The organism is Variovorax paradoxus, from assembly GCF_024734665.1.
Classification (GTDB): Bacteria; Pseudomonadota; Gammaproteobacteria; order Burkholderiales; family Burkholderiaceae_C; genus Variovorax.
Window position 1 is genome coordinate 2,333,939 of record NZ_CP102931.1, and the last position, 893,466, is coordinate 3,227,404.

At 65.7% G+C, this 893,466-nt stretch carries 835 protein-coding genes, 9 tRNA genes, 5 pseudogenes and 2 riboswitches (2 of these 851 only partly in view); of the genes and pseudogenes, 432 read left to right on the forward strand and 417 right to left on the reverse strand.

Annotated elements, in window-relative coordinates; genetic code table 11:
• A protein-coding gene (locus NWF24_RS10945) for a tetratricopeptide repeat protein (protein ID WP_258354188.1) crosses the window boundary here: on the reverse strand, positions 1-72 show its start. The gene continues 414 nt to the left of window position 1, outside the view; the window shows 72 of its 486 coding nt (coding positions 1-72); its start codon is at positions 70-72; the stop codon falls past the left edge of the window.
• Between the two features lie 89 nt (positions 73-161).
• Between NWF24_RS10945 and NWF24_RS10950 the strand changes: the two genes are divergently transcribed.
• Positions 162-758: a hypothetical protein gene (locus NWF24_RS10950; protein ID WP_258354189.1), complete on the forward strand. Its 597-nt coding sequence runs from the start codon at positions 162-164 to the stop codon at positions 756-758.
• A gap of 258 nt (positions 759-1,016) precedes the next feature.
• Here NWF24_RS10950 and NWF24_RS10955 read toward each other — a convergent pair whose 3' ends face one another.
• Entirely contained in the window at positions 1,017-2,714 is a 1,698-nt protein-coding gene (locus NWF24_RS10955; RefSeq protein ID WP_258354190.1) for an electron transfer flavoprotein-ubiquinone oxidoreductase, read from the reverse strand.
• A gap of 141 nt (positions 2,715-2,855) precedes the next feature.
• Here NWF24_RS10955 and NWF24_RS10960 point away from each other — a divergent pair, with 141 nt between their 5' ends.
• From NWF24_RS10960 to NWF24_RS10975, 4 genes are all read left to right on the forward strand, one after another.
• Positions 2,856-3,638: an SDR family oxidoreductase gene (locus NWF24_RS10960; protein WP_258354191.1), complete on the forward strand. Its 783-nt coding sequence runs from the start codon at positions 2,856-2,858 to the stop codon at positions 3,636-3,638.
• 77 nt (positions 3,639-3,715) lie between these two features.
• Positions 3,716-4,546 carry a DMT family transporter gene (locus tag NWF24_RS10965; protein ID WP_446001730.1) on the forward strand — a complete coding sequence of 277 codons (831 nt, stop codon included), beginning with the start codon at positions 3,716-3,718 and terminating at the stop codon, positions 4,544-4,546.
• The gene (locus NWF24_RS10970; RefSeq protein ID WP_258354192.1) at positions 4,543-4,965 is read left to right on the forward strand and encodes an acyl-CoA thioesterase; all 423 of its coding nucleotides are present in this window, start codon (positions 4,543-4,545) and stop codon (positions 4,963-4,965) included. The genes NWF24_RS10965 and NWF24_RS10970 overlap by 4 nt, the downstream gene beginning before the upstream one ends.
• Positions 4,966-4,976: 11 nt before the next feature.
• Positions 4,977-5,675 carry a M949_RS01915 family surface polysaccharide biosynthesis protein gene (locus tag NWF24_RS10975; protein WP_258354193.1) on the forward strand — a complete coding sequence of 233 codons (699 nt, stop codon included), beginning with the start codon at positions 4,977-4,979 and terminating at the stop codon, positions 5,673-5,675.
• A gap of 6 nt (positions 5,676-5,681) precedes the next feature.
• Here NWF24_RS10975 and NWF24_RS10980 read toward each other — a convergent pair whose 3' ends face one another.
• Complete coding sequence (locus NWF24_RS10980; protein ID WP_258354194.1) at positions 5,682-7,037, reverse strand: sensor histidine kinase; 1,356 nt, start codon at positions 7,035-7,037, stop codon at positions 5,682-5,684.
• Positions 7,034-7,708: a response regulator transcription factor gene (locus NWF24_RS10985; RefSeq protein WP_258354195.1), complete on the reverse strand. Its 675-nt coding sequence runs from the start codon at positions 7,706-7,708 to the stop codon at positions 7,034-7,036. The genes NWF24_RS10980 and NWF24_RS10985 overlap by 4 nt, the downstream gene beginning before the upstream one ends.
• A gap of 141 nt (positions 7,709-7,849) precedes the next feature.
• Between NWF24_RS10985 and NWF24_RS10990 the strand changes: the two genes are divergently transcribed.
• Genes NWF24_RS10990 through NWF24_RS11000 form a run of 3 tightly spaced genes read left to right on the forward strand, consistent with a single transcriptional unit; the run spans position 7,850 to position 10,938 of the window.
• Positions 7,850-8,554: a phosphatase PAP2 family protein gene (locus NWF24_RS10990; RefSeq protein WP_258354196.1), complete on the forward strand. Its 705-nt coding sequence runs from the start codon at positions 7,850-7,852 to the stop codon at positions 8,552-8,554.
• Positions 8,541-9,140 (forward strand): phosphatase PAP2 family protein, encoded by a 600-nt coding sequence (locus NWF24_RS10995; protein WP_258354197.1) that lies wholly within the window; start codon positions 8,541-8,543, stop codon positions 9,138-9,140. The genes NWF24_RS10990 and NWF24_RS10995 overlap by 14 nt, the downstream gene beginning before the upstream one ends.
• Before the next feature lie 46 nt (positions 9,141-9,186).
• Positions 9,187-10,938, forward strand: coding sequence for a phosphoethanolamine transferase (locus NWF24_RS11000; RefSeq protein WP_258354198.1), 1,752 nt, complete (start codon positions 9,187-9,189; stop codon positions 10,936-10,938).
• Positions 10,939-10,948: 10 nt separating this feature from the next.
• Here NWF24_RS11000 and NWF24_RS11005 read toward each other — a convergent pair whose 3' ends face one another.
• The 5 genes from NWF24_RS11005 to eat form a co-directional block, all read right to left on the reverse strand.
• Positions 10,949-11,530 (reverse strand): peroxidase-related enzyme, encoded by a 582-nt coding sequence (locus NWF24_RS11005; protein ID WP_258354199.1) that lies wholly within the window; start codon positions 11,528-11,530, stop codon positions 10,949-10,951.
• A gap of 57 nt (positions 11,531-11,587) precedes the next feature.
• Positions 11,588-12,856, reverse strand: a complete 1,269-nt coding sequence (locus tag NWF24_RS11010) for an HAD family hydrolase (protein ID WP_258354200.1) — start codon at positions 12,854-12,856, stop codon at positions 11,588-11,590.
• Between the two features lie 101 nt (positions 12,857-12,957).
• On the reverse strand, positions 12,958-13,740 hold the full coding sequence (gene eutC / locus NWF24_RS11015; RefSeq protein ID WP_093055602.1) for an ethanolamine ammonia-lyase subunit EutC: 783 nt from the start codon (positions 13,738-13,740) through the stop codon (positions 12,958-12,960).
• The gene (locus tag NWF24_RS11020) at positions 13,737-15,131 is read right to left on the reverse strand and encodes an ethanolamine ammonia-lyase subunit EutB (RefSeq protein ID WP_258354201.1); all 1,395 of its coding nucleotides are present in this window, start codon (positions 15,129-15,131) and stop codon (positions 13,737-13,739) included. Before NWF24_RS11020 ends, eutC begins: the two co-directional genes overlap by 4 nt.
• A 20-nt stretch (positions 15,132-15,151) precedes the next feature.
• Positions 15,152-16,579 carry an ethanolamine permease gene (eat, locus tag NWF24_RS11025; RefSeq protein ID WP_093055605.1) on the reverse strand — a complete coding sequence of 476 codons (1,428 nt, stop codon included), beginning with the start codon at positions 16,577-16,579 and terminating at the stop codon, positions 15,152-15,154.
• A gap of 180 nt (positions 16,580-16,759) precedes the next feature.
• Here eat and NWF24_RS11030 point away from each other — a divergent pair, with 180 nt between their 5' ends.
• Positions 16,760-17,128 carry an FKBP-type peptidyl-prolyl cis-trans isomerase gene (locus tag NWF24_RS11030; protein ID WP_258355273.1) on the forward strand — a complete coding sequence of 123 codons (369 nt, stop codon included), beginning with the start codon at positions 16,760-16,762 and terminating at the stop codon, positions 17,126-17,128.
• 3 nt (positions 17,129-17,131) lie between these two features.
• Here the strand turns inward: NWF24_RS11030 and NWF24_RS11035 are convergent, their stop codons facing one another.
• Positions 17,132-17,884 carry an SDR family oxidoreductase gene (locus NWF24_RS11035; RefSeq protein WP_258354202.1) on the reverse strand — a complete coding sequence of 251 codons (753 nt, stop codon included), beginning with the start codon at positions 17,882-17,884 and terminating at the stop codon, positions 17,132-17,134.
• 124 nt (positions 17,885-18,008) lie between these two features.
• Between NWF24_RS11035 and NWF24_RS11040 the strand changes: the two genes are divergently transcribed.
• Positions 18,009-18,926, forward strand: coding sequence for a LysR family transcriptional regulator (locus NWF24_RS11040; protein ID WP_093055611.1), 918 nt, complete (start codon positions 18,009-18,011; stop codon positions 18,924-18,926).
• Between the two features lie 13 nt (positions 18,927-18,939).
• Here NWF24_RS11040 and NWF24_RS11045 read toward each other — a convergent pair whose 3' ends face one another.
• The gene (locus NWF24_RS11045; protein WP_258354203.1) at positions 18,940-20,538 is read right to left on the reverse strand and encodes a glucan biosynthesis protein; all 1,599 of its coding nucleotides are present in this window, start codon (positions 20,536-20,538) and stop codon (positions 18,940-18,942) included.
• A 174-nt stretch (positions 20,539-20,712) separates the two neighbouring features.
• The gene (locus NWF24_RS11050; RefSeq protein WP_258354204.1) at positions 20,713-21,555 is read right to left on the reverse strand and encodes a class I SAM-dependent methyltransferase; all 843 of its coding nucleotides are present in this window, start codon (positions 21,553-21,555) and stop codon (positions 20,713-20,715) included.
• An 18-nt stretch (positions 21,556-21,573) separates the two neighbouring features.
• Between NWF24_RS11050 and NWF24_RS11055 the strand changes: the two genes are divergently transcribed.
• The gene (locus NWF24_RS11055; protein ID WP_258354205.1) at positions 21,574-21,753 is read left to right on the forward strand and encodes a TOBE domain-containing protein; all 180 of its coding nucleotides are present in this window, start codon (positions 21,574-21,576) and stop codon (positions 21,751-21,753) included.
• Between the two features lie 132 nt (positions 21,754-21,885).
• Positions 21,886-22,452 (forward strand): NADPH-dependent FMN reductase, encoded by a 567-nt coding sequence (locus NWF24_RS11060; RefSeq protein WP_258354206.1) that lies wholly within the window; start codon positions 21,886-21,888, stop codon positions 22,450-22,452.
• Positions 22,453-22,463: 11 nt separating this feature from the next.
• Here the strand turns inward: NWF24_RS11060 and NWF24_RS11065 are convergent, their stop codons facing one another.
• Complete coding sequence (locus NWF24_RS11065; protein ID WP_258354207.1) at positions 22,464-23,381, reverse strand: LysR substrate-binding domain-containing protein; 918 nt, start codon at positions 23,379-23,381, stop codon at positions 22,464-22,466.
• 128 nt (positions 23,382-23,509) lie between these two features.
• Here NWF24_RS11065 and NWF24_RS11070 point away from each other — a divergent pair, with 128 nt between their 5' ends.
• From NWF24_RS11070 to NWF24_RS11085, 4 genes are read left to right on the forward strand one after another with little or no spacing between them, the layout of a single operon-like run.
• Positions 23,510-24,685, forward strand: a complete 1,176-nt coding sequence (locus NWF24_RS11070; protein ID WP_258354208.1) for a CaiB/BaiF CoA transferase family protein — start codon at positions 23,510-23,512, stop codon at positions 24,683-24,685.
• Complete coding sequence (locus tag NWF24_RS11075) at positions 24,682-25,665, forward strand: hydroxymethylglutaryl-CoA lyase (RefSeq protein ID WP_258354209.1); 984 nt, start codon at positions 24,682-24,684, stop codon at positions 25,663-25,665. Before NWF24_RS11070 ends, NWF24_RS11075 begins: the two co-directional genes overlap by 4 nt.
• Positions 25,662-26,042 carry a VOC family protein gene (locus NWF24_RS11080; RefSeq protein ID WP_258354210.1) on the forward strand — a complete coding sequence of 127 codons (381 nt, stop codon included), beginning with the start codon at positions 25,662-25,664 and terminating at the stop codon, positions 26,040-26,042. The genes NWF24_RS11075 and NWF24_RS11080 overlap by 4 nt, the downstream gene beginning before the upstream one ends.
• A gap of 51 nt (positions 26,043-26,093) precedes the next feature.
• Complete coding sequence (locus NWF24_RS11085; protein ID WP_258354211.1) at positions 26,094-27,059, forward strand: Bug family tripartite tricarboxylate transporter substrate binding protein; 966 nt, start codon at positions 26,094-26,096, stop codon at positions 27,057-27,059.
• 6 nt (positions 27,060-27,065) lie between these two features.
• Here the strand turns inward: NWF24_RS11085 and NWF24_RS11090 are convergent, their stop codons facing one another.
• Positions 27,066-27,212, reverse strand: a complete 147-nt coding sequence (locus NWF24_RS11090; protein ID WP_258354212.1) for a hypothetical protein — start codon at positions 27,210-27,212, stop codon at positions 27,066-27,068.
• A 171-nt stretch (positions 27,213-27,383) separates the two neighbouring features.
• Entirely contained in the window at positions 27,384-27,950 is a 567-nt protein-coding gene (locus tag NWF24_RS11095) for a LuxR C-terminal-related transcriptional regulator (protein WP_093055635.1), read from the reverse strand.
• Between the two features lie 105 nt (positions 27,951-28,055).
• Between NWF24_RS11095 and NWF24_RS11100 the strand changes: the two genes are divergently transcribed.
• The 3 genes from NWF24_RS11100 to NWF24_RS11110 all read left to right on the forward strand — a co-directional run bounded on the left by NWF24_RS11100 (position 28,056) and on the right by NWF24_RS11110 (position 30,959).
• Complete coding sequence (locus NWF24_RS11100; RefSeq protein WP_258354213.1) at positions 28,056-28,862, forward strand: CoA transferase subunit A; 807 nt, start codon at positions 28,056-28,058, stop codon at positions 28,860-28,862.
• A gap of 1 nt (position 28,863) precedes the next feature.
• Positions 28,864-29,502, forward strand: coding sequence for a 3-oxoacid CoA-transferase subunit B (locus NWF24_RS11105; protein WP_093055639.1), 639 nt, complete (start codon positions 28,864-28,866; stop codon positions 29,500-29,502).
• A 77-nt stretch (positions 29,503-29,579) separates the two neighbouring features.
• Entirely contained in the window at positions 29,580-30,959 is a 1,380-nt protein-coding gene (locus NWF24_RS11110) for a CoA transferase (RefSeq protein ID WP_258354214.1), read from the forward strand.
• On the opposite strand, the gene NWF24_RS11115 is transcribed toward NWF24_RS11110, so the two are convergent.
• The gene (locus NWF24_RS11115) at positions 30,956-32,125 is read right to left on the reverse strand and encodes a pyridoxal phosphate-dependent aminotransferase (RefSeq protein ID WP_258354215.1); all 1,170 of its coding nucleotides are present in this window, start codon (positions 32,123-32,125) and stop codon (positions 30,956-30,958) included. The two genes, NWF24_RS11110 and NWF24_RS11115, sit on opposite strands and share 4 nt — an antisense overlap.
• A 30-nt stretch (positions 32,126-32,155) precedes the next feature.
• Entirely contained in the window at positions 32,156-33,112 is a 957-nt protein-coding gene (locus tag NWF24_RS11120) for a LysR family transcriptional regulator (protein WP_258354216.1), read from the reverse strand.
• A 152-nt stretch (positions 33,113-33,264) separates the two neighbouring features.
• On the opposite strand from NWF24_RS11120, the gene NWF24_RS11125 reads away from it, so the two are divergent.
• The 4 genes from NWF24_RS11125 to mmsB are packed head-to-tail and all read left to right on the forward strand — an operon-like array spanning position 33,265 to position 38,035.
• Positions 33,265-34,788, forward strand: a complete 1,524-nt coding sequence (locus tag NWF24_RS11125) for a CoA-acylating methylmalonate-semialdehyde dehydrogenase (protein ID WP_258354217.1) — start codon at positions 33,265-33,267, stop codon at positions 34,786-34,788.
• A 12-nt stretch (positions 34,789-34,800) separates the two neighbouring features.
• Positions 34,801-35,955 carry an acyl-CoA dehydrogenase family protein gene (locus NWF24_RS11130; protein ID WP_258354218.1) on the forward strand — a complete coding sequence of 385 codons (1,155 nt, stop codon included), beginning with the start codon at positions 34,801-34,803 and terminating at the stop codon, positions 35,953-35,955.
• Positions 35,956-35,982: 27 nt separating this feature from the next.
• Positions 35,983-37,098 carry an enoyl-CoA hydratase/isomerase family protein gene (locus NWF24_RS11135; protein ID WP_258354219.1) on the forward strand — a complete coding sequence of 372 codons (1,116 nt, stop codon included), beginning with the start codon at positions 35,983-35,985 and terminating at the stop codon, positions 37,096-37,098.
• Between the two features lie 40 nt (positions 37,099-37,138).
• Positions 37,139-38,035 carry a 3-hydroxyisobutyrate dehydrogenase gene (gene mmsB, locus NWF24_RS11140; protein WP_258354220.1) on the forward strand — a complete coding sequence of 299 codons (897 nt, stop codon included), beginning with the start codon at positions 37,139-37,141 and terminating at the stop codon, positions 38,033-38,035.
• An 18-nt stretch (positions 38,036-38,053) separates the two neighbouring features.
• On the opposite strand, the gene NWF24_RS11145 is transcribed toward mmsB, so the two are convergent.
• Positions 38,054-38,215 carry a hypothetical protein gene (locus NWF24_RS11145; RefSeq protein WP_258354221.1) on the reverse strand — a complete coding sequence of 54 codons (162 nt, stop codon included), beginning with the start codon at positions 38,213-38,215 and terminating at the stop codon, positions 38,054-38,056.
• Positions 38,187-39,482: an MFS transporter gene (locus tag NWF24_RS11150; RefSeq protein ID WP_258354222.1), complete on the reverse strand. Its 1,296-nt coding sequence runs from the start codon at positions 39,480-39,482 to the stop codon at positions 38,187-38,189. The genes NWF24_RS11145 and NWF24_RS11150 overlap by 29 nt, the downstream gene beginning before the upstream one ends.
• Before the next feature lie 133 nt (positions 39,483-39,615).
• Between NWF24_RS11150 and gcvA the strand changes: the two genes are divergently transcribed.
• The 3 genes from gcvA to NWF24_RS11165 are packed head-to-tail and all read left to right on the forward strand — an operon-like array spanning position 39,616 to position 42,007.
• Positions 39,616-40,596, forward strand: a complete 981-nt coding sequence (gene gcvA / locus NWF24_RS11155) for a transcriptional regulator GcvA (protein ID WP_375338448.1) — start codon at positions 39,616-39,618, stop codon at positions 40,594-40,596.
• A 32-nt stretch (positions 40,597-40,628) separates the two neighbouring features.
• A complete protein-coding gene (locus NWF24_RS11160; RefSeq protein WP_258354223.1) occupies positions 40,629-41,267 on the forward strand; it encodes a DUF1345 domain-containing protein in 639 nt (212 codons plus the stop codon).
• Positions 41,264-42,007 carry a hypothetical protein gene (locus tag NWF24_RS11165; protein WP_258354224.1) on the forward strand — a complete coding sequence of 248 codons (744 nt, stop codon included), beginning with the start codon at positions 41,264-41,266 and terminating at the stop codon, positions 42,005-42,007. The genes NWF24_RS11160 and NWF24_RS11165 overlap by 4 nt, the downstream gene beginning before the upstream one ends.
• A 15-nt stretch (positions 42,008-42,022) precedes the next feature.
• Here NWF24_RS11165 and NWF24_RS11170 read toward each other — a convergent pair whose 3' ends face one another.
• On the reverse strand, positions 42,023-42,949 hold the full coding sequence (locus NWF24_RS11170) for a LysR family transcriptional regulator (protein WP_258354225.1): 927 nt from the start codon (positions 42,947-42,949) through the stop codon (positions 42,023-42,025).
• A 183-nt stretch (positions 42,950-43,132) separates the two neighbouring features.
• Here NWF24_RS11170 and NWF24_RS11175 point away from each other — a divergent pair, with 183 nt between their 5' ends.
• Entirely contained in the window at positions 43,133-43,987 is an 855-nt protein-coding gene (locus NWF24_RS11175; protein ID WP_258354226.1) for a hypothetical protein, read from the forward strand.
• Here NWF24_RS11175 and NWF24_RS11180 read toward each other — a convergent pair.
• Entirely contained in the window at positions 43,929-45,431 is a 1,503-nt protein-coding gene (locus NWF24_RS11180) for a short-chain fatty acyl-CoA regulator family protein (protein WP_258354227.1), read from the reverse strand. The two genes, NWF24_RS11175 and NWF24_RS11180, sit on opposite strands and share 59 nt — an antisense overlap.
• 405 nt (positions 45,432-45,836) lie before the next feature.
• Between NWF24_RS11180 and NWF24_RS11185 the strand changes: the two genes are divergently transcribed.
• Positions 45,837-46,190 (forward strand): alpha/beta hydrolase, encoded by a 354-nt coding sequence (locus NWF24_RS11185; protein ID WP_258354228.1) that lies wholly within the window; start codon positions 45,837-45,839, stop codon positions 46,188-46,190.
• A gap of 73 nt (positions 46,191-46,263) precedes the next feature.
• Here NWF24_RS11185 and NWF24_RS11190 read toward each other — a convergent pair whose 3' ends face one another.
• Positions 46,264-46,848: a DNA-3-methyladenine glycosylase I gene (locus NWF24_RS11190; protein WP_258354229.1), complete on the reverse strand. Its 585-nt coding sequence runs from the start codon at positions 46,846-46,848 to the stop codon at positions 46,264-46,266.
• Between the two features lie 59 nt (positions 46,849-46,907).
• On the opposite strand from NWF24_RS11190, the gene NWF24_RS11195 reads away from it, so the two are divergent.
• A complete protein-coding gene (locus tag NWF24_RS11195; protein WP_258354230.1) occupies positions 46,908-48,647 on the forward strand; it encodes a dipeptidase in 1,740 nt (579 codons plus the stop codon).
• Positions 48,648-48,784: 137 nt separating this feature from the next.
• Positions 48,785-50,524 carry a dipeptidase gene (locus tag NWF24_RS11200; RefSeq protein WP_258354231.1) on the forward strand — a complete coding sequence of 580 codons (1,740 nt, stop codon included), beginning with the start codon at positions 48,785-48,787 and terminating at the stop codon, positions 50,522-50,524.
• A 1-nt stretch (position 50,525) separates the two neighbouring features.
• Here the strand turns inward: NWF24_RS11200 and NWF24_RS11205 are convergent, their stop codons facing one another.
• The 6 genes from NWF24_RS11205 to NWF24_RS11230 all read right to left on the reverse strand — a co-directional run bounded on the left by NWF24_RS11205 (position 50,526) and on the right by NWF24_RS11230 (position 56,495).
• Positions 50,526-50,843 carry a chaperone modulator CbpM gene (locus NWF24_RS11205; protein WP_093055675.1) on the reverse strand — a complete coding sequence of 106 codons (318 nt, stop codon included), beginning with the start codon at positions 50,841-50,843 and terminating at the stop codon, positions 50,526-50,528.
• Between the two features lie 2 nt (positions 50,844-50,845).
• Positions 50,846-51,808 carry a DnaJ C-terminal domain-containing protein gene (locus NWF24_RS11210; RefSeq protein WP_258354232.1) on the reverse strand — a complete coding sequence of 321 codons (963 nt, stop codon included), beginning with the start codon at positions 51,806-51,808 and terminating at the stop codon, positions 50,846-50,848.
• 65 nt (positions 51,809-51,873) lie between these two features.
• The gene (locus NWF24_RS11215; protein WP_258354233.1) at positions 51,874-52,518 is read right to left on the reverse strand and encodes a histidine phosphatase family protein; all 645 of its coding nucleotides are present in this window, start codon (positions 52,516-52,518) and stop codon (positions 51,874-51,876) included.
• A gap of 13 nt (positions 52,519-52,531) precedes the next feature.
• Positions 52,532-54,934 (reverse strand): acylase, encoded by a 2,403-nt coding sequence (locus tag NWF24_RS11220; protein ID WP_258354234.1) that lies wholly within the window; start codon positions 54,932-54,934, stop codon positions 52,532-52,534.
• Positions 54,935-55,039: 105 nt separating this feature from the next.
• The gene (locus NWF24_RS11225) at positions 55,040-55,678 is read right to left on the reverse strand and encodes a CDP-alcohol phosphatidyltransferase family protein (protein WP_258354235.1); all 639 of its coding nucleotides are present in this window, start codon (positions 55,676-55,678) and stop codon (positions 55,040-55,042) included.
• Positions 55,679-55,754: 76 nt separating this feature from the next.
• Complete coding sequence (locus NWF24_RS11230) at positions 55,755-56,495, reverse strand: glutamine amidotransferase (protein ID WP_258354236.1); 741 nt, start codon at positions 56,493-56,495, stop codon at positions 55,755-55,757.
• A 109-nt stretch (positions 56,496-56,604) separates the two neighbouring features.
• On the opposite strand from NWF24_RS11230, the gene NWF24_RS11235 reads away from it, so the two are divergent.
• The 3 genes from NWF24_RS11235 to NWF24_RS11245 are packed head-to-tail and all read left to right on the forward strand — an operon-like array spanning position 56,605 to position 57,819.
• Entirely contained in the window at positions 56,605-57,066 is a 462-nt protein-coding gene (locus tag NWF24_RS11235) for a hypothetical protein (protein ID WP_258354237.1), read from the forward strand.
• Positions 57,067-57,531: a ribonuclease HI family protein gene (locus NWF24_RS11240; protein ID WP_258354238.1), complete on the forward strand. Its 465-nt coding sequence runs from the start codon at positions 57,067-57,069 to the stop codon at positions 57,529-57,531.
• 33 nt (positions 57,532-57,564) lie between these two features.
• Positions 57,565-57,819, forward strand: coding sequence for a DUF3297 family protein (locus tag NWF24_RS11245; protein WP_093055689.1), 255 nt, complete (start codon positions 57,565-57,567; stop codon positions 57,817-57,819).
• A 6-nt stretch (positions 57,820-57,825) separates the two neighbouring features.
• On the opposite strand, the gene NWF24_RS11250 is transcribed toward NWF24_RS11245, so the two are convergent.
• From NWF24_RS11250 to NWF24_RS11275, 6 genes are all read right to left on the reverse strand, one after another.
• A complete protein-coding gene (locus tag NWF24_RS11250) occupies positions 57,826-58,848 on the reverse strand; it encodes a DUF2272 domain-containing protein (protein WP_258354239.1) in 1,023 nt (340 codons plus the stop codon).
• Positions 58,849-58,858: 10 nt separating this feature from the next.
• Entirely contained in the window at positions 58,859-59,635 is a 777-nt protein-coding gene (locus NWF24_RS11255) for a DeoR/GlpR family DNA-binding transcription regulator (RefSeq protein WP_258354240.1), read from the reverse strand.
• A gap of 132 nt (positions 59,636-59,767) precedes the next feature.
• Positions 59,768-61,957, reverse strand: coding sequence for a phosphocholine-specific phospholipase C (locus NWF24_RS11260; RefSeq protein WP_258354241.1), 2,190 nt, complete (start codon positions 61,955-61,957; stop codon positions 59,768-59,770).
• A gap of 37 nt (positions 61,958-61,994) precedes the next feature.
• Positions 61,995-62,174: a hypothetical protein gene (locus NWF24_RS11265; protein WP_258354242.1), complete on the reverse strand. Its 180-nt coding sequence runs from the start codon at positions 62,172-62,174 to the stop codon at positions 61,995-61,997.
• An 81-nt stretch (positions 62,175-62,255) separates the two neighbouring features.
• Positions 62,256-64,328: a LamG domain-containing protein gene (locus tag NWF24_RS11270; RefSeq protein ID WP_258354243.1), complete on the reverse strand. Its 2,073-nt coding sequence runs from the start codon at positions 64,326-64,328 to the stop codon at positions 62,256-62,258.
• 248 nt (positions 64,329-64,576) lie between these two features.
• Positions 64,577-65,059 carry an SRPBCC family protein gene (locus tag NWF24_RS11275; protein ID WP_258354244.1) on the reverse strand — a complete coding sequence of 161 codons (483 nt, stop codon included), beginning with the start codon at positions 65,057-65,059 and terminating at the stop codon, positions 64,577-64,579.
• 166 nt (positions 65,060-65,225) lie between these two features.
• Between NWF24_RS11275 and bla the strand changes: the two genes are divergently transcribed.
• Positions 65,226-66,113 carry a class A beta-lactamase gene (gene bla / locus NWF24_RS11280; protein WP_258354245.1) on the forward strand — a complete coding sequence of 296 codons (888 nt, stop codon included), beginning with the start codon at positions 65,226-65,228 and terminating at the stop codon, positions 66,111-66,113.
• Here the strand turns inward: bla and NWF24_RS11285 are convergent, their stop codons facing one another.
• Both NWF24_RS11285 and NWF24_RS11290 read right to left on the reverse strand, forming a co-directional pair.
• Complete coding sequence (locus NWF24_RS11285; protein WP_258354246.1) at positions 66,114-67,010, reverse strand: amidohydrolase; 897 nt, start codon at positions 67,008-67,010, stop codon at positions 66,114-66,116.
• Between the two features lie 16 nt (positions 67,011-67,026).
• Positions 67,027-67,461: a DUF3806 domain-containing protein gene (locus NWF24_RS11290; protein WP_258354247.1), complete on the reverse strand. Its 435-nt coding sequence runs from the start codon at positions 67,459-67,461 to the stop codon at positions 67,027-67,029.
• A 152-nt stretch (positions 67,462-67,613) separates the two neighbouring features.
• Here NWF24_RS11290 and NWF24_RS11295 point away from each other — a divergent pair, with 152 nt between their 5' ends.
• Together NWF24_RS11295 and NWF24_RS11300 are read left to right on the forward strand one after the other, a co-directional pair.
• On the forward strand, positions 67,614-68,945 hold the full coding sequence (locus NWF24_RS11295; protein ID WP_258354248.1) for a DUF2325 domain-containing protein: 1,332 nt from the start codon (positions 67,614-67,616) through the stop codon (positions 68,943-68,945).
• A 134-nt stretch (positions 68,946-69,079) separates the two neighbouring features.
• Positions 69,080-70,282, forward strand: coding sequence for an NAD-dependent formate dehydrogenase (locus NWF24_RS11300; RefSeq protein ID WP_258354249.1), 1,203 nt, complete (start codon positions 69,080-69,082; stop codon positions 70,280-70,282).
• A gap of 11 nt (positions 70,283-70,293) precedes the next feature.
• On the opposite strand, the gene NWF24_RS11305 is transcribed toward NWF24_RS11300, so the two are convergent.
• From NWF24_RS11305 to NWF24_RS11335, 7 genes and pseudogenes are all read right to left on the reverse strand, one after another.
• The gene (locus NWF24_RS11305; protein ID WP_258354250.1) at positions 70,294-71,208 is read right to left on the reverse strand and encodes a LysR family transcriptional regulator; all 915 of its coding nucleotides are present in this window, start codon (positions 71,206-71,208) and stop codon (positions 70,294-70,296) included.
• 88 nt (positions 71,209-71,296) lie between these two features.
• On the reverse strand, positions 71,297-72,211 hold the full coding sequence (locus NWF24_RS11310; protein WP_258354251.1) for a bestrophin family protein: 915 nt from the start codon (positions 72,209-72,211) through the stop codon (positions 71,297-71,299).
• Positions 72,212-72,250: 39 nt separating this feature from the next.
• The gene (gene trhA, locus NWF24_RS11315) at positions 72,251-72,874 is read right to left on the reverse strand and encodes a PAQR family membrane homeostasis protein TrhA (RefSeq protein WP_258354252.1); all 624 of its coding nucleotides are present in this window, start codon (positions 72,872-72,874) and stop codon (positions 72,251-72,253) included.
• A 27-nt stretch (positions 72,875-72,901) separates the two neighbouring features.
• A complete protein-coding gene (locus tag NWF24_RS11320) occupies positions 72,902-74,341 on the reverse strand; it encodes a glycerophosphodiester phosphodiesterase family protein (RefSeq protein WP_258354253.1) in 1,440 nt (479 codons plus the stop codon).
• Positions 74,342-74,449: 108 nt separating this feature from the next.
• Positions 74,450-75,220: a class I SAM-dependent methyltransferase gene (locus NWF24_RS11325; RefSeq protein WP_258354254.1), complete on the reverse strand. Its 771-nt coding sequence runs from the start codon at positions 75,218-75,220 to the stop codon at positions 74,450-74,452.
• A 5-nt stretch (positions 75,221-75,225) separates the two neighbouring features.
• Entirely contained in the window at positions 75,226-76,980 is a 1,755-nt protein-coding gene (locus NWF24_RS11330) for an IlvD/Edd family dehydratase (protein ID WP_258354255.1), read from the reverse strand.
• A gap of 87 nt (positions 76,981-77,067) precedes the next feature.
• A pseudogene (locus tag NWF24_RS11335) lies at positions 77,068-77,190 on the reverse strand (macro domain-containing protein); the annotation flags it as partial.
• Between the two features lie 156 nt (positions 77,191-77,346).
• Here NWF24_RS11335 and NWF24_RS11340 point away from each other — a divergent pair.
• On the forward strand, positions 77,347-78,336 hold the full coding sequence (locus NWF24_RS11340) for a sialic acid TRAP transporter substrate-binding protein SiaP (protein WP_258354256.1): 990 nt from the start codon (positions 77,347-77,349) through the stop codon (positions 78,334-78,336).
• On the opposite strand, the gene NWF24_RS11345 is transcribed toward NWF24_RS11340, so the two are convergent.
• The 3 genes from NWF24_RS11345 to NWF24_RS11355 form a co-directional block, all read right to left on the reverse strand.
• Entirely contained in the window at positions 78,333-79,742 is a 1,410-nt protein-coding gene (locus NWF24_RS11345) for a GTPase/DUF3482 domain-containing protein (RefSeq protein WP_258354257.1), read from the reverse strand. The genes NWF24_RS11340 and NWF24_RS11345 overlap by 4 nt on opposite strands.
• Positions 79,739-81,136: a DUF2868 domain-containing protein gene (locus tag NWF24_RS11350; RefSeq protein WP_258354258.1), complete on the reverse strand. Its 1,398-nt coding sequence runs from the start codon at positions 81,134-81,136 to the stop codon at positions 79,739-79,741. The genes NWF24_RS11345 and NWF24_RS11350 overlap by 4 nt, the downstream gene beginning before the upstream one ends.
• Positions 81,137-81,487: 351 nt before the next feature.
• Positions 81,488-82,090 (reverse strand): TetR/AcrR family transcriptional regulator, encoded by a 603-nt coding sequence (locus NWF24_RS11355; RefSeq protein WP_258354259.1) that lies wholly within the window; start codon positions 82,088-82,090, stop codon positions 81,488-81,490.
• Positions 82,091-82,147: 57 nt separating this feature from the next.
• Here NWF24_RS11355 and NWF24_RS11360 point away from each other — a divergent pair, with 57 nt between their 5' ends.
• Complete coding sequence (locus NWF24_RS11360; protein ID WP_258354260.1) at positions 82,148-82,591, forward strand: VOC family protein; 444 nt, start codon at positions 82,148-82,150, stop codon at positions 82,589-82,591.
• Between the two features lie 7 nt (positions 82,592-82,598).
• Here NWF24_RS11360 and NWF24_RS11365 read toward each other — a convergent pair whose 3' ends face one another.
• Both NWF24_RS11365 and NWF24_RS11370 read right to left on the reverse strand, forming a co-directional pair.
• The gene (locus tag NWF24_RS11365; RefSeq protein WP_258354261.1) at positions 82,599-84,455 is read right to left on the reverse strand and encodes an ABC transporter ATP-binding protein; all 1,857 of its coding nucleotides are present in this window, start codon (positions 84,453-84,455) and stop codon (positions 82,599-82,601) included.
• Between the two features lie 21 nt (positions 84,456-84,476).
• Positions 84,477-85,421: a LysR family transcriptional regulator gene (locus tag NWF24_RS11370; RefSeq protein WP_258354262.1), complete on the reverse strand. Its 945-nt coding sequence runs from the start codon at positions 85,419-85,421 to the stop codon at positions 84,477-84,479.
• A 111-nt stretch (positions 85,422-85,532) separates the two neighbouring features.
• Here NWF24_RS11370 and NWF24_RS11375 point away from each other — a divergent pair, with 111 nt between their 5' ends.
• Entirely contained in the window at positions 85,533-86,366 is an 834-nt protein-coding gene (locus NWF24_RS11375; RefSeq protein WP_258354263.1) for a DODA-type extradiol aromatic ring-opening family dioxygenase, read from the forward strand.
• Positions 86,367-86,368: 2 nt separating this feature from the next.
• Here NWF24_RS11375 and NWF24_RS11380 read toward each other — a convergent pair whose 3' ends face one another.
• Positions 86,369-87,826, reverse strand: coding sequence for a glycosyltransferase family 2 protein (locus NWF24_RS11380; protein WP_258354264.1), 1,458 nt, complete (start codon positions 87,824-87,826; stop codon positions 86,369-86,371).
• A 143-nt stretch (positions 87,827-87,969) separates the two neighbouring features.
• Here NWF24_RS11380 and NWF24_RS11385 point away from each other — a divergent pair, with 143 nt between their 5' ends.
• Both NWF24_RS11385 and NWF24_RS11390 read left to right on the forward strand, forming a co-directional pair.
• Positions 87,970-88,530 (forward strand): cytochrome b, encoded by a 561-nt coding sequence (locus NWF24_RS11385; protein ID WP_258354265.1) that lies wholly within the window; start codon positions 87,970-87,972, stop codon positions 88,528-88,530.
• Positions 88,527-89,387 carry an alpha/beta fold hydrolase gene (locus NWF24_RS11390; RefSeq protein ID WP_258354266.1) on the forward strand — a complete coding sequence of 287 codons (861 nt, stop codon included), beginning with the start codon at positions 88,527-88,529 and terminating at the stop codon, positions 89,385-89,387. The genes NWF24_RS11385 and NWF24_RS11390 overlap by 4 nt, the downstream gene beginning before the upstream one ends.
• Positions 89,388-89,390: 3 nt before the next feature.
• Here the strand turns inward: NWF24_RS11390 and NWF24_RS11395 are convergent, their stop codons facing one another.
• Positions 89,391-90,401, reverse strand: a complete 1,011-nt coding sequence (locus NWF24_RS11395; protein ID WP_258354267.1) for a Bug family tripartite tricarboxylate transporter substrate binding protein — start codon at positions 90,399-90,401, stop codon at positions 89,391-89,393.
• On the reverse strand, positions 90,398-91,393 hold the full coding sequence (locus NWF24_RS11400; protein WP_093073400.1) for a Bug family tripartite tricarboxylate transporter substrate binding protein: 996 nt from the start codon (positions 91,391-91,393) through the stop codon (positions 90,398-90,400). Before NWF24_RS11400 ends, NWF24_RS11395 begins: the two co-directional genes overlap by 4 nt.
• 155 nt (positions 91,394-91,548) lie before the next feature.
• On the opposite strand from NWF24_RS11400, the gene NWF24_RS11405 reads away from it, so the two are divergent.
• The 7 genes from NWF24_RS11405 to NWF24_RS11435 all read left to right on the forward strand — a co-directional run bounded on the left by NWF24_RS11405 (position 91,549) and on the right by NWF24_RS11435 (position 99,677).
• Positions 91,549-93,009, forward strand: a complete 1,461-nt coding sequence (locus NWF24_RS11405) for an FAD-dependent oxidoreductase (protein WP_258354268.1) — start codon at positions 91,549-91,551, stop codon at positions 93,007-93,009.
• An 85-nt stretch (positions 93,010-93,094) separates the two neighbouring features.
• On the forward strand, positions 93,095-93,946 hold the full coding sequence (locus NWF24_RS11410; protein WP_258354269.1) for an IclR family transcriptional regulator: 852 nt from the start codon (positions 93,095-93,097) through the stop codon (positions 93,944-93,946).
• Between the two features lie 52 nt (positions 93,947-93,998).
• Positions 93,999-95,294, forward strand: a complete 1,296-nt coding sequence (locus tag NWF24_RS11415; RefSeq protein ID WP_258354270.1) for an aconitase X catalytic domain-containing protein — start codon at positions 93,999-94,001, stop codon at positions 95,292-95,294.
• Positions 95,291-95,746, forward strand: coding sequence for an aconitase X swivel domain-containing protein (locus tag NWF24_RS11420; protein ID WP_258354271.1), 456 nt, complete (start codon positions 95,291-95,293; stop codon positions 95,744-95,746). Before NWF24_RS11415 ends, NWF24_RS11420 begins: the two co-directional genes overlap by 4 nt.
• Complete coding sequence (gene ilvD / locus NWF24_RS11425) at positions 95,743-97,443, forward strand: dihydroxy-acid dehydratase (protein WP_258354272.1); 1,701 nt, start codon at positions 95,743-95,745, stop codon at positions 97,441-97,443. The genes NWF24_RS11420 and ilvD (NWF24_RS11425) overlap by 4 nt, the downstream gene beginning before the upstream one ends.
• A 119-nt stretch (positions 97,444-97,562) precedes the next feature.
• A complete protein-coding gene (locus NWF24_RS11430; RefSeq protein WP_258354273.1) occupies positions 97,563-98,690 on the forward strand; it encodes a porin in 1,128 nt (375 codons plus the stop codon).
• Between the two features lie 15 nt (positions 98,691-98,705).
• Positions 98,706-99,677 (forward strand): Bug family tripartite tricarboxylate transporter substrate binding protein, encoded by a 972-nt coding sequence (locus NWF24_RS11435; RefSeq protein ID WP_258354274.1) that lies wholly within the window; start codon positions 98,706-98,708, stop codon positions 99,675-99,677.
• Here the strand turns inward: NWF24_RS11435 and NWF24_RS11440 are convergent.
• On the reverse strand, positions 99,664-100,599 hold the full coding sequence (locus tag NWF24_RS11440; protein WP_258354275.1) for an aldo/keto reductase: 936 nt from the start codon (positions 100,597-100,599) through the stop codon (positions 99,664-99,666). The genes NWF24_RS11435 and NWF24_RS11440 overlap by 14 nt on opposite strands.
• Positions 100,600-100,698: 99 nt before the next feature.
• Here NWF24_RS11440 and imuA point away from each other — a divergent pair, with 99 nt between their 5' ends.
• From imuA to NWF24_RS11460, 4 genes are all read left to right on the forward strand, one after another.
• The gene (gene imuA / locus NWF24_RS11445) at positions 100,699-101,505 is read left to right on the forward strand and encodes a translesion DNA synthesis-associated protein ImuA (RefSeq protein WP_258354276.1); all 807 of its coding nucleotides are present in this window, start codon (positions 100,699-100,701) and stop codon (positions 101,503-101,505) included.
• A complete protein-coding gene (locus tag NWF24_RS11450; RefSeq protein ID WP_258354277.1) occupies positions 101,474-102,838 on the forward strand; it encodes a Y-family DNA polymerase in 1,365 nt (454 codons plus the stop codon). Before imuA ends, NWF24_RS11450 begins: the two co-directional genes overlap by 32 nt.
• Complete coding sequence (locus tag NWF24_RS11455) at positions 102,831-106,184, forward strand: error-prone DNA polymerase (protein ID WP_258354278.1); 3,354 nt, start codon at positions 102,831-102,833, stop codon at positions 106,182-106,184. The genes NWF24_RS11450 and NWF24_RS11455 overlap by 8 nt, the downstream gene beginning before the upstream one ends.
• A gap of 80 nt (positions 106,185-106,264) precedes the next feature.
• A complete protein-coding gene (locus NWF24_RS11460; protein ID WP_258354279.1) occupies positions 106,265-107,182 on the forward strand; it encodes a hypothetical protein in 918 nt (305 codons plus the stop codon).
• A gap of 3 nt (positions 107,183-107,185) precedes the next feature.
• On the opposite strand, the gene NWF24_RS11465 is transcribed toward NWF24_RS11460, so the two are convergent.
• From NWF24_RS11465 to NWF24_RS11480, 4 genes are all read right to left on the reverse strand, one after another.
• The gene (locus tag NWF24_RS11465) at positions 107,186-108,196 is read right to left on the reverse strand and encodes an aminoglycoside phosphotransferase family protein (protein WP_258354280.1); all 1,011 of its coding nucleotides are present in this window, start codon (positions 108,194-108,196) and stop codon (positions 107,186-107,188) included.
• A 33-nt stretch (positions 108,197-108,229) separates the two neighbouring features.
• On the reverse strand, positions 108,230-108,748 hold the full coding sequence (locus NWF24_RS11470; RefSeq protein ID WP_258354281.1) for a 2'-5' RNA ligase family protein: 519 nt from the start codon (positions 108,746-108,748) through the stop codon (positions 108,230-108,232).
• A gap of 15 nt (positions 108,749-108,763) precedes the next feature.
• A complete protein-coding gene (locus tag NWF24_RS11475) occupies positions 108,764-108,961 on the reverse strand; it encodes a hypothetical protein (RefSeq protein ID WP_258354282.1) in 198 nt (65 codons plus the stop codon).
• A 70-nt stretch (positions 108,962-109,031) separates the two neighbouring features.
• Positions 109,032-110,309: an SGNH/GDSL hydrolase family protein gene (locus NWF24_RS11480; RefSeq protein ID WP_258354283.1), complete on the reverse strand. Its 1,278-nt coding sequence runs from the start codon at positions 110,307-110,309 to the stop codon at positions 109,032-109,034.
• Between the two features lie 111 nt (positions 110,310-110,420).
• On the opposite strand from NWF24_RS11480, the gene NWF24_RS11485 reads away from it, so the two are divergent.
• Entirely contained in the window at positions 110,421-111,329 is a 909-nt protein-coding gene (locus NWF24_RS11485; RefSeq protein WP_258354284.1) for a LysR family transcriptional regulator, read from the forward strand.
• On the opposite strand, the gene NWF24_RS11490 is transcribed toward NWF24_RS11485, so the two are convergent.
• Positions 111,326-113,491: a DUF6351 family protein gene (locus NWF24_RS11490; protein WP_258354285.1), complete on the reverse strand. Its 2,166-nt coding sequence runs from the start codon at positions 113,489-113,491 to the stop codon at positions 111,326-111,328. The two genes, NWF24_RS11485 and NWF24_RS11490, sit on opposite strands and share 4 nt — an antisense overlap.
• Positions 113,492-113,644: 153 nt before the next feature.
• Here NWF24_RS11490 and NWF24_RS11495 point away from each other — a divergent pair, with 153 nt between their 5' ends.
• Positions 113,645-114,424, forward strand: coding sequence for a Crp/Fnr family transcriptional regulator (locus NWF24_RS11495; RefSeq protein ID WP_258354286.1), 780 nt, complete (start codon positions 113,645-113,647; stop codon positions 114,422-114,424).
• On the opposite strand, the gene NWF24_RS11500 is transcribed toward NWF24_RS11495, so the two are convergent.
• Both NWF24_RS11500 and NWF24_RS11505 read right to left on the reverse strand, forming a co-directional pair.
• Positions 114,410-115,030, reverse strand: coding sequence for a hypothetical protein (locus tag NWF24_RS11500; protein ID WP_258354287.1), 621 nt, complete (start codon positions 115,028-115,030; stop codon positions 114,410-114,412). The genes NWF24_RS11495 and NWF24_RS11500 overlap by 15 nt on opposite strands.
• 32 nt (positions 115,031-115,062) lie before the next feature.
• Positions 115,063-115,347 carry a hypothetical protein gene (locus NWF24_RS11505; protein ID WP_258354288.1) on the reverse strand — a complete coding sequence of 95 codons (285 nt, stop codon included), beginning with the start codon at positions 115,345-115,347 and terminating at the stop codon, positions 115,063-115,065.
• A 155-nt stretch (positions 115,348-115,502) separates the two neighbouring features.
• Between NWF24_RS11505 and NWF24_RS11510 the strand changes: the two genes are divergently transcribed.
• A complete protein-coding gene (locus NWF24_RS11510) occupies positions 115,503-115,664 on the forward strand; it encodes a hypothetical protein (RefSeq protein WP_258354289.1) in 162 nt (53 codons plus the stop codon).
• Between the two features lie 30 nt (positions 115,665-115,694).
• Here the strand turns inward: NWF24_RS11510 and NWF24_RS11515 are convergent.
• Positions 115,695-115,768, reverse strand: a tRNA-Gly gene (locus NWF24_RS11515).
• 88 nt (positions 115,769-115,856) lie between these two features.
• Between NWF24_RS11515 and NWF24_RS11520 the strand changes: the two genes are divergently transcribed.
• Together NWF24_RS11520 and NWF24_RS11525 are read left to right on the forward strand one after the other, a co-directional pair.
• Entirely contained in the window at positions 115,857-116,294 is a 438-nt protein-coding gene (locus NWF24_RS11520; RefSeq protein WP_258354290.1) for a hypothetical protein, read from the forward strand.
• Between the two features lie 275 nt (positions 116,295-116,569).
• The gene (locus NWF24_RS11525) at positions 116,570-116,857 is read left to right on the forward strand and encodes a hypothetical protein (RefSeq protein ID WP_093055798.1); all 288 of its coding nucleotides are present in this window, start codon (positions 116,570-116,572) and stop codon (positions 116,855-116,857) included.
• 467 nt (positions 116,858-117,324) lie between these two features.
• On the opposite strand, the gene NWF24_RS11530 is transcribed toward NWF24_RS11525, so the two are convergent.
• Positions 117,325-118,149 carry a ferritin-like domain-containing protein gene (locus NWF24_RS11530; protein WP_093073549.1) on the reverse strand — a complete coding sequence of 275 codons (825 nt, stop codon included), beginning with the start codon at positions 118,147-118,149 and terminating at the stop codon, positions 117,325-117,327.
• Positions 118,150-118,412: 263 nt separating this feature from the next.
• Between NWF24_RS11530 and alaS the strand changes: the two genes are divergently transcribed.
• From alaS to NWF24_RS11640, 22 genes are all read left to right on the forward strand, one after another.
• The gene (alaS, locus tag NWF24_RS11535; protein WP_258354291.1) at positions 118,413-121,037 is read left to right on the forward strand and encodes an alanine--tRNA ligase; all 2,625 of its coding nucleotides are present in this window, start codon (positions 118,413-118,415) and stop codon (positions 121,035-121,037) included.
• A 35-nt stretch (positions 121,038-121,072) separates the two neighbouring features.
• On the forward strand, positions 121,073-122,089 hold the full coding sequence (locus NWF24_RS11540; protein ID WP_258354292.1) for a 2-dehydropantoate 2-reductase: 1,017 nt from the start codon (positions 121,073-121,075) through the stop codon (positions 122,087-122,089).
• 53 nt (positions 122,090-122,142) lie between these two features.
• Positions 122,143-123,402, forward strand: a complete 1,260-nt coding sequence (locus tag NWF24_RS11545) for a D-amino acid dehydrogenase (RefSeq protein ID WP_258354293.1) — start codon at positions 122,143-122,145, stop codon at positions 123,400-123,402.
• A 178-nt stretch (positions 123,403-123,580) separates the two neighbouring features.
• The gene (locus NWF24_RS11550; RefSeq protein WP_258354294.1) at positions 123,581-124,564 is read left to right on the forward strand and encodes a Bug family tripartite tricarboxylate transporter substrate binding protein; all 984 of its coding nucleotides are present in this window, start codon (positions 123,581-123,583) and stop codon (positions 124,562-124,564) included.
• A 22-nt stretch (positions 124,565-124,586) separates the two neighbouring features.
• Entirely contained in the window at positions 124,587-125,402 is an 816-nt protein-coding gene (locus NWF24_RS11555; protein WP_258354295.1) for an SDR family oxidoreductase, read from the forward strand.
• A 25-nt stretch (positions 125,403-125,427) separates the two neighbouring features.
• Positions 125,428-125,976 (forward strand): cupin domain-containing protein, encoded by a 549-nt coding sequence (locus NWF24_RS11560; protein WP_093073561.1) that lies wholly within the window; start codon positions 125,428-125,430, stop codon positions 125,974-125,976.
• An 11-nt stretch (positions 125,977-125,987) separates the two neighbouring features.
• Positions 125,988-126,848, forward strand: coding sequence for an alpha/beta fold hydrolase (locus NWF24_RS11565; RefSeq protein ID WP_258354296.1), 861 nt, complete (start codon positions 125,988-125,990; stop codon positions 126,846-126,848).
• A gap of 42 nt (positions 126,849-126,890) precedes the next feature.
• A complete protein-coding gene (locus tag NWF24_RS11570) occupies positions 126,891-127,727 on the forward strand; it encodes an IclR family transcriptional regulator (protein ID WP_258354297.1) in 837 nt (278 codons plus the stop codon).
• Between the two features lie 5 nt (positions 127,728-127,732).
• On the forward strand, positions 127,733-128,566 hold the full coding sequence (locus NWF24_RS11575; RefSeq protein WP_258355275.1) for an SDR family oxidoreductase: 834 nt from the start codon (positions 127,733-127,735) through the stop codon (positions 128,564-128,566).
• A complete protein-coding gene (locus NWF24_RS11580) occupies positions 128,559-130,277 on the forward strand; it encodes a thiamine pyrophosphate-binding protein (protein ID WP_258354298.1) in 1,719 nt (572 codons plus the stop codon). Before NWF24_RS11575 ends, NWF24_RS11580 begins: the two co-directional genes overlap by 8 nt.
• Positions 130,278-130,282: 5 nt before the next feature.
• Positions 130,283-131,077, forward strand: coding sequence for an aspartate dehydrogenase (locus tag NWF24_RS11585; RefSeq protein ID WP_258354299.1), 795 nt, complete (start codon positions 130,283-130,285; stop codon positions 131,075-131,077).
• 8 nt (positions 131,078-131,085) lie between these two features.
• The gene (locus NWF24_RS11590) at positions 131,086-132,561 is read left to right on the forward strand and encodes an aldehyde dehydrogenase (protein WP_258354300.1); all 1,476 of its coding nucleotides are present in this window, start codon (positions 131,086-131,088) and stop codon (positions 132,559-132,561) included.
• Between the two features lie 13 nt (positions 132,562-132,574).
• Positions 132,575-133,546, forward strand: coding sequence for a VOC family protein (locus NWF24_RS11595; protein WP_258354301.1), 972 nt, complete (start codon positions 132,575-132,577; stop codon positions 133,544-133,546).
• A 23-nt stretch (positions 133,547-133,569) separates the two neighbouring features.
• On the forward strand, positions 133,570-134,565 hold the full coding sequence (locus tag NWF24_RS11600) for a Bug family tripartite tricarboxylate transporter substrate binding protein (protein WP_093073571.1): 996 nt from the start codon (positions 133,570-133,572) through the stop codon (positions 134,563-134,565).
• Positions 134,566-134,592: 27 nt separating this feature from the next.
• Positions 134,593-135,753 (forward strand): FAD-dependent monooxygenase, encoded by a 1,161-nt coding sequence (locus NWF24_RS11605; RefSeq protein ID WP_258354302.1) that lies wholly within the window; start codon positions 134,593-134,595, stop codon positions 135,751-135,753.
• Between the two features lie 41 nt (positions 135,754-135,794).
• Entirely contained in the window at positions 135,795-136,019 is a 225-nt protein-coding gene (locus NWF24_RS11610; RefSeq protein ID WP_258354303.1) for a recombinase-like helix-turn-helix domain-containing protein, read from the forward strand.
• A gap of 12 nt (positions 136,020-136,031) precedes the next feature.
• Positions 136,032-137,069 (forward strand): aromatic ring-hydroxylating oxygenase subunit alpha, encoded by a 1,038-nt coding sequence (locus tag NWF24_RS11615; RefSeq protein ID WP_258354304.1) that lies wholly within the window; start codon positions 136,032-136,034, stop codon positions 137,067-137,069.
• A gap of 16 nt (positions 137,070-137,085) precedes the next feature.
• Positions 137,086-138,054 carry a PDR/VanB family oxidoreductase gene (locus NWF24_RS11620; protein ID WP_258354305.1) on the forward strand — a complete coding sequence of 323 codons (969 nt, stop codon included), beginning with the start codon at positions 137,086-137,088 and terminating at the stop codon, positions 138,052-138,054.
• Between the two features lie 37 nt (positions 138,055-138,091).
• On the forward strand, positions 138,092-139,198 hold the full coding sequence (locus tag NWF24_RS11625) for a porin (protein WP_258354306.1): 1,107 nt from the start codon (positions 138,092-138,094) through the stop codon (positions 139,196-139,198).
• Positions 139,199-139,240: 42 nt separating this feature from the next.
• On the forward strand, positions 139,241-140,575 hold the full coding sequence (locus NWF24_RS11630; protein ID WP_258354307.1) for an MFS transporter: 1,335 nt from the start codon (positions 139,241-139,243) through the stop codon (positions 140,573-140,575).
• Positions 140,576-141,227: 652 nt separating this feature from the next.
• Complete coding sequence (locus tag NWF24_RS11635; RefSeq protein WP_097198972.1) at positions 141,228-143,465, forward strand: M1 family metallopeptidase; 2,238 nt, start codon at positions 141,228-141,230, stop codon at positions 143,463-143,465.
• Positions 143,466-143,534: 69 nt separating this feature from the next.
• The gene (locus NWF24_RS11640) at positions 143,535-143,948 is read left to right on the forward strand and encodes a hypothetical protein (RefSeq protein WP_093055835.1); all 414 of its coding nucleotides are present in this window, start codon (positions 143,535-143,537) and stop codon (positions 143,946-143,948) included.
• Positions 143,949-143,967: 19 nt separating this feature from the next.
• Here the strand turns inward: NWF24_RS11640 and NWF24_RS11645 are convergent, their stop codons facing one another.
• The 4 genes from NWF24_RS11645 to NWF24_RS11660 all read right to left on the reverse strand — a co-directional run bounded on the left by NWF24_RS11645 (position 143,968) and on the right by NWF24_RS11660 (position 146,793).
• Complete coding sequence (locus tag NWF24_RS11645) at positions 143,968-144,702, reverse strand: transporter substrate-binding domain-containing protein (RefSeq protein ID WP_258354308.1); 735 nt, start codon at positions 144,700-144,702, stop codon at positions 143,968-143,970.
• A gap of 39 nt (positions 144,703-144,741) precedes the next feature.
• Positions 144,742-145,572 (reverse strand): substrate-binding domain-containing protein, encoded by an 831-nt coding sequence (locus NWF24_RS11650; RefSeq protein ID WP_258354309.1) that lies wholly within the window; start codon positions 145,570-145,572, stop codon positions 144,742-144,744.
• Positions 145,573-145,671: 99 nt separating this feature from the next.
• Positions 145,672-145,872 carry a hypothetical protein gene (locus NWF24_RS11655; protein WP_093073590.1) on the reverse strand — a complete coding sequence of 67 codons (201 nt, stop codon included), beginning with the start codon at positions 145,870-145,872 and terminating at the stop codon, positions 145,672-145,674.
• Between the two features lie 24 nt (positions 145,873-145,896).
• A complete protein-coding gene (locus NWF24_RS11660; protein WP_093055841.1) occupies positions 145,897-146,793 on the reverse strand; it encodes an SPFH domain-containing protein in 897 nt (298 codons plus the stop codon).
• Between the two features lie 203 nt (positions 146,794-146,996).
• Between NWF24_RS11660 and NWF24_RS11665 the strand changes: the two genes are divergently transcribed.
• A complete protein-coding gene (locus NWF24_RS11665; RefSeq protein ID WP_258354310.1) occupies positions 146,997-147,479 on the forward strand; it encodes a Spy/CpxP family protein refolding chaperone in 483 nt (160 codons plus the stop codon).
• A 24-nt stretch (positions 147,480-147,503) separates the two neighbouring features.
• On the opposite strand, the gene NWF24_RS11670 is transcribed toward NWF24_RS11665, so the two are convergent.
• From NWF24_RS11670 to NWF24_RS11680, 3 genes are all read right to left on the reverse strand, one after another.
• On the reverse strand, positions 147,504-148,274 hold the full coding sequence (locus tag NWF24_RS11670; protein WP_258354311.1) for a TIGR04325 family methyltransferase: 771 nt from the start codon (positions 148,272-148,274) through the stop codon (positions 147,504-147,506).
• A 90-nt stretch (positions 148,275-148,364) separates the two neighbouring features.
• Complete coding sequence (locus tag NWF24_RS11675; protein WP_258354312.1) at positions 148,365-149,264, reverse strand: response regulator transcription factor; 900 nt, start codon at positions 149,262-149,264, stop codon at positions 148,365-148,367.
• Positions 149,242-152,637, reverse strand: coding sequence for a hybrid sensor histidine kinase/response regulator (locus NWF24_RS11680; protein WP_258354313.1), 3,396 nt, complete (start codon positions 152,635-152,637; stop codon positions 149,242-149,244). The genes NWF24_RS11675 and NWF24_RS11680 overlap by 23 nt, the downstream gene beginning before the upstream one ends.
• Before the next feature lie 257 nt (positions 152,638-152,894).
• Here NWF24_RS11680 and urtA point away from each other — a divergent pair, with 257 nt between their 5' ends.
• The 9 genes from urtA to NWF24_RS11725 all read left to right on the forward strand — a co-directional run bounded on the left by urtA (position 152,895) and on the right by NWF24_RS11725 (position 161,686).
• A complete protein-coding gene (gene urtA, locus NWF24_RS11685; RefSeq protein WP_258354314.1) occupies positions 152,895-154,160 on the forward strand; it encodes an urea ABC transporter substrate-binding protein in 1,266 nt (421 codons plus the stop codon).
• Positions 154,161-154,238: 78 nt separating this feature from the next.
• Positions 154,239-155,153 (forward strand): urea ABC transporter permease subunit UrtB, encoded by a 915-nt coding sequence (gene urtB / locus NWF24_RS11690; protein ID WP_093055853.1) that lies wholly within the window; start codon positions 154,239-154,241, stop codon positions 155,151-155,153.
• A gap of 28 nt (positions 155,154-155,181) precedes the next feature.
• Positions 155,182-156,378 (forward strand): urea ABC transporter permease subunit UrtC, encoded by a 1,197-nt coding sequence (gene urtC / locus NWF24_RS11695; protein ID WP_258354315.1) that lies wholly within the window; start codon positions 155,182-155,184, stop codon positions 156,376-156,378.
• A gap of 13 nt (positions 156,379-156,391) precedes the next feature.
• Positions 156,392-157,135, forward strand: coding sequence for an urea ABC transporter ATP-binding protein UrtD (urtD, locus tag NWF24_RS11700; RefSeq protein WP_093073602.1), 744 nt, complete (start codon positions 156,392-156,394; stop codon positions 157,133-157,135).
• 305 nt (positions 157,136-157,440) lie between these two features.
• Positions 157,441-158,130 (forward strand): urea ABC transporter ATP-binding subunit UrtE, encoded by a 690-nt coding sequence (urtE, locus tag NWF24_RS11705; protein WP_093075114.1) that lies wholly within the window; start codon positions 157,441-157,443, stop codon positions 158,128-158,130.
• Between the two features lie 40 nt (positions 158,131-158,170).
• Positions 158,171-159,403 carry a formamidase gene (gene fmdA / locus NWF24_RS11710; RefSeq protein ID WP_093055859.1) on the forward strand — a complete coding sequence of 411 codons (1,233 nt, stop codon included), beginning with the start codon at positions 158,171-158,173 and terminating at the stop codon, positions 159,401-159,403.
• A gap of 14 nt (positions 159,404-159,417) precedes the next feature.
• On the forward strand, positions 159,418-159,759 hold the full coding sequence (locus NWF24_RS11715) for a zinc ribbon domain-containing protein (RefSeq protein WP_258354316.1): 342 nt from the start codon (positions 159,418-159,420) through the stop codon (positions 159,757-159,759).
• 157 nt (positions 159,760-159,916) lie between these two features.
• On the forward strand, positions 159,917-160,267 hold the full coding sequence (locus NWF24_RS11720; protein WP_093055861.1) for an alpha/beta hydrolase: 351 nt from the start codon (positions 159,917-159,919) through the stop codon (positions 160,265-160,267).
• Between the two features lie 123 nt (positions 160,268-160,390).
• The gene (locus NWF24_RS11725; protein ID WP_093055863.1) at positions 160,391-161,686 is read left to right on the forward strand and encodes an aspartate carbamoyltransferase; all 1,296 of its coding nucleotides are present in this window, start codon (positions 160,391-160,393) and stop codon (positions 161,684-161,686) included.
• Positions 161,687-161,689: 3 nt separating this feature from the next.
• On the opposite strand, the gene NWF24_RS11730 is transcribed toward NWF24_RS11725, so the two are convergent.
• The gene (locus NWF24_RS11730; protein ID WP_258354317.1) at positions 161,690-161,998 is read right to left on the reverse strand and encodes a hypothetical protein; all 309 of its coding nucleotides are present in this window, start codon (positions 161,996-161,998) and stop codon (positions 161,690-161,692) included.
• Positions 161,999-162,061: 63 nt separating this feature from the next.
• On the reverse strand, positions 162,062-162,745 hold the full coding sequence (locus NWF24_RS11735) for a class I SAM-dependent methyltransferase (RefSeq protein WP_258354318.1): 684 nt from the start codon (positions 162,743-162,745) through the stop codon (positions 162,062-162,064).
• Positions 162,746-162,932: 187 nt separating this feature from the next.
• On the opposite strand from NWF24_RS11735, the gene NWF24_RS11740 reads away from it, so the two are divergent.
• Positions 162,933-163,310, forward strand: coding sequence for a hypothetical protein (locus NWF24_RS11740; protein WP_258354319.1), 378 nt, complete (start codon positions 162,933-162,935; stop codon positions 163,308-163,310).
• 28 nt (positions 163,311-163,338) lie between these two features.
• Here NWF24_RS11740 and NWF24_RS11745 read toward each other — a convergent pair whose 3' ends face one another.
• The 11 genes from NWF24_RS11745 to NWF24_RS11795 form a co-directional block, all read right to left on the reverse strand.
• On the reverse strand, positions 163,339-165,624 hold the full coding sequence (locus tag NWF24_RS11745) for a glycoside hydrolase family 3 N-terminal domain-containing protein (protein ID WP_258354320.1): 2,286 nt from the start codon (positions 165,622-165,624) through the stop codon (positions 163,339-163,341).
• An 87-nt stretch (positions 165,625-165,711) separates the two neighbouring features.
• Positions 165,712-166,701 (reverse strand): tripartite tricarboxylate transporter substrate binding protein, encoded by a 990-nt coding sequence (locus NWF24_RS11750; protein ID WP_375338449.1) that lies wholly within the window; start codon positions 166,699-166,701, stop codon positions 165,712-165,714.
• A gap of 52 nt (positions 166,702-166,753) precedes the next feature.
• On the reverse strand, positions 166,754-167,731 hold the full coding sequence (locus NWF24_RS11755) for a D-2-hydroxyacid dehydrogenase (protein ID WP_258354321.1): 978 nt from the start codon (positions 167,729-167,731) through the stop codon (positions 166,754-166,756).
• Positions 167,728-168,711 (reverse strand): Bug family tripartite tricarboxylate transporter substrate binding protein, encoded by a 984-nt coding sequence (locus tag NWF24_RS11760; RefSeq protein ID WP_258354322.1) that lies wholly within the window; start codon positions 168,709-168,711, stop codon positions 167,728-167,730. Before NWF24_RS11760 ends, NWF24_RS11755 begins: the two co-directional genes overlap by 4 nt.
• Before the next feature lie 26 nt (positions 168,712-168,737).
• The gene (locus tag NWF24_RS11765) at positions 168,738-169,526 is read right to left on the reverse strand and encodes a class II aldolase/adducin family protein (protein WP_258354323.1); all 789 of its coding nucleotides are present in this window, start codon (positions 169,524-169,526) and stop codon (positions 168,738-168,740) included.
• Positions 169,527-169,555: 29 nt separating this feature from the next.
• Positions 169,556-170,785 carry a tricarballylate utilization 4Fe-4S protein TcuB gene (gene tcuB, locus NWF24_RS11770; protein ID WP_375338450.1) on the reverse strand — a complete coding sequence of 410 codons (1,230 nt, stop codon included), beginning with the start codon at positions 170,783-170,785 and terminating at the stop codon, positions 169,556-169,558.
• Positions 170,769-172,196, reverse strand: coding sequence for an FAD-dependent tricarballylate dehydrogenase TcuA (tcuA, locus tag NWF24_RS11775; RefSeq protein WP_258354324.1), 1,428 nt, complete (start codon positions 172,194-172,196; stop codon positions 170,769-170,771). The genes tcuB and tcuA overlap by 17 nt, the downstream gene beginning before the upstream one ends.
• 77 nt (positions 172,197-172,273) lie before the next feature.
• The gene (locus NWF24_RS11780; RefSeq protein WP_258354325.1) at positions 172,274-173,200 is read right to left on the reverse strand and encodes a LysR family transcriptional regulator; all 927 of its coding nucleotides are present in this window, start codon (positions 173,198-173,200) and stop codon (positions 172,274-172,276) included.
• 7 nt (positions 173,201-173,207) lie between these two features.
• Positions 173,208-174,086 (reverse strand): bile acid:sodium symporter family protein, encoded by an 879-nt coding sequence (locus tag NWF24_RS11785; RefSeq protein ID WP_258354326.1) that lies wholly within the window; start codon positions 174,084-174,086, stop codon positions 173,208-173,210.
• A 106-nt stretch (positions 174,087-174,192) separates the two neighbouring features.
• Entirely contained in the window at positions 174,193-174,960 is a 768-nt protein-coding gene (locus NWF24_RS11790; protein ID WP_258354327.1) for a class II aldolase/adducin family protein, read from the reverse strand.
• 23 nt (positions 174,961-174,983) lie between these two features.
• On the reverse strand, positions 174,984-175,574 hold the full coding sequence (locus NWF24_RS11795; RefSeq protein ID WP_258354328.1) for an HD domain-containing protein: 591 nt from the start codon (positions 175,572-175,574) through the stop codon (positions 174,984-174,986).
• 121 nt (positions 175,575-175,695) lie between these two features.
• Between NWF24_RS11795 and NWF24_RS11800 the strand changes: the two genes are divergently transcribed.
• Positions 175,696-176,418 (forward strand): Crp/Fnr family transcriptional regulator, encoded by a 723-nt coding sequence (locus NWF24_RS11800; protein WP_258354329.1) that lies wholly within the window; start codon positions 175,696-175,698, stop codon positions 176,416-176,418.
• A 15-nt stretch (positions 176,419-176,433) separates the two neighbouring features.
• On the opposite strand, the gene NWF24_RS11805 is transcribed toward NWF24_RS11800, so the two are convergent.
• The 5 genes from NWF24_RS11805 to NWF24_RS11825 form a co-directional block, all read right to left on the reverse strand.
• Positions 176,434-177,600, reverse strand: a complete 1,167-nt coding sequence (locus tag NWF24_RS11805; RefSeq protein ID WP_258354330.1) for an ABC transporter substrate-binding protein — start codon at positions 177,598-177,600, stop codon at positions 176,434-176,436.
• A 113-nt stretch (positions 177,601-177,713) separates the two neighbouring features.
• Positions 177,714-178,484 (reverse strand): tRNA (guanosine(46)-N7)-methyltransferase TrmB, encoded by a 771-nt coding sequence (trmB, locus tag NWF24_RS11810; RefSeq protein ID WP_258354331.1) that lies wholly within the window; start codon positions 178,482-178,484, stop codon positions 177,714-177,716.
• Positions 178,481-179,443: a tRNA glutamyl-Q(34) synthetase GluQRS gene (gene gluQRS / locus NWF24_RS11815; RefSeq protein WP_258354332.1), complete on the reverse strand. Its 963-nt coding sequence runs from the start codon at positions 179,441-179,443 to the stop codon at positions 178,481-178,483. Before gluQRS ends, trmB begins: the two co-directional genes overlap by 4 nt.
• Positions 179,444-179,450: 7 nt before the next feature.
• Complete coding sequence (locus NWF24_RS11820) at positions 179,451-180,554, reverse strand: NAD(P)/FAD-dependent oxidoreductase (RefSeq protein ID WP_258354333.1); 1,104 nt, start codon at positions 180,552-180,554, stop codon at positions 179,451-179,453.
• 130 nt (positions 180,555-180,684) lie between these two features.
• Positions 180,685-181,638: a LysR family transcriptional regulator gene (locus NWF24_RS11825; RefSeq protein ID WP_258354334.1), complete on the reverse strand. Its 954-nt coding sequence runs from the start codon at positions 181,636-181,638 to the stop codon at positions 180,685-180,687.
• 160 nt (positions 181,639-181,798) lie between these two features.
• Here NWF24_RS11825 and NWF24_RS11830 point away from each other — a divergent pair, with 160 nt between their 5' ends.
• The 6 genes and pseudogenes from NWF24_RS11830 (at position 181,799) to NWF24_RS11855 (ending at position 187,276) form a co-directional block, all read left to right on the forward strand.
• Positions 181,799-182,500, forward strand: coding sequence for a pirin family protein (locus NWF24_RS11830; RefSeq protein WP_258354335.1), 702 nt, complete (start codon positions 181,799-181,801; stop codon positions 182,498-182,500).
• 73 nt (positions 182,501-182,573) lie between these two features.
• A pseudogene (locus NWF24_RS11835) lies at positions 182,574-183,002 on the forward strand (DoxX family protein); the annotation flags it as partial.
• 34 nt (positions 183,003-183,036) lie between these two features.
• A complete protein-coding gene (locus tag NWF24_RS11840; RefSeq protein ID WP_258354336.1) occupies positions 183,037-183,588 on the forward strand; it encodes a flavodoxin family protein in 552 nt (183 codons plus the stop codon).
• A 31-nt stretch (positions 183,589-183,619) separates the two neighbouring features.
• Complete coding sequence (locus NWF24_RS11845; protein WP_258354337.1) at positions 183,620-184,543, forward strand: pirin family protein; 924 nt, start codon at positions 183,620-183,622, stop codon at positions 184,541-184,543.
• 383 nt (positions 184,544-184,926) lie between these two features.
• A complete protein-coding gene (locus NWF24_RS11850) occupies positions 184,927-186,723 on the forward strand; it encodes a LysM peptidoglycan-binding domain-containing protein (protein ID WP_258354338.1) in 1,797 nt (598 codons plus the stop codon).
• A gap of 1 nt (position 186,724) precedes the next feature.
• Positions 186,725-187,276 (forward strand): hypothetical protein, encoded by a 552-nt coding sequence (locus tag NWF24_RS11855; protein ID WP_258354339.1) that lies wholly within the window; start codon positions 186,725-186,727, stop codon positions 187,274-187,276.
• A 139-nt stretch (positions 187,277-187,415) separates the two neighbouring features.
• On the opposite strand, the gene NWF24_RS11860 is transcribed toward NWF24_RS11855, so the two are convergent.
• The 5 genes from NWF24_RS11860 to NWF24_RS11880 form a co-directional block, all read right to left on the reverse strand.
• Entirely contained in the window at positions 187,416-188,990 is a 1,575-nt protein-coding gene (locus NWF24_RS11860) for a tripartite tricarboxylate transporter permease (RefSeq protein ID WP_258354340.1), read from the reverse strand.
• 4 nt (positions 188,991-188,994) lie between these two features.
• Positions 188,995-189,525: a tripartite tricarboxylate transporter TctB family protein gene (locus tag NWF24_RS11865; protein ID WP_176928806.1), complete on the reverse strand. Its 531-nt coding sequence runs from the start codon at positions 189,523-189,525 to the stop codon at positions 188,995-188,997.
• Positions 189,526-189,670: 145 nt separating this feature from the next.
• Complete coding sequence (locus tag NWF24_RS11870) at positions 189,671-191,287, reverse strand: sensor histidine kinase (RefSeq protein ID WP_258354341.1); 1,617 nt, start codon at positions 191,285-191,287, stop codon at positions 189,671-189,673.
• Entirely contained in the window at positions 191,238-191,954 is a 717-nt protein-coding gene (locus tag NWF24_RS11875) for a response regulator (protein ID WP_258354342.1), read from the reverse strand. The genes NWF24_RS11870 and NWF24_RS11875 overlap by 50 nt, the downstream gene beginning before the upstream one ends.
• A gap of 31 nt (positions 191,955-191,985) precedes the next feature.
• Positions 191,986-192,771, reverse strand: coding sequence for a sulfurtransferase (locus NWF24_RS11880; RefSeq protein WP_258354343.1), 786 nt, complete (start codon positions 192,769-192,771; stop codon positions 191,986-191,988).
• A 61-nt stretch (positions 192,772-192,832) separates the two neighbouring features.
• Between NWF24_RS11880 and dnaE the strand changes: the two genes are divergently transcribed.
• A complete protein-coding gene (dnaE, locus tag NWF24_RS11885; protein WP_258354344.1) occupies positions 192,833-196,351 on the forward strand; it encodes a DNA polymerase III subunit alpha in 3,519 nt (1,172 codons plus the stop codon).
• A 30-nt stretch (positions 196,352-196,381) separates the two neighbouring features.
• Here the strand turns inward: dnaE and NWF24_RS11890 are convergent, their stop codons facing one another.
• The 11 genes from NWF24_RS11890 to ribD form a co-directional block, all read right to left on the reverse strand.
• Positions 196,382-198,112, reverse strand: coding sequence for a peptidoglycan D,D-transpeptidase FtsI family protein (locus tag NWF24_RS11890; protein WP_093055926.1), 1,731 nt, complete (start codon positions 198,110-198,112; stop codon positions 196,382-196,384).
• A gap of 124 nt (positions 198,113-198,236) precedes the next feature.
• On the reverse strand, positions 198,237-199,154 hold the full coding sequence (gene tolA, locus NWF24_RS11895) for a cell envelope integrity protein TolA (RefSeq protein WP_258354345.1): 918 nt from the start codon (positions 199,152-199,154) through the stop codon (positions 198,237-198,239).
• Between the two features lie 3 nt (positions 199,155-199,157).
• Positions 199,158-199,595, reverse strand: a complete 438-nt coding sequence (locus tag NWF24_RS11900) for an ExbD/TolR family protein (RefSeq protein WP_093055930.1) — start codon at positions 199,593-199,595, stop codon at positions 199,158-199,160.
• Between the two features lie 15 nt (positions 199,596-199,610).
• Positions 199,611-200,333: a protein TolQ gene (gene tolQ / locus NWF24_RS11905; RefSeq protein ID WP_093055932.1), complete on the reverse strand. Its 723-nt coding sequence runs from the start codon at positions 200,331-200,333 to the stop codon at positions 199,611-199,613.
• Positions 200,330-200,788, reverse strand: coding sequence for a tol-pal system-associated acyl-CoA thioesterase (gene ybgC / locus NWF24_RS11910; RefSeq protein WP_258354346.1), 459 nt, complete (start codon positions 200,786-200,788; stop codon positions 200,330-200,332). Before ybgC ends, tolQ begins: the two co-directional genes overlap by 4 nt.
• Positions 200,785-201,981, reverse strand: coding sequence for a pyridoxal phosphate-dependent aminotransferase (locus NWF24_RS11915; RefSeq protein ID WP_093073647.1), 1,197 nt, complete (start codon positions 201,979-201,981; stop codon positions 200,785-200,787). The genes ybgC and NWF24_RS11915 overlap by 4 nt, the downstream gene beginning before the upstream one ends.
• The gene (gene nusB / locus NWF24_RS11920) at positions 201,978-202,523 is read right to left on the reverse strand and encodes a transcription antitermination factor NusB (RefSeq protein WP_007837974.1); all 546 of its coding nucleotides are present in this window, start codon (positions 202,521-202,523) and stop codon (positions 201,978-201,980) included. The genes NWF24_RS11915 and nusB overlap by 4 nt, the downstream gene beginning before the upstream one ends.
• A complete protein-coding gene (ribH, locus tag NWF24_RS11925) occupies positions 202,520-202,981 on the reverse strand; it encodes a 6,7-dimethyl-8-ribityllumazine synthase (protein WP_093055938.1) in 462 nt (153 codons plus the stop codon). Before ribH ends, nusB begins: the two co-directional genes overlap by 4 nt.
• Positions 202,982-202,987: 6 nt before the next feature.
• Positions 202,988-204,142 carry a bifunctional 3,4-dihydroxy-2-butanone-4-phosphate synthase/GTP cyclohydrolase II gene (ribBA, locus tag NWF24_RS11930; protein ID WP_258354347.1) on the reverse strand — a complete coding sequence of 385 codons (1,155 nt, stop codon included), beginning with the start codon at positions 204,140-204,142 and terminating at the stop codon, positions 202,988-202,990.
• Positions 204,139-204,804 (reverse strand): riboflavin synthase, encoded by a 666-nt coding sequence (locus tag NWF24_RS11935; protein ID WP_258354348.1) that lies wholly within the window; start codon positions 204,802-204,804, stop codon positions 204,139-204,141. The genes ribBA and NWF24_RS11935 overlap by 4 nt, the downstream gene beginning before the upstream one ends.
• A gap of 43 nt (positions 204,805-204,847) precedes the next feature.
• A complete protein-coding gene (gene ribD, locus NWF24_RS11940; protein ID WP_258354349.1) occupies positions 204,848-205,969 on the reverse strand; it encodes a bifunctional diaminohydroxyphosphoribosylaminopyrimidine deaminase/5-amino-6-(5-phosphoribosylamino)uracil reductase RibD in 1,122 nt (373 codons plus the stop codon).
• Between the two features lie 196 nt (positions 205,970-206,165).
• Between ribD and NWF24_RS11945 the strand changes: the two genes are divergently transcribed.
• From NWF24_RS11945 to NWF24_RS11970, 6 genes are read left to right on the forward strand one after another with little or no spacing between them, the layout of a single operon-like run.
• Positions 206,166-206,693: a GspH/FimT family pseudopilin gene (locus tag NWF24_RS11945; protein WP_258354350.1), complete on the forward strand. Its 528-nt coding sequence runs from the start codon at positions 206,166-206,168 to the stop codon at positions 206,691-206,693.
• Positions 206,687-207,238, forward strand: coding sequence for a type IV pilus modification protein PilV (pilV, locus tag NWF24_RS11950; protein ID WP_258354351.1), 552 nt, complete (start codon positions 206,687-206,689; stop codon positions 207,236-207,238). Before NWF24_RS11945 ends, pilV begins: the two co-directional genes overlap by 7 nt.
• On the forward strand, positions 207,235-208,050 hold the full coding sequence (locus NWF24_RS11955; protein WP_258354352.1) for a PilW family protein: 816 nt from the start codon (positions 207,235-207,237) through the stop codon (positions 208,048-208,050). Before pilV ends, NWF24_RS11955 begins: the two co-directional genes overlap by 4 nt.
• Entirely contained in the window at positions 208,047-208,733 is a 687-nt protein-coding gene (locus tag NWF24_RS11960; protein WP_258354353.1) for a pilus assembly PilX family protein, read from the forward strand. The genes NWF24_RS11955 and NWF24_RS11960 overlap by 4 nt, the downstream gene beginning before the upstream one ends.
• Before the next feature lie 20 nt (positions 208,734-208,753).
• On the forward strand, positions 208,754-212,161 hold the full coding sequence (locus NWF24_RS11965) for a pilus assembly protein (protein WP_258354354.1): 3,408 nt from the start codon (positions 208,754-208,756) through the stop codon (positions 212,159-212,161).
• A 20-nt stretch (positions 212,162-212,181) separates the two neighbouring features.
• A complete protein-coding gene (locus NWF24_RS11970) occupies positions 212,182-212,646 on the forward strand; it encodes a type IV pilin protein (protein WP_258354355.1) in 465 nt (154 codons plus the stop codon).
• 34 nt (positions 212,647-212,680) lie between these two features.
• Here NWF24_RS11970 and nrdR read toward each other — a convergent pair whose 3' ends face one another.
• The 3 genes from nrdR to NWF24_RS11985 form a co-directional block, all read right to left on the reverse strand.
• Complete coding sequence (gene nrdR, locus NWF24_RS11975; RefSeq protein WP_215245097.1) at positions 212,681-213,124, reverse strand: transcriptional regulator NrdR; 444 nt, start codon at positions 213,122-213,124, stop codon at positions 212,681-212,683.
• Between the two features lie 24 nt (positions 213,125-213,148).
• Positions 213,149-214,393, reverse strand: coding sequence for a serine hydroxymethyltransferase (glyA, locus tag NWF24_RS11980; protein ID WP_093073667.1), 1,245 nt, complete (start codon positions 214,391-214,393; stop codon positions 213,149-213,151).
• Between the two features lie 41 nt (positions 214,394-214,434).
• Positions 214,435-214,560, reverse strand: a riboswitch (ZMP/ZTP riboswitch).
• Between the two features lie 30 nt (positions 214,561-214,590).
• Positions 214,591-215,430: a lytic transglycosylase domain-containing protein gene (locus NWF24_RS11985; protein ID WP_258354356.1), complete on the reverse strand. Its 840-nt coding sequence runs from the start codon at positions 215,428-215,430 to the stop codon at positions 214,591-214,593.
• A 674-nt stretch (positions 215,431-216,104) separates the two neighbouring features.
• Here NWF24_RS11985 and NWF24_RS11990 point away from each other — a divergent pair.
• Positions 216,105-219,920: a DUF748 domain-containing protein gene (locus NWF24_RS11990; protein WP_258354357.1), complete on the forward strand. Its 3,816-nt coding sequence runs from the start codon at positions 216,105-216,107 to the stop codon at positions 219,918-219,920.
• A gap of 214 nt (positions 219,921-220,134) precedes the next feature.
• The gene (locus tag NWF24_RS11995) at positions 220,135-223,005 is read left to right on the forward strand and encodes a DUF349 domain-containing protein (protein WP_258354358.1); all 2,871 of its coding nucleotides are present in this window, start codon (positions 220,135-220,137) and stop codon (positions 223,003-223,005) included.
• A 112-nt stretch (positions 223,006-223,117) separates the two neighbouring features.
• Here NWF24_RS11995 and NWF24_RS12000 read toward each other — a convergent pair whose 3' ends face one another.
• Genes NWF24_RS12000 through NWF24_RS12020 form a run of 5 tightly spaced genes read right to left on the reverse strand, consistent with a single transcriptional unit; the run spans position 223,118 to position 226,527 of the window.
• Positions 223,118-223,909 carry a M90 family metallopeptidase gene (locus NWF24_RS12000; protein WP_258354359.1) on the reverse strand — a complete coding sequence of 264 codons (792 nt, stop codon included), beginning with the start codon at positions 223,907-223,909 and terminating at the stop codon, positions 223,118-223,120.
• A 17-nt stretch (positions 223,910-223,926) separates the two neighbouring features.
• Positions 223,927-224,703, reverse strand: a complete 777-nt coding sequence (locus NWF24_RS12005; RefSeq protein ID WP_258354360.1) for a UDP-2,3-diacylglucosamine diphosphatase — start codon at positions 224,701-224,703, stop codon at positions 223,927-223,929.
• 19 nt (positions 224,704-224,722) lie between these two features.
• Positions 224,723-225,235 carry a peptidylprolyl isomerase gene (locus NWF24_RS12010; RefSeq protein ID WP_258354361.1) on the reverse strand — a complete coding sequence of 171 codons (513 nt, stop codon included), beginning with the start codon at positions 225,233-225,235 and terminating at the stop codon, positions 224,723-224,725.
• Positions 225,236-225,267: 32 nt separating this feature from the next.
• A complete protein-coding gene (locus NWF24_RS12015) occupies positions 225,268-225,876 on the reverse strand; it encodes a peptidylprolyl isomerase (RefSeq protein ID WP_375338451.1) in 609 nt (202 codons plus the stop codon).
• A 60-nt stretch (positions 225,877-225,936) separates the two neighbouring features.
• Positions 225,937-226,527, reverse strand: a complete 591-nt coding sequence (locus tag NWF24_RS12020; RefSeq protein WP_093056405.1) for a tetratricopeptide repeat protein — start codon at positions 226,525-226,527, stop codon at positions 225,937-225,939.
• Between the two features lie 204 nt (positions 226,528-226,731).
• Between NWF24_RS12020 and cysS the strand changes: the two genes are divergently transcribed.
• The 6 genes from cysS (at position 226,732) to NWF24_RS12050 (ending at position 232,210) form a co-directional block, all read left to right on the forward strand.
• Positions 226,732-228,108, forward strand: coding sequence for a cysteine--tRNA ligase (cysS, locus tag NWF24_RS12025; protein ID WP_258354363.1), 1,377 nt, complete (start codon positions 226,732-226,734; stop codon positions 228,106-228,108).
• A gap of 17 nt (positions 228,109-228,125) precedes the next feature.
• The gene (locus NWF24_RS12030) at positions 228,126-228,776 is read left to right on the forward strand and encodes a DNA-3-methyladenine glycosylase family protein (protein WP_093056579.1); all 651 of its coding nucleotides are present in this window, start codon (positions 228,126-228,128) and stop codon (positions 228,774-228,776) included.
• Positions 228,777-228,792: 16 nt separating this feature from the next.
• Positions 228,793-229,773 (forward strand): acetyl-CoA carboxylase carboxyltransferase subunit alpha, encoded by a 981-nt coding sequence (locus tag NWF24_RS12035; protein WP_093056407.1) that lies wholly within the window; start codon positions 228,793-228,795, stop codon positions 229,771-229,773.
• Positions 229,774-229,788: 15 nt separating this feature from the next.
• Complete coding sequence (gene tilS / locus NWF24_RS12040) at positions 229,789-230,766, forward strand: tRNA lysidine(34) synthetase TilS (protein ID WP_258354364.1); 978 nt, start codon at positions 229,789-229,791, stop codon at positions 230,764-230,766.
• Positions 230,767-230,821: 55 nt separating this feature from the next.
• Positions 230,822-232,090 (forward strand): aspartate kinase, encoded by a 1,269-nt coding sequence (locus NWF24_RS12045; protein ID WP_093056409.1) that lies wholly within the window; start codon positions 230,822-230,824, stop codon positions 232,088-232,090.
• A gap of 27 nt (positions 232,091-232,117) precedes the next feature.
• Positions 232,118-232,210, forward strand: a tRNA-Ser gene (locus NWF24_RS12050).
• Positions 232,211-232,287: 77 nt separating this feature from the next.
• Here NWF24_RS12050 and NWF24_RS12055 read toward each other — a convergent pair.
• The 10 genes from NWF24_RS12055 to NWF24_RS12100 all read right to left on the reverse strand — a co-directional run bounded on the left by NWF24_RS12055 (position 232,288) and on the right by NWF24_RS12100 (position 241,825).
• On the reverse strand, positions 232,288-233,619 hold the full coding sequence (locus NWF24_RS12055; RefSeq protein ID WP_258354365.1) for an MFS transporter: 1,332 nt from the start codon (positions 233,617-233,619) through the stop codon (positions 232,288-232,290).
• A complete protein-coding gene (gene argE, locus NWF24_RS12060; protein WP_258354366.1) occupies positions 233,616-234,755 on the reverse strand; it encodes an acetylornithine deacetylase in 1,140 nt (379 codons plus the stop codon). The genes NWF24_RS12055 and argE overlap by 4 nt, the downstream gene beginning before the upstream one ends.
• On the reverse strand, positions 234,752-235,855 hold the full coding sequence (locus NWF24_RS12065) for a Leu/Phe/Val dehydrogenase (protein WP_258354367.1): 1,104 nt from the start codon (positions 235,853-235,855) through the stop codon (positions 234,752-234,754). The genes argE and NWF24_RS12065 overlap by 4 nt, the downstream gene beginning before the upstream one ends.
• A gap of 280 nt (positions 235,856-236,135) precedes the next feature.
• A complete protein-coding gene (locus NWF24_RS12070; RefSeq protein WP_258354368.1) occupies positions 236,136-236,813 on the reverse strand; it encodes a Rieske 2Fe-2S domain-containing protein in 678 nt (225 codons plus the stop codon).
• Between the two features lie 12 nt (positions 236,814-236,825).
• A complete protein-coding gene (locus tag NWF24_RS12075; RefSeq protein WP_258354369.1) occupies positions 236,826-237,551 on the reverse strand; it encodes an alanyl-tRNA editing protein in 726 nt (241 codons plus the stop codon).
• A 24-nt stretch (positions 237,552-237,575) separates the two neighbouring features.
• The gene (locus NWF24_RS12080; RefSeq protein WP_258354370.1) at positions 237,576-238,490 is read right to left on the reverse strand and encodes a DMT family transporter; all 915 of its coding nucleotides are present in this window, start codon (positions 238,488-238,490) and stop codon (positions 237,576-237,578) included.
• Positions 238,491-238,578: 88 nt separating this feature from the next.
• Complete coding sequence (locus tag NWF24_RS12085; protein ID WP_097199017.1) at positions 238,579-238,872, reverse strand: DUF1330 domain-containing protein; 294 nt, start codon at positions 238,870-238,872, stop codon at positions 238,579-238,581.
• Positions 238,873-238,897: 25 nt separating this feature from the next.
• Positions 238,898-239,716, reverse strand: a complete 819-nt coding sequence (locus NWF24_RS12090; RefSeq protein ID WP_093056417.1) for a hypothetical protein — start codon at positions 239,714-239,716, stop codon at positions 238,898-238,900.
• Positions 239,717-239,763: 47 nt separating this feature from the next.
• Positions 239,764-240,756 (reverse strand): class I SAM-dependent methyltransferase, encoded by a 993-nt coding sequence (locus NWF24_RS12095; RefSeq protein WP_258354371.1) that lies wholly within the window; start codon positions 240,754-240,756, stop codon positions 239,764-239,766.
• A 229-nt stretch (positions 240,757-240,985) separates the two neighbouring features.
• On the reverse strand, positions 240,986-241,825 hold the full coding sequence (locus NWF24_RS12100; RefSeq protein ID WP_258354372.1) for an AraC family transcriptional regulator: 840 nt from the start codon (positions 241,823-241,825) through the stop codon (positions 240,986-240,988).
• A gap of 279 nt (positions 241,826-242,104) precedes the next feature.
• Here NWF24_RS12100 and NWF24_RS12105 point away from each other — a divergent pair, with 279 nt between their 5' ends.
• Positions 242,105-243,817: an acyl-CoA dehydrogenase family protein gene (locus NWF24_RS12105; RefSeq protein WP_258354373.1), complete on the forward strand. Its 1,713-nt coding sequence runs from the start codon at positions 242,105-242,107 to the stop codon at positions 243,815-243,817.
• Between the two features lie 9 nt (positions 243,818-243,826).
• Here NWF24_RS12105 and NWF24_RS12110 read toward each other — a convergent pair whose 3' ends face one another.
• A complete protein-coding gene (locus NWF24_RS12110) occupies positions 243,827-245,770 on the reverse strand; it encodes a sensor histidine kinase (RefSeq protein ID WP_375338452.1) in 1,944 nt (647 codons plus the stop codon).
• A 216-nt stretch (positions 245,771-245,986) separates the two neighbouring features.
• On the opposite strand from NWF24_RS12110, the gene NWF24_RS12115 reads away from it, so the two are divergent.
• Positions 245,987-246,655, forward strand: a complete 669-nt coding sequence (locus tag NWF24_RS12115) for a hypothetical protein (RefSeq protein ID WP_258354374.1) — start codon at positions 245,987-245,989, stop codon at positions 246,653-246,655.
• Between the two features lie 43 nt (positions 246,656-246,698).
• Here the strand turns inward: NWF24_RS12115 and NWF24_RS12120 are convergent, their stop codons facing one another.
• The 4 genes from NWF24_RS12120 to NWF24_RS12135 all read right to left on the reverse strand — a co-directional run bounded on the left by NWF24_RS12120 (position 246,699) and on the right by NWF24_RS12135 (position 250,152).
• Positions 246,699-247,505, reverse strand: coding sequence for a PPK2 family polyphosphate kinase (locus NWF24_RS12120; RefSeq protein WP_258354375.1), 807 nt, complete (start codon positions 247,503-247,505; stop codon positions 246,699-246,701).
• Positions 247,506-247,569: 64 nt separating this feature from the next.
• Positions 247,570-248,007, reverse strand: a complete 438-nt coding sequence (locus tag NWF24_RS12125) for an RNA-binding S4 domain-containing protein (RefSeq protein ID WP_093056422.1) — start codon at positions 248,005-248,007, stop codon at positions 247,570-247,572.
• A gap of 19 nt (positions 248,008-248,026) precedes the next feature.
• On the reverse strand, positions 248,027-249,472 hold the full coding sequence (locus NWF24_RS12130) for a sensor histidine kinase (RefSeq protein WP_258354376.1): 1,446 nt from the start codon (positions 249,470-249,472) through the stop codon (positions 248,027-248,029).
• Positions 249,469-250,152 (reverse strand): response regulator transcription factor, encoded by a 684-nt coding sequence (locus tag NWF24_RS12135; protein ID WP_258354377.1) that lies wholly within the window; start codon positions 250,150-250,152, stop codon positions 249,469-249,471. Before NWF24_RS12135 ends, NWF24_RS12130 begins: the two co-directional genes overlap by 4 nt.
• A gap of 136 nt (positions 250,153-250,288) precedes the next feature.
• Between NWF24_RS12135 and NWF24_RS12140 the strand changes: the two genes are divergently transcribed.
• The 3 genes from NWF24_RS12140 (at position 250,289) to NWF24_RS12150 (ending at position 253,448) form a co-directional block, all read left to right on the forward strand.
• Positions 250,289-251,248 (forward strand): tripartite tricarboxylate transporter substrate binding protein, encoded by a 960-nt coding sequence (locus NWF24_RS12140; protein WP_258354378.1) that lies wholly within the window; start codon positions 250,289-250,291, stop codon positions 251,246-251,248.
• Between the two features lie 138 nt (positions 251,249-251,386).
• Complete coding sequence (locus NWF24_RS12145) at positions 251,387-251,923, forward strand: tripartite tricarboxylate transporter TctB family protein (RefSeq protein WP_258354379.1); 537 nt, start codon at positions 251,387-251,389, stop codon at positions 251,921-251,923.
• A gap of 1 nt (position 251,924) precedes the next feature.
• Positions 251,925-253,448: a tripartite tricarboxylate transporter permease gene (locus NWF24_RS12150; RefSeq protein ID WP_258354380.1), complete on the forward strand. Its 1,524-nt coding sequence runs from the start codon at positions 251,925-251,927 to the stop codon at positions 253,446-253,448.
• A 67-nt stretch (positions 253,449-253,515) separates the two neighbouring features.
• On the opposite strand, the gene NWF24_RS12155 is transcribed toward NWF24_RS12150, so the two are convergent.
• Genes NWF24_RS12155 through NWF24_RS12170 form a run of 4 tightly spaced genes read right to left on the reverse strand, consistent with a single transcriptional unit; the run spans position 253,516 to position 260,059 of the window.
• A complete protein-coding gene (locus NWF24_RS12155) occupies positions 253,516-256,632 on the reverse strand; it encodes an efflux RND transporter permease subunit (RefSeq protein WP_258354381.1) in 3,117 nt (1,038 codons plus the stop codon).
• Between the two features lie 21 nt (positions 256,633-256,653).
• On the reverse strand, positions 256,654-257,862 hold the full coding sequence (locus tag NWF24_RS12160) for an efflux RND transporter periplasmic adaptor subunit (RefSeq protein ID WP_258354382.1): 1,209 nt from the start codon (positions 257,860-257,862) through the stop codon (positions 256,654-256,656).
• Positions 257,859-259,355 carry an efflux transporter outer membrane subunit gene (locus tag NWF24_RS12165; protein ID WP_258354383.1) on the reverse strand — a complete coding sequence of 499 codons (1,497 nt, stop codon included), beginning with the start codon at positions 259,353-259,355 and terminating at the stop codon, positions 257,859-257,861. Before NWF24_RS12165 ends, NWF24_RS12160 begins: the two co-directional genes overlap by 4 nt.
• Positions 259,355-260,059, reverse strand: coding sequence for a TetR/AcrR family transcriptional regulator (locus tag NWF24_RS12170; RefSeq protein ID WP_375338453.1), 705 nt, complete (start codon positions 260,057-260,059; stop codon positions 259,355-259,357). The genes NWF24_RS12165 and NWF24_RS12170 overlap by 1 nt, the downstream gene beginning before the upstream one ends.
• A 138-nt stretch (positions 260,060-260,197) precedes the next feature.
• On the opposite strand from NWF24_RS12170, the gene NWF24_RS12175 reads away from it, so the two are divergent.
• The 12 genes from NWF24_RS12175 (at position 260,198) to NWF24_RS12230 (ending at position 271,996) form a co-directional block, all read left to right on the forward strand.
• On the forward strand, positions 260,198-261,727 hold the full coding sequence (locus tag NWF24_RS12175; RefSeq protein WP_309148869.1) for a sigma-54 interaction domain-containing protein: 1,530 nt from the start codon (positions 260,198-260,200) through the stop codon (positions 261,725-261,727).
• 115 nt (positions 261,728-261,842) lie between these two features.
• Positions 261,843-262,787, forward strand: a complete 945-nt coding sequence (locus NWF24_RS12180) for a dioxygenase family protein (protein ID WP_258354385.1) — start codon at positions 261,843-261,845, stop codon at positions 262,785-262,787.
• Positions 262,788-262,912: 125 nt separating this feature from the next.
• On the forward strand, positions 262,913-263,116 hold the full coding sequence (locus NWF24_RS12185) for a hypothetical protein (RefSeq protein WP_256330778.1): 204 nt from the start codon (positions 262,913-262,915) through the stop codon (positions 263,114-263,116).
• A 156-nt stretch (positions 263,117-263,272) separates the two neighbouring features.
• The gene (locus NWF24_RS12190; protein WP_093056432.1) at positions 263,273-264,460 is read left to right on the forward strand and encodes a substrate-binding domain-containing protein; all 1,188 of its coding nucleotides are present in this window, start codon (positions 263,273-263,275) and stop codon (positions 264,458-264,460) included.
• A 180-nt stretch (positions 264,461-264,640) separates the two neighbouring features.
• On the forward strand, positions 264,641-266,092 hold the full coding sequence (locus NWF24_RS12195; RefSeq protein WP_258354386.1) for an extracellular catalytic domain type 2 short-chain-length polyhydroxyalkanoate depolymerase: 1,452 nt from the start codon (positions 264,641-264,643) through the stop codon (positions 266,090-266,092).
• Between the two features lie 48 nt (positions 266,093-266,140).
• Positions 266,141-266,905 (forward strand): ABC transporter ATP-binding protein, encoded by a 765-nt coding sequence (locus tag NWF24_RS12200; protein ID WP_258354387.1) that lies wholly within the window; start codon positions 266,141-266,143, stop codon positions 266,903-266,905.
• Positions 266,902-267,630, forward strand: coding sequence for an ABC transporter ATP-binding protein (locus tag NWF24_RS12205; protein WP_097199026.1), 729 nt, complete (start codon positions 266,902-266,904; stop codon positions 267,628-267,630). Before NWF24_RS12200 ends, NWF24_RS12205 begins: the two co-directional genes overlap by 4 nt.
• Before the next feature lie 154 nt (positions 267,631-267,784).
• Positions 267,785-268,765, forward strand: coding sequence for a branched-chain amino acid ABC transporter permease (locus NWF24_RS12210; RefSeq protein WP_258354388.1), 981 nt, complete (start codon positions 267,785-267,787; stop codon positions 268,763-268,765).
• A 13-nt stretch (positions 268,766-268,778) separates the two neighbouring features.
• Positions 268,779-269,846 carry a branched-chain amino acid ABC transporter permease gene (locus tag NWF24_RS12215; protein WP_258354389.1) on the forward strand — a complete coding sequence of 356 codons (1,068 nt, stop codon included), beginning with the start codon at positions 268,779-268,781 and terminating at the stop codon, positions 269,844-269,846.
• Entirely contained in the window at positions 269,843-270,727 is an 885-nt protein-coding gene (locus NWF24_RS12220; protein WP_258354390.1) for an alpha/beta fold hydrolase, read from the forward strand. Before NWF24_RS12215 ends, NWF24_RS12220 begins: the two co-directional genes overlap by 4 nt.
• Before the next feature lie 57 nt (positions 270,728-270,784).
• A complete protein-coding gene (locus tag NWF24_RS12225; RefSeq protein ID WP_258355280.1) occupies positions 270,785-271,291 on the forward strand; it encodes a DUF1993 domain-containing protein in 507 nt (168 codons plus the stop codon).
• Positions 271,292-271,432: 141 nt separating this feature from the next.
• Positions 271,433-271,996 carry a thioredoxin family protein gene (locus tag NWF24_RS12230; protein ID WP_258355281.1) on the forward strand — a complete coding sequence of 188 codons (564 nt, stop codon included), beginning with the start codon at positions 271,433-271,435 and terminating at the stop codon, positions 271,994-271,996.
• A 27-nt stretch (positions 271,997-272,023) separates the two neighbouring features.
• On the opposite strand, the gene hemH is transcribed toward NWF24_RS12230, so the two are convergent.
• A complete protein-coding gene (gene hemH, locus NWF24_RS12235) occupies positions 272,024-273,067 on the reverse strand; it encodes a ferrochelatase (RefSeq protein WP_258354391.1) in 1,044 nt (347 codons plus the stop codon).
• A gap of 15 nt (positions 273,068-273,082) precedes the next feature.
• Between hemH and NWF24_RS12240 the strand changes: the two genes are divergently transcribed.
• Entirely contained in the window at positions 273,083-273,814 is a 732-nt protein-coding gene (locus NWF24_RS12240) for an HAD family hydrolase (protein ID WP_258354392.1), read from the forward strand.
• A 4-nt stretch (positions 273,815-273,818) separates the two neighbouring features.
• Here NWF24_RS12240 and NWF24_RS12245 read toward each other — a convergent pair whose 3' ends face one another.
• Positions 273,819-274,124, reverse strand: coding sequence for an NIPSNAP family protein (locus NWF24_RS12245; protein ID WP_258354393.1), 306 nt, complete (start codon positions 274,122-274,124; stop codon positions 273,819-273,821).
• Between the two features lie 128 nt (positions 274,125-274,252).
• Between NWF24_RS12245 and NWF24_RS12250 the strand changes: the two genes are divergently transcribed.
• Positions 274,253-274,894: a LysE family translocator gene (locus NWF24_RS12250; RefSeq protein WP_258354394.1), complete on the forward strand. Its 642-nt coding sequence runs from the start codon at positions 274,253-274,255 to the stop codon at positions 274,892-274,894.
• Between the two features lie 12 nt (positions 274,895-274,906).
• Here NWF24_RS12250 and NWF24_RS12255 read toward each other — a convergent pair whose 3' ends face one another.
• Genes NWF24_RS12255 through hpnC form a run of 4 tightly spaced genes read right to left on the reverse strand, consistent with a single transcriptional unit; the run spans position 274,907 to position 278,227 of the window.
• Positions 274,907-275,215 carry a hypothetical protein gene (locus NWF24_RS12255; RefSeq protein WP_258354395.1) on the reverse strand — a complete coding sequence of 103 codons (309 nt, stop codon included), beginning with the start codon at positions 275,213-275,215 and terminating at the stop codon, positions 274,907-274,909.
• Complete coding sequence (gene hpnE / locus NWF24_RS12260; protein ID WP_258354396.1) at positions 275,212-276,480, reverse strand: hydroxysqualene dehydroxylase HpnE; 1,269 nt, start codon at positions 276,478-276,480, stop codon at positions 275,212-275,214. Before hpnE ends, NWF24_RS12255 begins: the two co-directional genes overlap by 4 nt.
• Positions 276,477-277,316 (reverse strand): presqualene diphosphate synthase HpnD, encoded by an 840-nt coding sequence (gene hpnD, locus NWF24_RS12265; RefSeq protein ID WP_258354397.1) that lies wholly within the window; start codon positions 277,314-277,316, stop codon positions 276,477-276,479. The genes hpnE and hpnD overlap by 4 nt, the downstream gene beginning before the upstream one ends.
• Positions 277,313-278,227 (reverse strand): squalene synthase HpnC, encoded by a 915-nt coding sequence (gene hpnC / locus NWF24_RS12270; protein ID WP_258354398.1) that lies wholly within the window; start codon positions 278,225-278,227, stop codon positions 277,313-277,315. Before hpnC ends, hpnD begins: the two co-directional genes overlap by 4 nt.
• A gap of 151 nt (positions 278,228-278,378) precedes the next feature.
• Between hpnC and NWF24_RS12275 the strand changes: the two genes are divergently transcribed.
• The 4 genes from NWF24_RS12275 (at position 278,379) to NWF24_RS12290 (ending at position 284,859) form a co-directional block, all read left to right on the forward strand.
• Positions 278,379-280,223, forward strand: a complete 1,845-nt coding sequence (locus NWF24_RS12275; RefSeq protein WP_258355282.1) for a potassium transporter Kup — start codon at positions 278,379-278,381, stop codon at positions 280,221-280,223.
• A gap of 93 nt (positions 280,224-280,316) precedes the next feature.
• Complete coding sequence (locus tag NWF24_RS12280; protein ID WP_258354399.1) at positions 280,317-281,516, forward strand: efflux RND transporter periplasmic adaptor subunit; 1,200 nt, start codon at positions 280,317-280,319, stop codon at positions 281,514-281,516.
• Positions 281,513-284,671: an efflux RND transporter permease subunit gene (locus NWF24_RS12285; RefSeq protein ID WP_258354400.1), complete on the forward strand. Its 3,159-nt coding sequence runs from the start codon at positions 281,513-281,515 to the stop codon at positions 284,669-284,671. Before NWF24_RS12280 ends, NWF24_RS12285 begins: the two co-directional genes overlap by 4 nt.
• A gap of 101 nt (positions 284,672-284,772) precedes the next feature.
• Positions 284,773-284,859 (forward strand) — tRNA-Leu (locus NWF24_RS12290).
• Positions 284,860-284,944: 85 nt separating this feature from the next.
• On the opposite strand, the gene NWF24_RS12295 is transcribed toward NWF24_RS12290, so the two are convergent.
• On the reverse strand, positions 284,945-285,958 hold the full coding sequence (locus NWF24_RS12295) for a tetratricopeptide repeat protein (RefSeq protein ID WP_258354401.1): 1,014 nt from the start codon (positions 285,956-285,958) through the stop codon (positions 284,945-284,947).
• A gap of 245 nt (positions 285,959-286,203) precedes the next feature.
• On the opposite strand from NWF24_RS12295, the gene tig reads away from it, so the two are divergent.
• The 9 genes from tig to NWF24_RS12340 all read left to right on the forward strand — a co-directional run bounded on the left by tig (position 286,204) and on the right by NWF24_RS12340 (position 294,545).
• Positions 286,204-287,520 carry a trigger factor gene (tig, locus tag NWF24_RS12300; RefSeq protein WP_258354402.1) on the forward strand — a complete coding sequence of 439 codons (1,317 nt, stop codon included), beginning with the start codon at positions 286,204-286,206 and terminating at the stop codon, positions 287,518-287,520.
• A gap of 117 nt (positions 287,521-287,637) precedes the next feature.
• Complete coding sequence (gene clpP / locus NWF24_RS12305; RefSeq protein WP_093056454.1) at positions 287,638-288,246, forward strand: ATP-dependent Clp endopeptidase proteolytic subunit ClpP; 609 nt, start codon at positions 287,638-287,640, stop codon at positions 288,244-288,246.
• Positions 288,247-288,356: 110 nt separating this feature from the next.
• Positions 288,357-289,622 (forward strand): ATP-dependent Clp protease ATP-binding subunit ClpX, encoded by a 1,266-nt coding sequence (gene clpX / locus NWF24_RS12310; protein ID WP_007829783.1) that lies wholly within the window; start codon positions 288,357-288,359, stop codon positions 289,620-289,622.
• Positions 289,623-289,645: 23 nt separating this feature from the next.
• Entirely contained in the window at positions 289,646-292,087 is a 2,442-nt protein-coding gene (gene lon, locus NWF24_RS12315; RefSeq protein WP_093056455.1) for an endopeptidase La, read from the forward strand.
• A gap of 61 nt (positions 292,088-292,148) precedes the next feature.
• A tRNA-Gly gene (locus NWF24_RS12320) sits at positions 292,149-292,224 on the forward strand.
• Between the two features lie 63 nt (positions 292,225-292,287).
• Positions 292,288-292,361: transfer RNA gene (locus NWF24_RS12325), tRNA-Cys, on the forward strand.
• A gap of 100 nt (positions 292,362-292,461) precedes the next feature.
• Positions 292,462-292,553, forward strand: a tRNA-Leu gene (locus tag NWF24_RS12330).
• A 20-nt stretch (positions 292,554-292,573) separates the two neighbouring features.
• Positions 292,574-293,215, forward strand: a complete 642-nt coding sequence (locus NWF24_RS12335) for a DUF6806 family protein (protein ID WP_258354403.1) — start codon at positions 292,574-292,576, stop codon at positions 293,213-293,215.
• Positions 293,216-293,243: 28 nt separating this feature from the next.
• Positions 293,244-294,545: an MFS transporter gene (locus NWF24_RS12340; RefSeq protein WP_258354404.1), complete on the forward strand. Its 1,302-nt coding sequence runs from the start codon at positions 293,244-293,246 to the stop codon at positions 294,543-294,545.
• On the opposite strand, the gene NWF24_RS12345 is transcribed toward NWF24_RS12340, so the two are convergent.
• The 7 genes from NWF24_RS12345 to proV form a co-directional block, all read right to left on the reverse strand.
• Positions 294,542-296,722 carry an Ig-like domain-containing protein gene (locus NWF24_RS12345; RefSeq protein WP_258354405.1) on the reverse strand — a complete coding sequence of 727 codons (2,181 nt, stop codon included), beginning with the start codon at positions 296,720-296,722 and terminating at the stop codon, positions 294,542-294,544. The two genes, NWF24_RS12340 and NWF24_RS12345, sit on opposite strands and share 4 nt — an antisense overlap.
• Positions 296,723-296,810: 88 nt before the next feature.
• Positions 296,811-297,590: a hypothetical protein gene (locus tag NWF24_RS12350; RefSeq protein WP_258354406.1), complete on the reverse strand. Its 780-nt coding sequence runs from the start codon at positions 297,588-297,590 to the stop codon at positions 296,811-296,813.
• A gap of 13 nt (positions 297,591-297,603) precedes the next feature.
• A complete protein-coding gene (gene murI, locus NWF24_RS12355; protein WP_258354407.1) occupies positions 297,604-298,395 on the reverse strand; it encodes a glutamate racemase in 792 nt (263 codons plus the stop codon).
• Entirely contained in the window at positions 298,392-299,945 is a 1,554-nt protein-coding gene (locus NWF24_RS12360; RefSeq protein WP_093056461.1) for a fumarate hydratase, read from the reverse strand. Before NWF24_RS12360 ends, murI begins: the two co-directional genes overlap by 4 nt.
• 57 nt (positions 299,946-300,002) lie before the next feature.
• A complete protein-coding gene (proX, locus tag NWF24_RS12365) occupies positions 300,003-301,019 on the reverse strand; it encodes a glycine betaine/L-proline ABC transporter substrate-binding protein ProX (RefSeq protein WP_258354408.1) in 1,017 nt (338 codons plus the stop codon).
• A 22-nt stretch (positions 301,020-301,041) separates the two neighbouring features.
• Positions 301,042-302,187 (reverse strand): glycine betaine/L-proline ABC transporter permease ProW, encoded by a 1,146-nt coding sequence (proW, locus tag NWF24_RS12370; protein WP_258354409.1) that lies wholly within the window; start codon positions 302,185-302,187, stop codon positions 301,042-301,044.
• Positions 302,188-302,208: 21 nt separating this feature from the next.
• On the reverse strand, positions 302,209-303,462 hold the full coding sequence (gene proV, locus NWF24_RS12375; RefSeq protein ID WP_258354410.1) for a glycine betaine/L-proline ABC transporter ATP-binding protein ProV: 1,254 nt from the start codon (positions 303,460-303,462) through the stop codon (positions 302,209-302,211).
• A gap of 523 nt (positions 303,463-303,985) precedes the next feature.
• Between proV and fumC the strand changes: the two genes are divergently transcribed.
• The gene (gene fumC, locus NWF24_RS12380; protein ID WP_258354411.1) at positions 303,986-305,383 is read left to right on the forward strand and encodes a class II fumarate hydratase; all 1,398 of its coding nucleotides are present in this window, start codon (positions 303,986-303,988) and stop codon (positions 305,381-305,383) included.
• A gap of 47 nt (positions 305,384-305,430) precedes the next feature.
• Here fumC and NWF24_RS12385 read toward each other — a convergent pair whose 3' ends face one another.
• Positions 305,431-306,048 carry an NAD(P)-dependent oxidoreductase gene (locus NWF24_RS12385; protein ID WP_258354412.1) on the reverse strand — a complete coding sequence of 206 codons (618 nt, stop codon included), beginning with the start codon at positions 306,046-306,048 and terminating at the stop codon, positions 305,431-305,433.
• A gap of 113 nt (positions 306,049-306,161) precedes the next feature.
• Here NWF24_RS12385 and NWF24_RS12390 point away from each other — a divergent pair, with 113 nt between their 5' ends.
• Entirely contained in the window at positions 306,162-307,079 is a 918-nt protein-coding gene (locus tag NWF24_RS12390) for a LysR family transcriptional regulator (RefSeq protein WP_258354413.1), read from the forward strand.
• A 10-nt stretch (positions 307,080-307,089) separates the two neighbouring features.
• Here the strand turns inward: NWF24_RS12390 and NWF24_RS12395 are convergent, their stop codons facing one another.
• A complete protein-coding gene (locus tag NWF24_RS12395) occupies positions 307,090-307,725 on the reverse strand; it encodes a YqhA family protein (protein WP_258354414.1) in 636 nt (211 codons plus the stop codon).
• Positions 307,726-307,882: 157 nt separating this feature from the next.
• Here NWF24_RS12395 and acs (NWF24_RS12400) point away from each other — a divergent pair, with 157 nt between their 5' ends.
• Both acs (NWF24_RS12400) and NWF24_RS12405 read left to right on the forward strand, forming a co-directional pair.
• Complete coding sequence (gene acs / locus NWF24_RS12400) at positions 307,883-309,880, forward strand: acetate--CoA ligase (RefSeq protein WP_258354415.1); 1,998 nt, start codon at positions 307,883-307,885, stop codon at positions 309,878-309,880.
• Between the two features lie 139 nt (positions 309,881-310,019).
• Complete coding sequence (locus NWF24_RS12405) at positions 310,020-310,520, forward strand: LapA family protein (RefSeq protein WP_258354416.1); 501 nt, start codon at positions 310,020-310,022, stop codon at positions 310,518-310,520.
• Positions 310,521-310,538: 18 nt separating this feature from the next.
• Here NWF24_RS12405 and NWF24_RS12410 read toward each other — a convergent pair whose 3' ends face one another.
• Positions 310,539-310,853 carry a c-type cytochrome gene (locus NWF24_RS12410; RefSeq protein WP_258354417.1) on the reverse strand — a complete coding sequence of 105 codons (315 nt, stop codon included), beginning with the start codon at positions 310,851-310,853 and terminating at the stop codon, positions 310,539-310,541.
• Between the two features lie 108 nt (positions 310,854-310,961).
• On the opposite strand from NWF24_RS12410, the gene NWF24_RS12415 reads away from it, so the two are divergent.
• Both NWF24_RS12415 and NWF24_RS12420 read left to right on the forward strand, forming a co-directional pair.
• Positions 310,962-311,216, forward strand: coding sequence for a TIGR04438 family Trp-rich protein (locus tag NWF24_RS12415; protein ID WP_258354418.1), 255 nt, complete (start codon positions 310,962-310,964; stop codon positions 311,214-311,216).
• A gap of 52 nt (positions 311,217-311,268) precedes the next feature.
• Positions 311,269-312,102, forward strand: a complete 834-nt coding sequence (locus tag NWF24_RS12420) for a DUF3592 domain-containing protein (RefSeq protein ID WP_258354419.1) — start codon at positions 311,269-311,271, stop codon at positions 312,100-312,102.
• 10 nt (positions 312,103-312,112) lie between these two features.
• Here NWF24_RS12420 and ilvD (NWF24_RS12425) read toward each other — a convergent pair whose 3' ends face one another.
• Complete coding sequence (gene ilvD / locus NWF24_RS12425; protein ID WP_258354420.1) at positions 312,113-313,807, reverse strand: dihydroxy-acid dehydratase; 1,695 nt, start codon at positions 313,805-313,807, stop codon at positions 312,113-312,115.
• Between the two features lie 101 nt (positions 313,808-313,908).
• Between ilvD (NWF24_RS12425) and NWF24_RS12430 the strand changes: the two genes are divergently transcribed.
• Positions 313,909-314,853, forward strand: a complete 945-nt coding sequence (locus NWF24_RS12430) for a LysR family transcriptional regulator (protein WP_258354421.1) — start codon at positions 313,909-313,911, stop codon at positions 314,851-314,853.
• A gap of 24 nt (positions 314,854-314,877) precedes the next feature.
• Here NWF24_RS12430 and NWF24_RS12435 read toward each other — a convergent pair whose 3' ends face one another.
• The gene (locus NWF24_RS12435; protein ID WP_258354422.1) at positions 314,878-315,822 is read right to left on the reverse strand and encodes a LysR substrate-binding domain-containing protein; all 945 of its coding nucleotides are present in this window, start codon (positions 315,820-315,822) and stop codon (positions 314,878-314,880) included.
• Positions 315,823-315,947: 125 nt separating this feature from the next.
• On the opposite strand from NWF24_RS12435, the gene NWF24_RS12440 reads away from it, so the two are divergent.
• The 8 genes from NWF24_RS12440 (at position 315,948) to NWF24_RS12475 (ending at position 323,611) form a co-directional block, all read left to right on the forward strand.
• The gene (locus NWF24_RS12440) at positions 315,948-316,721 is read left to right on the forward strand and encodes an SDR family oxidoreductase (protein WP_258354423.1); all 774 of its coding nucleotides are present in this window, start codon (positions 315,948-315,950) and stop codon (positions 316,719-316,721) included.
• Positions 316,722-316,753: 32 nt separating this feature from the next.
• A complete protein-coding gene (locus tag NWF24_RS12445; protein WP_093056478.1) occupies positions 316,754-317,023 on the forward strand; it encodes a hypothetical protein in 270 nt (89 codons plus the stop codon).
• 65 nt (positions 317,024-317,088) lie between these two features.
• The gene (gene lgt / locus NWF24_RS12450) at positions 317,089-317,919 is read left to right on the forward strand and encodes a prolipoprotein diacylglyceryl transferase (protein WP_258354424.1); all 831 of its coding nucleotides are present in this window, start codon (positions 317,089-317,091) and stop codon (positions 317,917-317,919) included.
• Positions 317,920-318,031: 112 nt separating this feature from the next.
• A complete protein-coding gene (locus tag NWF24_RS12455; protein ID WP_258354425.1) occupies positions 318,032-318,700 on the forward strand; it encodes a GntR family transcriptional regulator in 669 nt (222 codons plus the stop codon).
• A 28-nt stretch (positions 318,701-318,728) separates the two neighbouring features.
• Entirely contained in the window at positions 318,729-320,195 is a 1,467-nt protein-coding gene (locus NWF24_RS12460; RefSeq protein WP_258354426.1) for a malonyl-CoA decarboxylase, read from the forward strand.
• Positions 320,196-320,292: 97 nt separating this feature from the next.
• A complete protein-coding gene (locus tag NWF24_RS12465) occupies positions 320,293-321,279 on the forward strand; it encodes a Bug family tripartite tricarboxylate transporter substrate binding protein (RefSeq protein WP_258354427.1) in 987 nt (328 codons plus the stop codon).
• Positions 321,276-322,055 carry an enoyl-CoA hydratase/isomerase family protein gene (locus tag NWF24_RS12470; protein ID WP_258354428.1) on the forward strand — a complete coding sequence of 260 codons (780 nt, stop codon included), beginning with the start codon at positions 321,276-321,278 and terminating at the stop codon, positions 322,053-322,055. The genes NWF24_RS12465 and NWF24_RS12470 overlap by 4 nt, the downstream gene beginning before the upstream one ends.
• A gap of 17 nt (positions 322,056-322,072) precedes the next feature.
• Positions 322,073-323,611: a malonate--CoA ligase gene (locus tag NWF24_RS12475; protein WP_258354429.1), complete on the forward strand. Its 1,539-nt coding sequence runs from the start codon at positions 322,073-322,075 to the stop codon at positions 323,609-323,611.
• Between the two features lie 10 nt (positions 323,612-323,621).
• Here NWF24_RS12475 and NWF24_RS12480 read toward each other — a convergent pair whose 3' ends face one another.
• Positions 323,622-324,686, reverse strand: a complete 1,065-nt coding sequence (locus NWF24_RS12480; RefSeq protein ID WP_258354430.1) for a phenylacetaldoxime dehydratase family protein — start codon at positions 324,684-324,686, stop codon at positions 323,622-323,624.
• Positions 324,687-324,703: 17 nt separating this feature from the next.
• Positions 324,704-325,708, reverse strand: a complete 1,005-nt coding sequence (locus NWF24_RS12485; RefSeq protein ID WP_258354431.1) for a carbon-nitrogen hydrolase family protein — start codon at positions 325,706-325,708, stop codon at positions 324,704-324,706.
• Between the two features lie 189 nt (positions 325,709-325,897).
• On the opposite strand from NWF24_RS12485, the gene NWF24_RS12490 reads away from it, so the two are divergent.
• Positions 325,898-326,860, forward strand: a complete 963-nt coding sequence (locus NWF24_RS12490; RefSeq protein WP_258354432.1) for an AraC-like ligand-binding domain-containing protein — start codon at positions 325,898-325,900, stop codon at positions 326,858-326,860.
• 6 nt (positions 326,861-326,866) lie between these two features.
• Here NWF24_RS12490 and NWF24_RS12495 read toward each other — a convergent pair whose 3' ends face one another.
• The 4 genes from NWF24_RS12495 to NWF24_RS12510 all read right to left on the reverse strand — a co-directional run bounded on the left by NWF24_RS12495 (position 326,867) and on the right by NWF24_RS12510 (position 329,048).
• A complete protein-coding gene (locus NWF24_RS12495) occupies positions 326,867-327,292 on the reverse strand; it encodes a universal stress protein (RefSeq protein WP_258354433.1) in 426 nt (141 codons plus the stop codon).
• A gap of 75 nt (positions 327,293-327,367) precedes the next feature.
• Positions 327,368-328,189: a sulfite exporter TauE/SafE family protein gene (locus NWF24_RS12500; RefSeq protein ID WP_093056586.1), complete on the reverse strand. Its 822-nt coding sequence runs from the start codon at positions 328,187-328,189 to the stop codon at positions 327,368-327,370.
• 305 nt (positions 328,190-328,494) lie between these two features.
• Positions 328,495-328,827: a cell division protein ZapA gene (locus tag NWF24_RS12505; RefSeq protein ID WP_258354434.1), complete on the reverse strand. Its 333-nt coding sequence runs from the start codon at positions 328,825-328,827 to the stop codon at positions 328,495-328,497.
• Positions 328,824-329,048, reverse strand: a complete 225-nt coding sequence (locus tag NWF24_RS12510; protein WP_019652365.1) for a hypothetical protein — start codon at positions 329,046-329,048, stop codon at positions 328,824-328,826. Before NWF24_RS12510 ends, NWF24_RS12505 begins: the two co-directional genes overlap by 4 nt.
• Before the next feature lie 105 nt (positions 329,049-329,153).
• Between NWF24_RS12510 and NWF24_RS12515 the strand changes: the two genes are divergently transcribed.
• From NWF24_RS12515 to NWF24_RS12525, 3 genes are all read left to right on the forward strand, one after another.
• A complete protein-coding gene (locus tag NWF24_RS12515) occupies positions 329,154-330,749 on the forward strand; it encodes a flavin monoamine oxidase family protein (protein ID WP_258354435.1) in 1,596 nt (531 codons plus the stop codon).
• 25 nt (positions 330,750-330,774) lie between these two features.
• Positions 330,775-331,197: a c-type cytochrome gene (locus NWF24_RS12520; RefSeq protein WP_258354436.1), complete on the forward strand. Its 423-nt coding sequence runs from the start codon at positions 330,775-330,777 to the stop codon at positions 331,195-331,197.
• A 66-nt stretch (positions 331,198-331,263) separates the two neighbouring features.
• Positions 331,264-331,785, forward strand: a complete 522-nt coding sequence (locus NWF24_RS12525; protein ID WP_218132233.1) for a RidA family protein — start codon at positions 331,264-331,266, stop codon at positions 331,783-331,785.
• 14 nt (positions 331,786-331,799) lie between these two features.
• On the opposite strand, the gene NWF24_RS12530 is transcribed toward NWF24_RS12525, so the two are convergent.
• Positions 331,800-333,518, reverse strand: coding sequence for a ClcB-like voltage-gated chloride channel protein (locus NWF24_RS12530; RefSeq protein ID WP_258354437.1), 1,719 nt, complete (start codon positions 333,516-333,518; stop codon positions 331,800-331,802).
• Between the two features lie 55 nt (positions 333,519-333,573).
• A riboswitch (cobalamin riboswitch) is annotated at positions 333,574-333,833 on the forward strand.
• A gap of 92 nt (positions 333,834-333,925) precedes the next feature.
• On the opposite strand from NWF24_RS12530, the gene NWF24_RS12535 reads away from it, so the two are divergent.
• The 17 genes from NWF24_RS12535 (at position 333,926) to NWF24_RS12615 (ending at position 351,087) form a co-directional block, all read left to right on the forward strand.
• A complete protein-coding gene (locus NWF24_RS12535) occupies positions 333,926-335,842 on the forward strand; it encodes a TonB-dependent receptor domain-containing protein (RefSeq protein WP_258354438.1) in 1,917 nt (638 codons plus the stop codon).
• The gene (locus NWF24_RS12540; protein WP_258354439.1) at positions 335,827-337,242 is read left to right on the forward strand and encodes a cobyrinate a,c-diamide synthase; all 1,416 of its coding nucleotides are present in this window, start codon (positions 335,827-335,829) and stop codon (positions 337,240-337,242) included. The genes NWF24_RS12535 and NWF24_RS12540 overlap by 16 nt, the downstream gene beginning before the upstream one ends.
• Positions 337,226-337,825, forward strand: a complete 600-nt coding sequence (locus NWF24_RS12545) for a bifunctional adenosylcobinamide kinase/adenosylcobinamide-phosphate guanylyltransferase (RefSeq protein WP_258354440.1) — start codon at positions 337,226-337,228, stop codon at positions 337,823-337,825. Before NWF24_RS12540 ends, NWF24_RS12545 begins: the two co-directional genes overlap by 17 nt.
• Entirely contained in the window at positions 337,822-338,700 is an 879-nt protein-coding gene (locus tag NWF24_RS12550) for an ABC transporter substrate-binding protein (RefSeq protein ID WP_258354441.1), read from the forward strand. Before NWF24_RS12545 ends, NWF24_RS12550 begins: the two co-directional genes overlap by 4 nt.
• Positions 338,697-339,722, forward strand: a complete 1,026-nt coding sequence (locus tag NWF24_RS12555) for a FecCD family ABC transporter permease (RefSeq protein WP_258354442.1) — start codon at positions 338,697-338,699, stop codon at positions 339,720-339,722. Before NWF24_RS12550 ends, NWF24_RS12555 begins: the two co-directional genes overlap by 4 nt.
• Positions 339,719-340,507, forward strand: coding sequence for an ABC transporter ATP-binding protein (locus NWF24_RS12560; protein ID WP_258354443.1), 789 nt, complete (start codon positions 339,719-339,721; stop codon positions 340,505-340,507). Before NWF24_RS12555 ends, NWF24_RS12560 begins: the two co-directional genes overlap by 4 nt.
• 316 nt (positions 340,508-340,823) lie before the next feature.
• Positions 340,824-341,393, forward strand: a complete 570-nt coding sequence (gene cobO / locus NWF24_RS12565) for a cob(I)yrinic acid a,c-diamide adenosyltransferase (RefSeq protein WP_258354444.1) — start codon at positions 340,824-340,826, stop codon at positions 341,391-341,393.
• A 5-nt stretch (positions 341,394-341,398) separates the two neighbouring features.
• Positions 341,399-342,082 (forward strand): 5,6-dimethylbenzimidazole synthase, encoded by a 684-nt coding sequence (bluB, locus tag NWF24_RS12570; protein ID WP_258354445.1) that lies wholly within the window; start codon positions 341,399-341,401, stop codon positions 342,080-342,082.
• Positions 342,082-342,555: a MotA/TolQ/ExbB proton channel family protein gene (locus NWF24_RS12575; RefSeq protein WP_258354446.1), complete on the forward strand. Its 474-nt coding sequence runs from the start codon at positions 342,082-342,084 to the stop codon at positions 342,553-342,555. Before bluB ends, NWF24_RS12575 begins: the two co-directional genes overlap by 1 nt.
• Entirely contained in the window at positions 342,552-342,905 is a 354-nt protein-coding gene (locus tag NWF24_RS12580) for a DUF2149 domain-containing protein (RefSeq protein ID WP_258354447.1), read from the forward strand. The genes NWF24_RS12575 and NWF24_RS12580 overlap by 4 nt, the downstream gene beginning before the upstream one ends.
• On the forward strand, positions 342,902-346,903 hold the full coding sequence (cobN, locus tag NWF24_RS12585; protein ID WP_258354448.1) for a cobaltochelatase subunit CobN: 4,002 nt from the start codon (positions 342,902-342,904) through the stop codon (positions 346,901-346,903). The genes NWF24_RS12580 and cobN overlap by 4 nt, the downstream gene beginning before the upstream one ends.
• A 21-nt stretch (positions 346,904-346,924) precedes the next feature.
• On the forward strand, positions 346,925-347,896 hold the full coding sequence (cbiB, locus tag NWF24_RS12590) for an adenosylcobinamide-phosphate synthase CbiB (protein ID WP_258354449.1): 972 nt from the start codon (positions 346,925-346,927) through the stop codon (positions 347,894-347,896).
• Positions 347,893-348,882: a pyridoxal phosphate-dependent aminotransferase gene (locus NWF24_RS12595; protein ID WP_258354450.1), complete on the forward strand. Its 990-nt coding sequence runs from the start codon at positions 347,893-347,895 to the stop codon at positions 348,880-348,882. The genes cbiB and NWF24_RS12595 overlap by 4 nt, the downstream gene beginning before the upstream one ends.
• A gap of 27 nt (positions 348,883-348,909) precedes the next feature.
• Positions 348,910-349,263 carry a CidA/LrgA family protein gene (locus NWF24_RS12600; protein ID WP_258354451.1) on the forward strand — a complete coding sequence of 118 codons (354 nt, stop codon included), beginning with the start codon at positions 348,910-348,912 and terminating at the stop codon, positions 349,261-349,263.
• A complete protein-coding gene (locus tag NWF24_RS12605) occupies positions 349,260-349,988 on the forward strand; it encodes an LrgB family protein (RefSeq protein WP_258354452.1) in 729 nt (242 codons plus the stop codon). Before NWF24_RS12600 ends, NWF24_RS12605 begins: the two co-directional genes overlap by 4 nt.
• A 4-nt stretch (positions 349,989-349,992) precedes the next feature.
• The gene (locus NWF24_RS12610; protein ID WP_258354453.1) at positions 349,993-350,580 is read left to right on the forward strand and encodes a GNAT family N-acetyltransferase; all 588 of its coding nucleotides are present in this window, start codon (positions 349,993-349,995) and stop codon (positions 350,578-350,580) included.
• A 42-nt stretch (positions 350,581-350,622) separates the two neighbouring features.
• Positions 350,623-351,087 (forward strand): OsmC family protein, encoded by a 465-nt coding sequence (locus NWF24_RS12615; RefSeq protein ID WP_258354454.1) that lies wholly within the window; start codon positions 350,623-350,625, stop codon positions 351,085-351,087.
• A 30-nt stretch (positions 351,088-351,117) separates the two neighbouring features.
• On the opposite strand, the gene NWF24_RS12620 is transcribed toward NWF24_RS12615, so the two are convergent.
• On the reverse strand, positions 351,118-351,906 hold the full coding sequence (locus tag NWF24_RS12620; protein WP_375338454.1) for a flagellar brake protein: 789 nt from the start codon (positions 351,904-351,906) through the stop codon (positions 351,118-351,120).
• Between the two features lie 137 nt (positions 351,907-352,043).
• The gene (locus NWF24_RS12625) at positions 352,044-352,958 is read right to left on the reverse strand and encodes a LysR family transcriptional regulator (RefSeq protein ID WP_093056509.1); all 915 of its coding nucleotides are present in this window, start codon (positions 352,956-352,958) and stop codon (positions 352,044-352,046) included.
• Positions 352,959-353,140: 182 nt separating this feature from the next.
• Between NWF24_RS12625 and NWF24_RS12630 the strand changes: the two genes are divergently transcribed.
• From NWF24_RS12630 to NWF24_RS12645, 4 genes are all read left to right on the forward strand, one after another.
• Positions 353,141-354,040 carry an alpha/beta hydrolase gene (locus NWF24_RS12630; RefSeq protein ID WP_258354455.1) on the forward strand — a complete coding sequence of 300 codons (900 nt, stop codon included), beginning with the start codon at positions 353,141-353,143 and terminating at the stop codon, positions 354,038-354,040.
• Positions 354,041-354,187: 147 nt separating this feature from the next.
• Positions 354,188-355,438: an efflux RND transporter periplasmic adaptor subunit gene (locus NWF24_RS12635; protein ID WP_258354456.1), complete on the forward strand. Its 1,251-nt coding sequence runs from the start codon at positions 354,188-354,190 to the stop codon at positions 355,436-355,438.
• 40 nt (positions 355,439-355,478) lie between these two features.
• The gene (locus NWF24_RS12640) at positions 355,479-358,748 is read left to right on the forward strand and encodes an efflux RND transporter permease subunit (protein ID WP_258354457.1); all 3,270 of its coding nucleotides are present in this window, start codon (positions 355,479-355,481) and stop codon (positions 358,746-358,748) included.
• A 24-nt stretch (positions 358,749-358,772) separates the two neighbouring features.
• Positions 358,773-360,254: an efflux transporter outer membrane subunit gene (locus tag NWF24_RS12645; RefSeq protein WP_258354458.1), complete on the forward strand. Its 1,482-nt coding sequence runs from the start codon at positions 358,773-358,775 to the stop codon at positions 360,252-360,254.
• 68 nt (positions 360,255-360,322) lie between these two features.
• Here NWF24_RS12645 and NWF24_RS12650 read toward each other — a convergent pair whose 3' ends face one another.
• On the reverse strand, positions 360,323-360,769 hold the full coding sequence (locus tag NWF24_RS12650; RefSeq protein WP_258355410.1) for a hypothetical protein: 447 nt from the start codon (positions 360,767-360,769) through the stop codon (positions 360,323-360,325).
• Here NWF24_RS12650 and NWF24_RS12655 point away from each other — a divergent pair.
• Genes NWF24_RS12655 through NWF24_RS12670 form a run of 4 tightly spaced genes read left to right on the forward strand, consistent with a single transcriptional unit; the run spans position 360,729 to position 364,595 of the window.
• Complete coding sequence (locus NWF24_RS12655; RefSeq protein ID WP_258354459.1) at positions 360,729-362,189, forward strand: cobyric acid synthase; 1,461 nt, start codon at positions 360,729-360,731, stop codon at positions 362,187-362,189. The genes NWF24_RS12650 and NWF24_RS12655 overlap by 41 nt on opposite strands.
• Positions 362,186-363,226 carry a nicotinate-nucleotide--dimethylbenzimidazole phosphoribosyltransferase gene (cobT, locus tag NWF24_RS12660; protein WP_258354460.1) on the forward strand — a complete coding sequence of 347 codons (1,041 nt, stop codon included), beginning with the start codon at positions 362,186-362,188 and terminating at the stop codon, positions 363,224-363,226. Before NWF24_RS12655 ends, cobT begins: the two co-directional genes overlap by 4 nt.
• Before the next feature lie 5 nt (positions 363,227-363,231).
• Positions 363,232-364,026, forward strand: a complete 795-nt coding sequence (locus NWF24_RS12665) for an adenosylcobinamide-GDP ribazoletransferase (RefSeq protein ID WP_258354461.1) — start codon at positions 363,232-363,234, stop codon at positions 364,024-364,026.
• Positions 364,023-364,595 carry a histidine phosphatase family protein gene (locus NWF24_RS12670; protein WP_258354462.1) on the forward strand — a complete coding sequence of 191 codons (573 nt, stop codon included), beginning with the start codon at positions 364,023-364,025 and terminating at the stop codon, positions 364,593-364,595. The genes NWF24_RS12665 and NWF24_RS12670 overlap by 4 nt, the downstream gene beginning before the upstream one ends.
• 21 nt (positions 364,596-364,616) lie before the next feature.
• Here the strand turns inward: NWF24_RS12670 and NWF24_RS12675 are convergent, their stop codons facing one another.
• Positions 364,617-365,459, reverse strand: coding sequence for an inhibitor of vertebrate lysozyme family protein (locus NWF24_RS12675; RefSeq protein WP_258354463.1), 843 nt, complete (start codon positions 365,457-365,459; stop codon positions 364,617-364,619).
• A 3-nt stretch (positions 365,460-365,462) separates the two neighbouring features.
• On the reverse strand, positions 365,463-366,110 hold the full coding sequence (gene nth, locus NWF24_RS12680; protein ID WP_258354464.1) for an endonuclease III: 648 nt from the start codon (positions 366,108-366,110) through the stop codon (positions 365,463-365,465).
• Between the two features lie 109 nt (positions 366,111-366,219).
• Here nth and NWF24_RS12685 point away from each other — a divergent pair, with 109 nt between their 5' ends.
• Positions 366,220-367,407 carry an aminotransferase-like domain-containing protein gene (locus NWF24_RS12685; protein ID WP_258354465.1) on the forward strand — a complete coding sequence of 396 codons (1,188 nt, stop codon included), beginning with the start codon at positions 366,220-366,222 and terminating at the stop codon, positions 367,405-367,407.
• Between the two features lies 1 nt (position 367,408).
• Here the strand turns inward: NWF24_RS12685 and NWF24_RS12690 are convergent, their stop codons facing one another.
• Entirely contained in the window at positions 367,409-367,636 is a 228-nt protein-coding gene (locus NWF24_RS12690) for a hypothetical protein (RefSeq protein WP_081267286.1), read from the reverse strand.
• A gap of 66 nt (positions 367,637-367,702) precedes the next feature.
• Positions 367,703-368,725, reverse strand: coding sequence for a histone deacetylase family protein (locus tag NWF24_RS12695; RefSeq protein WP_258354466.1), 1,023 nt, complete (start codon positions 368,723-368,725; stop codon positions 367,703-367,705).
• Between the two features lie 123 nt (positions 368,726-368,848).
• Here NWF24_RS12695 and NWF24_RS12700 point away from each other — a divergent pair, with 123 nt between their 5' ends.
• Positions 368,849-369,172 (forward strand): DUF6172 family protein, encoded by a 324-nt coding sequence (locus tag NWF24_RS12700; RefSeq protein WP_258354467.1) that lies wholly within the window; start codon positions 368,849-368,851, stop codon positions 369,170-369,172.
• Positions 369,173-369,179: 7 nt separating this feature from the next.
• Here the strand turns inward: NWF24_RS12700 and NWF24_RS12705 are convergent, their stop codons facing one another.
• From NWF24_RS12705 to mfd, 3 genes are read right to left on the reverse strand one after another with little or no spacing between them, the layout of a single operon-like run.
• On the reverse strand, positions 369,180-370,244 hold the full coding sequence (locus NWF24_RS12705) for an Ldh family oxidoreductase (protein WP_258354468.1): 1,065 nt from the start codon (positions 370,242-370,244) through the stop codon (positions 369,180-369,182).
• A complete protein-coding gene (serB, locus tag NWF24_RS12710) occupies positions 370,241-370,951 on the reverse strand; it encodes a phosphoserine phosphatase SerB (protein WP_093175764.1) in 711 nt (236 codons plus the stop codon). The genes NWF24_RS12705 and serB overlap by 4 nt, the downstream gene beginning before the upstream one ends.
• Positions 370,948-374,430: a transcription-repair coupling factor gene (gene mfd / locus NWF24_RS12715; RefSeq protein ID WP_258354469.1), complete on the reverse strand. Its 3,483-nt coding sequence runs from the start codon at positions 374,428-374,430 to the stop codon at positions 370,948-370,950. The genes serB and mfd overlap by 4 nt, the downstream gene beginning before the upstream one ends.
• A 123-nt stretch (positions 374,431-374,553) precedes the next feature.
• Between mfd and ispD the strand changes: the two genes are divergently transcribed.
• Entirely contained in the window at positions 374,554-375,276 is a 723-nt protein-coding gene (gene ispD, locus NWF24_RS12720; protein WP_258354470.1) for a 2-C-methyl-D-erythritol 4-phosphate cytidylyltransferase, read from the forward strand.
• Positions 375,273-375,761 (forward strand): 2-C-methyl-D-erythritol 2,4-cyclodiphosphate synthase, encoded by a 489-nt coding sequence (ispF, locus tag NWF24_RS12725; RefSeq protein WP_258354471.1) that lies wholly within the window; start codon positions 375,273-375,275, stop codon positions 375,759-375,761. The genes ispD and ispF overlap by 4 nt, the downstream gene beginning before the upstream one ends.
• A gap of 10 nt (positions 375,762-375,771) precedes the next feature.
• On the opposite strand, the gene NWF24_RS12730 is transcribed toward ispF, so the two are convergent.
• Both NWF24_RS12730 and ompR (NWF24_RS12735) read right to left on the reverse strand, forming a co-directional pair.
• Positions 375,772-377,196 (reverse strand): sensor histidine kinase, encoded by a 1,425-nt coding sequence (locus NWF24_RS12730; RefSeq protein ID WP_093056528.1) that lies wholly within the window; start codon positions 377,194-377,196, stop codon positions 375,772-375,774.
• A gap of 74 nt (positions 377,197-377,270) precedes the next feature.
• On the reverse strand, positions 377,271-378,002 hold the full coding sequence (ompR, locus tag NWF24_RS12735; RefSeq protein WP_007837017.1) for an osmolarity response regulator transcription factor OmpR: 732 nt from the start codon (positions 378,000-378,002) through the stop codon (positions 377,271-377,273).
• A 172-nt stretch (positions 378,003-378,174) separates the two neighbouring features.
• Here ompR (NWF24_RS12735) and NWF24_RS12740 point away from each other — a divergent pair, with 172 nt between their 5' ends.
• Positions 378,175-378,534, forward strand: coding sequence for a hypothetical protein (locus NWF24_RS12740; protein ID WP_258354472.1), 360 nt, complete (start codon positions 378,175-378,177; stop codon positions 378,532-378,534).
• Positions 378,535-378,608: 74 nt separating this feature from the next.
• Positions 378,609-379,316, forward strand: coding sequence for an SIMPL domain-containing protein (locus tag NWF24_RS12745; RefSeq protein ID WP_258354473.1), 708 nt, complete (start codon positions 378,609-378,611; stop codon positions 379,314-379,316).
• A 27-nt stretch (positions 379,317-379,343) separates the two neighbouring features.
• Here the strand turns inward: NWF24_RS12745 and NWF24_RS12750 are convergent, their stop codons facing one another.
• Positions 379,344-380,114 carry a 3-hydroxybutyrate dehydrogenase gene (locus NWF24_RS12750; RefSeq protein ID WP_258354474.1) on the reverse strand — a complete coding sequence of 257 codons (771 nt, stop codon included), beginning with the start codon at positions 380,112-380,114 and terminating at the stop codon, positions 379,344-379,346.
• Between the two features lie 26 nt (positions 380,115-380,140).
• Between NWF24_RS12750 and NWF24_RS12755 the strand changes: the two genes are divergently transcribed.
• The 6 genes from NWF24_RS12755 (at position 380,141) to rimO (ending at position 386,137) form a co-directional block, all read left to right on the forward strand.
• Entirely contained in the window at positions 380,141-381,133 is a 993-nt protein-coding gene (locus tag NWF24_RS12755) for an alpha/beta fold hydrolase (RefSeq protein ID WP_258354475.1), read from the forward strand.
• A 55-nt stretch (positions 381,134-381,188) separates the two neighbouring features.
• Positions 381,189-383,393 carry a RelA/SpoT family protein gene (locus NWF24_RS12760; protein ID WP_375338473.1) on the forward strand — a complete coding sequence of 735 codons (2,205 nt, stop codon included), beginning with the start codon at positions 381,189-381,191 and terminating at the stop codon, positions 383,391-383,393.
• Between the two features lie 48 nt (positions 383,394-383,441).
• A tRNA-Val gene (locus NWF24_RS12765) sits at positions 383,442-383,518 on the forward strand.
• 169 nt (positions 383,519-383,687) lie between these two features.
• Positions 383,688-384,056, forward strand: coding sequence for a hypothetical protein (locus NWF24_RS12770; RefSeq protein WP_258354476.1), 369 nt, complete (start codon positions 383,688-383,690; stop codon positions 384,054-384,056).
• A gap of 74 nt (positions 384,057-384,130) precedes the next feature.
• Positions 384,131-384,691 (forward strand): polyhydroxyalkanoate synthesis repressor PhaR, encoded by a 561-nt coding sequence (gene phaR, locus NWF24_RS12775; RefSeq protein WP_258354477.1) that lies wholly within the window; start codon positions 384,131-384,133, stop codon positions 384,689-384,691.
• A 39-nt stretch (positions 384,692-384,730) separates the two neighbouring features.
• Positions 384,731-386,137, forward strand: a complete 1,407-nt coding sequence (gene rimO / locus NWF24_RS12780) for a 30S ribosomal protein S12 methylthiotransferase RimO (protein ID WP_258354478.1) — start codon at positions 384,731-384,733, stop codon at positions 386,135-386,137.
• An 81-nt stretch (positions 386,138-386,218) separates the two neighbouring features.
• Here rimO and NWF24_RS12785 read toward each other — a convergent pair.
• Positions 386,219-386,303 (reverse strand) — tRNA-Leu (locus tag NWF24_RS12785).
• A 209-nt stretch (positions 386,304-386,512) separates the two neighbouring features.
• A tRNA-Leu gene (locus NWF24_RS12790) sits at positions 386,513-386,597 on the reverse strand.
• Between the two features lie 81 nt (positions 386,598-386,678).
• Between NWF24_RS12790 and rnr the strand changes: the two genes are divergently transcribed.
• Together rnr and NWF24_RS12800 are read left to right on the forward strand one after the other, a co-directional pair.
• Positions 386,679-388,943 (forward strand): ribonuclease R, encoded by a 2,265-nt coding sequence (gene rnr, locus NWF24_RS12795; protein ID WP_371127550.1) that lies wholly within the window; start codon positions 386,679-386,681, stop codon positions 388,941-388,943.
• Between the two features lie 60 nt (positions 388,944-389,003).
• The gene (locus tag NWF24_RS12800) at positions 389,004-389,768 is read left to right on the forward strand and encodes an SDR family oxidoreductase (RefSeq protein ID WP_258354479.1); all 765 of its coding nucleotides are present in this window, start codon (positions 389,004-389,006) and stop codon (positions 389,766-389,768) included.
• A gap of 10 nt (positions 389,769-389,778) precedes the next feature.
• Here the strand turns inward: NWF24_RS12800 and NWF24_RS12805 are convergent, their stop codons facing one another.
• Positions 389,779-391,239, reverse strand: a complete 1,461-nt coding sequence (locus tag NWF24_RS12805; RefSeq protein ID WP_258354480.1) for an NAD(P)H-hydrate dehydratase — start codon at positions 391,237-391,239, stop codon at positions 389,779-389,781.
• Positions 391,240-391,280: 41 nt separating this feature from the next.
• Between NWF24_RS12805 and NWF24_RS12810 the strand changes: the two genes are divergently transcribed.
• Positions 391,281-391,709 (forward strand): hypothetical protein, encoded by a 429-nt coding sequence (locus tag NWF24_RS12810; RefSeq protein ID WP_258354481.1) that lies wholly within the window; start codon positions 391,281-391,283, stop codon positions 391,707-391,709.
• Here NWF24_RS12810 and NWF24_RS12815 read toward each other — a convergent pair.
• Both NWF24_RS12815 and NWF24_RS12820 read right to left on the reverse strand, forming a co-directional pair.
• Positions 391,699-392,952: a D-amino acid dehydrogenase gene (locus NWF24_RS12815; RefSeq protein WP_258354482.1), complete on the reverse strand. Its 1,254-nt coding sequence runs from the start codon at positions 392,950-392,952 to the stop codon at positions 391,699-391,701. The two genes, NWF24_RS12810 and NWF24_RS12815, sit on opposite strands and share 11 nt — an antisense overlap.
• A gap of 56 nt (positions 392,953-393,008) precedes the next feature.
• Positions 393,009-394,331 carry an amidase gene (locus NWF24_RS12820; protein WP_258354483.1) on the reverse strand — a complete coding sequence of 441 codons (1,323 nt, stop codon included), beginning with the start codon at positions 394,329-394,331 and terminating at the stop codon, positions 393,009-393,011.
• Between the two features lie 211 nt (positions 394,332-394,542).
• On the opposite strand from NWF24_RS12820, the gene rpsB reads away from it, so the two are divergent.
• From rpsB to NWF24_RS12925, 21 genes are all read left to right on the forward strand, one after another.
• Entirely contained in the window at positions 394,543-395,298 is a 756-nt protein-coding gene (rpsB, locus tag NWF24_RS12825) for a 30S ribosomal protein S2 (protein WP_093056541.1), read from the forward strand.
• Positions 395,299-395,380: 82 nt separating this feature from the next.
• Positions 395,381-396,304, forward strand: coding sequence for a translation elongation factor Ts (tsf, locus tag NWF24_RS12830; RefSeq protein ID WP_093056542.1), 924 nt, complete (start codon positions 395,381-395,383; stop codon positions 396,302-396,304).
• A 95-nt stretch (positions 396,305-396,399) separates the two neighbouring features.
• Complete coding sequence (gene pyrH, locus NWF24_RS12835) at positions 396,400-397,122, forward strand: UMP kinase (protein WP_093056543.1); 723 nt, start codon at positions 396,400-396,402, stop codon at positions 397,120-397,122.
• A gap of 11 nt (positions 397,123-397,133) precedes the next feature.
• Positions 397,134-397,694, forward strand: a complete 561-nt coding sequence (gene frr / locus NWF24_RS12840) for a ribosome recycling factor (protein WP_056592642.1) — start codon at positions 397,134-397,136, stop codon at positions 397,692-397,694.
• Positions 397,695-397,702: 8 nt separating this feature from the next.
• A complete protein-coding gene (uppS, locus tag NWF24_RS12845; protein WP_258354484.1) occupies positions 397,703-398,422 on the forward strand; it encodes a polyprenyl diphosphate synthase in 720 nt (239 codons plus the stop codon).
• A 19-nt stretch (positions 398,423-398,441) separates the two neighbouring features.
• Positions 398,442-399,287: a phosphatidate cytidylyltransferase gene (locus NWF24_RS12850; protein WP_258354485.1), complete on the forward strand. Its 846-nt coding sequence runs from the start codon at positions 398,442-398,444 to the stop codon at positions 399,285-399,287.
• Positions 399,284-400,474, forward strand: a complete 1,191-nt coding sequence (gene ispC, locus NWF24_RS12855) for a 1-deoxy-D-xylulose-5-phosphate reductoisomerase (protein WP_258354486.1) — start codon at positions 399,284-399,286, stop codon at positions 400,472-400,474. Before NWF24_RS12850 ends, ispC begins: the two co-directional genes overlap by 4 nt.
• A gap of 33 nt (positions 400,475-400,507) precedes the next feature.
• Positions 400,508-401,881, forward strand: coding sequence for an RIP metalloprotease RseP (gene rseP / locus NWF24_RS12860; RefSeq protein ID WP_258354487.1), 1,374 nt, complete (start codon positions 400,508-400,510; stop codon positions 401,879-401,881).
• Between the two features lie 39 nt (positions 401,882-401,920).
• Positions 401,921-404,353, forward strand: a complete 2,433-nt coding sequence (gene bamA, locus NWF24_RS12865; protein ID WP_258354488.1) for an outer membrane protein assembly factor BamA — start codon at positions 401,921-401,923, stop codon at positions 404,351-404,353.
• Positions 404,354-404,899, forward strand: a complete 546-nt coding sequence (locus NWF24_RS12870; RefSeq protein WP_258354489.1) for an OmpH family outer membrane protein — start codon at positions 404,354-404,356, stop codon at positions 404,897-404,899.
• A 14-nt stretch (positions 404,900-404,913) separates the two neighbouring features.
• Positions 404,914-405,891 (forward strand): UDP-3-O-(3-hydroxymyristoyl)glucosamine N-acyltransferase, encoded by a 978-nt coding sequence (gene lpxD, locus NWF24_RS12875; RefSeq protein WP_258354490.1) that lies wholly within the window; start codon positions 404,914-404,916, stop codon positions 405,889-405,891.
• Positions 405,892-405,914: 23 nt separating this feature from the next.
• Positions 405,915-406,364: a 3-hydroxyacyl-ACP dehydratase FabZ gene (gene fabZ, locus NWF24_RS12880; protein WP_013541729.1), complete on the forward strand. Its 450-nt coding sequence runs from the start codon at positions 405,915-405,917 to the stop codon at positions 406,362-406,364.
• Between the two features lie 29 nt (positions 406,365-406,393).
• Positions 406,394-407,182, forward strand: coding sequence for an acyl-ACP--UDP-N-acetylglucosamine O-acyltransferase (gene lpxA, locus NWF24_RS12885; protein WP_258354491.1), 789 nt, complete (start codon positions 406,394-406,396; stop codon positions 407,180-407,182).
• 10 nt (positions 407,183-407,192) lie between these two features.
• A complete protein-coding gene (gene lpxB / locus NWF24_RS12890; protein WP_258354492.1) occupies positions 407,193-408,341 on the forward strand; it encodes a lipid-A-disaccharide synthase in 1,149 nt (382 codons plus the stop codon).
• The gene (gene rnhB, locus NWF24_RS12895; protein ID WP_258354493.1) at positions 408,313-409,035 is read left to right on the forward strand and encodes a ribonuclease HII; all 723 of its coding nucleotides are present in this window, start codon (positions 408,313-408,315) and stop codon (positions 409,033-409,035) included. The genes lpxB and rnhB overlap by 29 nt, the downstream gene beginning before the upstream one ends.
• Before the next feature lie 7 nt (positions 409,036-409,042).
• Positions 409,043-409,828 (forward strand): TrmH family RNA methyltransferase, encoded by a 786-nt coding sequence (locus tag NWF24_RS12900; RefSeq protein WP_258354494.1) that lies wholly within the window; start codon positions 409,043-409,045, stop codon positions 409,826-409,828.
• 142 nt (positions 409,829-409,970) lie between these two features.
• Complete coding sequence (carA, locus tag NWF24_RS12905) at positions 409,971-411,164, forward strand: glutamine-hydrolyzing carbamoyl-phosphate synthase small subunit (protein WP_258354495.1); 1,194 nt, start codon at positions 409,971-409,973, stop codon at positions 411,162-411,164.
• Positions 411,157-414,405 (forward strand): carbamoyl-phosphate synthase large subunit, encoded by a 3,249-nt coding sequence (gene carB, locus NWF24_RS12910; protein WP_093056555.1) that lies wholly within the window; start codon positions 411,157-411,159, stop codon positions 414,403-414,405. The genes carA and carB overlap by 8 nt, the downstream gene beginning before the upstream one ends.
• 8 nt (positions 414,406-414,413) lie before the next feature.
• Entirely contained in the window at positions 414,414-415,283 is an 870-nt protein-coding gene (locus tag NWF24_RS12915; protein WP_258354496.1) for a Kdo hydroxylase family protein, read from the forward strand.
• A 66-nt stretch (positions 415,284-415,349) separates the two neighbouring features.
• Complete coding sequence (gene greA / locus NWF24_RS12920) at positions 415,350-415,826, forward strand: transcription elongation factor GreA (RefSeq protein ID WP_056581276.1); 477 nt, start codon at positions 415,350-415,352, stop codon at positions 415,824-415,826.
• Between the two features lie 11 nt (positions 415,827-415,837).
• A complete protein-coding gene (locus tag NWF24_RS12925) occupies positions 415,838-416,254 on the forward strand; it encodes a DUF4149 domain-containing protein (protein WP_258354497.1) in 417 nt (138 codons plus the stop codon).
• Positions 416,255-416,285: 31 nt separating this feature from the next.
• Here the strand turns inward: NWF24_RS12925 and NWF24_RS12930 are convergent, their stop codons facing one another.
• Together NWF24_RS12930 and NWF24_RS12935 are read right to left on the reverse strand one after the other, a co-directional pair.
• Positions 416,286-417,044 carry a glycosyltransferase gene (locus tag NWF24_RS12930; protein WP_373423630.1) on the reverse strand — a complete coding sequence of 253 codons (759 nt, stop codon included), beginning with the start codon at positions 417,042-417,044 and terminating at the stop codon, positions 416,286-416,288.
• A 2-nt stretch (positions 417,045-417,046) separates the two neighbouring features.
• Entirely contained in the window at positions 417,047-417,526 is a 480-nt protein-coding gene (locus tag NWF24_RS12935) for a YhbY family RNA-binding protein (RefSeq protein ID WP_093056559.1), read from the reverse strand.
• A gap of 33 nt (positions 417,527-417,559) precedes the next feature.
• Here NWF24_RS12935 and NWF24_RS12940 point away from each other — a divergent pair, with 33 nt between their 5' ends.
• The 5 genes from NWF24_RS12940 (at position 417,560) to NWF24_RS12960 (ending at position 423,059) form a co-directional block, all read left to right on the forward strand.
• The gene (locus NWF24_RS12940; protein WP_258354499.1) at positions 417,560-418,228 is read left to right on the forward strand and encodes an RlmE family RNA methyltransferase; all 669 of its coding nucleotides are present in this window, start codon (positions 417,560-417,562) and stop codon (positions 418,226-418,228) included.
• A 167-nt stretch (positions 418,229-418,395) separates the two neighbouring features.
• Positions 418,396-420,312, forward strand: a complete 1,917-nt coding sequence (gene ftsH, locus NWF24_RS12945) for an ATP-dependent zinc metalloprotease FtsH (protein ID WP_093056561.1) — start codon at positions 418,396-418,398, stop codon at positions 420,310-420,312.
• A 115-nt stretch (positions 420,313-420,427) separates the two neighbouring features.
• Positions 420,428-421,246 (forward strand): dihydropteroate synthase, encoded by an 819-nt coding sequence (folP, locus tag NWF24_RS12950; RefSeq protein WP_258355285.1) that lies wholly within the window; start codon positions 420,428-420,430, stop codon positions 421,244-421,246.
• On the forward strand, positions 421,243-422,580 hold the full coding sequence (glmM, locus tag NWF24_RS12955) for a phosphoglucosamine mutase (protein WP_258354500.1): 1,338 nt from the start codon (positions 421,243-421,245) through the stop codon (positions 422,578-422,580). The genes folP and glmM overlap by 4 nt, the downstream gene beginning before the upstream one ends.
• A complete protein-coding gene (locus tag NWF24_RS12960; RefSeq protein ID WP_258354501.1) occupies positions 422,577-423,059 on the forward strand; it encodes a GNAT family N-acetyltransferase in 483 nt (160 codons plus the stop codon). Before glmM ends, NWF24_RS12960 begins: the two co-directional genes overlap by 4 nt.
• Before the next feature lie 84 nt (positions 423,060-423,143).
• Here NWF24_RS12960 and NWF24_RS12965 read toward each other — a convergent pair whose 3' ends face one another.
• The 9 genes from NWF24_RS12965 to lexA all read right to left on the reverse strand — a co-directional run bounded on the left by NWF24_RS12965 (position 423,144) and on the right by lexA (position 432,267).
• Positions 423,144-424,415, reverse strand: a complete 1,272-nt coding sequence (locus NWF24_RS12965) for an acyl-CoA dehydrogenase family protein (protein ID WP_093175711.1) — start codon at positions 424,413-424,415, stop codon at positions 423,144-423,146.
• A 28-nt stretch (positions 424,416-424,443) separates the two neighbouring features.
• Positions 424,444-425,550: a phosphotransferase gene (locus tag NWF24_RS12970; RefSeq protein WP_258354502.1), complete on the reverse strand. Its 1,107-nt coding sequence runs from the start codon at positions 425,548-425,550 to the stop codon at positions 424,444-424,446.
• A gap of 30 nt (positions 425,551-425,580) precedes the next feature.
• Positions 425,581-426,300: a Crp/Fnr family transcriptional regulator gene (locus NWF24_RS12975; RefSeq protein ID WP_237680243.1), complete on the reverse strand. Its 720-nt coding sequence runs from the start codon at positions 426,298-426,300 to the stop codon at positions 425,581-425,583.
• A gap of 61 nt (positions 426,301-426,361) precedes the next feature.
• Positions 426,362-427,141, reverse strand: coding sequence for an oxepin-CoA hydrolase, alternative type (locus NWF24_RS12980; protein ID WP_258354503.1), 780 nt, complete (start codon positions 427,139-427,141; stop codon positions 426,362-426,364).
• A gap of 9 nt (positions 427,142-427,150) precedes the next feature.
• On the reverse strand, positions 427,151-428,671 hold the full coding sequence (locus NWF24_RS12985) for a 3-hydroxyacyl-CoA dehydrogenase (protein WP_258354504.1): 1,521 nt from the start codon (positions 428,669-428,671) through the stop codon (positions 427,151-427,153).
• Between the two features lie 156 nt (positions 428,672-428,827).
• Positions 428,828-429,985 carry an MFS transporter gene (locus NWF24_RS12990; protein WP_258354505.1) on the reverse strand — a complete coding sequence of 386 codons (1,158 nt, stop codon included), beginning with the start codon at positions 429,983-429,985 and terminating at the stop codon, positions 428,828-428,830.
• The gene (locus NWF24_RS12995) at positions 429,982-430,989 is read right to left on the reverse strand and encodes a D-2-hydroxyacid dehydrogenase family protein (protein WP_093056570.1); all 1,008 of its coding nucleotides are present in this window, start codon (positions 430,987-430,989) and stop codon (positions 429,982-429,984) included. The genes NWF24_RS12990 and NWF24_RS12995 overlap by 4 nt, the downstream gene beginning before the upstream one ends.
• Before the next feature lie 90 nt (positions 430,990-431,079).
• Positions 431,080-431,445 carry a hypothetical protein gene (locus tag NWF24_RS13000; protein ID WP_258354506.1) on the reverse strand — a complete coding sequence of 122 codons (366 nt, stop codon included), beginning with the start codon at positions 431,443-431,445 and terminating at the stop codon, positions 431,080-431,082.
• A gap of 138 nt (positions 431,446-431,583) precedes the next feature.
• Entirely contained in the window at positions 431,584-432,267 is a 684-nt protein-coding gene (gene lexA, locus NWF24_RS13005) for a transcriptional repressor LexA (protein WP_013541704.1), read from the reverse strand.
• 73 nt (positions 432,268-432,340) lie between these two features.
• Between lexA and NWF24_RS13010 the strand changes: the two genes are divergently transcribed.
• Positions 432,341-433,306, forward strand: a complete 966-nt coding sequence (locus tag NWF24_RS13010; protein WP_258354507.1) for an asparaginase — start codon at positions 432,341-432,343, stop codon at positions 433,304-433,306.
• A 48-nt stretch (positions 433,307-433,354) separates the two neighbouring features.
• Here the strand turns inward: NWF24_RS13010 and adk are convergent, their stop codons facing one another.
• The 6 genes from adk to NWF24_RS13040 all read right to left on the reverse strand — a co-directional run bounded on the left by adk (position 433,355) and on the right by NWF24_RS13040 (position 437,177).
• Positions 433,355-434,011, reverse strand: a complete 657-nt coding sequence (adk, locus tag NWF24_RS13015) for an adenylate kinase (RefSeq protein WP_093056573.1) — start codon at positions 434,009-434,011, stop codon at positions 433,355-433,357.
• A 134-nt stretch (positions 434,012-434,145) separates the two neighbouring features.
• On the reverse strand, positions 434,146-434,919 hold the full coding sequence (gene kdsB, locus NWF24_RS13020) for a 3-deoxy-manno-octulosonate cytidylyltransferase (RefSeq protein WP_258354508.1): 774 nt from the start codon (positions 434,917-434,919) through the stop codon (positions 434,146-434,148).
• Positions 434,916-435,098, reverse strand: a complete 183-nt coding sequence (locus NWF24_RS13025) for a Trm112 family protein (protein ID WP_093056575.1) — start codon at positions 435,096-435,098, stop codon at positions 434,916-434,918. Before NWF24_RS13025 ends, kdsB begins: the two co-directional genes overlap by 4 nt.
• Complete coding sequence (lpxK, locus tag NWF24_RS13030) at positions 435,079-436,107, reverse strand: tetraacyldisaccharide 4'-kinase (RefSeq protein WP_258354509.1); 1,029 nt, start codon at positions 436,105-436,107, stop codon at positions 435,079-435,081. Before lpxK ends, NWF24_RS13025 begins: the two co-directional genes overlap by 20 nt.
• On the reverse strand, positions 436,108-436,533 hold the full coding sequence (locus tag NWF24_RS13035) for an ExbD/TolR family protein (protein ID WP_056519147.1): 426 nt from the start codon (positions 436,531-436,533) through the stop codon (positions 436,108-436,110).
• An 11-nt stretch (positions 436,534-436,544) separates the two neighbouring features.
• Positions 436,545-437,177, reverse strand: a complete 633-nt coding sequence (locus NWF24_RS13040) for a MotA/TolQ/ExbB proton channel family protein (protein WP_042674017.1) — start codon at positions 437,175-437,177, stop codon at positions 436,545-436,547.
• A 313-nt stretch (positions 437,178-437,490) separates the two neighbouring features.
• Between NWF24_RS13040 and xseA the strand changes: the two genes are divergently transcribed.
• Together xseA and NWF24_RS13050 are read left to right on the forward strand one after the other, a co-directional pair.
• A complete protein-coding gene (gene xseA, locus NWF24_RS13045; RefSeq protein WP_258354510.1) occupies positions 437,491-438,804 on the forward strand; it encodes an exodeoxyribonuclease VII large subunit in 1,314 nt (437 codons plus the stop codon).
• Positions 438,805-438,853: 49 nt separating this feature from the next.
• Entirely contained in the window at positions 438,854-439,435 is a 582-nt protein-coding gene (locus NWF24_RS13050; RefSeq protein ID WP_258354511.1) for a superoxide dismutase, read from the forward strand.
• A gap of 69 nt (positions 439,436-439,504) precedes the next feature.
• Here NWF24_RS13050 and NWF24_RS13055 read toward each other — a convergent pair whose 3' ends face one another.
• The 3 genes from NWF24_RS13055 to NWF24_RS13065 form a co-directional block, all read right to left on the reverse strand.
• On the reverse strand, positions 439,505-439,963 hold the full coding sequence (locus NWF24_RS13055; RefSeq protein ID WP_093173288.1) for a DUF192 domain-containing protein: 459 nt from the start codon (positions 439,961-439,963) through the stop codon (positions 439,505-439,507).
• Positions 439,964-440,062: 99 nt separating this feature from the next.
• Positions 440,063-440,263: a hypothetical protein gene (locus tag NWF24_RS13060; protein WP_258354512.1), complete on the reverse strand. Its 201-nt coding sequence runs from the start codon at positions 440,261-440,263 to the stop codon at positions 440,063-440,065.
• 152 nt (positions 440,264-440,415) lie between these two features.
• On the reverse strand, positions 440,416-440,754 hold the full coding sequence (locus NWF24_RS13065) for a cell envelope biogenesis protein TolA (protein ID WP_093056973.1): 339 nt from the start codon (positions 440,752-440,754) through the stop codon (positions 440,416-440,418).
• 218 nt (positions 440,755-440,972) lie between these two features.
• Between NWF24_RS13065 and icd the strand changes: the two genes are divergently transcribed.
• The 6 genes from icd (at position 440,973) to NWF24_RS13095 (ending at position 448,883) form a co-directional block, all read left to right on the forward strand.
• The gene (gene icd / locus NWF24_RS13070) at positions 440,973-442,232 is read left to right on the forward strand and encodes an NADP-dependent isocitrate dehydrogenase (protein WP_258354513.1); all 1,260 of its coding nucleotides are present in this window, start codon (positions 440,973-440,975) and stop codon (positions 442,230-442,232) included.
• 250 nt (positions 442,233-442,482) lie between these two features.
• Positions 442,483-442,842, forward strand: a complete 360-nt coding sequence (gene clpS, locus NWF24_RS13075) for an ATP-dependent Clp protease adapter ClpS (RefSeq protein ID WP_070060554.1) — start codon at positions 442,483-442,485, stop codon at positions 442,840-442,842.
• A 67-nt stretch (positions 442,843-442,909) separates the two neighbouring features.
• Positions 442,910-445,231, forward strand: coding sequence for an ATP-dependent Clp protease ATP-binding subunit ClpA (gene clpA / locus NWF24_RS13080; protein WP_093056971.1), 2,322 nt, complete (start codon positions 442,910-442,912; stop codon positions 445,229-445,231).
• 112 nt (positions 445,232-445,343) lie between these two features.
• On the forward strand, positions 445,344-446,789 hold the full coding sequence (cls, locus tag NWF24_RS13085) for a cardiolipin synthase (protein ID WP_258354514.1): 1,446 nt from the start codon (positions 445,344-445,346) through the stop codon (positions 446,787-446,789).
• A complete protein-coding gene (sbcB, locus tag NWF24_RS13090; protein WP_258354515.1) occupies positions 446,790-448,229 on the forward strand; it encodes an exodeoxyribonuclease I in 1,440 nt (479 codons plus the stop codon).
• 204 nt (positions 448,230-448,433) lie between these two features.
• The gene (locus NWF24_RS13095; protein WP_258354516.1) at positions 448,434-448,883 is read left to right on the forward strand and encodes a DUF3574 domain-containing protein; all 450 of its coding nucleotides are present in this window, start codon (positions 448,434-448,436) and stop codon (positions 448,881-448,883) included.
• 11 nt (positions 448,884-448,894) lie between these two features.
• Here NWF24_RS13095 and NWF24_RS13100 read toward each other — a convergent pair whose 3' ends face one another.
• Positions 448,895-449,305 carry a GFA family protein gene (locus NWF24_RS13100; RefSeq protein WP_258354517.1) on the reverse strand — a complete coding sequence of 137 codons (411 nt, stop codon included), beginning with the start codon at positions 449,303-449,305 and terminating at the stop codon, positions 448,895-448,897.
• A gap of 114 nt (positions 449,306-449,419) precedes the next feature.
• Between NWF24_RS13100 and NWF24_RS13105 the strand changes: the two genes are divergently transcribed.
• Complete coding sequence (locus NWF24_RS13105) at positions 449,420-450,271, forward strand: NAD-dependent protein deacetylase (RefSeq protein ID WP_258354518.1); 852 nt, start codon at positions 449,420-449,422, stop codon at positions 450,269-450,271.
• On the opposite strand, the gene NWF24_RS13110 is transcribed toward NWF24_RS13105, so the two are convergent.
• The 4 genes from NWF24_RS13110 to NWF24_RS13125 are packed head-to-tail and all read right to left on the reverse strand — an operon-like array spanning position 450,268 to position 452,756.
• The gene (locus NWF24_RS13110) at positions 450,268-451,143 is read right to left on the reverse strand and encodes an alpha/beta hydrolase (RefSeq protein ID WP_258354519.1); all 876 of its coding nucleotides are present in this window, start codon (positions 451,141-451,143) and stop codon (positions 450,268-450,270) included. The genes NWF24_RS13105 and NWF24_RS13110 overlap by 4 nt on opposite strands.
• Positions 451,140-452,000, reverse strand: coding sequence for a sterol desaturase family protein (locus NWF24_RS13115; protein ID WP_258354520.1), 861 nt, complete (start codon positions 451,998-452,000; stop codon positions 451,140-451,142). Before NWF24_RS13115 ends, NWF24_RS13110 begins: the two co-directional genes overlap by 4 nt.
• A 1-nt stretch (position 452,001) precedes the next feature.
• Positions 452,002-452,292 (reverse strand): EF-hand domain-containing protein, encoded by a 291-nt coding sequence (locus NWF24_RS13120; RefSeq protein ID WP_258354521.1) that lies wholly within the window; start codon positions 452,290-452,292, stop codon positions 452,002-452,004.
• 17 nt (positions 452,293-452,309) lie between these two features.
• Entirely contained in the window at positions 452,310-452,756 is a 447-nt protein-coding gene (locus NWF24_RS13125) for a hypothetical protein (RefSeq protein WP_258354522.1), read from the reverse strand.
• Between the two features lie 194 nt (positions 452,757-452,950).
• Between NWF24_RS13125 and ompR (NWF24_RS13130) the strand changes: the two genes are divergently transcribed.
• Both ompR (NWF24_RS13130) and NWF24_RS13135 read left to right on the forward strand, forming a co-directional pair.
• On the forward strand, positions 452,951-453,673 hold the full coding sequence (gene ompR / locus NWF24_RS13130) for an osmolarity response regulator transcription factor OmpR (protein ID WP_258354523.1): 723 nt from the start codon (positions 452,951-452,953) through the stop codon (positions 453,671-453,673).
• The gene (locus NWF24_RS13135) at positions 453,670-454,974 is read left to right on the forward strand and encodes an ATP-binding protein (protein ID WP_258354524.1); all 1,305 of its coding nucleotides are present in this window, start codon (positions 453,670-453,672) and stop codon (positions 454,972-454,974) included. The genes ompR (NWF24_RS13130) and NWF24_RS13135 overlap by 4 nt, the downstream gene beginning before the upstream one ends.
• A 9-nt stretch (positions 454,975-454,983) precedes the next feature.
• Here NWF24_RS13135 and NWF24_RS13140 read toward each other — a convergent pair whose 3' ends face one another.
• From NWF24_RS13140 to NWF24_RS13185, 10 genes are all read right to left on the reverse strand, one after another.
• Complete coding sequence (locus tag NWF24_RS13140) at positions 454,984-456,270, reverse strand: amidohydrolase family protein (protein ID WP_258354525.1); 1,287 nt, start codon at positions 456,268-456,270, stop codon at positions 454,984-454,986.
• Between the two features lie 64 nt (positions 456,271-456,334).
• Positions 456,335-456,796: a hypothetical protein gene (locus NWF24_RS13145; protein WP_258354526.1), complete on the reverse strand. Its 462-nt coding sequence runs from the start codon at positions 456,794-456,796 to the stop codon at positions 456,335-456,337.
• A complete protein-coding gene (locus NWF24_RS13150) occupies positions 456,796-457,719 on the reverse strand; it encodes an ABC transporter permease (protein ID WP_258354527.1) in 924 nt (307 codons plus the stop codon). Before NWF24_RS13150 ends, NWF24_RS13145 begins: the two co-directional genes overlap by 1 nt.
• Complete coding sequence (locus tag NWF24_RS13155) at positions 457,716-458,780, reverse strand: ABC transporter permease (RefSeq protein WP_258355286.1); 1,065 nt, start codon at positions 458,778-458,780, stop codon at positions 457,716-457,718. Before NWF24_RS13155 ends, NWF24_RS13150 begins: the two co-directional genes overlap by 4 nt.
• Positions 458,780-460,411, reverse strand: a complete 1,632-nt coding sequence (locus tag NWF24_RS13160; RefSeq protein WP_258354528.1) for an ABC transporter ATP-binding protein — start codon at positions 460,409-460,411, stop codon at positions 458,780-458,782. Before NWF24_RS13160 ends, NWF24_RS13155 begins: the two co-directional genes overlap by 1 nt.
• A complete protein-coding gene (locus NWF24_RS13165) occupies positions 460,408-461,355 on the reverse strand; it encodes a 5'-methylthioadenosine/S-adenosylhomocysteine nucleosidase (RefSeq protein WP_258354529.1) in 948 nt (315 codons plus the stop codon). The genes NWF24_RS13160 and NWF24_RS13165 overlap by 4 nt, the downstream gene beginning before the upstream one ends.
• Before the next feature lie 8 nt (positions 461,356-461,363).
• Complete coding sequence (locus NWF24_RS13170; protein WP_258354530.1) at positions 461,364-462,365, reverse strand: BMP family protein; 1,002 nt, start codon at positions 462,363-462,365, stop codon at positions 461,364-461,366.
• 82 nt (positions 462,366-462,447) lie between these two features.
• Positions 462,448-463,077 (reverse strand): uracil phosphoribosyltransferase, encoded by a 630-nt coding sequence (gene upp / locus NWF24_RS13175; RefSeq protein ID WP_007837874.1) that lies wholly within the window; start codon positions 463,075-463,077, stop codon positions 462,448-462,450.
• 36 nt (positions 463,078-463,113) lie between these two features.
• Positions 463,114-464,520 carry a URC4/urg3 family protein gene (locus NWF24_RS13180; protein ID WP_258354531.1) on the reverse strand — a complete coding sequence of 469 codons (1,407 nt, stop codon included), beginning with the start codon at positions 464,518-464,520 and terminating at the stop codon, positions 463,114-463,116.
• Positions 464,517-465,827: a GTP cyclohydrolase II gene (locus tag NWF24_RS13185; RefSeq protein ID WP_258354532.1), complete on the reverse strand. Its 1,311-nt coding sequence runs from the start codon at positions 465,825-465,827 to the stop codon at positions 464,517-464,519. Before NWF24_RS13185 ends, NWF24_RS13180 begins: the two co-directional genes overlap by 4 nt.
• A gap of 163 nt (positions 465,828-465,990) precedes the next feature.
• On the opposite strand from NWF24_RS13185, the gene NWF24_RS13190 reads away from it, so the two are divergent.
• From NWF24_RS13190 to NWF24_RS13205, 4 genes are all read left to right on the forward strand, one after another.
• Complete coding sequence (locus tag NWF24_RS13190; protein ID WP_258354533.1) at positions 465,991-466,326, forward strand: hypothetical protein; 336 nt, start codon at positions 465,991-465,993, stop codon at positions 466,324-466,326.
• A gap of 80 nt (positions 466,327-466,406) precedes the next feature.
• Positions 466,407-466,997, forward strand: coding sequence for a sigma-70 family RNA polymerase sigma factor (locus NWF24_RS13195; RefSeq protein ID WP_258354534.1), 591 nt, complete (start codon positions 466,407-466,409; stop codon positions 466,995-466,997).
• Positions 466,994-467,635 (forward strand): NrsF family protein, encoded by a 642-nt coding sequence (locus tag NWF24_RS13200; protein WP_093056951.1) that lies wholly within the window; start codon positions 466,994-466,996, stop codon positions 467,633-467,635. Before NWF24_RS13195 ends, NWF24_RS13200 begins: the two co-directional genes overlap by 4 nt.
• A 136-nt stretch (positions 467,636-467,771) precedes the next feature.
• Positions 467,772-470,123 carry a DUF6351 family protein gene (locus NWF24_RS13205; protein WP_258354535.1) on the forward strand — a complete coding sequence of 784 codons (2,352 nt, stop codon included), beginning with the start codon at positions 467,772-467,774 and terminating at the stop codon, positions 470,121-470,123.
• A 42-nt stretch (positions 470,124-470,165) separates the two neighbouring features.
• Here the strand turns inward: NWF24_RS13205 and NWF24_RS13210 are convergent, their stop codons facing one another.
• Both NWF24_RS13210 and NWF24_RS13215 read right to left on the reverse strand, forming a co-directional pair.
• Complete coding sequence (locus NWF24_RS13210; protein WP_258354536.1) at positions 470,166-470,873, reverse strand: Crp/Fnr family transcriptional regulator; 708 nt, start codon at positions 470,871-470,873, stop codon at positions 470,166-470,168.
• 34 nt (positions 470,874-470,907) lie between these two features.
• Positions 470,908-472,425, reverse strand: coding sequence for a DUF853 domain-containing protein (locus tag NWF24_RS13215; protein WP_258354537.1), 1,518 nt, complete (start codon positions 472,423-472,425; stop codon positions 470,908-470,910).
• 101 nt (positions 472,426-472,526) lie between these two features.
• Between NWF24_RS13215 and NWF24_RS13220 the strand changes: the two genes are divergently transcribed.
• The 10 genes from NWF24_RS13220 to fabG are packed head-to-tail and all read left to right on the forward strand — an operon-like array spanning position 472,527 to position 482,103.
• Complete coding sequence (locus NWF24_RS13220) at positions 472,527-472,838, forward strand: phosphopantetheine-binding protein (RefSeq protein WP_116908994.1); 312 nt, start codon at positions 472,527-472,529, stop codon at positions 472,836-472,838.
• Between the two features lie 4 nt (positions 472,839-472,842).
• Entirely contained in the window at positions 472,843-473,487 is a 645-nt protein-coding gene (locus NWF24_RS13225) for a COG4648 family protein (RefSeq protein WP_258354538.1), read from the forward strand.
• Positions 473,488-473,503: 16 nt separating this feature from the next.
• On the forward strand, positions 473,504-475,210 hold the full coding sequence (locus tag NWF24_RS13230) for an AMP-binding protein (RefSeq protein ID WP_258354539.1): 1,707 nt from the start codon (positions 473,504-473,506) through the stop codon (positions 475,208-475,210).
• Positions 475,210-476,223 (forward strand): acyl-CoA synthetase, encoded by a 1,014-nt coding sequence (locus NWF24_RS13235; protein WP_258354540.1) that lies wholly within the window; start codon positions 475,210-475,212, stop codon positions 476,221-476,223. Before NWF24_RS13230 ends, NWF24_RS13235 begins: the two co-directional genes overlap by 1 nt.
• Complete coding sequence (locus NWF24_RS13240; protein ID WP_309148884.1) at positions 476,213-476,842, forward strand: LolA-related protein; 630 nt, start codon at positions 476,213-476,215, stop codon at positions 476,840-476,842. The genes NWF24_RS13235 and NWF24_RS13240 overlap by 11 nt, the downstream gene beginning before the upstream one ends.
• The gene (locus NWF24_RS13245; RefSeq protein ID WP_258354542.1) at positions 476,839-479,235 is read left to right on the forward strand and encodes an MMPL family transporter; all 2,397 of its coding nucleotides are present in this window, start codon (positions 476,839-476,841) and stop codon (positions 479,233-479,235) included. Before NWF24_RS13240 ends, NWF24_RS13245 begins: the two co-directional genes overlap by 4 nt.
• Before the next feature lie 19 nt (positions 479,236-479,254).
• Entirely contained in the window at positions 479,255-480,076 is an 822-nt protein-coding gene (locus NWF24_RS13250; RefSeq protein WP_258354543.1) for a polysaccharide deacetylase family protein, read from the forward strand.
• Positions 480,077-480,134: 58 nt separating this feature from the next.
• Entirely contained in the window at positions 480,135-480,896 is a 762-nt protein-coding gene (locus tag NWF24_RS13255) for a class I SAM-dependent methyltransferase (RefSeq protein ID WP_258354544.1), read from the forward strand.
• Entirely contained in the window at positions 480,893-481,375 is a 483-nt protein-coding gene (locus NWF24_RS13260; protein WP_258354545.1) for a hydroxymyristoyl-ACP dehydratase, read from the forward strand. Before NWF24_RS13255 ends, NWF24_RS13260 begins: the two co-directional genes overlap by 4 nt.
• A complete protein-coding gene (fabG, locus tag NWF24_RS13265; protein ID WP_258354546.1) occupies positions 481,372-482,103 on the forward strand; it encodes a 3-oxoacyl-ACP reductase FabG in 732 nt (243 codons plus the stop codon). The genes NWF24_RS13260 and fabG overlap by 4 nt, the downstream gene beginning before the upstream one ends.
• Before the next feature lie 42 nt (positions 482,104-482,145).
• Here fabG and NWF24_RS13270 read toward each other — a convergent pair whose 3' ends face one another.
• The 5 genes from NWF24_RS13270 to NWF24_RS13290 all read right to left on the reverse strand — a co-directional run bounded on the left by NWF24_RS13270 (position 482,146) and on the right by NWF24_RS13290 (position 486,142).
• Positions 482,146-482,856, reverse strand: a complete 711-nt coding sequence (locus NWF24_RS13270) for a DUF4339 domain-containing protein (protein ID WP_258354547.1) — start codon at positions 482,854-482,856, stop codon at positions 482,146-482,148.
• Between the two features lie 84 nt (positions 482,857-482,940).
• Positions 482,941-483,633: a mobilization protein gene (locus NWF24_RS13275; protein WP_093056939.1), complete on the reverse strand. Its 693-nt coding sequence runs from the start codon at positions 483,631-483,633 to the stop codon at positions 482,941-482,943.
• Between the two features lie 51 nt (positions 483,634-483,684).
• Positions 483,685-485,007 (reverse strand): type II toxin-antitoxin system HipA family toxin, encoded by a 1,323-nt coding sequence (locus NWF24_RS13280; RefSeq protein ID WP_258354548.1) that lies wholly within the window; start codon positions 485,005-485,007, stop codon positions 483,685-483,687.
• The gene (locus NWF24_RS13285) at positions 485,004-485,318 is read right to left on the reverse strand and encodes a helix-turn-helix domain-containing protein (RefSeq protein ID WP_258354549.1); all 315 of its coding nucleotides are present in this window, start codon (positions 485,316-485,318) and stop codon (positions 485,004-485,006) included. Before NWF24_RS13285 ends, NWF24_RS13280 begins: the two co-directional genes overlap by 4 nt.
• Before the next feature lie 65 nt (positions 485,319-485,383).
• On the reverse strand, positions 485,384-486,142 hold the full coding sequence (locus NWF24_RS13290) for a hypothetical protein (protein WP_093073975.1): 759 nt from the start codon (positions 486,140-486,142) through the stop codon (positions 485,384-485,386).
• A 114-nt stretch (positions 486,143-486,256) separates the two neighbouring features.
• On the opposite strand from NWF24_RS13290, the gene smc reads away from it, so the two are divergent.
• The 5 genes from smc to def all read left to right on the forward strand — a co-directional run bounded on the left by smc (position 486,257) and on the right by def (position 494,167).
• Positions 486,257-489,772, forward strand: a complete 3,516-nt coding sequence (gene smc / locus NWF24_RS13295) for a chromosome segregation protein SMC (RefSeq protein ID WP_258354550.1) — start codon at positions 486,257-486,259, stop codon at positions 489,770-489,772.
• Positions 489,773-489,786: 14 nt separating this feature from the next.
• On the forward strand, positions 489,787-490,893 hold the full coding sequence (locus NWF24_RS13300; protein ID WP_258354551.1) for a cell division protein ZipA C-terminal FtsZ-binding domain-containing protein: 1,107 nt from the start codon (positions 489,787-489,789) through the stop codon (positions 490,891-490,893).
• A gap of 26 nt (positions 490,894-490,919) precedes the next feature.
• Positions 490,920-493,019, forward strand: a complete 2,100-nt coding sequence (gene ligA / locus NWF24_RS13305) for an NAD-dependent DNA ligase LigA (protein ID WP_258354552.1) — start codon at positions 490,920-490,922, stop codon at positions 493,017-493,019.
• Positions 493,020-493,139: 120 nt separating this feature from the next.
• A complete protein-coding gene (locus NWF24_RS13310; protein ID WP_258354553.1) occupies positions 493,140-493,583 on the forward strand; it encodes a hypothetical protein in 444 nt (147 codons plus the stop codon).
• 44 nt (positions 493,584-493,627) lie between these two features.
• Positions 493,628-494,167 (forward strand): peptide deformylase, encoded by a 540-nt coding sequence (def, locus tag NWF24_RS13315; RefSeq protein ID WP_258354554.1) that lies wholly within the window; start codon positions 493,628-493,630, stop codon positions 494,165-494,167.
• 10 nt (positions 494,168-494,177) lie between these two features.
• On the opposite strand, the gene NWF24_RS13320 is transcribed toward def, so the two are convergent.
• Positions 494,178-494,573 carry a DoxX family protein gene (locus NWF24_RS13320; RefSeq protein ID WP_093073981.1) on the reverse strand — a complete coding sequence of 132 codons (396 nt, stop codon included), beginning with the start codon at positions 494,571-494,573 and terminating at the stop codon, positions 494,178-494,180.
• A 168-nt stretch (positions 494,574-494,741) separates the two neighbouring features.
• On the opposite strand from NWF24_RS13320, the gene NWF24_RS13325 reads away from it, so the two are divergent.
• The 4 genes from NWF24_RS13325 (at position 494,742) to NWF24_RS13340 (ending at position 499,446) form a co-directional block, all read left to right on the forward strand.
• Complete coding sequence (locus NWF24_RS13325) at positions 494,742-495,776, forward strand: amino acid ABC transporter substrate-binding protein (RefSeq protein ID WP_258354555.1); 1,035 nt, start codon at positions 494,742-494,744, stop codon at positions 495,774-495,776.
• Entirely contained in the window at positions 495,773-496,762 is a 990-nt protein-coding gene (locus tag NWF24_RS13330) for an amino acid ABC transporter permease (protein ID WP_258354556.1), read from the forward strand. Before NWF24_RS13325 ends, NWF24_RS13330 begins: the two co-directional genes overlap by 4 nt.
• Complete coding sequence (locus tag NWF24_RS13335; RefSeq protein ID WP_258354557.1) at positions 496,759-497,814, forward strand: amino acid ABC transporter permease; 1,056 nt, start codon at positions 496,759-496,761, stop codon at positions 497,812-497,814. The genes NWF24_RS13330 and NWF24_RS13335 overlap by 4 nt, the downstream gene beginning before the upstream one ends.
• A 270-nt stretch (positions 497,815-498,084) precedes the next feature.
• Positions 498,085-499,446 (forward strand): homoserine dehydrogenase, encoded by a 1,362-nt coding sequence (locus tag NWF24_RS13340; RefSeq protein WP_258354558.1) that lies wholly within the window; start codon positions 498,085-498,087, stop codon positions 499,444-499,446.
• On the opposite strand, the gene NWF24_RS13345 is transcribed toward NWF24_RS13340, so the two are convergent.
• Entirely contained in the window at positions 499,447-500,919 is a 1,473-nt protein-coding gene (locus tag NWF24_RS13345; protein ID WP_258354559.1) for a sodium:solute symporter family protein, read from the reverse strand.
• The gene (locus tag NWF24_RS13350) at positions 500,916-501,221 is read right to left on the reverse strand and encodes a DUF3311 domain-containing protein (protein WP_258354560.1); all 306 of its coding nucleotides are present in this window, start codon (positions 501,219-501,221) and stop codon (positions 500,916-500,918) included. The genes NWF24_RS13345 and NWF24_RS13350 overlap by 4 nt, the downstream gene beginning before the upstream one ends.
• Before the next feature lie 205 nt (positions 501,222-501,426).
• Between NWF24_RS13350 and NWF24_RS13355 the strand changes: the two genes are divergently transcribed.
• The 3 genes from NWF24_RS13355 to NWF24_RS13365 are packed head-to-tail and all read left to right on the forward strand — an operon-like array spanning position 501,427 to position 503,400.
• Complete coding sequence (locus NWF24_RS13355) at positions 501,427-501,963, forward strand: cupin domain-containing protein (RefSeq protein ID WP_093056923.1); 537 nt, start codon at positions 501,427-501,429, stop codon at positions 501,961-501,963.
• Positions 501,964-501,979: 16 nt separating this feature from the next.
• A complete protein-coding gene (locus NWF24_RS13360) occupies positions 501,980-502,333 on the forward strand; it encodes a TIGR04076 family protein (protein WP_258354561.1) in 354 nt (117 codons plus the stop codon).
• Complete coding sequence (locus NWF24_RS13365) at positions 502,330-503,400, forward strand: aldo/keto reductase (RefSeq protein ID WP_258354562.1); 1,071 nt, start codon at positions 502,330-502,332, stop codon at positions 503,398-503,400. Before NWF24_RS13360 ends, NWF24_RS13365 begins: the two co-directional genes overlap by 4 nt.
• On the opposite strand, the gene NWF24_RS13370 is transcribed toward NWF24_RS13365, so the two are convergent.
• Genes NWF24_RS13370 through NWF24_RS13380 form a run of 3 tightly spaced genes read right to left on the reverse strand, consistent with a single transcriptional unit; the run spans position 503,366 to position 506,110 of the window.
• A complete protein-coding gene (locus NWF24_RS13370) occupies positions 503,366-503,776 on the reverse strand; it encodes a PPC domain-containing DNA-binding protein (protein ID WP_258354563.1) in 411 nt (136 codons plus the stop codon). The two genes, NWF24_RS13365 and NWF24_RS13370, sit on opposite strands and share 35 nt — an antisense overlap.
• A 4-nt stretch (positions 503,777-503,780) precedes the next feature.
• A complete protein-coding gene (pgm, locus tag NWF24_RS13375) occupies positions 503,781-505,436 on the reverse strand; it encodes a phosphoglucomutase (alpha-D-glucose-1,6-bisphosphate-dependent) (RefSeq protein WP_258354564.1) in 1,656 nt (551 codons plus the stop codon).
• Complete coding sequence (locus tag NWF24_RS13380; RefSeq protein WP_258354565.1) at positions 505,433-506,110, reverse strand: HAD family hydrolase; 678 nt, start codon at positions 506,108-506,110, stop codon at positions 505,433-505,435. Before NWF24_RS13380 ends, pgm begins: the two co-directional genes overlap by 4 nt.
• Before the next feature lie 206 nt (positions 506,111-506,316).
• On the opposite strand from NWF24_RS13380, the gene NWF24_RS13385 reads away from it, so the two are divergent.
• Complete coding sequence (locus NWF24_RS13385) at positions 506,317-506,661, forward strand: hypothetical protein (protein WP_093173357.1); 345 nt, start codon at positions 506,317-506,319, stop codon at positions 506,659-506,661.
• A 118-nt stretch (positions 506,662-506,779) separates the two neighbouring features.
• Positions 506,780-508,144 carry a putative bifunctional diguanylate cyclase/phosphodiesterase gene (locus NWF24_RS13390; RefSeq protein ID WP_258354566.1) on the forward strand — a complete coding sequence of 455 codons (1,365 nt, stop codon included), beginning with the start codon at positions 506,780-506,782 and terminating at the stop codon, positions 508,142-508,144.
• 19 nt (positions 508,145-508,163) lie between these two features.
• On the opposite strand, the gene NWF24_RS13395 is transcribed toward NWF24_RS13390, so the two are convergent.
• The 10 genes from NWF24_RS13395 to map all read right to left on the reverse strand — a co-directional run bounded on the left by NWF24_RS13395 (position 508,164) and on the right by map (position 524,534).
• Complete coding sequence (locus NWF24_RS13395; protein WP_258354567.1) at positions 508,164-512,468, reverse strand: cellulose synthase subunit BcsC-related outer membrane protein; 4,305 nt, start codon at positions 512,466-512,468, stop codon at positions 508,164-508,166.
• A complete protein-coding gene (bcsZ, locus tag NWF24_RS13400; protein WP_258354568.1) occupies positions 512,444-513,697 on the reverse strand; it encodes a cellulose synthase complex periplasmic endoglucanase BcsZ in 1,254 nt (417 codons plus the stop codon). Before bcsZ ends, NWF24_RS13395 begins: the two co-directional genes overlap by 25 nt.
• A 7-nt stretch (positions 513,698-513,704) precedes the next feature.
• Positions 513,705-516,017: a cellulose biosynthesis cyclic di-GMP-binding regulatory protein BcsB gene (gene bcsB / locus NWF24_RS13405; protein WP_258354569.1), complete on the reverse strand. Its 2,313-nt coding sequence runs from the start codon at positions 516,015-516,017 to the stop codon at positions 513,705-513,707.
• A complete protein-coding gene (gene bcsA, locus NWF24_RS13410; RefSeq protein ID WP_258354570.1) occupies positions 516,014-518,182 on the reverse strand; it encodes a UDP-forming cellulose synthase catalytic subunit in 2,169 nt (722 codons plus the stop codon). Before bcsA ends, bcsB begins: the two co-directional genes overlap by 4 nt.
• Positions 518,179-518,991, reverse strand: coding sequence for a cellulose biosynthesis protein BcsQ (gene bcsQ / locus NWF24_RS13415; protein ID WP_176928837.1), 813 nt, complete (start codon positions 518,989-518,991; stop codon positions 518,179-518,181). The genes bcsA and bcsQ overlap by 4 nt, the downstream gene beginning before the upstream one ends.
• A 2-nt stretch (positions 518,992-518,993) precedes the next feature.
• Positions 518,994-519,383, reverse strand: coding sequence for a BcsR/BcsP family cellulose biosynthesis protein (gene bcsR, locus NWF24_RS13420; protein WP_258354571.1), 390 nt, complete (start codon positions 519,381-519,383; stop codon positions 518,994-518,996).
• Positions 519,380-519,850 (reverse strand): cellulose biosynthesis protein BcsD, encoded by a 471-nt coding sequence (gene bcsD, locus NWF24_RS13425; RefSeq protein ID WP_258354572.1) that lies wholly within the window; start codon positions 519,848-519,850, stop codon positions 519,380-519,382. The genes bcsR and bcsD overlap by 4 nt, the downstream gene beginning before the upstream one ends.
• A gap of 145 nt (positions 519,851-519,995) precedes the next feature.
• On the reverse strand, positions 519,996-521,051 hold the full coding sequence (locus NWF24_RS13430; protein ID WP_258354573.1) for a sensor domain-containing diguanylate cyclase: 1,056 nt from the start codon (positions 521,049-521,051) through the stop codon (positions 519,996-519,998).
• Positions 521,052-521,080: 29 nt separating this feature from the next.
• Positions 521,081-523,687, reverse strand: coding sequence for a [protein-PII] uridylyltransferase (locus tag NWF24_RS13435; RefSeq protein WP_258354574.1), 2,607 nt, complete (start codon positions 523,685-523,687; stop codon positions 521,081-521,083).
• A 22-nt stretch (positions 523,688-523,709) separates the two neighbouring features.
• Positions 523,710-524,534, reverse strand: a complete 825-nt coding sequence (gene map / locus NWF24_RS13440; protein WP_093056906.1) for a type I methionyl aminopeptidase — start codon at positions 524,532-524,534, stop codon at positions 523,710-523,712.
• 155 nt (positions 524,535-524,689) lie between these two features.
• Between map and purL the strand changes: the two genes are divergently transcribed.
• Positions 524,690-528,658: a phosphoribosylformylglycinamidine synthase gene (gene purL, locus NWF24_RS13445; protein ID WP_258355287.1), complete on the forward strand. Its 3,969-nt coding sequence runs from the start codon at positions 524,690-524,692 to the stop codon at positions 528,656-528,658.
• 81 nt (positions 528,659-528,739) lie between these two features.
• On the opposite strand, the gene NWF24_RS13450 is transcribed toward purL, so the two are convergent.
• The 6 genes from NWF24_RS13450 to NWF24_RS13475 all read right to left on the reverse strand — a co-directional run bounded on the left by NWF24_RS13450 (position 528,740) and on the right by NWF24_RS13475 (position 533,510).
• On the reverse strand, positions 528,740-529,525 hold the full coding sequence (locus tag NWF24_RS13450; protein WP_093074013.1) for a peptidylprolyl isomerase: 786 nt from the start codon (positions 529,523-529,525) through the stop codon (positions 528,740-528,742).
• Between the two features lie 127 nt (positions 529,526-529,652).
• The gene (locus NWF24_RS13455) at positions 529,653-529,931 is read right to left on the reverse strand and encodes a BolA family protein (protein WP_258354575.1); all 279 of its coding nucleotides are present in this window, start codon (positions 529,929-529,931) and stop codon (positions 529,653-529,655) included.
• On the reverse strand, positions 529,928-530,470 hold the full coding sequence (locus NWF24_RS13460; RefSeq protein ID WP_093056902.1) for a septation protein A: 543 nt from the start codon (positions 530,468-530,470) through the stop codon (positions 529,928-529,930). Before NWF24_RS13460 ends, NWF24_RS13455 begins: the two co-directional genes overlap by 4 nt.
• Complete coding sequence (msrB, locus tag NWF24_RS13465; protein WP_258354576.1) at positions 530,467-530,877, reverse strand: peptide-methionine (R)-S-oxide reductase MsrB; 411 nt, start codon at positions 530,875-530,877, stop codon at positions 530,467-530,469. The genes NWF24_RS13460 and msrB overlap by 4 nt, the downstream gene beginning before the upstream one ends.
• Positions 530,874-532,355: a protein adenylyltransferase SelO gene (locus NWF24_RS13470; protein ID WP_258354577.1), complete on the reverse strand. Its 1,482-nt coding sequence runs from the start codon at positions 532,353-532,355 to the stop codon at positions 530,874-530,876. Before NWF24_RS13470 ends, msrB begins: the two co-directional genes overlap by 4 nt.
• A gap of 75 nt (positions 532,356-532,430) precedes the next feature.
• Positions 532,431-533,510 (reverse strand): AraC family transcriptional regulator, encoded by a 1,080-nt coding sequence (locus NWF24_RS13475; protein WP_258355288.1) that lies wholly within the window; start codon positions 533,508-533,510, stop codon positions 532,431-532,433.
• Positions 533,511-533,733: 223 nt separating this feature from the next.
• On the opposite strand from NWF24_RS13475, the gene NWF24_RS13480 reads away from it, so the two are divergent.
• The 20 genes from NWF24_RS13480 to NWF24_RS13575 all read left to right on the forward strand — a co-directional run bounded on the left by NWF24_RS13480 (position 533,734) and on the right by NWF24_RS13575 (position 556,800).
• A complete protein-coding gene (locus NWF24_RS13480; protein ID WP_375338474.1) occupies positions 533,734-535,494 on the forward strand; it encodes a carboxylesterase/lipase family protein in 1,761 nt (586 codons plus the stop codon).
• A gap of 114 nt (positions 535,495-535,608) precedes the next feature.
• Positions 535,609-537,252 carry a 3-(methylthio)propionyl-CoA ligase gene (locus NWF24_RS13485; protein WP_258354579.1) on the forward strand — a complete coding sequence of 548 codons (1,644 nt, stop codon included), beginning with the start codon at positions 535,609-535,611 and terminating at the stop codon, positions 537,250-537,252.
• A 147-nt stretch (positions 537,253-537,399) separates the two neighbouring features.
• Positions 537,400-538,629 carry a branched-chain amino acid ABC transporter substrate-binding protein gene (locus tag NWF24_RS13490; protein ID WP_258354580.1) on the forward strand — a complete coding sequence of 410 codons (1,230 nt, stop codon included), beginning with the start codon at positions 537,400-537,402 and terminating at the stop codon, positions 538,627-538,629.
• A 199-nt stretch (positions 538,630-538,828) separates the two neighbouring features.
• On the forward strand, positions 538,829-540,073 hold the full coding sequence (locus tag NWF24_RS13495; protein WP_258354581.1) for a branched-chain amino acid ABC transporter substrate-binding protein: 1,245 nt from the start codon (positions 538,829-538,831) through the stop codon (positions 540,071-540,073).
• 84 nt (positions 540,074-540,157) lie between these two features.
• Positions 540,158-541,111 carry a branched-chain amino acid ABC transporter permease gene (locus tag NWF24_RS13500; protein WP_258354582.1) on the forward strand — a complete coding sequence of 318 codons (954 nt, stop codon included), beginning with the start codon at positions 540,158-540,160 and terminating at the stop codon, positions 541,109-541,111.
• 4 nt (positions 541,112-541,115) lie between these two features.
• Positions 541,116-542,456 (forward strand): branched-chain amino acid ABC transporter permease, encoded by a 1,341-nt coding sequence (locus NWF24_RS13505; protein WP_258354583.1) that lies wholly within the window; start codon positions 541,116-541,118, stop codon positions 542,454-542,456.
• Positions 542,453-543,223, forward strand: coding sequence for an ABC transporter ATP-binding protein (locus NWF24_RS13510; protein WP_093173370.1), 771 nt, complete (start codon positions 542,453-542,455; stop codon positions 543,221-543,223). The genes NWF24_RS13505 and NWF24_RS13510 overlap by 4 nt, the downstream gene beginning before the upstream one ends.
• Before the next feature lies 1 nt (position 543,224).
• The gene (locus NWF24_RS13515) at positions 543,225-543,920 is read left to right on the forward strand and encodes an ABC transporter ATP-binding protein (RefSeq protein WP_258354584.1); all 696 of its coding nucleotides are present in this window, start codon (positions 543,225-543,227) and stop codon (positions 543,918-543,920) included.
• A gap of 149 nt (positions 543,921-544,069) precedes the next feature.
• Complete coding sequence (locus tag NWF24_RS13520) at positions 544,070-546,178, forward strand: 3-hydroxyacyl-CoA dehydrogenase NAD-binding domain-containing protein (RefSeq protein WP_258354585.1); 2,109 nt, start codon at positions 544,070-544,072, stop codon at positions 546,176-546,178.
• 28 nt (positions 546,179-546,206) lie between these two features.
• The gene (locus tag NWF24_RS13525) at positions 546,207-547,682 is read left to right on the forward strand and encodes a M20 family peptidase (protein ID WP_258354586.1); all 1,476 of its coding nucleotides are present in this window, start codon (positions 546,207-546,209) and stop codon (positions 547,680-547,682) included.
• 43 nt (positions 547,683-547,725) lie between these two features.
• Entirely contained in the window at positions 547,726-548,901 is a 1,176-nt protein-coding gene (locus NWF24_RS13530; RefSeq protein ID WP_258354587.1) for an acetyl-CoA C-acyltransferase, read from the forward strand.
• 2 nt (positions 548,902-548,903) lie between these two features.
• The gene (locus NWF24_RS13535) at positions 548,904-549,359 is read left to right on the forward strand and encodes a PaaI family thioesterase (RefSeq protein WP_258354588.1); all 456 of its coding nucleotides are present in this window, start codon (positions 548,904-548,906) and stop codon (positions 549,357-549,359) included.
• Positions 549,360-549,376: 17 nt separating this feature from the next.
• Positions 549,377-551,230 carry an acyl-CoA dehydrogenase gene (locus NWF24_RS13540; protein ID WP_258354589.1) on the forward strand — a complete coding sequence of 618 codons (1,854 nt, stop codon included), beginning with the start codon at positions 549,377-549,379 and terminating at the stop codon, positions 551,228-551,230.
• The gene (locus NWF24_RS13545; protein WP_258354590.1) at positions 551,230-551,487 is read left to right on the forward strand and encodes a hypothetical protein; all 258 of its coding nucleotides are present in this window, start codon (positions 551,230-551,232) and stop codon (positions 551,485-551,487) included. Before NWF24_RS13540 ends, NWF24_RS13545 begins: the two co-directional genes overlap by 1 nt.
• 11 nt (positions 551,488-551,498) lie before the next feature.
• A complete protein-coding gene (locus NWF24_RS13550) occupies positions 551,499-551,801 on the forward strand; it encodes a Dabb family protein (RefSeq protein WP_093074035.1) in 303 nt (100 codons plus the stop codon).
• Between the two features lie 28 nt (positions 551,802-551,829).
• Positions 551,830-552,627 (forward strand): SDR family oxidoreductase, encoded by a 798-nt coding sequence (locus NWF24_RS13555; protein WP_093056885.1) that lies wholly within the window; start codon positions 551,830-551,832, stop codon positions 552,625-552,627.
• 1 nt (position 552,628) lies between these two features.
• Positions 552,629-553,096, forward strand: a complete 468-nt coding sequence (locus NWF24_RS13560; RefSeq protein ID WP_258354591.1) for a PaaI family thioesterase — start codon at positions 552,629-552,631, stop codon at positions 553,094-553,096.
• A gap of 31 nt (positions 553,097-553,127) precedes the next feature.
• Positions 553,128-554,144 carry an NADP-dependent oxidoreductase gene (locus NWF24_RS13565; RefSeq protein ID WP_258354592.1) on the forward strand — a complete coding sequence of 339 codons (1,017 nt, stop codon included), beginning with the start codon at positions 553,128-553,130 and terminating at the stop codon, positions 554,142-554,144.
• A gap of 39 nt (positions 554,145-554,183) precedes the next feature.
• A complete protein-coding gene (locus tag NWF24_RS13570) occupies positions 554,184-555,824 on the forward strand; it encodes an isovaleryl-CoA dehydrogenase (RefSeq protein WP_258354593.1) in 1,641 nt (546 codons plus the stop codon).
• A 37-nt stretch (positions 555,825-555,861) separates the two neighbouring features.
• Complete coding sequence (locus tag NWF24_RS13575; RefSeq protein WP_258354594.1) at positions 555,862-556,800, forward strand: glutathione S-transferase family protein; 939 nt, start codon at positions 555,862-555,864, stop codon at positions 556,798-556,800.
• 28 nt (positions 556,801-556,828) lie between these two features.
• On the opposite strand, the gene NWF24_RS13580 is transcribed toward NWF24_RS13575, so the two are convergent.
• Positions 556,829-557,296 (reverse strand): hypothetical protein, encoded by a 468-nt coding sequence (locus tag NWF24_RS13580; protein ID WP_258354595.1) that lies wholly within the window; start codon positions 557,294-557,296, stop codon positions 556,829-556,831.
• Positions 557,293-558,201: a M35 family metallo-endopeptidase gene (locus NWF24_RS13585; RefSeq protein WP_258354596.1), complete on the reverse strand. Its 909-nt coding sequence runs from the start codon at positions 558,199-558,201 to the stop codon at positions 557,293-557,295. The genes NWF24_RS13580 and NWF24_RS13585 overlap by 4 nt, the downstream gene beginning before the upstream one ends.
• 309 nt (positions 558,202-558,510) lie before the next feature.
• On the opposite strand from NWF24_RS13585, the gene NWF24_RS13590 reads away from it, so the two are divergent.
• Positions 558,511-559,416 carry an SDR family oxidoreductase gene (locus NWF24_RS13590; RefSeq protein WP_093056878.1) on the forward strand — a complete coding sequence of 302 codons (906 nt, stop codon included), beginning with the start codon at positions 558,511-558,513 and terminating at the stop codon, positions 559,414-559,416.
• A gap of 15 nt (positions 559,417-559,431) precedes the next feature.
• On the opposite strand, the gene NWF24_RS13595 is transcribed toward NWF24_RS13590, so the two are convergent.
• Complete coding sequence (locus NWF24_RS13595) at positions 559,432-560,100, reverse strand: FMN-dependent NADH-azoreductase (RefSeq protein ID WP_258354597.1); 669 nt, start codon at positions 560,098-560,100, stop codon at positions 559,432-559,434.
• Positions 560,101-560,235: 135 nt separating this feature from the next.
• Between NWF24_RS13595 and NWF24_RS13600 the strand changes: the two genes are divergently transcribed.
• The 4 genes from NWF24_RS13600 to NWF24_RS13615 all read left to right on the forward strand — a co-directional run bounded on the left by NWF24_RS13600 (position 560,236) and on the right by NWF24_RS13615 (position 562,214).
• Positions 560,236-561,132 (forward strand): LysR substrate-binding domain-containing protein, encoded by an 897-nt coding sequence (locus NWF24_RS13600; RefSeq protein WP_258354598.1) that lies wholly within the window; start codon positions 560,236-560,238, stop codon positions 561,130-561,132.
• 133 nt (positions 561,133-561,265) lie between these two features.
• On the forward strand, positions 561,266-561,433 hold the full coding sequence (locus tag NWF24_RS13605; protein ID WP_176928836.1) for a hypothetical protein: 168 nt from the start codon (positions 561,266-561,268) through the stop codon (positions 561,431-561,433).
• A 250-nt stretch (positions 561,434-561,683) separates the two neighbouring features.
• Positions 561,684-561,929, forward strand: a complete 246-nt coding sequence (locus NWF24_RS13610; protein WP_258354599.1) for a hypothetical protein — start codon at positions 561,684-561,686, stop codon at positions 561,927-561,929.
• A complete protein-coding gene (locus NWF24_RS13615; protein ID WP_258354600.1) occupies positions 561,930-562,214 on the forward strand; it encodes a general secretion pathway protein GspL in 285 nt (94 codons plus the stop codon).
• A gap of 7 nt (positions 562,215-562,221) precedes the next feature.
• Here the strand turns inward: NWF24_RS13615 and NWF24_RS13620 are convergent, their stop codons facing one another.
• Entirely contained in the window at positions 562,222-562,962 is a 741-nt protein-coding gene (locus NWF24_RS13620) for a hypothetical protein (protein ID WP_258354601.1), read from the reverse strand.
• Positions 562,963-563,027: 65 nt separating this feature from the next.
• Between NWF24_RS13620 and NWF24_RS13625 the strand changes: the two genes are divergently transcribed.
• The 3 genes from NWF24_RS13625 (at position 563,028) to NWF24_RS13635 (ending at position 564,045) form a co-directional block, all read left to right on the forward strand.
• Positions 563,028-563,531: a GNAT family N-acetyltransferase gene (locus NWF24_RS13625; protein ID WP_258354602.1), complete on the forward strand. Its 504-nt coding sequence runs from the start codon at positions 563,028-563,030 to the stop codon at positions 563,529-563,531.
• A gap of 76 nt (positions 563,532-563,607) precedes the next feature.
• A complete protein-coding gene (locus NWF24_RS13630; protein ID WP_258354603.1) occupies positions 563,608-563,763 on the forward strand; it encodes an alpha/beta fold hydrolase in 156 nt (51 codons plus the stop codon).
• Positions 563,764-563,841: 78 nt separating this feature from the next.
• On the forward strand, positions 563,842-564,045 hold the full coding sequence (locus NWF24_RS13635; RefSeq protein ID WP_258354604.1) for a hypothetical protein: 204 nt from the start codon (positions 563,842-563,844) through the stop codon (positions 564,043-564,045).
• A 66-nt stretch (positions 564,046-564,111) separates the two neighbouring features.
• Here the strand turns inward: NWF24_RS13635 and NWF24_RS13640 are convergent, their stop codons facing one another.
• Both NWF24_RS13640 and NWF24_RS13645 read right to left on the reverse strand, forming a co-directional pair.
• Entirely contained in the window at positions 564,112-565,641 is a 1,530-nt protein-coding gene (locus tag NWF24_RS13640) for a serine hydrolase domain-containing protein (RefSeq protein ID WP_258354605.1), read from the reverse strand.
• Positions 565,642-565,775: 134 nt separating this feature from the next.
• Entirely contained in the window at positions 565,776-566,702 is a 927-nt protein-coding gene (locus NWF24_RS13645) for a LysR substrate-binding domain-containing protein (RefSeq protein ID WP_258354606.1), read from the reverse strand.
• Between the two features lie 108 nt (positions 566,703-566,810).
• Between NWF24_RS13645 and NWF24_RS13650 the strand changes: the two genes are divergently transcribed.
• Both NWF24_RS13650 and NWF24_RS13655 read left to right on the forward strand, forming a co-directional pair.
• A complete protein-coding gene (locus tag NWF24_RS13650; protein ID WP_258354607.1) occupies positions 566,811-567,512 on the forward strand; it encodes an FMN-dependent NADH-azoreductase in 702 nt (233 codons plus the stop codon).
• A 29-nt stretch (positions 567,513-567,541) separates the two neighbouring features.
• Positions 567,542-567,949 (forward strand): PaaI family thioesterase, encoded by a 408-nt coding sequence (locus NWF24_RS13655; protein ID WP_258354608.1) that lies wholly within the window; start codon positions 567,542-567,544, stop codon positions 567,947-567,949.
• Between the two features lie 4 nt (positions 567,950-567,953).
• On the opposite strand, the gene ubiG is transcribed toward NWF24_RS13655, so the two are convergent.
• Both ubiG and NWF24_RS13665 read right to left on the reverse strand, forming a co-directional pair.
• Entirely contained in the window at positions 567,954-568,661 is a 708-nt protein-coding gene (gene ubiG / locus NWF24_RS13660) for a bifunctional 2-polyprenyl-6-hydroxyphenol methylase/3-demethylubiquinol 3-O-methyltransferase UbiG (RefSeq protein WP_258354609.1), read from the reverse strand.
• Positions 568,662-568,677: 16 nt separating this feature from the next.
• Positions 568,678-569,061, reverse strand: a complete 384-nt coding sequence (locus NWF24_RS13665) for a thiol-disulfide oxidoreductase DCC family protein (protein WP_258354610.1) — start codon at positions 569,059-569,061, stop codon at positions 568,678-568,680.
• 96 nt (positions 569,062-569,157) lie between these two features.
• Here NWF24_RS13665 and NWF24_RS13670 point away from each other — a divergent pair, with 96 nt between their 5' ends.
• Both NWF24_RS13670 and NWF24_RS13675 read left to right on the forward strand, forming a co-directional pair.
• Positions 569,158-569,484 carry a metalloregulator ArsR/SmtB family transcription factor gene (locus tag NWF24_RS13670; protein WP_258354611.1) on the forward strand — a complete coding sequence of 109 codons (327 nt, stop codon included), beginning with the start codon at positions 569,158-569,160 and terminating at the stop codon, positions 569,482-569,484.
• 182 nt (positions 569,485-569,666) lie between these two features.
• Positions 569,667-572,444, forward strand: a complete 2,778-nt coding sequence (locus NWF24_RS13675; protein WP_258354612.1) for a sensor domain-containing diguanylate cyclase — start codon at positions 569,667-569,669, stop codon at positions 572,442-572,444.
• A gap of 16 nt (positions 572,445-572,460) precedes the next feature.
• Here the strand turns inward: NWF24_RS13675 and NWF24_RS13680 are convergent, their stop codons facing one another.
• Together NWF24_RS13680 and NWF24_RS13685 are read right to left on the reverse strand one after the other, a co-directional pair.
• Positions 572,461-572,982 carry a GNAT family N-acetyltransferase gene (locus NWF24_RS13680; RefSeq protein ID WP_258354613.1) on the reverse strand — a complete coding sequence of 174 codons (522 nt, stop codon included), beginning with the start codon at positions 572,980-572,982 and terminating at the stop codon, positions 572,461-572,463.
• A 37-nt stretch (positions 572,983-573,019) separates the two neighbouring features.
• Positions 573,020-574,210, reverse strand: a complete 1,191-nt coding sequence (locus NWF24_RS13685; RefSeq protein WP_258354614.1) for an MFS transporter — start codon at positions 574,208-574,210, stop codon at positions 573,020-573,022.
• Positions 574,211-574,304: 94 nt separating this feature from the next.
• On the opposite strand from NWF24_RS13685, the gene NWF24_RS13690 reads away from it, so the two are divergent.
• The gene (locus NWF24_RS13690; protein ID WP_093056862.1) at positions 574,305-575,267 is read left to right on the forward strand and encodes a LysR substrate-binding domain-containing protein; all 963 of its coding nucleotides are present in this window, start codon (positions 574,305-574,307) and stop codon (positions 575,265-575,267) included.
• Here NWF24_RS13690 and NWF24_RS13695 read toward each other — a convergent pair.
• From NWF24_RS13695 to NWF24_RS13705, 3 genes are read right to left on the reverse strand one after another with little or no spacing between them, the layout of a single operon-like run.
• Positions 575,216-575,986, reverse strand: coding sequence for a fumarylacetoacetate hydrolase family protein (locus tag NWF24_RS13695; RefSeq protein ID WP_258354615.1), 771 nt, complete (start codon positions 575,984-575,986; stop codon positions 575,216-575,218). The two genes, NWF24_RS13690 and NWF24_RS13695, sit on opposite strands and share 52 nt — an antisense overlap.
• A gap of 55 nt (positions 575,987-576,041) precedes the next feature.
• Positions 576,042-577,019 carry a Bug family tripartite tricarboxylate transporter substrate binding protein gene (locus NWF24_RS13700; RefSeq protein WP_093056860.1) on the reverse strand — a complete coding sequence of 326 codons (978 nt, stop codon included), beginning with the start codon at positions 577,017-577,019 and terminating at the stop codon, positions 576,042-576,044.
• Positions 577,020-577,079: 60 nt separating this feature from the next.
• Positions 577,080-578,321: a pyridoxal-phosphate-dependent aminotransferase family protein gene (locus NWF24_RS13705; RefSeq protein WP_258354616.1), complete on the reverse strand. Its 1,242-nt coding sequence runs from the start codon at positions 578,319-578,321 to the stop codon at positions 577,080-577,082.
• Positions 578,322-578,442: 121 nt separating this feature from the next.
• Between NWF24_RS13705 and NWF24_RS13710 the strand changes: the two genes are divergently transcribed.
• From NWF24_RS13710 to NWF24_RS13730, 5 genes are all read left to right on the forward strand, one after another.
• Positions 578,443-579,135, forward strand: coding sequence for a GntR family transcriptional regulator (locus tag NWF24_RS13710; RefSeq protein WP_258354617.1), 693 nt, complete (start codon positions 578,443-578,445; stop codon positions 579,133-579,135).
• A gap of 34 nt (positions 579,136-579,169) precedes the next feature.
• Entirely contained in the window at positions 579,170-582,247 is a 3,078-nt protein-coding gene (locus NWF24_RS13715; protein ID WP_258354618.1) for an FAD-binding and (Fe-S)-binding domain-containing protein, read from the forward strand.
• 59 nt (positions 582,248-582,306) lie between these two features.
• Positions 582,307-583,536 carry a YbfB/YjiJ family MFS transporter gene (locus tag NWF24_RS13720; protein WP_258354619.1) on the forward strand — a complete coding sequence of 410 codons (1,230 nt, stop codon included), beginning with the start codon at positions 582,307-582,309 and terminating at the stop codon, positions 583,534-583,536.
• Positions 583,533-584,069, forward strand: coding sequence for a methylated-DNA--[protein]-cysteine S-methyltransferase (locus NWF24_RS13725; RefSeq protein WP_258354620.1), 537 nt, complete (start codon positions 583,533-583,535; stop codon positions 584,067-584,069). The genes NWF24_RS13720 and NWF24_RS13725 overlap by 4 nt, the downstream gene beginning before the upstream one ends.
• A gap of 84 nt (positions 584,070-584,153) precedes the next feature.
• Entirely contained in the window at positions 584,154-586,379 is a 2,226-nt protein-coding gene (locus NWF24_RS13730; protein WP_258354621.1) for a DNA/RNA non-specific endonuclease, read from the forward strand.
• Positions 586,380-586,398: 19 nt separating this feature from the next.
• On the opposite strand, the gene NWF24_RS13735 is transcribed toward NWF24_RS13730, so the two are convergent.
• A complete protein-coding gene (locus tag NWF24_RS13735; RefSeq protein WP_258354622.1) occupies positions 586,399-587,634 on the reverse strand; it encodes an MFS transporter in 1,236 nt (411 codons plus the stop codon).
• A gap of 57 nt (positions 587,635-587,691) precedes the next feature.
• Complete coding sequence (locus NWF24_RS13740; protein WP_258354623.1) at positions 587,692-588,630, reverse strand: LysR family transcriptional regulator; 939 nt, start codon at positions 588,628-588,630, stop codon at positions 587,692-587,694.
• Positions 588,631-588,742: 112 nt separating this feature from the next.
• Between NWF24_RS13740 and NWF24_RS13745 the strand changes: the two genes are divergently transcribed.
• On the forward strand, positions 588,743-589,600 hold the full coding sequence (locus tag NWF24_RS13745) for an NmrA family NAD(P)-binding protein (RefSeq protein WP_258354624.1): 858 nt from the start codon (positions 588,743-588,745) through the stop codon (positions 589,598-589,600).
• Between the two features lie 4 nt (positions 589,601-589,604).
• On the opposite strand, the gene NWF24_RS13750 is transcribed toward NWF24_RS13745, so the two are convergent.
• On the reverse strand, positions 589,605-590,492 hold the full coding sequence (locus NWF24_RS13750) for a LysR substrate-binding domain-containing protein (protein WP_258355289.1): 888 nt from the start codon (positions 590,490-590,492) through the stop codon (positions 589,605-589,607).
• A 78-nt stretch (positions 590,493-590,570) separates the two neighbouring features.
• Here NWF24_RS13750 and NWF24_RS13755 point away from each other — a divergent pair, with 78 nt between their 5' ends.
• Together NWF24_RS13755 and NWF24_RS13760 are read left to right on the forward strand one after the other, a co-directional pair.
• Complete coding sequence (locus NWF24_RS13755; protein WP_258354625.1) at positions 590,571-591,737, forward strand: MFS transporter; 1,167 nt, start codon at positions 590,571-590,573, stop codon at positions 591,735-591,737.
• A 32-nt stretch (positions 591,738-591,769) separates the two neighbouring features.
• Positions 591,770-592,393: a pyridoxamine 5'-phosphate oxidase family protein gene (locus NWF24_RS13760; RefSeq protein WP_258354626.1), complete on the forward strand. Its 624-nt coding sequence runs from the start codon at positions 591,770-591,772 to the stop codon at positions 592,391-592,393.
• A 76-nt stretch (positions 592,394-592,469) separates the two neighbouring features.
• On the opposite strand, the gene NWF24_RS13765 is transcribed toward NWF24_RS13760, so the two are convergent.
• From NWF24_RS13765 to NWF24_RS13775, 3 genes are all read right to left on the reverse strand, one after another.
• Positions 592,470-592,631, reverse strand: coding sequence for an HHHH-motif protein (locus tag NWF24_RS13765; protein ID WP_165403270.1), 162 nt, complete (start codon positions 592,629-592,631; stop codon positions 592,470-592,472).
• Between the two features lie 159 nt (positions 592,632-592,790).
• Positions 592,791-594,086, reverse strand: coding sequence for an MFS transporter (locus NWF24_RS13770; RefSeq protein ID WP_258354627.1), 1,296 nt, complete (start codon positions 594,084-594,086; stop codon positions 592,791-592,793).
• 75 nt (positions 594,087-594,161) lie between these two features.
• A complete protein-coding gene (locus tag NWF24_RS13775) occupies positions 594,162-596,024 on the reverse strand; it encodes a M48 family metallopeptidase (protein WP_258354628.1) in 1,863 nt (620 codons plus the stop codon).
• 198 nt (positions 596,025-596,222) lie between these two features.
• On the opposite strand from NWF24_RS13775, the gene NWF24_RS13780 reads away from it, so the two are divergent.
• The 11 genes from NWF24_RS13780 (at position 596,223) to NWF24_RS13830 (ending at position 608,473) form a co-directional block, all read left to right on the forward strand.
• Complete coding sequence (locus tag NWF24_RS13780) at positions 596,223-597,020, forward strand: SDR family NAD(P)-dependent oxidoreductase (RefSeq protein WP_258354629.1); 798 nt, start codon at positions 596,223-596,225, stop codon at positions 597,018-597,020.
• A 13-nt stretch (positions 597,021-597,033) separates the two neighbouring features.
• Positions 597,034-597,894, forward strand: coding sequence for a CmcJ/NvfI family oxidoreductase (locus NWF24_RS13785; RefSeq protein WP_258354630.1), 861 nt, complete (start codon positions 597,034-597,036; stop codon positions 597,892-597,894).
• Positions 597,895-598,022: 128 nt separating this feature from the next.
• Entirely contained in the window at positions 598,023-599,246 is a 1,224-nt protein-coding gene (locus NWF24_RS13790; protein WP_258354631.1) for a multidrug effflux MFS transporter, read from the forward strand.
• Positions 599,246-600,718, forward strand: coding sequence for an MFS transporter (locus NWF24_RS13795; protein WP_258354632.1), 1,473 nt, complete (start codon positions 599,246-599,248; stop codon positions 600,716-600,718). The genes NWF24_RS13790 and NWF24_RS13795 overlap by 1 nt, the downstream gene beginning before the upstream one ends.
• Before the next feature lie 20 nt (positions 600,719-600,738).
• Entirely contained in the window at positions 600,739-601,383 is a 645-nt protein-coding gene (locus NWF24_RS13800) for a paraquat-inducible protein A (protein ID WP_258354633.1), read from the forward strand.
• Positions 601,380-602,102, forward strand: a complete 723-nt coding sequence (locus NWF24_RS13805; protein WP_258354634.1) for a paraquat-inducible protein A — start codon at positions 601,380-601,382, stop codon at positions 602,100-602,102. The genes NWF24_RS13800 and NWF24_RS13805 overlap by 4 nt, the downstream gene beginning before the upstream one ends.
• On the forward strand, positions 602,099-603,748 hold the full coding sequence (locus tag NWF24_RS13810; protein WP_258354635.1) for a PqiB family protein: 1,650 nt from the start codon (positions 602,099-602,101) through the stop codon (positions 603,746-603,748). Before NWF24_RS13805 ends, NWF24_RS13810 begins: the two co-directional genes overlap by 4 nt.
• Positions 603,745-604,380, forward strand: coding sequence for a PqiC family protein (locus tag NWF24_RS13815; protein ID WP_258354636.1), 636 nt, complete (start codon positions 603,745-603,747; stop codon positions 604,378-604,380). Before NWF24_RS13810 ends, NWF24_RS13815 begins: the two co-directional genes overlap by 4 nt.
• 150 nt (positions 604,381-604,530) lie before the next feature.
• Positions 604,531-606,135 (forward strand): MFS transporter, encoded by a 1,605-nt coding sequence (locus NWF24_RS13820; protein ID WP_258354637.1) that lies wholly within the window; start codon positions 604,531-604,533, stop codon positions 606,133-606,135.
• Between the two features lie 12 nt (positions 606,136-606,147).
• Positions 606,148-607,632, forward strand: coding sequence for a flavin-containing monooxygenase (locus NWF24_RS13825; RefSeq protein ID WP_258354638.1), 1,485 nt, complete (start codon positions 606,148-606,150; stop codon positions 607,630-607,632).
• 91 nt (positions 607,633-607,723) lie between these two features.
• Entirely contained in the window at positions 607,724-608,473 is a 750-nt protein-coding gene (locus tag NWF24_RS13830; RefSeq protein WP_258354639.1) for a hypothetical protein, read from the forward strand.
• 22 nt (positions 608,474-608,495) lie between these two features.
• On the opposite strand, the gene NWF24_RS13835 is transcribed toward NWF24_RS13830, so the two are convergent.
• Positions 608,496-609,017 carry an HD domain-containing protein gene (locus NWF24_RS13835; RefSeq protein WP_258354640.1) on the reverse strand — a complete coding sequence of 174 codons (522 nt, stop codon included), beginning with the start codon at positions 609,015-609,017 and terminating at the stop codon, positions 608,496-608,498.
• A 176-nt stretch (positions 609,018-609,193) separates the two neighbouring features.
• Here NWF24_RS13835 and NWF24_RS13840 point away from each other — a divergent pair, with 176 nt between their 5' ends.
• From NWF24_RS13840 to NWF24_RS13860, 5 genes are read left to right on the forward strand one after another with little or no spacing between them, the layout of a single operon-like run.
• On the forward strand, positions 609,194-610,228 hold the full coding sequence (locus NWF24_RS13840) for a TRAP transporter substrate-binding protein (protein ID WP_258354641.1): 1,035 nt from the start codon (positions 609,194-609,196) through the stop codon (positions 610,226-610,228).
• Between the two features lie 15 nt (positions 610,229-610,243).
• Positions 610,244-612,115 carry a TRAP transporter large permease gene (locus NWF24_RS13845; RefSeq protein WP_375338475.1) on the forward strand — a complete coding sequence of 624 codons (1,872 nt, stop codon included), beginning with the start codon at positions 610,244-610,246 and terminating at the stop codon, positions 612,113-612,115.
• Positions 612,116-612,160: 45 nt separating this feature from the next.
• Positions 612,161-613,210, forward strand: a complete 1,050-nt coding sequence (locus tag NWF24_RS13850) for a LacI family DNA-binding transcriptional regulator (protein WP_258354642.1) — start codon at positions 612,161-612,163, stop codon at positions 613,208-613,210.
• A gap of 33 nt (positions 613,211-613,243) precedes the next feature.
• Positions 613,244-614,245: an NAD(P)-dependent oxidoreductase gene (locus tag NWF24_RS13855; protein WP_258354643.1), complete on the forward strand. Its 1,002-nt coding sequence runs from the start codon at positions 613,244-613,246 to the stop codon at positions 614,243-614,245.
• 34 nt (positions 614,246-614,279) lie between these two features.
• A complete protein-coding gene (locus NWF24_RS13860; RefSeq protein ID WP_258354644.1) occupies positions 614,280-615,101 on the forward strand; it encodes an amidohydrolase family protein in 822 nt (273 codons plus the stop codon).
• Here NWF24_RS13860 and soxR read toward each other — a convergent pair.
• On the reverse strand, positions 615,098-615,571 hold the full coding sequence (gene soxR, locus NWF24_RS13865; protein ID WP_097199217.1) for a redox-sensitive transcriptional activator SoxR: 474 nt from the start codon (positions 615,569-615,571) through the stop codon (positions 615,098-615,100). The two genes, NWF24_RS13860 and soxR, sit on opposite strands and share 4 nt — an antisense overlap.
• Positions 615,572-615,670: 99 nt before the next feature.
• Between soxR and NWF24_RS13870 the strand changes: the two genes are divergently transcribed.
• Together NWF24_RS13870 and NWF24_RS13875 are read left to right on the forward strand one after the other, a co-directional pair.
• Positions 615,671-616,009: an antibiotic biosynthesis monooxygenase gene (locus NWF24_RS13870; RefSeq protein ID WP_258354645.1), complete on the forward strand. Its 339-nt coding sequence runs from the start codon at positions 615,671-615,673 to the stop codon at positions 616,007-616,009.
• Positions 616,010-616,127: 118 nt separating this feature from the next.
• Positions 616,128-616,604, forward strand: a complete 477-nt coding sequence (locus tag NWF24_RS13875; protein ID WP_093056827.1) for a VOC family protein — start codon at positions 616,128-616,130, stop codon at positions 616,602-616,604.
• A 30-nt stretch (positions 616,605-616,634) separates the two neighbouring features.
• Here the strand turns inward: NWF24_RS13875 and NWF24_RS13880 are convergent, their stop codons facing one another.
• The 7 genes from NWF24_RS13880 to NWF24_RS13910 form a co-directional block, all read right to left on the reverse strand.
• Positions 616,635-618,062, reverse strand: coding sequence for an MATE family efflux transporter (locus tag NWF24_RS13880; protein WP_258354646.1), 1,428 nt, complete (start codon positions 618,060-618,062; stop codon positions 616,635-616,637).
• A complete protein-coding gene (locus NWF24_RS13885) occupies positions 618,059-618,628 on the reverse strand; it encodes a DUF2239 family protein (protein WP_258354647.1) in 570 nt (189 codons plus the stop codon). Before NWF24_RS13885 ends, NWF24_RS13880 begins: the two co-directional genes overlap by 4 nt.
• 104 nt (positions 618,629-618,732) lie before the next feature.
• Entirely contained in the window at positions 618,733-619,095 is a 363-nt protein-coding gene (locus NWF24_RS13890; RefSeq protein ID WP_258354648.1) for a GIY-YIG nuclease family protein, read from the reverse strand.
• 61 nt (positions 619,096-619,156) lie between these two features.
• Positions 619,157-619,672: a hypothetical protein gene (locus NWF24_RS13895; protein ID WP_258354649.1), complete on the reverse strand. Its 516-nt coding sequence runs from the start codon at positions 619,670-619,672 to the stop codon at positions 619,157-619,159.
• Positions 619,673-619,733: 61 nt separating this feature from the next.
• Positions 619,734-620,063, reverse strand: coding sequence for a hypothetical protein (locus NWF24_RS13900; RefSeq protein WP_093056822.1), 330 nt, complete (start codon positions 620,061-620,063; stop codon positions 619,734-619,736).
• 16 nt (positions 620,064-620,079) lie between these two features.
• Positions 620,080-620,901, reverse strand: a complete 822-nt coding sequence (locus NWF24_RS13905) for a hypothetical protein (protein ID WP_258354650.1) — start codon at positions 620,899-620,901, stop codon at positions 620,080-620,082.
• 77 nt (positions 620,902-620,978) lie between these two features.
• On the reverse strand, positions 620,979-621,668 hold the full coding sequence (locus tag NWF24_RS13910; protein WP_258354651.1) for a hypothetical protein: 690 nt from the start codon (positions 621,666-621,668) through the stop codon (positions 620,979-620,981).
• Positions 621,669-622,049: 381 nt separating this feature from the next.
• Here NWF24_RS13910 and NWF24_RS13915 point away from each other — a divergent pair, with 381 nt between their 5' ends.
• The 4 genes from NWF24_RS13915 (at position 622,050) to NWF24_RS13930 (ending at position 627,397) form a co-directional block, all read left to right on the forward strand.
• Positions 622,050-622,844 (forward strand): LuxR C-terminal-related transcriptional regulator, encoded by a 795-nt coding sequence (locus NWF24_RS13915; protein ID WP_258354652.1) that lies wholly within the window; start codon positions 622,050-622,052, stop codon positions 622,842-622,844.
• Positions 622,845-622,852: 8 nt separating this feature from the next.
• The gene (locus tag NWF24_RS13920) at positions 622,853-623,827 is read left to right on the forward strand and encodes a sensor histidine kinase (RefSeq protein WP_258354653.1); all 975 of its coding nucleotides are present in this window, start codon (positions 622,853-622,855) and stop codon (positions 623,825-623,827) included.
• Positions 623,828-623,907: 80 nt separating this feature from the next.
• Positions 623,908-626,283, forward strand: a complete 2,376-nt coding sequence (locus NWF24_RS13925; protein WP_258354654.1) for a Tex family protein — start codon at positions 623,908-623,910, stop codon at positions 626,281-626,283.
• 40 nt (positions 626,284-626,323) lie between these two features.
• Entirely contained in the window at positions 626,324-627,397 is a 1,074-nt protein-coding gene (locus NWF24_RS13930; RefSeq protein ID WP_258355291.1) for a patatin-like phospholipase family protein, read from the forward strand.
• On the opposite strand, the gene NWF24_RS13935 is transcribed toward NWF24_RS13930, so the two are convergent.
• From NWF24_RS13935 to NWF24_RS13955, 5 genes are read right to left on the reverse strand one after another with little or no spacing between them, the layout of a single operon-like run.
• Positions 627,361-627,711, reverse strand: coding sequence for a hypothetical protein (locus tag NWF24_RS13935; RefSeq protein ID WP_258354655.1), 351 nt, complete (start codon positions 627,709-627,711; stop codon positions 627,361-627,363). The two genes, NWF24_RS13930 and NWF24_RS13935, sit on opposite strands and share 37 nt — an antisense overlap.
• A 14-nt stretch (positions 627,712-627,725) precedes the next feature.
• Positions 627,726-628,097 (reverse strand): RidA family protein, encoded by a 372-nt coding sequence (locus NWF24_RS13940; protein WP_258354656.1) that lies wholly within the window; start codon positions 628,095-628,097, stop codon positions 627,726-627,728.
• On the reverse strand, positions 628,094-629,602 hold the full coding sequence (locus tag NWF24_RS13945; protein ID WP_258354657.1) for an efflux transporter outer membrane subunit: 1,509 nt from the start codon (positions 629,600-629,602) through the stop codon (positions 628,094-628,096). The genes NWF24_RS13940 and NWF24_RS13945 overlap by 4 nt, the downstream gene beginning before the upstream one ends.
• A gap of 20 nt (positions 629,603-629,622) precedes the next feature.
• Complete coding sequence (locus NWF24_RS13950) at positions 629,623-632,718, reverse strand: efflux RND transporter permease subunit (RefSeq protein WP_258354658.1); 3,096 nt, start codon at positions 632,716-632,718, stop codon at positions 629,623-629,625.
• A complete protein-coding gene (locus NWF24_RS13955; protein ID WP_258354659.1) occupies positions 632,711-633,865 on the reverse strand; it encodes an efflux RND transporter periplasmic adaptor subunit in 1,155 nt (384 codons plus the stop codon). Before NWF24_RS13955 ends, NWF24_RS13950 begins: the two co-directional genes overlap by 8 nt.
• A 208-nt stretch (positions 633,866-634,073) precedes the next feature.
• On the opposite strand from NWF24_RS13955, the gene NWF24_RS13960 reads away from it, so the two are divergent.
• Both NWF24_RS13960 and NWF24_RS13965 read left to right on the forward strand, forming a co-directional pair.
• Positions 634,074-634,778 carry a response regulator transcription factor gene (locus NWF24_RS13960; protein WP_258354660.1) on the forward strand — a complete coding sequence of 235 codons (705 nt, stop codon included), beginning with the start codon at positions 634,074-634,076 and terminating at the stop codon, positions 634,776-634,778.
• Positions 634,771-636,183 (forward strand): sensor histidine kinase, encoded by a 1,413-nt coding sequence (locus NWF24_RS13965; protein ID WP_258354661.1) that lies wholly within the window; start codon positions 634,771-634,773, stop codon positions 636,181-636,183. Before NWF24_RS13960 ends, NWF24_RS13965 begins: the two co-directional genes overlap by 8 nt.
• A 22-nt stretch (positions 636,184-636,205) precedes the next feature.
• Here the strand turns inward: NWF24_RS13965 and NWF24_RS13970 are convergent, their stop codons facing one another.
• The 3 genes from NWF24_RS13970 to NWF24_RS13980 are packed head-to-tail and all read right to left on the reverse strand — an operon-like array spanning position 636,206 to position 640,821.
• Positions 636,206-637,789 carry a J domain-containing protein gene (locus NWF24_RS13970; RefSeq protein ID WP_258354662.1) on the reverse strand — a complete coding sequence of 528 codons (1,584 nt, stop codon included), beginning with the start codon at positions 637,787-637,789 and terminating at the stop codon, positions 636,206-636,208.
• On the reverse strand, positions 637,786-639,084 hold the full coding sequence (locus NWF24_RS13975; protein ID WP_258354663.1) for an energy transducer TonB: 1,299 nt from the start codon (positions 639,082-639,084) through the stop codon (positions 637,786-637,788). The genes NWF24_RS13970 and NWF24_RS13975 overlap by 4 nt, the downstream gene beginning before the upstream one ends.
• Before the next feature lie 24 nt (positions 639,085-639,108).
• The gene (locus NWF24_RS13980) at positions 639,109-640,821 is read right to left on the reverse strand and encodes an Hsp70 family protein (RefSeq protein WP_258354664.1); all 1,713 of its coding nucleotides are present in this window, start codon (positions 640,819-640,821) and stop codon (positions 639,109-639,111) included.
• 169 nt (positions 640,822-640,990) lie between these two features.
• On the opposite strand from NWF24_RS13980, the gene NWF24_RS13985 reads away from it, so the two are divergent.
• Entirely contained in the window at positions 640,991-641,671 is a 681-nt protein-coding gene (locus tag NWF24_RS13985; protein WP_258354665.1) for a site-2 protease family protein, read from the forward strand.
• Between the two features lie 94 nt (positions 641,672-641,765).
• The gene (locus NWF24_RS13990) at positions 641,766-642,746 is read left to right on the forward strand and encodes a tripartite tricarboxylate transporter substrate binding protein (RefSeq protein WP_258354666.1); all 981 of its coding nucleotides are present in this window, start codon (positions 641,766-641,768) and stop codon (positions 642,744-642,746) included.
• 9 nt (positions 642,747-642,755) lie between these two features.
• Here NWF24_RS13990 and NWF24_RS13995 read toward each other — a convergent pair whose 3' ends face one another.
• The 7 genes from NWF24_RS13995 to NWF24_RS14025 all read right to left on the reverse strand — a co-directional run bounded on the left by NWF24_RS13995 (position 642,756) and on the right by NWF24_RS14025 (position 651,609).
• Positions 642,756-643,142 carry a DUF4150 domain-containing protein gene (locus NWF24_RS13995; protein WP_093056806.1) on the reverse strand — a complete coding sequence of 129 codons (387 nt, stop codon included), beginning with the start codon at positions 643,140-643,142 and terminating at the stop codon, positions 642,756-642,758.
• Between the two features lie 26 nt (positions 643,143-643,168).
• Positions 643,169-643,837 carry a DUF3540 domain-containing protein gene (locus tag NWF24_RS14000; RefSeq protein WP_258354667.1) on the reverse strand — a complete coding sequence of 223 codons (669 nt, stop codon included), beginning with the start codon at positions 643,835-643,837 and terminating at the stop codon, positions 643,169-643,171.
• A complete protein-coding gene (locus NWF24_RS14005; protein WP_258354668.1) occupies positions 643,834-644,835 on the reverse strand; it encodes a pentapeptide repeat-containing protein in 1,002 nt (333 codons plus the stop codon). The genes NWF24_RS14000 and NWF24_RS14005 overlap by 4 nt, the downstream gene beginning before the upstream one ends.
• Positions 644,836-644,915: 80 nt before the next feature.
• Positions 644,916-647,579: a DUF2169 family type VI secretion system accessory protein gene (locus NWF24_RS14010; RefSeq protein WP_258354669.1), complete on the reverse strand. Its 2,664-nt coding sequence runs from the start codon at positions 647,577-647,579 to the stop codon at positions 644,916-644,918.
• A gap of 22 nt (positions 647,580-647,601) precedes the next feature.
• Positions 647,602-647,991: a hypothetical protein gene (locus tag NWF24_RS14015; protein ID WP_258354670.1), complete on the reverse strand. Its 390-nt coding sequence runs from the start codon at positions 647,989-647,991 to the stop codon at positions 647,602-647,604.
• Positions 647,992-647,996: 5 nt separating this feature from the next.
• Entirely contained in the window at positions 647,997-650,333 is a 2,337-nt protein-coding gene (locus NWF24_RS14020; RefSeq protein ID WP_258354671.1) for a type VI secretion system Vgr family protein, read from the reverse strand.
• A gap of 139 nt (positions 650,334-650,472) precedes the next feature.
• Positions 650,473-651,609: an iron-containing alcohol dehydrogenase gene (locus tag NWF24_RS14025; protein WP_258354672.1), complete on the reverse strand. Its 1,137-nt coding sequence runs from the start codon at positions 651,607-651,609 to the stop codon at positions 650,473-650,475.
• A gap of 133 nt (positions 651,610-651,742) precedes the next feature.
• Here NWF24_RS14025 and NWF24_RS14030 point away from each other — a divergent pair, with 133 nt between their 5' ends.
• Together NWF24_RS14030 and NWF24_RS14035 are read left to right on the forward strand one after the other, a co-directional pair.
• Positions 651,743-652,657 (forward strand): alpha/beta hydrolase, encoded by a 915-nt coding sequence (locus NWF24_RS14030; RefSeq protein WP_258354673.1) that lies wholly within the window; start codon positions 651,743-651,745, stop codon positions 652,655-652,657.
• Positions 652,654-653,550 (forward strand): YbgC/FadM family acyl-CoA thioesterase, encoded by an 897-nt coding sequence (locus NWF24_RS14035; protein ID WP_258354674.1) that lies wholly within the window; start codon positions 652,654-652,656, stop codon positions 653,548-653,550. Before NWF24_RS14030 ends, NWF24_RS14035 begins: the two co-directional genes overlap by 4 nt.
• A gap of 2 nt (positions 653,551-653,552) precedes the next feature.
• Here NWF24_RS14035 and NWF24_RS14040 read toward each other — a convergent pair whose 3' ends face one another.
• Together NWF24_RS14040 and ygfZ are read right to left on the reverse strand one after the other, a co-directional pair.
• A complete protein-coding gene (locus NWF24_RS14040; RefSeq protein WP_258354675.1) occupies positions 653,553-654,479 on the reverse strand; it encodes a hypothetical protein in 927 nt (308 codons plus the stop codon).
• A gap of 148 nt (positions 654,480-654,627) precedes the next feature.
• Entirely contained in the window at positions 654,628-655,554 is a 927-nt protein-coding gene (ygfZ, locus tag NWF24_RS14045; RefSeq protein ID WP_258354676.1) for a CAF17-like 4Fe-4S cluster assembly/insertion protein YgfZ, read from the reverse strand.
• A gap of 125 nt (positions 655,555-655,679) precedes the next feature.
• Here ygfZ and mltG point away from each other — a divergent pair, with 125 nt between their 5' ends.
• From mltG to NWF24_RS14080, 7 genes are all read left to right on the forward strand, one after another.
• Complete coding sequence (gene mltG / locus NWF24_RS14050) at positions 655,680-656,705, forward strand: endolytic transglycosylase MltG (RefSeq protein ID WP_258354677.1); 1,026 nt, start codon at positions 655,680-655,682, stop codon at positions 656,703-656,705.
• The gene (gene tmk, locus NWF24_RS14055) at positions 656,702-657,358 is read left to right on the forward strand and encodes a dTMP kinase (protein ID WP_258354678.1); all 657 of its coding nucleotides are present in this window, start codon (positions 656,702-656,704) and stop codon (positions 657,356-657,358) included. The genes mltG and tmk overlap by 4 nt, the downstream gene beginning before the upstream one ends.
• Complete coding sequence (locus tag NWF24_RS14060) at positions 657,355-658,368, forward strand: DNA polymerase III subunit delta' (protein ID WP_093056793.1); 1,014 nt, start codon at positions 657,355-657,357, stop codon at positions 658,366-658,368. The genes tmk and NWF24_RS14060 overlap by 4 nt, the downstream gene beginning before the upstream one ends.
• Positions 658,365-658,742, forward strand: coding sequence for a PilZ domain-containing protein (locus tag NWF24_RS14065; protein ID WP_093056792.1), 378 nt, complete (start codon positions 658,365-658,367; stop codon positions 658,740-658,742). The genes NWF24_RS14060 and NWF24_RS14065 overlap by 4 nt, the downstream gene beginning before the upstream one ends.
• A gap of 73 nt (positions 658,743-658,815) precedes the next feature.
• The gene (locus tag NWF24_RS14070; RefSeq protein WP_258354679.1) at positions 658,816-659,622 is read left to right on the forward strand and encodes a TatD family hydrolase; all 807 of its coding nucleotides are present in this window, start codon (positions 658,816-658,818) and stop codon (positions 659,620-659,622) included.
• Entirely contained in the window at positions 659,619-660,299 is a 681-nt protein-coding gene (locus NWF24_RS14075; protein ID WP_258354680.1) for an ankyrin repeat domain-containing protein, read from the forward strand. The genes NWF24_RS14070 and NWF24_RS14075 overlap by 4 nt, the downstream gene beginning before the upstream one ends.
• Complete coding sequence (locus tag NWF24_RS14080) at positions 660,293-660,508, forward strand: DUF4124 domain-containing protein (RefSeq protein WP_258354681.1); 216 nt, start codon at positions 660,293-660,295, stop codon at positions 660,506-660,508. Before NWF24_RS14075 ends, NWF24_RS14080 begins: the two co-directional genes overlap by 7 nt.
• Positions 660,509-660,932: 424 nt before the next feature.
• Here NWF24_RS14080 and NWF24_RS14085 read toward each other — a convergent pair whose 3' ends face one another.
• Both NWF24_RS14085 and NWF24_RS14090 read right to left on the reverse strand, forming a co-directional pair.
• Complete coding sequence (locus NWF24_RS14085) at positions 660,933-661,895, reverse strand: 5'-nucleotidase (protein ID WP_258354682.1); 963 nt, start codon at positions 661,893-661,895, stop codon at positions 660,933-660,935.
• A gap of 285 nt (positions 661,896-662,180) precedes the next feature.
• A complete protein-coding gene (locus NWF24_RS14090) occupies positions 662,181-663,221 on the reverse strand; it encodes a DNA-binding protein (protein WP_258354683.1) in 1,041 nt (346 codons plus the stop codon).
• Positions 663,222-663,425: 204 nt separating this feature from the next.
• Between NWF24_RS14090 and NWF24_RS14095 the strand changes: the two genes are divergently transcribed.
• A complete protein-coding gene (locus NWF24_RS14095; protein WP_258354684.1) occupies positions 663,426-664,439 on the forward strand; it encodes a site-specific integrase in 1,014 nt (337 codons plus the stop codon).
• 156 nt (positions 664,440-664,595) lie between these two features.
• On the opposite strand, the gene NWF24_RS14100 is transcribed toward NWF24_RS14095, so the two are convergent.
• Genes NWF24_RS14100 through NWF24_RS14115 form a run of 4 tightly spaced genes read right to left on the reverse strand, consistent with a single transcriptional unit; the run spans position 664,596 to position 669,919 of the window.
• Positions 664,596-665,396, reverse strand: coding sequence for a hypothetical protein (locus NWF24_RS14100; RefSeq protein WP_258354685.1), 801 nt, complete (start codon positions 665,394-665,396; stop codon positions 664,596-664,598).
• The gene (locus NWF24_RS14105) at positions 665,396-666,454 is read right to left on the reverse strand and encodes a ComEC/Rec2 family competence protein (RefSeq protein ID WP_258354686.1); all 1,059 of its coding nucleotides are present in this window, start codon (positions 666,452-666,454) and stop codon (positions 665,396-665,398) included. Before NWF24_RS14105 ends, NWF24_RS14100 begins: the two co-directional genes overlap by 1 nt.
• 16 nt (positions 666,455-666,470) lie before the next feature.
• Positions 666,471-668,684 (reverse strand): ThiF family adenylyltransferase, encoded by a 2,214-nt coding sequence (locus NWF24_RS14110; RefSeq protein WP_258354687.1) that lies wholly within the window; start codon positions 668,682-668,684, stop codon positions 666,471-666,473.
• A 41-nt stretch (positions 668,685-668,725) separates the two neighbouring features.
• Entirely contained in the window at positions 668,726-669,919 is a 1,194-nt protein-coding gene (locus NWF24_RS14115) for a metallohydrolase (RefSeq protein ID WP_258354688.1), read from the reverse strand.
• Between the two features lie 79 nt (positions 669,920-669,998).
• Between NWF24_RS14115 and NWF24_RS14120 the strand changes: the two genes are divergently transcribed.
• Together NWF24_RS14120 and NWF24_RS14125 are read left to right on the forward strand one after the other, a co-directional pair.
• The gene (locus NWF24_RS14120) at positions 669,999-670,910 is read left to right on the forward strand and encodes a helix-turn-helix transcriptional regulator (protein ID WP_258354689.1); all 912 of its coding nucleotides are present in this window, start codon (positions 669,999-670,001) and stop codon (positions 670,908-670,910) included.
• Positions 670,911-671,262: 352 nt separating this feature from the next.
• Positions 671,263-671,952 (forward strand): hypothetical protein, encoded by a 690-nt coding sequence (locus NWF24_RS14125; protein WP_258354690.1) that lies wholly within the window; start codon positions 671,263-671,265, stop codon positions 671,950-671,952.
• Positions 671,953-671,955: 3 nt separating this feature from the next.
• On the opposite strand, the gene NWF24_RS14130 is transcribed toward NWF24_RS14125, so the two are convergent.
• From NWF24_RS14130 to NWF24_RS14145, 4 genes are read right to left on the reverse strand one after another with little or no spacing between them, the layout of a single operon-like run.
• The gene (locus tag NWF24_RS14130) at positions 671,956-673,197 is read right to left on the reverse strand and encodes a Wadjet anti-phage system protein JetD domain-containing protein (RefSeq protein ID WP_258354691.1); all 1,242 of its coding nucleotides are present in this window, start codon (positions 673,195-673,197) and stop codon (positions 671,956-671,958) included.
• Positions 673,181-676,615 carry an ATP-binding protein gene (locus tag NWF24_RS14135; RefSeq protein ID WP_258354692.1) on the reverse strand — a complete coding sequence of 1,145 codons (3,435 nt, stop codon included), beginning with the start codon at positions 676,613-676,615 and terminating at the stop codon, positions 673,181-673,183. The genes NWF24_RS14130 and NWF24_RS14135 overlap by 17 nt, the downstream gene beginning before the upstream one ends.
• The gene (locus NWF24_RS14140) at positions 676,612-677,412 is read right to left on the reverse strand and encodes a DUF4194 domain-containing protein (protein WP_258354693.1); all 801 of its coding nucleotides are present in this window, start codon (positions 677,410-677,412) and stop codon (positions 676,612-676,614) included. The genes NWF24_RS14135 and NWF24_RS14140 overlap by 4 nt, the downstream gene beginning before the upstream one ends.
• A 22-nt stretch (positions 677,413-677,434) precedes the next feature.
• Complete coding sequence (locus NWF24_RS14145; RefSeq protein WP_258354694.1) at positions 677,435-678,922, reverse strand: DUF3375 domain-containing protein; 1,488 nt, start codon at positions 678,920-678,922, stop codon at positions 677,435-677,437.
• Positions 678,923-679,191: 269 nt separating this feature from the next.
• On the opposite strand from NWF24_RS14145, the gene NWF24_RS14150 reads away from it, so the two are divergent.
• Entirely contained in the window at positions 679,192-679,368 is a 177-nt protein-coding gene (locus NWF24_RS14150) for a hypothetical protein (RefSeq protein ID WP_258354695.1), read from the forward strand.
• 298 nt (positions 679,369-679,666) lie between these two features.
• Here the strand turns inward: NWF24_RS14150 and NWF24_RS14155 are convergent, their stop codons facing one another.
• The gene (locus tag NWF24_RS14155; protein WP_258354696.1) at positions 679,667-679,912 is read right to left on the reverse strand and encodes a helix-turn-helix domain-containing protein; all 246 of its coding nucleotides are present in this window, start codon (positions 679,910-679,912) and stop codon (positions 679,667-679,669) included.
• Positions 679,913-680,150: 238 nt separating this feature from the next.
• On the opposite strand from NWF24_RS14155, the gene NWF24_RS14160 reads away from it, so the two are divergent.
• The 7 genes from NWF24_RS14160 to NWF24_RS14190 all read left to right on the forward strand — a co-directional run bounded on the left by NWF24_RS14160 (position 680,151) and on the right by NWF24_RS14190 (position 684,456).
• On the forward strand, positions 680,151-680,531 hold the full coding sequence (locus tag NWF24_RS14160) for a hypothetical protein (RefSeq protein ID WP_258354697.1): 381 nt from the start codon (positions 680,151-680,153) through the stop codon (positions 680,529-680,531).
• 2 nt (positions 680,532-680,533) lie between these two features.
• Positions 680,534-680,974 carry a hypothetical protein gene (locus NWF24_RS14165; protein WP_258354698.1) on the forward strand — a complete coding sequence of 147 codons (441 nt, stop codon included), beginning with the start codon at positions 680,534-680,536 and terminating at the stop codon, positions 680,972-680,974.
• Between the two features lie 30 nt (positions 680,975-681,004).
• The gene (locus tag NWF24_RS14170; protein ID WP_258354699.1) at positions 681,005-681,838 is read left to right on the forward strand and encodes a metallophosphoesterase; all 834 of its coding nucleotides are present in this window, start codon (positions 681,005-681,007) and stop codon (positions 681,836-681,838) included.
• Positions 681,835-682,050 carry a hypothetical protein gene (locus NWF24_RS14175; RefSeq protein ID WP_258354700.1) on the forward strand — a complete coding sequence of 72 codons (216 nt, stop codon included), beginning with the start codon at positions 681,835-681,837 and terminating at the stop codon, positions 682,048-682,050. Before NWF24_RS14170 ends, NWF24_RS14175 begins: the two co-directional genes overlap by 4 nt.
• 26 nt (positions 682,051-682,076) lie before the next feature.
• Complete coding sequence (locus NWF24_RS14180) at positions 682,077-682,583, forward strand: HAD domain-containing protein (RefSeq protein ID WP_258354701.1); 507 nt, start codon at positions 682,077-682,079, stop codon at positions 682,581-682,583.
• A 20-nt stretch (positions 682,584-682,603) separates the two neighbouring features.
• Complete coding sequence (locus NWF24_RS14185; RefSeq protein WP_258354702.1) at positions 682,604-683,548, forward strand: metallophosphoesterase; 945 nt, start codon at positions 682,604-682,606, stop codon at positions 683,546-683,548.
• A 74-nt stretch (positions 683,549-683,622) separates the two neighbouring features.
• Complete coding sequence (locus NWF24_RS14190) at positions 683,623-684,456, forward strand: metallophosphoesterase (RefSeq protein ID WP_258354703.1); 834 nt, start codon at positions 683,623-683,625, stop codon at positions 684,454-684,456.
• A 171-nt stretch (positions 684,457-684,627) separates the two neighbouring features.
• On the opposite strand, the gene NWF24_RS14195 is transcribed toward NWF24_RS14190, so the two are convergent.
• Positions 684,628-685,251: a TetR/AcrR family transcriptional regulator gene (locus NWF24_RS14195; RefSeq protein ID WP_258354704.1), complete on the reverse strand. Its 624-nt coding sequence runs from the start codon at positions 685,249-685,251 to the stop codon at positions 684,628-684,630.
• Between the two features lie 143 nt (positions 685,252-685,394).
• On the opposite strand from NWF24_RS14195, the gene NWF24_RS14200 reads away from it, so the two are divergent.
• From NWF24_RS14200 to NWF24_RS14215, 4 genes are read left to right on the forward strand one after another with little or no spacing between them, the layout of a single operon-like run.
• Positions 685,395-686,627 carry an efflux RND transporter periplasmic adaptor subunit gene (locus NWF24_RS14200; protein ID WP_258354705.1) on the forward strand — a complete coding sequence of 411 codons (1,233 nt, stop codon included), beginning with the start codon at positions 685,395-685,397 and terminating at the stop codon, positions 686,625-686,627.
• Between the two features lie 15 nt (positions 686,628-686,642).
• Complete coding sequence (locus tag NWF24_RS14205) at positions 686,643-689,798, forward strand: efflux RND transporter permease subunit (RefSeq protein ID WP_258354706.1); 3,156 nt, start codon at positions 686,643-686,645, stop codon at positions 689,796-689,798.
• 10 nt (positions 689,799-689,808) lie between these two features.
• A complete protein-coding gene (adeC, locus tag NWF24_RS14210) occupies positions 689,809-691,275 on the forward strand; it encodes an AdeC/AdeK/OprM family multidrug efflux complex outer membrane factor (protein WP_258354707.1) in 1,467 nt (488 codons plus the stop codon).
• Positions 691,272-691,928, forward strand: a complete 657-nt coding sequence (locus NWF24_RS14215) for a TetR family transcriptional regulator (RefSeq protein WP_258354708.1) — start codon at positions 691,272-691,274, stop codon at positions 691,926-691,928. The genes adeC and NWF24_RS14215 overlap by 4 nt, the downstream gene beginning before the upstream one ends.
• 103 nt (positions 691,929-692,031) lie before the next feature.
• Here the strand turns inward: NWF24_RS14215 and NWF24_RS14220 are convergent, their stop codons facing one another.
• From NWF24_RS14220 to NWF24_RS14250, 7 genes are all read right to left on the reverse strand, one after another.
• Complete coding sequence (locus NWF24_RS14220) at positions 692,032-692,508, reverse strand: MarR family winged helix-turn-helix transcriptional regulator (RefSeq protein WP_258354709.1); 477 nt, start codon at positions 692,506-692,508, stop codon at positions 692,032-692,034.
• Between the two features lie 721 nt (positions 692,509-693,229).
• Positions 693,230-694,351 carry an alpha/beta hydrolase gene (locus NWF24_RS14225; protein WP_258354710.1) on the reverse strand — a complete coding sequence of 374 codons (1,122 nt, stop codon included), beginning with the start codon at positions 694,349-694,351 and terminating at the stop codon, positions 693,230-693,232.
• 81 nt (positions 694,352-694,432) lie between these two features.
• Positions 694,433-695,674: a porin gene (locus NWF24_RS14230; RefSeq protein WP_258355292.1), complete on the reverse strand. Its 1,242-nt coding sequence runs from the start codon at positions 695,672-695,674 to the stop codon at positions 694,433-694,435.
• A gap of 282 nt (positions 695,675-695,956) precedes the next feature.
• Positions 695,957-696,307 (reverse strand): Rieske (2Fe-2S) protein, encoded by a 351-nt coding sequence (locus NWF24_RS14235; protein ID WP_258354711.1) that lies wholly within the window; start codon positions 696,305-696,307, stop codon positions 695,957-695,959.
• Positions 696,308-696,310: 3 nt separating this feature from the next.
• Entirely contained in the window at positions 696,311-696,892 is a 582-nt protein-coding gene (locus NWF24_RS14240) for a hypothetical protein (protein ID WP_258354712.1), read from the reverse strand.
• An 11-nt stretch (positions 696,893-696,903) separates the two neighbouring features.
• Positions 696,904-697,545 (reverse strand): hypothetical protein, encoded by a 642-nt coding sequence (locus NWF24_RS14245; protein ID WP_258354713.1) that lies wholly within the window; start codon positions 697,543-697,545, stop codon positions 696,904-696,906.
• 35 nt (positions 697,546-697,580) lie between these two features.
• Complete coding sequence (locus NWF24_RS14250) at positions 697,581-698,561, reverse strand: TAXI family TRAP transporter solute-binding subunit (RefSeq protein ID WP_258354714.1); 981 nt, start codon at positions 698,559-698,561, stop codon at positions 697,581-697,583.
• Between the two features lie 252 nt (positions 698,562-698,813).
• Between NWF24_RS14250 and NWF24_RS14255 the strand changes: the two genes are divergently transcribed.
• The 8 genes from NWF24_RS14255 (at position 698,814) to nadC (ending at position 706,488) form a co-directional block, all read left to right on the forward strand.
• Positions 698,814-699,428, forward strand: coding sequence for a TetR/AcrR family transcriptional regulator (locus tag NWF24_RS14255; protein ID WP_258354715.1), 615 nt, complete (start codon positions 698,814-698,816; stop codon positions 699,426-699,428).
• 203 nt (positions 699,429-699,631) lie between these two features.
• Complete coding sequence (locus tag NWF24_RS14260; protein ID WP_258354716.1) at positions 699,632-700,609, forward strand: Bug family tripartite tricarboxylate transporter substrate binding protein; 978 nt, start codon at positions 699,632-699,634, stop codon at positions 700,607-700,609.
• A gap of 71 nt (positions 700,610-700,680) precedes the next feature.
• On the forward strand, positions 700,681-701,172 hold the full coding sequence (locus NWF24_RS14265) for a bacteriohemerythrin (protein ID WP_258354717.1): 492 nt from the start codon (positions 700,681-700,683) through the stop codon (positions 701,170-701,172).
• Positions 701,166-702,482: a Rieske 2Fe-2S domain-containing protein gene (locus NWF24_RS14270; RefSeq protein ID WP_258354718.1), complete on the forward strand. Its 1,317-nt coding sequence runs from the start codon at positions 701,166-701,168 to the stop codon at positions 702,480-702,482. The genes NWF24_RS14265 and NWF24_RS14270 overlap by 7 nt, the downstream gene beginning before the upstream one ends.
• 8 nt (positions 702,483-702,490) lie before the next feature.
• Positions 702,491-703,483 (forward strand): ABC transporter substrate-binding protein, encoded by a 993-nt coding sequence (locus NWF24_RS14275; protein WP_258354719.1) that lies wholly within the window; start codon positions 702,491-702,493, stop codon positions 703,481-703,483.
• 31 nt (positions 703,484-703,514) lie between these two features.
• Positions 703,515-704,453 (forward strand): PDR/VanB family oxidoreductase, encoded by a 939-nt coding sequence (locus NWF24_RS14280; protein ID WP_258354720.1) that lies wholly within the window; start codon positions 703,515-703,517, stop codon positions 704,451-704,453.
• The gene (locus NWF24_RS14285; protein WP_258354721.1) at positions 704,450-705,628 is read left to right on the forward strand and encodes a Gfo/Idh/MocA family protein; all 1,179 of its coding nucleotides are present in this window, start codon (positions 704,450-704,452) and stop codon (positions 705,626-705,628) included. Before NWF24_RS14280 ends, NWF24_RS14285 begins: the two co-directional genes overlap by 4 nt.
• A complete protein-coding gene (gene nadC / locus NWF24_RS14290) occupies positions 705,625-706,488 on the forward strand; it encodes a carboxylating nicotinate-nucleotide diphosphorylase (RefSeq protein ID WP_258354722.1) in 864 nt (287 codons plus the stop codon). Before NWF24_RS14285 ends, nadC begins: the two co-directional genes overlap by 4 nt.
• Before the next feature lie 6 nt (positions 706,489-706,494).
• Here the strand turns inward: nadC and NWF24_RS14295 are convergent, their stop codons facing one another.
• The 4 genes from NWF24_RS14295 to NWF24_RS14310 form a co-directional block, all read right to left on the reverse strand.
• The gene (locus tag NWF24_RS14295; RefSeq protein ID WP_258354723.1) at positions 706,495-707,010 is read right to left on the reverse strand and encodes a MarR family winged helix-turn-helix transcriptional regulator; all 516 of its coding nucleotides are present in this window, start codon (positions 707,008-707,010) and stop codon (positions 706,495-706,497) included.
• Between the two features lie 210 nt (positions 707,011-707,220).
• Positions 707,221-708,483 carry an NAD(P)/FAD-dependent oxidoreductase gene (locus NWF24_RS14300; RefSeq protein ID WP_258354724.1) on the reverse strand — a complete coding sequence of 421 codons (1,263 nt, stop codon included), beginning with the start codon at positions 708,481-708,483 and terminating at the stop codon, positions 707,221-707,223.
• Between the two features lie 11 nt (positions 708,484-708,494).
• Positions 708,495-708,950, reverse strand: coding sequence for a 2Fe-2S iron-sulfur cluster-binding protein (locus NWF24_RS14305; protein WP_309148870.1), 456 nt, complete (start codon positions 708,948-708,950; stop codon positions 708,495-708,497).
• A gap of 106 nt (positions 708,951-709,056) precedes the next feature.
• Entirely contained in the window at positions 709,057-710,013 is a 957-nt protein-coding gene (locus NWF24_RS14310) for a Bug family tripartite tricarboxylate transporter substrate binding protein (RefSeq protein WP_258354726.1), read from the reverse strand.
• Between the two features lie 863 nt (positions 710,014-710,876).
• Here NWF24_RS14310 and NWF24_RS14315 point away from each other — a divergent pair.
• Positions 710,877-712,133, forward strand: a complete 1,257-nt coding sequence (locus NWF24_RS14315; protein WP_258354727.1) for an MFS transporter — start codon at positions 710,877-710,879, stop codon at positions 712,131-712,133.
• A gap of 190 nt (positions 712,134-712,323) precedes the next feature.
• Here the strand turns inward: NWF24_RS14315 and NWF24_RS14320 are convergent, their stop codons facing one another.
• Positions 712,324-714,165: an NAD(P)-dependent oxidoreductase gene (locus NWF24_RS14320; protein WP_309148871.1), complete on the reverse strand. Its 1,842-nt coding sequence runs from the start codon at positions 714,163-714,165 to the stop codon at positions 712,324-712,326.
• 117 nt (positions 714,166-714,282) lie between these two features.
• A complete protein-coding gene (locus NWF24_RS14325) occupies positions 714,283-715,401 on the reverse strand; it encodes a Bug family tripartite tricarboxylate transporter substrate binding protein (protein ID WP_258354729.1) in 1,119 nt (372 codons plus the stop codon).
• Positions 715,402-715,514: 113 nt separating this feature from the next.
• Here NWF24_RS14325 and NWF24_RS14330 point away from each other — a divergent pair, with 113 nt between their 5' ends.
• Positions 715,515-716,438: a LysR family transcriptional regulator gene (locus NWF24_RS14330; protein ID WP_258354730.1), complete on the forward strand. Its 924-nt coding sequence runs from the start codon at positions 715,515-715,517 to the stop codon at positions 716,436-716,438.
• A gap of 27 nt (positions 716,439-716,465) precedes the next feature.
• Here NWF24_RS14330 and NWF24_RS14335 read toward each other — a convergent pair whose 3' ends face one another.
• Entirely contained in the window at positions 716,466-717,383 is a 918-nt protein-coding gene (locus NWF24_RS14335; RefSeq protein ID WP_258354731.1) for a LysR family transcriptional regulator, read from the reverse strand.
• Positions 717,384-717,582: 199 nt separating this feature from the next.
• Here NWF24_RS14335 and NWF24_RS14340 point away from each other — a divergent pair, with 199 nt between their 5' ends.
• From NWF24_RS14340 to NWF24_RS14370, 7 genes are read left to right on the forward strand one after another with little or no spacing between them, the layout of a single operon-like run.
• Entirely contained in the window at positions 717,583-718,179 is a 597-nt protein-coding gene (locus NWF24_RS14340; RefSeq protein ID WP_258354732.1) for a carboxymuconolactone decarboxylase family protein, read from the forward strand.
• Entirely contained in the window at positions 718,176-718,877 is a 702-nt protein-coding gene (locus NWF24_RS14345) for a 3-oxoacid CoA-transferase subunit A (protein WP_258354733.1), read from the forward strand. Before NWF24_RS14340 ends, NWF24_RS14345 begins: the two co-directional genes overlap by 4 nt.
• A gap of 2 nt (positions 718,878-718,879) precedes the next feature.
• A complete protein-coding gene (locus NWF24_RS14350) occupies positions 718,880-719,551 on the forward strand; it encodes a 3-oxoacid CoA-transferase subunit B (protein ID WP_258354734.1) in 672 nt (223 codons plus the stop codon).
• 44 nt (positions 719,552-719,595) lie between these two features.
• Positions 719,596-720,585 (forward strand): Bug family tripartite tricarboxylate transporter substrate binding protein, encoded by a 990-nt coding sequence (locus NWF24_RS14355; RefSeq protein ID WP_258354735.1) that lies wholly within the window; start codon positions 719,596-719,598, stop codon positions 720,583-720,585.
• 38 nt (positions 720,586-720,623) lie between these two features.
• Positions 720,624-722,045 (forward strand): MmgE/PrpD family protein, encoded by a 1,422-nt coding sequence (locus NWF24_RS14360; RefSeq protein ID WP_258354736.1) that lies wholly within the window; start codon positions 720,624-720,626, stop codon positions 722,043-722,045.
• A 1-nt stretch (position 722,046) separates the two neighbouring features.
• Positions 722,047-722,805, forward strand: coding sequence for an SDR family NAD(P)-dependent oxidoreductase (locus tag NWF24_RS14365; RefSeq protein WP_258354737.1), 759 nt, complete (start codon positions 722,047-722,049; stop codon positions 722,803-722,805).
• A gap of 20 nt (positions 722,806-722,825) precedes the next feature.
• The gene (locus NWF24_RS14370; protein ID WP_258354738.1) at positions 722,826-723,440 is read left to right on the forward strand and encodes a DUF2889 domain-containing protein; all 615 of its coding nucleotides are present in this window, start codon (positions 722,826-722,828) and stop codon (positions 723,438-723,440) included.
• 3 nt (positions 723,441-723,443) lie between these two features.
• Here the strand turns inward: NWF24_RS14370 and NWF24_RS14375 are convergent, their stop codons facing one another.
• The 19 genes from NWF24_RS14375 to NWF24_RS14465 all read right to left on the reverse strand — a co-directional run bounded on the left by NWF24_RS14375 (position 723,444) and on the right by NWF24_RS14465 (position 743,590).
• Positions 723,444-723,788 carry a hypothetical protein gene (locus tag NWF24_RS14375; protein WP_258354739.1) on the reverse strand — a complete coding sequence of 115 codons (345 nt, stop codon included), beginning with the start codon at positions 723,786-723,788 and terminating at the stop codon, positions 723,444-723,446.
• A 52-nt stretch (positions 723,789-723,840) separates the two neighbouring features.
• Complete coding sequence (locus tag NWF24_RS14380; RefSeq protein ID WP_309148872.1) at positions 723,841-725,829, reverse strand: NAD(P)-dependent oxidoreductase; 1,989 nt, start codon at positions 725,827-725,829, stop codon at positions 723,841-723,843.
• Between the two features lie 10 nt (positions 725,830-725,839).
• Entirely contained in the window at positions 725,840-726,775 is a 936-nt protein-coding gene (locus NWF24_RS14385) for a LysR family transcriptional regulator (protein ID WP_258354741.1), read from the reverse strand.
• Between the two features lie 127 nt (positions 726,776-726,902).
• The gene (locus NWF24_RS14390; RefSeq protein ID WP_258354742.1) at positions 726,903-727,877 is read right to left on the reverse strand and encodes a Bug family tripartite tricarboxylate transporter substrate binding protein; all 975 of its coding nucleotides are present in this window, start codon (positions 727,875-727,877) and stop codon (positions 726,903-726,905) included.
• Positions 727,878-727,939: 62 nt separating this feature from the next.
• Positions 727,940-729,352, reverse strand: a complete 1,413-nt coding sequence (locus NWF24_RS14395; RefSeq protein ID WP_258354743.1) for an MmgE/PrpD family protein — start codon at positions 729,350-729,352, stop codon at positions 727,940-727,942.
• Positions 729,353-729,491: 139 nt separating this feature from the next.
• Positions 729,492-730,925: an aldehyde dehydrogenase family protein gene (locus tag NWF24_RS14400; RefSeq protein ID WP_258354744.1), complete on the reverse strand. Its 1,434-nt coding sequence runs from the start codon at positions 730,923-730,925 to the stop codon at positions 729,492-729,494.
• A gap of 162 nt (positions 730,926-731,087) precedes the next feature.
• On the reverse strand, positions 731,088-732,113 hold the full coding sequence (locus NWF24_RS14405; RefSeq protein ID WP_258354745.1) for an amidohydrolase family protein: 1,026 nt from the start codon (positions 732,111-732,113) through the stop codon (positions 731,088-731,090).
• Between the two features lie 16 nt (positions 732,114-732,129).
• Entirely contained in the window at positions 732,130-733,215 is a 1,086-nt protein-coding gene (locus tag NWF24_RS14410) for a Bug family tripartite tricarboxylate transporter substrate binding protein (RefSeq protein ID WP_258354746.1), read from the reverse strand.
• Positions 733,216-733,493: 278 nt separating this feature from the next.
• Positions 733,494-733,964 carry a MaoC/PaaZ C-terminal domain-containing protein gene (locus NWF24_RS14415; protein WP_258354747.1) on the reverse strand — a complete coding sequence of 157 codons (471 nt, stop codon included), beginning with the start codon at positions 733,962-733,964 and terminating at the stop codon, positions 733,494-733,496.
• Positions 733,965-733,997: 33 nt separating this feature from the next.
• Positions 733,998-735,176, reverse strand: coding sequence for a thiolase C-terminal domain-containing protein (locus tag NWF24_RS14420; protein ID WP_258354748.1), 1,179 nt, complete (start codon positions 735,174-735,176; stop codon positions 733,998-734,000).
• Between the two features lie 14 nt (positions 735,177-735,190).
• A complete protein-coding gene (locus NWF24_RS14425; protein ID WP_258354749.1) occupies positions 735,191-735,604 on the reverse strand; it encodes a Zn-ribbon domain-containing OB-fold protein in 414 nt (137 codons plus the stop codon).
• A 12-nt stretch (positions 735,605-735,616) separates the two neighbouring features.
• Positions 735,617-736,273 (reverse strand): 3-hydroxyacyl-CoA dehydrogenase family protein, encoded by a 657-nt coding sequence (locus tag NWF24_RS14430; protein ID WP_258354750.1) that lies wholly within the window; start codon positions 736,271-736,273, stop codon positions 735,617-735,619.
• A gap of 4 nt (positions 736,274-736,277) precedes the next feature.
• A complete protein-coding gene (locus tag NWF24_RS14435; protein ID WP_258354751.1) occupies positions 736,278-737,153 on the reverse strand; it encodes a 3-hydroxyacyl-CoA dehydrogenase family protein in 876 nt (291 codons plus the stop codon).
• Positions 737,154-737,171: 18 nt separating this feature from the next.
• Entirely contained in the window at positions 737,172-738,338 is a 1,167-nt protein-coding gene (locus NWF24_RS14440; protein ID WP_258354752.1) for an acyl-CoA dehydrogenase family protein, read from the reverse strand.
• A 4-nt stretch (positions 738,339-738,342) separates the two neighbouring features.
• The gene (locus tag NWF24_RS14445) at positions 738,343-739,092 is read right to left on the reverse strand and encodes an SDR family NAD(P)-dependent oxidoreductase (protein WP_258354753.1); all 750 of its coding nucleotides are present in this window, start codon (positions 739,090-739,092) and stop codon (positions 738,343-738,345) included.
• Positions 739,085-739,849 (reverse strand): enoyl-CoA hydratase/isomerase family protein, encoded by a 765-nt coding sequence (locus NWF24_RS14450; protein WP_258354754.1) that lies wholly within the window; start codon positions 739,847-739,849, stop codon positions 739,085-739,087. Before NWF24_RS14450 ends, NWF24_RS14445 begins: the two co-directional genes overlap by 8 nt.
• On the reverse strand, positions 739,846-741,528 hold the full coding sequence (locus NWF24_RS14455; RefSeq protein WP_258354755.1) for a class I adenylate-forming enzyme family protein: 1,683 nt from the start codon (positions 741,526-741,528) through the stop codon (positions 739,846-739,848). The genes NWF24_RS14450 and NWF24_RS14455 overlap by 4 nt, the downstream gene beginning before the upstream one ends.
• A 26-nt stretch (positions 741,529-741,554) precedes the next feature.
• The gene (locus NWF24_RS14460; protein ID WP_258354756.1) at positions 741,555-742,334 is read right to left on the reverse strand and encodes an enoyl-CoA hydratase-related protein; all 780 of its coding nucleotides are present in this window, start codon (positions 742,332-742,334) and stop codon (positions 741,555-741,557) included.
• A gap of 11 nt (positions 742,335-742,345) precedes the next feature.
• A complete protein-coding gene (locus tag NWF24_RS14465) occupies positions 742,346-743,590 on the reverse strand; it encodes a CaiB/BaiF CoA transferase family protein (RefSeq protein WP_258354757.1) in 1,245 nt (414 codons plus the stop codon).
• A gap of 178 nt (positions 743,591-743,768) precedes the next feature.
• Between NWF24_RS14465 and NWF24_RS14470 the strand changes: the two genes are divergently transcribed.
• Entirely contained in the window at positions 743,769-745,490 is a 1,722-nt protein-coding gene (locus NWF24_RS14470; protein WP_258354758.1) for a sigma-54 interaction domain-containing protein, read from the forward strand.
• A gap of 31 nt (positions 745,491-745,521) precedes the next feature.
• On the opposite strand, the gene NWF24_RS14475 is transcribed toward NWF24_RS14470, so the two are convergent.
• Both NWF24_RS14475 and NWF24_RS14480 read right to left on the reverse strand, forming a co-directional pair.
• Positions 745,522-746,661 carry a CaiB/BaiF CoA transferase family protein gene (locus NWF24_RS14475; RefSeq protein WP_258354759.1) on the reverse strand — a complete coding sequence of 380 codons (1,140 nt, stop codon included), beginning with the start codon at positions 746,659-746,661 and terminating at the stop codon, positions 745,522-745,524.
• 30 nt (positions 746,662-746,691) lie between these two features.
• Entirely contained in the window at positions 746,692-747,663 is a 972-nt protein-coding gene (locus tag NWF24_RS14480) for a Bug family tripartite tricarboxylate transporter substrate binding protein (RefSeq protein ID WP_258354760.1), read from the reverse strand.
• 332 nt (positions 747,664-747,995) lie between these two features.
• On the opposite strand from NWF24_RS14480, the gene NWF24_RS14485 reads away from it, so the two are divergent.
• On the forward strand, positions 747,996-748,754 hold the full coding sequence (locus tag NWF24_RS14485; protein ID WP_258354761.1) for an SDR family NAD(P)-dependent oxidoreductase: 759 nt from the start codon (positions 747,996-747,998) through the stop codon (positions 748,752-748,754).
• Between the two features lie 2 nt (positions 748,755-748,756).
• The gene (locus NWF24_RS14490; RefSeq protein ID WP_258354762.1) at positions 748,757-749,767 is read left to right on the forward strand and encodes a Bug family tripartite tricarboxylate transporter substrate binding protein; all 1,011 of its coding nucleotides are present in this window, start codon (positions 748,757-748,759) and stop codon (positions 749,765-749,767) included.
• Between the two features lie 45 nt (positions 749,768-749,812).
• On the opposite strand, the gene NWF24_RS14495 is transcribed toward NWF24_RS14490, so the two are convergent.
• Complete coding sequence (locus tag NWF24_RS14495) at positions 749,813-750,796, reverse strand: Bug family tripartite tricarboxylate transporter substrate binding protein (RefSeq protein ID WP_258354763.1); 984 nt, start codon at positions 750,794-750,796, stop codon at positions 749,813-749,815.
• Positions 750,797-750,828: 32 nt separating this feature from the next.
• Complete coding sequence (locus NWF24_RS14500; RefSeq protein ID WP_258354764.1) at positions 750,829-751,155, reverse strand: carboxymuconolactone decarboxylase family protein; 327 nt, start codon at positions 751,153-751,155, stop codon at positions 750,829-750,831.
• Between the two features lie 126 nt (positions 751,156-751,281).
• Between NWF24_RS14500 and NWF24_RS14505 the strand changes: the two genes are divergently transcribed.
• Positions 751,282-751,575, forward strand: coding sequence for a hypothetical protein (locus NWF24_RS14505; protein WP_258354765.1), 294 nt, complete (start codon positions 751,282-751,284; stop codon positions 751,573-751,575).
• Between the two features lie 16 nt (positions 751,576-751,591).
• Positions 751,592-752,866 carry a porin gene (locus NWF24_RS14510; RefSeq protein ID WP_258354766.1) on the forward strand — a complete coding sequence of 425 codons (1,275 nt, stop codon included), beginning with the start codon at positions 751,592-751,594 and terminating at the stop codon, positions 752,864-752,866.
• On the opposite strand, the gene NWF24_RS14515 is transcribed toward NWF24_RS14510, so the two are convergent.
• The 7 genes from NWF24_RS14515 to NWF24_RS14545 all read right to left on the reverse strand — a co-directional run bounded on the left by NWF24_RS14515 (position 752,854) and on the right by NWF24_RS14545 (position 759,732).
• Positions 752,854-753,543, reverse strand: coding sequence for a phosphatase PAP2 family protein (locus NWF24_RS14515; RefSeq protein WP_258354767.1), 690 nt, complete (start codon positions 753,541-753,543; stop codon positions 752,854-752,856). The two genes, NWF24_RS14510 and NWF24_RS14515, sit on opposite strands and share 13 nt — an antisense overlap.
• Positions 753,531-755,075 (reverse strand): ArnT family glycosyltransferase, encoded by a 1,545-nt coding sequence (locus NWF24_RS14520; RefSeq protein ID WP_258354768.1) that lies wholly within the window; start codon positions 755,073-755,075, stop codon positions 753,531-753,533. The genes NWF24_RS14515 and NWF24_RS14520 overlap by 13 nt, the downstream gene beginning before the upstream one ends.
• Positions 755,075-756,103, reverse strand: a complete 1,029-nt coding sequence (locus NWF24_RS14525) for a glycosyltransferase family 2 protein (RefSeq protein ID WP_375338455.1) — start codon at positions 756,101-756,103, stop codon at positions 755,075-755,077. Before NWF24_RS14525 ends, NWF24_RS14520 begins: the two co-directional genes overlap by 1 nt.
• 303 nt (positions 756,104-756,406) lie before the next feature.
• On the reverse strand, positions 756,407-756,730 hold the full coding sequence (locus NWF24_RS14530; protein ID WP_258354770.1) for a hypothetical protein: 324 nt from the start codon (positions 756,728-756,730) through the stop codon (positions 756,407-756,409).
• 92 nt (positions 756,731-756,822) lie between these two features.
• Entirely contained in the window at positions 756,823-758,235 is a 1,413-nt protein-coding gene (locus NWF24_RS14535; RefSeq protein ID WP_258354771.1) for a sensor histidine kinase, read from the reverse strand.
• Positions 758,204-758,890: a response regulator transcription factor gene (locus NWF24_RS14540; RefSeq protein ID WP_258354772.1), complete on the reverse strand. Its 687-nt coding sequence runs from the start codon at positions 758,888-758,890 to the stop codon at positions 758,204-758,206. The genes NWF24_RS14535 and NWF24_RS14540 overlap by 32 nt, the downstream gene beginning before the upstream one ends.
• Positions 758,891-758,994: 104 nt before the next feature.
• Positions 758,995-759,732, reverse strand: coding sequence for an SDR family oxidoreductase (locus NWF24_RS14545; RefSeq protein WP_258354773.1), 738 nt, complete (start codon positions 759,730-759,732; stop codon positions 758,995-758,997).
• Positions 759,733-759,905: 173 nt separating this feature from the next.
• Between NWF24_RS14545 and NWF24_RS14550 the strand changes: the two genes are divergently transcribed.
• On the forward strand, positions 759,906-760,334 hold the full coding sequence (locus tag NWF24_RS14550) for a MarR family winged helix-turn-helix transcriptional regulator (RefSeq protein ID WP_258354774.1): 429 nt from the start codon (positions 759,906-759,908) through the stop codon (positions 760,332-760,334).
• 33 nt (positions 760,335-760,367) lie between these two features.
• Here the strand turns inward: NWF24_RS14550 and paoC are convergent, their stop codons facing one another.
• Genes paoC through NWF24_RS14575 form a run of 5 tightly spaced genes read right to left on the reverse strand, consistent with a single transcriptional unit; the run spans position 760,368 to position 765,430 of the window.
• The gene (paoC, locus tag NWF24_RS14555; RefSeq protein WP_258354775.1) at positions 760,368-762,578 is read right to left on the reverse strand and encodes an aldehyde oxidoreductase molybdenum-binding subunit PaoC; all 2,211 of its coding nucleotides are present in this window, start codon (positions 762,576-762,578) and stop codon (positions 760,368-760,370) included.
• A 4-nt stretch (positions 762,579-762,582) separates the two neighbouring features.
• The gene (locus NWF24_RS14560; RefSeq protein WP_258354776.1) at positions 762,583-763,533 is read right to left on the reverse strand and encodes an FAD binding domain-containing protein; all 951 of its coding nucleotides are present in this window, start codon (positions 763,531-763,533) and stop codon (positions 762,583-762,585) included.
• Positions 763,530-764,174 (reverse strand): aldehyde dehydrogenase iron-sulfur subunit PaoA, encoded by a 645-nt coding sequence (gene paoA / locus NWF24_RS14565; RefSeq protein WP_258354777.1) that lies wholly within the window; start codon positions 764,172-764,174, stop codon positions 763,530-763,532. The genes NWF24_RS14560 and paoA overlap by 4 nt, the downstream gene beginning before the upstream one ends.
• 22 nt (positions 764,175-764,196) lie before the next feature.
• Entirely contained in the window at positions 764,197-764,973 is a 777-nt protein-coding gene (locus NWF24_RS14570; protein WP_375338456.1) for a carboxymuconolactone decarboxylase family protein, read from the reverse strand.
• Positions 764,951-765,430 carry a (R)-mandelonitrile lyase gene (locus tag NWF24_RS14575; protein WP_258354778.1) on the reverse strand — a complete coding sequence of 160 codons (480 nt, stop codon included), beginning with the start codon at positions 765,428-765,430 and terminating at the stop codon, positions 764,951-764,953. The genes NWF24_RS14570 and NWF24_RS14575 overlap by 23 nt, the downstream gene beginning before the upstream one ends.
• 343 nt (positions 765,431-765,773) lie before the next feature.
• Here NWF24_RS14575 and NWF24_RS14580 point away from each other — a divergent pair, with 343 nt between their 5' ends.
• On the forward strand, positions 765,774-766,676 hold the full coding sequence (locus tag NWF24_RS14580; RefSeq protein WP_258354779.1) for a LysR family transcriptional regulator: 903 nt from the start codon (positions 765,774-765,776) through the stop codon (positions 766,674-766,676).
• Here the strand turns inward: NWF24_RS14580 and NWF24_RS14585 are convergent.
• The 11 genes from NWF24_RS14585 to NWF24_RS14635 all read right to left on the reverse strand — a co-directional run bounded on the left by NWF24_RS14585 (position 766,639) and on the right by NWF24_RS14635 (position 775,438).
• Positions 766,639-767,571 (reverse strand): LysR family transcriptional regulator, encoded by a 933-nt coding sequence (locus tag NWF24_RS14585; protein ID WP_258354780.1) that lies wholly within the window; start codon positions 767,569-767,571, stop codon positions 766,639-766,641. The two genes, NWF24_RS14580 and NWF24_RS14585, sit on opposite strands and share 38 nt — an antisense overlap.
• Before the next feature lie 92 nt (positions 767,572-767,663).
• Positions 767,664-767,987 (reverse strand): hypothetical protein, encoded by a 324-nt coding sequence (locus NWF24_RS14590; protein WP_258354781.1) that lies wholly within the window; start codon positions 767,985-767,987, stop codon positions 767,664-767,666.
• 55 nt (positions 767,988-768,042) lie between these two features.
• Positions 768,043-768,411, reverse strand: a complete 369-nt coding sequence (locus NWF24_RS14595) for an antibiotic biosynthesis monooxygenase family protein (protein WP_258354782.1) — start codon at positions 768,409-768,411, stop codon at positions 768,043-768,045.
• Between the two features lie 189 nt (positions 768,412-768,600).
• Positions 768,601-770,784 (reverse strand): xanthine dehydrogenase family protein molybdopterin-binding subunit, encoded by a 2,184-nt coding sequence (locus NWF24_RS14600; RefSeq protein ID WP_375338457.1) that lies wholly within the window; start codon positions 770,782-770,784, stop codon positions 768,601-768,603.
• A 15-nt stretch (positions 770,785-770,799) separates the two neighbouring features.
• A complete protein-coding gene (locus NWF24_RS14605; protein WP_258354783.1) occupies positions 770,800-771,264 on the reverse strand; it encodes a (2Fe-2S)-binding protein in 465 nt (154 codons plus the stop codon).
• Between the two features lie 110 nt (positions 771,265-771,374).
• Positions 771,375-772,424: an NAD(P)-dependent alcohol dehydrogenase gene (locus NWF24_RS14610; RefSeq protein ID WP_258354784.1), complete on the reverse strand. Its 1,050-nt coding sequence runs from the start codon at positions 772,422-772,424 to the stop codon at positions 771,375-771,377.
• Between the two features lies 1 nt (position 772,425).
• Positions 772,426-772,590, reverse strand: coding sequence for a hypothetical protein (locus NWF24_RS14615; RefSeq protein ID WP_258354785.1), 165 nt, complete (start codon positions 772,588-772,590; stop codon positions 772,426-772,428).
• A 2-nt stretch (positions 772,591-772,592) separates the two neighbouring features.
• Complete coding sequence (locus NWF24_RS14620; RefSeq protein WP_258354786.1) at positions 772,593-773,333, reverse strand: SDR family oxidoreductase; 741 nt, start codon at positions 773,331-773,333, stop codon at positions 772,593-772,595.
• Positions 773,334-773,355: 22 nt separating this feature from the next.
• Positions 773,356-774,387, reverse strand: a complete 1,032-nt coding sequence (locus NWF24_RS14625; RefSeq protein ID WP_258354787.1) for an amidohydrolase family protein — start codon at positions 774,385-774,387, stop codon at positions 773,356-773,358.
• 27 nt (positions 774,388-774,414) lie between these two features.
• Positions 774,415-775,110, reverse strand: coding sequence for a type 1 glutamine amidotransferase domain-containing protein (locus NWF24_RS14630; RefSeq protein WP_258354788.1), 696 nt, complete (start codon positions 775,108-775,110; stop codon positions 774,415-774,417).
• Between the two features lie 28 nt (positions 775,111-775,138).
• Positions 775,139-775,438, reverse strand: coding sequence for a superoxide dismutase (locus NWF24_RS14635; RefSeq protein ID WP_258354789.1), 300 nt, complete (start codon positions 775,436-775,438; stop codon positions 775,139-775,141).
• On the opposite strand from NWF24_RS14635, the gene NWF24_RS14640 reads away from it, so the two are divergent.
• Entirely contained in the window at positions 775,437-775,646 is a 210-nt protein-coding gene (locus NWF24_RS14640; protein ID WP_258354790.1) for a hypothetical protein, read from the forward strand. The two genes, NWF24_RS14635 and NWF24_RS14640, sit on opposite strands and share 2 nt — an antisense overlap.
• Before the next feature lie 83 nt (positions 775,647-775,729).
• On the opposite strand, the gene NWF24_RS14645 is transcribed toward NWF24_RS14640, so the two are convergent.
• Both NWF24_RS14645 and NWF24_RS14650 read right to left on the reverse strand, forming a co-directional pair.
• Entirely contained in the window at positions 775,730-776,425 is a 696-nt protein-coding gene (locus NWF24_RS14645; RefSeq protein ID WP_258354791.1) for a helix-turn-helix transcriptional regulator, read from the reverse strand.
• Position 776,426: 1 nt separating this feature from the next.
• Positions 776,427-777,359 (reverse strand): NAD(P)-dependent alcohol dehydrogenase, encoded by a 933-nt coding sequence (locus NWF24_RS14650; protein ID WP_258354792.1) that lies wholly within the window; start codon positions 777,357-777,359, stop codon positions 776,427-776,429.
• Positions 777,360-777,645: 286 nt separating this feature from the next.
• On the opposite strand from NWF24_RS14650, the gene NWF24_RS14655 reads away from it, so the two are divergent.
• On the forward strand, positions 777,646-778,596 hold the full coding sequence (locus NWF24_RS14655) for a LysR family transcriptional regulator (protein ID WP_258354793.1): 951 nt from the start codon (positions 777,646-777,648) through the stop codon (positions 778,594-778,596).
• A 54-nt stretch (positions 778,597-778,650) separates the two neighbouring features.
• Here the strand turns inward: NWF24_RS14655 and NWF24_RS14660 are convergent, their stop codons facing one another.
• A complete protein-coding gene (locus NWF24_RS14660; protein ID WP_258354794.1) occupies positions 778,651-779,517 on the reverse strand; it encodes a LysR family transcriptional regulator in 867 nt (288 codons plus the stop codon).
• Positions 779,518-779,623: 106 nt separating this feature from the next.
• Between NWF24_RS14660 and NWF24_RS14665 the strand changes: the two genes are divergently transcribed.
• From NWF24_RS14665 to NWF24_RS14695, 7 genes are all read left to right on the forward strand, one after another.
• Positions 779,624-780,751: a mandelate racemase/muconate lactonizing enzyme family protein gene (locus NWF24_RS14665; protein WP_258354795.1), complete on the forward strand. Its 1,128-nt coding sequence runs from the start codon at positions 779,624-779,626 to the stop codon at positions 780,749-780,751.
• Positions 780,752-780,788: 37 nt separating this feature from the next.
• Positions 780,789-781,763 carry a Bug family tripartite tricarboxylate transporter substrate binding protein gene (locus NWF24_RS14670; protein WP_258355295.1) on the forward strand — a complete coding sequence of 325 codons (975 nt, stop codon included), beginning with the start codon at positions 780,789-780,791 and terminating at the stop codon, positions 781,761-781,763.
• Positions 781,764-781,876: 113 nt separating this feature from the next.
• Positions 781,877-782,842, forward strand: coding sequence for a Bug family tripartite tricarboxylate transporter substrate binding protein (locus NWF24_RS14675; protein ID WP_258354796.1), 966 nt, complete (start codon positions 781,877-781,879; stop codon positions 782,840-782,842).
• Positions 782,835-783,680: an amidohydrolase family protein gene (locus tag NWF24_RS14680; RefSeq protein ID WP_258354797.1), complete on the forward strand. Its 846-nt coding sequence runs from the start codon at positions 782,835-782,837 to the stop codon at positions 783,678-783,680. The genes NWF24_RS14675 and NWF24_RS14680 overlap by 8 nt, the downstream gene beginning before the upstream one ends.
• Before the next feature lie 182 nt (positions 783,681-783,862).
• Positions 783,863-784,810 carry an ABC transporter substrate-binding protein gene (locus tag NWF24_RS14685; RefSeq protein ID WP_258354798.1) on the forward strand — a complete coding sequence of 316 codons (948 nt, stop codon included), beginning with the start codon at positions 783,863-783,865 and terminating at the stop codon, positions 784,808-784,810.
• An 84-nt stretch (positions 784,811-784,894) separates the two neighbouring features.
• A complete protein-coding gene (locus NWF24_RS14690; protein ID WP_258354799.1) occupies positions 784,895-785,200 on the forward strand; it encodes a hypothetical protein in 306 nt (101 codons plus the stop codon).
• Between the two features lie 170 nt (positions 785,201-785,370).
• Entirely contained in the window at positions 785,371-785,892 is a 522-nt protein-coding gene (locus NWF24_RS14695; protein ID WP_258354800.1) for a hypothetical protein, read from the forward strand.
• Positions 785,893-785,998: 106 nt separating this feature from the next.
• Here the strand turns inward: NWF24_RS14695 and NWF24_RS14700 are convergent, their stop codons facing one another.
• The 8 genes from NWF24_RS14700 to NWF24_RS14735 all read right to left on the reverse strand — a co-directional run bounded on the left by NWF24_RS14700 (position 785,999) and on the right by NWF24_RS14735 (position 794,293).
• Positions 785,999-787,027, reverse strand: a complete 1,029-nt coding sequence (locus tag NWF24_RS14700) for an AraC family transcriptional regulator (RefSeq protein ID WP_258354801.1) — start codon at positions 787,025-787,027, stop codon at positions 785,999-786,001.
• Between the two features lie 136 nt (positions 787,028-787,163).
• Entirely contained in the window at positions 787,164-788,429 is a 1,266-nt protein-coding gene (locus tag NWF24_RS14705; RefSeq protein WP_258354802.1) for an ABC transporter permease, read from the reverse strand.
• On the reverse strand, positions 788,407-789,114 hold the full coding sequence (locus NWF24_RS14710; RefSeq protein WP_258354803.1) for an ABC transporter ATP-binding protein: 708 nt from the start codon (positions 789,112-789,114) through the stop codon (positions 788,407-788,409). Before NWF24_RS14710 ends, NWF24_RS14705 begins: the two co-directional genes overlap by 23 nt.
• The gene (locus tag NWF24_RS14715) at positions 789,107-790,483 is read right to left on the reverse strand and encodes an efflux RND transporter periplasmic adaptor subunit (protein ID WP_258354804.1); all 1,377 of its coding nucleotides are present in this window, start codon (positions 790,481-790,483) and stop codon (positions 789,107-789,109) included. The genes NWF24_RS14710 and NWF24_RS14715 overlap by 8 nt, the downstream gene beginning before the upstream one ends.
• Before the next feature lie 7 nt (positions 790,484-790,490).
• Positions 790,491-792,140 (reverse strand): TolC family protein, encoded by a 1,650-nt coding sequence (locus NWF24_RS14720; protein WP_258354805.1) that lies wholly within the window; start codon positions 792,138-792,140, stop codon positions 790,491-790,493.
• Positions 792,141-792,164: 24 nt separating this feature from the next.
• Entirely contained in the window at positions 792,165-792,710 is a 546-nt protein-coding gene (locus NWF24_RS14725) for a hypothetical protein (protein WP_258354806.1), read from the reverse strand.
• A 799-nt stretch (positions 792,711-793,509) separates the two neighbouring features.
• Positions 793,510-794,079: a flavodoxin family protein gene (locus NWF24_RS14730; protein ID WP_258354807.1), complete on the reverse strand. Its 570-nt coding sequence runs from the start codon at positions 794,077-794,079 to the stop codon at positions 793,510-793,512.
• The gene (locus NWF24_RS14735) at positions 794,057-794,293 is read right to left on the reverse strand and encodes a hypothetical protein (protein WP_258354808.1); all 237 of its coding nucleotides are present in this window, start codon (positions 794,291-794,293) and stop codon (positions 794,057-794,059) included. The genes NWF24_RS14730 and NWF24_RS14735 overlap by 23 nt, the downstream gene beginning before the upstream one ends.
• 300 nt (positions 794,294-794,593) lie before the next feature.
• Here NWF24_RS14735 and NWF24_RS14740 point away from each other — a divergent pair, with 300 nt between their 5' ends.
• Together NWF24_RS14740 and NWF24_RS14745 are read left to right on the forward strand one after the other, a co-directional pair.
• Positions 794,594-796,435, forward strand: coding sequence for an amidohydrolase (locus tag NWF24_RS14740; protein WP_258355296.1), 1,842 nt, complete (start codon positions 794,594-794,596; stop codon positions 796,433-796,435).
• A gap of 205 nt (positions 796,436-796,640) precedes the next feature.
• Complete coding sequence (locus tag NWF24_RS14745) at positions 796,641-797,045, forward strand: TerB family tellurite resistance protein (RefSeq protein ID WP_258354809.1); 405 nt, start codon at positions 796,641-796,643, stop codon at positions 797,043-797,045.
• 37 nt (positions 797,046-797,082) lie between these two features.
• Here NWF24_RS14745 and NWF24_RS14750 read toward each other — a convergent pair whose 3' ends face one another.
• Entirely contained in the window at positions 797,083-797,976 is an 894-nt protein-coding gene (locus NWF24_RS14750) for a LysR substrate-binding domain-containing protein (protein ID WP_258354810.1), read from the reverse strand.
• 109 nt (positions 797,977-798,085) lie between these two features.
• Between NWF24_RS14750 and NWF24_RS14755 the strand changes: the two genes are divergently transcribed.
• Complete coding sequence (locus NWF24_RS14755) at positions 798,086-798,496, forward strand: hypothetical protein (protein WP_258354811.1); 411 nt, start codon at positions 798,086-798,088, stop codon at positions 798,494-798,496.
• A gap of 134 nt (positions 798,497-798,630) precedes the next feature.
• On the opposite strand, the gene NWF24_RS14760 is transcribed toward NWF24_RS14755, so the two are convergent.
• Positions 798,631-799,533, reverse strand: coding sequence for an NADP-dependent oxidoreductase (locus tag NWF24_RS14760; RefSeq protein WP_258354812.1), 903 nt, complete (start codon positions 799,531-799,533; stop codon positions 798,631-798,633).
• A gap of 174 nt (positions 799,534-799,707) precedes the next feature.
• On the opposite strand from NWF24_RS14760, the gene NWF24_RS14765 reads away from it, so the two are divergent.
• Together NWF24_RS14765 and NWF24_RS14770 are read left to right on the forward strand one after the other, a co-directional pair.
• Positions 799,708-800,577 carry a LysR family transcriptional regulator gene (locus tag NWF24_RS14765; protein ID WP_258354813.1) on the forward strand — a complete coding sequence of 290 codons (870 nt, stop codon included), beginning with the start codon at positions 799,708-799,710 and terminating at the stop codon, positions 800,575-800,577.
• Between the two features lie 624 nt (positions 800,578-801,201).
• Positions 801,202-801,711, forward strand: coding sequence for a hypothetical protein (locus tag NWF24_RS14770; protein ID WP_258354814.1), 510 nt, complete (start codon positions 801,202-801,204; stop codon positions 801,709-801,711).
• Between the two features lie 91 nt (positions 801,712-801,802).
• Here the strand turns inward: NWF24_RS14770 and NWF24_RS14775 are convergent, their stop codons facing one another.
• Complete coding sequence (locus tag NWF24_RS14775) at positions 801,803-803,422, reverse strand: GMC family oxidoreductase (protein ID WP_258354815.1); 1,620 nt, start codon at positions 803,420-803,422, stop codon at positions 801,803-801,805.
• Positions 803,423-803,678: 256 nt separating this feature from the next.
• Here NWF24_RS14775 and leuC point away from each other — a divergent pair, with 256 nt between their 5' ends.
• Together leuC and leuD are read left to right on the forward strand one after the other, a co-directional pair.
• Positions 803,679-805,076, forward strand: coding sequence for a 3-isopropylmalate dehydratase large subunit (gene leuC / locus NWF24_RS14780; protein WP_258354816.1), 1,398 nt, complete (start codon positions 803,679-803,681; stop codon positions 805,074-805,076).
• 1 nt (position 805,077) lies between these two features.
• Positions 805,078-805,716: a 3-isopropylmalate dehydratase small subunit gene (gene leuD / locus NWF24_RS14785; RefSeq protein ID WP_258354817.1), complete on the forward strand. Its 639-nt coding sequence runs from the start codon at positions 805,078-805,080 to the stop codon at positions 805,714-805,716.
• Positions 805,717-805,867: 151 nt separating this feature from the next.
• Here the strand turns inward: leuD and NWF24_RS14790 are convergent, their stop codons facing one another.
• The gene (locus tag NWF24_RS14790) at positions 805,868-806,848 is read right to left on the reverse strand and encodes a Bug family tripartite tricarboxylate transporter substrate binding protein (RefSeq protein WP_258354818.1); all 981 of its coding nucleotides are present in this window, start codon (positions 806,846-806,848) and stop codon (positions 805,868-805,870) included.
• A gap of 523 nt (positions 806,849-807,371) precedes the next feature.
• Here NWF24_RS14790 and NWF24_RS14795 point away from each other — a divergent pair.
• Both NWF24_RS14795 and NWF24_RS14800 read left to right on the forward strand, forming a co-directional pair.
• Complete coding sequence (locus tag NWF24_RS14795; protein ID WP_258354819.1) at positions 807,372-807,536, forward strand: hypothetical protein; 165 nt, start codon at positions 807,372-807,374, stop codon at positions 807,534-807,536.
• 45 nt (positions 807,537-807,581) lie between these two features.
• Positions 807,582-809,087: an aldehyde dehydrogenase family protein gene (locus NWF24_RS14800; RefSeq protein ID WP_258354820.1), complete on the forward strand. Its 1,506-nt coding sequence runs from the start codon at positions 807,582-807,584 to the stop codon at positions 809,085-809,087.
• Positions 809,088-809,149: 62 nt separating this feature from the next.
• Here the strand turns inward: NWF24_RS14800 and NWF24_RS14805 are convergent, their stop codons facing one another.
• The 4 genes from NWF24_RS14805 to NWF24_RS14820 all read right to left on the reverse strand — a co-directional run bounded on the left by NWF24_RS14805 (position 809,150) and on the right by NWF24_RS14820 (position 814,757).
• Positions 809,150-811,561 (reverse strand): membrane-bound PQQ-dependent dehydrogenase, glucose/quinate/shikimate family, encoded by a 2,412-nt coding sequence (locus NWF24_RS14805; RefSeq protein WP_258354821.1) that lies wholly within the window; start codon positions 811,559-811,561, stop codon positions 809,150-809,152.
• A 113-nt stretch (positions 811,562-811,674) separates the two neighbouring features.
• Positions 811,675-812,439, reverse strand: a complete 765-nt coding sequence (locus NWF24_RS14810; protein WP_258354822.1) for an SDR family NAD(P)-dependent oxidoreductase — start codon at positions 812,437-812,439, stop codon at positions 811,675-811,677.
• An 88-nt stretch (positions 812,440-812,527) separates the two neighbouring features.
• Complete coding sequence (locus NWF24_RS14815; RefSeq protein ID WP_258354823.1) at positions 812,528-813,646, reverse strand: amidohydrolase family protein; 1,119 nt, start codon at positions 813,644-813,646, stop codon at positions 812,528-812,530.
• 1 nt (position 813,647) lies between these two features.
• The gene (locus NWF24_RS14820; RefSeq protein WP_258354824.1) at positions 813,648-814,757 is read right to left on the reverse strand and encodes a PQQ-dependent sugar dehydrogenase; all 1,110 of its coding nucleotides are present in this window, start codon (positions 814,755-814,757) and stop codon (positions 813,648-813,650) included.
• 253 nt (positions 814,758-815,010) lie between these two features.
• Between NWF24_RS14820 and NWF24_RS14825 the strand changes: the two genes are divergently transcribed.
• Positions 815,011-815,904 (forward strand): LysR family transcriptional regulator, encoded by an 894-nt coding sequence (locus NWF24_RS14825; RefSeq protein WP_258354825.1) that lies wholly within the window; start codon positions 815,011-815,013, stop codon positions 815,902-815,904.
• Between the two features lie 16 nt (positions 815,905-815,920).
• Positions 815,921-816,814 carry a LysR family transcriptional regulator gene (locus NWF24_RS14830; RefSeq protein ID WP_258354826.1) on the forward strand — a complete coding sequence of 298 codons (894 nt, stop codon included), beginning with the start codon at positions 815,921-815,923 and terminating at the stop codon, positions 816,812-816,814.
• Positions 816,815-817,661: 847 nt separating this feature from the next.
• Here NWF24_RS14830 and NWF24_RS14835 read toward each other — a convergent pair.
• The 11 genes and pseudogenes from NWF24_RS14835 to NWF24_RS14885 all read right to left on the reverse strand — a co-directional run bounded on the left by NWF24_RS14835 (position 817,662) and on the right by NWF24_RS14885 (position 830,243).
• Positions 817,662-818,339, reverse strand: coding sequence for a helix-turn-helix domain-containing protein (locus NWF24_RS14835; protein WP_258354827.1), 678 nt, complete (start codon positions 818,337-818,339; stop codon positions 817,662-817,664).
• A gap of 245 nt (positions 818,340-818,584) precedes the next feature.
• Positions 818,585-818,782, reverse strand: coding sequence for a hypothetical protein (locus NWF24_RS14840; RefSeq protein WP_258354828.1), 198 nt, complete (start codon positions 818,780-818,782; stop codon positions 818,585-818,587).
• Between the two features lie 180 nt (positions 818,783-818,962).
• Positions 818,963-819,141, reverse strand: a pseudogene (locus NWF24_RS14845) (IS3 family transposase); the annotation flags it as partial.
• Between the two features lie 51 nt (positions 819,142-819,192).
• Positions 819,193-819,612 (reverse strand): 5-carboxymethyl-2-hydroxymuconate Delta-isomerase, encoded by a 420-nt coding sequence (locus NWF24_RS14850; RefSeq protein WP_258354829.1) that lies wholly within the window; start codon positions 819,610-819,612, stop codon positions 819,193-819,195.
• A 24-nt stretch (positions 819,613-819,636) separates the two neighbouring features.
• Positions 819,637-821,349 carry a GMC family oxidoreductase gene (locus NWF24_RS14855; RefSeq protein ID WP_258354830.1) on the reverse strand — a complete coding sequence of 571 codons (1,713 nt, stop codon included), beginning with the start codon at positions 821,347-821,349 and terminating at the stop codon, positions 819,637-819,639.
• A 5-nt stretch (positions 821,350-821,354) separates the two neighbouring features.
• Positions 821,355-822,350: a Bug family tripartite tricarboxylate transporter substrate binding protein gene (locus NWF24_RS14860; protein WP_258354831.1), complete on the reverse strand. Its 996-nt coding sequence runs from the start codon at positions 822,348-822,350 to the stop codon at positions 821,355-821,357.
• A gap of 44 nt (positions 822,351-822,394) precedes the next feature.
• Positions 822,395-823,882: an aldehyde dehydrogenase gene (locus NWF24_RS14865; RefSeq protein WP_258354832.1), complete on the reverse strand. Its 1,488-nt coding sequence runs from the start codon at positions 823,880-823,882 to the stop codon at positions 822,395-822,397.
• A 23-nt stretch (positions 823,883-823,905) separates the two neighbouring features.
• Complete coding sequence (locus NWF24_RS14870; protein ID WP_258354833.1) at positions 823,906-825,384, reverse strand: MmgE/PrpD family protein; 1,479 nt, start codon at positions 825,382-825,384, stop codon at positions 823,906-823,908.
• A gap of 128 nt (positions 825,385-825,512) precedes the next feature.
• A complete protein-coding gene (locus tag NWF24_RS14875; protein ID WP_258354834.1) occupies positions 825,513-827,201 on the reverse strand; it encodes a GMC family oxidoreductase in 1,689 nt (562 codons plus the stop codon).
• A 17-nt stretch (positions 827,202-827,218) separates the two neighbouring features.
• Positions 827,219-828,715, reverse strand: coding sequence for an aldehyde dehydrogenase family protein (locus tag NWF24_RS14880; protein ID WP_258354835.1), 1,497 nt, complete (start codon positions 828,713-828,715; stop codon positions 827,219-827,221).
• Between the two features lie 316 nt (positions 828,716-829,031).
• Entirely contained in the window at positions 829,032-830,243 is a 1,212-nt protein-coding gene (locus tag NWF24_RS14885; protein ID WP_258354836.1) for an ABC transporter substrate-binding protein, read from the reverse strand.
• A gap of 257 nt (positions 830,244-830,500) precedes the next feature.
• Here NWF24_RS14885 and NWF24_RS14890 point away from each other — a divergent pair, with 257 nt between their 5' ends.
• Positions 830,501-831,436, forward strand: coding sequence for a Bug family tripartite tricarboxylate transporter substrate binding protein (locus NWF24_RS14890; RefSeq protein ID WP_258354837.1), 936 nt, complete (start codon positions 830,501-830,503; stop codon positions 831,434-831,436).
• A 42-nt stretch (positions 831,437-831,478) separates the two neighbouring features.
• Here NWF24_RS14890 and NWF24_RS14895 read toward each other — a convergent pair whose 3' ends face one another.
• From NWF24_RS14895 to NWF24_RS14925, 7 genes are all read right to left on the reverse strand, one after another.
• Positions 831,479-832,441: a LysR substrate-binding domain-containing protein gene (locus NWF24_RS14895; protein WP_258354838.1), complete on the reverse strand. Its 963-nt coding sequence runs from the start codon at positions 832,439-832,441 to the stop codon at positions 831,479-831,481.
• Positions 832,442-832,572: 131 nt separating this feature from the next.
• Positions 832,573-832,950, reverse strand: a complete 378-nt coding sequence (locus tag NWF24_RS14900) for an acetate--CoA ligase family protein (RefSeq protein WP_375338458.1) — start codon at positions 832,948-832,950, stop codon at positions 832,573-832,575.
• Positions 832,951-833,155: 205 nt separating this feature from the next.
• A complete protein-coding gene (locus NWF24_RS14905) occupies positions 833,156-833,881 on the reverse strand; it encodes an alpha/beta fold hydrolase (protein ID WP_258354840.1) in 726 nt (241 codons plus the stop codon).
• A gap of 209 nt (positions 833,882-834,090) precedes the next feature.
• A complete protein-coding gene (locus tag NWF24_RS14910) occupies positions 834,091-835,050 on the reverse strand; it encodes a Bug family tripartite tricarboxylate transporter substrate binding protein (RefSeq protein ID WP_258354841.1) in 960 nt (319 codons plus the stop codon).
• 539 nt (positions 835,051-835,589) lie between these two features.
• Positions 835,590-836,822 carry a M24 family metallopeptidase gene (locus NWF24_RS14915; protein WP_258354842.1) on the reverse strand — a complete coding sequence of 411 codons (1,233 nt, stop codon included), beginning with the start codon at positions 836,820-836,822 and terminating at the stop codon, positions 835,590-835,592.
• 13 nt (positions 836,823-836,835) lie between these two features.
• Positions 836,836-837,813, reverse strand: a complete 978-nt coding sequence (locus NWF24_RS14920; protein WP_258354843.1) for a Bug family tripartite tricarboxylate transporter substrate binding protein — start codon at positions 837,811-837,813, stop codon at positions 836,836-836,838.
• Positions 837,814-837,847: 34 nt separating this feature from the next.
• On the reverse strand, positions 837,848-839,038 hold the full coding sequence (locus NWF24_RS14925; protein WP_258354844.1) for a M24 family metallopeptidase: 1,191 nt from the start codon (positions 839,036-839,038) through the stop codon (positions 837,848-837,850).
• Between the two features lie 118 nt (positions 839,039-839,156).
• Here NWF24_RS14925 and NWF24_RS14930 point away from each other — a divergent pair, with 118 nt between their 5' ends.
• Positions 839,157-839,804, forward strand: a complete 648-nt coding sequence (locus tag NWF24_RS14930) for a TetR/AcrR family transcriptional regulator (protein ID WP_258354845.1) — start codon at positions 839,157-839,159, stop codon at positions 839,802-839,804.
• On the opposite strand, the gene NWF24_RS14935 is transcribed toward NWF24_RS14930, so the two are convergent.
• Positions 839,801-840,688, reverse strand: a complete 888-nt coding sequence (locus NWF24_RS14935) for an AraC family transcriptional regulator (protein ID WP_258354846.1) — start codon at positions 840,686-840,688, stop codon at positions 839,801-839,803. The genes NWF24_RS14930 and NWF24_RS14935 overlap by 4 nt on opposite strands.
• Before the next feature lie 109 nt (positions 840,689-840,797).
• On the opposite strand from NWF24_RS14935, the gene NWF24_RS14940 reads away from it, so the two are divergent.
• The 4 genes from NWF24_RS14940 to NWF24_RS14955 all read left to right on the forward strand — a co-directional run bounded on the left by NWF24_RS14940 (position 840,798) and on the right by NWF24_RS14955 (position 844,694).
• Positions 840,798-841,634: a putative quinol monooxygenase gene (locus NWF24_RS14940; protein ID WP_258354847.1), complete on the forward strand. Its 837-nt coding sequence runs from the start codon at positions 840,798-840,800 to the stop codon at positions 841,632-841,634.
• A gap of 22 nt (positions 841,635-841,656) precedes the next feature.
• Positions 841,657-842,076, forward strand: coding sequence for a DUF1330 domain-containing protein (locus tag NWF24_RS14945; protein ID WP_258354848.1), 420 nt, complete (start codon positions 841,657-841,659; stop codon positions 842,074-842,076).
• A 60-nt stretch (positions 842,077-842,136) separates the two neighbouring features.
• Positions 842,137-843,390: an SGNH/GDSL hydrolase family protein gene (locus NWF24_RS14950; RefSeq protein ID WP_258354849.1), complete on the forward strand. Its 1,254-nt coding sequence runs from the start codon at positions 842,137-842,139 to the stop codon at positions 843,388-843,390.
• A gap of 164 nt (positions 843,391-843,554) precedes the next feature.
• The gene (locus NWF24_RS14955) at positions 843,555-844,694 is read left to right on the forward strand and encodes a dienelactone hydrolase family protein (RefSeq protein ID WP_258354850.1); all 1,140 of its coding nucleotides are present in this window, start codon (positions 843,555-843,557) and stop codon (positions 844,692-844,694) included.
• Positions 844,695-844,862: 168 nt separating this feature from the next.
• On the opposite strand, the gene pheA is transcribed toward NWF24_RS14955, so the two are convergent.
• The 3 genes from pheA to NWF24_RS14970 are packed head-to-tail and all read right to left on the reverse strand — an operon-like array spanning position 844,863 to position 847,783.
• Positions 844,863-845,687, reverse strand: a complete 825-nt coding sequence (gene pheA, locus NWF24_RS14960) for a prephenate dehydratase (RefSeq protein WP_258354851.1) — start codon at positions 845,685-845,687, stop codon at positions 844,863-844,865.
• Positions 845,688-845,718: 31 nt separating this feature from the next.
• The gene (locus NWF24_RS14965; RefSeq protein WP_258354852.1) at positions 845,719-846,870 is read right to left on the reverse strand and encodes an iron-containing alcohol dehydrogenase family protein; all 1,152 of its coding nucleotides are present in this window, start codon (positions 846,868-846,870) and stop codon (positions 845,719-845,721) included.
• Between the two features lie 4 nt (positions 846,871-846,874).
• Complete coding sequence (locus NWF24_RS14970) at positions 846,875-847,783, reverse strand: NAD(P)-dependent oxidoreductase (protein ID WP_258354853.1); 909 nt, start codon at positions 847,781-847,783, stop codon at positions 846,875-846,877.
• 246 nt (positions 847,784-848,029) lie between these two features.
• Between NWF24_RS14970 and NWF24_RS14975 the strand changes: the two genes are divergently transcribed.
• Both NWF24_RS14975 and NWF24_RS14980 read left to right on the forward strand, forming a co-directional pair.
• The gene (locus NWF24_RS14975) at positions 848,030-849,097 is read left to right on the forward strand and encodes an amidohydrolase family protein (protein ID WP_258354854.1); all 1,068 of its coding nucleotides are present in this window, start codon (positions 848,030-848,032) and stop codon (positions 849,095-849,097) included.
• Positions 849,098-849,126: 29 nt separating this feature from the next.
• A complete protein-coding gene (locus NWF24_RS14980) occupies positions 849,127-850,113 on the forward strand; it encodes a Bug family tripartite tricarboxylate transporter substrate binding protein (RefSeq protein ID WP_258354855.1) in 987 nt (328 codons plus the stop codon).
• A gap of 135 nt (positions 850,114-850,248) precedes the next feature.
• On the opposite strand, the gene NWF24_RS14985 is transcribed toward NWF24_RS14980, so the two are convergent.
• From NWF24_RS14985 to NWF24_RS15000, 4 genes are read right to left on the reverse strand one after another with little or no spacing between them, the layout of a single operon-like run.
• A complete protein-coding gene (locus NWF24_RS14985; RefSeq protein WP_258354856.1) occupies positions 850,249-852,342 on the reverse strand; it encodes an acetate--CoA ligase family protein in 2,094 nt (697 codons plus the stop codon).
• A 32-nt stretch (positions 852,343-852,374) separates the two neighbouring features.
• Positions 852,375-853,163 carry an enoyl-CoA hydratase/isomerase family protein gene (locus NWF24_RS14990; protein WP_258354857.1) on the reverse strand — a complete coding sequence of 263 codons (789 nt, stop codon included), beginning with the start codon at positions 853,161-853,163 and terminating at the stop codon, positions 852,375-852,377.
• A 12-nt stretch (positions 853,164-853,175) separates the two neighbouring features.
• Complete coding sequence (locus NWF24_RS14995) at positions 853,176-854,411, reverse strand: acyl-CoA dehydrogenase family protein (RefSeq protein WP_258354858.1); 1,236 nt, start codon at positions 854,409-854,411, stop codon at positions 853,176-853,178.
• Positions 854,412-854,448: 37 nt separating this feature from the next.
• Positions 854,449-855,294 (reverse strand): enoyl-CoA hydratase/isomerase family protein, encoded by an 846-nt coding sequence (locus NWF24_RS15000; protein ID WP_258354859.1) that lies wholly within the window; start codon positions 855,292-855,294, stop codon positions 854,449-854,451.
• A gap of 305 nt (positions 855,295-855,599) precedes the next feature.
• On the opposite strand from NWF24_RS15000, the gene NWF24_RS15005 reads away from it, so the two are divergent.
• The 8 genes and pseudogenes from NWF24_RS15005 to NWF24_RS15040 all read left to right on the forward strand — a co-directional run.
• Positions 855,600-856,379 (forward strand): SDR family oxidoreductase, encoded by a 780-nt coding sequence (locus NWF24_RS15005; RefSeq protein ID WP_258354860.1) that lies wholly within the window; start codon positions 855,600-855,602, stop codon positions 856,377-856,379.
• A gap of 147 nt (positions 856,380-856,526) precedes the next feature.
• Complete coding sequence (locus NWF24_RS15010) at positions 856,527-858,068, forward strand: 3-hydroxyacyl-CoA dehydrogenase (RefSeq protein ID WP_258355297.1); 1,542 nt, start codon at positions 856,527-856,529, stop codon at positions 858,066-858,068.
• 21 nt (positions 858,069-858,089) lie between these two features.
• Positions 858,090-859,295 carry a 3-oxoadipyl-CoA thiolase gene (gene pcaF, locus NWF24_RS15015; protein WP_258354861.1) on the forward strand — a complete coding sequence of 402 codons (1,206 nt, stop codon included), beginning with the start codon at positions 858,090-858,092 and terminating at the stop codon, positions 859,293-859,295.
• A gap of 28 nt (positions 859,296-859,323) precedes the next feature.
• A complete protein-coding gene (locus NWF24_RS15020) occupies positions 859,324-860,454 on the forward strand; it encodes a Re/Si-specific NAD(P)(+) transhydrogenase subunit alpha (RefSeq protein WP_258354862.1) in 1,131 nt (376 codons plus the stop codon).
• A gap of 17 nt (positions 860,455-860,471) precedes the next feature.
• Positions 860,472-860,834, forward strand: a complete 363-nt coding sequence (panD, locus tag NWF24_RS15025) for an aspartate 1-decarboxylase (protein WP_258354863.1) — start codon at positions 860,472-860,474, stop codon at positions 860,832-860,834.
• 48 nt (positions 860,835-860,882) lie between these two features.
• A complete protein-coding gene (locus NWF24_RS15030; RefSeq protein ID WP_258354864.1) occupies positions 860,883-861,215 on the forward strand; it encodes an NAD(P) transhydrogenase subunit alpha in 333 nt (110 codons plus the stop codon).
• A complete protein-coding gene (locus tag NWF24_RS15035; protein ID WP_258354865.1) occupies positions 861,212-862,711 on the forward strand; it encodes an NAD(P)(+) transhydrogenase (Re/Si-specific) subunit beta in 1,500 nt (499 codons plus the stop codon). The genes NWF24_RS15030 and NWF24_RS15035 overlap by 4 nt, the downstream gene beginning before the upstream one ends.
• Positions 862,712-862,888: 177 nt before the next feature.
• Positions 862,889-863,011: pseudogene (locus NWF24_RS15040) on the forward strand (aspartate 1-decarboxylase); the annotation flags it as partial.
• A gap of 118 nt (positions 863,012-863,129) precedes the next feature.
• Here NWF24_RS15040 and NWF24_RS15045 read toward each other — a convergent pair.
• Positions 863,130-863,366 carry a hypothetical protein gene (locus NWF24_RS15045; RefSeq protein WP_258354866.1) on the reverse strand — a complete coding sequence of 79 codons (237 nt, stop codon included), beginning with the start codon at positions 863,364-863,366 and terminating at the stop codon, positions 863,130-863,132.
• 75 nt (positions 863,367-863,441) lie between these two features.
• Between NWF24_RS15045 and NWF24_RS15050 the strand changes: the two are divergent.
• A pseudogene (locus NWF24_RS15050) lies at positions 863,442-864,158 on the forward strand (alpha/beta fold hydrolase); the annotation flags it as partial.
• Between the two features lie 84 nt (positions 864,159-864,242).
• On the opposite strand, the gene NWF24_RS15055 reads toward NWF24_RS15050, so the two are convergent.
• From NWF24_RS15055 to NWF24_RS15095, 9 genes are all read right to left on the reverse strand, one after another.
• Positions 864,243-865,877: a TniQ family protein gene (locus tag NWF24_RS15055; protein ID WP_258354867.1), complete on the reverse strand. Its 1,635-nt coding sequence runs from the start codon at positions 865,875-865,877 to the stop codon at positions 864,243-864,245.
• Positions 865,878-865,937: 60 nt separating this feature from the next.
• Complete coding sequence (locus NWF24_RS15060) at positions 865,938-866,942, reverse strand: ATP-binding protein (RefSeq protein ID WP_258354868.1); 1,005 nt, start codon at positions 866,940-866,942, stop codon at positions 865,938-865,940.
• 2 nt (positions 866,943-866,944) lie between these two features.
• Positions 866,945-868,927 carry a hypothetical protein gene (locus tag NWF24_RS15065; RefSeq protein ID WP_258354869.1) on the reverse strand — a complete coding sequence of 661 codons (1,983 nt, stop codon included), beginning with the start codon at positions 868,925-868,927 and terminating at the stop codon, positions 866,945-866,947.
• Positions 868,920-869,618: a hypothetical protein gene (locus NWF24_RS15070; RefSeq protein WP_258354870.1), complete on the reverse strand. Its 699-nt coding sequence runs from the start codon at positions 869,616-869,618 to the stop codon at positions 868,920-868,922. The genes NWF24_RS15065 and NWF24_RS15070 overlap by 8 nt, the downstream gene beginning before the upstream one ends.
• Positions 869,619-870,041: 423 nt before the next feature.
• Positions 870,042-870,266: a DNA-binding protein gene (locus NWF24_RS15075; RefSeq protein ID WP_258354871.1), complete on the reverse strand. Its 225-nt coding sequence runs from the start codon at positions 870,264-870,266 to the stop codon at positions 870,042-870,044.
• Positions 870,267-870,932: 666 nt separating this feature from the next.
• Complete coding sequence (locus NWF24_RS15080) at positions 870,933-872,564, reverse strand: hypothetical protein (RefSeq protein ID WP_258354872.1); 1,632 nt, start codon at positions 872,562-872,564, stop codon at positions 870,933-870,935.
• Positions 872,565-872,848: 284 nt separating this feature from the next.
• Complete coding sequence (locus NWF24_RS15085) at positions 872,849-873,172, reverse strand: high-potential iron-sulfur protein (protein WP_258354873.1); 324 nt, start codon at positions 873,170-873,172, stop codon at positions 872,849-872,851.
• A complete protein-coding gene (locus NWF24_RS15090) occupies positions 873,169-873,327 on the reverse strand; it encodes a hypothetical protein (protein WP_258354874.1) in 159 nt (52 codons plus the stop codon). Before NWF24_RS15090 ends, NWF24_RS15085 begins: the two co-directional genes overlap by 4 nt.
• Positions 873,328-873,474: 147 nt before the next feature.
• Positions 873,475-873,897 carry a universal stress protein gene (locus NWF24_RS15095; RefSeq protein ID WP_258354875.1) on the reverse strand — a complete coding sequence of 141 codons (423 nt, stop codon included), beginning with the start codon at positions 873,895-873,897 and terminating at the stop codon, positions 873,475-873,477.
• A 194-nt stretch (positions 873,898-874,091) separates the two neighbouring features.
• Between NWF24_RS15095 and NWF24_RS15100 the strand changes: the two genes are divergently transcribed.
• The gene (locus tag NWF24_RS15100) at positions 874,092-874,619 is read left to right on the forward strand and encodes a flavodoxin family protein (RefSeq protein WP_258354876.1); all 528 of its coding nucleotides are present in this window, start codon (positions 874,092-874,094) and stop codon (positions 874,617-874,619) included.
• 58 nt (positions 874,620-874,677) lie between these two features.
• Here NWF24_RS15100 and NWF24_RS15105 read toward each other — a convergent pair whose 3' ends face one another.
• Complete coding sequence (locus tag NWF24_RS15105; RefSeq protein ID WP_258354877.1) at positions 874,678-875,262, reverse strand: hemerythrin domain-containing protein; 585 nt, start codon at positions 875,260-875,262, stop codon at positions 874,678-874,680.
• 165 nt (positions 875,263-875,427) lie between these two features.
• On the opposite strand from NWF24_RS15105, the gene NWF24_RS15110 reads away from it, so the two are divergent.
• Positions 875,428-875,934, forward strand: a complete 507-nt coding sequence (locus tag NWF24_RS15110) for a universal stress protein (protein ID WP_093060133.1) — start codon at positions 875,428-875,430, stop codon at positions 875,932-875,934.
• A 4-nt stretch (positions 875,935-875,938) separates the two neighbouring features.
• On the opposite strand, the gene NWF24_RS15115 is transcribed toward NWF24_RS15110, so the two are convergent.
• From NWF24_RS15115 to NWF24_RS15130, 4 genes are all read right to left on the reverse strand, one after another.
• Positions 875,939-877,480 (reverse strand): bifunctional aminoglycoside phosphotransferase/ATP-binding protein, encoded by a 1,542-nt coding sequence (locus NWF24_RS15115; protein ID WP_258354878.1) that lies wholly within the window; start codon positions 877,478-877,480, stop codon positions 875,939-875,941.
• A gap of 180 nt (positions 877,481-877,660) precedes the next feature.
• The gene (locus NWF24_RS15120; RefSeq protein WP_258354879.1) at positions 877,661-878,698 is read right to left on the reverse strand and encodes a zinc-dependent alcohol dehydrogenase family protein; all 1,038 of its coding nucleotides are present in this window, start codon (positions 878,696-878,698) and stop codon (positions 877,661-877,663) included.
• 81 nt (positions 878,699-878,779) lie between these two features.
• Positions 878,780-879,736, reverse strand: a complete 957-nt coding sequence (locus NWF24_RS15125) for a hypothetical protein (RefSeq protein ID WP_258354880.1) — start codon at positions 879,734-879,736, stop codon at positions 878,780-878,782.
• Positions 879,737-879,775: 39 nt separating this feature from the next.
• Entirely contained in the window at positions 879,776-880,960 is a 1,185-nt protein-coding gene (locus NWF24_RS15130; protein WP_258354881.1) for a DesA family fatty acid desaturase, read from the reverse strand.
• 243 nt (positions 880,961-881,203) lie between these two features.
• Here NWF24_RS15130 and NWF24_RS15135 point away from each other — a divergent pair, with 243 nt between their 5' ends.
• Positions 881,204-882,130 carry a histone deacetylase family protein gene (locus tag NWF24_RS15135; RefSeq protein WP_258354882.1) on the forward strand — a complete coding sequence of 309 codons (927 nt, stop codon included), beginning with the start codon at positions 881,204-881,206 and terminating at the stop codon, positions 882,128-882,130.
• A gap of 36 nt (positions 882,131-882,166) precedes the next feature.
• Here the strand turns inward: NWF24_RS15135 and NWF24_RS15140 are convergent, their stop codons facing one another.
• Together NWF24_RS15140 and NWF24_RS15145 are read right to left on the reverse strand one after the other, a co-directional pair.
• The gene (locus NWF24_RS15140; protein ID WP_258354883.1) at positions 882,167-883,894 is read right to left on the reverse strand and encodes a cation acetate symporter; all 1,728 of its coding nucleotides are present in this window, start codon (positions 883,892-883,894) and stop codon (positions 882,167-882,169) included.
• Positions 883,891-884,211, reverse strand: a complete 321-nt coding sequence (locus NWF24_RS15145) for a DUF485 domain-containing protein (RefSeq protein WP_258354884.1) — start codon at positions 884,209-884,211, stop codon at positions 883,891-883,893. The genes NWF24_RS15140 and NWF24_RS15145 overlap by 4 nt, the downstream gene beginning before the upstream one ends.
• Positions 884,212-884,336: 125 nt before the next feature.
• On the opposite strand from NWF24_RS15145, the gene acs (NWF24_RS15150) reads away from it, so the two are divergent.
• From acs (NWF24_RS15150) to NWF24_RS15165, 4 genes are all read left to right on the forward strand, one after another.
• Positions 884,337-886,313: an acetate--CoA ligase gene (acs, locus tag NWF24_RS15150; RefSeq protein WP_258354885.1), complete on the forward strand. Its 1,977-nt coding sequence runs from the start codon at positions 884,337-884,339 to the stop codon at positions 886,311-886,313.
• 211 nt (positions 886,314-886,524) lie between these two features.
• Positions 886,525-886,974 (forward strand): host attachment protein, encoded by a 450-nt coding sequence (locus NWF24_RS15155; protein WP_258354886.1) that lies wholly within the window; start codon positions 886,525-886,527, stop codon positions 886,972-886,974.
• A 40-nt stretch (positions 886,975-887,014) separates the two neighbouring features.
• Positions 887,015-887,278: a BON domain-containing protein gene (locus NWF24_RS15160; protein ID WP_258354887.1), complete on the forward strand. Its 264-nt coding sequence runs from the start codon at positions 887,015-887,017 to the stop codon at positions 887,276-887,278.
• A gap of 19 nt (positions 887,279-887,297) precedes the next feature.
• Complete coding sequence (locus tag NWF24_RS15165) at positions 887,298-888,101, forward strand: response regulator (protein WP_258354888.1); 804 nt, start codon at positions 887,298-887,300, stop codon at positions 888,099-888,101.
• A gap of 123 nt (positions 888,102-888,224) precedes the next feature.
• On the opposite strand, the gene NWF24_RS15170 is transcribed toward NWF24_RS15165, so the two are convergent.
• Positions 888,225-888,599, reverse strand: a complete 375-nt coding sequence (locus NWF24_RS15170) for a hypothetical protein (RefSeq protein ID WP_258354889.1) — start codon at positions 888,597-888,599, stop codon at positions 888,225-888,227.
• A gap of 191 nt (positions 888,600-888,790) precedes the next feature.
• Here NWF24_RS15170 and NWF24_RS15175 point away from each other — a divergent pair, with 191 nt between their 5' ends.
• From NWF24_RS15175 to NWF24_RS15185, 3 genes are all read left to right on the forward strand, one after another.
• The gene (locus tag NWF24_RS15175) at positions 888,791-891,163 is read left to right on the forward strand and encodes a phosphoketolase family protein (RefSeq protein WP_258354890.1); all 2,373 of its coding nucleotides are present in this window, start codon (positions 888,791-888,793) and stop codon (positions 891,161-891,163) included.
• Between the two features lie 104 nt (positions 891,164-891,267).
• Entirely contained in the window at positions 891,268-891,996 is a 729-nt protein-coding gene (locus NWF24_RS15180) for a winged helix-turn-helix domain-containing protein (protein WP_258354891.1), read from the forward strand.
• Positions 891,989-893,466, forward strand: partial view of a PAS domain S-box protein gene (locus tag NWF24_RS15185; RefSeq protein ID WP_258354892.1) — the 5' portion only. 637 nt of this gene lie beyond the right edge of the window; the window shows 1,478 of its 2,115 coding nt (coding positions 1-1,478); it begins with the start codon at positions 891,989-891,991; the stop codon falls past the right edge of the window. The genes NWF24_RS15180 and NWF24_RS15185 overlap by 8 nt, the downstream gene beginning before the upstream one ends.

Genomic DNA, 893,466 nt, shown 5'->3' on the forward strand with positions numbered 1-893,466 from the left:
TGCGGCGAGCACGTGGCCGGCGGCGAGGGCCAGAGTTGCGGCGATGGCGATGCGGTGGAGCAGGGTGTTCATGGCGAAAGATCCTCTTCGAGAAGTTGAATGGGTTGGCGGGCGGCAACGTGCATCGCCGTCCTGATTCCATTTACGCCACGGGTTTCCGAATGGACGCATCGCCGCGGAAAAAACCGGACGATGCTTTCCGCAGTGCTCCTGTCGCGGATGAGTTCACGCTTAAAGTACCTGCTGGAGCGGAGGATCAGTTCATGGACAGCAGATTTGAAGTGTCGGATGCCGTGCGCAATCTCGACCCGGACCGGATCGATAGCGACCGGTTCAGTTGGCGCGCCGCGTTGCTTGGCGCGGCGGTTGGTGTCGGCGGACAGACCTATGGCAGTACCCTGCTCGCTAATGTGAGCACCCTGGTCCTGCAGTCGCTGGGCGCCTCTCCCAAGGAGGCCTATGCGCAGGTCTACGGTTTTGCGTTGACACCCAGCCTCGTCCTGTCGTTTGCGCTCGGGGTGTGTGTCTACCTTGCTTGTGGCTATGTCGCCGCATCGCATGCGCGCAGCCGGCCTTGTCGGCACGGGCTGGCCGCAGGCCTGATGACGACTTCGTTCTTCGTGCTCATGGTGATAGGGCCCTACGGATTCTCGATACCCGGCTGGTACGCGTGGCTGGCACTGACACTGCCGGTCGCATGCGGCACGGCCGGGGCGTATCTGTATGCGCGCAAGCGCGGAGGCGGCGTGAAGCCGTAAATATTTCCTGGACGCGGGGAGTGCGGACAGACGTTGAAGAGCCGATAGAGCGGCAGTTGATCGGCGAACACAACAGCAGCACTCATTGTGCGAAGGGCGCCGGGTGCTCCCCGCAGCGAAATAAAGGAGGAGGCCGCAGGCCGGGGGACATTCGCGGAGGGGAGCACCCGGCGCCCTTCGCACGCACCCCGAACGCACGCATCACCGAAAACGACAAAGCCCTCCGAAGAGGGCTTTTCCACACAAGCGCAGAGCGCCTTACATCCCCACGTAGTTCGGCCCACCGCCACCTTCAGGCGTAACCCACACGATGTTCTGCGTCGGGTCCTTGATGTCGCAAGTCTTGCAGTGCACGCAGTTCTGCGCGTTGATTTGCAGTCGCTGCTTGCCGTCTTCCGTACCCACGAACTCGTACACGCCGGCCGGGCAGTAGCGGCTCTCGGGGCCCGCGAACTTCGCGAGGTTGACGTTGACCGGCACCGTCGCATCCTTCAGCGTCAGGTGGGCTGGCTGCTGCTCTTCATGGTTGGTGTTGCTGATGAACACGCTGGAGAGCCGGTCGAAGGTGAGCTTGCCGTCCGGCTTCGGATAGACGATGGGCTTGCACTCCGACGCGGGCTTCAGGTACTGGTGGTCGGGCTTGTTGCGGTGCAGCGTCCATGGAATGTGGCCCTTGAGCAGCCATTGCTCGATGCCGTTCATGAAAGTTGCAATGCCCAGGCCCTTCTTGAACCAGGCCTTGAAGTTGCGCGCCTTGTTCAGCTCGGCGTGCAGCCAGCTCTTCTCGAAGGCGGCCGGGTAGGCCGTGAGTTCGTCGTGCTGGCGGCCGGCCGTGACCGCGTCGAAGGCAGCCTCGGCGCACAGCATGCCGGTCTTGATCGCGGCGTGGCTGCCCTTGATGCGGCTCACGTTGAGGTAGCCGGCCTCGCAGCCGACCAGTGCGCCGCCCGGGAACACCGTCTTGGGCAGCGACATCAGGCCACCGGCCGTGATGGCGCGTGCGCCGTAGCCGATGCGCTTGGCCGGCTTGATGCCCTTGGCCTCGTCGCCTTCGAGATACCAGCGGATGTTGGGGTGCAGCTTCCAGCGCTGCATTTCCTCGAACGGGCTCAGGTAGGGGTTGCTGTAGTCCAGGCCCGTGATGAAGCCCATGGTGACCTTGTTGTCCTCCATGTGGTACAGGAAGGCGCCGCCGTAGGTGTTGTTGTCCATCGGCCAGCCGGCGGTGTGCAGCACGAAGCCGGGTTGATGGCGCTTCGGGTCGATTTCCCACACTTCCTTCACGCCGAGGCCGTAGGTCTGTGGATCCCTGCCCGCGTCGAGCTTGTACTTCGCGATGAGCTGGCGGCCCAGGTGGCCGCGCGCGCCTTCGGCGAACACCGTGTACTTGCCCAGCAGTTCCATGCCGAGCTGGAAGTTCTCGGTCGGTTCGCCGTCCTTGCCGACGCCCATGTTGCCGGTGGCCACTCCGCGCACCGAGCCGTCTTCGTTGTAGAGCACTTCGGCGGCCGGAAAGCCCGGGAATATCTCGACGCCGAGGTTCTCGGCCTGCTGCGCCAGCCACTTGGTGAAGGCGCCCAGGCTGATGATGTAGTTGCCGTGGTTCTGGAAGCAGGCCGGCAGGAAGAGGTTGGGAGTGCGCAGGCCCGATTTCTCGCCCAGGAACACCATCGCGTCGTCGGTCACGGGCTGGTTCAGCGGGGCGCCGAGTTCCTTCCAGTCGGGCAGCAGCTCGTTGAGCGCACGCGGGTCCATGATGGCGCCCGAGAGGATGTGCGCGCCGGGCTCCGAGCCCTTTTCGAGCACCACGACCGAAATCTCTTTTTCGTGCTGCGCGGCGAGTTGCTTGAGCCGGATCGCGGTCGAGAGGCCGGCCGGGCCGCCACCGACCACGACCACGTCGTATTCCATGGCTTCGCGAGGGCCGAACTGGGCGAGGATTTCGTCGTGGGTCATGTGGGTTGGGTCGATAATGATTTTTCGAGGCGCGGGGCTTCCCGGGTTGCGGGGCATTTTATGCGGCGTCCACGGGCGGTCCGTGTCACTCGTGGGCGGGGCGCTTGGGCGTCACCTGCGCGACTCCACAGGATTCAGTTCATGGCTTACAGCATCGATCTTTCCGGCCGCGTGGCCTTCGTCACCGGCGCCTCCAGCGGGCTCGGCGCCCAGTTCGCGAAAACCCTTGCCCGTGCCGGCGCCGCAGTGGTGCTGGCCAGCCGCCGCGTCGAGAGGCTCAAGGAACTGCGCGCACGCATCGAAGGCGAGGGCGGCGACGCCCACGTGGTCGAGCTCGACGTGACCGACATCGGCAGCATCAAGGCGGCGGTCGCGCGCGCCGAGACCGAGGTGGGCGCCATCGACATCCTGGTCAACAACTCGGGCGTGAGCACCACGCAGCGCCTGGAGGACGTGACCCCCGACGACTACGACTACATCTTCGACACCAACGTGAAGGGCTCCTTCTTCGTGGCGCAAGAAGTGGGCAAGCGCATGCTGGCGCGCGCCAAGGGCACGGCACCGGGCACCTACATCGGTGGGCGCATCATCAACATCGCTTCAGCTGCCGCGCTCAAGGTCATGCCGCAGATCGGCACTTACTGCATGAGCAAGATCGCGGTGGTGCAGATGACGAAGGCCATGGCGCTCGAATGGGGCCGTTTCGGCATCAACGTGAACGCGCTGTGCCCGGGCTACATCACCACGGAGCTCAACGAGGAGCACTGGAGCACCGAAGGTGGTGCCAAGCTGGTCAACATGCTGCCGCGCAAGCGCGTGGGCAAGCCCGAGGACCTGGACGGCCTGATCGTGCTGCTGGCCAGCGGCCAGAGCCACTTCGTGAACGGCGCCGTCATCGCGGCCGACGACGGGTTCTCGCTCTGAGTCCGCGGGCTTGGGTCGGCATTGCGGCCGGGCTGGCTGCGGGTGCGCTCTGGGGCCTGACCTTCGTGGCGCCGCGCATGGTGGGTCACTTCGGCATGGTGGACATCACGGCCTCGCGTTTCGCGGTGTTCGGCGCGGTCTCTGCCCTGGCCGTGTTCGCGCGGCCGTCTGCGGTGCGCTGGCCGAGCGGGCGGCAGGCGCTCGCGGCCCTGGGGCTCAGCGTGCTGGGCTTTACTGGTTACTACCTGCTGCTGGCCTTCGGCATCGAGGCGGCGGGCACCGAGGTGCCCAGCCTCATCATCGGCACGATCCCTGTCTGGATGATGTTGCTGGGCCGGCCCGTCGGCCTGCAGATGCGCGCGCTGCTGCCGGGGCTGCTGCTCACAGGCGCGGGCATCGCGCTGATGATCTACGGCGCATGGTCCGCGCAGCACGGCGCAGGCAGTGGCGGCGCTCGCTTCGGCTGGGGCATCGCATTGGCCCTGGCCGCAATGGCAAGCTGGACGGTGTACGGCCTGCTCAACGCCGCCTGGCTGCAGCGCCACACCGAGCTCAACGCAACCGACTGGGCCAACTGGCTCGGCGTGGCGACCGGCCTGGGCGCCTTGCTGCTGTGGCTGGTCGCGGGCAGCGACGTGGCCACTCTGAAGGCACAGCCCGACGGCATGCTGTTCGTGTGGATCGCGCTGGCGAGCGGCTTCGGCTCGTCGTGGCTGGCGACCATCCTCTGGAACGTCGCGAGCCAGCGCCTGTCCGCCAGCCTGTGCGGCCAACTGATCGTCAGCGAGACGCTGTTCGCGCTGTTCTATTCCTTCGTCTGGGACGGCCGCTGGCCGCAGGCCGCCGAGTGGGCGGCGGCGCTGCTGTTCGTGCTGGGCATCCTCGCATCCATCAAGGCGCACCGATGAGAATCGAAATCCCCGAAAAGAAAAAGCTCGTGTATGAGACGTCGATCCCGATCCGCTGGGGCGACATGGATGCAATGGGCCACCTGAACAACGGCACCTACTTCCGCTACCTCGAAACCGCGCGCATCGACTGGATGCACTCCATCGGCTTCGAGCCCGAGCCGAGCGGCGAGGGCATGGTGATCGTCAACGCCTTCTGCAATTTCTACCGCCAGATCGAATACCCGGGCAACGTGCTGCTCAAGATGTACGTGAGCGACCCCGGCCGCACCACCTTCGAGAGCTGGGGCATCATGGCTCGCGAGGAAGAACCCGACGTGATCTGCGCGGCCGGAGGCGCGACCACCATCTGGGTCGACTTTCCGAAGCAGAAGGCGCTGGCGCTGCCAGACTGGCTGCGTGCGCTGGTGAGCGAGTGAGCTGCGGTCCGATGAAGCGGAAGCTCCTGGCGTTAACGCTCCTGGCATTGCTCGCCACCGGCAGCCATGCCCAGAAGACCCCACCCGGCAAGAACGAATGTGCAGCCAATGCGCCGTATCTGAGCGCCGAGGCGCTGAAGAAGGCCGGGCTTGAACTCCCCGCATTCAAGCGCTATTGCTACACCGACAAGTCGGGCAGCTACGTCTTGCTGCTCGGCGAGAAGCAGGACGAGCCATACGCCGGGGAACTGCTGTCCTCGGCCATCCAGGCCTCGCTCTACAAGGTGGGCGGCGACAACACCTTGACCCGTGAATGGTCGATCCGCGACTTCGCCAACAAGGACGAGGCCGGCGTCAACTTTCGCTCGAAGCTCATCGAACTCGCGGACATCGACGGCGACGGGCTGGTCGACCCGATCCTCGTGTATCGCTTCTTCAACCCCGTTGACTCCGATCACATCGACAACGACGACTACGTGGGGCGCATCAAGATCGTCACTTTCCATCTGGGCCGCAAGGCGACGATCCACGCCATCACCGGCCACCTGGACGGTGATCGGAAGACCACGGCCAATGACAACTACTTTGCGTTGCCCAAGCCGGTGCAGCGGCATCTCGTGAAGAAGATGAAGGCGATGTACGACGCCGAGCAGTTCGGCTTCGACAACTCCTACGACTTTGTGCCGAAAAGGGAAACCGCCCGCCGCTGAGGAGGCTCAGGCCGGCCGCAGCACGATGCGCGCCTCGAAGCCGTGCGCCGCACCCACGGGCGGCGACGAGAGTTCGAGCTTTGCGCCGTGCTTCTCGACGATGGTGCCCACGATCGAAATGCCCAGACCATAGCCCGCGCGGTCGGAGCTGTGGCGCACGTGGCGCTCGCGCAGGGTTTCGAGCTGCGCGGGGGTAACGCCGTGGCCGGTGTCGCGCACGGCCAGGGTGCAAGGCGCCATCACCTCGATGACGACGCGGCCGCCGCCGTAGCGCAGCGCGTTCTCCACCAGGTTGCGCAGGGCAATTGCGAGCGCATCGACGTCGCCGAGGGCCAGTGGCACGACGCTGTCGGGTACCTTGAGCATGAGTCGCTCGGCATTCTGCGGGTCTTGCCAGAACTCCTGCGCCACGGTGCCGGCAAGCTGCACCAGGTCGACCCGCGTGCGCGCGAGCGAGGCGCCCGATTCCGCGCGCGACAGCTGCAGCAGCTTCTCGGTGCGGTGGCTGAGGGTACGCAGCGCATCGAGCGCGGCCTGCACGTCGTTGCGCTGCAGGTCGTGCTCCAGCGCGGTCTGCAGCCGCAGGCGGGCGGCGGCGAGCGGCGTGCGCAGCTCGTGCGCGGCATTGGCCGCCAGGGCGCGCTCCACGTCGAGCGAGTGCGACAGCCGCTCCAGCAGCCGGTTGACGTGGTCGCCGACAGTGCGCAGCTCCTTGGGCAACCCGCCGGGCAGGGCGATCGGGCTCAGGTCGGCGCCGCTGCGCTTCTCGATCTCGCCGGCCAGATCCTGCAGCACCCGCAGCTCGGTGCGCGCCACGTTGCGCAGCACCAGAGCGAGCAGCGGCAGCACTGCGCCGAGCGGAATGATCAGGCCGAAGAGCGTGCGGTTGAGGGCGCGGCGGCGTTCGTCGAGCGGGTCCGCCACCTGGAAGAACAGGCCCAGGGTCGGGTGTCGCACGGTGTAGATGCGCCAGGTCGGGTTGTTCGCGAAGCCGGCGGCCAGCGGCACGTCGAAGGTGTCCGCGGGCGCCTCGGCGGAGCGCAGCATCACATGCTCGTGCAGGTCGACGATCTGGTAGATCACCGCGTCTTCCGAGAACAGCTGCTTGGGCGCGATCAGCGGTTCGCGCGGCGGCTCCTGGCCCGGGTGCTGCAGCTTTTCCAGTTCCTGCACTGCCATCGCGAACATGCGGTGCGAGACCTCGACCAGTTCGTTGTCGAAGTTGTGGTTGATCTCGCGGTCCACATACCAGACCACGGCGAACACGCACAGCAGCCAAACGCCGCCGACCCAGACGATCAGCGTGCGGGTCAGCCGGCCGGCGAGCGAGTCGCGGCCGGCCGCGAAGCTGCTGGAGCTCATTCGTCGTCGTCCACAGAGAACGACAGCCGGTAGCCGAGGCCGCGCAGCGTCTGGATGTGGCTGCGTCCGAGCTTGCGCCGCAGGCGGCTGATGAAGACTTCGAGCGTGTTGCTGTCGGCCTCGTCGCCGAAGCCGTAGAGCGCATCGGCGAGGTTCTCGCGCGTGTGAATGCGTTCGGGCCGTGTGGCCATGACGCGCAGCAGCGCCCATTCCTTCTGCGTCAGCGTGATCGGCGAGCCGTCTTTGCGCACCATGTCGTGCGCCAGGTCGATCTCGAGCGTGCCGAGCTGCAGCACCGGCGAACTGCTGGAGCTGCGGCGCCGCTCGACCGCGCGCAGGCGCGCCAGCAGTTCGGCGGGGTCATAAGGCTTGATGAGGTAGTCGTCGGCGCCGGCGTCCAGGCCGCGGATGCGGTCTGTTACCTGGTCGCGCGCCGTCAGCACGATGACGATGGGGCGCTCGGGCAGGGCGCGAATCTGCGGCAGCAGCGAGAGGCCGTCGCCGTCGCCCAGGTGCAGGTCGAGCAGCACGGCTGCGTACTGTACCGAGAGCAAGGCGCCGCGCGCGTCGGCCAGACTGGGCGCCACGTCGACCACGAAAGCCTTGGCCAACAGATAGCTGCAGACGGCATCTGCCAATGCACTGTCATCTTCGACCAGCAATATGCGCACGCATGTCTTTCCAAGAAAAATTGCAGTCTAGCGTCACCGAGTTGCACCGGGCCTTTCAGTCAGGTTCGGTTCATCTTGCTTCAGGCTCGGTTCATTCCGCAAACGTAGGCTCGCGACTGTTTTTCAGTCCTGCCTTCGTCCATGACTCGCTTTCCCAATTTTCGTCTGGGGGTTCTGACCCTCATCGCACTGGTTGCACTGATGGCGTGGGACGCGACGGGCGGGGATCTGATGCTGGCGCGCATGGCAGGTTCCCACATCGGGTTTCCCCTGCGCGACAGCCCTTTCATGGTTCATGTGATGCATGAGGGCGCTCGCGACCTCAGCTGGGTGCTCGTGATCACGCTGTTCGCCGCGATCCGCTGGCCCTTCGGCCTGCTGCGCCGCCTGAGCACCGGCGGCCGAGTGCAATTGGCCCTGACCGTGCTGGGCTCGGTGATTGCCGTCAGCCTGCTCAAGCATGCCAGCCACACCAGCTGCCCCTGGGACCTGCAGGAGTTCGGCGGCATGGCGCGTTACGTGTCGCACTGGTCATGGGGCGTCGACGACGGCGGCCCTGGCGGGTGCTTCCCGGCTGGCCACGCGTCGGCTGCTTTCGCCTACGTGGGCGGGTATTTCGTGCTGCGCCGGGTGTCGTCCCGCGCTGCAGCAATCTGGCTGGGGGTTGCGTTGGTTGCAGGGCTCGTGCTGGGTGTGTCGCAGCAGCTGCGCGGCGCCCACTACATGAGCCACACGCTCTGGACGGCCTGGGTCTGCTGGGTGGTGGGCTTTGCCATCGAGGTGGGGGTAACGCGCTTCGGCTCGCGCGCAGTGAGGCCGGCGGTGCCCGCACATGCAGGATCTTGATTTCGCGCTGTTCAGGCTGGTCAACGCGGGCATGTCGGTGCCGGCGTGGAGCCTGGGCTTCGCCGAGTTTTCCTCCGACCTGCTGCCGGCTCTGTTGACGCTCGGCATCGGGGTTTGTGCACTGTTCAGCCGGCGCTGGCGCTATGCGCTGTTCACGGTGCTGATGAGTGTGCTGGCCGTGTGGCTGATCGTGAACATGATCCGTGCGGTGGCGCCGATTCCCCGGCCTGCGTTCTATGGCCTGGGCATCCAGTGGGTGCCGCAGGGCGTGCGGCCCGGTTTCCCGAGCCTGCATGCGGCCGGCACCTTTGCCGCGGCCTTTGCGCTCTGGTGCCTGCCTTCTCGCTGGCCCATGCTGGCGGCGCTGCTGGTGGCCGCCGTGGTGGCGTGGAGCCGGGTGTACCTGGGCCTGCATTTCCCCTCCGACATCGTGGCGGCGGCGATGCTGGGTGCGCTGGTGTCGATCGTGGTGGAACGCGGCGTGAGCCGGCCGCTGAGCTTGGCGGCCTCTGGTGCGTACGTGGCGCGGCGGCGTTCGAAGATGAGGATGCTGAGGATGCGCAGGGCCAGCCTGAACACTGACTGAATAGTCAGTTCAGCCTCCCTTCAGGCGGGTTCGTTACATTCGCCGCATGTCTGTTTCGCGAATCGCTCCCGCCCCATTGCAGCGGGTGGGTACTTCTGACTCCAAAACGCCACACTCGCCTGCCTCCGGCGGCCCGTGGGTGCGCTTCAATCTGTGGCTGGAGCGGCCGCGTTCGGCCGCCGTGGTCGTCCTGTGGCTCAGCCTCTACCTCGTCCTGACCACCAACTGGCCGCTGTGGAACGAGTTGGCCCGCATCGGCGGCGCGCCGAGCACCTACATGTCGACCATCGTGGTCATGAGCCTGCTCACGCTGTGCGGCTCGGCGGCCATGCTGTCGCTCACAGCCTGGTCGCGATGGATGAAGCCGCTGTGGCTCGCCGTGGTCGTGCTGGCCGCGGTGGTGCAGCACTACATGCTCGAGTACCGCGTGGTGATGGACCCGACCATGATCGCCAACGCGTTGCAGACCGACCCGAACGAGGCACGCGACCTGTTGAGCTGGCGCATGGCCTTCAACGTGGGTGTGGTGGTTCTGCCCGCGGCCTGGTTGCTGTGGCGGGTGCGCGTTGCGCCGATGGGCATTCTGTCGAAGCTCTGGCGCAACATGGCGCTGCTGCTGCTGTCGGTGGTCGTGGCGCTGGGTGCGGCTGTGTCCATGAACCGCGAGCTGGCGCCGCTGATGCGCAACAACGTTCATCTGCGCTACATGATGAACCCCATCGCGACCCTCTATTCCACGGGTTCGCTGCTCATCAAGCCACTGTTCAAGCGCAGCGGCAAGCTGATTCCGGTCACCGCCGGCACGGCGCTGGGCGCGAGCTATGCGGCCCAGACCAAGCCGCCGCTGTTCGTGGTGGTGGTGGGCGAGACGGCGCGCGCCGACCATTTCGCCCTCAACGGCTATGCGCGCGACACTACGCCCGAGCTGGCCAAGCGTGGTGTGCTGAGCTACCGCGACGTGCATTCCTGCGGCACCAACACGCTGGCCTCGGTGCCGTGCATGTTCTCGCCGCTGGGCAAGCAGGGCTACGAATCGCGCAAGGACGACTACGAGAACCTGGTCGACGTGCTGCAGGCCGCCGGGCTGGCTGTGTTCTGGCTCGACAACCAGGCCGGCTGCAAGGACGTCTGCACCCGCGTGCCGAACGCTTCGGCCTTCGACGGCCTCGATGCCGCCACGAAGAAGGCGCTGTGCGACGGCGACGAATGCCTCGACGACGTGATGCTCAAGGGCCTGGACGAGCGCATCGCCGCGTTGCCGGCCGAGCGCCGCGCCAAGGGCATCGTGCTGGTGATGCATCAGATGGGCAGCCACGGCCCGGCCTACTACAAGCGCTCGGCACCCGACGTGAAGCGCTTCCAGCCCGAGTGCAAGACCAATGCGCTGGCCGAGTGCGGCCACGCCGAGCTGATGAACGTGTACGACAACTCGATCGTGCAGACCGACCGCTTCCTCGGCCAGACCATCGACTGGCTCAAGGCGCAATCGAAGCAATACGACCCGGCGATGCTGTACGTAAGCGACCACGGCGAATCGCTCGGCGAATACGGCCTGTTCCTGCACGGAGTGCCCTACAGCTTCGCGCCCGAGGCGCAGAAGCACGTGCCCATGGTCACGTGGTTCAGCGAAGGCATGAGCGAGCGGCGCAAGCTCTCGCGCTCGTGCATGGAGGCGGGGCTCGATGCGCCGCTCACGCACGACAACCTGTACCACACGGTGCTTGGCGTGATGGATGTGACCACGCCCACCTACAAGCCGGCACTGGACGCCCTCGCATCCTGCCGCGCGAAGGCCTGAGCGGGCCCGGCTACTTCTTCTCGCGGGGCAGTCGCCCCATGAGGAAGAACTCGTTGTTCGGCTGCATGCCGCTGAAGCTGGCCAGGCGGTTGCTCAGGCCGAAGAAGGCGGTGATGGCTGCGATGTCCCAGATGTCCTCGTCGTCGAAGCCATGTGCGTGCAGCGGCGGAAAGTCGCTGTCGTCGATCTCGTGCGAGCGGTCGCAGACCTTCATCGCAAAGTCGAGCATCGCGCGCTGGCGCGGCGTAATGTCGGCCTTGCGGTAGTTCACCGCCACCTGGTCGGCCACCAGCGGCTTTTTCTCGTAGATGCGCAGCAGCGCGCCGTGCGCCACCACGCAGTACAAGCACTGGTTGGCCGCGCTGGTGGTGGTGACGATCATCTCGCGATCGCCCTTGGTGAGCGAGCCTTCTTCCTTGAGCATGAGCGCGTCGTGGTACGCGAAGAACGCGCGCCACTCGGCGGGGCGGCGCGCGAGGCCGAGGAACACATTGGGCACGAAGCCGGCCTTTTCCTGCACGGCGAGGATCGCGATGCGGATGTCCTCGGGCAGGTCTTTCAGTTCGGCAAGAGGGTAGCGGGCCGTTGTCATGTTGTCTCCTGGTGTTCGATGCCAGGATCATAGGCAACCGCCCGCGGTGCGCCGCGTTTACTTCAGGGCCTTGCCTTGCGTTGCTCCGAGTGGCGTATGCAGCTGCGAGCTCACCCACGAGCCCGTGTTGTCGTCTCGCCCCTGCAGCAGGTAGCGCGTGTCGGCCTTGCCATAGTTCTGCACCGCCATGGCCGAAAACTTGCCGATGTCGGTCTTCGGATCGCGCAGGCGGTTGACGATCAGCACTTTCTTCGTGTCGGCAAAGTCGGCCATCATGTTCTGGTCGCCTTCGCTGTCGCCGGCCACGAAGCTCGGGCCGTAGCCGTACTTGCTGACCAGGAAGCGCTGGATGTTCTTCGTCTTGCCCGGGCCCTGCGTCTGGTCGTAGCCGCGGCGGAACTCGGGCTGGATCATGCCGTTGGAATCGCGCTCCAGCTCCATCGCGAGCACGCGCTCAGGTGGGTTGTTGTAGCCGAAAGCGGGGTTCGACGAAATTTCCTTGATCACATCGACGAACGACGCCGAGCATACCCACACGTCGAAGCCCGCGTTGCGGAAGGCGGCGTACAGCTCCTGCATTTCGGGCTGCAGGCGCAGGCCGTTCTTCCAGCTCACCGAGACCACGCCCGCGCGGCCCGGCAGTGCCGTGGGCGAAGTCCACTTGACCTTGGCGACCGGCTCCTTCAGCTGCCACGCCACCGTGTCGGCCGTGAGCTTGCGCACCTGCGCCTCGGTCATGCCGGCGAAGAGATACGTCACCCACGGGTAGGCCGTGTCGTGGTCGAAGGTGTCGCCAATGGCTTCGTAGAGATAGCGCACCTTGGTGGTGAATGCACCGTAGTGCGGGCTCAGTGCCACCACGGCCAGCGACTGGTCGCCCTTCAGGCCCCTGTAGTTCTGGTAGAGCCATGTGTAGCTCGCGACGATGTCGGGCACCAGGCGGTCGATGTTCACCGGCTGGCCGGCTGCGTTGTTGTACGCGGGCAGGAAGTCTTTCTTCGGGATGTTCTTGCGCAGCGCCACTTCGAGCTGCGCGGGCGTGGCGCCGAAGACGAGGTTCTCGAGTTGGTAGATGAGCGAGGCCTCTTCGATGTCGAGGAAGACGCTGGTGTTGTCCCAGTCGAACACCACGTACGGCGGCTTTGCGGCGTTGTAGCCCGGGCTGCCCTTGCCGAGGCTGGCGATCAGGCCCTCGATCTGCGCGCGGTTGAAGGCGTCCCAGTGGCCGGGCGAAAGGGCCGGCCCCGTGGAAGACGAGAGGCTGGCACAGCCGGCCGCAGCCATCGCAGCGGCAATTGGCGAGAGAAGAAGGAGGCGACGTTGCATTGCTTTTTTCCTGTTTGAGTGCATGCGTTGGACAAAAAAAGACGATGACGAGCGTACGAAGCGCTCGTGACAGTTCTGGCGTTGCCGCTTGTGGGTTGTGCTCAGCGCGCGAGCGATGGCGCCTGGCGCTGTTCAAGCACCGCGAGATCGCTCTCGTCCTTGAGCCCGATGCCGGTCAGTCCCCTGCGCAGGGACTCTCGCATCAGCCATGCCAGCTTGAACGCGGCCACTTCGTAGGGCAGGCCTTCGGGGCGCACGTTCGAGATGCAGTTGCGCTCGGCGTCGTGCCGGCCGCGCTTGGGCGAATGGGTCAGGTAGATGCCGAGGCTGTCGGGCGAGCTGAGGCCGGGCCGCTCCCCGATCAGCATGACCGAGAGCGCCGCACCGAACAGTTCGCCCACCTCGTCGGCCAGCGCGACGCGCGCCTGCGTGGCGATGACCACGGGTGCGAAGCTCGTGTCGGGCGGCAGGTGCGATCGCAATGCCGCGAGCAGTGGCACCGTATGACGGGCTGCCGCGAGCGAGGAGAGCCCGTCGCCGACCACCACGCAGACATCGCAGCCGTAGCGCCGGTCGCCGAGCAGGCGCGTGGCTGCGTCTTCATCGAGCTGGCGGCCGAGATCGGGCCGGCGCAGGTATTCGGTGCGATCCGCGGCGCGGCTGCGTGCGCGCGCCACTTCCCAGCGCTGCGCGGTCAATGCGGCTTCGAGCGCATCGACGTCGAGCGCGGCATGAATTGCGTCGCGCGCCATCGCATGCGCCCATCCGAAGCGCAGTGTCTCGTCGGTCGGCATGCCGGCGCCTGCGCGGCCCAGTGCCAGCCGGGCGGGCGTGGCCGAGCGCCATTGCGCCCAGGGGTTGGGGGTGACCGGTGAATCGCTCATGACGCGAGTGCGGACAGCCCGCTCATGTCGGCCAGCAGCCGGTTGGAAGAGGGCGGCGCCAGCTGGCCGGCCGCATTGGTGATCTGCATGCGCTGCAGCCATGCCTCGAACTCCGGCGCGCGCTTCAGGCCCAGCGTTTCGCGCAGGAACAGCGCGTCGTGGAAAGAAGTGCTCTGGTAGTTGAGCATCACGTCGTCCGCACCCGGGATGCCCATGATGAAGTTGATGCCCGACGTGCCCAGCAGCACGAGCAGCGTGTCCATGTCGTCCTGGTCGGCCTCGGCGTGGTTGGTGTAGCAGATGTCGCAGCCGATGGGCAGGCCCAGCAGCTTGCCGCAGAAGTGATCCTCGAGCCCGGCGCGAATGATCTGCTTGCCGTCGTACAGATACTCCGGCCCGATGAAGCCGACGACAGTGTTGATGAGAAAGGGCTTGTAGCGCCGCGCCAGCGCATAGGCGCGCGCCTCGCAGGTCTGCTGGTCGACGCCGAAGTTGGCGTTGGCCGAGAGCGCGCTGCCCTGGCCGGTCTCGAAGTACATGACGTTGTCGCCGATGGTGCCGCGCTTGAGCGACAGCGCCGCCGCATAGGCCTCGTCGAGCAGTTCGGGCGTCACGCCGAAGGAGAGGTTCGCCCTCTCGGTGCCCGCGATCGACTGGAACACCAGGTCCACCGGTGCACCGGCCTCGGCCAGCTTGAGCGTGTTGGTCACGTGCGTGAGCACGCAGCTTTGCGTGGGAATCTCGAAGCGCTGGATCACCTCGTCGAGCATGTGCAGCAACTGGCCCAGCACGGGCATGCTGTCCGAAGCCGGGTTGAGGCCGATCACCGCATCGCCCGCACCGTAGAGCAGGCCGTCGAGCGTGGAGGCGGCCACGCCGCGCAGGTCGTCGGTCGGGTGGTTGGGCTGCAGGCGCACGGCCAGGTGGCCGGGCAGGCCGATGGTGTCGCGAAAGCGCGTGACCACGCTGCACTTTTTTGCGATCGACACCAGGTCCTGGTTGCGCATGATCTTGGACACGGCCGCCACCATCTCGGGCGTCAGGCCCGGCGCCAATGCGGTGAGCGTGGCGGTGGTGGCCGCTTCGGACAGCAGCCAGTTGCGGAAGTCGCCGACCGTGAGGTGCGACACCGGCGCGAAGGCCTGCGCGTCGTGGCTGTCGATGATGAGGCGCGTGATGTTGTCGCTCTCGTACGGAATCAGCGCTTCGGTGAGGAACTGCTTGAGCGGCGTGTCGGCCAGCACATGGCGCGCGGCCATGCGCTGCTGCGCGGTGGCCGCGCCGACGCCCGCGAGGTAGTCTCCCGAGCGCGCGGGGCTTGCGAAGGCCATGACCTGCCGCAGGTCTTCGAAGGCGAAGACCTGGTCGGCGATGGTGGTGCGATACAGCATCTTTCTTCGGGTGTCAGGTGTCAGGCGGAAGTGGTCGAAGAAGACAGCATCTCGTCGGGCGCAGCCGCCTTGCGCTGCGCCGATGTCAGCAGGAAGTAGCCGTACGCCGCGGCCATCAGCACGATGAACAGCAGCGTGAGCATGCCGTTGAACCACACCATCGCGCCCAGGCACACCACGCCGAGCCCGAGCGCGATGGCCGGGAACACAGGGTAGAAGGGCGCGCGGTAGGTGCGCAGCAGGTTCGGTTCAGTGCGGCGCAGCTTGAACAGCGCAGCCATCGAAATCAGATACATCACGATGGCGCCGAGCACGGCCATGGTCACGATGTTGGCGGTGAGCGTCTGGCCGCCGAACTGCACCCACTCGTCGCTGAAGATGGCAATGACGCCGATCACGCCGCCGGCCAGCAGCGCGCGGTGCGGCGTGTCGAAGCGCGGGCTCAGACCGGCGAAGTAGCGCGGCAGGTAGCCCGCGCGCGCCAGCGCGAAGATCTGGCGCGAGTAGCCCATGATGATTCCGTGGAACGAAGCGATCAGCCCGAACAGGCCGATCCACACCAGCATGTGCAGCCAGCCGCTGTTGTCGCCCACAACGGCCTTCATGGCCTGCGGCAGCGGGTCGTTGATGTTGGCGAGCTTGCGCCAGTCGCCCACGCCGCCCGCGAAAATCATCACGCCGAAGGCCAGCACCACCAGCGTGACGATGCCCGTGGTGTAGGCAATGGGAATGGTGCGGTGCGGGTCGCGCGCCTCTTCGGCCGCCATGGCCGCGCCCTCGATGGCTAGGAAGAACCAGATCGCGAACGGAATGGAAGCGAAGATGCCCGAGATGGCCGCGCCGTTCAGCACGCTGCCGCCGGCCCAGCCGTTGGCCACGAAGTTGGCCATGGTCCAGCCCGGCGTGACCACGCCCATGAACACCAGCAGCTCGACGATGGCCAGCACCGTCACGAAAAGCTCGAAGGCCGCAGCGATGCCCACGCCGACCCAGTTGAGCGCAATGAAGATCACGTACGCGCCGAGCGCAAACCACTTCGGGTTGATGCCCGGGAACTGCACGTTGAGATACGCGCCGATGGCCAGCGCGATGGCTGGCGGCGCGAAGACGAATTCGATCAGCGTCGCAAAGCCCGCAACGAAGCCGCCGTTGGGCCCGAAGGCGCGCCGCGCATAGGCAAAAGGACCACCCGCATGCGGGATGGCTGTGGAGAGCTCGGTGAAGCTGAAGATGAAGGTGGTGTACATCGTGGCCACCAGCACCGTGGCAACCAGGAAGCCGAGCGTGCCGGCCGTGTTCCAGCCGTAGCTCCAACCAAAGTACTCACCCGAGATGACGAGGCCCACCGCAATGCCCCAGAGTTGCACGGGGCCGAGCACTTTCTTGAGATGGCCGGTGCCTGTGTGGGCCGGCGCTGCTGCGCCAGTGCTGGCTTCGGTGGAGTTCATGCGGCTTCCTCTCTGCGTGAATGTTGACAGTGCACATTCAGCAAAGCAAGGGCCGTTCCAACGAGGCCGGCATGGGCCGATATGGGCCGATATGGGCCGCTGGCCATAATCGGGGCCTCTCAACCTTCGAGGTGTTTTGTGAAGTCTCTTTTCTGTGCCGCTCTCGTGTCCGTCTTTGCAATGCCCGCCGCGTTCGCGCAGTCCGCGCCCGTGACCACGCCCAGCGGCCTGATCTACCAGTCGATCAAGGAAGGCACTGGCGTTTCGCCCGCTGCCACCGACGTGGTCAAGGTTCACTACCGCGGCACCTTCCCCGACACGGGCAAGGAATTCGACAGCTCCTACAAGCGCGGCGAACCCACCGAGTTCCCGCTCAACGGCGTGATCCCGTGCTGGACCGAAGGCGTGCAGAAGATGAAGCCCGGCGGCAAGGCCAAGCTGACCTGCCCACCGTCGATTGCCTATGGTTCGCGCGGCGCCGGCGGCGTGATTCCGCCGAACGCCACGCTGAACTTCGAAGTCGAGCTGGTGTCGGTCACCAAGCGCTGATCGTCAGATCTGTGCCATGCCGCCGTCGACGAAGAGTTCGATTCCGTTGACGAAGCTGCTGTCCTCGGAGGCCAGGAACACCACGGCCTTGGCGATTTCGTCGGGCGTGCCGACCCGGCCCAGCGGGATATTCTGGGTTTGTCCCTCGACGAAGCCCTGCACCTGTTCCGCCGTGAGGCCCAGCAGGTCGTAGGCGGGGGTCGGTACCACGCCTGGGCTCACGGCGTTCACGCGAATGCCAGCGTCCTTCAGGTCCACCGTCCAGCTGCGCGCAAAGCTGCGCACCGCCGCCTTGGTCGCGCTGTAGACGCTGAAGGCCGGGTTGCCCTTGATGCTGGTGATCGATGCGTTGAGCACGATCGACGAGCCCTTGGGCATCAGCGGCAGCGCCTTCTGCACCGTGAAGAGCAGGCCGCGCACGTTGGTGCCGAATATCTTGTCGAAGTGTTCCTCGGTGATCTGCCCCAGCGGCAACAGGCTGCCGCCGCCCGCGTTGGCGAACAGCACGTCGAGGCGGCCTTTCTCCTGCTTGATGGCGGCGTAGAGCCGGTCGAGGTCTTCGAGCTTCGACACGTCGCCGAGCACGCCGGTCACGTTGCGCCCGATGGCTTTCACGGCCGCGTCGAGTTCGGCCTTGCGGCGGCCGGTGATGAACACGTGCGCGCCTTCGGCCACGAAGCGTTGCGCGGTGGCTAGGCCGATGCCGCTGGTGCCGCCGGTGACGAGGGCGATCTTGTCGTCGAGCTTGAGGGTCATGGTTTCTTCCTTGGTGATTGCTGCAATGCAGCGTTGTCGATGGAAGCAAGTTTGGGCGCGACCCCCACGCGGACCAAGACGGCGCGCGGGATTTGTTTGTTTCCGGATCACTAATAATCCGGCGATGGACCAGATCACCGCCATGCGCGTGTTTGCCCGCGTGGTCGAGGCCGGCACCTTCACGCGCGCTGCCGACTCGCTGCAGATGCCCAAGCCCACCGTGACGAAGATGGTGCAGCAGCTCGAAACGCATCTGCGCGTGAAGCTGCTGCAGCGCACCACGCGGCGCGTGACGGTCACGCCCGAGGGCGCGGCCTACTACGAGCGCACCGCGCGCGTGCTGGCCGAACTGGAAGACATCGAGTCCGACCTCACCAACGCGCAGGCCAATCCGCGTGGGCGGCTGAGGGTGGACGTCGGCTCCTCGCTGGCCAACATGATCCTGATTCCGCAACTGCCGACGTTCCATGCGCGCTATCCCGAGATCGAACTCGAGATCGGCGTGAGCGACCGGCCGGTGAACCTGATCGGCGATGCGGTCGACTGCGTGATCCGTGCCGGCGAGCTGACCGACCAGTCGCTCGTGGCGCGCCGCATCGCGACCTTGCCCTTTGTGACTTGCGCCACGCCGGCCTACCTGGAGCGCCACGGTGTGCCGAAGACGCCCGCGGACCTCGGTGACGGCACGCACCGCGTGGTGGGCTACTTCTCGTCGCTGAGCAACCGGCCGATTCCGCTGCGCTATGGGCGCGGCGAGGAGCGCATCGAGATCCACGGCCACACAGTGGTGGGCGTGAACGAGAGCACGGCGCACCTGAGCGCGATGCTCACCGGCATGGGCGTGGCGCAGACCTTCGATGTGATGGCCGCGCCCTACCTGGCCAGCGGCGCGCTGGTCGAGGTGCTGCAGGGCTGGGCGCCCGAGCCGTATCCCCTGCACGTGGTGTACCCGACCAACCGGCACCTGAGCGCCAAGCTGCGCGTGTTCGTGGATTGGGCGGTGGAACTCTTCGCGCCCTACAACAAGGCCGGCAAGCGCTGAAGCGCCTGCGGTTTCAGCCTGGCTGGTACTGGTACAGCCAGGTCTCGGTCAACGTCTGGTCGCCGTTCTTCATGTACATGCGCATGTCGATCGGCTCGTTGCCTTCGGGCGTGAAGTCGAACTGCGCGCGCCAGTGGCCGGGCACACCGTTGGGCACGGCCTCGGCGAAGACGTACGAGAACTTGCCGCGCGCCGCCGTCAGCATCACCTCGGGCTTCACGCCGAAGGGCACGGCCTGCAGCGGCTGTCCGATGAACTCGACCATGAACTTGCGCACGCCCTGCGGACGCGGCTGGCCCGGCTGCCCGCCGCGCCCGATGCGCGTGGCCACGCAGCGTGCGAGCGGCGACGGAAAGGGCTCCTGGTCGGTCCAGTGCAGCCGGTATTGCAGGCTGTAGCTCGAGCCGGCCTTTGCGTCGGCCTTGGGCACCCAGAAGGCGACGATGTTGTCGTGGATCTCGTCGTCGGTCGGAATCTCGATGAGCTGCACCGAGCCTTCGCCCCAGTCGCCCAATGGTTCGATCCACAGGCTCGGGCGCTTCTCGTAGTTCACGCCGTCCTGGTAGTGGTCGAAGGCGCGGTCGCGCTGCAGCAGGCCGAAGCCGCGCGGCTTGGTGTCGGCGAAGGCCGAGGCGCGCGTCTGCGTGGGGTTGTTGAGCGGGCGCCAGATGCGCTCGCCCGCGCCGTTCCAGATCGCGAGGCCGTCGGAGTCGTGCACCTCGGGACGCCAGTCGATGGCGGTGGGCTTGATGGTTTCCGAGTACCAGTACATCGACGTGAGCGGCACCAGGCCCAGGCGCGACACGTCGCGGCGCAGGAACATGCGCGCGTCGATGTCCATGATGACGGCCTTGCCGCGCTGCATGATGAACTTGAACACGCCCGTGACGCTCGGCCCTTCGAGTAGCGCGTAGACCGTCATAGAGGTGGTGTTGTTGGCGGCCGGCGTCTCGAAGTAGAAGCGCGTGAAGGTCGGAAACTCCTCGGGCTTGTCGGGCACCGCCACGTCCAGCGCAATGCCGCGCGCTGACAGGCCGTACTGGTAGAGCTCGCCGATCGCGCGAAAGTACGAGGCACCTAGAAACGCGACCCAGTCGTTCTTCTGCCAGTCGAGCTTGCTCTGGTCGCCCAGGCGGCTTTCCTGCAGGCGAAAGCCCGCGAAGCCCGCGCCCGGCGGCAGCGCGCGTGCGGGGCTGTCGGGCGGCATCGAGAAGTAGTTGGGGCTGTAGAGCACCTCGCGGGAAAATGCGTCGCCGTCGGTGTTCTCGAGCACGTGCATGCGCACGGGCGTCTGGAAGAAGCGACCGAGGTGGAAGAAGGTAACGGGGAAGGCGCCGGGCCCGTCGCGGAAGAGGGCGTTGGCGGGGTCGAACTTGATCTTGCCGTGCGCGTCGTAGTCGATGCGGTCGAGCACCTCGGGCGCCAGCGGCGCGGCGGCCGCATAGGGCTTGGCGGCGAGCGACTTCGCCTGTGCGATCAACGCGTCGAAGGAAAAGGGCGTGGGCTGGCTCAGTTGCAGCCCGTTGGCGGCCAGTGCCTCCTGGGGCAGTCCGAGGGCGGCAAGTGCGGCAGCGGCACCACCGGCGGCAAGGAAGGATCGGCGATCAAGCATGTGGTTCTTGAGGGTTGCGAATCTTGGGGGGGAAGAAAGAAAAGCAGCGAAGACGATAGAGCATTCTCCGCGACCGGGAACAGCTGGTAGCTTGACCTGGCCCGGGGCCGCTCCGCGTCAGCCATTCCGCGCAGCGTGGGCCGGACAAAGCCGGCAATTCACAAAATTGTGCGTTTATGTATCGGCGACGTCCGTCGCCTTCAGCGCGTAGAGCGCATACAGCGGCACGCCGAGAAACAGCATGACCATCGGCGCGAACAGCGTGTAGGGCAGGCCGATGCCCTCCAGCACGCGGTAAGTGGCGGTCAGCTGCAGGCGCGGATGGGGCTGCGTCAGCTCGGTAGAGCGACGGATTCCCCAGAGGAACTCGGCACCGGTCGTGCGCACCGACGGATGCTGCTTTCCGCGCCCCACCGCGAGCCAGCACATGGCGTCGAAGGCCAGCATCGAGCCTGCGGGCGCGCGTTCGCCGAAGGTGGCGAGCACCGCTTGCACCTGTTCAGGCTTCAGGTACATCAGCACGCCTTCGGTGAACAGGAACACCGGCGCAGCGTTGCGCTTGCGCGGCAGGCCCAGCTGTTCCCACCAGTCGGGCGCGGTCAGGTCGAGCTCGCGCAGGTCGTGGCGTTCATTCGTCTCGGGGATCAGCTCGCGGCGCATTTCGAGCACCTCGGGCAGGTCGGCGTCGGTCATGCGGGACTTGCCGTCGTCCAGCCACTGGAAGTAATGGCTAAGGCCGCAACCCATGTTCACCACGCGCCCGCCGGGGTACTGCTTGAGGAAGTCCTGCGCCAGGCTGCGGAAGCGGCGGGTGCGCGAGAGGATGCTGTAGATGGTCGCCCGGTCTTCCGGCAGCGCTTGGCCGTCGTCGCGGATCTGCTCCAGGATGCCCGCGGCATATGCGTCCCGCACGGCCACTTGCGGAAACATCGCGTCGCCCGAGGCCCGGGCGGCCAGGGGAATCCGCAAGGTCGAAGGAACGGCCGACAGGCGCCGTGCGGGCTTGCCGGCGGTCATGGATGCGGGAGAGAGGCCATGCGCAAAGTCTGGCCGCTCCGGCATTGCGGGGCAAGTCAGTCTTTGGTTATGCCGGCCGGCGCGGCGGCGATTGTCTCGACCTTTACCAGCAACTCGGCCGATTCGCTGAAGCTGACCGAAGGCGCGAATGCCTATGCGGTGATCAAGGCTTCGAGCGTGATGGTGGGCACCGACTGAGCCTCGAGTCCGGCTGCGTGCCGGACTTTTCCGTTTGAAGGAAAAGTGGTTTCCATGAAAATCGCTTTCCCGATGGCTTGGCCGACGCCATAGTTGCCGACCACCAACCCAGCACAAGAACAGGAAAACCGAATGAGCACCCTCGACATCGTCGGCCTCTGCGGCAGTCTTCGCACCGGCTCCATCAACCGGGCCGCCCTGAACCTCGCAGGCTCGCTGATGCCCGAGCCGATGGCCATGGAGGTCGTCGAATGGCGCGAGGTGCCGGTGTTCGACGCGGACGTGTTCGCCAAGGGCTACCCCGCATCGGTGCAGGCGCTGCGCGACCGCATCCGCCGCGCCGACGGCGTGGTGATTGCCACGCCCGAATACAACTTCTCGATTCCGGGTGGCTTCAAGAACATGATCGACTGGCTCAGCCGCGGCGAAGACCAGCCCTTTGCGCACAAGCCGGTGGCCATCCTCTCGGCATCGCCGGGGCCGGTTGGCGGCGCGCGCGTTCAGTACGACCTGCGCCGGGTGCTGCTGTTCGTGAACGCGATGGTGCTGGCCAAGCCCGAGGTTTTCATCGGCGGCGCAGGCGGCAAGTTCGATGCCGAAGGCAACTGCACCGACGAGACGACCCGCAAGTTCGTCGGCGACCAGATGAAGGCGTTCGAGAAGTGGATCGGGGCGGTCAAGCGGATGACGGCCGGCTGAGGCTTCGTTCGCTAGGTCGATGAGGCGAGTAGCTGACGCACCAACAGTTGTGCAGCGGGCGAGAGGGCAGCCCCCGTCTTCGTCGCCATCAGCAACCGCCGAGTGGCCCACGCGTCCTTCAACCGCACGACCTTCAGATCGAGCGCCGCAACCTGCGCCTTGCACGCGGCCAGCGGCACCACGCCGATGCCGAGATTCGCCGCGATCATGTGGCACATCGCATCGAAGCTGCGCACCTGCACGCGCAGGCGCATCGGAATGCCGGCCTGCTCTGCCGCGCGCGATGTCAGTTCCAGCAGCGAGCTGCTGCGGTTAAGGCCGACGAATTCGTGCGCGAGGCAGGTCTTGAAGTCGACCTGCTTCACGCGGCTGCGCGCCAGCGGATGCTGCTTTGCGCACAGCACCACGAGCTCGTCGGTCTGGAAGGGCGCGACGTTGAGCCCGTAGGCGGGCGTGTTCTCGGCGAACACGCCGACGTCGGCCAGGCCGTCGACCAGCGCACGCACGATGTCACCGCTCAACTGCTCTTCGACCTCCACGCGGATGTCGGGATGTTCCGCGAGAAAGGTCGCGAGCGTTGTGGGCAGGAACTCGGTCAGCGCCGACATGTTGGCCCACAGACGCACGTGCCCGCGTACACCGCTCGAATAGTCGTTGATCTCGTTGCTGAACTGCTCGAAGCCCTGGAACAGCCGCATCGCATGCTGCATCGCCACATGGCCGGCGGGCGTGAGCGCGATGCCTTGCGCGCTGCGTTCGAGCAGCTTCGATCCCGTTGCCGCTTCGAAGTCCGAAAGCCGCCGGCTCGCCGCCGACAGCGCGAGGTGGCACGCCTCCGCGCCCTTGGTGATGCTGCCCGACTGCGCCACCGCGCAGAACAAGCGCAGCGTCACGAAGTCGACACGAGCGGGGTTGATCGGGCTGGGCATCGGCGGATTCTAGAGAGGCGGAGCGACCCCTTCGCGTTTTGCGAAGGAGTGCTGCCGTCACAGCAATTCCGCCCATCGCAATCTGTTCCTAGAGTCGGACCTTACCCAACAAGGAGACGGACGCGGACATGAATGCACTCGAAGGCCTGAAGGTGCTGGAGCTCGGCCAGCTCATTGCCGGCCCGTTCGCCGGCAAGACGCTGGCGGAGTTCGGCGCCGACGTGATCAAGGTCGAGCCGGCCGGTGTCGGCGACCCGCTGCGCAAGTGGCGGCTGCTGCGCGATGGCACTTCGGCATGGTGGGAGGTGCAGTCGCGCAACAAGCGTTCGGTGTGTCTCGACTTGCGCAGCGCCGAAGGCCAGGAGGCGGCGCGCGCGCTGGCGCTAGAGGCTGACGTGCTGATCGAGAACTTCAAGCCCGGCACGCTCGAAGGCTGGGGCCTGGGGTGGGAGCAGCTGCACGCGTTGAACCCGCGGCTGATCATGCTGCGCATCTCGGGCTACGGGCAGACCGGGCCTTATCGCGACAAGCCCGGCTTCGGCGTGCTCGGCGAATCGATGGGTGGGCTGCGCTATCTGAGCGGCGAGCCGGGGCGGGTGCCGGTGCGCGTGGGGGTGTCGCTGGGCGACACGCTGGCGGCGCTGCACGGCGTGATCGGCGTGCTGACCGCGCTGCACCATCGCATGGCCCATGGCGGGGAAGGTCAGTTCATCGACGTGGCGCTGTACGAGTCGGTGTTCAACGTGATGGAAAGCCTGCTGCCCGAGTACGACGCCTTCGGCGCGGTGCGCGAGCGCGCCGGCAGTGCGCTGCCCGGCATTGCACCGACCAATGCCTACCGCTGCAGCGACGGACACTACGTGCTGGTGGCCGGCAACGGCGACAGCATCTTCCGCCGGCTGATGCGGGCCATCGGGCGCGCGGACCTGGAGAACGACGCGGAGCTCGTGCACAACGATGGGCGCGTGCGGCGCGTGGCGGAGATCGACGCCGCCATCGAGGCATGGACGCAGCAGCGCAGCCGCGATGAAGTGCTGGCAGCACTCGACGCTGCCGGCGTGCCGGTCGGGCGCATCTACACCGTGGCCGACATCGCGAGCGACCCGCAGTATCTGGCGCGCGAGATGATCGTGGAGGCGCCCACTTCGGACGGTGCCACGCTGAAGGTGCCTGGCGTAGTGCCCAAGCTCAGCGCCACGCCCGGCCGCATCGCGCACCCCGCGCCGCGCCTTGGCGAGCACACCGGCGATCTGCAGAGTGCCGGCTGGCCAGCGCGCCGTGCGGAAAGCGGGCTTCTCGTATGAAGGCGGGCAACGGCACGCGGCTGCTCATCAACGAGGTCGCCACCCGCGACGGCTTCCAGATGGAGAGCCGCTTCATTCCCACCGACGACAAGGTCGCGCTGATCGACCGGCTCAGCGGGCTGGGCTACGCCAAGATCGAAGTCACGTCGTTCACTTCGGCAAAGGCGATTCCGGCATTGCGCGACGGCGAAGAGGTGATGCACCGCATCGCCCGGCGCCCCGGCGTGGTCTACACCGCGCTGGTGCCGAACGTGCGTGGCGCCGAGCGCGCGCTGGAAAGCCGCATCGACGAATTCAACATCGTCATGTCGGTGAGCGAGACGCACAACCTTGCCAACCTGCGCATGACGCGCGAGCAGTCGTTCGCGCAGCTGGCCGGTGTCGTCGCGCTGGCGAAGCAGGCCGGAGTGCCGGTGAACGTGTCGCTCTCGTGCGTGTTCGGCTGCCCGATGGAGGGCGAGGTGCCGCTGGCGGCGGTAAGAGGCTGGATCGACCGCTTCGCTGCGCTGGAGGTGCAGGGCATCACGCTGTGCGATACGACGGGCATGGCCTATCCCACGCAGGTGCAGGCCCTTTGCGAGGACGTCATCGCGGCTCACCCGCAGATGGATTGGACCGCCCACTTCCACAACACGCGCGGCATGGGCCTCGCAAACACCGTGGCCGCCGTCGAGGCCGGCATCCACCGGCTGGACATGTCGCTCGGCGGTATCGGCGGTTGCCCTTATGCCCCGGGCGCGACCGGCAATGTGGCGACCGAAGACGTGGTGCACATGCTGCAGTGCATGAGCTACGACACCGGCATGGACCTGGACGGCCTGATCGCCGCCGCGGCCGAGCTGGAGTCGCTCGTACAGCACGAGCTGTCGAGCCAGGTCTCGCGCGCAGGTCATCGGCTGACGCGGCATGCGCCGCCCGCGGATTTCAACGACATCGTTACCCGTGCCAAGGAGCGCGGGCAGAAGGAGCTTCACCCATGATCGATCACTTGGACCATCTTGTGCTGACGACTGCGCACGAAGAAGCCTGCACCCGTTTCTACGTCGATGTGATGGGCATGGCGCTCGAAAGCTTCGGCGCCGGCCGCAAGGCCTTTCGCTTCGGCAACCAGAAGATCAACCTGCACATCAAGGGCCACGAGTTCGAGCCCAAGGCGCAACTGCCGACGCCGGGTTCGCTCGACCTGTGCTTCATTGCCAGCGTGCCGCTCGAAGCAGTCATCGCGCGGCTGAAGGAGCACGACGTGCCGATCCTCGAAGGCCCGGTGATGCGTACGGGCGCCACCTCGCGCATCCGCTCGGTCTATGTGCGCGACCCCGACCTGAACCTGATCGAGATATCGGAGCTGGCGCCCTGACGGCGCAACTCCGAAGACTGCAAGCCAATACAAAACCACCGGAGACAAACCATGAAACCCATCCACCGCTTTCTCGCGGTCGGCCTCGCGCTGGCTGCTTCGGCTGCAAACGCCGACACCTGGCCCTCGAAGCCAATCACCATGATCGTGCCCACGTCGCCGGCCGGCTCCACCGACATCATGGCGCGCATGGTCGGCGATCCGCTGCAGCGCGCGCTGGGCCAGTCTGTGGTCATCGACAACAAGCCCGGCGCCAGCGGCAACATCGGCACCGAGTTCGTGGCGCGCGCCGCGCCGGACGGCTACACGCTGCTGATGCAGTACTCGGGCTTCCACGTCGGCAACCCCTCGCTCTATCCGAACATCAGGTGGAGCCCGACGAAGGACTTCGTGCCGGTGGCGATGGTGATGCGCGCGCCGCACGTCGTCGCAGTGAGCGGCAAGCTGCCGGTGAACTCGATGAAGGAGCTCATCGAATACGGCAAGAAGAAGGAGGGCGGCCTGTTCTACGCCTCGTCGGGCAACGGCTCGATCCAGCACATCGCGGGCGAGCTGCTGTCGCGGCAGTCGAAGCAGGCGATGACGCACGTGCCCTACAAGGGCTCGGGCCCGGCCATCAATGACCTGATCTCGGGCAACGTCGACATGTTCATCACCACGCCGCCCTCGGTCATCGGTCACTTCGCGGGCGGGCGCATCAAGGCACTGGCGTATACGGGCACCAAGCGGCATCCGTCGATGCCCAATGTGCCGACCTCGGCCGAGGCGGGCCTGCCGGGCTACGAGGTCGAGTCGTGGTTCGCGGTGTTCGCGCCGGCGAAGACGCCGCCTGAAGTCGTTGCCAGGCTCGGCGCGGAGCTGAAGAAGATCGTGGAGAGCGAAGCCTTCCGCAAGAAGGTCGACGAGCAGGGCGCCTTCGCGACCTACATGGACTCGCCAACGCTCGCGAAGTTTGTCGACCAGGAACTGGCGACCTGGTCGAAGGTGATCAAGTCGGCGGACATCAAGCCGGACTGACCAGGGCTATAGCTTGACGTTGATGATCGACAGGATGATTGCCGAGAGCGTCAGCGCGACGGGCACCCTCTGCACGGCGAGCGCGTGGGCCCGTGCGAACGAGGCCTGTGTTTGCAGCAAGAGGCTGGTTTCGGAATGGATACGTGTGGACATTTCAGACTCCTGAATAGTTGCTAGTTGCGGGCTTCCTGCCCTGCATGGCCTCAACGATAGGCCTCGCTGCGCGCAACGGAGCAGGCGTTTCGACGACACGGCGTTTCCGTTTTCGCAACGATCAGGTGGCTTGTGGCCGGAACTTCCGGCGGGCCCTGGCAATCGCCGGCCCTAACCCGCGATCAGCTTCTGCACCAGCTCGGCGGTGGTCGCAGCCGCGTACTTGCGCATCAACCGCGCCCGGTGCAGCTCCACCGTGCGGTGGCTGATGCCCAGCGCCTTGCCGATTTCCTTGGAGGTCAGCCCACGCATCACCTGCGCCGCCACCTCGCGCTCGCGCGGCGTGAGTTCGGCCTTTACTGCGCGGCGCGAGCCCAGGTCTTCGAAAGTCCAGATGCCGGCCTCGTGCGGGGCGGCGCGGTTCATCGCGTGGCCCGTGACGTGGCACCAGAAGGTTTCGCCCGCGATGGCGCCATGCAGGCCACCCAGGCGCCTCATCATGCGGTTGTCGGCGTAGTGGCCGCTGGCGTTCAGAAAGGGCTCCATGCGCTTGCCGATGCGCTCGAACTCGGCCACGCTGGGGTACAAGATGCTGAACGAATGCCCGACCAGCGCGGAGGGCGTTGCGCCAAAAATCTCGCACACGCGCACATTGCAGGCCACGATGGTGCGGTTGCTCGAAACCACCATGCCGACGGGCGCGTGTTCAAAAGCCAGCCGGTAATCGATCTCGGGCATCGGGGGTCTCCATTACGAAATACTACGTATGCGAGTAGGTAGTATCGTTCAGGGGTTTCCCGCCCCTTTCCCACCCACTCTCCATTCATCCATCAAGGAGCCCGAGTGAACAAGATTTATCCCTCCGCAGACGCGGCACTCAAGGGGGTCGTGGCCGACGGGCAGATGCTCGCGGTCGGCGGCTTCGGCCTGTGCGGCATTCCCGAAGCGCTGATCGAAGCGCTCAAGGACTCCGGCGTGCAGAACCTCACCGTTGTCTCGAACAACGCGGGCGTCGACGGCTTCGGCCTCGGCAAGCTGCTGGAAACGCGCCAGATCAAGAAGATGGTCGCCTCCTACGTGGGCGAAAACAAGGAGTTCGAGCGCCAGTACCTGGCCGGCGAACTCGAGCTCGAATTCACGCCCCAGGGCACGCTGGCCGAGAAGCTGCGCGCCGGCGGCGCGGGCATTCCGGCCTTCTTCACCAAGACCGGCGTGGGCACGCAAGTGGCCGAGGGCAAGGAACTGCGCGAGTTCGATGGCGAAACCTACGTGATGGAACGCTCGCTGCTGCCCGATGTGGCACTGGTAAAGGCCGACGTGGCCGACAAGTCGGGCAACCTGCGCTTTCGCCTGACGGCGCGCAACTTCAACCCGGCCGCCGCCATGGCCGGCAAGATCTGCATCGTCGAGGTCGAGAAGATCGTCGAGGTGGGCGAGCTGGCCCCCGATGACATCCACCTGCCGGGCATCTACGTGCACCGCATCGTGCTCAACGCCAGCCCCGAGAAGCGCATCGAGAAGCGCACCGTGAGCGCATCGGTCGATGCCGCCGCCGCCAAGGTCGAGGCCCAGACCGCCATTGCCCAGGCCGCCGCTACCAGCGAAGTGCCGGTGCCCACCGTGCCCGCCAACAAGAAAGAAGGAGCCTGAGATGCCCTGGACCCAAGACCAGATGGCGGCCCGCGCCGCGCAAGAACTCGAAGACGGCTTCTACGTCAACCTCGGCATCGGCATTCCCACGCTGGTGGCCAACCACACCGGCACGAAAGAAGTGTGGCTGCAGAGCGAGAACGGCATGCTCGGCATCGGCCCCTTCCCAACCGAAGACCAGGTCGACGCCGACCTGATCAACGCCGGCAAGCAGACCGTGACCACGCTGCCCGGCTCGGCCATCTTCGGCAGCCATGACAGCTTCGCGATGATCCGCGGCGGCAAGATCAACCTGTCGATCCTGGGCGCGATGCAGGTCAGCACCAAAGGAGACCTCGCCAACTGGATGATTCCCGGCAAGATGGTCAAGGGCATGGGCGGCGCAATGGACCTCGTGGCCGGCGTGAAGCGCGTGATCGTGCTGATGGAACACGTGGCCAAGAAAAAGGACGGCACCGAGGACCTGAAGATCCTCGAGAAGTGCACCCTGCCGCTGACGGGCGTGGGCGTGGTCGACCGCATCATCACCGACCTGGCCGTGATGGACGTGGTGCCCGAAGGTTTGAAGGTCGTCGAGCTGGCGCCGGGCGTCAGCTTCGACACGTTGCAGTCCAAGACCGGCGCCAAGCTGATCCAGTAACAGGGCAGCGAACGCAACGACAACGAAGGGCAGGGCCGCGAGAGCGGGCCCTGCCTTTTTCTTTGGAGCACACAGGAATGAATGCGAACGAAGTTCTGGACGGCATCTGGCGGCAGGCGGGCCTGCCCGCGGAAGCCTTGCCATTTGCGCGGCTCACGGGCGCCGACCCGGTGCTGCCGTCGTCTTTCGCGGTCGGCGTGGCGGCGCAGAGCACCATCGCTGCGGCGGCGTTGGCTTCCTGCGAGCTCGGGCACCTGCGAGGTTCGCCGCGCCAGCAGGTCGGCGTCGACATGCAGCATGCAGCACTCGACTGCACCGGCTGGTTCAGCCTCGACGGGCGCGTGCCCGATCCGTGGGACACCTTCTCGGGGCTATACCGCTGCGCCGACGGCTGGGTGCGCATTCACGCGAACTTTGCGCATCACCGCGATGGGGCGTTGCGGCTGATGAAGCTGGACCCGGCCACTGCTACGCGTGCCGAGGCCGAGGCGGTGATGGCGACTTGGCGCGCGCATGAATTCGAGGATGCGTCCGCTGCACAAGGGCTGGTGGCAACCGCGCTGCGCCGCTTCGACGAGTGGGACGCCACGCCGCAAGGCCGGGCCATTGCGGCGCAACCGCTCTTCACCATCGAACGCATCGGCGACGCACCGCCGCTCGCGCTGTCGCCGCTGCGCGAGGACCAGCGGCCGCTGACGGGTGTGCGCGTGCTCGACCTGACACGCATCCTCGCGGGCCCGGTCGGTGGCCGCGCGCTGGCGGCGTACGGCGCCGACGTGATGCTCGTCAATTCACCGAACCTGCCGAACATCGAATCCATCGCCGACACCAGCCGCGGCAAGCTGTCGACGCACGTGGACCTGCGCACCGACGAGGGCCGCGCCGCGCTGCGGCAGCTCGCCACGCAGGCGCATGTCTTCGTGCAGGGCTACCGGCCCGGCGGCGTCGCATCGCTGGGTTTCGGGTCGGCGGAGCTGGCGCGGTTGCGGCCGGGCATCGTGTGCGTGTCTCTGACGGCCTACGGCACCCAGGGGCCGTGGGCCAATCGCCGTGGTTTCGATTCGCTCGTGCAGACCGCAATGGGCTTCAACCACGCCGAAGGCGAGGCCGCCGGAGACGGCAAGCCGAAGCCACTGCCAATGCAGATCCTCGACGAAGCGACCGGCTACCTGATCGCATTCGGTGCCGCCGCTGCGCTGTGGCGACAGCAGCAGGAGGGCGGCAGCTGGCACGTGCAGGTGTCGCTGGCGCAGACGGGGCAGTGGCTGCGCAGCCTCGGTCGCGTGCCGGGTGGCTTGTCGATTGCAAGACCTGACCTCAAGCCGTACGTCGAGACCTCGGCCTCCGGCTTCGGCGAACTGGCCGCGCTGCGCCACAGCGCGCAGCTGTCGCGAACGCCCGCAGGATGGGCGCGACCCTCGATGCCGCCGGGCAGCCACCCGGCGGTGTGGCCCTAGGCGCCCAGCGCAGCCCGCACCTTGTCTCCCAACCCGCGCAGCCGCTCCACCGGCTCGTTGGAAAACACAAAGCGCAAGTATTGCGCGCCGTGCGTCTCGCCCCAGCCTTGCATCGCCGTGGCGCAGACGCGATGCGACAGCAGGCGCTGCGACAGTGTCTGCCCGTCGATGCCGAAGTCGCTCGTGCGCAGCAGCAGCGACCAGCCGCCGCCCGGCACACCCACGGGCAGGCCGCGAAGTTCGTCCAGCACCGCGTCACGCCGCCGCTCCAGCTCGCCTACGTACGGCGCGAGCGTGCGCACCGATTGCTCCAGCGCCGTTGCCACCGCATCCTGAGCGATGCCGACCGGCACCACCACATTGGCCAGCGATACGGCCACGAGATCGGGCATGTAGCTCTCGGGCGCCACGGTCCAGCCGACGCGCCAGCCGATCATGCGCAGTTCCTTGGCCGACGAGCCCACGGTGATGGTGCGCCCGGCCATGCCGGGCAATCCTGCCGGGTGGATCACTTGCCGGCCGTCGAACAGCAGGCGTTCCATGGCGCTGTCGAGGATCAGCGTCAGGTCGTGCTGCACGCACAGCGCGGCGATGGCGCGCCAGTCTTCTTCATCGAAGCAGCTGCCCGTGGGCATCGAGGGCGACATCAGCAGCATCACGCGCACGCGGGGGCTGATGGCGGTGTGCAGCGCGGCGCGATCGAGCTTCCATTCGCCACCGGGGGTGAACTGGAACGGCACGTACTTCGGCGTGCCGCCGGCGAGGCGGATGCGATTGAGCAGCCCCGCGTAGGTCGGATCGGTCACCAGCACTTCGTCGCCCACCTCGACCGTCGCGAGCAGCGCGTTGAGGATGCCCGAGAGTCCGCCTGCCGAGATCACGCAGTTGCGTGCGCCGCTATACGCCACGCCCGACAGCGCGGACACATGCCGCGCCGCCACGTCGCGCAATCGAGACTGGCCGACGAAGGGCAAGTAGCTGTTGTCCGAGTCTTCCGAGGCGGCACGCACGGTGCGCGCGATGGCTTCGGGGTCGGGAGGGATGTCGACGTCGAGGTTTTCGAGCCGAAGAAACGGCGGGCCATCGGCGTCGTCGGCGATGGCGCCCATGCGGTCGACGCCGATGCCTGCGATGTGTTCAAGACGTGCGGGGCGGTGGCGTGGCATGGGGCGGGTCTCCGTGTGTTGGGGGGCTGGCTACGGGGTTGGCCTGCGCGGGCGGGCCGGGCGCTGCTGCTGTGACGCGCCATTCTCATCGCCGGGCGGGGCCAGAAGCAACAGCGCCTGCCGCGCCTGCACCGTCTCGCGCAGGAAGTTCCATACCGTCTGCATGCGCCCCAGATGCTTGGTCTCTGCCGGCATCGACATCCAGAACGTGCGCGTGAAGTTCGCTTGCCCCGGCAGCACGGGCTTCAGCGCGCTGTCGTTCTCCGCGATGAAGGCCGGCAGCACCGCGATGCCCGCGCCAGCCACCACCGCGCTGTGCTGCGCGAGCACGCTGGTGCTGCGCAGCGCGAAGGCGTCGGGGCGGTGCAGCTCGTCGAGGTACTGCAGTTCCTTGCTGAAGAGCAGGTCGTCGACGTAGCTGATGAAAGTGTGGCCGCGCAGGTCTTCGCGCGTCTTGATGGGCTTGTGCGCGGCCAGATATTTTTTCGATGCGTAGAGCCGCAGCGTGTAGTCGGTGAGCTTGGTGACCACCACCGGCCCGCGCGCCGGACGTTCGAGCGAGATGACGATGTCGGCCTCGCGCCGCGACAGATGCACGAGGCGCGGCATCGCGAGCAGATCGATGGTGAGCTTCGGATGCTGCACCGCGAACAACGCCAGCTGCGGTGCCAGCACCACCGTGCCGAAGCCCTCGGTCGCGCCGATGCGCACCAGCCCCGACAGGCCTTCCTGCGAAGCCGGCGCTGCGCTTTCCACGGTGCGGAAAGCGCTCTCCATTGCCTCGACCTGAGGCTGCAGCCGCCGGCCCGCCTCGGTGAGCCGGTGGCCGCCCGATTCACGCGAGAACAGCGGGGCGCCGACTTCCTTTTCAAGTGCCTGGATACGGCGCGCCACTGTGGTGTGGTCGACCTCGAGCCGGCGTGCCGCGCTCATCAGCGTGCCCGAGCGCGCCAGCTCCAGAAAGTACCGCAGGTTGTCCCAGTCCATGTGCTCTCGTGTCTCCGGTTTGAGGCTCTGCATTTTTGCAAAGCGGCCGCGCATATTTGTCTATTGTCATGGCAAATCTGCAAAGCTAGGATGCGTGACCGAACGGCCAGACCGGCACCCGAATTTCACCGGATTCACAGGAGACAAACCCCATGGACGCCACCACCACGCCCTCGACCCAGGTCGCCACCGTCAAATTGCTGATCGGCGGCAAGCTCGTCGAATCGAAGACCACCGAATGGCGCGACGTCGTCAACCCGGCCACGCAGCAGGTGCTGGCCCGCGTGCCCTTCGCGACGCCGGCCGAGCTGGATGCCGCCGTGGCTTCCGCCAAGGAAGCCTTCAAGACCTGGCGCAAGACGCCCATCGGCGCGCGCGCCCGCATCTTCCTGAAGCTGCAGCAACTCATTCGCGAACACATGGGCGAGCTCGCCGCGATCCTCACGGCCGAGCAGGGCAAGACGCTGCCTGATGCCGAAGGTGACGTGTTCCGCGGCCTCGAAGTGGTCGAGCATGCATCGAACATCGGCAACCTGCAGCTCGGCGAGCTGGCCAACAACGTGGCCAACGGTGTCGACACCTACACGCTGCTGCAGCCGCTGGGCGTATGCGCCGGCATCACGCCGTTCAATTTCCCGGCCATGATCCCGCTGTGGATGTTCCCGATGGCCATCGTCACCGGCAACACCTTCGTGCTGAAGCCCTCCGAGCAAGACCCGATGGTCACCATGCGCCTGTGCGAGCTGGCGCTCGAAGCCGGCATTCCGCCCGGCGTGCTGAACGTGGTGCACGGCGGCGAGGCGATCGTCAACGGCATCTGCGATCACAAGGACATCAAGGCGATCAGCTTCGTGGGCTCGACCAAGGTCGGCACGCACGTCTACAACCGTGCCACGCTGAACGGCAAGCGCGCGCAATGCATGATGGGTGCGAAGAACCACGCCATCGTGATGCCTGATGCGAACAAGGAGCAGACGCTCAACGCACTGGCAGGCGCGAGTTTCGGTGCAGCCGGCCAACGCTGCATGGCCGTGTCGGTCGCGGTGCTGGTTGGCGAGGCGCGCAACTGGGTGCCCGAACTCATCGAGAAGGCCAAGACGCTGAAGATCGGCGCCGGCACCGAGAAGGGCGTGGACGTGGGCCCGCTGGTTTCGTGCGCAGCGTACGACCGCGTCAACAGTCTCATCGAACGCGGCGAGGCTGACGGCGCCAAGCTCGTGCTCGACGGCCGCAAGCCCACCGTACCCGGCTACGAGAAGGGCAACTTCGTCGGCCCGACGATCTTCACCGGCGTGAAGCCCGGCATGACGATCTATGACCAGGAAGTGTTCGGGCCGGTGCTGTGCATTGCCGATGCAGAGAACATCGACGAAGCCATCGAGCTGATCAACAGCAATCCGAACGGCAATGGCACCGCGATCTTCACGCAGTCGGGCGCAGCGGCGCGCCGCTTCCAGGAAGACATCGACGTGGGTCAGGTCGGCATCAACGTGCCGATTCCGGTGCCGGTTCCGATGTTCTCGTTCACCGGCTCGCGGGCGTCGAAGCTGGGCGACCTGGGGCCGTACGGCAAGCAAGTCATCATGTTCTACACGCAGACCAAGACGGTGACGGCGCGCTGGTTCGACGACAGCACCGTCTCGCACGGCGTCAACACGACGATCAGCCTCAAGTAAGAAGTCCGCCGGATGGACTTCGAACTTTCCGAAGAGCAGCGCGCCTTTGCACAGAGTGCGCGCGACTTTGCACAGGCCGAGTTCGCGCCGCATGCGGCGCTGTGGGACGCCGAGGCCATCTTCCCGAAGGAGGCCATCGCAAAGGCCGGCGAGCTGGGCTTCTGCGGCCTCTACGCGCCCGAGCGAGTCGGTGGCCTCGGCCTGCCGCGACTCGACGCAGCGCTGGTGTTCGAGGAGATGGCCGCGGTCGACCCTTCGACCACGGCCTTCATCACGATCCACAACATGGCGACGTGGATGCTCGGCACCTGGGCGACCGATGCGGTGGCGCAGCAGTGGGGCGAAGAACTGACGAGCGGGCGCAAGCTCGCTTCGTACTGCCTGACCGAGCCCGGCGCCGGATCGGACGCGGGCTCGCTCAAGACGCGTGCCGAGTTGCAGGGCGCCGAGTACGTCATCAACGGCGGCAAGGCCTTCATCTCGGGCGCGGGCTCGACCGACGTGCTGGTGCTGATGGCACGCACGGGGGGCGCGGGCGCGAGTGGCATCTCGGCCTTCGCGGTGCCGGCTGATGCGCCGGGCATCAGCTACGGCAAGAAGGAGCACAAGATGGGCTGGAACAGCCAGCCCACGCGCGCCATCAATTTCGACAACGTGCGCATCCCCGCGCAGAACCTGCTGGGCAAGGAAGGCGAGGGCTTTCGCATTGCCATGAAGGGGCTGGACGGCGGGCGCATCAACATCGCGACCTGCTCGGTGGGCGCGGCGCAGGGCGCGCTGGATGCAGCGCGTCGCTACCTGCACGAGCGCCAGCAGTTCGGCAAGCCGCTGGCGAGCTTCCAGGCGCTGCAGTTCAAGCTGGCCGACATGGCGACCGAACTGGTCGCCGCGCGGCAGATGGTGCGGCTCGCGGCATCGAAGCTCGATGCCGGCCATGCCGATGCGAGCACCTATTGCGCGATGGCCAAGCGCTTCGCGACCGATGCGGGCTTCAACGTCTGCAACGACGCGCTGCAGCTGCATGGCGGCTATGGCTATCTCAGCGAGTTCCCGCTGGAGCGGCTGGTTCGCGATGCGCGCGTGCACCAGATCCTCGAAGGCACCAACGAGATCATGCGCGTGATCGTTGCGCGAAAATTGCTGGAAGGGGACAGCGATATCCGCTGAGGCCCCGCATCCAGAACCCTCAAGACAATGACCGACTCCGTAGTTCTCTTCGACGAAATCAAGACCGCCGGTGGCCAGCGCTTTGCCGTGGCCACGCTCAACGCACCGGCTTCGCTCAACGCGCTGTCCGTGGACATGGTGCGCCTGCTCACGCCCAAGCTGCGCGACTGGGCTGCCGACGCCGGCATCGTCGGCGTGCTGCTGCAGGCCGCGGGCGAAAAGGCCTTCTGTGCCGGCGGCGACCTGCGCCAGCTCTACCAGACGCTGCTCGACTGCGGCCCCGCGCGCAACACCTACGCCGAAGATTTTTTCCGCGAAGAGTACGAGCTCGACTACCTGATCCACACCTTCCCCAAGCCCTTCCTGTGCTGGGGCCACGGCATCGTGATGGGCGGCGGCGTGGGCCTGCTGGCCGGTGCGTCGCACCGCGTGATGACGCTGCAAAGCCGCATCGCGATGCCCGAGATCAACATCGGCCTGTACCCCGACGTGGGCGGCAGCTGGTTCCTGCGCCGGACTCCTGGCCGCACGGGGCTGTTCCTCGCGCTCACGGCCGCCAACGTGAATGCCGCAGACACCATTTTTTGCGGGCTCGCCGATGTGCTGGTGCCGCAGGAGCGCAAGGGCGAAGTGCTCGAAGCCATCGGCGCCACGCAGTGGGCAGGCGAGCAGAAGGCCGATCGCGCCACGCTGTCGCGCATCCTCGCCAAGGCGGGCGAGAGCGCCGAGATGCCGGCGTCGAAGGTGCGCGAGCACTACGACACCATCAATGCCCTGATGGCCGGCGACGACCTGCTCGACATTGCGAAGCGCCTGCGCGACCTGCAAAGCGACGACGCATGGCTGCAGACGGCGGCCAAGACCTTCGCCAAGGGCGCGCCGAGTTCGGCTGCGCTGAGCTTCGAGCTGTGGCAGCGCGTGCTGCGCATGTCGCTGGCTGAAGTGTTTCGCCTCGAATACTGGGCTTCGCTCGGCTTCTGCGCGCACAAGGACTTTGCCGAAGGCATCCGCGCTGTGCTGGTCGACAAGGACCGCAACCCGCGCTGGAGCCCGGCCACGCTCGACGAGATCACGCCCGCCTTCATCGAAGACCACCTGCGCCCGCGCGGCGAAATGCCTGCCGAGCTGGCGTCGCTGGTCTGAGTTTCATCATTTCCCGCACAGAACAACGGAGACAAGACAAATGAAGATCGCATTCATCGGCCTCGGCAACATGGGCGGCCCGATGGCCCTGAACCTGCTCAAGGCCGGCCACACGCTCAGCGCCTTCGACCTCTCGGCCGAGGCCTGCAAGAAATTCGGCGGCGATGGGCTGCCCATTGCCGCTTCGGCTGCAGAAGCGGTGGTTGACGCCGAGGTTGTCATCAGCATGCTGCCGGCCAGCGCGCACGTGGAGGGTCTGTTTCTCGGCGGCGCCGGCAAGCCCGGCCTGCTCGACAGCATTCGCGCCGGCACGCTGGTGATCGACAGCAGCACCATCGCCGCAGCCACGTCGCGCAAGGTGGCCGAAGCGGCCGGCGCCAAGGGCATCGCGATGATCGATGCGCCAGTGTCGGGCGGCACCGGCGGCGCGATCGCCGGCACGCTGACCTTCATGGTCGGCGGCGAGACGCAAGACCTGGAGCGTGCGCGCCCGGTGCTCGAGAAGATGGGTGCCAACATCTTCCACGCCGGCGCGGCCGGTGCGGGGCAGACCGCGAAGATCTGCAACAACATGCTGCTCGGCATTTTGATGATCGGCACGTCGGAGGCGCTGGCGCTGGGCGTGGCCAACGGGCTCGATCCGAAGGTGCTGTCGGAGATCATGCGCCGCAGCTCGGGCGGCAACTGGGCGCTGGAAAAGTACAACCCGATGCCCGGCGTGATGGAAACCTCTCCCGCCTCGAAGAACTATGCCGGCGGCTTTGGCACCGACCTGATGCTCAAGGACCTGGGGCTCGCGCAGGAAAACGCTACCGCTGTGCGCGCAGCGACGCCGCTGGGTGGGTTGGCGCGCAGCCTGTATGCGGCACACAGCCTCGCGGGGCACGGCGCACTCGATTTCTCGAGCGTGCTGAAGCTGGTGCAGAAGGCGTCCTGAGCCGGACGCTGGCGGTGGTCAGCCGTAGTGGGAGTGCAGGGCCCAAAGCAGGCCGATCACCACCACGAACAACACGGTGAAAAGCACCCAGGCGCGCATGATCGCCTGGTTTTCCGTGATTTCGGCAGGTGCAGCCGATGCGGGAGGCGGGTTAGGAGCGGCGGGCGGTGCTTGGGTCATGCCCGACTGTACCCCGCGGCGAGGCCGTGCTGGCCAGCTTTGCAGAGGCGTCCATCCGCGACATCGCCCACATGATGCCGGCCGCCACGAGGTTGGCCCCCACGCTGAAAAGAATCGGCAGCAAGTAGCTGCGGCTCACGTCGAAGGCAAAGCCCGCGGCCGCCGGGCCCACCAGCGTGCCGAAGGCCACGCTTGTGTAGAGCACACCGATGATCGCGCCGATGTTGCGCCCGCCGAAGTAGTCCATCACCAGCGCCGGCAGTAGCGCGACAAAGCCGCCATAGAACGCGCCGTAGAAAAATGCGAACACCGCCAGCCCCCAGAAGCCGCTGGACGCTGCCCACACGAGCAACGACAGCGCCATGCCGGTCGACATCAGCAGCATGGTCTGCGCGCGTCCCATGCGGTCAGCGAGCCCTCCCAGGAAGAAGCGCCCGGCCGTGCTGCCGACGCCGATGGCACCCAGCAGCAGCACCGCGTACGCATTGGGCACGCCGTGGTCCAGCGCGTAGGGCACGAGATGCACGAAGGGCACGAACAGGCCGAAGGAGCTGATGAGGCAGGCCACGTACAGGCCGGCGAAGCGCCTCGAACGCACGGCATCGCGCACCGCGAAGCCCTCGGCCTGGGCCGATGCGGCCTTGGGCTGCGGCGGATCGCCGTCGGGGCCGAGCCCGCGGTCGCGCGGGTCGTTCTCGATCAGCAGCGCCATGCCCACGCCCACCACCACCGCCAGCGCGCCTAGCGCCAGGTAGGCGTTCCGCCAGCCCAGCGTCTCGATGAAGAACGACGCCAGCGGCGGCATCACCAGCGTGCCCACGCCGATGCCGCTCACGGCCAGCCCCGAGGCAAAGCCGCGCCGCCTGACGAACCAGCGCTGCACCGCACCCAGCACCGGCACGTAAGACGCGCCGACCCCGAGGCCAACGCCCAGCCCATAAGCGAGATAGATCTGCGTCAGGCTCCGCGCCTGCCCCGCAAGCGCCAGCCCCAGCCCGACCAGCACCATGCCGGCGACGGCCAGCCGCCGCGAACCCCAGCGGTCGGCCAGCGGACCGCTGAGCACGCCGAGGCCGAAATAGAGAAAGCCTGCCAGCGAGAACACCAGCGAAACCGAGCCGCGCGAGGCGCCGAAGTCTTTCTGCAGCGATTCGAGAAAGGCACTGAAGGTGTAGGCGCTGCCGAAGCCGACAAAGGTCACGGCAAAGGCGCCTGCGACCACCAGCCAGCCGCGGAAGAGGCCGCCGGCTTGCGATGAGGATGGCATGTGGCTCAAGGGAATAGGCCTTTAAAGATCAGAATATCTGAATGGATTGATTTCGGACGTGCCAATACTCCCGCTTATAAATCTGTGCGGCAAACCAGAATTTCTGCCGTTGCTGAATCAGAATTTCTAAATAATGGAACACCAGCTACCGCCCCTCAATGCACTCCGCGCCTTCGAAGCCACAGCGCGCCATCTCTCGGTGAAGAACGCGGCGGACGAACTGTGCGTGACCCCCGGCGCCGTGAGCCAGCTCGTCAAGACGCTGGAGCTGCACCTCGGCGTGCAGCTGTTCCGCCGCGTCAATCGCGGCGTTTTCCTGACCGACGCGGGTCAGGCCTATCTGCCGCCTGTGCGCAATGCCTTCAGGCAGATCAGCGATGCCACGCAAAAGGTGGCCGTACCAGCGGAGACCGGTCTGCTCACCGTGAGCGCCACGCCGTTCTTCGCCTCCGCATGGCTCGTGCCGCGTCTCAAGTCTTTCCAGGATGCGCATCCCGACATCGACCTGCAAGTGCTGACCAGCAATGCGCTGGCCGATTTCTCGCGCGATGGCGTTGACGTTGCCATCCGCCACGGCATGGGCCAGTACCCCGGGCTCGCCAGCCAGCGCGTGCTCACGGTCGAGATGATTCCCGTCGCCGCGCCCGCGCTGGTCGCCGAACACGGCAAGCCGAAGAAGCCGGCCGACCTGCTGCGGTGGCCGCGCGTGAACGATGCCGATCGCAAGGGCTGGCGCCTGTGGTTCGAGGCGCAGGGCATCGAAGATGCCGGCCCGGCGCGCGGGCCTTCTTTCGACGACGCCGGCCTGCTGCTGCAGGCGGTGCTCGCGGGGCAGGGCTCGGCGCTGCTGCCCGCGGCCATGATGGCTCCCGAGATCGAGCAAGGCCGCCTCGTGCAGCTCTCGAAAGCGACGTGGCTCGAAGACTTCGCGTACTACCTCGTGTGCCCCGAGGGCAGCCGCGACCGGCCGAAAGTTGCGGCTTTTCGTGACTGGCTGCTCAGCGCGGTGCGGCAGAAAAGTGCTTCGTCAGGTAGCCGCAAGAGAGCATCGTCGACAGTCGCAGGTCAGGCCGTAGCGCCGCCACCCCGGCGGCGTGCCGTGCCCAAGCCTTGATGAAACTCCAGCGACACAGATTCCTCCGCCCGATGGCCGCCCGGCCGCGACTCTTCATTGCCACGGCCATCGCCATTGCGACCGGCCTGCTCATACCCTCGGCCGTTGAAGCCCACCTGGTCACGCGCCTGCTGATAGCGTGGAACACGGGGGCCTGCCTGTACGTGCTGCTGGCCGCGGTCATGATGACCCGGTCGTCGCAGCAGCACATGCGCTACCGCGCGCAGATACAGGACGATGGGCAGATCGTCATCCTCGTGCTGGTGGTGGTGTCCGCCATTGCGAGCCTGGCGGCCATTGGCGGCGAGCTCGCGGTGGTGAAGGACATGCACGGCCTGGAGAAGATCGCGCACATCGCGCTGGCCGGGCTCACGGTGATGTCGTCGTGGGCTTTCACGCAGATCATGTTCACGCTGCACTACGCGCACGACTACTACGCCGGCGCTGGCCGGGGGCGCAAACCCGGCCTCCAGTTTCCGGACGACGAACCGCCGACCTATGGCGATTTCTTCTATTTCTCCGCGGTGATCGGCACTTCGGGGCAGACGGCGGATGTGTCCTTCGTGTCCAAGCCTCTGCGGCGCATCGGCTCGGTGCATTGCATCCTGGCCTACCTCTTCAACACGACCGTGCTCGCGTTGCTCATCAACATTGGCGCGAGCATGTTTTGAGCGCGCCGGCACGCCATCGCAGACTTGCCGCTGCAGCGGCCCTGCTGTGCCTGGCGCCGGCCGCGTGGGCCGACGACGAGCCGGCCGAGCTGCCATTCAAGCTCACCGTGGGCGCCTACCGGGTTTCCGGCGGCGGCCTGCCCGCGGGGCCGGGGCTGGACATGAACCTGCGCTACACCTACGGCGACGGCAATGTCTGGATCGGCTGGTTCCGCTCGCCGGTGCTCGACTTTGCGCAGCCGCGCGTGGGATGGGACCACACCTTCACGCTGGGGCCGGTGCGGGTGCTGCCGTCGTTGCAGGCCGCCTCGGGTGGGTTCGTGGGCGGCAGCCTGGCGGTGGAAACCGGCGACAGCTGGTTCGTCGGCACGGGGCTGGGCCGCACCAACCTTCGCAACTACGCGAACCTGAACTTCGACCCGAACGATTCGTATACGGTGTATGGCGGCTACAAGTGGACGGACGGCACGGCGCTGTCGCTCTCGCTGATCCGCGACAACCGGCTGAACCCCGACCAGCAAGACGTGCACCTGGTCTACCGCGTGCCGCTGCCCGAGCGGCAACGCTTGACCGTCGATCTGCTGGCCAAGCAGGGCACTGTCGATGGCCGGTTCATTCGTCGCGCGGGCCTGACGGTTACCTACGACTGGCCGCGCTGGTTCGTTCGCGCGGCCTACGACCCGAAGGTGAACTTCACCGCGCAGGACATGGTGCGGCTGTCTGTGGGCACGCGGTTCTGAAGAGAAGAAAAGAGCTCAGAGCAGCTCGATTCCCGACAGGCTCTTGAAGCAGTTCTCTCGCGTGACGCGCACGAAGTCCGCCAGCCACGGCTGCTCCGACGTGCCCGGCGTGCACGCCATGTAGAGCCGTCCCGTCAGGCCCTTGCTGCCCACGCGCCGGGCAGTGACGTAGCCGCGGTCCAGGTAGTTCTGCACCGCCCACAGCGGCAGCGTTGCCAAGCCGCGCCCGCTCGCCACCAGCTGCAGCATCGCCACCGTGAGCTCGGTCGTGCGCCGGTGCGCAGGCTCCGCGCCCGCAGGCGCCAGCACCTGCCGCACGACGTCGATCACTTCATCGGGCACGGGGTAGGTGATGAGCGTCTGGTCGGTGAAGTGGCGCGCCGTGAGGTAGGCCTTGGCCGTCAGCGGATGGTCGTTGGCCAGCAGGGCCATGATTTCGAAGCGGAACAGCGCGTGATAGTCCACCGCTTCGTCGGGGCCTTCCCTGGACACGATCGCCACTTCGGCGCGGTTCTGCATCACCTGCGCGATCGGGTCGGAGTGAAAGCCCGAGACGATGTCGAGCTCGATCTCGGGCCAGCGCTGGCGGAACGCATCCATTGCCGGCATGAGCCAGTCGAAGCAGGCGTGGCACTCGACCACGATGCGCAGCTGGCCGCTGCGCCCCAGCGCGAGCCGCGCCACGTCGCGCTCGGCTTCTTCGATGAGCGGCAGCGCCGTGTCGGCCAGCTGCAGCAGTCGCAGGCCGGTGGTGCTGAACTGCGGCGGCACCGACTTGCGCTCGAACAGCTGCGCGTCGTAGCGGTCTTCGAGCAGCTTGATCTGGTGCGACAGCGCCGATTGCGTGAGGTTGAGCAGTTGAGCCGCGCGCACCAGGCTGCCGGTGTCGCGCAGCGCGATGAGCGTGCGCAGATGACGTATTTCGAGGATCGACTGGAGCATGAAAATTATTCAATCGAATTTGCGAAATATCTCGGTTGAATCATATGCCTGGTGACCATTCACATCCAGTTGCCTGGCTGCGAACGGACGCGTTTCGACTTCCATGCGACGAGCCTGAACTTTTGCGTTACTTCACAAGATGGCGCGACGTGGGGAGCGGGCAGGTGTGCCAATAATGGCACCATGCTTTCCACGAACCGTCTTTCCCCGCTCCGTTTCTCCCTGTTGCTTTTGCTGTCTCTGGCCCCATTGATGGGCTGGGCGCAGAACCGCGCGGAAGCACTCCTGCAGTTCGAAGGCGTGCAGGCGCGCTACCAAGCGTCCTATGCGCCCGGCGCCGTCGCGCGCGGTGCAAAGGAACTGCTTGACCCCGATGACCAGGCCATCGCCGACAAGGCGCTCAAGGCGCTGGACACGGCCGCCACGCGCGCGTTCAACACTGCCGCATCTGTGTCCGCCATCCAGCAGGAGGTGGCTTCGGCGGGCAGCGGCGGCGCGGCGCCCAGCCCCGAATTGCGGGCCGCCCTGGCCCGCTTCGTGAAGCTGCGCACTGACTACACCGCGATGAGCGAGGCTGGCAGGGCCGAGTTCTTCAATCGCGAGCGCGCCAAGCCGGCCGACCTAGCGCGCACCGAACTGCTCGAACGCATGGCCGTGGCCGATGTTCGCGAGATCGACTTTTCTAGCCAGCTGCTGATGAGCGCGGTGGTCAAGCAACTGGCGCGCGGCAACGGCGGACAACTCAGCTCGCTGCCGGACCGCACGCTCGACATGGCTCTCGACACGCTGTGGTCGCGCGGCGTTACGTCGACGCGCCCGCGCAACCTGATGCTGGTGGCACGCGAGTTCGAAAAGCAGGTAACGCAGGCGCTGCTCGCCGCGCTGCCCGATGCCGATGTGGCCGCCTTGCTGGCTTGGCGTAACGACCCGCAGGCCGCAGCCGAGCGCGAGGCGCTGGTGGGCACTTATCGCGCCGAGGTCAAGGGGAGCGGCGGGGTCGCGCTGCGGACGCTGGTGCGCGCCTGGCCGCGCTCCTGACGATCGCGTTGTTGCCGGACGGTGCTGCCGCGTAGGGCATGAACCGGCTCTGGTTCTCGTCCACGTCGAGCGGCCGGCCCACGAACGGAAACGCCCGCTGCGGGCAGGCCTCGCGTTCGCACACCTTGCAGCCCGCGCCGATGGGCGTGGGCACATCGGGGTCGCGCAGGTCCATGCCCTTTGAATAGACCAGCCGCGTGGCGTGGCTGATGTCGCAGCCCAGCCCGATCGAGAAGGTCTTGTTGGGCGAACCGTAGCCGCGATAGCCGTGCGATACGGTGCGCGCAATCCAGAGGTAGGCGCGACCATCGGGCATGCGCGCGAGCTGCGTGAGCACGCGGCCCGGCTGCGCGAAGGCCTCGTACACGTTCCACAGCGGGCAGGTGCCGCCGGTCTTCGAGAAGTGGAAGTGCGTGGCCGATTGCCGCTTCGAGATGTTGCCCGCGCGATCGACGCGAATCAGGAAGAAGGGCACGCCGCGTGCCTCGGGCCGCTGCAGCGAGCTCAGGCGATGGCAGATGGTTTCGAAGCCCACGCCGAAGCGGCGCGCCAGTTGGTCGATGTCGTAGCGCAACTGCTCGGCGGTTTCGAGGAACTCGCCGTAGGGCAGCAGCAGCGCGGCGGCGAAGTAATTGGCCAGGCCGATGCGCGCCAGCGAGCGGGCGGTGTCGCTCGACAGCGGCGCGGCGGCCACCAGCTCGTCGAGCATGTCGCCCACCTCGAAGAAGGCCAGCTGCGTGGCGAGCTGGAATGCATGCTGCCCGGGCTCCAGGTAGGGCGAGAGCCGCAGCACGCGCGTGGCTGGGTCGTAGCGCCGCTGCGCGCCGGCCTCTCCGTCTTCGGCGGGCACTACCCGCACGCCATGCGCATCGAGCAACTGGCGCGCGAGGCGGTCGCCGGGGTTGCCTTCGCGCAGGCGCCATTGCGCGGCGAGGGCTTCGGCTGCTTCGTCGAGTGGCGCGATGTGGTTTTGATGTGCGAAGAAGAAGTCGCGCACTTCCTCGAAGGGCATGGGCCGCGCCTGCGGCATCCGCGCGAGATCGCCGCGGCCGTCGCCGAGTTCGCCCGCCAATGCCTCGAGCCGTTCCATCGCATCGCGGTGGCGCTGGTGCAGCGCAACCAGCGCGCGGCCCACGGCCGGCATCTGCGTGGCGACTTCGCGTAGCTCGGCCAGCGCGACGGCATCGCCGCCGGGGTTGTCGGCCAGCGCTTCGCGCAGGCTGGCGATGAGGCGCGCTTCTTCGTCTTCCGAGAAGGCCTGGATGTCGACGCCCAGCGTGGCATGCAGGCGCAGCAGCACCGGCACCGTGAGCGGCCGTTGGTTCTGCTCGATCTGGTTCAGGTAGCTGGGCGACAGGCCCAGCTGCTGCGCGAGCGCGAGCTGGCTCAGGCCGCGCTCCTCGCGCAGGCTGCGCAGCCGCACGCCCATGAAAGTCTTCTTCATCGTTTGATCCAGTTATTTGCAAGATTCGCAAATACGGCGAAGCCCGTTCGCAATAATTTGCTTAGACAGACCTTCATTATGGGCGCGATATTTCTTGAATTGCGAATTGTGCAAATTTCGCGGACCGGCCCATTGGAGAGGCAGAGAACTTGCAAGGCTCGGTGGCTGGCATGCAACGTGCATGGATTTGTTTGCGCGATGCCCGTCACTTGACGGGCTAGAGGAAAAGTACACAAACTAACCGCATTCCTGGCGACCGAAAGGGCAGTTGAGTTAGCCTCGATTGAAAGTTCCCGTTCATTGTTTCAATTTCATGAACACTGCGATTCGATTGCATGGGGGTTAACCCTTGGAATCGCGGTGCACACTTGGGGCACCCAAAAGCCCAATGAAGAAGGAATTGAAATGAAGACCTCGAACATCCTCGCCGCCGCCGCTCTGTCCCTGCTCGCCGCCGCTGGCGCCCATGCAGAAACCTACGAAGGCGTTCAGCCCCTGACCTCCGGCTACAGCCGCGCCGAAGTGGCGCCCCAAGCCGCGGCAGCTGCCCGTGCCGGTAACGCTTATGGCGACAACGAAGGCGCTGCGTCGACCGCAACGCCCGCCCTGGCCGCTTCGGTCGACCGAGCCACTGTTCGCAGCGAGGCTGTTGCCGCTGCACACGCACCGGGTCAGAACCTGCGTCCCGAAACCTTCGCTGGCAGCGTGATCCCCTCGCAAGCGAAGGGCCTGACCTTCACGCGTCAAGCCGGCCTGTAATTGAAGGCGGCGCAAGCCGCTTCAGTCACACGTCAACAAGAAACCGGACCTGCGAAAGCAGCGTCCGGTTTTTTCATTGGGGCTTGGGTTTGTGTTTGGCGCCGTGCCGGTGGCAGTCGTGCGCGTGGTCGTCCACGATGCCTGTCGCCTGCATCCACGCGTAGACGATGACGGGGCCCACGAACTTGAAGCCGCGCTTCTTGAGCGCTGCGGAAATATCCTCCGACAGCGGCGTCTTTACTGGCACGCTGCCGGTGCGGTTGACGATGGGCTTGCCGCCCGCCATGCCCCAGATGAATTCGGAGAAATCTTCGCCCGCCGCCTGCATCGCGAGGTAGGCGCGCGCGTTGCCGATGGTGGCCTCGATCTTCGAGCGTGAACGCACGATGCCGGCGTCCTGCATCAGCCGCTCGACGTCGGCCTCGGTGAATTTGACGATCTTCTCCGGCACGAAGCCCTTGAAGGCCTTGCGGAACGCGTCGCGCTTGCGCAGGATGGTGAGCCACGAGAGGCCGGCCTGGAAGCCGTCGAGCATGAGCTTTTCCCACAGCGCGCGGCTGTCGTGCTCGGGCACGCCCCATTCGGCGTCGTGATAGGCGGTCAGCAGCGGGTCGGTCTGGGCCCAGGCGCAGCGGATCTTGTCGGTGCTTTTGCTCATTGTTCGTTTCTTCGCTCGGCTATCTTCGGAGATGTTTTCAGAATGAGAGGGAGACCCTGATGCAGCATTTTCGATTTTCATTGTCGGCGCTTTCGTTGGGCGTCGCGCTCGCCCTTGGTGCGCAGGCGCACGCCGAAACGATCAAGAAGCCCCAACTCGATCAGCTCGCCGCCGCGTGGCAGGCCGGCAAGCCGCCCGCGGACTTCAACGCCTTCCTTGCGCAGGCCGCAAAGAGCCAGCCCGCATTGCAGGGCAGCGTGAATGCGTACCGCAGCAAGAAGGCCTCGCTGGCCGGCGACGACCTCGTCAACATCGCGCGCCTGCTTGGTCTCTACAACCGCCTGAAGAACCAGCAGGCAGTGATTGCGAGCATCGGCACCATGGTGGCGATTCCGACGGTGCGCAACGTGCAGGTGCCACCCCATGAGAGCGCGCCGATCATCGAGTTCGGCCAGCTGGTGCAGAAGATGGCGAATGATTTCCGGCTGGCCTACCGCAACGTCGACAACCGCATCTTCGAAGTCAGCCTGAAGGGCAAGGGCAGCGAGGAGTTCGGCATCCTCACGCATTCCGACGTGGTGCCCGCGGTGCTGTCCGAGTGGGTGCTCGATGACGGCACGCGGCTCGACCCCTTCAAGATGACCCGAGTGGGCGACTTTCTCTACGGTCGCGGCACCATCGACGACAAGGGCTCCATCGCCGCCGTGCTCTATGCGATGAAGGCCGTGAAGGAAAGCGGCCTGCCCATCGAACGCAGCATCCGCCTGATGATCGAGACCACCGAGGAAACCGGCGGCGATGCGATGCAGTACTACCGCACCAAGACGCAGCTGCCGGCCTACAACATCGTGCTCGACAGCAAGTACCCGGCCGTGGTGGCCGAGAAGGGCTCGGGCGCGCTGAAGGTGCTGTTCCCGGCAGAGCAGGCGGATGGTGCATCGACCGCCATCACAGCCATGAGCGGCGCCGCATCAGCCAACGCGATTTCGCAGACGGCGATGGCCACGCTCAAGGGCGGCGATCTTGTGGCCGTGCTCGCGAAGCTCGAAGCAGCAAAGCCGGCCTTCCTGCAGAAGTACGAAGGGCTGGGCGGCAAGTTCGCCATCGACATCTCGCGCGGCACTGATAGCGTCGAGCTGAAAGTGACGGGCGTCTCGGCCCACGGCTCACGGCCAGAGGAGGGCGTGAACCCGCTGCCGCGCCTCGCGCTGTTCCTGCAGGAGTCCGGAGTGCCACTGGCCGCCAACCACTACCTGAAGGCCGTGAAGTACATCGACGCGCTCTACGGCACCGGCTACCTCGGCGAGAAGATGGGCCTGGGCTATGCCGACGACTTCATGGGCCCGCTGACCTTCTCGCCCAACCTCGTGCGCATGGGCGGCGACGGCAGGCTCGAAGTCACGGTCAACGCGCGCATGCCGCGCGGGCGCACACCCGACGAGCTGAAGGCGCAGGTCACGTCGAAGATCGACGCGTGGGCGAGTGCGAACAACGTGAAGCTCGAGGTCGCCTACGACCAGGGCAACTGGATGGCGCGCGACCCCAAGGGCGCGTGGCTCTCGACCCTGTTGAACATCTACGGCGACACCACCGGCCTCGAGGCCAAGCCGGTGCCCACGGCCGGCAGCACCACCGCGAAGCTGATGCCCAACGCCATCAACTTCGGCCCCGCGATGCCCGGCAAGAAGTACACGGCGCACAACGCCAAGGAGTACAAGGAAGTGCCCGATCTCGACGCCGACATGCAGATGTTCACCGAGATGCTGGTGCGCATCGGCAACCTGCAGCAGATGCAGTAACGCGTGGGGTTGGCGAACTTAAAGCCGCGCTTTTTCACTAGTGCGCAACGTTTCTTCGTAGTGCGCAGGGCCCTGTCGCAACGCGTGGCTCGGGTATCGTCGAAGGCTTCCATTTTTGTGAAAAGGGAGTCACGCACATGCTGCAATTTCGCTTCTCGTTGCCGGCCCTCACCATGGGCTTGATGGCAGTTGGCCTCACCGCACCGGCCTTCGCAGAGACGCTCAAGAAACCCGCGCTCGACCAGTTGGCCGCAGCCTGGCAAGGCGGCAAGCCCGCGTCCAGCTTCAACGCTTTTCTGGCCCAGGCCGAGAAGGCCAACCCCGAGCTGAAACCCGCGGTGGCCGCCTATCGCAAGAAGGCTCCGCTGGCCGGCGACGACCTCACCAACATCGCGCGCCTGCTGGGCCTGTACAACCGCCTGCACAACCAGAAGGCTGTGATCGCGAGCCTCGGTGCCATGGTGGCGCTGCCGACGGCGCGCAACGTGCAGATTCCGCCGCACGAAAACCCGACGATCATCGACTTCGGCAAGCTGGTCGAGAAGATGGCGCGCGACTTCGGGCTTGCGTACCGCAACGTCGACAACCGCATCTTCGAAGTCAGCCTCAAGGGCAAGGGCACTGAAGAGTTCGGCATCCTCACGCATTCCGATGTGGTGCCCGCCGTGCTGTCCGAGTGGGTGCTCGACGACGGCACGCGGCTCGATCCGTTCACCATGGTGCGCGTGGGCGACCGCCTCTACGGCCGCGGCACCATCGACGACAAGGGCTCGATTGCCGCTGTGCTCTACGCAATGAAGACGGTGAAGGAAAGCGGCCTGCCGATCCAGCGCACCATGCGCCTGATGATCGAGACCACCGAGGAAACCGGCGGCGACGCTATGGAGTACTACCGCGGCAAGGTGCCGCTGCCGGCCTACAACATCGTGCTCGACAGTGGCTACCCCGCAGTCGTGGCCGAGAAAGGCGCGGGCTCGCTGAGCGTGTTCTTCCCCGCGGAGAAGACCGATGCCTCAGTCACTGCGATTACCGACATGGGCGCCGCCGCCGCAGTCAATGCGATTTCACAGACTGCCACAGCCACGCTCAAGGGCGGCGACCTTGCGGCAGTGCTCGCAAAACTCGAAGCCGCGAAACCGGCCTTCCTGCAGAAGTACGAACCGCAGGGCGGCAAGTTTGCGATTGCCATCACGCGTGACGGGGACAGCATCGCCATCAAGGTCACCGGCACGTCGGCCCATGGCTCGGAGCCCCAGAACGGCGTGAATCCGCTGCCGCGGCTGGGCCTGTTCCTGCTGGAGTCCGGCGTGACCTTGGCCGACAACCAGTTCTTGAAGGCGGTGAAGTACGTCGACGCGCTCTACGGTACCGGCTACCTTGGCGAGAAGATCGGCCTGGGCTACAGGGACGACTTCATGGGGCCACTGACCTTTTCTCCCAACCTGATTCGCACCGGTGCCGACGGCCGGCTGGTCGTGGCGGTCAACACGCGCATGCCGCGCGGCCGCACGCCCGAAGAACTCAAGACGCAAGTCACCGCGAAGATCAACGACTGGGCCGCCGCGAACAAGGCCAGCGTCGAGATCAAGTACGACCAGGGCAACTGGATGGCGCGCGACCCTTCTGGCCAGTGGCTGACGACGCTGCTCAACATCTACGGCGACACCACCGGCCTCGAAGCCAAGCCGGTGTCCGCCGCCGGCGCCACCACGGCCAAGCAGATGCCCAACGCGATCAGCTTCGGCCCCGGCATGCCCGGCAAGAAGTACACGGGGCACAACGCCAAGGAGTACAAGGAAGTGCCCGACCTCGACGCCGATCTGCAGATGTTCACCGAGATGCTGGTGCGCATCGGCAACCTGCAGCAGATGCAGTAGCTCAGCGCAGGCCGCGCGCCTGCAGCACCGCCTTGAGCCGGCGCACCTCGTGCTGCAGGTCGAGGATCAGCGCGGCGGCGTCGAGCCCCACGCCGAAGTCGCGCTCCAGCCGGCGAGCTTCGAGCGCGTGCTGCAGGTCGGCGCTGGAGAACTGCCAGCGCTCGGGCTGGGTCTCGGTCGTTTCGATCCGCAGGATGCCGACCTCGACCAGTTGCACGACCCAGGCGGTGTCGGCGCCAACGGCGTGCGCCAGTTCACTCGCCGCGAGCGGTTGCGAGGCGCTGACGGCGGTGGCGGTTGTGACAGTGAAATTCACCATGCTCAGACTCCCAGATGCTGGCGTGGGTGGAACGATGCCGTGGCTTGCGCCAGCTGTTCGTAGGCCTTGCGCGCATCGTCGCTGTCGGCGGGCGGCAGCGCAATGTCGAGCAGCAGGTACAGGTCACCGGGCGTCTTGCCTGCGAAGCCCCGGCCCTTGAGCCGCAGCTTCAGGCCGTTGCGCGCGTTGCGCGGCACGGTCACTTCGACCACGCCGCCGGTAGGTGTTGGCACCTGCACCTGTGCGCCCAGCGCGGCCTCGGTGGGCGTGATGGGCAGCGTCATGTACAGGTCGCGCTCTTCCACGCGGTACAGCTTGTGCGGCGCGATGCGCACTTCGAGGTACAGGTCGCCCGGCGGCTCGCCGCCGTGGCCGGGCATGCCTTGCCCCGCGAGGCGGATGAACTGGCCCGGGTGCACGCCTGGCGGGATCTTCACGCTGAGCGTGCGGTTCTCCCACTGCGGGTGGCCCTGTGCGTCGACGGTCTGCGCACGCAGCGTGATCTCGCGTTCGGCGCCGTTGAGCGCGTCTTCGAGCGTGATCTCGATGGCCGCGTGATGGTCTTCGCCGCGCGCGCGGAAGTTCTGGCGCGCGGCGCCGCGGCGTTCGGCCTCGCCGAACAGCGACGAGAAGAACTCGCTGAAGTCGGCATGGTCGGCCGGGCCCTGGCGCGGGCCGCGGTGAAACTCGAAGCCTTCGTCCCAGCCCGGCGGCGGCTGGAAGTCGCCCTCGGGGTGGCCTCCGCGCGCGACGCGGTCGGCCAGCGCGTCGTAGGCGGCGCGCTTTTCCTTGTCGCCAAGCACGTCCTTGGCCTCGTTGAGGTCGCGCATGCGCTTCTCGGCGTCAGGCTCGGTGCTGACGTCGGGGTGGTACTTGCGGGCGAGCTTGCGGTAGGCCTTGCGCACTTCGTCGTCGGACGCGGTGCGGTCGATGCCCAGTGCGCTGTAGTAGTCCTTGAATTCCATGGTGTTTGGCGGTTCGTTGGGTGGACGGCAACAAGGCCCGGGGGCTACGGGGGCTATGGGGGCGGCTAGGCCAGGGCTGCGTCGCCGTCGGCTTGCCGCAGCAGCGGCGTCACGGCCCATGTGGGGCCGCGGCGCTCGAAACGCAAGGGCTGCGCATTGCCGAGCAGGCCGATGTCGACAGGCACGCCCAGCAGGGCGGCCAGCGCGTAGAGCGTGCCGCCGTGCGCCACCACCAGCACCGGGGCGGGCAGCCGCAGGGCTGTGTCGAGCGCGTCGCGCGTGCGGGTGACGAACTGCGTGAGCGTTTCGCCACCCTCGGGCTCGCAGGCCCAGTCGATGTTGGCGGACGAGGTGCCGATCAGCGCGCCGAAGTTGCGCTCGCGCAGCGCAGCCTGCGCTGCCGGTACGAGCTTCAGCGTCGTGGCCACGGTGTACGCGGTGTCGTGCGCGCGCCGCGCGTCGCTGCACACGACGGTGCTGATCGGCTCGCCGGCCAGCAGCCCGGCGGCGCGCGCGGCCTGCTGCAGACCAAGCTCGCTCAGGGGCTCGTCCACCGCCTGAAAGATGCGCAACGCATTGCGGCCGGTCTGCCCGTGGCGCAGGAAGTAGAAGTGATCGCAGGCTGGCGACAGCGGTTTCGCCGCCGCGATGCGGATCAGCTCGTCGAGCCCGCTCGCGGCGGTGTGGGAAAGGGCGGTTTGCTGTGACATGGATGGGGTGGTGTCAGTACGCGAGCTGCAACGGCGTGCCCTCGCGCTGCGCCCGCACGTCGGCGGGGTGGAAAGGCAGCGGGTGCCATTGCTTGGCCGCGAACAGCGGCAACTGGTCGTAGGCGTGCGGCGAAGCCGGGTCGCTGCTCTGGCCGTAGGTCAGCAGGCCTTGAGCGACCGGGCCGTTGGCGTCGAAGGTCACGACCTGCATGTAGCTGCTGCCATAGTTGACGTTGTAGCCCTTCGGGTCGATCAGCGACTGGCCCTGCGACTCCAGCTTGTTGAGCACGCCCTCGAACTCGTCGCCGCCGTGCAGCGCGATCTTCTGGTCGCGCACCAGGCGCGACTGCGGCACGCCCAGCGGCACGTCGGCCGCGAAGCCGGCGGTGCGCAGGATGCCGACCGCGTCGCCCAGCGCCTTGAACACGGCCTCGCGCGTGGCCGGCGTGGCCATGTCGAGCCCGGCCGGCGTCGTCACCGGCTGCGCGGGGTCGAACGGCACGCGCCAGACCTTGGGCACGTCCTTCGTCTTGCGCCAGAACTCGCGGAACAGCGGTGCGCCCTTCGAGTCGGCATTGCTGGTGCGGTCCCAGGCGGTGAGCACGCGGCAGCCGAGCGCCTGATCGGTGGTGAGCGTGTTGCCGGCGGCACTGCAGGCGGCCTGCAGGTCGTTCATCACCAGCATGCCCGCGAGGTTCCTGTCGCGGAAGATCACGCTGCGCAGCTCGGCCGCGCCCATGCGGTTGCCGGGCAGGCCGTCGCTGCCCGCGAGCCGGCCCCGGATTTCCATGATCGCGCTGCGCGTGCGCAGCCGCTGCGGTACGCCCACCGGGCCCACCAACGGCGACACGCCAGCCATCGGCGCGGTGTCGGGGTTGCTGAGCCAGAAGCTGTCGTTGCTGTTCTGCACGTAGTCCGGTGTGATGAGAACCGGCATGCGCGCCGGCGCGATGATGCCGGGCGCTGCGGCCGTGCTGTCGCGGTTCCACGCGCAGGCGCTGCGCGAGCCATCGAGCACTGGCAGCCCTGCCGCGTTGAGCAGCGCGGCAGCGGCGGGCGAGGGCGCGCAGCTCTTGAGCATGTCGGCCGATACGTCGGGCACGACCGACAGGTCGGCGTACATCGCGTTGCCGTCGCGGTCGGCCGCGATGGTGTTGATCCACGGCATGCCCTGGTTGCCCATGGCGGCACGCAGCTCGGCCACGTTGCGGGCCAGCGCCATCTTCATCCAGCTCTCGGCCGAGCGCACATTGAGCGTGTTGGCGTCGCGGATGGCGTAGGCCTTCTGCGCGGTCCAGCCCAGGCCGGCGCGCGGCAGCGAGATCACCGGGCCCCAGTCGGTCGAATAGAAGGTGTGCTGCACCGGCGGCGTGCCGCTGCCAGTTGCCGCGGCGGGCAGTGCCACGGTGCGCGCGACCATCTTCTTCGGCTGGCCGTCGACCAGGTACACCGTCGGGTCGGCGGGGTCGAGCTTCAGTTCGTACAGCGTGAAGCGCTTGCCGGTCGATACGGTGTGCGTCCAGGCCACGTCCTTGTTGAAGCCGATGGCCACCACCGGGCTCAGGCCGCCGGTGGCGCCCATCACGTCGAGCTTGCCGGGGATGGTGAGGTGCATCTCCCAGAAGCGGTTGGTGCCGGTCCATGGAAAGTGCGGGTTGCCCAGCAGCAGGCCACGGCCGTCCGGCGTGGCGTTGCGCCCGAACGCCCAGCCGTTGGAGCCGAGCTCGCCGCCCTCGGGGTTGGCGTTGAAGCTGTGGCGGCCGATTTCGGCCACGGCTTCCTTCAGGTCCACCGGCGCGGCACTGGTCTTGGCGCCGGGGGCGGGCGGCACCGCGGCGAGCACGGCGCCGGCCAGCGCGCCCAGGCCGCCCTGGATCATCGACATCTCGGTGGCGCGCGACAGGTCGCCGGCCGTCATCGGCCGCACCCAGGGCTTGCCGCGGCAGGCTTCGGGCAACCCGTTGGGGCCGGCGTCTTGCAGGTAGCGGTTGTAGCCGGCCACGTAGCCGCGCAGCGCGGCCTGCACGTCGGGGCTCGTGGTAGCGCCTGCACGCGCCAGCGCGGCGTCGTCCATGTGATAGCGGATGAACAGGTCAATCTGCGCATTCGGCGCGCGGCCCAGGCCCAGGTCGCCGGTGTTCTGCGCGCCCAGGAACTGCGAGCGCTCGCCGCGCAGCGTGAGCAGGTGCTCGGCCGTCTGGCAGACGTTGTCCTGCGCATGCGCATAGGCGCTGCCGTACGCCAAGCCCTCGTAGTCCGGTGCGGTGATGTGCGGAATGCCGAAGGTGGTGCGCTCGATGGTCACGCTACGCCCGCCGGGCGGCGGCGTGCTCGCGCAGGCGGCAAGCAGGGCGACCAGGCCCACGGAAAGGGCCGTGAGCGAAAACCGGGAAGGCGTGGCGTTCTTCGATGTCATGCGGGCGTCTCTCTTATTGGAAAGGAACAAGGAAGCCGATTAAAGGACGTACCTTTGCCGCGCGTTGTCACAAGCGCGGCACGCCGCGCCGAGTCGAGTGAGCGGTCAGAACTTCGGGATTCGCAGCGTCTTGCTGATCATGAGCGTGCCCGAGAGCGCGAAGAGCAGCGTGAGCGGATGCAACTGCCACGGCCCGATGACCCAGGCGCCGCCCCACAAGGCGCTGCCGATGTGGCCCTGCCAGGCCGCGTATGCCAGCACGCCCACCAGCACCACGCTGGTCGGGATGGGGGTGCCCTCGAAGTACTTCACCTTGTCGGAGCCGGCCGACAGTGACTCGGCCGTCACGTTGAAGCGCGCGAGCCGGCTCACGCCGCAGCCCACGAAATAGATCAGGATCACGCAGTCCCAGCCGCCGTTCAGCCCGGCCGCGAAGCCGAGCGCGGCGGGCGCCATGCCGAAGGAGATGATGTCGGCCAGCGAGTCGAGCTCGCGCCCGAGCGCGGATTGCGTCTGGCGCCAGCGCGCGATGCGGCCGTCGAGCACGTCGAAGATGAACGCTGCCGGCGCGAGCGCGGCCGACCACAGGAACTGCGCGAGCGACTGGCTCGCCATGAAGGCCATCGCGAGGAACACCGCGCCCACCCCGCAGGCTGCATTGCCGAGCGTGAAGGCATCGGCCAGGTGGAATTCCCGGAGCATCGAAAAATGCTTGCGGGTCGGCGCGGGGGAGGGAGTGGTCATGAAGGATGGGTTGGGCAAACGGCGAATGGACCGCACCTTAACCGAAGCGAAACGCGCTTCTTGTCAGCGCAGGGCGTCAGACGCCGTGATGCGCTTCGACGATCCGTGCGAATCGCCCGAGCAGGCTGGCTGCTGCGTCGGTCTGGATCACGTGCTCGCGCAGTGCGGCCGGGTCGGTGCCGGCGCGAGCCAGGCCGTCGGCCAGCTGGTCGATGTAGCCGCGCATGACGTCGGCATCGAACTCGGGGTGGAACTGAACGCCCCAGGCATGGTCGCCCGCACGGAACGCATGCACCGGCTCGTGGTCGTTGCCGGCCAGCCGCACAGCACCTTCGGGCAGGCGCAGAGCGCTCTGCCAGTGCACCGCGTGGGCCGGGAACTGCGCGGGCAGGCCGCGCAGCAACTGGTCGGTAGCGGCGGCATCGTCGAGCGTGACGGTCACGGTGCCGACCTCCGCGCCCTGCGGGTGGTCGCCGGCCTCGCCGCCGAGCGCATGCGCGAGCAACTGGTGGCCGTAGCAGATGCCGAGCACTGGCGTGTCGTGCGCCACGAGTTGCGCGAGCCAGGCGGCCGTGGTCTCGCTCCAGGGTTCGCGGTGCGACACCATCGCGTGCGAACCGGTGACGACCGCGCCCGACACCTCGGCCGGGTCGGGCAGGGCGTCGCCGCGGCGCGGGTCGACCACCAGCAGGGGCAGCGCGCGCGTGTCGAGCCCGTCGGCAATCCAGTGCTCGAAGTCGCCGCGCTGCGTGCGCAGGGCCTCGAAGGTGTCTCCGAGCTTGACGATGACGAGCGGGTGCGGGCGGTGGTTGTCCATGCCGCGATCATGCCGCAGGTGCGCATCGGGCCCGCAACGGCTACAGTGGATGACCCGGGGCGGTCCCCGGGTGTTTGACCTGACTGCAACCCTGCCGAAAAATCGACCGATGCGCACCTTGGCTGCCTCCCTCACGATCTTCGCTGCGGCGCTGGGCGCACAGGCGGCTGAGGTGGTGCGCTGCACGGACGCCAGCGGGGCCATCTCCTACACCAACGTCGCCTGTCCGGCGGGCAGCAAGCAGTCGCGGCAGGTGCCGATCCTCGAATCGCCGCCCGCCGAGGCGCGCCGGCCAGACTACACACCGGCGCCGACCCCCGCAGCACCGATTGCACCGCCCAGCCAGGTGGCCAGCAATCCGCCTTCGGGCCCGGCCATCATCCCGCGCTATCCCGCCGACACGCAGCCCGCGGCGGCCGATCCCCCGGCCGTCGTCATCCTGAGCCCCGATCCGTACTACGACGGCGTGCGCCCTATCCGACGTCCGCCGCCGCATGTGAACGACCCGGGGCCGCCGCCCGGCCAGCGGCCCTGCCAGAACCTCGCGGGCATCAAGCGCGGCAACTGCTGAATGAGCGCAGGAGAAGCCAGGCCACACAGCCTTCCGTGGACCGTCTACTGCGACGGCAGCGCCATGCCCAACCCGGGGCGCATGGGCATTGGCGCCGTCATCACCGCGCCCGACGGAACGCGCCACACGCTGTCGCAAGCCACGCATGCCACCGGCTGCAACAACGAGGCCGAACTGCGGGCGCTGACGCTGGCGCTGCAAGACCTGCGCGAGCGCGGTGCGACGGCGGTGCGGGCCTACAGCGACAACAGCATCCTGGTCGAACAGCTCGGCCCGACCGGGGCGAAACCGATCGAGCGCCTGGCCGACCTTTTCAACGATGCCCGCGCCTTGCTCGGCAGCTTCGACGACGTGCGCGTGCAGTGGATTCCGCGCCACCGCAATGGCGAGGCCGACGCGCTGGCACGCGCCGCCTTGGGCTTCGCGCCCAAGCCGCCTGCAAGGCCCGCGAAGAAGCGGCGATAGGGCAGGGCCCGGGAGCCCCTATCATCACGCGCCATGACAGAAGCCACTCCCCGCCCACCCCTTCCCGACCACCTCTCCATCGATCCGCGCAGCCCGCACCACGTGGCCGCCGCCTTCGAGCACGACATCGGCATCCGTTTCAACGGCAAGGACCGCCTCGACGTCGAGGAATACTGCATCAGCGAAGGCTGGATCAAGGTGCCTGCAGGCAAGACGCTCGACCGCAAGGGCAAGCCGCTGCTGCTCAAGCTCAAGGGCACAGTCGAGGCGTACTACAAGGAAGCCTGAGCGCGCTCAGCGCCACTGCAGCAGCAGCGACCAGGGCTGGCGGCTCATGTGGCGATCGATGCACCCCGGCGCGCCCGGCGTGCATCCCTCGGGCAGGTAGCTCGGGTCCAGCCAGCGCGTGCCCGGCGCAAAGTCGAGCCGGCGCCGCGTGACCGACTGCAGCACGTTGCCGCCCACGGTGTCGAAGCCCGTGGCATCCACGGCCACCACCACGTCGCAATGCATGGGCAACGGCTCGCCGCCGGTGTCCCGCGCGGCCAGCACTTCACCGATCTTGTCGAAGGTATCGAGCCCGGCGCCCGCGCCGCGTGCCTGGCAGACCAGGTCGCCGACGCGCGGTGGCGTGCGCCTCAGGTCGCAGGCGCGCAGGGCGTAGCGCGTGGGGTGGCCCGCGGCCTCTTCGATGCCGGCCTGCCACGCGGCGCCCGCATAGTCGACATGCGCTTCGGAGAACACGAATTCGTCGTCCGCCAACCCGGCCTGCCGCGCCAGCCAGCTGATGAAGGCCGCGGACCAGGGCGTGTCGATCACCGCGACCCGGCTCAGCGCGGCCTGAACGGCGCGCAGCTCCACTGAATCAAGTCCCTCGCTGGGGCCGACGCCCATGCCCTGCAGGCGCCCGGCCGTCGCCTCGTTCAACGCCTGCATCAGCAGGTGCCGGTCGGCGCCCCGCAGTGCGCCGAAGCGCACGAGCGACGGGAGCTGCGGATCGACGGCCTGCCAGTAGCCCAGCACCCGCTGCCATGGTGCGAGGCCCGGCACCGTGCGGCGCGTGTCCTCGGCCTCCGAGTCGCCGGCTTCGGTCATGCGGCCTTCGGCGTCCATGGTCTGGCCGCCGAAGGCCTCGTGCTCCTGCAGTGCGAAGGTCGCCATCGCGACTGCGCGCGACGGTGAGGGGGCTTGCGTGGCCGTTTCGAGGCAGCCCGATGCAGCGGAAGCCGGTCCCGGCGCGGATGCGAGCAAGAAGGCTGCGGCACCCAGGGCCGCCATCGTCCATCGCGAGGCAGGGGAAGCGTCCGCTCGCAGCATGCGATGCGCCTCAGGCCACTATCACCCGCTCGCACGCTTTGCGCAGCGCCGACAGTCCCGGCAGCTCGCGCGCCTTGGCATCGGTGACCACTACATCGATGTCCGTCGTTCGCGCATAGGTCACGCGGCTGGCCTGGCCGATCTTGGCGTGGTCGGCCAGCAGCACCAGCTGCTGCGCCTGCTCGGCCATCGCGCGTGCCACGGTGGCTTCGTGGTGCTCGAAGCTCATCGCGCCATGCTTGGCGTGAAGACCCACCGGCGACAGCAGCGCGACGTCGGCGCGATAGCGGCGGATGGCCTCCACCGTGGTGTCGCCGAAGGTGGCTTGCGTTTTCACGTCGGTCTGGCCGCCCAGCAGGATGGTCTGGTTGCCGGTGAGGCGGCCTTCGCCCGCGCCCGCGAGCTTGAGCGCGATGTTCAGCGAGTTGGTGATGACCGTCATGCCGCTCAGCGTGCCGATCTCTTCCGCGCAGATCGACATGGTGCTGCCCGCATCCATGAAGATGGTCTGCCCCGGCCGCAGCAGTGCGACGGCGGCCTTGGCAATGGCGCGCTTTTCGCGCTGGCGCGCCACCAGCCGCACCGCGAGCGGCGGCTCGGGCTCCGCCTTGATGGCAACGGCACCGCCGTGCACGCGGCGCAGTTCGCCCAGGCCTTCGAGTTCGAGCAGGTCGCGACGCACCGTTTCGCGCGACACCGTGAGGTCCTGCATGATGCGCTCGACGCTGAGTCGCGAGAAGGTGGCGAGCAGGCTGCGGATGCGCAGGAATCGTTCTTCTTGGAGCATGGAATGCCGGCGTAAAAAAGAAAAAGGGCGGCGTCAGTGTGACAGCCGCCCCGGTTGCACGTGAACAGGCACAGGGGCCGTGCAATTGTGCCGGCCAATATCCCGATGCAGGTGCGTTGGCCCCGTCCGTTGTCAGAGATCGGCGAGACCCATGGCCGGATCGCTCACCGAGTGCTTGCCGGTTTCGACGCGGCCGGCAAAGCGGCGATAGAAGGCCGGATCGGCATCGCAGGTAACGGCGAAGTCGTACCACTGGCCGCTGCTGGCCAGCACCCACAGCTGCTCGGCCTTGCCGCCGCCGTTCACCGTGGCGTTCCACGGGCCGTCGTCGCGGTAGGCCTTGGCGCGCACTGTGAACTTGCAGGCGCCACCACCGCCGTTGAGCATTTCCAGGTACACGTTGCCGTTTGCAATGTCGTAGCACACCTGCACTTCGGGGTTGGGTGCGCCGCCGGCGCGAAGCCGGTTGAGGTCGCCCTTGAAGTGGCGGTGATAGCCGTTCGGCCCGAGCACCCACAGGTCGTAGAAGCCGCTGTTGTCGGTCGTGGGGTTCCACGTGTCGTCGAGCGTCTTGCCGGGCTCGACCATGTAACGGCGCGGCAGGCGGTCGAGGTTGAGCTTGTCGTACACATGGAACACGGCCGCGGCCTTGCCGCTGTTCTTGAAGATCAGCCGCATCTGGCCCTTGATGACGTCGGCGCGCGCGCTCGTGTGCAGCTCGTATGGCAGGGCGCGCGAGGGGCGTGTGCCGGTGGCCTGGCGCGGCAGTTGCGGGTCGAGCGGCAATGCCACTTGCGCCAGGGCCTGCTGGTCGGCACGCAGCTTGTCGGCGTCAGCCTTGGTCGTGCGTCCCGTCAGCGTGGGCAGTGCTTCCGTGTTGGGCGTGGCGAAGTTGAATGCGCTGGTGAGGTCGCCGCACACAGCGCGGCGGAACGGCGAGATGTTGGGCTCCTTCACACCGAAGCGTGCCTCGATGAAGCGGATCACCGAGGTGTGGTCGAAGGCCTGCGAATTGACCCAACCGCCGCGGCTCCACGGCGAGACGATATACATCGGCACGCGCACGCCGGGGCCGTACACGCGGCCGTCGGGTGCGGGCTGGCTGCTGGTGCCCGGCGGCTTCGGGTGCGTGAAGCGTTCCGCGGCGAGGTCGGCCTCGGGCAGCGTGGTCTTGCCGGCCATCGAGCCGTCGGGGTTGAGCGAGGGCGCGGCCGGCGAGGGGTAGTGATCGAAGTAGCCATCGTTCTCGTCGAAATTGATGAGCAGCACGGTCTTGCTCCACACGTCCGGCACGGCGGTGAGCGCGTCCAGCGTTTCCTGGATGTACCAGCCGCCCTGCACCGGGCTCGAGGGGCCGGGGTGCTCGGAGTAGGCCGCGGGTGCAACGATCCACGACACCTTCGGCAGCTTGCCGTTCTTGATGTCCTGGCGGAACTGCTCGAGGAAGCCGCCGTCGGGCATGGTGTTGGCAATGCCCTTGTAGAGCGGGTTGCCGGCGTCGTCGCTGGCCGGGTCGTAGGCGGGCGACGGGCCGTCGTTGCTCACCGGCTTGCCCGAATCCTCGTTGGCCTTGCGGTACTGCTTGAAGCCGGCCAACGGGTTGTCGGTGAAGTTGTCCGGCAGGCTCTGGTAGATGATCCAGCTGACCTTGGCTTCCTGCAGCCGCTCGGGGTAGGTCTTCCACTCGTAGCCGGTGGTGGACGGGCCGATGTCGTCCCATTCGTTGTTGACGGTGGCCACGTTGGCGCCCGTGGGGCCGTTGGTGCCGGTCCAGTGGAACATGCGGTTCGAGTTGGTGCCCGTGTGCATGCTGCAGTGGTAGTCGTCACACAGCGTGAAGGCATTGGCCAGCGCGAACTGGAACGTTACCTCGGCCTCCTTGAAGTAGCCCATCGACGCATTGGTCTTGTAGCGCGGCCATTGGTAGGCGCGCCCGCCGTCCCAGGCGTTCTGGCCGTCGCTCCAGGAGTGGGGGGTACCGCTCACGCGTTGTGCGTTGCCTTTGCGGCTGTCGAGGTGGTAGGGCAGGATGGGCTTGCCGGTGGCATCGCTCTGCTGCCACACGTTCAGGCCCTTGGGCAGCGGAATGGTGAAGCGGTCGCCGAAGCCGCGCACGCCCATCAGCGTGCCGAAGTATTGGTCGAACGAACGGTTCTCCTGCATCAGGATCACGATGTGTTCGACGTCCTGGATGGTGCCGGTCTTGTTGTTGGCCGGAATGGCGAGCGCGCGGCGGATGCTCGGCGGAAAGGCCGTCAGCGCGAGGGCGGCGGCGCCGGTTGTGGCCGTGCCGGTGAGAAATTTGCGACGTGAGTTCGTCATGGGCTTGTTGTTTTGGTTGGACATGGTTCGGCGGGGCTCAGGGTGCGCAGCTCTTCACGGGGGCAACGCCGGTGTCGGGTTGCGTGGGCGTGGTAGGGGGCGTGGGTGTGCCGCCGACGAAGCCGCCGCCACCTCCGCTGCCGCCGCAGGCGGAAAGGGCGCAGGCCAGAACGAGCGCGGGCACGAGGCGCGCGCAAAGAAGGGTGTGAACTTGCATGAGTTGATCCTCTGGAATCGTTGTTGTCTTGGGGCTCGGGAGTGATCGGGAGTGATCGGGGGTGATCGGGGGTGATCGGGGTCAGGGCAGCGTCGACAGCGGCGTGCCCGACTTGAAGATGCTGGTCAGCTCGTCGTTCGTGAGCGCGCGGTTCCAGATCGCGAAGTCGTCGAAGTCCATGGCACCGCGCGGCGAGGAGGTTTCGCGCTGGTAGTAGAGGCCGGTGCCGTCCTCGTTCAGGCCCAGGCCGTTGCCCAGGCCGCCGAGCTTGTCGACCAGCGCGCTGGTGATGGCGGTGCTGTTGGTCTGGATGCCCCTGACGGGGTCCATCACGTAGCCCTTCATCGTGAGTGCGGCCTTGTCGATCACCACCGCCACGTAGGCCCACTGGCCCGCGCTCAGGCTGTAGCCGTTGCTGTCGGCGCGTGCGCTGCCCGTGCCTACGTTGAAGCGGATCTCGCAGCTGCCGAACAGCCCGATGGCCAGGCCCGCGTTGCCGCCGGTGGTGTAGTTCTTGTTGCCGATCACCGTGCCGCCATTGCTCACGCCCTGGCTGCAGGTGTTGTCGGTGCGCATCCAGAAGCCGATGGTGAAGGCCGTGACGGCGGGGTTCGTCGTGACGTCGCTGTTCTGCACCAGGCGATAGCCGGCCATGCCGCTGGCGTTCTTCACGGTGCTGTCGACGCGCAGCGCCTTGGCCTTGTTGGGTGCCGGGAAGCCATCGTCGATCAGCGTGCCGCCGTTGGCGTCGGCCGCCCACGGTGCGAGGGTGGAGGCGTTCTTCGTGTCGACGCCCGGCAATGCGTTGAGCGGGTAGTAGTTGATCAGCCCGTTCGCCAGCGTGGCGGCGAGCGTCACCGGCGGTTCCGGCGGTATCGGCTTGACGTAGGCGATCTGCGCGGTGAGTGCCACGGTGGCCTCGTTGGCGACGACCGCGTACTGGAAGGTGTACGGCCCGTCGCTCTCGGCGACGATAGGGTCGATGTAGGCATTCGAGCCGGCCGGCAGCGTAGCCACCAGCTTGCTGTCACGCAGCACCTGCACTGGCGCGGTCGTGGTGCCAGCGAGCGTCCACGACAGTTCGATGCTGCGCTTGTCCGCACCCGTCTTCGCCGAGAGACCACGCAGCGACGTTGCCGCCTGCAGGGCCTGGCCGTTGAAGCGGTAGTCGGCGGCCGCAGGCAGCGCGCCGAGGTGACGCAACACGGTCGGCGCGATGTCGGTGGCGGCAGCGAGCGCGAGCAGGGTGGTGTCGGTGGGCGCAGCCGTGCCGACACCGGGCTGCGCCGCGAGCGTCTTGTTGCTGGCGATGAAGATCGTCTTGTTGTCGTTGTCCTGCACACCAGTGGCGCCGCCGAAGGCGTCGAGGCCGTGGCCGGTCGTGAGGATCACGAGCCAGTCTTCCTTCGGATCGTTGGCAGTGCGCTGCGCGATGCGCGCCAGCAACTGGCCCACGCCGGCGGCGGTGTCGGCGATCGCGCGCTGGTAGGCGTCGCTCTTCAGGCCGCTGCCCGCCGCTGTGGCCGGCGCGCCGTACTGCGCGACCAGCAGGTCGTAGCCGGTGTCGATGAGCTGCGCGGTGCGGTCGGTGACGCAGGCGTCGGCACCTGCGCAGTCGATTGCGGCGTCGAGCGTGCCGGCTTCGTTCGCCAGCAACTGCGGATAGAGCGCCCGAGCAGTGACGGAGGCCGTTTTGTAGCCGGCCGCCTTGTTGTTCTGCCTGGCGAGTGCGAAGACCGAGGGCGCGAGTTTGACGTCGATGCGCTGGTCGTTCGTGTCCCAGCGCACGCCGTGGCGCTGTACCCATGTGCCGGTCAGCAGCGTGGCCCAACCCGGGCCGTCCGTGGTGCGCTGTTCGCTCAGCGTGCCGTTGGCGCCGCCGGTCCATGCCGGAGCAACGCGCAGCGACTGCAACGCCGGCACCTTGTTCTGTGCCATGGCATCGCGAAGCGTCGCGTACGCGAGGCCATCGATCTCGACGACGAGTGCCTTGGGCCCGCTCTTGCCCTGGTTGACGGTGGGTGCCGGGTTGCTTCCGCTACCGGGCGACGGTGTGCCAATGGGCGAGAAACCGTTGCCACTACCTCCACCGCAGGCGGTGAGAAGCAGCAGAGCGCACATGCCTGTTCCCGCCAATGCGCGGCGCGTGTTCATTCCTCTGATCATGTTTTCCCTCGAAGTTCTGAGACGCATATCCCGCGGCTGCGCCGAAGGAACGTGGGTGTCTTTCTGTTCTTGTGCAAATAAAGTTATTTACAATAAAACACACAAATACTCTTAATGCCTCAGATGCTGCGGTTCTCAGGTGACAGCGGTTTGACAAGCCCCGCGAAGGCAAACGCCCAAAAAAACGGGGCCCGAAGGCCCCGTGCGAGAGAAATGAAAAAGAGGAACGCGCCGGTTCAGCGAATCTGCGCTTCGTAGTTCCTCTCGAGCGCCGCGTGGTTCGTCCAGAAGCCCTGCGGCTTGCTGCCTGCCAGCACCTCGATGAGCACGTCGACATGCGCATGCCACCCACCCGCCACGCTGACCATGTCCTTGCGGCTTGCCAGCCGGCGATGCGTGAGCACGAGCTGCGTGGAGTTTCCCTGCGGCGTGAGCTCGAAGGTGACTTCCGACGGCGCAGGGCCTTCGTCCCAGCTGATCGTCAGCAGCGTCGGCGCTTCCATGCGCACCAGCCGCGACTTCTGCACGATCGGCTGGCGGCACTCTGCGTAGCGATCGGGGGCTACTTCGCCAGTGAGTTCGGTGTGGTTGAAGCGCAGGTCGAACATCTCGCCCGGCTTCTGCGCCATGGTGCCGTCGGCAAGCCACGCGGCGCGTTTGTCGGGGTCGATCAGGTAGGCCCACACGCGCTCGATGGGGGCGGGCAGCGTGCGTTCCATGCGGGAGATCACTTTCGCGATTTCTCTTCGCGCCGCAGTTCCTGCTCCAGCCGTTACAGCGGATACACCCGGGACGCACAACGCCGTCGGGAGGCTGGATCGATGAGGGTGCCGCTCCTAGGATTCGCTTCGTACCATCCACTCGACCAAAGAAAGAGAAAACGAAATGAACCCTCTAACCCAGCGCCGCAGCCTGCTGCTTGCCGCCTCCGTCCTGCCGCTCGCCAGCGCATGCACTGCCTGGTCTGGCACGGCATCGCAGTCTTCGGCCGAAGCGCAGCTCGCCGCACTCGAAAGCACCTCGGGAGGCCGCCTGGGCGTGGTCGGCTTTCACACCGGCAGTGGCGCACGCATCCAGCACCGGCCGCACGAACGCTTTCCGCTGTGCAGCACCTTCAAACTGATGCTGGCCGCGGCCGTGCTCGAGCGCAGCACCAAGGACAGCGGCCTGCTGTCGAGGAACATCAGCTACAGCAAGGTGGATCTGGTCGCCTATTCGCCGATCACCGAGAAGCACGTTGCCACCGGCATGACCGTGGCCGCGATGTGCGCCGCCACCGTGCAGTACAGCGACAACGCTGCCGCCAACCTGCTGCTGAAGGTGTTGGGTGGCCCGCCCGCCGTGACCGCCTTTGCGCGCGGCATCGGCGACCAGACCTTCAGGCTCGACCGTACCGAGCCCGAGCTCAACACCAGTATTCCTGGCGACCCGCGCGACACCACCACGCCCGCGGCCATGGCCGACAGCGTGCAGCGGCTGGCGCTGGGGGATGCGCTGGGTACGGCGCAGCGCGACCAGCTGCAGACCTGGCTGCTGGGCAACACCACAAGCACCGAGCGTTTCCTGGCGGGCGTGCCGGCCGGCTGGAGGGTGGGGGACAAGACCGGATCGGGCTCGTATGGCTCCACGAATGACGTCGGCGTGCTGTGGCCGCCGGCCGGTGCGCCTATCGTGCTGTCGGTGTATCTCACCTTTCCGCAGAAGGATGCGAAGGGGCGCAACGATGTCATTGCGTCGGCAACGCGCATTGCGGTGGCTGCGCTGGCAGGCTGATCAGCGAAGGTCGAACAGCGCGGCAGCGTTACCCCAGGCGACGCGTTGCGCTACGTCGGCCGGCAGATCGCCAAGCCAGGTGCGGTAGCCGCGCATCGTTTCGTCATAGGCACTCCAGCGCTGGTTGACCCAGGTGTCGGAGCCGACCATGAAGCGACCCGGGTACTTGAGGATCAGCGCCCGCCACTCGGGGCACAGCCTGCCGCCTTCGCAGGTCAGCCCCGGCCGGTACGAGAGTTCGCCCATCAGCAGCGGATAGCGCTCCAGCAGTGCCTGCACCCGCTCGACCGGTGCACCGCCGATGCCGGTATGCGCCCAGATCAGGCGCAGGGCCTGCCCTTTCGAAGGGGCGTTCGCCATCAGCAGGTCGATTGCCACGTCGTCGACGTGCGCAAGCACCGCGAGCTTGCGCTGCTCTGCCAGCACGATCAGCTTCTTCGCCACGGGGCCGTTGGCGTCGGCGCTGTCGTACAAGTGGAACTCCCCGAGCCCGCGATAGGGGCCGCTCGCGGTGCCGCGTGCAAGCTCGGTCTGCACCATCTCGTAGATGGTCTCGTCGCGGAACCAGTTGGTGTAGTCGTCGCGGTTGCGGTACAGGCGCACGAAGGGCACGACAGTCACGCCCGCGGCGCGTGTTTCGCGCGCTGCGGCCAGGGTCTGCGTGCCCGCGTTGGGGCGCGAATTGGCAATGATCGCCTTGACGTTGTTGCGCTGTATGCGCGCGAGCGCCTCGGCGGGCGGATAGGGACCGGTGTTGCCGTCCCAGGCTTCCTGGTTGTAGTGCAGGTGCGTGTCGAACAAGGGGCCTGCATAGGCCGGGGCTTGCCCGTAGGCGCTGGGCGCGATGGCCGTGCAGGCGGCCATGAGCATGGCGGCGATTGGCGCAATGGTTTTCATGCGGTTTCGAACCAGGTCAGGCATCCGGGTAGTGCTCGGCCAGCACTTCGCGAACGGTCTCCTGCAGCCCCTCGAACATCTCCGTGACGTTGACTGCCTTGCCGTCCTCGATTCGCTTGGAGATCATGGTCTTGGGAAACAGCAGAAGCGTCGTCTGCTTGTACCGGAGCGCGGGGTCTCGTCCGTATTCGTCCTCGACCATCCACCAGTCGAAATCGGTACGAGTGCTGATGAACACTTTGCCGAATGCGAGGCCCAGCGCCTGAAGGGAGTAGGTGGCTTCCGGCTCGACGAGCTTCGAGTCGATGACCTTCTGCAGCGCGGCAAGGTCTGTCCTTGTACCGGTCAACTCGTGACCGCTGGCTTCGGACACCAGCTCCGACGCGTGCATGAGCTGCGTGGCAATGGCCCGAAGGTCCGACTTTGCGGGCGAAACGATCTTTTGTTCCATGGCGCGAGTATTCCATCCAATCGCGCCGCAGAAAACCCTGGTCACGTGAAGCCGCACACCCCCTCCGGGACGCACGAAGGCAATTTCGCTATATTCTTGCAGATACGACGAGAGGCCTCTCGCTCCGACTTGCTACCCAGGTGACAAACACAATGCTCAACCCGCCATTCAAACGTCTCGTGTCGGGCCAGACTGCTGTTTCCGAAACGCAGAGTCCGGTTTTCCGCAGCGTCGCCGCCTGCTGCGATCCTGTCGGGGGTACGGACGAGCCGGCGGCGAACGGCCGCATCAGGCTTTCCGATCTGGACACGAACTTCTTCTGCTCCGTGATCGGCACCTGCCTGACGACATCCGAACTGCGCAAGCTGATGGCCCGATACGGCGATCTGCAAGGCGTGAGCGACCTCGACATCCACCACGACTCGGTGCGGCTTGCCACGCAAGACGCCGGGGTCGCCAAAGCATTGCAGAAAGCACTGGATCATCGGCACGCCCCGGTCATCCAGCGTGTCTCGAAGATCCACGCAACCTCGGAGCTGAGAGAGTTCTGGGAGGAGGCGCTTCGCCAGGGAGAGATCCCCGGAGCCTACTGGGCCGTTCTCATGCATCGCAAGGCCACGCCCGAATTGAGGAGCAAGGTCTTCGGCGACGTTCACATGCTGTCGCACCTGGTGGGCGCTGCGAACCGGGCGGACATCAGGCGCCTGGTCGCGCTCGAACGGGAGAACACCGAACTGCGCGAGCGGCTTGATCGTCAGCAGGCCAGGTCGCACGAACTCACCGAGGAGCGGGACAACGCGGTCTCGAAGTTGAAGCACGAGCTGATTCATCACGCCGCAAGCCCCAAGGGGGCATCGTTTCCGCCGGATGAACCGGAGCTGGCGGCGCGGATCAGGCAGGAAGAGAGCGAGCGGGCCGCATCCCTGATTGCAGTCCAGACCGGGCGGCGCGAGCGCGCCGAGCAAGCCGCGGTGGCGGCTGTTGCCGAGGCGAACCGGCTCCAGGAAGAGCTGGAGCACCTGCGCGAGCATGCGATCGCGTTGGGTCGTGAACTCGCGGCAGCCGAGGCCCAGCTGAAGCTGAATGCCGGCGAAGCCGCGCCCAGCGCCTATCTCGACAGCCAGCTGCAAGGCCGGCGGATTCTCTACGTCGGCGGCCGGCCGAGTTCGATGCCGGCCATCCGCGATCTCGTGCATCGGCACGGCGGTGAGTTCCAGCGCCATGGCGGCAGGCTCGAAGACCGGTCGGGGCTGTTGGCCTCTGCGGTGTCGTGGGCCGAGGTGGTGGTGTTTCCGGTCGACTGCATCGACCACGAGTCGGTGGACAGCCTCAAGCGGCTCTGTGTGCGTCAGCAGGTCCGGTATGTGCCCTTGCGCAGCGCCGGCATCGGATGCTTCGCGGCCGCCTTTTCCAGCCCGCCGGCCGAGAGCCCGGATGCGCCAGACCTGTCGTCGGGCGGGTCGATCTGCCGGCGCAACGGCTGAAGGCGCCTGCATTGCCTGCCTGATAAGGCAGGCCTATCACGCGGTCGAATCAAACGATTGGCGCCGAAAACGTCCTTCGGAAACCATCTCTCCCGGTGCAGCAATGTTGCTGCAACCCCAACCAGGAGATGAAATTGGCCAAGATTGTTTGTGTGCTCTACGACGACCCCGTCACCGGCTACCCCAAGACCTACGCCCGCGACGACCTGCCGCACCTAGAGCGCTACCCCGACGGACAGTCGCTGCCCACGCCCAAGGGCATCGACTTCAAGCCCGGCACCTTGCTGGGCAGCGTCTCGGGCGAACTGGGCCTGCGCAAGTACCTGGAGTCCAACGGCCACCAGCTGGTGGTGACCTCCAGCAAGGACGGCGTCGACAGCGTGCTCGACCGCGAACTGCATGACGCGGAGATCGTCATCTCGCAGCCCTTCTGGCCCGCCTACATGACGGCCGAGCGCATCGCCAAGGCGCCGAAGCTCAAGATGATCGTGACTGCCGGCATCGGCTCGGACCACACCGACCTGCAGGCCGCCATGGACCGCGGCATCACCGTGGCCGAGGTGACCTACTGCAACAGCAACAGCGTGGCCGAACACGTCGTGATGATGACGCTGAGCCTGGTGCGCAACTACATCCCCTCGTACAACTGGGTGATCAAGGGCGGCTGGAACATCGCCGACTGCGTGGCGCGTTCGTACGACCTCGAAGGCATGAACATCGGTACTGTGGCCGCCGGCCGCATCGGCCTGCGCGTGCTGCGCCTGCTGAAGCCTTACGACGTCAAGCTGCACTACATGGACCGCCACCGCCTGCCGGAGGCCGTGGAGAAAGAGCTCGGCCTGACCCACCACACCAGCCTGGAGAGCCTGTCGAAGGTGTGCGACGTGGTCACGCTGAACTGCCCGCTGCACCCCGAGACCGAGAACATGGTCAATGCGCAGTCGCTGAAGAACTTCAAGCGCGGCGCCTACCTGATCAACACGGCGCGCGGCAAGCTGAGCGACCGCGATGCGATAGCCGCTGCGCTCGAGAGCGGCCAGCTCGCCGGCTATGCAGGCGACGTGTGGTTCCCGCAACCGGCGCCGGCCGACCACCCGTGGCGCACCATGCCGCACCACGGCATGACGCCGCACATCTCAGGCACCAGCCTCTCGGCGCAGGCGCGTTATGCGGCCGGCACGCGAGAGATTCTCGAGTGCTACTTCGACAAGCGGCCGATCCGCAACGAGTACCTGATCGTCCAGGGCGGCGAGCTTGCGGGCGTTGGCGCGCACTCGTACAGCGCCGGCAATGCGACCAAGGGGGCGGAAGAGGCTGCGCGCTTCGCGAAGAAGTAAGGAAGGTCCGCTCAGGTGGGCGGCAGAAAACCGTCCACCCAGCCCTGCAGATCGAGTTCGCGAAAACGGCGCATGGCGGCATCGAGCAGCGGCGCCCGCGGCTGCTGCCCCAGCAGCACAAGGCCGATGTCGCGCTGCAGCTGCGGCGCCATCGGTATTGCGCAGAGCTGCTCCGCCGACTCCGTCAGGCACAGCACGCTATGCGGCAGGATGCTGTAGAGCCCGGCCCGGCGCACATGCGCCCACAGCGCGGTCATTGAATCCGTCTCCACCTGCGGCACCGCTTCCACGCCCGCCGCGGCAAAGGCTGCGTCCATGCCGCGACGGCACTGCAGGTTGGTGGTGAAGAGGCAGAGCGGAAAGCTCGCCGCGTCCGACCACGACATCGACGTCATGCCTTCGAGCATCGACTTGTCGGCCGCGACGAACACGTAGCGCTCGCGAAAGATCGGCAGGGTCTCGAAGGCGCTCAGCCGTTCGTCGTCGAGGTAACTGAGCCCGAGATCGAGCTCGAAGTTGGCGATCTTGCGCAGCGTGTCTGTGGCCGACAGCGTATAGATCTCGTGCCGCATGCGCGGGTACTGCTGCAGACAGCACTGCGTGAGCATCGGCACCAGCGGCAGGGAGGCGGGGATGACGCCCATCCTCAGCGTGCCGACAGGGTCGTCTTCGCTGGCGCGGGCGTCCTGGCGCAGGCTCTCGCAATCGGCCAGCACGCGCCGCGCCCATGCGAGCACGCGCTCGCCGTCCTTGGTGAAGCCCTCGAAGCGCCGTCCGCGCTGGACGATGACAACGCCCAGCTCCTGCTCGATGCCGCGGATCGCGCCCGACAGCGCAGGCTGCGACACGTTGCACGCGGCGGCCGCGCGGCCGAAATGCTTTTCCTGCGCCAGCGCGACGACGTAGCTCAACTGTCGAATGAACATGGGTCAACCCTTGTCGGTGAGTCGAACCATTGTATTTTTGGAAATATAACGAAACGGGATCGAGGTTATCTGAAAGAAGGCAAGCCGTTCAGGTTTGCACGTACTCGTCAGGCCCCGGCGCTGACGGCGCGGGCTGCGGCTCGCCCAGCATCTCGCGCAAGGTCGCTTCGATCGTGCGGGACATCGCATCAAGCGCGAGGTCGTTCGGCGAGGTGCCGAACGGGTCTTCGATCTCGGCCCCGAGCGCTTCGAGCGCGAAGAAGGTGTAGGCGATGAACGCGACCACCACCGGCGTCATCGGGCCGATGGCGTCCACCAGGCCGAAGGGCAGCAGCACGCAGTACAGGTAGATCGTGCGGTGGATGATGACCGAGTAGGTGAACGGAATCGGCGTGCCCGCGATGCGCTCGCACCCGCCCAGCGCTTCGGTCAGGCGGCCCAGCGGAATTTCCATGGCCTGGGCGAGCGTCGGGTCGAGCTGGCCGCCCTTGCGCTTGTCCCGCAGCCATTCGCCGACCATCAGCAGGAGAACGGCCGGCTTGAAGCGCGCGGCTTGCAGGCGGGCGCAGTCTTCGGGCGGCAGCAGCCGCGCGAGGTCCGCCGAGGGATCGGTGCCGCGCAACTGGTGGCGCAGTGCATGCACGAAGGCGATGAGGCGAAGGGTCGGCGTGCCTGCTTCGGCCGGGGCATCGGCCAGCGTCAGCACCTGCCGCACCAGCGAGCGGGTCTCGTTGAGCAGCGTGCCCCACAGTGTGCGCGCCTCCCAGTAGCGCGAATAGCTCGTGCCGTTGCGAAAGCCCAGGAAGATGGCCAGCGTCAGGCCGATGAGCGAGAAGGGCACGAAGTTGAGCGGCACCTTCCACTGGAACAGCCGGCCGTGAAGCACCGTCACCATCACCGCGAAGGCGGTGGTCCACAGGAGCTGCGGCGCTATGTCCAGCAGGACCGAGCCGCGCCACACGAAGAGCATGCGCAGCCAATGAGGGCGGGGTCGGACGATCATCGGTCGGCGATTATCCCCGCACGACCGGCCCGCAGGCCCCTACAGCACGAACCAGCCCACCGCCACGTAGTGGCTCGCAGTGCCTGCCAGCACGAACAGGTGCCAGGCTCCGTGCGCATGCCGGAAGCCTTGCCTGTTGCGATAGAACACGGTGCCCGCCGTGTAGAGCACGCCGCCGATCAGCAGCCATGCCAGCCCCGCGCCGTCGAGCCGCGCAGCCAGCGGCACGGCGGCCAGCACGCCGAGCCATCCCATCCCGATGTACAGCGCCAGCGAGGGCTTCTTCTGTCCGCTGCCCTTGGCCGGCATCAACTCGCGCCAGATTCCGAAAAGCGCCGCACCCCAGATCGTCGCCAGCAACAGCCAGCCCCATGGGCCTTGCAACGTGACCAGCGCAAAGGGCGTGTAGGTGCCGGCGATCAGCAGGTAGATGGCGCAGTGGTCGGCGCGCTCCCACATGCGCTTGAGGCGCCCGCGCGTGCTGTGAAAGAGGGTGGAGGCCGCATACAGGGCCACGGCCGAGAGTGAGAACACCAGCGCTCCCGCGATGCGCGCGGGGTCGCCGGTGGGCAAGGTCTTGGCGAGCAGCAACGCCGTTGCAGGCAGCGCGAGCAGCAGGCCCAGCAGGTGGCTGTATCCGTTGAGTCGTTCTCCGGGGTACATCGTGCTGGCTGCCTTTCGTGCTCTGCCTCAGCGGCCCGTTTCCTTCAGGTAGGTCTTGCGCGCCGCGAACGCCGTGTTCGCGAAGTCCGAGAACACACCGTCGATGCCGGCGCGGAAGTACGCCAGGTACTCGGCCGTCGGGTCGCCCTTGTAGATCCCGGCCAGGTACTTTGCCTCATTGCGGAAGGTATAGCTGTGCACGAACAGGCCGGCCTTGTGCGCATCGGCGATCAGGCTGGTGGGTTTGATGGTGTTCACGTCGGCCAGGCCCTTGTTGGGCGTGACGAAGGGCACGATGGTGTGGGCCATGACTTGCGGCTTCCACGGGCCGATGCCGTCGGCATAGGTCTTCACGTCGGCCAGGCCCGCAGGCGTGAGCATTTCGCCGAACCACTTGGGGTTGCCGGCCAGCGTCCAGCTGTAGGGGCGGCCGTCGACGAAGGTGTAGACGTCCTTGGTGACGTAGATCATCTCGCCAGTCTGGTAGTTGACGTCGTTGCCGTCCACCAGTTGCACGGCGCGAGCCTTCATGCCGGCCGAGCGCAGGTACTTCAGGCTCTCGGGCTCGAAGCTCTGCACGAAGATCGGCGCGTCCTTGCGGTTGAGATCGTTGAAATTCATGATCTTCAGCAGCGCGTCTTCCAGCGGATGGCTGCCCGCCGGGCCGCAGCCGTTGGCGATGGCCTGCGCGTTGTTCCAGATCGGGTTCTTGGTTTCCGGATACACGGTGAGCGTGCGGCCCGTGGAGGCGCTCTTTGCCTTGGCGATATCGATCACTTCCTGGAAGCTCAGGATCGGCAGCTTGCCGTTGAGGTCGGTGGGGCGCTGGTCCCGGGCGTCGTAGGTGGTGCCGCGAATCCACTGGCGCAGTTCGTCCATCGTGAAGTCGGTGATGGACCAGTCGTTGGTGTGGTCCTCGCCATCGACGATGAGCGACTTGAGCACCGACTTCGGATCGCTCGGATCGGTCAGGTCGCTCAGGTACTGGGCCGGGCCGTTGGCCTCGATGGCCGGGTACTTCACGTTGACCAGCACGCCCGGCACGGTGCGCTTGCGGCCCGCGACGGAGGTGTTGGTCGTGGCGACGTCGGCGATGTTGGTGTTGTCGCTGAGCCAGGGGTTGTGGCGCGCGACGAGCACGCAGTCCTTGGTGAGGTGCAGGTCGGTCTCGAGCGAATCGGCACCGGCATCGGCCGCGGCTTCGTAGGCGACCTTGGTTTCTTCGGGGTACAGGCCTGGCAGGCCGCGATGGCCGATGACCAGGGGCACGGAGCCGTCGAGCGTGCCCAGCGGGGCGGGGGCAGGGGGAGCCGGGGCTGGTGCGGGCGCCGGTGCCGGCGGGAGGACCGGGAACGAGACACCTCCGTCGTTGCCGCCACCACAGGCGGCTATCACGAGGCAGCCACCGATGGCTGCGATGGCGGCGCGAACCGGCCGGGGCGCGGGTGCGGGGACGCTCTTTGTCATGTGCGGTCTTCGAGTGTTTGTTGAAAGAGAAACGAAAGCCGCCGGATGCTAGGTTTGCCCCATGACGGGACAGTGACCGGCGCTCGCTCCCCGAAGCCGCGCGCAGGCTCAGGGCCGCGTGCCCACCAGCACTGGCTGGAAGAATGCGCCGTCGATGCGCCGAACGTCCTGCAGCCCCGCTTCCCGCATGAGCTCGCACAGCCGCGTCGTCGATATGGCGTAGTAGCGCGAGCGCATCACGCGCGTGCTCACGGCATGCGTGGCGAGGTCTTCCGTGACGAAGAAGAAGCCAAGGTCGTAGTGCTCGCCCGTGCCCCCGTCATCGAAATCCCAGACCTGGAACAGCACATGGCGCTGTCCGTTCTCCACGCGCGCGCCGTAGTGCTTCACGAGGTTGCTGCCGCGCTCTTCCTTCGCATAGTCGCGCACGCTGACGACGCAGCCGCCACCTGGGCGCAGGCAGGCGGTCATCTGGCGCAAGGCGGTCAGCAGGTCGGCGTCGGTCTGCAGATGCGGCATTGAGTTGTCGCAGGACATGACGACGTCGAAGCCGCCGCCGTGATGTGTGTGCGCCTCGCGCATGTCGCACACCGAGAAAGCGATGTCGAGGCCGCGCAGTTTCGCTTCATGCCGCGCGCGTTCGATCTCGTTGGCCGACAGGTCGGAGGCCGTCACCGTGCGGCCGAGCGCCGCAAGCCCGAGCGTTTGCGTGCCGATGCCGCACGACACATCGAGCACCTTGCGATGCGCGCCACCACCGGGCCATTCGGCCTCGATGAGTTGCGAGAGCTTGTCGCCCTGCAGGCGGATGCTCTCGCTCCAGTCCGGATAGATCAGGTGATAGAGCGGCGCGAGCTCGTCGTAGAAATCGTCGGTCATGCGCTTTATCGTGGCACCTTGCCCACGGTGTTCGGCGCCCGGAGAAAGTCGAAGTCCACGCCCTTGTCGGCCTGCATCACGGTCTGCAGGAACAGCTTCTTGTAGCCGCGCTCGGCGGTGGGTTCGACCACCGTCGTTTCCTTCGCGCGGCGCGCCAGTTCTTCGTCCGTCACCAGCAGTGAGATCTCGCGCTTGGCCACGCTGAGCCTGATGCGGTCGCCGCTGCGCACATACGCCAGAGGCCCGCCGATGGCCGACTCGGGCGTCACGTGCAGCACGATGGTGCCGAAAGCCGTGCCGCTCATGCGACCGTCGGAGATGCGCACGATGTCTTTCACGCCGGCACGCGCGAGCTTGCGTGGAATCGGAATGTAGCCCGCCTCGGGCATGCCCGGCGCGCCCTTGGGCCCGATGTTCTTGAGCACCAGCACGTCTTGCGGCGTGACGTCGAGCGCGTCGCTGTCGATGCGCTGCACCAGGTCTTCAGCGTTCTCGAAGACCACGGCGCGGCCCTCGTGCTCCATCAGCGCCGGGTCGGCGGCCGATTGTTTGATGATCGCGCCGCCCGGCGCCAGGTTGCCCCACAGCACCGCGATGCCGCCCTGCGGATAGATCGGCTGGCTGGCGGGCCGCACCACGTCCTGCCTGAAGCCCGGCCCGGCGCGCTCGATTTCTTCGCCCAGCGTGCGGCCCGTGACCGTGAGCGCATCGAGGTGCAGCAGCGGCTTGAGTTCGCGTAGCAGCGTGGCCATGCCACCAGCGGCGTGGAAGTCTTCCATGTAGTGCTGGCCTGAGGGCTTCAGGTCGAGCAGCACCGGCGTCTCGCGGCCCATGCGGTCGAGCGCGAGCAGGTCGATGTCCAGGCCCATGCGGCCGGCGATGGCTGCGAGGTGCACGATGCCGTTGGTCGAGCCGCCGATGGCCAGCAGCACGCGCATCGCGTTCTCGAAGGCGGCGGGGGTCAGCACCTTGTCGATGGTGAGGCGGTCGCGCGCGATCTGCACGGCTTGCGCGCCGGTCTGCTCTGCGATGCGGATGCGGTCGGCCGTCACAGCGGGTGGCGAGGCGCCGCCCGGCATCGTCATGCCCAGCGCCTCGGCAATGCAGGCCATGGTGCTGGCCGTGCCCATCACCGAGCAGGTGCCCACGCTCGCGACCAGCTGGTTGTTGACGTCTGCGGCTTCCTCGGCGTCGATCTCGCCCGCGCGGTACCTGCCCCAGTAGCGCCGGCAGTCGGTGCAGGCGCCCACGCGTTCGCCGCGATGGCTGCCCGTGAGCATCGAGCCGGTGATGAGCTGGATCGACGGCAGGCCCGCGGAGGCTGCGCCCATGAGCTGCGCCGGCACGGTCTTGTCGCAGCCGCCGATGAGCACCACGGCGTCCATGGGCTGCGCGCGCACCATCTCCTCGGTGTCCATCGACATCAGGTTGCGCAGGTACATGCTGGTCGGCGCGGCGAAGCTTTCGTGCACCGAGATGGTCGGAAAGTCCATCGGCAGGCCGCCCGCGAGCATCACGCCGCGCTTGACGGCCTCGATGAGCTGCGGCGCGTTGCCGTGGCAGGGGTTGTAGGCGCTGCCGGTGTTGGCGATGCCGACCACGGGGCGGTCGAGCGCCGCATCGGTATAGCCCGCGCCCTTGATGAAGGCCTTGCGCAGGAAGAGCGAGAAGCCGCGGTCGCCGTAGCTGGTCAGGCCCTTGCGCATGCCCGCGTTGCTGTTGTCGGTGTTGTCGTCGGGCTCGAAGGGGGATTCGGACATCGGGCGTGGGTTTGTTGTTCGTCGGAACTGGTATTTGACTCGCTGACAGCTTTTCTGGCTTTTCTTTCAGCGCGCGCCTTCGGCCAGTCCGGCCGCGCGGTGGATCGCGCCGTCCACTCCGCCGCCGCCGAGCAGCGATGAGTTGGCGGCGTTGACGATGGCGTCGACTCGAAGGGTGGTCGTCATGGTGCGGTGGCTCGGGGCTGGCATCGTAGGCGCGCGGGCCGGAGTCGGGCAAACCCGCTTTCGATGTTTGTTGCAAATATTTACGATTCCCGGGTCGGGCGCATTTTGCCCGGCGTCCGCCGGCTGCCATGGCGTCGATCTTGCATACGGCCGGACTGTTCTCAACCCGAGGGAGAGTCGATGAAAAGCTTGTTGCCATGGCACCGCGCCGGTGTTCTTTGCATGGCGCTCGCAGGGGCGATGTCCGCCCATGCGCAGGTGCTGCAGTTCAAGTGGGGGCATATCTACGAGCCCACGAGCATCTTCCACCAGCAGGCCGAGCTGGCGGCGCGCAAGATCGCCGAGCAATCCGACGGCAAGATCAAGATCGAGGTGGTGCCGTCTTCCAAGCTGGGGCAGGAGGGCGACTTTCCGCTGATGCTGGCGAACGACTCGGTGCAGATCGCCTACGTCGGGCAGGCCACGCTGGCCGAGGGCTATCCGCCGCTGAGCCTGGGGAGCTATCCCTTTGCTTTCAAAGACCTCGACCACATGCGCAAGTACCTGGCGAGCCCGCTGCTGGCCGACCTGATGAAGGGCTACAACGAAAGAAGCGGCAACCGCATGGTGGCCTCCGTGTACTACGGCGCGCGCCAGGTCACGTCGTCCAAGCCGCTGGCCAAGCCCGAAGACTTCCGCGACCTGCGCCTGTACGTGCCCGCTGCCGCGGCCTACCAGCTGTTTGCCACCGCGCTCGACGCCAAGCCGGTGACGCTGCCCTTCATGAGCCTCTACAGCTCGCTCAAGAAGAACGAGGTGGAGGCGCAGGAAAACCCGCTGGACATCGTCAAGTCGAAGAAGCTCTACGAAGTGCAGAAGTACGTGCTGCTGACGGCGCACGTCTACGACACGCTGGGCATCGTCATCGGCAAGGCGGCCTGGGCCAGGCTCGCGCCGCCGCAGCAGGCGATGGTGGAGAAGGTGCTCGTGGAAACCGCGAAGTGGACCAACGTCGGCGTGATCGCCGGCGAACTCGAAGACGAGAAATTCCTGCGCGACAAGGGCATGACCGTGGCGCCGGTCAATCGGCAGCTGTTCCTGGAGCGGATCGTCAAGCGCTCGACGCCCGAGCAGGCGGGGGCGCGGCCGGGTGACTACGCAAAGCTGCAGGCGCTGGCAGGGGCGAATTAAGGCGCTTCGAAAGCGCGCAGCAACGCCTGCGACAGGTCGGCCACGAGCGCTTCGCGCTGCGGCGAGGGGCGCCAGAAACTGCGCGTTGCGATGCCGCTGGCTTCCCACTCGGGATGGTTGCGCGCCGGCTGCACGCCACGCACGGCAGCTGCTGCGGCTCGCGTGGGAGCGTCGCCGTCCTCGGGCGACTCGGCGGCGATGCGCTGCGTGGCCGCATGGCCGCGCTGCTCCAGCGCCTGCGTGAGCTTCAACTGCCACGCGACCAGCGTGAACAGCACACCGTCTTCCACGGTGAGTTCGTGCACGTCGCGCAGCTTGTTGGCCAGCTTGCGGCCGAGCGGCCCCCAGCCCTGCGACACCGCACCGCCGATGGCGCCACCCAGCGCCGCGCCCGCGCCTAGCGAGATGCCGGCCACGGCCAGGTCGGCCACCACACCCACTGCCGCGCCGATGACCGCGCCCTTGCCGAGGCGCAGGCCCGCGTCCTTCATGGCCTCGGGGCTGAAGAAGTCGAGCGTCCAGCGGCCTTCGATCATTGGCAGCGGGGCTTCGTCGGCGTCGCCCTGGCGAAAGCCGTAGAGCGCGAGCAGATCGTCGGTGCAGCGCTGGGCTTTGTCGAACACGGCCTTCTGAAGCGCGGCGACGAGCGCCTGGCGGCGCGCGGTGTCAGCGAACTCGGTGGACAACACCGTGCGGCGCACCGCGGCGGCATCGACCAGCAGGGCGGCGATGCGCGTGCAGGCGAACTGGCGGCGCTGCACCGCTTCATCGGCCAGTGCATCGACCACTCCGCGCAGCAGATCGCGGCGTTCGCGCAGCAGCGTGGCGAGGTCGTTGTACAGGTCCTGCTCGGCGCCGACGAAAGGGGCCGCGGCATCGAAGCGCACCTGCACATGCAGGCCGTAGGCCGAGAGCAGCTCCTTCCACGCCGGCTCACGGCTGGCGGCATCGCGCACGAAATTCAGCACCGGCAGTACGGGGCGCGCGCAGGAGTTGAGCAGCTCGATCTCGTCGCGGAACTTGGGCAGCACTGGCTCGCGCACGTCGATGACGAGAAAGGCCGCGTCGATGTCGAGCATGGTGCGCAGTACCTTGGCCTCCTGCTCGAACACGCCATGGGCCTCGGGGCCCTGCAGAAACTGGCGGATGCGGTCGGGTGGCGTCGCCTGCGCATCGAAGCCGGCAAGGTGCTCGCGCAATGCCACGGCGTCTTCGAGGCCCGGCGTGTCGAAGAAGCGCACGGCGGTTTCGCCGTTGACGTCGAGGTCGACCGATTCGACATGGCGCGTGGTGCCGGGGCGCTGCGACACCTCGCCGAAGCCGATGCGCCGCGTGAGCGTGCGCAGCAGCGAGGTCTTGCCCGCGTTGGTGTGCCCGACGACGGCGATGCGGATGGGTTGCGTCATGGAACGATGGCGCTTTCTGGCAGGGCGATGTCCAGGCGGTCGCTGGCGGTGATGCGTTCCAGGCCGGTGTCGCGCAGCCAGTCGAGCCAACGCTGCGTGGCGCTCGCGCCGGGCGCGTCGGCCAGCCACAGGCGGCATTCGCCGCAATGCGCCAGCACTTCGCGCAGGAAGCGCTCGGTGCCGCGGTCGGGGCTCGATGCGGCGTGGCACACCAGCAGCACCGTGCGTGGATGGGTATGGGTCAACTGGTCGAGCAAGGCGCGGCGCGCAGGGGCGCTGCCGTCGATGCGCTGCACCTGCGTTGCGATACCGGTGGGCAGGGCGGCTGGAGGCCAGAGCATGTCGGGCGGCAGTTCGAAGCCGACGACGAAGAGGGCGTCTTGCAGTTCCGAGGCCGGCAGGCCCGCGGGCACGGCGCCGCGCGTGCGGCCCGGATCGGCATCGACGATGGCCGTAGGCGCCAACGCGGCGAAGCGGGCCAGCAGCTTGCGGTAGTAGGGCTCGCGCCAGTCGGGCTGCAGCGCCTTGCGGCGGCGCTTCCAGACGAAGGCGCTAAGCAGCACGAGCGCGACGCGCGGCAGCAGCCCGTAGACGACGATGCAGCCGGTCAGCCACAGCGCCCATGTGCGCTGGCCTGCGGCGCCAGGGGCAGCGGCCAGTACGGTGGCGGCATCGGGCACAGGAAAGCCGAGCTTCGCAGGCGCCCAGCCCAGCATCTGCACCGCGCGCACGAAGAAGTCCGGGTCAAGAATGGTCGTCTCCCAGCTCAGCGTGTAGCTGCGAAACGCGAGCGCGAACAGCATCGCGGCCAGCACCACCGCAAACGACAGCGACCAGATGCCGTGGCTCACCAGCCCGAAGGCCCACGGCAGCAGCTTCGCGCGAGACAGTAGCCCCGTGGCCGCGCGCATCAGCACTGGCGCCTGACCGCGCTTGCCGCCCGCCACCCGCGCGGTGAGCGACAGCCAGATCCAGCCGAGCGATGCCGTATTGAACGAGCCGAGCGGCATCCACAGGCCCGCGAGCCACAGCAGCAGCGTGAGCGCGTGCAGCCCCAGCAGGCTCACGAGCGCGACGATCACATTGATGTGGCGCTCGCCGCCGCCGACCACGTTGCCCGCCAGCCCGAGACCGGCCATGACGATCAGCGCCACCAGCGCGAGCAGCACCCACGGCGCCCACTGCCGGGCGCGTGCGAGTTCAGGCTGCAGGCCGATGCGCTCGCCGAGCTGTAGCGCGCGTTCGGTGACTTGCCCGTGGGCATCGGCTGTGCGCGACGCTGCGGTGCGCAGGGCTTGTGCGTCGTCGAGCGGGCCGTTCTGTTCGGTCCATCGGATCGCCTCGGTGATCACCGCATCCGGAAAAGCAGATTCGCGCAGCGCGGTGTTGGTCAACAGGGTCCCTTCGCAGCCAATCGGTCAATGAGGCCCCGCATGGCGCCGGGGCGCGCAAATTATGCCCGGCAAGCTTCGGGCGGCCACGACGAGAAACGGGGCCGCAAGCGGCCCCGTTCTGCATGGTGCGGAGGTCGTTGGTGCGTGCCCGGTCTCAGCGAAGGCCGAAGAACGAAAGCACGGCTACGACTACCACGACCAGACCGACGATGTAGATGATGGAATTCACGCGAAGACTCCTCTGGGTTGAAGATGAGTCCAGCATTGCGCCGCGTTTGCGGCATCACTGTCGGCAGGGGGCGGCGTGCGATGTAGGCGCGTGCGAAGCATCGGCCCACGACATGTCCCGCATCAGCGCTTCCTGACCGGGCTGAGCGCTCGCTCGAGCAGCCACAGCATCGCCGTGCGGGTTTCCTCTACGTCCGCGCCTGCGTCGATGGCCAGCGCGGCCCGGTCGAAGGCCGCCGCGAGCAGCGGGGTCAGGGCGTCGAGCGACGCCTCGCCCTTGCCCAGGCCGGCGCGCTCCAGCCCCTGTCGCAGCGACTTCGCCGAGGTCGCGTCGTCCATGGCCATGACTTCGGCCATGCCCAGCACCGCCGGCCCGTCGATCAGCAGCAGCCGCGTGCGGCCCGGCGCCGTCATCGCGTTCAGATAGGCCTTGCTGCCTTCGAGCAGCGCCTCGCGCGGCGAGAGCTGCTCGGGCGTGGCCGCCTCGATGTCGGCGGCCACGGCTTCGCCTTCGCGCAGCAGCACTTGGCGGAACAGGTCGCGCTTGTCGACGAAGTGGTGGTACAGCGCGCCTCGGGTGATGCCGGCGGCCGTCGCAATCTCCGGCGTCGAGGTGTCGCCGTAGCCCTTGCCGACGAAGAGCGCGCGCGCGGCCTCGATCAGCGCAAGGCGCGTGGTTTCCGTGCGTTCACGGTTGGTTCGGGCTGGAGTGGGTGAATCGGCCATTTACATACAGTCTGTCTGTAAGTTATATTCAAAATTTACATGCAGCCTGTATGTTAAATGAAAGGATCCATCGTGAAAGTGACGAGCTACTACCCCGTTCTCATGACCAACGACGTCGCGGGAACGGCGAACTTCTACCAGGCGCACTTCGGCTTCACGCCACTGTTCACGAGCGACTGGTATGTGCACCTGCAACTGGCGGACGAGCCCTCGGTGAATCTCGCCGTGCTCGACGGCCGGCATGAAACCATTCCGGCCGCCGCGCGCGGGCAGGTGGCTGGCGGCACGCTCTTGAACTTCGAGGTGGACGACCCCGACGCGGTGCACGACCGGCTGAAGGCCGCCGGCCTGCCGATCCTTCTGCCGCTGCGCGACGAGGCGTTCGGCCAGCGCCACTTCATCACGCGCGACCCGAACGGCGTGCTGATCGACATCATCAAGCCGATCCCGCCGAGCGGGGAGTTCGTTGCGCAGTACGAGGCCGGCGCGCTGCCGACCTGATGGTGGATCAGGCGCGCAGGGCTTCGTCTTCTTCCAGGCTGTCGCCCAGGAAGCCGCCGCTCTGGTGTGCCCACAGCCGCGCATACAGGCCGCCTTGCGCCATCAGCGTGCGGTGGTCGCCTTCTTCCACCACGCGGCCTTCGTCGAGCACGATGAGCCGGTCCATCGCGGCGATGGTCGACAGCCGGTGCGCGATCGCGATCACGGTCTTGCCTTCCATCAGCGTGTAAAGGCTTTGCTGGATGGCCGCTTCGACTTCCGAGTCGAGCGCGCTGGTGGCTTCGTCGAGCAGCAGGATCGGCGCGTCCTTCAGCATCACGCGCGCGATGGCCACGCGCTGACGTTGGCCACCCGAGAGCTTCACGCCGCGCTCGCCTACATGCGCCTCGTAGCCGCGACGCCCGCTCGCGTCGCCCAGCGTCTGGATGAAATCGTGTGCTTCCGCACGCCCGGCCGCCGCCTCGATCTGCTCGTGCGTGGCGTCGGGCCGGCCGTAGGCGATGTTGTCGGCCACGGAGCGGTGCATCAGAGAGGTGTCTTGCGTGACCATGCCGATGTGGCTGCGCAGCGAGTCCTGAGTGACGTGTGCGATATCTTGTCCGTCGATCAGGATGCGGCCGCTCTCCAGGTCGTGGAAGCGCAGCAGCAGGTTCACCAGCGTCGACTTGCCCGCGCCCGAACGGCCGACAAGACCGATCTTCTCGCCGGGCTTCACCGTCAGGTTCAGGTCGTCGATCACGCGGCGGCCGGCATCGGCGTAGCGGAAGCTCGCATGCTCGAAGCGCACCTCGCCGCGCGGCACGTCGAGCACCGTGGCATCGGCCGCGTCGAGCACGGTGCGTGGGCGCGACAGCGTCTTCATGCCGTCCTGCACGGTGCCGATGTTTTCGAACAGGCTGGTCATTTCCCACATGATCCAGTGCGACATGCCCTGCAGCCGCAGCGCCATCGCCGTGGCCGCAGCCACCGCACCCACGCCGACCGTGCCGTGCGACCACAGCCACAGCGCCACGCCCGCCATGCCGGCCGTGAGACCCATGCTCAGCGTGTGGTTGACGATTTCGAAGGCGCTCACCAGGCGCATCTGGCCGTAGCCGGTCTTCATGAACTCGCGCATCGCGTCGCGCGCGAAGCCGGCCTCGCGCTGCGTGTGCGAGAACAGCTTGACGGTCGCGATGTTGGTGTAGGCGTCGGTCACGCGGCCGGTCATCATCGCGCGGGCGTCGGCCTGTGCCTTGCCGACCTTGCCCAGGCGCGGCACGAAGTACACCAGCGAGCCGATGTACAGCGCCAGCCAGATGATGAAGGGCCACACCAGCTGCGCGTCGAGCACGCCCACCAGGATGATCATGGTGGCCACGTACACGCCCATGGCCACCAGCACGTCGGCCAGCACGAACACCGTGTCGCGCACCGCGAGCGCGGTCTGCATCACCTTGGCCGTGATGCGGCCGGCGAACTCGTCCTGGTAGAAGGCCATGCTCTGGCCCAGCATCAGCCGGTGGAAGTTCCAGCGCAGGCGCATCGGCAGGTTCACCGCGAGCGTCTGGTGCTTCACGATGGTCTGCAGCGCGACCACGCCGATGCTGATCACCAGGAACGCGGCCAGCCACATGAGCGTGGTGCCGCGGTCTGCCCACAGGCGCGCGGGCACCTGTGGGCCGAGCCAGTCGACGATGCGCCCGAGGATCGCGAACAGCGCCGCCTCGAAGATCGACATGACGGCGGTGAGCGCCGCCATCGCCCCGATCTTGCCGCGCACGCCATGCGTGCAGGCCCAGAGAAAGGCGAGAAAGCCCTGCGGCGGCAACGTGGGTTCGGCGGCGGGGTACGGGTGGAGTAGTTTTTCGAAGAAGCGGAACAAGGACTGAGTCTCCCGGAGAGCTCAGGACTTTAGCCGCGCCTGCATGACCTTGCCCCGAAAAGGTGCGTTCGGTGGCGCATCCAGGCCCAGCCGCTCGCCCATGAAGTCGATGAAAGTACGCAGCTTGGGCGACATGTACTGCCTGCTGGTGTACACCGCGAAGAGTGTGACGGGCGCGGCTTCGAACTCCGGCAGCAGCCGCACCAGCCGGCCCTGCGCGATGTCGTCGTCGATCAGCCACAGCGGCATGAAGGCAATGCCCATGTCCGCGTGCACCGCATGCAGCGTGAGCGTGGTGTCGTCGGAGCGCATGGCCGGTGCCAGCCGCAGCGGAAACATCCGCCCGCCCGGGCCCTTGAGCGCGAGGTTGTCCAGGTTCACGTAGCTCGGCACGATGGCGCCCAGCTTCGCGAGGTCGGCCGGCACGGCTGGCACGCCACCCATGCGCTTCAGGTAGGCCGGCGTGCCCGCCAGGAAGAAGGGCACGCGGCACAGCGGCCGGGCGATCAATGCGGGCGAGGGTTCCTGCGTGGCGCGCAAGGCCAGGTCGTAGCCGTCGGCCGCGAGATCGACCTTGCGGTTTTCCAGGTGCATGTCGACCAGCACCTCCGGGTACTTCTCGCGATAGTCGGCCAGCACCCGCGCGAAACGCGGTGTGGCGCACCACACGGGCGCGCTCACCTTGAGCTGGCCGCGCGGTGTGTCGTGCGTCTGGCCGATGGCGGCCTCGGCCGCGTCGAGCAGGTCGAGCGCGCGGCGGCTCTGCTCGTACCAGGCGGTGCCGGCCTCGGTCAGGCTCAGGTGGCGGCTGGAGCGGTGCAGCAGCCGCGCGCCGAGCGACTTCTCGAGCTGCGCCACATGCTTGCTGGCCATTGGCGGCGACATGTTCAGCCGCTCGGCCGCAGCCACGAAACTGCCCGCCTCCACGACTTCGCGGAACACCCGCAGGCTGGTCATCCGGTCCATGTGAACACCCTTCAAGCTTTCCTGTGAGGAACTGATTCGATGCATCGTAGCTTGTCGATTTCCCGGCAGGAAATGTCTACAGTCGATGCAACGCTTTCAAGGAGCATCGGCTTGACCCACGACAACACCATCGCGAACGACACTTCGCGCCTGCCCACGTACTTCATCTCGCACGGCGGCGGCCCCTGGCCCTGGATGAAGAAGGGAATGGGCCCGACCTACGACCAGCTCGCCGCTTCGCTGGCCGACATGCCGCGCCAGATCGGCCGCACGCCCAGTGCCATCCTCATGGTGTCGGCGCATTGGGAGGCGCCCGCCTTCACGGTGCAGGGCAACCCCAAGCCGCCGATGATCTACGACTACGGCGGCTTCCCGGCCCATACCTACGAGGTGCACTACGACTCGCCCGGCTCGCCCGAACTCGCGCAGCGCGTGCAGTCGCTGATCGCTGCCGCCGGCCTGCCGGTGCAGATCGACCCCGAGCGCGGCTACGACCACGGCATGTTCGCGCCGATGGCCGCGATGTACCCGAACGCCGACGTGCCCGTGGTGCAACTGTCGCTGCGGCGCGGGCTCGACCCGGCCGAGCATCTTGCGCTGGGCCGCGCGATTGCGCCGCTGCGCGATGAGAACGTGCTGATCGTCGGCAGCGGGCTGAGCTATCACAACCTGCGCAACTTCGGTCCGCAGGCACATGGTGTGTCGAAGGCTTTCGACGACTGGCTCGATGCGGCGGTGGTGAAGAGCTCCGCTGGCGAGCGCAGCGCGCAGTTGCTCGACTGGGACTCAGCTCCCGCGGCGCGCATGGCGCATCCGCGTGAAGAGCATCTGATTCCGTTGATGGTGGCCGTCGGGGCGGCCGAGGCAGATGCTGGCGAGCGTGTGTATCACGAAGACGCTTTCATGGGCGGCTTGGTGGTCTCCAGCTTCCGCTTCGGCACGTAGAGCTAACCGCGCCGCACGCCATCGGCATCGACAAGCCCCACGCGCGTCTGCCGCCCCCACGTGCCGCGTCCCGTCAGGAATGTCCACCACCCCCACGCCGCACCCGTGTGGCGCAGGATCTGGAAGGTGAAGGGCTCGATCAGCGCGGCCATGAAGGCTTGCGCCATGTTCGCTTCGCTGCTGTGGCCGATCCAGCGCCGGTACAGGTACACCGACCACAGGTGAAAGGCCAGGTCGAGCACGATCTTCGCGCCGATCACGCCGGCCACTGGCGCGAGCACGCCGAAGTTGCCGCGCACCAGATACATCAGCAGCAATCCGAATGCGGCCAGCCCGTAGAGCGGTTGCAGCGTGTCGATGGCCTTCACCGGCAGCATCGCGACGCCGAGCCAGCCGTAGCGCCGGTCGCCGACCATTGCGCGATACCAGAACTGCGTTTGCAGGAAACCGCCGAACCAGCGGCGGCGCTGGCGCAAGAAGGCACCGGTGCTGCTTGGCGCATCGGTGTGCGCCTGTGCGTCGCCCAGCACGCGCACCGTCCACGGCAGGCCGTGCGCCTGCGCATGGCGGTGCAGGCGGTGGATGAGTTCGTAGTCTTCCACCAGGCAGTCGGTGTCGAAGCCGCCCACGGCGCGCACCGCGTCGGTACGGAAGCCGGCGAAGGCGCCGGAGATCAGCAGCAGGCCGTTGACCCGCATCCACGCATAGCGCGAGAGGAAGTTGCGGATGTACTCGTAGGTCTGGAACCACTGGAAGCAGCGCCCCGCCAGCGAGCGGCTGCACACCGGGGTGATGACGCCGGTGGCGGCGACGAGGTTCGGCTCTTCCGAGAAGGCTCGGCGGACGGCGCCGATGGCATGGCTGTCGAGCAGCGTGTCGCCGTCGACCGTGAGCACGGTGTCCGTGTCGATGCACAGGACGGCCGCGTTCAGCGCCACTGCCTTGCCGCCGTGCGGCAGGCGCAGCCAGTAAAGAGAAGAGTGCGTCGAGCTGGCGGCGCTCAACTCGCCCAGCGCCGGAGCGACGAGCCCGTATCGCGTGGTCAGCAACTCGGCCGTGCCATCGGTCGAACCGTCGTCCGCGATCACGATGCGATCGGGTGCGTCGGTCTGGCCGAGCAGGGCGGCCAGCGTCACGGGCAGAACGGCTGCTTCGTTGTGCGAGGCGACGATCACGCCCAGCGTGTTGCGCCTCATCGCGGCCGCAGGGGAAGGCGAGGGCCGGGGTCGCAGGATCGGCAGCGTCATCCAGGCGACGAACAGCAGCAGCACGGTGTCGTACAGCACGTAGGCCACCCCCACCGACCAGGCCCCGACATTGCCGACCTTGAATGCCATGGCAAAGAGCAGTGCCCACAGCACGAGCACGCTCCCATGAATGAGCCAGCTACGCAGCGGCGTGCTGGGTGGAGACAGGCGCGGCGATGCGGCCACGAAGGCGCTTTGGAGAGGATCGTTCAAGAGAAGGTGCCCGGGCGGCTGTCGGTCGGTGGTTCGTTGTCGATACGCAAAAACTCGGTCTGCGGTTTCGAAAGTCCCAAGGCAAAGCCGGGACAATCGCACGCGTCATCGACTGAGTCGCCCCACGCCCGAAAATTCCCCGCATGCTCGCACAAACCCGCTACACCCGAACCGCCATAGCGCTGCACTGGCTGATAGCCCTGCTCATGGTCGTCAACATCGCCCTGATCCTGCTGGTCGACCACTACCCCGACGACTGGGTGCGCCCGGCCGTCGACACCCACAAGTCGATAGGCATCACTGTGCTGGGCCTGGTGATTTTGCGGCTCCTGTGGCGCGCCACGCACAAGCCGCCGGCCATGCCGGGCTCGTATGGCGCACTCGAACGATTCGCGGCGCATGCCGCCCACGGCGCTCTTTATCTGCTGATGATCCTGCTGCCGCTGTCGGGCTGGATGCACGACTCGGCCTGGAAAGATGCGGACACCCACCCGATGCAGCTTTTCGGCCTGTTCGAATGGCCGCGCATCGGCTGGATCATGGCTATCGAGCCCGCCATGAAGGAAACCTGGCACACCGTGCTGGGCGGCGTGCATGTCTGGGCGGGCTATGTGCTTTACGTGCTCTTCGCGCTACACGTGCTGGGCGCGCTCAAGCACCAGTTTTTCGACGGCGAGGCCGAACTCCAGCGGATGCTGCCATGACCACACAAGAAGAGACCAAGGCCCGCGAGGCCATCGCCCGCATCGACGCGCTGTCGACCCACTACGACCCGGTGCACGAGGGCGTGCGCGTGCGCTGGCGCCGCTTCGGCACCGATACCGCCCGGCCCCCGCTGGTGCTACTGCACGGCGGCCACGGCAGCTGGATGCACTGGCTGCGCAATGCCGAGGCGCTGTCGGCAGGCCGCACGCTGTGGCTGCCCGACATGCCGGGCTTCAACGAGTCCGATGCGCCGCCCCGCGTGGCGCCCGGCGAAGACTCGCTGCCACCACTGCTTGATGCGCTCGGCGGCACGCTCGACCAGCTCATCGGCGCGGGCACGCCCGTCGACCTGGGCGGCTTCTCCTTCGGCGGCTTGACGGCTGCGCGCTTTGCCGTGCGGCGCGGCGCCATCCGCCGCTTCGCGCTCGTAGGCAGCGGCGGCCACGGCACGCTGCGGCGCATGACGGCTCAGATGATCAACTGGCGCGCCGCCCCAGACCGCGAGGCAGAGCGCGCCGCATTGCTGAACAACCTTGCCGCGCTGATGCTGCACGACCCGGCGGCCATCGACGCGCTGGCCTTCGAGATTCATGACATCTCGTGCCATGGCACGCGCTTTCGCAGCAAGGAGGTGTCGCAGTCGGGTGGGCTGCAGCAGGCACTGAATGCGCTGGGCTTGCCCACGCTGCTGCTGTGGGGCGAGTACGACGTCACCGCCGACCCGCGCCCGCTGGTCGCTCGGCTGGTGGCCGAAGGGCCGGGGCGCGAAGGCGTGGTGATCGACGGCGCCGGGCACTGGGCGCAGTACGAGCGCGCCGACGAAGTCAACGCGCGGCTGCTGGAGTTCTTTCGCTGAACCTTATTGCTGCTGCTTCACCAGCCCCAGCTTGCGGATGATGTCGCCCCACTGCTCGTAGGTCGCGCGCGTCAGCGCGGCCAATTCTGCGGGGCTCGACGACTCGGCCTCGTACGCGCCCTGGCGGAAGAAGTCGCGCGTGGCCGGCATCGCCAGCACCTGCGCCAGCGCGGCATGCAGCTTCTCGACCACCGGCGCCGGCATGCGCGCCGGTCCGTAGAAACCCAGCCAGCTCGGCATGTCCACGCCGCTCACGCCCTGTTCGCCCATGGTGGGCACGTCGGGCAGCATCGGGCTGCGCTTCGGCGCCGCCACGGCCAGCATGCGCACCTTGCCGGTGGCAGTGTTCTGTATGGCGTTGGGCGCCGCATCGAAGTAGTACTGCACGCGGCCCGCAAGAAAGTCTTTTGCGGCGTCGGCGCCGCCCTTGTACGGCACGTGCACCACGTCCAATCCCGCCTGCCGCGCGAAGGCCTCGCCGTAGATGTGCGACGAGGTGCCGGTGCCGAAGGAGGCGTAGCTCATCTTCCCCGGGTTGGCCTTGATGTAGGCCACCAGCTCCTGCACTGTGCGTGCCGGCACGCTCGCGTGCACGGTCAGCACCAGCGGCCCGCGCGCGCCGAGCGAGATCGGCGTCAGGTCCTTGAACGGGTCGTAGCGCACCTGCGCCAGCGTCTGCGGGTTCTGCGCCACCACGGAGGAGGGCGCGTACATGAAGGTGTAGCCGTCGGGCGCGGCGCGGATCACTTCTTCCGTCGCGAGGATGAAGCTCGCGCCCGGCCGGTTCTCCACGATCACCGGCGTCTGCAGCACCTCGCCGAGCTTGTTGGCGACGAAGCGTGCCTGCGAGTCCGATGCACCACCAGCTGCCAGCCCCAGCACGATGCGGATGGTGCGGCCCTTGTCCGGAAAAGGTGGGGCGGCATGGGCTGCCAGCAGCGGCATGGCCGCGCCGAGCGCAAGCCAGGCGGCAAAACGGCGACGATGAAGAGAAGAAGAGCGCATGCCGCTCATTGTTTGGCCAACCCGACCTGCTGCACCATCGCGCCCCAGCTGTCGTAGGTCGAGCGCGTGATGCCGGCGAATTCTTCCGGTGTGGTGCCTCCGGCCTCGTAGCCGCCGCTGCGATAGAAATCGCGCACCTGCGGCATCGCCAGCACCTTCGCGAGCGCCGTGTTGAGCTTCTCGACTACTGGCGCCGGCATGCGCGCCGGCCCGTAGAAGCCCAGCCAGCTCGGCAGATCGAGCCCCGCGTAGCCTTGCTCGGCGAAGGTGGGCACGTCGGGCAGCGCGGCAATGCGCGCGTTGGCAGCCACCGCGAGGATCTTCACCTTGCCCGTGGCCGAGGTGATGATGGCCGACGAGGCCGAGTCGAACATGTACTGCACGCGCCCGCCGATGAGGTCTTTCGCCGCGTCGGAGCCGCCCTTGTACGGGATGTGCACCGCGTCGATGCCGGTCTTCTTCACGAAGGCCTCGCCGTAGATGTGCGACGAGGTGCCTGCGCCGAACGAGGCGTAGCTCACCTTGCCGGGGTGCGCCTTCACGTAGGCCACCAGCTCCTTCACGTTGTTCACCGGCACGCTGGTGCTCAGCGACAGCACCAGCGGCCCGCGCCCGCCCATCGAGATGGCGGTGAAATCCTTGAACGGGTCGTAGGGCACCTGGGCGAATGTGTGCGGGTTCTGCGCCATGGTGGACGAGGGCGCGTACAGCAGCGTGTAGCCGTCGGGCAGGGCGCGCGACACCTCGTTGGCCGCCAGCATGGTGCTGGCTCCGGGCTTGTTGTCGACGATCACGCTGGTGCCCAGCACCTCGCCGAGCTTCTGCGCCACGATGCGCGCCTGCGCGTCGGTGCCGCCGCCGGCGGTGAAGCCCACGACGATGCGAATGGGCTTGCCGCGCGCCGGAAAGTCCTGCGCCACGGCAAGTGATGCAAGGCCCAGGAAGGCTGCGGCGCCGAGGGCCGAGCCGAAGGCACGGCGGGTGCCGTGAAGTTTCTTCATCGATGTCTCCGTTGGATTTCTCTTTCTATATTGATCTTGAAAACCATAAAAATCCATATTCACTAGGGAATACCCCAGAGATATGGCTTTTGAGTTTGACAAAATGGAAAGTGAAATCAAAATACGACGAAACAAGCCAAGCCGAGAACGCATTCATGAAAACTGTCGTCCGTACCGACGAGCGCATCCTGTCTTCCGACATCTTCGACCGCGACAGCCGCGTCAAGCGGCCTGATCACGGCAGCTGGGCCGAGCCCGGCAAGAGCATTCCTGTCTATCACCGCTGCGGCGTGCTGGTGGTCGGAGGCGGCCCCTCGGGCACGGCGGCCGCAGCAGCAGCGGCCCGCGCGGGCGCCGATGTGGCGCTGCTGGAGCGCTACAACCACCTGGGAGGCCTGTCGACCGGCGGCCTCGTCATCTGGATCGACCGCATGACCGACTGGGAAGGCAAGCTGGTGATCCGCGGTTTCGCCGAAGAGCTGTTCGACCGCTTGCCGGCCGACGCCATCGCCGGCCCCTCGCCTGCAGATTGGGGCTCGCAAGACACCGCCAAGGCCGCGCACTGGTCGCAGCGCACGGCCGCTTATCACGGCGTCGTCACCTGGTCGCCCACCATCGACCCCGAGCGCCTGAAGCTGCTCTCTCAAGAGATCGTGCTGGAGCGCAAGGTCAAGCTCATCTACCACTCGTGGGCCGCCATTCCCATCGTGCAGGACGGCGCCGTCAAGGGCGTGGTGTTCGAGAGCAAGGAAGGCCGCATGGCCATCATGGCCGACGTGGTGGTCGACGCCACCGGCGATGGCGACCTGTTCGCCCGCGCCGGTGCCGACTACGTGAACGACATCGAAGAGGCCGACGTGCACCACTGCATGAACACCTCGTGGCTGTTCGGCGGCGTGGACATGAACCGCTGGATCGAGTTCAAGGCCGGCCAGCCCGAGGCCTTCACCGCCTTCATGGCGGGCGGCCGCGAGCAATGCGGCCTGTTCGAGCGGCCTTTCGTCTCGTGGCGCAACGACGTGGCCCTCTTCATGGGGCCGCGCCAGTCGGGCTACTCGGCGCTCGACGTGGACGACCTCACTGCCGTGGAAGTGCGCTCGCACCGCGCCATGGCCGCACATCTGGACTACTTCCGCGCCCATGCGCCAGGCTTCGAGGATGCCTACCTGATGCTGAGCGCGCCGCAGATCGGCGTGCGCCATGCGCGGCGCCTGAGCGGCGTAGGCTCGGTGCTGCGCAGCCAGTGGCCCGATGGCGTGCCGCTGGCGGACGAGATCGGCGTGTCGCCCGCGGTGTCGCCGAAGTTTCCGAACATCTCCATTCCCTACGGCGCGCTGGTGCCGCAGAAGCTCGACGGCCTGCTGGCCTGCGGGCGCCACATCTCGTGCGACCGCAACTCGCACGGCTTCATGCGCGAGATTCCGCAGTGCTGGATCACCGGCCAGGCCGCGGGCGTGGCGGCGGCGCTGGCATCGCGCGGCGGCATTGAGCCGCGCTTCATCGACGTGGGTGCGCTGCAGTCTGAGCTACTGGCCCAGGGCGTGTACCTGCGAGCCGGGGCACCCGGAGTTGGGCAGGACGCGGTGTCGCCTGCAACGGCCGAAGCCGGCGCCTGAGCCATTGACCATGGCCCCGGACGCCCTCTCTTCGCAAGCCTCTACATTGGAGAGTCCTGAGAAGAGTCTTGCAAAGGGTCCCTCCATGTCCACTGAAAAAAACGACACCTCCTTTTCCGCGGCCGAGCCGGCCGAACCGGCGGAAGTGCGCGGCGAGCGCTCCGACACCGTGAGCGCGCTGGAGCGCGGCATCTCGGTGCTGCGCTGCTTCAGCGAAGAACGCCCGGTGCTGGGCCATGCCGACATTGCGCGCATCACCGGCATTCCGCGCCCCACCGTCAACCGGCTGGTCGCCACGCTGCTTTCGCTGGGCATGCTCAAGCCCGCACAGGCGGCCGACCGCTTCATGCTCGGGCCGGGCGTGGTGTCGCTGTCGCGCGTGTTCCTCGGCAGCCTCGACGTGCGCGCCGCAGCTCGGCCCAGCATGCAGGCGATGGCGGAGGAGGTGGGGGCATCGGTCTACCTCGCGATCCGCGACGGCATGGAGATGGTGCTCATCGAAGCCTGCCGCCCGCGCTCGTCGATGCTCTCGGCGCGGCTCGACGTGGGCTCGCGCGCGCCGCTGGCCAACTCTGCCCTCGGCCGCTCATACCTTTCGGCATTGCCCGAGGTGCAGCGCAACCAGCTGATCGACTCGATGCGCCTGCTGCGTGGCCCTGAGTGGGACAGCATCGCGCCGAACATGAACCGCGCCATCGGCGAATCGAAGCGGCTGGGCTACTGCCTGTCGCTCGGCGAATTCCACCGCGAGATCAACTCGGTGTCGGTGCCCCTCATCGGGCCGGACGGCGAAGTGATGGCGCTCAACGGAGGCGGCGCTGCCTTCGTCTTCACCGAGGAGCGCCTGCGCAACGAACTCGCACCGCGCCTGCACGACATCGCGCTCACCATCGCGCGCGACATCGGCGGCCACGTACCGACACCCTCGCCGGGCTAGCAGGTCCGGCCGGGGTTGATTCCCCACGATAGAAGAAACGGAGACACAGGCCATGCACCTGAGCGATGAAGAAAAAGCCATGTACGACGGCCGCGATGGCCCGGCCGTGCAGAAGGCGATGGACCTGCTGATGCGCTACGGCGAGGCATTGGGCGCCGAGCGGCTGGTCGAGACGCGCAACGTCTGCGCCACCATCACCTCGACCACGCCCTTCCAGCGCGACTTCGCACTTGCCAAGGGCGGCGGCATGGACGCGGTGTTTTCCGAGTTCAGCCTCGATAGCCAGGAAACAGTCGAGATCCCCAAGTTCAAGGTCTTCACCAGCCACCTGCAGCTGGGCTTCGACCCCGGCCAGCCCGAGCGCATGGGCGTGAGCGAGGAGATCGTCCAGTTCTACAACAAGAGCGAGCGGCATGCAGCCGGCCTGGGCGCGCAGATCATGAACACCTGCACGCCGTACCAGGTCGGCAATATCCCGACGCGCGGCGAGCACTGCGCGTGGATGGAATCGTCGGCGGTGGTGTATTGCAATTCGGTGTTGGGCGCGCGCACCAACACCGAAGGCCGCGAGAGCACAGGCGCCGCCATGCTCACAGGCCGCATTCCCTACTGGGGCTACCACCTCGACGAGAACCGCCGTGCCACGCACGTGGTCGAGTTAGACATCGAGGTCGAGTCGGTGCAGGACTGGGGCCTGCTCGGCTACTACATCGGTGAGCACGTGCAGGAGCGTGTGCCGGTGGTGCACAGCAAGCGCGGCATTGGCCGCGTACCGAATCTGCCGCGGCTCAAGCACTTTGGCGCGGCTGCGTCTTCCTCGGGCGGCGTGGAGATGTATCACATCGCTGGCATCACGCCCGAGGCGCTGACGCTCGAACAGGCACTCGGCGGCCGTGCGCCGGTCGAGGTGCTGCGCTACGGCGAAGCAGAACGCCGCGCCACCTACGAGAAGATCAACGTCACGGGCAAGGACTCGGAAATCCAGTACGTGATGCTGGGTTGCCCGCACTACACCATCGAGCAGATCTGGGAAGCCGCGCAGCTCATCGAAGGGCGCAAGGTGCATCCGAACTGCGAGCTGTGGATCTTCACGCCGCGCGCCATCAAGTCGCTGGCCGACCGCAACGGCTACACGAAGATCATCGAAGACGCGGGCGGAATCATCATGAGCGACAGCTGCTCCGCCATGAGCCGCGCCGTGCCCAAGGGCACGAAGACCGTGGCGCTCGATTCGGCCAAGCAGGCCCACTACCTGCCCGCCATCCTCGGCGTGCAGGCCTGGTTCGGCAGCACTGCCGAATGCATCGATGCCGCTTGCACCGGCCGCTGGAACGGAGGCTACGCATGAGCGACGCAGTCATCACGGAGAAAACCATCGTCATCCGCGGCCGCAAGGTGGTGGGCGGCGTGGCCGAAGGCGAAGCGCTGGTCACGCGCGACCGCATCTCGGGCTGGGGCGGCATCGACCCGCGCACCGGCACCGTCATCGAGACGCGGCACGAGCTGCGCGGCCAGAGCTTCGCGGGCAAGGTGCTGGTGTTTCCGGGGGCCAAGGGCTCGTCGGGCTGGTCGGCGATGTTCCACATGACGCGGCTCATGAACTCGGCGCCGGCAGCGTTCCTCTTCAACGAGATGACGACCAAGATGGCGCTGGGCGCCGTGGTCACGCATTCGCCTTCGATGACCGACTTCGAGCGCGATCCGCTCGAATGCATAGCGACCGGCGATTGGGTGCGCGTGGACGCCGACCGTGGCGTGATCGAGATCACCAAGAAGAACAAATCCGGAGACCGCCCATGACCCGCCCCCTGCGCAGCAACTTCCCGCGCGGCTCCTACCTGTGGTCGGTGCGCAATGCGCACTGGCGCGCGCTCGGCATTCCGGAAGAGGACTGCGAGAAGCCCAAAATCGCCGTCGTCAACAGTTCGTCGGAGCTGGCCGCCTGCTTCAGCCATCTCGACCGCGTGGCGGGAGAGATAAAGGCCGCGATCCGCGCCGCGGGCGGCATTCCCTTCGAGATCCGCACGGCAGCGCCTAGTGACTTCATCACCGGCGCCGGTGCGCGCGGCGCCTACATGCTCGGCGCGCGTGACCTGGTCACCAACGACATCGAGGTGGCAGTCGAAGGCGCGCAGCTCGACGGCATGGTGTGCCTCACCTCCTGCGACAAGACGGTGCCGGGCCAGCTCATGGCTGCCGCGCGGCTGAACATTCCGACACTGCTGGTGCCCTGCGGCTACCAGCCCAGCGGCGAGTACCGCGGCAAGCACATGGACATCGAGGAGGTGTTCATCGGTGCGATGCATGCCGTCACTGGGAACCTGCCGATTGAGGAACTCGTGGGCATGAGCCGGGAGGCGATCCGCGGGCCGGGCGTGTGCTCCGGTCTGGGCACGGCCAACTCGATGCACATCGTCTGCGAAGCGCTCGGCATGGCATTGCCGGGCAGTGCACCGGTGGCCGCGCTGAGCCAGAAGATGATGGCCGACGTGCGCGCGGCCGGCACACGCATCGTGCAGATGGTGTGGGACGACCTGAAGCCGCGCGACATCCTCTCGCCCGGCGCCTTTGCCAACGCGGTGCGCGCAGTGCTTTCCGTTGGCGGCTCGCTCAACACCGCCAAGCACCTGCAGGCGATAGCGACCGAAGGGGAGTGCGGCGTCGACGTGTACGGTCTCTTCGAAAGCCTCGGCCCCACGACGCCGGTGCTGGCCGGCGTGCGGCCCATCGGCGAGCATTCGATCGAAGCCTTCGAGGCGGCAGGTGGTTGCCGCGCGCTGATGAAGCAGCTCGAGCCCTTGCTCGATACCAGCGCGCTGACGGTCACCGGCGGCACCGTGGCCGAGAACCTGCGCAATGCCGAAGTGGCCGATGCCGAAGTGATCCGCCCCATCGACCGCCCCGTCGCACCGCTGCCGGCCATCGTGCTGCTGCGCGGCAACCTCGCGCCTGAGTCCGGGCTCATCAAGACCGGCATCGCCGAGCGCAAGGTGCGGCGCTTCACCGGGCCGGCCGTGTGCTTCTGGACTTCGGACGCGGCCATCGCCGCGCTGAAGAAGGGCGAGATCGTGCCCGGCCAGGTGGTCGTGATGCGCGGCGCCGGCGCCTGCGGCGGCCCGGCCATGGGTGGCGGCGCATCGCGCGTGGTCTTCGCTGTGGATGGAGCGGGCCTCGGCGACCAGGTCGCATTGCTGACCGACGGGCATCTCTCGGGCCTCGTCTGCAAGGGGCTCGTGGTGGCCGAGGTGTCGCCCGAAGCCGCGCTAGGCGGGCCGCTCGGGCTGGTGCGCGACGGCGACGTGATCACCATCGACCTCGACGCGCGCCGCCTCGACATCGCGCTGACCGACGCCGAGCTCCAGGCCCGCCGCGCCGACTGGCAGGCGCCGCCGCCGGCCTTCGACACCGGCTGGCTGCAGCAGTACCGGCGCAACGTGAGTCCGCTCTCCAAGGGCGCAGTGCTCGTGCGCACCGAACGCCCCGAGCCCTCGAGCTAGACCTTTTTCACCCCGGCCTTCGCCAACCGGTGCGAACCCCCGTTCGCACCCGGTGGCGCAGCCCTGCGCGCGATTCCAGAGTTTTTCAACCGAAGAGAAGAAGCAGGAGACAAAAAACCATGAAGAGATTTTTGATGTGGTCGGCGTTGGGGCTGGCAAGCAGCGGCGCGGCGCATGCGCAATCCAGCGTCACCGTGTTCGGCGTGGTGGACCTCGGCATCCAGTACACGAGCGGCGCCGGTGGCGGCTCGGTCAAGGCACTGTCGAACGGCGGGCTCTCGACCAGCCGGCTCGGATTTCGCGGCACCGAAGACCTGGGCGGCGGCCTGCGCGCGGGCTTCTGGCTCGAAGGCAGCCTGAACCCCGACAACGGCACCGGCCGGCCGAGCAACAGCAACAACCAGACGAGTGGCGCGGGCGCGGCGGGGCCCATAACCTTCGACCGCATGTCCTTCGTGAGTCTGTCGTCGGACACGCTGGGCGAAGTGCGGCTGGGCCACGACTTCATTCCCACGCACTACAACAGCATCTACTTCGACCCCTTCAACGCTAATGGCGTGGCGCGCGCGGGCAACCTCACCTTCGCGGGCGCGGGCACGGGGCCGCTGCCCACGGCCATCACCGGCAGCAACACGGTGAGCTACTGGCTGCCGCCCAACATCGGCGGCTTCTACGGCATGGCGATGGTCGGCACCGGCGAGAACGACTCCACCGTGGCGAACCGCGACGACGGCAACTTCGCCGGCGCGCGCTTCGGCTTCGCCTCGGGCGCGTTCGACATCGCGGCGGCCGTCACGCGCTCGCACTTCGACGCCACCACAACCATCGGCAACTACACGCACGCCAACATCGGCGGCTCGTGGGATGCGGGCTTTGCGAAGTTCTTCGCGCTCTACAACAAGGTGACGGTGAAGCTCGCGGGCGGCACGGTGCGCAAGAACACCACGGAGATCGGCGCGCACATTCCGGCCTTCGAGGTCGGCCGCATCCGCATCAGCTACGCCTACCTCGACGACCGCAGCGACGAGAGCCTGCGCAACGCCAACGGCATGCCGCGCAACCGCGACGACGCGCGGCAGTTCGGCATCGGCTACGTGCACAACCTCTCGAAGCGCACCGCGCTCTATGGCACCTATGCGCGGCTGATGAACAGCGGACAGGCGCGCTATGTGGTCAGCGGCGGCGTTGCACCCGGGGCCGGGCAGCGCTCGTCGGGGTGGGAATTCGGTGTGCGGCATCTCTTCTGAACCAAGGAGCCTTTCATGCGACGCAGAACCCTGACCATGGCGGTGCTCCCGGCTCTTGCGGCCGCGATGCTGCCCGGCGCGGCGGCCTGGAGCGCCGATGCGTATCCGAACAAGCCGCTGCGGCTGATCGTGGGCTTCGCGCCCGGCGGCGGCGCCGACGTGCTCACGCGCATCATCGCGGAGGGGCTGTCGAAGCAACTCGGCCAGCAGGTGATCGTGGAGAACCGACCCGGCGCCGACGGCGTGCTCGCGGCGCAAGCCACATCGTCGGCCAAACCCGACGGCTACACGCTGCTGATGGGCACCAATACCGCGATGGTGGCGGCGCCCACGCTGCGGCCGACGCCGCCCTACGACCCGTTCAAGGCTTTCACGCCGATCAGCTCGGCCGGGCAGTTCTCTATGTTCCTCGTGGTGCCGACGAGCCTGCCGGTGAAGAGCGTGAATGAACTGCTGGCAATGGTCTCGGCCAAGCCGGGCGCATACAACTCGGCATCGAGCAACAGTGCTTCGGAGCTCGCGATGCTGCAGCTGCTGGGCGACCGCAAGGTGGTCAACGCGCGCTACAAGGGCGACATGCAGGCCATGACCGACCTGCTGGGCGGGCAGATCCAGATGATGTTCACCACCGGCACGCTGGCGCCGGGCTTCGTGAAGGAAGGGCGCATCCGCGCGCTGGTGACGCTGCTGCCGCAGCGCAGCGGTTTGTTGCCCGATGTGCCGACCGGCGGCGAACTGGGGCTGGGCAAGCTCACCATCACGCCATGGGCCGGCTTCTTCGGGCCGCCGGGCCTGCCGCAGGCGATTACCGACAGGCTCTCGCTGGAGCTGCAGAACACGCTCAAGCGGCCCGACGTGCATGCCCAGCTGGTGCAGCAGGGCTTCGAGGGCTACGGCATGAGTCCCGCGAAGTTCGCCGAGTTCTTCCGCACGCAGTACGACGCCTTCGGCGCCACCGTGCGGGAGCACAACGTCAAGTTCGAATAGCGGCGGCCTCGCGGCGCCAGAAGGCCGCATCGGGAAAAGTGCCCGCGCCGGCCGCGGCGTTGTCCGCCATGTGCTCGCCGCGGCTGGTGCCGGGAATCGTGCAGGTCACGGCCGGGTGGCTCAGCACGAACTTCAGCAGCACTTGCGCCCAGCTCGTGCAGCCGATCTCGCCAGCCCACGCGGGCAGCGGCTTGTCGCGCAGACGGCGCAGCAGGCCACCGCCGCCGAAAGGCATGTTGACGATCACCGCCACGCCGCGTTCGGCCGCCAGCGGCAGCAGGCGCTGCTCGGCGTCGCGCGCGTCGAGCGAATAGTTGATCTGCAGAAAGTCGAGCTTCTCGGCGCGCAGCACGGCCTCGACCTCGTCGTAGGCCGAGGCCGTGTAGTGCGTGATGCCGATGTAGCGCACGCGGCCTTTTTCTTTCCAGCCGCGCAGCGTGGCGAGGTGCGTGCGCCAGTCGAGGAGGTTGTGCACCTGCATCAAGTCCATGCGCTGCGTGCGCAGCCGCGCGAACGATTGCTCCATCTGCTCGATGCCGGCCTCGCGGCCCGAGGTCCAGACCTTGGTAGCGAGGAAGACCTTGCCGCGCTGCTTCGCTGCGGCCAGCAGTTCGCCGGTGGTTTCTTCGGAGCGGCCGTACATCGGCGAGCTGTCGATCACCGTGCCGCCGGCTGTGAACAGGGCGTCGAGCACGCCGGGCAGGCGCTTGTATTCCTCGCTGCCGGGGCGCTGGTCGAAGCCGATCCAGGTGCCGCAGCCGATCACGGGCAGGGCTTCCTGGGTGGAGGGGATGGGGCGGGTGTTCATGGCGGACTTGCTCTGCGGTTGTGCGGAGGCGGGGAGCGCGGCGCTTGCGCACAGCGCGGCGCCCAGGCGCAGCAGTTCGGCGCGGGTGAGAGGGAAATCCTTCGAGGGCGGCATCGGCGGCCAGTATCCGACGATGGGGGCAAAAAGAGAAAAACGGCTTTCTTGTTGTGGCCCATGAAATACTGTATAAAAATACAGTTAACAGTCTTCACCATGGGCCTTCCTTTCCTCGACTCCTTTTCCGCTGCCGCAGGCCGTGGCGTCTGGCATGCCGACGAACTCGGCTTGGCCGACGCACAGGTCGTCGCCACCGGCCACGCTGCGCTCGATGCGCAGTTGCCGGGCGGCGGCTGGCCGGTCGGGGCGATGACGGAATTGCTGCAGGCCGCGCCCGAGGCCCATGTCTGGCGGCTGCTGCTGCCCGCACTGGGGCAGGCGGTGCAGGCGCGGGGCGGGCCGGTGGTGCTGGTCGGCGCGCCTTATGAGCCTTGCGGACCGTCGCTCGCGGCGCAGGGGCTGCCGGTGGAGGCCCTGATGTGGGTCAGGAGCGAGGCCCCGGCCGCGCGGCTGTGGGCCTGCGAGCAGGCACTGCGCTGCGCGGACATCGCCGCCGTCGTGGCCTGGCTGCCGCAGGCGCGGGTGGGTGAGCTGCGGCGGCTGCAGTTGGCGGCTGCGCAGCACGAGGTGCTGCTGTTCGTGTGCCGGCCCGAATCGGTCGCGCTGTCGGCCTCGCCCGCGCGGCTGCGCATTCGCGCCGGGCGCTGCGAAGTGGATGCGTCGCAGATCGAGCTGCACATCCTCAAGCGCCGTGGCCCGCCGCTGGCTACGCCGGTGATGCTCCCGGCGCGCAACGAACGCGTGACCGCATTGCTGGCCGCTGCCCGCCTTCGCCGCAAGCTGCGTCTGCAGCAACTGGGCACGGTGCCGGCCGGGGATTCGGCAACCTCGGCGACCGTGGTGCGCATCGACGCGTGGAAAGGAGGCCCGGATGCACTGGATCGCCTTGCGGTGGTCGCTTGACGCCGACACGCCCGACGCTCCTGTCTTGCCCACGCCCGAAGCACTGGGCTGGTGGGCGCTGCGGTACACGCCCCACGTTGCCTGGCAAGACGAGGCATTGATGCTCGAAGTCTCCGCCTGCGAGCGCCTGTGGGGCGGGCGGTTGCAACTGATGCGCCAGCTGCTGGCCGACAACCCCGCGCCCGACGTTCGCATGCAGGGTGCGCAGGGCGCAACGAGCCTGATCGCGCTGGCCCGGCTGCGCCTGTTCGTACGACAGGAAAAGCGGCCGCAGGACGTGCCGGCCGGGCTACCGCTCGACACGCTGAGCGCCGCGCGCGAACACCTCGACCTGCTCGCGCGCCTGGGTTGCCGCACCTGGGGCGAGGTGGCGGCACTGCCGCGCGGTGGCCTCACGCGGCGCTTCGGCGCGGGGTTGCGCGAGGCACTCGACGCCGCATGGGGCCTGCGCCCCGAAAGCCATGCCTGGCTCACGCTGCCCGATGTGTTCGAGCAGAAGCTGGAGCTGCCCGCGCTGGCCGAGACCGCGCCCGAACTCATGTGGTCGGCCAACCGGCTGCTGTCGGCCCTGCAGATCTGGCTGCGTGCCCGCCAGCGTGGCGCACGCGCGCTCGAACTGCAATGGACGCTCGACCTCAAGCGCTTCAACGGCGTGAACCTGCCGCCGCACCAGCAGGTCACCGTGCGCACGGCCGAGCCCACGCAGGACATGGCGCACCTGCGCCGCCTGCTGTCCGAAAAACTGGCCCTCACCACGCTGGCCGCGCCCGCGAGCTGGCTCAGGCTGCGCACGCTCGAAACCGATCCGTGGACCGGCGCCAGCACCAGCTTTCTGCCGGAAGACAACCGCAGGGGCGACAGGCTGCACGAGATGGTCGAGCGGCTCAGCGTGCGGCTCGGAGCGCAGCAGGTGGTGGTGCCGTCGGCACAGGCCGACCACCGGCCCGAACGCAAGCAGGCATGGCGGCCCGCGCTGCAGAAAGAAAAGGAGAAGGCGCCCGGCGACAAGGTTCGCAAGGAGGCAAAGGCTGCCAGGGCCGCGGCTTCGCAGCCCGATGCCATCTACCCGCCATGGCTGCTGCCCGAACCGCTGCTGCTCGAAATGGACGGTGAGCGCCCGTGCTATCGCGGCCCGCTGAGCAGGCTGATCGGGCCGCAGCGTGTCGAGACGGGCTGGTGGGGCGACAAGGAAGACGGCGGCCAGCCCGCGATGCGCGACTACTACGTCGCGGAAAGCCCCGAGGCCGGGCTGGTTTGGATCTTTCGCGAGCGGCCTGCCGCGCGCTTTTCTTCCGGCGAGGTGCGCTGGTATCTGCAGGGGTTCTATGCCTGACCTGAGCGGCAAGCAACTGCGCGGGCGCAACTCGGCCAAGGTGCATGCGCTGCCGTTGCCGCTGCGCAAAAAAGCCGCGCCGACGCTGCCGGACTATGCCGAACTGCATTGCCTGACCAACTTCAGTTTCCAGCGGGGAGCCTCGACGCCGGAGCAGATGGTGGAGCGGGCCTACCAGCTCGGCTATACCGCGCTCGCCATTACCGACGAATGCTCGGTGGCGGGCATCGTGCGGGCCCATGTGGCTTTGCGCGACCTGCCGGCGAAGCTGGCCGAGCATGAGCGCGAGCATCCCGACGAGCCGGAGATTCCGCGCAATTCTGCTTTTCGCCTGCTGTTCGGCAGCGAGTTCCGGTTCGAGCGCTTCAAGCTCGTGGTGATCGCGAACGACACCGAGGGTTGGGGCAACCTGTGCGAGTTCATCACCGCCGCGCGCAACACCGAGCTGCCCAAGGGCGAGTACCGCGTGAGCTGGGAAGACAGCGACGTGGCTTCGCTGCAGCGCTGCCAGATTCTTTTCGTGCCGCAGCGAAACCCCGGCGGCGCAATGGATGTCGCAACGCTGCACGAAGACCTGATGGCCGCCAAGGCGCTGTACGGCGAAAACCTCTGGCTGGCCGTGGAGCTGTTCAACGAACTCGACGATGACCTCTGGTTCGTCACGCTGATGCAGGCGGGCGAGGAGGCAGGCGTGCCGCTCGTGGCCGCCGGTGACGTGCGCATGGACGTGCGCTCGCAGAAACCATTGCACGACGTGCTGACGGCCGTGCGCGAAGGCAAGACGGTGGCCGAATGCGGCTTTGCGCTGCAGTCGAATGCCGAGCGGCATCTGAGGCCGCGTATGCGGCTGGCGGAACTTTATTTTCAGGAGATGCTGACGAACACGCTGGTGGTGGCCGGGCGATGCAGGTTCGACCCTGAAGTGATCCGCGAGAACTACAAGTACCCGTTGGAAAGCGTGGGCAGCCATGAGACGCCAGCGCAGACGCTGGTGCGCAAAACGTGGGAGGGGGCGCAGGTTCGTTATCCGCAGGGCGTGCCCGACGTGGTGCGGGCTCAAGTGCAGAAAGAGCTCGATCTCATCCTCGAACTCGAATACGAGATGTTCTTCCTCACGGTGGAAGACATCGTGCGTTTCGCCCGTTCGCAGAGCATCCTTTGCCAGGGGCGCGGGTCGTCGGCCAATTCGGCGGTCTGCTACTGCCTGGGCATCACTGCGATCAACCCTGAAAAGGCCCATCTGCTGTTCGAGCGCTTCCTTAGCCGCCATCGCCGCGAGCCGCCCGACATCGACGTTGACTTCGAGCACCAGCGGCGCGAGGAAGTCATTCAGTACATCTACGACAAATACGGCCGCGACCGTGCCGCTATCGCCGCTGTCGTCATCTGCTATCGCGCACGCAGCGCATTGCGCGACGTGGGCAAGGCCATCGGCATCGACGAGCGGCTGATCGATGAATTTGCGAAAGACCATTACTGGTTCGACGAGACAGTGCTCGGTGAGCAACTGCGCCAGGCGTCGGCGCGCGTCGGTGTCGAGGAGGACGAACTCAAGCTGATGCACTGGATCGAGATGACGCAGCGGCTCAAGGGCTTTCCGCGCCACCTGAGCCAGCACGTGGGAGGCTTCGTGCTCACGCACACGAAGCTCACGCGGCTGGTGCCGGTCGAGAAGGCGTCGATGAAAGACCGCTCCGTCATCCAGTGGGAAAAAGACGATCTCGAAGCGATGGGCATGCTCAAGGTCGACGTGCTGGCGCTCGGCATGCTCAGTGCCATCCGCCGCGGGCTCGATCACATGAATCGCTGGCGCAACTCGACGATGGAAATGCACCAGATACCGAACAACGACCAGAAGGTGTTCGACATGATCTGCGACGCCGACACCATCGGTGTGTTCCAGATCGAGAGCCGGGCGCAGATGTCGATGCTGCCGCGCCTGAAGCCGCGCACCTACGAAGACCTGGTGATCGAGGTTGCCATCGTGCGGCCCGGGCCGATACAGGGGGGCATGGTGCATCCGTATCTCAAGCAGCGGGAGCGCAAGCGCAACAACCTGCCTATCCACTATGAGAAAGAAGAGCTGCGCCCTGCGTTGGAGCGAACGCTGGGCATTCCGATCTTCCAGGAGCAGGTGATGCAGATCGCCATGATCGCGGCCAAGTTCACGGCCGACGAGGCCGATCAACTGCGGCGTGCCATGGCTGCATGGAAGCGCAAAGGGGGGCTCGACAAATTCCACGACAAGCTCGTGAAGGGCATGGTCCACAACAAATACCCCGAAGCATTCGCCGAAGCCATCTTCAAGCAGGTCATGGGCTTCGGCGACTACGGCTTCCCCGAAAGCCACGCCGCCAGCTTTGCGCTGCTGGTAACGGTGAGCAGCTGGCTCAAGAACTACGAGCCCGCCTGCTTTCTCGCCGCGCTGCTCGATTCGCAACCGATGGGTTTCTACAGCCCGTCGCAGCTCGTTCAGGACGCACGCCGCCATGGCGTCGAGGTGCGTCCGGTCGACGTCACGCGCAGCGAACTCGACACCACGCTCGAAGCTCGCGCTCCCGATGCGCTGCATTCTCCAGGCATCGATCCACGCTACATCGACCGCCTCGGCAACGAGAACCAGCCAGCGGTGCGGCTGGGCCTGAATCGCATCTCGAGCCTCAGCAAGGGAGGCGCTGAGCGCCTGCTCAAAGCACGCGACCAATCGCCCTTCACGAGCACCGAAGACCTCGCCCTGCGCGCCGAGCTCGACGGCAAGGACATGGCCGCGCTGGCCGCGGCCGATGCGCTGATGTCACTCTCGGGCCATCGGCGCCAGCAGGTGTGGGACGCCACCGCGCAGCACCGGTCGCCGGCCCTGCTGCGGGGCGTGCCGATCAACGAACAGGCGCTGCTGCTGCCGGCCGCGCCCGAGGGCGAGGAGATCGTCGGCGACTACGCGGCGCTTGGCCTCACGCTGCGCCGCCATCCGCTCGCGCTGCTGCGCCCGCGCCTTGTGCGCATGAAGCTCATGAGCGCGGCCGAACTGCGTTCGCTGCCCAGCGGCCAGACCGCGCGCGCCTGCGGCATCGTCAAGGGACGGCAGCGCCCACAGACCGCCAACGGCACCATCTTCGTCACGCTGGAGGACGAGACGGGCAACGTCAACGTCATCGTCTGGAGCCATGTCATCGAGGCATGGCGCGAGCCGCTGCTCAAGTCGCACCTGCTCGCGGTGCAGGGCACATGGCAGCGCGACGACGACAGCGGCGGCAAGGTGCAGCACCTGATCGCCACGGGCTTCAAAGACCTGACGCCGCTCATGGGCCGGCTCGCGCAGAGCAACACCAGCCGCGACTTTCATTGATGCGGGAAGGGAAGGACCGAATGCAACCGATCGTTCCATGCCTCGCGCCTTCCACCGCTTTTCGCTAACCTGTTTCCGCTATGTCCGCACTTGCCGTTCTCGCCCCCATCGTCGCCACGCCCATCGGGCCGCCACCACCAGCGCCCGATGTGCCCGTGCCACCACCGCCGCCACCCATGCCACCGCCGGAGGGCGACCCGCCTCCGGTTGTGCCGCCCGTGACCGACCCCGGGTTTCCGCCACCCGTGGTGGAGCCTCCGCCAATGCAGAGGGCCGAGACGGCGGTGCCCTTCGGCAAGCCGCATGCGCGGCGCCTGCGCGAGATCTACCGTTCGGCCGGCTGGCCATGCTGCGACACCATCGAAGTCGAATTGCTTGCCGGTGGTTATCTGGAACGCGTACGCACGGTGCACGGCCACGAGACGCTGCGCGTGACCGACACCGGCATCGCACGCATCGCCACCACGCTCACCATCAATCGCGCCGCGCTGTCGCCGCACGAAGCCCTGGTGGAGCGCGTGGCGCGCGAGATGACGCGCGGCGGCCGCATCGCATGGCGCGGCCTGGGCCTGCGGGCCCGCCTGCCGCCGCTGGAAGAAGGCGGCAAGCCGCGCTGGTGCGTTGCGCGGCCCGATGTGTTCTCCATCCGCAATACCAGCGTGGAGGCTTACGCGCACCCCATCGTGCACGAGGTGAAGGTGAGCCGCGCCGACCTGCTGGGCGACCTGCGCAAGCCCGACAAGCGCGCGGCGTACCTCGACCTGGGCGGCGAGTGCTGGTACGTGCTGGGCAACGACGCCAAAGGCCGCTGCATCGCCAAGCCCGAAGAGGTGCCAGCCGAATGCGGTGTGATGGTGCTGGAGGGCGAACGCCTCGTGGTCGCGCGTGCGGCCGTGCATCGCGCGTTCGATCGCATTCCGTTTGCTGTGTGGCTCGCGCTGGCCAAGGCGCAGCCGATTGCCGGATTCGAGGACGACGTGCAGGACATGCTGATCTGACGATCAGGTGATGTCGTCGTAGCCCCGGTGCGCGATGGCGACGACGTCGCCGGGCAGGAACTGGCTCTGCATCTGGCGCAGGCCTTCTTCGCGATCTTCCGCGCTGGCCGTGGCGTCGAACATCTGGTCGCAGAATTCGAGCACGTCTTTCGCGATGCGTTCGTAGCGGTAGTAGGCGAGGGCGACGAGGTCGATGTCTTTCGATCCGTAGCCTTCGTAGAACAGCGCTTCTTCCTGCGGCTGGTTCCACACGTGGCCGACACCACCGCCGATGAACATCAGGTCGCGCTCCTTCGGGGCGAGGATGAGCGTGTCCCAGTCGACGATGGAAATGCGGTCGTTGTCGCCGACGAGAACATTGCCCGCGTGCAGGTCGGAGTGGCACAGCACCAGCTGCGGCGGTCGTTCGAGCAGGATGGAGGCGAGCTGTTCGCTGCGATAGACGACAGTGTCGATCTCTTCCGCATGCTCCTCCCAGAACGCGAAGAATCGCTTGACGATGTCGTCGCCCTTCACGCCGTTGATGAACCGGCGCTGGTAGCGGCGGACGCCTTCACGCCAGTGATGGGCGTAGTGCTCCTTGGTCAGGCTGGCTGACAGCGTTTCGGGCGGCTCGGTGCGATGGATTGCGCCCAATGCGGCGCCGAGCGCGGTCCATTGCCGGTTCGTCAATGCGCGCTCGAAACCGTTTTTGCCATCGAAGAAGGGATAGAGCGCCCAGTCGAAGCCATGACTTTGCACACTCAGTTGGTGGCTCGTTGCTGGCAACGGCGCCATCACGGCTTCGATGCCTTTCTCGTGGTGAAGGAAGGCTGGGACTGCGACGACCGGCTGGTCGAAATCGCCTCTGCGCAGCTTGAGGAAGTACGCGGCATTGGCCGCATCGATGCGGAAGACGGCGGAGTTCATATCCGCGCCGAGGGGCAGGAATTCGACGCGGGCGTCGTGCAGGCCGTAGGCATCGGCGAGGTATTGCGCGATGGTTTCGCGCGACAGGTCGGGGGGCGTCAGCATGCGGGCACTTTAGCGCCGGACGAATGCCGCACCTCAGTGCAGAGGATAGGAGCCCAGGGGTTCGTGGCGAAACGGATACGTGAAGTGTGAGCGGACCAGGCGGAACTCCGTTGCCGTCCAGCGAATGGGTTTCAGGGAGGGGGCTGCCGCATGCTCGGCCTTTCGTGCGATCGTGACGTGCGGCGTCCATCCGCGGATGCCGACACGAAGGGGAAAGCCGGCTCGGAGCAACGCGCGGCTGATGTCGTGCTGAAGGCACCGCAATCCTTCGTGCTCCGACGGCTGCACCACCGAGGCGTCGTTGGACCATGTGCAGGAGCGGTCGAGCGTGAGTTGCATTGGCTGCATCGACACTTCGGCGAGTGCGGCGCGCAGGCGTTGCTCGGCATTCCCCTGTTGATCGTCGAGGTACTGGAGCGTCAGGTGCAGGCGCTCTTCGGGTGGAAAGGAGCAGCCGCTGGGCCACCACCAGTCTTTGCGGTGCGCTTCGATTTCAGCCTGCACTTCGCTGGCAGGAAAAAGCCCGATCAGAAGCTTTCGGCGCGCGGCCATGGGGTGCTCGCTTCTTCAGGATTCAGACGGCCACCAGCTCTCGGCCGTCGTGCGGATGACGCGCGCTGCCTGGACGCGAATGTCGTCCTTGTCGCGGGTCACCTTGAAGGGCCAGGTCGAGATTCGGCCCGTACGGGAGGGGGGCTGAAACTGGTGCAGCCTGGAGAAAAAAAGAGCCTGCGCAGTGGGCGCAGGCGGATTGGCGGTGGTCATCGTCGTCGCCTCGATTGTGTTCTTGGAGACGACGAATTTTAGAGAAATACTGTATTTATGTACAGTATTTTCAGGGCTGAGAAGGCGTGCCCAGCAGGGCACCCAGATCGACGGCCGCCGCCATGGCCTTGTAACCCGCATCGCCCGGATGCAGGTGGTCGCCCGAGTCCATCGCCGCCTTCAGCCGCGAGGGCCGGGCCGGGTCGCGCAGCACGGCGTCGAAGTCGACCACGGCGTCGAATGCACCGCCTTCGCGTATCCAACGGTTCACGGCCTGGCGTACCTTGTCCTTCTCTGGCGAATAGTGGCCTTCGAGCGGTGTGCCCTCCAGCGCGCGTTCGGTCGGTGCGATGGTGCCGGCCATGATGCGCACGTTGTGGGCGCGAGCCATCTCCGCCAGCTGCCGCAAGCCCTGGATGACGGCCTCCGCGCGCACGGCGGGTTCGTTCGGTGCGAACGGGCCGCCGGGCCAGCCGATGTCGTTGGTGCCCAGCAGCACGATCATGGCGCGCACGCCCGGCTGGGCGAACACGTCGCGGCCCGCGCGCTCCAGGCCGGCGCGGCCCATGCCGTCCTTCAGCAGGCGGCCGCCGGAGATGCCGGCGTTCAGCACCGCGACATTGCGCCCCACCAGCCGCTCGGCCAGTGCGTCGGGCCAGCGGGTGTTGGCGCCGGGCGTGGAACCGTTGCCGTCGGTCAGCGAATCGCCGAGGGTGACGACAGTGACCGGTGGACGGGGTGTCTCGACGATCAGGCCGCTGACGTAGACGCGAGTGCTCCATTGCGTTGCCGCTGCCGGCAGGCGCGCGGCGCCGATCAGGTCGCCATCGGCCACGTAGGCGATCTGCCGCGCATCGAAGTGAAAGCCTGCGGGCTGGCTGGGTCGCGGCAGATAGAGAGACACAGCAACTTCGCCGAGAGCGGGCATGGCGATGTCCACCGGGTCGCTGACCAACCGCGCGCTGGGCGGGATGGTGACGTCGGCCTGCCCGCCGAAGCGCAGCGGCCGGTCGCTGCCCTCGATGACCGCAGAGCCTTCGGCATGCCGGGCCACGCGCGCTGCGCCGATGTACAGCGGCGCCGCCCCGTCTTCGTTACTGATCACCACGCGCAGCCGCGAACCGCCGATGCTCAGCCGCGCCACCTGGCGCACGGTCTGCCGGTTGAACTGGAAGGGCAGGCCGGTGGGCAGCACGAAGTCGCCGCTCCAGATGGGTTGCGTGCTGGCCATCCAGCTGGGGCTCCAGTGGGCGGTGGCGGGTTCGGCTGTCGAAGTTGCAGCCAAGCCGGTCAGGGTGAGCGCGAGGGCGCCGTGGCGCAGGATCGATGCGAGTGTCGATGTGGTCATGAGAAGAGGTCCTTGGATGAAAGCTGAAGCAAGGCCCTGACTTTCTTCCATGCGCATTCAGATGGGTAGACGGCAGAATGGCATCCAGACCATTCCAATATCGAATAAACCATGGATACCCTGCGCGCCCTCGAAGCCTTCGTGCACAGCGTGGAGCTGGGCAGCCTGTCAGGCGCGGCCCGCGCGCTCGACACCACGCAGCCCACCATCAGCAAGCTGGTCGCGGGGCTGGAGCGTTCGCTCGGCGTGCGCCTGCTGCGGCGCACCGCGGCAGGCCTGAGCCTGACCGAGGAAGGCCAGCGCTTTCACGAGCGCGCACGGCGAGTGCTGGAGGACTACGGCGACGCAGTGTCCGATGTGCGCGAAGGCATCCAGCAGCCGCGCGGCCTGCTGCGCATGAGCGCGCCGGTGACCATGGGCCAGCGGCATCTCAACGCGATGGCGGTGGAGTTTCTGGGCCTGTACCCGGACATCGAACTGGAGCTGGTGCTCGACGACCGCTTCGTCGATCCGCTGGAGGAGCGCATCGACGTCTCACTGCGCGTCGGCGGCGCCTTGCCGCCCGACCTCGTCGCCCGCCACCTGGGCACGTGGCCGCGCGTGCTGGTCGCCTCGCCGGACTACATCGCGGCACGCGGCAAGCCGCGCAAGCCACAGGACCTGCTGGCGCACGATTACCTGCGCTATGCGGCGGGCGACGACGGCGTGCTGCTTCAAGGCTCCGATGGCCCCGTCACCGTGCCGGTGCGCAGCCGCTATCGGGTGAACAACGCGGTGGCTCTGCTCGACAGCGTGCTCGGCGGCGCCGGCATCTCGCTGCAGCCCACCTGGATGGTGGCCGACCTGCTCGCACAAGGCCGGCTGGTGCGGGTGCTCAGTCGCCACACTGGCCCGGCGCAGGAGGTGCACCTGCTGTATGCCCCGCGCCGCCACCAGCCGCTGCGCGTGCGCGTGCTGGTGGACTTCCTGGCCGAGCGGGTGGCGAAGCTGCCGGGCGCCTCCCGCCCGGTTACGCGCTAGTTCAGCGGCAGCCGCAAGAAGGTGCCCCGCAGCGCCTCCTGGCCCGCGCCCGGCTTGCTCCAGTCGCACACGCCGCTCGGGAAGATGGTCTGCAGGCGCGCCAGGTCGGCGCCGGCAATGGTCACCGAGTAGTCGGCCGCATTCACCGGCTTCAGCTGGCACTTGAGCACGTCGTTGACCAGCGGCGTGCCGGCAACGAGGCGCGGCGTGCTGAAGCGCGGGTACACCACGTTGCAACTGGCCGCCGGATTGGTTGACGCGGCTTCGTCGATGCGCGTGCCGCTCGCGTCCCAGCAGGCATCGTTCGCGCCTGCGGGCTTGTTGCGCACCACCTTGTCGATGGACGGTGCAGCCGTGTCGGCGGCCATGTTGTCCAGCCACTTGTTGATGAGGTCGAGCGAGGCAGACATGTAGTCGACGGGCGACTTCGATCCCAGCGTCCAGATGATCTGGTTGTCGCTGCGGCCGTTGGCGCGCTGCAGGCGGGCCCGGATGATCAGGTCCTGCATCGTGTCGTGGATGTCGCCCACCGCATCGGCGTTACCGCGCTGCGTAATGATCGGAATGTTCGCAAGGCCCGGCCCCTTGAAGCTGTTCTTGAAGCCGCCCGCGTAGGTGAGCTTCAGCGCGTCGGGGTCTGCCACGGAGCGCGCGGCCTGCACGTTGCCGTCGCCGTCGTAGCCGCCGACCTTCTCGTTCAGGTCGAGAAACTCCGTCACCGAGATCGCGCCGCTGTTCAGCGCGGCCAGGCCGTACTGCACGCCGATGTTGTCGAGAGGGCGACGCGCCTCCTGCGTGCCGGCGCGCTTGCCGAGCAGGTTCACGTTGGTCTGGAACAGGTCGCAGCGGATGCCGGTGGGGTTGGTCGTGCGGTTGAACACGTTCGACACGTTGGCCGGTTCGAGAAAGCCGCAGCCCACCGTGTTGTCGGACTTGATGATGCTCGCGAAGGACAGGTCCCAGCTCGTGCAGGTGTTGGTGTTGAAGCCGTTCACCGCGTTCTGCTTGGCCGTGCTCCACGTGGCGGTGTCGAGCTTGTAGACGTTGTTGAGCAGCCGGCACTCCATCACCTCGGGCATCAGCGTCTCGGGGAAGGACACGATGGGCTGGATGCCGTCGAGCAGGCCCGGGTAGAGCTGCGCGATCAGGTACTGCTGGATGGCGCCGCCCGAGCCGCCGAAGCCGACCGTCCACTTGGGCACGGCGCCGAATTCTTCGATGACGTGCTCCTTCAGCATCATCAGCGTTTCGCCCTGCAGGTGCGGGTTGGCGTGCTGGTTGTTCCAGAGCTCGGTCGAGTTCATGAAGGCGAAGCCGCGCGACAGCTGGATGTGGCCCACATCGCCGAGGATCGTCTCGACGGGGTGCACGCCCTGGTTGTACTGGGCGGAGCCGCAGCAGTCGAAGTACACGACGAGCTTCTTGTTCCAGCCCGCGCCGGGCTTCCAGGTGGTGGGCGCGTCCTTGGTGGGGTTGTCGAGCACCGCGAGCCGGTACACGCCGCGGTTGATGGTGCCCGACTCCACACGCACGATGTAGGGCACCGTGGCGCCGTCGTTGGTGGTGGTCGTCACCAGGTCGGCCGGGCGCGGGCCCGTGGGGTCAGTCAGCGGCAGGAAGATGTTGGCCTTGGTGCGGTAGTACCAGAGCACCTGCGTTGCGGCCGAGCAGTCGGCGTCGAGCGGCGAGCCCAGGCCGTTCTGCACCGTGCGGCATTCATAGGGCGAGATGTGCGGGCCCGACAGGATGGGCCCGGTGATGGGGTAGTTGACCAGCTTCGTCTCGGTGCGCTGCGCGGCGTTGTCGGCGTTGCTGACCACCAGCGTGTTGCTGCTGCCCGTGGTGCTGGAAGCATCCGTCGTGAGCCCGGTGACGAGGCCGCGCAGCACGCGGGCCGTGCTGTCGGCCACCGGCACCTGCGAGCTCACGTCCTTGCCGTTCAGACTCACGCGCACCTTGTCGAGCGCCACGCCAACGGGCGTGGTGATCTCGATCAGCGAGTCGCCGCCGCTGACCATGTCGGGCGACGACGAAAGCGTCTTCACCTGGAACGCGGCGGGCGTCTGCGTCGCTGGAGGCGGGCTGGCGCCGGGAATGAACGAAAACCCCGATCCGCCGTCGGAGCCTCCGCCGCATCCCGCGACGAGCAGAGCTCCTGCCATTGCAAGACCCGCGGTAAGGGCGCGGGGCCGGCGCGGCCACGGAAAAACCCGCTTGTGCGGGCGACGGGGTGTAGCGAACATGGACGTCTCCTGTGTTGTATGTCTTGAAAGAATACGAATGGACGTTCCGGGGCGCGGTCGTTGCGACGACACATGACGCGCGAATTGCTACAGGTAATCCCTGATTCACCCAGCGAGCCTTTTTCTTCTTCGTCTTCCGCCGCGCAGGCGATGGAGGAGATGGTGCGGCGCTCGAAGTGGGCATCGGCCCTGTCGCCCGACGACCTGGAGCACGTGCTCGGCAGCATGCAGGAGCGGCAGGTTGCGCGCGGCGGCTGCATTGCGCGCGCCGGTGAGCAGGTCGAGCACTGGATGGCGCTGATCGACGGCTTCGCAAAGATGTCGGTCGCATCCGAAGACGGACGCGTTTCGACGCTCACGGGCGTGTCGGCCGGCGTGTGGTTCGGCGAAGGTTCGTTGTTCAAGCACGAGGCGCGCCGCTACGACGTGTTCGCGCTGCGACCCACGCGCGTGGCGCTGATGCCGCGCCGTACCTTCGAATGGCTGCGCGGCACCAGCGTGCCGTTCAACCACTACCTGCAGGAGCTGCTCAACGCGCGGCTCAGCCTCTTCATTGGCGCGCTGGAGCATGAGCGCCTGCTCGACACCGACGCGCGCGTTGCGAACTGCCTGGCGAGCCTGTTCAACCCTGATCTGTATCCCGATGCACCGCGCTTCCTGGAAGTGGGGCAGACAGAGATCGGGTTGCTCGCGAACGTGTCGAGGCAGCGCGTGAATGTTGCGCTGCAGCGCTTTCAGGCGCTGGAGCTGATCCGCCTCGAAAAGCGCGGGCTGACGGTGCTCGACCTTGGTGGCTTGCGCAGCTACAAAGCAGAAGGCGTCCTGCCGCTGCGCCCGTCAGGTGCTGCGTAGCTGGCGCGTGCCGACTGGCGTGTCGGGGCCGGTGCGCACATTGCGTTCGATGAACTCGCGTGCAATGGCTTCCACGTTGGCCGGCGTCGGCGTGTTGAAGGACATGCGGTACTTCAGCAGCTTGCCGTTGCGCACCGCGAGGTAGGTGAACGAGTCGTAGGCCTTGGCGTCCTTTGCATGCACGAGGCGGAACGAGACGGTGCGGAAAGTCAGCCCTTCGATGCGCACGTCGCGGGTGGGGCCGATCCTGGCGCTTGCGTACATGCCCTGGGCGGTGGCTCGCTGCACCTCGGCGATGGTGCTCTTGAAGTGCTCGTCGAATTGCGGGTCGTCCACGCCTGGTTGCCAGGCGCGCTTCATGTCGTACACGTAGACATCGATCCAGCCGACGCTGCTTTCGAAGCGGTGGCTGTTGCCGAGGCCTGTATTCAGCGCCTCGTAAGACTTGGAGTTGATGTAGCGCCACTGCACGCCCGCGGGCGGCGCCGGAGCCGGTTCAGCGGCGGGCGGCGTTGCTGCCGTTGTTCCTGCGGCCGGTGCCGTGTTCGGTGCGCTCGCGCAGGCGCAGAGCAGGGCGGAGAGGAGCAGGGCGAACAGCAGTTTCATGGGCTGGTCCTGGAGTCGGGGGAAAAGGCAGGTCAGTCGAGGCGGAGCTCGAAGTAAGCCTCATCGGCTTCGCCGAGTGCGCGAAAGCCGGCGGTCTTGGCGGCTTCGTAGGCCTTGGCCCAGGTGGCGGCCAGCGCAAGCTCGTCTTTGCTGAGTTCGTCAGCGCTGGACTCGCTGGCATTCTCGAAAGCCTTCAGCGCGGCTTCGACGCTGTCGCCCAGCAGCTTGTCGAGTTCGCGGCGAAAGCGCGACTCCGCGGTGGCGATGACGTCGGCCGGGGCGTCGGGGAAATCGACCAGTTTCACGGTGTAACTCATGGCCGGGATGCTACGTGATTGCGCATGCCGGATGGAGGCAGTTTTGCTACATCCGCCTTGGGCATCGCGTCGCATGTCATCTGAATCCGGGAGGGCGTGCGCGTAATTCGAGCGCAATTCACGCCTCGCAAAGTCGAACCCGAGACGAGCACGTGATGCTTGCCGCCGCCGGTGGTGCCTCGGCACAAAGCTTGACCCGCGACGAAGTTGTGGCGCAATTGAGGGCTGCCCATTCCAGCGGACAACTCATCGCTCTGGCGGGCGAGGATTCAGGACCGGGATTTCTTGCAAGCCGTGGATTTGAAACGGCTTCTTGAGAATTTCCAGGATCGCGTCGGACCCTGAATTGGAGCGGGTGAAGGGAATCGAACCCTCGTATGAAGCTTGGGAAGCTGCCGTTCTACCATTGAACTACACCCGCATCTGGCAAGTCGCCGACTGCATGCCTGCGAGCGACGACAGGCGGGAGTATAGATGCATGTCCTTCGACCCAGGAGCCCTAACCGAGCATGAAACTCAAGCCCACCCAACTCGCCCTTCACATGTTCTTCGCCGCAGCAGCAAGCTCGGCCGCAGCCGGAACGATCGCATGCGTACCAGCTCACAACAGCGCGGGGCCGGCCCCCTGGATCCGCAGGATCTCGATCGACGAGCACTCTCGTACCGTCAACATGGACATCGTGCGCCAAAGGACGAAAGACACGGACACCATGGGCAAGATGCGGGCCGAGTTGCTGAGCATGGACGAGACCCAGGGCGGCGAGCCGGTCTACGTCTTCAATGCCATTCCCGCGGCAGGCGATGAAGTCACGAACCTCTTCAAGCTGTTCAAGGCGGGGGAGTGGCGTCTGATAAGTGCCGGGGTGACTTTCGTGGGCAAGGTGCCGGTGCTGCGGGCGGTCGATCCGGGCACGGTCTTCAATTGCAAGCGGTCGGATATGGGGTAGTCCGGCAGCGGTCGGCGGCACTCATAAATTTTTTTCGCGCACTGCCTCTTTCGCAGGCATCGCGTTGCAGGCCACGCCAGGCAAGGCTTTCGAGCGATGCGCACACAGTTTTCCACAACGTTGTCCCCGTCAAGAAGGAACAACGTGTCATGGCCGTGTGGTATGGGCAAGTCAAGAGAAAATGGGTAGCCCGAGGGTAGGCGCGTTCCGACAGACTTGAAGGCGGGCGGGGAGGAACATGGCTTGCACCGCACCCTTGCGGTAAGGAGCGTGAAATGACGTTCGACTTCTTGTTTCGCCCGAATCACACCGCGTACCTCCGGCGCGCGGCGGCACTTCTGGAAGAGGCGCAAATGGCGCGCATCGAGCATCAGGCGGCGGCAGAACATCACAGCGCCCTGGCCCGGATGTACGCCGAACGCGTCAGGCGCCTCGAGAACGAGCTCTATCGCCAGCCGCAGGCGGTGGCGCATGGGCTGGTGGCAGAAGGCACAGCGGAAGACCGGCCGCAGCTGTATTCGCTGGACGGAACCCGCAAGCCGGGGCTGACCTCGGCGAACTGAAAGCAGCGGTGGCCGGGCGTGGGCTCGGTCTGTGCGGCGTCGCGCCAAAAAATACCCGCCGAAGCGGGTCCGAGTGACCCTGCTGGGCCGGCTCTAAGCACTGACAGAGAGCTCTTCTTTTATGCGGCCCTGTTGCGTGACAGCATCGGTATGGTCTGTGGTCGCCCCGGACGCCGGTGTCAGCCGGAAACAGGCAGTCGCCGTAGGACACTTATTAAAACGTGAACTATTTGGCAGTTTTGTGCGGTTGGCAGACCGCTGGCGCTCACCTGATCGGGCCCATCAATCTGAAGTGTCGGTCCTGTCCGACAAGGCGCCGGGGCATGAGGCCCTAGATTTTGCGGACTCGCTTCGAAGTGCGAGTTCTCTGTGCGTGACAGCACTCAAGAGGTTCAACCCAGCCCTGTGCTGGGTTTTTTTTGTGCGGCGCCGGCGGCAACCCGCGTGCCTATCGATCCATCCATCCCTCAGCGCAGGAACACGTGCTGCATGAACTGCCTGATCGGGTACTGGATCACCGCTTGCACCTTCGCCGGCAGTTCCAGCGGCCGCATCAGCATCTTGAGCGTGTTGCCGGGGCTCAGGTTCGTGCGGATGGTGCTGTTCATGTCCGCGCTCAACCGCTCCACGTAGGCCGTGTCGCTGGCGCGGCCAGGCGAGCGCGCCTTCACCACGTGGCGAATCGCGCAGTCGGCGTCTTCGCTCTTGAGTTCGAGCGTGCGGCGGCCGATGGTGCCCATCACGCGGAAGCGGCTCAGCTTTTCCTGCTCGCGGTAGCGGCGGAAGAAGCGGTAGAAGTGCTTGTAGTGGTTGACCTCGTCGGTCGCGATGCGGGTTGCCAGGTCTTGCAGCACGGGCTCGTTGGTGCTGCGGGCCATGGCGCGGTAGTAGGTGGCGGTGCCGGTCTCGACCACGCAGCGGGCGGTCATTTCGAGGGCGCGAGTCGGCGCCAGCAGCTCTACCTTGCAGTAGGTCGCGTATTCCTCAAGGAAGCCCTGGTAGGCGGTGTCCCATTCGAACTCGGGCCACACATGGCGAACGTAGGCGCGCAGGGCCTTGCCGTGCTGCAGTTCTTCCTGTTCCCAGTGGTTCGACAGCCAGTCGGTGACTTCGTCGTCGCCCCGGAAGAAGTCAACCAGGTTCTGCGTGTAGAGGTCGGAGCCGCTTTCTATGAAGGAGGCGGACGTCACCAGGTAGAAGAGATTCTCGTCCGGGCGTACCTTGTCGAGCGCGATGCGCGAGAAATCCAGGTCTTCGATCTGCCAGTGTTGTTCCGCCTCTTGGCTTGCCATGCGAACTCCTTGATCTTTTTGTCCGTACAAGTACGGATGGCGCAGACCGTATTTGGTTCTCGTTTTTTGCGCCAAGTCACATATTAGCCGCGGAGTCCGGATCGTGCAGTTTTCCCGGTGCGGTCCGGTCCGGGTGCGGGCACCATGGCCAAACCTATAATCGTTTGTTCAAGCAAATCAAGCAGTTAGGCCGGTTCGCCGCAGTGGGTTCGACATGAGGGTCGCCATCGCCGCGCCGCCCTCGACAGAAGACGAATCCAAAGATGAGCCAGCCCACATTCACGGTCGCGGACATCCGCAAGACCTTTCTCGATTTCTTCGCCTCCAAGGGCCACACCGTCGTGGCCTCGAGCTCGCTGGTGCCGGGCAACGACCCGACGCTCATGTTCACCAACTCGGGCATGGTCCAGTTCAAGGACGTGTTCCTCGGTGAAGACAAGCGCAACTATGTGCGTGCAGCCTCGGTCCAGGCCTGCCTGCGCGCCGGCGGCAAGCACAACGACCTCGAGAACGTGGGCTACACCGCGCGCCACCACACTTTCTTCGAGATGCTGGGCAACTGGAGCTTCGGCGACTACTTCAAGCGCGAATCGCTCACGTGGGCCTTCGAACTGCTGACCAAGGTCTACAAGCTGCCGGCCGAGAAGCTCTGGGCCACGGTCTACATCGAGGACGACGAGGCCTACGACATCTGGACCAAGGAGATCGGCCTGCCGCCGGAACGTGTCGTGCGCATCGGCGACAACAAGGGCGGGCGCTACATGTCCGACAACTTCTGGATGATGGCCGACACGGGCCCGTGCGGTCCGTGCTCCGAAATCTTCTACGACCACGGCCCCGAGATCCCCGGCGGCCCGCCCGGCAGCCCGGACGAAGACGGCGACCGCTACATCGAGATCTGGAACAACGTGTTCATGCAGTTCGACATGCAGCCCGACGGCTCGGTCAAGAAACTGCCCGCACCCTGCGTCGACACCGGCATGGGCCTGGAGCGCCTGGCCGCGATCCTGCAGCACGTGCACAGCAACTACGAAATCGACATCTTCGATGCGCTCATCAAGGCCGCTGGCCGCGAGACCGGCACGCAAGACCTGGCCAACAACTCGCTCAAGGTGATCGCCGACCATATCCGCGCCACCTCGTTCCTGGTGGCCGATGGCGTGATCCCGTCGAACGAAGGCCGCGGCTACGTGCAGCGCCGCATCATCCGCCGCGCCATTCGCCATGGCTACAAGCTGGGCCAGAAGAAGCCCTTCTTCCACAAGCTCGTGCCCGACCTCGTGAAGCTGATGGGCGATGCGTACCCCAAGCTCGTGGCCGACGAGAAGCGCATCATCGACACGCTGAAGGCCGAGGAAGAACGCTTCTTCGAAACGCTGGCCAACGGCATGGAAATTCTCGATGCGGCCCTGGCCGGCGACGCCAAGGTGCTGCCGGGCGAGGTGGCCTTCAAGCTGCACGACACCTACGGCTTTCCGCTCGACCTGTCGGCCGACGTGTGCCGCGAGCGCGGCGTGAGCGTCGACGAGGCGGGCTTCAACGCCGCCATGGAAAAGCAGAAGGCTGCGGGCCGTGCCGCCGGCAAGTTCAAGATGGACCGCAACGTCGAATACGCCGGCGTGGGCAACACCTTCACCGGCTACGACCACCTCGAAGAAAGCGCCAAGGTCGTCGCGCTGTACTTCGAAGGCGCGGCCGTTCAAGAGCTGAAAGAAGGCCAGAGCGGCATCGTCGTGCTCGACACCACGCCTTTCTATTCGGAAAGCGGCGGCCAGGTCGGCGACCAGGGCGTGCTCGTTGCCGAAGGCGTGCAGTTCGGCGTTGAAGACACGCAGAAGATCAAGGCCGACGTGTTCGGCCACCACGGCACACAGACCCAGGGCACGCTCAAGGTCGGCGACACGGTCAAGGCCGCGGTCGACATCGCCCGCCGCGCCGCCACCATGCGCAACCACTCGGTCACCCACCTGATGCACAAGGCCCTGCGCGAAGTGCTGGGCGATCACGTGCAGCAGAAGGGCTCGCTGGTCGATGCCGACAAGACCCGCTTCGACTTCGCGCACAACGCACCCGTCACGCACGCGCAGATCCTCGAGATCGAGAAGCGCGTCAACGCCGAGATCCTCGCCAACTCCGAGACGCACGCCCGCGTGATGGACATGGAGTCGGCCCAGAAGACCGGCGCGATGATGCTGTTCGGCGAGAAGTACGGCGAGACCGTGCGCGTGCTCGACATCGGCACCAGCCGCGAGCTGTGCGGTGGCACCCACGTGGGCCGCACGGGCGACATCGGCCTCTTCAAGATCGTCAGCGAAGGCGGCGTGGCCGCCGGTGTGCGCCGTATCGAAGCCGTCACGGGCGCCAATGCGCTGTCGTACCTGCAGGACCTCGAATCGACCGTGCACAGCGTTGCCGCCACGCTCAAGTCGCCGGCCGCCGAGCTGCAGGGCCGGCTTACGCAGGTGCTGGATCAGGTGAGGGCGCTGGAGCGCGAAGTGGGTGCGCTCAAGGGCAAGCTCGCTTCGTCGAAGGGCGACGAACTCGTGTCGCAGGCCGTGGACGTCAAGGGCATCAAGGTGCTGGCCGCCAAGCTCGACGGCGCCGACGCCAAGACGCTGCGCGACACCATGGACAAGCTGAAGGACAAGCTCAAGACCGCCGCCATCGTGCTGGCCGCCGTTGATGGCGACAAGGTGCAGATCGCTGCCGGCGTCACCGCCGACAGCGTGGGCAAGGTCAAGGCCGGCGAGTTGGTCAACTTCGTGGCCCAGCAGGTCGGCGGCAAGGGCGGCGGCAAGGCCGACATGGCCATGGCCGGCGGCACCAATGCGGCGGGTCTTCCGGCCGCGCTCCAATCGGTGCAGGCCTGGGTCGCGGAACGCGCCTGACAGACAAACTCACACCCGGAACAAGCACGCCACCCATGCCAGACGCAATCCCCGGTGAAGTGCTTGTGATGGGGGCGGGCACCATCGGGTGCTTCATAGGCGGCAGCCTTGCGGCGGCCGGAGTGCCGGTCACTTTTGTTGGCCGTCCGCGCGTGCTCGAAAAGCTCGCGAAACATGGCCTCACGCTCACCGACATGGACGGCGCAACGCGCAAGCTGCCCGCTGAAAAGCTGCGCTTGTGCGAGCAGGTTCCCGTGGGTGCGCGGCCTTCGCTGGTGCTCCTGTGCGTCAAGAGCGGCGCCACGGCCGCGGCGGCGGGCGAGCTGGCTTTCGCGTTGCCCGCGGGCACCACGGTGGTCTCGCTGCAGAACGGCATTTCCAACTGCGCGGCCGCATCGCAGACCGGCCCCTCGCTCAATGTGCGCGCCGGCATGGTGCCCTACAACGTGGCCGAGATCGGCCACGGTGCCTTCCATCGCGGCACCCCCGGCCGGCTGGCCGCGGAAGACGACGCTGCGCTGCGCCCGTGGCTGCCCCTGTTCGAGCGTGCCGGCGTGCCGCTCGACCTGCATGCCGACCTGCTGCCCGTGCAGTGGGGCAAGCTGATGCTCAACCTCAACAACCCCGTCAATGCGCTCTCGGGCCTGCCCCTGCGCGAAGAGCTGATGCTGCGCGGTTACCGCCGCTGCTTCGCATCGCTGATCGAGGAAGCGCTGGGCATTCTCAACGTTGCGGGCATTGCGCCGGCGCAGGTCGCTGCCGTTCCGGCGCATCGGCTGGTCAGCCTGCTGCGCCTGCCCGACTGGCTGTTCCGCATCATCGCGGGACGCATGCTGCGCATCGATGCCAAGGCGCGCTCGAGCATGGCCGACGACCTTGCGCTGGGCCGTCGCACCGAGATCGATTCGCTCAGCGGGGAGGTCGTGCGCCTCGCACAGGAGCACGGCCTGAGCGCACCTCGCAACGCGCGCATGGTCGCGCTGCTCGATGCCTGGCCGCAACAGCCCAAGCGCTGGACGGCACGGCAATTGCAGGATGCGCTGGGCCTGTAGCGCTTAGCCTGTACCCTCGGCTGCGTTGCAGCAGCTTTCAAAGGGTTGTTCTCATGCAGGTCTTGATTCTCGGCAGCGGTGTCATCGGCACCTCGGTGGCTTATTACCTGGCACGCGCCGGGCACGAGGTGACGGTGCTGGAGCGCCAGCCGGCGCCCGCGCTCGAAACCAGCTTCGGCAACGCGGGTGAAGTCTCGCCCGGCTACTCGGCGCCGTGGGCCGGGCCCGGCGTGCCGGTCAAGGCCATCAAGTGGATGCTCATGCAGCATAGTCCGCTGGTCATCAAGCCCATGCTCGATCCGGCCATGTGGCGCTGGGGCCTGTCGATGCTGCGCAACTGCACGCAGGCGCGCTACGAGATCAACAAGGGCCGCATGGTGCGGCTCGCCGAATACAGCCGCGATTGCCTGAAGGCCCTGCGTGCCGACACCGGCATCGCCTACGACGAGCGCATGCAGGGCACGCTGCAGCTCTTTCGTACCCAGCAGCAACTCGACGGCACCTCTAAGGACGTCGAAGTGCTCAAGGTTTCCGGCGTGCCGTACCAGGTGCTCGACCGCGAAGGCTGCGTGCAGTACGAGCCCGCACTCGCGGCGGTGAAAGACAAGTTCGTCGGCGGCCTGCGTCTGCCCGGCGACGAGACCGGCGACTGCTTCAAGTTCACGCAGGCGCTGGCCAAGCTGGCGGAGGCCGAAGGCGTGAAGTTCAGGTTCGGCATCAACATCCAGGCCATCGAACACGATGCAGCCAAGGGCGTGACGGCAGTGCGCACCGATGCCGGCAACTTCACCGCCGACCGCTACGTGGTCGCGCTCGGCAGCTACTCGCCCGCGCTGGTCAAGCCGCTGGGCATTCGGCTGCCGGTGTACCCGGTCAAGGGCTTCTCGATCACCGTGCCCATCACCGATGCCGGCGGCGCGCCCGAATCGACGGTGATGGACGAGACCTTCAAGGTGGCGGTAACGCGCCTCGGCGACCGCATCCGCGTGGGCGGCACCGCCCAGCTCTCGGGTTTCGACCTGCAACTCAACGAGCGTCGGCGCGACACGCTCGAACACGTCGTGACCGACCTGTTCCCCAAGGGCGGCAACGTGCGCGAAGCCTCCTTCTGGACCGGCCTGCGCCCCATGACGCCCGACGGCACGCCGGTGATCGGCGCCACCCGCATTCCCAACCTGATGCTCAGCACCGGCCACGGCACCCTCGGCTGGACCATGGCGGCAGGCACCGGCCGCGTGATGGCCGACCTGATCGCGGGCAAGGCGCCCGAGATCGACATGGAAGGCCTCACCGTGGCGCGCTACGGCGGCTGAAGAGCCCGACGCTCCCACCCCCCGCAGGGCGGCCCGAAAAGGCCGCCCTGTTTTCGTTGAGACACAAAAATCAGGGTTTCTACTTAGTCACGAAGTTGTCTTCCTCGGTATTCTCACGGCGTTCCATTAATAAATCGTTGTTTCTTTAGTGAAACAAAGCCACGATCACACGGACCCGATGAAACAGACACGCCGCCATGCCATCGCCGCTGCCATTTCCCTGGCCGCCGCTTGCGCCACCGGACTCGCCTGGGCAGACAGCTACCCGAGCAAGCCGATCACGTTGGTCGTTGCCTATCCGGCCGGTGGCGACACCGACGCGCTGGCGCGGCTCTTCGCCGAAAAGCTCTCGACGCGCGTCGGCCAGCCCGTGGTGATCGACAACCGCCCCGGCGCCAGCGGCATCATCGGCAGCGCCTACGTGTCGAAGGCTGCGCCCGACGGCTACACGCTGCTGCTCGCGCCCAGCACCTTCTCCATCGCGCAACTGGTGCTGAAGACGAATGGCTCGTCGGGCTACGACGTGTTGAACGGCTTCACACCCATCGTGCAGACGGGCAGCCAGCCGCTGTTCCTCGTGGCCAGCGGCGGTAGCGGTTTCGCTGCGCTGAAAGACGCCGTGGCCGCAGCAAAGGGCGGCAAGTCGTTGAGCTATGCGAGCCCGGGCAGCGGCTCGCCGATGCACATCCTCGGCGAGATGTTCGCCCGCGCTTCGGGCACGAGCCTCGCGCACGTGCCGTACAAGGGCGTGGCGCCCGCCGTCAACGACGTGCTCGGCGGCCATGTGCCCGTCACCTTCATCACGCTCGGTCCGGTGTCGCCGTACTTCGCCAACGGCAAGCTGCGCCCGCTGGCCGTGGCCTCGGCCCAGCGTTCGCCGCTCGCGCCCAACGTGCCGACCCTTGCCGAGCAGGGCTACAAGGACGTCGAAGTGACGGCCTGGAACGGCCTCTGGGGTCCGCGCAACCTGCCGCCCGAGATCGTGAAGACGCTCAACGGCCACTTCAATGAGATCTTGAAGATGCCCGAGATCGTCACGCGCATGGCGGTGCTCGGCACCACGCCCGTGGGTGGCGACGCTGACGTGCTCGGCAAGACCAACGCCGCCGACTACACGCGCTTCGGCAAGGTCATCAAGGAGCTCGGCATCCAGGCCGACTGAACCGACCCAAGCCCGCATCCCCATGACCGAACTCAAAGCCATCCCCGATCCATCGAGCCTGCAGGCACTGCTGGCCGAACTGCCAGCCAACCTGCTGGCTGGCCGTCGCATCCTCGTGACCGGCGGCGCGCGCGGCCTGGGCCTTGCCTTCGCGCAGTGCATCGCCGCGGCGGGTGCGAGCGTGGTGCTGGCCGACATCCTGGGCGAGCTGGCCGAGTCCGAGGCGAAGGCGCTGCGCGACGCGGGCCACGCCGCACACGCGCTGCCCGTCGACCTGGCGAACCCCGGCTCCATCGCAGCTTGCGCCGATGAAGCCATCCGCCTGCTCGGTGGCCTCGATGGCCTCGTCAACAACGCCGCCATCACCAACTCCGGCGGCCGCGATGCGCACCAGCTCGAAGTCGACATGTGGGACCGCGTGATGAACGTCAACGTGCGCGGCAGCTGGCTCATGGGCCGCGCCTGCCGCAGTGCGCTGGCCGCAAGCGGCCGCGGCGCCATCGTCAACCTCGCGTCCGACACGGCGCTATGGGGCGCGCCCAACCTGCTGGCCTATGCGTCGAGCAAGGGCGCCGTCATTTCCATGACGCGCTCGCTGGCGCGCGAGTGGGGCGGTGACAACATCACCGTCAACGCCGTGGCGCCCGGCCTCACGCTGGTCGAGGCCACTGAATACGTGCCGATGGCGCGCCACCAGAAGTACCTCGAAGGCCGCGCCATCCCGCGCGAGCAGCAAGCGGCCGACGTGTGCGGCGCGACCCTGTTCCTGCTTTCCGGCCTCGCACGCTTCGTGACGGGCCAGCTGCTGGCCGTCAACGGCGGCTTTGCGATGCACTGATTTTTCCGACCAAGGAGTACACCCGATGAGCGATCTGTCCGAACAGCAGAAGATCAACGAAGCCGGCACCAACAGCCTGGCGCAGCCCGAAGGCAGCAGCCTCGCGGAGTGGATGAACACCCGCATCGCGCGCTACGAAACCCGCAAGTACGACTGGGACGCGCTGAAGTTCCAGTCCGACTTCGACCCCAAGTTCCGCCGCGCGCAGATGCGCTACGTGGGCACGGGCGGCACCGGTGTTGCGAAAGACGTCAACACCGTGCCCGCCGAGCACTTCACGTTTTCGACCATGGTCATCCCGGCCGGCCACGAAGGCCCGCCGCACCTGCACACCGACGTGGAGGAAGTGTTCTTCCTGATCCGCGGCAAGCTCAAGGTGGTGATCGAGAAAGACGGCGAGCGCTTCGAAACCATCATGACCGACCGCGACTTGATTTCGGTGCCGCCCGGCGTGTACCGAGAAGAGATCAACATCGGCGACGAAGACGCGCTGATGTGCGTGATGCTCGGCGCGAAGAAGCCCGTGACGCCGACGTACCCGGCCGATCACCCGCTCGCCAAGATCAAGCGCTGAGCGAGCAAGCCATGAACGACGCCATCGCCAGCGACGCGCTGACGCTGCCGGCCTCCGAGCTGGCGCGGCTCGACGCACGCTTTCCGGCCCGCAATGTCGCGGTCGGCAGCGGTGCAGTGGTGTCGGTGCGCGAATGCGGCCAGGGCCCTGTCGTCGTGTGCCTGCACGGCATCGGCTCGGGTGCGGCGTCGTGGATCGACACCGCCGCGCTGCTCGCGTCCCAGGCCCGCGTGATTGCGTGGGACGCACCGGGTTATGGCGAATCGACGCCGCTCGAAGCCGCCGCGCCGACAGCCGCCGACTACGCGGCACGTCTCAGCGCCTTGCTCGATGCACTCGGCATCGAGTCGTGCGTGCTGGTTGGCCATTCGCTCGGTGCGATCACCGCTGCCTCGGCTGCGCGCACAGATTCGCGCATCCGCCGCCTCGTGCTCGTCAGCCCGGCCATCGGCTACGGCGCCCCGTCTCGCGCGGAGACTCGTGCCAAAGTGCGCACCGAACGCCTTGCCACGCTCGACGAACTCGGCATCACCGGCATGGCCGCAAAGCGCGCGGGCCGGCTCGTCTCCGACAAGGCCAGCAACCACGCCCGCCAATGGGTGCGCTGGAACATGGCCCGGCTGAACGACCGCGGCTATCGCCAGGCCGTCGAGCTGCTGTGCAACGCCGACCTGCTGGCCGACCTGCCGCCGCCCATGCCCGTACGTGTGGCCTGCGGCGCGCTCGACGTGGTCACGCCGCCGGCGGCCTGCGAAGAAGTCGCGCGCCAGTGCGGCGTGCCGCTCGAATTGGTGGACGATGCAGGCCACGCCGGCTATGTGGAGCAACCGCAGGCCGTCGCCGCACTGCTGCGCGAATCGCTCGCCGGCTGACCGCAACACAAACACAAGACATCCAAGGAAGGAAAAAGAGGCATGGCCAACAACGACAACGAGGCAATGGAAGAGGGCGCCGACCGCTACAACGTGCCCGCGCTGGAGCGTGGCCTGCGCGTGCTGTGCGAGTTCAGCCGCGAAAGCCGCACGCTCTCCGCCCCCGAACTGGCCCGCCGCTTCGACCTGCCGCGCTCCACCGTTTTCCGCCTGCTCACCACGCTGGAGAACATGGGTTTCCTCGAGCGCGCCGAGGGCGGGCGCGACTACCGCCTGGGCCTGGCCGTGCTGCGCCTGGGTTTCGAATACCTCGCCTCGCTGGAGCTCACGCAACTGGGCACACCGCTGCTCAACCGCCTGTGCGACGAACTGCGCACGCCCTGCAACCTGGTGGTACGCGATGGCCGTTCCATCGTCTACGTGGCCAAGGTCGCGCCGCCCACGCCCTTTGCCAGCTCGGTCACCGTGGGCACGCGCTTGCCGGCCCATGCCACCGTGCTCGGCCGCATCCTGCTCGAAGACCTCACGCTGCCGCAGCTGCGCGCGCTCTACCCTGAAGACAAGCTCGAAACCTTCTCGCCGAGCACGCCCAAGACCGTGAACGAACTCTTCGACATGGTGCAGGCCGACCGCCAGCGCGGCTATGTGTTGGGCGAAGGCTTCTTCGAGTCGAACATCTCCAGCATCGCCGCGCCGGTGCGCGACCACAGCGGCCACATCGTGGCAGCGCTGGGCGCCACCATCACCTCGGACCACATCGAGGAAAGCCGCATGGACGAGATGGTGCTGCGCGTGCGCGGCACGGCCGACGAGATCTCGGGGCTGCTCAACTACTCCCCAGCGCGCGCCGCCAAGGTGGTGCCGCTTCGCAGCGCATGACGGTCATGGCACAGCAGGCTTCCTCTTTCTTTGCAGCCAAGGCGCTGGCCGGCCGCGTGGCCGTGGTCACGGGCGGTTCGTCGGGCATTGGCCTCGCGACCGTCGAGCTGCTGCTCGGCTGCGGTGCGTCGGTCGCACTGTGCGGCCGCAATGCCGAGCGGCTCGATGACGCCGTGACCGGCCTGCACGCGCAGTACCCGAACGCCAAGCTTTTTGCCCAGCCGTGCGACGTGCTCGACGGTGCCTCGGTCCGCTCCTTCGCCGCCGCCAGCGAAGCCGCGCTAGGCCCGGCCTCGATGCTCGTCAACAACGCAGGGCAGGGCCGCGTCTCCACCTTCGCCGATACCGACGATGCGGCCTGGACCGAAGAGCTCAACCTGAAGTTCTTCTCCGTCATCAACCCCACGCGCGCCTTCCTGCCGCAGCTGGCGGCACAGCGCGCGGTGCTGGGCGACGCCTCCATCGTCTGCGCGAATTCGCTGCTGGCGCGCCAGCCCGAGCCGCACATGGTTGCCACCTCGGCCGCGCGCGCCGGCCTGCTGAACCTCGTGCGCTCCATGGCCACCGAATTCGCTCCGCAGGGCGTGCGCGTCAACGGCATCCTGATCGGCCTGGTCGAGTCGGGCCAATGGCGCCGCCGCTTCGAGGCGCGCGAAGACAAGTCGCAAGACTGGGCCGCATGGAGCGGCCAGCTCGCGAAGAACAAACACATCCCGCTGGGTCGCCTGGGGCTTCCGACCGAAGCCGCGCGCGCGATTCTTTTTCTTGCTTCCCCGCTCGCGTCGTACACGACGGGCAGCCATATCGACATTTCCGGAGGCCTCTCGCGCCATGCATAACCCCACGAACAACAACACGGTCACCGTCGGCGCAGTCGTCGCCGCCTTTCTCGAACAGTGCGGCGTCAAGGCGGCCTTCGGCGTGATCTCGATCCACAACATGCCGATCCTCGACGCCTTCGCGCAGCGCGGCGCGATCCGCTTCGTGCCGGCGCGCGGCGAGGCTGGTGCCGGCAACATGGCCGATGCGTACGCTCGTTCGACCGCCAGCCTCGGCGTGTGCCTTACCAGCACCGGCCCGGCCGCGGGCAACATCGCGGGCAGCATGGTCGAGGCGTTGACCGCCGGCGCGCCGCTGCTGCACATCACGGGGCAGATCGAGACGCCGTACCTCGACAAGGGCATGTCTTACATCCACGAGGCGCCCGACCAGCTCACCATGCTCAAGGCCGTGTCGAAGGCTGCGCTGCGCGTGCGCAGCGTCGAGACGGTGCTCGGCACGCTCAAGCGCGCGGTGCAGCTCGCCATGACGGCACCGACCGGCCCGGTGAGCGTGGAGATTCCGATCGACATCCAGTCCGCGCTGACGACCATGCCGGCCGACCTGTCGCCGCTGCCCATCGAACGGCCCGCGCCTTCCGCTGCTTCGCTCGATGCGCTGGCTGCACGCCTTGCTGCTGCCAAGCGCCCGATGCTGTGGGTCGGCGGTGGCGCACGCCACGCCCGCGCGGCCATCCAGCGCCTGCAGAAGCTCGGTTTCGGCGTGGTCACCACCACGCAGGGTCGCGGCACGGTGCCCGAAGACGATGCCGGCTCGCTCGGCTCGTACAACATCCACAAGCCGGTCGAGGCGCTGTACCAGCGCTGCGACGCGATGCTGGTCGTCGGCTCGCGCCTGCGCGGCAACGAAACGCTCAAGTACGAACTGAAGCTGCCGCGCCCGCTGTTGCGCATCGATGCCGATGCGGCCGCTGAAGGCCGAGGCTACGCAACCGACCTCTTCGTTTGCGGCGACTCAGCGCTGGCCCTCGAAGGCCTGGCCGACCGCCTCGAAGCCGCGAAGTACAAGGCCGACCCCGAACTGCTCGCCGACCTGCGCGCCGCGCACGAGCAGGCCGTGGCCTCGCTCACCGACGGTCTCGGCCCATATGCCGCGCTTGTGAAGGCGCTGCAATCGGCAGCCGGCCGCAACTTCAACTGGGTGCGCGACGTGACCGTGTCGAACAGCACCTGGGGCAATCGGGAGCTGCGCATCTTCGAACCCAGCGCAGGTGTGCACGCCACGGGCGGCGGCATCGGGCAAGGCATGCCCATGGCCATCGGCGCGGCCATCGGCGCGGCCGAAACGGCCTCGGGCCGCAAGACCTTCTGCCTGGCCGGTGACGGCGGCTTCATCCTGAACCTGGGCGAGCTTGCGACCGCGGTGCAGGAGCAGGCCGACATGGTCATCGTGCTCATGAACGACAAGGGCTACGGCGTCATCAAGAACATCCAGGACGCGCAGTACGGCGGCCGCCGCTGCTATGCGGACTTGCACACGCCCGACTACGCGCTGCTGTGCAAGTCGCTGTCGCTGCCGCACGCTCGCGTGCAACGCATGGACGAGCTGAAGGCGAAGCTGGGCGAGGCGCTGGCGAAGAAGGGCCCGTTCTTGCTGGAAATCGACATGCTCTCCATCGGCGATTTCAAGAGCGCCTTTGCCGGTCCGCCGACCAACACCGTCACGCAGATTCCGGCGCTCGGCAAGGCTGCTGCCGCTTCGGTGGAGTGAAGGACGTGAGCGCATTGCGTATTGCTCTCGTAGGCTGCGGTGCCATCGGCACCTCGGTGCTCGAACTGCTCAAGGGCGATGCCGCCCTGGCTGTGGTTGCCATCGTCGTGCCCGCCGAAGGCGTGGCAGCGGCGCAGAAGGTTGCGCCTGGCGTGCAGGTTGGCAGCAGCGTGCCTGCGGATGGCATCGATCTGGTGGTCGAGACTGCGGGCCATGCGGCCATCGAAGAGCACGTGCTGCCCGCGCTGGCACGCGGCACGCCCTGCGTCGTCGCCTCGGTCGGCGCGCTGTCGGCCGCCGGCTTTGCCGAAAAGCTCGAAGCCGCTGCCATCGCCGGCAAGACGCAGGTGCAGCTGATTCCCGGCGCTATCGGCGCCATCGATGCACTCGCCGCGGCCCGCATTGGCGGCCTCGACAGCGTGCGCTACACCGGCCGCAAGCCGCCGCAGGCGTGGAAGGGTACGCCGGCCGAGCAGGGCCGTGACCTCGATGCGTTGACGCAGCCCACCGTGATTTTCGAAGGCAGCGCGCGCGAAGCGGCCTTGCTCTATCCGAAGAACGCCAACGTCGCCGCCACCGTCTCGCTCGCGGGGCTCGGGCTCGACAGGACGCTGGTGCGCCTTATCGCTGACCCGACCGTCGCCGAAAACGTGCACACCGTCGAAGCCGAAGGCGCCTTCGGCAGCTTCGAGCTGACGATGCGCAACAAGCCGCTCGCGGCCAACCCCAAGACATCCGCGCTCACCGTGTACAGCGCCGTGCGCGCGCTGCGCAATCGCGTCGCCGCGCTCGCCATCTGAGTTACCCCATGACTTCTTCCGAACTCCTTCCGATCTGCATTGCCGGCGAATGGCGCCTGGGCGGCGGCGACGTCTACGAAAGCCTGTACCCCGCAACGGGCGAACCGATCGCGCGCCTGAAAGCGGCGAGCCTCGCCGATGTCGAGGAGGCCATCTCCCGCGCCGACCACGCATTCCGCACCAGCGGCTGGGCCCAGCGCCTGCCGCACGAGCGTGCCGCCGTGCTGCACCGCGTGGCGCAGCTGATCCGCGAAGAGAGCGAATCGCTTGCGCAGAAGCAGCGCCTGGACAACGGCAAGCCGATCACCGAAACGCGCAACCTCGTGGCTAGCGCCGCAGGCACCTTCCAGTTCTTCGCCGCCGCGCTGGAGACGCTGGAAGAAACCATCACGCCGTCGCGTGGCGCCTTCGTCACGATGAGCGTGCACGAGCCCATGGGCGTGGTCGCGGCCATCACGCCGTGGAACTCACCCATTGCGAGCGAGGCGCAGAAGCTGGCGCCAGCACTGGCTGCGGGTAACGCGGTGGTCGTGAAGCCCGCCGAGGTGACGCCGCTGATGGCGCTGGAGCTGGCCCGCATCTGCGAGCAGGCCGGCGTGCCGAAGGGCATCGTGAGCGTGCTGCCGGGCAAGGGCTCGGTGATTGGCGACGCGATTACGAAGCATCCGCTGGTCAAGCGCGTGTCTTTCACCGGTGGCACCACCACCGGCAAGCACATCGCGCATATCGCGGCCGACAAGATGATGCCGGTGTCGCTCGAACTCGGAGGCAAGTCGCCGACCATGGTGCTCGACGACGCGGACATCGACCACGCGGTGAACGGCGTGCTGTACGGCATTTTCAGTTCGTCGGGCGAGTCGTGCATTGCGGGCTCGCGCCTCTTCGTGGCGCGCGGCATCTACGACGAGTTCCTGACGCGTCTCGCGGAAGGTGCCAATGCCTTGCGCGTGGGCGACCCGGCTTCGGAGCGCACGCAGATGGGCCCGCTCATCACGGCGAAGCATCGCGAGGGTATCGAGCGCTATGTGGACCTCGGCGTGTCCGAAGGCGGCAGGATTCGCACGGGCGGCGTACGCCCGCACGGTGATGGCTATGACCGTGGCTACTTCTACAAGCCGACCATCATCGAAGGCCTGGGCAACAGTGCCCGCATCAGCCAGGAAGAGATATTCGGCCCGGTGCTGGTCGCGATGCCTTTCGACAACGAGGAAGAGCTGATCGCGCAGGCCAACGACAGCGTCTACGCACTGGCTGCCGGCGTGTGGAGCCGCGACTTCAAGCGCGCCTGGAAGCTCGGCCGCGCAGTGCAGGCCGGCACGGTCTGGGTCAACACCTACAAGCAGTTCTCTGTGTCCACTCCCTTCGGCGGCTGGCGCGACAGCGGCCTGGGCCGCGAGAAGGGCCGCGAAGGCATCTTCCAGTACATGGAGCAGAAGAGCATGTACTGGGGCACGAACGAACAACCGCTCCCATGGGCGAACTGAAGAGGACCGCACCATGAGCGTACTTGGCATCGACCAGATCACCTACGGCGCGGACGACCTGCCCGCATGCCGCCAGTTCTTCGAGGACTGGGGCCTCGCGCTGAAGTCGGAAGCCGCCGACGAACTCGTCTTCGAATGCCTCAACGGCTGCAAGGTGGTCGTCGCGGCGTTGGACAAGCCGGGCTTGCCGCCCGCGATGGAAGAGGGCCCGACGCTGCGCGAAGTGGTATGGGGCGTAGAAAGCGAAGCAGACCTCGACCGCTACGCCGCCGCCATCGCGCAAGACCCGGCCTTCTTCGACAGCACGATCGAAGGCGCACGCCGCATCGGCTGCATCGACCCCAACGGACTGGCCGTGCGCCTGCAGGTCAGCCGCAAGCGCGCGGTGGAAGTCGATTGCGCCGCCATGAACACCTGGAACGCCAAGCCGCGCATCAACCAGGCAGCACCGATCTACGAACGCGCGACACCCATCGAAGTTGGCCATGTCGTGTTCTTCGTGAGCGACGTGAAGGCCACCAGCGCGTTCTACGCGCAGCGCTTCGGCTTCGTGGCGTCCGACAGCTACCCGAACCGCGGCGCCTTCATGCGCTGCGCGGCAGAAGGCGGCCACCACGACCTGTTCCTGCTGCAGATTCCCTCGGGCAAGCGCGGGCTGAACCATGTGGCCTTCACCGTGCGCGACATCCACGAAGTGTTCGGAGGTGGCCTGCACTTCTCGCGCCGCGGCTGGGAGACGCAACTGGGCCCGGGCCGCCACCCGGTGTCGTCTGCGTACTTCTGGTACTTCAAGAACCCGGCCGGCGGCCTCATCGAGTACTACGCCGACGAAGACCAGCTCACCGCCGAATGGCAGCCGCGCGAGTTCGAGCCGGGCCCGACGGTGTTCGCCGAATGGGCGGTGGATGGCGGCCTTGACGGCAACACGCGCCGGCAGAAGAACGCGGAAGGCCCGAAGGGCGCTTTCCTGACCGAAAAGAAATGAACCCCTCGAACCCTTCGACTCTCATGCAACGACGTTTCTCCTTCTCCGTTCTGTTCGCCGCGCTGGCGGCCTTCACGCTCGCGGCACCCGTACACGCACAGCAGAGCGAGGCCCAGAAGCAACTCGCCAGCGAGCGCTTCACCATCATCTCGCCGTTCCCGCCCGGCGGCCCGGTCGACACGCTGGCTCGCGTGCTTTCCGATGGCCTTGCCAAGCGCTATGGCCAAGCGGCCGTGGTCGACAACCAGGTGGGCGCGGCCGGCAACATCGGCATGGAAAAGGTCAAGCGCGCCAAGGGCGACGGCCACACGCTGCTGGTAATTCCCGCGGGCAACGTCACCATCAACCCGACGCTGATGCCCAACTTCCCGTTCGACATGGCGAAGGACTTCGTGCCGATCACCATGCTGGCCAAGGCGCCCAACGTGCTGGTGGCGTCGCCCGCATCGGGCATCAAGAATGCGAAGGAGCTGGTGGCGCAGGCCAAGGCCAAGCCCGGCACGCTGTCATATGCCTCGCCCGGCGTGGGCAGCGGCCTGCACCTGGCGGGCGAACTCTTCAAGCAGCAGGCCGGCATCGACATGCTGCACGTGCCCTACAAGGGCACGCCGCCAGCGCTCAACGACGTGCTCGGCGGCTCGGTGCCGCTGATGTTCAGCAACCTGCCCGCGACGCTGCCTTTCCTGAAGCAGGGCAAGCTGGTTGCCATCGGCATCACTGAGGCCAAGCGCAGCCCCGCCGCACCCGACATTCCCACGCTGGCGGAGCAGGGCATCCAGGGCGTGACCGTGACCTCGTGGTACGGCCTGATGGCGCCCAAGGGGACGCCGCCCGCCGTGGTCGAACAGCTCGCGAAGGACGCAGCCGAGATGCTGTCGCAGCCCGAGGTGCGCGAACGCCTGAAGCTGCAGGGCATGACCGATGCGGCCATGAAGCCCGCCGAGTTTGCCGCCTACATCCGCGATGAGACGGCCACATGGGCCCGGATCATCAAGGCCCGCAACATCGTGGCCGAGTGAGCCGGCGCTGGAACAAGAGAGACACCCATGAAGACCACAAGCGAATCCACCATCGGCATCGTCGGCGCCGGCATCGGCGGCCTCGTGGCTGCTATTGCGCTGCGGCGCGCGGGCCACGACGTGATCGTGTTCGAGCAGGCCAAGCAGTTCGCCCGCGTCGGCGCGGACATCAACCTCACGCCCAATGCCGTGCGCGCGCTCGACGGCCTCGGCGTGGGCGAGGCGGCCCGCGTGACGGCGGCGCGTCCGTCGCACCGCATCAGCCGCACCTACGACACCGGCGAAGAAACTTCGCGCCTGGAGATGGCCGACTCAGCTGAGCAGCGCTATGGCGCACCGCAGCTCACCATCCACCGCGCCGACCTGCTGGCCGCGCTGGCCGACATGTTCCCGGCGGAGCAGGTCGCGCTCGGCAAGCGCGCCGAGACCATCGCCGCCGATGAAGCCGGCGCGACCATCGCCTTCACCGACGGCACCAGCGCCCGCGTCGGCGCGCTGATCGGCGCCGACGGCATCCACTCTTGCGTGCGCACCGCGATGTTCGGCGCGGAGAGCCCGCGCTTCACCGGCATCGTCGCGTACCGCGCCGTGGTGCCCGCAGAGCGCGTGGCCGGCGTGCCCAACCTGGGAGCCTTCACCAAGTGGTGGGGCCCCAATCCGCAGAGCCAGATCGTCACGTTCCCGCTCAACCGCGGCAAGGACATCTTCATCTTCGCCACCACGCCGCAGGACACCTGGCACCTCGAGTCGTGGACCGCGCCGGGCAGCGTCGACGAGCTGCGCGAGCAATACGTGGCCTACCACCCCGAGGCGCGCGCCTTGCTCGATGCCTGCGACACGGTGCTGAAGACCGCGCTGTACGAGCGCGACCCGATGCCCGCCTGGGCGCAGGGCCGCATGGCGCTGCTGGGCGATGCCGCACACCCGATGCTGCCCTTCATGGCGCAGGGCGCCGGCATGGCCATCGAAGACGCGGTGGTGCTGTCGCGTCACCTCGAAGGCGTGGCCATGGCCGACATTCCCGCCGCACTGCAGGGCTTCGAGAAGGCTCGCATCGAACGCGCCAGCCAGGTGCAGCTCGGCTCGCGCGGCAACAACTGGCTGCGCGAAGGCGGCAACGCCGACTGGGTCTACGGCTACGACGCCTGGACCGCGCCGCTCGCAACCCCGGCCATGGCCGCCGCCTGATTCATTTCACCTCGCTTTACCTCGCTCCTCGGAGGCTCACGATGCAACCCCAAGACCGCTACCTGCAACCGCACCAGGCGCGCCAGCGCCCCGCGACCACTTACGAAGACCTGCTGGGCGACGTGATCGAGCGCGCCTTCGGCGATGGCATCCACGACCTGCCAGGGCTGGTGCAGCGGCTCAACGACAGCGGCCTCGCCACGCCGGGCGGCCAGCCCTGGACCGAGGCGCTGTACCGCAAGGAAATGGCCTCGCTGGCCGCCTGAGGAGTACCCACCATGACCATCGCCATTCAACCTGTTCCCGCAGACCCGGTCGACCATTTGCTCGAGATCGGCCTGAAGGACCTCTGGTATCCGATCTGCCCCTCGCACTTCATCAAGGAGAACCCGATCTCCCTGCGCCGCCTCGGCCGCAAGATCGCGCTGTGGCGCGACGGCGAAGGCGTGCTGCATGCGCTGGAAGACCGCTGCCCGCACCGTGGCGCGCCGCTGTCGCAGGGCGTGGTGCTGGGTGACCGCCTCTCGTGCCCGTACCACGGCGTCGAAGTGCGGCATGACGGCGTGGTCACGCGTGTGCCCGGCAGCCCCGGCTGCAAGCTCGAAGGCTCGCAGGCCACGCGGCACTTTCACGTGCAGGAGCGCGCCGGCGCCGTGTTTCTCTACAACTCGAAGGAGCCGGTCGACATTCCGCCGCCGCTGGTGCTGCCCGAGCAGCTGACCGACGACGCCGAGTATTCGAGCTTCCTTTGCTACACCGAGTGGAAGGGCGACTACCGCTACGTGCTCGACAACGTGATGGACCCGATGCACGGTACGTACCTGCACAAGCAGTCGCACTCGATGGCAGAGGGCGACTCGAGCGCGAAGTTCGGCATTCGCCCGACCGACATCGGCTTCGTGTTCGAGAAGGAAGGCCAGCGCAACGTCAACTTCGACTGGACCGAGTGGGCCGACACCGGTATCCACTGGATGCGTCTCGAAATCCCGTATCCGAAGACAGGCGGCCCCGGCGGCAACTTCATCATCATTGGAGCCTTCTCGCCGATCGTGAAGGGCATGACGGCCACCTTCTTCTGGCGCGTGCGCAAGCTGCAGCCGGGCTGGCAGCGCGACACCTGGCGCTTCCTCTACAAGAATCGGCTGGAAGCGCGCCACTGGCACGTGCTGGAGCAGGACCGCGTGATGCTCGAAGAGATGGAGCCCGACGCCAACCAGCATGAGAACCTGTACCAGCACGACCTAGGCATCGTTCGCCTGCGCCGCCACATGCGCGGCCTTGCGCAGGCTCAGCTGGCAGAAGCCGCCACGGCCTGAGCGGGAAGCGATCGCCATGTCTTCTCCCACGCTCAACGCCCTCGTGCACACCATGCGCTACGAGGCCGACGGCATCGTGAGCGTCGAGTTCCGGCCGGCCACGCCTGCCGTGGACTTTCCTGCCTTCGAGGCCGGCTCCCACATCGACCTGCACCTGCCCAACGGGCTGGTGCGCAGCTACTCGTTGTGCAACCCGTCGAGCGAACGCCAGCGCTATGTGGTGGGCGTGCTCAACGACCGCAAGAGCCGCGGTGGCTCGCGCTACGTGCACCAGCAGCTGCGCGTGGGCATGACGCTGCCCATCTCGGCGCCGCGCAACAACTTCAGGCTGGAGGAGGGCGCCGAGCGCTCGGTGCTCGTGGCCGGCGGCATTGGCGTAACGCCCATCTGGTGCATGCTGCAGCGGCTGGTGGCCATTGGCAAACCAGTTGAAATTTTGTACTGCGCGCGCACTCGCAAGGAAGCTGCCTTCTGCGACGGCATCGAAGCGCTGGCCAAGGAAAAGTCGGTGCAGCTGACCTGGCACTTCGACGACGAGAAGGGCGCGCCACCCAACCTTGTCGAGCTGCTGTCGGGCAAGGGCGGCACCAGCCACTACTACTGCTGCGGCCCCACGCCGATGCTCGATGCCTTCGAGAAGAGCTGCGAGCAACTGGGCTATGCCAACGCGCATATCGAGCGCTTCGCCGCCGTGCATGTGGAGGCGCCCAGCGCCACGCAGAGCTACGTGGTGCAGTGCGCGAAGAGCGGCAAGAGCGTCGAGGTGCCGGCGGGCAAGTCGATTCTCGACAGCCTGATCGACGCCGGCCTCAACCCCGACCACAGCTGCAAGGAAGGCGTGTGCGGCGCCTGCGAAACGGCTGTGCTCGAAGGCGAGGTCGACCATCACGACGGCATCCTCACCAAGATCGAACGTGCGTCCAACAAGACCATGATGATCTGCGTCTCCCGCTGCAAGGGCGAGAGGCTGGTGCTCGACATCTGAGGCCCGCGGCCAGAGAAAAACCACTCCCGAAAATCCCATGAAAAATTACTTGATCGCGCTGGCTGCGGCCAGCACGGCTGGCGGAGCGCTGGCCCAATCTTCCCTCACGCTCTTCGGCGTGGTCGATGCGGCCGTCACCTACACCAAGGGCAGCGGCGACGGTTCGGCCCACAAGACGCAGCTGACCAACAGCGGCAACATGTTCAGCCGCCTCGGCTTTCGCGGCACCGAAGACCTGGGTGGTGGCTACTCGGCCAACTTCTGGCTGGAGATGGGTCTGCAGAACGACAGCGGCACGGGCTTTCCGTCGAACTCCAACAATCAGGCCAGCGGCAACGGCACCGCGGGCGTGCTGAGCTTCAACCGCCGCTCCACCGTGAGCCTCGCAGGGCCGTTCGGTGAAGTGCGGCTGGGGCGCGACTACGTGCCGGCCTTCTGGAACACCGCCATCTTCGATCCCTTCGGTACGGGCGGTGGCATTGGCGCCAACCAGATCTACTTCTCGGGCCTGGGCGGCCTCGTCGCGCCCACGGGCACGCGCGCCTCGAACAGCATCGGCTACCTGTTGCCCGCCAACCTTGGAGGCTTCTACGGGCAGGTGATGTACGCGATGGGCGAGAACGACTCCAACTCGGTGCTGCCGGGCACGAGGGTGTCCAACGAGCACGACGGCGACCACACGGGCGCGCGCTTCGGCTACCAGAGCGGCGGACTCAACATCGCGCTGGCCACCGGCCGCACGCGCTATGCGAGCGGCGACCTGCGCGTGACCAATCTCGGCGCGTCCTACACCTTCGACGCCTCGCTCATGAACCTCAAGCTCACGAGCGAGCTGTACAAGGAGTCGAAGGGCACGACCGATGCCAAGGGCGCGCTCATCGGCTTGCAGCTGCCCATCGGGCCCGGCGAGATCAAGGCTTCGTATGCGCGCTACCGGCTGGAGCCTGCCGGCGCAATGCTGAAGCCAACCTCGTCGAAGCTGGCGATCGGCTACGTGCACAACCTGTCGAAGCGCACCGCGCTGTACGCGACCATCGCGCGCATCAGCAACAGCAATGGTGCGTCGCAGGCCCTCTCGGGCGCGATCACTGCGCCGAACCGCGCCTCCAGCGGCACAGAGTTCGGCATGCGCCACATGTTCTAGGCGCACGGGCGCGTCACCACTCCCACATCGGCAGGACAGGTCATGCAGAGCAACAGCATCAGCAGTAGCAAGAACTTTCGTTGGTACGGTGTCATCACGCTGTTCGTGATCGTCGCGATCTCCTACGTGGACCGCATCAACATCGCGGTGCTGATCACCGATGCCGCGTTCCTGAACCATGTGGGCATCGCGGCCACCGACCGCGTGAGCCAGGGGTTCCTCGCGACGGCCTTCATGCTGGGCTACGGCGTGTCGGCTTTCGTGCTCACGCCGTTCTGCTCGGCGCTGTTCGGCGTGCGGCGCAGCCTGGTGTACGGCCTGATCCTCTGGGGCGTGGTGACGTGGGCCTCGCCGATGTTCCACAGCTACGGCATGTTGCTGGCCTCGCGCATCCTGCTGGGCGTGTCCGAGGGGCCGCTGTTCTCGCTGGCCTCGGCGTACATCAAGGCACATTTCCGCAGCGACGAGAACGGCAAGCCGAATGCCTTCGTGAACATGGGCACGGGGCTGGGGCTGGCCATTGGCTATCCGCTGGTTGGCTATCTGCTTACGCAGTTCGCGTGGGACACATCGTTCCACGTGCTCGGCGTGCTGAACATCGTGCTCGGCATTCCGCTGGTGCTGGCCTTCGTGCGCATGCCGCCAGTGCATGCCGATGGCGTGAAGCCTTCGTCGTTCGGCGAAGCGATGGCGCGCGTTGGTGGCATCGTGAAGGGCGCGCTGCACACGCGGCACCTGTTCCTCATCACGCTGCTGACCTCGGCGGCATTGGCCTACCTCTGGGGCAGCAGCAACTGGCTGCCGACTTATCTGCGCGAGGCGCGCGGCTTCTCGATGCGCGAGATGGGCTGGCTGGCCTCGCTGCCGCAGTACGCCACGGTGCTTGCTGTGTTCGTGGGTGGCGTGCTCATCGACAAGGTCGGACGCGAGCGCGTGCCATTCATCTTCATGGGCGCGAGCGCGGGTGTGGCGCTGTCGGTGCTGATGGCCATCAACGCGCGCGATCCGTATGCGGCGGCATGCTGCCTTGTAGCGGCCAACTTCTTCTGGGGCCTTCAGAGTCCAGCCATTCCGAGCACGGTGCAGTACTGCTCGCGGCCCGAACACACGGCCAGTGCGTTCGGCGTGACCAATGGCGCGGGCAGCCTCGTGGCGGGCTTCATGCCGGCGCTGATGGGCGGCGTGATCGGCGCGGTGTCGCATGTCTCGGGCACCGCGAGCACGGCCGCTGCATCGGCGGCATCGGCCTCCGGTTTCTTCGCGGGCTTTGCGCTGCTGATCGGCACGCAGGTCGTGGTGTTCGCATGCGGCCTCTTGCTGTGGCTGCGCGACCGCACGCACGGCGCTGCAGCAGTCTCAGGTTCACAGCTTTCCTGAGCTTTTCGAAGGCTTGTACCTTCGTACTGTGGCCACGCGGTCACAGTGCATGCGGCCGATTTCTGTCATCTGCGTGAGCAGGTGTTTCGACGCTAGAACCATCTACATAGCGCATGGCATGCGCTGCATGTCATGACGCCATTCGGCCTATGGCGAGCGAACATTTTGAGAGAGAAAAGTTCCGCGATTCGTTGAGCTGACTTGTTCGTTCAGCTAAAACTGGCGCACATCAATGGACGAGGGAATGCGCGTGAAATCAACGACAAGAGCCGCAGAAAGTCTTGCCATAACCGACATGGTTCGTGCTGCTTCCGCTTCGCGGAAACGCACCGCGCAGACGCGCCGGCACTGAGCGCGAGCCTTCGCACTACAGCCCCCGCTTGCATCCCATCACCCCGCGTCTGACGGGAATGGAACCTCTTACGCCTCGCATCCTGGGACCACCGCCTCGCACGCGGTGTGACCTTGCATGACTGTGCGGTCCTGACGAACGAAAGCGTTCGCCGGGAGGGCAGTGTGTTGCCCGTTTTTCTTACCAGATAACCCCGTTGTTCATCTCAGCACCGCGCGCGTTACGCGCATCGCCGGCTATCCGCCGGGCGCATGCGGGACGGCGCATGTTTCTTCTTACCAAGAGTACTCAGAGGCGATCATGAAAAAATTCAGTACCCCGGTGGTCAATCATCTTGCCATCACCGCAGTGACCCTTGCCGTTCTGACGGCATGCGGCGGCGGCGGAGACAGTGGCGGCGCTTCGCTCGGCGGTGCCGGCACCGGCCTCAGCGCACCGTCGGACTCCGTTGTTTCGGCACCCGTGTCCGACCCCACCTCGAAGACGCCCGACGACGGCGTGCCCAATGCGGCGAATGCCGCCGTTGCAGCGGTCGATCGTTCGGCCAAGCCGATGGAACTGCCCGACACCGTCTGGCCCAGCAACTACAAGCTGTGGTTCCGTCCCGATGCGGCGCTCAAGACTTTCGTGGGCCGTGGCGATGTGGAGATCGAAGTGCTCAAGCCGGTCGACGCCATCGTCGTTGCCGCGCACAACCTGAACTTTGCAAAGGGCCGCACCACGCTGCGCAAGGTGTCGAGCCCTGCCGAGGCGATTCCGCTGATTCCCACGCCGCAGACGCTGGGCGACTTCGTGCAGCTGCGCCTGAACGACGGCCAGATCGCAAAGGGCAAGTACCTGCTGCACATGGAGTGGGACGGCAAGATCCAGTTCTCCGACGCCGAGTACTGCCCGCCCGCGGAGGTGGCGCGCAACCCGTTCTGTTCGGCCGCCACAGGCATCTTCAAGGTGGGCCTCTCCACGCCCGAGGGCGTGAGCAGCGATGCCATCGTGACGCAGGGCGAAACCAACTATGCGCGGCAATGGTTCCCGGGTTGGGACGAGCCGGCCTTCCGCCACACCTTCGAGATCTCGGCCGAGGTGCCGGGCGACTGGAAGACGGTGTCGAACGGCGCACAGACCGAGGCAACGAAGCTGCCCGACGGCTACCAGCGCGTGGCCTTCGAGAAGACGCCTTCGATGCCGATGTACCTGACCTTCTTCGGCGGCGGCAAGTTCGACATATTGGCCGACAACTTCAAGAACCCGCTCGACGGCAGCGACATGCCGCTGCGCTGGTTCACGCCGCCAGGCCGCGCCGACTGGGCCAAGTTCGCGATGGAGTGGACCAAGGTGTCGATGGACTACTACTACAAGTACACCGGCATCCCGCTGCCCTTCAAGAAGTTCGACACCGTCGCGGCCAACGACAGCTACAACAACAAGCCCAACACCGGCTTCGGCGGCATGGAGAACTGGGGCTCGATCTTCGAGTTTGCCGATTCGGTGCTCACCAAGCCGGGCGACACGCCCACGCTGTACTCGGTGACGGTGGTCACGCACGAGGTGGCGCACCAGTGGTTCGGCGACCTGGTCACGCTCGACTGGTGGGACAACGTGTGGCTCAACGAGTCGTTCGCGCGCTGGTTCGAAAGGCGCACCACGATCAAGTTCCACCCCGAGTACTACAGCTTCTCCGACTATGTGCTGGACAAGCACAACGTGATCGTGGCCGACCTGAAGAACACGGCGGTGCCGGTGCAGCGCAACCTCAACGACGCGGGTTCGTTCGGCTTCATCAGCCCGTCGATCTTCGTCTACAACAAGGGCAGCCACGTGCTGGAGACCATCCAGAACTACATCGGCGAAGAGGCGATGCAGAAGGGCCTGCAGATCTACCTGAAGGACTACGCGTACGGCAACGTCACGCCTTCGCGGCTGTGGAGTTCGCTGGAGAAGGCCACCGACAAGAAGGTGAGCGACATCGGCGACAGCCTCATCCGCCAGACCGGCATTCCGCTGCTCACGGTTGATGCGCAGTGCGCGGGCAACAGCACCTACGTGAACATCACGCAGGAGTCGTTCCCCAACCAGAACGTGTACCCGGCCTCGACCTGGACCATTCCCGTCACGCTGGCATATGGCGACGCGATGGAAAAGCGCCAGACCTTCGTGATGTCGAACAACAGCACGCAGATCGAGTTGCCGGGCTGCACGGCCGTGCTGGCCGGGCCGACCGGGCAGGACTACTACGTGAGCAACTACAGCGCGCAGTCGTGGAGCGCACTGCTGGCCAAGGCGCAGAGCTTTGCGAGCAACAAGCCGCTGCTGCTGAATATCGAGCGCGATGCGTTCCGGCTGCTGAGCGTGGGGCGCATCACGCAGGCGCAGTACGACCAGATCAAGGGCGTGGTCAACCTGCCGGCGACCTTGCTGGCCAAGACGCAGGTGAGCCAGCAGAAGATGGCGGCGGTAGATGCCGGGGTCGAGAAGGAAGAGTACCCGCATGCGCTGCGCTTCCAGGGCAGCCTGAAGCTGCGCGAGAACGACAAGCGCTGAGCATTGTTTGAACCGGCGCGCGCCGCCCGGCATATCGGTCGGTGCGCGCCTCATCGCACGAGGATCAACATGAACACAGCATTGAAATGGCTGGCCGCCGGGGCGTCGGCATTGCTGCTTGCCGCATGCGGCGCAAGCAGCAGCAGCGGACCCGAGGCCGAACTGGTCGGCACCTACGCCGTCAAGCAGAACGGCGCGCTCAAGGAACTGATCAAGATAGAGAAGCAGGGCGACCGCTACGTGATGCGCGACAAGGTGCGCACGCCCGAGTGGAGCGAACCGAAGATGCAGATGAAGCCGGTCACGCGCGAGCAATGGGCTCGCATCACCACCGACAAGGAGAGCACCGCCTTCGTCGGCATGGCGAGCGAGCAGCTAGGCATCTTCAAAGTGCCGGCGGGCTGGAAGAAGAACGGCTTCCAGACCTCGACCGGCTACTTCCTGTTCTATTCGCGGGGGCCGGTGGAGGCGTACAAGCTCTGACGGCTGAAGTGCCGATGGATCAGGCCGCGGGTGCCACGCTCGCGCCCTCGATGCGATGGCGCTTCAGCGCATCGGCCACGAAGCCGCTGGCCTTCATCTCTTCGACGAAGGCGGCGAGCAGCGCTTGTGCTGCGGCGCCGCGGCTGGCCGGCGTGCCCATGGCCTGCTGGATCACCATGAAGCGGCCCGGCAGCACGCGCACGCCGGGTGCGCGCTGCGCTTCGCCTTCGAGCATCTGGCGGATGCCGGCTGCCACTTCGACTTCGCCGGAACGCAGCGCAGCAAGCGCCGGGCCCGCGCCCTGCAGCCGCACGATCTCGGCTGCCTTGATCTCGCGCGTGAGGAACAGGTCGTAGGCGCTGCCTGAGCCGACCGAGATGCGATGGCCCTTTGCATCGACCTGCGCGTTGTCGGCGAGCGCCGAGGCTTCGGGCACGAGGTAGCTGCCTTCGATCAGCACATAGGGCGCGGTGAACAGCAGCCCCTCGCTGCGTGCGGGGTCGATGGCGAAGAAGCCGATGTCGGCCTTTTCATTTTTGACAGCATCGACCGAAGCTGCCGCCTTCTCGAACACCACCAGCTCGACGCCCACGCCGAGCCGCCGTGCGAACTCTCGCGCCAGATCGATCGAGACGCCTACCGGCTCGCCGCTGGTCGCGTCCTTGTTGGCGAGGATCGGGTTGCCGAGGTTGATCGAGGCGCGAAGCGTGCCGCTGGGCGCGAAAGCGGAAACGAGGGCGGGGGAGATCGTCATGGCGTGGTTCGTCGATGAGAGCGGGGGATGCGCGCCAGTTTACGGTGCCGTCAGCGGCTCCAGCCCCGTCTTGGCGATGGTGGGCGCGGCAGCGGGCGAGTTGAGATAGCGGATCAGCTGCCGTGCCGCATCGGGTTGTTTCGATGCGGTGGCCACGCCGGCAGAGAACACCGTCACCTGCTGCACTTCTGCCGGCAGAGGGCCGATGTAGTCGATGCCGGCGATGGGCAACAGCTCGCTCACCTGCTGCAGGCCGAGCGCCGCGTCGCCGCGCGCTACCACTGTGCCGACGCGCTCGCTCAGGATGCGCCTGCTCTTGGGCTTGACCTGGTCTTCGATGCCGAGCTTCTTGAGCAGCTCGGTCTCGTAGTAGGTGCCGCTTGCGCTGGCCGAGTAGGCGATGGACGGGGCCGCGAGCAGCGTGCGCTTCAGCGCATCGACGGAACTGATGTCGGGCTTGGGCGCGCCCTTGCGCACTGCGAAGCCGATGGCCGAGCGCACCAGGTCGACCTGGCTGCCGGGCACGACCTTGCCCTGTGCGACGAGTGCATCGAGCGCGGGGCGAGCGAGGATCACAACGTCGGCCGGCTCGTTGCGCGCGAGGCGGCTGGGGATCGAGTCGTCGGCATTGCCCATCGAGGCGCCGTATGCCGTTTTCACGGTGCGGCCGCTGCTGCGCTCGAACTCGGGGCGCAGGTCGTTGTAGGCGGCGGTGAAGCCGCCCGAGGTCATGACGTGGATGTCGCCACCGGCGGGCTTGCTGCCGCCGCCGAGGCTGCCGCAGCCGGCGAGTGCGAGGGCCGCAATCAGCGGAAGGGCTGCGCGGCGGGTGAGGGTGCGAAAGGAAGAAAAAAGAATGGGCTTCGTCACGATGTCTCCAGAAGGAAGGAAGCGGCGGCGTGGGCGCCGCCTGCTACTGCCATCGTAGAAGCCGTGGCTGTCATTCGGCCTTCAGCGGATTCGGGGTTATCACTGAGGGGATGACGCAGGCTCGTCGGGCTTGCCCGCGTCCGCGGCGGGCAGCCTTCCTCGCCTGGCCAGCCCTTCGCGCAGCAGGAACTCGACCTGCGCGTTCGCGCTTCGCAGCTCCTGCGCCGCCAGGCGTTCGATCTCGGCCCACAGGGCCGGATCGATGCGCAGGGGGTAGGATTTTTTTCCGGGACTGGCCATCGGGTGCGGGTAGAGAGACGGGCTTCAGGTGTACAGCGTACCGGTGTTGACCACGGGCTGCGTCTCTCGGTCGGAGCACAGCACCACCAGCAGGTTCGACACCATCGAGGCCTTGCGCTCGTCGTCCAGCACCACGAGATTGCGCTCCGACAGGCCCTTGAGCGCTGCCTCGACCATGCCGACCGCGCCAGCCACGATCTGGTGCCGCGCGCTGACGATGGCCACCGCCTGCTGGCGGCGCAGCATCACCTGAGCGATCTCGGGGGCGTAGGCGAGGTGGGTGAGCTTGGCGTCGAGCACTTCGACTCCCGCGCTGGCAAAGCGCTGGTTCAGCTCGTCCTTGAGTGCATCGGCCACCGTGTCGAGCCCGGCGCGCAGCGTGGTTTCTTCGCTCTGCAGGTCGTCGCCGCTGTCGTAGGCATAGAGAGTGGCAAGGTGGCGGATGGCCGCTTCGGCCTGGATGGCGACGAACTTGTTGTAGTCGTCGATCTCGAACACGGCCTGCGCCGTGTCGTAGACCCTCCACACCACTGCCGCGCCGATCTCCACCGGGTTGCCGCGCTTGTCGTTCACTTTCAGCGGCGGTGTGTTGAGGTTGCGTGCGCGCAGCGAGATCTTCTGGCCGCTTTGCAGCGGGTTGGTCCAGCGCAGGCCCTCGGTGCGGTCGGTGCCCTGGTACTCGCCGAACAGCGTGAGGATGATGCCCTCGTTGGGCTGCAGCATGTAGAGGCCGGGGATCAGCACGAGGCCGATCACGATCAGCAGAATGCTCATGGGCAGCGGCATCAGGCGCTGCACCAGCGCCCATATGCCGACAGCGATCAGCAGCAGCACCACGGCCGACACGCCGTAGCCGTTGATCGACCGGTAGGGGCGCTCCTTGCGGACCTTGCGCGGTGTTGTGGGGGTCTTCTCTTGCATGTAGCCTCCGTTAAAAGTGATATCACTTTAATATCTTTTTGAAGGCAGTCAAGATGTTTTCGATGCGAGGGCCGCTTCGCCGTTCGAAAGTAAAGGCGGCTTGCTTTACCCCGGGTTTACGGGCTCGCAACGCCCGGGACAGCTGCCGCGCCTGAAATGCGCGGTGGTCCTTCGAGGGCCAGGCATCGAAGGAACCCGCAATGATGATGAATCGACCCCTGCAACGCTTCGCGCTCGCCGCAGCCCTTGTCGCCGTGAGCGGCCACTGCTTTGCGCAATTCGGCGGTGGCGGTGGCATGGGCGGAGGCCGGCGCGGCACGCGGCCCGACAGCACGACGAGCCCGCGCACAGGCGATGGCCTGTCCACGCCGGCAACCGCTTCGGGCAAAGTCCGCGACAAGCTCTACGACCTGCGCGTGCAGCTCATGATCACGCCCGAGCAGTCACAGCTATGGGACCGTCTCTCCGATGCGGTGTGGGATATGGCCAGCCGCGCCGGCATGACCGCTGCGGCGCCACCAGACGACCAGACCGTCGTGCAGTTCGCACAGCAGCGCGCCGCGCAGGCGCAAGACCGCGCCCGGCGCACGCAGGCAGTGAGCGATGCGCTGTCGAAGCTCTACGACTTAATGACGCCCGAGCAGCGCCACACGGCCGACCAGAACCTGCCGGCCGTCATTCCCTGATCGGCACGATGCATCAGCGGCCGATCAGGTGATGAGGTCGAAGCAGCAGCCCGCGTAGTACGGCTTGTCCCCGCCGTCGACGAAGGGCACCTCGATAGGCTTGCCTTCGTTGCGCCACACATCCCGCTTCCTGTAGCCCGAGCGCGCGAGATCGGCCAGCAGCTCATCGTGGTGCTGGATGCGATAAGGGCACACGGCCACGCCGATGCTGTTGAGCGTGTAGATCGTGCGCTCGGGGTGCACGGCCGTGGTGTTCATGATGATGCGCCTGGGCTTCACGGCCAGTGCGGAAAGAATCGCGTCCATGCGCACCGGCAGGTACTGCAGGCTGCCCGACACATACAGCACGTCACAGCCGCTCGCATCGCGGTAGTCGGTGGTGAAGCCGAGCTGCTCTGTCGCTTCGCGCTTGACGGCCATTGCGCGGCCGCTCTCGACCACGCCGGGCACGTCGCACACGGTCCAGCGCAGGGTGTCGGGATAGCTGAGTACGCGGCGGAAGGCGTAGTACTTGATGCCGACGTGCCCGCCCAGGTCGAACACGCGCGTCAGGCCCGCATCGATGGAGCGGCCCAGCCAGAAGAGGCCGGGGTAGTCGTAGAAATAGATCTGCGGGCTGTAGAGCTCGCCCGCGTCGGCATTGGCGTAGCCGACGGCCTTGCTTGGCGGTGCGCCAGCCTCGGCCGCCGCGAAGCTCTCGAACGAACCCATGAAGAGGTTCTCGTCCGTGTTGTTCAGGAACTTGCGCCTGTACGCACTTTCGCGGGGAGGAAACTGCAGAAGGCTTGAAAGCATCTATTTCTCCGGTGGCATGCCCATTCTGGGCGCAACCGGAGCATTCGAGAGCTATAGCCCAGTGCCGTTGGGGCGGTTACCCCATGGAGGTTACATACCGCTCGCCAGCGCCGCCGCAGCCGCCCGCGTCTCCACCCCCAGCTTCTCGAAGATGTGCTCCAGGTGCTTGTTCACCGTGCGCGGGCTGGTGCCGAGGATCTCGCCAATGTCGCGGTTGGTCTTGCCCTTGGCGAGCCAAGACAGTACCTCGGTCTCGCGCGGCGTGAGTGCGGCATCGGCCAGGCGGGCCGCCGGCCCTTCGCGCTGGATGGCGAAGAGCAGCATCGTCTCGCCGAGCGCCGCCGCGCCGAGGTTGCGCACCGACAGCCGCATGCCCGTGGCGGTGCCAATGGCAATGGCCGCGCCCGGCACCAGCGCCGGTTCCAGCGATGCGGGCAGCAGGCCCGGCGCCACCGGGTCTTCCAGCGCATGCAGCCACAGCGCGGCCTGCGGCGAGCGCCACGCGATGCGCCCGCGCGTATCGACGAACACCACTCCCATGCCGGCCACGTCGACAGCGTCTCGCGCCATGCGCGTGATGCGGGCGTTGCGCGCGTGCGTGTGCAGCCGCGCCAGCACCTCCTGCGCGCGGATGGGCTTCACCACGTAGTCGACGCCGCCGCATTCGAAGCCCTCGACCACGTGCGAGGTTTCCGAAAGCCCCGTCATGAACAGCACCGGGATGTGCGCCCATGCCGGGTTGGCCTTGATGCGCCTGCAGGTCTCGAAGCCCGAGAGGCCGGGCATCAGGCCGTCGAGCAATATCGCGTCGGGCACCACCAGTTCGAGCCGCTGCAGCGCGGCCTCGCCGTCGGCCGCTACCAGCACGGTGTAGCCGCTGGCCTCCAGCGTGTCGCACAGCATGCCGAGGCTGCTGGGTGCGTCGTCCACCACCAGCACCACGGGGCGTTCGGATGATGATGGCGATTCAGGGGGCGAGGGTGTCTGCATCTTCAGCCAGTGCGTTGCGGAGGTTGTCGAGTTCGAAGCGCGTGACCATGCCGCGCAGCCAGGTGCAGGTCGATGCCGCTGCGGGCGAGGCGGCCGCCAGCCGGTCGAGCGCCGTGTGCAGGCCGCGCACATGGCCCATCTGCACGAGGCGCATGAGTTCGGCTCTGTCGTCTTCCGAAAGTGCGAGTTGGCGCGGGCGCTGCGGCGTGTCTTCTGCAGCGGCGGGCGGCAATGCATCGCTGCCCGACAGCCATTCGAGGCCGAGGTGCCGCTCCAGCGTGGCGATCAGCGCCGACTCGATCACCGGCTTGCCCACAAAGGCCTGGCAGTCCGCCGCGCGCAGCCGCTCGCTCTGGTTCTCGAACATGTTGGCCGAGACGATGATGATCGGGATGTCGCGAAAGCCCGAGGCGCGCACCGACGCGGCGGTCTGCCAGCCGTCCATGTCGTCCATCGTCAGGTCGAGCAGGATGGCCGAGGGCAGCTCCTCGCGCAGGCTGTCGAGGCACTCGGTGCCGCTTGCGGCCTCGCGCACCTCGAAGCCCAGCGGCGCGAGCATGCCGGCGAGCATCTGGCGTTGCACGGGCTGGTCGTCCACCACCAGCAGCGTGCGGCGTGCGCCGATGTAGCCCGACACGGGTTGCCGCAGCGCGCCGGCCTTGCTGGCCTGCGGGCCGGGGTCGGCCACCTCGCGCAGGTACACCCGCACGCTGAATGTGCTGCCTTGCGAAGAGGTAGAGGCCAGCTTGAGCTCGCCGCCCATCAGCGAAGTGAGCAGCCCGGTGATCGTGAGGCCCAGCCCCGTGCCGGGCTCTCCGCGGCGGCGGCCCGCCGCGCCGCGCTCGAAGGGCAGGAAGATGCGCTGATGGTCCTGCGCCGCCACGCCGATGCCGGTGTCGACCACGTCGAAGCGCAGCACCTCGCGCCGCGCATCCACATGCAGCGTGACGGTGCCGCTGTCGGTAAAGCGCACTGCGTTCGTCAGCAGGTTGATGAGAATCTGCCGCAGCCACTTCGCATCGGCATGCACCCATGGCGGCAACTGCCCGGCGTGCGTGAAGACGAAGGCCAGGCCCTTGTTCTCTGCCTGCGGCCGCACCATGTGCACGAGCTGGTCTAGAAAGGCCGGCAGCGCGAGCGGCGCGGGCTCCAGCTGCAGCCTGCCGGCCTCGATGCGCGCCAGGTCGAGCAGGCCATCGATCAGGCCCAGCATGTGCTCGCCGCTGCGGTGAATGGTCTGCACCGCCTCGCGCGGCGGCGTCACGGCGTCGCCCTTGAGCAGGATCTGCGAGTAGCCCAGGATGCTGTTGAGCGGCGTGCGCAGCTCGTGCGTCATGCCGGCTACGTAGCGCGTCTTGGCCTGGTTCGCAGCCTCGGCGGCTTCCTTGGCGGTCTGCAGTGCGGCATCGGTGCGGCGGTGTGCCTCGATCTCCAGCGCGAGCAGGTTGTTGTGGCGGTTCGATTCTTCCTGTGCCATCTGCCGGCTTTCGCTGCCCAGCACCACCCACCACGCGGCCACCGCGGCCACGACGGAGAGCAGCGCGAACACTTTCAGGAAGGCCGTCGCCATGACCGAATCGCTGGTGCCCGCCAGTGCCTCCTGCGCGTAGACCACGCCCACCACTGTGGCCAGCAATGCGATCAACGAAGCCGCTATCAGCAGGTAGTGCGCCACGCGAAAGTTCAGCCGCGCCGACAGCGCCGGAGGCAGCAGCGCCTGCAGCCAGCCGCTCATCTGCTCGGCCGCGCGCGAATTGGTCTTGCAGCGGTCGTGGCAGCGCGATTCGAGCGTGCAGCACAGCGAGCAGATCGGCGCGCTGTAGGCCGGGCAATGCGCCATGTCTTCAGACTCGAAGCTGTTGTCGCACACCGAGCACTTCACGCTCTGGCCCGGCTTCCAGCGGTCGATGTCTGTGCGCGCGAGGTAGTAGCGCCCGCGCGTACGCCAGGCCAGCAGCGGAGACACGGCCATGGCCGTCACCAGCGCGATGAAGGGCGAGAAGGCGCGGGCCCAATGCCCCAGTACGCCCGAGTAGGCCAGCATGGCGAGCGCAGCCGCCACCAGCATCGCCATCAGCCCCACCGGGTTGATGTCGTACAGGTGCGCGCGCTTGAACTCGATGGTCTTCGGGCTCCAGCCCAGCGGCTTGTTGATGACCAGGTCGGCCACCAGCGCGCCGACCCATGCGATGGCGATGTTGCTGTAGAAGCCCAGCACGTGTTCGAGCGCCGCGAACACACCCAGCGCCATCAGCAATATCGCGATGACCACGTTGAACACCAGCCACACCACGCGCCCCGGGTGGCTGTGCGTGAGCCGCGCGAAGAAGTTAGACCACGCGAGCGAACCCGCATAGGCGTTCGTCAGGTTGATCTTCATCTGCGAGATCACCACGAACAGCACCGTGATGCCCAGCACCCAGGCCGGGTCGCGCAGCACGTACGAGAAGCCCGTGAGGTACATCTGCGTGGGCTCGATCGCATGGTTGGCCGGAATCTCGTGCTGCAGCGCCAGGAAGGCCAGGAACGCGCCGCCCATCATCTTCAGCATGCCCGGCACGATCCAGCCCGGCCCGGCGATGAGCACCGCGGTCCACCAGCGGCCACTGTTGGCGGCTGTCTTCTCGGGCAAAAAGCGCAGGTAGTCGACCTGCTCGCCGATCTGCACCACCAGCGAGAAGGCCACCGTGGCGGCGGCGCCGAACATCAGCGGATCGAAGCCGCTGCTGTCCGAAGTGCGGCCGACCAGGCTGGTGAAGTCGGCGTACAGCTCGGGCTTCTTCACCAGCACTGCGATGAAGGGGCAGACGAACAGCACGATCCAGATCGGCTGCGTCCACAGCTGCAGCCCCGATATGAGCGTGATGCCCCGCGCCACCAGCGGAATGATGACGATCGACGACACCATGTACAGCAGCCACAGCGGCCAGTCGAGGTACATCTGCAGCGCCAGCGCGAGGATGGCCGCCTCCAGCGCGAAGAAGATGAAGGTGAAGCTCGCGTAGATCAGCGAGGTGAGCGTGGAGCCCAGGTAGCCGAAGCCCGCGCCGCGCGTGAGCAGGTCCATGTCCACGCCGTGCCGCGCTGCGTAGTAGGAGATGGGCAGGCCGGTGAGGAAAGTGATGAGCCCCACCACCAGGATGGCCCACAGCGCGTTCGAGAAGCCGTAGCTCAGCGCGATGGCGCCGCCGATGGCCTCCAGCGCCAGGAACGAAGTGGCGCCGAAGGCCGCATTCGCCACGCGGAACTCCGACCACTTGCGAAAGCTGCGTGGGGTGTAGCGCAGCGCGTAGTCCTCCAGCGTCTCGTTCGCGACCCAGGCGTTGTAGTCGCGGCGGATGCGAAAGATCTTCTGTCCGGAGACGGATTGCATGGCTGGTTCTCGCGGCGGCGGTGGCATGGGGCAGGTACAGCAAGAAGCGCTCCCTGTGCTTCTTTCCCCTCGATGTTTTCCACCGATGTCTGGCTCGCGAGTCTGCGGGCAGGGCGGGCTCCCGCCGCTACGTTGAATGACGTATTCGCGCAAACCCGGGTGATTTCTAAAGTACCAGCCATGGTGCTCGAGGCACCGTCCGATGCACTGCGATGGTGCGCGGCTCTACTTTCCAACAACCTGCCTGGAGTTTCCTGATGTCGCGTGATTCAGATCTTTCTCTCGATGCCATGGCATTGCGCCGCCGCCGTCTGCTGCAGGGCGCCGCCGCGCTGCCCGTGATGGGCCTGAGCGGCCTGAGCTTCGGCCAGGGGCAGTTCCCCACGGCCAAGGTCAACACCACCAAGCTCGCCGTGACCGACACCGAGGTAACGGTGGGCCAGCTGCATTCGTCCACCGGCACCATGGCGATTTCGGAAACCGGCTCCATCCAGGCCGAGCAGCTCGCCATCGACCAGATCAACGCCATGGGCGGCGTGCTGGGCCGCAAGATCAAGGTCATCAAGGAAGACGGCGCCTCCGACTGGCCCACCTTCGCCGAGAAGTCGAAGAAGCTGCTGGTCAACGACCATTGCGCGGCCGTGTTCGGCTGCTGGACCAGCGCCTCGCGCAAGGCCGTTCTGCCGGTGTTCGAGAAAGAGAACGGCCTCTTGTACTACCCGACCTTCTACGAAGGCCTGGAGCAGAGCAAGAACGTGATCTACACGGGCCAGGAAGCCACGCAGCAGATCATCTGGGGCCTGGACTGGGGTGCGAAGGAGAAGAAGGCCAAGACTTTCTTCCTGGTGGGCTCCGACTACATCTGGCCGCGCACCTCGATGAAGATCGCGCGCAAGCACATCGAGAACTTCCAGAAGGGTTCGGTCAAGGGCGAGGAGTACTACCCGCTGGGCCACACCAACTTCAACTCGCTGATCAACAAGATCAAGGTGGCCAAGCCCGACTGCATCTTTGCCGCGGTGGTTGGCGGCTCGAACGTGGCCTTCTACAAGCAGCTCAAGGCTGCGGGCATCACGGGCGACAAGCAATTCCTGCTGACGCTGGCCGTGACGGAAGACGAGATGACCGGCGTGGGCGGCGAGAACTTCGCAGGCTTCTACTCGTCGATGAAGTACTTCCAGACGCTGGACAACCCGAACAACAAGAAGTTCGTGGAGGCCTTCAAGGCGAAGTACGGCAAGGACGCGGTGATCGGCGACGTGACGCAGGCGGGCTACCTCGGGCCGTGGCTGTGGAAGGCGGCGGTGGAGAAGGCTGGCAGCTTCGACGTGGACAAGGTGGTGGCCGGCTCGCCGGGCATCGAGCTGAAGACGGCGCCCGAGGGGTACGTGAAGCTGGACGCGAACCACCACTTGTGGAGCAAGGCGCGCATCGGGCAGGGGCAACTTGATGGCACGTTCAAGGTGGTGGCGGAGTCGGCTGAGTTGATCAAGCCCGATCCGTTCCCGAAGGGCTACCAGTAAGCAGGCCGTCGGCCCTCACCCCAACCCTCTCCCGCGTGCGGGAGAGGGGGGCAACTCCAACATTCCGGACTTCCCGCCATGACTCTGTCGGACATGATGAACATCGGCCTCATGCAGGGCTTCGCGGGGCTGAGCCTCTTCGCGGTGCTGCTGCTGATGGGGCTGGGCCTGGCGATCATCTTCGGCCAGATGGGCGTGATCAACATGGCGCATGGCGAGTTCATGACCATCGGCGCCTACTCGATCTATCTGGCCGCGCGCATCACCGAAAGCCTGGCGCCGGCTTTCATGCCTTACTACTTCCCGATCGCCATCGGGCTGGCTTTCGTCTTCGCTTTCATCACCGGATGGATCGTGGAGTGGGTGCTGATTCGCCACCTCTACAAGCGCCCGCTCGATACGCTGCTCGCTACCTGGGGCGTGAGCCTGGGCCTGCAGCAGATCTTTCGCACCTTCATCGGCCCGAAGGAGGTGAGCCCGACGCTGCCCGAGTGGCTCATGGGCTCGTGGACGCCGCATGAAGGCCTGGACATTCCGATCAACGGCCTGTTCGTGCTGGCGCTCACCGCGCTGGTCACGGGCGGCGTGCTTATCGCTCTGCACAAGAGCCGCTGGGGCCTGCGGGTGCGCGCCACAGTGGCCAACCGCACGATGGCCAACGCCACCGGCATCGACACGAAGAAGACAGACCGCCTGACCTTTGCCATCGGCTGCGGCATTGCCGGCATGGCGGGCGCGGCCTTCACCACCATCGGCTCGACCGGGCCGACTTCGGGCTCGCTCTACATCGTCGACGCCTTCCTGGTCGTCACCTTTGGCGGCGCGGCCAGCCTCTTCGGTACGGTGGTCTCGGCCTTCGGCATTGCACAGACGCAGTCGATCTCCGAATTCTTCATGACCGGCTCGATGGCCAAGGTGCTGACGCTCTCGCTGATCGTGCTGATTCTGATGATGCGGCCCCAAGGCCTGTTCGCCGTCAAGGTCCGCCGTTGAACCCGATTCCCTCCTGGAGAACGTTCCGATGAATTTCATCAAGGCCTCGATCCAGCGCTACCAGCTCGGCAGCCTGCTGCTCCTGGTGCTGCTGCTCGCGGTGGTGCTGCCGCTGTCGCTCGACATCTTCCGCCTCAACCTCGTGGGCAAGTACCTCACTTACGCTTTCGTGGCCGTGGGCCTCGTCATGGTGTGGGGCTACGGCGGCGTGCTGAGTTTGGGGCAGGGCGTGTTCTTCGGCATCGGCGGGTATGCGATGGCGATGTTCCTCAAGCTCGAAGCCTCCGACCCCATCACGACCAAGATCCAGTCGACGCCCGGTATTCCGGACTTCATGGACTGGAACCAGATCACCGAGCTGCCCACGCTGTGGCTGCCCTTCAAGAGCCTGCCGCTGAGCCTTGCGCTGGTGGTGCTGGCGCCGATGGCGCTGGCATGGCTCGTGAGTTTCGCGATGTTCAAGCGGCGCGTGGGCGGGGTGTACTTCGCGATCATCACGCAGGCAGTGGCACTGATCTGCACCGTGCTCATCATCGGCCAGCAGGGCTACACGGGCGGCGTGAACGGCATGACCGACCTGAAGACGATGCTGGGCTGGGACACGCGCACCGACGGCGCCAAGTACGTGCTGTATTACGTTTGCGTCGGCCTTCTGGTGGCAAGCATCCTGCTGTGCCGCTGGGTGCAGACCAGCAAGCTGGGCACGCTGCTGCTGGCCATGCGCGACAAGGAAGATCGCGTGCGCTTCTCGGGCTACGACGTGTCGAACTTCAAGGTCTTCATCTTCTGCCTGGCCGCGGGGCTCTCGGGCATTGGCGGTGCGATGTTCGCGCTGCAGGTGGGCTTCATGTCGCCGAGCTTCGTGGGCATCGTGCCGTCCATCGAGATGGTGATCTTCTGCGCTGTGGGCGGGCGCATGAGCCTGGTGGGCGCGGTGTACGGCGCGCTGCTGGTGAATGCGGGCAAGACGCTGTTCTCTGAAAGCTTTCCGGACCTGTGGCTGTTCCTGATGGCCGGTCTCTTCATCGGCGTGACCATGGCCTTCCCGATGGGGCTTGCCGGAGTGTGGGAAGAAAAGATCCGGCCTTGGTGGAAGTCGCGCCGGCAGGCGCTGCGCGATGCGGCCGTCAAGCCGCCACCAGTTGCAACTGCACCCGTGGCGCCGACCGCCGCATCACAACCCGAACCCACGCTGCCCGAAGGCGTCGGCAGCCAGCGCGCCTGAACCGGAACACCCTATGAGCAACACCGACTTCGCGCTCGCCGTGGAAGACCTCACCGTCTCCTTCGACGGCTTCAAGGCCATCGACGACCTCACGCTGTACATCGACCGCAACGAACTGCGCGTGATCATCGGCCCCAACGGAGCAGGCAAGACCACGCTGCTCGACCTGATCTGCGGCAAGACGCGCGCAAGCGCCGGCAGCATCAAGTTCAAGAACACCGAGCTCACGAAGATGGCCGAGCACAAGCGCGTGCGGCTGGGCATCGGCCGCAAGTTCCAGACACCGTCCATCTACGAGAACCTCAGCGTGTTCCAGAACCTGGAGGTGTCGTTCCCGAAGGGACGCTCGGTGTTCGGCGCGCTGGCTTTCAAGTGCGACGACGAGGTCAAGGCCAAGGTGCAGGCGATTGCCGAAGAGATCGGCCTGGCCGACCGCCTCGACACAGAGGCCGGTCTGCTGAGCCACGGCCAGAAGCAGTGGCTCGAGATTGGCATGCTGCTGATGCAGGAGCCCGAGCTGCTGATGCTCGACGAGCCCATCGCCGGCATGAGCGCGCGCGAACGAGAGCTCACGGCCGACTTGCTCAAGCGCATCTGCCAGAACCGCGCGGTGATCGTCATCGAGCACGACATGGCTTTCGTGAAGCAGATCGCGCACAAGGTCACCGTGATGCACCAGGGAAAGATCCTTGCCGAAGGGCCTATGGAGAAGGTGCAGGCCGATCCCAAGGTCATCGATGTTTATCTGGGGCACTAGATGAAGCGCTGTCGTTCAGGGCTCGCTCACGACGACGGGGTACCTTGCTCCGCGAATGTCCCCCGGCCTTCGGCCTCCTCCTTTATTTCGCTGCGCAAGGCACCCCGTCGTCGTGATCGTGAAGCGCAGCGGTCGAACGGCTCGCACGAGCAGAGCGTCCATCGTGCACAGGGCGTCGGGTGCTCCCCGCAGCGAAATAAAGGAGGAGGGCGAAGCCCGGGGGACATTCGCGGAGGGGAGTACCCGATGGCCTGTGCAAGCACCCCGAACACAACCTCCCGGAGTCCAAAGATATGAGCAACATCATGCTGAAGGTCGAAGACCTGCACGTAGCCTACGGCCAGAGCGAGGCCTTGCACGGCATCTCCTTCGAGGGCCATGCCAACGAAACCATCGCCATCATGGGCCGCAACGGCATGGGCAAGACCACGCTGTTCAAGAGCTTGATGGGCGTGCTGCCGTTGAAGAGCGGGCGCATCGAAGTGGCGGGGCAAGACGTGTCGCGCGACGAGAGCTTTCGCCGCGTGGCCAAGGGCATCGCCTACGTGCCGCAGGGCCGGATGATCTTTCCGACGCTGACGGTGGAGGAGAACATCCAGACCGGGCTCGAGAACTCGAAGACCCGCCGCATCCCCGAAGAGATCTACGCGCTGTTCCCCGTGCTGTGGGACATGAAGAGCCGCAAGGGCGGCAACCTCTCGGGCGGCCAGCAACAGCAGCTTGCCATTGCACGCGCCCTCGTCACCGACCCCAAGGTGCTGCTGCTCGACGAGCCCACCGAAGGTATCCAGCCTTCGATCATCAAGGACATCGCCAAGGCACTCAACGAGATCCGCAAGCTGCGCGGCATCACCATCGTCGTGTCCGAGCAGGTGCTCAGCTTCGCGATGGATGTAGCTGATCGGCTCTTCGTGATCGAAGGCGGACGCCTCGTGCACGAGACCGCGCGCGACAAGACCGATGTGGACCACATCAAAGCCTACCTCTCCGTTTGATCTTTCCGTTCAACCACAACCCAACCAGGAGCCACTGCAAATGACGGACACGCTGATCAAGGTCGATCTGACCAAGTCGCCCACCGAGAACGAGTTGATTCACAACCGCTGGCACCCGGACATTCCGATGGCCTGCTGGGTCAACCCGGGCGACGACTTCATCCTCGAGACCTTCGACTGGACCGGCGGCTTCATCAAGAACAACGACAGCGCCGACGACGTGCGCGACATCGACCTGAGCACAGTGCATTACCTCTCGGGCCCCGTGGGCGTGAAGGGCGCCGAGCCCGGCGACCTGCTGGTGGTCGACCTGCTCGACATCGGCGCCAAGCAGGACAGCCTCTGGGGCTTCAACGGATTTTTCTCCAAGAAGAACGGCGGAGGCTTTCTCACCGACCACTTTCCCGAAGCGCAGAAATCGATCTGGGACTTCAAGGGCATGTTCACCAGCTCGCGCCACATTCCGGGCGTGAACTTCGCGGGGCTGATCCACCCCGGCCTGATCGGCTGCCTGCCCGACAAGCCCATGCTCGACATGTGGAACGAGCGCGAGAAGGCGCTCATTGCCACCGACCCCGATCGCGTGCCCGGCCTTGCCAATCCGCCGTTCGCCGGCACCGCCCACATGGGCAAGATGACTGGCGAGGCGAGGGCGAAAGCCGCTGCCGAGGGTGCGCGCACCGTGCCCCCGCGCGAGCACGGCGGCAACTGCGACATCAAGGACCTGTCGCGTGGCTCGAAGGTGTTCTTCCCGGTGTACGTCGACGGCGCGGGCCTGAGCGTGGGCGACCTGCACTTCAGCCAGGGCGACGGCGAAATCACCTTCTGCGGCGCCATCGAAATGGCTGGCTGGGTGCACATGAAGGTCACGCTCATCAAGGGCGGCATGGCCAAGTACGGCATCAAGAACCCGATCTTCAAGCCCAGCCCGATCACGCCGCAATACAACGACTACCTGATCTTCGAAGGCATCTCGGTCGACGAGAGCGGCAAGCAGCACTACCTCGACGTGAACGTGGCCTACCGCCAGGCCTGCCTGAACGCCATCGAGTACCTGAAGAAGTTCGGCTACTCGGGCGCGCAGGCCTATTCGATTCTTGGCACGGCGCCAGTGCAGGGCCACATCAGTGGCGTGGTCGACGTGCCCAACTCTTGCGCCACGCTGTGGCTGCCCACGGGCATCTTCGACTTCGACATCAACCCGAACGCCTCGGGCCCGGTGAAGATGATCGACGGCAGCATCAGCATGCCGCTGTCGCACGACCTGCGTTGAAAGACAGCCACGCCATGCCCACCTACGACTACGCCTGCGGCCAGTGCGGTGGCTTCGAAGCGCTGCGGCCCTCGGGCCTGCGCGACGAGCCCGCCGTGTGCCCCGATTGCGGGTGCGCCTCGCCGCGCGTACTTTCGGCCGCACCGCGGCTCGCACTGATGGCCTCGGGCACGCGCCGCGCCATGGAAACCAACGAGCGCGCGCGGCATGAGCCCGGCAGTTCGCGCGACTACGCGCGCTTCAAGCACCCGGCGGGCTGCGGCTGCTGCAGTTCGGGCAAGCGGGGTGCGACGGTGACGGCGCCCAACGGGGCCAAGTCTGCGCCTTCGCGGCGGCCGTGGATGATCAGCCACTGAGGCTGCTGTTTCATGGGGCAACCCCTATTGACCGGCTTCTTTTCAAGGCCCTGATTGTTTCAATCCTGTGAACGCCGTGGTTCATTTCGACGGCGTTTTTCAGGGCTCTTCAGGATCAAACTTCTCCTCACCAACCCATCACCTGAAGGAGATTGAAATGAATGCCTCGAAGATCCTCGCCGCTGCTGCCCTCTCGCTCCTGGCTGCTGCCGGAGCCCACGCAGAAACCTACGACGGCGTGCACGTCGTGAACTCTTCTGTGACCCGCGCTGAAGTTGCACCGCAAGCCGTTGCCGCCGCTCGTGCTGGCAACGAATACAGCGATGCCTCGGGCGCTGGCGCACAAGCCTTCACCTCGACCGCCAACCGCGCGACCGTGCAAGCCGAAGCCGTTGCCAAGGCCCATGACCCGTTCGCCAGCCTCGACCGCCGCGCGTTCTACCGCGACGAAGTGCCGGCTGCCTACAAGAAGCCCAGCGTGTCGTTCACGCGCCAAGCTGGCCTGTAAGCGCCGACCACGACACCTTCGGGTGTCGCAAAAGAAAGAACGGGCCCTCGGGCCCGTTTTTTCATGGCCGATCGCTTTGTGGTTGTTGTCAAAATATACGCATTGAGTATATATTCGCGGCCCATGAACATGCCGCAACAGGTGCTCCTCCGCGACGCGATGCGTCAACTCAACATGACGCGCGATGCATTCGCAGAGCGCATCGGCAGCCGGAGAAGGGCGCTCGACGCCTGGCTCCTGCCCGACGAATCCAACGAATTCAGGGCCATGCCCGAAGTCGCGCGACGCTTTGTCAGCGAAATCCTGGCTTCGGACGGCCGGCGCAGTGAATATACGCAAAGCGCACATGAAGGTGCCTTGCGGCAGGCCTTGGCCACCGAGGGTTCGCACCACCTGCTGTCGGTCAGCCAGTTCAACCGCGACGCCATCGATGAGCTGTTCCAGCTGGCCGACGTCATGCAGCCCATCGCGCGCCGCCGCAAGGTCAGCCGCGTGCTCGAAGGGGCAGTGCTGGCCAATCTGTTCTTCGAGGCCAGCACGCGCACCCGCGTGAGCTTCGGCGCGGCGTTCTGCCGGCTGGGCGGCTCGGTGTGCGACACCACTGGCTTCACCTTCTCGTCGATGGCCAAGGGCGAATCGATCTACGACACCAGCCGCGTCATCAGCGGCTATGCCGATGCGATCGTGGTGCGCCATCCGGAGCAGGGCTCGGTCGCCGAATTCGCACGCGCCACCAACGTGCCGGTCATCAACGGCGGCGATGGCCCGGGCGAGCATCCCAGCCAGGCGCTGCTCGACCTGTACACCATCCAGCGCGAGTTCTCGCGCCTGGGCAAGCTGGTCGACGGCGCGCACATCGCGATGGTCGGCGACCTGAAGTACGGGCGCACCGTGCACTCGCTCATCAAGCTGCTCGCGCTGTATCGCGGCCTGAAGTTCACGCTGATCTCGCCGCCGTCGCTCGCAATGCCGGCGGAAATCGTGGAGGCCGTCAGCCGCAACGGCCACGTCGTCGAGACCGCGGCCACGCCTGCGCAGGCGCTGGCCGGCGCGGACATCATCTACGCCACGCGCATCCAGAAAGAGCGCTTCGCGAACGACGAAGTGCTGGAGGGCTTCGACAACGCGTTCGAGATCAACCGCGCACTTATCGAATCAGCCTGCAAGCCCGAAGTGGTGGTGATGCATCCGCTGCCACGCGATGGCCGCCCCGGTTCGCACGACCTGAGCGTCGACCTGAACAACGACCCGCGCCTGGCCATCTTCCGCCAGACCGACAACGGCATCCCGGTGCGCATGGCCATCTTCGCCACGCTGCTGGGCGTGGAAAAGCTCGTGAGCCGCTCGATGCGTGACGCAGCCTGGACGCCGCCCTCGCACATCGGGCCGGACGACAGTGTGTTTCACGGGCTCGATTGAGGCTCAGCAAGAGCGCGCGGCCTTCCTGATCGTGAAGGTCTGGGTCTGGCCGTCGCGTTCGACGTGCAGAAGATCGCCCTCGACGCGGATGCCTGTCCACCGTTCGATGTGTCCGCTCGAATGAACGATCTCGACGCTGTCGTCGGATATCACGCGGTAGTCGAACAGCGGCCCGGCCAGAGGGCCGTTCTTCTTGCCGATCGTCGCGGTCACACGGCCGGTCGATCGAAAGCAGTAGCTGTTGACTAGCGTGTCGGACACGAGGTCGAGGAAGTGGTCGATGGGCAGGGGGTGGTTAGGCGTGATCGTCATGCTCTGGCGCTCGTTGTCTCCACAAGGCAGCCTTCCGATTCAGAAGCGGCCGAATATAGAGCCTCAAGCAGCCGCACGCCGATACGTCAGCAATCGCCCCCTGTATGCCACCCGGCTCACGGTTGCGAGTTGATCCAACCGCTCCTCGCACATGCCGAAGCCTTCGTCCGCCATCTGCCTGTTGAACGCCGACCGGTTGCCCCGGTCCGGGTCGACGATCCACACCTCGGCGGCGGGGCTGGTATGGCGGGCGATGAAGGCGGCGAGCAGGCCTTCCGCATCGCGCTCGTACAGCAGGTCGCTGCCGATCACGAGGTCGAACAGGCCGTGCACGTCGCCGTCGGCCCCGGTCTCCTGCATGCCCCAATGGCCGCGCCTGTATTTCATGGGCGGCAAGGCGTTCAGCCGAAGGTTCTCCAGCAGGAAGCCGCTAGCGAGCGGGTGGCAGTCGCTCGCCGTCATGTCGTTGCCGCGCCGATGGCCGACCAGGCTTGCGAGCGCGAGGCCGCAGCCGATCTCGAGCACGCGCGCGCCCAGCACCACGGGGTGCAACGCCATGCGCGCGGCCAGTTGAGCGCCCGAGGGCCACAGCAGCCCGAACATTGGCCATGAGGCGGAAGAGATGCCCTGCGCGGCTGCCGCACCCGAGGGGTCGGAGAACTGCTGCCGATCGAGCAACGACTGGATGACGAGGTCGTCGGCACCCGCGATGGCGATGCGCTCCAGCTTGAGTAGATAGCCCGGCATCGAAGGGAGCAGGGTCTCGCGTGCGAGGCCCCGGTGCAGCAAAGGTGGGCCAGTATGCGCCCTGGCCGGCTTCGCGCCTTCTCACGCTCATCTAAGCAAACTCTCACTGCTGCGTAAGCGGCCTCTCACAGCCTGGTAAGTACCGCGTCTTAGAGTGAATTCATCGTCATCACTCAAGGAGACAACCATGAGATTTCGTATCGCAACCCTTTGCATCGCAGCCGTGCCCGCGCTGGTGCTGACATCGTTCGCGCATGCTGGCGGGCTGGCCGATCCCGACTATCCGCAGATCTCGCATTCGACCCAGTCGCGCGATGCGGTGGTCGACGACGCCGTGCGCGCCAACAACGGCATTCACGCAACGGAAGTTCTGGAATCGCAGGTGCAGGCGCCCGTGTCGGGCGCCGACCGCGCGCAGGTGCAGGCCGAGGCGATTCGCGCGAACACCGGCATCCATCCGACGGAAGTTCTGGAATCGCAGGTGCAGCCACCGGTGGCTTCTGCGAACCAGCCGGATGCGCCGATGACACACGCCACCAACACAACTGGCGCGACCACCTACTGAGCTGCAGCGGCGCATCGTGCGCCCGGCGTCAATCGCGCGTGAGCACGAAGCGCCTGCGGATGCCGCTCGCGGCCGAAGGCGCCACCCACAGGTCGAACTCGCCGGGTTCGACGGTCGGCTTCATGTCACGGCCGATGAACGCCAGGTCATCGGCCGTGAGCGTGAATTCGACGACCGCTGAAGCTCCCGGCGCGATGCCGATCTTGCGAAAGCTCTTCAGCTCGCGCACCGGCCGCGTCACGCTGGCCGCGCGCTGGCCGATGTAGAGCTGCACCACTTCCTCCGCATCGCGCTGGCCGGTGTTGGTGACGGTGGCGCGCACGCGCAGCGTGCCCGACGTCGGCAGCCGCTCCGTGCTCAGCTCGACGTTGTCGTAGCGCACCGGTGAATAGCCGATGCCGAAGCCGAAGGGGTAGAGCGCCTCGTTCGTTGCGTCCAGGTAGCGCGTCTTGAATGACGTGTTGGGCGCGTTCTCGGGTGATGGACGCCCGGTGCGCTTGTGGGCGTAGTAGTAGGGCACCTGGCCGGCCGTTTGCGGAAAGCTCACGGGCAGGCGGCCTGAGGGGTTGAAGTCGCCGAACACGACGTCGGCGATCGCGTTGCCGGTCTGCACGCCGAGGAACCACGTGACGAGGATGGCGCGCGCATTGCGCACCGCGCCCTTCAGCGCCATCGCGCGGCCGTTGCTCAGCAGCACGATCACGGGCTTGCCAGTGGCGGCCACGGCCTCGGCCAGGTCCTGCTGCGCCTGCGGCAGCCCGATGTCGCTGCGCGAGCGAGCCTCGCCCGACATCTTCTCGCTCTCGCCGATGGCCAGCACCACCACGTCGGCATCGCGCGCGGCCGCCACCGCGGCGTCGATGCCGCCGGACAGCTGCGACTCGATGCCCGAGCCGCGCACCACGTTCACCGATGAGTTGGGGCCCAGCGCCGCGCGCAGGCCCTGGTCGATGCCCACCGGCCCCGACTGTCCGGGGAACAGGCTCCACGCACCCATCAGGTCGACGGTGCCCTCGGCGAAGGGGCCGATGAGTGCGATCTTCGTGCCGGCCTTGGGCAGCGGCAGCAGCATGCGCTCGTTCTTCAGCATCACGATGGAGCGGCGCGCGCTCTCGCGGGCCAACTCGATGAATTCGGGGTTCTCGGGGCGCTGCGAGGCGGGTGGGCCGTCGAGGCCGTGCATCGGGTCGTCGAACAGGCCCAGCTTCTGCTTGACGCGCAGCACGCGGCGCACGGCCTCGTCGAGCCGCTCTATCGGTACTTCGCCCGAAGCCACGAGGTCGGGCAGGTAGCGCATGTACAGGCCGCTCTGCATGCTCACGTCGGTGCCGGCCATGAAGGCCTGCTTGGCAGCCTCGCGTGGGTTGGCGGCGTAGCCGTGCTCCACGAGTTCTTCGTCGGCCGTGTAGTCGGAGACGACGAAGCCCTGGAACTTCCATTCGTCGCGCAGCACGCCCGTAAGCAGCGAGTGGTTGGCGGTGGAGGGCACGCCGCCGATTTCGTTGAAGGCGCTCATGACCGAGAGCGCACCGGCGTCCAGCGCCGCGCGGAACGGCGGCAGGTACACCTCGCGCAGCGTCTGCTGCGAGATGTCGCTCACGTTGTAGTCGAGCCCGCCTTCGCCCGCGCCGTAGGCCGCGAAGTGCTTGGGCGTGGCCAGCATCGCGTCGGGCCGGGAAAGGTCTGGGCCCTGGAAGCCGCGCACGCGGGCGGCTGCGAACTGCCGCGAGAGGTACACGTCTTCGCCAGCGCCTTCGAGGCCGCGGCCCCAGCGTGCGTCGCGCGCGATGTCGACCATGGGCGCGAAGGTCCAGCGGAAGCCGTCGGCCGTGGCCTCGACCGCTGCGGCGCGCGCGGTGCGCTCGGCCAGGTCGGGCTCCCAGCTGGAGGCCTCGGCCAGCGGCATCGGGAACATGGTGCGAAAGCCGTGGATCACGTCCGCGCCGAAGATCAGCGGAATGCCCAGGCGCGACTCGTTCACCGCAATCTGCTGCAGCCGCCGCTTGCCTTCGAGGCCGGCGTTGTTGAACAGGCCGGTGAGGCGGCCGGCGCGCACGTCGGCAGTCTCCTGCTGCGCATTGCGCCAACCGGCCTGGGGGTTGTTGGGGGTGTCGATGTCGGCGGGGCCGTACAGAGTGAGCTGGCCGGCCTTCTCCTGCACTGTCATGCGGGCGATGAGGGCCTCGATGCGGGCTTCGGGCGTCAGCGCCGCATCTGCCGCGGCAGGGGCGGCGGATGCAGGGGGAAGCAGGAGCGCGAGGGAGAGAAGGGCGGAGGCGGGAGCGAGAAGGGAAGCCGGGGTTCTGATGCGCATGGCCTCCTATTCTCCAGATAACGCCGCTGCCCCTGTTCAGCGGGTTTCCGCGCTGGCCGTAGGCCTTCTCCGATAGCTGGGCCGTGCTTACTCGGCGGTGGCGCCCGAATCCTTCGCCACCTTCACCCATTTCGTTGTCTCGCTGCCGATGAACGTCGCAAGCTCGGCCGGCTTCATGTTGCCGGCCGTCACGCCCTGTTCCTCGAAGCGCTTGACCACATCGGGCTGCTGCAGCACGCGCGACACCTCGGTGTTCAGGCGCTGCACCAGCTCGGGCGGCGTGCCGTGCGGCGCCATGAGCGCGAACCATGTGGTCATGTCGTAGCCCTTGAGGCCGGCCTCGTCGAGCGTGGGCACGCCCGGGTAGGCGGGCGAGCGCATCTTCGTGGTCACGGCCAGCGCCTGCACCTTGCCGGCGCGGATATGCGGTGCGGCCGAGGGGCTGGTCTCGATGGCCATCTGGATCTGCCCGCCCATCAGGTCGGCCATCATCGGCGCGCCGCCCTTGTAGGGCACGTGCACGATGTCGGTCTTCGTCATCGAGCGGAACAGCTCCCCCGAGATGTGCTCCGTGCTGCCGTTGCCCGCCGAGCCGTAGTTGACCTTGCCCGGGTTGGCCTTGATGTAGGCGACGAGTTCGGCCACCGATTTCACGGGCACCTTCTCGTTCACGATCAGCACGTTGGGCGTGGACGCTACCAGCGCCACGGGGTCGAAGTCGCGCTGGAAGTCGTAGGGCAGGCGCTTGTAGAGGCCCGGCGCAATCGAATGCGCGATGGTCGCCAGGAACAGCGTGTAGCCGTCGGCCGGCGCCTTCGACGCGATGGCCGCGCCCACGGTGCCGCCCGCGCCGCCGCGGTTGTCGATGATGACCGGCTGCTTGAGCGATTCCGACAGCTTCTGGCCCACGGTGCGCGCGACGATGTCAGTGGTGCCGCCCGCCACGAAGGGCACGACAAGGGTGATGGGCTTGGCGGGCCAGTCGGCCGCGCTGGAAGAAGCCGCGGCGGTGGCCAGCAGCAGGGCGGCCATGCCGGCGCGCAGAAAAGTCGAGGGGCGTGGAAGAGCGGATTTCATGGTCTGGATGTCGTGGGGTCGTTGTTATTGGTTATTGAAAAGAGCGCGCGCTTCACGCCACGCGGTTCAGCAGCGGCTGGTTGCGTACCCAGCGCCGCAGGTTGTCGAGAAAGATCGCGGCCACGCGCGCTTCGTTGCCGTCCGAATGGCCGGCGCTGTGGGGCGTGACGATCACGTTCGGCAGGCTCCACAGCGGCGAGTCGGCCGGCAGGGGCTCGTGCGCGAACACGTCGAGATACGCGCCGGCCAGCGCGCCGCTGCGCAATGCATCGATGAGCGCAGGCTCGTCGACCACCTCGCCGCGCGAGATGTTCACGAGCCGCGCACCAGCGGGCATGCGAGCCAGCGCCGCTGCATCGACAAGGCCGCGCGTGCGATCGCTCAGCGGGCAGGCCAGCAGCAGCCAATCGGCCTGCGGCAGGACCGTGTGCAGCCGCTCGTAGCTCACGCTCTCGTGGGCCGGCGCGGCCGCCGGGGCCTCGCTGCCGCGCACGGAAACGACGCGCAGGCCCAGCGCCGCGAGCAGCGCGCCGAGCCCTTGCCCGATCGGACCCCAGCCGACGATGACGGCAGTCTGCCCGGCAAGATCGCGCGGCAGGCCACTGCCCATGAGCGGCGACCAAGTGCGTGCGCGTTGCGCGGCCAGCAGCTGTGGAAACTGCCGTGCCAGCATCAGCACGCCTGCCAGCGCGGTCTGCACGACCACGCCGGCGTTGGCGCCCGACGAGGTCGTGACCTCCACGCCGCGCGCCCGCAGCTCGCCGTACACCGGCCGGTCGGCGCCCGCGGAATGCGCGTGCACCCAACGCAGCGAGGGCGCGTGGCGCATTGCGTCGTGAAAGGCCTGCGTGTGCGGCAGCACCTCGTGCTTGGTCGACAGGCCGGTGACGTCGCGCGAGACAAAAGCCACGTCGGCGTCGTCGCCCGGGTTCACCACCACGTGGGTGCGGTCGCCGAGCGCCGCGGGCAGGCCGGGCGCCGTCTGCGCCGAGGCTTGCGACGTCATCAAGATGCGCAGCGGCGAGCTCATTCGGCCGTCGCACCCGATTCGCGCACGATCGCCTTCCACTTCTCGTACTCCTGGCGCGTGAACTTGCCGAACTGCTCGGGTGTGCCGCCCACCGGGTCGGCGCCCTCGCGGATCATCTGCGCCTCGAGCGAGGGCAGCGCCTCGTTCACCGACTTGTTGAGCAGCGCGATCACCGGGGCTGGCGTGCCTTTGGGCGCGAAGAAGCCGAACCACGAGCCGGCGGAGAAATCGGGGAAGCCCTTCTCGGCCACGGTCGGTACGTCGGGCAGCGAGCGCGAGCGCTTCTGGCTGCTCACCGCAATGGCCCGGAGCTTGCCCGCCTTGATGTGCGCGATGACCGATGGAATGGTCGCGAACATGAATTGCACGCGGCCCGCGAGCAGGTCGTTGAGCGCGTTAGCGCCCTTGTAGGGCACGTGCAGCGTCTCGGCCCCGATGCGCTTGCTGAGCATGTAGCTCGACAGGTGCGACGAGGTGCCGACGCCGGTGGAGCCGTAGTTCAGCCTGTTGGGGTTGGCCTTGGCGTAGGCGATGAATTCTTCCAGCGTCTTCGCGGGCACTTCGGGGTTGACCACCAGCACGTTGGGCACGTCTGCGATCTGCACCACCGGCACAAGGTCGGTGAGCGGGTCATAGGGCAGGTTCTTGTAGAGCGTCTGATTGACGGCCATCGGGCCGACCGAGTTGACGATCAGCGTGTAGCCGTCGGCCGGTGCGCGCACCACGAACTCGGTGCCGATGTTGCCGCCGCCACCGGGCTTGTTGTCGATGATGAAGGACTGCTTGAGTTTTTCCGACATGTGCTGCGTGACGGCGCGCGCGAGGATGTCGGTGGTGCCGCCGGCGGTGAAGGCGACGACCACGCGCACGGGCTTGCTCGGGTAGGCCGTCTGTGCGGTGGCACTGAGCCCGGCGGCCAGGAGTGCCGTGGCGCAGAAGAGCTTTTGCAAGAAGCGGGAAGAAGGCTTGTCTCGTGTCATTGTTGTGTTCTCGTGGGGGTGATCAATCAGTCGCGAAAGCCCGGGTCCATCCGGTCGAGCTTGCGCAGCAGCGCCGGCCATTCCATGAGGCCGTAGGGCCGACGCGTGCCGGGCTGGTAGTTGTTCCAGGTCTCCTCGAGGACGTGCTTCGGCACCGCCTGCAGCGGCGTGTTGCAAGACATCGCGCCGATCTGCGCGCGGCAGGCCAGCTCGAGCCGATGCATCCAGTTGAAGGCCTCGCCCACGCTGCGGCCCACCACCAGTGCGCCGTGGTTGCGGAAGATCACGGCCTCGCGGTCGCCCAGGTCGGCCAGCAGCGAGGCCTGCTCCTCGGTGTTCAGCACCACGCCCTGGTAGTCGTGGTAGCCGATCTTCAGGAAGCGCATGGCGGTCTGCGTGAGCGGCAGCAGACCGCATTCGAGCGACGACACCGCCATCGACGCCCAGCTGTGCGTGTGGATCACGCAGGCCACGTCGGGCCGCGCGGCGTGCACGGCGCTGTGGATCACGTAGCCGGCCTTGTTGATGCCGTAGTCCAGCTCGCCGAAGTCGGGCTTCGAGAGGATGTTGCCGTCCTGGTCGACCTTGATGAGGCTGGAGGCGGTGATCTCCTCGTACATCATTCCGTAGGGGTTGATGAGGAAGGCGCCTTTCTCACCCGGCACGTGCGAGGAGATGTGGTTGGCCATCATGTCGGACATGCCGTAGAGGTCTACCAGCCGGTAGCAGGCAGCGAGGTCGATGCGGGCCTGCCATTCGGCTTCGGAGCATCGGCCCTTCATGGAGGGAATCTGGAGTACGCCGGGTCGTGTCATGAGGTTTCCTTCGGATGCATGGGGTTCATTCAGTCGGCGCCAAGCTGCAGGCGGCTGGGCAGGCGCTTCTCGATGGCGAACTTCAGCAAGGCGGCCGAGCGGAAGATGCCGTGCGCGAACTTGCCGTAGGGCAGGGTGAGAAACAGCGCCATCACCACGCCCAGGTGCACCGCCAGCAGCAATGCCATGAAGGGCGTGTCGCGCCACGCCAGCAGCGCAAGGCCGGTGAGGCTGGTGAGCAGCAGCAGCGCGATGAAACCGCGGTCCATGGGCCGCTGCGCCACGTCGCCGTGCGCCGGGTTGCGCCGCAGGTTCAGCCACAGCAGGCCGACCGGGCCCACCACCAGGCCGATGCCGCCCGCGGTGCCCAGCAGCACCGGCAGGCTGGTGAGCGCATAGGGCGCATGCAGGCTGAACAGGTAGTGGTACAGCGTGGCCACGCAGGTCGAGGCGAAGCACAGCATGAAGCCGTAGAAGGTGAAGTGGTGGAAGCGCCGGCGCCACAGGGTGAAGCGGTCGTCTTCGTTGTTGCAGCCTTCGCCGTGGCCCCCGCCCAGGTACTTCAGGCGCAGCGCGTCGTGTGCGGCTTCGGCGCTGGCTGCGTTGCGTACGTCGGTTACCTCGGCGGGCACGTTGTCGCGCGACGGCGATACCTCGCGCCAGAAGCGCCGCACGCCCATGGCCAGCGCGAACATCACGAAGAGAAACACCGCGCCGAACACCAGCGCGAGAAAGTTGTGCGGAAAGATCGCGTAGAAATTGCCCGCGAGCGGCTCGTGCAGCAACGAGCCCGACATTGCCACAGCAAGCACCAGGAAGAGCGCGAGCCCACCGGCCAGAGCGAGCGCAACCGTGAGGCCCGCGCGCTGGTACAGCGCACCCATCGCAGGCGGCCAGGCGTAGTCGTGGTACGTCTGCATGCGCACCTGCGCCATCGCCTGCGGCACGTTCACCGCGAACTCGTGTGGCGGCGCGTATTGGCAGGCGTGCAGGCAGGCGCCGCAGTTGTGGCACAGATTGGCGAGGTAGTGCGTGTCGGCCTTGCCGAATTCGAGGCGGCGCGTCATGGCTGGGAACACGGCGCAGAAGCCTTCGCAGTAGCGGCAGGCGTTGCAGATCTGCAGGATGCGCGCGACTTCGCCTTCGCTCGCGGTCAACGGAAGGGCGGGCTGGATAGGGATCACGCGCGACGTGGCACCGCCACCGATGCCGTCGGCATCCGCACGGGCGCGTGCGACGAGATCAGTGAGCTGCTGCAAGGGCTGTCTCCGGGGATTTCTTCGAAAGGTTCTTTGCCGCGTTCGCAGCCTGCGTGCCGGCGATGCGCCCGAAGGCCGTGCCGATGCTCATGCCGACTCCCGCCGTGTAGCCCTTTCCGAGCACGTTGCCGGCCATCATTTCGCCGGCCACGAACAGGTTCGGGCTGGCCCGGCCGCCGAAGCGCACGGCCGCTGTTTCGTCAACCTTCAGGCCGAGGTAGGTGAAGGTGATGCCGGGGCGCACGGGGTAGGCGTAAAAGGGCGCTGTGTCGATGGGGCGCGCCCAGTGCGTCTTGGCGGGCGCCAGGCCCTCGGTGTGGCAGTCGTCGAGGGCGGTGTGGTCGAAGCGGCCCACGCGGCAGGCGGCGTTGTAGTCCTCCACCGTGCGCACGAAGGTGGCTTCGTCGAGGCCGATCTTGCGTGCCAGTTCGCCGAGCGTGCTCGCCTGCGTGCCTGGAAACACCGGTGGCATGAAGCGCCCGACCGCCTTCTGGTCGATGACCGACCAGGCGATCTGCCCCGGCTGCTGCGCGACGAGTCGGCCCCAGATGGCGTAGCGCTTGGGCCAGAAGTCTTCTCCCTCGTCGTAGAAGCGCTTCGCCTCGCGGTTGACGACCACGCCGAGCGACACGCAGTCGATGCGCGTGCAGATGCCGCCGTCGTACAGCGGCGCGCGCGCGTCGATGGCCACCATGTGGCCCTGCGACGGATCGCCGATGCTGTCTGCGCCCGCCTCGATCATGTGCTTCAGCAGCACGCCCTGGTTGAAGCGCGTGCCGCGAATCAGGAAGTTGTCGGCCGGCCATTCGCCGCGCTCGTTCTGGCCCCAGGCTTCGCGCAGCCATTCGCGGTTCGACTCGAAGCCGCCGGCGGCCAGCACGCAGCTCTTCGCTTCGATGCGCTCGCCGGCCTCGGTGCGCACGGCCACGAAGCGGTCGCCGTCGAGCTCGACCGAGGCCACAGGCGTGTCGTAGCGGATCTGTACGCCCAGCCGTTCGGCGCTGCGGAAATAGGCGTTCACCAGCGCCTTGCCGCCACCCATGAAGAAGGCGTTGGTGCGCGCCACATGCAGCGCGCCCGACAGCGGCGGTTGGAAGTGCACGCCGTGGCTGCGCATCCAGTCGCGGCAGTTCGACGAGGCGCGAATTACGAGGCGCGCCAGATGCTCGTCGGTGAGGCCACCGGTCACCTTCAGCAGGTCTTGCCAGTATTCCTCTTCAGGGTAGGCCTCTATCAGCACGTCCTGCGGGGCGTCGTGCATGCAGCGCAGGTTGCGCGTGTGCTGCGAATTGCCGCCGCGCCATGCCTTGGGCGAGGCTTCGAGCAGCAGCACCGAGGCGCCTGCCTCGCGTGCCATCAGGGCGGCGCACAGCGCGGCATTGCCGCCACCGACAACCAGTACGTCTATCACTCGTGGGTCTCCTTGGAATACGGGAGACTCTAGGCAGGCTGGCCTTCAGGCGAAAGGCCGATCCGGGCAACGGGTGTTCAGTTTTTGTGAAGACTGGCACCGGCCCAGAGACCTTCGCGCACCAGGGCGCGCGCCGTGTCGGCCATCACCACGCGGGTGGCCAGCGCGGCGGGGGAGAGCTCGTCGTCCGACAGGCTCACGAGCAGGTTGCGGCGGCCCACGTGGGCATCGGCGATCTGTGTGAGCTGCAGGTCGTCGCGGTCGTGCCGCGCGGTGGCGGCGCCGGGCTGGATGGTGGCGCCATGGCCGGCGCGCACCGCGTCCATCAGCAGCGCGAGGCCGTCGACTTCGGCCACGATGCGCGGCACGATGCGTGCCCGCGCGAAGGCAGCCATCAGCGTGGCGCGCAGGCCGTGGCTGCCGCTGGGCAGGATCAGCGGCAGTTCGGCCAGTTGGGACAGGCGCACACGGGCGCCGGTGGGGCGCTGCGCCAGCGTGGGGGACGCGATGACGAAGAGCTTTTCGGCCAGCAGCGGCGTCACGCTCCAGCGCCGCGGCGTGTCGGTCTGGAACAGCACGGCCAGGTCTAGCTGCCGCGCCTGCAGCATGGTCGTGAGGTGGCCGGACAGCGCCTCGACCATGTGCAGCCGCACTTCGGGGTAGCGCTCGCGCATGGCGCGCATCAGCGGCACGCCGAGCACCGTGGCGGTGGTGGGTGCCAGGCCCACGCTCACGTGGCCCGAGAGCCGCGCCTGCTGCGCGGCGCGCACCGCGTCGTCGGCATGGCGCAGCGTGAGCTGAGCCTGGTGGAGAAAGGCCACGCCCGCATCGGTGGGCGCAACGCCGGTCGAGCTGCGCTGCAGCAGCCGGGTGGAAAGCTCACTCTCGAGCCGGCTGATCTGCTGGCTCAGCGCCGAGGTGACCACACCCAGTTCGACCGCCGCGCGGCCCATGCTGCGAAGCTCGCAGACCTTGACGAAGTAGCGCAGTTGCCGGAGTTCCATCGTCCGATCATCGCGCAGGCACGGCGGCCGGCGCGGGCCGGCGCAACAGCAACCATCCGAACAGCGGCGCGGTGATGTACATCACCACCGAGTAGATGGCCGCCGGCAGCGCGAGCTGGAAGCTGCCGAGCACGCTCACCGCGATGAAGATCGCCAGCGTGGAGTTGTGAATGCCGATCTCGTAGCTGATGGCGGTGGCCAGCGGCTTGTCGAGGCCCGCGGCGCGGCTCAGGTAGTAGCCCGCGAGCAGGCTCACGAGATTGAACAGCAGCACCGGCACACCGATCTCTGCGAAGGTGGCCGCCATGGTCTTCCACTCGTTGGCGATGGCGAGCACCGTCACCACCGCGAGCACCACGCCGCTGAAGATCTTGGTCGGCTTTTCCATGCGCGCCGCGAAGCCGGGGCTGCGCGAGGCCACGAACATGCCGATGGCCACCGGCACCAGCACGATGGCAATCACTTCCACCAGCTTGCGTGTCTGCAGCGGCACTACCTGGCCGCCCTGCGCGAAATAGCCGATGGCCCAGTTCGCGATGAGCGGCAGCGTGACGATGGACAGCAGCGTGTTCACGGCCGTGAGCGAGATGTTCATCGCCACGTTGCCGCCGAACAGGTGCGAGAACAGGTTGGCCGAAATGCCGCCGGGCGAGGCCGCGAGCAGCATCAGCCCCACCGCGAACACGGGCGACAGGCCGAAGCCCACGATGATCGCGTAGCACGCCAGCGGCAAGCCGATGACCTGCAGCAAGAGCGCGATGGTCACGGCCTTCGGGTGCTTGAAGAGACGTTTGAAGTCGGCGAGCGAAAGCGAAAGCCCGAGCCCGAACATCACGAGCGCGAGCGCGCCGAACAGGAAGCGGGTGACGACGACGGTGGCGTCCATGGATTTGTCTCCTCGTTGGTTCTTGTAGTTTTGATGCGTAAAAAAATAGCCGCCAGCACCTGTCGTGCAGGCGCTGGCAGCCGTGGAAACCGGGGTCGACGCTGTCTTATTGTTTGTAGCTGTCGTCGATGCGGTCGAGCTTGCGGATCAGCGAAGGCCAGACGAACTGGCCGCCCAGGCCACCGGTCTGCACCTTCATGGCCTGGCCCACGCCTTCCACGATGCGTGGGTCCACCTGCGTGAGTTCGCTGCCGCCCGATTGCGCCGCAATCTGGATCTGGCAGGTGTTCTCGAAGGTGTACATCGAAAGAAAGGCGTCGGCAATGGTCTTGCCGCAGGTCAGCAGGCCGTGGTTGCGCAGCATGAGGAAGTTGGCATTACCCATGTCGGCTTGCAGGCGCGGCTTCTCGTCGTCGCGGAAGGCCACGCCTTCGTAGTCGTGATAGGCCAGCGAGGCCAGCACGAAGGTCGACTGCTGGCTGATGGGCAGCACGCCATTCTTCTGCGCGCTGACGGCGATGCCGGCCTTGGTGTGGGTGTGCAGCACGCACTGGATGTCTTCACGCGCGGCATGCACCGCGCTGTGAATGACGAAGCCTGCCGGGTTCACGGGGTAGGGCGAGTCGATGATCTTGTTGCACTGCTGATCGACCTTGACCAGGCTCGACGCGGTGATCTCGTCGAACATCAGGCCGTAGGGGTTGATCAGGAAGTGGTGCTCGGGGCCGGGAATGCGCGCGCTGATGTGCGTAAACACGAGGTCGCTCCAGCCGTAGAGCGCCACCAGTCGGTAGCAGGCGGCGAGGTCGACGCGAAGCTGCCACTCCTCGGCGGAGACGAGCTTCTGGATTTCGGGTTGGGAGAAGGCGTTCATGATGAGGTTTCCTCTTGTCGATGTCAGGCGGCCGCGGGCTCGGTCAGCGCGGCCTTGTAGATGCTCTGCTTCGGCTGCGCCATCACGCGGCGCAGCATGGGCTCGAACTCGCTGATGGGCAGCGTCTCGGCCTTGGGGTCGAAGGCGGGGTTGTCGTAGAGCGCGCAGAACTCGGCCGTGCGCTCGTAGTGCGGGTGGCCCTTGAAGTTGTCGCGCATGTCGCGGTTCAGGCCGATGTGGTGGAAGAAGTAGTGGCCCTGGAAGATGCCGTGGTTCTGCACCATCCAGTGGTTGGCTTCGCTCACGAAGGGCTTGAGGATGGCGGCGGCAATGTCGGGGTGGTTGAAGCTGCCCAGCGTGTCGCCGATGTCGTGCAGCAGCGCGCACACCACGTACTCCTCGTCGCGGCCGTCGCGCAGGGCGCGGGTGGCGGTCTGCAGCGAGTGGGTGTAGCGGTCGACCGGAAAGCCGCCGTAGTCGCCTTCGAGAATCTGCAGGTGCTTGATCACGCGCGCCGGCAGGCCGGTCGTGAACTGCATGAATTCGCCGCCGATCAGTTGCCAGTCTTCGCGCGTGCTTTCCTGCATGCTCTTGAAACTTGCGCGTGCATTCATCGCTGGGGGTCTCCGTTCTTGTGGGGTGCCGGCCACTGTATGCCTGCGCTTGACCTTGAACTGTCAAGAATTTGACAATGTGGGGTTCTGGTAAACCCCCGCCTCGCAGCGGTTCATGCCCATGGCTGCTTCCCCTAGACCGCGTCTTTCCGCTGCGCACCGCGCCGCGCTGGAGGGCAATCCGTGGTTCATGAGCATGCCGCGCGCCCAGCGCGAGGCGCTGCTGGGCGCGGCCGAACTCCACCACGTGCGGCGCGGCGCGATGGTGTTCCGCCAGGGCGACCCCATCCACGCGGCGGGCGGCGGCTTCTACGGACTGGTGGCGGGCACCATCAAGATTTCTTCACTACGTCAGGATGGGCGCGAGGCCATCCTCGCGGTGCTGGAGCCCGGCAACTGGTTTGGCGAGATCACGCTGATCGACGGCTCGCCGCGCACGCACGACGCCACCGCGCTGGAGGCACTCGACCTGCTGATGGTGCCGCCCGAGGCTTTCGTGCAGCTGATGCGCGACGTGGTCTTCTCCAACGCCATTGCCGCGATGCTCGCAGCGCGCGTGCGCATGCTCTACGGCCTGGCCGAAGACGCCACGCTGCGCAGCCTGCGCGCCCGCGTGGCGCACCGGCTGCTGGTGCTGGCGCGCGGCGATGCCACGCAGTCGGTGCACCTGCGCCACGAGCTGCAACTGCCCCAGGAGGCGCTGGCGATGATGCTCGGCGTGACGCGCCAGACGCTATCGAAAGAACTCAATGCGCTGGCGGGCGAGGGCGTGGTCGCGCTGCGTTACGGGCGCATCGAGCTGCTGTCGCTCGATGTGCTGCAGAAGCTGGTGAGCTTGGGCTGAGCCCTTGCGCCGCCGTCAGCGCAAGACCCGACCGTCGGCAGAAATGCTGATCAAGTCGATGTTGCGCACGCTGTCGCGCAGGCCCGGGCGCAGGTTGATGCGGAAGCCGCCCACGTCGTAGTCGGTCATGCCCGACATCACGCGCTGCAGGCTCGCGGTGTTGAAGCCGCGGCCGGCGCGGCGCACTGCTTCGCCGGCAGCCTTGGCCGCGATGAAGCCTTCGAGGCCTTCGTACGACGCGGTCTGGTCGGAGTTGTCCACGGCCGCGAGGTATTCCTTGACGATGGGAATGGCCGACGGCCGTGGCGAAGGCACCACCTGCGAGATCACGATGCCGCCGATGTCCTTGCCCAGCGTGGCGTAGAGCGGATCGATGCCGACGATGGAAAAGGCCATGAAGCTGCCCGCGTAGCCGCTCTTGCGCAGTGCACGGATGGCATTGGCCGTGGTGCCCGAGAGCGACACCAGCACGATGGCCTGGGGCGACTGTTGCTGCACCGTCTTCAGGGCCGCGTCGAGCTTGTTGCCGGTGGCCGGCACCAGCGCGCTCGCGACCAGGGGCGTGAGCCTGAGCTCGGTGATGGCCTGCTCGACGGCCGCCAGGCCGGCGCGGCCCATGGCGTCGTCGTCGCCCACCAGCGCGATGCGAGTCTGCCCCACGGTGGCGCACTGCTTCACGATCTTCAGGGCCTCGTCGATCATGCCGGGCCGCACGTGGAACACGTTGGGATGTTCGGCGCCGCGCAGTGTGTCGGAGGCCGCGAAGGGCGCGAACAGCAGGCTGCCCTGCTGCGTGGCGACGTTGGCGCCGGCCTCGCTGCTGGCCGTACCGACGAAGCCGAAGAGCATGTCGACCTTGTTGGTGGTGAGCAGGGTGCGCGCGTTGGCAGCGGCGCGGGCCGCGTCGTAGCCGTCGTCGAGTTGAAGCAGCTTCAGCTGCAGGCCGTTGGCGGCGTTCTTGTCGTTGAAGTCGCTTACCGCCAAGCGGCTGCCGGCGGCGAAGGCGGTGCCTATTTCGTAGGCACTGCCGGTGAGAGGCACCGATTGCCCGAGCAGCACGACACGCGGTGTGCCGCCCGCCGCGCGCGTGGACTGGGCCATGACGGGGTGGGCGATACCGCTTCCCAGCGCCAGTGCGCCCAACGCCGCCTTGCTCAACCATTCCCTGCGAGATGGGTTCATTGGACACCTTCTTTCACATTAGTAAAAAAGTGTAGCAATAACGGGGCCAGGGGGGAAGTCGGGTGCCGGGGCGGAATTCCCTGATGAGAGGGCCCGGGAAAGGCCGAGGCCGCTCAGGCAGCGCGTTCGAACACCAGGTCCCACACGCCGTGGCCCAGCTTGATGCCGCGGTTCTCGAACTTGGTGAGCGGGCGGTATTCGGGCTTGGGCGCATAGCCCTCGGCCGTGTTGCGCAGCAGCGGCTCGGCCGCGAGCACTTCGAGCATCTGCTCGGCGTAGGGCTGCCAGTCGGTGGCGCAATGGATGTAACCGCCGGGGCGCAGGTGCTGCGCGAGCTTGGTCACGAACTCGGGCTGGATCAGGCGGCGCTTGTTGTGGCGCTTCTTGTGCCACGGGTCGGGAAAGAACACATGCACGCCGGCCAGCGTACCGGGCTGCAGCATGTGGTCGAGCACGTCAACCGCGTCGTGCGCGCAGATGCGGATGTTCGACAGCGACTGCTCGCCGATGCGCTTGAGCAGCGCGCCCACGCCGGGCTCGTGCACTTCGCAGCAGAGGAAATTGGTCTCGGGCAGCACGGTCGCGATGTGCGCGGTGGCCTCGCCCATGCCGAAGCCGATTTCCAGCACGGTCGGGCCGGCGCGGCCGCCGAAAGCCGCAGTCAGGTCGAGCGGCTCGGGCTTGTAGGGCACGAGGAAAAGCGGGCCCAGTTCGGAAAAAGCGCGTGCCTGGCCGTCGGTGGTGCGGCCGGCGCGCTTCACGAAGCTCTTGAGGCGGCGGTGCAGCGGGTGCGGCTTGGCCGCTTCATCGTCGTCGCTGGCGTCTGGAGTGGGCGCATCTTCGCTGCGCGGGATGTCGTTGGGCACGGTGTCGGGAAAGTTCATGGAGGCCGCGAATTGTAGAGAGCGCGCCATTCGGGCACCCAGGCGGCCAGTGCGTCTGCGCAACTGGTGGCCGTGGTGGGATGCAGGCCGAGCACGCGCGCGGCCGCATCGAGCGCGGCCAGCGCGGCGGCGGGCGAGCCAGTGTCGATGGAGGTCGCGCCGTTCTGCTTCGACAGCTTGTCGCCGTCCGCACCGCGTACCAGCGGCGTGTGCAGGTAGCTGGGCGTGGGAAAGCCCAGCGCGCGCTGCAGCAGGATCTGGCGGGCGGTGTTGTCGGTGAGGTCTTCGCCGCGGACCACGTCGGTCACTCCCTGTTCGGCATCGTCGACCACCACGGCGAGCTGATAGGCCCAGGGGCCGTCGGCGCGGCGCAGCACGAAGTCGCCGACCTCGCGGCTCACGTTCTGGCACTGGCGGCCGAGGCGGCGGTCGGTCCAGCAGAGTTCGCTGCCGGTGCCGGAATCGGCTGTTTCATCCCAGGGCACGCCCGGCGTGGGCGGCCGGTCGGCTTCGAATTTTTCGGTGGCGAAGCGCCAGGCTCGCGCGGGCTTGCCGTGCAGCCCATCCCGGCAGGTGCCGGGGTAGACGCGCTCGCCGTGGCGCTCGTGCCGCTGGCCTAGCCGTGCGAGGGCTTCGTTGATGTCCTTGCGCGAGCAGCCGCAGGGGTAGGCGAGGCCGCGCCCCTGTAGCCGCGCCAGCGCGGCTTCGTAGCGCGCGGTGCGCTGCGTTTGCCACACCGGGACTTCGTCGGGCAGCAGGCCGCAATCGGCCAGTTGCTGGAGGATGTGTTCGCCCATGCCGGGCAGGCAGCGCTCGGTGTCGGCGTCTTCGATGCGGATCAGCCAGCGCGCCTGCGGACCGCGGGCGCGCACGTCGAGCCAGCTCGCGAGCGCAGCCACCAGCGAGCCCGCGTGCAGCGGGCCGGTGGGCGAGGGCGCGAAGCGGCCGGTCTCCCTCATCTCCCGATCAGATGACGTCGAGCGCGAGCGACAGGCCCGAGAGGAAGGCGTCTTCGACGCGGTGGCCGGTGCACCAGTCGCCGGCCACGCCGATGCGGGCCTTGCTGTCCCAGAGGTGCGTGGTGCCCACGGGCACCTGCGTCTGCGCTTCGTTCCAGCACAGGGCCTGGGCGTGCGCGGGCGTGGCATGGATGCCGGTGATCTCGGCGAAGGCGCGCAGCAGCTTGGCTTCGACGCGCGCGGGCGTGTCGCGCAGATGCTCTTGCGACCACGTGGCGCTGGCCTGCAGCGTCCAGCGCTCGATGGGCTCGCGGCCGGGCTTGGACGACTCGCGCGCCAGCCACGCCACGCGGTGATGGGTGCTGCGCGCCGCATTCCACTGCGGGCCGAGGTGCGACATGGTGGGCTGGTTGGCCTGGGGGTAGGCGACCATCAGCGTCCAGCAGGGGGCGATGCGCACCGGTTCGATCTTGCGGCTGAGCGTGGCCGAGAGCTTGCCGTCGCCCAGCAGCGCACGGGTGCGTGCGGGCGGCACGGCGAGCAGCACGGCGTCGAAGCCGGAGTACACGTGCTGCGAGTCGTCGGTGCCCGCGGTGCGCAGTTGCCAGCGCTTCGCATCGAGCGCGTCGGGCTCGATCTGCGTGACCTGCGTGCCGGTAATGAGACTGTCGCCCAGCGGCTTGGCCCAGTGGGCGGCCAGTGCATCCATGCCGGGCTGCGCCACCCAGTGCGGTTCGAGCGAGGGCAGGGCCGCCTCGGCCACGCGGCCGTGGGCGTCGAGCACTCGCACGAGGTTTGCGCTCCAGCGCTTGCACAGGCCGGGCGTGCTTTCGAGTGCCAGCGCAAAGCGCAGATCGCGCACGGTGAAGTACTGGGCGCCGCTGTCGAAACGGCCGAAGGCGGTGTCGATGCTCGCCATGCGCCCGCCGGCCGTGGCCTCGCGTTCGAACAGCGTGACCTTGTGGCCGGCCTGCACCAGCGTTCGTGCACAAGCCACCCCGGCGATGCCGGCGCCGATGACGGCGAAATTGCGCGGCGCGCGTGGGGTGGCTGGGGTTCGGTGACGGTCGGCGGCCTTGGCCGGCTTCTTTGCAGTTGCGCGAGTGCTCATGACGAACTCTTTTCTTCTGGATGGAATGCGGTTGGATGTGTCTGCACTCTACATCGGTCCGAGAGCCGCTTCGCCTGAGGACACACCCTTAGCGGCGCTGCGCGAATCCTCGGCAATACTCATCGACCCCTCATCGACCCCGATGCCGCTCGAGCAACGCACGCCGCGTGCCTTCATGCTCGAACTGCGCCAGCCACCATTCGAGCGCCCGCCCCGGCTTGCCCGCGCTGCGCACGCGCCATGCGCAGTGCATCGTTCCCATCGGCGGCATGCGCTCGGTCTTCAGCTCGACCAGATGCCCGGCCTCGATGTACGGCCGCGCCATCGGCTCGGGCAGAAAGCCGCCGCCCAGCCCGTGCAATTGCGCCGCGATCTTGGCCTGCATGCTCGGCACGGTGAGCACGTCCTGCCCGCCCATGAGGTTCACCGTCATGCTCGGTCCGTGCCGCGCCGAATCGGCCGCGGCCACCGCGCGGTACTGCCGCATCACCGCGTCGCTCAGAGGCTGGGGCAGGCGTGCCAGCGGATGGTGGGGCGCCACCGCATAGACGAAGCGCAACTCGCCGATCGGCCGGGTGCGGATGCCCGTGGCGGTGAGCGCCAGGCTCGCGGCATCGAGCACCGCGCCGATGGCCAGGTCGGCCTCGCCGCTGGTCAGCGCCTCGATGGTGCCCAGCAGCGTCTCGTCGCGCAGCTTGAGCCGCGTGGGCGGCTCCAGCGCGAAGAAGGCGGTGGCCAGGTCGAGCAGCGGATCGCGCGCGATCACGCTGTCGACCGCGATGGTCAGCATCGGCTCCCAGCCGGTGGCCACCCGCTTGACGCGGTTGGCCACCGCGTCGATCTCGTTGAGCAGCCGGTCGGCCTCGCGCAGCAACTCGGCGCCGGCCTCGGTCAGCCGCGCCTGGCGGGCGCTGCGGTCGAACAGCAGCACGTCGAGCGCGTCCTCGATCTGGCGCACCCGGTAGCTCAGCGCGCTGGGCACGAGGTCGAGGGCGCGGGCGGCGGCGGCAAAGCTGCCGGTGCTGGCAACGGTCTGGAGCATGGAAAGGGCGTCGGGGGTCAGCACGTCTCTGGGACTGGGCATGGCGGCTCCATTGATCAAATTTTTTGAATGGTGCCATCAAACCGCGGCGTCTTTCCGAATGGGGTGCGGGCCTAAAGTTCTTTACATCCGCTGCGCATCCGGCGCGGCATACGAAAAAGGCCCGCACACCCCCACAGGGCAGGGCCGAAGGAGTTTGACGATGTTGCAAGTCCGTAAATCACAGGAACGCGGTTATGCCGACCATGGCTGGCTGCGCTCGTTCCACAGCTTTTCTTTTGCCAACTACTACGACCCTGAGCACATGGGCTTCGGCAACCTGCGGGTGATCAACGAAGACCGCGTGGCGGCGGGCGCCGGTTTCGGCACCCACGGCCACAAGGACATGGAGATCATCAGCTACGTGCTTTCGGGCGAGCTGGCGCACAAGGACAGCATGGGCAACGTGGAAAGCATTCCACCCGGCGACGTGCAGCGCATGAGCGCAGGCCGCGGTGTGATGCACAGCGAGTTCAACCACAAGGCCGACGAGACCACGCACTTCCTGCAGATCTGGATCCAGCCGAACGTGCGCGGCATCGAGCCCGGCTACGAGCAGAAGAAGTTCAGCGACGCCGAGAAGCGCGGCAAGCTGCGCCTCGTGGCCTCGCCCGACGGCAACGACGGTTCGGTGACGGTGCATGCCGATGCGCGCCTGTTTGCCGGCCTGCTCGACGGCGACGAGAAGGCCAGCCTGGCTCTCGACCCGAAGCGCAAGAGCTACGTGCACCTGGTGCGCGGCGAGCTCGAAGTGAACGGCCAGAAGCTCGTGGGCGGCGACGCCGCGATGCTCGAAGGCGAATCGCAACTGACGCTGGGCGCCGGCAAGGACGCCGAAGTGCTGGTGTTCGACTTGGCCGCCTGATCCCCCTTGCCGGGCGCTTGCCGCCCGGCTTTTTCTTTCCCCTTTCCCTTTTCAATTTCAACAACCGAGGAGTTTTTCAATCATGGCAACTACAACCACTGCACCTAATTCGGCACAAGACACGCTGGCCCTGATCGGCCGCATCCTGATCGCCTACCTGTTCATTCCCGCCGGCATCGGCAAGCTCATGGGCTTCGGCGGCACCGTTGGCTACATCACGTCCGTCGGCTTGCCGCTACCCGAAGTGGGTGCGGCCATTGCGATCATCGTCGAGCTGGGTCTCGGCATCGCGCTGCTGCTGGGCTTCAAGACGCGTTGGACCGCGATCGTGATGGCGATCTTCACCGTGGCCACCGCACTGTTCTTCCACAAGTACTGGTCCGCACCTGACGCCATGAAGATGATGCAGCAGATCAACTTCAACAAGAACATCGCCATCGCAGGCGGCCTGCTTGCCCTCGCAGGCTTCGGCGCCGGCCGCTTCAGCATCGACAAGCGCTGATCTCGGCACCTCACCCACCCAGGAGCACCCAAACATGGCAAACATCGTCGTCGTCTTCCATTCCGGCTACGGCCACACCCAGCGCGTGGCGCAAACCGTGGCGGACGGCGCGGGCGCCCAGTTGCTCGCCATCGACGCGGACGGCAACCTGCCCGAAGGCGGCTGGGAGCTGCTGGCTGCGGCCGACGCCATCGTCTTCGGCTCGCCGACCTACATGGGCGGCGTGAGCTGGCAGTTCAAGAAGTTCGCCGATGCGTCGTCGAAGGTCTGGTACACGCAGGGCTGGAAGGACAAGCTCTTCGCCGGCTTCACCAACAGCGCCACCATGAACGGCGACAAGGTCACGACCATGACCTACCTGTGGACGCTTGCGATGCAGCACAGCGGCATCTGGATCAGCATGGGCATCCTGCCGAGCAACAGCAAGGCCGCCACGCGCGACTCGATGAACTACGTGGGCGGCTACGGCGGCCTGCTGACGCAATCGCCGTCGGACGCCAGCCCCGCTGAAATGCAGAAGGGCGATTTCGACACGGCCCGCGCATTCGGCGAGCGCATCGGCACAGTGGCAAGATCACGCGGATAACCGGCAACCCGCCGCCCCACGGAGAAACACGATGACCGACACCGCCCCCGAGACCCAACTGCTCAAGCCGCACGACAAGGACCTCGGCGGTGGCTTCAAGGTGCGGCGCCTGCTGCCCGCGGCGCATCGCCGCTCGGTCGGCCCCTTCGTGTTCTTCGACCATTTCGGCCCGGCCACCGAGCAGCCAGGCAGCGAGCACGATGTGCGGCCTCATCCGCACATCGGCCTCTCGACGGTCACGTATCTTTTCAAGGGCGCGATGATGCATCGCGACAGCCTGGGCAGCGTGCAGGAGATTCTTCCCGGCGCCATCAACTGGATGACCGCCGGCAAGGGCATCGTGCATTCCGAGCGCAAGCCCGATCGCCTCAAGGCCGACACCTACGTGAACCACGGCCTGCAGCTGTGGGCCGCGCTGCCGCAGGCGCATGAAGAAACCGAACCGAGCTTCGAGCACACGCCTGCCGATGCGATTCCCGAACTGGTGGAGCAGGGCGTTGCGGTGCGCGTGCTGGTGGGCGAAGCCTTCGGCGCCCGCTCGCCGGTCAAGACGCTCTCGCAGACCGTGTACCTCGACATCGCCTTGCCTGCGGGCGGGCGCTTCGAATTGCCCGCGTTGGCACCCGAGCTGGCCATTTACGCGGTCGATGCCGATGTCAGCGTGAATGGCGAGCTGGTCGAGGAGCACACCATGGCCGTGCTGTCCGACGGGCAAGGTGCGGTGCTCACGGCGGACGCCGCCGTGCGCCTGATGGTGATCGGCGGCGAGCCGCTCGACGGCCCGCGCTACATCACCTGGAATTTCGTGTCGAGCCGGCGCGAGCGCATTCTCGAGGCCGGCTCCGATTGGGCTGCCCAGCGCATGGGCCACGTGCCCGGCGAGACCGAATTCATTCCGCTGCCCGGCAAGCCCTTCGGCGTGCGCGAACCCGATACGGGTACCACGCCGGTTTAAAGCGAGCTGCACTGCATCGGCGTGACGCGAGTTGCGCGAGCAGTACGGATGACACCCGAGATATATGCCTGCCGGGCGTTTGCCTGGTGGGCATTTTTCATTGCGGCGGCTGCAAACTACTTCGCACTCTCGGCGGCTTTGTCTGCCGCCTGACGGCGGGCAACCATTGTTTGCAATGGTGTTGGGCCCGCACGCCCCAGACTGACGAAACGATCACTCGCTCAGCTCCAGTTCCTCGCTGACCCTGCCGAACAACTTCGGCGGCATTCATATGCGCGCGCTCAAAGTACGCGTGATCTGAAAAAATTTTGGCATCGATCATTTTCTCTTGGAATATGCGGGCCAGATTATTTGAATTGGATTTTTAAACGGAAGAAGTGAGTATGGCAAAACTGATTTCAGCGACTTACCATCCGAACATCGAAGTCGCCGAATTTATTTGTGAAGACGGCCGGCATTTGCTCAGGCACGGCGGAACGTTGCCCTGGCGAATCAATAATCCGGGAGATCTGACTGCTCGGATGGTGGATGGAGTGCCTTCTCCGAAAAAAGCCAAAGGCTATGTGGGCTTCGCTACAACCAGATCCGGGAGAACATTTCTTATCTTTCCAGATGAGGAGGCCGGGCGCATGGAGTTGAAGGCGAATTTGAAGAGAATGCACGGAGACCGGACAATTTTGGAGGCAATTCCTGCTTATGCACCCAAGAAAGAAAACAATACTCAAAAATATATAGATGATCTGCTGAAAATCAGCAGTGTTCTGGGAGATAAGAAGATTCGGGACTGCAGTGATGCCGAGTTGACCAAAATAATGAATGGTATCGCAGAAATAGAGGGCTATCACGCTAAATCGGAAACTCGAAAGGAAACCTGGGTTGAAGTAAGCCGAATCAATGCAACCAATGGCATTCAGCCCCTGCCAGATACGGAAATAATAATAGAGATGGGAGGCAGGGAGGAAAGAATAAAATCCGATGTGACGGGGCGTTTTCCTCCAGTGATTCATCCCGCGGACAAATCAGCAGTGCATGTCAAAGTGGTCAGCCCAAAGACCAATGAAGTGGTGAAAATTGGAGAGATTCAGGGCGAAACAGGAAGGGACTTCAATCTCTTGTCGAGATCCCGAAAATGGAAAGGCGTGGCGGGCTCTGAAAAGATAAATAATTCCAAACCAGAAATCAAAAGACCAACGCGCTATGTAGTTCAGCCTGGAGACAATCTGGGGAAAATTTCAAAATTGTATCGAACCACCATTGCCGAAATCAAGGCTGAAAACAATCGACTTAGCGACAAGATTTTTCCCGGTGAAGTACTGCTGATTCACGGGGGCGGGGAGGAAAGGTCAATCGGCGTGCGGCCGTCGAAATCCAGCCTGACAGGAACAACTCAGGCCCCACGTCCCGCTCCTACTTTGATACCCCCAATTCCTTCCAGCACAGAGCCGTCGGACTCAGTGCGGTCCAAAGAGGGAGCAGGTAAAGTTTTGGCTCTTATAAATCCGATGCCGGGGCGAGCCCCTTGGATGCCAATTGCCATTGCGGAAGCCAAACTCAGGCGTGGAAAAGTGGAGCAACTGATAGAAAAAGAGATCAACTATCACACGGAAATCAAGGACGGTTCAATATCCATGTCCGATCGGGCTTGGTGCGCGGCTTTTGTGAACTGGTGCTTGTCAAAGGCGAACTACCCTATTGAAAATGCGGGCTATGCGGACCGCAAGGCCACAATGGGGCGCGCGCACGGGTTTTATGAAATGAATGAGAGATTGAAAATCAGAAACCCTTTATTTGTCGAACTGGAAAAGCCAATATATGGAGCTATTGCCATGGTAAAGAATAGCAAGACTGGACATGGAAGCCATGTGGGCTTTGTCTATGCTAAAAGCGGATCCAAAAATTTGATATTGCTGGGCGGCAATCAAGGAGATCAGATAAATTTCTCTCCTTTTAGGATCGATCCAGTTGAGTCGCACGAAGAAAAAAGAAAGAATGGAAAGATCGTCAAAATAAAAGGCCGGCCTAATCGTTTGAATTTTTTTGTTCCAGTCGCTTATTACGAGCAAGCAAAAAAAGATATTTCCAATCCAGGAATCGAACAAGCTGATGCGACCGAGATAAACAAGGAAATGGGGATCGAAGGGGTGGAGATTGATAAAAATAACTCTCCAAGGACCACGTAGCATGAAAAAATATCGAGGCCCTGTCGAAAAATCGATGGACTGGTATCGACTGCTTGCCGGCGTGTTTCTTTTGTTTTTTATACCATCTGCGGCTATGGCGGGGGCGGCGAATGGTCCTTATGTTGTGTGGGTAAATCTTGATAAATCTTCCGGCAGCAAAAGAATTGACAAAATAATAAAAAATTTCGCCAATAAAAAATCAACCGATTGTGATGGGCAATGGCTGAGATGGCCTCTGTTATATATGGAAAAACGGCCCGAGCTCATCACCGATGATTTGATTGATGATGTTTTTCTAAAGAAAAGTCCAAGTCAAATGAGAAGTTTGAATTTGGCATTGAAAAATTATAAAGATGATAGGGTGATGAATTCGCCCGGACTGGATGGAGTCATCGTTTATGCGAATCAAGGAAATGCCCGGATGATGAGCCTGACAACCGGTAAAAGAAAAATCGAAACGGTGACGTTGGGGGCGGACCACTCCCTGCCGGAGGCCGCGGATATCGAGGCCGCGTTTTGTGCACTCTTGCCTCCCATCACACGACGTCCATGAGTCGCGAGTCGACCCCGCGTGGGACGCAGTGCGACTACACCGCTTAAGGCAACGTCCGCCCCAACGAAAAATGCCCCGCTCGTGCGGGGCATTTCGGTCTGGATTTCCTTCTATTGGATTTCCATTGAGTCAGGTGGTCTCACTTACCTCCGCCCCCCATCGAGGCAGCCTCAGCAGGCGGCGTCCCCTCTGGCAGCTTCGGCAGCTCGACCACACCCTTGCGACCGCCACGGCCGCGCCAGGCCGAGTAGCCCACGCCTGCCAGCAGCAGCACGCACAGTCCGATGAAGGTGCCGCTGATCGGCCGCGTCACGAACACCGACATGTCGCCGCGCGAGAGCAGCAGTGCGCGACGGAAGTTCTCTTCCACCATCGGCCCGAGCACGAAGCCCAGCAAGATCGGCGCGACAGAGAATTCCAGCGACATCAGCAGGGCGCCGACGATGCCGAACACCAGCACTTCCCAGATCTGGAACAGGCTGTTCTGCGTGCTGTACACGCCGGTTGCAATGAAGAACATCGCGGCCGGGAACAGGTACTTGTAGGGCACCTTCAGCAGCTTCACCCACACGCCGATCAGCGGCACGTTCAGGATCACGAGGATCACGTTGCCGATCCAGAACGAGGCGATCAGGCCCCAGAAGATGTCCGGATGCTCGGTAATGAGTTGCGGGCCGGGCTGGATGCCCTGGATCAGCAGCGCACCCAGGATCAGCGCCATCACCGCGTCGCCCGGAATGCCCAGGCTCATCGTCGGGATGAAGTCGACCTGCGTCTTCGAGTGGGCAGAGGCCTCGGGGCCGGCCACGCCTTCGATCATGCCGGTGCCGAACTTGTTCGGCGTCTTCGACACCTTGCGCTCCAGCGCGTAGGCAATGAAGGTGGTGATGGTCGGGCCCGTGCCAGGCATTGCGCCGAACACCGTGCCGACGATGGTGCCGCGGATCATCGCGGGGAAGGCGCGCTTGAGCTCTTCCTTGCTCGGGCGCATGTCGCTGAGCTTGAGCGTGCCGGTGTCGCCGATGGTCTTCATGCGGTTCACGTTGAGCAGGAAGTCGGCCACGCCGAACAGGCCCATCGAGATCGCCACCAGTTCGAGGCCGTCGCTCAGCTCGGGCAGGCCGAACGCGAAGCGGAAGCTGCCGCTATTCACGTCGGTGCCGACCACGCCGCACAGCAGGCCGAACAGCGTCATGGCCACGCCCTTGAGCGGCGAGCCGCGCGACATGGTGGAGCCGGCGAGCAGGCCCAGCAGCATGATCGAGAAGATCTCGGTCGGGCCGAACTTGAACGCGATCTGCACCAGCAGGGGCGAGGCGAAGATCATCACGATGATGCCGACCGACGCCGCGAAGAACGAGGCGATCATCGTCACCCCGAGCGCGACGCCCCCCTTGCCCTGCTTGGTCATCGGGTACCCGTCCAGACAGGTCACCGCATGCGGCGGGTGCGACGGCATGTTCATCAGGATGGCGCCGATGGCACCGCCGTACTGCGAGCCGTAGAAGATGCCGGCCAGCATCAGGATGGCCGGCACCGGATGCATCACGTAGGTGAGCGGCAGCAGGATCGAGATGGCCTGCAGTGCGCCCATGCCCGGCAGCACGCCGATCAGGTTACCCACCAGCACGCCGAAGAAGGACCACATCAGGTTCGAGCCCTGGAAGGCCACGCCGAAGCCGAACCAGAGGTCGTGGAGCGATTGACCGATCATGGTGTCAGCCTCCCCACTGGAACAGGGGCAGCTGCAGCTTGAGCGCCCACCAGAAGATCACCACCGCGATGAAGCACATCGCCAGCGACAGCAGCAGCGCTTCGGTCAGCGTGTTGTCGCGGTCGCCGAGCGCCGAGATGAACACGATGGCGAAGGTGGCCGGCAGCAGGCCGCCGTACTCGCCGAACAGCAGGAACGCGAGGATGCCCAGGATGATGCAGATGCCGCCGCGAATGTCGGGCATGCCGCCCGGATGGCCGTGCGACGCGGCTTCTTCGCTCGCGCCTTCAGCTTGCTTGTCGCCGCGCGCGGAGACAGCGATCAGCAGCCCCGTGAGTGCCAGCAGCGCGCCGAGCGCGACCGGGAAGAAGCCCGGTCCCATGTGCGCGAGTTCGCCAACGCGGTAGCCGATGCCGGCATAGACGGCGGCCAGTCCGATGACGATCAGCAGGGCGCCGCCGTAGTAATCTTTTTTGAATTTTGAAGCGGGCCGAAGCGCGTGCGAGGCCGGATCTTCACCGAGCTGGTGCTGCATTGAGTCTCCTTCGATTGGAAGGAGCGCAGTCTAGGAATCGAGGCTTTCAATCGCCTTTCGGAGCAGGCGCAAACGGCCCGCCGACCCTCAAAATACGTGTAATCACGTACCGGTGTATCCGGTGAAACCCTTGCAAGGAAGGGCCTCAGAAGGCGCGCAGCGGCAGCCTCAGGATCGCGCGCAGTCCGCCGCCGTTGGCACTCTCCGGCATGTCGGCGTTGTCGAGTTCGATCTCGCCGCCGTTGCGCCGCGCATAGCTACGCGCAATGGTCAGGCCGAGGCCCGCGCCTTGTGTTGCGACGGCAGCTACGGATGGGTCGCGATGGAAGCGCTCGAACACGCTGTCGCGCCGCTCGGGTGCGATGCCCGGTCCGCTGTCGCACACCTCGGCCAGCGCATATGAGGCCTCGCGCCGCACGGTCACTGTGATGTTGCCGCCGCGCGGTGTGTACTTGATGGCGTTGTGCACAAGGTTGGCAAGAACCTCGTGCAGTTCGGCGGCGTTGGCTGCCACGGGCAGCACGGGTGAGTCGTCTTCATCGCCGGCTTCGTCAGTGCCGTCCGTGTCTTCGCCGTCGTCGCCCACGGTGGCAATGCGTTCGGCGGCGCTGTCGCCGCGCGCGTCGACCCAGCCCAGGTCCTGGTCGTTCTCGCGCGCCAGCGGCAGGTATTGCAGCACCACCTCGCGCGCGATGGCGTTGAGGTCGACCACCGTGGGCTCGGCAGGAGCGACTTCGTCTTCGGTGGTGGCATGGGCCAGCGCCAGCAGCTGTTCGCTGAGGCGGCGCGTTCGCGCGAGCTGCCCGACGATGGCGTGCAGCGACTCGCGCATGCGTGCCGGATCGGTCTCGCGCACCGCGTAGCCCGCCTGGATCGACAGGATGCTCAGCGGCGTGCGCAGCTGATGCGAGGCATCGGCCAGGAACTGCGATTGCTCGGCCACCATGCGCCGATGGCCCGCGATGTGGTGGTTCACCGCGTCCACCAGCGGCGCGACCTCCTGCGGCACGCCGCTGGCGTCGAGCGGCGTCAGGTCGTCGCGCGATCGCTCGCGCAGGGAGCTGCGCAGGCGCTCCAGCGGGCGCAGCGTCCACGCCACGCCGAGCCACACCAGCAGCGCCATCACCAGCACCATGCGCGTGTCGCGCAGCAGCTCCTGGCGCAGCGATTCGGCCTGGGCCTCGGTGCGCGGGCCGGTGCCCTCGGCCGCCTGGATCAGCACGCTGTAGGCCACGCCGGGGTGGACGTTGTCGTACACCGTCTGCCGCAGCGCGGCCACGCGCACCGGGTGCTGCTCGTGCACAGCGTCGTAGAACACCGGCGTGCCGTCGGGTGGTTGCTGTGCCGGGCGGGGCAGGCCGGGCACGCCCATGAGCGTGGTCTCGGGCGAGTTCACGTCGAGCGTTTTGCCCTTGGGAATGCGCTGCACGCCGACGTGCAGGTACTTGTAGCGCAGGTGCGTGGACTCGAACATCGCCTGGATCGAGAACGGCTCCTGCACGCGCACGCTGCCGTCGCTCGCCACCACGATGCCGTTGGCCAGCGCCTGCACGGGTTCGAGCAGGCTCTGGTCGTAGGCGACCACGAGCGAATCGGTCAGGGCCTTGTAGTCGTTCCAGCTGTCGAGCGCCAGCAGCGCGACGATGCCGGGCAGCAGCAGCGCGAGCAGCCGCGCGCGGATGCCGAAGCGCTGGGGCGGCAGCGCCTGTGGCTCAGTCGCTCTCGCCGGGGAGTTCGGGTTGGGCTGGGGCTGAGGATCCATCGGCAATGCTCTCCAGCATGTAGCCCAGGCCGCGCACGGTGACGATGCGCACGTCGCTGTCCGCGAGCTTGCGCCGCAGCCGGTGCAGCACCACCTCGATGGCGTCGGGGCCGGCGGTGCTGTCGTTGGTGAACACCTTGGCAAAAAGCTGCGACTTGCCGACCGGTGCGCCGCTGCGCATCAGCAAGGCGGTGAGCGCGGCCTGCTCGCGCGGCGTGAGCGACAGCAGCGTGCCGCGCAGCGTGAAGGCATGGCTCTGGCTGTCGTACGAGAGCGAGGCGCACTGCAGGCGCGGGTGCTGCTTGCCGCGGCTGCGGCGCACCAGGGCCGACAGGCGCGCTTCGAGTTCGACCAGTTCGAAAGGCTTGGTGAGGAAATCGTCGGCGCCGAGGTTCAGGCCGCGCACGCGGTCTTGCAGGGCGCCTTGCGCCGTGAGGATCAGCACCGGCGTGCGGTCGTCGGCATTGCGCATGTCGGCCAGCACGCTCAGGCCGTGCTTGTCGGGCAGGCGCAGGTCGAGCACGATGGCGTCGTATTCGGTGCCGGCCATGAAGGCCTCGGCGGTGCGCGCGTCGGGCGCGTGGTCGGCCACGAAGCCGCTTTGTGTGAGCGCGCGGATCAGCCACGAGGCCATGTCCAGTTCGTCTTCCACCAGGAGGATGCGCATGGGAGGCCTGTCGACGTCTTGGTTGTTGCCGTTACTGCTTGATGGCGAGGTCGGGGTCTTCCGAGGCGCGGGCGCTGGCGCGTGCCGAGCGTGCGCTCAGGTCGGGCGCCAGGGCCTCGCGGCCGTCGAACACGAAGCAGTCGCCCGTGTAGTGCGCGCCGCCGACCTGCTCGAAATACTTGAGGATGCCGCCTTCGAGCTGCAGCACGTGCTCCACGCCTTCTTCGCGCATCAGGATCGCGGCCTTCTCGCAGCGGATGCCGCCGGTGCAGAAGCTCACGACCGTCTTGCCCTTGAACTCGTCGCGGTGCGCCTTCAGGGCGGGCGGAAATTCGGTGAACTTGCCGATGCGCCAGTCGATGGCGCCTTCGAAGCTGCCGTGGTCGACTTCGAAGGCATTGCGTGTGTCGAGCAGGGCGATTTCGCGGCCCTCGTCGTCGTGGCCCTGGTCGAGCCAGCGCTTGAGCGTGGGGGCATCCACGCCGGGCGCCCGGCCCGCGGCGGGCTGGATGGCCGGGTGGTCCATGCGGATGATCTCGCGCTTGAGCTTCACCAGCATGCGGCGAAAGGGCTGCGCGGCGGACCAGCTTTCCTTGGCCTCGAGGTCGGCAAAGCGGGCGTCGGCACGCAAATGGGCCAGAAAAGCCCGTACACCGTCGGTGGTGCCGGCCAGGAACAGGTTGATGCCCTCGGGCGCCAGCAGGATGGTGCCCATGAGCCCCAGGGCCTGCGTGCGGGCGCGCAGCTCTTCACGCAGCACGGGGCTGTCGTCTATGGCCACGAACTTGTAGGCCGCGATATTCAGAATCTCTTGCACGGGGCGCGATTGTAGGGATTGCCAACCCACATCGTGGAGTGGCAGTTTCTACAATGGCCGGATGTTTGTTCACCTGCGCCTGCACACCGAATTTTCCGTCGTCGACGGCACCAATCGAATCGACGAAGTCATCAAGGCCGCCGCTGCCGACAAGCAGCCCGCGCTGGCCATCACCGACCTGAACAACCTGTTCGGGGCGGTCAAGTTCTACAAGCAGGGCCGGGGCAAGGGCGTCAAGCCCATCATCGGTGCGGAAGTCTTCGTGGAAGGGCTGGGCAAGGAGCCCGGCGTGCTCACCCGCATCGTGTTGCTGGTGCAGAACATGGAAGGTTATCTGCACCTGTCCGAGCTGCTGGCGCGGGCGTGGACGCAGAACGTGGGCCGGGGGCAGTCGCAGGCGGCCTGCAAGCTGGAATGGGTTGAGGAGCTCGCGGGCGGGCTGATCGCGCTCTCGGGCGCGCAGGCCGGGCCGCTGGGCCAGCCGTTGCTGCAGGGGCAGGGCGAGCGCGCTGCCGAGCTGGCATTGCGGCTGGCGGGGATTTTTCCGCACCGCTTCTACATCGAGCTGCAGCGCGCAGGCCGGCCCGAGGATGAGCCGCATGTCATTGCCGCGGTGCAGCTGGCGGCCCGGCTGCATCTGCCGGTGGTTGCCACTCACCCTGTGCAGTTCGCCGCCCGCGAAGACTACGAAGCGCACGAGGCGCGCGTGTGCATTTCCGAAGGCGAAATCCTCGGCAACCCGCGCCGGGTGCGGCGGTTCACCGAAGAGCAGTATTTCAAGTCGACCGCCGAGATGCAGGCGCTGTTCGCCGACGTGCCGAGCGCGCTGGCCAATACGGTCGAGATCGCCAAGCGCTGCAACCTGACGCTGGTGCTGGGCAAGCCGCAGCTGCCCGACTTTCCGACGCCTTTCATCAGCGAAGGCGTGCGCATGCCGATCGACGACTTCTTCCGCAAGGAGTCGTTCGAGGGCCTGGAGGTGCGCCTGAAGCACCTCTACCCCGACGAGGCCAAGCGCGAGGCCGAGCGCGCGCGCTACGTGGAGCGGCTGGAGTTCGAGATCAACACGATCCTGAACATGGGGTTCCCCGGCTACTTCCTGATCGTGGGCGACTTCATCCAGTGGGCCAAGGCCAACGGCTGCCCGGTGGGACCGGGCCGGGGCTCGGGCGCGGGCTCGCTGGTGGCCTATGCGCTGAAGATCACCGACCTCGATCCGCTCGAATACAAGCTGCTGTTCGAACGTTTCCTGAACCCCGAGCGCGTCTCGATGCCCGACTTCGACATCGACTTCTGCCAGGGCAACCGCGACCGCGTGATCGACTACGTGAAGGACAAGTACGGCCGCAACGCCGTGAGCCAGATCGCCACCTTCGGCACCATGGCCGCGCGCGCGGCTATCCGCGACGTGGGCCGCGTGCTGGACATGAGCTACATGTTCTGCGACGGCATCAGCAAGCTGATTCCGAACAAGCCCGGCATGTCGGTCACGCTGCAGTACCCGCCCGAGAAGAAGATCGAAGGCGACAAGAACAACTACGCCATCGAGATGGAGCCGCAACTGGCGGAGCGCATCGAGAAGGAAGAAGAAGTGCGCATGCTGGTCGAGCTCGCGCAGAAGCTCGAAGGCATGACCCGCAACATCGGCATGCACGCCGGGGGCGTGCTCATTGCGCCGGGCAAGCTCACCGACTTCTGCCCGCTCTACCAGCAGCCCGGCAGCGAATCGGCCGTGAGCCAGTACGACAAGGACGACGTCGAAGCCATCGGCCTCGTGAAGTTCGACTTCTTGGGTCTCGCCACGCTCACCATCCTGGAGATTGCGCGCGAGTTCATCATGAAGCGCCACAAGGGCCAGGAGAACTTCGCGTTCGAGAACATTCCGCTGAACGACGGGGCCACCTACCGGCTGTTCTCCGACGGCAAGACGGAAGCCGTGTTCCAGTTTGAATCTCGCGGCATGCAGGGCATGCTGAAAGATGCGCGGCCTACGCGCCTGGAAGACCTGATCGCGCTGAACGCGCTGTACCGCCCAGGCCCGATGGACCTGATTCCCAGCTTCGTGGCGCGCAAGCACGGCCGCGAGACGGTGGAGTACCCGCACCCGGCCGTGGCCGAGATGCTCTCCGAGACCTACGGGATCATGGTCTACCAGGAGCAGGTGATGCAGACCGCGCAGATCCTGGGCGGCTACTCGCTCGGCGGCGCCGACCTGTTGCGCCGCGCAATGGGCAAGAAGAAGCTCGAGGAGATGGCCGAGCACCGCGAGAAATTCCGCGCGGGCGCCCTGGCGACGCACGGCATCGTCCAGGACAAGGCCGACGAAATCTTCGACTTGATGGAGAAGTTCGCGGGCTACGGCTTCAACAAGTCGCACGCGGCCGCCTACTCGCTGCTGGCGTACCACACGGGCTGGCTCAAGGTTCACTACACGGCCGAGTTCTTCTGCGCGAATATGACCGTGGAAATGGACGACACGGACAAGCTCAAGCTGCTGTTCGAAGACGCCCAGAAGAACTTCGGCATCACCTTCGAGCCGCCGGACGTGAACCGCGGCAACTACCGCTTCGAGCCGGTCACCAACAAGATCATCCGCTACGGCCTGGGCGCCGTGAAGGGCACGGGCCAGCTCGCGGTCGAGGCTGTGGTGCGGGCGCGCGAAGAGGGCGGGCCGTTCAAGAGCCTGTTCGACTTCTGCGTGCGCATTGACCGCCAGCGCATCAACAAGCGCACGGTCGAAGCGCTGATCAAGGCTGGTGCTTTCGACGCCATTCAGCAGAACCGCGCGTCGCTGATTGCTTCGCTTGACCGAGCCTTCGAGTTCGCGAGCGCCACCGCGGCCAATGCATCGCAGGTCGACATCTTCGGCGACGCCGAGCACGGCTCGGCCACCGCAGAGCCCGACCTCATCGACGCCACGCCCTGGGGCGTGAAGGAGCGGCTGACGCTGGAGAAAACAGCCGTCGGCTTCTACCTGTCGGGCCACCTGTTCGACGAGGTTTCGCACGAGGTGCGGCGCTTCTGCAAGCGCGAGATCGGCGACCTGCTCGACAGCCGCGACCAGCAGGTCATTGCCGGCATCGTGAGCGACTTCCGCGTGATCAACGGCCAGCGCGGCCGACTGGCGATCTTCAAGCTCGACGACAAGTCGGACTCGATCGACGCCACCGCCGACGAGGCGACCATCAACGCCAACCGCAACACGCTGAAAGATGACGAGCTGGTCATCGTCAGCGGCCGGCTGCAGCCTGCGCGCGGCGGCTTCGAGGCGCGCTTCCAGGTGCAGCAGGTGTGGGACCTTGCCACGGCGCGCTGCCGCTTCGGCAAGTTCCTGCGCGTGGCGGTGAACGGCAAGGCGCCCGACATCGCGCGCCTGCTGAAAGACTTTCCGCCGCGTACCGAGCAAACCGAGGTCGGCGACCTGATCCAGGGGCTGCCGGTGCGGCTGTCGATGGCGCGCGGCGGCGCGCAGGTCGAGCTGCAACTGGGCGAGCGCGCCAAGTTCTTCCCGACCGATGCTGCACTGGCCAGCTGGACCGCGCAGGCGGAAGCGGGCAAGGCGCTGATCGTCTACGACTGAGGCGCGGCGCGAGACCTGGCGTGTGCGTCGTCAGTGCGCCATCGGCGCCACGGCGAGGTCGGGCACCACGTTCATGATGCGCAGCGTCTGCTGCACAACCTGGCTGAACACAGGTGCCGCCACCAGTCCGCCGAAGTACTTGCCGGCGCTGGGCTCGTCGACCATCACCGCAACGATGATGCGCGGCTTGTCGATGGGTGACATGCCCGTGTACCAGGCGCGGTACTTGTTGCTGGCGTAGCCCTTGCCGACCTGCTTGTGCGCGGTGCCGGTCTTGCCGCCCACCGAATAGCCCACGGTCTGCGCCAGCGGCGCTGTGCCGCCGGGCGCGGCCGCCATGTGCATCATCTGGCGCACTTCGCTCGCCACCAGCGGCGAGAACACCTGTACGCCGGCCGGCTCCTCGCCCATGTTCTTCAACAGGCTCACCGGGATCACCTCGCCGTTGTGCGCGAAGGCGGTGTACGCATGCGCGATCTGGAACAGCGAGGCCGAGAGGCCGTAGCCGTACGACATGGTGGCCTGTTCGATGGGGCGCCACGACTTCCACGGCCGCAACCGCCCCGTTACCGCGCCGGGGAAGGGCGTCTGCGGCTTCTGCCCGAGGCCCACGGCCGTGAGCGAGTTCCACATCTCCTGCGCCGTCATGCGCTGCGAGATCTTGGTGGCGCCCACGTTGCTCGACTTCTGGATCACGCCCTCGACCGTCAGCACGCCGAAGTTCTCATCGTCGTGAATGGTCGCGCCCGACACGGTGATGCGTCCGGGGTTGGTGTCGATGATGGTCTTGGGCGTGACGCGGCCCAGCTGCAGCGCGGTGGCGATGGTGATCGGCTTCATCGTCGAGCCCGGTTCGAACACGTCGGTCATTGCGCGGTTGCGCAACTGCTCGCCGGTGAGGTTGCGGCGGTCGTTGGGGTCGTAGCTCGGGTAGTTGGCCATGGCCAGCAGCTCGCCCGTCTGCGCATCGACCACCACCACGCTGCCGGCGCGCGCCTTGTTGGCGACGACGGCATCGCGGATCTTCTCGTAGGCCACGAACTGCACACGGTCGTCGATGCTCAGCTGGATGTCGTGGCCCTCGGTCGGCGGCACCTGGTCTTCGGTGTCCTCGACGATGTGACCAAGCCGGTCCTTGAGGACGTGGCGCGAGCCGGACTTGCCGGCCAACTCCTGGTTGAAGGCCAGCTCCACGCCTTCCTGCCCGATGTCTTCCACGTTGGTGAAGCCGGCCAGGTGCGCCGCCGCCTCGCCCTCGGGATACTGGCGACGGTAATCGCGGCGCAGGTAGATGCCCTTGATGTTGAGCGCCGCAACCTCCTTGGCAACCGGCTGGTCGACCTGGCGCTTGAGCCAGACGAAGGTCTTGTCCTCGTCCTCCAGCTTTTTGTCGAAGTCCTTCTGCGGCATGCCGAGCAGCTTGGCCGCCTGCTTGAGCTTGGCCTGAACTTCGGGGTCGTCGCGCTCGATGTCCTCGGGAATGGCCCAGATGCTGGGCGCCGGAATGTCGGAGGCCAGGATCAGCCCGTTGCGGTCGAGAATGCGGCCGCGGTTGGCCGGCAGCTCCAGCGTGCGCTGGTAGCGCACCTCGCCCTGATGCTGGAAGAAGTCGTTGTTGAAGATCTGGACGTAAGCGGCCCGGCCGGCCAGCAGCACGAAGCCGAAGGCGATGCTGGCCACGATGAACTTGCTGCGCCACACGGGAGTGGGGCTGGCGAGCAGCGGACTGCTGCCGTAGCGGATGCGGCCGTTGGGATTCATCTTGTGCGGGCGTGGCGCCCGGCTGTTGTTGTCCGCGTGTAGACAGCAGGGCGTCGAACGAGTTCCGGGCGGTTGTTCAAAGCCGCCCGGAATCGACGCATAAATCGACGCTGCTGCTGCGCCGTCAGCGCTTGGGCCGCAGCGACACGATCAGCGACGGGAAGATGCGCCCGTCGGTGTCGCGCGGCAGCTTCTCGGTCTTGCGCAGGCCGCGTTCGGCGGCCTCGTCCCAGCCCTGCAGGCCGCTCGACTTGCTCAGCTTGACGCCGACGATGGTGCCGTCGGGCGCCAGGTTGACTTCGAACTCCGCGGCCGGGTTGCCGTTCACCATGTCGGCATCGGGGAAGGTGATGTTCGGGCGCACGGCGGCGGCGATGCGGCCGGCATAGCCGCTCGAAGGGCCCGACGAACGTTGGGCTGTGCCCTTCGAATCGTCGGCGCCGCTCGCACCAGCCAGGCCTTGCATGCGCTTGAGCGCGGCGGCACGGTCGGCGGCTGCCTGCTTCGCCGCGGCATCGGCCTTCTTGGCTTCGGCCTGCTTGGCCTCGGCTTCCTGCTGCTTCTTCTGGTCGGCGAGTTTCTGCTGCTGCTCTTTCTTGCGCTGGGCCTCGTCTTCGGCACGCTGCTTGGCTTCGAGCTCTTTCTTCTTCTGCTGCTGTTGCTGCTCGAGTTCGCGCTCTTTCTGTTCCTTCTGCTCCTTGAGCTTCTTCTCGCGCTCCAGGGCAATGTCGGGCGCCCTTGGCGCAGGTGCGGGCTCGGGCGCCTTCGCCACCGGTGGGGGTGGTGGTGCGGGTGCGGGCGGCGGTGGCGCAGGAGCCGGCGTGGGGGCTTGCGGTGCTTGAAGGCGGGGCGCCGCCTGCTGCACCGTGGACGACCACAGCTCCGCGTCGACCGCACCTTCGTCGGGGTCGCTGCGCCAGCGCACACCCCACGTCAGCGCGGCGATCAGCAACGCATGCGCAATGAGGGCCAGCACGACGGCACGCGGCGTGCCGCGCTGCGGCGGCGGCGCGAACTCGGGGCGATCCAGTGCGAGCGACATGCCTTATTTGCCGCCCGTGGTCGTGACCGACAGGCCCACGCGCTCGATACCGCTGCGCTTGAGCTGGTTCATCGCCTTCACGACGGTCTCGTACTTCACCGACTTGTCGGCGCTGATGACCACCGGGCGCTGGTCGTCGCCGCCCTGGGCCTGCTTGGCCGCGGAGCCGATCTGGGTCATGGGGATCGAGGTGCCGCCCGAGCCGGTGGACGGATCTTTCTTGATCTGCACTTCGTCTTCGCTCTTGATGACGATCTCGATGGGCTTGTCGGGCTGCTTGTTGGCGCGGTCGACCGAGGGCAGGTTGATCACGCTCGGCGTGATGAGCGGCGCGGTGACCATGAAGATGATCAGCAGCACCAGCATCACGTCGATGAACGGGACCATGTTGATCTCGTTGATCGTCCGGCGGCCGCGGCCCCGGGATGAAACGGCGGGCATGCGCTGCGCCTCCGTTCAGCGGTTGGCCGGAGCCACCGACGATGCCGCGCCGCCGGCCGTCGGATTGGCCGACAGGTTGCGCTGCAGGATGTTGGAGAACTCCTCGATGTAGGTTTCGAGGGCAATGGCGATCTTGTCGATCTCGCGGGCGAAGCGGTTGTAGCCCACAACAGCCGGAATGGCGGCGAACAGGCCGATGGCGGTGGCCACCAGTGCCTCGGCGATGCCGGGGGCCACGGTGGCCAGCGTTACCTGCGCCAGTGCAGCCAGGCCGGTGAAGGCGTGCATGATGCCCCAGACCGTGCCGAACAGGCCGACGTACGGAGAGACCGAGCCCACGGTGGCCAGGAACGAGAGGTTCTGCTCGGCCGCGTCCAGCTCGCGCTGGAAGCTCGCGCGCATCGCGCGGCGGGCGCCGTCGAGCAGCGTGGGGGCGTCGGTAACGTGGCGTTCGCGCAGCTTTTGATATTCGCGCATGCCCGAAGCGAAGATGCGCTCCATGGGGCCGGCGAACTTGGCGTTCTGCGCGGCCGAGGCGAACAGTTCATTGAGGCTGGTGCCCGACCAGAACTCGCGTTCGAAGTCGTCGTTGAGGGCACGCATGCGCCGCAGTGCGAAGTACTTGCGGATGATCGCGGCCCAGCTGGCGATCGAGACGATCACGAGCAGCAGCACGACCAGTTGAACCACGAAGCTCGCATGGAGCAGGAGATTGATGATGGAGAGGTCTTGGTTCATGGCTTGAAAGGTTGTGTCATGGAGCCGCTGTAGCGCTCGAGGGTTCCCGTCACTTGCTTCGGAATGCGTGCGGGACGCAATGTGGCGGCGTCCACCCAGCCGATGCGGATCGTGCCTTCGCACAGCAAGACGGGTGCCGGGGCCCCCGTTCGCTCTTGCTCTGTTTTTGATAGCACTCGCTGACCGATTATCAACGACGCAGTGCCCAATTGTTGAAGATCGGCTGTAACGAGCAGTTCGTCGTCTAGCCGCGAGGGCCGATGGTATTTGAGCTGCGTTTCGCTCACCACGAACTGGCCGCCCGTTTCCTCGCGCAGCTTGCGCTGTTCGACGCCCAGCGAGCGCAGCCACTCGGTGCGGCCGCGCTCCATGAACTTCAGGTAATTGGCGTAGAACACGATGCCGCCGGCGTCGGTGTCTTCCCAGTAGACGCGGATCGGAAACGCGTAGCTCATTGCGCCTGGTTCTCTGCCATGGCCCGCAGGCGTTCGATGGATTCCTGCAGGTGCGCCATCGAACTGGCAGTGGAGAAGCGCACGAACTTGGCCGTCTCGGCCGTGCCGAAGTCGCGGCCGGGCGTGACGGCGACGTGGGCGCGCTTCATGGTCTCGAAGGCGAAGTCCCAGCTGCCGGAGATGCCGAGCTTTTCGGCGAAGCTCGTGCAGTCGGCCCAGGCGTAGAAGGCGCCGTCGGGAACCACGGGCACGTTCAGGCCTAACGCGTTCAGCTGCGGAATGAACCAGTCGCGGCGCGCCTTGAATTCGGCGCGGCGGCGTTCGTACTCGGCAATGCTCTCGTCCTCGAAGCAGGCGAGCGCCGCGTACTGAGACACCGTGCTCGCGCAGATGAACAGGTTTTGCGCAAGGCGCTCGACCACCGGCACCAGCACCTCGGGCACCACCAGCCAGCCGAGGCGCCAGCCGGTCATGTTGAAGTACTTGCTGAAGCTGTTGATGCTGATGACGTTGTCGTCGATGGCCAGCGCCGTCTGCCCGAAGGCATCGTCGTATGAGAGGCCGAGATAGATCTCGTCGATCAGCGTGATGCCGCCGCGCTGCGACACCACCTCGTGGATGCGGCGCAGTTCGTCGGGCGCGATCGAAGTGCCGGTCGGGTTCGACGGTGACGCGAGCAGCACGCCGCGCGTCTTGTCGGTCCAGGCGGCCTCGACCTTGGCGGCCGTGAGCTGGAAGCGCTCTTCGGCCGTGGTCGGCACCAGCACGGCCTTGCCGTCCGCCGCGCTCACGAAGTGGCGGTTGCACGGATAGCTCGGGTCGGGCATCAGGATCTCGTCGCCGGACTCGATCAGCGCGAGGCAGGCCAGCTGCAGCGCGGCCGAGGCGCCAGCGGTGACGACGATGCGGCGGGCCGGCACGTCGACGTTGAAGCGCTGGCGATACCAGGCGCTGATGCGTTCGCGCAGATGGTCGAGGCCAGTGGCCTGCGTGTACTGCGTGGCGCCGGCGCGCACGGCGCGGGCTGCGGCTTCCTGCACCAGCGGTGGGGCGGTGAAGTCGGGTTCGCCGATGTTCAGGAAGATCATCGGCCGGTCGGTATGGGCGACCTGGCGGGCCAATGCACTGGCGGCCTTGGCCACTTCCATCACATAGAAGGGCTCGATGCGCTGTGCGCGCGTCGAAATCCTCATGCCTTTGCTTTCCCCGAAGCGCGATCTGCTTCCACTTCGAGCGGGCGCAACTGCGGCGCCAGGCCGTTGAGCACGGCGTTCACGTACTTGTGGCCGTCGGTGCCGCCGAATTCCTTGGCCAGCTCGATGCACTCGTTGAGCACCACGCGCCACGGCACGTCGGGGCAGTTCTGGAACTCGTACACGCCGATCCACATCACGGCGTGCTCGATGGGCGAGATTTCTTCGAACTTGCGGTCAAGCAGCGGGCGGATCAACGCGTCGAGCTGCTCGGCGCCTTCGATCGAACCATGCAGCAGCGCGTCGTAGTGCAGAGCGTCGGCCTTGTGGAAGCCCGCGAGGTCGCGCGTGAAGTGGTCGATGTCGGTCGGGTCGTTGCGGCCCACCAGGTGCTGGTAGAGCGCCTGCAGCGCGAACTCGCGCGCGCGGCTGCGGTTCGACTTGGCCGAAGCCTTGCGCGCGCCCGTGCTGGTGAGGCCGACGCGCGACTGGCGCGGCTTGGCGCCAGCGGGCTTGAGGGGCTTGGAGGTGTCTTCGGTCATGAAAGGGTGGCCAGCAGTTGCGCCATCTCGACCGCCACGCGGGCTGCGTCGCGGCCCTTGTCGGTCTGGCGGGCGATGGCCTGCTCGAGGTTTTCGGTGGTGAGGATCGCGTTGGCGATGGGCAGGCGGTAGTCGAGCGCAATGCGGCTCACGCTCGCGCCCGATTCGTTGGCCACGAGTTCGAAGTGATAGGTTTCGCCGCGGATGATGCAGCCCAGCGCCACCAGCGCGTGGTAGCCGCCGCGTTCGGCGAGCGCCTGCAGCGCCACGGGCACTTCGAGCGCGCCGGGAACCTGCAGGTGATGGATGTCGCTGGCGGCCACACCCAGCGCCTCGAGCTCCGAGAGGCAGGCCGAGGCCAGCGCATCAGTGATGTCGGCGTTAAAGCGCGCCTGCACGATGCCGATGCGCAGGCCTTTGCCGTTGAGCGTTGTCTCGCCCTTGTTTGAACCTTGCATGGTCGTTCAGTCTTTCGTGAGGTAGCCGGCGATTTCGAGCCCGTAGCCCGCCGCCATGCTCGGCATGCGACGCGGCGTGCCCAGCAGATTCATCTTGTGCACGCCGCATTCGCGCAGGATCTGCGCGCCGATGCCGTAGCTGCGCAGGTCCATGCGGCCGCGCTCGGGGGCTTGCGCGGGGCGCGCGGTGCCGTCGAACTGGGCGAGCAGCTCGCCGGCGGTTTCGCCACAGTTCAGCAGCACGGCCACGCCCTTGCCCTCGTTCGCGATGTGCGAGAGGCTGGCGTCCAGGCTCCACGAGTGCAGCGAGCGGTTGATTTCGAGTGCGTCGAGCACCGACAGCGGCTCGTGCACGCGCACCGACACCGTGTCTTCGGGCGCCCACTTGCCGCGCACCAGCGCAAGGTGCACGCCGCGGCTGGGCTTGTCGATGAAGGCGTGGGCGGTGAAGGCGCCCCAGTTGGTCTGGATCTCGCGGCAGCCGACTTTTTCGACCAGTGATTCGACGCGGCTGCGGTGCTCGATGAGCGCGGCGATGGTACCGATCTTGAGGCCGTGCTCGGCCGCAAAGATCTGCAGGTCGGGCAGGCGGGCCATGGTGCCGTCTTCGTTCATCACCTCGCAGATCACCGAGGCGGGCGAGCAGCCGGCCATGGCGGCGAGGTCGCAGCCGGCTTCGGTATGGCCGGCGCGCATCAGCACGCCGCCGTCCACCGCCTGCAGCGGGAAGATGTGGCCGGGCTGAACGAGGTCGGCGGCCACTGCATTGGGGGCTACGGCGGCCTGCACGGTGCGGGCGCGGTCGGCGGCCGAGATGCCGGTAGTCACGCCTTCGGCCGCTTCGATGGAAACGGTGAACGCGGTCGAATGCTTGGCGCCGTTGCGCTGCACCATCGGCGGCAGCTGCAGCCGCTCGCACATCTCGCGCGAGAGCGTGAGGCAGATCAGGCCGCGGGCATGGCGCGCCATGAAGTTGATGGCCTCGGGCGTGATGTGGTCGGCCGCGACGACGATGTCGCCTTCGTTCTCGCGGTCTTCCTCGTCGACCAGGATCACCATGCGGCCAGCGGCAAGCTCGGCCACGATTTCCTCGACCGAAGAGATCGGGGCTGGGGCGCGCGCGGCGCGGGGAGCGCCGATCGGCGTGACGGAGGCGTTCATTCGGCTGTGTCCTTGGAATACGTGGAAGTGGGGGGCACCAGCACGCCCGCCTGAAGCATGCGCTCCACGTAGCGCGCCACGGTATCGATTTCGAGGTTGACCTTCGAGCCGGCCTTCAGGCTGCCAAGGGAGGTGTTGTCGACGGTGTGCGGGATCAGGTTGATGCTGATCTCGGCGCCGCCTTCGATGTCGTTCACCTTGTTGACGGTGAGGCTCACGCCGTTGACGGTGATCGAGCCCTTGTAGGCGAGGAAGCGGGCCAGCGCCGGCGGTGCCACCACGCGCAGTTCCCAGCTTTCGCCGACGGGCTCGAAGAAGCTCACGCTGCCGATGCCGTCCACGTGGCCCGACACGATGTGGCCGCCGAGGCGGTCGCTGGCGCGCAGGGCCTTTTCGAGGTTGATGCGGCTGCCTTCGTCGGTCAGGCCCGCGGTCTTGTCGAGGGACTCGGCCGAAATGTCGATGGTGAACTGCTGTCGCTCGGGGGCGAGCGTGGTGACGGTCATGCAGGCGCCGTTGAGCGCGATGCTGTCGCCGAGGCCGACGTCGTCGAGATACCCGTCGGGCACCGCAATGCTGAGTCTTTTGCCAAAGGAGGAGGAGGTGCCGAGGTCGTGGATGGCGGCGATGCGCCCCACGCCGGTGATGATTCCGGTGAACATCCGCGCATTTTCGCAGAGAACGAGGGGGGCTTCGGGCTAAACGTCAGAAGGCGTCTTTTCCGGCGATCCGGGCCACGATGCGCAGATCGGGTCCAAGCATGTCGACGGACCTGAATTCCAGGGGCAGAACCCCCGCCAGCGAGGTGAGCGGGCCGTCGGCGTGGATGTGGCTCGCGATGTCGAGCCCGCTGCCGATCAGCTTGGGCGCCAGGTACACCAGCAGCTCGTCGACGCAGCCTTCGCGCAGCATCGAGCCGTTGAGCTTGTGGCCCGACTCGACGTGCAGCTCGTTGACGCCGCGGGCTGCCAGGTCTTTCAGCATGGCGCCCAGGTCGACCTTGTCGTCGGCGTTGGGCAGGCAGGTGACGGTGGCGCCGCGTGCTTCCAGCGCCTCGGCTTTCTTCTCGTCCCGGCTGGCCGCGTAGATCCACACGGGGCGGCCTGCTATGAAGATGTGAGCGTCGGGCGGCGTTTGGAGCCGGCTGTCCACGACCACCAGGTGCGGTTGGCGCGGAGTCTCGACCAGGCGCACGTCCAGGCGCGGGTTGTCTTCGAGCACGGTTCCGACACCCGTCAGCACCGCGCTGGCGCGCGCTCGCCATGCATGGCCGTCGGCGCGCGCGGCTTGCGCCGTAATCCATTGGCTCACGCCGTTGTCGAGGCCGGTCTTGCCGTCGAGCGAGGCGGCCACCTTCATCCGGACCCAGGGCGTCTTGCGGACCATGCGGCTGAAGAAGCCGATGTTGAGTTCGCGCGCTTCCTCCGCGCCCGGCCCGATCTCGACATCGACGCCCGCGGCGCGCAGTCGCTCGAAACCCTGGCCGGCGACCAGCGGATTGGGGTCGGCCATCGACGCGACCACCCGGCCGATGCCGGCCGCGACCAGCGCATCGCAGCATGGGCCGGTGCGGCCATGGTGGGAGCAGGGCTCGAGGGTGACCCAGGCGGTTGCGCCGGCGACCGAATGGCCTCTCGTCGCCGCATCGCGCAGTGCCATGACTTCGGCATGAGGGCCGCCGACCTGTTGGGTGTGGCCTTGGCCGATCACAGTGCCGTTCGCGGAGACCAGGACGCAGCCGACGCGCGGATTGGGATCGGTCTCGGGTCCGGCCTGGCGCGCGAGATTCAGCGCCTGGATCATGAAATTGGGATTTTCTTTTGTCATTCTTTTGTTAAATCAAATCCATTTTGGAGCGTCAATTGAAATCAATTGAAAACAATTGACCGTTGATCCATTTGCTTTGACCGTTTGTCGTGCAATAGGCGGTCAATAAGATATTGAAAAATAGAATTTCAAGCTATTGCAATCAGGGAGAAGCGTTTGCCCAGGCACGATGGTGCGAGTCGGCGGACGGTACGACATGAATAACGAATTCTGCGCGTCCGCGCGGGCGCATTCACGCCACCACACCGAAAGGCCGCGAGGCTTCACGCTTGTCGAGATGATGGTCGTCATCGTACTGATGACCGTGCTGCTGGCAATGGCGCTGCCCAGTTTCAGTGGCCTGATCGAAAAGTACCGCGTCGAGGGCATGGCCTCGGCCCTGATGGCGAGCGTGAGCCATGCGCGCTCGGAGGCGGCCCGGCGCGGAAAGACCGTGACCATCCAGGCGCGCACAGGGTGCACCGGCAGGGACTGGAGCTGCGGTTGGGACACCTTGGTTGGCAGCGGCGCCACCATCGAAACACTCAGACGGCAAGACCCCGATACGCGGGTCGCAGTCCAGAAAAACGTGCCCGGAGCCATGTCCTTCGATGCCATGGGTCACTCCAGCTTCGCCAGCTTCAGCTTTTACCCGGCGGGAAACGCCGATTCATCCAACGCCGCCACGGTTTGCATTTCGCTTGGCGGGCGCCTTCGGCGGGTGAAGGGGCGCGACGCATGCTGAGCGTTCCGATTCGCAAGGCGCATCGGGAGCGCAAAGGGCAGGCAGGCTTCTCGATGATCGAGGCCATGGTGGCCGTTCTCGTGCTCTCGTTCGGCCTGCTGGCGCTGGCTGGCTTCCAACTGCGCGTGCTCGCCGACAGCGCAGGCGCCAGCAGCAAGAACATCGCGGTGCAACTGGCCGGTGACATGGCCGATCGCATTCGCGCCAACCTTATTGCAGGCGCGGCATCCGATAGCCCCTACGTGGCCAACTGGTCAACGGCGAGCGTCACTGCCCCCGAGCCTCCATGCACAGGAGCCAGCGCCACTTGCAGCGCCGCCCAACTCGCGGCCAATGACCTGTGGAACTGGAAGCGCACGGTAGCGGCCGCGTTACCGGGCGGACAGGCCGACATACAGGGCAAGGCAACGGCCGGCGGCTTGCTGTTTGTGCACATCGCGTGGGACGAGCCTGCCGTCGTCAACCCGATCGCGCCGAACTCGGACTGGGACTGTCCGAGCGGCAAGGCCTGCATGGAAGTCGTCGTTGCAGTGCCGCAGCCATGAACCGCAAGGCACTCGCGCCCATCCTGCGGCAGGCAGGTTTCACGCTGGTCGAATTTCTTGTCGCACTGATCATCGGCATGCTGGTGGTGCTGGCCGCTGTGGCCAGCATGCTTGGCACGCGCACTACAGCCATGACGGGCGACGACGTCAACGCGCTCAACCAGTCGTCGGCATTGGCGTTCAGGCTGCTGGGCCAGCAGATCCGGCAGGCCGGCTACATCCCTATCGACGTGACCGAGCCGCTGTACTACTTCAACTTCAACGCCGACAAGAACACGAATCTCGCGAGCGAGCGGGTCTTCTTCGCGATCAAGGGGGAGGAGGCGCAGGGCAGCTCGGTGAATGACAAGCTGAAGGTCGGGTACGCGCCGAGTCCCGACTACTTCAAAGACTGCCTGGGTCAGGGCGCGGCAACCAACGTGTACAACCCCGCCGATCCCACTGCCTCAGGCAACCTGCGAGTGATCACCAGCGAGTTCTCGGTGGCGGATGGCGTCCTGAGTTGCAAGGGCAGCGGCAGCAACAAGTCGCAGCCGATCGTCGACGGCGTGGAGCGCTTCGATGTCATGTACGGCATCGGTGCCGAGTCCGGGAGCGAACGGGTGGTGCGTTACGTGACGGCCGCCGATGTTGCGAACTTCAACCTTGTTCGCACGGTGCGCGTCTGCCTGCGACTTGCGGGCAGCACCAGAAACAACCCGGGCGGCGGCTACACCGACTGCGACGGTGAGTCGCAGACCACCAGCGACGGCAAGCTGCGGCGCGTCTACACGGCGGTGTTCGCGCTGCGCAACAACCTGGGGGCGCTATGACGCACTCCTTCTGCCTTCGCGCACCTCGGGCACAGCGCGGGTTTTCGCTTTTCATCGTACTGATCATGCTGCTGCTCTCGGCCTTGCTGGCGGTGGGCGGCGCGCGGACGGCCCAGTTGCTGGAGTCCGTGGCGGGCAACCAGCGCGAGCATCAACGCGCCTTCGAGGCCGCGGAAGCGGCGCTGCTGGATGCGGAGCGTGACATCCGGCAACTGGCCTTTGCCAGCACTAGCAAGACCTACGTGGCGTGTTCGGCACTCGCGACGTCGCGCTGCCGCAAGGCCGAAGATGGCCGCGTTTTCCCCGATCGCGACACAGGCTGGGTGACCGCCTATGTGAACGAAGGCGCCAACAGTTGCGATCGCGGCATCTGCTACTTCTCCGCGACCGATTCGGTGGCGGCTGCATACGGCAGCGAGGCCTACCGGTTCTGGATCAGCGATACGTACGTGAGCAAGCACGCCTCGTATGGGCAGTTCACAGGAGCTCCCGACGCTGGCAATCCGGCGCTGAGGGGGGCCAAGTACTGGATCGAGGTCATCGACCGCAAGAGCAGCAGCAAATACCCGTTGTATCGGATCACTGCCGTCGCCACGGGCGCTCGAAGCCCTGGCACCGCGGGCGGTACGCGGGTCGAACTGCAGATGGCGTTCGACCCGGATCCGGTCACCAAGGTGAATTGAGCAAAGCGAGAGGGAGAGATATGAACATCAAAGAGTTTTCGAGGGCTACCGTGGCGTGCGGCCTGGTGCTGGCGCAGTGCGTCGGCCATGCCGCGCAATATCCGCTGATACAGGCGCCGCGCAATACCGTGGTCAAGGAGCCGGCGCCGAACGTGATCGTGTCCGTCGACAACTCGGGAAGTATGGAAAGGTGGTCTTCGGAATCAGGCCTACCGCTTCCCGGAACACTCACCCGGATAGAAGCGTTGAAAAAGGCGCTTAGAGACAACTTCTCTGCGGCCAACATTCCCAACGACCGGATCCGCCTCTCCTGGCAGGCGATGAACAGCAGCAACAAGGACACTAGCTGCGTCGGTTTCTTCGGCGACGTCTCGGAGGGGAGTTATCGGGCCAGCAAGTGTCGGATCGGAGACCGCCCCAATGCGAACCTGATGCGCTCGTTGGACAGTACGCACCGCGCCAACTTCATGGCTTGGGTCGACACCTTGACTGCGAATGGCGGGACACCGCTGCATGCCATGATGACCCGGGCCGGTGAGTACATGAAGACCACCGGCCAGTACAACCCTTATTCGGACGATCCGGGTGTGGAAGGAGCCGCGCAGTCGAGTTGCCGCAAGTCCTTCCACATATTCATGACGGACGGCGAGTACAACCTCTTCGGATTCAACCGGGATCCGGCACAACTCAACATGCCGGTCATTGGCAACGCGGATGGGACGCGCCGAGTCCTGCCCGACTCCGAGGTCTATGAGCCGCGCGCGCCCTACAAGGACAGCGCTGGGGCCATCAACGACAGCGCTAACTGGTACAAGCTGCAGGGCAACTGGACACCTAATGCCGAATATCGTTCAACCCTGGCCGACATGGCCTTCCACTACTGGGCCAGCGACCTGCAGCCGGGCATTTCGGACAATCTCAAGAAGGTGATTGCCGAAGGCGGTAATGTAAAAGTGAGAGCGGCGACAGTCCCCGAGTACTGGAACCCCAAGAATGATCCAGCCACCTGGCAGCACCTGACGACCTACACCATTGGTTTCGGCGCCGCATCATCGTGGACGGGCGCACCGGTCATCTCGGCGAATGCACCACAGCCAACATTCAGCGGGGATTACGCACGCTTGGTGGATGGCTCGATTACCTGGACCAATCCGTTGGCGAACACCCTGGCCGCCAATTCCAAGGGGGAGGGTTTCCAAGGCTGGAGTTCCTCTGACGCCACATCAGGCTACTGGCATGAAAAAGTGTCCAACGCCGCAGCCGTCCGCATGGATCTCTGGCACGCTGCGCTAAACAGCCGCGGCACCTTCACGCCGGCCTCGAATGCGCAAGCACTCGGCGACGCCTTCAAATCCATCCTCGGGCAGATCCTGCTCAACACCAGCCTCCCGCTGACCTCCATTTCGGCAAGCGCCTCCAGGGTATCGACCGGCACGGCGGTCTACAGGGCCGGCTACGACACGGCCGACTGGTCAGGCACGCTCACCGCCACCAGGTTCGGCACCGATGGCCAGCTTGCGAGCACGGCCGAATGGTCGGCGCGCGACCTGCTCGATGCCCGAATGGCCGCAGGAGGCGCGCACGACAGCAACCGCAAGGTGCTCAGCTTCTCAGGCACCGCGGCGGCAACGGGCACCAGCGGCGCGACCACCGGTTCCGGCATTCCGTTCCGGTGGGCAAACCTGAGCGATGCGCAAAAGGCCGCGCTCAAGGGAAGCACTGGCACCGATGACAAGGACACCGCGCTCGGCCAGGCCGTGCTCAACTTCCTGCGCGGAGACCGCAGCAACGAGGGCACGGGTGACCTGCAGCTGCGCAAGCGTGGCCATGTGCTCGGCGACATCGTGGGCTCCAGCGTCTGGTACGCGGGGCAGCCCAACAGCGGCTTCACCAATGATGCCTATGCCAAATTCGCTTCGGTCGCTCGCACGCCGATGGTCTACGTGGGCGCCAACGACGGCATGCTGCACGCCTTCAACGCAAGCACCGGCCAGGAAGCATTCGCCTACGTGCCCGAAGGCCTCTACGGCACGGCGGCCGCGCCCAAGCTCAAGCGGCTGAGCGAAGGCAGCTACTCGCACAGGTACTATGTCGACGGCAGCCCCTTCGTGGCCGACATCTACACGGGCGCGACCGCCACCGCCTCGACCACCGAGGCCCAGAAGGTGGCCGCGTGGAAGTCTTTTCTCGTGGGCACGCTAGGTGCGGGCGGCAAGGGCTACTTCGTGCTCGACGTCACCAAACCCCAGGACATCGACGAGACCAAGGCGGCCCAGACGGCGCTGGTCGACACGACTGCGCTTTCCGACGACGACCTGGGTCACCAGTTCCAGCAACCCGCGCTCGACTCTTTCTCCAGGCGCGCGCTGCAAGTGGCCCCACTGAACAATGACCGCAAGGCCGTGATCCTGGGCAATGGCTACAACAGCACGAGCGAGAAGGCGATGCTGTGGATCCAGTATCTCGACGGTGACAAGTCGATCCTCAAGATCCCCGCGCCCGTCACGCAGGGCGCGGGCACCGGCAACGGGCTGTCCGCCCCGCGGGTGGTGGACCGTGACGGGGACGGCAAGGTCGACTTTGCCTATGCCGGCGACCTTCTGGGCAATATGTGGCGGTTCGACTTGAGCAATGTCGACAGCAGCAAGTGGAAGGCCACCTTGGGCGCCGCCAGGGCCACCACTACCGCTACCACCGCCGCAGCCGCAGCCGCATCGCGCCTCGACAACGTGCCGCTGTTCGCGGCTGGAGCCACGCAGCCGATCACTGCGGCGCCAGTGGTCGTCGGTCATCCGCGCGGCGGCTACATGGTTGTATTCGGCACGGGAAAGTTGTTTGCCGTCGGCGATGACAGCAGCACCGCCGACCAGTACCTGTACGGCATTCGGGACGGGGCCAACGGCAGTACCGGTACGGCTGTGTTGGCCGACCTGGTGGCGCAGACCGTCGGCGCTGCCACCGTCGAGGAAGACGGTGCCGAGTTCCGCACCGTCTCGGGCAACAGCGTGAGCTACAGCGGTTCCCGCGCCAAGCGCGGCTGGTACCTTCAACTGCCGACCGCCAGGGAGCGCATCGTCTATCCGGGTGACGCGTTGAGCAGCAGCGCAGGCTTGTTCTCGACCACCATTCCGGGCACCGGCAGCAACTCGATCGATTGCACTGCAGGCACTGGCGACGACGGCTGGTCGATGGTGGTCGACTTCTTCAGCGGCGCCGCTCCGGGCGGCATTGCCTACAACGCGTCCGCCACGGCGGGCAGCTATCTCGGCTTCCGGAATCGTTCAGGCAGGGACGACATCGCCTTCGAGCCGCAGGACCGGGCAAAGGGCAAGGACGTGATCTGTAATGCGGCCGGCGAATGCAACACGCCGAAGCGGCCGGATATCGTCCGCCGCTTCGGTTGGCGCAATCTGATGTCGTCGAACTGACGACGCGACCAAGGCAAGCCATGAAGAACAAACATCCCAGGGCGCAAGGCCGTGAGCAGATTCGCTCGCGCGGCTTCACGCTGATCGAACTCATGATCGTGACGGCGGTGATCGGCATCCTCGCCGCCATCGCCTATCCGAACTACACGCGCTACGTGTTGCGAGCCAAGCGGGCCGATGCCAAGCAACAGTTGCTGCAGGCGGCGCAGTGGACCGAGCGCTACATGACCGCCAACGGAAGCTACCCCCCGGCGACCGTCGCGCTGCCCTCCGGACTGAGCCAGGCGCCGTCGTCCGGCACGGCGAACTATTCCATCAGCTATGCCGCCAGAAATACCACCACCTATACCTTGCAAGCCGTTCCAAGCGGGGCGTCGAGCAACGACGAGTGCGGAACGCTCAAGGTCAACCAGCAGGGCGTCAAGCTGGCTGGCGGCAGCACCGACGCGTCGAGTGCGCTGGTGCAGCTTTGCTGGAACCGTTGAAATGCCGTCTAGAGAGGCCGGCGGCCAATGAGGCTCAGATGTCGCGCAGCAACTGCCTGAACTCGTCCACGTCCTCGAAGCTGCGGTACACCGAGGCAAAGCGCACGTAGGCGACCTTGTCGAGCTTCTTGAGTTCGCGCATCACGAGCTCGCCGACTTTCGTCGAGTCGATTTCGCGCAGGCCGCTGGCCAGCAGCTTCTGCTCGATGCGCAGCAGGGCATTGTCGATCTGCTCGATGCTCACCGGCCGCTTGCGCAGCGCCAGCATCATCGAGGCGCGCACCTTGGCCGATTCGAAGTCGGCGCGGCTGCCGTCCTTCTTCACGACAACGGGAAAATTGACGTCGGGCCGCTCGTAGGTGGTGAAGCGCTTGTCGCAGGCGCTGCACTGGCGGCGCCTGCGGACAAAGTCGGCGTCTTCCGAAACGCGGGTCTCCACGACCTGCGTTTCAAGATGACCGCAAAAAGGGCATTTCATGCGGTCAGGTCTTCTTGCTCGAAATCAGCGGTAGACAGGGAAGCGGCTCGTCAGCGCGTGAACCTTGGCGCGCACGGCATCGATGTTCGCCGCGTCGCGCGGGTTCTCGAGCACGTCGGCGATCAGGTTCGCGGTGATGCGGGCCTCTTCGTCCTTGAAGCCGCGGGTGGTCATGGCGGGGGTGCCGATGCGCACGCCGCTGGTGACCATCGGCTTTTCCGGGTCGTTGGGGATCGCGTTCTTGTTGATCGTCATGTGGGCGCTGCCCAGCACGGCTTCGGCTTCCTTGCCGGTGATGCCCTTGGCGCGCAGGTCGACCAGCATCACGTGGCTTTCGGTGCGTCCGCTCACGATGCGCAGGCCGCGCTGGGTGAGGGTGTCGGCCACGATCTGGGCGTTCTTGACCACCTGTTGCTGGTAAGCCTTGAACTCGGGCGCCATGGCTTCCTTGAACGCGACGGCCTTGGCGGCGATCACGTGCATCAGCGGGCCGCCTTGCAGGCCGGGGAAGATGGCGCTGTTGATGGCTTTTTCGTGCTGCGACTTCATCAGGATGATGCCGCCGCGCGGGCCGCGCAGGCTCTTGTGGGTGGTGGAGGTGACCACGTCTGCGTGCGGCACCGGGTTGGGGTACACGCCTGCGGCCACGAGGCCGGCGTAGTGGGCGATGTCGACCATGAAGATCGCGCCGACGTCCTTGGCCACCTTGGCGAAGCGCTCGAAATCGATGCGCAGCGAATAGGCCGAGGCGCCCGCGATGATGAGCTTGGGCATGTGCTCGTGCGCCTTGCGTTCCATCGCGTCGTAGTCGATGGCTTCGTTGGCGTCCAGGCCGTAGCTCACGACGTTGAACCACTTGCCGCTCATGTTCAGTGGCATGCCATGGGTCAGGTGGCCGCCTTCGGCCAGGCTCATGCCCATGATGGTGTCGCCGGGCTTCAGGAAGGCGAGCATCACGGCCTCGTTGGCCGAGGCGCCGCAATGCGGCTGCACGTTGGCGGCGTCGGCGCCGAAGATCTGCTTGACGCGGTCGATGGCCAGCTGCTCGGCCACGTCGACGTGCTCGCAGCCGCCGTAGTAGCGCTTGCCCGGGTAGCCTTCGGCGTACTTGTTGGTGAGCTGAGAGCCTTGGGCGGCCATGACGGCTGGCGAGGCGTAGTTCTCGCTGGCGATCAGCTCGATGTGATGTTCCTGGCGCGCGTTTTCGGCTTGAATCGCAGCCCAGATTTCGGGATCGGTCTGTTCGACCAGGATGTTGCGTTGGTACATGGCAGTCCTTTGAAGACGAGGTCCTTGTTCTTCAACCAAACAAGGGCTGCCCAGGCGAACGGCTGAACGCCTGTTGTGGTCAGGCGGCACGCTTCCCAGTGGTATTCCACGTCAGCGCGTGGCACCGTGTTCGGGTGCTGCGCCTATCGCCAGTCGCGTACCTGCCGAGTGTAGCTCACACCCGGCCCAAAACCTCTTCAGGAAACGGAGGAGAGCAAGGCCACCTTGGCCGGCTCGGTGCGTTCTTCAGTAGGCTTGGGCGGCGCCGCCACAGGGATCGGCTGCGGACGCACGGTTGGCGGCGTGATCGTCGACGGCGCGCGGCCGTTGGCCACCTGCAGCAGGCGTTCGTGCTCGGCCATCACCTTGGCGGCATAGCCGCCGTCGTCCTCGAGGTTGGCTGCGCCCACGTAGTAGCGCAGGCCGCCTTCGAGGGAGCCGGCGCGGGAGATGCATTCCTGCAGCACCTTGACGCCGACGCGCATGTTGGTCACCGGGTCGAAGGCGGTGAGCGTGCCGCCCGCGCTCTCGTACTTGTCTCCATGCACGCGGGTCATGACCTGCATGAGGCCTTGCGCGCCGACCTGGCTCTGGGCAAACGGGTTGAAGCTGGACTCGACGGCCATGATCGCGAGGATCAGGGTCGGGTCGATCTTCGTGCGCTTGCCGATGCCATAGGCCTCGGCCACGAGCACGCTCAGCGGCTCGGCGGCCACGCGGTACTTCTTGCTCAGCCAGTAAGCCACGGCGGCCTGCTGCTTGGGCAGGTCGGCGGGGCTCGCGGCCGTGGTGCGCTCGATGGCGGTGGGCTCGAGATCGGTGACTTCAGGCGCAGGCTTGCGCGACTGCAGCCAGCCCATCAGTTGCTCCTCGCCGGTCTTGCGCAGGTCGGGCCGCGCCACGAGGGCGAGGGCCGCGAACACAATGGCCAGGCCGACCAGTGCAAACCCGTTGTGGGTGATTTCAAAAAAGCCGTCTGCCACATCGGACACGAAGGTCCTTAGCCCGCGGGCCGTGACATCAAACGCCTTGTTCATCGCTCTTCCTTTCTGTGCGGCACCCGAGTCGCAACGCCACGGAAGGCGATGGATGAAGGCAGCGGCGCTTGGATTGGTACGAATCAGGCTCCGCGCATGGAGTGAAGGGGGTTAGGGGCGCGGCGACCTGATCAAGCCGGGGGAGTTCGGCAGCGGATTCAGGGTGGCTCTGCCGCGTCGGGCGGTCAGAGCAGGGCGGATTCTAGCGTGGCTAAATACCCGGTCAAGCATAAGGACTTGCTTCGTTATGCTAATAGTTGTTTAAAAAAGTTGCCGTTTCGAGGCGTTTCGGCTTAGGGGAAATCCCTTTGTAAAACGCGTTTGCAATCCGAGGGTGCGACGCCTAATCTGGACGGGCCTGAGCTTTTCAGGTGTTTTTCCGAGGTCCGGCAGCCCGAGGTGCAAGTCAAGGGTTCAGCGTCCGAGGATCCACGGTGGCAATCTCTTGCTGCCAGCACGGCAGGAACCATTGACTTCCGGTCGCGCGAATCGATGGCATGGGTTTTGTGCCCGCCATCAAGCCCGGTGACAAGACATTCCGTCGAGCCACCGGGCTTTCTTCGTTTGAGGTCCGACGAAGCCGATTTCTCGGCGTTTCTGGCACTTTTCCCAGGGTTTGCCTGCGTCCTTTTTGCGTATGTAGCGTTGCTGCGTGTTTGCGGCACACTCTGGCGATGGACGTAGCTTCGATCAAACAAAACAAATGGGTGCGACGTGGGATCGTCGCGGTGCTGGTTCTGTTGGCCTTCTGGGTCATTGCCTGGCTGGCGGTGCCGCCGATTGCCAAAAGCCAGCTTCAGAAGATCGCAAGCGAGAAGCTCGGGCGGCAGGTAACAGTCGGCAAGATCGATTTCAAGCCCTGGACACTCGAGCTCGCGCTGAACGACCTGCGCATTGCCACCGCTGACGGCAGCAAGCCGCAGGTGGCCGTCAGCCGCATCTACGCCGATGCCGAGTTGCAGTCGATCTTCCGGCTCGCACCGGTGATCGATGCGGTCACGATCGACGGGCCCGCCATCCTGCTCACGCACCAGGCGGACGGCAAATACGACATCGACGACATCCTTGCCAAGCTCTCGGCCGGCCCGCCGCCCGACCCGAACGCCAAGCCGGCGCGCTTTGCCATCTACAACATTGCGATAAATGGCGGCTCGATCGACTTCGACGACCAGACCGTCAAGCGCAAGCACGAGCTGCGCGACTTCGTGCTCAAGGTGCCGTTCCTGAGCAACCTCGATTCCAAGCGCGACATCAACACCGAGCCCAAGCTCGCCTTCGCGCTCAACGGCAGCAAGTTCGACTCGGCCGCCTTCACCACCCCCTTTGCAGACAACCGCAAGACCGACGCCCACGTGCAGTTCAAGGGGCTCGACCTCGTGCCGTATCTCGGCTACATCCCGGGCGGCCTGCCGGTGAAGCTCCAGGCGGGCAGTCTCGATGCCGACCTGAAGATCGGCTTCGAGCAAGCCACGACCACCGGCCTGAAAATCACCGGCACGGTCGAGGCGCACACCACCAAGGTGGCCGATGCGCGCGGCCGCGACCTGCTGGCCTTCGAATCGCTCAAGCTGGCGCTGGCCGACGTGCGGCCGCTGGAGTCGGTGTTCCATCTGAGCGAAGTCGCGCTGGTCAAGCCGCAGCTGGCGGTGGCGCGCGATGCGGGCGGAAAGCTCAATCTGCTGGCCACCGACCCGGCCACCGGAGCGACCGAGAAGGTCGCGTCACCACCCGCCGCAGCCGCGAGCGCACCGGCCGGCAAGCCGGCGCAAAAGCCCGTGCTGAAGGTACAGGTCGACAAGGTGGCCCTGAACGGTGGACGCATCGGCTGGCGCGACGAAACCGTCAATCCCGCTGCCGCCGTCGATGTGACCGACCTCGGCATCGACGTCACCGGCGTCACCTGGCCGATGGAAAAGCCGGCCGAATTCAACGGCAGCACGGCGATTGCCGGCGCCTCGCTCAAGTTCAAGGGCAATGCCACCGACAAGGTGGCCGACGTGCAGACCGAGGTCGATGCGCTGCCGCTGTCGCTGGCCGCGCCTTATCTGGCGCAGAGCCTGGAGCCCACGCTGGATGGCAAGCTCAGCGGGCAGATCGACATCGCCTGGGCCCAGCCCGACCTGAAGTTCAAGGCGCGCCGCCTGTCCGCCGATGGGCTTGCGCTGACCCAGGCCAAGACCGCGCTGGCCAGCGTCGGCCGCTTCGAGCTGGTCGACGCCGAGGTCGACATGACGAAGCACACATTGAATGTGGCCTCGTTCACCGCGACGAACCCCAAGGTGCGCATCGAGCGCGACAGCGAGAAGCGCTGGATGTTCGAGCGCTGGCTCAAGACACCGGCCGGTGGTGGCACCAAGGAAGCCGAAGCCAAGGTCGCAGCGCCCAAGCCCGCGGCCGCCGAAACGCCGCAACCCGGCGCCAACACCAAGCCCTGGGCGCTGACCATCGGCACGCTGGCGGTCGACAACGGCGCTCTTTCTTATGCGGACAAGGCCGGCGCGAACCCGGTGACCGTGGAAGTCACCGCCTTCAAGCTCCACGCCCAGAAGATCGCGCCCGACACCAATACGACTTCGCCGCTCGAGGTTTCCGGCCGCATCGGCTCCGGGCGCTCCGACCCGGGACGCTTCGACTACAAGGGCAACGTCGTGCTCAAGCCGCTCGCGGCCGAGGGCCGGCTGGAGGTGGTTTCGTTCCCCGCGCATACCTTCAAGGCCTATTACGCGGACGCGCTCAACGTCGACATCCGCCGCGCCTTCGCGAGCTATCGAGGCACGGTGCGCTATGCGACAACGCCCGCGGGCATGAGCATCAAGCTGGCCGGCGACACCGCGCTCGACGATTTCCGCGCCAACAGCGTCTCGCTTACCCAGTCGCCCGGCTTCGACCGCAACACCAACCAGTTGCTGAGCTGGAAGACGCTGAGCCTGCGCGGCCTGCAGGTCAGCATGGCGCCCAACGCGCCGCCGAATGTGGACGTGCGCGAGACCACGCTGACCGACTTCTTTGCCCGCGTGATCATCGACTCCACCGGCCGGCTCAACCTGCTGAACCTGACCAGGAAGGGCGAGGCACAAGCCAACGCCGTTGCTGCGGCAGCGGGCGAAGCCTCCACCCGCAAGGGCCCGGGCGGCACGACCACCACGACACGAGCTGTGCCGGCCAGGCCTTCGGGCGGCGCTCCGGTGTCGGCCGAAAACATGGTCGGGGGAGCACCCGAGCCGGCCAAACCGGCGGCAGCCGCCGCGCCCGTCGCCACCGCGCAGGCAGACAGCGGCCCCGCGCCCGTCATCAACTTCGGCCCGATGAGCCTCGTCAACGGCAAGATCGACTTCACCGACCTGTTCGTCAAGCCCAACTACTCGGCCGACCTCAGCGAGCTGACCGGCAAGCTCAGCTCGTTCTCGTCGAACCCGCCGAAGGGCGAGAGCGGCCGGCCCGCGCTGGCCGACCTCGAACTGCGCGGCAAGGCGCAGCAGACAGCCGCGCTGGAAATCACCGGCAAGCTCAACCCGCTGGCCAAACCGCTCGAACTCGACATCACCGCCAAGATGCGCGACCTCGACCTGGCCCCGCTGTCGCCGTACTCGGTGCGCTACGCCGGCCACGGCATCGAGCGCGGCAAGATGAGCATGGACGTCAACTACAAGGTCGCCCCCGATGGCCAGCTGACGGCCACCAACAAGCTGGTGCTCAATCAGCTGCAATTCGGCGACGAAGTTGCGGGCGCGCCTGCCAGCCTCCCGGTGAAGCTGGCCGTGGCCCTGCTGGCCGACCGCAACGGCGTGATCGACGTCGACCTGCCGCTCAGCGGCTCGCTCAACGATCCACAGTTCAGCGTCGGCCCGCTGATCTGGAAGGCCGTGGTCAACCTGATCGTCAAGGCCGTGACAGCGCCGTTCAGCCTGCTCACCGGTGGTCTGGGCGGCGGCAGCGGCGAATCGAGCGCCATCACCTTCGAGCCCGGCAGTTCCGAGTTGAGCGCCGCCGCCAAGGAAAGCCTGGACAAGGTCGCCAAGGCGCTGACCGACCGGACCACGCTGCAGATGACGGTGGTCGGCACTTCCAGCCTCGAGAAAGAGCGCGACGCCTACCAGCGCCAGCGCGTGCGCCAGCTCACCTACGCCGAAAAGCGCCGCGTCGCGGTGCGCGGCGGCCAGACCGGCACCGACGTGCCACCCGTCACCGACGCCGAATATCCCGAGTTGCTGACCGCCGTGTACAAGCGCGCAGACATCACCAAGCCGCGCAACCTCGTCGGCCTGGCCAAAGACCTGCCGGTGCCGGACATGGAAAAGCTGCTGTTCGCCAGCGTACCGGTCGACGAGGAGTCGATGCGCCAACTGGCGGTCGAGCGCGGCGCGGCCGTGCGCGACTACCTGCTCGCGAAGAAGCTGCCTAGCGAGCGTCTCTTCCTGGGGGCGGTGCGCACAAGTGCCAGCGGCAGCGACTGGAAGCCGGGCGCCGAGCTCAGCCTGACCATGAAGTGAGGCGCGACGACCCGATCAGGAGCCGGTCTGAGGACTTGGTTTTTTTCTACAGCTTGCTATATATGTAGTCCGTTAACCTCCACGCCCACAACCCCGCGTACGCCACCGTTTCTGGACGGAATTCAATGGCCAGCCGCAAGTGGGTGAAAATGTCGATGTGCGCCGGCCTTTGCCGGCGCCTTCGCTTTCTCTACCAAGACAACGATTTCGCGCAGTGACCTCTACTTCTTCCAAGCCACACGACCTTCAGGCCCTCGACACGCTCACCGGCGGCGCCTTCACCGCGCCGACTTCCGGCGAGCGCGCCGCGCGCATCCGCGACTGGCTCGCGGGCACTCCCACTGCCGAGCAGATGCAGGAGGTCTTCAAGGAGCTGAGCGGTCGTGACAAGGGCGCCGCGCGCCTGCTGCGCGAAAAGCTCGACGAACTCAAGCGCGCCAAGGGGCAGGAGGCAATTGCCGCCGAATGGGCGCAAAAGGCCGAAGCCCTGCTGGGCCAGTCCAAGCTCAACATCGCCGATGCACTGGCCTGGCAGCGCGACGCCGCCAAGGCTGGCGCGCCGCTGTCGCGCGAGCCGCTGGCCGGCCTGAAGCTCAAGCTGGCCGAGCGCGTCAAGGGCATCGAAGACCTGCAGCACCGCGCCCAGGTGCACCGCGAAGCCGCCGTGCTGCTGGCGCAGCGCTTCGAAGTGCTGTCCACCAAGGGCTGGCAGGATGCCCAGGCCGCCGAAGAATCGCTGCGCGCCGACGTGACCCACTGGCAGCAGCAGGCAGCCGAGATCACGACCGACGCCAACTGGACCAGCCTCGACGCCAAGTTCGCACCGCAGCTCGAATCGTCCAAGTCGCAACTGCTGGTGGTGTCCGACGCATTCCACAGTGCATTGGCCCAGGCCCTTGCAGCTGCCGCCGATGCTGCTGCGCCGCTGCCGCCAGTGCCCGTGTGGGCCGACGAACTGCGCGCCGCGCGCGGCGAGGTCGTGGCGCCCAAGCCCGCTGCGCCAACTCGCCCCGCCGCACCCAAGATCGACCCGGCCGTGCGCGCCGCCGCGCAAGACGCCGTGCAGGCCGCGCTCGCCAAGCTCGAACAGGAAACTGCCGAAGGCCATGGCAAGGCCAGCGCCGGCGCGGCCGCCGCGCTGCGCGCCGTGCTCAAGGAGCACGGCAAGCTGGTCGAAGCGCCGCTCGAAGCCCGCGTGCATGCCGCGCTGGTGGCCGCTGGCGAACTCGAAGGCTGGCAGCGCTGGAGTGCCGACAAGGTGCGCGAAGACCTCGTCGCCAAGGCCGAAGGCCTGCTCAAGCGCCCCGAAGGCCAGGCCCTTGGCGGTCGCAAGATGCAGGAAACGCTGCGCGCCCTGCGCGACCAGTGGAAACAGGCCGACCAGGGCGGCGTGCCGAACCACGCGCTCTGGAAGCGCTTCGATGAAGCCTGCAACGAAGCCCACAAGGTGGTCGAGGCCTGGCTCGAAAAGGTCCGCGCCGATGCGGCCGAGCACCGCGCCCTCCGCGTCGCGCTGATCGAAGAGGTCAAGGCCTGGGCTGCCGAGCATGCCGGCGCCACCGACCTGAAGGCGCACAACCGCGCGCTGCACCAGTTCGCCGACCGCTGGCGCGATGCAGGCCACGTGGGCGAAAAGGTGTTCGCAGAGCTGCAGCCGCTGTGGAACGAAGCCTTCGGCGCGGCCCGCGCTCCGTTCGAGACCGCGCAGAAGGCCAGCGTCGAACGCCGCCAGGCCATGATCGCTGAGGCTGCCGAGCTCGGCGCCCAGCCGATGCTGCGCATCGACGCCGTCAAGGCGCTGCAACAGCGCTGGCAGGCCGAGGCGCAGAGCGTGCCGCTCGATCGCCGCCATGAACAGAAACTGTGGGACGCGTTCCGCGCGCCCATCGACGAAGCTTTCAATCGCAAGACGGCAGAGCGCGAAAAGGCGTCGGCCGCAATGAGCGAGCACGATCGCTATGTGCTCGAAGCGTCCAAGGCGCTCGACGCAGCCAATGCCGGCGGCGACGTGCAGAAAATTCGTGCCGCCATTGCCCGCCTGGAAGGCGCGCTGCGCGGTGAAGCACCGCCGCCCGCGCCGAAGGCCGAGCAGGCCACTGTCGCGAGCGACGGTCCGTCGGTCGGCGCGACCGAGGTCGTGGCCCCGGGGCAGGCTGCTGCCGAATTCGGCGAAAGCGCCGAGCAGGCGCCGAGCCCGAGCGATGCGGAAGCCTCGCCCGGCACGACCGCCGATGCAGCGCTCGCCGCTTCGGCCGATCTCGTGGCGCCCGCCGACGGCGCCGATGCCTCGGCACGCACCGATGGCGAGGCGCATGACGCCGGCGAAGCCGTTGCTGCGGAAGCGCCAGCCGCGGCGCCGAAGCCCGCGCCCAAGCCCGTCGTGGCCATGCGTGGCGACGACCGCCCGAGCAGCAAGAAGGCCGAAGCAGCGCCCGCAGCTCGCGGCGCCGGTGGCCGTTTCGGTGATCGCCGCGATGGCGGACGTCCTGGTGCCGGCGGCCCGGGTCGCCCTGGTGATCGCGGCGACCGTGGGGCGCCTCGTGGTGACGCGCGTGGCGATCGCGGTGCACCGGCCGGCCGCTTCGGCGACCGTCCGCCGCGCTTCGAAGATCGCGGCCCGCGCCTCGGCGACGCAGCCTTCCGTGCGCAGCGCGAAGCGCTCGAACGCGCCGACATGGCGCTGCGCAAGCTCGCAGCACAAGCGCACGGCGAAGCCCTGACCCAAGTGCTGGGCGCATGGGAACAGCGCGATGCCAGCCGTCTGCCGAGCATCCAGGAACTGGGCCGCGCGGTCACGCCCGCGGTGCGCAGCGGCTGGTCGCAAGCCATCGGCTCCGCGCCGACGGCTGCCGCGAACGATGCCGCCGAAGCGCTGCTGCGTCTCGAAATGGCCGCCGAAGTGCCGACGCCTGCTGAACAGCTCGACGCGCGCCGTGCACTGCAACTCAAGCTGCTGACGAAGCGCGGCGATCCCGCGCCGGCCCAGACCTGGGGTCAGGATGCAGGGAAGGTGTTGGCCGCGGCGCACGATGCTTCCAGCGCGCGCCGTCTGCAGAATGCGCTGAAGGCATTGCTGCGAAAGTAAGAGGCAGCCTCCAAGGCCTCCGGCCAGATGAAAAAGACGCCCCGCGGGGCGTCTTTTTCTTTGGGGGAGCAGCTGCGCAGCAGCTGCAAATTGACTGCCCCCTGTTCAGGTGTCAGGGCCTTCTGGGCAGAAAGAATTCATCGAAGAGCGCGAGCACGCCGGGGAAGTCACGGGCGAAGTTCGGGCGGCTCACGAAGTAGGCCTCGCAGGCCACCGCGAAGAATTCGCTGATCGACGTGGCGCCATAGGCGTCGAGCCACGGCGGCTCGGTGCCGAAGCGTTCCGCCTTGATGGTCTGCTCGCGGAAGTCGTCGTAGGCGGACTGCAGCACGGCGAGCCAGGCTTTGCGGGCTGCGCGCGCGTTGCGCTGGCCTGCAAAGCCGGGCGGCAGCGGTGGGCAGCCGTTGGCGTCGCCGCTGCGCATGTCGATCTTGTGGGCGAACTCGTGGATCACGACGTTGTAGCCGCGCTCGCTGGTGACGCTGCTCGCCAGCACGTCGTCCCAGCTCAGCATGACGGGGCCACGCTCCATGGCCTCGCCGGCCACGACTTCGCCGTACTCATGCACCACCTGGGCCTCATCGACCACCTTGCGCCGCGCCACCACCTCGGAGCGGTGCACGACGATGCCGACGAAATCGTCGTACCAGTTCAGTCCGCCCTTGAGGTGCAGCACCGGCAGCACAGCCTGGGCCGCGATGGCCAGCGCCACTTCGTTGGTGATGGTGAAGCCTTTGGCGCCATGGAATTCCTTGTCGCGCAGGAACTCGGCCGTCAGCGTGCGAAGGCGTTGCCGGTCGGTGTCCGGCAGTGCGCCCAGGAAGGTGTAGCGCCTGAGCGCGGCCTGCCAGGCGGCTTCGGGAATCGGGGGCAGGGCGCGCAGGCGGCGCAGCCACTTGAACATTGGTAGAGGCGGCGCGGCTAGCGCAGATCGACGCGCTGCGCGCCGGCGGTGGAGAGGCACAGCAACTGCGCGCGCGGCGGATGCGCGGCAGCATCCCAGTCGCTCAGCACGACGCGGCGCAGGCCGTTGCCCATGTCGTGATCGGCGGGGCGATGCGTGTGGCCGTGCACCAGCGTGGGGGCGTTCGCCTGTTGCAGCCACTCGCGTGCCGCTGCGGTGTCGACATCGGCCCAGACGGTCGACGGATTGCGCTTGCGGTCTTCACTCTGCACGCGCATGGAGCGCGCGAGCGCGCGGCGTTCTTCCAGCGGCCTCGCGAGGAACGCGGCCTGCCACTCGGATGTGCGAACCTGTGCGCGGAACTTGAGGTACTCCGTGTCTTCGAGGCAGAGGATGTCGCCGTGGCTCAGCAGCCAGCGCTGGCCGTGCAGCACGAGCACCGTCGGGTCGTCGAGCAGCGTGAAGCCGCATTGCGCCGCGAGCGCGGGGCCGACGAGGAAGTCACGATTGCCGTGCATGAAGAACACCGGCAGCCGCTGCGCAGTGCGGCGCAGCAGTTCGGCGCACTGGGCCTCGAAACCGGGCTGGGCAGCGGCATCGTCGCCCACCCACACCTCGAACAGGTCGCCGAGGATGATCAGCGCGTCGGCCGGCGTGGTCTGCAGATAGCCCTGCCAGGCCTCGAAGGTGGCGGGCTCGCCGGCCTGCAGGTGCAGGTCGGAAATCAGGTCGACAGTGCGCCACGCGGGTGGCGCCACCAGCTCGGTAAAAGCCGGGTTCGCCACTGTGGTCATGCCGCGTCGCGCCTGTTCGTCATTCAGCGGTGACAACGGCCTTTTCGATCACGACGTCTTCGAGCGGCACGTCGTCATGGAAGCCCTTGCGGCCCGTCTTCACGGCCTTGACCTTGTCGACCACGTCGGTGCCGTTGATGACCTTGCCGAACACGGCATAGCCCCAGCCCTGGGCCGAAGGTGCGGTGTGGTTCAGGAAGCCGTTGTCGGACACGTTGATGAAGAACTGGGCGGTGGCCGAGTGGGGCGCGCTGGTGCGGGCCATTGCCACGGTGTAGTTGTCGTTCTTCAGGCCGTTGTTGGCTTCGTTCTGGATCTCGGCGTCGGTGGGCTTTTGCTTCATGCCGGGCTCGAAACCGCCGCCTTGCACCATGAAGCCGGGGATCACGCGGTGGAACACCGTGTTGTCGTAGTGACCCTTCTTCACGTACGAGACGAAGTTCTCGACCGACTTCGGCGCCTTGGCGGCGTCGAGTTCGAGCGTGATCACGCCGTAGTTCTTGATGTGCAGTTCGACTTGGGGGTTGCTCATGAGGGGCTCCTGCTTGAGAAAGGGAAAGGAATTTACTTGGCCAGCAGCGTGGCGGACTTGATGGTGACGGCCTCGAGCGGCACGTTCTGCATGCCGCCCTTGTTGCCGGTGGCCACCGCGCGGATCTTGTCGACCACGTCGGTGCCGGCAACGACCTTGCCGAACACGGTGTAGCCGTAGCCGTCGGGGTTGGGCGCGTTGAGCGAGTCGTTGTTCTTCACGTTGATGAAGAACTGCGAGGTCGCGGAATTCGGGTTGCCGGTGCGGGCCATGGCGATCGTGTATTTGTCGTTCTTCAGACCGTTGCTCGCTTCCAGCGGAATGGGCGCGCGCGTGGGCTTTTGCTGCAGGTCGGCCGTGAAGCCGCCGCCCTGGATCATGAAGCCGTCGATCACGCGGTGGAACACCGTGCCGTCGTAGTGCTTGTCCTTGACGTATTGCAGGAAGTTCTCGACCGACTTGGGCGCCTTGGCTGCATCGAGCTCGACCACGATGTCGCCGGCCGAGGTGGCGAGCTTGACGCGCGGTGCCGCGGCCGATTGCGCATAGCTCGTGGCGGCGAACGTGAGTGCGGCGGCCAGGACGAGGGCGCTGCGGCGGCTGAAACGGGAGAGGGTGTGAGTCGTCAAACGGGGCTCCATGTGCGGATGAAGGGACGGGGCTGCGCGGCAGGCACCCTGGGGCGCCCGTGCCGGCGGCGATTACTTGCTGGTGCGGCCGACCGGCTTGCGGATGACCACTGGCGGCGCGGGCAGGGCGGCTGCCTCGGCTTCGGCCTTCGAGCTGAAGATCTGGCGGATCAGCGCGAGCTTGGGAGCGACGCTGGCGTTGGTGCTGGCGAACTGTTGCGCGCGCACGTATTCCTGTGCCGCGAGGCGGGCGTACACGTCGCCGAGGTTCTCGTGCGCCGTGGCGTAGTTCGGATTGAGCTTGAGGGCTTGCTCGAGGGCGTTGCGCGCCTGGTCGAACTTGCTTTGCGACGCATAAAGCGCGGCCAGGTTGTTGTAGGGCTCGGACAGCTCGGGGAAGTCTTGCGTGAGCTGCGTGAAGGCGGTGATGGCCTCGGCCTGCTTGTTCTGCTCGGTGAGGATCACGCCGCGCAGAAAGCGCATCTGCGGGTCGCGCGGCTTGCCGGCGATGTAGGTGTCGGCCTTGGCGAGCGCTTCGTTCGACTTGCCCTGGCGCAGCAACGCGTTCACGTCGTCGTATTCGTTGGCGTGCACGGCGGAGCCCCACAGGCTGAACAGCAGTGCGAAGGCAATGGAGAGTCTGGAGAATGCGGCGTGCTTCATGAAGCCTCGGCGGAAATGGGGGGAGATGCAGGCTTGCGGGCTTGGGGAACACCCGAACGCTGCGCGGTGGCAGCCGTTTATACTTGGTTTCATTGTAGCCGAGGGGCCATGTCCAACCCCTCGCGACCACAGTCCCCGTCACCCCTGAAAAACACCGTCGTTCGCCCGTGCCGTACGTGCGCGAAGCGACGCTTTCCGAATCTCATGAGTCTGCGCATCTACAACACGCTGTCGCGTGAATTGGAGGAATTCTCCCCATTGCAACCGGGACAGGTGCGCATGTACGTTTGCGGCATGACGGTCTACGATTTCTGCCACATCGGCCACGCCCGCATGATGATGGCGTTCGACGTGGTGCAGCGCTGGCTGCGCGCCAGCGACTACGCCGTGACCTACGTGCGCAACATCACCGACATCGACGACAAGATCATCGCCCGCTCCGTGCAGCGCGGCATCACCATCCGCGAGCTGACCGACGAGGTGATCGCGGCCATGCACGAGGACATCGGCGCGCTCGGCATCGAGCCGCCCACCATCGAGCCGCGCGCCACCGAATACGTGCCGCAGATGCTCGGCATCATCGAGAAGCTGGAGCAAAAAGGTCTGGCCTACCGCTCGGACAACGGCGACGTCAACTACGCGGTGCGCAAGTTCCCGGGCTACGGCAAGCTGTCGGGCAAGTCGCTCGACGAACTGCACGCAGGCGAACGCGTCGCCGTGCTCGATGGCAAGCAGGATCCGCTCGACTTCGTGCTCTGGAAGGCCGCCAAGCCGACCGAGCCCGCCGACGCCAAGTGGGAAAGCGCCTACGGCACAGGCCGGCCAGGCTGGCACATCGAGTGCTCGGCCATGAGCTGCGCCACCCTGGGCGAGACCTTCGACATCCACGGCGGCGGGGCGGACCTCCAGTTCCCGCACCACGAGAACGAAATCGCCCAGAGCGAAGGCGCCAACGGCAAGCCGCTGTCGCGCTTCTGGGTGCACAACGGCTTCGTGCGCGTGGACAACGAGAAGATGTCCAAGAGCCTGGGCAACTTCTTCACCATTCGCGAAGTGCTGCAGAAGTACGACGCCGAGAGCCTGCGCTTCTTCCTGGTGCGCACGCATTACCGCAGCGCGCTCAACTACAGCGACGCGCACCTCGACGATGCCCGCAATTCGCTCAAGCGCCTGTACACCGCGCTCGACCTGGTCGCCCCGGCCGACATGGCCATCGACTGGACCCAGCCGTATGCCGCGCGCTTCAAGGCCGCCATGGACGAGGACTTCGGCACGCCCGAAGCCATTGCCGTGCTGTTCGAGCTGGCCGGCGAGGTCAACCGCACCAAGTCCGCCGAGACTGCCGGCCTGCTGAAGGCGCTGGCCGGCTCGCTGGGTCTGCTGCAAGGCGACCCACGGGCCTTCCTGCAGGCCGGCAGCGCGCTGGACGACGCGGCCATCCAGGCCCGTATTGCGGAGCGCGCCGCCGCCAAGGCCGCGAAGAACTTCGCCGAAGCCGATCGCATTCGCCAGGAACTCCTCGAGCAGGGCATCGTGCTCAAGGATTCGCCCACGGGCACGACCTGGGCGGCTGCGCAGTGAACGGAACGACGAACCCCATGCCCGCCAGCAAGAAGACCAGCGTTCAGATCTACACGCCGGACTATTGGGAAGAGGCATGCAAGCACCTCTCGCGAAAAGACCGCGTCATGAAGCGGCTGATTCCGAAGTTCGGCGACGCCTGCCTCGAATCACGCGGTGATGCGTTCACCACGCTCGCGCGCAGCGTCGTGGGTCAGCAGATTTCGGTGAAGGCCGCGCAGTCGGTCTGGGACAAGTTTGCCGCGCTGCCGCGCAAGCTGACGCCGGCCAACGTGCTCAAGCTCAAGGTCGACGACATGCGCGGGGCGGGGCTGTCGGCGCGCAAGATCGAGTACCTCGTCGACCTGGCCCTGCATTTCGATTCGGGCATGGTCCACGTCGATGCGTGGAAAGACATGTCGGATGAGCTCATCATCGAAGAACTCGTGGCCATTCGCGGCATCGGCCGCTGGACGGCAGAGATGTTCCTCATCTTCCACCTGATGCGCCCGAATGTGCTGCCTGTAGACGACCTGGGGCTGCTCAACGGCATCAGCGTCAATTATTTTTCGGGCGATCCCGTCAGCCGAAGCGATGCCCGCGACGTCGCCGTGGCCTGGGCACCATATTGCAGCGTGGCGACTTGGTATATTTGGCGATCGCTCGACCCCGTACCGGTCGCGTACTGAACAACAGGAGAAGACGTTGGCGAAACGAACCTTCCTCGACTTCGAGCAGCCCATTGCTGAACTCGAAACAAAGATCGAAGAATTGCGCTATGTGCAGACCGAATCCGCGGTCGACATCTCTGAAGAAATCGATCAGCTCGGCAAGAAAAGCCAGCAGCTCACCAAGGACATCTACAGCGACCTGACGCCCTGGCAGATCACCAAGATCGCACGGCATCCGGAGCGCCCCTACACGCTCGACTACGTCAACGAAATCTTCACCGATTTCGTCGAACTGCACGGCGACCGGCATTTCTCGGACGACCTGTCGATCGTGGGCGGCCTTGCGCGCTTCAACGGCGTGCCCTGCATGGTGCTCGGCCATCAGAAGGGCCGCGACACGAAGGAGCGCACCGCGCGCAACTTCGGCATGAGCAAGCCCGAGGGCTACCGCAAGGCCTTGCGCCTGATGAAGACGGCCGAGAAATTCAAGCTGCCGGTGTTCACCTTCGTGGACACCCCCGGCGCGTACCCCGGCATCGACGCCGAAGAGCGCGGCCAGTCGGAAGCCATCGGCCGCAACATCTTCGAAATGGCGCAGCTCGAAGTGCCGATCATCGTCACGATCATCGGCGAAGGCGGCTCCGGCGGCGCGCTGGCCATCTCGGTCGGCGATCAGCTGCTGATGCTGCAGTACTCGATCTACTCGGTCATCAGCCCCGAAGGCTGCGCTTCCATCCTGTGGAAGACCAGCGAAAAGGCGCAGGAAGCGGCCGATGCGCTGGGCATTACCGCGCACCGCCTGAAGGCGCTGGGCCTGGTCGACAAGATCGTGAACGAGCCCGTCGGCGGCGCGCACCGCGACCATCGCCAGATGGCTGCGTTTCTCAAGCGCGCGCTCAATGATGCCTTCCGCCAGGTCAGCGACCTGAAGCCAAAGGAACTGCTGGAGCGCCGCTACGAGCGCCTGCAGAGCTACGGCCGCTTCAACGACACCAAGGCCGACACCGGCAGATAACGCGCAGGCGCTGTCATGAACTCCGCTTTCGAACGCGCCGTTGCCGCGTTCGAGCCGGCGCACTGGCCGCTGGCGGTGGGGTTCAGCGGCGGTGCCGATTCAACCGCCTTGCTGGCCGCCTGCGCATCGCGCTGGCCGGGGCAGGTGCTTGCCTTTCATGTGCATCACGGGCTGCAGGTTGCGGCCGACGGCTTCGAGCAGCATTGCCGTACCGTGTGCGAGCGCATGGCTGTGCCGCTGGTCGTGCATCGCGTCGATGCCCGGCATGCGCCGGGCGACAGCCCTGAAGACGCGGCCCGCCGTGCTCGCTATGGGGCGTTTGCCGAGATGGCGCGCGCTGATGGGGCGAGGGCGGCTATCAAATCCATAGCGCTGGGGCATCATGCCGACGACCAGGTCGAAACGCTGTTGCTGGCGCTGTCTCGCGGCGCCGGGCTGCCGGGGTTGGCGGCCATGCCGGTGCATACACAACGCCACGGGCTCGACATCTACCGGCCGCTGCTTGCGGTTGCCGGCGCCGACATCCGCAAATGGCTGGCCGGCCGCGATCTGCCGTGGATCGAAGACCCGACCAACGACGACGCGCGCTACACCCGCAACAGGATCCGCTCCGTGCTGCTGCCCGCGCTGGAGCAGGTATTTCCGCAGTTCCGCGCCACCTTTGCGCGCAGCGCCGGCCATGCCGCGCAGGCGCAGCAACTGCTGAACGAACTGGCGGCGCAAGACCTGGAAGCCGTGGGTAGCCCGCCGCGCATCGCAACGCTGCAGATGCTGTCGCGTGCCCGCCAGGCCAACGCGCTGCGCCATTGGCTGATGCAGTCGCACGGTTGCGCCCCCAGCGCCGCGCAGCTCGACCAGCTGCTCGACCAGGTCCGCGCCTGCACCACGCGCGGCCACCGCATCCACCTCAAGGTGGCCGCCGGTTTCGCCGAGCGGCAGGGCGATTTCCTGCATTGGTACAATGCTCCGCCCTCGCCAAAGACTTTGCTCTGACAGCTTGCAGGGCGCCGCCTTTCAAGCGGCCCTTTCCTTTTCTCTGATTTCACCCATGGCATTGATCGTTCACAAATACGGCGGTACGTCGATGGGCTCGACCGAGCGCATCAAGAATGTCGCCAAGCGCGTCGCCAAGTGGGCGCGCGCAGGCCACCAGATGATCGTGGTTCCGAGTGCCATGAGCGGCGAGACCAACCGCCTGCTCGGCCTGGCCAAGGAACTGGCGCCCAGCAAACCCGGTGTGGCCCACAACCGCGAACTCGACATGCTGGCCTCGACAGGCGAGCAGGCGTCGTCGGCGCTGCTGGCCATTGCGCTGCAGGCCGAAGGCGTCGAGTCCGTGAGCTACGCGGGCTGGCAGGTGTCGGTTCGCACCGACAACTCGTACACCAAGGCACGCATCGAAAGCATCGATGACGAGCGCGTGATGGCCGACCTGAACGCCGGCAAGGTGGTGGTCATTACCGGCTTCCAGGGCGTGGACGACGACGGCAACATCACCACGCTGGGCCGTGGCGGCAGCGACACATCAGCCGTGGCCATTGCCGCGGCCATGAAGGCGCACGAATGCCTGATCTATACCGACGTCGACGGTGTCTACACGACCGACCCGCGCGTCGAGCCCGATGCGCGTCGCCTGACGACCGTGAGCTTCGAAGAGATGCTCGAAATGGCGAGCCTGGGCTCCAAGGTGCTGCAAATCCGCTCGGTGGAATTCGCCGGCAAGTACAAGGTGCCGCTGCGTGTGCTTTCGAGCTTCACGCCGTGGGACATCGACATCAATGAAGAGGCCAAGTCCGGCACGCTGATCACTTTCGAGGAAGACGAAAACATGGAACAAGCCGTCGTATCCGGCATCGCATTCAACCGCGACGAAGCCAAGATCTCGGTGCTCGGCGTGCCCGACAAGCCCGGCATCGCGTATCACATCCTCGGTGCAGTGGCAGACGCCAACATCGAAGTCGACGTGATCATTCAGAACCTCAGCAAGGACGGCAAGACCGACTTCAGCTTCACCGTGCATCGCAACGAGTACGCGAAGACGATCGATCTGCTGCAGTCGAAGGTCATGCCCTCGCTGGGCGCGACCGAAATCGTCGGCGACACGAAGATCTGCAAGGTCAGCATCGTCGGCATCGGCATGCGCAGCCACGTGGGCGTGGCGAGCAAGATGTTCCGCGTGCTGAGCGAAGAGGGCATCAACATCCAGATGATCTCGACCAGCGAAATCAAGACCTCGGTCGTGATCGACGAAAAATATATGGAACTGGCCGTGCGAGCGTTGCATAAAGCGTTCGATCTCGACCAACCGAGCGCCTAAGTGATGGCATAATCTCGGCTTCTTTCAGGAACTGTGACCGAGTGGCCGAAGGTGCTCCCCTGCTAAGGGAGTATGGGGTGTAGAGCCTCATCGAGGGTTCGAATCCCTCCGGTTCCGCCAAGACAAAAGCCCCTGTAGTTGTGAGACTACAGGGGCTTTTTTTCTGTCCGAGCCCATGGCAGAAAAGAACTTTGGCACTAAGCCTTGCTGCGCAGGGCCGAACCTCCGACCAGGAGCGCCACCAGGCTGGCGGCCGCAGCGAACATCACGTACCACGCGGGGGCGAGCGGGCTCCCGGTCCGGGCGATCAGCGCCGTGGCAATGAATGGCGCGAAGCCACCGAAGATCGTGACAGCAAAGTTGTACGCAATCGAAAGCCCCGTGGACCTCACCTGCGGTGGATAGAGCTCGGCCATGGCGGCGGGAGCGGGGCCGGTGAACCCGGCGATCAGCACGGCAAATACGACCAGCACAGCCGTCAAGGTCGCGGCACTCGGAAAGGCCGTGAGCAGCCAGAGCGCCGGATAGGCAAGCACGAGGATCGCCGCAGCGAACCCGATCAACAGCGGCCGGCGTCCGATCCGGTCCGAGAGCCCGCCGAAAACCGGCGCCAGCACAACCAGCACCAGGAGCCCGGCGCCATTCGCCCACAGCGATGCACTCTGCGGCAGCTTCAGCGTGCGCACGGCATACGTCGGCATGTAGACCAGAAAGAAATACGTGCACACCGTCCACACGATGGTGACGCCGAACCCGGCAATGATTTCCTTGCGGTACGAGCCCATCACCTGCCTCAGTGGGGACGCCTGTTGGTTGGCTGCCTTGGCCCGCTCGAAGGTTGCGGGCTCCCGCGTCTTGGCTCGGATGTACCAGCCCACCGGGCCGATGACCAGGCCGAACAGGAACGGGATTCGCCAGCCCCACGCTTCCAGCTGCTGGGGACTCAGTATTCCCGTGAGCGTCGCGCCAAAGAGCGAGCCGAGCAGAAGCGCGCCGGCCTGGCTCGCCTGCTGCCAGCTTGCGAAATAGCCCTTGCGATCTTTCGGCGCGTGCTCGACGAGAAACGCTGTTGCCCCTCCAACCTCGCCGCCGGCGGAGAAGCCCTGGATCAGCCTCGCCAGCACGATCCACGCGGGCGCCCAGAGGCCTGCATCGGCGTACGTCGGCGCCAGGCCGATCATTGCTGTTCCAAGCGCCATCAGCAGGATCGTTGTCGACAGTGCGGCTTTGCGCCCGTGCGTGTCGCCGAGCGCGCCAAGAATCACCGCACCGATCGGCCGCATCACAAAGCCCACGCCGAAGGTCGCTACGGTCAGCAACAGCGAAGAGGTTTCATCGCCGGTGGGGAAGAACAGCTTGGAAATCGTGATCGCGAAGAAGCCGTAGACAGCAAAGTCGAACCACTCGAGCGTGTTGCCGATGACCGCTGCGGGAATCATCCGGCGCGTTGCATCGTGGGGCTCGTTGGAGGCGAGCGCGCCGAAGGCGCTGGTGGCATCAGCCACCGTGGCTGCGTCGAGATTTTTCATGCTGTCTTGAGAGAAGGGGCGGGTGAGATATCGGCTTCGGCGAGCGCCCATGCACCGGCCGATTGCATGAAGCGATCGGCCGCCTGCAGCTGGGCTGCGGAGATCCATTCGTCCGGCTGGTGCGCCTGCGCGATGGAGCCGGGGCCGCATACCACCGTTGAAATGCCGACCTGCTGGAAGAAGCCCGCCTCGGTGCCGAATGGCAGGTCTGCCTCCGGCCAGAGCGCGCCGAGTTCGCGCGCGACCGAGACCGCAGCGTCGTTGTCGCGTGCCGACAGCGCCGGCACGCCCGCGACCTGCATGGCCTCGACCGTGACGCCAGCGGGAAGGTCCATCAGCGCATCCCGGACCGTATCGCGCACGAGTTCCGCAGCCGCTTCATCTTGCGGACGAAACTCCCACAAGACCTCGCAGCACCCCGGCACGATGTTGATGGCGGTGCCTCCGTCGATCCGGCCGATGTTGATCGTGGCCTCGCCACCCCGGCTGGCAAAGCTGCGCCGCAGTCCGGCCAGGCAGGTGACCAGGTAGGCGGCAGGCTCGATCGCGCTGGCGCCGAGTGACGGGTCGCTCGAATGTGCGGGAAGCCCGCTGAAGAGCGCCCTGTGCCCGAAGAAGCCGCGGTGCCTGACGCCGATCCGCATCTCGGTCGGCTCGCCGATGATGGCCAGCGCGGGGGCTTCCACTTGCGTCTTCAAGCGGTTCACGAGCTCCGGAACGCCGAGGCACCCGATCTCTTCGTCATAAGAGAAAGCAAGGTGGATCGGACGGCCCAGCGGACGCCGCTGCCAGGCAGGCACGGCCGACAGGCAGGCGGCGATGAAGCCCTTCATGTCTGCCGCGCCGCGGCCGTGGAAGCGGCCGTCGCGTTCGACCAGCGTGAAGGGATTGGCGCTCCAGTTCTGGTCGGTCACGGGCACGACGTCGCTGTGCCCGGAGAGCACCATGCCGCCCGCCATGTCGGGGCCGATGCTGGCGAGCAGGTTCGCCTTCCGCTTGTCCTCGCTGTGCACGAGATGCACTTTCACCCGGTGTCCCGCGAGGTAGTCGGCGATCCAGTGGATCAGGTCGAGGTTCGAGCGATGCGAGGTCGTGTCGAATGCCACCAGGGTTCTGAGGATCTCGATGGTGGTCATGCGACACGCTCGGCCAGGGCATTGCTGGCGCTGTTGTTGCCGTTGTTCATGCTTCTGCCGGAGTTGCCGCGGCCCAGCCGCTCCTGCACGAGCTGCATGGCTGCGGATTGGGTCGGTGTACCGGTGCGTTCAGCGAGTTCGAAGATCCGGTGCAGGGTGGCGCCGATGGCTTTCACCTGCGAATCCACCTTTGCGGCATTGAATCCCTCGTGCTCCGACGCCACACGGATCAGGCCGCCCGCGTTGATCACGAAGTCCGGCGCGTACAGGATTTCCTTGTCGCGCAGCTGCCTGCCATGTTCGTCGCCGGCCAGCTGGTTGTTGGCGCCGCCGGCGATCACCCGGAACTTCATCTGCGGCAGGGTTCGATCGTTCACGACGGCACCCATCGCGCAAGGAGAGAACACGTCGGCCTGAACGGCGTAGATCGCGTCGGGTTCGACCGCCTGCGCATCGAACTCGGCGCAGGCCTTGCGCGCGAGCGCCGCATCGACGTCGGATACCGTGAGGCGCGCCCCCGCGGCGGCGAGCAACCGGCACAGGTTCCAGCCGACGTTGCCCAGGCCCTGCACTGCCACTGACAGCCCACGCAGGTCACGATCCAGCCGATGCGCGACGCTCGCCACGATGCCGTGATAGACGCCCAATGCCGTGGTCGGCGAAGGATCTCCGGTGCCGCCCAGTTCTTCCGGCAAGCCGACCACGTGCCGGGTGTTTTGTCGTACCCAGGCGAAGTCGGCGACAGTGGTACCAACGTCTTCGGCGGTGATGTAGCGGCCCCCCAGGCGGTTGACCGCCACGCCCATCGCGCGCAGCAGTTCGGGCGTCTTGCTCTTGCGCGGGTCGCCGAGGATCACCGACTTCCCGCCGCCCAGGCCGAGTCCCGCAGCCGCGGCCTTGAAAGTCATTCCACGCGACAGGCGAAGCACATCGCGCAGGGCGGAAGCTTCGTCGGCGTAGGGATACATGCGGCATCCGCCCAGGGCCGGCCCGAGCCGGGTGCTGTGAATGGCGATGATGGCCCGGAGCCCGACCCGATCATCGGATACGAAGACGACCTGTTCGTGGTCCGCAAAAGACTCGGTAGAGAAGACGGTCATTTATTTATCTGTTTTTTGAGTTTCGATGTGAACGAATGCGGACGCGGCCTGCTCCAGGGCCGCTGCCGCATCAATGCCTGGGGGCGCAGGCTAGAAACAGCAGCAAGCGATGTAGATATAGCGATAGCTCTACTGGAGGAACGTCGAGCACCGCATCGGTGAGCGACAGAACTTCAGGGCTTGCTTGGCGGAATGATTGCGTCATGTGATGGCCTCGCTGTTGGGCACAGCATGACATCGGGAGACGCGGTGATATTGGTGAAAATTTGGCGCCGCAAGATCAGGCGCGGGACGGTTGCAATGCGGGCGCCGTCGTAATCAATCCCATCTCCCTGAACAGCCTTTGGTACTCGTTCAGTGCGAGATCCTGCAGCGATTGGTGATGCTCGGGATTGATCGTTATCTCATCGATTGAAAAATCGAATTCCGCCGAACTCATCCAATCTTCATATCGAAGTTTGATTGGCGATGCCGGATGCTCCAGGTCGGGAGCTTCAATCGTTGAATGAATATCCGGTATTCCCGGTTCGCCTTGAGGAATCAGGCAAGTCCAGACAAGGCCATGGCGTTCAACAGCCGGAAACATCGTGATCCTGAAGCATTCCACCGTCTTGAGTGCAAGCTTCTCGGGGGCCTTGCGGCATTGCCCATCGGACCCGTAGCGCAGGCCGTGATAGGCGCAGACCAGCTCGTTGTCTTCGATGCGCCCCGTGCTCAATGGCAGCCCGCGATGCGGGCACATGTCTCGGCCAATGCGAATGCCATCGGGCATGCGATAGATGGCCAACCTGAGGTTAAGCAAGATCATCTGCCTGGGCTTTGCCGCCACCTCGTCGACACGTGAGACCGGAAACCACTGCCTGGCCAGAACCGGCCAGTCTTGCTCGGAGAACGTGCAGTTCGGAGGCAAAAAGCCCTCGGGCAGAGGGCGCGAGGGGGGCGGTTCAACGGGCGGCATGGCTCGCTCGTCTTATTTGACCAAGCCGATCCGGATCCTCCGGTTGTGCTGTCCCTTGTTCTCGATCTTCAGGATGCGCAACGGTGCCGATTGCGAAGTCTTCGAAAGATGCGTTCCGCCGCAGGCCTGCCGGTCGAGTCCCACGATCTCGATGATGCGCGTGGTGCCGTCGTCCTGGCTCGGTGGTGCTACAGAACGGCTGCGGAGTACCCCGGGTTCGCGCGAGAGTCCGGCCGCGTCGAGGTAAACCGCATTCACCTGCAGCCCGTCGGAGATGAGGGTGTTGAGTTCGGGCTCGAGCATGCGCAGTTCGTTGTTGTCGGCCGCGGGCAAGTCGAAGTCGATGCGGGCCGTGCCATCGGCTGCCATTTGCACGCCCGTTACCAGCGAGCCCTCGAAGCGCTGATAGACGAGCGCATTGAGGATGTGCAGGCCCGTGTGCAATTGGCTCATCATGAAGCGGAAATCCTGGTCCACTTTGGCGACGACCTTGTCGCCGGGAATGGAGGCGGTTTCAGCTTCGTCGAAGACGTGCCACGCATTGCGACCCTCCGTTTCGACCCGGCTGATCTTGATCTCGCCACCATTCCATTGCAGCGTGCCGCGATCCGCCAATTGCCCACCGCCGCCCGGATAGAAGAAAGACCGGTCGAGAAGAACCGCATTCGGGCGGCGCGCTATGACATTGGCTTCGAATTGAAAGCAATCAGGTTCGATATGGCAGAGATAAGGAGACATGAATTCCTCGGTTGACGGAAACGCTTAAGAAAATCGTCGTGCGGTAACGATGCCGATCAGAATGATCACGGCCCCCGCAAACTCGGTGGCGCTCAGATATTCATGGAACAGATAGGCGCCGAGCACGGTTGCAATGACGGGCTGTATCAGCAGGGTGATTGAAGAAAGCGCGGCCGGAAGCTTGGCCAGCGCATAGGCAATGAGGCCCTGGCCTCCGACGTGCGAGACGACTGCCAGCGCCAGCAGCATCAGCATTCCGTTGATCGTGTGCGGAACAAGCGACTCGCCGCGCAGGAGCGTGATGGGCAGGAGAATGATCAACGTACCGACGCTGCTCCATGCCATGACGGTCATCGTCCGATAGTTCGAGCGCACAAGGCTGACCGCCAGGAGATACGAGCCGTAAAAAACTGCGGTCAAAAGTCCTAACAGATTTCCCGCCATATAGGTCGAACCGAAATCCAGCCGATGCCCGATCAGGATGAATGCGCCGGCCAGCGCAAACAGCATCCCGAACAGGAAGCCGGGCTTGAACTTTTTACCCAGAAACAGGTTGGACCCAAGCACCACGAAGATCGGAGCAAGGTTGGCAAGAAGATTGGAATTGGCCAGCGTGGTCAGCGTCATCGACCAGTGATAAAGCGCCAGATTCCCGGAAAAAATGAAGCCGACAAGAATGAGCTTGACCGGAATGGCCGGCATTTTTTCAGAGGGCGAGCCGGTCGCGCGCACTGGTTCGGCTCTTGCCGCAAGCATGTCGAGCAGGAAGAAAATCGGAATTGCCAACGCAACCCGATAGACCGCGCTCGCGGTCGGAGGCAATTCGCTGTGGCGAAGAAAAACGCCACCCAGCGCCAACGCCGCCGCGCCAAGCAGAAGCGCAACGAAAGAAAAGAAGTTTTTGCTTTTTGAAGCAACAGGTAGGGCAATAGTCGTCATATTTCATTCCGGCACGACCGGGTCTCCATCGGTCGTGCCAGCCAGTTTGTTTTTTAAAGCATCAAAAGGGCAGGGCGAAGAGCTATCGCTATTCAAATCCCTCGATCACCATGAGCTGCATATCGGCTGCAGCATCCTTTCGCAATCCCTTCGCAAAGGTGTATTCCGGCGATTCGTAGAATTTTCTCGCCGCATCGGCAGATTTGAATTCAACAAGAACCACGCGCCGATCATCCAGAGCGCCTTCCAAATGCATGCGCTCGCCTCCCCGCGTCAGAAACCTGCCTCCAAACTTTTCTATGATCCCGGGCGTGAGTTGCTTGTATTGGTTGTATTGATCCGGGTCCACAATGGACATCCGGCCAATCAGATAGGCGACCATATGACAACCAGGCTTGGGGCCGCCGTTATACGTAAGCCACTTTTCTCTGCTCTGCGGCGACACCGGATTGCAGCAATGCCGCATCCAGAACGTCCCAGAGGCCGGTCAGCGAATCGAGAAAATCGTCTGCGCCTTCGATGACCAAGTGGGCGTACTCGGTTTTCAGGGCCAGCTCGACCGCGGTGCGGGCGTTTTGCTCGTGGTGCTGCTCGGCGCCGACTTCGCCCCAGTGCTCCAGCAGGTAGTGCATTTCAGGCACCTCGAGATCGGCGTTGTAGATGCCGCTGTCCACCAGGCAATACTTTTCGCCCGGAATCAATTGCTGGTTGGAGATCATTTCCAGCGCCAGCGTGGTGCCGAGATTCCGGTAGGTGTTCTCGATGTCCGTCATCTTGCGGTGATCGAAGACGCCAATGGCCTTTCGGACTTGCGCGGTCAACCCGGTGTCCATGTCGTAGCCGGGCAGGGAGCCGAGCAACTGGTTGGAGAAGTCCTTGAGCTTCGCTTCGACCTTCTCCTGGTTGTAGAGGTCTGCAAACACGGGCTTTTCGGCCGACTGGTTGACGATGTATCCCGCCATCGTCGCCAGCTCGGGGCCGTGGCCCGATTCGCTCTCGACGATTTCTTCCAGCAACTCGCTCTGCCTGTGCAGCCCATGCTCCTTGAGCGCATCCGGAAAACTCCATCCGGGACGCGTGGACGCGCAGAAGCTCTGGATCTGGTGGAAAAGGGCTCCCACAACAGGAGGCTCTGGTTCGATCTTTACCCAATTCTTGAAAATCGGGTGGGAATAGCAACGATGACTTTTAACTCTCTCAACCAGATCGGAAATGGTAACGCTCATTTCGTGCTCCTAATTACAGTTGGTTAAAAAATGCCGTGGGAACTCAGTTATTTACTTGCCATCAACATTCGCCCTCCAGGGTGATCAAGTATTTCGACCCGCACATTGGAAAAGCCCGCGCGGAACAATTTTTCAGTCCATTCGTCTTCACTGAGGAGTTTTCTGGACATGAAATGATTGTGCAGATGATTGAATGCCGCGGCGAACGGCTTTTCCCAGCCGGATTGAGCAACAGGAATTGCATCGACGATGATCAGCGTGCCCTTGATTGCATTGGCACAGCAGGCGCGCAGCAATGCGTCGAGCGTTTCTTCTTCGGCAGGAAGAAGATCGTGCATGACAAATCCTGCGTGGATGATGTCCGCGTCCCTGATGAGAGATGCATCTTCCGTGAGGATCTGGATGGGGGCAGTCACGAACTGGAGCCTGTCGCTCATTCCCGCTTCACTGGCTGCGCGAACGGCCTGTTCGGTGGCCGACGCGCTCAGATCAATTCCAACGCCTTTTGAGCCCGGAATTTTCCTGAGCATGCGGATCAGGAACCCTCCGGAGCCTGATCCAAGATCTACGATTTTCTTTGGTGCCATCGCGACGATGGCGTTTTCCGGCTGCGGATAGAAGGATTTTTCGCCCATCCATTTCGATGTGCGGGCAACCAGGCCGCCGCTGCGCGGGTATTTGAGTTGCGCCTCTTCGTTGTTTTCCGAAAATTCTTTCGCGTTGTTGATCAACGGGGCACAAGCGCGGAGCGCCCACGAGAGGTACCCGACTTCATTGATCAGTTCGTCGAAATTGCTGCCAGCCTTGTAGGTTGCTGGTGCTTTTTCATTCAATACCTCGATGATTCCGGCCTTGCTCAGGGAGTCGAGGTAGGCGGAAATCACCGATTCCTTGATTCCGCAGGATCGGGATGCCGTTGCAGCGTCCACGATCGGCGATTTCTGGAGAAATTCAATGATTCCGTACTCCGCGCCTATTTCCAGCAGGATTGCGGAGCCTGCGAGGGAGGAACCAGTAATGCCGCGATCAACATTTTGCATGGGTCACCTGTGGGTTAAACACTATTGAAAACGAACTGATTACTTTGCAGTGGTCGAAACCATTTAGTTGCACGATAGTCAGCGCGGAGAAACCCGTATTGGTAAAAATTGCGGCCGGAAGCAATCGCGCCAAAAAGACGAATCCGAATTCCGCGCGAGCCGAGCGGAAACAAGAAGCGGAAGAAGGAAGACCCTCAGCGCATGGCTCGAGGGCCGGGGAGGCGGTCTCTCAGCAGGTCCGTGCGCGGACGTACTGGAGAGGCGTCATGCCGAAGGTGCGCTTGAAATGCCTGGTGAGAGCGCTCTGGTCGTAAAAGCCGCTCGCAACGGCGGCTTCGATCAGCGGCCGGCCGGCAGTGAGGTGACTGATGGCGGCCCTGAGCCGCAACTGCGTGAGGTACGTGTGCGGCGTCAGTCCGATCGTGCGGTTGAATGCGCCGATCAGCTGAAAGGGCGTCAGGTCGGCGGCCGCCGCCATCTGCTCGAGCGTCAATCGCTCTGCGAAGGAGTCGCGCAGCAACTCCAGCACTGGCGCGAGCACGTTGGCATCTGCCGGCACCGGGAGCACGCGTTGCCCTGGCTGTGCGTGGCTCTGGAAGAGTGTTCCGAAGCTATGGACGAACAGTTCCTGCTGCCGCAGAGGGTCCCATTGATCGCTGTTTCCGTCGTAGGCGCGATGAAGCTCCAGAAAGCTGCCGATGAGCTCCTGGTTGCAATAGATGTTCGATCCGAAGTACCGGGTCTGATCGATGCCCAGTGTCGTCATCAGATGCCTGATGCCCGGCTCGGCCAGATAGAGAGCCCTGTACCGCCAGCGGGCACTGCCGCCCATGCGGCCCGAGTGTGGTTCGGCCGGGTTGAACACGAGGAGCGCCTGCTGATTGGCAATGCCCGTGCGGCCGCGGCTCTTGAACTCCGCGCCTCCAAGCTCGGTGACCGCAATCACGAAGGAATGGTGCACATGGGGTGCGTATTCATGTGTCGTGAAGTCCGCATGGAGCATGTCCATGCCCGGCATGCCAGGCACATGCCAGTAGCGCGATGTATTCAGAGGGTCCAGCTTGGCCAACGAAGCCTCCGTTTGGATCAGCGGTTGTAACGCTTTCAGCGTCCAACCGGTTGCATGGCACCTGAATGGTGAGCAAGGCTGTCTATTCCAGTGACTACGGCGCGATCTGGGGAGCGGGCGGGGCGGCGCCAAGTCGCTGTACCTTGAGCACGCAAAGACTGTGCCATTTTGCGGTCCTGGTGTGTCGCGTGCCCGGCCCGGGAAAGAACGGATTCAGGTTCACGAATCTCGAAGAATGATTCACTATGCCTGCAGCGCGGCGAACTCCTGGAGACCTTCATGAACATGCCCCTCGAAAGTACGGCACTGGCGTTTCAGTTTCCCCTGGCCGATGGCGTCGAGACGCACAGGGTATTCAACCAGGCCAGTGCTTGCACCGGCCACAACGCATTCACAGGCGATGTGGCTCTACGAGAACTCGTGGCGCGCCACGCGTCCTGGAGCATTCCCGACGCAACGGCGGTCGGCGCATTGGCGGGCAACGAAGAGGTGCAGGACCTCGCACGATTGGCCAACGAACACAGCCCGCAGCTGCGCACGCATGATCGGTTCGGCAATCGCCTGGACTGGGTCGAGTTCCATCCTGCATGGCATCAACTCATGGCCTTGGGGTTCGCGCATGGCGTACCGAGCCTTGCGTGGACAACCAATGAGCCCTCGGGCCACCTTGCGCGTGCGGTGCTGAGCTACCTGTGGAACCAGGTCGAGAACGGCACCGGATGCCCCACCGGCATGGCCTACGCTGCCTGCGCCGGTTTTGCGGGGCGGTCGGAGTTTGCAATGTGGCGGGAGAAGACACTCTCCGGTCGCTACGACCCACGCCGCCTGCCGCTCCCGCAGAAAACGGGCGCCGTCATCGGCTACGCCATGACCGAGAAGCAGGGCGGCTCCGACCTGCGCCAGACGCAGACCACGGCCACTTTCGTCGGAACCGAGAACGGCGCCCGCATCTACAACGTGACCGGCCACAAGTGGTTCTTTTCGGTCCCTACCTCCGACGGCTTCTACACACTGGCTCAAACCAATTCGGGCGTGAGCTGCCTCTTCGTTCCGCGCTTCCTGCCGGACGGCAGTGCCAATCGTGTTGCCGTGCAGCGCCTGAAAGACAAGTGCGGAAACCGCTCCAACGCATCGAGCGAGGTCGAGTTCAACAAGACCTGGGCGATGCTGGTCGGCGAAGAGGGGCGCGGCATTCGCGAGATCCTGTCGCATGCACACCTGACCCGCCTCGACTTCGCAGTGGGTTCTGCAGGCCTGATGCGCCAGGCGCTCACGCTGGCGATCAACCACGCATCGACACGCGACGGCTTCGGTCGCCGGATGGCCGACCTGCCCATGCAGACGAATGTGCTGGCGGACTTGGCGCTGGAAAGCGAAGCGGCCATGCTGTCGGCGATGCGCGTCGCACGCGCAACCGACAGCATGGAATCGAATGAACGCGAGCGGCTTCTTGCCCGCGTGGCAACGCCCGTGGTCAAGTACTGGAACTGCCAGCGTGCGACGTACTTCGTCTACGAGGCATTGCAGGTTCACGGCGGCAACGGCTTCATCATGGAGAACCCCATCGCGCGGCTGTATCGCGAGGCGCCGCTCAATTCGATCTGGGAAGGCACGACGAACATGATGTGCATGGACGTGGTTCGCGCGCTCGGCCGCGAGAAGGGTTCGCTCGAAGTCTTTCTCGATGAAGTCTCCCAGCCGGGAGTTGCCAACGCGGCGTATGCGAAATTCATCGCCGGTTTGCGCGACGATCTTTCTGCGGGTGCCGTCGATGAGGGCAATTCGCGCGCCATCGTGACGCGCATGGCCCTTGCGCTTCAGGCGAGCGAGATGCTCAGGCACAGCGATGGCGCGGTGGCGCAGCGCTTCGTCGAGTCGCGCCTGGGCGGTCGGCACGCCGGTGTGATGGGGACTCTGGTCGCGGGGGCAGATCTGCGCGGAATCGTTGCTCGCGCCGATGTGACTGAGGCGGCGCAATCGGCATCTATCTGAGGGCTAGTCTCAAGCCGACTGGCGTTCCCGCTGCATCGGCAGCCACAACACGAACCGCGTTCCCGTCGGTTTCGATTCCCACTGGACCACGCCCTTGATCGCCTGCGCTCGCCGCCGCTGGTTCTGCAGGCCTCGGCCCCCCGCGGACTGATTGCCCATCACCTTCTGGACGTCGAAGCCCTGGCCGTTGTCCTCGATCGTCACCTGCACGCCCGCGCCCTCCAGCGAGGTGCCCACGCGTATCTCCGTCGCGCGCGTGTGCCTCAGGATGTTCGAGATGCTTTCCTGCACGATGCGCAGGATGTGCAGCGCGCTCGATGGGTCGAGCCAGTCCAGCGCGGGCAGCTCCTGCACTTCCCACCGCAGCGAAACACCGGTGCCTTCAAGCCGCGGTTCCAGCCGGTAGCGCAGCGTGGCCAGCAGCAGCAGCAGGTCGGCCTCGATGGGCTCCAGCGAGTCGAGCGTGAGCTTCAGGTCGTCCAGGCAGCTCTTGAGAATCTGCGAGACCTTGTCGTCGCTCATGCCGCCGCCTTCGACCGAGCGGATGGCGCTGATCAGCGAAGAGCCGAGGCCGTCGTGCATGTCCTGCATCAGGCGCTGGCGTTCGTCGCTGATGGTCTGCAGGCGCTCGACCTCGCGCAGCCGCCGGTGGCTGAGCTCGAGTTCGGCTTCGCGCTTCTGCAGGCGCTGCGCAAGGCTCGCATTGAGCTGCTCGACCTCGCCTATGGCGTGCATGTACCGGCGGTACATCAGCGCGCCGAACACGCTGAAGGTGACGGCGTTGGTGTACGCCCCCAGGTACCAGCCTTCGGGGCTGATGAAGTTGTTCTGCAGCAGCCAGTCGGTCATGCCCAGCAACACGCAGATGCCGATGCCGACCGCGACCAGTCGCCCTTCGGTGGAGCGGCGCCATGCGCTGACGCTACCCACCAGGCAGACCAGGGTGCCCATCAGCGCCGCGACAGCGTAGATCAGCGGCGTTACCTGCGGCGTGTTCTGCACGATGTTCAAGCCGGGCAGGGTGACGAGGCCGATGGTGGTGGTCGCCACGACCACACCGACGGTCAGCCACTTGAGCTGCAGGCCGTGCAACTGGCGCAGGAAGAAGTGCACCACCATCACCAGCCAAAAGAGCGAGTTGACTGTCAGCCACGCGAACCAGTCATTGGCGACGGGCAGGCTCACGTAGAAGTGAAGTCCCCGCATGAAGGAAGTGGCCGCGAGGTTGAAGAACAGCAGGTAGCCCGTTTCGTCGCGGCGCCTGAACCACACGAACAGGGCGAACACGCCCACGGCCATGAATGCTGCGCCGAGCATCGCGGGCAGCTCCTGCTGCAGCCACTGGCGCATGCCGTAGCGGCCCCTGAGCGCGTCGATGGGGCCGATCCACAGCGACGACAACGCCACCTGGGCATTGCGGGTGTGCTCCAGGCGCAGGAGGATCTCGCTGGGCGGCTTGCTGTCGACGCTGTTGTCCAGCTGGACCCACAGCGGGGTGCGGGTGCTGTTCCACAGCGGGCCCGACTGCTGCGCGCGGTGGACCAGCTGGCCGTCGGCATAGACCGCGATGGTGCCATCGGTCTTGATCCGGATGCCGTACAACGCCAGCGGCCCGGCGTCGGGCGGCAGGCCGCGCGTGGACAGCCGGATCCAGGTGGTGCGCGTCGTCCTGGTGGAGGCGGTCTCCGCCTGGCGCAGCAGTGCGATGGGAAGGGCCAGGGGCAGTTCGACCCGCTTCCAGGTGTCCGGCAGGGCGCCGCTGTCCTGCTTCAACGGCGGAGTGCTGAATCCCGAGGCTTCGTCGACCTGCCAGTCGGCGCGCGTCAGGTGCAGCAGCGAGTCGGACTGCTGCAGGCCGGCTGTCCCGCCCAGGAAGGCCCCGATGGCGCCCAGCAGTGCCATCGACAGGACGAGCACCACGTTGGCGAAGAAGGGTGCGGGACGGTAGTTCAAAGGGTGTTCGGATGAATCGCGCGCAAGGCTGACGCGAAGGACATGTAACCTATTTTCTCACTCTGTAACCAAGCGCGTGATGTTTCCCGCCCGATGCCCTTTGAGGCGGTGAGCGTTCCTGGGACAGACGTAGTGCATTCACGACAAATGCGGTTCAAGAGTAACTATATGTATGGTTAAATCCCCGCAACTATCGCGAAGAAGACGAGGGATTGCATGAAGCTGCTGCTGAGCATTGCGTTCGCTGCCGTGGCCCTGGCCGGTTGCGCCAGCGCACCGACTACACCCACCGAGCCCGGAACGGGCAGGGGCACTTCCTATGTGCCCATGGTCGCCATGGAGGGCGTGGACAAGGTCCGCTACGACAACGACGTGGCCGAATGCCGCACGGCGTCGAACCGCATCACGGCGCGCAGCGAAACCGGCGACGCCATGTGGGGCGCGCTGGGCCTGGGCCTGATCACGGTGCACGGACAGGGCATCGTCGCCGCGGCGTCGTACACCGGCATCACGGCGGCCATCATCGACTGGAACGGCCGCCCCGACTCGCAGCTGATTGCCGAGCACCAGCAGATCGCCATCGTGCATTGCATGGCCAAGCGCGGCTATCGCAACCTCGACCCCAACGTGCGCGACTCGTTCTACGGGAACACCTTCGACCCGGGCGTCGTCATGAAGCCGCGCCGCACCGGCATCGACACCTACAACGTCGAAACGCTGGCCAAGGCCGGTCGCTGCAACCTGCAGCCGCGTGCCGAGCTGACGGCCAAGGGCCCCGGCTACGAAACCTACAACGTGCCTTGCGACAACGGCGGAACCTGGGCGGTGCGCTGCGAGTTCGGCAAGTGCCGCGTGCTGGCGCAGGCGCTGATCCGCCGCTCCTGAGCTTCGATGGGCCCGCGAGGGCCCCTGCCTGCTCAGCTGTCGCTCACTTGACGATCATTCCCTTGAGCGCCGGGTCCGGCGGCGGAGCCTTGAGCTTCATCTGACGCATCGTCTTCACCAGCAGCTGCGCGATCATCACGTTGCGATGCCGCTTGCTGTTGGCAGGCACCACGTACCACGGCGCGTGGTCGGTCGAGGTGGCGCCCAGCGCGTTCTGGTAGGCCTGCTGGTAGGCACTCCACTTGGTGCGCACCTCCAGGTCGTCCATGCTGAACTTCCATTGCTTGCCGGGCGTGTCGATGCGGGCCTGCAGGCGTTCGCGCTGCTCGTCCTTGTCGATGTGCAGCATGCACTTGACCACCACCGTGCCGGTCTCGGTGAGCAGCCTCTCGAAGTCGTTGATCTGCGCGTAGCGGCGTTTTGCCTCGGCCTTGTCGATCCAGCCTTCGACCACGGGCACCAGCACGTCTTCGTAGTGACTGCGGTTCCACACCATGATCTCGCCGGTGCGCGGCACGACGGCGTGGCAGCGCCAGAGGTAGTCGCGCGCGCGTTCGTCCACGGTCGGCGCCTTGAAGGCCGATACGCGCACGCCCAGCGGCGAGGTGCGCGAGAACACCCAGCGCACGGTGCCGTCCTTGCCGCTGGTGTCCATGCCCTGCAGCACCAGCAGCAGCTTGCGCCGCCCCTCCGCGTGCAGCAGGTCTTGCAGCTCGTCGAGCTCGACGGCCAGCGCATCGACTTCGGCGCGCTGAGAGGCTTCGTCGCCCTCGCAGAAGGGCGTGTCGTCGGGGTCGATGTGCGAGAGCTTGAACTTGCCGCCGACGCGGTATTTCTTGAAGCTGGCCATGAAGCGGGACTCCGTGAAGAACAACGAAGCCGACAGCGTAAGCGATCGACCCGACGGATGGTCGTCAGCGGTCGTCGTCTTCAGGGGGCAGCGAGGCGCTCCAGCGGTTGTCCCAGTCGGCATGCTGGCGCACTGCGCCATCGAGATCGCGCCGGTCGCGCTTGGTGGGGCGGCCCTGTTCGATGGCCAGTGCCGGTTCGCTGCCCATGCGGCGCAGCTCCCGGAAGGCGGCCTGCGCCGCCACGCTTTCGGCTGTTTCCTCGTAGAGCTGCTGCGCGACCGGTGCCGGTCCGCGCTGGCCGCTGAGGCCGAGCACCTTCACGGTTCGCGTCAGCGGGCCCATGCGCATGGCCACGGTGTCGCCGGCCTTGACCTCGCGCGAGGCCTTGGCGACGTCGCCGTTCACCTGCACGCGGTTCTTGCCGATTTCCTCCGCGGCCAGCGAGCGCGTCTTGAAGAAGCGGGCGGCCCAGAGCCATTTGTCGATGCGCAGACGGTCCATGAAGTGTCGGAAGTGGATTTCAGGAATTGTGCCGCGAGAGCGGCATCGACGGCAGCGGCAGGCGCACGACGGCGTCGAGCCCGATCACCCGTTCGGCGCCATCCTCCCCGGCCGGCGCAATGCGGTTGTCGAGGCTGATGCGCCCGCCGAGCGCCAGCACGATCTCGCGGCAGATCGCCAGCCCCAGCCCCGAGCCGCTCGACGTGCTGCCGGCGGAGAAGGGCGCGAACAGGCGCTGCCGCAGTTCGGGCGAGATGCCGGGGCCGCTGTCGCGCACCGTGAGCACCGCATCCGCGCCTTCAGAGCGCACCGAGACCGACAGCGCGGCGCCCGCGGGGCTCTGCTTGATCGCGTTGTGCAGCAGGTTGCGCGTGAGCTCCTGCAGCATCCAGTGGTGGGCCTGCACCGGCACGGGCTCGTCGATGGCGAGTTCGAAGTCGAGCGCCTTGTCGGCCACCAGCGGCGACAGGTCGAGTGCGATCTGCCGGGCCACCTCCCCGAGGTCGAGCGTCACCGACTCCGGCTGCTGGCGCAGTTGCTCCACCTTGGCGAGCGACAGCATCTGGTTGGCCAGCGTGGTCGCGCGCTCCACCGTGTGGCTGATTTCGCCCAGCGCCTGCTCGGGCGCCACGTCGCCGCGCTGCGCCGACTGCACCTGCGCCTTCAGCACGGCCAGTGGCGTACGCAGCTGGTGGGCGCTGTCGCGCACGAAGCGCTTCTGGTGGTCCAGCAGCTGCTGCAGCCGGCCCATGACCTGCGTGGTGGCGTCGATCAGCGGCCGCAGCTCGCGCGGCGCGTCGGGCGCGTCGATGGGCGAGAGGTCGTCGGCCGGGCGCTTCTCGATGGCTTCGCCCAGTTCGCGTACCGGCCGCGTGGCGCGTTGCACCACGAACACGGTGACCAGCGCGATCACGCCCATCAGCAGCAGCTGGCGCCACAGCATGTCGATCAGCAGCTTGCGCACCAGCGTTTCGCGCAGCTCCAGCGTCTCGGCCACCTGCACCACGGCCATGCCGCGGCCGGTTGCGCTTGCCACCGGCTGCAGCAGCACCGCGACGCGCACCGGCTGGTTGCGGAACTGCGCGTCGTAGAAGTCGACCAACGCCGCATACGCGCTGCGATCCGGAATGCGGCCGCGCCAGAACGGCAGCTCGGCAAAGCCCGAGATCATTTCGCCGTCGAGCGCCGAGACCCGGTAGAACAGCCGGCTGCGGTTGTCGGCCTCGAAGGCCTCGAGCGCGGAATAGGGCACGATGGCCCGCAGTTGCGCCAGGTCGTCGTAGCCCTCCACGTCGAGCTGTTCGCCGATGGTCTTGGCCGAGGCGAGCAGCGTGCGGTCGTAGGCCGTGGTGGCTGCCGCAAGGCTCTGGCGATACAGGCTCACGCTGTTGATCACGATGAACACGGCAATCGGCGCGAGGATGCCGAGCAGCAGCCGCGCGCGAAGCGAAGAGACGCGGGTCATGCCTCGGGGCGCAATAAATAGCCGAGGCCGCGCATGGTCATCAGCACCGCGCCGGTGCCCGCGAGCTTCTTGCGCAGCCGGTACACCACCACCTCGATGGCTTCGTACTGCACCTCGGTCTCGCCCGGGAACACCAGCTCGAACAGGCGCTCCTTGGTCACGGCATGGCCCGGCTTCATCATCAGTCCCTTCAGCAGCGCCAGCTCGCGCGGCGTGAGTTCGAGCAGTTCGGCGCGGTTGTAGATGGCGCCGTTGTCGGGTTCGAAGCGCAACCCGCCTATCTCCTGCGGATTGAGCCCCGCGTCCGGTCCGGCAACGCCGTGGCTGCGCCGGCGCAGCGCGCGGATGCGGGCTTCCAGCTCGTCGAGGTCGAAGGGCTTGGGCAGGTAGTCGTCGGCGCCGGCGTTCAGGCCGACGATGCGGTCGCCGACCGTGCCGCGCGCCGTCAGCAGCAGCACCGGTGTGCGCAGGCCTTCGGCGCGGGCCTGGGCCAGCACCTGCAGGCCGTCGAGGTTGGGCAGGCTCAGGTCGAGGGCGACCACGTCGGGCTCGATGGCGCGCCACTGGGCGACGGCTTCGGCCCCGTCGCCGCAGACACGCACGTCGATCCGCCGGCGCCCGAGGGTGCGCTGCAGGGTGATTTGCATCGAGGGGTCGTCTTCGACCAGCAGCAGCTTCATACGTTGGCGGCGAGGGTGCGTACTTTGGTGTTTTCCCCAGTCTGGCGGACAGCCAACTGACAGCGGGGCGGCGCATGATAGCGCTCAGCTAAAAGTCAGCTTCCTTTCAAGTTCCTTCCAATTCCAGGAGACACGCATGCGTCGCGACACCTTTCTGAAGTCTTTGGCCGCACTGGCCGCCGCCGGGGCGCTGCCGCTCTCGGCACGTGCTGCAGCCAACGTCAAGATGATGATCCCCGCCAACCCGGGTGGCGGCTGGGACACCACTGGCCGTGCGCTGGGCAAGGCGCTGAGCGACGCCAAGGTGGCCGACACCGTCACCTACGACAACAAGGGCGGCGCCGCCGGCGCACTGGGCCTGGCCCAGTTCGTGAACGGCTCCAAGGGCGACGCCAACGCGCTGATGGTCATGGGCTCGGTCATGCTGGGCGGCATCATCACCGGCAAGCCGCCGGTCAAGCTCGAGCAGGCCACGCCCATTGCGCGCCTGACCACCGAATACAACGTGTTCGTGCTGCCGGCCAATTCGCCGCTCAAGACCATGAAGGACGTGGTCGACCAGCTCAAGAAGGACCCGGGCAGCGTCAAGTGGGGCGGCGGTTCGCGCGGCTCCACCGAGCACATCGCTGCGGCCATGATCGCGCAGAAGGTGGGCGCCGATCCTTCCAAGATCAACTACGTCGCCTTCCGTGGGGGCGGTGAAGCCACCGCCGCCATCCTGGGCGGCAACGTCACCATCGGCGGCAGCGGCTACAGCGAGTTCGCCGAGTACATCGCCGCCGGCAAGATGAAGGCCATTGCCGTCACCTCCGCGCAGCGCCTGCCGGGCATCAACGTGCCCACGCTGAAGGAGCAGGGCATCGACGTCGAGATTGGCAACTGGCGCGGCGTGTACGGCGCCCCCGGCATCTCGGCCGAGCAGCGCAAGGCGCTGACCGACATGGTGCTGGCCGCCATGAAGAGCTCGTCGTGGGCCGAGTCGCTCAAGAAGAACGACTGGACGCCGGCCGTGCTGTCGGGCGAGGCTTTTGCCAAGTTCGTCGACGACGACTTCGCCAGCCTGCGCGCCATCATGACGAAATCCGGCATGGTCTGAAATTAGCTCGCCCCCAGGCTGCGCGCACTTCGTGTCGCTACGCCAACCCCCTACCGGGGGCAACACCTGCGGCCCGGCAAAGCCGGTTCCGCGGTGTTTCTGGAAGGGGCACCCGTACTCCCACTCCAGGACAAAAAAATGACAACTCCAGAATCCTCGGCCCCTGCGCAACCCGCGGCCACGTGGCCGCAAACCCTGGTCGGTGTCGGCGTGCTGCTGACCGGCCTGGCGCTGGCCTTCGGCGCGATCGGCATTTCTTCCGAAGCCGGCTACGGCGGCGTCGGCCCCAACTTCCTGCCTTGGCTGGTGTCCGTGGTGCTCGTGCTGTGCGGCGGGTGGATCCTGTGGGAGGCGCGCACGGGCGGCTTCCGCGAGCTCGACGCACCCACGGGCGCGGAGCATGCCTACTGGCCCGGCTTCGTCTGGGTGTCGGCGGGGCTGCTGCTCAACGCGGCGCTCATCACCACGCTCGGCTTCATCGTGAGCTGCACGCTGTGCTATCTGCTGGCCGTGCAGGGCCTGCGCCGCGCTAGCGGGCAGGGCGGCGTCAATTCGCTGCGCACCTGGCTCATCGATATCGTCACCGGCGCGCTGATCGCGGCCCCGGTGTTCTGGATGTTCACGCAATTCCTGGCCATCAACCTGCCTGGCCTCACTTCCACCGGGTGGTTCTGACATGGAAATCTTCAACGCACTCATGGCGGGTTTCGCCGCGGCGATCACCCCCTACAACTTGTTCTGCTGCCTGCTCGGCTGTGCCCTGGGCACGGCCGTGGGCGTGCTGCCTGGCATCGGCCCGGCCGTGGCGGTGGCCATGCTGCTGCCGATCACCGGCAAGGTCGACATCACGGCCTCGATGATCTTCTTCTCAGGCATCTACTACGGCGCCATGTACGGCGGCTCGACCACCTCCATCCTGCTGAACACGCCCGGCGAAACCGCCAGCATGGTGACGGCGATGGAGGGCAACAAGATGGCCAAGAGCGGAAGGGCGGGCGCGGCACTCGCCACGGCCGCCATCGGCTCTTTCGTGGCCGGCACCATTGCCACCGTCATCGTCACGCTGTTCGCGCCCTTCGTGGCCGAGTTTGCGGTCAAGCTCGGCCCGCCCGAGTACTTCCTGCTGATGCTGCTGGCCTTCACCACCGTGAGCGCTGTGCTCGGCAAGAGCACGCTGCGCGGCATGACGGCGCTGTTCGTCGGTCTGGCGGCCGGCTGCGTCGGGCTCGACCAGATCTCGGGCCAGGGCCGCTACACCGGCGGCGTGCCTGAGCTGCTCGATGGCATCGAGATCGTGTTGGTGGCTGTGGGCCTGTTCGCCGTGGCTGAAGTGCTGTACGCCGTGCTCTACGAGGGCAAGGTGGTCGAGGGCCAGAACAAGCTCAGCCGCGTGCACATGACCAAGCGCGACTGGAGGCGATCCATTCCCGCCTGGCTGCGCGGCACCGCCATCGGCACGCCCTTCGGCTGCATTCCGGCCGGCGGCACCGAGATCCCGACTTTCCTGAGCTATGCGATGGAAAAGAAGCTGGCCAAGGACAAGGACGCCAAGGCCGAGTTCGGCACCACCGGTGCCATCGAAGGCGTGGCCGGCCCCGAGGCTGCCAACAACGCCACGGTGACGGCCGCGTTGATTCCGCTGCTCACGCTCGGCATTCCGACCTCGAACACCACCGCCATCCTGCTGGGCGCGTTCCAGAACTACGGCATCCAGCCGGGCCCGCAACTCTTCACCACCTCGGCCGCGCTGGTCTGGGCGCTGATCGCCTCGCTCTACATCGGCAACGTCATGCTGCTGGTGCTGAACCTGCCGATGGTGGGCCTCTGGGTCAAGCTGCTGAAGATTCCGAAGCCGCAGCTCTACGCCGGCATCCTGATCTTCGCGACGGTGGGTGCCTACGGCATGCGCCAGAGCGGGTTCGACCTGTTCCTGCTGTACGCCATCGGCCTGCTGGGCGTGGTGATGCGCCGCTTCGACTTTCCGACCGCGCCCGTGGTGGTCGGCATGATCCTCGGCCCGCTCGCTGAAGCGCAACTGCGCAACGCCATGTCGATCGGCGAGGGCAGCGCAGTGGTGTTCTTCCAGCGCCCGATGTCGATTGCGCTGGTCGTCATCGTCGTGGCTGTGCTGGTGCTTCCTCGCCTGGCCAAGCGCATGAGCGAACGCAAGCTGAAGCGGCTGGCACAGCTGGACGCCTGACGCTCCTCGGGGCTCGAAAAAAAAGCTGCGGCATTGCCGCAGCTTTTTTTATTTCCGCCAGGGCGGCTTATCGCCCCGCCGCAGGCGTCTCGACCAGGTCGTCGTCGATATGCGGGTCCGCCGGCTGCCCGCGCAGCTTGCGCACGGTGCGCCGGATCCAGTGCTCGATGTCGTCCACGTAGGTGAACACGGCCGGTACCACCAGCAGGCTCAGCACCGTCGAGGTGATCAGCCCCCCGATCACCGCCATCGCCATCGGCGAGCGGAAGCTCGAGTCGGCCGCGCCGAATCCGACCGCGATCGGCAGCATGCCAGCGCCCATGGCGAGCGTGGTCATGATGATGGGCCGCGCGCGCTTGTGGCAGGCGTCGCGCAGTGCGTCCCATCGGCTCATGCCGTGGTCGCGGCGCGCGACGATGGCGTACTCCACCAGAAGAATGGAGTTCTTGGTGGCAATGCCCATCAGCATGATGAGCCCGATCAGCGAGGGCATCGACAGCGCCTTCTGCCCGATCAGCAGCCCCACGAAGGCGCCACCCAGGGCCAGCGGCAGCGCGCACAAGATGGTCACCGGGTGCAGGAAGTCCTTGAACAGCAGCACAAGCACGATGTAGATGCACAGCACGCCCGTCAGCATGGCAAGGCCGAAGCTGGCGAACAGCTCGGTCATGACTTCCGCGTCGCCTATCTCGGCAATGCGCACGCCCGGTAGCAGGTTCACGATCGACGGCAGCTTCGTCACCGCGTCCTTGGCGTCGCCCAGGCCCACGCCCGACAGCTCGATTTCGAAGTTCACGTTGCGTGAGCGGTCGTAGCGGTCGATGACGGCCGGGCCGCCTTCCATGGTGAGCGAAGCCACCTGGTTCAGCATGACCGGCCCGCGCGTGCCCGGCACTGCCAGGCGTCCGAGCAGGTCGATGTCTTTTCGCGCCGAGTCTTCCAGCTTCACCACGATAGGCACCTGCCGCTGCGCGAGGTTGAGCTTGGCCAGCGACTGGTCGTAGTCGCCCAGCGTGGCCACGCGCAACGTTTCGGCGATGGCGGAGCTGGTCACGCCCAGGTCGGCTGCGCGCGCGAAGTCGGGGCGCACGGCAATTTCGGGGCGAATCAGGCTCGCGGTGGAAGTGATGTTGCCCAGGCCGGGAATGGTGCGCAGGTCTTTTTCGACCGCGCTGGCGGCGCTGGCCAGCGCCACCGGGTCTTCGCCGGTCAGCGCCAGGATGTACTTCTCGCCCGAGCCGCCCAGGCCCACGGTGCTGCGCACGCCGGGCAGCGTTTCGAGCGCCGCGCGAATCTGGTTTTCGATCACCTGCTTGCGCGGCCGGTCGCCGCGCTCATCGAGCTTGATGGTGAGCGTGGCCTTGCGCGTCTCGGGCGTGCCGAAGTTTGCGAACGGGTCGCCGCCCGCGCTGCCGCCGGCCACCGTGGTGTAGACGCTGCGCACATGGTTGATCTGCATCACGCGGTTGCGGGTTTCCTCGGCGGCCGCGGTGGTTTGCGCCAGCGTGGAGCCGGGTGCGAGCGAAAGGTAGATCTGCGTCTGCGAGTTGTCGTCCGGCGGAATGAAGCCGGTCTTGAGCAGCGGGATCATCGCCAGCGAGCCGAAGAAGAAGAGGGTGGCCAGCACCATCGTCTTGAAGCGGTTGTGCGTGCTCCACGTCACCGCGCGCATGTACCAGCGCAGCCAGCCCGGCTCCTTTTCGGCCGTGACCACGGGCTTGAGCATGTAGGCCGCCATCATCGGCGTGAGCACTCGCGCGACCACCAGCGAGGCGAACACCGCGAGCGATGCTGTCCATCCGAACTGCTTGAAGAACTTGCCGGCCACACCGCTCATGAAGGCCGTGGGCAGGAACACCGCGATCAGCGTGAAGGTTGTGGCGATCACGGCCAGGCCGATTTCATCCGCCGCTTCCATCGCAGCCTGGTAGGGCGACTTGCCCATGCGCAGGTGGCGCACGATGTTCTCGACCTCCACGATCGCGTCGTCCACCAATATGCCGACCACCAGCGACAGCGCGAGCAGCGAGATCACGTTGACCGAGAAGCCCAGCAGGTGCATGCCGATGAACGCCGGAATCACCGACATCGGCAGTGCAATCGCCGAGACGAAGGTGGCGCGCCAGTCGCGCAGGAACAGCCACACCACGATCACCGCCAGGATCGCGCCCTCGTACAGCAGGTGCAGCGAGCCGTTGTATTCCTCTTCCACCGGGTCGACGAAGTTGAAGGCTTCGGTCAGCTCGATGTCGGGGCGCTGCGCGCGCATGTCGGCCAGCGCCTTCATCACCGCGTGGCCCACTTCCACTTCGCTGGCGCCACGGCTGCGGGCCACTTCGAAGCCCACCACCGGCTTGCCGTTGAGCAGCGCGGCCGCGCGCGGCTCGGCGATGGTGTCGCTCACGCGCGCCACCTGGTCGAGGCGGATGCGCCGGCCGTCGGTCAGCACGATCTGCATGTCGGCGAGCTGGTCGGCCGACTTCACGGTGGCCATGGTGCGCACCGGCTGTTCGCTGCCGCCCAGGTCGAAGCGGCCGCCCGCGCTTTCGGTCTGCACCTGGCGCAACTGGCGCGAGATGTCGGCCGCCGAGGCGCCCAGCGCCTGCAGCTTGCTCGGGTCGAGGTCGATGTGCACCTGGCGCGTGACGCCGCCCACGCGGTTCACCGCGCCCACGCCGGGCAGCGCGAGCAGCTTCTTGGTGACGTCGTTGTCGACGAACCAGCTGAGCGCCTCTGCGTCCATTGCCGACGAGGCAATGGTGAAGGCCAGCACCGGCTGGGCAGCGAAGTCGAGCTTGGTGACGACCGGGTCGCGCACGTCGGCCGGCAGGTCGGCGCGCACGCGCTGCACTGCGGAGCGCACGTCGTCCACGGCCTCCTGCACCGGCTTCTCGAGGCGGAACTCGACGATCAGCGTGGCAGCGCCGTCCTGTACCTTGGTGGTGATGTGCTTCAGGCCCTGCACCGTGGCAATGGAGTTCTCGAGCTTGCGCGCGACGTCGGTCTCAAGCTGCGAAGGCGCAGCGCCGGGCAGCGACGCCGAAACCGTGACGGTCGGCAGGTCGATGTCCGGAAAGTTCTGCACCTTCATCGCGTTGAACGACAGCAACCCACCGAAGGTGAGCAGCACGAACAGCATCACCGCCGGAATCGGGTTGCGTATGGACCAGGCGGAAACGTTCATGGGCGTGTTCCTTTGAATTGCTTACTTGGCCGCGGCAGCGGAGGCGGCTGACCTGGCCGGCTGCGCCGCGGTTGCGGGCACTGGTACGGGCGCATCCACCACGCGCACCAGGTCGCCGTCGTTGAGGAAGCCCGCGCCTTGCACGATCACCTGGGCGCCGTCGGGCAGCGCGCTGGTGATCTCGATGCGGTCGTTCAGGCGCCGGCCGATCTGCACCTTCAGCTGCGTCACCTTGTTGTCGGGCTTGAGCAAAAAGACGTTGTTGAAGCCGTCGCGCGGCACGATGGAGGCCTGCGGCACCGTCGGCGCCGTGCTGCGGCCCAGTTCGAAGTCGCCGCGCGCGAACATGCCGGCCTTGATGCCGGTGTTCTGCTGCACGTTGGGCAGATCGACGTACACCAGCGCAGCACGCGTCTGCGGATCGACCGTGGGCGCGATGCTGCGCACCTTGCCGCGCACCTGCGCGCCGCTGGCGCTGACCACGAAAGCGGTGGTGCCGACCGCGACGCGGCTCAGCTCAGCCGAGGTCACCTCGGCGCGCCATTCGAGCCGGCCCTGGCGGATCAGGCGGAACAGCTCGGTGCCGGCCGACACCACGCTGCCCACCGTGGCCGTGCGCGCGGAGATCACGCCGTCGTCGGGTGCCAGCACCTGCGTATTGCGACCGCGTACCTGCTGCGCGGCCAGCACGGCCTCTGCCGCCTCGACGCGTGCCTTGGCGGTCTGCTCGGTGGTCTGGTACTGGTTGATCTGCTGCTGGCTCAGTGCGCCGGTGGCCTGCAGCGTGCGGGCGCGTGCGGCATTGCCTGCGGCGTCGGCCGCGGTGGCGCGAGCTTCGGCCAGAGAGGCGCGCGATTGCGCGATGTCGGCCTGTACCGTCTCGGGCGAGAACACCGCGAGTACCTGACCCTTCTTGACCAGGTCGCCCACGTTCACGCGCACCTCGGCCAGCTTCAGGCCGTTGGACTCGGAGCCGACCACGGCCTCCTGCCAGGCGGCCACGTTGCCGTTGGCTGCGAGCGTGAGCATCAGCTCGGTGGCTTCAGGCTTGGCGACGGTGACGGTCAGCGCGGGCTTGGGCGAGTGGGCGCCGTCCTTGGTCTTGGCTGCTGCGGCAGGATCGGCCGACTTGTCCGACGGCTTGCCGCGCGTCATGAAGAAGATCGCCGCGATGACGACGACCAGCGCAATCAGCGCGATGACGAGGGTGGAACGCTTCATTGATTTCATGGCGACGTCGCGACCTTGGTGGCCGGGGTGGAGGTCATTGAGGACGATTCGGAAGATGGGGCCGAGGCCGACTGGCGATTCCAGCCGCCGCCCATCGAGCGGTACAGCGCAACCCATGCCTCGGTGCGCTCGCGCTGCAGCGTGACGCGCGCGGTCTGCGCGGTGAACAGCGTGCGGCGCGAGTCTTCCAGCTCGAACAGGCTCGCGAGGCCGCTGCTGTAGCGAGCCTGCGTGGCGTCGAAGGAGGCCTGGTAGTTCTTCACCGCGGCATCGGCGTCGGTGGTGCGGGCGTCGGTGGCGTCGAGGTTGACCAGCGCTTCTTCGACTTCGCGCACCGCCTGCCGCACGTTGGAGCGGTAGAGCGACACGGCTTCGGCGTAGCGCGCCTTGGCGGCATCGATGTTCGCCTTGCGTGAGCCGCCGTCGAGCAGCGGCACGGTCAGCGAGATCGGGCCCACCGTCCAGGTTTCGAGCGACTGGCGCAGGCCGTCGACACGGTACTGCGTGCGACCGATGGAGCCCGACACCGTGAGCTTGGGGTAGCGCTCGGCCTCGGCCGAGCCCACGTCGGCGCTGGCCGAGGCCACGCCGAGTTCGGCCGAGTACACATCGGGCCGCTGCGAGATAGCCTCGGCCGGCACGCTGGCGATGCTGCCCACGACCGGCAATGCGCGCTGTGCGGGCGAGGCGGCGAGCTTCTGTTCGAGCGTGGTTTCGTCGATGCCGCTGAGCGCCACCAGCGCCTTGCGCTGCACCGCGCATTGGGCGCGCTGCTGCGTGAGCCGGCCCGAGGCATCGGAGGCGCTGGCGCGTGCCAGCGCGGCATCGGCCGGCGCGGTGAAGCCGGCCTTTGCGGAGAGGTCGTTGAGCCGCGCGGTTTCCGAGCGCGAACGCGCGTCCGCTTCGGACACGCGCAGCTGCTGCTGGCAGGCGCGCTCGGAAAAATACGCGTTGGCCGTCTCGGCCGCCACCGCCACGCGGGCGTCGTGCCACTTGGCGTTGGCGCTGTTCTGCTTGGCTTCGGCTGCGTCGCGGTCGGCGCGCAGGCGGCCGAACAGATCGACTTCCCACTTCGACTGCAGGCCAGCCTGCAGCGTGGTGATTGGCGTGCTGGCCGAGAGGCTGCTGCTCGAACTGCTGCTGGAAGAAAGGCCCGAGGTGCCGCGGCTGGCCGAGGCCGTGCCGTCCAGGCTCGGCAGCAGAGCGGCTCCGGCCTGCACGCGCGTGGAGCGCGCCTCGGCCACGCGTGCCGCGGCGCTGGCGACGTTGGGGCTCGCGGCTTCGGCGGCGGTGATCAGCTCCACCAGGAGCGGATCGTCGAGCTGGCGCCACCAGTCGGCCAGCGACGCGAGCGAGCCGCCGTGGGGCAGGGGGGCGTGCCATTGCGCGGGGATCGGTGCTTCCACCTGCGCCGGCGGGCGCGTCAGCGAACAGCCTGCGAGGCCGATGCCCAGGCAGAGGGCTGTCATCAGTTTCAGTCGGAGTCTTCTCATCATTTCTTCAGCTTTCTCTCGGCGCGGCGGCGGGCCGCTTCGGCCTCCACCAGCGCCAGCGCATAGCCCGTGAGGCGATCGGCCCAGGTGTCGATGGCTCGCGGCGTGCGCAGCAGCGATGGGCGGATGGCCTCGATGAAATCCTGGCTCACGTAGAGCTGCATCGACAGCCCGGTGATCGCGAAGGTCAGGCGGTGGATGTCGTCGTCGGCCCGCTCCACCTTCAGGTGGCGGCACAGCAGGTCGGCAATGGCGCGGTGCGGGCCCTTGATGTCGCGCTCCAGCTCCTCGGCCCAGCGGCTGGTCGGCTCCAGCATCTCGCGCATGTGCAGCTGGATGCATTGCCGCACGATCTCGCCCTGCTTGAGCGGGTCGATCATGGACACCATGCACAGGCGCAGCGTGGTTTCGAGCGACTGCCCGGGTGCATTGCAGACGGCGATCAGGTCGCTGGAGTCGCCGCCCATCGGCTCGCTGAAGGTGGCCGCGTACAGCCCCTCCTTGTCGCCGAAGTAGTAGCTGATGGCCGAGATGTTGACTTCGGCCTCGCGGGCGATCTCGCGCGTGGAGGTCTTGGCAAACCCCTTTTGCGCGAACAGCCGCAGCGCGGTGTGGAGCAGCCTGTGGCGTGCCTCGGCGCCATCGCTGCGCGGTGCGCGGCGCGGGGCCTGGGTGATCGGGTCTCTCGCGTTCATGCCCGGCATTACACCATGCATGAAATCAAACGATTGATTTACTTAAGGCTTGCTGAAGGGTTTTGTCCGCGGGCCGGATCCTGAGCATTTCCTGAAGGCATTTGATGCCCGGTTTGTTGCGGTTTGATGCGCGCTACGATTCGCGCCATGCCCGCCGCCCCCACCGCACCGCCCACATTGCCCCTCGATGCCGAAGGGATCCTCGCGCTGGCCGCGCGCTCGATGTTTCATTTGTTTTCAAGCATCAGCCAGGGCATGTTCCTCGTGGACAGCAGCGGGCGCATCGTGTGGGTGAATGAAGGCTACCGGCGCTTTCTGCCGGCGCTGGGCTTTTCTTCCATCGACCAGTTCATGGGGCACATGGTGGAAGACGTGATTCCCAACACGCAGATGCGGCGCGTGCTCGAGACCGGTGAGCCGATATTGATCGACTTGCTGACCAACAAGGCCGGCACCTTCGTGGTCAGCCGCATCCCGCTGCGCGAAGAGCGCGGGGGCGGCGAAGGAGGGATGGGAGACGTGATCGGCGCCATCGGCATCGTGCTCTTCGATCAGCCCGAGACCACGCTGCAGCCGCTCATCAGCAAGTTTGCGCTGCTGCAGCGCGACCTCGACGATGCGCGGCGCGAACTCGCGAGCCAGCGCAACAACCCGCTCTATCAGCATGCGCCCGACGGTCAGCGCCGCTCCAAGTACACCTTCGCGAGCTTCATCGGCAGCAGCCCGGCGGCGGTGGAGGTGAAGCGGCATGCGCGGCGTGCGGCGCAATCGGCCAGTCCGGTGCTGCTGCTGGGTGAAACGGGCACCGGCAAGGAACTGCTGGCGCACGCGATTCATGCGTCGTCTGCGCGCGCGAAGGGGCAGTTCGTCAGCGTCAACATCGCGGCCGTGCCCGACACGCTGCTCGAAGCCGAGTTCTTCGGCTTCGCGCCCGGCGCCTTCACCGGCGCCGACCGCAAGGGCCGCGAAGGCAAGTTCAAGCTGGCCGACGGCGGCAGCCTGTTCCTCGACGAGATCGGCGACATGCCGCTGGGCCTGCAGGCCAAGCTGCTGCGTGCGCTGCAGGAAGGCGAGATCGAGCCGCTGGGCTCCAACAAGCTCGTGCCCTTCGATGCGCGCGTGATCGCCGCCACCTCGCGCGACCTGCCCGAGCTGGTGCGGCGCGGGCAGTTCCGCGAAGACCTTTACTACCGCCTCAACGTGCTGCCGCTGCGCGTGCCGCCATTGCGCGAGCGGCGCGCGGATATTCCCGCGCTGGTCGAGGCACTGGGTGAAGACATGGCGCTGCGCAGCGGCGAGGCGCCGCCCGAGCTCACGCCCGACGCGCTCGCGCTGCTCGCGGGCCAGCACTGGCGCGGCAACATCCGCGAGCTGCGCAACGTGCTGGAGCAGGTGACCATGCGCAGCGACTCGCAGCGCATAGACGCCGTGCAGCTCGAACGCATCCTGCGCGAAGCCGGGCTGGACCAGATTGCGCCGCCTGACGCCATGCAGCAGTTGTCGGGCGACGAAGAGGGTGCGCTGCTGCGGCCGCTGGCCCAGCAGATTGCGGAGCTAGAGCACAAGGCCATTGCCGCCGCGCTCGCGAGCACGGGCGGCAACAAGCTCGCCACCTCGCGGCTGCTCGGCATTTCGCGCGCTACGCTGTATGAGCGCATGACGAATCCGGGTCGCTGAAGAAGCGTTCAGGCCTGCGGGCCGGCCGCGTTCGGCAACAAAGCTGCAACACGGTGAAATTTGTGCGCAAAGCGGCTTGTGGAAGCTGCGGGTTTTAACCTGCAAGAAACCCCACATGAAAACCTTCGGCGCCCACCCCGAATCGCAGCACCACGGCCACAGCCTGGCAGAAGACCTTCCGCGCATGGAGGCACAACTCCTGGAGCGCCGCCGAGCCTTGCTCTGGCTTTCTTCCTCGGCGTTGCTGGCCAGTTGCGGTGGGGGCGGCGGCAGCGATTCGAGCGGCGCCAGTGCGCTGACCGCTGCTGCCGTAAGCGCCGCGGCGACGTCGGGCACCACGGCAGCCAGCACGAGTACGACCTCCAGCACGTCGACCAGCACAACCACCACGACCAGCAGCAGCGCGTGCCCCGCCTTGCCCGCGGAGACGTCCGGCCCCTATCCCGCGGACGGCACCAACACCGCCTCCGGCTCGACCTCCGACGTGCTCACCGCCAGCGGCATCGTGCGAAGCGACATCCGCAGCAGCTTCATCAGTTCGAGCACCGTGGCACAAGGCGTGGCCCTGACGATCACGCTGACGCTGCAGAACACCAATGCCAGCTGCGCCGGGCTGGCGGGCTATGCGATCTACCTGTGGCACTGCGACCGCAGTGGCAACTATTCGTTGTACACGGCCTCGGCCGAAAGCTACCTGCGCGGCGTGCAGGTCACCGACAGCGCGGGGCAGGTGAGCTTCACGACCATCTTCCCGGCCTGCTACTCGGGCCGCTGGCCGCACATGCACTTCGAGGTGTTCACCAGCCTGTCGGCCGCCACCACCGGTAAGAACTCCGTGCTCACCTCGCAGCTGGCCATGCCGAGCGACGTCTGCAATGCGATCTACCCGAACGTCACCGGCTACAGCGCGAGCGTGGCCAACCTGGCGGCGGTGTCGCTGTCCACCGACAACGTCTTCGGCGACAACACGGCCGCGCAGATCGCGGCGATGACGCCCACGATGTCGGGCAGCGCCACCGCTGGCTACACCGCGCGTGCAGTCATCGGCCTCGCGGTGTAGATGCTCTGAGCGGTCCGAGTGATCCGAGAATGGGGGCATCGCATCACCCCCATTTCGTATCACCCATGAGCGTGCAAGCACTCAGATCGTCTTTCGGATCCAACTGCCACTGGTGCGGCTTGCCGATGGATTTCGAAGAACCGCGCGACAAGCCCGATTCGGCGACCATCGAGCATCTTTTCGACGCGACCCTGGGCGGCGTTCGAAAACCAAAGTACCGGCGGCTCGCGCATGCCATCTGCAATCACACGCGTAACGAATTCAGGCTGCAGGCGCAGCGCCAGTTCGAGCAGTGGATCGCGCAGCGCCAAACCTCTGGCAAACCCTGACTGCAAAAAATACACTTGTCCGAAATTCAGGCAATACAAGTGTTTTGAATTCAGGCGAAAGGCACATCTTCCGAGTGAAGAAGCCTTTGTTATCAACGAGTTGGCGCGTGGCACGAACTGTGCAATATTCAGTCACCAATATCAGGAGACATGAATATGAATCGTCGCCACCTCGTCGCGCTGGCTGCGCTCGCCACGTGTGCCGCAGCCGCCCCCGCATGGGCCCAGTCCAACGAAATCCGCATTGCCCACATCTACAGCAAGACGGGTGCGCTGGAGGCCTACGGCAAGCAGACCCAGACCGGCTTCATGATGGGCCTGGACTACGCCACCGGCGGCACGATGACGGTCAACGGCAAGAAGATCGTGGTCATCGAGAAGGACGACCAGGGCAAGCCTGACCTCGGCAAGTCGCTGCTGGCGGCTGCCTATTCCGACGACAAGGCCGCGCTGGCCGTGGGCCCGACTGCATCGGGCGTGGCGCTGGCGATGCTGCCCGTGGCCGAGGAATACAAGAAGATCCTGCTGGTCGAGCCCGCCGTGGCCGACTCGATCACCGGCGACAAGTGGAACAAATACATCTTCCGCACCGGCCGCAATTCGAGCCAGGACGCGATCTCCAACGCGGTGGCCGTCGACAAGGCCGGCGTTACCGTCGCCACGCTGGCACAGGACAACGCCTTCGGCCGCGACGGCGTGAAGGCCTTCGGCGCCGCGCTCAAGAAAGCCAAGCTGGTTCATGAAGAGTACCTGCCGCCCACCACGACCGACTTCACGGCCGGCGCGCAACGCCTGATCGACAAGCTGAAGGACCAGCCTGGCCGCAAGATCATCTGGATCGTGTGGGCCGGCGCGGGCAACCCGTTCAAGATTGTCGACCTCGACCTGAAGCGCTACGGCATCGAGATCGCCACCGGCGGCAACATCCTGCCGGCCATGGCGGCCTACAAGTCGCTGCCGGGCATGGAAGGCGCGGCTTACTACTACTTCGGCATTCCGAAGAACCCGGTGAACGAGGCCATGGTGTCGGCGCACTACAAGCAGTTCAAGACGCCGCCGGACTTCTTCACCGCTGGCGGCTTCTCGGCCGCGATGGCGGTGGTGACGGCGCTGAAGAAGACCAACGGCGACACCAACACCAACAAGCTCATCAGCACCATGGAAGGCATGAGCTTCGACACGCCCAAGGGCAAGATGACTTTCCGCAAGGAAGACCACCAGGCGATGCAGTCGATGTATCACTTCAAGATCAAGGTCGACCCGGCGTTCGCCTGGGGCGTGCCGGAGCTGGTGCACGAGATCAAGCCTGAGGAAATGGACATCCCGATCAAGAACAAGCGCTGAACACGACAGCGCCGATCAACCCCTGACCCGCGCGGCGCTCGAGGAAGCGCTGCACCCCTTTCGCCCCGGATGGCCGCCGGGCGAAGCGCCAGCCTGCGTCCGCGCAACCTGTCGCGACCCACGGCCGATTCGTCATTCTGCAAAGCAAGCGTTCGATACCCACAACACAAGGAGACAGCGATGCCAGCGATGAAATGGAACTGGAAGGGACTTGCCGCGGCCGCGGTAATGACGGTGGCGGCGCATGCCGCGACGGCGGCGGTGCCGCTGCCGGCGCTCGGCGCCAATCCGGCGGAGGTGAGCGTGTCGGGCCTCTCTGCGGGCGGCTTCATGGCAGTGCAATTGCACGTGGCGTACTCGGCCACATTCAAGCGCGGCGCCGGCGTGGTGGCGGGCGGGCCGTTCTATTGCGCCGAAGGTTCGGTGGTCAACGCCACCGGGCGCTGCATGACGCACAGCACCAGCATCCCGGTGTCGACGCTCGTCAGCACCACCAACAGCTGGGCGGCCAGCGGGGCGGTCGACCCGGTGTCGAACATGAGCGGCTCCAAGGTCTACCTGTTCTCGGGCACGTCCGACAACACCGTCAAGCAGGCGGTGATGGACGACCTGAAGACCTACTACCAGAGCTTCGTGCCCACGGCCAACACGGTCTACAAGAACAACATCGGCGCGGGCCACGCGATGGTCACCGACGACTACGGCAGCGCCTGCAGCACTACCGCCGCGCCATACATCAACAACTGCGGCTTCGACCTGGCAGGCGAGATCCTCACGCAGCTCTACGGGCCGCTGAACCCGCGTAACAACGGCACGCTGGGCGGCACCTTCACCGAGTTCAACCAGTCGGAGTTCATCATCGGCCATGGCATGGCCGCCACCGGCTGGATCTACGTGCCGCAGGCCTGCACCGCCGCGTCATGCCGCGTGCACCTGGTGCTGCACGGCTGCAAGCAGAACTACACCGACGTGAGCGACCAGTACGTGCGCAAGACCGGCTACAACCGCTGGGCCGACACCAACAATATCGTGCTGATCTATCCGCAGACCAGCACGGCCGCCACCAACAGCTGCTGGGACTGGTGGGGCTACGACAGCGCCAACTACGCGAAGAAGTCGGGCCCGCAGATGGCGGCGATGAAGGCCATGATCGATCGCGTCACCGGCTCCTCGGGCGGAAGCGGCCTGCCTGCGCCTACCGGCGTGGGCACTTCGGGCGCGACCAGCAGCAGCATGGTGATCGGCTGGGCCGGCGTGACGGGCGCGAGCGGCTACAACGTGTACCGCGGCGGCAGCAAGGTCAACGCCGCGCCGGTTGCCGCCACCAGCTACACCGACACCGGCCTGGCCGCCTCCACCACCTACAGCTGGACCGTGGCCGCGCTGGACGCCAGCAACGTGGAAGGCGCGATGTCGACCGCAGCCACGGGCGCGACCACCGCAGGCTCTGGCGGCGGCGGAACGTGCTACACCGCGAGCAACTATTCGCACACCGTGGCCGGGCGCGCCTATGCGCTGTGGGGCCTCACCTATGCCTACGGCTCGGGACAGTCGATGGGGCTGTGGAACATCTACGTCACGACCACGCTGAAGCAGACGGGCCCCAACTACTACGTGATCGGCACCTGTTGAGGCATGCCGGTCTTCATTTCTCCTTTCGATTCGCAATGACCAACAACGATGCTTGAGACCCGAGATCTGACCATCCGCTTCGGTGGGCACGTGGCCGTCAACAGTGTGAGCTGCGCTTTCGCGCCGGGCACGCTGACGGCCATCGTCGGCCCCAACGGGGCGGGCAAGACCACCTACTTCAACCTGATCTCGGGCCAGCTCAAGGCGAGCGCCGGCACGGTGTCGCTCGACGGGAAGCTGCTGTCGGGCCTGTCTCCATCCGCACGTACGCACGCGGGGCTGGGGCGGGCCTTTCAGCTGACCAACCTGTTCCCCAACCTCACGGTGCTGGAGAACGTGCGCCTCGCGGTGCAGGCCACGCGCGAGGGTGCGCACCGGCGCGGGCTCAACCTGTGGAGCATCTGGAGCGACCACAAGGCGCTGACGGAGCGCGCCGACCAGATCCTGGCCGACGTGGCGCTGAAGTCGCGCGAGCGCGCGACAGTGGCGAGCCTGCCGCATGGCGACCAGCGCAAGCTCGAAGTGGCGTTGCTGATGGCGCTGGAGCCCAAGGTCTTCATGTTCGACGAACCCACGGCCGGCATGAACGCGGCCGAGGCGCCCGTCATCCTCGGCCTGATCCGCAAGCTGAAGCAGGACAAGAGCAAGACCATCCTGCTGGTCGAACACAAGATGGACGTGGTGCGCGAACTCGCCGACCGCATCATCGTGCTGCACAACGGCACGCTCGTAGCCGACGGCGAACCGGCGGAGGTGATCGCCTCGCCGGTGGTGCAAGAGGCCTACCTGGGCGTCGCGAAGGAGGCCGCATGAGCACACAGAATCTTTTGACGCTCGAAGGCGTGCACACGCACATCGGGGCGTATCACATCCTGCATGGCGTGGACCTTGCCGTGCCCAAGGGCCAGCTCACCATGCTGCTGGGCCGCAACGGCGCGGGCAAGACGACCACGCTGCGGACCATCATGGGCCTGTGGCATGCGTCGCAGGGCAGGGTGCGCTTCGGTGACAAGGAAATCACCGCGCAGCACACGCCGCAGATCGCCGGCCTGGGCATTGCCTACGTGCCGGAGAACATGGGCATCTTCTCCGATCTCACGGTGAAGGAGAACATGCTGCTCGCCGCGCGCGGCGCGAAGAATGCCGCACAGATCGACGACACGCGCCTGAAGTGGATCTTCAAGCTCTTCCCCGCGGTCGAGAAGTTCTGGAACCATCCGGCGGGCAAGCTCTCGGGCGGGCAGAAGCAGATGCTGGCCGTGTCGCGCGCCATCGTGGAGCCGCGCGAGCTGCTCATCATCGACGAGCCCAGCAAGGGCCTGGCGCCCGTGATGATCAACAACATGATCGACGCCTTCGCCGAGCTCAAGCGCAGCGGCGTGACCATCCTGCTGGTGGAGCAGAACATCAACTTCGCCCAGCGACTGGGCGACAACGTCGCGGTGATGGACAACGGCCGCGTGGTGCACAGCGGCTCCATGGCGGCGTTCTCGGCTGACGCGCAATTACAGCAATCTTTATTGGGTCTCGCGCTATGACGTACTTGATGTCTTGTCCCCTCTCCCGCTTGCGGGAGAGGGCTAGGGTGAGGGCAGGCGGCCTGCGCAACGGCCGTGCCCTCGTATCGGCGCTGTCAGCCCTCACCCCAACCCTCTCCCGCAAGCGGGAGAGGGGGCAAGAGGAGGCGCAGCAATGAAGCTCGACTTCGACTGGAGGCCGCTGCTGCTGGCCCCGATCCTCGCGCTCGTCGCGCTGCCGCTCACGGGTTCTTTCTCGACCTGGCTCACGCTCACGGTCGCGGGGCTTGCGATGGGCATGATCATCTTCATCATCGCCTCGGGCCTCACGCTCGTGTTCGGACTGATGGACGTGCTGAACTTCGGCCACGGCGTGTTCATCGCGCTGGGCGCCTTCGTGGCGAGCAGCGTGCTCGGCCTGATGGGCGACTGGACGGGTTCTGGCGAGCTGTGGCGCAACCTTGTCGCCGTGTTCCCGGCGATGCTCGTCGCGATGGCGGTCGCAGGCGCAGTGGGCCTGGCCTTCGAGCGCTTCATCGTGCGGCCCGTGTACGGCCAGCATCTGAAGCAGATCCTCATCACGATGGGCGGCATGATCATCGGCGAAGAGCTCATCAAGGTAATCTGGGGCCCGGCGCAGATTCCGCTGCCTTTGCCCGAGGCGCTGCGCGGCTCGCTGCTGATCGGCGACGCGGCTATCAGCAAGTACCGCCTGCTCGCAGTGGCTGTGGGCGTGGTGGTGTTCGGTGTGCTGGCATGGACGCTGGGCCGCACCAAGATCGGCCTGCTCATTCGCGCCGGCGTGCAAGACCGCGAGATGGTCGAGTCGCTGGGCTATCGCATCGGTCGGCTGTTCGTCGGCGTGTTCGTGGTGGGCAGCGCGCTGGCCGGCCTGGGCGGCGTGATGTGGGGGCTGTTCCAGCAGAACCTGGTGCCGCAGATGGGCGCGCAGGTCAACGTGCTGATCTTCATCGTGATCATCATCGGCGGGCTGGGCTCGACGGGCGGGGCGCTCATTGGCGCGCTGCTGGTGGGGCTGATGACCAACTACATCGGCTTTTTGCTGCCCGCGCTCACGCAGTTCGCGAGCATCTTCCTGATGGTGGCCGTGCTGCTGTGGCGTCCGCAGGGTGTGTACCCCGTGGCGAACCGTTGAGGAAGAAGACGATATGTTCCTGAAACGACTTCTCTCCAACGACATGCCGAAGAGCCGCCTGCTGGCCGTGCTGCTGCTGGCGTTGTTCATCGCGCTTGCGTTCGCGCCGTTCATCTTTCCGGGCGTGAAGGCGCTGAGCGTCGCGGCCAAGATCCTGGTGTTCGTGGTGCTGGTGGCCAGCTTCGACCTGCTGCTTGGCTACACCGGCATCGTGAGCTTTGCGCACACCATGTTCTTCGGCATCGGAGCCTACGGCATCGCGATTTCGGCGACGCGGCTCGGCCCCAGCTGGGGCGCGGTGCTGGTGGGGCTGGGCGCATCGCTGGCGATCTCGCTGGTGCTCTCGTTCGCCATCGGCCTGTTCTCGCTGCGGGTGCGCGCGATCTTCTTCGCGATGATCACGCTGGCCGTGGCCTCGGCCTTCCAGACGCTGGCCTCGCAGTTGTCGGACTTCACCGGCGGCGAAGACGGCCTGACCTTCAAGCTGCCCGAGCTGATCTCGCCGAGCTTCGAGTTTTCGGAAGAACCGTTTCTCGGCGTCTCCCTCGATGGCCGGTTGCTGTGCTACTACCTGCTGTTCGTGGCCGCGGTGGTACTGGTGCTGGCCTTGCTGCGTATCGTGAATTCGCCCTTCGGCCGCGTGCTGCAGGCCATTCGCGAGAACGAGTTCCGCGCGGAGGCCATCGGCTACCGCGTGGTGGTGTATCGCACCACGGCCGCTGTGTTGTCGGCGCTGTTCGCCACGCTGGCCGGCGCGATGCTCGCGATCTGGCTGCGCTACAACGGACCCGACACCTCGCTGAGCTTCGAGATCATGATCGACGTGCTGCTGATCGTGGTGATCGGCGGCATGGGCACCATCTACGGCGCGGCCATCGGCGCGGTGCTGTTCGTGGTGGCGCAGAGCTATCTGCAAGACCTGTTGCGCTTGGGTAGCGAGGCCGCGAGCGGGCTGCCGTGGCTGGCGGCGCTGCTGTCGCCCGATCGTTGGTTGTTGTGGCTTGGCGTGCTGTTCGTGCTGTCGGTCTATTACTTTCCGACCGGCATCGTTGGCAAGCTGCGGGCGAGGGCGGCGCGATGAGCGACAACAACATTCCACTCTCCCGCTACGCGCAGCTCGCGGGCCGCGAGGTCCACTGGCTCGAATGGGGTGCGCCCGAGGCGCCGGTGGTCATTGCCTGGCACGGCCTGGCGCGTACCTGCCGCGACATGGACGAGCTGGCGCAGCACTTCGCGTCACGCGGGTTCCGCGTGATCTGCCCCGACACCATCGGCCGTGGCCTGAGCCAGTGGAGCCCGCTGCCTGACGAGGAATACAAGCTCGCGTTCTACGCACGCATCGCCAATGCGCTGTGCGACGAGCTGCGCCTGGGGCGCGTGCACTGGGTCGGCACTTCGATGGGCGGCGCCATCGGCACGGTCTGCGCGTCGGGCCTGTTCGAGCCGCGCATGAAGGCGCGCATCGCGAGCCTGGTGCTGAACGACAACGCGCCCGAACTGGCCCAGCCCGCCATCGAGCGCATCCGCGCTTATGCGGGCCAGCCGCCCGCATTCGACACGGTGGCCGAGCTGGAGGCTTTCTTCCGCACCGTCTACAAGTCCTACGGCTGGCTCAGCGACGCGCAGTGGCGCCGCCTGACCGAGAGCTCCACGCGCCGCCTGCCCGACGGCCGCGTCACGCCGCACTACGACCCGGCCATGGTCCGCCAGTTCAGCGCGCACGACAACGACTACCTGATCTGGCCGCACTACGACGCCATCGAGGCGCCAGTGCTGTGCCTGCGCGGCGCCGAGTCCGACCTGGTGCTGCCCGGCGTGATCGAGGAGATGAAGCGCCGGGGCCCAGGCGCGGCCGGCAGGCTGCAGGTCATCGAAGTGCCTGCCTGCGGTCACGCGCCCGCGCTGAACGTGCCCGAACAACTGGAGCCGATCGAAGGGTTTATTCGGGCGGCCGGCCGTTGAAGGAGCTGCGGCGTGACAATCGCCGCCGCTTCCAACCACAACAAGGCCTCGAACACCATGACGCTCTCTCTGTACGACCTGTCAGTGCCCGTCTTCACCCGCGGACTCGGCCAACTCACCCATCTGCTCGACAAGAGCCTCGTGCATGCCAAGGCCAACGGCATCGACCCGGCCACGCTGGTCGAGGCGCGCCTGGCACCCGACATGCTCACGCTGGCCGGCCAGATCCAGCGCGCGAGCGATGCTTGCAAGCTGGGTACGGCCCGCATCGCAGGCATCACCGCGCCGAGCTTTCCCGACGAAGAAAAGACCTGGGACGACCTGCTGGCGCGCATCGTGAAGACGCAGGACTTCCTGAACAGCGTCGAGCGCGCGCAGATCGACGGCCAGGAAGAGCGCCCCGTGACCATCAAGGCGCGCGAAGGCGAAGCGCATTTCACCGCGCAGCGCTATCTGCTTCAGTTCGCGCTGCCCAATTTCTTCTTCCACGTGACCACGGCCTACGACGTGCTGCGCCACAAGGGCATGCCGGTGGGCAAGATGGACTACCTCGGCAAGTTCTGAGGTATTGAAGGCCGGCGGCCTTCACGCCGCCGGGACAAACTTCAAATTGCCGTGACACATGCGCACGCACGGCGTGCGCCGCAAACAATCGCGCCTGACCGCTGTCGGTCTGACATTAGAGCGAGGTTTGCGATCATGAACATGTTGTCCAGAAGGTCGTTCTCGGGGCTCGCCGTGGGAGCCTCCGCGCTCGTGGCGGCCGTGGGCGGCGGATGGCCGGCGAGCAATGCGCTGGCTGCGTCGCCAGGCCTGCGGGATTACGGCAAGGCCCCGGAGTTCGCGGGCATCGACAAGTGGCTCAACTCGCAGCCGCTCACGATGCAGGGGCTGGCCGGCAAGGTGGTGCTGGTCGACTTCTGGACCTACTCCTGCATCAATTGCATCCGCACGCTGCCGCACGTGGTGCGCTGGTACGAGAAGTACAAGGACCAGGGCTTCGTGGTGGTGGGCGTGCATTCGCCCGAGTTCGCCTACGAGAAGTCGACGCGCAATGTGCAGGACGCGATCGAGCGTTTCAACATCCGCTACCCGGTGGCGCAGGACAACAGCTTCACCACCTGGAAGGCCTACAACAACCAGTACTGGCCGGCGTTCTACCTGGCCGACAGCAAGGGGCAGGTGATGCGGCAGCATTTCGGCGAAGGGGAATACGCCGAGATGGAGGCTGCGATCGAGGCGTTGCTGGCGCGCAGGTCGGCCGGCTGAACGCCTGGGCAGCGTCCAGTTCTTTCTTCATGGACGCAGTGACGTTGTTGTCGGCCAGCCCGCCAGGTTGCGCTCGGCAATGTCCGCGAGCGCCGTGATCCATGCGGGGCTGTCGTTGAGGCAGGGGATGTAGCTGAAGGCCTTGCCGCCCGCGTGCAGGAAGGCTTCGCGGCCTTCCATGGCGATTTCTTCCAGCGTTTCGAGGCAGTCGGCCGGAAAGCCCGGGCACACCACATCGACGCGCTTCACGCCGGATGCGCCGAGCTCGCGCAGCGTCGGCTCGGTGTAGGGCTCCAGCCATCTGGCGCGGCCGAAGCGCGACTGGAAGGTCACGCGATACTGGGTGCTCGAAAGGCCGAGCCGCGCCGCGAGCAGGCGCGCGGTTTCGAGGCACTGCGCCTGATACGGATCGCCGAGCGAGATGTTGCGCGCGGGAATGCCGTGGAAGCTCATCAGCAGCACCTCGCCGCGGCCTTCGGTCTTCCAGTGGCGCTCGATGCTTTGCGCCAGCGCCTCGATGTAGGCGGGGTCGTCGTGGTAGTCGTTGACGAAGCGGAACTCCGGCACGCGGCGTTGCTTGCGGCTCCAGTCGTTCACTGCGTCGATCACGCTGGCCGTGGTGGTGGCCGAGTATTGCGGGTAGGCCTGCAGCACCAGCACGCGCGTGGCGCCTTCGGCTTGCAATGCGCCGAGCCGGGAGGCGATGGACGGGCTGGCATAGCGCATCGCGTCGCGCACCGTCACGCGGTGGCCGCGCTCGCCGAGCCAGCCGGCCAGCAGCGTGGCCTGCTTTTGCGTCCACACCTTGAGCGGCGAGCCTTCAGGCATCCAGATGCTCGCGTACTTGGCTGCGGACTTGGCTGGCCGCGTGCGCAGGATGATGCCGTGCAGGATCAGCGCCCAGAGCACCTTCGGGATCTCGACCACGCGCGGGTCGCCCAGGAAGTCGGCGAGATAGGGGCGTACGGCGGCGGCGGTGGGGGCGTCGGGTGAGCCCAGGTTGCACCAGAGCACGGCGGTGCGGGGGGCGTGCGGGGTACTTGGAGAGGCGGTCTCATGGCTTGGAGGCATGCGATATTCTCGGGCATGACTTCCGCTCCCACGGCCTCCGCAAGCGCCACGCCTCTCGATCTCAAGCGCATCTCGGCGATTTCTCTCGACCTCGACGACACCCTGTGGCCGATCTGGCCGACCATCGAGCGCGCCGAAGCAGTGCTGCATGAATGGCTGTTGCGCGAAGCGCCGAAGACGGCCTCGCTGCTGATGACGCCGGGCATCCTGCGCGAACTGCGTGAAGCCACGGCCAAGGAGCGCTCAGACCTCGCGCACGACCTGAGCGCGCTGCGACGCGAGTCGATTCGCACCGCACTCACACGGGCGGGAGAAGACCCGGCGCTGGCCGAGCCGGCCTTCGATGCCTTCTTCGCCGAGCGCCAGCGCGTGACGCTGTACGACGACGCGCTGCCGGCGCTCAAGTGGCTCAGCGAGCGCTATCCGCTGGTTGCGATCTCGAATGGCAATGCCGATGTGCACAAGACCGGCGTCGGCCGCTGGTTTCGCACGGCTTTCAATGCACGCGCCTTCGGTAGCGGCAAGCCACACGCGCCGATCTTTCGTGCCGCCGCGGCCTCGGTCGGCCTGCTGCCGAAGGACGTGCTGCACGTGGGCGACGACGCCGAGCTCGACGTGGTCGGCGCGCTCAGCGCCGGCATGCAGGCAGCTTGGCTGGTGCGCGACGAGCGGCCGTGGGTGCACGGTGCGCGGCCGCAGCTGATCGTGCCGAACCTGCACGCGCTGTGCATGGCGCTGGGCGCCTGAGGCGCTATTTGAAGACGGGGCGGAAGAAGCTGCGTTCGTAGCTGAGGATGCAGCGGGTTTCTTCTGCGTACTTGAATGCGGCCTGGCATTCGGCGTCTTGCATCGAATCGGCGCGGTACTTTTCGTAGGCCGCCAGGCTGGGAAACGTGAACATCGCCAGCGCAACGTTGTTGACTCCTTCCGACGGCAAAAAGTAGCCGTGATGCTGGCCGCCGAACTTCTCGACCAGCGGAATCCAGAGCTTGCCGTAGTGCTCGAATTCCTTGAGCTTGTAGGGATCGACGATGTAGCGCAGGTAGCAGGTGACCATGGGTGTCTGTTCCGTGAGGTGGGCTGATGAGGGGTATTGGCGCGGCGTCTGCAGCGATTCGCCGGGCTGACTATAGTTTCCCGTCTGTCTCAACGTCTTGCGGCCTCGCGCCGGGCAGGAACCCCAAAGTGCATTTCTCCAACTGGCTCATCTTCTGCGGCGTTACGCTGCTCGTCGCTTTCACACCTGGACCGGCAGTGCTGCTCGCGGTCTCGAATTCGATGAGCGTGGGCCCGCGACGCGCAATGATCAGTTCGCTCGGCAATGCGACGGGCCTGTTCATGGTGTCGGCCGCCGCGATGGCCGGGCTGGGCGTGGTGCTCTCGACCTCGGCTCATGCATTCATGGTGCTGAAGCTGGCCGGCGCGGCCTACCTGATCTACCTGGGCATCAAGCAATGGCGCAGCCAGGGCAGCGTGTTCGCTGACCTGCAGGGCTCGTCGGCCGCGGCCTCGCCGCGTTCGAGCTGGCGCTTGTTCGGGCATGGCCTGACGGTGGCGCTGACCAATCCCAAGGGCATTCTTTTCTTCTCGGCGCTGTTCCCGCAATTCCTCACGCAGGACGCACCGCTCGCCATGCAGTTCGCGGTGCTGACGACGACCTTTGCGGCTGCCTCGGTGCTGTCGCATGCGTTCTACGTGCTGCTGGCGCGTCTGCTGCGCAAGCAGCTGTCGGACCCGCGCCGCACGCGGCTGTTCAACAAGCTGTCGGGTGGGGCGTTCGTCTTGCTGGGGTTGAGCCTGCTGCGCTTGCCCAACAAGACGGCCTGATTCTTTTCTTCTTCAGTCGAGCGCGAACTGTTCGCGCAGCGCCGCGCAGAAATCGGCTGTACCGCTGAGCGAGAGGGTGTGCGTGACGAAGCGCGCGTCTTCTTCCTGCATCTGCTGCAGGTCGTAGTCCCACATGGCACCTTCTTCGAGCGCGCCGCGTGCGTTGGGGAACGTGGCTTCGGCCCAGGCGAGCACTTGCGCGATCTCGGCTTGTACCTCGGGCGTCTTGTCGGGCGTGGTGGATGCCATCGCATCGAAGGTGCCGTGGCCTTCGGTGTCTTCGCTGTAGTCGAAATCGAGATAGCGCAGTTCGGTCGTCATGGGGCTGCCAATGCTTTTGCGGCCGCCAGTCCGCTGAGTACCGCGCCTTCGAGCGTGGCCGGGTAGGGGCCTTCGATGTAGTCGCCGCAGGCCTGCAGGCCGGGGGCGATGGCCGACGCGGGTCTCGAAAGTGCGGGCGTGCATGCGAAGGTGGCGCGCTTCTCGACCACGGTCTGCACGAGCTGCAGGTTTGTCTGGCCCAACTGTGCGGCCGCCTGAGCGACTACCTGTTCTTCCAGCACCTCGCGCGGTGTTTCATTGGCGCTCACGACCATCGCGAGCACGCCTTGCAGACCGGTGAGCTGGCCGCGGTCGAACGCGAATTGCGCCGGTGCCGTGGCCGGGTTGCTGCGCAGCGCGAGCATCGGTTCTGCAAGTGGTGAGGCGCCGCGCACGTAGATGGTGGCGATGGCTTCGAAGCGCAGGGCCTCGGTGGTTTCGCACCAGGCATCCGCCTGCAGGCCGGACGCACGGACGAGCCGGGCCGCGTCCCACGGTGCGCAGGCCAGCACGACCTGGTCGAAGACTTCATCATCGACGAGCCATTGCCCGGTCTCAGGCGTGACGGCGCGCACGCGGGTGCCGATGCGTGTCACGACACCATGCTGCGCCAGCCATCGGATCGCCGCGTCGGGAAGCAGCGCGCCCAAGTCGGCACGCGGCAGCAGAAGGTCGGCGCCGCCGCTGCTGCTGAAGAGGGCGTCTTTGAGTACGCGCAGGAAAACTTCACCGCTCGACTGCGCAACGGGCGTGTTGAGGGCCGAGACGCACAGCGGCTCGATCAGCTCCTGCATCACGCGGGGCGTGAGGCCGGTGCACAGGTTTGCGACGGTGGTGCTGGCGGCGCAGCGAAAACCCGAGAGCCGCCAACCGATTGCCGTGCGCAGCAGCGAGGACTTGTCACGCCACGTCCAGCCGCGCGCTGTGAAGATTCCGGCCAGCAGGTCAAGCGGCGCGGGCAGCCGCGGCAGCTTGAGCCCGCCGCCATCGGCGAAGCGCAGCGAGAGCGGCAGGCGCAGCAGCGCGCTGTCGACATCGACGCCAACGTCGCGCATGAGCTTCAGCGTAGCGGTGTACGCGCCGATCAGGATGTGCTGCCCGTTGTCTAGCGCCAGCCCGTGCATGTTGTCGACCCGTCGCGCGCGGCCGCCCGGCATGTGCGCCGCTTCGAACAGCGTGACGGCGTGACCGAGACGTGTGGCCTCGACCGCGCAGGCGAGGCCGGCCCAGCCGGCGCCGATGACAGCCGTTTTCTTCAAGCTCAAATGCGCCCGAGCGCCTGAACCTTCCAGGCCAGCCAGAACTTGCGCACCGGCGTCAGGCTCACCCGCTGGTTCAGCACCTGGAAGTTGTCGCGCTCGATTTCGCGCAGCAGCGTGCGATAGATGCTGGCCATCATCAGGCCTGGCTTCTGCGTGCGGCGGTCGGCGAGCGGGAGCAGGGCGAGCGCTTCGTCATACGCCACGTGGGCACGCGCGGCCTGGAATTTCATCAGGGTGACGAAGCGGTCGGAGTGCACACGGTTCAGGATCTCGTGCGCCTTCACGTCGAACTTCTGCAGCTCGTTCACCGGCAGGTAGATGCGCCCGCGCAGGGCGTCTTCGCCGACGTCGCGCAGGATGTTGGTGAGCTGCAGCGCCAGGCCCAGCTTGTGGGCGTAGGCGGTGGTCTGCGGGTCGGTCTGGCCGAAGATGCGCGCCGCGACTTCACCGACCACGCCGGCCACCAGGTGGCAGTAGCGCGAGAGGCCGGGAAAGTCGAGGTAGCGGGTCTGGTCCAGGTCCATCTGGCAGCCGTCGATCACTTCGTTGAGCTGGCGCGCCTCGATGCCGTAGGCCGCGGTGTGCGGCATCAGCGCCTGCATGACCGGATGGCGCGGCGTGCCCGCGAAAGACTGGGCTACCTCGGTGCGCCACCAGGCGAGCTTGGTGGCGGCCACGCCGGGGTCGGTGACCTCGTCGACCACGTCGTCGACCTCGCGGCAGAAGGCGTAGAAGGCCGTGATCGCGGCGCGGCGCGGCTTGGGAAGGAACAGGAAGGCGTAATAGAAACTGCTGCCCGAGGCGGCGGCCTTGTCTTGCACGTATTGCTCGGGATTCATCGGGGAGGCGCTGCTTTCATGGGGCGCCATTGTCTCCGCATCCGCATGGCCTTCCAGAGCAGCACGGGCGCGTCGGTCTTGCCGATGGTGGGGCGCTGCGAGAAGGTGTCGAAGCCCAGGTCCTCAATCTTGTCGAGGATGCGTAGGCCGCCCTGCACGACGAGGCGCAGCTCCCAGCCGGCGCGACCGGGCAGGCGGTGCACGAGAGGGGCGCCTTCGTGCATGAGCTCGCGGGCCCAGTGCGATACGACTGCTATCAGATTGATAGCTTCCTGCGGCGGCGGGGCGCTTGCGAGTGGCGCAAAGACCTTGAAGTTTTCGCGCGTCATCTTGCGGCGGGCACAGTCGGTCAGCGGAAAGTAGAAGCGGTCGCGCGGCAGGTCGACGCTCGGGTCCTGCCAGAAGTTGATGAGCTGCAGCGCGCTGCAGATGGCGTCGCTCTGCGCCAGCGCCTCGGAGTCGTGCACGCCGTAGAGATGCAGCAGCAGGCGGCCGACTGGGTTGGCGGAGCGGCGGCAGTAGTCGAGCAGCTCGGCGCGGTCGGCGTAGGTTCCGCGGTCGCGGGTTTTCTCGATGTCCTGCATGAAGGCGCTCAGCAGGTCGGCGAGCAGGTCTTCGGGCAGGCCGTATTGGGCGATGCTGTGGGCCAGCGGGCCGAATACGTGCGGCCAGCGGGACGACGGGAGCACTTCGCCACGGGCGGCGGCGGCGAGTTCTTCGCGATAGGCGTGCAGTTCGGCCAGGCGCTCGCCGGGTGAGGCGGTGCCTTCGTCGGCAATGTCGTCGGCGGTGCGCGCGAAGTGGTAGATCGCGGCAATGGGCGCTCGCAGGTGCGGCGGGCACAGCCACGAGGCGACGGGGAAGTTTTCGTAGTGCGCCGGCGGCGCAGCGAGGTGGGGAGTGGCGGACACGCCACGATTGTCAGCGACGATGCAAAGCCCGGGCACTATGCTCGCAGCGTCGCCACTTTGAACTCCCCGCTTCATGAAAGCATCCGCTTCGGCTCCCGGGCCCCAGGTTTCAGCGTACGGCGAGGCGGCGCATCCGAAAGGGCCCACGCTCATGATCGCGGCGCTGGGCGTTGTGTTCGGCGACATCGGCACCTCGCCGCTCTATGCCTTCAAGGAAACGATGAACCCCGAGCACGGCGTGCCGTTCTCGCCCGATTCGGTGCTGGGGCTGCTCTCGCTGATCTTCTGGGGGCTGATGTTCGTGGTGACGCTGAAGTACGTGGTGTTCGTGCTGCGCGCCGACCACGACGGCGAGGGCGGCATCCTGGCGCTGCAGGCGCTGGCGCGCAGCGCAGTAGCCGGGCCAAAGACCAAGCCGTGGGTGTGGAACGTCATCGGCATGCTGGGCCTGGTGGGGGCGGCCATGTTCTACGGCGACAGCCTGATCACGCCGGCCATCTCGGTGCTGTCGGCGGTCGAGGGGCTGGAGGTACAGGCGCCGGTGCTGCAGCGCGCGGTGATCCCGATCACGGTGGTGATCCTGGTTGCTCTCTTCATGGTGCAGAAGAAGGGCACGGGCGTGGTCGGCAAGATCTTCGGGCCGGTCATGCTGCTGTGGTTCGTCGTGTTGGCGGCAGCCGGGCTGTGGCAGGTGCTGCAGCAGCCGCAGGTGCTGGCGGCGCTGGACCCACGTCGCGCCGTGGGCTTTCTTGTCGAGCATCGGGCGCAGTCGCTGGCGGTGCTGGGTGCGGTGTTCCTGGCGTTCACGGGTGGCGAGGCGCTTTATGCCGACATGGGGCACTTCGGTGCCAAGCCGATCCGGCTGGCGTGGCTGTTCATCGCGCTGCCGGGACTGGTGCTGAACTACTTCGGGCAGGGCGCGCTGGTGCTCGCGAACCCGGCTGCCATCGACAACCCGTTCTTCCGGCTCTTTCCCGCGTGGGGCGTGCTGCCGATGGTGGTGCTGGCCGCGATGGCGACGGTGATCGCCTCGCAGGCGGTGATCTCGGGCGCCTTCTCACTCACGGCACATGCGATGCGCATGGGCTACCTGCCGCGCATGCGGGTGATACAGACTTCGGGCACGGCCATCGGGCAGATCTACGTGCCCGCCGTCAACTGGCTGCTGATGGTGGGCGTGCTGCTGCTGGTGCTGGGCTTCCGTAGCTCTGGTGCGCTGTCGGCTGCGTACGGCATCGCGGTGTCGATCACGATGGTGACGACCACGCTGCTGGCCGGCATCGTGGCCTGGGGGCTGTGGCGCTGGAACAAGGTGGCGGTGGTGGTCGGCGTTGCGGCCTTCGTGGTGGTCGACCTGACCTTCGTGATCGCCAACAGCCTGAAGGTGGCCGAGGGCGGCTGGCTCACGCTGGCAGTGGCGGCCGTGGTGATGGTGGTCTTCACCACCTGGGCCAAGGGCCGCCGGCTGGGGCTGGAGGCCGCCGCAGCCGAGAGCCTGCCGCTGCGGCCGTTCGTCGAATCGCTGGCGCTGCACATGCCGCACCGGGTGAGCGGCACGGCGGTGTTTTTGAACCCCGACGCCACGGCGGTGCCGCATGCGCTGCTGCACAACCTCAAGCACAACCAGGTGTTGCACGAGCAGGTGATCGTGCTGCGCGTGCTCCCCTGCGACACGCCGCGCGTCGATGCACGCATCCGCATCGAGGCCGAGCAGCTGATGGAAGGCATCTGGATGGTTACCGCGCGCCACGGCTTCATGGAGCGGCCCGATGTGCCCGAGTTCATCCGCATCCTGGCCTACCAGAAGACGCTGGCGATCGATTCGATGAAGACGTCCTACTTCGTCTCGCGCGCTTCGGTCGGCGAGGAAAACCTGCCGGGCCTGAACCCGGTTCGGAGGGTGCTGTTCGGCTGGCTGCAGCGCAATGCGGGGCGGGCTTCGGACTATTTCGAGCTGCCCGACAACCGGCTTGTGGAGATGGGCCAACGCACCTAGTGACCGGCGGGTCATTGACAGTAGTTCACGTTTACCCTAAATTACTAACCAGTGGGTCAGTAATGATCCGGTTCGTCCTTTCCAGGGTGTTTCATGACCGCCTCCGCCGTCCTCTCGTCACGTGTCCGCAGCGCCGCCTGGCTGCTGCTTCCTGCCATCTTTTTGGCCGGCTGTTCGCCGAAACCCGCAGCCGAGGACCCCGTTCGCGCGGTCAAGTTCGTGACCGTCGGGGCGAGCGAATTCGATGCCCAGCCCGAGTTTTCCGCCGAGGTGCGAGCGCGTGTCGAGTCGCGCCTGGGCTTTCGCGTGGCGGGCAAGATCACCAAACGCCAGGCCGAACTCGGCCAGCACGTGCAGGCCGGCCAGGTGCTGGCCCAGCTCGATCCGCAGGACTACCGTCTCGCCGCTGAAGCCGCACGCGCCCAGCAGGCCGCAGCGTTGACCAATCGCGACCTGGCTGCCGCTGATCTCAAGCGCTACAGCGAACTGCGTGCGCAGAACTTCATCAGCGGTGCCGAGCTGGAGCGCCGCGAAACCACCTGGAAGGCCGCGCAGGCCCAGCTCGAGCAGGCGCAGGCGCAGCTCGCCTCGCAAGGCAACCAGGCCAATTACACGACGCTGGTGGCCGACGTGGCCGGCATCATCACCGCCATCGAGGCCGAACCGGGCCAGGTGGTGCAAGCCGGCACGCCGGTCGTGCGCATTGCACAAGACGGCGCGCGCGACGTGGTGTTCGCGGTGCCCGAAGACCGCGCCACGCTGATCAAGGCCGGCTCGCCCGTCACGGTGCGCGGCTGGTCGGGCGGCAACGAATTGCAGGGCCAGGTGCGCGAAGTGGCGGCCAGTGCAGACGCGGTCACGCGCACCTACTCGGTCAAGGTCACCATCGACGCGGCCACCTCTCCGCCGCTCGGCGCCACGGTCTATGCGCGTCCGCAGGCACTCGCGCACGGCACCACCACGGTGATGAAACTGCCGACCAGCGCGCTGCGCCAGGAAGGCAAGGGCTCGGCCGTGTGGGTGCTCGACAAGTCGACCATGACTGTGCGTTCGCAGACCGTGCAGGTTGCCACGGCCGACGGCAATGAGGCCGTGATCGCCGGTGGCATCGCGCCCGGCATGATGGTCGTGGCCGCTGGCGTGCACGTGCTGTCGCCGGGGCAGAAGGTCACCATCTACCAGTCCAAGGAGGCGGCAGCGGCCGCCGCCAATGCCGGTGCGAAGGAATCGGCGCAGCCCGTCGCGGCTGTCGCTGCGACGAACAAGGAGATCGCAGCGGGTGCCGGCAAATGAGCGACGGCACAGCGACTCCCACTGAAAAGCCCGCCGGCTTCAACCTCTCCAAATGGGCGCTGGACCATGCGCCCCTCACGCGCTACCTGATGGTGGTGCTGATGGTGCTGGGTGCCTTCGCGTACTTCCAGCTCGGCCAGGACGAAGACCCGCCGTTCACCTTCCGCGCAATGGTGGTGCGCACCTACTGGCCCGGCGCCACCGCGCAGCAGGTGGCCGAGCAGGTCACCGACAAGCTCGAACGCACGCTGCAGGAAGCGCCGTACGCCGACAAGATCCGCAGCTACTCGAAGCCCGGCGAGTCGCAGATCATCTTCAACATCAAGGACTCGTCGAAGTCCACCGAGGTGGCCAACGTCTGGTACACGGTGCGCAAGAAGATCGGCGACATGCGCGCCACCTTGCCAGCCGGTGTGCAGGGGCCGTTCTTCAATGACGACTTCGGCGATGTCTACGGCGTGATCTACGCGCTGGAGAGCGACGGCTTCAGCTACGCCGAGCTCAAGACGCTGGCCGACGACGTGCGCCAGCAACTGCTGCGCGTGAAGGATGTTGCCAAGGTCGACCAGTTCGGCGTGCAGGACGAGAAGGTCTACATCGAGATTTCGCAGAAGCGCCTGGCGCAGCTGGGGCTCGACTTCAACGCGGTGCTGGCGCAGCTCGGTTCGCAGAACGCGATCGAGAGCGCGGGCACGATCCAGTCGCCGCAGGACGTGGTGCAGGTGCGCGTCGCAGGCCAGTTCACCAGCGTCGACCAGCTGCGCGAGATGCCCATTCGCGGCAGCTCGGGCAACCAGATCAAGCTCGGCGACATCGCGGACATCCACCGCGGCTACATCGATCCGCCGTCGGTCAAGATGCACCACCAGGGCAAGGAAGTGATTGGCCTGGGCGTGTCGATGGCCAAGGGCGGCGACATCATCGCGCTGGGCAAGGCGCTGAAGGCCACCACCGCCACCATCGACCAGCGCCTGCCGGCCGGCGTGAAGCTGGCGCAGGTGCAAGACCAGCCGGTGTCGGTTGCGAGCTCGGTCAACGAATTCGTCGGCGTGCTGATCGAGGCCGTGGCCATCGTGCTGGCCGTGAGCATCATCTCGCTCGGCCTGCACAAGGGCGGGCGCTTCGGCTGGTATATCGACATGCGCCCGGGGCTGGTGGTGGCAATCACCATTCCGCTGGTGCTGGCCGTGACCTTCCTGGCGATGAACTACTTCGGCATCGGGCTGCACAAGATATCGCTGGGGTCGCTCATCATCGCGCTTGGCCTGCTGGTGGACGACGCGATCATCGCGGTCGAGATGATGGTGCGGAAGATGGAAGAGGGCTACGACAAGGTCCGCGCCGCCACCTTCGCCTACGACGTGACAGCCAAGCCAATGCTTACCGGCACGCTCATCACCGCGGCGGGTTTCCTGCCGATCGGTATCGCCAAGTCGGTGACGGGCGAATACACCTTCGCGATCTTCGCGGTGACTGTGATCGCGCTGGTGCTGTCGTGGATCGTCTCGGTGTACTTCGTGCCGTACCTCGGCACGCTGCTGCTGAAGGTGAAGCCGCACGACCCCGATGCGCCGCCGCACGAGCTGTTCGACACACCGTTCTACAACGTCTTCCGCCGCACGGTGAACTGGTGCGTGCAGCACCGCTGGATGACCATCGGCGCCACGATTCTGATCTTTGCGCTGGGCATCGTCGGCATGGGCAAGGTACAGCAGCAGTTCTTCCCCGATTCGAGCCGGCCCGAGATCCTGGTCGACCTCTGGTTCCCTGAAGGCACCTCCTTCGCCGCCAACGAAGAAGTGGCCAAGCGCGTCGAGCAGCGCGTGATGCAGGAGGCCGGCGTGAAGACGGTCAGCACCTGGATCGGCTCCGGCGTGCCGCGCTTCTACCTGCCGCTGGACCAGGTGTTTCCGCAGACCAACGTGTCGCAGCTGATCGTGCTCGCCAAGGACCTGAAGGTGCGCGAGACGCTGCGCATCAAGCTGCCGCAGGTGCTGGCGCAGGAGTTTCCCGAGGTGCGTGGCCGCGTCAAGCTGCTGCCCAACGGGCCGCCGGTGCCGTACCCAGTGCAGTTCCGCGTGATCGGCACTGACCCGGCGCTGCTGCGCGGCCATGCCGACGAAGTGAAGGCCGTGCTGCGCGACAACGCCAACATGCGCGGCGTGAACGACAACTGGAACGAGTCGGTGAAGGTGATCCGCCTCGAGATCGACCAGGCCAAGGCGCGCGCGCTCGGCGTGACGAGCCAGGCCATTGCGCAAGCCTCGAAGACCATGTTCAGCGGCACCACCGTGGGCCAGTACCGCGAGAACGACCTGCTGATCGACATCGTGCTGCGCCAGGCGCCCGACGAACGCCAGGCCATCTCGGACATCGGCAACGCATACATCCCGACGACCTCGGGTCGTTCGATTCCGCTCACGCAGATCGCCAAGCCGGTGTTCACCTGGGAGCCGGGCGTGATGTGGCGCGAGAACCGCGACTACGCCATCACCGTGCAGGGCGACGTGATCGAGGGCCTGCAGGGCGCGACCGTGACGGCGCAACTGCTGCCGAAGCTGCGCGAGCTCGAAGCCGGCTGGGTGGCGGCCGGGCAGGGCGGCTACCGCATCGAGGTGGCGGGCGCGGTGGAGGAAAGCAGCAAAGGCTCGGCCTCGATCGTGGCCGGCGTGCCGATCATGCTGTTCCTGGTGTTCACGCTGCTGATGCTGCAGCTGCACAGTTTCAGCCGTTCGCTGCTGGTGTTCATCACCGGCCCGATGGGCATTGCCGGTGTGGCCGGCGCGCTGCTGGTGCTGAACCGGCCCTTCGGCTTCGTGGCGCTGCTGGGCGTGATCGCGCTGATGGGCATGATCCAGCGCAACGCGGTGATCCTGATCGACCAGATCGAGCTCGACCGTGCGGCGGGCGTGCCGGCGTGGGACGCGATTGTCGAGTCGGCGGTGCGGCGGCTACGGCCGATCGTGCTGACGGCAGCGGCGGCGGTGCTGGCCATGATCCCGCTGTCGCGCAGCGTGTTCTGGGGTCCGATGGCAGTCGCCATCATGGGCGGGCTGATCGTGGCTACGGTTCTGACGCTGCTGGCCTTGCCGGCAATGTATGCAGCGGCATTTCGTGTGAAGCGGGAGCCAAAAGAGGCGCCGATTAGCGTTTAAAATCGAAAGTTGACCGATTTCAAGCGGATGGTCTTTGGCCCATGGGCTTCCATGGTGCAAAGGGACCGTCCGCTTTTGCATTCACCTGAAAGATTGGCACTGCGCGGGTGGCGAAATTGGTAGACGCACCAGGTTTAGGTCCTGACGTTCGCAAGAACGTGCCGGTTCGAGTCCGGCCCCGCGCACCAGCCCTGCTATGTAGCCCGTCTATCGAGCAGTGAAGAAGCCCCGTTTCGCAAGGAGCGGGGCTTTTTCTTTTCTACCTTCTGCCTTCTACCAGTCGCTGCTGCTACTGCTGTCGCTGCTTCCGCTGTCACTACTGCTGCTGTCGGAACTGCTACTGCTGCTCGAGTCGTCCCAGGAACTCGTGTCCTTGATGCCGAAGTCGTTGTCCACGAAGCTGCGGTCGGGTTGCTGCTCCGGCTCCGGGTCGGACGAGGGCCAGAGGCTGCGGCCCATGCTGGCGTTGCCGTGGCTGTCGCGGTGGTTGTTGAAGATGTTGATCGTGCTGCCCCGGTTGTCGTCGGAGCGGTCGTTCAGCAGGTGGCGCAGCACTTCGCCAGCGACCACTGCGCCGACGCCTGCTGCGGCCCCGGCCGCCAGCGCACCGCCGATGCCCGGACCCTGGCTGGTTGCAGGAGCCGGCGCGGAGTACTCCCGGTCTTCGTCGGCCCTGCTATAGCCCATCGACGAATCGCTGGTGGGCCTGGAGAACCGTGGCGCGCCAGCGGCGGCAGGCACATCGAAAGTGGTGGCGCGCCTGCGCCGCTGGAAGACGAGGTAGGCGACGATGAACAGGGCCACGATGCCGATCGGAGTCCAGGGGATCGGGCCGGATGACGACGCGGTGTCCGCCTTCTCGGGGGAAAGGGCTGGCGCGCTGACCGGGCTGGGCACGGGCGGCGGTGGCTCGGCCTTGATCTCGGCTGGCTTCTCGAGCTTGCGTTCGAGCTTGGCGACCGAGTCGGCCTTTGCGAACTTGAGGCCGGGTGACAGCTCCTTGGCCTGTGACAGTTCGTCCCTGGCGTCGTCGAGCTTGCCGTTCATCGCGAGGAGTTCGGCGTGAACGTAGTGGGCCTTCGCGCTGTTGGGGTGGTTCTTCAGCACCTTCGCGATCATCGCGTCGGCTTCCGCCATCCTGCCGCCATTCGCCGCCTCATAAATCTGCTGGATGGTCGGCTCTTTCGTCGCCGGCGCGCCCGCTGTCTTGGCCAGCGCGGGCGATGGCATGCCGAATACGAGGATCAGGGTGAAGGCGAGGGCGGCGAACAGTCGCTGTAGGAGCATGGGCATTCCTGTGGGCAATGGCGAATCGCAGCCACTGTAAAGGCGATGGAGGTGAAATCTCCGCGTGCAGACCTCCGGCCTGGCCAAAAGGGGTGTCTCCAGCCGATTAGAATCGCGGGTTGCCCAGTTTTGCGCGCGGCACGCGTGTGCCTCCGCTTAAATCCCGCTAGCGCGTGTAAGCCCTTGATCTGTATTGAGAAAAAGATGCAGGCCCCGCGCACCAGCCCCCTCACAAGGAAGACATCATGACCGTGAACGTTGAAACTCTCGAGAAGCTCGAACGCAAGATCACGCTGACCCTGCCGGTCGGCACCATCCAGTCCGAAGTCGATTCGCGCCTCAAGAAGCTCGCGCGCACCGTCAAGATGGACGGCTTCCGTCCCGGCAAGGTGCCGATGAACGTCGTGGCCCAGCGCTATGGCTACTCGGTGCACTACGAAGTCATGAACGACAAGGTCGGCGAGGCCTTCTCGCAAGCCGCCAACGAAGCCAAGCTGCGCGTTGCCGGCCAGCCCCGCATCACCGAAAAAGAAGACGCACCCGAAGGCGAACTGGCCTTCGACGCGGTCTTCGAAGTGTTCCCCGAAGTCAAGATCAATGACCTGTCCGGCGCCGAAGTCGAGAAGCTCTCGGCCGAAGTGGGCGACGACGCGATCGACAAGACGCTCGACATCCTGCGCAAGCAGCGCCGTACCTTCGCCCAGCGCGCGCAAGACGCCGTGGCGCAAGACGACGACCGCGTGACCGTCGACTTCGAAGGCAAGATCGACGGCGAGCCCTTCCAGGGCGGCAAGGCCGAAGACTTCCAGTTCGTCGTCGGCGAAGGCCAGATGCTCAAGGAATTCGAAGACGCCGTGCGCGGCATGAAGTCCGGCGACAGCCGCACCTTCCCGCTGTCGTTCCCGGCCGACTACCACGGCAAGGACGTGGCCGGCAAGCAAGCCGACTTCATGGTCACCCTGAAGAAGATCGAAGCCTCGCACCTGCCCGAAGTCAACGAGCAGCTCGCCAAGTCGCTCGGCATCGCCGAAGCCACGGTCGAAGGCTTGCGCGCCGACATCAAGCGCAACCTCGAGCGCGAAGTGAAGTTCCGCCTGCTGGCCCGCAACAAGAACGCCGTGATGGACGCCCTGGTGGCCAATGCCGAGCTCGACCTGCCGAACGCCAGCGTGCAGTCTGAAGTCAACCGCATGGTCGAAGGCGCCCGCGCCGAACTGAAGCAGCGCGGCATCAAGGACGCCGACAAGGCCCCGATTCCCGACGAAGTGTTTCGCCCGCAAGCCGAGCGCCGCGTGCGCCTGGGCCTCGTGGTGGCTGAGCTGGTGCGTGCCAACAACCTGCAGGCCAAGCCCGAGCAGATCAAGGCCCACATCGACGAACTGGCCGCCAGCTACGAAAAGCCGGCCGACGTGGTGCGCTGGTACTTCAGCGACAACAACCGCCTGGCTGAAGTCGAAGCCGTGGTCATCGAGAACAACGTGACCGATTTCGTCCTGGGCAAGGCCAAGGTCAACGAAAAGTCGGTGTCGTTCGACGAACTGATGGCGCAACAGCAAGGCTGATTTCCGCCGCCGCCCGCTACGCCAATGGGGCTTGTGCTTTGCGGCACGAGCCCCATTTCACTCTGGCGTACAGTGCAAACAGCAGTGAACGATCCCATCTTCCCGGAGAGCTAATTCATGATCGCAAACGAAATTCAAGGCCTCGGCATGGTCCCGATGGTCATCGAGCAGTCGGGCCGCGGCGAGCGGTCCTATGACATCTATTCGCGTCTCCTCAAGGAACGCATCATTTTCCTGGTAGGCGAGGTCAACGACCAGACGGCCAATCTCGTGGTGGCCCAGCTGCTGTTCCTCGAGAGCGAAAACCCGGACAAGGACATCTCGTTCTACATCAATTCCCCAGGTGGCAGCGTGAGCGCCGGCATGGCGATCTACGACACCATGCAGTTCATCAAGCCTGACGTGTCGACCATGTGCCTGGGCTTCGCGGCCAGCATGGGCGCCTTCCTGCTGGCGGCTGGCGAGAAGGGCAAGCGCTTCTCGCTGCCCAATTCGAAGATCATGATCCACCAGGTGCTGGGCGGCGCACGCGGTCAGGCGACCGACATCGAGATCCATGCGCGCGACATCCTGCGCACCAAGGACCAGATGAACCGCATCCTGGCCGAGCGCACCGGCCAGCCGCTGGAAAAGGTCAAGGCCGACACCGAGCGCGACTATTTCCTCACGGCCGACGAGGCCAAGGAATACGGTCTGGTGGACCAGGTCGTCGCCAAGCGCGGTTAAAGCTGCGGGGCGCCGGTGGCGCCAAATGGCAAAAGACGGCGTTTTCCACACGGGAAACGCCGTTTTTGTTTAGTTATCATTGTGCATACCCTGTCACGAGGCAAAAGTCCATGGCCGATAAAAAAGGCTCTTCCAGCGAAAAAACGCTTTATTGCTCGTTCTGCGGCAAAAGCCAGCACGAGGTCAAGAAGCTGATCGCGGGCCCTTCGGTCTTCATCTGCGACGAGTGCATCGACCTTTGCAACGAGATCATCCGCGACGAGCTCCCCGCGGGCGAAGAAGCGCGTGAAGCACGCAGCGATCTGCCGACTCCGCTGGAGATCAAGACCAACCTCGACAACTACGTGATCGGCCAGGAGCCGGCCAAGCGCATGCTGTCGGTGGCGGTCTACAACCACTACAAGCGCCTGCGCCACAAGGAAAAGGCCAAGGGCGACGACGTCGAGCTCAGCAAGAGCAACATCCTGCTGATCGGTCCCACGGGCTCGGGCAAGACGCTGCTGGCGCAAACGCTCGCGCGCATGCTCGACGTGCCTTTCGTGATGGCCGACGCCACCACGCTGACCGAAGCCGGTTACGTGGGCGAAGACGTCGAGAACATCATCCAGAAGCTGCTGCAAAGCTGCAACTACGAGGTCGAACGCGCCCAGCGTGGCATCGTCTACATCGACGAAATCGACAAGATCTCGCGCAAATCCGACAACCCCTCGATCACGCGCGACGTGTCGGGCGAGGGCGTGCAGCAGGCCCTGCTGAAGCTCATCGAAGGCACGATGGCCAGCGTGCCGCCGCAAGGCGGGCGCAAGCACCCTAATCAAGACTTCCTGCAGATCGACACGACCAACATCCTGTTCATCTGCGGCGGCGCGTTCGCTGGCCTCGAGAAGGTCATCGAAAACCGCACCGAGGCCTCGGGCATTGGCTTCGGCGCCGCGGTCAAGAGCAAGGCCCAACGTAGCATCACCGAGGTGTTCCGCGAAGTCGAACCCGAAGACCTGATCAAGTTCGGCCTGATCCCCGAACTCGTGGGCCGTATGCCCGTGGTCGCATCGCTCGCGGAACTCAGCGAGGATGCGCTGGTCCAGATCCTGACCGAGCCCAAGAACGCGGTGGTCAAGCAGTTCACCAAGCTGCTGCAGATGGAAGGCGTGGACCTCGAGATTCGCCCTGCGGCGCTCAAGGCGATCGCACGCAAGGCCCTTGCCCGGAAGACCGGTGCACGCGGTTTGCGCTCGATCCTTGAACAGTCGCTGATCGACACCATGTTCGAATTGCCGAACGCGACCAATGTCGACAAGGTGGTGGTCGAGGAATCGACCATCGACGAAAACAAGCCCCCGCTGCTCGTGTACCGCGAAGCGGCGAAAAAGGCCTAAAGCCAAAGACGCGAAGGATCTGCATGTCTGGCCACACCCCTCTGCCTCCCGAAGCCCTCGACCTGCCGCTGCTGCCGCTGCGCGACGTCGTGGTGTTTCCCCACATGGTGATCCCGCTCTTTGTGGGTCGCCCCAAGAGCATCAAGGCGCTCGAGCTGGCCATGGAGGCGGAGCGCCGCATCATGCTGGTGGCCCAGAAGGCCGCCGCCAAGGACGAGCCCTCGGTCGAGGACATGTTCGAGGTCGGTTGCGTCTCGACCATCCTGCAGATGCTCAAGCTGCCCGACGGCACGGTGAAGGTGCTGGTCGAAGGCCAGCAGCGCGCACGCGTGAACCGCATCGATGACGGCGAGACGCACTTCTCGGCCAACGTGACGCCCGTCGAGGCGCCCGAAGGCGGCGAGAAGGGCACCGAAGTCGAGGCGCTGCGCCGCGCGGTGATGCAGCAGTTCGACCAGTACGTCAAGCTGAACAAGAAGATTCCGCCCGAGATCCTGACCTCGATCTCGAGCATCGACGATCCGGGCCGCCTCGCGGACACCATCGCCGCGCACCTGCCGCTCAAGCTCGACAACAAGCAGGCCGTGCTCGACCTCGACGACGTCAAGGCGCGCCTGGAGAATCTGTTCGGGCAGCTCGAGCGCGAAGTCGACATCCTCAACGTCGACAAGAAGATCCGTGGCCGCGTGAAGCGCCAGATGGAAAAGAACCAGCGCGACTTCTACCTCAACGAGCAGGTCAAGGCCATCCAGAAGGAGCTCGGCGAAGGCGAAGAGGGCGCGGACATCGAGGAGATCGAGAAGAAGATCAAGCTTGCCAAGATGTCCAAGGAAGGCCTGAAGAAGGCCGAGGGCGAGCTCAAGAAGCTCAAGCTGATGTCGCCCATGTCGGCCGAAGCCACCGTGGTGCGCAACTACATCGACGTGCTGATCGGCCTGCCCTGGAGCAAGAAGACCAAGATCAAGCACGACCTGGCCAATGCCGAGGCCGTGCTCAATGCCGACCACTACGGCCTGGAGAAAGTCAAGGACCGCATCCTCGAATATCTCGCGGTGCAGCAACGTGTCGACAAGGTCAAGGCGCCGATCCTGTGCCTCGTGGGACCTCCGGGCGTGGGCAAGACCTCGCTGGGGCAGTCGATCGCCAAGGCGACCGGCCGCAAGTACACCCGCATGGCGTTGGGCGGCATGCGCGACGAAGCCGAAATTCGCGGCCATCGCCGCACCTACATCGGCGCGCTGCCGGGCAAGGTGCTGCAGGGCCTGAGCAAGATCGGCACGCGCAATCCGCTGTTCCTGCTCGACGAAATCGACAAGCTGGGCACGGACTTCCGTGGCGACCCGTCGAGCGCGCTGCTCGAAGTGCTCGACCCCGAGCAGAACCACACCTTTGGCGACCACTACGTGGAAGTCGACTTCGACCTGAGCGACGTGATGTTCGTCGCCACCTCGAATTCGATGAACATTCCGCCGGCGCTGCTGGACCGCATGGAAGTCATCCGCCTCTCGGGCTACACCGAGGACGAGAAGACGCACATCGCGATCAAGTACCTGCTGCCGAAGCAGTTGAAGAACAACGGCGTCAAGGAAGAAGAACTCCTTGTCACCGAAGAGGCTGTGCGCGACATCGTGCGCTACTACACGCGTGAAGCGGGTGTGCGTTCGCTCGAGCGCGAACTGTCCAAGATCTGCCGCAAGGTGGTGAAGGGCCTGCTGCTCAAGCAGTTCACGCCCAAGGTCACGGTCGACGGCACGAATCTCAACGAGTTCCTTGGCGTGCGCAAGTACAGCTTCGGCCTCGCCGAGAAGCAGAACCAGGTCGGCCAGGTGGTTGGCCTCGCATGGACCGAAGTTGGCGGCGATCTGCTGACGATCGAAGCCGTGACCATGCCCGGCAAGGGCGTGATCAGCCGCACCGGTTCGCTGGGCGATGTGATGAAGGAATCGGTCGAGGCTGCACGCACCGTGGTGCGCAGCCGCTCGCGCCGCCTTGGCATCAAGGACGAGGCGTTCGAGAAGCGCGACATCCACATCCACGTGCCCGATGGCGCCACGCCAAAGGACGGCCCGAGCGCGGGCGCGGCGATGACGACGGCCTTCGTGTCGGCGCTCACGGGCATCCCCGTGCGCAGCGACGTCGCGATGACCGGCGAAATCACCTTGCGCGGCGAGGTGACGGCCATCGGTGGTCTGAAGGAAAAGCTGCTGGCCGCACTGCGCGGCGGTATCAAGACCGTGCTGATTCCGGAAGAGAACGCCAAGGACCTGCAGGAGATTCCCGAGAACGTGAAGAACGGCCTCGAGATCGTGCCTGTGAAGTGGATCGACAAGGTGCTCGAGATCGCTCTCGAGAAAATGCCCGAGCCGCTGTCCGACGAAGAGGTGGCTGCATCCGCGGCTGCGGTGGCCGAACTGGCCAAGCAGCGCGCGGGAGCGCCAGCTTCGGAAGGCTCGGTCAAGCACTGACCGGTTGATCGCAAAACTTGTGGAGCCTCGAAAAACTGGTATATAATTCGAGGCTCGAAACGCGGGAATAGCTCAGTTGGTAGAGCGCAACCTTGCCAAGGTTGAGGTCGAGAGTTCGAGACTCTTTTCCCGCTCCAGTTTTGAAAAAGGGAAGCAACAGCTTCCCTTTTTTTCGCTAGTTCGATTTCGTATTTCTGCGTGGCGCGATAGCAAAGCGGTTATGCAACGGATTGCAAATCCGTCTAGCCCGGTTCGACTCCGGGTCGCGCCTCCACTCTCTCGGTTCAACCAGATTCGACTCCGACTACCAAGCCCCGCCAACCCACGTTGCCGGGGCTTGTTTTGTTTGGGTTATCGTCGATGTTCAACCTGACGCCCGGATGGTGAAATTGGTAGACACATCGGACTTAAAATCCGCCGCTTCCTTAATCGGGGCATACGGGTTCGACCCCCGTTCCGGGTACCAAACTTACAAGGGAGCATTCGATGCCTCGCTACAACGCTCCATTTGAGATCCATGTGCACGGCGACGTGCCGCTGCGTTTGGACGTGACCTTCGACCAGATCCAGGAAGCGCTCAAGCCGCTCTGGAAGTACGCCGGCGCCAAGTCGCTGGCCGACGGTGCGACCAGCACCTACGAAGAAGAGCCCGGCATCCGCTTCGAGCAGAAAGACCACACGTTGCAGATGTGCTGGACCGTGCCCGGCGACGAAGATTTCCGCCAGGCGCTCGACGAGATGTGCATGGGCCTGAACGAGCTCTCCGAACGCGGCGCGGCCATCGAGGTCACCTTCTACGACACCGACTTCGACGAGGAAGAGGGCGACCCCGAAGAAGAATCGCGTGACGACTTCCTGATGCTGTTCGTCGGCCCGAACCCGGCCGCGATCATGCAGGTGCAGCGTGACCTGCTGGTGGAAGACGTCGTCAACCTCATGGAGCGCCACTTCGACGGCGCCGAACTGGGTGGCGTGGTCTCCGAGATCGACCGCCTCTTCAGCGATCGTTTCGACGCACTCGTGAACTCGCTCGAAATCGGCAAGCGTCCGCGCGGCACCGGTGGCCCGGGCAGTGGCGGCAGCGGTGGTGGCCATGGCGGCGGTCGCCGTCCGCGTCACCTGCACTAAGCAACCCGACGCCCTGATCCAAGGCCGCATGGCCCTGTTTCCCGCCTCCGCGCTGCGTCCGGGCGTTCGCAAGCGCGAGGTCTTCGGCTGGGCGATGTACGACTTCGCCAACTCGGGCTACACCACGGTCGTCATCACGGCCGTGTTCGCCGCCTACTTCGTGGGTGGCATCGCCAAGGGCGCCCCGTGGGCCGCCTTCGCATGGACGGCGGCGCTCAGTACCTCCTACGCGATCGTGATGCTCACGATGCCAGCCATCGGCGCCTGGGCCGACTTGCGCGCGGCCAAGAAGCGGGTGCTCGTTTTCGCGACTGTCGGCTGCGTCTTCGCTACAGCGGCGCTTGCCATCACGCCGGGTTTTTCGGGCGCGTCCGGCGTCGCGCTGGCGATGGCGCTGGTGATCGTCTCCAATGCTTTCTATTCCTACGGCGAATCCCTCACGGGCGCCTTCCTGCCCGAGCTCGCCACGGCTGAGGGCATGGGCAAGGTCAGCGGATGGGGCTGGGCCTTCGGCTACGTCGGCGGCATGCTGGCGCTGGGTATCTGCCTGGCCTATGTGTTGTGGTCGCAATCGAAGGGCTTGCCGGCAGCGCATTTCGTGCCGGTGACGATGCTGATCACGGCAGTCATCTACGGTGGAGCCGCTTGCGTCACTTTCATGTTGCTGCCTGAGCGTGCAACGCCCCAGACGGCTCGCGCGGAGCAGGGCGGTGCATGGCAGCAGCTCCGCGCCACATACCGGCAGGCCCGGGCCTATCGCGACTTCATGTGGCTGCTGGCCTGCACGGTTTGCTACCAGGGCGGCGTGGCGGTTGCCATCACGCTCGCGGCAATCTACGCGGAACAGGTGATCGGCTTCGTTGCGAGCGAAACCATGGTGCTGATCTTCGTGCTCAATATCGCGGCGGCGCTTGGCGCCTTCAGCTTCGGCTACGTCCAAGACCGCGTCGGCCACAAGGTCTCGCTGGCCGGCACGCTGGTCGCCTGGATCGCGGTCTGCGTGATCGCCGCGCTGGTGACGACCAAGGGCGGCTTCTGGTGGGCGGCCGCCATCGCCGGGTTGGCCATGGGATCGAGTCAATCGGCCGGCCGCGCCATGACGGGCTATCTGGCGCCGCCGCAACAGCTCGCGGAGTTCTTCGGGCTCTGGACCTTCGCGACACGGCTGGCGAGCATCATCGGCCCGCTGAGCTTCGGCGCCATCACGTGGATGACCGGCGGCAACCAGCGCATCGCGATCTTGTCGACCGCGGTGCTGTTTGTGGCGGGGCTGTTGCTGCTGCTGCCGATCGATATGCAGCGCGGCCGCGAGGCCGCGCTACGCAGTTAAAACAGGCTGTTGTTCGTCAGAGGCCAGCCAGTGCCGCTCTGGGACTTCCAGTTGGCCGTGTTCTTCACGCTCGCGGCGAAGTTCGCGATGTCGGTCGACGTCGGCGATGCTGGCAGCATCGGGCCGTTGTAGAGCACGTCGAACTTGTCCACGAAGCTGATCGCGGCGCCCGCGGCCGTCAAGCTGGTGGGAATGGCGTCCGAGTTGGGCACCGGCCCCAGTGTGATGCTGGCCAGGTAGGTTCCCACACCGCTGATCGTGCCGGCAGTGCCGGTGCCCAGGCCGGCGATGGTGCCGCCGACAAAGGCGTAGATCGTTTCGTAACTCGCGCTGATGCCGCCTCCCGCGCCCTGCACGGTGCCGATGTTGGCGATCGGATTCGTGTTCTTCACATCCGGCTGGATGGTCACGATGGTGCCCGCCGGCAGGCTGCGGTCGGCGGTCCAGACGAAGGCGCTCTCGTTGGTGATGCCGTTGAAGTCGGTGGCGGTGCGGTCGCGGTCGGTGAACACGATGTTCGTGCCCGTGTCCATCGGCTTGAGCAGCACGAAGGCGAACGCGTCGGTCTTGTCGGCGTTCGCGCCAACGAAGAGGATGTCGCCGGCGGCCAGCGCGGGTGGCGCGCTGGTGGTGAAGCTCAGCGTGGTCGCGTCGGCGATGCCGGCGTAGGCATTGTCCTTGGCATCCGTGATTGCATTGGCATCCACGGTCACGTAGTAGCCGGTCGACGATGCCAGCGGTTGGCTTGGCGTCAGCGTGATCGTGTTGAACGCGCGCTGCACGCTCGCGGCTGGGCTGCTGGCCGAGAAGCTCTCGACCACCGTACCGTCGGTCTTGTGCAGCACGAGGTTGCCTGCGCCCAGGCGCACGCCTTCGTTGAAGCTCAGCGTGATTTTCGCGTTTGCGCCGACGCTGCCGTCCGAGGCCTTGGGCGAGGCGCTGCGCAGCACCGGGCCGGCGGTGTCGACCCAGGGCTGGCCCAGGCGCACGACGAAACCGTCGAACTTCTGGTCGGCTGGCGCCAGGTCCTTCGAGGCGTCTGTCTGGCCCGGCCAGACGGTGTCGCCGTTGTCCAGCAGCAGTTGCACTTGGGTGCCTGCCGTTACCGGGCCGGGCACTTCGACGGTCGATTCGAAGCTGCCGCCCGTGTTCTTGCGCAGCTTGTCGAGGTCGTTCGACAGCTCGACCGGTGCGCTGTCCGGGTTGCCGTTCCATGCGAAGAGTGCGAAGTTGCGGTCGACGTCCGCGCTGGCGGCGCCCGCAGGGCCAGCGACGATCAGGTAGTTGCCATCGGTGCCCTTGTCGATCGAACGGATGCCGCGACCCCCGAGCTCCAGTTCGATGGGGGCGCCGAATGTGGCCTGCGTGGCCGTGCCCGCGACCAACGCGGCGTAGTTCTGCACCGGCACGATGAGCGCCTTCGCGCGCGTGGAAGTGCCGGTCTGCGGTGCGCGGAAGCCGAGCCACAGGGCGCTGTCGCCCGGCGCGCTGGTCATGCCCTCGATTGAGAAGCCGTCGACCCGTTCGGGCACGATGCCGGCCCCGGCCGATAGGGCGAAGCCGAGATAGTTGGCGCCCAGGCCGTGGCCGTTGGCGACGTCCCAGGCCACGAGTTGAGCTTCAAGCGCCGAAAATTGGCCGACATAGGTGAAGGCGGTGGTGGCCCCCGTGCCCGTGACTTTCACGGCGAACAGGTGCGAACGGTCGGGCGCGTCGCTGCCGTCTTTCTTGTTGCTGTTGGAGCCGGTGAGGTATAGCGTGTCGCCGATGCGCGTGCCGGCTTCGAGGTCGAGTTCCTTGCCGAGCTTCGGCCCTTCGAGTTCGTAACTCCATTCCTTCACCGCGGCCCCGCCGGCGCGCGGATAGACGCGCAGCACGTTGGCCTCGTCGTCGGCCACGAGCATGAAGCCGTCGGGCAGGGCGAAGGCGGTTGATGCATCCGACGAGCCCTCTGTCGTGCCTGCGTTGGGCGTGAACTGGGCTTTGGAAACGAGCTGGTCCGGCTCGGAGGCCGGTGGCTGAGTCGCCGGTGGCGCAACCGTCGTTGGCGGCGTGGTCGGAAAGAAGCTGCCGCCTCCGTCACTACCGCCGCCGCATGCAGCCAGCAGCACGGACAGGGCACTGGCGAGCAGCATGGGCTTGAAGGGAATGCGGGGGGGAGTGACGAGAGAGTTCATGGTGCGCGATTGTTGTTTTGGACAAACCGCGCATGCTGTTACTTTCGTGTGACGGCACCGTGAAAAACGGCGCCAATTCAGCTGCCCGTCAGGGCGTCTGTTGCTGCAGAGATTTCGGCACTTTGAACCGCTCGCCGTCGTAGCGCAGCGTGACGGTGTTGAACTTTGCAGGCAGTGCCTTCTCCACGCAGCCCTGGTCTTCCTGCTCCTGCGCGCGGCTCTGCAGCAGCGTGCGGGACAACTGCAGATCGGCAAAGCCGTTGCTGCTGCCCTTGCCAATCGACAACATGGTGCGCAGCTTCTCGAAGTGGCCGGTGCAGGTGGAGTCCCACCCGCCGTGGTCATGGTCGAGCTCGATCTCCTGCAGCACCTGGCGCAACTGCTTGCCGTGGTGAACATAGAGCCGCACGGTCTCGCTGGCCAGCGGGCTGCCGGGCGCGTTGCTGCCGCGGTAGCGCACGCGCAGGCCGAAGGCGCGGGCCTCGGGCGACAGCACGTAGCGCGAGGTGTCGATGCGGATGTCCTGGATCGACGTGGTGGCGTCTTCGTCGAGCGCCTCGGGCTGCACGAGCCGGCCGATGACGGTGTCGCGATCGGTATTGCCGTTGTCGGGGCGCTGGATCAGCAGGATTTCCAGGTCGAAGACCTTGGCGCCCCGGTCGGTGGTTTCGCGTGGCATCGGCAGCACGACGATGCTGCGTCCGGGAAAAGCCGGCCATACCTTGCAGGCGGCAAGCCGCTCGTCGAGCGGGCGATTGGGATGCAGCTTGGCGTGCATGCGCTCGGCCAGTCCGCTCTCGCAGGCCGCGTGGCTCAGGCCGGCGGCCGAGAGGCACAGGAGGAGGGCGGCGTGGCGCAGGAGACGCATGACTCGGACCAGGTCAGGTCGTGGCCGCAGCAGAGGGGAGCCCGAGCCATCGCGCGGCTGCGGCTTCGAGCACGGCGACGTCGCCGCTGCTCTGCAGCAGCAGGCCACCGCCGCCGCTGTCCGCAAGCTGGCCCGCCGCGGTCAACAGGCGCCGCGTCTGCTGCGCGACCGGCACGCCTGTGTCGATGAAGCGCAGCGTGGCCGGTGCATGCCGGCGCAGCTCGTCTTTCACGAGTGGGTAGTGGGTGCATCCGAGCACCACTGTGTCGACTTCTCCGGGCGCATCGCCGAAGGGGCCGGCCTCGGCCATGTAGCGCTCGCACAGTGCCGCGATGCCTGCCGAGTCGAAGCCTTCGATGGCCTTCACGAGCCCGTCGCAGGGCACGGGACGGACATCGGCCGACCCGGCGAACGAGGCGCGCAGCGTGGCGTACTTGGCGCTGGCCAGCGTGCCGCGCGTGGCCATCACAGAGATGCATCCCGTGCGGCTCGCAGCCACCGCGGGCTTGAGGCCAGGTTCCAGCCCGACGATCGGCAGGTCGGGATTCTCGGCGCGCATCAGATGGATGGCGGCTGTGGTGGCCGTGTTGCAGGCCACCACGAGCGCCTTGATGCCGTGCTCGCGCCGCAGGTGTTCGACCACCGCGCGCGAGCGCTCGATCACATAGGCGTCTCCGCGTTCGCCGTACGGCGCATAGGCCGTGTCGGCGAAGTACACGAAGCGTTCGTGCGGCAGCTCGGCCCGCAGCGCGGCCAGCACGCTGAGTCCGCCGACTCCGCTGTCGAAGACGCCTACAGCGCTCAAGCTTCTTCCATCATGATGGTCTTGAACTCGCCGCTGGCGATGCGCTTCTGCCACTCGGCCGGGCCGGTGATGTGCGCGCTGGTGCCGCCGGCATCGACCGCCACCGTCACGGGCATGTCGACCACGTCGAATTCATAGATGGCTTCCATGCCCAGGTCCTCGAAGCCCACGACCTTGGCCGTCTTGATGGCCTTGCTCACGAGGTAGGCAGCGCCGCCCACGGCCATGAGGTAGGCGCTCTTGTGCTTCTTGATGGCCTCGATGGCGACGGGGCCGCGCTCGGCCTTGCCGATCATCGCGATCAGGCCGGTTTGGGCCAGCATCATCTCGGTGAAGCCGTCCATGCGCGTGGCTGTGGTCGGGCCGGCGGGGCCCACGGCTTCGTCGCCCACCGGGTCGACCGGACCGACGTAGTAGATGACGCGGTTGGTGAAGTCCACCGGCAGCTTCTCGCCCTTGGCCAGCATGTCCTGGATGCGCTTGTGCGCGGCGTCGCGGCCGGTGAGCATCTTGCCGTTGAGCAGCAAGGTGTCGCCCGGCTTCCAGCTTGCCACTTCGGCAGGCGTGAGCTTGTCGAGGTCGACGCGCTTGCTCTTCTTTTCGTCAGGCGCCCAGTTCACGTCGGGCCACAGGTCGAGCGACGGCGGGTCGAGGTAGACCGGGCCGCTGCCGTCCATCGTGAAGTGCGCGTGGCGGGTGGCCGCGCAGTTGGGGATCATCGCAACGGGCTTGCTCGCCGCGTGCGTCGGGTACATCTGGATCTTGACGTCGAGCACGGTGGCCAGGCCACCCAGGCCCTGTGCGCCGATGCCCAGCGCGTTGACCTTCTCGTACAGCTCGATGCGCAGCGCCTCGACCTTGCTCAGCTCGGCGCCCGACTTCTTCTTGGCCTGCAGCTCGTGCATGTCGAGGTCGTCCATCAGGCTTTCCTTGGCCATCAGCGCGGCCTTCTCGGCCGTGCCGCCGATGCCGATGCCCAGCATGCCCGGCGGGCACCAGCCGGCGCCCATGGTCGGCACGGTCTTGAGCACCCAGTCGACCACGCTGTCGCCGGGGTTCAGCATGACCAGCTTGCTCTTGTTCTCGCTGCCGCCGCCCTTGGCCGCGACCGTCACCTCGACGGTGTTGCCCGGCACGATCTCGGTGAAGATCACCGCGGGCGTGTTGTCCTTGGTGTTCTTGCGGTCGAACTGCGGATCGGCCACGACCGAGGCGCGCAGCGTGTTGTCGGGGTGGTTGTAGCCGCGGCGCACGCCTTCGTTGATGGCGTCGTCGAGGCTGCCGGTGAAGCCGCCCCAGCGCACGTCCATGCCCACCTTGAGGAACACGTTGACGATGCCGGTGTCCTGGCAGATCGGGCGCTGGCCCGTGGCGCTCATCTTGCTGTTGGTCAGGATCTGCGCGATGGCGTCCTTGGCCGCGGGGCTCTGCTCGCGCTCGTAGGCGCGGGCCAGGTGGGCGATGTAGTCGGCGGGGTGGTAGTAGCTGATGTACTGCAGCGCGGCGCTGATCGATTCGATCAGGTCGGCCTGCTGGATCGTGGTCGTCATGGTGGGGGGAGTTTTTTTGGAGTGTGAAACGCCCCCCGATTATCTCAGCCGACGCGCCTACCGCGCTGCGGCTCGGGCTTGCTCTATCCAGCCGTCGAACAGCGGGCGGTGCACCCGGATCCACCCGTCGGTGTGGCGTTCCACGTCCTGCTGCGTGTTGGCGCCCTGGCTCATGCGCAGGTTCTGGGCATTGATGTCGCCGATCGGCAGCTTCATCACCTCGAAGAGCTTGGCCGCGGCCGGGTTCTTCTCGGCGAAGGCCCGGTTGGCGACGATCTGCTCCTGGTTGGCCTGGAAGCCGTAGTTCTTGCCGTTGGGCAGCTGCGTATCGACGTTGCCGCCCTGCGAGGAACCTTGCGATGAAGAGAAGGGCACCTGCAGCCACACCACGTCCGCGCCCGGGCGAAGCACGGCGCTCACCCAGTAGGGCGTCCACGTGTAGTACAGCACCGGCTTGTCTTGCTTGAAGCGGGCGATGGTGTCGGCCATCAGCGCGGCGTAGCTGCCCTGCTTGTGCGTGACGGTGTCGCGCAGCTGGTAGGCCGTCAGGTGGTTCTCGATGGCCAGCTCGCAGCCCCAGCCCGGGTTGCAGCCCGTGAGGTCGGCCTTGCCGTCGCCGTCTGCGTCGAACAGCTTCGCAATCGCCGGGTCCTTCAGCTGAGCGATGTTCGTGATGCCGTACTGCTCGGCCGTCTTGCGGTCGATCAGGTAGCCCTGCACGGCGCCGTCCGAGTACACGCCCTTGCGCCACAGTTTGGCGTCGCCGCCGCTGTTCTTGTAGAAGTCGGCGTGCAGCAGGCTCCAGTGGTTGGCCATGAAAGTGGCGTCGCCGTTGGCAATGGCCAGGTGCTCGGTGGCGGGCTCCAGGTCTTTCATGGGCTCGACGGTGTAGCCGAGCTTTTCGAGCGCGCGCATCACCAGCAGCGTCTGGAAGGCTTCTTCCGCGAGCGAGCTTTTCAGCGGCTGCACGGTGATGCCCTTGCCGGGCAGGTCGTTGGCAGCATGGGCGGCCATGCCCGAGGCCACGAAGGCGAGGGCCAGCAGGCCACGTGCGATGAAACTGGTTTTCTTCATGCGTTGTGTTCCTCCGTGTGGTTTATTGCGCTTGCGTGGACAAGGCGGGAACCGGCTGGTTGCCCGGTTGCGAAGGCGAACCCACGAGGCGCTGCAGCACTCGCAGCGCGAAGCCAACCGGCCCGGTGTGCCACCAGCGGCGGCCAGCGCTGCGGCGCGACTTGCCCATGGCCTGCGTCAGCCGGTCCAGCGAGATCGCCAGCAGCACGATGCCCAGCCCGCCCACGGTCGCCAGGCCCATGTCGAGCCGGCCGATGCCGCGCAGCACCATCTGGCCCAGGCCGCCCACGGCGATCATCGATGCGATGACGACCATCGACAGCGACAGCATCAGCGCCTGGTTGATGCCCGCCATGATCGACGGCATGGCCAGCGGCAATTGCACCTTCACCAACATCTGCCAGGGCGAGGCGCCGTAGGCGCGCGCGGCCTCGATGAGGTCGGGGCGCACCTGGCGCAGGCCGAGGTTGGTCAGGCGCACCAGCGGCGCCAGCGCGAAGATGATCGTCACGATCACGCCCGGCACGTTGCCGATGCCGAACAGCATCACCACCGGCACGAGGTACACGAACGCTGGCGTGGTCTGCATCGCGTCGAGCACCGGCCGCATGATTCGCTGAGCCCGGTCGCTGCTGGCCAGCAGCACACCCAGCGGCAGGCCGATGACCATGCAGAACACGAGCGAGGTCAGCACCAGCGACAGCGTCACCATCGCCTCGGGCCAGATGCCGAGCATGGCCACGAGCAGCAGCGCCACCGTGGTGCCGATGGCCAGCGCGCGGCCGGCGAACTGCCAGGCGAAGAGGCCGATGAGGGCGATCATTGCCAGCGTGGGCAGGCCGGTGAGGAGACCCTGCACCCAGTTCAGCGTGCTGTCGATAGGCAGGCGCACGGTCTGGAAGAAAGGGCGGAAGTGCTCGACCACCCAGCCTAGGCCCTGGTTGATCCACGATTCGACAGGGAGCGAGCCGTCCCACAGGCGGTGCAGCTGGAAGCCGCTGGTGGCGGCTTCGGCTTGTCCCGCAAGTTGGTGGGCGGCGTTCACCGGCGCGTCGAGCCAGGCGCTGGTGGCCGAGGTGTCGGGCGCGGCCGAGAGCGCTTCCCACGGATCAACGAAGGCGGGGGCTGCAGGCGTGTTCAGGTCGGAAGGAAGTGTGTTGTCGTTCATCGTTCAAGGTCCTTCGTGAATTCAGTGCGGCTCGGCGGCGAGCGCGGGGGCGGCGTTGGGCAAGACGGGCTCGATCGGCGGCGTGTCGCGGTCGAGGAACTTGAGCAGCGTCGTCTTGCTGATCGCGCCGCAGAAGCGGCCGTCGCTCGCCACCACCGGCAGCGCACACGGCGCCTGCGCGAGCTGGCCGATCAGGCCTGCCACCGGGGCTTCGGCGTCGATGCGTGGCAGCTCGTTGAGGAACGCGTGCTGCAGCCCCAGCGGGCCCGAATGCCCATCGAGCGCGCCGCGCAGCGTGTCCGCCGACACCACGCCGAGGAAGCGCTTGTTGGGGCTCGTCACGTAGGCGAAGTCGCGGTCCTGGTCTTCCAGCAGCTTGAGCGCCGCACGTGCACCGCGCTCGGGGTGCTCGCACACCACGGTGAGCGACTTGCGCGCGATGTCGCCCGCCTTGAAGACAGCCGCCGCGTCCACGCCGCGCACGAAGCTGCGCACGTAGTCGTTGGCGGGGCTGCGCAAAATCTCGTCGGGCGTGCCGACCTGGATCACCTGGCCGTCTTTCATGATCGCGATGCGGTCGCCGATGCGCATGGCTTCGTCGAGGTCGTGCGAAATGAAGACGATGGTGCGGCGCTGCTCCTGCTGCAGCCGCAGCAGCTCCGATTGCATCTCGGTGCGGATGATCGGGTCGAGGGCCGAGAAGGCCTCGTCCATCAGCAGGATCGACGGGTCCGAGGCCAGCGCCCGCGCCAGGCCCACGCGCTGCTGCATGCCGCCCGAGAGCTCGTCGGGGTAGCTGTCGCCCCAGCCCGCCAGGCCCACTTGCGCGAGCGCCTTGTCAGCCTGCGCCAGGCGGTCTTTCTTGTTCGTGCCCGAGAGTTCGAGGCCGAACGCGGTGTTCTCGCGCACCGTCATGTGCGGCATCAGCGCGAACGACTGGAACACCATGCTGATGTCCTTGCGGCGCAGCGCGCGCAGCTTGGTGTCGGAGTGCTCGTTGATGTCCGCGCCGTCGATCACGATGCGGCCCGCGGTCGGCTCGATCAGCCGGTTGAGCAGGCGCACCAGCGTCGACTTGCCCGAACCCGAGAGACCCATGATGACGAAGATTTCTCCGGCCTGGATTTCGAAGGTGGCGTCGAACACGCCGATCGACTGGCCGGTGCGCGCCAGGATTTCCTTCTTGGAAAAACCTTGCCGGACCAGCTCCAGGGCTTGTTCGGGCTCGTCGCCGAACACCTTGAAGACATGGTCGATGAGAATTCCTTTGGCCATACGTCGGGGCTCCTTTGGTGAGGGGTTGACAGATCGCCACCCCCGCAAGGGCGACGCGACCACGCCCCCAGCCCATTGGATGGGCTGCCGACAGGCACTGAAGACGACATGGCGACGAAGCCAGTGCCCGCCGGATGCTTCATTCGCTGGGCAACGGGCCTGGTCGAGGGGCGCCGCCTGGATGAGCGTGACGTGGCAATGGGGACGGAAAAGATCCGGCCGGTTTGCCGGGCTGGGCCCGGCGGGAGAACCTTGCACCGCGACGGGATTCGGAGATCCGCGAGTAGTGAAGGGGGACCTGCAAGTTCAAGAGAGCGGAGAACCCGAACTCATCATGACTTGTTGGTCGTCAGAAGCCTTCGATCATAACTTTTTGACATGATGCGGTCAAGGCGGGAGGCGTATCGTGATGTCAGCGGCCAGCCAATGGCCCCGTCAGATGCGAGCTATTCCTATTGGCCGATACTCGGGCTCGCGCCCGCCGAGCGGCGCGACCTTTCATGATCCTGCGGAGCTTTTTCTCATGACGACTTCCCCCAAGACCCGTGCCGAGCGCGATACCTTCGGACCGATCGACGTGCCGGCCGACAAGCTGTGGGGCGCGCAAACGCAGCGCTCGCTGCAGAACTTCGACATCTCCGGCGAACAGCAGCCACGCGAGATCATCAAGGCGCTGGCGCAGGTCAAGCGCGCATCGGCCGTGGTCAACCACGCGCTGGGCCTGCAGGACGAAAAGAAGACCAAGGCCATCGTGGCGGCCGCCGACGAAGTCATTGCCGGCAAGCACCCGGGCGAGTTCCCGCTGGTGGTCTGGCAGACCGGCTCGGGCACGCAGACCAACATGAACGTCAACGAGGTGCTGGCCAACCGCGCCAGCGAAATCCTCGGTGGCGAGCGCGGCGAAGGTCGCCTCGTGCACCCGAACGACGATGTGAACCGCAGCCAGTCGAGCAACGACGTGTTCCCGACTGCCATGCATGTGGCCGCCGTCGAGGCCATCACGCATAAGCTGCTGCCGGCCATTGCCAAGCTGCGCGGCACGCTCCAGCAGAAGTCGAAGGACTTCGCGGATATCGTGAAGATCGGCCGCACTCACCTGCAGGACGCCACGCCCCTCACGCTGGGCCAGGAGTTCTCGGGATACGTGGCGCAACTGGCGCACGGAGAGGCGCATGTGCGCGCCGCGCTGCCGCACCTGAGCGAACTGGCGCTGGGCGGCACGGCCGTCGGCACCGGGCTCAACGCGCCCAAGGGCTACGCAGAGCAAGTCGCGGCCGAACTGGCGAAGCTCACGGGCCTGCCATTCGTGACCGCGCCGAACAAGTTCGAAGCCATGGCCAGCGTCGACGCGCTGGTGCACGCCCACGGCGCGCTGAAGACGCTCGCCGCCAGCATGAACAAGATCGCCAACGACGTGCGCTGGCTCGCGAGCGGCCCGCGCAGCGGCATCGGCGAACTGAGCATTCCCGAGAACGAACCGGGCTCGTCGATCATGCCGGGCAAGGTCAACCCGACCCAGAGCGAGGCTGTCACGATGCTGGCCGCGCAGGTGTTCGGCAACGACGTGGCCATCAACATCGGCGGCGCCTCGGGCAACTTCGAGCTGAACGTGTTCCGTCCGATGGTGGCGCACAACTTCCTGCAGAGCGTGCGCCTGCTGGCCGACGGCATGGTGAGCTTCAACGACCACTGCGCAGTGGGCATTGAGCCGAACCGCGAACGCATCACCGAGCTGGTGCAGCGTTCGCTGATGCTGGTGACGGCACTGAACACGCACATCGGCTACGACAAGTCGGCCTACATTGCGAAGAAGGCGCACAAGGAAGGCACGAGCCTGCGCGAAGCGGCGATTGCCTCGGGGCACCTCACGGCCGAACAGTTCGACCAGTGGGTGGTGCCGGAGAACATGACTGGCCGTTGATTCGGTCAGCCTATTAAAAAAGGACCCTCGTCGGGTCCTTTTTTGTTTCAGTAGCCGATCGTGTATCGCTGACGGGAGTGCGCCGGCTTTTCAAGCTCGTCGATGAACGCGATTGCGTAGTCCTCGAAGGTGATCCAGCTGCGGCCTTCGGCGCTCACCAGCAGGTCGTCCTTGCCCAGGCGGAACTTGCCTGTGCGCTCGCCTTCGACGAACTCGGCTGAGGGCGAAAGGAAGGTCCAGTCGAGTTCCTTCTCGTTGCGCAGAGCATCGAGGAACACGCCGCCGGCCGAGGCTTCGGCGCGGTAGGCATCGGGGAAGTTCGGCGTGTCGATCACCTTCAGGCCGGGCGCCGCGAACAGGCTGCCGGCACCGCCGACCACCAGCAGGCGCTTCACGCCCGCGCGCTTGACCGGCTCGATGATGGCCGCGGGCGGCACGGTGGAGAAGTGCGCGGCGCTGAACACGGCGTCATGGCCGGCCAGCGCTTTTTCGAGCGCTGTGCCATCGAGCACGTCGAGATCAATGGCCTTCACGTTGGCGCGGCCTGCCAGCTTGTCGCTGGCCTTGCGGGCGATGGCCGTGACGGTGTGGCCGCGACGCAGGGCTTCTTCCAGAAGGCGGCCGCCGGCGCGTCCGGTGGCGCCGATGATGGCGATGTGGCTCATGAGTGACTCCTGTGAAAGATCGAAAGATCGGATGGGATGAACCGCATCTTAGGTTTCTGGTTTCGAAAGAAATACCTCGATTTGCGCGCTTGTTTATTCCTAAAATCGTTCGAATGGACCGATTGAATGCAATGCGCGTGTTCGTGAACGTGGTCGATTCGGGCAGCCTTTCGGCCGCCGCCGACAAGCTCGACATGTCCCGCCCGGTGGTCACGCGCTACGTGGCCGAACTGGAACAATGGACCGGCGCGCGCCTGCTGCACCGCACGACGCGCCGCCTCAGCCTCACCGCCGCAGGCGAAGAACTGCTGCCGCGTTGCCGCCAGGTGCTGGAACTCACGGGCGACATGCAGGCCGCGGTGCGGCATCCGGCCGAGGCGCCGCGGGGGCAATTGCGCATCACCACCGGAACCTCGTTTGCGCAGGCACAACTGGCCGACGCGATTGCCGACTATGTGCGGCTCTATCCGGCCGTGATGGTCGACCTGGTGCTGCTGGATCGAACCGTCAACCTCGTGGACGAGCGCATCGACCTCGCGATTCGTACGGCGGCGGAGATCGACCCCAATCTGATTGCGCGCCGGCTCACCACGTGCCGATCGGTGGTTTGCGCCTCACCGGCCTATCTGAAGGAGCACGGAAAACCCCTGCGCGTGGAAGAGCTTGCCCAGCGCAACTGCCTCACGCATTCCTACTTTGGACGCAGCCTCTGGAACTTCACGCGCAAGGACAACGGGGAGCCGGTGTCCGTGGCCGTGGATGGCAATGTCTCCGCCAACGACGCGGCGAGCCTGATGTACCTGGCAAGGGCAGGGGCCGGCATCGCGATGCTGCCGACCTATCTCACGTCGGAGTTGCTGCAGGAGGGCGAACTGGTGCGCCTTTTCGGCGATTTCGAGCCGCAGGTGGTGGGCATGTATGCCGTGTACGCCTCTCGCAAGCACATGCCGGCCACCTTGCGCACGATGCTCGACTTCCTGGCCGAGCGATTCACCGAAGTGCCTGCGTGGGACGCGCCGCACGCAGGCTAGGAGGCAAGGCTCAGTGGCCGTCGCCGGCGTGAGGCGCCGGGGCCATCAGCCGGTCGGTGTAGGCAATGGCCATTGCCGAGAACAGGAAGGCGATGTGGATCACGGTCTGCGCGATCAGCACGCGGTCGGTGTAGTTGTCCGCGTTGATGAAAGTCTTCAGCAGGTGAATGGAGCTGATGCCGATGATGGCGGTGGCCAGCTTCACCTTGAGCACCGAGGCGTTCACGTGGCTCAGCCATTCGGGCTGGTCGCGATGGCCTTCGAGATCCATGCGGCTCACGAAGGTCTCGTAGCCGCCCACGATCACCATGATGAGCAGATTCGAGATCATCACCACGTCGATCAGCGCCAGCACCACCAGCATGATCACCGTCTCGTTCAGTGTGCCGACCGGCGCCGTGGTCTTGTAGCCGATGCTGGTGATGAGCGCCTGCAGCGCTTCCTTGCTGCCGAACGCGGCCTCGACCAGATGCAGCAGTTCGACCAGGAAGTGCACCACGTACACCGCCTGTGCAACGATCAGCCCCAGGTACAGCGGCAGCTGCAGCCAGCGGCTCGCAAAGATCAGCTTGGGCAGGGGGCGCAGCGGTGAAGCGCGGGCTGGTACGGGCGGGTTCCGGGTGTCGAAAGGTTCGGGAGCGGACATCGGCAAGGCGGTGGTTGGGGACCGGGGATTCTAGAGGTGCCCCCGTGACGCACTCGTGATAACCCCGAGAACTAACATCTGACCTTCGCGAGCCCGTCAGTGACCCGTAAGTGGACCCGTCGACATTACGGCCGCACCTATCCAGGAGACATAGAGCATGAGCAGCGCATCGAAGAACATTGAATCCGTCCTGGTCGAGAACCGCGTGTTCCCGCCCGACGCCCGCGCCACGCAGGGCGCCCGCATTTCCGGCATGGCCGCCTACGAGGCCCTGTGCAAGGAGGCCGAGCAGGATTTCGAAGGGTTCTGGACCCGCCTGGCCAAGGACAACCTGGACTGGACCAAGCCCTTCACGAAGACACTCGACGAGTCGAAGGCACCGTTCTACGAGTGGTTCGGCGACGGCGAGCTCAACGCCAGCGCCAACTGCCTCGACAGGCACATCGGCACCCCGGTCGAGAACAAGACGGCTATCGTCTTCGAAGCCGACGACGGCACCGTCACCAACGTCACCTACAAGGAACTGCTCGCCCGCGTGAGCCAGTTCGCCAACGCGCTGAAGGCGCAGGGCATCCAGAAGGGCGACCGCGTCGTCATCTACATGCCGATGACGGTCGAGGGCGTGATCGCCATGCAGGCCTGCGCGCGCATCGGCGCTACCCACAGCGTGGTGTTCGGCGGCTTCTCGGCCAAGGCGCTGCAGGAGCGCATCATCGACGCGGGCGCGGTGGCGGTCATCACGGCCAACTACCAACTGCGAGGCGGCAAGGAACTGCCGCTCAAGGCCATCGTGGACGACGGCATCGCGCTTGGCGGCTGCGAATCGATCAAGACTGTGTTCGTGTACGAGCGCACGCCCACCGCTTGGAACCGTGTCGAAGGTCGCGACAAGACCTTTGCCGAAGCGCTGAAAGGCCAGAGCACCGATTGCCCGCCCGTGCCGGTCAACGCCGAGCACCCGCTCTTCATCCTCTACACCTCGGGTTCCACCGGCAAACCCAAGGGCGTGCAGCACGCCACCGGCGGCTACCTGCTGTGGGCCAGGCTCACGATGGACTGGACCTTCGACATCCGCCCCGAAGACGTGTTCTGGTGCACGGCCGACATCGGCTGGATCACCGGCCACACCTACGTTGCCTACGGTCCGCTCGCGGCCGGCGCCACGCAGGTGGTGTTCGAAGGCATTCCGACCTTCCCGCACGCGGGCCGCTTCTGGCAGATGATCGAGAAGCACAAGGTCAGCGTGTTCTACACCGCGCCCACCGCGATCCGCTCGCTCATCAAGGCGGCCGAGGGCGACGAAAAGGTGCACCCGAAGAACTGGGACCTCACGAGCCTGCGCATCCTCGGTTCGGTCGGCGAGCCGATCAATCCCGAGGCGTGGATGTGGTACCACCGCAATATCGGCGGCGAGCGTTGCCCCATCGTCGACACCTTCTGGCAGACCGAGACCGGCGGCCACGTGATCACGCCGCTGCCGGGCGCCACGCCGCTGGTGCCGGGTTCTTGTACGCTGCCGCTGCCGGGCATCATGGCCGCCATCGTCGACGAGACCGGCAAGGACTTGCCCAATGGCGCGGGCGGCATGCTGGTCATCAAGCGGCCGTGGCCCTCGATGATCCGCACGATCTGGAACGACCCCGAGCGTTTCAAGAAGAGCTACTTCCCCGAGGAGATGGGCGGCACGATCTACCTTGCTGGCGACGGTGCGGTGCGCAGCGCGGACCGAGGCTACTTCCGCATCACCGGTCGCATCGACGACGTGCTGAACGTGTCGGGCCACCGCCTGGGCACGATGGAAATCGAATCGGCGCTGGTGTCCAAGACCGACCTCGTGGCCGAAGCAGCCGTGGTGGGCCGGCCCGATGACGTGACGGGCGAGGCGGTGTGCGCCTTCGTCGTGCTCAAGCGCGCCCGTCCGACCGGCGAGGAAGCCAAGCAGATCGCCAACGAACTGCGTGCCTGGGTCGCAAAGGAAATCGGCCCCATCGCCAAGCCCAAGGACATCCGCTTCGGCGACAACCTGCCCAAGACGCGCAGCGGCAAGATCATGCGGCGCCTGCTGCGCAGCATCGCCAAGGGCGAGGCGATCACGCAGGACACATCGACGCTCGAAAATCCCGCGATCCTCGAACAGTTGTCACAGACCAACTGACCGGTACTGTAGGACATGGCCGTCTATGCGGCCATCTGCGCCGAACAGAGCTCTTCGCTGAGGTAAAACCGTCGCAACCACCGTGCGCCTCGACGCGCACGGGTTTTCGACGTGTTCGATCTTTCCGAAGGAGGCCCCCATGGGCGTGAGATCCGCTTTTCTTTTTGTCATCGTGCTGCTCATCGCGGCGCTTGCTGCGCTGAACTGGGGCACGTTGTCTGCATCCACCGACGTGTGGCTGGGCTTCATGACCGTCTCGGCGCCGCTGGGCCTGATCATGCTGGGCCTGACGGTGGTGCTGGCAGCATTCTTTCTCGTGTACGTGCTGTATCTGCACAGCTCGGTGCTCATCGACACCAAGCGCCACACCAAGGAAATGCAGGTCCAGCGCGACTTGGCGGACAAGGCCGAAGCCTCGCGCTTCACCGAGCTGCGCAACTTCCTGGAGGCGCAGGAGAACAAGCACATGGCGCAGAACGCTGACCGTCAGGCGGCGATGCTGGCGCGCCTGGATCAGCTCGAAACCGCGATCCGCCTGCGCTCGGATCAGACCGACAACACCGTGGCCGCCCATATCGGCCAGCTCGAAGACCGCATCGAACGCCGGCCGGTGCCGGCGGACATCAACCCGCAGGCGTGATGCCTCTTCGGGTGCTGCCTACTTCGTCGACAGCACCCACGCCGCGAGCTTCTTCGCGTCGGCTTCGCTGACCTGGTTGTTCGCCGGCATCGGCACCGGTCCCCACACGCCGGAGCCGCCCTTCATGATCTTGCTGGCAAGGGTGTCGGCGGCGCCCTTGTCGTCCTTGTACTTGGCGGCCACGTCCTTGAACGACGGGCCGAGCACCTTGCGCTCGACCGCATGGCAGCTCATGCAGTTCTTCGAAGTCGCCAGGGCCAGGTCTGCGAAGGCGGGCGCGGCGAGTGCTACGAGGCCGAGGCCCAGAGCAGCCGACAACAAGACTCTTTTCATGGGGGATCTATTTGGTAAGGGCTGAGTTACATTCGACTCAACGCGATTGTAGGTAGCACCGTGCACGGCGTACGGATGCGTTGCCAGTACGACCCGGAGGGATTCGCAATGTGGTTTCTGGCATTGGGCCTGCTTGGACTGGCCCTCAAGTATTTCGAAGTGGGCATGGTTGCTGGCTGGAGCTGGTGGATCGTGCTGTCTCCGTTTGCAATGGCTGTCGCGTGGTGGGCCTGGGCCGATTCGTCGGGCTATACCAAGCGCAAGGTCATCGAGCGGGAAGAGCGGCGCAAGCAGGACCGCATCGACCGCCAGAAGACCAATATGGGCATGAAGACCAGCAACGGGCAGCGCCCGCGCCGGTGAGTCAGCTCCATCGGTTGAAGTCCCGGCACCGCATGCATCAAGCAGAAGTGTCATGGACGAAGAAGCCACCACCCACGCGCTGATCGTCTTCGGACTGTCCCTGCTGGTCGGTCCGGCCCTCGGCGGGCTTGTGGGGTGGCTCAAGAGCTTTTTCTGGGGCGTGGGTGTCGGGGCGCTGGTGATCGGCTTGGCCGGCCTCTACGGCGCGGCCACCATCGGCTGGCACCGCTATCAGTCGATTGCCGGAACCACCAGCGTGCAGGGCAGCCTGGTCGAGTTCGTCGACGAACAAAGCAAGGACAGCAACGGCCGCACGACGGTATCGCGCGCGCCCATCGTCGAATACACCGCATCCGACGGGGAGAAGCGCCGCGTCAAGGGGCTGGGCGGCGGCCTGTCGGGCAAGGAGTGGGGCGACGCGGTGGAGGTGCGCTACAGCGTGGCCGATCCCTCGAAGGCGCTGGTGGCCGATTTCCAGAACATGTGGGGCGGGGTCTGGGGGCTCGGCATCTTCGGTGCGTTTCCGAGCATGTTCGGCCTGTTCTTCATCGGCATGGCGCTGAAGGAGGGGCGCAGCAGATACGGCTACGGCAGCAGGCCACCACCGGTGCGCGAGCCCACGCCTGGGCAGAAGCGCTGGCGTACGCGCGGCACCGTGCTCGCCAACATCGTCTTCCTGGCCGGCTTCGCGCTGGTGTTTCTCTATCCCGACCCGGAACCGATGAAACAGTTCGGCGCGGGCTTCATGACCATCGGCGCCGGCGCCATGCTGCACTTTCTCGTGCAAAGCCTGCCGCCGGCACTGGAGTTCCAGGCCCGAAGCATCCTCGCGATCGTAGGCCTCGGGTTTCTGGCCTTCGGCTACGGCGCGTGGATGATGGCCTGACTGGCGGATTTCAGAACTTGTCGAGCACCGCGCCCGAACTCGCGCTCGAGGCGTTGAACGCGAATTTCGCCTGCACGCCGCGCGTGTAGCGCGGTGCCGGAGCCTTCCAGCCTTCGCGGCGCTTGGCGATCTCGGCCTCGGACACGTTCAGTTCGAGCTTGAGTTCGTGTGCGTCGATGGTGATCGAGTCGCCCTCGTTCACGAAGGCGATGGTGCCGCCGGCTGCGGCTTCAGGCGCCACGTGGCCCACCACCATGCCCCAGGTACCGCCCGAGAAGCGGCCGTCGGTGATCAGACCCACGCTTTCGCCGAGACCCGCGCCGATCAGCGCACCGGTCGGTGCCAGCATCTCGGGCATGCCCGGTCCGCCCTTGGGGCCGAGGTAGCGCAGCACCATCACGTCGCCGGCCTTGATCTTGCCGTCGAGGATGGCCTTGAGCGCCGACTGCTCGTCGTCGAACACGCGTGCCGGGCCGGTGATGACCGGGTTCTTCAGGCCGGTGATCTTGGCGACCGCACCTTCGGGCGACAGGTTGCCCTTCAGGATGGCGAGGTGGCCTTCGGCGTACATGGGCTTGTCGATGGGGCGGATCACGTCCTGGTCGGCGCGCGGCACGTCGGGCACATCTTTCAGCACTTCGGCGATGGTCTGGCCGCTGATGGTGATGCAGTCGCCGTGCAGCAGGCCGGCTTTCAGCAGCACCTTCATCACTTGCGGAATGCCGCCGGCCTGGTGCAGGTCGACCGCGAGGTATTTGCCCGAGGGCTTCAGGTCGCAGATCACCGGCACCTTCTTGCGCATGCGCTCGAAGTCGTCGATGGTCCATTCGACCTCGGCCGCGTGCGCGATGGCCAGGAAGTGCAGCACCGCGTTGGTCGAGCCGCCCGTGGCCATGATGACCGCCACCGCGTTCTCGATGGCCTTCTTGGTCACGATGTCGCGCGGCTTCAGGTCTTTCTTGATCGCCTCGATCAGCACCTTGGCCGATTCCTTGGCCGAGTTGGCCTTTTCGTCGTGCGGGTTGGCCATCGTCGACGAGTAGGGCAGCGAGATGCCCAGCGCCTCGAATGCGCTGGACATGGTGTTAGCCGTGTACATGCCGCCGCACGAGCCGGTGCCGGGAATGGCGCGTCTCTCGATCTCGTGCAGGTCTTCGTCGCTCATGTTGCCGGCGGCGTTCTGGCCCACGGCCTCGAACACGCTCACGATGTTCAGGTCCTGGCCCTTGTAGCGGCCCGGCAGGATGGTGCCGCCGTAGACGTAGATGGCCGGCACGTTGGCGCGCAGCATGCCCATGAGGCCGCCGGGCATGTTCTTGTCGCAGCCGCCGACCACCAGCACGCCGTCCATCCACTGGCCGCCCACGCAGGTTTCGATGCAGTCGGAGATGACTTCGCGGCTGACCAGCGAGTACTTCATGCCCTCGGTGCCCATGGCCATGCCGTCGGAGATGGTGGGGGTGCCGAACACCTGCGCGTTGCCGCCAGCTTCCTCGATGCCCGCGATGGCCGCGTCGGCCAGCTTCTGCAGGCCCGAGTTGCAGGGCGTGATGGTGCTGTGGCCGTTGGCGACGCCGACCATCGGCTTCTTGAAGTCGCCTTCTTCGTAGCCCATGGCGTAGAACATCGAGCGGTTGGGCGCGCGGCTCTTGCCTTCGACGATGTTGGCGCTGCGGCGGTTGATCTGGATTGGCTTGGTGTCCATGGTGTCTCTTCTATCGTGGGGAGATCGGGGGAGCCCAAGTATCGGACTTCTGATTGATTGCTTCCAATCCATTTTCAAGAACAGATTGATATGCTCGGCATATGAATGAAGCCCTGATCGACCTGCGGGCCTGGCGCCAGTTCGTCGCCGTGGCCGAAGAGCTGCACTTCGGCCGCGCCGCGCTGCGGCTGCACATGACGCAGCCACCGGTCACGCAAGCCATTGCCCAGCTCGAGAAGACGCTGGGCGTGGTGCTGTTCGACCGCACCCGGCGGCGCGTGGCGCTCACGCCGGCCGGTGAGGCTCTGCTGCCCGATGTGCGCGAGCTGCTGGCTCGCGCGCAGGCGCTGCCGGCAAGGGCACGTGCAGCAGCGGCGGGGCAGGTGGGGCGCGTGCGCATCGCCTTCGTCTCGACCGTCGGCTTCGAGCAGTTGCCGGCCTGGGTGCGCGAGTTCCGCGTGCTGTGCCCTGAGGTGGCGCTGGAGCTGGTCGAGGCCACCGGCGATGTGCAGCTCGAAGCCTTCGCACGTGGCGAGATCGACGCGGGGCTGATGCTGCATTCGCCCGGTGCGGCGCCGCCCGGGCTGGCCCGGTTGCCGGTGGAGGAAGAGGCGCTGGTGCTGGCCCTGCCGGCGCAGCACCGGCTCGCTCGCGCGCGGCCCGTGCCGCTGGCGGAGGTGCTGGCCGAGCCATTGGTGATCTTTCCGCGCCGCATCGTGCCCTCGCTGCACGACGCGGTCTTCGACCTCTATCACGCGGCCGGCCGCGTGCCGCAGGTGGCGCAGGAGGCAATCCAGATGCAGACCATCGTCAATCTGGTGTCGGGCGGCATCGGCGTTGCCTGGGTGCCGCACAGCGTGATGCAGTTCCGGCGCGCGGGCGTCGTCTACCGGCAGGTCGACGAGTTCAAGGGTGTGGGGCGGCGTCGTGTGGTGTTGCCGGCCTGCGAAACAAGCCTCGTGTGGCCCGCACAGGCCGCGCATCCGGCGCTGGCGCGCTTCGTGGCATTCGTGCGCGAGCGCACGGCGCGGGCCCAAGAGAAATAGCGGGCAGGGCGCCTGCCTTTGCCTCTATCTGCGCGATGCCCGCGCGCCACCTGTCTTCGAAGTAGCTCGCGGGTCGAGCGAATCGGAGAGCAGGGTTTCGAGCCAACCCGCGAAGGCCTGCACACGCCGCGACAGGTTGCGCCGGTGCGGGTACACGAGCTGCACCGGCAACGGCTCGGCGCGTGAGTCGGGCAGTACCTCGACCAGCTCGCCGGCCGCGAGGTGCTCGCGCACGTCGTATGCCGGAATCTGGATCAGGCCCAGGCCGGCCAGTGCGCAGGCGATGTAGGTCTCGGCATTGTTCGCCGCCACCTGGCTGCGCATGCGCAAGCTCGCGGTTTCGCCGTCGCGTTGCCATTCCCACGGTGCCGCACGCCCGCTGGTCGGCGAGGCGTAGTTGACGGCCATGTGCTGCGGCAGATCGGCGGGTGTGCGCGGCGTGCCGTGGCGCGTCAGGTAGGCCGGGCTCGCGCAGTTGATCAGCGTGAAATGCCCGAGCGGCCGTGCCACCAGGCTGCTGCTGGCCAGCGGCCCCACGCGCAGTGCGCAGTCGACACCTTCGAGCACGAGATCCACCGCGCGGTCGCTGGAGCCCAGTTCGAGCTCGATGGCCGGGTGGCGCTCGAAGAAGCCCGGCAACGCCGGCGCGATCAGCCGCCGCGCGATGCGGCTCGGCACGTCGACCTTGAGCCGTCCGCTCACCTGGCCATGCGCGGGCAGGAACTGCTGCTCCATGTCTTCCATGTCGGCGACCAGCGCGCGGGCGCGCTCCAGCATCACTTCGCCGTCGGGCGTGAGGCCCACGCGGCGCGTGGTCCGGTGCAGCAGGCGCGAGCCGAGACGGGTTTCGAGCTGCTGCACGGCCGTCGAGATGGTCGCGCGCGGCAGGCCCAGGCGATCGGCTGCGCGCGTGAAGCTGCCGGCTTCGGCCACGCGCACGAAAACCTGGAGGAGGTCGATGCGGTCCATGGAATTGCCGAGATTGTTCGTGAATTAATGAACAGTCTAGCCTTGGATAGGTGATTTATCTGCCATGTACTGATCAATAGACTGAATGCTCCGTCACGCATCACCCTCTGCAAAGGAGTCCATTCATGTCCGCACGCACTCTCAAGAACAAGGTCGTCGTCATCGCCGGCGGTGGCAAGAACCTCGGCGCCCTTATCGGCCATCAGATGGTCGACGGCGGTGCCCGTGGCGTCGCCATTCACTACAACAGCGATTCCTCGCGCGCCGACGCCGAGAAAACCGCCGCCGCGCTCAAGGCCAAGGGCGCCGACACGCTGCTGGTGCAGGGCGATCTCTCAGTGGTCGACAACAGCGTGAAGCTGTTCGACCAGGCGGTGAAGCATTTCGGGCAGGTCGACATCGCCATCAACACCGCCGGTGTCGTCATCAAGAAGCCGATCCTCGACGTCACCGAAGCCGACTACGACAAGAGCTTCGACGCCAACGCCAAGGCTGCCTTCTTCTTCATCCAGCAGGCCGGCCGCACGCTGGCCGACGGCGGCAGCATCGTCACGCTGGTGAGTTCGCTGCTGGCGGCCTACACGCCGTTCTATGCGATCTACCCGGGCTCGAAGGCGGCGGTGGAGCACTACACGCGCGCCGCGTCGAAGGAGTTCGGCGATCGCGGCATCTCGGTCAACGCGATCGGCCCCGGGCCCATGGACACGCCGTTCTTCTACGGGCAGGAGAGCAAGGAGGCCGTGGAATATCACAGCAGCGCCGCCGCGCTCAGCAAGTTCTCGAAGAAGGGCCTGACCGACATCGAGGACATCGCGCCCATCGTGCGCTTCCTCGTCACCGAAGGCTGGTGGATCACCGGGCAGACGATTTTTGCCAACGGCGGCTACACCACGCGCTGATCCGGCAAGATGCCGCCTGGAGGACGAACGACATGCACACGATCATGGTGATGGGCGGCGGCTTCGTGCTGCTGGTGGTGTTCCTGCTGGCCGCGCGCTTCATGGGCGACGGCTCTTCGGCGGCGCTGGCCGTGGCGGCCAAGTGGTTCATTCCGGCGTGGTTCATCGGCGCGGGCATCAACATGGCCGTGGGCGTGATCAAGGCGGGGTACTCGGTGGCCGAGGAGTTGCCAATCTTCCTGCTGATCTTCGCGGTGCCGGCCGTGGTGGCGGGGCTGCTGTGGTGGAAGTTCGGGCGCTAGTTCTTCGGTAGCGGCCTGAATATCCCCGTCCCGGCCCCGACATTCGGCCGGGGCACAATCCGCGGATGCTCATGTATCCGCAGATCAACCCCATCGCCCTGCAACTCGGGCCGGTGGCCATTCACTGGTACGGCCTGACCTACCTGGCCGCGTTCGCACTGTTCTATTTTCTCGGCACGCGCCGGCTGCGGCATGAGCCGTACCGCTCGCTGGTGGGCGCGGGCGCATGGCAGCGCAGGGACATCGAGGACATTCTTTTCCTCGGTGTGATGGGCGTCATCGTCGGTGGGCGGCTGGGTTACTGCCTGTTCTACAAGCCCGAGTTCTATCTCACGCATCCGCTCGAAATCCTCTACGTGTGGCAGGGCGGCATGAGCTTCCATGGCGGGCTGCTCGGCGTGATCGGCGCGATGGTCTGGTTCTCGCGTTCGCGCGCGCGTCCGTTCTGGCAGGTGATGGACTTCGTCGCGCCCTGCGTGCCGACAGGTCTTGCCGCCGGCCGCGTGGGCAACTTCATCAACGGTGAGCTGTGGGGCCGCTTCAGCAGCCCCGATCTGCCCTGGGGCATGGTGTTTCCGCAAAGCAACTCGATGCTGCCGCGCCATCCCTCGCAGGTTTACCAGTTTCTGCTCGAAGGGCTGCTGCTCTTCGTGGTGATGTGGCTCTATGCGCGCAAGGAGCGCAAGCAGGGGCAGGTGGCCGCGGTGTTCCTGATTGGGTACGGCGTGCTGCGCTTCGTGGCGGAGTACTTCCGCGAGCCCGACGACTTCCTCGGTCTGCGAGCGCTCAACCTGAGCCAAGGGCAGTGGCTCAGCGTGCCGATGGTGATCGCCGGCATCGCGCTGTGGTTCTGGTTCGGCCGCGCCGGCAGCAAGGCCGCCACCGCGCGCGCTTGAGCCTCTTGAATCGGAAGTTCGCAGGGTAAGTACCAGCCGCGCCGGATCGGGTGCAGGCTCAGAATTACGCGTAATTACAGGAAATTACGCTGCACTTGCTGCCCCGATCCGTATGCGCCTGGTCCCCAACTCCCTGCACGATGAAGTCGCCGCCACGCTGCGCGAGCAGATCTTCGACGGCACGCTGATTCCCGGCAGCTTCCTGGACGAAGCGGCCCTGTGCGAGCGGCTTTCCATCTCTCGCACGCCGTTGCGCGAGGCGCTCAAGGTGCTTACCGCCGAAGGCCTGCTGCGGCACGAGCCGCGGCGCGGCTGCTTCGTCAACGAGGTGACCGAGCGCGACCTCGACGAGATCTTTCCCGTCATCGCGCTGCTCGAAGGACGCTGCGCCTACGAGGCAGCCCGCAATGCCAGCGACGCCGAGCTGCACGAGCTCGACGCGCTGCACGAGCGGTTGGTGCGCCACGCCAAGGCGCGCCGCATCAACGACTACTACGCCACCAACCACATCATTCACGAGGCGATCATCAAGCTCGCTGACAACAAGTGGCTGGCACAGGTGATTGGCGACCTGCGCAAGATCCTCAAGCTCGCGCGGCTGCAGCAGCTGCATGCGCCGGGTCGGCTCGACCAGAGCCTGTCGGAGCATCTGGCCGTGTTCGCCGCGCTCAAGGCGCGCGACAGCGAAGGCGCCGACGCCGCCATGCGCACGCACATGACGCGCCAGCGCGAGGCGCTGCGCGAAGTCATGCGCAATCAGAAATCCAGGGTGATGCCGTGACCATCCCCTCAAAAATTGGAGTGCCCCGATGAGTGCGACCGAATGGTTCCAGGCGCGGCTGCGTTCTGGCGAAAAGTCCAAGGTGCCGGTGGCGCCCGAAGCTGCTGCCAAAAGCGCGCCGAAGAATGCGCCCAAGCCCAGCGCACGCTCGACCGCCGAGCGCCTGCAGGTCACTCTGCGCAAGGCCGACGAAGCCCTGTCGCCGCGCGCGTTGCGCCGCGTGCTGGCCGACCTGCAGGCCGTGATCGACCCGCGCGTGAGCGAGGTCGAGGGTGGCCGCCGCGCCCACGCCATCGCGGACGCCTACCGCGCCGCCACGGCCGAAGAGCGCCGCGACTACTGGGCGCTCATGAGCGAGCATTTCGCCGCCGATGCGCAAAAGCTCAAGACTGCCCGCGACCAGCACCAGGCGGCAGTCGGCACGCCCGACGAAGGCCAGGCCGAGCTGCGCCTGCGCCGCGCGCTGGTGTCGCCGCGCATGCGCCTGCTGCAGCGCTTTGCGGTCGAGCCCGAAGGCATGCGCTTCCTGGTCGACTTGCGCGCCGACCTGCTGCCGTGCCTGAAGGCCGACAAGCGCCTGCTTGCGCTCGACGCCGAGCTGGAGCAACTCTTCTCCACCTGGTTCGACGTGGCCTTCCTCGAACTGCGCCGCATCGACTGGGATTCGCCGGCTTCGCTGATCGAAAAACTCATCCGCTACGAGGCGGTGCACGACATCAAGAGCTGGTCCGACGTGAAGAACCGGCTCGACGACAGCGACCGCCGCTGCTACGGCTTCTTCCATCCGCGCCTGCCCAACGAGCCGCTGATCTTTGTCGAGGTGGCGCTGGTCGATCGCATCAGCGACGGCATCACGCCGCTGCTCGACGAGGCCGCCGTGCCCGTGCTGCCGGCAAGGGCCACCACCGCGATCTTCTATTCGATCAGCAACACGCAGAACGGCCTGCGCGGCGTGAGCTTCGGTGATTCGCTCATCAAGCGCGTGGTCGAGACCCTGCAGGACGAGCTGCCGCGCCTGAAGACCTTCGCCACGCTTTCGCCGATTCCGGGCTTTCGCACCTGGCTCGCGAAGAACGCCGCCGACCTGCTGCCGCGCCTCGACGAGAAGCGCGAAGCCGAGCTCGGCCGCCTCGTCGGCTCGTTGCCGCCGACCGCCGAGCGCCTGCTCGCCGCATTCGACGCGGCCGCCACCTTCGACGCGAAATCGCCGCTGCGCCAATGGCTGATGCAGGCCGCCGCCGAGTACCTTGGCCGTGCGCTGGTCGACGGCACGCCGGCCGATCCGGTTGCGCGCTTTCACCTGGGCAACGGCGCCCGCGTGGAGCGCCTGAACTGGGCCGGCGATCCGTCGCCCAAGGGGCACAAGCAGTCTTACGGGCTCATGGTCAACTACCTCTACGACCTCAAGCGCCTGGACAAGCATCGCACCTGGCTGGCGGATGGCAAGGTGGCAGTATCGGGAGACGTCGAAAGCCTGTACTTCAAAAAAGGCTGAAGTCCGTATCGGAAAGTCCCAAGCGCCGGCGCCACAAGCGCCTGCAACAGCCGCATCGTGCGGCAAGATCCACAACGACAGACAGGAGAAGAGACACATGAACCCAAGCTTTCAACGCCGCGACGTCCTGCGCGTGGCTGCCGCCGGTGCGGCCGTTCTCTGCGGCGCAGCGCGGGCCCAGCAGGGCTGGCCGACGAAGCCCGTGACGATGATCGTGCCGTTCCCGGCCGGCGGCGGGACCGACGCGTTCGCGCGGCCGCTGTCGGGGCAGTTCTCGCGGCTGACGAACCAGTCGCTCATCATCGACAACCGCGGTGGCGCTGGCGGCACGCTGGGTGCGAGCGTGGCCTCGAAGGCTTCGGCCGACGGCTACTCGCTGTTCATGGGCGCGGTGCACCATGCCATTGCGCCGTCCGTCTATCCCAAGCTCGACTACGACATCGAGAAAGACTTTGCGCCGCTGATGCTGCTGGCCAACGTGCCGCAGGTGGTGGTGGTCAATCCGCGCCGCGTGGCGGCCAACAACATCAAGGAATTCATCGCGCTTGCCAAGGCCAACCCCGGCAAGCTGAACTACGGCTCGGCTGGCGCCGGCACCTCGCACCACCTGGCCGGCGAGTTGTTCAAGATCCAGACCGGCACCTTCATCACCCACATTCCTTACCGTGGTGCCGGGCCGGCACTGGCGGACCTGATCGCCGGCAATGTCGACTTGATGTTCGATGGCCTCGGTTCCTCGGCCCAGTACATCAAGAGCGGCCGCATCAAGGCACTGATGGTGGCCGGCACCAAGCGCAACCCCGCGTTCCCCGACGTGCCGTGCGCCGCAGAGGTGGGCTTGCCCGACTACACCGTGACCACCTGGTACGGACTGTGGGCACCCCGGCGCACGCCTGCCGATGTGCAGCCGCAGATCGTCGCCGAGATGCAGAAGGTGCTGGCGGCTGACGACATCAAGAACATCTGGGCCCAGAACGGCTCGGAAATCCCGACCCTCACGGGCCCTGCCTACGGCAGCTTCGTGAGCTCCGAGATCAAGCGCTGGGCCACGGTTGTGAAGGCCTCGGGCGCGAAGATCGAATGACGGGCGGCAGCGGCATCTCGTTGCGCCACGAAGGCTCCATCGCGTTCGTCACGTTGTCGAACGCGGGGCGCCTCAATGCCATGACGCGCGCCATGTGGCGCGAGCTGCGAGCGGTGTTCGACGGCCTGCGCAACGATGATGGCGGCCTGCGCTGTGTCGTCGTGCGCGGCGAGGGCGGGGCTTTCTGCGCGGGCGGCGACATCTCCGAGTACCCGTCGTTCCGCTTCGAAGAGCCCAGCCTGCGCGAGTTTCACGAGAACGAAGTGTGGGCCGCGCTGCAGGCCATGCTCGACTGCCCACTGCCACTCGTCGCGCAGATCGAGGGCGCCTGCATGGGCGCGGGCATCGAGATTGCGAGCTGCTGCGACATCCGCCTGGCCGGCGCGTCCGCGAAGTTCGGCGCGCCCATCGCAAAGCTCGGTTTCCCGATGGCACCGCGCGAAGCTGCGCTGGTGCATGGCGCCATCGGCGGCGTGCTCGCGCGCGACATGCTGCTTGCCGCCGGCGTGCACGGCGCGCAGCGCCTGTACGACGCGGGCTTTCTGCTGCAGGTGCTGCCCGACAACGAAGTGGCAGCCGCCGTGCAGGCGCACGCCACGCGCATCGCCGCGCTCGCGCCGCAGGCCGCGCGCCTGCACAAGCAGACCTTTGCCGCGCTGCGGGCCGGAGCCCCGTCGGCCCACGACTTGCTGGCCACCGCCTACGACTACGCAGACTCCGCCGAACACCGCGAGGGCATCGCCGCCTTTCTCGCCAAGCGCACCCCGAATTTCTGAAGACAAGAAACCGCCAGATGAAGAAGACCGCCAACGCCAACCTGTTTGCCGCCCTGCGCGCGGCTTTCCCTGCCGACCTCGACAGCATTGCCGTCGAAACCGACAACGGCCTTTTCTATTCCTGGCGCGACGTCGAGCGCGCCAGCGCCATGATCGCCAACCTGCTCGATGCGCTGAAGCTGGAGAAGGGCGCGCGCATCGCGGTGCAGGTCGAGAAATCTGTCGAGGCCATGCTGCTGTACCTCGCCACGCTGCGCGCGGGCTATGTGTTTCTGCCGCTCAACACCGCCTACCAGAGCGCCGAGATCGAATACTTCATCGGCAACGCAGAGCCGGCCGTGGTGGTGTGCACCAGCCGCAATGCGTCGTGGGTCGGGCCGATTGCCAACGCGGCGGGCACGCAGCACGTCTTCACGCTGGACGACGACCGCACCGGCACGCTGCTCGAAATCGCCGCGCAATGCAGCGACCAACACACCGTAGCCCAGCGCAAGGCCGACGACATGGCCGCGATCCTCTACACCAGCGGCACGACCGGCCGCAGCAAGGGCGCGATGCTCACGCACGGCAACCTGCTGTCGAACGCCCAGGTGCTGAAGGACTACTGGGGCTGGACCGAAGGCGACGTGCTGATCCACGCGCTGCCCATCTTCCACGTGCACGGCCTGTTCGTCGCACTGCACGGCGCGTTGCTCAACGGCAGCAAGATGCTGTGGTTCTCGAAGTTCGATCCGAAGCGCGTTGTGCAGAAGCTGCCCGAAGCCACGGTGTTCATGGGCGTACCAACGCTGTACGTGCGGCTGCTGGCCGAGCCGGGTCTCACGCGAGAGGCGGTGCGCAACATGCGCCTGTTCGTCGCGGGCTCGGCGCCGCTGCTGATCGAAACCTTCGACGAGTGGCGCGAGCGCACCGGCCACACGATTCTCGAACGCTACGGCATGAGCGAAACGGTCATGCTCACGTCGAACCCCTACACCGCCGCACAGGGCGAACGCCGCGGCGGCACCGTCGGCTTTGCGCTGCCCGGCGTGCAACTTCGCGTGCGCGACGACGGCGGCCGCGACTGCACCACCGACGAGATCGGCAACATCGAAGTCAGCGGCCCCAACGTGTTCGCGGGCTACTGGCGCATGCCCGAGAAGACGAAGGAAGAGTTCACCTCCGACGGCTTCTTCAAGACGGGTGATGTGGGCAAGATCGACGGCCTGGGCTACATCGTCATCGTCGGGCGCAGCAAGGACCTGATCATCAGCGGCGGCTACAACGTGTACCCGGCCGAGATCGAGGGCTACATCAACGAGATGGCCGGCGTGGCCGAGAGTGCCGTGGTCGGCGTGCCGCATCCTGACTTCGGCGAGGTGGGCGTGGCCATCGTCATCGCGAAGGCAGGTGCTTCGCTGGATGCCGAGGCCATCGTGGCCGAGCTGAAGGCCAGGCTCGCGAACTTCAAGATTCCGAAACGCTGCTTCGTGGTGCCGGAACTGCCGCGCAACGCGATGGGCAAGGTGCAGAAGGCGCTGCTGCGCGCGGAGCACAAGGCGCTGTTCGCGGGCTGATCGAATCGGCTCATGCAACGGGCGCGAGCCCGTTCATCAGCCCGCTGCGTGCATGGCAGTTGATGTACTCGTAGCTCTGCTCGTCGGCCTTCAGCACCGACACCTCGTGGTACACGCGCAGCTGCAGCTGGAAGTTCAGCGCCTGCACGTACCGCATGAAGCTGCCGAAGATCGCGACGTGCGTGGGGTGCGACTCGGCCCAGCGTTCCATGTCGGCCAATGAGCGCCAGTAGCTCAGGCCGAACGACTTCTGCAGCGTTGCGCCTTGCGCATCGAGGTGATGCATGTAGCGGTTGCTGTAGCAGCCGATGCCCAGGCCCTGGTCGCGCAGGAAGTCCATGCCCTCGTGCAGCACCGGCTCCATGTCTTGCAGGTAGAGCGTGCGTTCCTGCCCGGTGGTGTCGGTCCATTCCTGGCCGGAGCGGATCATCGCGATGTTCTCGTGGCCCGCGATGCGCACGCGCTGGCCCGGAGCCGGCGTACCCGCGACGATGGCGCGCGTGCCCGAAGGCGCCATCGCATCGGTCTGCGACAGCGGGATGCGGTCGCGCATCGAACCCCAGTAGCCGTGCTCCTGCAGCTCGCCGCTGACCTCGCCCATGACCACGCCGACGCCCTCGAAGCGGTCGGGCGTGTTGAACATGGTCTCGAAGTGCTCAACGCGCGGTGACGCGATCTCGCGGAAGTAGCCGAGGCCTTCGTTGAGTCGCTCGTCGGAGCGCCACCAGGCATCGATGGCGGGCGTGGCGCACCAGCGTGTGTAGGCCGCGGCGTCGCTCCAGTAGGCGATGGCGATCATGTTGTCGAAGCCGTCTGCATCGACGTAGTGCGTCAGGTCGTGGTGGCCCGGGCCGTCGGGCAGGGCGAAGTCGCGGGCGATCTTCATCAGCGCGGCGCAGGCGCGGCCCTGCATTTCAGGGCCGCGCGATTGCACGCCGAAGTAGCCCATCACGGCCTGCTTCACCGACGTGGGCGCACGGGCCGACCACACGGGGTAGGGCGGCGTGTAGTCGTCTTCCACGCGGCGATGCCGCGTGCGAGGGCACTTCAGGTGCTCGGCAATGGCTGATTCCATGGCGTGCCTCCGTGGGTTCAGGCTGCGACCGGCTCGGGCACGCTGGTTTCAGGCTCGGGCGTGTGCTGCACCACCACGGGTTCGCGGCGCGTCTTGTTGAGCAGCAACTGGGTGACGTCGGGCCGCGAGTAGTGGCCGCTTGGGTCGGCAGCCGCCTTGGCGAGCGAGATCATGCCGAGGTCGATGTCGGCGATGACGAGGCCTTCTTCGTCTTCGGCGAGCGGCGTGCCCAGCGGAGAGCCGTCCGGTGCGTAGATGCGTGCGTAGCCGCCGCCGACGCCCAGCATCTGCTGCTTGCCGGCGTCGGTGCATATCAGCTCGCTCATCGCCTTCGACACGGTGGCGCAAGGCGCGATCACGAAGCACCCGCCCTCGGCGGCGTATACCTGGCTCGCCGCGTTGTTGACCTCGTGGCCCAGCGCGTAGGCCGCACCGCGGTAGAGCGAGAAGCTCGGCCATGCCCCGCAGTGGATCTGCTCGTTCTGCGAATACATCGCGTACTTGCTGAGCGGCTGCAGGTGCTCCCAACAGCACAGCGAGCCGATGTTGCCGATGGGCGTCTCGACCACGTGCAGATCGGCGCCATCGCCTTCGCCAAACACCGTGCGTTCCACGTGTGTGGGCTTGAGCTTGCGCCGCGTCTGCACTGTGTTGCCCTGGTCGTCGATGAGCGCCTGCGCAATGTAGAGGCTACCCGCCGCCTTTTCGCTGTAGCCGAGCGACACCCAGATCTTGAGCTTGCGCGCTGCCTCCCTGATGCGGTCGAACTCGGCCGAGCCGACGACCAGCGAGTTGTCGTGGTAGCGCTGCACGAACTGCATGCCCCAGGCCGGCGAATCGAGCCAGATCCACCACGGGTAGCCGGGCACCCAGGTCTCGGGAAAGGCAATGAGCTGCACGCCCTGTTTCGCGGCCTGCGCCATCAGGTCGATGGTCTTGTCGATGGTGCCGTCGAGGTCGAGGAACACAGGGGCGGCCTGCACGGCGGCAACGCGCAGCTTGGGGTGGACGGTGGTGGGCATGGTGAGTTCTCCAGATGCAATGAAAGTAACGAAGCGTCTGCCGCACGCACGACGCACCGGGTTTGCGCTGTGGCATGCGGGTTGCTTGAAGCGTAAATTCGCGCCGCCGGAACGCCTTGACCCGGATTGGCGGCGTTCTTGTTCCAGCGTTGCATGCCCTGTCCGCCCAGGCTTTCCGAGGATCCCCCGATGACCCAGTTGCTCAGCACCGACGCCGTCCCGCGGGACCAGCGGCTTGCCTACTGGACCGACATGATCTGCAACGTCTACGTGCAGCTAGGCTGCGATCCGGTGCGCGAAGGCGATACCAGCGATTTCGAAGGCAGCATCCGCCAGCACACGCTGCCCGGGCTCGATGTGTCGGTCGTCACCTCGGGCCCGCAGAAGGTGATGCGCACGCCGGGGCACATCTCGCACTCCAGCGACGACTACTTTCTCGTGAGCATCCAGGCGCGTGGCCGTGGCGTGGTACGGCAGGACGGCCGCGACGCCGTGCTGTCGGCCGGCGACTTCGCGCTGTACGACAGCACGCGGCCTTATCAGCTGCTGTTCGACGAATCCTTCGAGCAGATCGTGCTCAAGCTGCCCGGCGAACGCCTGCGCAGCGAGTTGCGCGACACCGAGGCGCTGACGGCCACCACGGTGTCGGGCCGTGCGGGCGCGGGGCACCTGCTGCTGGGCATGATCCACACGCTGCGCGAAGACATCGACACGCTGCAGCCCGCATCGGCACTTGCAGTGGCCAACGGTGTGCAGAACATCCTGGTGGCGGGGCTGCAGACGCTGCCTGCGGCGAGTGCGCCGTCGCTCAGCAATCTCACGGCGTACCACCTGGCGCGCGTGAAGCGGCTCATCGACGAACAGCTGGCCGATTCATCGCTGTCGGTGGGCACGCTGGCGGCGGCGCTGGGCGTGTCGGTGAGTCACATCCACCGCGTGTTCAGGAGCGAGCCGCTGACGCCGTCGCAGTACATCTGGGAGCGCAGGCTGGAGGCGTGCAGCCGAGACCTGCTGGAGCCGCGCCTCGCGGGCCGGCCGGTGGCCGAGATTGCCTATGGCCGCGGCTTCAACGACGCGGCGCATTTCAGCCGCGCGTTCCGCGAGCGCTTCGGCTGCTCGCCGCGCGAATGGCGGCAGCAGCGCATGCAGTAAGAAGGGCTACTGGACCAGCATCACCGTCGTGTTGGTTTCGGCGACCACCTTGGTGGCGACCGAGCCCATCAGCGCGCGGCCGAAGATGCCGTGGCCATGGGTGCCGAGCACGATCAGCCCCACTTGCGCCGCCGCGGCCGACTTGAGGATTTCCTCGGCCACATGGCCGTGGCGCGAGTCGATCGTGTAGTTGCTCACGCCGCTCTCGGCGAACAGCGCCTTCACCGGGTCGAGCACCTTGGCGTTTTCCTCGGCGTAGTAGTCCGTCACCAATTCTTTGCTCAGGTGGCGTGCGACGTGGCCCGAGATGCCGGTGCACACGTGCACCACCACCAGTTGGTGCCCGTCCACGAACATGGCGCGATTGGCAAGCAGGTAGTCGAGCGCCTTGCGGGTGTAGGCGCTGCCGTCGACGGCGATGAGGATTTTCATGAAACCCTTATACGGCGCGGCTCCGCGCACCGCAACGGGGCGTACCTCAGGCCCGAAGGGCTTTGCCCGGCCGGATCAGCCGTGCAGGCCCTTCCAGAGCATGTAGGCCGCGAGCAGGTACAGGATGCTCGCGAACACGCGCTTGAGCTTCTTCACCGGCAGGCTGTGCGCCGCCTTCGCACCCAGTGGTGCGGTGAACACGCTGCACAGCGCAATCACCGCCAGCGCGGGCAGCCAGATGTAGCCGAAGGAGCCGGCCGGCAGGCCTTGCACCGACTGGCCGCTGACCGCATAGCCGAGCACGTTTGCCACAGCAATCGGAAAGCCCAGCGCCGCGCTGGTGGCCACCGCGTTGTGAATGGACACGTTGCACCACGTCATGAACGGCACGCTGATGAAGCCGCCGCCCGCGCCCACCAGGCCCGAGATGAAGCCGATCGCGCCGCCCGCCGCGAGCTGGCCGCCCGTGCCCGGCATCTGCCGTGTGGGCGCGGGCTTCTTGTCGAGGAACATCTGCGTGGCCGAGAAGCCCACGAACAGCGCGAAGAAGATGGCCAGCGCCGTGCCCTTGAGCAGCGAGAACACGCCCAGGCTGCCGGCAAGGCTGCCGATGACGATGCCGGGCGCGAGCCGCCGCACGATGTCCCAGCGCACCGCGCCGCGCCGGTGGTGCGCACGCACGCTGGACACCGAAGTGAAGATGATCGTCGCCATCGAAGTGGCGATGGCCATCTTCACCGCGAGGTCGGCCGGCACGCCGCGGTGGCCCATGATGATCGTGATGAACGGCACCATCAGCATGCCGCCGCCGATGCCCAGCAGGCCCGCGAGAAAACCGGTGCCGAGGCCGAGAGCGGCGAGTTCGGCGATCAGGAGGGGGTCGAGCAGGGCAGCGATATTCACGGGAAAGTCACGCAAGGGAAGTGAGGGGCTGGAAAAAGCAACGGCCCCGAGCAATGGATGCAGGGGGCCGTGGCAGGAAAAGGTGTCTGCAGGTGATGTGCCGGACCCGCATCCTGAACCAGGGTTCAGGTGGGCGAGGGCAGCAGGACTTCGGGTTCATCTGACGCGAGATGATCACGCCCGTCGAGCGATGTACCAAGCCCGGCTCCGGAGAGCATTGGAACAAGGAAATATTAAGCCCGACACAGTCTGCAGACGGATTGGATTTTACGCCTCGTCCGTCTTCGTGCCAGCCTTATTCAGAGTAAATGTCCATCGCCAGCCAGGGCCTGATCGAGTTTCTGGATGAGCTGCGTGGCCTTCGCGTCGGTTTCGACACTGTCTGCAACCGAAGTGGCAACTGGTGCCGCGGGCGCTGCGGCAACAGCGGCCTGCTGCGCGGCGAGGTCGAACGCCAGGTTCAGCGAAGCCAGCACCGCGATGCGGTCACGGGCCTTGACTTTTCCGGCATCGCGAATCTTGCACATGGCTGCGTCCACGCGTTCGACGGCTTCGCGCAGCTGCGCCTCGCCGCCATCGGGACAGCCGAGCAGATAGCTCTGGCCCATGATCTGTACTTCAATCTGCTTCATGCGGGGGAATCTTCGGAGGGTGGTTCAGCCGGCAACCGTTCGAGCAGGGCATCGAGGCGCGTGCGTGCCGCAACGAGCCGCGACTTCAGGGCGTCGCGTTCGCGTGTGAGCGCATCGACCTGCTCCTGCAGCAGCGCATTGGTGCGTTGCACCTCTTCGTGACGCACAAGCAGTCGTTCAACACGCTCGGCAATCTGATCGATAGGGCTGGAGGCGGGCATGGTTGGCGATTGTAGTTTCCCAGGGAAGCGGCCCCCAGGCGGGGCCTGGGCGTGGCATGGATTCTGCTGCCTTCCAGTTGCCTTTCAAACTCCAATAGCCAGTCAATGACCACGAAGAACAACACTTTATTCAGTCGGCGCGACCTGCTTACGCTCATTGGCAAGACCGCAGGGGGCGGCGCGATGTACCAGGCGATGACCTCGCTGGGCTTTGCCGCCGAATCCAACTACAGCGGACCGCCGAAGCTCGATGGCGCAAGGAAGGGTGCGTCGGTGCTGGTTCTTGGTGCAGGCCTGGCCGGCATGGCCGCCGCGCTCGAACTGCGCAACGCGGGCTACTCGGTCAAGGTCCTCGAGTTCAGCAATCGTGCGGGCGGCCGGTGCTGGACGCTGCGCGGCGGCGACACCTTCACCGAGCTGGGTGGCGCCGTGCAGCAATGCGGCTTCGCCAAGGGCGAGTACTTCAATCCGGGACCATGGCGCATTCCCTATCACCACCATGCAGTGCTGGGCTACTGCAAGCGACTGGGCGTGGCGCTGGAGCCCTTCGTCCAGGTCAACTACAACGCGCTGGTGCATTCGAGCAAGGCCTACGGCGGCAAGCCGCAGCGCTACCGCCACGTGCAGGCCGACTACCAGGGCTACGTCGCCGAACTGCTCGGCAAGGCCACGACGCAAGGCAACCTCGACGCGGCACTGACGAAGGAAGACAAGGAGAAACTGCTCGAAGGCCTGCGCCGCTGGGGCGCGCTCGACACGCAGTTCCGCTATCTCGAAGGCACCATCAGCAGCGATCGCCGCGGCTATGAGGTCGATGCGGGCGGCGGCCTCATGCCGTTGGCCAAGCCGTCGAAGCCGCTCGACATGAGCGAGCTGCTGCAATCGAATCTTTGGCGTTACATCGCCAGCGGGCAGGACTACGAATTCCAGAGCGCGATCTTCCAGCCCGTGGGCGGCATGGACATGATCGCAAAGGCATTCCAGAAAGAAGTCGGCAGCCTGATCCGCTACGGCGCCAAGGTCACGAAGATCGAGCAGAACGACCGCGGCGTGACGGTCACCTACACCGATGCATCGAAGGGCGGCGCAGTCACGCAGGCCAAGGCTGACTGGTGCCTGTGCACCATTCCGCTGTCTGTGCTGAGCCAGATCGACATCCAGGTGGGCTCGGCAATGCAGGAGGCCATCAACGCCGTGCCTTACGGCGCATCGGTGAAGGTGGGCCTGCAGTTCAAGCGCCGCTTCTGGGAAGAAGACGAGCACATCTACGGCGGCATCAGCTACACGGACCTGCCGATCTCGCGCATCTCGTACCCCTCGACGCGCTACGGCGCAAAGGGCAAGTCGGTGGTGCTGGGCGCCTACGTGTTCGACGGCCCGAACTCCTACGAATTCACCGCCATGGCGCCCGAGGAGCGCGTGCGCCGCGCGGTCGAGTTCGGCACGCAGCTGCATCCGCAGTACGCGAGCGAATTCGACAACGGCATTTCCGTGGGCTGGCACCGGGTGCCCGGCACGCACGGCTGCTACGGCATGTGGACTGACGAGACGCGCCAGAAGCACTACAAGAACCTGTGCCAGGTCGATGGCCGCATCGCGCTGGCCGGCGAGCACGCTTCCTACATTCCGGCCTGGCAGGAGGGCGCACTGCTCTCGTCGCTCGACGCCATACAGCGGCTGCATGCCCGCGCCGTCGCGTGAAAGCCGAGTGAAGGACACACCCACCATGAACAACAACATCACGACCTTCAAGCGCGCGCTGCTCGGCCTTTCGCTGGGTGCGCTGGCCTCGGTGGCCGGCCAGGCCGCTTTCGCGCAGTCGCCGGAGCCCGTCTTTTCCGTCGGCCCCCGATTCCAGGAAAGCTCGGGCGAGGCGATCTACCGCGCGACCTGCCAGGGCTGCCACATGGCGCAAGGGCAAGGGGCGAAGGGCGCAGGCGCCTATCCGCCGCTCGCCTCGAACCCGCGGCTCGCGAGCGCGGAATACCCGCTTTACGTGGTGATCAACGGCCAGAAGGGCATGCCTGCCTTTGGCAAGATGCTGAGCGACGAGCAGATCGCTTCCGTGGTCGGCTACGCGCGCACCCATTTCGGCAACCAGTACCCTGACGCCATTGCGGCGGAGAGCGTCAAGAAGCTGCGGCCTTGATCGGCCTTCTTCTTTTGATGCCTGGCAGACCTTTCATTCATCCATCCCAGCAGAGAGACAACACGCATGACCATGACCTCCATCACGAAGAAGCTGGCGCTCGTCGCCGCACTGCTCGCAGCCGGCACCGGCGCCGCCCATGCGGCCGATGAAATCATTCGCCACCGCATTCCGAACTCCACCTTCCCGATCTCGGCGGCGGTGGAGGTGCCGTCTTCGTTCACCAACGTCTACCTCTCGGGCCAGGTGCCGCCGCTGCAGGACGCGACCGCGCCCAAGAACAGCGCGGCGGCCTATGGCGGCGACACCAAGGGCCAGACCGTCGGCGTGCTCAAGGCCATCGAGAAGAGCCTCACAGGCCTGGGCCTGACGATGGGCGACGTGGTGAAGATGCAGGTGTTTCTCGTCGGCGATCCGGCCAAGGACAACAAGATGGATTTCGCCGGCTTCATGGAGGGCTACACCCAGTTCTTCGGCACCACCGCGCAGCCCCGGCTACCGGTGCGCTCAGCGATGCAGGTGGCGGCGCTCGCCAACCCGGCCTACCTGGTCGAGATCGAGGTGATGGCGGTGCGTCCCGCCAAGTAAAAAGCAGTGCTGCGCTACTCGCTCAGCCGCACATAGGTGGCGAGCAGCGCGCTCTTGGCGACAACGCCCAGCAGCGCGGGGTTGTCGGCGCTCTCGATCACCGGCAGCCGTTCGCCCAGGTGATCGAGAAAGCGCTGCAGTGCCTCGCTCAGACCGGTGTCGGCGGTGATCGGCTGGATGGTCTGCGAGAGCAGGGCGCCCGCGGTCGTTTCCGCTGGCGCCGTGCCGAGCGCCGAAAGCGGCACCACGCCGAGGTAGCGGTTTCCTGCGTCCACCACGTACAGGTACTTCACCGGGTGCTGCAGGAAGAGCCTGCTCATCGCTTCGCGGTCCGCCTCCGGGCCAACCACCGTTTCGGCAGGCTGAACCAGGTCGCGCATGTGCAACCCGCGCAGGCGCATCTGCGTGTCCCGCTGCTCGTTGCGGTGTAGGGTGATCTCGTACATCGAGCCGGCATTCGCCGAGCGCGCGACGAAATAAGCGATGACGCTTGCCGCCATCAGCGGCAGCATGACCTGGTAGCTCAGCGTCATCTCGAAGATCATCAGGATCGCCATGAGCGGCGCCTGCGTCGCGCCCGCCAGGAACGCGCCCATGCCGACGATGGCATAGGCGAACGGCGCCGAGGTGGCCGCCGGCCACAGTGCCTGCACGCCAAGGCCGAACAGCGCGCCGACCATGCAGCCGAAGAACAGCGCCGGCGTGAACACACCGCCCACCGCGCCCGAGCCGGCCGTGGCCATCGTGGCGACCGCCTTGGCGACCAGCACCATCGCGATCAGCGTCCACGGCCAGGGCGTGTGCAGCACCGAATTGACCACGCTGTAGCCGTTGCCCCAGACCTCCGGCATGGGCACCGACACGGCGCCCATCACAAGCCCGCCCAATGCCATCCGCAATGGCAGCGCAACCGGCAAGCGCGAGAACAGCGCGCGGCTGCCCTGCAGCGCGCGCAGGAAGCCGACCGCCGCAAAGCCCAGCAGCACGCCGAGCACGCAGAACAGCACGACCTCGGTGCCATGAATCTCCGGGAACGCCGGCATCCTGTACGGTGGCTGGTAGCCGGGCAGGGCCCGCATGGCCACATTGGCGACCACCGACGCGATGATGATCGGCCCCACGCTCTCCATCGCGATCGAGCCCAGCACGATCTCGGCGACGAAGAAGGCGCCGGCAATGGGCGCGTTGTAGGCAGCGGTCAGGCCGGCCGCCGCGCCGCAGGCCACCAGCAGCCGCAGCCGCTCGACCGGAAAGCGGAACACCCGCCCCAGCAGAGACGACGTCAGCGCCGCCAGCTGCACCATCGAGCCCTCGCGCCCGATGGAGCCGCCGGTGCCGATGCTCACCAGCGACGATGCGCTGCGCACCAGTGTCTGAACCACTGGAATGCGCCCGTTGCCGAGCACGATGGCTTCCATGTAGTCGGAGGCGGCGCTGCGCAAGGCGACGCGTTTCGCCAGCACCAGCAGGCCGCCGGCCACCAGTCCACCCAGCGTGGGGCAGGCGATGCGCGCCCACCATGGCAGGTGCTTCGCCATGGCCACCAGCCCTTCTCCCGGGCCGAGCACCAGGTGCTCGAAGTGGTAGAGCGCCGAGCGGAAGAGTTCGGTGGCCAGCGTGCCGAGCAAACCGGCCACGATGGCCCACAGCAGCATCGACTGCCAGCCCGAGACACCGAAGACACGCTGCAGCGCCGAACGAAGATTGAGGAATACCGAGGCGGGCCGCATCATGGCCGTCGATGTTAGCGGCGTCGCAACTTTCGACTTAAGCGGCGTCCGGCAGGGCCTAAAATCCCGCCCGTTGGTGCTCGCGGCGTGGTTCGCACGGCGCAGTTCAACGGGAAGCAGGAGTGGAAGCCCCCGACCTCATCAGGACGGAACAAGGCCGAAGCCGCCTGCGCTGCCCCCGCAACGGTCAAGCAGACGGCGCCGCAAGGCGCCAACCCCTTTCCATCGAAGCCACTGGGCGCCCTGAAACAGGCGCCTGGGAAGGCGAAGAGGGGCCTTTCTGCCAGCCCGGATACCGGCCAACAAGGCGGCTGCCGCATGCGCGATTTGATCTGTGCATGGGGCGGCCATGGCGCCCAGGCGCTGGCGGGGAGGCCGGCGAGGGGTATTGACGTTCGTTCGGCTCATTCATGATTTCCCACGTTTGCTTTTCTCGCGGCCGCGCTCCTGCGCGCCGTCTCCGCCACGCCTGCCTGCCGCTGGCGCTGGCTTCCGCCTTCGGTGGCCTGGCCCATGCACAAGACGCCCCCACGCTAGGCGAAACGGTAGTCACGGCCAACCGCACGCCGCAGGCGCTGTCGGACCTGGTGGGCGACGTGTCCATCATCGACCGCAAGACCATCGAGCGCAGCGGTGCGACCGGCGTGGCCGACGTGCTGGCGCGCCTGCCCGGCATCGAGATCTCGCGCAGCGGCGGCGTGGGCAACACCACCAGCCTGTTCATCCGCGGCGCCGAAACGCGCTTCACGGCCGTGTACCTCGACGGCGTGCGCATCGACTCGCAATCGACCGGCGGCGCCGGTTGGGAAGGCATTCCGCTCTCGCAGATCGACCGCATCGAAGTGCTGCGCGGCCCGGCCGCCGCGGTGTATGGCTCCGACGCCGTGGGCGGCGTGATCCAGCTCTTCACCAAGCGTGGCGAAGAGGGCGTGTCGCCTTACGCCGGCATCGGCTTCGGCAGCAAGGGCCTGCGCAAGATCGAAGGCGGCGTGAGCGGCAAGTCGGGCCTGTTCGACTATTCGTTCGGTGTGGCGCACGAGGAAAGCAAGGGCTACAACGTGCAGCCCGCAAGCAAGCGCAACGTGGTGAAAGACGGCTACACCAGCCCCGACCGCGACGGCTACAACAGCACCTCGGGCAACGTGAAGCTGGGCTTCCAGATCACGCCCGACCAGCGCCTGGAGGCCACGCTGCTCACCAGCGAAATCAAGGCCGGCTACGACGCCACGGTCTCCTACAGGACCAAGCCGCCGATCCTGTTCCGCGACGACGTGTCGAACAACACGCTGCGCACCGCCGGCCTGACCTGGTCGGCCAAGTGGAACGACATCTACAGCACCCGCGTGCAGGTGACCGATTCGCAGTCGGTCTACAAGACGCAGCCTTCGTTCTACCGCACCGAGACCAACCTGCGCGGCTACCTGTTCCAGAACGAGTTCCGCTTCGGCCCGCACCTGGTGACGGCCACCCTCGAGCGCCGCGAAGATGCGCTCGAAAACGCACCTACCACCTCGTCGAAGCTGCTGTCGCGCGACCGTTCGCAGGACGCGATTTCGCTCGGCTACGGCTTCGTGCAGGGCCCGCATTCGCTGCAACTGCACGTGCGCCACGACAGGGACAGCGAGTTCGGCGGCAAGACGACGGGCAGCGCGGCCTATGGCTATGCCATCACCCCGTCGCTGCGCTTCACGGCATCGGCCGGCACCGCCTTCCGCGTGCCCACGCTGTACCAGCGCTTCAGCGAATACGGTGTGTCCACCCTGCAACCCGAAAGCAGCCAGAACGTCGAGCTGGGCATGAACTACGCCAAGGACGGCACCACCGCCGGCATCGTGGTGTATCGCAACCGCGTGCGCAACCTCATCAACTTCGTCGGCACCGCCAAGGGCTGTGCCTCGATGTTCGGCTGCTACACCAACGTGAACCGTGCCACCCTGCAGGGCGCCACGCTGTCGGCCAGCCAGCGCCTGGGCGACGTCACGCTGCGTGCCTCGCTCGACGTGCAGGACCCGAAGGACGCCGACACCGGCAACCTGCTCGCACGCCGCTCCAAGCGCCATGGCACCCTGGGCGCCGACTGGCGCATCGCCGGCTGGACGCTGGGCGCCGAAGTGCAGTCCTCGAGCAAGCGTTATGACGATTCGGCCAACACGATCAAGCTCGGCGGCTACACCGTGCTGAACCTGTCGGCCAGCACGCAGATCACGCGCGACCTCAACCTCGTGGCCCGCGTCGACAATGTGGGCAACAAGGACTACCAGTTCGCGCGGCTGTATGCCAATGCCGGCCGCACCGCGTACGTCGGTCTCAAGTGGACGCCTCACTAAGCCAAGCTCCCCAACCAGGCGACACCGCCGGTGCCGCGGCAGCCTCGTGCGCCGCGGTGCTGGTGGCTGCCCCGGCTTCGGGGCAGGGCAAGACCACCGTTGCGGCGGCGCTCGCGCGGTTGCATGCGCGCCAGGGCCGGCGCGTGCGCGCCTTCAAGTGCGGGCCCGACTTTCTCGACCCGCACTGGCTGGCGCTGGCCACCGGCGCGCCGGTGCATTCGCTCGACCTCTGGATGACTGGCGAGGCCGATTGCCGGGCGCGCCTGCGCGCCGCGGCGGCCGAGTGCGACTTGCTGATCGTCGAAGGCGTGATGGGCCTGTTCGACGGCACGCCAAGCGCGGCCGACCTGGCCGAGCGCTTCGGCCTGCCGGTGCTGGCGGTGATCGACGCGCACGCCATGGCGGGCACCTTCGGCGCGCTGGCCTACGGGCTGCAGAACTTCCGGCCCGGCTTGCCATGGGCTGGCGTGCTGGCGAACCGCGTGGCCAGCGAAAGGCATGCGGGCATGCTGAAGGACGCGCTGCGCGAGCCTTCGCAATGGCTAGGCGCCTTGCCGCGCGACGCGGGGTTCACGTTGCCCGAGCGGCATCTGGGGCTCGTGGCCGCCACCGAGCTCGGTGATGCGATGGCGCGTCTCGACGCGGCGGCCGATGTGCTGGCCGCCACGCCGCTTGGCCAGATGCAGGTCGGCCAATTGCCGCAGGTGCGTTTCGAGGCACCCGTATCCGACGAGGCAGAAGCCGTGCCGCCGCTGCTCGCTGGCAACACCATCGCCATTGCGCGCGATGCCGCCTTCTCGTTTATCTATCCCGCGAACCTCGACGTGCTCACGGCACTGGGGGCGCGGCTGTCCTTTTTCTCGCCGCTTGCGGGCGATGCCCTGCCTGCTTGCGACGCGGTCTGGCTACCTGGCGGCTACCCCGAACTGCACGCCGAAGCACTGGCCGCCTGCGCGCCGATGCGCGAATCGCTCGCCGCGCACGCCGCTGCGGGCAAGCCGGTCTGGGCCGAGTGCGGCGGCATGATGGCGCTGTTCGACGAACTGGCCACGCAAGACGACGCGCAGGTTCACCGCCTCTGGGGCCTGCTGCCGGGCCGCGTGACCATGCAGAAGCGGCTCGCCGGCCTCGGCCCGCAACAGCTCACCCTCGGCAGCCACACCCTGCGTGGACACACCTTCCACTATTCGCGCTGCGAAACGCCGCTCGCGCCCGCCGCGCTCACCGCCCGGCCCGGCGCGACGCAGCCCGTGGGCGCACGCGGCGGCGAGGCGCTGTACGTGCACGGCCCGGTGCGCGCGAGCTATTTCCATGCGTGGTTTGCCTCCAGCCCGCAAGCCACGGCCCGCCTTTTCGGCGCCATGCCCATCGAGTTGGAGAGCCATGCCGCAATCGAATAAGCCGAAGACCGTCGAGCACGAGTTCATCCTGGGCGGCCAGAAGAGCGGCAAGTCGCGCCGCGCCGAGCAGCGCGCGATCGACTGGTTCGCGGCCGATCCCCGCACGCATCGCGCGGTGCTGATCGCCACCGCGCAGGCCTACGACGACGAGATGCTGGAGCGCATCGTGCGCCACCAGGCCGATCGTGCCGAACGCGTGCCCGGCATGCGCACCATCGAGGAGCCAGTCGAGCTCGCGCGCGCCATCGTCACGCAGAGTACGCCCGAGACGCTGGTGGTGGTCGACTGCCTCACGCTGTGGCTTACCAACCTGCTGATGCCCTTGCACTCCGAAGACGCCCGCCCCGTGACGCGCACCCCGGCCACGCACATCGCCATGCTGCTGGTCGCACTGCGTGAGGCGCGCGGACCGGTGGTGCTGGTCGGCAACGAGATCGGCCTGGGCGTGATCCCGCTGGGCCGCGAGACGCGCGCCTTCGTCGACGCGCTCGGCCGGCTGAACCAGGACGTGGCCGCCGCCTGCGGCCGCGTCACCCTGATGGCCGCAGGCCTGCCGCTGAGCCTGAAAGCGCCTGCTGCATGAAGAAGAAAAAGACGATCCGCACTTCGCTGGCTGCCCTCGGCCTGGCCCTGTTCGCGCTGGCCGCGCATGCATTTGACGTGGTCGACGAGCGCGGCGTGACCGTGAGCCTGCCGCAGCCACCGCAGCGCATCGTCACGCTGCTGCCATCGCTCACAGAATCGGTCTGCGCGCTCGGCGCCTGCAACCGGCTGGTGGGCGTCGATCGCTATTCCAACTCGCCCGAACAGGTGAAGGTGCTGCCGCAGCTCGGCGGCGGGATCGACCCGAACGTCGAGGCCATCGTCGCGCTCAAGCCCGACGCGGTGCTGCTTGCCAAGTCGTCGCGCGTCACGCAGCGGCTCGAGGCGCTGGGCCTGAAGGTGCTGGTGCTTGAACCCAAGAGCCATGCTGACGTGCAGCGCGTGCTCGACAAGCTCGACCAGGTGCTCGGCACGCACGAAGCGCCGAAGGTCTGGCGCGTGATCGATGCCAGCGTCTCGGCCGCCGCGCAGTCGGTGCCTGCGAGCGCCAAGGGCACGCGCGTGTACTTCGAAGTGAACAGCGCGCCGTACGCGGCGGGCGAGTCGTCGTTCATCGGCGAAACGCTCACGCGGCTCGGAATGAGGAACATCGTGCCGGCTTCGCTCGGCCCGTTCCCCAAGCTCAACCCCGAATATGTGGTGCGCGCGAACCCCGACCTCATCATGGTCAGCGTTCGCAGCGCGCAGGGGCTGGAGCAGCGCCCCGGCTGGGCCGGCATCCGCGCGGTGCGTGAAGGCCGCATCTGCCGCTTCAGCGCGGAACAGTCCGACGTGCTCGTGCGCCCCGGCCCACGCATGGACGAGGCCGCGCGCCTGATGGCGCAGTGCCTTGCCGACAAGGGAGGCAAGCGGTGAACGCAGCGCGAAGGCACGCGGTCCATCTGCGCCGCGTCTTGCTGCTCGGCGCCGGCCTGCTGGTGGCGGGCGCCGCGCTGATGGTGCTGGGCCTGGGCATCGGCAGCACCGGCTTTGAGAGCCTGCTCGCGGCGCGGCACGACCCGGTGGCGCTGCAGATCGTGTGGGAAATCCGCCTGCCGCGCACGCTGGGCGCATGGCTGGCCGGCGCGCTGCTGGGGCTGGCGGGCGCGGTGGCGCAGGGGCTGTTCCGCAATCCGCTGGCCGACCCGTACTTGCTGGGCAGCGCCTCGGGCGCCTCACTGGGCGTGGCACTGGCGCTGCTGATGTTCGGCGGCTCCGCCGCAAGTGCGCAGTGGGTGATGCGGCTCGGGCTCACCGGCGCGGCCTTTCTCGGCGCGGTGCTGGCGGTAATGCTCACGCTGATGCTGGCGCGAGGCGTGCAGCAGACGCTGCGGCTGTTGCTGGCCGGCGTGATCGTCGGCGTGGTGCTCGGCGCGGCGAAAGACCTCATCACCATCGCTTCGGCAGACATCCTGCAGGCCATCCAGGGCTTCATTCTCGGCAGCACCGGCCTTGTCGGCTGGAGCGCCTGCGCGGTGATGGCGATGGTCGGCGCGGTCTGCCTGCTGCTGGCCTGGGCGTTGGCGCCGGTGCTCGACGGGCTCGCGCTCGGTGAGGCCACGGCGCGCAGCCTCGGCCTGCCATTGGGCGCGATGCGCGCGGCGCTGGTCGTGGTGCTGGCACTGGCCACCGGCGCAGCCGTGGCGCAGACCGGGTTGATCGCCTTTGTCGGCCTCGCGGCGCCGCACCTCGTGCGCTCGGCCATCAAGACCACGCACGCGCGGCTGATCCTGCTGTCGGCGCTGATGGGCGGCCTGCTGCTGATGGCGGCCGACCTGCTGGCGCGCTGGCTGATCGCGCCGCAGGAACTGCCGGTGGGCGTGCTCACGGCCGTGCTGGGCGGCAGCTACCTGCTGTGGCTGATGCACCGGCGCGGCGCGCGGAGTGGCGTGGCATGAGCAGCCGGCAGAACAACACTCCAGCTCTCGAAGCACGCCGCGTAAGCGCCACGCTCGGCGCCACCGAGGTGCTGCACGACATCGATCTGGCGCTGTCGTCGGCCCGCTGGACCAGCATCGTCGGCCCGAACGGTGCGGGCAAGTCGACACTGCTGAAGGCGCTCGCGGGCCTGCTCGCGCACCGAGGCGAGGTGCGGCTCTTCGGCGAGGCGCAGAACAAGGTGCCGGCGCGCATCCGTGCCCAGCGCCTTTCCTGGCTCGGCCAGAGCGGCACGGGCGAGGGCAGCGCCGACGACCTGATGGTCTACGACGTCGCCATGCTCGGCCGCCTGCCGCACCAGCGCTGGCTGGCTGCCCCCAGCGAGGCTGACCGCGAGGCGGTGGAGCGCGCGCTGCGCAGCACCCAGGCCTGGGACTGGCGCGACCGACCGCTGGGCCAGCTCTCCGGCGGCGAACGTCAACGGGTGCTATTGGCGCGCGCGCTCGCGGTCGAGGCCGAACTGCTGCTGATGGACGAACCGCTTGCCAACCTCGACCCTCCGCATCAGGCCGACTGGATGCAGACCGCCCGCGCGCTCGTGGCTGAAGGCAAGACCGTGGTCAGCGTGTTGCACGAGCTGCCGATGGCGCTGGCGGCCGACGAACTTGTCGTGATGGATCGCGGGCGGGTGGTGCACCACGGCGGCTGCAGCGACCCCGCAACCCACGCCGCGCTGGAGCAGGTGTTCGACCATCGCATCCGGGTGCACCGGGTGGCTGAGCAATGGATTGCGCTGCCGTTATGAGATGCGCTGTGTTTTCGGTGCGTTGTTCGGGGCGCGCTCACGCCGACGGGGTACCTTGCTCCGCGAATGTCCCCCGGCCTGCGGCCTCCTCCTTTATTTCGCTGCGCAAGGCACCCCATCGGCGTGATCGTTCAGCGCCGTCGTTGATCGGCCGGCACAACAGCAGCGCTCATGTGCGAATGGCATCGGGTGCTCCCCGCAGCGAAATAAAGGAGGAGGCCGCAGGCCGGGGGACATTCGCGGAGGGGAGTACCCGGTGTCATTCGCACGCACCCCGAACAACAGAACACCTTCCGAGAACTGAACTGGAACCCCCATGCAAATAGAGACACCCCCCAGCGAAAAGCCGTACGAAAAACCCGAAGGCGAACGCCGAGGCCTCGTCATCGTCAACACAGGCGACGGCAAGGGCAAGAGCACCGCCGCCTTCGGCCTCGCGCTGCGCGCTCACGGCCGCGGTAAGGCCGTGAAGATCTACCAATTCATGAAGGTGCCGACCGCGCGCTTCGGCGAACACCGCATGTTCGAGCAGATCGGCATTCCGATCGAAGGGCTCGGCGACGGCTTCAGCTGGAAGAGCCAGGACCTCGAACGCTCCGGGCAACTGGCACGCGACGGCTGGGAGAAGGCCAAGGCCGCGATCCTGTCGGGCGAGTTCTTCCTGGTGGTGCTCGACGAGATCACCTATCCGCTGATCTACGGTTGGCTGCCTCTGGAAGGCGTGCTCGAAACGCTGCGCGCGCGGCCAAAGCACGTGCACGTGGTGCTCACCGGCCGGCGCTGCCCGCCCGAGATCATCGAGCTGGCCGACACGGTGACCGAGATGACGTTGATCAAGCACGCCTTCAAGGCCGGCATTCCTGCGCAACGCGGCATCGAAGACTGAGCGTGATGGCACATGCGTTCGCGGCCAACGAGGCGAGGGCGGTCTACCGCGCCATCCACGAGCGGCGCGATATGCGCCACTTCGCGGGTGGACAGGTCGCACCCGAGGTGCTGCGCCGGCTGCTCGATGCGGCGCACCACGCGCCCAGCGTCGGCTTCATGCAGCCGTGGCGCTTCATCCGCATTCGCGGCGAGGCGCTGCGCCAGCAACTGCACCGTGTCGTCGAGCAAGAGCGCGTGCTGACCGCTCGTGCACTCGGCGAGCGCGAGGACGAGTTCATGCGCCTGAAGGTGCAGGGCCTGCTCGACGCGGCTGAGCTGCTGGCAGTGACGCTGGCCGACGGCCGCGAGAAGCACGTGTTCGGTCGCCGCACGTTGCCGCAGATGGACCTGGCTTCGGCCTCCTGCGCCATCCAGAACCTCTGGCTCGCGGCGCGGGCCGAGGGGCTGGGCATGGGGTGGGTGTCGCTGTTCGATCCGGCCGAGGTGTCGGTGCTGCTCGGCCTGCCTGAAGGCGCGGAGCCTATCGCCTTGCTGTGCCTGGGGCCCGTGCACAGCTTTTACGAAGAACCGATGCTGCAGCGCGAACGCTGGGCGAAGCGCGAACCGCTTTCGTCGCTGGTGTTCGACGAGGGCTGGGGCCGGCCTTCGGACCTTTTCGACCATCCGTCTTCCGTGGAGCCCACCTGATGCTGGCTTTCGACACCGTTCTCTTCGAGCTTGCGCGCCTGTTCCTCTGGCCGGTGACGCTGGGCGTGCTGCTGTCCTTCGTCTATGCCGTGTACTGCCTCGGCGCGTTCGGCATCGAGTACCTGCAGCGCCACCGTGACCCCTCGCGCGCGCTGGTGCTGCAGGGCCATGCGCAGGCCAGCCAGGAGCAGATGGAGCTGGTCGTGCTCAAGCAGCTCGAAGGCGTACGCCTGTGCAGCCGTGTGGCGCCGATGCTGGGGCTGATCGCCACCATGATCCCGATGGGCCCCGCGCTCGTGGCCGTGGCCTCGGGCGAATCGCAGGGCGTGGCGCAGAGCCTGGCGCCCGCGTTCGCGAGCGTGATCGTCGCGCTGGCCTCGGCCTCGATCACCTTCGTGGTCTACACCGTGCGCCGCCGCTGGCTGATGCGTGAACTGGTGTCGGTGCTCGATGCTCGGGACCGGCTGTCATGAGCCGTCGCCAGTTCTCCATTCTGAGCAGCTTGGACAGCGATGACGACGATCCGGTGCTCTCGACGATCAACCTGATCGACGTGTTCATGGTCGTGATCGGCATGCTGATGATCGCGGTCATCAACAACCCGATGAATCCCTTTGCGCAGGACAAGGTGACGATCATCCGCAACGAGGGCCAGCCGAACATGGAGATCGTCACGCTCGAGGGCCGCAAGATCACGCGCTTCAAGGCCAGCGGCGCGACGGGGCAGGGCGACGGCGAGAAGGCTGGCACTGCCTGGCGGTTGAAAGACGGCACGATGGTCTATGTGCCGGCGGATGCGGTTCCGGCCCAGGGCGGGAAGTGACGCGGTTTTTCTTCTGGCTTCTGGTGGTGGTGCTGGGGTTTCTTGCGCCGGCACAGGCCCAGCCTGCGGGGGGGCGTGTCGTTGTGCTGAGCACCTCGCTGGTTTCGCCGGCGCGGGTGGTTCGATTGGAGGCTGCCGCGCGTGAAGCCGGGCTGCCGTTGCAGGTGGTGTCGGCGTCGCAGGACTCGCCCGAAGCGCTGGCCGCTGCGCTGGAAGGCGCGCGTTTGCTCGTCATCGATGCACCGCACATCAGCGTCGCGCAAGCTGCCGCGGCGCGCTTCGGCGACACGATCTTGCGCAGCACGGCGCCGTATGCGCTGATCGGCGAGTTCGCGCTGGTGGCCAAGGGGCAAGCCTCCACTGCCGTGCCGCTGGTGGCCGAGCGCGGCGTCGATGCCGCATGGGCGCAGCGCTTGCGTGAGTACTGGCGCTTCTCCGGCGCGGCCAATCTCGGCGCGGCGATGAAAGCCCTGGCACAGCCCGGCAAGCTCGACGGCCTGCCCGATCCCGTGCCACTGCCGCTGACCGGCCTCTATCACCCGGGCTGGCCCCGCATCGAGGCCGACATCGCGGCCATCGAGCGGTTGCCCGGCAGCAGCGGCACGGTCGCCATCGCCATCAACAGCGCCACCGTGACGAGCGACGACACCGGCTGGCTCGACACGCTGATCGCCTCGCTCGAACGGCGCGGCTTGCGCGCCTATGCCTTCTACGGCCCGCGCCAGCAGAAAGACCTGTTCTTCCGCATGACGCATGCCGGCGATCGGCGCGTGGTCGATGCGATCGTCAACGCCTCGCTCGTCTTCAGCCCGAACGAGCGCAAGGCCGAGCTCGAACGCATTGGCGTGCCGGTGCTGCAGACGTTGCCCTCGCTGGCCATGGACGCCACGCAATGGGCGCAAAGCAAAGACGGCCTCTCGCAAACCGACATCGCTGCCTACTACAGCCCGAGCGAGCTGGCCGGCATGACCGACCCGATGCTCGTGAGCGCGCGCGATGCGGCGGCCGGCACGCTGCAGCCGTTGCCCGCGCAGATCGATGCTGTGGCAGACAAGGCGGCTGCGTTGTTGCGGCTTCAACGCACGCCCGCCGCGGACCGCCGTGTGGCGATGCTGGTCTACAACTACCCACCGGGCGAAGCCAACTTCGGCGCATCGTTCCTCAACGTGCCGCGCAGCGTGAGCAGCATGCTCGCGGCAATGAAGTCCGCCGGCTACCGCACCGACCTGCCGGGCGCCGACGCGCTCATCGCGCAAGTGCAGGCGACGATGAGGGCCTACTACCCGACGGGGCAGGGCGACGAGCTGCAGCCGCTGCTCGACAAGGGCCTGGCCGATGCGATGCCGCTTTCGCGCTACCTCGCATGGTTCCGGTCGCTGCCGGTGGAAACGCAGCGCCGTATCGAAAGCTACTGGGGCCCGCCCGAGAAGTCGACCATGCTGCGCCCCGTCGCGGGTGAGCAAGCCTTCGTGATTCCGCGCGTGCAGTTCGGCAACGTTGTCGTGTTGCGCCAGCCGCCGCGCTTCGAGCCTGGCACGCAGGTGGCGAGCAAGGCTGAGCAGGTGTACCACCGCTCGGCTATTCCGCTGAGCCACGGCTACCTGGCTACCTACCTCTGGCTGCGCACGCAGTTCGGTGCGAGCGCGGTGGTGCACGTGGGCACGCACGGCACGGTCGAATGGTCTGCGGGCAAGGAGCGCGGCCTGTCGGTGCAGGACGACCCATTGCTCGCGCTCGGCGATCTGCCGAACGTCTACCCGTACATCATGGACAACCTCGGCGAGGCCACCACTGCCAAGCGCCGTGGCCGCGCGACCATGGTGAGCCATTCGACGCCGATGTTCGCGCCCGCCGGCTTTCGTCCCGGCGTGCAGGCCATGCACGAGCGCATGCACGACTGGGAGACGCTGTCGCCCGGCCCGGTGAAAACGGCGATGGAAAAGCAGCTGACGGCCGAGTTCGTGGAGCAGCACTACGACCGCGACCTGAATTGGACGCCCGCTCGGATTCGTGCGGACTTTGCCGGCTTCATCGCGGTGTTGCATCCGTACCTCGACGAACTCGCACAGACCGCGCAGCCGCTGGGCCTGGCGACCTTCGGGCAGGCTCCCGATGCGCAGCGCCGGCGCATGACGATCCTGCAGATTCTCGGCAGGCCTTTGGTCGAAGCGCTTGGCGAAGACATCGACGAGGCCTTTCTGATCGATGCGAAGAGCGTTGCCGGCTCGCGGCCCGCGCGCTGGGTCGAACTCGCGCTCAGCGATGCGCAGGCGGCGAGTGCCATGGGCAAGACCGCTGCCGACGTGCAGAGCCTGCTGTCGCTGGCCGAACGCGCGCAGAAGCTCGACGCGGTGCTTGCCCACAACGAAGAAATCGAAGGCCTGCTGACAGCCCTCGACGGCCGTTACCTGAAGTCGAGTTACGGCGGCGATCCGGTGCGCAACCCTGACAGCCTGCCGACCGGCCGCAATCTCTACGGATTCGACCCGAGCCGCGTGCCGACGCGCGCGGCCTGGGATACGGGCGTTGCCGCGATGGACGCCTGGATCGCCGAACACGCGAAGACCCATACCGGCAAGGCGCCAGAAAAGATCGCCTTCACGCTCTGGGCCGGCGAGGCCTCGCGCCACCAGGGCGTGCTTGAAAGCCAGGCCTTCTACGCCATGGGCGTGAAGCCGCGCTGGGACGAAGGCGGGCGCATGACGGGCATCGAGGTGATTCCAGCGTCGGCGTTGAAGCGGCCGCGCATGGACGTGCTGATCAGCGTCACTGGCTCTTACCGCGACCAGTTTCCCAATGTGATGCGCTGGCTCGACGAGGCGGTGCAGCAGGTGGCTGCCTTGCGAGAGCCCGGCAACGCCGTCGCGCAGCACAGCGAGGCGATGGCGCGCAAGCTGCGTTCGGAAGGTGCATCGGTGCAAGAGGCGCAACGCTGGTCGACAGCGCGCGTGTTCTCGAACGAGCAGGGCAGCTACGGCGCCGGGCTCGAGGAAGCCGCGCTCGCCAGCGATGCGTGGAAAAGCCAGCAACGCGGCGGCGGCGACGCGCAGATGGCGCAGCTCTACATGGACCGCATGGGTCACGCCTACGGCAAGGGCCTCGACGGCGCGGCACGGCCGGGCGCCTACGCGGGCAATCTCATGCAGGTCGATGCGGCGCTGATGGCGCGCAGCTCCAACCTGTACGGCGTGCTGACTAACGACGACCCGTTCCAGTACCTCGGCGGAATCGCACAGGCCGTGCGCCAGCTCACGGGCAAGGACCCGGCGCTGTACGTGCAGAACCTGCGCGACGGCAGTGCGGTGCGTACCGACACCGCAGCAGGCGCCATCGCACGCGAGATGCAGACCCGCTACCTGCATCCGCAGTGGATCGAAGCGCAGAAGGCCGAGGGCTACAGTGGCACGCTGCAGGTGCTGAAGACCGCGCAATTTCTCTGGGGCTGGCAGGTCACGGCGCCGCAGGCCGTGCGGCAGGACCAATGGCAGTCGCTGCACGATGTGTATGTGCGCGACAAGTACAAGCTGGGCACGCGCGAATGGCTGGAAGGCGACAACCGGGCTGCCTTCGCGCAGACGCTGGAGCGCATGCTCGACGCGGTGCGGCTGAATTACTGGAAGCCGGATGGCGCCACGCGGCGCGAACTGGCACGGGCCTATGCGGAAGCAGTGCGTGCGACCGGACTGCGCGAGCGGAATGCGGGTGTGCAGCGGCTCGCGCAGGCAGAGCTGTCGCCGCCTGCGCCTTCGCACCTGCCGCGCTCACCGGTCGAACCCGTGGTTGCGGCAGCGCCTGCGCCAGCTCCTACCCCGGCAGCCGAGCCAGCGCCGGACAGCCCCCAGCCCGTCAGCGGCCTCAAGCTCGAACCGACACCCGCTGACGCGCCATCGCCCAAGGCCGAAGCCATCGTCCTTCGGCTCTGGGTGGCGTTGGGGGCCGCGTTACTTGTTGCGCTTGGTGCCCTGATGCAGTGGCGCCGGGGCAGGGCGACTGCCTGATTCGCGAGAATGGCGGCTCTCATGCTCCTCCAGAATCTCGAATACGCCGTCGCTGTAGCCGCTGCGCTGTGGATCGCGCTGGCCATCGACCGCTGGCTGGGTGAGCCGCCTGCGCCGCTGCACCCTGTCGTGTGGATGGGACGCTACCTCGGGCTCGGTTCGCGCATCGCGCCGCCTGCGTACCCAGCGAAGCCGGTGGATCTGCCGATGTTCTTCATTGGCGCGTTGGTGTGGTGCGTGGGGGCCGTGTGCGTCTGGGGCGTCGCCTTTGCCTTGCAGACGCTCATGGTGCTGTCGCTGCCCGCGTGGGCCGTGGCGCTGTTGCTGGGCCTGCTGCTGAAGCCGCTCTTTGCCTGGCGCATGCTGCGCGATGAAGTACTTGCGGTCGAGGCCGCGCTGGCCGTTTCGCTCGATGCCGGCCGCAAGCAATTGGCGCGTCTGGTGAGTCGCGACGTTTCCCAGCTCAGCGAGCGCGAAGTGCGCGAGAGCGCCATCGAATCGCTCGCGGAAAACCTCAACGACTCGCTCGTGGCCCCGGTGTTCTGGTTCGTGCTGTTCGGCCTGCCGGGTGCAGCGCTTTATCGTTTCGCGAACACCGCCGACGCGATGTGGGGCTACCGCGGCGAGCGCAATGGCCGCGACTGGACCTGGCTCGGCAAATGGGCCGCGCGCGCGGACGACGTGCTCTCGTGGGTACCGGCGCGCATCACTGTGGGGCTGCTGGCGCTGGCGGCATGGCGCTGGCCTGCGGGGCTGTCAGAAGAGGCGCGCCGCACGCCGTCGCCCAACAGTGGCTGGCCGATGGCGGCGATGGCGCTGCTGCTGGGCGTGCGGCTTGCGAAGCCGGGTGTGTATGCGCTGAATGCCGAGGGGCGTGCGCCTTCCGCGTTGGACATGCAACGCACCGCGCAACTGGGTGGCCGGGCCGCGTTGGCGGCGGGTGTGTTCGCGTCGCTGGCCATCGTGGCGACAGCCGGCTGGAGGTGGGTATGAGCACGGTGGTGCACGGCGGTCCTGATGCGGCTGGCGTAGCGCCGCACGACTTCTCGACCAATGGCAATGCTGTGGGCTCGTGCCCGGCCGTGCTGTCGGCGTTGCGCACTGCCGATGCCGCGCACTATCCGGACCCGCACTACACGGCGCTGCGAGGCCGATTGGCGGCCTTTCACGGCGTGACGGCCGAACGCATTGTGATCGCGGCGAGTGCGAGCGAATTCATTCACCGCATCAGCGCAGCGGTGGCGCAAGGTGGCGGCAAGCAGGTCTGGCTGCCGGCGCACAGCTATGGCGACTACGAGCGCGCGGCGCTGGCCTGGGGTTTGCAGGCGGTGCGCGCGCCGCAGGCGCATGCCGATGTCGCGCTGCGCTGGTGCTGCGAGCCGTCGAGCCCGCTGGGGCAGCCGCAAGCCGATCTGCCGTTGCAGGCCGCGAGCAGCCATGGCGCATGCGTGCTCGACCTGGCCTATGAGCCGCTGCGCCTCGAAGGCCGGCCATCGCTCGACGCTGCGCAACGGCACCGCATCTGGCAGCTGTGGACACCGAACAAGGCCATGGGCCTGACCGGCATCCGCGCCGCCTATGCAATCGCGCCCGAGGATGTCGATGCGCTTTTCATGCAACGCATCGAGCGGCTGGCCTCGTCATGGCCGCTGGGCACGCATGGCGTGGCGCTGCTCGACACCTGGGCCGGCGACGAGGCGCAACGCTGGCTCGCACAAAGCCTGCAGACTCTGAAAGCCTGGAAGGTCCAGCAACGCGCGATGTGCGAATCGCTCGGCTGGCAATGCCTTCCGAGCGATGCCAACTTCTTCTGCGCACGCACCGACCGGCCGTATCCCGACGTGGCCGCAGCGCTGCGCGCCGAAGGCATCAAGGTGCGCGACTGCGCCTCCTTCGGCCTGCCGGGTCATGTGCGCCTCGGCGTGCTGCCGCCCGCAAGCCAGCAGGCATTGAAAGAGGCCTGGACAAACGCGTCCTGAACACATACACCCGCATCCACAAGAAAAATGCTCTACGCCATCACCACGCTCTTTCTCTGCCAACTGGCCGGCGAACTGCTCGTGCAGTGGCTCGGCCTGCCTATTCCCGGTCCGCTGATCGGCATGGTGCTGCTGTTCATCGGCCTGCTTGTGCGCGGCGGCGTGCCGCAGGTGCTGAGCGACACCTCGGGCCATTTGCTGCGCAACCTGATGCTGCTGTTCATCCCGGCCGTGACCGGCGTGATGCTGCATTTCGAGCGGGTGGGGCGCGAGTGGCTGCCGTTTCTTGCGGCGGGCATCGTCGGCGCGGCCTTCACCATGACGGTCACGGCGCTCACGTTCCGCTGGATGATCCGCCTCACTGGCAAGGACGCGCAATGACCGCGCCGGCCAGGCTTTCTGAAATCTGGGTCTTCCTCGCGCAGTCGCCGCTGCTGTGGCTGTCGCTCACGCTGCTGGCCTATCTTGGCGCGCTGTGGCTGCACACCCGCAGCGGGCGAAATCCGGTGGTCAACCCGGTGCTGATATCGGTGATCGTCATCGTCGGCGTGCTGCTGCTCACGCGCACGCCCTACGACACGTATTTCGAAGGCGCGAAGTTCGTGCATTTCCTGATCGGCCCCGCCACCGTGGCGCTGGCCGTGCCGCTGTACAGCCAGGTCGGCCGGCTGCGGCGGCTGTGGCTGCCCATTGGCGTGGCGCTGCTCGTGGGCTCGGTCGCGGCCATCGTGTCGGCCATCGGCATTGCGTGGATGCTGGGCGGCTCGCACGAGCTGATGATGTCGCTCGCGCCCAAGTCGGCCACCATGCCCATCGCGATGGGCGTGGCCGAGAAGATCGGCGGACTGCCGTCGCTGGCGGCGGTGGCTGCGGCTGTTGCCGGCATCTCGGGCGCGATCATGGCGACCGGGCTGCTGAACCTGCTGCGCATCAAGGAGCCCGCGGTTCGCGGCTTCGCGGTTGGCATGGCTGCGCACGGCATCGGCACGGCGCGGGCCATCCAGGTGAATGAGACGGCGGGCGCGTTCTCCGCGCTGGCCATGGGGCTGAACGGCATCGCGACTGCGCTGCTGGTGCCGTTGATCGTCAGGCTGATGGGAGCCTGAACCGATGCTCAAGGCGGCCGTCACCCCCAAGACCCAGCCGATGAAGCTGGTCTGGCCCGCCAAGGCCTACCTGCCCAGCTATGTGTCAGCCCTGAACCGGGGCTGGGCGCGCGACGAGACGCGTCCCGAATCGGGCTCCGAGGAGCGCGCCGCCATCAAGGCCAATGCCGACCGCTTCCTTGCCAGCCTGGTGGACCGCGAGGCCAAGGGCGGGCGCATCGTCATGCCCGACGGCTCCAAGGTGCGGCGCCTGCCTGGCTACAAGTGCTGGATGTGGGACGGCGAGTTCTGCGGCAGCATCGACCTGCGCTGGCAGCCCGGCACCGACGCCTTGCCGCTCTACTGCCTGGGCCATATCGGCTACAACGTCGTGCCGTGGAAGCAGCGCAAGGGCTATGCGACGCGCGCGCTCGGCGCCATGCTGACGCTGGCCGCGGGCGAGGGGCTGAACCGCGTCGAGATCACGACCAGCCCGGACAACTTCGCGTCGCAGAAAGTGATAGCGGCCAATGGCGGCGTGCTGATCGAAACCTTCATCACCCTGCCGAGCCAGGGCAGCCTCACCAAGTTTCGCTACCGCATCGATCTCTGAAGGAAAATTGCGCTCCCCCCAATTCGAGTTGGAGCGCAATCCATGGCCCAGTACACCGCAGAAATCCTCTGGCTGCGCGGCGAGCAGGACTTTCTAGGCAACACCTACAGCAGACGGCATTCGCTGCGCTTCGACGGCGGCGCGGAAGTGGCGGGCTCGTCGTCGCCGCACGTGGTGCCGCTGCCGATGTCCGATGCGTCGGCGGTCGATCCGGAAGAGATGTTCGTCGCGTCGCTCTCGAACTGCCACATGCTGTGGTTCCTCACCATGGCCGTGAAGCGCAAGTTCGTCGTCGACCGCTACTTTGACGCGGCCACCGGCGTGATGGAGAAGAACGCCGAGGGAAAGATGGCGATGACGGTGGTCACGCTGCGGCCGGAGGTGACGTTCTCCGGCGAGAACGTCCCGACGCGCGAGCAGATCGAGCAGATGCACCACCGGGCGCATGAGGAGTGCTTCATCGCCAATTCGGTGAAGACCGAAGTGCGCTGCGAGCCGGTGTACTGACTTCCGGACGGTCTCCCAGTCCGTACGACGTCAGCGCACCAGCGAGTTGCTCTTCATTTCGAGCTGCGTGATCAGGCGCTGCAGCCTGCTTTCAACGTTGCCCGGCAGCATCAGAAAACGCAAACCCAGTTGATGGCGTCGCGTGCCGTTCGGCAGTGCGGCGGGGCGGTGCGACACGAGTTCCAGATCGAGCGAGAGCCGGCCGAGCGTGCCGAGTGACAGTTCGCAATTCCGCAGGTACGTGCCGACTGGCAATTCGGCCACGCGTTCGTCCGTGGTGCGTACGCCGATGCCGCCGAGCGACAGGTCGTGCACTTCGAAGTGGAACGCATCGCCTTTGGGCAAACGGCCCGTGCACGTGTACGAATCGAGAATCGGCGTATCGACGCGGAAGTACTTTCTGCGTTGCAGGTAGAACAACACCTCGGGAAAGTCGACCTCGAATGCGGGCAGTCCTTCGTAGCGGGTCTCACGCGGCGAGGCGGTGGCGAATTCGATGCGCACGCCGTCCGGCTGGGCGCTGAAATGGCAGTGAGGCGCGGCCAGCAGGCCCTTGTTCTGCTCGGGCGATGCGCCCCAGTCGAAGATGAAGGTGCATGCGCGCACATCCACATCGAGAAGCTGCGTCACGAGTTGGCCGCCTGCGTATTGAACGCTGAGGAAATCGCTGCCATTGGCGAGATTGCGCAGCCGGGCGCCGATTTCCAGCGGATTGCGGCGGCCGAATTCGTTTGCGTCTTCGTCTGGCGGGTTTTGCGTCTGGCCCGAAGCGTCGGCCTGACCGTTCGACTGGTTTTCCATAGGGTTGGCGGAATGCATGTTCTTGTGGGCGCGGTCTTCAGCGAAGCTGCGGCATAAACCGGCCGAAGTTTAGGGGCCTGCAATGAAACATTTGCTGCAGACGTCGAAGCCGCCGGCACACCCAACGCGCCCTGGCAGGCACCGTCCGCGAGCGGTCAACGGCGCTGCAGCCGCGGGTTCTTGGCGAACAGTTCGGCCGCCCAATCAACGAAGGCCCGCACCTTGGCGCTCAGGTGCCGGTTGGGCGGGTACACCACGTGAATGGGCAGCGGATCGCGACTCCAGTCCGGCAGCACCTCGACCAGTTCGCCGCTTTCCAGCAGTGGCTCAGCCATGAAGGTGATGCACTGCGAAATGCCGAAGCCACCGAGCACCGCCGTGATGTGCGCATTGCTCTCGTTGACCGACACGCGGTAGTGCCCGTTGAGCTCGATGTGCTCGTCGCCCTTCTTGAACTCGTGCGGGTACACGCGGCGCGTGGTGCCCGAGAAATAGCTCACCACCACGTGGCGCTTCTCGATGTCGTTCGGGTGCTGCGGCACGCCATAGCGCTTGATATACGCCGGTGACGCCACGGTGACGAAGTGCAGGGTGCCGATGCGCCGTGCCACCAGCGACTGGTCGCTGAGGTCGCCCGCGCGGATCACGCAGTCGACGTTGTCGCTGATCAGGTCGACGGTGCGGTCGCTCACGCCCAGGTCGACCTGGATGTCGGGGTAGCGGTCGCAGAAGGTGGCCAGCGCGGGCAGGATGATCTGCCTGGCCACCGAGGTGCCTATGTCGATGCGCAGCCGCCCCGTGGGGTTGGCCTGCGCATTCGTCATGCTGGCTTCCATGTCGTCGAAGTCGTTGAGCAGGCGCGCGGCGCGCTCGTAGTAGGCCGCGCCGTCGGGCGTGACGGTGACGCGGCGCGTGGTGCGGTTGAGCAGCTTCACGCGCAGGCGCGATTCGAGCGCCTGAATCTGCTTGGTGACCGTGCCTTTGGGCAGGGCGAGCGAGTCTGCCGCCCGGGTGAAGGTGCCGGCTTCCACGACGCGGACAAAGATCCGCATTGCCTGGATTTGATCCATCGAATGCCTGTTGTTGGTGCCCGGCCCACACCGGGGGGAGCGGATTCTCACACAAGGCGCCAAACCCTTGCGAAGCGCCGCGATTGTTGTCGGTTTGGAAACAGAGTAGGGGCGGCTTGCCTGTTTAACGTCACACTGGGCGACTTATATTTCAACCATCGCCCAATTCCCTGAGGTCGCCCATGTCACCCGTTCCATCGTCCCGTTCTGCCGAAGCTGCCGCCCGCGCTGCGGCGCAAGGCGTGGAAGCCGATCTGTCGATCGAGCTGCCCGGGCGCGAACCGGTCGGTGCCCGTGTGTACGGCCAGCGCGCCAAGGGTGACGTTGCGCCGCTGGTGCTCCACTTCCACGGTGGCACCTTCGTCTGCGGCGACCTCGACAACGGCCGCAATGTGGCCCGGCTGCTGGCCGGGGCGGGTGCGGTGGTGGTGTCGCTGGCTTACCCGCTGGCGCCCCAGTCGCCGTTTCCGGAGCCGATCGAGGTGGGCTATGCCGCCCTCGAATGGCTCTACAAGCAGCGCACCAAGCTCGGCGGCAAGGGTGCGCAGGTGTACCTGGCCGGCGAAGAAGCCGGTGGCAACCTGGCAGCTGCGGTGGCACTCATCGCTCGCGACCGGGCACATCCGCCGGTGGCAGGCCAGATCCTGCTGTCGCCCATGCTCGACCCGTGCGCCGGTACCGCCTCGCTGCGCAACGCCACCAGCGACGAGCCCGAGTGCCGTTGGGCCAGCGGCTGGGAGAAGTACCTGAGCTGCCCATCGAATGCCACGCACCCCTATGCGGTGCCGAGCGGTTCGCTGCGGCTGTCGTCACTGGCGCCCGCGCTGGTGCTGGTGGGTGCGGACGACGCCATGCGCGACGAGGCGCTGACCTTCGCGGGCCGCCTGCGTGCCGCCGGCATCGAGGTTACGAGCAGCGTGCTGCCCAGCGCCTCGAACTGGCCCAAGGCGCTGTACGACACCGAGAACACGGGTTGCGTGGCCTGTGAGGCGACGGTGCAGCAGCACTTCCGCGAGTTCTTCAGCGCGACCACACCGCCGACCACCGTGCCCACGGGTGCGGCGCCCAACCACCCCAGCTAGCTCCCGGCCAGCCACGGCTGCCTGATCGACACGCTGCCAGCGCGGCAGCGTGCGAGGGCCCTCTTTTTCCTGAATTCCGCCTCCTGGTGCCAAAAGCGCCGGGGTGGCCTGTTGCATCCCCAAAGTCATCGAGAAGGACGAACCATCATGTCGAACAACGAGAAAAAGCTGTCTTCCGTAGCCCGCAAGGGCCTGTGGCCCGCCGTGACCGGCATTACCGCATTGCTGGCGGTGGCCGCCGCGGTGGTGGGCATGTACAGCTTCAAGGCCGAAGCCAACAACGCCCCGGCCGCCCCGCAAGCCACGCCGGTTTCTGTCGCCACCGTGGCGTCGAGCGAGATCAACGCCTGGGACGAGTTCTCGGGCCGGCTCGAAGCCGTCGAGCGTGTCGACGTGCGCTCCCGCGTCGCGGGCGCCGTGCAGTCGGTGCACTTCCGCGAAGGCGCGCTGGTGAAGCAGGGTGAGTTGCTGGTCACCATCGACCCCGCACCGTACGCGGCCGAGGTCGAGCGCGCCGAAGCGCAGGTGGCATCCGCGCAGGCCCGCCAGTCGTTCAGCCGCAGCGAGCAGGAGCGTGCCAAGCGCCTGTGGGACGACAAGGCCATTGCCCAGCGCGAATACGACGAGCGTGTGAACGCCGGCCGCGAAGCCGACGCCAACCTGCGTGCGGCGCAAGCCTCGCTGCAGTCGGCGCGCCTGAACCTGGGCTACACCCAGGTACGGGCTCCGGTGTCGGGCCGCATCGGCAGGATCGAGGTGACGGTGGGCAACCTGGTGGCGGCCGGTCCGGGCGCTCCGGTGCTGACCACGCTGGTCTCGGTGAGCCCGATCTACGCGAGCTTCGACGCTGACGAACAGGTCATCACCCGTGCGCTGAAAGACCTGCCGAGCGGCTCCAGCGCTCGCGGCCAGATCGAAAGCATCCCCGTGCAGATGGGCACCGCCGGCCTCGAAGGCACGCCCTTCACCGGCAAGCTGCAGCTGATCGACAACCAGGTCGACGCCCGCAGCGGCACCGTGCGTGTGCGTGCCTCGTTCGACAACAAGGACGGCGCGCTCATTCCCGGTCAGTTCGCCCGTATCCGCATGGGCCAGGCACGCAACGACACCGCACTGCTGGTGAGCGAACGCGCCATCGGCACCGACCAGAACAAGAAGTTCGTGATGGTCGTGGGTGAAGACAGCAAGGCCACTTACCGCGAAGTGACCCTGGGTACTTCCATCAACGGCCTGCGTGTCGTGAGCAAGGGCCTGAAGGCGGGCGACCGCGTCATCGTCAACGGCCTGCAGCACATCCGCCCGGGTGCGCTGGTGGCGCCGCAGCAAGTGACCATGGACGCCAAGGCGGACCCCAAGCAACAACAACCGGAACGCGTGGCCGAGGCCGCGAAGTCCTGATTTCGGAGGAGGGCGCACCCGCGCCCACCGGAGAACCATCATGAATCTCTCAAAATTCTTCATCGACCGGCCGATCTTTGCCGGCGTGCTGTCGCTACTGATGCTGATAGCCGGCCTGATCGCGCTGCGCGGGTTGCCGATCTCGGAGTACCCGGAAGTCGCGCCACCTTCGGTGGTGGTGCGCGCCACGTACCCCGGCGCCAACCCGAAGGTGATTGCCGAAACCGTTGCCACACCGATCGAAGAGCAGATCAACGGCGTCGAGGGCATGCTCTACATGGGCAGCCAGGCAACCACCGACGGCGTGCTGACGCTCACCGTCACGTTCCGCCTCGGCACCGATCCCGACAAGGCACAACAACTCGTGCAGAACCGCGTCTCGCAAGCCGAGCCGCGCCTGCCTGAGGAAGTGCGCCGGCTTGGCATCACGACCGTCAAGAGCGCGCCTGACCTGACGATGGTGGTCCACCTCGTCTCGCCGAACAACCGCTACGACATCAACTACCTGCGCAACTACGCGGTGCTGAACGTGAAGGACCCGCTCGCGCGCATCGAAGGCGTGGGCCAGGTCCAGATCTTCGGCGGCGGCGACTACTCGATGCGCGTGTGGCTCGACCCGCAGAAGGTCGCGCAGCGCGGCCTCTCGGCCAGCGACGTGGTGGCTGCGATCCGTGGCCAGAACGTGCAGGCCGCGGCCGGCGTGGTCGGCGCTTCGCCGGGCCTGTCGGGCGTGGACATGCAGCTCTCCATCAATGCGCAAGGGCGCCTGCAGAGCGAAGAAGAATTCGGCGACATCATCGTCAAAAGCGGCACCGATGGCGCCGTGACCCGTCTGCGCGACATCGGCCGCCTCGAAATGGGCGCCGCCGACTACTCGCTGCGTTCGCTGCTGAACAACGACCCGGCCGTCGGCATGGGTGTGTTCCAGGCGCCGGGCTCCAACGCGCTCGACATCTCGTCGAACGTGCGCAAGACGATGGCCGAGCTCAACAAGAACATGCCCGAGGGCCTGGAATACCGCATCGCCTATGACCCGACGCAGTTCGTGCGCGCATCGATCGAGTCGGTGATTCACACGCTGCTCGAAGCCATCATGCTGGTGGTGCTCGTGGTGATCCTGTTCCTGCAGACGTGGCGCGCTTCCATCATTCCGCTGCTGGCCGTGCCGGTGTCGGTGATCGGTACCTTCGCGGTGCTGCACATCCTCGGTTTCTCGATCAACGCGCTGAGCCTGTTCGGGTTGGTGCTGGCCATCGGCATCGTGGTGGACGACGCCATCGTGGTGGTGGAGAACGTCGAGCGCAACATCGAGGCGGGGCTCACGCCGCGTGAAGCAACTTACCGTGCGATGCGCGAAGTGTCGGGCCCCATCATCGCGATCGCGCTGGTGCTGGTGGCCGTGTTCGTGCCGCTGGCTTTCATCAGCGGCCTCACGGGCCAGTTCTACCGCCAGTTCGCGGTGACGATTGCGATCTCGACGGTGATCTCTGCGATCAACTCGCTCACGCTGTCGCCCGCGCTCGCTGCCTTGCTGCTGCGCGGCCACGACGCCCCCAAGGACGCGCTGACGCGCGGCATGGACAAAGCCTTCGGCTGGCTGTTCCGCGGCTTCAACAAGCTGTTCCATCGCGGCTCCGAGGCCTACAGCGGCGGCGTGAAGCGCGTGATCTCGCGCAAGGCGCTGATGCTGGCGATCTACGTCGCGCTCATTGCCGTGACCTTCGGTCTCTTCAAGGCGGTGCCCGGCGGCTTCGTGCCGGCGCAGGACAAGCAATACCTGATTGGTTTTGCCCAACTGCCCGACGGCGCCACGCTCGACCGCACGGAAGAGGTGATCACCCGCATGGGCGACATCATGAAGAAGAACCCGAACGTGGAAGACGCCATCGCCTTCCCGGGCCTGTCGATCAACGGCTTCACCAACAGCTCGAACTCGGGCATCGTGTTTGCCACGCTCAAGCCCTTCGACCAGCGCAAGCGCCCTGACCAGAGCGGCGGTGCGGTGGCTGGCCAGCTCAACGGAGCCTTCGCGGGCATCCAGGACGCCTTCATCGTGATGTTCCCGCCGCCGCCGGTGGCGGGCCTGGGCACCACGGGCGGCTTCAAGCTGCAGCTGGAAGACCGTGCCTCGGTGGGCTATGACCAGATGGACGCTGCAGTGAAGGCCTTCATGGCCAAGGCACAGCAGGCGCCCGAACTGGCCGGCATGTTCACGAGCTGGCAGGTCAACGTGCCGCAGCTGTACGCCGACATCGACCGCACCAAGGCGCGCCAGCTTGGCGTGCCGGTGACGGACATCTTCGACACCATGCAGATCTACCTCGGCAGCCTGTATGCGAACGACTTCAACAAGTTCGGCCGCACGTACAGCGTGCGAGTGCAGGCCGATGCGCCTTATCGCGCCCGTGCCGAAGACGTGGGCCTGCTGAAGGTGCGTTCGACCTCGGGCGAGATGGTGCCGCTGGCCGCGCTGATGAAGGTGAATTCGACCTTCGGCCCGGAACGCGCCATGCGCTACAACGGCTACTTGGCCGCCGACATCAACGGCGGCCCGGCACCGGGCTACTCGTCGGGCCAGGCGCAGGACGCGATCACCAAGATTGCGGCCGAGACGCTGCCCAAGGGCGTGAGCTTCGAGTGGACGGAGCTGACGTACCAGGAAATCCTGGCCGGCAACTCCGCCTTCCTGGTGTTCCCGCTGGCCATCTTGCTGGTGTTCCTGGTGCTGGCCGCTCAGTACGAAAGCCTGACGCTGCCGATCGCGATCATCCTGATCGTGCCTATGGGCATCATGGCCGCGATGGCGGGCGTATGGATATCGGGGGGTGACAACAACGTCTTCACGCAGATCGGGTTGATCGTGCTGGTGGGGCTGAGTGCGAAGAACGCGATTCTTATCGTGGAGTTCGCACGGGAGCTCGAGTTCGCCGGCCGCACACCGATACAAGCCGCCATCGAAGCCAGCCGCCTGCGCCTGCGCCCGATTCTGATGACCTCGCTGGCCTTCGTGATGGGCGTGCTGCCCCTGGTGCTGTCGACCGGCGCGGGCTCGGAGATGCGCAAGGCCATGGGCGTGGCGGTGTTCGCCGGGATGATCGGCGTGACGGCCTTCGGCCTGTTCCTGACGCCGGTGTTCTACGTGCTGCTGCGCCGCCTCGCGGGCAACCGGCCGCTCAAGCTGCATGGCGAAGTGCCGCATGGCGACGACTTCGTGTCGGCCGAGCATCCCGCTGCGCCGTCGCACGGTGGTTCGGGCGGTGGCGGCCTGCACCCGGTGCCTGCATCGCCGCGTCCCTCGCATGACGACTGATCAATAAGAAAGAGAAAGCTCATCATGAAATTCTCAGTTCAACCGCTGGTGAAGCCTCTTCGTAGCGCCTTGCTGCCGCTGATGGCTGCCCTGGTGCTGGCCGGCTGTGCCACCGTGCCTTCGGGCCTGCCCGAGATCACGACCACGGCGCAGTTCAAGGAACAAGGGCCGACGCCGCCCGCCGGCTTCACGCGCGCCGTGCCTTCCGAGGCACAGGCACGCGGCGCCTGGTGGCTGGCGTTCAACGACCCGACGCTGAATGCGCTGGTCGAGAAGGCGGACGTCAGCAACAACAACATCCAGGCCGCAGCCGCGCGGCTGGCCGAGGCCCGCGCGCTGGCACGCAGCGCCAACGCCGACCGCCTGCCGCAGATCGGCCTGAGCGCCGGTGCCAATCGCGGCGCCGGCCTGGACAAGGCCACGGCCAGCACCACGCCGGCCACGATGACCAACATCGGTGCCACGTTCTCGTACGAAGTCGACCTGTTCGGCCGCCTCTCGGGCGCCAGCAATGCGGCCAAGCTCGACGCGACCGGTCGCGAGGCGCTGCTGCAAAGCACCCGGCTCGCGGTGCAGGCCGAAGTGGCGCAGACCTACCTGCAGCTGCGCGCGCTCGATGCCGAACGTGCGCTGGTGCGCGAGCAGGTCGAGGCCTACCGCGACACGCTGCGCCTGTCGCAGCGCCGCGAACAGGCCGGCGACATCGCCGAGCTCGACGTGGCGCGCGTGCAGACCGAGGTGTCGTCGACCGAATCGGACGCGCTTGCGCTCGACCGTCAGCGCGCCCAGGTGGAGCATGCGCTCGCGGTGCTGGTGGGCGATTCGGCTTCGAGCTTCGGCCTGCGCAGCGACGAGTGGTCGACCGCCTTGCCGTCGATCCCGCCGGGCGTGCCGGCCACGGTGCTCACGCGCCGGCCCGACGTGTCAGCGGCGCAGAACGCGGTGCTTGCCGCGCAGGCCCGTGTCGGCGTGGCACAGGCCGCGTGGTTCCCGGACATCTCGCTGACCGGCGCCGCCGGCTACGCCTCGCCCGAAGTCGGCGACCTCTTCAAGTGGTCGGCGCGTTCGTGGGGCGTGGGCGCGCTGCTGTCGCTGCCGATCTTCGACGGCGGCCGCCGCGAGGCCGGTGTGCAGGGCGCCAATGCCCAGCTCGACGGCGCTCTGGCCAGCTACCGCACGCAGGTGCTGGTCGCGTTCCAGGAGGTCGAAGACCAGTTGGCCGCCATCCGCATCCTGCAGGAGCAATCGGTGGTGCAGGCGCAGGCCGTGACCTCGGCCCAGCGCGCCACCAGCCTGTCGGACACGCGCTATCGCAACGGCTACATCAGCCAGCTCGACCTGCTCGACGCACGTCGCAGCGAACTGCGCAACCGGCGGCAGGCGCTGCAGGTGAAGTCGGCGCAGTACCAGGCGGCCGTGGGGCTGATTCGCGCCATCGGCGGCGGCTGGGAAGCACCGGCGCCCGTGGCGGCTGCCGGTGCGCAGACCAAGGTGGCCGCGCGCTGAACGACGACGGCACGGAATCGAAATTGACAGCCTGAACGCCGCAAGGCGGTCTTTGCGCCGTCGTGGGCTCAGTCGGTTTTGCCGGCTGAATTCGCGGCGGCGCTTATTTTTTGCAGCTCCGCCGCGCCCATGGCCAGGGCGCTGGAATAGCTGGCCTGCGGCCTGGCCGCCGTCCGGTAGACCCGGTAGTCGAGGGTCTCGGAGGCTTCGTCGCTATGGCGGGCTTCGAGCAGGGTCCAGAAGAACTGGCCCGGTTCGCGTTCCTCGACTGTGAGAGCCAAATCGTTCAAGGCTGGCATGGGTACCTGGGGTGCAGTGCGATGTGTGATGTCGGGTGTACGCAAGAACGGGACTGTTGGATTCACCGGATGCGTTTGCAACGCCTCAGGTGTGAAAAATGTCTCATTTCGTCGGCCTGGTTCTGTCTCGCTCGGTCTTTTTCGGGCCGGCGCGGTGCTCAACGACAATCCGCCGATGAGTTCAAAGGCGAAAAGCGGGCCGGCGCGGTGCGTCATGGTTCTGGGCACCACCAGCGGCGCCGGCAAGAGCTGGCTGGCCACGGCGCTGTGCCGCTGGTATGCGCGGCAAGGCCTGAAAGTGGCGCCCTTCAAGGCGCAGAACATGAGCAACAACGCTCGCGTGGTCGATGGCGGCGAAATCGGCAGCGCTCAGTATTTCCAGGCCCTGGCCGCGAATGCGCTGCCCGACGTGCGCATGAACCCGCTGCTGCTCAAGCCCGAGCGCGACACCCACAGCCAGGTGGTGCTGATGGGGCAGGTGAGCGAAGAGCTCTCGGCCTTGCCCTGGCGCGGCCGCAGCGAGCGCGTCTGGCCGCCGATCGCGCAGGCGCTCGACGAATTGCGCAATGAGAACGACGTGGTCGTGATCGAAGGCGCTGGCTCGCCGGCCGAAATCAACCTGATGGCCAGCGACATCGTCAACATGCGCATCGCCCGGCATGCTCAGGCGCGCTGCCTGCTGGCGACCGACATCGACCGTGGCGGCGCTTTCGCCCATCTGTACGGCACCTGGGCGCTGCTGCCCGAGGCCGACCGCGCGCTGCTGCGCGGCTTCGTGCTCAACAAGTTCCGTGGCGATGCCTCGTTGCTCGCGCCCGCGCCGCAGCAACTGCAGGAGCTGACCGGCGTGCCCACCGTGGCCACGCTGCCGATGTGGTGGCAGCACGGCCTGCCCGAGGAAGACGGCGTGTTCGATGACCGCAGCCGCGCCAGCGGCACTGTCACCCGCACGGTGGCAGTGGTGGCATATCCGCGCATCAGCAACCTCGACGAATTCCAGGCGCTGAAGAACGTGCCCGGTGTGCGGCTGGTCTGGGCCCGCACGCCGGCCGACGTGGCGGGCACCGACTGGATCGTGCTGCCCGGCTCCAAGCACACCAGCGGCGACTTGGCCTGGCTGCGCGCGCAGGGGCTGGACCGCGCCGTGGCCGCGCATGCCGAACGCGGCGGCGCGGTGCTGGGCATCTGCGGCGGGCTGCAGATGCTGGGCGAGGCGCTTGTCGATCCGCACGGCATCGACGGCAATGCGCCGGGGCTTGGCCTGCTGCCGCTGGTGACGGTGTTCGCGCGCGAGAAGACGGTGCAGCATCGCGCTGCGACCTTCGGCGAGCTGACCGGCACTTGGGGCCCGCTGTCGGGCGTGCCCGTTGCCGGCTACGAAATTCACCACGGCCAGACCGCCGCGCACCCGCAGATGGCGCAAGACGGCCAAGCGGTGATGCCCGACGGGCTGGCCTGGCAGAACGCGCGCGGCAACGTGCTCGGCATCTACCTTCACGGCCTGTTCGAAGACCCCGGCACGCTGCATGCATTGTTCGGCGCCTCTGTGCCCACGCTGGACGCTACCTTCGACGGCCTGGCCGATTTCATCGACACCCATTTCGACGCCGGCGTACTCGCCGGACTGATTGCATGACCGAGACCATCCCCACCATTTCCGACATCACTGACGCCTCGCTCGCAGTCCGCCTGCACAGCGCAATCGACAACAAGACCAAGCCGCTCGGCGCGCTGGGCCGGCTCGAAGCACTGGCCTTGCGCATCGGCAGCATCCTGGGCACCGAGAACCCTGTGCTCGAAGCGCCGCAGATGCTGGTCTGCGCGGGCGACCACGGGCTGGCTGCGCGCGGCGTCTCCGCGTTTCCCAGCGACGTGACATGGCAGATGGTCGAGAACTTCCTCGCCGGCGGCGCGGCCGTGAGCGTGCTCGCGCGGCAGCACGGGCTGGCGCTGACGGTGGTCGATTGCGGCGTGCGGCGCGACTTCCAGCCCCGCCCGGGGCTGGTGTCGCGCCGCATTGCCGAGGGCACGGCCGACGCTTCTACGGGCCCAGCCATGACGCCCGCGCAGTGCACACAGGCCATCGTCAACGGGCGCGAGGTGGTGCGTGCGCTGCCGGGCAATGCGTTGCTGCTCGGCGAAATGGGCATCGGCAACAGCTCGTCTGCTGCGCTGCTACTGTCCCGGCTGGGCGGGCTGGACATCGACGTCTGCATTGGCGTCGGCACGGGCCTCGACGCGGCGGGGCTGGCGCGCAAGCGCGAGGTGCTGCGGCAGGTGCTTGCGTTGCACGCGGGGGCGACGGCGCCGCTGGACGCGCTGGCGGCTTTCGGTGGTTTCGAGATCGCCACGCTGGTCGGCGCGGTGCTTCAGGCTGCCGAGGAGCGGCGCGTGATCGTGGTGGATGGCTTCATCGCCAGCGCGGCGGTGCTGGTGGCACAGGCGCTGCAGCCCTGCGTGGTGCAGCGCTGCGTGGCCGCGCACTGCTCGGCCGAACCCGGGCATCTGCTGCTGCTGGAGCGGCTGGGGCTGGACCCGCTGCTGAACCTCGAACTGCGCCTGGGTGAGGGCTCGGGTGGTGCGCTGGCCTGGCCGCTGCTCGAATCGGCCTGCCGCATCCTGCGCGAGATGGCGAGCTTCGAGTCGGCCGGCGTGTCGCGCAAGGACACCTGAAGCGGATGAACGGCATTCGCCACTTCCTGCTCGCGCTGCAGTTCTTCACGCGCGTGCCGGTGACGGGACCGCTGGCCGCATGGGTCGGCTTCAGCCCGCAGATGCTGCGCGCGAGTGCGGCGCATCTGCCCGGCATCGGATGGCTGGTGGGCGGGGTGGCGGCGCTTGTGTTCGTGGGCGTAGGCATGGGGCTGCCCGGCGTCGCTGGCGCGCTGGCCGCTGCCTTGCTGAGCACCGTCGCCACGGTGATGCTGACCGGCGCCTTCCATGAAGACGGACTGGCCGACGTGGCCGATGGCCTGGGCGGTTCGGCCGACCGGGACCGGGCGCTGGAGATCATGAAGGACTCGCGCATCGGCGCCTTCGGTGCGATTGCGCTGGTGCTGGCGCTGGGCCTGAAGTGCGCGCTGCTCGCCGTGCTGGCCGGGCGTGGCCTGCAGACCGTGGCCATTGCCATCGTCGGCGCGCACGTGCTGTCGCGGCTGATGCCGCTGTTCCTGATCCGCTGGCTGCCGTATGTGGGCGATAGCGGGGCGAGCAAGGCAAAGCCGCTGGCGGATGCGATCAGCGGTGGTGCGCTGGTGACTGCGCTGGTGTGGACGGTTCCGGCGGTGGCGCTGCTGCTGTGTGCGCATGACGCGGCGCACGTTGGGGCGGCCGTGCTTGCGGCCGTTCTTGCCGCGGGCTGGATGGCGAGACTGTTTCTTCGGCGGCTGCAAGGCTTTACCGGCGATGGCTTGGGCGCGACCCAGCAGGTCTGCGAGTTGGCGATCTACCTCGCGCTGGCGTGGCGTGCATGAGCACGAGCCGAAACCTCTGGCTCCAGCGCCATGCGCCCGTGGTGGCCGAGGCTGGCCTTTGCTACGGCGCCACGGACCTCGAAGCCCATGCGGACGCCACGCTCGCCGCCGCGCAGCGCATCGCGCCTTTGCTGCCTGCGGACATCACGTTGATCAGCTCGCCGCTGCGGCGCTGCGCCAGACTGGCCGATGCCATCGCTGCATTGCGGCCCGATCTCCGGGTACAGCGCGACGCCCGGCTCGCTGAAATGAATTTCGGCGGCTGGGAAGGGCGGCCGTGGTCCGCCATTCCGCGCGAGGACTTCGAGGCCTGGACCGGTAACTTCGCCGACGCGCCCGCGGGCGGCCATGGCGAAAGCGTGCGCGCCTTCATGCAGCGCGTGGCCGCCGCGTACGACGAATGGCTGCTGAGCGAGGGCGACGCGCTGTGGGTCACGCACGCTGGCGTGCTGCGCGCGATGACGCTGCTGCACCGGGGTGTGCGCTGTCCCGCAGCTGCTGCCGATTGGCCTGCCGGCGAGATTGCATTCGGCAGCTGGCTGACTTTCGACAATTCGCCCGTCATCTGACAGGCGACCTGGTCAGTCAGCTCAGTTCTTCTGCCGCCACTGCTCGCGCCAGAGCTTTTCGAGCTGAGGGGCGAGCGCGGCGGGCGGCGAGCCCACGAGGCGGTTGCTGCCGTTGCGCTGCACCAGGCCGTAGATGCGGCCGGAGCCCTGGTCGTAGAGCGCGATCGCGTTGTTGTCGAAGCAGTCGTGCGGCTTGCAGAAGGCGTGCAGGAGGTAGCGCGTTCCCTCGACCGTCACCCATTGCGGCTCGGGCGCCGGGCCTTCGCGGCGCACCAGCCAGCGGTCGTTCTCGCGAGCGCCAAGGGCGGCGCGCCAGGCCTTCTGCATTGCCGGGCCTTGCGCCAGCGCTGCGGGGCTGCCTGTGGGCGGGGGAGGCACCTTGGCCTTGGGCTCGGTGGGCGGGGGCTCGGCCCGCGCGGCACCGTCGCAGCGCCAGTAGCGCTGTTTCATCAACTCGGGGCCCAGCTGGCCAGCGACTGGCTTGTCGGCGTCCAGCGTGATGTACTGGCCGCGCGCCGCGCGGTAGACGAGGAAGGTCATCGAGCCGGCCTTGCCCGCGTCGCTCATCAGCGCCACGTCGAAGCCTGCCGGCGGCGGGCTGTTGCCGAAGAAGCTGTGGGCCGTCTGTGGCTCGCGGGCGACCACGCGGCGCTTTCCGCTCTCTGCGATCAGCATGTCCTGGCGTACCTGCAGCGTCGGCGCCGCGGCGTCGGCGCAGTTCGTCGACCAGCGGCCGCCGTAGAGCGTCATGGCGTCGGGCGGCAGGCCTGCGGCCGGCTGCTGCGACCAGGCCGCGGCCGGGAGGAGGGCTGCCAGCAGGGCGGTGGCCAGCAGCGTCCGGGTGTCGTTCTTTCGTGTCGTCATTCTTCAGGCCGTTTTCGGGGAGGGCGTCTTTGGTTTATAGGCGCAGAAAGTGGACACCGCGCATTCCCAGCACCGCGGCTTGCGCGCCACGCAGATGTAGCGGCCATGCAGGATCAGCCAGTGGTGCGCATGCAGCCGGTACTCCGGCGGAACGCGCTTCTCGAGCTTGAGCTCCACTTCGAGCGGCGTCTTGCCGGGTGCGAGCCCGGTGCGGTTGCCGACGCGAAAGATGTGCGTGTCGACCGCGATCGTCGCTTCGCCGAAGGCCACGTTCAGCACCACGTTCGCGGTCTTGCGGCCGACGCCGGGCAGCGCCTCCAGCTCGGCGCGGGTGCGCGGCACCTCGCCGCCGTGCAGCTCCACCAGCATGCGGCAGGCCTCGATCAGGTGCTTGGCCTTGCTGCGGTACAGGCCGATGGTCTTGATGTATTCCTCCAGTCCCTCGACACCCAGGTCGAAGATGGCCTGCGGCGTGTTCGCCACCGGAAACAGCTTGCGGGTGGCCTTGTTCACGCCCACGTCGGTGGCCTGCGCCGAGAGCAGCACGGCGGCCAGCAGCTCGAAGGGGGTGTTGTATTCGAGCTCGGTCTCGGGTGTGGGGTTGGCCGCCTGCAGGGTGGCGAAGAAGAGGGGGATGTTGTCTTTTTTCATGGGGCTTCGTGAGGGCGGCTCGCGCAATATATCGTTGAAAGGCGATAGCCTTACGCAGCTTTATTGCCCGAGCTTTGGTGACAATGTCACCCAGAAAGTGAGACCGACCATGCAATTCGCCTCCCGCCTCGACAACGTCGAGACCTCCGCCATCCGCGAACTCTTCAAGCTGCTGGGCAAGCCCGGCATCATCAGCTTTGCGGGCGGCTTCCCCGACAGCGCCATGTTCGACGTCGAGGGCCTCAAGGAGGCGAGCAACAGGGCGCTCACCGAAGAACCCGGCGGCGCACTGCAATACGGCGCCACCGAAGGCTACGAGCCGCTGCGCACCCAGCTCAGTGCTTTCATGAAGACCAAGGGCGTCGACGTCGACCCCAGCGGCCTGATCGTCACCACCGGCAGCCAGCAGGCGCTGGACCTGCTGGGCAAGACCATGATCTCGCCCGGCGACAAGGTGATCGTCGAGGGCCCGACCTTCCTGGCGACCATCCAGTGCTTCCGCCTTTATGGCGCGCAGCTCATCAGTGCGCCCATCGACGCCAACGGCGTGAAGACCGACGAGCTGGAGACGCTCATTGCCGAGCACAAGCCCAAGTTCGTCTACCTGATCCCCACCTTCGGCAACCCCAGCGGCGCGATGCTGACGCTGGAGCGCCGCAAGAAGGTGCTCGAACTGGCCGTGAAGTACCAAACGCTGATCGTCGAGGACGACCCTTACGGCGACCTCTACTTCGGCGAAGCCCCACCGCCGTCGATCCTGGCGCTGAGCAAGGACGTGCCGGGCAGCCGCGAACTGCTGGCGCATTGCGGCAGCCTGAGCAAGGTTCTGAGCCCCGGCCTGCGCATCGGCTGGATGATTGCTCCGCCCGAACTGCTGGCCAAGGCGACGATGTGCAAGCAGTTCAGCGACGCGCACACGAGCACCTTCTCGCAGGCCACAGCGGCCCAGTACCTCAAGAGCGGCCGCATGCCCGCCACGCTGGCGCATGTGCGCGAGGTGTACGGCCAGCGCGCGCAGGCCATGGGCGCGGCACTGAAACGCGAGCTGGGCGATGCGGTGAGCTTCACGCAGCCCAACGGCGGCCTGTTCTTCTGGGCGCGCCTCACGGGCGCCAACGGCAAGCTGGCCGATGCGAACGAACTGGCCAAGCGCGCGATCGAGAAGCTCGTGGCCTTCGTGCCTGGCGCGCCGTTCTTTGCCGAGAAGCCCGATGTTGCGACGCTGCGTCTGAGCTTCGCGACGGCCGATGTGGCCAAGATCGAAGAGGGCGTGAAGCGCCTCGGTCAAGCGCTGTAAATCACGGCGATCGGTGCAGCCGGGGCGCCGCAAGCAGCTCCAGGTTGTCCGCAATGGCCGCATCCACGTTCGGATAGCGGCCTTTCATTTTCGAGAGCGTCATGATGGTCTGCAGCGCCTTCAGGTCCTTGACCGAGGGCGCGACCTTGATCTGCGCGATGGCGGCGGTGGGGTTGCCACCGTTGATCAATGCCATCACCTTGCTTGCCCAGTCGTTTGCGCGCGCCATGTCTTTACCTGCTTCCATTCGAAGCGCCGACTGTACACAGCGCAGCGGCCGTCGCTGCCAAGACCATCACGCGATATCCGCGAATCCCCCGAAGAAGGCGCTTGCGTTGGCTTCCAGGCTCTCGAGGTGATAGCCGCCTTCCTGGACGATCAATGTCGGCAGGCCCAGTGCACCAATGGCCTTGCCGAGACGCCCGAAGCCCTCGGTCGTCACCGCGACCTGCGACTGCGGATCGTCCTTGTAGATGTCGAAGCCGAGGGCCAGCACCAGCGCGTCAGGCGCGAAGCGCCGCAGCGCCTCCGTGGCCTCGTCGAGCCGCTCGAAAAAGACTGCTTCCGGCGCGCCGTGAGGCATCGGGAAGTTGACGTTGAAGCCTTCGCCCTCGTCGGCCCCACGCTCGTCCTCGTAGCCGGCCACTGCCGGGTAGAAGTTGGTCGGGTCGCCGTGGATCGAAACGTACATCACGTCGCTGCGGCCATAGAAGATTTCCTGCACGCCCTGGCCGTGGTGCATGTCGGTGTCGAGCACCGCTACACGGGCGAAGCGCCCGCGCAGCGCCTGGGCGGCGATGGCGGCGTTGTTCAGGTAGCAGAAACCGCCGGCAGCATCGACGCGCGCATGGTGGCCGGGAGGGCGGCACAGCGCATAGGCCGCGCGGGCGCCGTCGGTGATGGCCGCCGCGCCGGCCACCGCGCTCTGGGCCGACCAGTACGCGGAGCGCCAGGTCTCGGCTCCGACCGGGCAACTGCCGTCCGCAAGGTAGCGCGCCGCCTTCGCCAGGATGCCGCGCAGGCGGTTGGGCTCCCGCACGTAGACGTTCGACATCACCTCGTCGCCCCAGTCGGGCGGCATCTGCTTCCATTCGCCGTGCGCTTCTTCGAGAAAGCGAAGGTAGTCAGCGCTGTGCACGGCGGCCAATGGCGCCATGCCGGCATCAGCCGGTGTCTGAAGATCGAAGCCGAGCGATTGCACGGCGGCGACGAGCCGCAGCGCGCGCTCGGGAATTTCCTGCGGCGTGCGCATCTGTCCGCGCGACAGATAGCTGCGCGGATGGTGCAGCAGCTGCTCCGGATGAAAAAAGGTCAGCATGGGTGGTTCGGCGTGGCCGCCGCAAAATTTGCCTGGCAACCATGGTAGCGAGCAAGATCGGTGCCCATCCAGGGCATCGGGCGGTGCCGGATTCGGTGGCTTTCACATTGGTTACGATCACCCATGAGAAAAACCTTTCAGCTTCAGGTCGAGGGCAAGCACCCCGACCGTCTCCTCGAAGCCATCAAGCACGAGATCCGCAAGTACATCAAGCGCGAGCGGCGGCGCGTATTGCCAGAAGGCGCGGACTTCTGGGACTTCGACTGCAAGTTTGGCACCGAGGCCGAAAACGCCGAAGTCGTTCACCTGTCGGCCATCACCGGCCTCATCGACGGCGTTGTGAAAGAAGCCGGCAAGCAGTTCTACGTCGAGATCCTGGCCAAGCCCGGCCAGCGCAAGGCTCGCCCCGCGGGCGAAGCCGCGGCGTCGCCCGACGCTGAAGACTGACCCTCGCTCAGACCAGCGCCTGCGCCAGCCGCAGGCCGTGGCGCTGCTCCGCATCGTGCAGCGAGCGCGCAATCGACGGGTGCAGCCGCACCCCGTTCTTCGACTGCGCTTCCCGACGCTTCAACCCGCCTTCGCCCGGCAGCCGCACAGGCTTGGCCGGGTCGATGGGCGTGTTGTCACGGCACTTCGCCGCCACATGGTCCATCTGGTGCAGGAAGGCTTCCTTGCCGCCGAAGGCGTTCAGGTCGTGCAGCGTGATGTGCACCGTCGCGCCCCAGCCCTCGGGCGGGTCGGCCCGGCCATGGCCTGCGAGGCCGGCCGTGAGCGTCTCGACCAGCAGCGCCATTCCGTAGCCCTTATGGCCGTGGCTCAGCCCGCCGACCGGCAGCAGCGTGCCGGGCGGCTGGTCGAACAGCACCTGCGGGTTGTTCGACGGCTTGCCGGTGGCGTCGATCAGCCATTCCTCGGCGAATGTCTCGCCGGCTGCGCGCTTGCGGTTGCTCATGCCGTTGGTTGTGATGGAAGCCGAGATGTCGACCATCACGCCGCCCTGCGAAAGCGGAAAGCCCATGGCCAGCGGGTTCGGCGTGAACACAGCCTGCGTGCCGCCGAAGGGCGCGACGCTGGCGGCATTGGGGTCGGAGCAGGCCAGCAGCATCAGCATGTCTTCCTGCAGCGCGCGCAGCATGTAGACGGCGAGGCAGGCGATGTGGTGGCTGCGGCGGATGACCAGCGAGGCGGTGCCCAGCTCGCGGGCGCGCGGCACCAGCAGGTCCATGCCCTGGTCCATGAGCCACGGGCCGGGCAGGCGCTTGCCGTCCCACAGCACGGCGGCGGGGCGGTCCGACAGCACTTCGGGGGCGCCATCGCGCGTCATGCCGCCTGACTCGATTTCCTTCACATAGCCGGCCAGCAGCGCGAGGCCGTGCGTGTCGTGGCCCAGCAGATCACCTTCGACCAGCGTGCGCGCCACGCTGTCGGCCTTCGATGCAGCGAGGCCGGCTTTCTGCAGCAGGGCGCTGGCGTAGTCCCTGAGCGCGTCGGCGCTGTAGAGCGGAGTGGTGTCGGTCATTTCAATACCTCCAGCACGCGGTCGAGGCCGCCTTCGTTGATGGCCACCATGGCCTGCTCGCGCACCTTCGGCTTGGCGTGATACGCGACCGAGAGGCCGGCCTCGCCCATCATCGGCAGGTCGTTGGCGCCGTCGCCCACGGCGATGGTTTCCTGCGGCGAGATGCCCATGAGCGACGCCACTTCGAGCAGCGTGCGGCGCTTTTCGGCGCCGTCGCAGATGTCGCCCCAGCTCTGCGTGACGACCTGGCCGGTGAGCTTGCCGCCGGCTTCGTCGAGCAGATTGGAGCGCGCGAAGTCGATGCCCAGCCGGTCCTTCACGCGGTTCGCAAAGAAGGTGAAGCCGCCCGAAACCAGCAGCACCTTGAGGCCGGCCGCCTTGCAGGCTGCCACCAGCTCGCTCGCGCCGGGGTTGAGCTTGAGCCGCTCGTCGTACACCTGCTGCAGCGCCTCGACCGGCACGCCCTGCAGCAGCGCCACGCGGCGGCGCAGGCTTTCCTTGAAGTCCTTGATCTCGCCGCGCATCGTGGCTTCGGTGATGGCGGCCACCTCGGCCTTCTTGCCGACCGCATCGGCGATTTCGTCGATGCACTCGATGTTGATCAGCGTCGAGTCCATGTCGAACGCGATCAGCTTGAAGTCGGCGAGCTTGAGCGGTGGCTTCACGCGCTGGATGACGAGGCCGGGGGAGATTTCTGTAGCGCTCATGCGGTGACGGTTTCCTTGACGATGGGTTGGCCCAGGCTGCGCAGCACGTCGCGCACCAGCTGGGCCCGGTCTTTCGGCTCTTTCAGTTCGCGCTCGATGCGCAGTTTTTCGTTGCCGGCGAGCTTGATGTGCTTGTTCTTCTGGATCAGCTGGATGATGGCCATGCCATCGACCGGCGCGTCCTTCTTGAAGGTGATGTTGATGATGCCGGGCGCCGCATCGACCTTCACCACGCCGTAGGGCCGCGCCAGCACACGCAGGCGGTGCGTGTCGATCAGCGTCTGCGCCTGCGGCGGCAGCTTGCCGAAGCGGTCGACGATTTCTTCCAGCAGCGTGTCGATCTGGTCGGGCGTCTTTGCGGTGGCCAGCTTCTTGTAGAACGACAGCCGCAGGTGCACGTCGCCGCAGTAGTCGTCGGGCAGCAGGGCGGGTGCGTGGAGGTTGATTTCGGTCGTGACCGACAGCGGCGACAGCAGGTCGGGCTCCTGGCCGGCCTTCAGCGCGCGCACGGCCTCGCTCAGCATCTCGTTGTAGAGCTGGAAGCCGATCTCCATCATGTTGCCGCTCTGGTTTTCGCCCAGCACCTCGCCGGTGCCGCGGATCTCCAGGTCGTGCATGGCCAGGTAGAAGCCGGAGCCCAGTTCTTCCATCTGCTGGATGGCGTCGAGCCGCTGCGCCGCGTGCTTGGTCAGGCCCTCGGTGTCGGGCACCATGAGGTAGGCGTACGCTTGGTGGTGCGAGCGCCCGACGCGGCCGCGTAGCTGGTGCAGCTGCGCCAGGCCGAACTTGTCGGCGCGGCTCATCACGATGGTGTTGGCGGTCGGCACGTCGATGCCGGTCTCGATGATGGTCGAGCACAGCAGCAGGTTGTAGCGTTGCGCCACGAAGTCGCGCATCACGCGCTCCAGTTCGCGCTCGGGCATCTGGCCATGGGCCACGGCGATGCGGGCTTCAGGCAATATTTCTTCGAGCTTCTGGCGGCGGTTCTCGATGGTCTCGACCTCGTTGTGCAGGAAGTAGACCTGCCCGCCGCGCTTGAGCTCGCGCAGCACGGCTTCGCGGATCACGCCGGTGCCTTCGTTGCGCACGAATGTCTTGATGGCCAGCCGGCGCTGCGGCGCGGTGGCGATCACGCTCAGGTCGCGCAGGCCTTCGAGCGCCATGCCCAGCGTGCGCGGAATCGGCGTGGCCGTCAGCGTCAGCACGTCGACCTCGGCGCGCATGGCCTTCATCGCCTCTTTGTGGCGCACGCCGAAGCGATGCTCCTCGTCGATGATGAGCAGGCCCAGGTTCTTGAACTTGACCGACTGCGAGAGCAGCTTGTGCGTGCCGACCACGATGTCGACCTGGCCTTCGGCCAGCCCCTTGGCTGCGGCGGTGATTTCCTTGGCCGAGCGGAAGCGGCTCATCTCTGCCACCTTCACTGGCCATTTGGCGAATCGATCGACCAGCGTCTGGTAGTGCTGCTCGGCCAGCAGCGTGGTGGGCGCAAGAAACGCCACCTGCTTGCCGCCGGTGACGGCGATGAAGGCGGCGCGCAGCGCAACCTCGGTCTTGCCGAAGCCCACGTCGCCGCACACGAGGCGATCCATTGGCTGGGGCGAGATCATGTCCTGCACCACGGCGTGGATGGCCGCCTTCTGGTCGGCGGTTTCCTGGAAGCCGAAGTCGTTGGAGAACACTTCGTAGTCGGCCGGCGAGTAGCGGAAGGCGTGGCCCTCGCGCGCAGCGCGGCGGGCGTAGATGTTGAGCAGCTCGGCGGCCGAGTCGCGCACCTGTTCGGCGGCCTTGCGCTTGGCCTTTTCCCACTGGCCGGAGCCCAGCTTGTGCAGCGGGGCCTCGTCGGCGCTGACGCCGGTGTAGCGGCTGATCTGGTGCAACTGCGAGACGGGTACGTAGAGCGTGGCCTTGTCGGCGTACTCCAGGTGCAGCATTTCCTGCAGAAGGGGCTTGCCTTCGGCATCGGTGCCCTGGCCCAGGTCCATGTGGATCAGGCCGCGGTAGCGGCCGATGCCGTGCGCGCTGTGGACCACCGGGTCGCCCACGTTGAGCTCCGACAGGTCTTTGATGAGCGCCTCGACGTCGCTGACCTGTTCCTGCTTCTTGTTGCGCCGGCGCGTGGTGGGCGCGGTGGCGAACAGCTCGGTTTCGGTGACGAGGTCGATGCCCTGTTCGCGCCAGGCGAAGCCCGAGGCCAGCGCGGCGGTGGCGATGCCGATCTTTTCGTCGGCGGAGGCTTCGAACTCGGCCAGCGAGTCGAAGGCCGGCGGGCTCACGCCGCTGGCGCGCAGGAAGTCGAGCAGGCTTTCGCGGCGGCCGTCGCTTTCGGCGATCAGCAGCACGCGGTGCGGTGTGGCGCGAATGTGGGCCTTGAGGCCGACCAACGGGTCTTCGGCGCCACGCACCACGGCGAACGGTGGCAGCTTGTCGAACTCGGCATAGGGTGCGTCCGTAGGCACGTCACCGCGGATGGCGAGCTGCGCATGGGGCTTGGCGCGCTGGTAGAACTGCTCGGCGTTCAGGAACAGCGCCTCGGGCGGCAGGGCGGGGCGCTCGGGGTCGCCTTGCACCAGCCGGTAGCGTTCGTTCGTGTCCTGCCAGAAATGCTGGAAAGCCGGTTCGAGATCGCCGTGCAGCACCACGGTGGCATCCGGTCCGAGGTAGTCGAACACCGTGGCCGTCTCGTCGAAGAACAGAGGCAGGTAGTACTCGATGCCGGCGGTGGCCACGCCGTTGCCCATGTCCTTGTAGATGCGGCTTTTGGTCGGGTCGCCTTCGAGCAGTTCGCGCCAGCGGCTGCGAAAGCGCCCACGCGCGTCGTCGTCCATCGGGAACTCGCGGCCCGGCAGCAGCCGCACTTCGGGCACCGGGTACAGGCTGCGCTGGGTGTCGGGGTCGAAGGTGCGGATGGAGTCGATCTCGTCGTCGAACAGGTCGACGCGAAACGGCACGGGCGAGCCCATGGGGAACAGGTCGATCAGGCCGCCGCGCACCGCGTATTCGCCGGGGCTCACCACCTGGGTCACATGGGTGTAGCCGGCCAGCGTGAGCTGGGCCTTGAGCTTCGACTCTTCCAGCTTCTGCTTGGCCTTGAAATGGAAGGTATAGCCAGCCAGGAAGGCGGGCGGCGCCAGCCGGTAGAGCGCGGTGGTGGCGGGCACCAGCACCACGTCGGCCTCTTTCTGGCTGATGCGCCAGAGGGTGGCAAGGCGCTCGCTGATCAGGTCCTGGTGGGGCGAGAAGCTGTCGTAGGGTAGCGTTTCCCAGTCGGGGAACAGGGCACAGCGCAGGTCGGGCGCGAAGAAGGCGATCTCGTCGATCAGGCGCTGGGCGTCGTTGGCGTCGGCCGTGAACATCGCCGTGGCGCGCCCCGCGGCTTTCTCGCGCATGGCCAGCTGCGCCAGCAGCAAGGCATCGGCCGACAACGGGGGACGCGGCAGCGTGAAACGCTTGCCCGCCGTGAGGTGGGGGAGGTCCATGGAACGCTTGGTGGAAATGCACAACACCCCGCGCCGGCTGGCGAGGGGTGTGCGTAACGGGCAATTCTAGAATGGCGGCCCCTTATTCGCTTGTCGGCCACCGCCGACGCCGGGCCCTCCCTCATGTCCTCTTCCCGACTCTTCGTGCTGATCCCGTGTGCCGGCTCCGGCTATCGCGCGGGGCATGCGCAGTCCACCCAGCCCAAGCAGTACCGGCGCCTGGCCGGCCTGCCGATGGTGGCCCACACGCTGGAGGCCTTCCGCGCGCTGGCGGGGCGCTTCGCCGGGCTGGCGCTGGTGGTGTCGCCGGACGACCGCGATGTGGATGCGGTGCTGCCGCGCTTTCCCGCCGAGAACGAATACCTGCTGCGCGTGGGCGGCGTGACCCGCGCGGCCACGGTGCGCAATGGCCTCGTGGCGCTGCGGCAGAAGGGCGCTGGCGCACACGACTGGGTGCTGGTGCACGACGCGGCGCGCTGCCTCGTCACCTCGAGCCAGATCGAAGCGCTGATCGCAGCCTGCGAGCACGACGCCGTCGGCGGCCTGCTGGCGCAGCGGTTGGCGGACACGCTGAAGTCGTCGACGGCCGAAAGCCGCGTGGCCCAGACTCTGCCGCGCGCCGACAAGTGGCTGGCGCAGACGCCGCAGATGTTCCGCATTGGCATGCTGCTCGACGCGCTGGAACGCACAGGCGACACCGTAACCGACGAGGCCGGCGCCATCGAGGCGGTCGGCTTGTCGCCGCTGCTTGTGCCAGGCAGCGCGCAGAACTTCAAGGTGACCTTTCCCGAAGACTTTGCACTGGCCGAGGCGGTTCTGCTGGGCCGCAAGAAGGGCCTGGCATGACGAGCGCTTTCAACATCCGCGTGGGCGAGGGCTGGGACGTTCACCAGCTGGTGGCGGGGCGCAAGCTGATCCTGGGCGGTGTCGAGGTGCCGCACACCACCGGCCTGCTGGGGCACTCGGACGCCGACGTGCTGCTGCACGCCATTACCGATGCGCTGCTGGGCGGCGCGGGGCTGGGCGACATCGGCCGGCATTTTCCGGACACCGATCCGCAGTTTCGCGGCGCCGATTCGTCGGTGCTGCTGGCCGAGGCGGCGCGCCGGGTGCGCGCGGTGGGCTGGGAGATCGGGAATGTCGACAGCACCGTGATCGCGCAGGCGCCCAAGCTCGCGCCGCACATTCCGCTCATGTGCCAGCGCATCGCCGACACGCTGGGCATTGCGATCGAGCAGGTGAACGTGAAGGCGAAGACGGCCGAGAAGCTCGGCCCGGTGGGCGAGGGCCGCGCGATGGAAGCCCGCGCGGCCGTTCTTCTCCACCGCTGACGCGGCCGGATCAGGCCGGCTTCTTGCCGCCGCCCTGCGGCTCGCCGGGCTTGGCGCTGCCCGGCGGCATCGCGCGCGGCATCCGGATGTGTGCCGCCAGGCCGCGGCCCGGCGTGCTGGTCAGCGCAAAGGTGCCGCCCATGCGCTCGATGTTCTTCGCCACGATCGACAGGCCCAGGCCCGCACCGGCGGCTGACGTGCGCGCCGCATCGCCACGGAAGAAGGGCTTGGTCAGCTGCGAGAGCAGGGCGGGCTCGACGCCCGCGCCGTGGTCGCGCACCTTGATCAGCACCGCGTCGTTGTTGGCCTGCGCCTGGATCGTCACGTCGGCCACGCCTGTGGAGGGCGATTTGCCGTAGCGCCGCGCGTTCTCGACCAGGTTGGAAATCACGCGCGTGAGTTCGACTTCGTCGCCCAGCACCCGCAGGTCGGGGGGCACCTCGACCTTGATGTTCATCTCCTCGTAGTCCTGCACTGCATAGGTACAGGCATCCACCACGTCGCGCAGCAGCACGGGGCGCGGATCGACATGGTCGGGCCGCGCGTAGTCGAGGAACTTGTCGATGATCGCGTCGAGTTGGGCGATGTCAGCGGCCATGTGGTCGCGCGCGTCTTCGTCGGCCACGCTCATTTCGGTTTCCAGCCGCAGCCGGGCCAGTGGCGTACGCAGGTCGTGCGAGATGCCGGCCAGCATGATGGCGCGGTCCTGCTCGATCTTGGCGAGCTGGTCCGCCATTCGGTTGAAGCCGATGTTGACCGCGCGGATCTCATTGGTGCGGGCGCGCTCGTCGAGCCGGTGTGCCTCGTACTCGCCTTCGCGCACCTGCATGGTCGCGCGCGACAGCTGCTTGAGCGGCAGGTTGATGAGCCGGGTGATCAGCGCCGCGCCGGCCAGCGACAGCGCCATGGCGGTGCTGAGCCACACCAGCCAGGTGCGCCCGCCCACGCGGCTGAAGCGCGTGGGGTCGAGCAGCAGCCAGTAGGTGTCGCTCTCGATGGTGAAGCCGATCCACAGGCCCGCCTCGTCGTTCACGCGGCTTGCGACCGTGGTGCCTTCGCCCAATTGGTCGATCAGCTCCTCGGTCACGCGCAGGTCGAGCGCGCCGCTGGTGTAGGGCTGGAACCGGTCGTTGGGCTCGCGCGGCAGGATGCGCACGCCCTCCTGGTCGGCCAGCGTCTTGATCAGCGACACCCGGGTGATGGCGTCCGAATACACCAGCGCGGCGCGCGTGAGGTTCACGAGCGAGGCGATCTGGTGCGCGGTTTGAATGGCGCGGGGCTCGTATTCGAGCGAGCGGAAGGTCTGCAGCCAGGCGACGGTACAGCCGATCAGCAGCAGCGCCAGCAGGAAGAAGGTGCGCCAGAAAAGGCTGAAGCCCAGCTTGAGGCCGGGGCGTCGGTCACGTTGCGCGCTCGCTTCGAGCGGGCTCGGCATCGTGACTTGTGCGCCGTCCTCCTGAGCGGGGCCTGGTCTGGTGGATTGGCCGATGGCCACCTCTCAACGTGGCGTCAGGCCGTGCCGTCCGGCACGAACACGTAGCCCACGCCCCAGACGGTCTGGATGTAGCGCGGCGCGGCGGCGTCGGACTCGACCAGCTTGCGCAGGCGCGAAATCTGCACGTCCAGGCTGCGGTCGAAGGGCTCGAACTCGCGCCCGCGCGCCAGCTGGGCCAGCTTTTCGCGCGACAGCGGTTGACGCGGATGGCGCACCAGCGCCTTCAGCATCGCGAACTCGCCGGTGGTCAGCGAGAGCTCTTCGCCATCCTTTTTCAAGGTGCGCGAGCCGAGATCGAAGGCGAACGGGCCGAAAGTGACGGTCTCGTTCTCCGTGGAGGGGGCACCCGGCGCTTCGAGCGGCGGGCGGCGGCGCAGCACTGCGTGCACACGGGCCAGCAGTTCGCGCGGGTTGAAAGGCTTGCCGAGGTAGTCGTCTGCGCCGACTTCGAGACCGACGATGCGGTCCACGTCTTCGCCCTTGGCGGTGAGCATGATGATCGGCGTGCGGTCGTTGGCTGCGCGCAGGCGTCGGCAGACCGAGAGGCCGTCTTCGCCGGGCATCATCAAGTCGAGCACGATCAGGTCGACCGTGTCGCGCAACAGGATGCGGTTGAGCGCCTTGCCGTCCTCGGCCACGATCACTTCAAAACCTTCCTGGGTCAGATAGCGGCGCAGGAGGTCGCGGATGCGGGCGTCGTCGTCGACGATCACGATCTTGTCGGTGCGAGCGGGAACTTGAGTCATTTCTACAACGATGAATTTGTAACAGGGCCGATTCTGAAGGCGTTGGGTGGTCGTTGAGCCGGATTTACTTATGGTTTGACACTAAGTTACAAAACTTGCGGACGCTCGCCGTCTGGTCATCTGACGTTAGCGCGGAGGTGGCAAAGTCGCTCTTCCTGATGACTTCCACTCAATGAGACGTCCTTTTTCAGCCCTCCCGTTCATCCTCGTTTTCGCCTGCGGCCCGTCGCTGGCGGTGTCTGGCGACTTTTTCAGGGTGGGCGAGGTGCGTCGCAGCGAGGTCCGGGACGCGGTGGCGGCCCATCGGGCCGCGCAGCGCGAGGAAGTCCGCCGCGAACAGGCAATTGCCGGCCGGCGCCTTACCGCCGCCGAGCTGTTCGAGCTGCGGCAGCAGGTCCGCGGCCAATGGACCCCGCCCGCGGCGGGTGCTTTGCTCAATTCGGCAGAATCGCAGCCGGCCGAGCGGATCGTGCCGGTGCCTTCGGCCGCGGACCGCCAGTCGCTGACCGCGCCGCGCAGCCAACGCCGCTGACGCACCGGCTGGCCTGCCTGCGTGCTTGCTAACGCAGGCCTGTTTTTCACACCAACAAAAGGGAGTACTTCGCCTTGAAGAAAAAAATCAAACTGCTCGCGGCCTGCGCCGCCCTGGCCGCTGCCGGTAATGCACTGGCCCAGAACGTCGTCACACCCGCGCCACAGAACGTGCTGCAGCTGACGGCTTCCGGCGCGATCGAAGTCCAGCAGGACATGCTGAGCATGACGCTCGTGACCACCCGCGACGCGACCGACGCAGCCACCGTGCAGACGCAGCTGAAGGCCGCGCTCGACGCCGCACTGGCCGAAGCGAAGAAGAACGCGCAGGCAGGCCAGCTCGACGTGCGCACCGGCAACTTCAGCCTGTCGCCGCGCTACACGAAGGACGGCAAGATCAACGGTTGGCAGGGCTCGACCGAGCTGGTGCTCGAAGGCCGAGACTTCCCGCGCATCACCCAGACGGCCGGCCGCATCACCACGCTCAGCGTGGGCAATGTGGGCTTTGGCCTGAGCCGCGAACAGCGCGCCAAGACCGAGACCGAGGCGCAGAACATCGCCATCGAGAACTTCAAGCAGAAGGCTGGCGAACTGGCCAAGGGCTTCGGCTTCGGCGGCTACACGCTGCGCGAGGTGTCGGTAAACGCGAGCGACAACGGCCCGATCCGCCCGCGCATGATGGCGGTGCAGGCCAAGTCGTTCTCGGCCGATTCGGCTGTGCCGGTCGAAGCCGGCAAGACCAGCGTGGTGGTGAGCGTGTCGGGCTCGGTGCAGCTCAAATAAGAGAAACCCGTACCGACGGGCTACCCTTTATTGGGCAGTCCAGCCGCCGTCCATGGCCCAGGCAACGCCCCGGACCTGGTCGGCCGCCGGCGAGCACAGGAAGACGGCGAGGCCGCCCAGTTGCTCGACCGTGGTGAACTGCAGCGAAGGCTGCTTTTCGCCCAGCAGGTCGTTTTGTGCCTGCGCGGCTGTGATGCCTTCTCGCGCTGCGCGGTCGTCGATCTGCTTTTGCACCAGCTGGGTCAGCACCCAGCCTGGGCAGATTGCATTGACGGTGATGCCGGTGGTTGCGGTTTCGAGTGCGACCGACTTGGTCAGGCCGACGATGCCGTGCTTGGCCGCCACATAGGCCGATTTCTGCGCCGACGCCACGAGGCCATGAGCTGATGCGATGTTGATGACGCGGCCCCAGTTGGCTTCGCGCATCGCGGGAATTGCCAGGCGCGTTGTATGAAACGCGCTGGTGAGGTTGATTGCGATGATGGCGTCCCAACGTTCGGTGGGAAAGTCTTCGACCTTGGCCACATGCTGGATGCCGGCGTTGTTCATGAGGACGTCGACACGGCCGAACTTCGAAGCGGCGAAGCTCATCATGTCTTCGATCTGGTCGGGCTTGCTCATGTCGGCGCCGTGGTATTCGGCGCGCACGCCGAGAGCTTCGATCTCGGCCTTTGGGGTTTCGGCATCGCCGAAGCCGTTGAGCACGATGTTTGCTCCTTGTTGAGCGAGAGCCTTGGCGATGGCGAGGCCAATGCCGCTGGTGGACCCCGTGACAAGCGCGGTTTTGCCTTTGAGCATGAAGATCAATCTCCGGATGAATTAGGATGCGACGAGACAATTATCCGCACCAGGACGACTTCGTTTTCATGACCGAACCGACGCTTCATTACGTGGCGTGCGACGACGCCCAGGGCGGCCATCGCATGGCCTATTGGCAATGGGGCGACGCGCGCAGTGCGCATGTCGTGATCTGCGTGCACGGGCTGACCCGGCAGGGTCGCGATTTCGACCTGCTGGCGCAAGCCATCGTGGCGCGCGCCGAAGGCAATGTGCGCGTGGTCTGCCCTGACGTGGTGGGCCGTGGGCGCAGCGACTGGTTGCGCGACCCGGCCTTCTATCAAGTGCCGGTGTATGCGGCAGACATGGTCGCGCTGATTGCGCAGCTGCATCGCGAGCAGGCCATCGACACGCTCGACTATCTGGGCACCAGCATGGGCGGGCTGATCGGCTTCGTGCTCGCGGGCCACAAGGAACTGCCGCTGGCGCGGCCCATCCGCCGCTTCATCGCGAACGATGTCGGTCCGACGATCGAGCCGGCCGCGGTGCAGCGCATTGGCGCCTACGTGGGGAAGAACGGCAGCTACGAGAGCGTGCAGGCGGCGGCCGATGCCATGTGGGCGCTGTCGACCACCTTCGGCCCGCACACGCCGGCCCAGTGGCTGGCGCTGTCGCAGCACATGGTGGTGCCTGCGTCGCAGCGCACGGCCGATGGCTCGGCCAAGGTCGAGGCGGGCGGTGGTGATGAAGGCTCCTGGCTGCTTCACTACGATCCGGCCATCGGCGTGGCGCTGCGCGCCATCACCCCCGAGGCCGCGGCACAGGGTGGCGCAATCATGTGGAGCCTGTACGACGCCATCGAGGCGCGCACGCTCATCACGCGCGGCGCCGTATCGGATCTGCTGTCGCGCGAAACTGCCCTGGCCATGACGCAGCGCGGCCCGCATGCCAAGCTGGTCGAGTTCGATGGCGTGGGCCATGCGCCGACCTTTGTGGACCCCGCACAGATCGCTGCCGTCACCGACTTCCTTTTCGACTGAGTGATTGAGTGAGCGAAGCGTGAAGCGCGATTCTTCGAGCCTCCAGACGGCACCCATGTCCGATGCGGCCATGGTCGACTACCCGTTGTCCGCCGCAACGGCCGACCGCACGCCGGTGATGGAGAACATGCTGGCGCGCGCGCGTGCGTTCGCCGAGCCGCTGATCGCCGATGAAAAGCTCGACACGGGAGAGAACACGCTCGCACACGCCGACGCGGTGGCCACCATCGTCGCGAAGATGGGTGGCTCCGAGGCCATGCAGGCGGCGAGCTACCTGGTCTATTCGTGCCAGCACCTGAATCGCCCGCAGGAGGTGATCGCCAAGGTGTTCGGCGACAACTTCGCGGCGCTCGCGGTCGAGACGACCAAGCTGGTGCGCGTGCAGGAGCAGGCCCGCTCGGCCTCGCAGGGGCATCACGCCGAAGGCGCCGGCGCTCAGACCGAGAACGTGCGCAAGATGCTGCTGGCGTTCTCGCGCGACCTGCGCGTGGTGATGCTGCGGCTGGCCTCGCGCCTGCAGACACTGCGGCATGCGGCTGCGAGCAAGCGGCCTGCGCCGGAGGGTGTGGCGCGCGAGTCGCTGCAGGTGTTTGCGCCGCTGGCCAACCGCCTGGGCATCTGGCAGGTGAAGTGGGAGATCGAAGATCTTTCGTTCCGCTTCCTCGAGCCTGAAACCTACAAGCTGATCGCGCGCCTGCTCGACGAAAAGCGCATCGAGCGCGAAGGGCACGTCGAGCAACTGCGCTCGCAGCTGGAGAGCGAACTGCAGGCCGAAGGCGTCAAGGCCGCGGTGCAGGGGCGGCCCAAGAACATCTACAGCATCGTCAAGAAGATGCGCGGCAAGTCGCTCGACTTCGAGCAGGTCTTCGACATCCTCGCGCTGCGCGTGGTGGTGCCCGACGTGAAGGACTGCTATGCGGCCCTGGCGTGGGTGCACTCGCATTTCCAGCCCATCGACGAAGAGTTCGACGACTACATCGCGCGGCCCAAGCCCAACGGCTACCAGTCGCTGCACACGGTGGTGCGCGAGCTGTTGGATGGCAAGGCAGGCAAGCCGATCGAGATCCAGATTCGCACCGAAGAGATGCACGACCACGCCGAGCATGGCGTGGCGGCGCACTGGGCCTACAAGGAAGCGGGCCACAAGGGCTACGCGGGCGTGTGGGCCAGCGGCGAGTACGACGCGAAGATCGCGGTGCTGCGGCAACTGCTGGCGTGGGAGCGCGATCTTTCGGGTGGCCTGCAGGGGCAGGGGCTTTTCGACGACCGCATCTATGTGCTGACGCCCGATGCTGCCATCGTCGAACTGCCGCAGGGCGCGACGCCGGTCGACTTTGCCTACACCGTGCACACCACACTGGGCCATCGCTGCCGCGGGGCGCGTGTCGACGGCGCGATGGTGCCGTTGAACACGCCGCTGTCGAACGGGCAGACGGTCGAGATCATCGCGGCCAAGGAAGGCGGGCCCTCGCGCGACTGGCTCAATGCCGAACTGGGCTACCTCGCCAGCCATCGTGCACGTGCGAAGGTGCGTGCATGGTTCAACGCGCAGATCACGCACGAGACCGTGGCGCGCGGACGCGAAGCGGTCGAGAAGCTGCTGCAGCGCGAAGGCAAGACGGCCGTGCGGCTCGAAGACCTGGCGTCGCAGCTGGGCTTCAAGTCGGCGGACCATCTGTTCGAAGTGGTCGGCAAGGACGAGTTCTCGCTGCGCAACATCGAGACGCTGCTGCGCCCACCGGAGCCCGCGCCAGGGCCCGACGACGGCGTGCTCATCAAGAAGGCGCGCGGCAGCGAGAAGTCGGGCAAGGGCGGCGTGCTCGTGGTGGGTGTGTCTTCGTTGATGACGCAGCTTGCCAAGTGCTGCAAGCCCGCGCCGCCCGATGCCATTCGCGGCTTCGTCACGCGAGGCCACGGCGTCAGCGTGCACCGCAGCGATTGCAGCAACTTCCGCACGATGGCCGCGAAGGATGGCGAGCGCGTCATCGACGTGGAGTGGGGCGTCGCGAAGAAGGGCGCCGACGCGCCCGTGTATGCGGTGGACGTGGCTGTCGAAGCGGCCGACCGGCAGGGCCTGCTGCGCGATATCTCCGATGTGTTCGCACGCGAGAAGATGAATGTGATCGGCGTGCAGACGCAGTCGATCAAGGGCACGGCGTGGATGACGTTCACCGTTGAAATCGCGGATGCCGCGCGGCTCACGCAGGTTCTTGGCATGGTCACGGCAGTGATTGGTGTGCGATCTGCACGTCGTCGCTGAAAAGCACGTTTTCTCCTGCTACAATAGCTGCTTCTCGGACACATCCTTAGGCGCGTAGCTCAGCTGGTTAGAGCACCACCTTGACATGGTGGGGGTCGTTGGTTCGAGTCCAATCGCGCCTACCAATTTCTGCTTCAGCCCCGGCCAACCACCGGATCAGCTGACAGAGCATGCACCGGGTTCCCCGGTGCACATATCGTCCCTTGTGGTGATGCAGGCAAAGACCTTGGCCATGTTGTTGTGCTACCTTGGCTGCTCTGCAATTCCATTCCACTTTTCTTGATAAGCGATCAGATGAATACGCGATCAACGCCTGTTGATCGGGCTCATGCCGACAAGCGCCTGGCCGCACTGTTGAGGCAGGCTCCTCTCGAGTTTGCGCGTGCTGTCTACGGCATCAACGACTATGCAGGTGGGCGTACCGACACCATGGCGGCACGCGAGGTGCTGCGTGCGCAACGCCAGGGCATGCCTCTCACCGAAGAGCGTGCCGAGCAACGCGCTCGCGCATATCTGCCGACCCTGGGGCAAGAGCACTGCCCGCGCTGCTGGGTGGTCTACGGGCAGAAAACGCCACTGCGGTTTCGGGAGGCTGACAAAGAGCGACCCGAGACGGCCGCCTGCCATGCGTGCGGCGCGGAGTACGCGACATCGCCGGATTGAGGAAAGTGCCGCGTCTGGTCAGGGTAAACCTTGTCGCGGCGCAGCAAAACCGCTCCCTAGAATCATCCGATGACATGGGCGTCCATGTGAAGGAGTCCGCAGTGCAGAGCAAGAAGTCCGGGGTCAAGCCGGTACAGCGTGTGATCAAGAAGTACCCCAACCGAAGGCTCTACGACACCGAGACATCCACGTACATCACGCTGACCGAGGTGAAGCAGCTGGTCATTCAGAGTGCCCAGTTCGTGGTGCGCGATGCCAAGACCGGCGACGACCTCACGCGCAGCATCCTGCTGCAGATCATTCTCGAAGAAGAGGCGGGTGGTGCGCCGATGTTCACCGAGCAGGTGCTGGCCAACATCATCCGTTTCTACGGGCAGGCAATGCAGGGCTACATGGGTCCGTACCTCGAGAAGAACATCCAGGCCATGACCGAGGTGCAGGCGCAGCTCGCCGAAAAGGCCGAAGGCCTGACGCCCGAGATGTGGTCGCGCTTCATGACCATGCAGTCGCCGATGCTGCAGGGGCTGATGGGCAATTACGTCGAGCAGTCGAAGAGCGTTTTCCTGCAAATGCAGGAGCAGATGCAGAAAAACACCGAGCAGGTACTGGGGGCCTTTGGCATTAAGCGGCCCTGAATGTCCTGCCGTCACCGATAGCTGGGACAATAGAGGCATATGAGCGAAGTTGCCTCCCCCGAACGTACGGCCATGCCGACCGCCCCCAAGGTCGGTTTCGTGAGCCTGGGCTGCCCCAAGGCCCTGACCGATTCCGAACTGATCCTGACCCAGCTGAGTGCCGAGGGTTATCAAACCGCCAAGACTTTCGAAGGTGCCGATCTGGTGATCGTCAACACCTGCGGCTTCATCGACGATGCCGTGAAGGAGAGTCTGGACACCATTGGCGAAGCGCTGGCCGAGAATGGCCGTGTGATCGTTACTGGCTGTCTGGGCGCCAAGACTGGCGACCAGGGCGGCAATCTGGTGCGCCAGATGCATCCGAGCGTGCTGGCCGTGACCGGCCCGCACGCCACGCAGGAAGTGATGGATGCGGTGCACGCCAATCTGCCGAAGCCGCATGACCCATTCGTCGACCTGGTGCCGAACACTTTCGGTATCGCCGGCCTCAAGCTGACGCCTCGCCACTATGCGTACCTGAAGATCAGCGAGGGCTGCAATCATCGCTGCACCTTCTGCATCATTCCCTCGATGCGCGGCGACCTCGTGTCGCGGCCGGTCGGCGACGTGTTGAACGAAGCAAAGGCCTTGTTCGAAGGCGGCGTGAAAGAGCTGCTGGTGATCAGCCAGGACACCTCGGCCTATGGCGTCGACGTGAAATACCGCACCGGGTTCTGGGATGGCAAGCCGGTCAAGACCCGCATGCTCGAATTGGTGCGCACACTGGGTGAAATCGCCGAGCCGTATGGCGCCTGGGTTCGCCTGCACTACGTGTACCCGTACCCGAGCGTCGACGAGATCATTCCGTCGATGGCGAGCGGTCAGGTGCTGCCGTACCTCGACGTTCCTTTGCAGCATAGCCATCCCGATGTGCTGAAGCGCATGAAGCGCCCGGCCAGTGGTGAAAAAAATCTGGAGCGGCTGGCGCGCTGGCGCGAGGTGTGCCCGGAGCTCGTGATTCGCAGTACCTTCATCGCTGGCTTCCCCGGCGAGACGGAGCAGGAATTCGAGCATCTGCTCGAATTCATCCGTGAAGCCGAAATCGACCGTGCCGGTTGCTTTGCCTACAGCCCGGTGGCAGGTGCTACCGCCAACGATATTCCGGGCATGCTGCCCGAAGCCGAGCGCGAGGCGCGCCGCGCGCGTTTCATGGAGGTGGCTGAGGCCGTGTCGATCGCCAAGCTGCAAAGGCGCATCGGCTCGACGATGCAGGTGCTGGTCGATTCGGCGCCCGGCATGGGTCGCAAGGGCGGAGTGGGGCGCACGTATGCCGATGCGCCGGAGATCGACGGCACGGTTCGCCTGCTGCCGCCCGAGAAGATCAGCAAGACGCTGAAGGTGGGTGAGTTCACCCGCGCGCGCATCGTGGGTGCCGAGGGCCACGACCTGATCGCATTGCCCGTTTGATGCGGATTCGAATGGACAAGAAAAAAGCCACCGGAGGCCGGTGGCTTGAATCGAATGACCTGGTAAGGGTCTGCTTGAATTTGGTGCCCAGAAGAGGACTCGAACCTCCACGATGTTACTCGCTAGTACCTGAAACTAGTGCGTCTACCAATTCCGCCATCTGGGCTTGTTCTGCTTTTCAGCAAAGACTGCGAGTATACACAATTTGGCCCGGCAATTCCGTCGTTTCGAAGCGTGTGGAGAAGCTCAAGTGTCTGCTTGGTCTCGCTCGTGAGGGCTGCGTCGGGCGTTTGATGCGGATTCAAGCGGCCATGAAAAAAGCCACCGGAGGCCGGTGGCTTGAATCGAATGACCCGGTAAAGGTCTGTTTAAACTTGGTGCCCAGAAGAGGACTCGAACCTCCACGATGTTACTCGCTAGTACCTGAAACTAGTGCGTCTACCAATTCCGCCATCTGGGCCCACAGAGCTGCCGAAGCAGCAATGTTTTGAATTTCAGGAAAGAAGGAGATCATATCAAAAATAATGTCACTTCCAGCGGCTTGCTGGATGAATTCGAAGGAACTGTTCAAGGACATCGCGATGGGCACGGCTTCGTGCAGCGCGACGACGGTGAAGCAGACATCTACCTGCCGCCGAACGAAATGCGCGCGGTGCTGCACAAGGACCGCGTCAAGGCGCGCGTCGTGCGCCAGGACCGCCGCGGCCGCCCCGAAGGGCGCGTGGTGGAAATCGTCGAGCGTCCCGAGCAGCCCATCATCGGCCGCCTCTTGCACGAAGGCGGCATCTGGCTCGTTGCACCGGAAGACAAGCGCTATGGCCAGGACGTCCTGATTCCCAAGGGCGCAACCGGTCCCGCGAAGGTGGGGCAGGTTGTGGTCGTGCAACTCACCGAGCCGCCGGCTCTGTTTGGCCAGCCCGTTGGTCGTGTGAAAGAAGTGCTGGGCGAGATCGACGACCCCGGCATGGAGATCGAGATCGCCGTGCGCAAGTACGGCGTGCCGCACGAGTTTTCCGCGGAGTGCCTGGCCGAGGCCAAGGCGCTGCCCGAGAAGGTTCGTCCCGCCGACAAGAAGGGGCGCGTTGACCTCACCGACATTCCGCTCGTCACCATCGACGGCGAAGACGCACGCGACTTCGACGATGCCGTGTATTGCGAGCCTGCGAAAGTGGGCCGAGGCAAGGGCTGGCGCCTGCTGGTTGCCATTGCCGACGTCAGCGCCTATGTGCAGACCGGCTCGGGCATCGACATCGACGCCTACGACCGCGCCACCAGCGTCTACTTCCCGCGCCGCGTGATCCCGATGCTGCCCGAGAAGCTGTCGAACGGCCTGTGCTCGCTCAACCCCGAGGTCGAGCGCCTGTGCATGGTGTGCGACATGCTGGTCGCGGCCGATGGCGAGATCTACGCGTACCAGTTCTATCCGGCCGTGATGTTCAGCCATGCGCGCTTCACGTACACCGAAGTGGCCGCCATCCTTGGCAACACGCGCGGCCCCGAAGCCGCCAAGCGCAAGGATCGCGTCAAGGACCTGCTGAACCTCGCCGACGTCTACAAGGCGCTGCTCAAGCAGCGCGGCAAGCGTGGCGCGGTCGACTTCGAAACCACCGAGACGCAGATCATTTGCGACGACGCCGGCCGCATCGAAAAGATCGTGCCGCGCACGCGCAACGAGGCGCACCGCCTGATCGAAGAGGCAATGCTCGCGGCCAACGTCTGCAGCGCCGACTTCATCGCCGAAGGCAAGCACCCGGGCCTGTACCGCGTGCACGAAGGCCCGACGCCCGAGAAGAAGGAAATCCTGCGCGGCTATCTCAAGGCCATGGGTGTCGGCCTCAGCATCACCGACGATCCCAAGCCGGGCGAGTTCCAGGCAATCGCCGACGCCACCAAGGAGCGCCCCGACGCGCAGCAGATCCACACCATGCTGCTGCGCTCGATGCAGCAGGCGATCTACACGCCGATCAACAGCGGCCACTTCGGCCTGGCCTACGAGGCCTACACGCACTTCACGAGCCCGATCCGGCGCTATCCGGACCTGCTGGTGCATCGCGTGATCAAGGCGATCCTGTCGAAGACGCGCTACCAGCTGCCGATGCTGCCCACGCCCGGCGAGGCGCATGCCAAGCTGGCCAAGCGGCTCGCGTCGCGCGTGAAAGCGCCAACCAGCAAGCCGCAGAAGGCCACCGTCGCTCCCACCAAGGAAGTGCTGGCCTGGGAAGCCGCAGGCCTGCATTGCAGCGCCAACGAGCGCCGCGCCGACGAAGCCAGCCGCGACGTCGAGGCCTGGCTCAAGTGCAAGTACATGCGCGAGCATCTCGGCGAGGAATACGGCGGCGTGGTCACCGCGGCCACGACCTTCGGCATCTTCGTCACGCTCGACGCGATGTACGTCGAAGGCCTGGTGCACATCACCGAGCTCGGCGGCGAATACTTCAAGTTCGACGAGATGCGCCAGGAGCTGCGCGGCGAGCGCACCGGCATCCGCTATGCCATCGGCACGCGGGTGCGGGTGCAGGTAAGCCGCGTCGACCTGGACGGCCGCAAGATCGACTTCCGCCTCGTGCGCGAAGGCGAAGAGCTCACGGCCCGTGCCATGAAGGACAAGGGTGCGGCATCATCGGGCGTGCCGGTCAAGGCCTCGGCCAAGCGCAGCACGCGTCACAAGGCCGAAGCCGGCAACGCCGAGTCGCGCGCGGAGCGCGGCACCTCGGCCACGGCCGGTCCGCAGTCGGCGATGCAGGCCTTCAAGTCGGCGGTCAAGAAGGCTGCCAACAAGATGAAGGGGCGCAAGCCGCGCCGCTGAAGAAAGATTTGCACGCCGCACGAACCATCGACAAACCGAAAAGAGAAAGAGACAGACAGCATGAGCGCTGAAGACAACAAGGGCCGCATCGCCATCGTCACGGGTGCGGGCTCCGGCATCGGCCGCGCCGCCGCGCTGGCGCTGCTGGGCGACGGCTGGAGCGTGGTTCTGGCAGGGCGCCGCCTGGAGCCGCTGGAACAGGTGGCGCAAGAATCGGGCGCCGGTGCGCGCGCCTTCGCGGTGCCGACCGACGTGTCCAATGCGGACTCGGTGCAGGCTCTGTTCGCCGCCACCGTCGAGCGCTTCGGCCGCGTCGACCTGCTGTTCAACAACGCCGGCGTGGGCAACCCGCCGGGCCCGTTCGAGGACTGGACGCCTGCGCAGTGGCAAGGCGTGGTCGACATCAACCTGACGGGCATGTTCTTCTGTATCCAGCAGGCATTCCGCACGATGAAGGCACAGACGCCGATGGGCGGCCGCATCATCAACAACGGCTCCATCTCGGCCACGGCGCCGCGGCCGAACTCGGCTGCCTACACGGCGACCAAGCACGCGGTCGAGGGGCTGACCAAGACTGCGTCGCTCGACGGCCGCAAGTACGACATCGCCGTGGGGCAGGTGGACGTGGGCAACGCCATGACAGAGTTGGCTGCGCGCATGGCCAAGGGCGTGCCGCAGGCTAATGGCGAACTCGCGATCGAGCCGCTGATCGACGTCAAGATCGTCGGCCAGTCGGTGCTCTACATGGCAAACCTGCCGCTGGAGGCCAACGTGCTGTTCCACACCATCATGGCGACGAAGATGCCCTTCGTCGGGCGCGGCTAACGCTCGCTCCTCAGACGGGCGCGCGGCGGGCCAGCGTGCCGGCCGTTAGCGGGGCTGCATCGGACGGCCATGTGTCGGCGATGTGGCCGTGCTGCCAGACGGCTTCGCGCGCTGCCTCGAGGGCTGGCCGGCGCATGGCCAGCGCAGCGCCGATCATGCCGGCCAGTACGTCGCCGGTGCCTGCGGTCGCAAGGCGGGCGTTGCCGGTCAGGTTGATGACTGGCAGAGTGTCGGTGGCGCCTGCAATGACGGTGCCCGAACCCTTGAGCACAACTACGACACCGAAGCGCGCGGCGAGCTGACGGGCCGCGGCCAGCCTGTCGGCCTGGACATCGCCGACCGTGCAGCCCAGCAGGCGCGCAGCTTCCAGTGGATGTGGCGTGATCACGGTGGGCGATCCGCTTTTTCCCCGGGACGTCAGCTGTGCTTGCAGCGCGCCATCAGCCGCGATGGCGTTGAGCGCATCGGCATCTAGCACCAAAGCGGCCGCCGTCGAGAGCACGCGCGGCAGCAGTTCTCGCACCGCCTCTCCACCGCCGCAGCCGCACACCGCCGTCATGCCTGACAGGTCGAGCGTTCGGGCGTCGCGCAGCATCAGTTCGGGTTGGGCGGTGTCGACGGGGGCCGCGCTCGGGTCGAGCAATCCGACGAACACGCGTCCCGCGCCGCCATGCAGTGCTGCCGAGCCGGCCAGCAAGGCGGCGCCCGCCATGCCGGAGGCTCCGCCGATCACCGCGACATCGCCGTAGCTGCCTTTGTGCGAGGCATGGGCGCGCGGCTGCGCATCGGGTGCTCCGGCGATTCGGGCGACTGGTTGATCCTTGAATGCGCTGCAGCCCAGATCGTCGAGCCATACCGTACCCGCCGCATCGCGGCCCTGGGCAGTGAACAGGCCGGGCTTCAATGCGAGAAAGGTGATGCAGGTGCGGGCCGATGCTTGCGCGTGGTCGATACCGTGAGGCAGCGTGCCGGTGTCCGCATTCAGGCCCGATGGCACGTCGACGCAGAGCACGGGTTGGCCGCTCGTATGCATCTTCGCCAGCCATTCGGCCATCGTGCCTTCGGGTGGTCGCGTCGATCCGATGCCGAGCAGCGCGTCGATGGCCAGTTCATAGGCCGAAGGCGGCGTCGATGCAAAGGTGACGCCCGCATCGCGGGCACGCTGTAGCGATGCCTTGGCGTCCGGCGGCAAGCGGCTTTCATCTCCCAGGAATGTGACGACAGGAAAGAAGCCCCGGTGACGCAACTGCGCAGCCGCCTCGAAGCCATCGCCGCCGTTGTTTCCCGGCCCGCAGGCCACCCAGATCGTGCGCGCGTGCGGCGCAATCGCCATCGCAAGCCGTGCCACTGCGAGGCCGGCGCGCTGCATCAGCGCGTGAGCGGGCAGGGCGGCCGCCGCAGCATGTTCGATGCGGCGCGTGGCGGCGATGTTGAACAGCTCGGCAGCGGTGGCGGAGGTGGTGCGTTGCATCGGCGCATTGTGCCGCCGTGCTGTCTCCCTATCATCCGGGGATGAGCTTCAAAGGCGTCGGTTGGCTGCTTGTCCTGCTTTTCGCAGCGCTTGTCTTTTTCCTCGCTGCGACGATGGCGTGGATTGCCGGGCTGGGATGGGTTCTGGGTCTGTTGTGCGCCGTATGGGGCGTCTTCCTGCTGGCAGAGCTGAAGCGGTGGGTGTCTCTGCGGGACGTGGCCTGGGCCGCCAATGTCGGCTTCGGCTGCAGCGTGATCCGGTGGTTCGACGTCCCGGGCGAAACGGCTTCTGGCCTGATGCGCCTGGCCCTGCTGGGTGCTGCTGCGCTGTGCCTGATTTTCTTTGCACTGCTCGGCCCCGGACTGCTGGGATGGATTGCCAGCAGACTTCGCCCCCCGCCGGAGCCCGCGCTGCCTGTCGAGCAGCCGGCGAGCCCCGAGGCCCTGAGCCAGTGGGGTCCTAAAGACTGAGCCGTTCGACCCCGAGCCCTTCGAGGTCGATGCCAGGGTCCTGTCCGGCAATCAGGTCGCCCAGCACGCGCGCACTGCCGCACGACAGCGCCCAGCCGCTCGACCCATGGCCAAGGTTGAGCCACACGCCGGGAATGCCGCTGGCACCCAGCACCGGTGGGCCGTCCGGCAGCATCGGCCGTGCGCCTTTCCATTGCTGCACGCCGGACTGCAGCGTGGCCGCACCCGGGAACCAGTCGTGCAGCACCTTGTAGAGCGTTTGCACCGCGGCCGGGTTCATCGTGTCCAGCGAGCCGCCGATCTCGGCGCTGCCGGCCACCCGCACGCGCTGGCCCAGGCGGGAGATGGCGACCTTGTAGCGTTCGTCCATCACCGCGCTGCGTGGCGCGTTGAGCGGCTCGCGAATCGGCGCGCTCACCGAATGGCCGTAGACAGGCGCCATCGGGATGCGCAGGCCCAGCGGCCGAAGCAGCGTGGCCGAGGCCAGGCCGGCGCACACCACGACCGCGTCGTAGCGCACAGGGTCGGAGCCGCTCGCCAGCGACAGCGAGGTGGGCGCCGCGCGGCTCAGCGGCGCGATGTCGCAGTTGAAATGAAACTGCGCGCCGAACGACTCGGCCTCCCACTTGAGCAGCAGCGCGAACTGGCGGCAGTTGGCCACTTCGTCTTCGGGCAGGTGGATGGCGCCTGCCAGCGGGGTGTCGGGATTGAGGGCGGGCTCGATCAGGCGGGCCTCGTCGGCGTCGATTTCCTTGAAGACGCTGCCCGCCGAGCGCAGCACCTCCAGCCCGGCCTGCACCAGCTTCTTGTCGCGCTTGGAGCGCAGCAGCACCAGGTAGCCGTCGCTGCGTTCGTAGCTGAGCTCGCGCGCCTCGGTCACCTCGTGCAGCCGGTTGCGGCTGTAGAAGGCCAGTCGCTGCATGCGGGCGCGGTTGGCCAGGTAGGTTTCGAGCTTGCAGGCCTTCTGCCAGCGCGAAAGCCAGCCGAGGTCGCGCGAGCCCAGCGGCCAGCGCAGCTTGATGGCGCCGTGCGAGGACAGCAGCGAGCGCAGCACCTTGCCGCGCATGCCTGGCGCGGCCCACGGTGTGACGTACCCGGGAGCGACCACGCCGGCATTGGCGAAGCTGGCTTCTTCTGCGGCGGCGCCCCTGCGCTCGAACACGGTCACTTCATGGCCGTCGGAAACCAGTTCCCAGGCGGTGGTGACGCCGATGATGCCGGCGCCCACGATCGCGATTTTCATTGAATGTTCTGAATAAGAGAGATGGCTGACGCCCGTGAGGTGGACAGTGTCAGCTGTTAATTTTGCAGTGTGCGCTCGGTCTGGAGCGCTATCGCGAGCACGGCGTCGTCGTGCAGCGCGGCGTGCCACAGCATCAGACCGACCGGCAGTTCGCCGGCGGCGTGGCAGGGCAGCGAGATGGCGCAGCCGTCGAGCATGTTGATGATCGACGGGTTGCGCAGCAGCAATGCATTGACGCGGAAGAATTCGTCATCGCACTCGGCGCCCGGCGCTACGCTGGCGATGGACGGCGCAGTGATCGGCACGGTTGGCGACAGCACAGCGTCGAACGGAGCGAGTGTGGTTTCGACTCGGGCGATCCAGTCGCGGCGGGCATGGATCAGGTCGATGTATTCATGGGCCTTCATTGTGGCGCCGCGCAGGATGCGCTGGGCCACGCGCGGGTCGTAGCCTGCGCCGCTGCGTTCCAGCAGCAGGCGGTGCCAAGCGTGCGACTCGGCGGCCGAGAAGCCACCGGTGGCATTGATGGTGGCCAGTTCTGCGAGCTCGGGCAGTTCGATCTCCACGATGCGAGCGCCGGCTGCGCGGAGCGCCTTCAGCGAGCGCTCGAAGGCGGTAGACACGGCGGGTTCGATGCCATCGAAGAACACGTTCTTCACCACCGCCAGCCTATAGGCTGCCAGAGGGGCGTTGCCGGCGGTTACTCGGCGCGCCGCGAGGATCTCGTGCGCGGTGATGGCGTCGCGCACCGAGCGCGTCATGGCGCAGACGGTGTCCAGAGTGGTCGAAAGCGGCAGTGCGCCGTCGGCTGGCGTCAGGCGGGCCGTGTTCTTGAAGCCAACAATGCCGTTCAGTGCCGCCGGAATGCGGATTGAGCCGCCGGTGTCGGAGCCCAGGCCGATGAACGCGGCTCCGCTGGCCACCGAGATCGCCGCGCCGGACGACGAGCCGCCCGGGATGCGCGGCGTGGCGGCATCGCTCACGTTGGCCGGTGTGCCGTGGTGCGGGTTGACGCCGACGCCCGAGAAGGCGAACTCCGACATGTTGGTGCGGCCGGTCAGCACGCCGCCCGCGGCGCGCAGCCGTGCCACGGCGAGGGCATCGGCGTTGGCGGCTGGCGCATGGGCCAGGACCACGGAGCCGGCGGGCGTTGGCTGGCCTTTGATGTCGAACAGGTCCTTGGCGGTGAAGGCGAGGCCCGAAAGCCGGCTGTCGGGGTTCGACGCGGCGGCAGCCTGCCTGGCCTCGTCGAACATGGTGCGGGTGAAGACGTGCGCGCAGACCGGGGACTGGGCGATGCCGATGGCACGCTCCATTTCGGTGCGTGCATCGGAGCCACCTGCCAGAAGATCGAGACGGGTGGCGTGAAGGTCGTTCATGGGTGGAGGCAGAGGCTGTGCGAGCAGCTCGGGTTCAGGGAGGAGGGGCCGGCGGCCGTGCTATACTCTTTGGGTTTCGCTGGCTGAGCGACGGCTCCCGTTGCACCCAGTCAAACACATCCGCAAACCGGCCCAATCAAGGTGTTGTGACTCCATTCAGAAAGAGCACAAAACGGGCTGGATTTTAGACCCAACCTTTGGAGTAATTTCAATGTCTACCACCATGCGCGAAATGCTGGAAGCAGGTGTCCATTTCGGTCACCAAACCCGCTTCTGGAACCCCAAGATGGCCCCGTACATCTTCGGCCATCGCAACAAGATTCACATCATCAACCTGGAAAAGTCGCTCCCGATGTTCCAGGACGCGATGAAGTACGCCAAGCAGCTCACCGCCAACCGCGGCACGATCCTGATGGTCGGCACGAAGCGCCAAGCCCGTGAAATCGTGGCGGCAGAAGCCCGTCGCGCCGGCGTGCCCTTCGTCGACACCCGCTGGCTCGGCGGCATGCTGACCAACTTCAAGACCGTCAAGACCTCGATCAAGCGTCTGAAGGACATGAAGGCCCAGCAGGAAGCCGGCCTCGACTCGCTGAGCAAGAAGGAGCAACTGACCTTCTCGCGCGAAATCGAGAAGCTCGAAAAGGACATCGGCGGCATCCAGGACATGGCCGCGCTGCCCGACGCCATCTTCGTGATTGACGTGGGCTTCCACAAGATCGCCGTGGCCGAAGCCAAGAAGCTCGGCATTCCGCTGATCGGCGTTGTGGACTCCAACCACTCGCCCGAAGGCATCGACTACGTGATCCCTGGCAACGACGACTCGTCGAAGGCTGTCACGCTGTACGCCCGCGGCATCGCCGACGCGATCATCGAAGGCCGCAACAGCGCCACCGGTGACGTGGTCAAGGCCATCGCCGAAGGCAATGGCGACGAATTCGTCGAAGTCGAAGAAGGCGCTTCGGCCTGATTGGCGCACCTGCGAGCCTGAAGAAGGGGCTTTGGTGCCCCTTTTTTTTAACCTGATTTTTGGATTTACGGAGATACCACAAATGGCTGCAATCACCGCAAGCATGGTCGGCGAACTGCGCGCAAAGACCGACGCGCCGATGATGGAGTGCAAGAAGGCCCTGACGGAGGCCGACGGCAACATGGAAAAGGCCGAAGAGTTGCTGCGCATCAAGCTCGGCAACAAGGCTGGCAAGGCATCGGGCCGCATCACCGCTGAAGGCGTGGTCACGGCTTTCGTCGACGGCGCTGCCGGCGGCATGATCGAAATCAACTGCGAAACCGACTTCGTCACCAAGAACGACAGCTTCCTGGCCCTGGCCAACGCTGCCGCCATGCTGGTCGCGAAGAACAACCCCGCGGACATCGCCGCGCTGGGCGCACTCGCCTATGAGCAAGACGGCTTTGGTCCCACGCTCGAAGACGTGCGCAAGGGTCTGATCGGCAAGATCGGCGAGAACATGAGCTTCCGCCGCTTCAAGCACTTCGCCGGCAACGGCAAGCTGGCTTCGTACCTGCACGGCACGCGCATCGGCGTGATGGTCGAGTTCGAAGGCGACGACACGTCGGCCAAGGACGTGGCGATGCACATCGCCGCCATGAAGCCGGTCGCCATCCAGGCATCGGACGTGCCTGCCGACCTGATCGAAAAAGAGCGCGCAGTTGCCAAGGGCAAGGCCGACGAAGACCGCAAGACGGCCGAAGCCGAAGGCAAGAAGCCGCAGCCGGACGACATCGTTGCCAAGCGCATCGAAGGTGGCGTGCAGAAGTTCCTCAAGGAAGTCTCGCTGCACAACCAGCCGTTCGTGAAGAACGACAAGCAGACCGTCGAGCAGATGCTCAAGGCCGCCAGCACCACGATCAAGGGCTTCACCCTGTACGTGGTCGGCGAAGGCATTGAGAAGAAAGTTGACGACTTCGCAGCCGAGGTGGCCGCGCAAGTTGCAGCGGCCAAGGCTGCAGCTTAAGCCTTTAAGGCTCAACGGCGGTGCGCCCACGCGCGCCGCCGTTTTTTCATCGCTACGTTTTACACTCGTCCCAGTCCAACCAAAGGAAATTGCCCATGTCTGATGCCCGCCCAGCCCACAAGCGAATCTTGTTGAAGCTGTCGGGAGAGGCGTTGATGGGCGATGACGCCTTCGGCATCAACCGCGCCACCATCGTGCGCATGGTGCAAGAGGTGGCCGAGGTCGTGAACATGGGCGTGCAGGTGGCGGTCGTGATCGGTGGCGGCAACATCTTCCGCGGCGTCGCGGGCGGCTCGGTCGGCATGGACCGCGCCACGGCCGACTACATGGGCATGCTGGCCACGGTCATGAACTCGCTGGCGCTGGCCGATGCGATGGACAAGCAGGGCCTCGTGGCCCGCGTGATGTCCGCCATTGCCATCGAGCAGGTGGTCGAGCCCTATGTGCGCCCCAAGGCCCTGCAGTACCTCGAAGAGGGCAAGGTCGTGGTGTTCGCAGCCGGCACGGGTAACCCGTTCTTCACCACCGACACGGCCGCTGCTCTGCGCGGTGCCGAGATCGGTGCCGAACTGGTGCTCAAGGCGACCAAGGTCGACGGCGTCTACACCGCCGATCCCAAGACCAACCCCGACGCAACGCGCTATGTCTCGCTCAGCTTCGACGAGGCGATCGCAAAAAATCTCGGCATCATGGACGCCACGGCCTTCGCGCTGTGCCGCGACCAGAAGCTGCCGATCAAGGTGTTCTCGATTCTCAAGAACGGCGCATTCAAGCGCGTCGTCATGGGCGAGGACGAGGGCACGCTGGTGCATGCCTAGGAGTATTTGAGATGACCATTGCAGATATCCGCAATGCGACCGACGCGAAGATGAATCAGTCGCTCGCCGCATTCCAGAACAACCTTACGAAGATCCGTACCGGCCGCGCCAACTCTGCGCTGCTCGATTCGATCCACGTCGAGTACTACGGCTCGCAGGTGCCGTTGAGCCAGGTGGCCAACGTCTCGGTGCTCGATTCGCGCACCATCAGCGTCCAGCCTTGGGAAAAGGGCATGGGCGCCAAGATCGAGAAGGCCATCCGCGAAAGCGACCTGGGCCTGAACCCCGCCTCCATGGGCGACCTGATCCGCGTGCCGCTGCCCGCCATGAGCGAAGAGCGCCGCAAGGAAATGACCAAGCTGGTCCGCAACGAAGGCGAAACCGCCAAGATCGCCACGCGCAACCTGCGCCGCGATGCGAACGAGTCGGTCAAGAAGCTGGTCAAGGACAAGCTGGCGTCCGAGGACGACCAGAAGCGCGCCGAAGCCGAGATCCAGAAGGTCACCGACCGCCACATCGCGGAAATCGACCGCCTGGTCGCGGCCAAGGAAGCGGAGATCATGGCCGTTTGAGGCCTGTCATGGCCTCTTCAGCGCCACGCATTCCCCACCACGTTGCCATCGTCATGGACGGTAACGGCCGTTGGGCCACGCGGCGCTTCCTGCCCCGCGTCGCGGGGCACAAGCAGGGCGTCGAATCGCTGCGCCGCTGCGTCAGGGCCTGTGCCGACCGCGGCGTGGGCGTGCTCACGGTGTTCGCGTTCTCGTCCGAGAACTGGAACCGTCCCGTCGAGGAAGTCTCCGGGCTCATGGACCTGATGGTCGGTGCACTCGCCCGCGAGGTGCCCAAGCTCAGCGCCGATGGCGTGCGGCTGCATTTCGTCGGCGAACGGGCCGGCCTGTCGCCGAAGATGGTGAAGGGCCTGGTCGACGCCGAGCTGGCCACGGTGCACAACACGCGCATGGTGCTCAACGTCTGCTTCAACTACGGCGGCCGCTGGGACATCGCGCAGGCTGCCGCCAGGCTGGTGGCGCAGGGCGATGCGATCACCGAGGCGAGCCTCGACCGCGCCATGGCCCTGGCCCATGTGCCCGACCCCGACCTGTTCATCCGCACGGGCGGCGAGCAACGGTTGTCCAACTTCCTGCTCTGGCAGAGTGCCTACGCCGAGCTTTTCTTCAGCGACAAGCTGTGGCCCGAATTCGACGAAGCTGCGCTGGACGAGGCCATTGCCGCGTTCCAGGGCCGAGAGCGGCGCTTCGGCCAAACCTCGGCACAGGTCAAGACTGCTACGGCCTGAGGGCCTGACAACCTCCCGCATGCTCAAACAACGCATCCTCACGGCGATCGTGCTGCTCGCGATCCTGCTGCCAGCGCTGTTCTATCGAAACTACATCCCTTTCGCCTGCGTCATGCTGGTGCTGATCGGCGCTGGTGCCTGGGAGTGGGGGCGTCTGAACGGATACGGCCAGCGGCTGTCGGTGTTTCTCGGCATCGAGACGGTGGTGCTGTGCGCGCTGTCCTGGTGGCTGGGGCTGCTGGAGCAGCCGCTGGTCCTGATGTGGACCCTGGCCAGTGCGGCCTGGGTGCTCGGAGGTGCGGCGCTGCTGCGCGTGGCGGTGCCGGGCTGGCCCCGCATTCCGCGCGGGCTGCGGCTGGTCGGTGGCTTGCTGGCACTGTGGGTGGCATGGCTTGCCGCGGTGCAGGCGCGCATGATCGGCATCAACTTCCTGCTGTCGATCCTGGTGCTGGTGTGGGTGGCCGACGTGTTCGCCTATTTCGCCGGCCGCGCCTTCGGCCTGAAGTTCACCCGCAACAGGCTCGCTCCCGCGATCAGTCCCGGCAAGAGCTGGGAAGGCGTGTGGGGCGGAATGATCGGCGTGGTGGTGCTGGCCTTTGCCTGGGTCTGGGCCGACAAGGCTACGGGCGCGACCGTGGCCAGCCTCTACACCCGTCTCAACGAGCGTGGCTGGTGGCTGTTGCTGCTCGCCGCGTTGTTCCTCGCGGCCATGAGCGTCGTGGGCGACCTCGTCGAATCTCTCATCAAGCGCAGTGCCGGCGCCAAGGACAGCAGCCGGCTGCTGCCCGGCCACGGCGGCGTCCTCGACCGCGTGGATGCCCTATTGCCGGCGCTTCCCATTGCCATGATGCTGGCTTTCCTGTGAACTCACCCAGAAGACAACGCGTTACGGTGCTCGGCTCGACCGGTTCGGTCGGTGTGAGCACGCTCGACGTCATTTCGCGGCACCCCGAGCGTTTCGAGGTGTTTGCCCTTTCGGCGGCTACCAAGGTCGACGAGTTGCTGGCGCAGTGCGCGCAGTTCTCTCCGAAATTCGCCGTGATGGCCAGTGCGCCGCACGCCGCGCTGCTGGCTGAAAGGTTGAAGCAGAACGGCCTGAAGACGGTTGTCCTGATGGGTGATGATGCTCTCGAAACGATAGCATCCCACGATGAAGCCGATGCCGTGATGGCCGCCATCGTCGGTGCAGCGGGCCTTGGCCCTTGCCTGGCCGCCGCGCGCGCCGGCAAGCGCCTGCTGCTGGCCAACAAGGAAGCGCTAGTCGTCGGCGGTGAACTCTTCATGCGTACTGTGCGCGAGGGGCGCGCCACGTTGCTGCCGATCGACAGCGAGCATTCGGCTATTTTCCAGTCGCTGCCCGAAGACCCGTCCACCTGGGCGCGGCGTATCGACAAGATCATTCTTACCGCCTCGGGTGGCCCGTTCCGCACTCGTGCGCCGGAAACCCTGGGCACGGTGACGCCCGAGCAGGCCTGCGCCCATCCGAACTGGGTCATGGGCCGCAAGATTTCGGTCGACTCGGCCACCATGATGAACAAGGCGCTCGAAGTGATCGAGGCGCGTCACCTGTTCGGCGTTGCGCCCGATCAGATCGAGGTGGTCATCCATCCGCAGAGCGTGGTGCACTCAATGGTGCAGTTCACCGACGCATCGGTCATCGCCCAACTCGGCACGCCCGACATGCGGGTGCCGATTGCGGTGGGCCTGGCCTGGCCCGAGCGCATCGAGAGCGGTGCCGCGCGGCTCGACTTCCGCCAGATGGCCTCGTTGACCTTCGATGCGCCCGACGCGGCGCTCTTTCCCGGACTGGGCCTGGCATGGCATGCACTGCGCGCCGCGCCGGGCACGACGGCGGTGCTCAATGCTGCCAACGAGGTCGCAGTTGAAGCTTTCCTGAACCGCCGCCTGCGTTTTGATTGCATACATGCGGTCAACATGGAAACTTTGGAAAGGGTCGCCCCCTCCAAGCCGGCATCGCTGGCCGACCTGCTGGCGATCGATGCCAGCGCCCGCGCGGCGGCCAATGCCGCGGCGCTGCGTTTCGCAGCCTGACCTGACGACCTTCCGTAGAGACCAAGGACCCCGATGCTGCTCACTGTCATAGCCTTTGTGGTCGCACTCGGTGTCCTGATCGCGGTGCACGAATACGGGCACTACCGCGTGGCCGTTGCCTGCGGCGTCAAGGTGGAGCGCTTCTCCGTCGGGTTCGGCAAGGCACTGCTTCGCTGGCAGCCCAAACGTCAGCATCCGGGGCAGCAGACCGAGTTCGTCATAGGTGCATTCCCGTTCGGCGGCTACGTCAAGATGCTCGACGAGCGCGAAGGGCCGGTCGCGCCTGAAGAGCGCCATCGCGCCTTCAATACCCAACCTTTGCGTTCCCGCGCAGCCATTGTTGCGGCGGGGCCGATCGCCAATCTGCTGCTGGCTGTCGTGCTCTACACGGCGGTCAACTGGATCGGCGTGCAGGAGCCGGTCGCCAAGCTGGCGCGGCCGGTGGCGGCCTCCCTGGCCGAAGCGGCGGGTCTGCGCGGCGGCGAGCACATCACACAAGCGGGCTTCGATGGCGAGCTGTCGCCAGTTCAGTCCTTCGAGGATCTGCGCTGGCGCATGACGCGTGGCGCGCTCGATGGCCATGACCTGACGCTCGAAGTCGCAGGGGAGGCCGGCCGGCCGGCGCGTCAGCTGGTGCTGCCATTGAGCCGCATGGAGACCAAGGACGCCGATCCGCAGATGTTCCGCAAGATCGGCGTGGTGGCACCCCTGACTCGGCCCGAGATCGGCGAAGTCATGGCGGGCAGTGCGGCGGAAAGCGCCGGCCTGCGCAACGGCGACGTGGTGCGCGCCATTGGCGACACGGCCATATTCGACGGACAGCAGCTGCGCGAGGTGATCCGGGCGTCGGTCGACGGCGACCAGCCGCGCATTCAGGCTTGGCAGGTCGAGCGCGGCGGCCAGCCGCTCAAGATCGACGTGAAGCCCGAGGTGCGCGAAGAGGGCGGCGTCAAGGTGGGGCGCATCGGCGCCTACGTTGGTGCGCCGCCCGAAATGGTGACGGTGCGCCAGGGGCTGGTCGACGGCGTCTGGCGTGGCGTGGTGCGCACCTGGGAGGTGTCCGCGCTGACCGTGCGCATGATGGGCAAGATGGTCATCGGCGAGGCTTCGCTCAAGAACCTGAGCGGTCCGCTCACGATTGCCGACTACGCTGGCAAGTCCGCAAGCCTCGGTTTCACTCAGTATCTGGTCTTCCTGGCTCTCATCAGCGTGAGCCTCGGGGTCCTCAATCTCATGCCGCTGCCGGTCCTCGATGGGGGACACCTGATGTATTATCTTTGGGAGGGCCTGACCGGCAAGAGCGTCTCCGACGCCTGGATGGAACGGCTTCAGCGCGGGGGTGTGGCCCTGCTGCTGGTCATGATGTCGGTTGCACTCTTCAACGACGTCACACGGCTCTTTGGTTAACTTTCTGCCCGGCCCTTTCCGTGCCGGCTCAATTCTCAGATGAACAAAAACTTCAGTCGCTTTCGCCTGCGTAGCGTTGCCGCGGTGGTTGCCAGTGCGCTCGCAGCCACGGCAGCCTGGGCCGTAGAGCCTTTCACGGTGCGCGACATTCGCGTCGAAGGTCTGCAACGCGTCGAAGCCGGTACGATCTTCGCGTCGCTGCCGCTGCGCGTGGGTGATACCTACAGCGACGAGCGCGGTTCCGCCGCCATCCGCGCGCTGTTCGACCTGGGGTTGTTCAAGGATGTGCGCATCGATGTGAACGGCAACGTGCTGGTGGTGATCGTCGAAGAGCGGCCGACCATTGCAGACGTCGATTTCGTCGGCACCAAGGAGTTCGACAAGGCCGCGCTGCAGAAGGCGCTGCGCGAAGTCGGCCTGACCGATGGCCGTCCCTACGACAAGGCACTGGCCGACCGCGCCGAGCAGGAGCTCAAGCGCCAGTACGTGAGCCGCAGCCTCTACAACGCGCAGGTCGTGACCACCGTCACGCCCATCGAGCGCAACCGCGTCAACCTGACCTTCACCGTGACCGAAGGCGAATCGGCCCGCATCCGCGAAGTGCACGTGGTAGGCAACAAGGCCTTCAGCGAATCGACGCTGCTGAGCCTGTTCGACCAGGACAGCGGCGGCTTCATGAGCTGGTACACCAAGTCGAATCAGTATTCGCGCGCCAAGCTCAACGCCGACCTCGAAACCCTGCGCTCGTACTACATCACCCGCGGCTACCTGGAGTTCCGCATCGACTCGACCCAGGTTGCCATTTCGCCGGACCGCAAGGACCTGACGGTGACCGTGAACATCAGTGAAGGCGAGAAGTTCGTGGTGTCGAGCGTCAAGCTCGACGGCAACTATCTCGGCCGCGACGACGAGTTCAAGTCGCTCATCACCATCAAGCCGGGCGAGCCCTACAACGGCGAGCAGGTCACCGAGACCACCAAGGCCTTCAACGACTATTTCGGCACCTTCGGCTATGCGTTCGCACGCGTGCAGGCGCGCCCTGATATCGACCGCGTCAACAACCGCGTGGCGCTCACGCTGCAGGCCGAACCTTCGCGCCGCGTGTACGTGCGTCGCGTCTCGGTGGGCGGCAACAACAAGACCCGCGACGAAGTCATCCGCCGCGAGTTCCGCCAGTACGAAGCTTCCTGGTACGACGGCGACAAGATCAAGCTCTCGCGCGACCGCGTGGACCGCCTGGGCTTCTTCACCGAAGTGAACGTCGAAACGCAGGAAGTGCCCGGCTCGCCCGACCAGGTGGACCTGACCGTCAACGTGGCTGAAAAGCCCACCGGCAGCCTGCAACTCGGCGCCGGCTACTCGAGCGCTGAAAAAGTCGCGCTGACCTTCGGCATCTCGCAGGAAAACGTGTTCGGCTCGGGCAACTTCCTGGGCGTGCAGGTCAACACCAGCAAGTACAACCGCACGCTGTCGCTGACCACGACCGACCCGTACTTCACGCCGGACGGCATCTCGCGCACGATCAGCGTCTACCACACCACGACGCGCCCGTATCAGACCTCCACCGATGGCGACTACAAACTGGTGAACCAGGGCGCTTCCATCCGTTTTGGCGTGCCGTTCAGCGAAGTCGATACCGTTTTCTTCGGCATCGGTCTCGAGCGCTATGCGTTCGACCCCAACAGTTCGACGGCATTCTCCGGTCTGTACACGCCGCCGTCTTACCTTGCCTATTTCCAGTGCCAGAAGGATGCCACGGGCCTGCTGGTGGTCAGCTGTGATCAGAAGAGCGTATGGGGCGTTCCGCTGAGCGTCGGCTGGGGCCGTGACAGTCGCGACAGCGCACTGATCCCGACCACGGGCCGGCTGCAGCGCGCCAACCTCGAAGTGGGTGCGGCCGGGGACATGAAGTACATCAAGACGAACTACCAATACCAGCAGTTCTTCGCGATCAGCAAGCAGTACACCTTCTCGATCAACGGCGAAGTCGGCTATGCCAAGGCGCTCGGCAACAAGGTCTACCCGATCTTCAAGAACTTCTATGCCGGTGGCCTGGGTTCGGTCCGTGGCTTCGAGCAGAACTCGCTGGGGCCGCGCGATGCTCCTCTGTTCCTCCAGAGCGAAGGTGCAGCCCTCGGTGGTACCAAGAAGGCAGTCTTCAATGCCGAATTGAGCACGCCGTTCCCGGGTGCCGGCAACGACCGCACGCTGCGCTTGTACGGCTTCTTCGACGCCGGCAACGTGTTCGGCACGCGTGCCGCTGGCGTGACCGACGAGCAATGGAAGGCCGAGAAGAAGTTGCGCGCGTCGGTCGGCCTGGGCGTCAGCTGGATTTCGCCGCTGGGCCCGCTGCGTCTTGCTTATGCCTTCCCCGTCAGGTCCCAGAAGGAAGTCGGGCAGCCGTTTACAGCCGGGTATATCCCGAAGGATAGAATTCAGCGCCTCCAATTCCAGATCGGAACGTCTTTCTAAATGAAGCATTTGATTCGCGCTGCGGCAGGCGCGTTGTTGATTCCCGCTCTCGCATTCGCTGCGGTGCCCGCCCAGGCGCAGGAAACCTTTCGCATCGGTTTCGTGAACCCGGACCGCGTGCTGCGTGAGGCACAGCCGGCCAAGACTGCCCAGGCGAAGCTCGAAGCCGAGTTCCTGAAGCGCGAGAAGGACCTGACCGCACAGGGCGACGCCCTGAAGGCGGCTTCTGAGAAGTTCGAGCGCGAGGCGCCCACCCTGTCGGAAAGCCAGCGGGTCACGCGCCAGCGCGCGCTGGTCGACCAGGACCGCGACTTCCAGCGCAAGCGCCGTGAATTTCAGGAAGACCTGAACGCGCGCAAGAACGAAGAGCTCCAGCAGGTTTACGAGCGCGCCAACCGCGTCGTGAAGCAGGTGGCCGAGGCAGAGAAGTACGACGCCATCCTGCAGGAAGCGATCTACATCAATCCGAAGCACGACATCACCGACAAGGTGATCAAGGCGCTGAACGCGTCGGTCGGCTCTCCTACGCCTGCGGCCGGCAAGTAACGCCGCGAACCGGCGTGTCACTGCAGCTCGGAGCCATCGTTGACGCCCTTGGGGGCGAGCTCCATGGCGATGCGGCGCTGTCTATCGAGCGGCTTGCGCCGCTGCAGAATGCACAGCCCGATGCGCTCAGCTTCCTGAGCCATCCCAAATACCAGCAGGAACTGGCGGCCTCGAAGGCTGCTTGCGTGATCGTCTCGCCCGCCATGCGCGAGGCGGCTGCGGCGCGTGGCGCTTTCATCGTCACGCCAGATCCGTACTTCTACTTTGCCCGCCTGACGCAGCTCTGGAAGGCGCATCATGCGCGCCCGGAGGCTGATTTCATCCACCCCAGCGCCGTGATCCACGCCGAGGCGCAGGTCGACGCGACGGCGCGCATCGGCGCGCTGTGCGTGGTGGAGCGGGGCGCGCGCATTGGTGCGGGCACGGTGCTGAAGTCGCGGGTGACGGTCAGCGAAGACTGCACCATCGGCGAGCGCTGCCTGCTGCACCCGGGTGTGGTCATCGGCGCCGACGGCTTCGGCCTCGCGCCGCACGAGGGGCGCTGGGTCAAGATCGAGCAGCTGGGTGCGGTGCGCATCGGCGACGACGTCGAAATTGGCGCCAACACCTGCATCGACCGTGGCGCGCTCGACGACACCGTGATCGAAGACGGCGTAAAGCTCGACAACCTGATCCAGATCGGCCACAACGTGCGCGTCGGCAAGAACACCGCCATGGCGGGTTGCGTTGGCGTGGCCGGCAGCGCCGTCATCGGCGCCAATTGCACTTTCGGCGGTGGCGCCATCGTGCTGGGCCATCTGACAGTGGCCGACGGCGTGCACATATCCGCCGCGACCGTGGTCACCCGTTCAATTCACAAGGCCGGCCAGTACACCGGTATGTTTCCCATCGATGACAATGCGAGCTGGGAAAAAAATGCGGCAACGCTCAAGCAGTTGCACAGCCTGCGCGAACGACTGAAGGCGCTGGAGAAAGCTCCCTCGAAAAAATGACGACGATGCAGGAACAGAAAATCATGACGACGACGCTCGATATCCATCAAATCCTCAAGCTGCTGCCCCACCGATACCCGTTCCTGCTGGTGGACCGCGTGCTCGACATGGAAAAGGGCAAGCGCATCACGGCGCTCAAGAACGTGACGATGAACGAGCCGTTCTTCAATGGCCACTTCCCCCACCGTCCGGTGATGCCGGGCGTGCTGATGCTGGAAGCCATGGCCCAGGCCGCGGCTCTGCTGTCGTTCCATTCGCTCGACATCGTGCCGGACGACAACACCGTCTACTACTTTGCCGCCATTGACGGCGCGCGCTTCAAGCGCCCGGTGGAACCCGGCGACCAGCTGACGCTCGAAGTCGAAATTGAGCGCATGAAGGCGGGCATTTCCAAGTTCAAGGGCCGGGCCCTGGTGGGCAGCGAGCTCGCCTGCGAGGCAACGCTGATGTGCGCCATGCGCCAGATCAGCTGATCCGGCTGCAGACAGTCGTTTCACAAGGCATGACCCAGGTTCATTCGACAGCACTCGTCGACCCCAAGGCACAACTCGACGCCTCGGTGTCGGTCGGGCCCTATACCGTGATCGGCCCGCACGTGCGGGTGGGCGCGGGCACCACCATCGGCGCGCACTGCGTGATCGAAGGGCGCACGACCATCGGGCGCGACAACCGGATCTTCCAGTTCTCGTCTCTCGGCGCCATACCGCAGGACAAGAAATACGCCGGTGAGCCGACGGAACTCGTCATCGGCGACCGCAACGTGATCCGCGAGTTCTGCACCTTCAACCTCGGCGTACCGGGGGCAGGGGGCGTGACACGCGTGGGCAGCGACAACTGGATCATGGCGTACACGCACATCGCGCACGACTGCCGTGTCGACAACCACACCACGCTGTCCAACAACACCACGCTGGCGGGGCATGTGCACCTGGCCGACTGGGTCACGGTCGGCGGGCTCACGGGCATTCACCAGTTCGTTTCGATCGGTGCCCACGCCATGCTTGGCTTTGCCAGCGCTGTCACGCAAGATGTGCCGCCCTTCATGCTGGTCGACGGCAATCCGCTGGCTGTGCGCGGCTTCAACGTCGTCGGCCTGCGCCGGCGCGACTTTTCCGCCGAGCGGCTCGCGGCGGTGAAGCAGATGCACCGCCTGCTGTATCGCCAGGGCAAGACGCTCGAAGAGGCGCGCGCGGGCATCGCCGCGCTCGCGACGGAAATGCCGGAAACGGCAGGCGACGTCGCGCTGATGGAAGCCTTCCTCGCCAACTCGACGCGCGGCATCGCGCGCTGACGTGACGGCGATGCAGAAGGACGAACAGCGACGTTTCGCGCTGGTCGCAGGTGAAGCCTCCGGCGATCTGCTCGCGGGTCTGTTGCTCGACGGCCTTCAGGCCCGTTGGCCCGATCTCCAGACCGCCGGCATCGGCGGCCCCCGCATGCTGGCCCACGGCTTCCAGAGCTGGTGGCCCCAGGAAAAGCTCGCGGTGCGCGGCTACATCGAGGTGCTGCGGCATTACGCCGAGATTGCCGGCATCCGCCGCAAGCTCAAGGCCCGGCTGCTGCAGGAGCGCCCCGAGCTCTTCATCGGCGTTGATGCGCCCGATTTCAACCTCGACCTCGAGGCCGGCCTGCGCAGCCACGGGATGAAGACAGTGCACTTCGTCTGCCCGTCGATCTGGGCCTGGCGGCCGGAGCGCGTCGAGAAGATCCGGGCGGCGGCTGACCATGTGCTGTGCATCTTCCCGTTCGAGCCCGCATTGCTGGCGGAGCACGGCGTGGCCGCGAGCTACGTCGGCCACCCCATCGCCAACGTGATCCCGATGACGCCTGACCGCGCGGCAGCGCGTGCTGCGTTGGGTTTGGCGCCCGATGCAAAGGTTGTCGCGTTGCTGCCGGGCAGTCGTCGCTCGGAGATTCGCTACCTGGCCGCACGTTTCTTCGCTGCAGCCGCACTGATGCAGAAGGCGCGCCCGGAACTCCAGTTCGTGGCCCCCATCCTGCCGGGCCTGCGCGCCGAGGTTGAGGCCCTGCTGCAGGCCAGCGGCATGGCCGGGCGCGTGAAGTTGCTCGATGGCCAGTCGCACGCTGCGCTGGCCGCCTGCGACGTCACGCTGATCGCCAGCGGCACCGCCACGCTCGAGGCTGCGCTGTTCAAGCGGCCAATGGTCATCGCGTACAACATGAATGCGCTGTCGTGGCGTTTCATGCAGCGCAAGCAGTTGCAGCCCTGGGTCGGCTTGCCCAACATCCTGTGCCGCGAGTTCGTGGTGCCCGAGTTGTTGCAGGAAGCCGCCTCGCCCGAGGCTCTGGCCCAGGCCACGCTGGCCTGGCTCGACGCGCCCGCGAAAGCGCAGGCCCTGCAACAAAGATTTTCAGAGCTGCATGTGCAATTGCAGCGCGATACGCCGACACTTTGCGCCGATGCGATCCAGAAAGTTCTTGAAGGCTGAGCAGGCCCCGCTGGTGTGGGACGCACCGGGGCTGATGGCGGGCGTCGACGAGGCGGGGCGTGGCCCCCTGGCCGGCCCGGTGGTGGCTGCCGCCGTGATCCTCGACGACCTGCGGCCGATTCGCGGCCTGGCCGATTCCAAGACCCTCACGGCCCTGCAGCGCGAACGCCTGCACGATCAGATCCTGGCCAAGGCGCTGTGCTGTTCCATCGCGCAGGCCACCGTCGAAGAGATCGACACCCACAACATCCTGCAGGCCACCATGCTTGCGATGCGGCGCGCGGTCGAAGGGCTGCGGCTCAAGCCTGTCAAGGTGCTGGTCGATGGCAATCGCCTGCCGACGCTCGACGTGCTGGCTGAAGCCATCGTCAAGGGCGATTCGCGGGTGAAGGCCATTTCCGCTGCGTCGATCCTGGCGAAAGTGCATCGCGACCGGCTGTGCGAGCAGTTGCATGCCGAATTTCCGCATTACGGCTTTGCCGGCCACAAGGGCTACGGCACGCCCGAGCATCTGGAAGCGCTGCAGCGCCACGGCGCGTGTGTGCACCACCGCAGGTCGTTCAGCCCGGTGGCCGCGGCGCTCGCCCGCACGGGCGGTGTCTTGAACGTGGTGCTGCCGGCCGAATCCGAGCAGCCAGCGATGCTGGTTGGCGCCGTCGAGGCCGCGCGCCCCGAACTTCGCGCAGCGCCCTGAACCCCCGATGACCTCCGACACCGGCGCCAGCCACATCAGCTCGCGCGACAACCCGCTGCTCAAAGACCTGCGCAAGCTTGCGCAGGACCCGGGTGCTTACCGCAAGCTCGGCCGCCTTTGGCTCGAAGGCGACCATCTGTGTCGGGCGGCGCTGGCGCGGGGTGTCAAGCCCGCGATTGCCGTGTTTTCGGAGTCTTTCTGGCCCCAAGCACCTGCTGAATGGGCGAGCAGTGCTATCAAAACTGTAGTGGTTGCCGACGACCTGTTGCGCGGCATCAGCGGGTTGGAATCGCCTGCACCCATGGGCTTCGTGCTCGACCTGCCATCCCGCCCGGAACTGATTCCTGAAGCTCCCAGCGTTGTGCTCGACCGTCTGCAGGACGCCGGCAATGCGGGTTCCATCCTGCGCAGCGCCGCCGCTTTCGGCTTTACCCAGGTGATCGCGCTCAAGGGCACGGCCGCGCTGTGGGCGCCGAAGGTGCTGCGCGCCGGCATGGGCGCCCATTTCGGCCTGCGGCTGATCGAAGGCGTGGACGCCGACGTGCTCGACGGTCTGAAAGTGCCGCTGGTGGCGACCAGTTCGCACCATGGCGAGTGGCTCCACAAGGCCGAACTGCCGCACCCCTGCGCCTGGCTCATGGGCCACGAGGGGCAGGGCGTTTCGCCCGTGCTGGAAGCCCGGGCGACCCACCACATCCGCATCGCGCAGCCGGGCGGCGAGGAGTCGCTCAACGTGGCTGCCGCCGCCGCGATCTGCCTGCATGCGAGCGGAGCAGCCCTGCAGGCCAAATAACACACTCAGTCCGGGCTACAATCGGGGGCTTACTCGCAAATCAGCGTCGCCCGGCCGCCTTTAACGCCAAAATCCCCTTAAGCAGCAGCTCGCAGGCAACGCGCCTGGGGCTCCGGGCGACCGTAACCATCCGGAGAACCCAGTGCTTTTGTCTCTCAAGGGAAGTTTCCCGCCCGCCATCCTGGCGCTCGCAGACGGCACGGTCTTTCAAGGCAATTCGATCGGAGCCGCCGGCTCTACGACCGGTGAAGTGGTGTTCAACACCGCCATGACCGGTTACCAGGAAATCCTCACCGACCCGAGCTACTGCCAGCAGATCGTGACGCTCACGTATCCGCACATCGGCAACTACGGCGTCAACGGGGAAGACATCGAAGCCGACAAGATCCATGCCGCGGGCCTGATCATCAAGGACCTGCCTCTCGTCGCCTCCAACTTTCGCAAGACTGCCACGCTGACCGAATACCTCGTGTCCGGCAAGACGGTGGCCATCGCGAACATCGACACCCGCAAGCTCACACGCCACCTGCGCACCCACGGTGCTCAGAACGGCTGCATCCTGGGCCTGGCCGAAGGCGAGACTGTGACGCAGGCACTGATCGACAAGGCCATCGCCGCCGCCAAGGCCGCACCGAGCATGTCGGGCCTCGACCTCGCCAAGGTGGTGTCGGTCAAGCAGACCTACGAATGGACCGAAACCGAGTGGAAGCTGGGTTCGGGCTACGGCGTGCAGATCACGCCGAAATTCCACGTTGTCGCCTTCGACTACGGCGTCAAGAAGAACATCCTGCGCATGATCGCGCAGCGCGGCGCGCGCATCACCGTGGTACCGGCGCAGACGCCCGCGGCCGACGTGCTCAAGCTCAAACCCGATGGCATCTTCCTGGCCAACGGCCCCGGCGACCCGGAGCCTTGCGACTACGCCATCAGCGCCGTCAAGGAACTGATCGAGACCGGCATTCCCACCTTCGGCATCTGCCTGGGCCACCAGATCATGGCGCTGGCCTCCGGCGCGAAGACCTTCAAGATGAAGTTCGGCCACCATGGCGCGAACCATCCGGTGAAGGATCTCGACAACGGCCGAGTGAGCATCACCAGCCAGAACCACGGCTTCGCAGTCGACGAGAAGTCGCTGCCGGCCAACCTGCGTCCCACCCACATCAGCCTGTTCGACAACACGCTGCAGGGCCTGGCGCGCACCGACAAGCCCGCGTTCTGCTTCCAGGGCCACCCTGAAGCCTCGCCGGGTCCGCACGACATCGGCTACCTGTTCGATCGCTTCACGGCACTCATGGAAAAGAACAAGACGGAAAAGACGGAGAAAGAGAATGCCTAAGCGCACAGACCTCAAATCGATCCTCATCATCGGCGCCGGCCCGATCATCATCGGCCAGGCCTGCGAGTTCGACTACTCCGGCGTGCAAGCCTGCAAGGCGTTGCGCGAAGAGGGCTACAAGGTCATCCTGATCAACAGCAACCCCGCGACGATCATGACCGACCCGGCCACGGCCGACGTCACCTACATCGAGCCCATCACCTGGCAGACGGTCGAAAAAATCATCGCCAAGGAGCGCCCCGACGCGATCCTGCCGACCATGGGTGGCCAGACTGCGCTCAACTGCGCGCTCGACCTCTGGCGCAACGGCGTGCTCGACAAGTACACCGGCGCGGCCACCAACAAGCCGGTCGAGCTGATCGGCGCCACGCCCGAAGCCATCGACAAGGCCGAAGACCGCTTGAAGTTCAAGGACGCGATGACCAAGATCGGGCTGGGCTCGGCCCGCTCCGGCATCGCTCACTCGATGGACGAAGCCTGGGCGGTTCAGAAGAGCGTCGGCTTCCCGACGGTCATCCGTCCCAGCTTCACGCTCGGCGGCACCGGCGGCGGCATCGCCTACAACCCGGAAGAGTTCGAGACCATCTGCAAGCGCGGCATCGAAGCCTCGCCGACCAACGAACTGCTGATTGAAGAATCGCTGCTCGGCTGGAAAGAGTACGAGATGGAAGTCGTGCGCGACAAGGCCGACAACTGCATCATCGTCTGCTCGATCGAAAACCTCGACCCGATGGGCGTGCACACCGGCGACTCGATCACCGTGGCCCCCGCGCAGACGCTGAGCGACAAGGAATACCAGATCCTGCGCAATGCCTCGCTGGCCGTGCTGCGCGAGATCGGCGTCGACACCGGCGGCTCGAACGTGCAGTTCTCCATCAACCCGAAGGACGGCCGCATGGTCGTCATCGAGATGAATCCGCGCGTATCGCGTTCGTCGGCGCTGGCCTCCAAGGCCACGGGCTTCCCGATCGCCAAGGTCGCGGCCAAGCTGGCCGTGGGTTACACGCTCGACGAGCTGCGCAACGAAATCACGGGTGGTGCCACGCCCGCGTCGTTTGAACCGTCGATCGACTACGTGGTCACCAAGATCCCGCGTTTCGCGTTCGAGAAATTCCCGCAGGCCGACTCGCGCCTCACGACGCAGATGAAGTCGGTGGGCGAAGTGATGGCCATGGGCCGCACCTTCCAGGAGTCATTCCAGAAGGCCCTGCGCGGCCTTGAAGTGGGCGTCGACGGCCTCAACGAGAAGACGCAAGACCGCGAAGTGCTCGAGAAGGAACTGGGCGAGCCCGGCCCCGAGCGCATCTGGTACGTGGGCGATGCCTTTGCCATGGGCTTGAGCGTCGATGAAGTGTTCGCGCTGACCAAGATCGACCCGTGGTTCCTGGTGCAGATCGAAGAGATCGTGAAGATCGAACTCGAGCTCGAAACCAAGTCGCTCGACGACATCGACCGCGACACGCTGCTGGCGCTGAAGAAGAAGGGCTTTTCCGACCGCCGCCTCGCCAAGCAGTTGAAGACCACCGACACGGCCATCCGTGAGAAGCGCCGCGCCCTGGGCGTGCGCCCGGTCTACAAGCGCGTCGACACCTGCGCAGCCGAGTTCGCGACCAACACGGCCTACATGTACTCGACCTACGAGGACGAGTGTGAAGCCGACCCGACGGACAAGAAGAAGATCATGGTGCTCGGCGGCGGCCCTAACCGCATCGGCCAGGGCATCGAGTTCGACTACTGCTGCGTGCACGCCGCGCTCGCCATGCGCGAGGACGGCTACGAGACCATCATGGTCAACTGCAACCCCGAGACCGTGTCGACCGACTACGACACCTCGGACCGCCTGTACTTCGAGCCGCTGACGCTCGAAGACGTGCTCGAGATCGTCGACAAGGAAAAGCCGCTCGGCGTGATCGTGCAGTACGGCGGCCAGACGCCTTTGAAGCTCGCGCTCGACCTCGAAGCGAATGGCGTGCCGATCATCGGCACCTCGCCCGACATGATCGACGCAGCCGAAGACCGCGAGCGCTTCCAGAAGCTGTTGCATGAGCTGGGCCTGCGCCAGCCGCCAAATGCCACCGCGCGCACCGAACCCGAAGCCCTAGAAAAGGCCGCGGCCCTCGGTTATCCGCTGGTGGTGCGCCCGAGCTACGTGCTCGGCGGCCGCGCGATGGAAATCGTGCACGAGCAGCGTGACCTCGAGCGCTACATGCGTGAAGCCGTCAAGGTCAGCAACGATTCGCCGGTGCTGCTCGACCGCTTCCTGAACGACGCTGTCGAGTGTGACGTCGACTGCATCCGCGACGCCGAAGGCGGCACGCTGATCGGCGGCGTGATGGAGCACATCGAACAGGCCGGCGTGCACTCGGGCGACTCCGCCTGCTCGCTGCCGCCCTACAGCCTGAATGCCGACACGGTGGCCGAGCTGAAGCGCCAGAGCGCCGCGATGGCGGCCGCGCTGAACGTGGTCGGCCTGATGAACGTGCAGTTCGCGATCCAGCAGAAGGACGGCAAGGACGTCATCTACGTGCTCGAAGTGAACCCGCGTGCTTCCCGCACCGTGCCTTACGTGAGCAAGGCCACGGGCATCCAGCTCGCCAAGGTTGCGGCTCGCTGCATGGCGGGCCAGTCGCTGAAGTCGCAGGGCATCACGAAGGAAGTGACGCCGCCGTACTTCAGCGTGAAGGAAGCCGTGTTCCCGTTCGTCAAGTTCCCGGGCGTGGACACCATCCTCGGCCCCGAGATGAAGTCGACCGGCGAAGTGATGGGCGTGGGCAAGACCTTCGGCGAAGCCTTCGTGAAGTCGCAGCTGGGTGCTGGCACGCACCTGCCGAAGTCGGGCAAGGTCTTCATCTCGGTGAAGAACAACGACAAGGCGCGCGCGGTCGAAGTGGCACGCGGCCTGGCGAAGCTGGGCTTCGAGCTGATCGCCACCAAGGGCACGGCCGCCGCCATCAGCGCCGCCGGCATCGAGTGCGCGACGGTGAACAAGGTGACCGAAGGTCGCCCGCACATCGTGGACATGATCAAGAACAACGAGATTGCCCTGGTCATCAACACGGTGGAAGAGCGCCGCAACGCGATCACCGACTCGCGGCAGATCCGCACCTCGGCGCTGCTGGCGCGCGTGACCACCTTCACCACGATCTTCGGCGCCGAAGCCGCGGTCGAGGGCATGGGCTTCATGGACGAACTCGGCGTGATCTCGGTGCAGGAGATGCACGCGCAACTGGCCTCCGCCTGAGCGTCATCATGGAAACGCAGCTCGTCGAACTGGACCTGACGGACTGGAATGCGGCCACGCCCAACGAGGCGTGGATCGCGGAACTCGAAGCGGGCAAGGTGCTGTACTTTCCGCGCCTGGGCTTCGAGCTTCTGCCCGAAGAGCGCAGCCTGCTCACGCCCAGCCTGCTGTCGCCCGACGTGCGCAACATCAGCCTCGATGCCAACGGTAAGCTCAAGGGCGCGGTTGGCGACGAGGCGGTGCAGCGCGCGGCAGCCGCGATGGTGGGGCGCTTTCGGGCGCAGGCCACGCAGCTGATTCATGGGCTGCTGCCGCACTACACGCCGGCCTTGCGGCTGGCGCCCACCAGCTACCGGCCGGCGAAGGTCGAGACGCGGGTGCAGTCGTGGCGTGCTGATGACCGGCGTTTGCACGTCGATTCATTCCCGTCGCGGCCGAACTACGGCGAGCGCATCTTGCGCGTCTTCACCAACGTCAATCCTGAAGGTGCGCCACGCGTGTGGCGCGTGGGTGAGCCTTTCGAGGACATCGCCAAGCGCTTCCTGCCGAGTGCCAAGCCTTATGTGCGCTGGCAGGCAAAGCTGCTGCGCGCGTTGCGCGTGACCAAGTCGTTCCGCAGCGAGTACGACCACCTGATGCTGCAGCTGCACGACGGCATGAAGTCGGACATGGCATACCAGGAAAACTCGCCGCAGGAAACCGCCAAATTCCCGCCGGGCTCGGTGTGGGTGTGCTTCTCGGACCAGACCTCGCACGCCGTGATGGCGGGCCAGTACATGCTCGAGCAGACCCTTCATCTGGCCGCTTCCAAGCAATACAATCCCGAATCGAGCCCGCTCGCCATCCTGAGCCGGCTGACCGGACGCACACTCGTCTGATCAATTCCCTCAATCGACCGCCGAACGGCAGCGTTCGGCGGTTTCGCTTTATGGAGAACCAACAACATGGCAACCATCCCCATCACCAAGCGCGGCGCTGAAAAACTGCGCGCCGAACTGCATCAACTCAAGACGGTGGACCGTCCCTGGGTCATCAATGCAATTTCCGAAGCACGCGCCCAGGGCGACCTGAGCGAAAACGCCGAATACGAAGTCGCCAAGGACCGCCAGGGCTTCATCGAAGGCCGCATCCAGGAAGTCGAAGGCAAGCTGTCGGCCGCGCAGATCATCGACCCGAGCGAGCTCGATGCCGGCGGCAAGGTGGTGTTCGGCTCGACCGTTGAACTCGAGGAAGAGGAAAGCGGCGAAGCCGTGAAGTACCAGATCGTCGGCGAAGACGAAGCCGACCTGAAGCTCGGCCTCATCAACATTTCCAGCCCGATCGCGCGCGCGCTCATCGGCAAGGAAGAGGGCGACACCGCCGAAGTGCAGGCCCCTGGCGGCCTCAAGCGCTACGAGATCGTGGCCGTTCGCTACCTCTGATTCTTCGACCCATGAAAGACCGCATTGCGCTGATGCTGGCCGCCTTCTGGTGGGGCAGCCTCACCACGATCGGTTTCCTGGTGGTGCCGATGCTGTTCGCCAGGCTCGGCAACCCGTCGGTGGCTGGTAATTTTGCGGCGCAGCTGTTCGAGGCGCAGAGCTGGATCGCGATCGGCTGCGGGCTGATCCTGCTGATCCATTTCAGGGCCAAGGCCGACGATCGCATGAGCGGGCCAGCGATGACAGCCATCTTCTTCATCCTGGGCGCGCTGTTGCTGGCGCTGCTTCAGCAGTACGCCGTGGCGCCTCGCATCCTGGCGCGCGAGAACCTCAAGCTGTGGCACGCCGTGGGCAGCGGCATGTACCTTGTGCAGTGGGTGTGCGTCGGCGTGCTGCTCTGGCGCATGGGCGCCCGCAAGCCAGACTGAATGGCAGAGACGGCAGCCGCCGCCTCCGTGCTTACTCTTTCCAGTACTTCGCGACCCAGCGCGCCGGCCGGATGAACCGGAAGGCCCGGTTGCGGCGGCCCGCAAGTGCGTCCGGCGGATTGCACTCGCCATGGAACACCATGATGCGTGCGCCCTCGGGCACGAAAGGCTCTTCCCAATAGTTGGTCGGCCAAGTCGGGATGCCGTGGTACTTGAAGCTCGGGCACCAGCCGTCCGGCCAGTAAGCCAGCTTGCCCTGGTTGTGGAGCACGTCCGACAGGTAGGCCTGCTCGTTGCGGTATTCGGCCTGAACCTTGTCCATGTTGGCGCGGAAATACGCCAGCACGTCGGCGTGGGCGCCCAGCTCGAAGCGGTAGACCGACGAATTGCCCGTGATTCGCTCGCGCCGCCAGGGGCGAGCGTAGTCGTGAATGATCAGGAATTCACCGGGTTGCTCGAAGAAGGCGTCCAGGCTGCCCACCACGACCACGTCGAGGTCGAGGAAGAGGGCGGGACCGCGCAGGCCGTGCAGGTCCTGCTCGAAGGTCGTGAGCTTCTTCCAGGCGCCATCGCGCTGGCCGGGGGCCAGATGCAGGTTGAGCGGCGGAATCGGCAGGCAGGTCACCTCGGGGCGAACGCCGTTGCCATCGTCGGTCAGGCACACGAACTTGAAGTCGCCACTGAGGTTGCGGCGGACCATCGCGTAGAGGCGGTTGACGTATTCGGGGCCGTATTTCGTGCCCCACTTCATGCAGAGAATATGGCGCTGGGCGCCTTGCGCTGCCACCAAGCTCAGTCCGCCTGGTTGCGCTTCTTGGCCGACAGGGGCCGTTTTGCCTTGGCGCGCTTGATGGTGCCGCCAGGGGTCAGGCGCTGGTTGCCGAGCACGCGCAGGGTCTTGATTTCAGGCCGTTGGCCGCCGCGCTTGCTGTACTTGACGATCTTCACGTCGCGCGGGCCGGGCATGCGGTCTTCATCGACCACGCGCTCTTTTTCGGGCTTCGGGCGCCACAGCACCAGCAGCTTGCCGATGTGCTGGATGGGGGCGGCATCGAGCTCGTCGGACAGCTCGCGCAGCATGGCGTCGCGGGCGAGGCGGTCGTCGGAGAAGACGCGGATCTTGATCAGGCCATGGGCCTTGAGTGCCGCGTCGGCTTCTTTTTTTACGGCAGGGGTGAGCCCGTCTCCACCGACCATGACGATCGGATCCAGGTGGTGAGCTTCGGCGCGGTGCACCTTGCGCTCGGCAGGGGTAAGTTGAATGGCGGGCATCCCCGTATTATCGACGCGTACACGAAGACCCTCATGAGCACCAAAGCCAAAAGCAAAAAAGTCAATAAAGCGTGGCTTCACGACCATATCAACGATCCCTACGTGAAGCTCGCCACCAAGGAGGGTTATCGCGCGCGCGCCGCCTACAAGCTCAAGGAAATCGACGAGTCGCTCGGTCTCGTCAAGCCGGGCCAGCTGGTGGTGGACCTCGGCTCCACCCCCGGCGCCTGGAGCCAGTACCTGCGCCGGCGCATGTCGCCCGGCGGCGCCGCGGCCGGCGAGCTGAACGGCACCATTGTTTCGCTCGACATCCTGCCGATGGAGCCCATCGAGGGCGTGACCTTCCTGCAGGGGGATTTCCGCGAAGACGCGCTGCTGCAACAGTTGCTGGGCGTCCTGGCAGGCCGCAAGGCCGACCTGGTGGTGTCGGACATGGCACCCAACCTGTCGGGCATCCATTCAGCCGACGCCGCCCGGGTGGCGCACCTGATCGAGCTTGCCATCGACTTTGCCCAGCACCACCTGAAGCCCGAGGGGGCGCTGGTGGCCAAGCTGTTCCACGGCGGTGGCTACGACGAGCTGGTGAAGCTCTTCAAGGCGAATTTCCGCATCGTGAAGCCCTTCAAACCCAAGGCGTCGCGGGACAAATCGGCCGAGACCTTCCTGGTCGGCATGGGCCTGAAGGCCCCGGATACGCCTTGATACCTTGCCGCCGAGGGTGCGTTTGTGGCGCAAACCCTTGTCAGGCTATGGCTGCATTAGGGAAATGCCCGCTTTTCGCAGCTTGAAAAGCCTAAAATGGGGCGCAATTGCGTACCCACAGCGCGTTTTTTCATTTAACTGTCACGCGCTTTAGCCTGGAGCTTCGTTTGAACAATCAGTGGTTTTCCAAAGTTGCCGTATGGCTCGTCATTGCCATGGTGTTGTTCACTGTGTTCAAGCAGTTCGACACCCGCGGTGGCGTCGGCTCGGGGACAGTCAGCTACTCCGAGTTTCTGGACCAGGTCCGCAACAACCAGGTCAAGAGCGCCGTCATTCCCGAGGGCGCTGCCGGCGGTGAGATCGTCGCAGTCACCAATGACGATCGCAAGATCCGCACGACCGCCACGGTGCTCGACCGCGGCCTCGTGGGCGACCTGATCGACCACAACGTCAAGTTCGACGTCAAGCCGCGCGAAGAGAGCTCGCTGCTCATGACGCTGCTGGTCAGCTGGGGCCCGATGCTGCTGCTGATCGGCGTCTGGATCTACTTCATGCGACAGATGCAGGGCGGCGGCAAGGGCGGGGCGTTCAGCTTCGGCAAGAGCAAGGCCCGCATGATGGACGAGAACAACAACACGGTCACTTTTGCCGACGTCGCGGGCTGCGACGAGGCCAAGGAAGAAGTCCGTGAAGTGGTCGACTTCCTGAAAGACCCGCAGCGCTTCCAGAAGCTCGGCGGCCGCATTCCTCGCGGTTTGCTGCTGGTCGGCCCTCCGGGCACCGGCAAGACGCTGCTGGCCAAGTCGATCGCCGGCGAAGCCAAGGTGCCTTTCTTCTCGATTTCGGGTTCCGACTTCGTTGAAATGTTCGTCGGCGTGGGCGCGGCCCGTGTGCGCGACATGTTCGAGAACGCCAAGAAGAACGCGCCTTGCATCATCTTCATCGACGAAATCGATGCTGTGGGCCGTCAGCGCGGTGCCGGCCTCGGCGGCGGCAATGACGAACGCGAACAAACGCTCAACCAGATGCTGGTCGAGATGGACGGCTTCGAAACCAATCTCGGCGTGATCGTGGTGGCAGCCACCAACCGACCCGACATCCTGGACGCCGCTCTGCTGCGCCCCGGTCGCTTCGACCGTCAGGTGTACGTCACGCTGCCCGACATCCGCGGCCGTGAACAGATCCTCGGCGTGCACATGCGCAAGGTTCCGCTGGGCCAGGACGTGAATCCGAGCGTGATCGCCCGCGGCACGCCCGGCATGTCCGGCGCCGACCTGGCCAATCTCTGCAACGAAGCCGCCCTGATGGCCGCCCGTCGCAATGCGCGCGTCGTCGAGATGCAGGACTTCGAGAAGGCCAAGGACAAGATCTTCATGGGCCCCGAGCGCAAGAGCATGGTCATGCCCGAGGAAGAGCGCCGCAACACGGCCTACCACGAGTCCGGCCACGCCCTCATCGGCAAGCTGCTGCCCAAGTGCGACCCGGTCCACAAGGTCACGATCATTCCGCGTGGCCGCGCCCTCGGCGTGACCATGAGCCTGCCTGCGCAAGACCGCTACAGCTACGACCGCGAATACATGCTGAACCAGATCAGCATGCTGTTCGGTGGCCGCATTGCCGAAGAAGTGTTCATGCACCAGATGACCACCGGCGCGAGCAATGACTTCGAGCGCGCGACCTCCATCGCCCGCGACATGGTCACGCGCTACGGCATGACCGACGCGCTGGGCCCGATGGTCTATGCCGAGAACGAAGGCGAAGTGTTCCTGGGCCGCTCGGTCACCAAGACGACCAACATGAGCGAGCAGACCATGGAAAAGGTCGACTCCGAAGTGCGCCGCATCATCGACGAGCAGTACGCCCTGGCGCGCCGCCTGATCGAAGAGAACAGCGACAAGATGCACGCCATGGCCAAGGCGCTGCTCGAGTGGGAAACCATCGACAGCGAACAGCTCGACGACATCATGGCCGGCCGTGCGCCGCGCCCGCCCAAGGACTGGACGCCGCGCATCCCGCCTTCGGGCAGTGGTGGCAGCGGCGGTACGCCGGCAGTCAACCCTGACCCGGCGCCCACTGCGGCCTGAGGTGGACTTGGCATCAAGCAACAACGGGGCCTCTGGCCCCGTTTTCCATGGGGCGCCATCCGGCGGGGTGTGGCAGACCTCGCGCTTTCGCATCGACCTCGCGCAGCCGCGCGTGATGGGCATCGTCAACGTCACGCCCGATTCGTTCTCCGACGGTGGTGCCCACGCTTCTACCCAGGCGGCGCTGCAGCACTGCGAGCAGTTGCTGAAAGAGGGCGCCGACATCCTCGACATCGGCGGCGAATCGACCCGCCCTGGCAGCCCCGCGGTGCCGCTCGACGCCGAGCTGGCGCGTGTGCTGCCCGTGGTGCGCGAGGCGGTGAAGCTCAATGTGCCTATCTCCATCGATACCTACAAGCCGGAGGTGATGCGCGCGGTGCTCGACCTGGGCGCGGACATCGTCAACGACATCTGGGCGCTGCGCCAGCCGGGCGCGCGCGAGGCCGTTGCGGCACACCCTTTGTGCGGCGTCTGCCTGATGCATATGCACCGCGACCCGCAGACCATGCAGGCCGTGCCCATGGCGGGCGATGTGATCCCCGAGGTGCTGTCTTTCCTCACGGCGCAGGTGCAACTTCTGCACGCGCTGGGGGTCGACCATTCGCGCATCACGCTCGACCCCGGCGTGGGCTTCGGCAAGACGGTGGCGCAGAATTTCGCCTTGCTGGCACGCCAGCGCGAGCTGCTTGCCGCCGGCTATCCGCTATTGCTGGGCTGGTCGCGCAAGTCGTCGATCGGTGCGGTTACAGGCATCGAGGCGGCGGGCGAGCGCATCGTGCCCAGCGTCGCTGCTGCCGTGCTGGCGGTGGACCGGGGAGCGGCCGTGGTGCGCGTGCATGACGTGCGCGACACGGTTGCCGCGCTCGCGGTATGGCGCGCCATGAAGGCGCAAGAGTCACAACAACAAACACAAGAGCAGACATCAACACCATGACTCGCAAATATTTCGGCACAGACGGCATCCGTGGCACTGTCGGCCAGGCGCCCATCACGCCAGATTTCGTGTTGCGCCTCGCGCACGCCGTGGGTCGCGTGCTCAAGAAGACCCAGTCGCGCCCTACGGTGCTGATCGGCAAAGACACGCGCATTTCGGGCTACATGCTTGAATCGGCGCTGGAGTCGGGCTTCAACTCGGCGGGTGTCGACGTGGTGTTGCTCGGCCCGTTGCCCACGCCCGGCGTAGCCTACCTCACGCGCGCCCAGCGCGCGAGCCTCGGCGTGGTGATCAGCGCGAGCCACAACGCCTACCCCGACAACGGCATCAAGTTCTTCAGCGCGCAGGGTACCAAGCTCGACGACGCCTGGGAACTGGCCGTCGAAGCCGTACTGGAAGAAGCGCCGGTGTGGGTGGACTCCGCCAACCTCGGCAAGGCGCGCCGCCTCAACGACGCACCGGGCCGCTACATCGAGTTCTGCAAGAGCACCTTCGCCAACGACCTGACGCTGCGCGACATGAAGCTGGTGGTCGACGCGGCGCACGGCGCGGCCTACCAGGTGGCGCCCAATGTGTTCCACGAACTGGGCGCGGAAGTGACCAGCATCGGCGTTTCGCCTGACGGGCTCAACATCAACAAGGGCTTCGGCGCCACGCATCCCGAGGCCCTTGTGGCCGCGGTGACGGCTCAGCGAGCCGACTACGGCATTGCGCTCGACGGCGACGCCGACCGCCTGCAGCTGGTCGATGCCAGCGGGCGGCTCTTCAACGGCGACGAACTGCTCTATCTCATGGTGACCGAGCGCATCGCGCGCGGCGAGAAACCGGTGGGGGTGGTCGGCACGCTCATGACCAACAAGGCCGTCGAAGTCGCGTTGCGCGGGCATGGCATCGAGTTCGTGCGCGCCAAGGTCGGCGACCGCTATGTGCTCGAAGAGCTCGACAAGCGCGGCTGGCTGCTGGGCGGCGAGGGCTCCGGCCACCTGCTGGCACTCGACCGCCACACCACGGGCGACGGCATCGTGAGCGCGCTGCAGGTGCTGCAGGCCTGCGTACGCAGCGGCAAGACCGTGGCGCAGCTGCTCGAAGGCGTCACGCTGTTCCCGCAAACGCTGATCAACGTGCGCCTCGCGCCCGACCAGGACTGGAAAGCCAACAAGGCGCTCGCAAGCGAAACGCAGCGCATCGAGGCCGAGCTGGGCGACAGCGGCCGCGTGCTGATCCGTGCGAGCGGCACCGAGCCGCTGGTGCGCGTGATGGTCGAGGCCCGCGATGCGAAGCAGTCCGAGTCGTGCGCCAAGCGCCTCGCCGCCACGCTGGAGCCGGCTAAATGAGCATCGAAACCTTCGTGGTGGACTACCGCGACGCCGCGCAGGCTGCCGCTCTGGTGGATCTTCTCAACGCCTATGCCAGCGACCCGGCCGGCGGCGGCACGCCACTCGATGCCGATGTGCGCAAAAACCTGCCCGCGGCACTGGCGGCGCGTCCCCAGGCCTTCAGCGTGCTGGCTTACGACGGTGGGCAGCCCGTAGGCCTGATCAACTGCATCGAGGGCTTCTCGACCTTCGCCTGCAAACCGCTGGTGAACGTGCACGACGTGGTCGTGCTGTCCAGCCACCGTGGGCGGCGCGTGGCGCAGAAGATGTTCGCGCAGGTGGAGCAGGAGGCGCGCAGGCGCGGTGCCTGCAAGCTCACGCTTGAAGTGCTCTCGGGCAACGCGCCCGCGCTGCGCGCGTACGAGCGCGAAGGGTTCATGGGCTACCAGCTCGATCCAGCGTTCGGGAGCGCTGTCTTCCTTCAGAAGAAGCTCTGAAAAGAAAAAGGGCCGGGGCGAATCGATCGCCGTCGGCCCTCATCCCAGCCCTCTCCCCAGGGGGGAGAGGGGGCAAGACACAGATCAGAAGCGCGTCACCGGCATTTCAGCGTCGGCCTTGTTCGGCGCGTACTTACCCAGTTCCCACTTGGCGATCGCGTTGCGGTGCACTTCGTCCGGACCATCCGCAAAGCGCAGCGTGCGCGCGCCGGCATAGGCTGCTGCCAGCGGGAAGTCGTCGCACATGCCGCCGCCGCCGTGGACCTGCATGGCCCAGTCGATCACCTGGCAGGCCATCGACGGTGCGACGACCTTGATCATGGCGATCTCGTTCTTGGCGACCTTGTTGCCGGCCACGTCCATCAGCCATGCGGCCTTGAGCGTGAGCAGGCGGGCCATGTCGATCTTGCAGCGGGCTTCGGCGATGCGTTCCTGCGTCACGGTCTGCGAGGCCACGGTCTTGCCGAAGGCCACGCGCGACGAGGCGCGCTTGCACATCAGTTCGAGCGCGCGCTCGGCCAGGCCGATCAGGCGCATGCAGTGATGGATGCGTCCCGGGCCAAGGCGGCCTTGCGCAATTTCGAAGCCGCGGCCTTCGCCGAGCAGCATGTTGCCGGCCGGCACGCGCACGTTCTCGAAGTACATCTCGACGTGGCCGTGCGGCGCGTCGTCGTAGCCCATCACGTTGAGCGGGCGCACGATGCGGATGCCCTTGGCGTCGGCCGGCACCACGATCATGCTTTGCTGCGAATGGCGAGGCGCGTCGGGGTCGCTCTTGCCCATGGTGATGAAGACCGCGCAGCGCGGATCGGCCGCGCCGGAAATCCACCACTTGTGGCCATTGATCACGTACTCGTCGCCCTGGCGTTCGATGCGCGTGGAGATGTTGGTGGCGTCGCTCGATGCCACTTCGGGTTCGGTCATCGCGAAGGCCGAGCGGATCTGGCCTTCGAGCAGCGGCTTGAGCCAGCGTGCCTTGATCTCGTCCGAGCCGTAGCGCGCGATGGTCTCCATGTTGCCAGTGTCGGGCGCCGAGCAGTTGAAGGCTTCGCTCGCCCACGGCACCGCGCCCATGATTTCGGCCAGCGGGGCGTATTCCTGGTTGGTCAGGCCCGCGCCTTCATAGCCCGAGGCGGCGGCGCTGTCGACCGGCAGGAACAGGTTCCACAGGCCCTGGGCCTTGGCTTTGTCCTTGAGCTTCTCGACCGTCTTGAGGGCCGACCAGCGCTTGCCGGCGACCGTGTTGGCAGCCAGTTCGGCGTGGTACTCGGCTTCGGCCGGATAGATGTGGTCGTCCATGAACGCCTTGACGCGTTTCTGCAGGTCTTTGGTCTTGGCCGAGTATTCGAAATCCATCTTCGTCTCCTGGTGGGTGTGGGGCGGCTTATGCCTTTTGGGCAAACTGCCAGGCCATTTCGGCCATGGGGCGTGCGCCGCGGGCCGAGGCCGCGGCTTGTTCGCTCGACGCGGTGCCGGCCTCGACCCGCTTGGCAATGCCTTGCAGGATCGCGGCCATGCGGAACAGGTTGTAGGCCTGGTAGAAGTTCCAGTCGGGCGCCAGTGCTTCGGGCGTGCTGATGCGGGTGCGTTCGCAATAGCGGCGGATGTATTCGCTCTCGGTGGGAATGCCCAGCGAGACGAGGTCTACACCACCGATGCCGCGCCCGGTGCTGGGCGGCATGTGCCAGGACATGCAGTGGTAGCTGAAGTCGGCCAGCGGATGGCCCAGCGTGGAGAGTTCCCAGTCGAGCACCGCGATGATGCGCGGCTCGGTGGCGTGGAACATCACGTTGTCGAGGCGGTAGTCGCCGTGGACGATCGACACCTTGCTTTCGTCGCGTGCGCTCGCCGGCATGTGGGCGGGCAGCCAGTCGATCAGCCGCTCCATGGCCTCGATGGGCTGCGAGAGCTCGCCGGCACCATCGGCCGAGGCCTTGTACTGCTTGCTCCAGCGGCCGATCTGGCGCTCGAAGTAGTTGCCGGGCTTGCCGTAGTCGGCCAGGCCGCGGGCGGCGAAGTCGACCGTGTGCAGCGCCGCGATCACGCGGTTCATCTCGTCGTAGTAAGCCGCGCGCTCGGCGTTGCTGAAGCCGGGCAGCGACTGGTCCCACAACACGCGGCCCTGCATGAACTCCATGACGTAGAAGGCGCGGCCGATGATGGCTTCGTCTTCGCATAGGCAATGCATGCGTGGCACCGGCACGTCGGTGCCGGCCAGGCCGCTCATGACCTTGAATTCGCGCTCTACCGCATGGGCCGAGGGCAGCAGCTTGGCGACCGGGCCGGGCTTGGCGCGCATCACGTAGCTTTGCGAGGGCGTGACGAGCTTGTAGGTCGGGTTCGACTGGCCGCCCTTGAACATCTCGACCGTCAGTGGGCCCTTGAAACCGTCGAGGTTCTTTTCGAGCCAGGCCGCGAGCGCATCGACATCGAAAGCGTGCTGTTGCGAGACGGCACGGGTGCCGATGAAGTTGGAGAAGTCCTGGCTCATGTCGGTGGGTCTTGTCTGTCTGTCCGTGTTCTAGTTCTCAGCTTCCGAGACGCGCATCAGCGCCGCGCGGTCCAGAACCACAAGGCCGCCCGGCTCGATCCGGATGGTGCCCTCGCGCTCCATGGTCTTCAGTTCCTGGTTGACCCGCTGGCGCGACGCGCCCAGCAGCTGCGCCAGTTCTTCCTGCGCCAGTTGCAGGCCGATGCGCATCTGGCTGCCGTCTTCCAGGTTCGGCACGCCATAGCTGCGCACGAGGTGAATGAGTTGCTTGGCCAGCCTTGCCCGCAGGGGCAGGGTGTTGAGGTCTTCCACCAGCCCGAACAGCGTGCGGATGCGGCGCGCCTGCAGCCGCATCAGCGCTTCGTACAGCTCCACATGCGAGGCAAGGATCTTCTGGAAGTCGGCCCGCGCCACGCACAGGATGGTGCTGTCGCCATGCGAGTAGGTGTCGTGCGTGCGCCGATCCCCGTCGAACATCGCCACGTCGCCGAACCAGATGCCCGGCTCCACGTAGGTCAGCGTCACCTGCTTGCCCGAGACGGCCGTCGAGCTGACGCGCACCGCGCCCTTGGCGCAGGCAATCCAGTGGTCGGGCGGGTCGCCGCGGGCAGCGATCAGGTCGCCGTCCTTGTAGCGTTTGACAAAGGCGCATCGGAGGATGTCGTGCCGTAGCGATGGAGATAGAGAAGAAAACCAGCGACCACTGTTGATCGCTTCACGTTCTTCGATAGTAAGAATGGGGTCGTCCATTGGTCTGTCCTCTCGGCGACTGAAAAGCTGGGGGGTGTCACGGGAGCGACGCCGTTTGGCGTTACTCGTACTGCGGCGGCTTCTTCTCGAGGAACGCGGCGATGCCGATGCCCGCGTTCGCGTGGTGCAGGTTGCGCACGAAATGGTCGCGCTCCTGCGAGAGCTGCGAAGCCAGCGTGGCGCCCCGTGCCTCGCTGAGCAGTTCCTTGATGCTGGCCAGCGAATTCGGTGCGCGCGCGTTGAGCCGGGTGGCCAGGGCCAACGCGCCCGCGAGCGCCTGGCCGTTTTCGGTGAGTTCGTTGACGAGGCCCAGCGCATGCAGGCGCGGTGCGCCGATGCGCTCGCCGTTCATCAGCCATTCGCTCGCCAGCTGGCGCGGCAGCTGCTGCCCCAGGTGCCAGCTCAGGCCGCCGTCGGGCGACAGAGCCACGTTGCTGTACGAGGCCGCGAACACCGCGTCGCGCGCCGCAACCACGAAGTCGCAGGCCAGCGCGAGCGAGAAGCCGGCGCCGGCCGCCGCGCCTTCGACAGCCGCGATGATCGGCTTGGGAAAGGTGCGGATCGAATCGATCCAGTTGTGCAGGCCCTCGATGCTCTCGGCCTGCACCGAGCGGTCGAGCTGCCTGTTGGCCAGCAGCCGCTGCAGCGAGCCGCCGGCGCAGAACCATGAGCCTTCGCCCACGATGACGACGCTGCGGATCTCGGCGCTGTTCTCGGCGCCGTTGAGCGCCTCGATGCCAGCGGCGTAGATCTCGGGGCCCAGTGCGTTGCGCTGGGTGGGGTTGGCGATCGTCAGCACCATGGTGCTGCCTTCGCTTGTGCTTTTGAGTTCGGCGGTCATGGCTTGTTTTTATTCTTCTTCGTGCAGCAGGCTCAGGCCCAGCGCGCCGCGGCGGCGCAGCCACGGGCTCGGGCGATAGCGCGGGTCGCCGTAGACCGTCTGCAGGTTGAACAGCACTTCGAGCATGTTGGTCGGGCCGTAGAGGTTGCCCATGGCGAGCGGGCCGCGCGGATAGCCGAGACCCAGCTGCACCGCGGTTTCGAGGTCGGCCGGCGTGCACACGCGCTGCTGGCACATGTCGGTGGCGATGTTGACGATGGTGCCGATCACGCGCTGCGTGACGAAGCCGCCGCTGTCGCGGATCACGCTCACGGCCTTGCCGTCGCGGGCGAAGAGGGCGTGCGCGGCGTCGCGGATGTCGCGGCGCGTGGCGGGGTTGGTGGCGAGTACGCGGCGCTTGGTGGCGGCGTCGTCGATCAGCATGTCGATGCCGATGGTGCGCGTGGCGTCCAGGCGCTCGACCGCGGCGACCGTGGTCACGTCGAAGCCCAGCGGCGCAACCAGGATCAGCGAATGCGGCGCGGCCGTGGCGCCGCTGTCGATCTGCGCGCCCAGCGTGTTCACGAGGCGCAGCAGCTCGGCGCGACGTGCTGCGCGCGGCGAGACCCAGACGGAGGGCGTGCCCTCGACCACTGGCGGCGGCGCCTCGGGCGTCTGCTGCATCACGCCGTCGTTGTAGCGGTAGAAGCCCTCGTTGGTCTTGCGGCCCAGGGCGCCGGCTGCCAGGCGCTGCGCGGTGATCACGCTCGGGCGGAAGCGCGGCTCCTCGAAGTACTGGTGGTAGATCGACTCCATCACCGGGTGCGACACGTCGAGCGCCGTCAGGTCCAGCAGCTCGAACGGGCCGAGGCGAAAGCCGGCCTGGTCCTTGAGGATGCGGTCGACCGTCACGAAGTCGGTCACGCCTTCGCCGACGATGCGCAGCGCCTCGGTGCCGTAGCCGCGGCCCGCGTGGTTGACGATGAAGCCGGGCGTGTCTTGTGCCTGTACGGCGCTGTGGCCCATCTGCACCGCATAGTCGGCCAGTTGCTTGCAGACCTCGGGCGCGGTCTTGAAGCCCGCGACCACCTCGACCACCTTCATCAGCGGCACGGGGTTGAAGAAGTGGAAGCCCGCGATGCGCTCGGGGCGCTTGAGCCCGGCCGCGATCGCCGTTACCGAGAGCGAAGAAGTGTTGGTGACCAGCGTAGCGGTCTCGGCCACCACGCCTTCGAGCTCGCGGAACAGCTTGCGCTTGATTTCCAGATCTTCGACCACGGCTTCGATCACAAGATCGCAGCCGGCCAGCGCCTGGATGGAATCGACGGCCTTCACGCGGGCGATCTGGGCATCGCGCGTGGCGGCGTCGATCTTGTTCTTCTCGTGCAGCTTGTTCCATTGGGCGACGAGGGCTTCGCGGCCGCGTTCGGCGGCGCCCGCGAAGCTGTCGAGCAGCAGCACTTCGCTGCCCGCCTGGGCGGCAATCTGCGCGATGCCGCGACCCATGGCGCCGGCGCCGATGACGCCGATTCGGGAGTAGTTCACTGTCATTTGCTGGAGATTTTCACTGGTTGGGTGGTATCCGGGCCTGCCGTGCAGGCGCCAATGTAGGTGTCGAAGCAGGTGCCGAGCAGATGCTGCTGTCGAAGGCTTCGATTTTGCAGTCCCGCGCGGATGGGGCGTGACGGGTTTTACGCGGAGGCGTTTTCAGGCCGTGCGGCGGCTGCGGTCGATGGCCACGCTCAGCGCAATGGCGATCAGCACCAGGCCCAGGCCGGCCCAGCTCATCCAGGCGCCCGCATCGTTGGCGAGCAGCCAGCCGCCGAGCGCAGCGCCCACGGCCTGGCCGGTATAGATGCCGGAACTGTTGAGCGCCACCGAGCCCGGCGCGAGTGCGGGCGCCAGGCCCACCAGCCGGGCCTGTTGGGCCGAATTGGTGGCGAAGCAACCCAGACCCCAGGGAACGAGCACAACGGCCAGCCAGGCGAGCGTGGAGGCCAGCGGCCACACGAGCAGGCTCGAAGCGATCAGCACGGTCGTGATCAGCACCATGCGGCCGGCGCCCACGCGGTCGATGTACCGGCTGACCACCATGTTGCCGACCAGCCCGCAAACGCCGAACAGCGCCCACATCACGCTCAGTGTGGTGGCGTCGGCACCGAAGCTCTGCTTGAGGATCGGACCGAAATAGCTGAACAGCACGAACTGGCCGGCGCCCTGCAGCGCCGTGACCGACACGATGCCCATCAGCACCGGGCTGCGCAACACGCGCAACCATGCTTCGGCGGTCAGTGCGGCAGGGCGGATGCCGCTCGGCAAGGTGAGCCAGATCGATGTCGCGCTCGCGACACTGAGTGCCGCGATTGCCATGAAAGCCATGCGCCAGCCCAGATGCCCGCCGATCAGCGCGCCGATGGGCAGGCCCAGCACCGATGCCATCGACCAGCCGAGGAAGACGAAGGTGACGGCGCGTCCGCGATGCTCGGGCGGCACCAGCATGCCGGCGCAGGCCGCAGCCTGGGGCGTGAAGATGGCCGGTGCGATCACCGTGAGCATGCGCACCGGCAGCAGGGCGCCGAAGCTCGGCATCAGTGCGCAAAGAACGTGGCCGGCGGCGTACCAGAGCAGGGTGATGGCCAGCAGCTGCCGGCGGTCCCAGCCCGCGACCGCGGCGGCCAGCAGCGGAGCGCCGATGCACATCACCGCCGCGGCGGCCGTGATCAGTTGCCCCGCGGTGGCGACCGTGACCGAGAGCGATGTGCTGATTTCATTGAGCGTGCCGGGCACCACCATCACGCCCGTGCCAATCACGAAATTGCCAACGAGCAGCGCCCAGAGCGCACCCTGTGGCGCCGGCCGGCTCACCGGCGGACCTGCAGCGCGCCGGGATTCACGATGTTCGTGGGGTTGCCGTTGATGTAGCTCACGACGTTGTCGAAGGCCTGGCCGAAATAGCTCTCGTAGCTTTCCTGCTCGACGTAGCCGATGTGCGGCGTGCAGATGCAGTTCTCAAGGCGCAGGAGCGCATGGCCTTGCAGCGGCGGCTCGCTCTCGAACACGTCGATGGCTGCCAGCCCGGGGCGGCCGCGGTTGAGTGCGGCGAGCAGGGCGTCAGCTTCGACCAGCTCGGCGCGCGAGGTGTTAACGAACAACGCAGTCGGCTTCATGCGCGACAGGTCTTCCAGCGTGATGAGACCGTTGGTTTCTTCGTTGAGCCGCAGATGCACCGACAGCACGTCTGCAGCGGCGAAGAACTCGTGACGGTTCTGCGCGACCTGGAAGCCGTCGGAACGGGCCTTGGCGCAGCTGGCTTCACGGCCCCAGATCACGACCTGCATTCCGAAGGCCTGCCCATAGCGCGCGACCAACTGGCCGATGCGGCCATAGCCCCAGATGCACAGCGTCTTGCCCTTGAGCACCGAGCCGAGCCCGAAGTTGGGCGGCATCGAGGCCGACTTGAGGCCTGACTGTTGCCATGCACCGTGCTTGAGGTTGCTGATGTACTGGGGCAGCCGGCGCATGGCAGCCATGATGAGCGCCCAAGTGAGCTCCGCAGGCGCCTGCGGAGAGCCCGAGCCTTCCGCCACCGCCACGCCGCGCTCGGTGCAGGCCGCGACGTCGATGTGCCCGGCGACGCGCCCGGTCTGCGAGATGAGCTTGAGCTTGGGCAGCTTCTCGATCAGCTGGCGCGAGATATGGGTGCGCTCGCGGATCAGCACGATCACGTCGGCATCCTTGAGGCGGACCGATAGTTGCCCGATGCCCTTCACCGTGTTGGTGTAGACCTTGGCCGCGTACGCGTCCAGCTTGGCGGCGCAGCGCAATTTGCGCACGGCGTCCTGGTAATCGTCGAGGATCACAATGTTCATGGCGTGCCATTGTGCCTCGCAGCATTGGAATGTCGTGCCCGTGAACGTTTGGATACCCGCCCCCACAGCCGCTCGCAGGGGTGTTCGGGCTCAATGCAGGCGTGTTGAACGCGGGGGCGTGGCCATGGTTTCGGCGGTTTCGAGCGCTGCCAGCCGGTCGAGTTCGGCGCAGACGTCGGCCATGCGACCAGAGATCACGACGCGGTTGCTGTGCTGCTGGCCCTTGCCGTCGACCACGCGGACCACGCGCAACGGACGCGCTGGGGCTGTGGGCGTTGCAGTGCCGCTGGAGCGGGCGGTGCAGGCAGGGCGCACTGCTACATAGCGCAATCCGGCCGAGGTTTCGGCTGCGTCGATGCGATCCCTGCGGTGAGGGCGGCGCGCCGGCATCAGGCGGCTGGCCAGCGATTGCAGCGGCATCCAGAAATCAGCGATGGCGAGGAGGGCGATTCCCATGTGAACTCCAAAAAAGTATGAGGTTGAACACAGGCAGGATTTCTTGAATCGGCCGCGACAGGGTGATGGCGACTCTTCGCCATACGCCCGCCACCTGTCGCTGCCGGATGGGGTGCTGCGGAAAGCAGGCCGCGAGGCCTACATCAGCATGGTGTTGCGGATGAGCCCCACTGCGAGGCCTTCGATTTCGAAAGGCTCGCCCGGCTGGACGATGATGGTCGGGTAGTCGGGGTTTTCGGCGTGCAGCTCGATGACCTGCTTGTTGCGCTTCAGGCGCTTGACGGTCACTTCGTCACCCAGGCGCGCAACCACGATCTGGCCGTTGCGCGCTTCCTTGGTGGCCTGCACCGCGAGCAGGTCGCCGTCCATGATGCCGGCGTCGCGCATCGACATGCCGCGCACCTTGAGCAGGTAGTCAGGCTGGCGCTGGAATAGCGTGTTCTCGACGTAGTAGGTCTGGTCGACGTGCTCTTGCGCCAGGATGGGCGAGCCAGCTGCGACACGGCCAATGAGCGGCAGCGCCAGTTGGGCCATGCCGGGCAGCGAGAGCGAGAACTGGCCACCTTCGCGATGACGCGTTTCGTTGAGAGAGCGCAGGGCGTCGCCCTTGAGGCGGATGCCGCGCGAGGTGCCGCTGACGAGTTCGATGACGCCCTTGCGTGCCAGCGCCTGCAGGTGCTCTTCGGCGGCGTTGGCCGACTTGAACCCGAGCTCATTGGCGATTTCGGCGCGCGTGGGTGGCGCACCAGTGCGTGCGATGGCGCTCTGGATGAGATCCAGGATCTGCTGCTGGCGGGCTGTAAGCTTCACGGCGAACTGCATATGTGGTTCCTTGCGGCACTGGCTAGATATCCAGTACCTGTATTTTTAACCAGTTTTTAAAAGTTGACAAGCCATGGTCAATTCCTCTTCGCCTGAAGTGCGCCGTCGTGTGGTGGTTTTGGGAACGGGCGGCACCATTGCCGGCCGGGCAGCCAGCAGCGGCGACAACATCGGGTACACCGCCGGGCAAGTGGGCGTGGCCGATCTGCTGGGCGGAATCGAGGCGCCCGAGGGCGTCGCTCTGGAGGCAGAGCAGGTGGCGCAGGTCGACAGCAAGGACATGTCGTTCGACATCTGGCAGCAGCTGGCCCGGCGCTGTGCGCATTGGCTGGCCCAGGCCGACGTGGCGGGCGTGGTGATCACGCATGGCACCGACACGCTCGAAGAGACGGCGTTCTTCCTGCACTCTGTGCTGGCTCCGTCCAAGCCCGTGGTGCTCACCTGTGCGATGCGCCCGGCCACCGCGCTGGCGCCCGACGGACCGCAGAACGTGCGCGACGCCGTCAGCGTCGCCGCGACGGAAGGCGCACGGGGCGTGACCGTGGTGTGCGCCGGCGCTATCCACAGTGGCGTCGATATCCAGAAGGTGCACACCTATCGGCTCGATGCCTTTGCTTCAGGCGATGCGGGGCCGGTCGGCTACGTCGAAGAAGGAGAGGTGCGCCGTGTCCGGGAGTGGCCCGAGGGATCGGCGTCGCAGGCGTCGAAGCTCTTCGAGGCGACCTCCGTGCAGTGGCCCCGCGTCGAGATCGTCGTGAGCCATGCCGGCGTCAGCGGAGCTGTGATCGAAGCCCTGCTGCAGCACGGCGCTGCCGGGCCCGTGCGCGGGCTGGTGCTCGCCGCCACCGGCAACGGCACCCTGCACCATGCGTTGGAAGCGTCAGCGCTCAAGGCGCAGGACGCGGGCGTTGCGGTGGTTCGAGCCACGCGTTGCGCGAACGGACGCATCCTGCCGAAGGCCGGGGACCAGCTCCGTGATGCGGGCGCGCTGACACCCGTGAAGGCGCGCATCGCGCTGATGCTGGAACTGCTGGGGTGAAAACAAAACCGCCCCGTTGAAGGGGCGGTTTCGGGAATCAGATCGAGATCAGCTGCTCAGTGCAGCCAGCGCACGCTGCGTGATCTCGTCGACCGTGCCCACACCCTTGATGGCGCGGTACTTCGGCGCGGCGGCTGGGTCGGTCTTGGCCCAGGCGGAGTAGTAGTCGACCAGTGGCCGCGTCTGCTGGCTGTACACGTCGAGCCGCTTGCGCACGGTTTCCTCCTTGTCGTCTTCGCGCTGGATCAGGTCTTCACCAGTGACGTCGTCCTTGCCTTCCACCTTGGGCGGATTGAACTTGACGTGGTAGGTGCGCCCCGAGGCCGGGTGCGAGCGGCGGCCGCTCATGCGTTCGATGATGTCGCCGAAGGGCACGTCGATTTCGAGCACGTAGTCGAGCTTGACGCCGGCCGCCTTCATGGCGTCGGCTTGAGGAATGGTGCGCGGGAAACCGTCGAACAGGAAGCCGGCTGCGCAATCGGGCTGCGCAATGCGTTCCTTGACGAGATTGATGATCAGGTCGTCGCTGACCAGGGCGCCTGCGTCCATGACGGCCTTGGCTTGCAGCCCGAGCGGTGTGCCTGCCTTGACGGCTGCGCGCAGCATGTCGCCGGTCGAAATCTGGGGAATGCTGTATTTTTGGCAAATGAAGGCCGCTTGCGTGCCTTTGCCCGCCCCGGGCGCGCCCAGCAAAATTAGTCTCATGGTGTCCTCGGACGGTTCTTAGATTTTGTGTCGCGCCGAGCGTCGGCCCGAGGGCTGGGCAAGGCGGAGTTGCGTCGAGGATAGCACGCGTGCCCTCGAAGAATTTCCACCGCCCGCGCAGGCATGGGAGCGCCTCAGGCGGGAGGCGCGGCGGCGAAGACGGCGCGCACGCGCGCCAGGTCTTCGGGCGTGTCGATGCCCGGTCCGGGTGCAACATGGCTCACGTGCACCGCGATGCGATGGCCGTGCCACAGCGCGCGCAGCTGTTCGAGTGCCTCGGTCGCCTCGACGGGAGCCGGTGGCAGCGAGGGAAACTGTCGCACGAAGCCCGCGCGATAGCCGTAGATGCCGATGTGGCGCAGCGGGGCAGGGGTAGGCAGCACCGCAGGCGCCGCACCGTTGGCGGAGCCGTCGCGCCACCAAGGGATTGGTGCGCGGCTGAAGTACATGGCGTTGCCTTGCGCGTCCAGCACTGCCTTCACCACGTTGGGGTTCATGAAGTCGTCGACAGAGTCGATTTCGTGGGCGGCCGTGCTCATCGCGGCTTCTGCATGGGTGGCCAGCGTGGATGCCACGGCGTCGATCAGCCCGGGGTCGATCAGCGGCTCGTCGCCTTGAACGTTGATGACGATGTCGTCGCCATCCAGGCCCAGTAGTTCGCAGGCTTCGGCCAGCCGGTCGGTGCCGCTGGGATGGTCCTGGCGAGTGAGGATGGCCTCGACACCGTGCGCCTGGCATGCCGCAATGATCGACGGGTCGTCGCCGGCGACCACCACGCGCGCCGCGCCGGATTCGCTGGCGCGCTGCGCCACGCGCACCACCATGGGCACGCCGGCGATGTCGGCCAGCGGTTTGTTGGGAAGCCGTGTCGACGCCAGGCGCGCCGGCACCAGAACGGTGAAGCTCACAGCCCGAGCTCTTCGTCGGAGAGCGTGCGTGCTTCGTTTTCGAGCAGCACCGGAATACCGTCGCGCACCGGATAAGCAAGGCGCGCGCTGCGCGAGCAGAGCTCCTGCTTCTCGGGGTTCCAGGTCAGCGGCCCCTTGGTGACGGGGCAGACGAGCAGTTCAAGCAGCTTGATATCCATCGAGCGATGATAGCTTTGCGTCGAGCGCGGCGAAGAAATCCGCGGAGGGCGCGAACTCCAGCGGCACGGCCAGCGCATCGGGCGCCTTGCGCCACAGTTTGATGGCGTCTTTTTCGGTGCAGATGAGGGTGCTCGCCGTGTCTGCGGGGCGCTGCCAATCTTCGAAATCGAAGTGATCGGGCAGGGCGATGGTGTTGGCGAGCGTCAGGCCGCGCGCGCGCAGCATGTCGAAGAAGGCCTCGGGCCGTGCGATGGCCGCCAGTGCTGTCACGGGCTGGCCCGCAAGGGCAGCCAATGGCACGCGCTTCCCGTCACTGCCCAACGCATCGTGCGCGAGAGCCCGGGTGGCCGTATGGCCCCCGGCAAAGGCCGGCCGTGCCCCGCTGTGCAGCACCAGATCGCAGCGGCGTGGCCAGGTTTCGCGCAACGGACCTGCGGGCAGTTGCCAGCCATTGCCGGTGCCCCGGTCGTCGAACACGCAGATCTCGATGTCGCGCGCAAGCGCCAAGTGTTGCAGACCATCGTCGCTCACGATGACCTGCGTGGCCGGATGCCGCTCGAGCAAGGTGCGCGCGGCATCGATGCGCTGGCGTGCCACGAACACCGGCGCCTTCGTGGCATGGTGAATCAGCGCGGGTTCGTCTCCCACATCTTGCGGATCGCTGTCGCTGAGCACTTCGCGGCAGTCATCGGTGCGGCGGCCGTAGCCGCGCGACACCACGCCGACCCGAAATCCCCGCTCTTGCAGATGCCGGACAACGGCCATCACGACCGGCGTCTTGCCGGCTCCGCCCGCAATCACGTTGCCAACCACGATCACCGGGACGCGCACACGCTCGGTCCGCAGCCATCCCACGCGATAGAGCCACCCACGCGCGGCGAAAAGCGCAGCGTAGATGAGCGACAGCGGCCACAGCAGGCAAGCCAGAGGGCCGCGGCTCAACCAGGCGTTCTGCAGCCGCGAGGCCGACGGCGAACCCGTGCTGCCGCTGCTGCCGTCGGAAGGCACTCAGTGCCCGGCTTGCGCCGTCGACTGTGCGGCGAAGGTGATCTGCATCAGGCCGGCGCGGCGCGCGGCCTCCATCACCGTCACCACCGCCTGGTGCGGGCTGGTCGCGTCGGCGCTGATGATCACCACGCTGTCCTTGCCGCCCGTGGCCGCGGCGGCGAGGGCGGCCGTCACGGTCTCAACGCTGCGGTCGGCCACCGGGGTCTTGTTGATCGAGTAGCGGCCGTCGGCCGACACCGCCACGATCACTTCCTTCGGGTAGTCGCGCTGCGCATCGACGTCCGCCGTTGGCAGCCGCAGCTGCATCTCGGTGAACTTGCTGTAGGTGGTCGACAGCATCAGGAAGATCAGGATCACCAGCAGCACGTCGATGAACGGGATCAGGTTGATCTCCGGCTCGTCGCGCGCGCCGTGGCGGAACTGCATGCGGGCGCGGGTCATTTGCGCAGGGCGTTCAGGTGGCGGGCAAAACGCTCGCCTGAGAGTTCGAGATTCAGCAGGTATTCGTCGACCCGGCTGCGGAAATAGCGCCAGAAGATCAGCGTCGGAATGGCGACGATCAGGCCGAAGGCCGTGTTGTAGAGCGCGATCGAGATGCCGTGCGCCAGTTGCGCAGGGTTGCCCGAGCCGACAGCGCCGCTGCCCGGCGACTGCGAGCCGAAGATCTCGATCATGCCGATCACCGTGCCCAGCAGCCCCAGCAGCGGGGCTGCCGACGCGATGGTAGCCAAGGCAGGCAGGTAGCGCTCGAGCTTGTGCGCCACGGTGCGGCCGGAGGCCTCCATGGCGGCGCGCAGGTCGTCTTCGGTGCAGCGCGGATTGGCGTTCAACGCTCGCAGGCCTGCGGCCAGCACCTGGCCGAGCATCGAGTTGCGTTCAAGTTTGGTCACGATGTCCGGGCCGGGAATGGCGCCGTGCGACACGGTGATGGTTTCGTCGAGCAGCTTCGGCGGCAGTACCCTCACGGTCTTGAGACTCGTGAAACGTTCTATAACCAGCGCGAGCGCAATGACTGAACAAGCGAGCAAGGGCCAGATTGGCCAACCCGCGGCAACTATGATGGAAAACAAGAAAATCCTCCGGCCCGTAGACTGCAAATGCGCGGCGATTATCCACTGAGCCCACCATCGGCACGCGCCTTGTTTTTGTGTCGGCAAGGACGCACAGATTCTGTGGATAACTTTGTGATTAACCTGCTGCGCAACTCATCCGGACCCGCATGGGGCGGCCTTTCCGCTAGATCGACTGAATTTTGAGCAGCACTTTTTTCAATGAAATCAATGGCTTGCACGAGAAACCGTGCGCCTGCCCCGCACCGGGGTCTGATGACGAGGGGCGTGCGGCCCGTTGTGGAAGAGTGGCATTTGGCCGAGCGTGCATTTTGTGAACTTGCGTGAATCGAATTCCGCGCCCGGGCCGCGTGTCTGGGCAGTGGGCGCGCTGTGCCATGCGGTGGCCGACGCGCTCGATGCGCGCTTCAATCCGGTGACCGTGCGCGGCGAGATCTCGGGTTTTTCGCGCGCGTCAAGTGGACATTGTTACTTCGCGCTCAAGGACGAGTCCGGCCAGCTGCGCTGCGCGATGTTCCGGCGGGCAGCCGGTTTGCTCGACTTTTCGCCTCGCGATGGCGATCAGGTCGAGGTGCGCGGGCGTCTTGCGGTGTACGAGCCACGCGGCGATCTTCAACTGGTTGTAGAGAGTTTGCGGCGAGCCGGGCAGGGCGCCTTGTTCGAGCAGTTCATGCAACGCAAGGCACGCCTGGAAGCCGAGGGACTCTTCGATCCGGCGCGCAAGCGGGCGCTACCGGCCATGCCGCGCGCGGTCGGCGTCGTCACGTCGCTGGGCGCGGCGGCCTTGCACGACGTTGTGACGGCGCTACGAAGACGCGTTCCACACATTCCGGTCGTACTTGCACCCGCGGCAGTGCAAGGAGCCAATGCGCCGGCCGAACTGATGCGGGCGCTGCAATCGCTCTATGACTTTGCACCCGCCGTCGATGTGATCCTGCTGGTGCGTGGCGGTGGCTCCATCGAAGACCTCTGGGCCTTCAACGATGAGACCCTGGCGCGCACCATCGTGCAGAGCCCGGTGCCGCTGATCAGTGGTGTGGGGCACGAAACCGACTTCACCATCGCCGACTTCTGCGCCGATCTGCGCGCGCCCACGCCAACCGCCGCGGCAGAATTGGTGAGTGCGCCGCGCGACATGTGGCTCGGTGCGCTCGATCTGCTCGACGAGCGTCTCGGCGATGCGCTGGGCGGGCGCCTTGATGCCCTTGGACAGCGCGTCGACCAGGCGGCGGGGCGCCTCGGTCGACCCTCGAACCTTGTGACGCGCCAGCAACTGCGCCTGGCGCACCATGTGCAGCGCCTTCGGTATGCGGTGCTGTCGAGGCGGGAGCGCCTGTCGCAGGTGCCCCGGTCAATCGCTGCGGACTTTCCCCTGAAGCTGGGGCGTGCACTGGTGCAGCGTCGTGAGCGCCTGGAACGCGTGGCCTTGCGCATGCGGCTGCTCGATCCGGCACTGGTCTTGCAGCGTGGCTATGCGTGGCTGACCGATACAGAAGGTCATGCGATCGTCAGCGCAACGCAACTGGCGCCGGGCGACGCCGTCAAGGCACGGCTCGCCGATGGCGAAGTCGACCTGACCGTCACGCCGGGCGACGCGACGGGAACGCGTCCGACGCTACCTCAATAATTACTTCCTAGAATCCCTGATTCCCACAACCAACCCACGAGAAAAAACCATGGAACATGTGCTCCCACCCCTGCCGTACGCCCTCGACGCGCTGGCACCCGAGTATTCGAAGGAAACCCTCGAGTACCACTACGGCAAGCACCACAACGCCTACGTGGTGAACCTCAACAACCTGCAAAAGGGCACTGAGTTCGAGTCGCTGACGCTTGAAGAGATCATCAAGAAGTCCAGCGGCGGCATCTACAACAACGCCGCGCAAATCTGGAACCACACCTTCTTCTGGAACTGCATGAAGCCCCAGGGCGGCGGCGCTCCCACTGGCGCGCTGGCCAAGGCCATCGAAGCCAAGTGGGGCAGCTACGACGCCTTCAAGGAAGCCTTCGTGAAGTCGGCCGTGGGCAACTTCGGCTCGGGCTGGACCTGGCTGGTGAAGAAGGCCGACGGCTCCGTGGATATCGTGAACACCGGCGCCGCCGGCACGCCGCTGACCACTGCAGACAGCGCGCTGCTGACGGTAGACGTCTGGGAACACGCCTACTACATCGACTACCGCAACCTGCGCCCGAAGTTCGTCGAGACCTTCCTGGCCAAGCTGGTGAACTGGGACTTTGTCGCCAAGAACTTCGGCTGAGCCCGGGTTTCCCCATCAAAAAAGCCGACTCAAGGGTCGGCTTTTTTGCGGGCTTCAGGCGGCAAAAACTCAGCGTTTGGTGGCTGCGAACAGTTCGCCGCCGAGCTTTGCGCCCTTCTTGATGTTCTTCTTGGCAAACCAGCCCTGGTTCATTTCGAGGACGTAGCGCACGGGCTCCAGAGAGCAGTGCGAGTTCTCGGTCATGGGTTGCATGTCGACCAAGTTGACGATGCGGCCGTCGTCGGCCACGAAGGCGGCGGTCAGCGGAAGGATCGTGTTGCGCATCCAGAAGCACTGAGTGGCAGGCTGCTCGAACACGAAGATCATTCCTTCAGCCTGCGGCATTTCCTTGCGGAACATCAGGCCGATTTCGCGTTGCAGGGGTGTTTGCGCAATCTGCGCATCGATCTTGTACAGGCCGACCGACAACTGCGTACGCGGCAGGTCGGTCTGGGGTTGCTGCTGGGCGTGCGCAGGCATCATGAAGGACGCGGACGCGAGGAGCAGGGCGGCTAGACGCTGGAACATCGGGCAACTCTTTCAGGGCGGGGTCAGGGCCCGGCCTAAATCAAAAAAACGCCAATAAAAATGCCCGCTGATGCGGGCATTGCCGGTGAGCGCGAAAGCTTACACCTTCTTGGCAGCGGCTGTGTGGGCCTTGGCCACGTGGCTGACCTTGTGTTTCTTGGCCGCAGCGTGCTTCTTGGCAGGCGCGTGCTTGGCGGTCTTGGGAGCGGCTGCGGGAGCAGCGGTGGTGGGTTCGGCTTGTTGAGCGAAAGCACCGGCAGCGAAGAGACCGGCGACCAGGGCTGCGAGCAGCTTGTTCATGAACATATCCTTTGAAATTCGTTGATTTGGATTGCCCTCCCTGCGGAAGGTAGACATTCAACGGAGGCCGATTCCTGCGGTTGACAACAGAACGCTTGCGGCAGGCGAAAAAAAAGCGCTCCGAAGAGCGCTCTTTTCTGGGCTGGGCCGACTTACTTGGCACCTGCCATGTCAGGCGTGCCGCCTTGGGTCGACTTGCGCTTCACGCTGCCGTCCTTGTTGCGACGACGCTGGTCGCGGGTGCTTGCGCGTTTCTCGCCAGAGGCAGCAGCCTTGTCGGCACCGATGGCGCCGCCTTCGGGCGTCTTGGCTTCGTCGCCAGCGGCAGCCTTGACTTGGCCAGCGGGCTTGGCAGCCTTCTTGGCTTCGGCACGTTGCTGCGACTTGCTGTTGGTGGCGTTACCTTGCTCAGGCGTCGTACCGGCCGGGTTTTGGGCGTAAGCGCCAGCGGCGAACAGGCCAGCGATCATGACTGCGAGAATTTTGCTCATTGATGATTCCTCTATCGAGAATTGGTTGGAAACGCCTCCCGGCGAGCAGAAGGTCAGCCACTAACGAGCCCATTGGCTCGCCGGTTGACAAACGCTTGCTGATGGGTTGCGTCTAAAATGTACAGCGATTTGTTCGCGGGCTGTACAGCGAATCCACCCCGTGTCTGAATTCGCTGACAGTCGTCAAAATTACGTCAATCCCGGAGCCATTCCCCCTCATGACCAGTTATCAGCACATCAAAGTCCCGACTGAAGGTCAGAAGATCACGGTCAACGCCGACAACTCGCTGAATGTGCCTGACCAACCGATCATTCCTTTCATCGAAGGCGACGGGACCGGCCTGGACATCACGCCAGTGATGCTGAAGGTGGTGGACGCAGCGGTGGCCAAGGCCTACGGCGGCAAGAAGAAGATCCACTGGATGGAGGTCTATGCCGGCGAAAAGTCGACCAAGGTCTACGGCCCCGACGTCTGGCTCCCCGAGGAAACCCTGCACGCTGTGCGCGACTACGTGGTCTCCATCAAGGGCCCTCTGACCACGCCCGTCGGCGGTGGCATCCGCTCGCTGAACGTCGCGCTGCGTCAGGAACTCGACCTTTACGTTTGCCTGCGCCCCATCCAGTACTTCGAAGGCGTGCCGAGCCCAGTGCGCGAGCCGCACAAGACCAACATGGTGATCTTCCGCGAGAACTCGGAAGACATCTACGCGGGCATCGAGTTCGAAGCCGAAAGCGACAAGGCCAAGAAGCTCATCAAGTTCCTGCAGGACGAGATGGGTGTCAAGAAGATCCGTTTCCCCAACACCTCGGGCATCGGCGTCAAGCCTGTGTCGAGGGAAGGCACCGAGCGCCTCGTGCGCAAGGCATTCCAGTACGCCATCGACAACGACAAGCCCAGCGTCACCTTGGTGCACAAGGGCAACATCATGAAGTTCACCGAAGGTGGCTTCCGTGATTGGGGTTACGGCCTCGCTGCCAAGGAATTCGGTGCCGAACTGATCGACGGTGGCCCGTGGATGAAGTTCAAGAACCCGAAGACGGGCAAGGAAATCACCGTCAAGGACAGCATCGCCGATGCGTTCCTCCAGCAGATCCTGCTGCGTCCCGCCGAGTACAGCGTGATTGCCACGCTCAATCTCAACGGCGACTACGTGTCCGACGCGCTGGCTGCGCAGGTCGGTGGCATCGGCATCGCCCCGGGCGCGAACCTGAGCGACACCGTCGCCATGTTCGAAGCCACCCATGGCACGGCACCCAAGTACGCCGGCAAAGACTACGTGAACCCAGGCTCCGAGATCCTCTCGGCCGAAATGATGCTGCGCCACATGGGCTGGAAGGACGCTGCCGACCTGATCATCAGCTCGATGGAAAAATCGATTGCCAGCAAGAAGGTCACCTATGACTTCGCCCGCCTGATGGACGGTGCGACGCAGGTGAGCTGCTCGGGCTTCGGCCAAGTGATGATCGACCACATGTAATTGCCGTGCGCTTCGACGTCTTGCGACGTCGTTGCAATGCAATGAGCCCTTGAACTTCCAGAAGGAATTCAAGGGCTTTTTATTGGCTCTTCGATCAGGTCGCAGCCGTCCCTTTTTGCCTAAAGCTCTTCGCGGGTGCGCTTCATCAAAAATACTGTCGCAACCGCCGCAATGCCCTTGAATTGTCGGATACGCGCCACCAAGTTTTTTTCGCCGGCACGGTGCTTGCACGCTCTATAGAATCTTTTTCATGGCAACGAGAATTCCCAAAACTCCCAACACTCCGCCGGCTCAGAAGCCGGCCGGGGATGACGGAGATTCGGTCGTCCTGGAGCGCCGGCCGCAGAAAACCGCGCCGCCCCAGATGTACCAGGTGGTCATGCTGAACGACGACTACACCCCCATGGAGTTCGTGATCGTCGTGCTGCAGGAATATTTCAGCAAGGACCGAGAAACCGCGACCCAGATCATGTTGAAGATCCACCTCGATGGCCGCGGCGTCTGTGGGGTCTATTCCCGCGACATGGCGGCCACCAAGGTCAATCAGGTCATGGAAGCGGCGCAGCAGGCTGGGCACCCGCTGCAATGTGTCAGTGAGCCAGTTGCGTGAACCTGTTGAATTGCGCAAGCTCCAACCCATCTGAGAACTTATTTACAGCAAGGCAAAAGGAAATCACATGATTGCCCAGGAACTGGAAGTCAGCTTGCACATGGCCTTTGTCGAGGCCCGGCAGCAGCGCCACGAGTTCATCACCGTGGAGCATCTGCTGCTCGCTTTGCTGGACAACCCGAGCGCCGCAGAAGTTCTGCGTGCCTGCTCGGCGAACGTCGACGACCTTCGGGCGTCGCTCACCAACTTCATCAAGGACAACACGCCTCAGGTGGCGGGTACCGACGATGTAGACACCCAGCCGACCCTGGGTTTCCAGCGCGTCATCCAGCGCGCCATCATGCATGTGCAGTCCACCGGCAACGGCAAGAAGGAAGTCACCGGCGCCAACGTGCTGGTCGCGATCTTCGGCGAGAAGGACTCGCACGCCGTGTACTACCTGCACCAGCAGGGCGTCACCCGCCTCGACGTGGTCAATTTCATTGCCCACGGCATCAAGAAGAGTGATCCGCCTGAAGCCGTCAAGGGCAGCGGCGAAGCGCCTTCGGGCGAGGGCGAAGACGGCGGCGGCGAACGCAACGAGAAGGCGTCGCCGCTCGAGCAGTTCACGCAAAACCTCAACCAGATGGCCAAGGACGGCAAGATCGATCCGCTGATCGGCCGCGAGTACGAGGTCGAGCGCGTCATCCAGATCCTGTGCCGCCGGCGCAAGAACAACCCGCTGCTGGTGGGTGAAGCCGGCGTGGGCAAGACCGCCATCGCCGAAGGCCTCGCATGGCGCATCACGCAAGGCGACGTGCCGGAGATCCTTGCCGAGTCGAACGTGTTCTCGCTCGATATGGGCGCGCTGCTGGCCGGTACCAAGTACCGCGGCGACTTCGAACAGCGCCTGAAGGGCGTGCTCAAGTCGCTCAAGGACAAGCCGAACGCCATCCTGTTCATCGACGAAATCCACACCCTGATCGGTGCGGGCGCGGCCTCGGGCGGCACGCTCGACGCGTCGAACCTGCTCAAGCCGGCGCTCTCCAGCGGCCAGCTCAAGTGCATCGGTGCGACCACCTTCACCGAGTACCGCGGCATCTTCGAAAAGGATGCGGCCCTTTCGCGTCGCTTCCAGAAGGTCGACGTGGTCGAGCCGTCGGTGCAGGAAACCGTCGACATCCTGAAGGGCCTGAAGTCGCGCTTCGAGGAACACCATGGCGTGAAGTACGCCGTGGCGGCCCTGCAGGCCGCGGCCGAGCTCAGCGCCAAGTACATCAATGACCGTCATCTGCCCGACAAGGCCATCGACGTCATCGACGAAGCCGGCGCCGCCCAGCGCATCCTGCCGCCGAGCAAGCGCAAGAAGACCATCAGCAAGACGGAAGTCGAGGAAATCGTGGCGAAGATCGCGCGCATTCCCCCGGCCAACGTCAGCAACGACGACCGCAGCAAGCTGCAGACCATCGAGCGCGACCTCAAGAGCGTGGTGTTCGGCCAGGACAAGGCGCTCGAAGTGCTGGCCTCCGCGGTCAAGATGGCGCGCTCGGGCCTGGGCAAGGGCGACAAGCCGATCGGCTCGTTCCTGTTCTCCGGCCCCACGGGCGTCGGCAAGACCGAAGCGGCGAAGCAGCTGGCCTACATCATGGGCATCGAGCTGATCCGCTTCGACATGTCGGAGTACATGGAGCGTCATGCGGTGAGTCGCCTGATCGGCGCGCCTCCGGGCTACGTCGGTTTCGACCAGGGCGGTCTGCTGACCGAGGCCGTCACGAAGAAGCCGCACGCGGTGCTGCTGCTCGACGAAATCGAGAAGGCGCACCCGGACATCTTCAACGTGCTGCTGCAGGTCATGGACCATGGCACGCTGACTGACAACAACGGGCGCAAGGCCGACTTCCGCAACGTCATCATCATCATGACGACGAATGCGGGTGCCGAGACCATGAACAAGGCGACCATCGGCTTCACCAACCCGCGCCAGGCGGGCGACGAAATGGGCGACATCAAGCGCCTGTTCTCGCCCGAGTTCCGCAACCGGCTGGATGCCATCGTCAACTTCAAGGCGCTCGATGAAAACATCATCCTGCGCGTGGTCGACAAGTTCCTGCTCCAGTTGGAAACGCAACTCAGCGAGAAGAAGGTTGAAGTCACCTTCAGCGACAAGCTGCGCAAGCACCTGGCGAAGAAGGGCTTCGATCCGTTGATGGGCGCACGCCCGATGCAGCGCCTGATCCAGGACACGATCCGTCGTGCGCTGGCCGACGAACTGCTGTTCGGTCGCCTGACCGACGGCGGCCGCCTCGAAGTCGACCTCGACGACAAGGACGAAGTGCTGCTCGACATCCAGCCACTTTCGAAGAAGGAAGGCAAGTCGAAGCCCGAAGCGGAAGAAGCTGCGACAGGTTGAAAGAACCGGGCAGTCCGCGGCCGATGAGGTTGCGGAACCGCCTCCAAAGGCCGGTAGCATCACGCTGCCGGCCTTTTTCTTTGGGCCGCCGAAATCACGAAGCCTCCTCGCCTTGATCCTCCCCGAACTCAGCCACGAATGGAAAACCGGCCTCTCCCTGGCGTGGAGCGGCTACATCGCGGTGTTGTCGGTCTGGATCGTGATGCAGAAGCGCGCGCCGGTGTCCACCATGAGCTGGATCCTGTCGCTGGCGCTGCTGCCGTTTGCGGGCTTCGTCATCTACTACTTTCTCGGGCCGCAGCGCCTGCGAAAACAGCGGCTCAAGCGCCTGCGCAGCCGCGCTGGCGCCTCCGCCCAGGCCGACGTGGCGCGGCTGCGCGACGCGGCGCAGAACGCTCCGCCGGCGCTGCAGCAGATGGCCAAACTGGGCACCGCGACCTGCGGGCTGCCGGTGTCGAGCGCCGTTGATGTCGAGCTGCTTTCAGGCGGCGCACGCACTTTCGACGCGATCTTCGAGGCCGTGCGCGCCGCGCAGAACCACATCCACCTCGAGTACTACATCTTCGAGCCCGACAAGATCGGCACTGCCTTGCGCGACCTGCTGATCGAGCGCGCGAAGCAGGGCGTGACGGTGCGGCTGCTGATCGACGCACTGGGCTCCAAGCGCATCGGCCGCAATTTCATGGCGCCGATGCTCGAGGCAGGCGTGAAGGTCGCGCTGTTTCACGACACCAAGATTGGCCGGCGCCTGCGCCCGGTGACCAACTACCGCACCCACCGCAAGATCGTGGTGTGCGACGGTCGCGTCGGCTTCACGGGCGGCGTGAACATCACCGACGAGGAAGACAAGCGCACCAACCCCGACGCCTACCATGACGTGCACCTGCGCATCGAGGGCAGCGCGGTGCGCTGGCTGCAAACCACCTTCCTTGAAGACTGGACCTACGCCACCGGTGAAGACCCGCGTGGCATGGACGACACCCTGAACGCCATGCTGCCGCAGCTGGAAGCCGGCGACATCCCCGTGCAGATCGTCACCAGCGGCCCCGACAATGCGATGGAAGCCATCCACCGGATGCACGTCGAGGCGATCCATTCGGCCACGCATCGCGCCTGGCTCACTACGCCGTACTTCGTGCCCGGCGAGCCGGCGCTGATGGCGCTCACCAGTGCCGCATTGCGCGGCGTCGATGTGCGCCTGCTCGTGCCGCGCCGCAGCGACTCAGCCGTCGTGAGCGCCGCCGCGCGCTCGTACTTCGACGAGCTCATCGCCGCCGGCGTGAAGGTCTGGGAGTACAAGGCGCGCATGCTGCACTCCAAGACCTTGGTGGTCGACGACCATTGCGCGATGATCGGCACCGCGAATTTCGACAACCGCAGCTTCCGCCTCAACTTCGAGGTGTGCGCGGTGGTTTATGGTCCGGAACTGACCCGGCCGCTGGCGGCGCAGTTCGAGACCGACCTGCAGAGTTCCAGCGCGGTGCGCGGCAACCGGCACCAGAGTTTCTGGCGCCGCCTCGGCGACGCCATTGCGCGCTTGTTTTCACCCTTGCTCTGAATGAACCATACCTTTCTCTGGCACGACTACGAAACCTTCGGCGCGGTGCCGCGTCGCGACCGTCCCTCGCAGTTCGCCGCCATCCGCACCGACGCCGAGCTCAACGAAGTCGGCGAGCCGCTGATGATCTACTGCAAGCCCGCGCCGGACTATCTGCCCAGCCCCGAGGCCTGCCTGATCACCGGCATCACGCCGCAGGTGTGCCTGGAGCGTGGCATTCCCGAGCATGAATTCGCCGCGCACATCGAGCGCGCCTTCTCGCAGCCCGGCACCATCGGTGTGGGCTACAACACGATTCGCTTCGACGACGAGGTCACGCGCTTCCTGTTCTGGCGCAACCTGATCGACCCGTATGCGCGCGAATGGCAGAACGACTGCGGCCGCTGGGACCTGCTCGACGTGGTGCGCCTCACGTACGCGCTGCGCCCCGACGGCATCGAGTGGCCGAAGAAGGAAGACGGCAAGCCCAGCTTCAAGCTCGAAGACCTGGCGCGTGCCAACGGCCTGCTGCACGAGTCGGCGCACGATGCGCTTTCCGACGTGCGCGCCACCATTGCACTGGCACGCCTGATCCGCGACAAGCAGCCCAAGCTGTTCGACTTCGCATTCGGCCTGCACAAGAAAGACCGCGTTGCCAGCGAACTAGGCTTGCCCGCGATGCGCGAAACCGCGAAGCCCTTCCTGCACGTCTCGGGCATGTTTCCGGTCGAGCGCGGCTGCCTGGCCGTGATGTGGCCGCTGGCCAGCCATCCGACCAACAAGAACGAGCTGCTTGCCTGGGACCTTGCCCACGACCCGAGCGAGCTGCGCGACATCGACGCCGACACGCTGCGGCTGCGCCTGTTCACCCGCACGGCCGACCTGCCCGAAGGCGTGGTGCGCCTGCCCGTGAAGGGCGTGCACCTGAACAAGTCGCCGATGGTGGTCGGCAACCTGCGCACGCTGGCACCGGCCATGGCCGAGCGCTGGGGCGTCGACCTCGACACGGCCATGCGCCATGCCGCCATCGCGCGCGACCTGCCCGACATGAGCGCCATCTGGTCACAGGTGTACGCCCGGCCGAAGGAGGCCACGCCCGACGTCGACGAAGACCTCTACGGCGGCTTCGTCGGCAACGCCGACCGCCGGCGCCTCAACCAGCTGCGCGGCCTGTCGCCCGAAGAACTGGCCAAGGACCGCACCGGCTTCGACGACGGACGGCTCGACGAGATCCTGTTCCGCTACCGCGCACGCAACTGGCCCGAGCTGCTCAACGAGGACGAGGCCGAACGCTGGGAAGCCCTGCGCGTGGCGAAGCTCTTCAAGGGCGAGGGCGGGGCGCGCACCATCGAGATGCTGTTCAGCGAGGTCGATGCGCTGTCCGAGAACGCCGACGAGCGTGGCGAGGAAATCCTCGGCGCGCTCTACGAATACGCCGAGGCCATCGCGCCCGAGGCTTGATCCGCGTCGCCCATGAGCCTCTCGATCAACGCCGAACTGTCGAAGGGGCTGGAGAGCTACGACACTGGAGGCCGCCGTTGCCGAAGGCAGTCTGTCGCGCTGGAGTCCCGGCTGGCGCCTGCTCGACCACGGTACGCCGCCCGCCGAGGGCCAGCCCGCGCCGCTGGTCTTTCTACCGGGTTGATCACGCATGGAGGTATTCGCATGACTACAGGTATTTCGCCCCTTGTCCGCACCGCGCTGGCAGCCGTCGCGATGGCCGCGGCGCTCGCCGGATGCAGCGCCTTGCCATCGGCGCCCGGTGCTGCGAAAGCCTGCGGGAGCAGCTTCGAGACCTTCGAACGTGACACGCTCTATTTCGGCCGGGCCATTCCCTCGGGCGGCCAGGTGTCGGATGCGGAGTGGACGGGCTTTCTCGACACCACCATGACGCCGGCTTTTCCGCAGGGCCTGACGGTGATCGATGCCGCCGGCCAATGGCGTGGCGTGTCGGGCGAGGTGGTGCGCGAGCGCTCCAAGCTGGTGGTGGTGCTGCTGCATCCGCGCAGCGACAAGGACGACGCCGCCATCGCCAGCATCATCGGCACCTACCGCCAGCGATTCGCTCAAGAGGCGGTGCTGCAGGAGCGGCAATCCGTCTGCGTCCGCTTCTAAGGCTGCCGCGCTCAGGAGGGTTGCCCGTCGATGGCCGGTAGCCCGCTCAGGTCTTCCGACCACGCCAGCGCGGAGCGGCACCAGATACGGCGATGCGGGGGCAGCAATGCGCGCTGCGCCAGCGCTCCCACGCGCAGCGCATAGCTTGGCGGCGTGTCGCTGTCCGCGGCCGCCCAGATCGGGGAGCCGCAGTTCGCGCAGAAGCCGTGCCGTCGCCGCGCACCGCTGTCCGCCGTCTTCACGTAGGTCTTCGGCGTGCCGGTCAGCAGCCGGAAGCTGGAGGCCGGCACAGGCACCGACACGCGGTAGGCGGAGCCCGACAGCACCTGGCAGTCGCTGCAATTGCACAGCGAAACCTTCTCCGGATCGATGTCGGCTTCGAAGGTGATCTGGCCGCAGTGGCAGGCGCCTTGTACTTGCATGCGAATTCCTTTTTTGGGGGGAAGCAGGCATCGTAGAAAGAGTGGCCTGCGGGCGCAATGGCTGGCTATTTCCCCGGCCGCGCAGCCTCTGGCGCGGCCACGTATGCTCCCCGGATGGACGCCAATTCCACTGCGCTCGCCGACTTCGCCACCCGCCACCGCAAGCTCTTCGTGCTCACCGGCGCGGGGTGCAGCACCGAATCGGGCATTCCCGACTACCGGGATGTCGAGGGCGAATGGAAGCGCCCATCGCCCGTCACCTACCAGGCCTTCATGGGCGAGGAATCCACGCGTCGCCGTTACTGGGCGCGCAGCCTGATCGGCTGGCCGACCATGGCCGGCGCCCGCCCGGGTGCGGCGCACCGTGCACTGGCACGGCTGGAGGCGGCGGGTCGTGTGGGTTCGCTGCTCACGCAGAACGTCGATGGCTTGCACGAAGCGGCCGGCAGCCGCGGCGCCATCGACCTGCACGGGCGCATCGACACCGTGCGCTGCATGGCCTGCGAGCGGCGCACGCCGCGCGCGGCGCTGCAACTCGAATTGCGGCAGCGCAATCCGAGTTGGGCCGCACTCGAAGCCCGTGCCGCACCCGACGGCGACGCCGATCTCCAGGGCCATGATTTCTCCGCCTTCGAGGTGCCCGCGTGCACGCACTGCGGCGGCTTGCTCAAGCCCGACGTTGTGTTCTTCGGCGAAAGCGTGCCGAAGGAGCGCGTCACGGCCGCCTTCGCGGCGCTGGAGGAGGCCGATGCGGTGCTCGTGGCCGGTTCGTCGCTGATGGTGTATTCGGGCTTTCGCTTCGTGCAGGCGGCCGCCGCGGCGGGCAAACCGGTGGCGGCGGTGAACCTGGGGCGCACGCGCGCGGACGCGCTGCTTTCGCTGAAGGTCGAGCGGCCGGTGGGCGAGGCGCTGGAGGCGCTTGCGCAGCAACTGGCGCCCGAGCCGCAGCCGGATCGCGTGGCCTAGCGTTCGCCCGGCGCCTTGCGCAGGGATCGGATGAACACGTCGACCGACGCCGTGTATGCACCGGGCAGGCCCAGTTCACCGTCGATCTGCGCGTGCGAGAGGTCTTCAGGCACTACCTCCGCGCGGCCACCAATTGCCGTGACCCGAGTCGCGAACTGATTCGCCTGCGTGCACGAGCCATCGCGCCGCTGGGTCGAGCACACCAGCAGCATCGGCGGTGCACCAAGCGCAAGGGTGTCGGTGGGCGATACGGTGCGCCAGTAGGCGGGGTCGTTGCCGAACACGCGGTCATAGAAGGGCATGTGGCGACGTCGCATCAGTGCCGCAGTGTCCAGCGCAGCGCTGTCGAGTGCCACGGTGCCGAGCCACGGACGTGCGCCTTGCTGCCGCGCGATGTCGGGCGATGCACTGACCAGCGCAACAAGGTGCGCGCCGGCCGAATGGCCCATGAGCACGAAGCGGCCCGCATCGCCGCCCCACGAAGGCGCGCTTGCCTGCGCAGTGGCCACCGCGCGCGCCACGTCCTGAGCCTGCTGCATCACGTCGACCTGCGGCACGAAGCGGTAGCCCACCGACACCAGGATGAAGCCCTGGTCGCGCACCCAGTGCTCGATCTTCATGTCGACCACCGAGGCGGCTGCCTTGTTGCCGAACATCCACGCGCCGCCATGGACCATCACGAGCACCGGGGCGTTGCGTGCGTTCGGTGGCAGATAGACGTCCATGTGCTGGCGTGCATCGGGGCCGTAGGGCACGTCGGCAAGCCGTTGCACGCCGGTGGGGGCGACCGGCGCGCCAACTTGCTGCGCCATCGCCGGAAAGAAGGCCAGCATGCCCAGCCAGGCCGCGCAGATCCGCAGCAAATGTGTCATGACGAAGCTCCCGGAGGACCGAAGAGGGTCGAGATTTTCGCGCGCCAGCCGTCGGCCTTCCAGAGGTCGCGGCCCAGGTTCGCCCACTCGTGGAAGGCGATGTGCAACGGGTTGTGGGTGCGCAGCGGCGTGGTGAGGCCGTAGCGCAGCGTCACGTCCTCGCGCTCGGCAGCGAAGGTGCCGAACATCCGGTCGAACACGATCAGCACGCCGCCGTAGTTGCGGTCGAGGTATTCCGGGTTCGACGCGTGATGCACCTTGTGGTGAGTCGGCGTGTTCAGCACCCATTCGAGCGGCCCCAGGCGCGGCATCCACGGCGCGTGCAGCCAGAACTGGTAGAGCAGGTTGGCCGCCAGCGTGGCCACCACCGCCAGCGGCGGAAAGCCCAGCCACACCAGCGGCGCGAAGAACAGGGCCGTGCCGGTGAGCTTGCCCGTCCAGCCCAGGCGCAACGCGGCAGCCAGCGTGAGCTCGTTGGGCGAGTGGTGCACCGCGTGCGTGGCCCAGAACCAGCGCACGCGGTGTGCCGCGCGGTGATACCAGTAGTAGCAGAACTCCTGCCCCACGAAGAGCAGTGCGAAGGCCGCGGGCGTCGACAGCGAAATGGTGTCGACCCGGTGTGCATGCGCCCAGGCCAGCACCGGCGCGGCAATCGACAGGCCCAGCGCATCGACCGCGCGCCGGCCCACCGCGTCGGCCAGCGAGGCGCCGTAGGCGCGCCAGTCGTAGGCCTGGCGCCGCACGAAGCTCTGCACCAGGCCTTCGAGCGTGGCTGCGGCCAGCACGAAGACGAGCAGGCCGGTCAGCCACAGCGCGATGCCCGGCCCCATCGCCTCGCGGATCAGGTCGAAGGACATGCTATTTCTGCCGGCTGCTGCGTTGCTGGGTCACGGCATAGGCCTCGATCTGCGCCATCGTCACCGAGCCCGCGTGAGCGCTGTCGATGGCGTCGAAGTTGCGGTAGACCCACGGCATCTTGCCGCGTGCTTCGTCGCGTGTGAGGCGGCCATCGACGTTGGTGTCGGCGGCGCCGAAGCGCTTGTGCAGCTCGGTGCGCATCTGTTCGGCGCGGCCGGCATCGGGCGCCTGGGCGCAGGCGGCGAAGGACACGGCTGCGAGCAGCAGCGGCAGGACGTGGCGGGTTGTCATGGTCACGCTCCCTTGCATCAACGGCAGGGAATGACCGCGCCGGCCGCGCTGTAGCAGATGGCGCTGTGCGTCAGGCCGGTGGCGCTGTTGTAGCTCGTGCTGCTCTGCACGCTGTTGCCGGTGGCGGCGCTGGTGGCGGTGGTGCTGCGGCTCTGGGTCACGTTGCCCGATGCGTCGCGGCTCGCGCTGCCGCTGCTTTCTGCGCTGCCGCGCGTGCCGGCTGCAGCGAAGCCACTGCGGTGGCTGGCCGAGCCGTCGGGGTTGACCGAGGTCGTGCCGGCGCGGGCTGCATAGCCTCCGCCGGGCCCGCGTACCGCGCGCATGTTCGTGGCGGTGGTGCCACCCGCGGCGTTGGGCCGCACGACATGCCGGCTGGCAGCGCCAGCCTCGGTGGCCGTGAAGGCCGCCGCCAGCAGCACGCCGGCCAGCGCGGCGGAAGTGGACAGGGAAAGAACGCGCTTCATGTTCAAGACTCCTTGCGGTGCCGGCTGCGCACCTCGCGAAGCCGTGAAAGCGACTGTGGCCGCGAGATGTGAGCCGACCATGGCGCAGCGCGGTGCGTTCATGACAATCCGTGAGCGGCCGTCCGGGGCTCTGTCATCGTTTGTCATGAATTCCCGCGCGACCGGGCAGGGCAGCCGCCGTTACGATTCGCCGCATGACCGAAGCGCTGGCCCGCATCCTGATTGCCGACGACGAAGCCGACCTGCGCGCGCTGCTGCAGCGCTACCTCGGCGACCAGGGCTATGCCGTGCGCACCGTCGAGAGCGCCCAGCCGCTCGACAAGCTGCTCGCGCGCGAGCGCTTCGACGTGCTGGTGCTCGACGTCATGATGCCCGGCGAAGACGGCCTGGCCGTGTGCCGCCGGCTGCGCGCTCAGGGCGAGACCATTCCCATCCTGATGCTGACCGCGCGCGGCGACCCGGTCGACCGCATCGTCGGCCTCGAAATGGGCGCCGACGACTATCTGCCGAAGCCCTTCAACCCGCGCGAGTTGCTGGCGCGCATCCAGGCGCTGGTGCGGCGCCAGCGCATGCTGGGCGCGCACACCGGGCCGGCGCCGGTGCAGGAAAGCGTGCGCTTCGGCGCCTTCACGCTGCACCTTGGCGAGCGACGCCTCGAGCGCGAGGTGGAGGGCGCGAAAGAAGACATCCCCCTGACCACCGGTGAGTTTTCGCTGCTGCAGGCGCTGGCACTCAACGCCAACCGGCCGCTGGGCCGCGAGCGCCTGATCGAGCTGGCCCACGGCCGCGAGCACGAGGCCACCGACCGCAGCATCGACGTGCAGGTCATGCGCCTGCGCAAGCTGATCGAGGCCGATTCCGCGCAGCCGCGCCACATCCGCACGGTCTGGGGCGTGGGTTACCTGTTCGTGCTATGAAGCTCTTTCCGCGCAGCCTGTTCGGGCGCAACGCGCTGCTGCTCGTGCTGCTCATCGCGCTGGGCCAGATCGGCGGCGGGTTGCTGTTGCGCGAGATGGTCATCAAGCCACGGCTCGACCAGATTGCCGAGAGCGTGGCGCGCAACGTGGCAGCCATCCGCGCGGGCATGCTGGCACTGCCGCCGGCCCAGCGGCCGGCATTCGTGGAGGGGTTCAACCAGCAGGCGATGGCCGGCCGTGCCGACAAGGCGCACGGCCCGCGCGCACTGCTCACGCCGCTGGAGCGCGGCTTCGTGCGCTCGGTGTCGGCGCGCATCGCGAGCCAGGGCGTGGAGGCCGTGTGGCGCCGCGAGCCCGACGGCGGCCTGGCGCTGCGGCTCACGCTCGACGGAAGCGATCACTGGGTCGTGATGCCCGGCCTCTTGCCCGCGCGCGAATTCACGGGTGCGCTGGTGGCGGTATCTGTAGGGAGCGCGTTGCTCGCGCTGGCGGGTGCGCTTTGGTTCCAGCGCCGGCTCAACCGGCCGCTGGTGCGCGTGGTGGAGGCCGCGCACACGCTGGCGGCGGGCCGCGAGCCCATGCCGCTGCCCGAAGACGGCCCCACCGAAGTCGCGACCGTGAGCCGCAGCTTCAATCAACTGGTCGGCAGCCTGCGCCAGACCGAGCGCGAGCGCGCCTTGATGCTGGCCGGCATCTCGCACGATCTGCGCACGCCGCTCACCAAGCTGCGCCTGGGCGTGGAAATATTGCGCGACCGCATGGAGCCCGAGCTCGTGAGCAGCATGACGCGCAGCGTGGAAGAAATGGACGCCATCGTCGGCCAGTTCCTCGACTTTGCGCGCGGCGATGGCGACGAGCTCCCGGTGCCGACATCGCTCGACGACATGACCCGGGCGCTCGGCGCAGCCAGCGCCGACCATGGCCGGCCCATGGCGCTGCAGCTGGGCGGCGCGCCCACGCTGCCGCTGCGCCAGCAAGCCATGCAGCGCGCCATCGGCAACCTGATCGAGAACGCCTGGCGCCACGGCCGGGCGCCGGTCACGCTGTCGACGCGCGTGGTGGGGCAGGAGGCGATTGTCGAAGTCGTCGACCACGGCGACGGCATCGACCCGGCCGAGGCGGATGCTCTCAAGCAGGCGTTTCGCCGTGGCGATGCGGATCGCGGCGGGACGGCAGGTGCGGGGCTCGGCCTGGCCATCGTGCAGCGCATCGCACAGGCGCATGGCGGTCGGCTCGAACTGGAGACACCCCCGGGCAAGGGCCTGCATGCACGCCTGCGGCTGCCGTTGCCGCCCGGCTGACGGCCTCGCTCAGCCGGCGCGCTTCGGCGCCATCCAGCTCGTTGCGGCGTCGCGTCCCGCGAGGTGCAGGCTTGCAGTGGCGGCAGGCGTTTCGGCCAGCAAGCGCCCCTTGCGAAACACCTTGAGTCGCGTGGCGCGCAGGCGAATCGCCTCGACCGGATCGCGCGCCTGCAGCAGCACGAAGCTCGCGTCGCAGCCCGCCTCGACGCCGTAGCCCTGCAGGTGCATCACGCGCGCCGCATTCGTCGTCACCGCCTCGAAGCACTGGCGGATGCCGGCCTGGCTGGTCATCTGCGCCACGTGCAGGCCCATGTGCGCCACTTCGAGCATGTCGCCCGAGCCCATGCCGTACCACGGGTCCATCACGCAGTCGTGGCCGAAGGCAACGTTGACGCCGGCGGCCATCAGCTCGGGCACGCGCGTCATGCCGCGGCGCTTGGGGTAGGTGTCGTGGCGGCCCTGCAGCGTGATGTTGATGAGCGGGTTTGCGATGACGGACACGCCGCTCTGCGCGATCAGCGGCAGCAGCTTGCTCACGTAGTAGTTGTCCATCGAGTGCATCGATGTGCAGTGCGAGCCCGTCACTCGGCCTTGCATGCCGAGGCGCTGCGCCTCGAAGGCCAACGTTTCGATGTGGCGCGAGAGCGGGTCGTCGGACTCGTCGCAATGCATGTCGACCAGCTTGCCGCGCTCGGCCGCTATTTCGCACAGCAGCTTCACGCTGGCCGCGCCATCGGCCATGGTGCGCTCGAAATGCGGAATGCCGCCGACCACGTCCACGCCCTTGTCGAGCGCGCGTTCCAGGTTCTCGACGCCGCCCGGGGAGCGCAACACACCGTCCTGCGGGAAGGCGACCAACTGCAGATCGAGGTAGGGCGCCACCCGGCGCTTGACTTCAAGCAGCGCGTCGACCGCCAGCAGGCTCGGGTCGCTGGTGTCCACGTGAGAGCGCACGGCCAGCAGTCCTTTGGCCACGGCCCAGTCGCAGTAGGCCAGCGCGCGTTCGATCAGCGCATCGGCCGTGAGCAGCGGCTTCAGCTCGCCCCACAGCGCAATGCCTTCGAGCAGCGTGCCGCTTTCGTTGACGCGCGGCAGGCCGTAGCTCAGCGTGGCGTCCATGTGGAAATGCGGGTCGACGAAGTGGGGCGCGAGCAGCAGGCCTTGCGCATCGAGCGTTTCGTGCGCCGGGGCGACGAGGCCTTCGGCCACTTCGGCGATACGGCCGCCCTCGACGGCAATCGACATGCCGGTGCGGCCGTCAGGGAGGGTGGCGTTGGTGATGAGGAGGTCGAGCATCGTGGGGCCCTGTGATCGGTTGAACGGTATTTTCGGCCGCTTTGAGCGCCGCCGGAGAGCCGCTTCAGCGCGTGCTCTGCGCCCGGTACCGGTACTGCCCCGGCACGGGTCCGACCTCGATGGTCACGCGGCGCAGCTTGTCGTCGTGGCCGGAGTCGGCCTTCGCCGTCACCACGATGCCGCGCGGCGTGGCGCGACAGGTTAGATCCGTGAGCGTGATCTCCGAATGGTCGTTGTCGAGTTCAGCGATGGCGACCGTGTGCTCGGCATGCAGGCTGCCGTTGGCGTCGCGCGTCATCCACTGCACGTACAGGAACGACTGCGCGTACTGGTCGGCGTGCACCACGCGGTAGGTGCCCTGGTGGTCCTTGCCCCAGGTGCCGCACATCTGAACCCAGCTGACCGCGTCTGGCGTCTTGAAGGCTTCGTAGCTGTAGTCCATTCCCAGCGCCTGGGCCCCGACGCCGGAGAGCGCCAGCAGTGCGGAAAGCGACGTGGCCCGAACTCGCGACCCGATCATCGTCATCAACGTTCCCCCTTTCGGTAGGGCTTCATCAGCGCCTGCGGATAGCTCGCCTTGCGCGCCACCAGCACCAGCGCCAGGATCGACAGCAGGTACGGCAGCATCAGGTACAGCTGGTAGGGCAGCACGGCATCGCCCGATTGTTGCAGCCGCAGTTGCAGCGCGTCGAAGAATGCGAACAGCAGCGCGCCGATCAGCGCCTTGCCCGGCCGCCACGAAGCGAACACCACCAGCGCCACGCAGATCCAGCCGCGGCCGTTCACCATGTTGAAGAAGAAGGCATTGAAAGCCGACAGCGTGAGGAACGAGCCGGCCACACCCATCAGCGCCGAGCCCGCGACGATGGCTCCGGTGCGCGTGGCCGCGACCGACACGCCCTGGCTCTCGGCCGCCTGCGGGTTCTCGCCGACCATGCGCAGCGCCAGGCCGAGCGGCGTGCGGTACAGCACCCAGCCCACCATGGGCACCAGCAGCAGCGCGAATAGCGTGAGCGCGGTCTGCGCATTCAGGATCGGCACCGGCAGCCAGTCCATCGGCGCAAACGGCGTGATGGTCGGCGGCGTGTTCACTTTCGGAAAGCTCACGCGGTAGCCGAAGTAGCTGAGCGCGGTGGCAAGCAGCGTGATGCCCAGCCCCGACACATGCTGCGACAGCGCCAGGCCCACGGTCAGAAAGGCATGCAGCAGCCCGAACACCATGCCCGTGAGCGCGGCCACGCCGACGCCCACCCACAGCGGCGCACCCGCATACACCGCGAGCCAGCCGGTGAAGGCGCCCGCGACCATGATCCCTTCGATACCGAGGTTGAGCACGCCCGCGCGCTCGCAAAGCAGCACGCCGAGCGTGCCCAGAATCAGCGGCGTGGCGATGCGCAGCACCGCGACCCAGAAGGCGGGGTTGGCGAGGATGTCGAGGAAGTCCGTCATTTCTTCATCCGCACCCGGTATTGCGTCAGCAATGTCGCCACCAGCACCGCGATCAGCGATGCGGCAACGATCACGTCGGCGATGTACGTCGGCACACCGACCGCACGGCTCATGGTGTCTGCACCGACCAGCACGCCCGCAACGAATACGGCGGCTGCGATCACGCCCAGCGGATGCAGCCCCGCCAGCATTGCAATCACGATGCCCGTGTAGCCGTAGCCCGGCGACATGTCGAGCGTGACGTAGCTTGTGCGGCCCGCCACCTCGATCGCGCCCGCCAGCCCGGCCAGCGCACCCGAGAGCAGCGCCACCATCACCACGGTGCGCGTCACCGGCACGCCCGCAAAGGCCGCGGCGCGTGTATTCGCACCCACAGCGCGGATGTCGAAGCCCAGCACCGTGTACTTGAAAACCGCCCACACCATCACCGCGAGCGACACGGCCCACAGCAGCCCGGTGTGCACGCGCGTCTGTGCGATGAGCTTGCCGAGTTCGAGATCGGACTGCAGCGACACGCTCTGTGGCCAGCCCATGGCGCTCGGGTCTTTCATCGGCCCGTCGAGCAGCGCCGACACGCCCAGCAGCACGATGAAGTTGATCAGCAGCGTGGTGACGACTTCGTCCACGCCGAGCTTGTTCTTCATCAGCGCCGGGCCCAGCAGCATCAGCGCACCCGCCACGGCGGCGGCCAGCATCATCAGCGGAAACAGCAGCCACGGCGACAGCTCGAAGCCCGTGCCGCCATGCATGCCGCCCACGGCGACGGCGGCCAGCGCTCCGGCGTAGAGCTGGCCCTCGGCGCCGATGTTGAAGAGCCGCGCCTTGAAGGCGACGGTGGCCGCCAGCCCGGTGAGGATGAGCGGGATCGCGCGCGTCAGCGTCTCGCTCCATGCGAAAACCGAGCCGAAGCCGCCCTGCAGCAGCAGCGCGTAGGTGCGGCCGACCGGCGCACCGGCCCACAGCACGAGTAGCGCGCTGACTGCCATGGTGAAGACGACCGCGCCGATGGGCGCAAGCACCAGCGCCATGCGCGAGGTTTCGTGGCGCCGTTCGAGCCGCATCATGGCGTGGCTCCCTTGGCGTGCGCAGCCGTCGCGCCGGCCATGGCCAGCCCGATGGCTTCGCGTGTCCAGGCCGCGGCCGGGCGTGCCTCGCCCAGATGGCCGCCGTGCATCACGGCCACGCGGTCGCCGAGCGCGAGCACTTCGTCGAGGTCGTCGGAAATCACCAGCACCGCCGCGCCGGCATCGCGCGCGGCAATCAGCTGCTGCTGCACATAGGCCACGGCGCCGATGTCGAGGCCCCAGGTCGGCTGGTGCGCGACGATCAGGCGCGGCGCGCGGTTCGGGTACTTCTTGTTGTCGTCGCCCTTGGCCATTTCGGGCTGCTCGGGCGCCAGCAGGGCGCGGCCCAGAATCAGTTTCTGCATGTTCCCGCCGGAGAGCGAACGGGCCGGCGCCATCAGGCCGGCGCCGCGCACGTCGAATGCTTTTTCGATGCGTCGCGCATGCAGGCGGGCGGCCGCGCGCTTCACGATCCACGACCAGCGCGAGAACACCGGGCTGCGCAGGCGCTCCGACACAGCGTTCTCCCACACCGGCAGGTCGCCGACCACACCGACGGCGTGCCGGTCTTCAGGAATGCGCGCAACGCCGCGCTGCACCAGCCGGGCGGGCGAGGGCGGCAAGGCGCGGCCCATCAGCTGAGCGGTGCCTGACGTGGCGCGGCGCGTGCCGCACAGCAGCTCGGCCAGCGCCACCTGCCCGTTGCCAGAAACACCGGCGATGGCGGTGATCTCGCCAGCCCGCAGCGTCAGCGACACCTCGCGCAGCCGGTCTTGCCCGCCGTTCTTGTCTGATGCGGTGCTCACGTGGTCGAGAACGCAGACGGCATCGCCCACCGACTTGGCTGGCCGCCGCTGCGGCACATCGACTGCATGCCCGACCATCCACAGCGCGAGCTGTGCCTGCGTGGTATCGGCCGTGCGCGCTTCGGCCACGAGCTTGCCGCCACGCAGCACGGCGATGCGGTGCGATACGCGCAGCACCTCGCCGAGCTTGTGGCTGATGAAGATCACCGACAGCCCCTGCGCCACCATCTGCGCGAGCGTGGCGAACAGTGCCTCGCTTTCCTGCGGCGTCAGCACGGCGGTCGGCTCATCGAGGATCAGGATGCGCGCGCCGCGATACAGCGCCTTGAGAATTTCCACACGCTGTCGTTCGCCCACCGACAGGTTGCCAATTTGAGCGTCGGGCTGCACCGGCAGGCCGAAGCGTTGAGCCACATCGAGCAGCCGGGCGCGAGCGGCCGCGCGGCGCGACACCGGGCGCCATAGAGGCTCCGTGCCCATCATCACGTTGTCGAGCACGCTGAGGTTGTCCGCCAGCGTGAAATGCTGGTGCACCATGCCCACGCCGGCAGCGAGCGCTGCCTTGGGGTTGCCCGGAGGCAGCGGCGCGCCGAAGACTTCGATGCTGCCTTCGTCGGCGACGTAGTGGCCGAACAAGATAGACATCAGCGTCGACTTGCCCGCGCCGTTCTCGCCGAGCAGCGCGAGCACTTCGCCGGCCTGCAGGTCGAGGGAAATGGCGTCGTTGGCGACGAGGCTGCCGAAGCGCTTGGTGATGCCCTGGAGGCGCAGGACGGTGGCGTCGCTTCCTCCCTCCGTGGGAGGGAGTGAAGGCGGGGTCACTTCCACGCAGCCAGGAAAGCCAGCATGACCTTGGCGGAGTTGTCCGCCGCGATGCCCATGAAGGTGCCCATCTCGTTCTCGCCGTCGCCGCCGCCCGCGAGGTCGCTGAGCGAGCGGAAGGCGATGTAGGGCACGCCGTTGCTGTAGGCGACCATGCCCACGGCTGCGGTTTCCATGTCGAGCACGTTGGCCTGGAAGGTCTTGTAGGTGTATTCGCGGTAGGCCTTGTTGTCCATGAAGGCCTGGCCCGAGACACCGTTGCCACCGACCACCAGCTGGGGCTTGCGCGGCAGGCACTTGCCGGCGCTGCAGTTGGCCAGGTCGACGTTGCGGATGCTGCGTGCCACCTCGAGCATCTTCGGATCGGCTTCGAACCAGAACTTGCGCTGGATCTCCGGACGCGCGGCCGAGCGCACCTCCACCGGGCGCGGGAACATCATGCCGAAGTTGGGCAGCGTGGCATCGGTGATGAAGGGCGGCGCAGCGTATTTGCCGGGCGCGGTTTCGCGCGCCATCAGCACTTCGAGGTACTGGCCCCATTGCGCCGGCACCGTGACGTCGCCGACATGCAGCGATGGATTCACGCCACCCGCAATGCCGCTGAACACGATGTTCGTCACGCGAAAGCGGTTGAGCACGAGCTGCGTGTTCATCGTCGCGTTCGTCATGCTGATGCCCGACAGGAACAGCACCACGGGCTTGCCTTCGAGCGTGCCGGTGGTGAACTCCACGCCGTTCACGCTGTGCTTCACGGGGCCTTGCAGACGCGTGAGCAGCAGCTTGAGCTCGGGCTCGAAGGCCGAGAGCACCGCGATGCGCGGGGTGTCGTCCAGGCGCGTGCTGCTGTTGATGCTGACGCCGGTACCCTTGTAGACGCCAACGCAGCCCACGAGGCCAAGGGCCAGCACGCCGGCCGCGAGAAGGGAAGCCCAGCGGATCTTCATCGGCGCGCTCACTTTGCGGTGGACTTCGGTTGCGCGTCGTCCACCTTCACGATGAACTTGCCCGAGAGGATGTCAGCCTGCCTGGCCTTCACCTTGGCGACGATGTCGGCAGGCACTTTCTTCTCGAAGGTGCCCAGCGGCGCCAGCTCGGAGCCCTTGTGCTTCATCTGCGCATACACGCCGTAGTCTTCGGCCGCGAACTTGCCTTCCTTCACGAGCTTGATCGCGCGGTCGGCCGCGGGCTCGAAATTCCACAGGGCCGAAGCGACCACCGTGTCTGGGTACTGGCTCTGCGTGTCGATCACGTTGCCGATGGCGAGCTTGCCCTTTTCCTTGGCCGCGTCCGAGACGCCGAAGCGCTCGGCGTACATCACGTCAGCGCCCTTGTCGATCATGGCGAAGGCCGCTTCCTTGGCCTTCGGCGGGTCGAACCAGCTGTTGATGAAGCTCACGCTGAACTCGACCTTCGGGTTCGTTTCCTTCGCGCCGGCCATGAACGCGTTCATCAGCCGGTTCACTTCGGGAATCGGGAAGCCGCCGACCATGCCGATGCGATTGCTCTTCGTCATGCCGCCGGCCACCATGCCGCTCAGGTAGGCCGGCTCCTGGATGTAGTTGTCGAACACGCTGAAGTTGGGCGCCTGCGGCTTGAGCGACGAGCCCATCAGGAAGGCGACCTTCGGAAAGTCTTTCGCGACCTTGCGCGCTGCCGCCTCCACGCCGAACACCTCGCCCAGGATCAGCTGGTTGCCGGCCGTGGCGTACTCGCGCATCACGCGCTCGTAGTCGGCGTTGCTGACGTTCTCGGTGGCCTTGTATTCGATCTCGCCGCGTGCCTCGGCAGCCTTCAGCGCCTTGTGGATGCGGCCCACCCATTGCTGCTCGAAGGGCACGGTGTACACCGCCGCCACCTTCAGCTTGGCCTGCGCGAGCGCAAGGCCGGGCGCGCCGGCCGCAAGTGCTGCGGCAATGGCGACGGAACGGATGATCAACTGGCGGCGTGCTGTCACGGTGCTTCTCCTCGAGGTATGGAAATCTTCTTGTCGCCGCCCGAGGGGCAGCGCGGCCGCCACGAATCGTGGCGTCGGGGCCTTACTTGGTGCCGAAAATCCGGTCGCCTGCGTCGCCAAGGCCGGGCAGGATGTAGCCGTGGCTATTGAGCTCGCGGTCGATCGCTGCGGTATAGATCGGCACATCCGGATGGGCCTTCTGCATCGTCGCCACGCCTTCGGGGCAGGTCAGCAGGCAGACGAACTTGATCGACTTGGGGTTGAGCTCCTTCAGGCGCTCAACCGCGGCCACGGCGGAGTTGCCGGTGGCCAGCATCGGGTCGACCACGATCACGTCGCGGTTCTCCATTTCGCCGGGCATCTTGAAGTAGTACTCGACGGCCGTCAGCGTCTTCGGGTCACGGTACAGGCCGATGTGGCCGACGCGTGCGCCGGGCACCACGGTGAGCATGCCGTCGAGGATGCCGGTGCCGGCGCGCAGGATGGAAACCAGCACCAGCTTCTTGCCGTCGATGACTTTGGCCTGCATGGTCTCGAGCGGGGTTTCGACCTCGATGTCCTGCATCGGCATGTCGCGCGTGACCTCATAGGCCATCAGCATGCTGATTTCATTGAGGAGCCGGCGGAAGCTGTTGGTGGACGCATCCTTGCGGCGCATCAGCGTGAGCTTGTGCTGGACGAGGGGGTGATTGACGAGGTGGACGTTGCTCATTGGATTTTTTCTACCGTTGCTGCTGAACCCGGGAGTCTAAAAGACGGTGCCGTCGCTCTCGATCAACAGAGGTGGAGCACCGTCACGCAAGCGTTGTGCCAGCGCCCGGCCCGCGGCCCAGGTGCCGCCTTCGAGCACGCAGGCCAGCGGCAGCTCTTCCTCGGTGCGGTCGAGCACCTTGCGCACGCGCGGCGCCACTTCGTCGAGCAGCGCCACGGTGAGCGCGCGCCATTCGACGATGAATTCGTCGCTCGCCTTCCAGCGGCGGGTGAGAAAGGCCGGGTCCTTCGGCACGATCACGCCGCTGTCGATCAGCAGGCCGCCGTTGCGGTACTCGGGCAGGGCGGTGAGCGCATCGAGGTGGCGCACCTTCACGCCGGCCCATTCGAAGGGTTCGAGCAGCGAATACGTGAGCCACTGCGAGAGCTTGTGAAAGGGCATCCAGCCGTTGGTGAGGCCGGGGCCGCGCACTGCGCTGTGGCGCCAGCAGTCGCCCAGTGCCAGCGCCGGGTCGCCGGAGCCGATGCCGCCCGCGCTGTCGCTCCCGTCGGCCGCGATGCTGTCGACGGCATTGGCCGAGGGCCAGATGCGCGACAGCGTTTCGAGCAGCAGCGAGAGGATCTGGTGCGCGGTGATCTCCGCGGTGGGCGGAGCGGCCGGGCCGTAGGGGCCGACCAGCGCGTCGAACAGGCCACCGGGCCGGCCGTCGTCACCGAAGGTCTCGGGCTGCTCGCTCATGGCCTCGCCGAGCCGGCGCAGCAGCGTGGTGCGGCCCGCCAGGCCGACCAGCGGATTCACCTCGCTGACCTGGAAGGCGTCGCCGAGCCGGTCGGTGACCAGGCCGCGCAGGCCGGCCGCATCGGCCTGGTAGGGGTGGTTTGGGTCGGACGAGAAAAGCCCGCTCATGAACGCGTGGTAGCTCGCCACGCCCAGCCCCTCGGAACGCGTGAAGCGCTCGCCGGTGGCCGATTCGATGTAGTGCCAGTCGGGGCCGGCACCGGCGTCGAGCAGCACGCTCACCAGCACCAGGTCGATGTGGGCCCGGGCGCGCTGGCGGGCGTCGCATTCGCCAAGCAATGCGTCGAGTTCTTCGAGGCGATTGACACCGCCAGCCTCGAAATGGCGCCAGCGGCTGTGGTACGGGATGGTGTCCCACGGGTAGCGCTCGCGCGTGACCTCGGCGACGGTGCGCGCCGCGTCTTCGAGCATGTTGTCGCCGCCGATGCGGAACCACGGCGATTCGCCTCGGCGCGCGCGCGCCAGCAGGGCGCCCGCGCGCTGGCGAATGGCTGCGGTGGTGCGCAGCAGGCTGGCCGCGCCGGCCGGGTGCGCGGTGTCGGCTGTGAACTCGATGGACGGATCGACCTTGCCCGCGCCGCCTGGCGGCAGGCTGCCGGAGCCGTCGACGGGCATGTTCTTGTCGTCGCTGTTGCGGTTGCTCATTCGCTCAATCCCCGGCCCTTGGCCTTCTTCAGTTCTTCTGCGTCCGGCACCGGGCCGGGCGTGAAATAGCCGGCGGCCATCTTGGCGTCCATCTCGACGCGGGCGTCGGCCGGAATCAGCGCGTCGGGAATGTTCACGCGCTCGCCGATCTCGATGCCCGAGCCGGTGATCGCATCGAACTTCATGTTGCTCATCGACACGAGCCGATGGATCTTCTTGATGCCCAGCCAGTGGAAGACGTCGGGCATCAGCTCCTGGAAGCGCATGTCCTGCACGCCGGCCACGCACTCGGTGCGCGCGAAATACTGGTCGGCCGTGTCGCCGCCCACCTGGCGCTTGCGCGCGTTGTAGACCAGGAACTTGGTGACTTCGCCGAGCGCGCGGCCTTCCTTGCGCGAGTACGCGATGAGGCCGACGCCGCCGCGCTGCGCGCCCTGAATGCACTCCTCGATGGCGTGCGTGAGGTAGGGCCGGCAGGTGCAGATGTCGGAGCCGAACACGTCCGAGCCGTTGCACTCGTCGTGGATGCGCGCGGTGAGCTCGACCTCGGGGTTGGCCAGGTCACGCGGGTTGCCGAAGATGTAGAGCGTTTGCCCGCCGATGGGCGGCAGGAACACTTCGAGGTCGGAGCGCGTGACCAGCTCGGGGTACATGCCGCCGGTCTCCTCGAACAGCGTGCGGCGCAGGTCGGTTTCGGAGCAGCCGAAGCGGCGCGCCACCTCGGGCAGGTACCACACGGGTTCGATGGCGGCCTTGGTCACCATCGCGGCACCGCCAGTGGTGAGGAAATGGCCGTCGGCCTTCAGGCGGCCGCTCTGCAGGGCTTCGATGACTTCCGGCAGGATCACATGCGCCTTGGTGATCGCGATGGTCGGGCGGATGTCGTAGCCCGCCGCCAGCTCGGTGGAGAACACATCCGCCACCAGCGCGCCCCACGGGTCCAGCGACACGATGCGCCCCGGCTCGCTCCACTGCGGGTAGGGCCCGATCACGTCGGTGGGCGCGGTGTTGGTGAGGTCTGCCTTGTGCTCGCGCTTGAGTGCCCCGGCCGCTACAGCCAGTGCGCGGTACACGCTGTAGGAGCCACTGTGCGTGCCGATCACGTTGCGATGCGCCCGCTTGGTGGTGGTGCCGACCACCGGCCCGCGCTCGGTTGCCGTGGCCGCGCCCCAGTGAATGGGCAGCGCACCGAAGCCGCCGGCGTGCGAAGTCAGACGGATGTGGCCGGTCGACGACGAGGGATGGAGTGGGGGGAGGGGCGTGACGCCGCCCGGGACGGAAGGGATCGTTGTGCTGTCTGCAGACATTGGTAGCCCTCAAAAAATGCAATGTACCGATCACTTGTGCGGCTGGCAAGCGAGGGCGCGCCCTTGGTCGCAGGCCCCCTTCGCTGTTCGCCGGCCCGCGGATGTTGAACAACAATGCGCCTGGACGGACCGCACCCACAACATCTTTTGCTGGAGGAAATCAATGCGCACGCTTCTCTGTGTATTTCTCGTCTTGAGCCTGTCTGCCTGCGACAAGGCCACCGAAGGCTTCTCGCAGGGCTTCGATTCGGCCTTCAAGACCAACTTCAGAACAAGCTTCATCGACAGCTGCGTCAAGAGCGCTGGATCGCGCGGGAACAAGTCGCAGGAAGAGCTCACCAAGCTGTGCACCTGCGCGGCCGATGGCGTCATGAAGGACGCCACCGTGTCGGATCTGCAGGACGTGGAAAAGACCAAGAGCAGGAGCGGCCCGATCATCGAGCGATGCGTGAAGGAGTCCGTCGGCCTCGTGGTGGATACGCCGACGCGGGTGTCTTGAGGTCCCGGCCCGGGGCCGGCCGCTGGGCGCGGCACAATCCACCGGAACTTTTTTCGACAAGGCTGTAACCAGCCAGCCCGATGGAACGAAACACCGTAGGCAGCAGGACGAACCCAGGCGACGCGGAAGCGGCGCTGCGCAGCCTGTTCCTTCGCGGCCTCGACGGCGACGCGAAGGCCTACCGCGACTTCCTGCAGCGACTCAGCGCGCACCTGCGCGCCTTTCTGGGCAAGCGCCTCTTTGGCTGGCCCGATGAAGTGGAAGACCTCGTCCAGGAATGCCTGCTCGCCATGCACAACCAGCGCCACACCTACCAGAGCGACCAGCCGCTGACGGCATGGGTGCATGCGATTGCGCGCTACAAGATGATCGATCTGCTGCGCGCCAAGTCGGTCCGCGAAGACCTGCATGACCCGCTGGACGACGACCTGGCCGTGTTCGCCGAATCGGCCGAAGAGGCCAGCGATGCGAAGCGCGACCTCGGAGGCCTGCTCGAAACCTTGCCCGAGCGCCAGCGGTTGCCGATCGTGCACGTGAAGATCGAAGGCCTGTCGGTTGCCGAGACCGCGAGCCTGACGGGCATGTCGGAGTCGGCGGTCAAGGTCGGCATTCACCGGGGGCTCAAGGCGCTGGCCGCCCGGTTCGGCAACAGCTGGGGAGGTGCGGCATGAAGACCGACGATCTCGTCGCGATGCTGGCGAGCGGCGAGGTGGCCGTGCCGCGCCGCCGTGCCAGCCGGCGCATCTGGCTGGCGGTGCTGCTGGGTTTGCCGTTCTCGCTCCTGATCCTGTTCGGCGAGTACGGCATGCGGCGCGACATCGTGCAGGCCATGTTCTGGCCGATGTTCTGGGTCAAGGTGCTGTTTCCCTTGTGCATCGCAGCGGCTGGCTTCGTGGCCGTGGAGCGGCTTGCGCGGCCGGGCGTCGAGCCGCGGCGCACCTGGGTGGGCGCGGTGCTGCCCGTGCTCGCGGTGTGGGTACTGGCGGTGATCGCCTGGTTCACCGTGCCGGCCGAGGAGCGCATGCCTTCGCTGATGGGGCAGTCATGGCGCGTCTGCGCGCTGAGCATCGGGCTGATGGCGCTGCCGGTGTTCGCGGCCACGATGGTGGCGCTCAAGGGGATGGCGCCCACGCGGCCGGCGCTGGCCGGGGCCGCGGCAGGGGCGCTTGCCGGGGGCATTGGCGCGGCGGTCTATGCGCTGCACTGCATGGAGCTGACCGCACCGTTCCTTGCGGTCTGGTATGTGAGCGGGATCGCGGTGCCGGTGCTGGTTGGTGCCGTGCTCGGGCCACGCCTGCTGCGCTGGTAGGCCCTCGACAGAGCCCGATGTCCCCGCCGTGGGACAAACCCTAGTCGGGCCCGAAATGTCGTTCCGATAACAGTTCGCAGAAAACGAAAGTAGTGGAATCGCGTCGCCTTTTTCTTCAAATAACGAAGGAGACACGATGCGAGACATCTATCGAGCAGGGCTCAGGATACTGGGCCTGTGTGTATTGGCTTCCCTCATCAACTGCGGCGGCGACGGGGGAGGCGGCAGCGGCTTCGTGCCGATCGTCCCGCCATCGGGCAACGCGCCGCCCGCGACCAACCCACCCGCGCCGGTAGTCGGCGAACTGAAGATCCGCACGCTGTCGAACCGCGCCGACATGATCAGCGACGGCGATGCCTACGTCGAGATCGTGCTGCCGGAGGGCAAGAGCGCGCTCGACCTCGCCGTGGACCTCGACGGCAAGGACGTGTCCTCGGCGTTCGCCTTGCGCGCCAACGGCCGCGTGCTCGGCACGGTCACCGGGCTTCGCGTGGGCAGCAACACGCTCACCGCCACGCTCAAGTCCAGCAAGACGGGCGCCAAGCTGGCCATCGAGAACTTCGGCCGCGGCGGCAACATCTTCGCGGGCACGCCGATCCAGCCCTGGGTCTGCGCCACGAAGGCCGGCACGGTCGCGACGGTGACTGTGCCCGGCACCGGCCTCTCGGCCACCGTGACGACGCAGGTGAGCGGGCTCGACGCCGACCCCGTCGATGCCGATTGCAATGCGCCCACCGTCTACACCTATTACTACCAGCCCAAGGCCAAGGAAGGCACCGACTGCGGCCAGCAGCCGTTCGGCCCCTACGCCTGCTTCGTGCAGTACGACCCGGCCAAGCGCCCGAAGGATGCCGACATCGCGAACTTCACCACCGACCGTGGCGACACCGTGAAGGCCCTGCTGCGGGTGGAGCTAGGCACGATGGGCCGCAGCGAATACCAGGTGGCGGTGTACTTCGACCCGGCCAAGCCCTGGACGCCCTGGGAGCCGCAGAAGGGCTGGAACGGCAAGGTGCTCTGGAAGATGGGCGCCTCGGCCTCGGGCAACCGCTTCCAGCAGAACCCGGGCACCGCGCTCTTCGACGACAACGCGCTGCGGGCCGGCTACATGACGGTCAATTCGCAGCTGACCAACCACAACGACAACAACAACGAATTCCTGGCGACCGAGAACATCATGATGGTCAAGGAGCACATCGTCGATACCTACGGCGAGATCCGCTTCACCATGTCCGACGGCGGCTCGGGCGGCTCGATGATGCAGACCGTGCCGGCTTCGGTGATGCCCGGCCTGCTCGACGGCTTGCAGACAGGCTACAGCTACCCCGATGCGGTGACGACCTGGATCGAGACGCGCGACTGCGGCAACCTCTGGCGCTACTACGGCACCGGCCCGGGCGCGGGCCTGTCGCCCGCAGCGAGGGCGGCGATCGAGGGCCATCCGACAGCCGACTACTGCACCAGCTGGGTCTATTCCTTCCTGGCGCCGCAGAACCCCGTGCTGGCCACCAACTGCGGACCGGGCTTTCCGGCCGCGCTCGTGTACGACCCGGTGCTGCGGCCCGACGGCGTGCGCTGCACGATCCACGACGTGATGACTTCGATCCTCGGCACCGCTGACCTCAACGGCCGCACCGTGCCCAACCTGCCGTACGACAACACCGGCGTGCAGTACGGGTTGAAGGCCTTGCGCTCCGGCGCCATCACGCCGGAAGAGTTCGTCGCGCTCAACGAAGGCGTCGGCAGCTGGGACGCCGACATGGTCTGGTCGGGCGACAAGGCCGTCACGCCCGCCGCACGCGCCAGGGCGCAGCCGGGCGCGATGACAGCGCTCTACCGCAGCGGCCTGGTCAGCTACGCGAAGAACCTCGCGAAGGTGCCGATCATCGACCTGCGGCCCGAGCTCGGCGCCGACATCCATATGGCGTGGCGCACCTTCGAGCAGCGCGCGCGCCTGGACGCGGGCAACGGCGGGCACGACAACCATGTGGTTCTGGCGAGTGCGGCCGGCACGGGCGTCGCGCTGACCAGACAGGCCTTCCTGATGATGGACCGCTGGCTGAGCGCTATCGAGACCGACAAGTCGCAGGGCGCAAAGGAGGCGAAGGTCGTGAAGAACAAGCCCTCCGACGCGATCGATCTCTGCCTCGCGACCGCGGGCACGACCAACGCCGAGCTGGTGGACATCGGCTTCACGAGCGCCGCCTGCCCGGTGAAGCCGTACGAGTCGGTGCGCATCGTGTCAGGCGGTCCGCTGTCGGAGGACGTGTTCAAGTGCCAGCTGAAGCCGATCGACTTCGCATCGGCCGACTACGCCGGCATCGGCTTCACGGGCGGCCAGCAGGTTCGCCTGCAGGCCACCTTCCCCGATGGCGTGTGCGACTGGAGCAAGCCGGGCGTGGGGCAGGTGCCATGGACGCCGACCACCTTCCGCAACGGCCCCGGTGGGCAGGACATGCCGGCCGCGCCGGCCTCCGTGGCGTTCTGAGCGGCGCCGCGTTACACCGCATTCAGCCGCATTCAGCCGCATTCAGCCGGGCTGATTGGTCGGGTATCTCGACAGGCGTTGCCTGTCGAGCACGTTGATGTAGCCGTAGCCCGTCTTGATGAGCCGGACCGCTTCGAGCTCGTGCAGCGCCACGTTCACCCGCTGGCGCGACACGCCGACCATCCAGCCGATTTCTTCCTGGCTGATCTGCAGCGTGGCGTCGGTGTTCGGGTAGAGCACCGGATGGAAGAGGCTCGCAATGCCGCGCGCCACGCGGGCAGTGGGCTCCAGCAGCCGGTCGAACTTCACGGTCGCGATGAACTGGCTCAGCCGCTCGTTCAGGTGCGACAGCATGAAGTGATTGAAGGGGACGCTGCGGTCCAGCAGCCACGCGAAGGTGTCGCGCGGCAGGTGCAGCGTGGTGGTGGGGCGGGTCGCGGCAATCTCGTACTTGCGCTGCTCTACCTTCAGCAGCGAGCCTTCGCCGATCCAGCCGCCAGCGGCCACGCCGGTGAACATCACCGGCTTGCCATCGGCCGAGGTGTCCTGCACGCGGAGGAAGCCGCGGATCACGCCGATCCAGCTGTCGGCGATCTCGTTGCGCTGGCAGACGAATTCGCCCGGGCCGTGCTCGCGCGTGAAGAGCGCCTTGTAGACCACGTCGCGCTCGCTCTGGGTCAGCACGCGCGGCCAGATGCAGCGCTCCCAGAATTCGTAGACCTCCTTGTCCGGCAGCTTGCTGGTGGACATGCAGGTCTTCGTGCGCGGCCGGTTGCCGTCGACCTCAGCGCTTCTTGGAGCCGAAGATCCCGCCGAGCACCCCGCGCAGGATTTCCTTGCCAACAGACGTACCCATGGTGCGCACCGCCGACTTGGCCATGGTCTGCACCAGCCCGTCGTGCTTCGCGCCGCGCGGGCCGGTGGTGCCGAAGAGCATGTCGTTGAGGACGCCGCCCATGCCGGAACCCGACGATGCCGCTGCATCCTTGCCGCCGGGCACTGTCGCGGTCGGTGCGTCGGGTGCGCTGTCGGCGCGGCCCTTGAGCTTTTCGTAGGCCGATTCGCGGTCCACCGTCTTCTCGTAGACGCCGGCGACCAGCGAGCCGGCGATCAGTGCCTTGCGCTGGTCGGGCGTGATGGGGCCGAGTTGGCTGCCGGGCGGCAGCACGAACACGCGCTCGGTCACGCTCGGGCGGCCCTTTTCGTCGAGGAAGCTCACCAGCGCCTCGCCGACCGCAAGCTCGGTGATGGCGGTCTCGATATCGAGGCCCGGCTTCTGGCGCATGGTGCTGGCAGCCGCCTTCACGGCCTTCTGGTCGCGCGGCGTGAAGGCGCGCAGCGCGTGCTGTACGCGGTTGCCCAACTGGGCCAGCACCGTGTCAGGGATGTCCAGCGGGTTCTGCGTAACGAAATACACGCCCACGCCCTTGGAGCGCACCAGCCGCACCACCAGCTCGATGCGTTCCACCAGCGCCTTGGGCGCCTCGTTGAACAGCAGGTGGGCCTCGTCGAAGAAGAAGGCCAGCTTGGGCTGCTCGGGGTCGCCGATTTCGGGCAGCTGCTCGAACAGCTCCGACAGCATCCACAGCAGGAAGGTGGCGTACAGGCGCGGCGAGTTCATGAGCTTGTCGGCCGCGAGGATGTTGACGACCCCCTTGCCGCCCACGGTCTGCATGAAGTCGGCGATGTTGAGCATCGGCTCGCCGAAGAACTTGTCGCCGCCCTGGGTTTCGATCTGCAACAGGCCGCGCTGGATGGCGCCCACGCTGGCGGCGCTGATGTTGCCGTACTGGGTGGTGAACTGGCTGCTGTTTTCGCCCACGTACTGCAGCATGGCGCGCAGGTCCTTCAGGTCGAGCAGCAGCAGGCCGTTGTCGTCGGCGATCTTGAACACGAGGTTCAGCACGCCGGCCTGCGTTTCGTTCACGTCGAGCATGCGGCCCAGCAGCAGAGGCCCCATGTCGGAGACGGTGGCGCGCACCGGGTGGCCCTGTTCGCCAAACACGTCCCACACCGTGACGGGGCAGGCGGAGGGCTCGGGTACCTCGATGCCGCGTTCCTTCAGGGTGGTGGCCAGTTTGCCGCCGATGGCACCCTTTTGACTGATACCGGTCAGGTCGCCCTTGACGTCGGCCATGAACACCGGCACGCCGATGGCGGAGAGCTTTTCGGCGATGGTCTGCAGGGTGACTGTCTTGCCGGTGCCGGTGGCGCCGGTGATCAGGCCATGGCGGTTGGCCAGGCCGGGGAGAAGACTGCACTCGATGATGTCGTGCCGTGCGATCAGAAGTGGGTCGGCCATGGGGCGCTCCGGGTCGTATCGAAGCGGGCAGTCTAATCAAGCGGCACTCCTATAATCCACGGCCCGCACGGTAGTTCAGGAAAAAGTTTTAGGAGGTTTTTTTGTCATCGACTGCTCAGCCCCCCATTCCCGCCACTGGCGATGCCTCCGAACAGTCGCCGATCGAAAAAGAGCTGGCCGTGCTGCTCGTGAACGCGCTGAACCTCGAAGTGGCTCCCGAGGACATCGTGCCGACCGATCCGCTCTACGGCGAAGGCCTCGGGCTCGACTCGATCGACATCCTCGAAGTGGCGCTCGAAGTCTCGCGCCGCTATGGCTTCCAACTGCGTTCGGACGACGAACGCAACCAGCAGATTTTCCAGTCGCTGCGCACGCTCGCGACCCACGTCGCCGAGCATCGCGTGGCTTCCTGATCCCATGTCACGATGGCGAATAGCACTCCTGCTGGTGGCGGGCGTGGCGTATGCCGGCCTGTCCCACTGGATGACGCTGTTCCATGCCACGGAACCGTGGGCGGTCGTGGTGTTGCTCGGTCCGCTCTGGCTCGCGGCCATGGGCCTTGCCGCCAGCTGGTTCGGTCGCTGGGGCCTTGCCGCCGTGGCTGTTCTGGGTATCGGCGGGTTCTCGCTCGTCTTCCTGGGTGAGGCGGGCGATCCCAACCGCTTGTACGTGCTGCAGCACGTGGCCATCAACGCCGCGCTGTGCGGCTGGTTTGGCTCGACGCTGCGTGGCCGGGGCCTGCCGCTGATCACGCAGTTCGCGCAGCGGGTGCACCCGCTCAAGGGGCACATGCTGTCCTACACCACGCAGCTCACGCGCATCTGGACCGGCTTCTTTGCGCTGACGGTGCTGGCGTCGATCCTCATCTACCTGACCCGGCCGTTCTCCGACTGGTCGTTGTTCGCCAATGTGCTGTCGCCCGTGATGGTGACGCTGCTCTTCGTGGGCGAGCACTTTGTGCGCTACCGGCTGCATCCCGAATTCGAACGCACGCGCCTCGTGGATGCGGTGCGCGCGTTCTATGGCACATCGTCGGTGGACACCAGCCCCGGCGGCCAATGACACAGGCGCCGCCCGCGTGACGACAGATACCCGTTTCCTGCCACTGCTCACCGACCGAGACCCAGATTCCATCCTGGCCTGGCGCGCCGGCGTGCCGGTGAGCACGCGGCAGTTCCTGGCCGACGTGGCCCGCTTCGCGCCCGAACTTCCGGGTGAGGGCTCTGCCGTCAATCTCTGCGTAGACCGCTATGCCTTTGCCGTAAGCCTGGGCGCGGCGCTGGTGCGCGGCCATGCCAGCCTGCTGCCGCCCGACGCGCGGCCTGACACGCTCGCGCGCCTGCTCGAATCCGGCGGTCCGCGTCTTTTTGCGCTCACCGACGATCTGAAGCAGCAAACGCCCGGCATGCAGCGCGTGCTGGTCGAAAACAGCCAAAACCGCGCGAGTTCTGAGGGCCCCGTGCCGCAGATCGACGCAGCCATGCACGCCGCAAGCCTGCTGACCTCTGGCTCGACCGGCGTGCCGCAGCCGCACGCCAAGACCTGGGGCACGCTGGTGGGCGACGTGGCGGTGGCCGTGAAGCGGCTGTGCCGGGTGCTCGAGTGCCCCACGCTGGAAGGCCTGACGTTGGTCGCGACCGTGCCGGTGCAGCACAGCTACGGGCTCGAGTCATCGGTGCTGCTGGCAATGCTGGGGGGCGCGGCCTTCGAAAGCGGCCGGCCGTTTTTCCCGGCCGATGTGGCGAAGACGCTTGCCTCGGTGCCGCGCCCCCGCGCGCTGGTGACCACGCCGTTCCATCTCAAGACATTGCTGCTCTCGGGCATCGAGCTGCCGCCGGTCGACCTGATCCTGTCGGCCACCGCGCCGCTGTCGCCGCAGCTTGCGCAGCAGGCCGAGCAGGCCATGGGCGGCGTGCTGCTCGAAATCTACGGCAGCACCGAGTCGGGCCAGGTCGCCACGCGCCGCACCACCGACAACGAGATCTGGGAAACCTTCGGCGAAATCCGCGTGCACGCCGAGCCCTCGGCGGACGGTGGCCCCGAGCGCTTCATCTTCAGCGGCGACTTCATACCCGAGCCCACGCCGATGGCAGACGTGCTCGAACTGCTGGACGAGCGCCGCTTCCGCCTGTTCGGCCGGGCCAACGACCTGATTCACGTGGCGGGCCGACGCAGTTCGCTCGCGCACCTGAACTTTCACCTCAACAGCATTCCCGGCGTGGACGACGGCGCCTTCTGGCTGCCCGACGAGGTAGCCGACGGCGTCGTGCGGCCGGTGGCTTTCGTGGTGGCGCCCACGCTTTCGGGGGGCGACATCATCGCGGCCCTGCGGCAGCGGCTCGAACCCGTGTTCGTGCCGCGCCGCGTGGTGCAGGTCAAGGCCTTCCCGCGCGAAGGCACGGGCAAGCTCACCGTGCGGGCGCTGCGCGAATTTGCGCTGGCGCAGCTCGCGGAAGACGACACACCGGTGCAGATGGCTCACGTGGTGCCGGCCGATCACCCGGTCTTTGCCGGTCATTTCCCGGGGCAGCCGCTGCTGCCGGGTGCGCTGGTGCTGGCGGAGGTCATGGAGGCCATTCGCCGCGTGCCGGCTCTGATGGCGCGGCTGGGGGCCAACCCCACGCTTGCGGCAGCCAAGTTCCTGGCGCCGGTGCGGCCTGGCGCCGCGCTGTCCATCGAGCTGCATCCGGAAGCCGGGCCCGGTCGCGGCGTGCGTTTCGACGTGCGTTGCGACGGCGTGGTGGCTGTCACGGGCCGCTGGACAGCCGTGCAAGAGTCCGCGTGATGAAGCACACCGACGTCGAGGCGCGCGCCGTGAAAGAGGCAACCCGGGCAGGGCAGGCAGCACCGAAAGGCGAAAGCGGCGACTGGGCCCGTGCGCCCGAGCGCAGCAACATGCTTGCGCTGCGGTTCATCGTCCTGATGGCGCTTGTGTGCGGACGTCACGTCACGCGCCTGCTGCTGCCGCCCATCGCGCTCTACTTCCTGCTGTTCGCGCCGGCGCAGCGCCGGCACATCAAGCGCTACCTGTTCCGGGCCATCGGTCCGCAGGCGGGTTGGGTCGACGGCTTCCGCCTGCTGCACGCCTTTGCCTCGACGGTGCTCGACCGCGTGTACTTTCTGCGCGGGCGCCTGGACCTGTTCAAGGTCAGCATCGAAGGCAATGCCCCGATCGATGCCGAGATCGCGCGGGGGCGGGGCGCCTTCCTGCTCGGCGCCCACATCGGCAGCTTCGAGGCGCTGGGCGCCTGCAAGCAGCAGACGCACCAGCACAACCTGCGCCTGGCGATGCTGATGTACCCGGACAACGCGCAGCGCATCACGGCCATCCTCAACACCATTGCCGTGCCCGAATTGCGGCCGCACGTCATCGCGCTGGGCCGGCCGCATTCGATGCTGGCCCTGCGCGACTGGCTCGACGGCGGCGGCCTGGGCGGCATGCTGGCCGACCGCACACTGCCGGGCAGCGAAGAGCAGCCCGCGCACCAGCGCGGCAACAACATCGTGCTGCCGTTTCTCGGGCAGCCCGCGGTTTTCAACGATGGTCCCTTCCGGCTTGCGGCCTTGCTGCGCCGCAAGGTGTTTTTCATGGCCGGGCTCTACGGCGGCGGTGCTCGCTACGATGTTCGGTTCGACCCGCTGGCCGACTTCGGCGAGCCGGTTTGCAGCCCCGCGGAGCGCGAAGCGCGTATTCGCGCGGCCGTCGAAGCCTATGTGGCGCGCCTTGAAGCGCTGTGCCGCGCATACCCCTACAACTGGTTCAATTTCCATGATTTCTGGCTCGAAGATGCGGCTTGACTGGCTTTGCAGGGCATGCGTGCTCGCACTGGCCTTCTGCGCCGTGCCGGCCTGGGCGGCGTTCGACCTGCCCGAGCTGATGACGCTGCTGGCCAAGCAGAAGAGCGGGGAGGCCCGCTTCACCGAACAGCGCTTCGTGCACGGCCTGGAAGGCCCGCTCGACGCCAGCGGCACGCTGAGCTTTGACGCGCCCGACAAGCTGGTGCGCCGCACGCTGTCGCCGCGCGTCGAGACCATGGCGGTCGAGGGCAACACGCTGACGCTGTCGCGCGGCGGCCGCAACCGCACGCTGGCGCTCGACAGCATGCCCGAGCTGCTCGGCCTGGTCGAAGCCATGCGCGGCACGCTGACCGGCGACGGCGCCACGCTGCAGCGCTATTTCCGCAGCACCGTGTCGGGCTCCGCCGCCAAGTGGACGCTCGACCTCGTGCCGATGGACAGCCGGCTGGCCGCGCAGGTGCGCAGCATCCGCATCAGCGGCCGCGCGAGCGACGTGCTGGGGCTCGATATGGAGTTTGTCGGCGGTGACCGCTCGGCCATGAACATCACGCCGGGCGCGACTGCACCCGCGCCAGCCAACGCGGCTCCGTCCGGCGCCACCGGACGCACCACACCGTGACGCCACAGCAGCGGGCGGGCGGCCCGCCGGGTTGGCGGCGCAGGGCGGTCGTGCTGCTGGCGTGGCTGCTGGTGCTGCTGTGCGGCGCCGTAGTCATTGCGCGCACGCAGATCGGTGCCGATCTCTCGGCCTTTCTGCCCAAGAGCCCCGACGTGCGCCAGCGCGTGCTGATCGAGCAGCTGCAAAGCGGCGTCGCCTCGCGCACGCTGATGCTGGGCATCGAAGGCGGCAGTGCCGAGCAGCGCGCCGCAGCGTCGCGCGCGGTGGCAAAGGACATGCGCGAGAGCAAGCTCTTCGACCTGATCCAGAACGGAGACGTCGGCGACTGGAGCGAGGCGGGGAACTGGGTGCTCCAGCACCGCTACCAGCTGTCGCCCGGCGTCACGCCCGGGCAGTTCACTGCCGAGGGCTTGCGCGACGCGATCAACGAAACGCTGTCGATGCTGGGCACGCCTGCCGGCAACGTGATCAAGCCCCTCCTTGATCGCGACCCGACCGGGGAGACGCAGCGCATTGCCATGGAGCTGACGCCCGCCAGCGCGCCGCGCAGCGAGGACGGCGTGTGGATGTCGCGCACCGCGCCGCGCGCGCTGATGGTCGCCACTACGCGTGCCGCCGGCAGCGACCTCGACGCGCAAGCCATCGCCATTGCGCGCGTGCACGCCGCCTACGCGGCCGCGACGCGCGACATGGGGGCCACGGCGCCCAAGCTGCTGCTGAGCGGTCCGCCCGTGTTCTCGGTGATGAGCCGCGACAAGATCAAGACCGAAGCGATCCACCTCGCGGTGGTGGGTGGCATCGTGATGGGCGGGCTGCTGTTGCTGGCGTTTGCATCGCCACGCGCGCTGGTCATCGCCTTCCTGCCCGTGGCCACGGGCGTGGTGATCGGCACCGCGAGCGTGAGCCTGGTGTTCGGCTCGGTGCATGGCCTCACGCTGGGTTTCGGCAGCACGCTGATCGGGGAGACGGTCGACTACGCCATTTATTACCTCATCCAGGCGCGTGGCGCCGCCGTGGCAGGCACCGGCTGGCAGCGCTGGCGCGACCTGAACTGGCCGACCGTACGGCTCGGGCTGCTGACCTCGGTGTGCGGCTTTGCAGCACTGGTGTTCTCGGGCTTTCCGGGGCTGGCGCAGCTGGGTGTGTTTTCCATTGCAGGCCTCGTTGCGGCCGCGCTGGCCACGCGTTACGTGTTGCCGATGCTGGCGCCGGACGGTGCCACCGGCATGGGCATGCGCAAATACATGGCGCAGATGGCCGGCGCGCTGGTGCGCGGCCTGCCGCGTCTGCGCTGGCCGCTGGCCGCGCTGGGCGTGGCAGCACTGGCACTGGTGCTGTGGCAGGGCGGCCATCTGTGGCGCGCCGACCTTGGCGCGATGAGCCCGGTGCCCAAGGCAGCCCAGCAGCTGGACGAAATGCTGCGCAACGACATTGGCTCGAGCGACGGTGGCGTGCTGGTGGTCGCCTATGGCGACGACGAACAGGCCGCGCTGCGCAACACCGAAGCGGCGGCGCAGCGGCTCGATGCGCTGGTGGATCAGGGCGAACTCGTCGGCTACGAAACGGTCACGCGCGTGCTGCCCAGCGTAGAGGTGCAGACGGCGCGCATCGCAGCCCTGCCGGACGCCGAAACGCTGCGCGCCAACCTGGCAGAGGCAACCAAGGGCATGCCGCTGCCGGCTTCGCGGCTCGGGCCGTTCCTGGCCGACATCGAGGCTGCGCGCAAGCTGCCACTGGTGCAGCGCGCCGAACTGGCCGCCGGGCCGCTCGGCTCGGTCCTGAACACGCTGATGTACCAGCGCCCGGGCGGCGGCTGGGGCACGCTGGTCGTGCTGCATCCGGGCGCCAAGTTCGACCAGGGCCGTCTAGAAGCGGCGCTGGCCGGCCTGCCTGAGGTGCAGGTGGTCGACGTCGGCCGCGAACTCGCGAGTCTGTACCAGCGCTATCTGCACGAGGCCTTCGTGCAGGTGCTGCTCGGCGCACTGGCGGTGGTGCTGCTGCTCGGCATCTACCTGCGTTCGTGGCGCCGGCTGCTGGCCGTATGCCAGCCGCTGGTGTTCGCGGTGGTGTTGACGCTCGGCGGCATGGCCGTGCTGCAGGCAGCGCTGGGCATCCTGCATCTGGTGGGGCTGCTGCTGATCGTGGCGGTGGGGTCCAACTACGCGCTGTTCTTCGACCAGTTGCGCACCACCGGGCGGGCCGATGAAGACACGCTGGCGTCGCTGATGCTGGCCAACCTGACGACCGTGGTGTCGTTCGGGCTGATCGCGATTTCGGACATTCCGGCGCTGTCGTCCATTGGCCGCGTGGTTGCGCCGGGGGCGCTGCTGGCACTGTTGCTTTCGGCAGCATTCGCACGCAGCGTGGGGCCTTCGCAGGCTTCGCGTGGCTGACGGGGGAAAATCCGGCCTCATGTCTACCGCTCCCGTACCTACCGAATCCTGGCCCTGGCCGCCGGCCATCCGCGCCAGCGCGGCGTGGCACGTCGCGGCCATCGGTGCGGGCGTGCTGGTGCCAGGAGCGTTGCCATGGGCCATCGGCGCGATCGTGTTGAACCATGCGCTGATCACCGGTGCCGGCCTGACGCCGCGCAGCAGCCTGCTGGGCCCCAATGTCACGCGGCTGCCCGAAGCGGCTGCGGCGCGGCACGAAGTGGCGATCACCATCGACGACGGGCCGGAGCCCGAGGTAACGCCGCGCGTGCTCGACCTGCTCGACGCGCACGGCCAGCGCGCCACCTTCTTCTGCATTGCCGAGCGCGTGCTGACGCACCCCGAACTGGCGCGCGAGATCGTGGCGCGCGGCCACAGCATCCAGAACCACACGGCGCGGCACCGGCACAATTTTTCCTTTCTCGGGCCGCGCGGTTTCGCCGCCGAGATCGCGCGGGCGCAGGACATCCTGAGCGACGTCACCGGCCAGCGCCCGACCTGTTTCCGCGCGCCCGCTGGCCTGCGCAACCCGTTTCTCGAACCCGTGCTGCACCGCCTCGGCCTCTCGCTCGTGAGCTGGACGCGGCGCGGCTTCGACACGCGCGAAGGCGACGCCGCCAAGGTGATGGCACGCCTGAGCCACAACCTGCAGGCGCGCGACATCCTGTTGCTGCACGACGGCAATGCCGCGCGCACCGTTGCTGGACAACCTGTTTTGCTGGAGGTACTGCCCTTGTTGCTCGAACGCCTGCGCGCCGATGGATTGCGCTCCGTGACCCTGCCTGAAGGATTGAAGTCATGAACGCCGCCCGGCCGCCCGAAGGCGCTCGCACCGTAGCGCGAAGCGCGGAGGTTTCCGAATGAGCGCCGTGATGTTGTCCACCGATAGGGCGTGGCGCGAGCTGCACGAGGCCGCGACCATTCCCTACAAAAAAGGCGGCAGCTTCGCCTGGCACTTCGCACGCGGCAAGCTGGGGCGCGACCCGGTGTTTCGCGGGCTGCTCGAACGCGGGCTGTTTGGCGCGCCGCACCAGCGCGTGGTCGACATCGGCTGTGGGCAGGGCCTGTTCGCAAGCCTGCTGGCATCAATGAGCGCGATGCAGAAGCAGGGCCGCTGGCCGTCATCGTGGCTCGCCACGCCGCACAGCGCCGACTACACCGGCATCGAGCTGATGCCGAAGGACGTGGCGCGCGCCGAGGCCTCCATCGGTCATCTGCAGCCTACGCCAAGGCTCGTCTGCGCCGACATGTGCTCAGCCGCCTTGCCGGACTGCGACCTCGTCGTGATCCTCGACGTGCTGCACTACGTGAACCTCGAAGCGCAAGAGGGCGTGTTGCAGCGCGTGCGCGACGCGCTGCGCCGTGGCGGCAACCCGCACGCACGACTGCTGCTACGCGTGGGCGATGCGTCGAGCCGTCGTGGCTTCGCAATCAGCCAGTGGGTCGACCGCACGGTGACGCGCATCCGCGGCCACAAGGTCTCGCCGACCTGGGGCCGTCCGCTGGCCGACTGGACCGCGCTGCTGCAGCGCCTGGGCTTCCGCGTGCAGAGCATTCCGATGAGCGAAGGAACGCCGTTTGCCAACGTGCTGCTGGTGGCCGACCTGGAGGCCGCAGCTTGACTGCACCGCAGACGCTCGACCGCGCGGGCATTGCGCAGCGCATTCCGCACAGCGGCAGCATGTGCCTGCTGGAGCGACTCGAGAGCTGGGACGCCGACGCGATCCACTGCAGCACCACGACCCATGCGCAAGCGGGCAACCCGCTGCGCACGGAAGGCGGCCTGCTCGCACCGAACGCAATCGAGTACGCGGCGCAGGCCATGGCGCTGCACGGCGGCTTGCTGGCCACCGAGGGCAGCACGCCATCGGCCGGTTTCCTGGCGAGCGCGCGCAACGTGAAGCTTGCGGTGGCACGCCTCGACGACGTGCCCGGCGCCTTGCAGGTAGGTGCCCGGCGCCTGTCGGGCGACGATCGTCAGATCCTCTATGAATTCACCGTCAAGGCCGACGACGGCCGCATGCTGGCCGAAGGCCGTGCCGTCGTGGTCCTGAACACGCCGCTCGCAGCAGAACAACAAGAAAGCACGACATCGCCATGAGCCTCGAAGGAAAACGCGCACTCATCACCGGCGCAAGCGGCGCACTCGGCGCCGCCATGGCCGAGCGCCTGGCACGCGACGGCGCCACGGTGCTGCTGCATGCCAACTCGCGGCCCGAGGCGGTCGAGCAACTGGCGGCATCGATCACGACCGCGGGCGGCAAGGCGGAATGCCACGTGTTCGACCTGCGCAGCGACGAAGCCTCGGCGGCGGCATGCGCGCGCATCCTGGAGAGTGGACCGGTCCAGATCCTCGTCAACAACGCGGGCGTGCACGACGACGCCGTACTGCCGGGCATGCGCGCCGAGCAGTGGCACAAGGTGATCGACGTATCGCTCAACGGCTTCTTCCGCGTCACGCAGCCCTTGCTGCTGCCGATGATGCGCACGCGGTGGGGCCGCATTTTGAACATCTCGTCGGTGGCCGCGATTGCGGGCAACCGGGGGCAGGTCAACTACGCCGCTGCCAAGGGGGCGCTGAACAGTGCGACCAAGGCTCTGTCACTCGAAGTGGCGTCGCGCGGGGTGACGGTGAATGCGATTGCGCCAGGGATCATTGCATCGCCGATGGCGGATGCGGTGTTCGACCAGGCGGTCATCAACCAGATGGTGCCGGTGAAGCGGGCTGGCACGCCGCAGGAAGTGGCGGCGCTGGCGGCGTTCCTGGCTAGTGAGGAAGCCGCCTACGTCACGGGGCAGGTGATCTCGATCAATGGCGGGATGATCTGAGCCGGATTTCGAGCGCGGTGCCGGGCGGCACCGAATCGCCGGCTACTGCGGCTTGATGTTGCCGGTCTTTTTCCACGCGGCGATCCGCGTCATGTGATGCTGCAGGTAGAAGATGCTGAAGAAGAAGGTCATGGCTCTGGAGAGTTGCAGCCCGATCGATTCGACACTGTTGTAGCGCTCGATCATCGAGCGCCTCATCGAGTAGCACCCGCAATAGAAGAGCACATACGACAGGATCTGAAGCAGCCCACCAAAGCCCTGGGCGCCTGAAGAGTCCGAGGAGGCATCGATCACGCCCCCGACGACAGCCAGAACCACATAGCCGATCAGGTACATGGTGGCATTGGATCGAGGATCGATACTGCGCACCCATGTCGACTGGATAAACGGCCAGACGATGGCAAAAATGCCGAAGCTCAGTACCGTGAACAACAGGACCAGCCCCCAGTGCAATTTGGGTGGCAGGTTCTCCTGTGGCATCGAGGCTTGTGCTCCGTAGGAGGACGGCGGTGCGGCGTAGCCTGGCACAGGGGGCACCTGATGGGCCGGCAGAAGGGGCGGCGGGACAATGGGAGGCGCAACGGAGTGCGTCGTTCGCGCGCCGAACAGTTGCAAGGCCGTTTGCCATTCGGCCATTCCATCGCGCCAGACCAAGTCTGTCACAGCGATATTTCCCCGGGCATACAGCGACCTGGCCTCGCTCTCTTCGTAGGGGCCGAAAGCCTGACCATTTCGGTTGACGTGGATGTCCAAGGTGAATCTCCCTCTTTTTGGTTTTTTTGATGTCGAGTCAGGTCAAGTGTTCAGGGCGGAATCTCGACCGACCGCATGAAGGACTTAAAGAGGCAACGTATCGAACGCAGCGTAAACCGTAGCCAGCCAAGACTTCACGCGTTGCCGTTCCAACAGCCCCAGGGCATGTGGCCCTTCGCGGTCGTTCACGGCCTTCCAGAAGCTGGTGTTCTGCGCATCGATCTTCCGCATGCTCGCGTCATGCAAACGTGGCAGCGCAATCACGCGAGCGCCGTTGGCCGTGGCCTTCGAAAGAGATTGCGAACCCAGCAGCATCCCGAAGTCGCTGCCACGCCCGTAGTTCTGCACCACGATGTAGTTGGGCCGGTTGCCGAAGGTGTCGATCAGCGAGCCGAGCAAGTCGGTTGAGTCCTTGCCGTCGTCCAACACGTGCCAGAAATTGACCGTGACGCCGATCTCGGCGAACACGTCGAACAGGTCCGATTCCTTGATCCAGCGCGACAGCGGCGCCAGCGTTTGCGCTGCGAGGTCGACGATCACGCTTTGCTGCGGGTTGGTCTCGAAGCCGTTGACGACGGTGTCGAGTCCTTCGAAGCTGTCGACGACCACGGGCGAGGCAAAGCCTTCGTAGAAGCGGGTAAACGAGCTGTGCGAGCGGTCGGTGTCGAAGCCGGTGAAGGGGCGGCTGTGGTCGATGAAGTACTGCGCCAGCACGCGCGCGGTGACCGACTTGCCGACACCGCCTTTTTCGCCGCCGATGAAATTGATGGAGCTCATGAGTTGATGCTGCCTCGAATGGGTTGAAGAGGGGTGGAGGGCGGATTCATTCTAGGGGGCTGCTTTTTCTTTCTGTTTGCCACCTTTTGAAATGGCTTGCAGCAAGGGATGTGCCTGCAAGCGCTGCTGCAGCCGTTTCTTCCACGGGGCCGGTAGCGCCGAGGCTTCGATCATTGCGGGCCACTTGTCGCGGGCGAGCCGCGCGGTGTCCGCGATCACACGGCGCACCAGCGGCTCGTGCAGCCCGGTCGAGAAGCAGAAGGCGCGCACGCTGGCAGGCGTGAACAGGGCCGTGCGCCTGGCCGTGCCGGCGGCTGCGGGCAGCAACGGCAGCAATGGCAAGGCGTGGCCGTCGACACCCTGCAGCGCGGCGTACGCGACGATGTCGTAGGCCGGGGCAAAGCGCGGCGCGATGCCGTCGGGGTACAGCACGCCGAAGTTCTTCAGATGCGCGTCTGGGTTGCCCAGCAGGTCGTTCACCGCAAGGCGTCGCACGAGTTCGAGCACCGCTTCGTCGCCCAGCGACGGAAAGGCGCGCATTGCGAGCGCCATGTCGAGGTAGCTCCCGCTGTACTTGCGCATCGGGTCGATCGCCAGCACCTGCGCGAAATCTTCGAAGTGGATGCGGCGCGCGCCGTCGCGGTCGAAACGTGTCACCGCCAGAAACTCGGGTTCGTCGGGCAGCGCATAGCTGTGCTCTGCGGCAATGGCCGAGAGCGGGGCGAGTTCGGCATGGCAAACCTCGACGCCCGCCGCGCCGGCCATCTGCAGCGACAGCATCTCGAGTTGCGGCATGTGCGGCCTGCCGGCGACCGGCAGCTTGGCGATGACCCGCGTGCTCGCGCCGGCCCGCGTGCGGGCGACATACCGTCCGCCCTGGCGGCGCAGGCCCAGCTTGGGCTGCACGCCCGAGACCGAAATGCCCTGCGGCATCGGCAGCTCGACCACCGACATCTCCAGCGCATCCTGGTCCTGCGTGATGAGCCGCTGCAGCGTGCCGCGGTCTACCGACACGGGCCTGGCGCTCACGGCACCGGGCAGGTCGCCGCCACAGGCCGCGAGCAGCTCGAAATAGTCGTTCTCGCGGCAGCCGCGCAGCTGCGCGATGTGGCTACGCAGCACGCCCTCGGGCAGCAGGTTCTGGAAAAAGCTCGGCAACTGGCCGCCTTGCGCATTGAACAACGGGTTCTTGACGTCGCTCCACAGCGCCGACTGGGTGGCTGAATCGCTCGCCACCATCGAGAGCGACAGCACTTCGGGCGACGGACTGGCGACCAGCTCGGGCTCTGCCACGAAGCGGCACAGGTCGGCGTACTGGAACAGCTTGCCGAAGCGGCGTGCGCCGAGCGAAATCTCGAGGATCTTGACGTTCATTGCGGCGAGCGGCGCTTGATGTAGGGCGGGGCGGGCGCCTGCGCCACGGCATGGCCGACGCGCGTGGTCACGGGGCGATAGCCGGCATCGGTTGCCGTCGTTTCACCGAAGCCCTTGGGCGCAAGCTGCAGTTCGAGCCCCAGTGCATCGACCAGCGCCAGTAGCGAAGACAGCTGCGGATTGCCCCGCAGGCTCAGCGCGTTGCGCACGGAGCGCTCGGTGAGCCCCGAGCGCAGCGCGATCTCGGCATTCGAGATGCCGGCGGCCTCGCGGCGGGCAGTCAGGGTGGTGATGAGTTCCTGCTTGTTCACGGAAATATATTACCGCAAATGCATCTTTGGGAAATATCTTTCCAAAGACTGCATTCCCCGCGACCTCACTTGGGCAGCAGCGTGAAGAAGGGCATGACCACGCCCATCACCCAGTTCTGGCCGAAGTCGAGCGCCGCGCGGCGGTATTTTTCGTCGGCCTGGGCGGCCAGCAGGTCGAGTCGCGCCACCACTTTCGACAGTTCGCGGTCGGCCACGAGGTTGCGGCCGCGGTCGCTGATTTCGGTGGCCAGCAGCAGCGGCTGGCCGTCGGGGCCGGTCTTGGAGGAAATGAGCCAGAGCGAAATTTCGAAGTTGCGCGCGGCCCGGAAGCTGTTCTCGGCGTTGACGCCATCGATCATGGTCTGGTCCCAGGTGTCGCCGTTGGCCTGCTTGAGCATCGTGGCCCAGCCGACCACCAGCGCCGCCACGCGGTCGCCCTGGTAGCCCTGCGGCCCGGTGTCGAAGGCCATGCGGATCGCGTCGATGCCGGTGGCGCCCTTCAGCTCAGGCAGGGGCGGGCCCTTGAGCACGGCGTCCCAGGCGCGCTGGGTGGCTTCGTCCATGCTGGCCGCCGACTTGCGCCATTCGCGCGGGTTGCGCTTGTACAGGGTGCTCTGGACCCGGCGCACCGACTGCAGGTTGTCGCGCAATGACAGGTTCGCGATGCGGTTGGCGCCGGACTGCAGCCATTCCTGGTTGTTGTAGGGTTCGGCGCGTTGGGTGTCGCGTACCGACGAGCAGCCGGCAAGACCGAGCAGGGCGGCCGTGCCCGCCAGCAGCCAGGTTCGTCTTACGGCAAGGGGTGAAACCGGGGAATCGCTCATGCCCTGACGTTATCATCCACGGCTGGGGCGGCGGCCTGCATCAAGCTGCGGGCCCGTGCAATTTTCCTTACAAATCAATACCTTGGCGCTACAGCCAAGGCAGGCCGACAAGTCGTGCGTCTTAATTCCATCAAGCTTTCGGGCTTCAAGTCGTTCGCCGAACCCACCAACTTCCTGCTGCCGGGCCAACTGGTCGGCGTTGTCGGGCCCAACGGTTGCGGCAAGTCGAACATCATGGACGCGGTGCGCTGGGTGCTCGGCGAGTCGCGCGCGTCGGAGTTGCGCGGCGAATCGATGCAGGACGTGATCTTCAACGGCACGACCACCCGCAAGCAGGCCAGCCGTTCGAGCGTGGAACTGGTGTTCGACAACGCCGACCACCGCGCCGGCGGCCAATGGAACCAGTTCGGCGAAATTGCCGTGCGCCGCGTGCTCACCCGCGATGGCACCAGCAGTTACTACATCAACAACCAGCCGGTGCGCCGCCGCGACGTGCAGGACGTGTTCCTGGGCACGGGCCTCGGGCCCCGCGCCTACGCCATCATCGGCCAGGGCACGATCAGCCGGATCATCGAATCGAAGCCCGAGGAACTGCGCCTGTTCCTCGAAGAAGCCGCAGGCGTTTCCAAGTACAAGGAGCGCCGCCGCGAAACCGAAAACCGCCTGGGCGACACGCGCGAGAACCTCACGCGGGTCGAAGACATTCTTCGCGAACTCAACGCCAACCTCGAGAAGCTCGAAAAGCAGGCCGAGGTGGCCGCGCGCTACAACACGCTGCAGGGCGACGCCACGAAGAAGCAGCATCAGCTGTGGTTCCTGAAGCGCAGCGAAAGCAACGCCGACCAGTCCAAGATCAAGGCCGACTCCGAAAAGGCCATCAACGACCTCGAATCGCGCACGGCTGATCTGCGCCACATCGAAGCCGAACTCGAAACCGTGCGCCAGGCCCACTACGGGGCCGGCGACCAGGTCAACCAGGCGCAGGGCAAGCTCTACGAGGCCAGCGCCGAAGTCGGCCGGCTCGAGGGCGAGATCCGCTTCGTGGTCGAAGGCCGCCAGCGCGTCGAGCAGCGTCTTGTGCAACTGCGCGAGCAGATGGGCCAGTGGGGCCGTCGCCGCGAAGAAGCCGAAACCGAGATCGAAACCCTGGCCGGCGCGGGCGTGGACGCCGAAGAGCAGGCCATCATGCTGGCCGCCCAGCTCGAAGAGCACGACGCGCGCATGCCCGACCTCGAAGAAGCCGTGCAGCGTGCGCAGGACGAAGCCAACACCCAGCGCACGACCGTGTCGCAGGTGCAGCAGCAGATCCAGGTGCTGGCCGCCGATCAGCGCAACATCGAAGAACAAAGCCGCCAGCTCACGCAGCGCAGCGAACGCCTGCGCGCCGACCAGAACGCACTGGCCGCGCCCGACGAAGCCCGCCTGCTCGACATGCAAGAGCAGCACGCGATGGCGCAGGAAGCCGCCAGCGAAGCCGAAGCGCGCCTGCACGAACTGCAGGAAGCCGTGCCGCAGCTCGACGACGACCGCCGCGCCAAGCAGCAGGCCGTCAACACCGAGGGCGCCCGCCACGCCGAGTACTCGGCCCGCCTCGAAGCGTTGCGCGCACTGCAGGAAAAGGTCAAGACCGACGGCAAGCTGGCTCCCTGGCTCGCCAAGCACGGCCTCGAAGGCCTGCAAGGCCTGTGGAGCCGCATCCACATCGAACAGGGCTGGGAAAGCGCGCTCGAAGCTGCGCTGCGCGAGCGCCTGGGCGCGCTCGAAGTCAGCCGCCTGGAGATGGTGCGCGCCTTCGGCAACGACGCGCCGCCCGCCAAGCTCGCCTTCTACAGTCCGCCGGCCGCCGGGGCACCCGAAGGCACCGCGACGCTGCCGCGCCTGTCGAGCCTTCTGCGCCTGAACGACGCGGGGCAACAGGCCTTGCTGAACGACTGGCTGCACGGTTGCTACACCGCCGCGAGCTTCGAAGAGGCGCTGGCCCAGCGCGCCACGCTGCAGCCCGGCGAAGTCATCTATGTGCGCAGCGGCCATGCCGTGTCCTCGCACAGCGTCAATTTCTACGCACCCGACTCCGAGCAGGCTGGCCTGCTGGCTCGCCAGCAGGAAATGGAAAACCTGGAGCGCCAGCTGCGCGCCCAGACGCTCATCAACGAAGAGGCGCGCACCGCGCTGGTCCGCGCTGAAGCCGCTTACGCCGACGCCGCCCAGCGCCTCGTGACTGCGCGACGCGAAGCCGCTGAAACCCAGTCGCGCGCGCACGAACTGCAGGTCGAGACCCTGCGCATGACGCAGCTGGCCGAGCAGACCCGTGCCCGCAGCCAACAGTTGGCCGCCGATCTCGGCGAAGTCGACGCGCAGCTCGAAGAACTGCAAGAGAAACGCATCGCCGCCGAAGGCCGCTTCGAAGAGCTCGACATGCAGCTGGCCGACAGCCAGGAGCGCCATGCCGAGCTCGACGAACGCGTGATCGAGGCCAGCCGCGCACTGGCCGCGAGCCGCGAGCAGCACCGCAGCCTCGAACGCCAGGCGCAGGAGGCGACCTTCTCGCAGCGCACGCTCGAAGCCCGCCGCGCGGAACTTAACCGCTCCATTGAAACGGCAATGCAGCAGACCGTGGCGCTGACCGACGAAGACGAGCGCGCCCGCGCTGAGCTGAGCCGCCTGTCCGACGCCGCCGCACAAGCCGGCCTGCAAGATGCCTTGGCCCTCAAGCTCGAACGCGAAACCGCGCTGGGCTCGGCGCGCAGCCAGTACGACGACCTCACGCTCAAGCTGCGCGCCAGCGACGAGCGCCGCCTGCAGCTCGAGCGAGAACTCGACCCGCTGCGCCAGCGCATCACCGAGTTCCAGTTGAAAGAGCAGGCCGCGCGCCTGGGCGTAGAGCAATATCAGCAGCTGCTGGACGACGCCGGTGCCGACCTCGAGGCCATCGAGCAGTCGATCGAAACCGACAAGGTGAAGCTCACCGGCCTGCAAAGCGAAATCGACCGCCTCAACCGCGAGGTGGTCGCGCTCGGCGCGGTGAACCTGGCCGCGCTCGACGAACTGGCCATTGCCAGCGAACGCAAGACCTTCCTCGACGCCCAGTCGGCCGACCTGAACGAAGCCATCGGCACGCTCGAAGACGCCATCCGCAAGATCGACGCCGAAACGCGCGACCTGCTCGGCGGCACCTTCAAGATCGTCAATGAGCACTTCAGCCGTATGTTCCCGGAGCTGTTCGGTGGTGGCAATGCCAAGCTGATGATGACCGGCGACGAAATCCTCGACTCCGGCGTGCAGGTGATGGCCCAGCCCCCGGGCAAGAAGAACCAGACCATCCACCTGCTCTCGGGCGGCGAGAAGGCGCTCACGGCCATTGCGCTCGTGTTCGCCATCTTCCAGCTGAACCCGGCGCCGTTCTGTCTGCTCGACGAAGTGGACGCGCCGCTGGACGACGCGAACACCGAGCGCTATGCCAAACTCGTCACCGCCATGAGCCGTGAAACCCAGTTCCTCTTCATCAGCCACAACAAGATCGCCATGGAAATGGCCGAGCAACTGATCGGCGTGACGATGCAGGAGCAGGGCGTGTCGCGCATCGTCGCGGTCGACATGGAGTCGGCGGTCTCGATGGTCGAAGCCGCGTAAGCCGAGCGGCACCCATGAGCAACCTCACTCTCGCCCTGGCAATCTTCGGCGGCCTCGTTCTCGCGGCCGTCGTGGGCTACGAGGCCATGATGTCGCGCCGCAATGCACCGCGGCAGCCCGATGCGGTTGACCTCGCGCTGGCCGATGCAGAGCGCGCAATGTCGGGCTCGCCCGACGGCGCGGAGCCGATGCTGCACGTCGACCCGTACCAGGTGCAGCAGGGCGCCGATCGCCACGAGCCTTTATTCGACCCCGACCTGCCGGCGCCCAGCGGCGTGCCCGTACCGACCGGCGAGCGCCGCGGCGGGCTCGATCCGCTCATCGACGTGATCGCGCCGATCTCGCTCGACGGCCTGGCCTCGGGCGACGCAGCCATTGCCGCCATGCCGTCGACGCGGCGCGCGGGTAGCAAGCCGGTGGCCATCGAGGGCCTGAACGAACACAACGGGCAGTGGGAGCCGCCCGTGCCCGGGCAGCGTTACAGCGCCTTCCAGGTCGGCGTGCAGCTGGCCAACCGCACGGGCGCGCTCAACGAAATCGAGTATTCCGAATTCGTGGTCAAGGCGCAGGCCTTTGCCGACGCGGTCAACGGTGCGCCCGAGTTCCCCGAGATGCTCGACGAAGTGGCACGCGCCCGCGAGCTCGACCAGTTCGCCAGCGCGCATGACGCGCAGCTGGGCTTTGTTCTGCGCGCATTGCATGCGGCCTGGAGCCCGGGCTATGTGCAGCAGAACGCGGCGCGGCTCGGCTTCGTGGCCGGCATCATTCCGGGGCGCATGGTGCTGCCGACCAGCGAAGTTGGTTTGCCGCCGGTCCTCGGGCTGGCCTTCGACACGCAGGCTGCGCTGGCCGACGACCCAGCCCAATCGGCCATTCGCGAACTCAGCCTGAGCCTCGATGTGCCGCAGGTCGATCGCGGCGAAGAGCCGTTCCGCCGCATGCGCGAAGCCGCCGCCACGCTGGCGCGCGAAATGGACGGCGTGGTCACCGACAGCGACGGCCAACTGCTGCGCGACGAGACGATGGACGTGATCGGCGCTGACCTCGAGCAGCTCTACGACACGCTCGATGCGCGCGACCTCGCTGCGGGTTCTCCGCTGGCGCGACGCCTCTTCAGCTAACAACTCCGACCTTCGGGAGACACCCCATGACGACGCGCGACGAAGCGGCACGCGAAGCCGCCGCACTGAGCGAACAGCTCCACCGGCACGCCCACCTCTACTACGTGCTCGACACGCCCGAACTGCCGGACGCGGAGTACGACAAGCTCTTCCAGCGCCTGCAGGCCATCGAGGCCGAGTTTCCCGATCTGCGCACGCCCGATTCGCCGACGCAGCGCGTGGGCGGCAAGGTGCTCGACGGTTTCGTCAAGGTGCGCCACAAGGTGCCGATGTTGTCGATCCGCACCGAAACCGACATCACGCCCGGCGGCGCGAGCGCCTTCGATGCGCGCGTGCGAAAGGAGCTGGGCTTGCCCGAGGACGGGCCGCAGGTCAGCTATGTCTGCGAGCTGAAGTTCGACGGCCTCGCCATGAACCTGCGCTACGAGAACGGCGTGCTGGTGCAGGCCGCCACGCGCGGCGACGGCGAGGTGGGCGAAGACGTCACGCAGAACATCCGCACCGTGCGCGAGATTCCCTTGCGGCTCAACGGCACGGCGCCGCCCGTGGTCGAGGTGCGCGGCGAGGTCTACATGAAGCGCGCCGATTTCGACGCACTCAACGAGCGCCAGCGCCAGAAGATCGCGGATGGGCAGAAGAACGAGAAGGTGTTCGTCAATCCGCGCAATGCGGCAGCCGGCGCGGTGCGTCAGCTCGACCCGGCGATTGCCGCGGCGCGGCCCCTGAGCTTCTTTGCCTATGGGCTGGGCGAAGTCACGCCGGCGGCCGAAGGCGGGCCCGACTGTCCGACGCAGTTCGACTGGCTGCAGCAGTTTCATGCGTGGGGCTTTCCAGTGGCAACGCAGACGGCGCGGGCTACGGGTGCTATTGAACTCATAGCGTTCCACGAAAACATCGGCCGCCAGCGCGATGCCTTGCCCTACGACATCGACGGCGTTGTCTACAAGGTCGACAGCATCGAGCTGCAGCGGCAGCTGGGCTTTGTCTCGCGCGAGCCGCGCTGGGCCGTGGCTCACAAGTACCCGGCCCAGGAGCAACTGACCGAAGTGGTCGGCATCGAGATCCAGGTTGGGCGTACGGGCAAGCTCACGCCGGTGGCCAAGCTCGCGCCGGTGTTCGTCGGCGGCGTGACCGTGACCAACGCCACGCTGCACAACGAAGACGAAGCGCGCCGCAAGGACGTGCGCGTGGGCGACACGGTGATCGTGCGCCGCGCGGGCGATGTGATTCCCGAAGTGGTTGGCGTGGTGCCCGAAAGCCTCGCAAAACCAGAGGGCGAGCGCGGCCCGCAGTTCACCATGCCGCACAAATGCCCCGTGTGCGACTCGGAAGCCGTACGCGAGGAGGGTGAGGTCGACTACCGCTGCACTGGCGGCCTGTTCTGCGCTGCGCAGCGCAAGGAAGCCATCCTGCACTTTGCGGCGCGGCGCGCGGTCGATGTCGATGGGCTGGGCGACAAGCTGGTCGAGCAACTTGTCGACGCCAACCTGATCCGCACCTTGCCCGATCTCTACAAGCTGGGCTTCACCACGCTGGCCGGGCTGGAGCGCATGGCCGAGAAGTCGGCGAAAAACCTTGTCGATGCGCTCGAAGCCTCGAAGAAGACCACGCTGCCGCGCTTCCTGTTCGGCCTGGGCATCCGCCACGTGGGCGAGACCACTGCGAAGGACCTGGCCAAGCACTTCGGCAAGCTCGACGCGATCATGGACGCGACCGAGGAGCAACTGCTCGAAGTGAACGACGTCGGCCCGGTGGTGGCGCAAAGCCTGCGCACCTTCTTCGACCAGCCGCACAACCGCGAGGTGGTCGAGCAACTGCGAGCCTGTGGCTTGACGTGGGAAGAGGGCGAGCCCGCCGCGCGCGCTCCGAAGCCTTTGGCGGGCCTGACCTTCGTCATCACCGGCACCCTTCCTACGCTGAGCCGTGACGAAGCGAAGGATAAATTGGAGGCGGCCGGTGCCAAGGTTTCCGGCTCCGTCAGCAAGAAAACCCATTACCTCGTGGCCGGGGAAGAGGCCGGGAGCAAGCTCGACAAGGCACGTGAGAACGGCGTCGAGATCATCGACGAGGCGCGTATGCTGGAGATACTCGCCAACGGTGTCCCGGCAGAAGACGCGGGCGAGTGAGCGGGAAAACGTGACGGCAGATCCTCTTTACCGGCCGTTACGCGACTTCATCGCAGCGCAGTCAACAGGGTCTACAACCTGGCGTTGAAAGCTAATTGAAGGCCACAAGGAGAGTCCCTCATGCAAAAAATTCGAGTTCTCGGTGCCTGTGTTGCACTCGGCGGCGTTGCGCTGCTGAGTGGCTGCGTGGGCGTGCCCGGCGATCCCTACTATGGCGGCGGAGGCTATTCGTCGGGGCCTTACTACAGCGAGCCTTCGCCCGTGGTGGTGGCGCCCGCGCCGGTCTACATCGAAGGTGGCGGCTACTACGAGGGTCGCCGTCCGTACTACTATGACCGCGGGCGTCCCTACTATGGTCGTCCGGGCTATCCCGTGCGGCCCGCCTATCCCGGCGTGCGTCCAACGGCCCCGCCGGCCTGGGGCGGCGGAGGTCGTCCTTCCGCCGTGGTCCCGGCGCGGCCCGGTGGTGTGCCGGGCATCACGCCCACGCAGCCGCAGCAGATGCCGCGAGGGCCTGCGCGGTTGTGGACCTCGCCTGACTCCAAGACGCAAACCCCTCCCTGACCCCACCAGGGGCGAGCGCGCGAGGCTGTCGCGATAATCCCGCCATGGCCATCCGCGAAATCCTCAAGATGGGCGACCCCCGGCTGCTGCGTATCGCGCAGCCGGTCGCCGCCTTCGACACCGACGAGCTGCACCTGCTGGTGCGCGACATGTTCGAGACCATGCATGCGGTCAATGGCGCCGGCCTTGCCGCGCCGCAGATCGGCGTAGACCAGCAACTCGTGATCTTCGGCACCGATGTCGTGAGCCCCCGTTATCCCGATGCTCCGCCGGTGCCCCGCACCGTGCTGCTCAATCCCGTCATCACGCCGCTGAACGACGAGGAAGAAGAGGGCTGGGAAGGGTGCCTGTCAGTGCCGGGCCTGCGCGGCGTGGTGCCGCGCTTCGCCAACATCCGCTATACCGGGTTCGACCCGTACGGCGACCCGATCGACCGGGTCGCCACTGGCTTTCATGCGCGCGTGGTGCAGCATGAAGTCGATCACCTGCTGGGCAAGCTGTACCCGATGCGGGTGCGCGATTTCTCGCGCTTCGGCTACACCGAGGTCCTGTTCCCAGGTCTCGATGCAGCCGATGACGATTGATCGAACCTGATCAGTTGTATTTGCTGCTGAGCGCGAAGCGGCCACCGCCCATGAAGGCAAGAGCAAGCGCCGCGAACAGGAACATGCCTTGCAGTTCCAGCGCCCAGCCGCCTTGCTTGCCGAGCGAGGTCAGGTCCTTCATATGGACCAGCGCGAATGCCACCAGCATGTTGATGACCACGATCCACGCCGCAGGACGCGTGTAGAGGCCGATGATCAGCAGCACGGGCGCCACCACCTCGCCGATGTAGACCAGATAGGCCAGCGCGCCCGGCAGCCCGTGCTGGGCCAGCATGCCGGAGATGAAGCCGACGCCGCCTTGCAGCTTGGCGATGCCGTGCAGCAGGATCAGGACGCCAAGCGAAACGCGCAGGATGAACTTGCCGGTGTCGTCGGATTTGACCATTTGTGTGGATTCCATTGGAGTGGTTGATTGGAGGGCCGTATGGTAGTGAACCTGTGGCGCTTCGAGCCAGCCTTTTGCGGCGCATATGCATCCAACCCGGAGTTCTTTGGCAGAGTCTGGTGTCGGCCCGTACACTGCCTTTTGCCTACTCTTGAGGAGAACACACCAATGAACAATCGATTCCGCCCGGCACTGCTCGTGGCCGCTTCCGTCATCGCCTTGGCCGCGGCCGCACCGGCCTTCGCCGGCAAGACGCTCGACGCGGTCAAGCAACGCGGCACCGTCAAGTGCGGCGTGACCAACGGCGTGGCGGGCTTTTCCGCGCCAGACACACAGGGCAACTGGTCGGGCCTCGACGTCGACACCTGCCGCGCCATTGCGGCGGCCGTGCTCGGCGACGGCAAGAAGGTCGACTTCGTGCCGCTCAACTCGCAGCAGCGCTTCTCGGCCCTGCAGGCCGGCGAAATCGACATCCTCGCGCGCAACACCACCTGGACGCTCACGCGCGACGCCTCGCTGGGCTTCAACTTCACCACCATCACCTACTACGACGGCCAGGGCTTCCTGGTGCCGAAAAAGCTCAAGGTGACAAGCGCCAAGCAGCTCAAGAACGCGACCATCTGCACGCAGTCGGGCACCACCAACGAGAAGAACGTCTCCGACTACTTCCGTGCCCAGAACATCCCGGTGAAGACGGTCGTCTTCGAGAGCTTCGAAGCTTCGTTCAAGGCCTTCTTCTCGGGCCGCTGCCAGGCCTTCACGACCGACGCCTCGGCGCTGGCCGGCCTGCGCAACAAGGAAGCGCCGAACCCCGACGACTACATCATCCTGCCCGAGCTGATCTCCAAGGAGCCTCTCGCGCCCCTGGTGCGTCGTGGCGACGACGAGTGGTTCGCCATTGCCAAGTGGGTGCCCAACGCGCTCATCGAGGCCGAGGAATTCGGCGTGACGCAGGCCAATGCCGATGAGCTCAAGGCCAGCAGCAAGGACCCGGGGCAGCAGCGCCTGGTCGGCACCGGCGAAGACCTCGGCAAGCTGCTGGGCCTCGACAAGGACTGGTCGTTCCGCGCAATCAAGGCTGTGGGTAACTACGGCGAGATGTTCGAGCGCAACGTTGGACCGAAGTCGGTGCTGAAGCTGCCGCGTGGCTCCAACAACCTCTGGAGCAAGGGCGGTCTGATCTACGCACCCCCGGTTCGATGAACGGCGGGGCCTCGCGCCGCGGGGTCTGGCTGGCGTGGGCCGTCCAGGCACTGCTGGTGCTGGCCGTGGTGGCCGGCGCGGTCTGGGTGGTTCACCATGCGCTCGAGGTGCTTCGCGCGCGCGGAGTTCGCTCGGGCTTCGACTTTCTCACCGAGCCCGCGGGCTTTTCCATCAGCGAGGGCTGGCTCGACTTCGATGCCAGCCAGCCGTTCTGGCGCGCCTTTCTCGCGGGCCTGATCAACACGGTGCGCGCGGCCGTGCCAGCGGCGATCTTCTCGGTCGTGCTCGGCACGCTGATCGGCATAGGACGGCTCGCGCCGCACGTGCTGCTGCGCGGCATCTGCACCGCGTACGTCGAACTGCTGCGCAACGTGCCGCTGCTGGTGCAATTGCTGATGCTGGCCTTTGCCATGGCCAACCTGCTGCCCGACCCGACCGAGCCGCTGCGGCTGCTGCCGGGCGTGTGGCTGAGCAAGGGCGGGCTCAGCGTGCCGTGGCCCATGGTGGGCGAGGGCGGTCTGCATTTCGAGTTTCCCGAGCGTGGTGATTTTGGCGTGAGCGGTGGCGCTGCGCTGAGCCCCGAGTACGTGACCATCGTCGCGGGCCTGAGCTTCTATTCGGCCGCCTTCGTGGCTGAGATCGTGCGCGCGGGCATCCTGTCGGTGTCGCAGGGGCAGGTGCTGGCGGGGCAGGCACTGGGGCTGTCGCCGGTGCAGCAACTGCGCATCGTCGTGCTGCCGCAGGCGCTGCGGGTGATCGTGCCTTCGCTCACCAACCAGCTGTTGAGCCTCACCAAGAATTCGTCGCTGGCGGTGGCTGTGGGCTATCCGGAGCTGGTGTCGGTGGCCAACACCACCATCGGCTCCAACGGCCGCGCCTTCGAGTGCATCGCGATCATCATGGCGGTCTACCTGCTGCTGTCGCTGCTGATCTCCTTCGGCATGAACCGCTACAACGCGCGCGTTGCATTGCGAGGCTGGCGATGAGGAACGTTGCACAAGGCCCCATTGCATGGCGCAGTGAACTCTGGGGTTCGCCGCTGCGCTCGCTGGCCACGGTGATGTTGCTGGCCCTGCTGGCATGGGGCGGCTTCCACGTCGTCGAATGGGGCATCGTGCATGCGGTGTTCCGGGCTGACGCCGAGGCTTGCCGCGCGGTGCAGCATGGCGCGTGCTGGGGCGTGGTGGCCGAGAAATGGCGGCCGATGCTTTTCGGGCGCTTTCCATATGAAGAGCAGTGGCGTCCGGCCATCGCGGTGGTCGTGCTGTCTGCTGTCACGATGCTCAGCGCCTGGCCGCGCAGCTGGCGCTGGTGGCTGGTGCCGCTGTGGGCTGCTGCATTGCTGCTGTTCGTGCTGTTGATGCGCGGTGGCGTGCTCGGCCTGGCCCAGGTGCCGACGAGCCGCTGGGGCGGCCTGCCGCTGACCATCGGGCTGGCGGTGGTGGGGCTGGCGCTGGCCTTTCCGCTGGCCTTGCTGCTGGCGCTGGGGCGCCGCTCGGGCTGGCCCGTGGTGCGCACGCTGAGCGCGAGCTATATCGAGCTGGTGCGCGGCGTGCCGCTGATCTCGGTGCTGTTCATGGCCTCGTTCCTGCTGCCGCTGCTGTGGCCGGCCGGATGGCAGCCTGACGTGCTGGTGCGCGTGCTCGCGGGCCTCGTGCTGTTCGTAGCTGCCTATCTGGCGGAAATCATCCGCGGTGGCCTGCAGGCCGTGCCGCGCGAGCAGACCGAAGTGGCCATGGCGCTGGGCTTCGGCCGCTGGCCGGTGCAGCGCGACATCGTGCTGCCGCAGGCGCTGCGCCTCGTCGTGCCCGCGCTCACCAACAGCGTGGTCGGCACGCTGAAAGACACCTCGCTCGTCACCGTGGTCGGCCTGTTCGAGCTGACCGGCGCGCTCGGGCTGGCGCTCGGCGGCGACCCGACATGGCGGCCGTTCTACCTCGAGGGCTATCTCTTCATCGCCGTGGTGTACTGGGTGCTGTGCTTCGGGCTCTCTCGCTACAGCGTGTGGCTCGAAAAGCGGCTGTCGGCCGCTCCCTGAGCCAAGCGCCGCCGGGCTCCTGTACACTCCGGGCCTTCATGTCGAGCCACAACTCCCACCCCGCATCCAACGCAGCCCTGATGGCTCGCATGATGCCGCCTGCCTCCGCGCAGGCGATGGTTGTTGCTCGAATGATTACCACCATTACCACCGCGGTCACCTGACACGCGCAGGTGGCCGTTCCGGCAGCCACCTGGTGTATCGCTCTCTCCCCGAACGAATGAACCCAGCTCTGGCAGCTGGGTTTTGTTTTTTCGTCTGGAGATGTCCATGTACCGCGATCCCGTTGAATCCTTCGAGCCCTTGCACAGCCGCCCCGCGGCCATTCGTACCCTGCGCGTGGGGATGATTGGCATCGGCACCGTGGGCTCGGGCACCTTCCGCGTGCTGGCGCGCAACCGGGCCGACATCGCGGCGCGTGCCGGCCGTTCGATCGAGCTCGTGATCGTCGCGGCGCGCAACCTGGCGCGGGCCGCCGGCATCGTGGGAGAGGGCGTTCCGCTCACGGCCGACGCAATGCATGTGGCCACGCACCCCGATGTCGACGTGGTGGTGGAAGTGGCAGGCGGCACAGGCCCGGCGCGCGACTGGGTGCTGGCCGCCATCGCGCACGGCAAGCACGTGGTGACGGCCAACAAGGCCCTGTTGGCAGTGCACGGCACCGAGATCTTCGCCGCCGCGCGGGAGAAAGGCGTGGTCGTCGCCTACGAGGGGGCAGTGGCCGTGAGCATCCCCATCATCAAGGCGCTGCGTGAAGGCCTTGCGGCCAACCGCATCGAGTGGGTGGCCGGCATCATCAATGGCACCACCAACTTCATCCTGAGCAAGATGCGCGACGAGGGCCTCGACTTCGCCGCCGCGCTCGCGCAAGCACAGGCGCTGGGCTATGCGGAAGCCGACCCGACTTTCGACATCGAAGGCATCGACGCCGCCCACAAGCTGACCCTGCTCGCCGCCAACGCTTTCGGCATGCCGCTGCGCTTTGCCGATGCGCAGGTGGAGGGCATCACCGCCCTGCAGGGTGTGGACGTGGCGTGTGCCGAACAGCTCGGCTACCGCATCAAGCTGCTGGGCGTGGCGCGGCGGCAAGCATCTGGCGTTGAACTTCGCGTGCAGCCTGCGCTAGTACCCGAAGACCACCTGATGGCGCATGTGAAGGGCTCGATGAACGCCGTCATGGTCAAGAGCGACGCGGCTGGCCTCACGATGTACTACGGCGCGGGCGCCGGCTCGGAGCAAACGGCTTCGGCCGTGATCGCCGACCTCGTGGACGTGGCGCGGCTCGACGGCGTCGACGCCGCGCAGCATGTGCCGCACCTGGGCGTTCACGCGCATGCGACGAATGCATTGGCGGTGCTGCCGCGCGCGGCCGTCGACACCTCACACTACCTGCGCGTGCCGGTGCATGCGGTCGGCCAGATCCAGGCGGTCACGGCCTGTCTCGCAGCGCAGAAGGTGCCCGTGCGGCAAGTCGCGCTGGCGGCCGAGTGCACCGGCGCGGGACCGCAGGTGCTGGTGCTGGCCGGGCCGGTGGTGCAGGGCGCGCTCGACCTCGCCGTGCATGCACTTCAGGCGCGGCCCGAAGTAGCCGGCCCGGTGGTCACGCTGCGCGTGGAAGCGTTGGAAGGCTGATCAGGCCGCCCGGATCTGCAACCCCAGCGCGACCGCATCGCGCTGCGGCGCCCGGGTGGCCAGGCTCACCACCACGACCACGGCCGCATTGATCGCCATTGCAATCAGCCCCGCCTCCCACTGCGGCACCGCGGTCGCCCAGAACTTCGCAGCGAACGGTGCCAGCAGCGCAACGAAGCCCGCGACCAGACCGGCCAGCACGCCGACCGCGCTCGTGCGCTTCCAGAGGAACCCGAGGAACACACCCGGCGCGAGCATGCCGATGGCCGAATAGGCGTCGAGCAAAATCTTCACCAGCGAGCCCTTCTGGCTGATCGACAGCCACACCGCAATCGCCGCGAACACCACCAACGAGCCGCGAGACAAGGCCAGCGACCCGCGCTCGCCCAGCCCCGGGCGAAACGGCCGCACCACGTTGCGCGTGAAGATCGAGCCCGCCGTCAGCAGCAGCAGCGAGCCCGGTGCCAGCGCCAGCAAAAAGCCCGTGCCAGCCAGCAGCCCGACCGTCCAGGCCGGGTAGCGGTCCGACACGAACTGCAGCAGGGCCGCGTTCAGGTTACCGCCCGGCGGCTGCGTGTTCGCCAGAAGCGCCGCGAAGCCGAGCAGGATGATGAAAAAGTAGGCCAGCGAATACAGCGGCTGCCAGATCGCGTTGCGCCGGATCGCGGTGGCGCTGTGCGCCGTGTACGACATCTGGAACAGGTGCGGAAAGACCCAGTTGCCCAGCGCGATGTTGATGGCCGAGGTCATGAGCCAGATCGCCGTGGTGGGCGAGGTGGCGTCGAGTCCCGGGAACTTGCCGATGCCCGGGTGCTTGGCTTCCGCCATCGAGAACAGGTCCATCAGCGAGGCTGCTCCGACCTTGCTGGCCACCGTCACGCTGAGCAGCACCACGACGACGACCATCAGGATGTCTTTCACGCCGGCCGCGAAGGCGGCGGAGCGCACACCGGCCGCGAACACGAAGGCGATCATCAGCACGCCCGCGCCGATGGTCGCGGCTTCGCTCGAGATGCTGTTGCCCAGCGTGAGTTGCACGATCAGCCCGAGGCTGACGAGCTGGATCTGCACGTACACGACCAGCGACGCAATGCCCACCAGGCCCGTCAGCACGCCGAGCCAGGGTGCGTCGTAGCGCGCGGCGAAGAAGTCCGATTGCGTGAGCAGCCCGCGCAGCCGTCCCGCGCGCCAGATCTTCGGCATCAGCCAGTAGCCGACCGCGTAACTCATCGAGACGGAGCAGAACGCGAGGTACGCGGGCGCTCCCAGTGCCCAGGCGTAGCCCGAGATGCCGAGCACCGCGAAGGTCGTGTAGACCTCGCCCGCATTCATGAACCAGAACACGAGCGTGCCGAGGCTGCGGCCGCCCACGGCCCAGTCGGCAAAGCTCTTGCCGTGGCGCGTGCGGCGGCCGTAGGCCATGGCGCCTGCCACCGTGGCCAGCAGGATGGCGAGGACGATTGCGAGTTTCATGCCGCGCCGTCCTTGTCGTTCTTGCCAGCGTCTTCGGCCTTCAGGCTCCTGTCGAGGAAGTCGGCCTCTTCGGCCTCGACGCCGGCCCGGGCGTCGAGCCTGAAGACGATCGCGATCACCACGCTCGTGAGCACGATGCCCGCCATCTGCCAGAACATGGGAAAGGGCATGCCGAAGGGCCTGGCCGCGATGTCGTTCACCGCCGGCGCGAGGCAGGCCTGCCAGACGAAGGGGAAGACCAGCAACCATCGATGGCCGAGGCGGGGTGAATCGCTGCTGCGCGCGGGAGGGGTGTCGACCATCTCTCTGCTCCTGTAAAGTGATACTGCACAAAAACTGGCTGGAGTGTGCAATCGGATTGTCGAAAAGCGCAAGCTGGATTTCAGCTACTACCCGAGAAAATACCAATGCACAAATGTGACGCGAGTGCACCATTGACGTGCAGCCACACAGCACATACCATCGCCATCCAATGAAGCCACACTGCACAGACAACGGAGCGACCGGATGATCGGCGAGCGATTGAAAGAGCTGCGGACCGTGCGCGGCCTGTCCTTGCGCGAGCTCGCAGCCCAGGCCGGTGTGTCGGCCACGCTGCTCAGCCAGATCGAGCGCTCGGTCACCGACCCGAGCCTCGAAACCATGCGCCGGCTGGCCGGCGTGTTCGGCGAATCGGTCTCGTCGCTGTTCTCCGAGCCCGCGCCGCCCTCGGTGTGGATCAGCCGTCCGGGCGAACGCTCGCTGCTCACTGCGCCCAAGGGGCAGGTCGGATACGAGCGCCTGACGGCCGGCAACGGCCAGCTCGAAGTGCTGCGCGCCGTGCTCCAGCCGGGTCAGGTGTCGGCGGACGAACCGCGCGGCCACGCATCGACTGAGTGCGTGTACGTGGTCGCGGGCGCGCTGGTGGCGCAGATCGCGGGCGTCGACTACCCGGTGCTGGCGGGCGAGAGCATCTCGTTCGACTCGCGCCTGCCGCATCGCTATCTGAACCAGTCGCAGGCGCCGACCGAAATCATCCTGTCGGTGACGCCGCCCAACCCCTGAACACGCGAGGCCCACGATGACCCCCGACCCCAGTTTCACGCTCCACGACCTGCGCGTCGAAGTCGTCGCGCCGGAAGGCGCCCGCATCTACTGCGGTGCCAAGGTCGGCGACTATTTCGAGCTGCGCGGCGAGATGCTGCATCTGCCCGAGGGGCAGGGCTTCTCGATTTATTCGCTGGGCGCCTTGCTGCCGCTGCTGGCCGCCAAGCAGCGGCCCACCGACGCGAACGACTGGATGAGCACCGACGCCGAGGTGGCCTGCCCCGACCCGAACTGCCCCTCGCGCTTTCGCATCACCCGCATGGGGCTGCGCACTTTTCGCCACGCCGACACCACGGCGGTTGTCCATCCATCGAACGAGTCTTCATGAATCCCTCGCAGCATTCGCACCATCGCATCGAGCTCGCGCCCGGCTATGAAATTTCCCGCCTGCTGAAGGGAGGATGGCAACTGGCCGGCGGCCACGGCGACGTGGATCATGCAGGTGCCATCGCCGACATGGCGGCTTACTACGACGCTGGCATCACCACCTTCGATTGCGCCGACATCTACACCGGCGTGGAAGAAATGATCGGCGAGTTCCGCGCCGACTACCTGCAGCGCCACGGCCGCGACAGCCTTTCCCAACTGCGCGTGCACACCAAGTTCGTGCCCGACCTCGCCCTCCTGCCGAGCATCGACAAGCGCCAGGTCGAGCAGATCATCGATCGCTCGCTGAAGCGCCTGCGCATGGAGCGGCTCGACCTCGTGCAGTTCCACTGGTGGGACTACGGCGTGCCGCGCTACCTCGAGGTGGCGCACTGGCTCCTGGAGTTGCAGCGCGCCGGCAAGATCGACCGCGTGGGCGGCACCAATTTCGACACGGCGCATGTGCGCGAACTGGCCGACGCCGGCGCGCCGCTGTTCAGCATGCAGGTGCAGTATTCGCTGCTCGACCAGCGGCCCTTGCCGCTGATGACGCCGTACTGCGAGCAATCAGGCATGAAGCTGCTGTGCTACGGCAGCGTGGCCGGCGGCTTCCTCTCGGAGCGCTGGCTCGGCGTGAGCGACCCAGGCCAGTCGTTCGAGAACCGCTCGCTGGTCAAGTACAAGCTCATCATCGACGACTTCGGCGGCTGGGACCTGTTCCAGCAACTGCTGGCGCAGCTCAAGCAGATCGCGCTGCGGCATGGCGTGTCGATTTCGACCGTGGCGATGCGCTGGGTGCTGCAGCAGCCGTCCGTCGCGGCAGTGATCGTCGGCGTGCGGCGCGGCGACCACCTGGCGGACCACCTGAAGGTGCTCGACCTGCAACTCGACGCGGCCGACCTCGCGTCGCTTGATGCAGTGCTCTCGCAACGCAACGCGCCGAGCGGCGATGTCTACGCCGTCGAGCGCGACCTCGAAGGCCGCCATGGCCGGATCATGAAGTACGACCTGAACGACAAACCGCACTGAGTTCGGCGTAGCCGGTGAGCGGGTCGTGCGTGCGCGCGAACTGCCAGTCGGGCAGCACGGCGATGAGGATTTCTGCCGTGGTGCGCACCGAGCATCCGGGCGCTGCATGGCCTCCGAAGACCCGCCCCTCGGCATCCGACACGCTGATGTGAAGATGCGAGCCGTCCGGCGAGAGGCTGCCCGCGAGCGTGAGAATTTCCAGGTCGCCTTCGATGCGCGCCGCGCTCTCTGCGCCTGCAAAGCGGATGCTCGCGCCGCTCAGGCTGCCGATGCCCGAAACCACGAACGCAGCCTCGGCACCGCCTTGCTTCAATGCCGAATCGAGCGAGGCGCGCAGGTCGTCGCCCGGGTTCAGCCGCAGCACCAGCGTCTGCATGCGTTCAGGCTCCCGAGAGCGCTCCGTCCACCACCTGCTGAGCCTCTTCGAGGATGCGCGCGAGGTGTTCCTTGCCCTTGAAGCTCTCGCCGTAGATCTTGTAGATGTTCTCCGTGCCCGAGGGCCGCGCGGCGAACCAGCCGTTGTCGGTCACGACCTTCACGCCGCCGATGGCCGCGCCGTTGCCCGGCGCATGGCTCAGCACATTGACGATCTTGTCGCCCGCCAGCTCGGTCGAACGGATCTGTTCCGGCGACAGGCTCGACAGCCGCTTCTTCTGCTCGACGGTGGCTGCTGCATCCACGCGGTCTGACACCGGCTGGCCCAGCGCCTGCGTCAGCTCGGCGTAGCGCTCGCCCGGGTCGCGCCCGGTGCGCGCGGCGATCTCGGCCGAGAGCAGGGCAGGCACCAAGCCGTCCTTGTCGGTGGTCCACACCGAGCCGTCCTTGCGCAGGAAGGTCGCGCCCGCGCTTTCCTCGCCGCCGAAGGCCAGCGACGCATCGACCAGCCCGTCTACGAACCACTTGAAGCCCACCGGCACCTCGTACAGCCTGCGGCCAAGCCGTGCGGTGACGCGGTCGATCATCTGGCTGCTCACCACCGTCTTGCCGACCGCTGCCTGCGCCGGCCATTGCGGGCGGTGCGTGTAGAGGTAGTCGATCATCACCGCGAGGTAGCTGTTGGGTTGCATCAACCCGGTGCTGCCCGAGACGATGCCGTGGCGGTCGTGGTCGGTGTCGCAGGCGAAGGCGATGCCGAAGCGGTCCTTCAGTTCGATCAGCTTGTGCATGGCGTCGGGCGACGACGGGTCCATGCGGATGCGACCGTCCCAGTCGAGTGACATGAAGCGGAAGGTCGGGTCGACCTCCTGGCTCAGCACGTTCAGGCGCGTGAGCTTGTAGCGCTCGGCAATCGCGGGCCAGTAGCGCACACCCGCGCCGCCCAGCGGATCGACACCCAGGTCGAGGTTCACGTCACGGATCGCGTCCATGTCGAGCACTTGCGCCAGGTCTTCGACGTAGGTGTTCAGGTAGTCGTGCCGGTGCGTGGTCGATGCGCGCAGCGCCTGCGCGAGCGGCATGCGCTTCACGCCTTCGAGCTTGTTCGCCAGCATCTTGTTGGCCGCCGCCTCGACGGCGGAGGTGATGTCGGTGCCGGCCGGCCCACCGTTCGGCGGGTTGTACTTGAAGCCGCCGCTCTCGGGCGGGTTGTGCGAGGGCGTGATGACGATGCCATCGGCCAGACCGCTTGTGCGCCCACGGTTGTAGACCAGGATGGCGTGCGACACGGCCGGCGTCGGCGTGTATTCGTCGTCCTTCGAGATCATCAGCTCGACGCCGTTGGCCGCGAGCACCTCGACAGCGCTGCTGAAGGCAGGCGTCGACAGCGCATGCGTGTCGATGCCGAGGAAGAGCGGACCGTCGATGCCTTTCTGCTTGCGGTAGTCGCAGATGGCCTGGCTGATCGCCAGCACGTGCCATTCGTTGAATGCATCGTCGAAGGAGGAGCCGCGATGCCCCGAGGTGCCGAAGGCCACGCGCTGGCTGGCCACCGACGGATCGGGCCGACCGGTGTAGTAGGCCGAGATCAGGCGCGGCACGTTGACCAGCAGTTCGAGAGGGGCGGGCTTTCCCGCGAGAGGGTTGGTTGCTTGGCTCATGTCGATGGAAAGTCAAAGTTGATCAGGTCGCCGATGCGTTCGACGGTGATGTCGGCAGGGGCGTAGGCGGCAATGGCCTGCTCATCAAGTGCATAGTGCCCTTGCCGCACGAAGACCGTCGTCAGACGAGGCCCCCAGATGGCCTTCATGGCCGAAAGAATGCGCAGCTTGTCGTCCACCATCACGTAGTGCTGGGCGGGGTGGCACTGCTCGATGGTGTCGAGCATCTGCTCCTTGTGCACGTAGATCAGCACGCGGCCCTCGGTGGAGTCCCACAGGCCCGAGCGCTGCACCTTGCGCGGCTGGAACACCACGTCGCCGTCAGACAGGATCACCGTGGGCCCGTGGCGGCGCAGGTGCTTCAGGGCTTCCAGCGCGCCGGGGTAGAGCCGGTCGGCAAAGGGGTAGTCGATGAGAAAGCTCGACATCAGCAGCAGCCGCGAATCGCTCATGCCGCGGCGGCTCTCTTCGGCGCGGTAGCGCTGCAGGGCGCCGAGGTAGTCGACGTAGCCGAGCTCGCTGCGCAATTGCTCGAAGGCCACCCAGTAGCGGCCGGCGCTTTCGGCGCCGAAGGCCTGCTCGAGATGGGCGCGAAGATCGGCCACGACGCGGTCGTTGTCGAGCAGGGTGTTGTCGACGTCGATCAGGAAGACGGTGGCGGGAGGAGGTGTCATGGGTGTGCGGCCAAAGTGCCTGAACTGGGGCCCGAACTGCGCGTGTCGCGGCCAGCATACGCCCTGAATGACCCCGAATGCGACGCCAGACAGCCGTCGCGTGAATTGGTTGCCGCTTTGCGGACCATTGACTTAATCCCTGCCACGGGAGTGGCCCCGGAGTCGAATAAGCTTCCGCCCAGATTGAAGAAGAAGGAGCAAGACAGATGCGCATCACGAACGGTCGACTCCGGGCCGGCTTGCCGGCTGTGGCCCTGGGCCTTTTGCTGGCTGGCTGCCAGACGCCCCCGGCCGACCGGCCCCTGACATCGGAAGTGCCTGAACCCCCGAGCTTCGTCACACCGCCGGAAACCTGCCAGGCCACGGCCGTGCGTTTCGGCCTGGGGTTGCGCATCAGCCAGCAACTGCTGGAAGAAATGCGCCAGCGCTCCGGCGCCCGCGTGGCACGCACCGTGCTGGCCACCGAAGCCGCCGACCCGGCGCAAGACATGACGCGGCTCAACGTGCAGGTCGAGCCCACCGGACGCGTGGTGGGCGCCTATTGCGGCTAGCCACACTGTATGCACGAGTGTTGTTCGTACACCTCGTCTGTAACAAAATCTCACTGCAAGGTGTGGAACGGCCCGGATTGGGAGAACAATAGCCCGCGACTTTCGGAGCCCCAGTCTTTTGTCGAACCAGCAACCCACAGTCTCCTTGCCGTCGTACTACGACGGGTCGGCACGTCTTCCGCCGGATGAAGTGCTGCGCCCGTTGATGGCCGACTGGGCCCGCGCCGGCAAACGCCTGGCTGCCGTCTGCTACATCGACGTCGACCGCTTTGCCGAGCTGAACGATCACCTCGGCATGGTCGCCGGCAATGCGGCCCTTGAAGAGGTGGCTCGCCGCATCAAGGCCCAGCTGCCGCGCGAGAGCGTGATGGCCCGTGTGGGCGGCGACGAGTTCGCGGCCCTGTTCGCCGGTATCGGAACCTCGCAGTGCACCCAGGTGCTCGAGCGCATCCAGGCCTCGCTCGGCGAGCCCTGGAGCTGGCGCGACCAGACAGCCAGCATCGGCGCGAGCATCGGCGCCATGATGCTCGACAGCAACGGCCCGCCACCAGAGACAGCCCTGCGCCAGGCGCAGCACGCGGCCTTCTTCGCCAAGCGCGCGGCCGACGGCAAGGTGCATTACTTCGACGCGCCCCAGGCGCGCGCCGATGAACAGGTGGTGCGCGAGCGCCAGCGCATCCAGGAAGGCCTGCTGCAGGGCGAGTTCTTCCTGGTCTACCAGCCCAAGGTCGACATGCGGCGCGGCGTGGTGGCCGGTGTCGAGGCGCTGATCCGCTGGCAGCACCCCGAGCGCGGCCTGCTGCCGCCGGCGCAGTTCGTGCCGCTGATCGAAGACGACCAGCTGGTCGAGCAGGTGGGCGACTGGGCCATTGCCACGGCCCTGTGGCAGGCGCACCAGTGGCGCCTGGCGGGCCTTCAGATTTCGGTGAGCGTGAACGTGGCGCCGCGCCACATGATGCGCTGGGACTTCGTCGAACGGCTCGCGCGGCACCTGGCGCAGTTTCCGAAGATGGGCGTGGGCATGCTCGAGCTCGAAATCCTCGAGACCACGGCGATCAGCCAGTTTGCGAACGTCGCGTTGTTCGTCGAGGCCTGCAAGATGCTGGGCGTGGGCGTCACCATCGACGACTTCGGCACCGGGTACTCGTCGCTCACCTACCTGCGGCAATTGCCGGTGTCGACCGTGAAGATCGACCAGTCCTTCGTGCGCGGCATGCTCGACAACGACCAGGACCGCGCCATCGTGCAGGGCATCGTCGCGCTGCTGCACGCGCTCGGCCTCACGGCTGTGGCCGAGGGGGTGGAAACGGTGAAGCAGGGCGAAGCGCTGCTTGCGCTGGGCTGCACGCTGGGCCAGGGCTACGGCATCGCGATGCCGATGGCGGCCAAGGACATCGTGCAATGGGTGGCGCAGTATGAGAGCGCCCCGCTATGGGGCAAGGACGAACGGCCCGGCGTGGCGGCGTTGCCCGACGTCGCCTAGCTCACGGACCCTGCCGGAATCAGAGCAACGGCGTATAGGGCGAGGTCATGGGTTTCAGCGTGGTGCCGCTTCCGCCGTCATACCCGGGCGCCCCGATGCTGCTCGAACCGCCGAACACGTAGCGCAGATAGATGCTGCTCGTGAACTGCCGATAGTTCTGCGCGTTGTTGAAGCCCAGCGCGCCGCCCAGGAACATCTTCGGCGCCAGCTGGTACTCGAGCACCGCAGCCAGGTTGTAGGCAAGGCCGGTCTTGGAGCTGCTGGCATACATGTTGTTGTATGCCGCGCTGCTCAGGCCCAGCGCCAGCGCCTGTACGGCCGCGCTAGACGCCGCGCTGTTGCGCGACGGATCCGTAGGGAAGTAGGGCGATGTCTTCTGGGTGAACGACTGCACCCCGAGCGACGCGTTCACGCGCCACGAGAGCCGGTCGCTGCGGCCGGTCCAGTCGACGGGGAAGGCCACGCTCACGAAGCTCTGCGGGCTGAAGTAGCCGCCCTGGCCGAATGTGTAGTAGCTGAGGTTCTTCTCGTAGCCCATCAGCCCGATGTTCATGCCCAGCGTGAGCTTGGAGCCGGGGCTGTTGATCAGGTGCAGGTACGCGCCGCCGCCGGTTTCCACGCGCGAGTTGCTGGCCACGTTCTTGCCGGTGATGCCGTGCGCCGCCAGGTAGCTGTACACGCCGTAGGTGCCGTCGTCGTAGCCGATGTCGCCGCGCACGCCGGTGGCGACCACGCCGCCCCAGCGCTCGTTGGTGCGCTCGTCCTTCGCGCCCGCGAACGACAGCACGCTGTCGGTCACAGCGCGGCGGGAGATGTCGGCCTTGTAGTTCCAGGAGTCGCCGAAGCTTCCCTTGAACGTGACGTTGCCGACCACGTTGGTGGTGGGAAAGCCCAGCGGCGTGGTGCCGATGCCGGCATCGAGGTTCTTGCCTTCGTAGCCCACGTTCAGGCCGACGCCGGACGCGTTCTGCTGGCCAGGCGATGCGCCGGTGGTCAGTGCTTTGAGGGCCGCCGCGGGGCCGCCGCCGAAGCGGCTGCCCGTTGCGTAGTCGCTGGCGGGCGTGCCGGCGTCGAGCACCGTGGGCGTCACGCCCACGACGATCTTGCCTTCGCCGACCGGGAAGCGCGCCTGCACCGGCAACTGGAAATCGGAGAGCCGGCTCAGGCCGGCCTCGCCCGCGCGGTTGCGGTAGACCGTGCCTGCCGTGAGGCTCACCGCGCGCTGCGCCTCCAGTTCCTGCAGCTCCGAGGTCAGCGTGTTGGCAGGCGCGGTGCGCAGCGGTGCATTCCAGCTCGGCTCGGTGCGCGGTGTGTTGGCCTGCGCATAGGCGGCGTTGGCCTGCGGATAGACCGGATAGCCGCCAGGTTGACCGGGTTGAGGCTGCGCCTGCGGAATGTAGACCGGCGCAACCTGCTGCATGCCTGGCACCGGATACTGCGGTAAGGGCTGCATCGATGGTGCAGCGTAGGCCGAGGCTTGCGGCACGTTGTTGCTCGGGTTGTTGCGCGCGTTGCGCGTCGACGCCTTGGCCGTCGACTGGCGGCCCTTGGCGTCCGATGCGGCGGGCGCCGTCGAATTCCAGGGCAGGGCACCTGGCGGGTAGGCCTGCGCGCCTGCCGCGGGGTAAGCGGGATACCCTGCCGCCGGATAAGCCCCGGCGACCGGTGCCGCCGGATAACCCACCGGCTGCGTGCGCGCCTGCGCGAACGGGTTGCCGTTGGCGGGTGGATAGCCCGCGGGCACGGCCGCGCCCGGCGCGCCGCCAGTCATGCCGGCGAACGGATTGGCAGCGGGCATCTGTTGCACGGGCACGCCGCCCGGCGCGAAGCCGCCAGAGGCGACCTGCCGTTCGGCGTCCACCGCGGCACGAAGGTACTGCTCGGCCTTGCGGCTGTCACCCGCGTTGCGGTAGACGCGGCCGGCCGCCGCGAGCACGCGCGACTGGTCGGGCGCCTGCTTCAGCGCGGCCATCACGTAGTTCTCGGCCTCGCTGTGTTCGCGCCGCGCGCTGGCGCTGGCGGCGGCGGCGAGCAGGGTGTCGAGGTCGGTCGGGTTGCGTTGCAGGATGCGCTGGTACAGCGCCAGCGCCTGGCCTTCGTCTCGCGCCGCCGAATACAGGCGTGCCAGTGCGGCCATCGCCTGCGGGTCGTTCGGCCGCTCGGCGAGCACCGGCGCCATGGCGTTGTAGGCAGCCTCGAGGTTGCCGGCTTCGCGCAGGGCGTCGGTCTGGCGCAGCGCGAAGGCCACGCGCAGGTTGTCGAAGTCGTTGCGCTGGGCGGCCGTCATGTTGGCGCTCGCCAGTTGACGCAGCGTGGCCGACAGCTCGATGTCCTGCCTGGTCTTGAGCAGCACCGACGCATACAGCAGCCGGTCGCCGATGCTCGGGCTCGGCGTGCGTGCCAGCAGCTGGCGGCTCATGGAAAGGGCGCGCGGCGCATCGCCGATCTCGGCGTAGGCGCCCGCGAGCTGGCCCCACAGTTCGGCCGGCATGTCGGCGCTGAGCGCCGCCTCGGTCTGCGCGAGCACACCGCGCGCAGCGTCGACCTGGCCCTGGCGGGCCAGTGCCAGCGCGCGCGCAGCCTGCGACTGCGCCCACAGGCGGCGTTGCAGCGCGGCCATGTCGCGTGTGCGCGAGCCGGCAGGAATGCGTTCGAGGTACTGGATGCCCGCCGCCGCATCGCCGGTCTCGGAGGCGAGCAGGGCGCTGGCGTACAGCGCGTCGGGCATGTCGGGTTGCGACATCAGCAGCCCTTCCATCACGCCGCGCGCCTCGGACACCAGGCCTTGCCTGCGATAGATGTTGGCCAGGTCCAGCCGCACCCACGGGCTGTCGGGCGCGGCGAGCATCGCATCTTCGAGCGTGCGCTGCGCGCCAGTGGCATCGCCGGCCTCGGCCTGCTGGCGGGCGCGGTTGCGCGCCTGCTCGACCTGGATGTCGCGCAGGCCGCCGAGTTGGGTGGTCTGTTCGGGCGTGAGGCGGCGGGACAGGGCCAGCGCCTCGTCGGGGCGGCCCGTCTGGCCGTACAGCGAGATCAGGCCGCGCAGCGCCTGCGTGTTCTGCGGCCTGCTCTCGAGCACGCGCTTGTAGCCCTGCTCGGCCTGGGCGTAGTCGCCGGCGGCGGCGCGCAGGTCGGCCAGCGCGTTCTGGCCCACGGGCTCGCGCGGGTCGATGCGCACGGCGCGCTCGTAGAGAGCCTGCGCACCGCGCGTGTCGTTCCTGGCTTGCGCGGCGCGGGCCTGTCCGACCAGCGCCCAGTAGGTGGCGCTTTGCAGTGCCGAATTCCATTTGCCGCCGCCGCCGCGCGCTGCTCGCTCCAGCAGCTCCCGTGCCTCGGCAAAGCGCTCCTGGCGCAGCCGCACGAGGCCCAGGCCGCCCAGCGCCTCGGTGTCGTCCGCCTTGGCGCGCAGCGCCTGCTGGAAGCGCTGCTCGGCGGTGTTCGCGTCACCGCGGTCCAGTGCCTTGAAGCCTTCGCCCACGGGCACGTCGGGTGAATTGGCCGCCGCCGTCTTGGCGGTGGTGAGCGTTTCAAGCCGTGCGGCCACGGCAGCGTCGGTCTGGTTGTTGCCCAGATAGTCCTGGTAGAGAGGAACGTCGGGCTGGCGCGCGTCCAGCCAGATCAGTGCCTGGCGCCAGGCCGCGCGCGCGGCGCCGGCCACGGCGGGCTGCTTCGTCAGCTCGGCCAGTTCGCGGATGCCTGCACGGCGCGTGGCTTCGCTGTAGGTTTTCTGCTGGGCCAATGCAAGACGGTAGCCGGCGTTCTCCGGGTGGTCCTTCACCAGCTGCTCCAGGCCCTTGCGGCCCTCGTCGGCGCCTTGCGGCGTGCTGGCCAGCACCTGGTAGTACTCAAGCGCCATCGCTTCGGGCGGCGGGCGGTTGTCGAACTGGCTGCGGTACAGCTCCACCGCCTCGGCGGAGCGGCCGGCACGCGCTGCGGCGCGGGCGCGCTGCAGCGTGCTTTGCTGGCCGGCCGGTTGCTGCGACTGCTGTTGCAGGCGGGCAATGCGGGCGTCGTTCGGGTTTGCGGTGCGCAGCCGCGCGATCCAGCTGCGCGCCGCTTCGGAATTGCCGCGCGAGAGCTCGACCTGCGCCATGCCGTACATCGCATCGGTCGATTGCGGCTGAACGCTCAGCAGCTTCTTCCAGCTTTCCTCGGCAAGGTCGGCGCGGCCCTGGGCCTGCCAGTAGTTGCCCTGTTCGGTCAGCGCCGCGCTGGCATCGGCCTGTGCATGCGCGGGGTTGGCGGTGCACAGCACGGCGAGCATGCCCAGGCAGGCCATCGGTGCGAGACGCTTCGGCTTCAAGCCGGTCGATTGGAACGGCATAGCGTCCTCCATGAGGTTTGCAGCTGGCCATTGCGACCGAATTCGTACCGGCCGTCGAGCCAGGCCTGGCCGAAAAGCAACAGGCACTGTTCGTAATAAGGCAAGGGCGCCACGGGCGGTGCGGCGCGGCCACCCGGCACGCGGGCGACCTGGGCGGCCAGCGCGTCGGTGGCGCCCAGCGCCTTGAGGTAAGGCAGCATCGCACCCGAAAAACCGAGCGGCGCCATGCCGCGCACAGCGCCGCTCGTGGTGTCGACGTACTCGGGCACCGGCTGGTGGTCGGCCAGCAATTGGCCCGGGCCACGCAGGCTCAGCAGCAGCATCTTGCGCGCCGGGTCCTTGTCGGACAGCATGCCCGCCCAGAGATAGACGCGGATCGCGTCATAGCTGCCGGCAGCGCCCTTCTGCGGATCGGCCACGAAGCCGCGCGAATCCTGCGACCAGGCACACCAGTCGGGCGCGAAGCCCTTCGGCGTGACGGCGCCGAACATGCGCAGCGTGTTCTCGGTGACCTCGCTCCACGGACCGGTCGGGTCGGCCTGCTGGAAGTAGCGCAGCAGCTGCAGCGGCATGTAGCTCGGGTTGAGCCGCCATAGCGGCCCGCCGGCCGCCGACTTGGGCCACGGCAGCAGCATGCGGCCGAGCCCGGGCACGGCGATGACTTCGTCGCGCACCGCCAGCGCCAGCAGGCTGCGGCCGAGTGCGCGGTAGTTGGCGTCGTTCCACAGCCGGCCGGCTTCCATCAGCGCATAGGCGATCCAGAGGTCGGCGTCCGACGCGGCATTGGGGTCGAGCACGCCCCAGCCGCCCTCGGGCTTGCGGCCCCATTGCCAGGCCGGCAGTTGTTTGGCCAGGCTGCCATTCGCGAGGTTGGCTTCGGTCCATGCCAGCACGCGCGCGAAAGTGGCGCGGTCGTTGTGCACCAGCGCGAAGAACATGCCGTAGGACTGGCCTTCGGAAGTCGATTGCTGCTGCGGCGTGTTGAAGTCGATCACCCGGCCGTCGGGCTGGATGTGGCGCGCGGCGAAGGCGGCCCAGTCGGTGGCGGGGTGGCACGTGTCGGCAGGGGCAGCGGCGGCGGATGCGGAAGCCGCGGGCGCTTGGGCCGGTGCGGTCGCCGGTGCCGCTGTCACGAGCTTCGGCAGCGCCAGCGCGAGGCCGGCCGCGCGCAGAAGGGCGCGCCTGCCCGAAAGGCGGTCGTGGGAAGGCGTGATGGGCGAACGTTGCATGGGCTCGCTACTTCGCCCTCTTCACTTCGCCGACCGACAGCCGGCGGCGTGCCCGCAACTGCAGGCCGGCGTACGACACGGCCGCCCCCAGCAGCGCAAGCACGAGCACCAGCCCGGCCAGCATCAGCGGGCTGCGCGACAGGTGCCACTGCACCCAGGCGATCGGAGGCAGGCGGCCAACGTAGTAGGTGTCGCCGCCAAGCACGCTGTTGACCTGCGTGTCGCGCACGATCGTCATGCTGCCCTGCACGCTCTTGAGCAGGTCGGGCGTCATCAGCGCGTTGAGCAGCGCCTCCTTCGAGTCGGGGCCGGTGATGGCGGCGATCACGCTGCGGCCGCTGCGCAGCGGCGATTCGAAGCCGGCCAGCACGGCGTCGCGGCCGTCGCTGCTCACCGCGATCTGCATCGAGCCGGGCAGGTCCTGGCGCGTGCGGGCGCCGATCACGAAGTTGACGGCGTTGTCGATCCAGCTGTCGAGCTTGAGCTCGGGCGCGGCGCCGTTGCGCTTGAGCGGCATCTTGTCGGCCCATTGCGTGAACAGCGGCTGGCTCTGCAGGTTGCCGATGACGAGCAGGTCCTTGTCGGCCCACTGAGCGGCCTCCGCCGAGCGGCCCACCTTCACGCGCAGCGCGGGGTAGCCGGTGGAGCGGCCGATCTGGCCGAGCAGGCCGAGGTAGGTCTCGGTATCGGTGTCGTTGGGTTGGTCCGGAAGAATGACGGCCGTCTCGGATAGGTCGGCCATGCGCGAGAACGGGAAGCCGCCGTTGGCGTAGGCCGCCAGTTCTGGCATGGCAATGAAGTGCGGGAAGCCCGACACGTCGATGCTGGAGGTCGGGTCGATCGAGCCGCGCACGTTGTCCAGCTGCGGCACGCAGCGCCCGCCCACGGGCTCGAAGTAGTAGTGCAGGCGCAACTGGCTGCGCGGGCCCATGGCCAGCGGCGGCAGGATCACTTCCCGGTGCTCGGCCAGCGTACCGTCGGGCATCAGCTTCACGGCCAGCGGGTTCCACCAGCTGTCGCCGGCCGGGTTGGCCGAGCGCAGCGGCAATCCGCCCACGAAGTTGTCGTTGACGTTGACGTTCAGCGTCGACTGGTCGGGCCGCACGCGCGGCGTGTAGCGGTATTGCAGGTCGAGCGGAATGCCGCGGCTGCGCCAGGTGAAGAGGTCGGGCGGCAGCTGCAGGTTGATGCGGACCACGTCGGGGTTGTAGCCAGTCACCGACAGGTTGGCGGCCGTCGCCAGTTCGCCCAGCTGCAGCGCGCGGTCGCTCGGAATCCAGCGCGGCGCGTCGTAGGGCTTGCGCGCCGGCGGTTCCTGGAAGGCGGTGACCGCCGCTGTCGCGCCCGCGAAGGCCTTGCTGTTCAGCGCCAGCGCCGCGGCGGCGGTGCGCAGTTCGTCCGGGGTGCGACCCATCACCAGCAGCAGCTTGCCGGTGGCGTCGCGCGGGTTGTCGACCACCGCCAGCCCCGGGCCCTGGATGGCGGGCAGCGCGAGGCCTGCAATGGCCGACTCCGGCGTGACGAACACCACCGCGTGGCCGGTGGGCAGTTCGCCGCTGGACACGGGGAAGGTCGCGCCGCGGTAGTCGGTCAGCGCGCCGAACCACGACGACACGACACCGGCCGCTTCGAGCACAGGGCCCGTGGCGGCGGCGCCGAAGACGAAGGGAATGCGTGCGCGCCGCACGTCGCGGCGGTCGAAAAATGGCTGGGGCAGCGCGGCCAGGTCATTCGCGAGCTTCAGCGGCGCCACCGTCAGCTTCAGCGAACTGGAGGCGTCGATGCGCGCCCACAGGCTGGTGTGGGCCGGGTCTTCGCACTCGCGCGTGTAATGGCCGACGAGCTCGACGTTGATGCGGTTGAACTCGGTGATCAGGCGGCGGTCGATCGGAATGTCGGCCGTCTGCGGCCGGCCTGCTTCGGCGCGGGTTACCGCCAGCGTGGCCACCAGCACGTCGTTGACCGTGACCTTGAGGTGCGACAGCTCGGGAATCAGCGAGGGTGAATACGCGTAGTTCAGCTTGAACGAGGCGGCCGTGACCAGCTCGTCGGCGCGCACGTTGAACGGAATGCCGACGGTGCCGCTGACACCGCGCAGCTGCACGGCGTAGTCGATGCCCAATTGCGTGAGGTTCAGTTCGCGCACGGTTGCACTGGCTGCCGCCGATGCGGTTGCCGGGGCACTGGTCGCCGGCTGCGCCACGGCGCCGCCGGCGGCAGCGAAGGCGATCGCAAGCAGGACGGCGCTGGCGGCGAACGAGGGCGAGGCTGCGCGGGCAAGGGACGCGTCGCGGCGATGCGCGCGCAGGGTGAACGTCACGTGGATTCCTTCGCTTTGGCAGGACGCAGCCGCGAGGTGGCTGCACGGTAGTAGTGGCTGAACATGTCGCGAAAGCCGGTGCCGCTGATGCTGATGAGGTGGCCGAGCACGCGGTGGATCGGCACGCGCGGATGGTTGCCCCAGCGGGCGGCCCAGATGTCGGCGCGCGCAGTCGTGCACTGCACGAGTGCGCGTTCCTGCGCGAAGCTCATCGGCGCGAAGCGCAGGCCCAGGCGCTTGCCGCTGCTGAAGCGCACCGTGGAGGCAAAGCGCGACTCCTGGTCGTCGCGGTACAGCGCAACCACGACCGGGGTTTCCGCATCGAGCTTCATGTCCTGCGGCAGGTCCACGCCCAGGCCGCCGCTGGAGAAGTCGAAGGTATTGCAGCGCAGCGAGCGGCCGTCGGCGAAGTACAGCGTGGCCGGCAGCACGAGCTCCACGCGGTGCGCGCCGCGCAGCTGGCGCGACTCGTTGGCCGCCGCCACGCAGGCGCCCAGGATCATCATGTTGTAGATGGTCCAGGCCAGGTTGAGCCAGACGGTGGCGATGTTCTGCGGGTCGACCCAACTCAGGCGCCACGCGCCCAGGCACACGCCCACGAAGTTCAGCGCCAGCAGCACCAGGCTGGCCTTGGCGATGGTGCTGTCGAAATACTCTTCCTGGATCAGGCCGCCCTTGGCCGTCACGTTGAAGCTGCCGAGCTTGGGGTTGATGAGTGCCACCAGCGTCGGGCGGAAGATGTACCAGGCCAGCACCGCCTCGTACACCTCGTTCCACAGCAGGTAGCGAAAGCGCCCCTGGATGCGGCTGTTGGTCAGGTTGGCGTGCAGGATGTGAGGCAGCGCGAAGGCGAAGATCATCGATGCCGAGGCGTGGATCACGCTCGCGCCGAAGTACAGGTACGCCAGCGGCGCCGTCAGGTAGATGAGCCGCGGCAGGCCGTACAGGAAGTGCAGCATCGCATTCACGTAGCAAAGGCGCTGCGCCCAGTGCAGGCCGCGCCCGAACAGCGGGTTGTCGATGCGGAAGATCTGCGCCATGCCGCGCGCCCAGCGAATGCGCTGGCCCACGTGGCCCGAGAGGCTTTCGGTGGCCAAGCCGGCCGCCTGCGGCAGCGCCAGGTAGGCCGTGCTGTAGCCCAGGCGGTGCATCTTCAGTGCCGTGTGGGCGTCTTCCGTCACGGTCTCCACCGCGATGCCGCCGACTTCCTCGACGATGTTCCGGCGCAGCACCGCGCAGGAGCCGCAGAAGAATGTGGCGTTCCAGAGATCGTTGCCGTCCTGGATCAGGCCGTAGAACAGCTCGCCTTCGTTGGGCACCTTGCCGAAGGTGTCGAGGTTGCGCTCGAACGGGTCGGCCGAGAAGAAATAGTGGGGCAGCTGGACCATGCCCAGCTTCGGGTCGCGCCCGAACCAGCCCATGGCGATCTGCAGGAACGAGCGCGTGGGGATGTGGTCGCAGTCGAAGATCGCGACGAACTCGCCGGTGGTGTTCTTCAATGCGGCATTGATGTTGCCGGCCTTGGCGTGGCGGTTGTTGTCGCGCGTGACGTGGGTCACGCCGACCTGCTCGCAGAACACGCGGAACTCCTCGCGCCGGCCGTCGTCGAGCACGAAGATCTTGATCTTGTCGCGCGGCCAGTCGATCAGCTGCGCGGCCAGCACCGTGGAACGCACCACCGACAGCGCCTCGTTGTAGGTCGGGATGAGCAGGTCGATGGTCGGCCACTCGGCCGGGTCTTCCGGCAGCGGCACCGGCTTGCGCTCCAGCGGCCAGGCGGTCTGCACGTAGCCCAGCAGCAGAACCACGAAGGCGTACAGCTCGGCCACCAGCAGGCCCACGCCCAGCACCAGGTCGACCGGGTTGTCCATGAACATGGTCTCGGTCACGCGCCAGTAGGTGTAGCGCGAGGACACGACGACCGACAGGAAGATCAGCACCAGGCTGGCAAAGCGGCCGCGAAACCGGTTGGTAACGAGCGCCGCCAGGAAGATGCCCACCGACAGCACGATCTGCTGCTCCAGGGTCATGGGCGCGATGATCAGCGCGGGCAGCATCGTCAGGGCGACGATCCAGCCGAGGATGCGCACGGGCAGCAGGCGCAGGATGGCGGGCGCCGGCCGTGGCGCGGGCTGCTGCAGAGGGACAGACCGGGCGCTTTTCATCGGTTCGGCTCCAGGGTCCGCAGGGATGGGAAAGACGCGGCCTGCCGGCCGGTGTCGATGCGCTCGAGCAGCCGCTCGGCGCAGGAGGCGATGTCCTGGGTGGCCTGGCTCATCGGCGCATAGCGGTGCACCGGCGAGGCCGAGGCCAGTGCCTCGGGCACTGCCTGGTCCAGGTGAAGCACGCCCAGCAGTTCAGGGCGCAACCGCTGGCGCAGCATCTCGAAGACGTCGCTGTTGAGCCGCTTGCCCGGGTCGACCTGGTTCACCACGTAGCCGGTGCCGAGGTAGTCGGCGCGCGGCCGGCCGTACTTGTCGAGCATGCGCTCGATGATCGGCAGGGTGGCGAAGGAGCCGGCGTCCGCCAGCATCGTGACGATGCCGAAGTGGGCCGCGCGCAGCGCCTGCTGCAGGTACACCGAGGGGCCGGGCGGGGTGTCGAGCAACACCAGCGTGTCGCCCGGCAGGCCGAAGCGCGCGAGCGTCTCGGCCAGCCATCCGGGATTGCGGGCCAACTGCTGCTCGAAGGCGATCTGGCGCTCGTCGTCGACGTCCCCGAAAGGCAGCAGCATGACGCCGGCATGGGCCTGCCGGATGGCGCGCGCCCACGGCATCAGGCCTGTGGCGGCCTCGACCAGTCCGCTGTCGCCGGCCTGCGGCTCGTTGGCGATGTGGAAGCGCAGGGCGTTCTGCGGATCGAGGTCGATCGCCAGCACTTGCCGGCCGCGCTGGGCGAGTGCGCTGCAGAGGTTGGCGGCGATCGTGGTCTTGCCTACACCGCCCTTGGAGGAAATGACGGGGATGACAACCATCGTCACGTCGGCCTTCGCCAGCGCGACATGGGCCCTGACGCAGCAGCGGGCGGCTGCGACCCGGCCAGGCGCGCGAACAGCTGCTCGAGCGGCGTGAGCGCAGCGCCAGTGCTGTCGACGGCCGGCGTTACCGGTGGAGCGATGGGGGGCGCGACGGGCGCCAGTGCGGGAGGCGGGGTGTGCAGCACTGGTTCGCTGCGAGGGGGCGGCGCGGGAGCCGGCGCAGCGGCTGCCGGCGGGTGCACGATCTTCTGGCCCGACAGCAGCGGCCACACGCGGGGCGCTTCGGTCTCGTCCTCGGGCGGTGCGAATTCCTTGTAGCCGTTCGCATCGCCGCCGAACTTCCGGAACAGGCCTGCGATGTCTTCGGGTGTGGAGTCGTCGGCGCTCATGCAACCGCCTTCGACAAACGCAGATCGACACGGGGCCCTGCGGCCTGTGCGGTGGCTGGCTGCAGCGCCCGGACGCGCAGCGACGGGGGCATGCGCTGCGAATCGAACCAGGCCTGGTACGCGCCCTCGAAGAAGCCGACGCTCCAGTCGGAGGTGTCGGGGCCGAAGGCCATGGCGATCGGACTGCACGCGTGCGTGATGGCGACGCCGTCAGCGTCTTCGCTCAGGACGGTGAAGCCCCAGTCGATGCCGTCCCAGCGCGCATTGAACTGGTCCTGCAGGTCGCTGAGCGTCTGGCATGGCGGAACCGGCAGGGCTTGCGCGAGACGCTGGCCGATGCGGTAGAAGAGCTGCCGCAAATCCTCAGGTGGCAATCCGGCACTCAACTCGGCGGCCATGCCCCGGTTGAATTCCAGCCATTGCGCACTGCATGATTTCCTCTCGTAGTACGTCGCGCCTATGTCCATGTCGACGCATTCTCTGGCATCGATTAACTATTGACAACAAATGTGAACTTGTTGGCTTCTACTGGGGCGCGAGCTGTCTGAATTCGGGGACGGACTACCGTGAGATGCTCGATTTTGTTAACGGAAGCTGCATTTCCGGCGCCACTCAGGCGGACGGCACTTCGGTGTCGTTGACTGCAACGCCCTGGCTGAGGGCCGCGCGGCGGCTGTGCTTGACGGCGTACATGGCGGCATCCGCCTGCCGCAGGGCTTCCTCGGCCGAGGTGGTTCGCGGGTCGACCGCCACCACGCCGACGCTGGCGCCTGCGTAGTCGATCGTCATGCGCTTCAGCCGCAGCTCGCCGATGGTGTTTTCTGCCAGGCGGTCGGCCAGCGCCCGCGCCCCGGTGCGCGGCGACTCGCCCAGCGCGGGCCCCAGGCCGATCACCACGAACTCGTCGGAGCCGAAGCGCGCCAGCATGTCGCTTGCGCGCACGGAGTTCGCGAGCTGCTTTGCCATGGCCGCGAGGAATTCGTCGCCGATGGCGTGGCCGTGCGCGTCGTTGATTTTCTTGAAGTCGTCCAGGTCGACGAAACCGACCAGCACGCTCTGGCCACTGCGCGCGCCTTGCGCCAGCATGCGCTGCAGCGCGTCGACGAGCACACGGCGGTTGGGCAGGCCGGTGAGGGCGTCGATTGCGGCGTGCGTGGCGAGTTCGGCATGGGCCTTCCTGAGCTTCTCGACCAGCAGTTCGCGCTCCACCTGCTGTCCGATCAGTCGCGCGAACAGCCGTAGCACCGGCTCCGCCTGGGGCGGCAGGGGCATTTGCTGGGCGCTGGCGGCGCACAGGGCGCCGAAGAGCTCGCCGCTGTCGGTTTTTACCGGGGCACTCACGCAGGTCTGGATGCCGAGTGCGTGGGCGGCATCGGCGTCGCCCCAGCAGCCGCCGGCGTCGTCGGTGTAGGTGCGGTCTTCTTCGAGGGCGTGCCGGCAGAGCGTGTTGGCCCAGGGCACGAAGGCTCCCTCGGGAATGGTCAGCAGTTCGCCGGCGTTGTGGGCGAAGAGGATGTGCTGGCGGCCCTTGTCCGGGTCGACGCTCACGAGGTAGGCCGACTCCAGCCCTGTGGCCGCCTCGAGCATCTCGAGCATCGGGCGGGCGAGGTCTTCCAGCGTCTTGGCGGAGGAGACGCAGTCGGATAGCTGTTCGATCAGGGATTCCATGGCCGACATTCTGAGGGGATAGGTTGTTTTCAGGAGGCCAGGGCTTCCATGAGTTCGGTCTCGATGGCCAGCTGCGTCTTCTGGCCCTGCAGTTCAGGGCCGCTGATCAGGAAGGTGTCTTCCACCCGTTCGCCCAGCGTCGTGACCTTGGCGAGCTGCAGATTCAGGTGATGGCGCGCCAGCACCCGGGCCACCGAATACAGCAGGCCGGCGCGGTCGCTGGCCGAGATGTTGAGCAGCCAGCGCTGCGCCTTGTCGTCGGGCAGCAGGCTGATGCGCGGCTTGATCGGGAAGCTGCGAACCCGGCGGGACACCCGGCCCATGCTCGGCGGGGGCAGGGCGCCGGCTTCGGTGAGTGTCTGCGCCAGACCCGACTCGACCATGCTGATCAGGTCGCGGTAGTGGTCCGGCAGGAAGGTGGTTACTACCTGGAAGGTGTCGAGCGCGTAGCCGTTGCTCGTGGTGTGCACCTTGGCGTCGAGGATGCTGAACGATGACTGGTCGAAGTAGCCGCAGATGCGCGCGAACAGGTCGGGCTGGTCGGGCGTGTAGACGACCACCTGCAGGCCTTCGCCCACCGGCGACAGGTGCGCGCGCACGATGGGTGGCGCCTTCGGGTCGATCGGCACGTTGGGCGGCGGCACGAAGCGCGAGAGCTGCTTGGCGTGCCAGGCGATCTCGGTGGCGTCGTGGCGCATGAAGTAGCCCACGTCGAGCGTGTCCCACAGGGCCTTGTGCGCCTCGAAGCGCTGGGCGTGCAGGGCCAACTGCACCAGCGCCTCGCGCTTGCGCGACTCGACCTCGGCGTCCGGGTCGGGCATGCGGCCGCCCAGCGCGCGCAGGGTGTAGCGGTACAGGTCTTCGAGCAGCTTGCCTTTCCAGGCATTCCACACGCGCGGCGAGGTGCCGCGGATGTCGGCGATGGTCAGCAGATAGAGCGCGGTCAGGTAGCGCTCGTTGCCCACGCGCTTGGCGAATGCGCCGATCACTTCGGGGTCGCTCAGGTCCTGCTTCTGCGCGACCTGGCTCATTACCAGGTGCTCGGCCACGAGGAATTCGATGAGCTTGGCGTCTTCGCGGGCAACGCCGTGCTGCTTGCAGAAGCGCTGCACGTCGCGCGCGCCCAGCGTGGAATGGTCGCCGCCGCGGCCCTTGGCAATGTCGTGGAAGAGGGCCGCCACGTACAGGATCCAGGGCTTGTCCCAGCCGGCCGCGAGCTGCGAGCAGAACGGGTACTCGTGCGCATGCTCGGCGATGAAGAAGCGCCGCACGTTGCGCAGCACCATCAGGATGTGCTGGTCGACCGTGTACACGTGGAACAGGTCGTGCTGCATCTGCCCCACGATGCTGCGGAACACCCGCAGGTAGCGCCCCAGCACCGAAGTCTGGTTCATCAGCCTGAAGGCATGCGTGATGCCATAGGGCTGCAGCAGGATCCGCATGAAGGTCTCGTGGTTGACCGGATCGTTGCGGAACTTGCTGTCCATGACGTGGCGCGCGTTGTAGAGCGCACGCAGCGTGCGCGCCGACAGGCCCTTCACGCCGATGGTCTTCTGGTACAGCAGGAAGGTTTCGAGCACAGCGTGCGGCTCGCGCTCGTAGAGGTCGTCGCTGGCAATCTCGATCAGGCCGGCACGCTCGTAGAAGCGCTCGTTGACGGGCGTGTGCTGCTCGTCGCTCGGCTGCAGGCGCTCGGAAATGTTGAGCAGCAGGATCTGGTTGAGCTGCGAGACCGCCTTGGCCGCCCAGTAGTAGCGCCGCATCAGCGCTTCGCTCGACTTGCGCTGCGATTCGCTCTCGTAGCCGAAGCTGGCCGCCACGGCCGTCTGCAGGTCGAACACCAGGCGGTCTTCGCGGCGGTTGGCAATCACGTGAAGCCGCGCGCGGATGAGCGAGAGCAGGGCTTCATTGCGCTTGATCTGCTGCGCCTCGAAGGAGGTGGCCAGGCCGTTCTTGGCGAGGTCGTCCCAGCGGCTGCCGTAGCCGGCCGCCTTGGTCATCCAGAGGATGGTCTGCAGGTCGCGCAGGCCGCCCGGCGATTCCTTGCAGTTGGGCTCCAGCGCGTAGGGCGTGTTGTCGAACTTCTGGTGGCGGTGCCGCATTTCCTGCGACTTGGCCACGAAGAAGGCCTGCGGGTCGATGGCGCGGATGAAGCGGCGGCGAAAGGCCGTGAAGAGCTTCTTGTCGCCCGCGATCAGCCGGGCCTCGAGCAGCGAGGTCTGGACGGTGACGTCTTTCTCGGCCTCGGCCAGGCATTCATCGACCGTGCGCACGCTGGAGCCGATTTCCAGGCCCGCGTCCCAGCAGTGGCCGATGAAAGCCTCGATGCGGGCCGGGTCGATTTCGCTTTTGTCGCCTTCGGGCGGCAGCAGCAGCAGCACGTCGACGTCGGAATACGGAAACAGTTCGCCGCGCCCGAAGCCTCCCACCGCGGCCAGGGAGAACGAGTCACCGAAGCCGGCGTCACGCCACAGCGTGCAGAGCGTTTCGTCGGCCAGTGCCGAGAGCTGGCGCAGCACCGTGTGCACGCTGCGGGTGGGGGCGCGCGCGAAGCGCAGGGTGTCGAACAGGGCGAGCTTTTTCGCGCGATAGGCTTCGCGCAGCGTCGCCACGTCGATGTTGGCTGCTTCGATCACGGCGGGGGGACGCGTTGCCGCGTCAGGTCTTGGTCGAGGTGACGAAGGAGGGCAGCGGCGGGCTGCCTGCGGAAAGCGTCAGCACTTCGTAGCCGGTTTCGGTGACGAGCACCGTGTGCTCCCACTGGGCCGACAGCGAATGGTCGCGCGTGACGATGGTCCAGCCGTCGTACTGGCCGCCCTTGAAGTCTTCCTTCACGTCGCGCTTGCCGGCGTTGATCATCGGCTCGATGGTGAAGATCATGCCGGGCTTGAGCTCTTCCATGGTGCCCGGGCGGCCGTAGTGCAGCACCTGGGGTTCTTCGTGGAAGCGCTGGCCCACGCCGTGGCCGCAGAACTCGCGCACCACCGAAAAGCCCTGGCCCTCGGCGAATTTCTGGATCGCGTGGCCCACGTCGCCCAGGTGCGCGCCGGGGCGCACCTGCAGGATGCCGTGCCACATGGCTTCGAAGGTGATGCTGCACAGGCGCTTGGCGGCAATGGAGGCGTCGCCGATCACGTACATGCGGCTGTTGTCGCCGAACCAGCCGTCCTTGATGACGGTCACGTCGACGTTCATGATGTCGCCCTTCTTCAGGGGCTTGTCATTGGGAATGCCGTGGCACACCACGTGGTTCACCGAGGTGCACAGCGACTTCGGGTACGGGACGCTGCTTGCGCCCATGTAGCCCACCGTGGCCGATGTGGTGCCCTGCTTGACCATGTACTCGGCGGCCAGCCGGTCGACATCGTTGGTCGTGATGCCGGGCTTGATGAGGGGCGTGAGGTAATCCAGCACCTCGGAAGCCAGGCGGCAGGCGACCCGCATGGCTTCGATGCCCGCAGCGTCTTTGTAGTTAATGCTCATCCCCGAATTATCCCATTCGGCAAGCTAAAATTCGCGGCTAACGCGGATGGCCCCAGTCAGCGGCCATCTGCCTCGATTCCTTGATTTCCAACGCGGCCCCCGAGGCCCCATCGACCGTGACGCAGCCCGCACCTCAAGCCCTTCCTGTCGTAACCATGTTCGAGGGCGGCAGCGCGCTCAGCGACTTCCGCGCACGCCAGCTGTTGCCGAAGCTCCAGGCCATCGAGCCGCGCATCGAGGGCATTTCGGCCCGTTTCGTGCACCTCGTGGTCACCGATGCGGCGCTGGATTCGGCCGGCCGCGAGCGCTTTGCGGCGCTGCTGACCTACGGCGAGCCCTTCGAGGCGCCGGCCAAGGCGGGCACCTCGGTGGTGGTCACGCCCCGCCTGGGCACGGTGTCGCCCTGGGCTTCCAAGGCCACCGACATTGCCCACAACTGCGGCCTGGCCTTGCGCCGGGTCGAGCGCGTCACTCAGTACCACCTGAAGCTCAAGGCCCCGCTGATCGGCAAGGCCCCCGTGCTCGAAGGCGACACGCTGGCCGCCGTGGCCGGCCCGCTGCACGACCGCATGACCGAATCGGTGCTGGCCACCGTCGATCAGGCCGCAAGCCTGTTCAGCGAACTGCCTGCCCAGCCGATGGCGCAGGTCGACGTGCTGGCCGGCGGCCGTACGGCGCTGGTGGCAGCCAACACCGGTTTCGGTTTGGCGCTGGCCGAGGACGAAATCGACTACCTGGTCGACGCCTTCACCCGCCTGGGCCGCAATCCCAGCGACGTCGAACTGATGATGTTCGCGCAGGCCAACAGCGAGCACTGCCGCCACAAGATCTTCAACGCCGACTTCACCATCGACGGCAAGGCGCAACCCCAAAGCCTTTTCTCGATGATCCGCCACACCGAGAAGCAGAACCCGCAGCACACGGTCATCGCCTATGCGGACAACGCCTCGGTCATGGAAGGCGCGACCGTCGAGCGCTTCATTCCCGCCACCGGCTCGCAGAGCTATCAAAAAGATAGCGCCCTGAGCCACGTGCTGATGAAGGTCGAGACGCACAACCACCCGACCGCCATTTCGCCGTTTCCGGGCGCCTCGACCGGCGCGGGCGGCGAGATTCGCGACGAAGGCGCCACTGGCCGCGGCTCCAAGCCCAAGGCGGGCCTGACCGGCTTCACCGTGTCGAAGCTCTGGCCTGAAGAAGGCCACTACGGCAAGCCCGAGCACATCGCCAGCCCGCTGCAGATCATGACCGAGGGCCCGCTGGGCGGCGCAGCGTTCAACAACGAATTCGGCCGTCCCAACCTGCTGGGCTACTTCCGCGAGTACGAGCAGACCGTGGCGAGCGACCTCGATACCGTGCAGCGCGGCTATCACAAGCCCATCATGATCGCGGGCGGCCTGGGCAGCATCGATGCCACGCAGACCAAGAAGATTCGCTTCCCGGCCGGCTCGCTGCTGATCCAGCTCGGCGGCCCCGGCATGCGCATCGGCATGGGCGGCAGTGCCGCCAGTTCGATGGCCACCGGCGCCAACGCGGCCGAGCTCGACTTCGACTCGGTGCAGCGCGGTAACCCAGAAATCGAGCGCCGTGCGCAGGAGGTCATCAATCACTGCTGGCAGCAGGGCGCGGCCAACCCGATCCTGGCGATCCACGACGTGGGCGCGGGCGGCCTGAGCAACGCCTTCCCCGAGTTGACCAACGACGCCGGCCGCGGCGCGCGCTTCGACCTGCGCGCCGTGCCACTCGAAGAATCGGGCATGGCGCCGAAGGAAATCTGGTGCAACGAAAGCCAGGAGCGCTACGTGCTGGCCATCGCGCCCGAATCGCTCGACCAGTTCAAGGCCTTCTGCGAGCGCGAGCGCTGCCCGTTCTCGGTGGTCGGCGTGGCGACCGAAGAGCGCCAACTGCTGGTGGCCGACGAGGGTGCGGCGGTGCAGCCGGTCGACATGCCGATGGACGTGCTGCTCGGCAAGCCGCCCAAGATGCACCGCGACGTCAAGACCGTGGCCCGCAGCTTCAAGCCGCTCGACCTCACGGGCGTCGACCTGCAGAAGGCCGCCATCGACGTGCTCGCGAATCCGACCGTGGCCTCGAAGCGCTTCCTCATCACCATCGGCGACCGCACCGTGGGCGGCCTGAGCCACCGCGACCAGATGGTCGGCCCATGGCAGGTGCCCGTGGCCGACTGCGCCGTGACGCTGGCCGACTACAAGGGCTTCGCCGGCGAAGCCATGAGCATGGGCGAGCGCACGCCGCTGGCTGCGCTCGACGCGCCGGCTTCGGGCCGCATGGCCGTGGCCGAAGCCATCACCAACCTGCTGGCCGCACCGATCGAACTTTCGCGCGTCAAGCTGTCGGCCAACTGGATGGCCGCCTGCGGCGAGCCCGGCGAAGACGCCGCGCTGTACGAGACCGTCAAGGCCGTGGGCCTGGAGCTGTGCCCGGCGCTGGGCGTGTCGATTCCGGTCGGCAAGGATTCGCTGTCGATGCGCACGCAATGGAAGGACGGCGCCGAGGCCAAGAAGGTCACGTCGCCCGTGAGCCTGATCGTTACCGCCTTCGCCTCGCTGGCCGACGTGCGCGGCACGCTCACGCCGCAGCTCGACGCTGAAGAGGCCGACACCACGCTGGTGCTCATCGACCTAGGCCAGGGCAAGCACCGCATGGCCGGCAGCATCCTCGCGCAAACGCTGGGCCAGAGCGGCGACACCGTGCCCGACCTCGACGACCCGGCGCAGCTTGTGGCGCTGGTCAACGCCGTGAACGCCCTGCGCGCCGACGGCAAGATCCTCGCAATGCATGACCGCAGCGACGGCGGCCTGTTCGCCACCGCCTGCGAAATGGCCTTTGCCGGCCACGTCGGCGTGGCGCTGAACGTCGACATGCTCGTCACCGAAGGCGACGGCATCTCCGACAGCCGCATGGAAACCGGCGACGCCAAGAACTGGGCGCAACAGGTCAGCGTGCGGCGCGAAGAACTCACGCTCAAGGCGCTGTTCAACGAAGAGCTGGGCATGGTGCTGCAGGTGCGCACCGCCGAGCGCAACGACGTCATGCAGGTGCTGCGCACCCACGGCCTCAGCACGCACAGCCACTTCGTCGGCAAGACCCGGCCCGCCAGCTCCGCCATGGACGCGGGCAAGGGCAAGGTCGAAGTCTGGCGCGATGCCAAGTCGGTGTTCAGCGCGAGCCTGCACGACCTGCAGCAGGTGTGGGACTCGGTCAGCTGGAAGATCGCTCGCGAGCGCGACAACCCCGCCTGTGCCGATGCCGAGCACACTGCAGCCGGCGTGCCGAGCGATCCGGGCATGCATGTGTTCCTGCCGAACGCACAGCCTGCCGCGCCGGCCATTCTGCAGTCGCGCCCCAAGGTCGCCATCCTGCGCGAGCAGGGCGTCAACTCGCACGTCGAGATGGCCTATGCCTTCACCGAGGCCGGCTTCGAAGCCTTCGACGTGCACATGACCGACCTGCAGACGGGCAGGGCGGACCTCGCCAACTTCAAGGGCGTGGTCGCCTGCGGCGGCTTCAGCTATGGCGACACGCTGGGCGCCGGCATCGGCTGGGCGCGCAGCATCACCTTCAACCCGAAGCTGGCCGAGCAGTTCAAGACCTTCTTCGGCCGCGCCGACACCTTCGGGCTGGGCGTGTGCAACGGCTGCCAGATGTTCGCCGAGCTGGCCGACATCATTCCGGGCGCCGAGGCCTGGCCGCGCTTCACCACCAACCAGAGCGAGCGCTTCGAGGCGCGCCTGTCGATGGTCGAAGTGCTCGAATCGCCGAGCATCTTCTTCGCGGGCATGGCCGGCAGCCGCCTGCCGATCGCGGTGGCGCACGGTGAGGGCTATGCCAACTTCAAGCATCGTGGCGACGCCGCCAAGGCCATCGGCGCGATGCGCTTCGTGGACAACCACGGCCAGCCCACCGAGCAGTACCCGTTCAACCCCAATGGCAGCGCCAACGGCCTGACTTCGGTGACCACGCCGGACGGCCGCTTCACCGCGGTGATGCCGCACCCCGAGCGCGTGTTCCGCAACATCCAGATGAGCTGGACCTCGGGCGACAAAAGCGATCTGAGCCCGTGGATGCAGATCTGGCGCAATGCGCGCCGCTGGGTGGGCTGATCGACACAAGCCCGCCACGCGGCGGGCAACAAAAAAGCGGCCCGCGGGCCGCTTTTTTCATGGGGCTGCAAGGCTCCGGTCTTACTCGACCTTGGCCTTGGCGCGCAGATCCTCTTGGTACTTCTGCAGGCGCTGCTGCTGCAGCTGCTGCGTGATTTGCGGCTTCACTTCTTCCAGCTTCGGCAGTTGGGCCTGGCGGATGTCGTCGACGCGGATGATGTGATAACCGAACTGGGTCTTGACCGGGGCGGGGGTGGTTTCGCCCTTCTTGAGCTTGATCATCGCTTCCGAGAACTCGGGCACGAAGCTCGCGGGGTTGGCCCAGTCGAGGTCGCCGCCGTTGGCGCCCGAACCCGGGTCCTTGCTCTGCTTCTTGGCGATGTCTTCGAACTTGGCACCCTTCTTCAGGTCGGCCATGATCTTCTTGGCCTGGTCTTCGGTCTCGACCAGGATGTGGCGGGCCTTGTATTCCTTGCCGCCGTTGGCCGCCACGAACTTGTCGTACTCGGCCTTCACGTCTGCGTCCGAGACCGGGTTGGTCTTGCGGTAGTTCTCGAACAGCGCGCGGATCAGGATGGCCTGGCGGGCGAGTTCGAGCTGGTTCTTGTAGTCGTCGCTGGCGTCCAGGCCCTGCTTTTGCGCTTCCTGCATGAACACTTCGCGAGCCACAATTTCCTCGCGCAGCTGGCTCTGCATTTCAGGCGTCACCGGACGGCCTGCGGCTGCCAGTTGCTGGGCCAGAACGTCCATGCGGGCCTTGGGCACCGGCTTGCCGTTCACGATGGCTGCGTTCTGCGCCAGAGCCGCCATGGACGTGGCACCGAGCAGCACTGCGGCCGCGACGGCCTGCAAGATTTGTTTTTTCATGGAATGAATATCGAGCTGGAAAGGAAATGCGCGTGTAGGAAAAGGCGCGGGAAAGAAAGCGGGGATATCGGAGAAAAGAAGGGGAGCAACGGCCGGTGCAAACGCGGCGTGCGATCCGGTGGACGACTCAGAGCACCTCGATGGCGATGGCGTGCAGACCCTGTGCGATAAAAACCTGGAGGGCATCATACACAAGCCGATGTCGCGCCACGCGGGGCTTCCCTTCGAACAGAGGGGAGGCGATGCGCACGCGGAAATGGGTGCCGCGGCCCTCCGCGTTGGCGCCCGAATGGCCTGCGTGGGCGGCGCTCTCGTCGATCACTTCGAGCTGCGTGGGGGCAAGCGCCTTGCGCAACGCGGCTTCGATGTCGGCGGCTGTGGGCAGCAGTGCGGTGCTCGTCGTCATGCCGTCGGCTTGTCTTCGTTCTTCAGGTGCGGCGCGATGTACAGGCCCTGCGCCACCAGGAAGACGATGGGGAACACATAGCCCCAGAGCTTGAAGTTGACCCAGGCCTCGGTCGTGAAGTACGCCGCCACGTAGCCGTTGATGATGGCCATGAACAGGCAGTAACCGATCCACGCCACATTGAGCCGCCCCCAGATGCGGTCGGGTAGCTCCAGCTGCGAGCCCAGCAGCATCTTCAGGAAGTTCTTCTTCAGCGCCCAGAGAGCCACGGCCAGCGCAATGGCCATGGCGCCGTACAGCACCGTCGGCTTCCACTTGATGAAGCGGTCGTCGTGCAGTGCCAGCGTGAGCGTGCCGAACAGCAGGATCAGCACCAGCGTGGCCTTCTGCATAGCCTGCAGCTTGCGCTCGGTGGCGTAGATGATCGCCATCTGCACGACAGTGGCGGCCATCAGCACGCCGGTGGCGGTGTAGATGTCGCCGAGCTTGTAGGCGCCGAAGAACAGCAGGATCGGGAAGAAGTCGAGGAGCAGTTTCATTTTTTCTGGAAGTCGAGCGACGCCGAATTCATGCAGTAGCGCAGGCCGGTTTCGGTGGGGCCGTCGGGAAACACGTGGCCCAGGTGGGCACCGCAATTGGCGCACACGTTCTCGGTGCGCACCATGCCGTGCGAGCGGTCGACGATGTTGCGGATGGCACCGGGCACGGCTTCTTCCGAGAAGCTGGGCCAGCCGCAGCCAGCGTCGAACTTGGTCGTCGACTCGAACAGCTTGGCGCCGCAGCACACGCAGTGATACGTGCCGTCGTCCCAGTGCGCTTCGTACTTGCCGGTGAAGGGGCGTTCGGTGGCCGCGTGGCGCGTTACCTCGAAGGCCACGGGCTCAGCGCCTTTTTCAGCGAGCAGGGCTTTCCATTCGGCGTCGGTTTTCTGTACGGGAGTGGTCATGATGAGCAGCTGATTTCGATCGTGGAGGCCCAGTCGGGCGGGAAGCCGGCCAGTGCGTCGGCGTCGGGATGTTCTTCAAATGGGGACTGGAGCACAGCCAGCAAGGTTGCCACAGCCGAGTGGTCCTTTTGCTGACTTGCTTCGATGGCTTGCTGCCCCAGGTGGTTCCGCAACACGAATCTGGGATTCGATTTGAGCATCAGATCGGCGGTTTGCGCGCGCCCAGCGGGCGTGTGGCGCTCCGAAAACGCTAGCGCCCACGCATCGAAACCCTGGCGGTCCAGGAACAGGTCGCGTACCGGCTCGATGTTGCCGTCGGCCATGTAGTTGGAGAGCCGGCGCCAGAAGATCGTGTAGTCGACCTTGCCCGCGGCCAGCAGCTTGAGCACACCCTCGATCAACGCGCGATCGCCTTCGCCCGCGTCGGCAAGGCCCAGCTTGGCGCGCATGCGGCCCTCGAACTCGTTCGGGAACACCGTCTTGTAAGACTCCAGCGCGGCCACTGCCACTTCCTGGTCGCCGATCAACGGCAGCAACGCCTGCGCCAGGCAGAACAGGTTCCAGTAGGCCACGTTGGGCTGTTGGTTGAAGGCGTAGCGCCCGTTGGTGTCGCTGTGGTTGCAGATGTGGCGCGGATCGAAGCCGTCGAGAAACTGGAACGGTCCGTAATCGATGGTGAGCCCGAGGATGCTCATGTTGTCGGTGTTCATCACCCCGTGGCAGAAGCCCACGGCCTGCCATTGGGCGAGCAGGGCGGCGGTGCGCTCGCTCACGGCTTCGAGGAAGGCTGCGTACGCATTGCCGTTGAAGCGGTCGGTGGTGCGGCACGCCGGGTAGTAGCGGTCGATGACGTAGTCGGCCAGCGCCCGCAACTCGTCTTCGCGCTGGTTGGCCGCGAAGTGCTCGAAGTGGCCGAAGCGGACGAAGCTCGGTGCCACGCGTGTCACGACGGCCGAGCTTTCCGGCTCCTCGCGGTACACGCGGGCGTCGGAGCCGGTCACGCACAGTGCGCGGGTGGTCGGGATGCCGAGACCGTGCATGGCCTCGCTGCAGAGAAACTCGCGGATGCTGGAGCGCAGCACCGCGCGGCCGTCGCCGCCGCGCGAGTAGGGCGTGCGGCCCGCGCCTTTCAGCTGCACTTCGAGCCCGCCCTCGGTCTCGCCGATCATGATGGCGCGCCCGTCGCCGAGCTGGCCGGCCCACACGCCGAACTGATGGCCGCTGTACACCGTGGCGAAGGGGCGGGTGCCGGCGATAGGCAGGCTGCCGGTCAGGGCCGCCAGCGTTGCATTCGACGAATGCCAATCAGGCGGCAGGCCCAGCTCGCGGGCGACGGCTTCGCTGCGGCCCACCCAGTACGGATCGGGCAGCGGCGTCGGTCGCAATTCGGTGAGAAACGCCGGGCCAAGGGTGGCGAAACCGGGTTTCCAGCGCAGCCCCAGGTCCGCGACCTCGGTGTCTTCAGCAAGCAGGCTCATGGGCGGATTGTCCGGCACAGCGCGTAACCCCTTGCCAAGCGGGCCATCGCGGCCCCAGCACGTGACCTGGGAGGCTCAGGCAGCCAGCGGCGCGGGGCTGTCCCAGATGCGCGCCCGGTACTGCGCCGGCGGAACGCCGAACCAGCGCTTGCAGGCGCGAAAGAAGTTGCTGGTGTCGACAAAGCCCAGCATGTCCGCCACGTCGGTCAGCGTGTGGCGGTCTTCCGCCAGGTACTGCTGCGCGAGTTCGCGGCGGGTGCGGTCGAGCAAGCCCTGGAACGACACCGACTCTTCCTGCAGCCGCCGCTGCAGTGTGCGCTCGGCCAGCCCCAAGCCCGAGGCCACGTCCTGCCGGCGCGGCTCGCCGTGCTGGAGCCGGCGTGCGATTTCGGCGCACACCAGGCTGCTGGTGGTGGTCTGGCCCAGCAGGTTCAGTTGATCGTCGAGCAGGTGCTCCTGCATCTCGCCGAGCACCGGGTGGAAGGTGGGCAGCGGCATCGTCATGTCGGCCGTCGACAGCAGCAGCCGGTTGGCGACGGCGTTGAAGCGCACTTCGCAGCCGAAGGCCTCGCGGTGCAGCCGGTCGTTGGCCGGCGCGGGGTAGACGAACTCCATGGCCAGCGGCTGCAGGTCGCGCCGCGTGAGCCACTGGCACTGCATGAGCACGGTCAGCAGGGCGTATTCGACGCGCTGGCGCGGAATCGGCAGGCTGCCGCCGGTGTGCTCCATCACCATCCAGCAGCCGCGCGGCTCGGGGTGCATCGAGAAGGCGGTCGCGTCCGAGATCACCGCCATGTAGCGCGTCAGCCGTGTGAGCGCAGCGCCCAGGTCGGGGCTGCAGGCCATGGCGTGACCGACCGTGCCCAGTTTGCTGTGCGTGGCGGCCAGGTCGCGGTGCAGGCCCAGAGTGGGCTTGCCGGCGCGCGCCACCGCGAGCTGCCAAAGCACCGAGATCTCGTCGACCGGGATGCGCGTGTTCTGGCGGTGCAGTGAATCGGGGTCGAAGCCGGCATCGCGCAACAGCGAAGGCACGTCCAGCCCCTCTGCCTCGAACATCGACAGCACACCCTCCAGCCACGCGGCCGAGCTGGTGCGCAGCTCCGGCTGCGGCATGCCGCCGGCCCGTCGCTGCGGCCCGCGCTGGCGGTGCGACAGGGAGGCTCCTGAAGTCATTCGTTTGGCTTCCTTGCGATAGCGGTGAAAACGACGCCGGTTTCTAGAATTTTTTTGCGTGCTCGGCGGCCCGGAGTATGGGTGCCGCGCACCAGGCCAGGAATTCCGATTAACCCGGTGTGGAGACAAAAACATGAAGACAGAGACAACGGCACAAAACCAGGGTGCAGCAAGAAAAACGGCGGTGGGCAAGGCCATCGCCACCATGGTGGCAGCGGCTGCCCTTGCGGCCCTCTCGGCCTGCGGAGGCGGATCGTCCGGTTCGTCCGGCTTCACCTTCCTGCCGAGCGCGCCCCCACCGGCGCCGGCGCCCCCGGCCCCGCCTCCAGCCGATGGCCCGATGGTCCGCCAGACCACGGCCGGCAAGATCGAAGGCGTGGACGACGGCGCCACCTCGGGCACTTACTACTGGAAGGGCGTCCCGTTCGCCCAGCCGCCCGTGGGCGCGCTGCGCTGGCGCGCACCGGTCGCGCCCGAAGCCTGGAGCGGCATCCGCCAGACCGCCAAGTTCGGCAACGCCTGCCTGCAGATCGGCCGCATCTTCAGCCCCGGCCTGAACAACACATACGACGCCACCATCGGCACCAACCTCGGCAAGCCGGTCGGCAGCGAAGACTGCCTGTTCGTCAACATCTGGCGCCCGGCGACGGACGAGAAGAATCTGCCGGTGCTGCTGTTCGTGCATGGCGGGAGCAACATCTCGGGCTACACGGCCGACCCGCTGTACGACGGCGCCAAGCTGGCGAAGGCCGCCAACGCGGTGGTCATCACCGCCAGCTATCGGCTCGGCATCCTGGGCTTCCTGAACATGCCGCAGCTACGACCGGGCGGCACCGCGGGGGACGACTCGGGCAACTTCGCGCTGCTCGACAACATGGCGGCGCTACGGTTCATCCAGAACAACGTCGCCAACTTCGGCGGCGATCCAGGCAACGTCACGCTGTCGGGCGAGTCGGCCGGCGCCACCAACCTGCTGTCGGTGATGACTTCGCCGATGGCCAAGGGCCTGTTCCACAAGGCCTTCGAGATGAGCGGCGGTATTTCGCTCGCGAGCAACCTGCCGCCCGGTACGCTGCCTTCGCTGTCGCCGGCCTCGACCTCGCTTGCGCAGGGCGCAGCCATCCTGGAGAAGCTGCTCGTTGCAGACGGCACCTCGGCCGATGCAACCGCTGCCAAGGCCTACATCGCCACCCGCACGCCGGAGCAGATCGCCGAGTACCTGCGCGCGCAGGACGGCGGCAAGATGCTGGGCACCGTGGTCGCCGCAGGGTTGGGCTCGGTCGGGCCCATTCCCGATGGCACCGTGATCCCGACCGACCCCATCGGTGCCATCGCGGCCGACCAGTACCTGAAGGTGCCCATGCTCGCGGGCAACACGCGCGACGAGGGCAAGCTCTTCGCGTCGCTGCTGGGGACCATCGGCTTTCCGACCTCGGGCTGGATCGTCAACGACGCCCAGCGCTTCTCGCTGATGTTCAACTTCGACCCCGATGCCGCACCCACGCTCACCGTGAACGACATCATCGACCCGTTCTACCTTCCGGTAGACAAGCTCGGCACTGGCTACAACGCAGCCACCGCGCTCGTCACGAAGGGGCTGTTCGAGGCCAACCGCAGCAACCTGCTCGACACGATGAAGACGCGCCAGTCGAACATCTGGCATTACCGTCTCGACTGGTCGCAGGAAGCGGCGCCGTGGAATGACGTGTATGGCGCCTCGCACGCCTTCGATCTGCCGTTCGTGTTCGGCAATTTCGGCCCCTCGGTGCTGTCGAACGTCATGGGCGGCAAGGCCAATGAGAAGGGGCGGCTCGCGCTGTCGAACGCCGTCATGGCCAGCATCGGCGCCTTCATGCGCAAGGGCGATCCGAACACGCCCGAACTTGGTGCGACCTGGGCGCCGTGGCCGTCGCAATTGCTGCTCGACGCCACGCCGCTGGCGGCCAGGATCACGCCGGTGCAATGAGCCGCTTCGTTCAATCGTGCAGTGCGGGTTTGTGTCATTGTGGAAGTGGCCGAAGCTTGCGTGAATCCGTTGTCCGCAGGTTTTCATGAAGTCATTTCACATAGGAGTTCGTAGATGCTGGGTTTGATGCAAGACCAACCGCTTTTGATCTCGTCGCTGATCGAGTTCGTCGAGCGCCACAACGGCGACGGCGAGATCGTCTCGCGCCGTGTCGAAGGCGACATCCACCGCTGCACCTGGAGCGACATCGCATCGCGCGCCAGGCAGGTGGCCAATGCGCTGGACGGCGAGCAACTGCTGTTCAGCGACCGCATCGCCACCCTGGCCTGGAACGGCTATCGCCACCTGGAGCTGTACTACGGCGTGAGCGGCAGCGGCCGCGTGCTGCACACCATCAACCCGCGCCTGCACCCCGACCAGATCGCGTGGATCGCCAACCATGCCGAAGACCAGATCCTGTGCTTCGACCTCACATTCCTGCCGCTGGTACAGGCCGTGCATGCGCGCTGTCCCACGATCCGGAAATGGGTTGCACTGTGTGATGCGGATAAGCTCCCCGCAGACAGCGGCGTGCCCAACCTCGTGAGCTACGAGAGCTGGATGGGCGCGCAGTCCACCGACTACGAGTGGCCCAGCTTCGACGAGAACTCCGCCTCGAGCATGTGCTACACGAGTGGCACCACGGGCAACCCGAAGGCCGCGCTCTACAGCCACCGCTCGACCATGCTGCATGCCTACGCAGCGGCCTTGCCCGACGTCATGCGCCTGTCGGCGCGCGACTCGGTGCTGCCGGTGGTGCCGATGTTCCACGTCAACGCCTGGGGCATTCCGTACTCGGCGGCGCTGGTGGGCTGCAAGATCGTGTTCCCCGGCCCGGCGCTGGACGGCAAGTCGGTGTTCGAGCTGATCGAAGGCGAGGGCGTTACCTTCGCGGCGGGCGTGCCCACCGTGTGGCAGATGATGCTCGGCCACATGCAGGCAAACGGGCTGAAGTTCAGCAAGCTCAACCGCACCGTCATCGGCGGCTCGGCCTGCCCGCCGGCCATGATCAAGGCGTTCCAGGAGAACTACAACGTCGAGGTGCTGCACGCCTGGGGCATGACCGAGATGAGCCCGCTGGGCACGCTGTGCACGCTCAAGAACAAGCACCTGTCGCTGCCGGCCGACGCGCAGCTGCAGATCCGCATGAAGCAGGGCCGCGCCATCTTCGGCGTCGACATGAAGATCATCGACGGCGACGGCAAGGAACTGCCATGGGACGGCAAGGCCTATGGCGACCTGCTGGTCAAGGGCCCGTGGATCGTCAAGGAATACTTCAAGGGCGAGGGCGGCGATCCGCTCATTCCCGACGAGCAGAACCGCGGCTGGTTCCCCACCGGCGACGTCGCCACCATCGACGCCGAGGGCTACCTGCAGATCACCGACCGCAGCAAGGACGTGATCAAGTCCGGCGGCGAGTGGATCAGCTCCATCGAGATCGAAAACATCGCCGTCGCGCACCCCGCCGTGGCCATGGCGGCGTGCATCGGCGTGTTCCATCCGAAGTGGGACGAGCGGCCGATCATCGCTGTGGTGAAGAAACCCGGCGCCGAAGTCACGCGCGAAGAGCTGTTGAAGTTCTACGAGGGCAAGACCGCCAAGTGGCAGATCCCGGACGACGTGGTGTTCGTCGAGGCCATTCCGATCGGCGCCACCGGAAAGATCCTCAAGACCAAGCTGCGCGAGCTGCTGAAGGACTACAAGCTGCCGACCCTCTGAAGACAAGGACACGAGCCAAGCCCACCCGCACTGTCGCCTACGCGATAGGAAAGCCGCTCCGGCGGCCTTCCTTCCGGGCATTCCCTGTGCGGCGAAAAAAAGGGCGCTTGTACGCTGGCATTCCGCCTTTCACACTGGAGACTCTTCATGCAATTTGCTATCAAGTCAGTAGCTGCCTGTGCAATGTTGGTGAGCGCTGCCGCCGCATTCGCTCAGAAGGGCGAGACCGTCAAGATCGCCTGGCTCGACCCGCTGTCTGGCCTCATGGCCGCGGTCGGCACCAACCAGCTCAAGACCACGCAATTCCTTGCTGAAGAGTTCAACAAGAAGAACCAGTCGGGCGTGAAGTTCGAGATCATCGCGCTCGACAACAAGCTCAGCCCGCAGGAGACCACCGCCGCGCTGCGTTCCGCGCAGGACCAGGGCGCGCGCTACATCATGCAGGGCAACGGCTCCGGCCCCGCGCTCGCGATCATCGACGCCGTCGAGAAGAACAACGCGCGCAATCCGGGCAAGGAGCTGCTGTACATGAACTACGCGGCCGTCGACCCCGACCTGACCAACAGCAAGTGCAGCTACTGGCACTTCCGGCTGGACGCCGACACCTCCATGAAGATGGAGGCGCTGACCACCTGGATGAAGGACCAGCCAGACATCAAGAAGGTCTACATCCTCGGCCAGAACTACGCCCACGGCGTGCAGGTGTCCAAGTTCGCCAAGGAAGACCTGAAAGTGAAGCGCCCCGACATCCAGATCGTGGGCGACGATCTGCATCCGCTCGCGCAGGTGCGCGACTTCTCTCCGTATATCGCCAAGATCAAGGCGTCGGGCGCCGACACCGTCATCACCGGCAACTGGGGCTCCGACCTGTCGCTGCTCATCAAGGCGGCCAACGACTCGGGCCTGAACGTCAAGTTCCTGACCTACTACGCACCGGGCGCGGGCACGCCCACGGCCATGGGCGCCACCTCTGACGGCAAGGTCTACACCGTCGCCTACGCCCACTACAACATGGGCGGGGAAATCCAGCAGCTGCTCGCCGGCTACAAGAAGCGCATGAACGACGACCTCACGCAGTCGTCGATCTATCACGTGTTCGCGCTGCTCGACGCGGCCTTCGCCAAGACCAAGTCGACCGACCCGGTCAAGGTGGCTGCGGCGCTGGAGGGCATGAAGATCAAGAGCTTCAACGGCGAGGTCGAGATGCGCAAGACCGACCACCAGTTGCAGCAGGGCCTGTACATCTCGCGCTGGGAAAAGGCCAGCGCCAAGTACCCCTACGACGCGGAGAACACCGGCTACACGAACGTTCCCGTGAAGTACTACGAATCGTACGTGGCGAGCACGCCCACGTCGTGCCAGATGAAGCGCCCCTAGGCGTCTTTGTGAACGCGTTTCCTACCCATTGGTAGCAGCTGTCTACCAACGGGTAGCAAATTGGAGAAACGCGGTGTCGCATGCGCGATAGAAACGGGCCTTTGCAGCACCCCTCTTACGGGCATTCCCTGAGGGGAGGGGCTGCAAACGCTTGTACTCTCGTGCGGCGTTTTGAATCGGTTTGACCAGGAGATATAGATTGAAGTTCGCTCTGAAAATCGCTACCGCGGCCGTCATCGCGGCAACCGCCACCGGCGCCCTTGCCCAGAAGGGTGAAACCGTCAAGATCGCATGGCTCGACCCGCTGTCGGGCCTCATGGCCGCGGTCGGGACGAACCAGCTCAAGACCTTCCAGTTCTTTGCCGAAGAGTTCAACAAGAAGAATGCGGCAGGCGTGAAGTTCGAGATCATCGGCATCGACAACAAGCTCAGCCCGCAAGAGACCACCAGCGCACTGCGCTCGGCCCTCGACCAGGGTGCGCGCTACATCGTGCAGGGCAACGGCTCCGGCCCCGCGCTGGCCATCATCGACGCGCTCGAGAAGAACAACGCGCGCAACCCCGGCAAGGAAGCGCTGTACCTGAACTACGCCGCCGTCGACCCCGACCTGACCAACAGCAAGTGCAGCTACTGGCAGTACCGCTTCGACGCCGACACGTCGATGAAGATGGAAGCGCTGACCACCTACATGAAGGACCAGCCGGAGATCAAGAAGGTCTACCTGCTCAACCAGAACTACGCGCACGGCCAGCAGGTTTCCAAGTTCGCCAAGGAAAACCTCAAGAACAAGCGCCCCGACGTGCAGATCGTCGGCGACGACCTGCATCCGCTGGCCCAGGTGCGCGACTTCGCGCCCTACATCGCCAAGATCAAGGCCTCGGGTGCCGACACCGTCATCACCGGCAACTGGGGCTCCGACCTTGCGCTGCTGATCAAGTCGGCGAACGACTCGGGCCTGAACGTCAAGTTCTACACCTACTACGCCGTGACCAGCGGTACGCCGACAGCCATGGGCGCAGCGTCCGACGGCAAGGTGTACCAGGTCGGCTATGCCCACTACAACATGGGCGGCGACATGCAGAAGTACGCGGAAGAGTTCAAGAAGAAGTTCAACGACGACCTCTACACCACCGACGTCTACACCGTGTTCCAGGCGCTGACCGAAGCCTTCGTGAAGACCAAGTCGACCGACCCCGTCAAGGTGGCCGCCGCCATGGAAGGCATGAAGTTCAAGAGCTTCAACGGCGAGATCGAACTGCGCAAGACCGATCACCAGGCACAGCAGGGCCTGTATATCGCCAAGTGGGAGAAGGCCAGTGCCAAGTACCCGTACAGCCCGGAGAACACCGGCTATACGCTGGCCCCGGTGAAGTACTACGACGCCTACGTGGCCAGCACGCCCACCTCCTGCCAGATGAAGCGGCCCGGCGGCGGCGCCTCCTGATCGCTGCCTGATCGCTGTCTGACAGGTCGAGGCCCGACTTCAACACTCGGGCCTTTTTCTTTTCTCACCTGACACGAAAGACCGATGAACGTCGAATTCTTCGTCATCTCGCTGCTCAACGGCGTGAGCTACGGCTTGCTGTTGTTCATGCTGAGCTCTGGCCTCACGCTGATCTTCAGCATGATGGGCGTGCTCAATTTCGCGCACGCCAGCTTCTACATGATTGGCGCCTACTTTGCCTACACGCTGTCGGGCATCCTCGGCTTCTGGCCTGCGCTCTTCATCGCGCCGCTGCTGGTGTTCGCGCTCGGCGCGGCCTTCGAGCGCTACTGCCTGCGCCGGGTCCACAAGTTCGGCCACGTGCCCGAGCTGCTGGTGACCTTCGGTCTTTCGTACCTGATCCTCGAACTCGTGCAGCTGGTGTGGGGCCGCTCCACAGTGCCGTACGGCCTGCCGTCGGCGCTGCAGGGGCCGCTCTTCTCGCTCTACGGCACGCAGTTTCCGAAGTCGCGCTCGTTCATCATGCTGGTGGCGGTGCTGATGCTGGTGTCGGTGTGGCTGCTGCTCACGCGCACGCGCATCGGCCTGGTCATCCAGGCGGCGCTGAAGCACCCCGACATGGTCGAGGCGCTGGGCCACAACGTGCCGCGCGTGTTCATGCTGGTGTTCGGCGGCGGCGCCGCGTTGGCGGGCCTTGCGGGCGTGGTCGGCGGCAACACCTACGTCACCGAGCCGGCCATGGCGGGTTCGGTCGGCTCCATCATCTTCGTGGTGGTGGTGGTCGGCGGCATGGGCTCGCTGGCGGGCGCCTTCCTGGCCTCGCTGATCATCGGTGTGGTGCAGACCTTCGCCGTGGCCATGGACCAGTCGCTCGCCACCGGCCTGCAGGCGCTCGGCGTGGCAGTGAGCGACCAGACCTTCGGCTACGAACTGCTCAAGCTCACGATCTCGCAGGTGGCGCCGATCCTGCCGTACCTGTTCCTGGTGCTGATCCTCATCTTCAGGCCCAAGGGTCTTCTCGGAACGCGGGAGGACTGACGCCATGAACACTGCAACCTCAACCACTCCAACCGTGTCGGCCAACAAGGCGCCGACCCAGTACTACCGATTCAAGCCGCTGAACATCGGCCGCATCCTGATCTGGTCTTTCTTCGCGCTGCTGCTGATCGTGGCGCCGATGATCTTCACCAGCAGCCTGGCTCTCACCATGCTGTCGCAGATCGGCTACCTGATCATCATCTGCCTGAGCTACAACATGCTGCTGGGGCAGGGCGGCATGCTCAGCTTCGGGCATGCGGTGTACGTGGGCCTGGGCTCGTTCATCGCCATTCACGCGATGAACCTGGCCAGCGCCGGCAAGCTGCCGATTCCGCTGGTGCTCATTCCGCTCGTGGGCGGCCTGGGCGGCATGTTCTTCGCCGTGGTGTTCGGTTACGTGTCGACCAAGAAGTCTGGCACCACCTTCGCGATGATCACGCTCGGCCTCGGCGAGCTGGTTGCCGCCATGGCGCTGATGTTCCCGAGCTTCTTCGGCGGCGAGGGCGGCATCACCACCAACCGCGTGTACGGGGCTTCGTTCTTCGGCATCAACTTCGGGCCGCAGAACCAGGTGTATTACCTGATCGCCGTGTACTGCTTCATCTGCACCGGGCTGATGTTCGCCTTCACCGGCACGCCGCTCGGGCGCATGCTGAACGCAGTGCGCGACAACCCGGAGCGCGTGGAGTTCATCGGCTACAACACGCAGCGCGTGCGCTACTACGCCTTCATCATCGCGGGCTTCTTCGCGGGCATCGGCGGCGGGCTGGCGGCCATCAACTTCGAGATCGTAAACGCGGCCGACAGCCTGAACGGGTTGCGCTCGGGCAGCTACCTGCTGTTCACCTTCCTCGGTGGCGCGACCTTCTTCTTCGGGCCGATCATCGGCGCGGCGTTGCTGGTGTTCGCGCTGGTGCTGCTGTCGGAGCTCAGCAAGGCCTGGCTGCTGTACGTGGGCCTGGTGTTCCTGCTGATGGTGATGTTCGCGCCCGGCGGTGTGGCCAGCCTGATCATGATGAACGTGCGCGTGGCGCTGTTCGGCAAGATCAAGCGCTTCTACGCGCTCTACGTGGGCCTCTTCATCGGCGCGGCCATCATGCTCGCGGGCGCTGCGGCCATCGTCGAGATGATCTATCACATGCAGCTGAATGCAGCGCTGGGCCCGGTGGTGCCGCTCGCGGGCCTGCAGCTCGATACCTCATCGGCCACCAGCTGGATCGTCGCGGTGGCGCTGCTGGCCGTGGGCCTGGGCGTGTTCGAGGTGGTGCGTCGTCGCTTCGCGAAGGTCTGGGGCCATGCACAGGAAGAAATCGAAGCCGAGATCAAGCGGCGGGAGACGGCATGACCTATTCACTGGAACTCAAGAACCTGCGCAAGAGCTTCGGCAAGACCGACATCATCCGCGGCGTCGATCTGGCCGTGACGGCCGGCGAGCGCATCGCCATCATCGGGCCGAACGGCGCTGGCAAGTCCACGCTGTTCAACCTGATCAGCGGGCGGCTCACGCCCACCAGCGGCGAAGTGCTGCTCAACGGCCAGCGCATCGACGGCATGAAGCCGTACGAGATCAACCGCATGGGGCTGTCGCGCAGCTTCCAGATCACCAACATCTTTCCGAAGCTCACCGTCTTCGAGAACCTGCGCTGCGGCGTGCTGTGGAGCCTTGGCTACAAGTACACCTTCCTGCGCTTTCTCTCGAACCTCGATGACGCCAACGAGCGCACCGAAGAGCTCATCAAGCAAATCGGCCTGGAGAAGAAGCGCGACGTGCACGCGGTGAACCTCACCTACGCCGAGCAGCGCGCGCTGGAAATCGGCGTGACCATCGCGGGCGGCGCCAGCGTCATCCTGCTGGACGAACCCACGGCGGGCATGAGCAAGACCGAAACCTCGCACTTCATCTCGCTCATCAAGCACGTCACCGTCGGCAAGACGTTGCTGACGGTGGAGCACGACATGGGCGTGGTCTTCGGGTTGGCCGACAAGATCGCGGTGGTGGTGTACGGCGAAGTCATTGCCTTCGACACGCCTGCTGCCGTTCGTGCGAATGCACGCGTGCAGGAGGCGTACCTGGGCTCTTCGGTAGCCGATGCGCAAGGGGCGGGACACTGACATGCTGAAGCTCAAAGACATCCACGCCTACTACGGCAAGAGCCATGTGCTGCACGGCGTTTCCTTCGACGTGAACCCCGGCGAGATCGTCGCGCTGCTGGGCCGCAACGGCTCGGGCCGCTCGACCACGGCCAAGGCCATCATGGGCCTGGTGCATGCCGAGGGCGGCCTGCACTGGAAGGGGCAGGACATCCTGCGCCGCAAGGCCTACGAGATCGCGCATTTCGGCATTGGCTACGTGCCCGAGAACCGCGACATCTTTCCCAAGCTCACGGTGCACCAGAACCTGCTGCTGGGGCAGAAGGGCTCGGGCAAGGGCAGTCGCTGGCAGTTCGACGACATGTACGGCATGTTCCCGCGCCTGAAGGAGCGCCAGCACACCGAAGCAGGCGTGCTCTCGGGCGGCGAGCAGCAGATGCTTACGCTGTGCCGCACGCTGATGGGCGACCCCGACCTCATCATCATCGACGAGCCCACCGAAGGCCTTGCTCCCAAGATCGTCGAGCTGGTGGGGCAGTACCTGCGCACGCTGAAGGACAAGGGCATCTCGGTGCTCCTGATCGAGCAGAAGCTCACCATTGCCATGCAGATTTCAGACCGCGCGCTCGTCATGGGCCACGGCAGCATCGTGTTCGACGGCACGCCGGACAGCCTCCGCGCCGACGCCACCACTCGCAAAGAGTGGTTGGAGGTTTGATACCCCCAGGGGATTCGGGCCACGCCCCGGATCCCCTTGTCTCTCCAGCGACTGCGTGCCATTGTTGGGCCACGCGAAACGCCTAGAATCCCCCGAAAAAGAACACTCGTGCTTTTTCTTCTTTTTCTTCACACACCAAGGAACGCAGCATGACGGCTGAATACAAAGTGCTCGGCGATATCGCCGTGATCACAATGACCAACCCTCCGGTCAACGGTCTCGGTTTCTCGACACGCATCGGCATCACCGATGGCCTGTCGAAGGCCAATGCCGACGACGCCGTCAAGGCCATCGTCATCACCGGCGCCGGCAAGGCTTTCTCGGGCGGCGCGGACATCAAGGAGTTCGGCACGCCCAAGGCACTGCAGGAGCCCAACCTGCTGAGCGTGATCCTCGCGCTCGAAGCCTCTCCCAAGCCCATCGTCGCTGCCATTCACTCGGTCTGCATGGGCGGCGGCCTCGAACTGGCCCTGGGCTGCCACTATCGCGTGGCTGCCCCCGGCACCAGCGTGGCACTGCCTGAAGTCAAGCTGGGTCTGCTGCCTGGCGCCGGTGGCACGCAGCGCCTGCCGCGCGTGCTCGGCGTGGAGACCGCCCTGAACATGATCGTCAGCGGCGAGCCCGTGAAGAGCGAACTGCTCGCGAGCCTGCCCGGCCAGAAGCTGTTCGACAAGCTGGCTGCCTCGGCCGAATCGGTGTTCGAAGAAGCCGTGGCTTTCGCCAAGAGCGTGGCCGGCAAGACCGGCGCCGACGCGCTGCCGCTGGTGCGCAACCTGCCGTGCAAGCACCCGCAGGGCGATGCCTACTTCCAGTTCGCCAAGAACATGGTCGGCGGCATGTCGAAGAACTACCCCGCGCCGCTGAAGTGCGTCGACGCCGTGCAGGCCGCGACGAAGATGAAGTTCGACGAAGGCATGGCCGAAGAACGCCGCCTGTTCACGGCGCTGATGTTCACGCCCGAATCTCTGGCCCTGCGCCACCTGTTCATGGCCGAGCGCGCCGCGAGCAAGATTCCTGACGTGCCCGAAGACACGCCCAAGCGCGAGATCAAGGCCGTTGGCGTGATCGGCGCCGGCACCATGGGCGGCGGCATCTCGATGAACTTCCTGAACGCGGGCATCCCCGTCAAGATCCTCGAGATGAAGCAGGAAGCGCTCGACCGCGGCGTTGCCACCATCAAGAAGAACTACGAAGCCCAGGTCAAGAAGGGCAAGCTCAAGCAGGACAAGTACGAGCAGCGCATGGCGCTCTTGAGCACCACGCTGAGCTACGACGACCTGAAGGACGCCGACCTCATCATCGAAGCCGTGTTCGAAGAAATCGGCGTGAAGGAAAAGGTCTTCAAGGAACTCGACCGCGTCGCCAAGAAGGGCGCGATCCTGGCCTCGAACACCTCGACGCTCGACGTCGACAAGATCGCTTCGTTCACCGACCGTCCGCAGGACGTGGTCGGCATGCACTTCTTCAGCCCCGCCAACGTGATGAAACTGCTCGAAGTGGTGCGCGGCAAAGCCACCGCCAAGGACGTGCTCGCCACGGTCATGGCCATCGGCAAAAAGATCAAGAAGACCTCGGTGGTCTCGGGCGTGTGCGACGGCTTCATCGGCAACCGCATGATCGAGCAGTACTCGCGCCAGGCAGGCTTCCTGCTGGACGAAGGCGCAACGCCGCAGCAGGTCGACAAGGCCGTCGAGAAGTTCGGCTTTGCCATGGGCCCGTTCCGCATGGGCGACCTGGCCGGCAACGACATTGGCTGGGCCATTCGCAAGCGCCGCGCCACCGAGCGCGCCGACATGAAGTACAGCCGTACCGCCGACAAGCTCTGCGAACTGGGCCGCTTCGGCCAGAAGACCGGGGCAGGGTGGTACGACTACCAGGCCGGCAAGCGCGACGCCATTCCGTCGGAGCTCGTCAACAAGATGATCGAGGACCACCGCAAAGAGCTTGGCATCACGCCGCGCAAGATTTCCGATGAAGAGATCGTGCAGCGCCTGGTGTACGCCCTGGTCAACGAAGGCGCGCACATCCTGGAAGACGGCATTGCCTCGAAGTCCGGCGACATCGACATGGTGTACCTCACCGGCTATGGCTTCCCGATCTGGCGCGGCGGCCCGATGCACTACGCATCGCAGGTCGGCCTGTACAACGTGGCCGAGACGATGAAGCGCTTTGCGAAGAACCCGCGCGACGACGGCGCGTTCTGGCAGCCCGCGCCGCTGATCCAGAAGCTCGTGGCCGAAGGCAAGCAGTTCAGCTGATCCACGAAGGCAAAGGGACCGACCGCCAATGTTGAAACGCATCTTCCTCGGGCTGCTGCTGGCAATCGTCTTGCTGGTGGCCGCCGTGGCGGTCAAGACCTGGACCACACCGTCGCAGCAGCTGGCGGTGGCGCCCGCGCCGAAGCTGGACATCGACCTGCAGGCGGCCGCCAAACGGCTCTCTACAGCGATCACGTTCCGCACGGTGTCGGGCATGGACGATCCGGCTGCGAATGCGGCCGAGTTCGACAAGCTGCACGCATTCCTCGCACAGCAGTTCCCGAAGGTGCATGCCACTCTCAAGAAGGAAGTGGTCGGCAACAAGGCACTGCTCTACACATGGACTGGCACTGACCCTTCTGCCAAGCCCATTGCATTGATGGCGCACCAGGACATGGTGCCCATCGCCCCGGGCACCGAGAAGGCGTGGACGGTCGACCCCTTCGCGGGCGAGATCAAGGACGGCTTCATCTGGGGCCGCGGCACGCTCGACAACAAGAGCAATCTTTTCGCGCAGATGGAAGCCATCGAGCTGCTCATCGGCGCCGGCTTCAAGCCCAGGCAGACCGTCTACCTGGTGATGGGCGACGACGAAGAAGTGAGCGGCCTGCGCGGTGCGCTGCCGATTGCCGAACTGCTCAAGTCGCGCAATGTGCGCCTGGACTGGGTGCTCGACGAAGGCCTGCTGGTGCTCGACGGCGTGCTGCCGGGCCTGAGCAAGCCCGCTGCGCTCATCGGCCTGGCTGAGAAGGGCTACGGCACCTTCTTCCTCTCACTCGACACTGCTCCCGGCCACTCATCGATGCCGCCGCAGCACAGTGCCATCGGCAGCATGAGCGCGGCGCTGGCGCGGCTCGAAGCCAACCCGATGCCCGGCGGCATCAAGGGCGTGGCCGGCCAGATGTTCGGCGCGCTCGCGCCCGAGATGAGCGGCGTCAACCGCGTGATGCTGTCCAACCTGTGGCTCACCGAGCCGCTGGTGCGCGGCCAGCTCGAGAAGAGCCCGAGCAGCAACGCCATGCTGCGCACGACCACCGCGCTGACCATCGTGCGTGCCGGCAACAAGGACAACGTGCTGCCCGGCCGCGCCGAGGCTGCCGTCAACTTCCGCATCCTGCCGGGCGACACGATCGCCAGCACCGAAGCGCATCTGCGCAAGGCGCTGGGCAACGACGACATCAAGATCAAGGCGTACCCGGGCAATTCCGAGCCTTCGCCCGTGTCGCCGACAGACAGCACCGGCTACCGCGCGATCCAGCAGGCCGTGCGCCAGACCTTCCCCGATGCGGTGGTGGCCCCGGGCCTCATGACCGCCGCCACCGACTCGCGCCACTTCAGCCTCGTGAGCGATGCCGTCTTCCGCTTCTCGCCGTTCCGCGTGAAGGGCGAAGACCTGGCGCGCTTCCACGGCAACAACGAACGCCTGGCCATCTCGAACTACGGCGAGATGATCGGCTTCTATCACCAGCTCCTGAGCAACACCAACGCTGCTCCGGCGCAATGACGACAACCTCTTTTCCCTTCCATCTGCTTCAAAGGACCTCACCATGACCAGCGCCGTCATTGTTTCCACCGCCCGCACGCCGCTCGCGAAGAGCTGGAAGGGTGCCTTCAACATGACGCACGGCGCCACGCTCGGCGGCCACGCCGTGCAGCACGCGGTGCAGCGCGCCGGCATCGACCCTGCTTCGGTGGACGACGTCATCATGGGCTGCGCCACGCCTGAAGGCGCGACCGGCTCCAACATCGCGCGCCAGATCGCGCTGCGCGCTGGCCTGCCGATCACCACCTCGGGCATGACCATCAACCGTTTCTGCTCGTCGGGCCTGCAGACCATCGCCACCGCCGCCCAGCGCATCATCGCGGGCGAGGGCGAGGTGTATGTGGCCGGCGGCGTCGAGAGCATCTCGTGCGTGCAGAACGAAGCCAACAAGCACATGCTGGCCGACCCGTGGCTCGTGAAGCACAAGCCCGAGATCTACTGGAACATGCTGCAGACGGCCGAGCAGGTCGCCAAGCGCTACAACATCGGCCGCGACGCCATGGACGAATACGGCGCCGCCAGCCAGCAGAAGGCCACCGCCGCGCTGGAAGCCGGTCGCTTCAAGGACGAAATTGCCCCCATCACCGTGCTGGCCGGCGTGGCCGACCCAGTGCTGGGCCTGCGCACCAAGGAAGTCACCATCGAGAACGACGAGGGCATTCGCGCCGGCACCACCAAGGAAGGCATCAGTGGCATCCGCCCGGCCATTCCCGGCGGCCTGATCTCGGCCGGCAATGCCAGCCAGTTCTCCGACGGCGGCGGTGCCTGCGTGCTGGTCGACGAGAAGTACGCGCAACAAAAGGGCCTGAAGCCCATCGGCCGCTTCCTCGGCTTTGCCGTTGCCGGCTGCGAGCCCGACGAAATGGGCATCGGCCCGGTCTTCGCGATTCCGAAGGTGCTCAAGCGCCTGGGCCTCACGGTCAACGACATCGACCTGTGGGAGCTGAACGAAGCCTTCGCCGTGCAGGTGATCTACTGCCGCGACAAGCTCGGCATTCCGGCCGACCGCCTGAACGTGGACGGCGGCGCCATCGCCGTGGGCCACCCCTACGGTGTGAGCGGCCAGCGCCTGACGGGCCACGCGCTCATCGAAGGCAAGCGCCGCGGCGCCAAGAAGGTCGTGGTCACTATGTGCATCGGCGGCGGCATGGGCGCTGCGGGCGTGTTCGAGGTCTTGTAATCATGTCCGGCTTGGGCCACGACCAGGAGGTCTCGCCCGAAGCCGTTCTGGCCTACGGGCGCCGCATGCTTGCATCGCAGCCGTTCAGCGTGCTGATCGGCGCGCAGTTGCACGCGCTGGCGCCGGACTATGTGGAGCTCCAGCTACCGCTCACGGCGCAGCTGAAGCAGCAGAACGGCTTTGCCCACGGCGGCATCGTGAGCTACATGGCCGACAACGCGCTCACCTTTGCCGGTGGCAGCGCGTTGCGCGTGCCGGTGGTGACTTCCGAATTCAAGATCAACTATGTGCGGCCCGCTCTTGGCGAGCGCCTGATCGCACGCGCCAGGACGGCCCATTCCGGCAGTTCGCAGGCCGTTTGCACCTGCGAGGTGTTCGTGGTGAACGACGGTGCAGAGAAGCTCTGCGCGCTGGCGCAGGGCACCATCGCCAAACTGCCCGACTCCCCGAAAAAGTAGCAAGAAGAGACATTCTCATGAGCCTGCGTTCCACCCTCGACTTCCTGCTCTACGACTGGCTCGACGCCGAGTCGCTCAACCAGCGCGAACGCTTTTCCGACCATTCGCGCGAAACCTTCGACGCAGTGCTCGACACCTGCGAACGCATCGCGCGCGAGAAGTACGCGCCATTCAACCGCACGGTCGACACGCAGGAGCCGCATTTCGACGGCGAGAAAGTCATCCTGCCGCAGGCCACGCACGACGCGCACAAGGCTTTCGTCGAGTCGGGAATGATGAGTGCCGCGCAAGACTACGACATCGGCGGCATGCAGCTGCCGTACACGCTCTCGGCCGCGGCCAACAGCTTTTTCGCGATGGCCTCGGTGAGCATCGGCTCCAACATGCTCACGAGCGGCAATGCCAATCTGCTGATGGTGCACGGCACCGAGATGCAGAAAGAGGTGTTCGCCAAGAACGAGTTCTCGGGTCGCTGGGCCGGCACCATGTGCCTGTCTGAGCCGCAGGCCGGTTCGTCGCTGAGCGATGTGGCCACGCGCGCAGTGCCCGATGGCGCCGATTTTCAAAACGACCCGCTGGGCCCACGCTACCGCCTCACGGGCAACAAGATGTGGATCTCGTCAGGCGACCACGAGCTGACCGAGAACATCGTGCACATCGTGCTCGCCAAGATCCCCGACGAGAACGGCAAACTGGTGCCGGGTACGCGCGGCATCTCGCTCTTCATCGTGCCCAAACGCATGGTCGATACCAAGGGCGAGCTGACGGGCCAGCGCAACGACGTGGCGCTCGCGGGCCTGAACCACAAGCTGGGCTGGCGCGGCACCACCAACACGCTGCTGAACTTCGGCGAGGGCAAGTACCCGGTCGATGGCAAAGCGGGCGCCGTGGGCTACCTGGTCGGTGCGCCCGGCAAGGGCCTGCACTGCATGTTCCACATGATGAACGAGGCGCGCATCGGCGTCGGCACGGCTGCCACCATGCTCGGCATGGCGGGCTACCACGCCTCGCTCGAATACGCCAAGAGCCGCCCGCAGGGGCGGCTGGTGAAGAAGCCGGATGCAGCAGGGGCCGCGGTCGCCAAGGACTCGGCCGCGCCGCAGGTGCGCATCATCGAGCACGCCGACGTGCGCCGCATGCTGCTGGCCCAGAAGGCGTACTGCGAAGGCGCGCTGGCGCTGGAGCTGTACTGCGCCCGGCTGGTCGACGAGCAGAAGACCGGCGACGCGCAGGCCGCCGACGACGCGCGCCTGCTGCTCGAAGTGCTCACGCCCATTGCCAAGAGCTGGCCCAGCGAGTGGTGCCTGGAGGCCAATTCGCTGGCCATCCAGGTGCACGGCGGCTACGGCTACACGCGTGACTTTCCGGTGGAGCAGTACTGGCGCGACAACCGCCTGAACATGATCCACGAGGGCACCCATGGCATCCAGGCAGCCGACCTGCTGGGCCGCAAGGTGCTGATGGAAAAGGGTCGCGGCCTGCAATTGCTGGCCGGCCGTATGACCGACACCATCGGCCGCGCCGCCAAGGTGCCGGCATTGGCGGCCCACGCCAAGGCGCTGGGCGCCGCGCTGCAGCGCATCGGCAGCGCGACCGAGGCCGCATGGGCCACCGGCGACCCGGCCGACGCGCTGGCCAACGCTGTGCCGTACATGCAGGCCTTCGGCCACACGGTGCTGGCCTGGATCTGGCTCGACGTGGCCCAAAGGGCCCTGCAGACCGACGGTGAAAAGGCGAGGGCGGTAACAGCTGGCAAGATCGGCGCCACGGACTACTTCTTCCACTACGAGCTGCCGAAAATCGGCGCATGGCTCAACGTGGTCGAAACCCGCGACCCGACCTGTACAGCTTTGCCCGAGGACGCCTTCTGATGGCCACTACCGATTCGCCGAACGCCAACCCCAACAACACTCCCGCCGTCAAACCCCCCAAGCCGCACGCGCGGCTCGAGAAGTGGATCTGGATCCTGATCTACGGCGGCCTGTTCGTCGTGATCCTGGGCATTGCCACCGGCCGCACCGACGCCGCGCTGGGCTGGTCCATCGCCGTGCCCGGCGGCATCGTGGCGGTGGTCGGCTTCGTGCTGATCTACGTGCGCTCGCGGCTGCCCAACACCCCTACCAAGTAACGAGATCCGCCATGCTCAAGCACATCGTGATGTGGAAGTTCAAGGAGCACGCCGAGGGCACCGACAAGGCGACCAACCTGCTGAAGGCCAAGGCGCTGCTCGACGCCTGCGCCAAGCTGTCGCCCGGCACGCTGCGCTTCGAGGTGGCCATTGCCCAGCCCGGGCTGGAAGCCACCTACGACCTGGTCCTGTACTCGGAATTCACCGACTCCGCCGCGCTCGCGGCCTATTCGGACCACCCGCAGCATGTGGCCCTGAAGCCTTTCATCGGCGCCGTGCGTGAAGCCCGCCAGTGCATGGACTACGAGATCTGAGCCTGACATTCAAAACCGGAGACACCTCATGACGCCCCGCAACATCAAGCAGCTGTTCGACCTCACCGGCAAGACTGCCCTCATCACCGGCGGCTCGCGCGGCCTGGGCCTGCAGATGGCCCATGCGCTCGGCGAAGCCGGCGCGAAGATCATGCTGAGCTCGCGCAAGGCCGACGATCTGGAGCAGGCCGCAGCCGAGCTGCAAGCCGCCGGCATCGACGCGCGCTGGATCGCCGCCGACTGCTCGAAGGAAGAAGACACCCGCCGCCTGGCAGACGAAACGCTGCAGCGCATGGGCGCGGTCGACATCCTCATCAACAACGCGGGCGCCAGCTGGGGTTCGCCGGCCGAGAGCCACCCGGTCGAGGCCTGGGACAAGGTGATGAACCTCAACGTGCGCGGCTATTTCATCCTGTCGCAGCAGATCGCCAACGGCTACATGATTCCGAAGAAGACGGGGCGCATCATCAACATCGCCTCGATCGCCGGGCTGAACGGCAACCCGCCCGAAATGCAGACGCTGGCCTACAACACCTCCAAGACCGCGGTCATCGGCTTCACCCGCACGCTCGCCGCCGAATGGGGCCGCTACGGCATCAATGTGAACGCGATCTGCCCCGGTTTCTTCATGACGAAGATGGCCGCCGGCCTCATCAAGTCGCTGGGCGAGGAAAAGATGGCCGCCCAGGCCCCGCTCGGCCGCCTGGGCGACGAGGAAGACCTGAAGGGCCTGACTCTGCTGTTCGCGAGCGATGCCGGCAAGCACATCACCGGCCAGTGGCTGGCTGTGGACGGCGGCGTGAGCGTGGTGCTGGGTGCGGCCTGACATGTCTTCTTCTTCAGATTCCAGCGACATCAACATCCGCTCGTACACGAGCCAGATTCCGTTCGCGCGGCACCTGGGCTTTGAGCTGACGAAGTTCGAGGGCGGCGAGTCCGAGATCATCTACACGGCGAAGCCGGAGCACCTGAACACCTTCGACGTGACGCACGGCGGCGCCTGCATGACGCTGCTCGACATCACGATGGCAGCAGCCGCGCGCAGCGTGGCGCCAGAGACGGGCGTGGTCACCATCGAGATGAAGACCAGCTTCATGCAGCCCTCGGTCGGCCCGCTGCACGCGCGCGGCACGCTCATTCACAGGACGGCGACGCTGGCTTTCACCGAGGCCAAAATCTACGACGAACAGGAACGCGTGTGCGCCCACGCCACCGGCACCTTCAAGTACGTGAAGCGCCGGCTGCCGACCGGCCCCGCCAGCGCCAACGAGATGCGGCCGCCGTCGACCGACTGACTGACTGACTGATACTTTCCCGGAGACATTCATGCCGATCAACAAGCAGATCCACCTCGACAACCGTCCCGACGGCGAGGCCGTGGCCAGCAACTTCAAGCTCGTGTCCGCCGAGACCCCCGCGCTCAAGGACAACCAGGTGCTCGTGCGCCACCACTACATGAGCCTCGACCCGTACATGCGCGGCCGCATGAACGACTCCAAGAGCTACGCGCAACCCCAGCCGCTGGGCCAGACGATGCAGGGCGGCACGGTCGGCGAAGTGGTCGAGAGCAAGCACCCCAAGTACGCCGTGGGCGACAAGGTGGTCGGCTTCGGCGGCTGGCAGGAATACAGCGTGGTCGATGCCTCGCAGCCCGGAGCGCTGAAGAAGGTCGACACCACGCACGTGCCGCTGTCGCACTACCTTGGCGCGGTCGGCATGCCGGGCGTCACGGCCTGGTACGGGCTGGTGAAGATCATTGCGCCCAAGGCTGGTGAAACGGTGGTCATCACCGCCGCCAGCGGCGCGGTGGGCAGCGCCTTCGGGGCGCTGGCCAAGGCGCGCGGCTGCCGCGTGGTCGGCATTGCCGGCGGCCCCGACAAGTGCAAGTACGTGACCGACGAGCTGGGCTTCGACGCCTGCATCGACTACCGCGTGCACGCCGACGTCAAGTCGATGAGCGCTGCGCTCAAGGAAGCCTGCCCGAACGGCATCGACGGCTACTTCGAGAACGTCGGCGGCTACATCTTCGACGCGGTGCTGCTGCGCGCCAACGCCTTCGCCCGCGTGGCGCTGTGCGGAATGATCGCGGGCTACGACGGACAGCCACTACCGCTGGCCAACCCGGCGCTGATCCTCATCAACCGCATGAAGATCGAAGGCTTCATCGTCAGCGAGCACATGGAAGTGTGGCCCGAGGCGCTGACTGAGCTGGGCACGCTGGTGGGCACGGGCAAGCTGAAGCCGCGTGAGTCGATTGCGCAAGGCATCGAATCTGCTCCTGAAGCCTTTTTGGGCCTGCTCAAGGGTCGGAACTTCGGCAAGCAACTCGTCAAGCTGATCTGATGCACTGGATGAACTGAACGCACGGCAAGGAGGCCGGTCATGGAAACCACGCACGAGGTGTTCAACCAGCCTACGCCGCTGGTGGACTACAACCTCTTCGACACCAACCGGCCTCTGCGCGATGCGCTGAAGTTCAACGCGCCCGCGTTGCAGACCACGCAGCTGCATGAGCTGGGCGCCACCCTCGGCACGGCCGGCATGCAGGCGCATGCGCGGCTCGCCAACATCCACACGCCCGAGCTGCACACGCACGACCGCTTCGGGCGGCGCATCGACGAGGTGGAATTCCATCCGAGCTACCACGCGCTGATGACCGCCGCCGTGGGCGCCGGGCTGCACGGCACGCCCTGGACCGGCACCTCGGCCTCGCCGCACGTGCTGCGCGCGGCGGGCTTCATGCTCTTCACCGAGCTGGAGCCGTCGATTCTTTGCCCCATCTCCATGACCTACGCGGTCACGCCCGCGCTGCGCGGCAATGCGGGCGTGTACGCCGACTGGGGTCCGAAGCTCGGCAGCCTCTGGTACGACCCGGCGCTGAAGCTCTTCAGCGACAAGCCCGGCGTGACCATGGGCATGGGCATGACCGAGAAGCAGGGCGGCTCCGATGTGCGGGCCAACACCACCAAGGCGGTGCGCGACGGCAGCGATGCCTGGGGCGAGCGCTATGCCATCACCGGCCACAAGTGGTTTTTCTCGGCGCCGATGTGCGACGCCTTCCTGGTGCTGGCGCAAGCGCCCGCGGGGCTCTCGTGCTTCTTCCTGCCGCGTGTGCTGCCCGATGGTTCACGCAACGCCATCCAGATCCAGCGGCTGAAGGACAAGCTCGGCAACAAGGCCAACGCAAGCTCCGAGGTCGAGTTCCAGGGCGCCAGCGCATGGCTCGTGGGAGAAGAGGGCCGCGGCATTCCGCAGATCCTCGAGATGGGCACGATGACGCGGCTCGACTGCGCACTGGGCACCAGCGGGCTGATGCGCCAGTCGCTGGGCATCGCGCTCAACCATGCGACACAGCGCAAGGCCTTCGGCAAGCCGCTGATCGAACAGCCCTTGATGAAGAACGTGCTGGCCGATCTCGCGCTCGAAAGCGAAGCCGCCACTGCGCTCGCCGTTCGCCTGGCACGCGCCTTCGACAACCAGGCCGACGAGCACGAGCGCTTGATGGCCCGCCTGCTCACGCCGGTCGCCAAGTTCTGGATCTGCAAGCGCGGCAGCGCCTTCGCGCAGGAGGCGATGGAATGCCTCGGCGGCAACGGCTACGTGGAAGAGGGCGGCGAGGGCGTCATGGCCCGCATCTACCGCGAGATGCCGCTCAACTCCATCTGGGAAGGCGCGGGCAACATCATGGCGCTCGACCTGCTGCGCGGCCTGCGAAAAGGCGATGCCGTGGCCGCGCTGACGAAGGAGCTGGCGCCCGCGCGTGGCGAGCACGCCGCGCTCGACCGGCTGACCGACGCGCTGCCCGCGCGCATCGAGGCGATGGCCTCCGAAGCCGAGGCCCGTCGCCTCGCGCAGGACGTGGCGCTCGCCGTGCAGGCTGCGCTGCTCGTGCAGACCGCGCCATCCGCCGTCGCTGGCGCGTTCTGCGCCTCGCGACTGGGCGGCGACTGGGGCAATGCCTTCGGCACGCTGGCCGCAGGCACCGATTTCGATTCGATCATCCAGCGCGCGCAACCCCGGTGACGCGTGCCAAACCCATCACAGAAGAAAGACCCCCACCATGGCCGACCTGATCCTTCATCACTACCTGACCTCGCCGTTCTCGGAAAAGGTGCGCTTGATCCTCGGCGCCAAGAAGCTGCCGTGGAAGTCGGTCTTCATCCCGCCGATCATGCCCAAGCCCGACGTGGAGGTGCTCACTGGCGGCTATCGCAAGACACCGTTCCTGCAGATCGGCGCCGACATGTATTGCGACAGCGCGCTCATCGCCGACGTGCTCGAACACCTGCAACCCGAGCCCACGCTCTATCCGGAGCCCGAGAAGGGCATGTCGCGCATCCTCGCGCAGTGGGCCGACACCACGCTCTTCTGGGCTGCCATGGCCTGGAACCTGCAGCCCAGGGGCGCGGCCGAAGTGTTCGCCAAGGCCCCACCCGAAGCCGCAAAAGCCTTCGGCGAAGACCGCGGCAAAATGAGCGCTGGCAACATGACGCGCCTGCGCCCGGCCGACGCCACCAGCGCCTACAAGTCATACCTGCGCCGCCTGTCGGACATGCTCGACGAAAAGCCCTTCCTGCTCGGTGAGGTGCCCAGCATTGCCGACTTCTCGGCCTACCACCCGCTCTGGTACACGCGGCGCATCGAGTCGGTTCGAACCATCCTCGATCTGACGCCCGCGGTGATCGACTGGCTCGACCGCATGGCCGCCATCGGCCACGGCGTTCCCGAGAAGTTCACGAGCGACGAGGCCATTGCAGTGGCCAAGGCCGCGACGCCGCACACGCTGCTGACCGACAGCACCTTCCAGGACGACCACGACATTCTGCTCGGCAGCGCCGTCACCGTGCGCGCCGAAAGCTTCGGCCTCGAGGAGACGCCCGGCACGCTGGTCGCGGCTACGCGCACGCACTACACGCTGGAGCGCAGCAGCGAGCGGACGGGCACGGTGCATGTGCACTTTCCGCGGATTGGGTATGTGCTGAAGAAGGCTGAGGGTTGAGAGGGCTGCGGCCGGTGATTGCCGTGCATCAACGCTTGAACCCGGGGATCGGAACCGGGTTGCAGTCGGGCAACTTCAGCGCCTCGTAGTCGGGGTGAAACTGCACCACGACAAAGTCGTTGCTCGCCTCCCTCGACATCTTGTTGTCTTCGTAGATGCTCGACGTCGTTTCCAGCTTGATCTCGGTCGGCTGGAGCTGCTTGTACGCTCGGGTCACGTTTTCGGCGCGCCGTCTTGCCAACTGCCTGGCTTGGGCTGGTGTTCTGCCTGGAACTTTGACGGTGGCGCCTCCGTCGATTGAAACCTCGAGGTATTTCGGAAACGCCGAGTTTGCCCGGTCAATAAACTCCACCAGCTTCGCTATCTGCGCCGGTTCGAGGTCTGCGGCGCCTTCGGCAAAAGTCAGCCTTGTTACCACGACGGGCTTGCAAGCCATGGCGCTGCAACCTGTCAGCGTGGTAGCGATGACGAGGAAGGCCCTGATCGTGCATTTCATTTGGATGCTTTCGCAACAACGCCAAGAATGTACGCAGCGATGCTGTCGGCGTTGACACGAGACCGGGGGTCTTCTGCGTGATCCCTCGCGTGCTTCGTTCCATACCAGGGATCGAATGAACTGAAGGTGTCGTCGAAGTGCGTGACCTCGTGAATCAATGTCAGGAGCTTCGAGTCCCCGTCGCGAATGATGTCCGTATCGTAGATGAGCATGTTCTCCGGGAGGTCGCAAAAACTCAGCCCGATGGCAATGGTGCGGGTCGCAGTGTCTGGTTTGCAAACTGCCGCTACTGTCACGACCGGGTCGCTTGAGAAGATGCAGCCGAGATTCTTCTTGCTTGCTTCCGAGTACCGGATGAAGTTCTCGCATCCCAGTCCCTCGAGCACTCGCTTGCACGCAGCCAGTCCTTTCTGGAGATGCTCTCGCATCGATTGGTCGGCAACGCCAAACCATTCCTGCACTCGCGCCTGCGCATCTTTGTCCCATCGCTCGAGTTCCGGGAGGCGCTGCTTCGCAATGAACGCCACGGCCTGATCGCGCAGCTTGAGCACTACCGCGCAGAACTCCTTGTTCGTCATGTTCGGGCAGATCCTTTCGGCCAGTTCCGCCCCTGGTGGGTGGGTCACATTCTTGTCTACCGTTTTCTTGAATGCCGCCAATTCATCCTCGGCTCCAACGGCATGCCAAGCCTCGTCCTCGTATGTTGCCCATCGCTGCAGGGTGGAAAGTATGGGCTGTGGCACCGGGCAGTGGCAGACCACCACGTCTCCTTCCAGCGCCGCCTCCGATATGAATTGAGGGCGCCGCGGCCCTCCGGTCTTCGCGATGATGCCCACGCTGTTGCAGCCTTCGCAGTAGGCCCTGCCGCCGATCAAGGCGACCCGGTGTCCGTACAAATCGAGCATGGGGCCGTCGTAGGGCAATACCTGTCCGCCAGACGCTGGCGGATCGCCGACTACAAGAATTTTTCGCTCCATTCGCTACGCTCCCCGTTGATGACGGGGCGTTGTAAGCGGCAGCAATTGCTAACACTGTTGTCTATGGTCAACCGCTTGGTTCTTTGTCACGAAGGAGCGGGTTTTCGATCTGCAGGGTGCTGGGTGTGGCCGGAGTCGGCTCGAGGCGGTCGCAGACACGCGTCACACGAACGACAGTCAACCGGGCTGCAAAGCGTTCCAATAGGAGGCGCAGAGCCAACCACAGGAAAGAATTCAATGATTCAAGACTTCAAGGGCAAGACCGCCGTACTCACCGGCGCGGGCTCGGGCTTCGGCCTGGAGTGCGCGCGCATCGGCGCCGCCCGCGGCATGAACCTCGTGCTGGTCGACGTGCAGCAGGACGCGCTCGACAAGGCCCAGGCAGAAATGGAGGCTGCCGGCGCACAGGTGCTGGCGCGCAAGGTCGACGTGTCGAACGCGGCGCAGATGGAAGCGCTGGCCGCCGCTGTGAAGGAACGTTTCGGTGCGCCGCACTTCGTGTTCAACAACGCGGGCGTGGGAGCCGGTGGCCTGGTGTGGGAGAACACGGTGGCCGACTGGGAATGGGTGCTGGGTGTGGACCTGTGGGGCGTGATTCACGGCGTGCGCCTGTTCACGCCGATGATGCTGGAGGCTGCCGCGAAAGACCCGGCCTACCGCGGCCACATCACCAACACCGCCAGCATGGCGGGCTTGCTCACACCGCCCAACATGGGCATCTACAACGCGGCGAAGGCGGCAGTCGTGAGCCTTACCGAAACGATGTACCAGGACCTGAACCTCGTCACCGACCAGATCGGCGCGAGCCTGCTGTGCCCGTACTTCGTGCCCACCGGCATCACCAGCAGCGAGCGCAACCGCCCGAATGCGCCGAAGGAAACCGAGCTCACCAAGAGCCAACTCATCGGCCAGGCCATGAGCAACAAGGCGGTGAGCAGCGGCAAGATCACGGCCGCCGAAGTCGCGGCCAAGGTGTTCGACGCCATCACTGCCAACCAGTTCTACGTGTTCAGCCACCCGAAGGCGCTGGGCAATGTGCGCAGCCGCATGGAGAACATCGTCTCCATTACCAACCCGGCCGATCCCTTCCTGGAGCGGCCCGAGATCGGGCAGAAGCTGCGCGAGCAACTGCGCTCGGCGTAGGCAGCAGCTTCCTTTTCAGGAGGCCTGCAATTCGGCCACCAGCGCCTCGACGCGGGCGAGCGCGCTGGCGATGGAGCGGTCCAGCAAGTCGTCATGGTCTTCGGCGTGTTCGATGGCCACGCTGTGCACTTCGTTGAGACCGAGCAGGGCCAGCGGGCTTGTGATGCCGGGCGTGAGCAGGTCCAGATGCGCCTGGAATCCGCCCGGCCCGTAGCCGCTGCTGCCGCACGAGGTCAGCAGCACCGTGCGGCGGTTGCGCTCGGCCAGCAGCGGCACATACGGGTTCTCGCGGCTGCGGTCGAAGTCGAAGGTCGCGCCGATGCGCACGATGTTGTCGATCCATGACTTCAGCGGTGCCGGCATGCTGAAGTTGTACATCGGCACGCCGATTACCAGCACGTCGGCGCGGCGGATCTCGGCGATCAGCGCATCGCTCTCGGCGAGCACGGCGTGCATCCACGGTTCGCGTTCTGCGGCCGGTGTGTAGCCCGACGCAATCCACTCGCCGGTGACGTTGCTCGGCGGTGCGGCGCCGATGTCGCGGTAGATCACCTCGGTGCCCGGCTGCGTCGCGCGCCAGCTCGACACGAAGTGATGGCTCAACCGGCGCGAATGCGAGCCGTGAACGTGGGTGCCGGAACGACCGGGGCGGGCGCTGGCGTCGATGTGGAGCAGTGTGGTCATGGCGCGGTCCTCGTTGACGTGAAAGGTGGGATGAAGAGAATTCAGCTGTCTGCTTGACATGGTTCTCAATTTATCCAGGCACCGCCAGCGCGACAAACGACGATTTCTTTGTGCTGCTGAAAAATTAATTCATCCATGGCCAACCTTCGCCAACTCCCTCCGCTGGCGGCGCTGCGCGCCTTCGAGGCGGCCGCGCGGCACTGCAGCGCCAAGCTCGCGGCCCACGAACTCTCGGTGACGCCTACCGCCATCAGCCACCAGGTGCGGCAGCTCGAAGACTCACTCGGCGTGCCGCTGTTCATCCGCCAGCCGCGGCAACTGGTGCTCACGCCGCAGGGCAGGGTGCTGCAGGTGGTGCTGAGCGAATCGTTCAATGCCATGGCGAATGCGGTGGCGCGGCTGCGTGCACCGCCCGAGCGCAGCGCCATCACCCTGTCGGCCACGCCGGCCGTCGCGGCGCGCTGGCTGTTGCCGCGCGTGAGCACCTTGCGCACGCTGCACCCGAGGCTCGACCTGCGCATTCATGCATCGCACGAAGCGGTTGCGCTCGACGGTGTCACGGCCGACATAGCGATCCGCTACGGCAAGGGACAGTGGCCGGGCATGGTGGCCGAGAAGCTGTTCGACACCGTCTTCGCGCCGGCCTGCAGCCCTGCGCTCAAGCTGCGCCGGCGCAGTGACCTGACGCGGCACACGCTGCTGCACTTCGCGGTGCCCGGCAACAAGAGCCAGCCCGGCACCTGGGCCGAGTGGCAGCAGCGGGCGCAGGTGCCCGGCCTCGACGTATCGGCCGGGCCGGTGTTCTCGGATGAAACACACACCGTGTCGGCCGCGCTGCAGGGGCAGGGCGTGGCGTTGATGGGCCTTGCGCTGATTGCCGATGAACTGCGCGCGGGCAATCTGGTGCAGCCCTTCGGTCCGGAGTTGCCTGGGCTGCCGTTCTATCTGGTGTGCCTCGAGGCGCGGCGTTCGGAGCCGGCCGTGGCGGCGGTGTTCGAGTGGGTGAGGGGGCTTCAGCCGCTGGGCGCCTGAGCGCGTGACTTTCGACACTGGTGGTGGCTCGTTCGCAGTCCTAGAGTCCGGCGGTGAGTCGCTTGCGCGGCTCATCTCGGGTTGCAGGAGCGAGATGCCCTGCGTTCAAAAGTACCAATGGAGGGAAGAAATCATGAAACGTGCAACCGCAATCAAGGCTGGCGCTGTGGCCGCGATCTTGTCGTCGCTGGCTCTGGCTGCCCCGGCTGTCGCAGGGCCGTTCACCCAGTGCAGCGACCACTGGCTGTTCTGGAGCGGCTACCAGCTGATCATGGAAGCGATCTTCGACCTCTGCGGCTGAGAGGTGCCTGCACTGCGCAATGTTTGACATTAGTCAAATATTGCGCAGGTTCACTGGCTTTCTGCACCGAACCCACTCTCATGTGCGGTGTGCGCGACTTAATCCCTTAGCCCGATCGGCTGTTCTTCTTAACCTTCCTGTACTTTTTTGACGAAGGTCAGGAAAGGTTGCGAGCAGTCCATGCTGCTTCGCAACCGCCTGCGCCGGCTAACGAATTACACGCGACATCTTGCGAAGAGGGAGGCTATTCATGCGCACACCGTTCCAACCCGAAACCAGCCCGGACGAGCCTTTGGCGGCCAGGCGCGGGCCAGCGTACATGGCATGGCTGTCCGTGCTCCTGTGCATCGTGGCGGCAGTTGTCTTTGTGGTCGTGGCCATCCTCGTGCCGAACATCATTGCGGCATCGATGTTCACGACGGCAGCCATCATGTTCCTGGGCGCAGGCCTGATCCTCGGCTTGAGCATGTGGGTCTTTCCGGACCTTCCCCGCTAGATGGCCTCGCAAGAACCCATGGCGGGTAAATCCGCAGCGTCCATTTTTCGCGTTCAGGGCTGGCGGGTGACCCTGGTCGCAGCCTTGATCGGCTTGCTGATCGTGCTGGCCATGCTCATGAAGTGGATCGTCGAATTCCAGGTCGAGGCGGCACGGGAGCGGCGCTTGAGCGAAGCCGTTGCGCGCGAGGCGGTAGCGCGTTGCCACGAGAAAGTACCGCTCCAGGCGGTCAACGCCTGCCTGGGCGAACTGGCTGCTGCCAGGGCTCTTCAATCCAATCGCTGACGATCAGTCAGTCGGCACGGCGCCATCGTCCGGAGTCCGGGCACACGATGGCCCGCGCGCCGTTCAGCCAGACTTGCTCTTCATCCAGCTGCGGCGAGGTCGAAAGATTGATGTCGAAGGCGACTCCCAGTGCGTGCCCGACATGGACATCCTCGATGGGAAGCTCCCAGGTCAGGAACACTTGGCTGCAATCCCGCCCGGGCGCGAAGTCGGCTGCATCGAAGCCGCTGCTGCCGCGTTGAATGACGGCGTGAGGCTGGCCGGTGTCGAATATCACTGCCGTGCCCCGGGTCAACGGGATCCGGTGATCTGCAAAGGGGAAATGCAGGTCCAGCCCCTTGTCCTCGCTCATGAAGAGATTGCAGAAGGCCGCGCCGCCGTACTGCGCTCCGTCGTGGTGGTACTTCGCGCCGCGGCAGGCCATGAGGGCCACGTCGCTGGAGGCAAGCACCTCGGACAGCTCCAGCGTGCGCATCCAGTCGGACATGGCCTGCACGCAGTGCTTGTAATCAGGCCATCGCGCACGCGCCCGGGCCAGGGGCAACGGTTCGACGTCTCCGGGTTCCAGGAACAGGCGCGAAGAGATTTCGCTTTCCCAATCCGCAAGCAGACGCGCAGGAGGCGCAGGCACGTCGACCGTGGCAGACAGCACGACATTGCTCACGCTCCGGCTGCGGATGACGTCGCCGCTCCAGAAGTAGGAAGTCAGGATGTCTCGCGCGTGCTGCGGTCGAGGAGGATTGTTCATCGGGGGGCAGTGTAGTGAGCTTGGTAGCATCGCCGCGTTTAGCCGGGAGCCTTCAAGGACACCGTATGCACGTTGAACTTGTCTCTGAAGCCCAGCATGAGTCGCTCACAGACCTGCTGTGCGAGTTGCATGCCTTCTACAACGATGGCGCCAAAGTCTCTCGGGAGGCCGTGAGAGAACACCTCCTCGGCAACCTCCTGGCGGCTGGGTCGCCGCATCGCCTGGCCGTGGCTTCAGGCGATGACGGCGCAGTGGTTGGCCTGGCGGCCATCTCGCTGGTGTATTCGCTCGTCGAATTCGCTCCCGACAGGCGCAAGCATTGCCAGCTCAAGGAGCTGTATGTGAAGGCTTCTGGCAGGAGCAATGGAGCAGGCAGGGCGCTTATGGCCTGGGTGGCCCGGTACGCTGTCGAGAACGGTTGCTGTCGCATCGACTGGCCCGTCAAGGCATCGAACGACAGGGGCATCTCGTTCTACGAAGGCCTTGGTGCAGGCCGGGTTCTCGACAGGCTCAGCTACCGGCTGTCCGAACCCCAGTTGAGTCGGCTCGCCCAAGGCCTTGGCGCATGACAGGGCCGCCCGAGTTCAGGAGCGAGGAAGCCAGGGCGCGGTACAAGACGCGGAAAAGCTTTACGAACTCCAGGCGATGCTGGAGCTGGCGCAGCGCCGGATGCCTGGCCTCGAGGCTGCGATCGTGCCGGGCGCGGACCACATCGCCGCTATGTCGCAGCCTGAGGATGTCAATGGCCAGATCATCCGATTCCTGCAAAAGGGAGAGGCGGGCAAGAATGGCGGCCGTTGACGCTCAGAAAATACCCTGATGAATATTTGAGTACCAAAGAGTTAACATTTGGGCTGTCAGGCAGACAAGGAGGATCCCATGGAAACGTACCCAACCCTAAGACAGGCCACCGGCGTGGCCCGCACCCTCAGCAAGCACTCGTCGTGCACCATGGTGGTCTATCGCGTGACAGAGGAAAAATTCGTGGCTGCGCATGCCACCGACCGCGTGCAGGGAAGCATCGAGGCCGTGTACCGCGACGGTTATGTCGTGCCGACCCTCCTGAGCAAGCGGGTCGAATGAAGAGAAAGCCCGGGCTCCGCCTGGAACCCGGTCAGCGCAGGCCTCCTTCGGGAGGCCTTTTCACGTTCACGACGAGCTGGGCACAGCCTGCATCAGCAGCGTCAGCGCCTTTCGCAGGCTTGTGGCCGACGCGCGCTCCCCCTTGTCATAGCCAAGCCGCACCACCACCAGGTCGTGCGAAGGAACGATCAGCACCGTCTGCCCGCCCGCACCCAGCATGTAGTACGCCGTGGTCGGCACCGGCCAGGTGCTCGCACCGTTGATCGCGCCGTTGAGCCAGAAGAAGCCGCCGTAGATCGGGCGCTTGTCGGCAGCCCAGGCCGGCGCCAGGGTGCTCACGAACTTGACGAAGCCCTCGGGCAGGATTCGTTCGCCGTTCCAGACGCCGTCCTGCAGATACAGGTTGGCCAGTCGTGCCCAGTCGCGCCCCGACATGAAGTCGTAGCCCTGCGCCAGGAAGTTGCCGTACGGATCGGTCTCCAGCGTCATCGTGCGGATGCCGATCTTGTCGAACAGGTTTCTCTGCGGGAACGACAGGTACTCTTCGCCGCGCTTCTCCACGGCAAGGCGGATCAGGTAGTTTGCGAGCACCGGGTCGGTGTTGCGATAGCGGCCGATGGTGTTGGGCGGCCATTGCTGCGGACGCGTGGCTGCATAGTTGAACGAGTTGATGCGGCCGGTGTAGAGATAGATGTGGTCGGGGTAGGTGCCGTTGGGGTCGAAGTCCGGATCGTCCGGCGCCTTGATGCGCAGTCCGCTCGACATGTGCAGGATGTCCTGGATCTTGATTTCCTTGCGCTTGTCGTCCGCTCCCTGCCATTCCGGAATGGGCGCCGGCTGGTCGAGCCGGTACTCGCCCTGCTTCATCAGCACGCCCAGCATCGTCGCGGTCACGCTCTTGCCCATCGACCACGATTCGAGCGGCGTACTTGCCGTGATGCCGTTCATGTAGCGCTCGCCGACGATGCGCCCTTTGTGCGTGACGATGAAGGCTGCGGTGTAGGCCTCCGGCAGCTCGAAGGCCGCATCGACTGCCTGGTTCACTTTCGTCGTGTCGATGCCGGGCGCGGGGCCGGCGGGCATCACGTCGCCCATGGGCCATGCCTGTGTCGAGGGATCGGGGAGTGCGCTCGTCACCGCTACCGGCGTGAAGAACACGTCGTCCCTGTCAGGTGGAAGCGTGATGCAGCCCTGCGAGCCGTAGTAGCGCGCCACCAGTGTCGGACCGTTCGGGATGGCGATGCGGACTTCCTTCTTGACGCGGTCGACCACCGGCTTGCCCACTTTCTTGCGCTGGTCGTAAGGGCCGGTGAAGTAGCCGACGCTCTCGGCGGCGACGTCGGGGTCAAGGCCGGTGATGAACGCGGCGGAGCACATCGTCTTGGCGTAGCCCGAGGTGTTGTGTTCCAGGGGATCGCCGGGCGGCGGGACGTAGGGCGTGTTGAGTTCGTAGCTTCTGGCGCGGGCGATGAGGGCTTCGCGTGCCGGCAGCTCTGGGGTGCTTGTGGTCGGTGTGGTTCCGCCCGCGGCGGGGAGTATGCCGATGCCCCCGCCTCCACCACCTCCACCGCCGCCTCCACATGAAGTCAAAGCCACTACAAGAAGCGCGCCTGTTGCAATGGCAAGAGGGACGCGGGCAAACCTCGTCATGAACTCTCCTCACTTTATTGTTGGTGCCGGAGTCTCCATGAGAAACGTAACGACCTGCAAGCCTGGCGTTCAGCTTTTTCTCAGCCTGTGGTGGCCTGCGACGCGATCCACTCCCACACGGCGCGGATGGCCGGCTCGTTCTCCCTCCCGTTCGCAACCGCAAGAAAGTAGCTGCCGGTTTCGAGCGCGGGCCCGAAGGGCTGCACCAGCGCGCCGCTGCGAAGCTCTTCGGCCGACAGCGTGAGGCTCAGCAACGCCACGCCATGGCCGGCGAGGGCGGCCAGCGTCGCGTGCGTCTCGTCGGAAAACGACAGGCCCGAGGCCTTCATCGCACGCCCTCTCGGCGGTGCGATGCCGGCTTCGCGAAACCAGCGCGGCCACACGGCGGGTGCGAGCGCCTGTGGCTGCCAGTCGCAATGGATCAACTGGTGCCTCGGCAGGTCTGCTGCGCGCTTCAAGCCCAGCATCGGGCTGCACAGCGGTGCATAGCGCTCGGGCATCACCTCGCGCGACACCAGCCCCGGCCAGTTGCCACGGCCCGAGCGCACCGCGATGTCGGCATCGCCGCGCGCCAGGTCGACCAGGGTGTCGCTCGCATGCAGCCGCAGTTCGACTCCGGGGCAGGCCTTGCGGAACGCCTCCATGCGCGGCAGCACCCAGCGTGCGGCGAACGCGGTGTTGGTGGTGAGAGTGACGGCCTGCGATGCGGCGGGGCGGCGCAGCTTGTCGACGCCGGCTTCGAGCACGTCGAAGCCCATGCGCAGGTCGTCGAACAGTCGCTGGCCCGCGGGCGTCAGCGCGAGCTGCCGCGTGAGCCGGCGAAACAGCGGCTGGCCCAGCGTGTCTTCGAGCGCACGCACCTGGTGGCTGATGGCCGATGGCGTAACCGAGAGTTCGAGCGCCGCGCGCTGAAAGCTCAGGTGTGCGGCCGCGGCCTCGAAAGCGCGCAGCGACAGCAGCGGAGGCAGCCGGCGGGGAGGGCGAATAGATGAGCCAATCTCGTTCATAGGCGGAGAAATCGTCGTTTGTGATGGCAGGACTGCATCCGTAGATTCAAGGTCTGCGCGCCATTCTGGCAGCGCGGAACGAAAGACATCCATTCATCCATCAAAACCATGACCATGAACCTTCTTCACATCGACGCCAGCGCCCGTCCGGGCCGTTCCGATACCGATCTGCACGGCTCGCACACGCGCCGCCTCTCCGCGCGTTTTGTCGAGCGCTGGCGCAAGGCGCGCTCCGACGACCGCATCGACTACCTCGACGTGGGCCGGCAGCCGCCCGCGCACGTCGACGGCCGCTGGATCCATGCGGCCTTCACACCACCGGCCGCGCGCGAGCCGTGGATGGCCGAAGCGCTTGCCGAGAGCGACCTGCTGGTCGACCAGCTCATTGCAGCCGACGTTGTCGTGATCGGCCTGCCCATGTACAACTTCAGCGTGCCCGCGCAGTTCAAGGCCTGGATCGACAACATCGTGCGCGTGGGCCGCACCTTCGGCTTCGACCGTTCGCGCGGCGCGGTGCCGTACTGGCCGCTGTTGGCGGACGCGGGTAAGCGCGTGGTGCTGCTCGGCGCGCGCGGCGACCACGGCTACGACGCCGGCGGGCGCATCGCGCATCTCAACCACACCGAGGGCAGCGTGCGTTCGGTGCTCGGCTACATCGGCATCACCGATGTGTTCGAGACTGCGGTGGAGTCCGACGAGTTCGGCGGCGAGCAGCTCGCGCAGTCGATGCGGCTTGCGGAGCAGCGCGTGGACGAGCTCGTCGATGTGTTGACAGCTACTGACACCACGCTGTCAGCAGCGGCGGCATAGGATTTTTCGCTCTACTTCTGGAGCAAAAAATGACGACCGACCCTTTGCCAGAGCGCCTTCCCCGCCCGCCCACCGCCGAGCTCTTCGGCCAGCGCGTGCTCGGATTCGACAAGGAAAAGGGAACGATCCGCTTGAGCTTCGTGGCCACCGATGCATTCCTCAACCCTGCGGGCGCGGTGCAGGGCGGCATCCTCGTCGCGATGCTCGACGACACGATGGGGCCGGCGTTGTGGGTCATGAATGGCGAAGAGACTTACTCCGTCACCATCGACCTCAGCGTGTCTTTTCTGGCGGCCGCGAAGCCCGGCCTGCTGTATGGCGAAGGCAGGGTCGTGCAGCGCGGCAAGACCATCGCTTTTCTCGAGGCGCAACTGAGCGATCCGGACGGCCGCATCGTGGCGCGCTCCACGGCCAGCGCGCGCGTGGTGAAGGCCTGATGGCTCAATCCTTCTTCTGCATGGCAAGCAGGTAGCCCACGCGCAGCGAACGGTGCAGCCTGAAGTTGCGGGTGAACAGGTTGTAGCCCAGGCCGCGCTGGTCCCGCAGCACGAGGCCGGCGCTGGCGGCCGCGCCCTTGAGTTCGTCCGGGCGGATGAGCTTGCGGTAGTCGTGCGTGCCGCGCGGCAGGATGCGCAGCACCTGCTCCGCGCCGAAGATCGCGATCAGCCATGCCCACGGCGTGCGGTTGATGGTGGAGAAAAAGACCCAGCCTCCGGGCTTCGCCATGCGGGCGCAGGCGTCGATCACGGCCGCTGGCGACGGCACGTGCTCGAGCATCTCCATGCAGGTGACGACATCGAACTTCGCCTCGTTGCCGATGGCCAGGTCTTCGGCGGAAATGGCCTGGTAGGTCACGCTTGCTGCGCTGCTGCGTGCATGAAGTGTTGCGACCTTCAGCGGCTTGTCGGCCAGGTCGATGCCGAGCACGTCCGCGCCCCGGTGCGCCATCGACTCGGCCAGGATGCCGCCGCCGCAACCGACGTCGAGCACCTTGCGGCCGTTCAGCGGGCTGAGCTTGTCGATCCAGTCCAGCCGCAGCGGATTGATCTCGTGCAGGGGGCGGAATTCAGACTGCGGGTCCCACCAGCGGTCGGCCAGAGCCTGGAATCTGGCCAGTTCGGCGGGGTCGAAGTTGGATGCTGCGCTCATGGTTCTTCTCCTTGGTTTACCAATGACCCCGCGACCGGTTCCAGCGGTAGAGCTGGTGCGCGAAGAGGTTGTAGAGCCAGGCGCCGAGCGTTCGCAGCCCGGGCCACTGAAGCGGCCTTGCCAGCCAGCGCCATCGCGGAGCAAGGGCCAGCACGCCGGCGATGGCGTCGGCACCGATGCGCGTGGCGCCCGAGGTGTCGACGAGGTGCAGGCGTTCGCGCACGTCCTCCAGCTGCAGGCCCAGCGGTTCGAGTACTTCGGGCCGGGTGTGCACGTCGATCCACTCGACGCTTGCGTCCGGTGTTTTCTCGCGCATGGCGCAAACGCCGGCATCACAGACGGGACAGGCACTGTTGTAGTAGACAACCGTGCGCGGGGGAGGGGCGGTGGGTGCTTGCATGTCGTCGGCTCCTGTTCGGGCCATTCTGCCATCTATTTAGCTAAATGGCTAAATAACTAATTAGAGAATTGCCTACTCGCGAGCTAAACTGAACCGATGGAAAAAGTTTTCGAAGCGCTTGCCTCCACGCCGCGGCGCAAGATCCTGGCGTACCTGTCGGAGACCGAACTGTCGGCCGGCGACATTGCCTCGCGCTTCGATATGACCAAGCCTTCGCTCTCCAAGCACCTGAAGATCCTCGAAGGCGCGGGGCTGGTAAAGGCTGAGAAGCGCGGCCAGTTCGTGTTCTACAGCCTGCAGCGAGAGAGCCTGGCCAACACGCTGACCGGCTTCGTACAGGCGGTCTGCCCGGTGTCGAAGGCGCTGAAGAAAGAAAGCCGCGCCCTGGCCAGCAAGCGCTCGGCGGATTCCTCAGGCGCCTGACGCAGCGCCCCTCGCTGTTTCCTTCCTGGAAGGCAAAAAAGTACTGCAAAGGAATTCATTTTTCTGCCGCGCCACGCGGTTCACCGGAGCCTGTGTCCCGGAGTCTTTCTCCGCGCGCGGAACGCACCGATACTCTGCCCGGAAACTCCCCGCCGGCAACGTACCGGCTCCGAACAAGTTCAATGACTCCAACAGGCTTCTCGAAAATCCGCTTCGGTTTGCACACGCGCCTGAGCCTCGGCGTGGCAGCAGTGGTTCTGCTGACCACTTTCGCCATCGCCACCTTCGCCCTGCACCTGGTCAAGAGCAACATGCGCGCCTCGATCGCGACCGAGGAGGTCGCCCGCGTGGGTGCCATCGCGGATGCGATCGACCAGAAATTCGGCAGCCGCCGGATCCTGCTGCAAACCTTTGGCGGCAGCGTGGAAGCGCAGGACCTCCAGGGCGCCGCGCTGCAGGCCTTTCTTGAGAAGCACGGCTCGCTGCGCAAGGCTTTCGACAACGTTGCGTTCCTCGACACGGACGGCAACCTGGTGGCCAACCTGAACGGCGTGCAGGCAATCGGCAAGGTGAACGTAAAGGACCGCCCCTACTTCCAGCAGACGGTCGCTTCCAAGGCCGGCCTCGTGTCCGAGCCCTACCGCAATCGCCTCAACGGACTGGCGCAGGTAGCCATCACCGAGCCGGTGCTCGACAACACGGGGCAGGTGAGGTTCGTGATCTCCGGCGCCATCAACCTGAAGGACCGGAACATCCTGGGCGCGCTCGGCGATGTCAGGTTCGGCAAGACCGGCTATCTGTTCGTGATGACCGTGGACGGCATCGTCGTCGACCATCCGCAGACTTCGCGCATCCTGAACCAGGTCCAGACGGATGGCCGCGGCAATGCCGAGATCCTGCGCGCGATGGCCGGTTTCCAGGGCTCGAGCGAGGGCATCAACGATGCCGGCGTGCCCGCCCTCTATGCCTTCGACCGCACCGAGCAGACCAACTGGATCGTCGGCGCCATGTATCCGCGCAGCGAGGCCTTCGCGAGCATCGACGCCATCGAGCGCGGTGCATTGTTCGGGGCGATGGTGCTCGCGCTGTTCGCGGGCGCGCTGGCCCTGGGCGTGGCGCGCCGGCAGCTGAAGCCGCTGTCGGAGCTGCATCGGCACATGCAGTCCACGAAGGAAGCACCCGCAGCCGCCGCCGAGCCGCGCAGCAGTTACGCCCCCGACGAGATCGGCGATCTCGCGCGCACCTTCGACGAGCTGATGGCGCAGCGGCGCGCCATCGAGCTCAGCCTTGCGCGCAGCGAGGCGCAGGTGCGCACCATTGCCGACAACATCCCGGCGATGGTTTCTCATGTAGACGCATCGCTGCGCTACACCTTCGTCAACGCGCACGTGCGAGCCCTGCACAACAACGCAGCGCTGGTGGGGCGCCTGATGCCCGAGGTGCGCGGCGCCGCGGACTTTGCGCTCGTGGAGCCGCACTTCATGCGCGCGCTGGCCGGTGAAACGGTGATCCTCGAGAAGTCGGGCGACCCGGCCCTGGGCATCGGCAACCGCACCTTCAAGGCTCACTACATTCCCGACGTCGATGCCGACGGCGTGGTGTGCGGCGTGTTCTCGATGACCTTCGACATCACCGAAGAAGTGAACATCCGCCGGGCCCTGACCGAGCAGGAAAAGCTGCTGCGCGACGTGACCGACAGCATTCCGGCGCTGGTCGGCTATTTCGACCGCGAGCAGAACTGCCTGTTCGCCAACATCCGGGCGCGGCAGATGGCGGGCCTGAGCGAAGGCGCGCCGCTGCAGGGCACGACCATGCGTTCTGCCCTCGGCAGGGCGGTGTACGCGCAGCACAAGCCCTACCTTCCCGTGCTGTTCTCCGGCAAGAAAGTGCGCTTTCCGGTGCGTGCACCCATCCACGGCAGGGAGGGGTACTTCCAGGTCAACCTCATACCTGACAAGAACCTGCGCGGCGAGGTCGTGGGCTTCTACCTGATGTCTTTCAACATCACGGCGCTGAAGGAAGCGGAGCTGCGCCAGGCCGAGAGCGAGCTGCGCCTGCGCGCCATCACCGACAACATGCCGGCGCTGATCACCTACATCGACCGCGAGGAGAAGATCACCTTCGCCAACGCCACCAGCCGCGAATGGCTCGGGCTCGATCCGGTCCAGGTGCTGGGGCGCCACGTGCAGGAGGTGTCGGGCCGAGATATGTACCTGTCGCGCCAGCCGATGCTCGCCCGGGCGCTGTCCGGCGAGCGGGTGGAGTTCGAAACCAGCACTCAACGCGCGGGGTTCGACCGCATCACGCAGGTGATCTATGTGCCCGACGTGCGCGCCGATGGGGCGACGCACGGCATCTTCTCGCTGGCGCTCGACATCACGGCGCTGAAGGTGGTGGAGCACAAGCTCATCGAGCTGGCGCGGCTCGACACGCTCACCAGCCTGCCCAACCGGCTGGCTTTCAACGAGTACCTGCCTGAAGCGGTGCTGCGTGGGCAGCTCACCGGCCATGCAATGGCGCTGATGTTCCTCGACATCGACCACTTCAAGGCCATCAACGACACGATGGGCCACGCGGTGGGCGATGCGGTGCTGGCGGAATACGCACGGCGCTTGCTGGGCTGCGTGCGCGGCACCGACATGGTGGCCCGGCTGGCCGGTGACGAGTTCGTGCTGGTGCTCGAGGGCCTGAATGCGCCGGGCACCGCGGCCACGGTGGCGGCCAAGGTCGTGGAAAGCATCCGCACGCCGCCCTTCGTGGTGGACGGCCAGCGCATCGAGGTGACGACCAGCATCGGCATCGCGTATCACCGCGCGGCCGATTCTTCCGTCACTGCCGAAGAACTGCTGGCGCGGGCCGACGTCGCGCTCTACAACGCCAAGGCGGCGGGACGCAACCGGTTCGAGTTTTTCATGCCGATGGAAGAGGCGCGCAGCGATTCGCCTACGCGGCAGCACTGATCATCCTGGCGGCTGCTCATGGCCGGCCCAGCACGTGGTTCTCGTGGCGGCCTTCGCCCAGTGCGAACCAGGTCGTGCCCTTTCTGGCGAACCCGTGCTTCTCGTAGAAGCGGCACGCCCTTTGGTTCTGGACGTTGACCGTCAGCCACAGAGCATCGTTGCCCGTCCGATCGTGGACTGTGGCGCTGGCCCTGTCGAGCAGCGCGGAGCCCACGCCTGAGCGGGTGAACGCCTCTTGCACGTAGAGCGTGCAGAGCTCGGTGCTGGCGGAGGGAACAAGGGCCTGCCGCGCGCCGAAGCGCAGGCGCGCATAGCCGACGAGATGTGTGTCGGCCTCGGCGACGATCAAGGCGGTGTCTGCGTCGTTCGTCCACGCGATGAACGCGGCCGGCGTGAACTGGTCAAGCACATAGCGCGCGAGCAGGTCGTTCACGCCATCGGTCGCGTAGGTGGTGAGCCAGACCTGGATCGACAACGCTGCCAGCGCAGGAGCGTCGGCGGCGATGGCGGGGCGGGTGATGAGGGGAGCGTTGCGCATGCGGGATTCTGCAATCCCTTCACCGCCCCGGAGAGGATCAGACCCGCGCCGAAGCGCAATCCCCCAGCTCGTTGCGTGGTTCGCGCCGGTCGAGCGATCGGCTCCACAGCGCGATGGCCAGGCCCACCAGCGTGAGCAGCGCCGCCACCCAGCCCAGCGCGCGCAGCCCCGGGCCGTGGTCGATCACCACGCCGCCAACCCAGGCGCCGAGCGCGTTGCCAAGGTTGAAGGCTGCGATGTTCAGGCTCGACGCGAGGTTCTGACCCGCGCCCGAGGCCTTCTCCAGCACCCGCAGCTGCATCGGCGCTACGGTGGCGAACGAGGCCACGCCGAGCAGGCCGACGAACACCACCGCGGTGAACGGCGTGCCGATGGTGAACTGCATCGCGCCGAGTACCACCGCCAGCGTCACCAGCGTGCCAAGCACGGCTGCCATCGGCGCACGGTCGGCCAGCTTGCCGCCGAGGATGTTGCCGACCGCAAGGCCGCCGCCGAACACCAGCAGGATCGGCGACACAGCCGACTCCGAAAGCCCGGTGACCTGCGTGAGCAGCGGCTGGATATACGTGAACACCACGAACACGCCGGCAAAGCCGAGCACCGTCATCGCCAGGCCAAGCAGCACCTGCGGGCGCGCCAGCACGGCGAGCTCTTCGCGCAGCGGCGCAGGCTTTGCCTCGCCCTTGACGCGCGGCACGAACACCGCGAGCACCGTGAAGGCCAGCACGCCGATCAGCGTGACGGCCCAGAAGGCCGAGCGCCAGCCGAACTGCAGGCCCAGCCACGCGCCGGCCGGCACGCCGAGCAGCGTGGCGGCGGTCAGGCCGGTGAACATGATCGCGATGGCCGAGGCGCGGCGTTCGGGTGCCACCAGGCCGGTGGCCACCACCGAGCCGACGCCGAAGAAAGTGCCGTGCGCCAGCGAGGTGATGACGCGCGCGGCCATCAGCATTTCGTAGTTGGGCGCTACGGCGCAGGCGAGATTGCCGAGCGTGAAGATCGCCATGAGCGCCAGCAGCACGGTCTTGCGCGGCAGCTTGCGGGTGGCGATGGTGAGCACCGGCGCGCCGACCGCGACCCCGAGCGCGTAGCCCGAGATCAGCAGGCCGGCGGCCGTGATGGAGACATGAAGATCCGTCGATACCTGCAACAGCAGGCCCATGATGACGAACTCGGTGGTGCCTATACCGAAGGCACCGGCGGTGAGGGCGAGTAGAGCGATTGGCATGATGCCCTGTACTGTGCGGACGAAAGCCTTCGATGACTAGAATGCCGCCGGTACACATACTTGTGAGTTGAACTCACAGATTGGAAGAAGAGCCATGCCGCGCATCGACGTCAACCGCTCCGGCGAGATGGAAGCCTTCGTGCAGGTGGTCGAGTCAGGCGGCTTCTCGGCGGCGGCGCGTCTGCTGGGCATGACGCCCTCGGCCGTGAGCAAGCTGGTGGCGCGGCTCGAATTGCGCCTGGGCATCCAACTGGTGCACCGCTCCACGCGCAAGCTGCAGCTCACGCCCGAAGGTACGGAGTTCTACGAACGCAGTCTGCGCGTGCTGGCCGACATGGACGAGGCCGAGCGCTGCGCCGCGGCCGGCGCGGCGCCACGTGGGCGGGTGAGCATCAACGCCAGCGTCTCGTTCGGCCACCACAAGCTGGTGCCTCTGGTGCCGCGCCTGCTCGAACTGCATCCGCAGATCACGCTCGACATTGCGCTGACCGACCGCATCGTCGACCTGATGGACGAACGCGCCGACATCGCGATTCGCTGGGGCCAGCTGCCGTCGTCCGACCTCGTGGCGCGGCGGCTTGGCGAAACCAGCCAGGCTATCGTCGCCGCGCCGGACTACCTTGCGAAATACGGCACGCCGCGCACTCCGCAGGAACTGGAGGCACACAACCGTCTTGGCTGGAGTTACCGGCGCAATTCGCCCGACTGGCCGCTGCGCGTCGATGGCCGCATGGTGTGGCTGCCCGTGGCCGGTCCGGTGCGCGCGGGCGATGGTGAAACGCTGCGCCAGCTGGCTATTGCGGGGGCGGGTGTGGCGCGGCTGTCGCTGTATCACATACAGCACGACATCGACGCTGGCCGGCTGGTACCTCTGCTCGATGAATTCAATGCCGGCGAGATCGAGCCGATTCACGCGGTGTACATCGGCAAGGCCGGCACGCTGCCCGCGCGGGTGCGGGCGGTGCTCGACTTTCTGGTGGCTTGCTCCGGCGTGGGCGGTGGGCGCTACACGCTCAAGCGGACGGCACCGATGCCGGGGAATTCCGCCGTCACCTGATCGCCGCGGCGGCAGGGCAGGATGCCGACCCACGAACCGGTGGTGACCACCGTGCCGGCGGGCACGGTCTGTCCGTGGCGCGTGAGGTGGCGCAGCCAGATCGGCAGCAGCCAGGTGGGGTCGGCCAGCGGATGCGTGCCTTCGCGCACCACCGTCTCGGCGTCGCCGATCTTCGCTTCGCAGCGCTGCGAGGCCCAGTCGACGGCGGCGTAGGGCTTCCACTCGCCGAGCACCAGCGCGCCGTGCACTTGCGAATCGGCGAGGCGGAGCAGGGCGGGTGTCGAGGCGAGGTCTTGCCAGCGCGTGTCGACGATCTCGACGGAGACGGTCATGGCATCGACGAGTGATACGGCGCTTGCGTGATCGAGTTTCGCAGCCTGCGCGGGTGTTACGTCCTGGCCGAGACGCAAGGCGATTTCGGCCTCGATGCCGGGCGTGTTGAACACGAGGTCGCTGAAGTTCGCGGGGCTCTGGCGCACGCCGGAAGGCGGCAGCGGCGCATGCGTGAGCGTCGCGCTGCGGGAGCCGCCACCGGATTTCCAGGTGCCCGGTACTGGGCGACCGTCGAACCAGCCGAGTGCGGCCGCGACGGCGTCCTGCACTTCATAGGCTTGCGTGTCGGTTTCGAGCGTGCCCAGCCAGGGCGTGGCGTCGAGGGTGCGATTGCCGCGGCGTGCGGCAACGAGTGCGTCGGTGAGGGCGGTCTGGGATGGGGTCATTTGCTGGATCTTCTCAGTTTCTGCCGGGGGCATTCGCGTCCCCAACAACGCATGTTCAGCTCTCAACGTGAACGTTGCCGTCCTTAACAACCTTCGCCCACTTCGCAATCTCCGTACTGATGAACTGCCTGAACTTGTCCTGCGAACCACCGCCGTCTTCTGCGCCATAGGTGTCCATTCGCTCCTGCACATCAGGCATCGCCAGCACCGTGTTCACGTCGCGATTCACCTTCTGAGCAATGGAAGCGGGCAGCTTGCCTGGCCCGGCGAGTCCGTACCACGTGGTTGCCTCGAAGCCGGCAAAGCCCTGCTCCTGCATCGTCGGCACGTTCGGATGGCCTTTGGCTCGCTTGGTGCGCGTCTGCGCCACGGCGATGACGCGGCCGTTCTTCACGTGCGGCGTGGCGGCCGTCATGGTCTCGAAGCTGTACTGGATCTGCCCGCCCATCAGGTCGGCCAGCAGCGGGCCGCTGCCCTTGTAAGGCACGTGCAGCGCATCGACACCACCCTGCAGCTTGAACATCTCCAGCGCCAGGTGCTGCGCCGAGCCCGCGCCGGCCGAGCCGAAGCTGATGGTGCCGGGAGCGGCCTTGCAGGCGGACACGATGTCTTTCACCGTCAGCGCCTTCTGTCCCGGGTTGGCGATCAACAGGTTGGGCGTGACGCCCACCAGCACGATCGGCACGAAGTCGCGCTCCACGTTGTAGCGCAGCTTGGGCTGCAGGCTGGGTGCGAGCGCGTGGCTGTTGATGTGGGCCATCAGCAGCGTGCTGCCGTCGCTCGGCTGCTGCGCCACGTAGTCGGCCGCGAGCACACCGGCCACGCCGCCCTTGTTCTCGACGATGACCTGCTGGCCCCACATGATGGTGAGCTTCTGCGCGACCACGCGGGCCAGCGCATCGGTGCCGCCGCCCGGCGGAAAGCCGACCACGATGCGCACCGGCCCCGAGGGCCACTCCTGCGCGAAGAGCCGGGGCACGCCCAGTGTGGCGGCCGCGGCGCCCGCGGCCTGGATCAACGAACGTCTCTGCATCTTCTTGGTCTCCGTCGTGGGTGGGAATGGTCCGATGCGCGCCGGGGCGGCCCCGCGTGCCTATGCGGCTTTTTGCAGCGCGGCCGGTGCCGTGTGGTTCGCGAAATGGTCCATCGCCGCGTGCACGCCACTGCCGGCCAGCTTGATGCCCGAGAGCTTCATGCCCATCTCGACGCCAGCGACCATCGCTACCAGCGTCAGGTCGTTGCTGTCGCCCAGATGGCCCATACGGAACATGCGGCCCTTGAGCTTGCCCAGGCCGGTGCCCAGCGAAAGATCGAAGCGCTGGTGGATCAGGCGGCGCAGCGCGTCGGCATCGATGCCTTCGGGCGTGATCACGCCGGTGAGTACGGGCGAGTACACAGCCGGGTCGGCGCACTGGATCGGCAGGCCCCACGCATTGACGGCCGCGCGCACGCCGGCGGCCCAACGCTGGTGGCGCGCGAACACGTTGTCGAGCCCTTCGCCGAGGATCATGTCCAGCGATTCAGAAAGGCCGTAGAGCAGGTTGGTGTTGGGCGTGTAGGGCCAGTAGCCGTCCTTGTTCATCTCGACGATCTCGTCCCAGGCCCAGAAGGCGCGCGGCAGCTTCGCGCTCTTTGCGGCCTCGAGCGCTCGCGGCGAAAGCGCGTTGAAGCTGATGCCCGGCGGCAGCATCAGGCCCTTCTGCGAGCCACTGATGGTCACGTCCACGCCCCATTCGTCATGACGGAAATCGGCGCTGGCCAGGCCCGAGATGCTGTCGACCATCAGCAGGGCGGGGTGGCCTGCAGCGTCGATGGCCTTGCGCACCGAGGCGATGTCGGAGGTGACGCCGGTGGAGGTTTCGTTGTGCACCACGCACACGGCCTTGATCTTCTTTTCGGTGTCCTTGCGCAGGCGCGCCTCGATGAGCTCGGCCTGCACACCGCGGCGCCAGCTGGGCGCGTTGGGCAACTGCGCGTCGGTGCCCGACCATGCGAGGAACTCGGTCGAGAGGCCGAGGCGCGTGGCCATCTTCTGCCACAGCGAGGCGAAGTGGCCGGTCTCGTACATCAACACGTGGTCGCCGGGGCTCAGTGTGTTGGCGAGCGCGGCCTCCCAGGCGCCGGTGCCCGAGGCGGGATAGATCGCGACCGGGTGCTTCGTCTTGAAGATCTGCTTGATGCCGCCGAGCACCTTCAGGCCCAGCGTGCCGAACTCGGGCCCGCGGTGGTCGATGGTGGGCAGGCTCATGGCCCGCAGGATGCGGTCGGGCACCGGGCTGGGGCCGGGAATCTGGAGGAAGTGGCGGCCGGTGGGATGGATGTCGAGTTGCAGCATGGACTGTCCTTTCGCATTCAGTTTTGCATTCAAAATGCTTTTTTGTTTGATGGTTTACCCTAATTCACTTGGGTTGTTAGCCTTCTTTTTTGCATTCAAAATGCAATCAAGAGGCAAAGCCATGACAGCTGACATCATCGAAATTTCCAGACTCGCCCTGCACGACCAGGTGGCCGCGCGCCTGCGCACCATGCTGGTCGAAGGGCTCATCGCGCCCGGCGCCAAGCTCAACGAGCGCGAGCTGTGCCTGCAACTGCGCGTGTCGCGCACGCCGCTGCGCGAAGCCATCAAGCTGCTCGCGGCCGAAGGGCTGGTCGACCTGTTGCCCAACCGCGGCGCGGTGGCGGTGAAGCTCACCGAGGCCGACGTGCTCGACACCTTCGAGGTGCTGGCGATGCTCGAAGGCATGTCGGGCGAGCTGGCCGCCAAGCGCATCACCGACGAAGAGCTGGCCGAAGTGCGCGCGCTGCACTACGAAATGCTGGCCTGCTTCTCGCGGCGCGATCTTTCGGGCTACTACCGCCTGAATGCGCGCATCCACACCGCCATCAACGAGGCGGCGGCGAACCCGGTGCTGTCGAACACCTATCGCTCCATCAACGCCCGCGTGCAGTCGCTGCGCTTTCGCACCAACCAGAACGAGACGAAGTGGAAGCACGCCGTCGAAGAGCACGAACAGATGATCGATGCGCTGGTCAAACGCGACGCTGCGGCCATGCGCAAGGTGCTCGTGGCGCACGTGCTGCGCAAGCGCGACACCGTGCTGGAGCTGCTGCGCGCCGGCGAAATCTATCCCTCGGCCAAGTCGAGCTGAGCTTCCCGACCTGCCAAAAGAAAAACACCCCACCATGCGCATCGATCCCGCCAGCCACATGCAGCCAGCCGGAACCGTTCTTCCGCCCAACGACACCTGCGAGCTGCTCGCGCGCCGCCTTCGCTCCGACACACAGGGCGAGGTGCTGTTCGACGACGGTTCGCGCGGGCGCTACGCCACCGATGCGTCGATCTACCAGATCACGCCCGTCGGCGCCTTCGTGCCGACGAACGAGAGCGACATCGCAACCGCCATCGACATCGCCCGCGACCTGAAGGTGCCGGTGCTCGCGCGCGGAGGCGGCACCAGCCAGTGCGGGCAGACCACCGGCGCGGCGCTGGTGATCGACAACAGCAAGCACTTTCGCCGCGTGCTCGACGTGAACGTGGAAGAGGGCACGGCCACGGTCGAGCCCGGCCTCGTGCTCGACCATCTGAACGCGCAACTCAAGCCGCACGGCCTCTGGTATCCGGTGGACGTGTCGACCAGCGCGCAGGCCACGCTGGGCGGCATGGCGGGCAACAACTCCTGCGGCTCACGCTCCATCGCCTACGGCAACATGGTGCACAACGTGCTGGGTGCGAGTGCATGGTTGTCGAGTGGCGAGCTGGTGGAGTTCGGAACGGTCGGCACGATGGGTGTGCGCGCGGCCGGCATCGCGCAGTTCTTGCGTGGGCTGGCGCGCCAGCACCGCGAGCAGATCGCCGAGCACTGGCCCAAGGTAATGCGCCGCGTGGCGGGCTACAACCTCGACATCTTCGACAACCAGAGCGAGCGCCCGTACACGGCGGACGGCAGCGTGAACCTCGCGCACCTGCTGATCGGCTCTGAAGGCACGCTGGCCTACACGAAGAGCCTGAAGCTCAAGCTCGCGCCGCTGCCGCGCGCCAAGGTGCTGGGCATCGTCAACTTCCCGACCTTCCATGCTGCGATGGATGCGGCGCAGCACATCGTGAAGCTGGGGCCGACGGCGGTGGAGCTGGTCGACCGCACGATGATCGAGCTGAGCCTTGCCAACCCGGCCTTCAAGCCGACGGTCGAGACTGCGTTGATCGGCAAGCCGGCAGCCATCCTGCTGGTGGAGTTTTCCGGTTCCGACAAGGCCGCGCTGTTGCCGCAGCTCAAGCAGCTCGTCGAACTGATGGGTGACCTGGGCCTGCCCGGCAGCGTGGTCGAGATGCCCGACGACGCGCGGCAGAAGAATCTGTGGGAAGTGCGCAAGGCCGGCCTCAACATCATGATGAGCCTGAAGGGCGACGGTAAACCCGTGAGCTTCATCGAAGACTGTGCCGTGCCGCTCGAACATCTGGCCGAATACACCGACGCGCTGACCGAAGTGTTCGCCCGGCATGGCAGCCGCGGCACCTGGTACGCCCACGCATCGGTCGGCACGCTGCACGTGCGGCCGATTCTCGACATGCGCGCGGATGGCGCCGCCAAGATGCGCTCCATTGCCGAAGAGGCGAGCGCGCTGGTGCGCAAGTACAAGGGCGCTTTCAGCGGCGAGCACGGCGACGGCCTGTGCCGCGGCGAGTGGATCGAATGGCAGTTCGGCCCGGCCATCAACGAGGCATTCCGCTCCATCAAGCGCAAGCTCGACCCGATCGGCCTGTTCAACCCCGGCAAGATCATCGACCCGCCGCGCATGGACGATGGCGCGCTGTTCCGCTTCGCGCCGCCGACCGCGCCCAAGCCCTACCGCCGCATCGAGCTCAAGCCCGTGCTCGACTGGTCGGGTTGGAACGTCAACGCCGACCCGGTCACCGAAGTGACGACCGCACCCGGCACCGGCGGCGACAGCACCGGCGGCCTCGCCAAGGCCGTGGAGATGTGCAACAACAACGGCCACTGCAGAAAATTCGATGCCGGCACCATGTGCCCCAGCTACCGCGTGACTCGTGACGAGCAGCACCTGACACGCGGCCGCGCCAATACGCTGCGCCTGGCGCTGTCGGGCCAGTTGGGTCCCGACGCCTTCACCAGTGAGGCCATGCACGACACCATGGACTTGTGCGTCGGCTGCAAGGGCTGCAAGCGCGATTGCCCCACCGGTGTGGACATGGCGAAGATGAAGATCGAGTTTCTCGACCACTACAAGAAGCGCCACGGCCACACGCTGAAAGACAGGCTCGTGGCGAACCTGCCCGACTACGCGCACAAGGCCAGTCGCATGCCGTGGCTGCTGAACCTGCGCAACAGCGTGCCCGGCGCAGCATGGCTCGGTGAGAAGCTGCTGGGCTTTTCGGCCAAGCGCTCGCTGCCCGAATGGCGCAGCGACACCTTCTGGCGCGGCAAGGCCAACGAGCCCGGCCTGTTCGTCGAGCGCGACGTGGTGCTGTCGATTGCGCGGCGCGGTGGCAAGGCGGCGGTGCTGTTCGTCGACACCTTCAACGGCACCTTCGAGAGCGAGAACGCCTTTGCGGCAGCGCGCGTGCTGCAGGCTGCGGGCTATGTGCTGCATACGGTCGAGAAGCGCGGCGGGCACCACTGCTGCGGACGCACCTTCCTGGCGAGCGGCATGGTCGACGAGGCCAAGAAGAAGGCCGAGGCGCTGATCGACGCGCTGGTACCGCTGGCGCGGGCCGGCGTACCCATCGTCGGGCTGGAGCCATCGTGCCTGCTCACGCTGCGCGACGAAACGCTGGTGATGGGTTTCGGCGAAAAGGCCGAGATGGTGGCGAAGCACGCGTTGCTGTTCGAGGAGTTCATTGCGCGCGAAATCAAGCTGGGCCGCTTCGAGCTGGCGCTGAAGCCGGCCGAGGCACCGATCCTGCTGCACGGACACTGCCACCAGAAAGCCTTCGGCGCGGTGAGCCCGGTGATGGAAGTGCTGAAGCTCATTCCGGGCGCGCAGCCCGAACTCATCGAAAGCTCGTGCTGCGGCATGGCCGGCAGCTTCGGCTACGAGGCCAGCCATTTCGAGGTGTCGATGAAGATGGCCGAAGCCAGCCTGCTGCCGGCCATCCGCGCGAAGCCCGGCGCCATCGTGGTGGCCGACGGCACCAGCTGCCGCCACCAGATCGAGGACGGCGCGCAGCGCGAAGCGGTGCATGTGGCGGTGCTGCTGGAGCGGCATCTGCTGCACGCCGACCCGATGCCTGACGCGGGTTGACCGGGCGGGCGCGGGCAGGGCGGCGGCGCCTGCCGCAAAATGGCCAGCCGCCCGCACCCATGTCGACAACGCTCACTTCTTCTGCCGCCCCTGCGCAGCCCACGCTGCGCCTTGCATTCGCGCTGTCGATGGGCGCGGCGGTTTCGCTCGGCATCACCCGCTTTGCATATGCGCTGCTGCTGCCGCCCATGCGTGCTGACCTGGGCTGGAGCTATGCGCTGGCCGGCGGCATGAACACGGCCAACGCAGTCGGCTACCTGGTCGGTGCGCTGATCACGCCGATGCTGATGCGGCGCTTCGGCACGACGCGGCTGCTGGTGGTCGGCGCGGTGCTGGCCAGTGTGTTCATGGCGGGCAGCGGCTTTGTGACCGATGCGCCGGCCTTGCTGCTGCAGCGCCTGCTGGCCGGGGTGGCCAGCGCATGGGTGTTCGTGGCGGGCGGGTTGCTCGCAGCGCGACTCGGCGAGGCGGGGTCTTCGCGCGGCGGACTGCTGCTCGGCATCTACTACGGCGGCACCGGCTTCGGCATCCTGCTGTCCGCGCTGCTCGTGCCGCGGGTGTTGCGTGCAGCATCGGGCGTGCCGCACGGATGGGCCTGGGCGTGGTGGGCGCTGGCGTTGGCGAGTGCAGCGGCCACCTGCCTGCTGGCGTGGGCTGGCCGCGCGATGCCTGACAGGCCGGCGCCAACGGCAGCTGCCGCTTCGACGGACCCTGCGCCGCCGGTCGCACTGCATCGCTTCGGCTGGGCCCTCGCGGGCTATGCCTTGTTCGGCATGGGCTACATCGGCTACATGACTTTCGTGATCGCGCTGCTGCGCGAGCAGGGCGCGAGCGCTTCTTTCGTCACGCTGTTCTATTCCTTGCTGGGCATTGCCTGCGTGGCGTCGTCGCGGCTGTGGGCCGGGCTGCTCGACCGCTACCGCGGCGGGCAGCCGCAGGCGCTGCTGAACGGACTGCTCGGCGTGGCCACGCTGCTGCCGGTGCTGAGCGCGTCGGCGCCGGTGGCGCTGGTTTCAGGCGTGCTGTTCGGCGGGGTGTTCCTGTCGGTGGTGGCTTCGACCACTGCGCTGGTGCGCCACAACCTGCCGCCTTCGCGCTGGGCCCAGGGCATCAGCATGTTCACCATCATTTTTGCGCTGGGGCAGATCGTCGGGCCGACTGTCACCGGCTGGATTTCCGACGGCCCCGGTGGGCTTGCGCGCGGGCTGGTGGCTTCGGCGATGGCCCTCTGGCTCGGCGCTGTGCTGGCGTCGCGCCAGCATTCGCTGGCACAGGAGACTTCGTCATGACGGGCTTTGCCTTGTTCGAAACTTCCATTGGCATGTGCGCCCTGGCATGGGGACCGCGCGGATTGGTCGGCGTGCAGCTGCCTGCCGACAATGGCGAGGCGGCCACTCGGGCGCGCATGAAGCAACGCTTTCCAGACCTGAGCGAAAGCCCGCCGAGCGAGGCGGCGCAACGCGCCATCACCGCCATTCAGGGCCTGCTGCAGGGCGTGCACGACGACCTGAGCCGCATCGAACTCGACATGCGCGACGTGTCGGAGTTCCACCAGCGCATCTACGCGATCGCCCGGCGCATTCCGCCCGGACAGACGCGCACCTACGGCGAGATCGCCGAAGAGCTGGGCGACAAGGGCCTGTCGCGCGCCGTGGGCCAGGCCATGGGCCACAACCCGTTCGCGCCGGTGGTGCCGTGCCACCGCGTGCTGGCGGCGGGCAACAAGCCGGGCGGGTTCTCGGCCGGCGGCGGCGCGCTGACCAAGCTGCGCATGCTCGACATCGAGGACGCACGGCCCAACGGAATGGCGTCGCTTTTCTAGTACGTACGGCATCCCTCGAATGGGGGATGTAGAAGCGCCAGCAAACACGCACAGTTGCAACCCTCACGGGACGAGGGGGCGCACGTGCAACTTTGGCTTGAGCAAATCGAGAAGGCGCGGGAGCGAAGCGAAGGCATCGACCTGCGATCTCTTGCCGACTATGCGAGAGACAAGACCCCGCGCGAACTGAGCACGCCGAAGCAGCTCGATGACCGCAGGAGCTTCTTGCGTGAAAGCCTGGGCGACGAAGAGAAGTCTGCCGTCGCGTATGAGCGCATCATCTCCGGCAGCGAGATACAGGACGTCAACTACCTGGCACGCGGCGCGCGAGCCGCAAAGGCGGTCAGCCGCATCCTGATCAGGGACACGGCAGGGCGGCTCGTGGCCTATGGCACCGGATTCCTGATAGCGCCGAACGTGCTCATCACGAACAACCACGTTCTGCCATCCATCGAGTTCTGTCGCCGCTCGGAAGCCCAGTTCGAATTCGAACTCGACATCGACGGCGCCGTACTCAACCCCACCACCTACAGCCTTCAGGCGCAGGAACTCTTCTTCACTTCGAAGGACCTCGACTTCACCATCGTGGCTGTCACCTCCAGTTCGACAGTGGGAGATGGCCAGCTCGAACACTATGGGTTCCTGCCGCTCGTAGGCGCCACCGGCAAGGCATCGGACGGTGAGTGGCTCACCATCATCCAGCACCCCAACGGCGACCGCAAACAGGTGTGCGTGCGCGAGAACAAGCTTCTCAAACGCACGGACGACGTGCTCTGGTACTCGACCGACACGTTGGGGGGATCTTCAGGCTCCCCGGTCTTCAGCAACGACTGGTACGTTGTCGCACTTCACCACAGCGGCGTACCGGAAGAAAGAGACGGCCGTACGCAAACCATCTCAGGCCGCGACTACGACCCCGCAAAAGACGGCGAGCAGGACATCAAGTGGATTGCCAACGAGGGCATCCGCATTTCCCGCATCGTCGAGACGCTTCATGCAGCCCTTCCCGCGCATTCATTGCTCCAGCCAGTCTTCGGTGCCACGCCGGAGAACTCGCGGCTGATGCTTCCTTCCGTTGACCTGCTGCAGTCAACGGCGACCCATGCTGCCGGGAGCTTGCCGCTTCCCGGTCCGCTCATTCAACAAACCTCAACCCGGAAGACGACCATGAACGACATGCAATCTGGTGGAAGAAGGACCCTCACGGTGACGCTCGGCATCGAATCGGATGGAAGCGTCTCCGTCCTCCGATCCGGTCCCGCCGCCCGCGAGTCGCAGAGCGTTTTCGAAGAAGCCGCACGTGCCAAGGCGAAGAAACCAGCCCCCGCCATCGACGTGCCCTTCAATGCGAAGTACGACGATCGCAAAGGCTTCGAAGCCGGGTTCCTCGCGCCGGGCAAGCCCGAGATGTCGGTGCATCTGCCGCTGCTTGGCAAGGCTCTTGCGAAGGAGACGGTAGAACTGGTCGACGGCCCCCCGGGCGAGAACGTGCTGAACTATCACGGCTACAGCCTCGTGATGCACAAGGCGAGGCGGCTGGCTCTCTACTCGGCAGCCAACGTCGACTTCAGCGGCCGGTTCGAGCTGGCCCGGCCGGCGGACGTGTGGAGGCAGGACCCACGGATTCCCGCAAGCGCACAGCTGACCAACTTCTACTACGAGAACAACCAGTTCGACCGGGGCCATCTGACGCGCCGCGAGGACATGGAATACGGAGCCACCCGGCTGGCCGCGCTCACCACTGCGGCAGATACCTGCCATTGGAGCAACTGCACGCCCCAGCATTCCAAGTTCAATCAGAACAAGGAGCTCTGGCAGGGCATCGAACGCCACATCTTCGAGGACGCGATCAAGCTCGACAAGTTCAGGGCGCAGGTCATCACGGGTCCCATCCTCGAAGAAAGCGACCCGGTCTGGGACAAGTACCCGAAGATCCAGTATCCGGTTCGCTTCTGGAAAGTCGTCGCGGCGATCACTGCAAGCGGCAAGCTGTTTGCCACGGCCTACATCCTCGATCAGTCCGGCGTGATCGAAGAATTTGGCATCGAGGCTGCACGCGAGATTCCTTTCGATGCCTACAAGACCTTCCAGGTCCAGATCAATGAAGTCGAGCGGCTCACCGGACTCAGCTTCACGGGCGGTCCGGTCAAGAGGGTGTTCTCGCTTTCCACTGTCGATCCGCTCGCCAAGAAGCCTGTAAGGAAGCCCACCAGAGTTCGTGCGCAGGAGTCCGCTCTGGTTGACGTACCGGATGGCTGGCTGCCGCTCGACTCTCTGGAGTCGATGGTGCTTCCCGACCTTCAGGAGTAGGCGGCGCTTCAGCGGCGGCTCAGGTGGCCGGCACAGGCAACCGGTGCAGCTCTGCGATGCGCGAGCCGAAGATGATCGCGGCCTGCAGAACGAACCCGGCCAGCGCCAGCAGCAGGCACGCCGGCTCGCCCCAGGCCGCACCAACCAGGCCGCCGAGCGCCGCGCCGATGGGCCGCGCTCCCGCATTGATCGTGAGGAACACGGCCGACACCCGGCCCAGCATGGTCGAAGCCGTCACGCTCTGGCGTAGCGTGGTCGAGGTGATGACCCAGACCATCGGCCCTGCGCCGAACAGAAAGAACGAGAGCGCGGCCAACGCGGCGGTCGGCACCAGGAGCGTGGCTGCCATCGTCGCCGCTGCAACAACCGCGACCGCGGGACCGACCTGGATCGCACGGCCGAAGGGCAGGCGCGCCACAACGCGCGGCGTGAGCAGCGCACCAACGACCATGCCCGCGCCGTACATCGCCAGCGTGAAGCCGACCGCCTGCGCGCCGAGGCCCAGAACGCGCACCGCATAAGGCACATACCCGGCCTGCAGCACGAACCACGAGATGTTGAACACTGCGCCGGTCATCAGCATCGGCTGAAGCATGTCGTGTTGCCAGACGAAGCGCGCGCCGTCGCGCACTTCGAGCAGCGGATGCCTCCCGGAGGCGGGTGCGCGCGGCGCCTCGGTCAATCGCAGCAGCAGGCCCACGGCCGCCACCGACAGCACCGCTGCCAGCACGAACGCAGCAGGAGCGCCGGCCCACGCCACCAGTGCGCCCGCGAGCGCGGGACCGGCGGTGAACGCAGCGCTGCGCGCCAGTTCGAGCCGCCCGTTGGCCATTGCCAGCGCTTCGCGCGGCACGAGCGCCGGCACCAGCGCGGGTGCTGCAACGCTGAAGCCAACGGTGCCGACAGCACCCAGGAAACCGAGCACAGCCAGCCAGCCGATGCTGAGCTTCGACGCGAACAGCATCGCCAGCAGCACCAGCAGCGAGACTGCTCGCAGCCCCTCGGCCCACACCATCAGCCGTTGCCGCGACATGCGATCCGCGAGCAGGCCCATGGGCATCGAGAGCAGCAGGAAGGGCAGCGTCTGCACTGCCGCGAGAAAACCGATTTCGCCCGGCCCTGCGCCGAGTGCCAGCACGGCGACCAGCGGCACGGCCGCAAGGCTCAGTTGTTCGGCGGACTGCGCGGCGAGGTTGGACCACGCGAGGTTCAGGAAGGAACGGGGGAGCGGTGTTGTGAGTGTTGTATGGGTCATGCCCTCATCGTGCGATCGGAGGACCCATGTCGCTGGCCGTTTCCGGACGCGCGAGCATCAGCGCCGAGGCTTCAGCTTCGATGCAGGCGAAGGCGCGGGCGAGACGACCTCCATCACGAAATCGATGAACGCGCGCACCTTCGCAGCCGGCAGGTGGCGCGACGGATAGAGCGCATAGAGCGGAAGCCGCTCATCGGGCCAATCAGGAAACAGATCGACAAGCTCGCCGCCGTCGAGTTGCTGTTGAATGCCCACGGCCTTGATCTGCGCCACGCAGATACCGGCGAGGACCGTCTCCAGCACGGTGCCCGGGTCGGTAAGCAGCAGGCGTCCGGTGGCTGGCACCTTCACGAGCTTGCGTCCGCGCTGGAGCTCCCACGAATAGGGCTGCCCCGTGGCCGGGTTGCGCACCTGCAGACAGGCATGGCCGACGAGATCTGCCGGCTTGGCAGGGTGGCCGTGCCGCGCCAGGTAGGCCGGCGTGGCCACTGTGACTACGCGCGAGTCCATCAGCTTGCGGGCCACCAGCGACGACGACGGCGGCTCGCCGAAGCGCACGGCGATGTCGAAGCCCTCGGCCACCAGGTCGCCGAGCTGGTCGCGCGCGATCAGCTCCAGCGTGAGCTCGGGGTACAGCGCAAGAAAGCGCGGCAGGTGCCGTGCCAGCAGCAGGCGCGAGGTGAAGGCATCGGTGTTGACGCGCAGGCGCCCGCGCACCGCGCCGGATGCGCCTGAAGCGATGGTCACTGCGTCCTCGATGCCGAGCACCAGCGGATTGATGTTGGCGTAGAGCAGCCGGCCCTCGTCGGTGAGGTTCAGCGAGCGGGTCGTGCGGTCGAACAGCCGCACGCCGATGCGCCCCTCGAGCCGGGCGATGGCGCGGCTCACACCGGAGGGCGTGAGGCCGAGTGCGTTGGCGGCGCTGGCGAAGCTGCCGCCTTCGACCACGGCGGCCAGCACGCTGACGTTGGAGAGAAGGCGTCCGTCGAGAGTCATCTTTTTATTCGTGATCAGTTGTCATGAATGATATGCCTTGAGGTCGCTTTACTCAAAGATGAAGCGTTTCTACGATTCGCTCCATCGCAATCAAGTGAAGAAAGAAAGTCTCATGTACGCAATCACCGGAATCACGGGCCAGGTCGGCGGCGCTGTCGCGCGCGCCTTGCTGGCCCAGGGCAAACCCGTTCGCGCGGTCGTTCGTGACGAAGCGAAGGGCCGTGCCTGGGCCGAGCTCGGCTGCGAGGTCGCCATCGCCGCAATGGATGATGCCGCGGCGCTGTCGCGCGCCTTCGCGGGCACGGCCGGCGTCTTCGTGCTGCCGCCGCCGAACTTCGATCCCGAGCCAGGGTTTCCCGAGGCCAGGGCCGAGAACGCTGCGGTGCGCCAGGCGCTCGACACCGCCCGGCCGCCGCGCGTGGTGTGCCTGTCGACCGTCGGCGCACAGGCCGAGCAGCCCAACCTGCTGAGCCAGCGCACGCTGATGGAAGAAGCGCTGCGCACGCTGCCGTTCTCGGTCACCTTCCTGCGGCCCGCATGGTTCCTGGAAAACCTGCGCTGGGACATTGCTCAGGCCCGCGAGCAGGGTGTGCTGTCGAGCTACCTGCAGCCGCTGGAGCGGGCCGTGCCGATGGTGGCCACGGCCGATGTGGGCAGCGTTGCCGCCGAACTGCTGCTGCAGGACGGCGACGTGCCGCGCATCGTCGAACTCGAAGGCCCCGAGCGGCTGACGCAGCACGCGATTGCCGCGGCGCTCTCGCAGGTGCTGGGCCGCCCGGTGCACGCGGAGGCGGTGCCGCGCGAGACCTGGGGCGCCATCTTTCGCGCGCAGGGCATGCGCGACCCGGTGCCGCGCATCCAGATGCTCGACGGGTTCAACGAGGGATGGATCCGATTCGAGGGAAGCGATGCGAGCGTGCGCAAGGGCAAGGTGGGCGTCGCGGAGGTGATCCGCTCGCTGGTCGGCTGATTGGCTAGGCGCCCTCGGCCTGCATTTCCTCGAACCACTCGGCCACGTACGCCGCCTCCGGTGCGGCGTCGGGTGCCAGGCCATAGTAGTAGCGCTCCAGCGTCATGCGCAGCGCGGGCAGCGGCGATTGCAGGCGGCCCGAGGCCAGGTCGTGCGACACCAGCGAGGTCGGCGCCAGCGCAACGCCCAGTCCATCGACCGCGGCCTGCAGCACGAAGTGCAGGTGGTCGAACTGCAGCCGGCCAGCCGGCCGGGTGCGCGGCGCGCCGACCTGCTTCTTCCATGCGTCCCAGTCGTCCTTGCGCGTCTTGGCCGACAGCAGCACGTGCGAGGCGAGTGCGCGCAGATCGGGCAACGGATGCGCCTCGAACAACGCTGGCGCGCCGACCACCAGTACCTCATCTTCGAGAAAGGGCTGCACTTCGATTGAAGGGGGCCAGCCGTCGAGCCCGCGGCGCACCGCGATGTCGAAACTGTCGATGGCCTGCTCGGGCATGACGGTGCTGGTGACGACCTGCGGCTCGATGTCGGGGTAGCGCTCGACAAAAGACGGCAGGCGCGGAATGAGCCAGCGCACCGCGAAAGAAGGGCGCACGTTGATCCGCACCGCGCGGGCCGGCCCCTGCAACTGCAGAGAACGCGCCGCCGCGCCGATCTGCGCAAGCGCCGGCTCGACCTCCGCGAAAAACTGCTGTCCCTCGGCGGTCAGCGCGACCTGGCGGATACGTCGCTCGAACAGCGCGACGCCAAGGAACTCTTCCAGGCTCTTGATCTGCCGGCTCACCGCGCTGTGCGTGACATGCAGTTCGAGCGCCGCGCGCGTGAAGCTGAGGTGGCGTGCAGCGGCGGCAAAGGCGCGCACGGCATTGAGGGGAGGCTCTCTAGGCGGCATGCGTGCGATTTTCTCACGCATGGCGGGCGTTAATGTCGTTTGTCGGCGCGGCATGCGGCGGCGCACCATCAGGGCTCGATGTCACGCACCCAACCCGCTCTCAACCCCAACCCCACCGACCTGAATTCCCGCCATGCGGCGATGGCGCTCGGTCTTTCGCTGCCGGCCGACGTCGTGCTCTACCTGCTGCTGCCGATGTACGCCAGCCAGTTCGGCGTGACGCTGGCCGAGGCTGGCATGCTGCTCGCGGCCAACCGGCTGGTGCGCATCGCTGGCTACGGATTCGTTGCGCGCTTCTATGCCCGCAACGGCGACCGGCTGACCTGCACCATCGCCGTCCTGGCAGCGGCAGTGTGCGGGCTGGGCTATGCCACGCTCTCGGGCTTCTGGGCGCTGCTGCCGCTGCGGCTGATGTGGGGCCTGTGCTTTGCGGCGCTGAATTTGTCGACCCAGGCGCTGGCCACGGCCGACCCGTTGGGCGCGGCTCGGCGCAACGGGCGTTCGCGGGCGTTCATCGCGGTGGGGCCTGTGCTGGCGCTGCCGCTGGGGGCGCTGCTGGCGCACTGGACCGGGCCGCGCACGATCTTCGGCATCCTTGCGGTGTTCTCGCTGCTTGCGTGGTTCGTTACGCGGCGGCTGCCGGCGGCGCCGCACCCCGTGGTCAAGCCGAAGCGGCGCTTTCAGCGGCCCAACAGCCTGGACAGCTGGTCGTTCATGGAAGGGTTGACGCTCGACGGGCTCTTCATCATCGGCCTCTCGTACCTCGGCAAGGACCTGCTGCCGGGCGGCGCGGTGATCGTGGCCGGCGTGTTGATGGCGCTGCGCTACTTGGCGGAGATACTCCTGAGCCCGGTCGGCGGCCACATGGCCGAGCGCTTCGGCGCCGAGCGTTTGCTGGTGAGCCTGTCGCTCGTCACGGCCATCGCGCTTGTCGGCTTCGGGCTTGGCTGGCTATGGAGCTGCGCGGCGCTGATCGTGGTGCTGCGTGCCCTGCAATTGCCCCTGCTGCCGCCCATCGTGGCCCGGCGCACGCCCGGTCCGGAGCGTGTGCAGGCGCTGGCCGCGCGTTCGGTGTGGCGCGACATCGGCGCAGGCACGGGCCCCCTGATCGCAGGCCTGCTGTTGCCGGTTGCGTCACCGCCTTGGATCTACGGCGTGGCTGCTGCGCTTCTTGCGCTGTCGGCGCTGGCCTGTGGCTGGAGCGCGTCGTCGCCCGAAGCCGATGCTGCGCGCACGGCCGGCTGAACCGGCACACTCTTCACCCAGGAATCATCGCCATGACCACGACACCGCACGCCATCGACACCGTGACGAAGCTCGAAGCACTGTTCGGCCAGGCCGGCGAGGCCTCGCTCAAGAAAGAGGTTGCGTACCTGCACCCGGCCTACCAGGCGCTGATTGCCGCGTCACCCTTTGCCGTGCTTGCCACCACCGGCCCCGGCGGCCTCGACGCCTCGCCGCGTGGCGACCCGCCGGGCTTTGTCGCGGTGCAGGATGAGAAGACGCTGCTCATGCCCGAGCGCCGCGGCAACAACCGCATCGACAGCCTGCGCAACATCGTGGCCGACCCGCGCGTGGCGCTGCTGTTCCTCATTCCCGGGGTCGGCGAGACGCTGCGGGTGAACGGCAGGGCGCACATCACGGTCGAGCCGGCGCTGCTCGAACGCCTGGCAATGGACGGCAAGCCGCCGCAATGCGTGATCCGGATCACCGTCGACACGGTGTTCTTCCAGTGCGCCCGGGCGATTCAGCGGTCGAAGCTGTGGGCGCCGGTGCCGGCGGATGCGAAGCGCGAAGTGCCGACGCCGGGGGCGATTCTTTCGGCGCTGACCGCGTCGGAGTTCGATGGGGAAACGTATGACCGGGAGCTGCCGGCGAGGCAGCGGGCGACGCTGTATTGACTTGAAAACCTGTTTCGGTCGCCCATGAAAAAAGCCCGCATCAGCGGGCTTTCTCAAGCGGTTTGCACCGAGGGAATCAACGCACCCAGTGGCAAACACGGTGGTGATGACGCGCGTCCCACTTGCACACCTTGTGCTTCTTGGGGTGGTATGGCGCGGCCGAGGCGATGCTCGGTGCCAGCATGGCAAGGCCGGCGAACGCGAGGATGCTGGAGAGGATGAGCTGCTTGGTCTTCATGGGGTTCTTTCTAAGCAAAGACATCGATCAAAGGGATGCGTCGTTCAACGGGCGCCCTTGCAGAACGCCCTGGAGTCACATTTAGATGACATTTGGTAGCGGTTGTGGCGTGAAAAATTGCACGGGGTACAGGGCCAGGGGCGTTAGGGCTAACCCGCATCAGGTCCGCCCAGGCGCAGCCTGCTCGGTGCGCGAGTCGTGCCCGATGATCAGCACCAGTCCGAACGCCACCGCCGACAGCAGCGCCAGGAAGATCACGGCGTAGATGTCATTGCCCATCCGGTCCTTCAGCGCGCCGAAGATCGTCGGGCCGATGTAGCCGCCCAGGTTGCCGATGGAGTTGATCCACGCAATGCCTGCCGCGGCCGCGGTGCCGCTCAGGATGGCGGTGGGCAGCGTCCAGAAGGTGGGCAGTGCGCTGAAGATGCCGAAGGCGGCCAGCGTCACGGCGGCCATCTTCGGAATGGGCGCGCTGGTTTGCGCGGCCAGCACCAGGCCGACGAAGATGCAGGCCAGCGGAATCAGCAGGAACCACTTGCGCTCCTTGCGCGCATCGGAGGCCCGCGTCCAGAACAGCATCGCGATGGCGCCCACCAGGTACGGGAAGGCGTTGATGAAGCCGATCTCCACGTTGCTCAGCCCGCCGAAGCCCTTGATGATCTGCGGCAGGAAGAAGCTCAGGCCATACAGCGGCACGGTGATGCCCATGTAGACAAAGCCCAGCCCGATCACGCGCGGGTTCAGCAGCGACTGCTTCCACGAGATCTTGTTGATCGACTCGCGGTTGCGGCGCTCCGAGTCGAGCGTCTGCTCCAGCCAGCTGCGCTCTTCGGTAGTGAGCCACTTGGCGTCCTTCGGGCCGTCGGGCAGGTACATCAGCACGAAGAAGGTCAGGATGAGCGATGGAATCGCCTCGAGGATGAACAGCCACTGCCAGCCGTGCATGCCGCCGACGCCGTCCATGTTGAGGATGTAGCCAGAGATCGGCGAGCCGATCACGGTCGAGATCGGAATGGCGAACATGAACCAGCCCACGATGCGCGCGCGGTACGCAGCCGGAAACCACAGCGTGATGTAGAAGATCACGCCCGGGAAGAACCCGGCCTCGGCAATGCCCAACAGGAATCGCACTATGTTGAAGCTGGTCGAGCCGCCCACCCAGGCCTGGGCTGCCGAGAGGATGCCCCAGCTGAACATGATGCGGGCGATCCAGCGGCGCGCGCCGAAGCGCTCCAGCGCCATGTTGCTCGGCACTTCGAACAGGAAGTAGGCAAGAAAGAAGATGCCGGCCGCGCTGCCGAACACGGCGGCGGTGAAGCCCAGGTCCTTGGACATGGCCGCGCCGGCAAAGCCGAGGTTCACGCGGTCGAGGTAGGCGATGAAGTAGCTGATCATCAGCAGCGGCAGGAGCCGCCAGCTGATCTTGGAGATGGTTCTTTGTTCGACGGGGTTCACGGTTGGTTGTCTCCGGTGTTGGATGGTTTTATGGAGCTTGTCGGGAAGGGGAAGGGCGGGCGTTGCCGCCGGGTGTCATGACTGCTGTTGTTGCCGTTGCTGTTGCGCCCTCATGATCTGGTGCCGTTGCCAGTGGCGTCCGGCGATGGCCTTGAAAGTCTCTTTCTGCTTGCGGAAGCCCGCGAGCTTTATCTTGGTTGTGCGCGCGCCCAGCAAGCCCTTGTCGTGATGGGTGACGACGAGGATGTCGCCGAAGGCGTTGTCCTGGTAGGTCAGGCCCTTGACTTCGTCCCACGAAATCGTCGAGCCGCCATCGGCAGTACGGTGCAGGCCGGTGTAAGTCACGTCGATGCGGTCGCCGTTCTTCAGCGTGAAGCTGACAGGCGGAAAGTGGCGCAGCACCACGGCGCGCTCTTCCTCGTTGGCAGGCTCGTAGCGATAGGCCAGGCTCAGCTCGTGGTTCTGCACGAAGCGCTGCTCGTAGTCGCTCCACAGGCGCTGCTCGATGGCTGCAGCGGTTTCGATCTCGTCGGCCCACGAGGCCTCTGGCGCGGTCGCGACGATGGCGCCGTAGGCGCTCTCGGGCACGTGATGGTTGACGTTGCGCATGCGCTCCAGCAGCGGCGGATGGCTGTCGTAGGGGTGCGGCACGTCGGCCGTCTTCATCGCCTCGATGAACGCGTCGGAGCTTGCATAGGGTGGCAGGCCGTCCGCGACGAAACGGGCGATGCCCAGCGCGCCGTCATGCTCGCGGTTCTGCGCGAACAGCTTGCGCTCGACGTCGTTGCGGTAGCTCGCGTAGGCCGAGATCTTGATAAGCGACTGCACGATGGCATGCGGCGCCGTGAGGCCGGCGGCCACGCGGTCGGCCTTGTATTCGCGCTCGCGGCTGTCGCGCGCCAGGGCGAACGAGAAGATCATGCGGTACAGCCGCAGCAGGTAGTGCGCCACGATGGTGAGGCCGCCGCTGCGCATCTTCCAGGTGTATTGGTCGAACTGCAGCAGCTTGGGGCCGAGCGCCGCGCTGCTGCGGGTGTCGCCGCCGCCCAGGTGGGCCAGTTCGTGCGCGAGCACGGCATCAGCTTCGGTCTGGTCGAGCACGCGCAGCAGCGGAAGGCTGACGAACAGCGTGCGGCCTTGAAAGGTGCGGCCCTTGACCTCGCACGGCGCCTCGGTCACGAAGAAGTTGGTGTCGATGCCGGCCACAATCTGGTCGGGCGGAGTGGTCTTCACGCGGCCAGCCAACTGCTGGATGCGCTCCCAAAGGCGCGGTGCGTCGGCCTGTGAGATCAGCTCGCCCTCGATCTCGTTGCCCCAGGGCAGCTTCTTGAACAGCGTGTAGATCGCATAGAACACCGCCGCGCCGGCCGCGATGCCCGCCAGCGCGATCAGCTTGACGTAGTAGCTCTGCCAGAAGTACGCGGTGAGCCAGAACGACAGCCACACCAGCATCGCGCTTTGCAGCACGACCTCGACCGCGCTCGACACCGTCATGAGCCGCCAGCCGGCGACGAAGCTGGCGTAGCGCAGGCCTCTATTGGCAAAGGCCAGCGCGCCCAGCACCAGTGCCGCCGCGAGCAGCGCGGCGCCGAGCACGATGGTCCAGATGGCGGCGCGGTCGGCCCAGTGGAACTGCCACTGCATCGAATAGGGGCTGCACACCTTGTCGTGGAAATTCTTGTCTTCCGGCGCTGTGGCGTCGCAGGCCTTGGAGAGTGGATGGCTGCGGTAGAACTCGGTGGCCTCGGTCTTGTCCGCGGCCGACAGGCGGGCGTCGCCGGCGATGCGCTTTTCTATGGCCTGCAGGAATTCCGCATCCTGCGAACGCAATGCGTATTCAGTGAAGACCAGCGTTGCCGCCGGAATGGCGAACAGCGACACGAGCGTGAGAAGAAACACGCGCAAGAGGTCGGCATGGATCGTGCGTGCGAGGGCCATGGGGTGCTGCTCCTGGATAGCGATTGCTGTGAGTTGTTGTAGACGGTCCGGGAAGGCGATAGGGTAGCGGGCGCGGCGCGTGCAGTGAAGCCCGATGCAACGTCAAGCAGCGCCGCGCACCGACCTGCCGCCGAATAAGGTTATCCCTTTTGCATCGTTCCGAGGCCCGGGGTGCAGGTATAGCCTTCGTGCTCATTCATGACTGTCACCTCCGTCACTCCATCTCCGTCGTCGTCTGGTTCAGGGCCATCGCCCGTTGCATGGATCGCCGGTGTCGGCGCCAGCGCGGGCTTGGGTGCGGCACTTGCGCGGCGTTTCGCGGCCGAAGGTTTCATCGTTGCGCTGACCGGCCGAACGAAGGCCCAACTCGACGCGGTGGCCGGTGAAATCGTTGCGGCCGGCGGCCGGGCTCATGCCTTCGCGGGAGACGTGGCGAGCGAGGCCGAGATGCACGGCATCGCGCAGAAGGCGAGGGCGCTGGGCCCGCTCACGGTGGCCATCTTCAATGCCGCGAGCGCAGTGCGCGCGCCGACGCTGGAGCTCTCGGTCGACCAGTTCACGCAGGCCTGGCGCACCAGCGCGCTGGGCGGGTTCATCTTCGGGCACGAGGCGCTGCGCGGGCTGCTGGCCAATTCCTTCGAGGCGGCTGGAGCACACGCACGCGGCACCTTGCTGTTCACCGGCGCCACCGCGGCGCTGCGCGGCAAACCGCCGTTCGCGGCCTTCGCCGCAGCCAAGGCTGCGTTGCGTTCTTTGAGCCAGAGCCTGGCGCGCGAATTCGGCCCGCAGGGCATTCACGTGGCGCATGTGGTGATCGATGGCGGCATCGACGGCGAGCGCCTGCGCAACAACGCGCCGCAGCGCGTGGAACAAGCCGGCGACGACGGCCTGTTGCAGCTCGAAGCCATCGCCGAAAGTTACTGGCAGCTGCATGTGCAGCACCGCAGCGCATGGACGCAGGAACTCGACCTGCGGCCGTTCAAGGAACCGTTTTGAGGAGTCACGCCACATGAGCGTCGGATCGAATGGACAGATGCTTGCCGCCACGCTGCCCTCGGTGGAGGCAGAGCTCAACTACCTGAAGGCGGGCCAGGGGCGGCCCGTGAGCTACACCTTCGAGCCACCGCCCGGCACGCCCTGGGTAACGGGCGAACTGGAGCCGCGCCGCGTGACGATTCGCGACGGCCGCCCGCTGGTGGCGCTGAACGAGCTGACGCTCGACCGCAGCGGCTTCACGCAGATTTCGCATCGCAGCGTGCTCGCCGATTTCTCGCACGACGCCGCGATCCGCGACATCTACTACCGCGAGGCCGAGGCCCTGCTGCGCGACGTGACGGGTGCCGAGAAGATCGTGGTGTTCGACCACACGCTGCGCGACAGCGCACAAGGCTCGCGCCGCACGGCCGAGCTGCGCGAGCCGGTGCGCCGCGTGCACAACGACCAGACTTTCGTCTCCGCGCCGCGCCGGGTGCATGCCCACCTGCCGCCCGAAGAAGCCGAGGAGCGCCTGAAGCACCGCTTCGCAATCATCAACCTGTGGCGTCCGCTGGCTACGGTGGAGCGCCTGCCGCTCGCGTTGTGCGATGCGCGCTCCATCTCGCCCAATGACTTGGTGCCCAGCGACCTGGTCTACCCCGACAAGGTGGGCGAGACCTATTCGTTCACCTGGAACCCGGAGCACCGCTGGTACTGGTTCCCGCGGATGCGGCCCGACGAGGCCCTGCTGCTGAAGATCTACGACTCGCGCGAAGACGGTGTGGCACGCTACACCGCGCACACCGCGTTCGAAGACCCGACCGGTTCGCGCGAGGCGCCGCCACGACGCAGCATCGAACTGCGCGCGCTGGTGTTCTGGCCGGCTGGCAAATAAGTTGAAACTGTTCTTCCGAACAAAGTTCTACAACCTCTCGCCCACCCGATTCTTTACCCTGAATTAGCACCACCCGGGCGCTGACCCCACGCCTGCACCGATCGCCGCCCTTGGCGACAATCGGTTCAATGCGTTCTTCCCCTTTCTTCAAGATGGCCCTGCTGCTGGGCCTGCTCTCGGCCATCGGGCCTTTCGCCATCGACATGTACCTGCCGGCGCTGCCGGCCATCGGACAGAGCCTGCACGCCGACATTGGCGCGGTGCAGATGAGCCTCACGGCGTTCTTTCTGTCGCTTGGTGCGGGCCAGTTGTTGTACGGCCCGATCTCCGACATGGTGGGCCGCAAGCCGCCGCTGTATGCGGGGCTGCTGCTGTTCGCGCTCGCCAGCGTGGGCTGCGCGATGGCGACCGACATCCAGACGCTGATCGTGCTGCGCTTCGTCCAGGGCCTGGGCGCCGCGGCCGGCATGGCGATTCCGCGTGCCGTGGTGCGCGACCTGCATACGGGCACCGATGCCGCGCGGCTGATGTCGCTGCTGATGCTGGTGTTCAGCGTGTCGCCGATCCTTGCGCCGCTTGCGGGCAGTGCGGTAATCGCGGTTGCCGGATGGCGCGGCGTGTTCTGGGCCGTGACCATCGCGGCCGTGGCGGGCCTGGCAATGATGGTCAAGCTGCTCGATGAAACGCGCCCGGCCTCGGAGCGCGTCGAAAGCAGCCTCGGCAGCGCGCTGTCGGCCTACTGGCTGCTGCTGCGCGACAAGCATTACCTCGGGCTGGTGTTCATCGGCAGCTTCGCGATGGCGGGCTTCTTCACCTACCTGGCGAATTCGTCGTTCGTGATGATCGACCACTACGGCCTGTCGCCCGCGCTCTACAGCGTGGCCTTCGGCGTGAACGCGGCGGCCTTCATTGCGGCCTCGCAGTTCACCGGCTCGCTGGGCGAGCGCTACGGGCTGGTCAACCTCGTCAAGTTCGGCGTGGTGTGCTGCGGCGTGGCGATGGTCGCGATGTTCGTCTACTTCGCGATGGGCGGCGACAACATCTGGGTGCTCATCGTCCTGTACTTCATCGCCTCGGGCTTCATGGGCCTGGTGATTCCGACCACAGGTGTGCTCGCGCTCGAGATGCACGGCGCCATCGCCGGCACGGCCTCGGCGCTGCTGGGCACGCTGCAGATGCTGACGGGCGCACTGGCAATGGCGGTGGTGGGCCTCTTCACCGACGGCCGGCCGCTGCCGATGGTGGCTGGCATGGCCGGCGGTGCACTCATCGCGCTGGTGCTGACCTGGCTCACGCTGGGCGGCGTGCGCTCCGAGCCCACTGAAAAGACAGGAAGGGCGCAGCAAGCCTGATGAACACGGTACACGCTGGCGCCGGGCTCCCGGTGACCGAAGAAAACGGTAGCGGCAACAACGCAGCCCACAAGCCCATCGACGGGCTGGCCCAGCCCGAGCGCGGCTGGGCGATGCTGGTCATCATCCTCGGGCTGATCGTGGCGGTGCTCGACGGCACCATCGTCAACCTGGCGCTGCCGGGCATCGCCCGCGAGCTGCAGGCCAGCCCGTCGCAGGCGATCTGGGTGGTCAACGCGTATCAGATCGCCACGCTGGTGATGCTGCTGCCACTGGCTTCGCTGGGCGATCTCGTGGGCTACCGGCGCGTGTACCTGGTGGGGATGGCGGTGTTCACGCTGTCGTCGCTGGCAGCCACCTTTGCCAATTCGCTCGGCACACTGATCGCGGCGCGCGCCTTCCAGGGGCTGGGTGCCGCCGGCATCATGAGCGTGAACGCGGCGCTGGTGCGGTTGACGTATCCGTCGGCGCAACTGGGCAAGGGCATGGCCATCAACTCGCTGGTGGTCGCGACTTCTTCGGTGGCCGGGCCTTCGGTGGCTGCGGCCATCCTGTCGGTGGCCTCGTGGCCCTGGCTCTTTGCCATCAACGTGCCGCTGGGCCTTGTCACTTTCGCGCTGGGCATGAAGGCGCTGCCGTTCAACCGCGTGGCGCCGGCGGCCGGGCTGCGGTTTTCGCCCATCGACGTGGCGCTGAACGTGCTGATGTTCTCGCTGGTGTTCCTGGGCGTCGACCGGCTCGGCGTGCGCGAAGGAGCGGTACAGGGCGCCACGGGTTCACACGCTTCGGCCTGGGGCATCCTGCTGGCGGGCTTGATCGTCGGTTTCATCTATCTGCAACGTCAGCGCAAGCAGGCTGTGCCGTTGTTCCCCATCGACCTGCTGCGCATTCCGGTGTTCGCACTGTCGATGGGTACTTCGGTCGCCGCGTTCTGCGCGCAGATGCTGGCCTACATCGCGCTGCCTTTCCTGTTGCTCGACGTGTATGGGCGCAGCCACATCGAGGCCGGGCTGCTGATCACGGCGTGGCCGCTGGCCATCGTGGTGATGGCGCCCATAGCGGGAAGGCTGATCGGACGCTACCCCGACGGGCTGCTGGGCGGCATTGGACTGGGCCTGCTGGCAACGGGGCTGGCGCTGCTGGCGGCGCTGCCGGCAAACCCGGGCGATGCCGACATCGCCTGGCGCATGGCGCTGTGCGGGCTGGGCTTCGGGCTGTTCCAGTCGCCCAACAACCACACCATCGTGACTTCGCCGCCGGCGCACCGCAGCGGTGCGGCCAGCGGCATGCTCGGCACGGCGCGGCTGACCGGGCAGACGCTGGGGGCGGTGGTGCTGGCGGGCGTCTTCAGCGTCTGGAGCCCGCACGGAGGCCACGGCCCCGTGGTGGCGCTGGTGCTGGCGGCCAGCTGTGCCGCGGTGGCGGCGGTTTTCAGCACGCTGCGGCTCAAGACGACAAGTCCTGGCGGCTGAATGAGTTAGGGTACTCACCTATGAAGGAAGTACCTGACACCGTGGTCTGCCCGGGGTGCGATGCGGTCTACAGCCGTGCGCCCCTGCATCCCCGCGACGTGGCGCACTGTCCGCGCTGCGGCACAGAGCTCGGCCGGCACCCCGGCCAGCAGGAGCGCCGCATCCTTCCGCTGACGGTGGCCTGCCTGATCATGTTCGCCATCGCGAACCTGTTTCCCATCGTCGAGATCGAGCTCCAGGGCCTGCGCAGCCAGACCACGCTGGCCGGTGCGGTGGTGGCGCTTGGCGCCGAGGGCATGTCGCTGGTGGCGCTGCTGGTGCTGGCCACGACCATTCTTTTTCCCTTTCTGCAGCTGTGCATCCTGGCTTACCTGCTGATTCCGCTGAGCCGCGAGCACCGGCCCGTGGGTTTCGCGCTGCTGGTGCGGGCCATGCAGTCGCTGCGGCCCTGGGGAATGATCGAAGTGTTCCTGCTCGGGGTGCTGGTGGCCATCGTCAAGCTGTCGAGCATGGCGAGCGTGGTGCCGGGGCCGGCGCTGTGGGCCTTCATGGCGCTGACGGTCATGCTGACGGCGGTGCTGTCGTTCAACCCGGGCGCGTTCTGGGAAATGACTTTCCGCCCGAAGGGCGAACCCAAGGCTGAAGAAGACGGGGCGTCGGCATGAAGCTGCCTGCCTTCCTCGAGCGGCAAGAACACCACGACGAAGACGCGCCGGTTCTCACCGCCGCCTCGCTAGGCCTCATGGCCTGCCCGCATTGCGCCGCCGTCTGGAAAGACGCCGAGGAGGGCGACGCCTGCGGCCGCTGCGGCACGCACCTGCACACGCGCAAGCGGCAGAGCCTGAACCGCACATGGGCCTTCCTGATAGCGGCCTGCATGATGTATATACCGGCCAACCTGCTGCCGGTGATGATCACGCGCACGCTGTTCGGCGCGCAGTACGACACCATCCTGAGCGGGGTGATCTATTTCTGGGTGTCGGGCGCCTACGGGCTGGCGGCCATCGTCTTCATTGCGAGCTTCCTGGTGCCGCTGTTCAAGCTGGCGGTGCTTTTTTTGCTCGTGGTGCTGGCGCAGCGCGGCAGCACCTGGCGCCGGCGGGAGCGGGCCAAGCTGTATCACATCATCGAAGTGATCGGCCGCTGGTCGATGCTCGACGTGTTCGTGGTGTCGCTGCTGACCGGGCTGGTGCAGATCCAGGGCTTCGCGGTCATCACCGCGGGCGTGGGCATCGCGGCCTTCGGATCGGTGGTGGTGCTGACCATGCTGGCCTCGCTGAGCTTCGACCCGAAACTCACGTGGGACAGCAAGGAGGCGCAGGCCACCCTGCAGGAGAACGAAGTTGCGCAGGGACATGAAAACAGGGACGAGAAACCAGCATGAGTGAAGAAGACCAACCCCAGGACAAACCGGCGTCGTCCGCCCAGCCCCCGCTGCCAAAGCCGCGCGTGGTGCGCCGGCGCGAGTGGTTGCCCTCGCTGATCTGGCTGATTCCCATCGTGGCCGCGCTGGTCGGCATCACGCTGGTGGCCCGCATCCTGCTGGAGCGCGGCCCCGAAGTGGTGCTGACCTTCAAGACCGCCGAGGGTCTGGAGGCCGGCAAGACCGCCGTCAAGTACAAGGACGTGCAGATCGGTCTCGTCACTCACCTGCGGCTGGCGCGCGACCGCTCGCACGTGCGCGTGCTGGTGCAGTTCAACAAGGAGGCAGAGAGCTTCACCGCCTCGGACTCGCGCTTCTGGGTGGTTCGGCCACGGCTCGACACCTCGGGCATCTCGGGCCTCAACACCTTGCTGTCGGGTGCCTACATCGGCGCCGACGCGGGCGTGTCGAAGGACACCGCGGGCGAATTCACCGGGCTCGAAACCCCGCCCATCGTCACGCGCGACGACTCGGGCAAGCAATTTCTGCTGCGCGCCAACGACGTGGGCTCACTCGACGTGGGTTCGCCGGTGTACTTCCGGCGCGTCAAGGTCGGGCAAGTGGCCGCCTACGAACTCGACGGCGACGGGCGCGGCGTGACCATGCGCGTCTTCGTCAACTCGCCCTACGACAAGTTCGTGGGCATGAACACGCGCTTCTGGCAGGCCAGCGGCATCGACGCGCAGCTGAGCGCCAGCGGCTTCACGCTGCGCACGCAGTCGCTGGCGACCATCCTGCTCGGCGGCATCGCGTTCCAGGCGCCCGACGACGCGATGGGCCCGGTCGCCAAGGAGAACGCCGCCTTCACGCTGGCGCAGGACGAAGCCGCCGCCATGAAGGAGCCCGATGGGCCTTCGCAAACCCTGCTGATGTACTTCAACCAGTCGCTGCGCGGCCTGACGCCGGGTGCGCCAGTGGACTTCCGCGGCGTGGTGATCGGCGAGGTCAAGTCGATCGGCGTGGAGTTCGACCGCGCCGAGCGCGAGTTCCGCATGCCGGTGCTGGTGCAGGTCTACCCTGATCGCTTGCGCCGCCGCGCCGGCGAGAGCGGCGTTGAATCTCGCGCTACCCAGCAGGAGCGGCTGCGCTTCCTGACCGAGAAGGGCTTGCGCGCCCAGTTGCGCAGCGGCAACCTGCTGACCGGCCAGGTTTACGTGGCGCTCGACTTCTTCCCGAAGGCGCCGCCAGCAAAGATCGACCTGAGCAAGAACCCGATCGAGCTGCCCACCGTGGCCAACAGCCTCGACGAGATCCAGTCGCAGGTGCAGGAGATAGCGACCAAGCTCAACAAGGTGCCGTACGAGCAGATCGCGGGCGACCTGCGCACCACGCTCGCCACGCTCAACAAGACGCTGACGGCCACCGAGCAGACGGTGACCCGCATCAACAACGACGTCACGCCCGAGCTGGCCGCGGCCATGAAGGACGTGCGCAAGACCGTGAACAGTGCCGAGCGCACGCTGGCCGACGATTCGCCGCTGCAGCAGGACATGCGCCAGACGCTGCAGGAGCTGACGCGCGCCGCTGGCTCTGTGCGCGTGTTGACCGATTACCTCGAACGCCACCCCGAGTCGCTGCTGCGCGGCAAACCGGACGACAAGAAATGAAGAAGAACCACCACCTCGCATTCGTGGCGGCGGCAGCGCTGGCCGTGCTTGCAGCAGGCTGCGCAAGCAAGCCCGACAACTACTACACGCTGGCGAGCCCGGTGGCCGCCGCCGAAGCCGCGCCTTCAACGCTCGGCAGTGCCGCGCCGCTCTACATCGAACTCGCGCCCGTGGCCGTGCCTGAGCGCTTCGCGCGGCCGCAGATGGTGGTGCGGCAGCCCAACGGCAGCGTGCAGGTCGAGGTGCTGGAGCAGCACCGCTGGGCCGCGTCGTTCGAGAACGAGCTGCGCGATGCGCTGGCCACCGGCATCGCCGGACGACTGGGCGCGCTCGATGTGACCAAGGGCGGCCGGCAGAGCTCGCAGCCAGTGTGGCGCATCGCGGTGCAGCTGCAGCAGTTCGACGCGGTCGACGGCGGGCGTGTCGATGCGAGCTTCAACTGGACGCTGCGGCGCTCAGACGAAGCGCGCACAGTGGTGTGCCAGCTGAACCTCGGCGAGGCCGTGGGCAGCGGAATGGATGCGGTGGCGCAAGGGGCGCAGCGCGTGACCTCGGCGGCTGCCGCGGCGATGGCGCGCAGCGTGAGTGCGGCGCGTGCGAATCCCGCCGCGACCAACTGCACGACGACCTGATTCTTTCTCCCTCCCCCTCTGGGGGAGGGCAGGGGTGGGGGCACGGCAGCGCTCGAGGAAGCAGGCGTATCGTGCGGGGGCAGCCCCCATCCCAACCTTCCCCCAGAGGGGGAAGGAGCAAGACCGGAATCCCATAAGAAGGAGACCCCCATGGCACAGATCGGCAAGGCGCCCAGCGACCACACGCTGATCCTGCATGGCGCCCGTGCGGAAGAGGGGGCCTGTCCCGAAGCCTCCAAGCCCTGGGTGCTGGCCGCAGCCATCGTGGGTTCGAGCATGGCTTTCATCGACGGCACGGTGGTCAACGTGGCGCTGCCGGCCATCCAGGCCGACCTGCAGGCCACGGCCTTCCAGGCGCAATGGGTGGTCGAGTCTTATGCCTTGCTGCTGGCGGCGCTGCTGCTCGTAGGCGGCGCGCTCGGCGATCACTATGGACGGCGGCGCATCTTCGCGATCGGCGTCGGCATCTTCGCCTTGTCGTCCGTAGCCTGCGGGTTCGCGGCCAATGTGCAGCAGCTCATTGCCGCGCGCGCGGTGCAGGGCATCGGCGGCGCGCTGCTGGTGCCGGGCAGCCTCGCGCTCATCAGCGCGGCCTTTCCCGAGAAAGAGCGCGGCAAGGCCATCGGCACGTGGTCGGGCTTCAGCGGCATCACCGCGGCGGTGGGGCCGGTGCTGGGCGGCTTCCTGGTCGATCATTTCTCGTGGACCTGGGCTTTTCTCATCAACGTGCCGATGGCGATGCTGGTGCTGTGGATCGTCTGGCGCCACGTGCCCGAAAGCCGCGGCGCATCGGCCAGCGGCGGGCTGGACGTGTGGGGCGCGCTGCTGGCGACGGCCGGGCTTGGCGGCATCGTCTATGCCTTCATCGAGGCGCCGACGCAAGGTTGGGGTTCGCCGGCCGTGCTCGCGGCGCTGGTCATCGGCGTGCTGGGCAGCGTGGGCTTCATCGCAGTCGAGCGCAAGGTGCGCACACCGATGCTGCCGCTGGGGCTGCTGCGCATCGGCAACTTCAGCGGGGCCAATCTGCTGACGCTGCTGCTCTATGCGGCGCTGGGCGGCGGGCTGTATTTCTTTCCGCTCAACCTGATCCAGGTGCAGGGCTACTCGGCCACGGTGGCGGGCGCGGCGCTGCTGCCGTTCATCTTCATCATGTTCGCGCTCTCGGGCTGGGCCGGGCAACTGGTCGACCGTTTCGGGCCGCGCATGCCGCTGGTCATCGGGCCGTCGATTGCGGCGGTGGGCTTTGCGCTGTTCGCGCTACCGGGCGTGGGGGCGAGTTACTGGAGCGGCTTTCTGCCGGCCGCGGTGGTGCTGGGCTTCGGCATGACGGTGACGGTGGCGCCGCTGACGACCACGGTCATGAATGCGGTTGGGCCCGACCTGGCGGGCGTGGCCTCGGGCGTGAACAACGCCGTGTCGCGCGCGGCGGCGGTGTTGGCGATTGCCGTGTTCGGCGCGATCATGGCCTGGGCCTTCGACGCGGCGCTGGCGAACAACCTGCGCGAGATGGGCGCCTCGGCGCAGGTGTCGGCTTTTCTAGAAGGCGAGCGCAGCAAGCTGGCCGGCGCGGCGCTGCCGCCGGGCGTGGATGCCGCCACGGCGGTGGCCGTCAAGCGGGCCGTGGCCGAATCCTTCGTCGCGGGCTTTCGCTGGGTGATGCTGCTGAGCGCCGGGCTGGCCGTGCTGAGTGCGGCGAGCGCGTGGCTGATGATCCGGGGCACTCCCGCCGCAGGAGGTCCGGTCGGCAAGGGCTAAGGAGACAAGTCGATGCAGGAAGAAGAGCGACAGCAGGTGCAGCACGTCGATGTCCTGATCGTCGGCGCCGGCCTCTCGGGCATCGGCGCTGGCTACCACCTGCAAGCGAACTGCCCGGGCCGAAGCTACGCCGTCCTCGAAGGGCGAGAACGCAGCGGCGGCACCTGGGACCTGTTCCGCTATCCGGGCGTGCGCTCGGATTCCGACATGTACACGCTGGGCTATTCGTTCCGCCCGTGGACGCAGGCGAAGTCCATTGCCGATGGGCCCACGATCCTGAACTACCTGCGCGAGACGGCGGCGCAGCATGGCATCGACCGAAAGATCCGCTTCAACCATCGCGTTGTGCGCGCCTCCTGGTCGACGGCCGATGCGTGCTGGAGCGTCGATGTCGAGCACGGCCCCGAGCGTCTTCCACTACGCATGCGCTGCAACTTCTTATTCCTGTGCAGCGGCTACTACAGGTACGAAGCCGGCTACACGCCCGAGTTCGCGGGCATTGGCGACTACACGGGCCGCGTCGTCCATCCGCAGCACTGGCCCGAAGACCTCGACTGCAGCGGCAAGCGGGTGGTCGTGATCGGCAGCGGCGCAACCGCGATGACGCTGGTGCCGGCCTTGGCGAAGACGGCCGCGCATGTCGTGCTGCTGCAGCGCTCGCCCACCTACGTTGTCGCGCGGCCGGCGCAAGACCCCATCGCGCACGGGCTGCGGCGCTTTCTACCGGACAAGCTGGCCTATGGCCTCACGCGCTGGAAGAACGTGCTGCTGGCCATGTACTTCTTCCGCCTCGCGCGGCGCAAGCCGGACCGCGCGAAGCGGATGATTCTTGGCGGCGTGCGGCAGGCTCTCGGCCCCGACTACGACATCGCCACGCACTTCACGCCGCGCTACAACCCGTGGGACCAGCGCATCTGCCTCGTGCCCGACGGCGACCTGTTCGCGGCCATCCGGGCCGGGCGCGCCTCAATGGTCACGGACCGGGTCGACGCCTTCACGTCGGGCGGCATCCGGCTGAAGTCGGGCGCTGAGTTGGGGGCCGACGTGGTCGTCACCGCCACCGGCCTCGAACTGCAGGTGCTCGGCGGAGTGCAGATCGACGTGGACGGCCATCGCGTGGACCCGGCCGCGACCTTCAACTACAAGGGAATGATGTTCAGCGACGTGCCCAACCTGGCCTCGTCGTTCGGCTACACGAACGCCTCATGGACGCTCAAGAGCGACCTGACCTGCGCATACGTCTGCCGGCTGCTCAATCACATGGAGAAGCATGGCTGCACCCAATGCACGCCGCGCAACACCGACCCCGCATTGGCGCCCGAGCCCTGGCTCGATTTCTCGTCGGGCTATGTGCAGCGCGCGGTGGGCAGGTTTCCGAAGCAGGGTTCGCGCGCGCCGTGGCGGGTGTATCAGAACTACGCGCGCGACCTTGTCAGCCTGCGCTTTGGGGCGGTGGATGACGGGGTGATGGAGTTCTCGAACCCTCGCCGCGCCTAGACGATTGCGTGCGCAAGCAATCCTCTTTCCAGGGGATGCGGCGGAAAGACCTGCTTCCTAGAATGAAGCACACCAAGGAGAGGGAACCGTCATGAAGCAACGAACCGGATGGGTCATGGTGCTGGCGTGCGGCATCGGCGTCTTTGCATCGGGCGCGGCAGCAGCGCAGGCGGAGTATGCGATTCGCTGGGATCCATCTCAGGGCGGCCCCAAGACCGCGGCAGAGGCACTCGCTCGGTTGGCGCCGGGCGACAACGACATCGAAACGGACCTCTTCAGGGTGCGCTACGCCAGCGAGGTGAAGGCGCCCACGGGCGTTGTCGGTGCAAGGGCCATCCTTCGCGAGCGGGAGCGCACGAGCAAGGCGCGCCACGAGCTGACCTACAAGCTGCGCAGCGACTCGCCGCTGCCTCCGGCGCCCAGCTTTGCCGGCGCGCAGTGCCCGGCGGGTCCGCTGGTCGGTCCGAAGGACGAGACAAAAGACGAAATCGACGTGTCGTTCACTGGCGCGGCTGATCCGGTGCGCGCGTTTTCGCGCAGTTGCACCGTGCAATCGACGAGCGCGCCGCCGCCAGTCCCCGCAGCACTGCAAGCCCGCTTCGCGGCTTGCGAAAGCACGACGACACGGCTCGGGCTCAAGCAGCGGGGAAATCTCAGGGTCGAGGAATGGCGCCTGCCGGGAGGGCGCATCGCCATCGAGGCCTCGCGCACAGGCCCCGACACCCCGAAGGCGCTGAAAGCGTTCCGCCGCGAGGTGGTCGAGCCCTTGACCACGGGGAGCAACGCCATCCGGCCGCTGGCGCGCAGCAAGACGGACCTGGGCAGCGATTGCGGCACCTGATGAGCGCGCCGCGCGAGCCTCGCTAGGGCGCGTGCACGGGCGAGAGCAGGGTGTCCAGTTCGCTCCACAGCGGGTCGCATTGCCCCGCCCTGAACGCGGCGGCCCTGAAGGTCGGGTGCTCGCCTTGGTACGTGTCCCAGAGCGTGCGATGCCCGTCCGCCACGCATGCCCGCACATTGGCCAGCCGGTCGGCGGCCTTCACCACCAGCGCAAGTTCTTCGTCGCCCGTCACCTTCGCCAGCGCCGCATAGGTCTTGGCCTTGCGCTCCTTGCGGTTGGCGCCGGGCGCGTCGGTCAGCAGCGCGACGCAGGCCGCCACCAGTTCGCCGAAGCGTGATCGCACATCGGACACCGTGGCCTCGGTGTCCTCGACCACGTCGTGCAGGTAGCCGATGACGCGCGCTTTGTCGCCGTAAGGCCGGAGCAGGGCGACCACGGCGTCCAGGTGGTGCACGTACGGATGCGGGCCGTACTTCTGGTCGCCATGCATTTCGACGGCGTAGGCGCGGGCGGCGTCGGGTGTCGATGAAGTGATGGTGGTCATGCGGCGTCCTGTGGTTTTTCCATTCTGCCTTTTGCTTTGCAGCGCGCGGTCTTTACCTCGTTTACGAAGGAAAACACCTATCGGAAGTGCATTGTCGGCATTCTTGTGTATCGATACAGTAAATCGTTCCACCAAAAACGGGCGCACGACCCGACAACCCTCCAGGAGACAAGAAAATGACCTCGCTTTCACGCCGCCGGTTCGTCCAGTCATCGTCCGCCTTATCGCTTGCTGCGGCGACGGCGGGTTTCTCGCAGCACGCCTTCGCACAGGAAAAAACCGTGGCGCTACGGCTGTCGTCTTCCCACGTGGCCGACCTCAATTCCTCGCACTTCGCGTGGGTGCAGCTGATGCAGGCCAACCTGAAGAAAGCGGTGGGCGAGCAGATCCGCATCGACTACTTTCCGAACAACCAGCTCGGCAAGGAAAGCGACGTGGTGCAGCAGGTGAAGGTGGGCTCCATCGACATGATGCTCACGGGCTCTTCGATCTGGGCCACGGTAACGCCGCAGCTGGGCATGCTCGACCTGGGCTACCTGTTCGACAGCTACGAGCACGTGGCGCGTGCGGTGGAGGCGGGCGTGGGGCCGAAGCTCAACGACATGCTGGTCAAGAGCACGGGCTGCCAGATCATCACCTGGGGAGCGCATTACGGCGCGCGCAACGTCTACACCAAGCAGCCGGTGAAGGGGCTGGCCGACATCAAGAACGTGAAGCTGCGGGTGCTGCCCACGCCAGCCTTCATCGAGACTTTCAAGATCATGGGCGCGATCCCCACGCCGATTTCCTTCGGCGAGCTCTACATGGCGGCGCAGACCGGCGTGGTCGACGGCTTCGAGCACGACGCGGGCACGGTGCTGGCCAACAAGCTCAACGAGGTGGTCAAGCACTGCTGGATGACCGAGCACCTGTTCAGCCCGATGGTCTGCGTGGCCGGCAAGCGCGCGATGGACCGCGTGCCCGCCGCGCTGCGCCCGGCCTTCCTGAAGGCCGCGGCCGACTCCACGCTGCAGCAGCGCCAGATTGGCAACGAGCGCACGCAGCAGGTGATGGAAGAGCTGAAAAAGCTCGGCATCACCTTCACGCCCATGGCAAAGAACGAGCGCGACCAGGTCCGCAAGGAAATGGAAACGAAGCTCTGGGCCGGCTTCGCCAAGCAGTACCCGGAGACGGGGCCGCTGTTTGCCGCCATCAACGGCGCTCGGGCCTGAAGCGCCATGTCGAGCATGTCGCTTCCGTTGCAACCCGCGCTTGGCTTCGATGCCAGCCACGCCGCAGGCCGCTGGCTCGCCTGGCTGATGCGCATGACCGAGTACGTGGCCGGCGTGGTGCTGGCCATCGACGTGGTGGTCGTCTTCGTCTCGGTCATCTTCCGCTACTTCTTGCATGACCCCTTCGACTGGGCGGAGGAGGTGGCGCGCGCGCTGATGGTGATCCAGGTGTTCTTTGGCGCGGCCACAGTGCTGGCGCGCAGCCAGCACGTGGGCGTGGACCTGTTCCGCGGCATGCTGCCGGTGCGCTGGCAGCCGGCGCTGATCCAGTTCGGCAGCTGGATCATCGTGGGCGTGTCGGCGAGCCTCTTCGCCTCGTCGTGCGAGCTGCTGCTCGATTCGTACAACATGACGACCTCCATCGGCCTGCCGCAGTGGATCTACGTGTACCCGGTGGCCATCGGCAGCCTGTTCATGACGCTGTTCGGGCTGGCCAATGCGGTGAACGGGCCTTCGCGCGTGGTGTGGTCCACGCTGGGCGTGGGGCTGGCGCTGACGGCCGCGGTGGTGGGCTGGAACACGCTGATGAGCGAGCACGCCATTCCACCCTGGGCGCTGCTCGTGGCGGGCTTTCTCGGCGGCATGGCACTGGGCATGCCCATTGCCTTTGTGCTTGCGCTGTCGTCGCTGGTGTTCTTCATGGCCGACCCGTCGCTGCCCATGCTGGTGTATTCGCAGCAGGTGATGGCGGGCACCGACCACTACGTGCTGCTGGCCATTCCGTTCTTCGTGCTGGCGGGCCTGCTGATGGAGGCCAACGGCATGTCGTCGCGGCTCATCGAGCTGCTGCTGCGCATGTTCGGGCGGCTGCGCGGCGGGCTGGGGCTCATCACCATCACGGCCACGGCGTTCTTCTCGGGCGTGTCGGGCTCCAAGCTGGCGGACATCGCGGCGGTGGGCGGCATCATCATGCCGGCCGTGCGCAGGACGAAGCAGGACCCGAACGAAACCGCCGGCCTGCTGGCCTGCACCGCGGTGATGGCCGAGACCATTCCGCCGTGCATCAACATGATCATCATGGGCTTCGTGGCCAACATCTCGATTGCCGGGCTGTTCATGGCGGGGCTGATTCCGGCCGTGGTGCTGGCGGTGTCGCTGGCTGCGGTGACCATCTACGTGGGCACGAAGATCAACCCCGACGAGGCCTTCGACGTGCGCACCCCCATGTTCCGCCTGCTGGGCGGCGCGCTGGTGGCACTGGTGATGGTGGCGATGATCGGCAAGGGCGTGACCTCGGGCATTGCCACCTCGACCGAGGTGTCTTCGTTCGCGGTGGTCTATGCGCTGGTGGTGGGCTGGCTGGCCTTTCGCGAGCTCACGGTGAAGTCGGTGGCGCGGCTGTTCGTGCGTTCGGCGTCGATGGCGGGGGGCATTTTGTTCATCGTGGCAGCGGCGTCGAGCCTGTCTTTTGCGCTCACGATCCAGCAGATTCCGCAGTACCTGTCGGAGTACATGATCGGCTTCGCGCACTCGTACGGCAGCACGATGTTCGTGATGCTGTCGGTGCTCATCATGATCGTGTTCGGCGCCATTCTCGAGGGCGCGCCGGCGCTCATCATCTTCGGACCGCTGCTCACGCCCATTGCCTCGCAGCTGGGCGTGAACCCGCTGCACTTCGGCACGGTGATGGTCATTGCCATGGGCTTCGGGCTGTTCGCGCCGCCGGTCGGGCTGGGCCTGTTCGCCACCTGCGCGATCACCGGCACGCAGGTGAAGGACGTGGCGCGGCCGATGATGAAATACCTGGCCGTCTTGTTCGTTACCCTCGTGGTGCTGGTGTTGGTGCCGGCCTTCTCCACGTGGCTGCCGCTGCGCATGGGGATGTGAACGGACCGCGACAAGACAAAGACCAGAGACAACAGGAAGGATGCCGTGAGCAGAATCAGCGATGTCGCCCAGCGGGCGGGGGTGTCGACCAGCACCGTGTCGAACGTGTTGAACGGGCGCAGCGACCGCATGGCCAAGGAGACGCTGGCGCGCGTCGAGACCGCCATCCGCGAGCTCAAGTACCGGCCCAACACCTCGGCGCGGCAACTCAAGACGGGGTACACGCCGCTGATCGGGCTGCTGGTGCCGTCGATGGCCAACCCGATGTACGGCTTCATCGCCCGCGAGGTGGAAACGCTGGCGCAGGAGCGCTACGGCTTTCGCATCATGATCGGCAACACCTACCGCGACGCCGCCAAGGAAGCGCATTTCTTCGAGGACCTGATGGCGCATGGCGTGCGCGGCGTGATCATCATCTCGTCGCTGGTCGACGAGCAGCACGTGGAGGCCGCCGCCGAGCGCGGACTGGTGGTGGTGAGCTACGACCGGCGCGCCACGCCCGCCGCATCGGGTGGGGCCTCGGTGATCGACCACGTGACGGTCGACAGCTTCGAGTCGTCGCGCATCGCCACGCAGCACCTGATCGACCAGGGGCACCGCCGGCTAGCCTTCATCACCCCGTCGGGCCGCACCATGAGCCGCAGCGAGAAGATCAACGGCTTCCTGGCGGCCGCGAAGAGCGCGGGCCTCGAGGGCAGCGCGCAGGTCATCGAAGGCATGCCGGTCGACGAATACGGCGATTCGATGATGAGCGAGCTCGGCCGCATGCAGGCAGGGCTCATCGCGAAGTCGAAGAATCGCCCGACCGGCGTGATCGGCGTGAACGACCTGCTGGCCTTCGGCCTGATGGCGGGTTTTCGCGATGCGGGCCTGGAGGTGCCGCAGGACGTGTCGGTCATCGGCATCGACAACGTGTTTCTCTCGACGCTGATGCACCCCGCGATGACCTCGGTGCGCGTGCCGGTGCCCGAGATGGCGCAGGTGATGGTCGAGCGGGTGATGAGCCGGCTGTCGGATCCGTCGATCTCGACGCAGGAGTTCGTTTTTGCGCCCACGCTGGTGGCGCGCGAATCGGTGGCGCCGCCGCGCGGCTAGTTCTTTTCTTTCCCTGAGCAGAAGTCTTTTTTCATGACCACGGTTTTCGTCAGCCATCCGCAAAGCAAGCTCGCCCACTATTTCGGCGACCGCGCCGCCGCCGCCCTGCAGGCCATCGCGCAGGTGCGCTTCAACCCCACGGACACCGATCTCTCGTCGCGCGAGCTGGCCGAACTGGCACACGACTGCGACGCCATCATTTCCTACCGTCAGACGGTGGGCGACGAGGCGCTGTTCGCCGCGCTGCCGCAGCTCAAGGCCTTCGTGCGCTGCGCCATCGACATCCGCAACATCGACGTGGCGTCCGCCAGCCGGCACGGCGTGCTGGTGACGCAGGCGAGCGCGGGGTTCATCCCCTCGGTGTCGGAGTGGATCGTGGGCGTGATGATCGACCTGGGTCGGCACATCAGCGCCTCGGCCGAGGGCTACCACGCGGGCCAGCCCGTGGTGCCGGCGATGGGGCGCGAGTTGCGCGGGAGCACGCTGGGCGTGATCGGCTATGGGCAGATCAGCCGCTACCTGTGCGATGTCGCGCTGGCGCTGGGCATGCGCATCTTGGTGCATGACCCGTACACCGCGACAGGCCGGGCCGAGTTCGCGCAGGTGGAGCTCGACGCGCTGCTGGCGCAGTCGGACTTCGTGGTCTGCCTCGCGGCGGCCACCGAGGCGACCGAGAACATGATGAATGCCAAGACCTTCGCCGCGATGCAGCCGCACGCCTTCTTCATCAATGCATCGCGCGGCAATCTGGTGGATGAAGACGCGCTGCTTGCCGCGCTCGATGCCGGCACGATCGCGGGATGCGCTGTGGACGTGGGCCGCGCGCCCGACCAGATGCCGTCGACGCGCGTGGCGACTCACCCGCGCGTGATTGCCACGCCGCACATCGGTGGACTCACGCCGGCGGCCGTCGAGCATCAGGCGATGGAAACCGTGTCGCAGCTGGCCGAAATCTTCCAGGGCAGGGCGCCAAAGGGCGCAGTGAACGCGGCCGAGGCTTATCGCTGGCAGCAGGCCTTCGGCGCTCGCACCTGAACGTCCGATCCACACATCCCGCAAAGAGAGCCCCATGGAACCGACCCGGAATGCGCGCTACCCCGGCGCTTGCGACTGCCACGTCCACATCTACGAAGACCGCTTCCCGCTGATTCCGAACGTCGCGTGGGTGCCGCCGCATTCGCCCGTGTCGGCTTACCGCGAACAGGTGCAGCAGCTGTTGGGCATCGACCGCGCCGTGGTCGTGCAGCCCACGGGTTACGGCTTCGACAACAGCTGCACGCTCGATGCGCTGGCCCAGTTCGGCAATGCAGCGCGCGGCATTGCGCTGGTAGCGCCCGACGTGGCCGATGCCGAGATCGCGCGCCTGCACGCAGGCGGCATGCGCGGCGTGCGCTACATGATGATCGGCGGCGTGCTGAGCTGGGCGTCGCTCGAACCGATGGCCGCACGGCTGGCCAATGCCGACTGGATGGTCAACCTGCAGCTTGACGGCCGCACGATGCCCGAGCACGAAGCAGTGCTCAAGCGCCTGCCGTGCCGGCTGGTGCTGGACCACAACGGCAAGTTCCTGGAGCCGGTGGCGCCGGATCATCCGTCGTTCCAGTCGCTGCTGCGCGTGCTCGATTCGGGGCGCGTGTGGATCAAGCTTTCGGCGCCCTACGAGACCTCGAAGACCGGCGCGCCCGGCTACGACGACGTGAGCCTGCTGGCCCGCACGCTGGCCGAGAAGTTTCCCGAGCGCTGCCTCTGGGCCAGCAACTGGCCGCACCCGGGGCGCAACCCCAGGCCCGAAAGCGCGCCGCTGTACGACCTGCTGTTTTCCTGGGCAACCAGCGACGACACGCGGCGGCGCATTCTGGTGGACAACCCGGCGGCGCTCTACGACTTCTAGGCGCCGCGCCTCACCAGCAAGCGTTGCGGCCCTTGGCCCTCGGCGCCCAGCCGGTCCAGCGGATTGCGCAGCTTGCACCGGTCGATCGACAGGCAGCCGCAGCCGATGCAGTCGTCGAGCGTGTCGCGCAGTTTCTGCAGCTGCGCCATGCGCTCATCCAGCTCGGCGCGCCACGAGGCCGACAGGCGGGCCCAGTCTTCGCGGCTGGGCGCAGCGGACGCGGGGAGGGTAGCCAGCGCCGTGCCGATGTCGGCAAGCGAAATGCCTACCCTTTGCGCTACCCGCACGAAGGCCACGCGCCGCAGCACCGTGCGCGGATAGCGCCGCTGGTTGCCTGCAGTGCGGGTGCTGTCGATCAGGCCCTGCGCCTCGTAGAAATGCAGGGTGGACACCGTGACGCCGCTGCGGCGCGCGACCTCGCCGACGGTGAGCGTGGGGGAGATGCCGGCCTTTTGCAGTGCGTCGTTCATGTGGAGAAAAACCTCTTGACCTCAACTTTACTTGAGGTTTGAGAATAACTTTCAGCGCGCAGGTCCTGTGCGCATTTTTCTCACCAAGGAACCCGCTTCATGCCGAACGATGCCATCGCCCTCCAATCCGGTCCCGTATTTCGCATCGACAAGTTTGTCGTGCCCGCCGAAGCTCGCCACGAGTTCATCGCCCAGATGCAGCGCATCCAGCAGACGCTGCGCACCTGGCCGGGCTGCCAGCGCACCTACGTGCTGGACCAGACCGGCGGCAGCGGCGAGTTCAACGTGGTGACGCTGGTCGAGTGGGCAAGCGAGCAGGCCATGGCCTCGGCCGCCGAATTCGTGAAGAGGAAGTTCGCCGAGGAAGGCTTCGATCCGGTCGCGTTCACGAAGAATGCGGGCGTGCGTAGCGACCAGGGCTTCTACCGCATCGCCTGATGGCCGGGAAGGACGAGCCTGTCAACTTCTCACTGACAGGCGTTGCACGGGTTGACAAGAGCCTCCTGCCGCTTTGATACTGAACCTCAAGGTTCATCATTCAAGCAAAGGAGATCCCATGCAGAAGATCGTTCCCTGCCTCTGGTTCGACGGCAACGGCGAAGACGCGTTGAAGTTCTACACCTCCATCTTCCCGAACTCACGCGTGACCGACAAACTGCTCTGGGGCGACGTCAACCCAGCCAAGAAGGGCTCGCTGCTCACCGCGACCTTCGAGCTCGAAGGGCAGGAGTTCATGGTGCTCAACGGCGGGCCTCAGTACAAGTTCAACCCGGCCATCTCGATGTTCGTGAAGTGCGAGACGCAGGCCGAGGTCGACAACTACTGGGACAAGCTGCTCGAAGGCGGCGGCGAGCCCGTGCAGTGCGGCTGGCTCACCGACCGCTACGGCGTGTCGTGGCAGATTGCGCCCACGGCCATGATCCGCATGTTCCAGGACAAGGACCCGGCCAAGGCCGCCCGCGCGATGGAGGCGATGATGAAGATGGTCAAGCTCGATCTCGCCGCGGCGCAGAAGGCCTTCGACGGGGAGTGATCCGCCGTCGCCCCGGCCAAGGTGTGGCGGCTACACCAGCCGGTGGATTGCCTTCTTGCGCCACACCAGCTGGTAGTACGCGGTCTGCAGCAGCAGCATCGCGCCGAAGGTCACGGGGTAGGCGATCCAGATCCCGTCGAGCCCGATGCGGTGGCTCATGACCCAGGCCACCGGCACTTCCACGCCGAGGATGCAGACGATGGAAATCAGCGTGGGCACCAGCACCGAGCCGCTGGCCCGCATGATCCCCGACAGCGCAGCGGCCATGCCGAAGATCACCAGGCTCCACAGCATGATGTGCAGCAGCGTCTGGGCAATCTCGATGACTGGCGCGCTGGTGATGAAAAAGCCCATCAGCGGCCGCGAGAACAGGTAGCCCAGCAGCACCAGCCCGCCGGTCAGCACCAGGTTCATCAGCAGCGCCGTCTTCGCGATTGCGCCGAGCCGGTTGGCGCGACCCGCACCGATGGCCTGCGCGCCGAGGATCGACGCGGTGATGGCAATCGAGATCGCCGGGAACTGCACGTACGCCACCACCTGGTTCACCGCGCCGTAGGCCGCCGTGGCTTTCGAGCCGTAGCCGTTGACCATCGAGAGCAGCACCACTTCGGCCAGCGCCACGACGATCATCTGCACGCCCGTGGGCACGCCGATGCGCAGCACGGCCTTCAGCAATTGCGGCTGGATACGCAAGTTGCGCATGAACGCCGCGTCAGGCGCGAGCGGACTCTTTTTCTGGCGCAGCCGAAAGCCGAGCCAGGTGGTCGCCACGATGAAAGACAGCACCGACGCCCATGCGCCGCTCGCCACGCCGAGTTGCGGCAGGCCGCCCCAGCCGCGAATGAGCGCGGGCGTGACCACCAGCCCGATGAGCGTTGAGATCACCAGCGTGAGCAGCGGTGTGACGGTGTCGCCCACGCCGCGCAGCATCGCGGTGGCCAGCAGGAACACGAACACGCCAGGCATCGCGATCAGCATGATGCGGGCGTAGCGCGTGGAGTCGGCCAGCACGTCGGGCGGCGTGCCCAGCGCGGCCAGCATCGGCGTGGTGAACGCGCCGCCGAACACCGCGATCACCAGGCCCATCAGCACGCCGACGGTGAGCGTGGTGCCGGCCACGGCCTTGGCCTTGGCAACGTCGCGTGCGCCCCAGGCCTGCCCGATCAGCACCGAGGCGCCGGCGCCCAGGCCGATGATGAAGGCGATGAAGAAGAACATCACCGGAAAGAAGCTCGACACGGCGGCCAGCGCGCCCACGCCGAGCATCTGCCCGACGTACACGTTGTTGAGCGTGCCGGAGAGCGATTGAAGGATGTTGCTGAGCAACATCGGCGCGAGGAAGAAAAGAAAGACCTTCCATAGCGGGCGCGGCGCGTTCACCGGCGCCACGGGCACGCCTTGCAGGCCGCTAGGGTCGGCGCCGCTGCCGGCGCCGGTTGTCTCGGGAGTTGTTCTCATTGGGGAGGCCAGCCTGCGGCCGACAGTTTCTGCAGATGGGCGCGCACGTCGGCGGGCCAGGGCTCGATCAGGTTGCCGAAGCGTTGCTCTTCGCCGGCGAACAGCGCGCGGGTGGCTTCCTCGAAGCCGGGCAGGTTGCCCGCGATCGCGGTCATGAAGCGGTAGGTGGCCTCGTGCGCGGCGCGCACGGTGTCGCGCTCGGCGTTCACGCGGCGGGCGTCGTCGACCAGCTTGCGCAGCGCGACCGAGGCGCCGCCGGGCTGGCGTCCGAGCCAGTCCCAGTGGCGCGGCAGCAGCGTGACTTCGCGTGCGACCACGCCGAGCTTGGGCCGGCCGACGCCGCGCGGGGCATCGTCGCGGTGCTCGGCTTCGTGATCGCGCAATTCGGGCAACAGCTCGCGCAGGTCGAGGTCGAGTTGCGTGCCGGTCTGGTCGTCGAACACGAGGTACGGCCCGGGGTCGTCGCGGCGGCGCAGCTGGTCGAGCACTTCGGCCTTGCTGCCCTGTGCGACGCGCTGGAAGCCGAAGAACACGGTCAGGGTGGTGGGTAGGGTGTCAGATGACATTCGGGTGTTTTGTTCCTGGGGGTGCCAAGCGAAACGAGGTGCGTAATCTACTCGCTGATGCGCTCCGGCGTGCGGCATCTCGCCGCCGTACGTTGCGTGGGCGCTCATGGTGTGTTGTAGCCGTTCGGGCCGAAGCATTGAAGCTCTTCCTGCCAGAGTGGCAGGAGCTTGTCGAGTTCGGCCTTGCGATCGAAATCGGGGTCTTCGCGCTCCTTGATCCGGTCGATCACTTCGAAGGTGAAATGGCCGGCGCCGTGGGCGTTCCAGTCCTGCTGGAGCGCCTTGTTGCGATGAGCGGGCATGTTCAGCTCGAAGCGCGCGCGGTTCATCGCGCCTTCGACGTCGAGGCTGCCGGCCACGTAGACGCGACCGCTCAGCGTGTTTCTGATGACGAAGACGCCGGCCGGGCGCGGGGTTTCCTTGTAATGGCGGGTGAGGGCGCGCCGGGTTTCTTCAGAGAGGTTCATGCATCAAATATTACCCGGGTTAAATTGAAATAACAATATACCCGGGTAAAAATGAGCAAAATCAACCTTCCCTGAACCGCCGCCAGCCCCGCGAAATGCGCCGGTTCAGCGCCCGCACCACGCGCCACGGACGGCTCTGGCGAACGATGGTGAGCACGTGGTCCTTCCAGGCCTTCCACCGCGGATACCAGCGGGCAAACCATGGAATGCGCATCAGCGGCCCTTCGACCAGCTGGAAGATCCGCGCGACGATGGCCGTGCCCGCCAGCTTGGCCAGCACGAGCACGGTGAGGCCCGTGGCTGCATGGCCGCGGCTGAAGAGAAAGAGAGCCAGCACCTTCACCGGAAGCAGCAGCAACACGGGCACGAAGAAGGCCAGCACTGCGCCCCAGGGCGGCAGCCGGCGCAACCGTTCTTCGAGCGCGGCCCAGAAGGGAAGGCGGGACAGCCGTGCCGCCAGCGCAGCCAGTGGCTCCCAGCCCCACTCCTCGAAGAGCAGCAGGGGAACGATGAGCGCGGTGCCAACGGCGCGGAGCAGGGCACGCAAGACGCGCAGGACGCGCGCGAGGAATGTCATCCGCGAAGGGTAAGGCAACGCGGGCCCGCGGCCGTCCGGCGCGCGGGCCAACGCCGCCTGTTTACTTCTTCTCCGGCACGAAGAAGAGGTATTCGCCGCGTCCCATCTCCGGAGTGATCTCGTAGCCGGAGCACAGGTCGCTGGCGCACTGCAGGATGATCACGCGCGGCCAGATCGTCGCGGCTGTCGGAAAGCCCGGCAGGTACTGCGGCACGTGCCACACGCCCAGGGTGCCGACCGGTTCGGCGTTTTCGGTGCCCCGTGCGTTCTGCAAGCCGCTGCCCATGTTCATCCGCTCGATGCGCAGCACCGGAGGCGAGGGCGCGGCCGCCGCAGCCGCGACTGTCGCCGTGCAGCAGGCCGCCAGCCAGAGGATTACGGTCCTGGTCATGTCAGGCTCCACGCGGTCATTGCCGGACTGCCATCGATGCGGACGCAACGTCGCCGGCCGGCCGTGCCGCGCGAATGGCCGCCGCTTCGCCCGGGTCCATTGCCGTCACCGTGGCGCTGGCAACGGGCATCGACACCGCTGCCGGAGGCTCGTCCTGGGCCGTGGCCACCGGCTGCGCGGCGGGTGCGACTTCGGCGACGGGTGCTGGCGGCGCCGCCGCCGGTACCACTGCGACGGGGGCCGCTGGCGCAGCCGCAGCCACCGGGCGCGGCGGTGCCGCAGGTGCACCGATTGCCGACGCCTGCGGCCCGTAGGCGGTCACGCGTTCGTCCGCAGTCATCGACTGCGGGCATTTCGTGCCCGTCATCTCCAGCGCTGCCAGGGCCGCCGGGTCCATGCAGTCCATGGCGAGCGAGGCTGCCTTCATGCCCTTGTTCCAGAGCTCGCGGCTCATCTTCAGGCGCTTGCAGTGCTCGTCCGTCCAGGTGGTGCCGAAGCTGAGTCCGACGCCCGGTCCGTTCGCGCTGGCGCTCGTGCTGCCCATGCAGGTGTCGTTGCTCGTCGTCAGGTTGGGGCCGTTGACCGATGGCACGTTCTTGATCGTGTAGCTGCCCCGGTAGTCGACGGTGCTCGTCGTGGCGCCCGTGTTGTTGACGTTCTGGTTCAGCGTCGCCCGGGTGTCCGCGGGGGTGTTGGTGTTGAAGTTCACGGCCTGGGTGTTGCCCTGGGCCGAGGTGGTGGCTGAACTCGATGACTGGTTGTTGGCACCGCCCGCCGTGGTCTGCGCCATGGCGCCCGCGGACAAGCCCAGCAAGGTCAGGACAATAAGTTTTTTCATGTTCTCAACTCCTTTGGAAGCCGGGGAGGGGCTAGCCCCTCCCCATTTCTGAGTGCAACAACCTGTGCGAGAAGGGCTCAGGGAGCCGATGCAGTTGCACCGGAGCCAGCCAGGCCGCCGGTACCGCCACCGTTGCTGAAGCCGGCGGCATTGCCGAAGCTGAGGTTGGTCACGCCGAAGGAGCCGCCGGTCGAGCCAGCCGTTGCCGAGGTGGTCGTGCCGTTGACGAAGCCGTTGATGGCGCCCGACGAGGCATTGAAACTCGACGTCGTGCCGGAGGTGCGCGTTACCACAGCCAGGCCACCGCCAGGACCCGCGGCCGTTGCGGCCGTGTTGTTGGTCGTGGAGCCGGCGGTTCCGCCTGCGCTGCCGCTCACGGAGTTGGGTCCGCCCGCGCTGTAGTTGGCATTGGCGGTCGCGCCTGCATTGGCCGAGGCATTGGCAGCGCCCGCTGCGGCGCCATTGCCTGTCGTTGCAGCCACGCTGGTCACGCGGCCTTGCGTGGTCGCCGAGCCGCCTGCCGTTGCGCCACCGATGCGCAGACCCGGAAAGCTGACCGCGCCGCCTGCAGCGTTGGCGTTGGCCGACGAGCTGGAGTTGGCTGCGTTGTAGCTCAGTGCACTGCCCGTGCCCGAGCTGGCGGCCACAGATCCGGCGGAACTGGAAGAGCCGGTCGTCGTACTGGTGGCGGCGAGGGCCGTGGTGCTGGTTGCCGAGGCAACGCTTCCAACCAGAACCACTGCGATCGCGATGAGTGTCTTCTTCATGATGCTTCCTCGAAAGTTGTTGAAACGAACCCGATTGCCGGATCAATCCGGCCATCAGCTAACGGTCAGCGGCACTGCTTGAAATGCTTCCGTCACGACCGAGGTGCAGTTTCTGCGTCGAGGAACCGGGGAAAAATGCCCAGTGCTGGGTAGAGCAAGGCTATGGCGAAAGGTGTGTTTTGCACCATTTCGGGGGGCCGCGGGGAGGGACCCCTCGATGCGGCGGCCGAGGGAAAAACTACAACTTTCGATGGACATTGTTGACTAGTCGAAACAAAATGCAACCAAAGTAATCAAAAAAACTGAAACTCAAAATCTGAGTAGAAATGAATTAACTTTTGGTCACGAACAAGATGTGCTATTTGTCACAAAGGGGCTGGAATGGAAAGCGATCTCGACATTTCATTGACAGATGTGGGCAGCGGGGGTAGGCAATACGCCAATCCCGGCCAGTTCGGCGGGCTTCTCTCGCCGTCCGCCGACACTCTCCCGTGGCCTGATTTCCTAACCGGGCAACAGACCAAACCCGTGCGCGTCCTGCTGGTGGACGACGACCCCTTCGTGCGTCGCGTCATCGCCCAGGAATTGCTGGGCGACCTGCGCATTCAACTCGAAGGGCAAGCCGGCACGCTGCGCGAAGGCCGACGATTGCTGCTGCAGCATGAGTTCGACGTGCTCATGGTCGACATCCGCCTGGGCGACGGCAGCGGATTCGAGCTCATCGAAGAGGCCAAGCGGCATCGCAGCGCGGCGGAAATCATCGTCATCTCGGCGCTCGAGGACGAACCCCAGGTGCTGCATGCCTTCGAACTCGGCGCTTCCGGCTACCTGGTCAAGAACGCGTGGTTCCAGAGCTATGCCCAGGCCGTGCTGCAGGTGGTGAACGGTGGGGCCGCCATCACCCCGCGGCTGGCGCGCCGGCTGCTCGTGCACCTCGATCACAAGCGCTCCAACGTCAATCCGGTGCGTCCGCCGGACACAAAGGCGACGTTATCCGCGCGGGAGCGCGAAGTGTTACGACTTGTAGCAACGGGCTACGTTACCGAGGAAATCGCGCTGCAGCTCACCATCAGCGCCCAGACGGTTAACGCGCACGTCAAGAACATCTACCGCAAGCTGCACGCCCACACCCGCGCGCAGGCCGTGAGCTTTGCCTCCCACCGGGGGCTGCTGTAGCCCATGCCATGCTGGCGCCGCAGGTCTTTTCTTTACCGCACTTCCTGGAAGACCAGTTCGTGTGGCTGTCGATCGGCTCGTGGTGCGTGCTGTTGACGTGGCTGCGCTCGCGCGTCTCGCGCCGGCGGCTCCTGATGTGGGCCGGCCTGGTGGGTGCGCTGCACCTGACGCCCGTGACCGCGCAGGTCATCCGGGCCACGTCGGCCATCGGCGTGACGGCGGATGACATGCCGTTCGCCTTCTGGGCGCTGCAAGCGCTGAACGTGGCGGTGCTTGCCGCGCTCCTCGCCAGCGTCTGTTTTCTGGTCTTCCGGCGCCGCGCCGCAGACCATCGGCCGTCGCAGGCGGTGGTCGCCGAGCGACGGCGCATTGCCAACGACCTGCACGACGGCGTGGGCTCCCGGCTGGTGGCGCTGCTGGCCAGCCAGGACCCCCGGTCTGCCGGGCCCGGTAGCCTGTCGATGGCCCTGCAGGACTGCCTGCTCGAACTCCAGATGACGGTGGACGACCTTGACGACCAGACGTCCGCCAGCGTCGTCGAGCGACTGGCCCACGTGCGCTACCGGCTGCAGCCCGCGTTCGACCGGCTCGGCATCGCGCTCGAATGGCACATCGCCAGCGAGGCCAACACCCGCTGGGTGCCGCCGGAAACCGCGATGCAGATCTGCCGGGTGGCGCAGGAAGCCATGTCCAATGCGCTGCGGCATGCGCAGGCGACCCGTGTCGAACTGCGCTTCGGCCTTCGCGACCGGGGATTGCTGATGCTGGAGGTGCGCGACGACGGCCGCGGACTGGGTTCGCGAAGCGCGTCTTCCGCCGATACGGGCAAGGGCCTGCGCAGCATGCGCTCCCGGGCCGACGCCATAGGCGGCGAGCTGACAATCGAAAATGCCGCGCCGCGCGGGCTGAGCGTGCTACTGGTGGTTTCGAGCCAAGCGCAGGCGCCGACCGGCACCCGGGCCGAAGCGGAAAGCATGCTGTAACACGCCCGCCGGGCCGCCCGGACGGACGCCGTCCGCGCCTATGGCAAACTCCCGCGCTTTGCCAGGGACGCGCTCAAGACATGCAGAAAATCATTCGCCAGCTCGCCGCCGAAATCAAGGTCGGCGAGAACCAGGTGAAGGCCGCCGTCGAACTGCTCGACGGAGGCGCCACGGTTCCATTCATCGCCCGCTACCGCAAGGAAGCCACCGACGGCCTCGACGACACCCAGCTGCGTGAACTGGAAGCGCGTCTTTCCTACCTGCGCGAACTCGAAGACCGCCGTGTGGCGGTGCTCAAGGCCATCGACGAGCAAGGCAAACTGACCCCCGAGCTGCGCGCCGCAATCGAATTCGCGCCGACCAAGCAGGAACTCGAAGACTTGTACCTGCCGTTCAAGCAAAAGCGCCGCACCAAGGGCCAGATCGCCCGCGAATTCGGCATCGAGCCGCTGGCCAACAAGCTGCTGGCCGACCCTACGCTGGACCCGGCCGTTGAAGCCAAGGCCTTCCTGCAGCCCGCCACCACGCTGGACGACGGCAAGCCAGGCCCCGATTTCTCCACCGTGCCGCTCGTGCTCGATGGTGTGCGCGACATTCTTTCCGAGCGTTGGGCCGAAGACGCCGCCTTGGTGCAGGGCCTGCGCGAATGGCTCTGGGCTGAGGGCCTGCTCAAGTCCAGCCTGATGGCCGGCAAGGACGAGAACAACGCCGACGTTTCCAAGTTCCGCGACTACTTCGAGTACGACGAACCCATCGGCCGCGTGCCCTCGCACCGTGCGCTGGCCGTGTTCCGCGGCCGCGCGCTCGACATCCTCGACGCCAAGCTGGTGCTGCCCGTGGAGCCCGAACCGGGCAAGCCCAGCATCGCCGAAGGCCGCATCGCGCTGCACCTGGGCTGGAGCCATGCGGCTCGCCCGTCGGACGACCTGATCCGCAAGTGCGTGGCCTGGACCTGGCGCGTCAAGCTGGCGCTGTCGACCGAGCGCGACCTGTTCACCCGCCTGCGCGAAGATGCCGAGAAGGTCGCCATCAAGGTGTTTGCCGACAACCTGCGCGACCTGCTGCTGGCGGCGCCCGCCGGCCCGCGCGTCGTGATGGGCCTGGACCCGGGCATCCGCACCGGCGTGAAGGTGGCCGTGGTTGACTCCACCGGCAAGCTGGTCGAAACCGCCACCGTGTTCCCCCACGAGCCGCGCAAGGACTGGGAAGGCTCGCTGCACACGCTGGGCAAGCTGTGCGCCAAGCACGGCGTGAACCTCATCGCCATCGGCAACGGCACCGCCAGCCGCGAAACCGACAAGCTGGCCGCCGACCTCATCAAGCTGCTGGCCAAGATGGCCGCCCAAGCCGGCGCGCCCGAAGTGAAGGTCGACAAGGTCGTCGTCAGCGAAGCCGGCGCCTCCGTGTACTCGGCCAGCGAATTCGCCTCGCAGGAAATGCCCGACGTGGACGTGAGCCTGCGCGGCGCCGCCTCCATCGCGCGCCGCCTGCAAGATCCGCTGGCCGAACTCGTGAAGATCGACCCCAAGAGCATCGGCGTGGGCCAGTACCAGCACGACGTGAACCAGAGCGAGCTCGCACGCACGCTGCAGGCCGTGGTCGAAGACTGCGTGAACTCGGTGGGCGTCGATCTGAATACCGCGAGCGTTCCGCTGCTCAGCCGCGTCTCGGGCCTGTCCGCCAGCGTGGCCAAGGCGGTGGTGCGCTGGCGCGAAGCCAACGGCGCGTTTTCCACCCGCAAGCAGTTGCTCGACGTGACCGGCTTCGGCCCCAAGGCCTTCGAGCAGAGCGCGGGCTTCCTGCGCATCCGCGACGGCGCCGACCCGCTGGACATCACCGGCGTGCACCCCGAAACCTATCCGCTGGTCGAGCAGATCATCGTGAAGACCGGCAAGCCCATCGCCGAGCTGATGGGCCGCGCCGACATGCTCAAGACGCTGAAGCCCGAGCTGTTCGCCAACGAGAAGTTCGGCGTCATCACCGTCAAGGACATCCTGGGCGAACTCGAGAAGCCCGGCCGCGACCCGCGCCCCGACTTCAAGGTGGCGCGCTTCAACGACGGCGTGGACGACATCAAGGACCTGGTCGAGGGCATGATCCTCGAGGGCACCGTGAGCAACGTGGCCCAGTTCGGCGCTTTCGTCGACCTCGGCGTGCACCAGGACGGCCTGGTCCACGTGAGCCAGCTGAGCCACAAGTTCGTCAACGACGCGCGAGAAGTCGTCAAGACCGGCGACATCGTCAAGGTCAAGGTGATGGAAGTGGACGTGGCACGCAAGCGCATCGGCCTGTCGATGAAGCTCGATGCGGCGCCCGCGCGCCGCGACGGTCCGCGCGACAACCGCTTCGAAGGAGCGGGGCGCGGCCAGCAGCAACAAGGCCGGCGCGACAACTCGCCGCAGCCGGCGGGGCAGATGGCGAGTGCGTTTGCCAAGCTGCAGGGGTTGCGCAAGTAGCAAGCGGCGATGCACGTTTCTTGCTGACGCGTCCGGCATGATGAAAGCCCTGCGCATCTACGCCGGCCCCGCGGCCCGCAAGCACATCGAACAACACGGCCTGCGTCCGCAGGACGTGCGCACCATCCCCGGCGCGGCCGGCGGGCCCAAAGGCCTGATCCTCGGCGCGCTCGATCGCTTCATCTTCGGCCGCTGGCTCACGCAGTCGAGCCAGCAGGTGCATCTGGTGGGCGCGTCCATCGGCGCATGGCGGCTGTCGACGGCCTGCCTGGCCGACCCTGATGCCGCCTTCGAGCGCTTCGAGCACGACTACGTGCACCAGCAGTTCGAAGTGCCACCGGGGCAGAAGCGGCTCAGCCCGAGCCAACTGAGCGAGCGTTTTGCAGAAAGCCTCGAATCCTTCTACGGCGGGCGCATCGGCGAGGTGCTGAGCCATCCGCGCTATCGGCTGCATGTGGTGACATCGCGCGGGCGCCACATCCTCGGGCGCGAGGGCAGGGCGCGCACGCCGGTCGGCTACCTGGGCGCCTTTGCCACCAACAGCCTGCACCGCAAGAGCCTGGGCGCATGGCTGGAGCGCTGCGTGTTTTCCACGCCCGGCGCGGCCTTGCCCTTCGGCACGAAGGATTTCCGCACGCGCCAGCATGCGCTGAGCGAGGCCAACTTCAACATGGTGCTGCAGGCCTCGTGCTCCATCCCGTTCCTGCTGGCGGCGGTGCACGACATTCCGGGCGCACCGCGCGGCGCCTACTGGGACGGCGGCATCACCGACTACCACCTGCACCTCGACTACCAGCCGGCCGACGAGGGCATCGTGCTGTACCCGCATTTCCAGCAGGCGGTGGTGCCAGGCTGGCTCGACAAGGGCCTGCGCTGGCGACACAAGGCCAGCGGCTTCCTCGACCGCATGGTGGTGCTCGCGCCCGACCCCGAATGGGTGCGGTCGCTGCCCAACGGCAAGCTGCCCGACCGCAAGGACTTCATCCACTTCGCCAACGACGCGCAGGCGCGCATCTCAGCCTGGGGCCGGGCTACGCGCGAGGCGCAGCGGCTGTCGGACGAATTCGAAGGCTGGCTTCAGCGCGACGGCGTGCCCGAGACGCTGCCCCTCTGACCTAGAAGCGCCAGCGGCGCAGCGCAGTCGAGGATGTTCACTTCCACCTCATCGCCGACCTTGAGCGAGGCGCCAGCGGGCCAGCGCCCTGTGCCGATCGAACGCGTGTGCACGCCGCCATTGCGGTAGCGCACGATGGCGTAGGGCGCCGCTGCGTCGTCCTCGACGCCGCAATCATGGTCGGCCCCCTTGGCCAGATCGCCCGCGCGGCCGACGCTGACGACCTGCGCGGCCCGCCAGCCGGCCGAGTGATCGAACGAGTGCGCATCGAAGGCGGCGCAGCCGCCGAGCGTCAACGCCCATAAGGCGATCATGCGACGCACACCTTTCATGGCACTGGCCCGACCGCCGCCGTGGCCTGGATCTCGACGCGGTATTCGGAGTCGATCAGCTTCGCCCCAACCGTGGCGCGTGCCGGCGTGTGGCCGGCGGGCACCCATTCGTCCCACACCGAGTTCATCGCGGCGTAGTCGCCCACGGTGCGCAGGTAGATCGTCACGCTGACCAGGTCTTTCTTCGTCGCGCCCTGCGTGGCGAGCATCTCGTCGATGTGATGCAGGATCTCGCGCATCTGCCCGGTGATGTCGAGCGACGGGTTCTCGGCCACCTGGCCGGAGAGATAGAGCAGGCGCGCGGCACCCAGGTCGACGGTCACCATCTCGCTGAAGCGGGGGCCCATCTCGTGGCGGATGATGTTCATGGCGATGCGGGGGAATGGGAAGAAGACGAGGCAGCTAACTGCGCCGGTGGAGCAGCAGTATTCCACCAGCCGCCGCCGAGCGCCTGGAAGAGGGCCGCCGCGTCGGTCAGCCGCAGCGCGCGGGCCTGCACGAGGTTGAGCAGAGCCTGCTGCTGGGCCTGCTGCGCAATGCGCAGCGACAGTGCGCTGGCATCGCCAAGCCTCACCTGCGCCCGCGTACGCGCCAGGCTCTGCGAGGCCGTGCGCTCGGCCTTCAGGGCCGCCTGCAGCGTGCGAGTGTCGGCATCGATGGCTTCGAGCGTGTTGGCCACGTCCTGGAAGGCGGCGAGCACCGTCGCGCGGTACTGCGCGGCCGCCTGGTCGAACGAGGCCCGCGCGGCAGCTTCGCGGTGCTTTAGAGCGCCGCCGTCGAAGATCGGCTGGGTCACGCTGGCGGCCACGGTCCAGAACAGCGATGACGACTTGAACAGCTCCGACAGCGTATAGGCCGACGAACCGTACGAATTCACGCCCAGCGTCACGTTCGGCAGCCGCGCGGCGACTGCCACGCCGATGGCGGCGCTGGCTGCCTGCAACTGCGCCTCGGCCGCGCGAACGTCGGGCCGGTGCTCGACCAGGCTGGACGGCAAGGTCAGCGGCAGCTCTGCCGGCAGTTGCAAGGCATCGAGATCGAAATGCGCCGCCACGCCTTCGCTCGGGTAGCGGCCTGCCAGCGTGGCCAGCAGGTTGCGCTGCTGCGCAAGCTGCTTGTCGAGCGGCGGCAGCGTGGCCTCTGTGGCGGCCAGCGAGGCCTCTTGCGCATCGACATCGGCTGGTGCCACTTGGCCCAGCGTCAGCTGCTTGCGATAGGCCTGCAGCACTTCTTTCTGTCCCTCGATGATGGCCAGCGTGGCTTGCTGCTGAGCGCGCAGCGAGGCTTCGGTGATCGCAGCCGCCACCACGTTGCTGCTCAGCGTGAGCTTCGCGGCCACGCTCTGGAAGCGCTGCAGCTCAGTCTGCGCCTGCGAGCCCTCGACCTGCCGGCGCGTGGCACCAAACACGTCCGGCGTGTACGACACCGTTACCTGCGCCGTGTGCAGCGTGTACAGGTTCGCATTCGACGACACCGGGCTCGCGACCGCGCTGGCAACACGCTGACGCGTGGGCGAATAGCCGAGCGCCACGCTGGGCCAGAACGCGGCGCGGTCGGCGGCTTCGTTCTCCTGCGCCGCGCGCAGGGCGGCATCTGCGGCCTCGATGGTCGGGTTGCCCGCCAGGCTCTGCGTTACCAGCGCATTCAGCGGCTCCGAACGAAAGGCCTGCCACCACTGCGCCGGCACGTCGAGCTCGGGCGACAGGCGCGCCAACGGCACGCCTTCGGCCTCTTTGCTGGCGGGCGGCGAGGCTGTGTACTGCGCGGGCAGGTTCAGCGGTGGCCGCACATAGTCTGGCCCGACCGCGCAGCCACCCAGCAGCAGCACGATGCCGGCCGCCACGGGCGCCGCAAGGCTTGTTGTCTTCTTCATGTGTTGTGTCTCCAGCCTTCCTAACGGTCGCGGCGCGAGCGCGTGCCCCAGCCCTTGCGTTCGAACACGCGCTCCATCGCGAAATACAGCGTCGGCAGGATGAACAGCGTGAGCAGCGTCGACACCACCAGCCCGCCGACCACCACCGTCGCCAGCCCGCGCTGCACGTCGGTGCCCACGCCGGTGGCCAGCGCTGCCGGCAGCATGCCGACCGATGCCACCGTGGCCGTCATCAGCACCGGCCGCAGCCGCTCGGCCGCGCCTTCGAGCACCGAGGCTTGCAGGGCCAGCCCTTCGCCGCGCACGCGCCGGAAGTTCGCGACCATGATGATCCCGTTCTGTATGGACACGCCGAACAGCGCGATAAAGCCCACGGCAGTGGCCACGTTGAGCGTTTCGCCCGCCACGTGCACCGCGATCAGCCCGCCCAGCGTGGCCATGGGCACCACACCGAGGATGAGCGCCACCTGCCGGATCTTGCCGAACTGGAAGAACAGCAGCACCGCCATGATGCAGACCACGATGGCCAGCGACACGCCCAGGCGGGCCTGCGCGCGCTGCTGGTTCTCGAACTGGCCGGCCCATTGCAGCCTGAACTTGGTCGGGTCGAACTTCACTTCCTTCGCGATGCGCGCCCGCGCTTCATCGAGGTACGAGGCCAGGTCGCGGTCGCGGTTGTCCACGCGCACGGTGATCTGGCGTTCGTTCATCTCGTGCGAGATGGTGCTTTCGCCGGTTTGCAGCCGGATGTCGGCCACCTGCGACAGCGGCACCTTCGCGCCGCTGGAGCTGTTCAGCAGCAGCGCGCCGATGGCTTCGGTGTTGCCCTTGGCGCTCTTGGGCATCTTCACTGCCACGTTGTAGGTGCGGTTCTCCGCGTACACCGTGATCACCGGCGCGCCGCCGATGCCGGTCTGGATCAGGCTGGCAACGTCGTTCGCGTTGACGCCGAAGCGCGCCGCCGCCTCGCGGTTCAGCTCGATCACCACCTGCGGAATCGGCGGCTCCTGGAACAGCGAGGCCGAGGCCGTGCCGCGCACCGTTTCCAGCAGATCGACGATCTGGTTGCCGATGCGCCGGCTTTCCTTCAGGTCGTCGCCGTAGATGCGCAGCACCAGCGGGCTGTGCGCGCCGCCCACCGAGTCGTTCACGCCGTCGATGATCGGCTGGCTGATGCCCACGTCGAAGCCCGGCATGCGCGCGAAGCGCTCGGTCAGCGTGCGCACGAAGGCCGCCTTGTTCACTCCGGCCGGCCATTCGCTGTAGGGCTTGAGGCCCACGGGCACTTCCATGTGCGAAGGCGTCCACGGATCGGTGCCGTCGTCGTTGCGGCCCAGCTGTGTCACCACGTACGACACCTCCGGGTATTCGAGCAGCACGTGCCGCAGTTCGGTGGCCATCTCGCTGGCCTTGTCGAGCGACAGGCCAGAAGGCAGCTGCACCTGCAGCCACAGCGCGCCCTCGTCGATGTCGGGCAAAAACTCGCGCCCGGCCGTGGCGCCCAGAACCAGCACCGCTGCCAGCGCCAGCGCGCTCAGGCCGTAGGCGATGGCGGGCACGTCGAGCAGCTTTGCCAGCACGCGGCGGTATGCGCGCGTGAGCCACTCCAGCGGCTTGTTGACGAAGGGCTTGCTCGGCTTGCGCAGCGCCACGTAGGCCAGGCTGGGAATGAGCGTGAGCGCGCAGAGCAGGGCGCCCACCAGCGCGTAACCTACTGTGAAGGCCATCGGCTTGAACAGCTTGCCCTCGGCCCGCTCGAAGGCGAACAGCGGAAAGTACGCGGTGATGATGATCAGCGTGGCGAAGAAGATCGGCCCCGACACGTGGCTCACGGTTTCGAGGATGTTGCCCTCGGTGAGCGTGGCCTCGGGTTCTTCCTCGCGCCGCCGCAAGATGGCTTCCATCACGACGATAGCCCCATCCACGATGATGCCGAAGTCGATCGCGCCCAGCGAGAACAGGTTGGCCGGCATGCGGGTGAAGTGCATCACGATGAACACCGTCACCAGCGACATCGGAATGGCCACGGCAGCCACCACCGCGCTGCGCGGGCTGCCCAGGAAAAGAATGAGCACGAAGCACACCAGTGCCATGCCTTCGAGCACCGTGTGCGTCACCTTGTCGACGGTGAGCTTCACCAGGTCGTCGCGGTCGATGTAGGGCACGATCTTCACGCCCATGGGCGCGAGCTCGGCCTGCAGTTCGTCGATCTTCTTGTGCACGCCTTCGAGCACGCGCGACGGGTTCTCGTACTTGAGCATCAGCACGATGCCCTCGATGGTGTCGGGGTTGGTGTCTTTGCCGAGGATGCCGCCGCGCTCCTGGTGGCCGAACCGCAGCCGCCCCAGGTCGCGCACCAGCACCGGCGAGCCACCGTTCTGCGCCACAACCACGGTGCCCAGGTCGTCCAGCGTGTGGATCTGGCCGATGCCGCGCACCACATAGCTCTGGTCGCCGCGCGCGATGCGCCCGCCGCCCGCGTTGGCGCTGTTGTTGTTGATGGCCGTGACCACGTCGTTCAGCACCAGCCCGTATTTCTGCATGCGCGCCGGGTCGAGCTCGAGCTGAAATTCGCGCGTGAAACCGCCGAAGTTGTTGATGTCCACCACGCCCGCCACCTGCTTGAGTGCGGGAATCACCTTCCAGCGCTGCAGCTCCGACAGCTCCATCAGGTTCTTCGTGTCCGATTCGAGCGTGTAGCGGTAGATCTCACCGGCCGGCCCTGCAACGGGCCCCAGGCCTGGCTGCGCCCCGGAAGGCAAGCTGACCTGCCCGATGCGCTCGGTGACGCGCTGGCGAGCGAAGTAGTCGTCGGTGCCGTCCTTGAAGCTCAGGTTGATGAGCGACAGCCCGAAGGTGCTGCTCGAGCGGATCGAGGCCAGCCCCGGCGTGTTGCTCAGCGCGCGTTCCAGCGGCGTGGTGATCTGCTGCTCGATTTCCTCGGCGGCCAGGCCGTTGACCTGCGTTGTTACCTGCACGGTCACGTCGCCGAGGTCGGGGTAGGCCTCGACCGTCATCTGCGTCCACGACCAGGCGCCGAACAGGACCAGCGCCACCGACATCGCCCAGGCCAGGTGCCTGCGGCGAAAGAACTGGGTGATGATGAGATTAATCATTCAGCAACACACCGCCACGCACCACCACGCGCTCGCCCGCGGACAGGCCGCTGCGGATGCGGACCTTGTCGCCATCTTCGCGGCCCAGCTCGACCATGCGCCGCACGAAGGTCCAGGGCTCGGCCTCGACGAACACGCTCACGCTGTCGTTGTTCATCAGCAGGGCAGAGGCCGGCACCTGCGGCTGTGCGCCCTGCGGCACGCCCAGCACGGCCGTTGCGTACATGTTGGGCTTGAAGATGCCCTCGGGGTTGGCGAACACGATGCGCGCGCGGGCGCGGCGCGTGTCCGCGTCGAGCACCGCGCTCACGAAACCGACCTTGCCGCTGAAGCTGCGGCCCGGGTAAGCGGCCAGCGTAACGACCGCGTTCTGCCCCGGGGTGACCGCACCCACGACGTTCTCGGGCACGTTGACCGTGACCCACACCGAGTCGAGGTTCGACACCGTCATCAGCGCCGCATTGGCGTCGTTCAGGTTGGCGCCCGCGGCTGCGTTCAGCGCAGTGACCGTGCCGGCCATGGGCGCGACGATCTTCAGCACCTGGCCTGCCTGCCCACCGCTGCCTTCAGCGCCCAGGCTGCGCAGGCGCGTTTCGCTGCGGTGCAGTTCGGCCGTCTGCTGCGCGACGCTGCTCTGGGCCGCTTCCACGTCTTTCGCGGCGTTGGAACCGGCCTCGTTCACGCCGCGTGCCCGCACCAGCGCGCGCTGCGCCAGGTCGAGTGCGTCGCGTGCCTTCTGCGCGTCGGCCACGGCCTGCGCGAGGTCGGGCGAGGCCATCGTGGCGAGCACCTGGCCGCGCTTGACCGTGTCGCCCAGGCGCACCTTCAGTTCGAGCAGCTTGCCGGTCAGCGGTGGGAGGATGTTGACGGTGCCAGCCGGGTTGGCCTCCACCGTGGCGGGCAGGCTCACCTCGTGCGGCAGGGCGTCCTGGCTGACCGTGGCGACCAGCAGCCGGTCGCGCAGCGGCGAGCCGGCGGGCACGCTCAGGCGGTTGCCCTGGCGCACGAGCATCGGCGCGGGTGCGGCGGCCACGGCGGTGGCGGCATGGGCGGTGGTATCGAACGAGTCGACGCACAGCGCCGCGCAGGTCAGCACGCCAAACACGATGCGTGCCGGCGTCATCTGGTACAGGGATTTCTTTTTCATCTTCATCGTCGCAATGCGTCCGTTGCGAGGACGGGCGCGCTGCGCACGGGGTGCCTTCCCCGTGCCCTCGATCCGCTCCCGTCTCCTCTCGGCGAGGGTACGAAAGGGCGGCTTAAGAAGTTCTCAAGAAATCCTGAAGATGTCTTAAGGATTGGCTCTTGCGCACCCTGGCGGCCTGAAGTCAGGAAGCCGGGGCATGATTCGCGCCATGAGAATTCTGTTGATCGAAGACGACCGCAAGGCCGCCCGGCTGCTGGCCCGGGGTCTGCAGGAAGAGGGCTTTGTCGTCGACGTCGTGCACACGGCGGAGGAGGGCGACGAAGAAGCATTCGTCGTCGCCTACGACCTGATCGTGCTCGACTGGATGCTGCCCGGCAAAGACGGCCTCACCCTGTGCCGCGACCTGCGCCAGCGCGGCTGCAAGACGCCCGTGCTCATGCTCACCGCCCGCGATGCGCTCAGCGACCGCGTGGCCGGCCTCAACACCGGCGCCGACGACTACCTGACCAAGCCCTTTGCCTTCGACGAACTGCTGGCCCGCGTGCGCGCCTTGCTGCGCCGCTCCGAGATCATGCGGCCCGTGGTGCTCGCGCTGGCCGACCTGAGCCTCGACCCGCAGAGCCAGCGCGTGCTGCGCGGCGGCATGGTGCTCGACCTGACGCACAAGGAGTTCGCGATCCTGCAGATACTGCTGCGCCATGCCGGTGAGGTGGTGAGCCGATCGCGCCTGGCCGAGCAGGTGTGGAAGGACGACCTGATCGCCATCGACAACCTGATCGACGTGCACATCAGCAACCTGCGGCGCAAGGTCGACGCGCCGCCGGCCGCGCCGCTGATCCAGACCGTGCGCGGGCGCGGCTTCAGGCTGGCACTGGCCGACGACGGTGCGAGCAATGGCAGCGCGCATGCTTAGCTTCCGCAAACGACTGGCGCTGGCGCACGTCAGCGTGATCGTGGTGGTGATGGCGATCGCCGCCTTCGGCTCGTATCTCGTGTTCTCGCGCAACGTGCACCGCGAGCTCGATGCCGCGCTGCTCGCGCTGGCCGAAACCGAAATGGGCATGCTGCTGTCCGCCGGCGAGGGCGACAACGTGATCGTGCACGAGGCCCCGCCCGGCCCTGGCGCGCCTTCGTTCGTGCGGCTCGACCGGCTGGTGCAGATCGTCGACGCCGAGGGCCGTGTGCTGGCGCGCAGCAGCAACCTCGGCGAGGCGCAACTGCCCATTCCGCTCGCGCTGCGCCAGCGGCTCGCGGCGGGCGAGACCGTGTTCGAGACGCTCGACGGATTCGGCGAGGAGCCGACGCGCATGGTCTCGGTGCCCGTGCCGGGGCGAGGCTCTTCCTTGTTGGCAGTGCAGGTAGCCGGCTCGCTGGACGACGTGAACCGCACGGTGGCGATGGCCAGCGTGCTGTTCCTCATCCTCGGCGGCGCGCTGCTGCTGGCGTTGGGCGCGGCGGGCGCGCTGATCACCCGGCGCGCCTTCGGTGCCATCGACGACGTGGTGCAGCAGGCGCACCGCATCGGCGACGCGAACCTGGGCGAGAGGCTGCCGCACCCCGGAACGAACGACGAGATCGGCCGGCTGGTCGACACGCTCAACGCCATGCTGGCGCGCATTGAGCAGGGCATGGAGGCGCAGCGGCGGTTCACGGCCGACGCGTCGCACGAGCTGCGCTCGCCGCTGTCGCGGTTGCGCACCGAGCTTGAACTCGCCTTGCGCAGGCCGCGCGAACCGGCGGCCTATGTGGAGACGCTGCATTCCTCGCTCGAAGAAGTCGAATCGCTCACGCTGTTGGTCGAAGAGCTGCTAGTGCTTGCCCGGCTCGACGCGGGGCAGGAACGCGACGCGGCCGAGACGGTGTCGCTGAACGTGCTGGCGGAAGAGGCCGTGCGCCGACTGGAGCCGCTGGCGCGCGAACGGCGGCTGGAGATTTCATTGGAGCCCGCACCGCCCGTGGCTGCGCGGGTGGCGCGCGGCGCGGCGAGCCTCGCGCTGGCCAATCTGCTCGACAACGCGCTCAAGTTCTCGCCGGCCGGCACCACGGTGCGCGTGAGCCTGCGCGCGGACTTAGATGCGAACGAGGCCGTCCTCAGCGTGGCGGACAGCGGGCCGGGCATTCGCGGAGACGAACTGCCGCATCTGTTCGAGCGCTTCTACCGCGGTGCCACGGCGCGGTCGGACGAGAAGACACCTGGGCTCGGGCTGGGGCTGGCCTTGTCGCAGGCTGTGGTGCATGCGCATGGCGGGCGGATCGAGGCGGCGAATGAAAGCGGCGGCGGAGCACGGTTCGATATGCGGTTGCCGCTGGCGCGGTGAGCCGACGGCTTTCCGATGCCGCCTAAGGCTGCCTGGACGGCGAACCGTTCGACAGCGGCGAGCCCGGTGTCAGCCAGACGCTGGTGTCGTCCACCACGCGCGGAGCCGGCGGTACGGGCTTGGGCGGCGGGGGCGGCGGAGGAGGAGGTGGTGGTGCGTCCGCCCGCCATGCAATCGCCGGCGAGACCCAGGCGCTGCCCCGTGCTGCTGCAAGTTCCTTGTCAATGAGCGCCTTGGTCCGTTGCTGATTGCGCTTGAGCGAAACGTCCACAGCCGCAAGCGGCACGGGTGGCCGCCACAGTTGCTTGACGAGGCAGTCCAGCACCAGCCGGTCGAAGGCTGGGCCGAAGCTGCCTTTGTCGTGTTCTCGGCCGTGATAGCCGAGGATCTCCGCCGTGTCCGCGCATTTCTTCGCGTCGACTTTGCCCTTGGTCAGCGTGACAGCCGTCTTCTTCGCCACGTCGAACTGCGCCACGGCGGGTGCGGGCACCGCTGGAGGAGGCGGCCTTTGCGCGGTGAGCGGCGTAGCCGGGGTGATCGAAGGCACGTGCAAGGGAGCCGGCTGGCTGTAGCCCGAGCCGGCCAGACGCGGAAAACTCGCAGCGGGCGGTATGTAGGGATCGTTGCTCGACGACAGCATCCTGCCCAGGCTTCCGAGCACAAGGAACGCGAGAAACAGGAAGCCGGCGACATTGTTGGAGCCCTTGTCGCCGGATGGCTTGGACCGGGCTTTTGCCACCGTGCCATGCGGCTTGCCGGTAACGGCCCGGCGCCACTTGGGCACCTCGGCATCCCACTCCCGCCATTTCACGAGGTTCTGCGTGTTGGTGACCACGTGCAGCCAGTTCGGCCAGGTGGCGGCCAGCTGCTCGACTAGCGGCAGGTCCTGGATCAGCACGCGGTCGCTCGGGCGGCGGGCGTGGCGCAGGCGGCGGATCAGGTCACGCTGCGGCGTGCGCTGCGTGTCGAGCTGGCGGTCATACATCTCCAGCTCGCGGATGGCCACGTCGATGAACTGCCCCGCGGGCCCCAGTCGCAACAGTCGGCTGCCGTCCTCGCGCCACTTGAAGCACGTCATGGCCGGGCCGAACAGAAACTCGTGGCCGGGCTTCCAGCCTCGCGCGAGGATCGTTGCCAGTCCCCATTCGAAGAGGAACTGCGCGTCGAGGTCGAGCAAGCGCGGATCGTCGAGCATGCGTTCGAGAAGCTGGCGGCCTTCGGCGAGGTCGGTGGGCGGGCGGACTTCCAGGCGCTGCTGCAGCTCGCCCAGCACGGCGCGGGCGAGCGTTTCGGAGTCGGCGAGCCGGGCGCGGGAGGCTGCTTCGTCGTCCGTGCGGTCGGGTGGCGCCTCCGGCGCGGGGCCTTGCTGCGGCTGCGGCGCCACCGCCTCCGGTGCTTCCTGCGCGGCGGCCTGCGCACGCTGCTGCATGTAGTTCGCCCAGCCCATCGCGGTCTCGTAGGCTTCGCGCAGTGCCTGGAAGGCCTCGGGGTCGGCCTCCTGGTCGATCTGCTTCAGGCGCTGGGCGTAGGCCCGTCGTATGGCGCGCTCGTCCGCCTCATCATCGAGCCCGAGGTGCTGCAGGAAGGGAAACGATTGAGTGCTCATGAGCCAAGCCGGAAATTGACTGGTGCCTTGAACCAGGCATCCACGTTCTGGCCCTCGATCCGGGCCGGCTGGAAGCTGGCCGTGCGCATGCCGCGCACTGCGGCCTCGTCGAGCAGCGCATACCCGGACCCCTGCACGACGCGCACTTCGCCGATATCGCCGTTCTTGCGAACGAGCACGCCGACGATCACTTGTCCCTGCTGCCCTTCGCGCTTGGCCTGGGCGGGGTAGAGGATCCGAGGGGGCGTGAGGTAGATGGCTGGTGAGCCGACAGCGCCTTCATCGGCGAACTTTGGTGGCGGTCCTGTTGGTATTTCGGAGGCCGCTCGGGAACGCGCCTGTGCAACTGTGGCAGCAGGTTTGTCGTCCGGTGCGGTCCACCACAACAGAACGCATAGCCCGACGATGAACAACACTGCCAAGGCGATCTTGCGGCCCAGCGGTTCGGGCTTCGAAGGTGCAGCCGGCCGTCGTCGTGCCGGACTGGCGGCCTCCCGCGCCCATTCGCGCCATCGCTCGAGGTTGCGTGTGTTGGTCACGATGTGCAGCCAGTGCGGATACAGCGACACCATGTGCTCGACTGCGGGCAGGCACACGGCCAGCACCTGGTCGTCCGGCCGCTCGCTCTCGCGCAGCCGCTGGATCAGTTGCTCGCGCGACGCGCCGTTGTAGATCGGCGCTTCGCGGCTGCCAAAGGCTTCGAGTTCGACGATCGCGCTGTCCACGACCTGCCCCTCGCGGCCCAGCGACAGCAGTCGCGCCCTGTCGTGACGCCAGTCGAAGGTCTCGACGGCCACCTCGAACAGCAGTTCGTGCCCCGGTTGCCAGCCCGACGCGAGGATGGCCGTGACGCCCCACTCGAAGAAAAAGCGCGCGTCCATGTCGATGAGGCGCGGGTCGTCGAGCGCCTGCTGCAGGCACTCGCGCACTGGTGCGGCCTTGGTGAAGTGCCGCTCGTGCAGGGCCTGCGCCAGTTCCGCGCGCAAGACCTCGGCAATCGCGCGCGGGTCGTGTGACGTCGCGATGGGCTCGGCTGCCGCGACCGCCTCGGGCTCCGGTGCGGGCAAGGGTGCGGGGGCGGGTTCAGGCTGCTCGTGGTCTTCAGCCTGCTGTTGCAAGCGCCATTGCAGCCACCGCATCGAGGTCTCGTAGGCCTCGCGCAGGGCCTGGAAACCCGCGGGGTCGGCTTCCTGGTCGACGGTCTTCAGGCGCTGCGCATAGGCGCGGCGCACGGCGCGCTCGTCCGCGTCTTCGTCGAGATCCAGGTACCGGAGAAACGGCACGGAACTGGTCATGGGGCCTCGGCCAGCAGGCGTGCGTCAGTCGTCGCCGAGGATGAAGCCCTCGCGCTCGATGTGATTGAGCTGTGTCTCCAACTGGCGCTGCGCAGGCGCGATGACGCGCTTGTCCTGCGAAGCCAGCACGCGTTCGAACTCGCGGATCTGCGCGCCCAGCCAGGCGCGCACGTCGCCGCGCAACTGCTGGTAGAGCCGTTCGGCACGCGCCAGCAGCGTGCGGTTTTCGAGCGTGTCGCGTGGGTGGATCTTCAGCTCGTCGAGCGCTTTCAGGCGTTCGGCGATTTCGCTTTCCGACAGCAGGCCCGGGTTGCCCTCGATGAGCACGCTCGACTTGTGCTGCGTCTTCTGCACCGTCGCCTCGACCTGCAGCAGGCCGTTGACGTCGTAGGTGAAGCGCACGTCCACGCCCGACTCTTCGGCAGCGATGCCCGGCAGCTCGACGCGCAGCTGCCCCAGGTGGATGTTGTCGCGCACCATGCGCGCCTCGCCCTGGAAGATGTTCAGGTCGACCAGCATCTGGCCCTTGCTGGTCGGAAAGTAGGTCTTGACGCGGCTGATGGGCACCGGGCTGTTGCGCTCGATGATCGGATCGAAGTGCCCCGGCGACGAGGTGGTCTCGGAGATCCGCATGCTGACCTCGACGCCGAGCGAGTAGGGCGACACGTCGGTCATCACCACTTCCTTCAGCGCCGCGTCTTTGGCCTTCAGCCCGGCCTGCACGGCGGCGCCGAGCGCCACCACTTCGTCGGGATTGAAGTCGATCGAAGGAAAGCGGCCGAACATCGTGGTGACCAGCCGGCGCACGATCGGCATGCGCGTGGCACCGCCCGCGAGCACGATGTTGTCGAGCTGGCCGCTGCGCAGGTTGGCATCGCGCAGCGCGCGTTCGACTGGCGTGCGCAGCCGCTTGAGCAGCGTGGCGCAAGCTTGTTCGAGCGTGCTTTCGTCGAGTTCGAGCGTGTGCTGCGTGCCGCCTTGCCACACCGACAGGGTGGCCTTGGGCTGCGTGCTCAGCGCGCGCTTGGCGGCCTCGGCAGCACCCGTGAGCTGCTGCATGAAGTGCGCGTCCTTGCGCAGCGAGGACGAGAGCTTGCGCCGTTCGAAGAACAGGTCGATCAGCACCAGGACGAAGTCTTCGCCGCCCAGGAAGTTGTCGCCGGCCGATGCGCGCACCTCCATCACGCCCTCGAACATTTCGAGGATCGACACGTCGAAGGTGCCGCCGCCGAGATCGAACACCAGGAAGCGGGTTTCCGCGCCCATGTGATGCATGCCGTAGGCAAGCGCAGCAGCAGTGGGCTCGTTCAGCAGGCGATCGACGCGCAGGCCGGCCATCTGGCCCGCCGTGCGCGTGGCCTTGCGCTGGGCGTCGGAGAAGTACGCCGGCACGGTGATGACGGCTTCGGTGACCGTCTCGCCCAATGCCGCTTCGGCGTCGGCCTTCAGCGCCTTCAGCACCAGCGCCGACAGCTCCTCGGGGCGGAAGTCGCGTTGGCCGAGCCGCAGGGTCTTGTCGCTGCCCATGTAGCGCTTGAAGACGGCGGCCGTGCGGTCGGGGTGGGTCTGCAACCGGTCGCGTGCGGCGCGCCCGACCAGCACCGTGCCGTCTTCATCGAGGCTCACGCACGAAGGCGTCAGCGTGTCGCCCAACCCGTTGGGGATCAGCACCGATTGCCCGTCCCGCCATGCCGCGACCAGGCTGTTGGTGGTGCCCAGATCAATGCCAACGATCATGTCTTCGCTCCCGTGAACTGTTTTGCTGCTTTTTGATGGGCCGCTCTTGGGCGGTATCTGCATTTCGGACGCAGACACGGCTCCCGGGCAACGGCTCGAAATAGTTTAACAATCGGATACGAATTGATTCCTCACGCCGCCGGCTGCGACGGCCGATATCCGGAAAAAAATGCTCACCTTTCTCAAGTTCATCGCCGCCATCGCACTGCTGGTCTGTATTCATCTCTTCGCGATGGCGGCGTTGGGGCGCTGGTGGGGCATCGCCGTGCGCAAGGTGTCGCTGGGTTTCGGCCCGCGGCTGTGGTCGCTCGGCATCTTTCATCTGCATGCGCTGCCCTTGGGCGGCAGCGTCCAGTTCAAGGACACACGGCAGGAGGGCGTGCCGTTCGACAAGCCACCGGGCTATTTCGACGATGCCTTCGATCACAAGCCACGCGCGGTGCAGGTGCTGATTCCGCTGGCGGGTGTGGCTGCGCTCGTCGTTGTCGCGCTGCTGCTGCGCCAGGGAGCCGCAGTACCCAGTCTGGTCCATGGCTTCGCGCAGTTCCTGGAGGGTGCGCTTGATCCGCTGTCCACGGGGCGGCAACTGGTGGAAGGCGCCGATGCCTTTGCCGAGCGACACGTATTCCTGCCTCTGCTCGGAATGCTCGCCGCGAAGATGGCGGCGGTGAACCTGCTGCCGTTGCCGGCGCTGAACGGCGGCCATGCGTTGCTCATGCTGGTGACGCGCGACCTGCGCGCGCCGCCCGCCGCATGGCATCACAAGCTCGCGGTGGCGGGCGTATTGATCTGGGTGGTGATGATCGCATCGTGGCTGTCCGCGATCCTCGCGTACGTCGAAGGGCGCTGACCCGCTCGCCGGGCAAACCCTGACCGTGGCAGCGTGCGGCGCTTCGAGAATGGCCCGGTCCATTCATTCCAAAGCAACGCCGCCACCATGCCCCATGCCCCATGCCACGCTGTCTCGCCGCCGGTTCGCACTCGCCACTGCCGCCGCAAGCCTCGCCTTGCCATCGTTCGCACAGAGCGCATGGCCGACCAAGCCGATCCGCATCGTCGTGCCCTACACGCCCGGCGGATTCACCGACCAGATGGCTCGGCTGGTGCAGATCGGCCTGCAGACCAAGCTCGGCCAGCCGGTGCTGATCGACAACAAGCCCGGCGCCAACAGCCTGATCGGCGTCGATGCCATCGCCAAGGCCGCGCCCGACGGCACGACCTTCGGCGTCGTCATTGCTGCCTACGCAGCCAACACCACGCTGTACCCCAAGCTGCCCTACGACCCGCGCAAGGATTTGACGGGCGTGTCGCTGATGGGGGTGTCGCCGCTGCTGGCCGCTGTGAATGTCGATGCACCTTTCAAGACCGCGCGCGAGCTCATCGACTATGCGCGCGCCAACCCGGGCAAGGTGAGCTTCGGCTCATCGGGCAACGGCTCGGCCGCGCACCTCACTACCGAGCTGTGGAAGTCGCTGACGCAGACTTTCATGATCCACATCCCGTACCGGGGCGCGGTGCCTGCGCTGACCGACCTGATGGGCGGGCAGATCCAGCTTTTCTTCGACGCGCCCACGGGGCTCATCAATCAGGCCAAGGCAGGTAAGGTGCGGCTGATCGGTGTGGCGGGCGACAAGCGACTGGCGGCGGCGCCCGAGGTGCCCACCTTCATCGAGCAAGGCTTCGCGGGCTTCACCGGCAGCACCTGGGCCGGCATGTTGGCGCCAGCGGCTACGCCCCGCGATGTCGTCAAGCGCATGTCGGAAGAGGTGGCGCGCATCATCAGGAGCGACGAGACGCGCGCGAAGCTCGACGCAATGGGCACCATTCCGGCGGGCAGCACGCCTGAGGAATTCGACGCCTTCATCACCGCGGAAACCGCCAAGTGGGGCAAGGTCATCCGCACTGCGGGGGTGAAGGCGGAGTAACGAACGGCCTCAGGCCGCGAGCATCAACACCTTGCACTGGCTCGGCACGATGCGCATGCCCAGCGCGTTGCTACGGTTCTGTACCGAGAGGCTCGTCATGCGCGTGGCCGGGCTGCCCTTCAGCAGCACGGTGAACGAGCCGGTGATGTGGCGCGAAGGCCCCATCACCGAAGGCGAGATCACCCCCAGCGTCACGCCGGGGTTGTCGCCGTTGGTGAGCGGCGTGACGGTCGCCAGGTTGTGCGCCGGCGCGAACATGAAGAGGATGTTCCACGCATTGGGAATCGCGGTCGGGCCGAGCGCGAAATTGGGGTAGGGGATGGGAATGGCCGGCGGCGTCTTGCACACGTCGGGAAAGGCCAGGTCCATGCCCATCATCTGGCAGTTGGCAAACATGCTGTCGGCTCCTTGTGTTTCCGGGCTCAGCCCATGTGGATCTGCTTGGCGTCGACCTTCACGACCGCCTGCGCCGTGACCACCGTCTGCGTTGCGTGAATGCGGGCGAGGTCGGTGGCTTCGTAGTCGAGCTGGCCGCAACGCACCTGCTCTGTCTGCTCGGTCATGCGAAAGGCTGTGCGGCTGATGTGCACCAGGCGGTCCATCACGGTCTCGCACAGACGGCCGACCACATGGATGCTTGCGGCCAAGGCCTTGACGGCGTTGCCGACGTAGTTCAGCCGATCCACCTTGCAATCGGCTTCGGTCGCGGTCAGGGCGAAACGCTCGCTGCTGACTTCCACCGCCTTGCTGGATTGCAGCCGGATGGCTTCGCTGCTCTCGATGTGCACACCGCCAGCAGGAGTAGCCAGCGTGAGATGGCCCTTCGTCTCGATGTGCGCGGTGGTTTCGTCGGCCTGATCGATCACGGCGATCAGGTACACGTGGTAGCGGTCGGGCCCGGCAATCAGCACCGTGTCGCCGAGTTCGGGGCGCAGGAGGCAGCTGGCGGCGCGGCGGCATTGCCAGGCACCATCGTCGCATTCCACGCGGTACAGCGATCCTTCGGGCAGGTGCTCGACCACCTTGCCCAGGCGCTGCACGGGCGCGTCGTCCGTGCCGGCCTGGGGACTGCGCAATGCTGCGATGTTCATGGGGTTTCGCCTTTCGTGAATGGGATGGAAGATGCATTCCGCTGCGCGGACCAGCGCTCCGCCTCGAACAGGTCGGGGTCGTTGGGCAGCACGCCGGCATGGCCGCGCAGGGCAGCGGGTACGTCGCGGGCGCCATGCAACTGGGTGCGGAAGAGCCGGGCATCGAAGTTCGCGCCTTCCAGTGCAGCACCGGAAAAATCCGCGTAGGTGAGGTCTGCGCCGGCAAAGCTGGTGCCGGTGCAATCGGCCCGATGGAAGATGCACTGCTGCATGCTGGCCTCGCCGAAATCGGTGGCCGCGAGCTTCGCGTCGATCCACAGGCTCTGGTCGAAGTGCGCGCCGCGTGCGTCGACCCGGCTCAGGTCGGCTTCGGGAAACAGCGCCTGTGGCGCATGAACGTTGCGCAGCACCGCATCGCGCAGCACGGCGCCTTTGAAGTTGCATTGCGCCATGTGCGCGCCTTCGAAGTTGCAGCCCTCGAGGTCCGCATCGGTGAACTGGCACAGCAGGAAGTGGTGGTTCGAAAAGTCGTGGCCGGCAAGACGCGACTCGACGAAGACGACGCGCTCGAAGCGTGCCCCCGCCAGCGCGGTCTCGCGCAGGTCGACCTGATAGAACACGGCCCGGTCGAGCTGTGCCTGCGACAGGTCGGCGCCATCCAGCGGCGACTTGAAGAACAGGGTTCGGTCGAGCAGGCCGGCCGCAAAGCGGCTGCGCGAGAGGGCGCTTTCCATGAACTTGGTGTCTGCCACGCTGGCCAGCGAAAAGTCGCTGCCGGGCAATTGGCACCGATGGAACACCGCGTCGTCCAGCACGGCGCCTGTCAGGTTCGCCGACGGAAGCGTGCATTGCGAGAAGGCGGCTTTCTTGAGCTGCGCGTCGTTCAGCTGCACGCCGTTGAGCGTGCAGCGGTCGAATTGGGCTTCTTCGAAGTGCGTGCCGATGCAGCTCACGCCGTCGAAGTCGACTTCCAGGAACACGCCTCCGGAGAGGTCCATTCCATCGAGGCGCCAGCCTCTGCAGCTTCGCTCCCTGATCGGTTCGCCGCGCTGCACCATGGATTGCATTCGGTGCGGCGTCATGCGGCCGCGGCTTCCTGGCGCGCAGGGTAGACCTTGGCCAGGTGCGTGTAGGCGCCGTCGAGCAGCGTGGTGTCGTCCATGAGGCTCTGGGACACGTCGGCGCGAAAGAGGTTGGCGCCGCGCAGGTCGGTGCCGCGCAAGTCGGCCTTCTGGAAGCTCGCGTCGATCAGGTCGGCATTCCGCAGGCTGGCATGCCGCAGGTCGGTGCGCACGAAGCGTGAGTCGCGTGCGTTGGCGCGAGAGAGGTCGGCCCGGGACAGGTCGCATGCCGAGAAGTCGCTGTTCTCCAGCCGCGCATCGCTGAAATCGGCTTGCGACAGCGCGACCTCGCGCAGGCTGCATTCGCGCAGGTGCGCGCCCCGGAACTTCGCCTGGCGAAAACTGCTGGTGCCGACGACGCAGGTGGTGCGCAGGCTCGCACGCGTGAAATCCATCTGTCCATCGGCCTGCACGTCGACGAACACGCTGCTCTCGAGCCGGGCTGCCACGAAGCTGATTGCGCCGGGCTTGCAGCGCACGAAGTGCAGCTTGAACAGCACGGCCTCTTCGAAATCAAGCCCCTCCAGCCGTACCTTCTCGAGAAACATGACCACCTTGAGGTCCGCACGATGAAAGCGGCAGCGCACAAACGCGGCCTCGATCACCGTGTTGTCTTCCCATTGCGAAGCGCTGAAGTCGCAGTCTTCGCAGAGGATGTTTTCCAGCACCGTGTTACGCAGATGGGCGCCCGTGAACACGGTCTGCCTGCACTGTGCGAAGCCCAGATTGGCGTTGTCCAGCCGCGTGCCGCGCAGCGAAGCACCGTCGAGGCAGGCACGGGCGAGCACGGCACGGGAAAAGTCGGCGTTGTCGAGTTGTGCGCCGCGCAGGTTGGCGCTCTCAAGCTGTGCCCCGCAGAAGCGGGCGCCACGCAGGTCCATGCCCGAGAGGTCGGCGCCGGTCAGGTCCATGTCCGAAAAATCGCGGCTACCGGCGAGCAGCGCCGTCACCTGCTCGCGCACTTCGGCGGCGCGTGCTGGTGTCATCGGGGCGGCGGCGTCCTGGTGGTGGGCGCTGCTCAGGTACATCTTGCGTTGCGCAGCGGCAATCAATTCGCCGCGACCCAGGAGGTCGGCGACGGGGGCCATGTCCGCTGCACGTGAGCCCGGCATTTCCGACATGGCCGCGGCCATGCTTTGGAGATGCGGCGCCATCGTCGCTGCGGGAGGTCCCTTGAGCCCGGAGCGCTCGCGGCCCTCGGTCAGCGCCAGCAATGGGCTCAGGTCCGGCTCCGTCGGGCCGGCTTCGGCGGCGCGCGTGCGAAGTGTCTCGCTCAGCTCTTGCTGCTGCGTATGCAGCTTCTGCCTGGCTTCTTCCTGCATGCGCTTGGTGCGCGCGACGAACTCGGGCAGGGCGTCCAGCGTGGGCAGGTCGTCGGCGGGGTCCTGGGGCGGAAAGTAGCGCGCGGGGTCTTGGCCGTCGCCGATCATCTGCTGGCGCATCTGCTCGCGCATCCACTCGCCGTGCTTGTGCGCATTGCGGGCCAGCGGGCCGAGCGGCCTGTCTTTCAGCGACACGGTGTCGAGCCAGGGGGCAATCGCCGCGGCGGGAACCAGTTCCCGATCGCGAAAGCTGTAGAGCGCGCCGCTTTCCGGATCCAGCCGCCGATGCAGGATGCCCTGGTAATAGCTGGCCGGAAGGGCCTCGGCGCCGGCCTCTTCAAGCGCGGGCATCAGGTGAATGACGTCGGCCGCGTCGTCTTCGCGGATGTCCGCCACGCCGTGGTAGATCAGCACGATGCGCTCGCGGTGTGGGAAGAACCAGGCGGTCGTCATCCGCATCGGCACGTCGGTGAAGGTGGTCTCGCCGGTTTCGGAAGCCAGCGTCAGGAAGCAGCGCGCACGCCAGTCCGGCAGGTGGCCTGCCTGATAGGGCTTGTGCGGGTGCATGTTCCAGATTTCGTAAGGCGCGGCATCGGGAATGCGATCGGCATCGCGCCACCACTGGTCTTCGGGCGCCGCGTTGAAGAGGTGCCAGTCCATGTCGCCGGAGAAGGCCGGAAAGTCTTCCTTGGCCCATTGGGCGTCGTATTCCTTGCCGATGCGGGCAAAGCGGCGGGGCCACATCACATCGATGGAGCCGAAGCCGGCGGGGGAGGACTGCTGGTCGACACGCTGGATGGGTGCATCTGCAGGCTCGACGTTCGGCAACCGGCGCGTGCGCACGCCATTCACCATTTCTTCCGCGGCGCCGATGCCGAGCGGGTTGTCGGCAAAAGAGGCGCCGCCATAGGCGTGTTGCCAGTCGAGCGGCATGCGCTCGAAGTCTTGCGGTGGCGTGGCACGCTTGTCGAGCCAGTAGCGGTCGCCCGAGACGCGCAGGGTTTTTTCGAGCGTGCCGACGCGCATCTTCACCAGGCACTGGTTGCGGATCTGCTGGTGCGCGGTGTATGCGTGGCCGGTGGCCAGGAACTCGGCGCTGCGCTTGGGCATGCCGAGATCGAGCACACCCTGCTCGCCGATTTCTTCGGCCACCAGGGGCCAGAGTTCGGCGTCCGGGTAGAGCATGGGCACGCCATCCATGCCCGTCATGGCGACCACGGTCAGACCCAGGCGCTGGCGTCGTTGCCATGGAAACGGGCGGCTCAATACGCTGAGCCGTAGCGGCTTGATGACTTTCATGAAACAGGGAATGCGCGCGGGATCAGCGGGGAATGGTCGTGGTCGACTGGCGGCGGTCGATGGCCACGGCCGTCGAATCGGCCGGGTCGATCAGCACGTGGATCGTCTGGCCGGGCATGAAATTGACCACCAGCTCGCGCGCGATGCGGGTCTTGAACATCTGCTCCAGCGGCGGACGGCCGGCCAACTCGGTGGTGCGCACGCGCAGTTCGACGTCGTTGTCGTAGGTGCCCTGTGCAAGCTCCCGCAGGGCAAGCACCTGGGCGCTGGCGGGCTGGCCTTGCTTCACTAGGCGCTCATAGCGCTGCGCTTCCTCGCGGTATGGCCTGTTGTTGCGCACCGTGTGCACGACCACGAACACCAGGAAGACAACGATCAGAACACCAGAAATCAGGGGCAACCAGAATTGCATGGGCGCTAGCTGAAGATGCTCATGACCTTGGCCTGGATCGCGAGCCCGCCGCTGCGGATCTTGGCGCCAGCGGCCTTCACGTTGGCGCCCGAGGCTTCGAGGCTGAGCCCGTTGTCCTTGTTCTTGAAGGCCGAGATGTCGATCTTCACGGTTGCCAGCTGCAGGTTGAGGGCAGCGTAGATCTGCGCTCTTGCGCCCCAGACGTCGAAGGAGGTCGCCACCGCGCCGAAGCGGAAGACGCAGCCGCTGGCGCGCCCCACCCGCCAGTTGTTCTCCTGGGAGGAGCTGATGGTGTGCTGGGGCACGTTGAAGGTGACCTTCGGCGCGTTCACGATGATCTCGACGCTGACGTTCTCGGTCACCGTGCCGGTGATGTTGCGTGTCTCGCCCGCTGTGATGTTCTCCGTGCGTGGCCCCTTGGTGGTGAGCATCTCCGCGCCGTCCACCGTGGCCGTGAGGCCGCCGGTGATGGTCCACGTTGCGCCGCCGGTGGTGGTGCGGGTTTCACCGCCCGCGATGGTTTCGCTCTGGCCGCCGGTGATGCTGCGGGTTTCTCCACCGGAAATCGTCTCGGTGCGGCCGCCCGTCACGGTGCGTGTCTCGCCGCTGTGAATGGTCTCGTTTTCGCCGCCGTTGACCGTGCGGGTCTGCCCGCCGTTGATCGTCTCGACGCCGCCACTGTTCACGAGCCGTTCTTCGCCGCCGTTGTAGGTGGCGGTTTCCTTGTCGGTGATGGTGGTGGTGCGTGTGCCGATGACGTCGAGCTTTTCGTTGACGTGGATAACGGAGGTGCGGTTGCCGCCCACGTCGCGCGTTTCGTCGGCTTCTACTTCCACATCGAGATTGCGCTCGGCGTGCAGCAGGATCTGCTCGGCGCCCGTGCGGTCTTCGAAGCGCAGCATGTTGGCCTGGTTGGCCGCGCCGCCGGTGCTGGAGCGCGTGAGGATGCCGCTGGCCGTCGCGTTGGCGGGCAGCTCCCAGGGCGGCATCTGGTCGCTGTTGTAGACGCGGCCGGTGATGATGGGGCGGTCGGGCTCGCCACCGATGAAATCGACGATCACTTCCTGGCCCACGCGCGGCATGTGCATGGTGCCGAAGTTGGCCCCGGCCCAACTGCTCGACACCCGCACCCAGCAGGAGCTGTTTTCGTCGGACTGGCCATAGCGGTCCCAGCGGAACTGCAGCTTCACGCGGCCGAAGCGGTCGGTCCAGATTTCTTCGGGGCCGACCACGGTGGCGGTCTGCGGGCCGTTGGTGCGCGGGCGCGGCGTGTTGCGCGCTGGGCGGTAGGCGACGGTCGAGGGCAGCACGGTGAAGTCGAACTCGCATACCGATTCAGTGCTGCCGCCCGAGGAGTATTCGGGCTCCTGCAGGTCGTAGCGGGTTTCGGTGACGAGGTATTCGCGGTTGTCCGATTCGCGCGGGCAGTGCGTCATCTCGAACAGGTAGCCCGGCGCCATGCCGACCACATTGGTGTGACCCGATGCCAGCTCGTGCGCGCACTGCAGCTCCTGCAGGCGGATCTTGGCGTAGGCGTCGCCCTGCTGGTGCTCGCTGTAGCCGCCGAGCCATTCGTAGACCTCGTAGGTCGAATGCTCGTGGGCCTTCGGGTCTTGCTGCACGCTTTGCAGCGAGGCGCGCGACTTCTTGAAGTCGAAGTCGTCGAGCATCACGCGGCCCGAGGTGATCTGCTCGGACACGTGCCACTGGTCGATGCAGGGCTCCATCGCATTGAGCACGCGGTCGCGCGGGCGATAAGTGATGCTGGCGTGGCCGGGCAACGGCTTGTAGCTGCCTGCGTCGTCGGCCAGCACCAGCAGGTGCGATCCGTTGCTGTGCTCGAAGTGGTAGGCAATGCCTTCGTGCTCCATGAGGCGGCTCACGAAGGCGAAGTCGCTTTCCTGGTACTGCACGCAGTACTCCTGGGCGGAGTAGCTGCCTGTAAGACGCTTCTCGAACTGGAAGCCGTACTTGCCCAGCACCTCGTCAAGCACCTCGGGCACGCTCTTGTTCTGGAAGATGCGGCAATCGGTGGTGCGCGTGAGGTACCACAGCCAGGGCTGCACCAGTGCGCGGTAGACGTAGTGGCGGCCGGTTTCGTTGGCGCGGCCCACCAGCTCGAAGCGCACCACGGTGCCGTTGAGAAAGCGCGGTGCGCCTTCGTCGGCGAGTTCCAGCGTGAGCGAAGTGCCGAGCAGTTGCTTCAGGTCGAGGCTGAAGCTGGTGCTGACCATGTCCACTTCGAACTCGAAGAGTTGCGAGAGGCCCTCCTGTCCCCGCATGGAGCGGAACTTGAGCTGCTCGGCGCTCAGGACGGTGTGGACTTGGACGGTACGCGGCATTCGGAACTTCCCTGACCCTTGGGTTTCTGCGGCTGAGAAACCTTCGGTGACAGTCTAGAAATTCCTTATGTCACATAAATGACGCGAGGGCGCGCAGAAGGGAGCCTTTCTCCTCTGAAACAACGCGTAGAAGAAGCCCTTACATCGAGGCTTCGAGCATGGCCTTGTAGTCGTCGCGCGTGGCCAGGCGCGGGTTGGTCTTGTGGCAGTGGTCGGCCATTGCGCCGTCGATGATCTTCTCGAACAGCGCGGGCGTCACGCCCACTTCAGCCAAACCCTTGGGCAAGCCGAGACGCGCGTTCATGTCGCGGATCGCATCGCCGAGGTCGCCAGCCGAATCGAGGTGCATGGCCTGCGCCATGCGTTGCAGGCGCTGCTCTTTCTGCACCGATTCCGCGCCCGAATTGAAGTGGATCACCGCGGGCAGGAAGAGGGCGTTGAGCGTGCCATGGTGCAGGCGCGGATCGACGCCGCCCAGGCTGTGGCTGAGCGAATGCACGCAGCCCAGACCCTTCTGGAAGGCCATGGCGCCCTGCATCGAGGCGCTCATGAGGTTCAGGCGCGCCTCGCGGTCGCTGCCGTCTTTTGTTGCGCGCTCGATGTGGCCCCAGGCGCGCTCGAGCCCGTCGAGGCCGATGCCGTCAGCCGGCGGGTTGAACGCGGCCGACATGAAGGTTTCCATGCAGTGCGCGATGGCGTCCATGCCGGTGGCGGCTGTGAGCCTGGGCGGCAGGCCCAGCGTGAGCTCGGGGTCGCAGATGGCGGCCTTGGGCATCAGGAACCAGCTGTGGAAGCCGAGCTTGCGATGGTCGTCGACGATGACGATCGCGCCGCGTGCCACTTCACTGCCGGTGCCGCTGGTGGTGGGCACCGCAATCAGCGGCACCGCGCGATCGGTGATCCTGGGCGAGCCGCCTTCGATGGTCGCGTAGGTCTTGAGCGGGCCTTCGTGCGTGGCAGCGATGGCGACGCCCTTGGCACAGTCGATGGCGGAGCCGCCGCCCACGGCGATCAGGCCGTCGCAGCGGCCGCTGCGATACAGCTCGACGGCCGCACGCACTGCGGCTTCGGTGGGGTTGGAAGGCGTCTGGTCGAAAACCGAAACCTCGAGATCAGCGATGGCGTCGAGCGCCTTCTGCAGCACGCCGGCCGCGCGTACGCCGGCGTCGGTCACGATCAGCGGGCGGTTGATGCCGATGCGCGCGCATTCGCTGGACAACAGCTTGATCGCGCCGAACTCGAACTGGATCTGGGTGAGGTATTGGATGAGTGCCATGGATGTGAAATGTCTCGGGGCAGTACGATTGCCGACCAGCCAAATCTAACAAGAGCGATCAGTCTTGCACACGAAAGAAACCCTTGCCGCTGTCACGCCGGGAACACCTCCCGCCATACGACTTACTCCGAAGATGGCCAGCGTTGTCGAGCGCATGGCGCGCGCCGGCCACCCCACGCTCGATCAGCTCACGCCCGAGGAGGCCAAGGCTTCTTACGAAAAGGGCGCGGGCGTGCTCGAAGTGCCCAAGCCCGAGCTGGCGCGGGTTGAAGACTTCACCATTCCCGCGCGCGATGACTTCGCGATCCCGGCACGGTTGTATGCGCCGTCCACCGATGCGCTGCCCGCGCTGATGTACTTTCATGGCGGCGGCTTCACCGTCGGCAATATCCGCACGCATGACACGCTGTGCCGCGTGCTGAGTGCCAAGAGCGGCTGCGCGGTGGTGTCGGTGGACTACCGCCTCGCGCCCGTGCACAAGTTTCCGACGGCGTCGAACGATGCGTGGGACGCCTTCGCCTTCCTGGCCCACGAGGGTAGACGCGTCGGTGTCGACACGCGGCGCCTGGCGGTGGGCGGCGACAGCGCTGGCGGCACGCTCGCGGCCGTGTGCGCGATCCTGGCGCGCGACGCGGGCCTGCCGCTTGCGCTGCAGATGCTGATCTACCCCGGCATGACAGCCCATCAGGACACGGCCTCGCACCAGCGCCACGTCAACGGCCCGCTGTTGACCAAGGCGATGATCGATTTCTTCTTTGCGCAGTACGTTCGCACGCCCGCTGATCGCGACGACTGGCGCTTTGCACCGCTGCTGGCCGACGACGTAGACGGAGTGGCACCGGCCTGGATCGGCCTGGCTGAATGCGATCCGGTGGTTGATGAGGGTATTGCCTATGCCGACAAGTTGCGCGCCGCGGGCGTACCGGTCGACCTGGAGATCTACCGGGGCGTGATCCACGAATTCATCAAGATGGGCCGGGCGATACCGGAGGCGCTGCAGGCGCAGGACGATGCGGCCCGGGCACTCAAAGAAGCACTGACACCATGAGCGACACAACAGCTATCCAACGCAAGGATTTCCGTTTCTTCCACCGCCTGCGCGTGCGCTGGGCCGAAGTCGACATGCAGAAGATCGTCTTCAACGCGCACTACCTGATGTACTTCGACACCGCCGTCGCCGACTACTGGCGCGCGCTGGCGCTGCCGTACGAAGAGGCGATGCACGCGCTCGGCGGCGACCTCTACGTGCGCAAGGCCACGATCGACTTTCGGGCCTCGGCCCGCATGGACGACGTGCTCGACGTGGGCATGCGCTGCACGCGCATCGGCAATTCGTCGATGGTGTTCGAGGGCGGGCTGTTCCGGCAGGACCAGTTCCTGGTGGGCTGCGAGCTGGTCTACGTGTTCGCCGACCCGGCCACGCAGACCTCGAAGCCGGTGCCGGCGCTGCTGCGCGAGGTGCTCACCGGCTATGAAGCCGGCGAGCGCATGAGCACCGTCGAGACGGGCGACTGGGCCACGCTGGGCGAAGACGCGAGCGCCCTGCGGCGCGCGGTGTTCATCGAGGAGCAGAACATTCCCGAAGCGATGGAGTGGGACGAGCACGATGCCGTGGTGCTGCACGCGGTGGCGCGCAACCGCATCGGGCAGGTCATTGCCACGGGCCGGTTGCTGCCGGCCGAGAACGGCGTCTCGCACATCGGGCGCATGGCGGTGCATCGCAACCTGCGCAGCGGTGGGCACGGCGCTGCCGTGATGCAGGTGCTCGAGGATGCCGCCAGGGCCCGCGGCGACAGCGTGGTGGCGCTGAACGCGCAGCGCAGCGCCGAACGCTTCTACGAGCGGCTGGGCTATGTGCCGCACGGCGATGGCTTCGAGGAGGCCGGCATCCCGCACGTCGAGATGCGCCGGTCTCTTCTTTCTTCTTCCTCTTCTCAATAGCTTCAATAGCGGCTGGGCGGGTCCGGCACGTAGCCCGGGTCTGAACCCGGGAACGGCGACGGACCAGCCGGACGCGGCCAGCGCGGCGGAGGCGGCACTGGAATCACGCCTGCAGCAACGAGGTTCTCGCGGCTGTCGTAGCGGATGCGGACCACCTCGTCGGGCGAGGACTGCGCGCGCTCGAAGGTGGTCTTGCCGACGTATGAGGTCTCGCGGCGGCCATGGGCTGTGCCCAGGCTCGGGCTGGGCGCGGACTGGCGGGCCATGCTGCCCGCGGAGGACTCGGCTGCCGGGGCTGCGCTGTCGGCAGAACCGGCCTTGGCGCGCGCATCGCCTTGGTATGACGATGACTCGCTGCGGCGCTCGCGTTCGCCGCCGTACCCACCATATTCGTCGCGGCGCGGGTATGGCGTGATGGGCGGCGGGAGCGGCTCGGGCATGCGCTCGCGGAACAACGCGACGCCGATCACGCCCACGTCGTCCGGGCGGCCGGTGCGGCTCGCGTAGGAATTGCCGGCCGCGGCGAATTCGAAGGCCGCGATCTGCGAGTCGCTCTTGCGCCAGCCTGTGATGTCGCTGCGCTCGCTCGCGCTGAACACGTAGCCGTTCTGCCTGACGCCCGCGGTTTCGCCGGTGACGACGTTGACGCCGTCCACCGACATCACGGCCATGATGCGTTCGCCCATCGCGTTGCGCGCCCGGATGGCGTAGCGCGCGCCGGGACGGCCGGCAACCCAGTATTCGCCGCGGTGGCGGTAGATCGGCAGCTCCGCGCCGGTGCCGCGGTCGACCACGCTGATCTGCATCAGCGAGCCGATGCGGCTGGACGGCGTGGGCGGAGCGTAAGACCGCTCCGGGCTCTGCGCGCAGGCCGAGAACGAGGCCACGGCGCTCAGGGCCAGGGCGGTGGAGAAGAATCTGCGCTTCATGGTGTGTCTTCCTTGCCAGGAGTTGATCGGTGCAGGCTTCTACGGCGCAGCATCGGCGGCAGGGTTAAACAACGCGCAAAAAAATGGCGCTATCTGTTCGATAGCGCCGAGCGCCCCTTTTCTTCAAGGGCGTTGGGGGGTAAGGGGCTCAGATGTCTTCGAGCAAGGGATAGGGCAGCGGCTCGACGGTGAGCGCTGCGCCATCGGCCGATCCGACGCGCAGGCCACCGGCTTCGAGCGCGGCGATCTGCATGGAGATCAGCGCGGACCAGCCGCCATCGGGAGCCGGTGCGGCTTGCGCCACGGTGCCCACAGGCTGCTCGGCATCGCCGGCGGCAAACACTTCCTGCCCGGCGGACACAGGTGCATCGGCCTGCACGAGGTAGGTGCGGCGCTTCAGCGTGCCGCGGAACTGGCTGCGCGCGACCACTTCCTGGCCGGGGTAGCAGCCTTTCTTGAAGTTCACGCCGCCGACCGACTCGTAGTTGATCATCTGCGGCACGAAGGCTTCGATGACCGGCGTGGTCAGCGTCACGATGCCGCTGCGCACTTCGCTCCATTGCCACAGGCTCGCATCGACTGCCGGGCCCACGGGGGCGGCATGGCCAGCCGGCGCGATCCAGAGCGCGCGCGGAACGCCGTCGGCCGGGTACAGCGACACGGCGCTGACTTCGTCGCTAACGGCCGTGCGCTTGCCGGGCAGCGCGGCGGCGTCGAGGCCGTTGCCGGTCAATGCCGTGCCGGCCAGGCCGTACAGCACAAATTGTTCGGTGGCGTCCGTCAGCTTGGCCTTGGCGCGCAGCACGAACATCGACAGGCGCTTGAGCGTGGCGGCCAGGATGTCGCGGCTGCACACCAGCAAGATCAACTCAGGTTGCGGCTTGATGCCGATGAAACTTGCGATCACACGGCCCTTGGCGGTGCACAGCGCGGCCAGGCGGGCGTCTGAGGCGCCGAGCAGCGAGAAGTCTTGTGTCAGCTGGCCATGCAGGAAGCTGGCGGCATCGGGGCCCTCTGCCCGGATCACACCAAGGTGGGAGAGGGCGGTCACGCCATTGAGAACGACAGTGGTCATCGCTGAATTATCATGGCCGTGCCTGTTCCTTCGGGTCGGCAGGGGCTCCCGCCCTGCAACCTGCAAGGCCACCGGTTTTTTCATCTCCTCCTCCGGCTTTTTCCCGTCATCCCCACATCGGATCCGTGCGCAGCTTCTTCCTCACGCTTTTCCTGCTCGCCGCCCTGATTGCGCTTGCGCTCGGCGGTGCTGGTCTCTGGTGGGTACACCAGCCGCTCAAGCTGCCGGCGCCCAGCGTCGATCTGTCGGTCGAACCCGGCACCACGCCGCGCGGCATCGCGCAGGCCGTGGCCGACACGGGCGTCGACGTGCAGCCGCAGCTGCTTTACCTGTGGTTCCGTGTCTCGGGACAAGACCGCCAGATGCGCGCCGGCAGCTACGAGCTGGAGCGCGGTATTACGCCCAAGCTGCTGCTCAACATCCTGGTGCGCGGCGAGGAAGCCACGCGCAGCCTGGTGCTGGTCGAGGGCTGGAACATCCGCCAGGTGCGCGCCGCGCTTGCCAAGGCCGACCAGCTCAAGCCCGACAGCATGGGCCTGACCGACGAGGCGCTGATGACCAAGCTCGGCAAGCCGGGCCTGCACCCGGAAGGGCGCTTCTTCCCGGACACGTACACCTACTCGAAGGGCTCGACCGACATCGCCCTGCTGCAGCGCGCGATGCGGGCCATGGACAAGAAGCTCGAAGCCGCCTGGGCCGCCCGCGCCTCTGATCTGCCGCTGAAATCGGCCGATGAGGCGCTTATTCTTGCCAGCATTGTCGAAAAGGAGACAGGCAAGGCCAACGACCGCGCGGAAATCGCAGCCGTCTTCACCAATCGCTTGCGCATCGGCATGCCGCTTCAGACCGACCCGACGGTGATCTATGGCATGGGCACGGCCTTCGAAGGCAATCTGCGCAAGAAAGATCTGCAGACCGACACGCCCTGGAACACCTACACCCGCGGCGGGCTGCCGCCCACGCCGATCGCCATGCCCGGCAAGGCCGCGCTGCTCGCGGCGGTGCAGCCGGCGCAAAGCAAGTCGCTGTACTTCGTGTCGCGCGGCGACGGCACCAGCCAGTTCAGCAGCTCGCTCGACGACCACAACCGCGCAGTCAACCAATATCAGCGCGGCGGCGGCAGTCCCAACAAACCGAAGGCGACCCAATGAGTGACAACGGTCTGTTTCTGACGCTGGAAGGCATCGACGGCGCCGGCAAGTCGAGCCATCTCGATGCGCTGGAGGCGCTGTTCAGGGCGCAGGGGCGCGAAGTCGTGCGTACGCGCGAGCCCGGCGGCACGCCGCTGGCCGAGACGCTGCGTGGCCTGATCCTCGAAAAGCCGATGGACCCGCTGACCGAATCGCTGCTGGTGTTCGCGGCGCGGCGCGATCACATCGTGCAGGTCATCGAGCCGGCATTGGCCCGCGGTGACGTGGTGCTGTGCGACCGTTTCACCGATGCGACCTTTGCTTATCAGGGCGCGGGACGTGGCTTCGATGAAGCCGTGCTGTCGACGCTCGAGCAATGGGTGCAGGCGGAGGCGGGCAGGGCGACATTGCTCCAGCCGCACATCACGCTGTGGTTCGACCTTGCGCCCGAGATCGCGGCGCAACGATTGGCCGGTGCCCGCGTGCCCGACAAGTTCGAAGCCCAGCCTGTCGAGTTTTTTCGCCGCGTCGCGCAGGGCTACGCGGCCCGTGTGGCCGCCGATGCGAAGCGCTTCGTACGCATCGACGCCAGCCAGTCCCGCGACCAGGTCTGGCAACAGGTTGAAACTGCGTTGGTGGCGCGTGGCGTGCTGAGCGGTGGTGTCACTCGATGAGCGCTCCGGCACTGACTCCCTGGCTGCGCCGGCCACTCGCGGAACTGCTGCGCCAGCGCGGTCATGCCTGGCTGCTGCAAGGCCCCTCCGGCATCGGCCAGTACGAACTGGCGCTGGCGCTCGCCTCCGCATGGCTGTGCGAGCAGCCGACGGAGGAGGGCACCGCCTGCGGCCACTGTGCCAGCTGCCATGCCATCGAGGTTCGCACCCACGCTGACCTGTGCGTGCTGATGCCCGAAGTCGCCATGCAGGAGCTGAACTGGCCGCTCGACGAGAAGGCACAGGCTGACATCGACGACAAGAAGCGCAAGGCGAGCCGCGAGATCCGCGTCGAGGCGATGCGTGATGCGGTTGGCTTCGCCCAGCGCACCAGCGCACGTGGCCGTGGCAAGGTGGTGCTGGTGTATCCGGCTGAGCGCATGAACACGATCACCGCGAATGCGCTGCTGAAGACGCTCGAGGAGCCGGTCGGCGACGTGCGCTTCGTGCTCGCCAGCGAGGCGGCGTGGCAATTGCTGCCGACCATCCGCAGCCGCTGCCTGGGTTTCACGCTCCCGTGGCCCGAAACAGCCGAGGCCGAAGCCTGGCTGGCCGCGCAAGACGTGCCCGCTGCCGATGCGGCCGCCCTGCTGCGCGCTGCCGGCGGCCGGCCGAGTGACGCCTTGCGGCTTGCGCGCTCGGGCCAGTCGCCCAAGGCATGGGCCTTGCTTCCCAAGGCGATGACGCGCGGCGACGTGGGTGCACTGGCCGATCACGCGCCAGCGCAAGCCGTCGGCGCGCTGCAGAAGCTTTGCCACGACCTGATGGCTGTCGGCAACGGCGCCGAACCCCGGTTCTTCGATGCTGCCGACTTGCCTGCGGCACCGTCCCGGCTGGCGCTGGCGCGCTGGTCGAAGTCGCTTGCAAGCGCCGCGAGAACCGCGGAACACCCGTTCAATGCGGGCCTCATGCTGGAAGCGCTTGTGAGCGAAGCGCGAACCACCCTAAACTCTGCCGCTCGTCGCCCATGAATCAACCCACAGCCCCCGCCGCCAACGCCACGCCCGCCCGGCCAAGCGTCATCCAGCTCGCCATCAAGGAAAAGGGTGCGCTGTACGCGGCCTACATCCCGTTGTTCGCGGAGGGCGGCATCTTCATTCCGACCACGCGCGAATACCGGCTCGGCGACGACGTCTACGTGCTTTTGACACTGCCGGAAGACCCGCAGCGCTATCCGGTGGCGGGCAAGGTCGCCTGGATCACGCCGTCGCGCGCGGCTGGCAACCGGGCGCCTGGCGTGGGCATCCGTTTTCCGTCCGACGAAAAGTCGCGTCAGCTGAAGGCGCGCATCGAGGCGGCATTGGGTGGTTCGATGGCGTCCGACCGCCCCACGCAAACTATCTGATCGGCTTCCCCCATTGCGACCCGGCAAAGCCGGTGTTCGCGGTATTTCTGGCATGGGCCCGACAATCAGCGCCATGTTTACAGACTCTCACTGCCACCTCACGTTTCCCGAATTCGCGGGCCAGATGCCGCAGATCCGCGCCGCCATGGCCGCTGCGCAGGTCGACCGGGCGCTCTGCATCTGCACCAAGCTCGAAGAGTTCGACGAAGTGCAGGCCCTTGCAGCCAGCTACGACAACTTCTGGGCCAGCGTGGGCGTGCACCCCGACAACGAGGACATCGCCGAACCCAGCGTCGAAGACCTGGTGCGGCTTTCGGCCCGGCCGCGCGTGGTCGCCATCGGCGAGACAGGCCTGGACTACTACCAGATGGAGGAGCGCAAGGGCGGCCGCAGCATTGCCGACATGGAATGGCAGCGCGACCGTTTTCGTGTGCACATCCGCGCCGCACAGCAGACCCGCAAGCCCTTGGTGATCCACACCCGCGAGGCCTCGGCCGACACGGTGGCGATCCTGAAGGAGGAGGGCGAAGACGGCGCTGGCAACGCGGCTGGCGGCGTGTTCCATTGCTTCACCGAAACCGCTGAGGTGGCACGCGCGGCGCTCGACCTGGGTTTCTACATCTCGTTCTCCGGCATCCTGACCTTCAAGAAGGCCCAGGATTTGCGCGATGTGGCCGCTTTCGTACCGCTGGATCGCATGCTGATCGAGACGGACAGCCCTTATCTCGCGCCGGTGCCGTACCGCGGCAAAACCAACAATCCGTCGTATGTGCCATTCGTGGCGCAACAGATCGCCGAGCTGCGAAAAATGCCCGTAGAGGCCATCGCCAAGGCGACGAGCGACAACTTCGAAACATTGTTCAGGGACGTCAAATCATGAAAAACTACATTAAGAAATCAATCTATCTTATTGTCATTGCTGCATCTTTTGCAGCATATGCAGGTTCATTCGAAGATTTCTTCCGGGCCGTGCGCGGCGACAACGCCAGCAGCGTGCGCACCCTGCTGCAGCGCGGGTTCGATCCGAACACGCGTGACGAACACGGCCAGACCGGCTTGCTGATCGCGCTGCGCGAGCCGTCGCCGAAAGTCATCCAAGTGCTGATCGAGTCGCCGCAGACCAACGTGGACCTGGCCAACGCCAAGGACGAAACCCCGTTGATGCTGGCCGCGATCAAGGGCCAGCAGGACCTGGTCACGCAACTGCTGAAGCGCGACGCTGCGGTCAACAAGACGGGCTGGACGCCGCTGCATTACGCAGCCACCAGCGGCCAGTTGACCATCATGAAGGTGCTGCTCGACAACTACGCATTCATCGACGCGCAATCGCCCAATGGCACCACGCCGCTGATGATGGCGGCGATGTACGGCTCGAGCGAAGCGGTGAAGCTGCTGCTGGCCGAAGGCGCCGATACAACGATGAAGAACCAGCTGGGCATGACGGCCGTCGACTTCGCGAACAAGGTGAACCGGTCGGATACCGCGGCGATGATCACCACGGCTGCGGCGGCACGGGCCAATGCGCCCAAGGCGATACCCAAGGACGGCAAATGGTGAGACAGGCAGGCGCCTCGTTGGCGTTCGGCTTGACGATGATGGGCTTTGCATCCGGCGCGATGGCACAGCACGCGATCTACAAGTGCGTTCAGGGCGGTAAGGTCGTTTACTCGAATGAGCCGTGTATGGATGCAAAGAAGATCGAGATCAAGCAGACGAAGGGTGTGAATTACGAAGGCAGAGGCTCTGGGGGCGCGCCGAAGCGCTGAGTGTTTTTGCACACAATGTGCATTATGTTAAATGATATGGCGGTCGCTGACGGAAGCGGCGACCAGCTACTACATGTGATTGCTAAGCCTTCTTGGCCCAAGCGCTGCACCCTGCGCGGACAATATTCTGCTAACACTTTGAGCGATAAAGTGCTTCCAAGTGGACCAAAAACACAAGACTGGCGCGAAAATTCAGACAAAAAATGCGAGACACGCGCGGACGCGTCCTGACGCCGGACGCACGCTCAGCCCCAGCGGCGCGACGAAAAAGTCGCTGACGGCTTGACGAAAAACTGAGGACAGCCGGACAACAAGCACTGGACTGCCGCAGTTTCGTGACAACAAACGCAGGACAGGTGCAGCCCACACGTGTCGATCTCCACACGGCCCCGCCTCCCGCGCTGCGAGCGGGATCACCGCGGCTTCAATCCGCACCCGACAACGGACTCGGTGCCTTTTCCTGATTGGTGACTCCGAACGGGATGTGCACAGAGGGCACCACCGTGCTCGCCGATTGGAGGTGGCCCGATTGATCGTCAAAGAAAATGTGCGGCTTCAACACGGCGAGGACGCGCCCCTTTTCGATGCCGCCAAGAAAAAAAGCGTCGTTCGCCATCACGCCCCAGCTTTTCAGAGTCTTGAGCGCGCGCTCGTGAGACGGCGCATTGCGCGCGGTGACGATCGAGACGCGGATCCGGTTCTCGTAAGCTGGATTTTGTCGCTTGTGATGCTCTTCCGCGGACTGGATCTTGGCGACTCGAACCAGGAATTCCTTGAGCGGGCCCGGATGGTGCGGCTGCATGACATTCTTGACTTCGTGCGCATGGAACGCGCTCAGGCCGGACGCCTGCATCACCGACTCCGATTCATCGCCCGCCAGAACGCCGTCGAAGTCAAAAGCGATTCGAAGGGAGTTGTCGTCCTCGTCGTCATCGAACTTGGAGTCGAGCACTTGTCCAGCCGGATGGCCCGCCTTGATCGCGGCATCCACGTCCGACTTGTTACCCGAGAGAAAAAGGGCGATGTTGAGCGCCGGAATGTATTCGTAGGGCGACCTCCCCTGCATGAATATCGCGCGTGTCATACCCAGTTTGTAGTGTTCGATGGTTTTCATCACCCGCAGCCCGGTGTCGGGGTCGTTTCTGGAAAGAAGCACCACTTCGACAAAGGGATCGTCGGCGTCCGCGCGAAGGTCGTTCAGTGCGAGCAGGCGCTTGATGAACGGAAAGGCGATGCCCTTGGGAAGCGGGTTGTAGAGGTTCTCCTCTTGGAACTTGCGGTATTCCTCTTCGCCGTGGCTCTTGAAAATGGCGTCCGAGTCGGTGAGATCGAACACCGCGCTCGACGCAACGCCGATCACGAGGCGGTTCTCCAGTTCGTAAGGCAACTCGGTACTCCATGTCGATAGAAAAAGGATCGGTAATGCGCAGTCGGTTCTGACTTATTACGCGCACACTTCGACGGATCGCCCCTCATCCTGAGGCCATCAGATGCGGGCTCCAGGCGCCGCGAATCGTGCAATCGATGGGACGCCCTCAATTTGCGCCGCGCCAATGTATGTGCACAAAGTCACTCGGGATGAGCGCCGCCAAGCGTGAATGGATGGCGTGAAAGCCGGGTGAGCAGCGCCGGAAAAAAGCCAGGACAGAGGCGCGCGAATCACACCTGCTCACTATTCTTTGGCGGGCGTGAAGCGCTGTTTGCCGCCCCTGTCAGGTCTGTTTTTCTTCGCGAGCGCGCTGGCCAACAAACCGCGCGTTGCTTCGTGGGCGCGCTCCTCCCCTGCCAAGCGGGTGCGGGATTCGTCGTGCGCTTGCCGGCTCGCGCGCAATTCGGCGTGCAATTGCACCGCCTCGGCCGATTTGGCGGCCAGTGCAGCGCGCAGCTCGTGCACGAGCGTTTCCGCAGCGCGCATGGCGGCCTGCTGCACCTGCAGCTTCCCGGCATTTTCTTCCTCGCCGCGGCTGCGCAGCTTCTGCTCTTTGACGAGCTCCGCGGCGGTCTGGCGGGCCGTCAGGCGCTCTCGGTCGATGTCGCCCAGGAGCCGGTGTTCGCGCACCATATGGCGCGTTTCGGCCTCCTGAAGCGCCTCGTCCCGTGCGGCGCTGGCCGCCCTGTGCTCCCGCCGCAGGGCCTCCAACTGCGCTTGAGCCTGTGCCTGGGTCTGGGCCTGTGACTCGCGCAGGTGCCGGATCTCGCCTTGGGTGCTTTCCTGCAGACGGTTGGCCTCCGACAGCTGCGCGTGGGCGGATTCAAGCGCCTGGCGCGATGCGCCGAGCGCGCCGTCCAGGCTCGCTCGGGCGGCTTCGAACGCCAGCTCGCGCTGCTGGAGCTGCGCCTGCTGATCCTGCAGTGCGGCGGTCTTGAGTTCGATGTCGCGGCGCAGGGCCTCGGCCTGCTGCGTTTGCGCCCGGGCGGATTCCTGGCGTGTCGCCTCCCAGAGTGTCTGGACGGCTTGCAGCAGCGCTGGCGGCAGGCCGCTCGCCGGGTTACCCGCTTGCTCGGACACGGGGCCGCCCGTCCCCTGGCCCAGCCGCTGGCCCAGCGTGGCGAACCAGGCGTCCAACATTGGGCTGACCGTGTTGGGCGAGCCTCGGCCGATTTTTTGCCGCACCCGCTCGATCGTGGGGCGCTGGCCTTCGGCGATCAGGGCGTCTGCGGCCGTCCAGACGTCGCCTTGCTGAATTCCACGTCCCAAACTTTTGCTTTCCATTGCCCTGCCCCAGTCCTAGAATTTACCCTCGATAATTGAATGTTATCGAGACTTATAGAAATTTCACGTTAGACATCATATGTGTATATATGATTTGATATGCAAAATGACCCCGCCTCCAACACCGTGACTCTGCGGGCCGATGATCCGGTGCAACCGAGCGTCCAGCGTCGCGCAAGTCGTGATCCAACGCTCCTCAGCACCATGACCGAGCAGGCCGCGCGCGACCTCCTGCGTGAAGGCGAATCGCCCAACACACGCGCCTCCTACCGCAGCGCCATGCGCTACTGGGCGGCCTGGTTTGCCGCCACCTACGAGCAGCCGCTGCGCCTGCCCGTGCCCGTGGCGGCGGTGATCCGGTTCATCGTGGACCACGCCGATCGCACCACCCCGGACGGCCTGCGCACGGAGATGCCAGCGGCGCTCGACCAAGCGTTGGTCGACGGCGGCCATAAGGCCAAGCTCGGCACGCCGGCACTCAGCACCGTGGTGCACCGCATCTCGGTACTGTCCAAAGCGCACCAGCTCGCTGGCGCGACCAATCCGTGCGCTGACGAGGCCGTGCGCGAGCTACTGGCCAAGACGCGCCGCGCGTACGCCCGGCGCGGTTCCACACCGCATAAGCAGCAGGCGCTGACCAAGGAGCCGCTGGACGCCCTCCTCGCGACCTGCGACGAGTCCTTGCGCGGCATGCGTGATCGGGCGCTGCTCCTTTTCGCGTGGGCCACGGGCGGGCGGCGTCGCTCCGAGGTCACGACGGCCACAATGCATAACCTGCGCCGTGTCGCGCCGGGCGCCTACCTATATACACTGACCCATTCGAAAACGAACCAAAGCGGCGCGCAGCGCCCACAGGACACCAAGCCCCTGGTCGGCGCGGCCTCGGCTGCCATGGATGCTTGGCTCGAAGCCAGCGGCGTGACCGCCGGCGCGCTCTTCCGGCGCGTGCGCAAGGGCGGAAACGTGGGAGAGGCGCTCAGCGCCGCGGCGGTGCGCGACATCGTCCAGGCGCGCTGCGTGCTGGCGGGCATTGAGGGAGAGTTTTCTGCGCACTCGTTGCGCTCGGGCTTCGTGACCGAGGCCGGCCGACAAAACATGCCGCTGGCCGAAACCATGGCCATGACCGGCCACCAGAGCGTTGCCAGCGTCGTGGGCTACTTCCGGGCCGAAGCAAGCCTTGCCAGTGGCATCGCCCGACTTTACGACGACACCAAATAAGCGCGAGCTTGAGGCGGCTACTCATTCAGGCCGCAAGCGAAGTTCGGCCTGCTCACTGCTGGCACCCTCTCGCCTCTGCACCTTTGTGCATCTCGATACTCACACCAGTCAAGGCCAATCCGCCGAACGGGTCAGGCAGATGCCGATCAAGATTGCTCAGGGCGACGAGTTCGTCTTCTCTGCCTTTGGAGCCTTCTTGCGTACGGCTGTCTTCCTAGCAGGGCTAGTCGGCTGCACCAAGAAGGACTCGCAGCTAAGAATGAGTTCTCGGCCATACGCGCGAGACGCGTCCCAGACAGCATTGCGACTTATTGCGAGGAGCATGTAAGCGGCGTGAGCCGCTGCAACGACCAGGACCACTGTGGTTTTACTTCCTAGCGGAGTTTCCATATCCCATGACAGACGCCAAAGGATGAACGCGCAAACTGCTACGACAGTGACGTTCAGCCACAATGCGGGCATCTTGACACCGAGCAAGTTCCGGCGGAAACCATACGTGACGTTTTCCCCGAACAGGATCGGAAACTTTTTTGTGTCGCGAGTGTTTTGGCGAAGCCACACGCCGCATTGGCTGTAGAAGGCATCTGCTGCAGCTTGACTGGCACTCTCCTCTTCGGGACTGGGCGCCGCGGCGCCCAACTTTCCAGCGAGAAATTCTCGATATCGATCCTTTGAGCCAGCATCGATGGTCGGGTCGTTTCTGCGGAAAAGCGTGATCGATGGCATGCCGTGCTCTTTGTAGAGATTGGCTTCTATCGAACGGCCGCGAGCACGCGAGAAATCCGCGATAGCAAACAGCAACACCAGTATCCCGAACGATGCAATCGCGCTCGAAAGTCCGAACGTCTTCCACGAGATCAAGAGCGTCAGTGCAGCAAGTGCGGGTGCCGCGGCGATGATCGCGGGGAAAAGCCTGGCACGTATGGAGTAGGCATCGAAGAATCTAAAAATCTCCATCACAGTCCCTCCACCTCATTGGCAAACTCTTCCGCAACCGCCGGAACGGTACCGGGATGACCGGGGCCGTTGTAGTGAGAAATCCATTTCGTACGGGTTGTATAGACCTTGAAACCTCTCCGGATGAAAGCATTCGTCACCTGCGCGCGCGGGTAGTCGTGCTTGTTTGAACCGACCGAGCAGAACGCCGTACCGCTCACTGTGCCTTGTGGTTGCTTGGGGCCGAGCCACGCGTCCAAAACTGCAGGCGTCACGTTATGCCGGCTCCCATGATGTGGTACTTGCACGAACTTGGGCCTGTTGAAGCCAAGTTGTGCGCCAAAGTCGGCCGCCTCCGCCAAGCCGATGGGACCAACGTCAGCGGTAAGCAGTACACCCTTATCTCCGAGGACGGCGTACTGTACGACGCAACTTTCGTTGGACGCTGACGTCTCCGTGTTGCTCGCAAGCGTTTCGATGTCCCAGTTTTCAAGCAGTTTCTTCGCGCCTTCGAGGAAGGACCGCAGCAAGCCAAAACCTCGTGAATCTTCCGCACCGCTCGTATATCTCTCGGGCGTCTTGCCGAAATCGGGGATCGAGTTGATATAGCGGTCTCTCGCGGGCGCAAGCACGGTAAACGCCCCGATTCGCGCGCCCTGAAAGACCTCGTGGATGTGAGTCCCTTTTGCGATGGCCAGTCTCTCAAGCTCAACCAGATACGGGTGCCGCTCCTTGATGTTGTCGATCAGCCCCTGCAAGGTGAAATTGCCGTGAAAGTGATCAAGAATCTGATCTGAGTACATCCAGGGCCTGTTCATCCACAGATTTCTAACCTCGAACTTCTCCATCACGCCAATAAGCCCGGTCGCGTGATCGTCATCCGCGTGCGACAGCACCATGTGATTTATGACGGGATTCGTGTAGTGATTGTTGATGTGGCCGATGATGGTCTCGGCCGTGTCCGTGCGGCCTCCATCGACCACGTGGAGGTAGTACCCGCCGCCATCGTCGCCGTAGCGAATAACGATTGCGTCGCCGGAGCCCTCGCCAACGGGCAAGAAATCGACCTCATAGTTCATTGCTGCTGCCTCCTCGTTAGTGGCGGGCGACCTCGCAAATGAGGCCGTCGGGTTTCCAGACAAGCGACACGATCGGCAGGCCCGGCGCAAAGTCAGCGATGGCACCGAGCGTGTCCCGGTCCATTTGCGAATGGCTGCCCCCCATGGGATGGGTGTGCCAAGTGCCGATGTAGTGCAGATAGCCCAAGGTGTCGTTGCTTGCCCGGAGCAGTTGCTGCTGAAGCCCTTGGGTGCCGAGCACGAAGCGGCTCGGCTCCCGAATGCTATCGAGGGGGGCATCGATGACTTCGGCGATGACGATGGTTCGGCCAAAGTGGTCGATGTGGCCCAACAGAGCTCCGCCGGTTTCCAGGCGGCCGTATTGGGCAGCCTCGCGGACGATCCCCTCCACCACGTTGGCGCCGACACGAACACTCCAGCCGCCATCCCCTTCGGCTAAAAGCTCAGCAACAGGATCCACAGCGTAAGAACGCCAACTCATCCCGATGCCATCGCGCCCTTCGAGCCCGACCGCAAGCACGGCATGGGCGGGTACACCGCCAAGAAGCCATCTCTCGATCTGCATCGCTACGGTGGCAGCGCTGCGCGAAATGGTGCTGTCCGACATCGGCATGGTGATCGAGCGACAGTTGTCGCCGACGAACACTTCCGCAAGATCGCTTGCATCGCCTCTGATGGTCGTCCCAAGGGCGGGCTCGATGCGGCACAGGCGAAACAACTGTGCCAACAGATCATCGCAGCGTGGTTGACGCGCTGCCCCTTCCAGCAGCACGACCGCGACGGCGCCGCGGTTGTACATCATGCTGCGGACAAAACGGCCAGCAACCTTGGCGAGTGGCCTGCTGTGGGTCGCGGCTACTGCGACTTGCGCAGAAGCCGTCGTATCAAGGATCAATTGCGTGGAGGCATCGGCCACCTGCTCAAGCTTTGCGTCGTCCTCCAATAGCGAGATGATGTCGGCTGACTCGACCTTCACCTGCGCATGTCCAAGGCTCGCAATCAGCCCTCCCAGGTTCAGTGTCTTGTCCGGCGGATCCATGCTGACGGCAGCGTGACGCGCCAGGTTGTGCGGCATCAGAGATTCGTTGTCCACGAGAGTCAGTTGACCGAACCCCGCGCGTCCCAGGTGAAGCGCGATCTTGGAGCCCAGACTTCCACACCCAAGAATGGCAATACGCTGAGCCAAATCCGCCTTTCCAAAACCCGTGGTGTGGGCAAGCAACTTCGGGCTCAGCCGATGCACGTGATACGCGGGCAAGAGTTGCGCCTGTGCGATGTCAGGCTTGGCAGCACTGCATGGCAATCGCAATAGGTAGGGGATGAATTCGATATCCCTGCTTGAACCGATCAAGCGGACGGGGCGACGTGAGGCTAGGACGATACCCACGATAAAGTCACCCGGCCAAGGCCATAGTTTCGGGATGCTGGCCATCATGCTCGACTGCGAACAAATCGACTCGAGCTGCGAGAGCAGAGCTTTCGCATCGATCCCGAGTTCATCCACGCGCTGCGACAGCGAGCTCAAGTCATGGACAGTGTCAGGCTGATAAAGGTCGAAAGCCCTGGCGCTTTCACCTTCCCAAGGCGCCATCGCCACAAGAACAGGCGTATCGCCATGAAAAAGTGGCTTCCTCTGCTCTGCTGAATGCATATCTTGCGTGAACAGCGTGCGCTCGTTCTTGCCCGGAGATAAGCGCACCAAAATGTCATCGCCGATCTGCACGTAACGCGCTGGGATCATTGCCAGAGCACCATTGCGCGGCAGCGTGGCCACCATCGCATCAGCGTCAAAATCGAGCAGCACCTTCGAGTCACCCCTGCGTGTCGGCTCCCAGCCTTGCTGCAAATCCATCAGCTGGCCCGAGGCCGCACGTTCGAGCCAGTTGACAGCCTGATCGACGATGGCCTCGAAACCCGCTGCGTGCAGTAGATCGTTCAACGAGCCTTGGTAAACGCATGGCGGCACCAAGTTGCCCGCCTTGTGCGGATTGATATGAGGTAGTGCTGTCGGGAAGTCCTTGCGCAGGAAAAGAACTGGCCCCTCCATCGGATAGGTGGTCGGAAACCGGAAAATGAGCTCCTCCACAGCTCGTACCCCGGTGGCTGACACCCCGTCTACCGCCCGGCTGGGCAGATTGACGCGGATTTCCGCCGTGACAAAGATGAACGAGTCGATCTGCGCTGGCTCGTGAACCAGATGAACTTGCGGATGGCTGCGAAGCGCAGCCATCGCATCCGCCACGGCAATGGAAGCTTCTGGCAGGGTGGAAATCAGCCGTGCGGCCGAGGCGTTGCAGCTGACCCGATCACGGCGGCGGCCTTGCGGCCGGCCTCCTGCTTGGCCACCTGTTGGACACCCTGAGCGGTCACATTGAAAGTCAACGGCTCAGGCTCTTCCTCGCTGGGGATTTCACCGACGCATTTAAAGCTGCCGTTGGCGTCTTTCGCGATCGACTCGTATTCGCGCTTGGCACGGATGCACGGCGGATCCTTGTCGTCGTTCTTGATGGCGCGCGAACTGGCGACCACCACGGCCCCCGCACGTGTCACCCCCAGGGCGCTTCGTGCATCCGCGCTGACCTCCGCCTTCTCACGCAGCTCTGACCAGCTATCCCAGGACAGCGTGTGCCAGGAGCAGTGGTGCGGCGCGAGCAGCAAGTCGTATTCGAGCACCGCCTGGTTGCTCTTGTGTTTATTCCACAGGCGCTCCCAGATCAGGACTTCGGCATCGCCCGCCACCAGAAAGCGGCAGCCGTCGGAAGTCCTGGCGTCGGCCCCGATCTTCATATTGAGGATCACGCTCGAATGGTTCTTGCCGAGCTTCTCTTCTTCCGCGGCATCTGCCTGCTTGGGCATAGGCGCGAGCAGCGTCGCCGTGAAGTAGCCGGCCTTGTTGGCCGTGTTCACCGTGGAGAAGCTCTCGTCGACCTTCACCAGGATAGGCCCCAGATCGTCGGTCTTGCCACCCTCGTCCTCGCCCATCACAAGGATGCGGTCCCCCTCTTCCACGCCGGCGAAACCTTTGGTCCGATTGACCCCGACCCGGCGCTTCGCCTCCTTGTTGAATGCTTTGGCGTCGTCGCACAGCACGTGCGATTTGTCCGCTCGCCGGTACACCAGCGGCGACGACCAGACCTCGCGAATCACGATCTTCTTCTCCGCATCTGGCTTCTCGTCGTCGGCGTAGTCGGCCAGTGGTCCCAGATGGAAGTGCTTTTGCAGACCGCGGATGTGGTCCTCGTCGGGATGGGTCATCAGAAACGCATCCACATAAGGCCGCTTCTTTGCATCCCGCTTGAGCCGGCCGCGCAAGTCCGACACCACATCACGGTGTTCGCCGTCAGGGTCATCGGCCCCAGCGCGGATATTGATATCGACGAGGATGCTGGTCTGGTCGCTGTCGGCAAGCTGTAGCAGAGTCATGTCGCCGCAGCCGACCGGATGGAAGGTGATTGTTGCCGGCATATTTAACCTTCAGGTTACAAGTATACTTAGTTTATCCAATAAACTGACTTAGGCATAGTAAATTACTGTGTTTTATTCCATGGAATCTCAAAGCGACGCGTCGGAACAGGGGCAAGCACTCCCCCAAGCAGCCTCCTGGAGTCAGGATCGGCGACTGAAATTCATCGAATTTCGGCTGCGCTGGGATGGCCGCGTTAACCGCAGCGATCTGACAGAGTTCTTCGCCATTTCCAGCCCTCAGGCTTCCGCTGATCTGGCGAAGTACAACGAAGCCGCCCCCATGAACTTGGCCTACGACCTCAAAGCCAAGTCGTACATGAGGGGGGAAGGGTTTGCGCCCCTGTACGCGCGTAGCGCGCTGGGCGCGTACCTGAATGAACTGTTCGCGTTGTCCACTGACGTGATCGAGCCAAAGGCCAGTTTCATCGGCTGGCGCCCGGATGTCGCCGTGGCGCCAACCCCGCGCCGGCTGTTGGACGAGCGTGCACTATCCGTCATCTTGCAAGCGATACGCGAGCAGCGGCGTGCAACCATCGTTTACCAAGGCATGAAGCGGCCGGAGCCGGTGGAGCGGGAGATCTCCCCTCATGCGCTTGGATTCGACGGATTTCGATGGCACGTCCGGGCCTATTGCCACCTGCGCGAGAAGTACCAAGACTTCGTCCTTGGTCGCATGGCCGACGCTTCCCTTTCTGAGCATGCTTGGACCTCGGGGGCGGAAGACAAGCAGTGGAACCATTTCCTGACGCTCGAAATTGGTCCTCATCCGGAACTGTCGGTGGCCGCCAAGCGTGCAATCGGGATGGAATATGGAATGGTCGACAACAGGCTTGAACTGACCTGTCGAGAGGCCCTGCTTTTCTACGCATTGCGCCGACTCGGCCTGCAGGCACCGCAAGAAGCAATCGAGGCAGCGCCCGCGCAGCAGATTGTCCTGCTCAATAGGAACGCGCTGCAACCCTACCTAAACCACCTGCAAGGAGGGGGATAAACCCGAGCGTCGCGCATGCGTGGAGGCATGAACTCGCTCGTTGAATGCACGAGGCAACTGACCTCGTTGAGCGCACCGCCCCCCGAGTCGGTCGTTGCCAGCCAAGAAGCAGCCTGTGCTTGGCGTATCTGCACTGCGCACAGCAGAGACTGGGGAAAAAGCGCGCACCGGTCCATTGCCCAAGAAGCCCGGCAGCCCATCCAGCCGGTGGATCGCTAGGCACGGCCCTGCCCTCAGCCTCATCGCTGTAAGACGACATTGCACAAACAATCCAGTACTGTCCTTAGACCTATGGGGAAGCGCAAACCGGAGCCATTTCCTCCACCAAAGCTAGCACCACGGAGCGACCAAAATGTCCATCTCCATCGAGTTTCGCCACAATCTTTCAATAGCTCATCTTTCTGCCGCAGCACTCTTCGCCAGCCAATGCCGCTCTCTCGAGGCAACCGCCGGAACAACCCATTTCGATAGTCCCGAGCGCCGTCAACACAATGCGTGTGCGATATCTGCAGTCATCGTGGCAGTTGCATTCCTTGAGGCAACGATCAACGAGCTCTTCGCGGATTGTGCCGAGGCCCCACCCAGAGAGCGGGTGCAGGCGATCGCCTCGAAAGGGTTGCTTGGGCGCCTATGGGCGAAAGGAATCCCGCGTACCGCTGCCTATTCGATAACGGAAAAGTACGAGATCGCTCTGGAACTCAGCGGAAGTCTCTCCATGGATCGCGGTGCCCTGCCCTACCAAGACGTCAAGCTTCTAATCGAACTTCGGAATGCGTTGATTCATTTCGAACCAGAAACGATCACGGGCAGTTGGGATACACAGCCGCAGCGCGCCCACAAGTCCGAAAAGCGCTTGAGGGGAAAGTTCGATGAGAACGCGCTCGCAGGACCGGGCAACCCCTTCTATCCCGACAAGCTTCTAGGGGCGGGTTGTGCTGCATGGTCGGTGAAGTCAGCTGTTGCTTTTGCGGATGAGTTTTTTCAGAAGCTCGGTATCGAAGCCACGTACGCGCATGCTCGCTCCGCCTATCTTCCGATCTGACAATTACTCCAGCCCATCAGCTCGAAATGAATGACCAGCCACTGTTCGGCGCGCAGACAATCCACGCAGTTCGCCCTCGACATGAAACCAATCCAGGCGCTCCTGCTCCAGCCGAACACCGCGCTCCTCTTCCCATCCGTCCCAGTCGTTAGCCAGGAGCGCCTCATACAAGGCTCGTTCTTCGGGCGACAGCCGCGCCCTGTTTGCTTGGCGATTCGCCTGGGATTCAGTTACCCACCTTGACCGATATCGTTGCAAAGTGCTGTAGTCCATCAGCACAGACCGTATGCTCGGGAAAGTCGCCCTCGCCAAGGAGAGAATTTCCAGCCCATCCGTATCGATATCGCCCCAGTAGAAGGTATCGGTACAGTGGATCCAGGAAATCTCTGCCGCCACTGACACAGCGCGACCAAGACCGACAACCGCGACCGTCGACTCAAGATCCGGCAAGCTGTGTGCTGAGATCACGTTCTCGAGAAAGAGCGTCGCCCGTGGTGCCCAAGGGATTGCGGACAACTCAACCACGGGTGCGTAGAAATCCCGCATGTTGCCAACAACGCCCCGCAGGTCAGGGTCCAACACCATGACTCGAACGCGTGTTGCTGGTGCGCGCAAACCGCACAGGCGCAGGAAATCCTTCTCCGTTTCACCGCTTACATCCACATCGCCTCGAAGTAGGCCGACAAGCATCGCGATAGCGCGTCGCTGGCCGCCCTCGACCCACTTCGTGTCGATACCGACAACAGGCAACTGCCGCAGGTACAAGCCGCTTCGAGGATTGGCAACGATCCATGCGGTCACGGCGAGCAGGCGATCCACATCCGCATCGGTAGCTTTGCTCAGCCAATCGTAGAGCCGCCCCAGCCCGGATGCCGGCGTCAACTGCGGCCAGCGCTCCATCAGCGCAGCTCTACGCCTCTGAACACCATCCCATGCACTGACATCACCGGTGAAGTCCGCAACCGCGCGTGGAGAGTCGAACTCGATCCTCACGGGCATTGTCTGACTGCCGATGCCCCGCATCAGGAAGGTTTCGCGACCCAGCCGAACGCCTGGCGGCAGACGTGTCGCCGTCCATGCGGAGGTCCATTTCGTCACACCATCGAGGCCGGCCCGGATGTCCGCTGCGGTCGGCGGTTCCAAACCCCGCGTCAGGGGCCATGTTCCCCCACCGTCAATCCAGGTGCGCCGCTGGTTGGTCAAGCGCTGGCTGGCCCAGGAGCGGACATCAGGTGGCGAGAGCATCGTCCACCTTCGCTTTGTTTGCCCCCATTGGACTGTAGTCAACCCGACCGGAGGCTTCGTCATACCGAAGGGGCACAGCGTTCGACCGATCGCCACGCTTGGCATAGACCCACACGGCTCCCCCCACATAGGGCTCGATGGTCTGCACCATCTTTCCGGGAGTCGCGACAATGATCTGAAATCCGAGCGAGCGAAAAACGTTCAGCGCCGCCTCGGTGAAGTCCGGATCCGAACGGTCGAATGCCTCGTCAACCACGACCGTCGCAAACTGAGGAACTGTTCCACCAGGATTGGCAAGCTGATAACGCAAGGCCGCAGCCATGCAGGTCGCGGCCAGTTTTTGCTTCTGCCCACCAGACTTGCCGTCGCTTCCGCTATAGACCTGCTCCACCTGATCAGTCCCATCGACGATTTCATGGGCGTCGAACTGCACGTGCTGGCGAACATCCAGAACACGCGTTCGCCATCGGATGTCCTCGGACTTGTCGCTGCCTAGGCGCTCGGCAATCTTGCGAAGACGTGCGAAACGAGTTCTTGCGGCTTCGGGGCCATCCACATTGATGACCTCGCTCATCGCAATCGCCAGTTCCCGTCGAAAAGTCTTCGAATCTTCGTGCTCGCAGTCGACCCGATGCAGGAACAGGTGTGTCCCTTCGTTGTATGCCGTGTGCTCCAGACTGTCGTTGACGGCCAGAAGGCGCTTAGCCATGTCGGCGCGTTCACTGGTCAGACTCTGGGAGAGCAGGGTGAGCTGATGGCTATTGTGTTCCTGCAGTTGCTCAAGAAAGCGTTCCCAGGTGCGGGAGACACCTTCCATAAGCAAGTTTGTGAGGTGCTGGTCAAAGAAGTCGAAGCTGTCGAGAACAGGATCATGACCTTTGGTTGCAGCCTTCCATTCGGTCCTCGCGCAAAACACTGCGAGCGCTTTAGTAATCTCGCCTTTCTGCTCCGCTTGAACCGCCTCGTTCTTGCGAACGGCTCCGTTTGCTTCTTCTCTGAGCCAGGCCAATTCGCGATCGTAGTTCTCCGGTGTGCTTTCGTTGGTTCGGCGGCCTCGCATCTCATCGATAGCTTGTTGTTGCGTGGGGGTGAGCTCAATGACAGGCAGAACTCCAAGCCTTTGACGTTCCGACTCCCATTTCTCGATTTGTTTCGCTGCAGCCTCAACGATGCCGTGCTGGTCCGCCCAATTCCTCTGAGCTTTCTGCTTGTCCTCGAAAGTCCTTTTCACCGCGGCCTGTAACTGCTCGAGTTGCGGACTGTCTTGTTTCAGAGACTCGATCTGCGACTCGACCTCGAGAATTGCCTGACGCGCACGAGCCTCGTCCATGGTGTGCCAGAACAATCCACTGATTGCTACAAATGCCTGAAGACGACGACCTGATTCATTTGCCGCGGCTTCATGTTCATCGATGGCAACCTGGGCATCGCCCAGTTTCCGATTGATATCCTGTAGCTGCTGATGCAAGGCCTCCGCTCGAGCTGAGGTGTCAGTCCCCAGCACCCATCGCGTTTTTTCATTGATCGACGACCGGTCATCCTTCAGGTAGTTCTCGCCTGCCCGCTTGATCTGCCCATTCAAGGTCAGCGACCGCGGGTAGGCGTCCATTTCGTCCGGCGACTCGACGCAAGCGTAGTCAAACTGGCGATGCACCTCATTCACCAACCAGCGGTTGAATTCGTGATCGGCAACATCAATCTTTCCAGCTGCGTTAGCCGGCAAGCGAGCGCGTATCGACTCGACCACAGGCCGGACGGGTCGATAGGTCAGGCGGCCCCTCAAATGCCTTCGATCAACAAGACGCCGCACCTCATCCAACAAATCCGAGGGGACCAACATCGTGACGCCAAAGCCTCCCACGAGCCGCTCCAGCGCGCCTTGCCATTGCTTGTCCTGCGTCTTGACCGACAACAGTTCGGCGGCAAACGGAAAGGTGTCATCGTCGACGTCGAGTGCTTTCGCCAGCATGCTCCGAATATCTTGCTGCTCCACCGGCACGTTGGATCGAGGAGCCTTTGCCAGCGCCGCCAGTTGGCCTTGAACCGAGCTCTGCAATGGTTGCCATATGGCCTTGACTCCCACAGCCTCCTGGAAGCGACTGGTATCGAGTCTGAGGCCGCTGTCCATAGCCACTACCGCTTCAGATTGGAGCTGAGCGAATTCTTCCTCGGTTGCCGGAACCGGGCGCTTCAAGGTCCCGCAGGCCTGTTCCAGGCTTTGGCGCTGCAGTTTCGCGTCCTTGCTGAGCGCTTGCGCCTGCTCCAGGTCCTCGCTCAAGCGCCGCAGGTCTCTACCGCCACCTAAGGCTTCCTGGCGAATAGCCTCCGCATGCAGTCCCTCTACTGACTGAAGTGCGGTTGCCCGTGACGCCAACAGCGAACGCTTTGCCCCAAGAATCGGCCCCGCTTGCGCGATGGCCTGGTCATGAACTGCGATGCCCAGCGGCACCGCGAAAAGCTGAACGCCGGTAGCGATTTCCCTGAGCCGGCTCTCCTCCAGTTGCAACGCGTCCAGTCGTTGGCGAGCCTCTCGTGCCGGCATGAGGACATCACGCTGCTCCGTCGCGGTCATCCAGTCCGCGTGTGCTTCGCTTAGTTTCTGGAACTGATTGACGACATCCTTGGCGACCTCGAAGGTACCTGGCTCGTCGAGCATGAATTCGCGCAGGAACGCGGTGATGCTGTCCACGCTCTTGGTCGACTGGGTCTTGTGCAGCAGCAGAAGCGCCATATCGTCGCGAATGCTTAGCGCCCTTGTGAACGCTGCCATATAGCGCGAAAAAGCCTCGTAGGGCTCCACGCCGGCGGACTTCAATGCGCGATGCAGCCGTGTGGTGTCGAAGTCGGAATCAGCGAAGAAGTCGAGTTCGTGGATGTCAAACTCGCGCTCCGCGATCAGATAGCGGCGGTGCAAGTCATTGCTGGCACCTCGGACCCAATACAGGTGCACAAGGGTCACCACTTTGCCCACCTTGTTGCGATAAACCTCGGCGATCGCGGACCAAGTGGTGTTGGCTCTCAGGACCTTTGCAATGCCACGTCCGTCCTCGCCTTGAGCAGTACCCCAGACGCCACGTACGTAGTTCAACACTGATCGATCATCAGCCGTCTTTCCCGAGTCGCGTGACGCCTGATTGAGGCGCAGACGCTGCGGTGGTGTCAGCAATACCGAATGGGCATCGAAGATGGTGGATTTTCCGGACCCGGAGTGGCCGACGAAGAGTTGTCCCTTCTCCGGCACGTCCAAGGTCAGCAGGCCGTGGTACGTCCCCCAGTCTTTGAGCTGGATGCGGCTGAGTCGAAATTGCCTGCTTCGCTCCTGATCCACAAGAGTTTTCGCTGTCGTTGCATCTACAGATCCTGGGGTTTCTAAGACCGATATCTCAAGCTGCTGCAAGACCTTGTCGATCGTGCTCATCTACGCTCCCCCCGCTCCAGTCGAAGTCGCTCATAAGTCCTTGTGAGTGCTTCCAGCTGTTCGGCCGGTAGCAGCAGTGCCAGCGTCGGTGACACCTCGAACCGGTCCGAGCTTCCTGGAATGGGCCGAAGAATGCTGACCTTCTTGAGCGCCTCGACGACTGCCGCACACTTTTTGGCAAAGCTGGCCTTGTCACTTTTGGTGGGGTCCTCGTATGCCCCCAGGTCCGCGATGAGTTCCGCCCCCCCGATCACGGCGCGCTGGCCCGCCGCCGAGGCGCTGGCCAAGGCAGCCCGCAGGATCAACAGTCCGGCAGACTGAAGGAAAGTCAAGGGTTGACGTCGAAGCAGAATCGGAATGTCCGTCTCTCCATGCTGAGGAACCTGGCGTACGAAGGCGACTTGGTTCTCCTCATCGAGAGTCAGTTCGAGGAACATGTCACTCAGACGTGACCGAAGCACCGCCTCGTCACGTTTGAGAACCAGCCACAACTTAGGCTGGCGTTCGCCGTCCACGCTTGGCCCTGCGAGCAGCGCGACGAGCGCACGCCTGGTCTCTCCTCTCAACTCTCCACGGTCACCAGGAAACAGGACACGATCAGACGTCAGGGGAGTGTCATCTGCTGCTGCTTGAGCCCCCGGCAGTTCCGAATCCAGAACCAGATCGCCACTGACCATGAATTCGTCCGAGGCGGCATCACCATCGGTCAAATCCGGTTCATCCTCTGACGCGCCCTCCGGCGACTCCGCCACCACCTCCTGTTTGCGCAGGAAAGCAGGTATGTCTCGCAGCTCCATTCACCCTCCTCCTTTCAGGCCATCATTTGATGGCATCGATGCATTCTTTTGTCACCGTATACCGTGGCGCCCATGCGGCACGCAGTTCGCCGTCCATACCGACCCACTGCAGCAATTCCGAGTCCTTCTCGGCCTTGCCGTGTCTGATGGTCAGTTGGAGGTAGCCGAGCACGGTGCCCAGTCCCTGGGTCGCGGGGTATGCCTTCAGAAAGTCCCCTGTACTTGCGTGTCCCATCGCACCCAAATACTCTCTGACGTTTGTCTTGATCGCACGCATGTCGACTTCCGCTCGCAAGACCATCAATCGAAGTTCCTCAGGTGAGGCCAGTTCCGGTACGTGATCTTCGATCCGTGTGGCGACTGCGGAGACAGCAGGATCGTGCAGCGACCATTGGGACAGCGACCGTACTGCGGCACTTGTGCGGTCGAAATTGAAGCCAATCTCTTCATTGGCACGCACGTGTCCGATCAATGCAGTTGCAGCTCTGTGAGCCTGGCTGACCAATTGCATGATGCGGCGCTGCTGCGCATACTCGCGACTGCGAACGTAGGCATGCAGACCGGAGACAAATCGTCCGCGCACCTCGTGAACATCCGTCGCCTGTGCGAGCAGGCGCGCCTTGAGGGTCTCCAGTGCCAACCGCTCGTCGAATGACAGCTTTGCCGCGAAGGACCTGTTGGCCAAGGCGTGTGCCGTCTCTTCGAAGATGGTGACTTCCGAGGCATCCATCAAAAGATTCCAGAACGCCTGGAATGCGCGGCCTGCATCGGTTTCACGGATGATGTCGATTCCGTCCAGAAGCTGCTCCACGAGCTCCCGTCGCGAGCCTTCATGCTGGAGAAGCCGCTTGCGAAGATCCAGGTGAATGACTTCGAACTGATCGCGCACCCGATCGAAGTCTCCCTGCAACTGATCGGCCTGGCCGATAATTTCCCGAGCCCACTCGGCCGCCCGGTCCTCGTCGATGGAAACCATCCGGCCTGCCTCGGTCTCCTGAATCCGATACTCGATGGCCGCTTTCTCTGCATAGAGCGAGGCCAATCGCGCCTGCGGATTGTCATCGGTGAGCTGATCGAGCTGTCGCATGAGTGAGCGGACCGACGCCAAGCGGCTCTCCATACGAAGGCTGCCGGTGGTGTCTGTCACGCTCGGGCGCCAGCCCTCGACGACTCGAAGTGCGCTGCCCGCAGCAACGGTCAGGCTGTAGTGCTCCTCTTGCGCGCCCTGAGGGAAGTCACGCCGCAGCCAGCCGTTTGCCACCCAATCAGCCGCATATCCCTGCGCTGGCTGGGATGGCTCAACTCCAGCGGCACGCAGGGACTCCAGGAGCAAGTCAAGCTTCGCATGCAGCGCTGCAGCACTCACCTGCCGGCTACCAGTAGCGGGGAAAAGCCCCAGCAGGCAAGTGCAAATCAGGGGTGCGGTATCGGCGCCGAGCAGCTTCCACCCAGCTGCCTCCCTCGATCGTTTGAGATCCTGAAACTGCGCAACAGTTGATGCTTCGCTCATTGCAGTGACTTTGCCAACTTTGTTGCAGACGCGTTGATGCAGCGCACTGAGCGCCGCAATTACTCCCGATGCTGAATGGCTTGTTACTTGATTACGAGGTTCACAGTATCCATGAATGCCGAAGAGGCGATTCAACCATTGCTGACGCCGTTTTGGATCGAGGGGTTCATCAAGCGCATCGCATGTAACCCAAGGGCGAGTCCATGCTCAAGCTGCGCAATCGCAAACAGCTCGAAACTTCCAGTTGAAAGACACCGTCGAAGGACGCCGTGATCGAAGCCATGGCCAATAGTGACGTCGAAGTCGCCATCGCCGCGTCGGATCGTCTAATGGATTTCGTCGGCCGCATGTTCGAAATGCTTGAGCGTGACGTCGCCCCCAGCACTCTCGACTGTAGTCTGTATGGCGACTACGGCTATCTGATGCTGAACGATAGGGAAAGCTGACGCGGTGGCTCAGCACTCTTCAGGACGCGGGGCGTAGGCTCGCCGTTTCGCTTTTCCGTCGGGTAACGCAAAGGTCGATCTCCGTCGCGATGCGAACCCTCCCGGTGGCTTGCCCAGTCAAGCAGCGCCGCCAAGCACACCAAACACCGAGGCCATTGGCACGCACGTGATGTCTAGGTGTCCGGACTTGGTTGGCGTGCTCGATAACTAGGCTCCCGGCATGCATAGAGAGGGAGAATGCCCCACGTGGATAACTTCCAGCCGAGCGCGTTGAGGCGGGGTCATAGCTTCTTGGTCGCTACGAGCGAGAGACCACCGGCGAAACCAGAAGCGAGACGTCAACGTCCAAGGCGTACGCAAGGCGCTCTAGGTTGTCGATCGAGATATTCCTCTCCTCCCTCTCGACGGACCCTATGAACGTTCGATGAAGCCCGGCAGCCTCGGCAAGCTGCTCTTGGGAGATGCGGCGTTCCGCGCGGATGACACGTAGATGGAACGCCACCCTTTGCCTTGCACTCTGCGTTCTTGGTTGAGGTTGACCCATGCACCAAGAATCCCTCGCCTAGCATTTTTTATCGACAGCGCTAAGATATCTATTAGATGCGTTTAAGTAGCACAATAGCTTATCGAGCAGTAATCCGCAGTGTCCGCATAGCTTGTTGAATTGCTTGGACGTCAGATCAACAAGACACTCGCGACCAAGCTTCACATTGGGTTGCGACCTATAGGGTTCATTTTTAATGTTTATGACGATGGATTCCCATGAGGTCAGAATCTCCTCCATGCTGGCCGGTCCCGGTGCGAAATGCTGGAGGGCAGTCCAATTGAACTTGACGATTCCTGCCTTTTTTCCGACCTGGGTGGTGCGAGAAGACGACCTCGAGATCTCGGAGCGTGCGTTATTGATTTATGAGAGCGATTTCCTTGATCTCTTCGAGAGCGTGGGGCCGCAGTCGCTGCGGCACGTTCAGTATCTGGCGCCGACGGAGAGCGATCCCGATCGCTGGCAAATTCGAGACATTCGGAAGATCTGGTCAGCGACCAGCGCCGATGCCGATCAAGTCGACCTTCTGGTCCTTGAAGATGAGAACGGAGCGCAGTTCACACACTACGGCATGCGCACTTCGTTCAGCATTCGGCATCAGATCTGGCCGGTCAACTGAACATGGAAATCCCGCTCCTGCTGGCCCTCGCCGTCGTCTTGGTTCTCTTCTACTGGGTCTGGATCGCGTCCCCGCGCTCCATTCAGACCGGGCGTGAGCAACTGCTCCGGGCGCAAAGCCAGGCATCCGGTGCGACCTTCTTCCCGGTCGATCCGCGCCGCATGCTGGGCGATTGGGATGGAACCTGCATCCTGTTCGATCCGGATGCCCGCAAGGCCTGCATCGTCGTTTGCGGAAAGAAGGCCTGGACGGTCGACTTCGAGTACTTCAACACTTGGCAGCTCAAGTGGACTGAATATCCTGGGAATCCGGTCTTTCGCTTTCAGCACGTGCACTTCCTCTTCGAGACCAGTGACTTCGAGCGCCCGACGATCCGCGTCGCCGTGCCCTCCAGGTCCGATGGCGAGGCATGGAACGCCAAGCTTTCGATCCTGATGCCCTGAATGCACTGCTGAAGAAATGGACCTACCGACGTGAAGCTGCTCATCCTTTCGGACCTTCACCTCGAGTTCGGCTCCTTTCTAGTCCCGCAGGTCGACTGCGACGCAGTGATCCTTGCTGGGGACATCTTCGTTCCCGGTTCCAAGGCCATGCGCTGGGCCCGGCGGGAGGGGAACTTTGGGGAGACGGTCCCCATCGTCTTCGTGCCCGGCAACCATGAGTTCTACGAAGGTGTACTCCAGACCTCGCTCAAGGAAATGGCGCTCACCGCGAGTTCGTGCAACGTGCATCTCCTGGCCCCCGGCGAGGCCGTGATCGCCGGCGTCCGTTTTCTGGGCTGCACGCTGTGGACAGACTTCGAACTGCCGATCCAGACCAAGACAGGGGCGCTGGTAGACACCGAACGGACCATGAAGGCGGCCAAGGTCCGTCTCAACGACTACTCATCGATCCGGTGGGCCGAGGCGCAGGAATCATCCGACGCACCCGTGGTAGCAGCCAAGTCAAGAAAGCGCCGCCTGGTACCCGAGGACACACTGGCGCTCCACCAGCGTGACCGCGCCTGGCTGGCCCAGAAGCTGGCCGAGCCCTTCGACGGGCCAACGGTGGTTGTGACCCACCACGCCCCGCACCGAAACTCTCTCGCGCGGCACTATCAGTCCGACTGGCTGTCCGCATCTTTTGTGAGCGAGCTCCCAAGTTCCTTCTTCGAAGTGCCGTCACTCTGGGTGCATGGCCACATCCACGAGAGCTTTGACTATCAAGTCGGCAACTGCCGGGTGGTGTGCAATCCCCGTGGGTATTTGCAGCATGGCCGCGGCCTGGAGAACAAGCAGTTCAACCCCGAGTTCATGGTAGAGCTATGAGTGACATCCAGTCATCTACCCGCACGATCCAGCAAGTGCTGGCTGCCGCGACTGCGGTCTCGGGTGAGGACCTCGAGGCGGTCATCCACTGGTACAGGAACGAGCCACTCGCGCTGTTTGATAACAGGACCGCCGAGTCGCTGGTAGCCGAAGGGCGAGCCGCTGATGTGCTCCATCTTCTTGAGTCCTTCCAGGCCGGGTTTGTTGGATGATGAGGTCCTGCGCTTGCCGTCTACCCATGGCAGAAGCGACGCTGACCCATGATGCCTTTGGCAGCACGGCTGATTCCAGCGATTTGCTGTTTCTGGATATCGATGGTGTTCTCCATCCTGTCGGCGTGGACTACTCGTTCAGCAGCAGGTTCTTCAGCCATTTGCCGCGGCTGGAAGCGCTTCTTCGAGAGTTCGAGTCTGTCGACGTCATCATCTCGTCGGATTGGCGACTGGCCGAGAGCATCGAACAACTGCAGCGGTATTTCAGCGCAGACATCCAGCATCGGATCATCGGAGCGACGCCGCAGATTGCCCCCTGTGTAGCGGTCCACCACCGGCGCCAGTTGGAAATCCAGGCCTGGCTCGATGGGAATGGCCGCAGCGACGCGGAATGGGTCGCGCTTGACGATTGGCCCTCGAGCTTCGAAGCGGGCTTCGCGCGGCTCGTGCTCACCGATCCCGAGCGTGCATTCGATCAAGACAGCTTCCAGGAACTGCGCTCGCACTTCCTGCGGTTCGCGGCTGGACGATGAACCGCCATTCGGCATACGAAATGAAACCATTCATCTCGTCGGACCTCCATGCGCGATCCGAGCACAACCAGTCGAAGCCCAAGCTGATGTTCTTCGGCGACCCGCACGGCAATCTCGATCTGGTGATCGGCGTGGTTGAGCGCTTTCAGCCTGAGGCGATCGTGCTGCTGGGTGACATCCAGGCGCGCAGGCCTCTGCACGTCGAGTTGAGGCCGATCCTGGATCTAACCGAGATCTGGTTCATCCATGGGAACCACGACACGGATTCTGATGCCGACTACGACAACCTGTGGGGATCAGAGCTCGCCACCCGCAACCTGCACGGACGCATCGTCGAGATCGCCGGATACGAGGTCGCAGGCCTGGGCGGCATCTTCCGCAGCAAGATCTGGGATCCGCGGCGGCCGATCGAGGAGGCGGCGTTCCCGTCGAGCGACGCCATGCGCCGCACCATGAAGCGCGAGGAACGGTGGCGCGACGGCATCTCCCGCAAGCACCGGTCCTCCATCTTCCCGACCGATTACCAACAGCTGCTCAGGCACCCATCTGCCGACATTCTGGTGACGCACGAGGCGCCGGCGGCCCACCCACATGGCTGGAAGGTGATCGACGAACTCGCTGAGACGCTCGGAGTCCAACTGCTGGTCCATGGCCATCACCACGAGAATAGGGATTACCTCGCCGACGGCCTCATGCCCGCCATGGCGCCGTTCCGTGTCTTCGGGGTCGACATGGGTTCGCACCTGGCGTGGCCGCGGGATCCGCAGAGGGAGACTGGGCCAGAACGCCCTCCAGAAGACTTGCTCGATCTCGCCGCCCAGGTCTTCGGCTCAGAGGCTCAAGTCTGGTTGGACAAGCCGCACAAATGGCTCGATGGCCAAACGCCAGCAGCGTTCGCTGCCGCGGGCGGTGCGGACAAGGTGCGATCAATGCTCAACGCAATTCAACACGGTGGCGTCGTATGAGACGAACACGGACCCTGGCGCGGAACGCCTTCTCAACTTGCCGGGCTTCGCGCGCACTTTGAAGAGGCATCCCCATGAAAGTGCTGATCCTTTCCGACCTTCACCTCGAGTTCGCTCCCTTCGAGCCGGGGCCTGATCTCGAATTCGATGTCGTCATCCTCGCCGGCGACATTCATTCGCCTGCAAAGCGCGCCGTTCAGTGGGCGGCGGATCGATTCCGCGGTAAGCCCGTGATCTACCTGCTTGGCAACCACGAGTACTACGACGGGCGGTTAGACACGACCCTGACCGATGCACGCCGGGAGGCCGAAGGAACCAATGTCCATCTTCTCGACGGTGACGAGTCGGTGGTCGACGGCGTACGGTTCCTCGGCGCGACGCTGTGGACCGACTTCGCGCTCGCCATCGGGACGCCTGAAGGTCCGATCAGCGACGTCGGGCGCGCCATGAAGATGGCGACCAACCTGTTGAATGATTACGCGCTGATCCGCACGGTCGACGAGTCGGCAGAACCCGATACCTGGCGCGACAAGCAGGGAAGAAAGCTTCAAGCGGCCGACACGCTGCGGATTCATCAGGCACAGCGAGCTTGGTTGCGCGACAAGCTGTCGGAACCGTTCGCCGGACCGACTGTGGTTGTGACGCACCATGCGCCTCATCGCGGTTCGCTGGCGCAGCGTCATGCCGATGACTGGGCCTCAGGCGCTTTCGTCACCGAGCTTCCGGATGAATTTTTTGATGTGCCAGTGCTCTGGGTGCATGGTCACACGCATCAGCAGTTCGACTATCGCGTCTGTTCCTGCCGAGTCGTGAGCAATCCGCGCGGCTATGTGAATTGGAGTGGGAGAGTCGAGAACAAGGCTTTCGATCCTGGCCTGGTCATCGACGTGAAACCTTGCGCCCACTGAAACAGCTCGTGGAGTTGAGGCACCGAGGCATTGCAGGTCCAGGCGTTGGGACCGACGCACCGCGGGGCGATCATCCTGATCAACCTTTCGCGCAGCTACGTGAACTGGGAACTCGGCGCTTGCAGCACCGAGGTACCGGCGATCAGGTGGGATGCCAAGTCGCAGCAATTGTCATGCGGCAGCTTCGGTCTTCGTTGCATAGCCACCGAGGAAAACCTGCACCGCACGCAGCGTCGCCTCCCGCAGTTCCTTGCGCGTCAGCGGCCCCTTGAGGCCCAGGAGGCACGGCCTGACCGTCTCCGAATCCAGCAGTGACAGCAGATGCTGCGCCGCAATGCCAGGGTCGGCTGGCCGCAGCCTGTTCTTGCGCATCTGCTGCTCCAGGAAATCCGCCAGCGCGACGACACCCTGCTTGGGACCGCCCTCGTAGAAAAGCCGCCCGATGTCACTGCGGCCGGACTCCGCGATCACGGCCCTGTGCGCCTGGATGACGTCTTGCGAGCACACCGCGGCCATGATCTTCTCGCCAAAGCGTTGCAGCACGCGCTCGAGGTTGTCATCGCTCTCCTCTGCCAGCGCGGTGAGGATCGGTTCGAAGTGGCGCTTCGCCGAGCCGAGGATCACGGCCACGAACAGTTCCTCCTTGGAGGCGAAGTACCCATAGAGCGTGGCCCTTGAGCCGCCCACGCGCGCGGCGATTTCCATCATGGAGGCGCCCTCGAACCCCAGTTCCCTGAAGACTTCGGACGCCACCTGGACGATGGCCTCGCGCTTGGCTTCGGTTTTCACTCGCATCTGGTACCTCCATTTATTTCCATACACATGTGCTCATTATTGATTGACACGGAGCCGGAAGTCAAAATACATTTCAGTACACAACTGTCTATTTATAAACGACCGGACACCTCCTTGCCCTGTCGCTCTACTGGAGAATTTCCATGCGCCCTCCTCTCACCTACTGCCTGACCTTCGCCGCGGCCCTCGCATCGACCTGCATGCTTGTCGCTTGCGGCAAACCGCCGGGCGGCCCGCCGCCGGCGCCCGGCACGCCGGAGGTCGGCGTGGTCACCGTGCAACCGCAGCGCGTCGCCATCACGACCGAGCTGCCCGGGCGCACCGTGCCCTTCCTCATCGCCGATGTGCGCCCCCAGGTCGGCGGCATCGTGAAGACCCGCACGTTCCGCGAAGGCAGCGACGTGAAGGCCGGCGAGGCGCTTTACCAGATCGATCCCGCCACTTACAAGGCAACCTACGACAGCAACCTCGCCGCGCTGGCCAAGGTGCAGGCCAGCCTGGTCACCACGCGGCTGAAGGCCGAGCGCTACAAGGAGCTCGTGGCCATCAAGGCGGTGAGCCAGCAGGACTACGACGATGCCGCGGCTTCGCTGCAGCAAGGCGAGGCCGATGTCGCAGCGGCTAAGGCCAATGTGGAAACGAGCCGCATCAACCTGGCCTATGCGCGCATCGATGCGCCGATTTCGGGCCGCATCGGCAAATCGACGGTCACGCCCGGCGCGCTGGTCACGGCCAGCCAGTCCACCGCGCTCGCAACCATCCAGCAGCTGGACCCGATCTACGTGGACGTGACGCAACCCAGCGCCGCGATGCTCCGCCTCAAGCAGGCCATGGCGCGCGGCGATCTTCAAAAAAGCGGCGCCAATGCAGCCAAGGTGCAACTGATGCTGGAAGACGGCAGCACGTATCCGCTCGAAGGCAAGCTCGAGTTCTCGGACGTCACCGTGGACCAGAACACTGGCGCGATCACGCTGCGCGCGGTGTTCCCCAATCCGAACGCAGACCTTTTGCCCGGCATGTACGTGCGCGCCGTGTTGCAGGAAGGCGTGAAGGAACAGGCACTCATGGTGCCGCAGCAGGCGGTGTCGCGCGACGGCGCCGGCAAGCCGATGGCCTACGTGGTGGACGCGCAGCACAAGCTGCAGAAGCGCGCGCTCGAGACCGAACGCACCATCGGCGACCAGTGGCTGGTGCGCAGCGGCCTGCAGGCCGGCGACAAGCTGGTGGTGGACGGCCAGCAGCGCGCGGCGCAGGGCGTCGAGGTGAAGACGGTGGAATGGGCGCCCAAGCCGACGGCTCGAGCCCAGCCCGACCCCAAGGCCGGCACCGAGACCGCCAAGGCCGCCCCGTCAGGCACGGCCGGCGCCGCTAACTGATCGAAAGAGACCGCCATGGCACGTTTCTTCATCGACCGCCCCATCTTCGCGTGGGTCCTCGCCATCATCGTGATGCTGGGCGGCATCATGTCCATCGCCACGCTGCCGATCGCGCAGTACCCGAGCATTGCGCCGCCCGCCGTCGCCATCACCGCCAACTACCCCGGCGCCTCCGCCAAGACGCTGGAAGACACCGTCACCCAGGTCATCGAGCAGAAGATGAAGGGGCTGGACCGGCTCAGCTACATGGCCTCGACCAGCGAGTCGTCGGGCACCGTCACCATCACGCTGACCTTCGAGAACGGCACCGATCCCGACACCGCGCAGGTGCAGGTGCAGAACAAGCTCTCGCTGGCCACGCCGCTGCTGCCCCAAGAGGTGCAGCAGCAAGGCGTCACCGTCACGAAGTCGGCCACCAACTTCCTGAACGTGCTGGCCTTCACCTCCGAAGACGGCAGCATGACCGGCTCCGATCTGTCGGACTATGTGGCCGCGAACGTGCAGGACCCCTTGAACCGCGTCGAGGGCGTGGGCGACACCACCCTCTTCGGATCGCAGTACGCGATGCGCGTGTGGATCGACCCGAACAAGCTCGTCAACTTCAACCTCACGCCGCTGGACGTGAAGAACGCGATCCAGGCGCAGAACGCGCAGGTGTCGGCCGGCCAGCTCGGCGGCATGCCGGCGGCAGGCAACCAGCAGCTCAATGCGACCATCACCTCGCAGACGCGCCTGAAGACCGCGCAAGAGTTCGAAGACATCCTGCTGCGCACGCAGACCGACGGCTCCCAGGTGCGCCTGCGCGACGTGGCCCGCCTCGAGCTGGGCAGCGAGTCGTACAACACGGTCGGCCGCTACAACGGCAAGCCGGCCGCCGGTCTGGCCATCAAGCTGGCCGCGGGCGCCAATGCGCTCGACACGGTCAAGGCCATCGATGCACGCGTGGCCGAACTCGAGAAGTTCTTTCCGCAGGGCATGAAGGTGCAGAAGCCCTACGACACCACGCCCTTCGTGCGGATCTCCATCGAGGACGTCGTCAAGACGCTGATCGAGGCGGTCGTGCTGGTGTTCCTGGTGATGTACCTCTTCCTGCAGAACTTCCGTGCCACGCTGATCCCGACCATCGCGGTTCCCGTGGTGCTGCTGGGCACCTTCGGCATGCTCGCGGCCTTCGGCTTCACCATCAACACCCTGACGATGTTCGCGATGGTGCTGGCCATCGGCCTCCTGGTGGACGATGCGATCGTGGTGGTCGAGAACGTCGAGCGCGTGATGACTGAGGAAGGCCTCTCGCCCAAGGAGGCCACGCGCAAGTCCATGGGCCAGATCACGGGCGCGCTGGTCGGCGTGGCACTGGTGCTGGCGGCGGTGTTCGTGCCGATGGCTTTCTTCGGCGGTTCCACGGGCGTGATCTACCGGCAGTTCTCGATCACCATCGTCTCGGCGATGGCGCTGTCGGTGCTGGTGGCGCTGGTGCTCACGCCGGCCCTGTGTGCAACGCTACTCAAGCCGGTGCCCAAGGGCCACGCGATGGCGACCACCGGCTTCTTCGGCTGGTTCAACCGCAGCTTCGACCGCGGAAACCATCGCTACCAGGGCATCGTTCGGCACATGGTGGGCAAGGGATGGCGCTACATGGCCGTGTACGCGGTCTTGTTCGCCGTGGTGGTCTTCGGCTTCATGAAAGTGCCGGTCGGTTTTCTGCCGGACGAGGACCAGGGCACGATGTTCGGGTTGGTGCAGTTGCCGCCGGGCGCGACCAATGCGCGCACGGCAGAAGTGATCCGCCAGGTGGAGCACCACTTCCTGGTCGACCAGAAAGACGCTGTCTCGGGCATCTTCACGGTGGCCGGCTTCAGCTTCGCAGGCAACGGGCAGAACACGGGCTTTGCCTTCATCAAGCTCAAGCCCTGGGACGAGCGCAAGGGCGAAGCGCTGAGCGTGACGGGCGTTGCCGCAAAGGCCGCCGCCTTCTTCAACACGATCCGCGATGCGAAAGTGTTTGCCTTCGCCCCACCGGCCGTGGCCGAACTGGGCAACGCGACCGGCTTCGACCTGATGCTGCAAGACCGCGCCAACCTCGGCCACGCCGCCCTGATGCAGGCGCGCAACCAGCTGCTTGGCACGCTGGCCAAGGACAAGCGCCTGGTGGCCGTGCGCCCCAACGGGCAGGAGGACGCGCCCGAGTTCAAGCTCGAGATCGATCCCCACAAGGCACAGGCCCTGGGCCTTTCGATGGGCGACGTCAACGACACCTTCTCGGCCGCATGGGGCAGCAGCTACGTCAACGACTTCATCGACAAGGGCCGCGTGAAGAAGGTGATGCTGCAGGCCGATGCCCCGTACCGCATGCTGCCCGAGGACATCGACCGCTGGTACGTGCGCAACAGCGCCGGAACGATGGTGCCCTTCACCTCGTTCGCCAAGGCGAGCTGGAGTTCTGGTTCGCCCCGCCTGGAGCGCTACAACGGCGTGCCCTCGGTGGAAATCCTGGGCATGGCGAGGCCGGGCTCCGCATCGAGCGGCGAGGCGCTCGCCATCGTGGAAGCGGCAGTCGCGCAATTGCCCGCGGGCATCGGCTACGAATGGACCGGCCTGTCGCGCCAGGAAAAGGCCTCGACCGGCCAGACCGGCCTCTTGTACGCGCTGTCGATCCTGATCGTGTTCCTCTGCCTGGCCGCGCTCTACGAGAGTTGGGCCATCCCGTTCTCGGTGATCATGGTGGTGCCGCTCGGCGTGCTGGGCGCACTGATCGGCGCGATCCTCACCTGGAAGATGAACGACGTGTACTTCCAGGTGGGCCTGCTCACCACGATCGGCCTCGCATCGAAGAACGCCATCCTGATCGTCGAGTTCGCCAAAGACCTGCATGCACAGGGCAAGGGCCTGGTCGAGTCCGCGCTGGAAGCGGCGCGTCTTCGCCTGCGGCCCATCCTCATGACCTCGCTGGCTTTCATCCTCGGCGTGCTGCCGCTGATCCTGGGCAGCGGCGCCGGGGCCGGCGCGCAGCACGCGCTGGGCACGGCGGTCATCGGCGGCATGCTGTCCGGCACCATCCTGGCGATCTTCTTTGTTCCTCTTTTCTTCGTGCTGGTGCTCCGTCTCTTCAATGGCAAGAGCGATTCCGCCGCACCGGCCCCGCATGCCCAACCGGCCCCGGCCGCATCTTGAGGTGCCTGTCATGAACCTGTTCCGCTTCACCCCGCTCGCGCTTGCTGTCCTCATGGCCGGCTGCAGCCTGATGCCCACCTACCAGCAGCCCGCGGCGCCCGTGCCCGGCAAGTTCGCCGGCGACGCGAATGGCAGCCCGGCGTCCACGCCGGTCGCCGATCTCGGCTGGCGAGACGTGTTCACCGATCCGTCGCTGCAGCGCGTGATCGAGATGAGCCTGGCCAACAACCGCGACCTGCGCGTCGCAGTGCTCAATATCGAGAAGGCCCGCGCCCAGTACCGGGTGCAGGACGCGGCGTTCTTCCCCACCGTCAATGCCAGCGCCGGCGGCAGTCGCAGCCGGACGCCGGCCGGGCTGTCGTCCACCGGCGAGGCGGTCGACGCACGTCAGTACAGCGCATCGCTCGGATCCAGCGCCTACGAGGTCGACCTGTTCGGCCGCGTTCGCAGCCTGAGCACGCAGGCGCTGCAGGAGTTCCTCTCGACGACAGAGGCGCGCCGCAGCACGCAGATCACTCTGGTGGCCGAGGTGGCGACCAGCTACCTCACGCTCGCCGCCGACCAGGACCGGCTGAAGCTCGCGCGCGACACGCTGCAGAGCCAAAGCGACTCCTATCGCCTCAACCAGCGCAGCTTCGAACTGGGCACGGCTTCGGCACTCACGCTGAGCCAGGCGCAGACCAGCGTGGACACCGCGCGCGTCGATGTCGAGCGCTACACCTCCCAGGTGGCACAAGATCGCAATGCGCTGGTGCTGCTCGTGGGCGGCGAAGTTCCCGACGGATTGCTGCCGCAGGTCTTGCCCGACCGGGCGACCGCGGCTGCGAGCCCGTTGGCGAGCATTCCGCCGGGGCTGCCCTCGGAGCTGCTGCAGCGCCGCCCCGACATCCTGCAGGCCGAGCGCGATCTCAAGGCGGCCAACGCCTTCATCGGCGCGGCGCGCGCAGCCTTCTATCCACGCATCACCCTCACCGCGTCGGCCGGCACGTCGAGCAGAGAACTCTCGGGCCTCTTCAACGGCGGCTCGGGCAACTGGAGCTTCGCGCCGCAGATCACGCTGCCGATCTTCGACGGCGGCGCCAATCGCGCCAATCTCAAGATCGCCACCGTGAACCGCGACATTTCGGTGGCCCAGTACGAGAAGGCGATCCAGACCGCTTTTCGCGAGGTGTCGGATGCGCTGGTGCAGCGCAGCGCGCTCGAACGCCAACTCGACGCGCAGCAGTCGCTGGTGGATGCGACAGCGCAGAGCTACCGGCTTTCGGACGCGCGCTTCCAGCGCGGCGTGGACAGCTACCTGAACGTGCTCGATTCACAGCGCTCGCTCTACACCGCCCAGCAGAACCTGATCGGAACCCGCCTGTCGCGCTTCACCAACCTGGTGACGTTCTACAAGACGCTGGGCGGTGGATGGGTGGAGAGCTCGGAAACCTCGATGCCAGGCCCCATCGCACGCACCACGCAACTCGCGCCATGAGGCGCAGCCGCGCGGCCGCCGAAATCACCCGAACCCGGGTTTTCCGAGCGGCACTGGAAGCATTTGCTGCCAGAGGTGTACGTGCTACCTCGTTGGAAGATGTGGCGTCGCTCGCGGGCGTCACGCGAGGTTCCGTGTATGGGCACTTCGAGAGCAAGGCTGCACTGGTGGCCGAGATCATCGATCAGCTTCAATGGCCAATGGACATCGGGCCGGAAATCGCTGCCTATCGCTCCCACCCGGAGCCGCTGCACCTCTTGCGCGACCACATGTGGCGACAGATGACGCGCTGCATGGACGATCCGGACCAGTGGCGCGCCGCGCAACTGGTGCTCCTGCCCTTGGAGCGGGCCGAGTTGCCTGCAGGCGCAGCGACTCGGATCGGACGCACGATGGGGGAAGCGGTGGAACGACTGAGCCAGGTGATGACCCTTGCCTGGGAACGCCGTCAGCTGCGGGAGGGACTGCAGCCGGCTTGCGTGGCACGCTGCCTGCACTCGGTGGGCATCGCCGTTCTCGCCGAGCATGCCAATCGACAGGAAGGGTGCGGACCTCATGCATCGTCGTTGAGCATCGACCTGTTCATGGCCGGAGCCCGCCGTGATGCTGCTACGGTGCAATCAGGTACTGGATTGCACCGGTCTTTGGTCTGAACCGCGAAGCGGTTTGAGCAGCCGCCGAAGTGAATTTCGGCTGGTCTCTGCATGTTTTGACGAGTTGGAACAGCCGATCGATGTCTTCCGGACGTTGATCATGTCAAGGCTCTTGGTCGGCTGAGCTCTGACTTGAATTTTTCACCATCCGCTCCAGCAGTTCTTGCAGGTGATCGAACTCTGAACTGCTGAACCCCGCAAGAATCTGGTTCTGGAATTCGATGACAGTCGGCGTGTATTTCTCCGCAATCGCGCGTCCCAAGGCTGTCAGCACCACATTGACGACTCGTCGATCCGAAGCAGTGCGCACCCGTTGACACAGGCGCTTGCGTTCCAAGCGATCCAGAAGGCGGGTCATCGCCGGATCGGTCACACCGGACAACCGCGCAAGTTCAACGATCCGCAATGTCCCATGACAAAGGAGACAGCGCAGTGCCCGGACCTGGACTTGTGTCAGTTCGTCCTTCTGATCCAGTGTGGCTTCCATGCTTGCGGTCAATGCCGTGAACGCGCGGCGCATCAGATGGAAGACGCTGTCGTCGATGCGATAGTTACTCCCGCTGTAGAAGCCTTGATTCATTCTCTCTCTCGACTTCGAAGGATCAAACCCCGACTCCGTTCATCCCAAGCAGTTTCTGATGTACCGACAGGGCACCACGGAGCGCATCTTCTAAACGGTGCCCGCATCTCGTCCATTGCGAAGTCGAAACAATCCGCGTGGCACCACCAGACGATCACCCGCCCATCAACAAGTGCCGATTGACGATTGAGCCTGGCAGGTCAAGGATCAAGGTGCTCATCGCTTGGAATGCGTTCGAGATTTGGCATGGTTCATTAATGATGCCAATTTGACACCATGTTGTCGTATTGGAGGTGTGCGGATGGTAGCACTACGACAAGATGAAATCTCGAAAGGACGGGCCGAGCGTGCCCCGTTCAAATGCCACCACACCGTGCCACTGAATGGCCCTCTCGCTGGCCGGATCACGATTCACACGCGTCGGCGTGGCGAGCGCTGTTCCAGCGCATGGCCGAGCAAGTTCATAGAACGCCCTTATGCATCACCAATCGGGCCACCTTGAGTGAGGTTCAGACGTGGACATCGATGGTCCGATCAATCAGCGGGAAGCGGCAGTGGTTGCCAATCAGAAGCCGTGTTGCAGCGCAGAATTCAAGATCCATGTTCTCTTCGCTTGCGCGGAGCCCCGCGGTCCAGTCCCGTTCGGGCGAAACCGCTGGGCAACCTCTCCCGCTTGGATCATTGCGGCGTTGCAAGGGACGGACAAATTTGCGGGCCATCCTCAAAAGATTTCGCGCGCCCAAGCGACGAGGCGTTTGGCCAACTGATCCTTCAACGCATCCTGTCCGACCATGAAGTGGGTTGCGCCCTGCAACACCTCCGACTGGCAACGTTCGCCTGCAGCAGCGATGTATCGCTCCATCTGCGACGGCAGAACGAGTTCGTCGTTTCCGTAGTTAATTGCTAGAACGGGCACAGTCGTTCGCGCCAAGCACTCGGGGCCATTGGCGCGGCTGTCATCCACGCTCCATTGGCTGAGCCAGGTGCGCATCGTGCTGAGCCGCCCCATGCTGAGATGCGAGTTATTGAGTTGCCTAGTCAACTCCATCGAGCGCGGCTTGCGACCGTTCGCATCCAGCGTCACGTCGATGAACGCCGGATCCGCGCCCGTGCCATGGACAATGAGAATGCGGTCCGCAGGTCCGGCGGGATTGCTGCGAAGCGCCGCCAGCGTCGCGTGCGCGCGATGCGAAAGCCGGCGGTTGCGTGCCAATTGCGCGGCCCGATAGATCGCGATCCAGTCCCGGTCATACGGCACCAGGCGATCGACAAAAAGGTCTAGCTCCCGATCGCGAAGCCCAGGATCATGCTCGTCGATGATGGCGGGATCGAGATAGGCAGTCAGCGCCTCCGCCCTCCCCGGATGGGCTGACAGCAAAACGATGGCGTCTGCCTTGGGAAGGCTCCCCATCTCAAACGCTGCGCCATCCGGGAAGGTCGTGATGTATGGACTTTCCGCCTCGGCCTGATAGAGCGACGAGAGCGATCCTCCGCCGGAATTTCCGATCAGCACCACCTTCTCGTACCCCTCCTCCCGCAGAAAATGAACGGCCCTGCCGAGGTCCTGCACGCACTGCTCCATCGTCAATTCCACTTCGTTGTTGATGAAGCGCGTAGCAACACCCAGGCAGGCGCCACCGTTCTGCTCCAGGTACGGCAAGAGGTAGTGCTTTGTGAAGTCTCCGGCGGGGTGGCACAACACGAATGCCACGCGCTTGTCACAGCCCGCGTCGCAGAGTCGAGCGCCCAGGAACAGCGGGAACGCCTCCCCGCCGCGGCGCGTATCGGTGCTGGGGGTTGCCTTGCCGACCAGCGTTACTGGCTTTCCACTGACAGTTGTCAAAACAGTAGCTCCTTGATAGTGGGTTGAAATTCGCGCTTCTGAGGCCGTTCACGCCCGGCCTCGTGGTGTTCCGGCGATGGCTCAGAACGCGTGGCGGATGCCGAAGTCGTATCCCGTTGAAGTTCTTGGCGTGAAGACGCCCGCGCTGACAAAGGCAGGGCCGCCCACGGTCACCGCGGCGCCGTTGCTGTTGCGAATCTGGGCGAAGTTCGCGTACAGCGCGGTGCGCCTGGAAAGGTTGTGCACGTACCCGATGCTGAACTTGGTGGCTTTCGGATCGGGTACTGGAGAGTTCCCGTTCATGTCGTACTTGACGCGTGCATAAGACGCACGAATGAGGCCGGGGCCGATCGGCACGGTCACGCCGATCAGGTATCCGACAAATTCGGAATCAGGCACGGGAATCAAGGGGGCGACGACTTCATCTCGTTCCCGACGCATGCGCGTCAACTCCCCAAAGAGTTTGGCCACGCCGAAGTCGTAAGAGGCGCCCAAATTTGCGGTCCTGACATCGTCGGTCGTTCCTGCGAAGTAGCTATCGGCGGCGATGCTGCTGCCGTACGAAACTGCGATGTCCAGGGGACCACGGAGATATCCGAGGCGGCCGCCCACGTAGCGCCCGGCGCGTGCGCTTGCCACGGCGCCGGGGTTGACCTGACCGGTGACCGGGTTGACGCCCGGTGGCGTCGCGCTCCCCGGCGCGTAACTGTTGTTCTCGTGCAGCGCATACATGAACTGGCCATAGATTCCACCCAGTGCCGGCGGCAGAAAGTACGCGACCGAATTGCTGGCACGCATGTAGTTGGGATTCCCGCCGAAGCCACCCGCTCCACCGGTTGGATTGAATAGGCTGGCAGACGAGATCAGGTTGGCGCCCACACCCACCGCTCCGAACGGATCGAAGACGGCATCGCTCCAGAAGGTCGGGGTGTAGTCGCGTCCAAGCCGCAGCTCGCCGAATTCACCCATCAGGCTCAGCGTGGAGCGGCGGGTGAAGGTCGAGAGACCCGTGGCACCATCGTCGTTGGTGATCGGGCTTTCGAGCCAGAAACCGGCGGCCAGGCCGCCGCCGAGATCTTCCGTACCCCTGAAGCCCAGTCGGCTGTTGTTGTAGGCGGAGTTGGCGAGCGCCGTCCGACTGGCGGTGACCGAGCCCTGGTTGACATAGAACGGCGACGTAAAGGTGGCGGCGTTGCGGTCCTCCGATTTGTTGGCATAGTGACTTACCGAGGCATCAATGACGCCGAAGATCGTCAAGGATGATTGGGCGTGGGCCAGCCCGGACGCGCCGAGGACCAGCATGCTCAGCGACCCCGCTTTCATCCGCTTGCTTCCACGCATCGCGCAAGTAAATTTCATCATGTTTTTTGTCTCCATCTTTTTTTGCGATCCGCGCTGGTGCACCGCGCGACGGATCAGTCCAGCCCGGCGGCGAGCGGACCCACATCGATCGGCCGCACGAATGCTTTTGCCGACCAAATTTCTCGAGTGCAAAGCAGCGGCTCCGCCGCGTGCGGCGGTGCGAAGCCATCGTTCGATCAACGATGCCCCGTCAGCCCCCTGAAACGGAGGGCCGCGCTTTTTTCATCGCGTGCGCTGTGGCACTCAGTTCGTGGTCTTCACGTAGACGTTGCCATCCATGAGCTGCACCGGATAGATCCTGAGTTTCATATTGCTCTTGTCGCAGCAAGCGGCCTCGCCAGTGATGGTGTCGAATCGGAGGAAATGCCAAGGGCAGATCACCTCGCCGTCCACCACTCGCCCGAAACGGAGGGGGCCCTTCATGTGCGGGCACTTGCTGTCGAACGCCACGATCGCTTCTTCATCGGCTGAACGCCGCGCGATCGCAATCGAATGCCCGTTGACGTTGCATGTCACGACGGTGCCGTCGGGAGGGACTTCGGATTGCGCGCAGGCAAGCGCCGGCTCCGGCGAATTCAAGGTACGGGTGTTCATGCTTCAGCTCTTGCCGCTTTGGGGCGGTTGGATTTCGTTCGGAATCAAGGTGGCCGCAAGAGGGTGGACGCCGCCGCAGCCGCCACAGGTTCGAAGCTGAAGATCGGCGTCGAATGCAGCGGTCGTGGCATCGGCTTGCCGTAGAAAAGATTGGAAGGCGAGCCGGGGGATGTCGAAGGTCTGCGGGTGGATCGGCGTACTGCAGCGCGGACAAGTCCAATCGACCACGGCTTGGCCCGGTTTGCCGGCAGCGCCGCCTATCGCCAGTGCCGCGTACCTGCCGGTCGAGCACGCCGTGTCCAGCCACATTGCATCGGAATCGAGTGCAAGCCAGAACCCCATCAAGTTCTCGACTGTGAAGGCCACCCCTGCGGCAATCTTGTGCAATACCGGGCTGCCATCCTGATGTTCGATCGCGACGACCCGGTTACCGATGCGCTCGAGGAGGCGATACCTCGGACCGCCCTCGGCGCTTGCCCCCGTCCAGATTGCGTATTGGCCCCTGTGCTGCCAGCCAACGCTGTTGTCATTGAACAAGCGCACGAACGACATGTCCGGAGCCGGAATCGGCTTGTCCGACGGCACGAACCCGCGGCTTACCACAGGAACCTCGCAGCACGCTCCTCAGGCCGGTCGGCCGGCTGCATCCCCGAGTACGCGAGCGGATTCTTGAATCCACAACACGGACACGTCTGGTTCTTGGGATCGGCGTTATAGGCCCGCACCGCGGCCAGTTCGGCGGCCCAGAATGCGCTGAAGTCGGTCGATTCGCGCATGAAGAGCAGCGTGAGGCACTTGTCGCAGTACCAGGCGAAGCGGTCGGCTTCATCGCCGCTGGGTTTTCCCATGATGATGACCACGCGCGCCGGGCGGCTGCCTTCCGGGGGCAGCGGAATGATGATCTCGTCCTTGTCATTGATATGCCAATAGCCAAAGACATGTTGCGTGCGGTGAGGCGTGCCGGCCCGCGTCACATGCGCCGAGAACGGGATTCGTGGAACCTCGACCACGCCGTTCGGGCCGATCTCGTAGTTCTTGCGAATCGCCGGCAGCGAAACCGGCATCGCCTTCTGGCCGTACTCCGCAACGGCATCTCTCTCGATCGTACGGATGCCGACCACGTTGTCGCCGATGTCCTTGAATCCGAAGAACTGCTTGATGAGCTTCTCATCGAAGTAGTCAAAGCCGCCGGCTGCCTGCTCGAGGGGGCCGGCTGAATAGATGTCACTGAAAGCCATGGTGTCTCCTTTCTTGCCAATTGCGTTTCGCCCGCTCACTTCATGTAGCCGTGTTCACGGTAATAGCGTTCGGCACCAGGATGCAGTGGCGCACCCGTTCCCTTCCACATGGCATGGGGATCGATTGGATAGGTCATCGCGGCGATCTCGGAGGGTTGATGGCGATAGCGCGCCTCGAGTTCTGCGCGTTGCTCGACCATGATGGAAGTCAGCCGATACGCCAAGTCTTCGCCCATGTCTTCGCGAACCAGGATTCCCCAGTTCGACCAGTCCAGGCACGGTACGTCTTCCGATGCACGCAGATAGCCCTTCGAAAGAACCCCTGGCCTTAGACCGTACTTGGTGGCCAACGCGTCGAGCGCCTTCGACTCGAAAGGAAGGAAGCGCATCGGAACCTTCTCGACCAGTTCGCGCCACTGAGGGACCACGATGGCTTCGTTGATGATGGCGTTGGCTTGGCCGTTTGTGACGAATGGCACGCAGATGCGCGGGAAATCATGCTCCAACCATTCGCCGCCCCAGGCCTCGACTTCCACCCCATGCTCTTCGAGCACGCGGTCGATGACCCACATCATCAAATTGTCTTTGGTGCGAAATCCGCTCGCGAGCTTGAGCGGGAACTTCCTGTCACGCAGGTCCTTGAACGAAGTGATGCCGGTGTCTTCGCGAATGGCGAAGACCAGGCGGTCATTCTGCGGCAGCCAACCGAGACTTCGGATGAACGGCGCGGGCGCTTGGTCCGCGAAGAAATGGGTGCCCGCCCTCGCCCACTCCGGCGTCACATCGTAGGGCGTCGTGATGCTCAGGTCGACCTCACCCGTGACGAGTGCCTGGATGTTGTCGCCGTAGCCCGTTCCCGTCTTGATCCAGAACTGCGATCCAGGCGCCGACTGCCAGCGCAGATGCGCCGCCAGCCAGCCGGCGATGGCATGGAAGTTGGCGTTGCCCCAGTCAGCCACGATCTTGAAATCGACGACGGGGCCAATCTGTTTTTCCACGATTGCTTGGTTGTTCATGTTGGATGAGTCTCCTTGATGCTGCGGTTGAAAGGATGGTTAGCTGCGGATTTCGATCACAAAATCCCGCATCCAATTGACAGTATGTACGTACGGTGAAATTGGGGGTAGCGTGGTTTCTACCTAGACTCGATTGACCATTCAACCAGCCGTTACTATTGCTGATCCGTGAAATTCAGTCTCGAGTTGGAATCGGCGGACACATGTTCGTCGATATGTAACAATAAAAATCTCACAAGAAAGGTGCACTGTGTGAATCGCAAGCCGAGAAACCTACGCAGCGAGCAGAAGGATGCGACGCGCGAACAAATTCTTGAAGCGGCTACGAGATTGCTGGCTGAGCACGGCTACGCAGCGCTTCGGGTGGCGGCCGTCGCGACGGAAGCCGGCGTGTCGCTCGGCGGCCAGTTGCATCATTTCCCGAGCAAGGAATCGCTTGTCATCGCCGTCCTTGAACGGCTGTCGGCGCGCGTGCTTGAGCTTGCCGTGCAGGAGGCGGCGCGGGCGAGCAAGGAGGATGACTGCCTCGCGCCCATTTCGAAAAGCGCCGAGCGGTTCTATGCAGCTCCGGAGTTTCTGATCTACCTGGACATCTTCCTTTCAGTGCGTCGCCATACCTTGGTCGGCGACACCGCTGCGAGACTTCTGCTCTCGCAGCGCGCGGCGACCGAAGCGCTGTGGCTACCCCACCTCACCGGTCGAGGCATCAGTGAGGAAGAGGCACTCTTGATCGTGCGCTCACTGTGGGCCCTGTCGCGCGGGCTGGCCATTTCATCGGCGGGCGAGCAGCGCAAGTCCAACGATCAAGCCACCATCGACTTCGCCATCAAGGCCTTGCGGCATGCGTATTTGAAGAACCACGAGTGAGGTCGTGCAGCCCGTCTGACGGACTGCGACCAACAGCGCCTGGTTCGAGCGCGCGGTCGAGCCATCGACCCCGAGTTTTCCCTAGTCAAGCTGGCGCTGGTCGGAACATCTGTCAAAATGCTTAGGCGACGAAGTATTTTGTCGTTCGGACCACGGCTCCCGACCCTCAGTGAGCCGCCTTGTCTCTTCGACAACGCACACTCATGCAATTCTCTCGTCGCTCCCTGCTGGCAGCCATCGCGATGGCATCTTGTTTGATTGCATTTCACTCCAGCCGCGCGCAGGGCTACCCGGTTCAACCCGTGCGAGTACTGGTGCCGTATGTCCCCGGCGGTCTGCCGGACACAGTTGCCCGAATCGTTGCCCAAAAGCTGACCGAGTCGCTCGGTCAATCGTTCCTGGTCGACAACAAGCCAGGTGCAGGAGGTGCTGTGGCCGCGTTGACCTTGGCTCATGCGCCGGCAGATGGCTACACCTTGATGGTGACCGACGGGTCGATGTTGGCGATCCAGAAGTTCGTGAACGCGAAGCCGGTGTTCGATGCAGAAAAGGACTTCGCGCCGGTATCGCTGATCGGGATCGCGCCGCTCTACCTTGCAGTGAACGCGAATCTCAAGGTCAACAATCTCGACGATCTAATCGCTCTTGCAAGGGCAAAACCAGGCATGTTGAGCTACGGCTCTTCCGGCATCGGCAGCGTTCACCACCTCACTGCTGAGGCGATGAACGCCGCCTTGGGAGTCAACATCCGACACATTCCGTATCGCGGCAGTGGCCAGTCGGTTCCCGCAATGATCGGAGGCCAGGTCGACATGATCTTCGCGTCGCCACCAGCGCTCATGGGATTCGTGTTGAACGGGAGAGCCAAGCTGATGGCGATCAATGCGGCCAGGCGTTCGCCTCAAACCCCCACCATTCCAGCACTGGCCGAGAAGATTCCCGGCTTCGACTTCGCCTTCAACGTCGTGATGCTGGCGAAGCCGGGCATCCCTGCCAGCGTTGTCGCCAAGATCAACGCAGAGGTCACAAAGATCGTGAAGATGCCTGAGGTCGTTGAGCAATTGCAGAAAGCCGGCGTGGATCCCGTCGGCGCTTCCGTACAACAGACAGAAACCGCCTTGCACCTTGAGTCGAAGCGCATCGGCGACGCCGCTCGGCTCGCCAACCTGAAGCCAGAGTGATCCATTTTTATCGATTCCACTCACCTGCATTTTTTTACTCTTATACTTAGTTATCTAAGTAAAATAGCATCATGGGTTCTGCTACCTCCACGTCCGCCGCCTTCGCCTGGACCGACGACCTCCGATTGGGCTGGGCCCCCATGGACGCGATCCACGAAGAGTTCGTGGAGCTGGTCCGCAGCCTCCTCTCAGCCCTGCCCGAAGAAATTTCAGAGAAGCTGCAAGCCATCAGGACGCACACGGAGCAACACTTCGCCGAGGAAGAGCGCTGGATGGACGAAAGCGGTTTCCCCGCGCGCAGCTGCCATGCCGAGGAGCATGCGGCCGTGCTGGCGAGCATGGCGGGCGTTACGCGCAAGGTGGCCGCTGGTCATGTCGAAGCTGCACGTGACCTCGCGCGCGCGCTCATCGATTGGTTTCCCAGCCATGCCGGCTACCTGGATTCGGCACTCGCGCAATGGTTGTGCAAGCAGCATCTTGGCGGCCAACCTGTGGTGCTTCGACGCTCCATCGCCGCGCCTTCTCAACTCACCCCTGAAACTCTGGGAATTCAAGCATGCTGACCAAGGACGAAAACGAACTGCTTTGCCACGTAGAAGGCGACGCTCCAATGGGACGTTTGATGCGCCAGCACTGGACGCCAGTCTGTTTGGAGGAGGAAGTGAGCGACCCGGATGGAGACCCAGTCAAGGCTCGCGTATTTGGCGAAAAGGTCGTCGTGTTTCGCGACACTGATGGCCGCGTCGGCGTACTCGACGAGGCCTGCCCGCACCGTCGCGCCTCGCTCGCTCTTGGTCGCAATGAGGAAGGGGGTCTACGATGCCTCTATCACGGTTGGAAAATGGATGCGGACGGCAATGTCCTGGAGATGGCCTCCGAACCGGGTGCCAGCGGCATGGTCGACAAGGTGAAGCACAAGGCTTATCCCGCAAAAGTGTGGGGCGGCATGGTCTGGGCATGGTTTGGGAACGGCGGACAGGAGCCCGAGTTCACGCCGCCGCCCTGGGCGCCCACGGCTGACGTAAGGGTCAGCATCGCCAAGGTGCTCATCCCCTGCAACTGGGCACAGATCCTGGAGGGCGCAATCGATTCCGCGCACAGTTCCAGTCTCCACTCGTCGGACATGGTGCCTGCTCGCGTGACTGGTGCAGAGGCGACGAACAAGACATGGCTGCGTCCATCGACCGACAAGGCTCCCCGCATGCAGGTGCAGCGCACGGCGTATGGCTTTCGCTATGCGGCGCTGCGCCGGCCGATCCACAACGCAGCGACTCACGAGTACGTGCGGTCGACCGTCTTCGTCGCACCCGCGACTGCGCTGATCCCGCCCAACAACATGTACAACGTTGCGAACGTGAATGTGCCGATGGACAACACGAGCACGGCCTTCTATTTCATTGCGTGGGGTAATCCTGCCAGCACACCGGAAACGGATACTTGGCGCAAATTCCTGCGACAGACCGTGGGGATTGACCTGGACGCCGAATACCGCCCTCTGCGCACCGTGGAGAACAGGTTCTGGCAAGACAGGCAAGCCATGAAGGCTGGCAATTTCACCGGCATCTCCGGGTTCCCCAACCAGGACGTCGCGATGTGGGTCACCATGGGCCCGATCGCCGATCGCAGCAACGATCGGCTCGGGGCCAGTGACCTCGCGATCGTCGAGTTCCGCCGCGTCATGCTGGATGCCATTGAAGCGGTGCAAAGGGGGGAGCCAGCCATCGGCAGCCAGGCCCAGATGGTTCCGCGCAAGGTTTGCTCATTTCAGGCGGTGTTGCCCAAGACCGTCGACTGGCGGGATTTTGACGCGAACCCCGTGGGGCGCAGCGATCAGGAAGACCAGCCGGATTTCGAACCCTCCTACTCGACCTGAGCCGCAACATGTCCAAGCTCCAGCTTTCCATCGCCATGGGCGACTACGACCGAACACGCGCACTTTTTGATGGTCGCGTGCAGATCGATGGCGTGGATCCCGTGTTCATGCTCCTCAGCCCGGAAGAGATGTTCTTTCGCGCCATGCGCAGCCGCGATTTCGATATCACCGAGATGTCCTTCTCCAGCTACCTGGTCAAGCACTCGCGCGGCGAGTGCCCATACGTCGCGATTCCCGTGTTCCTGTCGCGTGCGTTCCGGCATACGTCCCTCTACGCGCGCAAGGACCGCATCCGGCGGCCCGAAGACCTCAAAGGTAAGCGTATCGGTCTGCCCGAATACCAGCTCACCGCAAATGTCTGGGCACGGGCCATCTTGCAGGACGACCACGGGGTGCGGCCAGAAGACGTTACTTGGGTCCGTGGCGGCATTGATCAGCCGGGACGCCCGGAGAAGATCAAGCTGGAGCTACCACCGGCGGTCAGGGTCGAAGCGGCACCGGCCGGACTGACCATCTCCGAGCTTCTGGACCGTGGCGAGATTGATGCCTTCATGGCGCCGCGCCCACCGAGCCGGCACATTCTGCAGAAGAACCCCGACATTGCCTGGCTGTTTGATGACCCCACGGCGGCCGCTAAAGACTACTACCGCCGGACCGGCGTGTTCCCCATCATGCACGTCGTCGGCATCCGCCAGGAGCTCGCGACTCGTCATCCGTGGCTGCCAGCCGCGGTGCAGAAGGCGTTCACTCAATCCAAGGAAGCAGCGTTGGATCTGCTCTCGGACACCTCGGCAACCAAGGTAACGCTGCCATTCGTTGAGGAGCAATTGAAGGCAGCTCGCGAAACACTGGGAGATGACTTCTGGTCATACGGGGTCGCCCCCGCCCGCCAGACGCTGGAAACGTTCGTCCGTCACCATCATTCGCAGGGTCTCTCTCCACGGCAGGTGGCGGTGGAAGAACTGTTCCATCCCTCCACATACGAGAGCTACAGCATCTGACATGCGCAACGGCTTGGACTCCGACACACCGATGACGCTTCGCGTCGCTTCGGCCCTCGACCTGGCCAAGGGCGTCCGCAGCTTCGAGCTGGTGCGGCCGGATGGAGCGGCATTGCCTGCGTTCACGCCCGGCTCCCACGTCAGCGTGCAAACGCCTTCTGGCGCATGGCGCAAGTATTCCTTGTGCAACGACCCGGCCGAAAGGCACCACTACGTTATCGCCGTCAAGAACGAAATCGGAAGCCAGGGAGGCTCGCGCAGCATGCATGAGAAGCTACGCGTAGGCGACACGCTATCGGTCTCGGAGCCGGCTAATGCATTCGCGCTGGTCGCCAAGGCTCGCGCCTACATCTTCATCGCCGGCGGCATCGGCATCACGCCGATCCTTTCGATGATCCGCTCGTTCGGCGAATTGCCGCCCGCGCCCTGGAAGCTCCACTACCTTTCGCGCGATCCCGAAAGCACCGCTTTCCTGGACGTCCTGAGCCATCCTGCGTTGCGGCCCTACGTCGTCGTCCACCACAGTTCGGGTGACCCTGCAAAGTCCTACGATCTCTGGCCGGCTCTGGAGAAACCAAACGGCGCGCATGTTTACTGCTGCGGGCCAAGGCGACTGATGGAGGCGGTGCGCGATATGACGGGACATTGGTCACCCGCCAACGTGCATTTCGAGAGTTTCACTGAAGGCGGTGGAACCAAACCGGACGATAGGCCCTTCACCGTAAAGCTTGCGCGATCCGCCAAGGAGTTCGAGATCCCAGTTGGGAAATCCATCCTCTCCGTCGTGCGCGAGCATGGCTGCCATGCCAACTGGTCTTGCGAAAGCGGGACCTGCGGAACCTGCCGAACAGGTCTGCTCGAGGGCCAGGCCGATCATCGGGACATGGTGCTGCTTCCGGAAGAGATGGAAAGTCAGATCATGATCTGTGTTTCGCGCGCCAAGAGCGAACGCTTGGTGATCGACCTGTGAGCCGCGCGCGTTCGATACGGCTGGGTGTGGTGGGCCTCGGTCGCGCGTTCACTCTCATGCTGCCAACGTTCCAGGGCGACGACCGTGTCGAATTGGTTGCCGCCTGCGATCCTCGGCCAAGCGCGCGCGAGCAGTTCGCTCGGGATTTCTCCGCTGCTGTTTACGACAGTGTCGAGGCGCTGGCCGCCGATCCCAACGTAGAGGCGATCTACATCGCGAGTCCTCATCAGTTCCACTCGGAGCACACGCGCGTTGCTGCGCGCCATGGCAAGCATGTGTTGCTGGAGAAGCCAATGGCACTGTCGCTGAAAGAATGTGACGCAATGATCCAGGACTGCAAGGATGCGGGCGTCTTCCTGATCGTTGGACATTGCCACAGCTTCGATGCGCCATACCTGCGCGCCAGAGCAATCATCCGAAGTGGCGCGGTCGGGACGGTCCGCATGATTCAAGCACTCAACTACACGGATTTCCTGTATCGCCCGCGACGCCCGGAGGAACTGGACACGTCTGCCGGCGGAGGGGTGGTGTACAGCCAGGCGGCGCATCAGGTGGACGTGGTTCGACTGCTCGCGGGTGCGGCGGTGACCCGCGTGCGAGCTGTTGCCGGCGCGTGGGATCCGGAACGCCGGACGGAGGGGGCCTACTCCGCGCTCCTGTGGTTCGGCAACGGCGCCTTCGCCTCACTCAATTACAGCGGCTACGGCCATTTCGACTCCGACGAATGGAATGGCTGGGTCGGTGAGATGGGAGAGGCCAAGGACCCGGCGGCCTACGGTGCTGCGCGCCGTCGGCTCAAGCAGGTGAGGAGTGCAGAAGAAGAGTCGAGCTTGAAGAAGGACTCTACCTATGGTGGGCCGTCCTACAGGCCACCGGCTGTTGCGAGTAGCGCGCGCTATCAGCACTTCGGGCCGGTGGTGGTCTCCTGCGACGCGGCGGACCTGCGGCCCGTTCCCGATGGTGTTTGGGTGTATGGCAATGAGGAAAAGACGCATCTCGGACTGCCGGAGCCCGCGGTGCCGCGCTCCGAAGTGATTGACGAACTGCATGCGGCGCTGCGCCAGGGCGAGGCACCGCTGCACGACGGCTCTTGGGCGCGCGAGACTTTGATGGTATGCCTGGCAATACTGCAATCCGCGAGTGAGAACCGCGATGTCAAAGTAAGTACCGAATGAGATTCAACGAGAACGAGTCCCTTGAGGCCGCGCGTTCGCGGAACATCCGAGACGCCTTGATGGAGGACATCGGGCTAGGCGACTGGAGCGCACAGTTGGTTTCCTCCGAACGCAAGGCTCGGGCGCGCGTCGTGGCCAAGGAGGAGGCAGTGCTGTGTGGCCAGGCCTGGTTCGAGGGCTGCATCCGGTTCCTCGACACGGTCGCTTCGATCAAATGGGAAGCACACGATGGCGACAACGTAGCTGCTGGCACCTTGCTCTGCACCATCGATGCAAACGCGCGAGCACTATTGAGCGCGGAACGGTCCGCGCTCAATTTCCTGCAGATGCTCTCCGGCGTTGCGACGCAGACACGCCGGTTCGTGGATGCAGTGGCAACAGCATCGCCCAATCCGCGCGGTTGCCTGGTGCTGGATACCCGCAAGACACTACCCGGCCTTCGCCAGGCGCAGAAATACGCCGTCCGTGCGGGTGGAGGCTCCAATCACCGCATGGCATTGTGGGGCGGCATCCTGATCAAGGAGAACCATATCGAGACTGCGGGCAGCATCTCGGCTGCGCTGGATCTTGCCCGTGGCTTGAACGCGAGCGTGGACATTCAGATCGAAGTCGAAAGTCTCGACGAACTGTGCGCGGCTTTGCGTCACGGTGCCACGAATGTGCTTTTGGACGACTTCACTCTGGACGACGTTCGCGAAGCCGTCTCCATCACCGCAGGCCGTGCCGTACTTGAGGTATCCGGGGGTGTTGACCTTCAGCGCATACGGGATATCGCGGCAACCGGTGTCGACCGTATTTCCGTCGGCAAACTCACCAAGGATGTGCGCGCGATCGATCTGTCGATGCGAGTGATTTCCTGATCGGACTCACTCATCCGATTGGTCGAGTGCTTCGTCGCGCGCGAGGTTGTCTAGCATCACAAGCAAACATCGGCGCGTGGTTTCGACATCGCTCGCCTTCAGTCCGCGCACCGCGAGCGCATTGACCTCTTCGGCCAGGGGCACGAGCTTCTTCTTGAGCGCTTTGCCCTTGGTGGTGAGATGCACGTAGATGTTCTTGCGATTCTCCGGCAGGCGCTCACGAGTGATGTATCCCAACTCTTCCATGGCACGCAATGCCACAACGGTAGTCGGTTCCATCAGTCCAGCTTCCTTGCTTAGTTCGCGCTGGGTGATCCCATCGCGTTCCCACAAGATCCGCAAGAAGGTCCATTGACCCAGGGGAACACCGTGCTCACGGAGCCTGACCTGCAGCGATCGCAGGAAACTCCGGGTCGCATCCTTGACCAGGTGCGCCATCCGGTCGTTTGGCACTGCCTCATGCCAGTGCTTGAGAATACTGTTCGATATCTCGGTTTCGCGCGCGGCTCTCGTCGTTGGCATCGGCATATTGTGCCCTAGCGTCGAGGCCATCGCCCCAAGTCAAACTGGCTACGGTTGTTCCATTGCCCAGTTCATTGACACGAAATCGGCCGCGAAGCGGCCCAGTCTTCCACGCGCATGGATGGATTGCGCTCAAGCGATTCTGGTGCGAGGGCGACGCCCAACGTCGCGCGCAGGATGCCTCCGTCCAAGCTGCTGGCCCGCTGCCGTTCAGCTGACACTGCCCTCCTCTCTTGTATCGCGTCCTTGGGCCAATTCCTTCAACGCCACTCCGACGTCAGCCAAATGGTCGAGGGAAGGCGTGGCGCGTCCCGTCACCAAGGCGCGCCCCTGAACAAAGTCCTTGGTCGAATTGACGCAATCGATCGCGATCACACGACCCGCTTTCAGATAAGCAACCGAAAAACTGCGGGTCGCGGGATCGCCGCGAACGACAGCATGATCATGCCCGGTCGAAATCCCCACCGTCTGCAGTCTCAGGTCGTATTGGTTCGACCAGAACCACGGGGCAGCGCGATAGGGCTGCGCGTCGCCGCTGATCGCCTTTGCAACCGTGGTTGCCATGTCGTTCGCGTTCTGGACGGACTCGAGACGGACCGGTGACCCGTCGGCGAACTCATTCGCGTGGAGCGCGCAGTCGCCGATCGCGTAGACATTCGGCAAGGTCGTCTCGCAGAAGTTATTGACAGCCACTCCATTGGAACCACTCGCCCCAGCCGCGAGAAGGGGGGCGACTGCTGGGACGATGCCGATGCCGATGATCACCATGTCAGCCGGCACTACAGGGCCCTCCGCAAGGCGCACACCCGTTGCCTTTCCAGCGATTCCCTCGATGCACTCCACTCTCGCACCGAGCCGCACGTCGACACCGTGGGAGCGATGCTCGGCCTCGTAGAAGCGGGACAGTTGCTCGCCGGCAACGCGGGCCAGCACCCTGTCCACGGCCTCGAGCACAGTCACTGATTTGCCGAGCTTGGTCAGCACTGCCGCCATCTCGAGCCCGACGTAACCCCCTCCGATCACTGCGACGTGCCGGGTCGAAGGCAATTGTTCCAGGATCCTGTCGATGTCGGCGCGCGTGCGCACGTACAGGACGCCCCCCAGCCGACTTCCCTCGCAGTTGATGCGACGTGGCTCGCCGCCCGTGGCCCATACCAGTTTGCGATATCCGATCAGGCAGCCGTCCGAGAGCGCTATGTGCTTCGCGTCCGCATCGACGGATACCGCACGACGTCCGAGCAGCAAATCGATGTTTCGCTCATTCCAGAATTTCTCGGGCCTGATCAGAATGCGTTCGAAGTTCTTGTCGCCCGACAGATAGTCCTTGGAGAGCGGCGGTCGTTCATATGGCGGGTCCATTTCATCACCCACCATTCCGATCGACCCCTGATACTTGAACTGACGCAGTGCAGAGGCAACTTGTGCTCCCGCTTGTCCAGCGCCTACGACCAATACGTCATACTCATTTTTCATGGAAGGTCCGATCAATCCTCGGGCGCAATCGTTACCCGCAGGCCGCTCATCGCGTCGTTCAGGACGAGCTGGCACGATAGCCGCGACGTAGCAATCCGGTGTCCGGATCCATTGAGCAACTCGCTCTCGTCCTCCGACATGCTCGGAAGCCGGCTTTCGAACTCCTCGTCCACTCGAACATGACAGGTTGCACAGGAACAGCAGCCACCGCATAGCGCAAGCATTTCATCGATGCCCGCATTGCGGATGATCTCCATGACGCTGAGACCGCTCTCTGCCTCTAGGTGCATCACCTGTCCGTTTCGGGTTCTTACCACTAGCTCCAGCATAAATTTCTCTTTCAATAGGCATCTTCTAGCCAGGAGGCGCGCAGTACGCCAAGGCCATATCCATGAATCCGTTGCCCGCCGGCGGATCGCTGTGGAACGACACACCGAACGCAGCTTGGTTCGCTCTGCATCGCGCATTCGCACCCGCCCCGTGCAAACTCGCGAAACGACACCGATAAGACGTTGCCGAGAGGCTCTCGAAGTCAGGAGCGAGTCACCTCAAATCGCTTCACGTCTCCCCTGCTCATTGAGGGACGATGTTGGCGGCTCTGATGACCTTTTCCCAAAGATCCGCCTCGTTCAACAGCGTCGCGCGATACGCATCGGGTCCAGCTGGGTGCACGAAAATTGCCATGTCCCGGAGTTGTCTTACCAACCCCGGATTTTTCAGTACATTCGAAGTCGCCAGGAACATCGCATTCAGAATGCTTCGATCCACTCCCTTTGGCGCCACGAGGCCAAAGCCTGCAGAGATCTCGAATCCCGGAACGGTCTCGTTTGCCAGAGAAAATTCTTCGAGGCCCGGCAATTTGGTGGCGGCGAGGACCGCAATGGGTCTGACTCTCTGACCACGCACGAACGGCAGCACCGCCGATACGGCATCGACGAGAAACGCAGCGTCTCCGGAAGACACTGCAGTAAGGCTGTCACTGGAGCGGGAGAACGGAATGACGTTGAACTTCGCGCCAGACATTTGGCTGAGCACTGTGATCGAGAGCTGTGCGATGCTGCTCAGAGGCGGGGTGGCCACCGGAATCGCTCCGGGCTGCGTCCGAGCCATCTGAAGCAAATCCCCGAGAGACTTCGTACCATTGCCCGGATACGCAACGATCATGAACGGGCTTTGCCCGATGGTCATGACAGGCTGCATGTCCCGCAAATAGTTGAAATCTGCAGCGGCCTTGAAAACCAAGGGAGCGACCGTTGTCGTAGAAGTGAGGGTGAGCAGAAAGGTGTGATCGTCCTTTGCCAGCTCGGCCGCATGCTTGGCAACGATACCGCCCGCACCTACCTTGTTCTCCACGATCACCGGTTGCCCGAGCTCCGTTGCGAGACGAGTAGCGATCAGGCGAATCATGTTGTCTGGTGCAGCCCCTGCAGCCGACGGAACAATGATGCGCACCGGCCTTTCAGGCCACGCGTGCGCAGAGGCGGCACATGCAACAGACAGTGCTATGACAAAGAATTTAAGAAGCTTCATGCCATTGTCTCTTGTGTTCCAGATCGAAAGCTCGCTGGCGCGGAAGCAGTCATCAATCAACATCCGTGGCAGAAGCCATTTTTATTAGATGACTAAGTATATGGCGCGGCGCGCCGATGATCAAGCAGCTCGATGACTATGAGAAACCCGGGGGTGAATCGTGGACGATTCGACCTCTGGCAGGAAGGATGCGAGATCGTGTTCCCCCGCCGTTGCTCACCGATGGTCTTCCGTGTTCAATTCGGGGTCACCATTGACGGCGCAGATATGGCGACCTCAATCCTCGGCGTCCGAGACGGAACAACCATCAGCGTGAAGACTTCTCCGGTTGATTCCATCCCTGCGATATTCAACGTTGGAACGATCCGCCTCTTCCTTAGGTTCGGTCTGGGCAGGAAGGCTTCGCGCGCGACAGAGGTTCCATGTCGCGCTGCGATGGGCGAAAGCTTCTTGACCATGGATGCGCATCAGAACCTGAGTTCGAACATCGGAGTGTCCACTTCAGACATAGGGAGTGCGATCGGCTTGACGTCAGGTTCGCCGACATTGACGTACTAGTTGAAACGCCGGTGAATTGCAAAGTGTCTTGTAGACGCTGTGGACGCTGTGGACCGCTATCGCCGCTGCTGGTTTGTGGCGCCCTGGAAAGGCCTCCAACGCAGCTACCCACGGTAATCTTGTTCGGGTTTACCTTAGCTTACTAAGTATTGATGATGCGACCACGCTCAATATACTTCGTGGACTAACTAAATTTGAATGCCTGAAGGATGCCGGAGCCGATCGCCGGATTCAGATTGCCTACCAAAACACCCCGGGGACATGCCAAGACACGGGGAATCTTGATGACTGGAAAACACATGTCCATGACACCGCCGCTGGTGATTCCGCCAACCTCAACTGTCGCTGCCTCCAATCTGACGCATCCCAAAGATTCCTGGAGAGGATGGTCGGTTGTCGGTGCAACGTTCGTTAGCCTGCTGTTCAGCGTCGGCGTGCTTGTCGTCTACTCGTTCGGCGTGCTCACATCCTCGATGGCGGCTGAGTTCGGATGGAGCCAGCTACAGCGCTCCATGCTCTTCGTTTCATTCGCACTCAGCTCGACTGTGGCAGGTCCCATCTGGGGAGCGATTGCAGACCGCGTCGGCGCTCGAAGAGCGGCACTCGCATCCGCAGCCCTTCTCGCGGCTTCGTTCTTCGGCTTGGCAGCAATTCCGAACGATCTGCTCGTTGCGCACGCGGCATTCGCCGCGATCGGCCTTCTGGGAAGCGGGACGCTGCCGCCGACGTATGCGAGCGTCGTCGTTGGCTGGTTCGACCGCCGACGTGGATTGGCGCTCGGCATCGCGATGATCGGTGTGGGTGTCGGCGCGGCCGCTCTTCCGGCCATTGCCGCGAAGATCGTCACGGACTACAGCTGGCGCCATATGTGCCTTGCCTACGGCTTGATGGTCTTGCTGCTTTCCGTGCCTATCGCGGTGATATTCCTGCGGGCCTATCCCGAGAAGCGAGGCCCGCGAGATACAACCACTTCGGCGATTCGTTCCACGGTCACTGCGGCACTTCGCCAGCCCCGGACATGGGTCCTTGCCGTATTTGCATTCGCGACGGGCGGCCTCCTGGTTGCGGGCGTGACCAACTTTGTTCCCTTGCTGCAATCTCGAGGCGAGACTTTGGTGCAGGCAGCGCGCTACCAGGCCGTCCTGGGCATTGCGCTGATCGCCGGACGCTTGATCGGCGGCGGACTGCTCGACCGCGTATTCGCGCCGCGCGTAATCACCGCAGTGCTGCTCTTCACTGCGGCGGGCTTCTTCATTCTGCGCGACGCCAATACACCGATTGCCTACCTCATAGCAGCGATCGGAATCGGCTTGGCCATTGGCTCGGAGATCGATTTTCTTGCGTTCATCGTGAGCCGGTACTATGACCGGGCCGCGTTCACGACGATCTTTGCGCTGCTCTTTGCGATCTACTCGCTCGGAGCCACGGCCGGGCCGCCCGCCTTCAATTGGTTGGTGCAGATCTCGGGCGGCTATCAAACGGGACTGCTGGTCTGCGCGGCTCTCACCTTTTTGCTCAGCTTGGTCATGTTCATGCTTCCTCGGTATGAGGCAGCAACCTGACGGCGCAGTTCGAGGCGGTACGTTCTTTCACGCGTAATACGGGATGACGAGGAAGTGCGTGGATCCAGCTCGTCGGCCTTGAAGCCGGCGCCGCGTCTGCCCATGCCATCTCCAGCGATCATCGTCATATGACCACCCGTCACCTGCGGGATCGTTACGGCACCGTTCTGTAGGCAACACAAATCACAAATCAGACCGCGCGGTACTCGATGCCGGCCATCGATTCGTACAAGCTTGCCATCATCTCGATGTTCGCGGTTCGACCATACCGATTCACCGCAACCTCGAACAGATTGCGCACCACATTCGAGATCGTCATGGGAACGCCGAAGGTCATGCCGAGGCCTGCGGCCAACCGCAAGTCCTTGACCATGAGTTGAAGCTGGAAATTGGCAGCCGACTTGCCCGCCACGAGCGCTGGCAACAGCTTCTGCGAGGGCACACTCCAACCTGAGCTTTTATTCAAAACCTCCGCCATGTCCTGCAGCCGCAGACCGTACTTCATTCCGGCGGCCACGCACTCGTAGGTCACCAAACGACACAGCGACGAGACGCCGTTGTTGACCAACTTGACCGTGTGCCCGTTGCCGATGTCGCCGCAGTGCACGATGTTGGAACTGATCGCCGCCAGGACAGGCCTTACCCGCGCGACGGCAGCCGGCGCGCCACCGGTCATGATGGCGATCGTGCCTGCAGCTGCACCGCTCGGTCCCCCCGACACCGGCGCATCCACCATGCTGACACCGAGTGCTCGCAGTTCGGCGGCAAGTCGCCGCGTCTCCGCCGGATCGCCGCTGGTCTGGTCGACGATGATCTTGCCGGCTGATAGCCCGGCGACAAGGCCGCTCGGGCCGAACAACGCCTGGCGCGCGATGGCGGACGTCGGTAGGCACAAGAGAATCACGTCGCAACTGCGTGCGAGCGCCGGCAGATCGGCGGCAGCTGTCATCTCTTCCCGGGCGTGGCGTTGCATGGCTTGCGCATCGGCATCAAAGACCTGCAGCGGCATCGATAGCGACAAGCGTCGCGCGAGCGCTCCGCCCATCGCGCCCAGTCCAACGTACCCCACCGTCAAAGGGCGAAATTCCGATCGTGTCGCAACTGGTTCATTCGACCGTGCGATTTCCACAGGCTGGGTCAGTCGCGTGCCGGCCATCAACTCGATCAGGCCGATCACGTCTTCGATTGAAGCCGACGCCCCGAGCATGTTCGCGCCCGCCTGCAACAGCCCGCGCACGACGCTCGTCACCGGCATCGGTGTGCCCATCTCCATGGCGAGTGAAACCGCTTGGTTGATGGATTGGAGAGTCGTCGACAACGGGAAGCTGGTGGACGATCTGCCCTGGGCGATGGCAGGCAGCACCTGTTCCGTTGTCCGATTGCGTCCCCCGCCCTTGTTGAGCACTTCAGTCATGCACTCGAGCGCCAGCCCGGCCTTCGTGCCCATGGCAACCAGTTCCAGTGTGCCGAGTCGGCATCCCGCCTCCATTGCGTCGTTGATGAGCTTCATGGCTTGGCCGTCGCCCACGTGGCGCCCGCAGTGGTTGATCGCAGGGCTGATCTCGCGCAAGACAGGAAGCGCCCTTTCATAAACTTCCGTAGCCCCTCCGACCATCAAGATCGCGCTGCCTTGCGAAACAGTCTGTGGGCTTGCGGATACCACTGCATCCAACACGGCGATGCCGCGCTGCATGAGTTGTTGCGCGATCTCTCGCATTTCACTCGGGCTTCCGCTGGTCTGGTCGATGACCAATTGGCCGACCGACAAGCCTTCTGCGAGCCCGTCGGAGCCCAGAATCGCCTGTCGTACATCCGAGCTGCGCGGCAGGCATAACAGCACCACGTCGCACCGGCGTGCAACTTCCGCAGCGGATGTGGCACCCGTCGCGCCCTGCTTTTCCAGTTCCGCCACCGCGGCGGCATCGATGTCCCAAACGCACAATTCGTGCGCTTGCAAGAAGCGGCGCGCGAGCTCTTTGCCCAGAGCGCCCAGTCCGACATAACCGATCTTCATATTTTCCATCCTGCGCATTTCTGTCTGCCAGAGAAAACGAGCCTCCACTGGATTTGCCCTGCATGGGGTGAAAACAAGGGGCAGTCAGTGCAGAGAACGAATCTCCACATGCGGGCCACCTTCTCTTGTCGGTACCTAGTCCTTTGGCAAGTTGAGGTCACCGGCCACCTTCGCCATCTGGTTCATTTCGTTCTTGAGGTAGCGGCCGAATTCTTCCGGCGTGACAAAGCTCGGGTCGGAACCCTCTGCCTGGAATCGTGCATTCAGATTCTTGTTGTTCAGTGCATATCCCAAGGCATCGGAGAGGCGCTGGATGACCTCTTTTGGCGTGCCGGACTTCGCAACGAGACCAAGCCATAGCGAATAGTTGAAATCCATTCCTTGCTCCTGAAAGGTCGGAACGCCCGGCAGAGGTCCAACTCGCGTGGCGGATGTCACCGCCAGCGGCCGAAGCCTTCCAGACTTCAGCTGACCTGAACTGCTCATGTATCCGTCGAAGATCATGTCAACCCGGCCGCTGATCACATCGGTCATGGCGGGCCCCGCGCCCTTGTAAGGGATCAGGGTCACGTTCAGTCCGGCTGCCTGGAGAAACATGGCCGCTGCAACGTGTGTCGGCCCTCCCACGCTTCCCGTTGCATAGGTAAGCTTGTGAGACTTTGCCCGCGCCACGAAATCTGAAAGTGTCCGATCAGGTTGATCCGCCCCAACGTACATCACCATCGGGGCGCGCAGCATCAGGCCAATGGGTGTGAAATCCTTCAATGGGTCGTATCCGGGATCACGCTTGACCGCGGGCAAGGTTACGAAGCCATTGGCCTGCGCCAGAATTGTGTAGCCGTCCGCCGCAGCGTCCTTCGCCTGGCGAGTACCGATCAACGTGTCACCGCCAGCACGGTTGTCCACGATGACGGACTGCCCCAGCGTCTCGCTCATCTTTTGTGCGACAAGCCTCGTTGTCACGTCGAGCGCGCCGCCAGGCGCCGAAGGCACGATGATTCGTAACGGTTTGCTTGGAAACGCATCTGCCGCCGCTGAGGTGCCGCCCAGCACCAGTGCTGCCGCAACAAGAAAACGATCCAATTTGAATCCGAGCGATAAGTGGGCCATTGCTGCTTGTCTCCTGTATTTTTTTGAGCAGTTCGATTTCTCGTTCGTGCTACCGGAAATCACATCTACCAACACGCGGTGTGATCTCTCCGTCCCGCGCCTGAGCCGCTGGTCACGACTGCAACCATCGTCCAGACCATCCATCGGTTGTCCGAGGGACAACGGAAACTTTGCCTGCCGGTACGATCGGCGTCCAATCGTTTCGACAGCTTGAACAAGCTGTTTTTCAGCTCGTTGAATTCCAACTGGAGGGGGCCATGCAACTTCGATTCTTGAAGTACTTCAGCGTGCTATGCGAAGAGCTGCACTACGGGCGGGCAGCCAGCCGGCTCGCGATCACGCAGTCCCCGCTCAGTGCGGCCATCAAATCGCTGGAGGACGATCTCGGTGCACAGTTGCTGATCCGGAACAGCAAGCTGGTTCAGCTCACCCCGGCGGGTTCGGCATTCTTGGCTGAGGCCAATCACATTCTTGACCGCTTTGCCGACGCGAGGAGTTTGGTGGCCGCCGTCGACCACGGCATGCACGGGCGCCTGGATGTCGGTACGGCTGCTTCGCTGCTCTATCGCGAGGTACCAACCATCCTCTCCCGATTCAGGCGTGAAATGCCCGGGGTCGAAGTGGTCCTGCACGAGATGCCCGCGGCGCGATATCTTCAGGCGCTGTTGCGCGGGCAAATCCATGCTGCGTTCATCTCCGGCTCCCGCACCGTGCCGGCACTCGAGGCCATTGCTCTCAAACAGGACGCCTTCTCGCTATGCGTACCCGAGCGTCATCCGTTGGCTGGGCGACGCAGCGTGAACCTGCGCGAAATGGCCGATGAACGCTTCGTGATGTTCTCGCGATCGGTTGCACCCGCAAGCCACGACAACGTCATCGCTGCTTTCAATCAGGCCGGCATCTATCCGCAAATCTCGCATCGCGCCCACTCCTGGCTCACCATTGTTGCGATGGTGGCTGAAGACGGCGCAGTGGCCTTGGTCCCGAAGTCCTTGGCTCGTTCAAGGCTGGCCGGTGTGCGGTTCATATCCCTGGCGGGCCAAGATGCGCCCGCACCTGCCATGCTGGTATGGAACCCGGTGCAGGTCGCGCCCACGCTCGCCAAGTTCATCGAGATCGCGACAACCACAATCAATGCCGAGACGCCTGGCCGGCGACGCCTGAAATCACCCCGCAAATAAGGCGGTCTCACGCTTTCCGGCGAGCAGCTAGCGGCGAGCCTTGCTCGACGGGGATTTCGCCAACTGCCGGACCGTCGCCGTCGCGCTGGCGAGGAATTTCTCCAGAGCGATCGGCATCATGCTTGGGTTCCACGCCAGAAGCGCCGGCGCCACTGCGGAGGTACCGGCCAGAGGAATGAAGCGGACACCCCCGATGTTCGTGCGGGACAGCGACTGCGGCACCAGCGCGACGCCGCAACCGTTGGCCACCATGGCCACGACGGTCATCCAGATGCGTGCCTGGTGCACGGTGCGCGGATGGATGCCAGCTTGGCTGAAGATGCCGATCACATGGTCATGGCTGGCCGGCGCACTTTCACGCGAGAACATCACGAACGCCTCGTCCGCCATCTCGCGCAGGTCGACGCTGGCCTTGTCCGCCAGCCGATGGTGCTCCGGCAGGCAGGCCACGAAAACATCGTTGCGCAGTGGGATCGATGCCAGCGGCGCCGGCAGCACCGATGCCTGGATGAACGCCGCGTGGAGCTGGCGGCGCAGCAGCTTCTCGATCTGCTCGGTGGTGTAGAGCTCGTACAGCACCACGTCGACAGCCGGCACGTCGCGCTTGAAGCGCTCCAGGATGGCCGGGGTCTCGCGATAGAGCATGGATCCGGCGATGCCGATGTCCAGCCGCCCATGCACACCGCCGTCGATGGCCCGCACCACGCTGCCGACACGCGCGACGCGTTCGAGGATTTCCTTGGCTTCAACTAGGAAGGCCGCCCCCGCGGGCGTGAGCTGGACCATCTTGCTGTTGCGGATCAGCAACTGTGCGCCGAGCTCTTCTTCCAGCAAGCGGATGGCCGTGCTGAGCGGCGGCTGCGAAATTGCCAGGCGATCTGCAGCACGTCGAAAGTGCAGCTCTTCGGCAAGGACGCAAAAGTAATTGAGGAATTGGAGTTTCATCGCTCTCCGGGAGGTTGAATGGCCTTGGTGCAGTGAAGTCGACGATTCTAAAAAAGCTATCAATGATTCTTCAATAAGAATTGGACGGCTATACATGATTTTCTAAAAATACCTGCATCGCAACCGCCAGACGCAAAGAGCTTCCTCAAGGATCCGTTCGCTGTTTGGCAACGCACCGCCTGTTTCAAAGAGGAGCCCCATGCCCTTTCTCGCCTCGCTGCCCGCCGACGCCGGACCTCCAAGCATCTACACCAGCTACCCCGAGATCTACGGCCCCTGGTCCACCATGAGCGAAGCCTTGATGAACGGCCCCTCGCCGCTGAGCCAGGGCGAACGGGAATTGATCCTGGCTTACGCCTGCGCCGTCGCCGGATGCGAACTGGTGCACGTGGCCCACTCCGAGGTGGCGTATGCCTGGGGCGTTCCGCCGGGCCTGGTCGAACAGCTGCTGGAGGATCCAGAAAAAGCACCGGCGGACGCGGAGCTCAAGGTGCTGCTCGGATTCGTACGCAAGCTCATGACCGCGCCCAACGCCATGAACCAAGCCGACACGGATGCCGTGCTCGAGGCCGGATGGAGCGAACACGCGCTGCACGACGCTGTTGCGGTGACGGCCCGCGGCGCGTTCATGCACCGCTTGATCGCGGCCCACGGCTTCAAGCCGCTGTCACGCGAAGCGGCCGCGAGGAAGGCCCAGAAGCGCAAGGCGCTCGGCTACGTCAATCTCTATCCCGGTTTCGCCTCCGGCTCGGCCGGTACGCCGGCGGACCCAACCTCCTCCAAGCAATCTTCATGATCGACAAGATCGCTGCCTCGCCGGCGGAGGCACTCGCCGGGGTGAAGGACGGCTCGACCGTACTGATCAGCGGCTTCGGCACCGCAGGCATCCCGCATGAACTGATCCTCGGCCTCCTCGAACAGGGCGCCAAAGACCTGACGATCGTCTGCAACAACGCCGGGAACGGCGAATACGGCGTCGCCGCGCTGCTCGGGGCGGGCCGCGTGCGCAAGATCGTCTGCAGCTTCCCGCGCCAGGTCGACAGCCATGTTTTCGACGGCATGTACCGCAGCGGAAAAATCGAACTCGAACTGGTGCCGCAAGGCAATCTCGCAGAACGTATCCGTGCAGCGGGTGCCGGTCTCGGGGGCGTCTTCTGCCCGACAGGCTACGGAACCGAGCTGGCCAAAGGCAAGGAGACACGTGAAATCCATGGTCGGCACTACGTCCTCGAATACCCCATCGTTGCAGACGTGGCGCTCGTCAAGGCCGAAGCCGGCGACCGCTGGGGAAACCTGGTGTACCGCAAGGCCGCGCGAAATTTCGGCCCCGTGATGGCTGCCGCTGCGAAGTTCACGGTCGCGAGCGTCTACGAGGTCCGGGAACTCGGCGAGCTCGACCCCGAGGCCATCGTCACGCCGGGCATTCATGTAAAGCGGCTGGTTCAACTGCCGCGCGCAGCCACGCCGTCGGTCGGTCTCAGAAAGGTTGCGTGAAGATGACCTACCGAGCACGCAGCAGAACGCAGTTGGCGGCACGCCTGGCGCAGGACATTCCCGAAGGTGCCTATGTCAACTTGGGCATCGGCATGCCGACGCTGGTGGCAAACCACATTCCCGCAGGACGCGAGGTCATCCTGCAGAGCGAGAACGGAATTCTGGGCATGGGTCCCGCGCCCGCCGAAGGCCTGGAAGACTACGACCTCGTCAATGCCGGAAAGCAGCCCATCACGCTGTTGCCCGGTGGCGCGTTCTTTCATCAGGCGGACTCGTTCGCCATGATGCGTGGCGGCCACCTGGACATCGCGGTACTTGGCGCCTTCCAGGTCTCGGCCACGGGCGACCTGGCCAACTGGAGCACCGGTGATCCCCACGCCATTCCGTCCGTCGGCGGCGCCATGGATCTGGCCGTCGGCGCCAAGGCGGCCTGGGTGATGATGGATCTGCTGAACAAGAACGGTGCCAGCAAGATCGTCGAGCGATGCACGTATCCGTTGACCGGCGTGGCCTGCATCAAGCGCATCTACACCGACCTCGCCACCCTGGCGTGTTCGCCGCAAGGCCTGCGTCTGATCGACGTCGTCGAAGGCCTCTCGCACAAGGAACTGGAACGTCTGGTCGGCCTGCCCATCGCACAGGCACAGGCACAGGCCACCGCTGCGCTGGGCTGACCTGTTTTTCTGTTGCCAAGAACGATCGCAAGACAAGTGGCCACATGGAGATCGAGATGAAAATTGGAAGAGCCTCCATCCGAGCGGCCCTGGCGCTGGTGGCTGGCGCCTTCATCGGCGCGTCGGCGATGGCACAGGCTTATCCCAGCAAGCCGGTCCGGATCATTGCGTCGACCCCACCAGGGGGCACCATCGACCTCGTCGCCCGGCTGCTCGCGCAACATTTGCCCGCTGCATTGGGGCAGGCGGTGGTGGTCGAGAACAAGCCCGGCGCCGCCGGGAACATCGCTGCAGAGTTCGTCGCCAAGGCACCGGCGGATGGTCATACGCTGCTGGTGACCGCATCGAGCCACGCCACCAACATCAGCTTGTATCCCAGGCTTGCCTACCATCCCGTCAAGGACTTCGCGCCGGTCTCCCAATTGACGAGCAACCCGTTCGTGATCGCGGTGCCCGCTTCGTCTCCGGCCCACACGCTGGGCGAATTCCTGGCGTTGGCACGGGCCAGGAAGTCGGACCTGAGCTATGGCTCCGCGGGGTCGGGCCAAGGCAACCATCTCGGAATGGAACTGCTCAAGACGATGGCGGGATTCGACGCGGTCCATGTGCCCTACAACGGCACCGGCCCGGTGACATTGGCGTTGATGGCGGGACAGATCGATGTAGCGATCCAGTCGCCACCCGGCGTGCTTCCACAGATGAAGACAGGTCGACTCAGGATCCTGGCGACCACTGGCAGGAAGAGATCCCCGCTGATTCCCGAAATACCGACCGTGGCCGAGGCCGGCGTTCCAGGCTACGAGCTTCTCGGCTGGATCGCCCTGCTGGCCCCAGCCGGCACGCCCAAGGATGTTGTCGACCAACTGCAGCGCGAGGCCAGGAAGATTCTCGGCCGCGCCGAGGTCGCGAGCCAGTTGCATGCGGTCTCTTCGGATGTCGTCGCCTCGACGCCGCAGGAGTTTTCGGCCTTCCTCGACGCCGAGATCGCGACCTGGGCGCAGGTCGTCAAGAAGTCCGGTGCGCGCGCCGAATAGCGAGTCGCCCTCTCCCATTCACCAAGGAATCCACAGGCATGGCAGACGAACCCTCTTTCGCCCCGCCCGTCGCTCAGCGGCTCGCCGAATGGGCACTTGCGCTCAAACTGAGCGATGTCAATGCCGATGTGCTGGAGCGAGTGAAGCTGCACATCCTCGATCAGATCGGCGCGCAAGTCAGCTGCTGCGATCTGCCTGCGCCGCGCATCGCGCAGGCCTATGTGAGCCAGTTCGGCCGCAGCGGCCCGGCATCAATCCTCGGCACCGGACTGCAGGCCGACGCGGAGGGCGCCGCGTTCGTCAATGGCACTGCCGGCAGCAGCTTCGAGATCGATGACTACGGCGGCAACGGTGCCTATGCCCATCCGGGCTGCGTCGTGGTGTCGGGCGGGCTGGCCGTGGCCGAGACGCTCGGTGCCAGCGGTGCCGACCTGCTGCGGGCGGCGACCGTCGGATTCGAGACCATCATCCGCCTGGCGCTCGCCACCATGCCCTCGATGCTGCTCGGCCGCGGATTCCATCAGACCGGCGCGCATGGAGTGTTCGGCGTGGCACTGGTTGCGGCCATGCTGGAGCGGTTCGAGCTGGAGCCCACCGTCCATGCCCTGGGCATCGCAGGCAGCCACGCATCGGGCACGACAGAGTACTCGCAGAGCGGCGGCGAGGTGAAGCGCGCGCATGGCGGCATCGGTGCCGCAGGTGGCATCCGGTCCGCGCGGCTCGCCCGATTGGGCCTGAGCGGGCCGCCGACCATCTTCGAAGGCAAGCGTGGCTTCCTTCAGGCCTTCTGCAACGCGCACGATGCGCGCTTCCTGTATGAGCAGTTGGGCTCGCACTGGCATTTTCCGGAGCGCGGCGCGTTGAAGCCGCACGCATCGTGCGCGTTGATTCACCATCACTTCGCGGCCTACGACAAGCTCCGGGCGGCGCACGCGATCGCGCCTGACGACATCGAGGAGGTGGTGCTCGGCTGCGAGCCGCTGACCCTGGTTCACACCGGCGCCACCGGGCCGCGCCCCACCGACATCGTCGGGGCTCAATTCAGCGCCGAGTACGGCATCGCCATGCGCATAGTCAACGGCCGCAACGATGTCGGCGCCTATCTCGACGCCGAAGCCGATGGCTTCCAGAACCCCGCCGTTGCAGCCATTGCCGGGCGGGTCCGCCTGGAAGTCGACCCGGAATGCGCGACGGAGATTCCCCAGGGCAAGGTGACCTTGCGCATGCGCAATGGCGCCGTGCTGAGCGCAAAAGCCTATGCGCTTGGATCGCCATTCAATCCGCTCGGCAGAGACGACATCGAGCAGAAGTACCTCGATCTCGTTGCAAGGAAATCCGGAGACGAAGTCGCCAGGTCGTCGCTCCGAATGATCATGAATCTGGAACAGGTGCGGGACGTCAGGGAACTCACGAGATTGTTCGTACCCGACCCGGGGATTCGCCGCATGGGAGGAACTTGAAATGCTGAACGACAAGGTGGTCCTTGTCACTGGCGCGGCGGGTGGCATCGGCCGCGCAACGGCGGTGGCGGCGGCCCGCGAGGGCGCCCGTGTCGCCGTGGCCGATCTCAACCTCGAAGGCGCCCGGGAAACGGCCCTGCTGATCACGGACGCCGGCGGCTCTGCGATCGCCATGCGCACGGACATCAGCGTGCCGGGCGACGTGCGCGCCATGGTCGGCGCGGTCCTCGACCGCTACGGCCGGCTCGACGGGGCATTCAACAATGCCGCGATCGCGCAATGGCAGTGCGGTGCGGCCTCGGCGAAGATCGGCGATATCGGCGAAGACGCGTTCGCCCGGATCATGCAGGTCAACGTCACCGGCACATGGCTGTGCATGCGCGCCGAACTCGAGCACATGAGCCGCAACGGTGGTGGCGCGATCGTGAATGCATCGTCAATCTCCGGCCTGGTCGGCCGCGCCGGCTCGGGGGCCTACAGCGCGAGCAAGCACGCCATCAATGGCCTGACCAAGACCGCGGCGATCGAATACGCCGCATCGGACATTCGCGTCAATGCGGTGTGCCCCGGCTTCATCGATACCGTGTTCGTCAGTTCGTCGCTCGCCACCCGTGGCGATGCCTTGCTGGCCTCCGTGCCGATGCATCGCCTCGGACAGCCCGAAGAGGTGGCCGAACTGGTGGTCTGGTTGCTGTCGGACCGGGCTCGCTACATCACGGGAAGCCTGCAGGGGGTCGACGGTGGCTTCATGGCAGGCTGAAAGAAGCAGAGGAGCCTTTCATGTCTTTACCTCCCTCCCCTCCACGCCGCGAAATCCACCGGCGCGTCGTCGACATGCAGGCCTACGCCCGCGAGGACGGCCTCTACGACGTCGAAGCCCATCTGATCGATACCAAGCCTTTTCTGTTCGAGAGCCTCGGCAGGCCACTGCCGGTGCCGCCTGGCCAGGCCCTGCATGATCTGTGGGTGCGGCTCACGGTCGACGACGATTTCGTCGTGCGGGACATCTGCGCCGCTTCCGACATCACGCCCTATGACGTGTGCAAGCAGGCCGAGACGACCTTGCGCGTATTAATCGGCGAGCGCATCGCCCGGGGCTGGTCGGCAACCGTCAAGCAGCGCCTGCGCGGCGCCGCCAGCTGCACGCACTTGATGGAAGTGCTGATGCCGTTGGCCACAACCGCGATGCAGGGCATCCGCGGCTTGCGGCCCGCCCATTTGCGCAAGCACGGCGGCGACGGACCTCCGCCGCAACTCGACAGCTGCTATGCCTACGGCCGAAGCCGCGAGATGGTGATGCGGTTCTGGCCCGCCTACTACGTCGCGCCTAACCTGCCGTCCGATGCCGACGATGCGGCCGGCACGGCACCGCGCGACCCGGCAGCGCCAGCCTAGGAGTCAGCCCGCAGCAGCAGCCTGTTGCGACTCCTCATGAGCCTCGTCCAGCCACGCGACCGCGCGTCCGGCCTGCGAGGCAATGAGCGTCACCCCCAGCCCCGCCAGCACCAGACGCTGCAATTGCGTCTTGCCCGCTCCGAGTGCCATGGCACGCATCGCGTGGACTTTGAAAGGGATTTCAACCCCAAGCACCGCCAATTGCATGACGAAGACGATCTCGCAGGTCACTGCGTCCACGCCCGGCGCGGGCATGACTTTGGCGCGCATCTGCTGGTAGTGGGCCATGGCCTCAGGGCTGACCGCCGCAAGGCGTGCGGAGGTGGATGGGATGTCGGTCGTTTTCATGCGCGGACCCTCCGTGTGGCGTGCTGTGAAAGGTGCAGGGGGTGCATCGTTGTCAGGCTTCCGAGAATTTCACGCCGGCGCGGGCCTCGAACAGCCTGGACATCTCGTCGATGTTCGCGTCCTGGCCGAGCTCGTTGGCCGCTGCCTCGACGGTGTTTCGCACGGCGTTGGCGATCACCATGGGTGCGCCGCAACCGGCGGCCAGTTGCGTGGCCAGGTCCAGGTCCTTGACCATCAGCTCCAGCCGCAGCGTGGCGGTGCGGCCACCTGTGCGCAACACCGGCACGATGCGCTCGAACGCCTGCGACCAGCCCGACCCCTTGCTGATCGCAGCGGCGAGCTGGTCCAGCTTCAGGCCGATCTTGACCGCCATCGCCACCGATTCGTAGGTGATCAACCGGTTGCAGGCACCCAAGGTGTTCTTGATCAGCTTGGCCACATGGCCGTTGCCGCTCTGGCCGAAGTACACGACTGCAGGGCCGGTCTCCTCCAGAATCGGCTTGACCCGCGCAAAGGCCTCCGGCGAGCCGCCGCACAAGGTCACGATGGTGCCGGCTTCAGCGCCGCCAGGGCCACCGGACACCGGCGCATCGACCAGTGCCACGCCAAGCCGCTCCAACTCGGCAGCGATGGCGCGCGTCTCGGCAGGATCGCCCGTGGTCTGGTCCACGATCACCTTGCCGGCCGACAGGCCTTCGGCCAGCCCGCCGTCGCCGAACAACACCTCGCGCACGATCGCCGAAGTGGGCAGGCAGACCATGATCACGTCGCATGCGCGGGCCAGGGAAGGCAGATCCGGCGCGGCGATGGCGCCTTGCGCTTCCAGCGCATGCACGCTCTCCCGGCGCACATCGAAGACGTGGACCTTGCGCGATGAAGCCAGCAGCCTGCGCACGAGCGCCGCGCCCATCGCGCCCAGGCCGACGTAGCCGATGACCGGCTGTGCCGGCGCGGCCGAAGGCGCGACGCCAAGAGGGACAGCAGCCGACGCATCGCTGCTGCCCCGCAGCGTGGTGCCGGCCATCGAGGCGATCACATCGATCATGTCTTCCAGGCGTGCCGTGGGGCCGACGGTGTTGGCGCCGATCTGAAGCAGCGCCCGCGTGAGGCCGGCAATCGGCATCGGTGCTCCAGCCTGCCGGCCCAGCGCGATGGCCTGGTCCACGTCCTTGATCATCAAGGGAAGCGCAAAGTCGCTGGACGGCCTGCCCTCCACCAATGCCGGCAGCGCATTCTGGGAGATGCGGCTGCGGCCGGTGCTCTGGTTGATGGCTTCGGTCATCGACGCCAGCGACAGCCCGAGCTTGCACCCCATGGCCACCACCTCCAATGTGGCAAGCCGACAGGCTGCATTCATCACGTTGTTGACGGCCTTGATGGCCTGGCCATCTCCCAGTCGTTCGCCGCAGCGCACGATCGTCGGGCTGATGACCTGCAGGATCGGCAGCACCTTCTCGCAGGCCGCCGCCGGGCCGGACAGCATCATCGTGATGCGGCCCTCCTGCGCCGCCGCAACGCCACCGGCCACCGGTGCATCGAGCATGGCGACGTCATGGATCTGCAACTGCCGGGCGATCTCTCGGGTCTCCTCGGGAATGCCGCTGGTCTGGTCGATGATGATCGTTCCGGGTGCGAGGCCTTCCAGAAGCCCCCCGGGGCCGAAGATCAAACGACGCACGTCGGCGCTGCGTGGCAGGCACAACAGGATCACGCTGCACTGCCGCGCCAGGTCGAGGGCCGAAGCAGGAACGATAGCGCCCAGCGCCTCGAAGCGCTGCGCCGCTTCGCGGTTCATGTCCCAGACGTGGAGCTTGTACGAGGCGGCCAGCCTTTGCGCCAGCGCGCCGCCCATCGCACCCAAACCGATATAGCCAACAGACAGTGTCATTTCCTGAGCTCCAGTGAGATCCGGCTGGCGCGTGCAGCCTGACCATGATGATGAATTCGAAGGGGCGATGCCCCGCGCGGCCGACCGTGTGCGGCGCGTGTTTGTCGCTGCCGGAGACATCGCTGTCGCCGCCGGACGCACACACCGCGCCATCGACGCTCCCTCATGGCGCAGGCCGCCCGGCGGCGGATCGCGCTCCCGCCGACGCAGCAGCGTTCGTTTCGGCCGCCTCGCCGGCGCAATCGACGAAGGTGGCCAGAGCCGGCGCCAGCAGCGTCGGGTTCCAGACCAGCATCGCCGGCGCCGGCGTCGGCGCGCCGGCCAGGGGAATGAAGCGCACGCCCGCCATGCCGGCCTTCGCGAGCGACATGGGCACCAGCGCAACGCCGCCATCCCGCGCCACCAACGCGACGACTGTGATCCACGAGCGCGCCCGGTGCGCGATCTGCGGATGGATGCCCGCGTGGCTGAAGCTGGCAATGACATCGTCGTGGCGCGCCGGCGCCGCCGCACGCGACAGCATCACGAAGCGCTCGTCGCCGAGTTCGCCCAACTCCAGGCTGCTCCGCTCGGCCAGGGGATGTTTCTCGGGCACGCACAGTGCGAACACATCGTCGCGCAGCGCCAGCCCCTTGAGCTTGGACGGCACGCTGGATCCGTTGATGAACGCCGCATGCAGTTGCCCGCGCATCAGGGCCTGCAGTTGCTCCACCGAGGGCATCTCGTGCAGCACCAGGTCGATGCCCGGCACGCGGGATCTGAACCTCGCCAGGATGGAGGGGATATCGCTGTAGAGCAGCGAGCCCGTGATCCCTACATCCAGGCGTCCGTGAACGCCATGGTCGACGGCGGTGACCACGCTCCTTGCCTGGGCCACGCGGTCCAGGATCTGGTTGGCTTCGGTCAGGAATGCCGCACCTGCGGGCGTCAGCTGCACATGTTTGCTGTTGCGCACCAGCAGTTGGACGCCCAGATCGTCCTCGAGCGACTTGATGGCCGCGCTCAGCGGCGGCTGCGTGATCGCCAGCCGGCTCGCGGCGCGGCCGAAATGCAGTTCTTCGCAGAGCACGGCGAAATACCTCAGAAATCTCAGTTGCATGTGAAGCGCGGCCTTGCAGGAATGGAACGTCGGGGAAAGAGGCTTGGCGTCAAGGCAAGCCACATGCCAAGTGTCGGATGCCAATCGCCGTCCCACCGCGACCCGAACGGGCCAAGGCTGTTCTGCACTATTGCTTTGGAATGTCGAGGTCCTTCACCAAGGTGTTGATCTGCGTGACCTCCTTGCGGAAGAACTCCTTGAACGCGTCCGGGGACATCACCACCGGCTCGGTGCCATCCTGCTGCAGGCGCTCCTTGAGCTGGTTGCTGGCAAGCACCCGATTCAGCGCCCCCGACAGCTTCAGGACCACGTCGTTGGGGGTGCCCGCCGGTGCGAACAGGCCCAGCCAGAAATAGGAACTGAATCCCGGAACACCCTGCTCCGCCACCGTCGGCACCTGCGGCAGAACCTTGAGCCGCTCCGTGGACGTAACGGCCAGCGCGCGCAGCCGTCCGCCAGTCAGATTGGCGGAACTGCTGCCGTAGGCATCGAACATGAGACCGATACGGCCGGCGATCAGGTCCGGCATGGCCGCGCCATTGCCCTTGTAGGGCACGTGCAGCATTTCGATGCCGGCCTGTTTCACGAAGCTGGCGGCGGCGATGTGGGTGGCCGTTCCGATCCCCGCGGATCCGTAGCTGAACTTGTTCGGCGCGGCTTTGGCGCGCTTCATGATGTCCGCCAGGCTGCGGTCGGGCGAATCGGCTCCCACCACGACGACGGACGGCGAGCGCACCAGGTAACCGACGCCGACGAAGTCTTTCAGCGGATCGAAACCGGGGTCCACGCTCAGGGCTGCCTGGATCGGCATCGTGCCGCCCGTGGAGACCAGCGTGTAGCCGTCCGCGGGTGCGGTCTTCACGAACCGGATGCCGAGCAGGCCGCCCGCGCCCGTGCGGTTCTCGACGATCACCGGTTGCCCCAGCTCTTCGGACAATTTCTGCGCGATCACGCGCGTGCTCAGATCACCCCACCCTCCCGCCGCCACGGGCACGACGATGCGCACTGGCTTCGATGGGAACGCGTCGGCCGCGAACGCAGTCGCCGACACGGCGGTGGCAAGTGCGGCGGCAAGTGCCGTCTTCCAGAATTTCAGTCTCATGTCTGTCTCCATCTTCGTATTGAAATTGAAAGGAAAAGGGGCGCAGCGGCGTGCCGATGCGCTCAGGACGCAACCGCGGACATCGCTGGGTCGACACGCAGCAGTTCGATCACGCTGGCTGCCGAAGGCGTGGTCTCGAGGTTGCGGATCACGCGTTCGAGTTCGCGGGTACGGCCAGGCGAGAGCGTCTTTTCGGCAAGGCGGCGAAACTTCACCGCCATCTGTTCGTCCGACATCGGGCGCTGATAGCTGCCGAGGAAGTTGTCGACGGTCTTGCTGAGCGTGCGGCCGTCCTTCAGCACGACCTGGACGTCGGCGCCGCGCGCATACGCCCGGCCTTTCCTCTCGCGCGCCTCGTCCCGGACCACATCGACCCGGCTGCACAGCGCCAGCACGTCGTCGCGGGCAATGTTGGTATCCACCATCTGGTCGACGAAGACCTCGCCTTCGAGCAGCAGCATGCCGATGCAGTAGCCCAGGTGCATCTGGGCGGCCGTGAGCCCGGTGGGTTCGTACGGGGTCCAGAACGAGTGCTTCACTGCGTCCTGGGTCATGCGCACGGTGATGCTCTCCACGTCGGCGGCCTTGAGGCCCTCGTGCATCAGTTCCTCGACAGCATCCAGCGCAGACAGGTTCGTGCCCACGCAGGCATGGCGCTTGATCGAAATGCGCATGGTCTCCCAGCTCGTTCCGAGTTCGTGCGTGAGCGCCGACAGATCGAACAGATCCTCGCTCTGGGTGAAGGTCGTGCAGTAGCCGCCATAGCTTGTCTCGAACACGTCCTCGATGCCGGTGAAGCCTTCGCGCGCGAGCAGCGCGGCGTACAAGCCGCTTTGCGCGGCCTTGGCAGAGAGCATGCGCTTGACCATGGAGCCGAACTGGCTGGCCATCAAGCCTGCCGCCTGGGGGCCGGCGATTCCCAGCGCCTGGTAGTGCTGCTCGGGGCTGAGCCCCAGCACGCGGCCGGCGGCCACCGAAGCGGGGAAAGGGCCGAAGATGCCCGGCGTGTGCCAGCCCTTGGCCAGCATCTTGTTCCCGTTCATGCACAGGCCCACGCGCGGCCCGACCTCGAAGCCGACGATGATCGCCGTCAACAGGGTTTCGCCATCGACCTTGTCGGCGCCGATGAACTCGGCGGCCGCCAGCACGGCAGGCAGCACGGCCGCGCAACTGTGGATGGACGCCGGATTGGCATCGTCCAGTTCGTAGCCCTGGATCATGGTGCCGTTCAGCAACGCGGCGCTGGTCGCCGAGGCCGTTTGTCCTCCGCCCCACACCGAGGACTGGCCGCCACCCGGCTCCAGCTTCCCGATGACATCCGACAGGATGCCCGTCCATTTGAGCTGGGCGCCGAACAGGCCGCAGCCCAGGCCATCCAGGATGACCGACTTGGCCCGCGCGATCACGGCCGGCGGGACGTCTGCGAGCCTGAGCGTGGCTGCGAACTCGGCAAGCAGGCGTGAATGGGACGGCATGGTGCTACTCCTTGAGAATCTGTGGATGGCTGTGATCTGTCGGTGCGGGAACGGCTGCGCCCTGCCGGCATGCGGCAGGCTTCGTCACTGCAGTGAAGGGCGAATCGGCCAGGTTCGCACCCGGCGACCCGCAGGATGGTCAGGCAGGCACCAGCGGATCGAAACCGATCATGGCCTTGACCTCGAGATACTCCTCCAGCCCGAACACGCCCATTTCGCGGCCATTGCCCGACTGCTTGTAGCCGCCCATCGGCGCCACGTTGTTGCTCGGGGCGCCGTTGTAGAAGATGCGGCCTGCGCGCATGCGGGCGCCGACGGCATGCGCCTTTCTGGGATCGGTCGAGAACACGTAGCCGCCCAGGCCGTATGGTGTGTCGTTGGCGATCGCCACGGCTTCGTCCTCGGTCTCGTAGGCAAGGACCGCGACGACGGGCCCGAAGATCTCTTCGCGCGCGATGGTCATTGCCGGCGTGACGTCGGCGAAGATCGTCGGCTGGATGAAGTAGCCGCTGTCGAGGCCTTCGGGCCGCCCCACTCCGCCGCAAACAAGTCTGGCGCCTTCGTCCAGGCCGATCTGGATGTACTTCTGGATGCGCTCGAACTGGGCCTTGTTCACCACCGGGCCCATCGTGGTGGCCGCGTCTTGCGGCGCGCCGACGCGGACCTTGGCGCTCTCCTGTCGGAGCAGTTGCACCAGCGGTTCGAGCTGCTGGCGCTGCACCAGAATCCGGGTCGGCGAGTGGCACGACTGGCCGGTGTTCGAGAAGGCCCTTGCCGCGTTCCAGCGCGCAGCAGCCGCAAGATCGGCGTCAGGAAGAATGATGTTCGCGGACTTTCCACCCAGCTCCTGCGAGACACGCTTGACGGTGGCGGCGGCGGCCTCGGCGACCAGGACGCCTGCCCGCGTGGAGCCGGTGAACGACACCATGTCGACATCTGCGTGCCTGCAAATGGCGCTGCCAACCGTCGGGCCATCGCCGTTGACCAGGTTGAAGACACCGGCGGGAACGCCTGCCGCATGCATGACCTCGGCAAGGGCGAGTGCGCTCAGCGGTGTGAACTCGCTGGGCTTCCACACCACCGTGCAACCCGCGGCAAATGCGGCGGACAGCTTGGTGCAGATGAGCTGCACCGGCCAGTTCCAGGCCGTGATCAATCCGCAGACGCCGATGGCCTCGCGCCGCACGATGTTGTTGCCCAGGCTGGTCTCGAAATCGTAGTCGCACAGCGTTGCAATGGTCTGCTTGAAAGCGTCGATGCCGGTGCGCGTGTGAGCTTTCATGGACCGCGGCGCGCCCATCTCGGCAGAGACAGCGGCCAGAACCTGGTCCTCGCGCGCTTCGAATTCCTCGACGATCCGCTCCAACATGACGAGCCGGTCTTCCCTGCTCGTTTCGCTGAACGCCGGGAATGCCCGACGTGCCGCGGCAACCGCATGATCCACGTCCGTCGCAGTGCCCATGCCGATGCTGGCAAAGGGTTGCTCGTTTGCAGGGTCGATCAGCACGAACGGAGACGCGGATGGGGCCTCGACCCAGTTGCCGTCGATGTAGAAGCTGCCGTAGTGTTTCATGGTCTCTGATGTCTCCGATGTCGTTGTTCGCGCCGCCAGGATGAGAGACGGATGCGTTGACTTTGTCATGCAGGACGATGTGGGTCCAATCGCATTTTTGAGTCGAACGATTGTTTTTTTGGATTCATGAATCGGGCTTCGCGGCGAAGGTGGACAGCTCGATCAGTCAGGCACGGACAGGCGGTAAACGCGTGCCGCGGTGCGGCGAAACAGCGCGGCTTTTTCGTCCGCCGACGCGCCGCGCACGATGTGCTTGAGTGCATTCCACAGTGGCACGAAACCGGCTGCCCGACCATCGGGCGGATAGTTGCTTTCCATCATGCAGCGATCAGGGCCGAAGGCCTCGATGGCAGCTTCGACGTAAGGCTTCCATGCCTCGGCAAGCTCGAGGTAGCCGACCGGATCGGCGCGTTGTTCGAAGCCGAACCCCCAGAACGGCAAGCCGAGCCCGCCGATCTTGCAGGTGATGTTCGGACGGCGTCCGAGTTCCTTCAATGCAGCCCGCAGCTTTTCGAACACCGCGGCCCGCCCCTGGGCATCCAGGCCCATCGCCTGCGCCTGCCCGACATGGTTCAGCACGATGCTGCCGTCCGGAAAGGCATCGGCCAATTGAGCGATCTCATCGAGTTGGTGATGAAACGCTGCGGCGTCGAATGTCAGCCCGCGCCGCACCACTTCCTTGAAGCCGGCGCGAAAATTCGGATGCCGCATGATGCCGCGCGCCGGACGATTGGTGACATAGCGAAAAGGTGCATCGCTCTCGTCGTCGATGGTGATCTGCCGGACACCGCGAAAGCGCTCGGGCGCCCGCGCAAGCGACTGATCGAGCAGCTCGCCCACCTGCTCACCGTGACGCAGATCGGCGTGTCCGACGATCGCCGCGCAGATCCGGCAGTCGCCGTACACACCGCTGTCGCTCATGGCGCCGACGCCGTTGGCAAACTCCACCTCGCCCAGCGGACGCAGCAGCTCGGGCCCGTCCGGACGGGCGAACGCCAGGGTTTCGACATAGATGCTCGCCACGATGCGGTGGCCCGAGCGAACATCCTTCAGGTAGTCGTCGAGCATGTATTTCAGCGCCGGACGATCGAACAGGTGATGCGCGGAATCGACGATCGCCAGGTCCGGCTCGAGGATCACCTCGTCGCGGCCCGCATGGAGTTGGGGATAGGGTTGCAGGTTGCTCATGAATTGCGCTCTCGGGTCAGGTGGTGCCGATCTTGACGGTCTTGCTCAGCTCGCGCCATTTGCCGAGCTCGCGCTCCAGCGTGCCCTTGAACTCGGCAGGGGTGGAGATCTTTGGCCGCATCATCATCATTTCGCGCATGCGTTTGTCGATGTCGGGCATTGCGGACACCTTGTTGACGGCTTCGTTGAGCTGCTGCACCACGGAAGGCGGCATTCCGGCGGGACCCATCAATCCGAAGAAGGTGTACGAACCCATCGACTTCAATTCGGCGACCCCGGACTCCGACACGCTCGCAACATCCGGCAAGGCCTTCAGGCGCTGAGTGCCGGTCATGGCGATCGCCTTCACCTTGCCTTCGTTGACGAGCGGGACCGCGAACTGCGCCGTGATCATGGACAGGTCCACGTTGCCGGACATGATGTCCCGCGTGATCTCGGATTCGCTCTTGTAGGGAATGTGGGTGAACGAGGTGCCGGTCACGCTGATGAGGTATTCCATCTGCAGGTGGTTGCCCGATCCGATCCCGCCCGACCCGTAGTTGAGCTTGCCGGGGTTTGCCTTCCCATACGCAACCAGTTCTTGCAGCGTGTTCACGGGGACATTCGGCCGCACGACAAAGACGGCTTCCGCCTCGGCCAGCACGGCCACCGGCGTGAAGTTCTTGAGCAGGTCATACGGCAGATCGCGCCGGATGCCGGGGTTCTGCGCGAGTGCGCCGCCGGTGCCGAGCCACAGCGTGTAGCCGTCGGGTGCGGCGTTCATGACAGGTTGCGCTGCCAGCAACTCCGAGGCGCCGGGCTTGTTCTCGATGATGACGGGCTGCGGCAGCACCTCCTGCAGCTTGGCGGCATACAGCCGCGCCAGGAGATCGGTACCCCCGCCCGGGCCATAGCCCACCAGGATCTTGATGGGGCGCGTGGGGAACTGCTGCGCGAGGACACCTGCAGCGGTCAGCGAGGCGGCCAAAGCCAGGATGCAGTTGCGAGCGATGACGCTCGCGCCGCGCCGCCGCTCGCCATGGTCACGGCCATGCGCATGGGTGCGGTCGGGCCACGAGGAAATACTTTGCGAAAGCCGGGCCGAAAGGCGCGTGAACGTCATGCTTTTGTCTCCGTTGGAATATTTGGGTTTGCAGGAAGGCCGTGTGCGGCCCTTCCTCGATAGGCAAGTCCGGTGCCATGCCGCGCACGCCGCAGCAACACAGCGCGCGACGCTGTGTCCGGTGCGAACGTGTGCGCCACCACTACAACTTGCGTTGCTGCCGAGGACACGGTGTTTGTCCAAGGCACGCAGGGCTGTCTGCTGGCAAGACCCGGCTGGCGCCTGATGGCCATGGGTCCGCAAATGCCGGCCCCGGTGGATGACGCGCCGCTCGCCGTTCAGACCTTGGGCCGGCGCTTGTACATAAGCGTGGCCCGCATCTCCTGCACGACCGCGCCGTCCTGCTTCACGCATTTGCGCAGGAACGTGATCACGCCGCGGTCTGGCTTGCTGGTCTCCTTCTTCTCCACCACCTGCTGCGCCACCCGGATCGTGTCGCCGTGCTTGACCGGGCCCAGCATGCGCCACTGGTCGATGCCCAGCAGCCCGAGCAGGGTGCCGTCGTTGATGCCGCTGGCGTACTGCAGCCCGCCCATGATTCCGTAGATCAGCGGTCCGTGCGCCACCGGTTCGCCGAACGGCGTCGTCTTGCAATACTCGAAATTGGTATGAACCTCGTTGAAGTCGCCCGTCAGGCAGGCGAAGTTGACGATGTCGGTCGACGTGATCGTGCGTGCTGGCGTGACGATCTCCTGGCCGATCTCGAAGTCTTCGAAATAACGGCCGCGCGGCTCCGCGTTGATGGTCATGAGTGGCTCCTTGTCTGTTGGATGAATCGATCCTCAGCCCTTGTCATTGGCCAGGATGAGCGTGCAGTGCGAGGACAGAATGCCGCCCTCGTTGTGCACCAGCGCCACCTCGGCGCCCTGCACCTGGCGCTCGCCCAGGCCGCCGCGCAACTGGCGCACAGCCTCGACGATGCCGAACAGGCCGCCGGCGGCGCCGGCATGGGCGTGCGACAGCATGCCGCCGTGGGTGTTGACGGGCAGCTTGCCTCCGATGCGAGCATGGCCCTCCGAGAAGAAGGCACCGCCCTCCCCCCGTTGGCAGAAACCCAGCTCTTCCAGTTCGATGATGGGAACGATGGTGAAGCAGTCGTAGAGCTGCGCCACGTCGATGTCCTGCGGGCCCAGGCCAGCCATCTCGTAGGCGGTACGGCCCGACTCCGTGGCACCGAACTCAGTCAGGCTGGGTGCGCACATCAGGTGTTCGTGCGTGTGGTATTCGCCAATGCCCTGCAGGTACACAGGTTTGGCCTTGAGGTCGCGCGCACGCTCGGCCGAGGTGACGATGAAGGCGCCGCCGGCATCGGAGATCAGGCAGCAGTCCAGCATGCCCAGCGGATCGGCGATCGGCTTGGCGTCCAGCACCTCCTGCAGCGCCAACGGCTTCTTCATGTGCGCACTGGGATGCATGAGGGCGTGGGCGCGGGTGTTCACCGCCACCTGGGCCATCTGCTCGCGCGTCGTGCCGTAGACGTGCATGTGACGCTGGGCGATCATGGCGTAGTAGCCCGGTATCGAACCGCCATAAGGCTGCTCGAAGTAGGGGTGGCCCACCGCGAGCAAGGCCGACAGCGCGGCCTCGCGCGTGAGACCGGTGGCGCGGTTCTCTCCGGCGCACACCAGGATGGTCTCGGCCTGCCCTGAAACAATGGCTTCCGCCGCGTGCTTGAGCATCACCGCAGGGCTGGCACCACCGGAAATCACCGACGCATTGAAGCGCGGCTTGACGCCCAGGTATTCGCACAGCACCGATCCGAGCATGAAGTACGGCTCGGTGAAAGAGTAGGCGGTGAGGACACCGTCGATGTCCGACACCTTCAGGCCGGAATCGTCCAGTGCGCGCTTGGCAGCCTGGGCGTTCAGTCCCAGGCCTGTCATGTGGGGAACCTTGCCGATGTCGGATTCACCGACGCCGACGATGGCAATCTTGTTCTTGAGGGATGTGGGGGTCTTCATTCTCTGGTTTCCCCTCAGGCGGCGACGGTGTTGAACTGAGGCAGCATGGCGCCGTCGCCGCGGTCTTCGAAGGTCACCTGAACACGATCGCCGATCTTCACCGCCAGCGCATTCGCCCCCAGGATGTTGGCCATCATGCGTGGGCCCTCGTCGAGGTCAATCAGTGCAACCGCATACGGCACCAGCGGAGCGAACGCGGGATCGGAGGCACGGCGGATCACGGTGAAGCTGTGCACGCTGCCGGTCCCCTTGGCATCCACCCATTCCAACCGGTCGGACCAGCAGACGGGGCACAGGTGACGGGGCATGAAGTGCAGCTCGCCGCAGGCGTTGCATTTGCGAATGACCAGCCGCCGCTCGCGGGCGGCTTCCCAGTAGGGCCTCGAGTCGGCATTGGCGACGGGCGTGGGGAGTGTGGTTTTGTCCATGCTGTTGTCTTGTCAGGCTCGACCTTCGCGGGCCTTGGCCACCTGGGCACGGCGCGCCGGCGCGTACGGCTCCTGGCCCAGGGCCAGATACAGGGCGTGCGTCGCATCGTGGTGTTCGGCAAGACCGGTACGCTCCAGCAGTGAGATCGGGCCTTCCGGGTAGCCCAGGCCGAGACACAAGGTCTTGTCCATGTCTTCGGCGCTCGCGAGCTTCTCGTCCAGGCGGCGCAGTGCCGCATTGAGATAGGGCCGGACCAGCCGATCGACGATGCGGCCGGGGAAGTCGCCGCACACGGCCACCTTCAGGCCGGCGGCTTCGAAGGCCGCCTTGGCTGCGGCAATGGCGGCATCGCGGGTCTGCGGCTGTCGCACCAGTTCCACCAGAGGGGTGGGATCGGCGCGGCCCAGGCGAAAGCGGGCAAAGCCCACCACGTTGGACCCTTCATGGCCTTTCTGTTCGCCGGTATGCACGCCCAGGCATTCGTGGCCCAGTTCAACGGCAACGAAAGGGCATGCGCCCAATTCAACGGCCTTGGCGAAGGCGGCTCCGGCGCCTTCGCCGACGAATATGCGCGAGGCGCCCTGTGCGTCTGCCTGCTCGATGAAGGCATGCGAAGCGGGAAAGGAACGGCTGTCGCCGGAATGGACGACACGGTAGGAATGGGTCATGGCATCAGGCTCCGTACATCTTGCTGTCTGCGTAGGGGTGGAAGCCGCGGCCACTCTTCCTGCCGAGCCAGCCGGCGGCGATCATGCGTTTGACCAGCGGCGGGCACGCCGCGCGCGGCTCGTTGGTGACGCCGTGCATGGCTTCGCACAGCAGCTTCTGCGTGTCCATGCCGATCAGGTCCAGCAGTTCCAACGGACCCATTGCATAGCCCATGCCGGTCTTGATGGCCAGGTCGATGTCGGCCGCCTCGGCCACCCCCTGCTCCACCAGGCGAATCGCATCGTTGTTGAAAGGAATCAGAAAGTAGTTCAGCACGAACCCGGGCGTGTCCTGCGTCTTCACCGGCTTCTGGCCCATGGCTTCGCAGACAGTCCACGCGCGGGCAAGCGTCTCCTCGCTCGTCGCAAGGCCGGGCGACATTTCCACCAGCTTCATCAGCTGCGCCGGCAGGCAGAAGTGCATGCCGACAAAGCGGTCCGGCCGACCCGAGCCGCCGGCGATCTCGGTGATGCTGATGGTGGAGGTATTGCTCGCGAAGATCGCTTGCGGCCCGCAGATCCTGTCCAGCTTGCCGAAAAGGTCATGCTTGACCGGCAGGCTCTCGAACACCGCCTCAATCACCAGATCGCAGTCGGCGAAGTCTTCCAGCCGGGTCGTTCCACTCCACTGGGCCATGATCTCCGGCAGCTTCTCCCCGGCCAGCTTGCCGCGCTCCACGCTCTTGCGCAGGAAGCCTTCGGTCTGGCTGCGGGCGCGGTCCAGTGCGTCCTGTTTCAGGTCGAACACGCGGGTGCGGAAACCCGCACGCGCGCACACGATGGCGATGCCGGCACCCATGGTCCCTGCACCGGCGATGCCGATGGTCTTGATCTCACTCATGTTTTCTCCTTGGATGGTTCAGCGCTGCAGGAAGCTGCGGCCGATCAATTGGCGATGGACCTGGTTGGTCCCCTCCCAGATCTGGGTGATCTTGGCGTCGCGCATCAGACGCTCGACGCGGAAGTCCTTGCAGTAGCCGTAGCCGCCAAGCAACTGCACGGCATCGGTGGCCACGCGCATCGCGAGGTCGCTGGCGCGCATCTTCAGGAGCGAAGCCTCGATGCCGAAATCCTTCTCGCCGGCATCGACCCAGCTGGCCACCTGCCAGAGCCAGCCCTCCACCAGCGCCATCTCCGATGCGAGGTCGGCCAGCATGAACTGGATGCCCTGGAACTCCAGGATCTTTCTGCCGGACTGCTTGCGCTCGTTGATGTACGCGGTGGCATCCTCGAAGGCGCCGCGCGCGATACCCAGTGCATGCGCCGCCACGCTGGGGCGCGACTTGTTCAGCGAGGCGAACAGGATCTTCAGGCCGTCGCCGGGGTTGCCGATCAGATTGGCGCGCGGCACGCGGCAGTTGTCGAAGGCGAGCGTCGCCGTGCTGGAGGCGCGCGTGCCCATCTTGTCTTCCAGCCGCACCACGGAAAGACCCGGCGTGCCCTTCTCCAGGATCAGCACCGAGATGCTCTCCTTGGCGCCGACAATGCCCTCCCACTTGCCGAACAGCAGGTAGAGGTCGGCCACGTCGCCGTTGGTGATGAAGGTCTTGCCGCCATTGACGACGATCTGGTCGCCGTCTTCCCGGAGTGTGGTCCGCATGCCGGTGGCGTCCGAACCGGCCCCCGGTTCCGTGATCGCCAGCGCGCCGAGGCCGCCTTCGGCGATGCGCGGCAGCAGCCGCTGCTTCTGCTCCTCGGTGCCCCAGTCGATCAGCGGCTTCATGCCGTGGTAGTTGGTGGCCCAGATGATGCCGGTGGCCGCGCAGGCCTTGCTGATCTCGCGCACGCAGGCGAGGTACGCGGCGTACGACATCTGCGCACCGCCGTAGGCCTCGGGGATGAACATGGCGTTCAGCCCGAGTTCCTTGATGGCGTTGACATGTTCCCAGGGGAATTCGGCACTGCGGTCGTAGTGCTCGGCGCGCGGCGCGATCTGGTCGCGTGCCAGGGCCCGCACGCTTTCCAGCAGCATGTTTTCCTCATCGTTGAGGGCAATGCGGGAATCCAGTCGTTCGAGGATGTTCATGGCTTCAGTGAGCGATGGCTTGGCCGCCATCGACGTAAATGGTTTCGCCTGTGAGGAATGCGCCGGCAGGCGTGAACATCGATGCCACGAGCGCGCCCACGTCGGCAGCGGAGCCCGGCTTGCGACCCGGGATGCGCTTGTCGAGGTAGGCCCGCAGGGGTCCACCCTCGGCCATCGAATCGGCGTTCAGGTCGGTGACGATGTAGCCCGGAGCGACGTCCATCACCCGGATGCCCTTGCCGGCCCATTCCACGGCCAGGCATCGCGTGATGGCACCCACCGCGGCCTTGCTAGCGCAGTAGGCGAGGTTGCGCTTCACGCCCAACTTGTCGAAGAAGGAACCGATGTTGACGATCATCCCGCCGCCCGCGGCGACCAGATGCGGATAGGCGGCCTGGCAAGCCGTGACGACCGATGTCGCGTTGGTGTCCATCACCTGATGCCACTGTTCCAGCGACATCTCTTGCGAAAGCGCGTCGATGTGCACGCCCGCGTTGTTCACCAGGCCCTTGATCCGCCAGCCGTCGGCTGCCAGCCTGTTCAGGACTGCGGCGAACGCAGCCGGGTTGGTGACGTCGGCACGCGCAGGAATCCAGTGTTGCGCGACTTCGCTCGGCGCGCCGGCACGGGCCGGCAGCGCGCCCGAGCGCGAGAGGCACGCCACATGGCGGCCCTGTTGCGCCAGCGCCAGCGCGATGGCGGCGCCGATCCCCCGGCTGGCGCCGGTGACAACGATGCATTCACGTTCACTCATCAAGAAACCTCGCCTTTCTCTTTTCAACGAAAGCCTGCATTCCTTCTTCGGCATCGCGTGTGCGGTACGCCAGCGTCGAGAGGTCCGCTTCGATGCGCAGTCCTTCATGCAGCGACACGTCCATCGCACGCTGCACCGCTTCACGGGCGAACTGCAATGCACGCAGACCGTGGCCGGTGAACTCGCGGGCGTAGGCCTTGGCAGCGTCGAGGCCGGGCGCCTGCACGACGCGGTTCACCAGGCCGATGGCCAGCGCCTCCTGGGCATCGACGGTTCGGCCTGTCATCACCAGCTCCAGTGCACGGCCCTGCCCTACCAGACGCGGCAGGCGCTGCGTTCCTCCGTAGCCGGGGATCAGGCCCAGCTTCACTTCCGGCAGGCCGAACTTCGCGTGGGGCAAGGCAAGGCGCAGGGTGCAGGCCAAAGCCAGTTCGCATCCGCCGCCGAAGGCGAAGCCGTTGACCAGCGCGATCGATGGAATCGGAAGCCGATCGAGCTGCGCGAACACGGCCTGGCCGAGCTCCGCGCCTTCGCGCTGCGCTGCCAGCCCGCGCTGCTGGAGCTCCTTGATGTCGGCGCCGGCACAAAAGGCCTTCTCACCTGCGCCGGTGATGATCAAGGCGCGCGCTCTGGAGGCGCTGAGCTGATGGAGGTATTCCCGCAACTCGTCGAGCAACTCGAAATTGAGCGCATTGAGGGACTGCGGACGCTCGATCGTGAGGACGGCGAACTCCTCGTCGTGGATGAGTTCGATCATGAGGCAGTGGCCGGCGCCTTGTAGCGCACGGGTTCGGGTTGCAATCGGCCGTTGGCAACCCATTGCATGAGTTCGCGCTTGAGGATCTTGCCGCTCGCGGTCAATGGAAACTCCTGCACGACGACGAAGAATTCGGGCATGTCGAACTTGGACAGTCCCTCGCGCGCCAGGTGCTCCAGCATTTCATCGGCGCCGGGAACCTTGTCCTGGGCAATGACGGCCAGGCACACCTTCTCGCCCAGCCGCTCGTCGGCCACGCCGAAGGCGGCGGCCTTCTTCACGCCCGGATGGCGATGCGCGTATTCCTCGATGTGCGCCGGATGGATGTTGTGCCCGCCGCGGATGATCAGGTCCTTCTTGCGGCCCACGATCTCGAGGTTGCCGCTTGCGTCGAGCCGCCCCAGATCGCCGCTGAGGAACCAGCCGCTGCTGTTGAACGAGGATTCCGTGGCTGTCTGGTTGTTGAAGTAGCCCAGCATCAGCAGGCCACCGCGGCCAGCGATTTCTCCCACCTCGCCGGGAAGTGCTTCCATGTCGGGGTTGTCGGGCTGCCAAAGCCGTATCTCGTAGCCGGCGCACGATTTTCCGCACGTGCTGGTGATCACGGCCATCGGATCGGCCGGCTTGGTGTACTGGTGCGAGCCGCATTCGGTCATGCCGTAGACGTTCTGCGGCTTCGCGCCGAGCGCCATCAGCCGTCGCGCAGTTTCGGTAGGAATCGGCGCACCCGCCATGTAGAAGACCTTGACCGCGCCGAGCCGCGTGGCGCCGCGCTTGCTCAACTCATGCAGCAGGTCCATCGCGTGCGTCGGCACGCCCATGACATAGGTCGCATCGGTTTCCTCGATCCAGTCCAGCGGCGCGACGCCTGCGGATGGATCGTGCATGACCAGCTCGCATCCGGCCACCAGCACCTGCTCGAGCGCCACGGTGCCGATGTGATGGCTCATGGGACTCAAGGTCAGCAGCACGGTCTTCTCGTTCAGCGCCCAGTCCGCCACCATGGCTCGCCCGTTGGCCAGCAAGGTGTTGTCGCTGTGCATCACGCCCTTGGGGGCGCCCGTCGTACCGCTGGTAAAGGCCAGGTAGACGATCTGGTCGGGATGCGTGCTGGGCAGCGGCCCCGCCGTGCGCTGCGCCGACGCGGGCATCGGCATCGGATGCGCTCCGGGCGGCATCTGTGCATCGGGTCCGCGCAGGGCCGGCAGCGCATAGACGCGCTTCATGTGTCCGAGCTCCTGCGCACGCGCGAAGACGTCGGCCGCTGCGGCATCCGCGCCCCAGCCGGTCTGCGCAAACAACGCGCGGCATTCGACGCGCGACAGGAGCGTCACGATCTCGGCCACCGTGTAGTTCTGATGCAGCGACGGGTTGCAGACGTAGCCGTTGCGAGAGCAGGCCAGCAGGATGACCACGTTTTCCAGCCGGTTCGGCAGCCAGATCGAGACCCGGTCGCCACGGCGCAGACCCGCGGCGTGGAGATCGGCGGCCACGGCGTCCGCCCATGCCGCCAGCGCGCTCCAGGTCAGCCGCCTCGTGCCGTCGCGCAACGCGTAGGCGCTGCCGCGCTCGGTCGCATGCCGGCGAGCCAGTGAATAGAGCGTGTCGGTCTGCCAGACGCCCGAGAGATAGTTCTCGCGCGCCCGGGCCGGGTCATGCAAGGTCAACAGATGAGACATGGGAGCCCCTCTCCTACGTTGCTTTTTCAGTGGCCGAACTTGTCGCTGTCGGGCGCGCGGCGTTCGGAGAAAGAGGCGGCCAGTTCCTTGGACTCCTTGGTCTCCAGGTAGCCACGCAGCAGCAGGTCGTGCGCCATGCGCGACAGGCCCGACACGCCACCATGGCGCGCATTGAACGAGGCCTTGATCGATGCCAATGCGAAGGCACCGCGGTCGGCGATTTCGAGGGCGATCTTTCGCGTGAATTCCCACAGCTGCGCGTCGGGCACCACGTGATTCACCAGGCCCCAGTCCAACGCCTCGCGCGCGCTCAGCTTGGGATTGCGGTACCACATCTCCTTTGCGCGCTTCTTGCCGACCAGATCCTCGAGGTACCAGGTGCCGTAGCCGCCATCGAAGCTGCCCACCATCGGGCCGACCTGGCGGAACACGGCGCTTTCCTTTGCGATGGTGATGTCGCAGACCACGTGCAGCACGTTGCCGCCGCCCACGGCAAAGCCGTTGACCATGGCGATCACCGGCTTTTGCAGCCGGTCGATCGCCTCGTACATCTCCAGCGTGGGCAGCGTGCCGGCGTAGAGGGTCGAGTTCTCCATGCCGTCCTTGCGTCCACCGGTGCAGAAGAATTTTTCGCCGGCGCCGGTGAGGACGATCACGCGGGTACGGGTCTCCCGGCGAATCTCGTTGATGCAATCGCGGATCTCATGGCACATCCGCTCGGTGAACATGTTGCCGTCGTCCGGACGGTTCATCGTGATGACCCCGATGGGGCCTTCTTCGCGATAGGTGATTTCTTCGAACTGCATGGGTTGTCCTCTCAGATGATCTGTTGGGTGCGGAGTTGGTCGATCTGGGCTGCATCGCATTCGAGCCATGTGCGAAGAATCTGCTCGGTGTGCGAGCCCAGCTTGGGTGGTGGAATGCCTGTGCCTTCGGTGCGGTTGTCGAAGCGGATGCCCAGGCCGACGTGCGGGATGTCGCCGTCGGGGCCCTGGGTGCGATAGATGAATCCGGACTCGTGCAGCGCCGGGTCTTGCGCTACTTCATCCAGCCGCTGGATCGGTCCGGCGGGCACCCTTGCCCGGTTCAGCAGATCCAGCCAGTGCGCACGCGGTTTGGCGCGCAGCAGTTCGCCGATGGTCTTGACGATGTCCTCGCGTTTCGCGCGGCGTTGCGCGTTGCCCGCATGGGCCGGGTCCGCTGCGTTCTCGGGCCGGCCGACGGCCTCCCAGAAGCGCTTCCATATCGCATCGTTGCCAAGGCCGAGGGTCATCGGGTCGTCGGCGGTCTCGAAGACCTGGTAGATCGCGATGACGCTGTCGCGCCCGCCTGCACGCCGCGGCGTTTCGCCGGAGCCGAGATACGGCATCAGCTTGGGCGCCATGAAGCGGGACATGCTCTCCACCATGGAGACATCGATGTCGCAGCCGCGCCCCTCACGCTCGCGCCGCAGCAGCGCGGCCATCACAGCCATCGCGGCGTCGCTGCCGGCCAGCAAATCGGCTGCCGGCGTACCCACCTTCTGCGGGCCGTTCTCCGCCTCACCGGTCAGGTCCATCACGCTCGAATAGCCCTCGGCGATCAGGTCGTAGCACGGCAGGTCCGCACGGCTTCCCTGCAAGCCGAACCCGCTGATGGACACATGGATGAGCCGCGGATTGAGCGGCCTCAGCGACGCGGCATCCAGCCCCAGCTTGCGCTGCACCCGCGACACCAGATTCAGCAGCACCACGTCGCACTGGGCCACCAGCTTCTTCAGGATGTCCTGGCCTTGCGGCGATGCAATGTCGAGGGTGAGGCTCTGCTTGCCACGGTTGACGCTCATGAACCAGAGCGACTCGCCATGCAGGAACGGCGGACCCCAGGCGCGCGCGTCGTCGCCGGTGTTGGGCTTCTCGATCTTGACGACGGTGGCACCCATGTCGGCCAGCAATTGGCCAGCGTAGGGACCGGCAACCGAAGAGGTGAGATCGAGCACCTTCACGCCTGCAAGCAGGTCGAGCGCGGGGGCCGACCGCGGCGGAAGGCCATTCAATGGAAGGTTGTTTTCGGGCGTGGACATTGCATTGCTTTGTGCAAGCGGTGTGCCACGTCAACCAAGCCCTGGGAAACGGCAAAAACAAGCCATTCCAGCGCCCTTTGCCAGCCTGCAGCCCGATCTCAGCTGCGCTGGTGTCCTCGCCGAAGACAGTCAGTGTTCAGCAGACGTATCATGACCTTAACGGAGACACAAGAAATCGATGGAGACACAAGACATCAGTGTGGAAGCAGCATCCCTGAACGATCTGCGCGGCGTTCTGGTCCTTGGGCCTGACGGCAAGCAACTGGCAGCCAGTGGCATCGCGCTTCAGCCGGAGCTCGCGCGCGGCATCGAGGCGGGATGGCAGGATGCACGGCGCCGCGAGCGGCGCGTGTTCACCGTGGATGGTCCGGGCCAGCGTCCGATCGTCGTGATCGTGCTCCCCGCGCCCGATGCGACCGTGCTGGTCGCCATCGAACGCGAGAGTCGCGACGCCCTGTTCGAGTTCGTTGGCGCCGTCGATTTTGCGGGCGACATCCTCTCTCACTTCCTGACCAATCCGTTCGAGGCGCTGTCGGTCGTCGACCGCGATGCGATGGTTCGCTACATGAGCCCCGTGCACGAGCGCTTCTTCGGCTTGCGGCCCGGCGGCGGCGTCGGTCGCCACACGACGGAAGTGATCGAGAACTCGCGGCTGCACGAGGTGGTCAAGAGCGGCAAGGCGGAGATCGGTCTGCTGCACGAGATGCGCGGCATCACGCGCGTTGTCTCGCGCAATCCGATCCGCAACAGCCGGGGTGAATTGGTGGGAGCCATCGGCCAGATCATGTTCAAGGGCCCGGAGCAGTTGCAGACCTTGTCCAACGAGGTCTCCAAACTGAAGTCGGAAGTGGCCTACTACCGCCGCGAACTCGACGACCTGCGCAACCGCAGTTATGGCCTGGACCAGATGGTTGGCGAAAGCCTCGCCATGCAGCGGCTCAAGCAGCAGATCGTGAAGGTGGCGCCTCTGGACGTCCCCGTGCTCCTCACCGGCGAAAGCGGAACGGGCAAGGAGTTGGCCGCGCATGCGATCCACAAGCTCAGCCCCCGGCGCGACGACACGATGGTGATGGTCAATGCGGCTGCGCTGCCGGCCACGCTGGTCGAGAGCGAGCTGTTCGGCTACGAGGCGGGCTCCTTCACCGGTGCCGAGCGCAAGGGACGCAAGGGCAAGATCGAGCAAGCCGACCGCGGCAGCCTGTTCTTCGACGAGGTGGGCGACATGCCGGCCGAGGTGCAGGTGAAGCTGCTTCGCGTGCTGCAGGACGGGAGCTTTCAGCGGGTCGGCGGAAGCGAGCTGCGCCGCTCCAACTTTCGCCTCATCAGCGCGAGCAATCGCAACTTCGAAGCGATGATCGCCGATGGCACCTTTCGCCTCGATCTGTTCTACCGCATCGGCGGCGTCACCATTCGCCTGCCGGCGCTGCGGGAGCGCCTGGAGGACATCCCGCTGCTGGTCGATCTGGCGCTCAAGCAGTTCGCCGATCGCCATGGGCAGCGCGCGAAGAAGCTCTCCGACGCCGCCATCGCGTTCCTGCAGGGCCAGCGCTGGCCCGGCAATGTCCGCCAGTTGATACACACGGTCGAGCGCGCCGCGATCTTCAGCGACCTGGACCTGATCGAGCCCTCCGACTTCGGCACCATCGACATGGAGCCCGGCGAAAAGCCGCAGCCCTCGGTCGAGCCAGACGACAGCGCAACCATCTCTCTCAAGGCCGCGCCGCAGGAGCACACGCGCGTGAGCAGCGCGGTCGAGCAGGTGGAGGAGCAAATGATCCGCCAGGCAATGACGAAGTTCAACGGCAACAAGAAGCGGGTCGCTGCCGAGTTGGGCATCTCCCGCTCCTATCTGTACAAGCGCCTCGCGCAGATGGGCTTCGGCGCCGAGTCCGAGAGTTGATCGCTGGCGCGCGGCGCTGACTGCGAACGCACTACCGCGCCAGCGCGGCGGAGTCCGCTTCTCCGAGCGCTGGCGCCGTGCTGGCGCCTTTCCGCCGAAGCGGCGGCGCAATCGGCAGCGGCAGCGATGGGATCTCGCGGCCCTCGTCGCCCGTGATCCGCGCATCGAAAAGGCCGCGCTCGCGGAAGTGCGGCGTTTGCACCGCCTCCTCCAGTGACTTCACCACCGACACGCACGCATCGACTCCCGCGAAGCGCTGCAACCACTCGTCCGCCGTGCGGCTGGCGATGATGGCCGCGATGGCTTCGCGTGTGCCATTGGGGTCGACCGAATCATTCAACAGCTGCGGCGCTTCCAGCACGCGCAAGAAGTTTTCCCAGAACTTCTGCTCCAGCGGCGCACATGCCAGGTACCGGCCGTCCCGCGCACGGTAGACCTGATAGCGCGGCGTGCCCCCGGTCACGAGATCGCCGCCCGGTGTGGGCCATTCGCCCGCCGCAAAACCATTGCCCAGCCCCCAGTAAACCAGCGGGAACAGGTTGTCTGCCATCGCGACATCGATGTAGCAGCCAAGGCCGCCGGACTCGCGCGCGCGCAGGGCGAGCAGGATGTTCATGAGGGCCGGGTAGGCCCCGCCCACGAGGTCGGCCGCGAGCACGCTGGGCAGCACGGGCGCACCGTCCGCACCGGCGGTCAGCGCCATGAGGCCAGTCTCCGCCTGGTAGTTGAGATCGTGCGCGGCCATGTCGGCGAGCGGGCCCTGCTGACCCCACCCCGTGATGGCGCAATAGATCAACCCGGGGTTGATCGCGCGCATGGCGTCGTACCCCAGCCCGAGACGGTCCATCACGCCAGGGCGGAACTGCTCGACCAGTACATCGGCATGCCGCACCAGCGCGATGGCCTGCGCCACGGCAGTCGGGTCCTTCAGGTCCAGTGCCACCGAACGCTTGCCCTGGTTCAGCAGTGCGAAGTTCACGCTGTCCCGCCCGAACTTCGGCACGTAGGAGCGCATCTCGTCGCCACGGCCGGGTCGTTCGATCTTGATGACTTCGGCACCGGCCTGGGCGAGCAGCAGGCTGCACATCGGCCCCGGGAGCAGGGTGCTGAAGTCGACCACGCGGATGCCGGTCAGGGGCGCGCGCTGCGCCGGGTTGTCTTGTGGATTCATGCGGCGGTGTTGCAAGCCATGTGCCACGACTCACTGCTTCCGGATGCCCAGCCCCTCGACCAGCTTCTGCATCTGCGCCAGGTCGCGTCCGAGGAACTCGGTGTATTCGGCGGGCGACATGATCATGGGCTCCGAACCTTCATCGCGCATGCGGTCCCGCAGTTCCTTGCTGTTCAGCGCGAAATGCAGCGCCTCCGAAAGCCTGGTCAGTGCGTCTTTTGGCGTGCCGGCCGGCGCCACCATGCCAAGCCACAGGGAATAGCTGAATTCAGGCACACCCTGCTCCGCCATGGTCGGAACGTCCGGCAGTCCGGGCAGGCGCTGGGCCGAACTCACGGCCAGGGCCTTGAGCTGACCCGCCTTCACCTTGCCCGCACCGCTGCCGTAGGCTTCGAAGATCATGGTCACGCGGCCGGCGATCACGTCGGTCATGGCGGCGCCATTGCCCTTGTACGGCACGTGCATCACCTTCAGCCCGGCCTGTTGAAGGAACAGCGCGGCGCCCAGATGGGTCGTGGTGCCCACTCCCGCCGAGGCGTAGGTCAACTGGTCGGGCCTGGCCTTGGCGCGAACCATGAAGTCCGCGAGAGTCTTGTCCGGCTGGCCCATGCCTTCGACCAGCAGCACCGGCGAGCGCACCATCGGGCCCACACCCGTGAAATCCTTGAGGAGGTCATAGCCGGGGTCGAGCTTCACGGCCGGCTGGATGGCCAAAGTGCCGGCCGTCGCAAGCAGGGTGTATCCGTCGGCGGGCTGCGTCTTCACATAACGGATGCCCAGCAGGCCATCGGCGCCGGCCTTGTTGTCGATGATCACCGACTGGCCCAGCTTCTCGGCCATCTTCTGGGCCACCAGGCGTGTGGTGACGTCGACCAGGCCACCTGGTGCAGTGTTGACGACGATGCGGATGGGACGTGACGGAAAGTCGTCGGCTGCCACCGCGCACGATGCGGCGAACGCCGTGCTCAGCGCAAGAAGCGCAAGGATGATTCGGGATTGCATCTTTCTTGTGTCTCCAATTGAAGTGGGTTCCCGCAGATGCCTGAAGACGGACTTGGTCTGGCTGAAGCGGGACGGTGTGGTCGCATGTCTCCAACGGTCAAATCGCAGGAGACAGAGAGCAAATCAAATGCCATGCCCGGTTCTCGCCAATGCATGCCTTGCGCTGCGCCGCATGCATCCGTCGAGGCCAGCAGCGTCGCTGCTGCGCACACCTGTCGCCGGCACGGACACATGCACGCATTGACAGTGAGCCCGCAGCGCCTGCCTGGCGTCTTCATCGGTGGCATGCGTGTTGCTGATCGGCATGGCACACGAACTTACAGAGGCACTTCATGAGCAGATTCAGCGACCGTACGTTCATCATCACCGGCGGTGCCAGCGGCATCGGCGAGGCCACGGTCCGCCGCGCGCATGCCGAAGGCGCGGCAGTGGTGATCGTCGACGCCGATGCAGCGGGCGCGGCGCGGCTTGCGGCGGAACTCGGGCCCGAACGCAGCCTCGCGATCGCACTGGACGTGAGCGACCCGGACCAGGTCCGGGCCTGCATCGACGACGCCCTCGCGCGCTTCGGCACCCTCGACGTGCTGGTCAACAGCGCCGGCATTCGCGACACCCACAGCCTGGAGGAGCTGCCGACCGAGCGCTGGCGGCGGGTGATGGCCGTCAACAGCGAAGGCGTGTTCAATACCGCTCAAGCCTTCGTTCGCAAAGTGCGGGCCGCGCAGCGGCCGGCAGCGATCGTGAACGTCGCATCGACCGCCGGCATCATCGGCATCGTCAACCGCCCCGTGTATGTGGCCTCGAAGCACGCGGTGGTCGGCCTGACCCGCGAGATGGCCATCGACCTCGCGCCGCACAACATCCGCGTGAACGTCGTATGCCCCGGCATGATCTATACGCCCATGACCGCGTCGTACTTCGAGAAGCCCGAGGATGCGGAGCGGATCGCGCACTCCATGCCATTGGGCCGCGCGGGCAAGCCGGAAGAGATCGCATCGGTGATCCTGTTCCTGGCGTCCGACGACGCCAGCTTCGTCACTGGCGCAGTGATTCCCGCGGACGGCGGATTCACGGCCGGCAAGAGTCATTGACGATGAACGGCCGACGCGTTTGCGATGGCGCGTGCATCAGCCCTGTGCGGCGCGCGGTCGCTGCCTGCCTTCTGGGTCTGGCGAGCGGCCTTGCCGCAGGCCAGCGGCCCTGGCCCGCCAAGCCCATTCGCATCATCGTGCCCTTCCCTGCTGGCGGGCAGACCGATGTCGCCGCCCGCCTGGTCGGCCAGGCGTTGGGCGAAGCGCTGAAGATCCCGGTGGTGATCGAGAACAGGGCCGGCGCCCACGGCCTGATCGGCGGTGCCGAGGCGGCCAGGGCGCCGGCCGACGGCTACACGCTGCTGGTGGCGAGCACGGGAGCGGTGGTGATCAATCCGTTGCTGTACGAGAAGATGCCGTACGACCCGCTGCTCGACTTCGCGCCGGTATCGCAGTTGATCAACGTGCCCATCGTGGTGATGACGAGCACGCAGGCGCTGCCGGCCAAGACCCTGAAAGAGCTGGTGGCCCATGCCAGGGCCAACCCGGGCAAGCTCGACTTCTCATCGGCGGGCAACGGCGGGTCTTCTCACCTGGTTGCGGAATACTTCAAGTACCGCACCGGCACCTCCATGACGCATGTCCCCTTCAAGGGGGAGGCGCCGGCCACTGAAGCGGTGGTGGCGGGCCACGTGCACCTGATGTTCAACACACTGGTGAGCACCTTGCCACAGATGAAGTCGGGCCGCGTTCGCGTGCTCGCCACCACCACGCGCGAACGCCTTCCCGAATTGCCGGACGTGCCCACCGTGGCCGAGACGCTGGGACTGAAGGACTTCGAAGCATCGTCTTGGACGGCACTGTATGCGCCGGCAGGCACGGCGCAAGAGATCGTGCAGCGCATCTCGGCGCAAGTCGATGAGGCGCTGAAGCGCCCTGCCCTCGCCGGGCGGCTGAAGGAACTCGGCGCTGTCGCGGTGGGCGGTACCCCCGAGCAGTTGGCCCAGCTGCAACGAACCGAACTGGAGAAGTGGCGCCAGGTCGTCAAGGCGGGACGCATCAAGGCGGACTGAGCACTCCGACTCTCCGTGGCGCAACCCACGTATCGACCTGCCCTTTCACTCCATCCGGATGTCGTTGTCCCTCACGACGCGAGTCCAGCGCATCGTCTCCTCGCGGAGGTACTTGCCAAACGCCGTCGCGTCGCGGATTTCGACCGAGAGCCCGAGCGCCATGAGGTGCTCACGCATTGCCGGGTCACCGGCGGCGTTGGCGAAAGCCTTGGCCAACCGGGCGGTGATGACGGGTGGCGTATGAGCCGGCACCATGAACCCATACCAGACCACGGGCTTGAAGTCCGCGAAGCCCAGTTCCGCCATGGTCGGCACCTTGGGGAGATTGGGAAGGCGCTGCCCGGAGGTCACGGCCAGCACGCGGACCATGCCGGTCTTGGTCATCTGCATGCCTTCAAGGCTGGAGACGAACATGAACTGCACGCGGCCGGCAGCCACGTCCTGGACAGCCGGCGCGACCCCTCGGTAGGGCACATGGGTGCCGGTCACGCCCAGGTCGCGCACGAAGCGCGCAGGCACGAGGTGGCCGAGTGAACCGATGCCGCCGGAGCCATAGGTGATGCCACTGGGCGAGGTCTTCGCTGCGGCCGCCAGGTCCGCGATGGACCGGGTGTTCGACATCGCCGGCACAACGAGCATCAGGGGCACGGCGCCCACGCCGAGCACAGGCGTGAAATCGCGCTCCAGGTCGTACGGCAGGTTGGATCGCAGGCTGCCCACAGTCACGGAATTCGGCGTCACCTGCAAGATCGTGTAGCCGTCCGGCTTCGCGCTTGCTGCCGCCTGGGTCCCGATCACGGTGTTGCCGCCCGCCCGGTTGTCGACGACAACGGGCTGGCCGAGTTCGGCTTGCAGCTTTTCCGCGAAGGCGCGTGCCAGGATGTCGCTGGAGCCGCCTGCCGGGAAAGGAACGATGAGCTTCAGCGGACGCGAAGGAAAGGCCGGTTGCGCCATCACTGCGGCAGCGAGACAAGCCGTGCCGGCGAGCGCGGCCGCTGTGCGCGCCAGCATGTTGAGGATTTTTCTCATGCGCTTGTCCTTGCGTTGGGCTCCCACGGTCTTCAGCTTTCCTCGGCTTCGAACAGGTCGAGCGCGGCCCTGCCGGCAGCCAGGCCGGCTGGCCAGCCCGCATAGAAAGTCACCTGCACGACAAGGCCGCGCAGTTCGTCCAGCGTGATGCCGGCTTCGACACCGCGGCGCATCCACACCGTCAGTTCATCGACCTTTCCGCCAGCTGCCAGGACTCCGCAGGTGACGAGGATGCGGTCGCGATAGGCCAACTCGGGCTGCTTCCAGACATCGCCAAGCAGCACCTGCTCGCGGATGCGGGCCAGTTGCGGAACGTTCTTGTAGACGCGGGCGGGATCGGACGTGGGGACGGGCTGCATGTGTTGGCTCCTTCGATGTGGTTGGACTGGACTTCCCTCGGAGTGCAAGACACGTGCCGGTCGCTGTGCCGCGATCCACACCGTGCGCGGCGGTACACGCGGTGTGTTCGCCGACGGCAGTTGTACGTGCGCGAAACATCCGGGCTTGCGCAAAAGACATTGCGGGCGGAATTACGCGGTGTTTCGTCGGGGTTGGGCATCCATTTGGCTGGCATCGCATTTGCTCCCGGCTTCGATGTCGCTTCATTCATCAGAACCAAGAAGGCAAACAGCCGGAGCGAGGGAAATGTGCATGCGCCGCCGACACGCGATGCCGCAAGTGCAATAGCGACAGCTTCTCAAAAGGAGGTTGACCTGAAGACCGACAGGGCGCGCCGAACAGCAATGGCGGTGCGTTCATCTGTCGGCATCGATGTTTAACCTTGGAGACAACTCAATGAAGAAGACTCTCGTGGCAATGACCACGCTCGCAGTGACTGGCGTGGCCTCCGCCCAGTCGTCCATCACCATGTTCGGCTTGATCGATACAGGCATCACCCGTGCTTCGAACCGTGCCGAAGACCTCAACGGCCCGACCCTGCGCGATCCGTTCTACGTGAACCGCGGCAGCGTGACGACGAGCCGCACGGAGTTGCGGCACTCGAGCTATCACAGCAGTCGATTCGGCTTCAGGGGCACCGAAGACCTGGGTGGCGGCCTGGCAGCCAGCTTCTGGCTCGAATCGCCGATCAGCAACGACGATGGACAGCAAGGCCTGTCGACCTTCGCCCGTCGGTCGACCATCAGTCTCTCCGGCGGGTTCGGAGAGCTTCGGCTCGGACGCGACTACACCCCTTCGTTCTGGAACGAGACGGTGTTCGATCCGTTCGGAACCAACGGCGTCGGCACCAACCTGATCCATGTCGCCTTCAACGGCTCCTTTGCGGCGTTCGGTCCGGCAGCCACCCCCGTTCCCGGCATCACGAATGTCAAGGGCAACAGTGCCGTTCGCAACAGCAACAGCATTGGCTATTTCCTGCCTCCCAACATCGGCGGCTTCTACGGCCAGGTGATGTATGCCTTTCACGAGAACACCAAGTACAGCCCGGGCACCGCGACGCCACCCGGTGTCGCTGCCAATGGCGCTTTGAATCCTGGTGCCGTTGCCACGACCCAGGCGGGCCGGTACATCGGCGGACGCTTCGGTTACCTGAACGGCCCGCTCGATGTCGCGGTTGGCTACGGCAACACCACGGTGGGCGACAGCTACTACCAAGGAACCACCAGCTACTTGAAGGTTGCGAGCCTGGGCGCCTCCTACGATTTCGGTCCCGTGAAGCTCTTCGGTGAAGTGGCGCGCTCCAAGCGCGAGACGAAATACGATGTCGCGCCAATCGGCGGTGGCGTTCCCGATGTCGATCTGGACGGGTACCTCGTCGGCGCGACGGTTCCGGTCGGACCCGGGCTGATCCGCGTGGCGTACTCGCACGTCAAGTACGACTACAACGCGCCCGGGACGTCGGCCGCCAACCCGAAATCCAGCAAGCTTGCGCTTGGCTACGTGCACAACCTGTCCAAGCGCACGGCCCTGTACGCCTCCATCGCCCGGGTGAGCAACAAGAACGGCGCCAATCTGACGGTCGCTGGTCCGGACTTCTACAACACACCGGCCGGCGTCTTTACCCCGAAGACTTCAACCGGCTACGACGTCGGCATTCGTCACGCGTTCTGATCCGAGGTTGGCGACGAACGGCTTGTGTCTCGCACATGACGCCGGGAAGAAGGTGGGTCGTTGATTCGACCCACCTGCAATGCGGGAAGCCATCGTCGAAGGTAGCGCACAAGCTGATTCGCATGACGTCCGGCGCGCTCGACGGCCGTCGATGCAAACAGGCGATGACAGAGATGCTCCAACCCGGCAAAAACTGCCGCCACTGCGAAGGCCAGCAGCAGACCGGCCGGGACGTCAGCCGGAAAATGCACACCGACGTGGATACGTGCCCAACCGGTGAGTGAGGCGGCTGCGAATATCGCAACACCCGCAGCATGCAGCGCGGGCCGACGCAAGCACAGCAGCGCGACGGTGAACATGACCGTCGCGTGTGCGCTCGGCAGCGAACCGCGCGCGCCGTGTTCAATGTATGCCGGGCTCAGGCCCACCATGAAAGGTCGCGGCATGTTCAGCGCCGCCGCGAGCGCGTGGGCCAGCATGGAGGCGAGCGTCGCACAGCCCAGCACGGCCAGGAGATAGCCGCGCTCCCGGGGATACAGCCAAGCCGTCCAGCCCAGCAGGGCCAGGCACGGCCAAGGCCCGCCAACGGCAAGAGCACCTGCGACGGACACCAGCCAAGGGCAAGGGGCGTGTCCCGCAGCCATCCACAGGAACAGGAAGAGATTCAGTTCCTCCATTCGCCACCCCTGCCCTCTTGACTGGCGTCGCCGTGCGACTTCATGGCAAGGCGCGGCTCGGTGCACGGCGCGCGCAGAAAAAGGCGATAGCTCCCGGCATCGCCCGCGACTTGCAGGCATGGCAAGAGGGCCTGGGGCAGTTGCCCCAGCACCGAATGCGGTACTGCGACGAACAGGGGCTCCTGCGGCCGCTTGTCCGCTATCTGCAACGGGTCGGCAATGTGCAGCGCGCGCCCACCTGAATAGAACGCAGCGGAGAACATGCGCTCCTGCACGAACGCCAGTGGCGTTTCCGCCCGCAGTTGGGTGCGGTACAGCTGCACCACGGCCTTGGCCGATTTGGCTTCGGCGCGGCCGCCTGTGGTGAGGTCGAGCAACCACCCCGCAAAAAGGACGATGGCGACGAGTGTTCCGGCAAGCAGCAGCCGGCGCGCAACGCCGTCGTCGCGATCGTTCAACCAGAGCGCGGCCAACACCGCCAGCGGCGGCAGGCTTGGAAGCACATAGGTCCAGAGGATGTTGCCGGCAGCCGTGAAGATCACGCACGGCGCGAGACCGCAGGCCAGCAGATAGAGAACGAACGACCGTCGCGCGTCCGTGTCCGCACCATCTGTCGGCGAACTGGTGATCTTGCGCCGCGTGCGCCAGGCGGCAAGCGGCACCACGATGCTCCACGGAAGAAACGCACCTGCCAGGAAGAGCCAGATGGTGCCGCGGGGAAAGGCATGCGCTGTGCCGTAGCGGTCGCCCTGCCAACCCGAGACGAAGAACCGGTTCCAGTGTTCCCCGACGAAGAAGTAGTCCAGGAAACCGGGCGTGCGTATTTCGGCGAGCACATACCAGGGTGCAGCAAGGGCCAGAAGCAGCACACCGTTTCGCATCCACGGCACGGCCTGCCACACCCTTCGTGCCTGCCCTGTCCACAAGGCCCAGGCGCCGGCAGGCAGCAGGATCAGCGCGCATCCCACAGGGCCCTTCGCCAGGAGAGCGATCCAGAGCCCGGCGATGAACAGCCATGCCTCGCGCTCGCGGTGCTCGGCCGGCCCTTGCAGCGCCAACCAGAAGCTGCGCATCGACAGCACCGTGCCCAGGCACAGCGCCATGTCGGTGGTCACGGCGCCGGAGACTGTCCAAAAGAGGACCGTGGTGGCGAGCAGGGGCAGCACATAGGCGGGCCGCCGCATCCCGGCGCGCCGCGCCCAGTCGAACGTGAGAACGGCAATCGCAACGGCCATCAGAAAGTGAGGCAAACGCGCGGCGAACTCGTTGGCTCCGAAGATCTGCATGCTTCCCGCGGAGAGCCAGAAGGCCAGCGGCGGCTTGCCCCAGAACGGCGTGCCATCGGTGAACCACGGCGTGATCCAGTCCCCGCGCTCCGCCATCTTTCGCGCGATCTCGCCATAGCGTCCCTCGGTGGTGTCCATCAGCGGATAGCCCGCCAGAGAGACCAGGCGCAGTGCAACGAGAAAAACGAGGATGCAGGTGGTCGCCGTGCCCAGCGCCTGCCGGGTGTCGGTAAAAAGGCGCGGCATCAGCGAGCAGCGTCCGATTTCGACCTGGACGGCACCGTCGCCGGCTCGTAGACGTCGATCAGGTAGATCGGGCGACCTTTGGTCTCGGTGAAGATGCGCGCCACGTATTCGCCGAGCATTCCCATGCACAGCAATTGCAGCCCGCCGAGGAACAGCATGCTCACGATCAAGGTCGGGAAACCATGCACCTCATCGCCAAGAATCAGCGCCTTCAGGAAAAAGAAGATCGCATAGGCGAAGGCGCCGCCGGCGCTCGCGAGGCCCAGAAGCGTAGCCACCTTCAGCGGGGCGGCCGAGAACGCGGTGATGCCGTCGAAGGCGAGGCCGACGAGCTTGAGAAAAGGCCATTTGGTCTCGCCGGCCGCGCGAGCGGAACGCTCATAGTCGATGGTCGCCTGCGGGAAACCGACCCATGCGAACAGCCCCTTCATGAAGCGCCCGCGTTCGGGCAACTGATTGAGCGCGTCGACCGCCCGGCGGCTGAACAGGCGGAAGTCGCCCACGTTCCGCGCGATCGGCACATCGCTCAGGCGCTCGATGAGGTGATAGAACGCGCTGGCGGTGGTCCGCTTCCACCAGGATTCGCCCAGGCGCACGCGCCGCCGCATGTTCACCACGTCAGCACCACCGCGCCATGCAGCGACCATTTCGGGAAGAAGCTCGGGAGGATCCTGCAAGTCGGCGTCGATGACCACCACCGCCTCACCGGTTGCGAGTTTCAGTCCTGCGCTCATCGCCGCTTCCTTGCCGAAGTTCCGGCTCAGGCGCGCATAGGAAGTTCCGGGGTGGCTGCGCTGCAGACGCTTGAGCAGATGAATGGACTGGTCGGTACTTCCATCGTCGACGTAGATGATTTCGTATGTCACGCCAAGGCCCGCCAGCACAGCGCCCAGGCGATGCTGAAATTCGACCAGCACCGCCTCCTCGTTGAAAACCGGAACCACGACGCTGAGCGCTACGGGGGAGGCCGGACGCGGGGTCGACCTCCCAGGCTGGGTCCACACGGCGCTTGTTGGCGGCGCACCCACTGTTCGGCCAGGCGAATAGAACCGATCAGTGCGCGCGCGATAGGGGGAACTTGAACTGACAGAGTGAAGCATTGAAGAATCGCACCAGGACAACAGGATTTCCGCATCCTCAGCCTGGAAGACTTTCCGGCGACTTACCGGCCCTGTGCGGGGCGGAGAACAATCCCCGCCCCTACCGCACCCCTCGAACCAGACAGCAGAAATCTTGTGCTCGGACTGGCGCCGTGGTCACGCCGATGGGCGCCACGCCAGAAACGCGTGAACACCTTCAAGAGCGGCCTTGGATCCCAGCGCGCGACCGCGTCAGCCGGAAACCTGCTTGCAACTCTTAGATTGCTGCGCTTGCACCAGCAAGTTCGATCTGCGCTCGGACTCGTTCATGTGACTCGATGCATCGATGTAGCGAGCGGCAATGGCAAAGGGTATGACGATCTTCCAGGAATTGCTCTTGGCCTCTGCCGAACGCTCCTGCGTCACCTGCTCTTGCGCCAGCTGGTCTGCGATGGCCCTGCAATCGAGCGAGGAAAACTGCGTTTCCGGCAGGCTGCTCTTGGGGATATTCGTGCAACCTGCCATGAGCAGAACGAGCGGGAACGACAGCAACAACGAACGTGTTTTATTGATCATTTATTTCTCTTTGGACAGAGTGAGACATCGACATCGATAACAGGATCTCCGCATCTTCTGCTTGGAAGACTTTCCGGAGACTTTCCAGAGACTTACCGGCCCCGCACCGCCCCTCGCGCAGCCAGGGGCGCGCTTGCGCACCCGAACGGGCGGGCCAGCACAAACCTCATGCCCGGCTCGGCGTCTTCTGCGGACAGCTTCCATCCATGCGCCTGCGCGATCTCCTGGCAGATGGCGAGGCCCAGACCCGCGCCATGGTCGCGGCGATGGGCGCCGCGCCAGAAGCGCGTGAACATCATCGCGCGCTGCGCCGGATCTGCGCCCGGTCCGCAATCCCGAACCGTCATCGCGTCGGGACCCACCTCGACCGTGACCGTCGTGCCGCGCGGTGCGTGCTGGATCGCGTTCTCCATGAGGTTCTTCAGCACCGTAAAGAGCGCGCCCCGGTCGGCGGTCCAGTGCACCGCCTTGCTGTGAAGTTCGACCGAGAGATGCACATCCGCTGTGTGGGCCATGCGCTCCAGATAGGCGGTGCTCTCCTCGGCAACCTGCCGCACATCGACTTGCGCGAAGCTGTAGTTCTGAACCTCGCTGGCCTCGGCCAGGTGCAGAAGCTGTTGCACTTGCCGCGCCATGTGTTCGACGTCTTTGAGCAATGCGCCGCGGCCCGCGCCCGGCTCGCTCAGTTCGATCTGCGCACGGATCAATGCGAGCGGTGTCTTCAGTTCATGCGCCGCCGTCGCAAGAAACTCCTGCTGGATGCGAAACCCGTGCTCCAGCCGTTCGAGCACGCGATTGAAGCTCTCCACGAGCGGCACGATCTCGGACGGAACGCCATCGGCCTGCAGCCGGGCATGGATGGACCTCGGCGAAATCGCCGCTGCGGAAGCCGCCACGCTTCGCAGCGGCTTGAGCGTGTAGCCCAGGACCAGGTACGCGCATGCGCCGAACACGATGAGCAGGACGAGGCTGAAGACGGCGATCCCGGCGGCCACGAACGGCAGCACGAAATGCCGATGCACGAGATCTCCAAACCGTGTGCTCGCGGCGAACTGCAGGAACCACTTCCGGCCAGCGTGCTCCACCGGCACGGTGGCGCCGTGTATCGGCATCCCGCTGTGCTCGAACTTGAAATAACCGCGTTCGGCCGGCCATGCCGCGCCCCCCCAGAACGCTTCGACCGAAGCGGACGAAATCACGGCCTTGCCGGAGGCATCGAGGACGCGGTAAGCCATCTCTTGCCCGAGGCTCTCGTACATCCAGTCCGCACCGCGTTCGCTCGCATCGAGCCCGACGGGTGTTCCCGCGTCGTCGAACTGCAATGCGCCCGCGAGTTCTTCCGCGCGTCCCACCAGATCGGCAACGAACAGGAGATCGCTGCGCACCGTCAGCAGGGTGATGGCGATGGACGCAATCAACACGATGCTCAGTACCACGCCGATCACGAATGCGAGCAGGATCTTCAGACTGAGGCTATGCAGCCACGCCGGCTTCGCGAAGCGCATAGCCCAACCCTCTCACGTTGACGACCCGCTGCCGCGAGCCGATGGTGAGCAGCTTTCGGCGAAGCCGGTGCAGCGCCACGTCGAGCGCGTTCGGCGTGACGGCCTCCCCCAATCCCCACGCAGCCGCTTCCAGCGCGGCGCGGCGCACCGTCTCACCGCCGCCGTGCATGAGGAGGAGCAGGATCTGCATTTCTGCAGGCGCCAGTGAGATGCGCTCCTCACCGCAGCAGACGCTTCCATCGGCGGGTTTCAGCTGGAGATCGCCGAGCGCGGGATCGAGCGGCCGACATACCGTCGGGCGGCGCAGCAGTGCCCGCACGCGGGCCACCATTTCATCCATTGCAAAGGGCTTGGCAAGGTAGTCGTCGGCGCCGGACTCGAGCCCTTCCACCCGGTCGCGCAAGGCATCGCGCGCCGTCAGAACGAGGCACGGCACACCGACGCCGCGCGCCCGCAGGCGTTGCAGCAGGGCGAGTCCGTCGCCATCGGGCAGCCCCCGGTCGAGCACGAGCGCGCCGTAGGGCACCTGCTGCAGGGCCGCCCATGCGTCGTCGCCGCGATGAACGACATCGGCTGCAATGCCTGCCGCTTCGAGCCCGCTGCATGTGAGCCGGGCCAGCCGTTCATGGTCCTCGACCAGGAGAATGCGATTCATCGACAGTGAAGCGGAAAGCTCGGGAGCGCACGCCGACGCTCAGGTCGCGTTGACGGGCAAGGGATCAAGGGATGGCGCGGCGGCAGCAAGCGGTTGGCAGGGGCTCAGCTGCCATTCATGCGCTGGAACAGCGCCTCGCCATGCTGGCGCGTACCGACCGCCTGCCCGATCAGCACTTCGTCGCGGCCTTCATCCAGAAGCTTCAGCGCTTCGACCGCAAACGCTTCCGGGCTCATCATGCCGGCGCTCTTCGTGCCGTCGCTGCGCGTATCGCCGCCCAGGCCGGTGTCGACGATGGGAGGCGCCAACTCCACGACCTTGACCGCGGTGTGGCGAAGTTGATGCCGCAAGCTGAGCGTGAACGAGTGGAGCGCGGCCTTGGTGGCGCAGTACACCGGCACATCGGCCATCGGCGCGAAAGCCAATCCCGACGTGACGTTGACGATGACAGCCCGCTCTTGCCTGCACAGCTGGGGCAGCAGCTCGCCGATGAGCTGCACCGGCGCGGTGAAGTTGATCGCGACTTCCTGCTCCAGGCCGTCCAGTGCGTGATCGCCGGTGAAGCTGCGGCGCGATTGAACGCCGGCATTGTTGAAGACGACACTGAGGTCCGGATGCTCGGCAGCAATCCACTCGACCAGCGCCCTTCTGCTTTCGGTGTTGGTGACATCGCATACTCGCGTGATCAGCGCCGGCTCGATCGCCTGAGCGCGAGCCAGTGCCTCTTCGCCCCGGCCGCAGACGATGACGCGATTGCCGCGCGCAAGAAGTCCTTGCGCAAGCGCAAATCCGATGCCGCTGGAGCCTCCGGTAATGAGGATCGTGCTGTCGCGCAATGTCATGGTCTGGTCCTTTGAAAACGGGCACGCAGGTTCCATCGACGTCGATGGGCCTGTCGCTGCCGCTCTGATAGGATTGAATGATGCCAACATGACACCATGTTGTCAATAAAGCTTGATGGAGACGTATGGCAAGAACGAAGCGAACCCCTGCAGGAGAAGCGATGAGTGGCTTGATGCTCGAGCTGTTCAGGCTCAACAGCCGCCTGCTGACAGCTGGCGACCGGCTGGTCGCGCCGCTCGGCCTCACGAGCGCCCGCTGGCAGATCCTGGGCACCATCTTCAAGGGCGAACACCCGCAGCCGGTGGCATGGCTCGCCCGCAACCTGGGCGCCAATCGGCAAAACGTGCAGCGGATCGTCAACGACCTCGAGAAGGAAGCGCTCGTCGCATTCGAGGCCAATCCTCACCACCGGCGGGCGCAGCTCGTGGTCCTGACCGAGAGAGGAAAACAGGCCTACACAGATGCCATGGCTTTGCAGGCGCCATGGATCAACAGCCTCTCGGACGGGATCGACGTGGACGACATCAAGACGATGCAAGAAATCATGGCGTCGCTGCGGCAGAAGCTGGAGCAAGACACGGCGGAAGAGGAGCCAGGCTGACCGCCGTCACCAGCCAGCCTGCGCGGTGCTCTCTCAGACCTGAACCGGCAACCGATCCAGGAACTTGTCCAGCGTGATCGGATAGTCGCGCACGCGCACCCCCGTCGCGTTGTAGACCGCGTTGGCGATGGCGGCGGCCACGCCGCACAGGCCCAGTTCGCCGACGCCCTTGGCCTTCATCGGGGACATCGTGTTGTCCACCTCGTCGAGGAAGATCACGTCCTGCTGCGGAATGTCCGCATGCACGGGCACCTCGTAGGCGGCGAGGTCGTGATTAATGAAGCAGCCGGCGCGCGGGTCCACCACCAGTTCCTCCATCAACGCCGCACCCGCGCCCATCACCATCGCCCCGATGACCTGGCTGCGGGCCAGTTTCGGGTTCAGGATGCGGCCCGCCGCGCACACAGCCAGCATCCGCCGAAGCCGGATCTCGCCGGTGAAGGCGTGAACGCCCAGTTCCACGAAGTGCGCACCGAAGGTCTGGTGGGCGTATTGCTTGGAGAGGTCGCCGTAGGTCATCTCGTCCTCGGCCACGAGTTCGCCCTGCGCGGCAGCGTCCTTGAGCGGCACGCGGCGCTCGCCGGATTGCACGTGCCCGTCGGCGAACTCGATGCCGGTGGTGGCGAAGCCGAGTTTCTGCGCCACCGTCTCGCGCAGCTTCACGCACGCCGCGTACACGCCGGACGTCGCCGACGCTGCGCCCCACTGGCCGCCAGACCCTGGAGACTCCGGCAGGCGGCTGTCGCCGAGCCGCACGACGACTTGATCGAGGCCGACGCCCATCATCTCGGCTGCGGTCTGCGCAATGATGGTGTAGCTGCCGGTGCCGAGGTCGGTCATGTCGGTTTCCACGGTGACGACGCCCTGGCTGTCCAGCCGCACCCGCGCGGCGGACTGCGCAATCGGCGCACCGCGAATCGCGGCTGCCGCTCCCATGCCGACCAGCCACTGCCCGTCGCGCACCACACCCGTCTTCGATTGCCGCTGGCGCCAACCGAAGCGCTCGGCACCCACGCGCAGGCATTCGACCAGTTGTCGTTTGGAGAACGGCCGCTGCGGCTCCTCCGGCGCGAACTGCGTGTCGTTGAGGATGCGGAACTCGACGGGGTCGATGCCCAGTTTCTCGGCCATCTCGTCCATCGCGATCTCCAGCGTCATCATGCCGGGCGCCTCCCCGGGCGCACGCATAGCGTTGCCTTCGGCGAGATCGAGCACGGCGAGGCGCAGCCGGGTCATGCGATTGGCGCCCGCGTACAGCCAGCGCGTGGAGGCCGTGGCCGCCTCGGTGCGGCCGCCGCGCAGGTTGCCGGACCAGCTCTCGTGCCCGATGGCGGTGATCTTGCCGTCGCGCCCCGCGCCGATGCGGATGCGCTGGATCGTGGCCGGCCGGTGCGTCGTGCTGTTGAACATCAGCGGCCGCGTCAGCGCGACCTTCACCGGTCGTCCCACGGCGCGAGCGGCCAACGCCGCGGCCACGGTGTCGGCCAGCACGGTGCCCTTGCCGCCGAATCCGCCGCCGATGTAGGGCGCCAGCAAGCGGATGTTTTCCTTGGGGATGCCGAGGATCAGGCCGAGATCGCGCGCCCCCCAGTTGAGCTGCTGGATCGGACACCACACGGTCAGCCGGTCGCCTTGCCACACCGCGATGCTGGCGTGCGGTTCCATCATCGCGTGCGACTGGTCGGGCGTGGTGTAGGTCTCGTCCAGGGTGACGGGGGCGGCAGCAAAGGCGCCTGCAAAGTCGCCGATGCCACTTTGCGGCGGCGGCCCGAACGCAGCGGCCCTGGGTGTGACGGCGAGGTCCTTGGCCGCAGCGAGATCGAACGCGCCGTGCGCCCGCACATAGCGCACGTCCAGCAGCGATGCAGCCGCGCGCGCCTGTTCGAAGGTTTCCGCGACGACCACGGCAACCGCCTGCCCGTAGTGGTCCACGCCCGGCCCCGCCAATGCGCGGTCGACATAGAACGCACCGACGCCGAGCTTGCCGGCATTGCGTGCCGTCACGATGTCGAGAACCCCCGGCGCCGCGCGGGCACGCGACTCGTCGATGCTGGAGATCCGGCCTTTGCCAATCGCTGCGCCCAGCACAAAGCCGTAGGCGGGCTTGCCGCCGATGTCGCGGTTCTCGTAGGCGTAGGTCGCGGTGCCGGTGGTTTTCAGCGGTCCGTCGATGCGGCTCACCGGTTGGCCCACGACCTTGAGCCGGTCGATCGGATTGCTGCCCTCGGGTTTGTCGAAATGCATGCTTCTATCCTCTTGGCTGCGCCAGCACGGCGGCGATTGCGCGCGTGGCCAGCGGCAGCTTGAAAGCGTTTTCCTCGGTCGGCCTAGCGTCTGCCAGCAGGTGCTCGGACACGGCGCGTGCACCGCGCGGCAATGCGGCATCGGCCGCTTCGACACGCCACGGCCTGGGCGCCACGCCGCCCAGGGCCACGCGCCCAGTGCCGTCCGCATGAACGATTGCCGCCACCGACACCAGCGCGAAGGCATAGGAGGCCCGGTCGCGCACCTTGTGATAGACCTGTGTCCCGCCGACCGGTCGGGGCAGCGTCACCGCCGTGATCAGCTCGGCGGGCTCCAGCACGGTTTCCACATGCGGCGTGGCGCCGGGCAAGCGATGAAAGTCGGCAATCGGAATGGTGCGGGTCCGGCCATCGGGCCGCACGGTCTCGACCGTCGCATCGAGCACCCGCATCGCGACCGCCATGTCGCTCGGATGGGTGGCAATGCAGGCCTGGCTGACGCCGAGCAGCCCCAGCGACCGGCTGGCTCCGCCGATGGCCGAGCATCCGCTGCCCGGCGTGCGCTTGTTGCAGGGCTGGTTGGTGTCATAGAAGTACGGACAGCGGGTCCGCTGCAGCAGGTTGCCGGCCGTCGTGGCGCGGTTGCGCAACTGCCCCGAAGCGCCGGCCAGCAACGCACGCGACAGCACGGCGTAGTCCTTGCGCACGCGCAGGTCGGCCGCCAGATCGGTGTTGCGAACCAGGGCGCCGATGCGCAGGCCGCCTTCGGGCGTCGGCTCGATCTTGTCCAGCGCCAGGCCGTTGACATCGACGAGGTGCGCAGGCGTTTCGATCTGCAGCTTCATCAGGTCCAGCAGATTGGTGCCGCCGGCAATGAAGCGCGTCTCCGGACGCTGGGCCGCCAGGGCGGTGGCCTCGACCACGCTGTTCGCGCGCTGGTAGCTGAAGAGCTTCATGCGCCCTCCCCGACTTCGGTGATGGCTTCGAGGATGTTGGCGTAGGCGCCGCAGCGGCAGATGTTGCCGCTCATGCGCTCGCGCAGTTCTTGCGCGTTCAGCAAGGGCACCGATGCGAGGTCGGCTGTGACGTGGCTGGGAATGCCCCGCTTGATTTCGTCCAGCACGGCGACTGCCGAGCAGATCTGCCCGGGCGTGCAATAGCCGCACTGGTAGCCGTCGTGCTTCACGAAGGCCGCCTGCATCGGGTGCAACTGCCCGGGCGTGCCAAGCCCCTCCACCGTCGTGACGCTCGAGCCTTCGTGCATCACCGCCAGCGTCAGGCAGGAATTCACCCGGCGGCCGTCCACGATGACGGTGCAGGCGCCGCACTGGCCGTGGTCGCAGCCCTTCTTCGTGCCGTTCAGCGCGAGGTGCTCGCGCAGCATGTCGAGCAAGGTGGTGCGCGGGTCCAGCTGAAGGTCGCGCAGTTCGCGGTTCACCTTCATCTGCACCCTGTGCAGCGCGGCTGGCGGCATGGCGGAAGCCGACGCCGAACTCGCAGCGCTCGGCTGGGCCGGTATCTGCGTCGAGACGCCAGCGCCTACGCCCATGAGGAAAAGGTCGCGTCGATTGATGGTGACATCGCGGGGTTCGGCCATGTGTGGACTCCTTCCAATCGCTTCAACCTGCGGGCTGCGTCGCCAGATGCCGCGCCAGCGCCTCGCGCGCGCGGCGGGCGCTGTCGGCATCCACGCGATCGGCCAGCAACTGCCCGAGCTGCTGCATCTGCTGCGCCGACAGGCCGACATTCATGCTGATGCGGATGTGCGCCTGCAACTGCGACTCGACGCCTGCGAGCGCGGCCAGCATGCTGACCGTGGCCACCTCGCGGCTTTGCCAGTCGAGGTTGTCGCGCTCGAAGATGTCGCCGAACAGATGGGTGCGGAGGTATTCGTTCGCCACGGGTGCGAAGTCGAAGAGCGGCCCCTGCACCGGCGCGCCCGACAGCTTGGTCTGGTTGGCGGTTCCCGCGGCCAGCAGGGCTTCGCCCTTCGGAATCGGGCGGCTGGGTGCGCGGCCCGGCGCATCCTTCACGCCGCGCTGCTTGCGCGCTTCCACGACCTTCATCAGCTCACCGAGCGCATTGAGGCTGCGCGGAAAACCGGCGTAGGCGTAGAGCTGCACCAGCACTTCCCTCGCATCGCTGACGGTCAAGCCGGCGTCCAGCCCCTGGTTCAGGGCGGTGTTCAATTTGGCGATGTCGCCGGCGGCTGCGAAGGCTGCGATCGGCACGATGGCCTGCTGCGCGGCCGACAAGGTGTCGGAGGGAGGTGTATTTGTCATGCGGGTCGACTCCTGGTTTGGGGATGCATGGCCGACGGATGCCGTCAGCCCGAAGGCCATGGCGGCGGCCATGGCTGCCGCGGTGCGGCGCTTAACGTGCGTGGTATTGCTCATCGCCCACCTTCTCCATCCATTCGACGTTCTTTCCGTCCACGGTGCCGGTCACGGCCAAGTGACTCATCGCAGTGGTCGGCGCCGCGCCATGCCAGTGCTTGACGCCGGGCGGACACCAGACCGTGTCACCCGCACGGATTTCCTGTACGGGCTTGCCCCATTCCTGCGTCAGCCCCACACCCGACATCACCACCAGCCGCTGGCCCGCGGGATGGGTATGCCAGGCAGAGCGCGCGCCGGGCTCGAAGGTCACCATGCCGCCCGAGGCGTTGATCTGCGCATTGGCAGGCCACACCGGATCGACCCGGACGCGCCCTGTGAAGTACTCGGCGGGCCCGGTCGCCGAAGGCTGGCTCCCTGCGCGGGCGACCTGCTGCACGGTGGCGGTTTGCGGCTCGGCACCGCCGGCCTGGAGCGATGCGGCGCAAAGCGCGGCGTAGCACAAGGGTGATTTCATGGGATGTCCTTTCTTGCTGGGTGGGTGGGTTGCAGCGGCATCGGGTCGCGCGTCGGGGTGCACCGGCAGGGGCGGCGCCTTCGGCGGCGGCCGCATCGCGCAACGCCATGGCCCACGGTCGTTGACTGAGGTCAAGCGTAGGCGCGCATGCCCGCGATGACTAGCCACGCCGGCCCGCATGCACCTATCGATGTGCCGCATGAATCGCGAGCCGTCGTCCTACGTCGCACCGGCAGATCGATTGATGAATGGCGTCGATAGATGCATGCGGCCGCGAAGGTCTGGTCGCGGAACCGGCACATGCCTAGACTTGGCCCGTGAAAACCAACGCCTCGAGACACGCATGCCGCGCGACGACTTCAACGACCTGCTCGCATTTCTCTCGGTAGCGCGCGAGCGCAGCTTCACGCGTGCCGCCGCCAGGCTTGGCGTGTCGCCCTCGTCGCTGAGCCACAAGGTGCGCGGCCTGGAAAGCCGCATGGGCGTGCGACTGCTGACCCGCACCACGCGCAGCGTGACGCCGACCGAAGCCGGCGAGCGGCTGATGGCAACCGTGGCACCGCAGTTCGATGCCGTCGAGACCGAACTGGAAGCCCTCGCCGAATTCCGCGACAAGCCGGCCGGCACCGTGCGCATCACCGCGGTCGACACGGTGGCGGACCTGTTCATCTGGCCGCGGCTCGCGCCGCTCCTGCAGCAGTACCCCGACATCAAGCTGGAGATCGACACCAGCTACCGCATGGTCGACATCGTCGAGGAACGCTACGACATCGGCGTGCGCACCGGCGAAGCCATCGACCGCGACATGGTGTCGGTGCGCCTCACGCCGGACTTCCGGCGCCTGATCGTCGGCGCGCCCGCTTATTTCGAAAACCACCCCGAGCCGCAAACGCCGCAGGACCTTCTGCAGCACAACTGCATCACCCTGAGGCTCGCCACGCGCGGCGGCCTCTTTGCGTGGCCGCTGATGCGCGCGGGGCAAGCCGAGCGCGTGCAGGTGCAGGGGCAACTCACCTTCAACGGCACCTACCAGATCCTGCAGGCGGCGCTGGACGGCTGCGGCCTCGCGTTCACGCCGGAGTACCTGGCCGGGCCGCATGTGCAGGCCGGTCGTTTGCGCTGCGTGATGGAGGAATGGTTTCCCACCTCGCCCGGCTTCTTCATGTACTACCCGAGCCGGCGCCAGAAGACGCAGGCGGTGGCGATGGTCATCGAGGCGCTGCGCCTGGGCGATGCGCCGGGTTGAACTGCGGCGCGGTGCGCAGTGCCTCGATGATCAGCGCCAGCGTGCGCGTCGACTGACGCCGACTTGGGTAGTACGCGTGCAGGCCAGGGAACACAGGCGCCCAGTCCTGCAGCACGGCCTTGAGGCGCCCCGCCTCCAAGTGAGGCTGGACCAGGTCTTGCGGAACGAAGGCCAGCCCGCAGCCGCTCAGTGCCGCGTTCAACATCTGGTAGACGCTGTGGAAGGTGGCTTGGCCGCTCACGTTCACCTGCAGCTCGCGCGCGCCGTTTCTCAGTTCCCAGGCGTACAGGCTGCCGCTGGAGGCCAGGCGCAGCGTGATGCAGTTGTGCGCCAGCAATTCTTGCGGCGTGGCCGGCACGCCGTGCGCGGCCAGGTAATCGGGTGCGCCGACGATCAGCATCCGCTGGTCGGGCATGAGGCGCACGGCGACCATGTCCTTGGCGACCTGGTCGCCCCAGCGCACACCGATGTCGAAGCCCTCGGCCACGATGTCGACCATGCGGTAGTCGGTGCTGATCTCGATCCTGAGATCGGGGTACTCGGCGATGAGCGGCCTCAGCCGCGGCCACAGCAGGGTGTCCACCACATGGTCGATGGCCGTGATGCGGATGCTGCCGGCCGACTTGGCGCCGAGTTCGCTCATGGCGGCCACCTCGGATTCGATGTCCTGCAGCCGCGGCGCCACCGTCTGCAGCAGGCGCTCGCCGGCTTCGGTGGGCGCCACGCTGCGCGTCGTGCGCGTCAGCAGGCGCACGCCCAGGCGGGTTTCGAGGGCACGGATCGTGTGGCTCAGCGACGACTGCGACACGCCCAGCTTGGAGGCCGCGCGCGTGAAGCTGCGCTCGCGCGCCACCGCCATGAAAGCCAACAAGTCACTGATCGAGTCACGCGCCATTTGATCGCTAGGTTCGGTGATGCGGCATTCTGTCACCGGCCCGCGCTTGCACTACCCGCGAAGGGCAGCCGCTTTCGCGGCGCGCGACCGCGTCAACCCGAAACCTGCTTGCAACTCTTGGATTGCTGCGCTTGCACCAACAAGTTAGACCTGCGCTCGGACTCGTTCATGTGACTCGATGCATCGATGTAGCGAGCGGCAATGGCAAAGGGTATGACGATCTTCCAGGAATTGCTCTTGGCCTCTGCCGAACGCTCCTGCGTCACCTGCTCTTGGGCCAGCTGGTCTGAAATCGCCCGGCAATCGAGCGAGGAAAACTGCGTTTCCGGCATGCTGCTCTTGGGGATGTTCGTGCAACCCGTCACGAGCAGAATGAGCGGGAGCGACACCAGCAGCGCATATCTTTTATGGATCATTGATCTCTCTTTTGAAGTGAAGGCCTCCTCGGCCTGGGACGGAATCGGTTGTCGGTCAAGCGGTGCACAGGTTCGGCACGGCGACCTTCTGAAAGAGATGCGGCCGGGCCACCATCGACGCCGGATGCGCCTTGACCTTCTCCCGGAAGCCGGGGTGCTTGAAGGCCGCGCGCCATGCCGCCGCGGATTCGAAGACGGCGTAGTTGAGGTACGTCGGGCTGTCTCCCAGCGCGCGGTGCAGCTGTGTCGAGATGAAGCCGGGCTGGCTCTTCATGAAGGCGGCGTCGCCGGCCCATGCCTCCAGGAACGCCGCTTCGTCTTCCGGCGCCATGGTGCAGAGATTGACCAGCACGATGGGGCCGGCATCGATGTCCATCTGGCGGCTGATCGGAAATGACGGGTCGAGCGGCTCGAGGTCGGGCATGTTTTCGGTTCCTTGGAAAAAATCAAAGTGCTGCCGGATCGCCGGGTCAGCGGGGCGACATGTCCCCTCGGCCCCAGCTCATGGTGTCGATGAGGAAGCCTGATTGGGACATGCCCTCGTGCCAGTTTCTGGCACCAGTCGGAGCCCCTGGCATGTCGGACTAAAGAGCGGCTTCGGGGACGCAGCCCATCAGGCCTTCAACTCGTCACCATTGATCGGAAGCCTGCGCATCCGCTTGCCGGTCGCTGCGGCAATCGCATTGACCACGGCGGGTGCGACCGGCGGCAGGGCGGGCTCACCCATCCCACTGGGGGCTTCCGTGGACGCTACGAGGTGAACCTCGACCTTGGGCATCTCGTAGATCCGGATCGGCGCGTAGTCGTGGAAGTTGGATTGCTCGACCAAACCGTCTTTCAACGTGATCTCCCCGTGAAGGGCCGCCGACAGCCCGTAGCCGATCGATCCTTCCGTCTGCGCTCGCACGTTGTCGGGGTTGATTGCGATGCCGCAATCGACCGCGCTGACGATGCGATCCACCTTGAGGCTGCCGTCGGCCTTGACCGTCACCTCGGCCACGTGCGCCACATAGGAACCGAAGGACTCATGCACGGCCACGCCGCGGCCGCGTCGATCGCCAGGTGCGCCAGCGGCCAGCGGCATGCCCCAACCGGCCTTCTCCGCAACCAGTCTCAAGACAGCGGCGTGTCGAGGACGCTTGTCCAGCAGGGACAGCCGGAACGCAACAGGGTCCTGTGCGGAGGCGGCCGCCACTTCGTCGATGAAGGTTTCCGTCGAAAAGGCCGTATGGGTGGATCCCACCGCGCGCCACCACAGCACCGGCACCGGAATGTCCTTCGGCGTGTGAAGGTCCACCTGAATGTTGTCAAACGCGTACGGCAAGTTGGCTGCACCTTCCACCGACGTGGGGTCGACGCCGTCCTTGACCCGTCTGGCCATGGGCGTACCGGCCAGGATCGATTGACCGACGAGTCGATGGCGCCAGCCCGTCGGGCGCCCTTGCGCATCGAGCGCCGCTTCCAGGACATGATGGAACGCCGGGCGGTAGTAGCCGGCTCGCATATCGTCCTCGCGCAGCCACACGAGCTTGATCGGCGCGCGGCCCTCGATGGCCTTCGCGATGTTGACGGCCTCAAGCACGTAGTCCGATGCCGTGCTGGCCCTTCGGCCGAAACTGCCGCCGGCGTAAAGCATGTGGATGGTCACCTGCTCGGGCCTGATGCCGAGCAACGCAGCAACGCTCATCTGATCGGAGGTATGAGACTGCTCGCCGTTCCAGATCTCGCAACTGTCCTTGCCCAGGCGCACGGCGCAGTTCAGCGGCTCCATCGCCGCATGCGCGAGGTAGGGGAAGTCGTAGGCGGCTCGGAGCACGCGGGTCGACGCTGCGAAAGCGGCATCGGGGTCGCCGGCCTTGCGTGCCATGGCACCCGGAGACTTCGCGAGTTCACGATAGCGCTGAAAGATCTCTTGCGACCCCAGCTTGAACGCGCCGGAGTCGTCCCATTCCACCTGCAGCGCGTCGCGGCCTTTCTTGGCGCTCCAGGTGTCTTTGGCCAGGACTGCCACGCCGCTGGGGATCTGGATGACATCCACCACCCCGCGGACGGCTTTGGCCTGGGTTGCTTCGAAGGACTTCACCTTGCCACCGAAACGCGGCGAATGCGCGACGACTGCCGTCAGCATGTCGGGCAGGTGCACATCCTGTGTGAACCGCGCAGTGCCGTTGGTCTTGTCGTTGGAATCCTTGCGCGGGACGTGCTTGCCGATGAGCTTGAAGTGTTTCGGGTCCTTGAGCACGACCTCGGCCGGCACCGGCTGGCGGGCCGCCGCCGCCGCGAGTTGGCCGAAGGTCGCCTTGCGCTGCGTCCGTGAATGCGTCACGACGCCGTCGCTGACGCCGAGTTCCTCTGCCGGCACTTTCCACTGCTGCGCGGCGGCTGCGACCAGCATGGCGCGCGCAGATGCTCCCGCGCGCCGAAGCTGGTCCCACGAGTTCGCCATGGCCGTGCTGCCACCGGTGCCTTGCGTCGGCCCCATGCGCAGGTTGTTGTAGCGACTGGCATCCGCCGGAGCGCCCTCCACGCGGACTTGTGCCCACGCTGCGTCCAGTTCCTCGGCGACGATGGTGGCCAGGCCCGTGTACGTGCCTTGGCCCATTTCCAGGTGCTTGGAAATCACGGTGACGGTGTTGTCGGCGGCGATACGAACAAAGGCATTCGGCTCGAAGGCCCCGGCACGGGCGCCTGCATCGGCGCTTCGTGCCCGCGGCAGGTAGACGGCGAGCGTGAGCCCGGCGGCGCCATGCAGGAAGCGGCGCCGGCTTTCGTTCTCGATGCGAATGGAGATGGTCATGAGGGTGTCCGCCGTTCAAGCCAATGACTGGGCTGCTTCGTGGATGGCCGCGCGAATGCGGACATAGGTCGCGCAGCGACAGAGGTTTCCCGACATGGCGCCGTCGATGTCGGCATCCGTCGGTTTGCGGTTCTTTTCAAGCAGCGCCACGGCGCTCATGATCTGGCCGGACTGGCAATACCCGCATTGCACGACGTCGAGGCGACGCCAGGCCGTCTGCACGGCCTTGGCCACGCCGGCTTGGCCCACGCCTTCGATGGTGGCGACCTTCTTGCCGGCGGCTACCGACACAGGTGTGACGCAAGACCGGACCGGCTCGCCCTCCAGATGCACCGTGCACGCACCGCAGAGGGCCATGCCGCAGCCGTACTTCGTGCCCGTGAGTTGCAACGTGTCCCGCAGCACCCAGAGCAACGGCGTGTCGGGATCCGAATCGATGGGGGTCAACTTGCCGTTCACCGTGAAATTGATCGTGGGCATTTCCAATCCTTTTTGATGAGTTCCCCAAACGCCTTCGATCCGGCAGATCTGGGTTCAGGGTTTGAATCGAGGCGCAAGAAGCCCCGGATCGGCGTCGTCCTGACGCCTCTTCAGCGCTTGAGCGACGACATGTCGATCACGAAGCGGTACTTCACGTCGCTGCGAAGCATGCGTTCGTAGGCATCCTCGATCTGCTGGATGCCGATCACTTCGACGTCGGAAGCGATGTTGTGCCGGCCACAGAAATCCAGCATTTCCTGGGTCTCGGCGACGCCGCCGATGAAGGAGCCCGCGACGGCCCGGCTGCCGTAGACCAGTGGAGCGGTATTCAGTTGCTCCTGCAAAGGTCCCATGTACCCCACGAGCACCAGCGTTCCATCGAAGGCCAGCGTCGGCAGATAGGGGCCGAGTTCGTGAACGTAAGGTACGGTGTCGATGATCAGGTCGAAGCGTCCCTTCCAGGCCGCCATCTGTGCCGCGTCGGACGAAATGACGACGCGATCCGCGCCCAGACGGCAGGCGTCGGCTTCCTTGTCCGGCGAGCGTGTGAACAAGGTGACGTCGGCGCCCAGGCCCTTGGCGAGCTTCAATGCCATGTGCCCAAGCCCTCCCAGGCCCACGACGGCAACACGGCTGCCTTGTCCGACTTTCCAGCGCCGCAAAGGCGCCCAGGTGGTGACCCCGGCACACAGGAGCGGTGCGGCGCCTGCCAGCGCCATGCCTTCGGGCACTTTCAGGACGAATTTGTCCGAGACGACGATCGACTCCGAGTAGCCGCCGAAGGTCGGCGTGTGGTCGTGACGGTCGATGCTGCTGTAGGTGAAGGTCGGTGACTCTTCACAGTGCTGCTCGTGTCCACTGCCGCAAGCCGCGCAGTGCCTGCAGGAATCCACCATGCAGCCGACGCCGACGGCATCACCCGGCTTGAATCGGCTGACCTCCGGTCCGACATCGCGCACGCGACCCATGATTTCGTGGCCGGGCACGATGGGATATCGAGACACGCCGCGATGATCGCGAACCTGATGCAGATCGGTGTGACACACCCCGCAGTAGAGGATGTCGATCACCACGTCGTCAGGCCGTGGCTGCCGACGCTCGAACTGGAACGGGGCGAGAGGATCGGTCGCGGAGTGCGCCGCGTAGCCAAGTACGTTCATGTCAGCGTTCGCCTTGCATGCTTGCATGTCCGCAAAATCGGACACCGGTTGGGGTGACGCGCTGCTCATCGAGAAGCGCCATAAGCGGGCGGACGGCGACATCGAGCTTGCGGGCCTGTTCAGAGAATTCGTGGTGCTCGACTTCTGCGCGACCGACGCGACGCATGCTCAGAACTCCTGCCGCGTCGGGCGAAACAGGATTTCGTTGATGTCCACGTCTTCAGGCTGGCTGATCGCGAACAGCACGCAGCGCGCGAAGCTGCTCGCAGGAATCGCGTTGTGCTCGTAGAACGCCTGCATGGCCTGCGTCATGCCTTCAGCCTTGGTGGAGGCGGGCAACTCTGTGTCTACAGCGCCAGGCGAGAGGATGGTGGAGCGGATGTTGTACGGCTTGAGCTCCTTGCGAACGCCTTCGGAGATGGCACGCACCGCGAACTTGCTCGCGCTGTAGACGGCACCGCCTGCGCTCACGATGTGGCCAGCCACTGACGAGACGTTGATGATCTGCCCGCTCTTTTGCGCCTTCATGGGAGGCAGCGCTGCAGCGATGCCATGAAGCACGCCCTTGATGTTCACGTCGATGGTCTGGCTCCACTCGTCCACGCGCAGCATCTCCAGCGGCGAGAGCGGCATCACCCCGGCGTTGTTGAGCATCACGTCGATCCGCCCGTGGGATTCGATGGCACGGGCGACCAGCGCCTTGACCTGATCGAGGTGCACGACGTCGGTCTGCACGATGCTCTCGGCACCGAGGCCGAGTTCTTCTGCCAGGGCCTGCAGCCGATCCAGCCGCCGTGCACCCAGCACAACCTTGGCGCCGGCGCGCACGAGATGGCGTGCCGTTTCCGCACCCAGGCCACTGCTGCCGCCGGTGATGACGACCACCTTGTTTTCGATTCCTTGGGTCATGTATTTCTCGCTTGAAGTTGGGTCACAGGCCCAGCAGACGCTCGGCGTTGCCGTGGGCAATGAGGGCCTTGTCCGCGTCGCTGACAGGCAGGCGCTCGATGAAGGCTCGCGCGCCGTCCAGGCTTTGATACGGATAGTCGATGGAATAAAGAATGCGCTCGGCACCCATCAGCGCATGAATGAACTGGAAGTGCGGCAGCGTGAGCATGCCGCTGGGCGAGACGTACACATGCTCGCGGTAGGTCTGCACGATGGGACGCCTGAGGCTCGAGGCTTCCTGAGGAATGGAGTCTTCCAGCCGTTGAAGGAAGAACGGCACCATCTCGCCCCAATGGCCGCTGATGACCTGCAGCCCGGGGTGCCGGTCGAAGGCGCCTGCGAGCAGCATGCGCAAGACCTGGATGCCCGACTCGTTGTGCCAGCCCCAGGCGAACATGGCCAGGCGCGCGCTGAGCTCGCGCTCGAGGCCGCCGTAATACGGCGCCTGCACGGCCGGCAGCGGCAGGCCGGGGTGCACGTACAGCGGCACCTTCAATTCGCTGAAGGCCGCAAGGATCGGCTCGTAGCGCGCATCGTCCAGGAAGGTGTCTCCGGGGCGGCCGTTGATGAGCGCGCCCTTGAGTCCGAGCTCTTTCACCGCCCGCTCCAGTTCGCGCGCAGCTGCCTCGGGTGCCTGCCAAGGCAGCGTGGCAAAGCCCGCGAAGCGCGTGGGATGCGCCCGCGCCGTTTCGGCCAGCTTGTCGTTGGCAGCGCGGTTCAGCGCGATGGCCTCCGCTGCGGGCAGCAACTGCGGGAACCCGCCATAGGAGAGCACCTGCATGTCGATGCCGGCGGCATCCATGTCGGCCAGGCGCGCAGGCCCCATCTCCAGCCCCTTGCGAGCGGACTCGCTGGGCGCAATGACATGCGGGCGGCTCGGGTCGACCACGTTCTGGCCGTCCACCACGCGGCTGCCCCAGTCGCCAAAGTAAGGCGCCTCGGCGCGCACCAGCGCCTGGGTGGCGCCACCGATGGCACGGTCAAGCACGTGCTCTTCGACACAGATCAGTTTCACGCGATCCCCTTGAAAGCTTCAGCGGCCTTATGCCAACAGCGCGTCGCGCAGCGCGATGCCCAGGCTCGCGGCGGACTGCGGGTTCTGGCCGGTGATGAGCCGTCCGTCGACGACCACGTTGTCGGCCCAGTTGGCGGCGTTCTGATGCTGCGCGCCGCGTTCGTTGAGCGTGGACGCGAGCAGGAAAGGCACGACGTTGGTGGATTCCACCTCCTCTTCCTCGCCGTTGGTGAAAGCAGCAACCCGCTTGCCAGCCACCAGCAGGCTGCCGTCGGCGCGGCGCGCGTTGACCAGGGCCGCCGGGCCGTGGCACACGGCCGAGACGATGCCACCGGCCGCATCGATCTCGCGGATGGCCTTCTGCGCGGCCGCGTTGTCGGGGAAGTCCCACATCGTGCCGTGGCCGCCCGCAAAGAAGATGGCCGAGTAGCGCGACGGGTCCACGTCGTCGATGCACAGCGTGTGGGAGATCGCATGGCGGAAATCGGCATCGGCCCAGTAGCGGGCGATGACCGGGTCTTTCATGTCCTCCAGCCCATCCAGCGGCGCATCGCCACCCAGGATGGAGGCGAACTCCACCTGGATGCCGGCTGCCTGCAGCTTTTCCAGCGGATGGGTGACTTCGGCCAGGTTGTAGCCGGTGGGAATGCCCGTTGCGCCCTTCACAGCATTGCTGCTGACGACGAAGAGGATGGGCTTGAGTTCGGAGGCTTGCTTGGTCATGGTCGTAGGTTCCTGTGTTCGACGCGCCTCAGGCGTTGCCGGGGGCGAAAAGCGATTCCCAGTTCAGGAAGGGGCCCAGCGGGATGACATCCCAATCGAGGAGGCCGGCCTTGGCCAACGGAAATTCGCGCAGCGTCTTCAGAGCGACCTCGGCCGATTCGCACTCGGCAATGATGGCCACGCCGGGGCGGTCCTGGCGGAAGTAGATGTCGCGCACGACACCGCCCTTGTAGAGCTGCCAGGCGTGGCGGGCTTCATCCTGCATGTGCGGCTGGTACTTTTCCAGGGTGGCACCGGGCGCGGGGATATCGAGGCAAAGAAATTTCATGAAGAGGCTCCTTGGTGAAAACGCATCAAGCGGGTTGAAGTCAGCGAACGGTCCGGGTCTTGCGGTGCCCCAGAGGGGCGGCAGTTCCTGCGCCGCGGCGGGAGAAGAACGGTCAGAGGAAGAGAGTTATCCGGTGGGCTTTGTCGCCCAGGATTCTCGTTTTTCTCTTAAAAACGATGTTAAGGTAGAAAAATACGATCCAATGTAGAAAAACATTCCCCTGCGGGACTGCTCAGATTCGCCAATGGGTCCCCACGCAGCTCCGGCTAAATTTGAGAGGCCCCGACCGCGCTAGGTGTTGTCGCGCTGGTGGCAGGGAAGCCCGTCTCGCCATTCCTTGACGAGCTGCCGCCGCGCACGCGGATAGCGTTCGTCCAGGAAATCGACCGTCACGATGCGGTCCGTGCGAATACGGCAGAAGTCGCCGCTCTCCTCGCACCACGCGGCAATCAACCGCTGCGATTCGACGAAGCCGAGCATGATCGGCCAGAGGGTCAACTGCGAAACGGCCCCGCTGTCGTCCGCGTATCCGATGTGCATCTTTCGCTGCTCGCGCATGGCCCGCCGCACCTGCGCCAGATCGAAGACCGAGGCTTCTTTTCTCTTGCGAAAGATGTAGAGCGCGTTGTCGTCCAGCTCCGCCCTCATCTCGGCCGGAAGCACGCCATTGATTTTTGCGAGCGCGTTCTGCACGGCAAGTGCCAGGGCTTCGTCGGCGTGGCGGCTGACCCACTGCGCACCGACCACGAGTGCCTGCACCTCTTCCTCGGTGAAAGACAGCGGCGGCAGCAAAAAGTCGGGCCGCAGGATGTAGCCGACGCCGGCCTCGCCCTCGATGTGCGCCCCGATGGACTGCAGCGTGGCGATGTCGCGGCGGATGGTCCGCAGCGACACGCCCGTCTCGCGCGCCAGCACTTCGCCGGACACGGTTCCGCGATGCCGGCGAAGCACCTGCATGAGATCGAACAGGCGGTGGCTTCGCGACATGTCAGGCCATCGCCACGAGGCCCTTGCCGGCGAGCTTGCGGCCCGCTTCGAGCGCGGTGACGAGGTCGATCGCCTCGTTCAGGGGAACGATCTCGGCGATCGGCATCCGGAACCTGCCCTCCCCCGCGGCACGGGCAAGGCTGTCGAGAATGTCGGGCCGCGGCGTGCAGACGACCGGCTTGAGCCGCCGGTTGAAGACCGCACGGATGAACTTGCCCGGCGTGGGATCGAGGTCCAGGAACACGCCGTCCTCGCGCAGCAGGCCCAAGCCCTGGGCGGTCGTCATCGTGGCCGCCGTGTCGTAGACGACGTCGAAACGCTCGCGCAGCTTCGACAGGTCGGTGGTCCGATAGTCGAAGATGTTCTGCAGACCGAGGGCCCGCGCCCGCCCCATGGCTCCCGCGCTGCAGCTGCCCGAGACAATGGCCCCGTGCATTCGCGCAATCTGGACAGCCGCTTCGCCGACCGCGCCGGTGCAGCCGTTGATGAAGACGTGCTGGCCGGCCGTCAGCTTCGCCTTGTCGACCAGCCCGTTCCACGCCGTGACGCCGGGGGTTCCAAGGCAAGCCGCATCCTCGAAGGAGATGTTGCCGGGCTTGATCGCCAAGGCGGTTTCGTTCGCGATCACGGCTTCGCCCAACGCGCCGCTTTCCTTGAAACGCGCAAGCCCGAACACCGCATCGCCAGGGACGAAGCGCGTGACGCCCGGCCCGACGGCGGTGACCGTGCCGGCGAAGTCGAACCCCATGGCGCGCGGGAACGCCTTGCCCGTGACGATCTTCATCTGGCCGTTGCGCAGCTTCCAGTCGATGGGGTTGATGGCTGCGAACTTGACCTTCACGGCCACCTGTCCTTGACCGGGCGCCGCCAGTTCGAACTCGTCGAGCCGCATCAACTCCGGACCGCCGTACATGTTGTATTGAATGCGCTTCATGACCGGTTGCTCCTCGCGAACGATTCAGCGAAGTCCCGGAGCACCGCGCACGCAATTTCCGGTGCGGCGCTGTTGGCTTGAGTCACGATATTTCCTTGTGTTGCCTGAGAAATTTCAGTCTAGGCAGCGCTGGTGCCAGGTTTTGGCACCAGTCTTTTCGTGGCGCGCGCTCCAACCGATCCTTATTGCCCCGCATTCCCACAGGCGCTTTCGGCAGGCATACTAAGTAGAAAAATACTATCCAATGTAGAAACGTATTCCCATGCCCAATGATCTGAATTCCCCAATGTATTTGGCCAAGGCGCCACCGGAACGCCAGGAGCGGCTCGACGGCGTGACCTTGTTCGTGGACGTCGTGCGCCTCGGAGGCTTCACCCGCGCCGCCGAGCACCTGAGCCTCACCCGCTCGGCCGTGGGCAAGGCGATCGCGCGGCTGGAAGCGCGCCTGGACGTGCGCCTGTTCCATCGCACCACGCGCGTGCAAAACCTCACCGAGGACGGCCAGATCTATTACGAGCACTGCCTGCGCGCGCTCGCGGAGCTGCAGGCAGCCGAGGCGCAGATGGAGTCCGGCCGGCACCAGGTGGCGGGCCGTTTGCGCGTCTCCATGCCGGTCTTGTTCGGCCGCCATTGCATCGCGCCGATCCTCCTGGAACTCGCACGCGAGCATCCATCGCTCGAATTGCTCCTGAGCTTCAGCGACCGGCCTGTCGATGTGCTGGCCGAGGGCTTCGACCTCGCCGTTCGCAGCGGTTTCCTCGGCCATGACAGCGAAGGCCTGCGCGCGCGCAAGCTGGTGGTGCAGCGCAAGCGCGTGTGCGCCTCGCCGGCCTACCTGGCCGCGCACGGACGGCCGCAGAACACGGGCGAGCTGGCCTCGCACAGCGTCCTCATCTACCGGCGTGCCGACCGCATCAACACGTGGCAGTTGCCCGATGCGACGGGTCGCATCACAGAGATGCCGCTCACGTCGCGCCTGCAGCTCGACGACCTGGAGTCCATTGCAGACGCGGCGACGGCCGGCCTCGGCCTTGCGTGGTTGCCCGAATGGCTGGTGAAGGAGCGCCTGCGCACCGGGGCGCTGGTCAGCGTGCTGGACGACCAGCCCGGCGCCTCGATGGATTGCTATGCCCTCTGGCCCGCTGCGCCGCACATGCCGCTGCGCCTGCGGCTGGCGGTGGATGCGCTGGTGGAACAACTGCCCAAGGTATTGGGTGTGCCGGCCGAAGGCGGTTAGCGAGGCGCGTAGCTTCGGGCCGGACATGGAGGATCTCCTCGCACGATCGGCTCGCTACTTCTGCTCAACGAGGTCGTAGAGCGCATTGGCGAGCGGTGACCGAACGGAAGAGCGCGACCACACCATGCCGACTTCCCGTGACGGACACGGCGGGGGCAGCGGGCATCGCTTGGTTCGGCCATCGGGCTTTCCAACGGCCGGCCAGTCCGGGAGGATGGAAACGCCGAAACCCTCGGCCACCAACTGCGCGATGTGCTCGATGCCATCGAGTTCGAACCGCACCTTGGGTTTGATGCGCGGCTTCGCAGGTAGTCGTCGGCCATCCTGCCCGCAACCACCTTGCGGTCGTAGAGGATGAACGGCTCGCGCGCCGCGGTGAGCAACGGGTCCTGAACAGTCATCTCTTGCGGCGCAAGAAGAATCAGCGCCTCGCTCCTGAGCATGCGCCACTCGCAGGTCTTGGGCATGGCCGAAGATGGGGTGAACCAGGATGGCCACATCCAGATTGCCGTCCACCACACGCTCGAGCAATTTCGATGACGTTCCGGGCTCGATGTAGATCTGGACGGTCGGGTGCGCGCTCATCCAGCGCCGAAGCAGCGCAGGGACCATGCCCATCAACGCCGTGGGCGTCGCACCCAATCGCAACGGACCCGCCGGCAACCCGGTATCGGAAGCGGCCGAACGCAGTTCTCGCACGCCCCTCAAGACTTCTCGTGCCTGGTCGACGAGGCGCGCGCCGACCACCGTGGGTTTGACCGTTCGCCCGACGCGGGTCAGGAGCTGGCAGCCGATGTCCGCCTCGAGAGAGCGCATCTGCTGCGTCACCGTGGTTGCCGGCAAATCCAATCGGCGAGAGGCATCGGCCACGGAGCCGCAGTCGACCACGGCCACGAAGCTCTGCAGGAAGCGTGTATCCATTCGACGGATTTTGCGTCATCTGAACCATAGGAAGACACCTTTCTTGAGCAGTCATTGCTCGGCAAAGTTGCGCCCATCAATCCCGATACCCTCCCAAGGAGTCCAAATGCCCATCATCCAATCCATCGAAGTCTGTGTTGCGCGAGTACCGCTGGAAAAAGTCACTTACCTCTCGAACCGCACGGTGGTCGACCGCCACTACGGCCTGGTCAAGATCCGCAGCGCCGACGGCGTCGAAGGCATCGGCTTCTGCTATGTCGGCAACGCAGCCGGCGAGCTCTTCCGCGTCGCCGTCGAGCAACTGCTGGCGCCTGTGCTGATCGGGCGCGATTCGCTGGCCGTCGAGGGGTTGTGGAAAGACATGTACCAGGAGGCGCTCTTGCAGGGCCGCATGGGCACCGTCATGCGCGCCCTGAGCGCACTGGACATTGCGCTGTGGGACCTCAACGCGCGGACTGCCAAGCTGCCGCTTCACAAGTACCTCGGGGCCGTGGAACTGGAGACTGTCGCGGCCTACGCGAGCGGCGGCTACTACGTGGACGGCAAGACGGCCGAGCACGTCGGCGAAGAAATGGCCGGCTACGTCGAGCTGGGCTTCAAGGCAGTCAAGATGAAGACCGGCCGCTGGAGCCCTCAAGGCGAAGAGTCACGCGTCAAGGCCGCCCGCGAAGCCATCGGACCGGACGTCGAGCTGATGCTCGACTGCAACAACGGCTGGATCGATACGGTGCAGGCAATGCAGTACCTGCGCCGCATCGAGCAATACGACCCGTACTTCATCGAGGAGCCGTTCGGCCCCGACGATGTCGAAAGCCACGCGCGCCTCGCCAAGCTGACCCGCATTCCGGTGGCGACTGCGGAAATCGGCTACGGCCGTTGGTACCACAAGCACCTCCTGGACATGGGTGCCGCGGCAATTCTGCAAACCGATGCTGCCGTGTGCGGAGGCATCACGGAGTGGAAGCGCATCGCCGCCATGGCTGCCGGCTACGGCATCCAGATGTGCCCCCATTGGTTCCACGACGTGCACGCCCCCTTGGTGGCGTCCACGCCCAACGCACGCTACGTCGAGTTCTTCTGGGACGACCAGGTGCTCAACTTCCGCCGCCTGTTGGACCGCCAGCTGGAACAGACCAAGGGTCGCGTCGTTCTGCACCAGACGCCCGGCCTGGGCTTCAACTTCGACGAGGCGCAGGTCTCGAAATTCGGCCGTTGGACCCAGGTCGGCACCTGAGCCGTCGGAGGGGATGAACACAACAAGGAGACACCCAATGCACCGAAGACACTTCCTTTCAACGGCCGCCGCCGCGGGAGCGCTTTGCGCGCACCCGGCATTCGCCCAAGGCAAGCTGCCGGCCGGACCCGTGCGAATTCTCGTGGGCTTCTCCGCGGGAGGCGGCACGGACATCCTGGCGCGCATCGTCGCGAACAAGCTCAATGTCCTGTGGGGCATCCCGGTCATCGTCGAGAACAAGGCGGGCGCCGCGGGTCTTATCGCAGCGGCCGAGGCGGCAAAGGCGGCTCCCGACGGGAACACGCTCATGATGGGCCACATCAACGCTTTGGGCATCGCGCCTGCGCTCTACCCCAAGCTCGGTTTCTCGCCGGACAAGGACTTCGCGGCGATCGCGCTGGTGGGACAGACGCCGCAGGTGTTGGTCGCGAGTCCCAAGTCGGCAGCAACGCTGCCTGCGTTGCTCGAGCAGCTCAAGAAGAAGCCCGGGGAGGTGAGCTTCGGCTCGTCGGGCACGGGCTCGGCGCAACACCTGGCATTGGCCTTGTTCGAGCAGTCGGCGAGTGTCTCTGCGCTGCACGTTCCTTACAGAGGGGCCGCCAACGTGATGACGGACCTGGTCGGAAGCCAGATCGACTACGCGTTCGAAGGCATGACCACCGCATCACCGTTCATCAAAGGCGGAAAAATCAAGGCCATAGCGCAGACCGGCTTGAAGCGGGCGAAGGCCTTCGCCGATGTCCCCACGGTTGCCGAACAAGGCTATCCGGGTTTCAACGCCAGCATCTGGTTCGGCCTCGTCGGGCCCGCCAGGATACCGGCGGACGTGGTGGCGCGCATCAACAACGACGTCAACCAGGTGCTGAAGATGCCGGATGTCGTGAGCAGGCTGGAAGAGTTCGGCGCCGAAGATGGCGGCGGCACGCCGCAACGCTTCGACGCCTTCATGCGTGACGAGCGCGCCAAGTGGGCCAGGCTCGTTCAGGCGCGCGGTATCAAGGTCGACGCCTGAGGGGCGCCCTCGTCAGGTGACGTCACATCACGTCAAAAGAAAAAGCGCCGGGCACCAGCGCTCGTGCATCGCCTGTTCCAGGGCACTGGCAAGCATCAACTCGGAGACACAACATGAACATCACCCGTCGTTCGGCCCTCGTGGCCGGCGCCTCGCTCGTGGCAGGCGCGTCCTGGGGCCAAGCGCTGCCCAACAAACCCATCACCCTGGTCGTTCCCTTCGCTCCCGGGGGCAACGCCGACATCGTGGCGCGCTGGATCGCGGTGCCGTATGCCAAGCTGTTGGGACAGAGCGTGATCGTGGACAACCGGGGCGGTGGAGGCGGCGCCATCGGGACCGCCCTCGTATCGAAAGCGCCGGCCGATGGGGCGACGCTGCTGGCGGCCACGCCCGGCCAGCTCGGCACATTGCCTCACATGTTCAAGACGTCGTACAAGCTGGAAGACTTCGTTCCCATCGGCGTTCTGAGCAAAACCTCCATTGCCGTCGTGGTTCGAAACGGCGATCCGCGTTTCAAGACGCTCGAGGAGTTCATCGCCTACGCCCGCGCCAATCCCGGAAAGCTGAACGTGGGCCACGCCGGTCCCGGATCGCCCAACCACCTGGCCATGCTGCAGTTCGAGAACGCTGCAAACTGCCGCTTCACACCGGTCGCCTACAAGGGCTCCGGTCCCGCGTTGATCGATCTGCGTGGGGGCACCATCGATGTCATGTTCGATCAGATCAGCAGCTCCCTTCCTCATCTGAAAGCAGGCACCCTGACCACGCTGGTGGTGCTCGGCCTCACGCGCGACGTGGCAGTGCCCGACACACGCACCCTGAAGGAAGCAGGCCTCCCGGAATTCGACGCCAGCACGTACATTGGCCTTCTTGCGCCCAAGGGTGTCTCGGCTTCGGTTGTCGCGGCCCTCACCGCCGCGGCACAAAAGGTCGCCAGCGACCCGGCGTTCGACCTCGGATTGAAAGCGATCGGCAGCGGCGCCCACTATGAGGACCCGAAGCACTTCGCCGAGATTCTCAAAGCGGACGAGGCCTTGGCGGTCTCGCTCGTCAAACAAGGACGATTGGTCAATGAGTAACGACAGTCAAGCGGCAGCGCAGCCATGGTGGGACTGCCATTTCCATGTGTTCGACAACGCCCGCTATCCGGTTGCGCCGGGCGGGGCCTACGTTCCCGAGGACGCACCGCTCGACGCGTTTCGACAGGTGTGCGAATCAAGAGGCATCCAGCGCGCCGTCCTGGTTCACCCCAGCGTTTACGGGGCCGACCACTCGAGTTTCGAGGATGCGCTGGCCACGAACGGCGACTGGCTCCGGGGCGTTGCCGTCGTGTACCCCGACGCGGCCGTCACCTCCGATGCGCAGATTGCCCGCTGGCACAAGCTCGGCGCCTGCGGGACTCGCATCAACCGGCTTTTTCCAGGTGCGCCGAGCGACATCGAAAGCGTCATCGACCGGGTGAAGCCCTTCGGGTGGCATGTCCAGGTGCTGGTCGACCTGGTGGAGGACCTTGGCCTGGTCAAGCAAATTGCAGCCAGCGGCATGCCGGTCGTGGTCGACCATTTCGGCCATCACCCGGTCGATGAGCTGCTGCGCAGCGCCGCTTTCGCGGACCTGCTGGCGCTCATGCGTGAGGGGCAGGCCTGGGTCAAGCTGTCGGGTCCGTACCGGGTGCAGCGGACCGAGGGACCGTGGCGCTCGCTGCGCCCGCTGGTCGATGCGATGGTCGCCGCGAACTCCCGGCGGCTGGTGTGGGGAAGCGACTGGCCTCATCCGCCGAGCGCCAAGCATCCATTTCCTTCGCCTGAACCGTCCGAGATCGGTCTGACCATCCCCCACTGGCTGGACGGGCCTGAACTGCTGAGACGTGTCATGCATGAAAACCCCGGTGTGCTTTACGACCGCAACCGGCTTTGATGACCATTATTGACAATATAGTGTCATATTGGCATCATTGCATCCGAAAATCGATCGGCTAGAGAGTTGTCGCGCACTGGGCTGTGATGAGGCAAACCCGGCCGTTTCGAGAGCAGCAGGAGAAAGGTTGCTCCAGGTTTCCGGTGCGACCGAAAGCACTTCATCCATCACCGCCACAGAAAATGACACCCATCTCGGTCATCTCGTTTCCATCGCCCCATGACTGGCCCCTCTGGGTGGCGCAGGAGTTGGGCTTCTTTGATCGCAACCAGATAGCGGTTTCACTGACCCAGACGGCCGATTCGAAGTTTCAGCTGGCAGGGTTGATCGACGGGAAATTCGACGTTGCGATGACAGGCATCGACAACGTCGTCGCCTACATGGAAGGCCAGGGCGAAGCGCCGACCCAAGCGTCCCCGGATATCTTCGCTTTCATGGGCGCCAGCAACAAGGCGTTCCTCCGACTCGTGACCGTGCCGGAGGTCACGCGCGTGGCCGACCTCAAAGGCAAGCAGGTTTCGGTCGACGCCTTGACGACCGGCTACGCATTCGTGCTGCGCAAATTGCTGGAAGAAGGCGGTCTCGCGCCCTCCGATGTCGAGTTTGTCAGCGTTGGGGGATTGCGGCAGCGCTACCAGGCGCTGATGGAAAAGAAGCAGGCCGGCACGCTCCTGATTTCGCCGATGCATGTGGCTGCTCAAAAAAGCGGATTCAACATTCTGGCCAACGCGGAGGATGTACTCGGGCCTTATCAGGCTTCAGTCGGCGCCGCGCGGCGAGATTGGGCCAGGCACAACCGGGCCGCGTTGGTCGGCTACATCCGCGCGTACATGGACGCCATCGCATGGCTGCGCAATCCTGCCAATGAGGCACGGGCCATTGCGATGCTTGGCAAGAACATGCCGGGCATGACCGAGCCGATGGCCGCACAGGCCTATGAAGTCCTGCTGAATCCGGAGAATGGGCTTGATCCTCGCGCGCCCATCGACATCGAGGGAATCGCAACGGTGCTGGCACTGCGCAGCGAGTATGCGGAGCCGCGAAAGTCTCTGTCCGAAGCAGGCAAGTACTACGACCTGCAGTACCACACAGATGCAATCAGCCTGGGGTCGAACGGCTTCGGGAACTGAGCGCTCGACAAGACCCGCGCCCCCTGCCCCACTGGGGCTCCGGCCGACGACACAAAGTGAACCTCGGGACCCGGCACAACATCCGTGCCGGGCGAATTGGCGCGGGTCTTCGCGCAGCGACCCGCTCGTCGTCCGACGGCTGAAAAGACCGATCGGCATCACCCATTTGGCCGATATCGACTTCGACGATCTGGCATTGAATTCGCCCAAAAATTCAATTCATATCAATTGCGGGCCGCAATGTTTATTTATTGGGACAAGACCGCAATCACGCAATCTGAAAATGTAAAAAGATACGCGTTATCACCAATGAAATTCGACAACCACGATCCTAAAGTGGCGGCAGGCCGAATTGTTGAAGGCAGTTGCCAGCCGGGATCGAATGGATGAAAGTGCAGGCGCATAGGAAATTCTTACACAAGAATTCTTGAATGCACATTGCACGATCGAAAGGCAATAAATATCAATGACTCAGCCTGTTGGTTAGCGTGATTTCCCGTCAGGATATTTGATGGTTTGGGCCATCGATATCTTTTTTATATTTTCATAAGAGGGTAAAAATGAACAGCTTCTTGAGAAGGTCGACTGCGGGTGTTCTGGCCATTTCGGCGGGTCTTGCTTCGGTGGTGGCACCGCTCACGACAACAGTGGCGTCGCGTATCGGTATTGCGGCGGCAACCAGTGCGGTTGCCCTGGCAGTCCCGATGTCGGCCCAGGCGCAATCGGGAAAGCGGATTTGCGGAACTGTTTTTGGATTGCGGCTCAACCAATCCGGCTCCGGTAAAGCGGGCTTCATGATGGAGGTCTCGAAATACGACCCCATCACTTGCGGGGCGCTGTTGGCTACATGGGTGACGATCACGGGCTTGCCCAGCAGCTTGCAGTCGTACGCCCAAGGGCTTCTCAATATCCAGGCGGGTGTGGGTACGGGTATTGTTGGCAATTTGCGAGCAATGCAAACATGCGAAGCCTTCTCGAGTTCGGTCGGCGCCAACACCGGTGATGTTTGCTTGCAGATGCAGGATTATAAAATCTACAAATTCGTGTCGGCCAACGGGATTTACGGTCAGTCCAAGCTCTGATCTGCCTGAATTGGGCCGCCGGATTTGCTTCAGGCAAATCCGGCGGCTTTTTTATTGATTCTTCGACCCAAGGCAGAGCGGGCAAGACGGCGCCGCTCCAATCCATTCATTTGAAACAGGTTTCGCGGTACTCGCTGGGTGCCACGCCGAACCAGCGCTTGAAGGCCTGCGAGAAGCTCGAGAGGCTGCTGAAGCCCAGCCGTTCGGCGATCTCGGTCATCGTGAGCAGCCTGTCCTCGAGCAGTTGCTCGGCCGTGGTGCGGCGGGAGTCCATCAGCAGCGTTCTGAATGAAGTGCCCTCCTCTTTCAGGCGCCGCTTCAATGTCCGCTCGCTGGTGTCGGTCAGTCTCGCCACCGAGGCCAGATCGGGCGGGGCTCCTTCGGCCGCCAGGTTCAGGCATTGCTCGATGATGGCCTTGGTCCCCAGGCGCACACGCCTGCGCTCCATCAGCTGGATGCACATCTGTTCGCACATCGACACCGTCACGGGGTTGGCCTGCGGTGTGGGGCGATTCACCAGCGCGCGATCGAAAGCCAGACTGTTCGACAGACTGCCCAACTGCGGCTTCACTCCGAAAAGATCGGGAACATCGAGCTCGCACTTGCCTCGCCATTGCGGCTGCACCTTGAGCGTGAAACGCGCCAGCGACATGTCTCCCCTTGCCAACTCCCCGATCAGCGCGGCAACTGCGGCCATGCAACGCTCGAGCAGAAATTGCTTCAGCACGTCGTGGACATTCGCTTCACCGAAACTGAAGACGGCCAGCCCATCTTCCTCGTGGAAGGAAATCTCGTAGAAGGCAAACGTCAAGGCAGCGAAGCGCAGTGCAAGCTTGATGGAGTCGCAGATCGTGGCGCTGCTGAGAAAGCCACAACCCAGATAGCCGTACATCTGCGTGCCGTATCGCTTCCCCACTTCGAACCCGAGCCAACGGGGGCGCTTGAGAAGACGCAGCAGATTGCTCGCCACGCGCAGTTCCTGCGCCGCATGGATTTCCGCCTGGGGATCTTCCAATCGCTCCACCGACAGCTTGCTGCCCTCGAGCAATTTGATCGCCGGGTGGCCCCGCTCCTGTCCGAATTCCATCATCAAACGCGCACTGGCCGGGCTGCGCGTGTAGTCCCAGAAGCTCATACCTTCGTACCGTTCAAGTGATGCACCAACTGGCTGGGTCGAAACGACCGGATTCCCCCGGATGAGGGTTTGAAATGCCGACGAAGCGGCGGTGATTCGGGTGCCCGGGCGTGCGAGTCGAAGGGAATCGCGTTTTTCATGCATGCCCCTGCAGCGTTTCGACAGGATCGAGACGTGCGGCCCGCGCAGCCGGATAGGCGCCGGCAGCCAATCCGGAGACCACGGCCAGCAGTGCCGCGAAAAGCGGCGTCGTGACGTCGAACGCGTAGTCGATCCCGCCCAGCGCGAGCGCTCCCGCGGCGCCAAGGGAACCGAGCAACAGCCCGAGCAGCGCGCCTCCCGCACAGATGAGCACGCTCTCCACCAGGAACTGCAGGACGACATCCGCGGTGCTCGCGCCGAGCGCCATGCGCAGACCGATCTCGGTCTTGCGTTCCGCCACGGAAGCCAGCATCACATTGGTGATGCCGAGCGACCCCACCAGCAGCGCAACCCCGCCCAGCACCGCGAGGAAGCGCGTGTACAGCGATACCTGCTCGCGCTTCAACTCGCTGACCTGGCGCGCACCCATGGCTTGCGACGGCTGCGCCATCCCGTTTTGCAGGCGCTGCATCAGCGAATCGGCCATGTCGGGCGCGCCTTGGCGCATGCGCACCAGCAACTGCGAGGCCGGCATCGATTGCGCAAGCCGTCCGGCGGCCGGATAGGACAACAGCATGGCGTTGTTCATCTTGAACAGGGTCAACAAGTCGTCTCCAAAGTACGGCTCCAGCACGCCGGCGATGAAGAAGGTCTTTCCGCACAGGCTCAACGGAGAACCGATCTGCAGGCCCGGTTGCACACGGCGCAAGGCCTGCAGGGCCTCCGATCCCAGAACAACCCAGAGCTGGGCGCCGTCGAGCGGATGCGAGAAGCGTCCGGCGCTCAGCGTCAGGGAAAGGACGTCGATGAGCTCCGGCCCGGCGGCAATCACGCCGATATTGGCAAGCGGATCGGCGTCCGCGCCGCCGCAACTGTTCAGGCGCGAAACCTTGCTCACGGCCTTCACTTCGGCCATGTTGCGCACGATGCGCGCGGCAACATCCGTGCGTTCGTCCAGCCGGTCGAATTCGGCCCTGTCGACCTGCGGGCCGCCTGCGTCCGCCTGCGCCGAACCGACAGGCCGCAGTGCCAGCGTCACGACATCGGCACCCAGGCGTTCGAGCGCGCGCGTGGCCTGCGCGGTGACGCTGTGGCCAATGGAAAGCATCGAGACGACCGCGGCGATGCCGATGGCGACCCCCAACACGGCAAGCAGCATGCGGCGCGCGTTGTTGCGCACGGTCTGAACGGCGAAGACGAACGCAAGTCGCAGGCGTTGCGTGCTTCCCTTCAACGGATTACTGCGCATGGTGTCCCGCATGCGTTTCGATGCGGCCGTCGCGCATCGCGACGCAGCGAGGCAGCTGGCGAGCGATGCTTTCGTCGTGGGTGATCACGATCAGCGCGGATGCGTTGGCTTCGGCCGCTTCGAGCAGCACATCCAGCACGCGCGCGCCAGTCGCCGAATCGAGTGCGCCTGTGGGCTCGTCGGCCAGCAGGAGCCGCGGATGCCCCGCCACCGCGCGGGCAATGGCGACACGCTGCTTCTCGCCGCCGGACAGCTGCCCCGGTCGATGGGCCATGCGCCGCGACATGTCGACCGACACGAGTGCCGCCTGCGCCGCATCCCTGGCCGCGTGCGCAGGGAGCCCGCGGTACAGCAGGGGCAGTTCGGCGTTCTGCAGGGCCGTCAGGTGCGGCAACAGATGAAACTGCTGGAAGACAAAACCGATCGCTCGATTGCGCAGCTGCGATTTCGACAGCGGCGTCAGGAGACTCGTGTCGCACGCCTCGAACAGATACTGGCCCGACGTCGCGCTGTCGAGCAAACCGAGCATGTTCATCACCGTGGACTTGCCCGAACCCGAGGGACCGACCAGCGCCATCACCTCCCCGGCCTGCACCGACAGATCGATGCCGCGGACCGCCGGCACCTCTTCGTCGCCGACGCGAAAATTACGCGTGACGGCGCGCAGCTCGACCAGGGGCCGCACCGGCTCAATCACTCTCGCGGTCCTCGCCCAGCATGCGATGCAGCAACCCGGGCGCGGGACCGGCCTTGGGTCGGGAAGCGATCCAGACTTCGTCGCCCTCCGCCACGCCCGCGCTGACCTCGACACCGTCCACGTCCGTGCGGCCGACCTCGATCGTCTGCGTGCGTCCCGGGCCGCTCGCCCCCTGGCGGGCGACAACCGTCGGCTTGCCCTGCGTATCCCATGCGACGGCCTGCAAGGGCACCAGCAACGAGGCGGGGCCGGGCTGCGGCACGATCTTCACCGTTGCCAGGGCCCCCACCCGGAAGACGGGCGCGGGGACGGTGCCTGCCGGCGCGGGCACGAGCGCGGGCGGTTGCAGGAGAACCTGGACCTCGAACTCCGGCGCTGCCTGGATGCCGGAACCGCGTGGATCGCCGCCGCGTGCCTGCGACGAGATGCGCTCGATCACGCCCTGGAAGTCCTGCGACCGGTCGGCCGTCAGGGTCACGCTGACCGGCTGTCGCAGCGCGATGCGACCGAGATCGGCCTCGTCGACTTTCAGCTTGATCAGGAACGCCGTCGTGTCCCCCACCGTGAGCAGCACGTCGCGGCTGGTGACATACGCACCCTGCTTGAACTCCTTTGGCACGGCACCGCCCGAGGCGTCGCCCGTTTCGACCGGAATCGGATACAGCACGACACCGGAGATCGGCGAGACGAGTTTCGACTCGCGCAATTTCGCCTGCAGTTCCTCGAGACGGTTCCGCCGATTTTCCAGCTCCAGCGTCAGCACCCGCATGGCGGAGGGCGATCGCTTGAGCTTCAGGGTCGCGATCTCGTCCAGCGCTGCCTGCACCTGGCTTGCCATCCCCGTCAATTCCACCTTGATGCCGTCCACCTCGGTGCGCGCGATGATGCCCTTGTCGTAGAGCGTCTGCGTCTCGGCAGCACGTCGTTGCGCGCTCTGCAACGCACTGACCGCTGCGGCATGGCGCCGCATGGCGCCCTGGAACTCGGTGCCCTCCTCCAGGCGCCTTGCGTTGGTCACTTCCTGGGTCGCGCGGATCATGCCGATCTCCGCTTCGCGCAATTGCTGGTCGAGTTCGGTGCTGTCTACCTGTGCCAGCACCTGGCCCACACTGACCTTGTCGCCGAACTGCACATGAAGCGCCGACAGCCTGCCGTTGGCCGGCGAAACAATGCCGACGGCGCTCACCGGTTGCAGCACGCCCTTGAGCAGCAGGGGCTGCACGATGGACTGCCGCCGCACCTGCACCCACTGTCCCTCGGCGGATGCGTCCGCCCCTGAGGACAGCTGCCATGCCGTCACCACCGTTGCCACCACCACGATGCAAACGGCCACCGCCGTGCCTGCAGTTTTTCCAAACTTTCTGTGCATCTCTTGCCTACGGTGTGGGGGGAATCATGGCGCGCACCGCCGAGTCGACCTGCCACTGTTCGAGCAAGGTTCCGGTGACGCGCTGCAACTCCAGCTTTGCGGTGAAGACCGCGTACTGGGCCTGCACTTCCTGCGAGCTCGCCTGGCGCAGCCCGTCCTGTGCAAAGGAAAGATCCGTCGCGCTGCTGCGGCCGGCGCGCGCCTTCTCCACCTCGTCGGCCAGACGCTGTTTGGCCAACTCGGCTGCGCGCTGCGCCATCCGCAGCTGCTGCTCGGAGAAGCTGATGTTGACCAGGGCGTCGCGCGTTCCGGCTGTCACCGTCCGCACCTGTTCGGCCAGCGCAAGCTCAGCCTTCTCCAACGCGGCCTGGGCGGACGCGAGCGCGAACTGCTGGCTGGACTTGTCCAGCGCAATCGTCAAGAGCACGCCCACCCCCCGATTGACGGACGGCGAAGACACGGAGTGCCCGGACGCCACGTGATCCAGCTTGGCGTAGACGTCCAGTTGATTGCGCAATCCGTCGCGTGCCGCAATGAGCGAAAGCCGGCTCGACGCCACGCTGTCGCGCGCCAGCTGAAGATCCACGCGATTCGCCATGGCCGCTTGCAGCATCGGACCCTCTTCGGGGCGCCACTGCGAAAGATAGTTGCTGAACGAGTCGCTCAGTTCCAGCGACACGCGATCGGGGTCGACATCGTCGTCGTAGCGGATGAGGCGCAGCAGTTCGCGCCGCGCGACGGTTTCGGCTTGCCGGGCCTGCATCAGGCTGAACTCGGCCTGCGCGGAATCGGCATCGTTCTGCAGCAGTTCGGTGCGCGCGATGCGCCCGGCTGCAAGCAATGCGTCGTTGACCCGTCGCACCTCCTGCGTCCTGGCCGATGTCGCCAGCGCCAGCGAGACATTGCGCCTGGCCTGCTCGACAGCGAAGTAGGAAGAGATGCAACTGAACACGACGTCGGTCATGCCCTGCACGAAACCTTCCTGCGCACTCGCCAGCCCCAGGGCGGCTTGACGCTCCGCCAGCGTCACCAGCTCACGGCCCGCACCTCGAAGCAGAGGATGCGTGAGGCCGATGGAGCTTGTGGTCGTGCCTATTCGCGTGGTGCCCGATACAGCCGTCGGCACGCCTTCCTGCGGGACCGTGGACATCGGCACCGCACTTCGCACGACCGTACGGCCCACGGACGCAAGAAGTGTGATGCCGGTGCGCAATTTCCAGGATGTCGAGACAGCGCCAGAGGTCGATTTGCTGCTCCCCGCGTTCAGGCCGGCCGCACTCGCGTCGGTGCGATCGAACTGTCCCGTGAGCGTTGTTTGCGGCAGGAACTCGTGGCTGGCCAACCGGGCCTGCTGGGTCTGCAGGTCGATGTCCAGCTTCTGGGTCAGCACGCTCGTCGCCCGGCCGAGAACCTCCTGCAATGCCTGACGAACACCCAGCTTCAGCGACGGTTGAACAGGCGGGCTCGCACCCTCGACGCCGCCCTGGACAGCCAGGTCGGCAGCTCTCGCGTAGCCACCCACCGGCAGCAGCAGCACCCAGCCGGCGAGCGCCGACAAGGCAACCTTGCGGATCGACAGAGAGGCGCGTGGCGAAAAACAGGCGAGCAGCGCCTGTTCGATGCGGCACCCGGCGCCGCCGCGTGATCGAAATGACATGACCTGGGATGAAGCGAAAAATACTTATCTGGCGCCGACGGCCAGCATCGCTTGCATGACGGAAGTCCCAACGGAAACGTCGCCGAGCACCTGCTCCAGAGCCTCGCCGGCCGGACTTTCCGTGAATTTCCTGAACGCTTCGGCGCCCTGCGCGCTCATTTCTCGCGGGCTGGCGGGGTCGGCGTTTGAAGATGCCTGGAACCGCGCAACCTCTTGCCCGTTCGCGCTTTCGTAAAAGCTGGCGATTTCCAGGGCGTGCACCAGGGAAATTTTTGGTGCAATGACCTCGGCAGCCGCGGCCTCCAATTCCCGGTCGCCTGCAGTGCGCAATTTCTCGAGCGGCGCATTGCTGACGCCGCTGGATTTCAATGTCAATTCGGTCACCGCCCTGTATGTCTTGATGTACCCGCTCGCATGCATATAACGGCCGATTGCCTGCACTTTTTCGGCATTTGCCTGTCCGACCTCGGCCACAGGCAAATTGCGAGAAAAGTGCCAAACCCCTGCAATCAAACCGGCCAGAAGCAGAACCGCTGCGGAAAGAACAATAACAAGGCGATTGGGTTTCATGAAATTACAGAATGGTGCGAAGAATAATTCTAGGAATTCGAAGAGAAATTATTTTCCAGGCGACTCTGCGCCAGGATGTTGTGCAAAGTCGTTTGCTGCCGGGCCCTTTGCGCAGTGGAATTGGTGGCTGACGCTAAAAATTAAAAAATAGCTGAACTCACAACCTCAAAACAAGAGGCCTGCGTCTTCAAAAGACCGGATCAGTCAAACCTATTCGCGCAACCCGATAGGCACGCAATTAAAATTGCAATAAGACATTCTCATTAATCTTCATTTTCGTCATGCATTTGACAGTCAGCAACCATCTCTTCGATTTGGCCAAACGCGACTTTAATATTGCCGCCAAGCAACTTTCATTGGTAATAACACGTACGTTATTCCTGTCGAAGATCGTTGAATTGATGGTTTGTCCCATTTAATAAAACCGCTGTCCCTTTTTAGAAATAGACAAAACATTCAGCTCGGCCATTCACTTCAATTCGGTCCCGACGCCTTCGAATCCCGATGAAAGGAGCTGCTGCAATTTCGTGAAATGGCGTCTGCATAGGCATGCCGCACATGCCTTCCGGATGCGCTCTGCGCTTGACGCCCCGTGCATGCGCATCGAAGAGCGGTCACGCGGGGTTGATGAGAAAGGTGTCCTGCGCTTCGGCCGGGCCAAGAGCCGAATCCGCGGTCGGCGCTTTCCGTTGCCGTGTCAGCCGATGAGGGAGTGCGTCACTACGTCACCGTGAGGGGACGTGGGCATGGCGGGCTTCGGCGTGCAGGTGCGGCTGAAGAGGCCCTGGCGACAAACGCCTCAATCGGGTTGAAACCGGCGAACGGTCTCGGCCACGCGCCGGCCCAGGTAGGCGGCGGTTTCCAGATCGCTCGTGATGGGAGAGTCGTCCGGTCCCTGGTCGCCGTTGGACTGCGCCATCGCGCCCAACCAGCTGCCCAGGCGATTGAGGTCATGCACGCTGCCGCGGCTGGTGTCGTTGCCCGGCTTCAAGTCGAGGCCCACCCACACCATGCCGTGTTGCGCCGCAAACAGCGCCATCGAGATCAGCGAGTGCAACTTGTCGCCGTTCTGCGCACCCGAATTCGTGAACCCGGCGGCCACCTTGTTGCGCCACTTCATGTCGTTCCAGGCGGGCTTGGTCGAGGCCTCGCAGAACTGCTTGAAGCGCGCGCTCGGCGAGCCGTTGTAGGTGGGCGAGCCGAAGACGATGGCGTCGCTCACCTCGAGCACGTCCCAGGGGATGGGGCCTTCGGAAACGGCGATCAGCTGCACCTGTACGCCGGCCACCGCGCGGGCGCCTTCGGCCACGCTCTGTGCCTGCCTGGCCGTGTGGCCCCAGCCACTGTCATGAACGATCGAAATCAGCATCTGGCTTTTCCATGTCAGGTTTTCCAATGTCGTGGTGGCGTTGGCCAGCGTGGAATGCAAAGCCCAACTCTGCAATCTTTGTCGCCTTGAATTCCCGCTGTGCCGCCGTACCAGATGCTAAGGTAGAAAAATACGATCCAATGTAGAAGCGCATTCCCATGGTCGCTGGCTTGAATTCACCAATGCATCTGGCAGAGGCGCCGCTGGAACGCATCGCAGGAAATTCGCAGGCGCCGTGTGAGCAAACCGGTCAGTGTTGGGTAAGTCTCACAAAGATAGATTGGCAACTCTTGATGGGAATACGTTTTTCCAAGACGTTGATTGCTCGACGCACGCTGCCCCCAAGGTCTTGCAGATGAAGGTCGGATCGCACCGGTGACATTCCCGGTGAAGGTCGCCACCTGCAGTTTTTTTGACTGACGAGAATCACGAGGGGACGATCTTGGATCGCAGAACATTTCTTCAGGGCACCGCAGCCGGAGCCCTTACCCAGGTTCTTCCTGGATGCGCAGCGCTGGGCGAGCGCCCGGCCGATCTGATTCTGGTCAACGGACGGATTCATACGCTGGAACCACGAAACCGCGTGGTCTCGTCACTGGCCGTTCGAGACGGAAAAATCGTCGCGGTCGGAACCGACAAAGATACGGCGGCGTTTCGCAGCGACAGGACGAGAGTCATCGACGTGGACCAGCGCCTCGTGATCCCCGGCCTCAATGACTCGCACATGCACCTGATCAACGGGGGCCTGCAATACAACCTTGAGGTGCGCTGGGACGACGTCGAGTCGGTCAGCGATGCGCTTCGATTGCTTCGCGAGCAAGTGCAGCGGACACCGCCCGGTCAATGGGTCCGCGTGCTCGGCGGGTGGTCCGAATTCCAGTTCGTCGAGAAGCGGATGCCGACGATCGAAGAGCTCAATGCCGTGTCCGCGGACGTGCCGGTGATGGTGCTCCACTTCTACGACACGGCCCTGCTCAACAAGGCGGCTGTGCAGGCGTTGGGATACACCAAGGACACACCACAGCCAGCGGGCGGCGAGATCGTCCGCGATGCCCTTGGCACGCCCACGGGTGTCATCCTGGCGAAGCCCAGCATGTTCTCGGTGTACTCGGCCATGCGGCGAGCGCCTCAGCTGGATCACGGCGGGCGCTTGAATTCGCTTCGCCAATTCATGAGCGAGCTCAATCGACTCGGGATCACCAGCGTCGGCGATGGCGGTGCCGACAACAACCTCGAAGACTACGCACTGATGACCGAGCTCGCGCGAAACGAGCAGTTCACCGTGCGTGTGGCATGCAGCATGTTCACGTTCGCGGCTGGAAAGGAGTACGAAGACTTTGCGTCGTGGATCAAGCAGGTCAAACTGACCGACGACCCCATCTACAAGATCTGGGGCGCCGGCGAGATCCTGACGTTCTCGGCATTTGACTCGGCGAACTTCCTGCTTCCTCGCCCTGAACTGCAACCGACCGCGGAGAAGGATTTCGAGCGTGTCATTCGATTGTTCGTGGAGAACCGCTGGCCGTTCCAGTTCCACGCGACCTACGATGAATCGATTTCGCGCTTGCTGCCCGTGCTGGAAAAAATCCAGCGCGACGCACCGCTCGACAAGGTTCGCTGGTTCCTCAACCATGCTGAAACCATCTCGTCCAAGAATATCGATCGCGTCGCCGCGCTGGGGGGCGGTATCTCCGCTCACGACCGCATCGCTTTCCAGGGTGAAAGCTTCCTGCGCCGATACGGGCCGAAGGTCGCAGACCGGGCGCCTCCTGTGGGCGAGATGCTGCGAGCTGGCGTGCACGTGGGCTTGGGCACCGATGCGACGCGCATCGCGAGCTACAACCCATGGAAGGCGTTGCAGTGGTTCGTCACCGGTCGCACGCCGGGGGGCGTCCAGATGGTCGGCGCGGCAAATCGTCTCGATCGACTCGAGGCGCTGCGTCAGTACACGGTCGGAAGCGCGTGGTTCTCGGGAGACGAAGCGCTCAAGGGATCGCTCGCGCCCGGGATGTTTGCCGATCTGGCCGTGTTGTCCGCCGATTACTTTGCCGTGCCGGAGGACGAGATCAAGAAGATCGAGTCGGTGCTGACGGTGATGAACGGGAAGGTGGTCCACGGAAAGGGCCCATTTCGCGCACTCGCCCCGCCCCCGCTCCCTGTCGACCCCGCCTGGTCACCCGTGGCCGCAGCGCAGCAAGAGGAAGGCCGTTATCTCGGCGCCATGCGCAGCTCGACGCACCTGTGTGGTCATGCGCACAGCAATGGCGAAGCTTGCGGGGGTCAAGCGCACGTACACAACTGGATTCAGAGCGATGCCGGCTTGTGGTCGCTCAGTTGCAATTGCATGGTCGTTTGACGGAAGACCCTGCCGCTTGATTCCTGTCTCCCACGCCTGGAAACAGTTCGGGCATACCGATGCGATGGTTAGAAAAAAACTGCTTCTTGTGATGCCAGCTCGGCCGCACATGCAAGGTCATGACAACGACCAAGAGATTCTCCCCGCTTGCAGCCCACCGCTGTGAACCACCACTTTCTCGACTCCGCCCTTTGAAGGAAAAATAATGCGTAGCTACCCCACAAACAGCCCCGATGCAGCGAGCAGGATCGTCGCCCTGATGCTGATATCGGACGGTCACGTCAGCCGCTTGGAAATGGATGCTGTGCACGGACAGGACATCGAGCGCGAACTCGGTCTTGCGCAGGGCGATTTCGCTCGGGTGCTGCAGACCTTGTGCGAAGACTTGCTGATGTCCGCGCACGGGCATCGCTTGCTGACCGGCAGCGTCGACGAGGCAACCCTGGCCGCGATGATGGCGGAGGTGACCGATCCGGAACTCCAGCACAAGGTGCTTCATCTGGCCGACACGGCCGCAACTGCGGACAGACACGTCGCAGCTTCGGAGGCCTGGATCATGGCGTCCGCACTGAAGCACTGGCACCTCGTCGAAGTACCGGCACAGCACTAGGCTGCCTCCTCGCTGCGATGCGAGCCCGTGCGCAGCCTTAGACAGTACCTGCCTGGTGTGCGGCCGCCACCATCTGGCGCACCAGCGGGTGATGTTGCCCGCGGCGCGACCAGATGGCATACACGTCCTCGCTGACGTCGGGACAGTCTCCCAGCAGGCGCAGGCCCCGTACCAACCCGACGTCCTGGGCTCCCAGCTGGCTGACAGGAAACACGCCGAATCCGCGGGCCGCAAACACCGCCAGCAGAGCGCTGTCTTCGAACTCCCCGACAACGCGGGGCTTCACGCCGAGATCCTGGAACCAATTGTCCAGGGACGATCGCAGCGGCGAGTGAACCGTGGGCAACAGGATCGGGAGATCCTGCAGCGACTGCGGAAACCGGTCGCGTGCCTGTTTCCTGACCAGCGAAGCCGGTCCGTACCACTGCACCATGGAGCGGGCGATCCGTTCGCTGGTCAGGCGCTGATTCGGATTGCGCGGCGCCGCCTGAGCGGCGAGCACCACATCCAGCTGATGCAGTGCCAACTCGGACAGCAGTTCATCGAAGTCGCCCTCATGACACACCAGGCGAAGGTGCGGCGTCGCCAGCACCGGCTCCAGCAACGCATGTGCCGCCAGCTTGGAGATGCCATCGGACAACCCCACCGACAACCGTGCGGCCCTGGAGCTTGCGGCCTCGTGTACCTCATCGGCAATGCGTTGCCCCAACTGGAAGATTTCGTCGGCCCGCGCATACGTTGCCAGGCCGGCCTCGGTCAGTGCCACGCCACGGCCCGAGGGCTTGAGAAGCTGGTGGCCAAGGGTTTTCTCCAGATCGCGCACCTGCGCGCTGATGGTCTGCACTGCCATCTCCAGGCGGTCTGCGGCGCGGGCAAAGCCACCCTCCTTTGCAACCATCCAGAAATAGTAGAGATGGCGGTAGTTCAGCATGCACGCTTCAGTTCGAAAAAACCGAATGCTAAGTTCGTCCAAAGCTGCTGTCTATCGCGACGCGCCCTTTCCATACTCGGCGTTTGTCATCTGGAATGGACGATCTTCAATGTTCTACGCGATAAGCTGGTTTCTCTCCTCCGCGCTTCTGGCCTTGTGGTCGCTGACCTGCTGGGGTCTGTATGCGGTGACTGCCTGGGCGGTCTCCGGCGCTGGTGTTCTCGCTGGAGGCGCATCTGCCATGAATGCGGTTCCGGTGCCCGATTGGCTCAGGGGTTGGATGCCACCCGGGTTGGCCCAGGAGTTCGGGGCCGTCATCGCGTCCATGGGCTCGATGGTTCAGGCGGCGCTTGAAGCCGTGCCCGTTCTGGCCGGAGCGGGCGCAGTGCTGGCCTGGGCCGTCTGGGGCATCGGGGCCGTGATTCTTGTGGCGCTTGCAGTCGGGTTCCACGTCCTTATCGCTCTTCTCCAGCGCCGCAGGCCCAACGCCATCGCGACCGCCGCTGCGATCGTCCGATAACAAGGTCTCCAGGCGCTGCCGCAAGACACCTCGACTCACGCCACAACTCGAAAGAGCGGATAGGCAAAAGGCCGACGTGGCCCAAGCCAATGGCAAGCAGGCGCACTCCCCCCGCGCTCCTGCTTGCTTCGCAATCAACCGATCGTGACGATGAGCCGCCCGGTCACGCGGCCTTGCGCGCTCAGTTCATGCGCGTCGGCAATGCGGTCCAACGGAAAGGCCTTCTCTACCGGCAAGGTGAACGATCCCGCGGTGAACAGTGCTGCGGCGTCTGCCAGCGCCTTGGTCGATTCCGTCGGCTCGAAGGATGTCTTTGCGCCGTATTGAGGGGCAGACAAGTCTGCGATCGACAGGACGCGGGAAGGGTCGCCGGTGATCGCCACCAGTTCCGGAATGACGCCGGAACCCGCGATGTCGAGCGCCGCATGCACGCCCTCCGGCGCAAGGGCTGCCACCCGCTCGGACAGGCCGGGACCATAGGTCGTCGGGAGCGCGCCCAAAGAACGCAGGTACGCGTGCTTCGGCTCGCTGGCGGTGCCGATCGTGCGGATGCCCGCGGCCTTGGCAAGTTGGATCACGGCAGACCCCACCCCGCCGGCAGCACCGCTGACCAACAGCGCCTGCCCCGGCTTCACACCCACCTGGTCGATGATCCGTGCAGCCGTCTCGATCGCAACGGCAAAGCCCGCGGCTTCTTCATGGGAGAGCCCATCGGGCTTGGCGGCCCATTCCTGCAGGATCGCGTACTCCGCCATCGTGTGGTGCCCCTTGCCGAACACGGCATCGCCGACCGACACGCCGGACACGCCTTCACCGATCGCGTCGATGACGCCCGATGCATCGAAACCGCTGCCCGCCGGCAGCGCGAGGGGCATCATCTCGTGCATGTAGCCGGCCCGCAGTTTCCAGTCGATCGGGTTGATCCCCGCCGCTTTGACCGCGATCCGCACCTGGCCTGGGCCCGGCTCGGGCATCTCGACTTCTTCGATCTTCAAGACTTCCGGGCCGCCGTAGCTGTGAAACCGTACTGCTTTCATTGGGTGTTTCCTTGTTTGACGTTCGTGAATGGAGTGGGCATCGGAGGAGCCAACGGCCGCCGCACGCGTGCGGCCCAACCGCCAGTTCCTGTCCACGTACCCATTGTTCGACGGTCCATCCATGGTGCATAGTCCAGAAAACTTGGACACGATGTCTCACACATGGAACACTCTTTGGATATCACCACAGTCGCTGACTTCAACCTCGTCGCCACCCACGGCGGGTTCGGGCTCGCAAGCCGTGCCAGCGGCCAGCCGAAGGCCACGCTGTCTCGCCGCGTACGGGCGCTGGAGGAAAGCCTGGGCGTGCGCCTCGTCGAGCGGGGCGCACGCAAGCTGAAGCTGACGCCGGAGGGCGCAATCCTGCATGCGCGAACCGTCGATCCTTTCGGAGAGATCGCACAAGTGGTCGAGGAACTGAAGGCCGGCATCGGCCGGCCGCGCGGCGTGCTGCGCGTCAGTGCGCCACTCATGTTCGCGCATACCGCGATGGGCCCCCTGGGCGCGGCGTTCCTGCGCGCCTATCCCGAGGTGCGGCTGGAGGTCACCGCGGACGACCGCCTCGTCGATCTCGTGGGCGACGGATACGACGCCGTGCTGCGCTTCAACCCGCGGCCGGACGATACGCTGGTCGGCCGCCGCTTCATGAGCGATCAGCTGGTGCTCGTTGCGCCGCCCGATCTGCACCGGCCGCAGCCCGGGCCATCGGGCGATACCGAAATCCAGGCGATCGTGCGCACCGGCCGCGCCGAGGTGGGCCCGTGGAAGGTGGTCGACACGGCGGGCCGCGTGCATACCTTTCGCCCGCAACCCGTGCTGTGCTTTTCGACCCCGTTGCTGATACGCAGCGCCGTGCTCGCTGGCGCCGGCGCCGCCATGGTGCCGCGCTCGGTGATCGCAGAGGACATCGTCGCCGGACGCCTCGTCGAGTGGGGCGCGGCGCAGGCGCCTCCCATCGAAGGCTGGGTGCTGCACGCATCGCGGCGACTGGTGAGTCCCAAGGTGAGCGCCTTCGTCAACTTCCTCTGCGAGCACTTCAACTGATGCGCTGAGCCGCCACTTGGCGCCGGGCTGCGTGCATGCAGCCACCCGCATCTGCTTCGAACCCATCGCTGTGCAAGCGCCGACAGTCTTCGGCGAATTGCCGAGAAATAGCGTTCGCCCCCAAAAACTGGGTGATGCGAGACCTGTATTCGCCCGCTAGACCAGTGGGCGACGCAAATAAAAGTTCTATCTCTCATTGGCCAGGCGCCAAAGAGGCTTTCTCTTTTCCCGATTTTTGCTAGACCCAACCATCAGGGTCCGGCAGAACCTGCGAGATCAAATACTCACCCAATTTCAATTAGAGGTCAGGGTGTTTATTTAATAGGCCAAAAGCCGAACTTCAAACATCAAAACAACAAACCGCTACGTATTACCACCAATATGATCTAGGGAGTTCGACATTAAAGTGACGCCAGACCAATTCATCGAGACCGATTGCAGATCAATGTTGAATGGAATTTAGATGTGCAAATTCAGGCATGCCTCGGGGCTTCAAGATGCACATGGCACGGGGTGACTGCAATAGATCTCGGCGGCTCAGTCTGTCAGCTCGGAATTGTCGCGCGGCGGTTATTGGTCAATTCAATTCCACAATCAATCACTTACGCCAATTAGAGGATGAAAATGAATAGCTTCTTGGGAAAGTCATATACCGAAATTCAGGCGCACGAGAAAAAAGTCCTCGCCCTTCTCTCGCCAATCAAGAAATTGATCTTTACCACCTTGTTATTCGCCGCTGCCGGGGGGGCTCAAGCGGAAGCTGGCTACCGTGTTTGCGGCGTCATTTCCCTCAACACAAGCGGCGTTCGTGAGAACGTGGGGTTTGTGATGAAGGTAGGTAAAAAAGATTTGAGGCGTTGCACCGATCAATTGAATTCCGCGATGGGTTCATTTCAAGCAGTTGGAGGCACGTCCTCCATAGCAGGCCTCAACAGGATATGGCGCCGCGTTCGAGGTGGCAGCGTGGGTCCATTCGCCCAAAATCAATCTATTGGCAGAGTGGTGTTCAACATGGAAACTTGCGAGATCTTTACTTGGTCAGTAATTGGGGCAACCGCCGACAACTGCCGGCAGATGACTCCCAATAGGTCCTACGCGCTGGCCGCAGCAGAAAATGAGTTCAGGACCAAGTGAATCAGGGCAGCTGGTTTTTAGCCATTAAAGATGGCAGGCAATGGATCAAATTCATTTGCAATAAAACTGCGAGCTTCTGCGCCCAGTACGCTCAGGTGCGCGCAGCGGTCCGGTCCGCCAGCACAAGGTCCGCGCCCTTCTCGCCGATCATGACGGTCGGCGCATTGGTGTTGCCCGAGGTCACTGTCGGCATGATCGACGCATCGATCACGCGCAGGCGCTCTACCCCGTACACCTTCAGGCTGGCGTCGACCACCGCCATGTCATCCACACCCATCTTGCAGCTTCCTGCCGGGTGGAAGGAGCAATGGCCCTCGCGACGCATGAAGTCGATCAGTTGTTCGTCGGTTTGCACGTCAGGGCCCGGCACTCGCTCGGCCACGACGCGTGATCGCATCGGTTCGGTGTCGAGGATGGCCCGCAGCTTGCGCAGACCAACGAGCGAGGCCTGCACGTCGTCGGGGTGCGCCAGGTAGTTCGGCACGAACGCCGGCGCCTGCATCGGATCGGCCGACGTCAGCCGGACCTCGCCGCGCGAAGCCGGTCGCACGCGGTAGACCGACGCGCCCATCGCGTGGTATCCGTCCACATCGACACGGCCGGAATCCTTGTAGGTGAAAGTCATCGGGCGAAAGCTGATCTCCAGGTCCGCATACGCGATATCGGGGCGGCTCTTGACGAAAACGGCGGCCGACGACGAGGGCAGCGCCAGGTAGCCCTTCTTCGTCATCACATAGCGCAACCCCTGCCAGTACTTGCGCCAACCGTTCAGCGCCTGGTTGTACGAGCTGTCCGGCGTGCACAGCGCCTGGACCCGCAGCGAACAATGGTCCTGCAGGTTGCGTCCCACGCCCGGTACATGCGCGATGGTCTGCACACCATGGCGCTGCAGCGACTCGCCGTCCCCGATGCCCGAGAGCATCAGCAGATGGGGTGAGCCCAACGCGCCGGACGAGATGATCACCTCCCGCTGCGCCTTGTAGGTGTGGATGCGTCCGTCTTCGAGAACCTCGACGCCGGTCGCGACGCGACCATCGAACACCACGCGGCGCACATGCACGCCAGTGCGCACGACCAGGTTGGACCTGCTGCGCACAGGCGTCACGAAGGCGTCGTAGGCGGTCTGACGGATGCCGTCGCGGATATTGACCTGCACGATGCCTGCGCCTTCGTGCTCCAGGCCCGAAAACACATCGACACGCGGCACGCCGGTGCGGGTCGCCGCCTCCACGAAGTCCTGCACCGAGGGATGCGTGACCGACGGATCACCCACGTACAGCGGGCCTTCGCCCCCATGGCAGAGACCGGCACCACGCACATTGGTCTCGGACCGTTTGAAGTACGGCAGCACGTCGTCCCAGCCCCAGCCGGCAGCGCCCAGCCGCTGCCACTGGTCGAAGTCGTCGCGGTTGCCGCGAAAGTGCACCATGCCGTTGATCGCGCTGCATCCGCCCAGCGTTTTGCCTCGCGGCCAGTACAGGCGCCGGTCACCCATGGTCGGCACGGGTTCTGTGTAGAAGCGCCAGTTGTAGCGTTCGGACTTGAACAGCTTGGCCATGCCTGCGGGCGTGCGGATCCAGAAGTCGTCGGCCGGCGGGCCGGCCTCCAGCAGCAGAACGCGGCAGTCGGTCTGGTCGGAGAGCCGGCGCGCCAGCACGCAGCCAGCGGTCCCGGCTCCGGCGATGATGTAGTCGTAGATTTCTGAGTTCACGAAGACACGGGGAGCAATAGGGATGCCAGCCCACCCCACCGGGTCGGGAATGGGCTTGCAGAGGGCATGGAGCCAAGTGGACCCTGCAATGGCCCTGTGCCATGTACGCGAGGGCGACGCAGGCCACGCAGAATGTCCACGGCAAACACAAACGGCCACCCGCAACACCTGTGTTTCCCTGGCGCTCGTGTCGGCACGGTAGTTGCACAAAAAACGCGCAGGACAGCGCTCGTTGCAAGCCTGCCTCCACGATCCCATGAACAAGACCCTCTACGACAAGATCTGGAATGCACACGCCATCACGCAGGGCGACGATGGCCAGACATTGCTGCACGTGGCGCGCCACCTCGCCCACGACGGCTCCGGCCATGCCTTCGATTTCCTGCAGGCCCGCGGCCTCGGCGTGCGCCGTCCCGATCAGGTCTTTGCCACGCCCGACCATGGCGTCTCCACGCGCAGCCATGACATTGCGGCCATCGCCGATGGGGATCAACGTCACGTGGTCGAACTTTTGGCGCGCAATACACGCAAGTTCGGCATCGTCCATTTCGGGCTCGACGATCCCCGGCAGGGCATCGTCCACGTCGTGGGTCCGGAACAGGGCATCACGCAGCCGGGCATGGTGCTGGTCTGCGGCGATTCGCACACCTCCACGCACGGGGCGCTGGGCGCGCTCGGATTCGGGCTTGGGGCCAGCGACATCCTGCATGTGTTGGCGACCCAGGCGACCTGGCAGCAGCGCTCGAAGACCATGCGCATCACGGTGGATGGCGTCTTGCCGTCGAGGGTCACGGCCAAGGACGTGATCCTGTCCATCATCGCCAAGGTCGGCGCCAATGGCGCTGCCGGTCATGTGATCGAATACGCCGGCTCGACGATCCGCGCCATGTCCATCGAACAGCGCCTGACCGTCTGCAACATGTCGATCGACGCCGGGGCCCGAGCCGGGATGGTGGCACCTGACGAAACCACCTACGCCTATCTGAAGGGACGGCCGTTCGCACCTGCGGGCGTGCAGTGGGACAAGGCCCTGGTCTACTGGCGCACGCTGCCATCCGACGCCGATGCCGTATTCGACCGCGAGGAGTCGCTCGACGCGCGCACGCTCGCGCCCATGGTGACCTGGGGCAACAGCCCGGAGGACGCCATTCCCGTCGACGCCTGCGTGCCGGACCCCGAGGCCGAGATCGATCCGCAGCGCCGCGCCGCCATGCGCAAGGCACTGGACTACATGAACCTGGCGCCGGGCACCCCGATGACCGACATCGTCATCGACCAGGTCTTCATCGGCTCGTGCACCAATGCTCGGCTGGAAGACCTGCGCACGGCCGCCGATGTTGTTCGCGGCGGCCGTGCCGCAGTGCCGACGCTGGTCGTTCCTGGCTCCTCCCAGGTCAAACTGGCAGCCGAAGCCGAAGGGCTGGACCGTGTCTTCCGCGACGCGGGCTTCGAGTGGGGCGAGTCCGGCTGCTCCATGTGCGTCGCGATGAACGGCGACGTGGTCGCCCCCGGCAGGCGCTGTGCATCGACCTCGAACCGCAGCACCACCGACCGGCAGGGCAAAGGCAGCCGCACACACCTGCTCAGCCCGGCCATGGCGGCGGCTGCGGCGCTCACCGGCCGCATCACCGATGTGCGCACGTTGAAAGGCTGACATGCAGGCATTCACCATTCTCGAAGGCATCGCAGCTCCGCTGGAAATGGCCAACGTGGATACGGGTCAGATCCTGCCAGCTCGGTTCCTGCGCCGACCGCGGCAGGAGGGTTTCCAGGACTTCCTGTTCCGCGACATGCGTTTCGACGAAGCCGGACAGGAGTTATCGGCCTTCGTGCTCAACCAGATGCAGTACCGCGCGGCCGCGATCCTCGTGGCGGACCAGAACTTCGGCGCAGGCTCCAGCCGCGAGCAGGCCGCCTGGGCATTGATAGACTACGGCATCCGCTGCGTGATCGCGGAGGACTTCGGCGACATCTTCCATGCCAACGCGTTCAAGACAGGCTTGTTGCCGGTGCGGCTGGACCTCGCGATCTGCAGACGTCTGCGCGAGCAACTGGCTGCGGCCCCCGGCCGTCCACTGCGCATTGACCTTCTCGAACAACGCGTGACCGGGCCCGACGGCAGCGTCTACGCCTTCGAGGTCGATGCGTTCCGCAAGCGCTGCCTGGTCGAGGGGTTGGATGACATCGGCCTGACCCTGCAATACGAGCCCACGATTGCTGCCTTCGAGCAGGCCTATCGCCAACGCTTCGACTGGCTTTTCAGTCCGCCCCCAGACGCACCCGGGATGCGGTAAGCAGTCATCGCCTCGCTGGCATGCACGGCTACGCGACGCCCCTTCGTGCGGCGAACCGCACGAAGGGGGCGATGCCATCCGCTCGCACCGGATGCCCCTCAAAGATCAGTGGCTCGGCTTGCGGCCCTCCGGCCGCTGGCTGCTGCCCCCTCTACTCACGCGGCAGCGCCAGATCGTTCACCAGCTTCGTCAGTGAAGTCGCCTCGTCCCGAACGAAGCGCGTGAACTCGTCGGGACTCATGGTCATGACCTCCGAACCCTCATCGCGAAAACGCTTTTTCAACTCGGGCTTGGACAACGCGAAAACCAGCGCCTCCGACAGTTTCTGCACCACGTCCTTCGGCGTACCCGCTGGCGCGAGCAAGCCCATCCAGAGGTAGAAGCTGTAGCCAGGCGCCCCTTGCTCGGCGATCGTCGGCACATCGGGCAGCAGATCCAGGCGGGTGGTACCCGACGAGCCCAGCGCCTTGAGTTGCCCCGCGCGCAGCATCGACGATGCGCTGCCATACGCCTCCATGAGCAGTCCCACACGTCCGGCAATCAGATCGGGCCAGGCCGCGGAATTTCCCTTGTATGGAATGTGCTGCAGGTTCACGCCAGCGCGGTGGCCGAACATCGCCGCCGCCAGATGGGTCGTGCTGCCGCTGCCTGCCGACGCATAGGTCAAGGTGCCCGGCTTTGCCTTTGCACGGGCCAGCCATTCCGGCAAAGTTTTGTCCGGCGCATTGGGCGACGTCAGCAGCAGAAACTGCGAGCGCGTCATGGGACCGATGCCCGCAAAGTCCTTCGCCACGTCATAACCAGGCTCCCGACTCACCGCTTGCTGGACTGCAATGGTGTTCACGGATGCCAACAGCGTGTAGCCATCGGCCGGCGATGCCTTGACGGCGCGGATCGCGACCAGGCCACCGGCGCCGACGCGATTTTCGATGATCACGGGCTGGCCGAGCCGTTCGCCCATTTCCTTGGCGACAACGCGTGTCGTCACATCGAGTGAGCCTCCCGGCGCGGACGTCACGATGATGCGGATCGGCTTGGTAGGAAAAGTGTCGGCAGCAGACACCTGCGCCGTGCCGGCGAAGGCCAGCGCCATCACCATGGTCAGCAGTGGCCGGCGATTCTGAATCTTCATGTTGTCTCCTTCAATGTAGCGATAGGTCCGTACAGAGGAGCTCTCGGCAAGCTCCGGACTCAACAACGCATTTGGCGCATACGGAAAGGGCTGAGTCGGACTTACCTGTGCAATCCACATGCCATGAAGAAGCGCTCGCTTATTGATGATCTTTCCCCTCTTCTGCTCGCTGCGAACACACCCTGATCGCGCTGAAGACACCCGATGCGCGACGCACTGTTGCAGGCGCGCCAGTGAACAACGCCGGGCACATCGAAGCCCGTGCGAGGCAAAGCTGTCGACGGTCGGCGAGTTGGATGACGCGGCCCCAGATGCTCCAAGCGGCGCTCGACGGCCACGGCCTCGCCTTCGTTCCTGAAGACTTGGCCCGGTCGCATATCAACGCAGGAAGGCTGCAGCTCGTTCTCGAAGACGGGTTGGCACGCATGTGTTTGCGGCAACCACGGTTGTGTCCATCACGGACAGAATTCCAGCGTCTCGACGACGTGTCGCAGGCAGATCTCGCAGGCACACGTTTTGCGGATTGATCGCAGGCCAGTCGAGCGCGCTCATGCGCCGGCCGGTTCGTGCAAACAAATCCACAACGATCCGTGCTTATCGAGAAATGATCCGCGACGACATCCTCACCATCGTGCAGGAGCTCGACGAGTGGGAGCCACTGTCGCTCTCGACCCAGGTGGATGCCTGATCTGCAGGCAGCACCACACCGCCACCCATCAACAGAAAAATCGACATGACCATGCACGAGACGCCATCCCTCCCCCATCACCCCAGCCCGGAGCAACGCAAGGCCTTGGATTGGCTCAAGAGCGGCCCCAAGGGGCTGCTGATCGGCGGCAAATGGGTCCAAGCCCAGTCGGGCAAGACCTTTGAAACGACCAATCCTGCGACCGAGGAAGTTCTGACCACCGTGGCCGAGGCTGACAGCGCCGACATCGATGCCGCCGTCGTCGCGGCGCGTCGCGCGTTCGATGCGCCAACCTGGAGCGGCATCTCGCCGCACGCACGCGCCCACCTGCTCCTGAAGATCGCCGATGCGGTCGAGCGTCACGCACAGGAACTCGCGTACCTCGAAACCCTGGACATGGGCGCACCGCTGTCCGACAACATCGGCCGCGCCGCGCAAGTCGCCACGATCTTCCGCTATTACGCGGGATGGACCTCGAAGATCTGCGGCACCACCAACCCGACGGACGCTGCCCGCTTCCAGTACATGTTGCGCGAGCCGGTGGGCGTTTGCGCGCTGATCAATGCCTGGAACGTGCCGCTGGTGATGGCGGCCAACAAGATCGCGCCGGCGCTGGCTTGCGGCAATACAGCCTTGCTCAAGCCGGCAGAACAGGCACCGCTGACCACCTTGCGGCTTGCCGAACTGATCGAAGAGGTTGGCCTGCCGCCTGGTGTCCTGAACATCTTGCCGGGCTACGGCGCCACGGCGGGTGCTGCGATGTCGGCGCACGGCGGCATCGACAAGGTCGCTTTCACGGGCTCCACCGCGGTAGGCCGCCAGGTGCTGCAGGCGTCCGCCGGCAATCTCAAGCGGGTATCGCTGGAACTCGGCGGGAAGTCACCGAACATTGTCTTCCCGGACGCGGATCTGGACCGCGCACTTGCGGTCGCCGTTGACACCTTCTGCAAGAACTCCGGCCAGATTTGCTCGGCGGGAACTCGCTTGTTCGTACACGAAAGCCTCCACGAAGAAGCGGTGGAGCGTGTGGCGAGACTGGCAGCGACCTACAAGGTCGGGTCGCCGCTGGATGCCGACACGAAGCTTGGCCCGCTGATCTCCCAGAGACAGATGGAGCGCGTACTGGGCTATGTCGACGCGGGGAAGAACGAAGGCGCGCAACTGGCTGTGGGCGGGCAGCGCAAGGGCAACGTCGGCTACTTTGTCGAGCCCACTGTATTCGGGAATGTCTCCAATGAAATGACCATCGCGCGCGAAGAAATTTTCGGGCCAGTGCTGTCCATCATCCCGTTCAAGGACGAGCACGATGCAGTCTTCAAGGGCAACGACACGGAATACGGTTTGGCCGCCGCTGTCTGGACGCGTGACGTCAGTCGTGCACACCGCGTGGCGCGCGCGCTCAAGGCCGGTCGGGTCTGGATCAACACCTACGCGGAAGGCGACCCGGTGATGTCTTTCGGCGGCTACAAGCAGTCTGGCTATGGTCGCGAACTGGGCGCAGAGTCCATCGAGGCCTATACGCAGACCAAGTCGATTCTGATGCGGTTGTAAGGTCAGGACCGACCGCCCCTGACTGAGCCTGCCGGCATGGCGGCGGGCTCAGGCAATGGGCTTTACCGAGGCAAGGCAAACGCCACGACGTAGTCCCCTTTTTTCGTCGTCGAGGAATTGCCACCGGCACTGATGACCACGAACTGGCGGCCGCCTGCCGGCGACACGTAGGTCATCGGCACGGTCTCCGCGCCCACCGGCAAACGCTCCTTCCAGAGCTCGCGGCCAGTACGCACATCCAGGGCGCGAAAGTAGTTGTCCTGCGCAGCAGCCATGAAGATCAGGCCGGAAGAAGTCGTGATCGGGCCACCTCGCGTCGGCATGCCGATCGGCATGGGCAGCCGCGTGGCGATGCCCAAAGGCCCCGTTTCCTCGGTGGTGCCCAGCGGCATCGACCAGACGAGCTGGCGCGTGCTCAGGTCGATCGCGTTGATCGTGCCGTACGGAGGCTCCTGGCAGGGAACGCCCAGTGGCGACAGGAACCGCCGCTGTTCGATGCCCCATGGCGTGCCGCGCTGCGGCGCGCCGCCCGTATGCCCACCGTCAGCGCTGGCCTTGGCGTCGTAAGCGGCGCGGGGAACCAGCCGGTTCAGGACGGCCACACGGGTGTCGTTGAGGATGAGATACCCGAGGTTCTCGGCGATGGAACTCGAACCCCATGTCGTGCCACCCATCCAGCCCGGATACTGAATCGTCCATTGCTCACTCGGCGGTGTGAATTCGCCTTCGTAGCGCGCCTTGCGAAAGTCGATGCGGCACATCAACTGGTCCAGCGGCGTCAGGCCCCACATACGCCGTTCACTCAGCGGCTCCGTACCGATGGACGGCATACTTGTTGAGTACGGTTGCATAGCGGCCAACCGCTCGCCGGCGACGCCACCTTGCGGCACGGGCCGCTCCACCACTTCGGCGATGGGCGTGCCGTCGCGCCGGTCAAGCATGAATATCTGTCCGCGCTTGGTGGTCTGGATCAGCGCCGGCGTGGTTCCACCTTTGCCGTCCGGCACGTCGTAGAGCGCGGGCTGCGATGGCACGTCGTAGTCCCAGAGATCGTGGCGTACGGTCTGGAAGCGCCAGCGTTCGCGACCCGTTGCGACGTCCAATGCCACGATCGACGAGGAGTAGCGATCATCCGCCTGCGTGCGATGTCCGCCCCAGAAGTCCGGGGTGGCATTGCCGGTGGGCAGATACACGAGACCGAGCGCTTCGTCGAAGGCCGGCGTGGACCAGACGTTCGGTGTGCCGGGCGTGTAGCTCTCGCCTTCGGGCGGCAAGCCGGTGATGGCCGGATTGCCCAGGTCCCAGGCCCACGCCAGCGCACCGGTGCGCACATCGAAGGCCCGGACGACGCCCGACGGTTCGCCCAGCTCCTGGTTGTCCCAGATGAGGCCGCCAACGATCACGAGGTTGCGCGTCACCGTCGGCGCCGCGGTCGGGAAGTAGAACTCCGGCTTGCCCTTGTCCATGCCGACGCGCAGATTCACCGTGCCGTTGTCGCCGAAGTCCGCGCAGGGCTGGCCGGTCATCGCATCCACCGCAACGATGCGGGCATCGACGGTCGTGGCAATGATCCGGCGCGTGCAAGCTGCCATCGGCTGCTCGCCGGCAGGCGCAGTCGCTGCGGTGCCGTTCGCCGTGACGTCGTGGTAGCCCACACCCCGGCAGCGGGGGAAGATGCTCTTGCCGGTCTTCGGATCGAAGGTCCAGCGCTCCTTGCCGGTGTCCGCATCGAGCGCGAACAGCCGACTCGACTGCGTGCAGCCGTACAGCATGCCGTTCACATGCAGCGGCGTGACGACGTGCGTCTGGCTGCCGCTCGTCGGAGTCTCGCCTGTCCGATAGGTCCAGGCGACCTGCAGGCCGGCGACGTTTTCGGGGGTGATCTGGTCCAGCGGCGCATGGCGCGTACCGGATGGCGTGCGTCCCCAATGTCGCCAGTCTCCACCTGCCGCAGTCGCGACGGCCCGGCCGGGAACTGGTGCGGGTGCACCGTCCGCCGTCTGGACCGGATGCGGCTGCAAGGCGGTGTAGAGCGTGGCTCCCAAGCCCACGGCGATCAAGCCAGCCAACACGTAGCCCGGCCGTCGGGATGCCGCATGTTCATCGCCGCGCAAGGCAGGCATGAGCAGGAGCAAAAGGAGCGCAATTGCGGCCAGCGCAAAAAGGCGCGAGAACAGGGGCCAGAAAGCGAATCCCGAGTCCCACACCGCCCAGACTGCCGTAGCCGCAAGGAATACCAGATAGATCACAGTGCCCAGCGGGCGCCGCAGCACGGTAAGGATGCCTGCGACGACGCCCCCGATTCCGGCCAGCGAAAAGTACCAGGAGCCGCCGAGCGTGATGAGGCGAATCCCGCCCACGAGCATGAAGAGCCCGAAGGCCACGATTAACAGGCCGAGCGCGATCAGCGCGATGCCTCTAGGTCCAAGTGTTTTCGCTTTGGAGCGGCTTGGGGCGTTGGATTCTTCGAGCATGCGGCGTATCTCCTGATGTGAATTGCACGGCGCGCATGACTGCCGCCATCGGACTGAAAAGTGACGGACGAAGGTTCGCTGGCAGGGGAAGAACGACGGTCCACGGGGCGCGGTCAGCGCATGATTAGTCCGCCGTCCACCGAGATGGATTGCCCGGTCACGTAGCTGGCGGCGGAACTGCACAGCCACAGCACGACGTCGGCGACCTCCTCTGCCCGGCCATGCCGATGCATGGGAATGCCAGGAAGCATGGCGTCGAGGGCCTCCTTCTGGCCAGCGGCGACCATCTGGTCCGCCATCGGCGTCCAGATCAGGCCCGGGCACACGGCATTGACCCGGATGTTCCGCGTGGCGTATTCCAGGGCCGCGCTTTTGGTCAGGCCGAGAACGCCGTGCTTGGCGGCGTGATAGGTGCCACGTTCGGCACCCCCGACCAAGCCGCCCAGCGAGGAGCAGTTGACGATGGCGCCGTTGCCCTGCTGCCGCATGTGCTGCAACTCGTACTTCATGCAGCCCCAGATTCCTCGCAGGTTGACCGAGTTCACGCGGTCGAAGTCATCGGGGCTGGCATCGGCGGTCTCCGCGAGTGCGTTCTGGATGCCGGCGTTATTGAATGCCACATCCAGGCGGTCAAACGCGGAAACGGTTTCCTTGACCATGGCCTCGACTTCGCCCAGATCGGCCACGTCGCAGCGAATGCCAATGGCTTTGAATCCAGCGGCCACCAACTCATCGGCGGCGGCGCGTGCACCGTCACCGTTCACGTCCGCCAACGCAACGGATGCACCCGCCTGCGCGAAGGCCTTGGCGGTTGCCAGCCCGATGCCCGAGGCCGCGCCCGTCACGAGTGCTACCTGGTTCTCGAAGGAGATTTTCATGATTTCATTTGGGTAAAAAATTCTGGATGGCGATGACCCAGCTCCCGGACGTCATCTGTCCCTGGAGCTTTGCCGGTGGGTCTCGGGCCTATGAAGCTGAAGGCGTCACAACCTGCACACCAGGCTGGCGTATGCGATACACCTTGGCGGCGGTGCCATGGAACAGTGCGGCCTTCTCATCGCCCGAGGCCGAGCGAACGATATGCTTCAGCGCGTTCCACAGGGGGACGAAGCCAGCGGATCGGCCGTCCGGCGGATAGTTGCTTTCCATCAGGCAGCGGCTGGCGCCGAAGGCCTCGACGGTGGTTTCCACGTAGGGGCGCCAAGCCGCCGCCAGCTCTCGGTACCCGATGGGATCCTTGCGTTCCTCGAACCGGAAGCCCCAAAAGGGCATGCCCAGCCCGCCCACCTTGCAGTGGATGTTCGGACGCCGGCCGGCTTCGATCATCAGCCTGCGGTATTCGCGGAACACCTGTTCCCGCGCCGTTGCATCCAGTTCCATCGCCATCGCATGCCCGCAATGGTTCAGCACGATGGTGGTGTCGGGAAAGGCATCCGCCAGTTCGATCACTTCCGGCAATTGGTGATGGAAGACCGCTGCGTCGAAGCTCAAGCCGCGCTTGGCGAGATGAGCGAAGGCCGGGCGGAAGCCTGGGCTCTTCATCACACCGCTTGGCGGCCGATTCGGAATGAAGCGGTAGGGCGCCTCCGATGGATCCTCGATCGTGACCTGACGAACGCCGCGGAACCGATCGGGCGCGCGCTCCATCGCCCGGTCCAGCAGTTCGGCCACCTGATCCCCCAGCCGCAGATCGGCGTGCCCCACGATGGCGGCGCAGGCCCGGCAGCCGTAGCGGCTGCTGTCGCACATCGCGCCGATCCCATTGGCGAACTCGATCTCTCCCAGCGGGCGTAGCACTGCGGGGCCATCGGTTCGAGCGAAGGCCAAGGTCTCGACGTACACCGAAGCGATCACCCGATGGCCGGCTCGCGTGTCAGCCAGGTAGTCGTCGATCATGTAGCGCAGGCCGGGCCGGTCGACCAGGTGCTGGTGCGCGTCGATGATCAGGAGGTTCGGCTCCAGAATGGGTTCGTCGCGTCCCACCTGCATCTGACGATAGTCGTCGGACGAAAGCGTTTGGGCGCGCGTTTCGGAAAAGGCCACGGGGGTGGCGAGCGCGAGCGCGAGCAGGTTTCGGCGATTCATTTCATCCCCTTGGCGACAGTCGGAGCAATCGGTCCTTCGAGGGGCCTGCCCCTCTCGGCGACCGATTGGTCGTGATCAGGTAAAGGTCGCGCCCGACCGGCAGTACGCCCCGGATGCGGTCGCTGGAGCTGAACACGAGCTTGAGCGCCTTGGCGCCTTCGTCCACAACGAACAGTCCACGCGCACCGAGCGCCGCAACCAGCAGTTCGTTGCCGGCAAACGCGGCTCCCGCCGGCGCCCAAGTACTGCGGCCGGACTCGATCCAGGCCGGCTCCATGCCATTGCGCCGCTCGGCGCCTTCGGCGAGGGGCCAGCCGTAGTTCGCGCCCGGCCTGATCCGGTTGATCTCGTCGTGACCGGACTCGCCGTGCTCGACCACGAACAATTCGCCAGCCGGATTCCACGCCATGCCCTGCGGATTGCGATGGCCGGAAGAATAGATCAGGGAGTCGGGGCTGTCCTGCGGCGCCCGTCCGTCCGGTGTCATACGCAGTACCTTGCCCGCCAGGCTGTTCCGGTCCTGCGGCCGCTCACGGTTGGCCGTCCAGCCGGTGGCCACATACAAGTGCCCGTCAGGCCCGATGGCAACGGCCCCGCCGTTGTAGAGCCGGTGGCCGGGAATCCCCGCCAGCAGCACGCGGACTTCGCGCCAGGCGTTGCCGTCGAATCGCGCCTGGATGACCTTGTTGGTGAGCCCCGCATCGGAGCGGTACGAGTGATAGAAGTAGGCAACGCCGCTTTGCGCAAAGTCACGGGACAGCGCCATGCCGAGCAGGCCCGCGCCACCTTCGTCCACGATGGGGTCGGAGGTCTCGAGCACGTAGCGCCGCTGCCGCCCGCTCTCGATCACAACGATGTTGCCGGCCTTTTCGGTCAGCAGGAATCGATCCCCGGCGCGCGCGATGTCCCACGGATAGTCGAGGTCGTCGCTCACCACCTGCATGGACCAGTCGCGGGGCGTGGTGTCCTGAATGCGCGCGGTGCCGTGGTTGAGCGTGACCTTCGGCGAACCGATGACGCTGGCGCCGTTAGTGGGGTTTGCGGATTGCGCGAACGCCGGCATTGCAAACAGGATCGCGGCGGAGATCAAGGAATTTCTCGAGATCGACATTTCGTTTCCTTGGGTACGGTCGGGGCGCGCCGAGCGCTCTCGATGGCCTTGGTCGTAGCTTGCAAGGCTCGGCCCGCTCAGCGAACGCCTGCACTCCTTTGCTGCAGATGCACTTTAGATTGCGCGTCCCGACTGGAGTAGTCAGCAGAATTCGCATACCCCCATAAGCCATGCTCATGAATCGGCTCCTCGAATTCCATCCGGCTTCAGCTGAAGCCAGTAACATCAATGCTGCCCTATTGGGGATTCATCAATGTCACGTGACAGCTTCAGCGACTTGCTAGCCTTCATCGCCGTTGCACGTGCACGCAGCTTTACGCGCGCGGCGGCCAGGCTGCGGGTCACACAGCCAGCCTTGAGCCACACCGTCCGAGCATTGGAGGAAAGGCTGGGCGTTCCCCTTCTCATGCGCAGCACGCGGGGCGTGTCGCCGACCGAGGCGGGCCAACGTTTGCTGGATCGTCTGGCGCCTGAGTTCGACGAGATCGAAGCGGAGATCCAGTCGCTCAGTGAGCTTCGGGACGAGCCCATGGGAACGATCCGGATCACCGCCATCGATTACGCCATCCGGAGCACTCTGTGGCCCAAGCTGTCGAAGTTCCTCCCGAAATATCCCTGCATCAAGGTCGAGCTGATCAACGAGTATGAGAGCGTCGATATCGCGGCGCGCGGCTACGACGCGGGTGTGCGTTTCGGCCAGGAGTTGGCGCAGGACATGATTTCAGTGCGGATCGGCCCTGATGTTCGCAACATGGTCGTGGGGGCGAAGTCCTACTTCGCGGGGCGGCCAACGCCAAGAGCGCCACGCGATCTCACCGAGCACGTCTGCATCAATCTGCGCACCTCCACCTATGGGAGCCTCTACGAATGGGAGTTCGTCAAGGGCAAGCGCACGACGAATGCGCGGGTGGATGGAACGGTCACCTTCAACAATGCCTACGACATTTTCGAGGCGGCCAAGGCCGGCTTCGGTCTCGCCTACCTGCCGGAGGATATGGTGCGGCCTCAGCTGTTGAAGGGACAACTCATCTCCGTGCTGGAGGACTGGTGCCCGGTGTGGCCGGGGTTTCACCTCTACTATCCCAATAGACGCCAGCCTTCGCGTGCGATGACCCTGCTGGTCGAAGCTCTGCGTTACAGAGCCTAGCTTCGGAGCAGCTTGCATGTCTGGTGAGAGCTTTCGCGACATCCTGGCCTTTCTTGCCGTTGCGCGCGAGCGAAGCTTTACCCGCGCGGCAGTTCAACTGGGCGTTTCCCAGTCCGCACTCAGCCACACCGTTCGCACATTGGAAACGAGGCTGGGTCTGCGTCTGCTGACGCGCACGACCCGCAGTGTGTCGCCGACGGAGGCAGGTGAGCGTCTTGTCCAGAGAGTGGCCCCTCGATTCGAGTCCATCACCGCGGAGTTGGCCGCATTCGACGAACTTCGCGACAAGCCCGCAGGGACCGTGCGCATCACAGCCTCGGACTTCGCGGCGAACACGATTCTCTGGCCCAAGCTCTCCGAGCTCCAATCGAAATATCCCGACGTCAAGATCGAGGTGGCGATCGAACCGGGACTGACCGACATCGTGGCGGAACGCTTTGATGCGGGGGTGCGTTTCGGCGACCAGATCGCCAAGGACATGACGGCAGTCCGGATTTCGCCGGACATCCGCATGGCAATCGTCGGTGCGCCGTCCTACCTGAAAAAGCATCCCCCGCCCGAGTCCCCGTCAGACCTGACCGCGCACGAGTGCATCAACATGCGCATCTCGATGCGCGACGGCGTGCAGGCATGGAAACTCAAGAAGGGCAAACGAAATCTGCAGGTCCGGGTTGAAGGTTCGTGGACATTCAACTGCATCTACCCGGTCGTGGAGGCGGCACTGTCCGGATGTGGCTTGGCATACATGCCGGAAGAACTGGCACGCCCCCATCTCAAGAGCGGTCGACTTCAAGCCGTGCTCAAGGACTGGTGCCCGACTTCCCCTGGGCTCCACATCTTCTTCGCCAGTCGGCGGCAATCGTCGTCCGCACTGTCGCTGATCGTCGAGGCACTGCGCCACCGGCGCTAGGACGACACCGGGCACCCGCATCGAGTTCCAACGGATTCAAGTTGCGCGAATGGCGGCCCATCCGCTTGAGCAGGCCACGCATCGCGGCGACTGGTGAGCCCCCAAAGTGAGCGCCTTCGTCAATTTCCTCTGCGAGCACTTCAGCTGACGCACGGATTCAACCCGCGTGTCTGGAGCGACACGCTTCGACGATGGTGGTCGACGCAGTGGCGGAACGACTGTCCAAGATACCGGGCCTGTAGGCGGGGGCGCAGCTAGCGAGCCGCATCGGTTCTGGTCTTCTGCCGAAGATCCTGGACATCGCGCGTAAGCGTCACCTCAGCACCCTCTTGACCGCGTCCGTGCGCTCAGACGTCGAAGACTTCGCGGAGCATGTGGAACGGCACTCGCCATGAATGCCCGTTGCCGGTGTCGAGGGTGGCGGTGCGCTAGTTGATGCGCACGATGATGCCCACCTGAGGCTGGAGATACTTGTCGTCGAACGAGACCTTCTCGCCGCAACGGAAGTCACCACGCGCGGGCATGTTCTGCGGTGGTGCGGGGCGCGCAGATGCCGTCGCTGTTGGGCGCGAAGGAGCTGCGGCCTCTATTGCCGCGTAGGGCAGCTTCCATTCACGCCGCGAGCCTTCCTCTTGCAAAGGTGACCTGCGTGTCCTTCATGGCGACTACCTTGCCATTGCGCATCTGACCGTCGCGCCAGTCGAGCAAGCGCACCGTCTCGCAGGCGGCCCGGCGGCACCGGCGGGCTGCGTTGGTCCTTCCGCCGGGCGCCACCGGGGCGGTGCTGTTCAGCGTGAAGGTGGACTGAGCGAAGTTGCAGCGGGGAGCGCGTTCGGCCCGCGCGCCTTCAATCCGTGGGTTGCGGCCCCGCCGCTGCCTCAGCACTCAGCCTCTCGCCGGCCAGCCAGATGTAGAGCTCGATGCGCTCGGACTCGCTCATCTTCTTGTGCCGGGCGGCCACTTCCTCGAACTTGACCAGCACCTCGCCCACGTTGGGATGCACATTCTTCGAGAGCTGCATCGGAACCTCCACCCACTTGGGCCCGGCACCGGTGGCCAGCCATCGCGGGTGGACCCGGAAATAGTCGGCGATGGCGAACAGGTGCGTCGACTCGATGCCCTTGTTTCGACCCGAAAGCCAGTTGGTGATTGCCGGACGCGTCACCCCGCAACGGCGGGCGAGGTCAGCCTGCCATCCGCGGCCGACGTCTGTCGTGAGTTCCTTCAGACGCTCGGTGAAAGCATTGCTCATCGCAGGCACCACGCGATCTGGCCGCAAGTCAGCGGCGCAGCGAAGAGGTGCAAAGAGCGCTGCGGCGTGGTCCGGATGGTGAAGGCCGCCGCCCACGCCTGTTTGCAAGGCGCTTGGGGCTTGCCGCATGGGGCGCGGCGATGCCGCGACAGAGGCGAGGGAAACGGGCGCGTCCTTGCGCGTCGGCAGAGCTGCTTCACCGGGTGAACAACACTGCCCGGGAAGGCGAAAGACGGATGGGACATGAAATCCAGAGTTGAAAAACGGTTTCATGACGCTCCCCCGGCCAGGCTCTGCGTCCATTGGCTGCGTTGATGCAGGCATGCATTTTTTCATGAAAACAGTTATTTTTCATCATCAGTTAGGGACATTCGCGATGAATTGATCGGGCAAGCGACACTCGGCCTGCATCCGGGCGACGCGATGGACCGGCAAGGCCTTCTTCGCCGAGTGCGCCTAAAGGCAAGGCGACAGGAATGAAGGCGCCTCCGCTAGTCGTTCTTGTGCTGGCAAGGCGGCTACCTCTTCGCGAAACGGCGCCGCGCATCTCTTTTGACCTTGGCGGCCTCGATCTCTCGTTCGGAATGGAGCTGATGCTTGCCGCAGTTGTCGCAGCGATAGAGGCGCAGCCATGGCAGCATTCGCATCCACGTGCTGCGGCGCGTGCGCTTGAGATGATCGATACCGCATGGGCAGGCGGAAAACAGGATGTGCATAGAGAGGGATCCAGATTTCATGGGCCCCCTTGCCAAGCTCTATGGCTTATCGGCAGATGTAATGCTGTGCAGCATTCTTTCAGCGGAGTGTGACATCGGTCCTCCCATATTCAGGGCATTTGTAAAGCCTGGTTTCTAAATTTGGAGCCTCGGGGGTGCGGATAGAAACTTGGACTGGTTTTATGTCGCAAGTCCAAGACTCTCTGGGTATTCGATGGGACTGAGAGAGCCAACAGAGATCTTGATCCACTTCTCGTTGTACCAACGGATGTAGCAATCCAACTTCTTGATGAACTGCTCGATCGTGGTGGCCTTCCGGTCCCGAGGTAGGACAGTTCCGTTTTCAGCCGGCCGAAGAAGCACGACCTTTACGCGGACATCAGGGATGTGATCGCGCATTTGCCAATGCACTAGCGGCCGAACACGGCGCGAAGATTGTTGTGAAAGCCCTCGTACGACAGCACCACCGTACCGGGCTTCTCTTTCGGTGTTTCCTCGATGTTCAGCGTGATGCCCATGGGCACCGCATTGCGCGCGGCTTCCATGTGGTCCTTGAGCACAGCCATCAGCTGGTCGCCGGTGTCTTTGACCACAGACGCGCCTCGCCCTTCGAAGATGCGCAGATTCAGATACATGAACCCATAGTTGCCCTTGCCGTCGCCGACCGCATAGTGGGTGGCGGGATAGGTCATCACGCGGGTCCCGCCTTCGGGGAACACTTGCTGATCCTGCGCATCGCGGATGGACAACAGGGTCTCGAGTAGGCGGACGCACAGCTCCTGGAAATCGGCCTTGATGTTGGGCGTGTGTTGAATGACGAGATGAGGCATGGGTTCTCCTTGTGTTGCCTGAATTCAGTGGCTCTGCGAAGCACTGTGCATGGTGTCGGCGATTTTTTCCGCCGCCATCAGTGTCGGAAAGTTGGTGTTGGCGCAGGGCACCACGGGGAACATGGAGGCGTCGACGACGCGCAGCCCGTGCACGCCCTTGACCCTTCCCTGAGGATCCAGCACGGCCAAAGGATCGTCCTCGCTGCCCATCCGACAGGAGCAGGAGGCATGCCAGACGCCAATGGCCTCTTTGCGGACAAAGGCTTCCAGTGCTTCATCGTTGCGCATGAGCTGCTCGAAAGTGAAGCCGTCGACCACATGGTTATCGATCATGTAGCGGCGCAGTGGCGCGGGTCCATCCAGCAGCGCGGCTCCGACCGTTGTAAGGATGCGGTTCTTCAACGTGATCTGGCTGATGTTGCGCACCCGCTCCGAGAACGCACTGGGAAACGGCTTGTCGGTCATCGCGCGCATCGGACCGCTCGCCTGCAGGCCTGCGGCCTTGCGAAAGCCATCCATCAGGCGCTGCAGGTCACGTCGGTCAGACAGCAGGTTGAAGGCCACGCTGGGCTCGGCCATCGGGTCGCGCGAGGCCAGTCGCACCTGCCCCGTCTCGGAGTAGGTCTTGTTGACGAAAAGAAGCATCGAAGCGATGCGTTCGCCAACCGCATGCCAAGCCGATTTGCTCAGGGCCGCGCAGAACATGTCGCCGGTCGGTACGCCGGAGAGTCCTGAGGAATAGCGCAACGCGACCTGGAAATGGCGCCGCGTCAGACCATTCATCCGCGCGGCAGGCCGGCAGAAGGAAGACAGTCCGATCGACGGGTGATCCATCAAGCCACGGCCTACGCCCTCGCTGCGCGCCCGCACGGGAATCCCCATCTGCTGCAGGTGATCCACAGGCCCGATGCCGGCGCGCAGCAGGTGCGCAGGCGTGTGAATGGCACCGCAAGACAAGATGACCTCGTGCCCGTGGAACTCCTGTTCCCGTCCATCGACCAGGGCCTTCACGCCGACACATCGCGTGCCGTCAAAAAGCAACTGCGTCACATGCGTGCGGGTCAGGACTTTCAAGTTGGGACGTCTGCGGACATCGGCATCCAGATAGCCCATGGCAGCCGAAACGCGGCGCTCATCCTGGTTGTTGAAGGCCACCGGAAAATAGCCCTCGACGAACTCGCCGTTCTGGTCGGGCAGGTAGGGGTAGCCGGCATCCCTGCAGGCATCGGCGAAGGCATTCGACAGCCCCGTCCACTGCGCACGCGGGACGCGGCTAACCGGTATGCGGCCCTCTTTGCCGTGCAGGGGGCCGTCGCAATCCAGATCGCGCTCCACCTTGCGGAAGTACGGAAGCACATCGCTCCATCCCCAACCCGCAGCGCCACGAGCCTCCCACTCGCCGTAGTCGGTAGGAGCGCCGCGATTGAACAACTGGCCGTTGATGGCGGAGCCACCGCCGAGTACGCGCGCTTGTGTGTACTTGCGCAGCGGCGCCCGGTTGGCCGCGTCCGCGCCGGGCCAGGGCGCTTGAGTCGTCACACGCAGATCCGGCCAGTCGAAGTGCGGGTTGAAGAACAGCCGGCCCGCGTAGCTGTCCAGCAGCTCAGGCGGTTCGCGGCCCGGCGGCGTGTCGACGCCAGCTTCGAGCAACAGGACTTCATGGGTGCCGCGGGCCGAAAGCCGATTGGCCAGCACGGAGCCCGCCGAACCGCCACCGACAATGACAGTGCCGTACACCGGACTCATTCCAGCTTGATGTTCGCAGCCCGCACCACCTCGCCCCACTTGCGGTATTCATCCGCATAGAGCTTCCCGAACTCGGCGGTGGTCCCGGTGAGTGTGGTCATGCCAAGTTCCGCCACCTTCGCCTTGTACTCGGGCCGGGCCGTCGCCCGATTGAACGCATCGGCGAGCGCCGTGGTGATGGCCGTCGAGGTGCCGGGAGGCGCCAGCACGCCGATCCACGCTTCGCCGACGACATTCAAGCCTTGCTCCTTCAGCGTGGGGACGTCCGGGAGCACGGCCACCCGCTGTGCCGAGCTCACACCGTAGAACTTCAATTTGGAACGGTACTGCGTGGCGCCACCAACAGCCACCAGCATGATGTCGACCTGGCTGCCCATGAGCGCCTGGAGGGCGGGCGCCATGCCGGTGTAGGGCACATGCAGCAGGTTGTCGGCCTTCGCAGCCTGGGAGACAGCCACGGCCATCATCTGCGGTCCGGAACCGGTGCCGGCGCTCGCATAGCTGACGCTCTGCTTTTTCATCAGGGCCAGCAGCTCCTGCAGGTTGGCTGCTGGCAGATCGGGCCGGCCGAGCAGCACGTAGCCCGTCGACGCCAGGGGGGAGACTGGCACGAACTTCATCGCGTCCACCTTGCCCTTCACCAGGTGCGGATAGATCGAGTTCGCGTCCGTGATGCCCAGCAGCAGCGTGGTGCCGTCGGCGGGCGCGCCATAGACGTATCCGGCGCCGATCGAGCCCGTCGCCCCCGGCTTGTTCTCCACGATCACCGGTTGACCCAGCCGTTCGCCCACGCTGACGCTGATGAAGCGCGCAAGAATGTCGGAGGATCCGCCCGGCGGAAAGGGAATGACGATCTTGACGGGCGCGGACGGCTGCCAGGCCGGTTTCTCTTGCGCCTGAGCCTGTGTCTTCCCCATCGCCAGAATGCCCGCCCCGACAAGCGCGGCAAGCACCTGCCGGCGCGGCAGTCCTGCATTGAAGCTGTGAGCCATGTTGTGTCTCCTGATGTTGATACCGTTCCCGCGAAGGGCTGTCCTCAGTCCCCAAAGCGGCCCATCGAACTCGGCAACCCGTCCAGAACCACTACCTTGGTTTCCAGATAGGCGCGCAGCCCTTCCGCACCGCCCTCGCGTCCGATACCCGATTGCTTGAATCCGCCGAACGCGATGCTTCCCTCGTTGCGCATGCCGTTGTGGCCGACCGTGCCGGCACGGATGCGGCGCGCCGCCGCATAGGCGCGATCGATGTCGTTGGTGAAGACGGAGGCGTTCAGGCCGTAGATGGTGTCGTTGGCGACGTCCAGCGCCTGCTCGTCGCTGTCGACCGGGATCACCGCCAGCACGGGGCCGAAGATCTCTTCACGCGCGATGGTGTGGGTGTTCTCGACGTGCCCGAACACGGTCGGCTCGACATAGAAGCCGCGATCCAGATGGGCCGGACGGCCGCCGCCTGTCGCCAGCGTCGCGCCCTCGGCCTTCCCTTTGCGGATGTAGTCTTCCACGCGCTCACGGTGGCGATGCATGGCCAGCGGACCCATCTGGGTGGCGGGGTCGAAAGGATCGCCAACCTTGACCTGGCGGAAGTTCTCGCTCAGCGCCTCGACCAGCGCATCATGGCGCGTGCGGCTCACGATGATGCGAGTCAGCGACGCGCACACCTGGCCGGTAAGGAAGATCGCGCGTGATGCGATGTTCTGCGCCGCAGTTGCAACGTCGTAGTCGTCCAGCACGATGGCCGGGGACTTGCCGCCCAGTTCCAGAGTGCAGCGCGCGATGCGCTCGCCGCAGATGGACGCGATGCGCCGGCCAGCCGCGGTGGAGCCGGTGAAGGCAACCTTGTCCACCCCCTGATGTCGCACCAGCCACTCCGAGACTTCTCGATCGGCTGTGAGGACGTTCACCACACCGGGCGGCAAGCCTGCCGCTTCGCAGGCCTCGGCCAGGATGTAGGCCGCGCCGGGCGCTTCTGGCGAAACCTTCACGATGACCGTGCAGCCTGCGATCAGCGCAGGGCCGACCTTGCTGGAAATGGCACCCGGCGCTGCGTTCCAGGGAACGATGGCGGCCACCACGCCGACCGGTTCGCGCACCAGCAGCGCCACCTCGCCCCCCGACCTGGGCTTGTGACGTTCGTGGAAGGGAAAGGTCTCGGCCATCGCGGCATAGGACAGGTAGTCGTTGCTGATGCCGGCGCAGCGCGTCTTGGTGAATCCGTGCAACGCGCCCGCCTCCGTGGTCCAGATGCGCGCGTGCGGTTCGGCGAGCTTGTCCAACTCCGCTGCCATGGCGCGTATGCAGTGTGCACGCTCGCCATGCGTCATGCGTGGCCAGGGGCCTTGATCGAAAGCCTTGCGGGCTGCAGCAACCGCGCGGTCGACATCGGCTTGCTGGGCCTCTGCCACGGTGAGAAACAATTCCTCGGTGGCGGAGTTGGTCACCTGAATGGTCTTCGTGCTGGAAGGCTCCGTCCAGCGGCCATCGATAAAGAACTTGTCCGGGTGCCGGACGGGGACATCTGCGTGCATTGCTGTCTCTTTCCTTGGTAGATTTATTTCGCCAGCGCGACCGGCTGGTGCGGGATTGCGGGGCGCGGCGAGTCCCCGTGCAGGATCCGGACAAGCCCATTCACGGCGGGCTGCGCCTCCAGGTTCCTGACGAGCCGCTCAAGTTCATCCACGTTCCGCTGTGACAGCGACTTGGTCGCGAGGCGCCGGTACTTCGCGGCCATCTGCTCGTCGCTCATGGGCTTTTGCCAACTGCCGAGGAAGTGATCGATGACCTTGTGGATCACGCGCCCGTTCTTCAGGACCACCTCGACATCGGCGCCCCGCGCGAACGATCGCCCCCTCTGCTCGCGCGACTCGTCGCGAACGCAGTCGACGCGCCTGGCGAAATCAAGCAGGTCGGGACGGCCCATGTTTTCTTCCACCATCTGGTCGACGAAGACCTCGCCGTCAATCAGCTTCATCGCGATGCAGAAGCCCAGGTGCATCTGTGCGGCGGTGAGGCCGACAGGCTCGTAGGGCAACCACCACGAGTGCTTGACCGCGTCGTCGGTCATCTTCACCGTGATGCGCTCCACGTCCTGCGCCTTCAAGCCTTCTTCCATCAAGTCCTCGATGGCGTCCATGGTCGACAGGTTGGTGCCTACGCATGCATGCCGCTTGATCGAGATGCGCATGGTTTCCCAACGCGAACCCAGCCCGTCGGTCAGCTCGGAGAGATTGAACTGGTCCGTACTCTGGGTGAAGGTGGTGCAAAAGCCGCCGTACTCTTCCTCGAACACATCCGCGATGCCCGTAAAGCCTTCGGCGGCCAGCAGCGCTGCATACAGACCGCTCTGCGCGGCCTTGGCCGACAGCATGCGTTTCACCATGGAGCCGAATTGCGTCGCGAGGATGCCGCCCGCCTGCGGCCCTGCAATGCCGAGGGCCTGGAAAATCTGTTCGCTGTCGAGTCCCAGCACGCGGCCGGCCGCCACAGCCGCCGGAAATGCGCCGAAGAGGCCCGGCGTGTGCCAGCCCTTGGCCAGCATCCGGTTCCCGTTCATGCACAGGCCCACGCGCGGGCCCACTTCGAAGCCGGCGATGATGGCCGTCAACAGCGTCTCGCCATCGACCTTGTCGGGCCCGATCAGCTCGGCCGCAGCGAACACGACCGGCAGCACCACAGCACAGCTGTGAATCGATGCAGGGTTGGCATCGTCCAGCTCGAAACCCTGGATCATCGTGCCATTCATCAGCGCCGCGCTGGTGGCGGAAGCGGTCTTGCCCCCGCCCCAAATGGAGGTCGATCCGCCCTGCGGCTCGAGGCGCTGGACCACATCCCCCAGCATCTGAGTCCACTTCAGGTGCGCACCGAAGAGGCCACAACCAAGACCGTCGAGGACGATGGATTTCGCGCGAGCCACCACTTCGGGTGGTACATCCGAAAGCTGAAGGCCGGCTGCGAATTCGGCAAGCTGGCGCGTGTGTGAAGGCATGGGTTCTTTCGCTCTTTGAGTGGTCTGAATTTTGGAATGCCGCACGCGTGCTCAGAGTGGCATTTGGTGCCCTCCAGGGTCACTTGCCGTTACCGCCCCGCTGGCGCGCACCGAAAGAAGTGATGGCTGGAGGGCCTGGAGTACCTGCCTTGGGTCGGCGCTGCAGGTTGCCTTCAGTGATGCGCGAGTTCCGGGGCGCACTGCGTTGCCGCAACGGGCAGAAGTTCAGGCCGCGCGGCGTCGGCCAGCAGCATGTCGGCGCACCGCTCGCCGATCATCATGGCGGGGATGCTGGTGTTGCCCGAGATGATCATGGGCATGATGGAGCAGTCGGCGATTCGCAGGCCTGCGATACCGTGCACCCGCAGGTTCGGATCGACAACGGCCATCGGGTCCTGGCCCATCTTGCAGGTGCCCACCGGGTGGTACGTGGTGTTGCCGGCTCGCCGGATGAAAGCGAGGATGTCCTCGTCCGACTGCACGTGTGCGCCCGGCTGCAGCTCTTCCGCAATGACATCCGCCAGCGGCGCAACTGCGGCGATCTCTCGCGCGCGGCGCACGGCCATCACCGCGGTGCGCCTGTCTTTTTCCGTCGCCAGGAAGCCATAGTGGATCGCCGGATCCGCCAAGGGGTCCGCCGATTGGATGTGAGAACTGCCCGCGCTTTCGGGGCGCTGCACCTGGGCGAAAACGAAAAATCCGTTGACCGGCGACATCAGGCGCTTCTTGTTTCTGACCTCGATCATGAAAGGATTCACCAGCAAGGCGATGTCGGCCTGCTCGATGCCGTCGTGTGAACGGGTGAACACGCGCAGCGTCGCGAGGCCCTGCGAGATGAACCCCTTGCGCGTGAAGACATAGGACAACACTTCGCGCACCAGTCCCCAGCCGCGACCCCGGTCGCACAGCGAGAGACCTTTGCGGTTGAACCTCCACTGCAACGACGGGCCGAAGTGGTCCCGCAGGTTTTCCCCGACGCCGGGCAGCGCATGGACCACTGGAATGCCGCTGCGGCCAAGAATCGCCGGGTTGCCGATGCCCGAGAGCTCCAGGAGCTGCGGCGTACCGATGGCGCCGGCGCTCAGGATCACCTCTCGCCGAGCGCGAACCTCTTCGACGGCGCCATTGCGGCGGTAACGCGCCCCCACGCAGCGCTTGCCGTCGAAGATCAGCGCGGTGACGTGCGCGCCCTGGCGGATGGTGAGGTTGGGCCGCTGGCGCGCGGGCTCCAAGTACTGTGTCGCCGTGCTCTGGCGCAGGCCTTTCCAGACGTTGATCTGTGCCATCGCCACGCCATGCTGGGTGGGTCCGCTGTAGTCCGGATTGACCGGCAGTCCCATGGCCTGCGCGGACTGGATGAAGAGGTCGTAGAAAGGAGATGTCTTGCTGGCCGCCGTCACTTTCATCGGACCATGACGCCCCCGGAACTCGTCCGCTCCGATGTCGGTGCTTTCAAGCTTCTTGAAGTAGGGAAGCACGTCCTTGTACGACCAGCCGGTGCAGCCCATGCGTTCCCACGCGTCGTAGTCGAGGCGCTGCCCACGATTGAAGATCAGGCCGTTGATGGCACTGGAGCCGCCGAGGATCTTGCCGCGCGCCACATACACGCGCCTTCCGCCGAGCTCTGCGTTGGGTTGCGCAAACTGGCACCAGTTCACCTCGGGAGACTCAATCATCATCCCGCCGCCCACCGGGGGACGGGTCCAGATGTAGCCGGCGCCCCGGGTGCCGGCTTCAAGGCACAGGACCTTGTACTTTCCGTTTTCGCTCAGTCGAGCCGCCACCACACCACCGCCCGAACCGGAGCCGATGACGATGAAGTCGTACGCAGAGGGTGGCGTCGCTGGGGTGCTGTTTTCCATGGGTTGGGCCAGAAGGCTCACAGGAAGATCTGCACCGACTTTTCCTCGGTGTACGAGTAGAGCTCTTCGATGCCCCGCTCGCGGCCGATGCCGCTGTTCTTGTAGCCGCCGAAGGGCACGGCACGCACATGAGAGTTGACGCCGTTGACCCAGACGAATCCGGACTGCACGCGCTTTGCAGTGCGCAAGGCCTGGGTGATGTCGCTGGTCCAGACCGCGGCAGTCAGGCCGTACTCCACCGCGTTGGCCATGGCGATGACCTCCTCCACGTCCGACCAGCGCAGGATGGACAGCACCGGGCCGAAGATCTCTTCGCGAGCAACGCGCATCTGCGGTGTGACATCCGCGAAGACGGTGGGCTGCAGCCAATGGCCTTTCTCGAAGGACTTGCCGGCCGGACGCTCGCCACCGGCGACCAGGCGCGCCCCCTCCGAGGTCGCCGACGCCACGAATTGCTGGACGCGTTCGAGGTGGGCGCGCGTATTGAGGGCCCCCATCTGGGTAGACCAATCGAACGGATCACCGACGCGCAGCGCCTTGTACCTCTCGGTGACTGCCTTCACCACGTCATCGTAGATGGCGTCATGCACGAACAGGCGGCTGGTAGAGCCGCAGGACTGCCCTTGCAGCCCCAGGTTCATGCCGGCAACGGCAGCGGCGGCCACCTTTTCCACGGGCGCATCGGGGAAGACGATGAACGGGTTCTTGCCGCCCAGCTCCAGTGAGATGTTCTTCACCGCCACCTCGGCGGCCGAACGCTGGATCGCCATGCCCGTGTGCACCGATCCGATGAAGGACAGGCGCTTGACGCGCGGGTGGCGCACAAGCGCATTGCCGGCGGAGCCATCGCCGGTGACGACGTTCAGCACGCCGGGTGGCAGCACTTCACGGGCGATCTCGCCCAGCCGTACGGCCGACAGCGGGCATTGGTCGGATGGCTTCAGCACCACCGTGTTGCCTGCGACCAGCGGCGAGGCCATGCCGTGGACTGCCATGGCGATGGGGTGGTTGAAGGCGATGATCCGGCCGACCACGCCATAGGGCTCGCGCAGGGTCAGATGCAACTTGTCCGTAGCCCCCGGGATCGTGTTGCCCTGCAGCTCGAAGCCCAGTCCGGCGTAGTAGCGCAGCCGCTCGACGCAGTTTGCCAGGTCCGGTTTCATGGAAGTGATGGCGTTGCCGCTGTCGGCCACCTCAAGCATCAGCAGCTCGTCTGCATGTCGGGTGAAGGCGTCGGCCAGCCGGTTCAGATAGTTCGAGCGCTCCTGCATCGGCAGCTGCGCCCATGACACCTGTGCCTTCTCTGCGGCGTCGACCGCCTGGTGAACGTCCGCCTCGGTCGCCTTTGGCACCTTGCCGATGTAGTCCTCGGTCGCGGGGTTGAAGCATTCGATCCAGGCGCCCCCGGAACTCTCGACGAGTTCGCCGCCGATCAACATGCGGCCGTTGACCGGTGACTCGCGAAAGGCTTGCGCAGCGGTTTCGGATGAGGTGGGGAGGTGTGCGTGAGTCATGCGGTCTCGGGCTTGCTTGGAATGCACGAATGGTCGACGCGGGCCCCGGCAGGGTCAAGACACATCTTGTGCGGATCACGGTAACCAGCGCTCACCGGCCCGGTAACGACCACTGACCCTGCGGGCACGAAACGCGACCGCCAACCACTCGTCGTCGCTCCAGAATTCAAGGAGTCGTCAACGAGTGATTTCCATGCCGTCATGCGCGTCCCTGATTTCCTTTTCGTCCCGATGCCATGGAACGTCGCCTGATGGGAGACTCGCAATGGCAGCCTGGGAGACGACGCGCGCACAGCCTTCGCGACCTGGGACTTGCTCAACCCTTGACCAGGGGGCAGCTGCTGACGCTGAGCGGCGCAAAGGCCTGGTCTCCCGAGATGGTGCTTCTGATTTTTGCGATGTCCCACTCGCCTTTGGATTCCGAGGGCGTCTTGACCTGTGCGAGGTACATGTCGTGCACCATGCGCCCGTCCTTTCGGATCACGCCGTTCCTGGCAAAGAAATCATTGACCGGTGTTTTTCGCATCTGGTCGAGCACGTCCTCGGGCTCATCCGTCTTGCGTGCTTCGGCAGACTTCAGGTAATGCATCGTCGCCGAGTACGCGCCGGCATGGATCATCGTCGGCATGCCCTTATGAATCGCGTGGAAGCGATGGGAGAACGCGCGCGTTTCCTCGTTCTGATCCCAGTAGAAGGCTGTGGTGTAGACCATGCCCTGCGCCGCCTTCAGGCCCAGCCCCTTGATGTCCGTGTCGAAGATCAGCAACGCAGCCAGGGTCTGCTTGGCGGTGATGGCGAACTCGTTGGCCTGACGTATGGCGTTCTGCGTGTCCTTGCCGGCGTTGGCCAAGCCGACAACCTTTGCGCCCGAGTTTTGGGCCTGCAGCAGGAACGAAGCAAAGTCCGATGCGTTCAGGGGATGCTTGGCCGCGCCGACAACCTTGCCACCCGTGGACTTCACAACCGCGGTCGTGTCGGCTTCGAGCGCATTGCCGAACGCATAGTCCGCCGTGATGAAGTACCAGCTGTCCCCCCCATCGCGCACGACAGCGCGACCGGTTCCAGTCGCCAGTGCATAGGTGTCGTAGACCCAATGGATGCCGTAGGCCGAGCACTCCTTGTTGGTCAGCGCGGTCGAGGCGGAGCCCGCGAAGATGATCGGCCTCTTCTTTTCCGCAGCGATCTTCTGCATGGCAATGGCGGCCGCGGAGTCCGTCGACTCGATGATCACATCGACCTTGTCGACGTCCAGCCACTCGCGGGCCTTAGAAGCTGCGATGTCGACCTTGTTCTGGTAGTCGGCCGAGACGATCTGAATCGGCTTGCCCTGCACCTTGCCTCCGAAGTCCTTGACGGCCATCTCGACCGCCCGAACCACCCCCATGCCTCCGTTGGCGGAGTACACGCCGCTCTTGTCCACGATGACGCCGATCTTCACGACATCGTTGGAAACCTGCGCGTGCGACGAAACGGCAGTGATCGCGCAGAGCAGCGCTGCTGCCAGGGTGACTGCCTGTGGTGATCTCATGTCTCTTCCTTTTGCCATGCCAGTGGGAACATCCACCGGGATGTCGTGCAATCCGCGTGCCACGGCGTCACGCATTGCCCCCAGTGCCGCACACCCGCACGGGTGTGTTTCGCACAAACACCTTTGTCCATGGCGTGGACGTTCCGGTCCATTCCAACAACGACTCAAGCGCCTGCGAAGTGGCTTGCAAGTTGCATCTGCACGCATACAAGGAGACATCGATGCCTAGTTTGAAAAGATTTCTCGCGGGCGCTGCCATGGCGCTCACGCTGTCCAGCGGCGCCATGGCAGCCGAAACTTTCCCCACCGCACCGGTGAAAGTCATCGTGCCCTACGGGGCGGGCGGCATCGGCGACGTCATGGCGCGCATCGTCGGCGAGAAGGCGGGCGCCGAACTCGGCCAGGCCGTTGTCATCGACAACCGCTCGGGCGGCAACGGGATCATCGGTGCCCAGGCCGCGGCCAAGTCGAAGGCGGACGGCTACACCCTGCTTCTCATGGCGACCGGGCACGTGATCCTGCCCAGCCTGCAGCAGATGCCGTACGACTGGACCCGGGACTTCACCCCGGTATTCGGCATCACGGCCACGCCGCTGGTCTTTGCCGTTCATTCCAGATCGAACATCCGGACCGTCGCCGATCTGGTGGCCACGGCGAATGCAACGCCCGCTGGACTGAACTACGCTTCAGGCGGAGCCGGCTCGGTCAGCCATTTGGCAGCCGCCCGCCTAGTGCGGGAACTCAAGATCAGCGGCACCCACGTGCCCTTCCGGGGATTCAATCCGGCGGTGCAGGCCCTGCTGGGCGATCAGGTCCACTTCATCTGCGCCACTGTGGCCGACGTCGTCGAGCTCACGAAGTCCGGCAACTTCCGCCTGCTGGGTGTCACCGCCGACAAACGCCATCCGCTGCTGCCGGACGTACCAACGATGAAGGAACAGGGCTTCGCGGATTTCGAGGCCGCATCCTGGAACGCCTACCTGGCACCCGTTGGCACGCCGCCCGAAACCGTGGCCCGCCTGAACGCCGCCTTCGCCAAGGCCGCTGCCGACGCCGGGGTGCAGGAGCGCCTGGGCAAGCTCGGCGTGAGCGTGATGGCAAAGAGCCGGGGCGAGCTGGACACGTTCCTGAAGGACGAAGCCGCGCGCTGGCGCAAGATCATCCGGGACAACGCCATCAAAGTGGAGAACTAGGCCTGTCGACACCAGCGCATGCTCAAGGACTCGCCCCAGGGGTCAGGTGCGCTGGGCAGCCCTCGAAGACTCCGGTTTTGCGGCAAGGGCTTGGACGATCTCGATCATGTGGTCGAGCGCAGGGCTTCTCCTGCCCTTGACCCAGCCGAAGATGAACGATGTGGAGTAGCTGACGTTCTCCAGGGGAATGACACTCACGCTCGCCGGGTAGACGAAGTCGCGGCCGGTTGGCATCAGTGCGATGCCCATACCGACGGAGATGAGGTTCAGCTGCGATGTGACAGTACTCACCTCCTGCACGATCCGTGGCTCAAAGCCGGCCTTCTGGCACAAGTCGTGGGGCAGGCCGAAGGCCGGGCTCCGGCTGGAACCCGGGACCACGATGAAATTTTCGTCAGCGAGCGCCTCCATCGCCACCGACTTGTGCCGCGCGAGCGGATGGTCGCTGGGCACCGCCACGCCCAGGCCGCAGGTCTGAATGCGGAACCAGTCCAGCATCGCCTCGTCTTGCACCAGGTCTGCGGAACTGCGCTTGCGCAGCACCGCGGCACGCGGGCCGAAGTGCATGAAACCTGCCTGGATCTTGCCCGCAGCGAGCGCTTTCGGTTGCGCGGCGCTGGCCGCCTCGACCAACGAGAGCGTCACGTCGGGATAGGTCTGACGGAACTGCTTGACTGCAATACGGAACAACGGATGGAGCAGCGTGAGCGAGCCGTAACCGATGCTCAGTGAACCGCGCTTGCCCTGGCCGACGCGCTTGGCCTCCGCGAAGGCTTCGTTCAGATCGGCGATCGCGACCTGCAGCAAGGGCAGAAGGGCCTGCCCGGCCTCTGTGAGCTTGACGCCATGGGCCAGCCGCTCGAAGAGCGACGTGTCGAGTTCGCTTTCAAGGTCGGCAATGAGCTTGGAAACGGCCGGCCGCGTGACGTGAAGTCGTTCGGCCGCGCGACCGAAATGCTCCTCTTCGGCAGCGGCGACGAAATAGCGAAGATGTCGAAGTTCCATGGTCTTTCGCGGGCAGGTGGTCCACGCCCTCGTAGCATATCTGTTGGCGCCGCTTCAGGGCCGAGGCCGGAACGAAACGCTTCGGCCTCGCAGCACTGCGGCGGCGCCCGGCAGGTCCGCTTCGTCAGACCTCAATGGGAGGTGTCCGGGTCCACGGTCACCAGCGCATCCACCGCTGCGAGGCCATCGCTCTTTTTCTTCACCATCACAGGGTTGACCTCGAACTCCCGCACCTGTGGGCTGGCCAGGAACATATCGCCAAAGCGCATCGCGGCGCGTGCGAGCGCCTCGACGTCCGCGGCAGGTTTGCCGCGAAAGCCCTGAAACAACGTCCACAGCTTCAGCTTGCGCATTGCAGCGAGCACCTGTTGCTCGGACACGGGCAAGGCGAGATAGGCGACATCGCGATAGAGCTCGATGGCAACGCCACCGGTTCCAATCGAAATCACCGGACCAAAATCGGCATTGCGCAGGCAGGACAGTCGTTCTGCCACTGCGTGAACCACCATCGTCGAAAAACTGCAGCTAGGAGGATGGAATCCAGCAAGCCGCGGCACACCGCCCCGGTCGGAACTGTGCCGTAGCGTAGCGCACCTCGCGCGAACTTCCGGGTCCTGATCTTGTCGTTGACTTCAAACGGTATGCAGCGATGCCTCGTGACGTTGCTTCTTGCGATGTCTATCAAGCGCCTGAGTACTTGAGTCGGATGTGTCGTTACAACCCGTCGATCCAAGCGGTAACTGCTGCATTGAACGCATCCTTACGATCGAGCATGATCCAGTGGCCAGGGCCTTGCCACAACTCAGTTTTCGATTTCGGTGCATTAAACCAAGGCGCCACGGTATCCACGCGGACTTGGGATCGATGCATTGCATAGACGGGCACCGTCAGACTGCGGCACAAAGCTTCGCTGTTCGCACCCATGGCAACCTGGTTGGCCCCCAGAAAGAGAGGGCCGATCGACTGGCGAAGCACATGAGCCGGCATACCTTGAATGCGGCGCGTATGCCAGCGGATGATCGCCCGCTCAGATTCTGGCGAGTAGAGCCCGCTGAAAACTGGCGGGATCACATCGCCAGGCGTGCCGAATTTGACATCCGCCGCCAACTTCTCGTACGTTGACTGCGCCGCTGCTGGCACGCCCAGGGTCCCGTCGACGGACACTATTGCCTTGACCAAGTCTGGTCTTTTGGCGCCGAGAATCGCAGCGATTTGACCTCCCATCGAGTGGCCGACAAGCACGACCTTCTGGCCCGCATATCGATCTGCAATCAGTGCTTCGACATCCGAGGCCAGCTCGTGTGGTGTGTATCCAATCTCGGGCGCAGCTGACCGCCCGTGACCCCGAAAATCGACACAAATAGTTCGGTACTTTGACTCGAACATGGGCAACTGCCAGCTCCAATCATGCGAGTCGCAAGCCCAGCCGTGCAGGAACATGACGTGTTGCCCTGAACCCACCTCGGTATAGAAAAGTCTAGAGATCGGGGGCTCCGCTGCACTGCTTGCTCCGCCCGCCGATAGGGTAGATACGGAAAGCGCTCCTGCTGCTCTCATCCAAGCACGTCGAGAGAGTTGAGAGAGTTGAGAGAGTTGAGAGTTGGAAGCGGTCATCAATATGCTCCTTCTTGAGAATCTAAGTGCGTGGGTTAATCTTTCTTCAACCCGATCTTCTGAGTCATCGCTCCGAAGCGCGCCAGATCAGCGTGAGCGCGCGTTGTCGCCTCAGCCGGCGAACTGGCTACAGGTATCCATCCCGCATCAAGCATCTTCTTGCGCAACTCCGACTGCGCCATGCCTTTGACGATTGCTGCATTGAGCTTGTCGATGATGGCCTGAGGGGTGCCCTTCGGAGCAGCCAGGCCGAACCAACCCGAAGTCACAAATCCCAGAAGGCCAGCCTCCTCGGCAGTGGGAACGTTTGGAAGCGAGGGACTCCGCACCTGGGTGGTAACGAAGAGTCCTCGGACCTTGCCCGCCTGGACGTTTGCAACCTGGGCCGCAGCGTTGTCCATCATGGCGTCAACATGTCCTCCGAGCAGATCGGTCGTGGCTGGCATGCCACCTCTGTAGGGAACGATGTTGGCCGTGATTCCGGCCGCCTTCATGAACATCACCTGAGTCAGATGTACCTGGGTTCCCGTGCCAGTGTTGGCAAAGCTAACCTTGCCTGGGTTGGCTTTGGCATAAGCGATGAACTCCTTCAAGTTTCGCGCTGGAAACGAGGTGTTTGTGACAACCGTGAATGGAATTTCGGTCAGGATGGTGATTGAGGCTAGGTCATCGACCGGTCTGTACCTGAGGTTGTAGATATGCGGATTGATGGCCATGGTGCCGCTGGCCGACAGCACGAGGGTGTACCCATCGGCGGGCGCCCGCGTGACGAACTCAACTGCAGTCGATCCCCCAGCGCCTGGCTTGGGATCAACGACAACTGGCTGCCCAAGGGCCTTCGCGATGACCTCGGCGATCTGACGCGTCAAGGTGTCCGAAGCACTGCCGCTGGCGTATGGGTAGACGATCGTTATTGGCTTCGCAGGGTAGCTCGCAGCGTCGTTGGCATGTGCACCATGCGCGAGTGACAGCGCGCTCATGGCGGCGACGGTCATGGATACTGCTTGTCTGCAAGAGATCTTCATGCCTGTGCTCCAAGATGGTGGCGAACGAGGACAGCCGACGCGTAAGCCGCGAACAGCACCAGGGGGAAAGCATTTCGTCGTGGTACCAGCCCCCACGGTGCAGCAGGTTGAGTGTGCCGAAAGTAGTTCCCCCATGCCGAATTGGCACGTTGACGGCAGATTCGCATCCAAGCGCTTCGATCACCGGGTAGTCTGCGAACGCGCGTTGGCACGCCACGCGGCCAGCGCAGATTCGTGCACGGCCACCAAGAATGACTTCCTCGTAGAACTCGCTCGCTAAGTCAATCGGCTTTGCGCCGCCACAGGGATAGCTGTCGGGTGTGCTGGAATAAATTCGCCGGTTCTCGTTCCGAGTCCAGTCGATGACCAAGATGGTGAACAGCCTGTGGCCGGGGAACTCGCGCAGCGCGTGATCCAACGCGTGCGTGGCCTCGTTCCACCCTGCAGCGAGCGGGGGCGCTTGCACTCCAAGGTCCGACAACACTTGGTTTGGATCTGCCATTTCACACTCAAGCGTGCTTCGCACCCGACACGCCCAATGTGCGACGCGTCAGGTAGCTGGCAAAGTGGTGGCGAAAAGTCTTGTCGCCGATGACCAATGCGTCAATGGCAGTTGGCACTTGCGTCAAACAGCGATAGCCGTTGTCAGTTACCAGAACGGTGTCGGAATGGCGATATCCGCCGACACCGCTTGCGTAGATCCCCGGTTCGATGGAAATCAACATGTTCTTGGCCAGAATATGAGGGCTGCCAACTGCGATCCATGGCGGCTCGTGGTTGCCCAAACCGAAACCGTGCCCGCAGCGATGCAGCCGAGTTCCAAAATCTCCGAAACCTTCGCCGTCCAAGAACGCGTTGACCGAAGCATCGATTTCTGCGCAGCCCACCCCGGGCCGGATCATCTCGAACGCGATTTCCCGAGCACGGGTCATGGTCGCAAACATCTTGCGTTCCTGTCCCGTGGGACAGGTTGTGAAGAAGGTACGCTCGCTTTCGGCGGCGTAGCCGTTCACCCGGGTCAGCACCATCGCCACGTGGGGGCCTGCGCGAAGCCGGTCACCAAGGCGTGGTATCGAATGGGGTTCGGCACTCAGTGGTGCCGGCCAGGCGGCGGCGATCACCTTGGTAGCGAGCGCATCCCAGTCCGGCACTTCCCGGATGATCTTGCGCATCAGCGATTGAGTCGGCGCGTAGGTTTCCGCCACGGAGCCTCCATGCCAAGCAGCGCGCATAACTTGCTGTACACCCCAATCGGCGTACCGGGCAGCACGTTCAATCTGCTCTATTTCCCACTCGGACTTAACCATCCGAATGTCAGACAAGAGGTCTGACCCTTGGCCGCCGGCTTTGCGCAGAACCTCACCAACTCCGAACGGCGCAATGTCATCGAACTCAAACGGTCCGCTCAGAAGCGCTCCATCCAACAGTCGCTCGGCCCATCCTTCGCCATGCGGCGCCGGAAACTCCCGGTAAAAGCGAATGCTTTGCTCGTCCATGCCCCACGCCTTACGCATGTGGTCCATTTCAAGGACGGGCACCAGCATGCGTCGCGAAGCATCCACGCCGACGATCAGGAAAAATGGGCGCTCAAGCGGGTCGAAGGTCGCGCCCGTGAAGTAGAAGATGTTCTCCGAACCGGTAACGACATAGTGCTTTAGGCCCGCTGCACGCATGGCGTCCACCAATGCCACGTGGCGGCGCCGGAAGTCGGCATTCTGGCGCGCATCGAACTTGCGTTGCATGGTCGGTCCTTGGCTACTGCGAAATACCCAGCCGTTCGATGACGGGACCCCACGCGACGGAGTCCCGCTTGGTCATGAACAGGACGTCTGCAGGGGCTGACTTGATAGCGGTCAGCATCTGGCCATTCAAACGTTCCTTCATTTCGGCGGTGTCTAACGCCTTGTTGATCTCCATATTCAGACGCGCGATCACGTCGGCGGGTGTGCCGGTGCGCGTGACTATCGAATACCATCCGGGCACTTCCATTTCGATGCCGAGCTCCTTGAAGGTGGGGACATCGGGCAGTTGCGACAGCCGGTGCTCACCGGTCACGGCAAGCGCAATGAGTTTGCCGGCCTTGACCTGGGGCACCACGCCCACCGGAACGGTCGTGATGACGGGCGTGTCGCCTGCCATGACGCTGGTCAATGCAGTCGGCCCCCCGGCCCCGCTGATCGGGACATGCTGCATCTGGATGCCCGTGCGGGACTTCAGCAGCTCGGTCGCAAGGTGAGTGGAGTTACCGATGCCGGCGGATGCATAGCTCAGACGAGTTGGCTCAGCCTTGGCCATCTTGATCAAGTCGGGCAATGTTTTGATGCCAAGGCCAGGTGCGACAGCCGTAACGAATGGCGTGTTGGCGATAACGGCTACGCCCGCGAAATCGCGAGCGGGCTGATGAGACAGCGACTTGTAGAGGTGCGGGTTCCAGGACATGTTGGACACGCCTGCAAGAAATAGCGTGTATCCATCGGCCGGCTGAGAGATCACATAGTTCGCGGCAAGAGTCCCATTGGCACCCGGACGGTTTTCGACCACGACGCTCTGGTTCAGGCTCTTTCCCAGAACATCTGCGAGGGTGCGTGCCAATGTGTCGGGCCCCGAGCCTGCAGGCTGAGGAACGACGATCTTGATGGGTTTTGTCGGGTAGCTCTGTGCGGAGGCAGCAGTCGCAGCAATCGAGGCTGCTGCTGAAAGGATCAGGACGAGCGCGGCGCGGCGGTGGTTCATGACGATTGGCAAGAAGTGAAGTGAATAGAGGGGGTCAGCCAACCGTGGCGTACTCGAGCGACTTCGGTGTGGAGGTGAGGACCCGAGGTGTCGGCCCCACGACAACCGTGTCGTCGATGCGGAAGCCACCAACGCCGTAGACGTACAAGCCTGGCTCGGCCGAGTACACCTCGTTGGTCATCAACGGCCTCTGGTTGAACGCCATGTCTTCGGGATACTCGTGGTGCACGATGCCAATGGCGTGCCCCGTGCGGTGGCGTATGTGGTGGGCGAAGCCGGCGTGTTCGATGACGCTCCGCGCCGCCGCGTCGATCGACGAGACAGGCTGCCCTGTGATCGCTGCCTCCACGGCTGCGGTCGTCGCATTGCATGCCGCCGTCCACAACTCCTTCTTTTGATCGTCCGGACGGCCGCAGAACCAGGTGCGCTCGTTCTCGATGGTGAGGCCGTTGAGCCGTGGAATGACGATATTGACCAGTACGTCGCCCTCTCGAATACGCGCACCGCAGGAGGCACCGTCGCCATGCGGCGAGGCAGACGCAGGGCCGCTCAATGTCCAGCACCGGATGACTTCAAAATGCTCGCCGGGAAAGCGCTCTGCGGCCTCTTGCACGAACAGGCTGGACATCGCGCAGTCGAGCTCCTGCGCCAGCCGGCCTGGCCTGATCGCTTCGCGGTACCGGTCCTGAATCCAATCGCTGAGACTCGCCGCGGCCTCCATGACCTTGATCTCCTCGACGTGCTTCTGCCAACGGAGGCTTCGGAACTCGGCCGTCGCAACGCGCACGTTCAGCTCAGGCAGCAGCCGCTGCGTAGCCGCAACCACGCTGCTTCCGGAGTCCAGTGCAATGCGTGACCGGTGCAGCCCGGCAGCCTTGAGACGCTCCGCAAGAATTTCGGGCAATTGGGAAATGAGCGGCAAGCGGTTCTCAAGCATCGGGTGCTCGGCGTAGAACGTCACGTCGGTCACCCACACCTTTTGCGCTTCCATGGAGAAGCGCATGTGGTTGGTCGATAGCTCGTTCATCACAAGGAAACCATCGCCTTGCCGCGGGATGACCGCAAAGATGGGTCGTTCCCAAGGCTGCACGTCGGTATGGAAGTTCGTAGCGAACTGGAAAAAGTCGGCTGTGGTGAACACCAGCGCATCGACGACGAGTTCGTCCATCAGGCGAACCATCTTCTCGTGCCGGTACTGCCACACCGCTTTCGTCAACTTGGGCATTTCAGCTCCGAGGGTGAATAAACATACGGCTTATTTTATAAACCGACCCGACGGTTTGTAAATAGGAAAATGAAGACGAGGGAAAACGAAGGCCTGAGGCCCCTGACAATCGCGCTGTATGCAAAAAGCAGAGATCGCTAAAAAAGCAGAGACTCGTCTCAAGGGGCCGCGGCGTACCCACGCCGAGCGAAGCACCGAAACCAGGCAGAAGCTGTGCGAGGCAGCCCTTCAATTGCTCAGCGAGCTTGGCTACGAGCGCGTCACGACCGCGCTGATCGCCCAACGTGCAGCAGTCTCGAAAGGCGCCCAAACGCACCACTTTCCGGCAAAGGCCGATGTTCTGGCCGGGGCATTCGAACATCTTCTGACTGGCTGGAAGGAGCGTCGCGCTCACTTCTGGCAAGAACAGGGCGGCACATCAACCCTTGACACCGCGCTTCGATACCTTTGGCACGAGGTCTTCAGTCGACCGGACTACATCGCGGCCGTCGAGCTCATGCTTGCGGCACGTCATGACTCACAACTGCGTGACAAACTACAAGCTCAACTCGCGACCTGGACCGTCGCGCGCGATGACATGTTCCGTAGAGCGACGGGACTTGATGGCGACCTCGAGAAGACTTCGACATTCCTGAGCCTCAACTACTGTGTGCTTCGAGGGATGGCAATCTATGACGGCATCAACGAGCGCTCTGACAACGGGCCAGTCCTGGAGCTTTGGATCTCGATGGCCAAGAATCACATCCAATCTGAAGCGCGGCTCTAGCGAGCCGCGTCGGTTCTGGTCTTCTGCCGCAGATCCTGGACATCGCGTCGCGGCGGCGCACCGAACAGGCGGCCGTATTCGCGGCTGAACTGCGATGGGCTCTGATACCCCACCTGGAACGATGCGCTCGAGGCATCGATACCTTCGGCCAGCATCAGCCGGCGCGCTTCGTTCAGGCGCAGCCACTTCTGGAACTGGAGCGGGCTCATGGCCGTCAGGGCTCGGAAATGTCGACTGAAGCGCGATGGGCTCATCTGCACGTCGGCCGCAAGCGTCTCGATGCGCAGCGGCTGCGCGAAATTCAGCTTCAGCCATTCGATAGCGCGCGCGATGCGCTGGTTGTGGCTTCCTGCCGAAGCCATCTGCCACAGCCGCGCGCCCTGCTCGCTCATCAACAAGCGATAGAAGATCTCCTTGCACATCATTGGCGCAAGCACCGGAACGGCCGCCGGGTCGTCCAGCAGTTCGACGAGCCGCAGAAAGAGTTCGAGGAACTTCTCCGTCGTTTCGCCCAAAACCAGGCCCGGCATCAAGCTCGCCTGCCCCTCCAGCGCCGGTGGTTCGGCCTGCAGGACGAGCTCCGAGATGCTGCGTGCATCCAGCATCAGCACCAGGCTCAGATATGGCCGGTCGGGGCGCGCCTCCACTGCCTGCAACACCACAGGCAAGTTGAGCGCGGCCAGGAGGAAGCGGCCGCTGTGATAGCTGTAGGCATGCTCGCCCAGCAACGCGCGCTTGGCGCCCTGCACGGTCAGCGCAATGCTCGGGCCCACCATGCAGTTCGTGGGCTCGGTCGGCGCATCGTGACGATAGAGCGTCAAGCCCGGAATGGCGGTGGCGACTTGCTCTGCGCCTTCCGTCCAGCGTGCGATGCGGTGTGCCAACGCGGCTCTCACGGCTTCGAATGAATCCGGAGGCTTGCTGGAACTGCCAGAACTGGGCCGTTTTTGCTTCACTTCTTTTCTCCACGGCTGAAATGGCGCATGCTAGGCCGTGCTTGCCGGTCGGTTACCCATTGTCGGCAGCGACGGTCGGATCAGGCAAGAACTCGCGCGGATCTGTCTATCGACGCTGTCGTGTTTGCGCCAAGAATGCCGCATGCCATTTCCGACCCTTCGCGCGCCCAGGCATTTCTGGAAGCTCGCACTCTTCGGCACGTCGCTGCTGACGCTGACAATGTGCGAGACCGCGCTCGCCCAACCCGCCTCGGCACCGCTCGTGCGATTTGCAGAACTCGACGTCGACAAGACCCGACTCGACGACTTTCGCAAGGCCGCGCGCGAAAACGCCGAGGCCAGCAAGCTGGAGCCGGGAGTCCTCGCCTTCCACGCCGCGGCGGAAAAAGACAACCCCGGTCGCGTCCGCGTGCTCGAGATGTACGTCGACGCGCAGGCCTACGAGGCTCACGTGCAGACACCGCACTTCCGGAAATTTCGTGCCGAGACCGACGCGATGATGTTGCGCCGCGAACTGCATGAAGTCGTGCCCGTGCGTCTTGGCGCCAAGGCAAGCCTGAGCGGCCAGCCGCTCGTGCGCGTTGCGGAACTCACGATCGATCCAGCCCAGCTCCAGGCCTACAAGGACGCCGTGACGGAGGAAATCGACACGTCGATCCGCATCGAGCCGGGCGTGCTGGCAATCTATGCTGTTGCGCTGAAGGCGCAGCCCGCCCAATTGCGCTTCTTCGAGATCTACGCGGACGATGCGGCGTATCGCTCGCATATCGATTCGCCCCACTTCAAGAAGTACGTCGAGGTCACCAAGTCCATGATCGCCTCGCGCAAGCTCATCGAGGCGCAGCCCGTTGCGCTCGGCCTCCCCTCACGCTGAATTCACCAGAGCACGCCCATCCATGATGTCCTCTACCTGCATCAAAAGCCTGTCGATCGTTGCTCTCTCGGCCGCCTTCCTGAGCGGCTTTGCAGCGCAATCCGCGCACGCCCAAGCGTCGACAATGAAGTCACCGGCCTATTACGTCTCGGAGTTCGAGGTCAACGATCCCGAGGGCATCAAGCCCTACAGCGCGCAGGTGGACTCGACCTTCAAGCCTTTCGGCGGGCACTATGTCGTGCGGGGCGGGCAGGTCAACTCACTCGAAGGCGAACCTGGCAAACGCATTGTCATGATCGCCTTTCCCAGCCTCGAGCAGGCACAGGCCTGGTACGACTCGCCAACCTACCGGGCGATCAGGCCCATTCGCTTCAAGTCGGCGAAGTCGCGCGTGTACATCGTCGAGGGGGCTCCGCTTGTGCCAGAACAGGTCCTTCGATAACGGGCCGGGCAAGAGAAAAAGACGAAAGCACCGTCCATGAAACCATCGAATCGGCCTGCGATGCCTCGGGAACGCCGCTTGTTCTTCAAGGCGCTGAGCGGCGCCGCATTTGCCGCAAGCGCGTTGTTCGGCTGCGCCAGCTTCGATGGCCCGCCATCCAAGCCGCATGCGACGTGGACCGCATCGCCATCGGACTACAACGCGGTTCCAAGCACCACCGGAGTCGCTCCCATCCCCGCCACCTTCGCCGACACGACATTGCGCCACACGATGATGACGTCGCTCGGCGGCGACCGGGTGCGCGTGCGTTTCTCGAACCTGTTCGGCAAGAATGCACTGCGCATCGACGGTGCGCACATCGCCGGCAGCGCCGGCGGCGCGGCCATCGAGCCCGCATCGGACCGACCGATCACGGTCGCCGGACAGCCTTCGTTCAGCGTGCCGGCCGGCGCCGAGAGGTGGAGCGATCCCGTGGCCCTCGGTCTGCCGGCGAACGCCAGCGTCGCCGTCAGCGTCCATGTCTCGGGCCCCACGCCGGTGACCACCTATCACGCCCTTGGCCGGCAGACGACCTACGTGGCCAAAGGCAATCAGCTCGGGGCGGCAACGGTTTCAGCCGCCAGCACGCAACAGAGCTACTACTGGATCAACGGCATCGACGTCTACAGCCGGCAGAACGCCAACGTGCTTGTCGCATTCGGCGATTCGATCACCGACGGCTTCAATTCCACCGTCGATACGAGCAAGCGCTACCCCAACGTGCTCGCCCGGCGCTTCGCTGCCGATGCCGCAGCCAGACCCGTGAGCGTGGTCAACGCAGGCATCTCCGGCAACCGGGTGTTGACCGATACCGCCGGTCCAAAGGGAATCGGCCGTTTCGAGCGCGACGTGCTCGGACAAAGCGGCGTCACGCACGCGATCATCCTGCTCGGCATCAACGACCTCGGTTACTGCGGGCGGTTTGGCGCGGCTCAATGCGTCAGTGCCGAACAGGTCACCGCTGGCCTGGCCTCGTTGGTCGCGAAGGCGAAGGAGCGTGGCGTGAAGATCCATCTCGCAACACTCACGCCGTTCAAGGGCGCCGCCTTCCCCGGCTACTACAACGACGAGGCAGAGCGCAAGCGCCAGGAGGTCAATGCCTGGATCCGCGGCAACGCGGGCGTCGATGGCATCGTCGACTTCGACCGCGCTTTGCAAGACCCGGCCGATCCACAGAGACTGCGGCCCGCCTGGGACAGCGGCGACCATCTGCATCCCAACGACGCCGGCTACGAGGCAATGGCCAACGCGATCGATCTGTCGCGGTTCAGATAGCTTCGCTCGCGCGTCCTCCGCACGCGCATGTGCCTGCGCACGTTTGGTCAGGCAAGGTTCATGGAGCGCTGCCATAAACGCGGCATCGTGCGGAAACTGCAGGCTTGCAAAGGTCGGCCGCCGCACGGCTGCGTCCTCGATTGAATACAAGCCACGCGCTCCCGATGAAACTACTTGAATTGCTGCACAGAACTGCGCGTCTGCTGACGATCGGCTGCGGGATCGCCCTCTTCGCGTCCCAATGCCTTGCCGAAACCGAAGTGCGTGAAGAGCGGCTCATGCTGCCTGTGCGTGTGGCGCCCGACAAGGTCGAGCTGCTCGAGGCGTTCGTGGTTCGCCCCGTCGGCGACGGAAAGTCTCCGGTGGCGCTCATCGTGAACGGCTCCGCGGGAAAACTCGACCCTTCGCAGATGCATGCCGATTGGCTGTCCCATCTCGCGCATGATTTTGCGCATCGCGGCTGGTTGGCCGCGTCGGTCGTCTGGCGCGGCTATGGCAGCTCGACCGGCGCCGTTCAGGACAAGGCCGGCTCGTGTGAGGCGCCTCAAGTTGCGCATTACTTCGATGCGCATGCCGACGACCTTGGCCAGGTGCTCAATGCACTGCACAGCCGCCCGGACGTTGACCCTGCGACCACGCTCGGTGTCGGCTTTTCGATCGGCGGCGCCTCGATGCTGGACCTGGCGGCTCGAGCGGACCATCCGTTGACGGCCGTGGTGAACATATCGGGCGGTGTCTACCACCACAACGCCACGCTCGGTGTGCGCGCCCCGGGCTGCGATCTCTTCGATGCGGACCTCGTCCGCACCATGCACGGGTTCGGGAAAACGTCGCGGGTGCCAACGCTGTGGCTCTACGCGGAGAACGATCCGTTCTTCGGCCCGAAACTCATGGAACGCATGCTTGCCGCCTATCGCTCAGGCGGCGGCATTGCCGACTCTGTTCTGCTCCCGCCGTTCCAGAAGGACGGGCACACGCTCTTTCGCTGGCAAGCCAGCGCGCTGACGCGGCCGGAAATAGACAGATTTCTTCGAAACAACCGTCTCCCTGCCGGAGATCGCGTGGACCTGACAGCGTTTCTCGAAGGGTTGCCGCCGGAGTCGCGCCAACAGGCGATGCTCTATTTCAACGGAGCGCCCAATGAAAAGGCCATGGCGATGTCGGCAGAAGGCGGGAAAATCTTCTGGGCTCACGACCCCCACTCCCTGGACAAGGCACGAGACACTACCCTTTCTTACTGTCGCGAGAAGACGGGACAGTCGTGCCGAATATCTGCGGAGAACGATCGCCTGACGGGCAGCTAACAGCCGCGGAATGTGTCGCTCACCGCCGGCTGAAGGCAGCGTGGGTTGTGGTCTGCAGACGTGCACAAGCGTCTCTTGTGCGAGACGAAGGGAAATACAGCCGGAGTGCGAATGTGGGAGACCCATCTCTCTCGGCGTCACACATCAGCCGAGATTCGTGTCGGTTGGTCAGCTGACAGCGCGTGCCGCAAACGAGCCCAACATTCGCACCGTCGCAATCTTCTCCAGCTCGGAGAGCGCAGCCGCGATGGACGGGTCTGTGCGGTGTCCCACAAGCTCGATATAAAAGTTGTATTCCCAGACACCCCGGCGCGAAGGCCTCGACTCCAGGCGAGACATCGAAATCGCATGCCGATGGAAGGGCTCCAGGGCCTTGTAGAGCGCACCTGGCTCATTGGCGACCGAGATGATCATCAACGTCCTCGCGTCATCCGACCAGCCTTGGTCTTCTCCGCCAAGGATCAGAAACCGCGTCTGATTGGTTTCAATATCCTGGATGTCTGCGAACAACACGGGCACGCCGTATTGCAGGGCCGATCGCTCACTGGCGATTGCCGCGGACGCCGGGTCGAGACTCGCCATCCGGGCGCCTTCCGCATTGCTCGATACCGCCTCACGCCTCGCATGAGGGACGTTTTGCGAGAGCCATCCCAGGCATTGCGCCAGCGCCTGCGCATGGGCCCTCACGCAATGGATGTCGACGAGCTCCTTCGCCGATGACATCAGCGCATGGTGGATGCCGAGCGTCAGTTCACCGCACACCTTCAGCTCGGTCGCGGCCAACAAGTCCAGCGTACGCGCAACCGATCCCTCCGTGGAGTTCTCGACCGCCACGACGCCGTATACGCTTTGTGTCGCCTCGACGGCTGCGAAAACCTCGTCGAGCGAAGGCACCAGCAGGCGCTTGGCCGCGGCCCCGAAATAGCCGATGGCAGCATCTTCCGAATAGGTGCCCGCCGGCCCAAGGCAGGCGACTTCGTACGGGGCTTTCATTTGCACGCCGGTCCACCTATGAACACCTTCATTACCATGCGGCGTCGAGAATGCCGCGCACGTCCGACACGCCCTGCACGCGCCGCGCGCTGCGACTGATGAAGAAGTCCGACATCGCCGCGTTGGCGATGGCATCCAGGTCCAGCTGCGCCAGCCCGATCTCGCGAAGCCGATGCGGAATCGGCAGCGGCGCGAGCAGCCTTTCCAGCACTTCGGCGGCACTGGTTTGCGCGCTTCCCAGGGCTTCGGAAATGCGGCCCGAGGTCGCTATCGTGGCGGGCTCATTGAAGCGCATCGTGTGCGGCAACACGATCGCGTTGACGATGCCGTTCGATGCGTGCGCGCGGTGCCCGATGGCATGTGCGAGCACCGAAGCCAGCCCTCCCCCCGCCTGCTCGGTGCCGCGACCGCACAGTACTGCCGCAAGGACGAGGTATTCACGCGCGGCGATGTCGTCGGGTTCCACTCGACCGATATGGCGCGCCACGAGCCGCAGTGCGTGCATCAGCATCGCTTCGGAAATCGGGTCGCATCTGGGCGACTCGAGCGCTTCCACGGCGGTGGACAGGGTGTTGAGTGCGGCACCTTGCACAAGGCCATGCGGTGCCGTGCGCAGGAAGGCGGGGTGAAGGAACAGCGCCCTGGCGCGTGTCTTCGGATCGAACAGCGCCAGACGCTGCCCGGTGGCCTCGTCATGCACTGCGCTGCCGGCCTTCACGAAGGCTGTGCTCGGTGTGGTCGGAACGACGAACTGCGGCAACTTGGGCGCGTCCAGCCGCGGGCTCTCGAACTGCCCGCTCGGAAGGCGCCGCGTGCAGAGTTCCTGCGCCGGGCGCTGCTCCGCCAGAAGAACCGCCGCGGCACGCGCCGAGACGGCGGCCGAACCACCACCGACGGCGATCACCGCGTCGGCCTCCTGTTCGCGCAGCACGCGGGCAGCCTCCTCGACCGCGGGCACGGGGCTGTTCGGCCGCACCGACGGGCTTTCCCCCACCAACAGCGGGCCCAACGCAGCACGCAAAAGATCCATCGCGGGCGACACGCTCACCGAGCGGCCGCTCACCACCACCGCGCGACGGCATCCGTTGCGCTTGAGCTCCTTGACCAACGCTGCGAGGCTGTCCTCGCCGCAATGCAGCCGGAGGTCGGCCGCGAGATGCTGAAAGCTGAGACTGGCGTTCATGGGCTTACTTGCGTCCTTCGACTGGCGCGCCAGTCCATTGCTCGTACATCTGCACGACGGCAACGCCGTCCTTGTCGCCCAGGCCCTGGGCCCGCGCCATCTGGTAGACCTGCAGCGCCGCGTTAGCCATGAACATGGGCATGCCGAGCGACTTGGCAAGCTGAGTCTGCAATTCCACGTCCTTGTAGGTGATGTCCATGCGGATGCCGTCGAATTCTCGCTTGAGAATCCGCGGCGCGGAGTACTGGAAGGCGACGCTGTTGCCGGTCGCGCCGCTGATGGTTTCGAACATCTGCTGCGGGTCCAGGCCCGCCTTGGCGCCGAGCGCCAGCCCCTCGATGATCAGCACGCGGTTCACCTGGAACAGCATGTTGTTGATCAGCTTCATCGCCAGGCCCTGTCCGATGGCACCGAAGTGCGTGACCTTGGAGGCCATGGACTGCAGCACGGGCAGCACCCGCTCGAGCGCTGCGGCGTCGCCGCCAACGTAGGCGTTGAGCGTGCCCTCCTTCGCACCTTTTTCCATGCCGGTGACCGGCGCATCCAGCAGTTGCACCCCCATGGCCGCAAGCCTCGGGTGCAGGCGCCGCAAGGCGGTCAGATCGATCGTGCTCATGCTCAGGATCACGTCGCCCGACTGGACCGACCGGACAAAGCCGTCAGGGCCTGCGATGACCTCTTCGGCCTGCGCCGTGGTGTCGACCATGGAAATGAGGATGCCTGCCTGCCGCGCCGCATCGGCCGGCCCGGTGGCCGCCTGAGCACCCAGCTCGACGAAGCGCCTGACCTTGCGCTCGTCGATGTCGTAGACCACGAGTGGATGGCCCTTCTTCAGCAGGTTCTCGGCCATCGGGCCGCCCATCATTCCAAGTCCTATGAAGGCGACGGTCTTCGCTCGCACTTGATTGCTCATTGCATCTCCTGATCTACCGGTTACACGCACATCTCGTCGTGCTTCACAAGTGCAAGGGCGATGCCAGCGAATTGGCCCCCCGGTCCGCCCGCCACTGCATCCATGCGCGGCACGGGCGTCTCTCGCACGAACAAGTGTCCTCGGGCAGGACACACGAAACCACCCAAGGGCCGGTGAAAGCGGCCGAAATGCGCGGCACAGCTCTTGCGCCCTTGCCTGCTCACAGCAGCTTCCCCAATCAAGACCATGGACACCCCTACCCAGGCTTCCCCGGCCACATCCGTCTTCAGCGAGACGCAGCGGCCGAACGAGGAGTGGCTGGCCCGGCACAAGCCGGAGCCGGCGCTCGAGCCCGATTTGCCCATCATCGATCCGCACCTGCACTTCTGGCATCACAAGAGCGGCTACCGCTACTTCGTGGAAGAGTTCGCGCGCGACTGCGCAGAGTCCGGCCACAACATCGAGGCAACGGTATTCGTCGAGTGCAACGCGATGTACCGCTCGGGAGGGCCCGAGCACCTCAAGGCCGTCGGCGAAACGGAATTCGCAGCCGGCATGGCTGCCATGGCGGCGAGCGGCAAGTACACCCGTGCGCGCGCTGCCGCCGGCATCGTCGCCTATGCCGACCTCACGCTGGATGAGGGACTGCTGCGCGAAACGCTCCAGGCGCATCGGGACGCCGGCAACGGCCGGTTGCGCGGCATCCGCCAGCGCGCCAAGTGGGACGCCGACCCCGTGGTCGCCGGGCCGGTGCGCGCCGGCAAGCGTGGCCTGTTCCTCGAGCCCGAGTTCCGCCGCGGGATCGCGCTGCTGGAGAAGATGGGGCTGTCCTTCGATGCCAGCATTTTTCATCCGCAGTTGCCGGACGTGGTTTCGCTCGCGCGCGCTCATCCTGACGCCAGCATCGTGGTGATCCATACCGCAAGCCCACTGGGCATCGGCTCCTATGCCGGCCAGGAGAAGCAGGTGCATGCGGACTGGCTTGCCGGCATGAAGGAGCTCGCGCGATGCCCCAACGTCAGCATCAAGATGGGTGGCCTCCTGATGTGCCTGGGCAACTTCGATTTCAGCAAGGCGGACGCTCCGCCCACTTCTGAGCAACTGGCCACGCTCTGGCGCCCCTACATCGAGGACTGCGTCGAACTCTTCGGCGCCGACCGCTGCATGGTCTCGTCGAACTTTCCGGTCGAGAAAGCCGGTGTCACCTACGACGTGACCTGGAACATGTTCAAGCGGCTCACCGCCAGATGCTCGCCCGACGAGAAGCGCAAGTTGTTTGCAGACACCGCAAGGCGGGTCTACCGCATCGACTGACACAACAACACATCTGAAGGAGACAAACCATGTTCACGACGACACTCGGCCGCCGAGCCGCGATCTTCGGTACCGCCGCCCTTCTGGCACTGCCCGCGCGTGCAGAACAGTTTCCCGTGCGGCCCATCAAGATCATCGTTGCCTTCGGCGCAGGAGGCACTGCCGATTCGATCACGCGGCTGTATGGTCAGAAGATGTCCGAGCTGCTCAACACGCCGGTCATCATCGACAACAAGCCTGGAGCCAACCAGATCAACGCCATTCGCGCATTGATGGCCTCGCCGCCGGACGGCTACACGCTGTACGCGGCGACGGGCAGCTCGCTGGTCCAGAACCCCGCGATGCGTCCAGGCCTGCCCTACGACCCATTGAAGGACTTCACCCTCGTCGGGATCACCGTGACAAACCCCGGTGTGATTTTTGTGAGCCCGGGGCTGCCGATCCACAACATCAAGGAACTGGTGGCATACGGCGCGGCAAACCCCGGAAAGCTCAACTACGGCTCCGCCGGATTGGGAACGGCCGGCCATCTGGCTGCCGAGGCGCTGATGAGCGCAACCGGCCTGCAGATGACGCATGTGCCGTACAAGTCCGACGCCGACGTCATCCGCGAAGTGATGGGCGGCAGTTTGCACCTGGGCATCATGACGACCCTCAACACCGTGCAGGCTGTCAAGGCGGGCAACATTCGCGCCATTGCCGTCACCGCCCAGAAGCGCCTGCCCTATCTGCCTGACGTTCAGGCACTGCCTGAAGCGGGAATGAAAAACCTCGGTGCCCTGGACCCGCACACCTTCATCAGCATCGTGGGCCCTGCAGGCATGAAACCCGACGTGGTGGCAAAACTGAACGAGGCGATCAACAAGACATCGGCGATGCCGGATTTTGCGAACCGCGTACGCACCACGCTCAACGCGGAACCCGCGACCACGACGCCCGAGAGTTTCCGCAAGTTCGTCGAAGCGCAGCTGGTGACTTGGCGCGAGATCGGCAAGACGGTGAAGTTGCCCGAATAGCGCCGCGCCGGCCTTCAGCAATTCCGCGGGCCGTCGCGGGCATCTGCGATCGGCGCGACGCGCAGCCTTCGGATGGCTGCTGCTGGCAGCGGCCGAACGATGCAATTCAGCCCACGACCGCCGGGCAAGGCATCCTCAGTGCCCGCCGCCCAACTCGGTTGTCACCAGCGCATCCACTGCCGCAAGGCCTTCGCCCTTCTTTTTCACCATGACCGGGTTGATCTCGAACTCCTTGACTTCGGGGCTGGCCAGGAACATGTCGCCGAATCGCACCGCTGCGCGCGCAAGCGCCTCGACATCCGCGGGCGGCTTGCCGCGAAATCCCTGCAACAGGGTCCAGAGCTTGAGCCGCTGCAGCGCGGCAACCACCTGCTCCTCGGAGACAGGCAATGCGAGGTAGGCAACGTCGCGGTACAACTCGATGGCAACGCCACCCGTGCCGATCGAAATCACAGGACCGAAATCCGCATTGCGAAGGCACGAAAGCACGACTTCGATACCGTCGCCGACCATCTCCTGCACCAGGATGCCGGCCCCGGGCTTTCCCATGCGCTCCCGGAACTGCGCGGCGAGCGCATCGACTTCATCGGCTGATTGAACGCGAAGCTTGACCAGACCCAATTCCGTCTTGTGCTCCGCCTCGGAAGGCAGAGCCTTGACGACCAACGGATAGGACAGGCGCTTGCAGGCTTCGCCGGCGCGGTCTTCGGCACCGAGCACGACCCACTTGGCCGGCGTTACCCCGCTGTCTTCGCAAAACTGCATCATCTCCGGCCACGCCACCGGGGCGTCCCGCAAAGGCGCGTCCCGACGCTGCGGCAACGCGGGCAAGCGCGTGGCGTTGCGTCGCCGATAGAGCAGCGCCAGGGCGTTCATTGCCGCCGATGGATCACCCACCAGAAGCACGCCTGCGTCCCTGAAGTCCTTTCGGATCTCGGGCTCCACGGCCTCGCCCATGATGCTGAGGAACACCGGCACCTTGCGGGCAAGCGCCTTGAACGCCTCTGCGTTGGCAAGCAGATGGCGGCGCACAGTGGAAGCGAACTGGACGATCACCGCCTCCGTTCTGGGATCGGCCGCGACGGCCTCGCAAGCAGCCTTGAGCATGTCCGGTGCAGTGTTGATCGCGCCTGTCAGGTCGATGGGATTGGTCTTGCGTGCGTACGACGGAAGGATGGCATCGAGCTGGGCCACCGTGGCGGCATTGAATTCGCTCATCGTGATGCCCCGCTCGCTGCTGTGGTCCGCGAGCAAGGCGCCCGCCCCGCCCGAGGCGCTCAGGACCGACACCCCGCCCTTGACATCCTGGCTGTCGCGCGGATCGCGAAGGAAGGTCAGCGCTTCGACGGCTTCCATGAGCTCGGCGATGCTGTCGACCTCGATGACGCCGGCCTGCTCGAAGACAGAGGCGTAGACAGCGTGGCTCGAAGCGATCTTTCCGGTGTGCGAAGCAGTCGCGTCCAGCCCCACCGCCGAGCGGCCGGTCTTCAGGGCGACGAGCTGCACGCCGCGTTCGCGGGCGCGTTGTGCAATGTCGAGGATCCGGCTCGCATTGCGCAGGCCCTCGAGGTAGAGCAGCACGACGCGCACATCGTCCTGCTCGATGATCGCGCTGGCGGCATCGAGCACATCCACGCAGGTCTCGTTGCCGACACTGACGATGTAGGACAACCCCATGCCGGCGGCGTTGAGCGAATTGGCGATCGCACCTGCCAGCGCGCCGCTCTGGCTCAGCACGGCCACCGGCGCATGGGTGATCTTCTCGATGTTCAGGGCCGCGCCGCTGAAGCTCATGATGGCGCGCTGGCGCACGGACCAGAAGCCGTTGCAGTTGGGGCCGACGACGGTCACGCCGTGCCGTCTTGCCGCGTCGGCAAGTTGCCGGGCGTTTTCCTGGCCGCCTTCCACTTCCTCGAATCCGGAGCTGAAGACGATCGCGTTGAGGATGCCCTTGCGGCCGCACTCGGCGATCACGTCCGCGACCGTGTGCGCGGGCGTGATCACGAGCGCAACGTCGGGAACTTCGGGCAGATCCGCCACTGTCTTGTAGGCCTTCAGGCCCTCGATCTCGGAGTTGCTGGGCGTGACGGGGTACACCTTGCCCTCGAAGCCATGCTTGAGGAGGTTCCTCACCAACGCATTGCGTGGGTTGCCGGCCTGGGGCGATGCACCGACGATGGCGACGCTGCGGGGTTGAAGGAATCCGGCGAAAGAATTTTGCTTGGTCATATCAATGTCTGTTTTGCGTGATCGGCTCGGGGTCATCGGCCCTTGAACCGGGGGGTGCGCTTCTCCTTGAAGGCAGCCACCGCCTCCTGGTGGTCTTCGCTGGTGCGAACGATGGGCATGGTCGAGGCGACGATGTCCAGCGCAGTGTCCAGATCCTTGTCCAGCCCCTGGCGCATCACGCGCTTGATCGCTTGCACCGCCAGCGGCGCACCGGCCGCCACCTTGCGGGCGAAGGCATAGGTACCGTCCATCAATTCGTCGTCGGGGAAGACCTTGTTGACCAGGCCGAGACGCTCGGCCTCGCGGGCATCGACCCAATCGCAGCTCCAGAACATCTCCAGCGCCTTGGCGGTCCCGACGAGCCGCGGCAACAGGTACGCGCCACCGGCTCCGGGAATCAGGCCCATCCTGGCGTAGGTCTCGGCAAAGCGCGCGCTTTCCGCGGCGAAGCGAATGTCGCAGGCCAGCGCGATGTCCAGGCCGCCTCCAGTGGCAAATCCATTCAGGGCCGCGATGACCGGCTTGTCGATTTCCGCCAGCTTGCGCGGCAGGCGCTGGACGCCTTCGACGAGGTGCGTCCGGATCTCGGCGGCCGTTTTCTTCGCGCTCGCGCCGAAGCCCTCGACATCGCCGCCGGTGGTGAATGCGCGGCCGCTGCCCGTCATCACGATGACGCGCACCTCGGGGTTGGTGCGCGCATCTTCCAGGGAGGCGATCCATTCCTGCAGCATCTCGCCGGTGAATGCGTTGAGTTTGTCCGGGCGGTTGAGCGTGATGGTGGCAATGCCATCCGCGATTTCGTACTTGAGCAAATCCGACATGAAAACTTTCCTTTAGCGCTGCTTGACTGGATCATCCTTGCGGATGTCTCGCAGCCCCGTCTTGCCGTGGTGGCGGTCGGCAATCTTGTAGCCGAGCGCGTCCTCCGCAATCATGATCTTCTGCACGTTCGCCGAACCTTCGCCGGTGAAGAACATGTCGGAGTAGGCGCGGTAATACGACACCGGATATTCCTCGGCCAGGCCGTAGCCGCCGAAGATCTGCACCGCCTTGTCGGCGCACATCTTGGCCGTCTGCGAGGCGTGGTACTTGGCAATGGCCGCGAAGCGGTTGTGCGGCATGCTGTTGTCCATCAGCATGGCGGCCTTGTAGACGAGCGCCCGGCTCGCCTCGATGGCGACGGCCATCTCGGCGATGTCGGCCTGGATCATCTGGAGGCGGCCGATCGGCTGCCCGCGGAGCTCGCGCTCGTTGGCATAGCGAACCGCCTCCTCGAAACACCGGCGCGCCACGCCCAGCGCCTTGGCCGCAACGCCCACCCGGCCCGGTTGCAGCGTGCGCATGATGATCTTGAAGCCCTCGCCCTCCTCGCCCAGCCGGTCTTCCACGGGCACGACGAAGTCGTCCAGGAACACCACATTGGTCCGCATGGATTTGGACAGGCCCAGGCAGTCGATCGGCGTGGCCTTCCAGCCCGGATACTTCTTGGGGTGCACGATGAACGCGGTCACGCCGTTGACCCCCGCATCGCGGTCGGTGCGGGCCATCAGCACGCCGACATCGGTCTCATTGGCCATCGACGCCCACATCTTCTGGCCGCTGATGCGGTAGACGTCACCATCGCGCCTGGCGAAGGTCTTCATGTTGCCTTCTGCATCGGAGCCGCCGCCCGACTCGGTGAGCGACATCATGCCGATGGTCTTCCCCGCCACGAGGTCGGGCACGTACTTCGCGATCTGCGCAGGCGTGCCGCCGAAATAGATCGCACTGGGACAGGTCGACCCCTGCTGGTTGTTGCATGACGAAAAGCGCACGTCGTTGCGCACCATCTCTTCCTGTATCACCACGGCGGCGAGGTAGCCCATGTCGCTGCCGCCTACCGACTCGGGGAACACGGCGCCGTAGAGGCCCGCCTCGCCAGCCTTTCGAACGAGATCGCGCGGAAACTCGCGACGCTTCTCGAAGCCGTCCATGACCGGCTTGACTTCCGCCTCCATGAAGCGATTGACCATGTCGCGGACCGACTCGATCTCGGGAGACAGTTCCGGAAACACCGCCGATACATCCATCAGATCTCTCCTTGTGCGTTTTGGGAAGGCCGCAGCCTCAGGCGAGCTTGATCGCCGGCGTCGGCGCCGTGGCCGGTTCCGCGTTGTGCGGAGCTGCTGCGGCCACGCCCACGAAATCGGGGCGACGCTTCTCGATGGCAGCGGCGAGACCTTCGCGGAACTCGGGGTTGGACATCGCCAGCGCCTGGCCGAAACCCTCGAAGGCGAACATGTCCTGCAAGGAGGTCTCGAAGCTGCGCGCCATCAACGTCTTGGCAAGTCCCATCACTTCTGCAGGGCCTTGCGCCAGCCGCATCGCTTCCGCGAGGCCGACGGCGTCGACTTCGTCGTCGGCAACGACCTTCGCCACCAGACCCAGTTCGAGCGCCTCTTGCGGCGACATGGTGGCGCCGCTGAAAAGGAAGTTCTTGGCGCGTGCCATGCCGATCAGGCGCGGCAGGTGGTACATCATGCCGATGTCAGGCACGGTGCCCAGCCTGAAAAACCCGGACATGAACTTGGCCCCTTCGCCCGCGATCACGATGTCGCCGGTCAATGCGAGGCCCATGCCGCCGCCGACCGCGTGTCCCCGCACGCCGACCACGACCGGCTTGTCCAGGGTGATCAGGGGCATCAGCCAACGGCTCAGGTTGCGGAAGCGCCGGTGCACCGGCCAAGGGTCGCAGGCGGTCTGAAGCATTCGGAAATCGCCGCCCGAGCAGAAGGTTGGCCCCTCGCCCGTCAGGTACACGGCGCGCACGGACGCGTCGCTTTCGGCGGCCTCCACGGCCTCTCCCAGCTGACGGCGCAGATCCATCGTCAGCGAGTTGCGATTTTCAGGACTGGCCAGCCGGATCACCAGCACGGACCCCTCTTTGGTCATCTTCACGAACTCATTGCTCATTCATTCACTCCATTGCGCCGCGTTCCTCCGCGACGATGGACTCCTACTGCAAACCACGTGCCACGCGCCGCCGCAGTTTTTCAGCGCAAAACGCGCATTCAAGCAGGCATTGCTGCCCTTCCCGAAAACACGCCGTGTTCGCCGAAGACACTCCATCGACACACGGCAGGAAATTTGTCCTAGATCGGTGGGGCGACGAAACCCAGGCGGCAGAGTGCGGCCAGAGGGGCAAGCCGCAGAACGTCGCAGGCTGGCACACGGATTGCGGTTGGGCATGCAACTGAACAGATACACGGAGAAGCTGCATGTTCGATCGCGACACTCTCAAAGGGCGCGTTGCCCTCATCACTGGCGGCGGCACCGGCCTCGGGCTGGAAATCGCCACCGCCTATGCGCGCCTCGGTGCCGCAGTCATGCTAGTCGGGCGCAACGAAGAGCGCGTCCAGGCGGCGGCCGATGCCTTGAACCGCGACGGTCGGAATGCGGCGGCCGCGAAATGCGATGTGCGCAACTACGACGAGGTCAAGGCCGCCGTCGAGGCGACAGTTGAGCGGTTCGGGTCTCTCGACATTCTGGTGAACAACGCCGCGGGCAACTTCGTCTGCCCCACCGCAGAACTGTCTCCCAACGGCTTTCGCACGGTCATCGACATAGATCTGAACGGCACCTTCCACGGCTGCCACGCGGCCTACCCGCATCTGAAGGCCTCCACGCACGGCGGGTCCATCATCAGCATCATCACGATGCTGGGCGTGACGGGCTGGCCAGGGGCCGCCCACGCCGCCGCGGCCAAGGGCGGCATCCTGTCGCTGTCCCGCACCCTGGCGGTGGAATGGGGAGGCGACGGCATTCGCGTCAACACCATCTCGCCCGGTCCGATCGGCGACACCGAAGGGGTGCAGCGGATGTACATCGATGCCGGCAAGGGCGACCTGGAAGCCAGGAAGACGGCGCTCGGCCGTTTCGGCGCCAAGGCCGACATCGCCAGTGCCGCGGTTTATCTGGCCTCGGACCTGGCCGGCTACGTCACCGGCGACAACCTGATCGTCGACGGCGGTCGCTGGCTCAAGTACGTCGCTGCCTGAATACCGCTCGCCCTGCAGCCGCAGCGATGTCCTCGCCGCGCTCAGCGAACTGTCTTCGCTGCGGACACGGGGGCCTGCTGCCGCATGCAATGAAAGACAACATGCCCTCTCCCCGAATCGCACGGGCGGGATCTGATGAATCGATCGATGAATGCAAACGGAGCAAATGCAGTGGGTACAGATATTCGGAGAGTGGGCGTTGTCGGCGCTGGCGCCATGGGGCGTGGCATTGCGCAAGTGTGCGCGGCGGCAGGCTGCGACGTGCACCTGTTCGACATGGCGGCGGAGGCTGCCGCACGAGCGCATGACGCGGTACGCGGCGACCTCGCGCAGGGCGTTGCCAAAGGGCGACTGACGCAGGAAGACGCCGACGCGACGCTGGGACGCATGCATCTGGCCACCGAGCTGGCGCAGTTGCGAGACTGCGGCCTGGTGGTGGAAGCGATCGTGGAGCAGTTCGAGCCGAAGCAGCAATTGTTTCGCAACCTTGAGGCCATCGTCTCGCCGGACTGCGTTCTTGCAACCAATACCTCCTCGCTCAGCGTCACCGCCATCGCCGCGGCCTGCACCCGGCCGGAGCGCGTTGCGGGCTGGCACTTCTTCAACCCAGTGACGCGCATGAAGCTTGCCGAAGTGGTTCGGGCGCCGCGTACCACCGACCGCGTCGTCGAGTCACTGGTTGAACTGACGAATCGCGTCGGCCACCGCGCGGTGGAGACATCGGACTCGCCGGGTTTCATCGTCAACCATGCCGGCCGCGCCTTCGTCACCGAGGGGCTCAAGCTGCTGGCGGAACACACGGCCGAGCACACCGTGCTGGACGCGATCCTGCGCGACTGCGCGGGCTTCCGCATGGGGCCCTTCGAGTTGCTGGACTTGACCGGCCTGGATGTTTCGGTGCCGGTGATGGAATCGATTCACACGCAGTACTACGGCGACGACCGCTATCGGCCTGTCGCGCTGGCGCGCACACGCATGACGGCGGGCCTGCTGGGCCGCAAGAGCAAGGAAGGTTTCTACCGCTATGAAGGCGCCGCCGTGCCCGAAAAGACGGCGCATTCCGCCGACCAGCCGGATGCAGCCGAGATCCGTGTGTGGTGGCCCACAACCGGCGCGGATGCGCTGCCTCCGGAAGTCACCTCGCTGCTTCAGTCCGCAAGCCGCAGCGCCGATCCGAACCAGGCCGATGTGGTCCTCCTCGCCCCCTTGGGACCGGACCTGTCGGCCACTGTGGCCGGGATGGCGGTGGATGCAGGCAAGGCACTGGCGATCGATCCCATCTTTTGCAGCAAGTCCGGCGTGACGCTGATGGCGTCGCCAGCCACGGCGCCGAAGGCCGTGGAAGCGGCCAAGCGATGGTTCGCCACGGCAGGCATCCCCGCGCATGTGGTGACGGATTCCCCGGGGTATGTGGCGCCGCGCGTCGTGGCATGCATCGTCAACCTCGCTTGCGAGATGGCCCAGCAACGTGTCGCATCGCCCGCCGACCTGGACGCTGCCGTTCGGCTGGGCCTAGGCTACCCACATGGGCCATTCGCATGGGGCGATCGCATCGGTGCGAAACGCATCCTCGCGATCCTCGAAGGCCTCCACGCCACCTTCGGCGACCAGCGCTACCGGCCTTCGCCCTGGCTGGTTCGCCGCGCCAAGCTGTCGCTGCCGCTGTCCACGCCGGACCGGGCCGCCTGATCCATTGCCGAAATGAAATCCATGACCCTCCACGCCTTCATCTGCGACGCCGTTCGCACCCCCTTCGGCCGCTACGGCGGCTCGCTCAGCAGCGTGCGCACCGACGACCTGGGCGCCGTGCCCCTGCGCGCGCTGATGGAACGCAACAAGAACGTCGACTGGCAGGCCGTGAGCGACGTGCTCTACGGCTGCGCCAACCAGGCCGGCGAAGACAACCGCAACGTCGCGCGCATGTCGGCGCTGCTCGCGGGCCTGCCGCTCGAAATCGGCGGCGGCACCATCAACCGCCTGTGCGGTTCTGGCCTCGATGCCGTGGGCACCGCGGCCCGCGCCATCCGCGCTGGTGAAGCCGGCTTGATGATCGCCGGCGGCGTGGAGAGCATGAGCCGCGCACCCTTCGTCATGCCCAAGGCCGGGAGCGCCTTCAGCCGCAACAACGCGGTGTACGACACCACCATCGGCTGGCGCTTCGTCAACAAGCTCATGAAGGCGCAGTACGGCGTCGACTCGATGCCCGAGACGGCAGAGAACGTCGCCACTGACTACAAGATCGAGCGCGAAGCGCAAGACCTGATGGCGCTCAACTCGCAGCTGCGCGCCGTGGCCTCGCAGAAGTCCGGCTTCTTCGACGCCGAGATCGTGCCCGTGAGCGTGCCCCAGAAAAAGGGCGACGCCATCATCGTCAACAAGGACGAGCACCCGCGCGAAACCAGCCTCGAATCCCTCGCCAAGCTCAAGGGCGTCGTGCGCCCCGACGGCACCGTCACCGCAGGCAATGCCAGCGGCGTGAACGACGGCGCCTGCGCGCTGCTGCTGGCCGACGAAGCCAGTGCCGCCAGGCATGGCCTCACGCCCCGCGCCCGCGTGGTCGGCATGGCCACCGCCGGCGTCGCGCCGCGCATCATGGGCATCGGCCCGGCGCCCGCCACGCAGAAGGTGCTGGCGCTCACCGGCCTCACCATCGACCAGATCGACGTCATCGAACTCAACGAGGCCTTCGCCGCGCAAGGCCTCGCCGTGCTGCGCCTGCTGGGCCTGAAGGACGACGACGCGCGCGTGAACATCAACGGCGGCGCCATCGCGCTCGGCCACCCGCTCGGCGCCAGCGGCGCACGCCTGGCCACCACCGCTGTGAACCAGCTGCACAAGGGCGGCGGCCGCTACGCGCTGTGCACCATGTGCATCGGCGTGGGTCAAGGCATTGCGATCGTCCTCGAACGCGTGTAATCAATATCAAAAAAACGGAGAAGAATCCATGCTGATAGGCGTGCCTGCCGAAACCGCGGCTGGCGAAACCCGAGTGGCCGTGACACCTGAAACGGTGAAGAAACTGGTCGCTTCCGGGCACATCGTTCGTGTTCAGTCGGGAGCCGGCGTTGCAGCCAGCGTCACCGATGCGGCTTACCAGACCGCCGGCGCGGAAATCACGGACCAGGCGGGTGCGTTGTCCGCCGACATGGTGCTCAAGGTGCGCACGCCCAGCGATGCCGAGGCCTCGCTGATGAAGCCCGGCGCCGTCGTCATCGGCATGCTCAACCCGTTCGATGCCGCGGGCCTGCAGCGCCTGGCATCGGCCGGCGTGACCGGCTTTGCGCTCGAAGCGGCCCCCCGCACCACCCGTGCCCAGAGCATGGACGTGCTCTCCTCGCAGGCCAACATCGCCGGCTACAAGGCCGTGATGATCGCGGCCGACCGCTACCAGCGCTTCTTTCCCATGCTCATGACGGCAGCCGGCACCGTGAAGGCCGCACGCGTCGTCATCCTGGGCGTCGGCGTGGCCGGCCTGCAGGCGATCGCCACGGCCAAGCGCCTGGGCGCCGTCATCGAAGCCTCCGACGTTCGCCCGAGCGTCAAGGAGCAGATCGAATCGCTCGGCGGCAAGTTCATCGAGGTCTCCTACGACACCGATGAAGAAAAGGAAGCCGCCGTCGGTGTCGGCGGCTACGCCAAGCCAATGCCTCCGAGCTGGCTCGCGCGCCAGCAGATCGAGGTCGCCAAGCGCGTGGCGCTGGCCGACATCGTCATCAGCACCGCGCTCATTCCCGGCCGCGCCGCGCCCACGCTCATCACCGAGGACATGGTCAAGTCCATGAAGCCCGGCTCGGTGATCGTCGACATCGCCGCCGGCAAGGGTCCGGATGGCGTGGGTGGTAACTGCCCCCTCTCGGAAGCCGACAAGACGGTCGTGAAGCACGGCGTGACCATCGTCGGCGAAACCAACCTCGCGGCGCTCGTGGCGGCCGATGCATCGGCGCTCTATGCACGCAACGTGCTCGACTTTCTGAAGCTCATCGTCACGAAGGAAGGTGCGCTCAAGATCGACCTCGAGGACGACATCGTCGCCGCCTGCCGCATGACGCAAGACGGCCAGGTCACGCGCAAGTAAGAGCAGGCTGCCGTTCCATGAATCGCACCATGCTCCGCGCGAAGCTGCATCGCGCCACCGTGACTGAAGCCGACCTGCACTACGAAGGCTCGTGCGGCATCGACGAAGACCTGCTCGACGCGGCCGCTATGCGCGAGTACGAAAAGATCGAGCTGTACAACGTCAACAACGGCGAGCGCTTTTCGACCTACATCATCAAGGCGGCGCGCGGATCGGGCGCCATCTCGCTCAACGGCGCGGCGGCGCGCAAGGCTCATGTGGGCGACCTGCTCATCATCTGTACCTACGCCCCCATGACCGAAGCCGAAGCCGCGGACTACAAGCCCAAGGTGGTGCTGCTTGGCGATGCCAACCGCATCAAGGAAGTCAAGAAGCTCTGACAGAGCCCTGGACAAGAGACCGAGACCGAACGAGGAGAACACAACACCATGGAAATCGCTTCACACACCGTCATCAACCTGACCATCTTCGTGCTGGCCATCTACGTGGGCTACCACGTGGTCTGGACCGTCACCCCCGCGCTGCACACGCCGCTGATGGCCGTGACCAATGCGATCTCGGCGATCGTGATCGTGGGCGCCATGCTGGCGGCCGCGCTCACCACCACGCCGCTGGGCAAGACCATGGGCGTGCTCGCGGTGGCCCTGGCCGCGGTGAACGTCTTCGGCGGCTTCCTCGTCACTCGGCGGATGCTGGAGATGTTCAAGAAGAAAGAGAAAAAGACAGCCGCTCCCAAGGCTGAAGAGGGAGCTTCCAAGTGAGCATGAACCTCGTCACGCTGCTGTACCTGGTTGCCAGCGTCTGCTTCATTCAGGCCCTGAAAGGCCTGTCGCATCCCACCACCTCGATCCGCGGCAACATCTTCGGCATGACCGGCATGGCGATCGCCGTGCTGACGACCATCGCGCTGATCCACGGACAGGCGCGCTCGCTCAACGTCGATTTCGGCACGGGCCTCGCCTGGGTGCTGGCGGCCGTGGTGGTCGGCGGGGGCCTGGGGGCCTTCATGGCCAACAAGGTCGAGATGACCAAGATGCCCGAACTGGTCGCCTTCATGCACAGCATGATCGGCCTGGCCGCGGTCTTCATCGGGGTCGCTGCCGTGGCCGAGCCCTGGGCCTTCGGCATTACCGCCGCACCCGTGGCCGCACTGATCGGCGCGCAGACGCCAGACGGTGCCGTCATCCTCGACGGCTTCGTGCGCTACGCCATTCCCGCCGGCAACCGGCTCGAACTGTTCCTGGGTGCGGCCATCGGCGCCATCACCTTCAGCGGCTCGGTCATCGCCTTCGGCAAGCTCTCGGGCAAGTACAAGTTCCGCCTGTTCCAGGGCGCGCCGGTGCAGTTCTCGGGCCAGCACGTGCTCAACCTCGTGCTGGGTCTCCTGACCATCGCACTGGGCCTCGTGTTCGTCTTCACCGAAAGCTGGCCGGCGTTCTTCGCGATGCTGGCGCTGGCCTTCGTGATGGGCGTGCTCATCATCATCCCGATCGGCGGGGCCGACATGCCGGTGGTGGTGTCGATGCTCAACAGCTACTCGGGTTGGGCGGCCGCGGGCATCGGCTTCAGCCTGAACAACGCGATGCTGATCGTGGCCGGTTCGCTGGTGGGCTCCTCGGGCGCGATCCTGAGCTACATCATGTGCAAGGCGATGAACCGCTCGTTCTTCAACGTGATCCTGGGCGGCTTCGGCGGCGAGGCGTCCACGGACAGCGGCGCGGCCAAGGAACAGCGCCCGGTGAAGACCGGCAGCGCCGACGATGCGGCCTTCGTGCTCGGCAATGCCGAGACGGTGGTGATCGTGCCGGGCTACGGCCTGGCCGTGGCACGCGCGCAGCATGCGGTGAAGGAGCTCGCCGCCAAGCTCACCGAGAAGGGCATCACCGTCAAGTACGCGATCCATCCGGTGGCGGGCCGCATGCCCGGCCACATGAACGTGCTGCTGGCCGAGGCCGAAGTGCCCTACGACCAGGTGTTCGAAATGGAAGACATCAACGGTGAGTTCGGCCAAGTCGACGTGGCGATCATCCTGGGCGCCAACGACGTGGTGAACCCCGCCGCGCACACCAAGGGCAGCCCGATCTACGGCATGCCCATCCTGGAAGCCTACAAGGCCAAGACGGTGATCGTGAACAAGCGCTCCATGGCCGCGGGCTATGCGGGCCTGGACAACGAACTCTTCTACATGGACAAGACCATGATGGTTTTTGGGGATGCGAAGAAAGTGGTCGAGGACATGAGCAAGGCCGTGGAGTAAGCACGCTGAGCCTGCCGAGCTGATCGTGCGCTCCGCCGAGCACGCCGCGAAAGCCGAGGGCTATTTCAGCCGCGACTATCCAGTGCTCGCCGCATCGGCGGCATCGACCATCTTGAAGCCGCACGTTGATCGAGATCGCTCGTTTCATTCCTCTGCATAGAAAGAAGAGTCTTCACCATGTTCCGCACCCTGCTCAAGTCCAAGATCCACCGCGTCGCAGTCACCGATTGCGAACTGCACTACGAAGGGTCCTGTGCCATCGACCAGGACTTGCTCGATGCCGCCGAACTGGCCGAGAACGGTATCCGTCCGGCGAAGTCATTTTGACGCCGGACGAAGGTAAGCGCACGGCGAAGTCGTCTTGAACGGGAAGGCCCCACGCCCAATAGGCAACCTCGACCGAACAACGATTTGGCGCCTAGTAGCCCTCTTTCTGCCACTTGTTCGACAGCGAGGCGAGAGCGGCGATGACGTAACTGGCGAACACGGCGGCGCCGCATGGCGCTGGAGACTGCTCTTGTAGCTTTGTTCCGATCAGCAAGCGGCAGCTGCTGCGCGGACAGGACCATCGCCTCGCCAAGCAGTTCGACCATCCGGGGTGATTGGCTTGGTGGAAGGCCTTCATGTCGGGGTTCTCCGCATAGAACAGCGCCATGCCTGTTGGATTCCGCCGCTCTTTGACCCTAGATTTCCATCGAATACTGACCCACCCGCTTTGTGAGCCCGAAGGCGCGGCTATGGCACGACGCAATTCATTTCCAGCGAAACGCCCCGCAACGGTCAACAAGCGGTGCTCGCCGTTGACATCATCGCGTTGATGGATGCGCTGGAGATCCAACAAGCCACTGTCGGCGGTTGCGATTGGGGCGCTCGGACGGCCTGCATCCTTGCAGCCTTGTGGCCGGAGCGCGTCAAGGCCCTTGTCTCCGTCAGCGGCTATTTAATTGGTAACAGGGAGTCGGGCAAGGTTCCATTGCCACCGAAAGCCGAACTGCAGTGGTGGTACCAGTACTACTTCGCCACTGAGCGCGGCCGCGCCGGCTACGAGAAAAACCGACACGACTTCTCGAAGCTGATCTGGCAGATTGCCTCTCCCAAATGGGCTTTCGACGACGCCACATTCGACCGCAGCGCTGCTGCTCTGGAGAATCCCAACCACGTCGCCGTAGTGATCCACAATTACCGCTGGCGGCTCGGCTTGGCCGAAGGTGAATCGAAGTACGACGACTTGGAAAGCCGGCTCGTCAAAGCCCCGATCATCACCGTTCCCACGATCACTTTCGAAGGCGATGCCAACGGCGCACCGCATCCGGAGGCGAGCGCTTATGCCGGGAAGTTCTCGGGCAGATACGAACATCGCATGGTCAACGGCGGGATCGGGCACAACCTACCTCAGGAAGCGCCTCAGGCTTTCGCCGCCGCCGTGGCGGAACTCGCCCGCCTCTGACTTGAGCTGGTGTCCAAGGATGCGCGCTGGGCCACTCTCCTTGCCCGCATTTCCGCAGCACGCCCATCCACTTGTGGCCCCGGCTCACGTCTTTCGAAACAATCCATCCCTGCTCCGGACGGCTCGCGCCAAGCCGGCTCTGTCCTGTGCAAGGAGTTCCGAGAACACTCGCCAGTTGGACGACGCGTGAGTTGGATAACGACCTACGAGTGCCCCCCAATCTGGAAATGGAGGGTTGGCCGGCGCCAAGTAGCAACACTTCGTCTCGCCGCTACTGCTATCAAGCACCACGACGGCCAGATCTAAATCGCTCACGATGGTCTCTAGTGCAGGGACTATGAGCTGCGGCTGTGCACCCTTACACTCGGCCCTGAAGAAGGCCCATTCGACGGCGAGCAGATATCGCGCGAAATTCTCATTTACGTCTCCTGCCGGAAACATTGTGGCAGAGCCGCCATGGACTCGAGGCTGGAACCGCCACTCTGGTGACGCGAGGATGTTTACCGGGCCACAGGCTGCATGGACCCAGTCCACACGGTCGCTGTACCGGCGCCTTGAGCCCGGTTCCATGTAGACCCGGCCGCACAGGAAATGCGGCCTGAGCATGCGCGTAAGCAAGTCAAAAGTGACTAGGCGAGGACACACCCCGGCATCACGCAGATGGTAGGCCGCGTACAGCGCGCTTTCTGGATTGTTAAGCCTCGACGTGTACGATCCTCCAGCGCGGATGTGCACAACCAAGGCCTCTAGACAAGCCTCATGGCCGCGAGACAATCGTGCGATCAGGGCCTGAAGGAGAAATCGTTGCGCATGGTGGGCACTCTGCTGCCAATCAGCGAGCACCTGCGCCAGTTGCGCCCAGAAATCCGGCGCCCGTCTCCCCCGCTCGACCCGTACCGAACCCTGGCAGATCAGTGCTTGACCATGGATGCGATTGAGCAGGTGATCGGGGGTTCCGGCCAAGACTGTGACTGCAGAGCAAACGAGTGCTGTAGGCGTGTGCGCGCGTCCGTTGAGCAGCACGTCGTGCGAATGGCCGCTAGCAGCATCGCCCGCAATGTCTTGCACGACAGTGAACGGCGTCGACTGGGTTCTCGCTGCCCCTTCGCAGTTCGACGGCTCGAAGACCGCGGCAAGCGCCCTTCCTGCGGAGCGCAGGCGGCGATCGCTCAACGTAGCAAAAATGCCTTCGTATTTGTGCGGCTGTCGAACATAGTTCGTGAATCGAGGTTGCCATGTGGAGTAAAGCTCCTTCACCAGCGACGACGAAGGCGTGAGGCTTGGCATGTACGAGCAAGCCACCAGTTGGCTCTCGTGGTGGACGAAGCAACGCTCCATCCAGGGCAGGTTGTGAATCCACGAGTGATAAAACTCTGTGACGCACCGAGGGCAGCACTTTGGCCTGCGCAACAGCCGCCACCCTTTCGCATCGGGGGCCGACACGAAATGGCTCCGCATGACAAACAGTTCGACACGCTCCCACCAGTCCGGATAGTCGACGGTGCGCACGCGAGATAGCGGTTCGTGCAGCAGCCGCGCCAGTTGCCGCACACTGCAGGCGTACACCACGGATTCGTAGCGAAGCGCCGTCACGCGATTGAAGACGGCGAGCTTCGCCGCGATGGCTTCGCCCGACTCGAAGCTGCGCAGGGCCCCCCTGGGCCAGGTCGTGTTCAAAGAGGCCGGGGCGGAGCCCGACGCTGGCAACGTGGTGGTCATGGGGTGATCATCGGACGCACCGCATCGGCGCGAACACGCCAGGTCAGAGCCGCAATCAGCTCAACCATACCGTTCCTCAGCCTTGCGCTCGATGTTCGTGCTGCGGATGAAATCGATGAAACCGCACGCACTGATCGCGTGTTCAAGGAGTTGCGCGTCGGTGAAGCCCGGCTCCTCGTTGGTGGCCAGGCCAGTGAGAAAATGCAGGACCGCGGCGGTGACGTAGTGCATCGGCAGGATCAGGTTGTCCGTGAGATCCCCCTGCGGGTACACCTCGTCAGCCTTGGCCGAAAATCCCTCCCACATCGCGCTCGCATAGGAGGCGAGCGAAAAGTCCGCCCGCACGCTCGGATCCACGAAATGCGAGACCAGGCGTTGTCCCTTGGCCTTCGGGTACACGACGTCCGAGAACTCCTGCAGACACTCAGCGAGTTGCTCCCGCGACTTCAGGCCGTTGATCTCGAACACCACACTCATGAAGCGCCCCACGAGCTGCGTCATGCCGCGGGCAACATATTTCTCCCGGGCCTGCGCAAGTTCCTGCGGGCCCGAGAACAGGAAGAAGATCCGGATGTTGCTCTCCACTGACTCATTGGCGATGTTGAGCAGCCACTCCCAATGCTGGTCATGCAGGAACTGCGCCTCGTCGAAGTACAGCACCACGGTCTTCAGCGGACTCGTTCGCGCCCTGGCCGCAAGGAAATCGTTCAGCCGATTGCGCTTTGTGCCCGCGGTCCCATCCTTCCAGTCGCGGTGACGCACGCAGCGCAAGATATGCTCGAAGAAGGCGCGTTCGCGCGCATCGATCTGCTTCCTCACCGGGATCTCGTAGATCGGAAGGAAGATGGCCAGCGCCTTCTTGATGGCCTTGAGCGCCCAGCGCGCCGCGCAGGTCTTGCCATGTCGCGTCGGCCCGACGATGAACCCACCCGACAGGCCCACCTGCATCCAGGTAAGAAGGCTCGCGAAGCACAGGCCGGTCTGGGCGGTTTTGATCTGGAAGGCACTCCCGTTCATGATGGGTGCCGTGATCTTCATGAGCTGCGTGAAACGTTGTGGATCCATGATCAGAGACTCCGGAGGTTCTTGAGGAGACCGCTGACGAACGCCTGGCTGGCGTGTGTCATGTCGCCGGTCCTCGGTGTGACGACGCCGCGACCGGGCGTTGCGGAGCTGTCCGCGGCGGGCGAGTTGGCATCGACCGCGCAAGGGACTGGCAAAGGTGGCGAAGACATCGGCGCTGGCACCGGTGCTGCCGCCGGCGTTTGAGGCGTTGGGGACGTCGGGGCCGATCCCGTCCGACAGTCGGGTGTGCCGCCAGCGTGCGAGGGGTTCGCAGCACCCTTGCTCCGCGACAGGCCATGGGCAATCACAGCCTTCTTGCGCTGCTGTACCGCGCCTCCACCCTCGTCCTTGCTGGCAATGTGCGCGAGCAGCGCCATCGTGATGTCGCTACCCTGCGTGAGCAGGTGGCGCATCCGGGGATCCTTGCGCAACCACTGGCGTACTTGCAGTTCCACAGGATGCGCGCGCCAGCGCCGCTCAACCAGCAGCAGCCCGATTTCCTCCCCTGTGTCCTCACAGGTCACATGGATCTCCCTCGGATCCTGCGAGTTGGCCCGGATCACCACGGGCGTGCCACGCTTGACCCGTGGCAACCCCTCGCCGTAGTAGCGCACGCCCTTCCATCGAACGACGGGATTGGCACCATCACGTGCGACCTTGGCACTGTCGACCAAGTCGTAGCGCTCGAGCGCTGCACGCTCGGCCATGGGAATGCGCCGGCTCATAGTGGTGCCGGCAGCGACCATGTCACGCAAGGTCTCCATCCGCGTGCGCGATGAGCCGGGCGCGCGCGAGTTGTTGTACGCCGCCAGCAGTGCATCCACCGCATGGTTCAGCACGTCCGCAGAAATCCTTCCGATGGTCTTCCAATCCAGAATCCCCGCTCGCTCCAGGATCGAGAAACACCCCTCGATCTGCGGGCGATCGCGCGGACTAGCGATGGGCCCGAACACGGGAACGGCGCGGTAGTTGCGCTCGATGGTGGCCAGGGTCATCTCGTTGAACTGTGACTTAGCGTTGTCCATGAGCAACTCGTCGAAGCACATGAAAGCCAGTTCCTCATGCATCGAGGGGAACCCGTCTCCTGAGGCGTACCGGATCTGCGAATCGGAGGTCCGGGGTTTCCACGGCAGCATGCAATGACGCAGCGCCGACAGCACCGCACCGCTTGGGTAGTTTTGGCCGAACGCCAAGGCATAGCCCAGGCAGGCGGTGCTGGCCTGCTCGATGACGGCGATGATCCAGATGCGCTTGACAGGAATGCGTACGACCGAGCCCGGCTCGCGCCCTTCGTACTCGATCTCGAGCTCGACATCCATCCAGTAGCCGTCGAGCTCGCTTCTCATGAAGGCGCCGTAGAAGTCGGTACCTTTTTTGGCCAACTGCGCGCGCAGATACGCCTCTTGCGCCTGTTGGCCGAGGGTGCTGGCTGCTTCGAGCACCTGGCGGTAGCGCCGCAGCGCGCAACGCCCTTCGCCGCCCGTGTTGAATGGGTAGTTCGGCGCAGACAGCCCTGCGCCTAGGCATGCGTTCCTGAACGCGTTGAACAGTGTTGCAAACGAAACGTGGTCGAGGGGGGTTTCGAGACCGACCTGTTTTTTACTGATGATCAGGTCGTCAATGATTTTCCTGATAGTTGGAAAACTCTTGAGCAAAAGCGTGAATGCGCCCGGCACGGGCTTTTTGGCAGACAGCTTTTTGATGTCATTTTTCCTTGGCTTGTCCAGGTGCAGGTTTTTGTGCAAGCCGCGATGGCCGTACATTCGACCGTTCATGTCGCGGCTGATGGCGCGATTGATCATTCGGTATAACTCAGGCCTGCTGATGCCGCACTCCTTCGCCGCCTGGGTGGCCGGCAACCCCTGCGAATACCGAATGATGGCGCTCCGGCGCGAGTCATAACGCTTGCCGATATCGCCTTCAAGTTTGAGTTGCGCCGCGTCGGGCCATTCAGCGACGTCCTGCGCGCACAGATCCTTATGCATGAAAGATGTCCTGCCGCGAGATTTCGGACAACACATCAAGACGACGTGTCATGTCCAAGAACACTTTCTTGTCTGAGATCAAATGCGCAAGCGCTGTCTTGACGTATTCCGCATCGAATGCATCGAGTTTTTGAAGGATGTCCCAGATGCACAATTTCCTGACGGTGCCAAGCTCCCGCAGAATCAATTTCTCGATTTCCGCATTCGCGACCACCTGCGGCGCGCAGAGGTATCTCAGCAACGCGTGCTTGTTGGCGCGATCCAGGCGCCCCAGATCCGCGAGGTCTTTCCAGAATGCGATGCTCGCACCCAGGGCCCTCCAGTCCTGCGACCGGCTGATGCGCTCCGCGATGGCAGGGCGGCCTTTGCTGCCGAGGTCCGACTCCTCGAAATGGAGCGTCAGATGATCCGCGTTGTCCAGCGATACCGCAGCCATCGGGATGCTGATCGGATCGTCTTCTCCCGCACCATCGACGAGTGGGAACACGGGCGGCTCTAAGTTGAAGGACGCCACCGTGGGATCGAACTCCAGTTCGAGCCACAGGGCAAAGCGCGAGTCGCCGAACGCGTAAACACGGCGCCTCATCTTGCGCGAGTACACGGGCCGCACAGTGGTGTAGGGCTGCCTTCGCGCCGGCGGAGGCGCTTTGAAGAGCTTTTCGCGCAGGGCGACGGCGGCGAGGGCCTTCATGGCAACACACTCGCTTGTTGGCCCATAGGCGACCGCCACTGTCGATCCTGGCGTTCGGCCTCGCTTACCAGTGCGCACGCAAGCTTGGTAGACCTTGCGCGCGCGGACCGGCCGTCCCGAAGTGCATTCGGAAGCTTCATTGTTCGCTCCTGCGTACGGCAACCCGCCGTCTTGACAGCAGTCGGGAAAAGTCGACAATGGAGCGGTCTTACTGCTCTTTTGTCTGTATAGCGTTCAGTGGCCAGGTTTCACTGGTCGTCCTCTTTTGCATCTGAACTTTCAAGCCCGTGTCCCCTTTGGCGAGGAGACACGGGCTTTGTCTTTGGGCCGTCGACGGCTAGTGTGGCAACCGGGGGCGGTGCCGCACTACAGAGAATTGCAGGAAAACGGCGGGCGCTACATGCGAGAGGCCCTGTCGATTTCCTAGCTCTTTTTCACGGCGACATCGGCATCGCCTGTGAACTTCATACCAAGCGCTACCGCAGCCTCGTGCGAGCGACCGCGCAGGCCTCGCGTCCTGCCAGAGATCAGTGCGTAGACGATTTCGGGCTCGAACCCATGTTCCTCGGCCCAGGCGACCACCGTGATTCCGTTTCGGCGAAACCAGGCGGCCACTTGCTCGGCGGTGCGGATTTCATCAATTGGCATCGTGCGTTTTTATACGACTTCTTGTAATTCGGCAAATTTCGGTCGACGAGCCGGTGCCCTGAAAGATGTCGATCTTCCCTTCATCTTTCCTCATTTTTACTTCGCAATTAAGTCAATCCTTCTTTGATTAATTAATTTGCGAAAAAGCACTTTTGCGAAAAATATGAATTTGGCACGAAATTCTCGGCTTATTCACCTGAAGATCAAAAATCTCGAAGCGAGAACTGCCGATACAAGGGTGCTTGTGGGTAAGACTTTCAACTCCGCGCGGATGTCACAACCGTGCTTCTTGTCGGCATTCATCCGGCAGACTCATAGCGGCATTGAAGGCAGCCTTCTTGTCTTCGAAACGTCGAAACGAGTTGACCAGAGGTTCGCAACTCATTTGAATTTTCGAGTTCTGCGTCAGCGGTTCCCATGACACCCGGATCTTTGGACGCCACGCCTCTGGAGCGCGTTGCAATGGCTGGTCAGTCCACAGACGCTGGCCAACACCCGCGTCTCCTACGAAAGCGCGATGCGGTGTCGGAGCTACGGGCCCGCGGGTCGCTGTCTGATGAGCTGGGCATCATTCACCGCGAAGTCAACTGATTGATGGACGTGTAGTTGCGTCGAATTCGTGCATGGCTTGTCGATGTTGGAAGGCATGGATTGGAGAAAACGACGTCACACCCGCAGCGAGTTGGTCAACAGTTCCGCACTACGCCAGATGGACGAGAGCTGCGCTAAATCGAGCTCGTCAAGCGCGCGCAGGGCTGCTTCCTCATGCGACGGCTGGAGTTGGCTCAGGGCGGCCCAATCGGGCGGGAGCGGACCGTCGGGCCCGAGATAGGACGATTGGGTCTCGCCGTTTTCATGCCTGGAAACAATGACCGCCAGCCGCATGTCCCTGACGACACTACTCAGCGCGGCTTGCAGGGACAAACTGCCCCAGTTGTTCTCGATGCGAAAAATCGCCCACTCCAGAGCACGCAGATGATGCGCGAAGTCGTCGACCGCCGGACCTTGCGGCACGGGAACTTCCTCTGTGCATCGATAGCGTTGCCATTCGGGAATGTCGAGAATGCTCGGCGTATTCGAAGTCGCCTGCGCAGCGTCATGAACTTCAGGTCCCTCAGGGATTGGAGGCGCCTTAGGGTCCCCGAAGGCAATCTCGTCGGATGGAGGAAGCTGGGTTTGTAGATCCAGATCCGTCAGCCGGCGCAAGAAATAGGGGTGAAGGAGCTGCGCGAGAAGGTCGAGCGTAACAAGCCGGGGACACACGCCTTGATGGCGCACTCGGTAGGCAAGGTAGCTGGGCTCGCCTTTGTTATTCAGACTGGCGACGTCATGATCGCCTCGCTCGTGCCGCACTGCCAGGGCTCGCAGGCAGCCTTCGTGGCCCAGAGACAACCGGGCGACGAGGCTGTGCAGCAATGTGCGCTGTTCGGTCAGCACAGCCGCCGACAGCACCTGGGCGAGGTGATCCCAGAATTCGGGCGGCTCGTCTCCTCTGCCGAATCGTGCGGATCCTTGCCAAGCAAACTTTTGAGTCTCGTGCCTGTTGAGGGCGTGCTCTGAGGTCTGGCGCACGACACTGACGATGCCGCGCACCAGCGCGCCATGCGTCGGAGCATCGCCGTGAATGACCGTCAGACCCTGGTTGATGCAGCTCGCGCGAACCTCACAAAGGCCGCTCTTGCGGGTTCCAGAATCACAGCCAGCAGTGCCAAAGAGTGCCCCGAGACTCCTAGCTCGGTGCATCAATTGGCGATTGCTCAGATCGGCAAACGCCTGATCAAAATCCCCCGGCTCGCGCAGGAACCGGCCGAACCGGGGCAGCCATGCGGCATGGAGCACGGCCACCAATGCGAGTTCAGGGGTCCTGGAGTGGCGCACCGATACCGGGGCAAGGGGCGCATCCGTGTGTACAAAACAGTACCGGACCCAGGACAAGTTGTGAATCCACGAGTGGTAGAAGTGGTCCATGCATCGGGCGCAGTACTTCAAACCGGATGACTCGTCGTATGCCCAAGGCTTGCGGGGATCAAAGCGCTCGGGCGGCACAGTACTGCGAGCAACGATAGCTTCGAGCCGCACAAGCCATAGCGGTTGCTCGGTCACGCTGAGCACTCGCTCACGCGGTTCACGCAGCAGCCGCACGAGCGCTACGGTGTCGCACTCGCGCACCAGTTGCTCGTAGTGCAGCGCACGCACCCGATTGAACAGAGCCAGCTTGGCTGCCACTGACTGCCGCGACTCGAACGCTCTCAGCGTACCGACCGGCCAGGTGCTGACGAGGAAATGTGAGCCGGGCACGGCAGGTAGGTAATCATGCAATGGGCGAATTCAGCAAAGCGTGCTTCCGCAGCACGATACGCGCCCTGAAGTCCGCTGTTCGAGCTGCAGCGGAAAAAATGGCTTACGGATGGAGAGCAATGCTTTGCTGCCCGCCCGGCCGCGCGAGTCTTGAAAATATGCTCACGCTCGCGCGAGTCTCGACAATTTGGTGACTGATTCGCGCGAGTCTTTAAATTGTTGGCACAAAAGTGAGCTTTCAATAAACCGATGACACCGGATAAAACCCATGAAAAATCAACCACTTACCTCCGAAGAGATGTTAGGTGAATCATGTCAACGCAGGTGCACCAGCCCTTGGCACTGACCTGCTTTCCAGCAAACAGTGCGCAGTTACCTTGCGCGTCCGTCGGCTTGGACTGCCAGAGCGCGCAACCGCTGCATAACTGGGCGTTGTCGTGCTTGGGAAATTTCTTCGCGTCGGCCTTCGACGAATCGGCTACGTAGCCCAGAGCCGCGGCCTGCGGATCCTTTTCTTCAAGCCGGGCCTGCGCGAACGAGTTGGGGGCGGAAACGGCAGCGCCCGTCGCGGCAAGCGTGAGCATGAAAGTGCGGCGGCTGGAGTTCATCGTGAGTCTTTCGTTGTGTGGGAGACGGAAATCAGGTTGCCCGACGCAGAGTTGCGCTCGCTCAGACCCGCAAGCACGAGAACACCCGTGGCCAGGAGCGTGGCGATGCAGAACCCCAGGATTTGCAGGGTTCCGCTCAATGTGGTGTTGTTCATGGGACGACCTCGTTATGGGTGATCGGCATTGCCTGCGATCATTCTTGGGCGAGCGGCCGCGCGCGGCCTTGCGCAGGATCAATCTCACGGCGTCCGTGCGGTGGCATCGCCCGCGCTCACGCCCCGTGCCAGGGTTGTGGCACTCATTCAACGCACCAGCAAGACCGGCACCGTGCACGCAGCCAGCACCTTGGTGGCAACCGACCCCAGCACCAGGTTGGTCAAGGTGCCATGGCCCCGCGAACCCATCACCACGAGATCGAACTGCCCCTTCTGCGCGAACGAAGCGATCTCATCGGCGGGATGGCCGATGCGGTGCTCGAAGCGGGCTTCGATGCCGCTCCTGGCCAGCAAGGCGCGCACAGGCTCGAGAACCACCTGCGCATCGTCTTCGTAGTACCCGTGCACGATGTCCGGCCCTGCGAAGGCCGCGGCTCGGTGCGGCACCGGCAGCACCGCATGGAAGACCGTGAAGGCGTGGCCCGCATTCGCCCATTCCTTGTGCGTGGTCAGGTAGGACAGCATGCGATTCGTGTAGTCGCTGCCATCGACGGCAAGCAGGATTTTCATGATGGTTCCTTCGGCGGAGACGTTCCCCGGTGCAAGGATGGTCCTCGCGCACCCGGCGCCTCGCCTTGCGCCAAATCAAGAAATCCGATGGCTCGCGGCGCGCCGGCACGACACCGCCGGTTCTTGATGCAGCGCAAATCCGTATCCCTCGACGCTGCCTACATTGACTGTCCATGAACGCAGCAGAGGCAAGCATGAACAACGTCCTGGTGATCGTCTATTCCTACACGGGCACTTCCCGCCGGGTCGCGGAGCTCCTGTGCAGCCAGCAGAACTGGCAACTCGCGAGCATCACCGAGGTGCGCCCTCGCAGCGGCGCCCTCGGCAGCTTGCGTTGCGTGCTCGATTCGTTCTTCCGGCGACAGCCCACCATTCACTACGACGGTCCGCCGCCCGGCGACTTCGATGCCGTGGTGCTGGTGTCGCCGATCTGGATGCTGCAGCTCGCCGGCCCCATGCGCAGCTTCGTCGCGCGCCAACGCTATCGGCTGCCCGACGTCGCCGTGCTCTCGGTCATGGGTGGCCAGGGGGCACCGAACGCGGCAGCAGAAATCGGCGACTTCATGGGACGCGCGCCGATCCTGAACTCTTCGGTCACGATGCGCGAGGTCGATGACGGCAGCTGTGCAGCGCGTCTTCAGGCCTTCGGCACTGCCGTCAGAAGCGCGGAGGATTCGAGAGACGTGGTGTGCCCGATCACGCTGTCGCCGCAATCGATCTGAGGGGCGGAATCCAATTGATGACCGCCCTTCTCTTTCCCATCGGCCTGCGGCTACCGGCTCAGAGCGCCGGCCCCAGGCCGATGGGTGCGGGAACGATATTCACGATGCGCGTGAAGAGCGCGTTGTATTCGAGGTCGGGCACGTGTCCGGTCATCGGGTCACGGTTCTGCGCGAAGGCCTCGTCCAGGTCGCGCCAGTCGTTCTCGGTCAGCACGCGCTCGGCCAGCGGCAGGATCTCGCGCTCCTCCAGCGCCATGTGGCTCAAATAGAAGTCGACATACTCGCCGACCGTTTTCTCGAATTCTTCGCGCCGCGACTCGCCCAGCATCTCGAACGCGAGCAAGGCGTGCTCGACGTTGCGGATCCTGCGTTCGCCCTTGGCATGGTCGCCGTCGAGCTTGTCGAGCAGATCCCGCGAGATCGGCGTTCTGGCGCGCAGCTTGGGAAACAGCAGTTCGGTTTCCTTGCGGTGGTGGCGCTTCTCCGGAAACTCGTCCACGTAGAAAAGCATGGCTCGCAGCGTCGCGAAATCGGGCAAGGCGCCCTTCTTGCGGTGTTGCTCGAGCAGCATGACGATGGAACGGAGCACGGCGGCGAGCGCGGCGTGCTCCTGGCGAATGATGCGAACGGTGGCGTGGGTCATGAGGGTTGTCCTGTGCATGCCTCAAGGGTGGCGCTTTCGTTCGCGCACGGGTTTGTTCCAGATCAAGTCCCGGCCAGTCGCGGCTTCGCGCTTGATCAATGTCAAGCCGTGCGGAGCGCCCGTGCGGATACTGGACCGATCCATTCAACAAACCGGAGTCGTGCCATGTACCAGCGAATTCTTGTTCCCATTGACGGCAGTTCCACATCCAGCCATGGCCTGGCCGAAGCCATCAAGCTGGCAAAGCTCACGGGCGGACGCCTGCGCCTGGCGCACGTCATCGACGAGCTGTCCTTCGCGCTGGCCATGGATGCCTACGCGGGCCATGCAGGCAACTGGCTCGAAGAGCTGCGCGGCAACGCCACGAAGCTGCTCCAAGCCGCGCGGGCCACGGCTGCGGGAGCAGGCGTCGAAGCCGACACAGTGCTGCTCGACAGCTTCAAGGGCACCGTGCACGACCAGGTCATTGCCGAGGCGGAAGCATCGAAGGCCGAGCTGATCGTGATCGGCACTCACGGCCGTCGAGGAATCGGCCGCTGGGTCATGGGCAGCAGCGCGGAGCACATCCTGCGCCTGTCGCCCGTGCCGGTGCTGCTGGTGCGTGCGCCCGAAAGCGCGAAGACCGAACACGAGCGTTTCACGCTGCCGAGCGGGACGCTCGCCAGCCAGTGAGGGTTCAGCGGTTCGCGGTCGTGGCGCGCCATCGCGCTGCGACCAGCGCGATGTCTACGGTGTCTTCCGTGGAGACCTCGATGGCCAGCGCGCGCTCGTCGGCCGCCAGCGGGTCTTGCCATTCAAACTGACGCTCCAGCACCGCGAGGCTGGCTTCCGAGGCGTCCGTGCCTGCCGCGTCGCGCTCGGCCACGCGGCGGCGCAGCGTGGCCGGGGTTGCGCGGCAATCCAGGATCGTGAAAGGCACGCGGAGCTCGGTTGCCAGGGCTTGGAAGCTGCGTCGCTCGGCGCCGCGCAGGAAGGCCGCGTCCACGATCACCGGATAGCCCGCCAGCAGCGCATCGCGGGCGCAGGCGCGCAGTCTCTCGAAAGTCTGCCGGGTTGCCTGCGCGCCGTAGATGTCGAGCCCAAGGGCGGCGGAACGCGCCAGCGGATCGAGGCCATACAGGCGCTTGCGCTCCACGTCCGATCGCACGCGGACAGCGCCCGCGGCGCACAACAGTTGCAAGGCGACGCTGGATTTTCCTGAGCCCGACAAGCCGTGCGTGATCATCAGGCGGGCGCCCTCCTCCTCCTGCTGCGTCGTCAGCCGCGTCGCGCAGGCCAGGTAGTCGGGCCGGGCCTCGCCATCCGGAGGCCTTGGACCCAGCCCCGTGGCCATGGCCCGCACCAGCGCCCGGTAGACCTCGTAGAAGCGCCACACCTGCAGGCCTGGGTAGTCACCGCTGTGCTGCATCCAGGCATCCAGGAAGCGGAATGCGAGGTCGCCCCGGCCGTGGGCCTTCAGGTCCATGGTGAGGAATGCAAGGTCGCTCATCACGTCGATCCAGCGCAGTGCCGGGTCGAACTCGATGCAGTCGAAAGGCATGAGCGCACCGTCGACCAGGACCACGTTGGCCATGTGCAGGTCGCCGTGGCATTCACGTATCGAGCCGCCCTGTTGGCGGGCGATCCATGCCATGCGCAGCACCTGGCCCTGCTTCCGAACCCACGTATCCAGTGCTGCAAGGGTGGCGAGGCGGCTGTCGTCGCCCTGCGCCCGCAACGCGGCCAGCACATCCGTAGCTGCTCGAACGATCGAGTCGGGACTGCCGAAGTCTGACACCGGCGTCGCTTGCTCCGCAGCCGCGTGCAAGGCGGCCAGCCGCTGCGCGAAGCCGTCGAGCAGCGCGGGCTGCAGCCGGTCTTCCACCAGCAGATTGCGCAGCAGCGACGAATCGGGGAAACGCAGCATGCGCACCACGTGGTCGATCACCGTGCCGGCGCCACCGATGCGCGGCGACTCGCGCGTGCCGCAGACCGGTGCCACGTCGATGTAGAGCGAAGGAGCAAAGCGTCGGTTGAGGCGCAGCTCCTCCTCGCAGAAGTGCTTTCGGGCCTCGACGCTGCCAAAGTCCAGGAACGGCAGGCGCACCGGCTTCTTGAGCTTGAAGGCCTGCGTCTGCGTCAGCAGCACCCAGGAAATGTGCGTCTCGACCAAGGCCACGGGTTGCCCGGTCTCCCGCTGGAGTTGCTCTCGCAGTGCGTTGACCAGTGTGGTGTGCATATGGCTTATTTGCGACTCAGCGACATCAAAAAATGGCGAGAAGGCGCCAAGGACCCCTGCCGCCTCAGTGCGCCATCAAGACCGGTACCGTCATCTGCTCGAGTATCTGCCGCGTCACGCCGCCCAGAATGCGCTCGCGCAGGCGCATTGCGGATTGCGTCGCGCGGTCATGGGCGCTCCCTACGCTTCGATGATCACCTTCAGCGCATGCGTCTCGGCTGCGCGCCCGAAGGTGTCGTAGGCATCCAGCACCTGGTCCAGCGTGAAGCGGTGCGTGATCAGCAGGGCCGGGTCCACCTTGTGGGACTGCACCGTCTTCAGCAGCATCGGCGTCGACACGGTGTCGACCAGCCGCGTGGTGATCGCGATGTTCTGCGACCACAGCCGCTCCAGGTGAAGCTCGGCCGGGTGCCCATGAACGCCGATGTTCGCGATGGTGCCGCCGGGCGCCACGATGTCCTGGCACAGCACGAAGGTGGCCGGTATGCCGACCGCCTCGATCGACACGTCGACGCCGCGCCCGCCTGTCAGCGCGAGCACCGCCTCGGCCGCCTTGCCGTCGGTGCTGTTGATCGTGTGCGTCGCGCCGAAGCGGCGTGCAACCTCCAGCCGGCCGTCGTCCAGATCGATCAGGATGATCTGCGACGGCGAATAGAACTGGGCCGTGAGCAGCGTGGCCAGGCCGATCGGCCCGGCGCCCACGATGGCCACCGTGCTGCCGGGCGCGACCTTGCCGTTGAGCACGCCGCACTCGAAGCCGGTCGGCAGGATGTCGCTGAGCATCACCAGCGCCTCTTCGTCCGCACCCGGCGGAACGGGATACAGGCTGGTGTCCGCATGCGGAATGCGCACGTACTCGGCCTGCGTGCCGTCGATGGTGTTGCCGAGAATCCAGCCGCCGGTGGCGCAATGCGAATACATGCCGCGGCGGCAGTTCTCGCACTTGCCGCACGACGAGATGCACGAGATCAGCACATGGTCGCCCGCCCTGAAGGCCGTGACGCCGGCTCCGACGCTCTCGACCACGCCCACGCCCTCGTGCCCGAGGATGCGGCCCGGCGTGCAGGTCGGTACATCGCCCTTGAGGATGTGCAGGTCGGTGCCGCAGATGGTCGTCTTGAGTATCTTGACGATGGCGTCGCCCGGCGCCTGGATCTCCGGCTTGGAATGGTCTTCGAGCGATTTGAGGCCGGGGCCCCGGTATACGAGTGCTTTCATGCCGCAACGTTATGCGTCCCTGCCCGCCCTCCCTTTGAGATAGCGCAAGGATTCCTCGCGTCTGCGACGTCATTCGGCGCGCTAACTCCAGGACGCCCCGGCGAAAGCCTCGACAAAGCGCGACAAGTCACCGCGCGGCAATCGGTCGATGCCCGCCGCGCGCGAGCGGCCGGCGCCGCCGAAGCGGCTGCACAGCGCATGGGCGCCGCGCGGAAGTGCCAGCGGCGCACGCACGCTGACGACATAGCCGTCGCCCTGCACCTTCAGCACCGCGTGCGCACAGCCGGGCTCGCCGTTTGCCAGCTCGTTGGCGAGACAGCCCTGCACGCGCCGGCTCCACGGCGCATCGGGCAGCACGCGCACGCTGCCCTGTGGCCCCTGCCACAGCACGGCGGCGTCGGCACCCAGCCGCAGGTCGCTGTGGCGCATTGCATCGATCTCGTCGACGACGCTCTCGTGCGCCAGCATGTCGCGCGGGTCCGGATAGCGCGCCATCAGCGGAAACAGCAGGCGGGGTGCGATGCGCACGTCGTGCTCGAACTCGCCGTAGGCGTTGTAGTTGATCAGCACGCCCAGCCGGCGCAGCCCGGCGCAGTCGCCGGGCTCGAAGCCGCCTTCGAGCGCCAGCCGGTCGGCCACTGCGCCCAGGTTGTCGCCATAGATGCCGACCAGCGCCCAGGCGCGATACGCTCCGCCCAGGTGGCGGTCGACCAGCAGGCTGGTGCAGGCCGCGCTCTCCTCGTCGATGTGTGCCTCGAGCATCGGATGCACCGGCACATCGCCGGCAACGTGATGGTCGAAGTAGCGCACACGCACGCCGTCGTCGAGCAGGCGCAGCAGGTCGCCGCGATTGCGCTGCATCGAGATGTCGAACACGTTGACTTCGTCGCCGGCTTGTCCCTGAACGCGGCCGAGCAGCGCGATGTCGCGCTTGAGCCCCGTCACGAGTTCGGCCGGCCCGGGCTCGTGCAGCCGCCACTGCACGACGGCGCAGAGGCCGTCGGCATCGCCGTTGCAGACATCGAATCGCCAAACCATTACGCAAGCCTCAATCGCATCTTCTCGGCGCAGGGCCGTTCAGGCGTAGGAACGCAGGCGGCGGGAAAAGTCCGCCAGCGGTGCGATGCCGCTCGCCTCGGCGCGCTGGCACCAGTCCTGCAACTGCCTGGCAAGCTGCTCGCCGGTGGCGGCGGAACGGCTCCACAGGGCGGTCAACTCCCCGCGCATGGAATACATAGTAGTCAGTGCCTGCGATGCATTCAACGCCTGTATCACCTGCTGGTACCGCGACGGGCCGAGCAGGCCCTGGTCCTTGCCCAGCAATGGCTTCACAGCCTTGAGGGCACGCGCGGCTTCGGGCGACATGCGGCGCAGGCGACCGAGCTCCACTGCGCAGGCCTTCTTCAGCGAGCGCGTGTAGTTCGACAGCACGTCGTAGTGGCAGCGGATGACTGCCTGCACCGTGGCGAGATCGACATTCGCCTTGGGCGCAACGAGGCGCGGCGTGGGTGCCACGTGCTTTACCGTCGCCAGGCCCAGGGCCTGCAGCGTGCGGATGTAGAGCCAGCCGATGTCGAACTCGAACCACTTGCTCGAGAGCTTGGCCGAGCTGGGAAAGGCGTGGTGGTTGTTGTGCAGCTCTTCCCCGCCGATCAGGATGCCGATCGGCGAGATGTTCGTGCTGGCGTCACGGGCGGGCCAGTTGCGGTAGCCCCAGTAGTGGCCGATGCCGTTGACCACGCCGGCCGCCCAGAACGGGATCCACGCGATCTGCGTGAGCAGGACCAGGCCGCCAGGCACCACGCCGAAGACTGCCATGTCCACGATGCCCATCAGCACGATGCCGAGGATCTTGTGCTTCGAGTAGAGATTGCGCTCCAGCCAGTCGTCGGGCGTGCCGTGGCCGTAGCGCTCGAGGGTTTCCGCATGCCCCGCTTCGCGCACGTAGAGGAACACGCCGCCCCACAGCACCCTGTTGAGCCCGTACACCTGCGGGCTGTGCGGATCTTCGGGTGTTTCGCACTTGGCGTGGTGCTTGCGGTGCACCGCTGCCCACTCCTTCGTCACCATGCCGGTGGTCAGCCACAGCCAGAAGCGGAAGAAATGGCTCACCGCCGGGTGCAGCTCGAGAGCGCGATGCGCCTGGTGGCGGTGCAGGAAGATGGTGACCGAAGCGATGGTGACGTGCGTGAGCGCCAGCGCGGCCAGCACAGCGCCCCACCATGGAAGATCGAGAAGACCGGAATAAAGAAGGGATTGCATTCGTACCTCGTGAACAGTGCGGGCGATTCTGCGGACCGCACCACCCACAGCCTTTGATGCACGTCAACACCGTGCCGGCATTCCAGCCGTAGCGAATGCGGCGCTTGTCGTCCGCTTGCTTGATCCAGCGCAACAGCGGCACGCGCCTGTTTGCCTAGAGTGAAGCTTCCCCAACCCACTTCGGGGTCGCATCTGGCAGCGAGCCTTCCGCGCGTACCGCCCCCGGGACTCCGAAGGACTCGCATGCTCAGCGCCTACATCACCCACCCCGACTGCGCGCGCCATGACATGGGCGCGGGCCACCCGGAATGCTCCGAGCGGTCTTCCTCCATTCATGACCGGCTGCTGATCGCGGGCCTGCTCGACTACATGGCGCCGTACGATGCGCCCCTTGCCACGCGCACCCAGCTGGCGCGCGCACACACGATGTCGTACGTGCGCGAACTCATTGCCGCCGCTCCCACCGAAGGCCTCCACTTCGTCGACCCCGACACCCTCATGAACCCGCACACCGTGCAGGCCGCGTTGCGAGCGGCCGGTGCCGCGGTGCTGGCAACCGACCTGGTGCTGGCGGGCAAGGCGTCCACGGCTTTCTGCAACGTACGTCCGCCCGGCCACCATGCGGTGCGCGAAGCGGCCATGGGTTTTTGCTTCTTCAACAATGTGGCAGTGGGTATCCGGCATGCGCTGCACGTGCACGGCCTGCAGCGCGTGGCCCTGATCGACTTCGACGTGCACCACGGCAACGGCAGCGTCGACATCTTCCGCGGCGACGATCGCGTGCTCATGTGCTCCATCTTCGAGAAGGGCATCTACCCCTTCTCGGGCGAAGACGACAACGGCTCGCACATGGTGAATATTGGCTTGCCCGCGCGTTCGGGCAGCGATGCGTTCCGCGCGGCCGTCACCGGGCGCTGGCTGCCCGCGCTCGAAGCCTTCGCGCCGCAGCTCGTCTACATCTGCGCGGGCTTCGACGGGCATCGGGAGGACGACATGGGCAACCTCGGCCTGGTGGAGCGCGACTACGCCTGGGTCACGCGGCAGATCATGGATGTGGCGCAGCGCCATTGCCATGGGCGCGTCATCTCTTGCCTTGAGGGCGGCTATGCGCTCAGTGCCCTCGCCCGCAGCGCCGCTGCGCATGTCAAGGTGCTGATAGGCGCTGACTGACCACGGCGCCGGGCCGTGGTCAGCGTGCAGGCTCGTTCAGTGCCCGCTCGCGCCGTGTGCGCCGATGCCCGTTTCGGAACGCACCTGCTGGGCGAGGAAGCCGCCGCGGTCCACCTGGGAGCGCGCGCTGCGGTCCAGCACCGAGAACAGCCAGATGCCCGCGAACGCGATGCTCATCGAGAACAGGCACGGCGAGGTGTACGGGAACGGTGCCGACCCCGCCGGGTAGCCGAAGGTGGCCTCCCAGACCGAAGGCGACACCACCGTCAGCGCCACCGAAGAGACCAGCCCGAGGAAGCCGCCGATCACCGCGCCGCGCGTGGTGCAGCCCTTCCAGAGCACCGACATGAAGAGCACCGGGAAGTTGGCCGAGGCCGCGATGGCGAAGGCCAGCGACACCATGAAGGCGATGTTCTGCTTCTCGAACACGATGCCCAGCAGCACAGCCAGCGCACCGAGCGCCAGCGTGGTGATCTTGGACACCCGCAGCTCGGCCGCGCTGCCGGCGTCGCCCTTCTTGATGACGGTGGCATACAGGTCGTGCGACACGGCCGACGCTCCCGACAGCGTGAGGCCCGCCACCACCGCGAGGATGGTCGCGAAGGCCACCGCCGAGATGAAGCCCAGGAACACGTTGCCGCCCACCGCATTGGCCAGGTGGATCGCCGCCATGTTGCCGCCGCCCTTGAGCACGCCCTTGGCATCGAGGAAGTCGGGGTTGGTCAGCACGAAGGTGATGGCCCCAAAGCCGATGATGAAGGTCAGCAGGTAGAAGTAGCCGATCCAGCCCGTGGCCCACATGACCGATTTGCGCGCCTCCTTGGCGCTGGGCACGGTGAAGAAGCGCATCAGGATGTGCGGCAGGCCGGCCGTGCCGAACATGAGCGCCATGCCGAAGGAGATGGCCGAGATCGGGTCCTTCACGAAGTTGCCCGGGCCCATGATCGACTGCCCGATGCTCGCTGCCACCTGGGCGGTCTTGCCGTCCTTGAGCGCCAGGTCGGTCTTGACCTTCACCGCACCGGCAAACATCGCCTCCGGGCTGAAGCCGAAGTGCCACAGCACCGACACCGCCATGAAGCTCGCGCCGCCCAGCAGCAGGCCGGCCTTGATGATCTGCACCCAGGTGGTGGCCGTCATGCCGCCGAAGAGCACGTACACCATCATGAGCGAGCCCACGATAACCACCGCGATCCAGTACTCCAGGCCGAACAGCAGCTTGATGAGCTGCCCCGCCCCCACCATCTGCGCGATCAGGTAGAACGCCACCACCACCAGCGTGCCCGAGGCCGCGAAGATGCGCACCGGGGTCTGCTTGAAGCGGAAGGCCGCCACGTCGGCGAAGGTGAACTTGCCGAGGTTGCGCAGCCGCTCGGCCATCAGGAAGGTGATGACAGGCCAGCCCACCAGGAAGCCGATCGAGTAGATCAAACCGTCATAGCCGGTGGCCATCACCGCGGCTGAAATGCCGAGGAACGACGCTGCCGACATGTAGTCGCCGGCAATGGCAAGCCCGTTCTGGAAGCCCGTGATGCCTCCGCCGGCCGTGTAGAAATCGGATGCCGATCGGGTGCGCGCCGCGGCCCACTTGGTGATGAAGAGCGTTCCCACCACGAACAGAGCGAACATGCCGATGGCGGTCCAGTTGGTGGGCTGTCGCTGCAGCTGGCCCAGGTCGGCGCCAGCCGCAAGAGCGCCCGCCGAGACCGCGCCCAGCGCAAGAAGGACGGCGGCGGACCGCACGCGCAGGAGATGTGTGTTCATGGCTTGGCCACCTTCTGCACGGCCTTGACCACGGCGTCCGACAGGGTGTCGAACTCCGCGTTCGCACGGCGCACGTAGTAGCCGGTGATGGCCACGGTGAAGATGATCACGCCGAAGCCGATCGGCATGCCAAGGGTCATGACGCCTTCGCCCATGCGTCGCGCCAGGAACTCCTTGTCGAAGGCCACCAGCAGCACGAAGCCGTAGTAGGCGGCGAGCATCAGCACCGCCAGCGTCCAGCCGAAGCGGTCGCGCCGGCGCTTGAGTTGCTTGTACTGCGGATTCGCGGCAATGCGCGCGACCAGATCGTCTTCCATGGAGTCTCCTTGTGTGCAATGGCCCGATTAGGAGTGCACGCGCCGCATCGAAGCTTGCGCTGGCGCAAGGTTTTCTCCTTCGCCGTCGGCAAGATCGCGCCATCACCCCACGAAAGACACGAGACATGAACGCTCCCGATCTCCCGTCCCGCCTTCCGATCTATGCGCCCCCGGAAGCACTCTCCCGCACCGCGCATATCGCCGGTCGCGCCGCTTACGACGCCCTTGTGGCCGAAGCCGATGCCGACCACGAGGGCTACTGGGCTCGCCTTGCGCGCGAATTCATCGGCTGGAAAACGCCGTTCACCAAGACGCTCGACAGCAGCGATGCGCCCTATTACCGCTGGTTCGAGGACGGCACTCTCAACGTCTCGTGGAACTGCCTCGATCGCCAGGTGGAGGCCGGCAAGGGCAACAAGGTGGCGATCATCTTCGAGTCGGACGACGGCAAGGTCACCCACACGACCTATTCGCAACTGCTCGCGCAGACCTGCCGCATGGCCAACGCGCTGAAGGCGCGCGGCGTGAAGAAAGGCGACCGCGTCGTCATCTACATGCCGATGTCGGTCGAAGGCGTGGTCGCGATGCAGGCCTGCGCGCGGCTGGGCGCAGTGCACTCGGTGGTGTTCGGCGGTTTCTCGGCGCACGCGCTGCGCGACCGCATCGCGGACACCGGCGCCGCAGTGGTCATCACGGCCGACCAGCAGGTGCGCGCGGGCAAGCAGCTGCCGCTCAAGACAATGGTCGACGAGGCGCTCGCGCTGGGCGGCTGCGAGGCGGTGGAGTCGGTCCTCGTCTACCGCCGCACCGGCGGGCCCATTGCGTGGACGCCGCGCGATCTGTGGATGCACGAAATAACCCAGGCGCAGGGCGACAGCTGCGAACCCGAATGGGTGGGCGCCGAGCATCCGCTGTTTCTGCTCTACACATCGGGCTCCACCGGCAAGCCCAAAGGCGTGCAGCACTGCAGCGGCGGCTACCTGCTGCATGCGGCACTCACCACGAAGTGGACCTTCGACATGCACGACGACGACGTGTTCTGGTGCACGGCCGACATCGGCTGGGTCACCGGCCACACCTACATCGCCTACGGCCCACTGGCCATCGGCGCGACGGAGGTGATGTTCGAGGGCGTGCCCACATTCCCTGACGCGGGGCGCTTCTGGCAGATGATCGAGCGGCACGGCGTCACGGTCTTCTACACCGCGCCCACCGCCATCCGCTCGCTCATCAAGGCAGCCGAAGGCAACTCCGCCGTTCACCCCGACCGCTACGACCTGCGCAGCCTGCGCGTGCTGGGCTCGGTCGGCGAACCGATCAACCCGGCCGCGTGGGAGTGGTATCGCAAGCACGTGGGCGGCGGCCGCTGCCCGGTGCTCGACACCTGGTGGCAGACCGAGACCGGCGGCCACATGATCACGCCGCTGCCGGGCGCCACCGACCTCGTGCCGGGCTCCTGCACCCTGCCCTTTCCGGGTATCGCCGCGGCCATCGTCGACGAGATGGGCAACGACGTGCCCAACGGCGAGAGCGGCCTGCTGGTCATCAAGAAGCCCTGGCCGAGCATGATCCGCGCGGTGTGGGGCGACGACGCGCGCTACCGTTCGAGCTACTACCCGCCGGAGCTGCGCGGCTACTACCTGGCGGGCGATGGCGCCGCGCGCGATGCGCTCACGGGCTACTTCACCATCGGCGGGCGCATCGACGACGTGCTGAACGTCAGCGGCCACCGCATGGGCACCATGGAAATCGAATCGGCGCTGGTGGCCTGCACGGCGCTGGTGGCCGAGGCCGCGGTGGTCGGCCGGCCAGACGACACCACCGGCGAGGCGATCTGCGCGTTCGTGGTGCTCAAGCAGCCGCGCCCCGAGGGCAAGGAAGCCGACCGCCTGGCGGCCGAGCTGCGCGCCTGGATCGGCAAGGAGATCGGCCCCATCGCCAAGCCCAAGGAGATCCGCTTCGCCGACAACCTGCCCAAGACCCGCAGCGGAAAGATCATGCGCCGCCTGCTGCGCTCGGTGGCCAAGGGCGAGGCGATCACGCAGGACGTGTCGACGCTGGAGAACCCGGCGATCCTCGATCAGCTGACCGAGGCGCACTGAACCCGCCCTGCCCGGCTAGTTCTGGGTCGGGGAGCGGTGCACCGGGAGCGCATTCAACGGAATGCGCAGGTACGCAACACCGTTGTCGTCGGCCTGGGCACTCGCTAGCCGTGCAAGCAGCTCGGGCAAGAGGCCGGAAGTTGATCCAGCGCAAAGTCTGCCGTGAATCCGCGTCCTAGTCTTGGGCATCGCCCTTACTCCGGGAAGCGTCATGAAGACCCAATTGATCGTCATCGCCAATGCCGCATCGGCACGCATCTTTCGCCGAGACACCGCCAAGTCGCCGCTGGTGCCGGTCGCAACCCTCGCACACGATGCAAGCCGGCTGCACACCAGGGAACTCGAGTCGGACCGTCCCGGCAGCCAGGCCGCCGACAACAGCCGGGGCCTCAACCATTTCGAGCCGCGAAGCGACGCACGGCGCAATGAGCACCAGCGCTTCGCGAAGGAAATCGCCCACCGGCTGGACGCGGGCCTGAAGGCCGGCGAGTACGCCTCGCTCACGCTTTTCGCCTCGAACCCTTTCATGGGCGAACTGAAGGCGCAGCTGAGCGAAGCGGTCACCCAGCGGCTCAAGGCCACGCTGAACAACGACCTGTGCCACGTGGGCATCGCGGAACTCGAAAGCCGCATCTCGGGCTCGTGGTCCGCAGTGCTCTGACGCCATGGACAGGTTTCCTCCGACTTCAGAAAGGATTGCCATGAACCCGGACATTCAACTCAGACACGATGTTTTCGCTCAACTCAACTGGGACCCCGCAGTCAACGCCTGTGATATCGATGTACGTGTGAAAGACGGCGTGGTGACCTTGCTGGGCAAGGTGGCCGACGAGGCCCAGCGCGCGGCTGCGGAATGCGCCGCACGCCGCACCGAGGGCCTGACGACGCTCTTGAACGGGCTCACCGTTCGGCCGCCCCGTGAATGGGCGCTGGATGCCGCGGCATCCAGCGCTCATTCAGCCTGAACTGAACTTCAGCAACAGCATGAAGCCATCCTTGGATGCAGTCCCACCCGAGCCGTCACCGTTGACGCGTGGCGCCCCGCACTGGCTCGCGAAGATCGAAAGCGCCCCTGCGCAGGAGACGAATCGGGTACCGGTGAATTCATGGCCGGGCTTCCTGTCCGGCCAGCCCGGGAAGCCGGTGCGGGTGCTGGTGATCGACGAAGACGCCGATGCGCGGCGTGCAATCGCCCACGAACTGGCCACGGACGCGCGCGTGCGCATCGTCGGCGAAGCGGGCAGCCTGCAGGAAGGCAAGCGCCTTCTGACACGGCATGAATTCGACGTGCTCATCATCGATGTCCGGCTCGGCGGCGGCAAAGGATTCGAACTTATCGAGAGCGCCCGACGCCATTGCAGTTCGGCCGAAGTCATCGTGCATTCGGCTCTGGAAGACGAGGTTCATGTGCGCCGGGCGTTCACCGCGGGTGCATGGGGCTATCTCGTCAAGAACTCCTGGTTCCAGGATTTCGCGCAGGCGGTGCTGCAGGTCGTCAATGGCGGTGCGGCGGTGTCGCCGAGCGTGATCCGGCACCTGCTGATGCGACTTGGAAATGCCCCCCTTGCACTGCGGGAAGCCGAAGGCGGCCCCCGCGGAGTTCTCTCGGCGCGGGAACGCGAGGTGCTCCGGCTCGTTGCCGAAGGCCATGTCACAGGGGACATCGCCCGCCATCTTTCGATCAGCGGGCGGACGGTCTGCGCCCACATGAAGAACATCTGCCTCAAGCTGCAGGTGCGCACGCGTGCGCATGCGGTGATCGCGGCCGCCAACCAGGGGCTGCTGTAGCCGCGCGCGCCAGTGCGCCACGAGCACATCGGCCCATCGGCCGCTTCTTCCGCGCAAGCAGGTGGCTGCGCCGGGTTGCATCCGACTGGCAGGCCGGTCGGCACGATGCCCATGTCGAGAGCGTCACGCTTTCCTTCGCGTCGCGGCTGCCTTGCGACCAGCATACTGCCGGCGTGCGGACGGTGCCGCGGCCAATGCTCCGTGCAGGGTGCGCAGGGCGTCGTTCACCACGGCCCGCCGGGATGGTGTGGCCTCGATGGCTACCGGTGGCGTGTGGGAAACACCGTCCGTGTCCGAACGCCGGAACGCATGCATCGGCGCCATGACCAACGCCCGCCAGTCCTCGGCCCGCATGACGGCATCCGTTTCGGCGCGGGTCAGTGCGATGCCGTCCTGCAGGATGCGCGATCCGATCGTCTCGAACATTTCGAGCGAATGCAGCCAGATGCCGTACTGCGCCTTGCACAGCGCAAGCGGAAAAGTGAAGCCGGAGTTCATGGTGTGTCCTCTTGCCCGAAGGGGCATTCACACGAATGCTGACGCCGCACCGCCCTGCCCGGCTTGCGCGGGATCAAGGCAACACAAAGCCACGCTTCCTGTATCGGTTGTTACCGGCTTGAGCGACATCAACCCTGCGCACGCTCGCATGCCCATACTGGAACGTCCGTCCACCCAGAAAGCAGCTCGACATGGCCTTCTCCCCTGCACCGGCAATTCCGGACGACGACTTCGCGCTGCTCGATGCCTGGTGGCGCGCCGCCAACTACCTCTCGGCGGGCCAGATCTACCTGATGGACAACCCCCTGCTGCGCGAGAAGCTTGTGCTCTCGCACATCAAGCCGCGCCTGCTGGGGCATTGGGGGACCACGCCGGGCCTGAATTTCATCTACGCGCACATGAACCGCGCCATCAACGCGCGGGACCTCGATGCCATCTTCATCGCGGGTCCGGGCCACGGCGGGCCGGGCGTGGTCGCCAACACGTACCTCGAAGGGACCTACAGCGAGGTGTATCCCGCCATCGGGCAGGACGCCGAGGGCCTGCAGCGCCTGTTCACTCAGTTTTCGTTTCCGGGCGGCATTCCGAGCCACGTCGCGCCCGAGACGCCGGGCTCCATCCACGAGGGCGGCGAGCTGGGCTATTCGCTGCTGCACGCCTACGGAGCGGTGTTCGACAACCCTTCGCTGCTGGCCTGCTGCGTGATCGGCGACGGCGAGGCCGAGACCGGTGCGCTGGCGGCGAGCTGGCACTCCAACAAGTTCCTGAACCCGCAGCGCGACGGAGCGGTGCTGCCGATCCTGCATCTGAACGGCTACAAGATTGCCGGCCCCACCGTGCTGGCGCGCATCGGCGAGGAAGAACTGACGCAGTTGCTGCGTGGCTACGGGCACGAACCGTACTTCGTCGTGGGCGACGAGCCGGCCGGGATGCACAGGCAGATGGCGGCCGTGCTCGATACAGCGCTGGACAGCATTCGCGCCATCCAGGCCAGCGCCCGCAAGGACGGTTTTCACACGAGGCCGCGCTGGCCCATGATCGTGCTGCGATCTCCCAAGGGCTGGACCGGACCGCGCCAGGTTGACGGCCTGCAGGTCGAAGGCACCTTCCGCGCGCACCAGGTGCCGCTCACCGACTTTGCAGCCAAGCCCGGCCACGTCGAACTGCTCGAACAGTGGCTGCGCAGCTACCGGCCCGAGGAACTGTTCGATGCGCGCGGCGCGCTGCGCCCCGAAATCGCGGCCCTCGCGCCCGTGGGCCTTCGCCGCATGAGTGCCAATCCGCACGCCAATGGCGGATTGCTGCTGAAGGATCTGACGATGCCGCCCTTCCGCGCACACGCCGTGCCGGTGGTGGCGCCGGGTGCGGTCGACGCCGAGGCCACGCGCGTCGCGGGCAACTTCCTGCGCGAAGTCATGCGCGCCAATGCGCAAGAGCGCAACTTCCGGGTGATGGGACCTGACGAAACCGCGTCGAACCGGCTCGGCGCCCTGTTCGAGGTAACCGAACGCACGACGACCGCCCAGATATGGCCGGGCGACGACCACCTTTCGCCCGATGGCCGCGTGATGGAAGTGCTGAGCGAACACCTTTGCCAGGGCTGGCTCGAAGGCTACCTGCTGACCGGGCGACACGGCTTCTTCTCGTGCTACGAGGCCTTCATCCACATCATCGACTCGATGTTCAACCAGCATGCCAAGTGGCTGAAGGTTGCGCGCGGCATCGGGTGGCGGCGGCCCGTAGCGTCGCTGAACTACCTGCTCACGAGCCATGTCTGGCGCCAGGACCACAACGGCTTCAGCCACCAGGACCCGGGCTTTCTCGATCACGTGGTCAACAAGAAGGCCGAGGTGGTGCGCGTGTACCTGCCGCCGGACGCCAACACCCTGCTCTCGGTGACTGACCATTGCCTGCGCAGCCGCGACTACGTGAACGTCATCGTGGCCGGCAAGCAGCCCGCGCCGCAGTGGCTGGACATCGATGCCGCGGTGCGCCATTGCGCCACGGGCCTGGGCATCTGGGAATGGGCTTGCAACGACGAAGGCGGCACGCCCGACGTGGTCATGGCCTGCGCCGGCGACGTGCCCACGCTGGAGACGATGGCAGCCGTCGACCTGCTGCGCGAAAAGGTGCCGCAGCTGAAGGTGCGGGTGGTGAACGTGGTCGACCTGATGGCGCTGCAGTCGCCGGCCGCGCACCCGCACGGCCTTTCCGATGCCGACTTCGACGCCATCTTCACTACCGACAGGCCGGTGATCTTCGCGTTCCACGGCTACCCGGCGCTGATTCACCGGCTGATCTACAAGCGGCGCAACCACCCCGGCTTCCACGTCCACGGCTATTGCGAGGAAGGCACCACCACCACGCCATTCGACATGACGGTGCTCAACCGGCTGGATCGCTTTCACCTGGCCGCCGATGCCATAGCACGCGTGCCGCGTCTGTGCGACAGCACGGGGCATGTGCAGCAGCATCTGCGCGACAGGCTGCTGGAGCACCGGGCCTACATCACCCGCCACGGCCGGGACATGCCGGAGATCGAGAACTGGCGCTGGACGCGGTAGCCAACGACAGGGCTGCAAGGGGTGCCGTCGGCGAAGCGTGCGTGCTACGCTCGCCCCCGATTCAGAATGTTTACAACATTCGTGCTTTATTTCCTTGCCCACGCATGAAACCTGCCTCCCACATCGCGGTGCTCGACGACGAGGTCGACATCACGCTGCTGCTGGCCAACTACCTGCAGGGCCACGGCTTTCGTGTGACCCAGGTCCATAACGGCCGCAGCCTCATGACGCTGATGGACACCGATCCCGCAGACCTCGTGCTGCTCGATCTCGGCCTGCCCGGCGAAGACGGCTTCACCATTGCGCGCCGCGTGCGCGAAAGCTGGCGCTGCGGCCTCGTCATCGTCACGGGCCGAGGCGATGCGGTGGACAAAGTTGTGGGCCTGGAGGTGGGCGCCGACGACTACGTGACCAAGCCCTTCGACCTTCGCGAACTGGTGGCGCGCGTGAAGGCGGTGCTGCGCCGGCTCACGCCCGAGACACCCGCGTCCCCGGCGCCCGTTGCAGCTTCTCCCGACAAGCTGAGCTTCGCCGGCTGGCAGCTCGACACCGCCGCGCGCAGCCTCAGGAATCCGCAAGGCGAGCAAGTGCCCCTGACCGGGGGCGAGTTCGACCTGCTGCAGGCCTTTGCCCGCCATCCCGGCCGTGTGCTGTCGCGCGACTTCCTGCTCGAGCAGACACGCGGTCGCGAAGCCGCCCCCTTCGACCGCACGATCGACGTGCAGGTCGGCCGGCTGCGCAAGAAGATCGAGGCGGACGCCGACGATCCGCAGCTCATCAAGTCGGTGCGAGGCGCTGGCTACATCCTGGTGCCGCCGGTTTCCCATGGCTGACGCTGCAGGCAACCCGCCCTTCCTGCCCGACGTGCCCATCCAGGGCTTGCCGTCGGGCATCGAGGAAGGCAGCGTGTTCCGCTCGCTCTTCATCGCCTACCCAGATTCGCTGCTGCTGGTAGACCAGTCCGGCAGCATCATGCTCGCCAACCCCTCGGCAGCCGCGCTGCTGGGCTATGCGGTGGAAGAACTGGTGGGCCTGAACGTCGATGTGCTCGTGCCCGACAGCATCCGCCCGCGCCATGCCTCTTACCGTGAAGCCTATGGCCGCTCCCCCCGCCCGCGCCCCATGGGCACGCAGATGGAGCTGGTGGCCAAGCGAAAGGATGGCAGCGAGGTCATGGTCGAGATCGCGCTCAGCCCGCTGCAGAACCATGGCCTGCCCTTCGTCGTGGCCGCCATCCGCGACATCGGCGCCTACCCGCGCGTGAAGCAGGCGCTGCAGCGCGCCCGTTACAGCGAACACCTGGCCCAGTTGGGGCGCCTGGCGGTCGACACGCGCGACCTGCAGGTGGTGCTCGAGCATGTGCCGGAAATCATCACAACGGCCTTGCAAGTCGAGGTCGCGATGGTGTGGCTGCTCGACAGCAACGGCCTCGAGTTTCGCGTAGTCAGCGGTATCGGCCTGATCGCCGGTGAAGAGATAGGTTCGCGCATTGCCAACCGCCCCGACACCCCGCCGGGTTTCGCGCTCTCCCAAGGGCGGCCGGTCGTGGTGCCGGACTATGGCAAGGAACATCGCTTTGCCGTGCCCCAGGCCTACCTCGACGCCGGACTGGTCAGCGCACTCGCGGTGCCGCTGTCTGACCGGGGACGGGTAATCGGCATGCTGTCGGTGCGCTCGACGGAGTCCAAGCGCTTCGGCGACGAAGAAGTGCGCTTTCTCGAATCGCTTTCCAGCCTGCTTGCCACCAGCCTGCAGCGCGTGCAGACCGAGGAGGCGCTCAACCATGCGCAGCGGCTCGAAAGCGTCGGCCAGCTCACGGGCGGCATCGCGCACGATTTCAACAACCTGTTGACCATCATCCAGGGCAACCTCCAGGTCCTGGAAGAAATGCCCGCACTTGCGCAGGACAGTTACGCCCAGCAGTTGCTGGGTGCTGCCACACGCGCCACGCGACGAGGAGCCGAACTCACCGGCAAGCTGCTGGCGTTTTCGCGCCGGCAGATGCTGCAGCCGATCGCCGTCGACACACATGCGCTGCTGCACTCCCTGGCCGACATGCTGCGGCGCACGCTGGACCAGCGCATTCGCATCGAAATCGACACCGCGCCTGGTTGTCCGCCTGTGGTGGCAGACGCGGGGCAGCTGGAATCGGCGCTGCTCAACATTGCGATCAATGCGCGTGACGCCATGCCCGAGGGCGGCACGCTGCGTTTTCGCACCGAGCTGTGCGGTGCGTTGCCGGAGGCACTGCGCAGCGAACGCAACGACCCGAACAGCAACGCAGCCGCGCGCTTCGTCGCAAT

Excerpts from the sequence above, each read along its gene's own strand:
- NWF24_RS10950 (WP_258354189.1), top strand. The coding sequence starts at position 162 with ATGGACGCATCGCCGCGGAAAAAACCGGACGATGCTTTCCGCAGTGCT.
- NWF24_RS10955 (WP_258354190.1), bottom strand. The coding sequence starts at position 2,714 with ATGACCCACGACGAAATCCTCGCCCAGTTCGGCCCTCGCGAAGCCATG.
- NWF24_RS10960 (WP_258354191.1), top strand. The coding sequence starts at position 2,856 with ATGGCTTACAGCATCGATCTTTCCGGCCGCGTGGCCTTCGTCACCGGC.
- NWF24_RS10965 (WP_446001730.1), top strand. The coding sequence starts at position 3,716 with ATGGTGGGTCACTTCGGCATGGTGGACATCACGGCCTCGCGTTTCGCG.
- NWF24_RS10970 (WP_258354192.1), top strand. The coding sequence starts at position 4,543 with ATGAGAATCGAAATCCCCGAAAAGAAAAAGCTCGTGTATGAGACGTCG.
- NWF24_RS10975 (WP_258354193.1), top strand. The coding sequence starts at position 4,977 with ATGAAGCGGAAGCTCCTGGCGTTAACGCTCCTGGCATTGCTCGCCACC.
- NWF24_RS10980 (WP_258354194.1), bottom strand. The coding sequence starts at position 7,037 with ATGAGCTCCAGCAGCTTCGCGGCCGGCCGCGACTCGCTCGCCGGCCGG.
- NWF24_RS10990 (WP_258354196.1), top strand. The coding sequence starts at position 7,850 with ATGACTCGCTTTCCCAATTTTCGTCTGGGGGTTCTGACCCTCATCGCA.
- NWF24_RS10995 (WP_258354197.1), top strand. The coding sequence starts at position 8,541 with ATGCAGGATCTTGATTTCGCGCTGTTCAGGCTGGTCAACGCGGGCATG.
- NWF24_RS11000 (WP_258354198.1), top strand. The coding sequence starts at position 9,187 with ATGTCTGTTTCGCGAATCGCTCCCGCCCCATTGCAGCGGGTGGGTACT.
- NWF24_RS11005 (WP_258354199.1), bottom strand. The coding sequence starts at position 11,530 with ATGACAACGGCCCGCTACCCTCTTGCCGAACTGAAAGACCTGCCCGAG.
- NWF24_RS11010 (WP_258354200.1), bottom strand. The coding sequence starts at position 12,856 with ATGCAACGTCGCCTCCTTCTTCTCTCGCCAATTGCCGCTGCGATGGCT.
- eutC (WP_093055602.1), bottom strand. The coding sequence starts at position 13,740 with ATGAGCGATTCACCGGTCACCCCCAACCCCTGGGCGCAATGGCGCTCG.
- NWF24_RS11020 (WP_258354201.1), bottom strand. The coding sequence starts at position 15,131 with ATGCTGTATCGCACCACCATCGCCGACCAGGTCTTCGCCTTCGAAGAC.
- eat (WP_093055605.1), bottom strand. The coding sequence starts at position 16,579 with ATGAACTCCACCGAAGCCAGCACTGGCGCAGCAGCGCCGGCCCACACA.
- NWF24_RS11030 (WP_258355273.1), top strand. The coding sequence starts at position 16,760 with ATGCCCGCCGCGTTCGCGCAGTCCGCGCCCGTGACCACGCCCAGCGGC.
- NWF24_RS11035 (WP_258354202.1), bottom strand. The coding sequence starts at position 17,884 with ATGACCCTCAAGCTCGACGACAAGATCGCCCTCGTCACCGGCGGCACC.
- NWF24_RS11040 (WP_093055611.1), top strand. The coding sequence starts at position 18,009 with ATGGACCAGATCACCGCCATGCGCGTGTTTGCCCGCGTGGTCGAGGCC.
- NWF24_RS11045 (WP_258354203.1), bottom strand. The coding sequence starts at position 20,538 with ATGCTTGATCGCCGATCCTTCCTTGCCGCCGGTGGTGCCGCTGCCGCA.
- NWF24_RS11050 (WP_258354204.1), bottom strand. The coding sequence starts at position 21,555 with ATGACCGCCGGCAAGCCCGCACGGCGCCTGTCGGCCGTTCCTTCGACC.
- NWF24_RS11055 (WP_258354205.1), top strand. The coding sequence starts at position 21,574 with ATGCGCAAAGTCTGGCCGCTCCGGCATTGCGGGGCAAGTCAGTCTTTG.
- NWF24_RS11060 (WP_258354206.1), top strand. The coding sequence starts at position 21,886 with ATGAGCACCCTCGACATCGTCGGCCTCTGCGGCAGTCTTCGCACCGGC.
- NWF24_RS11065 (WP_258354207.1), bottom strand. The coding sequence starts at position 23,381 with ATGCCCAGCCCGATCAACCCCGCTCGTGTCGACTTCGTGACGCTGCGC.
- NWF24_RS11070 (WP_258354208.1), top strand. The coding sequence starts at position 23,510 with ATGAATGCACTCGAAGGCCTGAAGGTGCTGGAGCTCGGCCAGCTCATT.
- NWF24_RS11075 (WP_258354209.1), top strand. The coding sequence starts at position 24,682 with ATGAAGGCGGGCAACGGCACGCGGCTGCTCATCAACGAGGTCGCCACC.
- NWF24_RS11080 (WP_258354210.1), top strand. The coding sequence starts at position 25,662 with ATGATCGATCACTTGGACCATCTTGTGCTGACGACTGCGCACGAAGAA.
- NWF24_RS11085 (WP_258354211.1), top strand. The coding sequence starts at position 26,094 with ATGAAACCCATCCACCGCTTTCTCGCGGTCGGCCTCGCGCTGGCTGCT.
- NWF24_RS11090 (WP_258354212.1), bottom strand. The coding sequence starts at position 27,212 with ATGTCCACACGTATCCATTCCGAAACCAGCCTCTTGCTGCAAACACAG.
- NWF24_RS11095 (WP_093055635.1), bottom strand. The coding sequence starts at position 27,950 with ATGCCCGAGATCGATTACCGGCTGGCTTTTGAACACGCGCCCGTCGGC.
- NWF24_RS11105 (WP_093055639.1), top strand. The coding sequence starts at position 28,864 with ATGCCCTGGACCCAAGACCAGATGGCGGCCCGCGCCGCGCAAGAACTC.
- NWF24_RS11110 (WP_258354214.1), top strand. The coding sequence starts at position 29,580 with ATGAATGCGAACGAAGTTCTGGACGGCATCTGGCGGCAGGCGGGCCTG.
- NWF24_RS11115 (WP_258354215.1), bottom strand. The coding sequence starts at position 32,125 with ATGCCACGCCACCGCCCCGCACGTCTTGAACACATCGCAGGCATCGGC.
- NWF24_RS11120 (WP_258354216.1), bottom strand. The coding sequence starts at position 33,112 with ATGGACTGGGACAACCTGCGGTACTTTCTGGAGCTGGCGCGCTCGGGC.
- NWF24_RS11125 (WP_258354217.1), top strand. The coding sequence starts at position 33,265 with ATGGACGCCACCACCACGCCCTCGACCCAGGTCGCCACCGTCAAATTG.
- NWF24_RS11130 (WP_258354218.1), top strand. The coding sequence starts at position 34,801 with ATGGACTTCGAACTTTCCGAAGAGCAGCGCGCCTTTGCACAGAGTGCG.
- NWF24_RS11135 (WP_258354219.1), top strand. The coding sequence starts at position 35,983 with ATGACCGACTCCGTAGTTCTCTTCGACGAAATCAAGACCGCCGGTGGC.
- mmsB (WP_258354220.1), top strand. The coding sequence starts at position 37,139 with ATGAAGATCGCATTCATCGGCCTCGGCAACATGGGCGGCCCGATGGCC.
- NWF24_RS11145 (WP_258354221.1), bottom strand. The coding sequence starts at position 38,215 with ATGACCCAAGCACCGCCCGCCGCTCCTAACCCGCCTCCCGCATCGGCT.
- NWF24_RS11150 (WP_258354222.1), bottom strand. The coding sequence starts at position 39,482 with ATGCCATCCTCATCGCAAGCCGGCGGCCTCTTCCGCGGCTGGCTGGTG.
- gcvA (WP_375338448.1), top strand. The coding sequence starts at position 39,616 with ATGGAACACCAGCTACCGCCCCTCAATGCACTCCGCGCCTTCGAAGCC.
- NWF24_RS11160 (WP_258354223.1), top strand. The coding sequence starts at position 40,629 with ATGGCCGCCCGGCCGCGACTCTTCATTGCCACGGCCATCGCCATTGCG.
- NWF24_RS11170 (WP_258354225.1), bottom strand. The coding sequence starts at position 42,949 with ATGCTCCAGTCGATCCTCGAAATACGTCATCTGCGCACGCTCATCGCG.
- NWF24_RS11175 (WP_258354226.1), top strand. The coding sequence starts at position 43,133 with ATGCTTTCCACGAACCGTCTTTCCCCGCTCCGTTTCTCCCTGTTGCTT.
- NWF24_RS11180 (WP_258354227.1), bottom strand. The coding sequence starts at position 45,431 with ATGAAGAAGACTTTCATGGGCGTGCGGCTGCGCAGCCTGCGCGAGGAG.
- NWF24_RS11185 (WP_258354228.1), top strand. The coding sequence starts at position 45,837 with ATGAAGACCTCGAACATCCTCGCCGCCGCCGCTCTGTCCCTGCTCGCC.
- NWF24_RS11190 (WP_258354229.1), bottom strand. The coding sequence starts at position 46,848 with ATGAGCAAAAGCACCGACAAGATCCGCTGCGCCTGGGCCCAGACCGAC.
- NWF24_RS11195 (WP_258354230.1), top strand. The coding sequence starts at position 46,908 with ATGCAGCATTTTCGATTTTCATTGTCGGCGCTTTCGTTGGGCGTCGCG.
- NWF24_RS11200 (WP_258354231.1), top strand. The coding sequence starts at position 48,785 with ATGCTGCAATTTCGCTTCTCGTTGCCGGCCCTCACCATGGGCTTGATG.
- NWF24_RS11205 (WP_093055675.1), bottom strand. The coding sequence starts at position 50,843 with ATGGTGAATTTCACTGTCACAACCGCCACCGCCGTCAGCGCCTCGCAA.
- NWF24_RS11210 (WP_258354232.1), bottom strand. The coding sequence starts at position 51,808 with ATGGAATTCAAGGACTACTACAGCGCACTGGGCATCGACCGCACCGCG.
- NWF24_RS11215 (WP_258354233.1), bottom strand. The coding sequence starts at position 52,518 with ATGTCACAGCAAACCGCCCTTTCCCACACCGCCGCGAGCGGGCTCGAC.
- NWF24_RS11220 (WP_258354234.1), bottom strand. The coding sequence starts at position 54,934 with ATGACATCGAAGAACGCCACGCCTTCCCGGTTTTCGCTCACGGCCCTT.
- NWF24_RS11225 (WP_258354235.1), bottom strand. The coding sequence starts at position 55,678 with ATGACCACTCCCTCCCCCGCGCCGACCCGCAAGCATTTTTCGATGCTC.
- NWF24_RS11230 (WP_258354236.1), bottom strand. The coding sequence starts at position 56,495 with ATGGACAACCACCGCCCGCACCCGCTCGTCATCGTCAAGCTCGGAGAC.
- NWF24_RS11235 (WP_258354237.1), top strand. The coding sequence starts at position 56,605 with ATGCGCACCTTGGCTGCCTCCCTCACGATCTTCGCTGCGGCGCTGGGC.
- NWF24_RS11240 (WP_258354238.1), top strand. The coding sequence starts at position 57,067 with ATGAGCGCAGGAGAAGCCAGGCCACACAGCCTTCCGTGGACCGTCTAC.
- NWF24_RS11245 (WP_093055689.1), top strand. The coding sequence starts at position 57,565 with ATGACAGAAGCCACTCCCCGCCCACCCCTTCCCGACCACCTCTCCATC.
- NWF24_RS11250 (WP_258354239.1), bottom strand. The coding sequence starts at position 58,848 with ATGCTGCGAGCGGACGCTTCCCCTGCCTCGCGATGGACGATGGCGGCC.
- NWF24_RS11255 (WP_258354240.1), bottom strand. The coding sequence starts at position 59,635 with ATGCTCCAAGAAGAACGATTCCTGCGCATCCGCAGCCTGCTCGCCACC.
- NWF24_RS11260 (WP_258354241.1), bottom strand. The coding sequence starts at position 61,957 with ATGACGAACTCACGTCGCAAATTTCTCACCGGCACGGCCACAACCGGC.
- NWF24_RS11265 (WP_258354242.1), bottom strand. The coding sequence starts at position 62,174 with ATGCAAGTTCACACCCTTCTTTGCGCGCGCCTCGTGCCCGCGCTCGTT.
- NWF24_RS11270 (WP_258354243.1), bottom strand. The coding sequence starts at position 64,328 with ATGAACACGCGCCGCGCATTGGCGGGAACAGGCATGTGCGCTCTGCTG.
- NWF24_RS11275 (WP_258354244.1), bottom strand. The coding sequence starts at position 65,059 with ATGGAACGCACGCTGCCCGCCCCCATCGAGCGCGTGTGGGCCTACCTG.
- bla (WP_258354245.1), top strand. The coding sequence starts at position 65,226 with ATGAACCCTCTAACCCAGCGCCGCAGCCTGCTGCTTGCCGCCTCCGTC.
- NWF24_RS11285 (WP_258354246.1), bottom strand. The coding sequence starts at position 67,010 with ATGAAAACCATTGCGCCAATCGCCGCCATGCTCATGGCCGCCTGCACG.
- NWF24_RS11290 (WP_258354247.1), bottom strand. The coding sequence starts at position 67,461 with ATGGAACAAAAGATCGTTTCGCCCGCAAAGTCGGACCTTCGGGCCATT.
- NWF24_RS11295 (WP_258354248.1), top strand. The coding sequence starts at position 67,614 with ATGCTCAACCCGCCATTCAAACGTCTCGTGTCGGGCCAGACTGCTGTT.
- NWF24_RS11305 (WP_258354250.1), bottom strand. The coding sequence starts at position 71,208 with ATGTTCATTCGACAGTTGAGCTACGTCGTCGCGCTGGCGCAGGAAAAG.
- NWF24_RS11310 (WP_258354251.1), bottom strand. The coding sequence starts at position 72,211 with ATGATCGTCCGACCCCGCCCTCATTGGCTGCGCATGCTCTTCGTGTGG.
- trhA (WP_258354252.1), bottom strand. The coding sequence starts at position 72,874 with ATGTACCCCGGAGAACGACTCAACGGATACAGCCACCTGCTGGGCCTG.
- NWF24_RS11320 (WP_258354253.1), bottom strand. The coding sequence starts at position 74,341 with ATGACAAAGAGCGTCCCCGCACCCGCGCCCCGGCCGGTTCGCGCCGCC.
- NWF24_RS11325 (WP_258354254.1), bottom strand. The coding sequence starts at position 75,220 with ATGACCGACGATTTCTACGACGAGCTCGCGCCGCTCTATCACCTGATC.
- NWF24_RS11330 (WP_258354255.1), bottom strand. The coding sequence starts at position 76,980 with ATGTCCGAATCCCCCTTCGAGCCCGACGACAACACCGACAACAGCAAC.
- NWF24_RS11340 (WP_258354256.1), top strand. The coding sequence starts at position 77,347 with ATGAAAAGCTTGTTGCCATGGCACCGCGCCGGTGTTCTTTGCATGGCG.
- NWF24_RS11345 (WP_258354257.1), bottom strand. The coding sequence starts at position 79,742 with ATGACGCAACCCATCCGCATCGCCGTCGTCGGGCACACCAACGCGGGC.
- NWF24_RS11355 (WP_258354259.1), bottom strand. The coding sequence starts at position 82,090 with ATGGCCGATTCACCCACTCCAGCCCGAACCAACCGTGAACGCACGGAA.
- NWF24_RS11360 (WP_258354260.1), top strand. The coding sequence starts at position 82,148 with ATGAAAGGATCCATCGTGAAAGTGACGAGCTACTACCCCGTTCTCATG.
- NWF24_RS11370 (WP_258354262.1), bottom strand. The coding sequence starts at position 85,421 with ATGGACCGGATGACCAGCCTGCGGGTGTTCCGCGAAGTCGTGGAGGCG.
- NWF24_RS11385 (WP_258354265.1), top strand. The coding sequence starts at position 87,970 with ATGCTCGCACAAACCCGCTACACCCGAACCGCCATAGCGCTGCACTGG.
- NWF24_RS11390 (WP_258354266.1), top strand. The coding sequence starts at position 88,527 with ATGACCACACAAGAAGAGACCAAGGCCCGCGAGGCCATCGCCCGCATC.
- NWF24_RS11395 (WP_258354267.1), bottom strand. The coding sequence starts at position 90,401 with ATGAGCGGCATGCGCTCTTCTTCTCTTCATCGTCGCCGTTTTGCCGCC.
- NWF24_RS11400 (WP_093073400.1), bottom strand. The coding sequence starts at position 91,393 with ATGAAGAAACTTCACGGCACCCGCCGTGCCTTCGGCTCGGCCCTCGGC.
- NWF24_RS11405 (WP_258354268.1), top strand. The coding sequence starts at position 91,549 with ATGAAAACTGTCGTCCGTACCGACGAGCGCATCCTGTCTTCCGACATC.
- NWF24_RS11410 (WP_258354269.1), top strand. The coding sequence starts at position 93,095 with ATGTCCACTGAAAAAAACGACACCTCCTTTTCCGCGGCCGAGCCGGCC.
- NWF24_RS11415 (WP_258354270.1), top strand. The coding sequence starts at position 93,999 with ATGCACCTGAGCGATGAAGAAAAAGCCATGTACGACGGCCGCGATGGC.
- NWF24_RS11420 (WP_258354271.1), top strand. The coding sequence starts at position 95,291 with ATGAGCGACGCAGTCATCACGGAGAAAACCATCGTCATCCGCGGCCGC.
- ilvD (WP_258354272.1), top strand. The coding sequence starts at position 95,743 with ATGACCCGCCCCCTGCGCAGCAACTTCCCGCGCGGCTCCTACCTGTGG.
- NWF24_RS11430 (WP_258354273.1), top strand. The coding sequence starts at position 97,563 with ATGAAGAGATTTTTGATGTGGTCGGCGTTGGGGCTGGCAAGCAGCGGC.
- NWF24_RS11435 (WP_258354274.1), top strand. The coding sequence starts at position 98,706 with ATGCGACGCAGAACCCTGACCATGGCGGTGCTCCCGGCTCTTGCGGCC.
- NWF24_RS11440 (WP_258354275.1), bottom strand. The coding sequence starts at position 100,599 with ATGCCGCCCTCGAAGGATTTCCCTCTCACCCGCGCCGAACTGCTGCGC.
- imuA (WP_258354276.1), top strand. The coding sequence starts at position 100,699 with ATGGGCCTTCCTTTCCTCGACTCCTTTTCCGCTGCCGCAGGCCGTGGC.
- NWF24_RS11450 (WP_258354277.1), top strand. The coding sequence starts at position 101,474 with ATGCACTGGATCGCCTTGCGGTGGTCGCTTGACGCCGACACGCCCGAC.
- NWF24_RS11455 (WP_258354278.1), top strand. The coding sequence starts at position 102,831 with ATGCCTGACCTGAGCGGCAAGCAACTGCGCGGGCGCAACTCGGCCAAG.
- NWF24_RS11460 (WP_258354279.1), top strand. The coding sequence starts at position 106,265 with ATGTCCGCACTTGCCGTTCTCGCCCCCATCGTCGCCACGCCCATCGGG.
- NWF24_RS11465 (WP_258354280.1), bottom strand. The coding sequence starts at position 108,196 with ATGCTGACGCCCCCCGACCTGTCGCGCGAAACCATCGCGCAATACCTC.
- NWF24_RS11470 (WP_258354281.1), bottom strand. The coding sequence starts at position 108,748 with ATGGCCGCGCGCCGAAAGCTTCTGATCGGGCTTTTTCCTGCCAGCGAA.
- NWF24_RS11475 (WP_258354282.1), bottom strand. The coding sequence starts at position 108,961 with ATGACCACCGCCAATCCGCCTGCGCCCACTGCGCAGGCTCTTTTTTTC.
- NWF24_RS11480 (WP_258354283.1), bottom strand. The coding sequence starts at position 110,309 with ATGACCACATCGACACTCGCATCGATCCTGCGCCACGGCGCCCTCGCG.
- NWF24_RS11485 (WP_258354284.1), top strand. The coding sequence starts at position 110,421 with ATGGATACCCTGCGCGCCCTCGAAGCCTTCGTGCACAGCGTGGAGCTG.
- NWF24_RS11490 (WP_258354285.1), bottom strand. The coding sequence starts at position 113,491 with ATGGCAGGAGCTCTGCTCGTCGCGGGATGCGGCGGAGGCTCCGACGGC.
- NWF24_RS11495 (WP_258354286.1), top strand. The coding sequence starts at position 113,645 with ATGACGCGCGAATTGCTACAGGTAATCCCTGATTCACCCAGCGAGCCT.
- NWF24_RS11500 (WP_258354287.1), bottom strand. The coding sequence starts at position 115,030 with ATGAAACTGCTGTTCGCCCTGCTCCTCTCCGCCCTGCTCTGCGCCTGC.
- NWF24_RS11505 (WP_258354288.1), bottom strand. The coding sequence starts at position 115,347 with ATGAGTTACACCGTGAAACTGGTCGATTTCCCCGACGCCCCGGCCGAC.
- NWF24_RS11510 (WP_258354289.1), top strand. The coding sequence starts at position 115,503 with ATGCTTGCCGCCGCCGGTGGTGCCTCGGCACAAAGCTTGACCCGCGAC.
- NWF24_RS11520 (WP_258354290.1), top strand. The coding sequence starts at position 115,857 with ATGAAACTCAAGCCCACCCAACTCGCCCTTCACATGTTCTTCGCCGCA.
- NWF24_RS11525 (WP_093055798.1), top strand. The coding sequence starts at position 116,570 with ATGACGTTCGACTTCTTGTTTCGCCCGAATCACACCGCGTACCTCCGG.
- NWF24_RS11530 (WP_093073549.1), bottom strand. The coding sequence starts at position 118,149 with ATGGCAAGCCAAGAGGCGGAACAACACTGGCAGATCGAAGACCTGGAT.
- alaS (WP_258354291.1), top strand. The coding sequence starts at position 118,413 with ATGAGCCAGCCCACATTCACGGTCGCGGACATCCGCAAGACCTTTCTC.
- NWF24_RS11540 (WP_258354292.1), top strand. The coding sequence starts at position 121,073 with ATGCCAGACGCAATCCCCGGTGAAGTGCTTGTGATGGGGGCGGGCACC.
- NWF24_RS11545 (WP_258354293.1), top strand. The coding sequence starts at position 122,143 with ATGCAGGTCTTGATTCTCGGCAGCGGTGTCATCGGCACCTCGGTGGCT.
- NWF24_RS11550 (WP_258354294.1), top strand. The coding sequence starts at position 123,581 with ATGAAACAGACACGCCGCCATGCCATCGCCGCTGCCATTTCCCTGGCC.
- NWF24_RS11555 (WP_258354295.1), top strand. The coding sequence starts at position 124,587 with ATGACCGAACTCAAAGCCATCCCCGATCCATCGAGCCTGCAGGCACTG.
- NWF24_RS11560 (WP_093073561.1), top strand. The coding sequence starts at position 125,428 with ATGAGCGATCTGTCCGAACAGCAGAAGATCAACGAAGCCGGCACCAAC.
- NWF24_RS11565 (WP_258354296.1), top strand. The coding sequence starts at position 125,988 with ATGAACGACGCCATCGCCAGCGACGCGCTGACGCTGCCGGCCTCCGAG.
- NWF24_RS11570 (WP_258354297.1), top strand. The coding sequence starts at position 126,891 with ATGGCCAACAACGACAACGAGGCAATGGAAGAGGGCGCCGACCGCTAC.
- NWF24_RS11575 (WP_258355275.1), top strand. The coding sequence starts at position 127,733 with ATGGCACAGCAGGCTTCCTCTTTCTTTGCAGCCAAGGCGCTGGCCGGC.
- NWF24_RS11580 (WP_258354298.1), top strand. The coding sequence starts at position 128,559 with ATGCATAACCCCACGAACAACAACACGGTCACCGTCGGCGCAGTCGTC.
- NWF24_RS11590 (WP_258354300.1), top strand. The coding sequence starts at position 131,086 with ATGACTTCTTCCGAACTCCTTCCGATCTGCATTGCCGGCGAATGGCGC.
- NWF24_RS11595 (WP_258354301.1), top strand. The coding sequence starts at position 132,575 with ATGAGCGTACTTGGCATCGACCAGATCACCTACGGCGCGGACGACCTG.
- NWF24_RS11600 (WP_093073571.1), top strand. The coding sequence starts at position 133,570 with ATGCAACGACGTTTCTCCTTCTCCGTTCTGTTCGCCGCGCTGGCGGCC.
- NWF24_RS11605 (WP_258354302.1), top strand. The coding sequence starts at position 134,593 with ATGAAGACCACAAGCGAATCCACCATCGGCATCGTCGGCGCCGGCATC.
- NWF24_RS11610 (WP_258354303.1), top strand. The coding sequence starts at position 135,795 with ATGCAACCCCAAGACCGCTACCTGCAACCGCACCAGGCGCGCCAGCGC.
- NWF24_RS11615 (WP_258354304.1), top strand. The coding sequence starts at position 136,032 with ATGACCATCGCCATTCAACCTGTTCCCGCAGACCCGGTCGACCATTTG.
- NWF24_RS11620 (WP_258354305.1), top strand. The coding sequence starts at position 137,086 with ATGTCTTCTCCCACGCTCAACGCCCTCGTGCACACCATGCGCTACGAG.
- NWF24_RS11625 (WP_258354306.1), top strand. The coding sequence starts at position 138,092 with ATGAAAAATTACTTGATCGCGCTGGCTGCGGCCAGCACGGCTGGCGGA.
- NWF24_RS11630 (WP_258354307.1), top strand. The coding sequence starts at position 139,241 with ATGCAGAGCAACAGCATCAGCAGTAGCAAGAACTTTCGTTGGTACGGT.
- NWF24_RS11635 (WP_097198972.1), top strand. The coding sequence starts at position 141,228 with ATGAAAAAATTCAGTACCCCGGTGGTCAATCATCTTGCCATCACCGCA.
- NWF24_RS11640 (WP_093055835.1), top strand. The coding sequence starts at position 143,535 with ATGAACACAGCATTGAAATGGCTGGCCGCCGGGGCGTCGGCATTGCTG.
- NWF24_RS11645 (WP_258354308.1), bottom strand. The coding sequence starts at position 144,702 with ATGACGATCTCCCCCGCCCTCGTTTCCGCTTTCGCGCCCAGCGGCACG.
- NWF24_RS11655 (WP_093073590.1), bottom strand. The coding sequence starts at position 145,872 with ATGGCCAGTCCCGGAAAAAAATCCTACCCCCTGCGCATCGATCCGGCC.
- NWF24_RS11660 (WP_093055841.1), bottom strand. The coding sequence starts at position 146,793 with ATGCAAGAGAAGACCCCCACAACACCGCGCAAGGTCCGCAAGGAGCGC.
- NWF24_RS11665 (WP_258354310.1), top strand. The coding sequence starts at position 146,997 with ATGATGAATCGACCCCTGCAACGCTTCGCGCTCGCCGCAGCCCTTGTC.
- NWF24_RS11670 (WP_258354311.1), bottom strand. The coding sequence starts at position 148,274 with ATGCTTTCAAGCCTTCTGCAGTTTCCTCCCCGCGAAAGTGCGTACAGG.
- NWF24_RS11675 (WP_258354312.1), bottom strand. The coding sequence starts at position 149,264 with ATGCAGACACCCTCGCCCCCTGAATCGCCATCATCATCCGAACGCCCC.
- NWF24_RS11680 (WP_258354313.1), bottom strand. The coding sequence starts at position 152,637 with ATGCAATCCGTCTCCGGACAGAAGATCTTTCGCATCCGCCGCGACTAC.
- urtA (WP_258354314.1), top strand. The coding sequence starts at position 152,895 with ATGTCGCGTGATTCAGATCTTTCTCTCGATGCCATGGCATTGCGCCGC.
- urtB (WP_093055853.1), top strand. The coding sequence starts at position 154,239 with ATGACTCTGTCGGACATGATGAACATCGGCCTCATGCAGGGCTTCGCG.
- urtC (WP_258354315.1), top strand. The coding sequence starts at position 155,182 with ATGAATTTCATCAAGGCCTCGATCCAGCGCTACCAGCTCGGCAGCCTG.
- urtD (WP_093073602.1), top strand. The coding sequence starts at position 156,392 with ATGAGCAACACCGACTTCGCGCTCGCCGTGGAAGACCTCACCGTCTCC.
- urtE (WP_093075114.1), top strand. The coding sequence starts at position 157,441 with ATGCTGAAGGTCGAAGACCTGCACGTAGCCTACGGCCAGAGCGAGGCC.
- fmdA (WP_093055859.1), top strand. The coding sequence starts at position 158,171 with ATGACGGACACGCTGATCAAGGTCGATCTGACCAAGTCGCCCACCGAG.
- NWF24_RS11715 (WP_258354316.1), top strand. The coding sequence starts at position 159,418 with ATGCCCACCTACGACTACGCCTGCGGCCAGTGCGGTGGCTTCGAAGCG.
- NWF24_RS11720 (WP_093055861.1), top strand. The coding sequence starts at position 159,917 with ATGAATGCCTCGAAGATCCTCGCCGCTGCTGCCCTCTCGCTCCTGGCT.
- NWF24_RS11725 (WP_093055863.1), top strand. The coding sequence starts at position 160,391 with ATGAACATGCCGCAACAGGTGCTCCTCCGCGACGCGATGCGTCAACTC.
- NWF24_RS11730 (WP_258354317.1), bottom strand. The coding sequence starts at position 161,998 with ATGACGATCACGCCTAACCACCCCCTGCCCATCGACCACTTCCTCGAC.
- NWF24_RS11735 (WP_258354318.1), bottom strand. The coding sequence starts at position 162,745 with ATGCCGGGCTATCTACTCAAGCTGGAGCGCATCGCCATCGCGGGTGCC.
- NWF24_RS11740 (WP_258354319.1), top strand. The coding sequence starts at position 162,933 with ATGAGATTTCGTATCGCAACCCTTTGCATCGCAGCCGTGCCCGCGCTG.
- NWF24_RS11745 (WP_258354320.1), bottom strand. The coding sequence starts at position 165,624 with ATGCGCATCAGAACCCCGGCTTCCCTTCTCGCTCCCGCCTCCGCCCTT.
- NWF24_RS11750 (WP_375338449.1), bottom strand. The coding sequence starts at position 166,701 with ATGAAATCCGCTCTTCCACGCCCCTCGACTTTTCTGCGCGCCGGCATG.
- NWF24_RS11755 (WP_258354321.1), bottom strand. The coding sequence starts at position 167,731 with ATGAGCTCGCCGCTGCGCATCTTGATGACGTCGCAAGCCTCGGCGCAG.
- NWF24_RS11760 (WP_258354322.1), bottom strand. The coding sequence starts at position 168,711 with ATGACACGAGACAAGCCTTCTTCCCGCTTCTTGCAAAAGCTCTTCTGC.
- NWF24_RS11765 (WP_258354323.1), bottom strand. The coding sequence starts at position 169,526 with ATGACACGACCCGGCGTACTCCAGATTCCCTCCATGAAGGGCCGATGC.
- NWF24_RS11780 (WP_258354325.1), bottom strand. The coding sequence starts at position 173,200 with ATGGAACTCCGGCAACTGCGCTACTTCGTCAAGGTCTGCGAGCTTCGC.
- NWF24_RS11785 (WP_258354326.1), bottom strand. The coding sequence starts at position 174,086 with ATGGACGCCACCGTCGTCGTCACCCGCTTCCTGTTCGGCGCGCTCGCG.
- NWF24_RS11790 (WP_258354327.1), bottom strand. The coding sequence starts at position 174,960 with ATGAACGCCTTCTCCCAACCCGAAATCCAGAAGCTCGTCTCCGCCGAG.
- NWF24_RS11795 (WP_258354328.1), bottom strand. The coding sequence starts at position 175,574 with ATGAATGCACGCGCAAGTTTCAAGAGCATGCAGGAAAGCACGCGCGAA.
- NWF24_RS11800 (WP_258354329.1), top strand. The coding sequence starts at position 175,696 with ATGGCTGCTTCCCCTAGACCGCGTCTTTCCGCTGCGCACCGCGCCGCG.
- NWF24_RS11805 (WP_258354330.1), bottom strand. The coding sequence starts at position 177,600 with ATGAACCCATCTCGCAGGGAATGGTTGAGCAAGGCGGCGTTGGGCGCA.
- trmB (WP_258354331.1), bottom strand. The coding sequence starts at position 178,484 with ATGAACTTTCCCGACACCGTGCCCAACGACATCCCGCGCAGCGAAGAT.
- gluQRS (WP_258354332.1), bottom strand. The coding sequence starts at position 179,443 with ATGAGGGAGACCGGCCGCTTCGCGCCCTCGCCCACCGGCCCGCTGCAC.
- NWF24_RS11820 (WP_258354333.1), bottom strand. The coding sequence starts at position 180,554 with ATGAGCACTCGCGCAACTGCAAAGAAGCCGGCCAAGGCCGCCGACCGT.
- NWF24_RS11825 (WP_258354334.1), bottom strand. The coding sequence starts at position 181,638 with ATGCCCAGTCCCAGAGACGTGCTGACCCCCGACGCCCTTTCCATGCTC.
- NWF24_RS11830 (WP_258354335.1), top strand. The coding sequence starts at position 181,799 with ATGTTGCAAGTCCGTAAATCACAGGAACGCGGTTATGCCGACCATGGC.
- NWF24_RS11840 (WP_258354336.1), top strand. The coding sequence starts at position 183,037 with ATGGCAAACATCGTCGTCGTCTTCCATTCCGGCTACGGCCACACCCAG.
- NWF24_RS11845 (WP_258354337.1), top strand. The coding sequence starts at position 183,620 with ATGACCGACACCGCCCCCGAGACCCAACTGCTCAAGCCGCACGACAAG.
- NWF24_RS11850 (WP_258354338.1), top strand. The coding sequence starts at position 184,927 with ATGGCAAAACTGATTTCAGCGACTTACCATCCGAACATCGAAGTCGCC.
- NWF24_RS11855 (WP_258354339.1), top strand. The coding sequence starts at position 186,725 with ATGAAAAAATATCGAGGCCCTGTCGAAAAATCGATGGACTGGTATCGA.
- NWF24_RS11860 (WP_258354340.1), bottom strand. The coding sequence starts at position 188,990 with ATGATCGGTCAATCGCTCCACGACCTCTGGTTCGGCTTCGGCGTGGCC.
- NWF24_RS11865 (WP_176928806.1), bottom strand. The coding sequence starts at position 189,525 with ATGCAGCACCAGCTCGGTGAAGATCCGGCCTCGCACGCGCTTCGGCCC.
- NWF24_RS11870 (WP_258354341.1), bottom strand. The coding sequence starts at position 191,287 with ATGGATCCTCAGCCCCAGCCCAACCCGAACTCCCCGGCGAGAGCGACT.
- NWF24_RS11875 (WP_258354342.1), bottom strand. The coding sequence starts at position 191,954 with ATGCGCATCCTCCTGGTGGAAGACGAACTGGACATGGCCTCGTGGCTG.
- dnaE (WP_258354344.1), top strand. The coding sequence starts at position 192,833 with ATGTTTGTTCACCTGCGCCTGCACACCGAATTTTCCGTCGTCGACGGC.
- NWF24_RS11890 (WP_093055926.1), bottom strand. The coding sequence starts at position 198,112 with ATGAATCCCAACGGCCGCATCCGCTACGGCAGCAGTCCGCTGCTCGCC.
- tolA (WP_258354345.1), bottom strand. The coding sequence starts at position 199,154 with ATGTCGCTCGCACTGGATCGCCCCGAGTTCGCGCCGCCGCCGCAGCGC.
- NWF24_RS11900 (WP_093055930.1), bottom strand. The coding sequence starts at position 199,595 with ATGCCCGCCGTTTCATCCCGGGGCCGCGGCCGCCGGACGATCAACGAG.
- tolQ (WP_093055932.1), bottom strand. The coding sequence starts at position 200,333 with ATGAACCAAGACCTCTCCATCATCAATCTCCTGCTCCATGCGAGCTTC.
- ybgC (WP_258354346.1), bottom strand. The coding sequence starts at position 200,788 with ATGAGCTACGCGTTTCCGATCCGCGTCTACTGGGAAGACACCGACGCC.
- NWF24_RS11915 (WP_093073647.1), bottom strand. The coding sequence starts at position 201,981 with ATGAGGATTTCGACGCGCGCACAGCGCATCGAGCCCTTCTATGTGATG.
- nusB (WP_007837974.1), bottom strand. The coding sequence starts at position 202,523 with ATGACCGAAGACACCTCCAAGCCCCTCAAGCCCGCTGGCGCCAAGCCG.
- ribH (WP_093055938.1), bottom strand. The coding sequence starts at position 202,981 with ATGCAAGGTTCAAACAAGGGCGAGACAACGCTCAACGGCAAAGGCCTG.
- ribBA (WP_258354347.1), bottom strand. The coding sequence starts at position 204,142 with ATGAACGCCTCCGTCACGCCGATCGGCGCTCCCCGCGCCGCGCGCGCC.
- NWF24_RS11935 (WP_258354348.1), bottom strand. The coding sequence starts at position 204,804 with ATGTTCACCGGAATCATCACCGGCGTGGGGCGCATCGCCGCCATCCAC.
- ribD (WP_258354349.1), bottom strand. The coding sequence starts at position 205,969 with ATGACAAAAGAAAATCCCAATTTCATGATCCAGGCGCTGAATCTCGCG.
- NWF24_RS11945 (WP_258354350.1), top strand. The coding sequence starts at position 206,166 with ATGAATAACGAATTCTGCGCGTCCGCGCGGGCGCATTCACGCCACCAC.
- pilV (WP_258354351.1), top strand. The coding sequence starts at position 206,687 with ATGCTGAGCGTTCCGATTCGCAAGGCGCATCGGGAGCGCAAAGGGCAG.
- NWF24_RS11955 (WP_258354352.1), top strand. The coding sequence starts at position 207,235 with ATGAACCGCAAGGCACTCGCGCCCATCCTGCGGCAGGCAGGTTTCACG.
- NWF24_RS11960 (WP_258354353.1), top strand. The coding sequence starts at position 208,047 with ATGACGCACTCCTTCTGCCTTCGCGCACCTCGGGCACAGCGCGGGTTT.
- NWF24_RS11965 (WP_258354354.1), top strand. The coding sequence starts at position 208,754 with ATGAACATCAAAGAGTTTTCGAGGGCTACCGTGGCGTGCGGCCTGGTG.
- NWF24_RS11970 (WP_258354355.1), top strand. The coding sequence starts at position 212,182 with ATGAAGAACAAACATCCCAGGGCGCAAGGCCGTGAGCAGATTCGCTCG.
- nrdR (WP_215245097.1), bottom strand. The coding sequence starts at position 213,124 with ATGAAATGCCCTTTTTGCGGTCATCTTGAAACGCAGGTCGTGGAGACC.
- glyA (WP_093073667.1), bottom strand. The coding sequence starts at position 214,393 with ATGTACCAACGCAACATCCTGGTCGAACAGACCGATCCCGAAATCTGG.
- NWF24_RS11985 (WP_258354356.1), bottom strand. The coding sequence starts at position 215,430 with ATGAACAAGGCGTTTGATGTCACGGCCCGCGGGCTAAGGACCTTCGTG.
- NWF24_RS11990 (WP_258354357.1), top strand. The coding sequence starts at position 216,105 with ATGGACGTAGCTTCGATCAAACAAAACAAATGGGTGCGACGTGGGATC.
- NWF24_RS12000 (WP_258354359.1), bottom strand. The coding sequence starts at position 223,909 with ATGTTCAAGTGGCTGCGCCGCCTGCGCGCCCTGCCCCCGATTCCCGAA.
- NWF24_RS12005 (WP_258354360.1), bottom strand. The coding sequence starts at position 224,703 with ATGACCACAGTGGCGAACCCGGCTTTTACCGAGCTGGTGGCGCCACCC.
- NWF24_RS12010 (WP_258354361.1), bottom strand. The coding sequence starts at position 225,235 with ATGAGCAACCCCCAAGTCGAACTGCACATCAAGAACTACGGCGTGATC.
- NWF24_RS12015 (WP_375338451.1), bottom strand. The coding sequence starts at position 225,876 with ATGGAGCCCCGTTTGACGACTCACACCCTCTCCCGTTTCAGCCGCCGC.
- NWF24_RS12020 (WP_093056405.1), bottom strand. The coding sequence starts at position 226,527 with ATGAAGCACGCCGCATTCTCCAGACTCTCCATTGCCTTCGCACTGCTG.
- cysS (WP_258354363.1), top strand. The coding sequence starts at position 226,732 with ATGAGTCTGCGCATCTACAACACGCTGTCGCGTGAATTGGAGGAATTC.
- NWF24_RS12030 (WP_093056579.1), top strand. The coding sequence starts at position 228,126 with ATGCCCGCCAGCAAGAAGACCAGCGTTCAGATCTACACGCCGGACTAT.
- tilS (WP_258354364.1), top strand. The coding sequence starts at position 229,789 with ATGAACTCCGCTTTCGAACGCGCCGTTGCCGCGTTCGAGCCGGCGCAC.
- NWF24_RS12045 (WP_093056409.1), top strand. The coding sequence starts at position 230,822 with ATGGCATTGATCGTTCACAAATACGGCGGTACGTCGATGGGCTCGACC.
- NWF24_RS12055 (WP_258354365.1), bottom strand. The coding sequence starts at position 233,619 with ATGAAAAATCTCGACGCAGCCACGGTGGCTGATGCCACCAGCGCCTTC.
- argE (WP_258354366.1), bottom strand. The coding sequence starts at position 234,755 with ATGACCACCATCGAGATCCTCAGAACCCTGGTGGCATTCGACACGACC.
- NWF24_RS12065 (WP_258354367.1), bottom strand. The coding sequence starts at position 235,855 with ATGACCGTCTTCTCTACCGAGTCTTTTGCGGACCACGAACAGGTCGTC.
- NWF24_RS12070 (WP_258354368.1), bottom strand. The coding sequence starts at position 236,813 with ATGCCGCCCGTTGAACCGCCCCCCTCGCGCCCTCTGCCCGAGGGCTTT.
- NWF24_RS12075 (WP_258354369.1), bottom strand. The coding sequence starts at position 237,551 with ATGTCTCCTTATCTCTGCCATATCGAACCTGATTGCTTTCAATTCGAA.
- NWF24_RS12080 (WP_258354370.1), bottom strand. The coding sequence starts at position 238,490 with ATGACGACTATTGCCCTACCTGTTGCTTCAAAAAGCAAAAACTTCTTT.
- NWF24_RS12085 (WP_097199017.1), bottom strand. The coding sequence starts at position 238,872 with ATGGTCGCCTATCTGATTGGCCGGATGTCCATTGTGGACCCGGATCAA.
- NWF24_RS12090 (WP_093056417.1), bottom strand. The coding sequence starts at position 239,716 with ATGAGCGTTACCATTTCCGATCTGGTTGAGAGAGTTAAAAGTCATCGT.
- NWF24_RS12095 (WP_258354371.1), bottom strand. The coding sequence starts at position 240,756 with ATGCAAAATGTTGATCGCGGCATTACTGGTTCCTCCCTCGCAGGCTCC.
- NWF24_RS12105 (WP_258354373.1), top strand. The coding sequence starts at position 242,105 with ATGAACATGCCCCTCGAAAGTACGGCACTGGCGTTTCAGTTTCCCCTG.
- NWF24_RS12115 (WP_258354374.1), top strand. The coding sequence starts at position 245,987 with ATGAAGCTGCTGCTGAGCATTGCGTTCGCTGCCGTGGCCCTGGCCGGT.
- NWF24_RS12120 (WP_258354375.1), bottom strand. The coding sequence starts at position 247,505 with ATGGCCAGCTTCAAGAAATACCGCGTCGGCGGCAAGTTCAAGCTCTCG.
- NWF24_RS12125 (WP_093056422.1), bottom strand. The coding sequence starts at position 248,007 with ATGGACCGTCTGCGCATCGACAAATGGCTCTGGGCCGCCCGCTTCTTC.
- NWF24_RS12130 (WP_258354376.1), bottom strand. The coding sequence starts at position 249,472 with ATGACCCGCGTCTCTTCGCTTCGCGCGCGGCTGCTGCTCGGCATCCTC.
- NWF24_RS12135 (WP_258354377.1), bottom strand. The coding sequence starts at position 250,152 with ATGAAGCTGCTGCTGGTCGAAGACGACCCCTCGATGCAAATCACCCTG.
- NWF24_RS12140 (WP_258354378.1), top strand. The coding sequence starts at position 250,289 with ATGCGTCGCGACACCTTTCTGAAGTCTTTGGCCGCACTGGCCGCCGCC.
- NWF24_RS12145 (WP_258354379.1), top strand. The coding sequence starts at position 251,387 with ATGACAACTCCAGAATCCTCGGCCCCTGCGCAACCCGCGGCCACGTGG.
- NWF24_RS12150 (WP_258354380.1), top strand. The coding sequence starts at position 251,925 with ATGGAAATCTTCAACGCACTCATGGCGGGTTTCGCCGCGGCGATCACC.
- NWF24_RS12155 (WP_258354381.1), bottom strand. The coding sequence starts at position 256,632 with ATGAACGTTTCCGCCTGGTCCATACGCAACCCGATTCCGGCGGTGATG.
- NWF24_RS12160 (WP_258354382.1), bottom strand. The coding sequence starts at position 257,862 with ATGAAATCAATGAAGCGTTCCACCCTCGTCATCGCGCTGATTGCGCTG.
- NWF24_RS12165 (WP_258354383.1), bottom strand. The coding sequence starts at position 259,355 with ATGAGAAGACTCCGACTGAAACTGATGACAGCCCTCTGCCTGGGCATC.
- NWF24_RS12170 (WP_375338453.1), bottom strand. The coding sequence starts at position 260,059 with ATGCCGGGCATGAACGCGAGAGACCCGATCACCCAGGCCCCGCGCCGC.
- NWF24_RS12175 (WP_309148869.1), top strand. The coding sequence starts at position 260,198 with ATGCCCGCCGCCCCCACCGCACCGCCCACATTGCCCCTCGATGCCGAA.
- NWF24_RS12180 (WP_258354385.1), top strand. The coding sequence starts at position 261,843 with ATGAAAACCTTCGGCGCCCACCCCGAATCGCAGCACCACGGCCACAGC.
- NWF24_RS12185 (WP_256330778.1), top strand. The coding sequence starts at position 262,913 with ATGGATTTCGAAGAACCGCGCGACAAGCCCGATTCGGCGACCATCGAG.
- NWF24_RS12190 (WP_093056432.1), top strand. The coding sequence starts at position 263,273 with ATGAATCGTCGCCACCTCGTCGCGCTGGCTGCGCTCGCCACGTGTGCC.
- NWF24_RS12195 (WP_258354386.1), top strand. The coding sequence starts at position 264,641 with ATGCCAGCGATGAAATGGAACTGGAAGGGACTTGCCGCGGCCGCGGTA.
- NWF24_RS12200 (WP_258354387.1), top strand. The coding sequence starts at position 266,141 with ATGCTTGAGACCCGAGATCTGACCATCCGCTTCGGTGGGCACGTGGCC.
- NWF24_RS12205 (WP_097199026.1), top strand. The coding sequence starts at position 266,902 with ATGAGCACACAGAATCTTTTGACGCTCGAAGGCGTGCACACGCACATC.
- NWF24_RS12210 (WP_258354388.1), top strand. The coding sequence starts at position 267,785 with ATGAAGCTCGACTTCGACTGGAGGCCGCTGCTGCTGGCCCCGATCCTC.
- NWF24_RS12215 (WP_258354389.1), top strand. The coding sequence starts at position 268,779 with ATGTTCCTGAAACGACTTCTCTCCAACGACATGCCGAAGAGCCGCCTG.
- NWF24_RS12220 (WP_258354390.1), top strand. The coding sequence starts at position 269,843 with ATGAGCGACAACAACATTCCACTCTCCCGCTACGCGCAGCTCGCGGGC.
- NWF24_RS12225 (WP_258355280.1), top strand. The coding sequence starts at position 270,785 with ATGACGCTCTCTCTGTACGACCTGTCAGTGCCCGTCTTCACCCGCGGA.
- NWF24_RS12230 (WP_258355281.1), top strand. The coding sequence starts at position 271,433 with ATGTTGTCCAGAAGGTCGTTCTCGGGGCTCGCCGTGGGAGCCTCCGCG.
- hemH (WP_258354391.1), bottom strand. The coding sequence starts at position 273,067 with ATGCCTCCAAGCCATGAGACCGCCTCTCCAAGTACCCCGCACGCCCCC.
- NWF24_RS12240 (WP_258354392.1), top strand. The coding sequence starts at position 273,083 with ATGACTTCCGCTCCCACGGCCTCCGCAAGCGCCACGCCTCTCGATCTC.
- NWF24_RS12245 (WP_258354393.1), bottom strand. The coding sequence starts at position 274,124 with ATGGTCACCTGCTACCTGCGCTACATCGTCGATCCCTACAAGCTCAAG.
- NWF24_RS12255 (WP_258354395.1), bottom strand. The coding sequence starts at position 275,215 with ATGACGACCGAACTGCGCTATCTCGATTTCGACTACAGCGAAGACACC.
- hpnD (WP_258354397.1), bottom strand. The coding sequence starts at position 277,316 with ATGAATCCCGAGCAATACGTGCAAGACAAGGCCGCCGCCTCGGGCAGC.
- NWF24_RS12275 (WP_258355282.1), top strand. The coding sequence starts at position 278,379 with ATGATCGCGGCGCTGGGCGTTGTGTTCGGCGACATCGGCACCTCGCCG.
- NWF24_RS12280 (WP_258354399.1), top strand. The coding sequence starts at position 280,317 with ATGACCGCCTCCGCCGTCCTCTCGTCACGTGTCCGCAGCGCCGCCTGG.
- NWF24_RS12285 (WP_258354400.1), top strand. The coding sequence starts at position 281,513 with ATGAGCGACGGCACAGCGACTCCCACTGAAAAGCCCGCCGGCTTCAAC.
- NWF24_RS12295 (WP_258354401.1), bottom strand. The coding sequence starts at position 285,958 with ATGCTCCTACAGCGACTGTTCGCCGCCCTCGCCTTCACCCTGATCCTC.
- tig (WP_258354402.1), top strand. The coding sequence starts at position 286,204 with ATGACCGTGAACGTTGAAACTCTCGAGAAGCTCGAACGCAAGATCACG.
- clpP (WP_093056454.1), top strand. The coding sequence starts at position 287,638 with ATGATCGCAAACGAAATTCAAGGCCTCGGCATGGTCCCGATGGTCATC.
- clpX (WP_007829783.1), top strand. The coding sequence starts at position 288,357 with ATGGCCGATAAAAAAGGCTCTTCCAGCGAAAAAACGCTTTATTGCTCG.
- lon (WP_093056455.1), top strand. The coding sequence starts at position 289,646 with ATGTCTGGCCACACCCCTCTGCCTCCCGAAGCCCTCGACCTGCCGCTG.
- NWF24_RS12335 (WP_258354403.1), top strand. The coding sequence starts at position 292,574 with ATGCCTCGCTACAACGCTCCATTTGAGATCCATGTGCACGGCGACGTG.
- NWF24_RS12340 (WP_258354404.1), top strand. The coding sequence starts at position 293,244 with ATGGCCCTGTTTCCCGCCTCCGCGCTGCGTCCGGGCGTTCGCAAGCGC.
- NWF24_RS12345 (WP_258354405.1), bottom strand. The coding sequence starts at position 296,722 with ATGAACTCTCTCGTCACTCCCCCCCGCATTCCCTTCAAGCCCATGCTG.
- NWF24_RS12350 (WP_258354406.1), bottom strand. The coding sequence starts at position 297,590 with ATGCGTCTCCTGCGCCACGCCGCCCTCCTCCTGTGCCTCTCGGCCGCC.
- NWF24_RS12360 (WP_093056461.1), bottom strand. The coding sequence starts at position 299,945 with ATGACGACCACGATCCAGCAGGCCGACCTGATCGAATCGATCAGCGCC.
- proX (WP_258354408.1), bottom strand. The coding sequence starts at position 301,019 with ATGAAGAAAACCAGTTTCATCGCACGTGGCCTGCTGGCCCTCGCCTTC.
- proW (WP_258354409.1), bottom strand. The coding sequence starts at position 302,187 with ATGAACGACAACACACTTCCTTCCGACCTGAACACGCCTGCAGCCCCC.
- proV (WP_258354410.1), bottom strand. The coding sequence starts at position 303,462 with ATGGCCAAAGGAATTCTCATCGACCATGTCTTCAAGGTGTTCGGCGAC.
- fumC (WP_258354411.1), top strand. The coding sequence starts at position 303,986 with ATGACGACTTCCCCCAAGACCCGTGCCGAGCGCGATACCTTCGGACCG.
- NWF24_RS12385 (WP_258354412.1), bottom strand. The coding sequence starts at position 306,048 with ATGAGCCACATCGCCATCATCGGCGCCACCGGACGCGCCGGCGGCCGC.
- NWF24_RS12390 (WP_258354413.1), top strand. The coding sequence starts at position 306,162 with ATGGACCGATTGAATGCAATGCGCGTGTTCGTGAACGTGGTCGATTCG.
- NWF24_RS12395 (WP_258354414.1), bottom strand. The coding sequence starts at position 307,725 with ATGTCCGCTCCCGAACCTTTCGACACCCGGAACCCGCCCGTACCAGCC.
- acs (WP_258354415.1), top strand. The coding sequence starts at position 307,883 with ATGAGCAGCGCATCGAAGAACATTGAATCCGTCCTGGTCGAGAACCGC.
- NWF24_RS12405 (WP_258354416.1), top strand. The coding sequence starts at position 310,020 with ATGGGCGTGAGATCCGCTTTTCTTTTTGTCATCGTGCTGCTCATCGCG.
- NWF24_RS12410 (WP_258354417.1), bottom strand. The coding sequence starts at position 310,853 with ATGAAAAGAGTCTTGTTGTCGGCTGCTCTGGGCCTCGGCCTCGTAGCA.
- NWF24_RS12415 (WP_258354418.1), top strand. The coding sequence starts at position 310,962 with ATGTGGTTTCTGGCATTGGGCCTGCTTGGACTGGCCCTCAAGTATTTC.
- NWF24_RS12420 (WP_258354419.1), top strand. The coding sequence starts at position 311,269 with ATGGACGAAGAAGCCACCACCCACGCGCTGATCGTCTTCGGACTGTCC.
- ilvD (WP_258354420.1), bottom strand. The coding sequence starts at position 313,807 with ATGGACACCAAGCCAATCCAGATCAACCGCCGCAGCGCCAACATCGTC.
- NWF24_RS12430 (WP_258354421.1), top strand. The coding sequence starts at position 313,909 with ATGAATGAAGCCCTGATCGACCTGCGGGCCTGGCGCCAGTTCGTCGCC.
- NWF24_RS12435 (WP_258354422.1), bottom strand. The coding sequence starts at position 315,822 with ATGGACCGCATCGACCTCCTCCAGGTTTTCGTGCGCGTGGCCGAAGCC.
- NWF24_RS12440 (WP_258354423.1), top strand. The coding sequence starts at position 315,948 with ATGTCCGCACGCACTCTCAAGAACAAGGTCGTCGTCATCGCCGGCGGT.
- NWF24_RS12445 (WP_093056478.1), top strand. The coding sequence starts at position 316,754 with ATGCACACGATCATGGTGATGGGCGGCGGCTTCGTGCTGCTGGTGGTG.
- lgt (WP_258354424.1), top strand. The coding sequence starts at position 317,089 with ATGCTCATGTATCCGCAGATCAACCCCATCGCCCTGCAACTCGGGCCG.
- NWF24_RS12455 (WP_258354425.1), top strand. The coding sequence starts at position 318,032 with ATGCGCCTGGTCCCCAACTCCCTGCACGATGAAGTCGCCGCCACGCTG.
- NWF24_RS12460 (WP_258354426.1), top strand. The coding sequence starts at position 318,729 with ATGAGTGCGACCGAATGGTTCCAGGCGCGGCTGCGTTCTGGCGAAAAG.
- NWF24_RS12465 (WP_258354427.1), top strand. The coding sequence starts at position 320,293 with ATGAACCCAAGCTTTCAACGCCGCGACGTCCTGCGCGTGGCTGCCGCC.
- NWF24_RS12470 (WP_258354428.1), top strand. The coding sequence starts at position 321,276 with ATGACGGGCGGCAGCGGCATCTCGTTGCGCCACGAAGGCTCCATCGCG.
- NWF24_RS12475 (WP_258354429.1), top strand. The coding sequence starts at position 322,073 with ATGAAGAAGACCGCCAACGCCAACCTGTTTGCCGCCCTGCGCGCGGCT.
- NWF24_RS12480 (WP_258354430.1), bottom strand. The coding sequence starts at position 324,686 with ATGGAATCAGCCATTGCCGAGCACCTGAAGTGCCCTCGCACGCGGCAT.
- NWF24_RS12485 (WP_258354431.1), bottom strand. The coding sequence starts at position 325,708 with ATGCCCACCACCGTCCACCCCAAGCTGCGCGTTGCCGCCGTGCAGGCC.
- NWF24_RS12490 (WP_258354432.1), top strand. The coding sequence starts at position 325,898 with ATGACCCAGTTGCTCAGCACCGACGCCGTCCCGCGGGACCAGCGGCTT.
- NWF24_RS12495 (WP_258354433.1), bottom strand. The coding sequence starts at position 327,292 with ATGAAAATCCTCATCGCCGTCGACGGCAGCGCCTACACCCGCAAGGCG.
- NWF24_RS12505 (WP_258354434.1), bottom strand. The coding sequence starts at position 328,827 with ATGAAGCAGATTGAAGTACAGATCATGGGCCAGAGCTATCTGCTCGGC.
- NWF24_RS12510 (WP_019652365.1), bottom strand. The coding sequence starts at position 329,048 with ATGCCCGCCTCCAGCCCTATCGATCAGATTGCCGAGCGTGTTGAACGA.
- NWF24_RS12515 (WP_258354435.1), top strand. The coding sequence starts at position 329,154 with ATGACCACGAAGAACAACACTTTATTCAGTCGGCGCGACCTGCTTACG.
- NWF24_RS12520 (WP_258354436.1), top strand. The coding sequence starts at position 330,775 with ATGAACAACAACATCACGACCTTCAAGCGCGCGCTGCTCGGCCTTTCG.
- NWF24_RS12525 (WP_218132233.1), top strand. The coding sequence starts at position 331,264 with ATGACCATGACCTCCATCACGAAGAAGCTGGCGCTCGTCGCCGCACTG.
- NWF24_RS12530 (WP_258354437.1), bottom strand. The coding sequence starts at position 333,518 with ATGATGCGGCCCGCCTCGGTATTCCTCAATCTTCGTTCGGCGCTGCAG.
- NWF24_RS12535 (WP_258354438.1), top strand. The coding sequence starts at position 333,926 with ATGATTTCCCACGTTTGCTTTTCTCGCGGCCGCGCTCCTGCGCGCCGT.
- NWF24_RS12545 (WP_258354440.1), top strand. The coding sequence starts at position 337,226 with ATGCCGCAATCGAATAAGCCGAAGACCGTCGAGCACGAGTTCATCCTG.
- NWF24_RS12550 (WP_258354441.1), top strand. The coding sequence starts at position 337,822 with ATGAAGAAGAAAAAGACGATCCGCACTTCGCTGGCTGCCCTCGGCCTG.
- NWF24_RS12560 (WP_258354443.1), top strand. The coding sequence starts at position 339,719 with ATGAGCAGCCGGCAGAACAACACTCCAGCTCTCGAAGCACGCCGCGTA.
- cobO (WP_258354444.1), top strand. The coding sequence starts at position 340,824 with ATGCAAATAGAGACACCCCCCAGCGAAAAGCCGTACGAAAAACCCGAA.
- bluB (WP_258354445.1), top strand. The coding sequence starts at position 341,399 with ATGGCACATGCGTTCGCGGCCAACGAGGCGAGGGCGGTCTACCGCGCC.
- NWF24_RS12575 (WP_258354446.1), top strand. The coding sequence starts at position 342,082 with ATGCTGGCTTTCGACACCGTTCTCTTCGAGCTTGCGCGCCTGTTCCTC.
- NWF24_RS12580 (WP_258354447.1), top strand. The coding sequence starts at position 342,552 with ATGAGCCGTCGCCAGTTCTCCATTCTGAGCAGCTTGGACAGCGATGAC.
- cbiB (WP_258354449.1), top strand. The coding sequence starts at position 346,925 with ATGCTCCTCCAGAATCTCGAATACGCCGTCGCTGTAGCCGCTGCGCTG.
- NWF24_RS12595 (WP_258354450.1), top strand. The coding sequence starts at position 347,893 with ATGAGCACGGTGGTGCACGGCGGTCCTGATGCGGCTGGCGTAGCGCCG.
- NWF24_RS12600 (WP_258354451.1), top strand. The coding sequence starts at position 348,910 with ATGCTCTACGCCATCACCACGCTCTTTCTCTGCCAACTGGCCGGCGAA.
- NWF24_RS12605 (WP_258354452.1), top strand. The coding sequence starts at position 349,260 with ATGACCGCGCCGGCCAGGCTTTCTGAAATCTGGGTCTTCCTCGCGCAG.
- NWF24_RS12610 (WP_258354453.1), top strand. The coding sequence starts at position 349,993 with ATGCTCAAGGCGGCCGTCACCCCCAAGACCCAGCCGATGAAGCTGGTC.
- NWF24_RS12615 (WP_258354454.1), top strand. The coding sequence starts at position 350,623 with ATGGCCCAGTACACCGCAGAAATCCTCTGGCTGCGCGGCGAGCAGGAC.
- NWF24_RS12620 (WP_375338454.1), bottom strand. The coding sequence starts at position 351,906 with ATGCATTCCGCCAACCCTATGGAAAACCAGTCGAACGGTCAGGCCGAC.
- NWF24_RS12625 (WP_093056509.1), bottom strand. The coding sequence starts at position 352,958 with ATGGATCAAATCCAGGCAATGCGGATCTTTGTCCGCGTCGTGGAAGCC.
- NWF24_RS12630 (WP_258354455.1), top strand. The coding sequence starts at position 353,141 with ATGTCACCCGTTCCATCGTCCCGTTCTGCCGAAGCTGCCGCCCGCGCT.
- NWF24_RS12635 (WP_258354456.1), top strand. The coding sequence starts at position 354,188 with ATGTCGAACAACGAGAAAAAGCTGTCTTCCGTAGCCCGCAAGGGCCTG.
- NWF24_RS12640 (WP_258354457.1), top strand. The coding sequence starts at position 355,479 with ATGAATCTCTCAAAATTCTTCATCGACCGGCCGATCTTTGCCGGCGTG.
- NWF24_RS12645 (WP_258354458.1), top strand. The coding sequence starts at position 358,773 with ATGAAATTCTCAGTTCAACCGCTGGTGAAGCCTCTTCGTAGCGCCTTG.
- NWF24_RS12655 (WP_258354459.1), top strand. The coding sequence starts at position 360,729 with ATGAGTTCAAAGGCGAAAAGCGGGCCGGCGCGGTGCGTCATGGTTCTG.
- NWF24_RS12650 (WP_258355410.1), bottom strand. The coding sequence starts at position 360,769 with ATGACGCACCGCGCCGGCCCGCTTTTCGCCTTTGAACTCATCGGCGGA.
- cobT (WP_258354460.1), top strand. The coding sequence starts at position 362,186 with ATGACCGAGACCATCCCCACCATTTCCGACATCACTGACGCCTCGCTC.
- NWF24_RS12665 (WP_258354461.1), top strand. The coding sequence starts at position 363,232 with ATGAACGGCATTCGCCACTTCCTGCTCGCGCTGCAGTTCTTCACGCGC.
- NWF24_RS12670 (WP_258354462.1), top strand. The coding sequence starts at position 364,023 with ATGAGCACGAGCCGAAACCTCTGGCTCCAGCGCCATGCGCCCGTGGTG.
- NWF24_RS12675 (WP_258354463.1), bottom strand. The coding sequence starts at position 365,459 with ATGACGACACGAAAGAACGACACCCGGACGCTGCTGGCCACCGCCCTG.
- nth (WP_258354464.1), bottom strand. The coding sequence starts at position 366,110 with ATGAAAAAAGACAACATCCCCCTCTTCTTCGCCACCCTGCAGGCGGCC.
- NWF24_RS12685 (WP_258354465.1), top strand. The coding sequence starts at position 366,220 with ATGCAATTCGCCTCCCGCCTCGACAACGTCGAGACCTCCGCCATCCGC.
- NWF24_RS12690 (WP_081267286.1), bottom strand. The coding sequence starts at position 367,636 with ATGGCGCGCGCAAACGACTGGGCAAGCAAGGTGATGGCATTGATCAAC.
- NWF24_RS12695 (WP_258354466.1), bottom strand. The coding sequence starts at position 368,725 with ATGCTGACCTTTTTTCATCCGGAGCAGCTGCTGCACCATCCGCGCAGC.
- NWF24_RS12700 (WP_258354467.1), top strand. The coding sequence starts at position 368,849 with ATGAGAAAAACCTTTCAGCTTCAGGTCGAGGGCAAGCACCCCGACCGT.
- NWF24_RS12705 (WP_258354468.1), bottom strand. The coding sequence starts at position 370,244 with ATGACCGACACCACTCCGCTCTACAGCGCCGACGCGCTCAGGGACTAC.
- serB (WP_093175764.1), bottom strand. The coding sequence starts at position 370,951 with ATGAGCGCTACAGAAATCTCCCCCGGCCTCGTCATCCAGCGCGTGAAG.
- mfd (WP_258354469.1), bottom strand. The coding sequence starts at position 374,430 with ATGGACCTCCCCCACCTCACGGCGGGCAAGCGTTTCACGCTGCCGCGT.
- ispD (WP_258354470.1), top strand. The coding sequence starts at position 374,554 with ATGTCCTCTTCCCGACTCTTCGTGCTGATCCCGTGTGCCGGCTCCGGC.
- ispF (WP_258354471.1), top strand. The coding sequence starts at position 375,273 with ATGACGAGCGCTTTCAACATCCGCGTGGGCGAGGGCTGGGACGTTCAC.
- NWF24_RS12730 (WP_093056528.1), bottom strand. The coding sequence starts at position 377,196 with ATGCCGAGCCCGCTCGAAGCGAGCGCGCAACGTGACCGACGCCCCGGC.
- ompR (WP_007837017.1), bottom strand. The coding sequence starts at position 378,002 with ATGACTCAAGTTCCCGCTCGCACCGACAAGATCGTGATCGTCGACGAC.
- NWF24_RS12740 (WP_258354472.1), top strand. The coding sequence starts at position 378,175 with ATGAGACGTCCTTTTTCAGCCCTCCCGTTCATCCTCGTTTTCGCCTGC.
- NWF24_RS12750 (WP_258354474.1), bottom strand. The coding sequence starts at position 380,114 with ATGCTCAAAGGCAAAACCGCGCTTGTCACGGGGTCCACCAGCGGCATT.
- NWF24_RS12755 (WP_258354475.1), top strand. The coding sequence starts at position 380,141 with ATGCGACGAGACAATTATCCGCACCAGGACGACTTCGTTTTCATGACC.
- NWF24_RS12760 (WP_375338473.1), top strand. The coding sequence starts at position 381,189 with ATGTCCGATGCGGCCATGGTCGACTACCCGTTGTCCGCCGCAACGGCC.
- NWF24_RS12770 (WP_258354476.1), top strand. The coding sequence starts at position 383,688 with ATGAATACGCGATCAACGCCTGTTGATCGGGCTCATGCCGACAAGCGC.
- phaR (WP_258354477.1), top strand. The coding sequence starts at position 384,131 with ATGGGCGTCCATGTGAAGGAGTCCGCAGTGCAGAGCAAGAAGTCCGGG.
- rimO (WP_258354478.1), top strand. The coding sequence starts at position 384,731 with ATGAGCGAAGTTGCCTCCCCCGAACGTACGGCCATGCCGACCGCCCCC.
- NWF24_RS12800 (WP_258354479.1), top strand. The coding sequence starts at position 389,004 with ATGAGCGCTGAAGACAACAAGGGCCGCATCGCCATCGTCACGGGTGCG.
- NWF24_RS12805 (WP_258354480.1), bottom strand. The coding sequence starts at position 391,239 with ATGCAACGCACCACCTCCGCCACCGCTGCCGAGCTGTTCAACATCGCC.
- NWF24_RS12810 (WP_258354481.1), top strand. The coding sequence starts at position 391,281 with ATGAGCTTCAAAGGCGTCGGTTGGCTGCTTGTCCTGCTTTTCGCAGCG.
- NWF24_RS12815 (WP_258354482.1), bottom strand. The coding sequence starts at position 392,952 with ATGAAAATCGCGATCGTGGGCGCCGGCATCATCGGCGTCACCACCGCC.
- NWF24_RS12820 (WP_258354483.1), bottom strand. The coding sequence starts at position 394,331 with ATGAACGACCTTCACGCCACCCGTCTCGATCTTCTGGCAGGTGGCTCC.
- rpsB (WP_093056541.1), top strand. The coding sequence starts at position 394,543 with ATGTCTACCACCATGCGCGAAATGCTGGAAGCAGGTGTCCATTTCGGT.
- tsf (WP_093056542.1), top strand. The coding sequence starts at position 395,381 with ATGGCTGCAATCACCGCAAGCATGGTCGGCGAACTGCGCGCAAAGACC.
- pyrH (WP_093056543.1), top strand. The coding sequence starts at position 396,400 with ATGTCTGATGCCCGCCCAGCCCACAAGCGAATCTTGTTGAAGCTGTCG.
- frr (WP_056592642.1), top strand. The coding sequence starts at position 397,134 with ATGACCATTGCAGATATCCGCAATGCGACCGACGCGAAGATGAATCAG.
- uppS (WP_258354484.1), top strand. The coding sequence starts at position 397,703 with ATGGCCTCTTCAGCGCCACGCATTCCCCACCACGTTGCCATCGTCATG.
- NWF24_RS12850 (WP_258354485.1), top strand. The coding sequence starts at position 398,442 with ATGCTCAAACAACGCATCCTCACGGCGATCGTGCTGCTCGCGATCCTG.
- rseP (WP_258354487.1), top strand. The coding sequence starts at position 400,508 with ATGCTGCTCACTGTCATAGCCTTTGTGGTCGCACTCGGTGTCCTGATC.
- bamA (WP_258354488.1), top strand. The coding sequence starts at position 401,921 with ATGAACAAAAACTTCAGTCGCTTTCGCCTGCGTAGCGTTGCCGCGGTG.
- NWF24_RS12870 (WP_258354489.1), top strand. The coding sequence starts at position 404,354 with ATGAAGCATTTGATTCGCGCTGCGGCAGGCGCGTTGTTGATTCCCGCT.
- fabZ (WP_013541729.1), top strand. The coding sequence starts at position 405,915 with ATGACGACGACGCTCGATATCCATCAAATCCTCAAGCTGCTGCCCCAC.
- lpxA (WP_258354491.1), top strand. The coding sequence starts at position 406,394 with ATGACCCAGGTTCATTCGACAGCACTCGTCGACCCCAAGGCACAACTC.
- lpxB (WP_258354492.1), top strand. The coding sequence starts at position 407,193 with ATGCAGAAGGACGAACAGCGACGTTTCGCGCTGGTCGCAGGTGAAGCC.
- rnhB (WP_258354493.1), top strand. The coding sequence starts at position 408,313 with ATGCGATCCAGAAAGTTCTTGAAGGCTGAGCAGGCCCCGCTGGTGTGG.
- NWF24_RS12900 (WP_258354494.1), top strand. The coding sequence starts at position 409,043 with ATGACCTCCGACACCGGCGCCAGCCACATCAGCTCGCGCGACAACCCG.
- carB (WP_093056555.1), top strand. The coding sequence starts at position 411,157 with ATGCCTAAGCGCACAGACCTCAAATCGATCCTCATCATCGGCGCCGGC.
- NWF24_RS12915 (WP_258354496.1), top strand. The coding sequence starts at position 414,414 with ATGGAAACGCAGCTCGTCGAACTGGACCTGACGGACTGGAATGCGGCC.
- greA (WP_056581276.1), top strand. The coding sequence starts at position 415,350 with ATGGCAACCATCCCCATCACCAAGCGCGGCGCTGAAAAACTGCGCGCC.
- NWF24_RS12925 (WP_258354497.1), top strand. The coding sequence starts at position 415,838 with ATGAAAGACCGCATTGCGCTGATGCTGGCCGCCTTCTGGTGGGGCAGC.
- NWF24_RS12935 (WP_093056559.1), bottom strand. The coding sequence starts at position 417,526 with ATGCCCGCCATTCAACTTACCCCTGCCGAGCGCAAGGTGCACCGCGCC.
- NWF24_RS12940 (WP_258354499.1), top strand. The coding sequence starts at position 417,560 with ATGAGCACCAAAGCCAAAAGCAAAAAAGTCAATAAAGCGTGGCTTCAC.
- folP (WP_258355285.1), top strand. The coding sequence starts at position 420,428 with ATGGGCATCGTCAACGTCACGCCCGATTCGTTCTCCGACGGTGGTGCC.
- glmM (WP_258354500.1), top strand. The coding sequence starts at position 421,243 with ATGACTCGCAAATATTTCGGCACAGACGGCATCCGTGGCACTGTCGGC.
- NWF24_RS12960 (WP_258354501.1), top strand. The coding sequence starts at position 422,577 with ATGAGCATCGAAACCTTCGTGGTGGACTACCGCGACGCCGCGCAGGCT.
- NWF24_RS12965 (WP_093175711.1), bottom strand. The coding sequence starts at position 424,415 with ATGGATTTCGAATACTCGGCCAAGACCAAAGACCTGCAGAAACGCGTC.
- NWF24_RS12970 (WP_258354502.1), bottom strand. The coding sequence starts at position 425,550 with ATGAGCCAGGACTTCTCCAACTTCATCGGCACCCGTGCCGTCTCGCAA.
- NWF24_RS12975 (WP_237680243.1), bottom strand. The coding sequence starts at position 426,300 with ATGGACGACCCCATTCTTACTATCGAAGAACGTGAAGCGATCAACAGT.
- NWF24_RS12980 (WP_258354503.1), bottom strand. The coding sequence starts at position 427,141 with ATGACCGCCGAACTCAAAAGCACAAGCGAAGGCAGCACCATGGTGCTG.
- NWF24_RS12985 (WP_258354504.1), bottom strand. The coding sequence starts at position 428,671 with ATGACAGTGAACTACTCCCGAATCGGCGTCATCGGCGCCGGCGCCATG.
- NWF24_RS12995 (WP_093056570.1), bottom strand. The coding sequence starts at position 430,989 with ATGAACATTGTGATCCTCGACGATTACCAGGACGCCGTGCGCAAATTG.
- NWF24_RS13000 (WP_258354506.1), bottom strand. The coding sequence starts at position 431,445 with ATGGGAATCGCCCTCCTCGCCATCGCTGATTTCTGGATGCCGCTGCAA.
- lexA (WP_013541704.1), bottom strand. The coding sequence starts at position 432,267 with ATGCAGTTCGCCGTGAAGCTTACAGCCCGCCAGCAGCAGATCCTGGAT.
- NWF24_RS13010 (WP_258354507.1), top strand. The coding sequence starts at position 432,341 with ATGGTCAATTCCTCTTCGCCTGAAGTGCGCCGTCGTGTGGTGGTTTTG.
- adk (WP_093056573.1), bottom strand. The coding sequence starts at position 434,011 with ATGAGACTAATTTTGCTGGGCGCGCCCGGGGCGGGCAAAGGCACGCAA.
- NWF24_RS13025 (WP_093056575.1), bottom strand. The coding sequence starts at position 435,098 with ATGGATATCAAGCTGCTTGAACTGCTCGTCTGCCCCGTCACCAAGGGG.
- NWF24_RS13035 (WP_056519147.1), bottom strand. The coding sequence starts at position 436,533 with ATGCAGTTCCGCCACGGCGCGCGCGACGAGCCGGAGATCAACCTGATC.
- NWF24_RS13050 (WP_258354511.1), top strand. The coding sequence starts at position 438,854 with ATGGAACATGTGCTCCCACCCCTGCCGTACGCCCTCGACGCGCTGGCA.
- NWF24_RS13055 (WP_093173288.1), bottom strand. The coding sequence starts at position 439,963 with ATGTTCCAGCGTCTAGCCGCCCTGCTCCTCGCGTCCGCGTCCTTCATG.
- NWF24_RS13060 (WP_258354512.1), bottom strand. The coding sequence starts at position 440,263 with ATGAACAAGCTGCTCGCAGCCCTGGTCGCCGGTCTCTTCGCTGCCGGT.
- NWF24_RS13065 (WP_093056973.1), bottom strand. The coding sequence starts at position 440,754 with ATGAGCAAAATTCTCGCAGTCATGATCGCTGGCCTGTTCGCCGCTGGC.
- icd (WP_258354513.1), top strand. The coding sequence starts at position 440,973 with ATGACCAGTTATCAGCACATCAAAGTCCCGACTGAAGGTCAGAAGATC.
- clpS (WP_070060554.1), top strand. The coding sequence starts at position 442,483 with ATGGCAACGAGAATTCCCAAAACTCCCAACACTCCGCCGGCTCAGAAG.
- clpA (WP_093056971.1), top strand. The coding sequence starts at position 442,910 with ATGATTGCCCAGGAACTGGAAGTCAGCTTGCACATGGCCTTTGTCGAG.
- sbcB (WP_258354515.1), top strand. The coding sequence starts at position 446,790 with ATGAACCATACCTTTCTCTGGCACGACTACGAAACCTTCGGCGCGGTG.
- NWF24_RS13095 (WP_258354516.1), top strand. The coding sequence starts at position 448,434 with ATGACTACAGGTATTTCGCCCCTTGTCCGCACCGCGCTGGCAGCCGTC.
- NWF24_RS13100 (WP_258354517.1), bottom strand. The coding sequence starts at position 449,305 with ATGCAAGTACAAGGCGCCTGCCACTGCGGCCAGATCACCTTCGAAGCC.
- NWF24_RS13105 (WP_258354518.1), top strand. The coding sequence starts at position 449,420 with ATGGACGCCAATTCCACTGCGCTCGCCGACTTCGCCACCCGCCACCGC.
- NWF24_RS13110 (WP_258354519.1), bottom strand. The coding sequence starts at position 451,143 with ATGACACATTTGCTGCGGATCTGCGCGGCCTGGCTGGGCATGCTGGCC.
- NWF24_RS13115 (WP_258354520.1), bottom strand. The coding sequence starts at position 452,000 with ATGTCCTTCGACCTGATCCGCGAGGCGATGGGGCCGGGCATCGCGCTG.
- NWF24_RS13120 (WP_258354521.1), bottom strand. The coding sequence starts at position 452,292 with ATGACAACCCGCCACGTCCTGCCGCTGCTGCTCGCAGCCGTGTCCTTC.
- NWF24_RS13125 (WP_258354522.1), bottom strand. The coding sequence starts at position 452,756 with ATGAAGCGCGTTCTTTCCCTGTCCACTTCCGCCGCGCTGGCCGGCGTG.
- ompR (WP_258354523.1), top strand. The coding sequence starts at position 452,951 with ATGACCGAAGCGCTGGCCCGCATCCTGATTGCCGACGACGAAGCCGAC.
- NWF24_RS13135 (WP_258354524.1), top strand. The coding sequence starts at position 453,670 with ATGAAGCTCTTTCCGCGCAGCCTGTTCGGGCGCAACGCGCTGCTGCTC.
- NWF24_RS13140 (WP_258354525.1), bottom strand. The coding sequence starts at position 456,270 with ATGCTCGACCTCCTCATCACCAACGCCACCCTCCCTGACGGCCGCACC.
- NWF24_RS13145 (WP_258354526.1), bottom strand. The coding sequence starts at position 456,796 with ATGACGATGATCGGGTCGCGAGTTCGGGCCACGTCGCTTTCCGCACTG.
- NWF24_RS13150 (WP_258354527.1), bottom strand. The coding sequence starts at position 457,719 with ATGACGGACTTCCTCGACATCCTCGCCAACCCCGCCTTCTGGGTCGCG.
- NWF24_RS13155 (WP_258355286.1), bottom strand. The coding sequence starts at position 458,780 with ATGCGGCTCGAACGGCGCCACGAAACCTCGCGCATGGCGCTGGTGCTT.
- NWF24_RS13165 (WP_258354529.1), bottom strand. The coding sequence starts at position 461,355 with ATGAAGATCCGCTGGGCTTCCCTTCTCGCGGCCGGCGTGCTGGCCCTT.
- upp (WP_007837874.1), bottom strand. The coding sequence starts at position 463,077 with ATGAGCAACGTCCACCTCGTCAATCACCCCCTCGTCCAGCACAAGCTC.
- NWF24_RS13180 (WP_258354531.1), bottom strand. The coding sequence starts at position 464,520 with ATGAGCAACCGCAACAGCGACGACAAGAACATGCCCGTCGACGGCTCC.
- NWF24_RS13185 (WP_258354532.1), bottom strand. The coding sequence starts at position 465,827 with ATGTCTGCAGACAGCACAACGATCCCTTCCGTCCCGGGCGGCGTCACG.
- NWF24_RS13190 (WP_258354533.1), top strand. The coding sequence starts at position 465,991 with ATGCGCACGCTTCTCTGTGTATTTCTCGTCTTGAGCCTGTCTGCCTGC.
- NWF24_RS13195 (WP_258354534.1), top strand. The coding sequence starts at position 466,407 with ATGGAACGAAACACCGTAGGCAGCAGGACGAACCCAGGCGACGCGGAA.
- NWF24_RS13200 (WP_093056951.1), top strand. The coding sequence starts at position 466,994 with ATGAAGACCGACGATCTCGTCGCGATGCTGGCGAGCGGCGAGGTGGCC.
- NWF24_RS13205 (WP_258354535.1), top strand. The coding sequence starts at position 467,772 with ATGCGAGACATCTATCGAGCAGGGCTCAGGATACTGGGCCTGTGTGTA.
- NWF24_RS13210 (WP_258354536.1), bottom strand. The coding sequence starts at position 470,873 with ATGTCCACCAGCAAGCTGCCGGACAAGGAGGTCTACGAATTCTGGGAG.
- NWF24_RS13215 (WP_258354537.1), bottom strand. The coding sequence starts at position 472,425 with ATGGCCGACCCACTTCTGATCGCACGGCACGACATCATCGAGTGCAGT.
- NWF24_RS13225 (WP_258354538.1), top strand. The coding sequence starts at position 472,843 with ATGTCACGATGGCGAATAGCACTCCTGCTGGTGGCGGGCGTGGCGTAT.
- NWF24_RS13235 (WP_258354540.1), top strand. The coding sequence starts at position 475,210 with ATGAAGCACACCGACGTCGAGGCGCGCGCCGTGAAAGAGGCAACCCGG.
- NWF24_RS13240 (WP_309148884.1), top strand. The coding sequence starts at position 476,213 with ATGCGGCTTGACTGGCTTTGCAGGGCATGCGTGCTCGCACTGGCCTTC.
- NWF24_RS13250 (WP_258354543.1), top strand. The coding sequence starts at position 479,255 with ATGTCTACCGCTCCCGTACCTACCGAATCCTGGCCCTGGCCGCCGGCC.
- NWF24_RS13255 (WP_258354544.1), top strand. The coding sequence starts at position 480,135 with ATGAGCGCCGTGATGTTGTCCACCGATAGGGCGTGGCGCGAGCTGCAC.
- fabG (WP_258354546.1), top strand. The coding sequence starts at position 481,372 with ATGAGCCTCGAAGGAAAACGCGCACTCATCACCGGCGCAAGCGGCGCA.
- NWF24_RS13275 (WP_093056939.1), bottom strand. The coding sequence starts at position 483,633 with ATGAGCTCCATCAATTTCATCGGCGGCGAAAAAGGCGGTGTCGGCAAG.
- NWF24_RS13280 (WP_258354548.1), bottom strand. The coding sequence starts at position 485,007 with ATGAACGTCAAGATCCTCGAGATTTCGCTCGGCGCACGCCGCTTCGGC.
- NWF24_RS13290 (WP_093073975.1), bottom strand. The coding sequence starts at position 486,142 with ATGAGCGATTCCCCGGTTTCACCCCTTGCCGTAAGACGAACCTGGCTG.
- NWF24_RS13300 (WP_258354551.1), top strand. The coding sequence starts at position 489,787 with ATGAGCAACCTCACTCTCGCCCTGGCAATCTTCGGCGGCCTCGTTCTC.
- ligA (WP_258354552.1), top strand. The coding sequence starts at position 490,920 with ATGACGACGCGCGACGAAGCGGCACGCGAAGCCGCCGCACTGAGCGAA.
- NWF24_RS13310 (WP_258354553.1), top strand. The coding sequence starts at position 493,140 with ATGCAAAAAATTCGAGTTCTCGGTGCCTGTGTTGCACTCGGCGGCGTT.
- def (WP_258354554.1), top strand. The coding sequence starts at position 493,628 with ATGGCCATCCGCGAAATCCTCAAGATGGGCGACCCCCGGCTGCTGCGT.
- NWF24_RS13320 (WP_093073981.1), bottom strand. The coding sequence starts at position 494,573 with ATGGTCAAATCCGACGACACCGGCAAGTTCATCCTGCGCGTTTCGCTT.
- NWF24_RS13325 (WP_258354555.1), top strand. The coding sequence starts at position 494,742 with ATGAACAATCGATTCCGCCCGGCACTGCTCGTGGCCGCTTCCGTCATC.
- NWF24_RS13330 (WP_258354556.1), top strand. The coding sequence starts at position 495,773 with ATGAACGGCGGGGCCTCGCGCCGCGGGGTCTGGCTGGCGTGGGCCGTC.
- NWF24_RS13335 (WP_258354557.1), top strand. The coding sequence starts at position 496,759 with ATGAGGAACGTTGCACAAGGCCCCATTGCATGGCGCAGTGAACTCTGG.
- NWF24_RS13340 (WP_258354558.1), top strand. The coding sequence starts at position 498,085 with ATGTACCGCGATCCCGTTGAATCCTTCGAGCCCTTGCACAGCCGCCCC.
- NWF24_RS13345 (WP_258354559.1), bottom strand. The coding sequence starts at position 500,919 with ATGAAACTCGCAATCGTCCTCGCCATCCTGCTGGCCACGGTGGCAGGC.
- NWF24_RS13350 (WP_258354560.1), bottom strand. The coding sequence starts at position 501,221 with ATGGTCGACACCCCTCCCGCGCGCAGCAGCGATTCACCCCGCCTCGGC.
- NWF24_RS13355 (WP_093056923.1), top strand. The coding sequence starts at position 501,427 with ATGATCGGCGAGCGATTGAAAGAGCTGCGGACCGTGCGCGGCCTGTCC.
- NWF24_RS13360 (WP_258354561.1), top strand. The coding sequence starts at position 501,980 with ATGACCCCCGACCCCAGTTTCACGCTCCACGACCTGCGCGTCGAAGTC.
- NWF24_RS13365 (WP_258354562.1), top strand. The coding sequence starts at position 502,330 with ATGAATCCCTCGCAGCATTCGCACCATCGCATCGAGCTCGCGCCCGGC.
- NWF24_RS13370 (WP_258354563.1), bottom strand. The coding sequence starts at position 503,776 with ATGCAGACGCTGGTGCTGCGGCTGAACCCGGGCGACGACCTGCGCGCC.
- pgm (WP_258354564.1), bottom strand. The coding sequence starts at position 505,436 with ATGAGCCAAGCAACCAACCCTCTCGCGGGAAAGCCCGCCCCTCTCGAA.
- NWF24_RS13380 (WP_258354565.1), bottom strand. The coding sequence starts at position 506,110 with ATGACACCTCCTCCCGCCACCGTCTTCCTGATCGACGTCGACAACACC.
- NWF24_RS13385 (WP_093173357.1), top strand. The coding sequence starts at position 506,317 with ATGCGCATCACGAACGGTCGACTCCGGGCCGGCTTGCCGGCTGTGGCC.
- NWF24_RS13395 (WP_258354567.1), bottom strand. The coding sequence starts at position 512,468 with ATGCCGTTCCAATCGACCGGCTTGAAGCCGAAGCGTCTCGCACCGATG.
- bcsZ (WP_258354568.1), bottom strand. The coding sequence starts at position 513,697 with ATGCAACGTTCGCCCATCACGCCTTCCCACGACCGCCTTTCGGGCAGG.
- bcsA (WP_258354570.1), bottom strand. The coding sequence starts at position 518,182 with ATGAAAAGCGCCCGGTCTGTCCCTCTGCAGCAGCCCGCGCCACGGCCG.
- bcsQ (WP_176928837.1), bottom strand. The coding sequence starts at position 518,991 with ATGGTTGTCATCCCCGTCATTTCCTCCAAGGGCGGTGTAGGCAAGACC.
- bcsR (WP_258354571.1), bottom strand. The coding sequence starts at position 519,383 with ATGAGCGCCGACGACTCCACACCCGAAGACATCGCAGGCCTGTTCCGG.
- bcsD (WP_258354572.1), bottom strand. The coding sequence starts at position 519,850 with ATGGACATAGGCGCGACGTACTACGAGAGGAAATCATGCAGTGCGCAA.
- NWF24_RS13430 (WP_258354573.1), bottom strand. The coding sequence starts at position 521,051 with ATGGAATCCCTGATCGAACAGCTATCCGACTGCGTCTCCTCCGCCAAG.
- map (WP_093056906.1), bottom strand. The coding sequence starts at position 524,534 with ATGAGCATTAACTACAAAGACGCTGCGGGCATCGAAGCCATGCGGGTC.
- purL (WP_258355287.1), top strand. The coding sequence starts at position 524,690 with ATGTTCGAGGGCGGCAGCGCGCTCAGCGACTTCCGCGCACGCCAGCTG.
- NWF24_RS13450 (WP_093074013.1), bottom strand. The coding sequence starts at position 529,525 with ATGAAAAAACAAATCTTGCAGGCCGTCGCGGCCGCAGTGCTGCTCGGT.
- NWF24_RS13455 (WP_258354575.1), bottom strand. The coding sequence starts at position 529,931 with ATGACGACGAGCACCGCACTGCTGCCCACAGCCGCCGACATCGAAGCC.
- NWF24_RS13460 (WP_093056902.1), bottom strand. The coding sequence starts at position 530,470 with ATGAAACTGCTCCTCGACTTCTTCCCGATCCTGCTGTTCTTCGGCGCC.
- msrB (WP_258354576.1), bottom strand. The coding sequence starts at position 530,877 with ATGACCACTCCCGTACAGAAAACCGACGCCGAATGGAAAGCCCTGCTC.
- NWF24_RS13470 (WP_258354577.1), bottom strand. The coding sequence starts at position 532,355 with ATGAGCCTGCTTGCTGAAGACACCGAGGTCGCGGACCTGGGGCTGCGC.
- NWF24_RS13480 (WP_375338474.1), top strand. The coding sequence starts at position 533,734 with ATGGTGGCAGCGGCTGCCCTTGCGGCCCTCTCGGCCTGCGGAGGCGGA.
- NWF24_RS13485 (WP_258354579.1), top strand. The coding sequence starts at position 535,609 with ATGCTGGGTTTGATGCAAGACCAACCGCTTTTGATCTCGTCGCTGATC.
- NWF24_RS13490 (WP_258354580.1), top strand. The coding sequence starts at position 537,400 with ATGCAATTTGCTATCAAGTCAGTAGCTGCCTGTGCAATGTTGGTGAGC.
- NWF24_RS13500 (WP_258354582.1), top strand. The coding sequence starts at position 540,158 with ATGAACGTCGAATTCTTCGTCATCTCGCTGCTCAACGGCGTGAGCTAC.
- NWF24_RS13505 (WP_258354583.1), top strand. The coding sequence starts at position 541,116 with ATGAACACTGCAACCTCAACCACTCCAACCGTGTCGGCCAACAAGGCG.
- NWF24_RS13510 (WP_093173370.1), top strand. The coding sequence starts at position 542,453 with ATGACCTATTCACTGGAACTCAAGAACCTGCGCAAGAGCTTCGGCAAG.
- NWF24_RS13515 (WP_258354584.1), top strand. The coding sequence starts at position 543,225 with ATGCTGAAGCTCAAAGACATCCACGCCTACTACGGCAAGAGCCATGTG.
- NWF24_RS13520 (WP_258354585.1), top strand. The coding sequence starts at position 544,070 with ATGACGGCTGAATACAAAGTGCTCGGCGATATCGCCGTGATCACAATG.
- NWF24_RS13525 (WP_258354586.1), top strand. The coding sequence starts at position 546,207 with ATGTTGAAACGCATCTTCCTCGGGCTGCTGCTGGCAATCGTCTTGCTG.
- NWF24_RS13530 (WP_258354587.1), top strand. The coding sequence starts at position 547,726 with ATGACCAGCGCCGTCATTGTTTCCACCGCCCGCACGCCGCTCGCGAAG.
- NWF24_RS13535 (WP_258354588.1), top strand. The coding sequence starts at position 548,904 with ATGTCCGGCTTGGGCCACGACCAGGAGGTCTCGCCCGAAGCCGTTCTG.
- NWF24_RS13540 (WP_258354589.1), top strand. The coding sequence starts at position 549,377 with ATGAGCCTGCGTTCCACCCTCGACTTCCTGCTCTACGACTGGCTCGAC.
- NWF24_RS13545 (WP_258354590.1), top strand. The coding sequence starts at position 551,230 with ATGGCCACTACCGATTCGCCGAACGCCAACCCCAACAACACTCCCGCC.
- NWF24_RS13550 (WP_093074035.1), top strand. The coding sequence starts at position 551,499 with ATGCTCAAGCACATCGTGATGTGGAAGTTCAAGGAGCACGCCGAGGGC.
- NWF24_RS13555 (WP_093056885.1), top strand. The coding sequence starts at position 551,830 with ATGACGCCCCGCAACATCAAGCAGCTGTTCGACCTCACCGGCAAGACT.
- NWF24_RS13560 (WP_258354591.1), top strand. The coding sequence starts at position 552,629 with ATGTCTTCTTCTTCAGATTCCAGCGACATCAACATCCGCTCGTACACG.
- NWF24_RS13565 (WP_258354592.1), top strand. The coding sequence starts at position 553,128 with ATGCCGATCAACAAGCAGATCCACCTCGACAACCGTCCCGACGGCGAG.
- NWF24_RS13570 (WP_258354593.1), top strand. The coding sequence starts at position 554,184 with ATGGAAACCACGCACGAGGTGTTCAACCAGCCTACGCCGCTGGTGGAC.
- NWF24_RS13575 (WP_258354594.1), top strand. The coding sequence starts at position 555,862 with ATGGCCGACCTGATCCTTCATCACTACCTGACCTCGCCGTTCTCGGAA.
- NWF24_RS13580 (WP_258354595.1), bottom strand. The coding sequence starts at position 557,296 with ATGAAATGCACGATCAGGGCCTTCCTCGTCATCGCTACCACGCTGACA.
- NWF24_RS13585 (WP_258354596.1), bottom strand. The coding sequence starts at position 558,201 with ATGCTCGATTTGTACGGACACCGGGTCGCCTTGATCGGCGGCAGGGCC.
- NWF24_RS13590 (WP_093056878.1), top strand. The coding sequence starts at position 558,511 with ATGATTCAAGACTTCAAGGGCAAGACCGCCGTACTCACCGGCGCGGGC.
- NWF24_RS13595 (WP_258354597.1), bottom strand. The coding sequence starts at position 560,100 with ATGACCACACTGCTCCACATCGACGCCAGCGCCCGCCCCGGTCGTTCC.
- NWF24_RS13600 (WP_258354598.1), top strand. The coding sequence starts at position 560,236 with ATGGCCAACCTTCGCCAACTCCCTCCGCTGGCGGCGCTGCGCGCCTTC.
- NWF24_RS13605 (WP_176928836.1), top strand. The coding sequence starts at position 561,266 with ATGAAACGTGCAACCGCAATCAAGGCTGGCGCTGTGGCCGCGATCTTG.
- NWF24_RS13610 (WP_258354599.1), top strand. The coding sequence starts at position 561,684 with ATGCGCACACCGTTCCAACCCGAAACCAGCCCGGACGAGCCTTTGGCG.
- NWF24_RS13615 (WP_258354600.1), top strand. The coding sequence starts at position 561,930 with ATGGCCTCGCAAGAACCCATGGCGGGTAAATCCGCAGCGTCCATTTTT.
- NWF24_RS13620 (WP_258354601.1), bottom strand. The coding sequence starts at position 562,962 with ATGAACAATCCTCCTCGACCGCAGCACGCGCGAGACATCCTGACTTCC.
- NWF24_RS13625 (WP_258354602.1), top strand. The coding sequence starts at position 563,028 with ATGCACGTTGAACTTGTCTCTGAAGCCCAGCATGAGTCGCTCACAGAC.
- NWF24_RS13630 (WP_258354603.1), top strand. The coding sequence starts at position 563,608 with ATGCTGGAGCTGGCGCAGCGCCGGATGCCTGGCCTCGAGGCTGCGATC.
- NWF24_RS13635 (WP_258354604.1), top strand. The coding sequence starts at position 563,842 with ATGGAAACGTACCCAACCCTAAGACAGGCCACCGGCGTGGCCCGCACC.
- NWF24_RS13645 (WP_258354606.1), bottom strand. The coding sequence starts at position 566,702 with ATGAACGAGATTGGCTCATCTATTCGCCCTCCCCGCCGGCTGCCTCCG.
- NWF24_RS13650 (WP_258354607.1), top strand. The coding sequence starts at position 566,811 with ATGACCATGAACCTTCTTCACATCGACGCCAGCGCCCGTCCGGGCCGT.
- NWF24_RS13655 (WP_258354608.1), top strand. The coding sequence starts at position 567,542 with ATGACGACCGACCCTTTGCCAGAGCGCCTTCCCCGCCCGCCCACCGCC.
- ubiG (WP_258354609.1), bottom strand. The coding sequence starts at position 568,661 with ATGAGCGCAGCATCCAACTTCGACCCCGCCGAACTGGCCAGATTCCAG.
- NWF24_RS13665 (WP_258354610.1), bottom strand. The coding sequence starts at position 569,061 with ATGCAAGCACCCACCGCCCCTCCCCCGCGCACGGTTGTCTACTACAAC.
- NWF24_RS13670 (WP_258354611.1), top strand. The coding sequence starts at position 569,158 with ATGGAAAAAGTTTTCGAAGCGCTTGCCTCCACGCCGCGGCGCAAGATC.
- NWF24_RS13675 (WP_258354612.1), top strand. The coding sequence starts at position 569,667 with ATGACTCCAACAGGCTTCTCGAAAATCCGCTTCGGTTTGCACACGCGC.
- NWF24_RS13680 (WP_258354613.1), bottom strand. The coding sequence starts at position 572,982 with ATGCGCAACGCTCCCCTCATCACCCGCCCCGCCATCGCCGCCGACGCT.
- NWF24_RS13685 (WP_258354614.1), bottom strand. The coding sequence starts at position 574,210 with ATGCCAATCGCTCTACTCGCCCTCACCGCCGGTGCCTTCGGTATAGGC.
- NWF24_RS13690 (WP_093056862.1), top strand. The coding sequence starts at position 574,305 with ATGCCGCGCATCGACGTCAACCGCTCCGGCGAGATGGAAGCCTTCGTG.
- NWF24_RS13695 (WP_258354615.1), bottom strand. The coding sequence starts at position 575,986 with ATGACCCCATCCCAGACCGCCCTCACCGACGCACTCGTTGCCGCACGC.
- NWF24_RS13700 (WP_093056860.1), bottom strand. The coding sequence starts at position 577,019 with ATGCAGAGACGTTCGTTGATCCAGGCCGCGGGCGCCGCGGCCGCCACA.
- NWF24_RS13705 (WP_258354616.1), bottom strand. The coding sequence starts at position 578,321 with ATGCTGCAACTCGACATCCATCCCACCGGCCGCCACTTCCTCCAGATT.
- NWF24_RS13710 (WP_258354617.1), top strand. The coding sequence starts at position 578,443 with ATGACAGCTGACATCATCGAAATTTCCAGACTCGCCCTGCACGACCAG.
- NWF24_RS13715 (WP_258354618.1), top strand. The coding sequence starts at position 579,170 with ATGCGCATCGATCCCGCCAGCCACATGCAGCCAGCCGGAACCGTTCTT.
- NWF24_RS13720 (WP_258354619.1), top strand. The coding sequence starts at position 582,307 with ATGTCGACAACGCTCACTTCTTCTGCCGCCCCTGCGCAGCCCACGCTG.
- NWF24_RS13725 (WP_258354620.1), top strand. The coding sequence starts at position 583,533 with ATGACGGGCTTTGCCTTGTTCGAAACTTCCATTGGCATGTGCGCCCTG.
- NWF24_RS13735 (WP_258354622.1), bottom strand. The coding sequence starts at position 587,634 with ATGACCCATACAACACTCACAACACCGCTCCCCCGTTCCTTCCTGAAC.
- NWF24_RS13740 (WP_258354623.1), bottom strand. The coding sequence starts at position 588,630 with ATGACTCTCGACGGACGCCTTCTCTCCAACGTCAGCGTGCTGGCCGCC.
- NWF24_RS13745 (WP_258354624.1), top strand. The coding sequence starts at position 588,743 with ATGTACGCAATCACCGGAATCACGGGCCAGGTCGGCGGCGCTGTCGCG.
- NWF24_RS13750 (WP_258355289.1), bottom strand. The coding sequence starts at position 590,492 with ATGCCGCCTAGAGAGCCTCCCCTCAATGCCGTGCGCGCCTTTGCCGCC.
- NWF24_RS13755 (WP_258354625.1), top strand. The coding sequence starts at position 590,571 with ATGTCACGCACCCAACCCGCTCTCAACCCCAACCCCACCGACCTGAAT.
- NWF24_RS13760 (WP_258354626.1), top strand. The coding sequence starts at position 591,770 with ATGACCACGACACCGCACGCCATCGACACCGTGACGAAGCTCGAAGCA.
- NWF24_RS13765 (WP_165403270.1), bottom strand. The coding sequence starts at position 592,631 with ATGAAGACCAAGCAGCTCATCCTCTCCAGCATCCTCGCGTTCGCCGGC.
- NWF24_RS13775 (WP_258354628.1), bottom strand. The coding sequence starts at position 596,024 with ATGGCCCTCGCACGCACGATCCATGCCGACCTCTTGCGCGTGTTTCTT.
- NWF24_RS13780 (WP_258354629.1), top strand. The coding sequence starts at position 596,223 with ATGACTGTCACCTCCGTCACTCCATCTCCGTCGTCGTCTGGTTCAGGG.
- NWF24_RS13785 (WP_258354630.1), top strand. The coding sequence starts at position 597,034 with ATGAGCGTCGGATCGAATGGACAGATGCTTGCCGCCACGCTGCCCTCG.
- NWF24_RS13790 (WP_258354631.1), top strand. The coding sequence starts at position 598,023 with ATGCGTTCTTCCCCTTTCTTCAAGATGGCCCTGCTGCTGGGCCTGCTC.
- NWF24_RS13795 (WP_258354632.1), top strand. The coding sequence starts at position 599,246 with ATGAACACGGTACACGCTGGCGCCGGGCTCCCGGTGACCGAAGAAAAC.
- NWF24_RS13800 (WP_258354633.1), top strand. The coding sequence starts at position 600,739 with ATGAAGGAAGTACCTGACACCGTGGTCTGCCCGGGGTGCGATGCGGTC.
- NWF24_RS13805 (WP_258354634.1), top strand. The coding sequence starts at position 601,380 with ATGAAGCTGCCTGCCTTCCTCGAGCGGCAAGAACACCACGACGAAGAC.
- NWF24_RS13810 (WP_258354635.1), top strand. The coding sequence starts at position 602,099 with ATGAGTGAAGAAGACCAACCCCAGGACAAACCGGCGTCGTCCGCCCAG.
- NWF24_RS13815 (WP_258354636.1), top strand. The coding sequence starts at position 603,745 with ATGAAGAAGAACCACCACCTCGCATTCGTGGCGGCGGCAGCGCTGGCC.
- NWF24_RS13820 (WP_258354637.1), top strand. The coding sequence starts at position 604,531 with ATGGCACAGATCGGCAAGGCGCCCAGCGACCACACGCTGATCCTGCAT.
- NWF24_RS13825 (WP_258354638.1), top strand. The coding sequence starts at position 606,148 with ATGCAGGAAGAAGAGCGACAGCAGGTGCAGCACGTCGATGTCCTGATC.
- NWF24_RS13830 (WP_258354639.1), top strand. The coding sequence starts at position 607,724 with ATGAAGCAACGAACCGGATGGGTCATGGTGCTGGCGTGCGGCATCGGC.
- NWF24_RS13835 (WP_258354640.1), bottom strand. The coding sequence starts at position 609,017 with ATGACCACCATCACTTCATCGACACCCGACGCCGCCCGCGCCTACGCC.
- NWF24_RS13840 (WP_258354641.1), top strand. The coding sequence starts at position 609,194 with ATGACCTCGCTTTCACGCCGCCGGTTCGTCCAGTCATCGTCCGCCTTA.
- NWF24_RS13845 (WP_375338475.1), top strand. The coding sequence starts at position 610,244 with ATGTCGCTTCCGTTGCAACCCGCGCTTGGCTTCGATGCCAGCCACGCC.
- NWF24_RS13855 (WP_258354643.1), top strand. The coding sequence starts at position 613,244 with ATGACCACGGTTTTCGTCAGCCATCCGCAAAGCAAGCTCGCCCACTAT.
- NWF24_RS13860 (WP_258354644.1), top strand. The coding sequence starts at position 614,280 with ATGGAACCGACCCGGAATGCGCGCTACCCCGGCGCTTGCGACTGCCAC.
- soxR (WP_097199217.1), bottom strand. The coding sequence starts at position 615,571 with ATGAACGACGCACTGCAAAAGGCCGGCATCTCCCCCACGCTCACCGTC.
- NWF24_RS13870 (WP_258354645.1), top strand. The coding sequence starts at position 615,671 with ATGCCGAACGATGCCATCGCCCTCCAATCCGGTCCCGTATTTCGCATC.
- NWF24_RS13875 (WP_093056827.1), top strand. The coding sequence starts at position 616,128 with ATGCAGAAGATCGTTCCCTGCCTCTGGTTCGACGGCAACGGCGAAGAC.
- NWF24_RS13880 (WP_258354646.1), bottom strand. The coding sequence starts at position 618,062 with ATGAGAACAACTCCCGAGACAACCGGCGCCGGCAGCGGCGCCGACCCT.
- NWF24_RS13885 (WP_258354647.1), bottom strand. The coding sequence starts at position 618,628 with ATGTCATCTGACACCCTACCCACCACCCTGACCGTGTTCTTCGGCTTC.
- NWF24_RS13890 (WP_258354648.1), bottom strand. The coding sequence starts at position 619,095 with ATGAACCTCTCTGAAGAAACCCGGCGCGCCCTCACCCGCCATTACAAG.
- NWF24_RS13895 (WP_258354649.1), bottom strand. The coding sequence starts at position 619,672 with ATGACATTCCTCGCGCGCGTCCTGCGCGTCTTGCGTGCCCTGCTCCGC.
- NWF24_RS13900 (WP_093056822.1), bottom strand. The coding sequence starts at position 620,063 with ATGACCAGGACCGTAATCCTCTGGCTGGCGGCCTGCTGCACGGCGACA.
- NWF24_RS13905 (WP_258354650.1), bottom strand. The coding sequence starts at position 620,901 with ATGAAAAAACTTATTGTCCTGACCTTGCTGGGCTTGTCCGCGGGCGCC.
- NWF24_RS13910 (WP_258354651.1), bottom strand. The coding sequence starts at position 621,668 with ATGAAGAAGACACTCATCGCGATCGCAGTGGTTCTGGTTGGAAGCGTT.
- NWF24_RS13915 (WP_258354652.1), top strand. The coding sequence starts at position 622,050 with ATGGAAAGCGATCTCGACATTTCATTGACAGATGTGGGCAGCGGGGGT.
- NWF24_RS13920 (WP_258354653.1), top strand. The coding sequence starts at position 622,853 with ATGCTGGCGCCGCAGGTCTTTTCTTTACCGCACTTCCTGGAAGACCAG.
- NWF24_RS13925 (WP_258354654.1), top strand. The coding sequence starts at position 623,908 with ATGCAGAAAATCATTCGCCAGCTCGCCGCCGAAATCAAGGTCGGCGAG.
- NWF24_RS13930 (WP_258355291.1), top strand. The coding sequence starts at position 626,324 with ATGAAAGCCCTGCGCATCTACGCCGGCCCCGCGGCCCGCAAGCACATC.
- NWF24_RS13935 (WP_258354655.1), bottom strand. The coding sequence starts at position 627,711 with ATGATCGCCTTATGGGCGTTGACGCTCGGCGGCTGCGCCGCCTTCGAT.
- NWF24_RS13940 (WP_258354656.1), bottom strand. The coding sequence starts at position 628,097 with ATGAACATCATCCGCCACGAGATGGGCCCCCGCTTCAGCGAGATGGTG.
- NWF24_RS13945 (WP_258354657.1), bottom strand. The coding sequence starts at position 629,602 with ATGAAGAAGACAACAAGCCTTGCGGCGCCCGTGGCGGCCGGCATCGTG.
- NWF24_RS13950 (WP_258354658.1), bottom strand. The coding sequence starts at position 632,718 with ATGATTAATCTCATCATCACCCAGTTCTTTCGCCGCAGGCACCTGGCC.
- NWF24_RS13955 (WP_258354659.1), bottom strand. The coding sequence starts at position 633,865 with ATGAAAAAGAAATCCCTGTACCAGATGACGCCGGCACGCATCGTGTTT.
- NWF24_RS13960 (WP_258354660.1), top strand. The coding sequence starts at position 634,074 with ATGAGAATTCTGTTGATCGAAGACGACCGCAAGGCCGCCCGGCTGCTG.
- NWF24_RS13965 (WP_258354661.1), top strand. The coding sequence starts at position 634,771 with ATGCTTAGCTTCCGCAAACGACTGGCGCTGGCGCACGTCAGCGTGATC.
- NWF24_RS13970 (WP_258354662.1), bottom strand. The coding sequence starts at position 637,789 with ATGAGCACTCAATCGTTTCCCTTCCTGCAGCACCTCGGGCTCGATGAT.
- NWF24_RS13975 (WP_258354663.1), bottom strand. The coding sequence starts at position 639,084 with ATGACCAGTTCCGTGCCGTTTCTCCGGTACCTGGATCTCGACGAAGAC.
- NWF24_RS13980 (WP_258354664.1), bottom strand. The coding sequence starts at position 640,821 with ATGATCGTTGGCATTGATCTGGGCACCACCAACAGCCTGGTCGCGGCA.
- NWF24_RS13985 (WP_258354665.1), top strand. The coding sequence starts at position 640,991 with ATGCTCACCTTTCTCAAGTTCATCGCCGCCATCGCACTGCTGGTCTGT.
- NWF24_RS13990 (WP_258354666.1), top strand. The coding sequence starts at position 641,766 with ATGCCCCATGCCACGCTGTCTCGCCGCCGGTTCGCACTCGCCACTGCC.
- NWF24_RS13995 (WP_093056806.1), bottom strand. The coding sequence starts at position 643,142 with ATGTTTGCCAACTGCCAGATGATGGGCATGGACCTGGCCTTTCCCGAC.
- NWF24_RS14000 (WP_258354667.1), bottom strand. The coding sequence starts at position 643,837 with ATGAACATCGCAGCATTGCGCAGTCCCCAGGCCGGCACGGACGACGCG.
- NWF24_RS14005 (WP_258354668.1), bottom strand. The coding sequence starts at position 644,835 with ATGGACCTCTCCGGAGGCGTGTTCCTGGAAGTCGACTTCGACGGCGTG.
- NWF24_RS14010 (WP_258354669.1), bottom strand. The coding sequence starts at position 647,579 with ATGAAAGTCATCAAGCCGCTACGGCTCAGCGTATTGAGCCGCCCGTTT.
- NWF24_RS14015 (WP_258354670.1), bottom strand. The coding sequence starts at position 647,991 with ATGCAATTCTGGTTGCCCCTGATTTCTGGTGTTCTGATCGTTGTCTTC.
- NWF24_RS14020 (WP_258354671.1), bottom strand. The coding sequence starts at position 650,333 with ATGCCGCGTACCGTCCAAGTCCACACCGTCCTGAGCGCCGAGCAGCTC.
- NWF24_RS14025 (WP_258354672.1), bottom strand. The coding sequence starts at position 651,609 with ATGGCACTCATCCAATACCTCACCCAGATCCAGTTCGAGTTCGGCGCG.
- NWF24_RS14030 (WP_258354673.1), top strand. The coding sequence starts at position 651,743 with ATGGCCAGCGTTGTCGAGCGCATGGCGCGCGCCGGCCACCCCACGCTC.
- NWF24_RS14035 (WP_258354674.1), top strand. The coding sequence starts at position 652,654 with ATGAGCGACACAACAGCTATCCAACGCAAGGATTTCCGTTTCTTCCAC.
- NWF24_RS14040 (WP_258354675.1), bottom strand. The coding sequence starts at position 654,479 with ATGAAGCGCAGATTCTTCTCCACCGCCCTGGCCCTGAGCGCCGTGGCC.
- ygfZ (WP_258354676.1), bottom strand. The coding sequence starts at position 655,554 with ATGACCACTGTCGTTCTCAATGGCGTGACCGCCCTCTCCCACCTTGGT.
- tmk (WP_258354678.1), top strand. The coding sequence starts at position 656,702 with ATGAGTGACAACGGTCTGTTTCTGACGCTGGAAGGCATCGACGGCGCC.
- NWF24_RS14060 (WP_093056793.1), top strand. The coding sequence starts at position 657,355 with ATGAGCGCTCCGGCACTGACTCCCTGGCTGCGCCGGCCACTCGCGGAA.
- NWF24_RS14065 (WP_093056792.1), top strand. The coding sequence starts at position 658,365 with ATGAATCAACCCACAGCCCCCGCCGCCAACGCCACGCCCGCCCGGCCA.
- NWF24_RS14070 (WP_258354679.1), top strand. The coding sequence starts at position 658,816 with ATGTTTACAGACTCTCACTGCCACCTCACGTTTCCCGAATTCGCGGGC.
- NWF24_RS14075 (WP_258354680.1), top strand. The coding sequence starts at position 659,619 with ATGAAAAACTACATTAAGAAATCAATCTATCTTATTGTCATTGCTGCA.
- NWF24_RS14080 (WP_258354681.1), top strand. The coding sequence starts at position 660,293 with ATGGTGAGACAGGCAGGCGCCTCGTTGGCGTTCGGCTTGACGATGATG.
- NWF24_RS14090 (WP_258354683.1), bottom strand. The coding sequence starts at position 663,221 with ATGGAAAGCAAAAGTTTGGGACGTGGAATTCAGCAAGGCGACGTCTGG.
- NWF24_RS14095 (WP_258354684.1), top strand. The coding sequence starts at position 663,426 with ATGACCGAGCAGGCCGCGCGCGACCTCCTGCGTGAAGGCGAATCGCCC.
- NWF24_RS14100 (WP_258354685.1), bottom strand. The coding sequence starts at position 665,396 with ATGGAGATTTTTAGATTCTTCGATGCCTACTCCATACGTGCCAGGCTT.
- NWF24_RS14105 (WP_258354686.1), bottom strand. The coding sequence starts at position 666,454 with ATGAACTATGAGGTCGATTTCTTGCCCGTTGGCGAGGGCTCCGGCGAC.
- NWF24_RS14110 (WP_258354687.1), bottom strand. The coding sequence starts at position 668,684 with ATGGCTGCGCTTCGCAGCCATCCGCAAGTTCATCTGGTTCACGAGCCA.
- NWF24_RS14115 (WP_258354688.1), bottom strand. The coding sequence starts at position 669,919 with ATGCCGGCAACAATCACCTTCCATCCGGTCGGCTGCGGCGACATGACT.
- NWF24_RS14120 (WP_258354689.1), top strand. The coding sequence starts at position 669,999 with ATGGAATCTCAAAGCGACGCGTCGGAACAGGGGCAAGCACTCCCCCAA.
- NWF24_RS14125 (WP_258354690.1), top strand. The coding sequence starts at position 671,263 with ATGTCCATCTCCATCGAGTTTCGCCACAATCTTTCAATAGCTCATCTT.
- NWF24_RS14130 (WP_258354691.1), bottom strand. The coding sequence starts at position 673,197 with ATGCTCTCGCCACCTGATGTCCGCTCCTGGGCCAGCCAGCGCTTGACC.
- NWF24_RS14135 (WP_258354692.1), bottom strand. The coding sequence starts at position 676,615 with ATGAGCACGATCGACAAGGTCTTGCAGCAGCTTGAGATATCGGTCTTA.
- NWF24_RS14140 (WP_258354693.1), bottom strand. The coding sequence starts at position 677,412 with ATGGAGCTGCGAGACATACCTGCTTTCCTGCGCAAACAGGAGGTGGTG.
- NWF24_RS14145 (WP_258354694.1), bottom strand. The coding sequence starts at position 678,922 with ATGAGCGAAGCATCAACTGTTGCGCAGTTTCAGGATCTCAAACGATCG.
- NWF24_RS14155 (WP_258354696.1), bottom strand. The coding sequence starts at position 679,912 with ATGGGTCAACCTCAACCAAGAACGCAGAGTGCAAGGCAAAGGGTGGCG.
- NWF24_RS14160 (WP_258354697.1), top strand. The coding sequence starts at position 680,151 with ATGCTGGCCGGTCCCGGTGCGAAATGCTGGAGGGCAGTCCAATTGAAC.
- NWF24_RS14165 (WP_258354698.1), top strand. The coding sequence starts at position 680,534 with ATGGAAATCCCGCTCCTGCTGGCCCTCGCCGTCGTCTTGGTTCTCTTC.
- NWF24_RS14175 (WP_258354700.1), top strand. The coding sequence starts at position 681,835 with ATGAGTGACATCCAGTCATCTACCCGCACGATCCAGCAAGTGCTGGCT.
- NWF24_RS14180 (WP_258354701.1), top strand. The coding sequence starts at position 682,077 with ATGGCAGAAGCGACGCTGACCCATGATGCCTTTGGCAGCACGGCTGAT.
- NWF24_RS14185 (WP_258354702.1), top strand. The coding sequence starts at position 682,604 with ATGAAACCATTCATCTCGTCGGACCTCCATGCGCGATCCGAGCACAAC.
- NWF24_RS14190 (WP_258354703.1), top strand. The coding sequence starts at position 683,623 with ATGAAAGTGCTGATCCTTTCCGACCTTCACCTCGAGTTCGCTCCCTTC.
- NWF24_RS14195 (WP_258354704.1), bottom strand. The coding sequence starts at position 685,251 with ATGCGAGTGAAAACCGAAGCCAAGCGCGAGGCCATCGTCCAGGTGGCG.
- NWF24_RS14200 (WP_258354705.1), top strand. The coding sequence starts at position 685,395 with ATGCGCCCTCCTCTCACCTACTGCCTGACCTTCGCCGCGGCCCTCGCA.
- NWF24_RS14205 (WP_258354706.1), top strand. The coding sequence starts at position 686,643 with ATGGCACGTTTCTTCATCGACCGCCCCATCTTCGCGTGGGTCCTCGCC.
- adeC (WP_258354707.1), top strand. The coding sequence starts at position 689,809 with ATGAACCTGTTCCGCTTCACCCCGCTCGCGCTTGCTGTCCTCATGGCC.
- NWF24_RS14215 (WP_258354708.1), top strand. The coding sequence starts at position 691,272 with ATGAGGCGCAGCCGCGCGGCCGCCGAAATCACCCGAACCCGGGTTTTC.
- NWF24_RS14220 (WP_258354709.1), bottom strand. The coding sequence starts at position 692,508 with ATGAATCAAGGCTTCTACAGCGGGAGTAACTATCGCATCGACGACAGC.
- NWF24_RS14230 (WP_258355292.1), bottom strand. The coding sequence starts at position 695,674 with ATGAAAGCGGGGTCGCTGAGCATGCTGGTCCTCGGCGCGTCCGGGCTG.
- NWF24_RS14235 (WP_258354711.1), bottom strand. The coding sequence starts at position 696,307 with ATGAACACCCGTACCTTGAATTCGCCGGAGCCGGCGCTTGCCTGCGCG.
- NWF24_RS14245 (WP_258354713.1), bottom strand. The coding sequence starts at position 697,545 with ATGGCTTTCAGTGACATCTATTCAGCCGGCCCCCTCGAGCAGGCAGCC.
- NWF24_RS14250 (WP_258354714.1), bottom strand. The coding sequence starts at position 698,561 with ATGAACAACCAAGCAATCGTGGAAAAACAGATTGGCCCCGTCGTCGAT.
- NWF24_RS14260 (WP_258354716.1), top strand. The coding sequence starts at position 699,632 with ATGCAATTCTCTCGTCGCTCCCTGCTGGCAGCCATCGCGATGGCATCT.
- NWF24_RS14265 (WP_258354717.1), top strand. The coding sequence starts at position 700,681 with ATGGGTTCTGCTACCTCCACGTCCGCCGCCTTCGCCTGGACCGACGAC.
- NWF24_RS14270 (WP_258354718.1), top strand. The coding sequence starts at position 701,166 with ATGCTGACCAAGGACGAAAACGAACTGCTTTGCCACGTAGAAGGCGAC.
- NWF24_RS14275 (WP_258354719.1), top strand. The coding sequence starts at position 702,491 with ATGTCCAAGCTCCAGCTTTCCATCGCCATGGGCGACTACGACCGAACA.
- NWF24_RS14280 (WP_258354720.1), top strand. The coding sequence starts at position 703,515 with ATGACGCTTCGCGTCGCTTCGGCCCTCGACCTGGCCAAGGGCGTCCGC.
- nadC (WP_258354722.1), top strand. The coding sequence starts at position 705,625 with ATGAGATTCAACGAGAACGAGTCCCTTGAGGCCGCGCGTTCGCGGAAC.
- NWF24_RS14295 (WP_258354723.1), bottom strand. The coding sequence starts at position 707,010 with ATGCCAACGACGAGAGCCGCGCGCGAAACCGAGATATCGAACAGTATT.
- NWF24_RS14300 (WP_258354724.1), bottom strand. The coding sequence starts at position 708,483 with ATGAAAAATGAGTATGACGTATTGGTCGTAGGCGCTGGACAAGCGGGA.
- NWF24_RS14305 (WP_309148870.1), bottom strand. The coding sequence starts at position 708,950 with ATGCGCGATGCAGAGCGAACCAAGCTGCGTTCGGTGTGTCGTTCCACA.
- NWF24_RS14310 (WP_258354726.1), bottom strand. The coding sequence starts at position 710,013 with ATGAAGCTTCTTAAATTCTTTGTCATAGCACTGTCTGTTGCATGTGCC.
- NWF24_RS14315 (WP_258354727.1), top strand. The coding sequence starts at position 710,877 with ATGACACCGCCGCTGGTGATTCCGCCAACCTCAACTGTCGCTGCCTCC.
- NWF24_RS14320 (WP_309148871.1), bottom strand. The coding sequence starts at position 714,165 with ATGCGCAGGATGGAAAATATGAAGATCGGTTATGTCGGACTGGGCGCT.
- NWF24_RS14325 (WP_258354729.1), bottom strand. The coding sequence starts at position 715,401 with ATGGATGGTCTGGACGATGGTTGCAGTCGTGACCAGCGGCTCAGGCGC.
- NWF24_RS14330 (WP_258354730.1), top strand. The coding sequence starts at position 715,515 with ATGCAACTTCGATTCTTGAAGTACTTCAGCGTGCTATGCGAAGAGCTG.
- NWF24_RS14335 (WP_258354731.1), bottom strand. The coding sequence starts at position 717,383 with ATGAAACTCCAATTCCTCAATTACTTTTGCGTCCTTGCCGAAGAGCTG.
- NWF24_RS14340 (WP_258354732.1), top strand. The coding sequence starts at position 717,583 with ATGCCCTTTCTCGCCTCGCTGCCCGCCGACGCCGGACCTCCAAGCATC.
- NWF24_RS14345 (WP_258354733.1), top strand. The coding sequence starts at position 718,176 with ATGATCGACAAGATCGCTGCCTCGCCGGCGGAGGCACTCGCCGGGGTG.
- NWF24_RS14350 (WP_258354734.1), top strand. The coding sequence starts at position 718,880 with ATGACCTACCGAGCACGCAGCAGAACGCAGTTGGCGGCACGCCTGGCG.
- NWF24_RS14355 (WP_258354735.1), top strand. The coding sequence starts at position 719,596 with ATGGAGATCGAGATGAAAATTGGAAGAGCCTCCATCCGAGCGGCCCTG.
- NWF24_RS14360 (WP_258354736.1), top strand. The coding sequence starts at position 720,624 with ATGGCAGACGAACCCTCTTTCGCCCCGCCCGTCGCTCAGCGGCTCGCC.
- NWF24_RS14365 (WP_258354737.1), top strand. The coding sequence starts at position 722,047 with ATGCTGAACGACAAGGTGGTCCTTGTCACTGGCGCGGCGGGTGGCATC.
- NWF24_RS14370 (WP_258354738.1), top strand. The coding sequence starts at position 722,826 with ATGTCTTTACCTCCCTCCCCTCCACGCCGCGAAATCCACCGGCGCGTC.
- NWF24_RS14375 (WP_258354739.1), bottom strand. The coding sequence starts at position 723,788 with ATGAAAACGACCGACATCCCATCCACCTCCGCACGCCTTGCGGCGGTC.
- NWF24_RS14380 (WP_309148872.1), bottom strand. The coding sequence starts at position 725,829 with ATGGCGCGGTGTGTGCGTCCGGCGGCGACAGCGATGTCTCCGGCAGCG.
- NWF24_RS14385 (WP_258354741.1), bottom strand. The coding sequence starts at position 726,775 with ATGCAACTGAGATTTCTGAGGTATTTCGCCGTGCTCTGCGAAGAACTG.
- NWF24_RS14390 (WP_258354742.1), bottom strand. The coding sequence starts at position 727,877 with ATGAGACTGAAATTCTGGAAGACGGCACTTGCCGCCGCACTTGCCACC.
- NWF24_RS14395 (WP_258354743.1), bottom strand. The coding sequence starts at position 729,352 with ATGCCGTCCCATTCACGCCTGCTTGCCGAGTTCGCAGCCACGCTCAGG.
- NWF24_RS14400 (WP_258354744.1), bottom strand. The coding sequence starts at position 730,925 with ATGAAACACTACGGCAGCTTCTACATCGACGGCAACTGGGTCGAGGCC.
- NWF24_RS14405 (WP_258354745.1), bottom strand. The coding sequence starts at position 732,113 with ATGAGCAACCTGCAACCCTATCCCCAACTCCATGCGGGCCGCGACGAG.
- NWF24_RS14410 (WP_258354746.1), bottom strand. The coding sequence starts at position 733,215 with ATGACGTTCACGCGCCTTTCGGCCCGGCTTTCGCAAAGTATTTCCTCG.
- NWF24_RS14415 (WP_258354747.1), bottom strand. The coding sequence starts at position 733,964 with ATGACCATCAACGCGGAGCCGCGCGGCCGTTATTTCGAAGACTTCGAG.
- NWF24_RS14420 (WP_258354748.1), bottom strand. The coding sequence starts at position 735,176 with ATGAAGACCCCCACATCCCTCAAGAACAAGATTGCCATCGTCGGCGTC.
- NWF24_RS14425 (WP_258354749.1), bottom strand. The coding sequence starts at position 735,604 with ATGGACAAAACCACACTCCCCACGCCCGTCGCCAATGCCGACTCGAGG.
- NWF24_RS14430 (WP_258354750.1), bottom strand. The coding sequence starts at position 736,273 with ATGACCCATTCCTACCGTGTCGTCCATTCCGGCGACAGCCGTTCCTTT.
- NWF24_RS14435 (WP_258354751.1), bottom strand. The coding sequence starts at position 737,153 with ATGAGTGAGATCAAGACCATCGGCATCGCCGGTGCAGGGACCATGGGT.
- NWF24_RS14440 (WP_258354752.1), bottom strand. The coding sequence starts at position 738,338 with ATGAACATCCTCGAACGACTGGATTCCCGCATTGCCCTCAACGATGAG.
- NWF24_RS14445 (WP_258354753.1), bottom strand. The coding sequence starts at position 739,092 with ATGAGTGAACGTGAATGCATCGTTGTCACCGGCGCCAGCCGGGGGATC.
- NWF24_RS14450 (WP_258354754.1), bottom strand. The coding sequence starts at position 739,849 with ATGATCGAACTCATCCACGACGAGGAGTTCGCCGTCCTCACGATCGAG.
- NWF24_RS14455 (WP_258354755.1), bottom strand. The coding sequence starts at position 741,528 with ATGTCTCATCTGTTGACCTTGCATGACCCGGCCCGGGCGCGCGAGAAC.
- NWF24_RS14460 (WP_258354756.1), bottom strand. The coding sequence starts at position 742,334 with ATGCAGTTCGAAGAAATCACCTATCGCGAAGAAGGCCCCATCGGGGTC.
- NWF24_RS14465 (WP_258354757.1), bottom strand. The coding sequence starts at position 743,590 with ATGTCCACGCCCGAAAACAACCTTCCATTGAATGGCCTTCCGCCGCGG.
- NWF24_RS14470 (WP_258354758.1), top strand. The coding sequence starts at position 743,769 with ATGGAGACACAAGACATCAGTGTGGAAGCAGCATCCCTGAACGATCTG.
- NWF24_RS14475 (WP_258354759.1), bottom strand. The coding sequence starts at position 746,661 with ATGAATCCACAAGACAACCCGGCGCAGCGCGCGCCCCTGACCGGCATC.
- NWF24_RS14480 (WP_258354760.1), bottom strand. The coding sequence starts at position 747,663 with ATGCAATCCCGAATCATCCTTGCGCTTCTTGCGCTGAGCACGGCGTTC.
- NWF24_RS14485 (WP_258354761.1), top strand. The coding sequence starts at position 747,996 with ATGAGCAGATTCAGCGACCGTACGTTCATCATCACCGGCGGTGCCAGC.
- NWF24_RS14490 (WP_258354762.1), top strand. The coding sequence starts at position 748,757 with ATGAACGGCCGACGCGTTTGCGATGGCGCGTGCATCAGCCCTGTGCGG.
- NWF24_RS14495 (WP_258354763.1), bottom strand. The coding sequence starts at position 750,796 with ATGAGAAAAATCCTCAACATGCTGGCGCGCACAGCGGCCGCGCTCGCC.
- NWF24_RS14500 (WP_258354764.1), bottom strand. The coding sequence starts at position 751,155 with ATGCAGCCCGTCCCCACGTCCGATCCCGCCCGCGTCTACAAGAACGTT.
- NWF24_RS14510 (WP_258354766.1), top strand. The coding sequence starts at position 751,592 with ATGAAGAAGACTCTCGTGGCAATGACCACGCTCGCAGTGACTGGCGTG.
- NWF24_RS14515 (WP_258354767.1), bottom strand. The coding sequence starts at position 753,543 with ATGGAGGAACTGAATCTCTTCCTGTTCCTGTGGATGGCTGCGGGACAC.
- NWF24_RS14520 (WP_258354768.1), bottom strand. The coding sequence starts at position 755,075 with ATGCCGCGCCTTTTTACCGACACCCGGCAGGCGCTGGGCACGGCGACC.
- NWF24_RS14530 (WP_258354770.1), bottom strand. The coding sequence starts at position 756,730 with ATGATCAATAAAACACGTTCGTTGTTGCTGTCGTTCCCGCTCGTTCTG.
- NWF24_RS14535 (WP_258354771.1), bottom strand. The coding sequence starts at position 758,235 with ATGCGCTTCGCGAAGCCGGCGTGGCTGCATAGCCTCAGTCTGAAGATC.
- NWF24_RS14540 (WP_258354772.1), bottom strand. The coding sequence starts at position 758,890 with ATGAATCGCATTCTCCTGGTCGAGGACCATGAACGGCTGGCCCGGCTC.
- NWF24_RS14545 (WP_258354773.1), bottom strand. The coding sequence starts at position 759,732 with ATGACATTGCGCGACAGCACGATCCTCATTACCGGAGGCTCCAGCGGC.
- NWF24_RS14550 (WP_258354774.1), top strand. The coding sequence starts at position 759,906 with ATGCTCGAGCTGTTCAGGCTCAACAGCCGCCTGCTGACAGCTGGCGAC.
- paoC (WP_258354775.1), bottom strand. The coding sequence starts at position 762,578 with ATGCATTTCGACAAACCCGAGGGCAGCAATCCGATCGACCGGCTCAAG.
- NWF24_RS14560 (WP_258354776.1), bottom strand. The coding sequence starts at position 763,533 with ATGAAGCTCTTCAGCTACCAGCGCGCGAACAGCGTGGTCGAGGCCACC.
- paoA (WP_258354777.1), bottom strand. The coding sequence starts at position 764,174 with ATGGCCGAACCCCGCGATGTCACCATCAATCGACGCGACCTTTTCCTC.
- NWF24_RS14570 (WP_375338456.1), bottom strand. The coding sequence starts at position 764,973 with ATGAGCAATACCACGCACGTTAAGCGCCGCACCGCGGCAGCCATGGCC.
- NWF24_RS14575 (WP_258354778.1), bottom strand. The coding sequence starts at position 765,430 with ATGAAATCACCCTTGTGCTACGCCGCGCTTTGCGCCGCATCGCTCCAG.
- NWF24_RS14580 (WP_258354779.1), top strand. The coding sequence starts at position 765,774 with ATGCCGCGCGACGACTTCAACGACCTGCTCGCATTTCTCTCGGTAGCG.
- NWF24_RS14585 (WP_258354780.1), bottom strand. The coding sequence starts at position 767,571 with ATGGCGCGTGACTCGATCAGTGACTTGTTGGCTTTCATGGCGGTGGCG.
- NWF24_RS14590 (WP_258354781.1), bottom strand. The coding sequence starts at position 767,987 with ATGATCCATAAAAGATATGCGCTGCTGGTGTCGCTCCCGCTCATTCTG.
- NWF24_RS14595 (WP_258354782.1), bottom strand. The coding sequence starts at position 768,411 with ATGCCCGACCTCGAGCCGCTCGACCCGTCATTTCCGATCAGCCGCCAG.
- NWF24_RS14600 (WP_375338457.1), bottom strand. The coding sequence starts at position 770,784 with ATGACCATCTCCATTCGCATCGAGAACGAAAGCCGGCGCCGCTTCCTG.
- NWF24_RS14605 (WP_258354783.1), bottom strand. The coding sequence starts at position 771,264 with ATGCCCACGATCAATTTCACGGTGAACGGCAAGTTGACCCCCATCGAT.
- NWF24_RS14610 (WP_258354784.1), bottom strand. The coding sequence starts at position 772,424 with ATGAACGTACTTGGCTACGCGGCGCACTCCGCGACCGATCCTCTCGCC.
- NWF24_RS14615 (WP_258354785.1), bottom strand. The coding sequence starts at position 772,590 with ATGCGTCGCGTCGGTCGCGCAGAAGTCGAGCACCACGAATTCTCTGAA.
- NWF24_RS14620 (WP_258354786.1), bottom strand. The coding sequence starts at position 773,333 with ATGACCCAAGGAATCGAAAACAAGGTGGTCGTCATCACCGGCGGCAGC.
- NWF24_RS14630 (WP_258354788.1), bottom strand. The coding sequence starts at position 775,110 with ATGACCAAGCAAGCCTCCGAACTCAAGCCCATCCTCTTCGTCGTCAGC.
- NWF24_RS14640 (WP_258354790.1), top strand. The coding sequence starts at position 775,437 with ATGAAGAGGCTCCTTGGTGAAAACGCATCAAGCGGGTTGAAGTCAGCG.
- NWF24_RS14635 (WP_258354789.1), bottom strand. The coding sequence starts at position 775,438 with ATGAAATTTCTTTGCCTCGATATCCCCGCGCCCGGTGCCACCCTGGAA.
- NWF24_RS14645 (WP_258354791.1), bottom strand. The coding sequence starts at position 776,425 with ATGTCGCGAAGCCACCGCCTGTTCGATCTCATGCAGGTGCTTCGCCGG.
- NWF24_RS14650 (WP_258354792.1), bottom strand. The coding sequence starts at position 777,359 with ATGAAGCGCATTCAATACAACATGTACGGCGGTCCGGAGTTGATGCGG.
- NWF24_RS14655 (WP_258354793.1), top strand. The coding sequence starts at position 777,646 with ATGTATTTGGCCAAGGCGCCACCGGAACGCCAGGAGCGGCTCGACGGC.
- NWF24_RS14660 (WP_258354794.1), bottom strand. The coding sequence starts at position 779,517 with ATGGATACACGCTTCCTGCAGAGCTTCGTGGCCGTGGTCGACTGCGGC.
- NWF24_RS14665 (WP_258354795.1), top strand. The coding sequence starts at position 779,624 with ATGCCCATCATCCAATCCATCGAAGTCTGTGTTGCGCGAGTACCGCTG.
- NWF24_RS14670 (WP_258355295.1), top strand. The coding sequence starts at position 780,789 with ATGCACCGAAGACACTTCCTTTCAACGGCCGCCGCCGCGGGAGCGCTT.
- NWF24_RS14675 (WP_258354796.1), top strand. The coding sequence starts at position 781,877 with ATGAACATCACCCGTCGTTCGGCCCTCGTGGCCGGCGCCTCGCTCGTG.
- NWF24_RS14680 (WP_258354797.1), top strand. The coding sequence starts at position 782,835 with ATGAGTAACGACAGTCAAGCGGCAGCGCAGCCATGGTGGGACTGCCAT.
- NWF24_RS14685 (WP_258354798.1), top strand. The coding sequence starts at position 783,863 with ATGACACCCATCTCGGTCATCTCGTTTCCATCGCCCCATGACTGGCCC.
- NWF24_RS14695 (WP_258354800.1), top strand. The coding sequence starts at position 785,371 with ATGAACAGCTTCTTGAGAAGGTCGACTGCGGGTGTTCTGGCCATTTCG.
- NWF24_RS14700 (WP_258354801.1), bottom strand. The coding sequence starts at position 787,027 with ATGAGCTTCTGGGACTACACGCGCAGCCCGGCCAGTGCGCGTTTGATG.
- NWF24_RS14705 (WP_258354802.1), bottom strand. The coding sequence starts at position 788,429 with ATGCGGGACACCATGCGCAGTAATCCGTTGAAGGGAAGCACGCAACGC.
- NWF24_RS14715 (WP_258354804.1), bottom strand. The coding sequence starts at position 790,483 with ATGCACAGAAAGTTTGGAAAAACTGCAGGCACGGCGGTGGCCGTTTGC.
- NWF24_RS14720 (WP_258354805.1), bottom strand. The coding sequence starts at position 792,140 with ATGTCATTTCGATCACGCGGCGGCGCCGGGTGCCGCATCGAACAGGCG.
- NWF24_RS14725 (WP_258354806.1), bottom strand. The coding sequence starts at position 792,710 with ATGAAACCCAATCGCCTTGTTATTGTTCTTTCCGCAGCGGTTCTGCTT.
- NWF24_RS14730 (WP_258354807.1), bottom strand. The coding sequence starts at position 794,079 with ATGCTGATTTCGATCGTTCATGACAGTGGCTGGGGCCACACGGCCAGG.
- NWF24_RS14735 (WP_258354808.1), bottom strand. The coding sequence starts at position 794,293 with ATGCGTTCCAGCGGCGCCTCTGCCAGATGCATTGGTGAATTCAAGCCA.
- NWF24_RS14745 (WP_258354809.1), top strand. The coding sequence starts at position 796,641 with ATGCGTAGCTACCCCACAAACAGCCCCGATGCAGCGAGCAGGATCGTC.
- NWF24_RS14750 (WP_258354810.1), bottom strand. The coding sequence starts at position 797,976 with ATGCTGAACTACCGCCATCTCTACTATTTCTGGATGGTTGCAAAGGAG.
- NWF24_RS14755 (WP_258354811.1), top strand. The coding sequence starts at position 798,086 with ATGTTCTACGCGATAAGCTGGTTTCTCTCCTCCGCGCTTCTGGCCTTG.
- NWF24_RS14760 (WP_258354812.1), bottom strand. The coding sequence starts at position 799,533 with ATGAAAGCAGTACGGTTTCACAGCTACGGCGGCCCGGAAGTCTTGAAG.
- NWF24_RS14770 (WP_258354814.1), top strand. The coding sequence starts at position 801,202 with ATGAATAGCTTCTTGGGAAAGTCATATACCGAAATTCAGGCGCACGAG.
- leuC (WP_258354816.1), top strand. The coding sequence starts at position 803,679 with ATGAACAAGACCCTCTACGACAAGATCTGGAATGCACACGCCATCACG.
- leuD (WP_258354817.1), top strand. The coding sequence starts at position 805,078 with ATGCAGGCATTCACCATTCTCGAAGGCATCGCAGCTCCGCTGGAAATG.
- NWF24_RS14790 (WP_258354818.1), bottom strand. The coding sequence starts at position 806,848 with ATGAAGATTCAGAATCGCCGGCCACTGCTGACCATGGTGATGGCGCTG.
- NWF24_RS14800 (WP_258354820.1), top strand. The coding sequence starts at position 807,582 with ATGACCATGCACGAGACGCCATCCCTCCCCCATCACCCCAGCCCGGAG.
- NWF24_RS14805 (WP_258354821.1), bottom strand. The coding sequence starts at position 811,561 with ATGCTCGAAGAATCCAACGCCCCAAGCCGCTCCAAAGCGAAAACACTT.
- NWF24_RS14810 (WP_258354822.1), bottom strand. The coding sequence starts at position 812,439 with ATGAAAATCTCCTTCGAGAACCAGGTAGCACTCGTGACGGGCGCGGCC.
- NWF24_RS14815 (WP_258354823.1), bottom strand. The coding sequence starts at position 813,646 with ATGAATCGCCGAAACCTGCTCGCGCTCGCGCTCGCCACCCCCGTGGCC.
- NWF24_RS14820 (WP_258354824.1), bottom strand. The coding sequence starts at position 814,757 with ATGTCGATCTCGAGAAATTCCTTGATCTCCGCCGCGATCCTGTTTGCA.
- NWF24_RS14825 (WP_258354825.1), top strand. The coding sequence starts at position 815,011 with ATGTCACGTGACAGCTTCAGCGACTTGCTAGCCTTCATCGCCGTTGCA.
- NWF24_RS14830 (WP_258354826.1), top strand. The coding sequence starts at position 815,921 with ATGTCTGGTGAGAGCTTTCGCGACATCCTGGCCTTTCTTGCCGTTGCG.
- NWF24_RS14835 (WP_258354827.1), bottom strand. The coding sequence starts at position 818,339 with ATGAAACCGTTTTTCAACTCTGGATTTCATGTCCCATCCGTCTTTCGC.
- NWF24_RS14840 (WP_258354828.1), bottom strand. The coding sequence starts at position 818,782 with ATGCACATCCTGTTTTCCGCCTGCCCATGCGGTATCGATCATCTCAAG.
- NWF24_RS14850 (WP_258354829.1), bottom strand. The coding sequence starts at position 819,612 with ATGCCTCATCTCGTCATTCAACACACGCCCAACATCAAGGCCGATTTC.
- NWF24_RS14860 (WP_258354831.1), bottom strand. The coding sequence starts at position 822,350 with ATGGCTCACAGCTTCAATGCAGGACTGCCGCGCCGGCAGGTGCTTGCC.
- NWF24_RS14865 (WP_258354832.1), bottom strand. The coding sequence starts at position 823,882 with ATGCACGCAGATGTCCCCGTCCGGCACCCGGACAAGTTCTTTATCGAT.
- NWF24_RS14875 (WP_258354834.1), bottom strand. The coding sequence starts at position 827,201 with ATGGAAAACAGCACCCCAGCGACGCCACCCTCTGCGTACGACTTCATC.
- NWF24_RS14880 (WP_258354835.1), bottom strand. The coding sequence starts at position 828,715 with ATGACTCACGCACACCTCCCCACCTCATCCGAAACCGCTGCGCAAGCC.
- NWF24_RS14885 (WP_258354836.1), bottom strand. The coding sequence starts at position 830,243 with ATGAGATCACCACAGGCAGTCACCCTGGCAGCAGCGCTGCTCTGCGCG.
- NWF24_RS14890 (WP_258354837.1), top strand. The coding sequence starts at position 830,501 with ATGGCGCTCACGCTGTCCAGCGGCGCCATGGCAGCCGAAACTTTCCCC.
- NWF24_RS14895 (WP_258354838.1), bottom strand. The coding sequence starts at position 832,441 with ATGGAACTTCGACATCTTCGCTATTTCGTCGCCGCTGCCGAAGAGGAG.
- NWF24_RS14900 (WP_375338458.1), bottom strand. The coding sequence starts at position 832,950 with ATGGTGGTTCACGCAGTGGCAGAACGACTGTCCTGCCTGCGCAATGCC.
- NWF24_RS14905 (WP_258354840.1), bottom strand. The coding sequence starts at position 833,881 with ATGTTCCTGCACGGCTGGGCTTGCGACTCGCATGATTGGAGCTGGCAG.
- NWF24_RS14910 (WP_258354841.1), bottom strand. The coding sequence starts at position 835,050 with ATGACCGTCGCCGCCATGAGCGCGCTGTCACTCGCGCATGGTGCACAT.
- NWF24_RS14915 (WP_258354842.1), bottom strand. The coding sequence starts at position 836,822 with ATGCAACGCAAGTTCGATGCGCGCCAGAATGCCGACTTCCGGCGCCGC.
- NWF24_RS14920 (WP_258354843.1), bottom strand. The coding sequence starts at position 837,813 with ATGAACCACCGCCGCGCCGCGCTCGTCCTGATCCTTTCAGCAGCAGCC.
- NWF24_RS14925 (WP_258354844.1), bottom strand. The coding sequence starts at position 839,038 with ATGCCCAAGTTGACGAAAGCGGTGTGGCAGTACCGGCACGAGAAGATG.
- NWF24_RS14930 (WP_258354845.1), top strand. The coding sequence starts at position 839,157 with ATGCAAAAAGCAGAGATCGCTAAAAAAGCAGAGACTCGTCTCAAGGGG.
- NWF24_RS14945 (WP_258354848.1), top strand. The coding sequence starts at position 841,657 with ATGATGTCCTCTACCTGCATCAAAAGCCTGTCGATCGTTGCTCTCTCG.
- NWF24_RS14950 (WP_258354849.1), top strand. The coding sequence starts at position 842,137 with ATGCCTCGGGAACGCCGCTTGTTCTTCAAGGCGCTGAGCGGCGCCGCA.
- NWF24_RS14955 (WP_258354850.1), top strand. The coding sequence starts at position 843,555 with ATGAAACTACTTGAATTGCTGCACAGAACTGCGCGTCTGCTGACGATC.
- pheA (WP_258354851.1), bottom strand. The coding sequence starts at position 845,687 with ATGAAAGCCCCGTACGAAGTCGCCTGCCTTGGGCCGGCGGGCACCTAT.
- NWF24_RS14965 (WP_258354852.1), bottom strand. The coding sequence starts at position 846,870 with ATGAACGCCAGTCTCAGCTTTCAGCATCTCGCGGCCGACCTCCGGCTG.
- NWF24_RS14970 (WP_258354853.1), bottom strand. The coding sequence starts at position 847,783 with ATGAGCAATCAAGTGCGAGCGAAGACCGTCGCCTTCATAGGACTTGGA.
- NWF24_RS14975 (WP_258354854.1), top strand. The coding sequence starts at position 848,030 with ATGGACACCCCTACCCAGGCTTCCCCGGCCACATCCGTCTTCAGCGAG.
- NWF24_RS14980 (WP_258354855.1), top strand. The coding sequence starts at position 849,127 with ATGTTCACGACGACACTCGGCCGCCGAGCCGCGATCTTCGGTACCGCC.
- NWF24_RS14985 (WP_258354856.1), bottom strand. The coding sequence starts at position 852,342 with ATGACCAAGCAAAATTCTTTCGCCGGATTCCTTCAACCCCGCAGCGTC.
- NWF24_RS14990 (WP_258354857.1), bottom strand. The coding sequence starts at position 853,163 with ATGTCGGATTTGCTCAAGTACGAAATCGCGGATGGCATTGCCACCATC.
- NWF24_RS14995 (WP_258354858.1), bottom strand. The coding sequence starts at position 854,411 with ATGGATGTATCGGCGGTGTTTCCGGAACTGTCTCCCGAGATCGAGTCG.
- NWF24_RS15000 (WP_258354859.1), bottom strand. The coding sequence starts at position 855,294 with ATGAGCAATGAGTTCGTGAAGATGACCAAAGAGGGGTCCGTGCTGGTG.
- NWF24_RS15005 (WP_258354860.1), top strand. The coding sequence starts at position 855,600 with ATGTTCGATCGCGACACTCTCAAAGGGCGCGTTGCCCTCATCACTGGC.
- NWF24_RS15010 (WP_258355297.1), top strand. The coding sequence starts at position 856,527 with ATGAATGCAAACGGAGCAAATGCAGTGGGTACAGATATTCGGAGAGTG.
- pcaF (WP_258354861.1), top strand. The coding sequence starts at position 858,090 with ATGACCCTCCACGCCTTCATCTGCGACGCCGTTCGCACCCCCTTCGGC.
- NWF24_RS15020 (WP_258354862.1), top strand. The coding sequence starts at position 859,324 with ATGCTGATAGGCGTGCCTGCCGAAACCGCGGCTGGCGAAACCCGAGTG.
- panD (WP_258354863.1), top strand. The coding sequence starts at position 860,472 with ATGAATCGCACCATGCTCCGCGCGAAGCTGCATCGCGCCACCGTGACT.
- NWF24_RS15030 (WP_258354864.1), top strand. The coding sequence starts at position 860,883 with ATGGAAATCGCTTCACACACCGTCATCAACCTGACCATCTTCGTGCTG.
- NWF24_RS15045 (WP_258354866.1), bottom strand. The coding sequence starts at position 863,366 with ATGGCGCTGTTCTATGCGGAGAACCCCGACATGAAGGCCTTCCACCAA.
- NWF24_RS15055 (WP_258354867.1), bottom strand. The coding sequence starts at position 865,877 with ATGACCACCACGTTGCCAGCGTCGGGCTCCGCCCCGGCCTCTTTGAAC.
- NWF24_RS15060 (WP_258354868.1), bottom strand. The coding sequence starts at position 866,942 with ATGGATCCACAACGTTTCACGCAGCTCATGAAGATCACGGCACCCATC.
- NWF24_RS15065 (WP_258354869.1), bottom strand. The coding sequence starts at position 868,927 with ATGCATAAGGATCTGTGCGCGCAGGACGTCGCTGAATGGCCCGACGCG.
- NWF24_RS15070 (WP_258354870.1), bottom strand. The coding sequence starts at position 869,618 with ATGAAGGCCCTCGCCGCCGTCGCCCTGCGCGAAAAGCTCTTCAAAGCG.
- NWF24_RS15075 (WP_258354871.1), bottom strand. The coding sequence starts at position 870,266 with ATGCCAATTGATGAAATCCGCACCGCCGAGCAAGTGGCCGCCTGGTTT.
- NWF24_RS15085 (WP_258354873.1), bottom strand. The coding sequence starts at position 873,172 with ATGAACTCCAGCCGCCGCACTTTCATGCTCACGCTTGCCGCGACGGGC.
- NWF24_RS15090 (WP_258354874.1), bottom strand. The coding sequence starts at position 873,327 with ATGAACAACACCACATTGAGCGGAACCCTGCAAATCCTGGGGTTCTGC.
- NWF24_RS15095 (WP_258354875.1), bottom strand. The coding sequence starts at position 873,897 with ATGAAAATCCTGCTTGCCGTCGATGGCAGCGACTACACGAATCGCATG.
- NWF24_RS15100 (WP_258354876.1), top strand. The coding sequence starts at position 874,092 with ATGAACAACGTCCTGGTGATCGTCTATTCCTACACGGGCACTTCCCGC.
- NWF24_RS15105 (WP_258354877.1), bottom strand. The coding sequence starts at position 875,262 with ATGACCCACGCCACCGTTCGCATCATTCGCCAGGAGCACGCCGCGCTC.
- NWF24_RS15110 (WP_093060133.1), top strand. The coding sequence starts at position 875,428 with ATGTACCAGCGAATTCTTGTTCCCATTGACGGCAGTTCCACATCCAGC.
- NWF24_RS15115 (WP_258354878.1), bottom strand. The coding sequence starts at position 877,480 with ATGCACACCACACTGGTCAACGCACTGCGAGAGCAACTCCAGCGGGAG.
- NWF24_RS15120 (WP_258354879.1), bottom strand. The coding sequence starts at position 878,698 with ATGAAAGCACTCGTATACCGGGGCCCCGGCCTCAAATCGCTCGAAGAC.
- NWF24_RS15125 (WP_258354880.1), bottom strand. The coding sequence starts at position 879,736 with ATGGTTTGGCGATTCGATGTCTGCAACGGCGATGCCGACGGCCTCTGC.
- NWF24_RS15130 (WP_258354881.1), bottom strand. The coding sequence starts at position 880,960 with ATGCAATCCCTTCTTTATTCCGGTCTTCTCGATCTTCCATGGTGGGGC.
- NWF24_RS15135 (WP_258354882.1), top strand. The coding sequence starts at position 881,204 with ATGCTCAGCGCCTACATCACCCACCCCGACTGCGCGCGCCATGACATG.
- NWF24_RS15140 (WP_258354883.1), bottom strand. The coding sequence starts at position 883,894 with ATGAACACACATCTCCTGCGCGTGCGGTCCGCCGCCGTCCTTCTTGCG.
- NWF24_RS15145 (WP_258354884.1), bottom strand. The coding sequence starts at position 884,211 with ATGGAAGACGATCTGGTCGCGCGCATTGCCGCGAATCCGCAGTACAAG.
- acs (WP_258354885.1), top strand. The coding sequence starts at position 884,337 with ATGAACGCTCCCGATCTCCCGTCCCGCCTTCCGATCTATGCGCCCCCG.
- NWF24_RS15155 (WP_258354886.1), top strand. The coding sequence starts at position 886,525 with ATGAAGACCCAATTGATCGTCATCGCCAATGCCGCATCGGCACGCATC.
- NWF24_RS15160 (WP_258354887.1), top strand. The coding sequence starts at position 887,015 with ATGAACCCGGACATTCAACTCAGACACGATGTTTTCGCTCAACTCAAC.
- NWF24_RS15165 (WP_258354888.1), top strand. The coding sequence starts at position 887,298 with ATGAAGCCATCCTTGGATGCAGTCCCACCCGAGCCGTCACCGTTGACG.
- NWF24_RS15170 (WP_258354889.1), bottom strand. The coding sequence starts at position 888,599 with ATGAACTCCGGCTTCACTTTTCCGCTTGCGCTGTGCAAGGCGCAGTAC.
- NWF24_RS15175 (WP_258354890.1), top strand. The coding sequence starts at position 888,791 with ATGGCCTTCTCCCCTGCACCGGCAATTCCGGACGACGACTTCGCGCTG.
- NWF24_RS15180 (WP_258354891.1), top strand. The coding sequence starts at position 891,268 with ATGAAACCTGCCTCCCACATCGCGGTGCTCGACGACGAGGTCGACATC.